The organism is Brevibacterium sp. SIMBA_078 (assembly GCF_046534565.1).
Classification (GTDB): domain Bacteria; phylum Actinomycetota; class Actinomycetes; order Actinomycetales; family Brevibacteriaceae; genus Brevibacterium.
In genome coordinates, this window is sequence record NZ_JAWRYQ010000001.1 from 285,051 (window position 1) to 1,207,796 (window position 922,746).

Below are 922,746 nucleotides of genomic sequence, written 5' to 3' on the forward strand. Positions count from 1 at the left end.
ACCTGCAGGACGGTCGATCGCAGCGGCAGGCCACGGTTGGCCATGGCCCAGCCGATGACCTTGTCGACGGCATTGTGCCGGCCGACGTCCTCGCGACCGACGAGCAGTTCGGGTTCTGCGTTCGGGTCGTCTCCGACGGCGAAGAGTGCCGCGGCGTGGACCCCGCCGGTCTTGTCGAAGATCTCCTGCGTCTGCCGCAGTCGATCGGGCAGCTCACCGATCCGGGCGGCAGAGAGCAGCTGCGGAAACTCGTACTCCCTCTGATCCTCAACATGAAAAGCGGCTGGAATGAGGGGGAATGCGGAGGTCTTCGTCACCGCATCGGCGGCCGCGGTTCCGCAGATTCCACACGACGATGAGGTGTAGACGTTGCGGGCCGGTGCCGTCTCGGGATTCCAGATCCCGGGGGCCAGGCGCACTTGGGCGACGTTGTAGTTCCGGCTGCCATCGGGGGCGAGTCCGGCAGAGAAGTTGACCTCGTCGATATCGTCCATCGAGGTCACGACAGCCTCGGAGAGCAGGTATCCGGCGATGAGTTCGACGTCGTGTCCGGCGGTGCGCATGGTCACGGTGTACTGCTCACCGTTGAGCTGTATCTCCAGCGGCTCCTCGCCTGCCAGGGAATCCGGACCGGCCGAGATCTCACCGGTGGCGTCGAACTTATAGACCCGGGCTCGCACGGCCTTGCGCATCTGCATGGTCTCGTTCCTCTCTCAGGCCCGGGGGCCGTGGTCGGTGGTGTCCTCGACGGAGGTCTGAATGTGCTCGAGGAGGTCATCGATGACGGTGATTCCGTCCTTGACCCCGCCCTTCGAACCGGGGAAGTTGATGACGAAGCTGCGTCCGCGCACTCCCGCGACTCCGCGGCTCATCACCGCCGAGGATGTCGACTCGAGACCCTTGCGCCACATCGCATAGATGAGGCCCGGGGACTGGCGCTCGAGGAGTTCGGCAGTGAATTCAGGAGTGCGATCGTCGGGAGCGAGCCCGGTGCCGCCGCTGGTGACGATGATGCGAGGACGGTCGGCTTCCGGAGTGTCGACGAGGAGTTGCTTGAGCGCGTCGCCGACAGGTTCGCCGTCCCGGACGACGATGGCGTCGGGGGTCTCATAACCGCGGCCGCGCAGCCAATCGACGAGGATCGGACCCGTCGTGTCCGCGGCTTCTCCCCTGGCCGCCGAGGTGGAGGCGATGATGACCGCAGCCTTGCGTCCCGCTCCGAGGAGCTCGCTGTTCTCTTCGCTCACCTATCTGCCCTCTTCCGCATTCAGTTTCAATCGCGCTCGTGGACAGCACAGCTGGTACGTGCTCTTGCTCACCATCCCTGCGCTCGCCCACGAGGCACGGTTACTGCCTCCATTGTCCCACTCCGGTCGGGGATGGCCAGAGACGGCACGACCCCGGGCGGCTTTCCGAGACGACGTCCGTTTCACCCATCTGGTGCCACTTGTTCAACCACTACAGACATTCACCTTCAAGACTGCCCACATCTCACCCCGTGCAGCCCGGGTAATGTGAGGGCGAAACACGTCGCCCACAACGTCAGCGGCCACTACGCAGTCAGGAGAAGGAGAAGCCGTGGAAGATCTGAGCCTGAGCACGCTTATCTGGCTGCGCATGGCCCGCTTCGTCCAGAACAGCAACCAACTCTCCAATGAGCACCTGCGCCAATTCGGGCTCACCGTCGCCCAGTTCGAAGCCCTTGCCCATATCCGCAATTTCGAACCGATCACGCAGTCCGCTCTCGCCGAGGGCCTGACCGTCAGCAGCGGCGGGATCTCCCGCATGCTCGCTCGACTCGAGTCCGAGGGCCTGATCTCCCGCGAACAGGACTGGAAGACCAAACATATCTCGCTGACGCCCAAGGGCCGCGAACTCCTCGAACGCGCGTTTCCCTCGCAGCAGAGACAGCAGGCGTCTCTGTTCGACGATTCCTTGAGCGAGGACGAGAAAGTGCAGCTGCACGCACTGATGAAGAAGCTCTACGACACCAGCAGGGAGCGCGGCGAGAACTCGCGGGAATAATCCCGCGGCCGTATCAGTTGACATGGCAAATGACATTTTCGTCGCCGTCACGAGGAGAGACCTTGAGCGAGTCCGCGCAGCTGCACACCACCCCTCAGCAGCACTCCGAAACGACTGAATCCCAGCCGTCGCAGCAGCCGAACTACATGCACGAATTCGGCCTCGACAAAGGCCAGGGACTGCAGTTCGGGATCTACAGCCTCGGCGATCATCTGCCTGACCCGCACGACGGATCACGCGTCGACGCAGGACAGCGCATCCACGAATTCATCGGCTATGCCCAAGCCGCCGAGGCAGCAGGACTCGACTTCTTCAGCCTCGGCGAGAGCCATCAGGAGTTCTTCGCCTCGCAGGCCCATGCCGTCATCCTCGGCGCGATCGCCCAGGCCACGGACACGATCCGCATCGGCAGCTCCTCGACGATCCTGTCGACCTCGGACCCGGTCCGGGTATTCGAGAACTTCGCGACGATCGATCTCATCTCCGGCGGTCGTGCCGAGCTCGTCGCCGGTCGCGCCTCCCGGGTCGGATTGTTCGAGCTCCTCGGCTACGATCTGCGCGACTACGAAGAGCTGTACGAGGAGAAGCTCGATCTGCTGCTCAAGATCAACCGCGAGAAGCAGGTGACCTGGTCCGGTCAGTTCCGGGCTCCGCTCAACGACGCCGAGGTCCTCCCCCGCCCCACCGGGCAGGTGCTGCGCATCTGGCGCGCCGTCGGCGGGGCACCGGCGAGCGCGGTGAAGGCGGGACTGGCCGGGGTTCCCATGGTCATGGCCCACCTCGGCGGGACCACCTCGGTGTTCAAGGGCACCGTCGATGCCTACCGTCGCGCGGCCGCGCATGCCGGATTCGATCCGGCCACATTGCCGATCGCCACGGCGGGATTCTTCCACGCCGCGGAGACCTCGCAGGAGGCGCTGCGAGCGATGTATCCGCACATCAACGAGGGGATGAAGCGTACGAACGGGCAGGGCATGCCCAAGCAGCATTTCGCGCAGAGTGTCCACCCGGCATCCATCGCGAACATCGGCAGCCCGCAGCAGATCATCGAGAAGATCCTCCACCAGCATGAGGTCTTCGGCCATCAGCGCTACCTCGCACAGGTCGACTTCGGCGGGATGGCCTATGCCGACGTGATGAAGCAGATCGAGATCATCGGCACCGAGATCCTGCCCGCCGTGAAGAAACACACCGCCGAGGAGGCGCTGGCATGAAGATGATTCTGCTGTCCGGGTCGAACGTCGGAACGAAGACCCGGACCGTGATCAATCACCTCGCCGAGGCGGTCGCCGCCTATGACCCCACCATCGAGCTCAACGTCGTCGACCTCGCCGAGGCGGACATGGTCTTCGCCGACGGCCGGAACTTCACCGAGTACACCGGTGACACCGGTCGAGTGGCCCGGGAGCTCATGGATGCCGATGCGATCATCATCGGCACCCCGATCTTCCAAGCTTCGATCCCGGCGGCGCTGAAGAACGTCTTCGATCTGCTGCCAGTCAATGCCTTCCTCGACAAGGTCGTCGGCGTCATCGCCACGGCCGGTTCGTCGAAGCACTATCTCATTCCTGCCCAGCACCTGCTGCCGATCCTGACCTACATGAAGGCGCAGGTCGTCCAGCCGTATGTGTTCGTCGGCGAGAGCGACCTGCACCGCGGCGAGATCGTCAGCCACGACGTCCTCCAGCGCCTCGACCGCCTCGTCGAGGACACGGTCGTACTCACCCGCACATTTGCCACGATCCGGGAGGAGCGGGACGCCGCCTACGGGTTCTGAGACGCTCGGTGCCCGTCGGCCCAATTCGGATTCAGCCCAGTTTGAGATGAGCAGCCCAGGTTCAAACATGGGCTGCTCACCCTCAACTGGGCCGAATCGATCCGGCCGACCCCGAGGCTCAAGCACGCAGATTCTCGAGATGCGCGGCGAGCAGTTCCTGTGCACGCTCAGGAGCGAGAACTTCCGGGTGCAGCGCCGAGCGCAGAGTCAGGCCGTCGATGAGTGCAGCGAGAGTCTCCGCTTCGAGTTGAGCGTCGAGGCCCGCGCGTAGGACACCGCGGTTACTCATACTCTCGACGACTCGAGCCATGAGATCACGAGTGCCGCGCACTGCAGTTTCGAAGACGTCGGCAAGCTCTGGTGTCGTTCGAGCCTCCTCTTCGAAGGCCAGCCACACCACTGACTCCCGACGCCGAGTCTCGTCGAGCGGCAGCAGTTCGGAGAGGAAGTCAACCGTCAGCTCTTTGGCCTGATCGTGATCGATGCTCCCGGAATCAAGTTTGGGAAGCATGTCAGCCAATCGTGTTTCCAGCCGAGCCCCGACACGCTCGACGAGAGTATCGAGCGCGAAACGTACTATCCCGTCGGCGCCGGAGAAGTAGTGCCTGATGGAGCCGATGGCCAAGCCGGTTTCATCGGCAATCGTCCGCAGCGAGACCTTGGAGAGCCCCTGCCTGAGGACAATGGAGAAGAGCGCATCGGCGATGAGCTCTCGGCGCTGAACAGGGTCGACGAATTTCGGCATAGATCTTTTATAGCACATCCATGCCACAACGTGCTATCGTTTTAGCACGCACCTGCTAATACATCAAAGGAGATCGCCGATGTCACCCCTCCTCATCGCCCTCGGAGTCATAGCCGTCATCGTCGTCGTCATCGTTCGACGCTTCCGCGGAGAGCCCGTCGACGCCAAAGATCTCGCAGTTCCACCGTTGATCCTGCTGGGACTGGCCATCAAGGAACTGTGGGGATTCAGCCATTGGACACCGGCGAACGTCACCTTCCTGACCGCCTCGGTGGTGGTCGGCGTCAGCTTCGGAATGCTGCGCGGAGCATCCACGGTCCTCTTCGAACGAGACGGGACTCTCCACCAGAAATACACGGTGAAGACGATGATCATCTGGGCATGCAGCCTGCTCGCGGGGCTGGGCCTGCATTTCGGAGCTCAGCTCATCGGCGCCGAAGAAGCCGTTCGCCCCATGACACTGAGCATCGGATTGAGCCTGCTCGGCGAAGCAATCACCTGCGGCGGGCGGGGTCTGCAGTCGGGCGTTCCCTTCAGCAATCGCGACGCGATGCGGAACGGCTCCGACACATCAGCACTGAGCAGCCTCGTCGACCGCGCGCGGCAGCGGTGAGCGGCAACGTGGGGGATAGTGGCGCGGTTGACGACGAGCAGCACGGTTTCAAACATGGGCTGCTCAACTTCACTAGTGCCGTAGCGGCTGCTCGATCCAGCAAATCGGTACACCCTGCTCTGAATTGCACAGCGAGGAAGGTGGTCATTTCAGAGGAACCTATACAGAACCAGAACGTGCGCTCCGACGAAAGGCTCGCGCCCACCAACGCGCACCCCAATTTGGCCGACGACGCGCTCGAGCCACACCAGCGCCCGGCAGATCCGGTGCCCCAGATCACCCGATTTGCCGGGCCAGGCGAGCCTGGATAACCTGAAAGTGGAAGGAACCGGCCGGGACGACCCGGCTGAGTGAGATTCACAATGAGGACGGCCTCAGAGACAGGAAGACCTTTCATGACCGCCGCCCTCCGTTCAATCATCACGCCGACCGCAATCCTGCGACTCGTCCTCGGCTGGGGCGTCTTCATCGCCCTGCAGTTCATGGGCTCTCTGCTTGCCCCGCCGGTCCCCCTGCCGCTTCTCGTGACCGCGCTCATCGTCATCATCGCGGTCATCCTCATCTGCGCCTTCGGCGTCGTCACCGAGGCCGAGCACTTAGCAAACCGCCTCGGCGATCCCTACGGTTCGCTCGTGCTGACGATCTCGATCTGCCTCATCGAGGTCATCCTCATCGCCGCGGTGCTGCTGGGCCCGGGCGATCACGCGACGATCGCCCGTGATTCGGTGATGGCGGTGTCGATGATCATCCTCGGCGCGGTCGTCGGCCTGTGTCTGCTCGTCGGCGGGCTGCGGCATGGGGCGCTCACCCACAATCGCACGGGCGTCTCGAACTACCTCGTCATGATCGTCGTGTTCGCCGCCCTCGCTTTCGCCGTGCCCGCCCTCATCGGCACCCCCGATGGCGCCTACGAGATCTGGCAGGAGGTCCCGATCATCGTGGTCACCGTCGGTGCCTACGCCTTCTTCCTCTACCGACAGATGGGACCGCAGGCCCACGAGTTCACCGAGGCGGCCCCCGTCGGTGTTGCCACGGCAAGCGCCTCATCGACTGCCGAAACGATGCAGTCCGCCTCCACCGAGGCAGCCGACCAGGCCGACGACGCACCTCAGGGAATCGTCGAGATCCTCTCAACCCACCGAGTGGAGATCGTCGTTCGGCTGGTCCTCCTCGTCGCCACGGTGCTGCCGATCGTGCTGCTCTCCCATGACATGGCCTCGTTGCTCGATGACGGCCTGGGCCGCCTCGGCGCTCCTGTTGCTTTGTCAGGGGTGGTCATTGCGATGATCGTGTTCCTGCCGGAGACGCTCACCTCGCTGCGTGCGGCGTGGAACGGGGAGATCCAGCGCGTGAGCAACCTCTGCCATGGAGCACAGGTCTCCACGGTGGGACTGACGATTCCGACGGTGCTGGTCATCGGCATGCTCACCGATCAGCCGATCGTGCTCGCCGAGTCACCGATCAACCTGGCGCTGCTGGCGATCACCCTGCTGGTCTCTGTCATCGGTTTTTCCGCCAAGAAGGTCACGGCTGTCCAGGGGGCCGCTCATCTCATCATCTTCGTCGTGTTCGGTCTCGCGCTCTTCGCGTAAGAGCAGACTGACCGAGCGGACGCGATCTGCGTCAAGGTTTGAGCTGCCCGGAGGGCGGACACCCGACTGCGGTTCGGGAAATGTAGTCTGGCGAGGACAACACATCACCGACCTCAGGAGATACGATGACCGACCGGGCCCCGTCCGCACAGCAGGAATCCACGCTGCAGAAGTCGGCACTGCCCGATGTCTCCCTGGAGGGCTCGAGCCGGTTTGTCGCGGCGACCGGACTTATCGTCGAAGAGGTCAGCACCACCTCGGTGCGCGGTCACGCCGACCTCGACGAGCACCACCACACTCCGTGGGGCGTCGTCCACGGCGGCGTCTACACCTCCATCGTCGAAAGCGCCGGCAGCATCGGAGCGAGCCATGCCGTGGCAGAGCGCGGTGAGTTCGCTGTCGGAGTCCACAACGCCACGGACTTCCTTCGCCCGACCTCGGCGGCCCGGGTCACGGTCACCGCCGAGGCGCTCCACCAGGTCCGCAGCCAGCAGCTGCGGGATGTCGTCATCGCCGATTCCGCGGCAGAGAAGGTACTCGCCCGTGGTCAGCTGCGCCTGCAGAACGTGCCGCTGCCGACCGACGCGAAGTAGGTGCGCACTGGACCAAACAAAGCCCCCCCCCCACATGGCTGGGGCACCGTCGAGACTGCCACGCAGTTCCTCCGCGAGGTGCGAGATGCCTGTCGGTACGAGCTGCCGGAAGAAGTGGACGTGCCTTGGTGAACGACAACAGATTAAGCGTATGGATCTGCGACCGTCGTCACCGCCAGCCTGCGGCAACGCCGGGGCCGTGGGAAGACAGATCTCAAACCGATTGAAAGAGCGACGGCGCCTCTCTTCGAGGCGGACGGGTATTCATCGCATGAGTAGCCGGACGGTCGCTTGAGCCGTGACGGGCAAGCCTTCAGCAGTCCCGATCGATGACAATTCGCTCCTGGGCTGGTGCTTGCCCCTCTGAGGGCTTCTCGGCAGCAGTGCTGCTCTGTGCTGGGCCGAGAAGGCCAGATGCCAACGTCAGAAGTCCAATCACTGTCGCAATAGCGAAGTTCAATCGCCCTGCTCTCGTTTCTACCATGTATTCAGTTGCCTTATTTTCGTGTTTCATTAGATGGCCTCGAGGATCGTATGCTTCCGGCACCCCATTTGACATCCCCCAAATGGAGTAGATTTCACAGAAATCTGATGACGTTGGCGGGCGCTCGGCACGCGCTTCTGTAGACTTCCTCGGCAGTTGAAGAAAGCTAAGGCACGCCGACCGGAAAATCCGCGTGCTGGCTCTGCCGGATTGCCGATGGCGAGAGTTTTGCTTAGCCGTATTCAGACGTCTCGGTTGTGGAAAAGATGGTCGCCGCACGCCAACAAACCGGTCGAATAGACGATTGCCGACACGCGTCCGACTCTCCCCTGTCGTTGTCATTAACAGGCACAGCACACACGGCGGTGGCTGCACGTGAGTTCAGTCAAAGCAACCCTCCGCTTCCCAGCTCAGCCGTATACGACCGCTCTTGGCACTCGTCCCGTGATAGCGGCACATAGTTTCCGGCCGCTTCGACGACCTGCTCTTCGGCCTTCTTCTTCGCTCGCGCCTCATCACGCTTCTTTTGCTGGTTGCGCCTCACCATGGAACAAGTTAGTCACTCTTGGAGTGCGCCTTTGCAAGGGATCTGATCAATGACCCTCCCCAGCCTCGCCCAGGACACTCAGCTCCCCGCCATCTCCCGCAGGGCGTTCTTGCGGATCTTGCCGGTCGACGTCGTCGGCAGCTCGTCGACGAATTCGACCCCGGCCGGGGCCTTGTAGGAGGCGATTCGGGTCTTGACGAATGCGATGAGATCGGCTTCGGCCACCTCGGTGCCGGGCGCAAGGACGACGTAGGCCAACGGTCGCTGTCCCCACTTCTCGTCGGGCATTCCGACCACGGCCGCCTCGGCGACGGATTCATGGGCGACGAGGGCCTGCTCGACCTCGATCGTGGAGATGTTCTCTCCGCCGGAGATGACGATGTCCTTGGCGCGGTCGAGGATCTGGACGTATCCGTCCTCGTGCATGACGGCGAGGTCACCGGTGTGGAACCAGCCGCCGCGGAACGCCTCGGCGGTGGCCTCAGGCGCGTTCAGGTAGCCCTTCATGACGTTGTTGCCGCGCATGACGATCTCTCCCATCGTCACCCCGTCGCGGGGCACGTCGGTGAGGACATCGTCGTCGCGCAGCTCGACCACGCGCATGCGCTCGGCGCTGATCATGCCGATCCCCTGTCGGGACTTCAGCTTCGCGCGCTCCTCGACCGGCAGACCGGTCCATTCGGGCTGCGGTTCGCATGAGGAGTACGGGCCGTAGGATTCGGTGAGTCCGTAGACGTGGATGACCTCGATGCCGAGGCCTTCAAGGAGGGCGATCGTCGTCGGTGACGGCGGGGCGCCGGCCGTGGTGATCGACAGCGATCCACCCAGGTCGTGGGCTTCCTCGGCCCCGGCGATCGTGTTGAGCACGACGGGAGCACCGGCCATCCGCGTGACCTTCTCTTCGTCGATGAGCCGCCAGGCCTCGGGCCCGCGCACGGCTCGGATGCACACGTGCGTGCCCGACACCGCGGTCAGCGCCCAGGTCGTGCACCAGCCGTTGCAGTGGAACATCGGGAGCGTCCACAAGTATTTCGTCAGTGGCGCGAAGCCCTGCGTGACGACCTCGCCGAGGGAGTTCAGGTACGCCCCGCGATGGGTGTACATGACGCCTTTCGGCCGACCCGTCGTGCCCGAGGTGTAGTTGACGGTGATCGTCGCGGTCTCGTCTTCGACTTCATAAGCGCGGGGTGATTCCGGCGCCGAGGCGGTCCAGTCGGCATACGCTTCCACGCGCAGATCCGCGGCGGCCACCTCACCTGGGGTGCCGTCTTCGTCGGGGTGGACGACGATCGTGTCGACGGCGTTCGCAGCCCCGGCATCGATGACCGGCTGGAGGAGTCCGGCATCGCCGAAGAGGAATTTCGCCTCGCTGTGGCCGAGGATGTACTCGACCTCGGGCGGAGCCAGTCGGGTGTTGAGCATGACGAGCACGCCGCCTGCCAGCGGGACCGCGTAGTGGGCGATGAGCGCCTCGGCGCTGTTGGGGGCGAGCACGGCGACCGTGTCCCCGGGCTGCAGTCCACGGCGGACGAGTCCTTCGGCGAGGTTCTGGACGGTCTCGGCCATCTGCCGGTAGGTGAAGCGGCGGGGCCCGTCGACGATCGCCTCCCGATCCGGGTGAGCCTCGAGCGAGCGCTCGAGGAAGCGCAGCGGAGTCAGGGCAGTATCGAGTCCGGACATGGGAATCTCCTCATCGTCGATGATCGTGGCGACCGTCGGCAGGCGCAGCTGCGACGGTGTTCGACTTCAGATTACCGAGCGAGTGTGATCGCGTGCACACCGCCCCTCGCCGAGGTGGCCGAACGTCAGTGCGACCGCTCCCTTTCGGTTGCGGTTCCACGCCCCTGTATGGTGCGGCTTTTCGGCTATTCGCAGGCGATTCCATCGCCGTCGCGGTCGAGGTGGGACCCGTATCCGGGGTCACCGCTGCGAACGGGTGCGGCACCGGCTTCGCGGGCGGCCGTGCAGTTCTCGAAGAACGTCGACGAGCCCGACGAGCTGCTGGACGATCCGCTCGTTGTTCCGCTCGACGACGAGCCCGACCCTGTCGATCCGGAGCTGGACGAACTCGAAGACTTCTGACCAGCCGGGCGGGTCTCTTCTTTCGTGGTGACGTTGTCGCCCTCGCCTGGACCCGGCCAGTCGACATCATCGGCGAAGGCGGGCTGATCGTCGCACTTCGCCAGCACGCGTTCCATGGCGGCCTTCTCGGCAGGGACCACCCACAACTCGTATTTGTGTTTCACGGCAATCTGTCGGGCGACGTATTCGCAGCGAAAGCTCTTGTTCGGCGGAAGCCAAGTCGCGGCGTCGCCGTCGCCCTTCTGCCGGTTGAGGCTCGAGCTGACGGCGAGCAGATTGAGCGGGTCGTTGCCGAACTCCTTCAGCGTCTCCTCGTCGAACTTGAAGGCCCCGGTCTGCCAGGCGTTCGACCGGGCGACGACGTGGTCGATGTCGACGGAGTTCGCGCTGCGGTCGAAGTCGGAGGTCTCGCCGGCATAGGGGTCGTCAAGCGTTCCGGCCAGCACGATGCATCCTTGGGTTCCGGCCTTGAGGGTGATGGTCGTGAGGTCGCGGCGGAGCACGTCGTTGCGGGTGTCGCAGCCGTTGTGGTCGGTGTCCGAACGCCATTTGAACAGGTCGCCGTCGTAGCCGGTCTTCGGTGCCCGGCCTTTGACCGTGAGTTCGTCCAACATCGCCGAGGCGGTCCCCGTCGCCGCGCTGCCCGCACGGCCTTCATCCTCTTCCCCGGCCCCGTCGGTGTCATCGCTCGTCGCCGATGCCGCAGGACCGGAGCTCGGCTCCGGGGCCTCACGAGTCGGCGTGGGGTCGGCGGTGCTGGAGGCGGCGGTGTCGACGGTCGGCTGGGCATCCTCGGCGCATCCGGAAAGAAGGCCGAGGGACAGGACTACTGCAAGTGCCGCGAGTGTGCGGCGTGAGGAAGAGAGCAAGGGCATGGGCTTTCGGGCGTGCAGGCTCGCCGGTAGGGCGAGATGGTTCAGACGTGGTCGTGGACCGAGCCGGCACGAATGCCGCTGCTCGATCCACTCCGATCAGTGTAGGACGGGCAGAGCGTCGGCGGCACGCGGTCGGTCGGAACGTATCCCATTCGTTAGAAACGCGGAAAACTTGCCAGCGGACCTCCCGCTCACCGTCCCATCTGACTGCACCGGCGGGTGGGTGCATGATGGGAGGGAAGGGTGGGCAGCCTCGGCGAGGAGGATTTTCGATGCGACACGATGAGGAGCGCCCGCGTACCAGCGGGTTCCTGTCCGACGGTACGGTTCCGGAGCACTGGACGCAGGTGCTCGGGTCGATGCGGGCGAATCCGTTCACGCATCTGTCATTGGATGAGGTGCGCGCCGAGGCGGCCCACCTCCTCATCGTCACGCCCTCCCCCGAGGTGGCCCGTGCGTGCTTTGGAGAAATGCTCGATGCGTTCGGGGACTCGGTTGAAATCGCCGCCGTCGACGAGCTTGTTCCCAATCACGTCCCCGCGGGGACGTGGGTGTTTCTGCCGCATCGGCAGGACGGGTGGACGGACCTCGAGGACGCCTCGGCGAGGATGCGCCGGGATCTCGTGAAGGAGAACTCGTCACGGGAGGCGCCCGACAAGCTCGTCCTCATGGAGTACGGGATCAACCTGTGGATGTGGGCCGAACCACCGTCAAGCGGAGGCGACCCCGTCTGCCACGCCGGTGAGCTCATCAGCTGGGAAAGCGCCTGGGCGCTGGGGGCGAACGGGACTGACGCAGACTCTGGCACTTCGGAGACTTCACTGCCGACCGCCCCGGCCCGCCCGCCGATCTATTTCGGCCTACCGCCCATCTTGCGCCAGCGCCGCTGGGATGGCTGAGCATATTCTCTAGCCCATCCTCGTCGACCGCTCGAGTTGGCCTCGAGCGCACCAACTGTGCGGCGAGCGCTCGGCGCTCATGCGAGCGGTCGGTGGGCAGGATCGTGGCTGAGGCGAGCGGTCGAGCAGCCTCGGTCAACTGGCCCGGTGGATCGTCAGATCCGTGCGTCCGGGATGGACACTGTCGATCAGTGCCCGAGTGGACCGGTCGTAGTCTCCTCCCAGCATTCGGCGGTAGGGACGCGCACCTTCCTCGCGCAGTCCCGCGATCCGAGAGGTCAGTCGCGCTGCTTCCTGTTCTCTGCCGTCGGCACCGAGCCCGTCCGCGTCATAGACGACGTGGAGGTCGAGGGTTTCGATCCCGACGTACCACAGTGCACCGTGCGTCAGCGGAAAGAGCAGTGATTCGAGGTCGCCGCTGATTCCACGCAGGCCCAGTGTTCGACTGTCGTCTCCTGCTGTGACGATGATCAGTGCTTTCCTGCCCATGAGCCGGCCGTCGCCGTATCGTCTCGGCAGACCGGTTGAGTCATCGACGTCGCCTTGCGCGAAACCGGTCTGCAGCACGCGGTCGATCCATCCTTTGAGCATCGCGGGAGGCCCGTACCACCACAGCGGAAACTGGAGAACCAGGAGTTCGGACGCCGCCAGCCGCTCCTGTTCGCGTCTCACCTCAGGCTCGACCTCACCCCGGGCATAGGCTTCGCCAGTCAGTTCCGCCAGGTTCCCACCGGCACCGGACAGACTTCCGAGATCATGTTCACCGAGCGTCGGGTTGAAGCGTTCGGCGTAGAGGTCCGACACTGTGAGCTCGTATTCTTCGGCCAGGGCGGCTCGGCCGACCTGGAGCAGGTGCCTGTTGAGCGACTCTGCCTGCGGATGTGTGTAGACCCAGTGGGCGCGACCGGAGATCGGTTCATGAAATGTGTTCATGACTCAATTACATACGAGGCGCACGAGACGGAGAATAGGCGATACGATCAGAAAGATGCTCCATCGTCTAAAATGACAACGTGGATGCTCTGACAAATGTGCTCACGCATATCCGGTCGTCCGGCGCGCTGCTGGGTAGGATTTTGGCGAACCCGCCATGGTCTGCAGTGTTCGCGGAGAAGTCCTCTCTTACTCTCGTCGCCATGATCCGGGGTGATGCGTGGATCGTCGAAGGTGGACAGTCTCACCGACTCAGGCCCCATGACATCGCCGTCGTCGTCGGACCGGCCCCTTTCGAGGTCACCAGTGACCCCGGGATGTCTCCTGATCCCATGTATGTCCAGACGGAGGCGGGAGTCTGCCTCGCCGCAGACGGAGGTGTGGCTGACAGCATTGCGCTGGGGACCCGAACCTGCGGCACACAGTTGGATGCCGATGACACTATGCTGACCGGATCATTCACTGTGAACGGTCGCGTAGCCGACCGCCTGCTGACGACACTCCCCCGGGTATTCGTCGTGCCGCACGAGTCACAGCGCACGAAGACGCTGGGTCTTCTTGAGGCGGAGATCATGCGCGAAGAGCCCGGGCAGCAGGTCATCCTCGATCGGCTGCTCGACGTCGTGCTGGCTGCGGCACTGCGGGACTGGTTCGCAATGCCCGAAGTTCAGGCCCCAGGCTGGTACCGCGCGAGCTCCGACCCTACCGTGGGCGCCGCGCTCAGCACCATCCATGACTTCCCGGAGCACCCATGGACCATCGCGACGCTGGCCGAACAGTCGAACGTCTCGCGAGCGACGCTGGCGAGACGCTTCACCGAACTGTTGGGAGAGCCCCCTCTGACATACCTGACGAGCTGGCGTCTGTGCTTGGCCGCCGACCTCCTTGAGCAGAGCGACTCGACAGTCGAATCTGTGGCACGCGAAGTCGGCTACTCCAGCGGATACTCACTGAGCACTGCCTTCTATCGCGAGTACGGGATCCGCCCCAGCCGGTATCGCAGGGCGTCAGTCGACGCCTGAGGGCACCGGCCTCCTCACGCCACCGCGACGACTACCCCGGCCGCCACGAGCAGCACGAAATAGCCCCAGGCGTGGAGGATCTCGGGGATCTTCGGCACCCGGCGGCGCAGGAACACGATGATCGGCAGTCCACCGATGAGCAGCGCCGCGGCCGCCACCAGGTCGAGTGATCCCACGATGCCCGGGGCATCGATCGCCGCCGGGGTCAGTATCGTCACGAGCACAGCCGGGCTCATGATCACCAAGGTCAGCGGGTTGGCCAGGGTCGTGGCCACGGTCATCGTCGCCCCGGACCGGCGCATCATCGGCACCGTCATCACCGACCCGCCGACGCCGAGGAACGACGCCAGCCCACCGATCGGCACTCCCCAGACCGCGGCGATTCCACGGCCTCCCTCGCTGACTTCGCCAACGTTGTCGACGACCGCGGGCTTGCGCCGGAAGAATCCCGGCCGGGCGAGCAGATCGATGGCCGTGGCCGCGATGTACGCGACGAACCCCCACTGCAGCAGCGCGTCCGGAGCGAACCGCCCCGCGAACGCGCCCAATCCCCCGCCCAGCGCGAGCAGTCCAAGCAACCACCACCGCCCTTTGAGGTGGGCGAGCGTGGATCGCTTCGTCGACACCGTCGCGACGATCGCATTGACGAGCATCACCAGCGCCGAGGTGGCCGCCGCCACCCGTGCCGTGTCATGTCCGAGATCCGAATCGACCAGGGTGATGATCGGGACCGTGACGAAGCCGCCGCCGAACCCGAAGAGCACGGTGGTCACGCCGACGAGGCAGCCGATGAGAACGAGCCCGAGGAACTCCATACTCTCAGGATCTCAGATCCGGGCGATGAGCAGCGGCTGGGTCACAGCTCCGACATAGCCGATTTCGTCAGCCAGGTCGCCGTTGGCGACACCGCGACCATCGGGCCCGACGTGGGTGCGGACATTCATGTTCAGCCATTCGGACTTCGGTTCCCGGGCGAATGTCAGCGACAGCGACGGTGGGATGAACGTCCACTCCCCGTACGGCACAGCCGCCGAGACACCGTTCGCCGAGTCCGCCACGATGACGAAGCGCTGAATCGGGCTGGTTTGTTCACCCGCGACGAGCGGGATGCGCGGGCGTACCCAGACGTCGGCCGCCCCAAGTTCCTGGAGACCGCCGGAGACGAAGCGCCACTCGATAGCACGCCCGTAGCCCCAGTCGGGGCTGATGCCGGGGAAGTACTTCTGCTCTTGCGGTTCCGGCACCGCCGAGGTGTCGAAGGTCGAGGCCACCTCGGCGCTGGAGTCCGGTGTCGATCGCATCCTCCACGCGGTTGCGGTGACGGCGAGACGGTCCTCGGCCCAGAGTTTGGCTTCGACGAGTTCGATGCGCTTTCCTGGTCTCACGATCGTCGCCTCGGTGCGGATGCGGCCCTGCGGGATGGGGCCGAGCATGTCGATCGTCAGCCGCCCGATGCTCATCGCCTCGTCCTCGCGGACGCGTTCGACGGCCCGGGCGAGCAGTGCTGCGGGCGGCCCGCCGTGCTGCATCCGTTCGTCCCAGGGGCTCGTCGTGGCCCGGGTCGAGTCGAATTCGTTCTCACCGCGAGGGAGGTAGAAAGCCTCGGGCAGTGGTGTGACCTCGTTGTCTGTCACGCATCCTCCTCAATCGTTCGTTAAGTTCTCAGGCTACTGTCTCTCGGCTTTCGCGGCGAAGGCGAGCGCGAATTCCTTCTTGCTGTCGGCAATCGCCTGCGCCTCGAAGGTGTTCTTCCACGACCGCAGCAGTCGCTTCTGCTGCGCGATGACGGCCCGATCGGCGCGTGTGGTGTCGCGCAGCAGCTCGAGTGCGCGCTCCTCGACCGACCCGTCGACGGAGTCGTTGAGGAAGCCGCAGGCGAGCATGTCAGCGGCGGAGAAACAGTTGCCGGTGAGCACGAACTCTGTCGCCTTCGTCCATCCCATCAGGCGGTGGAGGTTGACCGATTCGAGCACCGATGGGATGCCGATGCGCACCTCGGGCATCGAGTACCAGGACTCGCTGCTGCCGATGCGGAAATCTGCGGCCGCGGCGATCTCGGCAGCCCCGCCGATGCAGTAGCCGTCGATCGCCACGGCGACCGGAAGTGCGCAGTTCTTGATGGCTTCGCAGACCTCGCCGAGGCGGCTGATCGTCTCGTATGCTCGCGACGCACACGTATGCGCGAACTGTGCCGTGTCCATCCCGGCAGAGAATCCCCGTTCGCCGGCTGAAGTGAGGAGGACAGCGCGCAGCCCTTCGTCAGCATCGGCCTCGGTGAACGCGTCGATAAGCTGGCCGAGCATCTCTTCGGTCAGCGCGTTCGCCTGGTCCCGGTTGTCGATGGTGACGGTGAGGACGTCGTCGGTACGGTCTTGCCTGATCATGCGGGCTCCTGCCTGTGAGTGTGTCGCTTCCTCAACCTTATTCCGCCCCAAGGCTCGCCAACGCCGACTCAACAAAGGCCGACGCCGCCGGGCTCGGATTGAATTCGCTCCAGGCGAGGTATTCCGCGCGCTTAGGTCCGTCGGTCACGGGCACAGTGGCCAGCTCTCGCCCGTCCGGCACAACCGCCGGGGCGAGCAGCGCAATACAAAGCCCCTGCCCGACGAGGTCGAGCATCATGTCCACGAGCATCGATTCGAACGCAACCGTTCGGGTCAGTCCCGCCTCGGCGAAGGCCCGATCGGACTGTGAACGACCGGGACTGTCGGAGGGGAAGTCGACAAATGCCTCATCGGCGAGATCGGCCAGCCGCAGCCGTCGGCGTTCGGCGAACCGATGGCCCGGGCCGAGCACGGCCACGAGCCTCTCCTGTGCGATGACGGTGCTCGCCACGCCCTTCGGCTCGACGTCCTCCGGCAGTCCGAGGACTGCCGCGTCAAGGCTTCCCGCCCGGATCCGGTCGATGAAGTCGAGACTCCCGCCCACGCTCATGCCGATGCTCACATGCGGATACGTCCGGTGGAACCGGCCGAGAACCCCCGTGAGGTCGAGTCGGGTCACCGTCGGGATCGCTCCGACGCTCAGACTTCCGCGCATCTGGCCTGTCGCGGCGACCGCCTCGGTGACGGCCCGATCCGCGGCGTCGAGAGTCGCTCGAGCACCGGCGACGAAGGCGTGCCCGGCTTCGGTCAGTTCGACTCGCCGGCTGGTCCGAGCGAAGAGCTGAACGCCGAGCTCGCGTTCGAGGGCCTTGATCTGATGGCTCAACGCCGACTGGACGACATGAGTCTTCGCCGCCGCTCGGGTGAAATTACGCTCCTCGGCGACGGCGAGGACATAGCGCAGCTGCTGCAACTCCATCCATTAATGATCTCAGTTCATTGATCGGATGAAAACAATGTGTTGGACTCATGGCACGGTGCAGGCAGACGCTGGTGTCATGACAACGACGACCACGCCCACCCCATCCGCCCCGTCACCGACGCACTCACGAGTCGGAGCCACCGTCCTCACCGCCCTGGCCCCAGCCGTCTGGGGCTCGACCTACCTCGTGACCACGGAATTCCTGCCCGCGGGCCATCCGCTCTTCGCCGCCCTCATGCGCGGCCTTCCGGCCGGCCTCATCGGCCTTCTCATCGCCCGCCGCCTGCCCGCCGGGTCCTGGTGGTGGAAAGCAGTGGTGCTCGGCACGCTCAACATCGGGATCTTCTTTCCGCTCCTGTTCGTCGCAGCCGCTCGCCTGCCCGGCGGGGTCGCTGCGACTCTGGGTGCCGCGCAGCCGATCCTCGTCACCGTCCTCGCAGTCATCGTCCTCGGTGAGCGCCTGTCGGTGTGGCGATTGGGCTGGGGGTTCGTCGGCGTTGCCGGAGTCGGTCTCGTCGTGCTCGGCCCCGGCGCCGGTTTCGATCCAATCGGCATCGCAGCGGGCATCCTCGGCGCCGCCTCGATGGGAACCGGCGTCATCCTCGTCAAGAAGTGGGGACTGCCGCCCGGCATCGGACCGGTCGGCTTCGCGAGCTGGCAGCTGAGCGCCGGCGGACTCGTCCTCCTCCTGCCCACCCTGCTCGTCGAAGGCGTCCCCGCACAGGTCGACGCCCCCGGCATCGCCGGCTATCTGTGGCTGGGCGGGATCGGCGGACTGCTCGCGTACACCCTGTGGTTCCGCGGCCTCGGACGCCTGCCGGTCACTGCCACCGCCCTGCTCGGGCTGCTCTCCCCGCTCGTGGCCGCCGGACTCGGCATCGTCTTCGCCGGTGAGAGCCTCAATCTCGCACAGGTCTCCGGCTTCGTCCTCGCTCTGGCCGCGCTGGCCTGCGGTCAGCTCTCCCCGACCGTTTTCACCCGTGCACGCACCCTGGATCGCACAGAGAAGGAGCCCACAGCATGAAGATCACCGTCATCGGAGCTACCGGCATGGTCGGGTCCCGCATCGTCGCCGAGGCCGCCGACCGCGGCCATGACATCATCGCCGCTTCACGCCGCCCGAACAGCACATCCGCCGTTTCCACTGCCGCAGTCCGGCCCGGAGTTCAGGCTCTCCCCGTCGACGCTCGCATCGCCTCCGACCTCAACTTGGCGCTGGCCGATGCCGATGCAGCAGTGCTCACCATCCGGGCCGCACCAGGACAGACGTCACAGTTCCTTTCCCTTACCGAGGCGGTGCTGACAGCCACCGCCCACGCGCGGGTGCCGCTGCTCGTCGTCGGCGGGGCTGGTCCGCTTTGGTCCCCGGTTGATCCCGACTCCATCGTCCTCAACGATCCTGAGTTCGTCGCCGAGGAGTGGAGAGACCTGGCTGCAGCCAGTCTCGCCCAACTCGAGGTCTGCCGGAATCACTCAGCGGACCGGTGGACCTACGTCAGTCCTCCGGCCGTCCTCGCACCCGGCAACCGCCTCGGCGAGTACCAGCGCGGAACGACAGTCCTGCTCATCGGGGCGGACGGCCAGGCTCGCATCAGCGCCGAGGACCTCGCCGCTGCCGTCATCGACGAACTCGAATCACCAGAGGGCGACCGGCACTTCACCGTCGCAAGAGTCTGAGGTTCGCGCGGTCAGGCGAAGGGCATCGGCCGGCCACCACCTCGGTCGTCCCTGTCTGTCCCACCTGCGGCCAGCCTCACTCTTGTATCCAAGATGGATGCAAGTTAATGTGAGTGGGTCTTGACCACTACAACGACGTGAGACCACCATGACCAGCCACATCCGCGAACAGGCCAAACTCATCACTGCCCAGCTCCTCTCGGGAGCCGGCATCGCCTCCGGGTATGCCGTCGGCGGACTGCTCGCCGAAGAGATCACCGGGCAGACCTCGATGGCCGGATTCGCGCAGATGAGCGTCATCCTCGGCGCCGGTCTCATCGCCTATCCCCTCGCCGTGCTCGCCGGTCGCTCCGGTCGTCGCAAGGCGTTGACCTTGGGCTTCGGCATCGGCACGCTCGGCGCGGTGGTCGTCCTCATCGGTGTGGCTCTCCAGTTCCTGCCCTTGTTCATGCTCGGGATGATGATGTGCGGGTCCTCGACAGCCTCGGGCTTGCAGGCCCGTTACGCCGCCGTCGACCTCGCCGACCCGGCCGCCGCTGGTCGCGCGATGTCCCTGGTGGTGTGGGCGACGACCGTCGGCTCCGTCCTCGGCCCCAGCTTCACCGCCCCGGGTGCCCACCTCGGCGAAACGCTGGGCATGAACGGATTGGCCGGGCCCTACCTCATCTCGATGGTCGCGTTCGCCCTGGCGACGCTGTCGGCCTCGACGCTGACGAAGTCGGTGGCCGCCGGAACCGACCACCCCGGCGAACCCAGGGTCGACGATCCCGGCCACGACGGTGAGGGCACGGCCGAGGTCAACGGCAGCGCCGCCTCGGCGAAGGAATCCGCCCCGACCGACAAGTCCACCACCACCGAGGCGACCGCCCCTCCCCCGATGAAACTCGGCGAAGCGCTGCGCTTCGCCCTGGCCCGCCCGGTGCCGCTGTTCGCGATGATCACGATCATCGCGGGGCAGATGATGATGACCAACGTCATGGTCATGACCCCGGTGCACATGGATCACCAGGAGTTCAGCCTCGGCGCGATCGGCATCGTCGTGAGCATCCACATCGCCGGCATGTACGCCCTGTCCCCTGTATTCGGCTGGATGGCCGACCGGTGGGGTTCGGGCGTCGTCATCGCAGGTGGGGCCGGTATCTTCGTTCTCACTATCGTCCTCGGGGTCATCGATGCAGTGGCCCCGGAGTCGTCGATGGTGCTGCTGTCGACTGCGCTGTCGCTGCTCGGAATCGGGTGGTCGATGTTCCTCATCGGCGGCTCGTCCCTGCTCACCGCCTCGGTGCCGGCGCATGCGAAGGTGCCGCTGCAGGGCGCTTCGGATTCGGCGATGAACCTCGGCGGGGCGCTCATGGCGGCGATGGCCGGGTCCGTGCTCGGCGCCGGCGGATTCCTGTGGATCAACCTCATGGCCACGTTCGTCCTGCTCGTCGCCGTTGGATTCTCGATCCGCGCGATCCCGCTGATGAGCTGGCCCGGACGCCGCGCACCCGCCCTCGCCGAGGCGGCCGACCGGCCCGCTGCCGCCGCGAGACAGGACGAGGTGGGGAAATGAGTAAGAAGACAGGATCCTCGAGAACGGCGACCGAATCAATGAGCGCGGCCGAGCGCGCCTATTCGGTCATCCGCGGGCAGATCCTCAACGGCTCTCACACGCCCGGCACGATGCTCGGCGAGGCGGCGCTGGCCACCGAGATCGGCGTCAGCCGCACGCCAGTGCGCGTGGCTCTGGCCAGGCTGCAGGACGAGGGATGGATCCACATCTATCCCAAGCGCGGGGCGATCGTCCAAGGCATCGACGAACGCACTGTCGCCGAGCTCGCCGATGCCCGCTTTGTGCTCGAGACGACCGCTGTCGAGCGGGCCACCGAACCCATGCGGCAGCGATTGGCGGAGAAGCTCGGTGATCTCATCACGCAGCATCGAGCCGCTTTCGCCGAGGGGGATGTCGCGCGTTTCATCGAACTCACCCTGGAGTTCCACCGCGGCTTCGTCGAGGCAGGGGACAACCGGGTCATGCTCGAGATGTATTCGCTGCTCTCGGACCGGCACAGATTCACCCTATTCATGAACAGCCGACACCTGCTCGATCGGTCGGACGACCTCATCGCCGAACACGAGGCGCTCGTCGCACATCTGCGCTCCGGCGATTCCGCGGCGTTCGCGGCGACCCTGCGGGGACATATTGCGGAGAACGCCGGTCCGGCGCGCTGAGGCACGGACGCTGTCCTTGCTGGCAACAAGAGTTCGGTACGCCCCGCTCTGAATTGATCACTTTCTTCAGTGGGCAATCCAGAGGAAGGTGTACCGAACTGGCAAGTACCGCGGTGCATCCGCTCCGATACGACCTCGCCCTCGCGGATATGCGGCGGCGAGCGCCTATGGCGTGATTCCGGACGTCCCGGCATGCTCCTCGGAAATCGCGATCTTCACATTAATGAGTTCAGAACCTAGAGGTTCTATATTGGAAGAGGCGGGAGGTGGACATTCATCTGGCCTCAGGACACTCAACACCTAGTGCGATTGAGAGGGAAGTGAGAAGAATGGCTGAGACTCTGAGCGATTTCCTCGACCACTATCCAGTGGACCGTGAGAACGTTGAACGCCACAAGCAGCGAATGCTCGCGGAAGTCCGCGCCCACCGCCTGAAGGAACTCCGATCAACCGCCGGGCTCACTCAGCAGGAACTCGCCGACAGAATCGGCGTTTCACAACGCCAAGTCTCCAAGATTGAACATGGAGACCTTGAGAACACCAGGATCGGCACTGCTCGGCGCTGCCTGGAAGCAGTTGGCGGAAACCTGACACTCGACTTCGTCTTCGGAGAAACTCGAATCCAGATCGCCTGATTCGTCCTGGCTATGGTCGCCGCACGTCGCACCAGCGATACCTCAATGTCGTGCCGCCATGTCGGCGGCCAGCTTCCTGACCAGCTCCCGCGCCGCCGGTGGATCGATGACTTCGATGTGGTCGGTGAATTGCATGAGCTGCCTGACTCCGTCGAGTTGGTCGTAAGCGACGATGATCCGTACTTTCGCATCATCAGTCGGCACTTGTTCGACGGAACGCAGTCGACTGCCGAGGATCCTGCGCGCAATATCCTCTCCTCCGACCTCGAGAAGAGCCGTCACAAATACGTCCTCTCGGCTCTCCAGACGCTCGACCAAAAATTGCGCAACACCCTGCAGCGTTGTCTCCGGCCGGAGCGTCCGTACAGATTCAAGAACAGTCCACTTCCGCATTCGGGTCATGGCGAACATGCGCGGATTCCCATCGACATCGGCAATGAGGTACCACCGCCCGCCTCGCAGATAGAGACCATACGGGTCGACCTGATAGATTCGCGTTTCAGCTTTCCCGCTTGACCGATATTCGATCTGCAATCGCCGGGCCGACCGGAGGCAATCGACGAGGTCAGCGAAGTCGAATGCCGCTTCGTCGGCGAACCATGCCGAGCTATCGATCTCGACCACTTCACGGAGAGGAATAGGTTGCTGATCTGTCCGCTCGAACGGCTTTGGCCGCCGCGCGTCTAAGCGTTGGAAGGCCCGCAGCATTCCCTCTTCGAGGCCGAGATGGCGCGCACTTCTGAAATCCAAACCGACCAGCGCCAGCGCCTCCGCTTCGGTTGCGGATAGCCGGTTCACGTCGATCTGCGTTCTCGTCTGCAGGGAGATCCCGCCGTAGCGGCCGGGCGCTGCAACGACCGGCACATCCGCTTCGATCAATGCGTCGATGTCACGCAGGATCGTTCGCACCGAAACACCGAACTGTTCGGACAGACGAGCAGCCGTCGTCTGACCAGCGGACTGGAGCGCCACGATGATCGACAGCAATCGCTGCGGACGTTTCACTTCGTTCCTCCTCCCTCCCCTGCAGAGAGTTTTTCCGAGCTCGTTTCCAAACATGACATGGGCTGTCATCTATTGCTGTCAGTGTAGAACCACGGCGACCGAACTGAAGGTCACCGAACGTCGAAATCATCGAAAACCAGCAAACAGAAGGAGCACCTCATGCCTGCACCGAACCTGTTTCTCATCTACGTCACCGACACCGCCGCCTCGACGGCCTTCTACAGCAACCTCTTCGAGATGGAACCCGAGATGGTCACACCCCACTACGTCTCATTCGAAATCGCACCGGGAGTTCTGTTCTCCCTCTGGAGCGGCGCAAGTGAGTCAGTCACAAAAACATCAGTGCGCACGTCAGAAGTCGGACTCATGGTGCCCGGAACCGCAGAAGCAGTCGATGCTGTTTTCGCCGACTGGACCGCAAAGGAAGTTGTTGTCGTTTCCGAGCCCTACGACGCAGTCTTCGGGCGCACCTTCGTCGTCGCCGATCCCGACGGGAATCTCATCCGCGTCTCGCCCGTGGATTGAACTCCGCCTCGGCGAAGGGGTCAACACGGAAGCGCTGGCTAACAGTCGGACAGATTGGCGATACGATTCAGGACGACTATGCCGACCGGCAATTCGAACTGCGCGAGGATGTGAATGCTCAGGTATCTGGCTGCTCTGCCATTCGCGCTGCCTGCGTTCGCCCTCGGTGCCACTATCGCCGGAATCTTCTCGAAACGCCTTGGGAGACAGATCCACGAACATCCCGCCGTCGTCTTCCTGTGGTTAGCAAGTCTGTCGCTGATCCTTGCCGCGACTCTCACTCCTTCAAGCCAAGCGTTCGAGGCTCACGAGGGGCTTCGAACCACACGGGTGTGGATCTGGTCTCTGCCATCCCCGGGTGCGCTGACCCATGTGAATTGGCAGTCGATGAACCTGCTGCTCTTTGCACCGGCAGGCTTCGCGAGCGGCTTGTACTCCAGGCGACGGAATGTCATGCTTTTCGGTTCGCTGGCCCTATTGAGTTCACTCGCGGTCGAAGTCGTCCAATATCTGCTGATTCCGCTCGGCCGAGCGCAATTCAATTCGGCGACGGTGATCATCGGTTGGACCGGAATCACGGCTGGAGCGCTGGTGGGTGCTCTCGTCTCAGCTCTGTACAGACGCGGTCAAAGCCGGGCGGCTGCGCCCGCATAAGGACTGACAGCCGGAACCAGGCGATCGTCCGGCTCTCGTGTCGGTCAGGTGAGCCGAGCGTGGAGCTGGGTACGATGGCCTGGTTCCGGACTTCCCCCTACAGATCGGATGATCATGAAGAAGCTTGCGCTGTCTGTCAGCGGATTGGCTGTGGCCGCCGGCACCGTGGTCTCTGCCCACCCCGCGATGGCTATGGCCGATGAGGGTGCTGCACACGTAGCCGCTTCCCCGGCCAGCGAGAAAGACCGCATCGATTCGCTGCTCGAAGACGGCGCGGAGGCCCACCCTCTCGACCTCGTCCCAGGGGCGACAACCGATCCAGTTAAGATCAAAGAGATAGAAGAATCAGCTGTTCCTGCCACGGTCGTCGTCAATCCCGACAACGGGGAGATCGTGGCTGCCAAGGTCGAGTCCAGCACCATTGGACATGTCATCATGGACCTAGCCCAGCCTGATTCCATTTTCCCGACCTTGACCAAGTGACAGGGCCCGCGGGATTCTGACCCCGCCTCGGCGAGGGGTTCCGCACTCCCCCACCCGGTCGTAGGCTGAGGTCATGGAGCACAGATATCTGGGAAACAGCGGACTCAAGATCTCCGAGATCACCTACGGCAACTGGCTCACGCACGGTTCGCAGGTGGAGAACGACACCGCCACGAAGTGCGTGCACGCCGCCCTCGATGCGGGCATCTCCACCTTCGACACCGCCGACGTCTATGCGAACACCGTCGCCGAACAGGTCCTCGGCGATGCGCTCAAGGGCCAAAGGCGCGAATCGCTCGAGATCTTCACGAAGGTCTACTTCCCCACCGGACCCAAGGGACACAATGACACCGGGCTGTCGCGCAAGCACATGATGGAGTCGATCAACGGCTCGCTGCGCCGACTCGGCACCGACTACGTCGACCTCTACCAAGCCCACCGCTACGACTACGAAACCCCACTGGAAGAGACGATGCAGGCCTTCGCCGACATCGTCCGCTCCGGCAAAGCTCTCTACATCGGCGTGAGCGAATGGAACGCCGACCAGCTGCGCGCCGCCCACCACCTGGCCCCCGACCTCGGCATCCAGCTCGTGTCGAACCAACCGCAGTACAACATGCTCTGGCGCGTCATCGAGGAACGGGTCGTCCCGACGTCGAAGGAACTCGGCATCTCGCAGATCGTCTGGTCCCCGATCGCGCAGGGCGCGCTGACCGGCAAGTACAAACCCGGCCAGCCGGTCCCCGCCGGCTCCCGAGCAACCGACGAGGACGGCGGCGGCGCTGAATCGATCAGGAGCCGCTATCTTCACGACGACAAACTGACGGCAGTGGCGAAGCTCGAACCGATCGCCGACGAGCTCGGAATCACTATGGCGCAGCTCGCGATCGCCTGGGTGCTGGCCAACGACAACGTCGCCACCGCCCTCGTCGGCGCCTCCCGTCCCGAGCAGATCGCCTCGAACGCCGAGGCCGCCGGGGTCACCCTCGACGCGGACGTCCTCACGCGCATCGACGACATCCTCGGCGACCTGCCGGAGACCGACCCCAACAAGACCCAGTCGCCGGCCACCCGCCTGACCTGATCCCTCACCGAGGCGGCCGACCGTCCGACCGGCCCCTCACCGAGGCGGCCGACCGTTGCGATTCCGACCGCGGCCCCGTATCGGGCCACGATCAGGATCGTCCGCACCGGCGACGGGTGTCTGTCACCCAACCGGGAGATGAACTCGACGAATCTCACACCGACCCGGGGCCGTCTCGGCGAGGGTCGTGCGTTAAACTGCATAAAACGGTTATATAACCAAGGAATTTAATTCCGGGCGCGAAGAGGGGCCCATTCAGCACACCGCCTCGGGCGGGCTGTCGCTGGAAGACGAGAAGAGACGCAGACGACGAACGGGTGAGGGGATGCCATTGGCGAACGGAGACGATATTCAAGAAGGCACCCCGGTCAACCGAAACCTCGTGCTTGCGGTTCTCGTCTCAGGCGCGTTCGTCATCATCCTCAACCAGACGCTGCTCAACACCGCCCTACCGGCGTTCATGCACTACTTCGACATCACCTCCGGCGCCGCACAGTGGGTGACGACCAGCTTCATGCTCGTCAACGGCATCATGATTCCGGTGACCGCCTTCCTCATCGAGAAATTCACGACGCGAGGCCTGTTCTTCACCGCCATGGGCCTATTCATCCTCGGCACTCTCATTTGCGCGATCGCCCCGGTCTATCCGGTGATGCTCATCGGCCGCGTCATCCAGGCCTCGGCCGGCGGCATCATCATGCCGCTCATGCAGACGATCCTCTTCGCGATCTTCCCCGTCGAGAAACGCGGTTCGGCCATGGGGACCTTCGGACTCGTCATCGCCTTCGCCCCGGCTATCGGCCCCAGCCTCTCTGGCTGGATCGTCGACCACCTGCCGTGGCAGACGCTGTTCTACATGATGCTGCCGATCGCGATCATCGACCTCATCATCGCCTACTTCCTGCTCAAGAACGTCACCGAACGGACCTTCCCGCGACTCGACGTTCTCTCAATCATCCTCTCCACCCTCGGCTTCGGCGGACTGCTGTTCGGCTTCGGCACCGCAGGTGACGCCGGGTGGCTCAGTGCCGAGGTTCTCATCCCGCTGGTCGTCGGTGCGATCGCGCTGACGTTCTTCATCACCCGCCAATTCAAACTCGAACAGCCGATCCTCGAGTTCCGCATCCTCCGCTACCGCATGTTCACCCTCAACACCCTGCTGGGCATGTGCGTGTTCATCGTCATGGTCGGCGGCATGATGGTCCTGCCGCTGTACATGCAGAACATGAATGACTTCTCGGCCATGGAGTCGGGCCTTGTCCTGCTTCCCGGTGCCGCGGTGATGGGACTGATGTCGCCGGTGACCGGTCGCGTGTTCGACGCCATCGGTGCGAAATGGCTCGCCATCGCCGGATTCGTCCTGCTCACCGGAACCACGTTCCTCTTCGCACGGCTGGAACCGGACACCGGTTTCATCTACCTCGCCGTGGTCAACACGATCCGCATGTTCGGTGTCGCCATGATCATGATGCCGGTGACCACGGCCGCACTCAACCAGCTGCCCGCGCACCTCATTCCGCACGGCACCGCTCTGAACAACACGATGCGTCAGATCGCCGCATCGGTCGGCACAGCAGCGCTCGTGACGATCATGGTCTCGGCCGCACGGAACCCGGAGACCTACGGCATGGCGGGCCTCGTCCACGGCGCGAACGTCGCCTTCTTCGTCGCCGCCTGCGTCGGCGTCCTCGGCATCATCGGTGCGTTCTTCATCAAGAACTCCCACGGACTCGAACCGGGACAGAAGAAGACCACCGGAAAGTGACCCCGGGGCGCCGCAGACGCCCGACCGCCATACAAGCGGATCAGCCCCGACCTCTCAGCGGATCCGGACCGGCCCCTCAGCCGCTCTTGTCAGCACCCTCAACGAGGTGGCCCGCCACAATGCGCGCCTGTTCGAGTGCGTCTTCGGGCTCCACTGCTCCGCTGAGCACCAGAGTGGCGTATCCGTGGACGAGCGACCATGCCGCCACCCCGAAATCGGAGTCCGGCCCTGATCTGGTCTTCGCCACTCCGACCGAGAGCGCAGCCCACGCCCGCTGACGGGCCGCAGTCAGCTCGGCGTCGTCATCGTCGAGCAGCCGGGGCTGGAACATCACCGTGAAGTGCGATGGGCAGGCGAGCGCGAATTCGACATAGGCGACTCCGCGGTCGATGAGTCCGCCGCCTTCGTCGACTCCGGCCAGCGCCTCTGCGAGACGGTCGTACCCTTCGGCCGCCAGCGCCGTGAGCAGACCGGATTTGTCACCGAAGTGATAGGTCGGAGCGGCGTTGGAGACTCCGGCCCGTTTCGCCAGCGCACGCATGCTCAGTTTGGCCACGCCGTCCTCGGCGATCGCCGAGGCGGTCTCCTCCAACAGGGTCCGACGCAGATCCCCATGATGATAAGTCACAGTTCGATCGTACCGGAGCAAACTTTTCATTGACAAGATACTCGTCCGCGGTCTATCTTTTCAGTGTAAAGATTCGCTGGGGCCGCAAGGCTTCGCTCATCGATGGAGCCTCTCATGGCACCCTTGCTCTTTCTCCTCATCACAACTCTCGCCGTCAACGCCGTCGGGCGCTTCAACTCGGCAGCGGCCGAACATGGCCTCGGCACGTGGCCGGTGGCGATCAGGTTCGGACTGGCCGTGATGTTCATCGTCACCGGCATCTCCCATTTCGTCGGCATGCGCGAGGCTCTCATCGACATGGTGCCGCCATGGCTTCCGGCAGCAGCCGCGCTCGTCACCGTGACCGGGGTACTCGAACTGTTCGGAGCCATCGGCCTGCTGCTGCGCCCGACTCGCCCATGGGCGGCCGGCGGGCTGGGGCTGATGCTCATCCTCATGTTCCCGGCGAATGTGCACCTGGCGCTGACCGGCGAGAATCTGCCGTGGGACGACCAGCTGGTGCCGCGCACAGCCATGCAGGCCGTCTTCCTTGCCGCGGTCCTCGCAGTTCTCATTCCGGAGATCTGGGCCCGGCGAGGAGCGCAAAGGCAGTACGCGCCGGGCGCGACATCGAAGCCGTCCGCACTCTGACGCTCCGGGCCTATTTGTAGTAGCCCTCGCGAAGGTTGATTCCGTGCTCGACCCAGACCTTGAGCGCCGAGAGCATCCCGGTCCAGCCCATGCAGTTGCCGAAGGCGCCCTGAGCTCCGCCCTCGGTGAGCTTCCAGGACTTCTCCGTGATCGTCACGAGCGTCCTGGCCCCATCGTCGACGGGGTGAAGTAGCGCGAGAGCTGTTCGAAGTCGGCGGGCAAGGGCCGCACTCACGCTTCCCGAAGTGGGCCGGTCGAGCCGCGAACGATGAGCTCAACGGGTTCCCGATGGTTCCCGAGTCCGGGTTCGGTGAGTCGCCGATATGCCTGGCGTCCCATTTCGCGAAGGTCCAGTCGGACCGTAGTCAGTCCAGGTGACAGCAGCGACGAGGTGGCGAGATCGTCATGACCGATCACGGAGATATCTCGACCGACAATGAGACCCTGGTGACGAATCGCATGATAGACATAGGCAGCTGTGTGATCCGAGTTCGTAATAATTGCCGTCGGACGTTCTGCAGTCGGCATTCCGAACACTTCGGACAAATGCTCTGTAAGGCCGTCGCCTCTCAGCGAAGCGTAGATGGGACTAGGCAGAACATCATGCTCTGAACACAGCTGCAGATACCGTGCCGTCCGGTCTCCATCGGGCATGAGCTGGGGCGGAGCAGACAAGAGTGCAATTTTTCTGTGCCCCATTTCGTAAAGATGGTGGAAGGCGAGATCCACTGCTGTCTCATCGTCCGGCGTCACATGAGGGATCTCAGGTGCCGCTGTGAGTCGCGCATTGACGATGGCAAGCGGCGCCGTCGGCTGCAGCTGTTGCCATAACCGGACGGTGGACGCATCGCCGACGGGCACGATGGCCAGTCCAGCCGTACGGCGGGAAGCCAGCGAACGAACGTGCGCCTCTTCGCGCGCGGCATCAAATTGACTGTCCATCGCGAGAACCGATACGCCATCGCCTTCCGCTCTCTCCTGCATCCCCATGAGGATTTCGTTGAAGAACGGATTGGCGACGTTTCTGACAACGAGGCCCATAATCGTTGCTTTTCCAGTCCGCAGCTCGCGAGCACGCGGGTCTGGCTGGTAGCCGAGCTCAGCAGCAACATTGCGGACGTGTTGTCGAGTCGGCTCGGAGACTCCAGGACGTTCGTTGAAGACGAAGCTGACAAGGGAGGGAGATACGCCTGCCGCTTCAGCTACTGTCCGAACCGTGGGTCGACGGTTTGACGTTCCTCGCTCATTGTTCGGAACCATCCGTCGTCTGCCTCGCTCAATCTGTCGGTCCGTCGCGGTTCGCCGGCGGCTCAAATTCGGATCGGTGACTTTCACCGAGCTCCATTATCCCGGAAATCTGCCTGCCGACTTCTCGGTCGGCAGACAGATACGAACTCAGTCTGATCACTTAGACTCGGCACCGCTTTCTACACGTGCACTCCAGTGGCCGGCTTCGGCAGCCAGCTTCAAGAGACCCCCAATGCTGTAAGAAGCTCATTCGAGACTGAAACCAGAAGGTCCTGATTACGATCGGCAACGGCCCCTTCAGCGTATAGTCCACCGACAGAACCTTCGTCGTTGGCCGCGATCTCCCGGTGAAGAGACGCGAGATCCTCAAGGCTCAGGGTTCCGTCCGGTGTCGCCGGTGCCTGGGAATCAACCATCGTCGTCCGCAGCCTGACCATCGACGGGCCTGCAGAGATCTCTATGCCACGGAATTGCACGGGCCATTCGGCGATGGAGCCAGTCGAAGCCTCCCAGAAACCGCCGCCTTCGCCAGGTCGAGGGGTGATTTTGTTGACATGGGTATGCCCTGACAGCCACAGTGCCACATTCGCAAAGCGGTGCAGAAGCTTTTCGACCTCGTCAGCAAGATACAGCTTCCCACGTCGGTCCTCTCCTGCCCCAGAGCCTGCCCCGAAGCCGTTGGTCATCGTAGAGAGACCATGGTGCGACGCGATGACGACCAACCGGTCGTCCCCGCCTCCGCTAACGGCCTCCCCGCTCTCGGAGAGATACGAGGTATGGACCTCGACGAGTTTCTCCTCCAGCCATTCGAACTGTCGCTGGTCCACGCACCCATCGACGTGCCCGGCGATGTTGGTGGTGTCCAGAACGATCATTCTCACTCCGGGAAGTTCGTCGTAGACGTAGTACGCGCGACCGGATGCTCTGTTGTCCTCGGTGAATCCGTGCCCCTGCGGAGAGCCGAGGGCGCAGAGATGTCTATTAACATACTCAGCCTTCGTCACCATCCGCCGCCCCGAGTCGCTTTCGATAGGATGGCTCGCCCCTTGAGAGACCCACGTCGGGTCCTCGACGTATGCGGACAGCTTATCTCCGCGGGGACCGGCATCCTCCGCTACTCCAATGGGCTTGGCTCGGCCAGTGAGAAAGTCGTCGTATCCGCGCGGCTCGGCGGAACGCCCCTGTACCAGGCAGTCATGATTGCCGAAGCAGCTCAGCCAGGGAAGCTTCAGGCCCTCGCCGTCAAACGGTTTGGCAGATGCCGTCAAGGCTCCCGCATGTGTCGGCAGCCCTTTCGTCTTCTTCCACTGGTCGTGCGACGAAGGCTCGGGGTTGTAGTAATTCTCGTCATCCAGGCCCACTGGCGCATCGCTGAAACCGCGTGTGCCAGCTGCTGGCTCGATTGTGCCGCCCGCGAGGTATGTGAGGAACGCATCGAGCTCGTTCGACTGCGCCGAGTCTGTGTTATCCCCGGTTGTCAGAGCGATGTCCCATCGTCCCGGTTCCCTGGCGACTAGTCCGTTGATGGTGCGCACCGTCATTTCAATCGCGTGCGCCAGAAGAAACTCTTGTGGCCGGTAGGCGGGAAGCATGCGCGCCCAGTCTGGTTGCCCTTCGCGTCGTTGGAGGAACTCCACTCGACTCGGCGAGGCAAGGTCTGCGATCTGAAAGTCAGTGAAGTGAACCAGCCCGGCAAGCCGGACTTCATCGCGGGCAGGCTCTCCGTCTGGCGTCGCAGGCACCAGGTCATTGCGCACAGTATGCTGTTCACCGGAGTGGAGGTGGAGCCGACGATACGGCTCGCCCTGGTCGGGAACCAGAGTCGTTTCGACGGTGGTGATCACCTTAATGTCATCGCGCTCAGGCATGAGCAGGCTCCTCGAAGTTGATCTCTTCCAGGCTGCGGTTCTTCGTCTCCGGTGCCATAAACAGGCAGATCAGCAAGCCCGCGGCACCGACGGCGGCAAACACCCAGAGTGCCGCATTGTTCCCCCATGCCGCCACGAGGTTGGGGAAAGCCAGCACGCCCAGGATCGATCCGATGCGGCTTACCGAGGTCGCCAGTCCCGAGCCCGTTGCACGCAGTGATGTCGGGAACAGTTCTGTGGGGTAGACGAAGTTGAGGATGCCGCCACCGGAGTTGGCGAAGAGTACGGCGATGCTGAAAAGGACAACGAGGAATCCGAAGCTCGGTCCGATGACAGAGGCCAAGACGATGAGTGCCACGGTGAGGCCGGCAAAAGAGGTGATGATGAGTGGACGTCGTCCCCAGTTGTCGACGAGATTCATGCCGATGATGGAACCGGCCAGTCCGAGGAGGGCAACAACTCCGGACCCGATAATCACACTGACGTGAGAGCCGTTGGTGAACGGTTCCAGGATGGTCGGCGTGTACATCGAGATGCCGTAATAGGCAGTGGCGTAGCAAAACCAGAATCCGCAGACGAACAAGGTCCGTCGACGCTGGACACCGACGAAGAGCTTTGCCGACTCGCCCGGCTTCGGCTGGTCGCTTTCAGTGAGCTCGGCATCGGTCGGTCGTACACCGGTGACCTTTTCGACGACATTCTTCGCGTCCTCTGTTCGGCCGTGGGCGAGGAGCCAGCGAGGCGATTCGGGGAGCTGCACGCGGAAGATGAAGACGATGAGCGCGAAGACTGCTCCCACCAGCAAGAGCGCGCGCCAGGCGTAATCTCCCAGCGGCAGCACAACCAACCCGACCAGATATGCGGCGACCGCTCCGACGAACCACATCGCACCGAGCGACGTGGAGAGCTTCCCTCGCCCCTTCTTAGAGGCGAATTCAGAGACAATGGTCGCCGAGATGGGGTAGTCGGCACCGATTCCGATGCCGAGCAGGAATCGGAAGATGATGAGCTGCCAGACATCTTGTGAGAATGCTGTCAGGGCCGCAAACACGACGAAGGCGAGCAGATCGATGACATACATCGCCTTGCGGCCGAAACGATCAGTGAGATTGCCGAGTACGGCGGCGCCGATGAAAGAGCCTATGATCGCCGAACTGGTGATGAGGGACTTCTCGCCCGCACTGACATCCCATTCATTTGCAATCATCGGCAGAGCCACAGCGATGACCGTCAAATCGAAGCCGTCAAGGAATGTGCCGCCTGCAGATAGGACAGTCACCTTCCGTTGAAACCGTTTCGTCTGTGGACTCTCGAAGCCGTCAAAGTTCATGATCCGCACTCTCTCGGGGATGGAAAACCACCAAATAGGTGATCGTCTGAAGTCTCGTAATCTCGGGGTCTAAATCGATTTAAACGCTACACTGGCTGTTGCGCGATGCACAATAGAATTTTTGCCTGAAATCCAATCGACTCCTGCCCTTCATTCTGGGGTCAGATGAGGACACATAATGTTCACGTTCAAGTCATGAAAGGACCGGAGGCTGCAGTGGACGACATCCTCAACAACCGCTGCAATCGACTGTGGGGACTGCGGCACGGAGAGAGCCGAGCAAACGTCGAGCAGATTGTTGTCAGCCGCCCAGGCCGTCTTGCCTTCGAGTGGGCCTCGCTGACCGACCGGGGAAGGCAACAAGCAGAAGAGACCGCCCGAAACAATCGAATGCCCTCGGGCTCGCTTCTGATCACCAGTGATTTTGCGCGCGCCCACGAAACCGCTCAGATAGCAGCCACGGCCTGGGGAACCCGTCCCGTAAGGATCGATACGCGCTTACGAGAGAGGGATTTCGGTTCCCTCGAAGATGGCCCGGCAGCTCGATATGACGAGGTGTGGGCAGCAGATTCCGAAAATCGAGGCTGGCCCGACGGCGTTGAGACTCCGCAACATGTCGCCGCGCGGACTCGTGCACTTATCGAGTCACTCATTGACGATCCCGAAAATGAAGCTTCTGAAATCGTCCTCGTGGCTCATGGCGACGTACTGCAAATCATGGAAGCCTGGCTGAAGGGACTCGACCCGTCAGAGCATCGCTCGCTTCCCCACCTTCGCAATGCCGAACTTCGCCTTCTCACTCCAACTAAGGTATAAGTTCGAAGAATCCAAGAATGCGCCTTGGAGGTTTAGCCTCGGCTTCGACCTGATTGCGTTAAGGAGTTTGGCAAGAGTTCGGATCAGCTCACTTGTAGTAGCCCTCGCGGAGGTTGATTCCGTGCTCGATCCAGACCTTGAGCGCCGAGAGCATTCCGGTCCAGCCCATACAGTTGCCGAAGGCCCCCTGGGCTCCACCCTCGGTGAGCTTCCAGGACTTCTCCGTGATCGTCACGAGAGTCCTGGCCCCGTCGTCGACGGGAGTCAACTCGAAAGTCGTCGTCGTATCCTTCTCCACTGACTCATCGGACCCCTCCCAGCGGATGACGATCTTCTCGTCCTGTATGCTCTCGACGACCTCGACGGGGAATCGACCCGGGAAGTCAGCGAAGTCCCATGTCACTTCGGCTCCGGCTTCCAGGCGGCCGCGGGCGCCGCCGGTCGTGAAGTAATGCGTGAGCTGTTCGGGATCGGCAACCGCCTCGTAGGTTTCGTGTGGAGTCTTCGCGATATACCCGGTGACGGTGAAGGACAGCTCCTCTAGCGGGCGGGACTGATCGTTCACCTCGGCGGGCGTGCTCTGGGGGCTCTGCTCATCTGTCATGTGATATTTTAACCACATGTCACAGGTGGAGGGAACGGGTGAATCCGATGATGCGGTGTTCAAAGCACTGGCCAACCCCACCCGCCGACATACCCTCGACCTGCTCCGTACTCGACCGCGCACGACCGGCGAGGTCTGCGAAGCGTTCCCCGACCTCGACCGCACGACGGTGCTCCAGCATATTCGGGTACTCGAGAGCGCCGAGCTGGTCACCGGTCGCAAGGAAGGACGCACTCGCCGGCTCGCTCTGGCGCCGCTGCCGATCAAGCGGATCCACGATCGGTGGATCGGCGAGTACACACGTGCGGCCGTCGGACTGCTCGCGCAGCTCGATGAGGATTCCCAGCGCTGACGATTCAGCCCTACCCTTCAACCACAGGCTCAGTCGCACCCCGCAGTCTCCGGGTCAGCAGCGCCCACACTGACAGCTCAGCCGTGCCCGTTGTTCCGCATCTGCAGAGTCCGCGCGATCCACGACAGGGCACCGGTGAACAGCAGAAGCAGAGCACACACCAGGAAGGTCGACGACGAACCGAGATAGGTGAAACCGAGTCCGCCGACCACACCGGCGACAGCCAGACCGATGTCGAAGTTCATATTCCAGGCGACGCTGGCCCGGCTCGGCGAACTGACCGAGGCGAAGGCCATGACGAGACTTGCCGACTGCATGGCACCCAGACCCAGTCCGATGATGAGCATCGAGACGAACAGTGTCCCACCGTAGGAGACGACGGCGCAGACCAACCCGATCGACGTCAGGACGAGTCCCAAGATGTTGAGGGCGAACGGCGGGAAGCTGTCCGAAACGGCCCCGACGACGAAGCGTCCGATGACCGCCGATATCTGCATCCCGGCGATGAACAGTGCCGCCACGGCGACGTCCTCGCCCGGACCGAAGCCGACGATGATCCCTAAGACGATCATGCCGACGAGGAACGGAGAGAGCATGAGAACGAGCCCGAGGGCCTCCCCCGCCCGGCGTCCCACCTTCCGCAGGCTCCGGCTCTCATTGCGACCGGGCCGAACCCCGACAGTATAGCTGCCGTTGACCGGTTCTCCCGGATCGCCTTTTCCTCGCCGAGGCCGCCGACCGGGTACGTATTTGAGCACAGTGGGGATGGCCAAGAGGAGACAGGCGCAGACGATGACGCGGAAGATCCAGATCGGGATCGACTCGACCAGCCACAGTCCCAGCGGAGCTCCGACTGCCGCTGCCAGGGAGGTGATCCCACCGAAGCAGCCCAGCGCCTTGCCGATCCGCCCCGGCGAGGTCGTCCCCGGGACCGCTGCGTTGGCGAGGACGACGAAGAGGCCGAACCCGACGCCTCCGCAGAGTCCGGCGAGGACGAGAGCCAACAGGGGCGGGGTGACGAAGAGGCCGAGGAGTTGGCCGATGAATTGCAACAGGAGAGCCAGCATGAGCGAAGCCTTGAAACCGAAGACCCGACCGGCCCACGGAGCGAAGGGCTGAGCGACGATGACGCCGATCATCATCGTCGTCAGCACGGTCCCGCCGGTGACGGTCGACAGTCCGTCCGTCGACGCAATCGTCACCATCGTCGAATAGCTGAAGAAGAAGGCGGAGAACCCGAACATCGCCGTCCACACCAAGCCCAGCAGGGCCGGGGTGTACGTCGCCTGAGACGGCTGTTCGGGGTTCATAGTCCGAGGTTACGACATCGGCACTGCATCTGCCGTATCAGAATCGTCTGCCTCTCCTGCAGCGGAGAAGTGTTCACCTGCGCGTCAGAAACGTCGCCTATCATCGGTTCATGAACTCATCGGAACTCAGCTCGGACCTCAAGCGCGACGCTCCCAGCGGCACCATCGACACCGCCTTCGTCCTCAAGTTCGAACCGCTCTATGTCCTCACTGATCTCGAGTCAGAGATCTTCAATGACATCGGTCCGAAGACGAAGGTCCGCGAATCGTTCAAACGCAAGCATTTCCTCAAGGTCGCCGAGTGGAAGGCCCTAGGAGTTCTGCCGAGCCTCGAAGAGATCTCGTCCGATGACATCGATTTCGTCACCGGCGTTGCCCTCGACGACGACACACCCAACCGCTTCCGTCTGCCGTTGCTGCAGATGCTGCCCGGAGTGGGAATCCCGATGGCCAGCACGCTGCTCACCGTCGCCAATCTCAAGAAGTTCTCCATCATGGATTCCCGGGCGCTGACCGTTCTGCACGATTTCAATCTCGTGTCCACGGACAATCCGGCGCAGATGGACTATCAGACCTACCGCAAACTCATGAAGTCCCTGGCCAAGGGCGCCAACTGCGCGCCGATCGACCTGTATCGGGCTCTCATCGCCTATTCGCGACGGGAACGGGACTGAGGCTGCAGTTCCCGGGCTCGGCTCTGCCGACGGTCAGGGAACGTCTGGTTCAGCCGTCAGCCGACGACCGTGCGGCTCTGCCGACAGCGTGGGAACGGACCGCACTCAGGCGGCAAGCTCCTGCAGACGCCTCTGCCAGAACACGATCTCCTCGGTCAGTCGGGCCGGGTCGAGACCATCCGCGTACTGGGTGAGCTCGTCCTCCTGCGTCGGTGACATGACTCCCGCTGCCCGCAGACGTTCGAACGGTGTGCGCGGTTCGTCGTAGATTCGCCGCTGCTCGCCATGACCGCCATCGGACCAGCCAGCCGGTTTGCGCGTGGGAGTAAAGTAATTGAGCCGGTCATCGACCGCGCGCCAGAGTCCGTTGAGTGCAGACCGGGCCTCGTCGGTGTCATAGCGGCGGATATTTGCGTACTCATGGACGAGATGCTGATGCCGCGACGCTTCCGGAAGTCGATCGCGGCGGAGATCTTTGAGCACCGGACTGAAGTGGATGTCCAGTCCCCGCGCCCACTTGTCGGTCGCCTCGTGGACGGTGTCATCGGCATTGCTCAGCTCGATGGCATTGACCCAGAAGGGAATCCCCTGCACCTCATCGAGTGACCATTGCAGCACGTCCACCATAGTGTCCGGACCATTGTCGGCAAGACTGCGGGTGAAGACCCAACCGGTGTGCAGGCAGGAGGCGCTGATCGTGAAGACGCAGTTCGAGGCTCGGGTCGGTCCTGCGTGGGCGATGGTGTCGACGAGGAAGAATCCGGGTTCGTACTCGTTCGGTCCCGAAGCGAAGTCGAGGAAGTCTTCGCTGGGACTGGTGAACCGTTTCGTCGACACCCGACGGTCGCGGAAGTCCTCGGCTCGCGCGGTGCGCAGGTACCGGTCGATCGATGCCGGACTGACGGCGAGCAGCTCGGCCCGGACCTCGAGGCTGTAGCCGTCGCGGTCGGGCACCAGAGCGCCATGGCGTTCGGCCGCATCGAGCAGCTGCGGCATCACTGCGGCCAGGTACTTACCGCTCTGGAACCCGGACCATTCCCAGATCCGGACGAGGAGTGCACGCGATTCGGGTGAGTATTTGCAGCACCTCGACAACGGTTGGTCGGCGGGCGGATCATCGTAGGCATCGTCTTCTCCGACGCGGAAGGCCGCCAGGCGGCGCCGCGCATGGTCACGTGACCAACCGGTGAGGATCATGACCTCGTCGAGGATCCACCCTTTGTCCTTCTTCCGTGCCGACGAATACAACTCGAGATAGTCATCGACATCGAATTCTGTTTCAGTTGTCTCTGGGGAAGGAATGCTCTGAATATTCTTCTGATCGTGCATCAATTTTGTTAGTTCCTCCGATTTCGGGGAAGCCACTTCTTTGTTTTCGCTCTGCCCCGGAACGATTTGCATAATGCTATTCTGAGTTCAGGCAGGAGGTCTTCCTAAACGACAGAAGACGCAGAGATGTCACAGACTGCAGCACGACTGCTCGGGTTATTGTCACTGTTGATGGTGCCCCGAACCTGGTCGGGAACCGAATTGGCAGATCGTCTGGAAGTGAGTCCGCGGACCGTCCGGAACGATATCGGCACGCTCCGCGATATCGGCTATTCGATCGACGGCACACGCGGAACCGAAGGCGGATACCGTCTCACCTCGAACGGCGTGGGCATCCCGCCGCTCATGTTCGACGCAGATGAAGCGGTGGCGGTCGCCGTCGGCCTCCACTCGGGGCTGAGCTGCATCATCGGCGGAATGGAAGAGACCTCGGCACTGGCGCTGGCGAAGCTCGAGACGATTCTCCCCGCCGCAGTCCGAGCACGGGTGCAGAGTCTCGCGCACTTCACTGTTCCGGTCGTCGGCAATCAGCCGATGCCGATTGTCGACCCCAACCTCATCGTCACTCTCATCGATCACTGTCGCCGGCGCGAACGCCTGCGCTTCGCGTATCTCGGTGAACCGTCCGACCACTCGCCCGGCAACACAGGCGACTCATGCGCCACAAGCCCAGGCGCAGCGGACCCAGACACAGGTGACTGCCCACAGCGGGACGACCCGAGCAGCGCCTCGGCACACGAGGTCCACCTGGAAGTCGAGGCCTACCGACTCGTCAATCGTCAGCACCGTTGGCACCTGCTGGCCTTCGATCCCAGGGCCGGGGACTGGCGAGTCTTCAGCGCAGAACGCATCGTGCCGAAGACCCCGAGCGGCCCCAGCTTCACTCCACGTCCGCTGCCGGCCGTGGACATCGGTGACTTCGTCGAACGACACGCCACGGAACCCAGGTGGCGGCATTCGGCCCAAGTCGTCGTCGATGCCCCGGCGGCCTCGGTGATGAAGAAGCTCGCGTCCGCCGAAGGCACGGTCGAGGCGCTCGAGGGCGACCGGTGTCTCGTCACTGTCGGCGGCCAGAGCCTGACCACGATGGCCCTGGCGCTGGCGCGTTTGGACACCGACTTCACCGTCGTCGACAGTCCCGACCTCCGCGAGTGCCTCCACCGGCTCTCGGTCCAACTCGGCCGCGCGGCCGATGACCAGGCGGTACCCGACAGCGCACCTTCCCGAGCGAAGAATGCGGTTCGCCGAGCAGCGAAATAGGGATAAAGTCACAACCCCGCATAAAAGCCTTTGTGCGAATATGTGAAATTTCGCGGGCATGACAGGTGAGTCATGACCATTCCTTGTCGGCTGAGAACACCGGACGGTAACTTTCCTGGATACGTTTCAGGTATCGGCTCGCTTGATGGCGACTAATCCATTCGGGCCGTTGTCAGCCACAATCCCTAATCCTCTGATCGGAGAAATGAGATGCTTCTGCCGTGCTTCGGCACAGCAACGAGTCCTCGTGCCATCACACTCGATTCCGACGGCAGGCCGCAGTGACAGCAACAGACGACGGACGCTCGATGACGACCGGGCATCTCCGCCGCGCTGAGGACCTCGCGAAGCGCATCCGCCGTACGAACATCATCTATGCCCGCCTCTATGGGCCGCTGGTCATGCTGGTCATCGCCGCATCGTTCTTCCCCTACTACTCCCCCGAACCGGACAGTTCGGTCACGTACGGGAACCTGTGGCAGGAAGTTCTCATCATCGGTCGCGGCGTCGATGTCTTCGCGCTCTTCGCTCTGCTGTTCACCACCGGGCTGCTGTGCCTGGCAGCGGTGGGCCGCACGACAATCGCCGTCCTGATCGCGATCCTCACCGGCGCGATCGTCATCGGCTGCACCCTCCTGCAGGCACCCGGCTACGTCAGTCCACCGGCGCTGACGATCTTCGGCATCATCGACATCTCGCTGAGCTTCCTCATCGCCGCGATCACCTTGGTGCACTCCCTGCACCTGTTCGCACTCGACCTCGGGTTCCAGCGTCGCACCGCATGAAACCAGCGCCGGATTGCCAAAGTGCACCCCGTCCAGCCTGAAAGCAGCGTCGCACCGGGTAGGACGACAGCCTTTCACCCGATCAGCCGACCGATCTCCCCGCGGCCTGCAGTGTCGGGATGACCTCGTTGCGGGTCAGCGGCGCGAATTGGCGGATATCGGTGTCCGCGGGCAGCGGGTCTATGGGAAACCATCCGGCTTCGGCGATCTCGGCCAGATGCGTGATGTTCTCCACATCGAGTGCTTCCGGCAGACCGTCATAGCAGAACACGTCACCGATGACACGGTGATCGGCTTCGTTCGCCGCCGCGGCAGCGAAAGTGCCCAAGGCGTGCAGTCGGTGACGGTCCAGATCGAGTCCGAGCTCCTCGGCGATCTCACGGACGATGGTGTCCTCAGCGGTCTCCCCGTCTTCGGGTTTGCCGCCGGGCAGCATGAAGGAACTGGTCCCTGCCTTGCGCACCATGAGCAGTTCCCGGCGCTGCGGGTGGAGAAGGACGAGCGCGGAGACGCGGATGTCATTCATTCCGACCACACTCCGGACGCGCCTCGGCGGTGGGAATCGAGCAGGTGCGTATCGACCATGCCGATGGCCTCCATCAGCGCATACATCGTCGTCGGCCCGACGAAGCGGAACCCCTTCTTCTTCAGCGCCTTCGACAGTGCCACGGATTCCGGTCCGGTCGTCGGGATCTCGGCAATGGTACGCGGTCGCGGGGTCTGCGCAGGCTGGAACGACCACAGGAACGCATCGAGTCCGCCGTCTTCACGCAGTTCGATCACGCGCGCGGCATTGTTGATGCAGGCTTCGATCTTGCCGCGATGGCGGATGATCCCGGAATCGGTCAGCAGCTGTTCGATCTCGCCTTCGCCGAAGCGGGCCACGGCATCGGGATCGAATCCGGCGAAGACCTCGCGGAACCGCTCGCGCTTCTTCAGAATCGTCAGCCACGACAGTCCGGCCTGGAACCCTTCGAGGCTCATCCGCTCGAACAGCCCCGCCTCGTCGTGGACGGGCAGACCCCACTCGCTGTCGTAGTAGTCCAGCAGCATCGGGTCACCGTATGCCCACGGGGTGCGGGCAAGTCCATCGTCACCGGTGACGGCTCCCCCTGATGCGCTCGGCTGTGATTCGTCGTCCATCCTGCAACCGTATCGCGTCGCACTGACATTGCCCGCGCACCCCCAACACTCCGGCCACCCGCAGCTGTGATCTCACCGTTGTGAGCCTAGTGTCAGCCGTCTCCGATAGGGTGCGGCCATGCCTTCAGTGCTCCTCCTCGGCTTCGGTGCCATCGGCCGCCACGTCGCTCGGCTGCTCTCTCCCGAGCTCGAAGCCGGGGCGTTCAACCTGACCGCCCTGGTCTCGGATCGGACCAAGCACAGAGGTCGCCCGAATCACGGCGCCGAGGTGGTCGACCTCCCCACGCTCACCACCCCGGTTCACGAACCGGCCCCGTCGTTGCCTGTTCCGTCGTCGACGCAATCACCGTGGCCGAGGATGTTCGACCGCTTCGATGTCATCGTCGAATGCGCTGGGGTTCCCGCTGCTGCCCGATTCGGCCCCGCCGTCATCGCGGCCGGTCGCCCTCTCGTGCTCACCAGTGTCGGAGCCATGGCCGGTCCCGACACCCGCGCGGGTCTGCTCGGCGGACCCGGCCACCTGCATGTGACCAATGGGGCGATCGGCGGAGTCGATGTGCTCGAGGCGGCGGCTCAGTCCGATGGCCTCGACAGCGTCGAAATCACCACTGCGAAGGAGGCGAGCGGACTCATCCGACCGTGGATGTCCGAGAACGAAGCCGAGCGTCTGCGCGGTCTCCGCCCCGAGGACGGCCCTCTGACGGTGTTTGAGGGCAATCCCGCCGAGGCGATCGAGAAGTTCCCCGCCAACGTCAACATCGCCGTCGCCCTCGCTTGGGCCACCCGCGGACTGAGTTCTGTTCCATCGGCCTCAGACTCAGGAGTCAGAGCGGCGTCGACCGACACTGGGCCTGAACGCACCGATGCCGACTTGCTCGGTGACTCTTTGGAGAGGGTGCGGGTCGTGCTCCAGGCGATCGCCGGGCAGACCCAGTCCGCCCACCGAATCCGGGCGTCCGGGGCCGCAGGGGAATTCGCCTTCGACATCCGATCGACGCCGAGCCCGGAGAACTCTGACACCAGCGGGCTCCCGGCCCTGTCCGTCGCCCGCACCCTGCGCACCGTGATGGCGGGGTGATCGCCTGGCCGCCCCCGAGCCCACCACGCAGCGTCCGCCGGCCTCGGCGCCGGCGATCGACGCATCCTCGGTGAGTGAAACGACGACGCCCGGGACCGCCGGCCGTCAGGCCAGAGATCCCGGGCGCTGCTCTCACCCGCCGGTTTCAGTCATCCGGACATCGCGATTCAGTCATCGCCGTGGATGATGTTCTCCTGCAGTTGGAGGAATTCGACGTGGCGCTGGTACTGGTCGAGCACGTCATCGATGATCTGCTCCTTCGAGAAGCCCATGATGTCGTAGCCCTGACCGGTGCCGCCGTCGAGGTAGACCTCCATCCGGTAGTAGTCCTCGCCGGTTCCGCGTGGGACCATTCCACCGAATGACGGCACGCTGACCTTGTGCGGCCACACCTGATAGCGGAACGGATACTCCCCGTCTCCGTCGACCTCGAACTGGAAGAGTTCGCCGTCGTCGACGAACACGCCTTCGGAATCAACGCGACCGCACCGCGACGAGATTCCGCGGCCTTCCATCTCTTCAGCCACCTCGTTGAGGGTGGGGATGAGGACCTTCTGCTCGAATTCCTTCGCGCGTGCCTGGTTCGGGAAGGACAGCACCCGTCCGAGCTGCCGCTGCCAGGTCTCGTGACCGGGGCCCCGAGAGCGACGAGCCAGCGAGCCGGGCAGGGTCGTATCGACGCTGTCGACGCGGTTCGCCTCGACTCGCAATGCCTTGTACAGACCGATCATGACGAGGATGACGACGAAGGCGAAGGGCAGGCCCATGATCACCGTCGCGTTCTGCAGCGCGCCGATTCCCCCGACGAGCAGCATCGCCACCGTCAGGGCGCCGGTCAACAGCGCCCAGAAGATGCGCAGTCCGCCGCGGCCGTCCTCGGAGGGGTTGCGCAGGTTCGACGACAGATTCGCCATGACCAGGGCAGCGGAGTCCGCGGTGGTGACGTAGAACAGCAGTGCGGTGAGCGTAGCCAGACCGGCGATGAAGGCGAACGCCGGGTAGCGGGAGAGCAGGTCGTAGAAGCCGCCTTCGGGGCTGGCCATCACCGCCTCACCGAACTTCTTGTCACCGCTGCGGATGATGTCCAGCGCCGAGTTTCCGTAGATCGAGATCCACATGAAGATGTAGATGAACGGGATCGTCAGGGTGCCCAGCACGAACTGGCGGATGGTGCGTCCGCGAGAGATGCGGGCGAGGAAGAGGCCGACGAACGAGGCGAAGGCGATCCACCAGGCCCAGAAGAACAGGGTCCAGTCGGTCATCCAGGTCCCGGTGTCTTCGAAGGCGAAGGTCTGCCCGGCCATGTTCGGGAACAGTCGAACGAAGTCGGTGACGTTGAGGACGAGGGCGTTGAGCAGGAACTTTGTGTTTCCGGCCACGAGCACCCACAGGCTCAAAGCGATCGCGAGGACGACGTTGAGGATGGAGAGGAACTTGATTCCCTTGTCGACACCGGAGACTGCCGAGAGCGTGGCGACACCGACTCCGACGACGACGATGCCGACCTGAGTGGCGGTGCCGATCGGGATCCCGAGAACCGTGTTGAGGCCGACGTTGACCATGACGACGCCGATGCCCAACGAGGTGGCCACACCGAAGATCGTGCCGAGCAGGGCGGCGAAGTCGACCGTCTCGCCCAGAACACCGTGGACGCGTTTGCCGAAGATCGGGGCCAGCGCCGAACGGATCGCCAGCGGCATGTTCATCCGGTAGGCGAAGTAGGCCAGGGCCATGCCCATCAGGGCGTAGAGTCCCCAGCCGCTCAAACCGTAGTGGAAGAGCGCCCACACGGTGGATTCGCGAGCGGCGTCGACCGTTTCGGCCTCGGTGCTCGGAGGGGTGAGGTACATCGTGACCGGTTCGGCCACGGCGAAGAACATGAGATCGGTGCTGATGCCGGCGGCGAAGAGCATCGACGCCCAGGCGACGAGCCCGAATTCGGGTTTCGAGTGTTCGGGGCCGAGCTTCGTATTGCCGTAGCGGGAAGCCGCCAGGTAGATGACGAAGACGAGGACGGCGAGGACGAGGAGGACGTAGAACCAACCGAACCAATCGGAGGTCCAGCCGACGACGGCACCGAGGACCGCCTCGGCGTTGGTCGGTGAGATGAGGGCCCATGCGGTGATGGCGATTGCCACCAGGGCCGTCGCGATGAACACCCGCTTATTCACGGGTGGCAGCGACGGCTTCACCTTGGCCTTCGCTTCTCCTTTCGGTTCACCCGGCGGGGTGTCGACTGATGCTGACATGATTGTGCTCCTTATCCGGACGCTGCTGCGTCGTGGCATCGGACCCGGTCGAACAGGGTGCTCAACCGAGCATGATCAACGGCTGTTGCTGAATGAGATTCCGTCCTCGCCGATCCCCGGCTCCCCGGGGACGGCCAACAACGGAGGTTACCACATAGACACTTCCGGTCACTTATTCTGTGATGCCACGCAGATCTGCAGATCAGCGACTCACCCTCGCCGAGGCGGTATCTCCCGGCCGTCGTATCGACGATTCCTTTCCGCCCACCTCAGTGAGAAGGATCACCGGGTTTCACAGGGAGACGAGGAGCAGCGCGGCAGCCATCACCACCCCGGAGCCGAGGAACGTGATGACGGTGTAGCCGAGGATGTCGCGCATCTTCAGTCCGGCGATCGCGAGCACCGGCAGCGCCCAGAAGGGCTGGAGCATGTTCGTCCACTGGTCGCCGTAGGACACGGCCATGATCGCGATCGACGGATCGACGCCGAGCTGATTGGCCGCGTCGAGCATGATCGGCCCCTGCACGGCGAACTGGCCTCCGCCGGAAGGGACGAAGAAGTTGACGAGTCCGGCCGAGAGCAGGGCGAGGACACCGAAGGTCGTGGTGTTCGAGATCGAGACGAAGGCATCGGAGAACACGGCGATGAGTCCGGTGCTCGACATGATGCCGAGGATTCCCGCGTAGAGCGGGAACTGCAGGAGGATCTCGCCGACGTTCGACGCCGCCTCCTTCGTCAGGTGGATGAGCTCGAACGGGTTGCGCACAAGCAGCAGGATGAGGGCGAGGAACGACCAGTTGACGATGTCGAGGGTCAGTCCCCCGCCTTGGGCGAAGTGGATGACGAGGTAGGCGACAAGAGCGAGACCGACGATGAGGGTGAGCACTCGTGAGGCGTCGATGCGGTCGGCGGGGGTGACGACTTCTTCATCGACCTCGGACTGCTTCTCCGAGCTCACCGAGGCGGGGAGTTCGTAGACGGTGGCGCCGGCCTTGGGTGCGACAAGGAAGAAGAGGAGAGCACAGACGATGATGACTCCGGCGATCGCCAGCAGGTTCCAGCCGGCGAAGATCGTCTCCGACACCGGGATCGTCTGTCCGCCGAGCGATTCGGAGAGGAAGGAGTCCGGTGTGGCCGCGGTCAGCGGACCCGATCCCGAATAGCCCATATGCCAGACGACGAATCCGGAGTAGCCGGCGGCGACGAGCAGCGGGAAGTGGACCTTGATGCCGCGTTCGCGTGACTGCACGGCGATCTCACGGGCGAGCAGGGCGCCGACGACGAGACCGAGGCCCCAGGTGATGAGGCTGGCGAGCGCGGCGACGACGAAGACGAAGACATAGGCGAAGGTGGCGTTGCCGGGAACGCGAGCGAGCCAGGTCAGCAGCTTCCGCACGGGTCCGGTGTTGGCGAGGATGTGCCCGAGCAGGAGGATCAGGCACATCTGCGTCATGAACTCGAGCAGACCGGCCAGTCCCTCACCCCAGCCGGTGACGACGTCCGTCGGTCCGGCGTCGGTGAAGATGAACGCAAGGACGGCGACGATGAGGGTGAGGACGATGGCGAAGGTCAGGGCCGAGGGAATCCACTGTTCGAGGAATCGGTTGACCGGCCGCATGATCCCTTTTGAGGCTGCTGCGTTGACCTGGGTTGACGGCTTCGGTGCCGACATGGGGAGACCTCCCGCTGGGAATTATGAGAATCAGCTGTGCGTGGTCTCAGCATACAATCAGGGCGCTGTCCCCTGGTAGGAGACAGCGCCCGGAGTGCGATCACAACCCGGTCACGATCGGAACCCGGATCCTCGGGCTCCGATCGTATCGGTCAGTCCTGTTTGTACACGAGCTGCTTGTTGACGAATTCGTCCATCGCCAACGGTCCGAGCTCACGGCCGACGCCGGAGCGCTTGACTCCGCCGAAGGGCAGGAATTCGCGGGTGCCTTCGGGAGCGTTGAGGAAGACCATGCCCGAATCGATCTGGTCGCCGACCCGCTCGGCCCGCTTGATATCGGTGGAGAACACGGCAGCGCCGAGGCCGAACGGAGTGTCGTTGGCGAGCTCGACGGCTTCTTCCTCGCTGCTGACCTTGTAGACGATCACAGCGGGTCCGAAGAGCTCTTCGTAGTATCCGCGCATGCCCTTCTGCACATCGGTGAGGACAACGGGTTCGACATAGGCTCCGCCACCGTCGTACTTCTTGCCGCCGGCGAGCAGGGTCGCGCCCTCGCTGACGGTGTCCTGGACCTGCTCGACGAAGCGGTCGGCGGCGGCCACCGACGACAGCGGGGACAGACGGGAGCCCCCCTCGCCTGGAACGGCGGGGGTGTTCTTCTGGGCCGCCTCGGTGATGGAGGAGACGAAGTCGTCGTAGATGTCGTCCATGACGATCATCCGCTTGGGCGAGTTGCAGGCCTGGCCGGTGTTGCCCATGCGGGTGTCGAAGAACGTCTTTGCGGACTTCTGGACGTCGTCCGTGTCGAGCAGAATATAGGGGTCGGATCCGCCGAGTTCGAGTACGACCTTCTTGAGGTTCTTTCCGGCCTCGGCAGCGACGGCGGCACCGGCGCGTTCGGATCCGGTCAGGGACACTCCGTGGTTGCGCGGGTCGGGCAGGATGATGTCGGCGACCTGCTCGTTGCTGGCGTAGATGTTGATGTACGCGCCTTCGGGCAGCCCTGCCTCGATGAAGATCTCTTCCATGATCTGTGCCGAGCGGGGGCACTGCGGGGCGTGCTTGAGCAGGATGGTGTTGCCCAGGGCCAGGTTCGGGGCGGCGAAGCGGGCGACCTGGTAGTAGGGGAAGTTCCACGGCATGATGCCCAGCAGCGAGCCGACGGGCTTGCGGCGGATCATGGCGGTGGCGTCCTTGGGTCCGCGCAGTGGTTCGTCGGCCATGAAGGCTTCGGCGTTGTCAGCGAAGTACTTGTAGATCATCGAGCACAGCTGGACTTCGCCCTTGCCTTCGGGCACGGATTTGCCCATTTCGAGCTTGATGACTTCGGCGAGCTCTTCGGCGCGTTCGGCGTAGATCTCGGACACGCGGGTCAGCAGTGCGGCGCGCTCGGCTACCGTGGTCCGGCTCCACTCGTCGAATGTCGTCGCCGAACGGTCGAGGGCGGCGAGGATCTCGGCATCGGTGGCGGTGGAGAATTCTTCGGCGACTTGGCCGGTTGCCGGGTCGGTGACGCGATACATGGTGGTCATGGCTGTCCTCTTTCACTTAGACGAGGTTGAGGCGATCACTGATGGTGCGATCGCAGGTCCATCCCCCACGCTATGGCCGAACTCCGACGTCGGCAACGGCGGTCTCATTTCCTGGGCGGATTCCCAGCCGTCACCGAGGTGGCCGACCCGACCGACGGTGCGCTCAGCAACGCCGCCGGCCGAGTCCGTCGAGGCCGTTCCGCCGGTGGGGTCGGGTCTGACCCGCCGCTCGGGGCCGTTCCGCCGGTCGGGTTCGTCCCGATCCCTCAGCCGGTGACGCCGGTGAGTTCGTTCGGTGCGTGCGGCAGCGATTTCTCGGCCATCACCTCACCGGATTCGAGGTCGACGATGTGGATCGTCTTCTCCGCCGGATCGCTGACATAGGCGACCTCGCCCTGGACGAAGAGCGTCGGGCGGGCCTTCTGCCATTCGGCGGGCTCTTCCCATTCGTCGATGACCGGGTACTCCTCCGTCACCGAGGCGGTCGCGGGGTCGATGATCTTCAGCTTTCCGTCCGTGGTCAGGACGACGCCCTCCCCTTCGGGTCCGCGGCCCAGTGACCGGAAGCTGTAGGAGGGACCGAGGTCGACGAGCGAGAGCTTGCCGGTCTTCGTATCCGTGACGCTCACCCGTTCGGGACGTTCGAGTTCGGCATCTTCCTCTACTTTGTAATCGCCGAGGATGTACTGCGATTCGTCGCTTCCGGACTGGTTGCCGATGCGACCGAAGGAGTCGGGAGCGTCGATCTTCTCGAACTTCCCTTCTTTGTACAGCAGGATTCCGTCCTCGCAGCCGAGCGCGATGACCTCGTCCTTCGCAGCGGCTTCGCCGTGGACTCCGGGGCACTCGTCGCTGCTCGCGATCTCTTTGCCGGAGCTGTCGACGACCTTCGCACCCGAGCGTTCGTCCTCGGTTCCGACGGTGTGCAGCATCGACCCGTCGGCGAGTTTCACGGCGACACCGTGGTGGGGTTCATCGGCCTCGGCGACCTGGGGCTTCGGGGCACCGTCGGAGAAGTCTTCGGTGTCGAAGGTCTGGATCTTGCCGTCGCCGTCGCCGAAGAGCACGGTGGTCTCGCCGTGGTTGACGACGTGTCCGGGCAGTTCGGTGTCGAAGACGGTGTCGGTGAGCTGGGGGTCAGCGGCGTAGCTGTGGGTGTGGTCGCCGTGGGGCTGGGTCCAGACTCCGGCGTCGAAGAGGCGGAAGCCTTCGGCGACGGAGACCATGAGGTGGCGGCCGTCGCCGACAGGATTGAGGCGGTTGAAGCCCTCGAGCTTCGTATCGTCGATGACGTCGAGAGTCGTTGCATCGAGGGTGAGGATCCCGCCGTCGTAGGTGGTCACGATCCGCGGCTGGGCGGCGGCGAGCTCCTGGGCGTGCCCTGTGTCGTCCTTGTCGTCTGCGGTGCCTGCGGTCTTCTCGTCCTTGCCGACCGCGTCGTAGTCGGTGGCGTCGTCGCCGGCTTGGCAGCCGGTGAGCAGCAGCGCCGAGGCGACCACCGCAGATCCGAGCATCGTGTGGTGTCGTTTCATCATTCGCACTCTCTAGTTAGTGAGACTCGTTATCATTAGCAGGTCGATACTAACCCGATGTGAGGCAGATATGCGAAATGAGGTCGCCGTCGGTGACGAAGGGAGACTCACGGGCCGGCGTGGGGCCGACGGCCGGTCCCGACTATGGCTTGAGTCACTGTTACGGTAGTGCTATGGCCAGTGTGACTGAACTCGTGAAGCGCTACTACACCACCGTCGATGCCGGAGACGCGGACGCCACCTCGGCGCTGTTCGCCGCCGATGCCAGCTATGATCGGCCGGGCTATCCGACGATGGTCGGCCAGCAGATCACCGACTTCTACCACGGCGAACGCGTCATCGAATCCGGTGCGCATTCGCTGCAGGAGATCCTCGTCGACGGTGATCGCGCATCCAGTCGCGGCGTCTTCAGCGGCCGCCTCAAGGACGGCTCTGAGACCTCGGTGGGCTTCGCGGACTTCTTCCTCTTCGACACCGAGGGCCTCATCGCCGAACGCACCACGTACTTCTACCAAGCAGCGGTCTGAGCCCCGGCCTCAGCGCCCCTGACCGCGGGCGTCGAGCACCGCCTTCTGGATCCGATCGCGGACGGCCGCGGCCTGTGGAGTCGGCGTCGGGCCATAGGCTTCTTCGACCTGCTCGAAGACGTCTTCCATGCCTGCGGGGTCGACGTCGACGGGCAGATCCTCGATGGCGGCGAAGGCCGGGCCGATATGGTCCATGAACCCGCGGATCCCGGCCTCTCCCCCGCCGAAGTGCATGCCTTCGAACTGACCGATGGCCGACCAGCGCAGACCCAGCGAATTCTTCATCACGGTGTCGAGTCCCTCGGCGGTGACGACTCCGTTCTGCACGAGCGAGATCGCCTCCTTCATCAGCGCGTTCTGGAGCCGGTTGCCGACAAATCCGCGGATCTCACGCCCGAGCACCACCGGTTCGCGCCCGCAGCTGCGGTAGAACTCGACCGCGGCCTCCACGGTCTCCTGGGAGGTCTGCGGCGACGGCACGACCTCGACGAGCGGCATGAGGTGCGGCGGATTGAACGGGTGGCCGACGATGACGCGAGCTGCCGCGGACTCCGGCAGCGCGGCTGCGATCGATGAGGCCGGGATCGTCGACGATGACGTGGCGAACACGGTCTCGGTTGGAGCCGCCTCGGCGATCTGAGAGAACAGCACCGGCTTCGATTCGGGGTCCTCAGGACCGGATTCCTGGACGAAGACGACACCTGCCACCGCAGCCTCGACGGATTCGGCGAGTTCAACGGTGCCGACCTGCGAGGCCAGCTCATTCCGGGCGGAAGCGTCGGCGGTGACGTCGGCCTGGAGCTCGGCGACCACCTCGGCGAGGTCGCGACGCGGGTCGAAGACCCGCACCGTGTACCCGCTGCGGGCGAAGAGGAAGGCGAACGATCGGCCGATGGTTCCGGCGCCGATGACGGCGACTGTTGAGCTCATGCGTCCAGGCTATACCCGGCCCCTCCCGACCGGCGGCGGAGTTCACTCAAGCGTGCGGGGACGTTCACTCACGCGCGTGTCGGCCGTATCTCGGCATGCACTGGACCGTTCGCCGTAGTCGAATCGTTGCCGTGCACCTCCCACCGGGGCCGAGATCTGGTGGCACAATGTCACCATGAGCGCGAACCCAGAACTGAGAACAGTGGACTCGGAGATCATCGCCCTGGCGGAGGACGAATACGCCGCCGCGGCGGAAACCGCGCGCATCGAGGTGCGCGAGATCCACACCGCCGACGAGGCGGCCAAGGCCTCACTGCTGCTCGACGAAGTCTGGAACGTCGACGAGACCGGCACGAACGTGTTCGAACCCAGTCTCATCATCGCCTTCGCCCACGCCGGCAACTATGTCTCCGCTGCGTACAGCGTCGACGAACCCGACGAGATGATCGGTGTGACCATCGGCTTCTTCGGTCAGCCTTTGGGTTCGGTCATGCATTCGCACATCGCCGGAGTCCGCCATCAGATCATCGGCCGCGGTGCCGGATCCGCGATGAAGCTGCACCAGCGTCTGTGGTGCCTCAACCTCGGCATCACCGAGATGACCTGGACTTTCGACCCGCTCATCGCCCGCAATGCGTACTTCAACTTCCAGCGTCTGGGTGTCGGCATGGTCGAATACCTCGAGGATTTCTACGGGCAGATGCGCGACGGAGTGAACTCCGGCCAGGCCAGCGACCGGATGATGGTGTCCTGGCCGCTCGACCGTCCGGCACGGGCCTCGGTCGTCGACCCCGGATCGGCCTTCCCCTGCCTGCGCGCCGATGACGACGGCGAACCGCTGCTGAGCGAGGTGCCGAAGGAGACCGAGTTCGTCTCGCTGGATTTCCCCTCCGATATCGAGGATCTGCGCGGCCAGGATGCCGATCTCGCCAGCCGCTGGCGACTGGCGCTGCGCACGGCGCTGACCGGCCTCGTCGGCGACGGCTGGGTCGTCGACACCTGCCTCAAGGGCGGCACCTACCTCCTCCACCATCCCTGAGAGTTCACCTTCGCTGCCCGTTCGCCCGGCGCGGCGGGTCTGTTCGCGCTGCCGGCAGCTGCCCCCGTTCACCTCGGCGTCACCTGATCCGTGTTCACTGAGGTGTTCACTTAAGCGAAGCGGAGGACCGATGAACAGTGATGCGGCGGCCACACATCAGCCTGGTGCGGCACCCCTCGCCGAGGTGGCCGGATCGTTCCTGCGCCTCGGCCTGACGTCGTTCGGCGGTCCCGTCGCCCACCTCGGGTATTTCCGCGAGACCTTCGTCGGCCGCCGTTCCTGGCTCGACGACCGCGAATACGCCGACCTCGTGGCCCTGTGCCAGATGCTGCCCGGCCCTGCGTCGAGCCAGGTCGGCATGGGACTCGGGCTGCGCCGTGCGGGCCTGCCCGGGCTCGCGGCCGCGTGGGTGAGCTTCACTCTGCCGTCGGCGATTCTGCTCACCCTCTTCGCGTTGGGGCTCTCGGCCTTCGGTGACCTCGGCGATGCCGGGTGGCTGCTCGGACTCAAGGCCGCCGCGGTGGCTGTCGTCGCCGGTGCCGTGCAGTCGATGGCGAAAACGCTGACCCCGGATGCCCGCCGGGCGAGCATCGCCGCTGCCGCCCTCATCCTCATGCTCGTCATCCCGAATTCGATGGTGCCGACGGCGCTCGTCCAGATCGCTGCGATCGTCCTCGGTGGAGTTCTCGGCCTCATGTGGCTGAAACGGCCCGACAAAATTCGGAAAGAGAAGGAATCCCCCGGGAGTAAGGTCGGCTCCCGCGGCGCCAGACGGCTGGGCATCGCCTCCCTCATCGCCTTCGCCGCTCTGCTCTTCGGACTGCCCGCACTCACCGCGGCGACCGGGGATGCGACCATTCGCCTCATCGATATCTTCTATCGGGCAGGGGCCCTGGTCTTCGGCGGAGGTCATGTCGTCCTGCCCCTGCTCGAGGCCGAACTCGTGCCCACCGGGCTGGTCGACCACGACACGTTCCTCGCCGGCTACGGTGCCGCACAGGCAGTCCCCGGTCCCCTATTCACCTTCGCAGCGTTCCTCGGAGCGTCGATGACAACGGGACCGGCCGGCATCCTCGGTGCCGGCATCGCCCTGCTGGCGATCTTCCTTCCGGCGGGTCTGCTGGTCGTCGGGATCCTGCCGTTCTGGGAGCGGCTGCGTGCTTGGGAACCGGCGACGGCGGCACTGACCGGAGTCAATGCCGCCGTCGTGGGGCTGCTGGGGGCCGCGCTCTACGATCCAGTGTTCGTCGAGGGGATCACCTCACCGGCGACCCTGGCGCTGGCCGTCGCCGCCTTCGTCGCCGGGACCATGTGGAAGGCCCCGGCGTGGGCGACGGTGATCGGCGCCGGAGTGCTCGGCTGGCTGCTGCTGTGACCGCTCGAGCCCAGGGACCGACCGGTCTCGACCCGGGTCAGGACTGACCGATCCCTGCCCGGATCAGTCCCTACCTTGCTCAACCAGCTGAGATCTGGACTGTTCCCAGTTCTTGCGCAGCAGCTTCTTGTCGAGTTTGCCCACCGAGGTGCGCGGCATCTCCTCGACGACCTTGACCTCGTCAGGCATCTGCCACTTGGCGAAACGAGCACTCAGCGTTTCGACGATCGACTCACGGGTCACCTCGGCGCCGGGATTGGCCACCACATAGGCGATCGGGCGCTCGTCCCACTTCTCATCGGGGACGCCGATGACGGCGGCCTCGCTGACGTCGGGATTGTCGAGGATCGCGTTCTCCATGTCGATCGACGAGATCCACTCGCCTCCGGACTTGATGACGTCCTTGAGTCGGTCGGTGATCTTCAGGTAGCCGTACTGGTCGATGGTGCCGACGTCGCCCGAACGCCACCAGCCGTCGAGGAACCTGTCGGCATTGTCGGGCAGCTGGTAGTAGGACTCGGTGATCCACGGGCCGCGCATGAGGAGCTCGCCCATGGACTTTCCGTCGCGTGGCAGCTCATTGCCCTCGGGATCGACAGTCTTCATTTCGACACCGATGATCGGCAGGCCCTGCGAGCGCTTGAGGTCCCACTTCTGTTCCTCGTCGAGGTCGAGACCGGGACGGATCTTCCAGTTCGTCGACGCCAGCGGGGTGGTTTCGGTCGCCCCGTAGCCGTGGATGACGTCGGCCCCGGTGACCTCCTTGAACCCGCGCATCATCGACAGCGGCGGCTCGGACGATCCGGAGACGAGACGGACACCGCTGAGATCCGGAGCCTGCGGCATCTTCTTCATCATCTTCAGCATCGGCCCGAAGATGGCGGGGGCGCCGTTGGCCAGAGTGACCTTCTCCTCGACGAAGGCCTGCGCGATGGCACCGAACTCCTCGGCGGCGAACTTGCCCGGCAGGACGAGCTTGGCGCCGGCGGCAACAGCGTTCTGCGGGAAGCCCCACGACAGAACATGGAACATCGGGGTGATGGGCATGACGCAGTCGTCGAAGTTCGCGTGGAGTGCGGCCAGACCGCCCATCGTGTGCAGGTAGATCGACCGGTGCGAGTAGTACACACCCTTGGGGCGGCCGGTGGTGCCGGTGGTGTACCCGGCGTAGGCGGCGGTCTTCTCGTCGACGACGGGCCAGTCGTAGGTCTCGGACTTCTCCGCGATGAGGTCTTCGTAGGAGACGACATTGGTCAGGCTCGTCTCGATCTCGGCGCTCGGCTTGTCGGTCATGACGACCCAGCCCTTGACATCGAGCTTCGGAGCCAGCGATTCGGCGACGGTCAGCAGGGATTCGTCGACGAAGATCCAGTCCGACTTCGAGTGGCTGACGACGTAGGCGAGGTCCTCGGGAGCCAGGCGCAGGTTGAGCTGAAGCATGGTCGCGGCCACACCGGGCACGGCGAAGTAGAGCTCGAGGTGGCGGCGGGAGTTCCAGTCGAGGACTCCGACCATGGAGCCGGCGCCGACGCCGAGGTCGGCGAGTCCGTGGGCGAGCTGCGCCATGCGCTTGAACTCGTCGGCGTAGTTCGACCGGCCCCAAGATCCGTCCGAACGACGGTAGACGACCTCGGCATCACCGAAGACGGTGGCTGCATGGCGGATGAGGCTGGTGGTGTTGAGCTGGTAGCTGTCGCCCAGGGTGGACGGAATTCCTGTCAGCATGAGACTCCTTCGTTCTTGCTCCGGTCCCTCCTCGTCGCTGTGGCCGCGACGGGAGAAGAATCGTGATCGCCGGTTTCGTGGTGGGCGGTCGTCACCATCACATCAGGTGCGGAGGCGGCGCGGTTGCAGACGCCTCGATTCGTGGTCAAACAGTTATCAACCGGTCCGCGGTCTGGCCGTTACGGACCATTGGGCGGTCCGGCAGTCATGAACCGGTTCGTCCGCGCCATCCCGCATCATTCCCCGGTGAAGCCGGGTGCTCTCTTGTCGAGGAAGGCGGCGACCCCCTCGGCGAAATCTTTGCTCGAACGCAGCGCATCTTGGCCTTCGACCTCGCGGGCGAACGACGCGTCGACTTCGGACAGGCTGGCCCGGTTGATCGCTCGCTTCGACGCTGCCAGGGCGCGCGTGGGGCCCTGCGCGAAGACCGCGGCGACTTCTCCGGCACGTTCCAGATGGCGTCCCGCCGGGACGACCTCGCTCGCCAGTCCCCAGTCGAGGGCGTCAGCAGCCTGCAGCTTCTCTCCCGTCAGCGCCAGGCGCAGTGTCCGGTGACGTCCGGCCGAGGCGGCGACCAGGGCGGTCGAGCCTCCGTCGGGCATGAGCCCGATCTTCGTGAAGGGAAGCATAAGATAGGACTTCTCGCTCATCACCAGATAGTCGCAGGCCAGGGCGAGGGAGCAGCCGATGCCTGCGGCCGGTCCGGACACCGCCGCGATCGTGGGGATGGGCAGGTCGAGGATCGCAGCGATGATCTTATTCGCTCCGGCGAGGTCGATGCCTTCGCGCTTCGCCACTCCTCCTTGGAGATCCGCTCCAGAGCTGAAGGACCGTTCGCTGCCGGTGAGGATGATGGCACGGGAGTTCGCGGCCGCCTCGGTGAACGCGGTGCCGATGGCCTGGAATGTCTCCTCGTTGAGCGCGTTGAGGCTCTCCGGACGGTTGATGGTCACGGTCGTGACATCACCGCTGACTTCGGTGAGGACGCTGGTGGACAATGCGACTCCTTCGTACGAATCCGATGATCCGGGTAGCTTTCGGGGCTTCTGCTTCCGTCCGCGCTCGGGCCGGCGGAAGCGTCTACCGTCACTTTAACGTACGTTAAGTTGATCTGCGTCACACGTCCGCGCTGCTTCGACCGTCGTCGAAAAACGGGACAAGCGTCGAGAAACGCCCGCCCACACCCGTGTCTCGACACGCAGTCCGTTTCTCGGCGGAATGCGCGGTGCTCAGGCCAAGGTGGCGTCGAGCTGGGCGGCGGTGAGTTCCCGGTCGGCGAAGACCAGTCTCACGGCGGTCGGGTCGGGATTGCCGGCGTCGGGTGCGCGGTGAACGAGTCCGAGTCCGAGCCTGCGGGCGACCTCTGCCGAGGCGGTATTGGCCTCGAGCAGATACGCCACGACCGGCAGCTCCGGGTCGATGCCTGCCGCGGCCTCGATCGCCTCCCGCGAGACCGCTGTCGCCAGGCCACGCCCCTGTGCTTCGGGCCGGAACCGGTATCCGAGGTTCCAGAACGCTCCGGGTGTACTGCGTGAGGCACCGGGGCAGGAGACTCCGCGCAGGGAGCAGCCGCAATGGCCGAGGATGTTTCCGCCCGGAATCTGCCTGACCATCCACGGTCCGATTCCGTCGAGTTCCCACTGCGAGGCCAGTCGAATAAGGATCGCTTCGGCCTCTTCCTCATCGGTCAGACGGCCGCTGGGCAGGTGCGTCCAGACCCGCGGGTCGGAGTCGATGGAGAAGAACTGGTCGAGGTCATCCGCGCTGGGCCGGTCGAGCACATAGTCGGGCGTCTGCCTCATCAGGCAAGGGCCGCCTCGAGGTCAGCCCACAAGTCGTCGAGGTTCTCGATGCCGACGCTCAATCGGATGAGTCCCTCGGGCACGGTCACCGGTTCCGACGGGTGTCGGCGGCGCCGTTCGATGAGGGATTCCACCCCGCCCAGGGAGGTCGCCGGCGTCCACAGTCGGACCGCCTCGGCGATGGCGGTGGCCTTGTCCGCGGATTCTGCGGTGAAGGAGATGATCGCGCCGAAACCGTTCATCTGCGCGGCCGCGCGGGCGTGGCCGGGGTCGTTCGGCAGGCCCGGGTAGCGGGTTTCGACGACGGCCGGGTGGGCGGCGAGACGCTCGGCGATGGCCTGGGCGTTGGCCTGCGCGCGGTCGAGGCGCACGGCCAGGGTGCGCAGTCCGCGCAGGGCCAGCCAGACCTCGAAGGGACCGGCGATTCCGCCGCGCATGGAACGTTCCGTGTGCAGTTCTTCGCGCAGTCCGGTGCTGCTGGTCACGACCGCACCGAGGACGACGTCGGAATGCCCCGCGAGGTATTTCGTCACCGAGTGCACGACGATATCGGCGCCCAGGTCGAGCGGGGTCTGCAGCAGCGGGGTGGCGAAGGTGTTGTCGACGGAGACGAGGAATCCGCGGTCCTTGGCAGCCGCGGTCAGGGCGGGCACGTCAGCGACCTCGAGCATCGGGTTCGTCGGCGATTCGATCCACAGCATTCCCGGCGCCGTCGCCGAGGCGGTCCTTCCCTCAGCGGCCCCCGCCGAGGCGGCCGCCCCCTCCGCTGGGACCCGGCCCGCCGTCGACTGCCCCGCTTCGTCGAGGGCGGCGATGACCGCGTCGGTGTCGGCGATGTCGACGGTGACGAGGTCGAAGTTCTGCCGCCCGGCGATCTGCTCGGCTGAGGCGAGCGCTCCCTGGTAGCTGTGGGTGGGGATGATCAGGGTGCCTCCGGCGGGCACGAGGCTGATCACGGCCGAGATCGCCGCCAGACCGGAGCCGAAGACCAGTCCGGGCAGGCTCGCATGCTCGAGCTGACCGAGCGCCCCTTCGAAGGGCGTCCATGCGGGAGTGTCGAAGCGGGCATAGGCATAGGGCGAATTCGAGATGTCGCCCGCGCTCACGAAGGTCGAGGACAGATCGATCGGCGGGTTCACCGAGGCGCCGTCGACGCGCTGAGGTCGTCCGGTCTCGACGACGATGGTGTCCGGAGCGAACTCAGGATGACGGGCGGGTGAGGAGGCTGGCTCAGGCTGTGTCATGTCCCCAATATATGCCTCACCGCATCACACGGAATCGACAGCGATATTTCGGACACTTTTCCGCAACTCTGAAGGGTTCGCCCGGTGTCCACGGCTTCAGACAGCGCGCAGATTACGGCCCGCTCGGGCTCCGTCACTCGAGCCCCACCACTCGATTTCCGTCACTCGGCTTCCGTCAATCGGGCTCCGTCACTCGAGGTTGTCGACCATGTGCTCGAGCAGCAGACGTGCCCCGGGTGACTGTCGCCGGGTCCGCGCCCATACGGCGTGGAGTTCACGGGTGAGGTCGACGTCGTCGGCCACCGGCAACGGCACCAGACGTCCCGCCCGGAAGTCATCACGCAGAGCGAGTTCGGACAGAACGGCCGGAGCCACGGATGTGGCGGCGGCGATGCGCAGGGCGGAGTTCGATCCGTACTCCCCCGCCACGCGCACTCCCCCCGCTCCGACCAGTGCCGCGTCGATGACCTCCCTCGTGCCCGACCCGATCTCACGCACCAACAGCGGCACCTGCGCCAGCTCCTCGGCGGTGATCGGCTTCGTCCAGGCGTGGGCGAAGTCCGGGGCACAGGCGATCATGAGTCGGTCGCGGCCGACCACCTCGGCGTTGAGATCCTGCGGCAGGGACACGGACTCGATGAGCCCGAGGTCGCAGGTCTGCCGGCGCACCCGGTCGATGACGGTCGCGGAGTTCTCCACCGACAGCCCGATGTCGATCTTCGGATGCGCGGCGCGGAAGGTCGTGAGGTGATGGGGCATGAGGTATTCGGCGACCGTCAGCGAGGCGCTGACCTTGACGGTTCCGGCGCGGGCGTCTTGGATGGCGCGGGCCCCGGCGTAGAGCGTGTCGTAGGCTTCGATGACTTTCGACGCCCATTCGGCGACGGCGCGGCCCTCGACGGTGAGTTCGGTTCCTCGCGGCGAGCGCCGCAGCAGCGGCACCTTGAGATCGCGTTCGAGGTTGCGCAGACTGCGTGAGGCATTCGGCTGGGCGAGATCGAGTCTCGCCGCGGCCTGGCCGATCGACCTGGCGTTGCCGCTGAGGGCCACCAGCAGCCCCAGAGCCTGGAGCTCGGGCCAGTTCTTCATATTCCCGAGATCGTGCATATGCTCATCATGACATATCAGATCCATATGGGTTGCGAAGAAATCACCGTCTACTGCGACCGAGCAGGCCTTGACAGACTGAAGTCATGAACCGCTTCGTCTCCCTCTTACCCGGACTCGCCGTCGCCGCTGTGGCCACGGCCGTCGCGTGGCCGATCTCCATGCTCGCCCCCGTGCTCTCACCGCTGCTCGTGGCGATCGTGCTCGGCATCCTTTTGGGCAATCTAGTGCCCAACCTGCCCGAGGCGTTCATGCCCGGACTCAACTTCGCCGCAAAGCCGCTGCTGCGCCTGGGCATCGTCGCCCTCGGCGCGCAGGTTGTGCTCGGCGACATCCTCGACCTCGGCTGGCTTGTCCTTCTCCTCGCCGCCGTCATCGTCGCCGCCGGAATCCTCTCAGCCCTGGCACTGGCCCGACCGCTCAAGGTCGACCGCCCCCTGGCCGTGCTCATCGGCAGCGGATTCGGCATCTGCGGTGCCGCCGCCGTCGCCGGAGTCGAGTCGACCCTGAAGTCGAAGATGGAGGATGTGGCCGCCGCGATCGGCCTCGTCGTCCTCTTCGGCACCCTGATGATCGCAATCGTGCCCGGACTCTCGACCGCCATGGGTCTGTCCCCGGAGACCGCAGGAATGTGGGGAGGTGCCGCCACCCATGAGGTCGCCCAGGTCGTAGCGATCGGCGGAATCATCGGCCCTGCGGCCCTCGAGATCGCCGTCCTCGTCAAACTCGCCCGTGTCATCATGCTCGCCCCCACCGTCGCCGTGTTCAGCTATGCAGTGCGCCGCAGCGAGGACAAGGCACTGACGAACACCGGCACCGAGGCGGCCGCCGGTTCCGCCGAGACCTCCGCAGCCGCGGGGTCGGGTGGAGAGAGCAACGGGTCGGGTGCATCGGCCGCGGGGGCGGTGTCGACTGCGACGAAGCAGACTCCGGCGCACGGCAAGCGTCCGCCGATCGTTCCGCTCTTCGTCGTCGGCTTCCTCGTCATGGCGGCTCTGCGCACCTTCGGCCTGCTGCCGGAGTTCGCCGTCACCGGACTCAGCTGGATCCAGACCGTGTGCTTGGCAATGGCGATGTTCGCCCTCGGCCGCGGAGTGCAGTGGCGGTCGCTGAAGAACCTCGGTGCCCGACCGATCGCCTTGGCCGCCCTGGTCACGATCATCGTCGCCCTCATCGCCTTAGGCGGAGCCCTCCTCCTCACCTAACCCTCCCAATTGCTACCCGACGGCGGCCCAGCAACCTCGCGCGAGGTTGCTGGGCCGCCGTCGGGTAGTTCTGAAGCTGCCTCGGGGAGGATTTTCCGACTATCGGGACTTTCCGGCGGTTCGGACACGCCTCATCGGTACCCGCCGGTAACACTGGTAGTCTCTCAGCGAATCAGCCAGCGATGCTCAGTGTCGCTTCAGCCTTCGCAAGGACATCATGCTCACTCAGATCATTGCTCTGCTCATATTCGTCGCCCTCTTCGCCATCGGCGCTGTCCGCGGTGTGCAGATCGGCGTGCTCATGCTCGTCGGCGCGGCCGGAACCGGGCTCATCTTCACCGATATGGCCGTCGACGACATCATCGCCGAGTTCCCCCTGGACATCATGATCCTGCTGGCCGGGGTCACCTATTTCTTCGCGATCGCACAAGAGAACGGGACCGTCGACAAGATCATCGACTGGGCCCTCGAACGCGTCGGATCCTCGGCGGTGCTGCTGCCCGCGGTGTTCTTCGTCATCACAGGCTGCATTGCGGCCATGGGCGCACCGTTGGCGGGCCTCGTCATGATGCCGGTGGGCATGCAGGTCGCCCGCAAGTACGGCGTCGACTACGCGCTCATGGGACTGGCGATCTGCTTCGCCATCGGCGCCGGCGGCTTCGCCCCGACCAGCCTCTACGGAATCGTCACGTACTCGACCGCCCATGATGCCGGAATCGACCTCTCCCCGTTCCTGCTCTTCGGCATCGCCGTGGCCGTCTACCTCGTCATGCTCGTGGTCGCGTACTTCATGTACGGTCGGTCGCTGTTCTCGAAGACGACTGTGGCAGCAGCCGAGCACGCTTCGGCCGGAAGTGCCCAGTCGAAGATCTCCCGCGGCTCCGCCTCGGCGTCAAGTGTCGCCTTCGGTGAGGACGATGAGGACGAAGCTCTCTTCGATTCCTCCACCACCGACGAGGCGGGAGAATCCAAGCCGTTCACCTTCGTCCAGATCCTCACCGTGATCTTCATGGTCGGCCTCATCGGCAGCGTGGTCGTGCTCGCGGCGCTCGGTCAGGAACCGGACATCGGCCTGCTGTGCTTCATGTTCGGAGCGATCCTCGCGCTGGTCGATCCGAAGACAGGCAAGGCCGCGATCCCGAAGATCGACTGGCCGACAGTGCTCCTCGTCGGCGGCATCATCACCTTCGTCGGCGTGCTGCAGAACATGGGAGCCGTCGACCTGCTCGGTGAGGGTGCCGAGTCGATCGGTTCGCCGCTCATCGCTGCTTTCGTCCTCTGCATCGTCGGCGGCCTGGTCTCGGCCTTCGCGTCGACGACGGGCATCCTCGCTGCGCTCGTGCCGCTGGCTCTGCCTCTCATCGCAGCGGGCGGGGTGCCCGGTTGGGCACTCATCGCGGCTCTGGGCGTGTGCTCGGCGGTCGTCGACGTCTCACCGTTCTCGACGCTGGGTGCCACGGTCGTCGCAACCGCCCCTGTCGAGGACAAGCCGCGCCTGACCCGCATCCTCGTGAAGTTCGGCATGTCGATGGTCGTCATCGGGCCGGTCGCCCTCGTCGGCGGTCTCGTCGTGCCCGCCATGATGTTCTGAGGCCGGGCTCTTGGGCGGGGTTCTCGGGCCTGTGCCCCGGGCCGGCTCCCAGTGCCTCCAAGAATAGGTCAGCATCGGACACTCTTCTCCAACAGAAGTGTCCGATGCTGACCTATTTTCCGACTGCAGCCCGTTTTCCGACTGCAGCCTCGATTCGGCCGCCCCTCAGTTCAAGGGTTTGGCCAGCAGCACGAATTCGAGGTCGTCGACCTTCGGCAGCCCGAAGCGTTCGTCGCCGTAGGGGAAGGGCTCGATTTCGCCGGTGCGCACGTAGCCGCGGCGCTCGTAATAGGCGATGAGTTCGTCACGCTTGTTGATCACGCTCATCCGCATCGACGCTGCACCCCAGTGTTCGACCACCCACGCCTCTGCGAGGCCGATGAGCAAGGACCCCACCCCTTTGCCCTGTCCCAGCGGAGAGACAGCGAGCACCCCGAGATAGGAGGCTCCGTCCTCGGGTTCGCGCACATAGACGCTGGCCACGGCGCGCCCCTGCCCATCGCGGGCGAGCAGGATCTGGGAGTCCGCCTCGGCGAGCATGTCCTCAGCCATGGGACCGTCGAGCCGCTGTCCCCCGAGCAGGTCCGCCTCGGTGGTCCAGCCCTGTTTCGATCCCTCGCCGCGGTAGGCCGAGGACACGAGCTCGACGTAGTCGGAGATGTCGGCGGACGTCAGTTCGGTGACCTCGAATCCGGCTGCACCCAGCTTCCGGCGGTGCGCGTCGACCAGGGTCGCCGAGGGGTGTGCGGTCATAGGTGGGACTCCTTCAAGATCTTCCGTGCGGCTGCGTCTGACCAGGCTAGTCGCTTCCTCAGAAGCAGAACTATAGTGTCAATTGTCAGGACAGCGACGATCGTCGATCGATCGCCGACGACCATCGCGCAGTGCCGCCGGCACGGACATTCGGGAGGAATGACCATGGACATCGACATCTCGGGAGAGACCTTCACCATCGCCGAGGATGCTGCGGCCAAACGCTTCACCGTCTCCCACGCGGGCAAGGTCATCGGTCTCGCCGATTACATCGACCGTGAGGCGAGTGCCGATGACACCGCCGACGGTCCGGTGCGCATCTTCACCCACACCGAGGTGTCGCCCGAGTGGGGCGGTCGCGGCTTGGCGGCCAAGCTGGTGCGCTATGCACTGGAGACCAGCGCCGAGGCGGGGCTGAAGTTCCGGACCACGTGCTCCTATGTGCAGAGTTTCCTGGCCAAGAACGACGAGTTCGACAAGTTCGTCGCCTGAGCGGCCGACCCATGAGCGGTGTGCGCTCCCGGCGATGAGGTCGCGCGGCCGCGATGACCGAGTGGCCGCCGCACCCCACACCGTTCCTGCCACAACCACCTCGATGCGGCATACCGCCTCGGCGCACCGAGGTGATCAGGCACCGGCGGTGCGTCGTCCCTTCTTCGCGAGGTAGGCGGCGACGGAGATCGAAATCAGGCAACCCACTGCGAGGTAAGCACCGACGAGGTACCAGCTGCCGTCGCCGACTCCGACGAGGTACGTGGCGATGAACGGAGTGAAGCCGCCGGCCAGCGCGCTGGCCAGCTGGTAGCCGACGCCCGCTCCGCTGTAACGGAACTCGGGGCTGAACATCTCGGCGAACAGCGGCTGCTGGACGCTGACGACCGCGTCGTGGGCGATGTTGACCAGCAGCACGGCGAAGATCACGATGGCGATCGTGCTTCCCGATTCCAGAGCGAGGAAGAACGGGATCGCGCTGAGCAGTCCGACGACTCCGCCGGTGAGGTAGACGCGCAGACGTCCGTACCGATCAGAGAGGTAAGCAAAGGCAGGAATCGTGACAATACCCAGGCCGCCGACGAGCAGCGTGATGTTGAGCATGAGCTGCCTGTCGAGACCGAGTTCGTCCGTCGCATACGACAGCGCGAAGGTGGTGACGATGTACATAGTCAGAAGCTCGATGAACCGCAGTCCGACGATCTGGGCGATCTGTGCGGGGAATCGTTTGAAGGCCTCGAGGATCGGCAGCTTGGCAACTTTGTCCTCGTCCGCGTTCTTCACTCGTTCCACATATTCTTCGGATTCCGCGACACCGGCACGGATCCACAGCCCGACCAGAACGAGGCCGACACTGGCAAGGAACGGGATCCGCCATCCCCAAACCAGGAAGCCTTCGGAGCTCAGTCCGCCGCTGAGGATGGCGACGAGTCCGGTGGCCAGCAGCAGGCCGACCGAGTAGCCGACCTGAACCCCACTGGAGTAGAAGGCGCGCAGCTTCGGCGGTGCGCTTTCGACGGCCATGAGCGCGGCGCCTCCCCATTCTCCGCCGACCGCCACGCCCTGAATGCAGCGCAGCAGGACGAGCAGTGCCGGTGCCAGCCAGCCGATCGCCTGGTAGGTCGGCAGACAGCCGATGAGCGCGGTGGCCACGCCCATGATCGTCATCGTCCAGATGAGCATGGACTTGCGCCCGAGACGGTCGCCGAAGTGGCCGAAGATGATTCCGCCGAGCGGGCGGAAGATGAATCCGACGCCGAAGGTCGCGAACGCCGCGAGCGTGCCCGCTCGGTCACTGTAGCCGGGGAAGAAGAGTTCGCCGAAGACCAGAGCTGCGACGATCCCGTAGAGCAGGAAGTCATACCATTCGACGACGGCGCCGATAAACGACCCGGCCGCCGCACGGCGTGCACGCCGTCCAACGTAAGGTTCAGCTCTCACCTGGTCTTCGATATCGGCCATCGGTTTCTCCCCTGAACTCGTCTTCGGCTCTCTGCCGGCCGCCCTCGCGTGATCGACGCTGAGCAATCTAGCACGGCCGATGACTGCTGAGTCGACCGTGTCCACCAGGGAAACCGCACGCCGCCAGTCAGTCTCCGTCCACGGCTTCCGATGCGCTCAAGCCAGGCACCGTCCGGAAGGGCCACTACAATCGGCCACTGTGAACGCCTGCTCGCTTCGTCGCTCGCGACCGCTGTCGATTCTCGGTCGGTTCCTGTGATCCTGCCGGAGGTCCGAGATCCGCGGATGATCACGATTCGCCGAGGCGGCTCCCTCACCGATTCCGAACACCACCTTCTCGCCCTGTGGGCTGCTGACTGCGCCGAACACGTCCTGCCGGTCTTCGAATCCGCCTGCCCCGAGGACGATCGACCTCGCGACGCCGTTGCCGCCGCCCGGGCGTGGGCAGCCGGTGAGATGTCGATGATGGAGGCTCGCGCCCTCGGCGGTCATGCCATGGGTGCGGCACGGCCTCTGCGTGGGCCTGCCCGGTTCGCCGCTTATGCGGCGGGGCAAGCGGCCTGTGTCGGACACGTCGCCGAGCACAACCTCGGGGCGGCGGCCTACGCCATCAAAGCGGCCCGAGGGGCTTCAGGGAAGAACCTTGCGGCCGGTCGTGCCGAACGCGACTGGCAGCGCGACCGGCTGCCGAATGAAGTCCGCGAACTCGTGCTGGACGATCAGGCACGACGCGATGCGATCTGCTGGTCGGTCTTCAGCGCCTGATCGCTGGCGGCACCCTCCAGGGCAGACAGCACGCTTTAGCACGGGTGCTATCTGTCGTGTAGCAGCCTGCCGGCGACAACCCCTCGTGGACACCGTAACCCTGGCACGCAGAAGCCCCGTCGATTGGCGGGGCTTCTGCGTCGGCATCGCGAAATCCGTGCGGACCTCGCTTCAGCGACTTCGGGGCTTCACGCGCGCCGGCGAGCGAGAACGTCGTTGACGGCACCGAGGTCGGCGGCCTTCGTCGTCCGGATCGCCTTGCGCCCATGGCCAAGGGGTCCTTCCTCGCGGGCGGAGTCGCTGAGTTCCGGCCGGTAGCCGAGCTCTTCGGCGAACTGAGCCGCGATATCTTCACGGCTGCGGGCCTCGGTTTCGTACGAGCTGGCATCGGCCGCCGATGCCGAGGGCACCGGATGCTCGGCTTCGGGTGCATCGACGTAGCTGGGCACCGGCAGCGGGGTCGGCGACCAGCCGTCACGCGATTTCAGTCGCTGCATAAACGGGTCATCGACCGTGCGAGCCGCCGCATCAAGTGCAGCGTGCACATCCGCATCCGCCTCCTTTCGACCGGCCGCATCTGAGGCCGTGTCGGCCTCAGCGAGGAGGTCGGCTCCGAGCGAGACCGGGGTCTTGGTGGATTCGGTCCGAGCCTTCTCTGCAGTCGTCGCCGAAGAGGCCTCGGAATCGTTCTCGCGGTCGACCGTGGTATCCGTCGATGCCGCCTTCGGCTCTGCCGTCGACGTTGATGCCGCGGTGGCGGCGTTGCCCGACGTCGAGGCGGCCTCCGAGCCGGCGGCCGCCTCGGCGGAAGTCGCGTCACCGTCTGCGGCGGCGTTCTCCTTCACGACCGGGATCGGTCCGGTGAGGAGGACCTGGCGCGTGGTGTGGCCCTCGGCGGCTTCCTTGCGGATGCGCACGAGCGGGATCTCTCCGGTGTCGGCCTCTTCGCGGGACTTCTTCGCCTCGGCGGAGCGGTTCATCGCAGCGCGAGCCTGCGCGGCCTTCGCCGCCGCGCTCGTGCCCTGCGCGGCCGCGGCGATCCGAGCAGCGGTTCCGCTCGAGGTCGATGCCGGTGCCGTGCGAGGCTGCTGCTTGACCGGAACGGTCTGCGACTTCGCGGACTTCGCGCCCGTTCGAGCTGTCGTCTGCGATCCAGTTGCAGGCTGAGCATTTGTCGTCGTCCTGGCCGTGGCATTCGATCGTGAGGAGTCAGTCGGTCGTGCCGTGGCAGTCGACGGTTCGGCCGGCTTCGTCTCGGAGGCACGCTCGACCTTGGCGACGCTCTCCGCCTCGGTGGCATGCTTCGGCTGGGCCGCTGTCCGCGACCGTGCGGTCTCCTGCAGGCGTCGCAGCTTCTTCTTCGTCTCGCGCTTGCGCAGATTGAGCGTGCGCACGAGGAAGAGAGTGACGACGGCGAGCCCGAGGAAGACACCTGCCAGGGCGATGTGCACGACCGAGAAGGCCGCGAGCACACTCGACACAAGGATGCCGAGAACCGAGGCGAGGAATACCAGGGAGAAGCCCCTGACCATGGTGTTCAGCGACTTCAGTGACTCCCGCAGGGTCGTGGCTTGCTCGGTCATCGCATGTTCCTCATCGGTTCCGATGGTCGGATTGGAAATCTGTCGGTTCGGTCCATCTGTGCCGGCCATCCCCTCGCCGAGGTGGCCGCCGCGTCCCGTCCGAGACTGGCCTTCATGTGGTCCGCCGCCTTGAGGGGCTGGACCGGCGCCGCCCGAAACCGTCCGGCTCGTCGACGCCTTGTGGCCGGCACTGGTCGGATGCGGCGGATGAGCCTGCGGCGAACGACTCTGTCTGTCCGACTGCCCGACGGAGCGGCCGCCGTCGTTGAAGACTGCATGGACCGCAGGGTGGAGCAGTCGCACATTGTCAGCGGCAGCGCCTGCACGAACGCCTGTGTCAGTGCCGACGCCTACGCTGGAACCGACGACGCGACCGACTGCCGCATGGTCGGCGGACAGGGAGGAGTAGGTTTCACCGACCGCAACGGGAAGGACGTTGAGCTGGGAGTGCTCGGCAGCCTCGGTGATGGTGTGTGCTTCGGCGTGACCGTCGATGACGGCGAACTCCGGGGTGGAGGCCGAGAGACTCAGCTTCGGGGCCTCGACTTCCTGTGAGACGTCCGGGGTCGGCACCGACGGCACCTTCCGAGGCTTGTCGTGGAATACCTGGATGCGCTCCGAATGGTCGTGCCCGGGGATGGCTGTCTCGGCGGAGACGACGGCCGCATTGTCCGGAACCGTGTCGATTTCGACGCGCGAGAGATCCGTCGCGGACTTCCGGATCATTGCGGGCACAGCAACGGCGAAGACCACGACGATGGCGATGACGACGATGATGCTGGTGTCCACAATGCCACCCTAAGTTGCAGGCATCAGGGAAGTCGTGAAGGCGCGAGGTGTGTCGGTCAAACTGGGGCGAAGTTCACCGAATTCCCAGGTGGCGGCTGGACGTTCCCGATTCGCGCCTACCACCCGCCGGTGCCGTGCCGGTATGCGGCCAGCAGACCCTGCGGGACCTCCTCGGCGAGGAGGGCAAAGGTGCGGTGGTCGCACCACTGCCCATCGATGTGCATGTACTTCTCGCGCAGCCCCTCATCACGCAGGCCCAGCTTCTCGACCACACGCAGGCTCGCGGTGTTCTCCGGGCGGATGTTGATCTCGATGCGGTGGAGTCCGAGGGCGAAGAAGCAGTGGTCAGCGGCCATCGCCACGGCGACCGGGGTGATTCCGCGCCCGGCCACGCGCGAGTCGATCCAGTAGCCGATCTGCCCGGACAGGATCGAACCCCAGCTCAGTCCCGATACGGTGATCTGACCGCGGAAGTTCCCGTCGACCTCGATGGCGAACGGCACGGTCTGCCCGCGTTTGGCCTGTTTGTCCTGCATCCGCACCATCGTGCGGAACCCCGGCAGCTCCTGGCCCGGCGCAGGCAGAGTCGCGTCCCACGGGCGCAGCCAGTCGCGGTTGAATCGGCGGACCTCTCGCCAGGCCTCTTCGTCGCGGCGGCGCAGCGGTCGCAGCACGATATCGGACTGTCGATCAGTCAGGATGACAGGCCACACGCGGCTGCCCTCGCTCTCGGGATCAAGGTCGGTCTGCCCGGACGGGCTGAACCAGGACGTTCGGCTCGGTCCTGTGTCGGCACTCAGTCCAGCTTCGGCACGAACTCGCGCAGCCACGCCTTGAGATCGTCGCCGAGGTCCTCTCGGTCGCACGCGATCTGCACAACGGCCTTGAGGTAGTCGAGCTTGTCACCCGTGTCATAACGGGCGCCCTTGAACACGACTCCGAAGACGCCGTGGCCCTCGTCGTCTCCGGCGAGCTCCTGCAGGGCATCGGTGAGCTGGATTTCGTTGCCGCGTCCCGGCTTCGTCGTTTCGAGGACGTCGAAGATCTCCGGCGCCAGCACGTAGCGGCCGATGATGGCGAGATTCGAGGGAGCATCCTCGGTGGCGGGCTTCTCGACGAGGTCGGTGACTTTGACGACCTCGTCGTCAGCAGTGGACTCAACGGCGGCACAGCCGTAGAGGTGGATCGCCTCGGGCGGGACCTCCATGAGGGCGACGACGCTGCCTCCGGTCTTCTCCGCGACTTCGATCATCTTCGGCAAGATCGGGCTGCGTTCATCGATGAGGTCATCACCGAGCAGGACCGCGAACGGTTCGTTGCCCACATGCTGACGTCCCTTGAGCACGGCATGGCCGAGTCCCTTGGGGTCGCCCTGGCGGACATAGTGGATATCGGCGAGTTCGGAGGGATGGCGCACCGCGGCGAGCTTCTTGTCATCGCCTTTCTGCGCGAGCGCTGCCTCAAGCCCGTCGACCCGGTCGAAATGGTCCTCCAGCGGCCGCTTGTTCCGGCCGGTGATCATGAGAACGTCCTGCAGACCAGCATCGACGGCTTCCTCGATGACGTACTGGATCGCCGGCTTGTCGACGACGGGGAGCATCTCTTTGGGGGTGGCTTTCGTGGCGGGGAGGAACCGAGTTCCGAGACCGGCGACGGGGATCACGGCCTTGCGAACGGTGCGCTGCGCTTCATCACTCATGAAGTCATCTTAACGAATCCGCCCGCCGCGGTTAGTCTGAAATGCGTGGACTCACAAACTTCGAAGGCGCAGCTGCGGTCCCGCATCCGCGCCGCTCGCGCGGACCGCTCCCCCGCTGAGGCGGTTCCGGCCTCTTCGTCGTCCGTGACGACGGCATCTCCGCAGCCCATCCCCGCCGAGGCGGACCCGACTACCGCTCCACTCCCGGACTCCGCGTCGGCTGGGGGTCCCGTGACGCCTGCGGGCACCGTGGCGGCCGCCGCGTGGGACCTCATCCGAGAAACACCGGTTCGTTCCCTTCTTGCCTATGCGGCGCTGCCCGGAGAGCCGGACCTCGACCCGGCGCTCGATCAGTTTCTCGCAGCCGGCGGCACCGTCTACCTTCCCGTCGTCACCAAGGTGGGCGAACCTTTGGTGTTCGGCAAGGTCACTGATTCGATGGCCAGCCTGAGACCGCAGGGCCGATGGGGAATCCGCGAACCGGCCCGGGATGGTGAGCTGCTCACCGCCGCCCAACTGCTCTCGCCCACGATCGGCCTCGGCATCGTCTTCGTCCCTGCCCTGGGCTTCGGCACTGATGGTGCTCGGCTGGGAAACGGGGGCGGCTTCTACGACAGGACCTTCGGCCCGCAGGGGGCGGAGCCTCTCGATTCTGGCGTTCTCGGATCGGGACTTCCTGCTTCCGAGTCCCCTGGTTCGGGGCGCAATGGTTCGGTACCTCCTGGTTCGGTACCTAATGGTTTGGCAGCTTCTGGTTCGGGTCCCCGCATTGTCGGGGTGTGTTTCGCCGACGAACTCGAACTACCGGGCCTCGTCGCCGCGGACTGGGACCTGCGCATCCCGGAGGCCGTCACCGACGACGGAACTCACATCTTCACAGCCTGATCGTCAGGAATCAGCGCCCACTCGCGCGTGTTGATATGTGGATAACCTTGTGCATATCGCGGACCGGTGCTCCGGGGAGGAACTGAGATGCACTATAATCTTGTCGTCGAAGAAAGGTCTCGAATGCCCGTCTACTCCTACGCCTGCAAGAGCTGTGGTCACGCCTTTGATATTCATCAGGACTTCAGCGATGACTCGCTCACCGTCTGCCCGGAATGCCAGGGCCGTCTGAAGAAGGTCTTCGGTGCCGTGGGCATCAGCTTCAAGGGATCTGGCTTCTACGCCACCGACTCCCGCTCGAGCAAGTCGAGCACCGTCACCTCCTCGAGTTCAGACTCCTCCTCGAAAGAGTCCTCGAGCTCGTCGTCGAAAGAAGCCTCCAGCTCATCGACTTCGTCATCGAGCAGCTCCTCGACCGAGAGCACCCCAGCCGCCAGCTGAGCGACGCCGGTCGCCGGCGCACCTTCCCAACCGCCAGCCAGCGCCTACAAGGTGATTCACCTCGGCCGCTGGCTACCCGGATGCCGCGACGGACCGGCTCTCGTCACTCACACACCGATCGCCTGTGGACACCACGAACTGTCCACAGGCGAGTTCCGCGCCCTTGCCGCAGGCCGCGCAGCGCCGCAGGCTCGGTGCATGGGCATCTTCAACCGCATCCGGTCCACGTCTTCTGGCTGGTCACGGCCGTCTCGCATTCGACCTCAGCGCATCCTCGCCGCCGTCTGCCTCGCATGTGCCTGCGCCCTCGCCGTCTGGATGCTCACACCGACCAGCGCAGGAACGGCGATCGTCGTCGCCAAGTCGGACCTGGCACCGGGAACTGAACTCAAGGCCCAGGACCTCACCCTCACTCAGTTCCCTTCCGACCTCGTCCCCGACAAGGCGTTCAAGTCCGTTGATGAGGTGAAGGGGCGAGCCACCTCGGCGGGATTGTCGAAGGGGTCACCGCTGACGTCGTCGATCGTGCTCGATCAGCAGGCGCTGCCGAAGGGCAGCCGCGATCTGCTCATGCCGATCCGTCTGGCCGATGATGCCTCGGGGGCACTGCTCCAACCGGGCCAGAAGATCCGTCTCTTCTCGTCCCTGCCCGACGGTGGATCAGAAGTCGTCGTCGAGAAAGTGACGATCGCCCGCCTCGTCGACAAACCCGAGGGAATAGCCGCGGAGTCAGGACAACTTGTTTCCGTTATCCTCTCCGCCGATGATGCCGGGCGTGTCGCCGAGTTCGCCGGACTCCCGATCAGCTTTGCGATCCTCCCTCGCTGAACCATGTCATCGCCGAGCCGTCCGCCCTGCTGATCTGCGGTGCTCGAGCGGTCCGCGTCCACCGGACCCGCATTCTTCACTGCAAACCGGTTACCCGGAGCATCTATACGATGATCAGACTCGCAGAACATTTCTGCTCACAATGAGTTACCCATGTGTACTATTGGAACGTAATTGAGCTATTCGATAACAGCATTTCAGTGAACACACACCGAAAGGGTTTCTCTAATGCTTAAGGGATTCAGAGACTTCATTCTCCAGGGGAATGTCGTCGAACTCGCAACAGCGGTCATCATCGGCGGCGCATTCACCGCCATCGTCACCGCCTTCTCCGACAAGATCATCAACCCGCTCATCGCCGCTGTCGGTGGTGCTGAGGGACCGGCACTGCAGATCCCGCTCAAGGAAGGCGTGCCCGAGGCCACCCTTGATATCGGTGCGGTCATCACTGCGGCCATCAACTTCCTCATCGTGGCCGCCATCGTCTACTTCATCATCATTGTGCCGATGAACAAGCTCAACGAGCTGCGCAAGCGCGGAGCTCCCGAAGAAGAAGTTCCTCCGACCACCGAGGATCTGCTCGGCGACATCCGCGAGATCCTGCGCAACCAGGTTGCCTCGCCTGCCGGGCCCGCCGAGGGTCCTGCCACCGACGGTCCGATCGATCCGAATCAGCCTCCGCGGCACTGATCACCGGCCGATCGCAGAGAAGGCCCGCTCTCATCCGAGAGCGGGCCTTCTTCATGCCTGAAACCTATTGGGCGCTATGACCAGTGCGGGGGCTTCTGCGAACGGTAGTAGTCCTCGCTGAAGCCGCCACCACCCGAGTCGGCTTCATTGCGCAGAGTCGCCCGATATCGACGTTTCGCCGCTTCGATGCGGGCCCTCCGAGGCTCATCAGTTTCGGTATCGCCGTCCTCGTGCGCTGGCTCCTCCGACTCACCGCCGGACCCGCTGACGCTGGAATCGACCGATTCTCGGTCGCTGCCGACCGATTCGCTGTCGCGATCAGGATCCTCGACGCCGGTGGGCCTGTCAGGCATCGTCGTGCTTCGACCCCGACTTCGCCGAGGCTGTCCCGTCCGTCCCGGATTCAGCCGACACCGACTCACCCGACTCCGCACCGACCGACTCTGCTCCGGCCGAATCCGCCTCGCCCGAGTCAGCGTCGACCAAAACCTCGTCGGCGGAACCCGCGTCGGCGGACTCGTCCCCATCCGCGCTGACGGCGGCTGCAGCATCATGCTGTCCAGGTGCCTTCGCGGGCGAACCTGCACCGTCGTCCCCAGCGCTGTCGGACTTAGCACCTTCCGAATCGGCGTGGACGGACTCGTCGGCCGCCTCGGGGACCTGGTCATTGCTTGCGGTCTGCACGAGGCCGGCTGACCGAAGCTCGTCGGCACGGATCTTGCCGGTGTCGAAGGTCGGCAGGATCTCCTCTTCGACGGGTCCAGTCGAGTTCGACCGTGGGATGAACACCTCGGCGCCGGTGACCTTCTTCGCCTGCGCATGGCGTTCGCGGTAACGGTCCACGGCGGCCTGCAGCTGGGAATCGCCGCGGCTCGAGTTGCCCTTCTGCGCCAGGGCGGTGCGCAGCAGATCCTTGATCTCACCGTCGCCGCGCACGACCGCATCCGACTGGATCCAGTCGATCATCTGATCGAGGCCTTCGGCGGAGTACTTGTGCATCGGCAGACCGGGCACGAGCTTCGGTCGGCTGCCGGTGCGGCCGACGACCACCGAGGCGGCACGCGCCGCATTGAGCACGGCCTGCGGGCTCATCGTCTCCACTGTGGCGCGCCAGGCCTCGAAGATCTTCTCGGTCTCGGACTGCGGGTCGACGAACGCATCGGTCGACCAAACGCGCATGAACTTCCAGCCTCGGCGGCTCAGCTGTTCGGGCAGCACCCGGTCCCGCTGGCGCAGGCTGCGCATCGACGCATACTCGGGTCCGTCACCGGCGACGGCGATGATCATTCCGTGCTCGTCCTCGGTGGAGTTCGCCACGGCCAGGTCGATGCCGTTGTAGTGCTCGTGGGCAACGACGCCGAGCTGCAGCAGCCGGTCGGCGATGTCGTTGAACAGCGGATCGTAGATCTCGCCGTGCGGTCCGGGCTGGTGGACGCCGCCGGTCGCGACCTCCTCGAGCAGCTGCGGGAGCATGACCGCTCCCCCGTTGAGTTTGCTGCGATCGAAGTCCTCGGCCTCGATGCTCGAGACCAGGGTCAGCCGCTTCCGGGCCCGCGTCATCGTGGCCGCGAGGATGCGACGCCCGTCCGGCCCTGACAGCGGACCGAAGTCGTGGATGACGCGGCCGTGGACGGTGCGGCCGTAGCCGAGGGTGAAGATCACGGCATCGCGCGACATGCCCTGGACGCGTTCGGCGTCGGTGACGACGAACGGCTCCTTCGATGAGTCGTTGAAGAACGCCGCCACATACGGCAGGTCCTTCATCGCCCGCGAGATCGCCGCCGCCACTCGCTGAGCATGATGCGGGGTGAGTGCGACGACGGCCAGCGACTCCCGCGACCGGTTCCGCGCGTGCTTGAGCACCAGATCGACGACGCGTTTGACCTCGGCGTCGGGACTCTCGACCCGACCGGTCCCGATGTCCGTGGGGCCTCTGCCGTCGGCGACATAGGAGAATTCGAGGCCGCTGCCTTCACCGGTGTGTGCGGTCGGCAGCGTCGAAATCGTCGAATCGTAGAAGTGCCGGTTGGCCAGGTCGATGAGTCCGACCGGGGACAGTCGGTAGGAGTTCGACAGCCGCATCCGCGGCAGGAACTCGCCGAGGCGGTCCTGCACCGAGCGGGGATGTTTCCCATCGTCCATGCCGAAACGATCGACCGCGATCGAGAACGGGCGAGGTCCGAGCAGCCGGGAGTCACCGAGAGAGATGACCTGACGGGCTCGGGTGATTCCGGGGACGACGTCGGCGACCGAGAGCCGTCCGGCATCGGCGATGACGACCGCATCGAAGAGAGGCAGGGCGGAGAAGAGTTCGGGCACCGTGTACGGGCTGCCCATCCACACCGGGGCCAGAGTCGTCAGCAGTTCGGGTGCCTGAGTGGAGATCCGCTTCGTCGAGGTGTGCTTCGACAGCAGCTCCTGTTTGATGACTCCGGCGGCGATCGGATCGGATTCGATTCCGCGCTTCCATGCCTGCGCATGGTTGAAGCGCAGTCGGGAGGCGCCGGCGGCGACGAAGGCACGGTCGTTCTCGCGGAAGCCTTCGGCGACCTGGTGGAGAGCGGCACCGTCGTGGCGGCCGATCGCGGGATCTTCACCGGCCATGGTCTGCAGCACGGAGGCCCAGTAGGCGAGGTCGAATTCGGGGCCGACGAGCGACTCGTCGACCTTGCGTCGGCGCAGATCGGCCATGAGGTCGCCGAGGCCCTCGCCGTCGAGCTCACGCTGCAGGCGGGAGCGTTCGGGCAGGTCGGCGAGGTTCTCCGAGTCGCTGCCCATCGCTTCGGCGCGTGCCTGGAGTTCCTCGATGAGCATCGATCCGAGGTCCCCGCCGTCCGGGGTCGTCTCGAGGATCGGGGCGAGCTTAGCCATATCGGCTTCGACGCTCTGGAGGATCTCGTCGGCTTCGAGGACGCCGCGCGGGATCTGCGGGCGGCCGTCGTGTCCGGCGAGGTCCGAGAGGATGACCCGCTGGGCGCGGACGTCGATGAGGGCCTCGTGGAGGTCAGTCACCTCGGCGCCGGGGCGGAGGAATTCCGCGGCCGACTTCTTCAGCCGACGGCGCTGCATCATGCCCATCTCGACGCCGACATCGGCCCGGTATTCGGGTGTGCCGGTGGCGGCGATGAGGTCGTCGAGGCGGTGATCGTAGATGTCGGGAGCGAAGTTGTCGAGCGTCTTGCGCACGCGCAGGAGCACGCGGATGGCGCGGGACCAGTCGTCGACATTGCGGCGCGGGTTGAGTTTCGCCTTCTGCAGCACCGGTTCGGTGGCTGCGACGAGGTCGGGGATCATCCGACCGATGCGTTCGGCCACGGTGCGTGCGGCTTCGGCTTCTTCGACGGATTTGAGGTCGGCCCCGAACCAGACGGTGTCTTCGACGTCGAGGGTGAAAGCACCCAGTCGGGCGAGTTCACCGAGTTTGCCGCGCAAGATGTTCCGGCGGTCGTCACTGGCACCGAGGATGTCGTCGTCGAAGCGCACCGGGGTCTGCGGGGAGTCATCACCGGAGGTCAGCTCCGCGAGGTGCTGCATGGTCTCGTAGACGGAGACGTCCCACGGCCTGCGCCTGCGGTGCAGGGAGGAGACATGGTCGGCCAGCGTCGCCCGCTGTTCGTTGAGTTCGGTCAGCAGGTGGGAGAGGTCAGGGCGTTCGGACTTCTCTGCCGAGGCGATGAGACCGATGAGCTGTTTGCGGATATCTGCCGAACCGGCGCGGGTGTCGACCGCGAAGTCGGAGAGTCCGACCTCGCCGAGGCGGGCGGAGAAATCGTCGAGCGCATCGGAGGTCTGCGCGAGGAAGAGCACGCTCTTGCCGGTGTGTGCCAGTGTGGTGGCCACGGCGACGGCAACCTGAGTGGCACCGGTTCCGGGTGGGGTGTCGACGACGACGGAGTGACCGGACACGGCAGCGTCGACGACGGCCTGCTGGTCACCGTCGACATCGATGACGAGGAATTCTTCCTGCGGCTTCCGATCCGGAAGCGGGGTGATCGGCTCCTGAAGCGCAGCGGGTACGACGTCCTCACCGTCGGCGTCAGCCGCGGGTGCTGTCTTCTCAGACTTGGTCGCTGATACGGCTTCGGCGTCGGTCGACGTCTTCTCGTCGTCGGTGGTCGTGTCGACGGCGGAATCGGCGGCAGTGACCGGCTTCGCGGCATCCAGTGGTTCGTCGGTGATCGGCACGGTCGGCTGACCGTAGTCCTCATCGTCATCGGCGTCCGCCGCATCAGCGGCACCGGCAGCTGTCTCTGACGAAGGCTTCTCGGACGCGGCCTTCTCACCGGCCTCCTCGTCGCCGCTGGTCTCCTCGTCGCCGCTAATTGCCGACTCATCGCCGCCGGTTGCCGACTCATCGGCGGACTCAGCGGCATCCTCGGCGGGGTCGCCTTCTGCCGTTTCCGCAGTCTTCGTCTCAGCTCCGGACTTCGCTGTGTCCGCGGAGGTCGCTTCAGGCGCTGACCTTTCATCGCCTGCGGGTTCGGTGTCCTTGTCTTCTGATTCGGCGGCAGCAGCGACACCGGCGACCCTCTTGGCTTCGGCTCGCTTCTGCTCGGCCTCGGCCTTCTCTGCCGCGGCGGTCTTCTCGTCCGGGAGGACACCCGGCTGCGGCACATACGAAGGCCCACCGAGGGAGGCACGCACGTCCTCGTCGCCGGCCAGCGCCCGCAGAACGGGGTGCTGGGTAGGCAGGTAGTCGGTGGAGAACGGGCTCGCGATGTTCGCGAACGTCGAAATGATCAGGCGGTGGTTGATCCGCAGACCGGGCACGTTCTGCCCCAGATCACGCAGACGGTCGAGAGCCGGGCCCGGATCGAACCCGTGCGGTCCGCCGGTCGCGTCGACCCATTCGTCGACGGGCACGTCGAGGTCGTATTCCTCGCGCAGGTGCTGGACGAGTGCAGGGTTGATCGTAATCTCGTTGTCGAGCACGATCTCGTAGTCCTCGACGCGGGACCCGCGAGGCACCAGCGTGATGTGGCGCATGACGACGGGGGCGTTGAACTTGAACTTCGCGTCCTTTTCCGTCCACGAAGCGAATCCGAGCGCCAGGTGAGCGGTGCGGATGCCGCGTTCGTTGTCGAGCTGCTCTGCCTTCGACCGGATGGATTTCGCACGCCGGCGCGCATCCGTGAGGATGTCGTGGTCGCGGATGAGACTGGAGAGTCGGGTGGCGCGACCGGCCAGCAGCTGTGCCAGGCCGGAGGGGTGGGCGCCGGAGAGGTCGATGCTGCCGTCACGCGAGTCCCGGAAATGAAGCATGGTGTCGCGACCGCCCAGATGGGCAGCCTGCTTCTTCCACTCGGCGAAGACATCTCCGAGTTCTGGGAACTGTTCGTCTCTAACGGAATCCGACACAATTCGACCCTAACGAGAATCTGTCCATAATAGGTGCTGGCACACCGTGGAACAGTGAGGTTTCTTCTACGCTACACTGGGTGATCGTGGTTGAGGATGACCACCTGGCCCCCGTAGCTCAGGGGATAGAGCACCGCTCTCCTAAAGCGGGTGTCGGCAGTTCGAATCTGCCCGGGGGCGCCAGAACCACCTGACTGAACAAGTTCCACTTGCCGATGTCGCCCAGACCCACCATCACCGAGGCGGCCGATCGTATCGATCGGCCGCCTCGGTGATTGTCTTCCGGCCTGAAGGACCCGGACCCGAGCTTCGTGATCGGGATTCTCGGACTCGGGCGGGGTCTAGAGGCCAGGCTCTGCCGGGGCCTCGTTGGTTTTGCGGCGACCGTGATCACGGGCGACGCGGACGACCATCGTCGGGCACTGCGAGTACGGCAGCACCGACTGCGAGGTCGAACCGAGCAGGAGGCCGGCGAATCCGCCGCGGCCACGCGATCCGATGACGAGCACTTCAGCCGTGTCAGAGGCGCGGACGAGCACCTCGGCGGGCTGGCCGTCGAAAAGCGTCCACGTGACGTCGAGATCGGGGAACTCCTCGGCCAGACGCTGCTTGGCGACGACGAGCTTGTCCGCGCCCTCGTTGACGAGGCGTTCGAGGTCGGCGGTGCTCGGCAGCCACTCGGGACCGATGACCGTTGTGGTGATGACGGCGACGATGTGCAGCGGTGAGCCACGGCGCACAGCGAGCCGGGCCGCCTTCCACAGTGCCGGAGATTCGGCGCCGAGAGAGTCGACGCCGACGACGACCTTCCCGTCGAAGCGCAGACCTTCGATCGACTCGGCATTCGGGTCGTGGGTTTCGACCTCGACTCCGTCCTGTCGGATCGGCCGGGACGAGGTCGGGTGCGCGGGGCGCTCGGCCTGGTTGTCCCAGCAGGAGGGGACGACGACCGTCGGGCACGCGGAGTGCGCCGGCAGAGCGCTCGAGACCGTGCCGAGGAGACGACCGGCGAAGCCGCCGCGCCCGCGAGAGCCGACAACGGTGAGGCAGCCGGTCTTCGATTCGTCGATGAGCACACCGGCGGCGTCTCCGATCTCGATGACCGCCTCGACGGGAACACCGGCGGCTTTCACCTCGGCGGCGGCCTCCTTGAGCGTGTTCGTCACCGCCGCACGGATCGAGCTGTCGTCGATGGGCACATAGGACACATCGATAGCGGCTGCGGCCACGCTCGGGATCGTGTAGGCGCCGACGAGGCGGATCGGACGGTTCAGGGAGCGAGCCTCCTGGATCGCCCAGGCCAGGGCGTTGCGGCTCGGCGGCGAACCGTCGATTCCGACGATGACGGCTTCGGGCTCACCGGCCGGGGCCGGGTCGGGGTTCTGTGGGCGATCCTGCTCACTCATCGCAAGCTCCTTGGGTCGAAGCGAACTTCTGTTTCGTCCACCCTAGAGCACATTGACGGTGAGAACTTCACCTATGTCACATCGTTATCCGAATTGCGCCAACATATGGACAACACGGTCCCCTATCTGGGACGATGCCCCGTTTTCAGGCGGCGCTGGAGTTGCTGTCAGGCGGCGCTGGAGTACTCGAGGAATGGTCGCCACTTCTCGACGGGTTTGTCGATCCCACGCATCCACAGCTGACCGAGGCGGGGCTCCTGCGGAAGGAAGCTGAGCTTCCATCCGATCTCACTGAGAGTGCGATTGCCCTTGCGATTGTTGCATTCGCGGCAGCACGCGACGAGATTCTCCCAGGTGTTCGCTCCTCCGCGGGACCGTGGGACGACGTGGTCGACGGTGTACGCCGGTTTCGAGCAGTAGGCGCAGCGGTGGCCGTCCCGACGCAGGACTCCGCGACGGGAGAGCGAGACGCGGCGGTTGCTGGGCGGGCGCACATAGCGGGTGAGCAGGATGACGGAGGGCTGATCGAGACTCATGTGCTCGGATCTCACCGGAATGTCCTCTGCGGCCAGGACTGTCGCCTTTCCGGTCAGCACGAGCACCACGGCTCGTGTGAACGGAACGATCGACAGCGGTTCATAACCGGCGTTCAGCACGAGAGTCTTCATATCTCGCCCCTCATCTTCTTCTCTACTGGGCCGAAACCGGCTGCCCCGGCCCCAGGGAACACAAAAGGCGCCGTGCTCATGGGCACGACGCCTGGGAAAGAGGGCACGGAGACAGATATGTACTCCGCACCAGAGACTGGAGCGGCTATTCGAATTATTCGACTATGCCCCATCTGCTTTCCTTCGCATCAGCGGTCGACACCACTTGGTGCCCACCATTTATGGAACTCAATCTTCTCCAGAGTAACGCCGCGCGCGCCCGTGACCCAATTCATACGGCTCGCGTCACGGAAACTTCGGTTTCCGTTCACCGAATCTGGTAGGTGCGAGCGGGAGCACGGGCACCTGGACTGCTCCGATGAGTCGCCTCGGCGAGCTTGCAGGGCCGAACAGCGGGCGCCCGAAGTTTCCGGGCATACGAAAGCTCCCTGTACAACTCGAGGACCGTCGAGTCGTACAGGGAGCTTTCGGAAAGAGAATCAGAGAACGCGGATGAAGGTGACGTTGCCCATCCAGCTGTAGCTGCGCTTCGAGGTTCCCGAGCTCGGCGAACCGGCATCGTACATCTGTCCGCCACCGGCGTAGATGCCGACGTGGCCGGGGTGCCAGATGAGGTCACCGGGCTTGGCTTCGGACTGCGAGACGATCTGTCCTGCACCCTTCTGAGCACCGGAGGTGCGGGGCAGGTTCACGCCGACGTGGCTGTAGACCCACGAGGTGTAGCCGGAGCAGTCCCAGCCGCTCTGGCTGGTTCCGCCCATGACGTAGGGGGTTCCGACGCCCTTCTGGGCCCAGGCGAGGACCTGCTCGGCCTTGGATCCGTCGATGGATCCCGAGTCCTTGGAGTCGGACTCGCCCGAGTCGGACGATCCGCTGTTGGCGGTGTCGTCGGAGGTTCCGGCCGGCTCATCGGAGTCAGCGGAGGAGGTTTCAGCGGGCTTCGGCTTGGGCTTGGGCTTCGGAGCAGCCTCAGCGGTGATGGCCTTGCTCTCGACACCGAAGGAATCGGACTTCTCGTCGTCCTTCTTGTCCTTCTTGCTGTTCGAGTCGTCGCCGATGGTTACGGTCTGGTTCTCGAAGTCGACCTTCTGGGTGGTCTCGGCTTCTGCGGAGACCTTGCTCTGGTCGTCGGCTCCCTGGCCGGCGGCCGGCATCACTGCGGCGGTCAGCAGACCACCGCTGGCAGCGACCACTGCTGCACGACGGCCGAAGACGCCCGAGTTGGCGTTCAGAAGTTCAGTGAGTTCGGTCAGTGGAGTCTTGACCTTGGCATCGGCGGCGCGGCGGCCATGCTGCTTAGTTGCCACGTTTTCCCTCTCGTCCCTATTGGCTGCTCTCAGCCAACCGCCACTATCGGTCCTTGGTATCTCACGGCGAGCGTGGCGCTCGGATCTCGCTGTGAAGTCGTCATTGCGTGAACGACCTCCACAACTGTAACCAATCGGTGACTGATTGTCACGTTTTTGTCACAACCACCGGAGGGAAACCGTGATGTTTTCCATAAACTCGCAGGTCAGAGGCTCAAAATGGCTTGAAATATTCGTAACATTTTCTCGTTATACGACGTGACCCAGGGGTGGAGAATCCACTCCCTGGGTCAGAGATCACAGTGATTTGTAACGAATCGGGGTTCGAGCACCCACTCTTTCGTTACCGTTGCTCGGTCTCGTCGTTATCGAGACACAGCCGTGCCGTTATCGAGACTGCGTCTCGTCCCGTTGCTGAGACGCAGTCTCGTCGCTATCGGGCGGAGGCTTCTGGGCGTCTCAGCTTCGGTAGGCGAAGACGTGCGAGGCGGTCTCGACCGGCAGGTCGAGTACGTCCTGCGCTCCGGGCACCTGCACGGTGATGTATTCGCCGTTGCGTGAGATCTCGACGTCGCTGCCCGGCAGGACGCCGGCGACCTGGAACTGTTGAAGCAGATGGATATCGACCTGCAGGGGTTCGGCCAGCCAGGCGATGGTCAGCTTCTTCGCGCCGTCCCGGCCGACTGCCGTGGCGAGGTCGATGACGTCGGTGGTCTTCGAGGCTTCGCCGCCGATGACGTCGAGTCCGGGGATCGGGTTGCCGTAGGGCCCGGTGGAAGTTTCGGAGAGCAGCGTTACGAGCTTGCGCTCGACCTGCTCGCTCATCACGTGCTCCCAGCGGCAGGCCTCGTCGTGGACGAGTTCCCATTCGAGTCCGACGACATCGGAGAGGAGACGCTCGGCCAGACGGTGCTTGCGCATGACGTCGGTGGCGATCCGTCGGCCCTCCGGAGTGAGCTCGAGATGGCGGTCGTTGCCCACGTGCAGCAGTCCGTCGCGCTCCATCCGCGCCACCGTCTGTGACACGGTGGGGCCGGAGTGATCCAGGCGCTCGGCGATGCGGGCACGCAATGGCACGATCGACTGTTCCTCGAGCTCGATGATCGATTTGAGGTACATCTCGGTTGTATCAATGAGGTCGTTCACTTCTGACCAGCCACTCCACTCTTCGTCTTCAGGTCGTTTCGAACGTTTCAGGCGTTGTCACCATTTCGGGTCGTTCCGACCCTGCTCCGCCCCGCACAGGCGAACCCGTTCGCGGCCGTTGCGATCTGCCCCAATCCTATCGTGCGTTCAGCAAATCCCGTGAGTCGAGGAATCGCCCCGTCCCGGACGCGGCTTCGGTCGCCACCCGACGGCTCGACCGGGGTGTGCATCTGCCCGCTCGGGAGGAATTCGCACCGGTCTGCTCAGCCCGCATTCGTGTAGGACGTCTTGTGCACTGTGAAGAACTCGCGTGCCGCCCGAGCCTGTTCCCGGGGACCATAGCTCGACCCTTTCCGTCCGCCGAAGGACACGTGATAGTCCACTCCTGCCGTCGGGGCATTGACCATGACCATTCCGGCATCGGCGTAACGCTTGAAGTGGGTCGAATATTTCAGGGAGGTCGTGAAGATGCCCGCGGACAGTCCGAACTCGGTGTCGTTGGCCACGGCCAGCGCTTCGTCGTAGTCGGCGACCTCGATCACCGAGGCGACCGGACCGAAGACCTCTTCGACGTTGATCGTGTCGCCCGGCTTCGTGCCCGTGACGAGCGCGGGAGCGAGGAAATACCCGTCCGTGTCCGAGTCGATGAGCTCACCGCCGGTGACCTCCCCGCCTTCGGCTCGGGCCTTGGCGATGTAATCGAGGTCCTGGTCGAGCTGGGTCTTGGAGACCACGGGTCCGATGGCGACGCCTTCGGCGCGGGCGTCTCCGACGGTCAGGGACGCCATCTTCTCCTTGAGCAGGCCGACGAATTCGTCGTGGACATCGGAAGTGACGATGAGGCGGGAGGACGCGGTGCAGCGCTGGCCGGTGGAGAAGAAGGCTCCGTTGATCGCGGCCTCGGCGGCCGCCTCGAGATCGGCGTCGCCGAGCACGACGAGCGGGTTCTTCCCGCCCATCTCGCACTGCACGCTGATCTGGTGTGCCGCGGCCGATGCGATGACGGATCGTCCGACGGCGACGGATCCGGTGAAGGTCACGGCGTCGACCTTCGCCGAGGTGGTCAGTGCGTCCCCGACCACGGAACCCGGCCCCATGACGAGGTTGAGGACCCCATCGGGCAGTCCCGCCTCGGCGAGGATATCGACCAGTGCGTACGCACTGGCGGGGACGAGTTCGGCCGGTTTGAACACGATCGTATTGCCGAAGGCCAGGGCCGGGGCGATCTTCCAGGCCGGGATGGCGATGGGAAAGTTCCACGGGGTGATGATGCCGATGACGCCGATGGGCTCGTGCGTCATCTCGGCGATGAGCCCGGGGCGGACCGAGTCGACGACCTCACCGGTGTTGCGGATGGTCTCGCCGGCGAAGAACTTGAAGATCTGGGAGGCGCGCAGCACCTCGCCCTTGGCTTCGGCGAGCTGTTTGCCCTCTTCCCGGGCGAGCAGATCGCCGAGTTCGTCGGCGCGTTCGGCGATGAGGCTGCCGGCCTTGTCGAGGATTGCGAATCGCTGCTGTGTGCCGAGGTCCGCCCAGGCGGGGGCGGCAGCGCGCGCGGCATCGATCGCCGAGGCGACCGTGGCGGCATCCGCGCGGGCAAAGCGGCCGATCACATCGGAAGGATCGGACGGGTTCGTATTCGTCGACCGGTCCTCACTGGGCACCCGTGCGCCGCCGATGAGGTTGTCGAAGACGGCGTCGGGCCCGTACTGGGTACTGCCTGCTGGGGGTGTCATGGGTGCTCCTTTGCATCGACTGCGCCCGGTTGCGGTGCGCATGTAGTGACCATTGTGCTGGGTGGCCGGCACCGTGTTCCGATTCATTCTGCAACACGGAAAGCCAGTGCCCTGGGGCTGAGCCTCAGGGGTAGAGACGGACGACCTCCCAGGCCGAGGAGTCGTCGAGGTCAGCTGCTTCGTGGCTGCCGTCGGCACGGCGGAAGACCCACCGGTCGTGGAACCGGTTCTGCTGGCCCTGCCAGAATTCGATCTCGAAGACGCGCACGCGGAATCCGCCCCAATGGTCGGGCCGCGGCACGTCCTGGCCCTCGAGCTCGGCCGTCGCGGCATCGTATTCGGCCTGCATCTGCTCGCGGCTGGTCACCGGCTGGGACTGCTTGGACACGGTCGCCCCGATCTGCGATCCACGGGGGCGCACGGCGAAGTACGCGTCCGAGTCCTCGGGGGCGGCCACCTCGGCGAGGCCGCGGATGCGGACCTGTCGTTCCATGTCCTGCCAGGGAAAGTTCACGGCGATGCGGGGGTCGGCCTGCAGCTGCCGGCCCTTCGCGGAGTCGTAGTCGGTGAAGAACAGGAGTCCGCGTTCGTCGAGGCCTTTGAGCAGGACGATGCGCGAGCTCGGGCCCCACTCGTCGAGCGTCGAGACCGTCATCGCATTCGGTTCGCGGACATGGTCGGCCGCCTCGTCGTACCACTGGCGCAGCAGATCCAGGGGTGCGGCGTCCGGGTGTTCGAAGACGGCTGAGTCATAGGACTTCCGGGTCTGCGGGAGACGATCGACGGGCTCACTCATGCCTTCACTCTACGACGCGGCACGGATACGAGTCAGCCGGGTCCCGCCTCGGCGGGGCGGTCGAGACTGGGAATGTCGAGACGGCACGTCCGTCACATGACGGACCGGTCCCGGGCGCCGGGCGGGCCCGCCGTAGAATGTCGAACGTGACTGCGACGAATATTGAGATCCCGAAGAACCTCCTGCCCGCCGACGGACGCTTCGGGTCCGGCCCGGCCCGCATCCGCCCCGCCCAGATCGGGGCGCTGACCTCGGCCGCGACCGAGGTGCTCGGCACCAGCCACCGCCAGGCGCCGGTGAAGAACCTCGTCGGCCGCATCCGCTCCGGACTGGCCGAGCTGTTCAGCCTGCCCGAGGGCTACGAAGTGGTGCTCGGCAACGGCGGGTCCACCGTGTTCTGGGACGTCGCGGCATTCGGCCTCGTCCGCGAACGGGCCGCCCACGCGACCTTCGGCGAGTTCGGTCAGAAGTTCGCAAAGGCCACCGGCACCGCCCCACACCTGAAGTCCTCCCTCATCCTGAACGCCGAGCCGGGCACGTCCGCGGTCCCGTCGCCCGAAGCCCTGGCTGCCGCCGGTCTCGTGGACTCCCCCGCCGAGGCGGCCACCGGCGAGAACGCCGCCGACGTCTTCGCCTGGCCCCACAACGAGACCTCGACCGGCGTCGCCACCCGAATCGCACGTCCGACCGGGATCGCCGAAGATGCTCTCGTCGTCATCGACGCCACCTCCGGAGCGGGCGGGCTGGCCGTCGACATCGCCGAGACCGACGTCTACTACTTCGCCCCGCAGAAGAACATGGGCTCCGACGGCGGACTCTGGGTGGCGATCATGTCGCCGCGCGCGATCGCCCGCGCGCAGGAGATCAAAGACTCCGGACGCTGGATCCCGACCTCGCTCGACCTGGTCACCGCGATCGAGAACTCGGCCAAGGACCAGACCTACAACACACCGGCGGTGGTGACCCTGCTGCTGCTCGCCGAGCAGATCGAGTGGATCAACGGCAACGGCGGACTGTCCTGGGCGGCCGAACGGACCGCTGAGTCCTCCGGACTCGTCTACGACTGGGCGGATTCCGCTGAGGCGGCCCACCCCTATGTGGTCGACCCGGCCGACCGCTCATCGGTCGTGGCCACCATCGACTTCGATGAGTCGGTCGACGCGGCGGCCGTGGCCAAGGTGCTGCGAGCCAATGGCGTCGTCGACGTCGAGCCCTACCGCAAGCTGGGCCGCAATCAGCTGCGCATCGCGACCTTCGTCTCCGTCGACCCCGACGATGTGCGGGCACTGCTTGACTGCATCGACTTCGTCATCGACGCCCTCAAATAACGAGCAGCGCGCCGTCCGCGCAACTCCTCCACGTAATGCCAGAACGCCCCGTTGCAACGGGGCGTTCTGATGTTTACGGGATGTTCCGGCGCTTATGGTGCGGGATGCCGCCAGCGGGACGGAGGACCTCCACTCCGAAAAGATCGTGCTGCGGGGCGTAGGCTCGTGACTGATCGGCGGCAACCGCCGTTGTGAAGGATCTGCCCGGGGAGGCGCACCGTGACCAGCACCGCGACCGAAGCACGAGCACGCACCGTCGACAGCTGTGCCCGCGTCGGCGTCATCGGCAGCGGCATCGCCGGGGCCAGCACCGCTTTCGCCCTCGCTTACCGCGGCGTCGACGTCACCATCGTCGACGATGCCACGGCCGGGCAGGCTACAGCGGCCAGCGCAGGCATCATCGCACCGTGGGTGTCGACGAGCACGGGCGCCTACTACGAGACGTACGCAGCCGGCGGAAACTTCTATCCGGAGTTTCTCAAACGGTTGACTGCGCTGGGCATCCCGGACCTCGGCTACCGCCGATCCGGTGCCCTCGTCGTCAACAATGACCCGGACACTCTCGCCGAGGCGGCTGCGACTATCCGTGAGCGTGTGGCGGCCGCCAGATCCGTCGCTGGCGAGATCCATGACATCGATGCGGCGGAGCTGGCCGAGCTCTTCCCTCCGATCGCTCCGAACATGACTGGACTCCTCATCACCGGAGGCGGACGTGTCGACGGGCGGGTTCTGCGAGATGCGATCCTCACCGGGGCCCGGCAGTATGGCGCCAAGTTCGTCGCTGACTCCGCGCAGGTCATCACCGCATCGGGCAGGGGAACTTCGAGCAGGGGAACATGGTCGGTTCGCACCACCTCGGCGATGGACGACTTCGACGCGCTCGTCATCGCAGGTGGGGCACGGAGTGCTGATCTCCTCGACCGACTCGGTCACCAGGTGGGGATCACTCTTCAGCGTGGCCAGCTGCTCCATCTGGGGCTGCGCGGGGTCAACACATCGCCGTGGCCGACGATTCACCCGCTCGACCACCACTACATTACCCCGTTCGACGGAGGCCGCATCGTCGCGGGAGCCACCAGGGAGGACGGCGTCGGCTTCGACGTCCGCGCAACGGCCGCCGGCACGAAACAGGTCCTCGACGACGCGCTGCGGATCGCCCCCGGCCTCGCCGAGGCGACTGTCCTCGAGGCCCGGATCGGCGTACGCCCCATGTCGACGCGGGAGGGGGCGCTGCCCTACGCGGGAGCGGTCCCGGGCGCGGACGGACTGTGGCTGGCTTCGGGGTTCGGAGCCGGTGGACTTACGATGGGTCCGCTCATCGGCGACGGGCTGGCCAGGCTGATACTCGGCGAAGAGGCAACGGAGATCGCCCACCTGGCGCTGTGAGCTGCGGTCTGACACTGAGCGTTGCGGTTCGGCGCTGTGATCCGCGGGCTGGCTCAATGACTTGAGGACTGTCTCCGCGGCCGCAGATGCTTGTCGGGTGGGTTTCGCGGTTTGCTAGCCTGAGGTTATGACTGCGGCGCTGCCCCGAGCCTTCCGCTGGTTCTGGGCGGGCGAAACCGTCTCTGGTTTCGGCAGCTGGATCACCATGATCGCCCTGCAGGTCATCGTCGTCGACCATCTGCACGCGGGTACTGTCGGTTTGGGCTGGCTGAACGCCTCCCGGTGGTTGCCCTACCTGCTGTTCGGTCTCGTGCTCGGGGCACTGATAGACCGGGTGCGACGCAGACCAGTCATGATCGGAACCGACCTGGTGCGAGCAATTCTGCTGTGTGCAATCCCCGCTCTGTGGTTCGCCGATCTGCTCGATCTTGGCGTGCTCGTCCTACTCGTCGCGCTTCTGGGAACGGCGACACTGGTCAACGACAGCGCTTCGCAGGCGTTTCTGCCCCGCCTCGTCACCCGGAGCAGCCTGCAGCCCGCCCACGCCCGAATCGACGGCACCAACGCGGCAGCAGAGACCGCCGGACCCGCACTCGGCGGTGCGCTTCTCGCCGTCATCTCCGCTCCTCTGGCCGTTCTCGTCAATGTCTCGACCTTTCTGTTCTCCGCGATCGTCGTCGCACTGTTCCGCGTCGAAGAACCCAGGCTACCGCCGCAGTCGCCGCCACCGCCGAAACGGCGGCTCGGACACGAAATCGCAGCCGGCCTGAAGTGGGTGTATACGACTCGAACGCTGAGGGACCTCGCTGTGTGGACACACATCTGGTTCGCCGGGCAGGCGGTTCTGGCATCGGTCACTGCCGTGTACTTCCTCAGCGACGTCGGGCTCAACACCGTCGCTTTCGGCATCGTCATGGGAGGAAGCGGACTCGGCGGCATCGCCGGAGCGCTGAGCTCAGGGACGGTAGGGCGTCGCGTGGGATCCGGGCGGACCGTGATCCTCGCCCACGTGGGCTCGGCCATCGGAGTGCTGGTTCTCATCTCGGCCGAACTCGCCGCGGACGGCGAGGCGGGGAACGGCCGGTCCACAGTCGCCTCGGCGATCATCCTGTTCACCGGGATGTTCCTGCACGGTTTCGGGATCGGGCTGAGCAACTCACATGAGATGGCCTACCGACAGTCGATCACTCCTGACCGTTTCCAGGCGCGGACGAACACGACGATGCGTTCGATCAACCGCGCCGTCATCGTCATAGTCTCGCCGCTGGCCGGATTCCTCGCAGCTGCCACCGGCACCGATTTCGCCTTGGTCCTCGCAGCCGCGATCTTCGCTCTCACAGCAATCGGACTGTGGTTTTCGCCATTTAGGGCTGCGCGACTCGACCGCGACTGAGAATCGCATACCTGGCGGAACAGGTTCGCGCCGCTTCACCGGTCCGCCTCAGGCATCCCACACCCTTAGCCGCAGAACACCCCGTTGCAACGCGGTGTTCTGCCGCTGTCGGTGAGGGGTCCCGACCTTACCCGCGGTGAAGCCACTCTGAGTGCGGTGTGACAGTAACGGTGCGGGATGCCATCCGCCGGCCCGGGGCTGACCGTGACCGGCCCTTACCCGAAGAAGTGGATGAGCACGCCGATGCCGAAGGTGATGGCGGCGAGCATGGCGAGGATGAACTCGATGGCAGCGCCGAGGCCGATCGCCTTGATCGATTCCCAGCTGGAGTTCCACGCCGTCTTCCCGTCCTTGAGGCGGGCATACTCGGCGAGGTAGAGGCCGGCGACGAAGCCGATCGGCAGGCCGAGAACCGGAATGACGAAGAAGCCGATGACGGCGAGCACCCCGCCCAGCAGCACCGAGGAGTTCGGCACCTGCATGGACTTGAGTTTGCGGCCGGTGAGCACGAGCGAGGCGCTCATCCCGGCCGCGACGAACACGGCGACGATAGCGAAGATGATCCACGCGCTCGGTCCGCCGATGATGATCGCCCAGATGAGCACCGCAATGGCGATGAGGATCGACCCGGGCAGCACCGGCACGATGATGCCCAGGCAGCCGACGAGGATCGCCAGGCCGACGAGCACCGAGGTGATGATGTCAGTTGTCACAGTCCGTCCGTTTCCATCGCTCGACCCTCGAATCCCTCGCCGAGGCGGTCGATCGAAATTCTATGACACGAACCTCCGGGCCCGCCGAGTGCCGAATCCCGCTCGAACCCGTCAGTGTCCGCTGCCGCCGGGCGGCCGGCCCTGATAGCTCATGTGCAGCCGGATCCGGGACTTCGGGTCCCGGTGGAGGCGCAGGTCCTTGGCCGTGATCATCCACAGCAGCCCCACGGCGAAGGCGATGATCCCCGAGGCGGCTCCGACGACGAGTGCCATCCGCGGCCCGAAGGCATCGGCGACCCAGCCGGCCAGCGGTGCCCCGATCGGGGTGCCGCCCATGACGACGGCTGCGTAGATGGCCATGACTCGGCCGCGGTAGTTCGGCGCGGTCGTCGTCTGCACATAGGCGTTGGCCGAGGTCATCATCGTCAGCGATGCGAAGCCGACGAACATCAGCGAGGCGGCGAAGAGATAGTAGTTGGGCATCAGCGATGCCACGCCGACGGCGATACCGAATCCGCCGGCGGCGCCGAAGATGAAGCGCAGGCGGGGCTTCTCCCGCCTGGCCGAGGCGAGCGCCCCGGTCACGGACCCGATGGCCATGACGGAGTTGAGCAGACCGAAGCCGCTGGCGTCCTTGCCGAACTCGATCTTCGCCATCGTCGCCGTGTAGATGTTGAAGTTGAATCCGAAGGTCGCGACGACGAACAGCACGACGAGCACGACCGTGATGTCCGGACGTCTGCGCAGATATTTCAGTCCGCCGAGGACTCCGCCCTTGCCGCGTCGACCGGAAGGATGCAGCTTCGACTTGTCGAGCCGGAGGAGCACGGTGAGCGTCGCTGCGAAGCCGAGTCCGCTGATGAGGAAGACGGGACCGGGTCCGATGACGGCGGTGAGCACACCGGCCACGGCGGGTCCGATCATGCGGGCGCCGTTGAAGGACGCCGAGTTGAGGCTGACGGCGTTCGGCAACAGCTTCTCACCGACGAGTTCGGAGACGAAGGCCTGCCTGGCCGGATTGTCCAGGGTCGTGAGCATCCCGAGCGTGAACGCAAGCACGTAGACGTGCCAGAGGACGATGACGTCGGTGATGGTGAGGACGAAGAGGACGAGTCCGATGAATCCCAGCAGCGCCTGAGTGACCATGAGCAGACGCCGTTTGTCGAACTGGTCGACGAGGTTTCCCGCGAACGGGAACATGATCAGCTGCGGACCCAGCTGCAGAGCCATGGTCAGGCCCAACGCCGAAGCGTTGTTGTCCGTGAGCATGGTCAGGACGATCCAGTCCTGCGCCGTGCGCTGCATCCATGTCCCGGTGTTGGAGATCAGGGCACCGGCGAACCAGTGCCGGTAGTTCGGCTCCGACAGTGACCGGAACATCTGGGACATCGAGAGGTTCAGCCCTCCTGGAACTCGAGCTCGCCGGAGTAGTCGTCGACGACGGCTTCAGCGGGCTCGTTGTTCGGCCGTCTCACATCGGTCTCCGAATGCGCACCGCACCCGGATTCGAGTCCGACCACGCGACCGTCGAACGGCGACCACGCATTGGCGCAGACCCCGAACTTCTGACGCAGCGATCCGGCGATCGGCATGAGGTAGCCGCAGCTGCCGCAGTGTCCGGCCGCGCGAGAGGCGAACTCGCTGTCGGGTCCGGCATCGGATTCCGACCACCGGCTCGCGGCCGCGCTCAGCCCGTCGGAGGAGAGCACGCGTTCACGACCGAGACCGAATTCGAAGTTCTGGATCTGGTCGACGTTGTCCGCCGCATTGTCCTCGGTCTGCTGGAAGCCCGGCTGCAGGTTCGGATCCCGGTCGAGCTTCGGCAGGGTATCCCGCGGGCCCATATCGCCGGGTTCGAGACGTTCCTCCCACGGCACCCATTCGGGGGCGACGAGAGCATCGGGACCGGGCAGCAGCGCGGTTTCGCAGACCGTGACCTTCTTCGCGCGCGGGGCACGGGCGAGCACGGCCACCCACCGCCAACCGCGGTAGGTCGGGTCGGTGCACACGAAGTAGTGGGTGACCAGGCGGGTCGCCTCGGCCACCGTGCCCAGGTGTTCGCCGACGACGGCGGTGCCGGCCACCTCGGTGATGGCGGTGCGGGCGATATCGATCGCCGCGGCCAGCTGGGTGTCGAGGACGACCTTCTCCGTGCCCGATCGCGCACGACCGGTCTTCGATGCCTTCGCCGAGGCGGCCGTGCCGGAATCCTCAGCGACCGCACTTGCAGCGGCGGTCGTTTCACCCGCGGCGGCGGGCGCGTCAACGCCCGGGGTTGCCTCGGTGGTCTGTTCGGCGTCGCTCTCGGCGGGCGCGGCGGTCTGCCGGGCCAGCCAATCACTGAACAGTGATGACATCAGGACTCCAAATCGTCGGCAATCGCCCGCAGCAGGCTGGCGACCTTGTTCCCATGGGTGGGGTCCGGATAACGGCCGTGCTGCAGTCCGTTGTTGAGGTCATCCAATACTTTGATGACATCTTCAACCATAACTGCCATGTCCACGGCCGGACGTCGGCGGGCCTTGGCAACCTTGGCCGGAGTGTTCAGGGGGCGGGCCTTGAGCACCTGCGCTCCGCGGCGGGAATCGACGACATCGTATTCGAGTCGGGTGCCCTTGGTGACTTCGAGTCCTTCGGGCAGCACGGAGGAATGGAGGAAGGCCTGTGAGCCGTCCTCGGCGATGACGAAGCCGAAGCCCTTGTCGGCATCGAACCATTTCACGCGTCCGGTGGGCATGATGTCCTTTCTGTCTGTTCGTACCCGCTGATGCGGGCTGATCGCACGGTGCCCGCTGGTGCGGGCCGTGTGTCGGTCGGCTGTGGAGTTGGATTCCGCAGCCGGGAAGCTGGTCAGATCATGTGATCGCTGTGCTCGTGCGCCCTCATCACCGACGGTCAGACTAGGCCGGGCGCATCGCATCGGCGTTGTGTCCCCTGACTCTCACCGATCCGTGAAGGTCACGTGCACGGTGGCGGCGAGCGCCTTATCGGCGGCGGGAGATCACGGGTGCGTACACGACTGGGTGGTCGACCGCCTCGGCGAGGTGGGGATCCGCACCCTTCGATCACACTGTGCGGGTGGGGCTCATGCCCGCACCCGGACCTGCGGGGCGAGGCATGAGTGATGGTTTCAGCGGTGGCCCACCCCGGTCTGTCTGCGTCGGAGGGCGGCTCGGATCATGGCCACGCAGGCGAGGATGACGGCGATGGGCACGAGGATCATGGGCAGGAAGGTCAGCAGCGGACTGGGCGTGAGTCCCATCCAGGCCTGGCCGAGGACGCCGATGAGGCCGAGCGCCCCGATGGCTGCGGCGGCAACCGCGGCGACGACGATGGTCGTGTCGACTCGAGTGGCTGACAATGCGCGTCCTTCCGTCCGATCTCTGATCCTTCTCTGCGCCTCCATTGTACCCCTCGCGATAGACTGATCTGCGATGTCAATGACCTTCAGCCAGTGGCTGTCCCACAGTGCAGATGCCGACTTCGAGTCCTTCGTCCGGACCCGTCGCGACCTCCTCCAACCCGAGTCCCCGACGATGGCGGCGCTGGCCGCGGCCGCGTCCTCGCGCATCGGGGTCTCCCGTGGCATCGAAGCCCTCGACGCGCAGTCGCTCGAGGTCTTCATCGCCTTGGCCAAGGCGGCCCGGACGACGCCGGAGATCAAGATCACGGGCAATGCGCATATCGATCCCGCCCTCGCCGAGGCGGCCCTGCCCCGACTGCGCGACCTCGGCCTGGCATGGCCGGCCGGTGGGGACGGGATCTGGCGGATCCAGTCCGAGGCCATCACCCTGCTGCCCACCTCGGCGGCCGAATCCGCCCGAGCCTATCCCTGGCAGATCGACCCCTCATCGATCGATTCGAGCACGGCCGCGATCGGTCAGCCTCTCATCCACAACAGCGAACAGGCCGCCGTGGCCGAGGTCATCTCATCCCTGCGCGGCCTCGTCGACGAGCTCGCCGCCTCCCCGATCTCCCGGCTGACCAGCGGCGGCATCTCGAAACGGGACGTCTCCCGACTCGCCCGCACCCTCGAACTGAGTCTCGAGCAGACGATCACCCTGCTGCAGGCGGCGAAATCGCTGCACCTCATCGGAGTCCTCGACGATGCGCTCGATCCGCAGTGGACGGCCGCCGACGATGCCGATTCCGCCCTCGCCGGTGATCGCGCCGAACTGTGGGCGGCGCTGGTCGGGGCGTGGCTGCGCGATCTGCTCGACGTCACGCAGCTGGCGGCGGGGGCGAGCGAGAACGAACGCCTCACCGTGCTCGCAGCTCCGAAGAAGTCCCTGTTCAAGGGCTATGGGCTGTCGGTGCCGGCGATGCCGCTGCTGCGCTTCGCCGTGCTCTCTGTCCTCCATGACATCGGTCTGGGTTCGGCACGGTCGGCCGAGTGGATCCACGCCGAGGCGCTGCGTCGGCATCCGCTGCTGCCGGCACACGAGTTCGCGATGACCGAGGCCGTTCTCCATACCTGTGTGAGTTTCGGGCTGGCGACGACTCCGCTGCAGGAGCCGGATCATTTCGGTCCGAGCCGGTTCGGACTCCGTCTGGCCGCCGGACTGGATCGGGCGATGGCCGAGCATGCCAAGCAGGACCCCTCGATCCTGCCGTTGGGTGTGTCCGTCGACGCCCTGACAGTGCCCGGCGATGTCATCGCAACGGTCACCGAGGGGCTCGGGGCCGAGGTCGACACGGTGCTCATCCAGTCCGATCTCACCGCGGTGGCCACCGGCCCGATCGAGCCGCGGGTCCACCATATTCTGCGCAAATATGCCGTCGTCGAAGCACGCGGCCAGGGCACCGTCTATCGCATCGACGGCGAGACCATCGAAGACACCATGCAGTCCGGGATCACCCCGGAGGAGGCCTTGGCCGAGCTCGCGGGCATCACTGCCGAAGAGCTGCCGTCGACCTTGGAATTCCTCGTGCAGAACACGGCCTCGAAGCTGCGCCGAGTGCGGGTGGCAGGGGCCCGGGCGGTACTCATCGTCGACGATCCGGTCGACCTCGATGTCATCCTCTCCGATCAGGCCATGATGTCGGCCGGTCTCGAACGTCTGGCTCCGACCGTGGCGATCGCTCAGCTGGGCCCGGAGCGGACGATGCACCTGCTCGAGGCCGGGGATCATCATGCTCTGCTGCATTCGGCGGCCCGGCCGGTGCGCAAACGTCGGGTGCTCACCGAATCGGAACCCGAGGTCAGCGTGAGGCGACGTCCGCGGGTCAGCGACGGCCACCTCGGCGAATATGTTCGGATCCTGCGGTCGGCACCGACGGCGGCCGCACAGGTGAGCACGGACGAGCCCTTGGGACATATGGATCGGCTGCGGGAAGCGGCGGAGGCGAAGCAACGCGTGCTCATTCGGATCGCGGATTCCCACGGCAAGGAGCGGACGATCGAGATGCTGCCAGCCACCCTCAACGCCGGCCGCGTCCGCGGAGTGGTGACGACCACCGGCGCCGAGGCCTCCCTGTCCGTCGCCCGCATCGTCTCCGTCGACCCCTCCCCCTAATTGCTACCTGACGGCGTCCCAGCTACCTGGCGCGAGGTTGCTGGGCCCCCGTCGGGTAGCTTAGAGCGGGAACAATCGGGGTGATGGACGTGTTGTGTCCTCTGGTGTCATCACACTTCGGGAAGGGAAGTATTGAATGAATGGTCCGTTGATCGTGCAGTCCGATCGGACTGTGCTGCTGGAATCGGGACATCCCCTGGCCGTTGAGGCGGCCGTGGCGATCGCCCCGTTCGCGCAGCTGTCGCGGACCCCGGAGTACATCCACACCTATGAGATCACTCCGCTGGGGCTGTGGAACGCTCGCGCCAGCGGCCATGATGCCGAATCCGTCGTCGACGTGCTCCTCGAATTCGCGAAGTACCCCGTCCCGCATGAGCTCCTCGTCGACATCGTCGACATCATGGACCGATTCGGTGTGCTCACCCTCATCGACCATCCGATCCACGGTCTGACCCTGACCTCGACGGAGACGGGACTGCTCGATGAGCTCGTCGGCCAGCCCGACCTCGTCGGCAAATTCGGCAAACGCATCGACGCCGAATCCGTCCTCGTCCACCCCTCCGAGCGCGGCGAACTCAAACACGCCCTGCTGCAGCTGGGCCACCCGGTCTCCGACCACGCCGGCTACGTCGACGGCGAAGCCCACGAGATCTCCCTGTCCGATGATGCCCACGGCGGTCAGTGGCATCTGCGCGACTACCAGAAGCAGGCGATCGACCAGTCGTTGTCCGGTGAGTCCGGGGTCGTGGTTCTGCCGTGCGGTGCGGGGAAGACGGTCGTCGGTGTGGCCACCATGTCTCGGGTGCAGACGACGACGCTCATCCTCGTGACCAACTCGGTCTCGGCCAAGCAGTGGAAGGACGAGATCCTGCGCCGCACCACCCTGACCGAGGACGAGGTCGGCGAATATTCGGGATCGACGAAGGAGATCCGTCCGATCACCATCGCCACCTACCAGGTGCTCACCACCCGGCGGAAGGGCTCGTACCTCCACCTCGAGCTCCTCGACGCCAAGGACTGGGGCCTGGTCATCTATGACGAGGTGCACCTGCTGCCGGCACCGATCTTCCGACTGACCGCAAGCCTGCAAGCTCGCCGTCGCCTCGGCTTGACCGCAACGCTGGTGCGTGAGGACGGACGCGAGGACGAGGTGTTCTCCCTCATCGGGCCCAAGCAGTACGAGGTGCCGTGGAAGGAACTCGAACGGCTCGGCTATATCGCTTCGGCGGCCTGCCATGAAGTCCGCGTCCGCCTCGACGGCGGAACCCGAACCGCGTATGCCCGCGCCGACGGTGAGGACCGGTACCGGTTGGCGGCGACATCGGATGCGAAGCTGCCGATCGTCTCCGAGCTCGTCGCCGATCATCCGGATGCGCAGATCCTCGTCATCGGTCAGTACCTCGACCAGCTCGAGGAGATCGGAGCCGAACTCGGTGCGCCCGTGCTCACAGGGCAGACCCCTGAATCGGTGCGCCAGGAGCTCTTCCGCGAGTTCCGGTCCGGGGAGATTCCGGTGCTCGTCGTCTCGAAGGTCGCGAACTTCTCCGTGGATCTGCCGGCCGCCTCGGTGGCGATCCAGGTCTCCGGAGCCTTCGGATCCCGGCAGGAGGAGGCTCAGCGCCTCGGACGGATCCTGCGTCCGAAGGAAGACAAGGGTTCGGCCACGTTCTACACGGTCGTCGCCGCCGACACCGTCGATGAGCACTTCGCCGCCCAGCGCCGTCGCTTCCTCACCGAGCAGGGCTACAGCTACAGCATCGAAGTCCGCTGACACTCCCCTCAATTGCTACCTGACGGGGGCCCAGCAACCTGGCGCCAGGTTGCCGGGCCGCCCTCAGGTAGTAATTAGGTAGTGATGAGGGAGGGTTCGGACTTGGCGACGACCTCGCGGCGGGCGACGCGGCGGGCCAGGCGGGACTCGCCCCACTTGATGAAGCCGACGCCGCCGAGGATGAACACGCCGCCGAAGAGCTGGATCGGGGCGGGCATCTCGAAGAGCACCAGCCAGGCGACGATGACCGAGAACGGGACCTCGACGAGGTTGACGAACGATCCGACCGTCGCCCCGACATAGCGCAGACCGAGGATCCCGGTGATGTAGGCGCCGACCGTGAAGACGACGATCATCGCCATCGGCACGACCCACGACATCGACACCCCGCCGAAGTCGACGTCCGCCGTCACCGCGTTCCACGGCATGATGCCGGCGAGCACGATGGCCGACATCGCCAGCGCCCCGATCCCCATGCCCAGACCGGTCAGCGCGACCGGTGGGATCGTGATCGTGTCCTTCGCAGAGACGAGGAAGTAGCTGGCCAGGCAGACCGCGGCAGCCATGGCCATGACCACGCCGAAGATGCTGATCGACGATCCGCGCAGGTTGAGCACGAGCAGGAGCCCGATCATGGAGACGACGACCCCGATGAATGTCACGGTCGCCGGCCGGGTCCGCGTCCGTGCCCAGATCCAGAAGACGATGAGCATCGGCGCGGTCATCTCCAGCAGCAGCGCCACGGCCACGGTGAGGTGTTCGACGGCGACGAAGTAGAACCCTTGGACACCGGCCATCGAGACCAGGCCGTAGGTGACGACGGTGCGCCAGTGCGTGAGCACTTCGCCCCAGCGTCCGCGCAGGGCGATAAGGGTGGGGATGAGCAGCAGGACCGCGGAGCCAGCCAAGCGGATGAGCACCACCGCGCCCGGCGTCCACCCGATCGCGTACATCGTCTTCGCGATCGGCCCCGACACCGCGAAGAAGAACGCGGAGGCAAGAGTGAGCAGGAACCCTGCGATGACGGTGCGATTCATTCCTGACCTCCTGATGTGGTGAAACGTTGAGTGGCGTACGAGGACAGACGTCCCCGAGGTGGTGGTGCGGTGTCGAGTTGACAGCGCGACGCTGAGTGGATGGTGCGGTGCCGGATCATCCCCTCGACGAGGCGGCCCGACGATTGCCGGTTCCCCTCGCCGAGGCGCTCCGATGGCTGCCGATTTCAGTATCGGCCCTGAAATTGAAATGGGTCAAGTGCATTTTGGTCCTTACGTCCTGTGGCAGAATGTGATTTACCATGGCTTTCATCTACGACATTCGCGCGAACCTCACGATGCTCGTCGACCTCCTCAACACCTCCGGCGACATCACGGGCGGCGGCGATGAGCTGACGACAACCGCGAAACTCCGCGAATTCGCGGCCCGGCACGACTTCTCAGGACCTCTGACCGCCACCAAGAGCGACGTCGACGAGACCCTGGAGCTGCGCCGCAGATTCGCCGCAGCTTTGGATGCGAGCATCGACGCCGAGACGGATGACGAGGTCGAAGCAGGGGCGGTCGCGGTCGTCGATGAGATCAATCTCACACTGAGCGACTCGGGGTCCGTGCCGCAATTGGTCAAACACGACCACTGGGACTGGCACCTGCACGCGACCGGTGCTCAAGCCAGCCTGGCCGACCGAGTGGCCGCCGATGTCGCTCTGGTCCTCATCGATCTCATCCGCTCCGGCGATCTCGACCGGCTCGGGCGCTGCGCCGCCGAGGACTGCCGCGCCTACCTCGCCGACTTCAGCCGCAATCGCTCGAAGCGCTTCTGCGATACCGGCAGCTGCGCCACCCGCACGCATGTCGCGGCCTTCCGTGCCCGCCACCACGACGCCGACTCCCACCACTGACCCGAGGAGCCGCCCATGTCACTTCAGCCCTTGCACATCACCGCCGGACGCAAGCTCGCCGCCGGTCTTGCCGGCATCATCACCATGTCGGCCACGCTGACGTCGGGCTTCGCCATTGCGGTGCTGTCGTTCCTTCCCGCGGGCCCCGGAGGACTGCTGAGCGAAAAAGTCGTCTTCAGCGCCCTCGCCGTCATCGTGGCCCTCGTCTCTGCCGCCATCAGCTTCCTGCTCGTGCTCGCAGCCCTCGGCCGCTTCCGCACCGGCGGCAGCCTGTCCCGATTCTTTCGGTATCAATTGGCAGCGCTCGGAGCCGGCGGCGGGCTCGGCCTCGGCTTCGCTCCAGCCATGACGGACGCGGCTCCGATCTGGTGGGTGGTTGCGATCGCCGCCGGTCTCGGACTCATCGCCGTCTCACTGCTCACATTCCGCAGGGCCCGCTATCCGATCCTCGACCGCCCGCCTCACCCCAATGTCGCCCTCGCAGAGGGAAGAGTCATCGACTACTCGGCACAGGCCCAGTCGAGGGGCCCGACCCTGACCGTGGTTCACTTCGTCGACGACAAGGGCCGGGACCGCTGGGCGCGCCATCTCGTCCAGCAGGACCCATCGATGCCCGGAACACGCGGCCAGGTAGTCTACGACCGCGTTCGCCCTGAAAGAGTTCAACGCTTCGCCGTCACTCAGCAGCTCATCGACCTCCGTCCACGGCGCGAGATCCGGGAGAATCCGACATCTCGGTCTGACACCGTCTTCCCAATGCCTCCTGGTCCGCGCCCACCGCACCCGCCGCGCCCGCACTGAGCCGAACACCCATACTCAGCTGAACGCGCCTTAGCACACCCGCCTCGGCGATCATTTCTGAACGCAAACTGGCCGCGACCACATTTTTCACTGAAATCACGCTTTCGTTCCTGAGAACGAATACCCGATCCAGGACCCAAAAGGACTTTCCTGAGAGTTTTTCAGTGATGCATGTCACATTCGCATTCAGCTGACCTCCAGCCCACTCCCAGAAATGGGACTCAGACTGGAGCCATGACTACAGCACAGAACGACACCGACATCGAAGCCACCCTGCTCGTTGTCGATGATGAGCCCAATATCCGCGAACTCCTGTCCACCAGTCTCCGCTTCGCCGGTTTCGACGTCGTCTCTGCCGCAAACGGCGCCGAGGCGCTGCGCCTGGCCGAGCAGACCGAGGTCGACCTCCTCGTCCTCGACGTCATGCTCCCGGACATGGACGGCTTCACCGTCACCCGCCGTCTGCGCCAGATCGGGATGAACGCCCCCGTCGTGTTCCTCACCGCCCGTGACGACACCTCGGACAAGATCACCGGCCTGACCGTCGGCGGTGACGACTATGTGACGAAGCCCTTCAGCCTCGAAGAGGTCGTCGCCCGCATCCGCGCCGTCCTCCGCCGCACCCGCAACCTCGAGGACGAGGAGAACGCCGTCATCGTGGCGGGCGACCTCGAACTCGATGACGACACCCATGAGGTCCGCCGCTCCGGCATCCTCATCGACCTCTCCCCCACCGAGTTCAAGCTGCTGCGCTACCTCATGCTGAATACGAACCGCGTGCTGTCGAAGTCGCAGATCCTCGACCACGTGTGGGAATACGACTTCGGCGGAGACACCGGAATCGTGGAGTCCTATATCTCCTACCTGCGCCGCAAGATCGACGTCACCCCGGAGACGGATGCCGCCGGCCACCCCGTCGAGATGGAGTGGACACCGATGATCCAGACCAAGCGCGGGGTCGGCTACATGCTGCGCACACCGGAATCCAAGTAGTCGTCCATGCAAGGACGATAGATTACATACGTGGCAATAGAATCCCGTCCCTCCCGTCCCGGCTTCTGGGAAGAATGGTCTCTGACCACCAAGCTGCTGGCCATCATGATGCTGCTCATGCTGCTCGTCCTCACGGGGACGAGCGCTTGGGTGTTGGAGAACCTGCGCGACAGCCTCGTCCAGCGCACCGATGAACGACTCATCAGCGCCTCCGAGACCCTGGCGAAGCAGGCCTACCAAGATGTGTTCCAGAAGGCCGAACTCCAGTCCGGGGACGACGACGCCGAGGATGCGCCGTCGTCGACGACGATCGATTCGAATTCTTGGGATCAGCTCAAGAGCCTCCTGCCGGGTGGATTCTATGTGCAGTTCTACAACACGGACGGGGATCCGATCCGCGACCCCGTCGCCCCGGAGCCGCAGAACCATCCGATCCTGCCGAAGATCAATGAGAAGGAAGTCTATTCCCGCGGCGGCGAGCCCTTCACTGTCGCCGGAACGAGCTCGCAGTGGCGAGCGCGAGCGATGAAGGTGAAGAACACCGACGTGCTCGTGTCCATCGCGGTGCCTTTCGACCGCGAGGTCGACAACATCAACGAGCGGGCCCGGAACACGATGATCGGCATCGGCCTGTTGGCCCTGGCGATGGTCGCCGGAGTCGGCTATTGGGCGATCAACAACACGTTCCGGCCGCTGCGCGATATCGAGAAGACCGCCTCCCGCATCGCCGCCGGCGACCTGTCCCAACGTGTGCCCAGCTATCCGCGCAACACCGAGCTCGGGCGGCTGTCGGCGGCGCTGAATACGATGCTCGGACGCATCGAGGACTCGTTCGACGGGCAGACCCGCTCGGAGAAGCGCATCCGCCAGTTCGTCTCCGACGCCTCGCACGAGCTGCGCACGCCTCTGGTCACGATCCGCGGGTATGCGGAGCTGTACCGTCAGGGTGCGATCACGAAGTCCGAGGACGTGGCCAATGCGATGGAGCGGATGGAGTCCGAGGCCAAGCGCATGGGCGTCCTCGTCGACGATCTCGTCGTCCTGGCCAGGCTCGACGAGCAGCGTGCCGCCGAGATCGGTCCGGTCGATCTGCACACGGTCGTCCGCGATGCCGCCGCCGATGCCGCGGCACAGGCCCCGGACCGCGATATCAGCTTCATCGGACTCGACGGTGAGGATGCCCAACCCGTGCCGATGATCCGCGGATCCGAATCGAAGATCCGCCAGGTCATCGTCAACCTTGCCGGCAACGCCGTGCGACACACCCCCGATCACGCGGCGATCGAATTCGCCGTCGGCGTCGTCGGTCTCCCCGAGTCCGTCGACCCCGATTCCGCTGACACCGGCGAGATCCGTGAGGGCGGCGCCCGCGGTCAGAACGGTCGCAATGGTGCGAAGAACGGGGCGAAGGACAAACCCCGTGAACGCGGGTTCGTCACCGGCGGGGTCCGCATCTTCCGCCGAGGCGACTCTGCCGGACACGACCAAGCCGACACCCAGCCGAACCCCCGAACCGCCGCTCAGTCCCCGGCCAAGCCCGACCGTCAGGTCGGGTCCGAGAGTCCCGCCCCGAATGCGGAGCAGGGAGAGGGGCAGCACAACGGGCAGCTCAGGACACCGTCCGGATCGCAGTCGGCGCAGCCCTCCGGTTCTCAGAATTCCGGACCGCAGAATGGTGCAGCGGCCGATTCCCGGACTGCGGCGCAGTCCGCATCATCAGCCGAGTCCCAATCCGGGCCTCAGTCCAAGGCTCCCGAGCCGGCGAACATCGTCCCCGATGTCACGGCGGCCGGATCGATCACGGTCGATGAGTCACTGCGAGGATTCCCCAACGGCAGGGTCCGCTTCGAGGTCAGGGACCACGGCGAGGGAATCGACCCCGAGGTGGTTCCGCGCATCTTCGAGCGCTTCTACCGCCTTGACGTGTCCCGGACCAGGGACACCGGCGGATCCGGACTCGGGCTGTCGATCGTCAAGGCGATCGTGGAGAACCACCATGGTGCGATCTCCGTCCACGAAACTCCGGGCGGCGGTGCGACGTTCCGCATCGACCTGCCCATCTCCGACAACGGCGATACCACTGCGGACACGCGAAAGGATGAGCGATGAACGAGAACACCGACCCTCAGAATCCGGATGAGGTGTCCCGCAGCTCCCGATCGGATGAACAGACACCGCGTCCGTCGCGGAATCAGGGCAGCGGTTCCGCCGCCGGGGGACGTCGCAGCCCATCGGCCGGTGGCTACCGCGGGTCCGGAGCCGAGGTTCCGCGCACCTTCCCGTCCCAGCCCAACGGCCCTGCACGCGTCAGTCCACCGGTCGCACCGCCCGAGCGACGCCCCGACGTTCCGTCGACTCAGGCGCAGAACCCTGTGGACGGATCCCCTCACCGAGGCGGCTCCCCCTCCCAGCAGTCGTCCCCCTACCACCCCGGTGGGCAGCAGGGCGGATATGCCGGCGAACGGCACGACGGACAGCCGGGCCAGCCGGGCAGCCAACGGCAGGGCGGTCAGCCGGGCTATCCAGGGCACCAGAGTGCCCAGGGCGATTTCGGCAATCAGCCGCAGCCGGATCGGCAGAACGTCCAGCCGAATCAGCCGCAGCGCCAGACCCCGTACGGTCAGCCCCAGCAGAATGGGCCGCAGTCGTATCAGGGCCAGAACAACGCCGGACAGAACAGCACCGGCTCGACTGCTGTCGGAACCGGAGCCGCAGCAGGAGCTGGCTCTGCGGCAGGAGCCGGAGCAGCGGCTGCCGGCGCTGGGTCCTATCACGCCGGGGCGAACTCTCAGCAGACAGGTTCCGCCGGCTACCCGGGCGCTCCCGGCAACCCGAACGATCCCCAGAACCCGCAAGGTCCCGGGTACCCGAACGCTCCGGGCCAACAGCCTGGTTCTGGTCAGCAGGTCGCTCCGAACCAGCACAACGCTCCCGGCCAGCCCACCGGCTCCAACGCCTATTCGGCCGCACATGGCTCGGGCCCCTATTCCTCGGAATTCTCAGCCGTCGGTTCCCAGCCCGGGCCCGGTGGACCGGGAGATCCCAACGGACCCGGTGGTCCGGTCGGGCCGGACGGGTTCGGTCCGTACGGAGCTCAGCAGCCGCCTCGGCGAGAGAAGAAGGGACCCGGCTGGGGTGCGACGATCGCGATCGGCCTGGTGGCCGCGCTCCTCGGTGGGGCTCTCGCGTTCGGAGGGAACTATGCGCTCTCGGCGCTGCAGCAGGACGAACCGCGCAAGGTCGCCGAGGAGACGATCGAGACCCCCGATTGGACGCAGGTCGCAGAGAAGACCTCGGACAGTGTGATGTCGATCCAGGTCGGCACTCGGGGCCAGGTCCAGGGGCTCGGCTCGGGTGCGCTGTACGACGATCAGGGCCACGTCATCACGAACAACCACGTCGTCGCACCGGCGGACACCCCCGACGGCGAGATCGCCGTGACCATGAAGAACGGCGAGACGACGGAGGCGAAGATCGTCGGCCGCGATCCCTCGACCGATATCGCCGTCATCAAGCTCGAACAGGTGCCCGACGGGGTGAAACCTCTGGTCATCGGCGATTCGAAGAAGCTGACCGTGGGCGATCCCGTGATGGCCCTGGGCAATCCGCTCGGTCTGGCCAACACCGTGACCACCGGCATCGTCTCCGCGCTCGACCGTCCGGTGTCGACGGAGAACATCGGCGAGGATGCCTCCTCGCAGGAGAAGGAGATGACGATCACGAACGCCATCCAGACCGATGCGGCGATCAACCCCGGCAACTCGGGCGGACCGCTGGTCAATGGTGATGGCCAGTTCATCGGGGTGAACTCGGCGGCCGCATCGCTGAGCCAGGGCGAGGGAGGTCAGTCCGGATCGATCGGCATCGGATTCGCGATCCCCGCGAACCAGGCCGTGATGATCGCCGACCAGCTCATCTCCTCCGGCAAGGCCCAGCACCCGTTCCTCGGCATCACTCTCACCGACGGGCACATCAACAGCGGTGGGATCAGCCGAGGCAGCGCCAAGGTGCAGTCCGTGGCAAGCGGATCCCCCGCGGCCAAGGCCGGAATCAAGGACGGAGACGACATCGTCGAGGTGGCCGGAACCAAGGTGAACAACGCCATCGCATTGCGCGCCCTCGTCCGCGCCCAGCCGGTGAACACTCCGGTCGAGGTCACCGTGGTCCGCGGCGGGAAGGAACAGAAGCTCGACGTCACGCTCGTGCTGCAGTAGGCAAGTCGCCGAGGCGGTTCGCTGGCTCAGCGGTCAGCCGCCCGATCGTCCACCACTCAAGCGTCCGCTCTTGGGGATCCGGACCTGACTCAGCCACCTGGAGGGTGTGGACAGCAGAACGCTGTCCACACCCTCGGTTTCTGCTCTTCCCCTCCTCTGTCGCGTCAGCCGACACTGATGTCGTCTCGCCCGACCGCGGCGGAACGTCTCTGACCAAGAGGAGTGATGATGAGTTTCGAAGTTGACGCCGAACGCGTCCAATCCGCTGCCACAGCCGCCGCGAACACCTCCCGCAATCTCGTGTCCGAATCCGACACGATGATGCGCAATCTGCTCGCCCTCCAGGAATGCTGGCGCGGCAGTGCGGCCCAGAATTTCCAAGCCGTGGTCAACCAATGGGAGCGTGCGCAGAAGCAGCTCATGGAATCGCTCAACTCCGTCCACGGAGCACTCCACACGGCGGCCCGGCAGTACTCCGAAGTCGAGGCGGCGAACTCGCGCCTCTTCGCCCCCTGATCCGATCGGATTCGATCGCCGGGACCTCTGCCGCTCATCCCCGAGATACCGCGGCCGGGATCTGTTCGTTCTTATAGTCGGCGTCTGGCAAACTATCAGCCTTTCTCAGTAGACTTGAGAGCGATAGTTCGCGGCGGTGTTGGCCAAGAATCTCCGGACCGGAGTGGATCGGGTTGGCAGCGTCGGGTCAAACCAATGCAGGAGTCGACTACGGATGAGTATCTTCCAACGGATCGCGACGATCTTCGGTGCCAAGGCCAACAAAGCTCTGGACAAGGCCGAAAACCCCAACGAAACCCTTGATTATTCGTACCAGAAGCAGCTGGAGCTGCTGCAGAAGGTCCGTCGTGGTGTTGCCGATGTCGCCACCAGCCGCAAGCGCCTCGAGCTGCAGATCAACCAGCTCGAACAGCAGCAGAACAAGCTCTCCGGTCAGGCCGAGAAGGCCATGCAGATCGGTCGCGAAGACCTCGCTCGCGAGGCCCTGACCCGCAAGTCCGGGCTGACCCAGCAGATCACCGACCTGCAGACCCAGCACGAAGGACTCCAGGGTGAGGAGCAGAAGCTCACTCTTGCCTCGCAGCGCCTGCAGGCCAAGGTCGACGCCTTCCGCACGAAGAAGGAGACGCTGAAGGCCACGTACAACGCTGCCGACGCACAGACCAAGATCGGCGAGGCGTTCTCGGGCATCTCGGAAGAGCTCGGTGACGTCGGGCTCGCCGTCCAGCGCGCCGAAGACAAAACCGCATCGCTGCAGGCGCGGGCCGGTGCCGTCGATGAGCTCCTCGCTTCAGGTGCCCTCGACGACGTCACGGGAACCCAGAAGGACGATATCACCGCCCAGCTCGACTCCCTCTCCAGCGAGAACGACGTCGAGATGGAACTCCAGCGGATGCGTGAGTCCCTGCCTGCCGGGTCCGAGAAGCAGGACCAGAAGTCGCTCGAAGGTGAGGATCAGCAATGATCATCCGCATCATGGGCGAAGGCCAGTTCGACGTCAAGAACGTCGACCAGGATCTGCTCCAGAAGTACGACAACCAGGTCGAAGATGCCGTCAACGCCGGCAACGAGGAAGCCGCCCGCACCGCGCTGAGTGCCCTCCACGACTACGTCACGGCAAACGGGCAGCCCGTCGCCGATGACTACCTCGGATCCTCCGATGTCGTCATCCCCTTCGTCGACGCCACCTTGGCCGAGATCGCCGAACTGCTCACCGGCGAGGGCTTCATCCCGGACCCGGCCTGAAACCACAGAGCACCGAAATGCACCCGGCCCATTGTCTTCGACAGTGGGCCGGTTCTGCCACTGCCAGAGAGGAATCCCGGTGAAGAATCGCTTCGTCAAAGACAACGGACTGACCATGCGGATGGGATGGACGATCTTCCTCAACGGCCTCATCTATGTCGTGCTCATCCTCGCGATCTGGATGATCATCGGCCAGAGCGTCGGCGGCGTCATCATCGCCGTCCTCATCAGCGCTGGCGCGTTCTTCTTCCAGTGGTACTTCTCCGACAAGATCGCCATGCGTGCCATGGGCGGACGGGAGGTCTCCCCCGAGGAGGCTCCGGAGCTGCATACGATCGTCGACCGACTCTGCCAGCTGGCCGATTCGACGAAGCCCCGCGTGGCCGTCTCGAACTCTCCGATCCCCAATGCCTTCGCCACCGGCCGCTCCCCTGAGCGCTCGGTGGTGTGCGTGACCCGTGGTCTGCTCGAGAAGCTCGACCGTGATGAGGTCGAGGTCGTGCTCGCTCACGAGCTCTCACACGTCGCCCACCGCGATGTCACGGTGATGACCGTTGCCGGCGTCACGGGAGTCGTCGCCGCACTGATGATGCGCGCCGGCTACTACATGAGCTTCGGACGGTCGAACAACAATAACAACGGCATTCCGATCCAGCTGCTCTTCATCCTCGTCGGAGCCGTCGTCTACGGGCTCTCGTTCGTCCTCATCCGCGCCCTCTCCCGGTATCGCGAGTTGGCCGCCGACCGCGCAGCAGCCATCCTCACCGGTGCACCGTCCACCCTGGCGTCGGCGCTGACGAAGCTCAGCGGAGACATGTCCAAGATTCCGGAGAAGGATCTGCGGTCGTCCGCCTCGGCGAACCACCTCGCCCTCATCCCCGCCATCAGCGGAAAGGCCGCCTTCGGCCAGCTCTTCTCCACTCACCCCTCACTCGAGAAGCGACTGGAGCAGCTGGCCCAGATCTCCGCCCAGCTCTCCCGCCCCGAGTGAGCACCCACCGCACCCTTTGAACTGCGCACCACCGAAATAGGAGCTCCATGGGATTCTTCGACGCACTGCTCGGTCGGTCCAAACCGAAACGGGCCAACCTCGACGACCTCTTCGCCCTGCCGCCGGCGGCACTGACGCTGCAGGCCGCAACCGGCTTCACCCCCACCGGCGTCGGAGCCGTCGCCTTCCGTCAGGTCGAGGGAGCCGCGTTCCAAACCGCTGAGTCCGAAAGCGTCGCCCTCATCGGCTCCGACCCGGCCGCCTCGGTGAGGCAGGAGAACGACGGCTTCGGATTCACGTGGCAGGTCGTTGCCGATGAGAACGCCGAGGTGGTCAACCTCGTCACGAACATCCACGCCGTGAACTCGGCGCTGGTCAACCAGGGCTTCGACACGATGCTGCTGTGCACCACCGTATACTTCGTCCACCCCGACGGGCGTCGGATGGCGTTGGTCTACCAGTACAAGCGCGGAACCTTCTATCCGTTCGTGCAATTGGGCCCGAAGCAGCGGGACAATCCCCTGGAGATCCAGGTCAAGGGCATCCTCTCCAACGAGTTGCCGTTCGAAGAGGACACGTCGAACTGGTCGGCTCTGTGGGATGCCCCGGGCATGAACGACACCCCGGGAGCTCCTGAATTGCAGTAGGGAGCTCAAGTCGAACAGACAGTAGTTCAGTCTGAACAGACAGCGTTTCAATCCGAACAGACAGATGGAGGGCGTCCCCGCGGGGACGCCCTCCTCTCATATCTGCAAACTGTCAGCCTTCCTCGGCAGCCACCTCGATGACTTCGCCGAGAGCTTCGATGCGGTCGCCGGGACGGATCGTGGCACCGCGGCGGGTCTCGACCTCACCGTTGACGCTGACCTCACCGTCGGCGATCATGTCCTTGGCCATGGCACCGTGTTCGGCGATTCCGTGGAGTTTGAGCAGCTGGCCGAGTCTGATCGAATCGCCGCGGATCTCGATCGTGTCCATCAGAACATGTCTCCGAATCCGTCGAACAGACCGCCGCCGTCACCGCCGTCGCCTCCGAAGAAGCCACCGCCGTCACCGCCGCCCATGTCGCCACCAGCGTCACCCATGTCTCCGCCGGCGTCGCCCATATCGCCGCCGTATGCGCCGTCCCAGCCGCCGCCCATGCCGCCGAACATCATGGCGCCCATGAGGACGCCGGGCAGCAGGCCGGAGCCGGCGTAGGAGTTGAAGTAGCCGCGGTTGTATTCGGCGTAGGCCGGTCCGGCCTCCCAGTAAGCGCGACGGGTGTGACCGTCACCGGTGACGACCTTGCGCACCAGCGGGTCGGCTCCGACGGCGACGCGTTCGGCGTCGGCGGCGCACACGGGCACGGGGCGCAGCTGGCCGCCGGCCGGGGCCCAGTCGATGTCTTCGACCGAGGGACCGTGCTGCGGGTTGAAGAAGCAGGGCGGACGACGCACCGGCAGGGGTTTGCCTTCGACCCGGGCGCGAACGCACTTGGCGGCGTAGCGGCCGTCTTCGAGCGCCTCGGTGACGTGGCGGATGTCAGTGGGTTCGGAGACCTTCTCGAGCGTCTCCTTCGCGACGTCGTACGAGTCGAGCGCCTGCTTGTAGTCCTGCGCTCCGCCCGTGTCGAGGTCGACGCCCGCGGTGATGACGTCGAGTTCGGCGACTTCCTCACCGAATGCGGTGACGTCCTCTTCAGCAGTCTTCTTCACCTGCTGAAGTTCAGCGGCGTGCAATTCCCGCTGCCGCTTCTTCTCCTTGCGGTGACCGATGAAGAAAACGGCCCCGAGAACTACGAGCAGCAACAGAAATACTTCAGTCACGATCCATGCCTCCCAGGCTAGCTTTGTCCTCGAACAGTATGCCCGATGAAACTGACAGACGTCTGAGCCTGTGCCCCACATCCGCTCAGTCCCTGACCGTCGACGACGGCTCAGACCCAGGCGGTGGAAGACCGCTGCACGAGATCATGCGACACCGGTGTGCGCAGGTCAGACGGCACCGGTCATCGCCCCGCGTACCACCGTCTCAGACGGCCTATGCGCCACCTCTTCAGACGAGCGCCACCGCCTCAGACGAGGGCCACAAGACCTTTGACCAAGGCCGCGATCCCGCCCCCGAATGCGAGGACCAGCATCCCGATCCGCGCTGCGCTCACGTCGATATGTCGGGAGAGCCAATCTCCTCCGGCGAGGCCCGCCACAAGGACGAGTCCGAGTCCGATCCAGACTCCGAGTTCCAGATGCGGCCAGGTCCCTCCGTCGATGATCACCTTCATCACCACCGCCGAGGCGGTCCCGACGACGAGGAACGGCTGCAGGGTGGCCGCGAACGACCGTTGTTCCCAGTTCGTCAGCACTGCGTAGGCGCTCACCGCCGGTCCCCCGGCTCCTGCCGCGGCGGACATCGCCCCGGAGAAGAGCCCGGCCGTCAGCCGTGTGCCGCCGTTCGCGGGAATCGTCCGCCCCAGCTTCCCCAAGGTCAGCGAACTGATGAGGGAGACGACGATGAGTGCGCCGATGAGGATCTGCAGCAGTGGGGTGGGCAGCGATGACGACAGCAGTGCGCCGGGGATGGTGCCGATCACCGCTCCCAAGGCAAGGTGTCGGAAGGGCGGCCATTCCACTTCGGCGAAGGTGCGGACGAAGACGGAGAATGAGGCGACGATTCCGCAGATGTTGACGAGGATGACGCCGCTGAACGGGTCGAGGAGGAGAACGAGGAAAGGGCCGCTGACCAAGCCGAATCCCATCCCGGTGACGCGTTGGGACAATGCGCCGAGGAACACGGCGAAGAGGATGAGCACGACGACGGGTTCCACTCGATCGAGTCTAGTCCAGCCCGATTCCCGGCTGATCCTCAGTCTCACCGCTGACCGCGGGGTTAGAGTATTCACCATGAACGCCAGTCCCCTCTGGTCGCGGTTCAGCGCAGATCCCCGATCGTATGGGCAGGTCCGGGCCTCTGATGCCGATCGCGCGGTCGTCAGTGATGTCCTCTCGGAGGGTTATGCCCTCGGTCAGCTCGACGTTGAGGAGTTCGATGAACGCACCGAGGCGGCTGCGAAGATCAAGACGCTCGGTGAAGTACCAGCGCTGATCGAGGATCTCGTCCTCGCCGATCCGGCCGAGGTCGAACCTGGCAGGCTCGACGACGCAGGTCGCGCGCAGGCCCTGGCTCGCCTCGAGGCAGAGCGAGTGCCGATCACGCCGGAGCAGATCGATGCCGCGGCGCAGAAGTACTACCGGGACCGGGTGCGCCGGTCACTGCTGGGTGCAGTCGCCGGGCCAGTCGGGATCGTGCTGGCGATCTGGGCGATCTCATCGATCGCATCTGGAGGGTTCATCTTCTTCTGGCCGATCTTCGTCATCATTCCCTCGCTGCTCGGCGGTTTAGGGCACATCGCACGTAAGGACGAGATCATCCGCAATCGGAAGAAGGAGCTCACCCGCAGAGCTCGGGCCCAGCTCGGGGATGCTGAGGCCAAGCGACAGCTCGAAGAGGGCGAAGCCCCCGAGCGGGACTATGAAGCCGACTTCGGCACAGGCCTGCAACCGCCGCATCCGTCCCATCCGCCGTACTCTCCCGGACAGATCTCACGCCGGGAAGAGCGGGACCGGCACCGGTCGCATCGCCGCTACAACCGCGATAACCCCTGGGACTGAGGGCACAGCTCAGGTCCAGCGGACCCTGTTCTGGCTCAGGCTTGGAAGATCCGGATCTGACAGGTCCCGATCTGGCTCAGACCTGGAAGATTCTCATCTGCCCGAAGTCCTGAGCTTTGTGCGTGGTGAACCACATCGTGTGCGAAAAGTGCCGCAGGTCGTCGCCGTCGGCCTCGGCCTGCCAGTATCCCCATGCGGCCGCGGCCTTGCCGTGGGTGACCGCAGCTTCGAGGTGACCGACCTCGTGAGACTGGCCGGACAACTTCAACAGCGCCTCGACGACGGCGTCCATACCCGTGTGGGTTTCAACGTCAGAGGCGTGGACGATCTGCAGCACGCAGTCGTCGGCGATCACCTCGTTGAGTGCTTCTCTGTCGCCGTTGAAGAGATTCTCCTCGAACGTCGCGACGAAGACGTTCTTCGGACTGTTTCCGCAGGAATCGGTTCCGGTGAAGGTCATGGGTCCAGCCTATGCGGGGCGAGGCTGCGGAACAACGGGTCGGCGGGCCGCCTCGGCGATGGTGGTCGCCGACTCACGACGAGCGGACACGTCCGCGTGAACGATCTGACCATCGGGCCGGGATCCGGGAGTCGCAGCACGAGAACGGCCGTGCCGGCACCCCTGCGGGCACCGGCACGGCCGATCGAACAAGCGGTGGCTATCAGAAGCCCATGCCGCCCATTCCACCCATTCCGTCCATACCGGCAGCTGCGTCTGCACCTGCGGCGGCCTTCTCGGGCTTGTCGGCGACGACCGACTCGGTGGTGAGGAACAGACCGGCGATCGAGGCGGCGTTCTGCAGAGCAGAGCGGGTCACCTTGACCGGGTCGTTGATGCCGGCGGCCAGCAGGTCCTCGTACTCACCGGTTGCGGCGTTGAGACCGAATCCGGCTTCGAGGTTGGCGACCTTGTCGGCGACCACACCGGCTTCGAGGCCGGCGTTCGTGGCGATCTGCTTCAGCGGGGCTTCGATGGCAACCTTGACGATGTTGGCACCGGTGGCCTCGTCTCCCTCGAGTGCGAGGTCGGCGAATGCGGCCTTGCCAGCCTGGATGAGCGAGACGCCGCCACCGGCGACGATTCCCTCTTCCACAGCAGCCTTGGCGTTGCGCACGGCGTCTTCGATGCGGTGCTTGGTTTCCTTGAGCTCAACCTCGGTGGCGGCTCCGGCCTTGATGACTGCAACACCGCCGGCCAGCTTGGCCAGACGTTCCTGCAGCTTCTCACGGTCGTAGTCGGAGTCTGAGTTCTCGATCTCGGCGCGGATCTGAGCGACCCGTCCGGCGATCTCCTCGGCGTCTCCGGCGCCCTCGACGATGGTGGTCTCGTCCTTGGTGATGACGACCTTGCGGGCGGTGCCCAGCAGATCGGTGGTCACGCTGTCGAGCTTGAGCCCGACTTCCTCGGACACGACCTGGCCACCGGTGAGGATGGCGATGTCGGCGAGCTGAGCCTTGCGACGGTCACCGAAGCCCGGAGCCTTGACGGCCACGGACTTGAAGGTGCCCTTGAGCTTGTTCAGCACCAGGACGGCCAGGGCTTCGCCCTCGACGTCTTCGGCGATGATGAACAGCGGCTTGTTGGACTGCTGAACCTTCTCGAGGACGGGCAGCAGATCCTTCACGTTCGAGATCTTGGAGTTGACGATGAGGATGTAGGGATCCTCAAGGACAGCTTCCTGGCGATCGGTGTCGGTGACGAAGTAACCGGAGATGTAGCCCTTGTCGAAGCGCATACCCTCGGTCAGTTCGAGCTCGAGTCCGAAGGTGTTGGACTCCTCGACGGTGACGACGCCTTCCTTGCCGACCTTGTCGATGGCCTCGGCGATCAGTTCGCCGATTGCAGGATCTCCGGCGGAGATGCCAGCGGTGGCGGCGATCTGTTCCTTGGTCTCGATGTCGATGGCGTTGTTCAGCAGCACGTTCGTGACGGCCTCAACGGCCTTCTCGATGCCGCGCTTGAGGCTGAGCGGATCAGCACCGGCTGCCACGTTGCGCAGGCCCTCGCGGACGAGGGCCTGTGCGAGCACGGTAGCGGTGGTGGTTCCGTCGCCTGCGACGTCGTCAGTCTTCTTGGCGACTTCCTTGACGAGTTCGGCGCCGATCTTCTCGTAGGGGTCCTCGAGTTCGATCTCCTTGGCAATGGAGACGCCATCGTTGGTGATGGTCGGTGCGCCCCACTGCTTTTCGAGCACGACATTGCGACCGCGGGGTCCAAGGGTCACCTTGACCGCGTCCGCAAGCTGGTTGAGGCCAGCTTCGAGTCCTCGACGAGCTTCTTCGTCGAATGCAATCATCTTTGCCATAGTGGCTTAGATCCTCCCTGATGGAGTGGAGTGGGAATCCAGAGCAGTCATCAACGCCCGCGACGGCAGAGAGTGTGTCCGCATGTTCCATTCCACATATGGACCACGCTCTCGAGACGACTGGTGGGAACCCATCGGTTTTCACCAGTACTAGATTTAGCACTCTCCCCATGCGAGTGCAAATATTTGTCGCCCGCCAAGATGGGCGAGGACAGTTCGGATCCGCGAGCTGGCGGCGCGCGAAGGAGTCGGGGAGGGCAGTTCGGCCCAGCGCGAAACGCTTGGCGCAGGCGGCGCAGGCGGCGGTGCAGGTGGCACACCTGCTGCAGTGCAGGTGGTGCAAGTGGCGCAGGCGGCGGTGGCGCGGGCCTCAGATCCTGCCCGCCGCTCGTGCCCCGAGCCTGCGAACAGGCTCCGACCGCGGCCCGCAGGTCGACTCCAGAGGCCTCCCCGTCCGCACTCCAGGCTTTCGGTACTGTCTACTCTGAAAAACACACCGAGGAAAGTGAGCAATACGAAACAAGGTGGTCAATTACGCCGATTGATCCGTGACCAGCAAGTCGCAGGCATCAAATGGACACGAGGCGCCGAGGGCCCCGCCGGCTCTCCCCCCCGCAGGCACCCCGCCAGCAGCCACTCCCTCGCGCTGGCACTGAAAAGCGCCGAGCAGTTGCCTGCTCGGCGCTTCCCCCGTGCGATTGGTGCCGGTCGGCCCGAAAGCCGTTCCGACGCCCCGCCGCAGCGGATCAGAAAACTGTGCTGACAGCAGCCAGTCTCAGAGGAGGGTGACGGACTCCGCCTGAGGACCCTTTTGTCCTTCTCCAACTTCGAACTGAACCTGCTGGCCCTCTTCGAGAGAGCGGTAGCCGTCCATCTGGATTGCGCTCCAGTGAACGAACACGTCCTGGTTGTCGCCTTCGAGGGTGATGAATCCATAGCCCTTTTCAGCGTTGAACCACTTGACGGTACCTTGTGCCATTACTTCTCCATACAGTGCAGTGCCATTGAAATCCCGCATCGCAGCCGCGATCAGATGACCCCACCCGAGATACGGAAGCTAGTAAAACTCAACTGACCCCGCGACTTCTCTCATTGACCTCTAGAGAATAATCTCGGTGAAGCACGAATAGAACACAAGGTGCTGTGCTTGCCTAGCTGTTGCAACTCTACCGCAGGCACGCATCCCGCCTAGAGTGGTTCAGCACTGTTATAGATTCGTTATCTAAGGGTTTCTGCCCAGTTCACAGCAGGGATCGCGGCGAATGAAATCAGACCGTTCGGTCAGAAATTCGCCGAGGCGGCCCGCACGGTCACGACCCGACCGCAACCGAGGAGTCCCGCCGACTCATGCCCTTACGACCGAAGCGGCCGAGCCCGAACCGATCCCGCCGACTCAGCTGCGCTGCCGCGCCGCCGAACCGCATAGGATCACTCCGAGTCCCCGCCTTCGCTGGACTCGGGTCCACGATCGGCGATGTCCGAACAGATGACGACGGTGACGTCGGCTTCGAAGTCGGACGAGGCCTCCGTGGCAGAGACTCCCAGCGACTTGGCGACGAGCTTGGCCTGGGACGCGTTCTCTTCGCCGTTGTAGTACACGGTCGAATCAGTGAGGTTCGTCGAATAGTTGCCGACCTGCCCGAGTTTCCAGCCCTTCTCCTCGACCGCCTCGGAGAACTTCTTCGCAGCACCGGAGACGCCGGAGCCGTTGAGGACGTCGACGGTGATCGAGTCGTCTGCGACGCTGACCTCGCTCTCACTCGGCGAGGGTTCGGCCGACGCCGATTCGGAGGCCGGAGGGTCGGCGATCTTCGACTCGGGATTGCCCATCGAGGAGAAGATGATGTTGATGGCGGCCACGACCAGCAGCACGGCGACCAGGGCGAGGATGATGACCAGCGAGATGGCACCGATGTTCGACGACGCCGCGGACTCCTGTCGATGGGCACCGCTGCGCCGTCCGGGCTCGATCTCGTCGAATTCGTCGGTCATGTCTACCTCGAGACGCGGGCTTGGGCGCGTTCGCTCTGCCGCGTGCTGCGGATTCGGCGAAGGCGCTTGACCAGCATGGGGTCGCTGGCCAGAGCTGCAGGGTTGTCGAGAAGCGAGTTGAGTATCTGGAAGTAACTGGTGGCTGACATATCGAAGCGCTCACGGATCGCGTGGTCCTTGGCGCCTCCGTATTTCCACCACCGCCGCTCGAACTCCAAAACGGCCACCTCGAGCTCGCTCAGTTCTGAGGTGTCGTCGTTCGGCGGCATAGAGGTTGTGCTCCTTCGAGAGGTGTCTGTGCTTCTATATTATCGCCCGATCGGCGGTACTGAAATTTCCGGCGCGCCGCCGCGGATGTGAGGTCGGTCCCCGAACGGCCCAAGTCAGTCCCCAACTAACCGCACCACCCCGCCGCACGGCACCGGATCGGTGACCATGACGACGGGGTGAAGGGAACGACCTTCGCCGAGGCGGGGCCGCCTCGGCGGACCGGGTGACCCGATCGCCAGGATCGGGTCGACCCCGCGTTCGACCGCGAGGGCAGACCCGCCTCGGCGGGGAAAAGGATCAGCGGATGCGGATGTTGACCTGCTTGATCTGGGTGAATCCCTCGAGCATCCCTTCCAGCGATGCCTCGCGGCCGAAGCCCGAGGTCTTCATGCCGCCGTAGGACTGACCGGCCAGCTGGCCGCCGCCCTGATTGACCTGGACCCAGCCGGACTCGATGCGGTTGGCCATGGTCAGGGCTGCGTCCACATCCTTGGTGAAGACGAAGGCCGCGAGACCGAAGTCGGAGTCGTTGGCCATATCGATGACCTCGTCGATGTCCTTCCACGGGATGACGGAGAGGACGGGGCCGAAGATCTCTTCGCGGCTGGTCTGCCAGTCGTTCTTCGCCTTCGAGAAGATCACGGGCGCGTGGTAGAAGCCGGGTTCGCCGACTTCCAGCAAATCGGAGCCGTCATAGGCGATCTCGACGCCGTCCATCGCCTTGCCCATCTCGATGTAGCTGGCGACCTGGTCGTACTGCTTCTGGTTGATGATGCAGCCGATGTCGGTGGATTCATCGCGGGGGTCGCCGACCTTCATCTTCGACACCGCGTCGACGAGCTTGGACAGGAAATCGTCGTAGATGTCTTCGTGGAGGAACAGGCGCGAGCCCATGGTGCACGACTGGCCCTGGCGGGCGAAGCGGGTGGACAGTAGCACCTGCTCGAGGGTGTCGTCGTCGTTCGAGTCCGGGAAGATGATGTTCGGGGACTTGCCGCCGAGCTCCATCGACGAATGTGCGAGTCGACCACCGGCCAGCTCGGCGACGTGACGGCCGACGCTCGTCGATCCGGTGAATGAGACCTTGTCGACGTCGGGGTGGACGTTGAGGGCCTCACCGATGACCGAGCCCTTGCCGGTGACAACGTTGAGCACACCGGCAGGGAGGATGTCGGCGATGATCTCGGCCATCTTGAGGATGGTCAGCGGTGCATCCTCGGCGCATTTGAGGACGATCGTGTTGCCGGCGGCGATCGCGGCGGGGGTCTTGAAGGCGGCGATCATCAGCGGCGAGTTCCACGGCAGGATGCCGGCGACGACACCCAGGGGCACGCGCTTGGTGTACTGGAGCTGCTTGTCTCCGGCGGGCAGGGTGTTGCCCTTGACTTCGCCGGCGACGCCGCCCATGTAGCGGAACAGGTCGGCCAGGATGATCGTCTCCGGGCGAGCCTGGGTGCGGATCGCGTTGCCGGTGTCGAGAGCGGTCAGCTGGGCGAGCTCCTCCGAGGCGGCTTCGAGCGCATCGGCACAGGCCAGAAGCTTCTTCTGGCGTTCTTTGAACGGAAGGGCCGCCCACTCGGGGAAGGCCTTCCGTGCGGCTTTGACGGCGCGGTCGGCGTCGGCCTCTTTGCCGTTGGGCACCTTGGCGATGACGACGTTGCGGTCGATCGGGGTGATGACATCGGTGGTGTCGCCGTCAGCGGCGTCGACCCACTGACCGCCGATGAGCATCTTCCAGTTCTTGGCCTCTGGGAATTCCGACATTTCGGTCCTTTCGTTCAACGATGAACTCCTTAGGCTGAGCATAACGCGTAGCGCCGAACGGCAATACACCGGTTCGGTAGGCGATCGCGCACACCCGCTCTGCGCTCCGTGCACGTGCGCGCAGGTCGATTCCCACCCTCGCCGAGGCGGCGCCGACCATAGTGCATCGCTACACTCGTGCCCATGACGTCGACGCCTCCGATGACCGAGATCATGTCCCCCGACTGGGCGAACGCCCTGGCCGGAGTGGAGGAGCGCATCCATTCGATGGGCGACTTCCTCCGCGACGAGATCGCCGCCGGCCGCGCCTACCTGCCCTCCGGGGACTTCGTCTTCCGCGCCTTCGCCGAACCGCTGTCCGAGGTCAAGGTCCTCATCGTCGGCCAGGACCCCTATCCGACGCCCGGCCACGCCATCGGCCTGTCATTCGCCGTCGACCCCGATGTCCGCCCCCTGCCGCGGTCGCTGGGCAACATCTACAAGGAACTCGAGTCCGACCTCGGGATTCCGCCGGCCGCGCACGGGGACCTGCGCGCCTGGTCACGCCAGGGAGTCATGCTGCTCAACCGCGCCCTCACCGTCTCCCCCGGCGAACCCGCCTCCCACCGCGGCAAAGGATGGGAGGAGATCACGGAACGGGCAATCACCGCGCTGATCGAACGCGATCAGCCGCTTGTTGCGATCCTCTGGGGCCGCGATGCCCGGAACCTCGCTCCCCTGCTGACATCAGGGAACGCCGAGGTGGCCATCATCGAATCCGCGCATCCTTCACCTCTGTCGGCACGGCGGGGGTTCTTCGGCTCGCGACCGTTCTCGCGCACGAATGAGTTGCTCGCCCAGAAGGGCATCGACCCGATCGATTGGGCTCTGCCGGATCAGGTCTGAGTCCAAATTGATGGTGAGCCCGGATCAGATCTGAATCGGACCGGTGTCGGCCTCGTCCGAGGCCCCCGCTCCTCCGGGCCCACTCGACTGCGTCTTCGCGCCTCCGGACTCGCCCGATTGAGCCTTCGCTCCCCCGGATCCACTCGACTGGGTCTTCGCGCCACCGGGCTGCACCGAGTCGATGACAGAGGTCGAGGTCTCGCCGCTGCGCACCTCTTCGACCTTCTCCTCGGCCGAGCTCCGGCTCTTGAGGTTCTTCAGCGGCAGCGCCAGATAGCTGCCGAGCACAGCGCCGACTGCGAGCGCCGCATTCGCCAGGATCGCGGTGAACAGCGAGGACAGACCCACGGCGAAGGAGACGTTCTCCGACTCCGACGCGATCTGATAGACGGCGGTGAAGATCGACAGTCCCTGCAGCAGGGTGTAGATGCCGGGGATCATGAGCACGATCGCCGGCGCTCCCAGCCGCAGCGCCAGCGGCCGCGACAGAAATCCGGTGACGGTGGCCGCCAGCAGGCTGGCAAGCACATTGTCGACGTCCAACAGTGTCAGCGACATCATCGTGATGTGCGAAGCGAGGCCGACGAGCGCCGCCGGCAGGATGAACCGGCGCCTGGCCGACATCGCCACCGCACCCGACATCGCCACCACGGCCGCTGCCACCATCGACAGGATCGCCGTGACCACATGCGGGCTCGTCTTCGGCACGAGCACTTCGATATGACTGAGCCCGATGGCCTGACCGCACACGATTCCCAGAGCGATGCCGGAGACGATGCCGGCCAGAGTCATGAACACCCCGACCACGCGCCCGGCCGCGGTCAGCGGGAAGTTCGTCAGCGCATCCTGAACCGCCGAATACAGCGACTGCGTCGGCAGCAGCAGAACGATTCCGGCAGCCACGAGGTACTGCGGTGAGGCGATGATGCCCACGTCGCCGGCGATGGTGGCGATGAGCGTCGCCGAGGCGGCCTGCAGCGCCGTGGTGAAGAACGACGGCAGGTGGGTGCGACCGAGCAGCTTGCCGAACTGGAACACGACGATGGCCATCGTGATGCCCAGGGGAATCGCGATCGGCCCTCCCCCGAGCAGCAGGACGAGGGCACCGACCATGAAGCCCCAGGCACCGGTGGTGAACCATTCGGGGAACGGTCGCCGCTGCGTCCGTATCGCGTCGAGACGGCTGCGTGCCTCGTGGAATTCCAGACGTCCGTCGACGAGGTCGGTGACGAGCTTGTGCACCGAGGCGAGCTTCGCGAAATGCGTGGACTCACCGCGGTTGACCCGCATCACCGTCAGCAGACGTCCGTCCGAGGTCGAATAGTGCACGACGAGGGTGTTCGAGGTCAGATCGACCTCGACGGTGGCCAGACCGCAGGCGGTGCACGCGGCGATGACGGAGACCTCGACATCGCTGGTGCCGGCACCGGCGCGCATCATCATCGCCGCGATATCGGCGGCGAGGTCAAGGATCATCCGGGCTTCGTCTTCGCTCGGCTCATTCGCCTGCACGGGTGCCTGGTACGGGGTGCCCTTGAGCGCGGTGACGATCGGCACCGGCTGCGTGTTCTCCGTCGTACCGGAGACGAGTTTGCCCACGGTGCGCCGAGCAACCTTCTGGGCGATGCGCTGAGACGCACCGAGGTGGTCGGTGCGGGACTTCGACCGCCCGCCGCTGCGCTCGGACTTCGCCGCCTTCGCCGCCGCGGCCTTGGCGATGTCCTCAGGTTGGGGCTCCGGTGAGGAGTCCCGCAGTTCGGCAAGTCGCTGCAGTCGGGTGCGCTCGAGCAGCTCGCGCAGGGCCTGGGATCCGGCCTCCGGATTGCCGCCGGAGACCGGGGCCGGGGACGAACCGCGGACAGGGCCCGGTTCGGTCGGGTCCTCGACCCGAACCTCGGTGGTGGTGGCGTCCTCGAGTTCTCTGTCGCTCACGGCTCGCTGATGAGTGTCGGGCCGAGCGGGTCGGCGATGTGCGCGGTTCCTGAGGCGGCGTCGTAGTCGAAGACGCGCCGGCCGGAGACGAAGACGGTCTCGGCGCGGGAGTTCAGATCGAGCGGATCGCCGGACCAGATGACGATATCGGCGTCACGGCCCACGGCCAAGGAGCCGAGGCGGTCCTCGAGGCCGAAAATCGCGGCCGGATTGATCGTCAGCGCTTCGATCGCGACGATCGGGTCGAGGCCTTCCTTCACGGCCAGCGAGGCTTCGTGGATGAGGAAGTTGATCGGGATGACCGGATGGTCGGTGGTCAGAGCGATGCGCACTCCCGCCTCGGCGAGGGAGGCCGCGGTGGCCAGGGTGCGGTCGCGCAGTTCGACCTTCGACCGGGAGGTCATCAGGGGCCCGAGGATGACGTCGATGCCCTTGGCGGCGATGAAGTCGGCGATCTTGTGGCCCTCGGTCCCGTGGTTGATGACGAGGCGGTAGCCGAATTCCTCGGACAGGCGGATGGCGGTGGCGATATCGTCGGCACGGTGGCAGTGCTGGTCCCAGGCGAGCTTGCCGTCGAGGACGTCGGCCAGGGTCTCCTTGACCAGGTCGCGGTCGAACGGGGTGCCGTCGGCTTCGGCTTGCGCACGGTTGGCCTGGTAGTTCCGCGCTTCGACGAAGGCGTCGCGGATGATCTTGACGGTGCCCATCCTCGTCGATGGGGTGACCTTCTTCTCCCCGTACACGCGTTTCGGGTTCTCGCCGAGTGCGGACTTCACGGACAGATCCTGCGTCACGAGCATTTCATCGACGATCCGACCCCAGGTCTTGAGGAAGGCGGTGCGACCGCCGATGGGATTGCCGGAACCGGGTTTGATAAGCGCCGAGGTGACACCCCCACGCAGCGCATCCTTGAATCCGAGATCGGTGGGGTCGATGCTGTCGAGCGCGCGCAGGCCCGCCCCGTTGGGATCGGTCATCTCGTTCGTATCGTCACCGGACCAGCCTTCACCGTCCTCATGCACGCCGAGGTGGCCGTGGGCTTCGATGAAACCGGGCAGGACCCAGCGTCCGTCGGCGTCGATGACCTCGGTGTCCGCGGGGAGGGATGAGGTGTCCACGGAGCCGGGGGCCACCTCGGTGATACGGCCGTCCCTGACCGTCAGCGTGCCGGATTCGATCGCCTCGGCACGGTTCCCGGACGCATCGGCCACGGGCACGATCCGCGCGTTCGCGATGACGAAATCTGTGGCTGCGGGGACCGGGACTGACCGATACATTCTGCTCCTAGCGAGGGGGTCGACGACGACGTCTGGCTGCGGTGTCGAGTGTACGCCACCCAAGGTTTCGGCGGGGCGACCTCGGGGCCGTTCGCCGCGTTGGCGGGAGGCTTCCGACGGGGCGCGTTCTCACCCTCTTCCCTCCCCAATTGCTACCTGACGGCGGCCCAGCAACCTCGCGCGAGGTTGCTGGGCCGCCGTCAGGTAGTAATGGGGGCTACCGCGGGGTAGGCCGAGTCGGGCCCAGCGTATAGTCTGGATGAGTCGCACGAAGAGAGAAGGATCCCTGATGCTTGAGCCGATCACCTCATACGTCGCAATCGGAGACTCGTTCAGTGAGGGTCTGATGGATCCCGACCCCAGGGTCGAGGACCGGTACCGCGGCTGGACCGACCGGCTCGCTCTCATGCTCACCGAGTCGTCGGTGGGCAGTCCGGACCTGTCCTATGCCAATCTGGCCATCCGGGGGCGTCTGCTCGACCGCATCGTCGATGACCAGGTGCCGCAGGTCCTCGAGATGAAGCCGGACCTCGTGAGCCTGTGCGCCGGAGGCAATGACTGCCTGCGTCCGAAGGCCGATATCGATGCCCTGGCCGCGAAGTTCGAACGCGCCGTGATCGCGATGCGTGAGGCCGGCATCGAGGTGCTCATGTGCAATGGCTTCGATACCGAGTTCAGCACCCCGCTCATCCGTGCGGTGCGTCCGCGCGTGGGAATCTACAACGCCCATCTGTGGTCGATCGCGCAGCGGCACGGCTGCCATATGGTCGACCTGTGGGGGCTGCGGTCGCTCTACGCCGCGGAGATGTGGGCCGATGACCGCATCCACCTGTCGACGAAGGGTCACCACCTCGTCGCCGAGCAGGCTCTGGCCACGCTTGAGAGCGGCCGCTCACTGCCGGCCAAGGGCTTCGGAGTTCCGGCACGTCCGACGCGGGCGATCCGAGAAGTGATGAGCGAGGAGTCGCGGTGGGCCCGTGAGTACCTGGCCCCGTGGGTCGGTCGCCGACTGCGCGGGCAGTCCTCCGGTGACACTCTCGACCCGAAGCTGTCGGAGCTCACCCGCGTCCGTGACCTCGTCGAACGCTCGCGTGAGGTCGACCGTGCGCGGGAGAACGGCGAGGCCGACGCCACCGACGAAGCGGGCACTGCCGGCCGGACCGGCTCGGGCGAAACCCGCGCAGGCGACGCCGACGCTGGTGGGGTGAACGCACCTCGGGGTTCCGAAGGATGAGCGTCGAATCCGTGCGCATCCCCGGACTCTCTGCCGCCGGGACCGACCTGGCTCCGGCGTTCCGGCACGCCTACGGGGAGGCCCCCGAGCAGTTCGTCGAGGTCTATGGTGACCCGGCGGCCGCCTCGGCGACGGTCATCTTCGTCCACGGAGGCTACTTCCGACCCCGCACCGATCTGTCCCATGCCCGACCATTGGCTCGGGCGCTGGCCGAGTCCGGAGTGCTCGTCGCCTCCGTCGAGTACCGCAGACTCGGCGGTCAGCCGCTCCTGCTCGACGATGTCACCGCGGCCATCGAGTCGGTGTGCGCCGAACTGCCGCGGTGGGGTGTGAGCGAGCGGGCGCGGGAGAATCTGGTCGTGTCGGGCCATTCGGCCGGTGGCTGCCTCGTCCTCGCCTGGGCCTCGCATCTGCCCGCGGAGGGACCCCGGATCCGTCTGCGTCCTCTGGCACCGGTGACCGATCTGCTGCGGGAGGTCGAGGGCAACCTCGGCGATGGGGCAGTCCTCGACTATATGGGTGTGCGGCCGGAAGTCGATATGGAAGCCTACCTGCGCCACGATCCCAGGTCACGGGCGGCCCTCATCCCGGCACGCGTCGACGTGCATTCGATCCACGGGGACGCCGATGCCACCGTCGACGTCGAATTCTCGCGTGTCTTCCCCGCGGCCCTGACCGAGCTGCCGGGGGCGAACCATGCCGATGTCATCGACCCCGACTCCCCGTTCTTCCCGCAGGTGAAGAGCCTGCTGCTCGGCTGAAGGTGCTGCTCAGATCCCGTCGGGGCTGATGCCGGGTCCGTTCTCGATGCCGGTGCGGATGTCGAAGAGCTCGGGGAAGAACGTGAGATCGAGCGCCTTCTGCAGGAATCCGACGCCGCTCGAACCACCCGTTCCGCGTTTCATGCCGATGATCCGCAGCACAGTGCGCATGTGCCTGTAGCGCCAGATCTGGAAGTTCTCCTCGAGGTCGACGAGTTCTTCGCAGCTCTCGTATTCCTGCCAGTACTTCTGCGGGTTCTCGTAGATGATGCGGAAGACATCGCACAGTTCCTCGTCGAAGGTGTGGGCGACCGATTTGTCTCGGTCGAGGAGTCGTTGGGGCACCGGAAGACCGCGGCGGGCCAGGCCGGCGAGGAACTCGTCGTAGATGCTCGGTTCCTCCAGATACTGCTCCAGGGCCGCACGCGCCTCGGGCTCACCGTCGAAGACCGGGAGCATGGCCCGATTCTTGTTGCCGAGCAGGAACTCCACGGCCCGGTACTGCCAGGACTGGAAGCCGGAGGCACGGCCGAGCTGGTCGCGGAACCCGACGTATTCGCTCGGTGTCAGCGTGGCGAGGACAGACCACTGCTCGGTCAGGGTCTTCTGGATGTGTTTGACCCGGGCGATGCGCTTGAGCGCGGTCTGCAGCTCATCGGCGGCGATGAGTCGCCGGGCGTCGAGGAGTTCGTGGATGACGAGCCGGAACCACAGTTCCGTGGTCTGGTGCTGGATGATGAAGAGCAGCTCGTCGTGGTGCTCGGGGCTGCTGACGGGGTGTTGGGCGTTCAGGAGCCGGTCGAGGTCGAGGTACGACCCGTATGTCATCGACTCCTTGAGGTCGGTGTGGACCCCGGCTTCGAGGTCGCGTTCGTTCTTCTCGGCCGTCGTCCGAGCGTCGCTGCTCGGGTCATGGTTGGTATCGGTCATGACCTCCAGCATAGGGGTCAGCCGGGTTGTCGCCTCTGTGGTTCGGCGACTTCCCGCACATCATCGACGAGCTGCCTCCACTCCGGCGGCATCTGCGACTCGCCGAAGCGCACTCGCCCGTACCGGCTTTCGATGAGGTAGGCGAACCGGTCGGCACCCGCCTGCCGCGGCGCATCCTCACTCTGCCCGCTGTCGGACCAGGGAAGTTCGGCGATGCGCGGACCGAGGTCATCCCGCCGAGAGCTCGCGTCGATGTCGACGTCCCAGACGAGCAGCATCCCGCCGATCCCGCCCGAGCGTTCGACGAGCAGGTGCCCGAACCCCTCGGCCGGTTTCTCGTTCACCAGCTGCTCCCCTGGTTTCCGCGTGCCGAACCTGAGTGGGAGATGCCCACGGTCTCCCACCCGGACACGATCGCATCGTGAACGTCGGATCCGGCTCCGAACTGGTCGGCCGCCTCGGCGATGGTGAGTTCTGCGAACTCCGCGAATTCGGTGCGCTGCGTGATCTCAGTTCCTGTGAGGACGGAGTACCAGACCTGTCCGACGCTTTCCCAGGCCGGGCCGCCCACGGCGGTGGCAGCGAGCGCGAAGGCCCGGTTCGGGATCCCGGAGTTGAGGTGGACCCCGCCGTTGTCGGAATCGGTGGTGACGAAATCGTCCATATGCGCCGGCTGGGGATCCTTGCCGAGGACGTCGTCGTCATAGGCCGTGCCGGGTTCGATCATGGAGCGCAGAGCACGGCCGGTCACCTCGGGGGTGAAGATTCCGGCACCGATGAGCCAGTCGGCGTCCTCAGCATTCTGTCCCGCGTCGTGCTGCTGGGTCAGGGCGCCGAAGACATCGGCGCAGTGCTCGTTGAGCGCTCCCGGTTGGCCGAAGTACTCGAGGTCGGCGGTGTGGCTGATGACACCGTGGGAGAGCTCGTGGCCGATGATCGACAGCGAACCGGTGAACCCGGTGAACACTTCGTCGTCGCCGTCGCCGAAGACCATGAGGCGGCCGTCGAAGAAGGCGTTGTCGTAGTCCTTGCCATAGTGGACGCTGGCCATGAGCGGCATTCCCGCACCATCGAGCGAATCGCGCCCGAACACCTCGGAGAACAGCGAATACGAAGCACCGAGCCCGTCATAGGCTTCGTTGACCGGCTCATCGTCGACGGGCTCTTCGCCCTCGGAGCGGACGAGTTCGCCGGGCAGCACCTCGGTGTTCTGCGCATCGTGGACGAGGCGCTGCAGGCCCGCCGGAGCGGGTGGGGCGAGCGCGGATTCGTCTCTGCCGAGATCGGCCGGAGGGGTATAGCGCAGTCCGGCCAAGCGCAGGTTCCGACAGCTCTCGTCGGACATCCGGCAGCTGGCCGCGGCGGCCGCGGCCTTCGGAAATCGCTCGGTGCCGCGCTCGGCGATCGCATCGAGAAGGTAGGGCGGAACGACACTGTGAAATGGGACGACGCTCTGAGAAACCATGACTCCAGCGTGCCACTTTCAGAGACGAACCGATAGGGAACCCGGCGCATTCGCGGCGGACTCCGGCACATCTGCGCCGGGCTCCGACGTTCAGCCCGATCGACCTGGCCGCGTCGAGGCCTCAGCCGATGGCCTGAACATAATCCAAAGAAAGTATTGCAAAGACTTCTTTGCAAGCGTATCTTTGCACTATGAGCGAGGACACCGGACACGACGCCACTCACGAGATCACCCATCCCGATGGCATCCGTGAGATCAGCACCTCGGCCCTCAAGGGGCTGGCCCATCCCCTGCGGATGGCGATCTACGATGCCCTGTCCACGCAGGGTCCGCAGACGGCGACAGGCCTGGCCAAGCGCCTCGGCGAATCATCCGGGGCAACGAGCTACCACCTGCGTCAGCTCGCTCGGCACCAGCTCATCCGCGAGGTCGAGGGCGAACGGAGCGGGCGAGAGAAGTGGTGGGAGAGGATCCCCGGGGCCATGAAGGTGCCGGGCCCTGAGCGCGAACTCGACCCGTCGGCACGGACGGCTTCCTCCTACGTCAACCGAGAGTTCGTGCGCAATGCGCAGCGCAACTTCGAACACTTCATCGATGCCGCCTATGACGGCCAGCGGATGCCGAAATCGTGGATCGCAGCCTCGGTCAGCGAGACGAGCAATCTGCGCCTGACGAAGGAACAACTCGCTGAGATCGCCGCCGAGTTCGAAAGGACCACTATGACCTTCATCAACAAGTACCGCGGCCGCAATGATCCGGGCTCCCGCCCGGTGCAGATCCAGTTCAACGCCTTCCCCCTGACCGATGGAGAGGAAACCCCATCATGAGCACTCTCACCGCACCCATCCGCCCACCTCTCGCCGATTTCGGCGGGGCATCTCATCAGCGCCGCATCGTCGAACGCACGGTCACCGTGACCCGGGAGCTCGTCGTCGACAGCGGCGAGGACACCCGCGCCAGGGCATCCGGCCTCGAGGGTCTGGTCCTGCGCCTGGCGCTGTGGCTCATTGAGCGTCGCCGCGTCCGGGCCCTGCACGTGCAGGTCGACTCCGCGGAGATGTCACGTCGGGTCGACCACGCCAAGCAGAGGCACATCGACCGCTATCACGGTCTGCCGTTCTGACGCACTCACCGGACGACCGCCTCGGCGGCGGACTTGCCGTTCTCGTCCAGTGGAGGGAACACGACGAGGGTGATGACGATGATGACCATGAAGAACGTCGTGAGGAACGTCGGGACCGGGATGATCGGGTCGAGAAGGACGAGCAGAGCGCAGGCCGGAACGACGGTGTTGACGACTCCGTTGGCGTTGGCGCGGATCGCGAGCACCCACACCCCGAGGACGAACACGGCGATCGGCACCGAGACCGTGAATGTCGCCAGCCCTCGGTCGAGGGCGCTGGCGCCGAGCTGCGAATCGGCTTCGACTCCGACTCCGGCAGAGAACGCCCCTGCCGCAGCGAAGATGAAATAGTGCCCGTAGCCGTACTTGAGCGATCCACCGAGGCTGCCGATCGCGCGGTGATGCGGCGGCCAGAAGTAGATCCACCACATCGAGGCGGTGACGATGAGGCAGAGGACGCCCAGCGAGATCAGCGGGACGATGTCCTCGACTTCGCCCAACGCGTCGAAGACAGTGTTCGCCGAGGCCAGGAGGCTCTCACCGAGGACGATGATCGTGAAGCAGCCATAGCGTTCGGTGATGTGGTGCGGATGCCACGGTGTCTTTCCGCGGGCTTCGGCGATGACCGGCACAGCCACCTCGGCGAGGATGAGCACGACGAGTCCCACGCTCCGGATCATGGGGTCGTCGATGGCCAGCCACATCACCCACAGGATCTGGGCCAGGCCGATCCCTGCCGCATACACGATCGTCGTCCATCGCGCCCGACCGGCGCCGCGGGAGGCGCGCAGCCATTGCGAGATCATGATGATGCGCATGAGGACGTAGCCGGCGATGAGCAGCCGGAAGTCGCGGTCCTCGAAGACTGGCCCGATGCCGGCGGCGAGGATGAGCACCCCGCCCATCTGCACGATCGTGAGCACGCGGTAGAGCCAGTCATCGGTGTCGAACGAGGTCGCGAACCACGTGAAGTTCATCCACGCCCACCAGATCCCGAAGAACACGAGCAGATAGCTCACCACCCCGTCACCGAGGCGGCCGGCCGTGATCGTGTCATGCAGATGTGAGGACGCGATCGAAACGGCGATGACGAAGACGAGGTCGAAGAAGAGTTCGAGTGTGCTAGCGGCCCGACCCTCTTCGCCCGGGTCGCGCTGGCCCGCCCGGTGATCCGCATACCCACGGCCGCTCTCACCTCGGACTCCGCGACCACCTCACGCACACCCCAACTAGACTTGCCATGTGCTCAAACCCATCCTGTGGCCGGTCCTCGTGCCGTTCGCCCTCTTCGCCGTCGGCCTGGGTGCGATCATGCCGATCCTCGTGCTCGGGGCGCTCTCGCTGGGGTCGACACAGGCGTTCGCCGCCGCCATCGTCGGCATCATGGGGGCCGTGTCGCTTACGGCCACGGTGCCGGCGGGGATCCTCATCGACCGCCTCGGCGATTTTCGTGCGATGTTCGTGGCCACGATTGCGGCGATCATCGTTCTCGGCTCCATCGTCGCCGCCTTCATCTGGGATTCGCCGTACTCGCTGCTCATCTACACGCTCGCGCTCATGGTCTTCGGCCCGGTCTCCGATGTGTGGAGCCTGGCCCGGCAGGCCGTCGTCGCCGAGGTGATGCCACCGGCCGACCTCGCCAAGGCGATGACCGCGCTCGGCGGCACGCAGCGGGTCGGCAACCTCGTCGGACCGATGATCGGCGCCGGCCTCATGCTCGTCTTCCCGATCTGGTCCGTGTTCGTCTTCTCAGGCCTCACCGCCGTCGCCGCGATCGCGATCATGACCCTGCCGATCGCGCAGATCCCCGGTTTCGACGACCATCCCCACCGCGCCGAGGCGGCCCCGACCTCACGCGCGGACGATGACGTTCCCTCCCCCACCGATATTCCGAATCCCACCGAGGCGACCGACCCCGCCGCGGCGAACGATCCGGCACATGGTGACGTCGTCCCTCCTCGGCGGGGGAAGAAGAAGGATCGCCGGCCGCCGCTGGACGTGCGGTGGAAATCGGTCATCCTCACCGGCGTCACGATCATCGCACTGGCGGCGGCTCGCGCCGCCCAACCGGTCGTCGTCCAGCTGTGGGGCGTCGAGATCGGTCTGCACAAGTCCTCGATCTCGCTCATCATCGCCTTCGGCGCCGGACTCGAACTCATCGTCATGTTCCTCGGCGCGTACATCAAGGATCACCTCGGTCGGGTCGCGACCCTCGTCGCGTGCCTGTCCATCTTCGGCACCGGGTTCGTCATCATGGTCGCGAAACCGGATCTTGCCGGGATGGTCATCGCCGCCGCGGTCATGGCCTTCGGCAACGGCCTCGGCGCGGGAGTGAACATGACGATCGGCGCGGACCTCTCCCCCGCGGTCGGGCGGCCGCGGTTCCTCGGCATCTGGGCGATCTTCAACAACGGCGGCAAACTCGGCGGGCCGACGCTGCTGTCGCTCATCATCACCGTGACCACCCTGCGGTTCGGCGTGCTCTTCCCGGGACTGCTCGCCTTCCTCGGTGCGGTGTGGATCCTCATCTGGGCCCGTGAGGTCGGTCTGCCCGGAAGGCGGAGGCTCCTCGATCCGCCGCGCACGGACTGACTCGACGGACTAGGTTGGAGATGACCGATTCGACGATGTTCGGCTGACGGCCCGACGCTCGAGCCCGACGCTGAAGGCCAGAAGCGGCCGGCCCACGGCTGGGAGTCCGAACAGGATCAGGAGAGTCATCGATGGAAGCACTGGACGTCGGCGGATATGTGCTGGTGAGCCTGGCTGCGCTCGTCTTCCTCTTCCTCCAGTCGTGGTTCGCCGCCACCGTGGTCCGTCGCGTCGTCGGCGTTCCCACCGGCTGGCCGCGCACGCTCGCCGTCGGTCTCGTCATGAGCGCCGTCGTGGCCGTGACCGTCCAGTATCTCTACCGCGCCGGTACCGGGCAGAACGTCGACGGTCTCGACGTCTCCCCCGGAGTGGCGGTGCTGTTCATGGTGCTCGCCCTCGGGTGGATCTTCGCCCTGGGCGTCGGTGCCCTCGTCATGCTCGAAGCGGCCTTTCCGACCGGATCCCTGCCGAGCCCGCAGTCGCTGTTCTTCGGGTGGAAGTCCCGCCGTCGCCGCGGCCGCCGCTATGCCCAGGTCGTGTCCATCGCCGTGCGGCACGGGCTCGGCTCCCAGCTGCGCGGCTTCGGAGGGGATTCGCCGGGTCGCGACGTCAAGACCGCACGAGCGCTCAAGGAATCCCTCGCCGAGGCGGGGGTGACCTTCGTCAAGCTCGGACAGATGCTCTCGACCCGCAGAGACATCCTCCCGCCGGTGTTCGTCCGTGAGCTCGAAACCCTCCAGACCCAGGTCACACCCGAGCCCTGGTCGGTCATCGAACCGGCCATCGCCGAGCGGCTCGGTCGACCGATCGGAGAGGTGTTCGCACGGATCGGCTCCACGCCTCTGGCGGCCGCCTCGGTGGCGCAGGTCCATGAGGCGACCCTGCTCGACGGCACGGAAGTCATCGTCAAGGTGCAGCGGCCGAAGGCGCTCAATCAGGTCACTCAGGATCTCGACATCATCCTGCGGTTGGCGGGTTGGCTGAACAAGACCACGACCTGGGGCAGGGATCTGGGTGTGCAGTCGCTGGCCGCGGGATTCGCGAACACACTCGAGGAGGAGCTCGACTATCGGATCGAGCTGGACAATATGGCCAGCATCGAGGCCTCTCTCAAACGGTCGGGGAAGTTCGACGTCACCGTTCCGCACGGCTACCCGGGCCTCAGCGGCGAACGCCTGCTGGTCATGGATCGGCTGCCCGGACAGCCGGTCTCACGAGCGGGGGCACTGCTGACCGGGCTCAGCGACGCCGAACGGTCCCGGCTGGCCACCACACTGTTGGGTGCCACGCTCGAGCAGATCATCGGGGACGGGATCTTCCACGCCGATCTGCATGCCGGCAACATCTTCATCACTCCCGAGGGGAAGCTGGGGCTGCTCGACTTCGGTGCGGTCGGCCGACTCGATCCGGGCACACAGACTTCGCTGGGACTCATGCTCTACTCGATCGACCAGAACGACAGCGCCGGGGCCACCGACGCCCTCATCGAACTCCTCGGGCGTCCCGACGGACTCGACGATCGGGAGGTCGAACGGGCCGTCGGCGAACTCCTGCTGCGCTACGGCGGCGGCACCCGCGCGGCACAGGGGCAGAAGCTCTTCGATGATCTGTTCAATCTCGTGCTCGCGCACCGATTCTCCGTGCCGGCGCCGATCAGCGCCGCATTCCGGGCGATGGCCTCCGTGGAGGGTGCGCTGTTGACGATCGATCCGAACTTCGATGTCGTCGCCGTGTCCCGGCGGGAGGGCAACAGGCTCGTGAGGTCGAAGCTCAAGGGCACGAAGATCACCGATGAGCTGCAGCGTCGGGCCCTGCAGCTGATGCCGATGATCGACCGCATGCCGCGCCGGATCAACAAGATCACCGAGGATCTCGAGCACGGTCGGTTCTCGATGAACATGCGCGTGCTCGAGAACCCGTCCGACCGCAGCTTCCTCACCAGTCTGTTCCAACAGCTCATCGTGGCCGTCCTCGCCGGGGCCGCCGTGGTGGGAGCGATCATGCTCATCACCAGCGATGAGGGTCCGCTGCTGACGAAGGACATCCACCTGTACTCGTTCTTCGGCTTCGTGCTGCTCTTCGGCGGTTTCGTGCTGAGCATGCGCTCCCTCATGCTCGTGTTCCGACGCGACGGCCAGGCCTAGCCGGTCGCCCGACGGCGCAATGGCCGAAGCCAGCCAGTCGCCCGGCGGCTCGCTTCCGCCACTCGTCCGCACCGCTCGCTTCGGCCACTCGTCCGCCGTTAGTCCGCAGCACTCGCTTCCGCCGCTTGCCCGCAGCGCTCGGCCATTTCGGCTCCGCTGCCTCGTTCAAGGCTGAGCGCACTTTTCGCGCCGTGTACGCATCGATAGCCGCGCCTCGCCTTGAACGAGAGATGCCTGCGCTTGAACGAGTAGCTTGTGCTTGAACGAGCACGGCCAATAACCCCTGGGCCCGTCGCCATCGGCTATCCGCGCACAGAAAAAGCCCCGCGCTCACTGTTTCCAGCGATGCGCAGGGCTTTCCCGAGTGGAGCCCCCTGTCAGACTCGAACTGACGACCTTCGCTTTACAAGAGCGGTGCTCTACCAACTGAGCTAAGGAGGCGTGGTGCGCACCGAGCGTGCGCGCCTACACGATAGTAGTCCATGGCCGGCCCCGGCCACAAAACTGCGGTGCATGGAGAAAGCCGGACCCCCCACCTCGGCGGGATCCGGCCTACTCACACGGCGATGGCCGGGAGGAATCAGGCGATCAGCCCTTGAACTCTCCGGTGGCCTTGAGGATCTCGGTGGCCAGGGCCTGCGAGTCGCTGGTCTTGTCGGTGTGCTTGCCGTTGATGAGCACCCACGGGGTGGCTTCGACACCGTCGTCCAGAGCGGTCTGGCTCGACTGTTCGACGAACTTGTCGAAGGTGCGGTCCGTGACGCAGGACTTCACGGTCTGCTCGGGATCGGCCTTGAGCTTCTTCGAGGTGTCGACGCCGGCGTCCTCGGCCACCTTGAGCAGCTCCTCATCGGTGCGGCCCTCGGTGCCTTCCTCCGGCTGCTGAGCGTAGAGTGCGTCGAACAGGTCCATGGCGACCTCGGGCTGGCTGTCGACGACACAGGCGGCGAGGTTGGCGGCGCGGGTGGAGTACTCGTTGCCGCTGGACATGCGGTCGAGGAACGACACCGGCTTGTAGTTGACGACGATCGACCCCTCGTTGGCGAGCTTGCGCAGCATGTCTGCATTGCCTTCCTCGAAGGCCTTGCAGCCGGGGCACTGGAAGTCGAGGTAGACGGTGACCGTGGCGGCGCCCTTCTTCGCACCCTCCTCGGTCGGAGCCGGCAGATCCGATTCCTCACCTTCCGCCATTTTCAGCGGCTGCACGAGCGTGTTGTCCTTGCCCACGGTGATTCCGTCGGAGACATAGTTCGCGGGACTGACAGCGGGTTTGCTCTGCTGGAATACGAGCACACCGACCACGGCGAGCACGGCGACGACGACCACTGCGATCCCGGTGTACAGGATCGTCTTCGCCGTCTTCTCCTTCTTCGCCTGATTCGCCGCGATCTGGCGGGCGTTCTCGCGTGCGCGGTTCCGCTTGTCGTCCGCGGAGTTGTTCTTCGCCATTGTTCCTCACGTTGGATCGTCTGACATCAGTGCGGCCTGTGGCCCGAACGGTGCGGGACGGCTTCCGCGACCCGACGGCACCACTGTACCGAAACAGGTGCTTCGCCGACTCCCAGAAACATTCAAGGTTCAACTACAACGTTCAACTACCTCGGGCTCTTCCGGCTATCAGTACGGATCGAATCGCACGGTCGCACGGTCGCGCAGTTGAACAGGTGCCCATGTGCCCATGTGCCCATGTGCCCATGTGCCCAGGCGCACGATCGCCCAGGCGAACTCCCACTTTCCCGCCCGCGCCGGACCAACCCGCCCACGCCCGGCCAACCGACCCGCACCACACCGAACAGTCAGTCCGACCTGCTCACACCGGTCCGGGCAGGTAGTCGAAGGGGTTGATCGTCAGCGGCCACCAGGACATGGCCGCCCCCGACTGGATGACCATGACGGCGAGGATGACGAGCAGCGCGATCACCGCCAAGGCGATGAGGCGCCCGAGCTGATTGCGAGTGGCTCCCGAGACGAGCAGACGTGAGCCGAATCGCAGGCTCGAGGCTCCCGGCCCGATCCACAGCACGAGCGAACCTGCGGCGCCGGCCGCCCACACAGACCATTGTTCGGACGACCCGCTGGGCACGATCCCGGCGATGTCGAGCCGGGTGAGCACGAGCGCGGCGGCGGCCGCGATCGCCGGCAGGATGAGCGAGGCCACCGATGTCAGGATCGAGGCCAGCACGGCCCCCGGCGCCGAGGCGAGCGCCCGGAAGAATCCGCCTGAATCGGTTCCGCGGTCGAACCGGTACCGCTGGACCTTCCGATCCAGACGTGTGCCGGTGCGGGCAAGCACGGACCAGATCAGCGCGACGACGCTGATGACCAGCGGGCCGAGCGGCATGACGGCGACGGCCAAGGCGACGAGTCCGAAGACGACCCAGCCGCCCGACTGCACTCGTCGGTATCCCATCGGCGTCCACGGCTGACCGCCGGGCTGCATCTGCTGGCCGCCCTGCTGCAGCGGCTGGCCGCCGGGGCCCATGTGCTGGCCGCCGGGACCGGACTGGTCGCCCCACTGTCCCTGGGCAACCTGGCCATGTTGTCCGCCGGGACCACCCGGTCCGACGAGGTTCTGTCCGTGACCGGGTTGGACGAAGCCAGAACGCCCGAGGTCGGCACCGGCCATCGGCGATCCCGGGCCTGCTTGGATGCCGCCGTTGGGGTTGCTGATCGGCGGCGCGGTCGCCTGCTGCGGCGGCTGCCCGCGCATCTGCCCGGGACCGTAGCCCGCTCCCTGGCTGGGCCCGACACCATGACCGGACCCGGCATGATTGGTCGGTCGGCTGGACCCGGGGTACTGCGGCTGCCCGCTGCCGGAAGGGCCGGCTCCCGGGTACCCCGTGCCCGCGCCCAGAGCCGCACCCCCGAGCGCAGCCCCAGCGGCCCCGGCACCACCGCGACCTGAACCGCCGTGACCGTTGCCACCATCGTCGACGGCGGGCATGACTGCGGTTCCGCTCGATGTCCGCTGCGGACCACCCGAGCCGGCCCCGCCGCTGGGACCGGAACCGAGCTGCGGCATCCGCCCGGACTCGATGTCGACGAGGGCGTCGAGGATCATCTGCCCCGACGGACGACGTTCTGGTTTCGGATCGAGGCAGGCGGAGATGAGCGGAGCGAAGTTCTTCGGCGCCCCGTCGAGGTCGAATTTGCCCATGGCCACACGACCGAGCACGGCTTCCAAGGGTCCGGAGCCATAGGGGTTGCGGCCGGTGGCGGCGAACGCCATGGTCGCGGCCCATCCCCACCAGTCGGTCTTCTCACTCGAGGTCTTGCCGTCGGCGATCTCCGGGGAGAGATAGCCGGGGGTGCCCATGACTAGCCCGGTGGCGGTCACGCGCACTTCGTCGGCGACCTGGGCGATGCCGAAGTCGATGACCATCGGCTCGCCGTCCATGATCATGACGTTGGCGGGTTTGAGGTCGCGGTGGATGACTCCGGCGTCGTGGACGGCGTTGAGAGCATCGAGGAGGGCGTGGCCGAAGTGGACGAGCTCATCCTCGGCGAAGGGGCCGTTGTCGCGGACGTCATCGGACAGGGTCTGCCCGTCGACGAATTCGGTGATGATGAACGGCTGCGCGGAATCGAGTTCGGCGTCGAGCACCTCGGCGATACGGGGATGGCGGATCCGGCGCAGGGTGCGGGTTTCGCGGGCGAGACGCTTCCTGGCGGTCTCGTCATTGGCGATATGCGGATGGAGGACCTTGACCGCGACCGGGTTGTTTCCGCCGTCGACACCGAGGTAGACGACACCCATGCCGCCCGAGCCGAGCTCCTCGATGAGGCGGTAGCCTCCCAGTTCCTGATCCATCACCTGGCCAAGCCTAGTCGAGCGAGTACAGTTCATACCAAGGACCGACACAGGAAGGAGGCGCAGATGAGCACCGTCGACTCTGCCGAGCCCAGCACCGAGATCCCCTACGGCGACAGCGATTTCGTCGTCGTGGCAAACCGCCTGCCCGTCGACCGCGATCCCGACGACGCGAATCGCGGATGGCGCACCTCACCTGGGGGTTTGGTCACTGCGGTGGCTCCCGTGATGAAGGCCCAGGAGGGTGCCTGGATCGGGTGGACGGGCGTCGCCGACGAGGATTTCGAACCCTTCACCATCGACGGCATGCACCTGACTCCGGTGACTCTGACAAGTGAGGATGTCCTCAGGTACTACGAAGGGTTTTCCAACGCCACACTGTGGCCGCTCTATCACGATGTCATCGTCCCTCCCGAGTACCACCGCACCTGGTGGGATGCGTATGTTCGGGTCAATGAGCGCTTCGCGGCCAAGGTCGCCGAGGTGGCTGCGCAGTCCGCGACCGTGTGGGTTCACGATTATCAGCTCCAGTTGGTTCCGCAGATGGTCCGACGTCTGCGTCCTGACCTCGCGATCGGGTTCTTCAACCACATTCCCTTCCCGCCTTACGAGCTCTTCGCTCAGCTGCCGTGGCGCGACGAGATCCTCCGCGGGCTCCTCGGCGCCGATCTCATCGGGTTCCAACGGCCAGCGGACGCAGCGAACTTCCGCCGTGCCGTCCGCGGGCGTCTGGGATATGCGACGAAGGGGTCGACCGTCTCGGTCCCGCCGGGCGACTTCCTCCCGGCCCACCTCGTCCGCGCCGAATCGTTCCCCATCTCGATCGACACCCCTTATCTCGAGGAGCTCGCTCGCGATCCGAAGATCATCGAGCGGGCGAAGCAGATCCGCGAAGAGGTCGGCAATCCTCGGGTGGTCATGCTCGGCGTCGATCGGATGGACTATACGAAGGGCATCCGCCACCGGCTCAAGGCCTTCGGAGAGCTGCTCGCCGAAGGCCGGCTCGACGTCGAGGATGTCGTGCTCATTCAGATCGCGACCCCGTCGCGGGAGCGGCTCGAGCAGTACAGGATCATCCGCCACGACGTCGAACTGGCCGTCGGGCGGATCAACGGTGAGCAGGTCGATGTCGGATCGATTCCCGTCCGGTACCTCCACCATTCCTATCCGCGCGATGAGATGACGGCATTCTTCCTCGCCGCCGATGTCATGCTCGTGACCGCTCTGCGTGATGGGATGAACCTCGTCGCCAAGGAGTATGTGGCGTGCCGAAGGCGGGATGACGGAGCCCTCGTGCTCTCCGAATTCACCGGGGCGGCCGAACAGCTCAAGGGCGCAGTGATGGTCAATCCCCACGACATCGCCGATCTCAAGGCGGGCATCCTCGAAGCCGTGCAGATGGACGAGAGGACTCGCACACGTCGGATGAAGCAGATGCGCAAGAGGGTCGCCACGGACACCGTGAGCCGGTGGTCGAAGAACTTCCTCGCCGAACTCGAGCACATCAAACACAATCCCGAGGTCATCGTCCCCGAACGACCCGTGGTGCAGAAGAACCGCAGCGCACCGCCGCCGGATGTGCCGGCGGCCCCATCGGATCGCGCCGACAGACCTGATGATGCCGAGTGGACAGACGATATCTCCACCGCCCGCTAGGAGAAGCCCAGTGACATCGAAGCCGACCGTGCTCAGTCCTGCCCCCTCCGCCCCCGCCGAGGTGGCCCTGCGCGATCTCGCCACCGCCGATTCGTTGCTGCTGGCCCTGGATTTCGATGGGGTGCTCGCACCTCTTCAGGACGATCCGTCCACGTCCCGGATGGTCCCCGAATCGGCCTCGGCCATCGCGGGGCTTGCCGGTCTGCCGCGCACTCGGGTGGCGCTGGTGTCCGGACGCGATATCGCCACCCTGCGACGCCTGTCCGAGGCGCCGGACTCGGCGTGGCTGATCGGTTCGCACGGGGCTGAGGCCGAGCTCGGCAGCGACGCTGCTCGTAAGGGCACCTCCAGCCTGCTCCGGTCCCCCGAACTCACTCCGGCCGAGGCGGAGATGCTCGCCGCCATCGACACTCACCTCGACGCGTTCGAGCACACTCTTCCGGGCGCTGATGAACACCCCGGTTCGGCCGCGGCGATGGGCGCGGTCGACTCGGGCGATGCCGACGGCCCCTCGGATTTCCTCATCGAGCGCAAGCCCTATTCGCGGACGGTCCACACTCGCGGAATCGCTCCCGAGGCCGCCGCTGCCCTGCATGAACACGCCACCGAGGTGGTCGCGGAGTTCCCGGACATCCGTGTCATCGAAGGCCACGACATCACCGAACTCGCGGTGAAACAGGCGACGAAAGGCGATGGCATCCGGCTGCTCGCCCGTGCCGGCGAACCGACGGCAATGGGCTACCTCGGCGACGATGTCACCGATGAGGACGCCTTCGCGGCCATTGACGAACTCACGGACTCCCGCGCTCTGAACGCTGGTCTCACCGTCAAGGTCGGGTCCGCCCCGACTCGCGCTTCATGGCGGATCGCCGATCCTGCGGCCGTGGCCGAACTGCTCGGCCGCCTCGTTGCCGAACGCGCGGAATTCCTCCGCACAGTCCACGGCTGAGGTCGAGCCGCCTCGCCGAAGATGATCCGGTTCGCGACCGGCATCGGACCGCCTCTGCGCACTCCGGTCGATCCGACTCACCGGTCGGATCCACGTCACGGCAGGACCGCCTCGGCGAGAATGAATGTGATCGAAACCCGAGATCAGCGGCGCTGCGGGGGCACAGCGCTGGCCCGGAGGACGAGGTCAGGGTCAACCGTGTAGTCGACATGTACGCGCACGTCACCGGCGGCGATCATCGCGCGGATCTCGTCGATCGCCGACTGCGCCACGGTCGCCCAATCGTAGACGACCTGCGACAGGGGCGGTTGGACGACATCGGCGTCGGGGACGTCGCCGACCGTGAGCAGGGACAGGTCCCTGGGCACGCCGAGTCGCAGCCGCTGGGCGGCCTCGAGCATGCCGAAGGACAGGGACGGGGCGCAGGCGATGACGGCGGTGCAGCGCAGATCGAGCAGCTCCTCGGCGGCAGCGACTCCGGCCATGGCTCCGCCGGCAGCCTCGACGACGGGGGCCTGATCACGGGTGGCGGGAATGTGGAGGATTCCTGCCATCGATCTGCGGAAGCCGGCGATGCGGGCCGGGGCAGCCGAATCGCGCAGCACGGCGAGTCCGATGCGCTTGTGGCCGAGGTGGACGAGGTGGGCCACGGCGGTCTCGATTCCGCCGGTCGCGTCGAGGTAGATGCGCGAGATCCCGTCGTCGTGGCGGGCATTCGAAATGCGGATGAGCGGCAGCCCGCGTTCGGCGAGCATCCCCGCAAGCACACCGGCGGCACCGCCGCCGACGACGATGGCTCCAGAGATCGTGGGCCCGCCGTGTTCGCTGCCGAGGATCGTCTCGAGGAGGGCCTCATTGCGTTCGGCGATGGCCTCGATGTGGACGACGGCGATGCCGAGTCCGTACATCCGGTTCGTCAGGATCTCCACCAGCCGCGAATACGGGTCGACGTTGCCCGCTGACACCGCGGGTTTGATGAGCGCGATGAGCGACGAGGCGGCGCCTGCACCGGGTCCTCCCCCGGCACCTGATCTTTCCCGTGCCCCGGATTCGACGTATGGGGCCTGCCCGGCAGCGCCGAGGATCGCCAGCGCCTGCCGCACCTTCGCCAACGAGGCGGCCGACACCGATTCGGGATCACGTAGGGCTCGTGAGGCGGTGGCTTTCGAGACTCCTGCGGTGCCGGCGATCTCGGCGAGACGGACGTGCCGGTGCTCGGGCAGGTGTTCGCTCATCGGCGAGCCGCCGTCGTCGAGGTCCGGGCGACGAGTCGAGGACGGAACACCGGAGGAACCGACGGCAGACCCGTCGTCGAGATCCGCAGGGTCTGCAACGTCGCATCGATGAGGGCATTCGACAGCCCTTCGACGTCGAGGCCGAGCACCGTGGCCGGCGGGCCCGTGAACTTCATCGTCGGGGAATCGCCGAACCCGACGACCGACATGTCCCGCGGCACCTGCAGATGCCGATTCCGCAGACCGTGGAGAGCACCGTGCAGCTGCAGCGCGGACTGCACGATCACCGCCGTGCAGGTCGCGTCCTTGAGCTCGAGCACCGCACGCGACCCACCGGAGAACGACTTCGGCACCCGTGAGATCCAGTCCTCGATGTCGAGACCCAAGTTCCGGGCCGGATGCTCGGCGAGGAAGCGGCGGATCAGCTGGACGGCCAGCTCACCGCTGTCATTGCAGATCAGCCCGATCCTCCGGTGGCCGATCGCCCGCAGATGCTCGAAGGCCGTGGTCATCCCACCGCCGAGGTCGAGGCGCGCGGCGATGACATCGGCGTTGCCGGGCCCGGCCGATCCCGGCCCAACCGATCCTGTCCCGGTCGACCCCGCCACCGAAACGTCCATCCCGGGCCTGTCGGCCTCCTCGGTGGCGGACTGTTCGGCGACGCGGATGCAGGGGATCTCCGTATTCAGACTCGTCATCGTCGTGGTCACCAGGGCCACGGCGCCCGCGTCGATCGCGGTCTGCAGCGGTTCCGGGTCGGTCTCGACGAGCGGGCGGGTGACGAGGAGATCATGATCCTGCAGGGCCTTGGCCACGCGGGTGCAGACCTGGACCTGCCAATGTTCGGGATTGCCGGGAGCGCTGACGGCCACGAGCCGCCTCGGCGCATCATGGAGCAGGGTCGAGCGCGAATAGCCGAGCTCGCTCATCGCCTCCAGCACCTTCGCCCGTGTCGATTCGGCGACGGCACCGCGGCGACCGAGCACCCGGGAGACCGTGGCCAGGGAGACTCCGGCCCGGGCGGCGACCTCGTCCAACGTGACCTTCATACGAGTCAGTCTACTTTCGCGCCGTGGTCTGCGTCGGCGCATCCGGCGGGGTGGACGCCGCGGTATGCGTCGGCGCACAGCCATCGTGCTGAGAATCACTCTACGCTTTGTCGAATTCACAGAGCACCCCAACCATCCACCCCTTAGGATGAGAGTGACTGAGCATCCCTGCCGGGTCACCGACGACCAGCTGCTCACGGAGTTATTCAGAAGTTTTAGGAGGACTTATGTCAACGGTGTCGTTGAATGGCCTCAGTCATGTCTACGAGAACACGACGTCCGAATCCGTTCACCCTTTCAATCTCTTCGTCGATGACGGTGAGTTCCTCGTCCTCTACGGCCCCACTGCCTCGGGCAAGTCGACGATCCTGCGGATGCTCCACGGACTGGAGACCCCGAAGTCCGGAACGATCCTCATCGACGGCGCGGACATCACCCACGCCGCCGTCAACGACCGCGATGTCACCCTGGCGCTGGAGAGCTACGCGCTCTACCCGCACATGAGTGTGCGCGACAATCTCGGCTTCGCGCTGCGCGTCGACGGCCTGCCCGCCGACGAGATCACCGAACGCGTCGAATCCGTGATGGACAAGATCGGGCTGAGCGACATCCTCGATTCGGTTCCCGGCGACCTCACCCAGCTGCAGCGCCAGACCGTGGCCCTGGCGCGTGCCGTGGTGCGCCGGCCCAAGGTGCTCATCATGGACGAGCCCGTGGTCAATCTCGTCCCCGAGCAGCAGGCTGAGACACTTGCGCTCATCAAGCAGCTGCAGCAGGAATTCGGACTGACGACGATCTACGCCACCTCCGACCTCGAGGATGCGAAGGTCCTCGGCGACCGGATCGCCTTCCTCGATCACGGACGGCTCATCGGCGTGGAGACACCCGACCTCGCCGAGGCGCTCGTGGCCTCGGTCTCCGATACGGAATCCTGAGCCGTGTCGGGGACCCTGCCTCCGCCGGACCCGTCAGCACAGGCTTCACCGTCGGCGACGAAGCCGAATGGCGCTGCCACGCCGGTCGGCGCGGCCGTTCCCACACCGGAGATCCACACTGTCCGCAACGCCGATCATGCGGCCCTGGCCGAACTCCCCTGGCACCTGCCCCTGGCCGAGTGGCCGGAGAAGCTCCTCGGCGGTCTGCCCCGCGGAATCTCCCGCCACGTCGTGCGCTATGTCGAGATCGGAGACGAAGTGCTCGCGATCAAGGAAACCGACGACGCGCAGGCCACGCGTGAGTTCGACATCCTCGGCGCGCTCGGCAACCTCGACGTCCCCCTCGTCGAGGCCCGCGCCGTCGTCGGAGGTCGCAGGACCGCATCGGGTCAGCCACTCAAGGGCGCTCTCATCACCGCCTATCTCGAGTTCTCTCTGCCCTACCGCGCACTGTTCTCCCGGGACCTGGCCGAGGACACCGGCGGCCGCCTCGTCGACGCTCTGGCCGTTCTGCTCGTCCGCCTCCACCTCGTCGGCTTCTACTGGGGAGACGTGTCCCTGTCGAACACGCTCTTCCGCCGCGATGCCGATGCCTACGCCGCCTACGTCGTCGACGCCGAGACCGGCGAGCTGCACGACCAGCTCTCCGACGGGCAGCGGAATATGGACCTGCGGATCGCGCGGATGAACATCGCCGGAGACTTCCTCGATCTGCAGGCCGCGGGCCTCGTCGCCCCCGAGACCGATCCGCTGGCGGCCGGTGAGCGGCTCTGCGAGTCGTACAACGCGCTGTGGGCGGAGCTGACCCGGGTCGAGGAATTCAGCGTCAACGAACGCTGGCGCATCGACGAACGCATCCGTCGCCTCAACGACCTGGGCTTCGATCTCGGCGAACTGACCGTGACGACCGATATCGACGGCATCAGCCTCCTCGTGTCCCCGAAGGTCGTCGAGCCCAACCACCACTCACGGCGTCTGCTGCGCCTGACCGGGATCGGCGCGAACGAGAACCAGGCCCGAGCGATGCTCAACGACCTCGATTCGTTCCGCTCGGCTCCCGAGATCGCCGAATTCGACGAACTCGACGAATCCCAAGCCGCCCGCCGCTGGCTCGACGAGGTGTACAAACCCCTCATCCAGGCGATCCCGGAGAACCTCACCCGCAAGCTCGAACCCGGGCAGATCTTCTACGAATTCGCCGAGCACCGCCGCACCATGGCGCGCGCCCGCCAGCGCGACATCCCCACGATGGAAGCCATCGCCTACTTCATCGTCGACTACCTGGCGAACCTCCCCGACGAGATCCGCTACGTCGACAGCAAAAAATTCTGACACCCTCCCCGAGGCGGCCCTGACCTCACAGATATCCCCTGTTCGCATCGGGTTGGCGCATCGGGCAGCCGCCTCCGGCGGGAGCCCTGACCTCAGCCGATGTTCCACAAGGTGAAACGGGGACGGCGGGGCCGCCTCGGCGGGCATACCTTTGAAGTCCACGGAGCGACACCGGTGTCGCTCCGGAACCGAACCCCGCCCGGAAGGATTCCCGATGTCGACAAACGAGCCGATGCCCACGAACGAGAACAACCCGTCGATCCCGTCCCTGTTCGACCTCAGCGGGCGCACGGCCGTCGTCGTCGGGGCCGGCTCCGGACTGGGGCAGGCCAGCGCGATCGGGCTCGCCGATGCGGGGGCGCACGTCGTCGTCGCCGACCTCAACCTCACCGGCGCCGAGGAGACCGCCGCCCTCATCTCCGCTCGCGGCAGCGGGTCGGCCGCCCACTCATCGGCACAGGGAACTGCTGCGGACGGATCGGCCGCGTCGGAAACGGACGGAAAGGCCACGGCCGTCGCCGTCGACATCACGGACACGGCATCCGTCGATGCCCTCGTGGACGCCTGGGCCGACGCCGAGATCCTCGTCATCACACCGGGTGCGAACGTACGCAAACGCCTCGTCGACACCACCGATGACGAATTCGATCGGGTCATCGACATCAACCTCAAGGGCACGTACCGGCTGATGCGCGGCTTCGGCCGTGAGATGGGCGAGCGCGGTCGCGGATCGATCGTCACCTACGCGTCGTTCCGGGCGCTGGCCATCGAACCCGGCCAGGGAATCTATGCGGCCGCGAAAGCCGGTGTCGTACAGCTGACGAAGACGATGGCCAGCGAGCTCGGGGGCAGGGGCGTGCGGGTCAATGCGATCCTGCCCGGCCCCTTCGACACTCCCCTGACCCAGCAGATCAAGGCCGACGGGAAATGGTGGGACGCGTATGCGGACAAGACCGCCCTGGGCCGCTGGGGGCGCCTGCACGAGATCGCCGGTCCCGTTCTGTTCCTCGCCTCGGACGCCTCGAGCTATGTCACCGGGCACTCGCAGCTCGTCGACGGCGGCTGGATGGCCCAGGACGGCCGGTTCACCCCCGACGTGTGAGCGCGGCGGCTTCCTGGCGGGCGGCTGGAGCGGCTCGTCGTCCCTGATATCGCAGCCGTGGCAGCGGATCTCCGCCGTCGCCGTGTGAGATCCGCGACGCTGCGGGGCGTCATTGCCAGTGATCACGCGGAGGCCCGGCGAGACAATATTCATGACTATGCAAGAATATTCAGATGACCGTTTCGCACACTCCGCCCACTCCGCCGGCGCACACTCCCACAGGCGTGCTGCGGCAGCTGGGGCGACGCAAGTCGATCAGCGCCATGACCGCCGAGGCCCACACCGATGCGCAGTCCGCGCAGCAGGGTGGACTGCGGCGGACCTTCGGTGTCTTCCAGCTGACGATGATCAGCGTCGGCGCCACCTTGGGCACGGGAATCCTCGTCATCCTCGGCGAGGCGGTGCCGGTGGCCGGCCCCGCCGTGTGGCTTGCCTTCGTTCTCGCCGGAATCACCGCGCTGCTGTCGGCGGTCAGCTACGCCGAGATGGCCGGAATGGTGCCGGTGTCCGGGTCGAGCTACTCGTATTCCTACGCCACCCTGGGCGAGGGCGTCGCCTGGGTCTGCGGCTGGTGCCTCGTCCTCGAATACGCCGTCTCGGTCGCGGCGGTCGCCGTCGGCGCGGCCGACTACGTCAATGAGACCCTGCGCGTCTTCGGCCTCGAACTGCCCGCATCGCTGATCACGGGGCCGGGCCTGGCGGATAATCCGGACGGAATCATCAACGTCTCAGCTCTTGTCGTCGTGGCGCTGGCGACCGTGCTGCTCATGCGCGGCGCCCGCGAATCCGGTGTGGTCAACACCATTCTCGTGTTCGTCAAGATCGGCATCCTCGTCTTCTTCGCCATCGTCGCGTTCACCGCGTTCAAGGCCGGCAACTTCGCACCGATGCTGCCGATGGGAGCCGCCGGTGTCACGGCGGCCGCCTCGAGCGTGTTCTTCTCGTATATCGGCTTCGATGCGGCGTCCACGGCCGGTGAGGAAGCGAAGAATCCGCGTCGGGATCTGCCGCGGGCGATCATCTTCTCGATGCTCATCGTCACCTCGATGTACGTCCTCGTCGCCGTCACAGCGATCGGGGCACGGCAGTGGCAGTGGTTCGACGGCGCTCATGCTCCACTCGTACAGATCGTCGAGGAGATCACCGGGTCGAACATCGCGGTGCTGCTCTTCGCGGTGGCCGCGGTGCTCGCGATCTTCTCCGTCGTCATCACCGTGCTCTACGGTCAGTCGCGGATCCTGCTGACGATGGCCAGGGACGGAATGGTGCCGAAGATCTTCGGCCGCGTCTCCCAGCGCACCGGCACTCCATTGGTCGGCACTCTCATCGTCGGCGGCCTCGTGGCCATCACCGCCGCGTTCATACCGCTCGGCGAACTCGCCGACGCCACGAGCATCGGCACTCTGTTCGCGTTCTGCCTGGTCAACATCGCCGTCATCTACCTGCGGTTCAAGCGACCCGACCTCGAGCGCTCATTCAAGGTTCCGTTCGGTCCGGTCGTGCCCGCGCTGGGTGCCGTGGCGTGTGCGTTCCTCATGGTCAACCTCGGCGGACGGACGTGGATCGTCTTCGGCACGTGGATGGTCGTCGGCGCCATCGTCTATTTCACCTACAGCCGCCGCCACTCGACGGTCGGGGCCATGGACGAGGCAACGTACCGCACCACCCTCTAATTACTACCTGACGGCGGCCCAGCAACCTCGCGCGAGGTTGCTGGGCCGCCGTCAGGTAGTAAGTGGGGTCAGGGGCGGCGAGCTCTGGCCACCTCGTAGAGGGAGACGGCAGCGGCGATGCCGGCGTTGAGCGATTCGGTGGTCGCAGCGATCGGGATCGACACGATCTGGTCGCACTTCTCCGCGATGAGCCGCGACAGGCCCTTGCCCTCGGAGCCGACGACGATGCACAGCGGGTCGCGGGTGAAGGTCAGCTCGGGCAGCTCGACGTCGCCGTCCATGTCGAGGCCGACGACGAAGACGTTCTGCTTCTTCAGCTCGTCGATCGCCCTGGCCAGGTTGACCACCTGTGCCACGCGGATGCGCGATGCGGCACCGGCCGAGGTCTTCCACGCAGCGGCAGTCATCGAGGCGGCGCGACGTTCGGGAATGATCACACCGTGACCGCCGAAGGCCGCCGTCGACCGGACGATGGCACCGAGGTTGCGCGGATCCGTGATCCCGTCAAGGGCCACGAGCAGCGGCGTCTCGGCACGTTCGGCTGCGAACTCGAGCAGGTCGGAGGGATCGGCGTAGTCGTAGGGCGGGACCTGCAGGGCGATTCCCTGGTGGATCGCGTCATCGGTGAGCCGGTCGAGGTCGGGCTTGCTCGCCTCGAGCATCGAGATGCCGCGCTGGGTCGCGAGAGTGATGGATTCGCGGACCCGATCGTCGGAGTCGATGCGTCCGGAGACGTACATCGCGGTGGCCGGAACGCCCTCGCGCAGAGCCTCGAGGACCGAATTGCGCCCGGCGACCATATTCGGTCCGAGCTCCTTCTTCTTCCGCTTCGCCTGCGCCGAGGCGTTCGAGCTCTTGCGCTGCTGTGCGGCCTTGTGCGCCTTGTGGTAGACGCGGTCCTCGGCCTTCGGCGTCGGCCCCTTACCGCGCAGGCCGCGCTTGTTCTTACCGCCCGACCCCTTGGTCGGACCCTTCTTCGAACCGCCGGAGCGGGGATTGGAAGCCATCTGATTCCTTCAAATACGTTGGGGCCGCGAGCTCGTGCCCGTGGCCGAAAATCGTCGCCCTCAGCCCTCGCCGAGGTGGTAGCGGTATCCGCCGGCCGTGTCCTCGATGACGACGCCGGCCGCGGCCAGTTCGTCCCGTAGAGCATCCGCGGTGGCGAAGTCCTTCTCCGCCTTCGCCTCGGCCCGTCGCTTGGCCATGGCAGCCACAAGGGAGTCGAGCGCCGACTCCGCCTTTGCATCGGCGGCAGAACCGGCCCAGACCGCAGCGCTGGGATTGACACCGAGGATGTCGAGCATGAGCTCCACCTCGGCGACGATCCGCGCCAGGCCCTCCCGGTCGCTGCCGGAGTCGAGGAGCTTCGCCCCCTCGCTCACGGAGGCGAAGACCACGGACAGGGCACGAGGCACACCGAGGTCGTCGTCGAGAGCAGCGGCGAATTCGGCGGGCACGTCGACGCCGCGTGAAGCGTAGGCGTCGCTGACGTCCGGCAACGCCGGCGCGTCCCCGCCGAGCGCCTGGCGGGCTCGCTGGAGGAAGTTCTGCAGCCGTTCCAGCGAGGCCGCGGAGCGTTCCATCGCCTCGTTCGAGAAGTCGAGGATCGACCGATAGCTGGCACCGGTGAGGAAGTAGCGCACGGCCAGCGGGCTGAACGTGGCGAACAGGTCGGAGGCGAAGACCGAGTTGCCCAGAGACTTCGACATCTTGTCCCCGCCCACATTGAGCAGACCGGAATGCATCCAGATGTTCGCGAACTGATCCCCTGCGGCACGGGACTGCGCCAGCTCGTTCTCATGGTGCGGGAAGCGCAGGTCGAGTCCGCCGCCGTGGATGTCGAAGTTCGACCCCAGGTACTTCGTCGACATGGCCGAGCACTCGATGTGCCAGCCCGGTCGGCCACGTCCCCACGGAGAGGGCCATGAGGCGGTGATCGGTTCGGAGTCCTTGTGCGCCTTCCACAGCGCGAAGTCCCGGGCGTCCCTCTTTCCACGCAGTTCAGCACCCTCGGACAGTTCCATGTCCTCGAGCTTCTGGTTCGTCAGGGCCCCGTACTCGCTCCACGAGGCGGCGTCGAAGTAGACATCGGCGCGGCCGTCGAGCGCGGGGTAGGCATGTCCGGCTTCGATGAGGCGGGAGATGAGTTCGATCATCTCCGTGATGTGCCCGGTCGCGCGCGGTTCGCTGCTCGGCGGCAGAACGTCGAGCGCGTCGTAGGCGGCGGTGAAGGCGCGCTCGTACTTATACGCGTGAGCGAACCACTCCCGTCCTTCTTCGACGGACTTCGACAGGATCTTGTCGTCGATGTCGGTGACGTTGCGGACCATGGTCACCCGGTAGCCGCTGTAGAGCAGCCAGCGGCGAAGGGTATCGAACACCGAAGCCGACCGCAGGTGGCCGATATGCGGTTCGCCCTGCACCGTGGCGCCACAGACGTAGATACCGACCTGACCGTCATTGACGGGGCGCAGTTCTTCGGTCGTGCGGCTGGCGGTGTTATAGAGCGAGATAGTCACGCCCTCAAGTCTACCGGGCCTGGGGCTTTTCGCGGTTTCGGCGAATTCGATACTAGACTGTTATGCGGCTCACGTGATGCGCAGCACATCGCACAGTGAATTCCCAGTAAAATGGGATCAAGCAACGAAGCTCGACTCGAGAGTCGTTCTCGCTATTCGGACTTCACACCGGGTCACCGGTCTCACAGACGAAACTTCGGTGGCCCCGTTCGGTCGCGACGATCCGCGACCGGTCAAGAAAGGACATCATGTCACCCAAGTCATCACCCCAGAGGGAGGTCTTCGTCTCCCGCGGCGCGTTCATCTTCGCGGCCATCGGGTCGGCGGTCGGCCTCGGCAACATCTGGCGCTTCCCCTATGTCACGTATGACAACGGCGGCGGCGCGTTCATCATCCCCTACCTCGTCGCGCTGCTGACGGCAGGCATTCCGCTGCTGTTCTTCTACTACGCGATGGGGCACCGTTCGCGCGGATCGGCACCGCTGGCCCACAGAATGGCACATAAGGGCGCCGAGCCCATCGGCTGGTTCGCCACCGGTGTCGCGATCATCATCGGCATCTACTATGCCGCGATCATCGCCTGGGCCGGCTCCTATATGTTCTTCTCGCTCACCGAGGCCTGGGGTGACGATTCGGAAGGCTTCTTCTTCGGCGAATACCTCAAGATGGGTGACCCGGGAATCTCGCTCGATTTCGTACCCGGCGTGCTCATCCCGATCATCATCGTCTGGATCATCGTCCTCGCCATTCTGCTCCTCGGTGTGCAGAACGGCATCGCGAACTTCTCGAAGATCTTCATTCCGCTGCTCATCATCCTCTTCCTCGCTCTCGTCGTCCGGTCGCTGTTCCTGCCCGGCGCCGCCGAGGGACTCAATGCGCTGTTCACTCCGGACTTCAAGGCGCTGACGGATCCGAGCGTGTGGATCGCGGCCTATGGGCAGATCTTCTTCTCGCTGTCGATCGCATTCGGCATCATGATCACCTACGCCTCGTACCTGAAGAAGAAGACGAACCTCACCGGTTCGGGTCTCGTCGTCGGCTTCTCGAACTCCGCGTTCGAGATCCTCGCCGGCATCGGCATCTTCGCTGCACTCGGCTTCATGGCCACGGCGCAGGGCGTCGAGGTCGCCGATGTGGCCTCCTCGGGCATCGGTCTGGCCTTCGTCGGCTTCCCGACCCTGATCTCGGAGATGCCGGGAGGAGCGATCTTCGGATTCGTCTTCTTCCTCTGCCTCGTCTTCGCCGGAATCACCTCGCTGATCTCGATCATCCAGGTGCCGATTCAGGCGCTGCGCGACAAGTTCCGCGTCGGCAACAAGGCCTCGACCGCGTGGATCGTCGGCAGCATGGCTGTCGTCTCCATCCTGCTCATGCCCACCATCACCGGTCTGTACGCACTGGACACGATGGATGCGTTCGCGAACAACATCGGCATCGTCGGTTCGGCCATCATGTCGATCGTGGTCGTCGGCTGGGCCATGCGGAAGCTGCCGGTCTTCAGTCGTCACCTCAACGCGGTCTCGAGCTTCAAGCTCGGACCGATCTGGATGACGCTCATCTCGATCACCGGCGTCGTGCTCGTGTACATGCTCATCACCCAGATCCTCACCTATATCAACGACGGCTACGAGGGCTACCCGCCGCTCATCCTCGGAGTCTACGGCTGGGGCATGATCGGACTCCTCATCATCGGATCCATCATCCTCACCCTGGTCCGCTGGCCGAAGGCGACGATCGACGAGATGGAGGCGGCCGTCGCCGATTCCGTCGCAGAAGAGAACCTCCGCACCGAGAACAAGGGAGTCTGACATGGGCACATCAGCAATCGTCATGATGGTCATCGCAATGGTCACCGTCTGGGGCGGCCTCATCGCGGCGCTTCTGCACCTGCGCAAGCACCCCGACGAAGACGTCGCCGACTGATCGCTGCGGGGTGAATCCCACCCCGTGATCACGTCCGGCTGAGTCGGATCCGCAGTGCCGCCTCGGCGACGCGGATCGGCTCACCCTCACCGAGGCGGCCCGATGCATCCCCAGCATCGGGCCGCCTTCGTCGTTCCACCTTCACCCGTCCTTGGGGAGTCCACCACCGGACCTGCCCCGCCCGTTTCCAACGCATCGTCTCACCACCGCATCCGCCACTGGTCGAGCCCAGCGTGCTTGGTTAGGGTGGGGATTGTGAGCACCCCGTCCGGGGGTGCACTCAGTCCACGTCGGGTGTTCCCACCAGTCGGACCCCGTCGCCGAAGACATTTAGGAGACGCAATGCCACAGACCGTCAAGGGCGTCATCTCCCGCAGCAAGGGAGCCCCAGTCGAACTCACCGACATCGTCATTCCGGATCCGGGTCCGGGCGAGGTCGTCGTCGATGTGAAGTCGTGCGGCGTCTGCCACACGGACTTCCACTACCGCGAAGGCGGAATCAGCGATGACTACCCGTTCTTGCTCGGCCACGAGTCCGCCGGAGTCGTCTCCGAGGTCGGCGATGGAGTCACCGAGGTCGCGGTCGGGGATTTCGTCATCCTCAACTGGCGCGCCATCTGCGGTGACTGCCGTGCCTGCAAGCGCGGCGAGCCCTGGTACTGCTTCGACACCCACAACGCTTCACAGAAGATGACCCTGCCCGACGGCACCGAGCTCGAAGCCGCTCTGGGCATCGGCTCGTTCGCCGAGAAGACGCTCGTCGCCGCCGGCCAGTGCACGAAGGTCCCCGAGGCGGACCCGGCAGTCGTGGGTCTGCTCGGCTGCGGAATGATGGCCGGGATCGGCGCCGCCATCAACACCGGTGAGGTCACCCGCGGCAAGTCCGTGGCCGTGATCGGTGCCGGCGGTGTCGGCTGCGCGGCGATCGCCGGTTCGGCGCTGGCCGGAGCGAACACGATCATCGCCCTCGACATCGACGAGAAGAAGCTGTCCTGGGCCACCGACTTCGGTGCCACGCACACCGTGTCGACGAAGGGCATGAGTGAGGACGAGGTCGTCGCCGCGATCCAGGAGCGCACCGGAGGCTTCGGTGCCGATGTCGTCATCGACGCCGTCGGACTCCCCGCCACCTGGCGGCAGGCCTTCTACGGCCGCGACCTCGCAGGCACCGTCGTCCTCGTCGGCGTGCCGACCCCGGAGATGGAGCTCACGGTTCCGCTGCTCGACGTGTTCGGCCGCGGCGGCAAGCTCAAGTCCTCGTGGTACGGCGACTGCCTGCCCGACCGCGACTTCCCGATGCTCGTCGACCTCTACCAGCAGGGACGCTTCCCGCTGGAGAAGTTCGTGTCCGAACGCATCGGCCTCGGCGACGTCGAATCCGCTTTTGAGAAGATGGCCAAGGGCCAGGTCCTGCGATCGGTGGTGGAACTGTAATGACAGCTATTGAGCATCTCGTCACGTCGGGCACCTTCTCCCTGGACGGGGAGACGCACAACGTCGACAACAACGTGTGGATCATCGGCGATGATTCCGAGGTCATCGTCATCGACCCCGCCCACGACGTCAATGCGATCGCCGAGGCGGTCGGATCCAGAGACGTCAAAGCCGTTCTCCTCACGCACGGTCACGACGACCACGTGGGAGTCGTCCGCGACTTCGCACAGCGGGTGGGCAACCCCACCGTGTACCTCAACCCCGATGACTATGTCCTGTGGGATATGACCTATGAGAACTACCGTCCCGAGGGACAGATCGCCCACGGCGACACCTGGACCGTCGGCGGAATCAAGCTCAAGGCCCTGCACACTCCCGGACATTCCCCCGGTTCGACGTGCTTCTTCGTCGAGACCGGCCTGCCGGTTCCGGCATCGGCCGGTGCCGGACGGGCCGTCGGTCCGGTGCTGTTCTCCGGAGACACCCTGTTCAACGGCGGCCCCGGAGCCACGGGACGTTCGCATTCGAGCTTCGAGACGATCATCGAATCGATCCGCGACGTGCTCTTCCCGCTGCCGGAAGCGACCGTCGTGCTCACCGGACACGGTGATTCGACGTCGATCGGCGCCGAGAGTCCGGCCCTCGAGGACTGGATCAAACGCGGCAGCTGAGCCGCCACAGACCGCCGGCTGATCGGCAGCTGATCCGGCTCTGACCGCTCGCCGGCGAACACGCAGAGCGCATCGCCGGCAGGCCTCCGGTCAGTCTCTGACCGACCAGTGCCACTCGCAGACGCGGGTCGCGACCCCCAGTGGTCCGCGACCCGCGTCTGCGCTTTCCGCCCCTGACGGATAGACTCGTCGGGTGCCTGAATCACAGTCTTCGCAGCCCGCCGAGTCAGCGTCCGCCTCGGCCACCGGCGCTTCCGCCACGACGTCCAACGGCCTCAAAGTGGGGATGAAGCCTCGCCACCTGGTGATGATGAGCCTCGGTTCGGCGATCGGCGCCGGTCTCTTCGTCGGTTCCGGTGCCGGGGTGCAGGCGGCCGGTCCCGCCGTGCTCATCTCCTACGTCGTCGCGGGTCTCATCGTCATCTTCGTCATGCGGGCGCTGGGCGAACTCGTCGCCGCCGATCCGAACCCGGGTGCGTTCTCGCACTATGCGGGCAAGGCCATGGGGCCGGCCGCGGCGTTCGCCGTCGGTGCTCTGTGGTGGGTTCAGCTGTGCCTCGTCGTCGCCGCCGAGGCCACCGCCGCCGCGCAGATCGCCGCCTCCTATATTCCGGCGGTCCCACAGTGGGTCATCGCCTTGGCGATCATGCTCGTCTTCACGGCCATCAACCTCACCACCTCGGGCAGCTTCGGTGAGTTCGAGTTCTGGTTCTCGCTCATCAAGGTCGCCTTCGTCGTCCTCTTCGTGGTGCTCGGTGCCGCGTACCTGTTCGGGTGGACCCCGGCCGAACCGCCCGCGCAGATCTTCGCCGACGGGTTCATGCCCACCGGCATCTCCGGCATCGCCGCCGGCCTGCTCGTCGTCGCGTTCGCCTTCGGCGGCATCGAGATCGTGGCGGTCGCCGCGGCCGAGACCGCGAACCCCGAGCGCAGCGTCTCTCAGGCGATCAAGACGATCGTGTGGCGCATTCTGTTCCTCTACATCGGGTCCGTGGCGATCATCGTCCTCGTCCTGCCGTGGACGGACGACCGCCTGGCCGAGTCCCCGTTCGTGGCCGTTCTCGAGACCGCCGGACTGCCTTTCATCGCCTCGCTGCTGGCCGCGGTCATCGTCATCGCGCTGCTGTCGTCGATGAACGCGAACATCTATGGGGCGTCCCGGATGTCGTTCTCGATGTCGCAGCGGTCCATGCTGCCGCGCGGACTCGGCCGCACCAATCGCCGCGGTGTGCCCGTGGCAGCGGTGCTGGCCACCTCGGCGTTCGGCTTCGTCGCCGTCGCACTCAACTATTTCTGGGCCGCCGAGGTCCTCGGGGTGCTGCTCAACATCGTCGGGTCGACGCTCATCGTCACCTGGGTCGCCACCCTCGTATCGCAGATCGTTCTGCGACGTCGCGCCGAGGCGGCCGGTCAGTCCCTGCCGCTGCGCATGTGGGGCTACCCGTGGCTGTCGTATGTCACCCTGGCCGGCATCGCCGTGATCATTGGGCTCGGCCTCACCGTCGAATCCGTGCGCTTCCAGATCGTCGGCACGCTCATCTTCGTCGTCGCGCTCTACCTCGTCGGTCTCGTCGTCACGAAGCGCCATCCCAACGCGAAGGTCTGAGTCCGGCGTTCACCGCCACCGAGGCGGCTGTCACTTCCGCGCCCGGACCGCGGCAGTCCTCGCCGTAGTCCTCACGGCCAGACCGCGGTAGTCCCCCGCGCCCGGACCGCGACAGTCCTCGCGGCCGGATCGCAGCCGACTCGCCGCGATCCCCCAAGGCCGGCGTTCAGCCGCAGCCTTCGTCCAATGCGGACATCTGAAGCCGCCGAGCCTCAATCGTCAAGTGCATCCAACGCGGCAATGAGCTCCCGCAGGCAGTGGGCCGAATCTGCCGATTCCGCCCAGCCGGCGAGCATGTCCCGTGTCTGGCCCACGTGCCGGGCAAAGTGCCTGCCCGCATAGTTCGTCACGTCGATCGGCACGATCCTCTCCAGCGCTTCGAGCACGACGTGCGCGGCGATGCCGAACACGGGAATCGGCACCCCGAGGCGGTTCCGCACGGCTTCGCTCGCGGCCTTCGCGGGACGGTCAAGGTGTGATTTCAGTGCAGCCCAGCTGCCGTCGCGGATGCTGAGTTCGGCGACGAAGGGAATGAATACCGTCGGCGGCAGAAGCACGGCTTCCATCGGCACCGGCAGAGCGAGTCGACCCAACCTCCTGACAAGCACACGCACCGCGGTCGAAGGTCCTGCGACGAGGAAGCGCGGCGCGCCGACCGGTGCCCAGTACGTCACTTCTCGCCCCGGTTCGACCTCCCGCATGGCCTCTCCCTCGCGACCGCCGGCTGTGCGCACACCTCTGTCGACCTCCCCGACCCCGTTGCCGGCCGTGCGCACGACTTCAGCCGGCGGACCCGGGTCCAGTCGCTCGGACAGGAACGCGGGTCCGAAGATGACTGCTTGGGTGGCGGGGAAAACGGCTTGTACTCGCTCGAGGTCTCCCTCGACCTGGCTCGTGGTCGCAATGAACGCGGGCGCGATGTCCCGAATCGCCGAGACCACCTCCGCGTCGAGATCTCCCGGTCGAGTCGTCAGCACGATGAGGTCCCAGCGTCCGTGCGCGGCAGCAGCGGCCCAGTCTGTGATCACCACCCGCCGAGTCGCGGCCACTCTGGTCACCGGCCAGCCATTGCAATCGGTCGGGTCGAAGGTGCTCACGCGCCGTGGAAAGGACGACCGCCCATGAGGACCAGCAGCGCGGGAGACGACGGCGACCTCATGGTCATCGGTGAAGAGCGCGGCCCCTGCGATGCCGATGGCGCCGGCCCCTTGGAAGAGGACACTCACTGCTTGTTCCTTCCTCGACTCTCGTGACTCGGTTCGAGCAGATCAGTGCAGGTGACACGGTACGGGTGGTTCAGAGCTGGTGAATCAGTTCGGATGAATCAGTGCCGAGGCGATGGCGGCGACTCCTTCGCCGCGACCGGTCAGGCCGAGGCCGTCAGAAGTTGTGCCCGATACCGATACGGGTGCGTCGGCAGCAGCCGACAGCGCCCGTTGGGCCTCTGTTCTGCGGGTGCCGATCTTCGGTCGATTGCCGATCACCTGAACGGAGATGTTTCCGATCTCGAAGCCTGCCTCGCGGACGATGCGGGCCGCCTCGGCGAGCAGCACCGACCCCGAGGCGCCGGCGAATTCCGGACGGTCGACGCCGAAGTGCTCACCGAGGTCGCCGAGTCCCGCGGCGGAGAACAGGGCGTCGCAGCAGGCGTGGGCGGCCACATCGGAGTCCGAGTGTCCTTCGAGTCCTCGTTCGCCCGGCCACAGCAGTCCCGCAACCCACAGCTCACGTGCGGGATCGGCGGCGAAGGCGTGGACATCGACGCCGGTGCCGATGCGGGGAATGACCTGATTCATCGAGGCTCCTTTGCCGAATCCGGCGCGCCCGGTCCAGGGGCGCCCGGTCCAGGGGCGACGGCATCATCACGCATTCGGGCGAGCTGTTCTGCGAGGACGAGGTCGAGCGGATAGGTGATCTTCAGCGCCTCTTCGTCACCGTCGACGGCGACGACGTCGACGCCGAGGCACTCGACGAGCCCCGCATCGTCCGTCGGCAGAGCACTGCCCTGCCGGTCGGCCCCGGTCGTCGAGCCCGCACCATCGGTCAGGCCCGCTCGATCTGCGGAGCCAGCCCCACCGGTCGGACCAACTCCATGAGCAGAGGTTGAGCCGCCGGCGGCAAACACGTCATGGGCCCGCCGGAGCACCTCGGCGCGGAACCCCTGAGGCGTCTGGACCCGTCGCAGCACGGCCCTGTCGAGGTCGCCCCGCACCACTGCACGACCGCCGGCGCCCACAGCGACGGCAAGATCCGGATTGTTGGGTCGATCCGCGGTGGTTTCAGCGCCAGAATCGTCGTGGATCGACCCGACAATTCCGTCGGATGCGCCCTCCGTGCCCGCGCCTGCCCCTGCATTCGGTTCCGCACCGACGGCTGCGTGCGGAACGACCCTCCGCACGGTATCGACCATCGGCAGAACCGGAACGACCGCCTCGGCGCCGGAATGCAGCGCGGCGACCACTCGAGTGAACACATCGGGCGGGGTCAGACACCTCGCCGCATCATGGACCAGAACGTATTCCGCATCGCGCTTAAGTTTCAAGGCTGTTTGCACCGAGGAATTGCGATCATTGCCACCTGCTACGGCTGTAATTGAAATTTCGCATTTCATCCGCGTGACTGCTTCGGCGATTTCTTCTTGCGCCTGCAAAAGAAAATCCTCGGGAGCGGCCACCACGATTGCGGAGGCGACTCCCGAGGAGATGATCGTCTCGAGGCTGCGGGCCAGAAGGGTCCGTCCGTTCACACGGACGAAAGCCTTCGGCTCATTGCAACCCAGACGGGATCCCGACCCTGCGGCCGGGATGATGACACAGGTGCTCAGGATGCAAGCACTTCGTCCAGCAGAGCTTCTGCTTCGGACTCTTCCTTCTTCTCGGCCAGTGCGAGTTCGGAGACGAGGATCTGGCGAGCCTTCGAGAGCATGCGCTTCTCACCGGTCGACAGGCCACGGTCCTGCTCTCGACGCCAGAGGTCACGGACGACCTCGGCTACCTTGATGACGTCACCGGACTGGAGCTTCTCGACATTGGCCTTGTACCGACGGGACCAGTTCGCGGGCTCTTCGACGAATTCGGCACGCAGGACGTTGAAGACCTTCTCGACGCCTTCTTCACCGACGACATCTCGCACACCGACCAGATCGCAGTTCTCTGCCGGAACTTCGATCACGAGATCGCCATGGGCGACCTGGAGCTTGAGATACAGCTTCTCCTCACCTTTGATGGCACGTTTCTTGATTTCTTGGATTGTCGCTGCACCGTGATGTGGATAGACAACAGTGTCGCCGACCTGGAAACTCATATTCTCTTCAAACCCCTTTCGCGGAATACCAGTTTACCATGAGGCTCGCCACAGAAATCGTTCAGGGTAGCGAATCTTCATGCTAGGCTCCGCCTCTGCCGCACACCGTGATGACCCCGGCTGACGCCTCTGCCAGCGAGAACATCGGAGAGGGCGCATTGCCACGAAGCTCGGCATTCAACCTCGACCGAACGCGATGCGGGCCGAACTTCGCCGCCTCTTCACCGAAACTTCAACCGCGACGCGCCCGAGCGTCGCGGAACCTCGTCCACTCCGGCCACCCGGTTCTACAGCGGGTCAAAAACCGGGTAGTATACAGACTGATCTTGTATTGCCACTTCAAGGAGCATAATGAAACGGCACAACCGCGCGGCTCTCGCCGTTGCCGCACTCGCTCTCGTTATCCCCGTCAGCGGATGTGCAAGCCTGCTGTCTCCCCATCAGACCGCCGAATACCACTACAACGGCGGCGATGGAGCCTCGGGAGCCGTCGGCGACGTCGAGGTCCGTGGGCTCATGCTCATCACGGACGAGGAAGGCTCCGGTCCGGCGCAGCTGTTCTTCACCCTCATCAACAAGGGTGACTCCACCGCCAAGGTGTCCATCGAGGTCGCCGACACCACGGTGAGCGAATCGATCAAGGCCGGCGACACCTTCGTCCAGGACCCGAAGAGCCCCGAGACCTCGTCCAAGGAAGTCGTCACGGTCGACAGCCTCAAAGCGAAGCCCGGCGACCTCGTCGACATCACTGTCAAGAACGGCGGCGACGAGAAGGTCATCAAAACCCAGCTCCTCACCGATACCCTGCCGTACTACGAAGAGTACGTGCCGTCGGAATCGCCGTCCGAGTCCCCGTCGGACATGCCGACCGAGGATGCCGGAGCAGCAGAGGGAACCGCAACGGCCAACGGCTGATCCGTCTTCCTCAAGCACCGGGACCAGTCCCGCGCGAGAGCACAGAAGGAGCCGCTCACGTCATGTGAGCGGCTCCTTCTGCATTCACGTCCGGCCAGCCGATCCCGGCCCGACGAACCCGGCCTCACGAACCTGGCCGGCATCCACCGACCTCGCCGATCAGCAGGCGCGGGTCTCGCCGGCACCGAACCTCACTCTTCGCCGATCAGAATCCCCAGGCTTCGCCGGATGGCGCCCTCAGGCTTCGAACTTGTATCCGAGTCCGCGCACCGTGGTGAGCAGACGCGGCTCCGAGGGGTTCTCCTCGATCTTCGCGCGCAGTCGCTTGACGTGGACGTCGAGCGTCTTCGTATCGCCCACGTAGTCCTCGCCCCAGATCCGGTCGATGAGCTGACCACGGGTCATCACGCGGCCGGAGTTGCGCACGAGGATCTCGAGCAGTTCGAACTCCTTGAGCGGCATGGACTGCTCTTCACCACGCACGGACACGACGTGGCGTTCGACGTCGATGCGCACTCCCCCGGCCTCGAGCACGGACTCGTCTTCGAATTCCTCGGTCTCGACATTGCGGCGCAGCACCGCCCGCACGCGAGCCAGCAGCTCACGTGAGGAGTACGGCTTCGTCACATAGTCATCGGCGCCGAGTTCGAGCCCCACGACTTTGTCGATCTCCGAATCCTTGGCCGTGAGCATGATGATCGGCACATTGGACTTCGCCCGCAGCTCGCGGCACACTTCGGTGCCGGAGGCGCCGGGCAGCATGAGGTCGAGCAGGACCAGATCGGCGCCGGTGCGGTCGAACTCCGCCAGAGCCTTGAGCCCGTCATCGGCGACCGTCACCTCGTACCCTTCCTTACCGAGCAGGTACGACAGCGGGTCCGAGAACGAATCTTCGTCCTCGACAAGCAGAATACGAGTCACGTTGTGAGCTTCCTTTGTTCGCTTTCTTCGGTCAGATCCTCGGGTGGGTCGGCGGTCGCCCCGCCGCCTCCATTATCACCGGAGGACGCGTCGTTGTCGCCGACCGGGTCGTCCGCGCCGGACGCGGCGGTTCCGCGCCCGTCGTCATCCGCCGAGGCGGTCCCGGTCGGATCCGCGGAATGTTCGATGAGGACCCCGGCCGGGGCCGAATCAGTCGCGGAGGCTTCGGTCGCAGTTCCGGCCAACGGGAGCACGATCGTGAATGTCGATCCCTTGTTCAGCTGGCTCCACACACGCACTTCGCCGCCGTGGGTGGCGACGATGTGTTTGACGATGCTCAGCCCCAGCCCGGTGCCGCCGGTGATCCGGGAGCGTGCCGGGTCGACTCGGTAGAAGCGCTCGAAGACGCGCTCGGTGTCCTGGGCGGTCATGCCGATGCCCTGATCGGTCACGGCGATCTCGATGCGCTCGTCGACGAGGTCGACCCCGACTCCGACGCGGGTGCCCTCCGGCGAATAATTCACAGCATTGTCGATGAGGTTGCGGACCGCGTTGACGAGCAGTTCGTAGTTGCCCTCGATGAGCAGATCGCTCGGCGGGGAGACCTCGATATGGATGTTCTTGCCTTCCGCCCCGGTCCGGGCACGGTCAGCGGCATCGTCGACCACCTCGGCGACGGAGATCTTCTCGGTCGTCGCGGGAGCGGCGTGGTCCTGGACGCGGGAGAGGTCGATGATCTCCTGCACGAGCTGGGTCAGCCGCTTCGACTCCCGCTGCATCCGCCCGCCGAAGCGTTCGACCGCGGCCGGATCGTCGGCGAAGTCGGTGACCGCCTCGGCGAGCAGGGCCATCGCACCGATCGGAGTCTTGAGCTCATGGGAGACGTTGGCGACGAAGTCCCGGCGGACGGCGTCGACGCGCTTGGATTCGGTCTGATCGTCACAGAGGACGAGGACGAAGGAGGTGCCCAAGGGAGCGACGCGGGCGTGGAGGTAGCGGAGCACGGAATCGGAGTTCTCCCGTGTCTGCTCGAGGTCGATCTCTTCGATGAGACCGCGTGCACGAACGCGGCCGACGACCCGCAGCATCTCGGGCGATGCCAGGGAATGACCTCTGACCAGGCCGAACGTATATGCGGCCGGGGACGCCTTGACGACATCGTCACCGGCGTCGATGACGATCGCGGCCGAGGGCAGGACGGCCAGCACCTCGGCGATGCCTTCGGGCAGGTCGTCTTCGGAATGCAGATCGGCAGCATCGCGGGAGCGTTCGCTGAATCGGAACGCAAGAATTCCCGCTATACCCAGGCCCAGGCCGACAACGCCGGTCAGGACCGCCACTACTAAGAGATCCACAGCCTCAAGCTTAGGCGGTGTCTACCGTCCCGGCGCACCGAATTCACTTCTGCTGGCGGTATTTGCCGAGGAATTCACCTTCCCGTCTGGAGTAGTTCACTCGATCGTGCGATGCTGACGTCTGTGTGCCTGCGTTCCCCGTCGTTCCCACCTTCCGCTTTCCCCCGCTGAGAGTGCGGACCGGAAGCGCCGGCACTCCTCAAAACACCAAGCACCGCCGACAGTCACTCCAGATTGTCACAATCGAGAGTTAAGGAACCGCAGTTCATGCGCGAAGTCTTCAGAAACGAATTGGACGACCTGGCCACCCAGCTGGTCGGCATGTCCACCAAGGTCCTCGACGCCATCCGCCTGGCCAACCAGGCGCTGCATTCGAATGATCTCGAGCTGGCCGAGAAGGTCATCGAGGCCGACTCCGTCATCGACAATATGCAGTTCACCCTCGATCAGCAGGCCGCCGAGATGCTCGCCCTGCAGGCCCCGGTGGCCGCAGATCTGCGCGCCGTCATCGGCTCGCTGCGGATGTCCGCATCCCTCGAGCGCATGGGCGACCTCGCCCGTCATATCGCACAGCAGGTGCGCATCCGCTATCCGGAGTCCGCGATCCCCGAGGCCTTCGAATCCGTGTTCGCACGGATGGGCGAGTCCGGTGAGAAGATCGCCGAGGCGACGCAGAGCCTGCTCTCGAATCCCGGCCTGTCCGATGTGCCCACGATCAACTCCATCGACGAGGAGCTCGACGAACTCCACCTGAGCGTGTTCGGGAAGCTCGGCGAAGCTCCCGCTGGTTCGCTGGCTCCCCGTCATATCGCCGATGTCACCCTGCTCTCGCGCTACTACGAGCGTTTCGGTGATCACGCAGTGTCCGTGTCGCAGAAAGTCGAGTACCTGCTCACCGGAAACTGGGAACCCTACCTGTCGAAGAAGTAGGGATCGGGCTCGACGAAGCACGAATCCACCGAAGCGCCCCGACATTGTCGGGGCGCTTCGCTTATCTGGAGGCCGAGACCTCTTCCGGCGCCTGACTGACGACGACCTTGCGGCGTCGTCTGGGCCCGTTCTTGATACCGCGGGCCAGGGTCTTGAGCACTCCCGTCGTCACGGCGACGCCGAGGAGCAGCAGGACTCCGCCGATGAGTTCGGCGATGCCAAGCCGGCGGTGTAGACGACCGAGGCCACGACACCCCAGGTCGGGTGCGTGAGTGCGTGGGCCACCTCGGCGGGTCCGTCGATGAGCATCGACAGTGCGACCATCGGAATCGGGACGACGAGAGCCGACCACACGGTCATCTGCACTCCGTTCGTGCCGGGTTTCACGCCGCGGGCGATGACGTTGCCCGTCGCCCAGGACAGGGCGGCCCCGACAGCGACGAGGAAGGCGACGATCGGTACGTTCGCCTGCAGACTCAGACCGATGACGGCCAGGCCGACGAGCCCGATGAGGATGCCGATGATCTGGCGGCGAGTCGGGATCTCGTGCAGCACGAGGGCCGCGACGATCACGGTGAACGCGGCTTGGATCTGGATGACGATCGAGGTCAGGCCGGCGGGCAGCCCGAGCGCCATGGAGGCGTAGAGAAGGCCGAACTGGCCGGCCGACATGAAGGTGCCGATGAGGAGGACGCGACCGAAAGAGCCGCGGGGAAAGCGGACGAAGAAGATCGCGGGCACCACGACGAAGGTGAATCTGGCGGCGACGAGGAGCAGCGGCGGCCAGTCGCGCAGGCCGCTGCGCACCCTCGTCGCCCTCGATTCGCTCGGTTCGGTCACGGCGACGGCCGAGTCCCTGGGATACACACCGGCTGCGGTGAGCCATCAGCTGCAGAAGCTCTCGCGCTACCTCGGCGCACCGGTGACGGAGCGGACAGGCCGCGGCATCGCGCTGACACCGGTGGGGCGGGAGCTCAGCCGGCGCGGGGCGGGCCTGCTGGAGGAGTTGGAGAGTCTGGAGACCGCGGCCCGAGCGCAGTCGGGTGAGCCGCGGGGGCGGATCACGGTCGGCGGGTTCTCGACGGGGATCCGCGGACTGCTCGTGCCCGCGCTGCCGCGGTTGGCCGCCTCGGCGCCGGAGCTGACGGTGTCGAACTTCGAGGAGGAGCCGGATGAGCTCATCGAAATGGTCACGGCCGGCAGGATCGATGCCTCCCTTGTCTTCGGCTGGGATTCGTCCTCGCTGCATCTGCCCGCGACGCTGATCTCGGAGACGATCACCGCGGATCGGGCGGATATCGTCATGCACCGGGATCATCATCTGGCCGCATGCACCGAGGTGACCCGCGCCGATCTGCTCGGCGAGATGTTCGTGTCGGCTCCGCGCAATGCCGTGTGCCATCGCTGGCTGACGGCGCTGTTCGAGGAGCTGGACAGCAAGCCGCAGATCGACTATTGGGCCATCGAGTACGACACGCAGATCGAGTTCGTCCGAGCTGTCGGGGCGTTGGCCCTCGTGCCGCGGTTAGGCAGGCCGCATCTGCCGGCAGATGTCGTGGCGGTGCCGCTCGATGATCCGAGCATTGCCCGCACGATCTCACTGGTGTGGCGGAAATCGATGTCGGCCTCCCCCGCCATCGTCTTTCTGCTCGAAGAGATGAAGGCGATCGCCGGGAAGGCCGACACGATCAGTGCATGAGTGAGGCCGGGGTTCGGCGTCCGAGTGCTGTCTCGACGCCCGAGCCCGAACGGAGCCCGAACGAACCCTGCCCCTTCTACGATGGGCCCGAGATTCAGCGTCCCTGGTTGGCGACCTGGCCGATGGCGGCCGCGGCCGCCTCGGCGTCGAGGTAGGTTCCGCCGGGGGTGACCGGGGTGAAGTCCTCGGTGAGCTCGTAGTGCAGCGGAATGCCGGTGGGGATATTCAGCCCCGTGATGTCGGCATCGGAGATCCCGTCGAGGTGCTTGACCAGTGCGCGCAGCGAGTTGCCGTGGGCGGCCACGAGCACGGTCTTGCCGACGGTGAGTTCGGGCACGAGGGTGTCGTACCAGTACGGCAGGAGGCGATCGATGACGTCGGCGAGGCACTCGGTGCGGGGCAGCGCATCGCCGAGGTTGGCGTAGCGGGCTTCAGCGGCCTGTGAGAATTCCGAGCTGTCGGCCAGGGCCGGCGGCGGGGTATCGAAGGAGCGGCGCCAAGTCATGAACTGCTCTTCACCGAACTCGTCGCGGATCTCCTTCTTGTTCTTGCCCTGCAGTGCGCCGTAGTGGCGTTCGTTGAGGCGCCAGCTGCGGTGGACGTCGAGCCAGGACAGATCCGCTGCCTCGAGTGCGATGTTCGCGGTCAGGATCGCACGCTTGAGCCGCGAGGTGTAGACGACATCAGGGATGAGGTCTTTCTCGCGCAGCAGTTCGCCGGCACGCTTGCCTTCGGCCCGGCCTTTGTCCGTGAGGGTCACGTCGACCCACCCGGTGAACAGATTCTTCTGGTTCCATTCGCTTTCGCCGTGGCGCAGCAGGATGAGGTTATACGTCATGGCTCCATTTTGACACGACCGTTCGGCCGGAGACGCCGATGCCCGTCATCACTGACCGTCATCACTGTCGGTCATCACTGCCAGTCATCGCTGCGGTCTCCTCCGGCGGTGGCCCGCCAACGCCACACCGATCCTCCTCGCCACCGCTCTTCCTCCCACACCGATCCTCCTCGCCACCGCTCTTCCTCCCCCACCGATCCTCCTCGCCGCCGACCCTCCTCGCCGATCGGGTCTCAATTCCTGGGCAACTGTCTCGAATGACAAAATCGACGGAGTAGCCTGGACCCATGTCACAAACGCCAGCACCCCAGGCCTCCGGGAGCACCGCCGCTCCCTCTGCCGACCGCAGCTCGATCATCGCCGTCACTGCCCTGCCGGTCCTCGTCGTCATCGCAGGAGTGCTCGGGTTCCTGCTGCCCGATGCCTTCACGCCTCTGGCGCCGTCGATCACGTGGGCGCTCGGCGTGGTCATGTTCTTCATGGGCCTGACCCTGACGCTGCCCGACTTCGCCCGCATCGCGAAGCGGCCGTGGATCGCGGTGCTCGGAGTCGTCACTCAGTTCGTGGCGATGCCGCTGCTCGGCCTCCTCGTGGTGACTGTCTACGGGCTGCCGCCCGAGATCGCGGTCGGCGTCATCCTCGTCGGCTGCGCTCCCGGCGGCACTGCGTCGAATGTCGTCACCTATCTGGCCAAAGGCGACACGGCGCTGTCGGTGTCGATCACGACCCTGTCGACTCTGTGCGCTCCCGTACTCACCCCGCTGCTGACTCTGTGGTTGGCTGGTTCGTATATGGACGTGCCGTTCTGGTCGATGTTCGTCTCGATCTGCCAGACCGTGCTCGTCCCAGTCATCGTCGGCGTCCTTGTCCGGGTGTTCGCGTCGAAGTTCGTCGACAAAATCTCGCCGGTGCTGCCATGGCTGGCCTCGATCGCCATCGCCTATATCGTCTCGATCGTCGTAGCCGGTTCCGCGGGTTCGATCGCCACTGCCGGTGTGCTCGTTCTGCTGGCCGTCGTCACGCACAATCTGCTCGGGCTCGGCGTCGGCTACGGTGTCGCCGCGGCCTGCCGCCTCGACACTCCGACCCGTCGCGCGCTGTCCTTCGAGGTCGGACTCCAGAACTCCGGTCTGGCGTCGACCCTGGCCACCACGTACTTCTCACCGCTGGCAGCACTGCCCGGAGCGGTCTTCAGCGTGTGGCACAACGTCTCCGGGGCCCTGTTGGCCTCGCTCTTCGCTCGTCGCCCCTACGGCAAACCGCCGGTCGGTGCGTCCAATAGTGAGCCGGCCGCTGCCGGAGCGACCTCCGCTGGGACCGCGAGCCGATGACCACCGAGGCGGCCCCGGGCGAGGGCAGACCGGGTCAGAGCGAATCGGGTCGGGGCGAATCGGGCCGAGGCTTCGACGGGTTCTCCCCTCAGACCCTGGATCTGGCGGGCCGGACGTTCGTCGTCCGTCGCGCGACCGAGACCGATGTGCCTGCCATTGTTGCACTCCTGCGTGACGACGTGCTCGGAGCCGCCCGTGAGGCCGATGTCGAAGTGGACGACCGCGCGGACGCTGTCGCAGCCGGCTCTGCACCTGCCATCCCCGACGCCGAGGATGCGGCCCCTTATGCTCGTGCGTTCGCGCTCATCGACGCCGATCCCAATCAGCTCCTCGTCGCCATCACCGAAGCATCCGGCCGGGCTGACCCGCCGGGCCGGGCTGACATAGCCGACCGGACCGAGTCAGCCGAACAGGCCCAATCAGCCGGCCAGCCCCGATCAGCAGGCCAGCCTCTATCAGCAGGCCAGGCGCACGACGGCTCGACCGTCGTCGGGACCCTGCAGCTGAGTCTGCTGCCCAGCCTGTCGCGCCGCGGTACGCTCCGACTGCAGATCGAAGCGGTACGCGTCGGCCCCTCTGCTCAGGGCATCGGGCTCGGCACCGCGGTCTTCGAATGGGCTCACGAATGCGGTCGCCGCTTCGGCGCCGGACTCGTTCAGCTCACCACTGACAAGTCACGCACCGGTGCTCAGCGTTTCTATGATCGGCTCGGCTATGTCGCCAGCCACGAGGGAATGAAGCTGCCGCTCGACTGAGACCGGCGCACCCTCACATCCACTTCACTCCGTCGACCTCGAATTCGCGGATCCGGTGGGCGATCATCTCGGTCAGCAGCTCGGTCGGAATCTCTCCGTCATACGGCAGTTGGATCGACCCCTTACCGGTGTCGAAGTCCTGCAGACGGTCGGCGAAGGCGTCTTTCGTGCTGGGAGTGAAGACGACATTCGCGTGCTTCTTGTACCCGGCGAACACGAACAGGATCGAGCCGAGGGCATAGGCGGGGCTGCCCCATTTGAGGCTCTCCTCGGCCTGCGGTGCAGCACCACGGCTGAGCTTGCGCAGCCGGGTGAGAAAGGCTCGGTGTCGTTCGTCGTCGAATGAGGCGATGTATTCGTCGACATTCGCGGGCTTGGAGGCGGCCGCACTCATGGGCGCGGGCCCTCGCTCGCACGATCGACCGACACCGCCGGAGGCTCGGAATCGGCGTCGCCGAAGGTGCCGAGGAATTCGTTGTCATCCCCGCTGAGCACCCTCTCGAAGGCCGCGAGGTTGCGCGTCGATTCACCTCGGCCGACCCTCCAGGCCCACTCCTTCTTCATTCCGGTGAGGAACCCGATCTGGAGAAGCTCGTTGAATGAGGAATCCGCCGTGGCGAGCATCGCCCCGAGAAGTCCGTCGAGTTCGTCGACCAGATGCTCTCGGGGCACGCTCGCACGCAGATAGACATCGCCGAGGCTGTCGATCGCGAACGCCACCGGCCCGGGTTTGAGGTTCTTCTGCAGCAGCCACCGGTTGAATGCGGCCGAATTCTCGTCCGGATGGCGGATGACGAACGCCTGCAGATGGGCGGTGCGAGCGAAAACGCTGATCGCCACGTTGGTCTTGAGCTTCTTCTCCCCCGGCAGGGTGACGACGATCTCCGCATCCTCGATCGAATCGACGGGAACGTCGTTGTTCTCGGCCCAGGTGCGCACTCCGGACAGGATCGCCTCGGTGTCGGTGCTCATGCTCTCACGCCTTTCGCTCGGCTCTCGTGCTCACCGCCGACTCTAGTCGTTCAGCATGCCCCCAGCGCTTCCGAGCGCCGCGTTGACGAGCCGGAGATGTCCGGCACAGCGTCGAGGACGGCTGCCACAGTGCGGCCCCAGTCGAAGCGTTCGGCACGGTCGACGGCGTGGCCGGCGAGTTCGGCTCGCAGCTCCGCGTCCTCGAGCAGGGTTTCGATCGCCGTCGCCCAGTGGTGCGGGTTGTGATCGGCGATGAGCAGTCCCGAATGTCCGTGTTCGACGATCTCCGGGAGTCCTCCCACCGCCGAGGCGATCGCCGGCAGACCGGAGGCGGCCGCTTCGGCGGCCACGAGTCCGAAGGATTCGCTGCGGGAGGGAACGACGAGCACGTCCGCGGCCCGGTAGTAGTCGACGAGGATGTGGGAGGGAACGGGCGGGCGGACCTCGACGCTCGGTTCGCTCGCGATCGCCGCGGTCAGCTCCCGCAGATACGTCGAGGACGGCCGGACCGCTCCCCCACCTGCTTCGACGCCTGCCCCCGAGGCGGCACCGAGGAGAATACCGCGGGTCCGGGAGGCCAGGTGCGGGTTGCGTTCCCGCAGTTCGGCCAGGGCGTCGACGGCGACGTCGGTGCCTTTGATGAACTGCATACGCCCCACGTAGAGGACGATCGCCTCGTCCGAGTCGAATCCCAGACGCTTCCGCGCTCCCGACTGTGAGCCAGGTGCGTAGAGCGCGTGGTCGACACCCGGTCGGGCGACGACGACCGAGTCGGGATCGGCGTGGAGTTCTGACACGAGGTCGCGGCGTTCGGCGGGGGTGGCTGCGACGAGCAGGTCGGCCTCGGCGGCGATGCGCTCTTCGGCTTCGAGTCGTTGGGGACGTTCGTGGCTGGTGTCGGAATCGCGGTTCTTCACGGCCCCGATCGTGTGCATGCTCACCGCGATCGGTGCTCGGTCAGGTCTGGTCTGCCCTGCCCCGGAAGCGGACTCAGCGCCGAAGTCGCCGGACTCAGCGCCGATGTCACCGGATTCAGCGATGGTGTCGACGGCGATGTCACGAGCGCGCAGGGCCGCCTCGGCGGAGATCCAATAGTGGGTCCAGATGAGATCGGCGGCGCGGAAGTCGGGGTGGGCATTGAGCATGTCGGCGAGTTCGTCGATCGCGTCGGCGAGTTCGTCCTTCGTCGTGGCGCCGACGGGCAGGTGGTGGAGGGTGATGGATTCGGTGATCTCCAGCCTCGCGCTCCGACCTGCGGAGGGGCCCGCGCCGCGCCCCTGACCAGCTCCGGTCCCGTCGACAGCGACGCCTTCGCTGCCTCCCTTGCCGTCGAGTCCGCCGGGGTCGGCGGTGAACACGTCGACTCGATGTCCGGCGGCGGCGAGCGCGCGCACGGATTGGTCGACGTAGACGTTCATTCCTCCGGCGTCGCCCTGGCCGGGCTGGGCGACGGGCGAGGTGTGGAGGGAGAGGACGGAGATGCGCACGGAGACAGTCTAGCCAACGACCTCGGTCCGGTGACCAGCCGAAGCCAGCACGCACCCGAAGCCAGCGCCCAATCGAAGCGAACGCCTAACCGAAGCCAGCCCCTAACCGAAGCCAGCGTCTAGTCGAAGAACTCGCCGAGGATGCGCCGCACATCGTGACGGCCGCGCCACAGGATCGATCCGGCCGGCAGCACCTCGAGGCGAGAGTGCGGAATCGCACGGTGGATGTCTTCGGCGACGGGGACCGGATGTGCCGGGTCGTCTTCGTGGGTGAGCACGAGGACGTCGCCGGGGAAGGAGCGCAGGTTCTCGGCTGCCTCATCGGTGTCCGCGACAGCGATTTCGAGGGCGAGTCCGAGTCCGTCGGACATGTCCGTGCGGACGAGGTTCTCGGCCTTCGCCTTCGTCCAGGCTCGCGCGGGAAGCATCTGGGCCACCTCGGCGGGTTCGCGGGAGAGCATGAGGTCGACGATGCCGTCGATCTCCTCATCGGCGATGAGGCGGCGCAGTCTCTCCAGGTAGGAGCGGTTGGCGGCGGCCACCTCGGCGGGGAATCCGGTGAAGGAGGCTGGGAGGACGAGGGCGACCTTGTCGAGGCTGCGGGTGACGGGGTGGGCGATGCTCAGCAGGTGGAGGAGTCCTCCGGCGGACATCGAGACGCCCAGCGCTCGGCTCGCCGAGGTGGTCCTCACGGCGTCGGCGAGCACCTCGGCGATCTGTGGGTAGGTCCAGCCGGGGCCGGGTGATGGGCGGCCGCCGTGGCCGGGCAGGTGGAGGAAGTGGCGGGTGCCGGTGATGCCGGTGCCGAAGGGGCGGGTATCGCGGATCGCGCCAGCGAATCCGTGGCCGAAGAGGGTGTGCGGCTCGCCGGTTCCGAAGGTGGCGATGAAGCCGGATTCGGGTCCCGGCAGGTTGAGGTCGGTGCTCATAGGGTGAGTCTAGTCAGCGTGCGCTGGGCGCTTGCCGATCGGGTCCGCGAATGCTGCTACCGCGTCGATCCGGTCAGCGGTTGCGGTAGCGCGGGTCGACGGCGCGGACCTTCGGGCGCACATCGGTGAGGTAGACGATGCCGGCGACGAGAGCGATGATGTTGAGGAAGATCATGCTCATGCCCATTGGCGGCAGGGCGATGAGGGCGAGCGCGAGTCCGACGCCGAGGAGGATGACCCAGAACTTCTTGCTCTGCTTGTCCACGGCGCGGTAGTTCTCATCCTTGAAGCGGAGGCAGTCGATGAACGCCCAGAGCTGGACGACGAATGCGGCCACCGTCAGGGCAAGAAAGACGAGACGCTGAAAGCCCGCGATGTATTCCATGGTCCCAGCCTAGCAATCTCGGGCTTTCGGGGCAGTTCCGGGCGGCAGATCCTCGGCAATTGCCCATCCGCATCCCACGGCTTTCACAGTGGGTGCGCACTGCCTCGAGGCGGCGGCCCACGTCTGCGGCGGCCCACGTCTGCGGTGCCGGCTCGCTGCCCCGTGGTTGCGGTCAGTGCGTGCCGCCCCTGCTCAGAGGATCCCGGTGGTGCGGATGAGCGCGCACACTCCCATGCCGATGACGACGGCGAGCAGCATCGGCACGCGCAGAATTGATGCGAGAACGCCGGCGCCGACGCCGATGAGACGGGCCGGATCGGCGATGTCTGTGCCGTCGAAGACCGCGGTCGTGGCGAAGACGGCGCCGATGAGTACGACCGTGGCCCGGTCCATCCACATCGTCACACGCTCGGTCGAGTCGGCCGAATCACCTGCCCCCGCCGAGGCGGCTGTGCCCTGTCCGTCGCGCCGTGCAGGGATGGCTGTGCCCTGTTCGTCGCCACTTGCAGGGGCGGCTGCGCCCCGTCCGTCCACACCCGCGGAGGAGCCAGCCCCCACCGAGGCGGTCGCCGGGGTCCGCCGGCGCCCCTTCGTGGCGATGGCCGCTCCCACCTTCACGCCGGCGAAGCGCATGAGGTAGGTTCCGAGGCTCAGCCCGGCAAGGGCGATGAGGAAGCTGACGGCGCTCATCGGCGGCTCTCCTCTCGAGTTGTGCGCTGCGAGTGTTCGGCATCGTGCTGGTCTGCGCTGTTGTCGCCGAAGCGGCGGCGTCGGGTGAACCAGCGCACACCCCAACCGGCAGCGACGAAGACGAAGACGGACAGTGAGGTCACGGCACCCAGACCGAGGGGCAGCAGCGGGGTCAGGCCCACGGCGATGAGGATGCCGATGACGGTCAGCGAGAGTGTGACCCGGTTCTTCAGGTCCCCGCGGATGAGGCAGAAGAGGATGATCGGGAAGGCCGCGTCGAGTCCGAGCAGGTCCGCGTTGATGACGCTGCCCAGCCACTGGCCGACCATGGCACCGCCGGGCCACATGATGGCGATCGCGGCGCCCATGAGCAGGAACGCATGCCATTTCGCCCGGTCGTTGAGCCCGAGGCGCGAGATGGCGGTGGATTCGTCGTTGATCCAGTGGGAGGCGATGAGAGCTCGCCAGTCCTGCGGAAAGAACGGGCCGACCGCGACTCCGAAGGCGAAGTTCCGGGAGTTGACGAGGAGACCCGCGAGCACTGCGAGGATCGGGGCACCGCCCGCGGCGATGACGCCGACGAAGGTGAATTCGGCGGCGCCGCCGAGGGCGAACATCGCCAGCAGCAGAGTCTGCCACCAGGCGAAGCCGGAGACCGCGGAGATCGCCCCGTACGACAGCGCGACTGCGATGATCGTGATGGTGACGATGGCGACCGCACGATAGGTCGAGCCGGGCAGCACCCGATCAGCCGTGCGGAATAATGAACCCATGTTCTATACAGTGCACCCTCGGCAATCGTTCGTCAACCCGAACGACCTAACCGCTATAGTGAACTCATGACTTCTCGAAGCAACGACGATTCGCTGAATGACTCTCAGGGCGGTTCCGACTCCGATACGCCTGCCGAGGCGATCATCGAGCATACTGCCGGAGCTGCCGACGAACCCGCCCCCGATCAGGCAGCCGCCGCTGCTCCCGGCTCAGCGCTCTCGCCGAGTCAGCAGATCGCGGCAGCGCTGAAACGCGAACGACTGCGCGCCGGACTCTCCCTCTCCGAGGTCGCCAGGCGCGCCGGCATCGGCAAGTCGACGATGTCCGGGCTTGAGACCGGAAGCGGAAATCCGAGCCTGGAGACGATGTGGGCTCTGGCCGCTGCGCTCGACATCCCACTTGCCCGCCTGCTCGACCCGCCCCCGCACGAGGTCGCCTTCCAGCACGTCGGCGATATGCCGAGCCTGCCGTCGACGACTGCGAACTATGTGGCTACCCTGCTCTCACCGTCGCCGACGAATGCCCGACGCGATGTCTACTTCATCCAGGCCGAACCGGGTGAGCCCAGGGAGTCTCAGCCGCACCCGCAGGGCACGATCGAACATGTCGTCCTCGGCCGCGGGGCCGCACGCATCGAAGTGCTCGGGAAGTCCTACGACTTGGGTGTCGGCGACTATCTCACCCATCCGGGCGATCAGCCTCATCGCTTCACGGCTCTGGAACCGGGCACGAACGCCGTCTTCGTCGTCGAAAGCAGCTGACCGCCTCGGGCACGCCCGGTTCGACGCACACCGCAACCGGCGTGCTCTCCGCAGCACGCGCGAAGCTTCGACTGCTATTCGACGGCCGGCCCGTCGTCCTCATCGGCGTTCACGGCCAGCGGTGGAAGCCGGGACTGAGCTTCCTCACGGGTGAGTCCCGCGGCCTGCAGCAGGTCGACGGCGACTGTCCGCAGGAGCAGGACCATCGATTCGTCGTGGATGTCCCAATCGGGTTTCGCCCGCGGGTCCAAGGCTCCCGCCGCCTCGGACAGGGCCGCCTCGGCGAGGGAACGGTCGGTGCCGCGGCGCAGGGCGATCTCGAGCTTCTTCGCACCGTCGGCCAGGGATCCGACGTAATCGGCGATGACGGGTTTGGCGACGCCGAGCTCGGTGATGCCGACGACGCGGCGGGCGATGACCCGCATGGTCCGCATCGCGCGGTCGGAGAAGGTGTGGGCACGGGAGAGGCGAGTGACCTCGGCCGCGTGCCGGCGGGCGCGTGCATTGATCTTCGCGGCTTCACGGGAGATCCGCAGGGATGAGCCCCAGGAATCGATGATGTCCTGGGTTTCGCGAGCACGTTCGAGGGCTCGCCCGGCCATCGTCACATCGGCTTCGCGCAGGGCTCGTTTCATCATCCTGAGGACGGCGTCGACCTCCTCGAGCATGTCCGCGGCCAAGCGACGCGGAGCCTTTCGGGCATCGCGCGGGATCAGCAGTGCCAGCAGAATCGCGCAGACGGATCCGGTGAGAGCGTCGAGGGTGCGCGGGAACGGCATGGTGGTGGCGCTGGCAGGGACTACGACGACGTAGACGGATTGGACGGCGATCTGGGTGATGAAGATGCCGCCGGAGTTCAGTATCGTGCCGATCGTCAGGCCGATGATCAGGGTCAGGGCGAGCTGCCAGATGCCGGAGCCGTAGAAGTTGACGAGTATCTCGCCCACGAGCACCCCGAACGTCGCTCCGATGCCGATCTCGAGGGCGCGGCGCAGGCGACGGTCGACGACGGGGCCGATTCCGACGGCGGAGGCGACCGCGGCGAGGAACGGATACGGGTGGCCGAGCACGTAGACGCAGAAGGCGTAGGCGGCGGTCGCGGCGATGGGGATCTGGATCAGCTGACCGGAGTTCACCCACACTCGCTTGAGCCCTAAGCGCAGGCGGTGGGCGACGACGTTGAACCCCCGCCGAGGCAGTTCGCTGACCCGATTGTCCGCCATCAGTCCCCTCTGCCGCTCGCTGGTGCTGTACTCAGAATACCGGAAATGTGGCATGCTAAAGTCTGTCCGCCGAGGAGGCTATTGAATGACAACGAATCTCACCCGAAGCGAAGCCCAGAGTCGAACACAGCTGCTCGAGGTCGATTCCTACTCAGTCCATATCGACGTCAGCAATGCCGAAACCGATGCCGACACGTACCTATCTCGCACTGTCGTCGACTTCTCCGCCCGCTTCGTCGATTCGACATTCATCGACCTCATCGCCGACTCCGTGCCCTCAGTTCTGATCAATGGTGAGAGTCTCTCCCCCACCGAGGTCTTCGACGGTGCCCGAGTCACGTTCCCCGTCCGCGCCGGCCGCAATTCCCTGACGATCGAGGCGCGGGCTCGCTATTCCACCTCGGGCGAGGGTCTGCACCGGTTCACTGATCCGGCCGACGGCAAGACCTATCTCTATACACAGTACGAACCCACCGACGCCCGTCGCGTCTTTGCGAATTTCGACCAGCCCGACCTCAAGGCCGAGTTCATCTTCACGGTCACCGCTCCCGCACATTTCCAGGTTCTGTCGAACCGGGCCGAGGCGCGGACGGAACCGGCCGATGGTTCGGCGGTCACTCACTACTTCGAACCGACGCTCAAGCAGTCGAGCTACATCACCTGCATCACCGCGGGCCCCTACGAGGGAGCGACGGATTCATGGACGGATCCGCGCACCGGGCAGACCGTGCAGCTGGGCGCGTGGACGCGCGCGAGCCTCGTCGACCACCTCGACGCGGAGGATATCTTCGGTGTCACGAAGGCGGGCCTCGACTTCTTCACCTCCGAATTCGACTACCCCTACCCGTGGGGCAAGTACGATCAGATCTTCGTTCCCGAGTACAACCTCGGCGCGATGGAGAACCCCGGCCTGGTGACGTTCACGGACAATCTGATCTTCCGGGACAAGGTTACGGACGCGAACTACGAGTCACGCGCCAATGTCATCCTGCACGAGATGGCGCACATGTGGTTCGGCGATCTCGTCACGATGAAGTGGTGGGACGACCTGTGGCTCAAGGAGTCCTTCGCCGATTTCATGGGCGGGCTCGCGCTGGCCGAAGCGACGCGATTCACCGATGGGTGGGTCACCTTCGCGCTGCGCCGCAAGGCGTGGGCGTACACGCAGGACCTGTATCCGACGACGCACCCGATCGTCGCCGACATCCCCGATGTCGAGGCCGCGAAGCTCAACTTCGATGGCATCACCTATGCCAAGGGCGCATCCGTGCTCAAGCAGCTCGTCGCGTTCGTCGGCCGGGAGGCTTTCTTCGCCGGTTCGCGGCTGTATTTCAGACGGTTCGAATACGGCAACACCGAGTTGGCTGATTTCCTCGAATGCCTCGCCGAGGCGGCTCCCGACCGGGACATCGCGAACTGGGCGGCCGCGTGGCTGGGGACGTCCGGAGTCTCGGAGCTGTCCCTGCAGCTCACGACGGCAGACGGTTCGTCTGGGTCCCCGGATGGTGTGTCCGGGGCCGCGGCCGGGTCGGCATCGGTCGCGCAGGGTGGGGCCGGAATCGAGGCCGAAGGGACGTCGGCCGGTTCCGACGTCCCGGCACAGAGCGCGGGACGCGGGAGGCTCGTGGCTTCGAGCGCGGGCGCGAGGCTGCGCAGCCCGGATGCGGTCGACGACGGTTTCGACGGGGCGGCCGGAGCCGCTCACGAGGCAGGGCCCGGGTCGAGCGGCAGGGCAGCGCCGCCTCGGCGACGGTCCGGTTCGGAAAAGGTCACGGGTGCCACGATCACTCAGTCCGATTCGGCCGAGGGCACGGCCCTGCTGCGGCCGCACACGATCGAGATCGCCACGCTCGGGCGGTCGGGGCGGGCGATCGTTCCCCTCGATTCCTTCCGTTTCGAGTTCTCGAGCGAGTCAGCTGACGTCGAGCAGCTGATCGGTCGCAGCGCCGGGGTGATCACTCTGCTCAATTACAACGACTTGGACTATGCGCGGGTGCGCCTCGACCCGGAGTCGACGGAGGCGGCGGTCACCTCGGCGTCGCGGATCACGGATCCTCTGTCACGGGCCCTGGTGTGGTCGGCGTTGGACAATGCGGTCCGCGATGGGCTCATGCCGGTGCAGAAGTACCTCACCGCCTATGCCCGCAGCTTGGGCAAGGAGAGTCATGCCGGGATCATGGCGGGGCTCAGTCAGACCGCTCTGACCTGCATCGATCAGTGGGTGGCCGATCGAAATTTCGATGCCGCGATCATGGGGCTGCTGGGAGCCGCCTTGGATGCGTTGGCGGCAGCGAAGGCGGGTTCGGATGCGCAGCTGCATCTGGCCAATCTCGTGTTGGCGCTGACGTCGCGGACGGCTCGCTGTGCCGCCGGCAGCTCCGCGGTGGCTATGGGTCGTGGGTTTGCCAGCCAGATCCTGGCGGTGCCGGTCGGGGAAGAGATCGATCGGATGTATGCCGGAGCTCACGGGCAGGCCGGTTCGGCTGGGCAGGTCGGTTCTGCCGATCGGGCCGGTTCGGCCGGGCAGGCCGGTTCTGCCGATCGGGCCGGTTCGGTGAGTCAGCCGGCCGAAGCTTCCGGTGGTGCCCGCACGGGTCGAGGCGCCGAGCATTCGACTGCGACGTTGCCGTTCCGGGGTCTCATCAATGATCATGCGCTGCGGTGGAATGCGCTGACGGCGCTCGTCTGCCTCGGGTGGGCGGATCAGACGGATATCGCACGGGAGAATCATTCGGATCCCAGCTCTTCGGGTCGGCTTCACGCCGAAACGGCCAGTGCCGCACTGCCTCTGCCGATCGTCAAGATCCGTGCCTGGGAGGCGATCCGTGAGGCGGGAGCGCTGAGCAATGATGTTCTGTCGGCGATCATCGCCGGGTTCATCGCGCCGAGTGCGATGCCGCTCATCGAGGAGTATGTCGATGAGTACTTCGATGGTCTGCTCGGGTTCTGGATGGACAATTCGATTGAGATCGCTCGCCGCCTGGTGCTCGGTCTCTATCCCCGGTGGTCCGTCGACGAGGAGGCTGTGGTCGAGAAGACCGATGCGTGGTTGGCAGCCAACGACGATGCGCCTGCGGCCCTGCGTCGGCTGGTCATCGAACGTCGCGATGATCTGGCCCGCGCCATCTTCCTGAAATCCACTCAGAGCTCGCGGCACTGACCGGCGGTTGCCTCGGGGAAACCATACGGCGGTCGCCTCGGTTGGTGAGTTTCGATGAAATCGGGTCGCTGGTCATTCCGGTCGATTCTGCTCGATAGCCGCCTCGGCGGGCGCCCCTCCCAAGGCCAGGCCCCTCCCCTGGCCAAGCCTCTCGACAATCGCCATGCTCAGCAAACCTGGCGAGGCTTCCCGGCTAGAGCCGTGCTCAGCGACCTTGGCGATGTTCCCAGCTAGGCCCTACTGAAATCACTGATGGCCGGTCCCCTATTGGGGCACCGGCCATCAGTGTGTCGGCTGGTCATTCGACAGACTTGGTCAGATCCTGGTTGGAATCGGGACCATCTGACTCGATCCAGGTCAGAGGATGCGGCGAGCTCCGGAGAATTCGTTTCCGGTGTCCCACTTCTTCCAGTCGGTGACGTAGACGTCCTTCGATGCGTTCGGCGAGTGGATCATCTTGCCGTCGCCGACGTACATTCCGACGTGATGGACTGTTCCCGAGCTGGTCGAGAAGAACAGCAGGTCACCGGGCTTGAGGTTCGACGAGGAGACCGCCTTGCCCGCCTTCGCCTGTTCTCCCGAGTCGCGAGGCAGGTCGATGCCGTGGGCTTTGTAGATGGAGTAGGTGAATCCGGAGCAGTCGAATCCGTAGGCGGAGACTCCGGCCCACAGGTAGCGCAGGCCCTCGAACTGCTTCGCGGTCTTCACGAGGCCTTTGCCGCTGGGCTTCTCGGGTTTGTCGCCGACATCATAGACATCCACGTCATCGATGTCGATCCAGGCGGCTCCGCCTCCGGGGAGGGCGACCCGGACGTCGTCGACGTCCTGGGCGATGAGAGGCAGGTCTACGTTGAAGCTGACGTCGGCACCGGTGTCCTTGGTGAATTCGATGCCTTCGAGTTCGCTCTTGGGCTTCGTGACCACTGCGCGGGGCTGTTCTTCGGCGAGCTTTCCGAAGCGGTCGTTTTCGACCAGCTGCTTCTTGGGCAGCCAACCCGGGTAGCCCTTCTTGTTCTTCGGGGTCTTCTGGTCGGTCACGGCGACCTTGGCCCAGCTGCCCTTGGTTTCGAGGACGGAGACTTCCGAACCGTACGTTGCCTGGGTCTCGGTTTTTCCAGTCAGGCCTCGGCGCGCATCGGTGGATTCGAGGTTCTTGTTCCACTTCTTGAGGTCGACGGGGTGCTGGAGTGCAGGCTTGTCGACCTTGCGAGGGGCCTTCGGGTCGGTCCACAGCGTCGCAACCGTGACATCGACGTAGGCAGTCTCGCCCTTTTCGATCTTGCCGTCGGTGATTCGTTCGAGTTCTTGGCCGGGCACGACATCAGCGGAGATGCCGGACGTTTTTGCGGCGTCGGTCGACGACAGATTGCTCGACAGTGCGGGAGCACCGGCGCCGAAAACCAGTCCGACCCCAAGTGCTGCCGAAACAGCAATTTTGGTACGCATTATTTCTCTTTCGGTCTGCAGGCCGGGGCCCGCGTGGGGGAAGTCTCCGAAGGTGCGCGAACGCATTCGGCGTACAGTATTCGCCTCCGTTTCGACCTCTCCGAAAGGAGCGGCCTCGCCGTAAGCGAGGTTCTGCACGGTGTCGATTCTACTGGCTGTCACACGACTGTCAGCTTTCATGACACTGTGACAGGATAACGCGGACTGGTCGTGGATTGAAGTCCACTTGCCCGAATCGATGCTGAGCTGAGACTTCGGCTCGGTGCCGATGTCCGGTATCGGCCCGGATCGGGACCTGGGAAAGTCATCAGTCAGGTGTCACATATCGATGCCTGTATCAGCGGCTCCGGAAGCACCGGTGGAACCGAGGAATTCCGCGGCAAGCAGGTTGATCGTCTGGATCCGTCCCGGGTCTTCGCGTACGTCTTCGCCTTCCATGGCGCCAGCGATCGGCTGGATCATGATCTCGTCGACGGCGAAGCGCTCGGAGAGTTCCTCGAGCTGCGCGGATACGGATTTCGTGTCACCGATGATCCAGTTGCCGGAAAGTTCTTCGCCGACCATGCGCTCCTGGTCGGTCATCACCGACCGCACGTCGTCGCCGGCCAGGTGCAGCTTCTCCATCGGTCCGCCAGTACGCATTCTGGCCATCTGCAGCATGAAGGGCTCCGAGCGCAGCCACGCTTCCTCCTCGGTGGGTGCGGCGACGACGTTGGCCGTGACGAAGGTCTGCGGTTTGTCGCCGTAGGCTCCGGGAGTGAAATTGTCGCGGTAGATCTTCATTCCGGTGGTGGCGCCGGATGCGAAGTGGTTGGCGAAGACATAGGGCATGCCGAGTTCAGCTGCCAGCCTGGCCGAGTAACCGGATGAACCGAGCAGCCACGGCAACGGCTGCGTTCCCGGTACTGCCGCGGGAGTCGCCTTGAGCACATGTTCGCGTCCACCGTGAAGCGGAACTCGCATGCCTTCGGGCCGCATGAGGCTGAGAGTGTCGATCACGTGCTGGGGGAACTGTTCGACGGGATCGATTGCCCGTCCGTCGCGGTCGACCATCCGCCCCTCGCCGAGGTGGCCCCGCATTGCCGCCGAGGTGATCGGGTCCGTCCCCGGTGCGCGTCCGATACCCAGATCGATCCGGTCGCCGTAGACAGCGGAGAGCAGAGCGAACAGCTCGGCGACCGCCAGCGGGGCATGGTTGGGAAGCATCACTCCACCGGAGCCGAGGCGGATCTGCCGTGTTCCCTGGCCGAGGTGCATGAGCTCCGGCCCAGGCATCGTCGATGCGATCGAGGGCATGTTGTGGTGCTCGGCGACCCAATAGCGGGTGAATCCGAGCTTGTCAGCCGTGTCGATGATCTGCTTAGAGGCGGCGAAGGAGTCTGCTGTCGTCTGTCCTGTACGAACGGGAACGAGGTCTAGGATCGAAAGCTTCATAACAAGGCAACAGTGCATGTGAGAAGAACATTCCGTTCCCCGCGGACCACGCCGCCGACGAACCGCACCATCGGTCCCTGCCATGTGTCATGCGAATAACGGCCACACTGCAGGGGCTGTTGCCAATCGAACCTAAGCGTTTGTCAGCTGAACCCAAGTGCCCGTCAGCCGAACCAAAGTGCCCGTCAGCCGAGCCAAAGTGCCCGTCAGCCGAAGAGAGTCTCTCCGATTTCCCGCGCAATGAACCGAGCGTGGAGCACCGGTTCTTGTGCTGGGTCGATGGTCGCCGGTGGCACCCACGCGGGCCGACCGTCGATGAGCATTCTGCAGTCCCAATCGGTGTAATCAAGCAGGTGGTGATGCGCTGAACAGGCCAAAGTGAGATTGTTGACGTCGGTCTTGCCGTTCTGCGCCCATGGGACGATATGGTGCGCTTCGCACCAGCCGGGAGGAGTGTCGCATCCGGGGAACGTACATCCCTGGTCACGGCTGGCGAGAATTGCCAGTTGTTTCTCTGTGGCCAACCGTCGTTCTGTCGCCAGTGCCAACGATTTCGCTTTCTCGCCCATGAGGTGGAAGAAGACCGATCCGTTCAGTCCTTCCAGAGCAGCGGAATCGATCGGGAACGGCGCTTCGGCTCCCGTGACGGCCTTGCCGGTCCGGTTCGCCAGGTCCTCTGCCTTGGCTGTGACGACCAGTGCGTAGGCCGCCCCGGCCTTGATGCGATTCATTTCGATGCTGCCGATGACGCTGGAGAAGCGCTCGTAGATGCGACGCCGGACACTCGGCTGTTCAGCGGCCATCGCCACCAGTGAGCCGTCCTGTGTCACCCCGGCTCCCGGCGGGATCTCACCATTCGCGCCGATCTGCGGCGGAGTGAAGTCGAGCGTGGGGTCGAGACAGTCCGCGCGGTCGCCACGCAGAACCTCCGTATAGGCGTCGACGACTTCCTGATCGAAGTCGCTGTTGCTTTCGCTGCCGTTGTCAGCGGCAAGACCCGAGCGACCGGCATTGCCGGCATCGATTCCTGCCGCGTTCGCGCAGCTGTCCTCGTCCGACTGAGAATCGGTTCTGATGCGCGAAGTCAGCAGGCCGTTGAGGATCCCACCGGTCTCCTCGTCGAGTCGACCTTTGAGAGTCCACGTTCCGTCCTTCGCCTGGCGCAGGTTGACAGCGAAGCTGTCCCGGTCTGCCGCTTCTTTCGGTTCCTGGCCGTCGGGATCGATCCAGCCCAGGATCTCTTCGAAGAGCGCATGGATATCGCAGACGCGAACCGCCTGAGCCTTTTCGACAAGCAGGCTTTCAGCCTTGATCCTGTCGTCCTCCGATACGTTCACCGGCAGGTTCTTCAAGCATTTGGAGATCGTCGACGCCTGGTTTGCCGAGAGCACTCCTTCACGAAGGGCCGCTGCGAGAATCGGAAACTGCGCTTCGATCGATTCCCCGCTGATGCTGGTCCGCTTTCCCAGGCACTCAGCGAGCTGAGTGCGGCGGTCGGCCTCTTGTGCGGAAAGATTGAGCCGATGTTGGACCAGCGCCTTCGTCGTCTTCGCGCCGTAGTCGCGGGGCGTGCCGACACGTTCGAACACGGAGAGGGTCACGACCGACAGGGACTCTGTCAGACGGTTCAAGGTCTCAAGACCGTCGAGAAGAGTCACCGCATCGTCGGGTCCCATGGGGCGGGTGAAGGCGTGGAGCCCGTCGAGCAGGCCCTGCAGTGCGCAGATGCTTTCTGTGACTTCCGGGGCTGCGTGCTTCAAGTCTGACCAGCGAAACTCGTCGAGCAGGGGATGCGTGTCAGCTTCGGAGTCATAGCGTTCGGCGAGTGCCTTGTGTCGCTCCGCGCGTTCTGCCTCAGCGATACGTTCGGCTTCTTTCTGCGCTCGCTTCTTCGCCTCGTAACGCTCAACCTGGGCGTTCCACTCCGCTCTTTCACGTGCGAGTTCTGCGTCCTCTGCGCGGGCCTGCGGGTTCTTCTTCAGGAACTCCTCACGCTCTGCAGCTTTCTGTGCCTCGCGTTCTTCGCGCTTTGCCTTCATCCACGCGCTTTGGCGTGCTTCGATCTCTTTGATGCATGCCTGGACCTCTGCCTCGGTCTCCGGCATCGTCGTCCTGCTCGACCAGGGCCCATGCCCGGCGTGGATATCGCCGTTCGGAAGAGCAGGCGCCGCTGCGTCAGCCTCGATAGCGGTTGCCTGACTGCCGCCTTCCGCAGCTGCGCCGCCGTCGACGACTGCATCGCTGCTGTCCTCGACGGCGTCATTCTGTCCGTCACCAGATTGGTCGGCGATCGCCTCGCCGTCGGTCAGGTTGTCGGCGATCCCGTCGAACCTGTCGGCGAGAGGATGACCGGTCAGATCGAATCCGGCCTCAGCGAGCAGCTCCCGATAAGTCGACCTGGAGGAGTCACTGTCGGCAGACTGGGCAGAAGAGCCGGCGGCAGCTGGAGGGAGGTCACTGGGCGGTGAACATTGAGGGGGTGGTGCCTGCGAAGCCTTTCCTGCTTCGCGGTCGTTGTGCTCGTCGTACCTTCGGTCGGGGAAGAGAGCCATCTTCGCTTTATCCGTTCATCATCGTTGATGTCTTCGGCTTGGCTCTATTCTAATCCAGAAATAGAACAGAGTCGATAGTTCTGTGCTATTTATTTGAGAGTTTTTCTCTGAATTACTATTTCGTACTATTTGTGCTGGTCAAATGGAGATTCCAGTCGGAGTGCCGTGTTTGACAATGATCGCCGACGACGGCCAGAAGAGAGGCCTCGCACCTACGGTGTCGACGAAGTGGGCCAAGACTACTTCTCGCCACTGACGCGAGCACGCACAACCAACACCCAACCGCATCAACGAGCGCCCGCGCCGGCCCGCAACTCCACTCAGCTCTTCATATGAACGCGCTGTCCTTCGGGTCCGAACAGGCTGAGATACTCAACCCCGCCGTCATCGGCTGCCCCGAACCAATGCGGAGTGCGCGTATCGAACTCCGCAGCCTCTACAGCGCTGAGGACCATCGTCCGATCACCGAGGATGAGGGTCAGTCGACCGCGGATCACATACACCCATTCGAACCCTGGGTGGGTCTTCAGCGCACCGAGCTTCGGGGTCTGCCGACCGTCGACGATGTGCTTGAAGGCCTGCACTCCGATCGCTCCGCGACTGAGCGGCAAGATGGTCTGATCGTGGAACTTCCGCGGTGAGATATGAATGCGCGGATCCCCGATCGGAGGGGTCCCCACAAGCTCATCGAGCGGGAGCCCATAGACTCCGGCCAGCGGCAGCAGCAGCTCCAAGCTCGGCTTCCGCTTCCCGGATTCCAGGCGCGACAGTGTGCTCGTCGACATTCCTGCAAGCTCGGCCACCTCGTCGAGGGTGCGGCCCTGCTCCTGCCGCAGCCCTCGCAGTCGAGCGCCGACACCGGCCAACGACTGCCTGATGGCTTCCTGCGCCCCGACCGGGGCGGAGCCATCGGAGAGGATCTCCGACATCCGACCCGTCACATGAGCGGCACGCTCCCCTGCCTCTCTTGACTCTTCCATGCCCTCATCATGACAGAGTTTGCCATTTCTGCAAACCCATTTGCGTCTGCGCGCGCGTCGGGAGCACACTCGAACAGTCACCGAAATCGGAGCACGGCTGGCACCGAGGTTCCTGCCGGTCCAGCACCGGCGTGCCATCCCAGCACCACCCAGGCTTCGACCATCCATCAGCCCACAGGAGAATCATGACTACCCACGCCCCATCCGAGAACTCCCAGCCATCTGCCCCCGATTCGTCGGCCGAATCCGTGCAGAACTCCTACGATGTCGCCGTCATCGGCGGTGGCGCAGGAGGTCTCGCCGCATCGATCGCCCTGGCCAGGTCGCTGCGTTCCGTCGTCGTCATCGACGCAGGCCAGCTGCGCAATTCCGCAAGCGCACACGCGCATAACGTCCTCGGCCACGAAGGCATCCGGCCCCAGGATCTCGTGGCGAAAGGCCGCGCCGAGGCCGAGGAGTACGGCGTCACCTTCATCGACGCGACCGTGCAGAAAGCACGCACGATCGATTCGGAACCCAACCCCGCCGAGGCGGCTCCACGGTATCGGTTCGAACTGACCACCTCGGCGGGGGTCGAAGTCAGGACCCGCCGCATCATCATCGCCACCGGGCTGAGCGACGAACTTCCGGACATCCCGAGCCTCGCGGAAGGCTGGGGCGAGACCGTCCTGCATTGCCCTTACTGCCACGGCTTCGAGGTGCGCGGACAGCGCATCGGGGTCATCGGCACGACGGCCATGTCGTACCACCAGGCGATGCTGTTCTCCCAGCTCAGCGACGACGTCAGCTTCATCCGCCACAACGCGCCCGCTCCTGATTCCAAGCAGGCGGCAATGCTCGAGACGCTCGGCATCGAGTTCATCGATTCCACCGTCACCGAGGTGGCCCGCACCGAGTCCGACACCGTCGTTTCCCTGACGGCCGACGAATCTGCGGACGGAGCGAACGCTCGCACCTTCGATGCGCTCACCGTCGGTGCGTATGCGCGAGCGAACGCCGAACTGTTCGCCCAACTCGGAGGCGAGGTCGTCGCTCACCCGAGCGGAATGGGCACCTATATCCCCACACAGATGGCGGGGCAGACCGATGTACCCGGCGTCTGGGCGGTCGGCAACAGCGCAGACGTGTCGGCGATGGTCGTGGCCAGCACCGCCAGCGGCGTTCTGGCCGGTGCCCACGTCAACGCCGACCTCATCATGGAGCGGCTCGGCTGAGACGTGCGCGCTGGGGGTGCATGACAGCGCAGCGAGCTTGGCTTCGGCCCGTAGCAATGCAAGCGCAGGCGTCACGAATTCACGGGGTGACCCATTTCGTCGGCCACCTCCGCAGCTGTCGCGCTATTGCGGCGCGGCCCGCTTCCGCAGGCCACGCAGACGCCACGCATGCACAGCACGCACAGCATGACCCGTCGCCGCGGGGCACGCCGCTGCACTCGCTATCTCAAGCCCTCAGTGCGCGGCTTTGACGCACAGCACCGGGGCTTCGGCGTCGAGGATGACCTTCTGAATCGTCGACCCGAGCAGAAACTTCCCGACCGGGGTGCGCTTCCGGGTTCCGAGCACGATCAGTTCGGCTCCCACCTCGTTGGCGGTGTCGAGGATCTGCTCGGCAGGGTCGTATTCGCTGCCCAAGGTCAGCACGCGAAACTCGACGTCCGCCCTGGTCAGGTAGTTGTTGACGGATTTGAGCTCCCCCTCGCCGAGGCGGTAGGAGTCGCTGCGCTGCGCCGACCGTGACGCATTGACGACGACGAGCTCCTTGCCGTCCTTCTTCGCGTGCGCGATGCCGGCATCGAGAGCAGCGTGTCCGGCGGGATTGTTGACGTAACCGACGAGTACTGTCATTTTTCACCTTCGTTGGATTGAGCTGTACAGAACCGAGCGCGCAGGCCGGGAACCCACCGTCCCAGCATATCGGGCGATGCAGACATGGCTCGGCGGGTGGATGAGCTCACGACAGCTCTTCGGGATTGCGGAATCGGGTGCTCGTGCCCTTCGTCGAACGGTTCCAGAACCAGGTCACGGCCCACAGGACGACGCCGATGCCGACGAGCGCCGCTGCGATCTGATACTGGATGAGCTCATCGAGGCGGGCCCACGGACCGACGAGGAACACGCAGGTGATGACGCCGATCCACGGCAGAATCGTCGGTGCCTTGAAGTGTTCGGCGTTGCCGGACTTGTCCTTGCGCAGGATGAGCACAGCGACGTTGACGACGGCGAACACCGCCAGGAGCAGCAGCGAGGTGGTGCCGCCCAGGGACGCGGTCACCGTCTCGGGCAGGATCGTGGACACGAAGAAGATGAGCGCGAAGGCGATCAGCGTCGTGAAGATGATCGACACCCACGGCGAGCGACGGCCGGCCAAGACCTTCGCGAACACGGGCGGGAGCACGTTCTGCTTGGCCATTCCGTAGAGCAGACGGCTGGCCATGAGCATGTTAATCAGGGCCGAGTTCGCCACGGCGAACATCGTCATGAACGGGAAGATCGTATCGATCGGAAGACCCGGAGCACCCTCGCGGACGACTTCGAGCAGCGGCGTCTCGCTCTCGGTGAGCACGCCGATCGGCACGGCCGCGACGGTGACGAGGGAGACCAGCACATAGATGATGCCGGTGATCGTCAGGCCGGAGAGCATGATCTTCGGGAAGACGCGCGGGTCCTTCGTCTCCTCGACCATGTTGACCGAATCCTCGAAACCGACCATGGAGAAGAAGGCGAGCGCAGTGGCACCGGTGACCGCGAGGAAGACGCTCTTGTCGCCCTCGGTCTCGAAGATCATCACGCGAGAGAAGTCGGCGTCACCCGAACCGAGTGCGAAGAAGCCGACGACGATGACCAACAGCAGACCGCTCAGCTCGATGAGAGTGAGGACGACGTTGAACCAGACGCTCTCGCCGACTCCGCGGAGGTTGATGAGCGCGATGAGGGTGAGGAACGCCAGCGCAATCCACATCACCCCTGTGCCGGAGACGTCCCAACCGAAGCCGGCCACGAGGTTCGCCGCGAAGACATTCGACGCCGTCGATGCCGAGGTGATTCCGGAGCTGAGGACGGCGAAGGCGACAAGGAACGTCACGAAGTGGACTCCGAACGCCTTGTGCGTATAGAGCGCTGCACCCGCAGCCTGCGGATACTTCGTCACGAGTTCCATATAGGAGAAGGCGGTGATCAGCGCGATGAGGAAGGCGAGGATCACCGGTGCCCAACCGGCACCGCCGACCTGCCCGGCCACCTTGCCAGTCAGAGCATAGACGCCGGTTCCGAGGATGTCACCGACGATGAACAGAAGCAGCAGCTTCGGCCCCATGACCCGCTTGAGGGTCTCGGGCTGGTGTCCGTCACCGGGGTCGATTGTCGTCGCGGGTTCTTTGTCGCTCACGATTCCTCCGTGTCCAATGCGGCGGCTGTGCCGCATACCTGGCAACCCTGACTGTGGTCAGAGCCTCGCCTAGTATGCCGCAGTCACGAGCCTGACACACAAGCTTCAGTTCCGAACCACCGTGAGAAACGCCGAGAACAGGGCCTTCGAATCACGTTCGCTGTCGGGCCCGAGCTCCATCGCTTCTTCCAACAGGGTATCTTTATCGAACCCCAAAGTCTGCAATTTCTCCGCATCCCAGCGCTCGATATTCGCCCGCGTCGACTCCGGATGGAACTGCGTCCCCCACGCCCGGCCGACTCGGAATGCCTGGAATTCGCAGGTCTCGCTCGTGGCCAACAGGGTCGCATCTTCGGGGAGGGCGACGATGCGGTCGACATGGCTTTCGACGAACGACGTCCGCGGTCGGATCGCGGAGAACACCGGGTCCGCGGCCGCCTCGGCGGTGGTGTCGATCCTCGTGTAACCCTTCTCCGGTGCCCCGGTCTGAGCCCGCACATCACCCCCGATGACGTGGGCGATGAGCTGCCCGCCGAGGCAGATCCCGAACTGCGGCAGATCCGTGGCCAGGGCACGGCGGACGAGTTCGGCCTCATCGGCCAACCATGGGGCCCGATCCGTCTCATCAGGCATGTACCCGCCGCCGAGCATGATGAGCCCGTCATAGCCATCGAGTTCCGAGGGCGCCGGCAGGGGCGAAACCCCGCCGATGCGCAGATCGAATTCGACGTTCTCACTGATCATCCACCGTGTCAGCAGTCCCGGCTGAGATTCGATGTCATTGACGATGACGAGCAGCCGCGTCATGATTCCGCCCCCGCCGAGGCGGCCGAACCATTGCCTGCGGACCCGACGTTGCCGCCGCCGTTCCCCGTCGCCGAGGCGGCCGTGCCGTTGGCCGCGGAACCGGCGTTGGCCGCGGACGGTGCGTCGACCGCCGAGCCGAGGAACGCCGTGTACGCATCCTCGTGCGCGTCGAGGACGCGCATCGCATTGTCGAAGCCGATCTTGCGCAGGTCGGTCTGCGACCAGCCGCGCGAGGCGAGCTCGGCGAACAGGCTCGGATACTGGCCGGCATCACCGAGTCCGGTCGGCAGCTCATCGACTCCGCAGATGTCGCCGCCCAGTCCGATGTGGTCGATGCCGATCCGTTCGCGAACATAATCGCAGTGGTCGGCGACCTGGGCCACGGTCACCTCGGGGGCGGTTCCCTGTTCTCCGGCGTCGACCCATTCGCGGCGGGCATTCGAGACGAACGAGGGCACGAACGTCATCATCGCCACTCCCCCGTTGTCGGGCACGCGGTCCAAGATGTCGTCCGGGATGTTGCGCGGGTGCGGGTTGAGGCCGTACGCGCAGGAGTGGGTGAAGAGCACCGGCAGGGTGCTCTGATCCAGGGACTGTTGCATGACGGAGGGAGCAACGTGGGAGAGGTCGAGGATCATGCCGATCCGGTTCATCTCCGCCACGACCTCACGGCCGAAGTCGCTCAAGCCGCCGTGGACCAGTTCGTCGGTGGCCGAGTCAGCCCAGGAATGAGTGGTCGACCAGGTCAGTGTCATGTAGCGGGCCCCGGCACGGGCGTAGGACCGCAGCACGGCCAGGGACTCGTCGATCTGCTGACCGCCTTCGACGCCCATCAGGGAAGCGACCTTACCGGCAGCGCGGGCGGCGCGGACATCGGCGGCAGTACGCGCGAAGGCGAGTCGTTCGGGGTAGGCGGTGACGACGCGCTGGACCGCGTCGATCTGCTCCCATGTGGCCTTGATCGCGTCGGCGCCGGTGATCGAGGAATGAACGTAGACGGACCAGTACTGCGCGGCCACGTGTCCGGCCGCCAGCTGATCCATCGTGGTGAACGGCGAGACGGCCGGGTCGTTGAGCCCCTCCACGCTGTAGTCGCGTTCCTCGCGCAGGTACCAGGCGAGGTCGTTGTGTCCGTCGAAGACGTCGACGGCGGGTGCGGATGCTGCGTCTGGTGCGGATTCCGTGTCGGGTCCGGCTGCGGATTCGGTGTTGGGTGCGGTCATGGTCGGGTCCTTCCGGTCGGGCGGATTGGGTCGGTGCAGGGGTGGGCGCACGGAGCGGCACGCACGCGGTGGGGTGGTCGGCCGCCTCGGCGGGGCGGGGTCGGTTCGTTCATCATGCCAGCCCGGACAGGATCTGGGCCGACCACAGGCCGAGGAACGTGCCGAGGAACGTTCCCATCAGCGCGAACAGCACACCGACGGGGACGAGCTGTCGGTTGAAGGCTCCCGCGACGACCGGCGCCGAGGCGATTCCGCCGATATTCGCGGTGCTGGCCACGGCGACGCTGAAGAGCTCGGTCCGGGTGAACTTGGCGTAGATGAGCATGATGGCGATGTGGACGAGAAGGACGATGATGCCCGCCACCAGGTAGAGCGGCGCTTCGGCCAGGGAGGTGAAGTCCGAGCCCGAGGCGATGATGCCGATGATGAGGTAGAGCAGGATCGTCGCGAGCTCATTGGATCCGGCGGTCTTGCCGAACCGAGTCGATCCGATGGCCAGGCCGAGGACGCTGACGATGAGGATCGTCCACGCGGTGCCGTCGATGACCGCTCCGACCTCGGGCAGCAGTTCGCCGAGGCGAATCGCCAGGGCCGAGGCCAGAAGTGCGAATCCGATGAGTCCGAAGATCGATGACAGCGTCATCGGCTTCTCCTCCTCGGCCGAGACCCTGTCGGTGAAGTCGAGCTTCGACATATCGGCCCTCGTCCACTTGTCGAACTTGTCGGAGACCGTGACGGAGGAGAAGACGAGCAGCAGCCAGAAGGAGTAGAGCACCGTGTCGACGATGAGGACATAGCCGAACACGTTCTCGGGTGCCTGGAGGACCTCCTGCACCGCGACCATGTTCGCCGAACCACCCGTCCACGAGGCGTTGAGAGCGCCGAGGGCCTTCCACGCTTCCGGGTCGAGGCTGGAGTGCAGGATGAGGTAGCTGATGATGAAGCCGATGATGATGCTCGCCGCGGTCACCGCAAAGGTGAGCAGCAGTTTGGGCCCGAGCTTGATGATCTGCCGGATATCGCACTTGAACAGCATGAGCAGGATCATCGCCGGCAGCATGACCTCGCGCAGGGTGTCACCGACCGCGGTGATGTCTCCGCCGTCGTGGTCGAAGACGCCGAAGGTGTTGAGCAGCGCCGCCACGATGTAGAGGATGACGAAGCCGGGCACATATTTGAAGAGCTTGAAGCGCCCGCTCCGGTCCGCGACGACAAGCGCTGCGGAGATCGCCAGAAGCAGGCTGATGAATAGAAAACCGTCCGTGATCACTAACGACACTTCCTCATTGAATCCGTCCATCCCGGCAGAGGCAGAGCCGACGGTGCCGCAGCTGGCTGCGCCGCACGGCGCGGATGGCAGCAGCACCGGTTGGGCCAGTGGCAGAGCCACGGGCGGCACCGAGGATGCCTCCGGGATGGAGCAATGTGCAGTTGTCGATCGGATCCGGTCCGGTGAGGGCCCGGGCAATCGGGGTGGTCGAAGGCGCTGCCTAAGCGGTGACCTCGCGGTACTTCTTCGCGGCGTTGTTCACTGCTGTGATCAGCGCCTTCTGCGAGGATCCGTGGTAGCGGCGCTGGATGCGCTCTATCAGTCGACCAGGGTCCGTGATGTCGGCATCGACGAACAGGCTCCGAATGAAGTTCCGGGTCAGAGCCAACGTCGCCGTGCAGTCCACATCGAGGATTCGGTGGGTGTCCGGCTGGATCTCGAACGCCACGTAGAACAGACCGAACTGGTTGGTGATCGGGTTGTTCGACGGAGCCTTCGCTTCGCCTGTGAGGTAGATCGTATCGGACATCGCCCACCAGACTACCCCACGGCTCTCGGCGCCGAGGGGTCTTGGGAATCAATCAACGTCAGAGGAACCGGTGGATCGCGTTGCCGGCCTGCCGCATGATCGGCATGACGTCGACGACGCGGTCGGTGCCCGGTTCCCAGTTCGCGAACACCGCATAGGCGACGCGACGCGTAGGCGTCATCACGATCCCGGCATCGGCCCGGATCGTCCCGTTCGTGCCGGTCTTGTTCCACACCCACACATCCCGCTGGTAGTTGTAATGAGCGAGCGGGTCCAGATCGAACGCCGAGGCGACCATCGAGGTGTCCGCGCCGGCTCCCAACCAGCGCCGGAAGACCTCGTTCGTCGACTCGTCCCAGAATTCGTCCTTGGCGTGCCTGGCCATGAAATCACTGAGCTCCGCGGCCGTGCCCGTCGACAGTGTCCGCGGCGCTTTGGCCGGGCGCGGCCAGCGCAGAAAGTCGTGCAGACCCGAGTTCCTGTACCCGAGCTTCTCCACCTGATCCGCAACATTCTCCAGCCCGACCCTGCGGATGAGCACGTTCGTGGCGAAGTTGTCGCTGAACGCCCCGATGAGCAGAGCGACGTCGAAGATGCTCAGATCGTCCTGCTCCATGAGGTACCAGATCCCCGATTCGTCGACCCTTTCCGAAGGCCGCCGATGCAGGCGTTCCTCCAGGTCAAGCGTGCCGTCCTTGTACATCTGCAAGGCAGTGTGGAGGAGGAAGACCTTGCCCATGCTGGCGGTGTCGAGTTCGTCGTTCTCATTGTGGGCGAACACCCGTTCCCCACTGTCGACGTCGAAGGCCAGAGCGCTGAATCGCACTCCGGGCAGTCCATCGAATGTCAGTTCGCTCATCAGCGTGCTCCTGTCAGTCTCGTTTCGTTCATGTCTGCCCACTCGCGCGATCCACCCACACCCGCGGCCGTTCCCCGGGCTCCGCCTTGAGCGTGACGTCGACGCCGAGTGGGGCGCTCGGCGCATCGGGATCGTGGCCGAAGCCCATCTCAGACACGATCGGGATTCCCAGACCGCCGAGGTAGTCGATCATCAGCGCCTCCACCTCGTGGACGGGCGCGCAGTCCTCCCACGAGCCGAGCACCACCGCATCCGCCGAGGTGAACCACCCGCCGCGGACCAGCTGCACCATGAGATTGTCGAGCCGGTACAGCTCCTCGTCGACGTCTTCGAGCATGAGGATGCCAGGCCCCCGATGCTCGCGTCGTTCCCGCACGTCGATGAGCTCGGGACTGCCCATCCCCGCGGCGATGAGACTGAGATTTCCCCCGCCGAGGCGGCCCCTCGCCGACCCCGGAACCAACGTCTGCGCCCGGCTGAGCGGGCGGGTCGCAGCGGTCTGCTCCGCCGCAGCGGTGCCCTCCGTCGCACGGTCCTGAGTGGTCGAAATGGTCACGTGCTCTGCGGGGAAGCCGAGTTCGCGGCCGCCCCAGGGATGGAACAGCCACGAGGCCACCTCGTCGGGGACGACCGTCGAGTTCTTGAACGGGTCATTGCCGACCATCGGGCAGAACAGAGTCGCGACGCCGAGGTGGTGTTCCCAGGCCTGGTGGAGTGCGGTGATGTCCGAGGAGCCGGTGAGCAGCTTGGGACGGCCGTCCCTGCGCAGCATGTGCCGGCGCATGAGGTCGAAGTCGATGCCGTCGAGCAGGCGCATGGCTCCGAACCCTCCGCGGAGCGCGACGACCGCATCCGTGTCCGGATCGCACCACGCGTCGACAAGATCGGCCCGGCGCTCGGCGTCCGTGCCGGCCAGATACTTCACCCGCGGGTGCCGGCTGCGGACGTTGGCCCCCGGCACGACGTCGAAGCCCCAGGATTCCAGCTGGGCGATGGCCCGCTGCAGCGACTCCTCGTCGGTGGGTCCCGACGGCGCAATGAGGCGAACGGTGTCACCGGGCGCCAGCGGTGCAGAATCGAGATAGGGGCTCGGCTCCCCCGCGCCGGCAGACCCGGGCGCATCGTCGGGCCTGGACTCAACGAACTCCGACTCACTCATTCCTCACCAGACTCTGACTTCCCAATCGGGGAACCGCGGCGAGCAGCTCCTGCGTGTACTCGTGCTGCGGATCGGACAGCACCCTGTCGACCTCACCGTATTCGACGATCTCCCCTCTCTTCATCACCGCCACCGTATCCGCGATGTTCCAGGCCAGGCCGAGGTCGTGGGTGATGATGAGCGCGCTCATCCCGAAGTTCTTCTTCAGCGCGAGGAACAGCGAAAGGATCTCCCCGCGCACCGAGGCATCCAGCGATGCCACCGGCTCATCGGCGATGAGCACCTGCGGGTCGAGAGCCAGTGCGCCGGCGATGACGACGCGCTGCCGCTGTCCGCCGGAGAGCTCCTGCGGAATCGACTCGAGATAGTCCTCGGCCGGGGTGAGCTCGGCGGCTTCGAGCGCGCCGATGACCCTCTCGTACTCCCGGTCCTTGATCCCCTGCACCTTCAGGCCCTCGACCACGGCCTCGTACACGCTGCGTTTGGGATTGAGCGATCCGGCCGGATCCTGCAGAATCATCTGCACCTTCTGCCGAAATGCTCGCAGCTCCTTCGCCTTCTTCGGCAGAGCCTTGCCCGCGAACGACAGCTGCGAACCCGCTTCCACCTCCTGCAGACCGAGCAGCGACCGTGCCAGAGTCGTCTTCCCCGAGCCGGACTGGCCGACGACGGCGAGGATCTCCGCCTTCCGCAGCTGCAGGTCCACACCGCGCACCGCACGTTCACGACCCCGCCGGGTGTCGAAGGAGACACTGAGATCCTTCGCCTCGAGCACTACCTCATCCGTCATGGTGAATGGTTCGGCCCGGACCACCTCGGCGGGTTTGAGTGTTCGGGGATTCAGCCGGGATTCGGGGTCCCCGATCTGCGGAAACGCACCGGCCAGCTGCTTCGTGTAGTCCTCCTGCGGAGACAGGCACACTTCCTCGCTCGGTCCGTATTCGACGAGGCGGCCGTGACGCATGATCGCGAGTTTCGCGCACACGGCCGAGAGCACGGCGAGGTCGTGGCTGATCATCAGCAGGGAGATTCCGCGTTCGGCGACGAGGCGGGCCAGGCCGGACAGGATCTGCTTCTGCACGATGACGTCGAGAGCAGTCGTCGGCTCGTCGGCGATGATGATATCGGGTTCACAGGCGAGCGCCATGGCGATCATGATGCGCTGTTTCTGCCCGCCGGAGAGCTCGTGCGGATATGCGCTCGACTTCGATGCCTCGAGGTTGACCTCGGCGAGGAGTTCGAACATCCGGTCCCGGCGCTTCTGCGGAGTCGTCCACGTGCCCTTCGAGTGATGCTCGAGGGCTTCGATGATCTGGCTTCCCACCTCGCGGACGGGATTGAGAGAGTGCAGAGCTCCTTGAAACACGATCGAGGCCTGTGCCCACCGGACCGCGCGGATCTGGCCGAAGCTCAGTTCCCGGATGTCCTGCCCGCCGAGGAGGACCCGCCCCTCGAGGCGAGCCGACTTCGGCAGCAGGCGCAGAGCCGACATGATCAGGGTCGACTTCCCCGACCCGGACTCCCCTGCGATGCCCAGGGTGGCACCGGCGGGCAGGTCGAGGCTGACGCCCTGCACGGCGACGACATCGCCGCGGTCGGATGAGGAGCGGTAGGTGATCGAGACGTTCTCGAAATGAAGATCGGTCATCAGCGGCTCCTCAGGGCAGGGTTGATGATGGCCTCGAAAGCGCGCCCGACCATCGTGAATGCGAGCACGACGAGCAGAATCGCGATGCCCGGGGTGAGCACGTACCACCAGTAGCCGGAGGTCGCCGCGGACACGTCCATCGAGTTCTTCAGGATCGTGCCCCACGATTCCTTCGACGTGTCCCCGAGGCCGAGGAACGACAGCGTCGATTCGGCGATGATCGCCCCACCGACGGTCAGCGTCGTGTTCGCGAGCACGAGCGGCATCACCGCAGGCAGCAGGTGACGGAACAGGATATGGGAATGTCCGGCACCGAGGATGCGCGCCCTTTCGATGTAGAGCCGAGATTCGACGCTCAACGTCTGCGAGCGCACGATCCGTGCGGTCGACGCCCATGAGGTCAGTCCGATGGCGACGACGATCGTGAAGACACCGCGCTCGAGCACGGAGGACAGCACGATCGCGAGAAGCAGGGACGGCAGGACGATGAAGAAGTCGACGATGCGCATGATGATGCCGCCGAACAGTCCCGTGAAGTGACCTGCGGCCAGGCCCATGATGGTGCCGATGATCATCGACATGACGGTCGCGGCGACGCCGACGAGGATCGACACGCGCGCTCCCCAGAGGATGCGCACCCACAGCTCCCGTCCCAGGTCATCGGTGCCCAAGGGGTGGTCGAGGCTCGGCGGGGCATAGCGCGGCACGTCGAGCTGCTTCGTGACATCGAGCATCGAGGCCGGGGCGATGAGCGGTGCGGCGATCGCGATGACGATGAAGAAGAGGAGCACGACGGCGCCGATGAGCGCCGGGACGTCGGAGCGGAAGAGCGCCCAGTTATTCTTCGCGTTGTTCAGGCGGCGTTCGCGGACGAGCTTCGCGCCGTCGACGACGGGGGTGGATCCCCGTGTCTCCGAACCACGCGGATTCGGTTCGTTCGATGAGGGGCCGGGGGCCGCCTCGGCGGGGGTGTTCGCGCTCATCAGGCCCTCCTGACGCGGGGATCGAGGAATCGGTAGACGATGTCGGCGGCGAGGTTCATCACGATGATGATCGCCGAGAACACGACGAAGGTGCCCTGCAACAGCGGCAGGTCGGGGCCGCGGATGGCTTCGAAGGTGAGTTTGCCCAGTCCCGGCCACGAGAACACGGCTTCGACGGTGACCGCGCCGGCGATGAGCCCGCCGATGTGGAGGAAGACGACGGTGACGGTCGGCAGCAGCGCGTTGGGCACAGCGTGACGGCGGCGCACCTCATCCTCGGTGAGTCCTTTTGCGCGGGCGGTCGTGAGGTAGTCCTCGTTCATCTCCTCGAGCAGGGAGGCACGCATGATCATGAGGAACTGCGCATAGACGACTGCGACGAGCGAGACGACGGGGAGGATGAGGTGTTTGATGACGTCGATGATTCCGGCCGGTGACCACGGGTCGAGGCCGGGGGTGATCATGCCGCCGGTGGGCAGCCATTGGAGGGTGCCGCCGAAGATCATGAGCAGGATGAGGCCGAGCCAGAACGTCGGCACGGACCAGAAGATCAGCGAGGTCGAGGACGCGAGCTTGTCGAACAGGGAATTTCGACGCCAGGCCGAGATCTGTCCGAGCCACAGGCCCAGGACGATGGCGATGACGGCCGCGGTGGCGGTGAGCAGCAGGGTCGGGCCGAGGTATTCGCCGATGAGCGCCGACACGGACTTCCGGTACACGTAGGACTCGCCGAGGTCGCCGGTGACGATGCCGATGAGGTAGTCCCAGAACTGGACGATCACGGGTTTGTCGAGTCCGTATTGGCTGCGCAGTTCGGCGATCTGCGCCGGCGACATCGGCCGTTCCTTCGCGATCTTGAGCACGGGGTCGCCGGGCAGCATGCGGAAGGCGAAGAAGCCGAGCACGATGACGAGGACCATCGAGGTCGCGGCCCCACCGAGCTTGCGCAGGAAGTAGCGGGTGAACGATCCGCCGGTCGGTGGTTCGTCCATATCGACGGTGGCGGGGTTCGCCGGGTCGGCGGGGTTCGCGTCGGCGGTTGCCGCGGATCCCTTCGCCGAGGCGGGGCTGGGGTTCGTGGGGTCGGTGCCCGGGTTCGCCGTGCCCGGTCCTCGGTCAGGGCGATCCCCGGACTGGGGATCGTGGGTGGGTGTGCTCACTGTGGTGCTCCAGATGGTGGGGACGGGCCCGTGGGCCCGGGTGCCGCAGGTGGTGCGGACTGGCCCGTGAGTCCGGGTGCCGCAGGTGGTGCGGATGGTGCGGCACCCGGACTGTGGGTGAGGGGACTATTCGCGGTCGTCGGACTTCTTGCGACGGCTGAGCAGCCAGCCGCCTCCGCCCAGGACGACGATGACCGCTGCCGCGATGCCGATCCAGCCTCCGGCGCCCATTCCGCCGCCGGTGGCTTCCTCTTCGCTGACGGGTTCGACCGAGGAATATCCCCAGTAGCCGACCTGGTTGGCGATGGCACCGCCGTCGCTGGGCTGTTTGGTGAAGTTGTCGAACCGGTCGGAGCGGTAGGCCTCGAGCTGGTTCGGGTACCACAGCGTCACCGAGGGGGCTTCCTCGTAGTGGATGGCCTGGGCCTTCTGCACGAGGTCCTGACGCTTGGCCTGGTCGAGCTCGACGTGCTGAGCCTGATAGAGCTTGTCGAATTCCTTGTTGCACCAGCCGTCCTGGCTGGTGCCGCCGTTGCCGTCGGCGTCGGGGCGCTGACCGCAGGTGTTGATGCTCAGCTGGTAGTCGGGATCGGGATTGATCGACCAGCCGGAGAAGTACATATCGTAGTCGCCCTTGGTGGTGCGTTCGGACACCGTGTCGACGTCAGAGGACTCGTTCTTCAGGTCGATGCCGATGTCCTTCATCCACGGTTTGAGGAACTTCGCGGTGCTCTGTTCGATCGGCGCGTCGGCGTCGGTGAGGAAGCGCAGCTGCAGCTTCTCACCGTCCTTCTCGCGGATGCCGCCGGATCCTTCCTTCCAACCGGCGTCGTCGAGGAGCTTCTTCGCCTCGGCCACGTCGAATCCACTGATGACGGAGTTGTCGGACTTGAGTGTCCAGTCGGGGTAGACGGCGGGAATGAAGCTCGTGGCCGGCTGCGCATAGTCCTGCATGACCTGTTTGCGCAGGGTCTCGGTGTCGATGCCGGCGCGGATTGCCTGGCGGACCTTTTTGTCCTTGAGCGCCTCATTGCCGGTGCCGAATTCCTTGCCCGTGGCATCGGCGACGCCCGGGTTGATGGAGATTCCGTTGAACCGGCGACCGTTGCCGTCGTTGAGTTCGACGTTGTCCGCGTTCTCCAGCGCCGTGAACTGGTCGGGGCTGAGCCCGGTGATGAAGTCGACTTCGCCGGAGCGGATCGCCTGCACCTGCGCATCGGAGTTCGTGTAGTAGCGGTACTGGATCTCGTCGAGCTTCGGCTTGCCGCGCCAGAAGTTCGGGTTCGCCTTGAGCGTGATCGACTTGTTCGCCTCGTAGCTCTCGAGTTGGAAGGGCCCCGAGCCGACGGACTTCTCATCGTTCTTGAATTCGCCGGGCTTGTCGATCTTCGACCAGACGTGCTCGGGCACGACGGGGATCTCCTGGCCGGGGTTGTTCGCCTGCGGCTTCTTCAGAGTGATCTTGACGGTGCCGTCGTCGGGGGCCTCGACCTTGCCGAAGTTCTCGACGAGGCTGCCGTTGGCCACCGCCATCTCTTCCTTCTCCATCATCTGGTTGTAGGTCCAGGCGACGTCTTTCGCGGTCAGCGGTTCACCGTCGGACCATTTCATGTCCGGACGGATCGTGTAGGTCCAGACCTTGCCCTCGGAGTCCGTGTTCCATTCGGTGGCGAGCCCCTCGGTGATCGAACCGTCCTTGGCGTCGTTGGCCACAAGATTCTCGTACATATACCGGAAGGTGTTCGTCGGCACGAGGTAGAAAGACGTGAACGGGTTGAAGGAGTCGATGAAACCGTCGGTGGCGATCCGCAGCACGTTCTCCGAGGCCGGAGCCTCCGAGGTGGCAGCCTGCGCCGGGGAGGCGGCCATCGATCCGGCAAGGGCGAGTGCGGCGACGCCGGCCAGGCACCGTTGCCAGCCTCTGCGCAGTGAGTGTGAGGTGAGCATCTTCGTCTTTCTTCTCGTGCGGTGATTCACTTGTCCTCCCCTGGCCTGGGTGAATCTGGGTGTTCTCCCGGGTCAGAGCAGATGTGTTCTCCATCACTCTACGTTCGAAGTGACGTGAAAACGGCACAACAACACACAAATATGCCTGCCGGTCACTGTGCAGATGCCACAGGCGAGTCGAAATCAGCTGCCGTGGGCAAGTTCGGCAGCGGTTTCGCAATCGTGCGGACTCACCGGGCGGCCGTCCGGGCTCAGCCCGCGGTTCACCGGGCTCAGCGGGCGCAGTTCGGTCTCGCCCGCCTCGGCGAGGATCTCAGCGATCGCCTGCCCGCGGCGGATGAGGCTGAACTCGATGCCGCCGTCGGGAGCGGTGCGGTAGCCGAAGATCGGCACCCGCGGGAGCAGATTGTAGGAGAACGGGTTCGAGAAGTAGTAGGCGCCTGTCTCGGGTACGGCGACGAGGTCACCTGCGTCGAGACGCGGCAGCATCCGATCCCGGGCCAGGAGGTCGCCGGAGAAGCAGGCGGGTCCGGCGACGTCGGTCGGGACGATCTCGGTGTCGGCCTCCTCGGCGGTCTTGGGGTTCCCGTCCGGGGTGAACGGCAAGATCCGCAGGGGCCAGTCGTTCGGGGCATAGGCGGTGCGGGTGGCGACCTGAACACCGGCCTGGGTCATCACGATGCGGCGCCCGCCGGTGGTCTTCGCGTATTCGACGCGGGTGAGGATGGTGCCGGCCTTGGCGAGGAGGGCGCGGCCGAATTCGGTGACGATGTCGAATTCGAACAGGCCCGCCACCTCCTCTTCGAGCACCGAGCGGTAGTCGGCGAAGGTCGGGGTGATGTCCTCGCCGTCGAAGTTCACCGACAGTCCCCCGCCGATGTCGATGCGCGTGATCCGCCTGGTCGAGGCACGCGAGTTGATCTCCTCGGCGAGGTCGACGGCGGCGCGGATTCCGACGGCGGCCTTGCCGAGGCTGATGCCCTGCGAACCGGAGTGGACGTGGATCTGGCTCAGCCAGGGGCGAGCGAGGTAGGCCTCGATGAGGGCCTCGCGGGCGCCCGGGTCGGCGAGTCCGATACCGAATTTCGAGGTTTCGGTGGCGGTGCTCAGCGCGCCGATCGCGCCCGTGCCCGACTGCGGATTGATGCGGATTCCGATCTTCGCCGAAGCGGCCGTGGCGTCCGTGCTGTTACGCTCCGCCAGGATCGTGTCGAGGCGCGAGAGTTCGTCGAAGTTGTCGACATTGATCGAGACGCCAAGGTCGACGGCCCGGCACAGTTCGGCCCAGGTCTTGGCCGGGGAGTCGAAGACGATGCGGTCGGGGGCGAACCCGGCCGAGAGTGCGAGTTCGAGTTCGCCGGGGCTGGCGACCTCGCAGCCCGCTCCCGCCTCGGCGAATCGGCGCAGCAGCGACGGCAGCGGCACCGCCTTGCACGCCACTGCGTGGAGCACCTCGCGATCTGATGCGAATGCCGAGGTCAGCCGGTCAAAGGCGGTGTCGACCCAGTCGAGATCCATGAGCCCGAGCACGGCCGCCTCATCGGTCAGCGCGGGAACGGAGTCAGAAGGGGCGGAGGCGTGTGCCGACTGTGCCGGAGCCGAATCCGGCCGCGCGGAGGCATGTGCCGACTGTGCCGGGGCGGCTGCGCGGTGAGGCGACGCGCTGTTCTCTGCGATCGTTCGGATTGCTCGGGCGCGACGGTTCGGAATCGCATGGTGATGACTGGGCATAACGTCCTTTGTTCGAGATCTGTTGTCACCTTAGGATGGCTGACCTCGAAGAACGCACGATAATTCGCCAATGTTCGCAGAAGCTGATTGTAGGTTTCTCACGACCGGTCGTGAACGAGCACGGAGAGTTCGAGCCAGAGCCGCTCGGCCGGTTCCGCCGTTGAGAGACCGGTGATCACCTCGATCCGGCCGAGGCGATGTCGCAGCGAATTCGTGTGCACATGCAGTCGGCGGGAGGCCTCGGCCGAGTTGCCGACCGTGGCGAAGTAGACGCGCAGGGTCTCGAGCAGGCTGCCGTTGTGCCGATTGTCGTGAGCGGCCAGTGCCTGCGCCGGACCGAGCACTCCGGCGCCCGGCAGAGCCCGCTGGCCGGCGAGTGCTCGCCCGCCGGCCGGTCCGGGCCCTCCGCCGATCACGCGCTCATCTGCGGCCAGCAGCGTATCGGCGACCTGCAGACCGACGACCCTCGCTGCCACGTCGCGGATGGTCGCCCCGACGATTCGGCCGCGAGTACTCGGACTTGCGCGTGTGCCTGAACTCGTCTGTGCGGTCGGGTCCACGTCCTCGTCGTCCGCGCCAGGACCCGCCTCGGTGACGGTCTGCACGGCGTCGACGACGTATGCGGCTTCGGTCCACGACCGGTGCACGGCATCGAGGCGGTCGACCGGGGCGCCGACTCCGAAGCACAGGGTCTCCGACTTCGGCAGGGACCTGCGCAGAGCGGCGATGACGTGGTCGCGCACCTGATCGGCGTTCATCGGCTCGCTCATCTGCACCAATGCCGCGAGGCGGACCCGCTCCCCGGTTCCGGATCGACCCATGCTGACATCTGCCGGGCTGACGGGAACAGAACCATGTCCGGCGTGTGCGGCACCGGCGGAGCTCACGTGCGCGAGCACGGCATCGGCGAAGGCGGCCCGCAGATGGAACAGCAGGACGGGCTCTCGGTCGGGGGCCACCTCGGTGAAGGCAAGGACGCAGAAGCTGCCCGAGAACGGCAGCGACAGCAGGGTCGCCGCCGGCCCGAGATCGGCCGAGCCGGCGAGGATCCCGCCGAGAGCCTCCCGGCGGATGCGCTTCTCGAACGGTGACCGGCGCAGGGTCCGCAGCATCACTGGCAGGGCCGCGCGAGCGGCATCGCGCAGCACCTCGCGCAGCGGTTCGGGATCGACCTCGGCCGGGTAGGCCGCCCAGATCGTCCCGATGAGTTCGCCCTCGCTGCGCAGGGCGATGACCGATCGGGCCGGTGATGTGCCTTCGGCGGGACGTTCGACGACATCGGTGGAGCGGCGGATCGTGTCGAGGAACCCGGATTCCTCGAGTTCGGCGATCCGCCAGTCGGGAATGGCCCCGGACAGGATCGTCTCGCGACGGATCTCATCGAGTTCGTCGCCGAGGTTGGCATGCGCGAGCACTCGCGAGGCCGGGTCCTCGATCGTGATCGACGCGCCCGTGGTTTCGGCGATGGCGGCGGCCAGGGCGCTGAGGTCGTCGACATCGGGCCAGGCCAGGGCGCTCGTCGCCCCTTCGATGAGCTGTCGCAGATGGACGAGGATCTCCGACCACGTCACATGCGGCGATCGTTCGAGGAGGATCGGAGCCCGGCCCGCACTCCCCCGCAGGTCGACCCCGTCACCGAGGTGGCTGTGCGTTCCGGGCGGGACGACGAGGGCGGCGGCTCCCGCATAGTCGGTCAGCACAGCGTCGAGTCCGGCAGGGCTGCGCACCGGTTCGGTGACGAGGACGACGGTTCCGTTCAAGGAGCCGTGGTCGGCCGCCTCGGCGGGCGCGGCTGGCAGGTCGAAGCCGAATTCGACTCGCGCGACCGCGACGTCGTCGGCCACCTCGGTCAGCGGCAGGAGGAACCCCTCTGTGTCCAGGATCAGTCGGGACAGTCGCGGACTCGCGGTGTCGGTCATGCTCCCACTGTAGTCAACGAGCGCCCACGGTCGGGAGGGTCTGCACCAACGGAACCGGCCGCCTCGGCGGGGTGGGATGTAGCGGACGGGTCAGCCGCCTCGGCGGGGTGGGGTTAAGTCGAATCAGCCAGCCGCCTCCGCGGGGGCAGATCATTCCGGGGAGAAGAATTTGAACTGGAGAGCGCGGACGACGAGCTGGGCGAGATTGCGCGCCCCCAGTTTGAGGCGCAGGTTGCGGGCATGCGACTTCATGGTGGACATGGCCACCGACTGGTCGGCCGCGATCTCCTCGTAGCTGTGGCCCTGGCAGAGCAGGGTGAGCAGCTCCAGCTCGCGCGCGGTCAGCTGCGGTGCCGCGTCGGGGGCGTCGGGCAGGGGATCTCCGCTGATGACGATGTCCTCGGCCAACCCTCTGAGCAGTTCGGGGCTTTCCCCCGCCGAGGCGGCCCGCACGAGCGAGACGAGTTCCCTCTCCCCTGCCGTCTTGTTGATCACGGCGAGTGCGCCGGCTTCGAGCGCGCGGGCGATTCCCGGACCGGGCGACACGGTCGTCAGGAGCACAACGCGGGCCTCGGGGTCGAGGTCCATGATCGCTGCCGTCGCATCGACGCCGCTCATTCCCGGCGGCATATTGACGTCCATGAGGACGAGGTCGGGACGCTCGGCGTCGAAAGCGACGATGGCCTCTTCGCCGGAGTGCACGGGGTCGAGTACACGGAAGGAACCCGCATCATCGAGCGCCGCCGCCACCGCTCGTGTCGTCCACGAATCGTCATCGACGACAAGCACGGAGGTGAGTGCGGCGGTGCGCTCGGCGGGGTCCGAGGTGTCGTCCCGGTTGAGCGACGAGTTGGTTGGCGGGGTCGCCTCCGCGCCCGTGGATGGCATCGGCTGGTGGCGCGCCGTCATCAGGCGTCGACCTTGTCGCGGTCGCCCTTCTTGCGGCGACCTTGGCTGCGGTAGTCGGTCGCCCCGCCTGTGTCCGGCACGGAATCGGCGCTGCGATCGGTGGTGGGTGCACCGGCAGACGGTGCCTGCACATGTGGCGACTCATCACCAGCAGCCGCGTCATTTGTTGCCTCGGTGCTTGATGTCACTGCACCGGTCTCGAAGTCGTCATCGACGACGTCTATCATGTCGGCGGCAGAGGTGGCCTGTGCGGACGGGGAGATGAAACGGATCGGCAGGGCCACCTCGACGACGGTTCTCTTCCGATCATCCGCGTCCACCCGGCAGACGCCGCCCACGGCCTTGGCCCGGCGGGACAGGGACCGCGGCGCCTGGGTCAGGGCGGTCGGGGATTCATTCGTGCTGCGGCAGAGCAGTTCGGCCCGGTCACCGCGCTCACCTCGCATTTCGACGGCGAGGGTGGCGGGGGTGCCCGGAACGGAGTGGCGGATGACGTTCGTGGCGAGCTCGAGCATCACGGCCCGGAAATGGTGTGACAGAGTGCCGGTCGCGTGGGTCGGCAGCGGGGAGAGCTCGGTGGTCAGCGGAACGGAACCGGCCGCGCACCCGTCCTCGATCGCGATCGACAGCTGCTCCGCCTCGGCGCGGAATCGGACCCGAGAGGTGGCGGAGTCCCCGGTGCAGGTTTCGGTCTCCCACTTGCTCAGGCTCGTCACCAGCTGTCGGAGCCGTTTCGTGGCTTCGGCGTTGACCAGCGCCAACTCGGCGAGGAGGCGGTCCGCGGTCTCGGAGTCGCTTTCCTTCGCCAGGGTGCGGATGATTGCGGATTCGGTGGTCAGCGAATGCGAGATGGTGTCGTGCATGTCGCTGGTGAACCGGGCGCGCATGGCGTCGAGTGATTTCTGGTGGTCGACGGCGGCGCGTTCTCGGCGGTCGATCTCACTGCGGATTCGGGCCTCGACGAACGACGCGCACAGGCCGAGGATCGAATAGGTCAGCCAGCCGTAGCCGAGGTCGGTGAACCCTTCGAAGCCGACGTCATAGGATCCGAGTCGGGTCGATGCGCCGAGGTAGACGGCCAGTCCGATGGTGCCCAGCGCGAAGCCGATCCAGCGGCGGCGGCTGATCAGGACCGCGGTGGCGAGGATGAGCGCCTCGGGGAACATGTTCTCCAGGTCCGGGTAGAGCATGGAGAACGCGATGCCCAGTCCGGTCGTCGCGATGACGATGCTCAGCGGCAGGAAAGCGGCTAAGACGATGAGTCCGTAGGCGAGGATGAGCAGGCCCGCGTAACGGGGTTCGGTGATCTCGAAGGACCCGGGCACCAGGATCGTCAGACCCATGATGAGGGCCAGCAGACGGATCGGCAGATCGATGAAGCGCGGTCCCCGAAGGAAGTGCCACACTCGGGCCGGGACGCTCGCTGACGTGCCGGTCGCGCTGTCGATCTCTGAAGTCATGGCCTCTATTCTGCTACATCCGTCATGTCCGTCGAAAACCCTCCAGAACTACCTGACGGCGGCTCAGCAACCTCGCGCGAGGTTGCTGAGCCGCCGTCAGGTAGTAATTGGGAGGAGGGTCAGCCGAGGAGTTCGGCGAGGGCGGCCTCGATGACGTCGAAGGCGTCCCCCAGGAGCTCGTCGGAGATCGTCAGCGGCGGCAGGAAGCGCAGGATGTTGCTGAAGGTTCCCGTGGTGAGCACGAGGACGCCGTTCTTCGCGCAGTAGTCCGCGATCTTCTTCACGAGATCCGCGTTCGGCTCGATCGAATCGTGCTCGACGAATTCGGCGGCGATCATGGCACCGCGGCCGCGGATGTCGCCGACCTCGGGGTACTTCGACTGCAGCTTGGTCAGGCGGTCGACGATGATCTCACCGATGGCCAGGGCACGCTCGGGCAGTCCGTCCTCTTCGTAGGCTGCGATGGCTCCGAGTGCTGCGGCACAGGCGGCGGGGTTGCCGCCGTAGGTTCCGCCGAGGCGGCCCGGTCCGACCGAGTCCATGATGTCCGCGCGACCGGTCACGGCCGACAGCGGCAGACCGCCGGCGATGCCCTTGGCCGTGGTGATGAGGTCGGGCACGATGCCCTCCCACTCGGAGGCGAACATCTTGCCGGTGCGGGCGAATCCGGCCTGCACTTCGTCGGCGACGAAGACGATGCCCTTTTCGCGGGCGTAGTCGACGAGGGTGGGCAGGAAGCCCTCGGCCGGGACGATGAAGCCGCCCTCACCCTGAATGGGTTCGATGACGATCGCGGCGACGTACTCGGAGCCGATCTGCTTCTCGATCATCGTGATGACGCGCTTGGCTGCGTCCTCACCGCTGATCTTCGTGCCGGCCGCATCGTTGTCGCGGTACGGGTAGGACATGGGTGCGCGGTAGACCTCACCGGCGAAGGGACCGAAGCCGGCCTTGTAGGGGGCGGCCTTCGCCGTCATCGCCATGGTCAGATTGGTACGACCGTGGTAGGCGTGGTCGAAGACGACCACGGCGTCGCGGCCGGTGTGGGCGCGAGCGATCTTCACAGCGTTCTCGACAGCCTCGGCACCGGAGTTGAGCAGCACGGTGCGCTTCTCGTGGTCGCCCGGAGTGAGGCGGTTGAGGGCTTCGGCGACCTCGACGTAGCTCTCGTAGGGGTTGACCATGAAGCAGGTGTGGGTGAAGGCCTCGAGCTGGGCCTTCGCGGCCTCAACCACGCGGGGGTTCGCGTTGCCGGCCGTGGTCACGGCGATGCCCGAGCCGAGGTCGATGAGCTGGTTGCCGTCGGCGTCCTTGAGGATTCCGCCGCCGGCCGCGACCACGTAGGCGGGCAGGCTCGAACCGACACCGGTCGCCACGGCTGACTTGCGACGTTCCTCGATCTCACGGGACTTCGGTCCCGGAATCTCGGTGACGATCTTACGTTCCTGCGGCAGAGCTTCGCCGCCAATTTCCAAAGCTGTCATAAGGGGAAGAATAGGGGTTATCGACGCTTTTTGTCACTTGCCGTCCGAGGGCTGAACAGAACCGCTCGCACTGGAGAGACGAACGCGCGGATTAGGGCCACATCGGGTACGAAATCCGCAGCCGGTCACCGGCCGTCGGATCCCCCAGTCGGACCGTCGAGATCGAGGACCGCCGACGGCACCGGCGGCGCACTCCAGACTCCCTGTGATCAGCGGTTCTGGCTGCGGGCGTCGACGTCCCTGTTCCGTTCCGGAAGCACGCGCTCGTGCGCGCGCATCGGGACGACGATCGTCTCCTGAGCGCCGATGACGCGTTCGCCGTCGCCGATTTCGAAGCTCAGCTGCGCCTCGGGGGCGAGGTTCCGTTTGACCACGGCCAGACCGATCGGTCCGAGCTCCCAGTGCACGGCCACCGAGGTCAGAGTGCCCACGGATCGTTCGGATCCGCGGACCTCGGCGAGCACCTCGGTGCCGGGGTCCGGGGCGATGTGCCCGGACCCGTCGAGATGGACGAAGGTCAGACGCCGGGGCGGCTGACCGAGATTGTGGACGCGTGCCACCGCTTCCTGACCGCGGTAGCAGCCCTTGGCCAGGTGCACGGCCGTGCGCAGCAGGTCGAGTTCGCCGACGAGGGCCTTGTGATCGATTTCATTCCGGCCAGGTCGCCAGGCGGCGATCCGCAGGGCTTCCCAGGCGTCGAAGCCGGCCATGTCAAAGCTGTTCGCCGACAGGCCCTGCAGGTCGGAGCGCTTGACGATGCCGATGACGAACGGAGTCTCGAGACCCGGGTGGTCGGTTCCGGCGACGTCGTGCCCGATGTCGATCTGTGCGTAGGAGGCCGAACCGCTTCCGATGTGCGGCCACGGATCGGACCAGGTCCGGGTGACGGGCAGGGCGTCGGGCAGAGCGGTGATGGCGCCGAAGCACTGATAGTCGTCGCTGAGGTCCTCGATCTCGACGCGCATCATGAAGACCATCTTGCGCAGGAACTCCAGCGTCGCATCGGTGTTGAGGTCGCTGATCGCCCACAGCGCTTCACCGTCGTCGACGAGCTTCAGCCAGCCTTCGATGCGACCGTTCGGATCGAGCACGAGGGTTTCGGTGGACACTCCGGGGGCCAGGGTGTCGATCTTCTGCGTGGTAATCGAGTTCAGCCAGGTCAGACGGTCGGGTCCGCTCAGACGCAGCACGCGGAGGTGTGCGAGGTCGACGAGACCGTCCTTCTCCTCGAGCACGCGCTGCTCTCGCAGAGGAGCTCCGTAGTGGATGGGAGTCTCGGCGAGGTCGCCGGCCCCGAGCACCGCGGTCGAGCTCAGTCCGCGGGCCAGCGAGGAGCGCCGAACCGCCTCGGTGGGGGTGTCGGTGTTCTCCGGCGACGGCGAATCGTTGAAGTCAGAATTCGGCGACACGGGATCAGTCATCTTAAGACAGCTTCTTCAATCTGGCAGAGGAGTGGGAGGCGAGTTCGTGGCCCATGGCTGCCATGTCCCAGGCCCACATGAGTTCGCCGCCGACGAGGCCGTACATCCGCGTCGAGGCGGTGTACTCCTTCGCGGTCTTGGTCCTGGCCACCACGTCGGTGGCCAGATCGATGCGCGGTCCTTTGACGGTGCCGGCGTAGAGTTCCATGACTCCGTGCGGGTGGACGATCTCGGCTTCGATCTCGAAGGCGTCGTCGTTCGTGCGCAGGGTTTCGACCGCTGCGGCCGAGGTGAAGGACTGCTGTTCGGTCGGCACCATCATTCCCGGGCCGACGTCGCCGTCGTCGTGCTGACGCACGAGCTGCCAGATCCCGGTCTCGAGGGTCAGGGTCGACTCGAGTTCACCGGATTCGCTGAGCAGCCACGCATGCGCGGTGTACTGGAGGAAGGGCGTGCCCTCATGGGCGACGAAGTCGATGCGCTGGCCGAACTGCTTCTCAGGAGTGTCCGCGTAGCCGACGACACCGACGCCTTCCCACGACCCGATCAGCCAGGACAGAGGGACGAGCTCGGGATGGACCGAGGCATCGAGTTCGATCACCATCAGGGATCAGCGGTTGTCTTTGAACAGCGCCGTGACGACCTTGACCCCGACGCCCAGGGCGCCGAGTGCGGCAATGCCGACGAGGCTGGAGAAGACGATTTCGAGAGCAACAAGATTTTCCATGCTCCCAGTCTACAGTTCCTGACACAGTGGTGTGCATTCAGCCCAGGTCAGGAGGCGACGCGTTCGAGTGCGTAGACGACGACTCCGCCGAGCGCGATCGGGGCGGCACCGAGGGCGAGCTGCACGGCGAAGCTGCGGGCCTTCTCGACGTTCTTCTTCACCTCGATGTTCTGTGAGGCCTCGAGGTTGGCGGCCTGGAACTTCGCATAGGCGACGAGCCCGAGCATCCGATCGACCGCTGCCACGAGCAGGCCCATGATGACACCGAGGATGAGCGCCATGGCCAGGGAGATCGCCGGTGCGAACACGAGCACCGACAGGATCCCCGCCACGGCCGTGGACATGGCGATGGCCAATGGCGAGGTGTAGATCGCCGGCCACGGCAGCGCGGTCATGCACTGCGCCACGATGAGCGAGGCGAGGCCGATGACGATGGCCTCCTTGTCACCGGGGACCGTGATCGCCGCAACCCAGGTGCTCGCGGACAGGACGATGACGAGTCCGGAGACCTGCGCGGACACGTTCGCCACCGCATAGGAGGCACCGATTCCGCGGGTGAGGTTCTGCACGAAGGTCCACAGCAGACCGAGGCCCGCGAGCACGGGCAGCCAGTCGAGGTAGGGAGCCGTGGAGTCCTGCCAGGCGGCGTAGAGTCCGCCGACGCCGAAGAGGGCGAGCATGATCGAGGTCGCCCGCGGCTGCGGGGAGTCCGTCAGACGCGGCCAACCATAGGCGACGCCGAAGACGATGAGTCCGGTCGCCAGCAGGAACAGCGTATAGCCCCAGTACACGGAGGCGCTGAGGGCCAACACCAGAACCAGGGCGACGGCTACTCGAATCCATCTGATCACAGCACTATCGTGCCTTATCCGGCGACACCCACGGTAACCACCGGTGGTTGCGCGTCGGAGCAGCACCGGCCAGGGCATCGCTATAATCTTCCTCAGACGACGGGCTCAAAAGACGGGCGCCGAGGAGGTGGATGCAGCACATGCGGATTCTGCACATCTGCCCCACGGCCAGGCTCGACGCCCCGCTGGCTCCCGAATCCCTGCAGTACCTCGGTCACCAGATCGACCGCTGCGCCGCCGAGGACCTGCCCAGCCGTCGGGCCGAATCCGCCGCGGTCGACGTCGTCATCGTCGACGCCTGTCTCGATCTGTCCCTGGCCCCGCGCATCTCCGACCTCCTCGCCGAGGCGCGGATCACCGCCCCCGTCATCGTCGTCCTCGGGGAGGGCGGACTGGCGACCGCCTCGGCGAAATGGAACGTGTCCGACCTCATCCTCACCACAGCTGGTCCCGCCGAGGTGGAAGCGCGGCTGCGCGTGGCCCGTGACCGTCACGTCACATCCTCGTCAGCCCATTCCGGCAGCGGATTCCCCGGCGGAATGAATGCCGGGTTCGGCCGCCTCGGCGCTAGGGGCGACGCCGGGGGCTGGGGACCGGTTCGCACCGGACGCGGCCCCGTCGGCACCTCCCGGACAGGCGGGCCCGGTTCGTCGGGCCGACTTGGCGACACGGGCGAAGGACAGTGGAACGCCGACGGCGAACCGATGGTCGTCGTCACCGGAGACCTGCGCATCGACGAAACCGCGTTCACCGCTGAGCTCGGCGGACGCAGCCTCGACCTCACCTACCGCGAGTTCGCCCTGCTGAAGTTCTTCGCCATGCACCCCGAACGCGTCTTCACCCGCGACGACATCCTGCTCGCCGTGTGGGGCGACGACTACTTCGGAGGCACCCGCACCGTTGACGTGCATGTTCGCCGCCTCCGTGCGAAACTCGGCAAAGACCTTGAGAACGCCATCCACACCGTGCGCAACGTCGGCTATCGCTTCAGCGCCGACAGCGTCACCGACACAGATTCAGAGGACGTGACGGCATGAGAATCCAGGCCAGCGGAGCAATCACCTCCACCCCGATCGACACCCTCACCGAGGATGAGCTGACGTTCCTCGAGGACGTGGCGGCCGCCGATGGCGCCGCCGAGATCTCCGGCGGACTCATGGCTGTCGCCACCGGTGAGGACACCGCCCACGAGGCGCAGACCGCCTCGAGCGTCTGGCGCATCTACACCGACGACGAGACTCTCATCGGGTTCGGAATCCGCGCCCTGCAGGGCGACCGTCACGCCGCAGAGTTCCTCATCGCCCCCGACCACCGTGGTCAGGGCCTCGGCGAACAGCTGCTGAGAACGATCCTCGACGAAGAGCCCGACGCCTGGTGCTGGTCGCACGGCGACCACCCAGCCGCGGCCCACCTCGCGCAGAAGCACGGGCTCGGCCGCGACCGTGTGCTCTACCAGATGCGCACCGACACCGGGCTGAGCCTCGACGGCCTCCCCGAGACGCAGAGTCCTGACGGGGTCGAGATCCGCTCCTTCGTTCCCGGCGACGAGGACGGCTGGCTGGCCGTGAACAACGCCGCATTCGACTGGCATCCGGAACAGGGCGGCCAGACCCGCGCCGATATCGATGCCGTCGTCACCGCCGCGGACTTCGATCCGAGCGCCTTCATCATCGCCGCCCGCGATGGCGAGGTCATCGGATTCCACCAGACGAAGATCACGGACACGGGTGATGAGGGTCGCCTCGGCGAGGTCTATGTCGTCGGCGTCGATCCGCGCATCCATGCCAAGGGCGTGGGCAAGGCGCTGACGGTCGAGGGAATGCGGCGGATGGTGGCCAACGGTGCCGAGACGATCGAACTCTACGTCGAATCGGACAACGCCCCGGCGCTAGGCTTGTACGAGCGACTGGGTTTCCATGTCGCGGTCGCGCACGTGGCCTATGCACCGGCCTCCGCGGAGATCGCCGGCACTGAATCTGCGAGCACGGCATCGACGGACGAGAAGGAGTAGAGCGTTGTACGACATCGCAGCTTCGGGTAAGGAACTGGGACTGCCCGATCCGGCAGATCGCTTCCTCGATCGCGAACTCAGCTGGCTGGCCTTCAACGAACGCGTCCTCGACCTCGCCTCGGATCCGGAGATCCCGCTGCTCGAACGCGTCCGGTTCCTCTCGATCTTCGCGACCAACCTCGACGAGTTCTTCATGGTCCGCGTCGCCGGCCGCAAACGCCGTATCAACACCGGTCTCGCCGTTCCCACCGTCACCGGCCGCATGCCCGCGCAGGTCATGCATGATATCGGGGTGCGCGCATTCGAGCTGATGAGCCGGCATGCCGCCCTGCTCAAGGACGATATCGGTCCCCGCCTCGACGCGGAATCGATCACGAAGGTCCAGGTCGAGGACCTCACCGAGGATGAGCGCCACCGCGTCGACGAATTCTTCTTCGGCCACGTCTATCCCGTCCTCACCCCGCTGGCCGTCGATCCGGCGCACCCGTTCCCGTATATCTCGGGTCTCTCGCTCAACCTCGGCGTGCTCCTGCGGTCACCGGAGACGGGCAAGGAATTCTTCGCCCGCGTCAAGGTTCCCCCGCGCCTGCCCCGGTTCTTCAATGTCGCCGAGGCGACCGACCGACCCGCCGGACGCGACGTCCCGGCCCGCTTCGTCGCCCTCGAGGACATCATCGCCGAACACCTCGGCACCCTCTTCGACGGTATGGAGATCGTCCACCATTCGACCTTCCGCGTGACCCGCAACGAGGACCTCGAGGTCGAAGAGGACGATGCGGAGAACCTGCTCAAGGCCCTGGAGAAGGAGCTGCTGCGCCGGCGCTTCGGTCCGGCCGTGCGGATGGAGATCACGGAGAACATCCACCCCCGCGTCCTCGAAATGCTCAAGGACGAACTGGGCATCCACGACTCGGAGATCTACCACCTGCCCAGCCCGCTGGACCTGTCCGGCATGTCCGATATCGCCGATGTGCCGCGCGATGATCTGCACTATCCGAAGATGGTCCCGCAGATGAACAAAGACCTGTCGCTGCGGGAGTCCAGCGACCAAGTCGATGTCTTCGACGCGGTGGCCAGCCGGGACATCCTCCTGCACCACCCCTACGATTCGTTCTCCACGAGCGTGCAGGCCTTCCTCGAACAGGCGGCGTCGGACAAGAACGTGCTCGCGATCAAGCAGACGCTCTACCGCACCTCCGGGGATTCGCCGATCATCGACGCCCTCGTCGATGCCGCACAGGCCGGCATCCAGGTGCTCGCCGTCGTCGAGATCAAGGCCCGGTTCGACGAGGAGGCCAACATCACCTGGGCCCGCAAGCTCGAGCGCGCCGGCGTCCACGTCGTCTACGGAATCGTCGGGCTCAAGACCCATGCGAAGCTCTCCCTCGTCGTCCGTCAGGAGGCCGACGGGCTGGCCCGGTACTGCCATGTCGGCACCGGCAACTACCACCCGAAGACCGCCCGCGGCTATGAGGACTTCGGACTGCTCACCCGTGATCGGGCCGTCGCCGATGATCTGACGAAGCTGTTCAACCAGCTCTCCGGCTATGCGCCGAAGTCCGAATACTCACGGTTCCTCGTCGCCCCCAGTACTGTGCGCACCGGACTCATCGACCTCATCGACTCCGAGATCGCGATCGCGCAGTCCGGCGGACAGGGGCAGGTGCGGATCAAGGTCAACTCGATCGTCGACGAAGCCATCATCGATGCCCTCTACAGGGCATCCCAGGCCGGGGTCAGCGTCGAAGTCTTCGTCCGCGGGATCTGCGCCCTGCGCCCGGGCATCGAGGGACTGAGCGAGAACATCACCGTGCGTTCTGTGCTCGGACGCTTCCTCGAACACTCCCGCGCCTTCGTCTTCGGCAACAACGGCGACCCGATCGTCTACATCGGTTCGGCCGATATGATGCACCGCAACCTCGACCGCCGGGTCGAAGCGCTCGTGCAGATCGTCGATGACGGGCACCGGGCGGAGATCATCGAACTCTTCGATCTCGCCTTCTCCCCGACCACCTCGGCGTTCGATCTGGCCGGTAACGGCAGATGGACGCGGCGGACCCACGATGACGAGGGCAGCATCCTCGCCGACTATCAGACGGAGCTCATCCGTCGGCACCGGAATCGTCGGCGAATCGGGGATGAGGCGTGAGCCCGTCCAAGGTCTCTTCGGCGCAGGCGTCATCGCGCGTCACCGCCGATGTCCTGGCCGCCGGGGCTGTCTGCTGGCGGCACGGTCCGAAAGGCCTCGAGGTGGTGCTCATCCACCGTCCGAAGTACAACGACTGGTCGTGGCCCAAGGGCAAGGTCGACCCGGGTGAGACGCTGCCGGAGGCTGCGATCCGCGAGGTCAAGGAGGAGACGGGGTTCGACATCCACCTCGGCATCCCCCTGCCGTCGGCCGAGTACACGGTCGGCAAGAACACGCTGAAGAAGGTCTTCTACTGGTCGGCCGAGGTCAAGGACGAGGCGGACTTCGCCCCGGTGAACAAGCGAGAGGTCGACACCGCCGGCTGGTTCCCTGTCGACAAGGCCCGGTCGAAGCTGACATCGTTCGCGGACCGGGAACAGCTCGACGCACTGGAGAAGTTCGCTGAGACGGACGCCCTGCGGGCGTGGCCGCTCATCCTCGTCCGCCACGGGAAAGCGTTCCCACGTGCGAAGTGGTACGAAACCGAGCATGTGCGGCCCCTGCTCAAACTCGGCACCCGACAGGCCATGGCACTGACCGGTCTGCTGGGAGCCTGGGGCGTCCGCAAGCTCGTCTCGAGTCCGTGGAAGCGCTGCATGGCGACGCTGACTCCGCTGTCGGCGGCGACGGGCAAGTCGATCAAGAAGGTGTCGACGCTCAGCGAGAAGGCCACCGCTGCGAACCCGGACAAGACCGCCCGCTATATCGAGAAGCTGCTGGCGAAGGGCAAACCCGTCATCTACTGCACGCACCGGCCGGTGCTGCCGACGATCTTCTCCGTCTACGCGGCCCATGCCCCGAAGCGTGTGGAGGCGAAGCTGCCGAAGGACGATCCGTACCTCAAGCCCGGTGAGGTCCTCATCGCCTATGTGCGCCCCGGTCCGGTGCCGCGCATCGTCGAGGTCGAACGCGTCCGCCCCATCGACAGCTGACCGAGGCGCACGACCCGCCAGCGAGCCGATTCTCAAGGTCGAGCATGCTTACTGGGCGGCCCGCCTCGGCGGACTTGGACGCGTACTGGGCGGGCCGCCTCGGCGGCAGTATGCCGGTCCCGACAATGATCCTTTCATGAAACCGGCGAAGTCTGTGATCGAGCACTCACAGCGGTTCCAACCCTTCGCCGCTCATTCACCTTCCATTCACGTTCCAACTCCTTGCACTTCACGCGTGATCCTTAGCGTGGATGACGAGCAATCGAGAACTCTCGAGCTGTGTCCACAAACATGAAAGGCATCTTCGTGAAGATGAAGCATCTCGCCCCCTCCGCTGCGATCCTCGCGGTCGGCGCCATCACCCTCTCGGCTTGCGGCGGCCAGTCCGCCACCGGTGAAGAGGCCTCCGGCGGCAGCAGCGACCTGCAGGGCACCCTGACCGGCATCGGCGCCTCCTCGCAGAAGGCAGCCATGGATGCCTGGACAGCGGACTTCACCTCGCAGAACTCCGGTGTGACCGTCAACTACTCCCCCGACGGATCGGGTGCCGGCCGTGAGCAGTTCCTCGCCGGCAACGCTCAGTTCGCCGGTTCCGATGCCCACCTCGACGATGAAGAGGTCAAGGCCGGAGAGGAAGCCTGCGGCGCCGACGGAGCCTACGAGTTCCCCGTCTACATCTCCCCCATCGCCGTGACCTTCAACGTCGAGGGCGTTGACGAGCTCAACCTCTCCCCCGCAACGATCGCGAAGATCTTCAAGGGCGACATCACCAACTGGAACGACGAGGCCATCAAGGCCGACAACCCGGACGCCGACCTCCCGGACCTCAAGATCACCGCCGTTCACCGCGCCGATGACTCGGGCACCACCGAGAACTTCGCCGAGTACCTCAAGGCCACCGCCGAGAAGGACTGGGACGCCGAGGTCGACGGCAACTTCCCGAAGGAGTACGGCGGCGAGGCCGCTCAGGGCACCGACGGTGTCATCCAGACCGTCTCCGACACCGACGGAGCCATCGGCTACGCGGATGCCTCGGCCGTCGGTGAGCTCTCCACCGCCAAGGTCAAGGTCGGCGACGAGTTCGTCGAGCTCTCCCCGGAAGCCGCGACCAAGGTCGTCGACGCATCCGAGAAGGTCGAAGGCCGCAGCGAAGGCGACCTCGCCTTCGACCTGGCCCGCGACACCACCGAGTCCGGCGCCTACCCGATCGTGCTCGTCTCCTACCACCTCGTCTGCTCGTCCTACAAGGACCAGGAGACCGTGGACATGGTCAAGGCCTGGGAGAAGTTCGTGGTCTCGGAAGAGGGACAGAAGTCCGCTGCCGATTCCGCCGGGTCCGCACCGCTGTCGGACGACCTGCGCAAGCAGATCGAAGAAGTCATCGACTCGATCAAGGTTGCAGGCTGATTTCAGTCTCTGACCTGGAGAAATAGCCAGTCGGGAGCGGCGCAGAAGCCCTGCGCCGCTTTTCCGCGCCTGTGGAACCACCCTGGTTCCACCACAAGTCACATGAGGAGTACTTGTGCCGATCAGCACAGAGACCACTGAGTCGGGCCCCACAGGGCCGGGCTCCACGCCCGAGTCCGGGCAGAAGCCGCCGCAGAGTCCGGCAGCTCGGCAGCAGAAGGCCGTCGTCCGACCCGGCGACCGCATCTTCTCGGCCGCCACGCTCATCGCCGGCATCCTGATCCTCGTGATCCTCGCCGGAGTCGCACTGTTCCTTCTGGCACAGTCGAAGGACACCATCACCGCGCAGATCAGCGATCCCTCCCAGATCACCGGCGGCAAGGGCTTCTTCTCCTACGTCTGGCCGCTGGTCATCGGCACGCTCATCTCCGCGGCCATCGCGCTGATCGTCGCGACTCCCTTCTCGCTGGGCATCGCGCTGTTCACCACGCACATGGCCCCGCGCAAGCTCGCTCCGGTCCTCGGGTATGTCATCGACCTGCTCGCGGCCATCCCCTCGGTCGTCTACGGTCTATGGGGCATCGCGCTGGCCGGCAACCTCACCGGCTTCTACCTGTGGCTGTCGAAGTGGTTCGGCTGGATTCCGATCTTCGCACCGGCCGCGGACGGTTCCGTGTCGCAGACGGGCCGCACCCTCCTCACCGCTTCGCTCGTGCTCTCGATCATGATCCTGCCGATCATCACCTCCCTGACTCGCGAGATCTTCCTCCAGACCCCGCGTCTGCAGGAAGAGGCGGCACTGGCGCTCGGCGCCACCCGCTGGGAGATGATCCGCATGGCTGTGCTGCCCTTCGGCAAGTCCGGGATCGTCTCGGCCACGATGCTCGGCCTCGGCCGCGCCCTCGGTGAGACCATGGCCGTGGCCATGATCCTCTCGCCCGGCGTCCTCACCGCCTCGCTCGTGGTCAGCGGCAACCAGACCATCGCGTCCGAGATCGCGCAGAACTTCCCCGAGGCCGCGGGGCTGCGCCTGTCCGAGCTCATCACCGTCGGCCTCGTGCTCTTCGTCATCACCCTGCTGGTGAACATGGGAGCCCGCGCCATTGTCGCTCGCACCTCGGTGAAGGGAAGTTGAGAACCATGACCACCACGAACACCACCACCGAGGCGGCCGTGTCGAAACCGGCGAAGCTCACCTCCAAACAGCTCCCGAAGGCCACCCCGTGGATCGTCGCCGTCGCCTCGATCATCGCGGCGATCGTCATCAGCTTCATCGCCTTCGGCGGCTTCAACATCCCCGTCGTGGCCGTCCTTGCAGGCCTCATCAACGCGATCGCCGTCTTCGCGGTCTCCGCGTCCTACGAAGGCCGCCGCAAGGCCGTCGACCGTATCGCGACCACCATCGTCACCTCGACGTTCGTCCTCGCATGCGTTCCCCTCATTTCGCTGCTGTGGCTGACCGTGTCCAAGGGCGGGGCCGCCATCAGCGGCGACCTGCTCACCCGCACCATGCTCGGCATGAAGGGCGTCCTCGATCAGCAGTACGTCGCCGGCGAGGCCACTCTGGCCGGCGGCTTCTACCACGCCATCGTCGGCACCGTGCTCATCACGCTCGCCGCCTGCGTGATCTCGATTCCGATCGGCGTCCTCACCGCCATCTACCTCGTCGAGTACTCGAACAAGAACCGCCTGGGCAAGGCGATCACCTTCCTCGTCGACGTGATGACCGGTATCCCCTCGATCGTCGCCGGTCTCTTCGCCTTCGCTCTGTTCTCCACGATCGCGAATGTGCTCATGCCCGGTTCTGCGGGAATCGCCAAAACCGGTTTCACCGCAGCCGTGGCACTGTCGGTGCTGATGATTCCGATCGTCGTGCGCAATACGGAGGAGATCCTCCGACTGGTGCCGATGGACCTGCGCGAGGCTTCCTACGCTCTGGGCGTGCCGAAGTGGAAGACGATCGTCAAGATCGTTCTGCCCACCTCGGTGTCGGGAATCCTCTCCGGTGTCACCATCGCCATCGCCCGCGTCATCGGTGAGACCGCACCCATCATGGTCACCGCCGGATTCGCCAAGACGCTTAACTGGAACCTCTTCTCCGGCTGGATGTCGACGTTGCCGACGTTCATCTACGACTCGCAGCTGCGCCCGGTCTCGCCGGGAGCCGCCGCCCTGGCCAGCTCGGAACGCGCATGGGCCGCAGCGCTCGTGCTCGTCGCCCTCGTCATGGTGCTCAACCTGCTCGCCCGCATCATCGCAAAGGTGCTCGCACCGAAGGCCGGACGCTGACCGGCGACTGCCCACAGACCTCCAGACTCAACCATTTCCACGGATAGGAAACACAATGTCCAAGCAGATCGACATCAAGGATCTCGACATCTTCTACGGCGACTTCCGCGCCGTCGACGGAGTGCAGATGCAGATCAAGCCGCGCTCCGTCACCGCCTTCATCGGCCCCTCCGGCTGCGGCAAGTCCACGGTGCTGCGCACGCTCAACCGCATGCACGAGGTCATCCCCGGCGCCAGCGTCTCCGGTGAGGTCCTCATGGACGGCAATGACATCTACGGCGCCGGCGTCGACCCGGTCAACGTCCGCCGCGAGGTGGGCATGGTCTTCCAGCGGGCGAACCCGTTCCCGACGATGAGCATCAAGGAGAACGTGCTTGCCGGTGTGCGCCTGAACAACAAGCGCATGTCGAAGACCGAAGCCGATGATCTCACCGAACGTGCCCTGCGCGGCGCGAACCTGTGGAACGAGGTCAAGGATCGCCTCAACCTGCCCGGCTCGGGTCTCTCCGGCGGTCAGCAGCAGCGTCTGTGCATCGCCCGCGCGATCGCCGTCGAACCCGAGGTCCTGCTCATGGACGAACCGTGCTCGGCTCTCGACCCGATCTCGACCCTGGCGATCGAGGACCTCATCAACGACCTCAAGGACAAGTACACGGTCGTAATCGTCACGCACAACATGCAGCAGGCGGCTCGTGTGTCGGACAAGACCGCGTTCTTCAACATCGCCGGCACCGGCAAGCCCGGAAAGCTCATCGAGTTCAACGAGACCTCGACGATCTTCTCGAACCCGGACAAGGAAGAGACCGAGAACTACATCTCCGGTCGCTTCGGATGATCTGAGGGCTCGTCGCGGCGGGGTGGGTTCAGTCTCCGTCTCGTCTCGGCGGGAGCCGAAGCGCATCGTCGTGACGAGGTCCCATGCGCGCCTCTGCGACAATGCCTGTCGCCGCAGCAATGCGCGTCACTCAGTGGTCGTTTTGGTCACGCTCTGCTCAGCGGAACGTGACCAGAACGACCACTTTGCGTTGGGGCGATCCGGTGCGCGATCCGGCAGGCGCCGGCGGGATTCGTCCGTGACATGTCATTGTTTGGTCGATCCGCGGCGTTCTGAGCTCCACAATCCCCGCGGATCGACCAGAGAATGCACCCTCCCGGACGATCCGCCCCGCGGTCCTCTCACCGCAGGAGCCATCGGTGCCTATTTCTCTCGTGCCGCGTTGCCGTTATTGTCGTCGAGAGGTGCGCGGAAGGCGCGAACGAACTCAGTCAGCAGCGACTCGTTCCCGTCGACGGATACCGTCCCGGCAGCCACGGCCGTCTCCGCATCACCATCAGCAAGGAGGCCCCGCAGACCCGGGCCGCTGATGAACAGCTGCGCGGTCGGATCGGCGCCTTCGGCCACGTTCACGCCCGACTCGTCCACTTCAGCATGAGCGACCGCCGGGCCGGCCGTCACTTCCACCTTGAAAGCCCGCACCTTCGCCTCGGTGCGAGAGGTGAGCAACGCGGCGGCCAAGGAACTGTCGGTCGGAATCTCACCCTCACGTGCCTCAAGCATGCGCCGTGATCCCCAGCGACCGAGTTCGATGAGCACCGGACCAAGTTCCGAACCGTAGTCGCTGAGGCAGTAGACCACACTGCGCCCGTCGATGCTGCGCTCGAGAATTCCTGCTGCTTCGAGTTCGCGCAATCGCGTGGTCAGGAGGTTCGAGGGAATTCCGGGGTTTCCCTGCCGAAGCTCGTTGAATCGCTTGGGACCGACGAGGAGATCGCGGAGGATGATGAGCGACCATCGCTCCCCCAGCACCTCGGCTGCCCGAGCAAGACCGCAGAACTGTCCGTACGATTTCATGCTTGACAGCATAGCAATGTGAGTTCACTATTGAAACCACAGTTCAATTTCTGAACTTAAACGGATATCGGGAATCACGGCCCGCACGAAACACATGAGCCCACATAGAGCGCAGTAGTCCGCATGAAGCTCAAACCCCGCCCGACACTCAATGAGGAGATCGCCATGCCACGCACAGTCATCGCCGCACTGTTCCAGTCACTCGACGGGATCGCATCCGATCCGTTCAACTTCCAATTCGACTCCTTCGACCAGGAGACGGGCGAATGGATGACCACGGCCATCGGAGGAGTCGACGACTGCATCCTCGGCCGGGTCACCTACCAGGAGTGGGAGAACCACTGGCCGAACCACACGGAAGGCGAGGACGCACCGTTCGCGAACTTCATCAACTCGACTCCCAAGCACATCGCCTCGACGACGCTGTCGCAGCCTGACCTCAAGTGGGAGAACTCGACACTCATCCGGTGCGACCTCGTTGACTTCGTCCGCGATCTCAAAGCCGGCGAAGGCGGCAAGATCGCCATCGAGGGTTCGATGTCGATCGTCCGTCAGCTCGTCGAAGCGAACCTCGTCGACGAACTGACGGTGGCAATCCACCCGGTCGTCGCCGGCAGCGGTCGGTCCCTCTTCGAGGGCGGAACGACGACGAGGCTGGCGCTCAAAGACGTGCAGCGCACCAGCAAGGGCAACCTGTTGGCTACGTACGGTCCGTTCGCCGGCTGATCCTGTGGGTGGATCCGCCGCGATATCGATGCCGTTGTCCAGGTGGATCCACCCACAGGAGACGTCACGGACACCGAGGGGACCGTTCAGGAAGGCGCTGCCGAAAAACTTCGCCCATCGGCCATCCGAATCGGCATCTGCTCCGAACCATCGGTATCAGCCACCTTTGGGAAAGGATCATCATGAATATCTCGATGTCGTCACAGTCGCCCACCGCCTCACGCAGCACCCGCTCGCAGGTGCAGATGGTCTCCGGGCTCTTCGGTGCCGTGTTCCTGCTCGTGGGCATCCTCGGATTCGTCCCGGGCATCACCGCGAATCTCGGCTCGATCAGCTTCGCCGGACATCACACCGACGCGGCGCTGCTCGGCCTCTTCCAGGTCACGGTGCTCCACAACATCGTCCACCTGCTCTTCGGAGTCGTCGGGATGCTCGGACTCCGCTCGCGTGCACTGGCGAAGAACTACCTCATCGTCGGCGGAATCATCTACGCGGTGCTGTGGATCTACGGAATGGTGATTCCGATGGAGTCGATGGGCAACTTCGTCGGACTCAACACCGCCGACAACTGGCTGCACTTCGTCCTCGCCGCGGCCATGATCACCACCGGCTTCGTCTTCGGGCGGAAGCCTCGGGGCTGATTCGTCAGAGTCCGACGGAGGTCTTGACGATCCAGCCGAGCACCACCGCAAGGAGTGCTGCGGCGGGGATCGTCAGGAGCCAGACTCCGAACATCGGCAGGAAGTATCTCGCCCTGGCATGTCCCTTGCGCCCGGCGTACTGGGTGCCGAGGATCGACGAGCCGAGAACGAAGGTCAGCGACACCGGAACCCTCATGATCAGTGCTGCGGTGTACATGAGGATCGTGGCCGCGCCATCGGCGATGGAGGATTTGAGGGGGTCGAGGCGGACCATCCGCACGGACAGCGTCTGGACCACTCGCCACCCGCTCAGTCCGGTGCCCAGAGCCAGAGCCGCGGCGATGAGGAGGCGCACCGGCCAGGAGATCTCGACGATGGACAGACCATCGTGCGGCGTCGCCTCGACGGCGAGGATCCCGACCATGACCAGGGCCGCGACTTTCTGAGCGTCCTGGACCCCGTGGACGAGCGACAGAGACGCAGTGAGAACGGAATCGACCATGCGTGCGCCCCGGAACAGCGGTTTCGGCGGGGTGGACGCCAGTGACTTCGACAGGATGAGTGTGAGCACCCACGCCAGAATGAAGCCGAGGATGGGTGAGAGCACCAGCGGCCACACGACGTTGTTCATTGCGTGCTCGGCATTGACGGAGAAGCCGAAGACGATTCCCGCGCCGAGCAGACCGCCGATGAGACAGTGGGTCGACGACACCGGCAGGGCCAGATAGTAGGTGAACAGGCTCCACGCCGTCGCCGCCACGAAAGCGACGATGAGGCTGGTGAGGATGAGGTCGGCCGAACCGGAGAAGAGCACGATCTGGTTGGCCACGACGATCGCGATTCCCTCACCGAGGAGCGCGCCGATGAAGTTGAAGATGACGGCCAGGCTGAGCGCCCAGCCCGGACGCATCGCCCGTCCGACGACCGCGTTGCCGACGGTCAGGGCGGCGTCGTGGAATCCGTTCGAGCCGGCGAAGATCACCGCGGCGATGACGACTGCCGCCAAGAGCAGCTCCACGGACTACGACTCCTTGATCGCGATGGCTGCGACGACCTTGCCGAGTTCGGTGAACCCGTGGGCGGCCCGGACGAAGGCCTGCCCGAGTTGGGACACGGCAGCCATATAGGTCAGTCCCCGTTTAGAGTTCGGCACCGCGTCCGACATCCGCCACTGCAGGCTCTCGACCTGGTAGGTCAGCCGGTTGATCGCGTCGACGTAGTCCCACTGATCGAGCTTGCCCGGCAGCCGGGTGATCATGCGCGAGGTGTGGTCGGTCTGATTCGACAGCACGGCCAGGGTCTCGGGAACGCCGGAGGGCAGCGGGTCGAAGGCTCCGGAGGCGAGAACGTAACCGACTCCGTGCAGCCGGTGGCAGATATCGCGCATATGGTGGCTGAGCAGGTACAGGTCGTTGCGGTCGAACGGGGTGATGTAGTTCTCGCGCAGTGCTCGGAGCATCGCGCCCATGTCCTCATCGGCCCTGTCCCCGATCTCGCGGAGGCGGTCGGCGACGTCGCGTCGTTCGCTGATTTCGATTCCGGAGAGTTCGGCGAGCACCAGGTTGCACTGGCGCATCTGAGAGACAAGATCGGACAACCGCTCATAGAACACCTTGTCCTGCGGTACCCGCTTGAGCCGCATGCTCTCCTCCTGCCCGGGGCCCGGACAAGCCGGACGAATATGCATGATGCCTCAATGATATGTGCCGGACGCTGAACCGAGAGCGCCTCTCGGCGGAAGGCCGCTCGAAGCGGCTGAATTTGGAGCCCGGGGCTTCAGCGATCCAGCGTCCGGTGGCCCGAAGGCCACCCCCTACGATACTCGTTCATGCTCATGAATCCACCGCTGAGGCGGTCCTTCGTCCGTTGAGAATCTCACAGTCGATGACGTGGTCGGGTGGGAATAACCGGTCCCGACGGGGACCGCGCTCATTCGGTCGGGAGGGGCCGCCTCGGCGAGGGGATTGCCGGCGGGCCGAGGATCAGTCGAGGCCGCCTCGGCGATGGGCGACCGCGGCGTCGGACAGGTCTTGGGAGAGTTGGCGCAGGCGGACGGCGGTGTCATGGTCGTCGGTGCCTGCCGCGCAGATGCCGACGAAGGCGGAGGCGCGCAGCAGCGCGATGACGACGTCACCGCGGAAGGCGCCGACGAGGATCTCGTCGATGGCGTGGGCCACTTCGTCGGGTCCGGCTGGCAGTTCGACGCCGGCGAGGATCTCGTCGTAGCCGATGCCTTCGGTGACGCGGCGTTGGCCGTCGGAGAACATCTCAGAGAGTTCACACGGTGCGGACTTGATCCATTGGCGCAGGGCGTAGAGGCGCCACAGTGCGCCGGGTGCGGAGACGGCGGGAGCGGCGGACCACATCTCGGCGATGATCTCGAAGCCGATGTCATCGGCGAGTTCGACAAAACGCCTGGTGGCAGCCTCGTCGCGATTGCCTTCTGAATCGCCGAGCAGCAGTGCCGCGGTGGCGTGCGAGGTCTCCGAACGGGCGACGGGATCGTCGACGGCACCGACGGAGTCGAGGTCGGCCAGGGGAACGGGACGGTGGAATGCGCGCTGTGACATGGTCAGGGCAGTTTAGTCCCTGTCAGGGTGCGCGGACTAGGACGTGGAGCACATTCGGGCTTTCGCCGCACGGTCAGGTTCCGCTCCCGGGACTCACAACGGACGCTATTAAACTTGGATCTGATTCGTGGCTGCGACCGGCAGTCGCGAGTGACCAAAACGAGGAGGAACTCTCGTGGCAAAATCATCAGTGGCGAAGAAGGGTCTCGACAAGGCTGCGAAGTTAGCAGTCAATGACGACGGAACCCTCAATCCCCGCGCCCAGTCGATGTTGTCGCGCCTGCTGTCCGTGCAGCGCCCCGTCGCGCTGGCCTATGTGCGCAGTCTGCGCCGCCGGCACCCCGACGCGACCCCCGAAGAGCTCATCACGATCATTCGCCGGCATTACCTGGCGCTGACGACCTCGGGCGGTGCCGCCGTCGGTGCGACCGCCGCCGTTCCGGGGTTGGGCACGACGGCCGCGCTGGGAGTCGCCAGCGTCGAGACCGCGGGCTTCCTGGAAGGCACTGCACTGTTCGCGCAGGCCATCGCAGAGATCCACGGACTGCCGGTGGCCGACGCCAAGCGGGCGAACGCCCTGGTCCTCGGCCTCATGCTGGGCAAGGACGGGAAGAACCTCATCCAGAAGTTCGGCAAGCAGAACGGCGGCGTGGAGTCGATGTTCGGCAGCTGGGGCGCCACCGTGACCAAGCAGCTGCCGACCCCGCTGGTCGATCTGCTCGTGCGCAAGCTGCGCAAAACCTTCATCCGCAAGTTCGCCGCCCGTGCCGGCGGATCGCTGGTCGGTCGGCTGCTGCCCTTCGGCGTCGGCGCTGTCATCGGTGCCGTGGTGAATGCGCAGATGGCACGGAAGGTCGCTGGGGAATCGAAGGAGGCCTTCGGTGCTGCGCCGACGGTCTTCCCCATCGAGACCGACCCCGAGTACGTTGCGCCGAAGAAGGATCACAAGCTGCTGTCGAACCTCAAGCACGTGTCGGCTCTGCTCGGGAAGGTCAAGAAGAACAAGACCGTCGAATCCTCCGTCATCGAGCCCACGGATCCCGAGGAGCTTGAGGCTCCGGACGGCCTGCCTCGTACGTACACTGCTGAGGATCAGCGCGGACTGGAGAAGTGAGCCGCGGGGCTTCGTCGGGAGGGAGTCGACGGACCCCTCTCGACGGCGGGCCCTGGTTTGAGTAATTCGGGCGCGAAGCTCTACTATTGGTTCGTCTCCATCATGCGTCAGCAGGCCTGTGTCCTGCACTTGTGATGGGGCGGGGCCTCTAGCTCAGTTGGTAGAGCAGCGGACTTTTAATCCGCGGGTCGTGGGTTCGATCCCCACGGGGCCCACCCAGCCTGACCAGGCATGATACATAGCACCCCCGAAGCTGCGAGCTTCGGGGGTGCGTCATTTTCAGCAGATTTTCAGCAGACGATTCAGTTCTCTCACCGACCGCGGACGGTCGAGAAGGGTTGTACCGGAACTGGCACAGGATGTTGCCTGACGAACACCCCCTGCGGGCCGGCAACCGCATAGAGTCGGAGTCATCGACCGGTCAGCAGCGAGAAGGATACGCACAATGAGTTCGAACTACCGCGCCCAGGCTGGGCTCGCCATCCACGGCCCAGGGCCCTGGCGCAACCGCGGTCAGCTGACTCCGGCGCCGTCGGGCAGGCGCTGGTGGGCGAGGATCCTCGACGCGATCTTCGTCCTCTTCTGCACCGGCACGGTCGTCGGTGTCGCCATTGCCCTCGCCGGGATCAACATCATCTCGCTCGATGCTGCTACCGGAGCTGCTCTCGCCAGCTATCCGCTGATGGCGCTGGTGTTCGGAGCCCTCTACGGCTGCACGGTCTCCCCCGGCCAGGCACTGTGCGGAGTCGTCTCGCTCAAGCACAGCGGCAGACGCGTCGGATTCTGGAGGGGCATGTGGAGCTACCTTGGCGTCGCTTTCTTCCCAATCACGATCGTTCTCCTCATCTGGACGTTTTTCGACGCTCCGACGTTCGACCTGGATCCGGTCGACGTCTACTACCGCAGATCGCCGCAGGTCTGGTAGTTCCAGCTCCAGGGTGCGGAATTCGAGGACGCGTTTCGCACCGGCGATCTTCACCAGGAGCCCGAGGAACTCTCCGTGGTTGGCTGCGACCTCGGCATGGTCATAGACGTCGAAGCACCTGACCGGCGCGCTGCGATGAGTACGTCGTCTACACCGACGAGAGTGTCAGTGAAGTACCTGTCGCCCGCCGACCCGCTGTCACTGAATTGACCGACCGCCGAAGGCCTGCTGCAGCGGGATCGAATTGTCCTGCCACGGAGCGAGGATCCACGCGACGAGGTAAGCGCCGATTCCGAGTACGGGGAGGAGGAACGAAGCGAGAACGATGAGCCGCATGATCCAGACGTTGATGCCGGTCACCTCGGCGAGGCCCCCGGCAATACCGCCGAGGATGCGGTCGGGACCGCGACGGAAACCGATTTTGCGGATGGAGTCGAATAGTGAGTTCATGTCTTCGACTCTACGGATCTGCCGTCACCGCGGCACTAGTGCTGACCGTCGAGGCCGATTGAGGAAAACCGGAATCCGCGTCGATCCAGTAACGCCGTTTGGGCGGTCCGTCACTGTTTTCGCGCACGTCCTCGAGGACTCCCCCGCACCGTTCGATCACACTTGCCGAGGCGATGTTCGTGTCATCGCAGGTGACGAGCACGCTCTCGACCCCGGCCGAGCGCAGACGTTCGACCGAGCGTGACAGGATCTGCTGGGCGTATCCTCGGCGACGGAATTCCGGGGCGACCGCGTATCCGACGTGCCCGCCGAGATCGAACAGGAAGTCGTTGAGTTCGTATCGGATGGAGGTGCGGCCGACGGGTCGACCGGCTACCTCGGCGACGAGGAATTCCGCGCGTACTCGCCCCGGTGGGAGATCGATTCCGCGAGCCTCGCGCTCGTGGGTGGCGATGATGTCGTCCCACGTGCCCTCGGCCTGGAGGAATGCGAAGTCGTCGGCGCGCAGCTGCTCGTGGAATTTGCGCAGCTCCGCCTCATCGGAGGGCGCCAAGGGTCGCAGGTGGAGGATCTGGCTCATCGTGCTCCTTCGAATGCCGGTTCCTCGCGTCGCGCGAAATCCGGGGCGTGTTCTGCGGTGATTCCCATGCCGAGGATACGCGCCGGCACCACGGTGAGCGCGGGGAAGGTCCTCAGCAGCCATTCCAACGGCGCCGGCGGGCGGACGTCGCCGCCGTGGTGGACGACAGGTTCGATCATCCGGTGGATGCCGCCCTGCAGCAGCTCGACGGCCTTCGTCGTCAACAGGCGTCTGCGCTGGACCCGCCGCAGCTGTCGTACCGACACTTCGCCGGTGCGCAGCGAGTCGGCGAGCAGCCGAGCCGTGGCCATGCCGTCCTGGACGGCGAGGTTGACGCCGACTCCGCCGAGTGGACTCATCGCGTGCACCGCGTCGCCGATGCACAGCAGACCGTCGACGAACCACCTCGGTGCCTCGTTTCGACGCACGTCGAGCAGCTTCACCTCGTCCATCTCGATTCCTTCGACATCCGCGGCGAGGGCGGGGAAGGTTCCGGCTACCGCGTTGCGCAGCGCTTCGACACCCTCCGCCCGGAATCGTGCGTCCTCACCCTTCGGAATGAGCCGGGCGATCTGCACGTGCCCGTCCCGCGGAATCGCAACGAAGACGCTGCCGTCGTGTGAGCGGGGTGCCACGGAGTCGGGGAGCTCCGCCTCGGTGTCGATCCGGAACCACCACACGTCGATCCCGGAATGCAGTTCGCGGACCGGAAGTCGCGCCTCCGCCCGCGCCTTCGACCAGCGGCCGTCGGCGGCCACGACGAGTGGCGCCCGGAACTCGGTCTCGCCGTCGACCCCGACCGCGCGAACGCCGATGACACGGTCGCCCTCCCAGATCAGGGACGACATCTCTGTGCCCATCCGCAGGTCGAATCCCGGTTCGTCCTCTCCCGCCTCGGCGAGCAGGTTGAGGAAGTCCCACTGCGGGGCGATAGTCATATAAGGGTGCGCGGTGTTCAGCCGCGACAGGTCGCCGAGGACGAAATCCTCGCCGTTCCGATCCTGGAGGCTGATATTGCTCACTCGACGGTGGGTGATGCGGGCGAACCGATGGTAGAGGCCCAACTCGTCGAGGAGGCGCAGAGTGGACGGGTGGATGGTATCGCCGCGGAAGTCGCGGAAGAAGTCCTCGTGCTTCTCGAGAACGACGACTCTCACCCCGCCACGGGCGAGCAGCAGTCCGGCGACGATCCCGGCGGGGCCGCCTCCGCTGATGATGGAGTCGAAATGCTCAGTTTCATGTCGGGCGGCGTGCGTGCTGTCGGTGTCGGCCATGACACTCTCCTCGGCTGGACGGCCCTGCGGCTCCGGGAACCGGCAGCACCGTTGACTCTGTGAACGCTGGGGCTCAGTTCCCAGCGTAGACCTCGCACCGGGCGACGGAAATAGGGTATGCGCTCCGGCCAGCCGACCGACCGCCTCGGCGACGGAGGTGACAACTGGTTCAAAGTGCAGGACAGGAGCCTGAAATCCGGGCACTCACACTTTGAACCAGTTGATGTGCCGGCACCTGGTCAGTTGGAGCGTCCGCCGGCCATCTTCTCCGTGACGTCGAAGCGTTCGCGGTAGCGGCCGGTGAGCAGGCACCACTGCGAGTACAGCGCGGTCGAGGAATTGAACACGAGCAGCGTGAGCGGATAGAGCAGCCACTGTAGCCACATCGTCACGCGGCGTTCGCGCGGGACGTGGATCGGCCGAGGAGGCAGCAGCGCATTGAACACGATGATGGAGACGATGAGTCCGATCATGCCGATCTGCTGAATGATGCCCACGGTCATCGGCATGCGCTCGACCAACGAGGATGCCTGCCCCGTCTGCGCGGCCACGACGAAGGGGATCCACCCGCCGATGGCGATGATGATCGAGATCGAGGCGAGACTGACGTGCCCTTCGAGCAGGGAGAAGAAGCGGATGACTCCGGGCCAGAACGGCGCGCGGGCTCCGGGAGCGAAGACGCGCACCCCGACATAGGGAACGTCGGAGGCACCGTACGACCAGCGGCTGAGCTGTTTGAACTGAGCGACCATCGTGGACTTGAACGTTCCGGCCTGTACAGCGTCCTGGAAGATCGGGACGTGGATGGGTACGACCCGGTAGTCCCCGTCGAAGTGGAACCAGCTGCGCCAGTACTGGTGACCGTCCTCGACAATGGTCCGCTTCGACCAGAAGCCCATCTCGACCAGAGCAGTCAGCGGCTGCGCGTGGGAGGCGAAGTTGCGCAGTGCGAGCCTGCGGACAGTGGTCGTGAGATTCCAGAAGCAGTTCGCACTGGCGACCACTCGCGATGGTGCGGGCACGTCCCAGATGTTCGTGATGTAGAGGCTGATCGGCTGGAACGACAGACGCTCCCGGTCCGGCGCGGTCGCATATTCGTAGGCAACACAGTCGAAGTAGGACTCGTGCGGAATGTTGTCGCAGTCGAGGCTCGTGACGATCACCCGACGCGGGTCGATGGCCTCGTCACGGACCCATTCGGCCAGGTGGTGACCGGCGTACGTGATGTTCGCTCCCTTGCCGGCGATCTCGTCGGGCAATCCGGCTGGATGTTCGACGAGGACGAAGGCCCCGAAGCGGTGGCCGTACTCGGCTTCGAGCCGCCGAGCCGTTTCGGCCATGGCAGGTCCGCCGCGTTCCTCATGAGCGAAGAAGACGAGGAGCTGTTCGGGCTTCGTCGAGGTGTGCAGCAGGGTGCGGATGGTGTCGGCGATGACTGGGTAGGGCTCGTTGTACGCGGCCACGACGACCGCGTGGAGCAGGGTCGATGGCCGCATGATCGAGGTCGGATCGGCGCTGAATTTCGCTACAAGATCGGCATGGTCGGCGGCACGGAACCCACCCCGAGGATGCGCCAAGGAAGGGCGTCCGTCCAGGGCTCGCTCCAGGTCGGTCAGGCGTGCCGCCCAGTCGACGCGAGCGCTGCGGCGAAAGCGGACGAACCCGCGGGCGACGTCGATCGCGCCGAGCATCGCCCGCACGAACATCAGCCCGACGATGGAGAGCACATAGACCGCTCCGAGCATTGCGTCGACGAACGGCAGGACGAGTACGAGCCCGACCACGGTGAAGCTGATCGCCGCCGGCAGGGCTTCGAAGAATCGATACAGCCGGGTACGCGGGCCCATCGGCAGCTCGAGGTCGGTGGGCGATGGTGCTGCCACCGGCTCGAATGCGACGGCTCCCCCGCCGGTGTTCCGAGGACCGGGTGGTGACGGCCGGAGCGGTTGAGGAAGTGGGTGGCCCGAGGTTGGTGATTCGACGGCGGTGACTGGTTCGCGGTTCGCTCTCACTCTCTCGATCCTGGGTGCCCCGGCTGGACAGCTGTTTGTCGACAGGTGCAGGTCAGGTGAATATTTCGTGCCGGAGAACGATCTTCCTGGCCGCGTCGGCCGGTAGCATCCAGTCATGACCCACGCAGTTCGCCCGCCCGTGCCCGCCGATGCTGCAGCCATGGCGCGCGTCCATGTCGACACCTGGCTCGAGACCTACCGCGGGATCATGCCCGACGAACTCCTCGATGCCCCCGACCTCATTGATCGACGCCGCCAGATGTGGACGCAGATCCTCGCCGAGGCGGCTCCGTCGAAGTTCACCTGCGCCGTCGCCGAATCCGATGGCCGGATCGTCGGCATCGCCATGGCTGGCCCGCCCGAGAATACGGAATCAGCCGAGGACGAACTCCCCGAAGACCGCCACCTCTACGTGCTCTACTCCTATCGATCCATGCACGGCACGGGCGTCGGCCAGGACCTCCTCGACGCCGTCATCGATCCGTCCGTGACGACTGCACTGTGGGTGGCGGATCCGAATCCCCGTGCCCAGGCGTTCTACTCGAAGAACGGGTTCGTCGCCGACGGCACCATCAAGACCGACGATTACGACGGGATTCGCGAGGTGCGGATGGTGCGGCAGGCCAGGGGCGACTGACGACCAGTCAGGTCCAGATGACCCGGTCCTGCGCGCCGAGTTTCCCACCGGCGCCGAGGTGGCCCAGCGTGAGCGCCCCATCCAACGGCCCGCCTGCGGGCTCGACGATGGTGATGGTCGGATCAAGCCGTGCGGCTTCGGTGCGGAACCCCTCGACGAGGTGGCTCCCCGCGGCCGCGACTCCCCCGGTGAGCGCGATGTATACGGGCCTATCCGCGGTCCGGCTATCCGCACGTGCGGCGGCAGATTGCGGTGCGCCGTCGGCAAGGGTCGATCTTGACGAAGCGTCGGCTCGGCAGGCTGCGCGCGTCGCGGCAAGCGCGCTGCGGGCAGCTTCCTCACCCGCGCTGCGGAGCAGGTCGGCCGATGCTGTGTCGCCGGAGCGGGCAGTCTCGGCGATGTCGACAGCGAATTCGGCGAGGAGCCCGGCCCGGTCATTGCGGGTATAGAACTGACCCGGCCACGAGGCGGGTGGGCCGAATCGTCTGGTGGCCGCCTCGAGCAGCGCACGACCTTGTTCGTCGATGCCGTCATGAGTGCGCAGAGCGAGTTCGAGACCATGCCGTCCCAGCCACGCTCCTCCCCCGCGATCGCCGAAGAGGTGTCCCCAGCCATCGGCTCGTGACCATTCGGCTGACCAGTGGCCTGCCTCACCCGGACCCGGGTGGGCGATGGCGATCGCTCCGGTGCCGAGCACACTGATCGCCCCACCGGTTCCACCGAGGTGGGCGGTCACCGCATCGATGGCGGCGACCGCCGGCACGCCGTACTCGGCCGAGATCTCGGCGAGGACTTCGGCAGGATCCTCGGCGAGAGAGGCGATCCCGGTCGCACCGATGCCGATGCCGCTGACCTCGGAGAAGAGATCGGGCCACGTCTCTGCGGCAGATTTCACGAGATCGCGAACGACGGACATGACGTTGCTGCCGCTCGGCCCGATCTCGATTCGCGGTCCGGCGATCTGGTCGACGATGCCTGGGACGGACCCTGCGTCATCGACCTCGCCGAGCGCGGCACGGCTGCCGGTGCCGCCGATGTCGATGCCGAGGATCAGGCTCATGCGCCCACGGTACCCGGGCCGGAACCTTCCGAGTCCGTTCCGTCGTCCGAGCCATCCGGCGTCTTCGTCCCCACAAGCTCGGCGATCGCGGACCTGACCGATCCGTCATGGGACTCCAGGGTCGACGCGGCCAGGGCGGGGGCCGCCTCGGTGAAAGAGACGACGATGGCGGTCTTGAGATCGCCATCGCAGCGCTCGAGCAGAGCTCGCGCGTCGGCATCGCCCAGGTCAGCGGCCTCGCGGAGGATGCGCACAGTGCGTTCGCGCAGCTTCGCGTTGGTCGCGACGACCGAGACCATGAGGTTGTCCCAGGTGCGCCCGAGAGCGACCATGAGCGCGGTCGAGAACCCGTTGAGGGTGAGCTTCTGGGCGGTGCCGGCCTTGAGCCTGGTCGATCCGGTGATCACTTCGGGGCCGGTGTCGAGCACGATGTGGTCATCGGCTTTGTCGGCCAGAGAGGCGTACGGGTTGTTCGAGATGAGCACAGCGTGGGCGCCGTTGGCCCGCGCCGCGACGAGCGCCCCGCCGACGTACGGGGTCGACCCGCTCGCGGCGATGCCGATGGCCACATCGTCGGGTCCGAGCTCGGCACCGGCCGCGGTTCCGTCGGCCCCGGAGTCCTCGGCGTTCTCCACCGCATTGACCAATGCCGCCTGACCACCGGCGATATGCCCGATGACCCGGCCCGGTTCGAGGTTGAACGTCGGCAGGAGCTCGCTCGCATCGAGGACGCCCAACCGCCCCGAGGTGCCTGCTCCGAAGTAGTGGACACGGCCGCCTCGGCGCATGCGGTCTGCGGCGATGTCGACGAGTTCGGCCAGCTGCGGCAGGGCCGCGGCGACCGCATCGATGACACCGTGGTCTTCGGCGTTGAGGACCCGCAAGACTCCGAGGGTGTCGAGTTCGTCGAGTCCGGAGCTGGCCGGATTGCGCTGCTCGGTCGGGGACAGCGGCCGCTGGGAGGAGGTCATGGACGGGGGCTTCCTTCCGCCTCGGCGATGGTGGGCTCTTCGACTGTGGTCTTGTGGCGCAGACCGAGCAGACCGCCGACGATGAAGGTGACGATGACGCCGAGCAGGGGGTACCACTGCCACGCCACCCACACCTCGCCGGTGACGTACTTCTCCATGACGAAGAAGAACGCGTTGACGGCCACGGCCAGGGCGAAGGCGATGTTCGCGTCGACGGCACGGGCTCGTTTGTTGACGATGCCGAAGACGAACGCGCCGAGCAGACCGCCGTACGTGATGCCGGCGATGCCGAGAGCCAGGATGACGATGTTGCCGGAGTCGGATTCGAAGATCGTGGCGGGCAGGATGAACGCGATGCCCCAGCCGATCGTCGCCCAGCGGCCGACCTTGAATCCCTGTTCGTCGGTCATCGGGGTGCGCTTGAGCTTCGCGTAGACGTCGTTGACCGTCGAGGACGACAGGGCCGACAGCGACGACGACAGCGTCGACATCGCGGCTGCGAGGATGCCGGCCAGCAGCAGTCCGGAGATTCCCGTGGGCAGGCCCTCGATGATGAACAGCGGGAAGATCTCGTCGTCGCGGGTCAGGCCGAGATCCGCGGGCAGCGCGTGATCGTAGTACGCCCAGAGAGCCAGACCGACGGCGAGGAAGATCGCGAACTGGACGACCACGACGAATCCGGAGGTGATGAGAGCCTTCTGCGCCTCGAGCTTCGACCGGCACGACAGCAGGCGCTGAACGATGAGCTGATCGGAACCGTGGGAGGCCATCGCGAACACGGCGCCGCCGAGAACCGACGGGATGAATGAGGTGTCCGCGGAGATCGGGTTGCCTTCGAAGACGAAGATGTTCGTCTTTCCGGCCTCGACCGCCTCGGCGAGCCATCCGCCGCCGATCGATGCGGAGATGATGATGATCGCGAGGATCCCGCCGAGGACGTAGAGGATCATCTGCGCGACATCGACCCAGATGACGGCCTTGATGCCGCCGATGAACGTGTACACGATCGTCACAAGCGAGAGGACGACGATGATGACGAAGTAGTTCGTGTGGATGCCGAGCCCGTCGAGGATGACCTTGAGCGGGATGGCCGCGGCGAGCACGCGGATGCCGTCGGCGAGCAGTCGGGTGAAGAGAAAGGTCACGCCGGCCGTGGTCTGCGTCGACTGGCCGAAACGTTTGCCCAGGTAGGCGTACGCGGTGATCATCTCACCGTCGTAGTAGCGCGGCAGCATGAAGTAGGCGACGATGACGCGGCCGAGGATGTAGCCGAGTCCGAGCTGCAGGTAGTTGAGGTCGCCGAGGTAGCTCATGACGGGGATGCCGATGACGGTGAGCGCGCTCGTCTCGGTGGCGACGACGGACAGGCAGACGGCCCACCACGGCAGGTCGCGCCCGCCGAGGAAGTAGCCCTTGAGGCTGCTCTGTTTGCCGCTCAGTGCCAGTCCCAGCCACGCCGTTGCGACGAGATAGGCGATGATCACCAGGAGGTCGATGATCTGCATTGGTCTCTCCTTGTTGGGGGTGTGGAGTGTGTCGGTTGATCGGTGGTCAGGAGGTGCGTGCGTCTGTGCGGCCGAGCGGGTGGTGCCGGGTCCGGCCGCGGTTCAGTCGGTCAGTTTCAGTCGGGTGGGTCGTCGGTGGAGGGGTTCGGGCAGACGCAGCGGCCCGTCACCGGGAGTGAACCGGCCCGCGATGCGCTGTCCGATCGCCCCGGTCAGACTCGGCTGCGTGCCCTCGAGTCCGTGCCAGCTCAGCCACCCGAGAAGCGCCATGAGCAGCGCTTCCTTGCTGCCTTCGGGCAGCCCGAAGGCCTCATCGGTGCTCGTGAGAGCGATGCCCTCACCCAATTCCTCGCCGAGGCGGCCCATCAGCTCCGGGTTCCTCGTCCCACCTCCCGAGGCGATGACGGTGGTGACATCGTGCTCGCGGACCGCCTCGGCGATGGTGCGCGCGGTCAACGTCGTGACTGTGGCGATCTGATCATGCTCGCCGAGGTGGGGGTGGGATTCGAGGTATGAGTCGAGGTAGGCGGCGTGGAAGAGTTCCTTGCCTGTCGATTTCGGGGCGGGGCACGCATAGAAGGGCTCGGTGAGGAGCTCGGTGAGCAGGGCCGCGTCGACGGTGCCGGCGGCAGCGAGCGCACCGTCGCGGTCATAGTTCTGCCGGCCGTCGGTGATGCGGCGGGCGAGGATGTCGATGAGGGCGTTGGCCGGGCCCGTGTCGAAGGCGATCGGGTCCTGGCCGGGAGTGATGACGGTGATGTTCGCAATTCCGCCGAGGTTGAGCACTGCGGTCGGAGCCTCGGCGTCGGAGAGCAGGAGGGAGTCGAGCAGCCCGACGAGCGGGGCACCCTGTCCCCCGGCGGCGACGTCACGGGAGCGGACGTCGGAGAGGACTGGCACACCGAGTCGTTCTGCGATGAACGCCGGCTGTCCCAGCTGGAGGGTCGAGGTGACTTGCCCGTCGGTGATGTCGTGGCGGACGGTCTGGCCGTGGCTGACGACGAGGTCAGGGGTCAGGTCGTGGTCGGTGCAGAGTTCGGACAGGGCGTCGGCGCAGAACCGGCCGAGCCGGGCGTCGACACTGCTGACCAGCGATAACGGCAGATCTGCTGGTTCGAGAAGGCGAAGGATGTCGGCGGAGAGCTGGTCGTCGAATGGGGTTTCGCGTTCGGCGAGGATCCGCACGGTCAGGGTGGTGGGGTCCGCGCCGACGAGGTCGAAGCTGGGTGTGGGTTCCGTATCGCTGACGGGGTCGGGCCGGAATTCGGCGACGACGAGATCGAGGCCGTCGGCGGAGGTTCCGGTCATGAGTCCGGCGATGATCATGGCTGCGCTCCTCCAGTGTGGTCGGGGACTGTGGCGGCGGTAGCGGAGGGGACGGCTCCGGCTGCTGCGGGGGCGGGGACGGTGAGTTCGGTGCGGACTTTGTAGCGGTCGCCTCGGTAGACGGAGCGAACGAACTCGAAGGGGCGGTCATCGGCACCGCGGGAGATGCGCTCGAACAGCAGGGCGGGTGAGAGTTCTTCGACGCCGAGGTGTTGAGCCTCGCGGGCGTCGAGGAGGGTCGGTTCGATCGTCTGCACGCTGTGGTTGAGGCGGATGCCGAAGTTCCGGCGCAGCAGATCGTAGAAGGACTGGTCCTCGAGGTCGCCTGGGCTCAGCCCCGGGACGAGAGCCGAGGGGACGTGGAGTTCTTCGAGTGCGATCGGTTCGTCATCGGCCAGGCGCAGGCGCAGGATCGCGATGACGTCATCGCCTTCGGAGATGTGGAGTCGACGAGCGATGTGCGCGCCCGCCTCGGCGACGTCGAAGCTGAGGATATGGGACCCGGGACGCATTCCGCGGGCGAGCATATCCTCGGTGAACGAGCTCGCGGCCAGCGGTTGGTCGAGTTTCGGCCCGAGCGCGAAGACGCCCGTGCCGTGGCGCCTGCGGACCATACCCTTGGCGACGAGTTCGTCGATGGCGCGGCGCAGGGTCATCCGCGAGATGCCGAGCGTCTCGGCGAGCTGTCGTTCCGGAGGGAACTGCTCACCGGCGGCCATGTCCTCGAGGCGGTCGAGGAGCTGGTCGCGGATGGCATGGAATTTCGTCACACCACCATTGAGGCACAGGACACACCGCTAAATCAAGACCACTGGTCTATTTTGTGTCGCGCATACCTTCGGTCAGCGTCGCGCTCGCGCCTTCGATCAAGCGCTCTCTCACTTTCAAGCGCTCCCTCCCCTCGATCAAGCGGGGCCGCGAATATGGCGTCGTAGACCATGACAATTCTGCGCCACCGCTTGATCGGCGCAGCACAGGCAGGCGGAGGCCGAGAGGACGGAAAACGAGCGGGCGGAACCCGGGCAGGCGGAAAACGAGCGAGCGGAAGCCCGTCAGACGAAGAACAGCGAGAGCAGGAAGGCGAAGATCAGCCCGAAGACGCTGACGAGAGTCTGGACCATCATGTGCGTCTTCGTCGCCTGACCGATCGTCATGCCGAAACTCTCCTTGACGAACCAGAATCCTGCATGGTTGACCCAGTTCAGGCCGATCGATCCCGAGCCGATCGCAATGACGACCAGAGACACATATGCCCCGGAGTGATCGCCGATGAGAGGGGCGACGATGCCGGTGGCCGAGGTGATTCCCACGGTCGCCGATCCGGTGGCGAACGAGAGCAGGATGCCGATGAACCAGCCGAGCAGGATGAGGTTCATCTCCAGATGAGAGGTCGCGCCGACGACGGCGTCGCCGATGCCCGAGTCCTTGAGCACCTCGTTGAAGGCACCACCGCCGCCGATGATGAGGATGACTCCGGCGATCGACTTCAGGCTGTCGCCGAAGGAGCTGCGGATCCGCTCGCCGCCCATTCCCGAAGTCCAACCGAGCGCGATGGCTGCGAAGATGACTCCCGCCAGCATCGCGATGACCGGATTGCCGATCACCTCGGCGATGGGTTCGAACGAGGACTCAGGCGCCACGAGTTGAACCACGGTGTGCACGAGCATGAGCACGACGGGGACGAGGACGGTGACGAAGGCGAGCCAGACCGGAATCGTTCGCAGTTCCTTCTGGTCCACCTCGGCGCCGGCTCCGGTGTACTGGTCGATGAGGTCAGCGGTCGGTTCGAGCTTGACCCGTGGGGCGATCCAGCGGGCGTAGACCGGGCCGGCGAGGATGACGGTGGGAACCGCACAGACGAGCCCGAGGCCGATGGTCATTCCGACGTTCGCGTTGAGTCCGGACACGGCGATGAGCGGACCCGGATGGGGTGGAACCATGCCGTGGAGGCAGGCGAGCGCGGCGATCGCGGGGACGAGGATGCGCAGGTACCACAGCTTCTTCTGCCCGGTCTTCTTCTCCAGCTGCGAGGCAACCGCGTAGATGACCGGGATGAGGACGACGAGGCCGACCTCGAAGAACATCGGGATGCCGATGATGAAGGCAACACCCGTCATGATCCACGGAGCGGCCTTCGGCGAGGAGTGCTCGATGACGAGGTTCGCGATCCGCTGGATGGCACCGCTGTCGGCCAGAAGCCGTCCAAGCATCGCTCCGAGGGCGACGACGACACCGGTCTCGCCGAGGGGGTCGCCGGCTCCGGCGACGATCGTCTCTGGAATCTTGGCGATCTCCTCACCGGCGGCCAGGGCCGTCACAGCGGAGGTGATGAGGAGAGCGAGGAACGGATGCAGCTTCGTCTTCCAGTTGATGAGGAGGATGAGAAGCGCGATCGACGCGAAGAGAAGCGTTACGAGGTATGCGGTTGAGCCAATCACTGGGGCAACATTACGCCCCTGCCCGCGGGAACCGGGAACGAGGGGTTCACGCGGCACTGAGAAGTCCCTAGCATGAAGTCATGACTGCATATACCGGACAGAAGCTGCTCGACGCACTCGACTCCCAAGGGCTCGGCGACTGGCAGGGGCTGCCGGACTGCATCGGCGCCCGGTTCCTCACCGGCGACTTCGCCACCGGGCTTGATCTCGTGGCTGAGGTCGGGTCCCTCGCCGAGGCGGCCGGCCACCATCCCGATGTCACGCTCACTTTCCCCCACGTCGACATCCGATTGACCAGCCACGACACCGGTGCCGTGACCGAACGCGACCTCAACCTCGCCGGGCAGATCAGCGAGGCGGCCGCCTCGGCGGGGGTGAAGGCGGACCCGACCATCCCGGCACTTCTCGAACTCGGCCTCGACACCGCGAACCAGGACGCCATCGCCCCGTTCTGGGCGGCGCTCCTGACCGGGGATGCGAGCAACGTCTCCGGACCTGACGTCGTCGATCCTGCCGGACAGATGCCGCTGCTGTGGTTCCAGGATTGCGAGGAACACGAGGTTCCGCACCAGCGTCTGCACGTCGACGTCTCTGTACCTGCGGCGGTCGCGCCGGAGCGGATCAGAGCTGCGGTCGACGCCGGAGGCACGATCGTCGACGAGTCCCAGGCGCCGTCATTCACCGTCCTCGCCGACGCCGATGGCAATCGCGCCTGCGTGTGCACGCTGGCAGGACGCCCGTAAGCTGGGATACGAACTCATCCGCTCAGCCCAGGAGACAGCGTGTACCAAGCCGCCGAGAACCGCTATGACTCGATGACCTTCCGCCCGGTCGGCCGGTCCGGACTCGTCCTTCCCGCCCTGTCACTCGGGCTGTGGCACAACTTCGGCGACGATGTCGCCTTCCAGAACCAACGCGACATCGTCCGGCGCGCCTTCGACATGGGCATCACGCATTTCGACCTGGCGAACAACTACGGCCCTCCTCCGGGGTCGGCGGAGACGAACTTCGGCCGGCTGCTGCGCGAAGACCTCCACCCCTACCGCGATGAGCTCATCATCTCGACGAAGGCCGGCTGGAACATGCACCCCGGCCCTTATGGGGGCCCCGGCGGCAGCCGCAAATACCTTCTGGCCAGCCTCGATGCGTCCCTGCGCCGACTCGGCCTCGACTATGTCGACATCTTCTACTCCCATCGTCCCGATGCTTCGACGCCGCTCGAAGAGACCATCGGTGCGCTCGACACCGCCGTGCGCTCCGGACGCGCGCTCTACGCCGGGATTTCCTCATACTCCGCCTCCGATACGGCCCGGGCTTGCCAGATCGCCCGCGATCTCGGTACTCCCCTGCTCATCCACCAGCCGTCGTACTCGATGTTCAACCGGTGGATCGAAGACGATGGACTCCTCGACACAACCGCTGACGAAGGGCTCGGCGTCATCTGCTTCTCCCCGCTTGCGCAGGGCCTGCTCACGGACAAGTATCTCGGCGGAGTGCCCGAAGATTCGCGCGCGGGCAAGGCGAAGCCATCGTTCAAGGACGGGTTCCTCAGCGCCGACAACCTCGCCCGGATTCGGTCGCTGAATGACATCGCCGCCGCACGCGGTCAGTCGTTGGCACAGCTCGCCCTGGCCTGGGCGCTGCGGGATGAGCGAGTGTCCTCGCTGGTCATCGGGGCCAGCCGTATCGAACAGCTCGAGCACAATGTCGCGTCTCTCGACGCGGCACCGTTGAGCGATGAAGAGCTCGGCGCAATCGACGAATTCGCCGTCGATTCCGGCGTCGATATCTGGGGAGACGCGCGCCGCAGCACCTCAGAGGGCGATGCCCGATGAGTGGCGATCACGTGGATCCTGACCGCACGGATACCGCTGAAGACGCGGATACTGCGGAGACCACAGAAGGTGAGAGCACGGCAGGGGAAAGCCCCTGGGCGACGATCAAACCCTGGCAGGGCAAGGCTCAAGGTCTCGACAAGCTGCTGCTGTTCATCATCATCGGCGTCCCGCTCATCTACCTCGGCCTCATGCCGCTGCGACCGTGGATGCTCGTCAATGCCCCGGTCGTGCAGGAGTTCATCAACGGCGCGAAGACCTCGATCGTCGCTGCCGCCGCCTATGCCCGGGTCGGTGAGATCCCGCTGTGGCTGGTCATCGTCGCCGGCTTCGTCGGCATGGCCAAACTCGATTGGGCGTTCTGGCTGGCCGGTCGCCGGTGGGGCGACGGTGTGCTGCGGCTCTTCGCGCAGAACGAACGTCAGCTCAAACGCATCAACCAGCTGAAGAAGATCCCGAATTGGGCCCTGTTCCTCATGACGCTGATCTCGCGCTGCCCGGGCATCCCGGGCACCCTCGTCTACCTCGTCGCCGGGTGGACGCGGATGCGGCTGTCGCTGTTCCTCGTCGCCGACCTTCTCGGCTGCCTCATCTTCACGCTCATCTGGACCTTCCTGGGCTATCAGCTCGGAGAGGCCGCGGTCGACATCCTCAAGGTCATCGACAAGTACGCCCTGTGGCTGACTCTGGCCCTGATCGTCGGCATCTTCGCCATCAGCTTCTTCAAGGAATACCGCAAGCAGAAGAAAACCGAAGCTGCGGGTGACACCTCCGAGAACTGACCATTCGCCCCTGACCGGGAGCCGCGTCGAATTCCGGTCAGGTGTCTCGGATCAGGAACCGAAGGACAGGAAGGTCTCACGCATGCGCTGCGGGTCGGCCTTCTGGCCGCTGAAGAGTTCGAACGCGTCGATGGCCTGATTGACCGCCATCCCCGATCCATCGAGCGTGCGGCACCCCTTGGCCCTGGCTTCGGCGAGCAGCTGCGTCTCGAGCGGGAAGTACACGACGTCGGCTACCCAGGTCTCCGCCCCGAACACCGAGGTGTCGACAGGGGTACCCGGATACGCCTTCATCCCCACCGGGGTCGCGTTGACGATCCCCTGCGCCGAGGCGGCCGCCCCTTCCAGCTCATCGAGCCCGATCGCTCGCGCCCGGACCCGAGAGCCCGTGACGGTCCCGATATCCGTCGCCAGACCGGCGGCCCGGTCGATATCGGTATCAGCGATGATGAGTTCACCGACGCCGAGTTCGGCCAGGGCGAACCCGACGGCACAGCCGGCTCCGCCGGCACCGATCTGCACGACCGCCTCGGTGGCGGCACCGTCCAGTCCGGCACGGAACCCGGCGGCGAAGCCGGTGACGTCGGTGTTGTATCCCGTCGTCCGTCCGGCATCGTCGATGACGACGGTGTTGACCGAATTGATGCGCGCGGCCACAGGATCGACCTCGTCGAGGAGGTCGATGACCTGCTGCTTGAACGGGTGGGTGATGTTGAGCCCGTCGAAGCCGAGCCGGATCGCTGCGGTGAGCAGCTCCTCAAGCCCCACCTCGGCGAGGCGAGGTTCGGCGATGTCGATCGTGCGGTAGATCGTGGGGATGGAGTGGGCGGCGCCTTCGTTCTCGTGCATGCGCGGGGTGCGGGAGGCGGAGATGCCGACGCCGATGAGTCCGAGGAGGAGGGAAGAGGTCATGGTCTCGCTTTCGCGTTCGTGAGGTGGTCGATGAGTATCTCCACCGCGTGGACGTAGCCTTTCGCGCCGGCTCCGGCGATGACTGCGGCGGCCACAGGTGAGAGATAGGAGTGGTGGCGCACGGCTTCGCGCGCGTGCGGGTTGCTCAGGTGCACTTCGATGATCTGGTGGTCGTAGGACTTCAGCGCATCGTGCAGTGCCAGGGAGGTGTGCGTGTACGCTCCGGCGTTGATGATCGCGCCGACCGTCGAGTGCCGGGCCTCGTGCACGGCGTCGATGAGCCCGCCCTCATGGTTGCTCTGGATGCAGCGGACGCTCAGTCCCGCCTCGGCGGCGGTGTCCGCACACATCTTTTCGATGTCGGAGAGGGTGGTGCGGCCGTAGATCTCGGGCTCGCGTTCGCCGAGGAGGTTGAGGTTGGGGCCGTTGAGGACGAGGATCTCGGGCCGGGGAGTCATTGCGCCAGGTGCAGCTTCGGCAGTGGTTGCGGGCATGGTCACCTCGGGAATCGGGCGGCGATCAAGGCCGCGGTTTCGTTCAGTCGGGGGACGAATTCGATGAGCTCGTCGAGGCTGCGGCGGAAGACCGGAGCGGCGAGCGCGAGCGAGGCCAGCAGGGTGCCGTCGAGATCGAAGACGGGCACTGCCAGGGCGTTCATGCCGATGTCGTTCTCTTCGGACTGTCCCGCCCATCCGTCGGTGCGGATCTGTTCGAGGCGTGTGCGCATCTGTCTCGGATCGGTGATCGAGTTCGGGGTGCGAGCGACGAGATCGAGCGCGTCGACGGTGGCAGCGGCCTGTGGATCATGGGCGAGCAGAGCCTGACCGATCGCCGAGGTGTGCAGCGGAGATTCGTCTCCGGGGTCGGTGGTCGTGCGGAACTGCGGGCCGTCGACGGTGAGCACGGTCAGTGCGGCATTGCCGCGACGGACGGCGAGGATGCTCGATTCGCCGGTGGAGGCCGTCAGTTCCTGCAGCAGATCCTTCGTCGCTCCGGACAGCCCCCGCCTGTGCGCGACCTTCTGAGCGAGGCGGAAGACCTCCATCCCGAGGGTATAGATCTTCGTGCGTGCATCGAAGCTGGCATACCCGGATTCGACGAGCCCGCCGAGGAGGCGGTACGCGGTCGAGAAGGGGTAGCCGGTTGTCTCGGCGGCCTGGGCGGCGCTGATCCCCTCGGGTGATTCGCCGAGGAGTTCGAGCATCTCGAAGGTCTTCGTCACCGAGTTCGAGCCCTTGGGCGGCATGCTTCGCCTCCTTGCGTTGCTGTGGCAGTTCGGTGGTGCTGGGGCAGTGTGTGCAGATAGTTCGTGAGTCCGGAAAGCAGAATTCCCGCGTTCCACGTTGACAGGCTATGTCATCTCAATCACACTGTAAACCACAATGTAACAATTACTGCCACACTATGGCAATGCAACGTCGGTCCGATGAACGCTCGACAGCGCCGAGGCCGTCGATAAGTCCTGAGAGTGAGAAATGCGAGGAAGCATGAGCAACGCGATCGAGGAAGCTCGCCCCACGAAGAAGACACCGCTGCGCGCGGCCCTGTCGAGTTGGACGGGTTCGGCCCTGGAATACTACGATTTCGCGGTCTACGGGACCGCGGCGGCACTGGTGCTCAACACTCTGTTCTTCCCCGAGACCACCGCACCGGGAATCGCCATTCTGCTGGCCATGGGCACGGTCGGAGTCGCGTATGTCGTGCGTCCGCTGGGCGCGCTCATCATGGGACCGCTCGGTGACCGCTTCGGTCGCAAGTTCGTCCTCATGCTCACTCTGTTCATGATGGGCGTGTCGACCTTCATCGTCGGCTGCCTGCCGACCTACGACCAGGTCGGAATGTTGGCTCCGATCCTGCTCGTGCTCTGCCGCATCGTCCAGGGCCTGTCGGCCTCGGGTGAGCAGGCGAGCGCGATCTCGGTCTCCCTCGAACATTCGGACGAAGAGAAGCGGTCGTGGACGACGAGCTGGACCTTGCACGGCACACAGGCCGGCACCCTGCTGGCCACTGCCGTGTTCATTCCCTTCACTGCCTTCCTGCCTGACGAAGCACTGTTCAGCTGGGGCTGGCGCGTACCGTTCTTGCTGTCGGCGCTGGTCGTGCTCACCGCCTGGCTCATCCGTCGCGGGCTCGAAGAGCCGCCGGCATTCAAGGAGTCGCGGGTAGAGAACCCACCGCTCATGCAGGTCGTCCGGTGGCACAAGGCTGCGGTCGTCCGCGTGGCCGTGTGCGCCATGGTCAACACCGTGAATATGGTCTTCACCGTCTGGTCGCTGTCGTTCGCCACGTCGATCGTCGGCCTCGAGCGCTCGACCATGCTGCTCGTCTCGGTCATCGCCAACGGTGTCGCCCTGTTCGCGATCCCGACGGCCGCGCTGCTCTCCGACCGATTCGGCCGAAAGCCGGTCTTCATCACCGGCGCCGTCGGATCGGGTCTGATGATGTTCCCGTACCTGGGTGCGGTCTCGGCCGGGAACTGGCCGCTCATCTTCGTCTTCGGCGCCATCATGTCCGGCTGTGCGTACTCGCTGGCCAATTCCATCTGGCCCTCCTTCTACGCCGAAATGTTCCCGACGACGGCACGAGTGACAGGGCTGGCCCTGGGCACGCAGGTCGGATTTGCGGTCTCCGGCGGCCTGGCTCCGGTCCTCGCTTCCGCTGTCGCCGGTGCCGGAGGAGAGAATTGGGTCTCGGTCGCCGCGTTCACCGCGGGCGTCTGCATCGTCGTCGGTCTGGTTGCCCTGACAGCGAAGGAGACGAAGGGACTGAGCCTGGAAGAGATCGATGTCGTCCACGAGGAAAGGTCACGATGAGAACCTCGATTGCCACTGTGTGCCTGTCGGGCACGCTCGAGGAGAAGCTGCAGGCTGCCGCAACGGCAGGATTCGACGGGGTCGAGATCTTCGAACAGGATCTCATCGTCTCCCCTAACTCCCCCGAAGCGACCGCCTCGCTGGCCGCAGAGCTCGGACTGAGTCTTGACCTCTATCAGCCCTTCCGCGATTTCGAAGGCGTCGATGAGAAGCAGTTCGCCGCCAATCTGGCCCGGGCCGAGGCGAAGTTCCAGCTGATGAAGCGAATGGGCATGACCACGATTCTGCTGTGCTCGAACGTCGCCACTGCGACCATCGACGATGATGAGGTCATGGTCGATCAGTTGCGCCGCCTCGGCGACCTGGCTGAGAGATATGGCATCAATGTCGCTTACGAGGCGCTGGCCTGGGGCCGTTTCGTCTCCGAATACGATCGCGCCTGGGACCTCGTCAAGGCCGTCGACCATCCGCGCATCGGCACCTGCCTCGATAGCTTCCACATCCTGTCCCGTGGCACGGACCTGTCACGCATCGCCGAGATCCCGGGCGAGAAGATCTTCTTCCTCCAGCTCGCCGACGCTCCGGCCCTGTCGATGGACGTCCTCAGCTGGTCCCGTCACCACCGGGTCTTCCCCGGCGAAGGCTCGTGGGACCTCACCGACTTCCTCGCCCGCGTCGCCGGGACCGGTTATTCCGGACCGGTGTCGCTCGAGGTCTTCAACGACTCGTTCCGGCAGGCCGACACTCAGCGCACCGCTGTCGACGGACTGCGGTCCCTGCGGTGGCTCGAAGCCAATGTGTCGGCAGCTCGTGAAGGCAATGCTTCCTCCGCTCGCACGGGACGCGATCGTGTGCGGCTCGATCTGCAGCCGCTGCCGCAGGTCGCGCAGCCGCGAGGCATCGACTACGTCGAACTGAACACCGATGACCTGGGCGCGCTCACCCGGCAGATCCATCAGCTCGGGTTCCGGTTCGTCGGCTTCCACCGCACGAAACCACACGTGCAACTGTGGCGACGCGGTCAAGCTCGAATCGTCGTCACCGAGCCCACCGGACCGGAGAACGCTCCGATCGAGACATCTGATAAATCCACCGTTGCGTTTGCAGTGTCCACTCCGGATGCAGATTCCACTGCGTCCGAGACTTACCTGCGCGGCATCGGATTCGCCGTCGCAGATGCCGATGCCGCAATGGAACGCGCCCTCCTGCTCTCGACGACCGAGGTTCCTCGCGAGCAGGCTCACGACGAGAAGGTGCTGCGTGGGGTCTTCGCGCCCGACGGGTCAGAGGTCTTCTTCGGTGATGGAGACGGTGAGGATCCGCAGTGGACCGACGAGTTCGGCACCGTCCCGGACGACCGGCAGTCGGCTATCGACCACATCAACTTGGCTCAGCCAGCCCATCATTACGATGAGGCAGTGCTCTTCTACACCTCCCTGCTCGCTCTGACCGCACTGCCGTCCCAAGACGTCCCGAGTCCCTCCGGCCTTGTGCGCTCCCAAGTGATGTCCAGCGCCGATGGGGCAGTGAGGATGCCGCTCAACGTCTCCCCCGATCACAGCCCCAACGCGTTGAGCCGAGGTGCCGGCTCATCTGCCGCGACTTACCCGGAGCATGTGGCCATCGCCTGCGATGACATCTTCACCGCGGCGACGACGGCGGTCGCTCGAGGTTTGAAGTTCTTGGCAGTGCCCCAGAACTACTACGAGGACCTTGCGGCACGCTTCGACCTCGCACCGGAGCTGCTGGATCGGCTGCGAGAGCACAATATCCTCTACGACCGTGACGACCGGGGCGAGTTCCTCCACTTCTATACGTCGACGATCGGCTCGGTCTTCTTCGAGATGGTCGAACGCCGTACCGGCTATCGCGGCTTCGGCGCTCCGAACGCACCGGTGCGGTTGGCAGCCCAGCATCGGCGCAATACGGAAAGCTGAAACAGTCAGAAAGGCGCGGCGCTCCCGCGCGAATCGACGTATTCCATACCAGACCAGTCGCTCGAGCTGATCGCCGAACCTTCGAAGCCGAAGGACGACCCCCACGACTCATAGTCGACGTCCTCGCCTGCCTCGAGCTCGAGACCGTACGGCCAAGGGCACATCTCTCGTCGAGGATTCGGCCGAAGCCGACGGCGCGAGATCTGCCAGACGATTCGTCGGATCTCGTGCTCCTCAACACCGAGGAAATCAGCGGCAGCGCCGATCAGTTCAAGCACATACTCGTCCGTGGCTATGGGGTACCACCCCACAATCTGATTGAAATAGCCCTTCACGCGGTAGTCGATATCGAAATGAGGGGAGCCTGCGATCATGAGCAGATTGCGCCATGAGAATCCCGATTTCTGACTGGGGAGCGCTCTCCATGCCTTTGCCACCACATTGGCATGCGGCCCGATACACGGTTCTTCTCCGACGGCGGCGAGCAGCTGCTCAACGGTGTCGATGCCATGATCGGCCATCACTCGTGTGGCACGGTCGACAACCTCGGCCCTGAGCATGGCGCCCGGCTGCACATTGGCAGGCTTGACATTGCAGATCACCTCCCGCGCCCACACCTCGGGCCCGCCGGCCTCTGCGATCGAGTACCGCAGTGATTTCGCCCCATCGGATTCACCGTGCCGTTCGATATAGCGATCGCTGACGTTGTCGACCGCCGTCGAGTGCGAACCCGTCGAATAGAGCGCGTCGAGAATGCACAGAGCGAGACTGCCCGGATAGCTGATTGATCGCGGCTCCCCTCGGTCGTCGAGGAACTCTTCACAGCTCCACGCCAATTCTCTGATGCTGCTGGTCGTGATCTCCATTGTTCTGACCTTCCATCGTGCATCGCACCCTGCGATGCGGCGCCCCTGACTCCGCTGTCGGAGGCATGATGAAACACTATCCGGGGGCACTGACATACCTTGATCGGAGAAGAATAGAACGAATCATTCATATGAAATCGTGAGAGGTGCATTTCTCTGGACGGCGTCGTGCCACGCACCGTCTCACCAGGGGAAACCGCCACCCTCATAAGAGTCCCCCTGCCTTGGCACTCCTGGTGACCTCTGGCAAGGTGGAGCCATGAGCACAGACGAGATCATCATCGACGGCCCCCTGGCACGCGCAACGCGGATCCTCTGCCAGGTCTCAGCCAAGCACGTCGCAGACAAAGCTGAGATCGACAAGTCCGAACTCAAGGACTACGAAAAGGGGCTCGCGGACATCACCGCCGAGCAGGAGCGTCGACTCATCCTCGCCCTCGAGGAGTACGGCGCACGGTTCATTCCCGACGGCAAGGAAGGCGGCTACGGCATCCGCCTGAAATTCAGCCGTGCGAAGGTCCGCGCCATCGAACGCTGGGAAGACGAAGGCGGCACCCCCGGCGCCGACGACGTCTGAGCTCCTCGCCGAAGACAGTTCTCCACCGAGGTCATCTGGACTCAAGCACACTCAGCGATAGTCAGGCGCCTGGGCAATAAAAGGCTGTGGCCTCGAATCCGCGTTGAGCGGATTCGAGGCCACAGTTGCATCCGTTGACTCCGAGGAACCACCTCGGCGCCGAAAATGTCGCCGGCGACGAGCGCCGGGAAACATCAGCAGTGAACGTCAGTTCTTGCCGATGAACTCGAGGTTGTCGACGACACGATTGGAGAAGCCCCACTCGTTGTCATACCAGGCAACGACCTTGACGTGGTTGCCGACGACGCGGGTGAGTGCGGAGTCGAAGATCGACGAAGCCGGTTGACCGACGATATCGGAGGAGACGACAGGTTCGGTCTCATAGTCGAGGATGCCCTTGAGCTCACCCTCGGCGGCTTTCTTGTAAGCGTCGAGCACCTCGTCGCGGGTGACCTCGCGGGACACGGTCGTGTTGATTTCGACGATCGAGCCGACCGGGATCGGCACGCGGATGGCGTCACCCGACAGCTTGCCGTCGAGCTGCGGGAGCACGAGACCGATGGCCTTGGCCGCACCCGTCGAGGTGGGGATCATGTTCTCGGCGGCGGCACGGGCACGGCGGGGATCCTTGTGCGGGCCGTCCTGGACCATCTGATCACCGGTGTAGGCGTGGACAGTGGTCATGAAGCCCTGCTCGATTCCAGCGAGGTCATCGAGGACCTTGGCCAAGGGAGCCAGGGCATTCGTCGTGCAGGAGGCGTTGGAGATGACGGTGTGCTCGGGCTTGTACGCCTCATTGTTCACACCAAAGGCGAGGGTGACGTCGGCACCCTTCGAGGGAGCGGAGACGAGGACCTTCTTCGCGCCGGCGGTGATGTGGGCGCTAGCCTTTTCGGCCTTGGTGAAGCGGCCGGTCGATTCGAGCGCGATGTCGATGTCGAGCTCGCCCCAGGGCAGTTTGGCCGGATCCTTCTCGGCGAGGACCTTGATGGTCTTGCCGTCGATGATGAGGGAGCCCTCGGCGGCCTCGACGTCGTGGTTGAAGCGTCCGAGGGTGGTGTCGAACTTCAGCAGCCGAGCGAGATCGTCGACGGCGCCGAGGTCGTTGATGGCCACGACCTCGAGCTCGCTGCCGCGCTCGATCAGGGCTCGCAGGGTGCTGCGTCCGATGCGACCGAAACCATTGATGGCGATGCGAGTCAATGTCACTCCTTGTAGATGTTGAACACGGGATTCGTCTTGATATCTCCATCATGGGCAACTTTCAGGCATGGCAACAGTGGCCAGAAAGACAATCTACGCTAGATTCTCGCCAGTTGTATTGCCAAAGGTCGAAAGTTTCTAGCCAGCCCCGTGTTCGTGTGATCCGGGTCGCTGAAAGCCGGCGATACAACTGTGGAATTGCCGCTGCAGGACGACGCGAGAAGTCGTCGAGAAGAGGACTCTTCTCAGCCTTGGAAGGAGTGACGGTAGTCGTTCGGGGAGGTCGAGAGGATGCGCTGAAAATGCATCCGCAGATTTGCACCCGTTCCGAGTCCCACCTGGTCAGCGATCTGTTCGATGCCCAGGTCGGAGTTCTCCAAGAGCTCGCGAGCCAGGTCGACCCGAGCTCTGAGCACCCACTGCATGGGTGTGTAGCCGGTGTCTTCGACGAAGCGGCGGGAGAAGGTGCGCACGGAGACTCCGGCGTTGGCGGCGAGATCGTGCAGAGTGATCTTCTCGCCGATGTGCTGAAGCGCCCATTCGCGGGTGTCGGCGAAGTCGTCGCCGAGGGGGTCCGGCACGCTGCGCGGCACGTATTGCGCCTGGCCGGCGCTGCGGTAGGCGGCCGCGACGAGGCGGCGGGCGACCTGGTTGGACAGTCCGACACCGTGATCGCTGCGGATGAGGTGAAGGCACAGATCGATCGCCGAGGCGGCTCCGGCGGAGGTCAGCAGCTGCCCTTCGTCGATGAAGAGGACGTTCTCGTCGACCTTGATCGAGGTGAACCGTCGGGCGAGCTCCTTCGCCGTCGACCAGTGCGTGGTGGCGCGTCGCCCGACGAGCAGTCCCGTGCGTGCGAGGACGAAGGTGCCGGTGGAGATGGCAGCGATCCGCGCGCCGCGTTCGAATGCCGAAAGCAGCGCCCCGATGACCGAGGCCGGCGGTTCTTCTGCCACCGCCGAGGTGGCACCCGGCAGGATGATCGTGTCCGCGGTATCCAGGGCGTGAAGTCCCTGGTCAACAGAATAGTCGAGCCCGTCCGAACCGGTCACCTTTCCTGCGGTGATGCCGCAGACCTCAACCTCATAGGGCCAGACCCCTGCGGGGACGGTCGTCGGACGCGCACCGGGAACGGCGGAAGCCGCCTCGGTGTGAGTGCGATCTGTGGCGGCGTTCGACTCGCGGCCGAAGACCTGGACGGGGACGCCGAGATCCATGGCAGACACCCCGTCCAATGCCAGCACAAGGATGCGGTGCGGGCGGGAACGGGGCGTTCTGCGCGGAAGGGGGCGGGATTCGTCACTCATGATCGCCTCTCAGTCTAGGCAATCGGGACTCGCCCCGAGGCGGACTCAGTGCTCGTGGACCCCGGTGAGCTTGAAGCCCAGACGACCGTGGGCATATGCTCCACCGGCGCGGAGAGCCGAGGCGGTCCAGGCGGTCTCGGCCAGTTCGGTCTCCGTGGCGCCGGCCTTGACGGCGGCATTCGAATGCGCATCGATGCAGTAGGCGCACTGGGTGGTCAGACCGACGGCGTAGGCGATCAGCTCACGGTACTTCAGCGGGATCTCACGACCTTCGGAAGCGAACACGGCGTTGTTGAACTCACCGAAGGCCTTGAGGATGTCTGGAGTGGTCTCTTTGTAGGCCCTGTCGTACTTGCCGTCGGTCTCGCGGTCGAAGAAGTCGGTCATGGTCGTATCTCCTGTGATCGGTGTCATGTTCCGAGCCCCACGCTACCGATCTCGCTCTTCGACCGCACGGGTTTCGTCAAATGATGACGCGCTTGGCCTCAGTACAGCGTGTTCTGCCCGATGAGTGGGACAGTCGGCGCTCCCGGCAGGGGTGGTTCTGCGGGAGCCGGCGCCACGGGGGCATCTTCCGCCGGGGCGGGCAAGGTCTGCGCAGGGACCGATTCGACGGAATTCGCAGCCGCCTGCACCGCATCGGCTGGTGACGCAGCCGCCGGACTCGACTCTGCGGCCAGCGCCTCGGCGCTCTCCGCTTCGGGACTGCCGATACTCGGGGCGGCGGGAGCATCTGCCGGCGGCGCGGCGGGAACAGCTGCGTTCGGCGCTGCGGGCACCACGGGCGCGGTGCCCGGTGCAGCGTTTCGGGGAGCCGCCTCGGTGGGGGCAGGAGAAGTCGGCTCGGACGGAATCGGTGGGACCGCCTCGGCGATGGCCTCGAACATGGCCAAGGTGCCGTGTTGAGCGGCGAGGCTCACCGGCTCGGGATCGCTCGAGAGCTTGATGCCGACGGTCTGGGTGGCGCGGTCGATGTAGAGCATCTGGCCGTGGATGCCGATGCCGATGACGACGTTGCGGTCGGCCGAGGGGATCCAGAACTGGCTGCGGTACATTCCGCCCGGATAGGAACGCCCCGACGGGGATGCGGCGAAGATCTTCGCCGAGTCCTCGGTACCGGTGAAGATGTCGTCGACCCATTCCGCCGAGAGCACCCGTTCTCCGTTTTCGGTGGTGCCTCCTCGGGCGATGATCTCGCCGAAGCGGGCGAGGTCGCGCAGGGTGGCGCTGATGGCACCGTCGGCAATCGATCCGCCCCACCGGTCCTGGCAGACCTGGGCGGCGTGGGCGGCGCCGATCCGCGACCACACGTATTCGCTGGCGACGATGGAGAACGGCTGGCCGGTGACTGCCTCGGCGATCCAGGCGAGCACGTCGGTTTCGCAGCTGCGGTAGACGAAGGCCGAGCCGTGTTCGCGGTCGCTGGTCAGCCCGGTGAGGAAGTTCTTGATCCCCTTCGCCGAGGCGGCCGATCGGGGCGCGAAATCGACCGCTTCGAACAGAGCACGGATCTCCGAATCCTCCTCGAGGTACTCCTCGGAGAACTTGATGCCCGAGCGCATATCGAGCAGGTCCCGGATCGTCGCACCGGCGTAGCCGCTCTCCGCCAGTGCTGGCACATGGGTGGTGACGAGGTCGGTGGTGCGCAGCAGCCCGGCGTCGGCGAGCGCGCCGATGACGGTGGCGACGATGGACTTGCTCACGGAGAAGAGCATGTGTTGGCGGGCCGGTTTCATCGGCCAGGCGTATTCCTCGGCCAACGCCACTCCGTTGCGGGTGACGAGCCAGGCGTCAGTGTGGGTGTTGGCCAGCACGTCGCCGACGGTGGTCCAGTCCTCGTCGGCGGCAGGCCATTTCTCGCGGTCAATGGTCAAGGACCGGAAGTCGTTGTCTTCGGTGACGTATTCGCGCACCGGCCCGATGCCGCGCGGGATGCCGCCGGTCGGGAAGATCTCCTGCATCCGGGTGAGCGCGAAGGCGAAGAACTCGGGCCATTTCCAGGTGTCGAGGTCGATGCTTTCGAGCACCGCTTCCGACGGATCGACGATGGCGTCTTCACTGGCCGAGGTGAGCTCCCCGACGTGAGGAAGGGTGATGTCCAACGCCGAGGCGTCCGCATCGTCATCGGCGTCCCCGGACTGCGCGGTTGCAGGGTCTTTGGAGACCGAGGGCTGCTGGGAGTCCGCGTCCGCGGATCGGCCAGGAGCCGCCTCGGTGGCGGTGTCTGTGGACGTGCTGATGCCCTTGGTATTGCCGGACAGTGCACCGATGCGGCGGTTCGGCGGGGTCACCGGGTGGGGCGGAAACGTCTCGTCTTCGCCTGCCATGTCACCTCCACTGTCTCGACCTGGACTGCGCTGCGCATGCGCGCGGCCGTCCCGATGTGCAGGGAACAGACTACCGGTAGGAGGTGAAACTCCGTAGTTGAGACGGGCCGATTCGGGCGTTGCGGCGTTCTCCACCCCGAGCGTCTGCGCCTCTCAGCTGGTGTGACGGTAATGGTGATTACCTATCAGTTATTCATCTGACAGTTGGTCACAGTGCCGATGCGGCGCGCTCGGCTTCCGACTCACTGGCGCCGCCTCGGCCCGCAACGGCGGTTCGGCGTTTCACGTGTCGACCACAGCCCACATCGTCGTCGATTTCTCACCGGCGACGAGAATGGTGCTGTAGCCGGAGGTCAGCTCATCGTATTGGTCGGCCTTGTGCTCTTCGACGAGTCTGCCGGTATCCGAGTCGTAGAAGCTCGTCTTCTTATTATCAGTGAGCACGACCAGCCCGACGTCGGGCAATACTCCCTCGCCGCCCCACGGAGTCGTCGATCTGTAGTCGCCAGCTTTCCACGCCGTCTTCCCGGTCGCTGCATCGATGGCGACGACGCCTCCGTCGGGACCCGGCGCGAGTACCGCAGCCTTCCCTCGGCTGTCGAAAGGCACTGTTCTGGGAGCCCCCGAGTACAGCACGGTATCGAAAGCCATCTCCGGTGCATCCGCGAACCATCCTTCCGGCGACCCGTCCGAGCCCTGATATTTGACCGCCGAAGCGAACAGCTGCAGCTGCAGACACGCGGCCCGGCCTTCCGGCGTAAAGGTGAAGTCGGTCGAACACATCGGATCGGTCGTGTCCTCCATCGCCGCGGCGTTAGGGCCGGAGTCGGCGGCCAATGTCGCGCTGTCGGTCTCTTTGAGTCCAGCAGGAAGGGTCAGCTCAGCTGCTCTGCTGAACGCCTGGCTCATCGGGTCATCGGGGTCCTCGGCTCCGAAGAGGTAAGTCAGCGTGGTCTCATCGCTTGTCGGAAAGACGTCGAAGTGCTCGACTCCGGAGTCGTCGATCGCTCGAGCTTTGGTGATGGGAACAGTGGCATGGCGCCCGGTGTCCAACGAGATCCGTGTGACCATGGAGTCCTCCCCGGACTTCCATGACATGACTGCGTTCTTGCGGTCCGGCGCGAGGTGAATCAGGGAGCCGCCGAAGGTCCGACCGTCATCATCGATCGACAGCGACGGCCAGGCTTCAACCCCTGTCGATGGGTCAAGGGCGAACAACACCGCATTGCCGGCTTCGGAGGTAGGTGTGCAGCGCCCGTCCATTCGCATGCCGCTGTATTCGAGCAGGAGCAGGTCATCTTCGCCGAGGCGGTTGCCGAGCCCTGTCGACCGGGAGCCGAACGCCATCTGTTCATGACACGCATCGTCGGGGCCGGGAATGTCGAATGACCAGGCTTCCTCGCCGTCTTCCCAGGTGTAGGCAGTGACCGTTCCCGAGTAGTCGTTGACGATCACCAGGTCTCCCGCGGAATAGGCTTCTGAGCCTCCGCCTTCGTCATTGATGTAGGCGTCGATGCTCCACAGCTCTTCTCCGGCGGAATCGATCGCCCGCAGCTTCTCTTCGACCCAGTCGGTGACGAGCGCATGCCCCGCACCATCGTCGACGGTCAGTGTGGCGAAGTAATCGAGCTCGACCGGTTCGGCCAAGGTCGGGGTCGTCGTCGGCGATGGTTTTCCCTCTGGTTCGCCGCCGATGCTGCAGCCGCTCAGCGCCACTAAACCTGCCGCCACAATCGCCGCCCACATCCGCTTCATAATGCGTTTCTCCTGCTCATACCCCGGTGCATAGCTCGATCATATGCGGCGGCATTCACATTGGCACTTCGGGTGTGGTGCTCCTAGAACCGCGCACTCGCCGAAAAACGGGCTGCGTGTCGAGAAACGGGGGTGCACACGCGTTTCTCGACACGCAGCCCGTTTTTCGGCGGAGACTGCGAGAGGCACGACCCCTACACGAGCCCTTGGTCTTCGGCGACGCGGATGGCGCGGGCGCGGGAGTCCACGCCGAGCTTCGTGAACACGTTGACGAGGTGGCTCTTCACCGTCGCCTCGGTGACGAAGAGCTCCTGAGCGATCTGCGCGTTCGACGCCCCTGTGGCCAAGAGTCTGACGACGTCACGCTCACGCCGGGTGAGCTTCGGGCTGGGATTGCGCATCGCGGCGAAGACCTTCGACGAGATCTCCGGAGGCATATAGGTCTCCCCCTTTGCCGCCTTCTCGATCGCCAGCGAGATGTCCCCCGGGTCGATGTCCTTGAGCAGATATCCCGAGGCCCCGGCGTTGATCGCGGCGATGATCTCCGAATCGAGGTCGAAGGTGGTGAGGATGAGCACCGCCGGCGGATTCGGCTTCGCGCGCAGTCGCTTCGTCACCTCGATGCCGTCGATCCCCTCCCCCAGCCGCAGGTCGCAGAGCACGACGTCGGGGTCGAGCTCATCGACGATCGTCAGCGCTTCCTCCCCGCTGCCGGCCTCACCGATCACAGCGATGTGGTCCGGTGCGTCGATGACGGACCGCAGACCCTCCCGCACGACCGGGTGATCGTCGACGAGGATGACTCGGATGCTCATGCGTTCTCTCCTGGATCCGTATTCTCACGTGTGCCATCGCCCTCGCCGAGGCGGCCGGAACCATCCACGCCATGCACATCGGCGGGTACGCCGATTCCCTCGCCGAGGCGGCCCACCGATTCCGTGCCCGTGCCCTGGCCAGAGGTGCTGAGTCCTTCGCCGCGGGTGCGCAGTTGGGATTGGCTGGGCAGGGTCGCGGAGATCGCGAACCCGGAGCCCTGGCTCGATTCGATGACGAGCTCGCCGCCGAGCTCGCGCATCCTCAAGCCGATGAAGTCGAGTCCGAATCCCGAATCCGGGTTCCGTTCTCGATTGTGCGGATCAGCCATTCCGACGCCGTCATCGACGATGTCCATCCTGATCGCCCCGTCGAGATCCATGAGGCTGACCATGACCCTTGTGGCCTGCGAGTGCTGACGAACGTTGGCGAGCGCCGACTGCGCGGTCCGCAGCAACGCCACTTCCACCTCGGCGGACAGGGTCGGCAGGGTCTCGTCGACGTCGAGTCGACCGCGAATCGAACTGTCCTCCTCCAATCGGGTGAGCAGCCGACGGATCGCGGCGGTCAGTGCACCGTCCTCGAGCTCAGCCGGGGCGAGCGCCGCGATGATGCGGCGGACGTCGCGGGAACTCTGCGCGGCGAGGTCCTCGACCTGGGCGAGCGCCTGCCCGGCGTGATCATCGGTGGTGCGCTCCGCCTCGGCGTGGGCGATGAGACGGATCGACGAGATCGACTGCGCGATCGTGTCGTGGATGTCGCGGGAGACACGGGTGCGCTCCTGGATCTCGCCGGCATGCCGCTGAGTCAGGGCGAGTTCGTCCTGGAGGTCGAGCAGATTCTGGTGGGCGAGTTCGAGGGAGCGCAGCAGCTCCTCCCGGCGACGACCTTCACGGAGGAGTTCGATGTAGCCGCGGGAGAGCCCCAGCGCGAAAACGGCACCGATGAGCGAGCCGATGATGCTCGGCGCGAGCACCTGACCATAGTGGGCCAGCGGCGCGACGATGGTCGCAATGTAGGTCAGGGCAGTGAAGACGATGGCGATGCGCAGGGAGAAGAGGTGGCCGGCGAGCAGCCAGAGGAGGAAGGCGACCCAGATGAACTCGGCGGAGACGAGCAGGGTGCACAGCCAGGCGGCGGCGAGGACGATGAGCCACCATTTCGCGAGGACCAGCGCACCGGTGCGGGCGGCTCGGACCGCGCCGAGGGCGTACCAGGCGAGGAACACCACGCTGACGGCGATGGCTGCGAGCATCGGAGCGCCGGCGGTGATCGCGCGGATGCAGGAGATGAGCATGAGGACGATCGCGATGGCGTGCTGACCGAACTCCATCGTGCGTTCCGTCCACTTGCGTGCGCCCACGCTGCCGCCTCTCCGTGCTTCTGACTCGGCCGCCACAGCGCCGAGAGAATGGTCTTCTGGTCTCATGATCCTCCTCGCCAACTCAATCACATCCTGGACTGCGGCGGTATGACATGCGCGGGCCCGGCTGACGAGTTTCGTCGTCGCCCGGGCCTCGCGCCTCTCACTGGCGTGAGTCTGACTCAGTCAGCTGCCTCAGTGCCCGCCGTGGTGCGAACTGGAACTACTGAGAGCGTGGTCATTCTCGGCGAGCAGGTGGGTGGAGTGCTCTTCGCCCGCGACCTCGCCACCTGCAGCCGCACGCTCGTGGAAGTGCGTGATCGCCTTGTTCGGCCACCACATCTTGTCGCCGACGAGTCCGAAGATCGAAGGCACGATGACGGTGCGCACGAGGATCGTATCGACGAACACGCCGACTCCGACGATGAGACCGAGCTGACCGAGCACCATGAGCGGCAGCATGCCCAGAGCCGCGAACACTCCGGCGAGCACGATGCCGGCGCTGGTGATGACGCCGCCGGTGTGGGCGACAGCTTCGATCATTCCCTGGCGTCCGCTGTGGAGGACGGACTCCTTCCTCGCGCGGTGGGCGAGGAAGATCGAGTAGTCGATGCCGAGCGCTACGAGGAAGAGGAACGCCAGGATCGGCACCTGCGAATCGAGCGTGGACTGGCCGAAGATCGTCCGTGACAGGAACGCACCGAGTCCGATCGCCGCCGCCGAGGACGCCACGTTGACGAGCAGCAGAGTGAACGCTGCGATCGGGGCGCGGAGGATGCCGAGCAGGATGATGAAGCTGATCGCCAGGACCATCGGGACGATCGTGAAGAAGTCCGTCCGGTTGCCGTCGCGGGCGTCGAGCTCCGTGGCCGCGGCCCCGCCCGCCTGGGCGTTCGCTCCGTCGATGGCGTGGACATCGGTGCGGATGTCCTTGACGAGGTCGAGTCCCTTCGCACTGTCGGGTTCGTACTCGCCGGTGACCATGATCTTCGTGACGGAAGTGCCGTCGATTGTCGTGTCCTCGATCGCCGAGGCGCGCACGACGCCGTTCATGTCGCTGACCGAGTCAACGACGTCATCGGCATGGTCGGTATCGGCGACGATCCAGATCGGTTGGGATTCCCCGGGCGGGAAGTGGTCGGCGAGGACGTCAAGGCCCTGCGCCGATTCGGACTGGACCCGGAACTTCTCGGTCTGGTCGAGACCGATCGACGATCCGATGAAACCGGTGGCCATGACACCGAGGATGACGATCCCGGCGCCGAGGTGGAGCCCCGGTTTGCGCACCACGCGGGTGGCGATGGTCCGCCAGATCGAGGGCTTCGCCGTACCTCGCGGTGCGGTTCCACCGTCTCGCGCACCTGTCGGTGCGGTTCCATGGTTCGTGGCGGCCGCCTCGGCGGGGGTGAGCTCTTCGTCCGCGGTGTCTTCGCCCTTCGGGATGAAGGGCCAGAACATCGTCTTGCCGGAGATCGCGAGTACGGGCGGCAGGGCGAAGAGGACGGCGGCTGCGGAGATGAGCAGGCCGACGGCCGCGGTGATGCCCAGGCCGCGGGTGCCGGGGATGATCGCGAAGACGAGGCTGAGCAGGGACAGCACGACGGTGAGGTTCGAGGCGAGGATCGTCGACGCGGTATGCGTCCAGGCTTCGGCGAGCGCGACCCGGTGGTCGGTGAAGCGGCGCAGCTCCTCGCGGTAGCGGGAGATGAACAGCAGCGCGTAGTTCGCGCCGGCTCCGAAGACGAGGACGCTGATGATGCCCGCATCGAACTGCAGGTCGAGCCAGTCGCCGACGGCCGCGGTCACGGTCGAGGCGAGTCCGTCGGCGGTGCCGATGACGATGAGCGGCAGCAGCCACAGGATCGGTGAACGGTAGGTGATGATGAGCAGCAGGGCGACGATGACGATGGTGACGATGAGCAGGGTGAAGTCTGCGCCGTTGAACGCCGAGGCGATGTCGGCGCCGATAGCGGGACCACCTGTGACCAGCAGAGAAATGCCGTCGTCGGTGAGCGACTGGGCGGTCTGGTCATCGGCGATGGCGGTGCGCAGGTCGTCGACGGTCTCGGCGGTGTCCGAGTTCGTCAGGCCCACGGTGATGGGCACCATGAGCAGCGCGGCCTGTTTGTCATCGCTGAGGATCGGCCCGGTCACGGTCTCGGTGGATTCGTCGCCGACGGAATCGCCGAGCGAGCCGCCGAGCTCCTTCAGCTGCGCCTGGTCGTCGGAGGAGAGTTCGGCTCCGTCCTCGTTCGACGCCACGACCATGACGGACTGCTTGTCCGCCTCGGGGAACTTGTCGAGAATCTTCTGTGCTTGAGTGGATTCGGAGTCGGCCGGAGCGGTTTCCGTGGATCGGTCCTCTCCTGCTCCGGACAGGAGTCCGAAGAGCAGAGCGACGAGGACGACGATCCCGCCGAGGACGAGCCACGAACCGCGCTTCGATGTCAGCGTATGTGCGGTTTTCGCCAGTGGTGAGTTCATGACTCCAGTCCATCAATCTATGGAGCCATGCACATCGCCTGTGAGTTCGGATTCGGTCTGCAACTTTCGATGGAGAAAACCCGCTGACCTGGGCTGATACTTCTGCCGAGGATGGGGAGTCTGCGACTCAGGCGAGCTCGGCTCCCGCTTTCTCGACCTCTTTGAGGGCGGCCGCACTCGATTCTTCCCCGACTCCGGCGACGAGGTCGGTGAGCACGCGGACGCTCAGCCCCGCGCTCAGCGCGTCGAGGGTGGAGGCGCGTACGCAATGGTCGGTGGCGATGCCGACGGCGTCCACCTCGGTGATGGTGAGATCTTTCAGAAGCTCGCCGAGGCGGCTCCCCGTGTCCGTGATCCCCTGAAAAGCCGAATAGTCGGGTTTGCCATGGCCCTTGCGCACCTCGTGGGTGATGGCCGAGGTGTCGAGCAGCGGGTCGAATTCGGCGCCAGTCGTGCCGGCGACGCAGTGGACGGGCCAGCTGTCGACGTAGTCCGGGGTGTCGCTGAAGTGGCCGCCGTTGTCGTTGTCGGCATCGTGCCAGTCGCGGGAGGCGATGACGGCGTCATAGTCGCCGGCATGCGCGGCGAGATGGGCGGTGATACCTTCGGCGACGGCGTCGCCGCCGGTCACGCCGAGCGCGCCGCCTTCGGTGAAATCATTCTGGACATCGACGATGAGGAGTGCCTTGGCCATGCCTCGAGCATAGGCGCTTCCCGGCCGATTTCCAGGGGTGCGGCGGATTCAGACCCAGTCTCGGGCTTCGAAGATGTGGTGGTAGATGCCGCGGACCACGGCCTGCTTGCGGGCGTTATAGCCCATGACCGTTTCCCCGACCGCGTTCGATTCCTCGGCCGCGGTGCGTTTCGCCGTCTCGTAGGTCCCGCGTTCGTCCTCATGCTCCCGCAGCCAATCTCGGAACAGCCGCATCCGCGCCACTTCCGCGCACCGGGGTCCGAAGACATGGAGATTGCAGTCCAGCTGCCCGGGTTCCGGATCGAGTCGTTTGAGCATCCGGTGCTCGTACCAGGCGGGTTCACGGATGGTGAGAACGAATCCTGCCTCGGCGAGCGCGGGGACATAGTCATCTTCGGCGGTGGGATCGTCGACGACGAGGGCGATGTCGATGATCGGCTTCGCCGGCAATCCCGGCACCGAGGTGGACCCGACGTGGTCGATGCCGACGAACGCACCGCTCGGGCTCAGGGCCAGACGGATCTGGTGGGCCGCCTCGGCGAAATCGTCGGCCCAGGCGGGGTCGTGGTCAACGATGGCGATCACGGACGGCGGTGTAGTCGGTCGCGTCCAGAGATCGGGATCCTTGACGTCGTTGAAGGTGATGATGTCAGCGATCGCGGCTGACATCGGATCGGCGGACACACCGCCCGGGGCCTCCTGTTCAGAGGAGTCACCAACGGACGGGTACGTCATGCCTCAGGCCTGCTTGAGGACGCGCTTCTCGGCCTTCTTCGCTGCCTTCTTCGCGGCCTTCTCGATGGCCTTGGCGTTGTCACTGTCCCCGGCGATGAGGAGCAGTCCGCCGAGGGCCGCGAGGTTCTTCGAGAACTGGGTCTGGTGGGCCTTCGCGTCGCCGCCCTCCATCTCCCAGAAGGAGTGTCCGGCCAGCGTGGTCGGGATGAGGGACCCGGCGAGCGCCAATGCCGAGAGTCGCGGCTTGATGCCGAGCAGGAGGGTGGCACCGGCGAGGATCTGCACGCCGCCGTTGATGCGCACGAGCAACTCATTGTCGTCGGGAAGTCCAGGCACGTATTCGCGGATGGAGTCCAGGGTCGATTCGGCCATCGCCGCCTTGCCCGCGGGATCCTTCACAGCCGAGAGTCCGCCGGTGATGAAGATCGGTGCGGTGAGCATGCGTCCTGCCGTCTGCAGCAATGATGGGCCAAAAATCACAAGAGACTCCTTAGGTCGATGGGGTTTTGAGCCTAACGGAGGCCGGGGCCGGGCCTCAATTTCGAGGCCGGCCCCGGCGTCATATTTCGATGGTGATCAGGCGGTCTGCCGGGGATCAGGTGCGGCGGGGGTAGCCTTCTTGATCCCCAGCTCCGGCTGCTTCCGGAACTGCCCCGTCAGAACGAGTGCGGCGGTGACGACAGCGGAGACGATCCAGCCTGCGACTCCGAGGAACGCGACAAGCGCCGGATCCGGAGTCGGCGCACCTGCATCGACGAACAGGCCCAACAACATGGCCCCGCAGCCGTTGAGTGCGGCATGGGCGAATACGGCCGGCCACACGGATCCAGTGCGCAGGCGCAGCCAACCGAAGAGGACGCCGACCATGATGCAGCCGCCAACCATGAAACCCACACCGGCGATGTCGGGGCGGCCGAAGTTGTAGCCGAGCAGGATCAGCGGTGAGTGCCACAGCCCCCAGACGACGCCGATGATGAGCAGTGCAGGCCAGGTGCCCAGGGGACGCAGACTGGTGAGCAGCCATCCTCGCCAGCCGAATTCCTCGCCGATCGTGACACCGACATTGGCCACCGAGCTGACGAACATGAGCAGCAGGTAGATGGCGATGGCGGCGGCAGTCGGCAATGAGTCCGTGCCGGGAATCGACTCCAGCTGCGCCGTGAACCCGGACAACCCGTCGAGGTCGAGGGCGAGCCATCCGAAGGCTGCGCTGACCAGATAGCCGAGGACGACGAGAACCATGATGCCGAAGAAGGCCGCGACGGTCACCCCGATGACTCGACCGAAGGGACGCAACGGCCAGAAGCCGAAGTAGCGCGGAGCGCTGGCCAGGACCTCTCCCCTGGCACGGGCGCGGCGGCGATGGATAATGGAGGCGATGATGCTCGCGATGAGCGGAGTGAACATCATGGCGCTGCCGCAGGCCAGAAGCAGAACGGGATCGCCGATCCCCTTCTCGGAGAACCACAGCGGCAGGCAGGCCAGCCACGCGAGACCGAAGGCAATGACAGCGAAGATTCCGATCTCTAGCCACGGGACCCTGGCGGGTACGACGGCGAGTGGTCGCCCTTTCGCATCGACCCCCTCGGCGGGGGTGTGCGATCCATCCATCGCCGAGGCAGTCGGACCGGACATGGAATACGTCGTTCCGGGCGGGTGGGGTTGGATGGCGGGCTGAGGTGATGGCTCGGCCGGTCCGGTCGCCTCGGCAAATCCGGATTGACTGTGCGTCTGCGTGTTCACGGTTCCTCCTCGTTCCTGCACTGTGCCCACCGGTTCGGCGGTTGTCCGTGCCTGTGATTCCACGCTATGACTCGCCGTCGTCGGGCACCTCCGCCGTGCGGATGAAATCGCGCTCAGCCGCACGGGCGAGGATTTTCGGAAGGAGAGTCCGGGCCGGCGAGACGCGCAGCTGCCGATCGGTTCCGAAGAGGGGATTCGGCGATACGATGTCGAACGGAAACGGAATCAACGACGATTCGAATGAAGGAACATCACCATGTCCGATCTCCCCTCGAATGCCCACCATCCCGCGGGCACTCACACCTCCGCCGGCAATCGTGCCGGTGGCCATCTCTCCGACTCCGACCATCTGGCGGTCCTCGGCTACGGCGACTCGTTCGAGCGATCGATGAGCCCTTGGGCGAACTTCGCCCTCGGCTTCACCTACCTCTCTCCGCTCGTCGGCGTCTACTCGCTGCTGGCCGTGGCGCTCTCAACAGGAGGTCCGCCGTCGATCTGGTGGATCGTCATCGTCGCCTGCGGGCAGCTGCTCGTCGCCCTTGTCTTCGGCGAGGTCGTCTCCCAGTTCCCCATCGCCGGCGGGATCTACCCCTGGGCCAGACGACTGTGGAGCAAGCGGTATGCGTGGATGGCCGCCTGGGTCTACATCTGCGCCCTCATCGTCACGATCACCTCGGTGTCGGAGTTCGGGGCCGGATTCCTCGCGAGCCTCTTCGGTTTCGCTCTCAGCCGCAACACCACCCTCGTCCTCGCGCTGGCCCTGCTCGTGCTGGCGCTGGCGATCAACTTCTCCGGCACGAAGTGGTTGGCGCGCATCGCCCGCATCGGACTCTTCGCCGAACTCATCGGCGTCATCGGACTCGGCCTGTTCCTGCTCATCTTCGAACGCAAGCACAGCTTCACCGTCTTCTTCGACACCATGGGCACCGCCGGCGACGGCAGCTACCTGCCCGTCTTCATGGGAGCTGCAGTCGCCGGGCTCTTCCTCTTCTACGGATTCGAAGCCTGCGGTGACGTCGCTGAGGAGGTCTCGAACCCCGCCCGCGGCATCCCGAAGGCGATGCTCATGACGATCTTCGTCGGAGCGGTCTCGGCCCTGTTCTCCTTCGGCGGCTATGTGCTCGCGGCACCGAATCTCGAGGAGATCGTCGCCGGTGAGGTCGCCGACCCGATTCCCGCGATCCTCGAGGGCAGCCTCGGTGCGGTGGGGGCGAAGATCTTCCTCGTCGTCGCTGTCCTCGCGTTCATCTCCTGCGTCCTCAGTCTGCAGGCCGCCGCATCGAGGCTGATCTTCAGCTTCGCGCGCGACGGCATGATGCCCGGGCACCGCTGGCTGTCGAAGGTCACCGACGGGACGAAGATCCCGCACAATGCCCTCATTGTCGCGTGCACGGCACCCGCGCTGATCTGCGTGCTCATCTGGTTCAACGACGGGATCCTCGTGGCCGTGACCTCGTTCGCGATCCTCGGCATCTACCTCGCCTTCCAGATGGTCGTCCTCGGGGCGCTGCGGCAGCGGCTGCGCGGGTGGAAGCCGGCGGGGCCGTGGTCGCTGGGCGGTTGGGGCATCATCGTCAACTTCGCCGCACTGGCCTACGGCATCTTCGCGATGATCCTGCTCTCCCTACCCGGTGACTCCGGGTCGTTCTTCACCGACTGGATCGTGCTCATCGGCCTCGTCGTGGTGTTGGCGGTCGGGTTCATCTACCTGTTCACGGCACGTCCCGACCGGAAGTCCGATGCCCCGGAGGACGACGCCATCGCCGTCGCCGAGGCGATCCGGGCACACCGCGCGAAGCAGTAACTCGCGCGGGCAGGGCGCGGCCCCGGATCAGACCCCGAATTCGGGGGCGAAGGCCAGGGCGCCCGCGGGCACTTCGCCTGACAGCGGCATCGCCATGAGCGCCTCATCGGGGACGTCTACGTGCAGAGTGATGCCGAAGCCTGAAGCAGGGGTGAATCCGAAGCGCGGGTAGTACTCGGCGTGACCGAGGACGACGGCGAATGCCTCGCCACGGCGGGCCGCCTCGGCGAGAAGCGCCTCGATAACGGCGGTGCCGACGCCGGTGCGCTGGTGCTCGGGCCACACGGAACAGGGCGCAAGGCAGACCCCAGGCACCTCACCGACGAAGCAGCGGGAGAGCATGGCGTGGGCGATGACCTCACCGTCGAGGACGCCGACGAACGACAGACCTTCGATCCCGTTGCCAGAGGCACGGAGAGCATCGACGAGCTCGGCTTCGTCCACCTGGCCGAAAGCAGCCGCAGTCAGCGCATGGATCGCGTCGATATCGCCGGAAGCCTCTGGGCGGACGGTGAACTGAGGTGCGCGAGGATTCGTCACCGTCTCACGATAGCAATCGGCGGGGCCGCCTCGGCGAGATTCGAGCGCTTCACACACCGCACTCACATAAAAATACATTCCTATGCATAACAATTCGACATTCGGCAGAGACTCACGTTACGCTGGTGACATGTCGAAAGTACTGTCTTCGCTCCCAGTCGGTGAGCACGTTGGAATCGCCTTCTCCGGCGGACTGGACACCTCCTGCGCGGTCGCGTGGATGCGCCACAAGGGCGCCATCCCGTGCACGTACACGGCCGACATCGGCCAGTACGACGAGCCCGACCTGGAGTCGGTGACCGATCGCGCGAAGGAATACGGTGCCGAGATCGCCCGCTTCGTCGACGCCAAGCGTCTCCTCGTCGAAGAGGGCTTCGTCGCACTGCAGTGCGGTGCGTTCAACGTCCGCTCCGGTGGCAAGACCTACTTCAACACCACTCCCCTCGGCCGCGCCGTCACCGGCACCATGTTGGTCCGCGCCATGAAGGAAGACGGCGTCGACATCTGGGGCGACGGCTCGACCTACAAGGGCAACGACATCGAGCGCTTCTACCGCTACGGCCTCATGGCCAACCCGAAGCTGCGCATCTACAAGCCCTGGCTCGACTCAGAGTTCGTCGATGAGCTCGGCGGCCGGCAGGAGATGAGCGAATGGCTCGTCGAACACGGCTACCCCTACCGCGATTCGGCCGAGAAGGCCTACTCGACGGATGCGAACATCTGGGGCGCCACGCATGAGGCGAAGACCCTGGAGTTCCTCGACGCCGGACTCGACATCGTCGAACCGATCATGGGCGTCGCCGCCTGGCGCGATGACGTCGAGGTCAAGTCGGAAGAGGTCTCTGTCCGCTTCGAGGCCGGCCGTCCCGTCGCCATCAACGGCGAAGTCTTCGACGATCCCGTTGCCCTGGTCTTCAAGGCCAACGAGATCGGCGGCCGCCACGGACTCGGAGTCTCCGACCAGATCGAGAATCGCATCATCGAGGCGAAGTCCCGTGGCATCTACGAGGCTCCGGGCATGGCGCTGCTGCACGTGACCTACGAACGCCTGCTCAACGCCATCCACAACGAGGACACCATCGCCCTCTACCACGAAGAGGGCCGTCGCCTCGGCCGCCGGATGTACGAGGGACGCTGGCTCGACCCGCAGTCGCTCATGCTGCGCGAGTCCATGCAGCGGTGGGTCGCCTCGGCGATCACCGGCGAGGTCACCCTGCGCCTGCGCCGCGGCGACGACTACACGATCATCAACACCGAGGGCCCGAACCTGTCCTACCATCCGGAGAAGCTGTCGATGGAGCGCGTCGGTGACTCCGCGTTCGGACCCGAGGATCGCATCGGCCAGATGACCATGCGCAATCTCGACATCGCCGATTCGCGTGCCCGCCTTGAGCAGTACGCAGCCATGGGCATCGTGTCCGGGCCGACCTCGGAGCTCGTGGGCTCGCTGGAGGCCGGCGGCGCCGAAGAGATCGCGAACTCCAACGCCGAAGTGGACGAGGCCAGCGACCTCGCCAACCTCTCCTCGGCCTTCGACGCCGGCACGGACTGAGGTCCTGACCGGACGCAGGATTCGGCACGGACTGAGATCAGCCCGAACCGAAGGCCCCCAGAACTTCCGGAGACACTGCGCAGCATGAGACTCGCGGCCTCCGGTTGAGAACAGAGAACAGCCGGCGGGCACACTCCCCGATCATCGCGATCGACGGAGTGCGCCTGCCGGCAGTTTCGCGTTCACCGCTAACCGCCGTGCGCGCACCCGCAGGTGGCGGTGCCGTGGAAAGATTCGTTCCATGACTTCCGATTCCCGGTACCAGGCCCACACAATCGCCGAGGTGGTCGACCGAGATCTGCGCGCCCGTGGCAGCAGCGAACGCGCCCAGAAGGAGAAGGCCTACCTCAAGAGCGAACTCCTCCATTACGGGGTGAGCGTGCCCGATACACGTGCCGTCGTTCGCACCGCTCTGCGCACAGCGAAGCTCAGCCACGATGAGGTCATCGAACTTGCCCGAACCCTCTGGGCCCCGCCGACGTCGTCGGACGACTCAGCCGGCAGTGCCGAACCAACGGACACAGGCCGCGCCGAACCAATGGTCACAGGCGCCGGGCCAGCAGGGCACCCCACTCCCGTCCACGAACGACGCGCCGCGGCCACGATGGTTCTCATCCAGTCGAAGGACCGACTCAGCGGCGGAGATGCGGATTTCATCGAGGGCCTGCTCCGCGAGGCGAAGACCTGGGCGCTCATCGACCCTCTGGCCGGTGATCTTGTCGGCCCTCTGAGCGAACGGGATGCCGCTTTCGACCCCGTCCTGGAGCGCTGGGCGAGCGATGAGGATTTCTGGATTCGCCGCTCAGCCCTGTTGGCACACCTGGTCCCGCTGCGGCACGGCCGCGGCGACTTCGGCAGGTTCACCCGATTCGCCGATGCGATGCTCGAGGAGAAGGAATTCTTCATCCGCAAGGCCATCGGCTGGGTTCTGCGCGATACCTCGCGCAAACGCCCCGACCTCGTCTTCGACTGGATCCTCCCGCGCGCCCACCGTGCCTCAGGGGTGACGATCCGGGAGGCCGTCAAACGCCTGTCGACGGAACAGCGTGAGGCCGTTCTCGCCGCCAGATGATTCGACGCCCGGCCGCAGGTGAGCCAAGTCCCAGCTATCTGACTCCGCCCCTGCGGACCGGCGGGTGGCCGGGCAGTTGGCGTGCTGCGTCCTCGGGGTTGCCGGTCAGCTCGACGACTCCGCGATCGAGCGCGGCCTGGGCCAGCTGCGGATACCCCGCCGCCGAGGTGACCCGAGCGATCGCCTCGACTGCCGACCTCGCGGACTGCCGACCGGTCCCTGCGAACCAGATCCACCGGCCGTCGACCGACCTGGGAATCGGGTCGAGCGCCAGCGTGAAACGTCTGCGTCCGCGCCTGGCATCCTCGGCCGAGCAGGCGACGAAGTGGACACCGTTCTTCGTCCACCACGACGCTCGCAGGGTCGACTGCGCGATCTGTCCCTGGAGTCCGACCTCTTTGAGATATCTGTTCGCGCCGGCGACCCCGGCAATGCTGCCGGGCGTGATCTGCCCATAGGGAATGGCGTAGGGACGAATCCCCGGAGCTACGGAGCCGACAAGGATCCCGCGCTCGCAGACGATGAGCCGCTCACCCGAGAGATAGAGAAGGATCAGGCCGAACATCACCGCGAAGATGATGCCCGGAGCAACCGCCAGCAGCGGCGTCTCCCCCGGATTGATGAATGTCAGAGCTGTGAAGAGCACCCACCCAAGGACTAACCCCGACACCGTCTTCGGTCCTGGGCGGTCGGCGAACACCTCGATGACCTCACCGAGCTCTTCACTATGGCGACGGGCTTTCCGCATCTCAGCACCCAACAGAACCCCAACCTTCGAATCGACGCCCGGAACAGCCTGACTCCGGGCATACGAAAAAGTCCCTCACTGGCAATCCTGCCTGGTGAGGGACTTTCCTTCGGTGCGCCACGAGGGATTCGAACCCCCAACCTTCTGATCCGTAGTCAGATGCTCTATCCGTTGAGCTAGTGGCGCATGTCGCCCGGACTCTCGCCCTGCAACTCGAACAACTATACACACCCATTTCGCCGAAGCTCAAATCGTCCTCACGTGCGCTTCGCCACATTTGCACTCAAGGCCAGAGCCGCCTCGGCGAGAGGGGATGAAATCGCAGATTTCAGCGGTCGATCATCACTGCAAGAACACATCAATCAATTGAAACAACACGTCAGTGAATTGCCGCTTTCACGTCAATCGACCCTTGGCTGTGATCCAATGCACATCTTCGAGTGACCGAAACGCGCGCTTTTCGCTTCCGCTCCCATCCTACGGTGGATATGTACCAACCGCTCGACGGACGCCAGCCGCCGGAGACGAAACCCCACACACGACCCACCAGGAGACCACTCATGACTGTCCTCGACCATGATGTCGTCGCTGACCAGCTGAAGAACGCACCGACCGAGAACAAGTCGGTGCTCTCGTTCGTCAGCCGAATCGCCGCCCTGACCACCCCGGATGACATCGTCTGGATCGATGGTTCCGAAGCACAGAAGAACGAGATCGCTGAGAAGCTCGTCGAGGCCGGCACCATCCAGCGTGTCAACGGTACCAAGGACTCCTACTACGCGGCTTCCGACCCCGAGGACGTCGCCCGCGTCGAGGGCCGGACCTACATCTGCTCCGAAGACGAGAAGGACGCCGGTCCGCTCAACAACTGGGTCGCTCCCGCGGAGATGAAGGAAACCCTCAACCCGCTGTTCGAGGGCGCGATGCGCGGACGCACCATGTATGTCATCCCCTTCGTCATGGGCCACGCCGAGGCGGACCAGCCGATGTTCGGCATCGAGGTCACTGATTCGGCCTACGTCGTCCTCTCCATGCTCGTCATGGCTCGCTCGGGCAAGTACGCCCTCGATGCGATCGACGCCCAGGACGCGAAGTTCGTCGAGTGCGTCCACTCCGTCGGCGCTCCGCTGGAAGAGGGACAGGACGATGTCGCCTGGCCCTGCAATACCACGAAGTACATCACTCACTTCCCCGAGGATCGCGCCATCTGGTCCTTTGGTTCCGGCTACGGCGGCAACGCGCTGCTGGGCAAGAAGTGCTACGCGCTGCGCATCGCCTCCGCGATCGCCCGCGACGAGGGCTGGCTCGCCGAGCACATGCTCATCCTCAAGCTGACGAACCCCGAAGGCGTCGTCAAGTACGTCGCCGCCGCGTTCCCGTCGGCCTGCGGCAAGACCAACCTCGCCATGATCGAACCGACCATCCCCGGATGGAAGGCCGAGACCCTCGGTGACGACATCGCATGGATGCGCTTCGGCGAAGACGGCCAGCTCTACGCCGTCAACCCCGAGTTCGGGCTCTTCGGCGTCGCGCCGGGCACCGGTTACACGACGAACCCCACCGCGATGCGCGCCATCGAGGCCGGCGGCAACATCTTCACCAACGTCGCTCTGACCGACGACGGTGACGTGTGGTGGGAAGGCAAGACCGACGAGGCACCTGCCCACCTCACCGACTGGAGGGGCAACGACTGGACTCCCGAGTCCGACACCCCGGCCGCTCACCCGAACTCGCGCTTCTGCACCCCGATCGCGAACGTGCCGACCCTGGCTCCCGAGTGGACCAACCCGAACGGTGTGCCGATCTCGGCCATCCTCTTCGGCGGTCGCCGCAAGACCACGATGCCGCTCGTGACCGAGACCAAGGACTGGACCCACGGTGTGTTCATGGGTTCGGTGCTCTCCTCGGAGACCACCGCAGCTGCCACCGGTGCCGTCGGCGTCGTCCGCCGCGACCCGATGGCGATGCGCCCGTTCATCGGCTACAACGTCGGTGACTACCTGCAGCACTGGATCAACATCGGCAACACCGAGGGTGCCCAGCTGCCGAAGATCTTCTACGTCAACTGGTTCCGCCGCGACGACGACAACTCGTTCCTGTGGCCCGGATTCTCCGAAAACTCGCGCGTTCTCAAATGGGTCTTCGAACGCGTCACCGGCACCGCCGATGCTCAGGAATCCCCACTTGGCCTCACCCCGGTCGAAGGCGGATTGGACACCGAAGGCCTCGATTTCACCGACGAGCAGCTGCGCAAGGCTCTCGCCATCAAGCCCGAAGAGTGGGAGACCGAACTCGGCCTCATCGAGGAATGGTACGCCGAGCTCGGCGATTCGGTTCCGGCCGAACTCCGCGCCGAGGTCGACAACCTCCGCCAGCGCCTCGGCCTCGCCTGAGTCGTTCGGCTGTGTGGCTAGTCTGAGTCGTTTGGCTTCATCGCTGACAGTCTGAGCCGTCCGTCTATCGACAATCCCCCAACCACCGCCGAGGTGGTTGGGGGATTGTCGTATTTCGTTGCGGGTGCGCGTTCGACCGTTTGGGACCCGCCGTTGATTCGTCAGTGCCTCCGGACTGCAGGGCCGAAGCCGCGCAGATTCAGTGATGCGTCGCCTGCGCCGTATGAACCTCACGGAGAAATACCAACACATCACGCGGTTTCGCTTTGAGCTCCCTCAACACGCGATAGGTGACCATCTCCGGCTTCCTGACGGTACCGATCAGCGCGTTCCGATGAGCGGTCGCACCGCGTGCAGTGATCGTTACGACCAGCGCGTCCGGGAGCATCCCTTTCCTCCACTGGAACTCTCCGCCGATGTCGACGATGCCTGACCACGGCGTTGCGAACTGCCTGACCCGCCCGCCAGGCTTCCACCATGAGGACTCCATGCCCCAGCTCGACACGACGAACTGTGGTCGCACAAAGGGAAAGACAAAAGTCCACAACAGCGCTCCAACGCAGAAGAGCACCAAGCCGATGGCGAAGACCACAAGGAGGAAGAAGATCGGCCACCCACCGAAGCCAGGGGACATCGGGTTCCAGGTCGAGGCAGGGGTGACGGTGAAGGTGAGGATGATCGCTCCGACGAACAGCCAGCAGATAAGTGCCATCGCGAAAGTCTTGACCAGGTTGGTCCGCAACACTACGCATCCATCGCGCCGCATTGCCGCATGCCATTGGTCGATGCGCCGGCGATCGGCTTTGCCGATCTCTTTCTGCAGATCGGCAAAATGTCGAGAGTTGTGCGGCGGAGTTCTCACACGACGAGTCTAAGCTGAGCCCGCCACCTGCTCGCACGACGAGTCTGGGCCGAACCCCTCAGGTGCCCATCACTCGCGTCACGCAGCCCCCTCTGACCGAAACGCCCTCGGCGCACGATCTCTACCCGAAACGCGCCTACGCGGCCTTTTGAGCATCGGCCACATCCCACACCGCCAGCGGCACAACCACTCGGCGGTCGCAAAACACCGTCGCAGTGCCATTACGCCCCGGTGCAACTGTAGGAGCAGCCGCTAACGGTGACCGACGGCCATCCAGCTGTGCGTTATGACGCGAACGGTGAGGGATGCTCACCGGGCCAGGTAAGCTCAGGCGCCGTGGAGGGCCGGGACGATGAGGTAGACGCCGAGCAGCACTACTGCTCCGCAGATGCCGAACACCGCCCAGTACCCGACCGGCAGCGCCGAACTGCTGCGGCCCTCCTCGACACGGTCGAGGTGCGCGGCGCGCATCCGCACTCCGACGGAGAACAGCGTGATGACGATGATGGCCGAAACCCATGTCGCGGCCGCAACGATGGCGAAGGAACTCCACTCGATCATTTCGCGTCTCCCTTATCGCTCGCATCGGCCCGGCCGGCATCGGCCCCGGGTGACGATCCGGTCGACGATGAACTGGCATTCGCAGCCTCGGCGGGAACGGCCCCGTTCTTCTTGGCATCACGGTGGGCACGGCGCTTCTCTTTCGCCGCCTGCTTCTCTGCCCAGGCCTCGTAGCGGGCTTCCCGCTTCTCCTGAGCGCGTTTGCGGTTGCGGTCCTTGCGCAGCTTGCGCTTGCGGCCGCGGATGTTGACGGCTTCGCCGACGGTGTCGAAGTTCGAGATGTCCGTCTCCTCGACCCGGCGGGAGCTGATGTAGATCCACAGCACCACGATGACGGCGATGATCGTGTCGACGATGACGCCGATCGTTCCCAGGTGAGCGATGCCGGCGGCGATGCCGCCGACGATCGCGGCTGCCGGGATCGTCAGCAGCCAACCCGAGGCGATCCGTCCGGCCGTCGACCACTGCACGTCGGCGCCCTTGCGGCCCAGGCCCGAACCGAGCACGGAACCGGAGGCGACCTGTGTCGTCGACAGGGCGAAGCCGAGGTGCGAGGAGGCGAGGATGGCCGCAGCCGTCGACGTCTCGGCCGACAGTCCCTGGGCGGGCTTGACCGTCGTCAGTTTCGTGCCGAGGGTGTCGATGATGCGCCAACCGCCGACGTAGGTGCCCAACGCGATCGCCAGAGCACAGGCAGTGATCACCCAGATGTGCGGGCCGGTGCCGTGCTCCTGCAGGTTCGCCGACACGAGCACGAGGGTGATGACGCCCATCGTCTTCTGCGCGTCGTTCGTTCCGTGGGCGAGCGCCACCAGCGAGGACGAGAAGATCTGCCCGTACTTGAATGGTGCACGGCGAGCGGTCTTGCCCTCCTCGTTGCGGCGAGTGATCGCGTAGGCGATCTTCGTGCACAGGTAGGCGCTGAACCCGGCGATGAGCGGGGCCGCCAGAGCCGGGATGACGACCTTCGACAGGAACACTCCGTAGTCGACGGAGCTGAACCCGGCACCGACGATGGCCGCACCGATGAGACCGCCGAAGAGAGCGTGGGACGAGGACGAGGGAAGTCCGAACCGCCATGTCGCCATGTTCCAGATGATGGCGCCGATGAGGCCGGCGAGAATGAATGAGGGGCTGATCTGGACTCCCCCGCCGCCTTCCTTGATGATGCCGCCCGAGATGGTCTTGGCCACCTCGGTGGAGAGGAAGGCTCCGACGAGGTTGAGGATCGCGGCGAGCGTGACCGCAGTCTTGGGTTTGATGGCCCCGGTCGCGATCGGTGTGGCCATGGCATTGGCCGTATCGTGAAAGCCATTGGTGAAGTCGAAGAACAGTGCCAGTGCGATGACGAGCACGACGACGAAGATGATTTCCACTAATCGACCTTGGGTGTAGACACTATTCGGACCGTGGATGATGCAGCTGACGGCCAGCCATCACTATCCCGCAGAAGTCTACCCACAGATTCAACTGCTCTTCACCCGCAATTCGACCCTACTCCACCTCATTCACCTTTTGTTCACTTTTGACGTGCGCAAACGGGCCCCGCCCGGCTGAGAGTGCAATTGCACTCACATTCCGAACGGGGCCCGAACACAGCGATCCCTCGCCGAGGCGGCTCCTCAGTCACGCGTGACGAATCTACTCCGTGACGTACCGATCCGCGACGTCGAGTGCCCGATCCAGGGCGGCGAGCCCGAACCTGACGTCCTCATCCGGAGTGTTCAGCGGCGGCACGACATGGATGCGGTTGAAGTTCGCGAACGGCAGCACGCCGTCGGCCTTGAGCGCTGCGATGACCTCGTTCATCTCCGGTGAGCTGCCGCCGTAGGCTGCCAGCGGCTCCTTCGTCGTCCGGTCTTTGACGAGCTCGACTGCCCAGAAGCAGCCGAGACCCCGCACATCCCCGACCGAGGGGTGACGCTGCGCGATCTCCCGCAGGGCAGGACCGATGATGTCTTCGCCGAGGCGCTCGGCGTTGGCGATCATCCCCTCGTCCTCCATCGCGGTGATCGTCGCGACCGCTGCCGCACAGGCGAGCGGATGTCCCGAGTAGGTCAGTCCGCCCGGGTAGGCCCGATCACGGAAGGTCTCGAAGATCGCATCCGAGATGGCGACCCCGCCGAGCGGGACGTATCCGGAGTTCACGCCCTTGGCGAAGGTGATGAGGTCCGGGGTGACGTCCCAGTGGTCGACGGCGAACCAGCGACCGGTGCGGCCGAAACCGGCCATCACTTCGTCGGCGATGAAGACGATCCCGTACTTCGCCGTCAGCTCGCGCACGCCGGCGAGGTAGCCGGCCGGCGGGGCGTAGATCCCCGCGGTGCCCGGAACGGTCTCGAGGATGAGAGCCGCGATATTGCCGGGCCCCTCGAGGGTGATCATGTCCTCGAGGTGGGCCAGCGCGCGCCGTGTCTCCTCGGCCTCGGAGGTCGAGTCGAAGTACGACCGGTACGGGTAGGCGGGCATGAAGTGGACGATGCCCTCAGCGGAGTAGTCGTTGGCGAACCTGCGCGGGTCGCCGGTGACGTTGACGGCCAGCTGCGTGCCTCCGTGGTAGCTGCGGTAGGCAGAGAGCACCTTCGTCCGACCGGTGTGCAGTCGGGCCATCCGGATCGCGTGCTCGTTCGCGTCGGCTCCCCCGTTCGTGAAGAACACGTGATCGAGGTCGCCCGGGGTGCGTTCGGTGATGAGTCGGGCCGCCTCGGAGCGGGCGCCGTTGACGTGCTGCGGCGCGATGGTGCACAGCCGGCCGGCCTGCTCCTGGATCGCCGCGACGACGGCCGGGTGCTGATGGCCGATATTCGTGTTGACCAGCTGCGATGACATGTCGAGCAGCTTTCGGCCCTCGCCGTCCCAGATGTAGGGGCCGGCGGCGTCGACGATCGTCATCGGGTCGAACGGTCCCTGTGCCTGCCAGGAGTGGAAGACGTGAGCACGGTCGAGCTCGTGGGCACGTCGCCCTGCCTCGATGAGGTCAGGGTCGATCCGGTCGGCACCGGTGCGATCAGCGTCGAGGTGCGATTCGGTGAGCGGGGAATCCGCGGTGGTGGTCATGTCTGGGCTCCTTCGCCGAGGTGGTTCGTCGTTGCGTGAACGCCCGCCCCTTGATCGGGGCGGACGTCCGTGGTGGTCTGTTCAGTCGTTGGTCGGGAAGCCGAGGTTGAGTCCGCCGTGGCTGGGATCGAGCCAGCGTGAGGTCACGACCTTCCCACGGGTGAAGAAGTGGACGCCTTCGTCGCCGTAGGCGTGGGTGTCGCCGAACAGCGAGTTCTTCCACCCGCCGAAGGAGTAGTAGCCCACGGGCACGGGGATCGGGACGTTGATGCCGACCATGCCGACCTCGACTTCGTTCTCGTAGCGGCGGGCCGCTCCCCCGTCGTTGGTGAAGATCGCGGTGCCGTTGCCGTACGGGTTGGCGTTGATGAGATCGAGGCCCTCGTCGTAGCCGGGAACGCGGACGACGCAGAGCACGGGGCCGAAGATCTCGTCTGTGTAGATCGACATGTCGGTGGTCACGTCGTCGAAGAGGGTCGGGTTGAGGAAGAACCCGTCGGCCGGGGTGTTCTCCCGACCGTCGAGCACGACCTTCGCTCCCGCCTCGGCGCCGGCATCGATGTAGCCTGCGACCTTGTCGCGGTGGGCGGCGGTGACGAGCGGTCCCATGTCGGGTTCGGTCGCCCCGTCGCCCACGCGCAGGGTCTTGGTGCGCTCGGCGATCTTCGCCACGAGCTCATCGGCGACGGATTCGACGGCGACGACGACGGAGATCGCCATGCAGCGCTCTCCGGCGGCGCCGTAGCCGGCGTTGACGGCGGCGTCGGCGGCGAGGTCGAGGTCCGCATCGGGCAGGACGAGCATATGGTTCTTCGCTCCGCCGAGTGCCTGGACGCGCTTGCCGGCGGCGGTGCCGTTCTCGTAGACGTATTGTGCGATCGGGGTCGACCCGACGAAGGACACCGAGGCGACGTCGGGGCTGTCGAGGATCGTGTCGACGGCTTCCTTGTCACCATGGACGACGTTGAACACGCCATCGGGCAGGCCGGCTTCCTTCCACAGCTCGGCGAGCCAGTTCGCGGCCGAGGGGTCCTTCTCCGAGGGTTTGAGCACGACGGTGTTTCCGGTGGCGATGGCCACGGGGAAGAACCACATCGGGACCATGGCCGGAAAGTTGAAGGGAGAGATGATCGCGGCGACGCCGATCGGCTGGCGCAGGGAATGGACATCGAGCTTCGTCGACGCGTTCTCCGTATGCCCGCCCCTGAGGTGACCGGCGATGCCGCACGCGAATTCGACGACCTCCTGTCCGCGGGCGACTTCGCCGAGGGCGTCGGAGAGTACCTTGCCGTGTTCGGCGGTGATGATCTCCGCGAGCTCCTGCTTGCGGGCGTTGAGCAGCTCGCGGAAGGAGAAGAGGATGGACGTCCGCCGTGACAGCGAGGTGTCGCGCCAGGCGGGGAATGCGGCGGAGGCTGCGGCGATCGCCGATTCAACGGTGGCCTTCGAACCCAGGGCCACCTGGCCGCTGACGACTCCGGTGGCCGGGTTCGTGATATCGCCGAGGCGGGTGTCGGTGTCCCCGGTGACGGTCTGTCCGTTGATCCAATGGGAGAGCGTTGCCATGAAGGGTCCTTCTGCGTCGTCGGTACGTCGGTTGAGTCCATCCTCTGTCCGCTTTGCCGATCTCGGAAGTGTCAGAACGTCAGAGTCTTCGCCCTCGGCTTTACACTGTGTCAATGGACACTGCACGGGAGTCGAGCGGGACATCGTTGCGCATCGCCGGTCTGCTCGAGTTCGAGGAGATCAAGGCTGCAGAGCCTGCGGTACTTGCCGGCGAGGCAGGCCTCGACCGGGCGATCCGCTGGGTCCACATCGCCGATTCCGAGCATGTCGAGCGCTTCCTCGAGGGTGGGGAGCTCGTGTTGACCACCGCCACGGCCTTCCGCCACTCGCCTGCGGCGATGACGGAGTTCCTCGACCAGCTCGAGCGCGCAGGTGCCGCTGGGACGATCATCGAACTCGTCGATGAGAACTCGACCCACGATGAGAGAGCACGCGAGATCGCGGCCGCGGCCGCCTCGGCGAGGGAACTGCCCGTCATCGTCCTGCCGCGTCGGGTGAAGTTCGTCAGGATCACCGAGCTCGCGCACCGCAGCCTTCTCGCACAGCAGATATCGCGGCTCGAACATGCCCGGGAGATCCACGAGACGTACACGCAGCTGAGCCTCGATCGGGCCGAGGCGCAGACGATCGTCGATCGTACGGCCGAGCTGTTGGGCACGGCGGTGGTCCTCGAGGATGTGTCACATCGGGTGCTCGCGCATTCCGGCCGTGGTTCGCAGGCTCTCGCACAGAAGTGGGTCGACCTTGTCAGCGGTGCGAGTACGACACCCGGCGGCCACGCGCCGGCGCAGTGGCGGCAGACGCCGGTGGGGCTGCGTTCTCGCCGGTGGGGCCGGCTCGTCGTGCCCGGCGCCGCCGAGTCCGTCGCCGATCTCGAGCAGGTCATCGAACGCGCCGGTGAAGCCCTGACGCTGACTCGAATGGCCGATCGCGATGAGCAGGATCTGCTGCTGCAGGCCCAAAGCGGACTGATCCGAGAGATCACGGACTCGGAGGGCATCGACGAGCGTTCAGCACGGGAGCGCGCCCGCTCTCTGGGATTCGCGCCTGCTGACAAGGCCGAACTCACCCCGGTGGTCATCCGCATCGATCGAGAGACCGACACCGATCCGACTCGCGTGCAGCTGCAAGAGCGCGGCCTGACGCAGGAGATCGCCTCTGCCGCCTCGCGCCTCAATCTGTGTCTGCTCATGACGAGCCTGCAGTCGGGTGCGTTCGGGTTCATTGTGGGGCCCGGTCGCGGGAGAAGCCGACGATCACAGCCGAGTCCGCACGGCACTGAGGAGGCCGACGACCGCCTCAACCGCCTCCTCGCCGAACTCGAGGATCTTGCCGCTAGCTGGGTGGTCGGAGTCGGGAGAGGCAGCACCTCCCTGCTGCGCGCCATCGCCGGCCTCGAAGCGGCTTCCCACGTCGCCGAGGTCGCATCGACGCTCGATGTGCGTGAGCGTGCGTTCTACCGCTCCTCGGACGTGCGCATTCGCGGGCTGCTGTCTCTGCTGGCCGAGGACTCGCGACTGCGCGCCTTCGCCGAGGGAGAGCTGGGGCCGCTGCTCGGTGAGGACGGACGTCGGGACGGCGTTCTGCCATCCGCTGGGGACTCCGCAGACGACGGACTGCTCGACTTCCTCGAGCTCTACCTCTCCCATGGCGGCAACAAGTCCGCGATGGCGCGGGCCGGGCACCTGTCTCGGCCCGCGCTCTACGCACGGATCAATCGCCTGCAGGACCGCCTCGGCGTCTCACTCGAGGATGCGGAGTCACGCACGGCATTGCACGTGGCACTGCTGTGGTGGCGGATGTACGGCTGAGGACCGTTCTCGACGGAGTCGGCGACTCCCTCCAGCGGGGTCGTGTGCTGCTCGGGACAGAGCAGGCTTCGATCGGTCGACGGCAATTCAGTCGAACAGGGAGCGAATCGTGTCGGTGATAGGGATTCCGCGTTCGGCCGTCTCGGCGCGATTGGCGTAGCGACGGTCACCGGGCTGACGATTCATACCTGCGTCGCGGAGCATATCGACGAATTCGCGCACCCGAGCGAGGTACGCGTCGTTGCCGCCGCGTTCGGGGTCGATGACGATGAAGAGCTGACCGGTCCGGAAGGTGTGGGCGCCCTCGGGGGCCTCCGCGTCGACCTCATAGGTGAAGGCACCGCCGGTCAGCCCTGCTGCGAGCGTTTCGATCATGAACGACAGCAGCGCACCCTTGTGCCCGCCGATGGGACGGATGCCGCCGCCGTCGAGGATGGCGTTCGGATCCGTGGTGTCCGCGCCGGTCGAGTCGACCCCGGTCCCGACCGGAACCTCCTGGCCCTCTGCCCGCAGCAGCTGCAGATCCCCGTGGGACATCGACGACGTGGAGAAGTCGAAGACGATCGGGTCCGCGTCAGCCACGGGTGTGGCGAAACCGAACGGATTGGTACTGAAGACCGGACGAGTGGCCCCCTCGGGGACAACGGCGAGCTTGCCGCTGGCGATCATCCCCATCGCCACCCGACCGTCGCGTGCAAATGCCTCGAGGTCGGGCCACAGGGCGCTGAAGTGGTGGGTGTTGCGCAGGGCGATGACGGCGACACCGGTGTCGTCGAGCGCCTGGTCGATCGCCGGCCCAGCCTCGGCGAGTGCGGGTTGGGCGAAACCGTTGTGACCGTCGATGCGAATATAGGAAGGGCCGACGACGTCGATGCTCGCTTGCGCGGCCCCATCTGCCCAACCGCGGGTCAGCGAATCGAGATAGCCGGCCACCCGGAAGACTCCGTGGCTGAGGGTACCGTCGCGTTCACAGGTGGCGCAGTTGGTCGCCAGCACGTCGGCCACCGAAGGCGAAGCGCCTGCGGCCACGAGCTTCGCTTCGATGGCCGAGACAAGGTCGTCGAAAGAGATTCGGTCGGGTTCATTCGTCATTGTGTGCTCCTCATGTGCGACTGATCGTGTCGGCGTCGACCACGGCCCTTACTCAGCAGACTATCGCTCGATAGGTCATCGGCCCTGCGGATCCTTGTCCGTTCCTCGGTTCTCGTCTGCGGGTCCCCAGTTCTCGTCTGCGGGTTCCGCAGCGCTCGTGCCGCCGCTCCAGATGTCACCGACGGTAAAGCCGATCGGGAACGGATCGTCGGGCTCGAGGACGAGCTGCTGGAATCCGGTTATCCATCCGCGCCCGGTGATCGAGGGGATCACGGCCGGCAGTCCGCCGATCTCGGTCTCTTCCTTCACCACGGCGGTGAAGGTCGTTCCCAGCATCGATTCGTGGATGAACCGCTGACCGACGGGCAGTTCGCCGCGGGCGTGCTTGGCTGCGACTCGGCCGCTCGTGCCGGTGCCGCAGGGCGAACGGTCGAACGTCCCCGTCCACGTGCTCGGATCGTCGAGGTCGACGATGCCGTTGGGCAGGACGACCGCATTGCGTCCGTCGGTGCCCTCTGTTCGGGCGGGTCCGTGTATCAGCGGCAGACCGATCGAATCGATTTCAGGGATGAGGGGATGCCTCACCTCGAAGGTCTCGTTCGCCGCCTGCCTCAACACGCTGGCAGCCCTGATGATCTCCTTGGCATTGCCAGGATCAAGAGCCACGCCGAGGTTGTCCGCCGCAGTCTGTACGTAGAACTGACCGCCGAAGACGATGTCGACGGGAATCGTCCCGTACCCAGGCACCTCGAGAGGCAGGTCGAGTCCGTGGACGAAAGCCGGGACATTGTCGAAAGTCACCGATTTCGCTCGGCCGGCCTCCACCTCGGCGCGGACCGTGACGACACCGGCGGCGGTGTCGACCCGCAGCTCGGTGACCGGTTCGCTGACGTCGACGGATCCCGTCTCGATCAGCGCCGTGACGGTGCAGATGAGGTTCGATCCGGACATCGGCTTGAACCCGCCCTGCTCCATGACGATCATTCCGAAATCGCAGCTCGGATCCGTCGCAGGCACGACGATCGGCGAGCACAGGCCGGGATAACCGCGGGGTTCGTGAAGGATGAGGTTCCGGAAGTCGTCGAGATGCTCTTCGCAGTAGCGGAGCTTCTCGGCCATCGTCGCACCTTTGACCCGCAGTCCCGAGCCGATGAGCACGCGGCCGGGTTCGCCGGCCGCGTGGACATCGACGGCCTTGATGAGCTGTCTGTTCTTCACGTTCCCTCGCCTCTGTGCGGGCCTCAGTCCACGACTTCGCTGCCAGTGACTTGCTGTGTCTTCATGAGCCCATCCTCGTCCGTTCGGGTCCGTGCGGCGTTGACGTGAATCGTTCAGAACCGGTTCGCGGACACACGAGTGAGCAGTTCACCGGGCAGCGTCGAGCTTCCATCAGTCATGAGTCCGGCAAGCAGCCGAGCAGATCCCGGTGCCAATGTCAGACCGAGCATCGAATGTCCCGAATTGATGTAGGCGTTCTTCACGGAGTCCAGGCGCCCGATGACGGGAAGTCCGTCAGGAGTCATGGGGCGCGACCCAGCCCATGGAGCCAGTTCACCGTGACCGTCGCCCCAATCACAAAATGCTTCCTGAGCCGCACGCCGGATTGCACCGACGCGAACCTCGTTGACGTCGTCGTCCGTGCTGCCGAACTCCATCGTGCCGGCGAGCCTGAGCATGCCGTTCAGCGGAGTGACGGCGACGCGAGCATCTTCGAGGGTCAGGGATGTGCGCAGCTGGATCGGAGCGGGTGAGTAGTCGATGCTGTAGCCCTTGCCCGAGTAGATCGGAATCTTCTGGCCGAGTTGCCGGGCCAACTCGCCGGACGGGACCCCGGCGGAGATGACAAGAGCTTCGGCCTTGATGACCTCCGCGTCGGAGGTGACGACTGCGGTCACGGAGTCGCCGGAGCGAACGAAGCGTCCGACACGAGTGTCTTCTCGCACGACTACGCCGAGATCGGAGAGTTTCACGAGGAGGCCCGCTGTCAGAGAATCGGGTTCGATCTGTCGGTCAGCGGAGAAGGAGAGACCGTGGCGGATGCGATCGCTGAGAGCCGGTTCGGCCTCGCGGACTTCGTCGTCATGCAGTCGCCGCGGCCGGTGGCCTGCGGCCGCGAAAGCAGGCAGGCTCGCACAGTACTCGTCGAAGCGTTCCCGAGTCTCGAAAGCCAACAGCACACCGCGGTCGTACATCTCGAAGTCGATTCCTTGAGCCTGGTACTCATCGAAGAGATCGTTCGCATCCTCGCCGAGGCGCAGGTGGAGGTCGAGTCCGGCTTCGAAGTCGCGTGTGTTGCAGTGCCTGGCCATCCGCAACAGGAATCTGAGATAGCCGGGCGCAAGGGACGGCTTGATCGATAGTGGGCTGTCGGGTTTGAACATCCATCGGATCCCCTGAAGCAGCACCCCTGGGGCAGGCACCGGGGTGCTCTCGGCGATGGCGATCTTTGCGGCATTTCCGTGGGAGGCGCCCGCACCGCAGCGGGCAGCCTCGATGACGGTGACGTCGTGTCCGCTCAGCGCCAGTTCGTAGGCGCTGGTCAGCCCGACCACGCCGCCTCCGATGATGACTGTCTTCAATCGGTTGCCCTCCGTTGGTCCCCGAATCGGCGGTTTCGCCGCCGGATGAGAGCCGACGTCACCGAAGTTGCCTCATGGATGACCATCTATTGAAAGAGACGCTATGCAGTGCTGTCAGGTTCGTCAATGGTCTCAGCCACTCTTCCCGAACAGCCTCAGTCTTCGTAGCGGATTTCGACGCGACGGTTCTTCGCCCTGCCCTCTGGGTCGTCCTTGCCGTTCTTCTCGTTCGACTCGACGGGCTCGGACTCGCCGAAACCCTTTGCCGTCACGTCAAGGTCCGAGTCCTCCGAGGTGAGCACCTCGGCGACGACCTTCGCGCGGTCTTCGGAGAGCTTCTTGTTGTAGTCGTCTTCGCCCTTGGAATCCGTATGCCCGCCGACGGTGATTTCGGAGTCGGTCGGGAGATCCGTGACGAGCTCCTTGATCTTCTTCTTCGCGGCCTCACTCAGTTCGGACGAGTCGAAGTCGAAGAGGATATCGGTGTCGAGCGTGACCACGGTATCGCCGCCACTGGCTTTGGTCGTCTCCACGTCCTCGATGCCTTTGTCCAGGTCATAGATCTCCGGTTCGAGTTCGACGATGCTCTTGTCGATCTGCGACTGGTCGGGATCGGTGAAGTCCTCCGGAGTCGGGGCATCTCGGTTGGCGATGTCCTGCGAAGTCACTGAGTCTGCGAACGCGAGTGCGGGTGGGCCGGCGACGACAATGCCGGCAGCAAGAATCACCGCTGCAGGACCGACGGCTGCCGGCTTCACGAGATCTTCACTCCGGTGGCGAGGTTCATACCGTCGACGACGGAGACCTCGACCTCGTCGACATCCGGCGGCGGGGCCGCGAAGACAGCGAAGGCGTAGTGGGTCTGGCCGGGTTTGAACTTTGTCTGTTGGACATCCGTCTGCGCTCGCTGCGGGAACTTATCCAACACGTTGTGCTTGCGCAGGTTCTGCGAGTCGACAAGGAACGGCGCCCAGCTCCCGCCCAGATAGCCGTAGAGATCGTCACCGTCGTCGTCCTCGTCGGTCTGATCAGAGTTCACACTGAACGCGAACTGCGCCACGACCGTCTCGCCCTGACGCTTCAGCGGGAACAGCTCGACAGTCATCGTTGCCTTGTCATCGCCGTCGACGGCGGCGGGGATCTCCTGGGAAGCGACAGGATCGGGAAGATCCTTCGGGTCGAGGCCGGCCGCCTCGGCGGATCCGGTTTCACCCTTCGAACCTGCGGCTTCTCCGGACTCCTGCGCGGCGCCTTGGGTCTCGGCGCCCTGGGCGTTCGGCTCCTCTGCGTCATCTCCGGACGAGCAGGCGGTCAGGGTCAGCGCCAGAGCGGCGGCGGCAGCGGACAGAGCGGTCCTGCGGATCAGGGGCATAGCGATGAGAGTTCTCCTCAGTACTCGCCGGAGCAACATCTCTGCTGGTGAGCTCCGGTGGCGCGGGGCGGACGCGGATCACCGTACCCCGGACAAGTGAACTTTCACTACATCGAACGTAAGTCGAGACGAACAGAAACGCAGAACCCCTGCGACCTGATCCAGATCGCAGGGGTTCTGCCAAACGCGGAGCCGGTGGGATTTGAACCCACGGTCCCCCTATTGGAGGACTTCACCTTAGCAGGGTGACGCTTTCGGCCGCTCAGCCACGACTCCATCCGCAATGCTGCGATCTGTTCCGGCGAATCGCACACCGACAGACCCTCCAGCACTACGGGATACAGCCTAAGGGAAAGGAGCCATCCAGGGCAAAGCGCAACTGTGGACAGTGGCCTTCGTCATAGTCGAACCGACCCGTCATGGGCGCGAATCCGGGCCGAACGTTCCCTTTGTACCGCTCCCCCACACCGGAATTCCAGCATTCATCAATGTCCAGGCGTAAAATCGGCGTGATGTGCTTTGCGGTCTGGTCTCAGATCCTCGCAGAAACACCGGTCGGAAATCCGATGCCCGCGGTGTGCCCTGCGCCGGAGTCGAGAACGGCGAGCGGGCCGTATTGCACGAGCAGACAGTTTTTTGAGGAGTAGACAACTTGCCAGAGTTTCCCCCTGACAAGCGCGGACCGCATGGGCGCGACCCCGATACCCAGACAACAGGTCGTCGGCTCCGGGCCTCCTCTCGCCCCCGGTTCCGCGGCGACACCGCCGCCAGTGAAAGCGACTCGCCACCGCAGTCGAGCTCACCGCAGCAGAATTCTCGACCGACCGAGCCTCGCCGCTCGGGATCCCAGCGTCACGACTCTCAGCAGCTGCCGACCTCGTCGGTGAACCCTCGTCAGTCCCGCACGAACTCGGACCAGAATTCCGGTCAGGACTCCACACGGTCCGCCGACGCCCGATCCGACTATTCATTCCGCACAAGCTCCCGCGGATCCGGAGATCAATCGGACAACCGACTCGGCGACAGCACCCGGGACGCAGGAACTTCGTCCCGCTCGCCGCATGCACCGCCTCCGCGTCCGGTCGCCCCGCGCACTCGCCGCGAAGCCCGAATGCTGCGTGCAGCCGCCGCCAGCGGAGCCTCTGCGGCCGGAGTGGCCGCGGCAGCAAGCTCGAACACACAGGACGATCCGGGCGCCGGTTCACGGCGCGATCCTGCCCACGATGCTCCGCGCACCTTCGCATGGGACGAATCGGCCGCCTCGGCGAGAGATTCTCGCGATGACAGCCACGCTGACACCGACACCGACACGGACTCCGCCCCGACGACGCGACGTGACGCGCGCGAACGGCACGCGGCCGGATCCCGCGGCCGGGGCCGGAAGAAGCCATCCGCCGCACGAGGCGCCCGCAGCGCCGCGGCTGCAGCAGCGGTCGGCACGGCAGCCGCAGCCGCAGCCGGCGCATCGTCTGCCGCGAGAGCAGCCGACGACAACGGCTCCGCCCACGACGAGAAGTCCACCGGTCACGAACCGGGACGGGCCCGCCGCCATTCCTCCCGCCTCGGCGAATCGTTCCCCAGCCTCGTCGGCTGGACCTCTCTGAGTACCCTGCTGCCCGGCGTCGGACTGCTGCGCACACGCTTCCGGCCCGCCGGGCTCATCGTCTTCGGTCTCTTCGTCATCACTCTGCTCGTCGGGCTCGTCTATCTGCTGGTCAAGGGACCGGTGCGTGCGGTCGCCACGATCGTCGCCAGTCCCTCGCTGCTCAACTTCCTCGCCATCGCCGCCGTGCTCGTGGCCGTGATCTGGATCCTCGTGATGGTCGTGTCCCACCTCGGGCTGCGCCGCGGTCACCGATACCGGCCCTGGCAGAACAAGATGGCCGGCGTCCTCGTCGTCTCCCTCGCCCTCATCATCGGCATCCCGCTGGGCGTCGGCTCGGTCTTCGCCCGCGTGCAGTCCGACACGGTCGCCAGCCTCTTCGGCGACAGCACCGGCAAAGCCCACAGCGCCGAGGACCTCTGGGCGGACAAGCCCTATATCAACGTCTTCCTCATGGGCCGCGACAACGGCGACGACCGTGAAGGCACCCGCCCGGACACGATGCTCGTGGCCTCCATCGACACGAAGACCGGCAATGCCGCGCTCATCTCCGTGCCCCGTAACCTCGCGTTCCCGGTCTTCCCCGAAGGCAGCGAACTCGAAAAGGCCTGGCCAGACGGATTCCGTCCCTCCGGCGACTCCTCTGAGGACCTCATCAACGCCGTGTGGCAGTGGGGCGAACAGAACCCGGATCAGATCGGCAATGCGCACGGTCTCGAACCTGGAATGTGGACGACGATGCAGGCCGTCGAAGGCTCCTTGGGCCTCAAACTCGACTATTGGGCCTCGGTCGACATGGCCGGATTCGAAGACGTCGTCGACGCCATCGGCGGAGTCAAGATCGACGTCGAACGCCCGATCCCGATGGGCGGCGGAAAATCGATGTCGGGTGTGAAGAACGAGATCTACGGCTGGGTCGATCCGGGCCCGCAGACCCTTAAGGGCAAGGACGCACTCTGGTACGTCCGCTCCCGCGAAGGCAGCGACAACTACGACCGCATGTGCCGTCAGCAGCGCATGCTCAAGACGACGCTCGAACAGGTCGATCCGCAGGAGATCGCCACGGCCTACCCGAAGCTCGCGAACTCCGCGACGCGGAACATCGCCACCTCGATCCCGCAGAACGAGATCCCTGCCTTCATCGAGCTCGCGCTGATGATGCAGAAGGGCGATGTCACCACGGTGCAGATCAACAACGACGTCACCCCCACCTATGACCCCGACTACGATGTGCTCCACAAGTGGATCCTCGGCGAGGTCAAGGGCGCATCCGACGGCGAGGAGACCCCGAAGCCGACGAACGACGGCAGCAAGTCCCAGGAATCCGAGGACAGCGCGGATTCGACCGAGGACAGCACTGAAGACACCGCCACCGAGGAACCCGCCGATTCCGCGGATGGATCCACGGATGAGGCCGGCGCCGAGGCGGACGCCACCGAAGCGGCTACGCCGGGTGAGCCCAACGCCGAAGGCAAGTGCTACCCGAAGGGCTTCAAGCCCGGTGACGACTTCCCCGGCTACCCCGGACCCAACGGCGGAACCGGCGAGCAGGGGTGAGCCAGGCTCCACAGACTCCTGCCCCCGCGGTCGCGATCATCGGTGTCGGACCGCGGGGTCTCACCGTTCTGGAGAGACTCGTGGCTCTGGCTGCGAAACGCTTCGCCGGAGCTGCCGAGGCCGCGCTGACCATCCACCTCATCGATCCGTACCCGCCCGGAGCGGGAATCGTGTGGCGCACCGACCAGCCCGAGTCTCTGCTGATGAACACCACCATCGCCGAGCAGACCGTCTTCCCCGACTCCAGCTGCAGCTTCCTCGGCGCCGACGAAGCGCCGACCGGACCGTCCATGGCCGACTGGTACCTTGCCAACGGCGGCACCGAACCGCTGCACTCGACCTTCCCCAGCCGCAGCCTCTACGGCCGCTACCTCCGCGACGCCTACCGGCGCATCCGCGAGGGCGCACCGGACTTCATCGAGATCGTCGAACACCCGACGAAGGCCGAATCTGTCATCGACCTGCCCGCGATGGACCTCCCCCCATCGGTGGCAGAGAGTTCACGGGCCACTGTCCCCGAGCAGCTCGTGCGCTGCCAGAACGGCACGACGATCGTCGCCAGCGCCGTCGTGCTCGCCGTCGGTCACATCCCCAGCGCCCAGCCGGAGGAGCGCGCCCGCCTCGCCGCTTTCGCCGAACTGGGCGGCGGGCTGTACCTGCCGCAGGGTCTGCCCGCGGAAACCCCCGTCACCGAGGTGGCCCCCGGTGAGCGGGTCATCGTCCGAGGCATGGGGCTCAACTACTTCGACCTGCAGACCCTGTTCACTCATGAGCGCGGCGGCCGCTACGAGGCGCAGCCCGGCGGACTGCTGCGGTATGTACCCAGTGGTGACGAACCGCAGTTGGCGCTGGGATCACGACGTGGAATCCCGTACCGCAGCAAACCGATCTGTCATGAACATCCTCGCCGGGACTGGCCCCTGCGGTATTTCACGAAGGACAATATCGCTCTGCTCGCCGGGATCGAGGACCTCGACGGGGAACGCAAGGCCGGTGCTCGATTCAATGATCAGCTGTGGCCGCTCATCCTCGCCGACCTGCGTCTGGCGTACTACCACACGCTCTCCCAGGTCCGCCCCGAAGCATTCGCCGATGACCCCGGCCAGCTGCGCGAGGCTATCGGCGAAGCCGTCTCGCGCCACCTGACCCGACGCACCTGGCAGGAGACCCACCCGCAGTCGGGCGAAGTCGGTTCGTCCGAGGATCGGGCCGCTGCGACCGCTCGTACTGCGGCAAGCGCCACGGCGACGTCCAGCGCTGCACGAACAGCCAGCGCCACGACCACCGAGGATGCCGCCCGCCAAGGTCGCGTCACCCGCGAGGCCTTCGCCTGGTCGGAGATCGAAGAGGCACTCGTGCCCGATCCCGCCGACCGCATGTCCCTGCACACCCTGCTCAACCCGCTCGAAGGTGAACTCTTCACCAGCCGTGAGCCGGGAGTAGCGGGCTCTCTGCACGAGTGGATGCTCGACTTCCTGCGCACTGACCTGCGCAGCTCTCTGGCAGGTCCGACCGGCAGCCCGGAGAAGGCACTCTTCACCGTGCTGTGGCAGTCCCGACTGCTGCTCAAGGAGCTCATCGTCGCAGGCCACATCGATCGCGTGAGCATCGACATGGAGATCCTCGGCTGGTTCGAGGGCTTCGTCTCCGGCATCTGCGATGGGCCTCCCCCACAGCGGATCGCCGAACTCATCGCCCTCGCCGAGGCGGGAATCGTGACCTTCATCGGCCCCGATATGCGCATCGAAGAGAACCCGGACGCACTCCGTGGGACCTCGGATGCACCCGAAGCCGAAGCAGAGAATGCAAGTTCCGGCATCGCCGCACGCCCGGACGGGTCCGAGAATCCCATTTCCGCGGTGCAGGGGCTCACCGATGAGGCGCAGGGGCCGCGGCCGGAGATCTTCACGGTCACCTCGGCGCAGGCCGCCGGAGCGATCACGGGCAGCGTCGTCATCGATGCCGCGTCCCCGACAAACTCCGTCTCACGTGCCGCCGACGTCCTGCTGTACGGGATGCTCGAACGCGGTCAGCTCACCGCGGCCCGTCTGACCTTGGACGACGGTCGGGAGAAGTTCCTCAACGGACTCGCGCTCACGTCTCGGCCGTATCGCACGATCGATGTCGAGGGCAACGTCCACCCGCGCCGGTTCGCTCTGTCGATCCAGCTGTCGTCGAAGCAGTGGGGCCTCGCGATCGCAGCCAATCCGGGAACGAACGCAGCCACGCTCAACGATTCGCACGCCGCAGCCGAGGCGATCCTCGACCTCCTCTGAGACCCCGCAGGCTCTCCCCGGAGGCCAATCGCCACGAACTCTCGGTCCACCCGCGACCCAGCGGACGCCGACGACTCAGTTCGGCCAGCGCCCCACACCAGGCAGTTGCCGAACTCCACGCCGCACAATGCACGAGGCCGGGTTCGATACACCCTGCTCTGTAATGCACAGGGAGGAAAGTGAGCATTTCAGAAATGGGTGTCCCGAAACGGACTCGGGGGCCGAGCACCGAATGCGAGCAGCCCAGTCTGGGGTGAATGGCCCTGTTTCAAACATGGGCTATTCAACTCAGACTGGGCTGTTCGCAGAGGCGCCGTGATGCGACGCGCAGCGCAGAGGCGCCGTGCTGCGCCGCGCAGCGCAGAGCCTCGGCGCCTACGCCATTTCGAGGGCGGCTTCGGGCTTCGTGGTCCGTGCCCGGACGATGGCCAGCAACGACATCACGATGCCGATGACCGCCCAGGCCAGCAGTCCGCCGTACGCGGCAGCCTGCCCGCTGGTGCCCGCGGCGATCGCAGCGAAGCCGTTCATCGACGGAGTCAGCGGCAGGATCGGCGCCACGAAGTCAAAGAACTGCGGCACCGCCCCGATCGTCCGGCCCGCCACGGCCAGCACCACGGCGATGACCGACAGGAACCGGCCCACTCCCCCGAACCACGCCACGAGCGCGAAGTTCAAGATCATGAACACGATCGCTGTGACGAACGTGAGCACCGCGATGTCGAAGCCCTGGATCGCGTCGATGTCCATCACGGTGACCGCGAGGACCGAGAGCACCAGCGCCTGCAGCACCCCGACGACGAGGCCGGGCAGCAGTCCGCGCGCCCACACGGCGAACGAGGACTTCGTCGAGAGCAGAGCCCATGCCGGGATCGGCTTGAGCACCGTGTAGGTGACTAGTCCGCCGATCCACAGGGCGAGCATGATGAGCAGCGCGATCGTCGATCCCGCCAGCACATCCGTGACGCTGTCCGTGTCCGGCGATTCGATATTCGCCGAGGCGACCTTGGCCAAGCGGTCACGTTCCGGAGCCGTGTAGGACGGCACTTCGTCCGCACCGTCCTTGACGCCGTCGGAGAACTTGCTCACGCCCTTCGCGTACTTGCCCGTACCCTCATCGAGCTTGTCGAGGCCGGCCGCGAGTTCGGAGGTGCCGGTCGCGGCCTCGGTGACGCCGTCGGTGTACTTGCCGACGCCGGTGCTGTATTCGCTCAGCCCATCGCTGAGCTGACCGGCACCGTCGGAGAGCTCCGAGGAACCGTCGGCGACCTTGCCGATGCCCTTGGACAGGGCCGGCATTCCGTCGGCGAGCTGCTGGTTGCCGTCGGCGACCCCGGCGGCACCGTCGCGCAGTCCCTTCGAGGCCTCGAGCAGCTTCGGAGCGTTCTTCGAGATGTCCTCCATGCCCTTCGTCAGATCACCGAGGCCGTCCTCGAGCCCCTTGACGAACTTGGTCACGCCGTCGGAGAGTTCCGACGCACCCTTGGCGAGGTCATCGGATCCGCCGAGGAGGGACGAGCCGTTCTGCTCCTGCTCGAGCCCGTCGACGGCCTGGTTCAGACCACCCGACGTGCCGTTGAGCAGCCCCTGAGCATAGGCCTGTTCGATGCCCTGGCAGACCTGATCGGGAGTTCCGGTCGGGCACATCTCGGCCCGTGCCTTCTCCGCCTCAGCCTTGGTCATGATGCCGGCAGCCACGAGTCCGTCGAGGTCAGGCTTCGTCCCGGCCAGCTGATCGGCTTTGTCGGCACCCTCCTTCAGCCCGTCTCGGTACTGGTGCAGTCCGTCGGAGAGGCCTGAGGCACCTTTGGACACACCGTCGGCGCCCTTCTCGAGTTCCTTGCCGCCCTTCGTGATGTCACCGAGGCCGCCTTCTCCCGAGTCTCCGGACCCGGCGAAGCCTTTGATGATCTCGTCGATGGACTTCGTGTACTCGTCGACGCCGTCGGAGAGCTCACCGGAGCCGTCGGCCAGCTTCTGCGTGCTCTCGGGCAGCTTCGAGGTCTTCTTGTCGAGTTTGCTGAGGCCCCCGGACATCTCCGAGGCACCCTTTGACAGTTCGCCGGCGCCCTTCGACAGCTCCGTGGCTCCGGACTTGAGCTCGCCGCCGTTGTCACTGAGCTGCTTCATGCCCTTGGAGAGTTCGCCGGCACCTTCGGCCGACTGTCCGGTGCCTTCCTTGAGGCCCTCGGCACCCTTGTCGAGTTCCCCGGCGGCGTCGCCGAGGTCCTTCATCTGGTCGCCCATCTTATTGAAGCCCACGTAGATGTTGTCGAGGTAGTTCTCGGTCATCTGCGTGTTGAAGGTCGTCCGCGCTACCTCGGCGACCGATCGGGAGATCTGCGTATCGAGCGCGGGAGCGGTCCCGGAGACGTCGACGTCGAGCTGCGTCTGCGTCGCCGACTTTGCATCATCGACCGAGGTCACGGCGCGGGAGAAGCCTTCGGGGATCGTCAGCTTCGCGGCGTAGGTACCGTCGGACAGCCCGTTCTGCGCATCCTCTTCGTCGGTGATGACCCAGTGGATGTTGTTCTCGTCCTCGCCCACCAGACCGCTGGTCAGCTGACGGCCGATCGGCACGGTCTTGCCGTCGACCTTCGCCCCGTCGTCGTTGTTGACGATGGCCGCTTCGATGGTCTCGAGACGATCGCCGCTCTTCCACGTGGCGAGGATGAATCCGGCCGCCACGATGATCGGGATGAGGACCAGGCCGAGGAGGGAGAGCCAGTTCACCGGCTTCTTCGAGTTCGCACGTTCGAGTCTCACGACTGCACACCTTCCATGTTGGTGCTGTCGACGGCGTGGGTGTGTTCGCCGCCTGATTCGCTGTCGGTTCCGCCCCGCTCATCGGGTCGAGCCTCGTCGAGGTCGAGGTGGAAGTAGTTCGTTTCGGGATCGAAGATCCCTGTCACGTCCCCGTCGGGCAGGCCGAGGATGACGGTGGTGCCGTCGGCGACGAGCTGCGGCAGCAGATCGCGCAGGTCCCGTGCCGGTCCGGCCGATTCCCGTGCCCCGGCTGCGAGCTTCTCCGCCCCGTCGATGACGAGCAGATCCGGCGCCGAGGCGGCCATCCGAGAGATGTCGCGCGGACTGATCATCCGGTCGGCTTCACCCCGGTTGAGGTCGAGGTAGGGAACCTGTCGACGGACCCGTCCGGCGTGTTCGGGCAGGACGTTCTGGCCGATCTTCATCTCCCCGGCCGTGAGTCCGACGCGGCCGGACACGGCGAGCAGGAGGGCTCGGCGGGAATCGCCGCTGACGACGAGGATCTGGCCGGGCAGCAGGGAGATGTCGACGCGGGCGAAGCCTCGGTCCCCGGAGTACACGCCGATTCCGCGTCCGTAGACCCGGTAGTCCGAGTTCGGCTCCGGCCAGTCGCGCAGGGCCACTTCGTGGGCGAGGCCCTCTCCTTCGACGTCGAGGCGCGGCAGGATCCGATCGAGCCACTTCGGCAGCCACCAGGCCTTGTCGCCGAGCAGCTGCATGATCGCCGGCACCAGCGACATGCGCACGAGGAAGGCGTCGACGAAGATGCCGGCGGCCAAGGCGAGCGCGATCGACTTGATGATCGGCTCGCCGGCGGGCACGAAGGCCGCGAAGACCGAGAACATGATGATCGCTGCGGCCGAGACGACGCGTGCGGAGGAGGCGAATCCGGCTCTGATGGCGTCCTTGGCCGAGGAGCCGTGGACATAGGCTTCGCGCATGCCGGAGACGAGGAACACCTCGTAGTCCATGGCCAGGCCGAAGAGGATGCCCATGACGATGATCGGCAGGAAGCTGATGACCGGGCCCGTCCCGTCGATGCCCAAGGGGCCGGCGAAGAGTCCGTCGTGGAAGACGAGGACGACCGTGCCGAACGAGGCGAAGACGGAGAGGAGGAACCCGCCGGTGGCCTTGATCGGCACCGCCACGGAGCGGAAGACCATCATGAGCAGGATGATGGAGAGTCCGACGACGAAGATGCCGAAGGGCACCAGAGCCTTGCCGAGCTGATCCGAGACGTCGATCTGGATCGCGGTGGCACCGGTGACGGCGGTGGCGAAGTCGAAGTCGTCCTCGATCTCCGTGCTCAGGTCCCGCAGCCGATCCACAGTGTCGAGGGTCGCCGGGTCGTCGGAGGCGGTCGTCGGAATGATCTGGAAGAGCCCGACGGTCGCGTCCCGGTTCGGGGTGGCCATGATGACCTGTTCGACACCGTCGACCTTCTCGATGCGCTTCTCGATCTCCTCGACGTCTCCGAGCGGATCATCGCTGGTCACGATCTGGCTGGTCATGACCAAGGGTCCGTTGTAACCGGGTCCGAAGTGCTCATCGATGAGGTCGTAGGTCGCCCGTGCCGGGGTGCCCTGTTCCTGATCTCCTGCGGTGGGCAGGGACAGCTGGAGCTGGGTGGCGGGGATCGCGAAGAGCGCGAGGCCACCGACGATGACGACGATCGTCAGCAGCGGGATCTTCGTGACGACCTTGAGCCACCCGGCGAAGAACTTGTTCATGATCGTCGGCGGGTACGGGTCGCCGCCCTCGGCGCGCGCCTCGTCGGCGATCCTCTCCCGCAGTGCCGGGTCGGTCGCCTCGGCGGGGGTTCCCGTGGAACCGTCGCCCACCTCGGTGCCGGTCGGTGATCCCTTCGCCGAGGTGGTCGTGCCCGTCGTCGCCCGCCGAGCGGCCGCGGCGTAGGCCTTCCGGTAGCGCTTCGTCGGCTTCGGGGTGATCTTGGACTTCACGAGTCCCAACAGGGCGGGAACCATCGTCAGGGAGATCATCACGGCCACGGCGACGGAGCCGGAGGCGCCGACGCCCATGATCGTGAGGAAGGGGATGCCAGCCAGGGACAGGCCGAGGAGTGCGATCATCACGGTCATGCCCGCGAAGACGACGGCGGACCCGGCCGTCGCGACGGCGCGTCCGGCCGCCTCGACGGGGTCGTGGCCTTCGGCGAGGAGGTCGCGGGCGCGGGAGACGATGAAGAGTGCGTAGTCGATGCCCACGGCCAGGCCGAGCATGAGCGCGAGCATGATCGATGAGGAGTTGATCGTCGCGAATGCGGTGCCGCCGACGATGAGCAGCACGGAGATGCCGACGCCGATGAGCGCGGTGATCAGCGGCATTCCCGCGGCGCGGAAGGAACCGAGGGTGAGCAGGAGGACGATGAAGGCGATGACGACGCCGATGCCTTCGACCCAGGAGATCTCGACACCGGTGATCTGGAAGAGCTCACCGCCGCCTTCGACCTGCGCTCCCGGCAGGGCATCGCGCAGCGGGTCGAGCGCCTCGATGAGGTTGTCGCCGGCGTCCTCCCCGACGTCCTGCTGAGTGCCGTCGTATTGGACGGAGATCATGGCCGCCGTCTCGTCTTTGCTGGTGGCGCCCTCGACGAGGTCGGAATACGGGGAGGTCACCGTGTCAACATGCGGGAGGTCCTCGATGCGGTCGATCTCGTTTTCGATCGCATCCTTGTACTTCGCATCTTCGACCGAATCGCCGTCGTCGGCGACGACGATCACCGAGGCGGAGACGCCGGCGGCTTCGGGGAACGTCGACTTCATCGAGTCCAGAGCCGTCTGCGCCTCCGAACCCGGGAGTGTGAAGTCATTGTCGAAGTCCTTGGAGAAGGCGGCGACTCCGGCTCCGACGAGGACGAAGATCAGCAGCCACGCGGCGATGAAGCGCCACGGGGTCCGATACGCACGACGGCCCAGGGCGTAGAGGAAAGTTGACACGAAAACCTCGATACAAAAGTGTATTGGATACAGTATTGTATTGTTGTGCAAGACCCACCCTCCATGCAAATGGATCCCAGGTTGAGCGAGGATTCCCATGAGATGCTCAGGCGCCTCGCTCTCCGCCCCGCCGTCACAGTCGGCTCCGATGCCGGCGCAGACGACTGCACCACCTTGGCCATCGCCGACCCCACCGCAACGAAATGACGATGAACACAGACGAACTCAGCCCACGCAGACGCCAGACCCGATCCACCCTCGTTCAGGCCGGCACCTCGGTCTTCGCCGTCCGCGGCATCGACGGTGCCTCGATCGAGGAGATCTGCGAGGCTGGAGGCCTGACCCGCGGGGCGTTCTATTCGAACTTCTCCAGCCGTGACGATCTGGTGCTCGCGATCATCGAGATGCGCATCTCGGAGAACCTCGATCGCCTCGACGCCACGATCCAGCGGTGGTCCGAGCAGCTCATAGCCACTGCCGAGACACCGGAGATCAAAGCGCTGATGACGCAGTTCATCGACGATGTCTTCAATGAGAAGAAACAGACCGTGGCCGAGACGATCACGGAACAGGAGATCGAGCTCTACTGCCTGCGGGTTCCACATCTCCACGCCCGCTATGTCGAACTCAACGCCACTCAGCTCGACCGGCTGGCCGCACTCGTGACCACGGCCCTCGACGTCGCCGGCGCCACGACGAAGCAGCCGATCGGCGACTTCCTCACGGTCATGATCTCCGTATTCAACCGGATCGCCCTGACTGCGGCGGCCGGGAAGAAGATGGACGAGCACGTCGACATCGATCCGAGCCTCATCGTCGAGGTCCTCATGCATCTCATCGACTTCTGCCCCGACGACGAGAGCTGAACGCACTCGACGAACCGGCTCGAGGCACTAAGGTGGTGCCCGTGAACGAACTCCAGCGCGAATTCTCTGCTTTCATCAACAACATGGACGTCCGCCTCGGCGCGTTCGTCCTCGCCGACCTCCCCGAAACCTTCGAGAAGGAGGACGGGGAGACCGTGAAGTTCCCGAAGGACTTCGGACCGAAATCACTGCCGATGCTCGAACTCTTCGTGCTCTCGAAGTTCCCGAACACCGAAGAGATCCTCAAGCCGGAGAACCGCCGCTTCTTCGAAGGACTCATCCGCTACCTCGGCGAAACCTATCTGCGTGCGATCGGCGGCGTCTGGGACCACGACGAGTCGACAGGCAACGGGATGCCATTCATCCGCCCCGACAATGCCGACGGCCCGGCCGCCGGTGAGCCGATCCCGCTGGTGGGAATCGTGCTGGCCGCCGTCGACCAGCGCAGCGCCGAGGTATTCACCGCAGTGCTCGACAAGGCCAGGGAGCTCCTCGGCGGGGACGGCCAACCGCGCCGCAAGTGCACGGGACTCTCCCTCGGCGTGCTCAATGCCGAGAACTCGAGCGAGGAGGAGGTCGAATTCCTCACCCGCTTCATCGGCACCGTCGAACCGGGCATCGCCGCCTGGACTCAGGAGCAGGCCGATCCGAGTTCGTGGGGCTTCGACCGGGAGAGCCTCGCCCGTCTGGGCAAGCAGGTCGCGGTCCGCTACGACGGCCCCGATGACATGATCGCCGAGGACGAGACCCCCTTCACCGCCGGCGCCATGCGCTTCATCGGTGAGACGGTGCGCCGCATCGCCTTCGGCCAGTGGCGCTACGGCGCAGAACTCGAAGCCGATGATCCGCGCAGCAAGCAGCCGTTCATCCGCTTCGTCATCGGCGATCAGAATCTCGACCTCGTGCCGTGGCGGCTCATCCAGGCAGCACTGGAGAACGACGATGCGATCGCGTCTGCCCTCGACGCGGTCATCGAGATGCGCGAGCAGGAAGCCGCCGAGGCGGATGGAGCAGACGAGGACTGAGCGACCGCCGCCGGTTCAGAGTTGGAAGCGGCGGTTTCCGTGCAGACCGTCGGCCGGTGACCCGGGTGCGAGGTCGATCTGTCTGCGCGCGGGATCGATGCGCACGCTGACCAGGGTCGCCGAACGATCCCCGTAGGCGGCGCCGGGCTCCGGAGTGCAGCACACAGGCGCGTCTCCCGGTCCCGTCGTCAGCAGCTTCGTGAGATCTCCGACCGTGACGGGCCTGCCGCCACGCGCCAGCGCACGTTCGGCGTCGAAGCGCACGACCGCCTCGGCGAGGTGACGGTACCGTTCCTGCGAGGTCGAATCGGGGCGCAGCTCGAGCGCACCGTCGAGCAGATCCGGGTGCAGGAAATGGTTCGTGTGGATGAGGAACCCGGACTCCCCCGTCTCTCCGTCGGCCCCACTGCTCGCCCGCGCCCGTCGCTCGCGCTTGAGTGCACCGGCGATCTCGACCTGGACGGCCGCCTCGGCGGTGATGACCGTGATGATCGATGATGATGACGTCAAGGCGGAGTCGATGATCTCGAGCGCCTCGGCGAGGGTGCCCGCTTCGGCCAGGACACGGGCGAGGATCATGTGGATGGGCACTCCCCCGGCCGCGTCGCCGGTGTGCTTGAGGATGTTGAGCAGGACGCCGACACCGGCCTCGTTGAGACCGATCTTGCCGAGCATTCCGAACTCGGCGATGCCCACATGCCGGTGCTGCCCGGGCACGGCACCGACATCATTGAAGTGCCACAGAGTGGAGAAGTCCGCCGCCCAATCCCAGTTCTGCGCGGCCACGGAGGCGCCCGGGCTGGTGTGGCTCACGGTCGAGCATTCGGTCGGCGCGGCCGGTGCCTGGGTCATGATCTCGGTCCGGGCTACGATCTCCATGAGCTCCGTGACGTCGATGCCCGCTCCGGCGGCGACGGCTTCGACCTCCTCTGCGCCGGTCGGCCACCATTCCTGCAACCGCCGCCAACTCGACGTGGCGGCCGAGTGCACGGCCGCCTCGGTGATGGACAGATGCGAGAAGTAGCGCCGATACGCGTTCACAGTGGAGGCGATACCTGTGCGCAGCTCATCACCTCGGCGGTGGCCACGTTCGATGTGGTCGCTCGCATGGACGGCGAAGGTCACGGGCCGCACCTCGGCGGCGGGAACGAATTCGGTGCTCATGCTGATTCCTCCTTGCTGTCCCTCTTCTAATGGCTTCTTATGACCGGGCCCGGCTCAGTCCTTGCCGACGAGAGAGCCGACGCCGATGTCGATACCGAGATAATGCATGTGCGCGGCGGTTTCGGCAAGGGCGGCGAAGAGGTTGAAGTTGTGCAGGCTCTCAAAACCACGGGACCAGTGCAGACCCGCCGCGATCGAGTAGACGCTGTGGTCGTCGGTGGCCTCCATGCGGGCGCGGATCTCGCCGAGGCGCTCGTGATGGTGTTCGACGAGTTCGACCTTGCGATCGTGGAGTCCGCGGAAGCGGAAGCCATGGGCCGGCAGCACCGCCACGTCCTCGTCGAGCTCGCCGATCTTCTCCAGTGAGCGCAGGTAGTCGCCGAGGCTGTGCGTGATCGCGCCGGAATCGAGGCCGATGTTCGGGGTGATCGTCGGCAGCACATGGTCGCCGGAGAAGAACAGTTTGTCCTCGTCGCGGACGAACGCGGAGTGTCCGTAGGTGTGTCCCGGCGTCCACATGGCCGTCACTCGACCTTCGTCGAGCGGGATTTCTGTGCCGTCATCGAGGACGTGGATGTTCTCGGGCAGCTGGCTCATCGCCTGCCTGTACAGGCTCATCGAGTCGCTCTTCGAGCCGCCCTTGCTCGATCCGACCTGGAGGCTTTCGACTTCGGCCCAGCGATCCTCGGGGACACCATAGGCGCGTGCGATATTGAGGTTGGGGTCGATTCCGGTGCCGAGGTCGACGGCATTGGTGTAGAAGCGTTTGATCGCGCGCAGGTCCTCGCCGTGCATGGCGACCCAGGCGTCGGGATTCTTCGCGAGGAGTGCGGGCACGAGCCCGATGTGGTCGCGGTGGTAGTGGGTGATCGCGATTCCGTGGATGTCGGCGACCGTGAAGCCGAGGTCGTCAAGCGCCGAGGTGAGCGCCAGGTACTGATCCTTGCCGTCCCAGCCCGGGTCGATGAGGACGACGCCGGAGCCGTCGGCGAGAGCATAGCAGTAGGTGTAGACGAGAGGGTTGTTCGGGATCGGGACCGGGAGGGCCCAGACACCTTCGGCGACCTGTTCGACCGGTGGCAGGACTCGGTCCTTCCATGCCGCCGACTGTCGGGAACTGAGCGTTTCGATCGCCATACTGCTCTCACACCTCTCGTGGGGCCACATTGTCCGTTGACTGCAATCTACTCTGTTTCCCGTCGGTGCTGACGGTTCGTTCGATAACTGGTCATCGTGATGCCCGCCGGGACTACCGATATCGTTGCTGATGATGACGGTTTTCATCGGAAAGGTCACGATTTCACACTGATACCCGTCCCGATCCTCGGCGATGGTTTCGTTTTCAGTACCTTGGGCGTTAAGATCATGACGCACATCACTTCCGGGCCGGTCATCGACGGCGACGTCGACGGCCCGGTTGGCAGCAAGACTCGTTGGGGAGGATTGATATGGCTGCCTCTGGCTCACTGAAGCGCAACCTCGGGCTGTGGTCCATCGTCGGACTCGGACTCGGCTATATGACGCCGACGGTCGTCTTCGACACATTCGGAATCGTCTCCGAACAGACGAACGGAGCAGTTCCGGCGGCGTACCTCGTGGCTCTCATCGTCATGATCTTCACGGCCTTCAGCTACGGCAAGATGGTCAGGGTCTTCCCGACCGCGGGGTCGGCCTACACCTATACGCGGGAGACGATGTCACCGGGGCTCGGCTTCCTCGTCGGGTGGACCTCCCTCCTGGACTATCTGCTGCTGCCGATGGTCAACTGCCTCATCATTCGGCTCTACATGGAGTCGATGGTCCCCGATGCGCCCCCGTGGGTGTGGGTCATCGTCTATACGATCGTCATGACCGGCATCGTCCTGTCCTCGATGCGGGGGACGGCGAACATCAACGGCGTCCTCCTCGTCTTCGCGGTTGTGCTCGTCGCCACGTTCTGCGTGCTCGCCGTCATGCAGCTCAACGCCGGCGAAGGGGCCGGAGTCGTCTTCAGCCCGGAGCCGTTCATCCACGAGGGCGTCCACCTCGGCGCGGTCCTCACCGGTGCGACTGTCGTGTGCTTCTCGTTCATCGGCTTCGATGCCGTGACGATGTACACGAACGAGGCCAAGCACGTCAGCCTCATGCCGAAGGCGATCATGCTCACCGTTCTCGCCGGCGGTCTCATCTTCCTCGTCGCCGGCTACTTCGCGCAGCTGCTCTTCCCCGACAATTCGCAGTTCACCATCGTCGACGATCCGCTGCCGGAGATCGGCATTATCACCGGCGGCCACCTGTTCCAGCTATTCTTCGTGGCTGCGGCATTCGCCGCGACCGCCGCCTCGGGGCTGGCCTCGCATGCGTCGGTGTCACGGATGATGCTCGTGATGGGCCGCAACGGGGTGCTGCCGCGCAGGGCCTTCGGATACATCAACCCGAAGACGCACACTCCGGTGTTCAACATCGTGCTCGTCGGTGCGGTGTGCCTGCTGGCGATGTCGTTCAGTCTCGAGCTCATCTCGGCGCTCATCAACTTCGGTGCGCTCATCGCCTTCACCTTCGTCAACCTCACGGTCATTGCGCACTACGCCTTCCGGACCAAGCAGGTCAAGGACTTCAAGTCGGCGTTCAGCTACGTCGTGATGCCGGCCGTCGGCGCGATCCTCACAGGAGTCCTGTGGGTGAGCCTGCATGGGACCGCGCTCATCGGCGGCCTCGTGTGGCTGGCGATCGGCATCATCTACCTGGCCGTGCTGACCCGCGGATTCAAGCGCTCGGTACGCAGCTTCGACGACCCCGAAGCCGATGCCGAGATGTCCGAACCCGAGGCGCCTGCGGCCGGGGACGGCGCTGGGACGCCCGGGGCTGGCGAGGCTCCCGAGGCGGGAGCGCCGGTCCGGGACTGAGCGGTCGGCACCTGAGTGCACTATCGGCCTAACGGTGCCTATGAGCGGCTTCGAAATTCATACGCGGTGATCTTGATCAGTGCGCATGAATTTCGAACCCGCGAGTTACGACACTTAGCGCTGGGCGTGCCGTTCAAGCGCTGCATCGCTGAAATCCCGTCGTTCAAGGCGAAGCGCGGTTATCGGTAGGTCTGCCTAGCGAAAAGCGCGATCAGCCTTGAACGAGTGGAAGTGGAGTCTCTGTCGCGGGGCTGGCCCCATGGGAGAATCAGTTCCATGGTGTCCTCGGTCCGCGCAGTCCACTTCAGCCCTACGCATGATTTCAGCAAAGAGCCGATGCCCTTGATCACGCTCATCGAGGGCATCGGCGTCGCCGGTGACGCTCATTCAGGCACGACCGTTCAGCATCGCAGCAGAGTGGCCAGGGACCCGAGCACACCGAACCTCCGACAGGTCCACCTCATCCATGGCGAACTCTTCGACCACCTTAGCGACGAGGGGTTCACGGTGGAGCCGGGCAGCCTCGGGGAGAACATCACCACGGGCGGAATCGATCTGCTCGAACTGCCGGTCGGCACTCGACTGAGAATCGGTGAGGCGACGGTGGTCGTCACCGGCCTGCGCAACCCGTGCCGTCAGATCGATGACCTGCAGCCTGGCCTGATGAAGCGCCTCGTGTTCAAGGACGACGATGGCCATGTTCGCCGGCTTGCCGGAATCATGGGCATCGTCGCCCGAGGCGGAGTCGTTCGTCCGGGCGACCAGATCATCGTCGACCTTCCACCGCCGCCGCACTACCCGCTCACCACCGTCTGACGAACTCGCGGAAGGCGCTGGGGCACCCGGTGCTTCCGGCGGGCCCGAGTAGGGAGCACCCGTGCGGGATTGAGACTACGCGACTGGGTCGGTGGCAGCGGCAGCGCTCGGACCGTCGTTCAAGGCGAAGCGCGGTTATCGGTAGGTCTACCTAGCGACAAGCGCGCTCAGCCTTGAACGAGCGGAAGCAGAGGCTTTGCCGCGAGTGCTGACCCTTCTTGCTACCTGACGGCGGCCCAGCAACCTCGCGCGAGGTTGCTGGGCCGCCGTCAGGTAGCAATTGCGAACGCAGTAGCCCCCGAACTCTTCGCTGTTGACGATGAGCTCGGGGGCTTTGCACTGGGCGGAAGCGGTGGGATTCGAACCCACGGTGCGGGGTTGCCGCACAACGGTTTTCAAGACCGTCTCCTTCGGCCGCTCGGACACGCTTCCTTCGGTTCTTCCATGCCTGTGACAGCGATGGAGCGAACCCTGCCTGCTCGACGCGAGGTCGAGCCACCATAGTTTCTCACAACCGCAACAGCATCTGCCAATTGGCGGATGAGCGCACGAATGTCACCGGCTCAGTCCGCGACCTTCATCGAGGCAACCGGCACCGAGGCGACGAGTCCGCGGAGGCGGTCAGTCCTTCTTGCGCTTCTTCATCCGGTTCCGCTTGCGCTCGGTTCCCAGGAGGTCATCGAACACGGAGCCGCCGGCAGGCTTCGAATCGTCCCGGGACTTGTCCGATGATTCTTCGGACCGCGCCGCGGCATCGTCGCGGGTTTTGTCTTGCCGGTCGGAGACCTGCTCGCCGAATGTTCCGCGGTCACTGCCGGAGTTCTGCGAACGTTCGCTCCACGTGTGGCCGAGCTTCGGTGCATCCTTCGGCTTGGCCGGCTGCGATTCGTGTTCAGTGCTGTCGGAGTCCTCCGAGGTGGCGCCGCGCGCCGCAAAGGAGGCCGGGACTCGTCGGACCGGAGCTTCCGGTTCTTCCTCGTCGACGAATTCTTCGTCTTCAGCAGGAGCCGGAGCTGGAGCCACTTCGGGTGCATCGTCTTGGGGCGGGACCACGGTGGAGTCCTCGACGTCGTCGATGTCAGGATCCGCGACTGCGTCAACGGTGTTCTCCGCGGTATCGGCGACCTCGACCTCGTCCGCTGCGGGCTCACCGGCTTCGGTCTCGTTGGTCCCGGAACCATCGGCTGCGGGCTCACCAGCTTCAGACTTGTTAGTTGCCAAATCTTCGGATCCTGAGTCATCGGAGTCCGAGTTCGCGATCGCGGCCGCGACGGCGCCGGAGGTTCCACGGGGCGCCGCAGAGACCGATTCCGAATCGGCGGCCGTCGCCTCGCCAGCGGGTGGAGCCACGGCGAACGCATCGCTCGACGCGACTTCCGCATCCGCATCCGAGTCCTCGGCACCAGCAGCACCGGCTGCGTCGCCGGATGCAGGTGAGTCCTCGGCCGCATCGGACCCCGCTTCGGCGGATTCAGCCCAGCTGGGGCGGGTCTCAGCAGCCTCCTCGGCGCGTGCGGGCTTGCCCTTGAGCACGAGGGTGAGCGTGGCCAGCGGCACGGACAGCCAGTTCGGGCGGTTGCGCAGCTCGGTGACGACCTCGACGAGAAGCCGGTCGACAAGCGCCGCACGCAGCACGGGATCGCTCAGCCCGATGCTGTCGCCGCGCGCCCGCGAATAGCCGGACAACAGCGAGTTCTGCACCTGCGAGGCCCACAGGTATTCGGGCGAATCGAAGATCGCGCGCAGCGCTCCCGGATCATTGCCGAAGCCGCTGACGACCAGCGAGCCGTCCTCGGAGTCGAGCGCATCGGTGCGCTGCAGACGAGCGAAACCGGCGGCGTAGTCGATGCTGCGCAGCAGAGCCACGAGGTCGAAGGCAGCGGGCTTGGGGTCCGAATCCGTCGAATCCGTGAACTTCACGACCGAATAGCCGTCGGTCGACGAGCTGACCACATGATCGAGTGTCAGCTCGCCGTGGATCTTCTGCAGGGTGCCGATGGTCTCGAGTCCCTGCAGCCGGGCGCGGTGGCCGCGCAGCTCCGGCACCAGCGAATCCAGGGCCAGAGGAGCCCGGCCCAACGCCCAGTCGATGCGCTCCACCCACTTCTGCACAAGCTGCTTCGTCGGTTCGCCGGCGCCTTCGACGACGCCGAACTCAGCGGCCATGTCCGTATGGAGTTCGCCGATGCGCCGACCCATCTCCGCGGCGTGGGCGTTGTAGGCCCCGATCGAACCGGAGTCGACGGCGCACACCGTGTTCACGGCCTCCCGCCATGCAGGTTCGGCGTCGACATCGACGTGGGAGAGCAGCGCCATCGGCGCCTCCATCTCCTGGACCTCGAACATGTCGTACCAGCGACCCGAGCCCCAGCCGATGACCTCGGGCACACTGCGCGACCCCGCCTCGGTGAGCAGGACGGGAATCGTCAGCGATGACGGCATTCCGTTCTCGAGGACGCGGAAGAACGAAAGCTCCAGCGGCTCGTATTCGTCGTGGATGATGACGGTCGACTTGTGCTGCCCGGAGTCCGAGACCTCGATCGGGCGGATCTCGACGGGCATGACGTCCTCCGCCCCCACCGTGAGGTCACCGATCGATGGCTTCGGTGGGACCGCCTCGGCGGCGGTGTTCGTCGATCCATTCGCCGAGGCGGCCGCGCCGTTCGCGGTCACCGGGAACGGCATCGGCGCACGGTCCCGGGCCTCGGTCTTCTCCTGGCTGTGGCGCAGGGACTCGGTGGACAGCTGCCCGCCGTCGAAGACCTTGCGCTTCGTGATCGCGTCGGCCATGAGGTTGACGAAGACGGGATCGGCGGCGCCGTCGTAGACGTAGACGGTGCCGAGCGCGAGGTCGTCGACGCGGCCGATGAGGGCGTGGCGCAGGTGCATGTCCTCGGCGCCGCGCAGGGTCAGGGGGATGTTGAGGCGACGCAGGGTGGGGCCGTCGCCGACGGAGATGACGGTCACGAGGCCGGCGAAGCCGCCGAGCTCCTCGGCGGTGTAAGTGAACGCGCGGGCCACCGACATGGGGGTGATGTCGGGGTCGGTCCCGAAATCTGCTGCGTGCTTGGGGAACCACGGCTGTCGGGGTATCCAGCTGGCTAACAGTTGTTCGAGCTCACTGCTGATGGCCATGACGTCTCCTAGAAGGGATTACGGGCATCCTCCATCCAATCATGATATGGGGTATTCGCGGTCCAGGGCGCACCCGAAACCCCGAAGTCGGGAGCCAAATCACGGGGTGGGTGCGGATGCGAGGCGCGGACGGGACCGGTACGCGGCGGACTTGTGACGGGGCCCAAGCCGCCTCGCGGCTGTCCTCATGTCGATACGAGTTGCCAAATGGCAAGACAAAGGGCGCACAATAGTCAGGTGGTTGAAACAGATATGGCACCCCAGAAGCTCACACTCGCCGGCGAGGTCGAGGCGGCTGCGCTGCGAATTTCCGATTCCGTCATCCTGTCGCCACTTCAGATCTGCGAGCGGCTGACGGCCGCAACCGGTTCCACGGTCTACCTCAAGCGTGAGGACCTGCAGATGGTGCGGTCCTACAAGATCCGCGGCGCCTTCAACTTCATGCTCCAGCTCGATGCCGACGAACGCGCCCGCGGTGTCGTCTGCGCCTCGGCGGGCAACCATGCCCAGGGCTTCGCTCGCGCCTGCAGGGAACTGGGCATCCAGGGCACGATCTTCGTGCCGAAGACGACGCCGAAGCAGAAGATCGAACGCGTCCGCCACTTCGGCGAAGAGCAGGTGACGATCGAGATCGCCGGCTCAACCTACGATGATGCCTCGGCGCTGGCGCACCGGTTCGCCGAACGCAATGAGGCACTCCTGGTCTCGGCCTTCGACGATATGCGCACGATCGCCGGTCAGGGCACCGTGGCTGCGGAGATCCACGCTCAGCTGGACACCGACCCGGATTACATCATCGTGCCCGTCGGCGGCGGCGGAGTGCTCGCGGGAATCGCCGCCTATGCGGCCGAACGGATGCCGCACACGAAGGTCATCGGCGCCGAACCCGCCGGAGCCGCCTCGATGATCGCAGCACTCAAAGCCGGCCACCCCGTGACCTTGGAGAACATCGACCGCTTCGCCGACGGCACCGCCGTGCGCCGGGCCGGCAACATCACCTACGACGTCATCGCCGAACACGGACTCGACATCCGTCCCGTCGCCGAGGGCGCGGTGGCCACTGAGATGCTCGATATGTACCAGGTGGACGGCATCATCGCCGAACCCTCCGGCGCCCTGGCCTCGGCCGGGATCGGCGGCCCGGACTCGGACAAGCCGATCACGATCGAACCCGGTTCGACCGTGGTGTGCCTGGTCTCCGGCGGCAACAACGACATCTCCCGCTACCCGGAGATCCTCGAACGCTCACTCGTCCACGAGGGCCTCAAGCACTACTTCATCGTCGACTTCCCGCAGGAACCCGGTGCCCTGCGCCGGTTCCTCAACGAGGTGCTCGGGCCCGAGGACGACATCGCGATGTTCGAGTACGTCAAACGCTCCGACCGGGAGACCGGACCTGCGTTCGTCGGCATCCAGCTCGGCTACGCCGAAGACCTGCCGAACCTGCTCGAGCGGATGGAGGCCTCGTCGATCGAGGTCGAGCGCGTCCACCAGAACTCGCCGATGTTCCGCCTCTTCGCCTGAGGTTGGGTTGCGCATCTTGGCGGCTCGCCGCTGCTGAGTGGCGGATGATCGCCTGGGGAGCGGATGCCCCTGCCCACTCGCGCACCCAGCTACTAGAGTGGACGCATGCGCGCTATCACGATCTCCTCCCCCGGTGAGCCCGAGGTCCTGCAGGTCACCGACGAACCCACACCAGACATCGCCGCCGATGAAGTCCTCGTCCGCGTCCATGCCGCCGGCGTCAACCGGGCCGACCTGCTGCAGCGCCGCGGATTCTACGATCCCCCACCCGGGGCCACCCTGATTCCCGGGCTCGAGGTCTCCGGCACGATCGAAAAGCTCGGCGCCGACGTCACCGGCTGGTCGGTCGGCGACCGGGTGGCGGCCCTGCTCTCCGGCGGCGGCTATGCCGAGTACGTGCCCGTTCCCGCAGGTCAGCTGCTTCCTGTCCCGGAAGGCTTCGACCTCACCGAGGCGGCCGCCTTGCCCGAGGTGCTATCGACCGTCTGGTCGAACATCGTCGGCCGCGGGCAGGTGCAGGCCGGTGAGTGGCTGCTCGTCCACGGCGGCGGCTCCGGCATCGGCACGGCCGCGATCCAGATTGCGCGCCACCTCGGCGTGAAGATCGTTGTGACCGTCGGCACCGATAAAAAAGCCGAATTCTGCCGCGAACTCGGTGCCGATGCCGTCATCAACTACCGCGAAGAGGACTTCGTCGAACGCGTCCGCGAGATCTGCACCCACGACGACGGATCGACCGGCGCCGATGTCATCCTCGACATCATCGGCGCGAAGTACCTCGAGCGCAATATCAAGGCGCTGGGCACCGACGGCCGCCTCGTCATCATCGGCATGCAGGGCGGAACGAAGACCGAGATCAACCTCGGCTGGCTCATGCAGCCGCGCAAGTCAGTCTCCGCCACGACCCTGCGGGCGCGGCCGAAAGACCAGAAGATCGCCATCGTCGCCGAGGTGGCCGACCGTCTCTGGCCAGCCGTGGTCTCGGGCGACATCCGCCCCATCATCCACGAAACCATGCCGTTGACCGACGTCGTCCGTGCTCATCAGACGCTGGAGGACGGGGCCAACATCGGAAAGGTTCTGCTCATCGTCGATGAGGAAGGTGCATGAACGATGACTGAGAATCCCGAGTCCGCGGACGGAAACCAGAACCACGCAACCGAGACGAACGCCGCGGACGCAGCGAACACAGACGGTGCGGAGACTTCCGACGGTGCGGCGAACGCCAACGGAGTGCAGGCAGGCCTCGCCAAGGCACAGCAGGATCAGGCGGATGTCTCTTCACCGGCGAAGGTGATGCGCATCGGCACCATGGTCAAGCAGCTGCTCGAGGAGGTCCGCGGGACCGAACTCGATGAGAAGGGACGCGAACGCCTCGCCGAGATCCACCGCCGCTCTATCGACGAACTCGAAGATGGGCTGTCGAAGGACCTCATCGAGGAGCTCGAGCGCCTCAACCTGCCCTTCGACTCGGCCGACGGTCCCCCGACGACATCGGAGCTGCGGATCGCACAGGCCCAGCTCGTCGGCTGGCTGGAGGGTCTCTTCCACGGCATCCAGACCGCGATCATGGCTCAGCAGGCCATGGCCCAGCAGATGGCTGGTCGCGGGCAGCTGCCTCCTGGAATGGTTCCGCCTGGGATGACACCAGCTGACGGACAGCCCGGCGAGAAGACGGAGTCGGACCGCGACGAACGCGGAACCGGAAACTATCTGTGAAGCGCTTCTTCTCCGGCCTGCGCAAGAAGGCGACGACCGCGGTCAAGGACGATGACCGGTTCGGCACCGGACTATGGCGCCACAACCGCGACCGCTTCATCCGCGCCGTCGACCGGTATTACACCACCGCGGTGGCCCTCCACGAGGCACGCGACTCCGCTGACAGCGCCACCTCAGGAGCCGCCTCGGCGGGATCATCCGACGGCGGGGCCACGGCCGCCTCGGCGAAGGATCCGATCGACGTCATCGTCGACGGCACCCACCGGCTCAACGCACTCGTCGACGTCGTCGACGGCCTGACCGCGGCCCTCCACGCCCGCCACCCTGTCACCGGTCAGGTGGTGCCGGGGCCCGTTCGGCAGGCCGTCGGCGACGCACCGGAGCTGCTGACGAAGGCCTCGTCGAAGGTCGGCGAGGCGGTGCTCGCGGCGTCGATGGCACGGTCGGACGGGCCATCGGGACGGTCGATCGATTCGAGTGCGGAGGCCACGGTTCGGTTCATCACGGATGCCGAGGAGCTGCTGGGGCGGGCGCGGGAGATTCTCGCTAGGGTGGAGGCATCATGAGACCTCCCATCAGCCCCGATATCCTGCCGCCGGATGACTTCGACCTCGGCCTCGTCGCCAGCGATATCGACGGCACTCTGCTGCTGAACTGGAAGCCGATCTCGACGGCCACGATCGATGCGGTCCACCGCTGTCAGGACGCGGGAATCCCCTTCGTCCTCGTCACCGGACGGCCCATGCGGTGGTTGGCGCCGATCGCCGAGCAGATCCCCGACCTCGGTCGGGTCGTCTGCCTCAACGGCGCGGTCGTCTACGACATCGCCTCCCAGTCCATCGTCGATGCGCACACCATCGACTCACAGACGCTGGCGGAGATCACCGCGGCGGTCCGCGTCGATCATCCCGAGGCTCGGTTCGCCTACGAGACTCTCAACGACGGTTTCATCGACCGGGAGTTCGTCACCGGTCGACCGCGTGAGGCCCGGATCATCGACGATGTCTCCGAACTCGCCGGCGAGGACGTCGTCAAGGTGCTCGTGCGCCTGGAGACGAGCGATTCGCAGGCGATGCACGACCTCATCGATCCGCTCGTCGACGGCACCTGTCATGCGTCGTTCTCCGAACCGGACAACGGGCTCGTCGAACTGGCACCGCATGGGATCACGAAGGCCAAGACGCTGTCGGATCTGTGCGACCACCTCGGAGTGGCGCGGGCGCAGGTGATGGCGTTCGGGGATATGCCCAATGACATCGAGATGCTGTCGTGGGCCGGGCACGGGGTCGCGATGGGCAATGCGCTGGGGTCGGTCAAGGCGATCGCCGCAGCCGTCACCGACGAGGTCGACGATGATGGTGTCGCCCGCTACCTCGACGCCGTCTTGGACACCCGCCCCAACTAACCCCAATTACTACGTGACGGCGGCCCAGCTACCTCGCGCGAGGTTGCTGGGCCGCCGTCGGGTAGCAATTCAGGGGCGGGTGTTGGTGGTGCCCTCCGCTTCGAGCAGCGCTGAGTCGAGGCTGAAGTAGTCGACCAGTGCCACCGCCAGTCCGTCGTCGTCGACCGAGTCGGTGACCACGCTCGCGAGTACCTTGAGTTCGTCCTTCGACTGACCCATGACGATTCCGTGTTCGACCCATTCGATCATCTCGAGGTCGTTGAGTCCGTCTCCGGCTCCCACGGTGTGGGCGTGCGCGACTCCGAGTTCCTCGGCCGCGATCTCCAGACCGCTGGCCTTCGAGACCCCGTCCGGGGCGATGTCGAGCCAGTTGCTCCAGCCCACCGAATAGCTGACCTCATGCAGTCCGAGCGAGTCCACGGCGGCGGCGAACTCCTCGGCGGTGCCGTTGACCTCGCGCATGACGATGCGGGTGGCCCGCTTGGTCAGCAGTTCATCGAAGTCGACGATGTCGAGGGTGTCGGACTCGGCGAGTTCGCCGACCGGGAACGCCCCGGACGCCCATCGGTGCAGGTCCGGATCCTCGACGAGGAACAGCGCCGTCGGCAGCGCCGCGTGCATCTGCTCGAGCGCATCTTTCGGGTCGAAGGACACGACATGGTGCAGCTCCCACCCCAACGGCAGCTCCGGGTCGAGGCGGACGACGACGGATCCGTTCGAGCACACGATGAAGCCGTGCTTGAGGTCGAGCGCATGGACGACCTCGAGCGCGCCCGGCAGGGCACGGCCGGTGGAGATCACAAGGTGGTGCCCCTCCTCGGCGAGCCGATCGAGCACCTGCTTCACCGACTCCGACAGGGTTCCGTCGTAGCCGACGATCGTGCCGTCGACATCGAGTGCGATGAGGTGCGGGGTCAATGTGTCTCCCAACGTATGCGTATATCTTCTTGTCGTCGTTCTTCCCGGCGCCGAGGCGACCGAACCCAACCGAGTCCCGCCGAGTTCCGCAGCACGGTCAGTTCCCCGCCACCCGGCACAGCCTCAGTAGCGCGGTCCTTCCGGTCCCTGTGCGGTCATCCCACCGAGGTAGGGCCGCAGTGCTTCGGGCACCGTGACCGAGCCGTCCGCCTGCTGATGGTTCTCGAGGATCGGCACCAGCCAGCGGGTGTTGGCCATGGTTCCGTTGAGGGTGGCGACGGGGCGGGTCGATCCGTCGCGGCGTTCGCGGATCTGCAGGCGACGGGCCTGGAACGTCGTGCAGTTCGACGTCGAGGTCAGCTCGCGGTAGGTGCCCTGAGTCGGCACCCAGGCTTCGCAGTCGAACTTGCGGGCGGCCGAATCACCGAGGTCGCCGGCAGCGGTATCGATGACCCGGTAGGGCAGCTCGCACAGTCCGAGCATCTTCTCCTGCAGCGACAGCATCCGCTCGTGTTCTGCTTCGGCGTCCTCGACCGGGACGTAGGCGAACATCTCGACCTTCTGGAACTGGTGGACGCGGATGATTCCGCGGGTGTCCTTGCCGTAGGAGCCGGCCTCGCGTCGGTAGCAGGAGGAGATGCCGGCGTAGCGCAGCGGGCCGTCGGAGAGGTCGATGATCTCGTCCATGTGGTATCCGGCCAGGGGCACCTCGGAGGTGCCGACGAGGAACAGGTCGTCGGCTTCGAGACGGTACACCTCATCGGCGTGCTCACCGAGGAACCCGGTGCCGCGCATGACCTCGGGACGAACGAGGGTCGGGGTGATGGTCGGGCTGAACCCGGCCTCCTCGGCGACGTCGCGGGCGAGGTTGAGCAGAGCCATCTCCAGCTTCGCGCCGAAACCGGTGAGGTAGTGGAAGCGCGAACCGGAGACCTTCGTGCCGCGGGTGGTGTCGATGGCCTTGAGTTTCTCACCGATCTCGAGGTGATCGAGCGGTTCGAAGCCGTCCGGGGTGAAGTCGCGGGGCTCGCCCACGGTCTTGAGCGTCACGAAGTTCTCTTCGCCGCCGGCAGGGATGCCGTCGATGATGAGGTTCGGGACCTTCGATACGAGCTGGTCGAAGGCGAAGGTGGCTTCTTCGGACTCCGCCGACAGCGACTTCACGGCCTCGGACTTCGCCTTGCCTTCGGCGATGAGTGCGGGCTTGTCCTCCTTCGGCGCCTTCGCGATCTGGGAGGAGAACGACTTCTGATCCGCACGTGCGTCTTCGAAGGCGGTGATGGCCGCACGACGAGCGGAGTCGGCGGCGATGACCTCGTCGATGAGCTCGACGGATGCCCCGCGAGCCTCCTGCGATGCCTTGAACAGGGCCGGGTTGTCTCTGAGAAGCGCTAGATCGATCACCCTCTCAGCTTAACGGGCCGGGCCTGTTTTCGATATTCGACCCTCAGCTCGCATTCGAGTTCTGCCCTGTAGATTTGGGACATGATCATCGAGTTGGATCCCCTGATGACCTGGGTCATCGTCATCGGCGCTCTCGCGGTGCTCGTGGCCGCGTTCCTCATCGGCCGCCGCACCGGCGTTCGTCGCGCACTCAACACGATGCGACGCTCCGCCCACCCGGCGAACCTCTCCGACGAGGTGGTCGATGACGCCGCCCGGTACCGTGCCGCGCTCATCGTCAACCCGACGAAGACCGATGTCCACAACCTGGCCTCCACCGCCGAGGCGATCTGCCGTTTCGAGGGATGGAGCCGTCCGCTCGTCCTCGAGACCACCGTCGACGATCCGGGCGCGGGAGCTGCCGTCCGCGCCCTCGACGAGGGCGTCGACGTCGTCATCGCCGCCGGCGGTGACGGAACCATCCGCGCTGTCGCCTCGGCGCTGGCGGGAACGTCGACCCCGATGGGGATCGTGCCGCTGGGAACGGGGAACCTGCTCGCCCGCAACATCGACCTCGTCCTCGACAAGACGGAATGGGCGCTGCGGATCGCACTGTGGGGGCGCAACCGCGAGATCGACGTGGGGAAGGCGAAGACCGACCCGGACGGCGACACCCACGTCTTCACCGTGATGACCGGACTCGGCTTCGACGCCGCGGTCATGGCCGACACCAGCGACGATCTCAAGGCCCGCCTCGGATGGCTCGCCTATGTCGAAGCGGGATCACGGAAGCTCACCGGCAAACCCAGTCATGTCAAGGTCACGTTCGACGACGAATATCGGATCTCGGCGCGGGTGCGTTCGGTCCTCGGCGGCAATTGCGGGAAGCTGCAGGGCGGCATCCAGCTGCTGCCGCAGGCGGTCATCGACGACGGCATGCTCGACGTGCTCATCGTCAGCCCGAAGAACCTCGGTCAGTGGCTCGGCGTGCTTGCATCGATCGCCGGCCGTCGGGCCTCGCGCGGGCTGCACACGAACATCCGGAAGTGCCGCAAGGTCGTCATCGAAGCCGGTGACGAGGTCGATATCCAGATCGACGGAGACCCGCTGGGTCAGTCGTCCTATCTCGAGATGGAGGTCGACCCCTCGGCCCTGACCGTCCGTGTGCCCACCGTCGAACAGCGCAAGCAGATCCGCGCCGAGGCGTGGCCGGTCTAGCTCAGAACCGCTGAATTCGCGCGGCCGACGCGTCCTTTCGCCGAGGCGGTCGCGACAGTCATTCTTTTACCGACGAGTAGGTCACGAAACGGTTAAAGGAATTCACCTAAGTGTTACCGCATCTAAATCTGAACAAAACGTACAGAAATAGTTTGGAAAACCCTTAGAACCTAGGATGAGTGCCGTATCACACCCCTCGCCACAGAGATTGAAGGCACTCCAATGAAGAAGATCATCCTCGCGCCGGCAGTCGCGCTCGCGTTCACCGGGCTTGTCGCGAGCCCGGTCGCCGCCGCGGAATCGACGTCCGCCCAGTCGGCCTCCACGCAGACTGCCGAGCAGAAGAAGGCCGACGCCGAAAAGGCCGAAGCCAAGAAGAAGGAAGAGGCCAAGAAGGCCGCTGCTGAGAAGGCTGAAGCCGAGAAGAAGGCAGCGGCAGAGAAGGCAGCAGCCGAAAAGAAGGCCAAGGAAAAGGCCGAGGCTGCCAAGAAGGCCGCCGAGGACAAAGCGGATAAGAAGGACGAGGCAAAGAAGCCTCCGAAGAAGGTCGATCCGAAGCCCGCTCCTGCCCCCAAGGACGAGGACAAGGACTCCAAGGACGACGACAAGTCTGAGGAAAAGGCCAACCCGATCAATGCCTCGGTGCAGGTGACCTCGGGTGAAGTCACCGCCGAGGAGCTCCACGAGGACGGTGTGACCGTCAAGGTCATCGGCCTCGAGAAGGGCGACAAGGTCGCTGCTAAGTCCGGACTGACCGGCCCGGCCGTCACCGCTCAGGGTTCGACCGCGACCCTGAAGCTGCGTTCCTCCTCGGAGGTCACGCAGGAATCAGTCGCTTTCGCCCTCCAGGTGCAGCGGACCGGCACCACTGCCAAGACTGTCGCAGGAGCCGCCGAGGTCGACGTACAAGCAGTCGACCCCACGGTCTCGCTCAACACCGACGAGATCTCGGAAAGCGATTTCGACGAGAACGGAATCAAGGTCACCGGCGAGGGCTTCACCCCCGGCGGCACGGTCAACGTCGTCGGCGGCAACGAAACATCGCCGTTCGCGACCCAGGAAGTCGAAGCCAATTCGGACGGAGAGATCTCCGCAACCCTGAAGTTCGAGGGCGACGATGCGCTTCCAGCCGGCGACTACACCGTCTGGGGCGTCGACCAGGAGTCCAAGACCAACTCCCCGGCCCAGGACTTCACCATCACTGAAGACGATGCTGTCGATGCGATCGACGCCTCGCTCAAGGTAGATCCCAAGGAGATCACCGCCGAGGATCTCGCCAACAAGGACAAGGGCGTCAAGGTCACTGTCACCGGCGTGAAGAAGGGTGACAAGATCACCGATTCCCTCACCGGTGAGACTGAGACAGCAGAGGCCGACGGCGATTACGAGCTCCACCTCTGGTACGAGGGCGACCCCGCGAACCTCGATGTCGGCAAGGTCCCGTTCACCGTCACCATCGACCGTGAAGGCACCGAGTCGGAAACCCTCAACGGAGACATCAACGTTGTCGCCGAAGACGGTGAGGACGACGGAAACGACGACGCAGACAACGGCAACGATGGCAGTGACGACGGCAATGACGACGGCGAAACCGAAGCTCCCGCCGAGGCGGCCTTCACGGTTTCCCCGAAGACGATCGAAGCCGCGGACTTCGCCAATGACAAGAAGGGCGTCACCCTCGCCGTCGAGAACTGCGAACCCGGCGCGGATGTCCACTTCGAAGTCAACCCGAAGGGCATCAACGTCACCGCATACGAGAACACCGTCACGGCTGACGACGAAGGCAATGCCTCCGTCAACGTCTTCGGCACCTCATCGGATGTCTCGGCCTACGTCGGCGCTTACACCGCGACAGCAACCTGCGGCGAGGACACCATGAAGGACTCCTTCACGGTCACCGAAGGCGCAAACGGCGGCGGATCGGGCGGCGGCGACAACGGCAATGCCGGAAACGGCGGCGGAGACGACGGCAGCCAGCTGCCTCGCACCGGTGCCGACCTCGGCGGACTGACGACGGGAGCCCTGCTCCTCCTCGTCGGTGGTGCCGCGATCGCACTGACCGGCCGCAAGAACAAGTTCGGACAGACTCCGACGAGCTTCTGATCTGAGCCAGGCAGACAGCCTGCATCGAGAAGGAGGGGCGGCCCAGCACACGCTGGGCCGCCCCTCCTTCTGTTCTTCAGCCGGTGACGAATCGACGATTCAGGGTGAATAGAGAATGAACTCTGCGACAGGGGTGAAGCCAGTGCTGAACAAAATGACCACAACTATGTGTGTGGTGAATGTTGCATTACTGTTACATTCGTAATACTTCACACCCAGCTGTAATTTTCTAAGGAAATACATGAAGAAGCTCGCCCTCGCCCCCGCGGTGGCCATCGCCATCACCGGCCTGGCCGCATCCCCAGTCATCGCTGCTCCGGAAGCTCCGGCCTCGACAACTCAGCAGCCCGCCGCGACTCCCGCTCAGCTCCAGAAGGGCGCTGCACAGGGAGTTAAGGCGCAGGCCGGTGAAATCGGAGTGTCTGCTGACGGCGTCACCGTTGACGAGTTCGCAGAGAACGGCGTCGGCATCGGCGGTGCTGGACTCGAAGCAGACACCGAATACAAGCTGACCGTTGAGCCAGCGAGCGGGCAGAACGTCAATGTTTACGAAACCTCTGTCACAACTGATGCAGAGGGCGCTTTCGATCACGCCGTCGCAGGCGTCGGCGAAGCAAACCCAGCATTCGTCGGTGACTACAAGGTCACAGTTACAAACGATTCTGACGAGAACGCCCCGTACAGCACGAGCTTCAAGGTCACTGAGGGCGAGGCAGACGAGCCCGAGGCTCCCGAGGTCGATCCGAAGGTCTCACTCAACACCGACGAGATCTCGGAAAGCGACTTCGCCAAGAACGGCATCAAGGTCACCGGCGAGGGCTTCACCCCCGGCGGCACGGTCAATGTCGTCGGCGGCAACGAGACGTCGCCCTTCGCAACCAAGGAAGTCGAAGCCGACGAAGAAGGAAAGATCTCCGCCACCCTGAAGTTCGAGGGCGACGAAGCACTTCCGGCCGGCGACTACGCCGTCTGGGGCGTCGACCAGGAGTCCAAGACCAACTCCCCCGCCCAGGACTTCACCGTCACCGAAGACGAGACCGAAGAGCCCACCACTCCTGCCGAAGAGGCCAAGCTGACCGTCTCCCCCGAGTCGATCACTCCGGCTGACTTCGTCAAGGAAGACAAGGGCGTCACCCTCGCCGTCGAGAACTGCGAGCCCGGTGAAGACGTCCGCTTCCTCGTCACCCCCAAGGGCGAGTCGAGCGTCACCGCCTTCGACAAGACCGTCCAGGCTGACGACGAAGGCAAGGCCAACGTCAACGTCTACGGCACCAGCGCCTCCAACGCCTCGGCCTACGTCGGCGATTACGACGTCACCGTTACCTGTGGCGATGACGAGCTGACCGGTGACTTCTCTGTCGAGGAAGATGCGAACGCCGGTGGCGGCGACGGCGATGAAGACGGCAACGGCGGAAACGACGATGGCGACAACGGAGATGCCGGCAACGGCGGCGACCTGCCTCGCACCGGTACCGAGCTGACCGGCCTCGTCGGCGGCGCCGGCCTCCTCCTCATCGGTGGAGTCGCAGTCGCCCTGACCATGCGCCGCAAGAAGGTCGCCCAGGATCCCGCAGAGATCTGAGAGCGACTCAAGTGAGATCGTGCCAACTCGATTGAGCTGGGCCTAAGACGAAGGGCGCGAACCCAACCGGGTTCGCGCCCTTCTTCGTCTATCTGCAGCGAAGCAGAAGACGGCTCATTCCATGCGGTCGTACCTCGAGCGCAGGGCGAGGAAGACTCCGTAAAGGACCAGGCCGAGGCCCACGGCCAACAGCAGATACGGCCCGAACGGCTGATCTCGCATACCTTTGAGCGCTCCGTCGATGCCGGTGAATTCCTCCGGATCACCGGTCGCAGCGGACACCACGATGAGGATGCCCACCGACAGCAGCGTAACGCCCTTGCCCAGGTAGCCGACGACACCGGTGAATCCGATGAGGAAGCGGGTGATCGCGCTGCGCGGTCGACGCAGCTCCTCTTTCCACTTCCGTCGCAGACCATTGATACAGAACACGATTCCGATGATCGCAATCACGACGCCGACAGCCATGAGGATGTACAGTCCGCCCGGCGCCTTCGCCACACTTGTTGAGGCTTGAGAGCTCGACTGCCCCGAGTCGGCTCCCCCGCCGAAGACGAATTGGGAGAAGGTCGCGGCAACCACCACATAGGCGATGGCGGAACCGACCATGGTGAAGAAGTCGATCCACTGCTTCCGCCCCTGCTTCTTCTGCGGGTCCGTTGTCCCGGCATCACGCAGCGAAGCTGAGCCGAAGAACGCATTGACCAGACACCACAGCGCCATCAGTGCACAGCCGAGGAAGCAGACGACGATCAGCACCATGCCGAAGGGCTGCGACGCGATCTGCCCGACCGCTCCGGCCTGATCGGCTTCTCCGCCGCCCTGCCCCAATCCGATCGTCATCGCAGTTGCGCCGAGGATCGCGTGGACCAATCCGTTGGCGATGAACCCCGCACGGGCCACCCGCTCGAACCAGCGGCTGTCCGCGGCCTCCTGAGCCGCCGAATCGGCGCTGTCGGCGACCTGTCGAACCTTCTCTTTCTCGTTCACAGAGTCAGTGTCGCACACCTACTGCACTGTTCTGCATTATTCTGCGAACACTGGTGAGAGCCAGGCGACCGAGCCCATCACACGCTGGCCATCTTCCCTGTCTTCCGCCTGTCTCCGTGTCCAGGGCACATACCACTTCCTCGCTCACCTCGGTCGCTCACTTCGGTCGCTCAGCTCGAGCGATGCCTCATTTCTCTGATCCCAGTCGTTCAGCCGATATCGGGCGAAACCCCGGACCGGACGCGGCGAAGCCTGCGAATAGTGATCACAGCGGCCACGGCGATGAGCACGAACAGGACAGTCGCCACGATTCCCAGATAGCTGGTATCGACCTCGGGCAGGACGAAGATATTCGTCTCTGCCCCCACCTCGACGACTCCCGCGAGAACCACCAACCCTGCGATGACCACGGACAGACCGGTGATGACGATGTTGTAGCCGCGGAAACGGCCCCGTCCACGCGACGCCCAACCGTAGAGATTCGACATGAACAGGCTGTCCGCCGTATCGCAGGCGGCCATCCCCACGGCGAACAGCAACGGCAGCGAAAGAGCCAAGGCCGCCGATGACCCGGCGGCCGTCGTCCCTGCCGCGATCATCAGTCCGATCGTCGCAGCAGTGTCGAAGCCGAGGCCGAAGAGGACTCCGATGGGGAACATGCGCCGAGGACGATCCACGGTGTCGAGGACTCGAGCGAAGGCCGATGTCACAGGCCCCTTCGGACCCGAGCTGGAATCATCGTCTTTCCGCCGCAGCACTCCGACGAGCGAGACCAGATTGACGATTCCGAAGACTGCCACGACGAAGGTCGCGAACGACAGGCCCCAGAGTCCGAGACCGAAACGCGCGGCCGAATCCTCGGCCAGAACGAGGTCGAGTGCCACACCTGCCCCTAAGGCGACGAACACACCGGTGACGACCACAACCGACGAGTGTCCCAGGGAGAACCAGAAGCCGACGGTGCCGGCAGGAGTGCCCTTCGCGGTCAGGCACCTGGTGACACTGTCGATTGCGGCGATGTGATCGGCGTCGAACGCGTGCCGCGCGCCCAGCAGCACTGCGGTCAGAGCCAGCCCCCACGCTGCGGAGGGCGCGGTCTCGGACAGAGAGATGACGATCAGCATCAGAGCAATGACCGTGATTCCGACCAGCGCTAGGGCGGTTCGCACCATCGTCCGACGGGTTCCGTGCTGTCCCCACCTCCGATCTGCGCCGAGGCTGTCGCCCTCAGCCCGCACAGACGCCGATGCTCGGGTATCCCTCGTTCCTGGTGTCAGTGTCATTCCTGGTGTCCGTATCGATTCGTTCATCTCTGCCGTCTCCGTTCTGCTCTGGTCTTCCACCGATGCCACCGGGCATCGACGTGCGCCGCGTGGGTCGCGGAGCCGATCGCTCTCACCACTGCCCCGGGCCTGGCGAGGACCAGGACGTGGCCTTCGCCGTCATCCCTGCTGTTATCCCTGCCGTCCTCCTCGGGGTCGAGTCCGATGAGCATCGCTGTGTCGAGGACCCGCGACGGTCCGAGCACACCCGGCTGCGGATCGCTGCCGTCGAGAGCGAGCTCTTCGACGAAGAACGCCGTACCGTCGAGGTCGCGGATGTCTGTGCGACTGACGATCCGGCCGCCGGCTTCTCCGCTTCGCCCCAGGACGAGGGTCTCGCGTAGGCAGACGACGGCATCCGGTGCTCGCCGTACGGTGGTCCGCCGGTCGACCTCGGCGCGGTCGGTGACGACGAACGGAAACGATTCCCACACGAGCGCGCCGCCGTCACCGACGTGCATGTCGACGTTCCATTCCGAGCGGCGTCCTGTCGAGGGGTAGGCGACCGTCCCTCCGATGTCCTCGATCCGCAGCGTGCACCCGGCTCCGACATCCACACGGATCGCGACCGCATCCCCGCCGAGGAGGGTCGCCGCGCCGGCGACGAGCGCGACGTGTGCAAACCCCGGCTTTCGACTCACCAACCGCGGTTGGAGGAGTCCGGCGGTGAACCGGACTTTCGGCGGTGCGCCCGGTGACACCTCGGTGACGGAAATGCTCGTCATACCCTTTCGGGTTCGTGATCGTGCGGTGCATCGGCATCATCGTGACTGTGCACGGATCCTCCGTCCTCGTCGGCGTGGAAGTGCGGAGCCATCGGTCCCGGATCCTGCGGTTCGTGGGAGCCGGAGCGATGCGAGTCAAGGAGCCTGAGCAGCCAATCACGCAGCCGCCTGATGGAGGCCTCGTCGGTGCGGGAGAGGGCGAGCACCGGCCCGCCCTCACGGGCCTCAGTGGCATCTGCGACCATCGTTTCGACATCGACACCGACATGTTCGGCGAGGTCGGTCTTGTTGACCACCAGCAGGTCGGCGCGTGCGATGCCGGGCCCTCCCTTTCGGGCGACGTCTCCGCCGCCGGCGACGTCGAGGACGAAGACCTGCGCGTCGACAAGCGCCGGAGAGAAGGTCGCGGTGAGATTGTCACCGCCCGATTCGACGAGGACGAGGTCGAGCGGGAAGAAGTCGGCTTCCAATCGTTCGACGGCCTGCAGGTTCGCCGTCACATCGTCGCGGATGGCGGTGTGGGGACAGGCGCCGGTTTCGACGGCCCGGATCCGGTCGGGGTCGAGCACCCCCGCGGAGCGCAGCAGCCTGGCGTCCTCATCGGTATAGATGTCGTTGGTGATGACTCCGATGCGAATCTCATCGGCCAGGGCACGGCAGATGAGAGCGATCAGCGAACTCTTTCCGGTTCCGACGGGACCGGCGACTCCCAGTCGCAGGGCCCTTTCGGCAGCAGGGAATTCAGGCACGGAACAGCCTCCTCGGCAACACGGACTGGGCCTCTGCCCAGTCCTCGATCAGTGGGGCACCCGCGGCGGGAAGCGCCTCGGGAAGGGTCAGTCGGGAAAGTTCGGACACGCAGGCCTCCAATGTCGCGCAGGCATCGAGCACCCAGCCGGTGACGCGGATCGGATCCGTGGGTTCGAGTTTGAGTACGGCGGCGGCGACGGTCTGCGCGTCATCGTAGGCGACGAGGCGGACGAGGTCATCGGGCCCGATACCCGCGCACGCGGCGATGACACCAAGCACGATGGGACGGGGCAGCGGTCGCGACCGGAGCACCTCGGCGGTCTGCGGCCAAATCGTCTGACCGATGCGAGCCAAGCCGGCGCCGAGCGCCACCGCGATCTCCCGCAGCGCCGGGCTCGGGGTTCGAGCGGTCCACTCGATGTTCAGAGCGCCGAGGCGGTCGATGACGGTATCGGCCCTCGACGCCGGATCCGTTGCCACCAGATGCCGGGCGATCACGGCCGCTCCCGCTTCGACGCGCACAACGGTGGCCATTCGGGAGCACATGTAGGCGGCGATATCGTCTGGCGGCAGTCCCCGACGCAGTCCGGCCTCGACTCCGTTCGAGGACACGTGGGCACCTGCCGGCAGCCGTGAGTCGGCGAGCATCATCGCCAGAGTCGCCGAAGCGTTGGCGCGGGCGGGAATGTCGGTCGAAGTCTCGCGCATCAGAACATCTGGTAGAGACGGCCGAGCGGAAGGGTCTGCGCCGGCTGAGCGGTCACGGTCTCCCCGTCGATGGCGATGGCGAAAGTGTCAGGGTCGATGTCAATAGCCGGGCGCGCATCGTTGGCGCGCATGTCCTTTTTGCCGACGTCGCGAGTCGGTGCGAGAGGCAGGAGTTCCCGACTCAGCCCGAGTTCGTCCCGGAGGCCGTTCTCGACGGCGGCGGGAGCGGCGAACGACACCGCCAGACTCGCACCGTCGGAGGCGCCGAAGGTCGGCCGCATGAGGACTGGCTGCGGCGTCGGAATGGACGCGTTCGGGTCCCCGAGTCCGGCCCAGACGATCGACCCGCCCTTGATGACGAGGTCGGGGCGGACGCCGAAGAAGCGCGGATCCCAGAGCACGAGGTCGGCCATCTTTCCGACCTCGATCGAACCGATGTGTGCGTCCACGCCATGCGCGATAGCGGGATTGATCGTGTACTTGGCGACATAGCGGCGGGCGCGTTCGTTGTCCGCAGGCAGAGTCTCGCCGAGGCTGCCCACCCGATTCTTCATCACGTGGGCGACCTGCCAGGTGCGGGTGATGACTTCGCCGATGCGGCCCATCGCCTGAGCGTCCGAGGACGTGATCGACAGGGCTCCCATATCGTGGAGCAGGTCCTCGGCCGCGATCGTCGTCGCCCGGATGCGGGATTCGGCGAACGCGAGGTCTTCGGGCACGGCCGGGTTGAGATGGTGGCAGACCACGAGCATGTCGAGGTGCTCGGCGACCGTATTCACGGTGTGAGGCAGGGTCGGGTTCGTCGATCCCGGGAGGATGTTCTCGAGTGCCGCGATCGATAGGATGTCGGGAGCGTGCCCACCGCCGGCGCCTTCGACGTGAAAGGCGTGAATGCTGCGGCCCCCGATCGCCGCGATCGTCGATTCGACGAAGCCCGCCTCGTTAAGGGAATCGGAATGCAGAGCCACCTGCAGTCCGTGGTCATCGGCGGCCTGAAGTGCGGCGTCGATCGCGGCAGGTGTCGCGCCCCAGTCTTCGTGGACCTTGTATCCAGCTGCTCCGCCGAGTGCCTGTTCGGCCAGTCCGGCCGCGGAGACCGTGTTGCCCTTGCCGAGCAGGAGGATGTTCATCGGGATGTCGTCGAGGGCACGAAGCATTGCTCCGAGGTGCCAGGCTCCCGGCGTCACGGTCGTTGCTTTGCTGCCTTCGGACGGACCGGTGCCGCCGCCGGCGATCGTCGTGATCCCGGTGGCGAGCGCTTCGTGGAGTTGGGAGGGTGAGAGCAGGTGGACGTGTGAGTCGAACGCTCCCGCGGTGAGGATCCGTCCCTCGCCCGAGATGATGTCGGTGGACGGTCCGATCCGCAGTCCGGGATGCACGCCGTCGGCGATGTCCGGGTTCCCCGACCGGCCGAGCGCGACGATCCGCCCGGCTCGGATGCCGACATCGGCTCGGATGACGCCCCACCAGTCGAGCACGACGACGTTGGTGATTACCGTATCGGGTGCCCCTTCCGCGGTGGTCGTCGTTCCCTGATTCATCGATTCGCGGATCGATTTGCCGCCTCCGAAGACCGACTCCTCACCGCCGAAGGTGCGGTCTTCTTCGACCTCGATCCATAGGTCAGTGTCACCCAGCCGCAACTGGTCACCGAGGCTGGGGCCGTAGAGCGCGGCATATCGCTCGGTTGACAGCCGGGCCATCAGCGATCACCCGCCTCGGAGCCGCGGAGGCTGATGCCGGCCACATGCCGGAGCCCGCCGAGGGCGACGATCGGCACGGTTCGCGAGGCTCCCGGCTCGAAGCGCAGCGACGTCCCTGCGGGGATGTCGAGGCGGAATCCCGCCGCGCGGTCGCGGTCGAAGGCGAGCGCCGGATTCGTGTCGGGCAGATGAACGTGGGAGCCGATCTGGATCGGTCGGTCTCCTGTGTTCTCCATCGTCAGCGTCGTCGTATCGTCCGGGTTCGAACGCACATTGAGTTCGCGCTCTCCCGGTCGGACCCGCACGGCTCCCGGCCCGCGGTCGCGTGTTCCTGCCACTTGTTCGGTCCTTCAGTCGATGGGGTTGTGGATGGTCACGAGCTTGCGCCCGTCGGGAAAGGTCGCCTCGACCTGGACGTCGGTGAGCATGTCAGCGACGTCATCGAGCACGTCCTCGCGGGTGAGGACGTCACGACCGGTGGTCATGAGCTCCTCGACGCTTGCCCCTTCCCTGGCGCGTTCGATGGCCCAGGTGCTCAGCAGCGCAACAGTCTCCGGGTAATTGAGAGCGATGCCCCGTTCATGGCGGTCCCTGGCGACCATTCCCGCCACGGACAGGAGGAGCTTCTCGGTGTCGGCCGGTGTGAAATGCATGGTCTCTGTGTGGTTCCTTCAGTCCTCCGCGCGTTCACGCGGGTGATCGGCGGGCAGGATGTGCTCGCCGAGGCGGTCGGTCGAGAGTGCGAGTGAGCTGAGGTAGAGACGCTCCCCGTTCTCTCCCGTCTTCGCCGAAGCGATCATGTCGGGACGTTCGAACTCCATCTCGGTCACATGGCAGCGCAGGGTCTCGCCCGAGGGGTTGCCGTGCTCGTCGAACATCGGCAGGTCGATACCGTCGTCCGTCCGACGCAGGTAGTACCTGCCGCGGGTGATGATCGCCATGAGCGGGGTCGCGACGATCGCGATGCCGACGGCGAACAGGGGTGAGAACGGTTGGACCGTCGCCCCGAACGCCCCGAAGTAGATGGCGATGGAGATACCGCCGGCGAGCACCAGTGAGACGATTCCGACCGGGTTCCAGTCGTAGAGCATGCCGCGCCGGAACTCGGGGATCTTCGGGGAGAGCTTCAGCAGATACTTGTTGATGGCGATGTCCGCGGCGACGACGCAGATCCACGACATCGCGAGGTTCGCGTAGAAGCTGAGGATCGCGTTGAGGAAGTCGAACATATTCAACTCCATCAGCGCCAGCGCGATGAGCAGGTTGACGATGAGGAAGGTGATCCGCCCGGGATAGCGCTTCGTGATCCGGGTGTAGGAGTTCGTCCATGCCAGCGACCCCGAGTAGGCGTTGGTGACATTGATCTTCACCTGGGAGATGACGACGAGCACCACGGCGAGGAAGAGAGCCAGCCATTGCGGCATCATCTGCTGATAGGTGGCGAGGAACTGCTGGACGGGTTCGTTCGCGAAGCTCACGGCGCCGGGAACGTTGGCGATGAGGTAGACCGCGAGGAACATGCCGATGATCTGCTTCGTGGCCCCGAAGATCACCCAACCGGGCCCCGCGAGGATGACGGCGGCCCACCAGCACCGCCGGTTCTCGGGGGTGCGCGGCGGCATGAAACGCAGGTAGTCGATCTGTTCGGCGATCTGGGCGATGAGCGAGAGGCAGACTCCGGCGGCGAGCATGACCGAGGCGAAGTTCGCCCCTTCGCCCTCCTCGCCGGTGTAGGCGAAGAAGTCGGCGACCGATTCCGGCTGCCAGGCGATGAGGTAGCCGACGGGGATGACCATGAGCAGCAGCCACAGCGGGGTCGTGGAGACCTGCAGCTTGGCGAGGACCTTCATGCCGTAGATGACCAGCGGGAAGATGAGCACGGTGGACACGAGGTAGCCGATCGGCCGGGGAATGCCGAGGCCGAGGTAGAGTCCCTGAGCCATGATCGAACCTTCGAGGGCAAAGAAGATGAAGGTGAAGGTCGCGAAGATGACGTTGGTGATGACGGACCCGTAGTAGCCGAAGCCCGACCCGCGGGTGATGAGATCGAGGTCGAGGTTGTAGCGGGCGGCGTAGAACGCCAGCGGCCATCCGGTGAGGAAGATGATGAGGGCCGCGACGAGGATGCCGAGGATGCCGTTCGCCGTGCCGTGGGCGATGCCGATGTTTGCACCGATCGAGAAGTCGGCGAGGTAGGCGATGCCGCCCAGCGCACTCGTCGCGACGACCCCCGGCGCCCATTTCCGGTACGACCTGGGGGCGAAGCGGAGCGTGTAGTCCTCGAGGCTCTCAGAGGCGGCGAGCTTTGCTTCGTTCCGCGGCTCGGGAGGTGCTGTGGTCCTGCTCGGAGACAGTGTCATTGCGCGTTCCTGACGTGTGCGTCGGCCATGTCAACGACAATCATCGCAGTCGATTGTTTCCGCACATGTCGGTTCTGTTTCGGGCAGATGTCGGCAGGGGACATTGTGGGCACCGGATCGGTGCCCAATGATCATTCAGCGCAGATAGAGAAGGGCGCGAACCCCACGCGGGTTCGTGCCCTTCTCTATCATCGCCGTCCCAGCAGGAACCGGGTCAGCGCCGCCGGTACCGGTTGTAGAGGACCAGAGCGCCGGGTTCGGGCCGCCCTTGCGGACGGCGGCCGCGAGCGATCGACACGACATCGCCGGCGGTGCCGGCGGCGAAGACACGCGCATCGCGTTCCTGCGCCGACCTTCGTGCCCGAACTTCGTCCTCGAGCTCCTCATTGCGGCTCTTGAGCGCGTCGACCTGATTCTGCAGGTCGATGATCTTCTTGATCCCGACGAGGTTGACTCCCTCGACCTGCGACAGCTGCTGGATCAGTCGCAACTTGGCGATGTCCTTCCCGGAATAACGCCGACCCCGGCCCGCAGTGCGTTCCGGAGAGACGAGACCCAGTCGGTCATACTGCCGCAGCGTCTGCGGGTGCATGCCCGCCAGATCCGCGGCCACCGAGATGACATACACCGCCGCACTCGATGAAATGTGCATTGTGATTCACCACCTCAGCTGGCCTTGGCTTTGTCCAGCAAGCCGGCGCGTGGATCCTCACCTTCGGTGGCGGCCTTGAAGGACTCGACCGCTTGTTTGGCTTCCTTGGACAGATTCTTCGGCACCACGATCTGGACTGTCGCCAGCAGATCGCCGGAGCCCTTCTTCGTCTTCACACCTTTGCCCCGGACGCGCAGGGTCCGTCCCGAGGGTGTCCCCGGTGCAACCTTGACCTTGACGGGCATTCCGCCCAGGGTCGGCACCTTGACCTCGGCGCCGAGGGCCGCCTCGTCGAAGCTGATCGGCAGATCCATCCGCAGGTTGTCACCATCGCGGGTGAAGACCGGGTGCGGACTCACGTGCACGGTGAGGATGACGTCACCGGGCTCGCCGCCGTTGGGGCTGGTCTTGCCCTTGCCGGCCAGGCGGATCTTCTGCCCGTCCTTGACCCCGATCGGTGTCCGCACGGTCAGCGGCTTCCCGCCGGGCATGTTCAGCTTCACCGAGGCACCGTTGATCGCTTCGGTGAACGACAGCGTCGTACTCGACTTGATGTCGCCGCCCTTGACCGGAGGCTGGTAGCCGCCGTAACCGCCACCGCCGAAACCTCCGCCGAATCCGCCGAGCAGATCCGCCAGGTCCGGGGGAACGTCTCCCCCACCGCCGTAGGTCGTGCGGGTCCGGGTGCGTCCGCCGCCTCCGAAAAGGTCGGAGAACACGTCGTCGAATCCGCCGCCGGCAGCCCCGCCGGGCCCACCGGAACCGGCGCTGAACCTGGCGCCGCCGCCCATGGCGCGGACCTGATCGTACTGGGCCCGGGATTCCCTGTCGGAGAGCACCTGGTGGGCCTGGCCGATCTCCTTGAACTTCTCCTCGGCCTTCTCATCACCGGGGTTGGCGTCCGGGTGATACTTGCGCGCGAGCTTGCGATAAGCCTTCTTGATCTCGGCGTCGGAAGCATCCTTGGAGACGCCGAGGGTTTTGTAGAAGTCCTTGTCGAACCAATCATTCTGAGGTCCGGTATTCACCTGGCACCTCCTTTCCTTCCAATCAATCCTGTCATCAGGGTATTCACTTGTCCTCTCACAATCCGCATCCCCGGGGCAATGCCCCGAAGATCCGGACCGCCGCCGAGGCGGTTCCCCGGCCCCGTACGTCGGTGAACCGGCGTACGGGGCGGGCGGCTGCCTCGGCGATCATGGTCGCTGCTCAGTCCTCCGGCTGCTGGACACCGACGCGGGCGGCGCGGATGATGCGCTCCCCGATCCGGTAGCCCGGCTGCATGACCAGGAAGAGCGTCGGATTCTCGACCTCATCCGAAGGTTGCTGCATGAGCGCCTCGTGGATGTTCGGGTCGAATTCGTCGCCGACCTCTCCGTACTGTTCGACGCCGATCTTGTTCAGCGATTCGACGAGCTTGTTCACATGGGTCTCGAAAGGCCCGGTGACATCGCCGTTGTCGCGAGCGAGCTTGACCTCGTCGAGCACGGGGATCAGGGCCTCGACGACCTTGATCGTGCCGCCGAGTGCCGCACGCTCACGTTCGCGGTCGGCGCGCATCCGGTAGGCCGCATATTCGGCGTTGATGCGCTTGAGGTCGGCCAGGTATCCCGCTGCCTCCGAACCCGGTTCGGGCTCGGCCTCCGGCTCGATGTCCTCGAGACCCGAGGCGTCGGACGGGATGTCCACACCGAGGTCGCTGGCATCGGCCTGTTCGGCGTTCGGGTCCGCGGTCGGCTCCTCGCCGGCCCCGGCCGAGGCCGACTGGGCGTCGGCCTCGGGACGGACCTCACCGGTGTTCGGATCGACCCGGCGCTTGTCACTGAAGGTGAAGCCTGGCTCCTCGGACGACTTGTCGTTGCCCTCGGCAGTCATTACTTCTTCTCCTCATCCTCATCGTCGACAACTTCTGCGTCGACGACATCGTCGTCGGCGCTTGCATCGGCTGCGCCCTCACCGGCAGCTTCGGCGCCTTCGGCACCGCCCTGCTGGCTGTAGATGGCTTCGCCGATCTTCTGCTGGTTCTCCACGAGCTCGTCGTAGGCGCTCTTCACGGCGTCGTCGTCTTCACCCTTGAGGGCTTCCTTGACGGCGTCGACGTCGCCCTGCATCTCGGTCTTGAGCTCTTCCGGCAGCTTGTCGGCGTTGTCGGTCAGCAGCTTCTCGGTCTGGTAGGCGAGGTTCTCCGCGTTGTTGCGGACGTCGGCAGCCTCACGGCGCTTCTTGTCCTCTTCAGCGTGCTCCTCGGCCTCGCGGACCATGCGGTCGATGTCTTCCTTCGGCAGTGCGGAACCGCCGGTGATCGTCATCGACTGCTCGGTGCCGGTGCCCTTGTCGGTGGCCGACACGTGGACGATGCCGTTGGCGTCGATGTCGAAGGCGACCTCGATCTGCGGCACACCGCGCGGAGCCGGAGCGATGCCGGTCAGCTCGAAGGTGCCGAGGTTCTTGTTGTCGCGAGTGAACTCACGCTCACCCTGGAAGACCTGGATCGACACGGAGGGCTGGTTGTCCTCAGCGGTGGTGAAAGTCTCCGAACGCTTGGTCGGGATCGGGGTGTTGCGCTCGATGAGCTTGGTCATCACGCCGCCCTTGGTCTCGAGTCCGAGCGAAAGCGGGGTGACGTCGATGAGCAGGACGTCCTTGCGCTCACCCACGAGGACACCGGCCTGAACGGCGGCGCCGATGGCGACGACCTCATCGGGGTTGACGCCCTTGTTGGGCTCCTTGCCACCGGTGAGTTCGGTGACGACGGCGGAGACGCCGGGCATACGGGTCGAACCGCCCACGAGGACGACGTGGTCGATGTCGCTGACGGAGACACCGGCGTCCTTCATGACTGCGTGGAACGGAGCCTTGGTGCGCTCGAGGAGGTCCTTGGTCAGGTCCTCGAACTTCGCACGGGTGAGGGTCTCATCCAGGTGGATGGGTCCGTTCTCGCTCATCGACAGGTACTGCAGCGAGATGTTCGTGCTGGTGGCCGAGGACAGTTCCTTCTTGGCCTGCTCTGCGGCTTCCTTGAGGCGCTGCAGAGCGGTGGCATCCTTGGTCAGGTCCACGCCGTAGTTGTTCTTGACCTGCTCGACCAGCCAGTCGACGATGCGCTGATCCCAGTCGTCACCGCCGAGGCGGTTGTCACCGGAGGTCGCACGGACCTGAATGGTGGAGAAGTCGTCTTCGTCCTTGCCGACTTCCAGCAGGGAGACGTCGAAGGTACCGCCACCGAGGTCGAAGACGAGGATGAGCTCGTCTTCCTTGCCGCGCTCGAGGCCGTAGGCCAGAGCGGCAGCGGTGGGCTCGTTGATGATGCGCGAGACGTTGAGTCCGGCGATCTCACCGGCGTCCTTCGTGGCCTGTCGCTCGGCGTCGTTGAAGTAGGCAGGGACGGTGATCACCGCGTCGGTGACCTTCTCCTGCAGGTACTCCTCAGCGTCGTGCTTGAGCTTCTGGAGGATGCGGGCCGAAACCTCGGGAGCCGTCATCTTCTTGCCGCCGAGTTCGGTGGACCAGTCGGTGCCCATGTGGCGCTTGACCGATGCGACGGTGTTCTTGATGTTCGTGACGGCCTGGCGCTTGGCGATCTCACCGACGAGTGAGTCGCCGTTCTTGTTGACTGCGACGACGGACGGGGTCGTGCGACCGCCTTCGGCGTTCGCGATGACCTTCGGCTCGCCGCCTTCGAGGACTGCAACGACGGAGTTCGTGGTTCCGAGGTCGATTCCAACTGCACGTGCCATAGTTTTCTCTCCTTACAGATCGTGAGTTCCTGCGACTCGAATGTGTGCGATCGGGCGGCTCCGGTTCTTGAGTCAGAACCACTCGACCGCACACATTGAGCCAACTGGACTCAAGTATTCTCTTCGAGGTTTCGACCGTCAAGTCGACCTCATCAAAGTTGCGTACACCAGACTCAACTTTGCTGAGGATGGTTTTATTCCGGCGGAAGAGAGATTCTTTTCAGACAGCTGCTGTGGCATCGAGCAGGCCGAGAACATCATCGACAACAGCGTCCCGATGCGACAGCACGACACGACCCCAAGGCTCACCGTCACCGAGGCTGTCACCACGAAGGACGCGTTCGCGCAGCTCGACCCAGCGCCTCCAATGACGGTCGAAGGCGCGTCGTCTCACGACCCTCTTCCGCTCCTCCTGACCACGAAGCGCGGACTCTCGATCCGTATCGATGAAGACGATCATCGGTCGATATCCGAGAATCCCTGCAAGGCCCACAATGAGTCGGCGACTCCATCGGCGCGTGCCCGGATCATGGATGACCAGCGGTCCGCCGCACTTGTTGAGCATGAGCGCGAGCACGCAGAGATGGGCAATAGTGTGAAGAATCGGCCGGACAAGCGCGTACGGCAACCACGGCATCCACTGACGCAGCCGACGTCGCAGGTTCTCCGGGTCCGCCGACCGTGCCTGAGGCGATCGGCCTCGTAATACTCCGAGCGCCTCCGTCTTGCCCGCCCCGGGAACCCCGGCGATGACAATGAGAGGAATCGCACCAGCACTGTCCGATGCGCCGCCGCCTTCGCGCTCTCCTGCGTAACGGTCGAGCTGCCCGACGCTCCCGTCGTCGCCTCTCGCCTGGACTGCTGATCCCATGGTGACCTCTCCGAGTCAGATATTGAGAGTCAGCATAGAGGCGATTTCTTCGCCGTCACTGCGAAGCCCCTCGGAGATTCACTCGCCGAGGTGGCCTTCCAGATCGTCGAGGATCTGACCGGCCCCGGTCGGGCCGAGGCCGAGGAACCAGACATCGTCATTGACGCGGATGGCCTTGCTGTCCTTGACCGCGTCGAGGCCCTTCCATTGGCTCGATTCGAGTGCCTTCTTCTCCCCGGTCGCCTCCGGATCGCCGTAGCTCGTGTAGAAGACATAGTCGCCGGCCGCCTGGTCGAGGTTCTCCGGAGAGATCTCGACGGCGAGCTCGTCGACATCCTGATTCTTCGGACGCTTGAACCCGGCATCGTGGAGGATGACTCCGATGAGCGACTGATTCGCATACAGGCGGAGGCGATCAGGCATGAAACGCACGAGCGAGATCGTCGGGTCGCCATCGACGGAGTCCTTGAGCTCTCCAGCCTCGCGAGCGTATTCCTCAAGCTCCTTCGTCGTCCCGTCCTCCATGCCCATCGCCTCACCGACGAGGCGGAAGTTCTCCTTCCACGGGAAGCCGGGACGGATCGAGAACACCGTCGGGGCAATGGAGTCGAGTTCGTCATAGAGTTTGTCGGCGCGCAGCTGGCTGCCGAGGATGAGGTCGGGTTCGAGTGAGGCGATCTTCTCGAGGTCGAGCTCGTTGATCGTGCCGACCGTCTCGACTCCCTTGACCTGGTCTTCGAGGTAGCTCGGCACCGGGCTGGCACCTTCGGTCGTCACCATGCCGACGGGCTTGATGCCCAGCGACAGGACATCGTCGAGCTCTCCTGTGTCGAGAACGACGACGCGCTCGGGCTTCTTCTCGATCTCCGTGGTGCCGTTGGCATGCTTGACCGTCCGCGGGAAGACCCCGGCCTCGGCATCGCTGCCGAGCTTCGCGGTCTCCTCATCCGCAGTGCCGAATGCCTCGCCTCCTGTCGCTACGTCCTTGTTGCCGGCGTCCCCGTCGGTGTTCTTGTCGTCCCCGGCGGCACAGCCGGCAGCGAGCAGGGCAATGGTCAGAGCTGAGGCGGCCATCGCGACCACCCGATTCTTCAGAGTCGATTTCACGAAGATGAGCCTACCCTAAGTACTCACCCCGCTCGACGGACCACAGCTTCCACACAACCTCACCACGAACGAAGTGTCTCGAGCTGAGGCTCGAATCCGTGCTCTGTTCAACGCGAACGAGAAGACCGCCGCGTCGTATGCGAAGTACTCGCTGGTCGAGAGCACACCCGCCGTGAAGAACGATGCCGTATACCCGATGGGCCTCGACTCATTCGGCCTCGATTGCTACTCCGCCACAAACGTCCTCGACCGCGTCGAGGACGAATTCGGCAAGTGAGCACCTGAACACGAAACGGACGGCCGGCAGCGACGATTCTTCTCGCTGCCGGCCGTCCGTTCTCTGCCTGTGGAACCATCTGGGCGGTGCCGCCTCGGCGATCTGATCGACTTCGGCGGGGCCGCCTCGGCGATTCAGCCCTTGGCCGGGCGGGAGCTGATGATCTCCGCGCGATCGTCACGGTTGAACTGACGCAGCTGGGTCACATGCGTCGGGTTCAGCTCGGAGACGTCGGCGACCTGGAGCAGGCGCATGGTCCGCTCGACCTGCTCGCCGAGGATCTCGATCGTCCGATCCACACCTTCCCGACCGCCGGCCATGAGACCGAAGAGGTAGGCACGGCCGATGAGCGTGAAGTCCGCGCCGAGTGCCAGCGAGGCGACGATGTCGGCGCCGTTGCGGATTCCGGTGTCGATGATGATCTCCACGTCCTTGCCGATCTCACGAGCCACCTCGGGGAGGAGCTCGAAGGGGACGGGGGCACGGTCGAGCTGACGTCCGCCGTGGTTGGACAGGACGATCGAATCAACACCGAGGTCGGCGAGCTTTTTCGCATCCTCGAGCGTCTGCACGCCCTTGACGGAGAACTTGCCGGGCCACATGGCGCGGATCTCGGCGAGGTCGTCGAAATCGATCGAGGGGTCCATCGCGGAGTCAAGCAGTTCGCCGACGGTACCGCCGGTCTCCGACAGGGAGGCGAACTCGAGCTTCGGGGTGGTCAGGAAGTCCCACCACCACCAGGGCCGCGGGATCGCGTTGAGGATCGTCTGCGGGGTCAGCTGGGGCGGAATGGAGAAGCCGTTGCGCGTATCGCGCAGGCGAGCTCCGGCGACGGGGGCGTCGACGGTGAAGAACAGGGTGTCGAATCCGGCGTTCTTCGCGCGCTCGACGAGGCCGTAGGAGATGTCGCGCTGCTTCATCACATAGAGCTGGAACCAGTTGCGCCCGTGCGGGTTCGCCTTCTTCACGTCCTCGATCGACGTGGTGCCCAGCGTCGAGAGCGTGAATGGGATTCCCGCCGCTCCGGCGGCACCGGCACCGGCGGTCTCGCCCTCGGTCTGCATGAGCCGGGTGAAGCCGGTGGGGGCGATGCCGAAGGGCATGGCCGAGCTGCCGCCCATGATCTGGGTCGAGGTGTCGACGTTCGTGACGTCCTTGAGGATCGAGGGGTGGAACTCGATGTCGCGGAAGGACTGGACCGAGCGTTCCATCGAGATCTCGCCCTCGGCGGCGCCGTCCGTGTAGTCGAACGCCGCGGCCGGGGTCCGGCGCTTGGCGATCTTCCGCAGGTCCTCGATCGTCAGTGCGTTCTCCAGGCGACGCTTCTTCGGGTCGAGTTCGAACTTCTTGAACTTCATCAGCTCGAAGATCTCGGCCGGCTGGGGTATCTGCCTCTTGACCATGTGAAACGCTCCTTCGGTTAGGCGGTGGTTGAGACGTGGTTGGTGGGGTGTGGCTGTTAGTTGGTGGGTAGTGGTCAGCGGGGACGGTCTGTGGGGCGGCTCGGTCGCCGTGACGACCGCACCGTTGGGACGGCCTGGTCGCCGTAGGGACCTCAGTGCGAGGGCACCATCCAGGACAGCACCGTCGACTGGAGTCCGACGAGCAGACACATGGCGACGAGCATGCCCAGGGACCAGCCGATGACGCGGCGGAGGATCGAAGCCTCCTTGCCGAGCAGGCCGACGGCTGTGGCTGCGATGGTGAGGTTCTGCGGGCTGACCATCTTGCCAAGGACGCCGCCTGAGCTGTTGGCGCCGACGAGCAGCAGCGGGTTGAGCCCGGCCTCGTGTGCGGCGGTCTGCTGCAGGGTCGCGAACAGTGCGTTCGCCGAGGTGTCCGACCCGGTGACGGCGGTACCCAGCCAGCCGAGGATCGGCGAGAGGAAGGCGAAGAAGGCGCCGGTGCCCGCGATCCAGGTGCCGATGGTGATCGTCTGGCCCGAAAGGTTCATGACATAGGCCAGCGCGAGGACCGATCCGACGGTGAGGATCGAGAACTTCATCTTCACGACGTTGACGATGAAGACGTCGACGGCGTCCTTCGCCGACATCTTGTACACGATCGCGACGATGATGCCGGAGATGAGCAGCAGAGTTCCGGGCGACGACAGCCATTGGAAGTTATAGACCGTGCTCGTCGAAACTTCGCCGGCGGCATCGAGGATGTCGCCGTGCAGTCCGGGCCACGGAATCTTCACATCGGTGGAGGCCAGCCAATTGTTCAACGCCGGTACGAGCTTGGCCACGGAGAAGATGACGATCACCAGCAGGTACGGGAAGAGCGCGAGGAACACCCGGGACCCGGTCAGCGGCGCGGTCTCCTTCTTCATATCCGTGGCCACGGCCGCGGAGGCGCTGCCGGCATCGGGGGCGTCGGCACCTTCGTGCTCGCGCTCGACGGCCATGCGGTCGAGTGCGTCCTGTCCGCCCTTCGGCTTCCAGAACCGGAGCATGATGACGACGGCGGCGAGGCCGACGAGGGAAGCGATGATGTCGGTGAGTTCGACGGAGAGGAACGTGGCGGAGACGTACTGGGCGAGACCGAAGGCGATGCCCACGACCAGTGCCAGAGGCCAGATTTGGCGGAGACCGCGACGCCCGTCGACGAGCAGGACGAGGAAGAGCGGCACGACTGCGGCGAGGAAAGGAGTCTGGTGGCCGACCATGGCGCCGATGTCCTGATAGTCGATTCCCGTCAGAGTGCCGGCGGTGATGATCGGGATGGCGATGGCGCCGAAGGCTACTGGCGCGGTGTTGGCCACGAGGACGACGACGGCGGCGCGCATGGCGGTGAAGCCGACGGCGACGAGCATGACACCGGTGATCGCGACCGGGGCACCGAATCCGGCGAGCGCCTCGAGGAGGCCGCCGAAGCAGAAGGCGACGATGATCGCCTGGATTCGCGGGTCGTCGGAGATGACGTTGATGACCAGCCGGAGGTCTTCGAAGCGCCCCGAGCGCACGGTGAGCTCGTAGAGCCAGATCGCGGTGATGACGATCCACATGATCGGGAACAGACCGAAGGCGAATCCCTGCGTCGCCGACAGCGCAGCGAGACTGACGGGCATTCCGTAGGCGGCGATCGCGACGATGAGAGCGACGCCGACGGCGGTCAGTCCGGCCCAATGGGCCTTCCACTTCAGTGCCCCGAGGGTGATGAAGATCGTCAGCAGCGGCAGGATCGCCAGCAGGGACGACCACAGCAGACTGTCGGCAACCGGTGCGATTTCAGGTGTGTACATGGCTTCTCCAAAGCGGCCGGGCCTGCCCACACCGGGTCCGTTCCCCTGTGAACGCGCTCCGAACTCGAATGATCAAACTTTTCAGTATGGCCTTTATGAGGTCAGACCATTAATCTGAGCATAGGGCGAGGGTGTGATCTGCGTCAAATATTCTCCGGCGGCGATTCCGGTCACAGCCCACGAGCAGGACGACGAGCAACGAGAGGCATGACATGATGGCGCGGTGGAGACGACCATGAACGATGATGCGAACGAGGCCCGCACGGAAGAGGCCGAGCGCACCGAGGCGACCGTGGGCCCCGAGTGGAAACCCGTGAACCGGACGAGCACCTATGAGCTCGTCATCGATGCCGTCGAAGAGCAGATCATGACCGGTTCGCTGGGCGTCGGAGATCCTCTGCCTGCAGAACGCGACCTGGCGACGAAGCTCGGCGTCAGTCGCGCCAGTGTGCGCGAGGCGCTGCGCGTGCTCGACAGCCTCGGCGTGGTCCGGTCCTCGGGAGGGTCCGGCCGCGGTGCCGGCACGTTCATCGCCGCCATGCCCTCGGCAGCGCTCACCCGCTTCCTCCGCCTTCATGTGGCGCTCACGAACTTCAGCATCGATGACGTGACGGAGACGCGCATCCAGCTCGAACGCTCGAGCGCGATCCTCGCGGCGACCCGTGCCGATAAGGACGCACTGGCAGAGGTGAATGCGCAGCTGGCGATGATGGACACTCCCGGGATCAGCCTGGAGACCTTCAACGACGCGGACACCGCGTTCCACGTCGCCATCGCTCAGGCGGCTGGAAATCAGCTGTTCTCCGACCTCACCGGGGCCATCCGCACCTCTCTGCGGAAGTCGATCTTCTCCTCGTTCAGCCGCGTGGACGACCAGCAGGCGCTGATGGCGAAGCTGCAAGCCCAACACCACGGAATCATGGACGCCATCACCGCCGGTCGCGCCGAGGAAGCCGCAGCCCTGACCGAGGAGCACATCCGCTTCGCCGCCTCACGCCTCCCCGGCCTCTCAGACACCTGACCCGCCCCAATTACTACCTGACGGCGGCCCAGCAATTTGGCGCGAGGTTGCTGGGCCGCCGTCAGGTAGTAAGGGTGGTCAGGTTTCGTCGGAACGTTGGGCCACCTCAGCGGTTTCCGCTTCGATCCGCGCTTGATTCTCCGCCCGCTTCTTGGCGCGCTTCTCTTCCTTGTGCTCCGCTCGGTCCTCTTTGCGTCGTTCGACGAGGAGGTAGAGGGCGGGGACCAGGATGAGCGTGAGCACCGTCGACGAGGTGAGCCCGCCGATGACGACGATCGCCAGTGGCTGCGAGATGAACACTCCCTCACCGGTCAGCCCCAGCGACATCGGCACGAGGGCGAAGATCGTCGCGGCCGCGGTCATGAGGATCGGGCGCAGGCGCAGTCGGGTGCCGTGGACGATCGCATCCATGAGATCGAGTCCGTCCTCACGCAGCTTGTTGATGAGGTCGATGAGCACGATCGCGTTCGTCACGACGATGCCGATGAGCATAAGCAGACCGATGAGCGAGGGAATGCCCAATGGTGTGCCGGTCGCCAGCAGGAGCAGCACGGCTCCGGTCGCGGCGAACGGAATCGACACCAGCAGGATGAGCGGCTGGACGAAGCTGCGGAAGGTCGCGATCATCACGAGGAACACGAGCACGATCGCCACGGCCATCGCCATTCCGAGCTGACCGAACGACTCCGCCTGCTCCTGGCTGGCACCGCCGACGTCGAAACTGACTCCGTCGGGCAGATCCATGGTCTCGGTCAGGTCAGTGGCCGCGGCGGTGACCGTTTCGAGCTGGCCGCTGGACGGGGTTGCGAACACGGTGACCTTCCGGTCTCCGTCGGCACGGTCGATCGTCGCCGGGGTCTCGGTCTTCTTCACCTCCGCGATCTCGTCGACGGTGATCGGCTCACCCTTGATGTCGGGGATGGCGGCCTGCTCATCGGCAAGCGCCTCTTCCTCCTCCTGGCTCTGCTCCTGTTCACGCTGGCCGTCGACGAGGTCGTCGATGGCGTCGTTGGCTTCCTTCAGCCCCTTCTCGGCCTGTTCGACGCCTTCGCGGGCCTGCTCCATCTGGTCGGCAGCCATGTCGCCCGGACTCGGAGCCGGCGGCGGATTCTCGGCATCGCGCAGGGCCTTGCGGGCCTGTTCAAGCTGGTCGGCGGCGTTGTCACGGGCTTCACGGGCGGACTCAAGCTGCTCGGCCGATTCGTCAGCAGCCTTGCGCTTGGCCTCCTCGGCGCGGGCATCGGTCTTCTCCTCGACCCGATCCGTCGCATCTTCCTGGGCGTTCTGCGTCTGCACCTCGGTGACGGGCAGTTCGAGAGCACGGATCTCGTCCGGGGTCGCATCCGGATGAGTCGGGGCGAGGGTGATGTCGCGCTCCTGGCCGTTGAGAGTGATGGTGCCGGCCTCGACGCCGTGGAGTGCGGCGGCGATGGCCTGACCGACCTCAGCCTGGCTGAATCCGTAGTCGGCGGCTTTCTCCCGGTCGACATCGACTTCGATGACCGGCTGGTCGGCGGCGAGGTCGCTGCGGGCGGACTGGACACCGTCGGTCTCCGCCATCTTCTTCGTCACCTCATCGGCGGCCTTGCGCAGCTTACCCAGGTCGGTGCCCGAGAGGGTGACCTCGACATCCTCGCTGACGGAGCCGCCGGCGTCCTGGACGTCGATCTCGCCCGCGTCCGTCCCGAGGTCGTCGAGCTGGGTGCGGAGACGGTTCATCGCGACCTCGGCCTCGGAGTCCTCGGCCAGGGTGACGTTGAACTGGTTCTCTGCACCGGATTCGGGTCCGTTGACCGTCGTCGAGTAGGTCTCGACGTCCGGATCATCACCAAGCACGGTCTCCACTCGCTTCGCGGCTTTGTCACCGGCTTCGAGCGAAGCACCGGCTGGAAGAGTCTGCGTGATGTTCACGGAGTTCTGCCCGGCCGATCCGAGCAGGTCCGTCTTGAGGAAGGTCGCGCCCATCATCGTGACGATGAAGATGACGACGGAGAAGGCGATGGTCCTCCAGGGATGGTGCAGAGCGGAGATGATCGCCGGCAGACTGCGCTGCTGGAGGCGGTCGACTCGGCCGGAGGCCTCACCGTTTCCGGACGCAGGAGCGACGACGGGTTCGACGGTTGCGTCCGGCAGCAGGTCCTTGCCCTTCGCTGCGCGTTTGGCGTTCTTCTTGTCGATCGACTTCTGGCGGCGTTCGGCACGGGCCACCGAGCGGCGGTGCTGCTTGGCCGCCCACAGCTCATAGCTGCGGTCGGTGGCTGCTTGCCGTTTGGGCGAGAGCGGTTTGGGACTGCGGCGCAGGACCCAGTAGCTGAACACAGGGACGATCGTCAGCGCCACGACGAGGGAGGCCAGCAGCGCCAGGGAGACGGTGACGGAGAAGGGGCGGAACAGCTGACCGGCGATGCCGTCGACAAACGCGATGGGCAGGAACACGGCGACAGTGGTCAGGGTCGAGGCGGTGATGGCACCGGCGACCTGCTTGACGCTGGCGACGATGTCTTCGACCGTCAAATCGGTCGTGCCCTGCCGTCTCCGGATGTTCTCGATGACGACGATGGAGTCGTCGACGACACGGCCGACGGCGATCGTCAGGGCACCCAAAGTGAGGATGTTGAGCGTGTAGTCGCCGACCATGAGGCCGATCATCGCGATGAGCAGCGACATCGGGATCGAGATCGCGGCGACGATGGTCGAACGGAACGAGCCGAGGAAGGCGAGGATGACGAAGATCGCGAACATCAGGCCGAGTCCGCCTTCGACGGAGAGGTCGTGGATCGATTTCTCGATCTCCGGAGCCTGATCGAAGATCGTCGAGAATTCCGTGTCCTCGCCGAGCTTCGGACCGACTTTGTCGAGGGTGTCGGCGACCTTGTGTGAGACGTCGACGACATTGGCGTCCTGGTCTTTGGTCACGGACACAGTCACGGAATCCTTGCCGTCGGCACGGGACAGTGAGGTCTTCTCGACCGAGTCGAGGTCGACATCGGCGACCTCACCCAGCAGCACGGTGCCGTCCGCGGTGCGCAGTGGCGTCTTCTCGATCTGTTCGACGGCGTCGACCTCGGTGCCGACCTCGACGGCCATCGATGTTTCGCCCTGGGAGCTCTGGCCAGCGGGAACGACGGTGCCGGCGGCTTCGAGCTCATCGGGTACGGAGGATTCAACGACATTCTTCTCCGCCACATCCTCCGGGCGGAAGGTGATGGAGACCCGCTGCTCGTCCTGGCCGGTGACCTCGACGTTCGAGACACCGTCGAGAGCGCGGAGTTCGGGGACGAGGTCCGTCTCGAGACGGTCACCGAGGGTGGCGGAGTCTCCGCCGGAGACGGCGAACATCGTCACCGGGACCTCATCCATCTGATACGACAGCACTTCCGCCTCGGCGTCGGCGGGCAGGTCCGACTTCACTCCGTCGACGGCCGAGCGGACGGCGTCGGTCATCTCTTCGGAGTCCTTGCCGAACGGCCACGTCACCTCGGCGGTCATCATCCCCGACGAGGTGGAGGTGGTCACCGATTCGAGTTCTCCGACCCCGTCGAGCGCGGTCTCGAGAGGCTTGGTCACGGTCTCCTCGATCACCTCCGGAGAGGCGCCGGGGACGGTGGCCTGCACCGAAGTGCCGGGCAGGTCGACCGAGGGCATCGTCTCCTGGTTGAGCGAGGTGGTCGCGACGATGCCGAAGACGGCGATCACGAGGGTGAGCAATCCGACGATGAGGCGGTTCTTCAGACTCATCCGGGTGATCAGGTGCACGGAGTTCCTCCGGGTTCGGGGGTGTGAGCAGGGCGCTCCAGTCAGTCTTCCAAGCGGATCGCTTCAGCGGATCGCCCAAAAGTAGGCAACGGTGTCCCCCAAAAGGATGAATTCTCACTGCTGGTCCCGGCAGGTCGATCACGGCCGTTCGGTGGGGCACGTTTCGACCCTAGAAGCGGTCACGGGTGCCCAGCACGGGAGTTGACCTCCAGACCACCCTCAGGAAACACGGAGGAAAACCGGAGGATCCCCTCCCCTTACTACCTGACGGCGGCCCAGCAACCTCGCGCGAGGTTGCTGGGCCGCCGTCAGGTAGTAATCAGGTGTGGAGGCGGACGTGGTGGAGGAGGCGTTCGGAACGGTCACTGCCTGATGCCGCGACATCCAGGCCTCCGGCGGCGTCGCTATTGAGGGCGGCGGTCAAAGTGGCTTCGGCCGCCTCGGTGTCGAAGTCCTCTCCGATGGCGACGAGGACGCTGTCGACATCCGGCCGATCACCATTCCCTGCCCTCGATGACGGAGTCTTCGGGACAGGTCGGGCCGCCTCGGCGACGTAGACGTTCGGACCCACAGCCTGCACATCGAAGCTGCGCCTGCGAGATCCTACAGCCGCGAGCACTGTGCCCTTCACGCGATACACCCCGGGCGGGAGGTCTTCGACGAAATCCATCACCGCATCCGGATCGACTGGGCCGTTGCCGGTGACGGTCACCGACTGGGCGTGCCGGTGGGGCATGGATTCCACCTCGACCTCGTCGTCACCGAACTCGTCGGCCGCCGCCTCGGCATAGGCCTGACGCAGCAGTTCCCGGATCGGCAGCTCAGGTTGGATCGGGTCGTCACCGGCGTCGGAGCCGCTTCGGCGACGATCCTGCTCGTCTTCGCCCGGGTCGAAGATCAGTGTGGGGTCGAGGCGGCCGTGTTGGGTGCCGATGACGATGACGCGCGGATTGCGTTCGTGGACGCGGGCACGCACGGCCTCGACCGTGGCGTCACGGCCGGCGGTCGGCACCTGGTCGAGCTTGTTGACCAGCACCAACGTCGTCGCGGCGAAGCGCAGGGGCGGCAGATTCGAGGTATCGACGGTGTCGAAGTACATGGTGGCGTCGACGACGTCGATGACCCCGCCGAGGTGGAATCGGTGGTGGCCCATGCGCGTGATCATACGGGCCAGGGTCAGGGGCTCGGCGAATCCGCTGGCTTCGACGATGATCGCGTCGAGGCGCAGCTTGGGGTTCGTCATCGCCACGAGCGCGTCTTCGAGTTCGGAGTCATCGGTCAGGCAGCACACGCATCCGCCCGAGATCGACAGCGGTTCGTCGACCTGGCCGACGACGAGTCCGGCGTCGATATTGAGGTCGCCGAAGTCGTTGACGATGACGCCGATGCGGGCGTCGGGGTGGCGCAGCAGGTGATTGAGCAGGCTCGTCTTTCCGGCACCGAGGTAGCCGGTGAGCAGGATGACCGGGATCGCAGGTCTGCGGACGGGTCCGCTCATTGCGCCTCCTCGGTGGTCGTGCTCGGTGGTCGTGCTCGGTGTTCGTGCTCGGTGGTTCGACCGCACGGGTTCCGCTGTGCCTGCGGGCCCCGTCCTCGGTACAGGGTCAATCGTAGAGGTGTGGGCGAATCGCCCGTTAATGGTAACGTGTTTCATTATTTCTCTCGCATATGCACGCTCATGCATATGCCCCTGTGGCGTCGACGATGAGTTCGACAGAGACGATAAGGGAGGACTTCCTCATGGCAGCTCCGCAGAAGAAGACGCGCAGCACCGCACAGAAGGCGCTCATCCGCTCTGCTTTGGAGACGGAGACCCGCTTCGTCTCCGCCAAACAGCTCCACCGCCGCCTCGAAGACGAAGGAGCCAGCGTCGGCCTCGCCACCGTCTACCGGCAGCTCAATGCGCTCGCACGCGGCGGCGATGCCGATACCATCACCATCGCCGAGACCCAGCTCTTCCGCGCCTGCGCACAGACCGAGCACCATCACCATCTCGTCTGCGAGCGCTGCGGCACCGCCGTCGAGATCGACCCGCCGAGCGAGGACTGGATGCGTCAGATTGCGACGTCGAACGGCTTCGAGATCACCCACCACGTCTTCGAGATCTTCGGCCTGTGCGGCGAATGCCGGGCGGCCGGCTGAGCGCATCCGGAACACCGCCTCGGCGTCAGCCGGAGCTCGCCCCGGCGCATCCGGAACACCGCCTCGGCGTCAGCCTCAGAGCGTTGGCATCATCCGCGGTGCGCGGAGTCCCACGCGGGGAACTCGTCGTGATACTCCAACCAGGACATCGGACCCGCCAGAAACTCGGCATCGGTGAGGACGGCGCGGTCGAGCGCTTCGCACAGCCCCGCCTCGTCGAGGTCGAAGCCGATGAATGCGAGATCCTGACCGAGCGCCAACAGCTCAGCACCGGGCAACGGATCAGCAGTCAGCGGTGAGAACGTCAGCAGCGCGCCCGTCTGATCCCAATGCGCGGTCACATAGGGTCGGGAAGCCAGCTTCGCGAAACCGGCTGAACGGACGATGCGCCCCCAGCACCCTTCGCCGAGAGCCGCACTCAGCACTGCCCGCAGTCGCCGCAGGTGAAAGGGTCGCGCCTGCTCGAAGCGGCAGGCCCGGACACCTCCCGACCGGGCCGGAGGCCGAAACTCCGAGTTGAGTATCGCCGTCCACCCCGCAGGTGGAGGGCGGTGCCCGAACTGCCAGCACACCGGCTCATGCACCGCGCCGTCACGCAGGAGAAAGCGCTCGGCCTCGGGCGCCAGGTGCGCGATCAGCCCGATGGCCGCCTCGGTCCCGGCCGAGTCGGCAGCATCGGGCGCGAGCAGGGCCAGGGTCGAGGCGAATTCGATCTGCGCAACCAGAGTTCCTGCGCGCACGTCCGAATCGAGATCGCTGTGCAGGCAGGCAAGATCGAGCACGCAGACGAGGTCGGTGAGCACGGCTCGCGTGTCGGGGGCGCTCAGGGCCCCGATGATCTCCGCACAGTCCGTGTCTTCCCCATATTCGAGGACGAACCCGTGCACCCCGGAGGTCATGCCGACCAGTTCGACGAGGCGGTCGATCGCCTCGATGCCCTGCTCCGTCTGCTCCGCCGGCACGAAAACATGGCCGCGATCCCTGGCCAGACCCATCGCATAGCGCCTGCGTTCGGCGGCGCAGAGTCCGACGACGGCGATCGCTTCGATTCCGTCGACGATGGGACTCCGGCCGCGCTCGTCTGATCCCTGCATTCGCTTCCCTTCGTTCGAAAACATAGTATTGACTCTAATGATACCCATTCTCATTAAGGAGTCGCACTCATGAAGGTTCGTCGTTCGCTGCGTTCGCTGAAGTCATTGCCCGGTTCGCAGGTGGTCCGCCGGCGCGGTCGCGTCTATGTCATCAACAAGAAGAATCCTCGCTTCAAGGCCCGTCAGGGCTGAGCCGGGCTCGAATCGCTTCGAGCTCGGCTGCAGTGTCGAAATCACTCACCTCGTCCGGGTCCACGGCGACCACCGCCGGATCGAGACCGTTGAACAGCAGTTTCACTGCTCCATCTGTGGGGTCGCCGATCTCAGTCAGACGGGCACGCAGCAGCCGAGGCGGCCAGGCCGCGCAGAGGAACTGCGTCTTCCCGCGATCGTCGGTGCCCGTGGCCGGACGTCCGGTGGCCCGGCACGTGGAGATGAGCTCACCGAGGTGGCCCGCCGTGATCAGCGGCATGTCCCCCGCCAGGACAAGGGTGACATCGGCCGTCTCGGCCGGGAGGGCCGCCTCCGCCGGCATCGCCGCGACTGCGGCCGCGATCCCAGCCAACGGTCCCGAGAACTCGGGTTCCTCCCTCACGATGCGGACGCTTTTCTGCTCCGTTTCCGAGAGTCCGTCTGCGGGTCCGGCCACCCACACCTCGGCGTCGGCTGCCGCACCGCGGATGCTCTGCAGGATCCGAGAGATCGTCGAACGTCCGTCGACCTCGACGCCGGGTTTGTGAACGCCGTCGAAGCGTCGCGAACGGCCGCCGGTGAGAATGATCGCGTTGACCGTCATGCCCCGATCGTACAGACCGCGAATACCGCACTCAGCACTCCGCAGACAACGAAATCCGCAGCCCATCCTCGGCGAATCGGCGCTACTCTGGGCAGGAACACACCCACATCGCGCACGCACCGTCGAGTGCCCGGAGGAAGATCATGTCGAAGTTCGATGTCGTCGAAGCGTCCATCGCCGATCTGCGAGCCGCCCTCGAGGACGGCCGCACCACCTCGGTGGAGCTCGTCGAGGCCTATCAGGACCGGATCGCCGCGTTCGACGGTCCCGACACCGACACGAAACTCAATTCCGTGATCGTTGCGAACCCGCAGGCACTCGCCGAGGCGGCCGCCTCCGACGAACGGCGCGCAGCCGGCAAGACGTTCGGCCCCCTCGACGGGATTCCGTACACCGCGAAAGACAGTTATATGGTCGCCGGCCTCACCGTGGCCTCCGGATCACCGGCCTTCGCCGACCTCATCGCACAGAAGGATGCGTTCACGATCGAACGTCTGCGCGCCGGCGGCGCCATCTGCTTGGGGCTGACGAACATGCCGCCGATGGCCAACGGCGGCATGCAGCGCGGACTCTACGGTCGCGCCGAAAGCCCCTACAACGCCGACTGGCTGACCAGCGCCTTCGCCTCCGGTTCCTCGAACGGTTCGGGCACGGCCACGACGGCGAGCTTCGCAGCCTTCGGCCTCGGCGAGGAGACCTGGTCATCCGGCCGCGCCCCGGCCTCGCACAATGCGCTCGTCGCCTACACACCCTCGCGCGGGGTCATCAGCGTGCGCGGAAACTGGCCGCTCGTGCCGACCATGGACGTCGTCGTCCCCCACACGCGAACGATGGCCGACCTCGCGGAGGTTCTCGACGTCATCGTCGCCGATGACGAACAGACTCGCGGGGACTTCTGGCGCGTCCAACCCTGGGTGGACATCCCGAAGGCGAGCGCGGTTCGCCCTGACTCCTATGCCGCACTGCTTCCGGAATCGGTCGCGGCGGCTGGGTCGGTGTTGGCCGGCAAGCGTCTTGGGGTCCCGCGGATGTACATCAACGCCGATGACGAAGCCGGGACGAACCCGGACGGCGGTATCGGAGGGCCCACCGGACAACGCGTAGAGACCCGCGCCTCGGTGATGCGGACCTGGCAGTCGGCGCGAGCCGATCTCGAATCCGCAGGCGCAGAGGTGGTCGAGACCGACTTCCCGGTCGTGAGCAACTACGAGAGCGACCGTCCCGGTGCGCCGACGATCGCAACGCGGGGGTTCGTCACCGCCTCCTACCTCGATCGGGAGATCAATGACCTCTCGTCGTGGGGATGGGATGATTTCCTCGCCGCGAACGGCGACCCCAATCTCAACACCCTCGCCGAGGTGGACGGATCCTTGATCTTCCCCCACCCGCCCGGTGCGCTGCCGGATCGCTACGTCGGGTTCGACGATGACATCGCGACCTACCCCGAGCAGGTGCGCACGAATCGCTACGCCTCGGTCACGGAGATCCCGGAGCTCGAATCCGGTGTGCGTGGGCTCGAGGAGACCCGCCGAGTCGACCTCGAGGAGTGGATGGACGAGCAAGGCCTCGATGCGGTGATCTTCCCGGCGATGGCCGATGTGGGGCCGGCCGATATGGACGTCAACGAAGCGTCTGCCGATCTCGGTTGGCGCAACGGCACCTGGGTGGCCAACGGCAACCTCGCGCCCCGGCACCTGGGGATTCCTTCGGTGACGGTGCCGATGGGGACCATGTCCGATACCGAAATTCCAGTGGGCCTGACGATTGCCGGACGCGGCTGGGACGACTCCGCGCTCATCGAGATCGCTGCGGCGTTCGAAGCAACCGATTCCCGCCGGCAGGTGCCTCCGCGGACTCCGAGGCTGTAGAGCTTCAACGCCCGGAGGCGAGTTCGCGTTTTCGCCTGGAGGCGTCGCGCAGCTGCATCCATCCGGCGAGGATGAACCAGATGAGGAAGGGGTAGGACGCCGCTCTCTCGACGATGCCGTCGGGCAGATTCCAATTCTCGGGAGCAGCCAAGAGAAGTGCTCCGGCGAGCCCGAATACGCCCAGCCCGAGCGTGAGTCCACCGAATTCGACGGGACCGATCCAGCGTTTCTCGGGCCATCGGATCAAGGCGATGCCGGCCGCTATCAGGCCGAGGTTCTGGATCGCAGATCCGCCGAATCCGAAGACTGCGTGCAGGGTCGGGTCGATATCGGCCGGGACCATTCCGGTTCCTGCCAGCAGCATTCCTCCGGCGGCCAGCAGGAATGACCCGCACCTTCCCCAGTGGCCCGGGGCGATCCAGTCGTGCCAGATGAAGGCGATGATCGCGAGCATCGATCCGGAGATGATGGAGACGCCGTTGACGAAGGGATGGGCCGGTGAGCAGACCTCGATCGGGGTTCCGACGTCTCCCCAATCCCCGCACCCGGTCATCCCCAGATGACTGATGGGCTGCTGCGCGAACGAGTAGCCGCCCTCGGACAGCAAAGCCGCGGGTATCTCGATGAGAATCGTGGCTATGCCGGCAAGCACGGCGAGCAGTGCCCACACCCGCTCGGGTTTGGGCGAAACGCGGATGGTGCCCGAACCGGCCACCTCTGCTCCTCCGTACGGCGACATCGGATGTTGTTCACGCTATCACTGCGCTTGCCTGAAACCTTCTGGTGAACCCATCCGAACCCTGGCGTGTCGAGGCACAACAGTGGAATGGTATTGACCATGGTCGATTACACGGTTCTTGCCGAACGCGCTTTCACCCTCTTGCAGGGACATCACCAGGACGAACCCCTCGTGCTGCCGACCGTCTGGGATGCCTGGTCGGCTCGTGCGATGGTCGATGTCGGTTTCAACGCTCTGAGTATCGGGTCGCACCCGCTCGCCGATTCGCTCGGCCATGCCGATGGTGAGAACATGACGCTCGAGCAAGCGCTCGAGGGGATCTCCCGGATCACCTCGGCGGTGGATGTTCCCGTCACCGCGGATCTCGAATCCGGATACGACACCCCCGCCCCCGAACTCATCGCCGGCCTCCTCGAAGCCGGGGCCGTGGGCGTGAATATCGAGGACACCGTCCACAGTCGGGGCAGCATGCGCAGTCCCGAGGAGCACGCCGAATACATCTGGAGCCTGCGCCAAGCCGCCGAAGCGCAGCGGGTCCACGTCGTCATCAACGCCCGCACCGATGTGTTCAAATATCCCGGCGAATTCGAAGACCCCACCGCCGAGGTGGTCCGACGTCTCCGTCTGTGCACCGAAGCCGGCGCGGACTCCGTCTACCCCGTCCGACTCCCCGATGTGGGCACGCTCAAGTCGATCCTCGAGCAGATCACTCTGCCGCTCAATGTCACCGCGCATCCGATCAAGGGCGCGGTGCCCGAAGAACTCGACCTCGCTCAGCTCACTGAGCTCGGGGTCGGGCGCGTGACCTTCGGTCCGCTTCTGCAGGCGGCGCTGACCGACTGCTTCGCGGATTTCACGCGCGCCTGGCAGTAGGGTCGTCACTCTGCGGTCGGCAACGACAACTGCAACTCACCTCCACCCCACCTCAAGAGGAGACGCAATGCCTGTCAACCCCCGCGAAGGCCAGCCGATCTGGATCGACTATGTCTGCCAGGACTTCGAGGCGGCCCAGAACTTCTACAATCAGCTCTTCGGCTGGGAATTCACCGACATGGGTGAGGACTTCGGCCACTACAACATGATCACGAAGGACGGAGGCAACGTCGGCGGCGCGATGCGAGCCATGAACATGGACGGCACCCCGAGCCTGGAGATGCCCACGGCCTGGTCGACCTACCTGCACACTGGGGACATCGCCGGAGTCCACCAAGCCGCACTGGCTGCCGGGGCCACCGATGTTGTCGGCCCCATGCCCGTCGGCCCACTCGGCCAGATGGCCGTCGTCGTCGATCCGACGGGATCGCCCATCGGCATGTGGCAGCCCGGTGAGTTCTCCGGCTTCGACACTCCGCTCACCCCGGGAACCCCTGTGTGGTTCGAGCTCATGACGACGAACTACCAGGCTGCGAATGAGTTCTACGGCAACGTCTTCTCATTCGACATCACCCCGATGGAAGGTTTCCCGTACTCGACACACGGCGACGGCGATGAGGCTGTGGCCGGAATCTGCGATGCCAGCGAGTGGGCACAGAACTCCTACTGGCGCACCTACATCAATGTCGAAGACGCCGATGCCTCGGCAGCGAAGGTGACAGAGCTCGGCGGCAAGGTGCTCGCCGGTCCGGAAGACTCCCCGTACGGACGCATAGTCACGGTCACCGATCCCGAAGGGGCGACGTTCCAGCTGCAGCAGAATCTGTGACCGTCAGCCTCGCCGAGGCGGCCCGGCACTGTTCTGGTCGACGGCCCCTTCGGCAGTCGCTGATCCGGCTGTGACTGACACCGACCGTTTTGCACCGCTGCGGCGGCGATTCCTCAGCCTGGGGCTAGGGGAGATCGTCGCCGCAGCGGTCTTCGCTGTCATTCCGACACGGCTCGCTTTCGTCACGGCCGATCGAACCGAAGCAGCGCTATGGGCAGCACTGTCCCCGCTGCTCTTCATCCTCGTCCAGGCCGGAATCTACTGGCTGATCGCTCGGCATCATCTGCCGGCCCCGATTCCAAGACCGGTGGCTCGAATCTATCGGTTTCTGCGAGTCATCAACCCGCTGGTGCTTCTCGCCTCACTCATCGGCATCGTCGTCGCTTGGCCCGGCGTTTCGCTCAGCGCGGTTCTCATCATCGTCATCTGGCTGTTTGCGGTCGCCGAATACATCAACTATTTCCATGTCCGGCTCTCCTACCCGTGGTCGAAGTGGACAGTGAAGGTCGGACGCCGGTCAACTCCGCGCCTGGTCAGAGACCTGCAGAGGAGTTAGAGGTACCGCTGCAAGTCATCCAGCACGCTTGATGGTGAGCTTTGAAATCATGCGGTCGCTGAATAGTCTCAGAATGAACATCGCGACAGTCTCTGTATTTATGGCATCTTCATTAGCCGACGTTTAAGCTCGAAACCAACGAGCCGACGGCCGAGAGTGTCGCACGACTGGAAGTCAAAGAGAGCGGATCCATTTGGACATCAGCACGGAACTGAACGGCAGGATCGAATACATAGTAATTCCAGCGATTCAGAAGCTGCTTACTGATGCCGAATTCGAACAACTTACTATCGAATCTGAGGGGTCTAGGCTCGATCGATTCGTTGCGTCTATTCAGGCATGCGGAGAGACTCTCAGCGTCATCGTTTCAGATTCCTATATGCACGAAAGCATGGATGAGGCGCGAGATCGATTCTTCGAAGATCTTCGAGATGAAATATCGGAGACCGAATTCGGCTGGGGTCAGCTCCGGGACGGCTCGTCGAATTGACCTCAGGCCCGGAGTGCAAGGGCAAACGGCAGCACCGAGGTGGCTCCCGCCTTGCGCAGCAATCGTGCGCAGACCGTCATCGTCCACCGCGAGACGACCTCGTCGTCGACCAGCAGCACTGACTTCCCGGCCACTGCCTCCTCGATCTCCGGAGGAACAACGAAGGCCTCATAGAGGTCCTTGACGCGGAAGGCACTGTTGACATCAGGGGTGCCGTGGTCGCCGACCTGCAGCAACTCACCCCCATCGACAAGACGGCCGGCCGCGGCGAGATTCGCGGCCAGAGACCGCACCGTCACAGGACGGCGATTGCTCGGGATCGACACGACCACCTCGGGCCGTGTTCTCCAATTCCACTGTGCCAGGACTTCAAGACACCACTTGCCGATCTGACCGGGCACCTCTACATCGGGAGCATCAGGGGCGAGAAACGAGCGCAGACTCTGCCCCTGTCCGAGGTCGGAGAGGCGGGCGATGGCACGTCCCTCCTCGGCGAGCTCTTCAGCCGGGATCCGACCCTTGAGAGGGACACCGATATTGGCCAATCCGCTGGGCCAGGTGCTGCGCGGCTCGATCGGCAGGCCGATCTTGTGCAGGTTGCCGGCCGCCGCTTGGCGCTGTTCGTCGGAGATCTCGGCAGAGAACCACACTCCCGCACAGTTGTCGCAGCGCCCACACGGCTGCGGGTCGGGATCGTCGAGCTGACGGATGAGGAACTCCATCCGGCACTGCTCTGTCGCCTCATAATCGAGCATGGCCTGGGCCTCTTCGGCGCGTACGGCCGCGACCTTTTCGTACCGTTCCCGGTCGTAGGTCCACCCCAGCCCGGTTGAGACGTACCCGCCCTTGACCTTCGACACCGCGTCTTCGACTTCGAGGGTCTTGAGCAGCAAGTTGAGTCGGGAGCGTTTGGTTCCGACCAAGGTCTCCAAGCGGGCCACGGAGAGGGGGCCGTCCGCCTCGGCGAGGGCTGCGAGCACGGCGTTCGCATCGTCCTGGTTCGGCATCGATGCGGTCGCGAAGTACTCCCAGATCTGTTCGTCTTCTGCGCCGGGCAACAGCAGGACATCGGCGGAGTCTGTGGCGCGGCCGGCTCGGCCGACCTGCTGGTAGTAAGCCACGGCTGAGGAGGGCGCGCCGATGTGGATGACGAATCCGAGGTCCGGTTTGTCGAATCCCATGCCCAGCGCCGAGGTGGCCACCAGCGCCTTGATCCGATTGTCCTTGAGCTGCTGCTCGAGTTCCGCGCGTTCTTCCGCATCGGTCCGGCCCGTATAGGCGCGGACCTGGTGGCCTTGTTCGCGCAGCATTCGGGTGATGTCCTCGGCAGCGGAGACGGTGAGCGTGTAGACGATTCCGGACCCGGTGAAGTCGTTGAGATGGGAGGCCAGCCAGGCGATGCGGGAGCTGGCGTCGAGCCCTGGGAGGACGCCGAGGCGCAGGGAATCTCGGGCGAGTTCACCGCGGACGACGGTGGTGTCGTCGCCGAGCTGCTCGGCGACGTCGGTGACGACGCGGGAGTTTGCGGTCGCGGTCGTCGCGAGGACCGGGGTGTTCTGGGGCAGTTCGGACAGGATGTGGCCGATGCGGCGGTAATCGGGGCGGAAGTCGTGCCCCCAGTCGGAGATGCAGTGGGCTTCGTCGACGACGATGAGTCCGAGGAAGGCCAGCAGCTGGGGCAGCACTTCGTCGCGGAACTGTGGGTTGTTCAGCCTCTCAGGGGAGACGAGGAGGACGTCGAGGCTGCCCGCTTTGAGGTCCTCGAGCACGGAATCCCATTCGGTGACGTTCGAGGAGTTGAGGCTGGCCGCGCGGACTCCGGCGCGTTCGGCGGCGGCGATCTGGTCGCGCATGAGTGCCAGCAGCGGGGAGATGATAAGGCTCGGCCCGGTGCCCGAGGCCCGGAGCATCCGAGTGGCCACGAAGTACACCGCGGACTTGCCCCAACCGGTGCGCTGGACGACGAGGACGCGTTTCTTCGCCTGCACGAGGTCGCGGATGGACTCGAGCTGGCCATCGCGGAACTGCGCGTTCGGGTTCGCGGTAAGCTCGGCCAGAATCCGCTGCGCCTCGATCGCGAAATCGGCAGGGGCGCTGGGCGAGCCTGCAATAGGCGGGGATGTCGGGGTGGATTCCGTCATGGGACCAGTCTAGGTGGAGGGTGTGACACGGCCCGACCGAGCGCCCCTTCCTCAGCGCAACGCGAGCTCGATGCCCAGGGTGGCGAGCACTCCGAAGAGGACGCCCCAGAGGATGATCGAGATGACCTGCCAGAAAGCCACAACATTGCGGTTTGCACCGAAGCCGACCATCGCGGACGAGGTGATCTGCGAGGGCAGGAGTGTCTGGCCGAGCAGTGAGACTCCCGGCACGCCGAATTTGTCGAACATGCGCTTGAGCCGCTGCCGTTTCGGCTTCTCCTCGGTCTGTTTGTTCTTCGTGGCTTTGTCGCGGATCGCACCGGCGCCGTAGACGAAGGCGAGCATCGAGATGACGTTGCCGATGATGGCCATGAGGATGGCGACCACGGGGTGGAGTCCGATCGCGACGCCGATGACAGCGCCGAAATACGACTCGACGAAGGGGATGGCCGAGACGAGCAGAATGCCCGCCCACTGCAGCCAGTCGGGGATGATTCCGGCGAATTCCTGCAGACTGTCGATCATGAGGGCTCTCTCTTCTTCCGTTCGGGTCCTCTGGTCGGGTCAGCACACTGTTCCTGCCGCGCCGTTTCAACGCTTTGGCACACCGTACTAGTACAACGTACTATACACTGAGTTGAAGCATCGTTGTCAATGAAGCGAGGAGTCACGGTTGTCGAAGCGAGACGAGATCGTCGCCGCAGCCATCCGCCTGGCTGAGTGGTCGCAGCCGGGGCATGCGAACCTCAGTGTGCGCGCCGTGGCCAAGGAAGCAGGGGTCGGACCATCGACGCTGCGCCATTACTTCCCTACCCAGGCAGACCTCCACGAAGCAGTCGCTCGGCGCTCCATCGACATCGTCGTCAAGGACTTCTCCATCGCTGATGCGAACCGCGACCCGGCCGACCGCCTCTATGAGTGCTGCGCTCAGTTCCTGCCGACCCATGAGCATCGGGATGTGCAGCTCGAAACCTGGTTCTCCATGCACCTGCATGCCCTTGGAGCGGAGAAGCGGGCAGTGTCCCGGCGCCTCCTCGAACACGGTCACCGTGTCACCTATGACAGCCTGCATCGCTGGCTGATTCTGCTCGCAGAGGAGGGGCATCTCGACCCGACTGAGGTGGCGCCGACCGCCACAGCACTCTTCACCACCGTCGACGGCATCGCCCTGCACTCGATCATCTCTCCCGAGACCATGACCGTCGACGCCGCACATGAGCAGGTCAAGTGGACGATCAGCAAGCTCCTCAGCTCCTGAGCGGATCAACAGAGGGCAGTTCAGCTCCGCCCCCGAATCACCGCATGACGGCGGCCGCGCGACGCAGTGCGTCGGTCAGTCGGGAGAGCTTGTCCGAGGCCAGAGTCCAGTGGTGCCAGTACAGCGGCACGTCGATATACGGCTCCGCGCCGATCTCGACGAAGTCGGCTTCGAGACCGTCGAGCTGCATAACCGGCACCATCCCCCACCCGAGGCCTGCCTCCACGGCGGCCGCGAACTCCGCTGAGCCCGGCACGACCGACATCGGGGGCCGGCCCTCAACTCCGCAGCGCCTGAGGAACTCGAACTGCAGATCGTCGTCCTGTCCGAAATTCACCATCGGCAGTCTGGTCAGATCCGCCTCGGTGCCGGTGGAATGCCGATCGAACAGGAAGCGTTCGGCCACGGCGGTGTAGCGCATCGCCCCGAGCTCGGCGACCGTTGTCCCGTATCCGCCGGTCGCGGTCGAGGTGATCGTGCCGAGCACTTCTCCCGAGGCCAAGAGCGGCAGCGCCTTGTCCTGATCGACCATCTCGATGCGGACGACGACATCGTCCCAGCCGGCCGCCTCGGCGAAGATCGGGCGGAACCACGTCGCCATCGAATCGGCATTCACCCCCACCCGGAGCACCGTAGGCTCACGACCCCGGTCACCGGATCCGCCCGCCCCGAGGGAGTTGGCGTCGATGCCGTGCAGCCGGTCGAGCGCCTCGGACTCGAGCAGCTCGACCTGCCGGGCGTAGCGAAGGATCGCCTGTCCCGCCTCGGTGACGGTGATCGGGTTCGTTCGTCGGATGAGCACCTGCCCGAGGCGGGACTCGAGCGTGCGGATGCGCTGACTCGCCGCCGAGGCGGTGATGCCGAGAACGAAGGCCGCCCCTTCGACGGTGCCTTCGTCAACAGCGGCGGCGAGCGCCTTGACGTGATCGATGTTCATGAAGCAATTGTGCATCAGATGCATATTCTGTTGTTTTTCTTCTGATCAGTCGGTCTCTACTGTTGAGTCCGTGCTCACTCATCTCGTCACCGGACTCCTCACCGGCTGGTCCCTCATCATCGCCGTCGGCCCGCAGAACGCACTCCTGCTGCGGCAGGGGATCCGTCGCGAGCACCTCGGCGTCGTCGTCACCATCTGCATCGTCGCCGACGTGCTGCTCATCGCAGCGGGCACGGTGGGTATCGGGGCAATCGTGCTGCTGGCGCCGTGGGCGCTCGAAGTCCTGCGCTGGCTGGGTGTGGCCTACCTGCTGTGGTTCGCGTGGACGAGCCTGAAATCGGCGCGCGAAGCCACCGGGCTGAAGGCGGACACACACCAGCGGACCCTCAAGTCCATCATCGTCACCACTCTGGCGCTGACGTTCCTCAATCCCGGCGTCTACATCGACACCGTCGTCATGCTCGGCAACCTCGCGAATCAGCAGGGTCCGGACGGGGTATGGCCGTTCACGTTCGGGGCGATGCTCGGCTCGATCAGCTGGTTCCTCGTCATCGGCTACGGCGCCCGCGGGCTCTCCCGCTACCTGGGCCGGCCGCGGGTCTGGCAGGTCCTCGACGTCATCATCGCCGTCGTGCTCGTGGTGCTGGCCGTGCGGCTGGCACTCGGATAAGAGGCTGCGCCGAGGCGACCGACGTCGTCGCCGATGTCAGTGCCCATCGGTACCGTCCCAGACATGGATCCCCGCATCGACCTGCCGCTGCGTTCAGTGGCCGAGCATTCTCTGTCCCCTCCGGAGCTGAGTCCCTGGCTGCACGATCTGCCGGCCGTTCGCGACGTTCTGTCCGGCTTCGAATTCGATCGCACGACCGTCTTCGTCGGCGAGAACGGCTCGGGCAAGTCGACCATCATCGAGGCCATCGCCACGGCTCTCGACCTCCCACACGGCGGCGGTTCCGGTTGGGAAGTGCGCGATCACGTCGAGGCTCCTCCCGAGCTGAGCGAACACCTGCAGATCGTGCGCGGAGCGACGACGAATCGCAGCGGATTCTTCCTCCGCGCTGAAACGATGCACGAGAACATGGCCTATCTCATGAGCGTCGGTTCGGCGCGTGGTCTTCACTATGCGCAGAGATCGCACGGCGAGATGTTCGTCGACATGCTCACGAGCTGCTTCATGGACTTCGGGCTATGGATCCTCGACGAGCCCGAGAGCGCCCTGTCTTTCACGGCCTCGCTGACTCTCCTTCAGCTCATCCGCGAACGCCAGCGGAAGGGCCTGCAGACAGTCATGGCCACCCACTCGCCCATCCTCGCCCGAGCCACAGAAGCGAAGATCGTCGAGGCCGGCGACTGGGGCTTGCGCGAATCCCGGTGGGAGGACCTCACCATGGTCGATCACTGGCGCCGCTTCCTCCACGACCCGCAGCGGTACCTGCGCTACCTCGACGAGGAATGCTCCAAGCGCCGCCCCGACCGGACGCGCGCCGTGGGTCGCCGTTGTGATCAGAGCCGACACTCGCCCCAGCAGCCAGTCCGGGGTCACCGCCTGCCGCAGCGTCGTCGTGCTGATCGTCCACATGATCGGTCCGAACCCAAAGAGGAAATAGCTCACCGCGACGACCATTCCTGATCCCAGCCACACCGTGGAGAACATGAGAATTGCGGCGACGGTGCCGCACACCGGACCGGCCACGACCATCAGGCCGAACGGCAGACGCGCAGCCAACCAGGGGTTCACTGTGGCACCGGCGATCATTCCGACTCCGTAGGCAGCCAGCGTCATCCCTACCTGCGAGCCCGACATTCCGAGCTCGCTGACACCATAGGCGACGAAGACTCCCTGCAGTGCGAACCAGCCGATGTTGAACAGCAAGGCCGTGACGAAGACCGGGCGCAGCCACCGATTGGAGAAGACGAATCGGCCGCCCTCAACGAGATCGTGAAACAGGTTCCCACCCTCCCGGGGCCGATGGGGAGTCGACGCCGGAAGACGCACCAACAGCCCGATGGCCAGCAGCGACAGCGAGGTCGCTGCGACGAACGCGACCGATGCACCGGTCCAGCTGACCAGGGCACCACCCAGTGCGGGACCGGCGACGAATGCCGCAGACCGGCCCAGTTCGATCCAGCGGTTGGCATTGCCGAGCTCGTCGCGGGTGACGATCGAGGGAATGATTGCCGGCGCCGTCACGGTGAAGCATACGGTCCCGACGGCTCCGATGAATCCCAGTGCCCCGAGCAGAGGCAGATCGAGCACGCCCGCACCGAGGAGGAGGACAGTCGCGATCAGGGCCAGCAACCTCAATGCCTCCGATCCGAGCAGAAGGCTCCGTCGAGAGAGCCGATCTGCCGCGATTCCCGCCGGAATCGATAGCAGCAGGAACGGAAGTGTCTGTGCGGCCTGCAGCCAGCCGGACGAACGGACTCGGACGGCGTGGGCGCAGCGCGCGGAACATCAGCTCTCCTTCAATCAGACGAATCCCTGACTGAAGTCGAGTCTGCCGAACTCTCCTGCTCCGATCCGGCAGTTTTCGGACGTCGCAGTCGCACCTGGACGCCGCAGTCGCACCTCCGTGGATGACCGACTCGGACCGCTCGCCGGAAGCCCGAACTCGTCGCCCGGGGACCTACAGCTGCAGGCTTGGGTGGAGCTGAGTGAGCGTGACCATGCGCTTGCGGCTGCAGACCACGATCGTGGCGACCAGACAGATCGCGGTCATCAGCAGCAAGACCACGGCTGCCTGCGCGGCGATGAACATGTCACCGCCGGCAACCAGTGTGCGCAGACCGCTGACCGCGTGCGTCATCGGCAGGAACGGCGAGATGATCTGGAAGATCTTCGGCGCCGTCTCCACCGGATAGGTTCCGCCTGCCGATGCGATCTGCAGCATCAGCAGAACCAGGGCAATCAGCCTGCCGACACCGCCCAAGGCCGCGACACACAACTGGTGCACGGAGTGGAAACAGGCCGCCACGAGCATCGAGAACAGCAGCGTCCACAACCACGATCCGGCCGAGAAGTCCAAGGTGAAGGTGAGGATCGCATAGAGGACCGCGACTTGGGCGATGCCGAACAGCAGCCCCGGAACGTAGCCGGCCCAGGCGATCCGCGACGAGCTGGCCGATGAGAACAACGCCCGGTACGGGATAGCGTTGATCACCATGTAGGTGATCATTCCGCCGATCCACAGGGCCAAGGAGACGAAGAACGCGGACAGTCCCTCGCCATAGGCGTCGACGGCGTTGTCCTTGACCTTGTCCGCGTCAACGGGAACAGCTACGACATCCGAACGATTCTCCCGATCCTTCTTGTCGTAGGTCGGGATCTGCTCGAGTCCCTTCTCCAGACCGTCGGCGAGTTCTCCGGAACCGTCGTCGAGTTTGCCAGCGCCCTTGTCGAGTTCCTTCGACCCGTCGACGAGCTGAACCGATCCGTCCTTGAGATCACCGGCTCCGTCCTTGGCCTTCGCCGTGCCGTCCTTGAGCTGGACGGCCCCGTCATGGAGGTCACCGGCACCCTTGGCGAGCTTGCCCGCTCCGGCGTCGAGTTTGATCAGTCCGGAGTGGAGATCGTCGGCCCCGGTCGCGACCTTCTGCGCTCCATCGTCGAGCTGGCCGATCTTCTTATCGGCCGTGCGGATCTTGTCCATCACTCCGTCGACCGCGTCGGTCAGCTTGTCCTCGAGGCTCTTGGCCTCGTCTTTGGCGTCGGAGGCGCGCTTGTGCGCTGAATCGAGGTCCTCACCGAGGCCGTTGGCATCCTCGGCGAGCTTCTTGACGTTCGGGTCGTCCGGATAGTCCTCCTGCAGCTGCTTGATCCGGTCGTCCATGTCCCCGCGGACGGTAGTGCGGGCATCGTCGAAGTCCCCTTCGGCGCGCTCGAGCTTCGGTCGCGCTCCGTCGACGACATCATCGGCCTTGCGTTTGACGTCCTCGGCCTTCTTTGTGGCCTCGTCTGCGGTATCGCGCAGTTCGGAGGTGCCGTCGGCGACCTGCCCTGCGCCGTCGGCGAGTTTCTTCGAGCCGTCCTTCGCCTCAGCTGTGCCCTTCTTCAGATCAGAGGCACCATCGGCCAGGTCGCCGCTGCCCTTCTTCAGCTCACCAGCACCTTTGTCGAGGTCGATGAGACCGGTCTGCAGCGTTCCGACGCCCTTGTCGAGCTTCGTCGTCCCGTCGACGAGCTCTCCGGTGCCGTCGTGGAGCTGACCTGCTCCGTCGTGCAGTTCGGACGCACCATCCGCGGCCTTCTCCGTCTCAGAGTGGATGTCGTTGAATCCGAGATACACCTGGGTGACGTACTCGGCCGTGGTGGTCTCGCTCAGTCCCGACTTGATCTCGGAGAGGATGGTCCCGGCCAACTGTCCAACGATGAAGTTGTGGGCATCGTCGGTGCGCAGCCGCAGCCCTGCCTGCTCCGGATCGTCACCGCCTGTCGACACGAGCATTTCCGAGAAGTCCGAGGGGACTTCGAGGATCGCGAAGTACTTCCCCTCGGCAAGCCCCTTGTCAGCCTCCTCCTGGCTGGTCTCCTGCCAGTCGAATCCGCCTTCGCCCTTCGGCGTGATCTCGTCGACGAGGTCATCGCCGGCGTTGAGCCTCTCCCCGTCCGAATCGGGCTTCTCCGCGCCCGTATCCTCGTTGACGATGGCCGCCTGCAGCTTGTCGAGGTGCTCGGTCGGGTTCCAGTTCGAGGCCAGGTACAGGCCGCCGTAGATCGACGGGATGACGATGATGACGATCATCGCCAGTCGCGTGATCGTGTGGCGTTTGAATCGTGAGAGTTCTAACCAGGGCAGGGAGAACATTCGGGAATCTCCTCGGATTCGTGTACGTGGGGCAGGAAGTTCAGTGTTTGGACCCGCGATGAGCGGGAAAGTGGGGCGGCAGTTCGAGGTCGACAATCGACGGCTCCGCGCGGGAGCCGAGCGACCTGGTGGCGATGTCGAGTTCGCTCGAGTCCTCGCAGGAGACGATGACCGTGAGCAGGTCCTCGGGATCCCGTGATCTGCGCAGCTGCTGGTAGATGAGGATCCCGGCCCAAGCGCGGGCTCGGTCGGCGGATTCGCGCAGGTAGTCGATGTTGTCGATGACGACGACGGGTGGGCGGCTGAGGCTCGCCAACCCGAACTCGAGGAAGAATTTCTGCAGCTCACTCAGCTCGGAGACGAATACCTCTCCGTCATCGTCGATGAGGAAGTCCGCGCGCTGGGCGTCCTGCTTCGAGAACGTCCCCGGCGGGAGTTCGTCGATCATCTCACCCGCCGTGGTGAAAGTGTCCCGGATGAGGCCGATGACCTCGCGCAATGTCGATTTCGACGCCCACGGCTTATACCAGGGCTGCAGCATGATCTGTCGTTCGGCGACGTGCTGCGCGACCGTGAAGTCGTCCTCAAGGTCCGTCAGCCCGGCGATATGTCCGACCGCAACCTGCCCGCGCACGGTGCGGGCCTGCTTGCGGATATCGATATCGCCGAGGCGGCCCTCCCCGTCCGAGACCCGCATCCTCGCAGCCAAGGACAGCAGGAAGGAGGTCTTCCCGCTGCCGGCGGGCCCGCGGACGACGGCGATGGCGCCGGTCGGCACCTCGAGGTCGATATCGGTGAACACATCGCCCTGTTTTCCGGACAGGGACCAACCGCGCAGCGAGACCGCTGGCGCGTCGATGTCGGCGTCCTCGGCGAGAGTGTCCGTTGTGCTCTCCATAGCCATGGCTCCCAATCGTCTGTGCCCGCTTCGATCCGGTGCACGCCGGATATTTCTGCATCGCGCAGGTGACTGCAGAATACGCCACTACCTGCGCACGGGTGTATGGAGCGGGTGACTCCATTCAAAGTTACCCGATGGTAACACCAATGAATTATCTCATGGATCCGCTGCGAGAGTCAGGTCCAAGTACCGAGATGTCAGGAAACGCACACCGGCCTTCTGGGGAGGGGCCGTCGGGTGGCCATTCGGGCGGGCTGGCCGAGGCCTTTCGAGGGCGGCCTCTCGGTCGGCTCTCTAGGTCAGCCGGACGAAGCCTCCGGGAGTGTATCCGGAGCGCGGATGCAGGGGGTGTAGTCGTAATATCGAAGACGTCGATGTCTCTCAACACACGACGACGAGGATGAGGAGCGGATGAGCACGGCCGATCGCTGCCTCACCGGACTGCACAGAAGGTGGGGCCTGAGCCCTTCGACACTGGCTCCCGGGTGCTTCGCCTCGGTGATGGCGACCGGGATCGTGTCGATCGGTGCCGAGCTCAAGGGGCTGCATCTGCTGTCCGTCGCTCTGTTCTGGCTTGCCGTCGCACTCTACGTGTTCTTCATCGTGCTCACCGCGGTGCGGCTCGTCCGATATCGCGACGCCGTTCGCGACGACCTGCATGATCCGACCCGGGCGTTCGGCTTCTTCACCGCTGTGGCCGGGACGAATGTCCTGGCGACGGGACTCGTCGGATTCGGCATGATCCCGCTTGCCCTCGTCCTCTTCGGTCTCGGCGCCCTGCTGTGGTTGGTGCTCGGGTACGGGATCCCCTTCACCGCCATCCTCGGCTCAAGCACACGGCCGGTGTCTGCCGGCGTGAACGGCACATGGCTCGTGTGGGCCGTCGCTGCCCAATCCGTGGCCGTGGCGGCGTCAAGTTTGGGGATCGAGCTTTCGAACACTCCGTACGCCGATCCCGGTCTGGCCGCCTTCCTCGCGCTCACGGCGGTGGTGATGTGGGCCGTGGGCCTGGCGCTCTACGTTGTGTGCGTGATTGCCATCGGAGTTCGCATTCTCCGGCATCGGTTCGGGCCCAAGGATCTCGATGCTCCGTACTGGGTGACGATGGGCGCGCTGGCGATCACGATCGTTGCGGGTTCGCGGATTCTCGATCTCGGCGAGGCTCCCCTGCTCGAGGCGACACGCGTGCTGATCGGCGCTTCCTCGGCGCTGCTGTGGGCTGTCGCCACGTGGCTCATCCCGGCGCTCGTCGCCGCAGGCATCTGGAAGCATGCCGTCCACCGGGAGCCGATGACGTACGCGGCCGGGCTGTGGAGCATGGTGTTCCCCGTGGGCATGCACTCGGTGGCGAGCATCTACCTGGGCCGTTCGGATCATGTGCCCGCGATCGAGTGGATCGGGCAGCACTGGTACTGGATCGCTCTGACCGTCTGGGCGATCGTCTTCGCCGCGATGGTTACCTCATTCTTCAGAACCCTCCGCAGTCGCTGATCAGCCTGCCCCGCCTCGGCGCGGGGAGCGCTGGAAGGTTCGCGATCAGCGCCGACGTCAGGCTGCCTCGGCGAAGAACCAGATCGCGCATCGGGCACCGCCGGACTCAACTCCCACCGCACACCGCGCACCGCACCTCGCACCGGGCCTCGCAATACACCCCCTTAGCAGCGCAACGCCCCGCCGGTGGCACCTTGCACACTTGCAACGGTGCGAGATGACACTGACGGGGCGTGATGCCCACGCAGCGGTAGGACGTATCAGCAGCAGGGCGTGATGCCTGCGCCGAACTCAGCGGTCGAAGCGCTGCCCTACGGGCTTCGGTTCCATGACCATCAGGATGAGCACGATGATCGGCCCTACTCCCGGAATGAGCCAGAGGAAGAACATCGGACCCGGGAAATTAGCGTCGTGCAGGCGCCGCCAGCCGACGGAGATAAACGGAATGATCGTGGCCAAGAAGACGACCGCCAACAGGATTCCGGCGATGGCCATGAGTGCCGTCGCGCCGCCCGGAGGCGTTGAGTTGTAGGAGTCCCCCGACGTCGAGATTCCGGCCATCGCCGACCCGGCAAATCCCAGAATCATGGGAATGATTGGCGCGAGAATCAAGAACAGATAGGCGAACCAGAATTCGCTGCGAGACGCTCGCCCGGAGAACTTCACGTAGTTCCTGAAGAAGCGTTTGATCGCTTGGCCGAAGGTCGCGCCATAGAGTGGAAGCGAAAGGTCGTCGGCGCTGGTGGCACCGCGGGGTGATCCGCCATGGCCGAACCCGTCGTAACCCTGCCCACCAGGCCATCCCTGGCCGGACATTCCCTGGTCCGGCGTTCCTGTGCCAGGCACGTCGGGGTCGGAGTTATATGCTGCGTTCGCGTCGTAGGACATGGTGACTCTCATTGGTAGTGATTGCGTACAAGAATGGTCGGCCAGCAGATCATCTCATCGGTGTCGATGCAGATGAAAATGATGGCCGACCATCAGGGAGTCACCGGCCGAGGGGTCAGGCGTCGAAGCGCTGACCCTCGGGCTTGGAAGGCATGGCACACAGGACGAGAACCACGATGCCGCCGATTCCGGTCAGCGAAAGCAGGTAGAGCAGGCCGCTGAAGTTCGCATCGTGGAGCCGCCGCCAAGCGACGGCGATCTGCGGCAGAAGAACGGCAAGAGCGATGATGCCCATGAGGACACCGCCGATGCCCAACATCGCGATCGATCCTCCGGACGGCGCTGCCGGAGCGGACATCCCGTATGGATCTGCCGTCGCAAGCGATGACAGCATTCCTATCATCCCGATGCTGTAGAGGATTCCGGGAATGATTCCCAGCAGGAAGATGAACAGATAGGCAAACCAGAATTCGCTGCGCGAGGCGCGTCCCTTGAAGTTGACGTAGTTCTTGAAGAAGCGCTTGACGGCTTGGCCGAAAGTCGCGCCGTAGAGCGGGAGCGTGAGGTCATCGGGGCTGGTGGCACCGCGAGGTGCTCCACCGAAGCCCTGGCCGGCTGGCACTCCGGCTCCTGGCGCTCCTTGACCGGGTGCGCCGGAGTTGTATGCTGCATTCGCGTCGTAGGACATGATGACCTTCATTTGTAGGTGACGTTTCTGATCGCGCTCCGTCGTCGACGGGCCGAGTTGGCTCAGCCGCTCTTCAGGAAGCGCGAAAACTATTCTGCACCAGGCTTTCCGTCGAACATGTGTCGAACCGGTTTCAGATCTGCAACACAGCGCATCATTCACCCACTTGTCATGGTCCGGACACGGAAACGGCGCCCGAGGAACGATTCCTCGGGCGCCGTGATCAACGCTTCGCGGCCGCTTCGAAAAGGCTCGGCCTCGTCGACGATCGGCACTGCCTGCAGGCGAGTTCCCCTCAGGCATCGCCTCCGGTGAGCGCATAGGCCTCGTCGACCGGCGACTCGTCGATATGCCCGTCGACGCGACGCAGCTTCTTCCAACCGAGTGAGATGACGACGACCGACAGCAGCACGGCCCCGGCGCCGAAGAGGTACGGAGATCCCGCACTGATCGATTCCGATACCGCACCGGCGACGATCGGCGCCACGGCACCGCCGATGAAACGCACACCCGAATAGGTCCCCGAGGCGACCGGACGAGGCAGGTCGCTGACCTCCATCGCCGATTCGGTGAACACCGTGTTGAGCACGCCCAGAAGCATGCCGGCCACGATGATGCAGACGATGATTCCGGCCAGCGACTCGACGAGGAAGGACATGACCCCCAGCAGCACGGCCAGTGCGACCAGGGTGACGATGAGGCTGCGACGACGCCCGATCCGCTTGGTCAGCACGGGAGCGCCGAACACCGAGGTGATCGCCACGCAGATGCCCCAACCGAAGAAGACGTAGCCGAGACCCATGGCCCCGAAGTCCTCCATGCCCATCTTCGCGGCGGCAGCCTCGACGGGGAACGGGCTGTAGGCCAGCAGAATGAAGAAGCCGAAGTTGTAGAGCAGAGCGGAGACGCCGAGGATGGCCACCCCCGGACGAGCGAGCGCACGGAATGTGGCGCTGAGCTTGATCGGCTCAGCCGAAGCTCCGTTCGAGCTCGTGCCTCCCGGCAGCAGCACAACGATGGCGATGAAGCCGATGGCCATGAGGACTGCGGTTCCGAAGAACGGTCCGCGCCAGGAGATGCCGCCGAGGAGTCCGCCGAGCAGCGGCCCGGTGGCGATGCCGACGCCGAGAGCCGCCTCGTAGAGGATGATCGCCTTCTCAGCACCACCGGACGCAGCACCGACGATCGTCGACAGGGCGGTGGAGATGAACAGCGCGTTGCCCAGACCCCAACCGGCACGGAAGCCGATGATCTGGTCGACGGAACCGGAGAATCCGGCAAGAGCCGCGAACGCGACGATGAGGACGAGACCGATGAGCAGTGTGGTCTTCGCACCGATGCGGGATGACAGGAAGCTCGTGAAGAACATCATTCCGCCGGTGATGAACAGGTAGCTGGTGAACAGCAGCATCGATTGGGCGGGGCTGGCGTCGAGCTCGGCCGAGATAGCCGGCAGGATCGGATCGACCAGGCCGATGCCCATGAAGGCGATGACCGCGGCGAACGCGACCGCCCAGACGGCACGTGGCTGGCGAAGGATCGACGCTCCCGCCCCGGAATCGCCGGGTGTTTCGTCCCCTGTTGTTTCGTTGTCTGCTGACGCTCTCATCTGCTGGTCGCGTCCCCTTTCCTATGGTGCGCTCCGCTCCGAAGTCCGCTTCGGAAACGTGGTTGAAAAACTGAGATGTGCTCGACGGCTAGCCCGCGGTCGGTTCCGGATCCGATTCGTCGGCGGGTTCGTCGACGCCGTCGACCGGGTGGCGGTCCTTGAGGAAGTCCGATACCAGCCCAAGAGCGCGATCGACGCTCTGCCGCTCCTCGACGCTCAGCGACTCGAAGTAGGGCTGCATCTGCTCGATCATGATCGACCGGTTCTCCGCCAGCCTCGCCCGTCCGGCATCGGTGAGCGAGAACTGCGACGCGCGGCCGTCCGTGGGACTGGGTTCGCGCACGACGAGTCCGGCTTCTTCGAGTTTGGCGAGGAGCTTCGTCGCCGCGGGCTGAGAGCTCAGATATCCTTGCGCGAAATGGCCCACCCGTACGGGCTGATACTGCTCGACGACTGCGAGCGCACGCAGCGCCACCAGCGAGTTCTCATTGCCGATCACTCGTCGAAACGCTCTGGTCAGGCGCGACGAGACGACAACGAGCCGCGACACGAGTTCAGCCGAATCCACATCATCCATAACTTATTTATATACCCAGGTTATGCATTTTGACAAATCGGCATAAGCCTCAAGCTCCGCTCCGCCTCGCGCGCAAAGGCCCAGCCCGACCTCGGGCGCCGCTCCGCGTCGCACGGAAAGGCGCCACCCCACCCGCCCGCAAGAACTTAACCCCACCCGAATGTCACCATGTGACGGACCTCACGGCCGCCTCGGTGATGGTCATGCTACTCTGGCCTCACATGTTCCGGGGACGGTGAAATTCCGTACCGGCGGTCATAGTCCGCGAGCCGCTCGCATTCGTGCAGGCGGTTGATTCGGTGAAATTCCGAAACCGACAGTCAGAGTCTGGATGGGAGGAGCATGGTGGCCTCGGCCGCTGTGTCTGGTGCAATCGACCGCACCGTCGCACGCGACTGAGACGCCCTGATGGTTGCACCCGCAATATCCTCCCTCCCGGCGAAGGCTCGGGAGGTTTTTTCATGGACGCGCAGCCAGGCGAAGCAGCGGAATTCACGGATCTCGAATCCGCGGCGATGACCGCTGCCCTCAACGCGGCCCGCGAAGGGGTTCGCGGAGCGAATCCGCTGGTTGGCGCGGCAATCCTGACAGCCGACGGGCAGATCGTCACCGGTCACCACGGAGGTGCGGGCACGCCCCACGCCGAGGTGGACGCAATCACCACCGCTCACGACCTCGACATCGATCTGTCCACCTCGACGCTGTTCGTCACGCTCGAGCCCTGCAACCATCACGGCCGGACCGGCCCCTGCACCGAGGCGATCATCAACGCCGCGATCCCCTCCGTCGTCTTCGCTTCCCCCGACCCGAATCCCGTGGCCGCGGGCGGTGGACAGACCCTCGCCGAGGCGGGGCTGACGGTCCGTTCGGGACTGCACGAAGAGGACTCCCGCGCTCTCAATTCCCGCTGGGTCCGGTCGACGGCCGAGGCCCGCCCGTTCGTCACAGCGAAGATCGCACAGAGCCTGGACGGGGCCGTCGCCGCCGCCGACGGAACCAGTCAGTGGATCACTTCCGCGGAGTCTCGCGCACACGCTCACGAGGTCAGAGCCCGAGTCGACGCCATCCTCGTCGGCACCGGCACTGCCGTGGCCGACGATCCGCGTCTCAATGCCCGCGGTCCGGACGGAATCGCGCTCGACGACCAACCGCGGCCCGTCGTGCTCGGCACCTCGGAGCTGCCTGTCACATCGTTTCTCGCCCTCAACCCGAACACTCTGCAGCTGCGCACCCACGATGCCCGGGCGGCCTTGGACGAACTGTACGCCGCCGGAGTGCGACACCTCCTCGTCGAAGGCGGGCCGACGGTGCTCGGAGCGTTCTTCTCCGCGGGGGTCGTCGACGAGGTCTTCTGCTATCAGGCTCCGATGCTCATCGGACCCGGCCGCAGCAGTGTCGACGGCTTGGACGTCGGAACCCTGTCCGAGGCGCTGCGGCTGATCCCCGACGACACGGAGACACCGGCTGTGTCACGGCTCGGCCCGGACTTCCTGCTGCACTTCGCGACTGCGGACCCTGAGCCGGCCGCAACCGGCTCCCCCGAATCAGGCATATAGCCGCCGCACTCCCCCAGCCACCACCGACCACCGCATCAGAATCTGGAGTCACATGTTCACCGGAATCATCGAAGGACTCGGCACCGTTGAATCCATCGAGCACACGAACGATTCGGCCGCGATCACCATCGACGCGGGTCCTCTCGTCGCCGACCTCGAACTCGGCGGCTCGCTGTCCGTCAACGGAGTCTGCCTGACTTCGACGAGGCGGCCCACCGAGCAGCGTCCGGGCCTGTTCACCGCCGAGGTCATGGGCGAGACCCTGCGCCTGACCGGGCTCGGCACCTTGACCACGGGCGACCGCGTCAACCTGGAACGCTGCACGCCCGCCTCGGGGCGCTTCGACGGCCATGTCGTCCAAGGACATGTCGACGGACGCGGTGAGCTCCTCGATCGCATCGACCGTCCCGACTGGTCGACCCTGCGCATCGGGATCCCGAACGACCTCGCACCGCTGACCGCGGTCAAGGGGTCGATCGCCCTCAACGGGGTATCGCTGACGCTCACGGCCGTGTCCGAACCGAGTGCATCCTCGGCGTGGGTGGAGGTCGGCCTCATTCCGGCCACCCTGGCGCACACAACGTTCGGCGAGCTGCCGGTGGGCGCGGCTGTGAACGTCGAGGTCGACGTGCTCGCGAAGTACACCGCGCGCCTCCTGTCCTTCCGCACCGCCACCCAGCAAGGAGTCGATCATGACTGATCTCATCGCTCACGCCAGCCGCCTCGATCCCATCGATGCGGCCATCGCCGCCGTCGCCGACGGCCGGCCCATCCTCGTCGTCGATGATGAGGATCGGGAGAACGAGGGCGACCTCATCATGGCTGCCGAGTTCGCCGATCCCACGACGATGGGCTTCTTCGTCCGGCACACCTCGGGCGTCATCTGCGCACCCATGACCGCCGACCGAGCCGCAGCCCTGCGCCTGCCGCCGATGGTCACCGACAACGAGGATCCGAAAGGCACCGCCTACACGATCAGCTGCGACGCGGTCGGGGTGACCACGGGCATCAGCGCCGCCGAACGCGCCGAGACCGGTCGAGTCCTCGCCACCGCCCCGGATCCGGCTGCGATCTCGCGACCCGGCCACATCTTCCCCCTCATCGCGAAGGACGGCGGGGTCCGGGAACGTCCAGGTCACACCGAGGCCGGGGTCGAGTTCGCGCGCCTGGCCGGTGCTCAGCCAGTGGCGATGATCGCCGAGGTGGTCCACGACGACGGGTCGATGATGCGCTTCGACGCGGTGCGCGACTTCGCCGACGTCAACGACCTCGTCATGGTCTCGATCGAACAGCTCATCGCCTACCTCGAGCTGCGTGATTCGGGTGCGTCGGGCGACTCCGCGGCGGTCGTCCCAGCGGCCCCGGCTGCGTCGTCGAGCTCGGCCGCAGCCACGGCGTCGACTGCGGATGATTCCCGCACCGAAGCGGCCGCCTCGGTGACGGTTGCCGATGCACCTGGCGGGAACGGATCGGTCGAGGCGACCGCGGAGGTGGCTCTGCCGTCGGAGCACGGCAGCCTGCGGGCCCGCGCTTTCACGATCAACGGGCATGACCACCTCGGCGTCTTTGCGGGATCCCCGGAATCCGGCGCCGAGGGTCCGGCGCCTCTCGTGCGGCTGCATTCGGAGTGCCTGACCGGGGATGTCTTCGGTTCGCACCGCTGCGACTGCGGTGAACAGCTCGACCTGGCGCTCGGCCTCATCGCCGAACACGGTGGGGCGGTGCTCTACCTGACCGGACACGAGGGTCGCGGGATCGGGCTGAGCAACAAGCTGCGCGCATACGCTCTGCAGGATCAGGGGCGGGACACCGTGGATGCGAATCGGGACCTCGGATTCACCGACGACGCCCGCGACTACCATGCCGCGGCGACGATTCTGCGCTCGCTCGGGCTGACTCGCATCCGCCTGCTCACGAACAATCCGGCGAAGACCTCGGCTCTCGAAGAGCTGGGCATCACGGTGGAAGCCGTGGTTCCGCTCGAGGTCGCGGCGCGGCCGGAGAACACTCACTACCTGGCCACAAAGCGCGAACGCATGCACCATGTGCTCTCGCTGCCAGAGGTCACGGGCACATCCGGCACTGTCACGGGCACTTCCGGCACTGGCGCGGGCACCGTCGGGGCAAGCCCAAGCAGCGCCGGAGCCGTCGCCAGCTGAACCGCGCACTCACACAGACACGAACCAGGCTCTGCGGAGCCGTCGAACAAAGGACATACTCATGGCTCATTCCGGAGCACCAGAACTCACCGTCGACGCCGCTGACCTGCGCGTCGCCATCGTCGCCGCCTCCTGGCACACGCAGATCATGGACGGACTCGTCGACGGAGCCCAGCGCGCCGCCGCCGAGGCCGGAGCCGAGGCCACGCTCATCCGCGTGCCCGGCAGCTTCGAACTGCCCGTCGCCGCCGCCCGCCTGGCACCGCACTTCGACGCAGTCGTCGCCCTCGGCGTGGTCATCCGCGGCGGCACTCCGCACTTCGACTACGTCTGCCAAGCCGCCACCGACGGCCTCAACCGGGTCGCCATCGACTGCGGCAAGCCGGTGGGCTTCGGCGTGCTGACCTGCGATACCGAGCAGCAGGGACTCGACCGTGCCGGGCTCGAAGGGTCCGTCGAGGACAAGGGGCATGAGGCGATGACCGCCGCCCTCGTCACCGCTCAGGCCCTGGCGCCGTACGCGCTGGGCTGAGCTGCGCTCATCTTCACCGAGAAACGGGTTGAGCGTCGAGACTCGGGTGTGTACACCCGAGTCTCGACGCTCAACCCGTTTCTCGGCGCGTGCTCCTCAGAAGAGCTGACGGATGTTCGTCCGGGCGAGGTCGATGAGTTCGTCGCCCTTGCCCGAGAGCACCGTGCGGATGGCGTAGAGCGCGAAGCCCTTGGCCTGCTCGACGGTGATCGACGGCGGCATCGACAGCTCCTGGCGTTCGGTGACGACGTCGAGGACCGCGGGCCCCGGGTAGGCGAGGAATTCCTTGACGACCTTCGGCAGGTCTTTGGACTTCTCGACGCGGAAGCCCTTGATCCCGACCGCCTCGGCGATAGTGGAGAAGTCGGGGTTGTCGAGGTCCGTGCCGAACGTGACGAAACCGGCCGCCTTCATCTCGAGCTCGACGAAGTTGAGGGAGGAGTTGTTGTACACGACCGTCTTGACCGGCAACTTGTTCTGCGTGAGCGTGATGAGTTCACCGAGCAGCATGGCCAGTCCGCCGTCGCCGGCGAGCGCGATGGTCTGTCGGTCCTCGAAAGCCGACTGCACTCCGACGCTCTGAGACAGGGCATTGGCCATCGACCCGTGGCTGAAGGATCCGATGAGGCGGCGCTTGCCATTCATCGTCAGGTAGCGGGCCGCCCACACCACGGGTGACCCGACGTCGGGGATGAAGACGGCGTCGTCATCGGCCATCTCATCGAGGAGGCGGGTCAGGTACTGCGGGTGGATCGTCCGCTTCGAGGGTGTCGCCAGCTCGTCGAGGTCCTTGCGGGTCCTCTGATAGTGCTTGGTCAGGGACTTCAGATGCGTGCTGCTGCGGTTGGCCTTGATCTTCGGCAGCAGCGCTTCGACGGTGTCGGCGACCGTTCCGACAAGCGGAATGTCGACCTTCGTGCGCCGCCCGATCTGGGATCCGCGCACATCGACTTGGATGACAGTCGCATCCTCGGGGTAGAACTGCTGGTAGGGCAGGTCGGTGCCGAGCATGAGCAGAGTGTCGCAGTCCTTGAGCGCGGCGTAGCCGGAGGAGAATCCGAGCAGACCGGTCATGCCGACGTCGTAGGGATTGTCGGGTTCGACGAATTCCTTGCCGCGCATCGTATGGACGATCGGGGCCTGGAGCTTCTCGGCGATGGCGAGCAGCTCATCATGGGCGCCTTCGGTGCCGGCACCGGCGAGGATCGTCGTCTTCTTGCCCTTGTTGAGCGCCTTGGCCGCGGCTTCGACCTGGGACTCCGCGGGGATCATGTGCGACGGGTAAGCCTTGACCACCTCGGCGGCGGCATCGATGTCTGCCAGACCGACGTCACCGGGGATGACGAGGACGGCCACGCCGCGCTTCTCGATGGCCTCGCGCATGGCGATGCGCAGCAGTCGGGGCATCTGCTCTGCCGAGGAGACGTTCTCGACGTAGACGCTGCAGTCACGGAACAGCTCGGTCGGGTGGGTCTCCTGGAAGTAGTTCGAGCCGATCTCGTCGCTGGGGATCTGGGCGGCGATGGCCAGCACGGGAACCCGCGAACGCTGGGCATCGAAGAGCCCGTTGATGAGGTGGAGGTTGCCGGGTCCGCAGCTTCCGGCGCAGACCGCGAGTTCACCGGTCAGGGCGGCCTCGCCGCTGGCGGCGAAGGAAGCGGCCTCCTCGTGGCGGACATGGACCCATTCGAGCTGCGGGTTCACGCGGAGAGCATCGGTGAATCCGTTGAGCGAATCTCCCGGGATGCCGTAGACGCGCTTGACTCCGCTGGCGACGAGGGTATCGACGATGTTTCTGGCGACGGTGGGCATTGACTTCCTTCCGTTGAACCATGGCACCGGGGTGCATTCACAGCCCCGGCAGGGGGCGGCCCCACGCTCGGGGCCTTGACCGCGCTTTCAGTCTAGCCCCGAAGTCCACCAGGGCGGCTGTCCGATTCCTCACCCTCGGTTCAGGGAATATCTGCCGTTCCGGTCAGGGAATGCCCTCGCCGAGGCGGCGCTCACGTCCGCGCCGACAGCAGGGTCGCCAGCGTGAGCAGTCCGGCCATCGCCACCGCCATCATCGGATAGCCGCCGAGCACTCCGGCCAAGGCCGGACCGGCGACCGGCGCGAGCGCCGTGCCCGCGGTGATCGGGGCGACGAAGACGCCGTTGATGGCCCCGAAATTCTTCGTTCCCCACCGGTCGGACACCGCCGTGGCCTGCAGCAACGTCATGCAGCCGCGCACTCCGCCGCCGAGCATGGCGATACCGATGAGCAGCCAGATCGGGCCGGGGACCAGAGCGAGCAGCCACAGGCCGACCGCACCGGAGGCGAAGAGGATGACCGTCCGCGCCCGCGTCGACGAGTGCCGTTCCAGGCTCGGGTAGCCGAATCGTCCGGCCACCTGGCCGAAGCCGACGAGCCCGAGGGCGATGGCCGCCAGACTGTAGTCGGCACCGCGTTCGATGATGAGCGGGATGATGTTGATCGTCACCGCGAAGAGGGTGAACGTGGCGATAGCGACGGCGATCTGCAGGGTGATGAAGCGTGGGTGCCGGGTGACTTGGCGCAGTTCGGCCCGGCTCGGTTTGACCGTCGACGCGGCCGCCTCGTCGGTCCAGGTGCGGTTGAGGAAGAACAGGTGCATCGGCAGTGCCAGGACCGCGAGCAGTCCCGCGAGCACACCGTAGGTTCCCCGCCAGCCGAGGCAGTCGATGAGCCAGGCGATGATCGGGGCGAAGACCGTCGAGGCGAGCCCGCCGACGAGCGTGATCGTCGTCAGGGGCTTCGTCCGCTCCGCCCCGTACCAGCGCGTGATGACGGCGAAAGCCGGTGGGTAGAGCGTCGCTGCCTGGGCGAACCCGGCGAGGATCCACGCGGCGAAGAACACGAAGAGGTTCGGCGCGATCGCGACGAGTCCGAGGGCGACGACTCCGACGGCCGTACCCGCGCCCATGATCAGTTGCGGACCGTGCCTGTCGAGGAGGCGCCCGACGCTGGGCCCCATGAGCGCTGAGACGATGAGTCCGAGAGTCAGCGCCGCCGTCACCGTCGTGTGGCTCCAGCCCATATCGTCAGAGATCGGGGTGACCGCCACCGGCAGGGAGTAGTAGAGCAGACCCCAGCACACCAGTTCGGCGACGCAGAGGGCGGCCAGTCCCCCGCGCGGCTTATCGGTCGTCATCGGAGCCCTCGCCGAGACGGCGCTGCCATGCCGAATAGTGCTCAGTTCCGGGCACGGCACCCACACCGAGGCGGCCCGCCGTCTCCGTGCCGACCGCGGTCCGCAGTCGGTTCAGCACCGTATCCCACGGGATGCGTTCCTGTTCGAGTCGAACGTGGCCTTCGGCGCGGAGTCGTTCGAGGGCCCGCGCCTCAGTGCCGGTGAGGTGTGCAAAAGTGCCGGTGCTCGGCTTCGGTTCCGGCACCCAGAGATCCTGGTGTGCGAGCAGAGTCGCTTCGTCCATGAGCACGGATTCGACCTCTGGCAAGTGGCTGCGCAGGCGGTTGAGGATCGCGAAGCCATGGGAGTCGAGGTCGCCCCAATAGATCACACGTGCTCCGGCGATCCAGCCCAGTCGAGCGACCCCGTCGACGGCATAGCCGGAGCCGTGCACCGCCACCGCGCCTGGCCATTCCGGCATCGCCAGCACGGATTCGAGGTTCTCGAAGACGAAGACCAGCCGCGGCGATGTGGGCAGTCGGCCGAGTTGGGAGATCGGTGCGGTGATGTCGTCGAGATGCACGGCGGGAGCGCTGTTCGAAGCACGGTCGCCAGTGGCTGCGGGATCCGCAGCGGCGATCAGAGTCGTGTCGAGGATGCGCAGCCGCAGTCGCGGTTCGGCATCGAGGACTGTGACAGCGTCGGCACGCCCGATCGCGGTCAGCAGGGCAGTGACAAGACTGCGGTGGGTCTCGAACCACTTCGAGTCCACCCCGCGAATGGGCAGCTGTCTGGGCCGCAGCGATCCGAGCGGATGGGTGCGCAGCCAGTCGATGACGTCGATGACGGTCGCGAACGAGGCATCGGAAAAGGAGAGGATCCGCTTCGACTGGGAACGTATCGCCGCGGCAAGGGAGTCCCCGTCCGAGATGGCCTCCGTGTCTTCGTCGCGATTCGCTGCGGTGCCGTTCGATACGGACCCGAGTCGCTGCCGGATGCTGACGGCGCGGACTCGCAGTCTCCGCCATTCTCGAGCGGTGTCGCCGCCGACGAAAACGGCCACTGCATCAGGCGTCAACAGTCGCAGTCGGACCGGGACGCGTTGCCGACCGACGCGGGCCCAACTGCGATCTTCCCAATCGATCTCGAGCTCAGCAGGTGTGCCCGCCCCGGAGAGTCCGGGCGAGACCGAAGAGGTCCTCCCGGAACGTTCTCCGACAGCCCGCCACCTCCCTGCCCAATCGGCGGCGGCAGCCTGATCGGCGAGCACCTGCTGCTCCGTCGGCGGTTTGAGGGCAATCTCGATTCGCACCTCCGCGACCTGCTCCGCCGCCCAGGCAGCCATAGACGCAGCCAGGCGCCTGCGCGCCTTGCCCCGAGCCTCGGCGACGGAGAGCATCGTCATTGGGCGTCCGAATCCTCGAACTCAAGCTCGACTTCACCGGCCACACGGATGCTGTCGGAGCCGGCCGCCCTCTCAGACCCATCTGCCCCACCGGCACCGTCCGATACCTCAGCTTCCGTGGCCGCTCCGGCGCTGCTCGACTCTTCGCCAGCGCCAGCGACTGACTCCGACTCCGACTCTGACTCCGGGACCGACTCCGCTCCAGCCCCGTCCCGCTCCGTCTCGTCCCACACCATCGTCGAGGTCAGGGTCTTCTGCCGGCTCGGATTCTCGATCGAGGTCGCCGCACCCACATAGGGTTCGATCGTCTGCAGTAGCTTCTGCGGTGTCGCCAGCACCATGTGGAACCCGAACTCGATGAAGATGTCCAGAGCCATTCGGGTATAGCGGGTGTCGGCCTTGTCGAAGGCCTCATCGAGGATGATCGTGCCGTACTTCGAGATCGCCTCGTCCGGGTCGGCGAGCTGATAGCGCAGCGCTGCCGCCAGGCAGAAGATCACGAGCTTCTGCTGCTGACCACCGGACATCGCCGCGCCCGAATCGTAGGTGGCATGTGCGCGACCGTGGTCGTCGATCTCCTCGGCGAGGAAGCTCACGTGCAGTCGTGTGTCCAGACATTGGGTCTTCCAGACCTTGTCGACGTGCTCACTGGAGGCGAATCGGCGCATCACCTCGGCGAGAGTGTCGTACTTCCTCTCCGCCGTCTCCATATCGTCCTCGCCCCAGCTGCCGCTCGCCACGAGGCGGAGATCGGCGATGAAGGCGTTGACGGTCTCGGACCGGCGGGTCTTGACCTTCAGCCGCAGGTACCGGTCTTCGTCGAACTGCGAGCGCAGCAAGGAGGAATTGATGGGCGCGACTCGATCCTCGATCTCACGCGGAGCGGCATGGATCTCGTTGAGGAGTTCGCCGATGAGGTCTCGGGACCGTTGCTGCAGCAGCTCCCGGAACCGGTTCTCATGATCGGGCAGTCCGTGCGCGAGGATCTCATCGAGCATCGACAAGTAGGCTCGACGATCATCGACTTCTGCTGTGAGCTGGGACGATACCGACGGCCATGCGGCCTTGAACTCTGCGGCCAAGCGTGTCACGGACTGACCGGCACGGCTGGCATCCGCCTGCGCCCGGTCCTTCTCCTCCTGCAGGACCTGCGAGACCTGCTGGCCCACCTCGGCGAGGTTCTCCCGCTTGATGCTGCGTTGGATCTTCCGGAACCGATCATCCAACTCCTCGCCGAGGTGGTCCTCCACCTCCGCGATGCGACCGGCGTTGACGTCGTCCTCGATCCGGGTGATGTTCGAGCGCAACCCCGTCGATTCCTCGTTCGCACGGCGAAGAGCGTAGTCGGCGTCGTTCTTCGCTTTCTCGGCTTCGTCCTTGACCGCCTTGGCTTCGCGTTCGGCTCCGATCGCCTGCTGCAGGTCACCGTCGGCGTCTTCGAGTTCGGACAGCTGCCGCTCGAGAGTCGCGACCTTTTCGGCGGCACCGGCCCGGTCGACGTCGCGCCAGGACTGTTCACGGATGCCGGCGAGGATGCCCCGGCGACGGTGTGCGGCAGCGGTTTCGGCATCGGCAGCCGCGACCACCTGTTCGGCCGCTGCCAGTTCCGACTGAGCCTCTTTGAGGGATTCGATGAGGGCTTCGAGTTTCGCTTCGCGGTCGCCGAGGACCCATTGGCTGCGATCGTCGATGGCCCGCCGGTCGTCCTTCTCGTACCGGGTGCGTGAGGTTTTGACCTGACCTTTGACGGTGACGGCGCGGTGGTGGTCGTCGAGTTCGTCCGGGTGGTCGACGCAGGCGAAGTCGAAGCGTTCGGACAGGGTGGTCCGGACCCAGTCGCCGAAGCCGGTGTCGCTGACATTCACCTTGTTGACCAGCGACTTCTCACTGCCCACGGGGCGGGGGCTCGGCACTGAGTGCGGGATCTCCTCGAAGACGAGCCGGCCGCGGATGCGGTGGGCATCGACCCAGGTGCGCACGGCCGAGAGGTTCTCGGAGCGGACGAGGACCGTCAGCGCCAGCGGTCGCAGCACGCGTTCGATCGCGCCCGTCCATCGGGCTTCGGACGGGTCGACTTCGATGAGTTCGGCCGCGAACGGCAGCGCTTTTTCGCTCAGTCCGGTGCCGGCGGCGAGCTCGGACCGGATCGCCATGAGGTTGTTCGGCACTGTTGAGCCGGACCGCCGCAGGGATTCGATCTCCCCTTCGAGTTCGCGGACTTTCGCCCGTGCCTGGGAGAAGCGGTCGTGGTCGGCGTGGCTGGGTCCGGCCACCTGGGACTCGTCGTCGAGGCTGGACGCGATCTGAGCCTGCAGTTCGGCGAACTCGGCGGCGGTGGTCGGCGCATTCTCGATGCCGGCCTGCTCGAGTTGTCGAGCCAGTCCTGCCCAACGTTCGGCGATGGCACGGCGTTCGGTCTCGGCGGTATCGATACGCTGCTGAAGGTGTTCGGCCTCGGAACCGCCGAGCTCCAAAGTGGCCCGTCTGGCCAAGTCGTATTCGTCGACAGCGGCGTCGAAGTCACGTTTGGCGCGGTCAGCGGTGACTTCGAGTTCGACGATCTGCCTGGTCAGCGCCGAGAGATCGGCGCGGAGGATATCGAGCTCGCGCCGCTTCTGGTACGGCAGCAGAGATTCGCTGAGCGCGATCGACTTCGCGGCGATGTCATTGGCGGTCTCGAAACGGGAGGCGGCTTCACGCAGCTGCAGCAGATGATCGCGCTGTTTGCGCAGTTCGACGACATGGTCATGAGCGTCTTTGAGGTCACCGAACTGGGCGACGGCGGTCTCGGCGAGGTCGAAGGTCACCGGGCTTTCGAGCATATGGTCTCGGAAGAGCCGGTCGAGGCTGTCCAGGCTCTTCGCCGACTGTGTCTTGTGCAGCAGCTGGAGCGCGGACTCGTCGGCCATGCCGAACGTCTTGCGCATCCGTGCATAGAACTTCCCGTGGTGGCCGTTCGAGGTGACGACGGCATCAGGATGGTCGGCCTTGAGTTTGCGGGTTTCGAGTCCGGACCGGGCGTAGTGCTGCAGGTCGGAGAGGTCGAGGTCCGCCCGCTCGAGGACGCAGGCGTCGGAAAGGTCCGTCATTTTCGTTCCCGACCCCTTGATGAAGAAGAGTCGCGCCAGCGACAGGGGCTTGTCGCTGCCGTTGTCGTAGCGGAGGATGATGCCGCTCCAAGTGGCGCGTGGACGCAGATATTTGCTGACGACCCGATCTTCTTCGGAATCCGCGGTGCGCGTCCAGGCTCCGCGGACGTAGCTGACGAGGCTGCGCTGGTCGAGGCGGGCGCCCGCGGTCTGAGCGGCGACGTTGAAGCGCAGCCACTTGTCCGGGGTGAGCACGGCGGCGATACCGTCGAGGAGGGACGACTTGCCCGAGCCCGAGGGCCCGGTGATGAGGTGGCCCTTGTGAGAGACGGGGATGCGGTGGATGTCGGCGTCGAAGGTGCCCCAGTTCGCGATCTGGATCTCGCTCAACCGCCACTGGCTGCCGACGTCGGGTCGGTTCGCTCCGCGAGCACGCGCCTGGTCGGCGACGAACGCTGCGTCGAGCGGGAAGAGTGCCTCTGTCACGCTTCGTCCTCCTCGGTGTCGGTATCGGATTCCGATGCGTCGGTGGCGGTGTTGTCCACGACCGCCTCGGCGATGGAGTCCTCACCGTCATCGATCTCGTCAGCGTTGATTTCACCGGCATCGGTTTCACCGGCGGCGATGCGTTCGTAGACGGCGATGAGCTCGCGCACACGGTCCTCGTCGACGAGGAACTTCACCATCGGGGAGATCTCGAAGCGATCCTCACCGGCTTTGTGGAGCACGCGCAGCCGGTTGCTCATCCGCGACCACGCACCGTTGAGGTTGCGCTGGAACGTCGATTCGTCCCCGGTGCGGTAGATCGCGAGGCGTTCATAGACCTCTTCGCGATCGACGATGACGCGCTTCTCCCCTGGTGCGGCCAACAGCAGCTGCCGGAGCACGAGCAGCATCGCCGTGTCGAGGAAGGTGAGTCGTTCGCTGCGCACGGCGGCGGGCGCGTCGATCTCGTCGGTGACGATCTTGCGGGTGAACGCGAATTCGTCGACCCGGTCGATGACGAGGTCGAGGAACAGATCATGCAGGCGCGAACGGACGAGACCTTCGTCCGCGACGAGAGCCGCCCACAGCTGCGGACTCTGCGTCCCAGACACGTACGGTCCCTTGAGGAGTTCGAGCAGCACTCGGCGGGTGCGCTCTCCCAGCGTTCCGGTGTCACCGGACCACAGACCGCTGGGGTTGTGGCTGAGGTCGTCCGCGGAATCGGTGGATTCCCTCGCCGAGGCGGCCCCCACCTCGGCGGGGGCTGTGTCGTTGTCGTGGTGGGTGGGGCTCATAGGGTGATGCCTTCGGTGAAGTAGTGGCGGCGGATCGCGGCGGTGCGGACGATGCCGTCGACGCCGGCCCAGGTGAGGATTTCGCGGTTGCCGACATCGACGTGGCCATAGGTGCTGGCCAGGGACAACAGGCCGACTACGCTGGCGAGTCCCTGTGTGGCGGGGAAGGTCTCGAGCACGTCGGAGACGGAGGCCTCGTGGGTGGAGGTGACGACGGAGTTGATGTTCTCGGTGAGCTCGGCGAAGTCGATTTCGGATTCGCGGGCGACTGCGATGAGTTCGGCGAAGTCGATCTCGGAGTCCGTGGCTTCGCCGAGTTCCGCTCCGGCGTTGAACTCCTCGGGGTCATGCAGGATGACCTCGCCGACGCTGCCGAGTGAGACGCTGGAGAGTTCGAGATCGATGCCGATCTCGTCGTAGGGTTTGAGCTCCTGCGACACGGGTGCAGCCGCGGCGAGGCCCTCTTGGAGGAGGGTGCGCATGACGCGGTCGCGTTGGAATTCGTGGGAGTGGACGTAGCGTCGCAGGCCACGGGCGAACTCGGTGAGGATGTCAGAGACCTCATGGGAGCCGTCTTTCATCTGGCGCATCAGGGTGCGCAGGGAACGGCGGGTGGCCAGGGAGAGGGTGGCGGAGAAGTCCCGGTCGAGGATGGCGGCGATGTCGTCGTCAAAGGCAGCGGACTGTTCGGGGTCGCGGACGAGGGCGGAGAACGCAGAGAACGTGCGGCCTTCGTCGGAGGATTCGATGAGATCGACGCCGCGGAACACTTCGTCGAGGACTTGGGACTGGGAGTCCTCGGCGGCGAGGATCGAGATCCGCAAGTCCTGGTTGAGCTCTTCGAAGCGGGCACGCACGCGGGCGAAGTCGGCGGGCAGTCCCTGCGCCTGCTGGAGGATGTCGGAGACGCGTTCGTTGGCTCGGCGTCTGTCGAGGACGACGGAGCGCGGATCGCCGCGGCGCACACGGGCGATCTCGGCGTCGATGCGGTCACGTTCGGCGCGCAAGGAGGCGAGGCGGCGAGAGCTGTCGGGGTCGGTGTCGATGGCCAGCTGTCGCACGGATTGGGCGAGGCTGACCAGCCGGGATTCGGTGGCGGTCTGCGGCGGGGTGCGCAGCTGTTCGAGCATGCGGATGGCATCGAACCCGGCGGCGGAGAGCTCGTAGGTTTCGCCTCTGGCGGCGGTGGCAGGACGGCGGACGAGGATTTCGGCGCGACGCCAGTCATCGCAGTAGGCCTTCGCCGTCCGCAGGGAGAGGTCGAAGTGGTCGCGCAGCTCCTCGAGGTCGGCGTCGATGCTTTCGTGCAGATCCTCGGTGTTCATCCTGGTGCCGGGCTTGCCGAGATGAGCGTCGAGGGTTCCTGCCATGACAGCGAGGTTGTCGGCCCGGAGCATGCGCAGGGTGGCATTCGATTCGAGCAGTCGCCGGTAGGCGAGCGCGGATGACAGGGCGGACATAGGAACTATTCTCTGTGCCTTGGCGGGTGCGCGCCAATTCGCACCACGGTGTCGGCAGCTCCGCGAGCCGAAGCCGGCCAGATTGTGAACTAGCGCCAGCGCATCCGCAGCACCGAGGTCATCCCCCAGGGGTCGCCTCCGCGCACGGCCGCAAGGAGGCCGGCACCGTCGGGATTGCGGGTGTAGATCGGTTCGCCTCCTCCGATCCAGGTGTCCCACGCGGCGGCGATGGCCACCGCACGTTCCTTCTTCGTCCCCAGAACGGTGGGCACACCGACCCAGATCGGGTCGGTCTTCTGCGCGGTGCCGGTCCCCCACCTCATTCGCGTCCACCAGCTGCGCACCCCGTGGGCGCGACTCGGCAGGCGCCAGCACGGCAGCAGGTACCGCGGGTCGCCTATGGGCGACACCGCTTCGTCGAAAGCGAGCGCGAAGACCTCCGCCGAGGCGGGATCCGCATCGAGGTGGCACCGTAAGTCACCGCGTGCGTCGATTGCCATCCGCACTGCGTCGGCATCGACGCTGATCAGTCCGACGGTGTGCAGCGCTTCGGCGACGGCACCGGCGATCTGCGCGACGGCCGGGGAGGCCCCGTACAGGCGCTGCCGGCGACCGCCGGCAACGGCGAGGACGACCGGCAGGCTCAGCAGCAGCCCGACGGCGATGACGCCGAGGATCCACATCGCGGCCCCGCCGCTCAGCACGGCTGCCACAGCTGTGAGGAGACCCACCGTCGCCCAGACGATGACTGTCGGCGCGCGAAGCGAGAAGGGAAGAATCTTTCCGGGATCACCGCCGCGGTGCCGCGGCATCGGGATGATGCCATCGGGGTCTTCATCGTCTCCGGCGGTGTCGGAAACGGAGGCGTTATCGCCGCGATCGGCGCCGGCTTCTGCCAGTTCGGAACCGAGCACGGCCTGGTCGGGGTCGGCGGCGACGATGCGCACCGAACGCAGCTCTTCGTCGCGGTAGTCTGCGCCGACATTCCACCGTTCGGCCACCTCGGCGCGAGACTGGGAGCGAATGGTCATCCGGGCATTGATGGCGTCGATATCGTCCTCGGGCGGGTAGAAAGCGGAGAACGCGGGGTCGATGTGAGCGACGCCGTCGACGATCTCACCTTCGGCATCGGCGCCGAAGAATCCGTCGTGTTTGCGCACGAGCCGGTTCCAGTCCTGGCCCCCGCGCGGGTGATCCGGGCTGATGCAGACGACTGTCCAGTTCAAGGCCACCTTGTCCGTCCAGTCCGGGTCTTCGCGCAGCGCCCGACCGCGGGTCTGGGTCACGGCGGTCGGGGTGGTCGCGCTCGTGAGATCGATGAGTCCGGTCACGGCCGGTGCGTCCCAGCCTTCGCCGAGCAGCGCCCGGGTGCCGATGAGCACCTGCGCGGACCCAGAGGTGAAGAAGGCGGTCACGTACGGCACCCAATCGCGGCTGGTCCAGCTCCCGTCGAGGCGGCTGACCCCGGACTCAGGGTCGGTGACTTCCAGCCGGGCGGCCAGTTCTTCGTCGTCGGTCGCGATGTGCTCGCGCAATTCGGTCAGGATGTGCGGGGGTCCGGCGACCGTGCGCCCGGACACGAGGAGCGGGCACAGGCGCGCGGTCCGGGGGTCGGCGAGCAGTGTTTCGAGGACGAGCAGGGCCGAACCGGAGCGTTCATTGAGGACGGTGCGGACATCGGCGGAGAGGGTCGCGGTGGCGGATTCGAAGTCACAGAGGACGAGCATCCGCAGGTGGTCGCCCAGAGTGGCGGCCTCGGCGGAGACAACGTCGACGCAGGCTCGCGGCTTCGCCGCCGAGTGGGAGAGGACACGGTCGACCGGCGACCGTCCGGCGGCGATTCCGTGGCGGGACCAGCGGTATCCGATCGCGGGCAGTCGACGGCGGATCGCCTCGGCGAGTTCCTGGTCGGACGCGGCATCGGAGGCGAGCAGGTGGTGGCGCATCCAATCTTCGATGAGGCGGGCCCAGTCGTCCGGGTCGGGGTCGCGACGGTGCTGTTCGCCGGGTCGGGCTCCGGGCGGCAGGTGCAGCAGACCAGCGTGGTGGAGGCGCAGGGCCGCATCGCAGAGTTCGGGACGCTGCCGGCTCATGGTCTGCCAATCCACCGATTCGGCACGGTCGCCGAGGAACCGTCGATCCACCCATTCGAGCAGCCCGATCGTGCCCTGGCCGGGGTCGAGAACGCCGGTGATGAACTCTGTGTGCCGTTCGGCTTGTGCCGCCAGCCAGTCCTGTTCCTCTCGGGTGGGTTCGGTCACCCAGACGAGATCCGCGAAGGGCACGAGGTCGCCTTCTTTGACGAGCGCCGGAATGGACGCGGAATAGCGGATGGAGGTGAAGAGGTCGGAGACGAGTTCGCGTTGCCGGGTCGACATCGTCGCCGGCGGGGTGGCCGTGAGCCCGAGCACCCACACGTCCGGCAGCAGGGCCAACAGGTCGGCCAGCAGCCGACCCCAGACCTCGAGCAGGTGATGGCATTCGTCGAGGATGAGCAGCGTCGGACCGGCTGCGACGAGGTTGTCGACGAGCGCCCGGCCGCCGGGTGCCAGGGAGTCGAGCAGGCTGCCGCCTGGTTCGGAGGCAACGGCGTCGTCTGCATGGCCTTCGCAGTCCCGGTCAGTGTTGCCCGTGCTTTCTTCGCGGTCGACGGTCTCTCGGTCCGAGTCGAAGACGGCCAGGGACTGGTAGGTCAGGGCGGTGAAGGTCTGGGTGAGTTCACGTGTGCCTCCGGCGGGATGACGCCCCTCGCCGAGGCGGTTCCATTCCTTGGCCCATTGACCTTGAATCGCCGTATTCGGGCCGAAGGCCACGATTCGTTCGATGAGATTGTGATCGAGCAGGTGTGTCGCATAGTCGATCCCGACGCGGGTCTTTCCCGCCCCTGGCGGCAGGACGATCCACGACCGACGTTCATCGGCCGCGGTACCGTCATGCAGAGTCGAGAGGGCTTCAACCTGGTGACGGCGCAACGGCGGCCTGGTCGCGGCCACTTCCCGAACGTCTTCAGTCATCCCCACGCCCACCGAAAGTTTCAGGGTCGACCGGCCGGTCCTTCTTGGACATTTTGGCAACGACGAGACAATAGGACTCGAGCACGAGGTCGTGGAGTAGGTCGGGGTCGAGGCGATCGCCAGCCGCATCCGACCCATCACCGTCTCCAGCGCCGACCCCCTCCCCGGCGACGGTGATCCAGTGCTTCTTGTTCATGTGATAGCCGGGTGAGATCTCCGTATAGGCGTCTCGCAGCACCTCGCCATCGAGGGGATCGATTTTGAGGTTGAGGCTGGGGATCCCGCGCAGCTCGAAGGCCATCATGAACATCCTCCCGCGCACTTTGTACACGGCATTGTCCGGTCCGAACGGGTGGTCGCGCTCGACCGAAGGGTACTGCATGGCTTGGTCGTGGGACAGGCGGAGCACGGTGGCGGGGTCCATGCGTGGAGACTAGCAAAGGCCACTGACGCGGGAGATGACGATAGACTCGAATCATGCCTGAGACCTCACCCCGTACCGCCCCTCACCTGCTCTTGGCCGCTCTCGGCGGGACCATCGCGTCGACCGCCAATGCATCAGGTGGGGTTGCTCCAGCACTCAGTGGGGCAGAGATCGCTGCGGCCGCGGGTCTCGACCAGGTGTGGCCGGATCTGCAGGCCGATTTCACTCAGGTCGCTCAGGTCTCGAGCGCCAATGTCACCCTCGAGATGCTCTTCGATGTCGTCGAGCTCGCCCGCTCAACCGAGGCCGACGGCATCGTCCTCACCCAAGGCACCGACACCCTCGAGGAGTCCGCGTTCGGGCTCTGGCTGCTCAATGACTCGGACACCCATATCTCTGCCACCGGGGCCATGCGCAACCCGACCTTGCCCGGCGCCGACGGACCGGCCAACGTCCGTTCTGCCGCGCTCACTGCTCTGTCCGACAAGGTCAGCGATCTGCCGGCGTCATTGGTCTTCAACGACGAAGTCCACGATCCGAGGTTCGTAACGAAGTCGCACACCACCTCGACGGCCGCGTTCTCCTCCGGTCCCGTCCTCGGCGCGATCGGCTGGTTGAGCGAGGACGACCTCCACCTCCCCCACGTGCCGCAGGCTCCGAAATCCCCGTTCGCCGGACTTCCCCGTCCGTCTCAGCTGAGCAAGATTGCCCTCGCCGAGGTGGGGATGGGCGAACCGGCAGAGACCCTTGATCTCATCGCCGGGTCCGGGTTCGCCGGAGCCGTCCTCTCCGGAGTCGGCGGCGGTCACGTCCCCGAAGAGCTGCTGCCCGCCGTGTCCCGACTGGCCGAGACGTTGCCCGTGGTGCTGGCCTCACGTACCGGTTCGGGTGCGAGCTTGCACCGCACCTACGGCTATCCCGGCGGCGAGATCGGCCTGCTTGATTCCGGGCTCATCTCCGCCGGAATCCTCGACGCTCGCAAGGCCCGCATCGCGCTCAACCTGGCGCTGAGCTTCGGCCTCGATCCCGCCGAGGTGTTCGGTCACTTTGTGTGAGCGATACCGACGAATACCTGCCTGACTGAACCGGCGATACGGCCGTCAACGGCGAAAGAGGCGGCGACGACCAGAACTGGCCGACGCCGCCTCCTCGTTTCCGATTCAGTGACTAATCGGAAGCCTCAGCTCTCGGCGCCCACGGCGACGACCATCTTGCCGAAGTTTCCGCCGGTGAGCAGATCGTTGAAGTACTCGGGAGCCTTGTCGAGACCGGGACGGATGTCCTCGCGGAAACGGACCTTGCCCTCCTTGAGCCAGCCGCTCATGTCCTCGAGGAACTGCGGGGTCAGACGCTCGGCGAACTCAGTCTGGATGAATCCGCGCACGAGCAGCGACTTCGACAGGATGTTGCCCATGAGCGCTCCCGAACGGTCCGGCCCCTCGGGCAGCGAGGTGAGGTTGTAGTTGGCGACGAGACCGCACACGGGCACGCGAGCGAACGTATTGAGCCGCGGCAGCACAGCATCGAAGACCTCCCCGCCGACGTTCTCAAAGTAGACGTCGATGCCCTGCGGCACCGCCTCCTTCAGCTCCTGCCGCAGGTTCCCCGTGCGGTGGTCAAGTGCCACGTCGAAGCCGAGCTCACGCAGGTGAGCGACCTTGTCGGGGCCGCCGGCGACGCCGACGGCTGTCGCTCCCTTGATCTTCGCGATCTGTCCGACGACGGATCCGACGGGACCGGTCGCAGCGGCCACGGCCACTGTCTCGCCGGCCTTGGGCTGACCGATCTCGAGCAGTCCCGCGTACGCAGTGAACCCGGGCATGCCGAGCACACCGAGGTGGGTGGAGATCGGTGCGATCTCCGGGTCGATCTTGCGCAGGTGTCCGGTCGACTCGACCGAATACTCCTGCCAACCGCCGTAGCCGAGCACGATCTCACCGGCGGCGAAGCCCTCGGCATTGGATTCGACGACCTCGGACACAGTGGCGCCGACCATGACATCGCCGACCTCGACGGGCTTGGCGTAGGACTTCGCGTCCGACATCCGCCCGCGCATGTACGGATCGAGCGAGAGATAGAGGGTGCGCAGCAGCACCTGCCCCTCGCCCGGGGTCGGCACAGGCACCTCGTCGAGCAGGTAGTTCTCTGCAGTGGGAGCGCCCACGGGGCGCGAGTTCAGGCGAATCCGATGGTTGGTCGTCATGGAGACGGTTCCTTTCAGCAGCAGATCATTCTTCGCTTGTGTGCTTCATTGGGGCGACAGGTGCATCCGCGACGATCACCGATGCTGTCGGTCATAACAACCATTCGGGATCGCCCGATGTTCCTGATCGAACGATTTTTCTGACACCGAGGCGGCACCCAGTCGAGCCCTCCCCACCAGATCACGAGCCGCCGTCTCCCAGTCGGGATCGAAGGCCCAACCGAAATCGCCGAGGTGGTCGAGCAGGTGGCTGCCATTGTCCCGGATGATCTCCGACCACTCCCTCGGCCACGCCCCGAAGTTCGCCGCCGCGGCGAGCTCGTCGACGTCTTTGAACACGGCGCCCGTCGGATCGAGCCGACCGTCCTCGGCATGCAGGGGCATAGACGCGATCGGGAAAGTGATATCGAGGATGTGATCGCTGGTGAACAGCGCATCATCGGTGCGACGGTGCGTGGACTCAAGATTGATGTACCACTCGACCCGCACGCCGCCGGACTCCGGACGATCGACACCGTCCCCAGCATCTTTGAGCAGCACCCACACGGAGAACGGCACCTGCGACGGAACGATCTTGAGCACCCCGCGACCCCGCCACGAGCCCTCGACATTGATCCTCGTCGGTGCCTCGGCCGGCGGTCGGAACCGGGCCTTCAACGGCACATCGTGCGCGTTCGTGCCCTCCCACCCGACGATGCGGGTCTCCTGCGTCGGCGTACCCCCGGCCAACCACAGGACAGACCCCTCGGGCCCATCAGCGATGACACGCATCGGTCGGGCCACCTCGGCGAGGTCGCGGTCGAAGTCGAATCGACGGAACGTCCAGGTCACTGTCTGCCCCGGATTCCAGTACGGCGCCTGACCCACGGGCCTGACCTGGGACGGAGTGGGGATCGTGAATGGATCGCGCAGGCTCATGCGGGCAGTCTATGCGCCGGGCATGGGCGAGCGCTGAAGACCGACCACCCGTGAAGTCCCGGGCGGCGAGGTCATAGAGTGGGGCCATGAACGACTCCGATGACGCAGCGACTCAGACCCTCTCGGCAGCCCAGTCCGCACCCACTCCCCCGACCGCGAACCCTGCCCCTGAGACGACGATCGGTCGGACTTTCGAGGTCCCGGAGACGATGACCGCTCCTCCGCGCACTGATGCCGATGTCCCCGACTACGTCCGCGCCCTCGGCCTGCCGGGCCTCGCCGACATCCACGTCCACTTCCTTCCGCAGAACGTGCTCGACAAGGTGTGGGAGTACTTCGACAATGCCGCGGACAACTACGGCCGCGACTGGCCGATCACCTACCGGTACGACACGGACACCCGCCTGGATATCGTCCGCGAGCTCGGCCTGCGCGCGATCCCGGCCCTGACTTACCCGCACAAACCCGGAATGGCCGCGTGGCTCAACGAATGGAATGCGGAGTTCGCCGGCGCCCACGACGACGTCATCCACTGCGGCACCCTCTATGCCGAACCCGAATCAGCCGACTACGTCCCGGCCGCGATTGCCGCCGGTGCGAAGCTGTTCAAGGTCCACGTCCAGGTCGGTGTGTTCTCCCCCGACGATGAGGTCCTCGGCCCCGCGTGGAAGGCGCTCGAAGAAGCCCGAGTGCCGATCGTCATCCACGCCGGATCCGCTCCCCTGCCGGGCACGTACACCGGGCCGCAGGCGGTGGCGAACGTCCTGGCCAAGTTCCCGCAGCTGACGTTCGTCATCGCCCATATGGGCATGCCCGAGTACGACGAGTTCGCCGATCTCGCAGAGAGATTCGACAACGTCTATCTCGATACGACGATGTTCGCGTCCGGGTATTTCTCCACCCCCGCCGAGGTGACCCCCGCCTACCGCGAACGCCTGGCCAAGCTTGAGGGCAAGGTCATCCTCGGCTCGGACTTCCCGAACATTCCCTACCCCTACGTCGACCAGATCGCAGGCCTTGCCGCCCTGGGCCTCGGCGATGACTGGATGCGCTCGGTGCTGTGGACCAACGGCGCGAAGGTGCTCGGGCTCGACTGAGTCTCAGCCGTCGCGGGGCACTCGGTCGGCGCCGACGACCCCGGTGAGCATCTCCTCGGCGATGGGTGCGCCGCGTCGGATGACGCTGATCTGACCGGTCGATTCGAGGATCACGCACGCCACCTCATCACGGTTGCGGATGCCGGCCGACCTCAGTTTGGCGATGAGTTCGTCGTGGTCGACGTGGCTCTTCGACAGATTGTCCGCGAGGATCTCGCGACCGGCCATGAGCACCACCGCCGGGGAGTTGACGACGCTGCGCACGAATCCGAAGCGTCGGCCGAATCCGCTGAGCGCCTGCAGGATCAGCAGGGTCGCCATACCCAGGATGCCCGCGGCCAGGGTCGGGGTATCGCCGAGGATGGACCGCCCGATGATCGCTCCCATCGCGATGATCGCGGCGACGTCGAAGCTCGACAGGCTCGCCAGCGTGCGCTGGCCGAAGATGCGCAAGAGCAGAATGATCCCGAAGTAGAAGGCCACGCATGAGACGACGATCCTGACCGCGTCGACCCAGTTGAGCCCGTATTCCATCCAATCCATGACAACCTCCGGAACGGATGATACGCCGTTCCCCGAGATCGGGGCGTGGCGCTGGGAACCGGGTCAGCGCTTCGCCCGGGACTCAGCGCCTCATCTGGGACTCACACCGAGCGCAGCCATTCGTCGACGGTCTTATCGGACATCCTCGGTGACGGTGGGATGAGTCCGTCGCGGGCCATCGGCCCGGGCAGGGGAATGCCGACGATCTTCGAACGCCTGGTCCCGGCTTTCCGGGCACGTGCCGCGGCAAGCCTGCGGGCGATCTCAGCGAAATCGCTGATCTCAGGACCGGCGACCTCGATGGTGCCGCGTTCGCGTGCGTCGATGGCTTCGGCCATCATGCGGGCCGCCTCGGTGACGGCCAAGGCCTGCACGCGCATCTTCGGCACGAAACGCAGCGGCCCGGCCTTGACCGTCATCGTGTCGACGAGTTCGAACCACTGAGCGGACCGAAACATCAGCAGCTGCTCGTCCGGGACGAGCCTGCGATAGATACGCTCCTGCATGGCTTTGCCCTGGTAGTAGCCCATTATCCGCGACTCTGCGGCCTCGGGGCGGAACGCGATCGACAGGACGGCCACGGAGGTGCCGGGCTGTTCGGCGGCCGCCTCGGCGATCGAACGGGAGCTGCGAGAGAAGAAATCGATGGCTTTGCGCGCATTCGTCGTCAGCTGGTTGACGCAGTCGACGAGGACGTCGCTGCCTTCGGCCGCCTCGGCGACTCCCTGACCGGTCACCGTGTCGACTCCGCTTCCGCGATGAGCGGCGATGACAGTGTGTCCGCGTTCGCGCAGCTGGGGCACCAACTGCCTGCCGAAGGTTCCAGTGGCTCCAAAGACGGTGATCTGCATGATCGTCGACCCTTCAGACGCCGCACGGGCGGACCCGCAGTCGAGGCCGCCCGTGCGCCGGTCGTTTCTCAGTTCTGGTTGACTGTGACGGTACCAGTATCGGCTGTGGCCGAGACCGGAACGAGGATCTTGCCTTTGGCTTCCTTCGGGTCATCCGCCACATCGTACTTCTCCAGATCGGAGGCGAGGTCGACGGTGCCGTCATTGGACTTCGCGTTGATCCGGTAGAAGAAGTCCTCATCCAGCTCCTCTGAGGTGAGCTTGAGATTCGGCACCCGCATGTCGATCGAACCTTCTTCTGTCTTCGCGATGATTCCGCCGACGGGCATCGCCTGATTGGTGAAGTCGAGATCGACCGTTCCCGTCGAACTGACCACGTCGATGCGGTCGCTGACGCTGAGGTTCTCGCCTTCGATGGCACCGACCCCGGTCTTGGCCGACACCGTCCCGAAGTCACCGTCCAGGTAGGTGGCACCCCAATCGCTCGTGGTCCGCACCTTCTCGGCCGAACCGGTCACGTTCGCAGTTCCACCGCCGGTGTCGGCGTTGATCTCGGCGAAGTCACCGGTGACATCGAACCGGCCGTAGTTGCCGTCGAAGTCCAGGGCGAGGTCTTTCGCCTCACTGGTCGGGATGGTGACGGTCAGCCGGGTGTTCTCGAGTTTCCCGCCGTTCTTCACGGCCACCTCGGCGGTATCGGCTCGACTGTCGACCTCAAGGTTCGCGGAGCTGTCACGGGGACCGGTGCCGGTGAGCTTCACGGTCGCCTCGGCGACGTCGGCGGTCTTGATGTCGACGGCACCACCGGAGTCGAGGCCGATCTTGAGTTCCTTCATCGCCGTCGGCAGCGGTTCGGACGATTCGATCCGCCCGTAGTCGAGGCGGGAAGCACCCTGGGCGGTGCTGACGATGACGGGGACGAGGAGGACGACGGCGGCGAGGATGATCAGGACCGCGCGCAGACCGACGCGGGCGGATTCGCTGATGCGCACTGTGGCAGGCATTCTATGCTCCGAGGAATGTGAGGACGGCGAGGACTCGACGGTTCTCCGAAGTGTCGGCGGTGAGACCGAACTTCGTGAACACCGAGGAGATGTGCTTCTCTACGGCACCGGCACTGAGGTACAGAGTGCGGGCGATCGCGGCATTGGACTTGCCCTCTGCCATGAGCTGGAGGACTTCGAGTTCGCGGGGGCTCAGGGTCGAGAGCCCGTCCTTCTTGCGCGTGCGCACGAGGATCTGGGACACGACCTCCGGGTCGAGGACGGTGCCGCCGCCGGCGACCTCATCAACGGCGGTGAGGAAGTCGTCGACGTCGGCGACACGGTCCTTGAGCAGGTAGCCGAAGCCGCCGGTGTTCTCGGCGATGAGTTCGGATGCGTACTGCTCCTCCACGTACTGGCTGAACACGAGGACCTTGACGTCCGGGTTCTGCTTGCGGATGAGGACGGCGGCGCGGATGCCCTCATCGGTGAACGTCGGGGGCATGCGCACGTCGATGACGGCGAGGTCCGGCGGATCGTTGTGGACGACGGCGAGGAGTTCGTTGGCGTCGGGCACGGCGGCTATGACTTCGTGTCCGGCGTCGGCGAGCAGCCTTTCGAGTCCGGCCCGCAGGACGGCAGAGTCTTCAGCGATTACGATGCGCATGGCACCTCCACAACTACAGTCGTTGGCCCACCTGCGGGGCTGGTCAGGTTCAGTGTGCCACGAGCGGCTTCGACCCGGTCGATGAGACCGGCGATCCCGGTGTGACGCCCGGTGCGGTCGACGCGTGCACAGCCGTGGCCGTTGTCGGTGACGACGATCTGCACACCGGTCTCGATCGGGGCGATGAACACGCTGGCGCGAGTGGCGCCGGAGTGCTTGGCGATGTTCGTCAGGCATTCGGCGACGACGAAGTAGGATACTGCCTCGGCTTCGCGACCGATCCGGCCTTCGAGGCGGACATCGACGTCGACGGGAATCGTCGACCGTCCGGCCAGGGCGGAGACCGCGGCGTCGAGTCCGCGGTCGGTGAGGACGGCGGGGTGGATTCCGCGGGCCAACTGGCGGAGTTCATTGACGATGCCCTTGGCTTCGGTATGGGCTTCGGCCACGAGTTCCTTCGCCTTCTCCGGATCGGAGTCGATCTTGGACTTCGCCATGCCCAGGGTCATGGTCAGGGCGACGAGGCGGGGCTGGGCTCCGTCGTGGAGGTCGCGTTCGATGCGCAGACGTTCCGCGGCTGCCGCCTCGAGGCCGGCCATCCGGGCCCGATCGAGTTCCGTGACTTCGGCCTGCAGCGCCACGGTGCGGGCCGGGGCGAGCAGCGCCCGGTCGAGGGCGCGGTCGAGCAGCGGGGCGAACCACAGGATGGCCAGGGAGCTGGCGAGGACGATGACGGCGCCGATGGCCACACCGATGCGGGCCGGTCCGTCGATGGATTCGCCGATGAAGAAGGTATTGACTCCGTGAGGGTTGATGGCCGCGAAAATGCCGAAGATGGATCCGCAGATTGCGGCGACGGTGCCGGCGACGACGATCAGACCGAGGAGCATCTTGATGTAGTGGTGAGCGGTCGAGCGCCAGAAGGCACCGGATTTCACCTGCAGCCAGCGGTTGTGGAGGAAGCGGCCCATGCCGGGATCGCGATTGCTGCTTTCGATCTTCGGGACGGGGATCTTATCGGAATAGATGAGTTCGGCCCGGTAGCGTTCGGCGTTGTTCGCACCCTGCTGGACGAGGACCCAGACGAGGAGGGCGAGGACGCCGAGGCCGAGGGCGAAGATGCCGCCGATTCCGGTGAACAGCAGTCCCAGCGGGATCCACGCCCAGATCAGGGCGAGGACGGCGGAGAGCACGAGGTTCGCCACGCCGATGATTCCGGTGGGGCGTTTGGGCCAGGTGATGGGTCCGTCGGCGGGGATCTCGGTGGCCTCGTCCCGGCTCAGCGGCAGTGAACCGGTGACCGGTGCGTAGGCGACGGGTTCGCGTGGCGGCTTCATCCGCCGAGGCGGCCGCGGGCGTGGCATCGGCTGTGCCGTCGGCATGGGCTGCGCGTTCGGTGCGGGCTGCGCATGTGGTGCGGGCCGACCGAACTGCGGGCCGGGTTGTGGTGCTGGGCGCTGTCCGGGTTGAGGGGCGTGGCCGGGCGGGGTGGGGTAGTTCGCGTTGTTTGAGGGCGCGTACCCGGATGGTGCGGCCTGAGCCGAGGGATGGGTGCGAGGACCAGCCTGCGCAGGAGCCGTCGGGTGAGTGTAGGTGACCGGCCTCGTGGGGTTCATCGGCGGGTATTCCGGGCGCTGGGCCGGGTCACCGGCTCCCATCACTCGGGTCGAGCCCGTCGCGAACGGTACGTCGAGGTCGACGGGTTTCGTCCGGAACTCTCCTGCTTCGCGAGCGGTCGGTTCGTCGACCGCTGCTGCGTCGACTTCGGTGGTCGGCGGTGCATTGACGATCGCTTCGGCGCTGATTGACTCTTCGCGCTCGCTCGCAGCGGGATCCGCCTCGGGGGTGTGAGTCTCCTGCGGATCGGGGCCGAGAGGCTCCTGATCCTGCGGGTTCTCGGGGGTCTTCTCACTCATAGCAATAACGCTACGGGAGCCGCGGACTCGCGAACAGCACGAAGACCTCCGACCCCACGTCGGGTTTTCCCGACACCCTGTGACCGCGGACACTGCAGCTCCAGGTGGACGCTGGAACTCCATCCGCGTACCAGTCGCGCCGTTGTCCGCGACCTTTCCGCGCACCCCTCACCTTTCGTGGCACACCACCTCGTTGCATCGGTGTGGTGTGCCACTTGGGGTGAGGGATGCCGAAGCATCGGGGGGAAATGTCGCTCCCGGTGCGTGATGCCGTCGGCTATACGGAGACCACAGCCGCTGGAGACGAGACGAGCTGCTGCCCCGCAGGAGCGGCATGTGCTGCACTATCGGCAACACTCGTGCCCGCATCACCGGACGTGGCGTCGAGCGCCTGCGCAAGGTCGGCGACGATGTCTTCGACGTCTTCGATCCCGACGGACAGGCGGATGAACCTGCCGGAGACGCTGACCTCGCTGCCGGCCACGGACAGGTGCGTCATCGTCGCCGGATGGTCGATGAGGGACTCGACTCCTCCGAGCGATTCGGCCAGAGTGACGAGCTTCGTGTTCGCCACCAGGGACAGTGCCCGCTCCTCGGTGTCGGTGCGCAGGGACACCACTCCTCCGAACCCGCTCATCTGCCGCTTCGCCACCTCGTGCCCCGGGTGCGAGGGCAGCCCCGGGTAGATCACTTCGGCCACCTCGTCGCGGGTCTCGAGCCATTCGGCCACCGCCTGCGCGTTGGCACAGTGCGCCTTCATCCGCACCGGAAGGGTCTTGATCCCACGCCTGGTCAGCCACGCGTCGAACGGGGAGATGCCCAGCCCCACGGAAGCGAGGTGGCTCTCAATACGGTCGACCACCTCGGCGGCGCGGGGACAGCTCGTCCCGTCACCGGTGAGGACCGCCCCGCCGATGACATCGGAGTGGCCGTTGATGAACTTCGTCGTCGAGTGCACGACGATATCGGCCCCGAGCTCCAGCGGACGCTGGAGCACCGGGGTCGCGAAGGTCGAGTCCACGGCCAGAAGCGCGTTCGCTCGGTGGGCGAGGAGGGCCGCCTCGGCGATATCGATGATGTCGAGCCCGGGGTTGCTCGGGGTCTCGACCCAGATGATCGCGGTGTTCTCATTGATGGCGGCGTCCAGCGCCGCGGGGTCGGTGAGGTCGACGGTGCGGATGACCACGCCCCAGCGCACGTACTCGTTCTGCAGGAGCCGGAAGGTCCCGCCGTAGACGTCGCGGGGCAGGATGACCTCGTCACCGGGACGCAGCAGCGCGGAGAACACGGCCACCTCGGCCGAGGTTCCCGAGTTGACGGCCGCGGCGAACGACGCGCCCTCCAATTCGCACAGAGCCTGTTCGAGGTCGCTGCGGTTCGGCGTGCCCGTGCGCGCGTAGTCGAAGCCGGCGCGGGTCTCTCCCGGAGTGTCCATCATGAAGGTGGAGGTCTGGAAGATCGGAGCCACGACCGAACCGGTGTGTGCCTCGGGCATGGCTCCCGAGTGCACCGATCGGGTCGAGATTCCGGCGGGTGGGGTGGGTTCGAGACGGGGTGAACTCACGGCGGATCCTTCCTTCACTGATGGGCACCGCTGCATCTGCGGTGAGCTTCAGTGTGAGTGGCCGAATCCTGTTCGTGCGTGCCCGGTGACGCGCACTGTCACGACACGTCATATGTCGCCGAGGACTGTCATTTTTCGTCTCGTTCGACTCGATTTTTCTCGTCCTCCTCTTCCCCTTTGCCGCCTCAGAGCGTAATACTTAGCCTCATGGTTAAGTATTCGGATGAGCTCGATGCCATATGCTCGGCATTGGCCGACCCCACTCGCCGCAGCGTGATCGCGCGTCTCGGGCAGGGACCGGCCAGCGTCGGAGAGCTTGCCGAGCCGTTGTCGATCTCGCTGCCGTCGTTCATGAAACATGTGCGCAGCCTCGAATCGTGCGGCCTCATCCGGACCGAGAAGTCCGGGCGCGTACGCACCTGTGCGCTCAACCAGGATCGGTTCCATCTGCTCTCGCATTGGCTCGAAGAACAGCGGCGCATCTGGGAACGCGCCACCGACCGGCTCGAACAGTTCGTCACCACGGGATCCGTGGACTCCGACGTGCCCACCCCCACCAAGGAGGAATCATGACCACTCAGCTCTCTCGCACACGAAATCAGAATCCGGACCTCGACCTCAGCATCCAGCGGATCATCCGCGCCCCGAAGCAGGCCATCTGGGACGCTTGGACCACGCCGGACCAGCTGGCCCAATGGTGGATCCCGGCACCGCTGAGCCTGCGCGTGGATTCGCTCGAACTCGCTCCGGGCGGCGCCTTCGTCACCCGGATGAGCGAGGACGGCACCGAATGGCATCCGCATGTCGATGCGGTGTTCCTCGTCATCGAGGAAGGCAGCCGCCTCGTCTTCACCAACGCCGTCAGCAGCTCCTGGCACCCGTCGCTGCCGGACCCGGTGGCCATGACCACCGAGATCATCCTCGGCGACCATCCCGACGGCACCGACTACCGCGCCATCGTGCGGCACGGCAGCCCGGAGCAGCGCGCCCGGCACGAGGAGCTCGGGTTCTTCGACGGCTGGGGCACTGTCACCGACCAGCTGGCTGCCACAGTGGAGTGAGCCCGGCCGACAGGATGAGCGAACCCATCAGCAGGCCGGCCGCCACGACCGTCCAGATCATCGGCGCGATTCCGACGAGGAGGGCGACCGCAATGCCCATCGTGGCCGCTCCGACAGCGACGATGGCGCGCACCCGCCGGCTGAATGACTGTACCGGGAACCCCTGCGGAAGGACAGCACGGACGAGCGCTGAGAGGCCGCGACCGACTGCAGCAAGTCGCCGTTCGGAGGGGAACGGGATCCGCTCCGCCGCCATGGCGACCAGCGCGGAGAGACCCATCACTGCAAGCAGCCACGGCAGACGCGTCGCCCACCACCATCCCGACTCGATCTCGGGAAGGATGAACTCGGCGACGGTGCCGGTCGGCAGGTCGAGCAGAATCCCCGTCGGGAAGCCGACGACTGTCTGCGCCAGCCATCCGAGAGCTCCGATGAGGACGATGACGACGCTCATATGCCACAGGTAGACCTGCATTCCGTAGGTATTGCCCCAGGCGATGACCCGCTCCCAGAGCTGGGCGGTCAGGATTCGGGAGGTGGGGGCCGCCTCGGCGGGGGCTTCTCCTGGAACCGTCGTCGACTCTGCGGACAGCCGATCGACGTGGAGCGCCCGATTCAGCCGGGCATGGACCAGCCGCAGCACGCAGAGCTGTGCGACGCCGAGCAGGACGAGGGCGCCGGTCGGCGGATTGAGGTTGACGAGCATGTTCGGGCTGTACACCCCGGCTGCCACGAGTCCGCCGAGGAGACCCAGCGCGGCCACCAGCGCCGTCCACACCACGGGACGGCTGATCGGGCGGTCGGAGGCATCGGCGAAGAAGAACCCGAGCTGTTGGATCAGCGGCCAGACGACGACGAAGTTGAGATAGCCGAGGCCGGCAATCCCTGTCGTTCCGGAGAGAACGTCGACGGCGATGACGGCACCGGCGAGGACTGCCAGGGACCGCCTCGGCGCTCTTTCATGGAAATGGACCGCTACCGGCACCAGTGAGGACAGGCCGAGGAACCATAGCGGTTGGCCGATGCGGCGGCTCGCCTCGACGATGAGTTCGGAGGAAACGCCTATGTCAGCGGCCGCGGACAGTCCGATCCCGGCGATGACGACGAGGACCGCGGTGGGTACGGCGAGGCGGCGCAGTCGGGCACGCAGATAGTCGGTCCAGGTTCCGCCTCGGGCACGGGTGCGCCTCCATCCGGTGATGCCCGCGTATCCGCCGATGATGAAGAACAGGGGCATGATCTGGAAGAACCAGGACGCTGCGGCGAATCCGGCGGTCGTCGACAGCGCGACCGTCGGAGCCACTGTGCCGTCGGGTCCGAGCACGGCCGCGCTCATCATCGAGTGGAGGATGACCACGACGATGAGGCAGCCGAATCGGATGAGGTCGATGGCCTGGTCACGGTGGGGTGCGGCGACGGTTTGGGGTTCGCGAGTCCGAAGTTCGGCGGGCGGGGCGACCGCGCTCTCGGGGGTTCGTCCGACCTCGGTGTCGACGGGCGGGGCAGGGTCGTTGAGCATGAGTGTCATGGCAGCTCCTTGTCAGAGTCGTTCAGTGCCGATCACAGGGAATCGGTGCGATGACACCGAAGTTAGGAACCGCATCTGCCTCGGCACATCACGCCGGAGAGCCCACCTCTCCCCCGCCGACCGATACTTCCGAGGGATACCGTCGACCGATCACCTCATACTCGCCGCGCCCGGCCATGTGAGAATGGCGATGAGCACGCCGACCACGCGGCCGCCTCGCTCGGCGACAGACGCCGAGCCCGGGTCCGCCGATCAAAGGAGAGAACCATGACGATCGCCTTCGCTAAGACCTCGCTGCCCATCATCGGTGCGCCCATGGCCGGTGGGACGACGACGCCCGAACTCACCGAGGCCGTCGCCCGGGCCGGCGGATTCCCTTTCGTCGCGGGCGGTTATCTCACCACCGAGGCCCTCTCTCCTCTGATCACACGGATGCGTGAGACGACCTCGAACTTCGGCGTCAACCTCTTCGCTCCGAACCCCGTCCCCGTCGATCGCGAGGCCTTCGACGACTTCGTCAGTGCGCTCGAACCGGCCGCAGCCGCCCGCGGGATCACGCTCGATCCCGAACCGGTCGAGGATGACGACCACTTCGACGACAAGCTCGACTGGCTCACCGAGCACCCCGTCCCCCTGGTCTCGATGACGTTCAATCTACCCACCGCCGAGGCGGTCGACCGCCTCCACGCCGTCGGCACTCAGGTCGTCGCCACGGTGACCTCGGTTGCCGAGGCTCGTGCGGCTGCCGAAGTCGGTGTCGACGGGCTCATCGTCCAGGGTCCGCGCGCCGGCGGACATTCCGGTACGGCCGATCCGACACGGACCATCGAGGACCGCGCGACCGTCGATCTCGTCCGTGACATCCTCGCCGAGGTGGACCTGCCCGTGGCGGCGGGAGGCGGAGTCGACGGTGAGGCCATGGTGGGTGAGCTCCTCGGCGCGGGGGCGAGCTCAGTCGTCGTCGGCACCCTTCTGCTGCGCTCGGACGAGGCAGGAACGGCACCCGCTCATCGAGCCGCACTGGCCTCCGACGAGTTCACGAACACCCAGCTGACCAGGGCATTCACCGGACGCCCCGCACGTGCGCTGGTCAATGACTTCGTGCGGACGTTCGACTCGATCGCCGTCGACGCCTACCCGGCAGTGCACCATCTGACGAAGGAGTTCCGCGCCGCGGCGAAGAAGGCCGATGACCCGCACGGCCTGCACCTGTGGGCCGGAACCGGCTACCGCAGCGCCCAGGACGGATCGGCGGAGACCATCGTCAAGGACCTCGGCGCCGGCTTCGCCCGCAAGTAGTCAGCGGGCCGGCGTCCCCCGCACACGCCACCCGGCAGGCGCACGCCCGTGCCGCTCAGTTCCCGGCGACGACCAACCCTGATTCGTAGGCGGCGACGACGATCTGGGTGCGGTCGCGCAGCCCCAGTTTCGACAGGATCCTCGAGACGTGGGTCTTCACGGTCTGTTCGGCGAGGTAGAGCTGTTCGGCCACCTCGGCGTTGGCGTGCCCCTTCGCCACCAGGGTCATCACGTCGATCTCCCGGTCGGTGAGCTGTCCGAGCACCGCGGTGTCCTTGGCCACGGTGGGCCCGGCGACGTATTCGGCGATGAGCCGGCGGGTCACCGAGGGCGCGAGCAGCGATTCCCCGCCGGCAACCACCCGGACCGCGGTGATCATATCTTCGGCTGTGGCGTCTTTGAGGAGGAATCCGCTGGCACCGGCCCGGAGTGCGGAGAACACGTATTCGTCGGCGTCGAACGTGGTGAGCATGATGACCCGCGGGTGGTCTCCGGGCATGTTGAAGATCGCTCGGGTGGCGTCGAGCCCGTTGAGCGTCGGCATCCGGATGTCCATGAGGATGACGTCGGGGCTCGTGCGGCGGACGAGGTCGACGACGGCGGATCCGTCATCGGCACTGCCTACGACCTGCATGTCCGACTGCGCGTCGAGCAGCGCCCCGAATCCCTGCCGCACCATCGCCTGATCGTCGACGATGGCGACCCTGATCGTCGTCTCCGACGGAGGCGGCACACTCGCCGAGGCGGCTCCCCCGTCCCCGTTCCGCGCGTCCTCAATTCCCGGCATGGTCCAAACCTACCGGACGCCGGGGTCGCAGAACCCGCTCAATCCCCGAGAATCCGCCCCTCGGGCCCGGTTTCGACCGAATCTCATCCTCATGGGTGATACGCGCGGCGCCTATTTCACTCCTGCGTATGATGTGCCGGCGCCTACCGGCTCCCTAATGTTCGAGCCATGATCATCACCGCCGTCATCCTCGCCACCGCAGCAGCGTTCTGCCTGGCCCTGGGCACCCACTTCCAGCAGCATGCCGTGGCCACCATGGCTCCGGGTCTGCGCCGTCGCGCCACTTGGGCAACCGGGCTCGGCCTCATGGGGCTGGTCACGGTGCTCAACGTCATCGCGCTCGGACTCGGCCCGGTTGCCATCGTCCAGCCCATCGGCGCGGTCTCTCTCGTCTTCGCCGTCCTCATCGGCCGGCGGTACTTCGGGCTCCGCCTCGGTGCTCCGCTGCTCATCAGCATCGCGGTCACGCTCTTCGGGATCTTCTCCTTCGTGGCCACCTCGGCGAGGTTCGCCCACGAGATCTCCGTGAACACGCAGTCGGTGACCTGGCTGCTCGCCGTGCTCGCAGCCCTCACCGTCTTCGCGGGGCTGTTCTCGTTCAGCTCCGCGGGCCACATTCCCCGGGTCGTCATGACCGGGATCGTCTTCGGCACGGTCGCCGCGGCCACGCATGTCCTCGCCCGATCAGTCGTCATGTCGGGACTGCCCGGACTCGATACGTTCGGTCTGCGTTGGTGGGCGCTGCTGGGCGCGGTCGGCTTGGCCTCGGCGGCGGGATTCTGGCTCGTTCAGACCGCGTACGCCTGCGGCCCCGCCGAGACGGTTCTGGCCGGCCTCACCGTCATCGACCCGATCGTCGCCGTCATCATCGGTGCCGCGTTCTTCGGCGAATACACCGGACTGACGCCACCGGCTGTCATCGGTCTGCTCGTCTCCGCAGCCATCGGCATCGGCGGAGTGTGGATGCTCTCGCGCTTCCACCCGAAGGTCCTCGAATCTCGCAGGACCGCCCGCGCTGACACCGCAGTCGACACCGCTCAGACGGCTCCGCACACAGCACAGGAAGGAATCACGCTGTGAACCACTCCCCCGATCTCGCCTCCCCCGCACCCTCCGACACGTACGCTGGAGACGTGCCCCGCCCAGCAGAGCCTCCGCAGATCGACCCGAACGCCCAGGCGGCCGCCGATTCTCCGGCCGCGAGCGCACCGCGTTCGTGGTGGGCCCGGCTGTGGCGCAATCTCGGCCGCGATTCCATTCTCGTCGCCCCGAGCCTGCTCATCTCGCTCATCGCGTTTCCAGTGCTCATCACTCTGTTCTCCGTCTCGATCGCCACGGTCATCGTCTGGGTCGGTGTGCTCCTCCTGCCGCTGACGCTGACCGTCGCCCGCGCGTTCGGCAACCTCTCCCGGGCCCGTGCCCGCGAGTGGGGTGCCCCCATCGCCGAGGCGGCTCCCCGTCCCCGTGGACGCGGACTCCGCTGGTGGTTGGCTCCGCTGTCCGATGCCCGTGCGTGGTTGGATCTGCTCTTCGAAACCGTGTTCGCCCTGCCGATCCGGCTCTTCACGTTCTCCGTCTCGCTGGCCTGGGTCGCCGGCGGTCTGGGCGGGATCACGCACTTCTTCTGGGGCGCGTTCGTGCCGGACGGAGGCGGAAACACCGTCGACTGGGTCGTCGCGTGGGTGACGAACTCCCCGGTCACCGACCTCGGGTTCGCCGCCGAGGCGACCTTCCAGTTCATCGTCGGGATCATCCTGCTGCTGACGTTCCCCTTCGTCCTCCACGCCATGGCACTGCTCGAGATCGTCTCGATCCGCGCTGCCGGGTCGACTGATGGGGCAGCTGTCTCCGCGCAGGCGACTCGCTCAGAGCGGTCGGCTCATCCGGCGCAGTCGTCTGCACTGTCGACCATCGCCGGGAGCCAAGGGTGGTTCTGGCTCATCGCAGCATTCGTCGGGGTCGTGCTCGTCGCAGTCGCCTGGCCGGTGACCACCGTCCTCTACGGCGTCCCGACGGTCTTCGCGATGATTCTTGCGTTCAGCCTCAGCGCCGCGCTCCTGCTTGCCGTGCGCTGGCCGATCCCGGCGATCGGCCTCGGCCTCATCGCTCAGCTGGCAGGCATTCTGCTCACCGCGGACATCTCGGGAGCAGTCCGACCGTTCACGGTCACTTCGCTGTTGGCTCTCGTGTTCCTCCACCTCATCATCGGTCTGCGTCACCGTTGGATCCACCTCGTCGCTCTGTGGGCAGGAAGTGAGCTCATCGGCGCGCTCGCCCTGTTCCTGCCGCATGCCGGCGAGCTTCCCGGGGCCCTGTCGAACGTGATCACCACCGCAGCCGTCGCCGCCGGTGCCGGAGTCATCGGCGTGATCGGCAACCTCCTCATCAAGGGTCGCCGGCAGCTCGAGTCCGAACGCGAGCTCAGTGCCGCAGAGCTGGCGAAGCGGCAGGAACTCGAAGAGCGCAACCGGATCGCTCAGGAACTCCATGATGTCGTCGCGCACAGCATGTCGGTCATCAGTGTGCAGGCGACGACGGCGAAGTACCGGCTGCCCGGACTCGATGAGCGCAGCCTCGGCGAGTTCGATTCGATGGCGGGATCGGCTCGCCAGGCGCTGACGGAGATGCGCGGACTCCTCGCCATCCTCCGCGGCGGCCGGGATGCCGACCTGGCGCCGCAGCCGACCGTCGACGACATTCCCGGCCTCGTCGATGTCACACGCGGCTCCGGCGCGGCCGTCGATCTCGACTTCCCCGCCGAACCTCTCGCGCTGCCGCCGACGACGAGCCTCACCGCGTTCCGCGTGGTGCAGGAGAGCCTGTCGAATTCGCTGCGGCATGCCGCCGGCGCCCCGGTCACGGTCACCGTCACGGCCATCGGCTCCCGGCTTGAGATCTCCGTGCTCAACGGGGAGCCCGACGGTGGGACGGATGCGGGTGGGCACGGCCACCTCGGCGGAGGTTTCGGCATCAAGGGGATGCGCGAACGCGTAGAAGCCTTGGGCGGAAGCCTGCGGGTGGGGCCGACAAGTGCTGGCGGGTTCGAGGTCACCGCGTCGCTACCCATGGAGTGAGGGTCCGCGGATCGATGACATAATCGATCAGGGATCCCTGCTGTCTGAAATCCCCTCCGAAAGGTGCAGAAACAGTGACTCACTCATCCCCATCGACGCCATCTGACCCCTCGACGCCGGCGCCGGAACCCGCGGCGCGAGAGCAGTCCCGGTTCGTCCGGGACCTGCGGCGCACGATCGCCGTCATCATCGTCGTGGCCTTCAGCGTGGCGGCGATCGGCGGGATCATCGTCATGCTCGGCGATATCGAGTCCGAACCGACGTTCCAGGTCATCGCCACGACGGCGGTGACCGGCGCCTGCAGCGTCGCCGCCTTCTGCGGGGCGAGTCTCATCGGCCGCCGGGCCCAATGGTTCGGCAGTGTCACGGTACTGCTGGCGTTCATCACCCTGCTGTTGAGCATTCTGTTCGTCTGGGGCGATCCGTACATGTGGGACGACCCCGTCCCCGGCTCCACCGGCCAGACCATCGGCGACATCCTCTACCAGGTGCTCGCGTCGATCGTGCTCGTCACCGCCGTCGCTTCGGTCAGTTCGCTCATTCTGCTGCTGGTGCCCCGGTCTCGGGTGGTGCGGATCGGGCTGCCGATCACGCTCGGACTGCTTGCTCTCGGCACGAGCCTGGTTCTCGTCACGATCTGGGTGGAATCAGCGTGGGAACTCGAGTGGCTGACCCGCCTCAACGGCATCATATGGATCCTCGCCGCACTCGGAGTCGTCATCGTGCCGCTGACCTCGCTGCTGCTCAGGGCCGGGTCGAAGCCTGCGGGCGCCGACCGCGCCGGCGAGACATCAGCCCGGTCGACTCAACCGTCGTCATCTCAGCCGTCGTCCCAACCGGCGCCGGCCCTGTCGCCTTCGACGCTCGATCGCATCAACGCCGCCGCGCGGGCCGAGGGCATCACTGCAGATGAGCTCATCGATCGGCTTCTGACCGCGGAGCCTCGAACCCCCTCGGCAGACGAGAGTCGATGAAGCCTGCGACGAAGGCGCCGATGACGAGCAGGACGAGGAGCGCGATCATGCCGGCGAAGTTCGACAGCACAGGGTTTGTGAAGTCGAACAGTCCCGGCCAGATGGCGTAGACGACCACTCAGCACACGCCCTCGAATCCGAACACGTTGAGCGTCGCCTGGCCCGCGGACCGTGCGCGCTTCCCGCTGTGTTTTGAGGCTTCCTCTTCGGGGGTGCCGAACTCGGCGTCGGGTGTCGTCCCCGCCGCCTCGGCCCTGTATTTGACCTCGTGGAGGACGGTGAGGACCTGGTCTTCTTCACACCCGCGCTTGCGCAGGTTCTGGGCGAGCTCGCTGTAGTAGCTCATGACAGGTTCGCTTTCGTTTCGGTGTCGGCATTCACATCGCTGTCCACCGCGGTTTCCTCGTTCTCTGGGCTGTCCCCGCGGGGACGCATCGGTTCACGGTCGGTCGGGCCGCCTCGGCGAAAGATCGATCCACCTCGGCGGAGATGATCGAGGACGACGATGATGCCGAAGACGATCGGAGCCGCGATCGACATGACGACCTCGACCGTGGGGGCGCTCGTCGCATTGAGGTCGGCACCGGCGAGCACGCCCAAACCGAACGCGAAGACGTTGTTGACGATGTGGAAGGCCATTCCGGCCTCGAGACCGCCGGTGATGATGGTCAGGGTGCCGACGATGACGGCGAAGATGCCGACGTCGATGAGTCCCGGCAGGTCGTAGACGTGGCCGACGACGAAGATCGGCACGGGGATGAACACGGCCCACGCGGGGTGGCGCAGCCATGAGCCGATGATGTTCATGGCCAGGCCGCGGAAGACGATCTCCTCGGCCGTCGCCTGGAACGAAACGAGGAGGATGATTGCGATGAGCATGGCGAGCACTTGGCTGTTCCACACGATTCCCGAGGTCAGGTTGCCCATCGCCCCGTCGGAGAAGGCGACCATGACGATCGCGCAGACCACCCATACGGCCGCACCGACCAGCAGATACCGTCCGAGCCGAGCCCATCGCATGCCGCCGCGGAGCGAGATCATCGAGGAGAAAGAGCGCCGGTAGATGCATAGGGTCGCGAGCTCGGCGGCCGGCCACATGAGGATGACGTTGACGAGTCCGAAGAGGACGCCCGTGGTCGTGTTCATGTCGATGAGGCGTTCCCACCATGTGTTGAAGTCACCGTCGACGCCGAGGGCGAAGAGTGCCCAGAGAAAGAAGCCGGCGAACTGACGATGATAGCGCCGAGGCGGCTCGACGGAACCGGGTCCGGGCAGGTTAGGGGCCGGCTGGGTTGCTGTGGTCATGGGCGACCGAGTGAAACGGGGGAGATTTCTTATGCCTCCACCCTCTCGAAACCGGCGGCCACTGACCATCGGCCGAGGGCCAGACTTCTTTCATCCTTTCGGGCGACAGACCATCCGTCTTCTCACCGGTAGGCTCGAAGGGTGACACCTCGCCCCGCCCGCCGCCCGCTCGCGCATGCCCTCCTCTGGACCGTCATCTCCGCGGTCGTCGGCGCGCTCCTGCTCTTCATCGTCATCGGAAAGCAATGGCCGAACTCTGATTCCACCGCGGCTGAGACAGATGCGCTCAGTGCCGAAATCTTCGTCCACATCGTCTTCGGGCTCGTTTCCTTCGTCTGTCTGCCGATCGTGCTCCTCTTCGATGGGCGCCGGATACCGCGCAAACAACTGCGGCCGAAGGTCCTTGCCTCAGAAAAGCTGCGCGAATTCCTCACAGTCACCGGGCACGGCGGTGATGAGTTCCTCGCCGCCGACGGATCCGCCGAATCGCTTCAGCGGCGTCCGGGAGGCTGGATTCCCGTCACTGTCGGGATCATCGGCATACTCCTCGGCACGGTCAGCATCCTCGGCGCCCTCGCCGCGTCGATCATGCTCGTCTCCTTGTCGGCCAGACGCAGTTGGGCTCTCGATTTCGTCGGCCTCGCAGCCACACTGGCAGCCTTTTCCGCAACCTATGTGCTCACACCGCAGGCGGCGGGGGCTTTCGAACTTCCCGTATTCGTCTTCGGCGGCACGATGTATGCCGTCGTCGTCATCATCGGCGTCATCCGCGGCGCCCGCGAGCAGGGCTTCATCGACTCCGCCGCCCAGACCCTACTGCGCGAACGCTCCCGGCAGGACCGAGCCATCGCCGAGGTGCGCCGCGGCATCGCCCGCGACATGCACGATTCCCTGTCCCACCATCTCTCCGTCATCGCGATGTACTCCGGTGCCCTGTCCGTGCGGCAGGACCTCGACCCCGACGAGGTCCGTGAAAGCGCCCGACTCATCGCCGACGCCGCGCGTCGCTCCGGTGTCGAACTGCGTGAGGTGCTCACCATGCTGCGCAGCGACGATCAGGGCACGGTCATCGACCCCGACATCGACCGCCTCGTCGCAGCCAGGGGCGACACCGCCGAACTGCGCTACCTCGAACCGGTGACCGCCGAAGTCCTCCACCGGTGTGGGGCGCTCGAGCAGACGACGATCTACCGCTTCGTCCAGGAAGCGATCACGAACGCGGTCAAGCACGCCCCGGGCCAGACGGTGACGATCAAAGTCGGCTTCGATGAGGCCGACGGTCATCTGGTGCTCGTCGCCAGCAATCCGCACACAGGTCTGGCCCCGGCCTTCCGCGCCGGATCACAGCAGCTCGTCACCGGATCCGGGTTGGGACTGCTCGGCCTGCGGGAGAGAATGGAGGCCATGGGCGGCGATCTCACCGTGACGACGACCCCGGAATTCACCCTCCGCGCCCGCATCCCCGTCGATGCCGACATCTTCACAGACGGCGACGCCCCGGGAACTGCCGGTGCGATCGACTCCCCCGACGAGCAGGAGACGCAGCCATGAGCATTCGGGTAATCATCGCCGACGACGAGTCGCTCATGCGCTCGGGTCTCAAGCTCCTCCTCGGCGCGGCGACCGATATCGAGGTCATCGCCGAGGCGGTCGACGGTGTCGAAGCCATCGACCTCGCCCGTCGGCTGAGTCCCGACCTCGTGCTCATGGACATCCGGATGCCCCGTCTCGACGGCCTCGAGGCCGCGCAGACGCTGCTGTCCGATCCCGAACATCCCCAGGTGCTCATGCTCACGGCCTTCGGGACCGACGATTTCATCCACCGCGCCCTGCAGTCCGGGGCGGCCGGGTACATCCTCAAGGACACCCCGCCGGAAGAGCTCATCAACGCCGTTCGCGCGGCAGCAGACGGCACACGGACTCTGTCGGCGACCGCCTTGGCCACGTTGATGTCGTCTCGTCCGTCCGCCTCGGCGCCGGGTGAGGATCCGCTGGCGATGTTGTCGACCAGGGAACGGGAGATCGCCGAGGCGGTCGCTCAGGGATTGACGAACGCGCAGGTGGCGCGGTCGCTGTTCGTCTCGACTGCGACGGTGAAGACTCACCTGGCGCGCACCTTCGACAAGCTTGAGGTGACCTCGCGGGTGCAGCTGGCGCTGCTCGTCAACGCCCGTCGGTGAGCCTCCTTAGTCGATCATTTCGGGGCCATACGGATGGCGCCGTCGAGGCGGATCGTCTCCCCGTTGAGCATCGGATTGGCGACGATCGATTCGACGAGCTGCGCGTACTCGGCGGGCTTGCCCAGTCGGGCCGGGTGCGGCACGGACTTGCCGAGGGATTCCTGTGCCTCGGCGGGCAGGCCGGCCATCATCGGCGTCTCGAAGATGCCGGGTGCGATGGTGACGACGCGGATGAGAGAGGCAGCGAGTTCGCGGGCCATCGGCAGGGTCACGGCGGCCACGGCACCCTTGGACGCCGAGTAGGCGATCTGGCCGATCTGGCCGTCGAAAGCCGCGACGGAGGCGGTGTTGACGATGACTCCGCGCTCTTCGCCGTCCGGCTCCTGCTGCTGCATGGCCGCAGCGGCGAGGCGGCAGACGTTGACGGTGCCGACGATGTTGATGTTCAGCACCTTCTGGAATGCCTCAAGCGGCAGCGGACCCTTGCGGGAGACGAGCTTTCCGGGTGTCGCGACGCCCGCGCAGTTGACGACGACGCGCAGAGCGCCGAGCCCGGTGGCGGTGTCGACGGCGGCCTGCACCTGCTCTTCGTTCGTCACGTCGGCGGTGACGAAGTGGGCGGAATCGCCGAGTTCGGCGGCGACCTGCTGCCCCACCTCGGCGTTGAGGTCGACCATGACGACCTGGGCGCCGGCGGCCAGGAGGCGTTCGGTGGTGGCGCGGCCGAGTCCGGAGGCTCCGCCGGTGACGAGGGCGACGGTGTTCGTGAGATCCATGGGTGTCCTTTGCATCGCTGAGCGAACAGTTGATCACTGCGACTCTAACGCAGATGTGGGGACGGTCACTGTGCAGGGTCGGGTGGGGCCGCCTCGGCGAGGGGGCACCTGGACGGCGGCGCCGGTCGCGACAGGAACGGTGTCAGTCGACACGGGGACGACAAAGCCCGCCGGTCGGGTGACCGGCGGGCCTGTCTCGGCTCAGCTGCGAGGGCGGACTCAGGCGGCCTGCTCCTCGGCACCGGCTTCGCGCACGGACTTCAGGGCCTCGCCCCAGGCGACGATGTCGTCGACCATGGAGGCGAACGGGGCGGCCGAGACCTCGGTCGGGGCGAAGGCGCCGTCGGCGACGTCGGTGAAGATCGAGAACGACGCCTGGTCGCGGACGACGGCGAGCTTGTAGTTCGCGAGGATGTGGCGCAGGTGCTCAGCGGCGCGCACTCCCTTGTCGGCGCCGTAGTTCACGATGCCGGCGACCTTGTGGTTGAACTCGGTGGCGACGAAGTCGAGGGCGTTCTTCAGCGAGCCCGAGATCGAGTGGTTGTACTCCGGAGTGACGAAGATGAAGGCGTCGAACTCTTCGAGCTTCGCGCCCCAGGCCTTCGTGTGGTCGTTGGCGTACATCTTCGCACCGGCGGGGACCACCTCGTCGAGGAGGGGCAGATCGAAGCTGCCGAAGTCGACGACCTCGGCACGGACGTCATCATTGGAAGCCAGCTGCTGCTCGACCCAGCTCACGATCTGTGGGTTGAGCGCCTGCGGGCGGGAAGTTCCGGGAATGATGGCAATGTTGAGCATATGCGTCCTCAAATCGTTGAGTGGTGTCCACCGGCCGGGCGGCCGCGGCGGTCGAGTTCACGGGTGGAGCCTGCGACCTCGGCGAACCGGATCGGCTGCAACTCCACACTGGCCAACATTGTTGAACGCTCAATCATTCCTGGCGATCGAGTGACCCTGGTCACCATGCCCGACATCTGTCGGATCGGGTTCCGGGAACGGTGATACCGTAATTCCGCGCGAAATCAGGCCCGCAGAGACCGCCTGTCGTGTATGGTCGTTGGGCAAGTGAAAGACTGTTCGTTAAAAAGTCGGCTTCAACGGAAAACAAGGCAAGGAGTCCGGTCATCGTGCGCTCAACCAACGGCCGTAACAATATTCTCCGCTCGGCCCGGGACACCTTCGCGGACAAAGGATTCGACGGCGCGTCCATCCGCGATATCGCACAGACAGCAGGTCTGAGCCTCTCAGCGCTCTACTACTACTTCCCGTCCAAGCAGGAAGCTCTCTACGAGCTCGTCCACACGGCGTATACCTGGTACGTCGAGCACTGCCGAGCGGTCATCGCCGACGTCGATGACGATGTCGTAGATCAGCTGGCCGTGGCGGTGCGCTACCTCGCCCGCTATCGCATGGAGAACGTCTCGGTCTCCACCGTGCTGCTGCGCGACACCGAACGGCTCACCGGCGACAATGCCGTCCGCGTGAAGGAACTCCAGCGGGAGGCCCGCGAGATCATGGGCGATATCGTCCAGGCTGGCATCGACTCGGGTAAGTTCCGCGTCAGCAGTGCGGCTCTGGCCACTCGCGCCATCCACTCGATCTGCAATTCGCTCTCGCTGTGGTACCGGCCGACGGGTGACCTGACTCCTGACATGATCGAGCGCGACTTCACTCAGTACTCGATGCGCATCCTCGGTATCGACCCCGACGAGGCCGAACTCGACCGCTTGCTGGCCCTGCCGGTCAATCAGGCCGGAATGCTCGACTTCATCGCCGACACCAACTGACCCCCTAATTGCTACCTGACGGCGGCCCAGCAACCTCGCGCGAGGTTGCTGGGCCGCCGTCAGGTAGCAATTAGGGGGTTGGGCGGAGGGTTCTTGCCAGCTCGCGGCGCTTCGCCTGCTCCTTCGGGTCCGGGACCGGCAGCGAAGCGATGAGTCGCTTCGTGTAGTCCTCCTGCGGCGCACCGAGCACCTGCTCACCCGTGCCCTCTTCGAGCAGCTCGCCGTGGAAGAGCACGCCGATGCGGTCGGAGAGCATATCGACCACGGCAAGGTCGTGGCTGATGAACAGGGCCGCGAAGTCGAAGCGGTTCTGCAGCTCGACGAAGAGCTCGAGGACCTTCGCCTGCACGGACACATCGAGCGCCGAGGTCGGCTCATCGGCGATGAGCAGCTCCGGATCGAGCGCCAGACCGCGCGCCAACGACGCCCTCTGCCGCTGACCGCCGGAGAGCTCGTGCGGATACCGCGCCGCATAGGCCTTCGGCAGCTGCACGGAATCGAGGAGTTCGAGCACTCGCTGCGACCGGTCGTTCGCGCTCATCTCCCGACGGTGGATCGCGAACGGTTCGGCGATGCACTCCCCGATCGACAGATGCGGATTGAATGAGGCCGCCGGGTCCTGGAACACGAACCCGATCCGTCGCCGGATCTTCGAGAACTCACGCTCCTTGAACCCGACCATCTCGTGCCCGAGGACGGAGAGGCTGCCGCCGCTGGCCCTGGTCAGGCCCGCAATCGCGCGTCCGATCGTCGTCTTGCCCGACCCCGACTCACCGACGAGCCCGTAGACTTCGCCGGCCCTGATGTCGAAGCTGACCTTCTTCACCGCGTGGAAGTCCGACTTGCCGATCCCGCCCGGATAGACGATATCGAGCTCGCGCGCGGTCACGATCGATTCGCGTGCGTCCCCGTCCTTCGCCGAGGCGGTCCCGCCTGAGGTCTCCCCCGCCGAGGCGACCCCACCCGAGGCCTCCCCCGTCGAGTCAGTGCGCGCTGAGGCGGCGGCCGCCTTGCGGCTGCCGGCCACGGTCGAACCGATCCGCGGCACAGCGGCGAGCAGTTCCCGCGTGTACTGCTCTTGAGGATCATTGAACAGCTGCTCGACGGTCGAGACCTCGACGAGGTCGCCGCGCAGCATCACGGCCACGCGATCGGCGAGGTCGGCGACGACGCCCATGTTGTGGGTGATGAGCACGATGGCGGTGCCCGTCTCGTCGCGCAGCTCACGCAGCAGGTCGAGGATCTCCGCCTGCACGGTGACGTCGAGGGCGGTGGTCGGCTCGTCGGCGACGATGAGCTTCGCCCCGAGAGCCAGGGCCATGGCGATGACGATACGCTGCTTCTGCCCGCCCGAGAACTGGTGCGGGTAGTAGTCGAAACGGCTGTCGGCATCGGGGATCCCGACCTGCCGCATGGCCTTGACGACGCGCGCCTTGAGTTCGGCTTTGCTCGCCTTCTTATCGTGCGCGCGCAGACCTTCGGCGATCTGCCACCCGACCGTGAAGACGGGGTTGAGCGCCGTCGACGGCTCCTGGAAGACCATCGCCACATCCCGGCCGCGCATGGCCCGCAGCTCGTCGGCGGAGACGCTGAGCACGTTCGCACCTGAGATGACGATGGCCCCGGTTCGCTGCGCCGTCTCGGGCAGGAGACCGAGGATGGACCGGGCTGTCACGGTCTTACCGGACCCCGACTCGCCCACGATCGCCAGCACCTCACCGGGCGAGACGCTCAGCGACACGTCCTTGACGGCGTGGACGTCCCCGCCATCGGTGGAGAAGGTGACGTCGAGACTGTCGACATCGAGGATGCTGCCCGTCGCCGAGGCGGCCTGCTCGTGTTTCTGCTTGCTCATGCCGTGACCTCCGCGGGCTTGACGTTCTTGACCTTAGCTTTGCGTCGCACGCGCAGACGCGGGTCGTTGAGGTCGTTCATCGACTCACCGACCAGGGTGATTCCCAGCACCGTGAGCACGATGGCCACGCCCGGGAACACCGCCGTCCACCACACGCCGGAGGTGACGTCCGGCAGTGCCTTGTTGAGGTCGTATCCCCATTCCGACGCCGAGGTGGGTTCGATGCCGAATCCCAGGAACCCGAGTCCGGCCAAGGTCAGGATCGCCTCGGAGGAGTTGAGTGTGAAGATCAGCGGCAGGGTCCGCGTGGCGTTGCGGAAAATATGCTTGGAGATGATCCGCGTCTTCGAGGCGCCGAGGACGATCGCCGATTCGACGAACGGCTCGGCCTTCAGCCGCAGGGTCTCGGCACGGACGACGCGGAAGTACTGCGGGATGAAGACGACCGTGATCGAGAATGCGGCTGCGGCGATGCCGCCCCACGCACTCGACTGACCGCCGGAGATCGCAATCGACATGACCAGCGCCAGCAGCAGGGTCGGGAAGGCGTAGACGGCATCGGCAATGACGACGAGGATGCGGTCGAGCCATCCGCCGATGTAGCCGGAGACGAGACCGAGGATGACACCGGCGAAGATCGACATGACCACGGCCACGACGATGACGGCCACTGCGGTCTGGGCGCCCCAGACGACACGGGAGAAGACATCGTAGCCGCCGACGGTCGTGCCCCAGATGTGGGTGCCGCCGGGTGGCAGCTTCGACCCGAAGTTGCCTTCGGAGGTGCCCAGCTGGTTGAAGCCGTACGGGGCGATGAGCGGTGCGAAGATCGCGCAGATGAGCACGATTCCGCACAGCACGAGACCGGTGATGAGCATTCCGCGCTGCAGCCCCACGGACTGGCGCAGATGCGAGATGATCGGCAAGCGGGAGAACCAGGATTTCTTTGCCCGGTCGTCGAACGCCACTGCCGGTACTCCGGAGCCGGGTGCCTCCTCGGCGAAGGTCTGGGCTTCTTCAACTGGGCCCTGGTTCTGCGGGTTGTCTGGAGTGGACATCAGTACCTCACTCTCGGGTCGATGAACGCGGCGATGACGTCGACGAGGAAGTTCGTGACCGCGACGATGACGGCGAGGAACACGACGATTCCCTGCACTGCCACGAAGTCACGAGCGGTCAGGTACTCGGCGAGTTTGAAGCCGAGCCCCTTCCACTCGAACGTCGTCTCGGTGAGCACGGCGCCGGCGAGCATGAGCGCGATCTGCATACCCATGACCGTGATGATCGGGATCAGCGCTGGACGGTACGCATGCTTGGTGACCAGGCGGTATTCGGAGATTCCGCGGGATCGACCGGAGTCGACGTACTGCTGCTCGAGCGTGCCGATGAGGTTCGTGCGCACGAGCCGGAGGAACACTCCGGCGGTGAGCACGCCGAGCGCGATCGCCGGCAGCACCGCATGGGCGAGCACGTCGCCGAGGACCGAGAAGTTGCCGATGCGCAGGGCGTCGATGAGGTAGAACCTCGTCGGGCCGACGACACCGGACATGATGTATTCGGTCTCTGTGGTGCCGCGGCCGGCGACGGGCAGGATCGGCAGGAACACGCCGAAGACGAGCTTGAGGATCATGCCCGCGAAGAACACCGGGGTCGCATAGCCGAGGATCGCGAGCACACGCAGTGCCGCGTCGGGGGCCTTGTCGCGGTGGTAGGCGGCGAGCATGCCCAGCGGGATGCCGAGGATGAACGCGACGATGAGCGCGTAGAAGACGAGTTCGACGGTCGCTGCTCCGTAGTTGAGCAGGATCGACGAGACCGGCTGCCCGTCGGAGACCGCGGTGCCGAAGTCGCCTTTGAGCAGATTGCCCAAGTATTCGAAGTACTGGACGAGGATGGGCCGGTCGTAGCCGGCGGCGTGGACGCGTTCGGCCAGTTGGGCCTTCGTCAGGCGTCCTCCCAACGCTGCGGTGATCGGGTCACCGGTGATGCGCATGAGGAAGAACACCAGAGTGGTGAGAATGAAGATGGTGGGAATGATGAGCAGGAAGCGGATGAGGACATAACGTCCCAGACCGCCTCCCGAGGGCTTCTTGACCGAGACCGAAGTCTCGGCGGCCTCAGCCCCTGGTTCGCTGATGGCAGCAGACATGTGTTCCTTATGGGATGTGTTTCGATGCGCCAGCGGCAGGGGACACCTCGGCGAGGGTCACTTCAGGTGTACGGACCTGACCGCGGACGCGCCACGAGGTGCAGGCGGCCTGATCGGCTCACCTGCACCTCGTGTGGGTGATCACTTGCTCAGCAGTGCCAGACGGAACTGGAAAGCGGGGTCGAGGGTGTCATCGACGCCCTTGACGTCCTTGCCGGACACGGCGATCTGGTTGCCCTGCAGCAGCGGCAGGGTCGGCAGTTCGTCGGCCAGCTCGCCCTGGATCTTCTTCAGGGCATCTTCGCGCTTGCCCTCATCAGCGATCGAGGACTGAGCGTTGAGCTCCTTGTTCATCGCTTCGTCACGGTAGTGGTTGGCGAGGAACGACGGAGTCTCATCCGTGTCGTAGAAGAACGGCACGAGGTAGTTGTCGGCATCCGAGTAGTCCGGGAACCAGCCCAGCTGGTACATCGGGTAGACGTCGTCGGTGCGGTCCTTCGAGTACTGCACCCACTCGGTCGACTGCAGCTTGACCTTGAACAGCCCGGTCTTGTCCAGCTGGTCCTTGACCAGGGCGTATTCATCACCCGAGGAGGGACCGTAGTGGTCGGGGTTGTACTGCAGCTTGAGTTCGACCGGGGTCTTGACCCCGGCATCCTTGAGCGCCTTCTTCGCCTTCTCGACGTCGGCGCCGCCCTTGCCGTCGCCGTATTCGGACTTCAGCGGTTCGTCGGAGCCGGGAAGCCCGTCGGGCACGTGCGAATACAGCGGTGTGAAGGTGTCCTTGTAGACCTGGCTGGCGATCGCCTGACGGTCGACGGAGTCGGCCATGGCCTTGCGGACGGCGAGCGCCTTCTTCTCGTCGGCGTCGTCGGTCTTCGCACCGAAGGGCATCGTGTCGTAGTTGAACACGATGTAGCGGATCTCGCCACCGGGCCCCTTGTGGACCTTGAGGTCCTCGTTCTTGCCGAGGTCCTCGACGTCGGTGGCCGAGAGCGAACGCCAAGCGACGTCGATGGTGTTCTCCTGGACGTCGAGCTTCATGTTGTTCGCGTCCGAGTAGTACTTCATCTGCACGGTCTCGGTCTTCGCCGGCTCGATGAAGCCCTTGTAGTCCGGGTTCGCCTTGTAGGTGATCAGCTCGTTGAACTTGAAGCCGTCGATCGTGTACGGGCCGGCGAAGGCCTTCCCGTCGACGATCTCCTGGTCCTTCGTGACCTTGTCGGCCGAGAACACGTCTTCATCGACGATCGGTCCGGCGGCGCTGGCCAGGACTCCGGGCCAGGTCTGGTCGTTCTTGCGCTTGAGGTTGAAGACGACGGTCTTCTCATCCGGGGTCTCCACGGACTTCAGGCCGCCGAGCAGAGAAGAGGGCCCGTTGGGGTCCTGGATCTTCAGCTGACGGTCGAAGGAGAACTTCACGTCCGAGGAGGTCAGTTCGTTGCCGTTGGCGTACTTGAGTCCGTCCTTGAGCTTGACCTCGTACTTCGTCGGCTCAGTGAAGTCAGCGGACTCGGCGATCGAAGGGTTGAGCTCGGCCGTACCCGGCTTGTAGGCGAGGATGTACGGGTAGATCTGCTGTTCGACGAGCGAGCTTCCGTTGTCGTACGCAGCAGCCGGGTCGAGAGCCACGACCTTGTCCGTGGTTCCGACCGTGAGCATTCCGCCTTCGTCGTCCCCGCCGCCGCCTCCGGTCGTCGAGGTCGAGCAGGCGGAGAGGAGCAGAGCGCCGGCCGCAGCGATGGCCACGGCCTTTGCACCAGTTCGTCGTTTCATGGTGTTCCTGTCTTTCACAAGTGCTCTTCGTGTCTTCTTTGCGCGAAGAGATCCGCACCACATCTTACGGTTCCCGTCCCAAATAGTGAACTGACGCACATGAAGTGACTCAGTTCGCAACGACTTCGCGACAATTCGCCGAGGCGGCCCGACCGACACACCGAAACGCCCCTTGCCGCAATGGCTGAGATTCCTTCCGGCGTCGCGACTCACAGCTCCCGCCCCTGCCGCGCAACGCTCCCCGGCCCAACGAATCCCCCGGCTCCGACGTCGACAGCGCAACTGGGAGCCGCCTCGGCGAATGCGATTTGCGTCACCGATGACAATCGGCTTGACTTATGAGGTGCATCACAGAGAACGCTAGGGAAACTCTCGTGAAACTGGCCGGTCCCCCGCTGGCCGGTGCTCTGGCACAGACGCTAGATAAGCAACACCGTGTCGGCGATCCCGGCGCGGAAGAACGAATGGAGAAGCGTGTCCGCTTTCATCGACTGGCTCAACGGGATTGTGTGGTCATCCGCCCTCGTCTACCTGTGCCTCGGCGCAGGTGTCTATTTCACGATCCGCTCCCGCGCGGTTCAGATCCGTCAGATCCCCGCCATCTTCAAGCAGATGTTCACGGGCAAGAGCTCCAATGAGGGAGTCTCTTCCTTCCAGGCCCTGGCGATCTCTCTGGCAGGTCGCGTCGGCGTCGGCAATATCGCCGGTGTCGCCACCGCCATCGGCTTCGGCGGCCCCGGTGCCGTCGTCTGGATGTGGATCTCGGCCCTCCTCGGCGCCTCGACGTCCTACGTCGAATCCACCCTGGGACAGATCTTCAAGGAACAGGATCCCCGCACCGGTGAGTACCGCGGCGGCCCGGCCTTCTACATCGAGAAGGCCTACCGCCACACCAAGGCCCGCGGCCTGTTCAAGGTCTACGGCATGGTCTTCGCGGCCGTGACCGTCATCGCCATGTCCTTCATGCTGCCGGGCATCCAGTCCAATGCGATCTCCGGCGCCGTCGAGAACGCCTGGAGCGTTCCCACCTGGGGCACCGCAATCGCGCTCGTCATCATCATGGGCTTCATCGTCGTCGGCGGAATCAAGCGCATCGCGCACTTCGCCTCGCTGGCGGTTCCGTTCATGGCCGTCATCTACATCATTGCAGCCATCGCGGTGACCATCATCAATGCCGACCAGATCGTTCCGGTCTTCCAGCTGATGTTCACCTCGGCCTTCGGCATCGACGCCGGTCCGGAAGCCGCCTTCGGCGGCATCATCGGCATGGCGGTCCAGTGGGGCGTCCAGCGCGGCATCTACTCGAACGAAGCCGGGCAGGGAACCGGACCGCACGCAGCGTCGGCTGCCGAGGTCTCGCACCCCTCGAAGCAGGGACTCGTGCAGGCCGGCTCGGTCTACATCGACACCCTGTTCGTGTGCTCGGCGACCGCGTTCATGATCCTCTCCACCGGCATGTACCGAGTCTTCGACGCCGACGAGACGACGATCATCGGCACCGGCCGCGGACAGATGGCCGAGGAGATCGCCGCAACTCCGGGCGAGAAGTGGCCCCAGGCGGGACTCGACTCGATGATCCACGGCTTCGGCGCCAGCTTCATCGCGATCTCGATCTTCCTCTTCGCCTTGACCACGATCGTCGCGTACTACTACATGGCCGAGACGAATCTCGTGTACCTGCTGGGCAAGGTCAAGAACACCTTCGTCCTCGCGGTCGGCAAGCGCGTGCTGCAGCTGCTCATCCTCATCGCCGTCGCCGTGGGTGCGATGTCGACGGCAGGCAGCGCCTGGGCGCTCGGCGACATCGGCGTGGGCCTCATGGCCTGGCTGAACATCGTCGGTATCCTCATTCTGCAGCAGCCGGCGTTCAAGCTCCTGCGCGACTTCGAGCGCCAGACCAAGCACGGTCTGGATCCGGTGTTCGAACCCGAGAAGGTCGGCGTGCGCAACGCCGACTTCTGGGATCAGCGCGTGGCTCGTCTCAAGGCCGGCGAGGCGGTGCCGGAAGGCTGATGCCCCACACGATCGACTGCCTGCCACCCGGCAGGCGGCCCGATCGGTGGGCAGGTCATTCGGATGACGGCTCATCGCTGGTCCGTGGGACAGACTGCGAGGCCCGGGACAATGGCGTCCCGGGCCTCGTGCCATTCACAGCGGAACCGCGCCGAAAAACGGGCTGAGTGTCGAGACACGGTTGTGCGCGTCCGTTTCTCGACGCTTGACCCGTTTTTCGACGATTCAGCGCCACAGACAGCACAAAGCGGCCGCCGCCCGGAATCGGGCGACGACCGCTGTCGGTCCGCGGGGCAGACTCTGCTGCCCGCCGGCTCGCCGGTCGAACCGGCTCACCAGCCGAGCTGACTGAGCCGGCTTCCCCTCACTTCTTCAGGCTGGTGCCAGCCGAGCCGAGGTTCTGGCAGGCTTCGACGATGCGCTCGGCCATGCCCTTCTCGGCGGCCTTGCCGTAGGAGCGCGGATCGTAGAGCTTCTTGTCACCGACCTCGCCGTCGATCTTGAGCACTCCGTCGTAGTTGCGGAACATGTGCTCGACGACGGGACGCGTGAAGGCGTACTGGGTGTCCGTGTCGATGTTCATCTTCACGACTCCGTGGCGGACCGCCTCGGCGATCTCTTCTGCACTCGAGCCCGAGCCGCCGTGGAAGACGAGATCGAAGGGAGCCTTCTTGCCGACCTCGGCACCGACCTTCTCCTGGATCTCACCGAGGAGTTCGGGACGCAGCTTCACATTGCCGGGCTTGTACACGCCGTGGACGTTTCCGAAGGTCAGAGCCGTGAGATAGCGGCCCTTCTCGCCGGTGCCCAGGGCGCGGGCGGTGGCCAGCCCGTCCTCGACGGAGGTGTAGAGCTTCTCGTTGATCTCGTTCTCGACGCCGTCCTCTTCGCCGCCGACGACGCCGACCTCGATCTCGAGGATCGAGTGAGCTGCCGCCGAGAGCTCGAGCAGCTCCTCGGCGAGGGTGAGGTTCTCGTCAAGGGGAACGGCCGAACCGTCCCACATGTGCGACTGGAAGTAGGGCTCGCCGCCGTTCTTCACGCGTTCGGTCGACGCAGCCAGAAGGGGCTTGACCCAGGCTTCGACGGCGTCCTTCGGTGCGTGGTCGGTGTGCAGCGCGATGTTGACGTCATAGCTCTTGGCCACCTCGGCGGCGAAGACGGAGAACGCGATGGCGCCCCGCACGCGGTCCTTGACCGTCGGACCGGACATGTATTCGGCACCGCCCGTGGAGATCTGCACGATGCCGTCGGATCCGGCCTCGGCGAAGCCGCGGATGGCGGCGTTGATCGTCTGCGAGGAGGTGCAGTTGATCGCGGGGTAGGCGAAGCCCTGGGTCTTCGCGCGGTCGATCATCTCGGCATACACTTCGGGGCTGGCGATGGGCATACATGCTCCTTGGTCGGGTTCGGCCGTTTCTGCTGCCACCAGCCTACTCGTTCCGTCCCGCCCATGGCAGGGAGGCCCGGAGCGCGGCTTCCCTCGCCGAGGCGGCCCTCCCTTGGCATCGGCCGTGAACGAGTCCCGGAACGCGATTTCGGATCCTGTCGCCGAGGATGCCCTCCCCTGGCATCGGCCGTGAACGACGCAACCGCCCGACCGGATGGTCGAGCGGTTGCGTCGGAGGTGAGCCGCCTCGGTGCGGGACCGTGCCTCGCCGTGGAGGGCAGGCAGCGTTCCCGGACCGAGCCGCCTCGGTGCGGGTCAGGACTCGGTGTCCGGAGGTGTCTCCGTCTCCCGGGTCGGAACCTCACGCACGCCGCGCTTGTTGTCTCGGGAAGAAGACTTCGCACGCTGTTTGCCGAGCAGACCCTGGGAGCTCTTGAGCCGGTAGTCGATGCGTTCGTCGACCTTCTCACCCAGGTATTCGTCGAAGTCGTCGGCCAGGTGCTCGCCGACCGCACGGTAGCGTGCGGCGCGTTCGATCGCGGCCGTCCGCTTGGCCTCCATACTGAAGGCCTTGAGGGTGGAGACGCAGACGAGCAGCAGCACGATCGAGAACGGCAGCGCTGTGACCAGTGACCCCGCCTGCAAGGCGGTGAGCCCGCCGGCCATGAGCAGTGCGATGGCGATCGCGCCCTCCATCAGCGCCCACAGCACGCGCGACCAGATCGGCGGGTTCGGGTGACCGCCCGAGGCGAGCATGTCGACGACGAGCGAGCCCGAATCCGAGGAGGTGATGAAGAAGATCGCCACGAGGATGATCGCGATGACCGAGAGGATCGAGCCCAGCGGCAGGTCTCCGAGCACGTCGAAGAGGACACGCTCGGCGACGATTCCTTCGTCCGGGTCGACGAGGTCGCCGGAGCCGAAGATCTGACGGTAGATACCGGTTCCGCCGAGGACGGAGAACCAGAAGAAGCCGACGATCGAAGGGACGAGCAGGACGCCTGCGATGAACTCGCGGACGGTGCGCCCGCGGGAGATGCGGGCGATGAAGACACCGACGAAGGGTGCCCAGGAGATCCACCAGCCCCAGTAGAAGAGGGTCCAACTCGAGTTCCATTCGGCGCCTTCCTTGCCGGAGTAGGCACCGATGTCGAAGGTCATGTTGAGCACGTTCGCCAGCCAGACGCCGAGTGATTCGACGAAGTTCTGGAACAGGAACAGAGTCGGGCCGAAGACGAGGACCGTGACGAGCAGGACGCCGGCCATCGTGAGGTTGATGTTCGACAGCCACTTGATTCCTGCGCCCACGCCCGAGACCACAGAGGCGGTGGCCAGCAGGGTGATGATGACGATGAGGATGATGAGGAATGTGTTGTCGTAGTCGCCGACGACGCCGATGTGCTTGAGTCCTGCGGAGATCTGCTGAACGCCGAGACCCAGCGAGGTGGCGATGCCGAAGACGGTGCCGAAGATCGCGATGATGTCGATGACGTCACCGGCCCAGCCTTTGACCTTGTTGCCGAGCAGCGGTTCGAGTGCCCATCGGATCGACAGCGGGCGACCGCGGCGGTGGATGGCGTAGGCCAGAGCCATACCGAGCACGGCATAGAGAGCCCAGGGGTGCAGACCCCAGTGGACGAAGGTCTGTGCCATGCCCATCTGGGCGTTCTCGACCTCACCGCCGGGCCAGCCGGGCTTCGGTCCGGTCGTCGCATAGGTCAGAGGTTCGGCCACACCGTAGAAGACGAGGCCGATGCCCATGCCGGCAGCGAAGAGCATGGCGAACCAGGACAGGACGCCGAATTCGGGTTCGTCGTCGTCCTTGCCGAGCTTGATCTTGCCGAACTTCGAGAAGCCGACGATGATCGCGAAGCCGACGAACAGCCCGACGACGAGCATGTAGTACCAACCGAGCTGGGTGACGATCCAGTTCTGGATGTTCGAGATGACATTGCCGGTGCCCTCGGGCAGTGCCACGGAGAATACGACGATGCCGACGATGATGATCAGCGCCGGCCAGAAGACGCGCGGGGCGATCATGCCCTTGCCGATGCGCACTCCCTGGCGTTGCAGCTTCTGAGTGATTGCGTCATCGGAGTCGGATTCGCCGATGTGGAGTTTCTCGGGCAGATGAAGTTCTACGGGGTCGGGTTCGCCGAAGAGCAGCTGCTCTTCCGGCCCCGGGCCCAACCCGTTTCCCGACTGGGAATTGGTGTCGGGGTCGCTCATGTCGCCCTCCTGATCGAATGATTGGATTACCGCTTCACTCTGCCGTATTCCCCAGCCTCCTTCAAGGCAACTTTCAGCCCGAACCCGCACAACAGGGGTGATATCCCTGGTCATCCCGGGAATGAACCGTGCCCTCAACCAGTAAACACAGCTTGTCAGAATTGGGGTCTGGGCCAGAGAATTCGACCAAGCCACGGACCGCGATTCGGACGCTGCATTCAGTACAGTGGCCTCATGGCCTCGACGCTGACTCCGCCCGGTTCGGGCAATCGCCTGCGCATCTTCAATTGGGCCCTGTGGGATTGGGGTTCGGCGTCCTTCAACGCCGTGATCATCACCTTCGTCTTCGCCCCATATCTGACGAAGTCCGTCGCGGCCACCGAGGAGGCCGGATCTTCGACATTGGGCTGGTCGATGGCAGCGGCCGGTTTCGTCATCGCCGTCGTCGCCCCGGCCGCCGGCACCCGGGCCGATGCCGGGGGTCGGCATCGCCTGTGGCTGGGCGTGCACACCGCGATCGTCGTGCTCACGATGTTCGGCCTGTTCTTCGTCCGCGACTCCCCCGACTACCTGTGGCTGGGTCTTCTGCTCTTGGCCGTCGGCAGCGTCTTCTTCGAATTCGCCGAGGTGTCCTACAACGGCATCATGGTCCGCATCACCACCCCCGACAACGTCGGCAAGGTCTCCGGATTCGGCTGGGGAATGGGCTACGTCGGAGGGCTGGTCCTCCTCGTCATCCTCCTCGTCCTCGTCATCCGACCCGAGGTCGGATTCCTCGGCGCCAGCGACGAGGAGGGACTGAGGTTCCGCATCGTCGCGGTCCTCTCCGCCGTGTGGTTCGCGATCTTCGCGATCCCCGCCCTTTTCTCGGCACCTGGCGCGAAGGTCAAGGGCACATCGGGCGGGCACCCGATCAGGGCATTCATCGCTGACTACGCAGCACTCGTGCGCCGTCTGATCCGGATGTGGTCGACCGAGCATCAGACGCTGCGGTTCTTCATCGCCTCGGCGGTCTTCCGGGACGGCCTGGCTGCGATCTTCTCCTTCGCGGGCGTCCTCGCCGCCGGCAGCTACGGGTTCTCCGCCTCCCAGATCATCATCCTCGGCGTGGCCGCGAACGTCGCCGCCGGTGCCGGGGCGATGATCGCCGGGTGGTTCGACGATCGACTCGGACCGAAACCCGTCATCATCGCCGGTCTCATCGTCATCATCCTCGGCGGGCTGCCGATCCTCTTCAGCGCCGAGGCGGCCGTGTTCTGGGTCTGTGCCCTGATCCTCAGCTTCTGCGTCGGCCCGGTCCAGGCGTCGAGTCGGTCATTCCTCGCCCGCATCACTCCACCGGAATCGGCCGGGGAGAACTTCGGACTCTACGCCACGACGGGCCGGGCCGTGAGCTTCCTGGGCCCGGCGATGTTCGCCCTGGCGATCCAGATCTTCGGCTTCCAACGGGCTGGGACGCTGGGTATCCTCATCGTCCTGGCGGTCGGCCTGGCGCTCATCATTCCCGTCCGACCCGACGCCCCGGCCCACTCCATGCAGGCCCGCGTCGAGAGCTGAGCCATTGCGGAGAGGTCGGGCGCCGGCCGCACCGGCTCACTGCCGGGCGAGCAGATCGTCGATCTGGTTGATCGCTCCGGTCGAGCCTTCGATGACACCCATCTCCAGCACGGTGCGCAGCCCCTCGGCCGAGTCGAACACCGATTCGTAGGTGGCACGAGTCCCGGTCTCGGTCGTCTCGAAGCGGTAGATGCAGCTGCTTCCGGGCATCGATTCGACGACGGTGAAGTCCTCATCGGCGAAGTAGTCGCGGAATTCCAAGCGCGTGGGCCGGTCGACGGCGGTCAGTTCCCACAGCCCGCAGAACTTCTCACCCTCCGGGCTCGTCATGAAATAGGTGACTCTGCCACCGGGTTTGAGCGCATGGTCGACGACCGTGGCCGGGTACGTCGGTGGACCCCAGATCTGCTCGAGTTGGCGGGGATCGGCATAGACCTCCCACACTCGCTCGAGCGGCGCCGCGAACTCGGCGACGATCGTCAGGGTCAGTGTCTCTTCGTCATGGTATGTGTCGATGACCGGCATGGCTGCTCCTCAAGCATTGCGGTGGTTTGCCTCACGACCCGGCCTGCTCGTCCCCGGCCAGAAGGTCGTCGATTCTCTGCACTCGTTCGACCCACTGGTCTTCGAGTTCGGCGAGCATGCTTCTGATGGTGCGAAGCGGACCCACCTCTGCGTGCGCAACCTGCCGCTTGCCGACTCGGCGCTTCGTCACGAGTCCTGCACGTTCGAGGACCGCAACGTGCTTCTGCACTGCGGCGAAGCTCATGTCGTAGTCGGCGGCCAGATCGGACACCGAAAGCCCTTCTCCAGCGACTCGGCGCACGATATCGCGCCGAGTGCGGTCGGCCAATGCCTGGAACAGCGCATCCGCCTCATCGTCGAGAAGTCCTTTCATGCCATTAATCATACAACCGGTTGGTTGTATGTAAATAGGCGGAACGAGATTTCTCAGAACAGACTGCTTCACCCGACACTCAGGAGAAGCACCTGCTGCCCCTCGATCAATACCGCAAGTCAGGTGCGGGAATCCGCACGTGCACACAACTTCCGCCCCCTGGCGACCGTCCGAACAATACGGTTTCTCTATGACTACGATCCGAGCCATGACACCCGACGCATTCCTCACCAGCCTGCAGAGATTCGGTGATGTCAGCTACCAACAGACTCCATTCTGGGCGGAGGCACGGCGAGTCGATTGGCCCGATTACGTGCCGGTGGGCTGGTATGCCGACGGTGCAGATCCGATCTCGGTCGCAATCATCCGTTACCGCCGGATCCCCGGAACGAAGAAGCGCTTCGCTTTCATTCCCTACGGCCCACTGATCGATTGGGACAATGCGGACATAAGCGAGCAGCTCTCAACGTTGCGTTCGTTTCTCGAAGCAAACGATGTCATCGGCGTCCGCATGCTCCCGTACCTCAGCCTCCGACGGTGGGACAATGCAACGGTACGAGCAGGACTCCGCGAGCCGATCGCCAGGCACTTCCGTGACCTCGCTCCCGATTACACCAACCCCACAGCTCTGCAGCTGAGGGCGATCATGCGCGACTCCGGATGGATCGAAAAGTCTGCCCCCCAGGAGACGCATATCGATTACGGCCGCTTCAACTTCCTGCTGAATCTCGAAGACCGCACCGAAGATGACATCCTTGCCGGAATGCACAAGACCTGGCGATACAACGCGAAGAAGGCCTCCCGTGAAGGCGTCAAGATCGAATTGGCATCCATTGCCGACGTCGATGATTTCCAGCTCCTGTACACCTCAACCGGGAATAGAAACGGATTCGCAACCCTGTCCACCGACTTCTTCAGGACCATGTGGACCCATCTCACTCAAGGACTGCCAGGCCGCTTCACCACGCATTTCGCCCGCTTCAACGGCGAAGTACTCGGAGCCACGACCACAGCTCGGGTGTCTTCGACCGCTGAATGCATCCACACCGCGACCGACACGACCAACCCACGAATGAAGCCCTCGAATGCCCTGTATCTCGCCTTGATTCGACAGCTTCTTTCCGAAGGCGCTAAATCCTACGACCTGGGTGGAGTCAAGGACTGCCTCGGCCTCGATATGGGCGGTAGCGGTCTGGTCCGCTTCAAGACTGAAATGGGCGCTGACGCCCACGAATACATGGGGGCGTGGGAACTGCCCATCACCCCTCGAACCTACGCCGCATTCTCGCACGCCGTCCCCGCCTATAACGCTGCCCGCTCGCGCATAGATCCACTGCTCGCCTCCGCAACTCGACTGCACTCTCGGTTACCAGCACTCGCACGACGCGACCCCTCCTGACCGCGGCCAGCTCAGCACGGTTCACACCATCTATTGACACCTTGATTGAACGCGCGTTTAATATTAAACATGCGTTCAACGACTTCCGACTCCAACTCGCGCCGCTCTCCCAACACCTCGCCGGAGACGGCGCAGAGGATCCTCTCGGCCGCCGTCGCCGAGTTCGCCCGCCACGGGTTCACGAAGACCACAGTCCGCGGAATCGCCGCTGTCGCCGATGTCTCCCCAGGCTTGGTCATCCACCACTTCGGCTCCAAAGACGGACTGCGCAGCGCATGTGACGAGCACGTGTTCGAGCGAATCGCTGAGTCGAAGGCGGCGAACGCTGGCTACGCCTCCATGGCAGTGCAGATGATGTTCGACGACCCCGAGATGTCCACCGCTGTGGACTACCTCGTCAAATCCCTGCTCGACCCCAGCGACCACGGTCAGCGCTACTTCGACCACTACGTCGACCTCGTCGAGTCCTATATCACCGACGGATTCGCCGGCTACACCTTCCGACAGAGCGAAGACTCCCGTGGACAGGCGGCGACCATCGCGGTCATGGCCCTGGCCCCTTCACTCCTCGAACACCGCCTGCATTCGGTCCTCGGCACCGAGGACACCACAGGAATGATGACCAGACTCGCGCCGCATCTGCTCGACCTCTACCTGCACGGTGCCCTCGAGTCCGTCCCCGAAGACTCCCAGTTAGGAGATGAGGAACCATGAGCACGTTGACCAGCGCCCGCCGAACCGACGGCAGCCGAGCATCCGCCTCGGCGGCGATCTCGATGCGGGACGTCGTGAAATCGTACGGACGCGTTCGCGCCCTTGATGGTCTCGATCTCGAGGTCGCCCGCGGCGAGGTCCACGGCTTCCTCGGCCCCAACGGCGCCGGCAAGTCGACGACGATCCGGATTCTGCTCGGAATCCTGCGACATAACTCGGGTACGGTGCGCCTCCTCGGCGAGGATCCTTGGTCGAAGGCGGTCCCCCTGCACCGCCGCCTGGCCTATGTTCCCGGCGATGTGGAACTGTGGCCAGGGCTGACCGGCGGCGAGGCGATCGACCTGTTCGCCAGGCTGCGCGGAGGTGTGGACAGACGTCGTCGCGATGAGCTCATCGAACGCTTCGACCTCGATCCGCGGAAGAAGGGACGGACCTATTCGAAGGGCAACCGGCAGAAGGTCGCGCTCATCTCAGCTCTGGCCTCGGATGTCGAACTGCTGCTCCTCGACGAGCCGACGGCCGGGCTCGACCCGCTCATGGAAGCGGTGTTCCAGGACTGCATTCGCGAGGCGAAGGACGCCGGGCGCACGGTGCTGCTCTCCAGCCACATCCTCGCCCAGGTCGAGGCCCTGGCCGATCGGGTGTCGATCATCCGGTCGGGTCGCATCGTCGAGACGGGGACCCTGTCCGAGCTGCGGCACCTGTCACGGACGACGATCACCGTCGGGCTCGAACACGATGTGCCCGCCCTGTCCGAGATGACCGAAGTCCACGACCTCGTCCGCGAAGGTTCGCGATTGCATTTCAGCGCCGATACGGCGCAGCTGCCCCGTATCATGCGGGCGCTCGGCGAACACGATGTCGAATCGCTCACCGCGACCCCGCCGACCCTCGAACAGCTGCTGCTGCGTCACTACGGCAAGGAGGAGTCATGAATCTGCTGGCCGCATACACGGACGACGGGGATCGCACTGTCCACGGAGGTCCCGGGAACTCCCCGCAAACCGGGCATCATCATGGTGCACATGAACGTGTTCGGCGTGGCCGCCTCGGCGAGGGAAACCTGGCAGGGTTGGGGAATCTGCTGAGATTCATGCTGCGGCGGGACCGCCTGTGGCTGCCGGTCTGGGTGATTGCGCTGTCTGCGCTCACCGCATATTTCGCGAATGCAATCGCGGTGGTCATGGATTCGGATTCGCTGCAGGCGATGACGGCGTTCTCGAAGAATCCGGTGATGGCGCTCATCACGGGGCCGGGTTACGGGCTCGACCAAGTGACGATCCCGCGGTTCATCGTCGGCATGTACGGGGTGTTCCTCATGATCGGGGCGGCTCTGATGTCGATCCTCACCGTCTCCCGGCATACGCGTGCCGAGGAGCAGACCGGGCGAGCTGAACTCGTCCGCGCCGGCGTCACCGGTCGGCACACTCAGCTGATCGCCGCCCTTGCGCTCACGGTCTTCATGAATCTCCTGCTCAGCGCGGGTATGGCGGCGGCGTTCGGCTTCTCTCAGGCCGAGCCGGATTCGTGGTCGGCGACGGTGCTGTTCACGGTCGGAATCGGCGCGGTGGGGTGTGTCTTCGCCGCCGTCACCGCGGTCACGGTGCAGCTGAGCGCGTTCGCCAGGGCCGCCTCGTCGATGGCCGGAGCAGTGCTTGCACTCAGCTTCGTCCTCCGCGGGATCGGCGATATGTCGCACGTGTCGGGGGGTTCGCTCGATTGGCTGTCGTGGCTCTCACCGTTGGGATGGTCGCAGCAGACGGCGTCGTTCACCCTCGATCGCTGGTGGCCGCTGCTGTACTCGGTCGGATTGTTCGCAGTCCTCGTCGTCGTGGCCGTCGTCTTGCAGTCACGCCGTGACCTGGGAGCCGGGATCGTCGCCGAACGGTTGGGCCGGTCGCAGGCGGGACCGCTGCTGTCGACGTCGTTCGGTCTGGCACTGCGCCTGCAGGCATCGAGCCTGATCTGGTGGTCGATGAGCATGTTGGTCATGGGTGTGGTGTTCGGTTCGTTCACCGGGCCCATGGACGAAGGAGCGGCCGGAATGCCGCCGGAGATCCTGTCGATCATGGGCGGACGGTCCGGAATCGTCGACGGCTACCTCGGATACATGGCCCTGTACTTCGCGATCATCGTCGCCGCGTATGCGGTCATCGCCGCTGGTGGGCTGCGTTCCGAGGAGTCCTCCTTCCACACCGAACCTGTGCTCGCGACCGCGGTCTCCCGTGCTGGCTGGTTAGCTTCGTGGGCTGTGGTGACGCTGTTCGGGGCGGGATGGCTGATGGCCATGGCCGGCCTCGGCGAGGGTGTGGGAGCGGCGATGTCAATGGATGATTGGTCTCTGCTGTGGCCGACCCTGCTCGGGCATCTCGCTCAGGCGCCGTCGATCTGGGCGCTGCTCGGGTTCGCCTACCTGCTATACGGCTTCGCCCCACGGCTGATGAGCCTGAGCTGGATCGTCTTCGGTGCCTCGGCGGTGCTCGCGCTCTTCGGCGGGCTGATGCAGCTCGACGATGCGATCCTCGACCTGTCCCTGTTCACCCATATCGGCCAATATCCGGCACAGGATCTCTCCGCCGAGGCGGTGCTGTGGTTAGTCGGCATCGCTGTGGTCCTCGTCGGGGCTGGGATGGTCGGGTTCCGGAGGCGGGACCTCGTCACTGCGTGAGGTACCCCAAGGACCGAGCGCGGCTGAGGACGTCCGCCCGGTTCGAGACTCCGAATTTGCGGTAGAGAGCGGAGAGACGGTTCTTCACGGTTCCGGTAACCTGCTGCAGTTCGCCGGCGATCTCGGCGACTGACAGACCCCGTGCCAGCAGGTCGATGAGTTGGGCTTCGCCGGCGTTGAGCTGCGGCGCTTCTGCCAGGTCCACGGAGACCGGGCCGATACGGCGCAGCCGCTCCCTCAGCTGCGCCGGTGAAGCGAAGGTCGCGGCGAACTCGTTCGCGGCTTCCGCCCATACGGGCGAGTCGGCTGTGAGGTCGACGAGTCGGCTGCGATCGGTCAGCGGCAGCAGTGCAAGCGGCAGCAGCGAGCTCACCCAGGTCGAGAGACTCACAGCCGTCATGAAGTCAGTCTGCGCCGCGGCCTCGTCCCCCGTGCGCAGTTTGGCTGCGGCTCTGATAGCGGCGAGTTCTGCGCGGCTGCGCGGACTGAGCGAGCGGTGATAGAACCAGGTATCGGCGCACGCTATCGCCTCGTCGTTGCGACCGGCCACGAGCTTTGAGCGGACTTCGAGGACGATGCGCGCATCACACGCTGGCGAGAGCCTCTCTCGGTCGAGCTCGGCCCACCGCAGCTGGCCGAGTGCGATGAAGACCGTGCTACGTCCGAACGCAAGCAGATCCTTCTCAGCGGCGGAGAGGACTCCGGAATCGCGATATCGCTCGGCATCATCGTTGACGAAGAGCAACCCGGATTCGGACTTTGCGGACAGCACTGCCAAGGTCCGGGCGATGAGAGGCAGATAGACCCACAACGTTCGCAGCTCCGGGTAAGCGGACAACGCATCGAACTCCGCCTGGGCTCGTTCCAGGTCGAGTCGGTCGAGAGCCCTCAGTGCCGCTGCGATACGCAGCGGCGGAGTGACGTGTTCGTCGATGATGACGCTCGGCGGTGTCTCTGAACGACCTGCGACAGAGCCGGTTCCGGCACCGACTCGGCTGGTCTCGGACGGCTCTGCCGCCGATGCGAGATGGGCATCGGCTCGTTCACAGTCGCCGCTGACGGCCGAGATGAGAGCCGTCCACGCGATGATTGCCGGCAGCAGGAAATCACCGTCGATGTGACCGGCCCGGGCTGGCCCCTCGATCTCATTGAGCAGGGACAGTGCCCGGCGAGACTGGGCTGCATGGTGGAGTGCGATCGCAGTGAGGAGTCGGACGACGGAACGCCCACGCACACTGGGCATCTTCGCCGCGGCACGGATGCCCAATTCTGCGGCGTCACCGTGCCGGCCGGAATCGGCGAGACCGATCATTTGACGAACGGTGCCGACGACGTCCACCGGCAATCCGTCCGGCCGGATCTCTCCGCTCTCATCTTCTCCCGGTGCCGAGGCACCGAGGATCCCCGGCAGTCGTGACCTCAGGAGTCCCGGGCCGGTATGCCTGATCGCGGCGGCACGGATGCGTGCTGGATCGGCGGCCGCGGAATCAGCGTCGATATCCTCGGCGAGGGTTCCGAAGAATTCGAGTCCGGGCCAGTTCGCACGAGTCTTGGGCGGCAGAAGCCGAAACGCGGTGCAGGCGGTCCGCGGCGTGAGCAGGAACATCGGAATGCCCACCGCCTCGGTCACTCGCAGCAGCTGGGTCCAGTAGCCGCCGTGTCGGGCCAAGAGCAAAACGTCGCTGAGGAGCTCCGGCTCGACGGTGCCTGCCGATTCCATATGCTCGATGAGCACTTCGAGCAGGGCTGCGACCGCGGATCCCCCACCGGCTGTGGTGGCGAGCTCATGGCGCAGCTTGGCGGCGATGAGGGAGGGCACCTGCAGCAGTGACCCCCTCACCTGGTCCTCCGCACAAGTGAGTATCCCGCTGGAGTGGAGTCGGACCAGCACGCCTTCAGGGTCATTGACCCCGATTCCGCCGAGGAGGTCGTCGGCCACCGCTGTCAGCGCCCGCACGGCGGTCGTCTCTGACACAGCGCTGAGTTGAGCGAGTACCGAGGCGGCTGCTGTGTCACCGGCTCCCAGCTCGAGGGACAGTCGTGGACACAGTTCGACGACCCAATCGGCGAAGGCCGCAGACCCAGGATCCACCGTGACCCCTGCGGTGGCAGCGGCGCGGAGGACCGCCTCGGCGAAGCGAGCACGACCGGCGCATTCCGTCCACAGCAGGTGGCAGAGCTCGGAGTCAACCGGACCCACCCCTGAGGATTCGAGTTCGACGATGAAGTCTCCCAGGCTGAGGCGAGGATCGTACGCTTTCCCTTCAGCTTTCGAGCTCATGGTCGCCCATCCTTCATCTCGGCGGATCACACCCGCGTCACGCTCATCGACGTACACGTGAGCTCCCCTCTTAGGCGTCCGGTCTTCGATGCCGGTCTGCCAGCACACTGCCCGCGCGTTGGTTCCGATTTCCAATCTGCCCGGAATCAATCACTAGGCACGTCCTGCGGCAGGCGATGTGCGGTAGTCCGCCACCACCATGCGGCAATTCGACTGCGTCGGAACCGATCCGCCGACCGAGTCACCAGCAATAGCACCCGAGTCTTCGCTAGGCGCGAAGAAGCGTCACAGCCTCTCAGACTTGCCCCGTCACCCGAATACTCTCGTATTTGGCGGACACAACACCCAACTCGTATTTGTTCCAGCACTCATCGACCTCGATATCGAATGCCTGAGAAAGGTAGTACAGCGGCACATCTGCACCGGCAAGGTGGACGAATGGATACCCACCACCGAAGCGAGGGTTGATGTCGATCACGGAAGCCTCGCCGAAGTCATCGACGAACACGTCGACGTCGATGAGCCCCGTCAGATCTGAAGCTCCGGCAATCAGCCCAGAGATTCGAGCGAAGGGTGCGGCGTCGACAGTCACGGCTTTGTCCGTCTCTCCGGCTCTCATGCGAACCTTGCGGCGCGCCAGCACGCCGCTGAGCATTCCGACGTCTGTCAGACTCCCGATGATGTCGACACCGTATTCAGCCCCCGGGAGCTTCGGCTGCACCACAACATCATCCCGGGTACCCGGATGCCCGCCTGCCGCCGGGGCAGAAAGTGCGGCTTCTGTCACCGCCTGGCGAACCTGATCCGCTGAGACCACTCTCAGGCCCGAGGACCCGCTGCCGAATCTGTGCTTGACGACGAATTCGTCGGCCCGAGCGCTCAGCTCATCGATTCCTTGGTCATCCGCGCCGCTGACGGTCGCCGGCGTCGGTACCTCAATGGCGGCGAGCAACTGCGCCATCTGCAGCTTGTCGGCGCAGCCGGCCTGCCAGGCCGCCGATACTCCCGGCACCAGCACACCAGTCTCCCGAAGAGAGTTCGCCAGTCCGCTATTCACATGGACATGAATGAGCTCGTAGTCATTCGCCGAAATGAGGATCTTGGCGTCGAATTCGGCAACCAGGCTCATCAGCTCTCGACCATAGTCTGGATCATCGTATTTCGGCAGACTCCGGCCGACGTCGCCGTAGGAAGCGGAGGAGCTTGTCGGATCGTTTTCCGCAACGACCACTCGCCCTTCGATGTCAAGAGCCTCGAAAGCCTCGCGAAACCAGTCGATGAGATACAGGCGTCTCCCCGCTGAGCTGATGATGATCGTCTCTGGTTTTGCTGTCATACCATCCTCCTCGATCTGGTCTGAGTCCCCGGGCCGGAAGGCGTCGGGGAGTGCAGGCGGCGCCCCCTTCGGTTGGACACGAATGCAATCAGCTGCCGTTTCAAACGCGAATGAGACAACACGAGTCAGCACGCTCACCGATCACATCAAGCGAATTCTGTATAGATGGATTTCGCCTGGACCGAAATCATGAATTACAGAATTCAAACATCACGACGCAGACGATTACTGCGAAACAGAGATTCAGATCTGTCTACGCTGACTTGATTCTATTTCTATCATCGGACACCTCGATTGCAGCGTGCGGTTCTCCGCAATAAACAGCGGAATGTCTCCGCACCCCAGATGCTCTCCGTAGACTGCTTGAATACACGACATGAAACACAGAAGAGAGTGATTGAAGTGGCGCAGCACGGGACCCGGCAGCACGAGCCCCAAACGCCGGCTTTTGTCTTGGACTCATCAGTCCTCGAAGAATTCATCGATCGATTTCGCCAAGCACTTCTGAATCAATGGCCGAATTCAGTGCTGTCATATTCTTTCAAAACGAATGCGCTGCCATGGCTTCTGTCTTTCATGAATACGCAAGGCATCTGGGCAGAGGTGGTATCGGATGCCGAGTACCAACTTGCACTGTCCGTGGGATATCGCCCGGATCGCATCGTGTTCAACGGCCCGGTCAAGAGTCGGCAGCGATTGCGCCAAGCTCTCGCCCACGGGTCAGTCGTCAACCTGGATTCAAAGAGAGAGGTCAGGTGGGCCACAGAATTTGCCAAGGAACAGACCGAGCAGACGCTTTCGGTGGGATTGCGAGTCAATTGGAATCTTGAAGACAGATGTCCCGGGGAGAGCACGACGTCGGGACAGCACAGCCGTTTCGGGTTCAATGCGGAGAATGGTGAACTCGGCGCGGCGATGTCCATGCTGACGGCCGCAGGGGTGAGGGTGGCTGGTCTCCATATGCACCGGAATTCGCTCACACAGAGTTTGGGAGTCTATAAGGCGTCGGCAGAACTCGCTGCCGAGCTCATCTCCGAGTTCGACCTCGATCTCGAATGGATCGATATCGGCGGCGGGTTCTTCGGCAGTCCTGCCGGGACTCCGACATTCGACCAATATGTGTCGACGATTCGCAGAGGACTTGAGGGAGCGGTCGACATCGATCGAACTCAATTGATCGTCGAGCCGGGCGGTTCGCTGATTGCGGTGCCTGTGGAATTCCATTCACAAGTAGTCGACGTCAAAGACGTCGGAGATCACCGGTACGTTGTCACTGATGCCAGTCGCACCAATATCGATCCCCTCTTTCGGAGACAGAGGGAGTTCGATGTGCGAATCGATGCCGCTTCCGAGGAAGCGATTCCCGAACAGGTGATCTGCGGCTTCACCTGTATGGAGGACGATCGCCTAACAGTCCTGAGAGACGCGCCGCGGCTATCGGAAGGTGACCGGATCGTCTTCTACCGGGTCGGTGCCTACACGATGTCCTACCAGTCTTCCTTCATCGAATTCCCTCCAGCTGTCTTCGTCCGGGACGACGATTCTCTGAAATTGGTGAGGCGGAGGGGCTCGGTGGACGACTATCTGGGCGGACATACGTGGCTCGATGCCACGGCATCGGTACCCGCCGCGGTCGCAGCTGGTTCGTGACAGAACCTCAGGCAAAGTCCTGGCACTCCAAGGCGACTTACGTCGGCCGTTGGACGGCGCTATAGACGGAGAACGGAGAATTCGTCTCTTCTCGCCGTCGTCATCCCGATCTCATAGTCCAACAGTGATGGAGCATCGGCCAGTCCCGCCAATTCACGGACCAGATAGGCGGGAACATCCGCTCCTGCAAGGTGGCAGAACGGGTACCCTCCACCGAACCGCGGATTGATATCGATGATCTGCGGGGAGCCTTCGGCGTCTTCTCTGAAGTCGACATCGATCGGCCCAACAGGCTTGAGGAGGTCTCCGAGTTCGGCCAGTGCCCAGGTGAAGCCGTTCGCTGCGACTGTTGTGGCGACATCGGTGTCTCCGCCTCTCATCCGGTCTTTGCGCCGCGCAAGTGCCCCATTCAGACGACCGGTCCCATCGAGAGCGAACACTCCATCGACGCCGAACTCCGCTCCGGGCAAGAGGGTCTGGATGATGACGGCGTCCTCGCCGCGAGTTGTCGGTTGTCCGCCGGCGTCTCTTGCCGTCTTCGCCGATTCGATGACCATTTCCAGCAGAGTCTCACCCGTGGCAGTGCGAAGCCCATCTGATCCGCTTCCGAAACGATGCTTGACGATGAATCTCCCGCCCGAGTTCGCCGCCTGCGCCGTGTCAGCCTCACTGCCGAGCCAGGTTGCGGGGGTAGGAAGTCCTCGATCGCGCAACCTCGAAGCCATCAGGTGTTTGTCGAGGACGATGTTCTGCGCATCGGCGTCGAGTGCTGCGACTGTGCAACCGAACCTACGCAGCTCGTCTGCCAGGCCGCCTGCCAATACCTGAAGCTCGTAGTCATTCACCGAGACAAAGAGGGCAGGTGACTCTCGCCGAACCCAGTTCAATACCTCTTCGCGATACTCAGGAGAGTTGTATGCCGGCATCACCACGCCACGGTCTGCCAAAGAAAGGGTCGGAGCCGTGCCTCGGTACTCGAACGCGATGACTTCGCCGTGGATTCCTTCGGATCTCAAGGCCGCTTTGAACCACTCCACATAATGTGCCCGGTGGGCGGCAGAGGCAATGACAACCTTGAACCCGTTCGAATTCTTCATACTAGGTCCTCCCTCGAATGCATTTCGAACTTCTCACTGAGCACTCGAATCACTGTATCGAAGCAGGCAGCACTGGCTGGGAACGAAAACAGCAGCAAGCGCCGACGCACTTGCACATTGCCCTGTGCAGCCGAGGTCGGGCCGATGTCGAGAATCATTGCGGTTCCGAGACAGCTGAGAATTTCACGTACTGGGCCGTCCGCCGGCGTCGGTGGTCGAGGGAGTCGGCGAATGAGTCTTCTTTGTCAGCACGTCGCTCCGGCTCCCCCTGCTGGAAGGAGACGAATTGCGGGATGATTCGGCGTGGAACGTAGAAGGTGAGCAGCCAGAGGACGACGAGTGCTGCAATTCGTGCGTACATTCGCACTATCCATGTGTGGAATCCGGACCAGACGATGTCCCCGACTCCGCCCAATAGGGCTGCGAAGAACACCAAGAGCAGAAGGTCGCGTGGCCCCTGGACAGCACGTCGGTAGCTGCGGATCGTCCATGAGTCGATGCGATCAAGCATCACGGCGAGAAGCGGAACCCCGATCACCAAGCCCAGCGCTCCGAAATTCCACCAGAGATCGCCATAGACGGTTGCCACCGTGGAGAACCCGGTTCCATACAGCTGCGGATCTGTCAGAGCAGCGAGTTGATAGCCGATAGCGTCGGGTATCCAGTCGGGCGCGAAGCCATCGGGCAGCGCTGCCCGCAATGGTGACAGAAGCGATGCTCCGAGAGTCGGGAGCCCTCCGAGGTCGAAGTCATGTATCAGAGACCCGAAGTTGCCGATGCCGACGAACATCGACGAGAGGCCCGTATCGTTCCCGTGCTCGCCGCTCAACGAGGCTTCGTATTCCCTGCGCCATACACCCAACACCACAAGAATCATCGGGGCGAGGAGTACTCCGACCACTTTCAGCCATTGACGCCCGTATCTGAGGAAGAAGACGTAGACAGCAGCCAAGATGAGCGCTATGGCTCGCAAACGGCCTGTCCCCGAGATGATGGCGGTCGGATACACCAGGAGTGCTCCGGCGATGGTCACGGTATTCCAAGGGTTCCTCAGACCGCGCGGGCTGAGCAGAATCGCAATGCAGATGAGCAGAATCGCCGATGACCCGAATCCGTCCGACAGCACCCCCAGCCGATCTCCCAGAAGAACTGTGGCCGCGAGCGTAACGACTCCGGCGCCGAGGGCCCACTGCACGCAGCGGACAGGCAGCACCACCTCATGAGGACGTCCTATTGAATCGGATCTCAGGCAGAGCATTCCGATCCCGATCTGAGTCAGCGTACTGCCGAACAAAGCCGTATTGAGGTAGACCTCGGGGTGGGAGCCGACGATGAAAGTCGGATCTGGGATGACGAGCAATCCGCTGACCCCGACGATTGCTGCACTCGATGCCATGAACAGTCCCGGCATAGTGATCCGATCACGTCCGAGTAACACGAAAAGCGTCATGCCGTGGGCAAAGGAAATTGCGGCGATGACCCCGCTCGAGTATGCGGCTGCTTCGACATCCGTGGAGAACCACAGGCGAGCAATGACGACGATCAGCACACAGACTGCGGTCAGTGATGCCACAAAGATCGGAGAATGAGCAGGGCCCTTGAGGGCACTCCTCCGGGCCTCGGACGAGTCCCTCTGAGGGCGGACAGGCGGCAGCACGTCACTCACCCTGCCCGAGCTCAATCATTGCTGATCGCCCATTCCCCGGGGAAGACAGATCCACGACCTGAAGCCTGACGCAGAGAGCTGTCAGAAGCTGAGAGGGGGATCTCACGGTCGGAGTCTGGAGGAGCCTCCGCCTGCCGGACCGCCACTTGCTTCGAATAGACGGGCTCCGGCTCAGCACGGTGCGCCCAAGTGTCGGGATCTTTCCGAGTTGAATGCGCGGCATAGCTGCTGCCATAACTCTGCGAATATGTTGTGCCTGTGGTCCGGGGTACCCCATTGAGCACGAGTCCGAAAAGGCGCGCCCGCACAAGTTGGATCTTTCGCAGCGCCTGAGTGATCTGCGTTCGACGCACAACCCCGTTTCGAGCGACGAAGACGGTTCCAGACACTCGAGTAGCCATCGCTATTGCGTCTGTCGCAGCAAGCACTGGCGCAGAGTCCAGGACAACGGCGTCGTACTGCTTGGTGGCTTCTTCGAGGAAGACTGTCATCTGCTCGCTGTCCAGCAGTTCAGCCGGGTTCGGGGGTATCGGCCCGCTCGCAAGAACGGCGAGGTTGACGAGTTCCATAGGTTGGACGACGTCTTTCAACTCGGTATCCCCGATCAGCACTGTCGACAGGCCTGCGCCCCCTTCTATTCCGAGATACCGGTGCACAGAGGGATCGCGTAGGTCAGCATCGACAAGAAGCACGCGGTCCCCGCCGCGGGCGAGGGCGGAAGCGAGGTTGATGGAGGTCACCGATTTTCCTTCGCCTTTCACAGAAGAAGTCACGAGCAGAGAGCGGCTCCTGCCCCGCGGCTCAAGGAAGCGGAGATTCGACCGCAGCTCCCTGTACGGTTCAGCCTGAACGTTCTGCGATCCGTGCTCTGAAACGAAGACGTGGTTCTCTCCTGCAGTGATCAGCGGGACCGTCCCGATCACCGCGGCGTCGGTCAGCTGCTCAATGTGATCTGCTTTCCGCACCTTGTTGTCCAGTCGATCTCTGAGCACGGCAGCCAACATCCCTGCGAGTATCGCGGCGATCAATCCGAGCACGAAGTTCTGTGTGAGGTTCGGCGAGGACGGCGCTTTCGGCGCCGTCGCCGGAGTGACGACCGTCAGTTGGACTGTCGCCTTTCCGCTGGTGATCTCGAGATCTGCGACCTGCTCTTGCAGGCTTTCAGCCACCGCATTCGCAAGTTTCGCCGACGCTTCGGAACCGTCTGCTCTTGCGGTGATCGAGATGAGGAGGGTGTCTTCGGGCACTTCTGCTGAGACCCTGTCAGAGATCTGTCCGGCGTCGGCATCCAAGTCGAGGGATCTGATGGCGGGATCAAGCACGATAGGAGTGCTAACAAGATCCGCATAGGTGTCGATCTGCTGCCGAGCGTAATCAGCCGCGGCCGAGCGGTCGGTGACCGAATTGCCGGGATCGGTACGGACGAAGACGTTTGCGGACGACTCGTACACAGGGGGCTGCAGCGCCGTGATCCCGGCTACCGCAGCTATCACGACGAAGGCGGTCGACAGTGCGTAGACCCACCGTTCGCGGAGGATCGTCAGATAGTGCTGAACAATCATGATCGTTCACTTCCTACGCGGCAGTGTTCAGTTGACTGAGAGGTGTGAGAAAGAAGTGCGCGGCGCTGCCCCTGAGGGTGGACATGACCACCCAGGGAGCCTCCACGATCAATGCGCATCGAGGACCACCCCTCCGAGGCGTTCGTACGTCTTTGACCGGTCGAAATGGTCTTCGGCCATTCGTCTGGATCCTCGGCCGCGTTCTGCCAGTCGACGGTCATCGGCCATCTTCTTCAGGGCCTCGGCGAATGCGGCCGGAGTCGATTCGCAATTGATACCCGCTCCATACTCGGTGAGGAGATCTTGGTACTCGGCGCACTGCTGAGAGTTGACGACAGGGAGTCCTGCGGCTGCATAATCGCAGACTTTGTTGATGATGCTGGCCGCCGAGTTCGCAACAATGGGATTGATGGCGATATCGCACCCGCGCAGACGCGAAACCATCTCCGGGTATTCGAGCTTGCCGTAGAACACCACGTCCTCATCCAGATCCCCTGCTTCATCACGCCAGCGATCTTCGAAGGGACCCGTACCCATGACGTGCAGGCGCATGCGGATGCCTTCCTTTCTCAGTTCGCGCAGAGCCCCGAACACCGAAGGCAGGTCGTAGCTGTGTCCCAGAGTTCCGATATATGCGAGCTCCGCGATTCCTGTTCGGAGAGGACGCAGAACCGGATAGGTGTCGAATCTCGCCAGATCCGACCCGAGGTACACGGTGGAGACAGTCGAGCCGTCCCTGCGTGCCGAACTCACTCGTTCTGAATAGGTTTCGGAGACGGTCACCACTGCATCCGCAGCTCGGTAGATCGCCTCGGCACGCCTACGGATGGGGATCAGAGCCTGGCGCACCATCCAGCGTGGTCGCAAGACCATTTCAAAGGCCTCTGGCCATAGGTCCTGCACGTCGAGGATGAATCTCACATCGTTCTTCGCCGCGAATTCGGCTGCGGCATGCGCCACCTCGAGAGAAGGCATGGAACAGTAGATGATGTCCGGGACCTTCCGCCGCCGCAGGTATTCAGCAAGGTTCCTGCCGAGGGCTCGGTGGCTGCGCAGACGACCGGCAGAGACGTTGCTCCGGTACGACGGTTCATGCACATAGGTGGTCGAGTACAGCGGGTTCCGTTCCACCGAAGTGTCGCGTTGCGTCTTGAACGCGTGCAGGAACGAGGATGTGACCAGCTCGACTTCTGCACCGCGGCGAGCAAGAATGCTCGCCAAGCTGTCGAAGCGATCGTTCGGCAGCCATCCAGTCGCTGTGTAATGGGCGATCATCAATACGTCCATGACTTCACTTCCTTGTCCGGTCCGGATATCGGTCTATGAGCTCGATGTCAGATCCTGCAGGCTGTGCAGCCGTCGGTGCGGTGTCTGACAATTCCACGCCACCATCGGCAACGTCAGCGCTCGGCCCATCTGCATACGACGGCCTTGCTTTGCGCCTGATCACCCGCGCGAGCGTGAAGGCTCCGGCAGCGGCGCAGACGGCATATCCGATGATCGACCCGTAGGCCGCGCCGAACATTCCGTAGTGCGGTATCAGGGTGATGTATGCAATGAGCGAGGCCACGGTGCCGATGATTTCGACGACCGACACCGTTCCCGGGGAGTCCGCAGCGATGAGGAGGCCCTGTTGGACGCGTGTTACTCCGAAGATGACGGCGGATACAGCCAATGGGATGATTGCGGCCGCCGCCGGCGCATAGGAGTCCGGCAGAACAAAGACGATCATGGCGTATGCTGCAGCTGCGAGTACCGCGGCAGAAGCCACCAGCAGCAGAACGCTTCGGGCGATTATTCGCACCGCTGGGAAGGAATGGGAAGAGAAGCCCTGAGACCAATTCCGTAATGAGGCATCAACCCACTGCTGCACCGGCCAGGTGGCCATCTCGAGAACAGTGGCTACTGTGACGTACAGGCCCAGCGCAGCTGAATTGCTCAAGATCGGCAGAAGCAGTCGATCGGATCGAAGCATGGCGGAATTGCTGAATTCGGATGGGAGCAGCACCCAGCCCCGCCGGCGAAGTCCTCGCTTCTCGGTTCGGGTGGGTTCCAAGTGCTTCGAGGGGCGGGGTGCGACGAATAGGAGGATCGCTGTCGGTACCGCGGAGGCCGCATAGGCCCACATCCACACCACCGGGTCATTCACACCGATCAGCACCAGCAATACCGCTCCGACGACGATGATCAGCTGGGTGACGATCGCATTGACGGCAAACCATTTCCACTCACGGCTGCACACATAGGCGACGCGCAGAGCATGCACCAATGAATTGAGCGCAACGTAGGCGGCGATCGCAATCACACCCATCCACATCCATCTGGTGCTGAACGGCGACAGCGCTGCTGCGATGAAGGCGATGGGCAGAACGCAGAGCGTGCCAGGCGTCACCATGCGTGCAAAGACACGATATTCGGTGCCGAATCCTCCAGAACGCGAAGCGATGAAGGGCCGTTCGAGCCCCATGACCGCGAACACGGAAAGAAAGTATGCCAATTGCAGTGCAAAAGCCAGGTCTCCGCGCCCCGCCGGACTCAACACGACAGCGGCCAGCAGATTGACTGCCACTGCACCACCGGCCGCCAAGATCTGGGCTGCCACCAAAACTGCTGCGGCGATCTTCGTGCCCCTCTGCCCGTCACTGGCTGACATCACTGGAGTTCTCCCATCCAGTGAACACAGGCATGGTGTCGTGCCCGTGTTTGCTGATTCCCCGCCGACCGACGACTGTTCGCACCGTCTGCAGAACGATGGAGATGTCGATTCGCAGACATCTGCCGTCGACGTATTCCACGTCGAGGCGGAAACGGTCTGCCCACTCAAGATCGTTGCGACCCCTGACCTGTGCCAATCCGGTGATGCCCGGACGAACCTCATGCCGTCGAGCCTGCTCAGGCGTATAGAGATCGAGATATTCGACAATCAATGGTCGCGGACCGACAAAGCTCATATCACCGCATACGACATTCCACAGCGAAGGGAGTTCGTCGAGGCTCGAAGCGCGTAGGAACCGGCCGAGTCGCGTCAGGCGCTGTCCGTCAGTCACACGCTCTCCGTCGGGCTCCACCATGGTTCGGAACTTCAGAATGTCGAAGACCTTGCCACCCAGCCCTGGCCGAGACTGCCGGAAAAGCACCGGTCGACCGTGGACGGCCAGGACAACCAGGGCCACTCCGGCGATCACAGGGGACGCCAAGATGAGTCCGATCACGCTGAAACAGATATCGGCAATGCGTTTCACATTGTCATAAGAGGTCCGTCCGTCCGAAGTGTGCGCACGTCGCGTACTCATTGCCGCCGGCCGTCGTCTGCCTTTCAACATCATTCCCCCTCGCCGAGGTTCAGCGCTCTTTGAAACAGAACCGATACCCCTTCGACAGCAGGGGCGAGCTGGAGGGCCGAAAGTGCATAGATGTCCCGAGAGCAGCCGTAGGGGTCAACGACATCGTCGTGCGCCGGAAGTGTGAGGTTCCGCCTCCTGCTCCGGCGCCGACCAGCTGCTTCGACTGCAGCACGCAAGCGGGTTGCGCGGTCAGCTGTCCGAACTGCACCTTCAGTCACAATGTCCTCATCTCGGGTGACTGCCGCGAGACTCGAAATCTCTCGGATTGTGAAGGTTCTGCGAACGATGCGAGGGTTGAGCTCGACGACCTCACGCCTTTGATCGCGTGTCATCGTAAGCACGAGGTCAGCAGCGCCGAGCAGATCTTCGTCCACTTGCCGAGCGTGTACGGCCCGCCCTTCGATGACCCCCATGAACCCGGCGATCTCCCACACTTCTTCCGGCGTCCGATGCCCCAAGGCCGCATGAGTGCCGGCTGAATGAACGCGGATCTCGCAGACTTCGGCAAATCGCTGCGCAAGCGCGAGCTCTGCCAGGGGCGACCGGCAGAGATTGCCCGTACACACCGTGAGGACATTGAATTCTTCCGACATCAGTTCTTGACCGTCCGCCTGCGACTTATATACGCGACCGCAGATTCCACCCGACCGGTGTTCTCCATGCCTGTACCCTCCTTGACCATGGAATCCGTGCGACAGATCCGAACTGAAGCGCGCGATTCCCTTGCGGCGGCTCACAGAACGCCGCCGCACTGCCCGCCCATTGATCGAAGCCCGGAGGCGAGTTCGAACTCACGCTATCTTCGATATTTCCTGCCCGGCCCATTCCGATCCTTGCCCTGCGGAGGCCCGCAAATGGAGTGCGGATATCCACTCTCGCTATGCCGTCTACACAAGAAGTGGGCGCTGAACTGTTGGCTTGGCATTTCGACACACATCGCGGGGCTCAACGAGCTCGCCGGTCGAGGAATACTTCGACGGTCGCGATAACTCGCTCGATATCGGCGTCGCTCATCGTTGATCCGCTCGGCAGGTTGAGACCGGAGGCGAAGATGCCTTCGGAGACCTCACCGCCGTACATCTGTGCTCCTGCGAAGACCGGTTGCAGATGCATCGGGTTCCACAGCGGACGGGTCTCGATATCGTGCTCGGCCAGCCACGCACCGAGCTCGCCGGCGTTGAAGCCCGTACGACTGTGATCGACGAGGATCGCCGACAGCCAGGCGTTGTCACGGTGTTCGTTGTCGTCACCGAAGAGAGTGATCCCGTCAGTCACCGCGACGATCGAGTCGCGATAACGGCGGCGGATCTCCCGACGCCGTTCGACCAGACCATCGAGTCGTGCCAACTGCGCCCGCCCGACCGCGGCGAGCAGATTGCTCAGACGGTAGTTGAACCCGATCTCTCTGTGTTCGTAGTGCGCCACAGGCTCTCTGGCCTGGGTCGACAGATACCTGGCGTACTCAGCCAAGCGCTCATCATTCGTCAGTAGAGCACCCCCACCCGAGGTCGTCATGATCTTGTTCCCGTTGAAGGACACCACCGCAGCTTGGCCGAGGCTGCCGCAGGCTCGGTCGCGAAAGCGAGATCCCAGCGATTCCGCCGCATCAACGAGGACGGGAACGTCGAATTCGGCAGCGATCGGAAGGATCCGATCATAGTCCGCAGGCCGACCCAGAAGATCAACCGGGACGACAGCCGCTGGCTTCGTTCCGCCCACGATCGAGTCCTTCAGCGCCCGATGGAGCTGAATCGGATCCATGTTCCCGTCGTCGACACAGTCGACGAACACCGGTTCGGCCCCGCAATAGGTGATGGCGTTCGCCGTCGCAGCGAAGGTCATCGTCGACGTGATCACCCGGTCTCCCGGTTTCACTCCCAGACCCAGCAGCCCGAGATGGAGGGCGGCCGTCCCCGAGGAAAGTCCGACCGCGTAAGCGACTCCGACCTTGTCTGCCAGTTCCTTCTCAAAGGCGTCGAGGTCGGGGCCGACGGGAGCGATCCATCCGCTGCGGAAAGCACGGAGCAGGTATTCTTCTTCGAGTTCTCCGACATCCGGACCTGACAGCAGAATCCGCTTGGCAGCCGGGACAGTCTGAGGCGGAGCAGCTGTCTGAGGCTTCGTCGGCACCGCGTCCGAAATCGTCATTGCCTGACCTCATCCTTCACCAGCTTGACCGGCTCCGGCAGATAGACGGGCCCACCGACCGGGTCTCGACGGCCGACTTCCGGTTGGGGCCTGCAGGAGCGGTCACAGAAGTCGTCGATGATGCCGCGGTCGGCCGTGAAATCCGGCAGATCGACGGGCGAGAGCACCGGAGCCTCAACGCGGCTGATCTTGTCATGGATGCGAATGACAGTGCCTTCGTAGTCGCCGAAGAGCTCCTCGTCGAGCTTCTCACCTTCACGCAGCCCGGTATAGACGATCTCGGTATTCTGATTCGACATCGCAACCAGACTCCGGGCGATGTCGACGATTCGCACGGGTTCACCCATGTCGAGAACCATGACGTAACCGTCTTCGCCGATCGTCGCCGCCTGCAGCACCAACTGACACGCCTCCGGAATCGTCATGAAGAACCGTCGGACCTCCGGGTCAGTGACTGTGATCGGACCACCCTGTCGGATCTGTTCCTGGAACGACAGGAGCACAGATCCGCGGGAGCCCAGAACATTGCCGAAGCGAACCGAGAGGTAGGTGCCGGGCGACTTCGCCGCGAATCCGCTGACGAGTCTTTCGGCGATCCGTTTGCTCCGGCCGAGCTCGCTCGTCGGTGCGGCGGCCTTATCCGTCGAGATGTTGACGAAGGTTTCGACTCCGACCGCGCGTGCTGCTTCGAGGACGTTGAGGGTGCCGTGGACATTCGTCTTCCACGCCTCCTCGGGGAACCGCTGCAGCATCGGCAGATGTTTGAGCGCCGCTGCGTGGAACACGATCTGCGGCTTCGCCTCGGCGAAGATATGATCAAGTGCAGCCCGGTCTCGGATGTCTGCAAGCACGGTGTTCGGCGACATCAGCAGCGCCGAGCCGTAGAGAGTGAGTTCGACTCCGTGCAGAGCCGTCTCATCGCGATCGAGCATGACGAGGCTCTCCGGGTGGAGAGCGAACAGCTGTCGGCAGAGTTCGCTGCCGATCGATCCACCTGCTCCCGTGACGAGGACCCGTTTGCCAGCCACCTGCTTGGCGATCTCCGCCAGATCGGTGTGCACCGGGGCACGGCCGATGAGGTCTTCGACCTTGATGTCGCGGATATCGCCGATCTCGACCTTGCGATTGACCATCTCGGCCAGCGGCGGGATCGTCCTCAGCCATTTCCCTGTCGGTTCCAGGCTCTCGCGGCATTTCTGCAGGAATTCCGCGTCGGAATCCGCGATCGCGACGATGACACCGGAGACATTCAGCCATCCGGCCGCCTCGGCGATGTCCTTACTCGTCCCACGGACACGGACCCCATGAATACTCAGATGACGCTTGTGCGGATCATCATCGATGAGTCCGACGGGCAGATACTCACCGTCGGGGTTCGAGAGCATCTGGCGGATCAGGGATTCAGCCGCGTCGCCAGCACCGACGACGAGCACTCGCTCACCCTGGAGAGGACGGGTCGCCAACTGATGGGACCAGCGGATGAGGTAACGGCTGCCGGTCATGAAGATGACTGCGGAGAAGACAGTGAGCAGAACGAATGGCGAATCCCCCAAGGTGACAGCCATCAGTCCACACGCAATGATCAGGGCGATGACGGCGATACCACCGTATTCGGCGAAACTTCCGTAGTGATAGCGACTGCGATAGAGACCGGTGAGCAGACCGAGCAGCACTTGCAGAACCGCTGCCGCCCCAAGGGCGGAACCGAGTTCGACTCCGCTGACGACTCCTGGACCCATGACCGTCGAAGCGAGCAGGCCGGCCCCCGTCCAAGCGACGAGATCGAGGACGAGCTGGAACCTGGTCTTGCCCTTCCAGATCCGCGTAGTCAACCGTGCCGGCCACGCCGCACCAGTTGTCGCTGAAGGTGGCGAAGCCACGGCCACAGCACTCCCCCTGGTGAGTGGATTCGGATGTTCTGACACAGTCATCGTGATCTCCCATGCTCGACAGTTCCGGCCCCGTCGATGTGGCTGCCGGGCATCGTCGGTGAGAGCCGGCGATGCAGTGCTTCCTGCTGCGGAATGCGTCGACTTCACGCTATGGGTGCGATGGCTCTGCTCTGGTGCTTGCGGAGGGGAGACTGCGGTCATCCGCGACTGCGGTGCGGGTCTCCGCGGGGCGTTCTGCCGCAGACAGTGAGATCCGCCTGCGGCAGGTGCTCCGACACGATGTCGGTTCAGACAGCGGCGAGACGCGGGTTGCCCGCGAGCCTTGATACGAGCTCTGTGCGTGACCCGACATCGAGCTTGCGGTAGACAGCGGTGAGCCGGAGTTCGACGGTGCGCAGGGAGACGAAGATCCGTTCGGAGATCTCCCGATTTTTCAGTCCGGCACGGACCAATTCGACGACCTTGAGCTCCTCATCGCTGAGTTCGCCGAGGCGGGGCAGCTCAGGCATCGTCGGCGCCTTCGGCTCGTCGACGATCTGCCCTGTGCGGAGATGGTCGGCGAGGCGGCCGGCCCCGACTTCGCGAAACAGCGCCGCAGCGGCAAGTCTCTGTTCGCGTGCTTTCAAGTTCGAGCCGTTGTCGGACAGGCGAGAGGCGAACGCCGCATGCGCGACCGCCTTCTCGAAGACGAATTCAGAAGTGCTTGACTGCCGCAGCACTCGCCCGAACAGTTCGGTGGCGGTCTCCCCGGCGGCCAAAAGCGCTTCGCTCCGAGCGACGACCAGATCGGTCCACCGAGAAGGGCATGCCTTCGCGTGGTCACGCAGCTTCTGGAGCAGAAGAGTCGCATGCTCTCTTCTGCCGATACCCACCAAGGCTTCGATGAGGTCGGCCTCGAAACGACGCACGTTCGGGTTGGTCTCGTCCTCGGACAGCTGTTCGCAGCGCCGAAGGTGTCCGATCGCTTCGGCTGCGCGGTCGGTGCGCAGCAGATATCTGCCCTGGAGCGCATTCAGCTCGGCCAGCAGACGGCGGTTGTTCGTCGCCGACGCTCGGACCGCGGCCTGTTCCTCGACGAGCCCGGCTTCACCGGCGCGTCCGGTCAGCAGCAGCTTCCAGGCGTGCAGCAGCTGGATCCGATCCTGCCGGACGACGACGAGCCCTCTGCGCTTGTCGGCCTCCGATTCCGCGATGAGCCTGTCGATGACGTCGACGGCCTGGCTGACTCGGCCGAGGCGCAATTCCAGATCAGCGCGGACACAGTCCACCTGCCGCTTCCAGACCCTGGTCGCGGCACAGGTCTCACCGATGTGGTCGAGCACAGCCGAGGCGGCTTCATAATGCTCGGTGAGCACCAGTCCCTGGGCGACGGCGAGTCCGAAGCTCGGCCTGATCGCATCCTGGTGTTCCTGCAGGCTCGCGAATCCGGCGAGCGCCGACCCGTCCTTTCCGCAGTTGCTGTCAAGCAGGATGCGCACGGCATGGACAAGCTGTGCCTCGCTGTCGCGAAAATGCTCGTCGGCGGATTCGGCAAGTGCCAGAAGCTCCTGCGCTCGAGCGAATTCGCCTCGTTCACAGTGGCAGAGCGCCAGCGTCAGCTGCAGGCGCGCCACCTCGGCGGGCGCCTGCTCCGATTCGCCCCTGCTCCACGACGTGAACAGTGAGGACGGCAGCGTCTGCGTCTCGAGGAAGACATTGCGGACTTCGAGAGTCCGAGCGCGAACCACGACCGCGGCCCGGTTCGAACGAGAGGCGATCTGCACATAGCGGCGGGAGAAGGCGAATTGCCCGTGATCGGACAGCGTCTCGGCGATCTCGACAAGCTGACCGCGCAGCTCCTCGAGATCGTTGCAGACCCGGATGGCCCGTTCGGCGAATTCGGCCCCTCCGGCAGTGAGTCCGCGTCGCACGAGCCCGAGAGCGTGTGCAGCCAGCTGCTGTGCTGTCTCCTCACCCGGGTCGATGAACGAGACGTGCCAGGCTTCGATCTGCGGCCACGTGTCGGCGCAGTCTTCGGCCAGGACGAGGTGGGTTCGGCGTCGCTCGCTCGCCCCCATCGACTGCTGCACCATGGCACGGACGAATCCGTGGGGTATCCGCAGAAAGGCTCCCCGACGTTCGATCGTTCCGCGCGATTCGAGTTCGTCGACGGCTTCCCAGAATCCGGGCAGCCTCCTGGCCAGGGGCCGCAGCGGAGTCAGTGGGGACAGCGACAGGCATCTGAGCAGCGCTTCGGCGTTGGCCGTCAGTCCCTCGACATAGTCGGCGATCATCGGACGGCTGGCCGGTCCCACTCGCACCGGGATCGACAGCGCGATCTCCCCGCGCATCTCACTGGGCGCCATCTCCTCGAGGATGTGGCTGACGGCCAAGGGACGACCCGAGGCGGCGTGGGCGGCTACCTGGGCTGCCTCCTCGGCGATCCTTGTGTGACCGAAGCGGGCCAAGGCGAGGTCACGGGCGAGCTCGATGAGCTCGGCGATGCTGAGATCCGCAAGTTCGATCTCCGGCACCGAGGCGAACGGACCGTCATCGTCGATCGACCGCGCCGTGATGACGATGTGCAGTCGTCCTGACTTCAACCGGCGCAGCACCTGACCGAGCACCCGCTGCGAGTCCATGTCCATCTCATCGGCATTGGGCACGAGGATGAGCGTGTCCTCATCTCCTGGAATCGATCGGAGAGCCGTCATCATGTTCGGCACTAACTCATCATCGGCGAATTCCGCCGGATCGGCAGGGCCGTTCACGGATGCGCTGACTGCGGCGAGCAGACCGCCTATCCCGGACCAGGGCGTGTCCTCATCGAGCGGACTCGATGCGACTCTGATGACCGTGCCGTCCCACTCCGACTCGAGTGCCCGCAGAATCGATCGCCTCCCGGACCCGAAGCCGCCGGTGAGGGCGGCGGCACGGTGCCGCGAGAGGAGGGAGCGGAGGTCGCCGACTTCCTTGCGACGAATCACCTGACGCATGATCCGCCTCCCGTCGTCGAGTCCGGAGAGCTCTTTCGGACAAGGATTTCCGGCCCGGAGACGGACGCTGCCGTTCGCACGGCGCGGGGATCGGTTCGCTGAGGAGACTGAGGCGTGATGTCCATACTCAGATACTCCTCGCCGGCAGCCGTCTCGGACCAGGTGGTCGATACGGGAATCGCCTTCGGGTCACTACTCAGTCACTGCCAGGTCACCACTGGAGCACCGCAGTGAGTACTCACTCGAGTCCGAAATCCCGCAGGTGCGGATACTCGGTTCGCGCTCAGGCGCGCAGTCGGCCTTCGGTATCCCGCATCGCCTCGGCGACCTGGTCCCTGCGCTCGATTCCGAGTTTTCGGAACAGCCGGTACGTGTGACCCTCGACCGTTCGCACCCGCACCCCCAGTTCCAGCGCGATCTCCGCATTCGATCGGCCCGCGACGATGAGCGCGCTGATCTGCTTCTCCCGGGCGGTCAGCCCTATGTTCTGCCTGCCCGGTCCGCTGCGCTTGCCGGCTCCGAATCGCGCGGCCAGAGCGATGCACTTACCCGCCAGGTCGGGCATCGACGCTCCGTACTCTCCTGCCATGGCCGTCAGGGCAGCACGATCACGATCACGCAGAGCAGCGCCGAGGCGGCCGACGATGTCGAACTCACGCCCGGTTCCGCGCTCTGCTTCTTCGCACATCGCCTCGGGTGCGATCTCGTCGAAGTGCAGGAAGAGGTGCAGGCGGATGAGCACGACGATCGCCGCCGCCCCATCGGCTTCGGCGTCGTCCAACATCCGACGCAGCTCGTGCTCGTACCGGGTCTCACCGGTGCGTATCGCCCGCGCGGTAGTTCGCAGAACGAGGGCCCGACGATATTCGTGGTAGAGGGCTGTGACGGGCAGCTCGTCGAAGCGGGCGTGCAGATCGTCGGCTTCGGCAGCGGTTCCGACACGTGACACCGCATACTCGGCCTCCGCCAACGCAATGGCCAGCTGGGTGCCCATATTCCAATAGGTGAGCGATTCGATCGCGGCGCGAAGCGCCTTCATCGCCCCCGACAGATTGCCTTCGAGCAGGTGAGTCTGCGCCCACAGCAGGTCGATCGGCCCGGACCGAGCTGACAGGTACGCGATGTCATGCGTCGACAGTGTCGTCATCAGCTCTCTCGCCTCAGCGATCCGTCCCAGCTGCAGCAGCGTGCGACCGCGCAGCATGGTCAGGTGAAGCGCTCCCGTGCTCTCATTGCTGAAATCGGCTTGAGCGGATTCGAGGAGCGCGAGTGCTTCCAAGGTGCGTCCCGAGTCGAGCATGTCCGTCGCGTGCAGCATCGTGTCGAGCAGATGGAAGTTGCCCGTTGCCCCGCCCTCGGGTGTGAGTCCGTCGAAGACATCCACGGTGATCGGTCGTTCTTCGGCAACGACGGCAGCGACTCGGTCGAGGAACTCGAGTCCGAACGCTGCGTCCACTCCCCCTCCGGGGTGTCCGTCACCTTCCTCGTACAGCCGTTTGAGAGCGGTGCGGAAGTCCGCAAGTCGCAGGGCAGGAGACATGGATGCGGAAGCGCGGTTCATCCACACCACGAGCGCGTCCACGACGAGCTGGGCACAGCATGCGGTGCGTACCGCATGTGCCAGGATGTCGAGTCCGAGGGGAATCTTATTGCAGCCGCAATAGAGGAGAGCGACGGAGAGCAGCTCGTGCGGGCTCATCTTCTCCGTCGGGATCTCCGCGATCAGACGCATGGCCCGATGCCAGTCTCCGAGGCGAGCGGCGATCAGTGCGGCGGCGATGGTCCTCGACTCGCTGACTTCCGCTCCGCAGATCTGTCCCCACTCGGCCCTGACCACCTGCGACCACTCCGCGGGTGCATCTCCGCTGGAGTCGATGAAGTCGAACCACTCTCGACTCCGACCGGTTGGGGTCGTATATCTGATCGTGTCCGAGGTGTGGTTCTCCACCGCCTCATAGATATGGGGCCTCTGCGAGTCGATCTTCAGCTCTCCAGCGGCCACGAGCGCATCCGCGGCTTCCCCGAGCCCAGCTTTGAGCAGTGTCGCCAGCTCCACCTCTCCCGCGAGGACGACCAGCTCGAGGGCCTCCGTCTCCTGCGGCGAGTGGTCGGCGAGTCCGATCCGCGCATAGTCGCGGGCACGCGCATCGTAGTCGGTGTCGTGTCCGTCGAGGATCCACACTCCTCGGCGCATGAGGAAGCGCGATCGTCGTGCGGTGTATTCGAGGAGTTCGATGAGCTTTCCCGGATTGCGCTTCGAATGGAAGTCGACGATGTCGACCACGGCTTGGGACACGATGTGACCGAGGCGGTGTTCGATCATCGACCGATAGTCCTCTCGCGGCAGGGGGCCGAGGACGAGATGCTGGAGCACACGGTCTTCGACGAGAGTTGAGAACGGCATGACCCCACTCTCGGGATTGGACCGCGACATCGCGACGAGCTTGATCGAGCCGACGCTGGCCAAGTCGGTCAGGACCTCCTGCGAGCGGGAGTCGAGCAGGTGGGCATCGTCGACGAAGACCGCCTGCAGGCTTCGAGTCGAGGTGAGCCGGGACACGATTCGTCCCAGCAGCGTGGACGGGTCGCTGTCGAGGTCGACGAGCAGACCGAAGACGCCGAACTCGGTGTTCTGGTGCACGCGGTCCCCGCGGATCCAGATTCCGTCGCTCCCGTCCTCGAAGGCCGTTCTCGCCAGGAGAGTCTTGCCGACGCCGATCTCGCCTTCGATGAGGATGCCGGAGCATTCCGAGCAGCGCAGCGACTGACGAATCAGTTCGAGTTCGCCCTTGCGCCCGAAGATCTCAGCTCCGTCACGAGCACTCGAGGCGGCGGTCAGCTCTTCAGCCATTCCGTCACCACCTCTCGCAGCTCCTGCCGATTGGCCACATGCACTCGACGGTAGAGGCGACCGAGGTGCCATTCGACGGTTCGGGTCGACAGGTGCAGCTCATCTCCGATCTCTGAGCTCGTTCGGCCCTCGACGATGCCCGTGATGATCGAGTGCTCGAGCTCGCCCAGATTCGCGTGGAACCGTTTGCCGTCGGCATCGAAGTCGAGCACGCGCCGGCTCCGGCCCAGCAGGATCCGGGCTTCTTTGGTGGCGGCAGCATCACCTGAGGCAACGGCGCGTTTTCGGGCCTCGCCGGAGAGCTGGGCGCAGAGCACGACCGCGCCGAAGATCAGCGCCTCACGGGCCGCGGTGATGAGCGCCTGCAGATCGTCAGTGCTGAAGGCATGTGCCACGGCGCGCAGCAGGCGACCGAGGGAGCCGTCGACCCTGCCGGACGACGCGGACAATCCGCCGATGGCCTGTTCGTGCCCGAGTCGACCGGCCTCGAGCCAGGCCAGGCATGCAAGGGTGTGCGCACCGTGTTCGTCTGCCCAGGCCCCGAGCTCATAGAGTTGTGGGGCTGCCGGCCCCGGCGACGTCTGCGCCAGTGCCTGCAGATCGAAGAGTCTGGCTTCGAATGAAGCCCACCACGAATGCCGACTGGCTTCGGCCTCCTCGTCGACAGCGATCGAGACGACCTCCGTCCGCTGGTCTGTCAGCACAGCGGACAGAGACAGAGCCGACCTGGCCATTCCCGCAATATCGACGATGTCGCAGGGGTCGGCACCGAGATTGAGTTCGCCGAGGATGCAGTGGGCTTTCGCCGCGTTGCCGGTGCGCAGGTCGATGAGCGCGTTCGTCAGCCTGGTCAGCCGCCGACTGGAGGTCAGTTCATCCATTGCCGTCCGCGCCTCGGCCCAGTTGCCGGCGATGAAATTCGCCACGAAGAACTGCGGGATGGCATCTTCCCGTTCGAACGATTCGGGTCCGGGAAGTCCGAACATCAGCCGGGCCTGCGCGATATAGCTCAGTCCCAGTTCGATCCGCCCGGACATCACTTCTGCCACGCCGAGGAACGCACATGCGCGCAGACGGTGGCGCACCGAGCTCGCATGGTTGAGATAGACGCTCTCGGCCAGAGCGCAAGCAGCGGCGATACGACCTCCTTTGAGGTCGAACCTGGCGCGCGTCGCATCGAGCCGACCGACGTCGATCGGCAGCGAAAGCGTGTCCCGGACCCAGTCCAGCCGCAGACCCTCGGGCTTCCTTGGGTCCATCAGCCTCAGTTCCATCGAGGCGAGACGGGACAGATACTCCTGTGCTGAGGTGACCGGATTCAGGCAAGCCTCGGAGACGAGCGGGTCGATGATCTCCCTGGCCTGCCTGAGACGGCCGGCTCCCCATTCGCTGCGGGCGTGCTCGAGGTCGAGTTCGGGACCGCGATAGCCGCTGGTGCGGATGATCTCTGCGGCTTCGCGGTATCTGCCCCGCGCGTTTGCCCAACCGGCGGCATCCAGGACCTGCTTGGGAGTCGGCACCCGGCCCAAGGAGATCGACCACGCGGCGTAGCCGAAGAGCGTCCTGCCGTGAAGTGCCGGAAGATCCGCTCCGGCATCGAACCGGGTGAGCAGCTCGAGGCTGCGAGAGGGAGGGACCATCGCTCGGACGTTCTCAGCCGTGACGGGTTCGTGCATGCTCACCGTTCCCCCTCGACCCTTCGAAATCGAGAGCAGACCATCCTCCGCCAGAGAGTCGATCGTCTGCGGACTCGCGAACCCGACGAGCACGTCATAGGGCACGGCTTCGATGAGAGCGACGGTTTCGATGACCTCTCGGCTGGGCTGATCGACCCGGGCGATCGCGGTTTCGACCCCGCTGGTCCGGCTCCGCCCGAACAGCAGCCTCTCGAGCAGCCGCGGATTGCCATGGGCGAGCGCGGTCAGCTCCGAGACCGATCTCGTCTCGGTCTCCATGAGTCCGATGCTGTTGATCATCGCAGCCGCATCCGCCTCGTCGATACCGTCCAGATCGATCCTGACAACGCTTCCGGACAGCCACAGTCCGGCGATGAGATCGACCGGCGGACGGGCGGATTCGGCGGCGATGACGAGTTTGATCCTGCGCGCATCCGTCAGCTGGGCCAGCACTGCGAGGGAATGATCGTCCACGAGATCGGCATTGTCGACGACGACCAGAGAGCGCCCGCCCTCGGCTCTGCGCTCGAACAGATCGCCGATCACCGACAGCGCTCGACCAGGCGGGAGGTCTGTGCCGATGCCCTCCCGCGACAGCAGGATTTCGAAGATTCCGAGATTCCGGACCCGCGCGTTCTCCGAGCCGCGCAGGCGGGTGACCGCAAGATCGGGGTCGAGACGAGAGAGCGAAGCATTCACCAGCGCGGTCTTCCCGATGCCCGCCGCGCCGATGATGAGTGCGCCCAGATGCCTCTGCCCTGAGATCGCGTCGACGACCGTCGAGAGTTCGGACTCGTAACCGAAGAGCCGGCGCGACGGTGCGACCGGGGGGATGCTTGTAGTCCTGCCTGACACGTCACTCAGCTTTCCGTACCCCTGGGGATCTTCTGCGGCGGGGGAATGCGGAGCCCAGCGGTGCGGGGTTCAGTCCGGAGAGGCTCACGTCTCGGAATCAACGATGAAATTCCTGAATAAGTAGTACCACCCGCGATAGGTGTAGTAATACATTTCTGAGATAAAGTTAGGCGATTGTGACATCAACATCCGATCCCACCGGAGGGCCGCCTCGGCGAGGATCTCCGTCGTTTCCCACTTGTGAGCCGGAACACCGGACCGTACCATTGGAGGAAAGTTACTGAACGATCTATAAGGAGTTCGCATGGACACCCTACTGAATGCTGAAGAGCGCGAGTTCGCGCAGCAGATGCGTCAGTTCTACCGCACGGAGATCCCCGAGGAACTCCGCTTCAAGGTCGCCACCGGCCAGGAGCTGAGCAAGGAAGACATGGTCACCTCGCAGCGGATCCTCAACCAGCACGGCTACGCCGTGCCGAACTGGCCGGTCGAATGGGGTGGCCAGGACTGGACCCCCGTGCAGCGTCACATCTGGCTCGAAGAGATGCAGCTGGCCTGCGTTCCGCAGCCGCTGCCGTTCAACGTGTCCATGGTCGGACCCGTCATCGCCACCTTCGGCTCGCAGGAGATCAAGGAACGCTTCCTGCCCGCCACCGCGAACATCGACATCTGGTGGTCGCAGGGATTCTCCGAGCCCAACGCCGGCTCGGACCTCGCCTCGCTCAAGACCACCGCGGTGCGCCAGGGCGACAAGTACATCGTCAACGGCCAGAAGACCTGGACGACCCTGGGCCAGTACGGCGACTGGATCTTCAACCTCGTGCGCACCGACCCGGACGTGAAGAAGCAGGCCGGCATCTCCTTCCTGCTCATCGACATGAAGACCCCCGGCGTCACCGTCCGTCCGATCCAGCTCATCGACGGCGGCCATGAGGTCAACGAAGTCTTCTTCGACAATGTCGAGGTCCCCGTCGAGAACCTCGTCGGCGAAGAGAACAAGGGCTGGACCTACGCGAAGTTCCTCCTCGGCAACGAGCGCACCGGAATCGCCCGCATCGGCGGCTCGAAGGTCAACCTCGCCCGCGCCAAGGCCTATGCCGCGGTGACGAAGACCGCTCGCGGCACTCTGCTGGATGACCCCCTGTTCTCCGCTCGTCTGACGAAGATCGAAGCCGAACTCACCGCGCTCGAGATGACCCAGCTGCGGATCCTCTCGACCCAGGCCGCCGGGTCCGACAAGCCGGATCCGCGCTCCTCGGTGCTCAAGCTCAAGGGCTCCCAGCTGCAGGAGGACATCTCCGAACTCCTCGTCGACGTGCTCGGTCCGCAGGGTCTCGACTTCGTCGCCGACCGCGTGCAGGGCCAGGGTCTGTCCGACCTGCCCAACGGAGCTGTCGATGCCCTGCCCGGCTACTTCAACACCCGCAAGGTCACCATCTACGGCGGTTCGTCCGAGGTGCAGCGCGGAATCATCTCGAAGGCACTGCTCGGTCTCTGAGATACCGACGCTCACTCGATCTCCCAAGAAGGACAACAATGGATCTTGAACTCAACGACATTCAGCAAGAACTCGCCAGCACTCTGAACAAGTACCTGCGCAGCGAGTACGACATCGCAAAGCGCGAAGAGACCCTTCGCAGCGACGAGGGCATCTCCCGCGAGAAGTGGCAGGCCTTCGCCGAAATGGGTCTGCTCGGACTTGCGATCCCCGAGTCCTACGGCGGCGCGGACATGACCTTCAACGAGGTGGCCGTGGTCGCCGAGGCGTTCGGTCGCTCACTCGTCCTCGAACCGTTCCTGGCTACCGCAGTCCTCGGTGCCAATGCCGTTCTGCTCGGCGGCAGCGAGGAGCAGAAGCAGGCCATCCTGCCCGGTGTGGCAGAGGGCCAGACCTTCCTCGCTCTCGCAGCGCTCGAACCCGGACTGCGCTACGCGGTCGACGCTCCGCAGACCCAGGTCTCCGGCGCAGACGGCAGCTTCACCCTCACCGGTGAGAAGAACAACGTGCTCGGCGGAGACGTCGCCGACCACTTCGTCGTCACCGCCACGCAGAACGGCGAACTGGGCCTCTACCTCGTCGCCGCCGATGCCGAGGGTCTGAGCCGTGTGGCTCAGCGCCAGGCCGATGGCCTGGGCAGCGCGAACCTCAAGCTCGAGGGTGTCGCCGCCCAGCGCCTCGACGCCGCCGACGCCAATGCCGTACTGTCCGAGGTCCTCGACCTGGGCAACGCCGCGATCATGGCTGAGGCCGTCGGTGCGCTCGAAGCCTCGCTGACGATGACCGCCGAGTACCTGAAGACCCGTGAGCAGTTCGGTGCTCCGATCGGTGCGAACCAGGCTCTGCAGCACCGCGCCGCCGACCTCTACGCCGAACTCGAGTACGCGCGCAGTATGGCTCTGTACTCTCGCCTGGCCGTGACCTCCGAGGTCCCCGGCGCCGAGAAGGACCGCCACCGCGACGTCATCGCCGCGAAGATCATCGTCGACCGGGCTGCCCGCAACATCAGCCAGGAATCGATCCAGATGCATGGCGGCATCGGCATGACCATGGAATACCCCATCGGTCACTACGCCAAGCGCCTGACGGTCATGACCCGCACCTTCGACGACTCGGATTCGCTGACCGCGGAGCTCGCCGAACTGGGCGGACTCATCGAACCCCACGCCGCCGACCTCAGCTGAGGCAGTCGGCACTTCAGTGCCGCACGTTCGCCCCTGAACGTGCGGCGCTGCGTCGTCGGAGCCTATCAACGCCCACCGAGGCGGCCGGCTCCCGGCAGCACAGAAGCGCCGAGGCGGCACGATCATCGTCGTGCCGTCTCGGCGCTTCGTCGTCTCTGTATGCCGGTCGGCAACCTCCGTGACGGCGACTCGGTCCACCGCACTCCGGCAGCGAGCTCAGCTCACGGGTTGTTCGTAGACGTGTCGGCGGATCCAGGAGTGCATGGTGATCGCGGCGGCGGCTGCGGCGTTCATCGACCGCGTCGACCCGTACTGCGCGATCGAGAGCACGTCCCGGCTCGCCTGATGCGCTTCCTCGCTCAGCCCCGGCCCTTCCTGCCCGAACAGCAGCAGGCAGCGCCGAGGCAGGTCGTAGGTCTCCAGCGGCACGGAGTCCGGGAAGTTGTCGATGCCCAGCAGCGGCACGTCGTTTTCGGCGCACCAGCTGAGCAGGTCGTCCACACTCGGGTGGTGGATGACGTGCTGGTACTTGTCGGTGACCATCGCTCCGCGACGGTTCCAGCGGCGTTTGCCGACGATGTGCACGGCTGCGGCGTTGAAGGCATTGGCGGTGCGCACGACCGAACCGATGTTGAGATCGTGCTGCCAGTTCTCGACTCCGACGTGGAAGTCGTGCCGCGAATCATCGAGATCGGCCACGATCGCATCGTGCTTCCAATACCGATACTTGTCGACGACATTGCGCCGATCACCCTCAGCCAGCAGCTCCGGATCGAAGTGCTCACCCACAGGCCGGGGGCCGGTCCACGGACCGACCCCCACCTGCGGTTCAGCGCTTTCCGTCACTTGTCGTCGCGGGAATCATCCGCCGACTTCGCGTCCTCTTCGTCTTCTCCGCCGGACTTCACGTCCGAATCGGCGTCCTCCGCATCATCGGCGCTCGAGTCCGACTTCGCAGATCCCTTCGCCGAGGTGGTAGCACCGACCTTCTGCGCGCGCTTGCTCATCTTCACGGTCTTACCGCCGCGTCCGCCTCCGGACAGCACCGAGCGCACGTACGCACCCGAGGCCAGAGCGTGGAGGATGACAGCGAGGACCAGAGCGATGCCGGCGGCGACGAGGCCCTCCCACCACTCGGCCTGACCGGCGAAGGAGCGGCCGGCGATGCCCAGCGGTGAGGTGAACGGCGTCCACGACAGTACCTTCGCGACGGCGCCCGAGGGTCCGATGAGGACCGGAGCGAAGAAGCCCGCCACGGTGAAGACGCCGATGATCGTGAGGAAGGTGGCGCGAGCCTTGGAGCCGACGACGGTCGAAGCCCAGACGAGCAGCGCGAACACCGACCAGGCGGTGAGCAGCAGGGTCAGCGCGAACCAGCCGAGGCCCGGCAGCATGGCGAACGCCAGAGACGTCTTGCCCGACAGCGAGAGTCCGAGCTCGGTGATGACGGCTGCTGCCACGAGGTGGACGACCACCAGGGTCAGCATGCCCGTGATCCGACCGGAGGCCGAGGCGCGCGGCGGAATCGTGGCTGCGATGATCTCGGTGATCCGGTTGCGCTTCTCCAAGCGCAGGTTCTGATACAGCGCAGTGCCCAGAGTGGCGACGACGAGCAGCGACAGCGCGACCATCCCCCACAGCAGCGGGGTGGCCACGGCACCGTCGACGGCCGGGGTCTCGAGCAGCGTCGCCTCGGTCTTCGGAGCGAGCTTCTCGAGCAGGGCATCGGGCTGCTTGTCGAGGGCGATGATCGTCGGCTGTCCCTGACCGCTCGGGTCCTGGATGAATGCGGCGTCGACCTTGCCCTCACGCACGAGCTTCTCAGCCGCCGGCGCATCCTTGGCATCGGTGATCTTCACACCCAGCTGCTGTTCGTACATCGCCGCCTGCTCGCCGACTCCGACCATCGCCATGGTCGGGGTGCCCGAGTCCTTCTGCACGTCGGCGACGATTCCGGAGATGATGGCGGCCAGCACGCCGAGGATAATCACGGCGGCGGTGACCAGGAAGTACGGGCTGCGCATGGCCGTGGTGGACTCACGGTTCGACACGAGCCACGCGGCCTGGCGGTTGCCGACGTCGACGAATTCCGAGACCAGCCCGGTCTCCGGCAGTTCGTCAGGGTCGGGGGTGTCCTCGGCGAGTTCGAAGGGAACGTCGTCGAGGCCGTCGGTGGCGCCGGATTCGTCCGATTCCTTCGCGGCTGGATCCTTCGTGTCGGTGTCCTTCTTCGCCGAGGCGGCCGACCCCTTGGTCGCACCGGCTGCGGTCGCCTCGTCGTCCGAGTCGACCTCCTCGGCGGTGGTCTCGTCTTCGATCACATCGTCGTCGACGGGCACACCGAGGTCGTCGATGCCTTCGCCGGCCGTGCCCTTGGACACGAGCGGTTCCGGGGACTCGTCATTCGCACCATTGTCTTTGCGCGCCATTACAGAGCCTCCTTGTACTGCTCGGCCAGTGTCGGGCGGACACTTTCGAAGTTCTTCACATTCTTCAGCTCGGCCACGGCAGCCGCGGCTGACTTCGCATCATTCGCGCGGAAGCTCACCGCAGAGCCCTCGCGTCCGGCGGTCTTCACATCGCTGATTCCCGTTCGGGATTTCAGCGCCGAGGCGGCCGCCTCGGTGTCCGTCGACTCGACGCGGTAGTGCGGGTCACCGAGCAGCTTCTCGACGCTGCCCGTGGCGGTCACCTTGCCCTGGTTCAGGATGATGACATCATCGGCGAACGTCTGTGCGGCCTCCCAGTCGTCGGTGGCCAGGATGACAGGCACGCCCGAGGATGCGTGGGCCCGCAGCAGGGACGTGACCAGGCGCAGCGAGGCGGCGTCGAGGCCGGCGAAGGCATCGTCGATGACGACGACGTCCGGGTCGGCGGCCAGGGTCGCGGCGATGTCGACGCGGGCGATCTCGGCGCCGGAGAGGTTCTTCAACGGTGCGTAGCCGCGGTCGGCGAGCTCGAGATGGCCGAGCAGGGTCAGCGCATTCCGTTCGGCCGCGCCCAGGGTGATCCCGTGCAGGCGGGCGAGGTAGACGATCTGGTCGAGCACGCGCATGTTCGGGTATCCGCCGCGTTCCGCGGGCAGATAGCCGAAGTTCTGCCGGTCGCCGAAGTCGAGTTCGAAGTCCTCGAGTTCGATGGTGCCCTCATCAGCGGCGATGAGGCCCATAATGATGCGCACCAGTTCGGTGCGGCCCGCCGAGCGGGTTCCCACGATTGCGGTGATCCGGCCCGCCTCGGCGGTGAAACTCACCTCGTCCAGATATGTCCGCTTCCCTGTGCGGAGGGAAACCTCTTTCAGTGTGAGCACGCGTCATCCTTTACATCAAACAGTTCTTGGGGAGTGTCTCATCTATCGTGTTGAAATAAGAGACTTGTTTCAAACCACGTCCTCGATTTCGACAGAATTGCCAGTCGAGTCCCAGGTCGTGATCGGTGAGCCGAGTTCGCCGAGGCGGCACGGTTTCGCCCCGCCTCGCCGAGGCGGGTCTCAGTCGAGGCCGAGGTCCGCGGTCGTCAGCGCGGTCAGGTACGGAATTCCCGTCGCTTCGACCCGTTCCTTGGCGCCGGTGTCGCGGTCCATGACCACGGCCACGGCGACCACCTCGGCGCCGGCTTCCTTGAGCGCTTCGACGGCGGTGAGCACGGAACCTCCCGTGGTCGACGTGTCCTCGACGGCGACGACTCGCTTGCCGGCGACGTCGGGGCCTTCGACGCGACGGGACATTCCGTGCTTCTTCGCCTCTTTGCGCACGACGAAGGAGTCGAGCGGGGTGCCCCGCACCACAGACCGGTGCATGACGGCGGTGCCGACCGGGTCGGCGCCCATCGTCAGGCCGCCGACGGCGTCGACCTTGTCGAGCAGATCATGAGCCTCGAGGAGGTCGAGGACGACATCGCCGACGAGCGGTGCCGAGCGGTGGTCGAGGGTGACCCGACGCAGATCGAGGTAGTAGTCGGCCTCCTTGCCGGAGGAGAGGGTCACCCTGCCGCGCACCACGGCGAGTTCGTCGATGAGGTCGAGCAGTTGTCGGCGAGTGTCAGTGCTGTCGGTCATGAACTCCAGTCTACTGGGCGGGTTTCGGGCGACCGTTCAGCGCCGTCTCAGCGACGGCGGGGGATGCGGACGTGACAGACGGCACAGATCTGGAGCGTGAGGATTTCATCGCGCCTGCGTCTGTACCGATACTATAAAGAATCAACACACCTTTAGACTATCGACTACAGTGGGTTGTGGAGTGTCAACAACACCGCGCAACCCAGCCGGTCAAGTGCCTTCAGGAAGGACGTGAGCAACATGGGTTTCATCGCATATCTCATCCTCGGACTCATCGCCGGAGCCATCGCTAAGGCGATCCTGCCCGGCAAACAGGGCGGCGGCTTCTTCGCCACGCTCATCCTCGGCGTCGTCGGAGCCATGCTGGGCGGTTGGCTCGGCGGCATGATCTTCGGCGTCCAGATGGATAAGTTCTTCTCACTGTCGTCCTGGCTGTGCGCGATCGGCGGCTCGCTGATCGTGCTCATCGTCTGGGGTCTCATCACCGGACGCTCGAAGAGCAAGGCCGACTGAGCAGGAACAGCCTCAGGACAGCCGCAAGCTGCCCGGCGGTGCCCCACTGCGGCCCAACACAGCCGCAGACGGCCCGCCGGCAACAGCCCAGAAAAAGGTGGAGAGCCCAGTTTCTAACTTGGGCTGTCCACCTTTTTCTGTGCCGTTCGCGTCTTGAGTGCCGCTCGCAACCCGCCGCGAGAGCTCAGCGGCTGCGGCTGACGATGTGCACGTCGATGTCGATCTCCCCGATGGGCCCGTCGACCGCAGCCTGCAGGTCGACGGCGATGACGGCGAAGAGCTCATCGACGATCTCGGTCACGGGCCGACTGTCGTCGAGGTGCGCGTCGATCCGGACGCTGAGGTCCTCACCGGATCTCCAGACCTCGACGCGCAGCGGTTCGGATCCGGTCCGGCGCATCACTCGCGCGGCCGCGTTGGCGATCATGTCCCGCAGACCCGGCGCCAGGCCGGTGACGCCGTCGACTCCGGTGACGGATTCGGTCAGGCGTGCCGAGACCGCCTCCTCGTCGAATCCACGTGAGGTCTCGGTTCCGATTCTCGGCTTCTCGGTCCTCGGCTTCTCAGTCATCGGCGGCCTCCTCGTCGACGAATACGTCCTCGACAGTGACGTCGATCCGCAGCGCGGGGATCCCCAGCTGCGCGGTCAGGGCACCGGCGACGCTGCGGCGGACATCCTCGGCGGCGGAGACGAAAGCCGTGCCCGCGCTCATCGTCACGGTCAGCGCCACCTCGACGGCGCTGCCCTCCGGCTCGCCCGCAGGGGTCGGATTCACGCTGCGGGCGCGGATCCCGGGCACGGAGTCGACGGCCTCGCGGATGATTCCGCGCACCTCCGCCGTCGAGATCCGGAAGGGATTGCCGCGTTCGGTCGTCAGCTTCGTGGCCGGTGCCAGCGCCGCGTCCTCGCGCACGATCTGGAGGATGCGTTCGCGCAGGCCGACGGATTCGGCGGGGTCGGGTTCGAAGGCCCCCATGTATTCGTCGATGATGCCGCGCAGGTGAGCGTCCGTGGCGTTGACGGACTCGTCGCTCATACCCATCCTTCCATGCCCTCAGCGATGGCGGTTCGGGCGCGGTGGATGCGTCCGCGCACACTGCCTTCGCTGATTCCCAAGGTCTCGGCGACCTCGGCGTAGCTGAGACCTTCCATCTGGTGGAGCACCCACGTTACACGCTGCTCCGAGGACAGGGTCTGCAGAATCGCGGAGAAGTGCTCGAGCGCCGTGCGTGCCTCGACGGACCGTTCGACCGAAGCGGTGCCGTCGACGTGATGGCCCAGATCCTCGGGGTCCGATGCATCCGAGGGCCGGGATGTGCGTCGGCGCAGCACATCGGTGCAGCGATTCGAGGCCATCCGATAGATCCACGTGCCGAAGGCCGCGGGTTCCGACAGCGCATCGAGCGATCGCCACGCCTTGACGAGCGTGTCCTGAACGACATCCTCGGCATCCTGCCGATCCCCGAGCGCACGCCAGGCGAAACGCAGCAGCTTCCGCTCGTATTCGTCGACGAGGGCCTCGAACGAGGCGATGTCACCCTCGCGAGCGCGCACGACCAGGGTGACGATGTCGAAACGATCATCTCCCCTTGTCATATCCCCATCGTAGGCCACGGGTGCCGCGGAACCGGCCGGCCGCCTCGGCGAAAATTCCGCTCCGGCGAAAAATTTCTGCGAACACCGCGTGAGGATTTCATCGAGGCCGCGTCTGTACCTGTGTAAGCATCCTTCAGCCGAAGGACTTGCGAACCGCATGCACCTCCAACGAAAAGAAAGAACGATGCCGGAACCAAAGCAGTCCGATTCGAACCAGAAGGCCCAGACCACCCAGAACGATGACGTGCGCAGCCCGCTCGTCACCGACATGGGCACCACCACCATCGCCGAGAACGTCGTCGCCAAGCTCACCGGAATCGCCGCCCGCGAGGTCCCCGGCGTCTACGGAATGGGCAATGCCGCACGCCGCGCCTTCGACACCCTCACCGACCGCATCCCCGGCTCGCAGACCAACGTCTCCGGCGGAGTGTCCGTGGAGAAGGGTGAGAAGCAGACCGCCATCGACCTCACCATCGTCGTCGAATACGGCACCTCCATCGTCGACGTCGCCGAGGCGATCCGCCGCAACGTCGTCCGCGCCGTCGAACAGGGCACCGGACTCCAGGTCGTCGAGGTCAACATCGACGTCACCGACGTCCACCTGCCCGAGGACGACGAAGAGGCTCCGGCCAAGGATTCGCCGGAACTCAACTGACCCTCATCCGTAGCACCACCTCGGCAGAAGGAATGCCATGTCGAAAACTCTCATCGGACTCCTCGTCGGCCTGACGCTGGGAATCGTCGCCTACTTCGGCGGTTTCCTCGCGTTCCTCGTCGTCGCCATCTGCGGCGGGCTCGGCCTGGTCGTCGGCCTCGTCCTCGACGGACGTCTCGACTTGTCCGCGCTGAGCTCACGCTCGACCACGCGGAGGTAGCACCGTGGCCCCGATACTCGACGACGCTCCAGCTCGCCGAGGCGGCCTGACCATCGCGGACAAGGTCGTGGAGCGCACCGCCGGGCAGGTGCTCAAAGACCTGCCCGGCGTCGGCGGCACGAGCTCGGGTCTCTTCGGAATCGGAGCGAGTTCCAGCCTGGACACGCGCCCGTCCGTGGATGTCACCCTGTCCGGACGCAGCTGTACGCTCGCCGTCCAGCTGGGTCTGGCCTACCCCACCCCCATCGCCGAGGCGACCGAACACGTCCGCTCCACCCTGAGTCACGAAGTCGAACGCCTCACCGGTGTCACCGTCCGCCAGGTCGACATCAGCGTGCGGTGGCTCGCCCTGGAATCCTCCGGTGCGAATCGAGGAAGGAATCGCCTGCAATGAGCACACGCCTGCTGCGCAAGCGGCCCTCCCGCATCGGCCCCGCCGTGGTCGTCGCTCTCATCCTGCTGTTCCTCGCCGTGGGACTCGGCTGGGCCGGCATCGCCGCATTCGTGAGCAACGGATCCGTCGCAGCCGCACTGATCGAAGCGCCGGGTTCCGGCATCGCCGAGGCGGCCGGGAACCTGCATTGGAATTCCGCGGTCGTCATCGCGGTCGGTGCCATCCTGGCTCTGCTCGGACTCATCGCCTTCATCCTCGGCGTCTCCCCCGGAGCGCGCCGGATCTTCGGCGTGAGAGCCGCTGGGTCAGAAAACATCGGTGATTTCGAGGTCGCCCTGCCCACCTCGGCGCTGTCGCAGATCGCGGCCGCAGCCGCCGATGGGGTCGACGGCGTCAGCGGGGTCAAGGCCTCGTCGAACGCGAAGTCGACGATCGTGACGTTCTCGACGCCTATCCGCGACGTTGAGCCGATCCGCGCCGAGGTCGAAGCCGCCGTCAAGGACCGCTTCGCCTCGATCTCATTCGACCGCACCCCCACGGTGAAGGTCCAGGCCAGAAGGAGTCAGTCATGAGACGCACGGCCGCCGCTGCCAACCGCACGGGACTGATCATCCTCGGCCTCATCGCTCTGCTCGCCGGACTGGCAGTGCTCGCCATCGGGTTCGGTCTCGCCGCCCCGATCGCCCCTGCCCTGGAGGCGGGAGCGGATCTCGGTCCGGTCGCCTCGGTGCTGGCGCTGCCCTATTCGGCGCTCATCGCCGTGGTCGTGGCTCTCATCCTCGCGATCATCGGGCTCCGCTGGCTGAGCGTGCAGGTCCCGCGGAAGGACTTCGCGAAGCCCTTCCGGATGCAGGCCGATGCCCGCACGGGTCTGACCACGGTGAATGCGGAGGTCATCGCCGAGGCGGTCGCCGCCGACCTCGAATCCACCGACGGAGTCTCCGACGCCACGGTGATTCTGCGCGGCACCGCGCGGAGTCCGGAGCTGCTCATCCACGTCGACGCAGATGAACGCGCCGACATCGATGCGATCATCGCCGAAGTCGCCGAGCGCGCCGCCGGCAATGCCGCAACGGCACTCGGGTCCCCGCTGAGCGCGGTGGCCCTGGAGATCGGCATCGCCCGCACCCGCTCGCGCCGCCAGCGCAGCGTCAGCATCCAGTAGCCCCGCCGAACTAGGTCACTATCGGATAATTTCGCGCGCAGAACGCGGGGTGTCAAGCTGTTTGGAGTCACTCACGCTGCTTCAGCAGTGATTTCTTGGACTTCAACTAATACTGGTTCGTAATTGATACCGACCACACCGGCCGGCCTCGGCACCTGGGGTGGCGCATGGAAACGCTCGGGATGCCTAGCGTAATACTCATTATTCGCCTTCACCCGGGCGTTCCACGCCTCCTCCCACGACCCGTCATGGACCTGATTCGGGGTGAACAACCCGATCCCTGAATGCCGGTGCTCCGTGTTGTACCAGACGACATAGGCATCGATGTGGGCTCTAGCTGCCTCAAGTGATTCAAACGTCTTCGGATAGTCCGGGCGATACTTCATCGTCCGAAACTCCGATTCCGAATACGGGTTGTCATTCGACACATACGGTCGGTTATGCGATAACTCCACCCCGTAGGCCTCGAGTGCGTTCTTCAACGCATTCGACTTCATCGCCGCTCCCGAATCGGCAGGCACAAACTCAGGCACACCGTGCTCGGCGATCGCGGCCTCAAACATCTCAACAGCCAAATCATCGACTTCGCGGGACTCGACCCGGTAACCGACGATCTTGCGGGAGAAGATATCGATGATCGAGTACGCCTTGTACGTCACCCGACTCCAGACCGACTTCACATCCGTGATGTCCCAACTCCACACCTGCCCCGGCCGGGTAGCCACCAGCACAGGTGCCACTCGGGGCGTCCTCGTCTCACCCCGGGACGGGATCCGGGGCCGCTGCGACTGATCCACAATCGCTTCAGCAATACGCCACCACGTGCGCCTGGATGCCACCATCACACCCTCGTCCCACGCTCGTGCAAACGACGCATCCACTGACCGACCCTGCAGCCAACCGGCCTGGATCCACTCCTCGATGCTCTGCCGGTCGGCAGCACCGATCCGCGTCGAGTAGTCTCGCTGCTTCTGCTCGATCGGGTCAGTTAGTCGGGGCCGAGGGTTGACCCGGTAGTGCCACACTGATCGGGCCAGGCCGACCAGCGCCAATGCTTTCCGCTGTGAGGACAGAACGTCAGCCAGTTCGATGACCAGGGAGTTCTCGATGGTCAGGAATTGCTCGGCTTCGGCGTCGTCGGGGTTACGTCGGGCTCTTGTGCGTTCCGATCGTGCAAGAGCCCGATAGCTTTTCCCAAGGCTTCGTTCGCTGCCTCGAGTTGAGCATTGCGTTCTTCGAGTTCGGCGATACGTTTGGCTTGGTTTTCTTCGATTGACGATTGCATCAGTTGCCTCGGGTTGTAGGGAACTTTGCCTGCCCGTGACCGTGGGATCAGGCCACGGTCGAGGTCACCGTTGAATGTCGCTAGTCGCCATTTCCTGAATTGGTGACGGCTGAACTCTTGCTCCGCTAACCACAGGGATTTATACCCGTGTGGGATCTTCTCGTGTTGGTAGACGAAGTTTCGGATCTCTTCGACAGTGTATCCAGGGGTGATGGCCATGATGCTCCGGTTCCTCTCTTATCCGGAGTGGCTCACAACCAGCCTGACACAGAGGGGAAGTATCCGATGGTGACCTGGATTTGGGTTCGGATGTCCGATAGTGACCTGAAGTCAGGCAGGTTTTCGCGAAATACTGCTGTGAATGACAAGAACCCCGGGGCGCGTAATCGCGACATCCCGGGGTCCTCGCAGCACTCCCCTCGAGTACCCGGACGCATCCCCATACGTCCGTTATGTCCACCCGATCCCCACCGGGCGAACACATTAATTTGACCACACTTTCGTGTCGCTTGTAAAGAATCTCACGCACCGTCTTGAATCCTGTCGGGCTCTATAGCATAGAAGCGATCAGAATAAAACCCCTGGTCACAGGCTCAACTCCAGATAGTTCAATCCTCAACTCACTTGCGCCGCTCCTGCCGAAAATTGCATATAGGTCACATCTCGCAACGCGCGCACGACCTTCGGACGATGACCGCCGGCACGTCATGCGAGACCCGACTCAGCGATCGCGGGTGCGAAGCGATCACCGCTGGCGAACGTCATGCCGACGAGCGCACGCGGCGAATCCCGACTCAGCGATCGCGAGTGCGGGCGAAGGAGAATCCGGTCGATCCCCAGCGCATGAGCGGGCGCGGCACCACCGGAGCGACGAGCGCGGCCAGACGGTATCCCCACCCCGGAACCGAGACGACCTTCCCCGCCCGCGCATCACGTAGCGACTGCCGCACCACCTGATCGACGCTGAGCCAGATCAGGCCGGGTCCCGGACGCTCCACGCCGAGGCGGCTGTGGAATTCCGTCCGGATGAAACCGGGCAGAACGGCGGTGACCGTCACCGGGCTGTCTCTGAGCTCCCCGGCGAGCGCCTCGGTGAACACCAGGGTCGAGGCTTTCGAGGCGGCGTACTGTCCCATCGTCGTCACCGCCGCCAGCGAGGAGACGTTGATGACGCCTCCGCGGCCGCGGGCCTGCATGCGCCGAGCCGCCGCCAGCGACAGCTCCCTCACCGCCCCAGCGAGCACCCGATCGAGCGCGTCGAGCTCGGCAGCGTCGGTGTCCAACAGTGTCCCGCGCAGACCGAAGCCGGCATTGTTGATGAGCACGTCGATCGGCTGCGTTTCGATGATCTCGTTGACCGCGTCAATACCGTCACGGGCCGACAGGTCGGCCACGGCCGCCTCGGCGTGGATGTCCTGCGAGGTCCGCAGCTGCGAAGCCAGCTCATTCAGCCGGGCCTCATCCCGGGCGACGAGGACGAGGTCGCAGCCCTCGGCGGCCAGGGTGCGGGCATAGCCGCGTCCCAGCCCGGAGCTCGCTCCGGTGATGAGGGCACGCGGCCGCGGACTCATACTGCGCCTTGACCTCGGCGGACGGTCAGGGACTGCACGGCCGTGCCGATGGGGCCGGCCGCATCGCTGAGCACGCTCGTCGTCTGGCCCAGGCCGGTCGGCCCGAAGGCCACCTTCGTGTCGAAGCCGACCCAGCCGGCTTCGGGCACGCGGGTGAGGTGGATGGAGAGGTCGACGTTCGGGAAGAAGGTCGTCTTCGGATCCTCGCGGACGGCCAGGCCGTTGGCGGTGTCGACGAACTTGACGAAGGCCGCGGTCGGCGGGTCGATCTCGCCGTCGACGAGAGGATAGGGACTGCGCACCCAGGACTGTGCGCAGCCGGGATGGGCGTCCGCTCCCTGACGTCCTTCGAGCGACGCGATGAAGCCCCCACCCCAGCGGCCGGTGAACGGGACTTCGGGCATTTCGGACACGGGCGGCATCGGCGACCATTCGTCGCCGGCGATCGCCTCGGTGTCGGAGGCCTGCAGCCGCCACACTCGAGCGGTCACGCTGGTGCGCTCCCCGTGGCGCATATGCGCTTCGACGAGTTCGATGGTGCGGCCGGGGCGGACGACGTTGACGTCGATGGTGAACTCACCGGAGTGGATGACGCCGAGGACGTCGAAGGTCACCCGGGAGATGAGCTTGTCGCTGGGCAGGCGACGTTCGATCTCGGCGAGCACCATCCCCGAGGCGGGCGCGAGGTGCTGCTCGCCGGGCTGCCAAGCGCCCTGGCTGTGCAGAGTGGAGACGAGGCGGTCCTCGGACAGCCGCACATAGTAGGAGTCCGGGTAGGCGGCACCGTCGTGGCCGAGGTGTTCATTGGGAGCTTCAGGCATGGTCCCGATTCTATCGAGCCGCCCCGCGGTGAGCGCCCGCACCCCGCTTTCACCTCCGGCGCGGACGGCTTAGGGTGGGAGGGTGAGAATCGCTACGTGGAATGTGAACTCGATCCGTGCCCGCCACGACCGCATCGGGGCCTGGCTGGATCGCTCGGATGTCGATGTCCTGGCCATCCAGGAACTCAAGTGCAAGGACTCGCAGTTCCCCGAGGAGCTGTTCACCGAGCGCGGCTACGAGGTCAGCTATCACGGCCTCAACCAGTGGAACGGTGTGGCCATCGCCTCGCGCGTTGGACTGGCCGACACCGAGATCGGGTTCAAGGACATCCCTGCCTTCGGCTCGGAGGAGCCCGTCGTCGAAGCCCGGGCACTGTCGGTGACCTGCAACGATGTTCGCATCTACTCGCTCTATGTGCCCAACGGCCGCGAACTCGATCACCCGCACTACGGCTACAAGCTGGAGTGGTACAAGGCGCTGACGGCCGATATCGCCGCTCATCTGAGCGCCGAACCGGAGAAGAAGCTCGTCCTCTGCGGTGACTTCAACGTCGCTCCGCTCGACGAGGACGTCTGGGACATGGCCGAATTCGAGGGTGCCACCCACGTCTCGGATGCCGAACGAGCCGCTTTCGACGATCTGCTCGGAGCCGGCCTGACCGAGGTCACTCGACAGTTCACGCCCGGACCCGGCGTCTACACCTTCTGGGATTATCAGAAGCTGCGGTTCCCGAAGAAGCAGGGCATGCGCATCGACTTCCAGCTCGCCTCGCAGGCACTGGCGAAGACCGCGACCGCCGGTGAGATCGACCGCGAGGAGCGCAAAGGCAAGGGCGCGTCCGATCACGCTCCCGTCATCGTCGACTACGACCTCTGAGGCACCTTCGTCTCACCTTTCGGCACCCCGGCGCAACTTCAGCGTCGAAGCCATAGACATCTCCCCTCTCTTCTGGTGAAGTTGAATCAGGAGCTAGGAAGGTGACGAGGATGTCAGCAACTGTCCGCGAATTGGTCGACGAAGCCTACGACCGGCGTGAGTCCACCTGGAGGGCCGCCCTCGAGACGGTCAATGACTGGGTCGAGTCCGTCCGCGCTCCATCCGCACTGCTCTCCGGAGATCGAGTGCGCGTCGTCGACGGTCGGATCAAGGATCGACTGCGCACCGGCGAGAAGCTGCGCCGCAAGCTCGCCGATGCCAACGACGAGATCCACGAATCCGTCGAGGTCGAGAACCAGGTCATCGATGTCGTCGGTGCCCGCGTCATCTGCCGCACCGAACGCGAACAGTCGGCCCTGTGGGACCTGCTCACCGAGGTGAGCGACGATACGAACCTCTCCATCGCCGAGGTGCGCGACTATTCCGCGACCCCGAAGCCCTCTGGGTACCGCGGCCGCCACCTCATCGTCGAGGTTCCCTTCGATTCCGAGCCTTCCGTCCTCGTCGAACTCCAGCTGCGCACGATCATGCAGGACGCGTGGTGCGTGCTCGCCGAGGAACACCTCTTCAAACCCGGGCAGGCCCTGAAATCCGATGCCCAGCAGGAACGGCTGTCGGTGATCCTCGCCGGGCTGATGGCGCAGGCCGATTCCGTTGCCGGCTATATCGCCGATGATGTCGGCGCGTATCTGGGCATGGGCAATTCCGCCCCTCCCCGAGCCTTCGCCGAGGCGGACGAACCGACCGATCCGGCCATCGAGGTCACCATCCGCGAGCTCAACCACTCCTATGTCCTCGCCGCCGACGAGGTGGGCCGCCACGGCATCATCCGCCTGGAGACGCTCGGGCTGACTCCCGACAATCCGGAGCGCTCCGCGTTCCCCCATCCAGGCGACAAGCTGCAGGTGCGCATGGACGAGTCGAACAACACGCGCTACTTCATTCCCGTCGGCCACGACGGCTGAGGTCGAAGGTCGCGCAGCGGCCCGGACTGTCTGCGCTCAGTCGCGGTCGGCCTTTCTGCGCTCGGTCGCGGTCGACGCATCTGACCCCGCCGCCACAGGCACGCCTGCGGACCCGACAGCCCAGCAACCGCCGCACCGACTAGACTTGCGTCCCATGGGAAAGAAGTCGAAGCGCTCCAAGGAAGAACTCATCGCCAAACGCCTCGCCAGGGCGCAGGCAACGGCATTCGTCGCACGTCCGTTCGCGGACCTGCCGTTCGAAGCCGACCTCATCTGCCTGCGTGAGCTCGTGCCCGCGGCCACCGCGACCGCGAGGCTGACCGAGGAATACGGCGGCCACGAGGTGACCATCACGTCCCTGCTGCCCGCCGCGTGGCAGGCCTGGCGTCGCGACGACGGTGAGATCCTGGCCGGAATGCAGGTGCCCGTGTCCTCGACCGACGCCTCCCGCGATGTCGCCCGCGGCCTGCTGGCCGCCGTCGATGCCGAACCCGGCACCTCCATCGAGGCGACGACCGAACCCGGCGAGGGCCCGCGCCTGCAGGACATCCTCGACACCTCTCATCCATTCGACGTCCGCGTGCTCGAGAACTTCGACTACTGGGCCCTGCCCGAAGCCGAGTCCGATGCCGACGTGGCCGCCGCCCTCCAGCAGGCCAACGACTCCGTGGCTCCGACCGAGAAGCTCGCCTCCGTCGACTCCGCCTACTGGACCGAGATGTCCGGCCGCACCTACGTCCGGTGGGCCCGCCCCGAAGGTGAGGACCGCGTCGTCGACGCGATGGCCCGCCTGCAGGCCGAGAACGCCAACGACCTCGGCGGAATCGGCACCTTCCTCGGCTACTTCCGCGCCCACGGCATCATCGTCCCCGTCTGGGAACTCGAGTTCGGCACCCAGGTCGACGACGTCGAAGAGCCCATCGCCGCGTTCGGCAAGCGCCTCGACGAAGCGCTGAACACGACCGAGCCGATGAGCACCGAGGCCCGCCGCGTCCGCTCGGGCATCGTGTCCCGCCAGCTGACCATCCACTGATATCCGTCACCACCCCATCACCGAGGCGGGCCCCGAAAAGGGTGCCCCACCTCGGTGCCGGTGACGGACAGGAGAACCGACATGAGCGCACAGCCGCACCCCGCCCCCGAGGCGGTCGCCGCTATCATCCCCGCGATGAACGAATCCCAGCGGATCGGTGCCACCGTCGCTGCGGCCAAGCAGATCCCCGGGGTCGACATGGTCCTCGTCGTCGACGACGGATCGGTCGATGCCACGGGAACCCTGGCCCGCCGCGCCGGCGCCGAGGTCATCACCCACCCGAAGAACAAGGGCAAGGCTGCGGCCATGATGACCGGAGCCTTCGCTCTGCGCAATCGGGAGATCTCCGACGCCGATCCGGGCGTCGACCCGCACCACCGGGCGCTGCTGTTCATCGACGGCGACCTCGAGGACTCAGCGATGAACACCGCTCCCCTGGCCGAGCCTGTACTCGCTGGTCGGGCCGACATGACGATCGCGATCCTGCCCGCGCAGAAGCGCAAGGGCGGGGGCTTCGGCTTCGTCGTCGGTCTGGCGAAGAAAGGCATCGCCGAGCTCTCCGGATTCGAAGCCACCCAGCCCCTGTCGGGCATGCGCTGCCTGTCGAGAGAGGCCTTCGACGCGGCCATGCCGTTCGCCGCAGGCTGGGGCGTCGAGGCTGCCATGACCATCGACGTCGTCAATGCCGGCCTGCGCGTGGAAGAGGTCGAATGCGACCTCCACCACCGCGTCACCGGTCGTGATCTGAAAGCGCAGCTGCACCGCGCTGCACAGTATCGCGACGTCGCCCGCGCCATCCTCGTCCGCCGCCTCCGCGCGAAGCGGAACGGCGATAACCACAAGGAGACCGGCAAGTGAGCCTCAACCGTTTCGCCTACCTCGGCCCGGAGGCCACTTTCACCGAGGCGGCCCTGCTCAGCTTCCTCGACTCCCGGAACCTGCGCGCCGAGGCCACGACGCACCCGATGCGCAATGCCCCCTCGGCGCTCGACGCGGTGCTCGAGGGCGACTGCGATGCCGCGGTCGTGCCGATCGAGAACTCGCTGGAAGGCGGGGTGCCCGCCACGATCGATGCCCTGACCGAGAACGGACGTCTGCAGATCATCGCCGAGGTGGTCGTGCCCGTCCGCTTCGTCCTCGCCGTCAAACCCGGCACCACCAGGGAGGAGATCTCCTCCTTCGGTTCGCACCCGCACGGCGAGGCACAGGTGCGGGCGTTCATGAACGAGAACTTCCCCGAAGCCGTCTACCTGCCGACGTCCTCGACTGCCGCGGCCGCCCGGGACCTGGCCAATGACGCCGGCGACCATATGGCTGCCGTCTGCCCGGCCCTGGCCGCTCAGCGCTACGGACTCGAGATCGTCGCCGAGGACATCGGCGACCGCAAAGACGCCGTCACCCGATTCGTCGTGGTCACCCGCCCGGGTCCGCTGCCCGCTCCGACAGGGGCCGATAAGACGACCATCGTCGCGGCCCTGCGCTCGGACCGGGCGGGTTCGCTGCTCGAACTGCTCGAACAGTTCTCCAGCCGCGGGATCAATATGTCCCGCATCGAATCCCGGCCGACCGGTGACGGGCTGGGCCTCTACCAGTTCTCGATCGACCTGCTCGGACACATCCATGAGGCACGCATGGCCGAGGCCCTGCAGGGTGTCCACCGGGCGGCCCTCAAGCTGCACTTCCTCGGCAGCTACCCGAGCTCTGACGGAGCAGTGGTGCCGATCGACCCGACGACGACGGACGAGTCATTCGCCGCAGCCGCCGATTGGCTGGAGAAGACCCTCCACGGCTGATGGTGCAGTACTGCTGACTGTCTCGGTTCATCACAGAGTGCGGCGATTACATCGGACTGCCGCCCGCCTGCCCCTCTTCTCACCGGGAACGTCTGCAATACTGAGGTCTACTGGTAAGTAAGTGTGCGCAGATTGTCAGAATCCGGCCCGTTCCGGACAATCTGCGCACACTTAACGTCGGTTCAACGGCCGACAGATGCGACAGAGGAGTCGACGATGAGTTCTTTCGACAGCGCGGACCCGTCCCGCTCACCCGGTGATGGCGGCAACAGCTCCGCGATGGGAGATCCTTCCGCCCCGGGCCGCCCATCTCCCGATGCGATCATCGTCGGAGCCGGGCTCGCCGGACTCGTCGCCGCCCATGAGCTCACCCAGGCCGGCAAGCGGGTACTCATCCTCGATCAGGAGAACCGCGCCAACCTCGGCGGACAGGCGTTCTGGTCCCTCGGCGGGCTCTTCCTCATCGACTCCCCCGAACAGCGGCGACTGCGCATCCACGATTCGCTCGAGCTCGCCAAGGACGACTGGGCCACCTCGGCGGGATTCGACCGCGATGAGGATCATTGGCCCCGGAAATGGGCGGAGGCCTACCTCGAGTTCGCCGCCGGCGAGAAGCGCCAGTACCTGCGTGACCTCGGCCTACGCCTGACGCCGATCGTCGGTTGGGCCGAACGCGGTGGGTCCGGGGCGGGTGAACACGGCAATTCCGTGCCCCGTTTCCACCTCACCTGGGGCACCGGCCCCGAGGTGGTCCGAGTCTTCCGTGAACCGGTCGAGACCGCGGAGGCCGCGGGACTCGTCGAGTTCGCTTTCCGTCACCGCGTGGACGAACTCATCAACGAGGATGGAGCCGTCGTCGGTGTCCGCGGGCGGACGCTCGCCCCCAGTCACACGGCCCGCGGAGTCGAATCGAACCGCGACGAAATCGCCGACTTCGAACTCCGGGCACCCGCTGTCATCGTCACCACCGGCGGCATCGGGCACAATTTCGATCTGATGAAGAAGTACTGGCCGGTCGACCGCCTCGGCGAGTTCCCGGATACGATGCTCGCCGGAGTGCCCGCTCATGTGGACGGGCGGATGCTGCAGATCGCCGAGGATGCCGGAGCCAGCCTCATCAACCGGGACCGGATCTGGGCGTACACGGAGGGCATCGAGAACTGGAATCCGATCTGGCCGGGGCACGGGATCCGCATCATTCCGGGACCGTCGTCGATGTGGTTCGATGCCGAGGGCAATCGGTTCCCGGCACCGAACTATCCCGGCTTCGATACGAATCGGACGATGCACACGATCCTTGAGACCGGGCACGACTATTCGTGGTTCGTGCTCAATGAGTCGATCATCCGCAAGGAATTCGCGCTCTCCGGTTCGGAGCAGAACCCGGACCTCACGGAGAAGGACATTCGGATCACGCTCGATCGGGTGCGCTCCTCCGATGCTCCGGGACCGATCGAGGCCTTCAAGAAGTACGGCTCCGACTTCGTCGTGGCCGAGACCACCGAGGAACTGGTCGCGGGAATGAACGAGCGCTCCCGCGGACCGGTCATCGATCACGACCATCTCATCGCACAGATCCGGCAGCGGGACCGGCAGACCGAGCACGCGTTCTCGAAAGACGCGCAGGTCCAGGCCATCCACAATGCGCGGTCCTACCTCGGCGACAAGATCGTGCGTGCGGTCAAACCGCACAAGATCCTCGACCCGGCACACGGTCCGCTCATCGCGGTGCGTCTGAGCCTGCTGTCGCGCAAGACTCTCGGCGGACTGGAGACGAACCTCGACGGGCAGGTGCTGGCGGGATCCGGCGAAAAGATTCAGGGCCTCTACGCTGCCGGCGAGGTCACCGGTTTCGGGGGCGGCGGAATGCACGGGTACAACGCACTCGAGGGAACGTTCCTCGGCGGGTGCATCTTCTCCGGCCTCCGCGCCGGACGCGCCGCCGCAGAGCAGGCGGGCCGTGCAGTGACATCTGGGCGACCGGAAAGCGGGTCTGCACCAGGCGAAGGAGCGCACTCGTGACCAGCAGCACGCAGTCAGATCTCACCGTCCTCGTCACCGGCGGCACCTCGGGAATCGGTCGAGCCGTCGCCGAGGCGCTGGCGGCGAAAGGCTGCACGGTGCTGGCAACCGGCCGAAACCCCGACCGCATCTCCCCCGCCGATCGGATCCCCGGTGTCCGCTATCTTCCACTGGATCTCGCCGATCCCGACGGCCCCGACCGACTGGCCACGGAGCTCGAGGAACTCGGCCTGCTCGACGGCATCGATGTGCTCATCAACAATGCCGGGGAGAGCCAGTCGGGTCCGTTCGAAGAGCTCCCGGCTGATGCCATCGAACGGCTCTTCCGCACGAATGTGTTCGGCCCCGTTCGTTTGAGCCAACTCGTACTGCCCGGAATGCGTGCACGGCAGGCGGGGCGCATCATCATGGTCGGGTCGATGCTCGCCAGCTTCCCACTGGCCCACCGCAGTTCCTATTCGGCGGCGAAGGCGGCTCTGCGCGCTTTCGCCACGGCGGCTCGGCAGGAGCTCTCGCCCTTCGGCGTCTGGGTGAGCACCGTCGAACCGGGATCGATCGCCACGGGTATCGGGATGCGCCGGACGAAGTACCTCGAAGAGGGCTCGCCCTATACGCAGGACGTGACGACGATGCTCGAGCACCTCGACGCCAACGAGCGCGGCGGCATTCCGGCGGCCAAGGTTGCGGCCACGATCGTCGATGCGATCATCGCGCCGAGGCCGCGGGAGTTCTACGCCGTCGGCAGCAGGGCACCGCTGCCGTTTCTGCTGGGGCGTGCGCTTCCACGCGAGCTCATGTCGAAGATCGTCGCCGCCCAGCACGGCCTCAAGCGGTGAACCTGGTCGCTGGGTCCCAGCGTCCTACTGCAGGCGAGACGGGATGAGGTGCTGGGTGGTCGAGATGCCGAGCACCCGCTGCTGCCGGGACAGGTTGTACGTCCGGTCCGACTGCAGGTATCTGACGAGGAAGAGCTTCGCGCGGTCTCCGCGTTTGAACACGCCCTTGATCTTGAGCCCGAGCTTCGCCGCCACCAATGCCTTGTCCTTCGCAACACCCTCGATGACGACCTGGTCATAGTCCATCCGCGCAAAGTGAGTGACAATCGCCTCTTTGAGCCGGTATGGAATCGGGTCACCGATATTGAAGGGACCCGCTGCCGAAGGCACGTCGAGGCAGGCGAGCGCGGCCCGCACCACATTGTCGACATGCGTCAGGGTGATCTTCTGCCTGCCGCCGCCGGGCAGCCGCAGGACACCCTTCTTCGACATCCGCGACAGGAACGGCATGAGCATCGTCTCCCCGGGACCGTAGACGGCCGCGGGGCGCAGGATCGCAGCATCGGGACGGATCCTCATGACGAGCTGCTCGGCGAGAGCATGAGTGCGAGAGTATGCGTCGGCGAAGTCGTTGGGGTCCTTCGGCCCGGCCTCTTCCCACAGCTCGGCGTGGGGTTCGGACTCGGAGTACACCGTCGTCGAGGACACGTGGACGATGCGGGACTTCGGAAACGCATCGAGGACATGGCGTGTGCCCGTCACCTTCACGTTGTAGAGAGCGTCGTCATCGGCACTGACGGAGGCGATTCCGGCACAGTGGAAGACCGCGGTCACACTCTTGGCCAACGAGGTCACCGAGGCGGACGCGGGTTCGGTGATGTCCCAGTGTTGGAAGTTCACCCCGGGGATCTCGGGATCTCGCCGGCACAGCGCGTAGACCGTTTCGTCCCTTTCGGCGAGCGCCCGTGCAATGGCACCACCGATGAAGCCGCTGGCTCCGGTCACTATCACCGCCACGACGTTCCCTTTCTCATCTTCACACCCGCCGCCTCAGCGGCGGTGCTGCCACTGCGGCTCCCTCTTCGTCAGGAAGGCATCGATCCCCTCCTGTGCATCGGCCGCGACGGCATTGTCCGCCATCACCTGCGACATCCGCGCATAGGCATCGGCCACAGGCAGCTCCCGCTGTTCGTAGAACGCAGCTTTTCCTAGGGCAACTGTAGCCGACGAGGCGGACGCGACTTTGAGAGCCAATTCCAAGGTGGCGGACTCGAGGTCCGCGTCGGCGACGACATCGGAGACGAGACCGAACTTCAGCGCATCCTCGGCGGTCACGAAATCACCGGTCAGCAGCATCCGCATCGCCTGCTTCGCCGGCACCGCACGTGTCAGCGCCACCATCGGAGTCGAACAGAACAGACCGATCTTCACTCCCGGTGTTGCGAATCTGGCGGACTCGGCGGCAACAGCCAGATCGCAGGTCGCCACCAGCTGGCAGCCGGCCGCCGTGGCCACTCCCTGCACCTGCGCGATGACCGGCTGCGGGATGGAGTGGATGAGCTGCATCAGTCGGGCACAGGCGTCGAATGTGGTCTGCTGCGTCTCCAGGTCCGCCCCGCGGATCTCGGTGAGATCATGACCGGAGCTGAACACATGACCGGCGGTGATGAGGATGACCGCGCGCACATCGGTGCGGTCGGCCACCTCGGTGAGGGTGTCGATGAGGTCTTCCATGACCTCACGCGACAGTGCGTTGCGCGTGGACGGCCGGTTGATCGTCACGGACGCGACTCCGTCGTCGAGCTGCGCGAATACAATAGATTCCGACATAGCCTCATTCTGCCAAAGGTCGCCGGGCCCGGCGCGGAATCTGCGCAGACGATTTCCGCCCGCCTCCGGACTCATCCGCCCCGGTGGGAGCGGCTCGGAGGGACTGGCATGACCACACTGCTGATGATCATCGGATTCGGTGCCGCCACCTCGGTGGTGGTCGGGTTGGGGCAGAAGCTCAAACTTCCGTGGCCGGCGCTCATGGTCCTCATCGGCATCGCCGGTGCGTTCATCCCCACCTTCGCCGAGGTGGCCATCGATCCCGAGCTCGTCCTCCCCCTCTTCCTGCCGCCCCTGCTCTTCGCCGCCGCGCAGAAGACATCGTGGGCGCTGTTCGCGATCCGGTGGCGCACGATCCTCGGCATGTCCGTGGCGCTGGTCGGGGTGACCGTGGCCGCAGTCGCCGGTTCTGCGGTCTTCCTCATCCCCGGAATCACGATCGCCGCGGCCATCGCACTCGGCGCCATGCTCGCCCCACCCGACCCGGTCGCCGTCGAAGCCGTGGCCAGCACCGTGTCGATCCCGCGCCGCATCATGTCGACCCTGCAGAGCGAGGGCCTGTTCAACGACGCCGCTTCGCTGGTCATCTTCCAGACCGCGATGGCCGCGGTATTGGCCGGCACCGAGGTGGACTACGCAGATCTGGCCGTGTCGTTCGTCGTCTCCGCCGTCGTGGCGATCATCGTCGGCCTCGTCCTGTCTTTCGCCGCCTGGTGGGTGATGGAGAAGATCGATCACACGATCGCTCGCTCCTCCCTCATGCTCGTCCTGCCCTTCGGCGTCTACCTCGTGGCCGAGCACTTCCACGCCAGCGGGGTCATCGCCGTCGTCGTGGCCGCCCTCGAGGTGCGGCGCCGCGATGTCGAGGGCAACTCGGCGGAGCGGGTGACGCAGAATTCGACGTGGCAGGTCCTCGAGATGCTCATCACGGGAATCGCCTTCGGACTCATCGGCCTCGATCTGCGCCTCATCGTCGAATCCGAACACGCCGACCTCGGTCGCGCACTGCTCGCCGGCGGGCTCATCGCTCTCATCGTCGTCGCCGTCCGTTTCGTATGGCTGCTGCTCGGCACCCTCATCGAACGCAAGCGACGTGAGGAGGATCCGGATGCCGCACCTTTGAGCGTCCGCGATGCCACGCTGATGACCTGGGGCGGGATGCGCGGCCTCGCCACGGTCGCCCTGGCCCTGTCGATCCCGGCCACGACGAGTTCCGGTGCTCCGTTCCCCGGCCGGTCCTATGTCGTCGTCGCGGCCGCGGTGGTCCTGCTGCTCACTCTGGTGCTGGCGGGCCTGAGCTTTCCGACCGTCGTCGCTCTCCTCGGCATCGACGACGAGGCGGAGAAGGAACATCAGGCGACCAGGGACATCGCTCTGCGCGCCTACAAGGCCGCGATGCGTGAGATCAAGAACGATGACAGTCTGCCCGACGACGTCATCGAACCGCTGCGGGCACGGTTCAAAGTCCTGCACGATCAGCTCAGCGGAACCACCGATGACCAGGCGAGCTCGGAACAGGCGATGGCCTTCAAGGAACACCGGGAGCAGATGCTGGCCGTGCAGAAGAAAGCCATGCAGTCCGCCCGCGCCGAGGTGCTCAAGGCCCGGCGCGAACGCGGCACCGACCCGGAGATCGCCGACCGCGTGCTCCACCGCTTCGACCTCCAATCGGTCATCACGAGGTAGGGGCGGGCGGCGAAATACTTCTCGATTTTCAAAGTTGAGCGGAATAGACTCAACTTTGTCGGTGTTGTTCTTTTCGAGAGCTGAAATCAGCACAGATTCTGAGAAGGAGATGCGTACATGGACGCACAGATGACAACCAAATCCCGGGAGGCGCTGCAGACCGCGGTCAACGACGTCGTCGCCCGGAAGAACAACCAGATCGAACCGGCCCACCTCGTCGCGGCCCTGCTCGGCCAGCCCGATTCGCTCGCCGCGACCCTGCTGACGAAGGTCGGCGCCGACCCGCAGACCGTGCTGCGGTCCATCGAATCCGTGATCAGCGGGTTCCCCACCGTCAGCGGATCCACCGTCAGCCAGCCGGGACTCTCCCGCGCCGGCCTGGAGATGATGAACCTCGCACAGGAGGAGATGACGGCGCTCGGCGACCAGTTCGTCTCGACCGAGCACCTGCTGCTCGCCGCCGCGGCTGGCAAGGACGGCGCCGGCGAAGCGCTGCGCGCGAATGGGGCCAACAGGGACGCACTGCTCGCGGCCCTGCCCGAGCTGCGTGCCGGGAAGAAGGTCACCTCGGAGAACCCCGAAGAGACGATGCAGTCGCTGGAGAAGTTCGGCATCGACCTCACCGCCGTCGCCCGGGAAGGCAAGCTCGACCCGGTGATCGGCCGCGATAAGGAAGTGCGCCGCGTCGTGCAGGTGCTCTCCCGCAGGACGAAGAACAACCCCGTCCTCATCGGTGAGCCCGGCGTCGGCAAGACCTCCGTCGTCGAAGGCCTGGCCCAGCGGATCGTGGCCGGAGACGTGCCCGAATCGCTGCGCGACAAGACCCTCATCAGCCTCGACCTCTCCGCAATGGTCGCCGGTGCGAAGTACCGCGGCGAGTTCGAGGAGCGGTTCAAGGCCGTGCTCGAGGAGATCAAGAACGCCGACGGTCGGATCATCACCTTCATCGACGAACTCCACACGATCGTCGGTGCCGGTGCCGGCGGGGATTCCTCGATGGACGCGGGCAATATGCTCAAGCCGATGCTCGCCCGTGGTGAGCTCCGGATGATCGGTGCAACCACGCTGGACGAGTACCGCGAGAACATCGAGAAGGATCCCGCCCTGGAGCGGCGGTTCCAGCAGGTCTTCGTCGGTGAGCCCAGTGTCGAGGACACGATCGCGATCCTGCGCGGACTCAAGGAACGCTACGAGGCCCACCACAAGGTCTCGATCAACGACGGCGCCCTGGTCGCGGCCGCGACGATGTCGAACCGGTACATCACCGGCAGGCAGCTGCCGGACAAGGCCATCGACCTCGTCGACGAGGCGGCTTCCCGCCTGCGGATGGAGATCGATTCGGCTCCGGTCGAGATCGATGAGCTCCGCCGCGCCGTGGACCGCCTGAAGATGGAGGAGATGGCCCTGGCGAAGGAGACCGACTCCGCCTCGATCGAGAGGTTGAGTGCTCTGCGTGCCGATCTCGCCGACAAGGAGGAGGAGCTGCGCGGACTCGAAGCCAAATGGGAGTCCCAGCGTGCCGGCCTCAACCGGGTCGGTGAGCTGAAGACGAAGCTCGACGAGCTGCGTTCGGCCGCCGAGAAGGCCCAGCGCGACACGGACCTCGAGACCGCATCCCGTCTGCTCTACGGCGAGATCCCCGCCGTGCAGAAGGAGATCGCCGAAGCCGAAGCCGCCGAAGCCCAGGCCGAGGCGGGAGCGAATTCCGATCAGATGGTCTCGGACAAGGTCTCCAGCAACGACATCGCCGAGGTGGTCTCCTCGTGGACGGGCATCCCCGCCGGACGCCTCGTCCAGGGCGAGGTCGAGAAGCTGCTGGGAGCCGAGGGCATCCTCGGTGAGCGTCTCATCGGGCAGAAGAACGCCGTCGCCGCGGTCTCCGACGCCATCCGCCGTTCGCGGGCCGGTGTCGCAGACCCGGATCGTCCGACCGGTTCGTTCCTGTTCCTCGGACCCACCGGCGTCGGCAAAACGGAGCTCGCGAAGTCTCTCGCGGACTTCCTCTTCGACGACGAGAAGGCCCTGATCAGGATCGATATGAGCGAATACGGTGAGAAGCACACCGTGTCCCGCCTCGTCGGTGCCCCTCCGGGCTACGTCGGATACGACGAGGGCGGCCAACTCACCGAGGCGGTCCGCCGTCGCCCGTACTCCGTCGTCCTGCTCGACGAGGTGGAGAAGGCGCACCCGTCCGTGTTCGACATCCTGCTGCAGGTCCTCGACGACGGTCGGCTCACCGACGGTCAGGGACGCACGGTCGACTTCAGGAACACCATCCTGATCCTGACCTCGAACCTCGGTTCGCAGTTCCTCGTCGACAAGAGCCTCTCGACCGAGGAGCAGCGGAGCAAGGTGCTCGATGTCGTGCATGCGACGTTCAAGCCCGAGTTCCTCAACCGTCTCGATGACATCGTGCTCTTCGACGCGCTCAGCCAGACCGAACTCGCGTCGATCGTCGATCTGCAGATCTCGCACATGTCGCGCCGGCTCTCCGACCGTCGGGTTTCACTCGAGGTCACTCAGGGGGCCGAGGACTGGTTGGCACTCGAAGGCTACGATCCGGCGTTCGGTGCCCGCCCGCTGCGCAGGCTGGTTCAGCGTGAGATCGGCGACAAGCTGGCCCGCGCACTGCTCGCCGGCGACGTCGTCGACGGGGACACCGTGGTCGTCGATCTGCCCGAGGACCCCGAAGCCACCGGCCTGGAGCTGCGCCCCAAGCGCTAAGGCTCACCGCCGGGGCGTGCTGAGCGGATTCAGCCCAGTTTGAGTTGAATAGCACCTGTTTGAACATAGGCTATTCAACTCAAACTGGGCTGTTTCGCTGACCGCAGCGCGGCACAGCACAGAAATGGGACACCCTGCTCTGGATCGCTCACTTTCTTCGGTGAGCAATTCAGAGCAGAGTGTCCCATTTCAGCTTCCGCTGGACGCTGCGCTGGTGCGCCGCTGCGCTGGTGCTCGCAGGCTGCGTGCCGCGGGTGCGTGCGGAGTCGAAGCGCGCGAACTACTTCTTGCGGGACCCGGCGGAAGCTTTCGACTTGGCACTCGCGCCGGCTTTCGCAGCAGTGCCTTTCGAACCGCTGCCGCGACCAGCGGAGCCGGCCTTCGCGCCGCCGCCGCGACCAGCAGAGCCGGCATTCGCGCCACCGCCGCGAGCACCCGAACCGCCCGAAGCCCCACCGACCGACCGCGGCGCCGATGACGTCCACCAATGCCGCAGGTAGGCGGAGACCTTCGCGAATGAGCGGTCGCGGATGAAGATCGCATCGACGGCGATCATCGTCAGTGAGAACCACGGCAGGCCCATGAGCAGGGCGATGCCCAGGTGGAAGGATAGGATGCCCAGCAGCGCGATGATGCGGGTGTAACGGTTGAAGAGCATGAACGGGAAGGCACACTGGAAGAGGATCGATCCCCACGAGATCGCCACGACCATCGGCCCCCACGCCGTCATCAGGTCCGACAGCACCGGCCACGTGCCGAACTGCTGGGTATGCAGCGGGTTGTACACGGCGAACCCGTGCTGCCAGGCTTCGCCACCGGCCTTGTACAGACCGCCGGACATGTAGATCGCGCATACCTGGAATGCGAGCACGACGATCGCCAGATTGTTGGCCATGATGAGCGCCCACCGCCACGAGCCGCCGTCGTTGTCCGGGAATTCCGGGTTCCGCGCGCGCCGCCTGGCGTCGAGGGACCATCTGCGGGTCGTATCGGCGAAGAGCATGGCGATCATGAACATCCGGTAGGCGTTGTCGCCCTGGTCCCCTGCCCCGTCGTTGAGCTCGATGAAGCTCACCCACAGCACGAGGTAGATCGGCAGGACGATCCTTGTGCGCCAGCCGAGGATGATGACGATCGCCAGCAGCGCGAGTCCGATCATCATCGCCGTGAACAGCGGCGGCGTCGTCACCGCCCGGTGGAAGAGGGAGAAGAGCCAGATGTTCGGGAAGTCGCTCTTGGGTTCGGCGATCTCCCCGTTCCAGGCCGACCCCACACCGAAGGTGTAATGCCGCGCGCTGAAGTTCGTGAGGATGAGGCCGAGTCCGGTGAATCCGATGAGGATCCGCGTCACCGCCAGCCCGTACGTCGCGTGGTACCGGCCGGTGAGCATCTCCTCGAGCCAGTTCCACCCCTGCGCGAGCTTCGTCCGCACCAGGGTCGTCACCGGGACCAGCCCGAATTCGGGCGCCGAATCACTCACCGAGGCGGCCCCATCGTTTCCGCGGTCCGCGGAGTCCGACCCGTGGCCCTTCTCCCGTTTCCGCGCCGAGGCGGCCGTGCCGGTCCGCTGGTCCGTGACCTCGCCGTCGAGATCGTCCCGGCCCTTGCGGTTCGTGTCGTCACTGTTCACCGACGCACCTCACTTCGTCCGAGGCACAGAAGTACTTCGTGAATTCCTCCTGGGACTGGTGCTCCTCGACGACGAGTGCGCGCCATCCCACGGGGACGGGCTGGATGTTTGGACGCTTCGCGTCTTTGTCGTTGCGTTCGGCGAACGGTACGACGTTCTGACGGGCGGCCTGGTATTGGACGCGCTGGACGTCGTCGCCCCAGATGGCCTTCGCCACCTGCGTCGCATATGCCGTGGCCAGATGCTCGCTCTCCAGGTAGGCGGGAATCGCGTTCTCCGGGTCGTCGTAGTGCTTCAGCTTCGTCTCCAGCCGGTCGACGGAATCGTCGCCCTTGAAGTAATCGAGTTTGACGATCGCCTTCTGATCATCGGGCAGCTCTTCCCACGAGCCCTTGATGTCCGAGGCCACTCCGACGCCCAGCCCCGCCGACCGCGGCGGGAACAGCTTGTATGTCGAATGGTCGAGCTCGACATCGGTAGCCCGCACCCACTGAGTGATCTCTTCGCCGCTGTCGGTCTTGATCACCGCGCGCACATCGAAGTAGTAGTCGCCGTTGATCGGCTCGGGGGCGAACACGCTCCACGACTGTCCCCACAGCGGGATCATGTATTTGGAGAGCAGGTCACCGGGAATCACCTCCCTCGCCGTCGAGGCAGGGGCGATCCACAGGAAGCTGGCGAAGATATGGAACCCTGTGATCGCCATCGCGATGACCATCAGGGTCCGTTTCACCGCCGAACGTCTCCGAGGTGTGACCTCGGTCGGCTCATTGTCCATCTCGGTTCCGGAATTCTCTTGGGAATACGACTGCCGTCACCGCTGGTCCCGCGCCTCATCGGTCGCTTGGCAGATCTCTCGGTGACAATGCACAGTCAATAGGGTACTTCAGCTGTGGCACTGCCTGCCCGGGCAGCGGCAGAATCATTCGCGGTCATCAGACACACGAAGACCATCAGTCACGGTCATGCGACACCCACCGGCTTCCCGAACATCGGCACACGGCACGCGGCACTCGGCACGCGGCGCACACCCGAGGTCTAGTCGGCCGCCCTCAGCCACGCCTTGACCGCTTCGGTGGAGTCGCCGAGCGTCGGTGGAGCCAGTTCGTAGCTGGGCGGGGTCTCGGACAACCGGATCGGGTTGGCCACGGTGGGGATGACGCGATCGCCCTGACCCGCCTCGGCGACGGGCTCGAGTCCCAGCGACGATGCCATGTCCACACCTTGGGCGATCGAGTTGATCGGCGCGCACGGCAGCCCCGCCTCGGTGAGGATGTCGAACCATTCCTGGTTCGTCTTCTCACTCAGCGCCGCGATGAGTTCGGGTTCGAGGTCATCGCGGTTGACGTTGCGGTCGGCGAAGTTCGCGAACCGTTCATCGGCCGCCCATTCGGGGTGGCCGAGCACCTCGGCGAGGCGGGCGAACTGCTTGTCGTTGCCGCACGCGATGATGATCTGGCCCCCCGCCGTGGGCATCGGCTGATACGGGTAGAGGCTCGGGTGCTTGTTGCCCATCGCCTGCGGAACCACGCCGCCGGCCACGTACGCCGAGGTCTGGTTCGCCAGCCCGGACAGCGCCGAGGACAGCAGATTCGTCTCGACCAGCTGACCGACCCCGGAGTCCTTCCGGTGATTGAGCGCGCCGAGGATGCCGACGGCCGTATGCAGTCCCGTGATCACGTCGACGACGGCGACGCCCGCCTTGACCGGGCCCGACTCCTCGGAGCCGGTGACCGACATGAATCCGGACAGACCCTGGATGAGCAGATCGTAGCCCGGCTGCGGGTTGTCGCGGCCGAAACCCGTCACCGAGGCGTAGACGATGCCCGGATTGACCGCGCTGACCGTCTCATAGTCGAGGCCGTACTTCGCCAGTCCCCCGGCCTTGAAGTTCTCCACGAGCACATCCGCACGAGCGGCGAGCCGCTGGGCGAGTGCGAGGTCGTCGGAGTCCTTGAAATCGAGGACGACGGAGTGCTTGTTTCGGTTCGCTGTGAGGAAATACGTCGCATCATCCCCTCGCCGAGGCGGCGCCCAGTGACGCGTATCGTCCCCGGTCTTCCCCTCCACCTTGATGACCGTGGCGCCCAGATCCGCAAGCATCATCGTCGCGTAGGGGCCGGCGAGGACTCGGGAGAAATCGGCGACGATGGTTCCGGCCAGCGGCCCCGTCCCTCGCCTGCCGAACATCTCCTGCAGATCCTGGTCTTCCACTTCCTGCCTCCTTCGCACGCGATCGAAAGCTGGCTCTGTGACCGGTGTCGTGTGTTCGGTGTCCTGGCCAGCTCTGTGACTCCCTGCCAGACTATACGGACTCCAGTGGCCGCCCACTGTCCCAGATGGCTACGTGGACTCCCCCGAACCGGGCAGATGCGGAGACGGACCTGCGAAATCCGTCGACCGCCTCGGCGAGATTCTGGCTACACTCGGCTCAGCGACAGTCCACCAGCGAAGGGACGAACGATGACGTTGCACATGCCGGCGGAGACCGCCGCCCAGGACCGAGTCTGGATGGCGTTCCCATCTTCCGGCTACGCGCTCGGCGACACGGAAGCCGAGGCCGAGGCCGCACGCGCCACGTGGGCCGCCGTTGCCCGCGCCACCAGCGAATTCACCCCTGTCACGGTCGTCGTGACCGGTGCACAGACCGATCACGCCAAGCGCCACCTCGGCGAGGGGATCAACCACGAGATCACGATCGTCAACGCAGAACTCGATGATGCGTGGATGCGCGATATCGGGCCGAGCTTCGTCATCGGCGAGGCGGGTGCCCTGCACGCGGTGGACTGGGTGTTCAACGGTTGGGGCGCGCAGGAATGGGCTAGCTGGGATCACGATGAGCACATCGGAGAATTCGTCGCAGGCCTCGCCGGAACTCCCGTGGTGTCCTCGGATCTGCGCAACGAAGGCGGCGGATTCCATGTCGACGGTCGAGGCACGGTGCTCGCCACGCGCAGCGTCCAACTCGATCCCGGTCGCAATCCGGGTCTGACCGAAGCCGATGTGGAAGCCGAATTCGCGCGCACGATCGGGACGAAGAAGGTCATCTGGCTCGACCGCGGACTCCACCGGGACAATCAGACCTTCGGCACCCGGGGACACGTCGACATCGTCGCCGCAATGCCGAGCCCCGGCGTCGTCCTCGTCCACGATCAGCGCAATCCCGAACACCCGGACTACGAATTCAGTCGCGCACTCAAGGAGCAGTTCGCGGCCGAGACCACCGCCGACGGAACGCGCTTCGAAGTGGTGCCGATCCCGGCCCCCGAGGTGCTGCGCGACGAGGAGGGCTGGGTCGACTACTCGTATGTCAATCATCTCGTCACCAACGGCGGGGTCATCGCCTGCACCTTCGACGATCCGATGGACGCCGAGGCGGCCGCCGTGCTCGAGCGCGTCTACCCGGGACGGAAGGTCGTCGGGGTCGATGCGCGCGAGCTCTTCGCCCGCGGCGGCGGAATCCACTGCATCACCCAGCAGCAGCCGAGCCTCGGCTGAGTCTGCAGTCGGGCAGTTGGGATCTGCTGCTGGTCCCACCTGCCGATCCAAGGCTCCACCTGCCGAGCCCGCGTCCCGTGCGCCGACCCGAAGGCCGTGAAGAATCCGCGATGACGACGCATGTGAATCCATACCCGTACGGGCCCGACTCGGTATAAGGTGGATCCCAAGGGCACAGTGCCCGTGCGCTGCCACATCGCTGCCCGGACCTGTGTCGCACAGCAGAGCCGAATACGGTGACGTCGAGTTGCGAAGAGGAGCAAGACCATGAAGAAGAGATTGATTCTCCTGGCCGGTCTCGGAGTCGGATTCATTCTGGGATCACGCACCGGGCGTCAGAGCTACGAACGGCTGAAGGCCCAGGCTCAGGAACTGTGGACCGACCCGCGCGTCCAGGACACCGTCGAGAAGGCCAACCAGTCCATCCGTGAGAAGTCCCCGGCTGTGGCCGATGCCGTGCAGACGGCTGCCGACAAGGTCAACGCAGCTGCTGCCACGAACACTCCGGTCTCCGAATACGACGGTGACGAGGATTCGGCTGGTGCGCAGGCAGACACGGCGGCGAAGAGCACCACGGCCGCGCAGGAAACAGCGAAGTCGAACACCACGGCGAAGCACAAGCCCTCGCCGAAGGCCCAGGACTCGATCACCGATCCCGAGCGTCACCTCGACGACGAAGGTCCGGCAGGAGTCGCCGACGACTGAGCGCCGGCAGACTGGCTGAGTCAGTCGGCAACAGCCCAGGAAAAGGTGAACAGCCCATGTTTGAAACAGGGCTGTTCACCTTTTTCTGGGCTGTTCGCGGCTTCCACCGCGGCGGCAGGCTGCGTCCCCGCGCGACTACAGCAGCGAACTCGTCAGCCGGGCGACGTTCTCCACGTACTTCTTCAGCAGCGACCGCGACCGCCATTCCTCGGCATTGAGCTCAACCGAATTCGGTGCATAGCGTTCGGCCTCGAGGTCGTACATGCGCTGCGTGAATTCCTTGTTGACGATGAAGAGCGTGACCTCGAGGTTCATCGCGAAGGACCGTTCGTCCATATTCGACGAGCCGATGATCGACATTTCGTCGTCGATCATGAGGAACTTCGAGTGCAGCACCGTCGGCGCGTGGTACATGAAGATCCGCACCCCGGCGCGCACCAGCTCGTCATAGTAGGACTGCTGCGCTTTGTGGGTCAGCCAATGGTCGCTCGTCTCACCGACGTACAGACGCACATCGACTCCGGATCTGGCCTCCGTCGTCAGCGCGTGAAGCAGGGACTCGTCGGGCACGAAATACGGCGAGCACACGACGACACGACGATTCGCGTTGTAGATGAGGTGATTGAATAGCCGCAGATTGTTCTCGTCTTCGAATCCCGGACCTGACGGCACGATCTGAGCCTGGATGCCGCCGAATTCGGGGGCCTCGAGCTCGAAGCTGTCGGGTTCGTCGAGGATCTCGTCGGTCTCCGAATACCAGTCGGTGATGAACACGGCGTCGAGTTCTTCGACGACCGGCCCGCGGCATTCCACGGACAGGTCCTTCCACTGGAAGCCCTTCCGACGGTTGCGGGCCTTGTTGTAGGTGCGGTCGATGATGTTCTGCGAACCGGTGAACGCGACTTCCCCGTCGACCACGAGGATCTTGCGGTGATTGCGCAAATCGGGACGCTGGTATTCGCCCTTCCAGGGGCGGATCGGCAGGGCACGGCGCCAGCTGATGCCCGACCGGTCGAGCTTCTTCACGAGCTCCGAATACCCCGGGTAGCCCAGCGATCCCACGTGGTCGATGAGCACCCGCACACTCACACCTCGCTGGTGCGCGGCCAACAGCGATTCGAGCAGCCGCCTCGTCGTGTCATCGATGGCGACGATGTAGAACTCGAAGTGCACGAACCGCTGTGCTCGGTCGACGGCATCGGCCATCGCCTCCATGCAGGCGTGGTTGTCGACGTGGAGGTCGAAGGAGTTGCCGTGGGTCATCGGCAGTGCGCCGAGGTCGAAGTTGAGCTGCGCGGCGGTGCTCAGCGGTTCGGGCATATGGTCGTGGCGCCCGACGATCGCCTGGTGGCGGATCTGATCGCGGAAGAGGTGATTCATCTTCGACTGCTTGTCCCGCCGCCGCTTCGGCAGCTTCGCCGAGCCCAGCAGCAGGAAGGCCGCAATGCCCACATAGGGGATGAGGAAGATCGCGAGCAGCCAGCCGAGCGCGACCGACGGCCGGCGATTGTGCGGAATCCACCCGAGCGCGATGATGCGGATGATCAGATCGACCAGCAGCAGGATGATGATCACCCAGTTCGGCCAAGCCTGGTTGATCGTGAAGAACGGATAGATCCCGAAACTGCTCATAAATTGCCCGTTCAGCCCGCCCTGTTCGTCACCGGTTGGGTTATCGGCCTCCGATGGAGGATGTCAGATTGTCACCCATCGTATCCTGCCCGTCACCTGCGCACTCGGCCCACCCCTCCGCCCGTCGCCCGCTCGGTCCCGAACGCACTCGACCCACCCCGCCGACCGCTGCTCGTCGCTTCCCCGGCATACTGGATGAAGACATCAATTGCTGAGAGCGAAGGTGCTGAACGTGATTCGAGACATCAACCCTGAGGGCTCCGACCGTTCGGATACCGCCGACAGCGCGAGCCGCGGTCCCGAGATCGCCGACGCCGAGGCGGTCCCGATCAGGCCCGCCGTCAGCGTGCTCATGCTCCGCGACGGGGACGACGGACTCGAGGTCTTCGTCCAGCACCGGGTGTCGACGATGGACTTCGCCGCCGGCGTCGTCGTCTTCCCCGGCGGCCGCGTCGACCCCATCGATTACACGACCGCACCGTCCATCACCGTCCCCGATCCGCAGGTGCACACCTCCGCCTGGTCGAAATCGACCTTCGCCGAGGATGCCGAGGGTTGGCGCGTTCTGCTCGCCACCGCTGTGCGTGAGGTCGAGGAGGAGACGGGCGCGGTCCTCGACCCGGCCGGGCTCAAACCGTGGGCGAACTGGGTGACGCCCTTGGGTCGGCCCAAACGCTTCGATACGTACTTCTATACGATCGCGACTCCCGAACTCGCCGCCGCCCAGCATCAGACGACGGAGGCGCACACGAGCGAGTGGCGCTCGGTGACCGGCATCCTCGCAGATGAGGGAGCCGGACGGCTGAAGCTCATGCGCCCGACGTTCGTGCTGCTGCGTGAGCTCGCGGAGTATTCCACCGTCACCGAGGCGGTCACCGCCGAGAGGATCATCGATCCCGTCCGCCCGGAGTTCCCCTCCAACCGCGGTTCCTGATTCAGCCCTTGGCGCGGGCCTTCATCGCAGCCAGTCGAGTGGCGACGACCTGTTTCTGCTCGTCGGTGCCGAGCAGCGCGGCGAGCGCTTCCTGTTCGGCGTCGAGTCCGGTGCTGAAGTCGGAGTCATAGGACAGGTCGACGAGCCGCTTTGCCCACACCAGCGCCGACCGTGACTGGCCCGCGATCTGCCCGGCCAACTCGCGAGCCCTGGCCAGCGGATCCTCGACGATCTCTTCGACGAGGCCGATGCGCAGAGCTTCGTCGGTGCCGATCGTGTCAGCCGTGACGATAAGCTTCTTCGCCTGTGCCGGTCCGACGAGTCGCGGCAGCAGCTGGGTGCCGCACATATCGGGAATGATCCCCCAATTGAGTTCCATGAGTGAGAGCTTCGCATCGCGTCCGGCGACTCGCATGTCCGCCCCCAGGGCGATCTGCAGCCCGCCGCCGAGAGCAGCTCCCTGCACGGCCGCGATGACCGGAACTTCGATGAGTGACCAGATGTGCACGGCTTTCTGCGCCAGGGCCCGAGCCGAGCCGAGCCGTTCCCCGACCTGGACGGCAGTGGCCACGGAATCCGCGGCACCCGACCGCCCGGCACCGGTTGCGGAAGATTTCTCACCGGCACCGGCGTCCCGCTCGGCCGCTTCCTCGGCGGATGAGCGGGTCGCTGCTCCCGCCTCGGCGATCCGGGCCATCTCGGTGAAGTCGAGACCGGCGCTGAAGGCACGACCGCGACCGGACAGGACCACGGCCTTGACCTCGCTCGAACGTTTAAGCGCCAGCCCCGCCTCGACGAGGTCTTCGAAGACCTCGCGGGTGAGCGAATTGAGCTTGTCGGCACGGTCGATCTCGACGTGGGCGACGCCGTCGGTGATCGCGTAGACGACGGTCGAGTTGGTGGTCTCGGACATGAACTGGCCTTTCGACGACGACGCCGGCGCGGAAGCCACCGGCGGATAGGGAACATCACGCTGCCGCAGGCGACAGTCCACCGACGCCGGCGACACTGAACGAGCGATCAGCTGCGTTTCCTGAAGCCTAGCGGAGCACCGGTCAGGGTCAAGACGAAGACCACGATGAGGGAGCTCACGCACATGGCGACGACACCCGGCCAAGCGAAGTCAGCGAAGAGGACAGCCGAGAGCCACGCGCCGAGGCTCGTACCCAGGTAGTACACGGTGAGGTAGATGGCCGCGGAACGGGTCGAATCGACTCCCGGCCGGGCGGCACTGGCAGCGGCGGAAGCACCCGTATGTCCGAGGAAGAATCCGGCAGTGAGCAGCGACATGCCGATGATGATCACCACGAGCGAATCGACCAGAGTCAGCCCCGCACCGGCGAGCGCGATGACCATTCCCGCCAAGGTGATCCGAGTACGCGAGAACTTCGTGGCCAAACGGCCGTAATACGTGGTGACGACGGTGCCGACGAGGTAGATGAGGAAGAACAGGGCGACCGCACCCTCGCTCAGGTGCCACGGATCCTGCTGCAGGCGGGTGCCGAGCATCGTGAACGATCCGCCGAAGACGATCATGCACAGGAACCCGGTGAGGTAGATCCGCCACAGACCTCCGCGCAGCGGAATCGCTCGCCGAGGCGGCTGCGCGCTCCCAGCCCCACCGTCGTCGGCATTGTCCCCGGTTTCGGTCTCGTCGTCGGCACCATCACTGTCGGTGGAAGCATCGGCGGCGTCGTCACCTGCGGTGACAGCGTCGGGGTCGGCCGCCTCGGTGAGGGTGGGATCCGTGTCTGACTGATCGGAAACGTCCGTGTCGAGGACGGCCCGGCTGCGGGCGGTGGAGAAGAGGTCGTGGCGCAGCAGCCAAACGACGATGAGCCCGAAGATCAGCGACACTGCCGCGGTGAACGCAAGCCCGCCGTGCCAGCCGAGGAATTCCGACGCCAGTCCGGTGAGCAGCCTCGAGCAGAGCCCGCCGATCGTGTTTCCGGCGATGTAGACCCCGATCGCTCCGGGCAGCGCGGCCGACGGCAGGCGAAGCGACAGATAGGCCATGGCTGTGGCCGGCACCGAGGCGATCGCCACCCCCTGGAGGAACCGGACGACGATGAGCAGCTCCGGAGTCGGAGTGAAGGGAAGGACGAGCGCGAGGATCGCCGCGACGATCACCCCCGCGCCGATCTGGCGGGCGTGGCCGACGCGCGGGGCGAGCATCGAGAACGGAATGAGGAAACAGGCCATGGCCACGTTCGTCGCGGACACGGTCAGGCTCGCCGTCGGACCGTCGATTCCGTAGGCGTCACGGATCGCCGGCAATAGGCCCTGGGTCTCGTAGAGGACGAGGAAGACGGAGACTCCCGCGAGGAAGACCGCGGCTACGGTACGCCGAGTGCTCGTCGGACTCGGCTCACCTGTGCTCATGAGCCCTACGCTATGCCTCCGGCATTCGCGGCTCAAACGATTCCGGGTCCCGGACCGTGTGAGTCCGGACACCGCAAGGATGTGGAGGATAACCCCATCGCCGAGGCGGTCCTGCGGATTCTAGGCTGAAGATCAGAAGTTCGACGAGCAGTGAATGGACGTGCCAGCGATGACGGCGACCAGCGAGATTCCCGCACTCAGCGCAGACCCCGCGAACCGCCCTGCCACGTCCTCTGACCCGTCAGCCGCTCCACAGTACCCCGCTGCGTCATCCCCCGGTGTCACCACCTCGTCCCTGGAATCGCTTGCGCCGACCGAAGGCCAGCACACGGACGTTCCCGGCAACCGCTCCTTCGTCATCACCTGGCTGCTGTCGATGCTCTTCGGAGTCCTCGGTTGTGATCGGTTCTACACGGGCCGGTACTTCACGGGCGCACTCAAGCTGCTCAGCCTCGGCGGATTGGGGATCTGGTGGATCATCGATCTCGGCATCGTCCTCGCCGGCGGTCTGCGCTATCGGCAGGAGCCGCTGCGCGGTTACGTCCACGACAAGGAGATCGCGTGGATCGCCACCGGATTCACCCTCATCGTCGCCTATTCGATGCAGGTCGACGAGCTCGTCACGACGCTGCTCAGCGGTCTCTTCTGAGACGGTTCTGCCTCATGTACTGATGCGTCTCGACGGCCTGTTCTGAGGCGGTTCGCCGACAGTTCACGGCGGCCTCAGGTCTGCCTTTCCTGAAATCTGCGCCTCCCGGGTCTAGGCTCGAGGTCAGGACAGTTCAAGGAGGCACAATGAAACGGCAATTCCCCATTGTCCGGATGGTCACCGGCGAATCGGCAGGCAAGCAGATCGCCGGAGCGGCGGCGGCCGCCTCGGCCCTCGGACTCGGCGCACTCGCCGCATGGGATCTCACGCAGAAGAAGCACTCGATCCTGCGCAACTATCCGATCGCCGGGCACGCCCGATTCCTGCTGGAGTCGATCCGGCCGGAGATCCAGCAGTACTTCATCGAACGCAACTGGGACGGGCGCCCGTTCAATCGCGACACCCGCACCACCATCTACGAACGAGCCGAAGGCACTCACTCCGAACACGCGTTCGGCACCGAGCGCGATGTCGACGGCGCCGGCTACGAGGCACTCATGCACTCGAACATGCCGATCCCCAATCCGCCCAGGCCACCACGCGTGCGCGTCGGCGGTGACGAGTGCACTCAGCCCTACGACATCTCGCTGCTCAACGTCTCGGCGATGAGCTTCGGCTCGCTGAGCAACAACGCCATCCGGGCCCTGAACAAGGGTGCGGCGCTGGGCGGATTCGCCCACGACACCGGGGAGGGATCGATCTCGCCATATCACCGTGAGCACGGCGGCGACCTCATCTGGGAGCTCGGCACCGGATACTTCGGAGCCCGCACCCCGGAAGGAGAATTCTCCCCCGAGATCTTCGGCGAGAAGGCGAAGGACCCGCAGGTGAAGATGGTCTCGCTCAAGCTCTCCCAGGGCGCGAAGCCGGGCATCGGCGGCGTGCTGCCAGGGCCCAAGGTCACCGAGGAGATCGCCGAGATCCGCGGCATCCCCGTCGGCCAGACCTGCATCAGCCCTCCCGGACACACGGTGTTCTCGACCCCGATCGAACTGCTCGAGTTCATCCGGCAGATGCGCGAGCTCTCCGGCGGCAAGCCGGCCGGATTCAAACTGTGCATCGGCTCGCGCACGGAGTTCCTCTCGATCGTCAAGGCCATGGTGGAAACCCAGATCCTGCCCGATTTCATCATCGTCGACGGATCCGAGGGCGGCACGGGTGCTGCACCATTGGAGTTCGAGGACAATGTCGGTCTGCCTCTGACCCAGGGGCTGATGATCGTTCACAACGCGCTCGTCGGTGCGGGCCTGCGGAAGCAGATCAAGGTCGGCGCCTCGGGCAAGATCGCCACCGGCACCGATATCGTCAAACGCCTCATCCAGGGTGCCGACTTCACGAACTCGGCGCGGGCGATGATGATGGCCGTCGGCTGCATCCAGGCCCAGGCCTGCCACACGGGCAAATGCCCCGTCGGCGTCGCCACACAGGATCCGCGGCGAGCGCGCGCCATCGACGTGCCCACCAAGGCCGAACGTGTGCGCAACTACCACGATGGAGTCGTCGCCGAGGCGATCCGCCTCATGGCTTCGATGGGTGCGGCCGCACCCGACGAGCTGGAGCCGACGATGCTGCGACGCAATGTCTCGGCCTCCGAGTCGTGGTCATATGCTCGCATCTACGACTGGCTGAAGCCCGGCGAGCTCCTTGATGACACCCCAACGGAGTGGGCCGACGACTGGGCCACGGCCCGCGCGGACACGTTCTCGATCCCCCGCGGACACAGCCGCTGAGCCGCCGAAAGGACTGCCTATGACCACCCTTGTCCTTCTCCACTCGGCTCTGGGGCGGACGTCCGGGATGGATGCCATCGCCGAACGCTTCGCCCTGGCCGGATATGCCGTGCACACTCCCGACGTCTACGCAGGCAGGACCTTCGACGACGCAGAATCGGGAGTCGCCCACTCCCAGGAGGTCGGGTTCTCGACCCTCGTGGATCGGGTGAAGGACGCCTGCGGGGACCTCGGCGACGACCTCGTGTTCGGCGGATTCTCACTCGGTGCCGCGCTCGCTCAGCAGATGGGCAAGAACGATCCGCGCGCCCGCGGCGTCCTGCTCTTCCACGGCGGCGGTTTCCCGAAGCCGACGCGCTGGCGGGCCGGGGTGCCGGTGCAGGCTCATTTCGCCGTCGATGACTCCTGGCGCAGCCCGGGCACGATCGAGACGCTGATGGAATCCGCGACGCAGGCCGGTGCGCAGGCAGAGTACTACCTCTATCCGGGCAGCACCCACCTGTTCAGCGACCCGACCACCCCGGACTACCGCGAGGACAGCGCAGAGCTGCTCTACGAACGGGCTCTGGCCTTCCTCGACCGCTTCTGAAGTCCACGCCGGTTCAACGGCACGGGATTCCTGCACCTGGGCCACCCCTGCAGGCGAACCCCGCCTTCCGCCCACCTCCGTCGACTCTGGTGGGTGCGGCCCGCCCACGTCGCAGTCGGCCGACTCAACCCATGACGAGGCCGTTGTCGACGACGAGGTTCTGACCGGTCACCGCACGCGAAGCGGGAGAGGCGAAGAACACCACTGCCGAGGCGAAGTCCTCCGGAGTCGTCACCCGTCGCAGCGCGCTGGCGGCCGCGATCTGGTCGAAGACCTCTTCGGGTGTCGCCGAGGACGCATCGGTGGTGCGCAGCAGCCCACCGGAGACCATGTTCACCCGCACCCCGGCCGGACCGAGGTCCTTCGCGAACGTCCTGGTCAGCGACAGCAGCGCCGCCTTGCCGGCCGTGTAGTCGTGGTACGGCACGACCGGGTCCTGGAACAGGTTGGTGCCGATATTGATGACACGGCCGGAACCGAGCTCACGGAAACCGTGCATCGCGGCCTGGATCGTATTGACCGCGCCCTCGACGGAACCGCGGAATTGGTCGGCGAAATCCGAATAGTCGATCTCATCGGCCGGTTGGCGTTCATCGCCGTTGAACGAGAAGTCTGCGAGAGCGTTGTTGACCACAGTGGATACGGGAGTACCGAACTCGGCGGCCGCGGTGTCGAACATGGCGTCGACGGCGCGGGAATCGGTGACATCGGCCTCGATGGCCACGGCACGTCCACCGCGAGCGCGGACCGCCTCGGCGAGCTCTTCCGCAGTCTCGGCCGAGTACCGGTAGTTGATGACCAGCGCCGCACCTTCCGGCGCGAAGGCCTTCGCGATCGCAGCACCCAGGCCGCGTCCGGAGCCGGTGACGAGCACGACCTGCTCATCGAGAGGCAGAGCCTCGGAGGTGAAAGCCTGTGGGTTGCTCATCGCGTGTCTCCCTCGAACGTCGGTGGGCGGATCCTGACCCCACCATACCCACGAACCACGCGCGCCAGGACAGAACTGGTGCGCGAGGACGGAGTTGCGCCAGGACGGAGTCGTGAACGACGGGGCTGCAGTGCGAAACCACCGCGGTACGTGGCGATTGTCGGGTCGACCGCGCCCGCACCCCTTCCAAAACGGAGCAGATCGCCACCGAACCGCGCGCACATGGGCCACGGAACGTGCTCTGAGCGGCATGAGTCCATAGACTGAAAAGAAGACCACCGTTGTCCATCCCCAGGAAGTCACCCTTATGAACGAGCTCGGCGCCGGCATCTCCATCGGAGTCCTCGCGGCTCTCGTCGTCTTCGTCATCTACTTCATCGGAGCGAAGCTCGGACGATGGCAGCCCAGGAACCCCGCCGGCGGACGCGGCGCCCAGGGCGGCTACCCGCAGACTCAGTACGGTCAGAACCCCTACGGCCAGCCCGGCTACAACCAGACGACCCGTCCGGTGGGCAATGACGATGCGACCCGCGTTCTGCCCAGCAACGCGCAGGGCTACGACGCACAGGGCTACGACGACGCAGACGCCGATCTGCCGCGGGCGACGAAGAACGAACTCGCCGCCAACGTCCAGCACTCCGGCCAGATGATCGAGGCCAACCGACGGGCTGCCACCGCGTCCAACGGCGACACCGTCGCTGTGTTCACCTACATCCTCGGCGCCGCTCTCATCGCCGTCGTCGCCTTCGTGTTCTTCAACAATCTGCTTCTGCCGGCCACCATCGGCGCGCTGACGGGCGCGATCATCTGCGTGGCTCTCTCGGCAACCTATACGATCAAGCACCTGGACTTCTGGCCGGACAATGCGACGATCTCGATCATCAACCTGCTCGTCGCCCTGGCTGCCTCGATCTTCATGTACATCGGGTCCGTGCAGACGGTGCGCGACAACATCAGTCTGTCCACGATCACCGACTCGTTCGACGCCCTGCCCTTCGGCGACGGCTTCTCCGCCTTCGCCGTGGCCATCGGCGACCGGGTGGTGACGTTCTTCAAGGACTTCGGCTTCTTCGGCTTCGTGTTCCTGCTGTTCATGGGCATCGGCTGCATCATCGTCTTCACCCTCGCCGCGAAGTCGCTCATCGACGTCATGGACTGGCGGATCTTCGCCCAGTTCGGCCACAACGTCACCGATCGTCCGATGTCGTATTCGCGTGCCGTGCGCTTCCAGACGTCGAAGGTCTCGCACACTGTGACCTCGCTCGTTCTCGCCGTCATCGCTGTGCTCGCCGCCACAGGATTGCTCTATGACGGCTTCACCTGGTTCACACGCTGATGAACATCTCAGAAACCGGGCGGTAAGATAGGTCCGGAATTCCTCCGTCGTGACGCGTCACGCACGCGCCTCTGCGGCCGATATCGACACCGACGAACGACCCGAAAAGGGATGAGTACTTCAATTGGCGAATGGCAACGCAACATTTCGGCACTCGAACGTGGCCTTGCTCGGCCTGACCGAGATCCTGGCCCCGAACGAAGTGACCTCACAGGAATTCGACGAGCGCCTCGCCGATACGCTGTCATCCCTCAAACTGCCGCAGGGTCTGCTCCAACGCGTCGCCGGTGTGTACGCCCGCCGCAACTGGGATGAACCCCACCAGTTCGCCGATGGTGCGATCGCGGCCGGAAAGAAGGCCCTCGCCGAGGCGGGGGTCCCTCCCGAGGCCATCGGACTGATGGTCAACACCTCGGTGACCCGTGAACATCTGGAACCGTCCGTGGCCGTCGGCGTCCACGCCGGCATCGGGCTCGGCCCGCAGGCGATGAACTTCGACATCGCCAACGCCTGCCTCGGATTCGTCAACGGAATGACCCTGGCCGCGAACATGATCGACGCCGGACAGATCGAATACGCCCTCATCGTCGCCGGCGAAGACGCCTCCCGCGTCCAAGACGCGACGCTGCGCCGCCTCAACCGTCCGGAGATCACTCGCGAGGAGTACCTCAACGAATTCGCCTCCCTGACCCTGGGCTCCGGCGCTGCCGCCGCCGTCCTCGGCCCGGCCGACAGACATCCGGAGGGCCACCGCATCCTCGGCGGCATCACCCGTGCGGCCACCCAGCATCACGAACTCTGCGTCGGCGACCACAACGGAATGTTCACCGACACGAAGGGGCTGCTCTCCGGCGGCATGGAACTCGTCGTCGCCGCGTGGGAGGAAGCCCACGAGACCGGTTGGGACTGGCGGGAGATGGACCGCTACGTCATGCACCAGGTCTCCGATGTGCACACGAATTCGATCACGAAGGCCGCGAACCTCGACCCCGACCGGATTCCCGTGAGCTATCCGGAGCTGGGCAATGTCGGCCCCGCCTCCCTGCCCATCACCCTGTCCCGTGAGGCCGAGAACCTCAAACCCGGCGACCGCATCCTGTGCATGGGCGTCGGCTCCGGCCTCAACACCGCCATGACCGAGATCGAGTGGTAGAGACTTCATGAGATTTCCTGCACGGCCGGCCACGACTCCCCCGCAGCTGCCCGAGTGGGACCCCGCCTGGTCCCGAATCGTCGAGGCGGAGACCTCCGACGGGACGCATGCGTTCCATGTCCTCGACACACTGCCCGCCCTGACCGCTGCCGGGGTGGAGCCGGCGGGCACGGTCGTCGCCCTCCACGGCAACCCGACCTGGTCGTATCTGTGGCGCAGGCTCGCCCGAGCCACCATCGATGCCGCACAGTCCGGCGGCCGCGCTTGGCGGCTCATCGCCCCCGACCAGCTCGAGATGGGCTTCTCCGAACGGCTCGCCCACTCCTCGATGCCGGCCCCGAAATCCGATGAGGTGCGTCGCATCGCCGATCGCATCAGCGATTTCGATGCGGTCGTCTCACACCTGTTCGCCGAGGTGGCCGCCACCGGATTCGCCACCCATCCGATCGTGACGATCGGTCACGACTGGGGCGGAGTCCTCTCTCTCGGCTGGGCCGCCCGGAACACCGACCTGGTGTCCGCGGCCATCAGCCTCAACACGGCCGTCCACCAGCCCGAGGACGCCCCGGTGCCCGCGCCGCTGCGCGCGACCCTGGCCGGGCCCATGCTGCCTGCGGCCACCGTTCTCACCGACGGTTTCCTGCGCGTCACCCTCGCCTTGGGCGACCTCGATGCCGAGACCAAGGACGCCTTCCGTGCCCCGTACCGGAGGGCAGAGGACCGGTGGGCGATCGGCAACTTCGTCGCCGACATCCCCGTCGATGACACTCATGCCTCCGATCCCGAACTCCAGCGCATCGGCCAGGACATCGCTGCCTTCGACAAACCGGCGCTGCTCGTCTGGGGCCCGAAGGATCCGGTGTTCCTCGAACGCTATCTGCGGGACCTGCGCCAGCGCCTGCCGCAGGCCGATGTGCACCGGTTCGAAACGGCCTCCCACCTCGTCAGCGAAGATCACGACGTTCCCGGTCTCGTCCTCGACTGGCTGAGCGCCCAGTTCGATGCGCCCACCACCGCGAACACCCCCACCGAGGCGGCCCCCGCGAAAGGATCGTCCGAGCCGAAGGGCGCGGCCGCCTCGGCGACGGGATCGGTCTCTGCCGTCGGCTCAGCGTCCGCTGCTGATATCCGCGCGGTGACGGCGATCCTGGATGCCCGCCGTGACGACGAGGCGATCGCCTCGGTCGACTTCGCGCAGAATCCGGCGCAGCAGATCACGTGGCGCCACCTGTGGCATGTCACCACGTCGATCGCGAACGGGCTGCTCGACCTCGGCGTGAAGCCCGGGGACCGGGTGTCGATGCTCGTGCCTCCGGGCAACAATCTCACCGCCGCCCTCTATGCGTGCCTGAAGATCGGAGCGGTCGCCGTCGTCGCCGATGCCGGACTCGGCCCGAAGGGAATGACCCGGGCGATCACCTCGGCCGATCCGCAGTGGATCATCGGCGAACTGCCGGGACTCACACTGGCCCGCGCTTTCGGCTGGCCCGGACGACGCATCTCGGTGCGTCCGCTTGGGCCCGTGCGTTCCCGGATGTTCAAGGCAGAGACGAGCCTGACCGAACTCTCCCGCACCCCGCACCGGGCCGAGCTGCCGGCCCCGGCACCGGATGCCGATGCGGCGATCCTCTTCACCTCCGGGTCGACGGGACCGGCGAAGGGCGTGCGCTATACGCATGCGGACATCTCCGCGCTGGCGGCCGTTCTGACCAGGACCTTCAACGTCACCGAAGGCACCGGTCTGGTGGCCGGGTTCCCACCGTTCGCCCTGTTGGGACCGGCCATCGGGGCCACCTCGGTGACACCGGACATGTCGGTGACGAAACCGAAGACGCTCACGGCCACAGCGATCGCCGATGCGATCATCGCCGGACGGGCCACCATGGTCTTCGCCTCTCCTGCCGCATACACGAACGTCGCCGCGACCGCCGGTGAGCTCGATGAGACGCAGCGGGAAGCATGCGCCGGGGTCGAACTCGTGCTCTCGGCGGGCGCGCCCGTGCCGCTGGAGCTCATGGACGCCATCGCCGAGGTGTTCCCGAACGCGTCCATCCACTCCCCCTACGGCATGACCGAGGGGCTCCTGCTCACCGACATCGATCGTGACGGCGTGGCCGCCGCTGATGCCACCGGTGATCTCGGGGTGTGCGTGGGGCAGCCGATCGACGGCGTCGAACTCGCTCTGGCCCCGATCGATGAGTCGGGAGAATCGGCCGATGAGCTGCTCCAGGGCGCGGCCGCGCAGGACCGCCTCGGCGAATTCGTCGTCAGTGCCGCCCATATCAAGTCCGCCTACGACAATCTGTGGCGCACGACTGCGGATTCGGCGCGTGATGACCTGCACGGTCTGACCTGGCACCGCACGAACGACATCGGCCACATCGATGAGCACGGCCGCGTGTGGCTCGAAGGACGTCTGCAGCATGTCGTCACGACCCCGCGCGGACCGGTCGGGCCCGGAGGCCTCGAAGCGCTCATCGACGCCCATGCGCAGGTCAGCCGCAGCTCCATCGTGGGCATCGGTCCCGTCGGCACCCAGGCGCTTGTGGCCGTGCTCGATGCCGAGGGCACCTCGCTGTCTCCCGGCCTGGCGCCCTTGGATCTGACGGCGCGGCTGCGGGAAAAGGTCGCCGAGGCGGTCGGTCATGATCTGACCGCGGTGCTCGTGGCGCCCGAGTTCCCCACCGACATCCGCCACAATTCGAAGATCGACCGCTCCCGTCTCGCCGCCTGGGCCGACAGCGTCCTGGCTGGTGGGCCGGTGCGGGGAAGCGTCTGAGGATGAAATGAGAATCACCGTCACCGGAGCCTCCGGGCTGCTCGGTTCGTCCGTCGCCCGTGCACTCGTCACCGCCGGTCACGAGGTCACGACCCTGCAACGTCGCCCCTCAGGGGTCGACGGGGCCGCCGATGTCATCGGTTCGGTGACCGATGCGGCTGCCGTGGATCAGGCCGTCACCGGTGCCGAGGCGGTCGTGCACTTGGCCGCGAAGGTCTCCATGATGGGCGATCCCAAGGAATTCGAGGCCGTGAACATCGGCGGCACCCGCACTCTCGTCGACGCGGCTCGGGCCGCCGGCGTGCAACGCCTGGTCCATATCTCGTCGCCGTCGGTGGCGCATACCGGTGAGTCGATCATCGGCGACGGTGCCGAGCCGGCGTCTCCGGAGTTCGCACGCGGCGAGTATGCCCGGACGAAGGGTGCCGGTGAGCGGATTGCTCTGGGCGCGGATACCCCTGATTTCCGGGTGCTGGTTCTGCGCCCCCACCTGATGTGGGGTCCGGGTGACTCGCAGCTCACGGAACGGGTCATCGACCGCGCCCGATCGGGTCGGATGCCGGTGCTCGGTTCGGGAGCGGCCCTGGTCGACACACTGTTCGTCGACAATGCGGTGGAGGCGATCGTCGCAGCGGTGACCGCGGTCGATTCCACCCATGGTGAGGCACTGGTGGTGACGAACGGTCAGCCGCGGCCGATCGGTGAGCTGATGTCACGCATCGCGATCGCCGGCGGAGCGGCGGAGCCGAAGCTGCGCATTCCGGTGGCCCCGGCGCTGGCAGCAGGGTCTGTGGTCGAAAAGGTGTGGGAGCTCGGAGAGCACGACGACGAACCGCCGTTGACGAGGTTCCTCGCCGAACAGCTGTCGACCGCGCATTGGTTCGATCAGCGGCGGACGCAGGAAGTCCTCGGTTGGACTCCCCGCGTCAGCATCGAAGAGGGTCTGCAGATCCTCGCAGCGCACTACGCCTGAGGGCTTGCTCGCCTGAAGGGTCGCCGGCTCGAGGCACGCTCTGAGGCGACAGAGGCTCAGAGCCGGTACTGGTTGTTCTCCTCGGCCGATGGTTCCTCGCGATCAGGAGCCTGAGCTTCCTCGGTCTCGTCTTCGGTGGGCTCTTCCTCGGCCGAGTCTGCGGACTCCTCGGCCTCATCGGGCATCTTGCCGGAGAGCGCATCAGCCGACATTCCGGGTTCACCGGTCGGTGGTGCCTCAAGCGAGGAGCCGCTGGCGGATTCGTCGAATTCCTCCGGGTCGAGCGTCGCCGGGTCTTCGGCAGGTCCTTCGAGTTCAGGGTCGGACGCCGAGGCGGATCCGCTGTCGCTGACATCGTCCTTGTTCAGCGCCGGAGCCGCAGACATGGTCTCGTTCGTCGTATCCGCAGCTTGTGGTGCAGCGGTATCTGCAGCCTGTGGTGCGGCCGTGGGCTGAGCCGGGAACGCCGGCGGCATCGGTGGTGGCGGAGGCAGTTCGGACGAATCGGTTGACTGCGAGGCAGGCTTCTCAGCGGGCCGAGCCGGTTCGCCGTCGACAGCGGCTGTGCCGCCGGTTTCGGTGTCACCGACGCGGGCGCCGGTCGTTTCGGTGTCTGCGGCGCTGGCGTCGGCGGCTTCGGAGCCACCGGACGGTGCAGATGCGGATGGATGCGCGGAAGCGACGGGCGCTGCCGGCTGTGCGGGCTTCACGACCACTGCGGGCTTCGCATCATCGGCGGGACGTTCCTCGTCAGTTGAGGCCTCGTCGACTTCGGTTCCGTCAGATTCCAGGGACGAATCCGTCTCACTGTTCTGGTCGCTGACCGCGTCCGGCTCGGCACCGTCACCTGTCTGAGCGGATTCCTCACCCTCGGTCGTCGCCGCTGCCTCAGCCGCGTCCGGCCCTTCAGCTGTCGAGGTTTCGGCGGTTTCGCTCACAGTGGGAACCGCCTCGGTGAGTGCCACATGGGCCGACTCTCCCTCGGCGGGTGTCGCCTCCCCCGACGCCGCCTCGGCGGATTCATCGGCTGCAGCTGCCCCCTCGGTGGAAGTCCCCTCGGTGGAAGCCTCCTCGGCGGACCCATCGGACGAGGCCGCCTCGGACGATTGGGCGGTCGACCCCGGCAGGGCACCGTCGATGCCTTCCAGGCTCACTCCCGCCTCGGCGGCGAGTCGGGCACGTCGTTCGGCACGGGCCTTCGCCCGCTCGTCTTCGCTCTTCTGCGCCTTCGCCTTGGCCTTCGCCGATTCGCCCTTCGGCTGGGTCGGGCGCACGGCCTCCCAGATGAGCAGGACGACGAGCATGGTCAGTCCGACGATGACGCCCATGAGGATCGAACCCCACGGTCGCGCCATCGCGAAGAAGTCGAAGATGGCGTTCAGACCGAACATGACGGCGAGGCCGAGGATCAGTGCAACCAGAAATCTCATATCCCCATTGTGCCTTGTCCGCGCTCAGTTGCCTGTGAGGGCACCGAACCTTTCGCCGAAACGCGTGTCTCAGACAGCGTCGGCGTCGGTCTCACCGGTGCGGACGCGGATCACACGCGAGACCTCGGACACCCAGATCTTGCCGTCGCCGATCTGTCCGGTGTGGGCGGCCTCGCTGATCGCAGCGAGCGCGTCCTCAAGAGTCTCGTCCGTGACGATGACCTCGATCGAGATCTTCGGAAGGTACTCGACGCGGATCTTCTGCGACCGGTAGACCTCGACCTTCCCGGCCTGCGTGCCGTGGCCCTTGGCCTCGTACACCGTCATGCCGGTGATCCCGGCTTCGGCAAGCGCTGCCTTGACGGGGCTGAGGGCGCTGGGCTGGAGAACTGCAGTGATGAGATGCATGTCAGTGTCCTTTTCTCGGTGAACGGTTGGGACCGACCCTACGGCCACGGCCGAGCGAATCGGGCCGGGTGCACGAATCGGATCTCAGGAGCGGATGTCGTCGAAGTCGTAAGCGGTCTCGGCGTGGATGCTCGAATCGAGGCCCTCATCCTCCTGAGCGTCGGTCGCCCGCAGCCCGATCGTCTTCTTCAGCACCCAGGCGATGAGGGCGGTGACGACGAGGGTGTAGGCGAAGACCGCCACGACGGCGAGGACCTGTGTTCCGAGGAGGCCGAGGCCGCCGCCGTAGAAGAGGCCGGCGGCTTCGGCCGGAGCAGACGGGTCGGCGAGGAAGGCGATGGCGATCGTGCCGAAGATTCCGGGGAACATGTGGATGGCCACGGCGTCGAGCGCATCGTCATATCCGAGCCTATCCTTGAGCCCGAGGGTGAAGAAGGCGATCATTCCGGCGATGAGTCCGATGATGACGGCGCCGATCGGTGACACGGAATCGGCCGCCGGGGTGATTCCCACCAGCCCTCCGAGGACGCCCGAGATCGCGCCGAGAGAGGTGGCCGAGCCGCGACGTACCCGTTCGACGATCAGCCATCCGAGCAGACCCGAACAGGCCGCGACAAGGGTGTTCGTCAGCGCGACGCCCGCGCTCTCATTGATGCCGCCCGAGGAGCCTCCGTTGAATCCGTACCATCCGACCATGAGCAGTCCTCCGCCGAGAATGGCGATCGGCAGATTGCCCGGCCGACCGACGGAGGGGAAGTCCTTGCGCCTGCCGAGGAACAGCGCGAGGACGAACGCCGCGACGCCGGCGTTCATGTGCACCGCTGTGCCGCCGGCGAAGTCGAGGGCGCCGACTCGGTTGGCGATCCAGCCGCCGACCGTCGCCCCGTCCTCGGAGTCGAAGGCGAACACCCAGTGGGCGACGGGGAAGTAGACGAGCGTGGCCCAGAGCCCGGAGAAGATCAGCCAAGCAGAGAACTTCATGCGGCCTTCGACCGCGCCGCCGATGATCCCGACCGTGAGGCCGGCGAAGATGAGCTGGAAGACGGCGATGAGGATCCCGGGGACAGTGCCTTCGGGAGTGTCAGCACCGAGCAGGGACTGGATGCCGAAGAGTCCCGAAGGGTTGCCGATGAGGCCTGCCCCTACGACGGAGTCCCCGAGCGTGAGTCCGTAGCCGTAGAGGATCCACAGCACCGCGGTGACGGCGAATCCTCCGAAGACGACCATGACGGTGTTGAGGATGTTCTTCGTCCGCGACAGCCCTCCGTAATAGAGGGCCAGGCCCGGGAGCATGAATGTCACCGCGACTGTGGCGGTGAGCATCCACGCAGTGTTCACCTGTGATGTGATGTCCATCGTGTTCTCCTTGGTGTGCAGTGGATGGTAGGTGGTGGAGGCGATGCCCCTGCTGATCAGCCGACCAGGAGTTCTTCCAGAACTTCGGTGAGGGCGCGCTGTCCCAGCAGCACGTCCACCTCGTCGACAGTCTCCGACGGCGCGTGGGAGGTTCCGGTCGGATTGCGGACGAACAGCATCGCCGTCGGCACTGCCTCGGCGAGGGCGGCGGCGTCGTGGCCAGCGCCCGAATCGAGCACCGGCGCGTCGGGGAGGACGGACTGGAGTCGGGCACGCAGCTGGGGATCGAAGTCGACCTCCGAGGCGAAGGACTCCTCGATCATGGTCGATGCGCAGCCCTCTTCGGCGGCGGCGAGGTCGAGGACTCGCGCGATCTCTTCGACGATGTCCCTCGCCACCTCGCTTTCGCGGTGTCGGACGTCGATCCACAGGTCCACGCGGGAGGCGATGACGTTCGTCCCTCCGGGCGAGGCCTGGATGCGGCCAACGGTTCCGCGAGCGTCTTCGTGCTTGAGCACCTGGTTCCGGACCTCGGCGACGATGCGCGCGGCCACGACCATCGGATCGTGTCGATCGTCCATCGTTGTCGTCCCCGCATGATTGGCAGAGCCCTCGATGCTCACACGCCAGCGACCGTGGGCGAGGATCGACCCGGCCAGGGCCACCGGCTGGTCGAGGTCGACCAGTTTCCTCCCTTGTTCGACGTGGAGTTCGACGAAGGCTTCGACCTGGTCCAGACGTTCCGGAGTCGGGCCGATTCGCGAAGGGTCGAATCCGGCATGAACCGATGCTTCGGCGTAGGACCGGCCCGACTTGTCGCGCAGTTCACGGACGGCTTCGGGCGAGACTCGTCCCGTCATCAGCCGCGAGCCGAGGCAGGCGACGCCGAAACGGGAGCCTTCCTCCTCCGGGAAGACCGCGATGCCGAACGGACGGGCGGCGGGCAGTACGCCCCGCGAGCGCAGATCGTCGAAAGCCGCCAGAGCGCTCGCGACTCCCAGCGGTCCGTCATAGTTGCCTCCGCCGGGCACCGAATCGAGGTGCGAACCCGTGACGATCGCCTTCCGCCTTCTCGTGGCTGCCGTAGGAGGGCTCTCGAGGTCAGCCTCGTTACCGCCCTTGCCGCCGGCGGATATCGGCTTGGCCTCGCACCAAGCCCAGATCACTCCGTTCTCGTCGGTCACCGTGTCGAGGTCGCGATCGAGGGCCGCGTCGATGAACCAGCGGCGCAGCTCGAGTTCGGCGCCTGAGAACACCGGACGCGAGTATCCTCCGCGCTCGGGGTCGACGCCGATCTCGGCGATCTGGTCGAGCAGGTCGATCGCATCGGTCGGCGCGGGATCCTCCTGAGGCGGCTCGGTCGAGAATCGCTGTCCAGCAGCGCGGAACCGACTCTGTGGCCGCCCGGATCGCAGCACAAGGTCGACGACCAGCTCACCGAGGACCGGCGCGAACTTCGCCCCCTGGCCGGAGCACGGGGAGACGATCGTGATCCCGTCGGCGCGATCGATGATCATATCGTCGCGGGGCACATTCGTGAACGGGCAGGTCGTCTCCGCATAGGGTTCGGCCCTGACACCGGGGATGACCTGGTCGACGAACCCGATCAACCGTTTCCGATGCGCCGGGTCGATGACCCTGTCCTGTTCATACCCCGAGCGCAGCAGCCGACCGCCGTTGTATTCCGCGATCTTCTGCCCGAGGAAGTCCGCGTCGCGGCCCCCGGGCAGACCGTAGGCCTGGATATCGGGTCCTTTGTAGATGAACGTCGGCCATGAGGCCGCTTGCCCGCACTCCGTCTCCCCAGTGTCGCCGAAGTCCCGGTAGGGGAAGTGGAACGCGGTCTCCTGGCGGACCTCGAACTCGGGCATGCGTGACCGAAAACCGGCCGGCATGTCGAGCCCTTCGAGCAGCGCCGGAAGAAACGGTCCTGCTGCCACGACGACCTGTGCGCAGTCGACTGCCCGACCGTCGAACGATGTCACGGTGTAGCCGACCCGACCGGACGATCCGCCTTTCTCGACGTGGGCGACTTCCCAGTTGGCCATCACCCTCGCTCCCGCCTGCTGTGCGAGATCGAGCATTGTGCTCACGGCGCTCTCCGCATCGATGACCCCGGCATCGGGGTGCCACAGTACGTCGGTGTCGAAGTTCATCTGCGGCCATCGTTCGGCGGCGACATCACGTGGCAGAAGTTCGCATTCGACACCCTCCGCCTCGAGGACCCGAGCCAGTCCGTGGGGGTTCCGCACCGCCCCGAAGTCGAGGGACCCACTGGGGGTGATGAGACGACGACCGCTCCTGCGCTCGAGTTCCGTCCACCCGGCCCGTGATTCGGTGACGAGGCGAGTCGAGGCTCGATCAGGGTAGGCGTAGCGGAAGATCCTCGCCGATCCATGGGAGCTTCCCAGCTCCGAGGCGGGACGGTCCCGCTCGAGGACGAGCACCTCGGCGCCGGCTTCCGCGAGCCGCCAGGCGGCGGCCGCGCCGGAGAGTCCGGCTCCGATGATGACGATTTCCGATGTTTCTGCAGTCACAGGTGTCCTGTCGTCAGCGCCCCGGGCGAGGCGTTCGGGGATGTGGAGGTGCGCATGCTGCGGTGGAGGAGCCCGATCGAGACCCCGTATCGAGGCAACCGGTGAGACCGACCTCGGGAGAGGTCGACCTCAGGCGAGGTCCGGGGTCTTCCACAAGTTGAGGTTGGTGCCGAGTCCCGCCTTGACGGCGTTCTCGTACACGGTCTTTCCCCAGGCCACGTCCTCGACGCCCATTCCGCCGACGCTGAAGAGAACGGGCTGGTCGTCGAATTCCCGTCCGGGTGCGGTTCCCTCGAACACATCGCCGATGTTGACGACTCGGTTCTCGTCGAGGGCGCCTTCGTCGATGAGGTCCTGCCAGTAGAGCCCGATCATGCCGAAGGCCGTTTCGTGGGACGGCGCCGGATACTCCTCGGCCCAGGCTCCGTAGATCTTCTTCGCGTCGACGAGGAGACGAGCTTTCCCGGAGAGCGTGTAGTCCTTGTCCATGCGGAGGTTCGCGGGGAGACTGAGAAAGGCACCGGGCTTGATCCAGTCACCGTCGATGTAGGGGTAGTTCTCGGAGCCGACGAGCCCTGTGACGGCCTCGGACACGATGTCGCAGTCGCGCACTGCACCCTCGACGGTGTCACTGATCTCGATGCTCGTGAACTGCGGGTAGTTCACCCGCACATAGTCGGCGAAGTTCTCCGAGGTGACGCGGCGTCGGCCGTGGATGACGATCGAGTCGAGGCTCGGACGGGCGAGGGTCATCGCATGCAGGGCGCTTTTGTTCATCGCCCCCGGTCCGACGATTCCCAGCCGTTCGGCGTTGACCGGTGCCAGCTTCTTCGCAGCAGCCCCGGGCACGGCCGCCGTTCGGTAGGCGCTCTCGAGGTTGCCCGACATGATCGCGAAGGGGGCGCCAGTCTCCTTGTCGTTGAGAACGATGAGGTGGATGGAGCGCGGCAGCCCCTTCTCCCGATTGTCGACGTTCGAGCCGTACCATTTCACGCCCGCAGTATCGAAGCGTCCGCCGAGGTAGGCGGCCATGGCCATGAAACGTCGGTCCGCGGCGTCAAGGGGCATCGTCGGGAAGGGACTGGTGGCCGGGAACGAGATCTGGGCGCCGTGCGAGTTGGCCGAGTTCCCGGCCATCCGATAGTCGCCCTTGGCAACGAGGATGAGCACCTCCTCCATCACTTCCATACAGGAAGCCATGTCCTTGACCCCAGCGGCGATCATCTGCGGTTCGTCGAGATAGAGCATGTCGATGGTTGTCGGGGTCGACTCGTCGGTCGGCAGGGCATCGAAGGCGATCGTGGTGTCTGTGCTCATGGCGGCTCCTTGGTGGTGTCGGTCTCCCTTCAGAGAACCCCAGCTGACAGCGCGGCGTCCAATACAATTTCCGGGCCGATTGAGAGCGAATCACTCTTGATCCGACCCGGGCAGATCGGCGAAATCTGGCGGAAACATCAAGGAAACGACCGCACCACATCGACTGGCTACCGTATCCCCATGGAACTTCGACAGCTGCGGTACTTCGTCGCCGTCGCGGAAGAGCTGCATTTCGGCCGAGCGGCGGAGAAGCTGCACATGTCGCAGCCGCCGCTCAGCCTTCATGTGGGCAAGCTGGAGCGCGAGCTCGGCGTTCAGCTCTTCGATCGCAGCACCCGCAGCGTTGCGTTGACGCCGGCTGGTGCGAAGTTCCTCGAGAACGCATCACGGATCCTCAACGACATCGACCTCGCCGTCGGGGAGCTCCACGACTTCGCCGACGGCCGGTCGGGCCGCCTCACCGTGGGCTTCGTCAGCTCCGCCGGGTACACGTTCCTGCCCGAAGTGGTCAGGACGTTCCGTGAGAGCCGACCGCAGGTCGCCCTCGACCTCGTCCCTCTGGCCACTGGTGAGCAGCTCGAACGCCTGGCGTCGGGCCAATTGGATGTGGGAATCGTGCGCGATGCCGCTTCGGAGGTGTTCTCCGGCCGCTCCAGCGACGATCGTGATCGGCTGCTGGCGACATCTGTCTACGACGAACGACTCGTCGCCTGTCTTCCGCGCAGTCATCGATTGGCTCAGCAGTCCGAGGTGACGGCCCGCCAGATCAGCAGGGTTCCCATGATCACCTACTCCCGTGAGCTCATGCCCGGCTACTTCGATCGGGTGTCGATGGCGCTCGGTGAGCACGGGTCCGACATCACTGTGGTCGAGGAGGTGGTCCACCAGGAAACCGCTCTCGGATTCGTCGCGGCGGGAATGGGCACGAGCATTCTGCCCGAATCGATCCGCCATCTGCTGCCGCCGACGATCGCTGCCGTACCCCTCGCCGGTTCCCCGATCACCCGCCTCTTCGCAGTGACGGGCACCAACGTCCGACAGCCTGCCCTCGTCGACGCGTTCATCGACGGTCTCGTGGGAGCTTCGAACATCGGGATCCACGCTGCCGCCATCGCTTGAACAGCCGTCTTCTCCCGCCCTGTGCCTGATGCCCCTCCCGAGGCTCGCTCCGGGCCACCATCGATTCCTCGCACCGACCCGATGCGGTCACTTCGGCAGCCTCTTCCTACATCCCTGTTCTCAACGGACCGAGACGACTGCACACTTCGAATTCGCGAGGTCTGCCCACCCCATCTGGATACCTCAATATGCCATGGGTCACAATGGGGTCATGGACACGAAATCCGACACCACCACCCCCAGCTACGACGAAGTAGCAACACGCATCGTCGAGGACGCGCACGGCTTCTGGCTCGAGCAGGCCAAGAACCACATCGACTGGGTCACCGAACCGACGAAGGCCGTCGACGATTCGAATGCGCCGATCTATCGCTGGTTCCCCGACGGCGAGCTCAACGTCTGCTACAACGCGCTTGACCGGCATGTCGCGAACGGCCGCGGCGACCAGGCCGCCATCATCTACGATTCGCCGGTCACCGACACCGTCCGTTCGATCACCTACGCCGAGCTTCTCGACGAGGTCTCCCGCTTCGCTCGGGCTCTGGCGGACAGAGGGGTGACCAAGGGCGATCGCGTCGTCATCTACATGCCGATGATCCCCGAGGCAGCCGTGGCCATGCTCGCGTGCGCCCGCCTCGGCGCGATCCACTCGGTCGTCTTCGGCGGCTTCGCTCCGAACGAGCTCGCCGTGCGCATCGACGACACCGCCCCGAAGGCCGTCATCTCCACTTCCTGTGGAGTCGAGAAGAGCCGAGTCCTCGAATACAAGCCGATGCTCGATGAGGCCATCGAGATCGCTGAGAACAAACCTGACTTCACCGTCATTGTCCAACGCGACGAACATCGCTGCGAACTCGGCGAGAACGACCTCGACTACGCCGAACTGCTCGACCAGACACCCGAGGGCATCGACCCGGTGACCGTGAAGGCCACCGACGAGCTCTACGTCCTCTACACCTCGGGTACCACCGGCAAACCGAAGGGAATCGTCCGCGACTCCGGCGGATATGCGGTGGCCGGAGCCTTCTCGATGCCGACTGTCTTCGGTCTCCACCCGGGCGACACGATCTTCACCGCCTCCGATGTCGGGTGGGTCGTCGGACACACGTACATCATCTACGCACCCCTGCTGGCCGGCGTCACCTCGGTGCTCTATGAGGGCAAACCCGTGGGCACACCCGATGCCGGAGCCTTCTTCCGCGCCATCGAGCAGCACAAGGTCAACGTCCACTTCACCGCCCCGACCGCCATGCGCGTGGTGCGCAAGGAGGACCCGAACGGCGAGCTGATGAAGAAGTACGATCTGTCGAGTCTGCGTGCGGAATTCCTCGCCGGCGAGCGCCTCGATCCCGACACCTATGAGTGGACGACGAAGATCCTCGCCGAGGCGACCGGACGCGACGTCCCCGTCGTCGACAATTGGTGGCAGACGGAGACCGGCTGGCCGATCACGGCGAATCCGCTGGGACTGACCCGGTTCCCACTCAGAGCGGGATCCTCGACGAAGCCGACTCCCGGCTTCCACGTCGAGGTCGTCGACCCCGGCGGCCAGCCCGTTCCGGCAGGGGAGGAAGGACTCATCGTCATCCGGCTGCCGCTGCCTCCGGGCACCATGGCCACGGTGTGGGGCGACGACGAGCGGTTCATCTCCTCCTACCTCGCCGCCTTCGACGGCTATTACCTCACCGGTGACTCCGGCTATCTCGATGAGGATGGGTACGTCTTCGTCATGGGTCGCACCGACGACGTCATCAACGTCGCCGGCCACCGCCTGTCCACCGGCATCATTGAGGCGGTCGTCGCCTCCCACCCGGCCGTGGCCGAGGCCGCTGTCATCGGGGTCCACGATGATGTGAAGGGGCAGATCCCACGTGCGCTGGTCGTGCTCGGGGATTCCGCCGAGGCGGCCGATCCGGATACCGTCATCGACGAACTCGTGGCGCTCGTCCGCAAGGAGATCGGGCCGGTCGCCGCATTCAAATGCGTCGACATCGTCGCAGGTCTGCCGAAGACCCGGTCGGGCAAGATCCTGCGCAAGACGATGCGGCAGATCGCCGATGGCGTCGACGATCCGGCAGTGCCCTCGACGATCGAGGATCGCAGCGTGCTCGATGACCTCGGGGCGGTGCTCTCCCGCAGCTGAGCGTTCAGCAGCCTGTGCTGCCGCATGATCGCGGCACCGGCTGCGGTGCCGCGGACACGCAAGTGCGCCGCACCGAGTCTCCCGGTGCGGCGCACCGGGAGACTCGGTGCACGGACGCAGACGCGATCCGGTGCGAACCTTCACGGTTCGCACCGGATCGCGTCGACGTTTCACGGTGCCGTTCTGCTGATGGACAGCGCGGATGTGCGGGTCGGCATCGCGTTCGCGGGTGACCGGAGCCGCACTCTGCTCACCGCGCATGCGGGATCAACAGGAGGACCGGCCTTTTCGACTACGAGTTGCGACCCTGCTCGAAGCCCGCTGCGAAACCGCGCTCGAAGGCCTCTTGGACCTCCTGCTCGCGGCTGCGGCGCTCATCGGCCCAACCGAAGGGGTCGAATCCTCGTCGGCCCGGACCAAAGCCGGGACCGAAGTTCGGGCCGAATCCGCGCCGTCCGCGGCCTCCTCCGCGACGGCGGTCGCGGTCGCCGTTCCCACCCCGGGGCCCATGGGTCCCGTGACGGTCAGGGCCGCCTCGGTGATCGTCATGGTCGTGGGGGTGTTCGCGGTCGTGCGGTCCGTCGTGGCGGTCCGAGTCGTCACCGCAGCGGTCGGGACCGAAGTTGTCGACGATCTTCGACAGCGAGGCCTTGAGATTCTCGAATTCTTCCGAGGTGAGCACCTCTTCGATGCGATCGCCGACTCCGTCGCGCATATCTCGGAAGCGCTGGCGCAGCTCTTCGGGATCGATGTTCTTCGACGGTCCCCATCCGCCCCGGCCGCGCGGAGGGCCGTAGGTCACGGGCTCTTCCGGGTAGGCGGCGCCGTCGGCGACCACCTCATCGGCGTCCCAGCGGCGGCGTCCCCGCCGCATGCTTCCGAAGTCGCGGGGGTCGAATCCGGAGTCGGCGGCGGCCGCACGGAATTCGCGGCGCAGCACGTGGCTGAACTCGCGCAGCAGCTGCGGCAGATCGGCGTCGGTGTCATCACCCTTGTCGTCACCGGAATCGGTGTCGTTCACGGCCTCAGTGCCTGCGACCGAATCATTCTCCGTCGCCTCGGTCTTGTCCGCTTCGCCCGGCTGTTCGCGGTCGGAGCCGAGGCTCGAGGCGCTGGCGGCGGCGGTGTTCTCGTCGGTGTTCGGCGAGTCCTTCCGATCATCGGCACCTGTTGCGCCGGCTCCTCCGGTCGGGGTGGTGAAGTCGTTGTTGTCGTCATTGAAGTCATTGTGTGCAGTCATGTCATCTCCTTAGTTGTCATCTGACATGTATATGCAGAATGACATGCAATTCGATTGCATGTCAAGTGGCATGTAAAATCGAATCATGAGCACGAACGATGACATTCAGGCGATCGCCGAGGCGCTCACCCGCCTGCAGTGGCGGCGCGGGCCCGGCGGCCCGCGCGGATTCGGCCCTTTCGGAGGGTTCGGTGAGCACGGCAGCCCTGGCGAGCGCGGCGGCTTCGGTGAACGCGGAGGCTTCGGAGACCGCGGTGGATTCGGTGGCGGTCGGAACTCAGACGACTTCCCTTTCGGCGGCAAGCGTCATCCCGGCGGGCCGTTCGCTGCGCACGGTCGCGGGCGTGCGCTCATCCGCCTGCTGGTCTCCCTCGTCCAGGCGGGCACGGCGCTGGGAGTCAGCGCGCTCGGCGATGCGATCGGCGTCGATCAGCCGCGTGCGTCCAGGCTCGTGTCCCAAGGCGTCGAGCTCGGCCTCCTGCGTCGCGAGGCCGACCCGGAAGATGCCCGGCGAACCCTCATCGCGCTGACGGACAAGGGACGCGCGATCACCAACAGGTTCCGCGGCGCTCAGCGTGAGAACGTCGATCGGGCTCTGAGCACATTCACCGAGGACGAACGAGCGCAGCTGGCCTCGCTGCTCACCCGCTTGGCCGACGCCTGGCCGAAGTGAGTGTCTCCATCCGTCTGTTCTGACCGGACTGCTGTCCCGGCGAGACGGGCACTCGGATGCGGTGAGCAGTCAGACCTCGGCCGCGGCTGTCTGTCAGGCGCCTGAACTCAGCCTTCGGCGAGCTGTTTGAGTCTCTCGAGTGAAGCGAGCAGATTCGCCGCGGTCGTCGACTGCGCCCGCGACAGACGCTTCGGATCGCGCAGCTCGGTCCAGTCATAGGTGTGCCGAACCAGGACCGAGTCGTCTCCGGTCGGTTCGATCTCCCACACCCACTTCTGACCGAACGGCTCTCCACCCACCTCGGAGGGCTTCCAGGCGATGAGCCTGCCCTCGGCGAAGTCGACGATGTGGTTCTCCCGGTCCACACCCTTGGTCAGAGTCGTGACGAACGAGCCGCCGGTCCCGCGCACTCGCTGGCCTTCAACGGCCGAGCCGAGGTTGTCATTGCCGTCCCATTCCGGCTGTCGCTGCGGGTCGGCGATGAGTTCGAAGACCGCCTCGGCGGTGGCTGAGATCTCGATCTCGGCCGTGACCACCTTGAGGACCGGGTCGATCGAATCGAAGACGGAGGCATCGGGGGTCTCTTCGGTCATGAAGTCCTGCTTTCGTGTGTGGTCCAGCCTCGGCGTCGAGCTGAAGTGCGGAGTGGATCGGACACGGTCAGAATACACGGACCCTCCGCGTCAGTCCTCGAGGGCGCGGTCCTGTCGCTCGGCTCGCAAGGCTGCCGTGCTGAAGCGGGTGAACATCCGGGAGGAGTCGCTCGACAGCGCCAGCAGCACCGCCACCTGCATGGCGATGGTCGTCAGCGCGTACATGTTCGTCGCGAGGTCGCGGTCTCCGGTGAAGTAGTTCGTCATCGACACGATCACGGAGATCGTCGAGAGCGTGAGGATCCACAGCCTGGCCCGGTTGCTGCCACGGAACACCGCAGTCGAGGCGATGACCTGCAGGCACCCGATGAGGAGGCTGACGCCGACGAGCACTCCCGCGACGATGCGCGTGGCCGTGTCATCGCTGACGGCCGCGATGTCCGAGCTGTAGCCGACGACTTCGGACCGCAGTCCGTTCCAGTCGAGGAGCATGCTGATCACATCCCACGCCTGGAAGAGCAGCAGGACGAGCACGAGGACCGCTCCGACGACGGTCTGCAGCGGCCGCTGTCGCCACAGCGTCTTCGTCACTTCGGACACACTGTGTGCTTCGGAGTAGATGCGGGTGGCGTCGAGGGCCAGTTCCAGACGTTCGGGATGATCGGCTTCGTCGGTGACCACCTCGGTGACATCGACGATCGGCAGGTGCCCGTCGGTGACGATAGCATCGCCGCCGCCGTTGCGGGAGTGGTATCCCGTGGAGAAGTCCTTGATCCGATCAACGGCGATCACGTCGTCGGCGCCGGTGACGGTATCGACGATGTGGTCGCGTTCGACGTCGGTATTCTCTTCGATCTTGTGGGTGAACTGGAGGGTGAACAGGGAGATACCGACGGCTTTGTCATAGGTTCCGGCGGCCAGCCAATCGGCCTGGTGCCCGCCGGGCAGCAGCCATCCGTGCGGGCATTTCCAGAACCGCACATGGTGCCGCTGGCCCGGATCTCCGTCGACTTCCTGCTGGTAGGCGAAGTCCTGACGGCGACCGAACAGCAGCAGCGGGGACACCGGCGCCTGCGGGTAGCTGCGCTTCGTCACTGTCGAACGGATGATCTCCCACGTCGATGCGGGAGTGATGCTGTCGGCGAGGATCCATCCTGCTTCGCGCATCGCGTGATGGATCTGCGCTTCTTCACCACGCCAGGCGAGGTTGACCGGATCGCCGAGCAGACCGTCAGAGGTGCGAGTGCGGCCGATGAAGTAGTTCGGCACATAGATCTGGGACAGGATGCGGTGCAGTCTGGGCAGAGCCAGATAGGACACGACTCCCCAGAACACGAGCAGCGTGAGCACCTGCCACCAGCCGAGGCTGAATCCCTTGAGCAGGATGAGCAGCGCCAGCCAGGTCGAGGCCGCTCCGGCGAAGAGGAAGAACAGGTAGTCGAGCACCCCGGTGGGCGTGAAGTGGTGTCGCCGATAGACGAACGGCTGCCTCAGCCGCCGCTTCTGCCCGACCGCCGCACCGGCCGCATCCGTTCCGTCCGTCGTCCCGCCCGTTGTCATGAGGGCCAGTTTAATGATCCGAGCTCAGCCACCGGAATGAGGAAGACCCGACGTCCCGCCGGCGGCGGTCGAGTGCGGCGAGCGCGGTGGCCGCGAGTTCCGGACTGTCATCGTCGCTGAGCTCGGCGATGAGGTCACTGCTGCGGTCGCCGGGGATCTCGAGGAGGACTTGGAGCACCCGGAACCGTATCTGACGATCGTTCGAGTCCGCTTGTCGGTGCAGTTCGGTGAGGATCCGTTCGCTGATGACGGCAGTCGGTCCGGTCGCGTCGACGATGGAGCCGAGGGTCTCTGCCGCCTCGATGTCCTTCGGTCCGTTCATCGCCATGTCGAGCAGCACGGGCACGGCCTTCTCATCACCTGAGCGGCCGAGGGTGAGCGCGGCGATGCTGCGGATATCAGGGTCGACATCGTCGAGTCCCTGGTCCAGCGCCTGCCGGATCATCGATGTCGAGCGTGAGTCGAGTTTCTCATCCGGTGTGGTTCTGCGAATCTCGTCGAGGGCGAGCAGTGCATTGCGACGCACTTGGGCCGATGTGTCGTCCATTCCGACCACAACATGAGGCACGGCCTCGGCACCTGCTTGGGCGAGCGCCCACCGCATGGCCCCGGCCGCGTTGAGCACGGTCTCCTGCAGGACCGCCTGTGCCAAGGTCTCGATCGGCATTCCTCCGTCGACTCCGCCGCCGAGTGCGGCCTTGTGCCGCTGGATGACGTCGTCGGATTCGAGAGAACGCATGAGATCAATGGTGTACAGGAGAGACTCGCCGTCGGCTCGGCCGAGCCGAGCGACGGACTGAAGGTGGTCGAGCAGACGTTGCTCGGCCGCGATCCGCTCACGTGCCTGGTCGATGAGGTCCCCGAGCACCCTGCCGGGGTCGAAGTCCGGTTCGGACAGCACCCGACCGACTTCGGTCAGAGACATCCCGAGTTTGCGCAGACCCTCGATGTGGAAGATGCGACCGATGTCGGAGTCGGAGTACTCCCGATAGCCGCCGGGCGTCCGCTGGGTGGGCGAGACGAGACCCAATGATTCGTAGTGGCGCAGCATGCGTGCGCTCACACCGGAGCGCCGGGCCACTTCGCCGATGAGCATTGCCACCTCTTCTCTGCTGTCAGCCACTCTATGCCGCAATCGCGGCCCTCCGGGTGCATTGCTCCGAAGTTCTTCGCTGCCTGGGACCTTTCGGACGTCACTCAACGGTCGCAGGCGGATTTCGCACAGGTGCTGGAACCGCGCGCTGAAGGAAGGGATCCGAGACCTCGGCCGTGTGCCGACGGGCTTGCCCCACCCGTCGGCACACGCACGACCGGACCTTCCCTGTGCCGATCTAGACCGTGGCCTCGGACCCCAGTGCGACCACCCGCTTGGCTGCGTCCAAGGCGTGGGCGAAGCCGGCATCCGGGTCATCGAACATGTCCCGAGTCGCCATGGCGTGAGCCCGCACTGTGTCGTCCTCTGCATGAAGCCTCTCATCGACCACTGACACGAGATCCTCGCCGAGTGCCACAAGCGCTCGGCTGAGGCTCTTCTGCATCTCGAGATCCCCTCGACCCAACTGTGTCACCAGGGCGGATGCCAGTTCTTCACGATCTTCACCGGGCACAAGGGCAACGGCGGCTCTCCACGCACTGCGGGCCACCTCGGTGTCGGTATGGGCGATGAGCGCGGTGCCGATCCGGGCCGGGTCCATGGGCGGCCAGGCACGCACGTCACCGATCTTCGACAGGGTGTGCAGGGATTGGCTGATCGCCTGCGACAGCGGCGAGTCGAGTTCGGCGACGAGGCGGGGAACGGTGTCGCCGGCGGGCAGCCGAGTGAGCGCCCAGGTGAGCATGTCGCGGACGAAGAAGTCCGGTTCGATGCGGCACCGGGCGATGAGCGCGTCGAGGTCACGGGGCTCGGCTCGTGTGCCGATGGCCATCGCCGCCTGCAGGCGCCGCTGCGGGGTCGACGCACTCAGCGCGTCGATCATGGGGTCGCCGGTGTCGTTCCATCGGCCACTGGGTTCGATCAGACGATCGCCGGAGTCATTCCCGCTGCCGGTGGTGTCGCTCCTGCCGCCGATGGAGTCATTCCGGCGACTGTCGGTCTCTGTCGAAAGCGCCGGTTCGGAAATATGGTGGTGTTTGAGTGGATGTGTCATGGTCTCCACCTCCTTGCCACCCAGTGAAGACCCTGACATCGTGTCAAGGTCAAGCGGATCAGACTCATCTCATTCCCAACCCTGGAGCGGAGCCTCGTATGGACAAGATCGATCTCAAGAGATCGCTGCCGAGTTTCCGCGCGAAGCAGGGGCGATTCGACCTCATCGAGGTGCCGGAATCGCAGTACCTCATGATCGATGGCCACGGAGACCCGAACACCTCGCCGGATTTCGCATCGGCGCTGACGAGCCTCTATCCGCTCGCCTATGGGCTGAAGTTCTTCAGCAAGCTCGAACTCGGCCGCGACTATGTCGTGCCTCCGCTCGAGGGGCTGTGGTGGGCCGATGATATGGCGGCGTTCACGAATGCTCGGGACAAGTCAGCGTGGGACTTCACGCTCATGCTGCTCGTCCCGGACTGGTTGGACGCAGGCCACGTCGACGGCGTCAACGGCACGGTCCGGGCGAAGGGATCGGCGCCCCGCCTCGGCGAGATCCGATTCGACACGCTGCGGGAGGGAACGTGCGTCCAGACCCTGCATATCGGCCCCTTCGACGACGAAGGGCCGGTCCTCGAGCGCATGCACACCGATGTCATTCCCGAGGCAGGGATGACGATGGCGGGCAAGCATCACGAGATCTACCTCAGCGATGTTCGCCGGACAGCGCCGGAGAAGCTGCGCACGATCCTCCGCCAGCCGGTGATCCCGCAGGATCACCGAGGCTGATTCGGATCGGTGATCTGGACGGGCGCCGACGATGCTGCTCGCCCGTCCTACCAGGGACTCAGCCGCAGCCCGACACTCAGCCGCCGCCGAGGAATCAGCCTCCGCTCGTCCAACCTCCGGACACCGGGGCAGTGGTGCTCGGACCGGGGCCGCCGTCCGAGTCGGAATCGGAGGATGAGGATCCGATCGACGAGGAGTCCGAGGTCGGCGATGAACCTGTCGACGACGACTCCGCGGAGAGGAAGATGATGGCGACGAGGATGCCGGCAACGGTCAGGATGCCGACGGCGACGAAGGAGAAGACCACAATGAGGCAGATCATCAGAGGTGGGCGGTTGTTGCGCCGAACGATTCTCACCATGGTTCAAGCCTAAGCTGTGCGGGGCCCTCCGAGACGAGCTCACGCTCGGCTCCGCTCGCACCCTCGCCGCCTCTCGGCCGTGACCTTCCTGTGATAAAAACCTCGGCGTTGCCCCATGCACTCTTAAGTTTGTTGCATTATCGTTATATTCATGCCTCGTCTGACCTCATCTCGCAAGGGCCGCCGGTCCGTGTTCACTGGTGCCCTCATCGGGCTCGGGGCAGCAGTGATGGCACTGGTCGTGGGCGCCGTCATCATCCTCAATTCCCCCATTTCGTTCGGTTCCACGAAGATCAGGCAGATGCAGATGGCTTCGGTCAACCAGCTCAGCCAGCAGCAGATCGACAACGCTCGGCTCATCATCGGCGTCGGCCTCGGCGGCAACTTCGACGACCATGCGATCAGGATCGCCCTCATGACGGCGCTGCAGGAGTCCTCGCTGCGCAATCTGGATTCCGGCGACCGTGATTCGGTCGGCCTGTTCCAGCAGCGTCCTTCACAAGGCTGGGGCGAGCCCCATCAGCTCACCGATCCGATCTACGCGGCCAAGGCGTTCTACGGGATCAACCCCGAGGTCGAGAACCCCGGCCTCAATCAGATCGACGGCTGGGATTCGATGTCACCGACCGAAGCCGCGCAGTCCGTGCAGCGCTCAGCATTGCCGGATGCCTACGGTCAGTGGGAGACCTTGGCCGATGACCTCCTCGGATCGCAGGCCGACGTCGAAGCCCTCGACTGAGGCGCTGGCCGCCCCGACCGCCCGAACCCCGCGACTGCCGCGACCGCCTCACGGTGCCGGATATCGCATGACCACGCCGGTTGTCCGGTAATCTGCACTCATGGCTTCCATTCCCGATTCCGTCCCCGTCAACGACGATGTCGAGCAGCTCCTGCTCAACCCCGAGGACCATCTCGAAGCCATCACCGAGACCGCCGACCTCTTCAAGGCACTCGCCACACCCTCCCGGCTGAAGATGCTGCTCGTCCTCACCCACGGCGAGGCTACGGTCACCCACATCGTCGAGGCGACCGCACTGTCCCAGCCGCTGGTGTCCCAGCACCTGAAGTTCCTCCGCGGACTCCACCTCGTCGGAGTCAATCGGATCGGCCGCGAAGCCTACTATTCGCTCAAGGACGACCACGTCGCCCACATCATCGTCGACGCCATCGCGCACACGATCGAGGCCCACGAACACTGAGTTCCACCCGCGACGCTGCTTCCGCAGCGATTCCTTCTCCGAGGCGGCCCACCGTTCCCAGCCCACCGCAGCGAATCCCTCGCCGAGGCAGCCCACCCCTACCGACGTCGCCGACGTGTCAGGGCCGCGGGTCCTCCACCGACGACCCAGACTATGAGGGCCACGAGGACGGCACCGATCCACTGGCCCGCCTGCAGCCGCTCCCCGGCGACGAGGGATCCGAGCACCACTGCGGACAGCGGTTGGAGCAGCATGAGCGCCGCGGTCATCGGCACCGGCACCAGCGGGCTGGAGATGCTCAGCAGCACCCATGACAGCGCCTGACCACAGACAGCCAGGGCGATCATCCAGCCCCAACCGGCCCAGCCGAGGTCGAAGTCGAGGCCGCCGAGGGTCAGCCCGGCGACCGCGGTCATCACACCGGCCCCGATCGTGCCCACCTGGACCGGGGCGACGACGAAGTCTCCGGCGACCTTCCGGCTGTGGTGGATGCCGAAGATGTACACGCCGTAGAGCACACCGGACAGGACCCCGAAGATCGCTCCCCGCGTCGGATTCGCTGCCGTCTCGTCGGCGCCGAACACTCCCCCGGTCAGCAGCATGCCGATGATCATGATCGGCACGCAGCCGATGAACAGCCATCCCGGCCTTGAACCGCCGAACGCCCACACCAGCGCCGGAAACACGATCACTTGAACGCTGATGAGGACCGTGGACACGCCCAGACCGGCGTCGAGCACGCTCTGCGCCCACAGCACATAGTCGATTCCGAGCGCCGCTCCGGAGACCGCGGCGATGAGGATCGCCTTCGGCGGGAAACGACCGTACCTGCGCAGCTCGAGCCATGCCAACGGGGCGAGCACAATGATCGCTATCCAACACCGCAGGAAGGCAGCTGTGGGGGCGGTCGCCTCGGCGAGGATGACGAACAGTCCGGCCGATCCGAGCAGGACGGCGGCCAGGATGATGCCGAGCACCGGCAGGGCCTTGCGAGCGGGAGGCGGCCCTCCCGCCCGCACATCCTCGGCGCTCATCGGATCCCCTCGGAAGGGCTCATCTCACGACGTTCAGGGCTCATCCCATGTAGTCGAGGATGCGGTCGATGGCTTCGGCCGTGCGGTCCGCTCCGACGGCCAGCGACAGGCGCACCGAACGGGAGCCGTCGACTGAGTCGAAGTCATCACCGGGTGCGAGCGCGACACCGGTGGCCTCGAGCACCTGCGCGCACCACTGGCCGGCAGTGGCAATTCCCGCGCGGTCAAGGATGTCGTCGACTCCGGCGTACATGTAGAAGGCGCCGTCGGGTGGAGCCATCTCGCCGAAGCCGAGGTCCGCGCGGGCGCCCAGGACGTGTTCGCGGGCACCGGCGAACGAAGCCACTGCGGCCTCGCATTCGGCATAGGACTCGTCCGCAAAGGCCGCGACCGCCGCGTACTGCGCCGGGACCGGGGCGCACAGGGAGAGGTTGCCGGTGACGTTCTGAGCCGGGGCGACGAGCGCTTCGGGCAGGATCGCCCAGCCGAGTCGCCACCCGGTCATGCCCCAGTATTTGGAGAACGAGGAGATGACGACGGCCGAGTCGTCGTGGGCGAGTGCGCATTCGCCGCGGGTGCCGATATAGCTGATGCCGTGGTAGATCTCATCGGAGATCACCTGCACCCCGTTGTCCCGGCACCACTCAACGAGGCGGCCGAGCGCCTCGGGGCCGATCATCGTGCCCGTCGGGTTCGCGGGTGAGGCGAGCATGAGCCCCTTGAGCGGGGCCTCAGCATGGGCGGCGGCCAAGAGGTCGACGGTGGGCTGGAACCCTTCGTCGGCACCGCAGTCGAGTTCGACGACCTCGCAGCCGAGTGCCGCGAGGATGTTCTTGTATGCCCCGTATCCGGGTCGGGCCAGGGCCACCCGGTCACCGACGTCGAAGCAGGTGAGGAACGTCGTCTGGAAGGCGCCTGAGGACCCGGTCGTCACGGCGATGCGGTCGGGCGCGATGTCGAGTCCGTACCAATCGCGGTAGTGGGAGGCGATGGCTTCGCGCAGTTCGGGGATGCCGAAGATCGGCGAGTATCCGAGTCCAGTGCCGTCGTTCATGACCTCGGCGGCGCGGGCGAGCACAGGACCGGGCGCGCCCTGGGTCGGTTCTCCCAGGCACATGGCGATGGTGTCACGACCGGCGCGCTGCATCTGCCCGACGGTGGCGACGATGCCCATCGCGGCGAAGGGTCTGACGAGCCCGGATCGGGCGGAGGCGGCCGGGATGGTTTCGGCGGAGGCGGCCGGACCGGAAACGGCGGAGGCGCGGGTGGCGGGGCCCGCCTCGGCGGGGGTGGATGAGGTCATCGGTTCACTTCTTCTCACGCGGGAGGCGGCCGAGGGTGTAGAATTCCGGGTTCGGGAGCATTCCGGAGATGTGGGCCATGCGGTTGGACAGGCCGAAGAAGCCGGTGATCGCGGCGATGTCCCAGGCGTCTTCGGCGTCGAATCCGTGGTCGGCAAGCTTCTGGTGGTCGGCGTCGCCCACGGCCCATGGCTCTTCGCAGACCTTGACGGCGAAGTCGAGCATGGCCATCTGACGTGGGCTGATATCGGCTTGGCGGTAGTTCGTGGCGATGACATCGGCGATGAGCGCGTCCTTCTGGAAGATCCGCAGCATCGCTCCGTGCGCGACGACGCAGTAGAGGCAGTGATTGATCGCCGAGGTGGCCACGACGATCATCTCCCGATCGGCCTTGGTCAGGTTCCCCGTCTCCTTCTCCATGAGCGCGTCGTAGTAGGCGAAGAAGGCGCGGAATTCGTCCGGTCGGCGGGCCAGGGCGAGGAAGACATTGGGCACGAAGCCCGACTTCTCGGCGACCTCGAGGATCTGGGCGCGGATGTCATCGTCGACGTTGTCGATGTCAGCAAGTGGGTATCGCATATCACTCATGCTAGCCCGGGTGGATCGGTTCAAGTCGAGTCCGCACAGGACGATACAGTGAGTGCGTCTGGTCCGTCCCGGCTTCCGCTCGATTCCACGGGAGCCGCTCGCGTATCGAAGGAGATCACCATGACCGAAGGCAATGCAGCAGACACCGGTTCGACCGGCGAGGTCCAGCTCGACAACGGCGTCTTCCGAGTGACGAAGTGGACGATCCGCCCCGATGGCGTCATCCCGATGCACAAGCACGAGTACGAGTACGTCGTCGTGCCGATGGTCACGGGCACGATGCTCGTGCGCAATTCGGACGGCACCGAGATCCGCGCCGAACTCGAGGCCGGAGTCTCCTACACACGCCCGGCAGGGTCCGAGCACGAGGTCTCGAACCCCGGAGGCAGCGCCGACGTCGTCTTCGTCGAGGTCGAACGCCTCTGAGTCTCGTCGCCTGCCCCGTGAGGAGAAGTCAGCCTCAGCGGGTGGGGATCTCCCAGGTGTGGACGGGCTTCCCGGTCGCCTGGTTCGCGAGATAGGCATCCATCATCGCTGTGATGCCCTCGGCGCGTTCGGGTGAGTCCTGGCGGCTGCCGGGCGCGAGGCTCTCGAGAGCCTTCAGCTGCCAGGTCGCACCGTTGACGCGGCTTTCGGCACGGCCTTCGATGATCGACATGTATTCGTCGATGACGTCCTTGTCGATATTCAGGCGTGAGAGTCCGCGCCTGGCCTGCGGTGCGAGCACATCGGTGACGAGGTCGGCCACGCCGATGCGTCCGATCTTCGGCCAGGTCACCCGGGCCTCGATCCCGTCTTTGGCGCAGGCGTTGAAGTTCTCCTCCGCCTCGGCGAATGACATCCGCGACCACACGGGACGGTTCTCCCCGACGAGGAACTCGGCCAGGCCGTAGTAGAAGGCGGCGTCGGCGACCATGTCGACCGGGGTCGGACCGGCCGGCAGCAGTCGGTTCTCGACACGGATGTGTGCGCCTCCGTCACCGGAGTTGTAGATGGGACGGTTCCAACGCCACACCGTGCCGTTGTGCAGATTGAGTTCGAAGAGCTTCGGAGCGTCGGCGGCACGGAATTCGACGAAGTCCTTGATCTCGGGCAGCAGCGGCGGGAAGTAGCGGACGTTCTCCTCGAAGAGGTCGAAGACGCTGGTGATCCACCGTTCGCCGAACCATACGCGCGGACGCACGCCCTGGTTGACGAGTTCGGGTGTGCGGGTGTCGATGGACTGCGCGAAGATCGGGATCCGGGATTCGTGCCACAGCTTGCGGCCGACGAACAGCGGTGAGTTCGCTGCCATCGCCACCTGCGCCCCGGCGATCGCCTGCGAGGCGTTCCACGCGTCGGCGAACCGGTTCGGCGCCACCTGCAGGTGCAGCTGCATCGACGTGCAGGAGGACTCCGGAGCGATGTCGGAGAACTCCGCCTTGTACCGCTCTTCACGGCCGAGTTCGATGCGGACATACTCGCCGCGGGCGTCGATGACCGAGTTGCTCAGCGCCTCGTAGCGGTTCTCCTCGGTCATCCACTTCTCGTCGGTGAGGAATTCGGTGGTCAGGGTCGGCAGGGTGCCGATCGACACGACCTTGAGTCCGTCCTCCTCGGCGGCCTTCTGCGCTTTCTCCAAGCGGTGGGCGACACCGGCTTCGAGGGTCTTCAGCCCCCGCCCGGCCACCTGGAGCACGGGATGGTTGAGTTCGAGGTTGAACCCTCCGATCTCGGACTGGTATTCGTCATCGAGGCGATCGAGCACCTCCTTGTTCCGCAGGCTCGGCTGATTGCCCTCGCCGACGAGGTTGAGCTCGAGTTCGAGCCCGATCGTGCCCGCCGATTTGAAATCCGCATGACGAAGGTAGGTATCGAAGAGCTCGAGGTTCTCCGCGAGCTTCTCCCGATACAGTGTGCGTTCCTCCGGCGTGTACCGCTTCGAGCTGACTGCCTCACCCATAGGACTAGCAAACCACAGACAGCTGGGTTTGTGCGCGGCCGCCGTCCACAGGCACCATCCGGACACCTGCGATGCCGGCAATCGACCTTCCGTAGACTCGCCCTATGACTTCGACCACATCATCTGCACCCCTGCCCGCTGACTTCGTCGAACAGGCGAAGCGACGTCTGCCCGACATGCTCGCCGACATCGAACGGGTCATCTCCCTCGAAACCCCCTCGCACGACAAGGCCGCCGTGGCCGCAGGAGCACGGGACTTCGCCGCGCTCCTGGGGGACCGCCTCGGTGCCGAGGCGGAACTGCTCGAGGTCGACGGCACCGCCCACCTGCGTCTGCGCTTCGGCACCGGACCGGCCCGCGTCGTCCTGCTCAACCACCAGGACACGGTGTGGCCGCACGGCACCCTCGAGCGCATCCCCTTCTCCACCGATGATGGGATCCTCCGCGGTCCCGGCAGCTTCGACATGCTCACCGGGGCGATCATGAGCGTACACGCGACCGCGATGGTGGCCGACCACCTCGGCGAGGGCGGGCTGGACGGTCTGTCGATCCTCGTCACCGGTGATGAGGAGATCGGATCCGTGTCCTCGTCGGACCTCATCCGCGCCGAGGCGGCCGAGGCGAAGGCCGTGTTCGTCATGGAGGCGAGCGCCGGCGGGGCGCTCAAACTCGAGCGGAAGGGCACGAGCAACTACGTGCTGAAGTTCACCGGCAAGGCCTCGCACGCGGGTCTCGAACCGGAGAAGGGCATCAACGCGGGAATGGCCCTGGCTCTGACTCTGCCGTTGGTGGCCGACCTGGCCGATGCCGCGGCCGGGACGACGGTGGTGCCGACCGTGATCAGCGCGGGGACCACGTCGAACACTGTGCCGGCCGAGGCGCGGGTGGACATCGATGTGCGCGCCCGCACCGCCGCCGAACTCGAACGCGTGGATGCGCAGATCCGTGAGTTGGCTGCGAAGCCGCAGGTGGAGGGCTCGACGACGGAGGTGCTCGGTGGAATCAACCGGCCTCCGTTCGAACCTGAGCAGTCGGCTGCGCTCTTCGACAGGGCGACGGCTCTCGCCGGCGAACTCGGGCTGCCCGCGCCGCAGGGAGTGTCTGTGGGCGGTGCCTCGGACGGGAACTTCACTGCCGGTGACGGCATTGCCACTCTCGACGGTCTCGGTGCCGTCGGCGATGGGGCGCACGCCGAACACGAACACGCCGTCATCGACGAGATCGCCCCGCGCACCGCTCTGCTGGCCGCTCTCATCGCCGATCAGCTGCAGGGCTGAAGCGGGTCGGGCGGCTTCCTTTCGCTGCCGCCGACCAGTCCCGCTGCCAGTGCGCCGGGGCCTCCCCTACGCAGTTAAGTGTGCGCAGATTGCCAGTTTCGAGCCGAAAATGTGCAATCGGCGCACAGTTAACTGTCGGCAGCAGGGCTTCAGTCGACCGGGTAGCCCGCCGCGCGCATCTGATCCGGTGACTTCAGCGTGAACAGCCAGTCGCGCAGGTGAGGATCCGGGCGGATCGTCGTCCGCGCGTTTAGTCGATCTTCGCCGACGAGGTAGTAGTGGTAGCCGTGCTCGCCGAGGTGGCCCATGAGTTCGCGTGGTTTCGCGCGGTCATCGAGGACTTCGCAGAGGATGTCCGGGTGCAGCGCGGCGAGGAAGTCCTGCCCGTGAGCGAAGACATCGTTCTCACCGCCTTCGACGTCGATCTTCACCGTCACGCGCGGTGCCTCTCCCCGCCCTGAAACGTCAGGTACACCTTCCCCGGCGTGCAACCGCGGATCTCGCTCCGACGCCTCGGCCAGCACCTCGGGCAGGAGTGCGTCGAGAGAAGTGAAGCGCACCTCGGCGTCGGAATCGAAGTGCATATCGGAGGAGTAGAACGACGGCAGCGCCGATCCCCCGTCCCCGATGGGCACCTTCATCCAGGTGTCGGGGCTGCCGACCCCGGTCGGGTGGACGGTCACGCGGCTGTTGAAGCCGTTGCGTTCGACGTTCTTCTCCACACCCGCGACCACAGCGGGGATGATCTCGAAGACGTGGGCGCGCACATTCTCGTTCGCGGCGAGGACGGCCATGGTGAAGACCCCGGTGTAGGCACCGATGTCGAGGAAGACATCGGCATCGGCGCTGAGCGCGACCATGAGGTCGAGGGCGAACGCGTCTTCGGGTTCGGTGCGTCGGCCCCTTCCCCAGTAGAACTCTTTGGCGATCTCGCAGCGGAAGGGCTCGACGAGGATGAAGTCGGCTCCGCCCGCTCGTCCGCGGATCTCGGTGAGTTCGATGGGGGCGGGAAGGCGACCGATCTTCAGCCCTCTGATCCGGGGCGCGATCGTTCGCAGCAGAGGGTGGAGCGCAGGTTGTGCGAGGGCGGTTTTGACCGGCAGCTTGAGGCCGAACCAGGACTGTCTGCGCGCGGTGAAAGTGCGCAGGTGGTCATTCACGACGATGGCCCCCTTGCTGACAGGAAGACTTTTGTTCACACTATCAATCGCCGGCCCGCCGCTCCAGGGTTCTGCATTAGGTTAAGGCCGAGACTCACCCAATAATCCGGCACCGGGCATGATCAGATTCGCCGATGAAGATCCAGGCTGTAGACCTGGTAGACCATTGGCTTACCGTCCAGGTGCTGGTCGATCGTGGATCGATACGTGCCCATGAACTCGAAGCCCAATCTGCTCACGACGCCAATCGAAGCTGTGTTTCCTTCCTCGATCCGTGCGATCGCGCGCGACCCAATTTCCTCGGCTACGATGATTTCGCAGATGATTTCTACCGCGGCAGTCGCAATTCCTCGGCGGCGAGCCCGAGGATGGATTGAGTAAGACACGTTGACATCGCCTTTCGCAGGCAAGTCAGCGAGGTCCGGATCGCACTCAATATAGCCAGCCAAACGTTCATCCGCCCAAATCCCGAACCCTCTGGCACCGAGTCCGCTGGACGCGTTGTTCGCCAATCGCTCGAAGTGTTGGCGGGTGGACTCCTCGGTGCCATACTCGCCAGTCAACCAGCGAACTGTCTCGGCATCCTCGCCGAGGTTATGAGCCACGATGTCGGCTGGCGTCAGTGCTTTCAACTCGATCATGGGATAGGTTTCCTCATATTCGGATGCCCTGATCGTCTCCGAGCTAGGACCAAGAGTCAAGGCTGTCGTCTGCGGCCACGGAGCAGTACAGATCAACTCGGCGCGGACCACTGGCATAAGGTGGAAGCGAAGACCCATCCGCCCCGTTGCGAAGCAGGAGCCCGGCATATGAAGCTCAAGTCAGTCACCCTCCACCAAGTCTCGATCCCGCTGGTCACTCCGTTCGAGACCTCGTTCATGAGGGAGACGGAGAAGGACTGCTACCTCGTCGAGGCTGTCTTCGACACCCCGCAGGGTGAGGTCACCGGGTGGGGCGAGTCGGTGGCGATGATCTCTCCGCTCTACTCTTCCGAGTATGTGGCCGCCGGCATCGATGTCACTCGCCGCTGGCTGGCACCGCTGCTCTTCGACGTCGAGAATCTCACCGCGGAGACCGTCGGCTGGCACCTGCGTCATGTCATCGGCCACCCGATGGCGAAGTCGGCTCTGGAGATGGCCGTCATCGAGGCTCAGCTCAAGCTCAACAACCAGTCATTCAAGGACTACCTGGGCGGAGTGGTCGACTCCGTGCCTTCAGGAGTGTCCGTCGGCATCCAGGATTCCGTCGAGGAGACCGTCAAGGTCATCGGCGGCTACCTCGAAGAGGGGTATGCCCGGATCAAGTTGAAGATCAAGCCCGGCAAGGACATCGCCCCAGTGGCCGCGGTGCGCAAGGCCTTCGGCGACGACTTCGGCTTCCAGGTCGACGCGAACGCCGCTTACACTCTCGTCGACGCCGCACACCTGCGCCGCCTCGACGACTACGGTCTCCTGCTCATCGAACAGCCCCTCGGCGAGGCCGACATCCGCCAGCACGCCGAGCTCGCCAAGCTCATGGACACTCCGATGTGCCTCGACGAGTCGATCGTCTCCGCCGAGGCTGCCGCGGACGCGATCATGCTCGGCGCCACCTCGGTGATCAACATCAAGCCCGGACGGGTCGGCGGGTTCGTCGAGGCGAAGAAGATCCACGATCTCGCCGCCGCCCACGGCGTCGCCGTCTGGCACGGCGGAATGGTCGAGACCGGCCTGGGGCGGGCGGCGAATGCGGCGCTGGCATCACTGCCGGGCTTCACCCTGCCCGGCGACATCTCCGGCTCGAATCGGTTCTTCCACGAGGACATCACCGAGGAGATCGTCATGTACGACGGCAAGGTCGACGTGCCCACCGGCATCGGCTTCGGCGTCTCCATCGACCCGGCCAAGCTCGAACGCTTCCGCACCGAATCAGTGGAGATCCTGCCCGGACAGTAGGACAAGGTTCGCCGAGGCGGCCCTCCCCTCACCGGGCACCGACCGGCAGGCGGGGCCGCCTCAGTCGTGGGTGTGAGTCTCCTCGGCGGCGTCCTTCGCCCGGTCGAACTGGAACGTCGAGTGTTCGATCGCGATCTTGTGGTGCTCTGTCAGGCATTCCTGCAGAGCCTTGAGGATGCGCGGAGCATGCCCGTCATAGAAGCATTCATCCGCGAGAACGACATGAGCGGTGAGCACCGGCAGATTCGAGTCGATGCGCGTGATGTGGAGGTCGTGGACTTCCTGCACATGCTCGACTGCCTCGAGATGCTCGCGGACCTTGTCGAGGTCGAGCTCCTTCGGTGCCTCTTCGAGCAGGATCGATCCGGTCTCGCGCAGGATGGCGAACGCTCTGGGAACGATGAGCGCCGCAATGATCAGGGCGGCCACGGCGTCGGCTCGGTCCCAACCGAAGAGCCAGATCGCCAGAGCCGCGAAGATCACGGCCACCGAGCCGAGCGCATCGGCGATGACCTCGAGGAACGCCGCTTTGAGGTTGAGGGAGTCTTCCTTCGATGAGCTGAGGATGACGATGGAGACGAGGTTGCCGACGAGGCCGATGGCACCGAAGAGCAGCAGGCCCGGTCCGGGCACCTCCGGCGGGACGAAGAATCGCCGGATGCCTTCGATGAGGCTGTAGACGCCGAGCCCCAGCAGCAGGGTCGCCTGAGCACCAGCCGCGAGCACTTCCGCCCGACGGAACCCCCAGGTCTTCTGTCCACCCGTCGGCTTGCTGACCAAGCTCGCCGCGAAGAGTGCGATGCCGATGCCGATGAGATCGACGGCGTTGTGGCCGGTGTCGATGAGCAGCGCGAGACTGCCCGTGACCACCGAGCCGATGAGCTGAAACACGAAGATCGTCGCGACGATGCCGAAGACGATCCGCAGCTGTCGCCGCGAACCTGAACCATGCGCATGATCGTGAGCCATAGATACCTCCTCGACTCAATACATTAACATATGCACATTTATTTATGCATCCGATGTGCCGGAAGGAAGAGCCGGAGCACACCGGACCCCGTCCGCAGGGCACATCGTCGCTCGGTCAGTCGGCACCGCGGCACGCTCCACGCAAGAAGCGGCCGCCGAGGATGTCCTCGGCGGCCGCTGCTGCGTGATGTGGGCGCCCCTCATCCGGGGCGGCTGTCAGCTCTGGGTGCCCTTGCTGTCGTCGTCCTGATCGTCGCCGGGCTCATCGCTGTCGGGGATGTCTGCCGCATCCGTCCTGGACGTGCTCGCACCGCTCTCGTCGAGGCGGCGCTTCGCCTCGTCGATATAGGCCTGCACGTCGAAGCCGGTGGCCTTCTTCACCTCGTCGCCGATCCGGTCGAGGTCGACCCCGCTGTCATCGAGGAAGGCCTTCGGATCGAATCCCGTGCCTGTCGATCGCGACCTGGCAGACGCATCGTCAGCGACGACTCCGTCGACGACCTCGCTCGAGGAGCGGCCCGTCCCGGACGAACCACCTGGCGTGTTCCTGCCGGGCCCGCCAGAACCGCCGTTTCCACCGGGTTCGCCCGAACCATCACCACTCGAGCCGGCTCCGCCGGAGCGCTTCGCCTTGGCCACGAGGTCGGTGAGGTCGACACCGGTCGTTCCGCGCACGACCTCGAGGACCTGCGAGAGGTTGTTCGACACGGAGTTCGCGAGCTTCGACTCGCCATCGGTGGACACGATCGAGAGGTCCTTGATGTTCGCATACGGCGCCACCAGCTCCCCGGCGACCGAGGGCAGCACCTCGAGCACCTTCGACAGCACGGCCGCATCGTTGAACTGCTTGTAGGCCTCGGCCTGTGCACGCAGCGCCTCGGCTTCGGCCTCACCGCGGGCACGAATCGCATCGGCCTCGGCTTCACCTTCGAGGCGGATCGCCTCGGCGTCCTTCGACCGACGATGGAGCTCGGCGGCGGCCTCGGCCCGACCCTGCGCCTCGATCTCATATGCGCGGGCATCGGCCGCGGCCTGCTGCCGGTAGCGTTCAGCGTCGGCAGGTCTGCGCACTTCGGCGTCGAGCTGTTCGGCGCGCAGCTCCGCGGCCTCCTTCGCCACGATCCGGTCCTTCTCGAGCAGCTTCTGCTTCTCGGCTGCTGCGGCCAGCGGGCCGGCGTTGTCTGCCGTGGCCTGTCGCTGATCGGCCTCTTCCTTCAGCGCGGCCCTGCGCAGCGCCAACTGCTGCTGTTGTTCGGCGATCGCCTGATCGGTGAGCGCCTGCTGCTTCTGGGTCTCTTCGTTCTGCTGCGCCTGCTCGACGGCCGAAGCACGGCCGGCGTTCGCCTCGGCGATGGCGGCGTTCTTCGCTACTTCGGCGGCCTGCGGACGACCCCAGTCGCGCAGGTAGCTGCCTTCGTCCTCGACGGCCGAGATCTGGAACGTGTCGATGATGAGGCCCTGGTTGTTCATCGAGTGCGCGGACTCTTCCTGCACCTGCGCGGCGAAGGAAGCGCGGTCCTGGATGATCTGCTCGACGGTGAGGGTGCCGACCACGGCGCGCAGGGTGCCGGAGAGGATCTCCTTCGAGTAGTGGTCGATCTGGTCCTGCTGGTCGAGGAAGCGCTGTGCGGCCTTGCGCACATCATCCTCGGTGCCGCCGACCTTGACCTGGGCGACGCCGCGCAGACGCAGGGCGATGCCGTTGATGGAGATGCCGTCGATCTCGACGGAGATCTGCCGCGAGGACAGCGACAGGATGAACGCCTTCTGCACGATCGGGTAGACGACCGAGCGACCCCCGATGACGATGCGACCGGTTCCCGAAGCGCCCGAGGCGTTCCGACCGGTGATGATGAGCGCCTCGGACGGTGAGGCGATCTTGTAGGAGCGCAGGATCACGAACAGCGCGATCAGGATGATGATCACGAGGACGCCGATTCCTCCGGCGCCGAAGAGCAGGTCCATCAGTGGGCCTTTCATCGCAGTGGGATGTGCCGACCGACCGATCGCCGGCCGGCCCCTTTCATCCTAGGCCAGCCCACTGGCACGCAACAGGGTGGAAACCCTCGCGCTCAAAGGCAGAATCTCGCCGAGGCGGCCCACCCTGACCGTCAACCGTGCGGTGGAAGCCTTCCTTCACACCACCGATGCAGTGATCAAGTTCACTTGCCCCATTCCCATGGCGGACCGGCGATGAGCAGACCCGAGAAGACGAGGATGACGAAGATGACTCCGATGCCGATGGCCGCCCACGGGAAGCGGATGCACCACGAGGTGAGCTTCTCGAACCAGGTCTGCGGGGTGCGGCCGTTGCGGCCCAGACCCCAGTCTCCTTCGAGGGATCCGGTCTTCTCCACCGAACGCTCGAAGGGAATCGTGGCATACGGAATGATCGCCGATCCCAGTCCCGTGGCGATGCGGCGTTTGCTCCACTGCTGCGAGGTGCCGACGCCGATGACGGCGATGACGAAGCAGATGAAGATGAAGCCGTGGACGCCTCCGCCGATCCGCACCCCCACCTCGGTGGTGTGGGTGACGTACTTGAGGAACATGCCGATCAGCAGCAGAGTCCAGGTCATGGTCTCGGCGATGGCGAAGAAGGTGAAGAAACGTTTGGGAGTCACAGAAGACCATTGTCCCTTGACGGGTTGGGCGTCAGCTGAAGACCGCCGCCGACTGAGCGGAATCGTCTCAGTCCGGAGTTCCACCAAGTCGGAGTCCACTCCCCCGGTCCAGTCAGGTCACGGACACAACTGCGCGGGCCGGTGACCTCCTCGGTCACCGGCCCGCGCAGTTCGTGCCCCCCACCGAGACGGCGCGTCATCGTCGATCAGATCTCGACGAAGCTCCGCCTCGGTGACGGTGTGATTCCTCTGCTCAGCCGCGGCGCCGGCGCGAACCCAGCGTCATCGCCAGACCGAGCGCGATGAGCGCTCCGGCCGACAGGATCAGCGGCAGGGCTTCGTTACCGGTGCGCGGAAGGTCTCCTCCGCCGCCACCGTTGCCGCCGTCGCCGGCTCCCGGTCCGTCACCTTCGGCGACGACCTCGAAGGATCCGGTCAGCGGATCTCCGCCTTCGCAGTCGACGGTGACATCGTAGGTGCCGATGTAGCTGTCGACCATCGATGCATCGAGTCCGCGGACTCCGAATCGGGCGGTGCCGTCGGCGCCGACCTCGGCTGTCTGTTCGAACTTCTCGATCTTCCCGTTGTTCGGGGTCACCGTCATCGTCGCCGTGGTGTCAGCAGTGCAGCCGGTGGCCGCGACCTGGACGCCCTTCTCACTGACGAAGTCCGGCGCCTCGATCGTTTTCGGGTCGATGCTCAGAGCTCGCTCATCAGGAGCCTCGGTCGGCGTCTCCGTGGGCGGATCAGTGGGATCCGTGGGCGGAGTCGTCGGATCGGTCGGAGGATCCGTCGGCGCGTCGGTGAGGTCATAGGCCAGCGTGTGGACGGCGAAGCCGATGGCGGGAGCGAAGATGTCGATGGACTCCTTGCTCACGTTCTCGATCGTGTCCGTGGGCTGGTGGTAGTTCGTGTCGTGCTTCTCACCGACGGTGCCGCCGAACATCTCGGCTTCCTCGGCGGTCTTCGTGCCGTCGGCACCGGAGAACAGGCCGCTGGCAGGGATGCCGTTGTCGATGAACGCCTGGTAGTCCGAGCGCCCGGAGAAGTCGGTGCCGACGTTGGGCTGGTCGATATCGGCAAAGTAGTCGGTGAAGACCTTCTCGAGCTCGGCCGAGCCTTCGGGGACGTTGACGCCGTCGGGGATCGGCACATCGGAGCCGTCCGAGTCGAGCGTGCCGACGATGTAGTTGTCGGAGCCGATCATGTCGAAGTTCATGTACGACTTGATCTTGCCCAGCTCAGCATCGTCGAGGCTCGCGACATACTCCGTCGAACCGACGAGTCCGACCTCTTCTGCGCCCCACCAGCCGAAGCGGATGGCGTTGTCGACCTCGGTCGGCTGCTCGGCGAGCGCTTCGGCCGAAGCGAGGAGTGCTGCAGATCCCGAGCCGTTGTCGTTGACGCCGGGACCTTCTTCGACGCCGTCGAGGTGAGCACCGAACATCTGGACGTTGTCGTGGTCGCCGGCCTTGGTCTCGGCAATGACGTTCCAGGTCGTCTCGGTGACGAACTCGGTCTCGAGCGTGAAGTCGGCAGTCAGGGCCGCGGCGTCCTGTGCCTCTGCCTGACCTCCTTCGGCCTCATCGGCTTCGTCGGCACCTTGGCCGAGTCCTGCCTCGGCGTCCGTCTGACTGCCAGCTTCTGCCCCGGCCTCCGCGCCTGCGGCTTCGACCTTCTCAAGGAGGTCAGTGCCGACGTTGTAGGTGACCGTCACGGTCGGCGCACTGCCCTCCATGCGTTCGCCGAGAGTGGCGTTGAGCTCCTCGTCGGGGTTCTCTTTGTCATTGTTGTAGATGATGACCGCCGCGGCACCGGCTTCGGTGGCGGCCTTGGTCTTGTCGCCGAAGGCGCATTCGCCGCGGGACACGAGCACGAGGGCGCCCTCGGCGCTGTCATCGAAGTCGCTCGCCTGGCAGCCGAGCTGTCCGCCGGCAAGGTCGCTGTTGTCGTCATCGACCGGCAGCACCACCGGCAAGTCGGTCAGCGGCTCGGTCGTTCCCTCTGTATATGAGGCGGTCGCCACCTCGACCGTTTCTCCGTCGACTTTGACGTCGACGGTGCCGAAGTCCTGGCTCTCGACGTCGAAGGCCTGACGCTTCACATCGAATGCGCCAGTCGCCTCGAGGGTGGATTCGACGTATTCCACGGCTTCTTCGTAGCCGGGCGTGCCCAGCGCACGGAATCCTTCATCCGCGTGCGAGGTGGAGATATCGGAGATCTTCTGCAGATGCTCCATCACGGCGTCCCCGTTGACACCCATATCGGTGTGTTCAGTCGGTCCCGCAGTGCCCGCCGCCAGTGTCGGGCTCACCCCGCCGAGGACCAGTCCGGCCGTGGCGGTGACCGCCAGCCAGCTCTTCGTGCGCAACTTCATGGAGTTCCTTTCGCTCCTTTGTCTGTGTCCAGAGGAATCGCACATGACGGCGCACCGGAAGCGACCGCACGGCATGACTGCTCGTCCATACCGGTGTCGGCCTCTTTACAGCTGCGCTTGCGGGGAAGCTCGATTCTGACGCTTCGCTATGACTCGTCATTGGTAACGAATCACATGCTTCTATAACGAAACGGTGACACAACTCACATTGGTCATTAATCTAACGCACCACAGCCGGCTTTAAGGTTACGAATTGATAACAACCGGTCACTGATTGGTTTCGCATGCGCGGACTGCCTGCGGTCCGCATGCGGATTCTCTGCGGTCGCCGCGTCCGCACCGACGGTCGCTCCCACCGCTCTCCCCCACCCCACCCCGTGCCGAAACCACACCACCGGATTAGACTTGGACCAGTGACGACCCATGACTCCGCAGGAGGGACTCCGCCCGCCTCCCCCGACAGACGGACCATTCGCCGCTGGCAGCGCTACCTCGCCAACGAACGGCTCGAGGAGCGCGTGTATCGCAACCTCGCAGAACGCCGCAAGGGCGAGGACCGTGAGATCCTGCTCAGTCTCGCCGCCGCGGAATCCCGACACCAGGAGCACTGGATCACTCTGCTCGGCGAACACGCGGAGAAGGGCCGTTCCGCTGACCTCCTCACACGCTGCCTGGCTTTCCTCGGAGGCATGTTCGGCTCCGTGTTCGTCCTCGCCCTTGCTCAGCAGTCCGAGACGAGCTCGCCGTACGACGAAGAGGAAGCCGCCTCCGCCGAGATGGCCGCCGATGAGCGCATCCACGCCGAGGTGGTCCGTGCCCTGGCCGCCCGTTCCCGCGCCCGCCTGTCGGGGAACTTCCGCGCCGCCGTCTTCGGTGCCAACGACGGCTTGGTCTCGAACCTCGCACTTGTCCTCGGTGTCGGCGCGGCTGGAGTCTCGAACACCGTCATCCTGCTCACCGGCGTGTCCGGACTGCTCGCCGGAGCCCTGTCGATGGGAGCCGGCGAATACATCTCGGTGCGCTCCCAGCGCGAACTCCTCGACGCCTCCACCCCCGACCCCGAATCCCGGCACGCTCTGGCCGATCTCAACATCGACGCCAACGAGCTCGCCCTCGTCTTCCGCGCCCGCGGAATGGAAGCCCGCGAGGCCGAGGCCCGCGCCAACCGCACGATCGCGGCGGCGAAGAACAAACAGGCGCCGAGGCTGCCGAATCTCGATTCCGAGGTCGACCGCGACGAGCTGGGCACCGGCCTCGGCGCCGCCCTGTCGAGCTTCTGCTTCTTCTCCTCCGGCGCGCTCATCCCGATCCTGCCCTACATCTTCGGCATGTCCGGGCTGCCCGCCGTGTTCCTGTCCGCCGGCCTCGTCGGCATCGCGCTGCTGTTCACCGGCGGCATCGTCGGCCTGCTCTCCGGCAAATCGCCCGGCCCCCGCGCCCTGCGCCAACTCGGCATCGGCTTCGGCGCCGCCGCCGTGACCTACGCCCTCGGCCTGCTCTTCGGAGGTACCGCATGACCGATCCGCTCATCCTCGTCGACCCCACCACCGGCACGTTCGAACTCACCGACCTGGGTGCCGCCCACCTGCCCGTCACGGACCTCTCCGCTCATCGCGGAGACGGGATCTTCGAAACCGTGCTGGTGAGCATGGGTGCGCGCGGTGCCACCGTGGTGTCGCGAGAACGGCACTTCACCCGGTTCCGCGCGTCCGCCTCGGCGCTGGATCTGCCCGATCCCGACCAAGGACTGTGGGATCGAGTCATCGATTCCCTCATCGCCGAGGTGGCCGCCGCCGATCCGGAGCATGTCGAGTTCGGGATCCGCTACGCGCTCTCCCGCGGGGAGCAGGACGCGAACGGAGAGTACCGAGGCCGCGGGTGGGCCTTTCCCGTGCCCGTGGACGACCACATCCGTACAGCTCGGGAGCAAGGTGTCACCGCCGTCAGCCTCGATCGCGGCTTCGACGCCTATATCGGCAGCAAGGCTCCGTGGCTGCTCATCGGCGCGAAGACTCTGTCGTATGCGGTCAATCAGGCCGCCGGCCGCTATGCCGCGTCCAATGACGCCGATGAGGCGCTGTTCGTCTCCCATGACGGAATCGTGCTCGAAGGACCGACCGCGAATCTCATCATCCGCCGAGGCGACCGCCTCCTCACGCCGAATCCGGAGGCGGGTCTGCTGTCGGGAACGACTCAGCGCCTGATCTTCGATCATGCGGAGGATCTGGGCCTGCGTGCCGAATATGCCGACCTGAGCCTCGACGACGTCAAGGCGGCGGATGGGGCTTGGTACGTCTCGTCGATGCGCACGGCGGTCGCGCTGCGCGAACTCGATGGGAACGCGATCTCAGTTGATCAGACTCTGACCGACAGGTTCCAGGAGATCATCCGCGGACGGTGAGGTCGCGGGAGCCGCCGGCTCCGAGCAGCGGCGGGTACTTTCGGGGATGCGCTGCCCCGAGGTTGCCGGGCTCTGGGCGCCTTCGGGGATGCACTGCCCCGAGCTCTCAGGCTCGGGGCAGAGCGTCGGCGGGTTTCGCCGAGGGGAGAGTGAAGGCGAGTACGAGCCCGAGGATGCAGGCGGCGCAGCTGATCAGCCACACCGGCCAGAAGACGCCGGACATTCCCGGCAGCAGCGCAAGCAGGAATCCGAGGGCGCCACAGACGAACAGTCCGGTGACGACGCGCGTCTTCCACTTCCTCAGCATCGTGTGCCTTTCTCTTCACGTTTCGACCCAGACCTTCCCTTGCCCGATCGAAGCGTGCTCTCACGCTATCTCCCCCGGTCCGCCCGGCACATCCCCCAAAAGTATGAAATGAGCGAACTTTCTCGACCTCGTTCAATCGCGGGTGGCCTCGCGCGCATCGTCCTGCGTTAGTGTTGACTTCGACGGAATAGGTTCCCGCTGCTCGTGAGAGTGGTGGGGCTCAAGGTTCAAAGGAAAGGACACGAGCATGGGAAAGCTCGCTTGGCAGATCATCGGCGTGGGAGCGCCCATCGCAGCTGCATTCGTCGCTCGCAAGACCCTGACCTTCGCGTGGGAGAAGTCGACGAAGCGCCCGGCGCCGTCGAACCCCGTCGATGACGAGATCTCGATGTCCGAGGCACTGGCCTGGACGATCGTCTCCGGTGTCGGTGTGGCCGTGGCTCAGCTCGTGGTTCAGCGCATCGCCGCGAACACCGTACGCAACAACTTCGGCGAGGAAGCCCTGCCGAAGAAGTTCCGCAAGCAGATCGAAGAGATGACCGACTGATCCTCCGCTGACTTTCTGCTGCTTCTGCAGCAGAGAAGCGGCCCGCGAAGCTCATGCTTCGCGGGCCGTCTGCTTCCCGACGTAATCTGCCGGTTGAGCCCGGCCCGCCAGCAAACGCGAGTCAGAAATTCATACGCCCTGATCAAGATCACTGCGTATGAACTTTGAGGCCGCTCATCCACACCTAGGTCCGACGCGGTCGAGGATCTCGGCGAGGACCGATGCCTCGATCTGCCCCGGCGCCGAAGCCTGACCGATCTGCGCGAATGTGGCGCAGCTGCCGAAGTCGGCGCCCATGATCCTGCTCGTCCGGCCCAAGGAACCCATCGAGATTCCAAGCACGGGAACCGCCAGCGAGGCATCCGCCGCGGCAGTCGCCTCCAGGAGACGCAGAACATCGGCCGGTGCCTGCGGCATCATCGCCACCTTGGCCACATGCGCTCCGGCCTCGCTCATCGCAGCGAACGTCTTCAGCAGGCGCTCGGCAGAGTCCGTGGACTCGAAATTGTGGTGCGAAGCGACGACGGGCACGCCCGCTTCCTGCGCCGAGGCGATGAGGGAGCCCGACTCGGCCCGATCGATCTCGACGTCAATGGCCACGGGAACGCCTGAGTCCACATTGCCGGCTACCCCGGCGATGAGTTCCCGCACCACCTCGGCGTAATCATCCTCCGTGATCTCCACCTGCCCGCCCTCGAAACAGGTGCGGACGGTCAGGAGGATCGGCAGCTCCGCTGTGAGTGCACTCGGAAGCAGACGAAGGGCCGCCTCGGCGAGGCTGTGCGCACTCCTGTGCACGCCACCTTGCGCGGAACCGGAGGCGACTACGAGCAGCGGATCGATGCGCCATTCGACGGCGTCGACGATTCCGGTCGCAGCGGCCGCGGCGCATTCGGCGGCGAGCTCATCGGCATCGATCGCCTGTGTCGGCACGATGACGGCAGGTCGCCCAGGATTGCGCACCGCGGGCGATCCTGCGGCAGGATTGAGGAACGGCAATGATTTCATTTCTCAAGCGTAGGCGGTGACCAGGCGCGCGCGGGCAGGAGGACACGGGTGGAGACGATGCAGGTGGACAGGATCAGCGCGCGCGATGGATTCCCCCTCGAGATCCAGGTCAGCGGGCCGGAGGACGCTCCTGCCCTGCTCCTCCTGCAAGGTCAGTCGAACTCGCACGAGTGGTGGGATGACCTGCGCGGGGACTTCGAAGCGGACTTCCGCACGATCACGTTCGACTATCGCGGAACGGGCGGCAGCCGGGGTGAGCTCGGGGAGCTGTCGACGGCGAGCTTCGCCGATGATGCCGCGGACGTGCTCGACCACCTCGGCGTGGATCGGGCCGCGGTCTACGGCACGTCCATGGGTGGGCGCATCACACAGATGCTGGCACTCAACCATCCGGAGCGGGTGAGCGCTCTCGTCCTCGGGGGCACCTCTCCCGGCGGGACGCATGCCGTCAAGCGTCCGCGTGAAGTCGGCCAGGCACTGGCGAGGCTGCGCGGTGATGAGCATACCCAGTACCTCTTCGACCTCTTCTACACCCCCGAATGGACGGTATCGGCGAAGTACAGCAAGATGCTCGGCGACGACACGATGACGGCCGCCGAATCATCTGCCCATCTGCGCGTGAGCGCCAACCACAATGCCTGGGACCGGCTGCCCGAGATCTCCGCCCCGACGCTGATCATGCACGGCGATGCCGATCGGATGAACCCGGTGGAGAATGCCCGGATCCTCCACGAGCGCATCCCCGGATCTCAGCTGCGCATTCTGCCGGAAGGCCGACACGGATTCTTCGAAGAATTCGCCGAGGTGGTCACTCCGGCCGTCATCCGCTTCCTCACGGAATCGCTGCAGAAATCCTGAAGGCAAGAATCCTGAAGACAAGGCCGCCTACTGCATCAAAATCCCGTAACCGGTAGCAAACCCATTAGCGGCATACCTACATGCTCCAATCGATGATTATAACAATCAAGTAACGCACGACAGTGTGTTTTCCCAGGTCAGAGCCGCAGTCAAGGGTGACGCGCCGGATACTCGGGGCAAAATCTCTGCCGAAAACCCTGAACAAAACTACAATGGTGGATCAGATATCCGTGTGCGGTGAGGCGCGTGCGCAATTGAGCTATTCGGATCTGATCTGCGAGCACCGAACCGTGCAAACGGGGGTGAAGCCTCTCGTTCTTGCGGACTGCCAAGAATGCAAGGAGGAAGCACGTGAGCGTTGTCAAAGCGTCACACGTCTACAAGGTTTTCGGAAAGCGCGAAAACGAAGTCGTCAAACGACTCGAAGAGGGCGCTGACCGTGATGATCTGACGAAACTCGGAACGGCCGCCGTCATCGACGCGAGCTTCGAAGTCGAGGCCGGCGAGATCTTCGTCGTCATGGGCCTCTCGGGCTCGGGCAAGTCGACCCTGATCCGCACTCTCAACGGACTCTGGGCACCCACCGCCGGATCCGTCGAGGTGCTGGGCACCGACATCGCGAAGATCGACTCGGCCGCACTGCGCAAAGTCCGCAGCGAACACATCTCGATGGTGTTCCAGCACTTCGCGCTGCTCCCGCACCGCACCGTCCGCGACAATGCCGCCTATGCGCTCGAGATCCGCGGAGTCGCGAAGGCGGAGCGGGACAAGGCCGCCGACCGTTGGCTCAAGGCCGTCGGCCTCGAAGGCTGGGGCGACAAGTTCCCCGAACAGCTCTCCGGCGGTATGCAGCAGCGCGTCGGCCTGGCCCGTGCGCTGGCGGCCGAGACCGACATCCTCCTCATGGACGAAGCCTTCTCCGCCCTCGACCCGCTGATCCGGCGCGAGATGCAGGAACAGCTCGTCGAGCTGCAGCGGGAGCTGAAGAAAACCATCATCTTCATCACCCACGACCTCAATGAGGCGATGTTCCTCGGTGACCGGATCGCGGTCATGCGCAACGGACGCATCGTCCAGGTCGGCACCCCGGAGGACATCCTCACAGACCCCGCCAACGACTACGTGGCACAGTTCGTCCACGACGTCGACCGGGCCCGCGTGCTGACTGCCAACAACGTCATGGAGAAGGCACGGCAGACCGTGAGCAATCAGAACGGTCCCCGAGTTGCACTGCGCACCATGCGCGACAACGGCGCCTCAGGCGTGTACGTCACGGACAGGGACAGGAAGTTCCTCGGCCTCGTCAGCGACCGCGACTGCATCGAACACATCCGGACAGGTGCCACGACTCTCGACGAGATCATCAAACCGGTCGCCCACCCCGCATCTCCGGACGACCTGCTCATCGATCTCTTCCTCCCGACCGCGGAGATGCCTCTGCCGGTGCCCGTCACCGACGCGGACGGCGAACTCGTCGGCGTCGTCCCCCGAGCCACCCTGCTCGCCGCGCTCGGCACGCAGAACGGCAACGACGAGGCCTCGACGGAAGCCGCTGTCGAAGACTGGCCCGAACCGGTCGACACCGGAATCATCGACCAGGTTCTCGCCGAAGGTGCTGATGCCGTCGCACCGCAGGCCACCGGTGAAAGGAGTGAGCGCTGATGGAGAACATCAGAATTCCGATCGGAGCCTGGGTCGACACCGTCTTCGATTGGCTCAAGGACAACGTCGCGTGGTTCTTCGACGCCGTCACCTGGCTGTTCAACTTCCTCATCGAAGTCCTCACCGACGTGCTCGTCGACCTCCACCCGCTCGTCATCATCATTCTGCTGGCGCTCATCGGCTGGATCTTCCGCTCGTGGCAGATGGCCGTGGGCACGCTCATCACTCTGTTCTTCATCATGACGATGGACCAATGGGTGGCCGCGATGCAGACCCTGGCGCTGATCATCATCGCCGCTGTCATCGCCATCATCATCGCCGTCCCGGTCGGCATTCTGGCCGCGCGCAGCAACAGAGCCTCGGCGGTCATCAAACCGATCCTCGACTTCATGCAGACGATGCCGGCATTCGTCTACCTCATCCCGGCGGTCACCTTCTTCGGCATCGGCGTCGTTCCCGGCCTCGTGGCAACGGTGATCTTCGCTCTGCCCCCGGGTGTGCGGTTCACCGAACTCGGCATCCGCGGGGTCGACTCGGAGACGGTCGAAGCCGGACAGTCCTTCGGTGCGACTCCCGGCCAGATCCTCCGCGGAGTCCAGCTGCCCTTGGCCACGCCGACGATCATGGCCGGCATCAACCAGGTCATCATGCTCGCACTGGCGATGGCCGTCATCGCCGGCATGGTCGGCGCCGACGGACTCGGAAAGAACGTCGTCGAAGCGATCGCCACCCAGAACCTGCCGCTCGGCGTCGAAGCCGGACTCGGCGTGGTGATCATCGCGGTCTACCTCGATCGCGTCACCGCAGCCCTGGGCAACGCGAAGGACTACCCGCACTCGCTCGTCGCGGGGATGCGTCGTCGCAGCGCGAAGAACAAGGCGGCTGCAGCAGCGGCCTGAGTCGATGAACCACACAGTCTGATTAGTCGATCACTAGAGAAAAGGAACACACAATGAAAAGAAGATTCCTCACCCCGATCGTCGCTGCAGTCGCAGCCCTCGGCCTTGCCCTGACCGGTTGCTCGCAGGAAGCGGCGAAGGACGACGGCGGAGGCGGCGACAAGGGCGACATCAAACTCGGCTACGTCACCGGCTGGACCGACGGCCAGAGCATCTCGCTCCTGCTCGAAGATCAGCTGGAGAAGATGGGCTACAACGTCGAGACCCAGACCTTCAACGACGCGGCCGTCCTCTACGCCGGTGTCGCTAACGGCGATATCGACATGTATCCGTCCTCGTGGCCCGAGGTCACGCACAAGCAGTACATCGACGAATACGGTGACGACCTCGAAGACCTCGGCGCCTACTACGACAACGCCGTCCTCACGATCGCCGTCCCGAAGTACATGAAGGACATCAACTCGATCGAGGACCTCAAGGGCAAGGGCAAGGACTTCGGCGGCGAGATCATCGGAATCGAGCCCGGAGCCGGTCTGACGAAGGCCACCAAGGCGATGATTCCCGAATACGGTCTCGACGACGAATACGAGCTCGTCACCTCGTCGACCGCTGCCATGCTCACGGAGCTCGGCAATGCGACCGACGCGGAGAAGGACATCGTCGTCACCCTGTGGCGTCCGTTCTGGGCCAACAACGAGTACCCGGTCAAGGACCTCGAGGACCCGAAGGGTGCGATGGGAGACCCCGAGAAGCTCCACTTCACCGCGACCAAGGGCTTCGGCGAAGAGTTCTCCGACGCTGCTGACTACGTCGGGAAGATCAAGATGGATGACAAGCAGTACGGAGACCTCGAGGACCTGGTCGTCAACAAGTACAAGGATGATGGCAAAAAGGCCATCGCCGAGTGGCTGAAGGCCAACCCCGATGCCTACGAAGGTGAACTGCCTGACGAGGAGTGATTCTGTCGCGCCGCGGCAGCAGCTTCGCTTACGGACGACACCGTCGGCTCAGCTGCGGACTTCCCCAATGCCCGGTGTGCGGTCATGAATATGCTGTGCCCTCCCGACTCGGACGAGTCGGGAGGGCACAGCTGTATGAGTAGACTCGACTGAGAATCGCCGTTGACACCGTTATCGGTGCGCGGGCCCGAACGGAGGACATCCCATGGCAACCGCTTCGGGAACCGTCGACACCTTCGTCGGACCCCTCACCGTGACGAGCGACGGCCGGTCCATCGTCCGACTCGAATGGCGCAGATCCGCCGAGGCGAGCGACGCCGCCGATCCGATCCCCGCTGGGGCGGCCGAAAGGTCGGACCCGATCCTCACCGAGGCGACCGCCGACGTTTCCATCCCCGCCGAGGTGGCCGCCGGCTCGGACCCGATCCTCGCCGAGGCGGTCGCCCAGGTGCGTGCGTACTTCGACGGCCGCCTCGGCGAATTCGACCTGCCCGTGGACTTCGGTCAGGTCTCGGACGTCGCGAGGACAGTTTTGACGGCCTTGGCCGAAGAAGTCCCCGCGGGGACCACAGTCACCTACGGACAGCTCGCCGAGGCGAGCGGAACCGGGATCCCGGCCCGTGCCGTCGGCGGGATCATGGGACTCAATCCGATCCCGATCATCGTCCCCTGCCATCGTGTTGTCGCAGGTAGCGGACTCGGCGGGTATTCGGGCGGGCTGCCCGGTCACGAGCTCGAGACCAAGCGGCGCCTCCTCGAGTTCGAAGACGCCCTGCCGCAGCCGCTGTTCTGACATTCTGCAGTTCGCGCTGTCATTCCGCAGTTCGCGCGTGCATTCTCCAAATCGCGCTGACATTACACAGGTCGCGTGCATTCTGCCGATCGCGCCGGCCTGCAGTCGTGCGGATTCGGGACACAGTCCGCTCGGATACGTTCGTTGAACCGGTGGAAGTTGAGTGAATACTGTGATTGCATAGACATACCAGATTTTGTGATCACAAAAGATCCTGCGTTCACACGTTCCTGCTCGGACGACGGAGACTGCCAGAGACGGCAGCACCTCCTCGTTCGGGCAGCCACCACGAAGAGGAAACCGATGAAGTCACGCACAATCACCACCGCAGTCGCCGCCTGCGCAGCCCTGGGCCCCGCCTTGACCGGGTGTTCCCAGGAAGCCGGCAAGGACTCCGGCTCCGGCGGCAACAAGGGCACGATCAAGATCGGCTACATCTCTTCGTAGTCCGACAGCCGCAGCACCGCGTTCCTGCTCGAGGACCAGCTCGAGAAGCTCGGATACGAGCCAGAGCTGGAGACGATCTCCGGGGCTGCGATCCTCTATGCGGGAGTGGCGAACGGCGACATCGACATCTACCCCTCCGCCTGGCCGGAGAAGACCCACAAGCAGTAAATGGATGAGTACGGCGACAAGATCGAGGACATCAGCACCTACTACGACGAGGCGCAGAAAACGATCGTCGTGCCCGACTATGTCGACATCGATTCGATGGATGAGCTCAAAGACAATGCCGACGAGTTCGACGGCAAGATCGTCGGCATCGAACCCGGAGCCGGTCTCACCAAGGTGACGAAGGATTCGATGATGCCTGCCTACGACCTGGAGAAGGACTTCGAGCTCGTCACCTCCTCGACCCCGGCCATGCTCACCGAGCTGGGCAATGCCATCGATGCGAAGGAAGACATCGTCGTCACCCTGTGGCGTCCGTTCTGGGCGAACAACGCCTTCGACGTCAAGGAGCTCAAGGATCCGAAGAACGCCATGGGCGATCCGGAGAAGATGCACTTCCTCGGCACCGACGGCTTCAGCGAGGACAACCCCGAGGCTGCCGAGCTCATCAAGGGGATCAAGCTCGACGACAAGACGTACGGAGAGCTTGAGGACCTCATCGTCAACGAGTACGAAGAAGGTCAGGAAGGCGACGCCGTCGACCAGTGGATCAAGGACAATCCGAAGGCCTTCGACTCCGAGATCACCGACTGAGTCACTGCTCTCATCGGGCAGAACCGAGTCCTGACGCACCGCAGTGAGCACGGACATTGCGCGGCCGCCGTTCCCGCTTCTGCGGGTCCGGCGGCCGCTCGTTTTCAGTGAGGACGCGGCCGTGCCTGCCTGTCCGGCGGCCGCGCCGCTTCCTCACCCGTCGAACAGCTCCTGCCCGACGTACCCGTCTTCGGTCGCTCCGGGCGGGATCGCCCACACGGTCGACCCGATCGGGGTCGTCCATTCGTTGAGCAGGTCCACCTCGGCGAGGCGGCGCTGGATCGGCAGGAACTGCCGTTCGATATCGGCCTGGAAGGACGCGAACAGCAGCCCCGAATCCCCGCCCGCACCGGTCTCGTAGTTGAACGTGCGCCGGTGGATCTGCACCTCCGGACCCAGTCCGTCGCGGGCTCGGGCGATATGCGCGACCTGTGAGATCTTCGTCAGTCCGCGCTGATCGACCGCGGTGAAGTCCGGGACGTCGAACTCGTCCTCACCCGACAGCGGTGCCCCGGTGCCCATGGTCCGCCCGACCGAGAACTCCCGTGCCGGCCGGTCGGCCTGATCCCAGGTGTCGAGGTTCATCGCGATATCGCGCAGAACCAGCGTCGTTCCCCCACGCATCCATACCGGCAGATGCGCTCCGAGGTCGACCGGCGGCTCCCCGCGAGCGGAGAACACCGGGTTCGCGGTCTTCGTGCCCTGTCCCCAGATGATCCGCGCGAAGTCCTCGGATCCGGGTCCCGGATTCGCCGTGCCATCGAGCTGACCGAAGAGATTCCGCTGGGTCTTCCCCTCCCCCGTGCTGCCGTAGGCACGTCGGAATCCGTCCCGCTGCCAGGCCACCTCGGCGAACGAGCGCGAATCCTTGAACAGCATGCGCCGAGCATGTGCCAAGGTCAGCGGGTCGTCGCCGCAGAACTGCAGGAGCAGGTCGCCCTTGCATCGGTCCTCATCGAGGCGATCGATCGAGAACGCCTCCAAGGGCTTGAGCCAGTCCGGAACATGCTCCTTTCCGGCCAGGGCAACCAGCCTGGCTCCGAATCCGAAAGTCACTGTCAGCCGGGCAGGGTCGACGGCGAGTTCGGATTCGGAGTCGGCCAAGGGCGCCCGCCCCTGCGTCAGCGCAGCCGCATCCGCGGTGAGGAGCCGCAGCCAGCGCACCGCCTCCGCGGCCTTGGTTCCGGGCTTGAGCGTGAACGCGATGAAGTGCCCATAGGCCTGTGGTGGGGTTTCGACCCCGGATTGATGAGTGCCGTAGAACGGCACGGTCTGCGGCCCATTCGCGCCATCCAGATCTCGCCGAGGCGGCCCGCCGTCACCAACGCTCGTGCCCTGTGATCCGGGACCGCGGCCGAGCGCGAATCCGGCCGTGGCACCGACGACGCCTGCACCGCCGGCCGCGGCCGCCGAGGTCAGGAGACCTCGGCGGCTGAAGCCGGGGCGACCGGACTCAGTGGTCACCGTGGTCGCCGTGGTCGTCACTGGAGCCTTCGGCTTCACCGGGCGCGTAGTCTTCCTGGGCTCCGGAGTACTCCTTGGCTACGGCTGTGACCTCGACGGTCTCGTCGTCGGCGGTGACGAGGTCGAGCTTGATCTGCTCGCCCGGCTTGATCGCCTTCTTCAGCCCCATGATCATGATGTGATCGCCTCCGGGCTCGAAGCGGAGGCTCTCTCCCGCCGGGATGGTGAAGCCGCCCTTCTTCTCCTGCATGGACATTCCGCCCGAGCCGTCGCCTTCGGTTTCGTGGAGTTGGACCATCTCCGCGTCCGCGTATTTCGCCTCGACGAGGTTGATGTCGGCGTCGGTGTTGTTCTTCAGCTCCCCGAAGACTGCGGTCATTCCGTCGTCGGCGGCCTTGACCCAAGCGCCGTCGAAGCTGAGCGCTTCGGCGTCGACTGCGCTTTCCGAGGATTCCGCCGAGGCGGAGCCGCTGCCGTCGGTCTGTTCCGAACCGGCGGCCCTGCTGTCGTCTTGGCGGCAGCCGGCCAGGCCGATGGCGACGGCGATGGGCAGGGCAAGGGCCAGGGTGATGTTCTTTCGCATGATGTCTGCACTTTCGTCATTCAGGTGCAGTCGAGAGCACGTGTCGGCGCGCCGCGGTCGCCTGCTGGCGCGGGCAGTCCCGCGTGTCCCCTGTCGTCAGACGACGAGGATCTTCGGTCGCAGAGTCTCTGCTGCTCGAAGCTGCGGGCGCTCAGCCACACCGCGTTCGTATGCCTGCGCGCAGCTCGTGCGAGTGCAAGCGTGCAGGGCACGTGCTGGCTGGGATGCGGAGCACGTGTCTTCTGCGCGCAGCGGTCTGCGCGGACGTGTTCGACTGTCACCGAGGGGCGGGCCGCCGCTGATTCGGCGGTCGCCCGAAATTGGGTGGTCACCCGGAAAATCGAGTGTGGGTCGGCGGTGGACTCGCCGAATGAGATGTCAGACGGGTGCGGGCGGGCCGCGGCGGTAGTTCGGGCCGACCACCGCCGAGGTGACCGGCAGCGGCAGCCGGAACGAAGCGCAGAGCTTGCGGAACGGTTCGTCGGCCAGGACTCCGGCCGCCTCGGCGAGGGCTCGCAGTGCGCCGATCACCGGGCCCAGGGCCAGCTGCAGAATGCTGAGGACGATGTCCTCACCGCGCTTGAGGATCACGGCGGTGACGAGGACGGCGACGACGTGTGCGATGACCATCCCCACCGAGGTGGCCCCGTGGCTCGCATGTCCGAGCGCGGATGCGGCAGGTCCGAGGTCAAGGGAGCCGGAGGCTGGGACGATGTGTCCGGCGTGGGTGTGGAGGGCCGCCTCGGCGGAGGTGGAACCGGTACCAGCAACTCCGGCCTGCCCGCTTCCGGATTGAGCGGTTCCCGCGTGGGTCCCCGCATGGGCGAAGGTGTGTGCGGACCAGCTCATCGTCAGGTGCATGAGCACCTGTCCGAGGCCGAGCAGACCGGCCAGAGTCAGGTAGCCCAGACGCCTGCCGGCGACGATCATCGCCGCCCAGAGAACGAGAACGAAGACGACCACAATGCCCGGAATCGAGACGCCGCCGCCGGCACCGAGGTGCATGAGCAGGGCCAGGAGGGTCGTGAAGAGGGCGGCGGCGAGCGCACGCACGGACTTCGTCCATCCGGTCATGGGCCCTCCTCTCAGCTCGCTCCCACATTCTACTCAATGTAGAACAATTTCGGGAAGGCGGCAGAGCCTACATCCGCAGCCAGGTATCGGCGGTCTTCTTGACCATGGCACCGGCATCAGCGGCAGCATCGCCCCAGGCGACGAGGTTGCCATCGGGGTCAGTGGTGGAGTCGGAGAGGACGACGACGTCGAAGTTGCACACAAGACCCGCCATCGCCGAGGCGTAGACGGCTCCGAGGGTGCCCGCCGAGGAGGCGTTGGCATCGGCATCGCCTCCCGCCTGGGCGGCGGGGTCAGTGGTGACTTGGCCCGCTCCGGCCCCGGGCACGCCCGTGGTGGCGTCGGCGCCGGGCACGGCCGCGGTGGCGTCGGCTCCGGCGATGATGATCCGGTCGACGGAGAGGTCATGCAGACCTGCGGCCAGATCGTCGACGCCTTCGAACACATCCGGACTCTTGGACCGGAGCACAAGATCCTCTTCATCAGGGACGAAGATGCTCAGCTCCCCGTCGGGAGTGTCGGCGAGGTCGGCCTTCGTCGACGCGAAGATGAGCACACCGCCCACAGCGCGGGTGCGGGTGACGATATCGCCGAGGGTCTCCATGGCGTCATCGCTGGGGTAGCTGGCGTCGTCGGTGTCAATGAGGAGCAGGGCATCCATACTCCAATCGTGCCACGACCGACTGACACATTCGAAGCCGGTTCACCTCAGCTGCAGCCGACACCGCCCCTGACCTGCACTGATTCAACGAGGATTGTCGATATTCTCGAACTGTTACGAACATCAGAATTATGTTCGAAACTTTTTTCGATCATCTATGGCATTCCACTCATTATGAGCGTACGCTGGATTCTAACAACAACGATGTTGGTGAACGGAATTCATCCCCATGACCCTTACTCCCGAACGCAGCTCCGATCATTCCGATCGGAACGCCGACAACTCCCCGCAGACCAGCGGTCACCCGCTGCTCGCCGACGAGGAGTGGGCAGATCTCAGCCGCTTCGCGCCCGAGGTCACCTCGTCGATCACTCAGCTGATGAGCCTCAAAGACGAGCTGCGCGCGTTCGATCGCCCCATGGGACCAGATCAGGCCATCATGCTCGCCGATGGGGTCGAGGCGATCACACGCATCAACGATGCATTGTCGACGCTCGCACTCTCCGTCTGCGAACGCGTCGGAACCCCCAGCGATTTCGGCGCCAAGTCGACGAAGTCGCTCATCGAGAATCGATTCAACCTCACCGGCGCGGAGGCGAACCGTCGGACCGATATGGCCAAGAACCTCGGCGGACGCGTCGACATGGCCGGACAGGCTCTGCCGCCTCTCTACCCAGTCGTCGCAGATGCCCTCCATACCGGCACGATCTCCGCCGCCCAGGCGTCTGTCATCGAAGACTGCATGCGAAAGCTGCCCACGTGGGTCAGTCAGGCGGTCCGCACCGACGTCGAGACGCGCTTGGTCGACAACGCACCCAAGGTCCGTCTCAAGGATCTGCGCGAGATCTTCGGCAAGCTCATGGGCTATATCGACCCGGACGGCGCAGAACCGAATGACTCGGCCGACCGCTCTGCGTACAACATGTCCATGCGTTCCAAGGCCAACGGCGACTGGGAGCTGCGTGGACTGCTCGACCCCGTCACCGGCGGCACTCTCAACGGACTTCTGACCTCACGAATCCAGTCTGCGGGAGAAGACGACAAGGCCGGTGCCGATAACGCTGGTGCCGAATCAACAGCCGCAGACGGGGCCGATGGAGCGATAGGCGCATTCGATTCCGCGACCGCGGGCAATCCCGCCACTGCGACCGCTGCTTCTGAGAGAACGAACTCGCCGCTTCCTGACAAAGAGCTGCTGGAGATCGTCGATGCGGTGCTCTCCGGTGACCGGTATGACGCGAAGCGAGTTCCGGAACCCGATCTCAACGCAGCCCGCACGACCCGGACTCCGGCCGACGTCCCCGGCGTCGGTGTTCGTGAGGACGGCGGTTTCGTCGACGTCAGCGCTGAACAGCCCTCGGCGCGCGAATGGATCTACGAACGATTCGCCGGCCTCGTCACGACGATCGACAAGCAGCGGACGACTGCAGGAGCGCCTTATGCTCTCGTCATCAACGCCACCGCCGAAGATCTGGCCAAAGGCACGGGACACGGCACCACGGGCGCCGACAATCCCATTCCCATCACGGAACTGATGAGAAACGGCCTCAACGGCTCGCTGTTCTTCCACCTCATGAGCGACAAGGCCAAGACGATGCAGGTGGCCACAGAACAGCGCTTCGCCAATCGCAAACAGCTGGCAGTGATCACCGCCCGTGACCGAGGTTGCACCTTCCCTGGCTGCGATGCCCCTCCCGGTTGGTGCGACGCCAACCATGTGTGGCCGTGGGCACTCGGCGGCAAGACCGAGATCAACAATCTCGCGCTGCTCTGCAGCTATCACCACCACCTGCTCGACCGCACCGATTGGGACACGGTGATGCTCTTCGACGGGCGACCGGCCTACATACCGCCCGCCGCAAAGGACCCGGCTCGTAAGCCGATCCTCCACGCCCGCTTCATCGCGGACGACATCGTCGACTCCCTGTTCGACAAATAGCCGCCCCACCTTTCAGGGGACAGCTGTGCCCACTTTCCAAGTTCAGCCGGATTCAACTCGGTTCTGCCATGTTCGGCTGGGTTCAGTCCCCCAACGAAGAGGCCCGGATGCTCATGTCCTCATCGAGCAGCAGGAGGTCAGCCGACATTCCGGGAGCCAACAGGCTGCCCGCACCGGCGGCACCGGCGGTACCGCCCGTCGCATGCAGAGAATCGCCCGACTCCGGCATTCCGCCCCCCGCACGCAATGGAACGAACCCTGCGGACTGCACAGCGTCGAACGGACTGAGTCCCACCTCGGCGACTGCCCGCTTCACAGCCTCGTCCATCGTCAACGTGGACCCCGCAATGGCGCCCTGAGTGCCATCCGCGGTGACCAGGCGCGCTACCGAATCCTTGACCTCGACCGGGAGCGAACCGAGGTGATAGCTCCCATCGTGCAGGCCGGTCGCCGCCATGGCGTCAGTGATGAGAGCGAGACGCCCGGGCACGAGTTCGTGGAGCATACGCGCGACCGGGGCGACGACGTGGACGCCGTCATTGATGAGTTCGACGGTGACGTGCTCGGCCTCGGCCGCGGCGAGGACCGGCCCCGGAGCACGGTGATGGATTCCGGGCATCGCATTGAACGCGTGGGTGAGGATGCTCGCCCCCATTTCGAAGGCCTGCGCGGCCAGCGCATAATCGGCAGCCGTGTGACCGACGGCCACGCGCACCCCTGCCGCAGAGAACCGACCGATCGCATCGAGAGCACCGGGAAGCTCGGGAGCGATCGTGATCTGCGAAAGAGTTCCATCGGCCGCCTCGAGGATCGCTTCGACCGCCTCCGGAGTCGGCGATGTGAGCACTTCGGGCGCATGCGCACCTTTGAAATCCGGGGACAGGAACGGGCCTTCGGCGTGCAGGCCCATGACCATGGCTCGCTCACTGACGAGTCCGGCGCCCGCGCGCAGGGACTCACACAGCCCCTCGATCGTGTCGGAGACGTAGGACAGAGCGAGCCTGCCGGTGCCATGGGCCCGGTGTACGTCGAGGATCTCATCGATCCCCTCGCTCCCGTCCTCGGCGCTCGCACCGCCCGCACCGTGACAGTGGATATCGACGAAAGCGGGAGCCACGTATCCGCCGGCGGCGTCGATGACATCAACTCTCGCCGAGGCGGCCCTGTCCTTCCAGCCGTCCCCGCGGCCCCGTGCCGTGACCGTTCCATCGGCGATCGCGATCCACGTGTCAGCGGTCTCCTCGGAGAACGTCGCCCGATCGCCGTCGAGGATGCGCGCATTGTGGATGACCGCCTCGGCGGGGATCTGTTCGGTCTGTGTCATCAGGGTCCTTCCATCGCTCCGCGAACGCCTCATTCAGGGTACGGAATCGGTTGGTGAATTTCCCCTTCAGAAGGGTCACGTCTAACAGGGTGTCGATCGGTGAGCAGTCCACGTGCGGGGTCTCGACAAATCGGCTGTCGGCTCACCGCAGGGCGCGGACGAGCCAGCTACCGCCCCAGAGCGGGGCCGGACGGACCGGCTGCTGCCCCCACCTCAGGAAACCGACGAACCAACTGTCGGCTCACCCCAGGGTGCGGACTCGATTCGCGTCGATGCCGAGCACATGCGTATCGAGGAACGCGAGCACGGTGCGGTACCAGACCTCGGCGTTCCCGCGGCCGAGGATCCAATGCCCCTCGTCGGGGAAGTAGAGGAACCGATGCTGAGTGTCGCCATCGGCGTCGAGCGGAGTCTTCGCCCGAGTGAGCAGATCCAGCCACAGCTCCTGACCCTGACCGATCGGCACCCGGTAGTCCTTGTCGCCGTGGATGACGAGCATCGGCACTTCGATGTCATCGGCGAACAGGTGCGGCGAATACTGCGCCGACTGCTCCCGCATCGCCTGATCCCACGACGAATTGTCCGTCGTCCGTCCCATCGACGTGGTGTTCCACAGCGAGGCGTGGGTGACGATGCACTTGAACGCGCTGCCGGTGTGCCCGGCCACCCAGTTGGCCATGTACCCGCCGTAGGACCCGCCGGCCAGGGCGACGCGTTCGGAATCGATGTCCGCCCTCTCCCCTGCGACCTCGGTCAGCGCCATGATGTCTGTGAAGGGAGTGCCGCCGAGCTGCTGCTGACCGCGGTCGATCATCGCCTGCCCGTAGCCGGTGGAGATCGCCGGATCCGGCAGCAGCACCGCATAGCCGGCAGCTGCGAAGGGACCTGGGTTCCACCGGTAGGTCCAGGCATTCCACGATCCCCACGGTCCTCCGTGGGCGAAGACGACGAGCGGGTGCGGCCCCTCCCCCTCCGGCAGCACCAGCCACGCACGGATCGGCGTGCCATCCTCGGTACGGACCTCCACCTCGGTGAGGGTGCCTTCTTCCTCGAGCACCGTCGCCGGGTTCGCGAGCTCGCTGATGACCCCGGTTCCGAGGTCGACGGAGATCGGCAGCGGCGCGACGTCGATCGCCGAGGCGGTCGCCACGACCGTGTCCTCGCGCAGAGCCAGCCCCGAGAACGAATACTTCTGATCGACTCCCCCGACCAGCCGCCGAGGCTGAGCATCCTTGATGTCACCGATGAAGATGCTGCCGCGACCGTGATCATCCGCGGTGGCCACGATGGTCGAACCGTCCACCCAGATCGGGGAGAACCAGAAATCACCATCCGGCCACACCGGATTCAGTTCCGCCGTCTCGAGATCGAGGACCATGAGTTCGGCCGCGAGGCTGGTCTGCGGAGTCCAGTTCTGTACGCGAGTGACCAGTGCTTTCGTCCCGTCGGGGCTGATGGCCTCGATGTCGAAGCTGTGATCGGCAGCCGGTTTCGTCAGACGGTGCAGTTCGGGTTCCCCGTCGAGGTCCACGCGCCAGATCTCACTGGCCTCGAGCTGCCCGGGGATCGGCTTCTCAAGCTGGACGAGGACGAAGCGGGCTTCGTCGTCGATGGCCCAATCGACCAAACGGCCGGACGGCAGAGACAGGTAGCGGAAGTCCAAGCCCGACGGGGCACTCAGCTCGTCACTGACTTCGGGAAAGTCGGTGGCCGCCTCATCGAGGGTGGCCACGGCCAGGGTCTGCCGGCCCGGCCCCAGATCATGGTCCCAACGACGGACGGGGAAACCGGTGTGGAGGATTCCGCTGACCTTCGCGTCGCTGCGTTCGGAGCTGAATTCCTGATGGTCGTTTTCGTCGGCGGCCCACGTATGGACGGGGAACTCGACGATGATGGTCTCGCCCTTGACCTCGATGCGGGAGAAACCGCCCTCGTGATCGGCAAGCTTGCGGGCCTCACCGTTGTCCGGCAGCGCCCACAGGCTCGGAGATTCGGCATCCTTGCCGTCCTCGCCCTTGCGCTTGGAGGCGAAGACGATCGTGCCGTTCTCACTCAGCGCGGCCGGTCCCACGGACTGACCGCCGCGAGTGATGCGTCGGGGCGTCTCCTCGCTGATATCGGCGAGGTGGCTGAGGGAGGAATTCCCCTCGGAATTGAGAAACGAGTACTGGGCGATGACGCGGCCGCTCTGATTCGTCAAGAGGCCTTGCAGGCGGCGGGCGTCGAGGAGTCGGGTCACTGCGTCGTGGGTCGTCATCTTCCCATCCTAGATCCCAGCGCGGATTCCGGGGTGAAATCCAGAGAAACCCCAGATCGCCGAGGCGGGCGATCGCTGTGATGACCGACCCGGGTCACCGAGGCGGTCGACCGGATCGCGGGCGCTTTGCCTTCGCGGGCGCCTGATCGCCACGTCGTTCGGCGCTCCCTGGCACGTCAGTGGAAACTCGGTGACGGAACCTTCTCACCATCGATCGTCACCGTCGGCAACATCTTCTTGAAGTCCTCCGCCACTTCGGTGTTCGTCTTCGGTGTGCGCATCTCGATGGACAGATTCACCAGGCGCCCGTTGATCTTGTAGCCAGTCTGGACCCCGAAGGCATAAGTCGGTTCGTTGTTGATAGCGAGGATCTCGGTCGGGCCGAGTTCACCCTGATAGCTCCAGAACTCGCCCGCGGCCAGCGACCCCGTCTGCTCGGCCAACACCTGTGAGTCCTGTTCGGAGAAGTTGTACCGCCTCTTCTGATCGACCACTTCCTGAGCACTGTCACCGTATTCGTCGGTGCAGTTGACGAGGATGGTATCGCCGCGAGTCGTGTCGTCGCCGTGGTTGAAGACATGGAACTGCTCGGTGCTTCCGGTGCTGTCTCTCCAGTCATCGCCGATCGCGAAGGTGACTTCGACCGGGCAGCTGCTGCCGAACGTCACGGAAGTCTTCGTCATCCCCTCGGGGATGCCGGCTTCGGTGGGCTTGCCCGTGGGCTCGGGTCCGGCGGTCTCCTGCACGCCGATGCGCACCGGCCCGGCGGACTTGTCTTCCGTGCGGACCTGGAATACCGAGCATCCGCTGAGGAGGACCGTCAGTGCGAGAGTGCCGGCAGCAGCGGCTCGTCGCACCGAGGCAGGTCTGCCCGAGGCGGAGTTTCCCGACGCCGGTCCGCCCGAGGCAGAACTCCCCGAAGCTGGCTTCTTCGCAGCGAAGATCCCCCAGGTGGAGGAATCCGATGCCGTGCGCCCAGTCACTGGTCTCACTGCTGGTCACCTTGCCGGCGACGTTGCGGGTACCCCGCTTCCGGGCCGTTCTGATTCGGCTGAGCCTGTCGGTACCCGTGCTGGGGCGTCTGCTGACCGGAGCCGGGCTGGCTTCCCACAGGTGGTTGTCCGGCGGGCTGCTGGCCGACGTTCTGGGGTCCTGAATTGGGCTGACCGCCCGCGTATGACTGGCCGAAATTCTGCGGACCGGAATGGGGCTGACTGCCGACAGGGGGCTTCCCGGTGGGCTGCGGCCCGGAATTGGGCTGACTCCCCACAGGGGGCTGCCCGAAGTTCTGCTGACCCGAATGCAGCTGACTTCCGACCGGCGGCTGTCCGGGCTGCCGCGGCCCGGAATTCTGCGGTCCTGAATTCTGGGGACCCGAGTGCGGCTGGCTGCCGACCGGAGGCTGCCCATGGCCCGGGTTCTGTCCTCCGCCGTTCGGGGCCTGCCGCGGCGGTTTGAACTGCGAATGCTGACCGGAATCCGGCGGGAACCCGCCGGAGACGGATTCGCCCGTCCGACGATTGACCAGGTTCCCGTCGACCCGTTCGAGACGACGCTTCGACGTCCGCCGCGGAGTGCCGAGGATCCGTCCCTGCAGTTCGGCCTCATTGGGCTGACGCGGAGGCAGGAATCCGGGCGCCTGCCGCGAATCCGCCTGCTGCACCGGCTGCACCGCATGCGAACCGGCAGCGACCCGATCCATATGATCCGACATCTGCGGAACGGTCACGGGTGCGGCATCGGCGAGGACAGGGAGGACCATGCGCACCGAGGTGCCCACGCCCTCCTGGCTGAAAAGCTGCACGGATCCGCCGTGCCGGGTGACGATGGCGCGCACGAGCGAGAGGCCCATGCCGGAGCCGGCGACCGCTCGCACACGTGAACCGCGGGAGAGCTCGTCCCAGACGTTCTCCTGCTCGGCCAGCGGGATGCCGCTGCCCGTATCCGCGACCTCGACGACGACCCAGCGGTGCCCGTCGATGATCTGCTCATTGGCGCGCAGCTCAACGACTTCGGCCTGCGACGAGTATTTGAGGGCATTGCCCAGCAGGTTGAGGATTGCGGTGAGCAGCAGATCCTCCTCACCGGCGACATCGGGCAGCCGCCACGGAGCACGGGCGACGGTCGCCACAATCATCCGGTCCTCGGCCCCCGGCGCCGTCGACGCATCCTCGACGGCCTGATGGATGAGCGCATCGAGATCGACGCGGGCGTATTCGATGATGCGGGTCTCGACGTCGGCGAGCTTGCGCAGATCGGCCAGCAGTCGGGCTACCCGGCGCGAGGACACGTCGACCTGCTTGGCGGCCGGCTCCACCTCGCTGAGCGTTCCGCCGTCGCGGACGACCTCGCGGATGCTCGCCGCCGAGGTGCGCAGCGCCGTCAGCGGATTCTTCAGCTCATGGTCGAGTCGGATGAGCATCCGATTGCGCTTTGTCATCGAATCCTCGGCCGCGGCCGTCTCGATGGATTCCCGCAGCGCGGCCTCACGCCTCTTCAGATACCGCCAGCCGAACCAGGCACCGACGGCCAGACCGCCGAGCACGATGACGAGCAGCAGCAGGAACAGCCAGACTTGGATCTCGAAGACAAGGAAGTTCGTCATAGACGGCTCTGTCCGTCCTCGCCGCGGACCTCACCGACGAAACGGTAGCCGCGCCCCTGCACGGTGGCGATCCACCGCGGTTCTGCGGCGTCCTCGCCGAGCACGCGACGCAGCTCGGCAACCCGGGAGTCCACGGCGCGAGTGCCCACGGCCTCTTCGAATCCCCACAGCACTTCGAGCAGCCGAGAGCGTTCGATGAGTTCTTCCTTGTGCACCATGAGGTACTCGAGCAGGGTGAAGCCCTTCGGAGTGATGACGAGTTCACGCTGCCCCAGCCACGCCCTGCGTCCGACACGGTCGACGCGCAGGCCGAAGCTGGACACGAGCACCGGCGCCGTGGCCAAGGGCGGCCCGTCATTGCGCGTGCGCCGCAGCACGGCACGGATGCGCGCGACGAGCTCGTGCGGATCGAAGGGTTTGTTGAGGTAGTCGTCGGCACCCTCTTCGAGCGCCATCGCCCTCTCCACGCCCTCGCCGACCTGGGTCAGCAGCAGCACCGGAACCCAGTTCTCCTCCTGCCGCAGGCGGCGCAGCACCTGCCGGCCGTCGGCTCCGGGCATGAGCACGTCGAGGACGCACACATCGGGTTTGTGACGATGGATCTCGTCGAGAGCGAGCAGTCCGTCGCTGGCAGGCAGCACCCGGAATCCGGAGCGTTCGAGGAACGGTACGACCGCTCCGAGGACGTCCGGCTCATCATCGGCGACTAAGACGAGTGGTTGGGGCTCGGTGTGATTGTCAGCCGTCATGGTGGTCTGTTCCGGTTCCTCTCTGGCGTTCCCAGGCGATCTCTCGGGCCTCGGCACGGTCGACCGCCTCGGCGAGTTCATCTCGGTACAGCATAGATCGACGCAGGTGTTTGGTGCGATATCCGGCGCGGCCGACCATATGGGTGGCGACGGGAATCGTCACGAGCTGGAAGGAGATGATGATCGCCAGAGTCGTCACCGTCGCCCAGGTCGGGAACTGGATCGCGATCGCCACAGCGACGAGCATCAGGCCCAGCACCTGGGGTTTCGCACTCGCGTGCATGCGCGAGAGTAGGTCAGCGAAGCGGACGAGACCGACCGCGGCGGCCAGGGACAGGACAGCTCCGAGGAAGATGAGCACGGCCGAGATGATGTCAAGAACCACGATTGCTCTCCTCTCCGTCGCCGTTCGAAATATGCTCGGCGTCATCGGGTCCCGGATCGGGTCCGGTGCCCTCGCCCTCTCCGCCGCTGTCGGCGTGGGCGTCGTAGGTGGGATCCGCGATCTCGGTGACGTCGTCGCTGGGCCGAGCCTGGGGCTCAGAGGCCGCTCCGGGACTCGGCTCGTTCGCATCGCGGGGCATATGCCAATCCGAGGCGCTGAACTCGGACAGCGCCCCCGCCTCGGCGCCGGGAGTCATCGAATCGGACTTCGACACATACCGCGACACGCTCACCGAACCGACGAAACCGAGCATCGCGAGGACGATGAGCACGGGCAGCAGATCCGTCCGGTCGGACAGGGCCATATACCCGCCGAGGCCGCACATGATCGCCGCCAGCACGACGTCGGTGCCGATCATGCGGTCGAGGATCGACGGACCGCGGACGATCCGGAAGAGCGCAATGACGACCGAGGCGGCCAACAGCACCGAACCGGCGACGACGAGGGTGTGGAGGACGATCTCATTCATGAGCGGCCTCCTTCGGCCTCGGCCAGCGGATCCGGTCTGGCCCGCAGTGCGGCGAGGTCACGGTGCGAACCGAGTGTGCGGATGAGCAGCTCTTCGATGTAGTAGACCTGCGCTTTCGCCTTGCGCACCTTCTCATCGGAATCGCAGTCGAGGAAGTGCAGGTAGAGCATGCCCATGGCGCGATCGCTGTCGATGATGATCGAGCCGGGGATGAGGCTGGCGGTATCGGCGATGAGGGTGAGCACGAGGTCCGAGCTCGTTCGCAGATCGCAGGCGACGACCGACCCGGCGCCGACCGCTTTGCGGCGGAACGCATACCAGGCGACTTCGATGGAGGCGTGGAGGACCGAATAGAGGAACCACAGACCGAACACCGTCGCATGCCAGACGTTGAACCGTCCGGAGAGCACGACGGGCGGGAGGTAGAACACGCGCGTGACGACGAAGGCCAGCACGATTCCGGTGACCACGGTGACCACCGTGATCGAATCCCACAGCATCAGCCACAGCAGAACCAGTGAGACCACCAGCACGAGCTGCTGGATGAATCCGCGACCCCGGCTCATCCGTGCTCGGTTCGCCGGTGGTCGGTCCTGGCCCACTGCCCGGCCCTTTGCCGCTGCCCTGTCCTGGTCCATTGCGCGGTCCTGTGCCGCTGCGCGGTCCTGGCCGTCGGCTCCGGGCTGTCCCTGGTCTCGGTCGGCGCTCATCATTCATCACCTCCGAGCACGTTCGTGACGTAGTCGATCGGCGTCGAAAGGTTCTCGGCCGCCCGGTTCGACATGTCCCACAGAGGTTCGGCGGCGACGGTGAGAACGACGGAGGCGATCACCACCACCGAGGTGGCCACTACCATGGCAGGGGGAACGCCGATCTGAGAGGTCCACTTCTTCCCCGCCAACAGCGTCTTCTTCCGCTCCGTGAATTCCTCGACGAGGTCCTCGTTCGGCTCCTCCACATCGGCCGGATCACGCCAGAACGCGAGGTTGAAGGTACGTCCGATGACGTAGAGGGTGAGCAGACTCGTCACGGTGCCGGCGACGATGAGGACGGTCGGCAGCCACGCGTGGTCGTCGAAGCCGGCGAGGAAGAGTGCGACCTTTCCGATGAACCCGGAGAACGGCGGAATGCCGGAGAGGTTGAGCGCCGGGATGAAGAAGATGATCGTGATCACCGGGGAGAGCACCATGAGACCGCCGAGCGATCTCGTCGAGGTGGACCCGCCGCGCATTTCGACGAGGCCGATGGCCAGGAACAGCGCAGTCTGGACGATGATGTGGTGAACCGTGTAGTAGATCGCCGCGGACAGGCCGAAACTCGTGCCCAGCGCCACGCCGAAGAGCATATAGCCGATATGGGAGACCAGGGTGAAGGACACGATCCTCTTGATCTCCGACTGCGCGATGGCGCCGAAGATGCCCACGAGCATCGTCAGCCCGGCCGCGATGAGCAGCGGCACCCGCAGAGAGGAATCGGCGAACAGCAGGGTTTCCGTGCGGATGATCGCATAGATGCCGACCTTCGTCAGCAGTCCCGCGAAGACCGCCGTCACCGGGGCCGGTGCCGTCGGATAGGAGTCGGGCAGCCAGAAGGACAGCGGGAAGATCGCGGCCTTGATGCCGAAGCCCAGCAGCAGGAGGACGTGGAGGATCATCTGCACATCGGCGGGCAGGTCCGAGAGCCTCTCGGACAGCTGCGCCATGTTCACGGTGCCGCACGCTGCATAGATGACGCCGATGGCGGCGAGGAAGATCACCGAGGACACGAGCGAGATGATCACATAGGTGACTCCCGCCCGGATCCGCTCCGCCGTGGCACCAAGGGTGAGCAGCACATAGGAGGCGACGAGGAACATCTCGAAGCCGACGTAGAGATTGAACAGGTCTCCGGCCAGGAACGAGTTCGCAATGCCCGCGCACAGCACCAGATAACTGGGGTTGAACACGGAGATCGGAGTCTCGTTCGAATCGTCGTTGGCGTCCTGGCTCAGGGCGTAGACGAGCACGCACAGGGTGACCAGCGAGGACACGATGAGCATGAGCGCCGACAGCCGGTCGGCCACGAGCACGATGCCCGCCGGAGGCTGCCATCCGCCGATCGCCACGACCTGCGGCCCATGCGCATCGACTCCGAAGAGCATGATCGTAGCGATGACCATGACCGCGACCAGGATCGCGATCGACACGAAGTTCTGCGCCCGCGTGTGCTTCGACAGGACGAGCGCGATTCCGGCGCCGATGAGCGGCAGCAGAACGGGCAGGGGAACGAGCACGGGCAGGAGATCGATCATGCGTCGTCTCCCTGCTGTTTCGCGTCTTTGGCCTCTTCGGTGACCTCGGCCTCCTCGGAGCTGTGTGCTTCCGTCTGCGAGTCCACGGCCTCCTCGGCGATGGCATCGGCCTCGGCCGGGGTCGACGCGTCCTCGATGTCGTCGGCGAGGTCCTCGCGCTCTGCGGGCGTGCCGTCGTCGTCGAGGTCGATGGCACCGGTGATCGGGGACTCCGCTTCGTCACCGAACTCGGTGTCGTCGTAGTCGGTGCTCGCCTCCGCCTCGGAGTCGATGAGCTTCGTGATCGCCACCTGGAGGTCGGTGTCGTCATCCTGCAGCGAATCGGCGCGCATGAGCCTCCAAGAGCGGTAGATCATCGCCAGCAGGAACGCCGTCACGGAGAAGGTGATGACGATGGCTGTGAGGACGAGGGCGTGCGGCAGCGGATCGGACATGCCTTCGGTCGACAGGTGCTCTCCGTCGGTCAGGGGCGGAGAGCCGCGGCCGGCGGTGAGGATGATGAGCAGGTTCGCTCCGTTGCCGAGCAGGATGAAGCCGAGCAGAACGCGGGTCAGGGAGCGTTCGAGCATGAGGTAGATGCCGGCGGCGAAGAGGACGCCCATGGCCAGGACCATGATGAAGGAGACGCTCATAGGCGGCCTCCTTCCGCACCGTTGTCGACGTCGAGTTCGTTGACGCGGTCGATGATCTCGGACACGGCCCGATGTTCGGCTGTGGCACCCATGTCCTCGGAGAAGTTCACATTGTCGTGGATGCGGTTGGTCAGCATCGCCTCGTCGCGCTCCTGGTGCAGATCGACCTCGGCTCCCAGCGAGCGGAGGATGTCGAGCATGAGGCCGACGACGATGAGATAGACGCCGATATCGAAGAACGTCGACGTACCGAAGGACAGGTGGCCCAGCACCGGCAGATCACCCTCGATGTAGACGGACTCGAAGACCGTCCCACCCCAGATCCACCCGCCGATGACGGTGAGGATCGCGGTGACCAGACCGGTGCCCAGCATTCCCGAGGGAGTGAAGGGCGCCGCCTCGGCGAGTTCGTACTTGCCGCCGGCGAGGTAGCGGACGACGAGCGCGAGGCCGGCGACGAGGCCGCCGGCGAATCCGCCGCCCGGATCGTTGTGGCCGGCGAAGAGCAGGTAGACGGAGAAGACGATGACGGCGTGGAAGATCAGGCGGGCAGTGACCTCGAGGATGATCGACCGATTGCGCGGAGCCAGGGTCCGTCCGGCGATGAGCCAGGACGCACGCTTCTGCGACAGCCCCTCCCCGCGGCCGGCGTGGTGGAGGTCGACGACGTCCTCGGCCACGGGTTGGAAGCGTATGCGGCCGGCCGCCTCGGTGCCGTCTTTCTTCCGTTCGAACCGGTGCAGGTGGCCTTCGCGACCACGGACGAAGATGAGGCCGGCGATACCGGTTCCGGCGGCCACGAGCACCGAGATCTCGCCCATCGTGTCCCACGCGCGGATATCGACGAGGGTGACGTTGACGATGTTCTTGCCGTGACCGAGCTCGTAGGCGAGCTGACCGAAGTCGACGGAGATCGGATCGGCCACGCGCACACCGGTGGCGATGAGAACCACGAGCATCATGGTGATGCCAACAGCCCCGCCGATGATCGCCCGCCAGGCGGGAGTGAGTCGACCGGTCGACTCGCCGATGCGTGCCGGGAGCCGACGAAGGACGAGGACGAATACGACGATCGTGATGGTCTCGACGAGCACCTGGGTCAGGGCCAGGTCGGGAGCACCGACGAAGGCGAAGTAGGCGACCATGGCGTAGCCGGAGATGCCGGTGACGACGACGGCGGTGAACCGTTTCTTGGCCCGGGTGGCACCGATTGCGACGATGACGAGCACGGCCGCGACGATGAGGTCCAGCGGGGTGTCCCAGAGCCGGAACGTGATGTTCCACGTGTCGTTGGAGATGATCGCCAGCCCCAGTCCGGCGACGAGGACGAAGTAGACCACGCCCTGGTAGAACGGCAGCGAACCGCGCTGGGTGCGGGCGGTGACCCACAGCGCCAGGGCCTCCATCCAGCCGATCAGCTTTCGGTAGAGCTCATGGAAGTCCAGCCCCGACGGCAGCGTCGCCTGGACCTTCGCGAAGGGGCGGCGGAAGATGAACAGGGCCAGGCCCGCGGCGACGGTGACGGCGGTGAAGGCGAGCGCCGGTTCGAACCCGTGCCACAGCGCGAGGTGGTAGTGCCCGTCGCCTTCGGCCACGGCCGGCAGCCCGGAGGTCCACGCGGAGAAGTAGCCGTCGAGCAGTCCGACTCCCGGGCCGAGCGCCAGGGTCAGTGCGGTGAGGATGAGCGGAGAGACGACGAGGGTGAGCTTCTCGTCGCGGCGGGCGATGTCGTCGACTCCGGGCTTCGAGGAGAACGCGCCCCAGACGAAACGGGCCGAGTAGGCGACGGTGAGGATCGAACCGATCATGATGCCGATGAACGCGATGACCGAGGTCTTGTCCGGCGAGGACAGCAGGGTCGAGTACGCGGCTTCCTTCGCGGCGAAGCCGAGCAGTGGGGGCAGTCCGGCCATCGAGGCGGCGGCGATCGTCGCGCACACGGCGACGACGGGGAAGGCTCTCCAGCCGCCGGAGAGCTTCGTCAGGTCACGGGTGCCGGCGCGATGGTCGATGATGCCGACGCACAGGAACAGGCAGGACTTGAACAGGGCGTGGGCGATGAGCAGACCCAGAGCCGCCTTCGTGATGTCCGGAGTGCCGAACGAGGCCATGGTGATGAGGAAGCCGAGCTGCGAGACCGTGCCGAAGGCCAGCAGCAGTTTGAGGTCGGTCTGCTTCAACGCCTGCCAACCGCCGATGAACATCGTCAGCAGCCCCAGGGTGAGCAGCACCTCGGACCAGCCGGGGATGTTGTTGTAGCCAGGCGCCAGGCGCAGGACGAGGTAGATTCCCGCCTTGACCATGGCCGCGGCGTGCAGATAGGCGCTCACCGGAGTGGGTGCGGCCATGGCGCCGGGCAGCCAGAAGTGGAACGGCATGAGCGCGGACTTCGAGATCGCGCCGACGAGGATGAGGATGACGGCGGAGATGATGATTCCGCCGGTGTCCATGCCCGACTGGGCTCGGTCGACCAGGGTCGAGATCTGCCCGGTGCCGGTGGCAGTGATGAGCAGGATCATGCCCACGAGCATGGCCAGCCCGCCTGCGGTGGTGACGATGAGGGCCTGCAGTGCCGCCTGCCTGGAGCGGCGGCGGGACTGGCTGTGCCCGATGAGCAGGTAGGAGAAGACGGTGGTGCCTTCCCAGAACAGGTAGAGCATGAGCAGTTCGTCGGCGATGACGAGCCCGTACATCATTCCGGCGAAGGCCATGAAGATTCCCGCGAACCGCGCCAGTCCCGGCTCGTCGGGCGGGAAGTAGCGTGCGCAGTAGACGAAGACGAGGGCTCCGACCCCGGTGACCAGCAGCGTCATGATCCAGGAGAGCACGTCGAGGCGGAAGATTCCGGCAAGGCCGAGCTCGGGCAGCCAGTCGAGATTCTCCACGACCGGCTGGGCGGCGGGGCCGAAGATCTCTGGGATCGTCGACAGGCTCCACAGCAGTCCCGCGAAGGGGACGAGAGCGAGGAAGAAGAAGGCGTTGCGGCCGAGTAGGCGAACCAGAGGGTAGGCGATGACAGATGCCCCGAAGAAGGCCCCTGTCATGACTATCACCGGCGGCCACCTCCGTCATATGCCTGTTTGTGAGAAAGGTTCGTCATGTCATTTTCGCACGAACTGGTGTCGTTTCCCCAATTGCTGGGTGTGAGCTGAGACAGGCTCTGCCCCGGCACGACACCGCTCACTCGCGTTTCCGACGACTGGTCACGCGCGCAGCTGTCTGCTGGTCACGAGGAAGCCGTTCTCATCGAGTCCGATGCCGTCCGAGCCGACGAGCAGCTCGGCTCCGATCGCGTCTGTCAGCTCGGCCACCCGACCGCGCATCCGTCGGAAGCGGCGTCCCTGGTTCGGCTGGTAGCGCTTCGACTCGGTGTCCATCCAGTGCACGTGGTATTCGATCTGCGGGGCGTCGGTGTGGGCGGCGACGATCGGCGGAACCCACTCGGCTTCCATCACTCGGATCTCGAGGGTGCCGGCGGATTCATCGATCTCGCCGAGCGGAACGAGCAGGGCATAGCCGTCGAGGATGACCGGGGCGGAAGGGTCGAAGAGCGGATCGTCGATGCTCGCTTGGGCCAGCACATCCTCGTCGGGGGTGGGCAGGGCCTGCTGGAAGGCGTGCGGGGCATGGCGGCGCACGAAGTCGAGCGCGACCGGCGGCTCCATCCAGTACGAGGAGTAGATGTAGAGGTCGACCTTCGCCTCCGGGTCGGGGATGATCACCCGCGTCGGCAGTCCGGGTTCGTCGGCCAGGCGCACGCCGGTGTGGAGGCGGGAGGCGACGGAGAGCATGAGGCTGAGCATCCGCTCCTCCTCCCGGTCCGGCATTCCGTTGGGGAAGGCTTCGTGGAGTCCGTCGGCGTCGGCGAACCAGTCCGGCGGCGGGGTCGGCTGCCGGTCTCTGGGGCAGTCGATGACGATGGCATGCCGAACCCAGTCGGGGACTTCGAGCGCGGCGGCATCGGCCGGGTCGAGGGCAGCCCCGGAGCTCAGTCGGGAGTGCCGGCTCAGCCTCATCTGCCCGTGTTCGTCGAGTACGGGGCGCAGATCGGGCAGCTTGTTGTGGATGAGCGCGAGGACGTCGGAGACCTCGACCGCGTCATCGAGGAGGATGAGGTGGAAACCCCGCAGATCCGCCGAGGTGGCCGTGTCCTCGGGCGCGGACGTGTCACCGCCGTATCCGGGCCGTCCCGTCGACGGCATCCCGGTCCGCCGCCGGCTCGCGGCCTGAGCGTCGGAGGCCGTGGGCACGGGGGCAGCAGTGTCACGGCCGACCTGGCCTCCGGTCGCACTCGGGACGCTCGAAACCTCGGCGTCGGGGGCCTGGTAGCGCGCGGCGTCGGCCTGTTCCCGGGCGGCGCGTTCAGCGGCTTCGCGTTGCAGCCGCAGTTCGCGGCGGGTGATCACATGTCCCTCCGATAGAAATTGAGGTGCGAACGGGAAGCCGTCGGGCCGCGCTGGCCTTGGTAGCGGTTGCCCGTGGCCTGGGAACCGTAGGGATTCTCCGCCGCCGAGCTGAGGCGGAAGAAGCAGAGCTGACCGATCTTCATTCCCGGCCACAGAGTGATCGGCAGCGTCGCGACGTTCGACAGCTCCAGGGTGACGTGGCCGCTGAAGCCGGGATCGATGAATCCGGCGGTCGAGTGGGTCAGGAGGCCGAGGCGTCCGAGCGAGGACTTGCCCTCGAGCCGGGCTGCGACGTCGACGGGCAGAGTCACGAGCTCATGAGTGGAGGCGAGGACGAACTCCCCCGGGTGGAGGACGAAGGGCTCCCCCGGAGCGGCTTCGACGAAACGGGTGAGCTCGGGCTGCTCGAGGCTCGGGTCGATGACCGCGTACTTGTGGTTGTCGAAGAGCCGGAAGTAGCGGTCGAGACACACGTCGACGCTGGCCGGCTGGATCAGCGACGGGTCGTAGGGGTCGAGGGCGATGCGTCCGGAGTCGAGCTCGGCGCGGATGTCGCGGTCGGAAAGGAGAGTCACGCTTCCGATGGTAGTCGTTGCGCACCCCGCACGCTCAAGCTTTCTCTCCTCCTCCCTCCGCCGAACCATGAGTCGAGCATGCAGAATCGGCCGGCGAAGTCCACCGACACGCCGAAACTATGTCACAAAATGGTAACGATTCTCGGGAATTCTCCTGATTTTTACCCGTGTGTCTCCCCATAGCGGCGGATGAATGCTTTAGGGTAATGAGCTGTACGGACCCGCGCACGATGGTGCCTTCCCCTTCTTAAGCCAAGGAATGCCGGGAGTCCATCGTCTTTCGTGGGTAGACAACAATCGAAAGGCATTACTGTGAAGACCTCGCGTCTTGTGCTTGCCCCCGCAGTAGCCGTTGCATTGACAGGTCTTGCTGGCGCCCCGGCGTTCGCAGCGACAGAGTCCACCGCTTCGGTCCCTCAGCAACCGCTGTGCGCCCAGGGTGATCAGCAGTCATCGAGCAGCTCCGAAGCGGATTCTTCGGTTCCCGACGAGTCGGATCCGCAGGCGACCCTTGCGCAGGCGCAGGTGACCCGCGCCGACATCGCTGACGACAAGAAGGGAATCGGCTTCTCCGGCACCGGATTCAGCCCGGACCAGAAGGCCACGGTGACCGTCGTCGGCACCGATGGCACCGAATACTCGCCGGACAAGAAGCTCACGGTCGACGAAGACGGAAAGGTCTCCGGCACCTACTTCTTCACCGTCACCGACGGTGCCAAAGTGCCTGTCGGCGAATACTCGCTCTACCTCACCGATCTCAAGTCCGAGAAGAAGTCCTCGAAGGTGACCTTCGACGTCGTCTCCAAGGCCTCCGAGGTCGACGAACCGGGCAAGGGCGACGACGACAAGTGCGAGTCGGCCACCGGTCCCATCAAGACTCCGGACGAGACTCCCAGCGAGACGAAGTCCCCGGAGCCCTCTGAGACGAAGACCGAGGAGCCCACCACCGAGGCACCCAAGCCTTCGGAGACGAAGACCGAAGAGCCGACCACGGAAGCTCCGAAGCCGAGCCCGTCGGAGACGAAGACCGAGGAGCCCACCACCGAGGCGCCGAAGCCGAGCCCGTCGGAGACGAAGACCGAGGAGCCCACCACCGAGGCTCCGAAGCCGAGCCCGTCGGAAACCGACAAGGGCGAGGACAAGGCTCCTGCCGACGGCGTGCAGCCGGGACCGGCCGAGGGTCCGAAGGACGAAGCGCCGAAGTCCGACGAGCCCAAGGCCGATGAGACCGACGGCGCCGAAGACGACAAGAAGGCCGAGGACGAGGCTCCCGAGTCCACCGGTCCGGCCAGCCCCGGCACCGAGGACAAGAAGCCTGCCGCAGCCGCGCAGGCCTCCATGTTCATCAACCCGACCGAGGTCAGCTCCGAGGACTTCCTGGGTGACGGCATCAAGATCGGTGTCAGCGGCGCTCAGCCCGGCGAGAAGGTCTCGATCACGGTCGAGCATGCCCAGGGCAAGGTCGACCGCTACACGATGACCAAGGAAGCCGATTCCGAAGGCAAGGTCACGTTCGGCGTCCAGGCCAAGGTCAAGGCCGTGCTCGGCACCTACAACGTCCGCGCCCAGGCCGAGAGCTTCGATGAGCCCCAGGGCGGAAGCTTCACCGTGCTCACCAACGGCACCGACGTCGACGAGGGCGGCAACGGGGCCGGGAACGGCAGCGGCTCGAATGATTCGGGCAGCGACCTGCCGCGCACCGGTGCCGAGATGACAGGACTGGCACTCGGTGTCGGTCTGCTCGCAGTCGGTGCAGCAGCCGTCATCATCACCCGTCGGCGGATGAACGCCTCCGACGATCCCGCGGAGTTCTAAACCGCATTGAACGATGAATTGTCCCTCGCGGGGCTGCAGCTCGACGGAGGCGAGATCGACCTCGGACGTCTGCGAGCAGGGACAATGCTCGGACTCATGGGCAGCCCGGACAGCACCACCTCGGTGGTGCTGTCCGCGGCGGCCCTGCCCCACGTCGCACCACCACCACGCTTCCCGACCGGTCGCCGGTCGGGTCGCTTGCGTGTGCGCAGCTGGATGAAGAGCTATCTTCGCGAAGCCGATGCCGGATCTGGGGAGGCGGCATCGGCAGCGGATCCATCGGCTGCATTGACATCATTCGGACTGCGTCCCGACGTTCTGCGCCGTCGCCTCGATGACCTCGACGCGACCGATCGTGCCCGCCTCGCCCTGGCCGCGGGCTGGGCGAGCGGCGCGAAGTGGCTGACCCTCATCGACCCGTTCGGTTCGGTCCCCGGCCATCTGCGCACCGGGCTGCGGGGTCGCTTCGCCGAACTCGTCGCCCAAGAGGGCCGCGGTGTCGTCTTCAGCTCGAATTCGCTGACCGACCACACCATCGCCGAGGCGGGGGTGGCCGATATCGAAAAGGACCAACTCGTCGCGCTCGGCTCCTTGGAGCAGATCGTCACCGAACCGCGCGGTTCGCTGCCAGCCGAGCTCAGCGGGGTCAATGTCTATTCCGGGCTGGCCCGGAAGGGATGGCTGTCCATCGGCCATTCGGCCGTGCGCGCCCGCACCGAACTCGACGGGAAGGTGTTCGTCACCCTCGGGTGGCGTGCCGCCCTCCTGTCACTGGACGAACACGACCCGGCGTTCACCTCGGCGACGGTGTTCGAAGCCATCGTCACGGGACTGCGCGATCGCGGCTCCTGTCTGCAGGCGAAGCTCTCACCGGTCGACACGGAGATGGGACTCGCCCTCGACGTCGACCTCGCCGACCTCGCCGGAGTGCCGCGCAGACAGCCGGATCCGGCGGATTCGACGAAGTCCGACGCATCCGCGGAGTCGGCTGAGGATTCCGCGGCGACCGCCGAGTCAGACGCGGGCGAAAAGCCGACCATCGGATTCGGGGTCCTGCACCCGGGACTCGGCGCGACGATCTCCGAACTGCGTGCCAACGTCAAGGTCGGCACGCATGTCTTCGTCGAGGTCGACACCTCTGCCCTGCACGCCTACCCGGTCGAGTGATCCGCGGCAGATAGACTGAGAACTGCCCAGTCCCCTCAGCCCCCAACCGAATCAGGAGCGCCATGCGAACGTCGCGCAGACTTCTGATCTCAGCGCTGACGGTCGTCGTCCTCACAGTGGTAGCGGTTCCCCTCCTCAACTTCACCGTCTACACGCCCGCGCGAGCCGCCGAAGCCTATATCTCGGCGATCGAACGCGGGGATGCGCAGAGTGCCTTCTCCTACCTGTCCACACCGACTCCGTCGTCGACCTTGGCGCTCAGTGACGAGGTGCTCTCGGCGGCTCCCGACCTTCCGCGCGAGCCCGAGGCCGAGACCGTCTCCGTCGACGACGATCATGCGAAGGTCCGCCTCAGCTACAACCTGTCCTCGCAGGAGCAGACCGTCGATCTCAACATGGTCCGCCTGCCTGCCAGCGCGGGGCTCTTCAATCGCTGGGCCATCGAACAGGAAGAATGGCCGACCCTGACCCTGGATGTCTCCGGCTCGTCGACGGCGACGGTCAACGGATACGGGGTCAGCACGGGAAGTGTGCCCGTGCTGTTCCCGGCGAGCTACCTCGTCGGTTTCGATGCGACGTATCTGAAGTCGCGATCCCAACGCACCGAGGTGACCGCCCCCGGCGATTCCCCCACCGTGAAGCTCTCGCCCGAGCCCACGACCAAGCTTGAACAGACCGTGGAGGAGCAGGTCACCGACCATCTGCAGGACTGCATGAAGTCGAAGACGCTCATGCCGGCCGGCTGCGTCTTCGGCTACGACACGGACAACGAGATCATCGGCGATGTCTCCTGGTCGCTCGAGCGCAGTCCGCAGCTCGGGCTGACCTCGTCTGGAAACGATCTCGAACTCACTCCCTCGACGGTCGAGGTGCGGGTCAAGGGACGCTACCGGGACATCGTCACCGCCGCCGAACACGACTTCGACGAGAAGCTCTCCTTCGTCCTCGGCGGCTCGGTGGTCGTCAAGTCCTCACAGGTGAGCTTCGAACCGCGCCGCCTCGGCGACGTCACCATCGGCTGAGCGGACACGAGCGAGGCAGGCGCAGCGCGCGTGAGCTGCCTGACCTCGGACCGCGCGGAGGTGCCGCAAGCGGCCCTCGCTCCGGTGGCCGAGCGCTCAGGTGCCGCGGAGGTCGAGGGTGAGTGCGTTCGGAGCCGAATCCACGAGCTCGACGGGGATGCCCCAGTCCTGCTGGTAGAGGTGGCAGGCGGCATGCAGAGGTATCTCTCCCCCTGGCTCACCGTCGCAGGCTGCGGCACGCGCTGTCACGTGCAGCACCCCCTCGGTGAACTCGGGATTGATGACGATATCTCGGCTGAGCCCCTCGGCTCCGCCCATTCCAGAGGAGATGAGTTCCGGCGGCGTCGCAGACACCTGCAGAAACGTGGGATCACCCCACCGGTCGTCGAGCTTCTGACCTGCCGGGACAGTGAAGCTCACGGTCAGCGACACGGGACCGGAGGCGATCTCGGTCGAAGGGCGCTTCGTCGTCAATGCGCCTTCGTCGACCTTCTGGGCGTCCTTGGGCAGCTTCACCCGGGTGAGTGCGTGCGCAGCGGACTCGACAATGATGAGTTCGGCGTCATCGGGGGTGTCCTCATTGTCGATGAGGACGATGTCCGAGGGCTCACGCAGGCCGCGCGCCAGGGTCGTGACTTCCTCGGTCTTCGGGTCGAAGCGGCGGATCGCACCGTTGTAGGTGTCGGCGATCGCGACCGACCCGTCAGGCAGACTGCGCACTCCCAGCGGGTGCTGCAGGCGGGCTTCGGCGGCCGGTCCGTCGCGGAAGCCGAAGTCGAAGAGTCCGACACCCACCAGCGAGGACACCTCTCCGGTGGCGGGGTCGAGGCGGCGGACCGCCGAGGTCTCGGAGTCGGCGACGAACACCTCGCCCGCGGGCCCGAGGTCGAGACCGGAGGACTGGGCGAACCACGCCGACTCGCCGTCACCGTCGACCAGGCCCTCGTTCATCGTGCCCGAGAGGATGCGGATCGTGCCGTCCTTCGGATCGAAAGACCAGATGGTGTGGTTGCCGGCCATCGCCACGACCACCTCGGCGGTGGAGGGGACGAAGAGGACATCCCACGGCGACGACAGCTTCACGTCTACCGCGGGTCCGTCGTATCGTCCCAGTTCACCGGGCTTGCCGCGGACGTTGTCGATGGCGCCGACCATGTGCTGCTCACCGGTGCCGGCGATGGTCGTGACCGTCTCGTTCTCCAGGTCGATTCCGCGCAGGGTGTGGTTGACGGTGTCGGCCACGACGAGCTGGTAGCCGACTTCGGCAGCCAGATCGGCAGGCAGCACGGTGATGCCGCCGGGTTCGCTGAAGCTCGCCGAGGCGAAGTCGCCATCGTCTGCGCCGCGCTCACCGGTGCCGATGCGGCGGATGATCGTGGCCGCATCGTCGTCGTATTCGACGAGGCTGTGGTGTCCGGAATCGGCGACGATGAGGTGGCCCGAGGGCAACCGCGTGGCCTTTCCGGGGTAGAACAGGTCCGTCTCCGGGGCTGGCGGTGGAACGTAGGGGCCGTCACCGGAGTGGAGGGTGCCCTTGGCCGAGTGTTCCTCGATGAGGCCCTCGATGATCTCGGTGAGACCGGCCGCGTGGCCTTCACCGGACATGGTCGCTACGAGGTAGCCCTCGGGGTCGATGACGGCCAAGGTCGGCCAGGCGCGGGCGGTGTAGGCCTGCCAGGTGACGAGGTCGGGGTCGTCGAGGACGAGGTGCTCGACCTGGTAGCGCTCGACGGCCTGGTCGACGGCTTCGACGGTGCGTTCGAACTCGAATTTCGGCGAGTGCACGCCGATGATGACGAGCTCTTGTGCGTACTTCTCCTCCAGCGGGCGCAGTTCGTCGAGGACGTGGAGGCAGTTGATGCAGCAGAAGGTCCAGAAATCGAGGAGAACGACCTTTCCGCGCAGGTCGGCCAGGGTCAGATCCTTGCCGCCGGAGTTCATCCATCGGCGGCCGACGAGTTCGGGCGCACGGACCTTGACGTCCCGTGCCGACGAGGTGGCTGACGCGGAGAATTCTGGACTGCTGTTCATGATTCTATGATCGCAGATCCCCCACCGAGGAGGCCTCCCCGGTGTCATTGTGTGACAGTTCCGCTCGCGCCCGGTCCGGTGTTGGCTCCGTCCGCGGGCGGGCCGGTGCCGGGTCCGAGTGCAACCAATCCGGCGTTGGTTCCGGTTGCTGCCGATCAGCGGCGGGAAGGACTGCCGGTCAGGAGTAGTCGCGGGCGCCGAAGATGCTCGAGCCGACTCGGACGATCGTGGCGCCTTCGGCGATCGCGAGTTCGAAGTCGTTGCTCATGCCCATCGACAGCTCGGTCGCCTCGGCGGGCATGACCCCGGCTCCGCGCAGCTTCTCGCTGAGTTCGCGCAGGTCGGAGTAGCTGGGGCGGATCTCTTCGGGACTGCTGCCGGGCAGGCCGATCGTCATGAGTCCGCGCAGCCGCATCCGGCCGAGTTCCCGGGTCGCAGTGACGAGCTCCTCGGCGTCTTCGGGCGCGACACCGAACTTCGAGTCTTCGCGGGAGGTGTTGACCTGGATGAAGTAGTCGATGGTCTCATCGAGGACGTCGAGACGGTTGTTGATCTTCTCGGCCAGTGGGAGGTTATCGACGGACTGGATGCAGTGAGCGTGCCGCAGGGTGTGGTTGACCTTGTTCTTCTGCAGGGGTCCGATGAGGTGGGTCTCGGGGTTGAGGTCGGCGAGGGCCTCGGCCTTGCCGGTGATCTCCTGCACTTTGTTCTCGCCGATGAGGGTGAACCCGTGTTCGAGGGCGACGCGGATCTTCTCCGCCGGCTGCGTCTTCGTGGCCAGCAGCACGCGCACATCGTCTCCGTTGCGACCGCTCGACTCGGCGGCGGCGCGGGCACGGTCAGCCACCTCGTCGAGGTTGCCGATGATGGCTGCGATGTCGTCGGCGGACAGTGAGGGGGAATCAGGCGTACTCATGTCTCCAGTCTTGCATGAGCCGCGCGAAGTTTCAGGTCGCCGAGGATGCCCGGCCGAGAAACGAAATGCGGACGATCCGGGTCGAAATCATCGTGATTCCTCGACCCGGATCGTCCGCAGCTCGATGTTGCCAAGGTGAGCGGGCTGTGCTTGTTCCAACCGCCTCGGCGTCGGTTGAGTGCTTACTTCGGCAGGCCCTCGGCGTTCGGGTCGATGTTCTTGATCAGCGCGGAGGTGTCGAGTCCGCCGAGGTCTTCGTCAATGAGCTTCTGCAGCTGTGCATGGACGAGGGTGGCCGCCGGGAGGTCGACTCCCTGGGTCTCGGCGCCGGCGAGGGCCAGGCCGACGTCCTTGTGCATGAGTGCGGTGGCGAAACCGGGCTTGAACTCGTTGTTCGCCGCGGCCGTGGTGGTCACGCCGGGCACCGGATACCAGGTCCGCAGCGGCCAGGAGTCGCCGGAGGACACCTTGGCAATATCGTGGAAGACCTTCGGATCGAGGCCGAAGCGATCGGCCAGCACAGCGCCTTCGACGACACCCTGAAGGCTGATCGAGAGCATCATGTTGTTGACGATCTTCGCGGCCTGACCTGCGGCGTCACCGCCGGCATGGAAGATGTTCCCGGCCATTGCCTCGATGACGGGTCGGGCCTCTTCGATGTCGGCGTCGTCGCCGCCGAGCATGAACGTCAAGGTGCCGGCCTCGGCACCGGTGACGCCGCCGGAGACGGGACCGTCGATGAGGCGGAAGCCTGCCTTCTTCGCCTCGGAGTGGAGGAGGCGGGCCGAATCGAAGTCGATCGTCGAGGAATCGATGAGGAGGGTGTTCTGGTCCGCGTTGGCCAGGACGCCGTCGGGCTCGAGGTAGGCGGTGCGCGCGTGCTCACCCTTGGGCAGCATCGTGAAGACGATATCGGCACCGGCGACCGCCTCGGCGATGGAATTCACGGGGTTCACTCCGCTCTTCGCGGCTGCGTCCACGGCTTCGGGGACGAGATCGAAACCATTGACGGTGTGACCGGCCTTGACCAGGTTCGCAGTCATCGGGCGGCCCATGTTTCCCAGGCCTACCCATCCAATCGTCGCCATAATATGCCTCCTCGCATCATGTTCAGCAACTCTTACGTGTTCCCTCTCACAGTACGCCAGTCGATGGTCGGAAGCTCGGCGGGGAGCCTCACCTCTTCCGCACCGGTTATGTGCGCGGACGCAGATAGAATGGGGTCACTATGGCTTCCTATGCACCAGGCAGTTCGGGTCCGCAGATCGCCCCCGAGGATCTGCTGACTCTGCTCGCCGTCGCCCGGCTGGGGAAGTTCACGGCCGCGGCACACAGCCTCGGTCTCAACCACACGACCGTGTCCAGGCGCATCGCCGCGCTCGAGAAGGCATACGGCGATCGCGTCCTCGTGGCCTCCCCCGACGGGTGGGAGCTCAGCGCCGCCGGGCGTCAGCTGCTGCCGATCGCCGAGGACATCGAGGCCGCTCTGGGGCGCATCGATGCACACTCGAACTCTGCTCTGTCCGGGACGATCCGGCTGGCCTGCCCGCAGGCTTTCGCTCTTGAGTACGCCGTTCCGGCTCTCACCGCACTGCAGGGGCAGCATCCGGGACTGCAGATCGAACTGATCACCGCCACGCAGCGGGCCCGGCAATATCGGTCGGGCGTCGATATCGAGATCGTCGTCGGGCGTCCGGATGCCCCACGCTCGATCGCCAAGCACATCCGCGACTACCGGCTCCAGCTCTACGCTTCGCAGGACTACATCGCCTCGCATCCGATGCCGCAGACGCTGGATGATCTGGCCGACCACCGGATGGTCTACTACATCGAGAATTCGCTGCGGGTCGACGATCTCGACGAGGCGGCCGACGCACTTCCGCGCGGGAAGGGATTCTTCCGGTCCACCTCGGTGCATGCGCATGTGCTCGCGACCTCGCACGGGGCCGGGATCGGCATCCTTCCCGACTTCCTCGCCCACGGAAACTCCCGCTTGGTGCAGGTGCTGCCCGAGCTGTTCTCCAAGCAGGTGTCCTATTGGGCCTCGGTCCGCCACGAGTCCCTGCGCAACGCCGGAGTCCGCAAAGTCCTAGAATCCCTCTAATTGCTACCTGACGGCGGCTCAGCAACCTCGCGCGAGGTTGCTGAGCCGCCGTCAGGTAGTTCTGAGAGGGGGAGCGAGATGCGGGACAGGTCAGGCGGCCACCCAGCCGCCGTCGATGCTGTGAGCGCTGCCGTTGATGACCGCGGCATGATCCCCGGCCAGGAAGGTCGCGATCGCTGCGACGTCCTCGGGCTCGGCGAGCTTGGGCACCGCGGAATGGCCGAGGAAGACCTGCTCGAGGACCTCGTCCTCGCTGATGCCGTGAGTCTTCGCCTGATCGGCGATCTGTCCCTTGACCAGCGGCGTAAGCACGTAGCCGGGGTTGATCGCATTGCACGTCACTCCGTGCGGGCCAGCTTCGAGCGCGGTCGTCTTCGTCAGTCCCATGAGACCGTGCTTGGCCGCGACGTACGCGGATTTGTTCGCCGAGGCGCGCAGACCGTGGACGGAGGAGAGGTTGATGATGCGTCCCCAGCCGCGTTCGTACATCTTCGGCAGCACCGCCTTGGTGAGCACGAACGGCGCTTCGAGCATGAGCGTATTGATCAGCCGCCAGTCCTCGAGCGGAAATTCCGTGATCGGGTGGATCCGCTGGATGCCGGCGTTGTTGACGAGGATGTCGACGTCGAGCTCGGTACCGTCCAGCGCCGAGGTGTCCGCCAGGTTGACTGCCCACGCTTCGCCGCCGATCTCCTCGGCAACGGCCTGTGCCGAGTCAGCGTCGACATCGGCGACGGTGACAGATGCTCCGGCCTGCGCGAACGATTGAGCGATCGCTTTTCCGAGCCCGGATGCTCCGCCGGTGACGAGGGCGCGTTTGCCGGTGAGGTCTCCCATGAGATGTGCCTTTCGTGGTTCGAGTCTGTGGTGCGTATCCATCTTCCACCTTGTGGAAGCCGAGGATTCATCGAGGTGGGCGCCGAGGCGGCTGCCGAGAGCAGGTCGCTCTCCGACAGGCGAGCTCGGTGCCAGGCAGAGGGGCGGTGCCCATTTTCACCGACACCGCCCCGTCACCTGGTCACCATCCGGCCTCAGTTGGCGGTGGCGACCCCGCGGCGCACCTTGTCTGCATGGTCGAGAGAGCGCAGGTCGATGCCCTTGGTCTCGCGGGTGTACATGAGAGCGATGAACGAGATGATCGCAGCGGCCAGCAGGTAGAGCGCGATCGGGATCGAGGATCCGAAGGCGTCGAGCAGCGCGGTGGCGATGATCGGCGCGAAGGATCCGGCGACGATCGCCGTGACCTGGTATCCGGTCGAGACGCCCGAGTTGCGCATGCGTGTCGGGAACATCTCGGACATGATCGCCGGCTGACCGGCATACATGAGCGCGTGGAAGACCAGGCCGATGAGCAGGGCGAGGAAGATCATGACGGCGCTGCCGGTGTCATACATCGGGAAGGCGAAGAAGCCCCACGTCGCAGTCAGGATGATGCCCACAGCGTAGGGCAGTTTGCGTCCGATGCGGTCCGTGGCGGCACCGACGATGGGAACGAGCACCGCATGGATCGCGTGCGCGCCGAGGAGGAGGCCGAGGATTTCGGCCGATTCGATCTTCACCTGCGTGGCAAGGTAGGTGATCGAGAAGGTGACCACCAGGTAGTAGTGGATGTTCTCGACGAAGCGCAGACCCATCGCGGCGAAGACCTCACGTGGGTAGCGCTTGAACACGGCCTTGACGCCGTAGTCGACGCCCTCTTCGATCTCCTCGGACTGCACCTCGTCAAAGATCGGAGCGTCGGAGACGCGGGTGCGGATGTAGTAGCCGATGAGGACGATGACGGCAGACAGCCAGAACGAAATGCGCCAACCCCACGACAGGAAGTGCTCTTCGGTGAGCGTCGCGGTGAGGATGAACAGAACTGCAGTGGCGAGCAGGTTGCCCAAGGGAACACCGGACTGCGGGAACGACGCCCAGAAGCCGCGTTCCTTGTTCGGCGCGTGCTCGGCCACGAGGAGGACAGCGCCTCCCCATTCGCCGCCGACGGCAAAGCCCTGGACGACGCGCAGCAGCACGAGCAGGATCGGGGCGAGGTATCCGATCTGGTCGAATGTCGGCAGGCAGCCCATGAGGAACGTGGCCACACCGACGAGGACGATCGAAAGCTGCAGCAGCTTCTTGCGACCGTATTTATCGCCGAAGTGACCGAAGACGATGCCGCCGACTGGCCGGGCGATGAATCCGACCGCGTAGGTGGCGAAACCGGCCAGGATCGGAGTCAGCGGATTGTCGGACGGCGGGAACAGAATGTGGTTGAACACCAGTGTGGCGGCCGAACCGTAGAGGAAGAACTCGTACCATTCGACGACCGTTCCGGCCATCGAGGCAGCGACGACCTTGCGCAGCTGTGCACGGATCGACTTCCTCTCAGCATTGCTCTGAGAACTCATGGGACTCCTTCGTTTCCACAATCCGCGTCACCATTGAATGCGCGAATCGACTTGCTCCGGCGCCGACCGGCTGACGGCTCGGGGTACTCAGACCGCATCGGTGCGGCCGGGGAACCCCTACTTCAGCGCAGTGTCTCGGGCGCTTGGATATTCCTCATCCAAAGATCAGTGTGCGCCACGTTACAGAGATTTTAGAAACGACCTGGCCATAATCCGAGAATTTTCGGTGCACATTCGTGCACAGCCGATGTGCGACAGTCAGCTGTGACTGCTTGGTGACCGCAAGGCTGATTGCAGTGCGGATGGTCATCCGCGGAGGTTCGCCGCGCGCCCGCCCAGCATCACCCGATCATCGCCGAGGCAGCCCCACCCTATCGCGGCGACACGGCCACCCGTGGGACGTGGTCCGACCCCACCGAATCGGCCTCCACCTCACCGCCGGCGCGGAGGCGCCTTCGCATCGCGTTCGGCCATCGAAGCGAGCATCGCGTTGTACGCGCGCAGCTCGGCATCGTCGGTGCGGTCTTCGCTGCGGTCGATGCGCTTGGCCTCCCGATCCGACGACTTCGCCCATTGGACGCAGACCATGATCGCGATGAACAGGGTCGGGAACTCGCCGATGCCCCATGCGATGGAACCGCCGAGCTGCTGGTCGTCGATCGCCGTGTAGCCCCATCCCGCGCCGACGTTGCCGAACCAGTCTCCGGCGATCAGCACGTTCGAGCTCATGATCGAGATGCCGAAGAAGGCGTGGAAGGCCATCGTCACCAGCAGCATCACGAGCCGCATCGGGAAGACGGGGCGCTTGACGCCCGGATCGATGCCGATGAGGGCCTGTGCGAACAGGTACCCGGCGCCGAGGAAGTGCGCGATCATCAGTTCGTGCCCGATATGAGTATCGAGCGCGTAGTACATGATTCCCGAGTAGTAGAAGACGACCAGGGAACCCGCGAAGTTCACACTCGCCACAATCGGGTGCGCGAAGAAGCGCAGGTACGGGGTATGGATGAGCCAGAGCACCCATTCGCGCAGGCCGGCGGACCCGTCCCCCCGGGCCTTCGTTCCGCGCATGAGCATGGTGATCGGTGCACCGAGCACGAGCGGCAGGGGCACCACCATGACCAGGAGCATGTGCTCGATCATGTGTGCGGAGAACTGCACCTCGCCGTAGACCCGGGGTCCGCCCGAGGTGACGTAGACGAGGAAGACCATGCCCACCAGCCAGCTGATGAGGCGCAGCACCGGCCATCTGTCGCCGCGGCGGCGGAGGTTGATGAACGCTACGACGTAGGCGATCGAGGCACCCGCTGCGATCGCGATCCACAGCGGATCCATCGACCATTCGCTGAAGTAGCGGGACAGGTTCGGCTTCGGCGGCAGCGGATCACCGGTGAGGATCTCGGCCGGGGTGGGGTCGCCCACCGGCTCCTGCGGCACGGGCGGCTGCGACCGGGCCAAGGCCACGGCCATTCCCATCGTGATTCCGAAGAGCATGAATTCGACGGTGATGAGGCGCCAGAATTCCACCGTCGCCGAGGCGGCTGTGCCCAAGCGGGAGATGACGAACTGTCGGTGCCAGAATCCGATCAGACCGAGCAGGACCGTCGCGAACGCCTTCGCGAGGATGACCTGCCCGTACGTGGTCATGAGGTCGTCGAGGCCCTGCACACGCAGGAGCGAGTTGACGATTCCGGAGAAGACGATGAGGCCGAAGGCGATGAGTGCGATCGTCGAATACCGTTCGATGATCGGCTTGAGGTTCTTCGAAGCGGCCAGACGAGTGCCCAGCAGGGCGATGACGAAGAGCCCACCGAGCCAGAGGACCGCGCCAAGGATGTGCAGACCGAGGCTGTTGACGGCCTGGGTGTGCCCGGAGGCCTCTGCGGAGTGTCCCATCAGGGCCAAGGGAAGGATCACGGCGGCGCTGAGCACTCCGGCGGCGGCGATGCCGATATGGGAGCGGGTGCCGAAGCACAGGGTCGAGGCGACTGCGATGAGGACGACGATGAGCACCCAGAGCTGCCCGTAGGCGATCTGAGTGACGAACACGCCGAGTTGGTTCGAGAAGTCGAGATAGGCCTGGGCGCCGACGGTGTCGACGAATGAGAAGACGAGCACGGCGACCGCGGACAGCGTCCACACGACCGAGGAGTATTCGGCGATCTGAATGGCCTTCGTCCACAGCGGGTCGAGAGGAACGTCGTCATCCGTGGCTTTGTGCCTGCGGGCGCGACCGCCGGCCGTGCGCGGGAGGATGAGGACGGCGAACATGAGGGCGCCGACGGTCAGCGACATCGCAATATTGAAGACGAGTTTCGCCGCAGGGAGACCGAAACGGACGACTGAGCCGGGGTCATTGAGCAGAGTCGGGTTGGCTGCTCCGGTGAAGAAGAGTGCGGCCAGACCGGCGATCGCCCCGAGGAAGACGACGATGGGGACCGTGGCACGTTGCACGAACCGTGTGATCGGCTCGAAACCTGTAGAACTCACTGCGCGCGGACCGCCCCTTCTGACATGACCCAAGGATATCGTTCGGCGTCGCCACACTGCCAACCGGGAGATCTCTTCGTGGTCGAGATCTCGGGGAGCCGCCTCGGCGAGGATGGGTTTGGACCGACGGGAAGACGATTCACCCTGTTCGAAGACACTCTGAGTCGATAGAAGACGCTCAGAGACGGCAAATGGCCCGGATCGTACGATCCGGGCCATTCGACACTGCTGCGTAGATCAGTTCGGGCTGCCAGCGGCACCCTTCAGCTTCGAACCAGCGGACAGCTTCACGGAGTAGCCGGCCTTGATCTGGATCTCTTCACCGGTCTGCGGGTTGCGACCCTTGCGAGCGGCACGCTCGGTGCGCTCAACGGAGAGCCAGCCGGGGATGGTGAGCTTTTCGCCCTTGGCCACGACGTCGGAGAAGACATCGAAGACACCATCGAGCACGTCCGAGACCTGCTTCTGGGTCAGGCCGGACTTCTCGGCAACTTCTGCAACGAGCTCACTGCGGTTCTTAGCCATAAAAGTGTCCTCCTTAGGACAAGTCGGTAGGTCACCGGTCCGTTTTTCCGATGACGAACTTCCTCGAGATTACCAGCTTGACTTGGTAACGCCGGGCAACTCGCCGTTGTGGGCCATTTCGCGGAAGCGAACTCGCGAGAGTCCGAACTTCCGGAGGTAGCCACGCGGACGGCCGTCCACCTGGTCGCGGTTGCGAACGCGAACCGGCGAAGCATCGCGGGGAAGCTTCTGCAGGGCGAGGCGTGCCTCTTCGCGCTGCTCATCGGTGGAATCGGGGTGGGTCAGCTGACGCTTGAGAGTCGCGCGGCGCTCTGCATAGCGTTCAACGATGACACGACGCTGCTTGTCTTTTGCGATCTTTGACTTCTTAGCCATGTGCGCTCAGCGCTCCTCTCGGAAATCGACGTGCTTGCGGACTACGGGATCGTACTTCTTGAGCACGATGCGGTCCGGGGTGTTGCGGCGGTTCTTGCGGGTCACGTAGGTGAACCCGGTGCCGGCCGTCGACTTGAGCTTGATGATGGGACGAACATCCTGTGCCTTAGCCATCAGAGCTTCACTCCCTTGGCGATGAGTTCGTTGACCACAGCGTCGATTCCGCGAGCGTCGATGACCTTGATGCCCTTAGCGGACAGGGTCAGCGTGACGTTGCGGCGCAGCGACGGAACGTAGTAGCGCTTTTTCTGAATGTTCGGGTTGAAGCGGCGCTTCGTGCGGCGCTTCGAGTGGGACACGTTGTGTCCGAAACCGGGGACTGCCCCGGTTACCTGGCAGGTTGCTGCCATGTCTCTCCTCCAGTTCACAAGTTACCGACTCTCGAAACAAGCCCCTGCGGGATTGCGCTTGCGCGCTCTCTCCGCTTGCTTGCGCCGATGTCGGAAGACATCAACAAATTTTCTCGACTGTCACCGTGAAAATTGTGTACGCCAAAACAGGTCTGCCCGTTCGGGCGAGATGTCTCACCAGCGCTGAAGCCGTAGCCTGTGAGAGATGGCCGAAGCTGGAGTGCAGCGGTGGGTGAGCACCATGCGTGTCCTAGCAGATCGATCGGTGACCTGGCTGCTACGACACAACAAGAATCAATCTTACTGAGATGGCGGGCCGGAGAGCAAATTCATCCCGGTTTCTGCGGTGGGGTCTTCGTCACTGGCTTCGGGCTTCCGGAGGAGCCTGTGCGGCCTCCGTCGACACCCGGAGGCACTTTCACAGCTGGGGCCAAGCCAACTCGGTGATTTCCGCAGTAGGCTTTCGTCGGCAACGCGTCCTGTCAGCGATCCTGTTGAACGACTGCTCGACTCGTGCCAAGGTAAGTAGATGATTGCCACCACATCTGGCATTCAGGAGGACTGATGAGCGACGTTCCACAGAGGCCGCGCATTCGTCCGGCGACTAGCGACGACTGGCACAAGGGTTCAGGTGAATCCGCTGGTCAGACGCCGTCGTACGGGAATGAGGCGGACCGTTCGTCTGCCGATTTCGACAACTCGACCTACTACGAGTACCTCGAACGGCACACGGGGGAACAGTCGATCTCGAAAGCTCGCAGCGGCAATGTCTTCGCCCCTGCCGGACGCTCACCTTTCGATGACGCCCACTCTGCCGGTTCCCACCAGTATGTGAATTCTCAGCAGTCGCAGCGGCCCGCGGGCGGCGGTGCCCGCAATGGCGTCGGGGGCTCGGCACAGAATGGAGCCCAGACTCCTCCTCCCCCGCAGTTTCCGCCCACCGTCCAAAACGATTCTTCCTCGCGCAATGGCCTGAAGATCGCCGTCGTCATCATCGCCATCCTCATGGTTCTGGCCTTGGTGGGATTCTTCGGAATCCGCTGGCTCGCGCCGTCCTCGGGAACCGTCCCTGTCGATGTCGGGTCCAGCGAGCCGGCAAATCCCTCGCCCAGCCCTTCGGATGACCTAGTCCAACCGACGGAGAGTCCGGAAGACCAGCTCGACGCCTATACGAAGGCAGGCACCGAGAAAGCCGCTGACCTCGAAGGTGAGTGGGTGACTCAGGTGAGCGCGAAGAACGTCGGCCTCAAGGCCGACGGTAAGACCTGGTCAGCGCAGGACATCCTCAACGAGTACGAGGCCAACAAGGTCAAGTATCCGGGCGCTATCCTCATCCACAGCGGCGACTGGGCCTCGTACAAGGAGGGCAGCTACTGGGTCACGGTCGTCGACACCGGCTACAGCGATCCGGAGCAGGCCCTGGACCAGTGCCGCTCGTGGGGTCTCGACCGCAACCACTGCATCGCCAAACGACTCGTCAAAGACGGCAGCCCCAAAGACAACAGCGCCTACCTCGACCAATAGAGCGGGCAGTCGGGCCGGCCCTGTGGCAGGCGCGTCTGCTCGTTGACGAGCATCCCGCTCAGTGCTTCAACTGCATCGTCAGCAGGTGGTAGCTCAGCGTCTTCCCATGTCCGTCGAGGTGGCCGACCCCTGTGACACCGCTACCCAGCATTCCCTTGAGCTCGAAGCTCATGGCGTTCAGCCGCGGCAATAGGCTGCGGCGGACTCGCGAGACCGGCAGCCCGAAGTGATTCGCCACTGCCTCCTCGGTGACCGCGCGCCTCAGCTCGGAGAATTGGGCCCCTTCACGAGCGACGACACCGAGGATGAGCGTATCCCCTTTGTCTCCGGTCCTGACTGTGGCCAGGTCATCGACGGTGAGCATCTGCTCAGACTTCGCGGTCATCAGACATCTCCTCATGGTCAACGAGTTCGTCGGCGTGAATGACGGAGACCTTCGTGAGTGCACGCGGCAGCGAACATGACTTGACGCTGAGGCTCTCCCGAACGAATGTCCTTGCGCCGCCTCCTCCCGCTGGTCCGTTGGTATAGAGCGCCTCGACCTCGGCTCCGATCGCGGAGGCGCGTCTGCGGCTCTGAGCAGCTCCTGCCACCCGCAGTCGCACTTCGGGCGGATCTGTCACTTCGCTGAGACCTCTGAAGCTGGCTCCGGCGCCGATGAACTCTACCGAGAGTTCGGATTCTTCATATCCGTGTATGCGCTCCAACCGACGTACGACAATGTCTGCCGCGAGCTGGGCACGCAGCATGGCCCGCGGGCCGGCATAGGTGATCTGTCCTTCTGCTTCCCACCCCCCGAGGTAGCCCAATGTCACCTTGAGATCGACTGGTGCGGCAGCTCCTTTTCCACCCGTCACAGCGATCCGATCGGTCCCGTCCTCCCGGAGCACCGTTCCATTGAAGTCTGCGACCACGTCAGGGGTGATGTAAGCGCCTGGGTCGGCCACCTCGTAGAGCAGCTGCTCCGTACAGGTCCGGACAGTGACGGCTCCCCCGGTACCCGCAAGCTTCCCGATCACGGCGTCGCCGTTGCGTGAGACATCGGCGTAGGGGAACCCTAGACGGTCCAGCCCTGCCACGGGCTTCGTCGTCGGGTCAGCGAAGTATCCGCCCGTGACCTGGCCTCCGCATTCGAGGAGGTGGCCGATGACCGTGGCCTGCCCGATGAGGTCGGTGTCCTCGTCCGACCAGGAAAAACTGTGGCTCAGCGGCCCGACATACAGCGAGGGGTCGGCGACTCTGCCGGTGATGACGATGTGGGCACCTTCATCGAGCGCACGTCGGATGCCGGATGCGCCGAGGTAGGCGTTGGCAGAAGCGAGCCGGGGCTCCGAGCTGGCAGCCGGTTGGGAGTCTTCCCACGTAAGGGGATTCGTCGCAAGCACCTGGTCGAGCACCTCGTCACCGGTGACAACTGCCACCGGCATGTCAACACCCATGTCGTCGATAAGCGCAGCGACGGCGCGCCCTGCCGCAAGCGGATTGGCTGCTCCGCCATTGGTGATGATGCGAGTTCCGTTGGCTGAGCAATGCGGTGCGGTGAGCCGGATCCTATCGAGCAGAGTCGGATCGTAGCCCACAGATGGGTCATTCAGCCGGGCCTTCTGAGCGTTCGCGACTGTCCGTTCACCGAGGAGCTCGAAGACGAGGAAATCGAGATGACCGAGCTGTGCAAGCTCAAGGGCCGGGTCGAGACGGTCTCCGGCGAACCCTGCCCCCGACCCGATGCGCACCGCCCCGGGCGGTGGCGGGTCAGCCTCTCTGGCCGTTGAACCCAGATCCTGTGCTTTTACGATACCCACAGCGGAATCACTCCTAGTGCGATGGCGACGATGGTGACGACGATGCTGACAAGCCACAGCCAGCCGGTCGCGCGGATGATGTGCTTGCCGATTGGGACCCCGGCCAAGCCGACAAGCAGATAGAAGGAACCAGTCAACGGGCTGATGGGGAAGCCCAAAGTCTCCTGCCCGATGATCGATGCCTGTCCGAGGACCACGGGATCGATGCCGTAGGTGCTGCCGACGCTCGCCAGCACGGGCAAGAGCCCGAAATAGTAAGCGTCCGGGCCGAACAGCAGACTCATAGGCACGCCGAGCACAGCGACGATGATCGGCAACATCGGCATCACGCCGGCAGGAAGCACAGCGGTCGCCGACTTGGCCATCGCCTCGATCATTCCGCTTTCGTCGAGCACTCCCAAGAGCACACCTGCTGCCAACAGAGTGCTGGCCATGAGCATGCATGATTTGGCGTTGAGGTCGAACTGTTCGGACTGCCCCGCCATTCCGCGATGGTTGATCAGCAGAGCGAGGATCGTTGCAGCCATAAAGGTCAGTGCGGGAGAGATCACGCCAGTCATCATCGTCGCCAAGGCAGCGACGAGCACGACGCCGTTGAGGATGAGAGACAGCACTTTCGGACCCGCCTCCGCTGGACCACGGATGGAGTCCGAATCACCCGAAGCATCGATTCCGTCGGGTGAGCCCGATCCCGGCTTCTGTTCGGTTCCGGCCGGTTCCTCCGAACCCTGTGCCGATCGGATTGTGCTGGATGCCTCCGCCGAACGGCCAGCTTCTGCGGCCGACGTCGCTGCGACCATCACCGAATCGGCAGAGTCATCGGCAGACACTCGGTCGAGCCGCTTTGCTTCACGGTGCCCGAGGTACCAAGCCACTGCCAGAGCCGCAATGATCCCAGCGATCTGGGCCGGAATGAGAGGGACCCACAAATCGTTCGCATCGACCTTGATCGTTGCCGCAGCACGGGCCGTCGGACCTCCCCAGGGCAGCATGTTCATGACGCCGGCGCCCAGCGCCACGCAGGTCGACAGAGTCAACCGGCTCATCCCGAGACGCTGGTAGAGCGGCAGCATGGCCGGGATCGTGACCAGGAACGTCGTCGCACCTGCACCGTCAAGGTGAACGACACATGCCAGAAGTGTGGTCGCAACGGCTACGTTGCGCGGTGAGGATCCGCCGAACTTGATGATCCGATCGATGATCGGGTCGAAGAACTTCGCATGGCGCAGGATTCCGAAGAAGACGATGGCGAAGATGAACATGACGACGACGTCGGCTACTCCGGCGATTCCGGCTGAGACGAATTCGCTGATGTCGGTCGGCGACTGTCCGGCGATCAGCGCCGCGACGAGCGGCACTCCGGCCAATGCGACGACCGGAGAGACCTTCTGCGTGAGCAACAACGCCAGAATGATGAGCATGGTGACATAGCCGATAAGTGAAAGCACCTTTGATTCCCTTCTCGATGAACGTATTCATCCTCGACGAACATGAGTAGGGTCGTCCAATATCCATTACGGCTAGACTCATGATTCATGGTTATCAATCTGTCAATGCACCACTTGCGAGCGATCGAAGCGGTGCAGCGCACGGAGAGTTTCACCCGCGCGGCCGAGGAGATCGAAGTCAGCCAGCCGGCCCTCAGCCGTACCGTCGCGGAGGCAGAACGACGCATCGGCACGCGATTGTTCGAGCGCACCACCCGGAAGGTCACCGCAACGGTCACCGGCACCGAAGTGGCCCTGTACGCCGCACACGCAGTTCGCTCGTTCGACTCGGCACTGGAACGGATCTCCAGCTTCGTCACCGGCAGTTCGGGGCAGGTGAGAATCGCCTGCCTGCCTTCATTGGCGGCAACCGGTCTGCCCGAGGTCGTTCACGCGTTTCGCCGGGATTTCCCGGAGGTCGAACTCGTCATCCGTGATGCGGCTCAGGATCAGGTCGTGCCGATGGTGACCGACGGGACGGTGGACATCGGCCTCGTCGCCTTCACGGACTCCCTCCCTGCCGATCTGGCAGTGACTCCGTTCCTGTCCGATCCCTTCGTCGCAATCGTTCCACGCGGTCATCGATTGGCCGCACGCGCATCGGTGCGGTGGGAGGACTTCCACGGCGAAGAGTTCGTCGGCTTCAATTCCGTGACGAGCATCGCGCCGATGGTGCGGCGAGCTCTGCTCAAGGCAGCAGCAGAACCCCATGAAGTGCAGACGGCGGATACGATTCCCGCGGTCGGCGGCATGGTGGCAGCAGGTATGGGCATCACCGCAGTGCCGAGGCTGGTCGTCCCGCTGATGAACTTCAGCGATCTCGTCAGCATTCCGATCACGCCCGCGACCGAACGCAGGTTGGTACTGACCTATCTTGCCGAGGCCCCGCTTCCTCGCCCGGTCTTCAACTTCAAACAGCGGCTGATTGCCGCAGCCGCCGACTGACTGGCGAAATGCTCTCGCACCCCACGCCCGCTGCCGGGCCAGCCCTGCCATCCGCGCACGGCCCAGTCGGAGGCAGATAGCCCCGATTTGAACAGGTGCTGTCTGCCTTGGACTGGGCCGCGACCATCCAAGAGAACAGAACGCCCCGGCCTCGCACTGTGCGAAACCGGGGCGTTCAAGCTTCCAGAGCCGGTCAGAAGCCGGCGCCAGGGCGTGAATCAGGCCAACATCAGGGTCGGGTCCTCCAGGCCCCGTCCGACGTCGGCGAGGAACTTCGAGATGATCTCGCCGTCGACGACACGATGGTCGGCGCTGACCGACAGCGTAGTGATCTCGCGCGGAACGATCTCGTCGTCCACCACCCACGGCTTCTTCCGGACCTGCCCGAACGCGAGGATCGCGGCCTCACCCGGATTGATGATCGGCGTACCGGCATCCACTCCGAAGACGCCGACATTCGTGATCGTGATCGTGCCCCCGGCCTGATCGGCCGGCGGCGTCTTGCCCGACCGCGCCAGAGCAGTGAGATCCTGAATGCCCTGCGCCAGTTCGCCCAGACCCATGGCCTGCGCGTTCTTGATGTTCGGCACGATCAGTCCGCGCGGAGTAGCGGCCGCGATGCCGAGGTTGACGTACTTCTTCACGACGATCTCGTCGCCGGAGAGGCACGAGTTGATCCGCGGATTGCGTCCCACGGCCCACGCCACGGCCTTGGCGACGATGAGCAGCGGCGAGACCTTGACGTCCTCGCCCAGGAACTTCGTCGACTTCAACCGGCGGACCATCGCCATCGTCTCGGTGACATCGACATCGAGGAACTCGGTGACGTGCGGCATCGTGAATGCCGAATCGACCATGGCCTTGGCCATCATCTTCGTCACGCCCTTGAACGGGATCCGCTCTTCGAGCGCTCCCTGATCACTCGCCGAGGCGGCCGCCGGTGCCGTCGCACCCGACGTGGGAGCGGCGGTCTGATTGGCGGCGGCGTGCACATCGTCGCGCGTGACGTCCCCGCGGGGACCGGTCGGTGTCACTTGGGAGAGGTCAACGCCCAGATCCTTCGCGAGTTTCCGCACAGGCGGCTTCGCCAGCGGTTTGCTCGGCGAGGCGGGAGCCGAAGCGGACTGCGACTGCGCTGCCGAAGCGGACTGTGCTTGAGCCGCCGGAGCTGTTGCCGGTGCAGGTGCGGCCGCCTCCGCAGCTGGGGCAGCCGACGCTGCCGGAGCAACCGATGCTGCGGGAGCCGGGACAGGAGCACCCTTGCGCGGACGCCGCTTCGACGACGACTCCTTCGCACCATAACCGACGAGAGTGGCCCCTCCGTCGGCATCACCGGACGCATCGGTCGACTTCTCAGCCGAACCGGGAGCCGGCGCACCAGCAGGGGCGGGGGCCTCCTCGGCGTTGGAATCATCTCCGCCGAACCGGATGATCGGGGTGCCGACCTCGATGGTCTGGCCCTCCTCGACAAGGAGCGCACCGACGGTGCCGGCCTGCGGACTGGGCAGCTCGACGAGCGATTTCGCGGTCTCGATCTCGACGAGGATCTGGTTGACGGTGACAGTGTCGCCGGGGGCGACCTTCCACGCGACGATGTCGGCCTCGGTCAGGCCCTCACCGACGTCGGGAAGAGGAAATTCGAAAGACATTCTTGACTCTCCTCGAAATCAGTAGGACAGGGCCCGATCGACACCATCGAAGATGCGATCGAGGTCGGGCAGGTAGTGCTCTTCCATCCGCGAACCGGGGTACGGGGTGTGGTACCCGCCGACCCGGATGACCGGGGCTTCGAGATTGAAGAAACAGCGTTCGGTGATGCGCGCGGCGATCTCCGAACCCAGCCCCAGGAAGGTCGGAGCCTCGTGGGCAACAACCAGACGGCCGGTCTTCGTCACGGACTTCTCGATCGTGGTGAAGTCGATCGGATTGAGGCTGCGCAGGTCGATGAGTTCGACGCTCTTGCCTTCCTCGGCAGCCGCGGTGACCACGTCCTGCGCCGTCGGCACCAGCGGGCCGTAGGCGACGAGGGTGACATCGGTGCCTTCGGACACGACGCGGGCGTCGTTCATGCCCAGCTCGCCTCGGGCCGACGTGTCGACATCCCCGCGCATCCAATAGCGACGCTTGGGTTCGAAGAACATCACCGGATCCTCGCTCTTGATCGCGTCCTGGATCATCCAGTACGCGTCATGAGCGTTCGACGGAGAGATGAGTCGCAGTCCCGCATGGTGGGCGAACACGGTCTCGGGGCTCTCCGAATGGTGCTCGGGTGAGCCGATGCCGCCGCCGTAGGGCACGCGGATGACCAACGGGATGTTCTCTTTGCCCAGGGTGCGGTTGTACAGCTTCGCCACCTGGGTGACGATCTGGTCGTAGGCCGGGAAGATGAACGCGTCGAACTGTATCTCGATGACGGGACGGTAGCCGCGGATGGCCATGCCGATCGAGGTGCCGACGATGCCGGACTCGGCCAGCGGGGCATCGATGACGCGCTGCGGACCGAAGTCCTTCTGCAGACCCTCGGTGACGCGGAAGACGCCGCCGAGTTTGCCGATGTCCTCACCGATGAGGACGACCTTCGGGTCGTCCTCCATGGCCTTGCGCATTCCGGCGGTGATCGCCTTAGAAAGGGGGAGTTTCTCCATCAGGCCTCACCCGCATCGGCGAACGAGGCCTGGTATGCCAGGAATTCGGCACGTTCCTCGTCGACGAGGGAGTGGGGTTCCGCGGTGACATGGGCGAACATCTCGACCGCGTCGGGGTTCTCCATGGTCATGCAGTTGTGGCGGATGCGTGCGGCGAGGGTGTCGGCCTCGGCGTCCACCTCGGCGAAGAATTCGTCGCTGGTCTCGGTGTGCTTGTCCAGGTAGGCCTTGAGGCGGGCGATCGGGTCGCGATCCTCCCAGATCTCCTCTTCGGCTTTGTCGCGGTACTTCGTCGGATCGTCGGCGGTGGTGTGGGCGCCGCGACGGTAGGTGAAGGCTTCGATGAGCATCGGGCCGTGGCCGGCGCGCACGGAGTCGAGGCTGGCACGGGCGACGGAGTACATCGCGATGATGTCGTTGCCGTCGACGCGGATGCCCGGGACTCCGAATCCTTCGCCGCGGGTCGACAGCGGGGCTGCGGTCTGGACGTGAGTGGGTTCGGAGATGGCCCACTGGTTGTTCTGGCAGAAGAACAGGACCGGGGCGTGGAATGCTCCGGCGAAGGTCAGCGCCTCGGAGACATCGCCCTGCGAGGTCGCGCCGTCGCCGAAGCAGGCGATGGCGACCGTATCGCGGTCGATGTCGCCGGTGCCGACGTCGCCGTCCATGGAGATGCCCATGGCGTAGCCGGTGGCGTGCAGAGTCTGCGAGCCGATGACGATGGTGTAGGTGTGGAACCGGTGCTCCTGCGGATCCCAGCCGCCGTGGTTCTGACCGCGGAAGATGCTGAGCAGGGTTTCGGGTTCGACACCGCGGGTGTAGGCGAGGCCGTGTTCGCGGTACGTGGGGAAGACGAAGTCTTGGGGGCGAGCGGCCCGTCCCATGCCGATCTGGGCTGCTTCCTGTCCGAACAGAGGTGCCCACAGGCCCAACTGTCCCTGACGCTGCAGGGCAGCTCCTTCGGCGTCGATGCGGCGGACCAGGACCATGTCCCGGTAGAAGCCGCGCAGATCCTCATCGGTGAGTTCTGCTGCGAAGGCATCGTACTCACCGGATTCGACGCGGTTTCCGTCTTCGGTGAGCATCTGGATCATTCTGGGCTCCGAGGACTGACTGTGGGCAGCGCCGGTTCCCACTGAAATGTTGGAGGTCATTTCAGTTCTCCTTTGTTCGAGGTCCATCTTCACCGGAGGTGACCAGTGGTGGACCGTGTCCGTCGGGCAGGCCCTCGGATGTGAGAACTCGCCCTCGAGTGATCTGATTCACAGGTGATATCACAATACCGAATCCACTCACTGCTTGCCACTCTCCCCATGCGGTTCGAGTATCAAAAGTGCAGGTCAGGAACAGACTATGGCCCGAGCTCGACACATGTGGCCGAGTTCCAAAGCCTTCCGTGGACAATTGTCGATCACGGCAGAGATGCTCCATCGTCCGACCAATGCACATCCGAGCACCGAGGCGGCCCTTTCGTTTCGATGCCGAGGGCCGTTCCGCGCGACCGAGTTCAGTGACGTTTGCGCTTGCCCTGGAAGTCGCGCGTCTTCGCGAGGTCTCCGGTGAAGAAGCCTGAGTTCTTCGAGGTGAAGCGGTCGATTGCGGGGTTCCCTCCCTTCAGCAGCAGACCGATCGAGGCCGCGTAGGCGACGGAGGAGTGCGCCGCCCCGGCCGAGGCGAACATCTCATCGAGTTCGGCATCGGTCTTGTCCGCCAGTTCGGGAACTTTGCGCAGTTCGTCGGGGTCGTAGTCGACGGTGATCGTCGACCAGTTCTTCGTCGCCGGGTTCTCATTGCCGTCGAGATCGGGGACGAGGTCCTGTTCGTGCTCGATCGAGAGCACGTCGATTCCCGAATCGATGGCGAAGTCGGAGATCGGAGCACCGACCGTCATCAGGGCCGTGACATTGACATCGTCGAGGAACGCCGGGTCCGCGGCCAGAGAGCCTGCGGTGATTCCACCCTGCGAATAGCCGACGAGCATGACCTCGTCGCCGCGGCCGATCCCGGCATCGGCGATCGCCTGGCGCACCATTTCGCGCATCACGGTGTCATTGCCGGCCATGCCCTGCACGTTCGTCGTCAGGTCCGTCGTATTGTCACCCGACTTCGGAGACCAGTCGGTGGTGGCGGGGACGTAGACGACATAGCGGGTCGTCCCATCGGGTCCGACGACCTCCTCGATGCGGACCTGCCCGGAATCGGCTCCGCGGTGGCAGTTCGCTTCGCGGATGAAGAGGTCTTCGACGTCACGCGGCGGCTCTTTGTGCGGAGCAGTCAGGCCCTTCGCCCTCCAGACTTCGACATCGGAGGGCAGCAGCAGTCCGAACGCGTTCGCACCTGCCAGGACCCAGATCGTCATCGACGTCGAATCGTGCGGCCAGAACGCGTGATCGCCTTCGGAGTCGAGGATGAACGGAGGCAGCCCGAGGAATCCGACGACGAAGCCCGGCAGCACATGCTCGATGACGGCCCCGGTGACGTCGGACTGTTCGAACGCGAACGTGATCAGCGCTTCCTTCGCTTTCGCCTTCGTCTTGCCCAAGTCGATGCCGAACTGCTTGGTGATGACATCGTCGAGACCGGTGACGTCGAGGATCTTCGTGACCACGACGACCTGGGCGCCGACGACGAGCGCTGCGGGAATGATGACGGGCAGGCTGAGCGCGATGATGCGGCCGGTCGCGTACCCGAGTGCGTCGAGCAGTCCGCCGAAGACTTCGCTGATGCCCTTCTCCGCCTGCCGGTAGGCGAAGGCAGCGGCTCGAACGGCGAGCAATGTGGCCTCGAGCTCGAGCACCGAGGCGGTCAGCTGGGCGTGGAACCGGATCCGGCAGGCATCGAGGTTGAGCGCCGTCGCCGGGGCGGGGACCTGAGTGAGCAGCGTCGCGAGGTCGAAGTCTCCGACAGCGGCTTCGATGGACAGTTCGCCGATGTCGGCGATGACGGTCTGCAGTGCGTCTCCGCTGCCGTCGGCGCGTTCGTCGACGGTGATCCGCCCGCCTCCGCGGGTGGTCGAACCGATCATCGCGGGTCTCCTCTCATGTCTCGCTCCCGGCCGGCCCCAGTCCTGGGTCCCCGCCGGCTACGAAGGCCACGAGTTCCCAGCGGTCAGAAGCTGCCGCCGTCAACTCGGAGCTCCAGCCGTGAGCGTCCGTGTGAGCACGGCGCTCAGCAGCTTTCGCACCGCTGATTCGCCGGCGGCGACGTCATCGTCGACGGTGACGGAATCACCGGCGCGCTCGATGACCGGCCGGAACCATGTCCCGCCCTCTCGTCGGAGGAACTCCAGCCCGGTCGCATCCCTTCCGGACGCCCAGCTGAGCGTGAGCACACAGTCCCGGTCGACGAGTTCGGTGAGATCCTCGACGACGTGCCCGATCCGTCCCGGTTCGATCCGGCGCAGCAGCTGGTGCCGCGCGAAGTCCTCAAGCCCCTCCCCTTGCAGCGCGAGGATCGCATGTCCGACTCCCGGACCCAGGCACAGTGCCAGATGGACGGTCTCGACACCCGACGACACGACGACGCTGATTCGCGTGCGCACTCGGTTGAGTTCGGAGGCGAAGCCGCGCAGCCATGCGGTGAGCACATCGAGATCCCGCTTCGCGCCCCCGTCGCCCTCGCCCAATCCCGAAGGTACGGCCGCAGTCGCCGAGGGTGCGGCCGCGGGCGCCGAGCCTGCGCTGGATCTCTCCTCCTCTGCCGAGGCGGCTCGGGAGTCCCGGTCGGCCCGGCGAGGGAGCAGATCGGGCGGCCAGAGACGACGCAGCCGTTCGGGCAGTCTGCTGATCCGGTCGAGGTCGACGACGATCCAACTGTCGATGCCGGCGCCCTCACGTTCGGCGGGGTGAGTGTTCACAGCTGGATCCGCCCGCCCACCGACACGACCTGCAGGTGGAGGTCATACGCCTCGGCGAGCTTCTCCGCCCTCTCACCCAACTTGTCGATCGATTCTGCACACGAGGCCACCCGGTCATCGAGCAGCGCTCCCGCCGGGGAATCCCATCCGTCGATCTGTCGGCAGCTCTGCGCCAGGGAGTGCAGCACCTCCGCTCGCCGTCTCCACTGTTCGCGATTGTGCTCCAATTCGTCAGTGATCATGCCTCTGCCCTCCGCCTGCCTGTTCGGCATCCGTGCCCGAATCACTCGACCGTAGGAGGCAGCGGTTCGAGCACGGAACCCTCGATTTCAGGGCTGGGGAAGAGACCTGAGCGTCCACAGCGCACAGATGTCGAAGTCGCCACCGAATCCACAAGGTGGGGTGCTCGAGTCCCGTCCGCCGCCGGCGTCTGACGATCGGTCGGCGCGGACGGGTGCCGCCCCAATGTGCCGCTCATGAGAAAATAAGGGCATGCCGACTGTTTCCCTTGCCGAAATCTCGCCCGCCATCGCTCTCGGACCGCTTGATGGTCGCTACCGCAAAGACACCGCTGACCTCGTCGATCACCTCTCCGAGGCGGCCCTCAACCGCAATCGCATCATCGTTGAGATCGAATGGTTCATCCACCTCGCACAGAACTCGGTGATCGAGGGCGTTCGCACGCTCACCCCCGATGAGGTCGATGAGCTGCGTGCCTTCGCCGCCGACTTCGACGCCGACACCATCGCCACGCTGGCCGCTCATGAAGCCGTCACCGTCCATGACGTCAAGGCCGTCGAATACACAATCAAAGAAGCCCTAGTGACGATCGGCGCCGAGGACCTCGGCGAGCTCGTCCATTTCTGCTGCACGTCCGAAGACATCAACAACCTGTCCTGGGCGCTGGGCATCAAAGGTGCCACCGAACAGGTGTGGCTGCCGCGAGCGAAGGCCCTCATCGACGCTCTCGCCGAGTCCGCCGCGGAACTGGCCGACGTTCCGATGCTCGCCCACACGCACGGGCAGCCGGCCACCCCGACGACGATGGGCAAGGAGCTCGCGGTCTTCATCCACCGCCTGCGCCGTCAGTACGAACGCATCGCCGCCACAGAGTTCCTCGGCAAGATCAACGGCGCCACGGGCACCTATTCGGCCCATCTGGCTGCTGTGCCGGGAGCGGATTGGCCGCAGATCGCCCGCACCTTCGTCGAAGACCGTCTCGGGCTGACCTTCAACTCGCTGACCACGCAGATCGAATCCCACGACTGGAACTCCGAGCTGTTCGCCGATGTCGCTCGGTTCAACCGGATCGCACACAACCTGGCCACCGATATGTGGACCTACATCTCGATGAACTACTTCAAGCAGATCCCCGTCGCCGGTGCGACCGGTTCGTCGACGATGCCGCACAAGGTCAATCCGATCCGCTTCGAGAACGCCGAAGCGAACCTCGAACTCTCCTGCGCCCTGCTCGATTCCCTCGGCTCGACGCTGATCACCTCGCGGATGCAGCGCGACCTCACAGACTCGACCTCGCAGCGCAACATCGGTGTCGCCTACGGCCATTCGGTGCTCGCACTCAACAATCTGATCAAGGGCCTCGGTGCCCTTGCCATCAACGAGGAGGCTCTGGCCGCCGACCTCGACGGCAACTGGGAGGTCCTCGGTGAAGCCGTCCAGTCGGTCATGCGTGCCGCCGGACTGCAGGGCGTGCCGGGAATGGACAACCCGTACGAAACGCTCAAGGAACTCACGCGCGGCAAGCGCATCAACCAGGCCGATCTGCAGACGTTCGTCGACGGTCTCGGGCTGCCCGAGGAGCGTGCCGAACTGCTCAAGGCTCTGACACCTGCCACCTACACCGGTGTCGCGGCTCAGCTCGCCGAGTCCGAGGTCTCTGACTGGAAGGCCCTCAGCGAAGGCTGATCACAGACCCTGACAACGCATCGAGGCCGGTCTCCGAATTCGGAGACCGGCCTCGATGTGCAATTCCCTGGTCGGCTGATGGCGTCCAGCGGCAGACCTTGCTGATCGGTTGACACCTCCCCGCTGCCGACCTCGCGGGTCGCAGGCACGTGACTCGCGGTTCGCAGTCGCCGCCCTCGCGAGTCAGCCTCGGGAGTCAGACGGAGGGGATGTCGAAGGTCGTCGTGAACTCCGGGACCTTCTCGTCGGTTCCCAGCACCTTGCCGGGTCCGCGTTCGTAGCGGATCGTGTAGGCATCCTGCTTCTCGTTCGGAACATACGCGAGCCAGCCCTGGTGGGTTCCGCCGTCACGGCGTCTGACGTCCTCGAAGGGTTCATAGCCGGCAGCTCGCATCTCGGCTTCGAGGCCGTCCGTCTGGTCGTATCGGTAGTCCGCCCCGCCGCCTTCGGAGATCTTGAAGGCTCCGGACTGGATGAGTCCGCTGTATTTCTGCCCCGGGGTGATCTTGACTTCGAGGAGGACGACTTCGCCGCCGAGTTCGATCGCCGATGCCCTCTTGGACGACTCGAAGTTCCGCACCGCAGAGAGCACCTCGATCTTGTCCTGCATCTCCGGATCCTCGAAGCTTTCGCCGATGCTGACCTGCCCCTGGCTGCCGGACGACGCGCCCGAACCCGAACCGGTGGCCCCGTCAGAAGACGAGGTCGACGACGAGGAGCCCGACGTCGACTGATCGGAACTCGAATCCTGACCACCGGTCTGGTCCTGGCCGTTCTGGTCGGCGTTCGACTCCTGGCCGTTCTGGTCGCCCTGATCCTGACCGTTCTGATCCTGGCTGCCCTGATCCTGAGCGTCGGCGTTCGACTGTTCTCCGGTCTGGCCCTGTTCGGGCTGGACGGCCTGGCTGATGAGCGAGCAGCCCGAGAAGGCGAGTGTGCAGCTGAGCACGGCCGCAGCGGTGAAGGTGGCACGCTTCATGCGTTTCATGATGACTCCTTGATCGGTCTCTCGCACTCGGGAGCAGGTCGCCCGAATGCGTGTTCTGAAACCAACTTATGAGTTCATCGCGCTCGAGATGTGCGCAGAGTGTGGCAGAACGGCAACGTCTGTCACCGATCGGCCGCAGCCCTCGAACGGGCACCGCGCCACAGCGAACAGACAGCGCCGACCCCGCCCGAATGCCTCGAACCAGTGCTCTCACGCAGGGACGAGATGCTTGTCCGCGTCCACCTCGGCGAGGGTCTTCTTGCCCATGCTGCGGGCGAGGATGAGGGTCGGGACTCCGGCGACGACGATGACGACGGTGGCGTAGATCGCCGGCGCCAGAGTGATTCCCGTCGACGACATGAGTGCCGTGGCGATGAGCGGCGAGAGTCCGCCGAACAGGACGGTGGCGACGTTGTAGCCGATCGCCATGCCGGAGAAGCGGCTCGTGCCGGTGAACTGCTCGGGCACCATGGCGGCGGCCACTGCGCTCCACCCGGCCGCGGGAATTGCGAGGAACGCAACACCGAAGACCGCCCCACTCGAGGAGCTGCCGCCAAGCAGAGCGTATGCGGGAATGATCGTGAACACGAAGACAGCCATGAGAACGGCCAGGGCGGGCTTGCGTCCGAATCTGTCGGAGGCGAGGCCGAAGAACGGCGTGACGACGATGGCGACGACGGCCGCGACCGTGCCCAGTGCCAGGGAACCGGAGTTCGGGACCTTCGCCACCTCCTCGATGTAGGTGGGCACATAGGTGATGTTGAGGAAGTAGCTGACCGAGCCGATCGACGAGATGAGGAAGGCGACGAGGATCGCCCGCGGCTGCTCGAGGATCGCGGTGATGAGCGGGGAGCGTTCGAGACCGACGTCCTTCTTGCCCTTGTTGTCCTTCTCCGCCTGCTGCAGCCGTTTGAAGGTCTCGGTCTCCTCCATCATCGACCGAAGCGGAACCATGATGATGGCAAGCACGGCGCCGAGGACGAACAGCAGCCGCCAACCCCAGGAATCCATCGCCTCGGGACTGAGCGTATTCGCCAGCAGCGCACCGGATCCCACGGCCAGAAGCGCGCCGACCTCGCTGTTGGCCGCGGCCCAGCTGGCAGCCAATCCGCGCTTTCCCGGTCCTGCCGATTCCATGAGGAAGACCATGATGCCGGTGTACTCGGCACCGACGGAGAATCCGGACAGGCAGCGAAGGGCGACCATGAGGACGCCGGCCCAGATGCCGATCGTGTCGTAGTTCGGAATCACCGCGATCCCGAGCATGGAGATCGCCATGAGGACCGCGGAGATGATGAGCGTCGAACGACGCCCGATCCGATCACCGAGGTGACCGAAGACCATCGCGCCCAAGGGCCGGAAGAGGAATCCCGCCGCACCGACCCCGAGGGTGAGCAGCAGGGAATCCGTCTGGTCGCCGAAGAATTCCTTGGTCAGGGTCGTGGCGACATAGAAGAAGATCGAGAAGTCGTACCATTCGACGACGGTGCCGAAGGCGGCGACGAACATCGACCTGCGCCGGCCTCTCTCCCGCTCTCGACTGCCTGCTTGGGCGGGTGATACGGGATGGTTCCGATCCGACGCTGTCATTCCCCGAGCGTACCAGCACGTTCGGACATGGGATACCGCCGAGGATGTCGGCAGTGATTGCGCCGCACATGTCGGCAGTCGACGCCAACCGGAATTATATTACTGACTGGTAGCATATTGGGGCAGTGATGATTACCCTGAAAAATATGGACTCACTTCTCAAGCAGGACGTGCGCATCCCGGTGTCGAGCCGGTCCGGTTCCAGCGATCTCGAGGGACATCTCTTCCTCCCCTCGGCCGACCCGCACGCGGTGCTGACGATCCACCCGGCCACCGCGACTCCCGAACGCTTCTACTTCTCCTTCGCCGAGGCGGCGGCTGCCCGTGGGTTCGCCGTGGTCACCTACGGCTTCCGCGGTGTCGGTGACCGGAGGGCGGCTCGCACCCATCGGCATCTGCGCATGCGCGACTGGATCTGCGAAGATGTGGCGGCCGCGGGCGCCTGGGCCGAGAAGAGGTTCCCTGATCTGCCGCATACGGCGTTGGGCCACAGCCTCGGCGGGCACGCTCTGCTCCTGGGCAGCGGCGGACAGCGGCTGTGCGGAATCGTCACAATCGCCACAGCGATGGTGGCGGCCCGCAGCATCGCACCCCGCAGCGAGCGCTTGCGAGTGGAAGTCGGCCTCGGAGTCTTCGGCAGGGTGGCCACACGTGTGTTCGGATATATGCCCGGCAGCCGAGTGGGACTCGGCGAGGACATCCCCGCCGCCGCCCTCTACGAATGGACGGACTGGCTGCGCCGCCCCCACTTCTTCTTCGACGACCCGAGTTTCGACGCCGAGGCCCGCGCCGCCCGACTGCGCACACCTGTCCTCGCCGTCGGCACCTCGGACGATCCCTGGGCGACCGGTGCGTTCATCGATGCGCTCACCGACCGCCTGCGGCTGGCTCCGGTGACGCGGCGCACCTTCGTCCCGGAGGAGCTCGGGGTGAAGAGCATCGGACATCACGGCCTCATGCGCCGATCCATCGCCGACGACGCCTGGCCGGAGATCCTCGACTGGCTCGAGACGAGAGCAGCGGAAGAATAGGTCACTATCGGAGATTCGCCGCGCCCAGAAGTATCCGTTTGCGACCACTTCTCGACCGCCGCGCGGCCAAAAGTGTCTGTTTGCGACCACTTCTCGGCTGACGCTGCGCCCTCAGATACGGCTGAGACCGAACAGCGAGTCGGTGAAGCGGTTGCCGAACATGGCAGCCGGGTCCAGACGGGCCCGCAGCTCGCAGAAGTCCGCGAATCGCGGATAGAGCTCGTTCAGGTCGGCGGCCGTGCGGGTGTGGATCTTGCCCCAGTGCGGTCGGCCGCCGTGCCGGCTCAGGATCTCCTCGACCACGCGGAAGTACTCGGCGAAGTCCTCCTTGATGAAGCGGTGGACGGCGATGTACATCGTCTCCCGCCCCGTCGCCGTCGACAGCGGCGCATCATCGGCGGCGGCGCACCTGACCTCGAGGGGGAATGAGATCGCCCACCCCTTGGCCTCGATGACGTCTCTGATCTCCCGAATCGCCTCGGACCCGGAGTCGAAGGGCAGCGCGTACTCCATCTCGTTGAACCGCACCCGCCGTGGGGTGACGAACACATCGTGACCCGGCGCCCGGTACGTCCGGTCTGCCACGACGGACTGAGCGATGCGATTGATCGAGGGCACCACGAACGGGACCTTGGCACCGAGCTCGACGGCCAGCCGCAGCGCCCCGTTCTCCACCACCTCTTTGTCGAGGAGGTTGAGCCACCGGTTGCGCACCCCCGCCTCGGCGAGGTGACCCGGCCCGGCCTGCCCGGGCTCGACCCGGGTGTTCGTCTTCGTCAGCACCGAATCGGTGTGCGGGAACCAGTAGAACTCGAAATGGTCGGCCCCGCGCATCCGCTCGGTCAGTCCGTCGAGGAGTTCGTCGAATCCGGCGACCTTCTCCTCGGCGATGAGGTCGAAGGCCGGCACGCACTGGAGTTCGACCTCGGTGATGATGCCGAGGACGCCGAGGCTGACCCGAGCGAGGTCGAAGATCTCCGGTTCCGCTGCGGCCGACAGTTCCCGCACGTTGCCGTCGGGGCCCATCAGGCTCAACCCCGTGACGGTCCCGGCGAACCCGGTGAACCCGATCCCCGTGCCGTGCGTGCTCGTCGAGATCGCCCCGGCCAGTGCCTGCGGATTGACGTCCCCCTGGTTCTCCAGGGCCAGACCGAAGGGTGCGAGGAGTGCGGGAATGTCCCGCAGCCGGGTGCCGGCGTGGAAGCGGACCCGGCCGGCCGCCTCGTCGACGGCGACGATCCCCGACAGTCCGTCGAGGCTGACCATGACGTCATCGCCAGCGGCCACGGGAGTGAAGGAATGCCCGGCTCCGACGACCCGCAGACGGTCCCCGGCCGCTGCTGCGGTCGTGACGATTCCCGACAGCTCCTCCGCCGAGGCGGGGCCCGAGAATGTGTGCGGATGTGCGTGGACGTGACCGGCCCAGTTCCGGAACGCATGCCGGCCATTCACTGCAGATCGGCCCGATGCACGGCCCGCAACCGTCTCCGCCACACGTTTCGCACCGCGACCGATCCGTTCGCCGCGCCCTGACTGCACTTCTCTCACAGCACCAGTCCCTCTCCCCGGTATGTCGACCAGGTGTCGATGATCGTCGACCCCGAGACGACAAGGAATTCGTTGAAATGTTCGGCCAGTTCGCCTGCTTTGGCGTGCCGGAACCACACGAGATCGCCGATGCGCAGCGATTCCGTGCCGGGCCCGGTCAGCGGAGTCTGCACCTCCCCGGGACCCTCGAGACCGGAGTATTCGAGACTCGGCGGCCAGGCGATGGTCGGCAGCCGGTCGGCACCAGGGACTCCCGAGGCGATGAATCCGCCCTTGAAGACCGTCACCCAACCAGGTGCAGGGCGTCTGACGACAGGGGTGACGAAGTACGCGGCGGGCCGATGCCGGAAGTGCGTATAGCCGTCGAAGAGTCCTGGGGAGAAGAGGCCGGATCCGGCAGCGAGTTCGGTCAGAGTGCCTTCGACGGAGCTGGATTCGAACGAGCCGGTTCCGCCGCCGTTGATGAATTCGAGGTCGGCGACCTCACGGACCGCGGCGATGACGGCAGCTCGTCGTTCGGCGAGTTCGGCGATCGAGGCCTTCTGCATGGCGCGCACGATCGTCTGCCGCACGGTTCGTCCGGCATCGGCGGTGCCGGCGATCTGCCCTTCGTAGAACATCAACCCGACGAGGTCGATACCGAACCGCGCGGCGACCTGCCGTGCGAGCGCGACGGCCGATCGCCCGTCACGGATCGGTGAGCGCCTGGCTCCGATATGGACGCGGTCGCCCAACCAGGATTCGGCCGGTCGATAGGAGGAGTCGACGTCGATGCACACCCGCACCGAGGCGGCTTCCGCCTCGGCGAGGTTCGTCGCGTCCTCCCCCGGAGCGGTCACGTCCGGGACAGTGCCGTCTGGAACGGTCACTTCCGGGGCGGAGCCCGGCCCCGCCTCGGCGAGGGATCTTCGGACGTCGTCGATGATGTCGAGGTGGTCCACGGAATCGATCATCACGGTGATGTTCGAGAGCGCATCCGCCTCGGCGATCATCCGCGCCAGGGCGGGACGGTCGAGGCTGGGATAGCCGATGACGATATCGCGGATGCCGCGGGCGTGGAGGAACAGTGCCTCGGGGACGGAATACGCGAGCACACCGGAATAGCCGGGATGGGCGAGCGCCCGGTCGATGGCGGCGGGCACGCGCAGGGACTTCGTGGCCAGCCGGATCGGCAGTCCGCGAGCGCGTTCGGCCAGGGCGTCGAGGTTGGCGTCGAAGGCGTCGAGATCGAGGACGGCGGTGGGTGCACAGGTTCCTTTCAGCGCACCCCGGAGACCACTCGACACCATATTGGGTAGTCTAGCCTGCGATGACCTACGTCACATGAATTAGGAAGCCGATGACCACAGACACCACCACCCACGTCTCCGAAGCAGGCACCGCCGGGACCGCATCCTCGCATGTCACCGCGGCGCTGCGGGACTTCCTCGACACCGATCCGTACGCGGATGCCTCCGGTTCGGGCGAGGTGATGCGCGGCGTCGAACCGTTCACCGGCCGAGAGGTCGACCGGTTCACTCGGAACACTCCTGCCGACATCGAAGCCGCCTACGCCACGGCCCGCATCGCCGGCCCCACGTGGGCTGCCCAGTCGGTGGAGCACCGGGCGAAGGTGCTCACTCGACTGCACGCCGCACTGGCTCGGAACGAGGATCTGCTCCTCGACATCATCCAGTACGAGACCGGCAAGGCTCGCATCCACGCCTATGACGAGATCCTCGATACCTACAACGTGCTGCGCCACTACGGGGTGATGGCCGCCCGCTATCTGCGTCCCGAACGTCGGCGCGGGGCGATCCCCGTGCTCACCCGCACCGAGATCACGCACACCCCGCTGGGTGTGATCGGTTTCATCACGCCGTGGAACTACCCGCTGACCCTGGGTGCGACCGACCTGTTCGCGGCCCTGACCGCCGGCAACGCCGTTGTCCACAAACCCGATTCGACGACGACGCTGACCTCGGTGTTCATGCGCAGGCTGGCGATCGCCGCCGGCCTGCCCGCCGAGGTCTGGCAGCTCGTGCCCGGACCCTCGTCCGAGGTCGGGCCTGCGCTCATGGCCGGTGCCGACGGAATCTCATTCACCGGGTCGACGGCCGCTGGGCGGTCGATCGCCGCCGAGGCGGGGCAGCGTCTGCTCCCAGCCGCACTCGAGCTCGGAGGCAAGAATCCCCTGATCGTCGCCGCCGATGCGGATCTGGAGAAGGCCGTCGAGGGTGCCGTGCGCGGATCGTTCTCCTCGGCCGGGCAGCTGTGCATCTCCATCGAGCGCATCTACGTCCACGAGGACCTCTATGAGACCTTCTGCGCCCATTTCGCCGAGGCGGCCCGCGCCTACCGCCTCAGCGCCGCGTTCGAGTACGGCCCGGACATGGGCACCCTGGCGGGACCGAAGCAGCTCGAGACGATCACCAACCATGTCGAGCAGGCACGCAGCGCCGGTGCCACGGTCCTCGCCGGCGGACGCCCGGTGCCCGATCTCGGCCCCTACTTCTACGCCCCGACAGTGCTCACGGATGTTCCTCCTGAAGCGGAGCTGCATCGGGAGGAGACCTTCGGCCCCGTCGTCTCCGTCTATTCGGTGCCGTCGGATGCCGCGGCGATCGCTGCCGCCAATGACAGCGACTACGGACTCTCGGCATCGGTGTACTCGCGCTCCCACGGGCGTGAGATCGCGCGGCAGGTCGAGGCCGGAATGGTCAACGTCAATGAGGTCTATCCGGCCAGCTGGGGATCCATCGACGCTCCGGCCGGCGGAGTCAAGGCCTCGGGCATGGGCCACCGGCACGGCCCCGAGGGCCTCCACCAGTTCATGCACTCGCACACGATTGCGGAGCAGCGCCTCCACCCGATCGCGCCGGCCGGCCCCCTTGATCAGGCGAAGTTCGCGAAGGCGATGACCGGGGCTCTGCAGGCCATGCGGTCTCTGCGCATGAAGTAGGGAGCGCGGCACCGTCGGGCACGGCCCAGTTGATGGGTGAAACTGAATTGGGCGTTGGTGGGTCTCAGTTGACGTTGTCGAAGAATTCGTGCGCCACCGGCACGGCCGCCTCGGCGCCGAATCCGCCGTCTTCGATGAGCACGGCCACGGCCAGGTCGCCCTGGAAGCCGGCGAACCACGAATGGGTTCGCGGCGGGGAGTCATTGCCGTATTCGGCCGTGCCGGTCTTGCCGTGGACCGGGTCGCCTGGAACATCTTTGAGGTCGGTCGCGGTGCCCTCGGTGACGACTGCGCGCATCATCACCGAGATCTCCTTCGCTGCGTCCGCGTCGAGCGTCGGGGCATCGCCCTGGCCGGTGCCCTGACCTGCAGCCTGGCTGCCGTCGCCGCTCTTCGCCTCGTCGAGCGCCTCACCGACAACGAGCTGCGGGGTGACGGTCTCCCCCGCCTCCACCGAGGCGGCCATCGTCGCCACGGCCAGCGGGCTCGACTGCACCTTGCCCTGACCGATCATCTGAGCTGCGTGGGTGACCTCGTCATCGTCGGTCGGCACCGAGGCCATCTTCGCGCCGATGGCCGAGGCGTCGCCGAGCATGCCGAGTTGGGCGGCGGCATCGGCCACCTCGCTGCCTGAGACCTTGTCGCCGGAGGAGACGAATGCGGTGTTGCAGGAGTGGGCGAAGTCGTCGGCGAAGCTGACGGTGCCGAGCACTTCGTCTTCGGCGTTCTTGAAGCTCTTGCCGCCGATGTTCGCGGTCTTCGGGCAGTCGATGTCGTCGTCGGGACTCACCCCGGCGTCGAGCAGCGCCAGCCCCGAGGCGATCTTGAACACCGAGCCGGGAGCGTACTGGCCGCTCAGCGCTCGGTCCCAGGCCGCTCCTTCCGGGTCCTGGTTGGCCACGGCGAGCACGTGGCCGTCGCTGGGGCGGATCGCGACTACGGCGGCCGGCTTCTTCGCCGTCGCTGCCGCCTTGTCGGCGGCGGTCTGGATATCGACGTCGAGGGTGGTCTCGACGTCTTCGCCGTCTTTCGCTTCGAAGGCATGCAGGCTCGTCAGCTTCGTCTTTCCGCCTTTGTCGTTCGTCGAATCGCCCTTGGCGAAGACTTCGACGCTGCCCGGTCCGCTGAGACGGGAGTTGAAGGTCTTCTGCAGACCGGTGCGACCGACGATGTCGCCGGCGATGATCTCACCCTTGGACTTCTCGATGTCATCGGCGCTGGCAGGACCGGCCGAACCGAGGGTGGCCTGAGCGAACCCGCGGGAGCGTGTCAGGGTCTGGGTATCCTCGGTGAAGAGGATTCCCGGCAGATCGTGGATGGCGCTCTTGACCTCTTTGTAGTCGTCTTCGCGCAGTGTCACGACGGGGACGAGCTGGTTGCCTTCGGCGTCATCGACCGACTTCTCGAGGTCATCGGCGTCGAGGTCGAGGGAGTCGACACCGTCGTTGAGTCCGCTGACGAGTCGGCCGATGGTGTCGGGTTCGAGCCGGTTCGGGTGGACGCCGATGTCGACGACCTTCCCCTCCTCCATAAGCACTTCATCATCGGCGCCGAGGATCTTCCCTCGCCCGCCGGGATTCGCGCGCAGAGCGAAGCTGCCGCCCTTGCCGAGCTTCGGGTGGATGGCCTTCTCAGTGAGATCCGCCCACCAGAAGAGCCCGTTCTTCTCCAGCGGCAGCTGGGAACTGTACTCCCAGGACTCTCCGTCGTTGTTCGCCCACGTCCAATCGAGGGTGGCCACGGTCCGACCGTCCGCCTCGGTGATGTCGTCGACGGTGACCGACCGCAGGTCGACTCTCGTGCCCAATGCCTTCGTGACCCGGTCGAACAGGCCCTGAGCGAGGTCCTTCTCATGCCAGATGTCCGAGCTCAGCTGTTCTTCGGCGAGGTCGTGGGCGGCCGCCTTCGCAGCGGAGGACTTCGTCATCGGCAGACGGAAGAGAGCGAAGACTCCGGCTCCGGCGAGCAGCACGAGGACGAGAGCGACGGCCAGCCAGACCCGGGACTTCTTCGACATGGGACCATCCTCTAACGAGGCCCCCTCGATGTCCATTGCTCTGTGCCGAGACCGGCGTTACGTCGGTCCATGGCCGATTGTTGAGTCGGTCGTGGGCGCGGTGACAGAGCGATCAGCCCGCGGCGTCGGTCACGGGCGGCTGCTCGCGCACGTAATCCGCGGTCAGCCCGCGTCGGGGACGACGGTGTATTCGAGGACGGGACGACCGGCCGAACCGTATCGGGGACGACGTTCGAGCATCCCGGCGTCGGCCATGGATTCGAGGTAGCGGCGAGCGGTGACTCGCGAGACCCCGAGCCCTTCGGCCAGCTCTGCGGCGGACTGGCCCGGATTCTCATTGAGCAGGCTCTTCACCTCGGCCTGGACCGCATCGGGCACGCCCTTCGCGGTCGCCGCCACGGTGTGCGTGCGCAGAGCCGAAATCGCCTTGTCGACCTCGGTCTGGGTGACCTCGCCGTCGTTCGAATCCCCGCCGAGGCGGTTGCGGAAGGACGAATACGCCTCGAGTTTGGATTTGAAGACGGGGAAGGTGAAGGGCTTGATGATGTACTGGGCGACCCCGTAGGACAGGGCCTCCTGCACGATCTGCATGTCCCGGGCCGCGGTGACCGCGATGATGTCGACGTCGACGCGTTGGCCGCGGATGGCGCGGCAGACCTGGAGTCCGTGCCCGTCGGGCAGGTTCATGTCGAGGAGGACGAGGTGGACGCCGGAGGGATCGAGGCCGTAGATCTGACCCGTGAGAGCAGCCATCGCCTGAGTGGCGTTCTTCGCCACTCCCGCGACGTGATAGCCGTCGATGCGGTCGATGTACTTCGCGTGAGCACGGGCGGCGACCACCTCATCCTCGACGACGAGCACACCGATGCTCGATTCAGGCGCAGTTGTGTCCGACATGCCGCCAGTCTATCTTCACCCGTTTGACAGCGTCCCGGATCGTGTTGCAGTCCCGACACATCGAGCCGAGCCCGCACCTACCGGCACCGAGCCCGCCGGCGACGGTCCAGCCCTATCCGGTCTGACCCGCCCCGGTCTGACCGGCCCCATTCTGCCCCGCACCGTTCGGGTCGGGCAGCCACACCGTGAGCACTGCACCCTTGAACCGGTCGCAGTCCTCCCCGTGGCCCTGCACATCGACGGCTCCCCCGAGTCGGCGGATCGCCTGCACGACCAAGGACAGCCCGACCCCGCGGGTGCCCGTCTGCTGGCGCCCCTGCCCCTGGTCGGTCTCGACACCGTCGTGCTTCGTCGACCACCCGCGTTCGAAGATCGCGTCGAGGTATTCCTCGTCGATGCCCGGACCGTCGTCGCTGACCTCGATCGTGAATCCGCCGGGACCGCCTGAACCGGACAGTTCGACGTGGACCCTCTTGTCCTCGGCCAGAACGTCCTGCCTGCTCAGGGCGTCGAAGGCATTGTCGACGAGGTTGCCGAGGATCGTTGCGAGGTCGCGATCATCCCCGCCGAGGTTGCCCGTGAGGTCCGCGGTGTCCACCGTCATCTCGATGCCCACCTCGGCGGCTTGGGCGATCTTCGACAGCAGCAGCGCCGAGAGGACGGGGTGGTCGAAGGTCATCGACCCGTCCCCGTTGACCCGGTTGAGATCGTCGATGTCCTTGGCCGCGAAGTCGATGGCCTCGTCGACGTGCCCGGTCTCGAGCAGGGACACGACCATGTGCAGCCGGTTCGCGTATTCGTGGGTCTGCGCGCGCAGGGAATCGGAGAAGGACCGCACGGAGACGAGTTCGCCGGAGAGCTCGGCCAGCTCCGTGTGATCGCGCATGGTCACGACCCAGGTGTCACTGGCCGCCTCGGTGGGCTGCTGATTGACGACGAGGACGCGGTCGTCGGTGTAGTGGATCTCGTCACGAGCCCACCGGCCGGAGGCGAGCAGATCGTGCAGCGCCTCGGGCAGGTCGAGTTCGCGCAGCGGCATCTCCTCCGCCGAGGTGGGCCCCGGGTCCGCATCGTCACCGGCGGGCGGCATGCCCAACAGTTCCCGGGCCTCGGTGTTGATGAGCACGATTCCGCGGGCACGGTCGACGAGCAGCAGTCCTTCGGAGACGGCCGTGAGCACGGAGGAGTAGAAGTCGAGCATGCTGCGCAGCTCGTCGGCACCGTAGTCGCCGGTGACCCTGCGCAGTCCCCGCGATGTCACCCAGGACGAGCCGATGCCGAGGATGAGGGTGAGGACGGCGATGCCGATGAGCCATTTGCCCTGTGCCAGGAAGCCTTCGCGGACCGAATCGGCGGAGCTGCCGACGATGACGGCGCCGACGACGGTGTCCGATCTCAGTCCGTCGACGCCGACGTGTTCGGCATAGACCGGGGTGACGACGTACATGGTGCCGTCGGCCGGGCCGCCGTCGTTGATGAAGCGCACGGTCGACCTGCCCTCCTGCAGGGCCTGTCCGTCGACGGCCTGGGCCAGCTGGTCGATGGAGTCCTCGGGAATCTTCCCGGAATCCGCCGAGGCGGTCTTCGCTTCCAGCGCCTGTTGGCGTCCGGGTGAGCCCAGGGTCGGCGGGGTGAGGAGGAAGTCGATGGGCACGACCGCGGCGATGTCGAAGCCGTATTGGCTGATGACGTTGTCCAGCAGCGTCTGGACGTCGTCGCGGGACTCGGAGTCGAGATAGTCGTCTTGGCCGACGTCACCGGTGCCGACGAGGCCCAGCGACATCGAGATGTTGTCCGCGGCCGACCGCAGCAGGTCCTGTTCGCGCTTCGTGTTGAGCTGGGAGAGCTGGAGGTAGAGCAGACTCGTCGTGAGCACCATGATTCCCACGAGCATGATCGAGTTCGCGAACATGATCCGACCGGCTGCGGAGAGGCGGACCCACCGACTCAGGCGACCCACCGGTCCGGCGGGCCCCTTCGACAGCACGGTGCGCTTCTTCTTCGGCATGGAATCCATTGTGCCACCCACGCTGAGGCCGTCTGCCTGGTCAGGCGGGCAGGCCATGCGGCCGGTTCAGAGGGCCTGCCGAGTCAGTCAGACGGATCAGTCCGGCAGGGTCAGTCAGCCGAGTCAGTCAGGCAGGGTCAGCCTGCCTGTGTTCAGAGCGCCAGACTGATGGGCCCGGCGGGGACCGCGGAGCACACGAGCACTTCGTCGCCCTCGACTCGGGCAGCCGGTTCGATCGGGTAGAGCACGGACCCGGCGGCCAGGGACACCGAGCAGGTTCCGCAGGATCCGCCTCGGCAGGAGCTCGGTGAGCGGAATCCGCGCGCTTCCAAGGATTCGAGCAGGGTGCCTTCCTGCGGCTGCCAGACGAAGCTCGTGCCCGATTCCTCCAGGGTCACCTCGGCGGGCGAGCATGCGGCGATGGCCTCGCTCATTCCCGTGTTCGGAGAGGCGAAGGTCTCCTGGTGGACGGCGGGAACGCCGGCCTCGTCAGCGGCGGCGAGCACGGCCGCCGTGAAGTCGCGGGGTCCGCAGACCATGACGTTGTCGCAGCCGGCCACCCAGTCGACGAGTTCCATGTGCCCGGGTCGACCGGCCGTCGCGGTGTCGCGGTGGTGGGTCTCGACGGGCACGGCTCCCGAGTGGGCGCGGTCCTGCAGCCGGTTCCACAGGCAGGCGGTGCGGTGGTCGCGGTCGACGTGGAAGAGCCGGATCCGGTCGGTGGCGGGCAGGTCGGCCAGCCCATCGCTGCGCAGCAGTCCGAGGCTCGGGGTGATGCCGATTCCCGCGGTGATCAGGGCCGTTGTGCCGCCGAAGACGCGGGAGGCGGTCATGGTTCCGTGCGGGCCGGAGGTGAGGATCCGCTGTCCTTCGTCCAGCGACGCCACGGCGCGGGAGCCCTTGCCCTGGGTGCGCACGGCGATGCGGACGATGTCGTCGTCGACGTCGGTGATCGTATAGGTCCGCCAGAACGGTGCACCGAGGTCGAGGTGGACGCGCAGGTTCGTGCCAGGTTCGTCGAATTCGCGGATCCAGCCGAGATCGTCGCGCAGAGCCACCTCGACGATATCGTTGCAGATCTGCTGACGGCCGACGACGGTCATGAACCGCGGAGTCCGCGCGACCTTGACCAGGTCGTGCGGGGCCGGGCCTTCGACGGTGATCTCGTCGCCGGCCATGACAACGCCGGTCTCGAGGATCTGCCCGTAGATTCCGCAGTGCAGATGCCCGCAGGCGGAGTTGAGCACACGCGGGACGTTGACGTCGACCTCGGTAGTCGTCGGGTTGACGGTCGTCGCCGGGCAGCGTTCGATCGTCGAGCGGATCGCCAGGCGCACGCCGCCGAGGCGGATGATCGAACCGATGAGCGCGAACTCTTCGAACGGGGCGAGCCCGTCGACGAAAATGTTGCCGCGGAACCGCAGCGGGTCGAGCTCGGCTGCGGGAGTGGCCGGGTCGCCGTTGCCGGATCCTGTGCGTTCCGCCTCCTGCGCGCTCAGCCCGAGGGCGGCGCGGCCCTCGTCGGTATCGGCGATCGCGGCGACCGTGGCGGGATTGATGAGCGAGACACCTGAGCGCCGCGAGTCGAACATTCCCTGATCCGCGACGGCCAGGCAGCGCGGGAATGTACCCTGAGGGGGTATCCGTTCGGAGAGGAATCTCGCCGAGGCGGCCCTGCCCTCTTCGTCGTCCGTGGAGAAGGTCGTCGATTCCCCCGTCGGGGCCGTGAGGGTCACGGTCGCGGAATCATCGTCGGCTGCCTCGGCGGGGGCACTCCGCTCGTCAGGATCGGTCTCGGTCGCGGAATCGGCATCGGCGTCGGCGCCGACCGCCTCGGGGAGTGTCGTTGCGACCTGCCATTTCTGCAGGTCGGTGTCGTTCTTGAGCACGGTGAAGGCGGAGTACGAGCGCCAGGCGTCGGCGGGGACGTCGAGGCTGCCGTTCGTGAACGCCGCGATCCGGTCGCCGCGGATTCCGCGATCCTTGACCACTCGGGCCTCGGTGAGCTCCTCGGCGGGGAATCCCTTGACCGGGAACCGGAACAGTCTGGCAGCACGCATAATTCGATTGTAGGAGCCGGAGAACACGTCAGGGTCAGGGTGAGAGCAAACGCACAGCCGCCTCGGCGAGGAGCGATCTTGATTTATACCCTGTAGGGGTATACGGTGTGAGTATGACTGAGCAACATGGATACACCCCGCAGAAGGACGCTCTCGCACGGAGGATGAAGCGGATCGAAGGTCAGGTCCGCGGAATCGGGAAGATGATCGACGAGGACAAGTACTGCATCGACATCCTCACCCAGGTCTCCGCCGCGACAGCCGCGCTGCACGCGGTCTCCATCAACCTCCTCGAAGAGCACATCGCTCACTGCGTGGTCGACGCCGCCTCATCGGGCGACGACGAAGAAGCGCGGAAGAAGGTCGAAGAGGCATCAGCCGCCATCTCCCGACTCATCAAGAGCTGAGCGGAGGGCTGCGTCCACCCGGTCGGGGTGCGACGACGCCCGAGGCTCTGACATCGGGAAACACTCACCGCTGATTGGAGAACACAATGACGACCACCACCATCACCGTTTCGGGAATGACCTGCGGACACTGCGAAGCCGCGGTCAAGGAAGAGCTCGGGTCACTCGCGGGCGTCTCGGACGTCGCGGTCGACCTCAACGCCGGGGGCGATTCCCCGGTCACGATTACCTCAGCGGACGCACTCGACGATGCGGCGATCCGTGCCGCCGTCGATGAGGCCGGCTACGAGGTGAAGTGATGCCTCGCGAGCTCGAGCTCGACATCACGGGCATGACCTGCGCGTCGTGCTCGGCGCGGATCGAGAAGAAGCTCACCCGCCTCGACGGGGTCACGGCGGCGGTCAACCTGCCGCTGGAGACCGCGCATGTGGTCATCGATTCCGAACTCAGCGACGACGACATCACCGCCGTCGTCGAGAAGGCCGGCTACGGTGCCACGGTGCGCAGCCCCGGCGCAGGCGGTGCCGGTCCGGAGATCGTCGACTACGATCCCCGCCACCTGCGACCGCGCTTCGCAGGCGCCCTCATACTGGCCGTGCCGACCGTCGCGATCTCGATGGTCATGAGCTGGCACTTCACCGGGTGGCAGTGGATCGTCGCGATCCTCGTCCTGCCGGTCGTCACCTGGGGCGCGTGGCCGTTCCACTCGGCGGCGTACAAGGCCGCCCGCGGTGGATCGACGACCATGGACACCCTCGTCAGCGTCGGCATCACCGTCGCGAGCCTGTACTCGTACTTCACGCTGGGTCGGGCCGTCGCCGACGGTCACGGCTGGGCGATTCCCGCCGAGTACCACTTGTGGTTCGAAGCGGCCGCGGCGATCACGGTGTTTTTGCTCATCGGCAAGCTCACCGAGGACCGGGCGAAGAACCGGGCGACGGCTGCGCTCAAAGCGCTGCTCGACCTCGGCGCGAAGTCTGCGACCGTGCTGCGTGAGGGCGCCTCCCCGAATGGTGCCGCCGCTTCGGACAGTGCCGCCGCGAATGACGGCCGTGTCGAGGTGCAGGTGCCGATCGATGAGCTGACCATCGGCGATGTCTTCCTCGTCCGTCCCGGCGAGAAGATCGCCACCGACGGTGAGGTGCTGAACGGTCATTCGGCCATCGATGAGGCAATGCTCACCGGCGAATCCGTTCCGGTCGAGGTCGGCCCCGGAGATTCCGTCACCGGCGCCACGATCAACACCTCCGGTGTGCTCGAGGTCCGTGCCACCCGTGTGGGTGCGGACACGACGCTGGCAGCCATGGCCGATCTCGTCTCCCGTGCGCAGAACGGCAAACCTGCCGTGCAGCGACTGGCCGATCGGATCTCGGCGGTGTTCGTGCCGATCGTCTTCGGCATCGCCATCCTCACCCTGCTCGTCTGGGGCTTCGCCACCGGCGACTGGGCGGCGGGACTGCATGCGGCACTCACCGTGCTCATCATCGCCTGCCCCTGCGCCCTTGGCCTGGCCACGCCCACGGCTCTCGCAGTCTCGTCGGGGCGCGGATCCCAGCTGGGCATCCTCGTCTCCGGTCCCGAGGCGCTGGAGTCGACGCGGTCGATCGATACGGTCGTCCTCGACAAGACCGGCACCCTGACCACCGGCGTGATGAGCCTGACCGGAACCGAGCTCTCGCCCGCTGACTTCGATGTCCTGGCCCGATTGGAATCGCGCAGCGAACACCCGATCGCCCGCGCCATCGTCGACGCCGCGCCCGAGATCGTCGGGACGGGGTCAGCTGGAGCCGCCGCGACCGGGACTCCCTCGGCGGGGAGCCTCTCGACCGGGACTGTCTCGACCGAGCCGGATTCGATGGGATCGTCCGAGGATTCGGCCAGGGCCGCCTCGGCGAGGTCGGTCGAAACCGCGGCCGGGTCATCGGTCACGGATTTCGAGAACATCGCCGGCGGCGGACTGCGGGCCACGATCGACGGTGTCGAGGTTCTCGCCGGTCGTCCTGATCTGCTCCGCGAGCGCGGAATCGCGGTCAACTACCCGACCGATTCGGTTCCGCGTGGGGCCACGATCGTCGCACTGGCGATCGACGGTCAGTTCCGCGGGCTGAGCTTCGTCTCCGATGAAGCCAAGCCGACGGCCAAGGCAGCGATCGACGAACTGCATTCGCTGGGACTGAGCACCGTGCTGCTGACCGGGGACAACGCCCAAGCCGCCGAGGTGGTCGCCGAGGCTCTCGGAATCACCGAAGTCCGTGCGGATGTCCGTCCGGAAGGCAAGGTCTCCGTGGTCAGCGAACTGCAGGGGCAGGGCCGGGCCGTGGCCATGGTGGGCGACGGGGTCAACGACGCCGCCGCTCTGGCCGGTGCCGACCTCGGCATCGCGATGGGGTCGGGCACGGACGCGGCGATGGCGGCTTCGGATGTCACCATGGTCAAGTCCGATCCTCAGCAGATCCCGCAGGCGATCAGGCTCTCGCGCCGGACCTTGGGGCTCATCAAGGGCAACCTGTTCTGGGCCTTCGCCTACAACACGGCAGCGATCCCGATCGCGGCGTTCGGTCTGCTCGACCCGATGATCGCCGGGGCTGCGATGGCGTTCTCGTCGGTGTTCGTCATCCTCAACAGCCTCCGCCTACTGCGGTTCAAGTAGGCGCGGCGGGGCGGACGAGCATCCACCCCCGACCTCGAGCATCCCCCACTGAAAGCGCCATAACCCCCTGCTCCTGCAGGGCGTTATGGCGCTTTCGGTGTCTGATGCCTCAGCAGGTGTAGGAAGGGACATTCCCGCGAGGGTGTGCCGCAAACGGTGAGGTCGGCCGATGGTGGCTCGACAGCGGCAGGAGTTGTCTTACCGCATGACCGGGTAAGACTGGTTCTGGTTCTGCGTATCCTTGCGCATCACCCAGTTGAGGTAGCTCGTGAAGCCCGACACCAGCACAAATGCCGCTCCGGCGTAGATGAATGCGTAGCCGAAGGCGCGGCCGTCCTGCCATGCTCGGGTGACGATGATCGCGAGGACGAGAGTGACGATTCCGCAGACGGCGCCGACTTTGATCGCGTCCTTGTAGGACACCGTGCTGGTGGGCTTGCCGCCTGTGGACTTCTTCTTCGGGGTGTTCGTGGGCGCCATGCCGCTCATTCTACCGGTCCGACCTGAGAGCCGACTCGCCCCCACACGCACACCGAGGCGGCCGCAAGCCCCCTTGTGGCCGAACTCTGACGCCGGAACCTTTGACCGGTGCGGGCGGATTCTGCTCACCTGAACTGATGATCAGGTGGACTACAGGCTCGGAACAGGCAAAAATGAGGGTGTGCCCGTCACTGTCAGACGCGCCTCCGGGGAGGCGCTGTGCTCATTTCACTCCAGCCAGGCCCCGCCTGGCCGTGAATCATGTGCGGACACCACTGCACCGACGACCACCGCCGCAGACATCGCAGCCGTCGGCCCCGGCCCCCTCGACATTCCCCACTCGTCATCCCCCCGTCACACCCTCCGTACTGTCACTGCACTCATCCTCGCGGCGGTCATGACTCTCACCGTCACGGCATGCGGACCCGATCGCGGGCTCAAGGTCTCCCCCGAGGGCAACCCCTCCCCCTCTCTCTTCGCCCCCAATACCGAGGCGGCCGGCCAGGCGAACGAACCGTTCTCGCTCGACGAGGTCCGCAAGGCCATCGAATCGTCCTCGGGAATCGCCGTCACCGGCAGCGCCACGGAGACCGCCAAGGTCGTCGCCGACTGCGAGGACTGCCTGAAGTTCGCGTCGCCGTTCCTCAGCGGTGAACAGAAGTTCCAGCTGGTCACGGTGGCCAACCCCAAACAGCGGAATGAGATCATCGCCGGCGCCGTCATCAGCGAACAGAGGGGCGAGCCCCGCCTCGAGCTCATCGCCACAGGCAATCAGCTCAAGGTCAGTCCCGGCAGAAATGGGACACTGGTGGTGCAGGAGGCCATGTTCGCTGACGGGGACAAAGCATGCTGCCCCTCCGGCTGGTCGGTGCAGGTGTTCCGCCTGCACGACGGTAGGTTTGAACCAGGTCAACGCTTCACGCGGCTTAATGGAGAAACGTAATGCACATAGTTCTGGTCGAGGATGACGAGGTCATCCGCGAAACGACGCAGATCGGACTCGAACGCTTCGATTACACAGTCTCGGCCTTTGCCGACGGCCGCGAGGGGTACGAGTTCGTCTCCGCCAACGGCGCCGACGTCCTGCTTCTGGATCTCATGCTGCCGACGATGAACGGCGCGTCCATCTGCCGTGCCGTGCGGGAGCGTTCGACGATCCCGATCATCATCATCTCCGCCCGCTCGGACGCCATCGACATCGTCCAGGCGCTCGAGGCGGGAGCCGATGACTACCTCACCAAGCCCTTCGACATGCAGGTGCTCAACGCCCGCATCCGTGCGGTCGTCCGCCGCTTCATCACCACCGGCACCGACCGGTTCGGCTACTCCCCCGCCCCCGAAGCGGATGAGCATCACGAAACCGTCATCGGTCCCGGCGGCATGGTCACCGGCGACGGCATTCCCGAGGTCCTCGGCGCCAGCCCCGGAATGGACACCCGGGATCGACTGCGAGCGCAGCTCGAATCCGATGACACCTACCTCGGTGCCGGTGGGAAATTCACCACCGCCCCCGAGGCGGACGACGACGAAGAGGCGATCGGCGGCACCGGGGTTCCCCCTCGCCCGAACGGCTCGCCCACGGTGGCCCAGGAATCGTCCGGCTCCGACGGCGGGTTGGGTCCGTTCCGCACACGACTGGGCTCCCTCGTCCTCGACACCGGCCGACTGACCGTCGAGGTCGACGGAGAGGAAGTCCATCTCACCCCGACCGAACTGCGCGTCCTCCTGCTGCTGACCGAGCAGCCCGAGCACGTGTACTCGCGGGAGAAGATCGCGTTCACGGTATGGGGATACGAATGGGCCGGCGACTCCCGCGTCGTCGACGTCCACATCCAGCGCCTGCGGAAGAAGATCGGGGCGAACATGATCGAAACCGTTCGCGGATTCGGTTACCGCTTCGCAGGCTGATCGCATGTCGCTGCGCTGGAAGATCTCTCTGCTCATCGTCGCCTCGGTGATCATCGCCGTGCTGTCGTGCTCGATCGTGCTGCGCCAATCCGCGGCACGGGCCGAGGACGACCGGATGCGTTCGACCGTGACGGAGCAGCTGACGAACGCAACGGCCATCTTCTCCGAAACCGGGGTGCTCACCCTCAACGCCCGCATCGACGATCCCGAACTGCCCAAGGAAGCGCGCAAGTCCGCGCTCAAGGGGCAGAGCGTGACGATCCGGTCCGAGGTCGACGGCGAGGAGATCGTGTGGGCAGCCGCCCCGATCGAGGTCGGTTCGCACACCCAGGTGATCTCCGTGCGCGCTTCGACGAAGGACAGCCAGGAGCTCATCGGCCAGATCGACCAGGCGCTGCTGGTGGGCATGATCGGCTCCGCCCTCGTCGTCGGCGGTGTCGGATCGATCGTCGCCGGCCGCATCTCCCGCAGGCTCACCCTCGGCGCTCAGGCCGCCAGGAAGATCGCCGCCGGGGACACGACCACGCGCATCGCCGATGTCATCGACGAATCCGATCAGGAGGTGTGGGCCTTCGCCACGGCCGTCGACACCGCGGTGGCCCGCCTGACCGAACGGATCGACTCCGAGCAGCGCTTCACCGCCGACCTCGCGCACGAGATGCGCACACCGCTGACCGGTCTGGTCAACGCCGCGAACCTGCTCGAAGAGGATTCCCGCCCCGCCGAACTCGTCAAGGACCGGGTCGTGCGCATGCAGGTCCTCGTCGAGGATCTCCTCGAGGTCTCCCGCCTCGACGCCGGCCGCGCCAACCCCGAGTTCACCCGCGTCGACGTCGATCAGGCGATCCGGTCCCTGCTGGGCACGATGGAAGCTTCGGGCGCCCTCGCCGGCCATCAGATCGACACGCATCTGGCGGCGCTGAATTCGACGCTGGTCACCGATGTCCGCCGTTTCGAGCGCATCGTGTCGAACCTGCTCGTCAACGCGATCAAACACGGCGGAGATCCCATCCGTTTGGAGACGAGCACGCGCAGCATCGTCGTCACCGACTCCGGTTCCGGCTATCCGCCGGACATCGTCAACACCGGCCCGACCCGCTTCGTCTCCGCAGGCGGCGGCGGAATGGGCCTCGGTCTCGTCATCGCGCAGGGGCAGGCTCGCCTGCTCGGCATCACGCTGATCTTCAGTAACGACCCCGTAACGGGAGGCGCCCGAACCGAGGTGATCTTCCCCGACGAGGAAGCCCAGGAACGCGCGCTCCGACAGTACATCGAGAGCCGATCCGAATAATTTCGCCGAGGCGGCCCCTGAACGTCGTCCACGGCGCTGACCTGGCCTGATACCGGGATTCCGGGGTTTCGCTGAACCCGGCCTGAACATCGGCTGACCGCCCGCGGGTGCGACTCGTCACCAAAATATGACAGGTTCTATATATTCCCGTTACACTTTTGTGATGTTGTATTGAAGTCGTCGAAACCTCGGCGGTCTTCGACGAGTCACAGTCACACGGAGAGTTATGTCAGAGTCATCATCGACCACAGAACCAACGGTGCGTCGACGGGATCTGCACAGGCGTCGCTCATCGTCCCCGTTCTCACGCGCACGCACTTCGTCGCGCAGCACCGGGACACCGGCCGCGCCTGCATCCACTGCATCCGCTGACTCCTCTGCCGAGTCACTGTCGCCGAGGCGCGCAGCGATGGCCGCCGAGGCGCAGGCGGCTCAGCCGTCTCCACGCCGGGCCGCAATGGCTCGTGAAGCCGCTGCGGTCCCGACGACCTTCGGCTCACCGCCTGCCTCGTCGGCCCGTCGGGTCAGCGCAGGAGCCGCCGAGAGCCGCGGGTCCGATGGCGCGCTGCTCAAGTCCGTGCGCAAAAGGAAGGTGCGGACCGTATCGACTCTGGCTGCCGTCTCAGTGGCCGGTGCCGCAACTGCAGTGACCATGCTGGTCAACAACCTCAGCGGCGGTGCCGAGGTCAAGACCGACCCGACCGCCGCCGGTGAGCCCGCCGCCATCAATGCCGAGAAGGTCAATGCCGACGTCCCCGAGGTCAAGGGGAAGTCGTCGATGGAGATCGGCGTGCCGAGCGCCAAGCAGAAGAAGGTCGAAGCCGCGTCCCGCGCGGTTGAGAAGAGCGCCCTGCCCGGCTGCGATGAGAAGCAGAACTTCGACCAGTCCGCCGGCAACGGCGAGCTGCCCGATGAGTGGCTGTGCGATCTCGGCAAGGAAGATCACCGACTCCGTGCCGACGCCGCTGTCTCCTTCGCGAAGATGAACGCCGCCTACAAGAAGGACACCGGCAAGGAACTCGAGATCACGGATTCCTATCGTGACATGGCCGGACAGCTCTCGGTCGCCGGCCGGAAGCCGGGCCTGGCCGCCAAGCCGGGCACGTCCCTGCACGGTTGGGGCATCGCCCTCGACCTCGGTGGCGGAGTCGCCAACAAGACCGGAGCCTGGAACTGGCTCGTCGAGCACGGAGACGAATACGGCTGGGAGAACCCCGACTGGGCCAAGGCCAGCATGTACGAGCCGTGGCACTGGGAATACACTCCCGCCCGCGACTCGATTCCCGGCAAGTGATCGATCAGCTGCGCAGCGCCCGTCCGTAGCGGCGGCGGTAGATGATCTGAGCGAGCCGGACGAACGGTTCGCCGAGTCTCCAGTTGCCCAGCCCCGCCCGCGAGACCGACCTCAGGAGGAGGAAGACCCGGTCATCGACGGTGCGGATGAGGATGAATGACTCCTCTCCGGTGATCGGATGTCCCGGCTTCGTGCCATAGGTGAAGCCGCACCGGTCCTCCGCTTCGAAGACGTCGATGACCCGTGAGGGCTCAGCCAACCGGAGGGGTCCGAGGCGCACGCGGATCGTCGGCTCCTGGCCCGGCTCCACTCGAGGCGCCCGGCCAGGTCTCACTCCATCCGCGCGAGCGTCGACATCGGCCGTCGACTCCGCTCGACCCGATCGAGCCGCTCGACCCGCTCGACCCGCTCGATCGGCTCGATCCGCTCCGTCCGCGCTCCCATCCACCTCGATGTCGAAGCCGCTGCGGATCTTGACCTCCCAGTGCAGGACCTCCTCGGCGCAGCGGTCGAAGGTCTCTTTCCCGTGCCCGACGAAGTACGCGGATTCGAAGTTCCGGTAGGCGTCGGGACGCTCCAGCCACCTCGGCGAGAGGGGTTGCGTCAGCGTCTCCGGACGGTCCTGTGAGTGTGCGGCCATGCTTCCAACCTCACGGACTCGGCCCGTCAACCTGACGGACTCGGACCGTGGGACTCACAGTCCGGACGGCGGGGTGGCATCGACCGGACGGCCACGTATGATGCCAAGAACAGCGGACCTCAATCGAATGTCCGCTCAGCATCTGAGCCACGATCAAAGGAGAACCACGTGCGCACAATCGACGGCATCGACGAGATCGAATCGCTCATCGGCCAGGAACTCGGCTCCTCCGAGTGGATGACGATGGACCAGGACGCGATCAGCGCCTTCGCCGACGTCACCGGCGACCACCAGTGGATCCACGTCGACGAAGCGCGCGCGGCCGAGGGGCCCTACGGCGCGACGATCGTCCACGGATTCTTCACCCTCTCGCTCATTCCGAAGTTCTCCACCGAGGTCTTCACCATCGAGGGCGTGTCGATCCGCGTCAACTACGGACTCAACAAGGTCCGCTTCCTCCAGCCCGTCGTCGTCGGCTCCCGACTGCGCGGAACCATCAGCGTCAAGAAGGTCATCCGCGGCGACAAGGGCACTCAGGTCATCCTCGAACACACGATCGAGATCGACGGCCAGGATCGCCCCGCATGCGTCGCCGAGGTGGTCACCCTCCTCGTCGAGTGAGCGAGGTGCCAACGAGGAGCCTGCAATCCGGGTTGCAGTGCGGCGACGGTGCTCAACCCCGCCTCAGGTGGGCGAATTGGTCACTCTCCCGACGGTTTTCTGTGACCATTTCGCCCTCCTAAAGCACGTTCGGGCGGTGGGCGTCGAGCTGCTGAGCGACGCGGATGTAGCCGAGGTGTGAGTACGCCTGCGGGTGGTTGCCCAGGTGCATCTCGGCGACGGGGTCGTATTCCTCCGACAGCAGTCCGGTGGGCCCGAGCAGGTTGTCGACCTGCCGGAACAGATCCCAGGCGTCGTCGATGCGGCCGACCTTGATGAAGGCTTCGATGAGCCACGTCGTGCAGATGTGGAATCCGCCCTCGAGCCCGGGCAGCCCGTCGTCATAGCGGTAGCGGAACACCGTCGGGCCGACCCGCAGCTCGCGTTCGATCGCGTCGACGGTGGACACGAACCGCGGATCGTCGGCGTCGAGCAGCCCCGAGAGTCCGACGAACAGGGCCGCCGAATCCAGGTCCGTCTCACCGTACGCGACGGTGAACGCTCCGACCTCCTCGTTGTAGCCGTGCGTGAGCACGTCGTGGGCGATCTCCTCGCGCAGCTGCCGCCACGCACCGGGCGGCTCCCGGTCGAACCGATCCGCGATCCGCAGCGCCCGATCGACCGTCACCCAGCACATCACGCGCGTGTACACGTTGTGCTTCGGCGCGCGCCTGGCCTCCCAGATCCCGTGATCGGCCTCGAACCACCGTTTGCCCACGGCTTCGACCATCTGGCAGGTGAGCGTCCAATAATCCTCGGGCAACTCGCCGAGGTGGTCGCTGAGTTCGTCGAGGAGCTCCGTGACCGGGCCGAACACATCGAGTTGGACCTGATGTTCGGCGGCGTTGCCGACCCGCACCGGCCGTGATCCGGCGTATCCGGGCAGGTGGTTGAGCACCGCCTCAGTGGTCAGGGCCGAGCCGTCGACGGCGTAGAGCGGATGGAGCTGTTCGGGTGAAACCGTGCGCTCGAGGATGCCCGACAGCCATGAGAGGAAACCTTCGGCCTCACCGGTGGAACCGAGGGCGAGCAGGGCGCGGACAGTCATCGACCCGTCGCGCAGCCAGGTATAGCGGTAGTCCCAGTTGCGGACGCCGCCGATGCCCTCCGGCAGGGAGGTCGTGGGGGCGGCGAGGACTCCACCGGTGGGTTCGTGGCACAGGGCGCGCAGGGTGATCGCCGAGCGGATGACCTCTTCGCGGTGGTGACCGGGCAGAGTCAGTGATTCGACCCAGTTCGTCCAGAAGTTCAGGGCGCGTTCGCGCACATGGTGCTCGCCGCCGGTGGCCATGTACCCGGCGTCGCCCGTGCCCGTCCCGCAGGCGAGGACGAGGACGACGGATCCGCCGGGCTGCTGCGAAGGGACGACGGTTGCTTCGGCGGTGTGGGAGTCGCCGTTCTCAATGATGTCGAAGTCGATTCCGGGGGCGTGGAGTTCGATCGGCTCCGCGGTGCCGAGCACCGAAACCCCGTCATCGGTCCTGGTCATCCGGGTGGGAACCGTGGCGTAGTCGAGCCTGGGTGCGAACCGGATGCGGGTCGGGGTGTCGCCGGTGAGTACGCGGACGACGATCGTGTCGTCGCTGTGTCCGTCCACGGGAGCGAGGTAGTCGACGCAGCTCAGTCCGGCCCACCGGGTCTCGAGCAGGGTCGAATTCCCGAGGTAGCGCTGGGTCAGCGGGGCAGCCCCGTTGGCCGGTGCCACGGCGAAGAATCCGGCCGCCTCGGAGCCGAGGATCTCGGAGAACATCGACGCCGAATGCGGCAGCGGGTGCGGCATCCAGCAGATGCTGCCGGTGGGGTCGATGAGCGCGGTCGACTGTCCGTTGCCGACGAGGCTGTGCCGCTGGATCGGGGTGGCGCGGCGGCCGAAGAGCCAGGATTTGCGCAGTTCGAACAGGGCGCTGAGGACGGTGGAGACCTCGGCCGGTGAGTCCAGCCGGAAGTCGGCGTGAGTGGGCGCGGGCTGATCCCCGACCTTGAGCCCGAGGTCGTCGGCGCCGAGGGTTTCGAGAGCGAATTCGTCGGCGGTGTCATCACCGATGAAGACGACGGCCTCCGCCCCTGTCTGGCTGCGCAGACGGGTCAGCGCATCGGCCTTCGACGACGGTACGACGGACAGGTCGATGACCTGTTTTCCGCGGGTGGGATGGATCGGGTGGGCGGCTGCGAGCTTCTCGACGGCGGCTTCGATCTCCCGCCGGTCGGTCTCGTCGAGTCCGCGCAGGTGCACGGCCGCGCCGGTGGTTTTGTGCTCGATGACATCGCGCGGCAGGGCGCGGGTGAGGTCGGCGCGGAAGTCGACGAGGACCGCCCGCTGCGTTTCGGTGAGGGCGTCGATGGTGAAGGTGTCTGTCTCACCGCCGTGAGACCCGAAGAGGTGGACCTCCCGGGGCAGGCGCGACATCGCCGCGAGGTCGCGCAGACTGCGACCGGAGATCACCCCCGCCGAGGTGGACGGCAGCAAGGCGAGCGCGCGCAGTGAGTCGACCGAGCTCTCCAAGGGAAAGGCTTGGCTGGGGACGTCGACGATGGGGGCGATCGTCCCGTCGTAGTCGGTCGCCACCAGCAGGGATGGGGAACGGGAGAGCGCGAAGAGGCGCCGGAAGAGGACGGGATCGAGTGCTCGGCTGGCTTCGGCCAGGTCGCCCAATAGTTCGGAGGACCTCACCGAGGCGGCTATGGTGGCCAATCGGGATTCGGTTGCGCTCTCGTGCTCGACAGTGCTCATCTCACCTCGGGTGTCTCGGTTGGCTCGGGTGCCGGTCAGGGCTCTTTCGTCACGGGGGTGTCGTCGTCCGGATCGTCCGGATCACCGGAATCGGCCGCGCCGTCGGGGTCCGTTGAGTCGGGCGTGTCCGCGGCATCGGACCGGCTCGTATCGTCGGCGGCGTCAGCGGCACCCGCGGGGGCAGCGTCGGCGCGGTCGGTCGCCTCGGCGGGGGTGTCGATCTGTTCGGGCAGGGCACCGAGCTTTGCCAGCTGGCGGCCCTTGCTCAGGCGGGAGTAGCCGCCGATGATGAAGATCACGCCGGCGATGAGGGTCGCCGCTCCCGTGAAGCCGAGGATCGACAGGGCCTCCATGCCGTCGCCGAAGACGAGGATGATGCCGAGCAGGACGTGGACTCCGGAGGCGATGAGGAAGTCCGAGGCCATGGGCTGGGACCGCAGCTGCCGGTAGGCCCAGAATTCGAGTGCGCCGTGCAGCAGGGCCCAGATGCTCACGGCCGCGCGCAGTTCGGCGGGCTGGTCGGCGAGGAAGAGGAAGACGATGGCCGGGATCGCGATGACGGCCTGGCCGAAGATCGCGGTGCGCACGTTCAACGGCGAGCGCACGGCCTGGAAGACCAGGGCCAGGGCGAAGAGGATGAGGTAGCCGATGGCCAAGTGGTCGACGACGTCGGTCGGCAGGCTCAGCTGCGCGGGGTTGACGGCGTCGCGGGGCCAGAAGACGGTGACGATGCCGAAGGCGACGCCGAGGACTCCACGCACGATCATGGGCCAGCCGAGCCGACTCGCTGCGGCAATGGCCTGCGGGGCGGCTTCGTTACGCGGGGGCGTGGATTCGGTGCGCGGTTCTTCGGTACTCATCACGGCACCAGTCTAGGTCGCCTGCCTGAGTCTGTCCGGTCAGCGTCGACTCAGGCGCGGGTGGGCGGCGCTTCGTTGCGTATCATGTCTTTACGTAATTACGTATTGATTGTATTATCGAAGTATGGAATCGACACCGTCGGCAGACGATCGCCTCTCCGCCCTCGAACAACGAGTCGCCGAACTCGAGGCTGCGGCCGCCTCCATCGCGCCACCGCGGCCCGCCGCAGGCGAAGCGGCGACCGCCCTGCCGGGCGACGCGGAGACCTTCTGGGCGCTGCATGGGCTCGTCGACCACCTCGGCGAGGAGGGCGGAGTGACCTACACCGGGTACACGACTCCCCCGGGCGGCAGCGGTCCCGTGGCGTGGCAGATGGGCCTGAGCAGCGCGGGCCTGGCGCAGATCGACTTCGCCGAGGCGGCCGGATCCCTGGCAGCCCTCGGCCACCCGGTCCGCCTGCAGCTGCTCCAGGCGATCTATGAGGGCACGAGCACCGTGGCCGAGCTGGGCAAGGACGAACGCTTCGGCACGTCCGGGCAGATCTATCACCATGTGCATGCCCTCGCTGGCGCCGGTTGGTTAGAGAGCGCCCGCCGCGGACACTGGCGGGTGCCCGCTCAGCGAGTCATTCCACTGCTCACCCTCGTCCTCATCGGCACACACTGACGAACCCTCGCGTCCTTGGGCCATCGCCCACCGCACGACCCGTACCGGACCACCACACTTTCCACCCCTGCTGACCAGGAGGAACGATGACCGTCACCGACGACCACCGCACATCTGCGGCCGCGGGACGGCCGCCTCGGCGACTGGGGATTGCCTTGCTTGCTGCCTCACTCACGGCCGCCGTGCTCGCGGCGATCACCCCGTGGCCGCGCGGTTTCCAGGGCGCGCCTACCGGGGATCCCGAGCTCATTGCTGAGCTCGAGGACGCACTCGGCAGCCGGCATTGGCAGCACGTGGCGGCCGCCCGCGTCGACGGCGACGAAGTGACTTTCGCGGGCACCGGAGCCCATGAGCACACCGAGTTCGAGATCGGATCGATCACGAAGACGTTCACGGCCGCGCTCTTCGCCGAGGCGATCGACCGGGGCGAGGTGAAGGCGGACACCCGCCTCGGCGAAGTCTGGCCGGACCTGGACGGGAAGGTCGCCGAGGTGACGCTCGAGTCGATTGCGATGCAGCGGTCGGGGCTGCCCTCCCAGGAACCCGCTCCGAGCTTCAGTGACGGAGTGATGAGCGTGCTGTCGAATTACATCCACACCGACCCATACCGCGGGGACGCCGCTGACATCGTCGCCAGCCTCAACGACGTGGACGTGGGCGAGCCGGAGCCCGAGTATTCGAACTATGGGTTCGCCGTTCTCGGCCAAGCCCTCGCCGAGGTGGCCGGGCAGGACTATTCCGAACTCGTTCGCGACCGCCTCGCCGAACCCTTGGGGATGAAGGAGACATTCGTCCCGGAGTCCGCTGACGGTCTGTCCCATGGGTTCACGGCATCGGGGCTGCCGGCCGCTCCGTGGACTCTCGGCGGCTCGGCGCCAGCCGGCGCGATTCGATCGACGACCCATGACCTGTCGATCTGGCTGCGAGCCGTGAGCGACGGAACCGCGCCCGGCGCCGACGCGGCCGAACCTCGAGCCGACTTCGAGGACGACCGCATCGGCTGGGCGTGGTTCACGACGACGCAAGACGGCTCGACCATCACCTGGCACAACGGCGGCACCGGAGGGTACCGGTCGTACCTCGGATTCGACACAGAGAGCGGTGGCGGCATCATCGTCCTGAACGACTCAGCCAACGACGTCGATGAGGCCGCGAGTCTTGTCTCGACGAAGGGAGAACGCTCATGAGTCCCGAACTCGTCTCTACTGTCATCGGGGCCCTCATCGTGGCCTGGGGTGCCTTCACCGCGTGGCGAGCTCCTCGTGCGGCGTCCCGGATCGGGCTGCTCTCAGGGATGGTCACGGCGGTCGTATTCGTGCTGCTCATCCGCCTCATCACCCCGTTCGGCGGCTGGGAGAGCTGGTTCATCTACGTCTGGCTGGCCGGAATGCTCGCCATCGTCGTCTCCGTCTTCCGAGCCGCGCTCGTCTGGTCGGACCTGCCGTGGCGATCCGACGAGGCGAAGGCACGCAGGAACGAGGCGAGCGGGCTCGGCTTCTCCGCTCTGCTCGCGCTCCTCATCGCTGGCGCACTCGTCCTTCCCGGACTCTTCCTCTGACGGAGAGCGCCCGGCTCCGCGAACAGCCGACCACGGCGGCCTGAGCCGGCCGGCGTCGGGCTCTACTTGCCCTTGACGGTCAGAGTGCCGCCGCTTTCGGAGACCTCGTACTTCGGCAGCGGCTCCTCGGCCGGACCGGAGATCACCTCACCCGTGGTCACCGAGAAGTTCGAGGAATGGCACGGGCAGATGATGGCCTTCTCGGTGATCTGTTTGACCTGGCAGCCCTGGTGGGTGCACACCGATGAGAACGCGAAGAACTCGCCTTCCTTCGGCTGAGTGACGACGTAGGTGTCCTCGATGACGGTGCCGGAACCGACGGGAACGTCGGAGGCCGGCAGACTCGAGTCCTTCGTCGGCTCCGCCTCCTCGTCAGACGAACACGCCGAGGTGGCCGCCACAGAGCCGCCGATGACGGCCACCGTTCCGGCCACGCCCGCTGTCTTCATCACACGTCGTCGGGTCGGATCCGCCGTTGCGGTCGATTCGACTTCGGCGGGGCTGCTCGGGGTCGTCGTCATCGGAATCTGCTCCTTCTCGCGGGTGCGCACAATCCGCCATGCCGCCAACAGACATGGACTCGTAAGTTCCAGCGTACAATCGCAGTCGGTTCACCGCCTGCAGGTACCTGTCAGGATCGAATGGCACCAGACCGGTCCTCGGACGATCGGGGCGATGGGTGCGGTGGGCCGCCTCGGCGAGGGACGATTTCAACCGGAAAAGGGGTGCGGCAGTGGCCGACGAGACGGCAGCACACCAGCGGCGCCCGGATCCGCGCATCGCGACGGGATGGGGCCTGGCCGCCTCGGTGTACGTATTCACCGTCGTCATGATGGGCACCACCCTGCCCACGCCCCTCTACCCGCTCTATGAGGAGCGGTTCGGGTTCGGCACCGCATTCACCACTCAGCTCTTCGCAATCTACGTGGTCGGGGTCATCGGCGCGCTCGTCGTCTTCGGTCGCCTCTCCGACGGACTGGGTCGACGGCCGGTGCTCAGCCTCGGGGTGATCTTCTCGACCGCCTCGGCGGTGCTCTTCCTCATCGGATCCCACATCGGCCTGCTGCTGACCGGCCGAGTTTTGTCCGGTCTGGCCGCGGGGATCTTCACGTCGACCGCCACCGTCACCGTGCTCGAGAACGCGCCCGCCGGGCGCGAACGACTCGCCGGATCCTTGGCCACGGCGGCGAATATGGGCGGCCTCGGACTCGGGATCCTGTCGTCCGGACTGCTCGCCCGCTTCGCCCCCGCTCCCCTGCTCACGCCGTTCCTCGTCAACGCGCTCATGCTCGTCATCGCCGGCTTGGCGCTCATCTTCGTGCGGGACCGGACGCACGGCGGGGCGACGGCTGTGCGGTTGCAGCTGCCGGGGATTCCCGCCTCGGCGAAGCGCATGTTCCTGGCCGCCTCACCTGGGGCGATCACCGGCTTCTCGGTGTGCGGGCTGTATTCGGCGATCGCGCCGAGCTTCATCGGGCAGACCCTGCACGTGACGTCGACCGCGGTCACGGGCGCCGTCGTGTTCCTTCTCTTCGGCGCCTCGGCGACGGCGCAGGTGCTGCTGCGCGGGTTGAACGACCGTCGACTCATCATCGGCGGGACCGTGACCATGATCGTGAGCATGGGTGCTCTCGTCTTCGCGCTCATGGCGGGGTCCCTGCCGGTGCTCATCGCCTCCGCAGCGTTGGCCGGTGCCGGGCAGGGGCTCGTGTTCATGACCGGGATGCGTGCGATCACCGCGGTGACCGCGCCGGAGCACCGCACCGAGGCGACCACCTCGTACTTCATCCTTGCGTACGTGTTCATATCGGTGCCGGCGATCGGTGCCGGATTCCTCGCCGCCGAGGTGGGACTGGCGAACGCGACCGTCGTCTTCGCCGTCGCTGTGGCCGCGGTGTGCGCGTTGGGACTCGTGGCGGCCCGGAGGTTCAGGTCAGTGACGTGAACTAGGGTGGGTGCCATGACCTCCGCAGCCACGACCTCCGCCCTCGATGTCCTTCACGATGTCTTCGGCTATGAGGAGTTCCGGGGTCAACAGGCTGCCATCGTCGACCAGGTTGTCGGCGGCGGGGATGCGGTGGTGCTCATGCCCACCGGCGGCGGAAAATCCCTGTGCTATCAGATTCCCGCCCTGGTCAGGCCCGGTACCGGCGTGGTCATCTCCCCGCTTATCGCGCTCATGGCCGATCAGGTGGCGGCACTGGAGAACCTCGGTGTGCGGGCGGCCTATCTCAACTCGTCCCTCGATTTCGAGACCGCCCAGCAGGTCGAGCAGCAGCTGCTCGCCGGCGAGATCGACCTGCTCTACCTCGCACCCGAACGTCTCGTCCTGCCGCGGACCATGCGACTGCTCGAGCAGGCACAGATCTCCCTGTTCGCCATCGACGAAGCCCACTGCGTGTCCCAATGGGGACATGACTTCCGCAGCGACTATCTGGGACTCGGCGTCCTGGCCGAACGATTCCCCGATGTTCCGCGCATCGCCCTGACAGCCACTGCCACACCGGCCACTCACGCCGAACTCACCGAGCGTCTCCACCTCCAAGATGCCGAGCACTTCGTCGCGAGCTTCGATCGACCCAACATCACCTACCGGATCGAGCCGAAGGCCTCGGCCAGGTCGCAGCTGCTCAACTTCATCACCACCGAACACCCCGGGGATTCCGGCATCGTCTACTGTCTGTCCCGGCGCGGAGTCGACCAACTGGCCGAAGCGCTCGTCGCCCGCGGCCTCACCGCTCTGCCCTATCACGCGGGGCTGCCTTCCGAGGTACGCGCGGAGAACCAGGCGAGATTCCTCCGCGAGGACGGCATCGTCATGGTCGCCACGATCGCCTTCGGCATGGGCATCGACAAACCCGATGTCCGCTTCGTCGCCCACCTCGATCTGCCTCGATCAGTCGAGGGCTACTACCAGGAGACCGGTCGAGCCGGCCGTGACGGACTGCCCGCGGACGCGTGGATGGTCTACGGCCTCGGCGATGTCGTCTCCCAACGTCGACTCATCGAATCCGGCGAGGGCGACCAGGTGTTCAAACGCCGCCAGATGAGCCACCTCGACTCGATGCTCGCACTCTGCGAGACCGTCGACTGCCGACGTGTGCAGCTGCTGCGGTACTTCGATGAGGAATCCGCACCGTGCGGCAACTGCGATACCTGCATGACACCGCCGGTGACCTGGGACGCGACCGTGGCCGTGCAGAAGCTGCTGTCGGCAGTCATCCGCCTCGACCGAGAACGCGGGCAGCGTTTCGGTTCGGGCCAAGTCATCGATGTGCTGCGCGGCAATGACAACGACCGGTCCAGGGCCTCGGACCATGAGAGCCTGAGCGTCTGGGGCGTCGGCGACGACCTGTCCGAGAGCCAGTGGAAGACCGTCATCCGGCAGGTGCTCGCCCGCGGCCTCCTCGAATCCCATGGGGACTACGGTGTGCTTGTGGTCGGCGAGAACGCCGGCCCCGTGCTGCGCGGAGAGGAGGAGATCTCACTGCGCGTCGACCCGGTGAGGAAAGCCGGAGCGAAGAAGGCCGGATCAAGTCGCCGAGGCGGCCTCGAAGTCGAACTCGACCCCGCCGATGCCTCCCTGTTCGAGGCACTGCGCTCCTGGCGAGGAGAGCAGGCGAAGGAGCAGGGCGTGCCCGCCTACGTCGTGTTCCCCGATGCCACGCTCTACGGCATCGTCGAGGTCAAGCCGACGACGATCAGCGAACTCGGTCAGGTCAGCGGAGTGGGGCTGAAGAAGCTCGACCGCTACGGCGATGCCGTGCTCGAAGTGCTCGCCGCCCACGCAGGCTGAGAATCATGCCCCCTGTTACTACCCGACGGCGGCCCAGCAACCTGGCGCGAGGTTGCTGGGCCGCCGTCGGGTAGTCCTGGGAGGTCAGTTGGTCTTCGTGACGGTGACGTCGATCGGGGTCGGGTTAGTGAAGATGTCGAAGAGGGGGCAGTGGGCGTCCACGGTCTCCTGCAGCTTCTGGTAGTCCTCGTTGCTGTCGGGTCCGGCGATGTTGACGCTCACGCGCACGGACGAGAATCCGGGCCGCACGGTCTCATCGGCGCCGAAGAGTCCCCTCACATCCAGGTCGCCTTCAGCGCTGACATCAAGTTCGTCGATGGTCAGTCCGAGGTTCTGGGCGTAGAGGCGGTAGACGACGACCTGGCAGGAGATCAGTGCGCCGAGGGCGTACTCGACAGGATTCGGGGCGGCGTCGTCGCCGGCCAGCGGGGTCGGTTCGTCGACAGTGAAGGTGTGGCGGCCGGCGGTGATGACCGAGGACACCGAACCGCGGGCGGTGCCCGAGGCCGAGAACGTCAGCTGCCCGTTCTTCGCCGACGCGGCCAGCCGTTCGTTCCATGCCTCTCCGGCCGTGGTCAGTCGCGTGGCGCGTTCTTCGTCGCTGATGGCGATGGTCGTGTCGAACTCGGTGGTGGCTGCAGTCATGAGGGTGGACTCCTGATCGAATGGTCGAGCGTGTGGTCGAGATCGTGCGGGTCGGTGCTGATCTCAGACTAGAAACGATCGCCCAGCGGCGTCCTCCCCACCGTCGGCTGCCGTCGTCTGGCGTCATGAGCAGAACACAATTCGTCATCAGCCGACGCACGGTAGCCTGGAAGGCAGACGAACCCACCGGTTCCCCCACCACGCGGAAGGCGACGATGACGACCTCTGACCGGACAGCCACCTCGGCGAACTCAACTGGCTCCCCGAGTTCAATCACCCGCGCGGACTGCGAACAACGCGATGCGAACGATCCTCTGCGTGATTGCCGCGAGGAGTTCCTGCTCCCGGAAGGCACGATCTATCTCGACGGGAACTCTCTCGGCGCGCGCACAAAGGGAGCCGCAGAACGCGCCCAGGAAGTCATCACCGACGAATGGGGCACCGGCCTCATCGGGTCATGGAACACCGCCGGCTGGTGGGATCTGCCGGCAAAGCTGGGTGAGAAGGTCGCCGGGCTCGTCGGCGGCGGGGCCGGGTCGACCGTCGTCACGGACACGACGTCGATCAATCTGTTCAAGGCCGCCTCGGCGGCGCTGAAGATGCAGGCCGAGGACTCCTCGGACCGGCGGGTCATCCTCACCCAGCGGGAGAACTTTCCCTCCGATATCTACATGCTCGAAGGATTGGCCGAGCAGCTCGGCGACGGATACGAGGTCCGCCTCGTCGACGATGAGGAAGTCACCGCAGGGTTCCCGACCACGATGTCCGACGAGGTGGCCCTCGTCGTCCTCACCCATGTGAACTACCGGACCGGTCGGCTCTTCGATATGGGCACGACCACCTCGGCGATCCATTCCGGCGGAGCCATGGTCATCTGGGACCTGTGCCATTCGGCCGGTGCTCTGCCCATCGATCTGGCCGGAGCCGGGGCGGACATGGCGATCGGCTGCACGTACAAGTTCCTCAACGGCGGACCCGGGTCTCCCGCATTCATCTGGGTCGCCGAGGCGCTGCAGAACCGATTCAGCCAACCTCTGTCGGGGTGGTGGTCGCATGCGCAGCCCTTCGAGATGGCCCCGGACTACCGGCCGGCCGACGGTATCCGCCGCTACCTCACCGGAACGCAGGGAATCCTGTCGATGTCCGTGGCAGAGCTCGGCCTCGACATCCACTCGCGGGTGGACATGGAACAGATCCGGGAGAAGTCCCTGGCCCTGTCGGACCTGTTCATCGACCTCGTCGATGAGCGATTGGCCGATCACCCGGTCGAGGTCGTCACCCCACGTGAACACGCCCATCGCGGATCCCAGGTCTCGATCCGGCATCCGGAGGGGTTTGCGGTGATGAGTGCGCTCATCACGCGCGGAGTCATCGGCGACTACCGTGAGCCGGAGGTGCTGCGGTTCGGGCTGACACCGCTCTACATCGGGTTCACCGAGATGTGGGACACCGTCGAGGCCCTGCGCGACATCCTCGACAACCGGCTCTGGGACACCCCCGCGCACAAGGTCCGCGGCGCCGTCACCTAATTGCTACCCAACGGGGGCGCAGCAACCTGGCGCCAGGTATCTGGGCCGCCGTCACCTGCGTTGGGACGTGGCCGCTCAGGCGTCCGAAGCCGCAGAAGTTTCGATGACATCGGCGTTGACGCCGAAGTACGGTTCACCCGCCTCATTTCGCGGGCGGCTGGCGGCAAGAGTCTTGAGCAGATTGCTGCCCCGCTCCCCGGTGATCGGGTCGAGATCGAGGATGGCACACCGCGCAATCGGATCCCCGATCCGCACACGCAGAGCGCCGACGTCCAGCACGTTCACCGTCACATCCCGGCCTCGCCAGGTTTCTTCGATGAAAGGTTCGTCCGTGCCGAGGACGAGGGTGGCACGGAAGCGGGCGGCCTCATCAAGCAGATCGTGGTGACCGGACTGTTCGGCGAGTTCCCTCATCGACGCGGTCGTGACGATCGACAGGCCAGCTCCGTAGATCACGTCTCCACGATATGCGCGGGCCAGCCGCACCGGCTTTCCCAGCCACTCGGAGGCGAGTGCCGAATGCGGGCCGTCAGTGAGTTCGAGGTCGATCGGTCGCTTCCAGTAATTGCAGGTCAGGCGCTGACCCGAGCCGGCTGGCACCCCGGTGGCAGAGCGCCCGTCGGGCAGGGTGATCGTCAAAATGTCGTCGACGAGTGAGGTGGTCATGCGGATGAGCCGAGGATTCTGCACGGTCTTGAGCACCTGTCGTCGTTCGACATCGACGAAGCAGAACTCACGATCGCCGACCGGTCCGTGAACGTCGACGGCTGCGCTCGGTCGAGCCTCGTGTCGTGTGCCTTTGACGTGGGCGAACCCGAGCGATGGCACTCCGAATTCCCGCGCAGAAGCAGGTGACGGCGGCCCAGATACCTGGCGCCAGGTTGCTGCGCCGCCGTCAGGTAGTAATTGGGGCATGGGGGTTGCGCCTTCCTGTGATGGCGTAGGTGCCGATGGCCACCGCTCCGATGGCCAGGACCGTGCCGCCGATGATGACGGCTCCGGGGATCGTGGCGATCGTGCCGAGCACTCCCACGGTGACTCCGGAGAAGGTCTGCATCCCGGGGCCGAACGTCGCATAGGAGCCGATGACGCGGCCGCGGATCTCCGGCGGCGCTTCGAGTTGGATGATCGCCATCTCGGTCGACTCGGCGGTGATCTTCGAGACTCCGGCGATGACGAGCATGATGACGGCCACCCACAGGTGCGAGGTCAGGGCGAAGAACAGAGAGCTGATGCCCATCGCCGCGGCGGCCAGTGCCGCGGCAGCCGGAACGGCCTTGATCCACCCGGTCGCCTCAAGCCCGAAGCCCCCGAGCACCCCTCCTGCACCCATGGCGAAGAGCAGCACGCCATAGGTGAAGTCACTGTCCCCGCCGACCGGATTGAGGATGTCGCCGAACACCGGCATCGCCGTCTGCAGCACCGCCCCGATCGTCGTCGAGGCGAGCGCGGCCAGCAACAGCATGCCGACGATCGCGCGATTGTGGCGAACGTCGATGAGCACCCGCAGCGACTGGATGAGAGTCGTCCGCGCGGTGCGCACTCCTCCGCTGCGCAGATGCCCGGTGAAGGGGGTGCGAATGAGGAAGATCGTCAGCGGCAGATAGAAGACGATGTTGATGAAGATGCCCCACGTGGCACCGACCCCGAGCAGCAGAGCGGAACCGACGACGGGACCGAAGAGGATGCCGAGGCTGCGGAACGTCGCATTGAGCCGGACAGCGCTCGGCAGCTCCTTCCGATCGACGAAGTCATGGAGCATCATCTGCTCGGCAGGACCCCACAGACATCCGGCAAGGCCATGGATGACGAGCAGCACGCAGGCCTGCCACAGCTGCAGAGAGTCCGTGAGGAAGAGGATCCCCCAACACAGGGACACGACCATGAACATGATCTGTCCGATCTGGATGAGGCGGCGGCAGTCGAAGCGTTCGGCCAGAGACCCGGCATAGACGGACAGGAGCAGGAAGGGCAGCCAGTGGCTGATGAGCTGGAATCCGACGAGCGCCGGGGATTCGAACTTCTGCCACAGCACCCAATAGGTGATGACGTGCTCGATATTGTCGCCCATCATCGCCGTGCCCGATCCGATCAGATAGGGCGCAGTCTTCCAATTGCGAAGCACGCTAAAACGGCGCGGACCGGCGGCACCGCCGTTGTCCTCGGAGAAATCGCTCACTCCCCCATTCTCACACCGGCGGAACGGACCGGCACCGACCTCTTGTCTGCTGGGATCGAGGCGAGGACAATGATCCTTGATCAAGGAGGATCTTATGTCCACAGCTCAACCGCCGACGTCCACCCGCCCGAACTCCGCCCTTGTCGTCATCGACGTCCAAAACGGCGTCATGCAAGCCAGTTGGAACTCCGAATCGGTCATTTCCACGATCTCCCATCTCGTCGACCGTGCCCGGAACACCGGCACTGAGGTGGTCTGGGTCCGGCACAGCTCCGGTGAGCTGCCGATCGATTCCCCGCAATGGCAGATCGTCGACACGCTCTCCCCCGCTGAGGGCGAAGCGATCATCGAGAAGACCCACGGCAATACATTCGAGGGCACGGACTTCGAGGAGGTGCTCGCCGGAAAGAACGTCGGCCACCTCATCGTCACCGGTGCCCAATCTGATGCCTGCGTGCGCTCGACCATCCACGGCGGATTCGCCCGCGGCTACGACGTCACGCTGGTCTCCGACGCCCACACCACCGAGGATCTCACCGAATGGGGTGCTCCCCCACCGGAGCAGGTGGTCTCACACACGAACCTCTATTGGCAGTTCGAATCCGGTCCCGGCCGGCAGGCTCGCGTTCAGGAATCGAGCGAGGTCGACTTCACCAAACCCTGATCGTCCCAGCTCTTGCCACCCCGGAGTCTGCCATCATTAGTCCATGAGTGAAGACATCCGCAGCATCGAACTGACCCGCATCGCCGAAAACCACTACCGCGCCACCGCCCCGAGCGGAGCAAGCATCGAATTCGGCCGCGGCGAAGGCCTCATGACCCCCGTCGAACTGCTGCTGGCCGCCGTTGCCGGCTGCTCGTCGATCGACGTCGACACCGTCACCAGCCGTCACACCGAACCCACGAAGTTCGACGTCTCCGCGACCGCGGACAAGATCGACGAAGACGGAGCCTCTCGTGTGGACAACGTCCACCTCGACTTCGACCTCGCGTTCCCCGACGACGAGGAGGGCCGGAAGGCCGATGCCCGCATCGAACGCCTCGTCGGGCTCTCCCATGACAAGTACTGCACTGTCTCCCGCACCGTCGAACACCCCACGAAGGTCGACTTCAGCATCCGTCGCGACTGACGTCGCGATTCGTCACGGCAGATCCTTCGCCGAGGCGGACCGCCGTTCCGTACGGACGTGATCCTCAGCTTTCGGCGAGCCGCTTCTTCTCGACCTCGACGTCGAAATCGGCTGCCGGCCACTGCGGGTCGATGTCGACCAGGGCATCGAGCAGCAGCCGCTGCACGGCCAGCCGGGCGTACCATTTCCGGTTCGCGGGCACGACGAACCACGGGGTCTCCTCGGTGGAGGTGCGGTCGAAAACGGCCTGATAGGCGTCCATGTAATCCGGCCACAGGAGTCGTTCGTCGACGTCACCCGGGTTGTACTTCCAGTACTTGTCCGGCCGTTCGAGGCGTTCGGCCAGACGCTCTTTCTGCTCGTCCGGAGAGATGTGGAGCATGACCTTGACGATCCGCACTCCCGCCGCGATCAGTTCAGCTTCGAAGTCGTTGATGGCGGTGTAGCGGCGCTCGATCTCGGTCTCGTCGGCGAGTTCACGAACGCGGCCGATGAGCACATCCTCGTAGTGTGAGCGGTCGAAGACTCCGATCATGCCGGGCCCGGGCACGCGCGGTCGGATGCGCCAAAGGAAGTCGTGGGCTAGTTCCTCTTCAGTCGGTTTCTTGAAGGCGGCGAGCTCGACACCCTGCGGATCGACGGCTCCGACGACGTGGCGGACGATTCCGCCTTTGCCCGCCGTGTCCATGGCTTGCAGGACGAGGAGGACGGCGGGACCGCAGTCCTCGTCGTGGTGGGCGGCGAAGAGGCGCTCCTGCAGGTCGTTGAGCTCAGCAGACAGCGCTTCGAGATCTTTCTTCCCGCTCTTCTTGTCCCCGTCGTAGCCGGGGGTGGATTCGGGATCGACCTCGCCGAGGCGGAATCCCTCCCCAGCGCGCAGTAGTGGTGCAGGATCGGTCGTCCAGTTGCTCGTCGGCTCACACATGCGTTCATCTTTCCAGGTGGGAAGGGCCGCGTCTATACCGACAACTCACCGCCGAGGCGGCTGCTGAGGTCCGTCGATACCCGGCAGCGGATTCTCATTCGTCAGTCCGCGCCGACGCCTGTCCGCAAGGTACCCCTGGTAGGCCGCATCGCGTTCGCTCGCAGTCATCTGCGGCTTCGGCTTGTCAATGACATTGCGCAGAGCCGCGAGCGCCGTCAGCACCGCCAGACCGGACAGCGCCACGGCCACCCAGATCATCGTGACAAGCAGGCTCGGCGGGTTCTCAAAGACGTGCACACCGGCGAAGAAGATGAGGAAGGCAAATCCGAGATACGGCAGCAGCAGCCACAGCGCGACTTTGTAGCCGCCGATCATCATCGGCATCATCATGCACGTGCTCCACGCCATGCCGCCGATGAAGAAGAGCAGAACGAGGAAGAAGCTCGCCGGATCGGCATTGAGTTCCGCGGCAACCGTTCCGGGAACGGCCCGCACGCCGAGAAAGAACGGCCAGACCAGCGCCACCAGGGAGACGATCACTGCGGAGGCGACCACGCCGAGGAGAATCAGCGGAATGAGACCCTCACGCCGGAACCCGTCATCCGGTCGTTTGTGCTCCATGAACAGGAACGGGAAGAAGAAGGCGAGGCCTGCGGCACAGATTCCCATCCACATCGCATCCGCTTCGATGATGTCGAAGTTGTTGCTGACCATCAGCCCCGTCGAGGCGAGCCAGATGAAGAAGGTGAAGAACAGTGCCCCGAACAACGAGACCCCGAGGACGCGCACAAAGTCACGCGTCCATGTCGGAACCGGTTTCTCCTCATGCAACGGAAGTGGCCCCGGTGGCGGCGGTCCGGGCGGTGTCTCACTCATGATTTCATCGTCGCACACCCACAGGCGCCCCATACAGGCAGCGATGTGTCAGCCTCGACACCGCTGATTTCGACGAAGCGAGACACCGACGTCCTCAATCCGGTTTCCGGAACACCGACGGCAGCTTCTTCTTCACGCGCTGTCCGGTGTCCCGGTACGACCATTGCCGCATCGGCTGCGGCACCCGCCACTGCAGCTTCCACGCGAGCATGCGGAAGCCGAAAGCGGCGGCCGCGATGATGAGTGAGGCGATGGCACCCAACAGTCCGGTCACCTCGGCGATGATCGTCAGCCCCGAACCGAACAGGGCGGGGATGAGGTAGAGGTCGGTGCCGCGGAAGATCGCCGGATCCTCACTGGCCACGGCATCGCGCATGAGCCCTCCGCCGCACGCGGTCAGCGCACCCATGAGCAGCGCCGCCGGATAGTTCGTCCCGGCCGCGAGCGCGATCGTCGTGCGGGTGACGCTGAAGAGGCCGAGGCCCATCGCGTCGAAGGCGACGATCCAGATCCGTGCGCGGGAGATGTGGGAGCCGATGATGTAGATGAGCAGGGTCGCGATCACCGGTGGGGCGAGGTAGATCGGTTGGCCGATGGCGTTGGGCACCCGGTCGAGGAGCACATCGCGGATCATGCCTCCGCCGATGCCCGTCATCGTGCCCAGCACCAACCCGCCGGTGATGTCGAAATTGCGTCGCGCGGCCAGCAGCACTCCGGAGACTGCGAAGACGAAAGTGCCGGTGAGGTCGAGGGCGAGGAACAGGAACTCCTGCAAGTTCATCTCCACCTCGGCTCCTCTCGTCGCTCCGTGCCCGGCCCGGTGCCGAGCGTCCTACCAGCCACTGTAATCCGCTTCGACATCCAGTGAGCCATTTGTCTGGTGTTCCGTTCCCCATCGCCGAGGCGGCCGCTAGGCTGAGGAGATGACGCAGCCGACGCTCATCCTCGTCCACGGCGCTTTCGCCACTTCCTTCTCTTTCGCCCCGCTGCAGGCCGAACTCGCCTTCCACGGAGTGCGCTCGGCTGCGGTCGACCTGCCGGGTCACGGTTTCGCCGCCACCTTCCCGCTCGGGTATCAGGCGCCTCAGGACCTTGCCCAGTTCACCTCGGAGTCGGGATCGATCAGGGGTGTGACCGTCGACGACAATGTCCGGGCTCTCACCGAGGAGGCCGCCCGCGCCAAGGAGCACGGACCGGTGGTCATCGTCGCTCACAGCCGCGGCGGGGCCACGCTGACAGCCTTGGCGAATGCGCATCCGGAGCTGATCGACCACATGGTCTATGTCTCCGCATGGGCACCGGTGGACCTTCCAGCCGCTGAATACAATGCCGAACCCGAGATGGAGACCGTCGACGCTGCGGCTCTCGCCCGGGCCCTGGCCGGTGACCCCGGGCAGCTGGGTCTGCTGCGCTGCAATTTCCGCCAGGCGGACCCGGAGGTCCTCGACGGGTTGAAAGCACTCTTCTGCGCCGACGTCAGCGATGACGAATTCCGCGTCTTCTTGGGCTCACTCCAGCCGGATGAAAACCTCGACGTGGGAGGTCCCGAACATCGGGCGCAGGCGGGCACGTGGGGGACGATCCCGCGCACGTTCGTCCGCCTCGGCGAGGATCGGAGCCTGCCGGCCGCGATGCAGGATCGCCTCATCTGCGAAGGCGATGCGCTCACCCCGGACAATCCCTACCGGGTGCGCACGCTCGCGTCGTCCCATGTGGGATGGCTGATCCATCCCGCCGAGGCGGCCGTACAGTTGGCGCAGATCGCCGCCGAGGTTGCCGCGGAGTCCGACAGGTAAAGCGCGAGTGCGAACTGACGGGGCCCCGACCGTGACGGTCGGGGCCTCTTCCTCCGCCGAGGCGGGTGGCGAACTCAGCTGAGCTGGAAGTTGTCCGGGTTCTTGTAGGGTTCGATCTCGACGACCGGGGTGCCCTTGCCCATGAGCAGTTTGGAGATGGGGCAGCGAGCGTGGGCACGGGCAGCGTACTTCTCGGCGTCGGTGTCCGAGACCCCTTCGATGGAGATGAAGGCTTTCGGGGCGAAGTAGAAGCCGTTGCCGGAGGGTTCGTTGTGCAGTTCGACCTCGACGCGCACGCGTGAGAGCGCTTCGATCTCATTGACAGCGAGGACGACCTTGAGCGTTTCACCGAGACAGGTCGACCAGGCCATGGCGAGGAACTGTTCCGGGTTGTTGCCTTCTTCGACCCGTGAGGTCGGGGCAGTGGGCAGGGTCTGGCCGTCTTCGACGCGCACCTCACCCGAGGTGCCGCCGAGGTTCTCGACCTTCGCGGTGTAGATCGGCGCACTCGGGCTCTTCGGCTCATCCGCGTCTCCGGTCGGAGCCTGCGGCTGGGCGTATCCGGGTTTCTCAGTCATTGCACCATGCTACGACAGGCACGCAACAAGGTCACTGGCGTTTCAGTGAATGGTCAGTGACAAAACCCGCAGACCCATCCGCCGCCCCGGCGGCTCCGAATCATCACTATGAATCGGAAAACCCGTGCAGCCCACCGTTTCCGCGGCACGTCGGCAGGCGTCGTCGCCGCAGTCATGATGTTCGGTCTCGCCGACCTCATCGCGCGTGCCTTCACCCCGAGTGCGGCACCGCTGCTCACCCTCGGTCAGGCGATCATCCCACTGGCCCCCCCGGCGGCGATCAAACCCGTCATCGCCCTCTTCGGCGACAACGACAAGCTCGTCCTCGTCGTCTCCACCGGGCTCGGGGCGCTCGTTCTCGCCGGGCTCATCGGAGCCCTGGCCGCCTCCCGCCGGCGTCTGGCCACGACGCTGCTGCTCATCGCCGGGCTCGTCCCCCTCATCGTCATCGTCCTGCGCCCCGAGGCGGGCGCCCTCGACATCATTCCCACGCTCATCGGCATCGCGGGGGGTGTCGCGGTCTTCGTCGTGCTGCTGCGCCTCGGTGTACCTGAAACTCCCGCCGAGGCGGCCGACCGTGCCGATGCCGCGCGCCGCATCGCGCCCGGTTCACGGACGTCGGAACCTTCACGAACTTCGGATCCGCTCAGCCGCCGCCGTTTCTTCGGCCTCGCCGGAGCCGTCGGCGCCATCGGAGCCGTCACCATCGCCGCTGGTCAGACCGTTGTCTCGCTGACTCAGGACGCCGGTGCCGCGATCGCCAAACTGGTTCTGCCTACCCCCGCGAAGAAGGCGGCAGCGATCCCGGCGGCCGCGAGCACCGACGTCGACGGCACAGTCCCCTTCGTCACCGAGGCGAAGGACTTCTACCGCATCGACACGGTGCTCTCACCGCCGGTCATCGACCCTGAACAGTGGTCTCTGCGCATCCACGGCATGGTCGAGAACGAGGTCACCCTGACGATGGACGACCTCCTCGACCTGCCTCTGGAAGAACACCACATCACGCTCACCTGCGTATCCAATCCCGTCGGCGGGGATCTCGTCGGCAATGCGACCTGGCTCGGTTATCCCGTGCGCGAACTCCTCGCCCGAGCCCGCCCGAGCTCGCAAGCCGATATGGTCCTCTCCCATTCCTTCGACGGATTCACCGCCTCGACACCGATCGGTGCACTGACCGATGACCGTGCCGCCCTGTTGGCGGTGGGCATGAACGGCGAACCGCTCACCCCGATCCACGGTTTTCCCGCCCGCCTCGTCGTTCCCGGACTCTACGGTTTCGTCTCCGCGACGAAGTGGGTGACCGAACTCGAGGTCACCCGCTTCGATGAGAAGACCGCCTACTGGACCGACCGGGGGTGGGACGAGAAGGCCCCCATCCTCGTCGCTTCCCGCATCGAGGTCCCCAAGCCGTTGGCCAAGGTCGCTGCCGGGGACCTCCGGGTCGGCGGCACCGCTTGGGCGCAGCGCTCAGGGATCGAGCGCGTCGAGGTCAAACTCGACGACGGCGAATGGACGCGGGCGGATCTGGCCGAGGAGGTCACGATCGACACCTGGCGGCAGTGGCGGGCCGAATTCGCCGAGGTGGCCGCGGGCTCCCATACCCTCACCGTGCGCGCCACGGACAAGGACGGCACGGTACAGACGGGGAAACGAAGGGATTCGATTCCGAACTCGGCCACCGGGCACCATCACATCCAATTCCGCGTCGAATGACGGTCCCCGGGGCCGCCTCGGCGAAGGAATTCTTAAGATTTCTTCCCCATCCACCCATCCGAATCCGACACCACACCGAATACCCAGTACACAGCGAGCAATGGAGACCACTTCACAGCTGTGGGATCATCCGCATCACTGTTTTAAGGAGAAGAACAATGAAGACTCTGCTTCGCACACGCACCGCCACCATCCTCTCGGCCGGAGCCATCGGCCTCCTGGCACTGAGCGGCTGCGGCATGGATTCCGGCTCCGGCGGGGAGGAATCCGGCTCGGATTCGGGCAGCTCCGAATCGCAGCCGGCTGACTCGGCCGAATCCGAGATGCCCGACGAATCCGGTGACTCATCCATGGCCGATACCGATCTCGTCGGCAAGGGTTGCTCGGCTTACGCCGAGGCGAACCCCGACGGGGCTGGATCTGTCGAGGGCATGGGTCAGGATCCTGTCGCCACCGCCGCCTCGAACAACCCGATGCTCACGACCCTGACCAAGGCGGTCTCGGGTGAGCTCAATCCCGATGTCGACCTCGTCGACACTCTCAACGGCGACGAATTCACCGTCATCGCCCCGATCGACGATGCGTTCGCCGATGTGCCGAAGGACGACCTCGACGCCCTGGCCAAGGATTCGGATCAGTTGACGAAGGTGCTGACCTACCACGTCATCCCCGGTCAGCTCTCCCCCGATGAGATCGCCGGTGAGCACGAGACCGTCGAAGGCTCGAAGGTGAAGATCTCCGGTGAGGGCGAGGACATGAAGTTCGACGATGCCGGACTGGTCTGCGGCGGGGTCAAGACCGCCAACGCCACGGTCTACATGGTCGACGCTGTGATGATGCCCGGGAAGTGACGACGACACACCGAATGGTGGTAGCCGGGGAACGATCAATGCAGTCGCGATCGGGCCCCGGCCGCCGTCGTCTTCCCCTGCCCCCTGGACTCGGCACGACGCGCAGTCCGAGGGATGACATGATTGGTCAATGAGTTCAGACGATCCGACGGCGTTTCGGCACGGACCCCCGGGGTCCGATCGGCAGGAGAACCACCCACCGGCCGTTGCCGACGCCGGAATCGCCTCGGCGGTAGCGGCCACCGCATCGGATCCCAGCGGTGAGCTGCTGCTGCGGATCGCTGCAGGCGATCGGTCCGCGTTCGACGAACTCTTCACCACCCAATCGCGCATCCTCATGGCCGTGATCCTCCGGATCGTCAAGAGCCGATCACTCGCCGAGGAGGTCCTGCAGGAATGCTTCACCGAGGTGTGGACGCGGTGTTCGGGCTTCGACCCGGCCCGGGGAACGGGCAGGGCATGGCTGGTCACCCTGTGTCGCAGACGGGCCATCGACTGTGTGCGCAGCGTTCAGTCCCAGCAGGACCGTGACTTCGCCGACGGGCTGCGCACCTCCGCCGAGGCGGCTGAGGGAGTCGAGCAGACCGTGATCGATCGGGCGGAGTCGGACCGCACGGTCTCCGCGTTGAAGATCCTCCCCGAGGAACAGAGCACGCCGATCGTCATGGCCTTCTATCAGGGTCTGACCCACGCTCAGATCTCGGAGGATCTCAAGGTGCCGCTGGGTACCATCAAGTCACGGATCAGAGACGGAATGAAGAAGCTGCGAGACGAGTTGGAGGCGAGTCGATGAGCACCGATCGTGATTATCTGGCCGCCGGCCTGGCCTTGGGCGGGCTGAGCGACTCCGAGCTCGCCGAGGCTCAGGCACTTGCCGAGTCCGATGCCGACTTCCGCGCTGAGGTCGCTTCCTATTCCGACGTCATGGCCGAAGCAGCCGAGTCCGATGAACCAGTCGAGGTCAGCTCCTCGACTCGTGAGACGATTCTGTCGATCCCCGAGAACCACGCCCAGGAGCCGGCACAGGAACCGACTCCGGAGACGTCGTCAGCCGCCGAGGCGAAGGCCCCACCGGCCGGTGAGACCTCGGCTCCGCCCATCGCCGCTGATGCCTCCAACGATCCTCAGCCGGCACCGACGTCGCTGAGCGACCATCGAGAGGCACGCAGGCCCGACCCCCGCGCTGAAGGCGCAGGAGATCCACAGCCTCGCCGCATCTCCTGGTTGCCGTGGGTCGCGGCCGCGGCCGCGATCGTTGTCGCCGCCGGTCTCGGCGGGACCCTCTGGCAGCAGCAACAGCGGCAGAACGCCCTGGAAGAGGAGCTGGCCGCGACTCAGCAGCAGTTGGATGATTCTGCCCGTCTCATGGAGGCCAGTGATCTGCGTACGCACACCGAGAAGCTGCCCGAGGGCGGCTCTGTCACTGTTCTCTCTTCCAAGAGCGAGCAGCTCATCCGCCTCAGCCCCAAAGACATCGGACAGCCACCGGCCGGAAAGTCGATGCAGATGTGGGTCATCGGTGCCGACGGCCCGGAAAACGCCGGCCTGATGGCGGATGAGCCGGTGACCATCACCGGCGAAAAGTTCACCGACGGCAGCGTCTTCGGTATCACCGTCGAACCCGAGGGCGGTTCGAAGCAGCCGACCACGGATCCGATCGTCGCCATCGACCTGTAGGGCCGCGAGGAGTAGGCTTCGTCGCACCGGCGAAGGAGCTGACATGTCCGATTTCGAGTGGGATCCGGAGACCTACCTGGCGCTCATGGCCGAGGAGATCCCCGATTACCCGCGCCTGCAGACCGAGGTGGCAGCTGCGGCGGCCACCGGGGCACCGAGGTCAATCCTCGATCTGGGCGTCGGCAGCGGACTGACAGCACAGCGCGTCCTCGAGGCACTCCCGGAGGCCGAGCTGCTCGGCATCGACGCGAGTTCCGAGATGCTCTCCGCTGCCGAGTCGACCCTTGACCCGGAACGCACCCGGTTGCAGCTGGGCCGCCTCGAAGAATCATTGCCGAAGGGGCCGTTCGACCTGGTCATGTCCACGCTCTCCGTCCATCATCTCGACGGCCCCGGCAAGGCCGACCTCTTCGCCCGCATCGCGGCGGTGCTCGATTCCGGCGGGAGGTTCGTCCTCGGTGACCTCATCGTGCCCGCCGATCCGGCGGACGTCGTCACACCGATCGATTGGGTCGACGACACGCCCAGCTCCCTCGAGGAGCAGCTGACCTGGTTCGCCGAGGCGGAGCTGACCACCCGCGTGCACTGGCAGCACCGGGACCTGGCCGTCGTCGTCGCTGAAAAGCGGGACTGAGAACGTCGGTTCATCTGTTCCACCACCCGTGGGAGTAACGCGTCGCGAAATCCCCACTGCGGCGGATACCGGCAGCACACGGCACTGTCTAAGCTGGAAGGATGACGGAGGAACAGGCGGGAAACCCTCGAACGGCAAGCTCAATGGCAGGTTCGTCGGCCGAGAACCGCAACCCAACGCGGGCCGATCTCTGGATCGTCGCGGCGCTCGCGGCGGGATCGATGATCTTCTCATGCCTCTACTACGCCACCGGGCAATGGCCGTTCAAGGCTCCCCTGTGGGCGGCGTGTTTGGCATCGGCGGCAGTAGCGGTACCTCTGATCTACCGTCGTCGATTCCCCAGCCAGGTCGCATGGATCCAAGCAGCCATCTACGTCGCAGCGCAGGTCCTCAGTGCTTTGGAACCGGCCGTTTCCCAAATCGCACTGTTTATGGGCCTCTATTCGATCGGCGCATGGCAGGCCGATCGCCGCAAGGCCTTCATTTCGCGACTGCTGCTGTGCATTTCGATTTTTGTGTATGCCGTGCTGTCGATGTCCTTCCAGTTCCAGGCGGTCGAGAACATGTCAGTACTCCAGATCGCCGCTGCTGTCGGGGTGAACCTTCTGACGAACGTCGCCTATTTCGGAGGAGGATGGATCTTCGGCAATCGCGCGTGGAGACAACGACGTCTCATGGCTGACCTTCGCGCGGCCAACGCGGAGGTGCGTGAGCAGGAGCAGCAACTGACCCGGCAGGCTCTCGACCTCGAACGCGTACGCATCGCAAGGGAACTCCACGATGGAGTCGCCCACCATATCGCCGGGGTCGGAATCCACGCCGCTGCCGCACGTCGCAGCCTTGAGAAGAACCCCGCCAAAGCCAAGGAATCGCTCCAGGTCATCGAATCCTCGACCCGCGAGACCGTCGACGAACTCCGCGCCCTCGTCTACACACTGCGTGATACGGACTCGGCGACCGACGACACGGCGGCCACGGACAACGCGACCGCTCCGGGAGGCCAGGCGGCGGACCTTCCCGCCGACAATGGGACGGCGGCATCAACGAAGGGCAACCCCAGCCTCGGCGATCTCCCGGAACTCATCGAATCGGCCCGACGATTCGACCAAACGGTCGAGTACGCGACGATCGGGGAGCCTCGCCCACTCACTCCGATCACCGAGATGTCGATCTATCGCGTCATTCAGGAATCCCTGACCAACTGTTCTCGCTACGCGGGCGCCGGCGCCGAGGTGGACGTACGGCTGCGCTACGGTCGCACCGACCTCGAGGTCGAGGTCAGTGATTCTCGCCCGACAGGCGGTGCGGCCACGTCTGTTTCCGCTGGTGCCCGGCCCCAAGCCGAGGGACGAACTCAGAGCGAAGGACTGGGATTGGGCATCGTCGGTATGCGGGAGAGGATGAGCGCCCTCGGCGGCAGCCTCGAAGCCGGCCCGAAGTCACGCGGCGGTTGGCTCGTCCGTGCTCGCATCCCTTACCCGCGCAGCACTGTCTGCCCGGACGACACGGCTTCTTCTGACGATCCAGCTCCGGAGACCCACAACCGCCCCGACAATTCAGCGAAGGCATCCACATGATCCGAGTCCTCCTCGTCGACGACCAATCGATGGTCCGCACTGGCTTCCGTACAATCCTCGAATCCGAAGACGGCATCAAGGTCGTCGGTGAGGCCGAGAACGGGCAGATCGCCATCGACAGGGCACTCGAATTATCTCCCGATGTCATCTGCATGGACGTGCAGATGCCTGTCATGGATGGGCTCGAGGCGACAGAGGAGATCGTTCGCCGCGGTGCTGCCGGAGCCGTCCTCATGCTCACGACCTTCGACCGCGACGACTTTCTGTTTCGGGCTCTGGCCGCTGGTGCCAGCGGGTTCCTTCTCAAAACCGCCGAGGCCGAGCAGCTCATCGACGCAGTGACCGCCTTGGCCGCCGGAGACGGCCTGCTCTCCCCCGAGGTCACGCGCCGGGTCATCGAAAGGTCAGTGTCGACCCCGGAACCGGCGGCACCCAGCGCCCCGGAACTCGAGCACCTCACCGACCGCGAGCTCGAGGTGCTGAGGCTGGTGGCAACGGGGGCCAGCAATTCCGAGATCGCCGGAAATCTCTTCGTCGGTGAGGCGACCGTGAAGACCCACGTGTCGAACCTGCTGTCGAAGCTCGGCATCCGCGATCGCATCCACGCCGTGATCTGGGCCTACGAGCATGGAATCGCGAAGGTCGGGGGCTGAGACCGTAATCCCGGCGTCCCAACAGGCAAGACCATGACAACAACGGGAGTATTATATGGGTCATCGGACAGCCATCCGGTCGTCCGTCACTCCCCCACCTGACCCCACCACTGCGTTCACGGTCGAACCGACGCATCACAGCTAGTCCCCCTTGGCTGTGTCACTGCGACGACCGGAAAGGTAGCATCCGATGCACAGCTCGGACGATTTCGTCCCCGTCGACCCCGCCTACGACCGTCTTGTGCATTTGGCGCCGACGCGCAGCCGAGAATCGAATCAGATCCTCGATCTGCTCCGCTCCGGCCGCTCTGTCATCGTGGTTTGTCTGACCGGCGACGGCGCCCTGGATTTCGGACGATCGCTGGCCGTTGCTCTTGGTCGTACCGATGAGTCCCTGCTGCGGATCAGTGCCCACACCACCGCCGAGGAGGTCGCGGAGTTCGTCGACGCCAGCAGGCTCAGCGGTGGACCGAGGATCATGAGCGGGGCCCACCTGCTCACGGACGACACCGCGTCCGTGATCGACCAGGCTATACACGTCTCTCGAGTACCGGTGGCCTACCTCGTCGATGGTGATCTTCTGCGCACGGTCCATCAGGGCGGCAACAGTGTGCTCAAGCAGATCGCCATGAGCTGGAGCGCCGGTGAAGTCGATCGCATCGATCTGGCGCCGCTCACAGGCAGCGAATCCATGGCACTCGTGGCGGGACTGTCTGCGACGACTCCACTCGATGACCTGCAGCTGCGCACTTTGGCGGCGCTGTGCGGGGGCAGGCCATTGGTCGCGGCCGATCTCGTCGCCTGGGCGGAAGAGGACCCAGATCGAGTTCCCCGCCACTACCCGCACGCCAGCTTCGATACGCCGTTCTTCGGCACCAGGGTGCTGTCGCGACTTGCTCCGCTGTATCCGCGGATGCCTGATTCCACACTCATCGCCGCTCGCCGCCTCGGCGATCTCAGCCCCATGCCCACCCGAACGGCGAAACAGCTCTTCGGGGATTCGGCCGTCTCTCGTCTGATCGACCTGCGTCTGGCCCGAGAGTTCGAGGTCAGCGGTCAGCCGTCCGTGGCGGTCCCGCCCCTGCACATCGATGCCATGGCCAACCAACTCATCGGAGAGGCCGATTCCACGGACGAGGAGAAATTCAACCGTCGGCTCGCGATCCTGTGGAAAGCCGGCTATCCGGTCGGTGAAGCCGCGGAGATCGGTCTGGCTCGTGATGTCATCAGTGCGGGCCGCGAGATCGACCGCTCCGATGCGGTGCTCCTGCTCAAAGCGGCACGCACCCTCAACCGCCTCGGCGATCCCTTGGAGGCGACGATCATGCTCCACCTGGTTGAGGATGTGGCCAGGAACGATGCACCGTGGTTGCTCGAATGGGAGTTGCAGACGATCACGGCCCGACTCTTGAGCGGCGATCGGGTCGGAGCGATCGCCCTCATCAGAACCGGTGTCGAGCACGGACCTCTGGGCTGCGAGCGCGAATCGGTTCTGTTCGAGCTGCTCTTCACGGCCGCTGCGGCGCTTGCGGGTGAACCCGAACTTCCCCAGTGGTGGACCGACCACCTGCGAGACGAAGTCGATCCGGTCATTCCGGGTATCGCGAACCTCGTCACCTCGTTCGCCGGGAGCGGGATGACCCGCCTCGAGGACGCTCGCGCGGTCGCCGATTCGCAGTCAGCGCCACATGCTCTGCGCTTCGCCGCATATGCGGCTCTGTGCCAGTATCACCTCAAGACGGACAACGCAGAGGCACTCATCGCAGCCGCCAAGGAAGGCTACGAATACTACGTCGGACTCACCGGGGCCAACCCCAGGTCACTGTCGGGTTTCACGTACACCATGGCCTGGTATTTCATGGTCGGAGCGACGGTGAACTGTCTGCTGGCCGGGATCGAACCGCAGCGATCGGAACTCATCACCCGCAAACTGTTGGAAGCCGCGAGCGGGGCCTCCACCCACTGCGGCTGGCAGCTGAATGCAACGGCCTCCTGGTGCATCGGCATCCAGCGCCTGCTCGACGGAGAGACCGATCTGGCCGCACGGGACTATGAGGCCGTCGCAGCCACTGTCACCCCGGCACTGCTGGCGGTGGGATGGGGATTGCGCGACACCCTTGGACGGTGGCAGCGCAGCAACGCCCCGTACTATCGCCCGACGTCGGGCGATGTCTCGCTTCCCGCGCAGGGCTATCGCTTCCACGACGGCTTGGCTGCCTTCCTACTGGGACCCGGGGCGACGAATCCGGGACCGATGCCTGCATGGATGCATACCGTGTTCGCTCATGCGCGGTTCCTCGACGGCACCATCACCGCCGCCGAGGCGCTGGCGAGCCTTCCCGACGAATCCGCCGACCTGAATCTGCCCGGACCGCGCGCCGCACGCCGGCACCTCGATGCATCGGCCGATGAGGACGCCGAGGCGCTCCTGACCGCCGGTCTGGAACTGCGGTCCGTCGGCTACCGGGGTGCCGCCCGCCACGCCTTCGCCGAGGCCAGGGCACTGTTCCTCAGTCAGCGGCTCAGTTCCCGTGCACGCGTGGCCGGTGAGGCGCTCGATGCGCTGCGGCAGAGAGCGGTCACGCCTCCGGAAGATCCGCAGCCGCGCGAGGACACCGCGATCTCCGATGCCGCGGCTCCGTCCGTCACTTTGACCGACCGAGAGCTCGAGGTGTGCCGGCTCGTCGCTGAGGGGCTGACGAATGTGCAGATCAGTCAGCGCCTCGTCCTGTCGGTGCGCACGGTCGAATCGCATGTGCTGCAGGCTCGAGCGAAGCTCGGTGCCGAACGGCGCCGCGATATCCCGAAGCAGATGCTCAAGCTCCGCGACACCGGCCGAATCAATGCCGTGAGCCGCGCGAAGGCTTAACCCTCTTCGTACGGGACTGAGCGTCCGCCTCGGCGGGGGTATCGGTCTTCGGTTTCTCGCCCTTCGGGCGGACCGGGCGGCCCGACCACCAGACGTAGAAACCCGCGGCCAGGAAGCCGGCAGCCATAATGACGATCCACCGGGGGAAGCCGGGCAGGTCGGATTCGGCGAGTCCTGATTCCTGGTCGGCCGCAGGCGTCGGATAGACACGTTCGGCGGTGACGAGGATCCGCTGGGAGTTGATGCCCAGCGGCGTGCACGTCACGAGAGTGACGAGGTCACGATCGGAGATCGTGCCCAGTGATTCGGTCTCGTCAGGGTCGACGACCTGAGTACGCACGACCTGGTAGCTGAGCACCTGGCCGAAGGTCGTGAGTGTGAAGCGATCGCCCTTGCCCACCTTGTCGAGGTTCGTGAACATCGTCGCATCGGCGAGTCCTCGGTGTCCGGTGATGACCGAATGGGTGCCGTCCCCTCCGACGGGCAGACTGGTCCCTTCGAGATGGCCGAGACCTTTGAGCAGGGTCGCGTCGTCGGTGCCGTGGTAGACGGGCAGGTCCACATCGATGGAGGGGATCCGCAGACGGGTCATCACACCGGGTCCACCGTCGTCGAGCACATCCTCGTACGCCGGAGCACCGGCTGCCGAGGTGCCTTTCCCCGAAGGCAGACGGTGGTTCGACTCCAGCTGCGCACCGGACTCGAGGGCCTGGTTGTACTTGTGGGCGAGCGCGATCTGACGTGCGTTCTCGGCCTTGTCGCCTTCGGTCACCCCCGCTGAGTTGTCGATGATCTTCGACTGGTCGAGCTGAGAGAACCACGCCGCCGCACTCGGGTACGTCCAGATGCCCAAACCGGTCAGGGCGATGAGCGCGATGACGAGGGAGAGGATGGGCACGCGCCAGCGGCGCCCGTCGGTGGACGGACGCCGCGTGGACGTGCCCGGCACGGCAGTCTTGGTGGAATGCCTGCCCTCAGGTGAGTGGGTCACACCTGGTTCTTACGGCGGTTGGCTGCGACGATGCCTGCACCGCCGGCGATGAGCATGAGGCCGATTCCGGCGATCATCGCGAGCAGCTTGCCGTCAGCACCGGTCAGCGGCAGCTCGGGGTGGCCCTGCTGAGTGTTGGCGAACTCGTACTTGACAGCCGCAGTGGTGGCGCCGGCCTTCACGGTCGCCTCGTTGAGTGAGTCGTCGAGGATGTAGCCGGTCGGAGCCTTCGTCTCCTTGACCCAGTACTTCTTCTCAGTGACGTCGTTGTTGCCGACCCACAGGGTGATCGAAACGGTGCCGTCAGCTGCAGTCTTGACCGAGGCGACCTTGTTCTGGCCGTCCTTGTCGGAGAAGATGTCGAACTCGGCTCCGGCGAGGGTGTGTGCCTTGTCGCCGGCGACATGCTTGATGATCTGCAGCGAGCCCCAGTTCGTGCTCACGGCCGGGGTCTCGACGGTCGAATCGTTGGTGTTGACGAGCGCGGTGTTCTCGATGGAGCCGTCACCCTGAGAGGTGACCTTCGTGGTGATCGTGGCGACGACCTTCTGCCCGGACGTGAGCTTGCCGAGGCCGACCTTGGTGAAGTTGATAGTGATCTTCTGACCACTTTCATCGATCGTGTAGTCGGTGCCTGCGGTGAAACCGGCGACCTTGGCCGAGACATATTCCAGGCGCGAGTCGACCTGGTCGACGATCGAGAACTTCTTGAATCCGTTGTTCGCTTCGGGAATCGGTGCGGTGATCTTCCAGTCAACGGTCGAACCGATGACGGGTGCCGAGGGGTTCGAGACCTCTTTCGTTGGCTGCGTCTTGTTCACCGAGTTCTTCGGGTAGACGTTGACGTCATAGAGCCATTTGCCGCTCGACTGCGACAGCGGCAGCGTGACGAGAAACGGATCCGTGGTCGAGGTCGCGTTCGTCGGAGCCTTGGTCTCTTCCACGAGGTAGAGGCCGAGGGGCAGACCTTCGAAGGTCGCGAGTCCGCCGTTTGCGGTGGTCTTCGCGACGCCGTTGCCCAGCGAGAATCCACCGGCCTTGACCTCGGAGGCCTTGAGCCCGCTGATGAGGTCCCAGCCTTCAGGGGTCTTCAGGTCGATGGCCTGGCCACCCTTGGCCGTGACCTGCTTGACCGTGAACTCGGCGCCGTCGAGCGGGGTGCCGAGGTTCGAGGTGTCGGTCTTCACCGAGCCGTCACCACCGTCGGTACCGTAGGCACCGTCGTACTTGTGGACGATGATCGAGCCGGAGCGTCCGGTGTCGATGTTGCCCACATTGCTATCGGCCTGCGCCGTGCCGGCCATGCCGAGCACGCTCAGCGAGGCGATCGCGGCCACCGCGGTCAGACGCCGCAGAAGACCCAGTTTCCTGTTTTTCATTGTTTCCCTTTCAGTGCTTCCGGTTCCTGCGGCGCAGGCCCTTGAGAAGTGCGATGGCACCGGCGGCTGCGAGCAGAGCTGCTCCACCGATGAGGTAGATCTGGCTTCCGGTTCCGCCCGTGAGCGGCAGCGCCACCTGGGGCTTCTGCTCGTTGGTGTACGACCCGAGCGACTTGTCGAGCTCGGATCCGGAGACCGTGAACGTGTGTGGTGTGTCGTCGAGGATGTATCCGGCCGGGGCCTTCTTCTCCGTCAGCTTGTAGTCGCCCCATTTGAGGCCGGTGACCGAGAATTTCCCTGCTGCTGGGTCTTTGTCCTGTCCGGTGCATTCGCTCGCCGAGGCGGCTGCGCAGTCCTCGATTGTGAGTTCGGCTCCGTCGGGTCCGGTGAGAGTCCACACCGATCCCTTGAGGTCGTTGCCTGATTCGTTGGTCTTGCCCCAGGTCACGGCGCCGGTCTTTGCGGTGTTCGTGATGGTGCAGGTGACGTCGTCGCCGGACTTCAGGGTCACGGAGCTCTTGTCAGAGGTGACGACTCCGGAACCAGAGGTCGGTTTGCACACCCAGTCGGAGGCTTCGTAGCCCTTCGGGGTTCCGGTTTCGGAGAGGGCGTACTTGCCCGCCTTGACCTTGGCCTTCGTGACTTCGGACGATCCGGTTTTGCCTTCGATCGTCTTATTGCCCGCGGCTACGTCACCGGCGGCCTTGAGCGTCCAGTCGGTGTCCTTGGCAGTGCCGGCGGCGGCCTTGTTGTCGACCTTCTTCACCAGGGTCAGTGCGGTGTCGCTGACCTTGTTGACGTAGGTGCAGTCGACGGTGTCGCCCGGTTTGATTCCGGTGAGGTCGGTGCTCTTGTCGCTGGTGAGCTTCTTCGTGTCCTTCGACCCGTCGATATGGGTGATGCTGCACGAGCCCTCTTTGAACTCGAATCCGTCCTGCTGCGTTTCGGAGATCGCGACTGTGGCCCGACCAGTGGTCTTCGAGAACTTCAATCCCCACTTCGCGTCGCCGTTGGAATCAGTCTTCTTCGTGGCGGCCGTGGGATTTGCGGTCACCGAGTCGGTCGTGGCTGTCGCTTTCGCGCCAACTGTCCAGTCCTTGCCCGGCTTCTTGTTCTCACCGTTCTCGTCGACGACGTCCTTGTGGATCGAGACATTTGCGGTCAGAGGCGAGTTCATGATGGTACAGACGACCTCTTTGCCTTTGGCGTTCGTGGGAATGGTGACCGTTCCCGAGCTTGCACTCGCCTTCGCGAAAGTCGCAGAGCCCTTGACCGCACACGAATAGCTGCTTTCGTAGTCATGCAGGTCCGTCGCACCCGTTCCAGATTCTGACAGCGTCAGCTCCTCACCGACCCCGGTCGGCAATGGTCCGACAATCTCTTCTTGAAGACCAAGCTTGGTGCCCTCTGTCACTGCCTTGCCAAGCTCCGCACCCTCCTGTTCAAGCCGAAGCTCGAACTGATCGTCAGCTTTTGCCCGTGCTCCCACGACATCCTTTTGAAGGGTGATCGTCGTCGGCGCAGAACAAGATGCGAGGTCAGTGCTGCCCCAACTGCCACTGGCGAACGTTCCTTCACTGTTCCACCCCGGCATGGCATATTTGACGATGTCCGTCTGAGTACCGAGATAGGCCTTTCCATCCGCGTCAAACGCCACTCCGTTAACGTTTGAGTTCGTGCGCTTTCGCGTCGACATTGCTGAGGGAATTTTTCCCCCTGCGGCTCCTGCGAGATTGGCTTGCGTCACCGAGAACACGGTCGTGTAATCGGTGGTCCCTCGGACAACGAGAAGATTGCCGCTCGAGTCAAATGCCATGTCTCCATTAGCAGAATCCTGCGAATAGGCATTCGTATCGATCCATCCGACATAGTTCACTGAAGAAGAGGACTCGTTGAAACGGAATATCTTGAACTGGGTACGGGTACTTGTAAAGCCTCCGAAATAGTAAGTTCCGCTCTTCAGATCAACCGCTCCTGCGACCAAATTGGTTCCAGTGTCCCCGATTGATGCGTTCGTGGAAGACCACGCGCCAGTGCCAACATTGAGCACATACACTCTTGCGCCAATGTTGTAACCGCTGCTAGAGGTACGTTCGACTGCGAACACCGAATTGCCATCTACACCGACTCCAATGCCGAGGCCGTTGAAGTTGTTGACGCCGGAGGCCGGGGAGCCAACTGGAGACGAAGAACCGCTGACGATCTTCCGTAGCTGTCCCGTCCGAGACACCGAATAGACGACGCCCGGCTCACAGCTGAGATTGTGGGATGCTGCCTGGGCCTTCGCCGTCGGAGTGGACTGCTGAGCACCAAGTGGAGCCGCCTGGACCGGAGCAGTCGGCAGCACGATGGCACCGCCGGCGGCAACCATGAGCACAGCAGTGAGTGCAGCCCACCAGTCGCGCACGCGCAGACCTAACCGGGTCATACATTCCTCATTTCGAAGTCGAGCAAGGTGTTTCAGCTCGCTTCGGGTCCCCGAGCGCGCACGACGAAGTGCGATCGATTTCGGGGATGGGAGAGAGGAGCTGGTCGAACTCCTCCAAGCTATGGAATCGCAGGCTCAACTTCATTGCTCAGACCCTGCCCTTCAGCAGTATTCGAGTAGTCCGCGACCATCTGAGTAGTTTCGGTTTCGACTACTCAGTAGTTTGCTTTTCAACTACAAAGACGCCGGCCCACCGCCGGCCTCCCCCGCAGGTAGAAGCTCGAATTCACCCTCAAGGCTGATCCGCTCACGCCGGTCTCCACATAGCGTTGAGACATGATCACCTTGGAGAACATCAACCGCAGCTTCGGCGACAAGCAGGTGCTGCACGACCTCAGCTTCGACATCGGCGACGGCCGGATGACCGGCTTCGTCGGCTCGAACGGGTCCGGCAAGACCACGACCATGCGGATCCTCCTCGGGGTGCTGGCCGCAGACTCCGGGCGCGTCCTCGTCGACGGCGACCCCATCACCGCCGACCACCGCGGCGCGATCGGCTATATGCCCGAGGAACGCGGCCTCTACCCGAAGATGCCGATCATCGATCAGCTCGTCTACCTCGCCCGCTTCCACGGCCTCACACGTCAGGCAGCGAAGAAGCGCGGCCTCGACCTCCTCGAACAGCTCGAACTCAAGGGGGAACCCACCGACACCCTCGAATCGGTCAGCCTCGGCAACCAGCAGAAGGTCCAGATCGCCGCGGCTCTCATCCACGGCCCGCAGGCGCTCGTCCTCGACGAACCGTTCTCCGGACTCGACCCCGCAGCCGTCGAACGCACCCTGGGCGTCCTCACCGACTTTGCCTCCTCCGGCGCCCCGGTCCTCTTTTCCAGTCATCAGCTCGACCTCGTCGAACGCCTCGTCGACGACCTCGTCATCATCAATGACGGCTGCCTCGTCGCCGCCGGCACCACCACGGAGCTGCGCCGCCAACGCAGCCTGCCCGAGTGGACGCTGCAGACCGATGCGGACCTCGGCTGGGTACGCGGCCTGCCCGACATCTCCGTCGTCGAACTCGACGGCAATTGGGCCCGGTTCACCGCCCCGAATGCCGATGCCGCCGAGGCGGTCCTGCGCCAAGCGCTGACCGTGTCCTCGGTGAGGTCGTTCGGCCCACACGACGTTGCCCTCAACCGTCTCTTCCAGGAGGTCACACAGTCATGAGCACCACCGACACGACCACCACGACCGACAGCACCCGCCAGGCCCGAGTCGGCACGAACCGAGCCGGATTCACCACCGCGATCGGGCTCGTCATCGAACGCGAGATCATGGTGCGACTCAAGTCGAAGGCTTTCATGGTTTCGACGATCCTGAGCATCGTCCTCTTCGGCGTCCTCGTCGGGGTCTCCGGAGCGCTGCCCTCACTGTTCTCCTCCACGGACAAGGTGGCGGTCACCTCGGCGGGGGCGAAAGCCGTCGAGGGAATCGACGATATCGAGACCGTCCAAGTCGCCGATGTCGACGAGGCAAAAGCCCTGATCACCTCCGAGGAGGTCGAATCCGCCGTCGTCGAATCCGAGGATTCGCCGACCGGGGTCGCGGTGCTGTCCCTGCGCTCGGCACCGGAATCTCTCATTGGGGCACTCAGCCTCACCCCCGAGGTCGAACTCCTCGACCCTGACGCCCCGGACCCAGCACTCACCTACTTCATCGGGCTCGGCCTCGGCCTGGTGTTCTTCATGGCGGCGATGACGTTCGGGAACACGATCGCTTCGTCCGTGGTGGAGGAGAAGCAGTCGCGGATCGTGGAGATCCTGCTCGCGTCCACCTCGGCGCGGGTGCTCATGTTCGGCAAGGTCATCGCGTGTACGATCCTTGCTTTCGCACAGATCGGACTCACCGCAATTGCAGTCCTGGCGGGCGCCGCCATCAGCGGAAACGACCTGGTTCTGGGCAAGGTCGCCGAACCGATCGCTTGGTTCGTTCCGCTCTTCATCGTCGGATTCGTCATGGTCGCCGCCCTCTACGCGGCCGCGGCATCGATGGTCTCGCGCACCGAGGACCTGCCGTCGACGAGCACGCCGATCATGATGCTCATCTTCCTGCCGTATATGGGCGTCATCATCTTCTCGTCGAACGAGACGGTCATGGCTGTGCTGTCCTACATTCCGTTCTCCGCGGCGGTGGCTGTGCCGATGCGAGTCTTCCTCGGAACCATCGCCTGGTGGGAGCCGCTGGTCTCCCTGCTCATTCTCGCTGTCACCACTCTGTTGGCACTGCTGCTGGCGACGCGGATCTTCGAGAGCTCGATCCTCAAGTCGGGACCGAAGCTGACGTGGGGTCAGGCACTCAAGAAGTGACCGTTCGAGTGCTGCAGCCTGCTGAGGCCTACAGCCACCCGTTCTCCGCGGCGATCCGTGCGGCATCGGCGCGGTTGCGGGCGTTCGTCTTCCCGATCGCCGAGGACAGTCGATTCCGCACGGTTCCGGCCGACAGATAGAGCTGAGCGGCCACTTCGTCGACGCTCGCCCCGTCGGCGGCCGCGCGCAGAACATCGGTCTCCCGCGCGGTCAGCGGTGACGCCCCGTGCATCGTCGATTCGACGACGAGTTCGGGGTCGATGACCGACATCCCGGCCATGACCCGGCGGATCCCCTCGGCGAGGTGATCGACCGGAGCGTCCTTGACCATGAACCCGCTGACCCCGGCGTCCAGGGCACGTTTGACCCAACCGGGCCGCCCGTAGGTCGTGACGATGATGACTTTGACCTCGGGAAACTCGTCTCTCAATGTGGCTGCGACGGTGAGTCCGTCGGGTTCGGGCATATCCACGTCGAGCAGTGCCACATCGGGCCGCGCCGCGGTGATCGCCGGCACGACCTCGGAACCGCGGGCGCACTGGGCGACGACCTCGAAGTCGGTTTCCATGCCGAGCAGGGCGGCGAGCGCCTCACGGACCATGGTCTGGTCGTCAGCGATGAGCAGCGTCGTCACCGATCTCACCTCTCTCAACGTTGAGATCGGCATCGCCCGCGTCGAGTTCGCCGCCACCTGCGTCCTCGCGAGGACGCGCGAGGTCCGCATCCGGACCTACGACGATGAGTTCGAAACCAGCGTCGGTCTGCTGCGTTCGCAGACTCCCACCGAGTGCGCGTGCCCGACTCCGCAGACCCTGCAGTCCCGAACCAGCACCCACCTCGCCGAGGTTGAGTTCCGTGACCGGGTGCGCGGGGTCATCGCGGCGACCGTTGTCATTGCTCATCGTCAGCCGTTCCCTCTCAAGCGTGATCGTGACTCGGCGGGCACGGGCATGCCGAAGGATGTTCGTACTCCCCTCCCGCAGACTCCACGCGAAGAGCTCCCGCAGCCGCGGATCCACGGTGTCCACCGAGGTCGGGGCTTCGACGAGGATGTCGGCGGCCCGCAGCGCCCGGGTCGCCTCGACGAGCTCTTCGGCCAGAGAGATCGTCCGCGTGCCCTGCACCGTGGTGCGGACGTCGGCGAGCGCTCCACGGGCGAGTTCTTCGATCTCGGCGATATGCCGAGCCGCCTCCGGGGATCCGGCCGCCTCGAGCTTCGCCGCCAGCTGGGCTTTGAGCGCGATGACCGTGAGCGAATGCCCCAAAACGTCGTGGACGACTTGGGACACGCGCAGCCGTTCGGCCTCCCGCTCGAGCCTCCGATTCTCCTCCTCGGCCGCCCTAGCGGCACGGGTCCGGTCGCCGGCCATGAGCGCCATGACCATGGCGAACCCGGAGATCGAGATCCCGAAGGTGGAGGACCAATCGTGAGTCCACCCAGGTACGAGACGTTGGGCCACCTCGGCGACGATGAGCGTCGACGCCGCGATGATGAGCCCGGGCACGACCTTCTGCACGGAGACGACGGAGAGGACGGAGATGTAGGCGAGGAACGCCAGCGCGTTTTCACCGACGATCGGGACGGCCGCGACGGTGATGACGATGAGGCCCACGATGGAGGCGTTGACGACGATGAGAGCCTGCCGGGTGCGGCGGGCATGGGGGTTGCGCTTCGTGCGGGCGAAGGTGCCCAGGCCGATGCCGCCGGCGATCATGCCGGTGTAGAACACGGCCGCGAAGAGGACCGTGAGGCTCACGCCCCAGATCCGCTGCGACCCGTCCTGCTGGATCGACCCGGCGAGCGGGTAGACGAGGAAGACGAGCCAGAAGAGCGGGAAGAACCAGCTCATGAAGTTCAGCGGACGCAGGCCGAGAGACGAGGACTCCGCCCTCGCCTCGTCGGTCGTATCATCGACGGTCACTGTGCTCCTTCGCTGGTCACTGTGTATTTCTCGGTCAGTGTGCGGTCGGTGCCCCGACCGCGGTCGGCGCCTCAACCGCGGCCGTGGCCGGGGGCAGGAACCCGAGCCTCACACCCGTTTGGTGTCGCGACGCAGGGCCCAGGCCGAACCTGCCACGAAGATCCCCAGCCACACGATCACGCTGACGATCGCCCAATGATCGTAACCCCCGCCCAGTGGTGCGCGGGCGATTTCGCCGACTCCGTACGCCGGGGTGAAGCGGGCGATGGTCTGCAGGGTGTCGGGCCAGATCTCGAGCGGAACGAAGAGTCCGCCGATGAGCGAGAGGATGCCGAGGACCATGCTCGCGACCTGGATCGCGTTCTCGGCCGGCAGCAGATAGCCGAGCATGACGCCGAAGGCCGCGAAGACCCCGGAGGTGAGGACGACGAGGAGGCCGGAGGCGATGAGGGTGCCCAGCGGAGCGTGGACGCCGGTGACGGCGGCGAGGACGAAGACGACGATGACGGACACCGCGCCGAGCGCCATGGACACGATCACCTTGATGAGGATGTAGGCCGCCGGGTGCAAGGGGGTCAGCGCCAACTGACGGCTCCAGCCCAGTGCCCGTTCGATGGCGACCTGGGCACCGCCGGTGGTCGTGGCAATCATCGCCCCGTACGTGGCCAGGGACACCGAGATGTAGAGCGCGGCGTCCGTGCTCCCGAGCATCTCGCCTTTGTTCGTCAGCCCGAAGATGAGGTAGAAGACCGCGGGCATGATCATCGTGAAGATCATGGTGCGCCGATTGCGCAGCTTTCGCAGCAGTTCGAGGCGCAGGAGGGTGGCAGAGAATCCGCCGAGGCGGGGCACCCGTCGGTTCTCCAATGACGTGAGGAACGTCGCCGAGGCGGCCGTGCGGGATTCGGTGTCAGTGCCGGTTCCGGTGTGCTGGGTTTCGGTGTGGACGGACATGTCAGGCTCCTTTCGAGGTGAGGCTGATGAAGGCGTCTTCAAGGGAATGGGAGGTGATCTCGAGGTCGGTGCACGCGTTGTCGAAGAGCATCTTCGCGGCTGCATCCGAGTCTGTGGTGCGCATCTTCAGACGTCTGGCAGCGACGTCGATGGATTCGACACCGGCCAGTCCGCCGAGGAGGTCGAGGAGTTCGCTGACGCCCACCTCGGCGGTGGTGTCGTCGGTCATCGGCAAGGTTGCGCTCACGGTCTTCGCGGCGGTCATGCCGCGGATCTCGTGGGCGGGTCCGTCGGCGACGATCCGTCCGTCCGCGACGAGGACGACGCGGTCGGCGAATTCATCGGCCTCTTCGAGGTAGTGGGTGGCGAAGAGGATCGTCTTGCCCGTCAGAGCGTCGGCGCGCATCTGGTGCCAGAAATCGCGGCGTCCGGTGACGTCCATTCCTGTTGTCGGTTCATCGAGGACGATGAGCGCGGGGTCCGGCAGCAGAGCCATGGCGAAGCGCAGCCGCTGCTTCTGCCCGCCCGAGCATTTCTTCACCACGGAGTCGGCGATGTCGGTGATTCCGGCGCGCTCGAGGACGAGGTCCGTGCTGAGGGAGGAGGCGAAGATCGCCGAGGTGTAGTCGACGGTTTCGCGGACGGTGAGGTCATCGAGCAGACCGCCGGTCTGCATCACGGAGCTGACGAGCCCGAGGGCGACCGCTCGCCGAGGCGGCATTCCGAAGATCTCGACCGATCCCTCATCGGGTCGGCTGAGGCCGAGGAGCATGTCGATCGTCGTTGTCTTGCCGGCCCCGTTGGGTCCGAGGAAGGCGACGACTTCACCGGCGCGAATGTCGAGGTCGAGGCCGTCGACGGCTGTCAGATCGCCGAAGCTCTTGGTCAGGTGGTTCAGGCTGACCGCTGCGGGGGTCGCGGCGGTCGTCCGGGTCGGAGGGGCTGTGTGAGTCGTTGTCTGTGAAGTCATAGCCACAGACTAGAAATCAGCGGACGTGTGAGCAGATGCCATTTGTCACCGAGGCGGGGGTGCCATTTGTCATCAGTTGGCCACCGACAAGACGCTGCAAATGACTCGGCAGAGAATTGCCCAATCAATAATCCTGACAACAACGGCTGTCACAAAATGGCAGACTGGAAGCATGTCCGAGAATTCTTCTGAAGACACCCGGTCGCCGGAGGTCGATCCGCCGCCGGTCAGCCGTCGGCAGCGCCGTGAAGAAGAATCCACGAATTCCCGCTCCCCTTGGATGCGCCGATTGGGCATCGCCCTTCAGGTGATCGCCTGGACACTGGCCGGCATCTTCGCGCTCATCATCGTGCTCACGGTTGTGGTGCCGAGAGTCATCGGAGCAGAGCCGTTCACGGTGATCTCCGGATCGATGGAGCCGACCATTCCGACCGGCTCGATCGTCGTGTCCAAACATGTCGAAGCCGGCGAGGTCACATTCGGCGATGTCGTGACCTATCAGCTGAAGTCCGGAGAGCCTCTGACGGTGACGCACCGCGTCGTGGCGGTGGATGTCGTCGAGGGCAAGACTCGCTATCGGACCCAGGGAGATGCGAACAACGCCGAGGATCCCCTCCCTGTTCGCCCCGAGCAGATCCGCGGAGTTGTCGCTTACCACATTCCCCTTGTCGGGTACCTCGGACAGCTGGTGCCGATGGGCAACAGACAGACGATCGCAACGATCGTCGGCATCGGCCTCATCGGCTACGCGGTCATCATGCTGGTCCGCAGCTTCGCCGAGCACCGGCGGAAGAAGCGACATTCAGCTGAATCCTCTATCAAAAAATGAACCCTGCGGTCAAGATCACTTCCCTTTTGCGCAATTTACATTGCCTGTTGTAAATTTCGCAGTTACCATAATTCACGGATGCGGATTATCTGCATCGTGACGCGGGTGAAGTTCGGTAAGTGACTATTTGATGACTTCACGCGTCGACAACCACCCCTCCCGTACACACAGGATCACACGTGAAGAAATCAACGAAGGCACTCATCGCAGGCGGCATCGGCGTCGCTCTCCTCGTCGGCGGAGCCAGCACCGTCTCATTCTGGACTGACGAAGCAGACGGCGGCGACGGAGTCATCTCCTCCGGAACTCTCGACCTCGGCACACCCGCCGGTAGCGGTTGGGAAATCAGCCACGCGGGCGACGGCAACGGAGACGCAACCGCACCGGTCGAATTCGACCCAGCCGAAGACCAGATCGTCCCCGGCGACATTCTCACTTACACACAGTCGATTCCCGTCACCCTCGAAGGCGAGAACATCAAGGCTGAGTTCAACGGCAATCTTGATGTGACGCCTTCTGGCGCCGCTGATGCTGACGCGGCACTTGCCGAAGCCATCACGGCCCAGGATCTCGCGGCCAGCGGCCTGACTGATGCGACCGGAGGCCTCACCCTCGACGGCGAGACGCTCACCGGTGAAGGTGACGGCACCGTTCAGGTGACGACCACGGTGACCTTCCCTTGGGGCGCTGAGGGCGACTACAACGATGCCAAGCTCGGCAACCTCAATTTTGCTGTGGATTACACCCTCACCCAGGTCCCCGGCAACTGATCCATATCGGCTCCAGGGTGGGTTCGGCTGCTTCGGACCCACCCTTCAGCTCGTCCTCAATCCCCGTCTCTACCTGAGGAGTACGCACATGTCTCTTCGTCGCGCAGTGTTATCTGCCGCAGCCGCCGCTGCGGCAGGCGCGCTGCTCATCGGCGGCGGAGCGACGTACGCGGCATGGTCGGATTCGACGGAGTCGGAATCCACGACGATCACTGCCGGTGATCTCAAGGCCGAGATCTCGCAGGTGGGCCCCTCAGACGTGACGTACGGTTCGAATCCGAGTATCTACCCCAGCAAAGACAGCCAGGGAATCATCCCCGGAGTCCAGTCTCAACAGTGGACGTACACGGTCACGAATACCAAAGAGTCCGCGGTTCCAGCGACTGGGACTCTTGAGATCACCGGTTCACCCTCTAACGCAGACGACTACACAGCCATGCGCCCGTACCTCCGCGCGTCAACCACCATCGACGGCACGAAGAAAGACATTCCGACTTCCGCTTTCACTTCCGGTGGGTTCTCCCATTCAGTGGATTTGGGCAAGACTCTCAAACCCAGTGACTCCGTGAAGATCACACTTGATCTATCAATGCCGGCAACGGTCACCGACGGAACCGGCAAGAAGATCGACGTTGCCGTCGAGCTCATCAACCGTCGCAGCGCGAATCTTGACGTGCAATCGATCTTCACCATGAAGAACTCGGTTCGACTCAAACAGGCGGATGCACGGTGACGGAGCGACTCTCTAAGGTCTCGACGCGTCGAGCATGGATGGTCACCGCTATCATCGCTGCGCTGTTCATGCTCATACCGCTCGGAGCGACGACCGCCTACCTGACAGCCAAGGACTCTGCCGACGAAACCACGGGCGGCGTGGGCCGCTGGTGTTCTGTCCCGAACCCGGCCGACCACCCGAACGTATATCGACTGAAGGACTTTCCCACCTATTCATCAAGCAGTTCGTCGATGATCATCGTCCCCGTTGTCCGCAATGGCGAATTCGGGGCTGGTGGTGGCGACGGACGCCTCGGAGTCAGGGCGTGGGCATGCGACTCCAGCAGCCTGACAACTGGCTCCACAATCAAGGTCACGTCTTGGCGGAACACTTCCTCGTCCCCGACACTTGACTGGCTCGCTCCTGTCGGCGGAAATGGCCTGGCCTCTCGTCGACTCAACCCAGACAGCGGTCTCGGAAAAGAAGTCACGAAACTCCATCGACACGGATCAACTGCTCTCGGCGATGCCGAAGTCATTCTGAATGACCGTCAGCGTTACTCGTGGATAATGTCCTCGAATCGCAACAAGAACAGCCGCGACGCTTCACCGCCGTGTTCGCTCAGCCTTTGCACCGTCAGCATCGAAAAGCCACCGACATTCGCCGACGGCTTCACAGGAGATGCAACAGGCACTCGTGAGCCGAAAAACAGCGTCGAATACCTCGCATCGGGATACTGGGTTAATGGTGGTGATTTCGACAAATCGGCACCTCACCCTGTCAATCTCACACAGTACGGAAACGACATCGCCAGCACCGACGGGCGTCAGGTCCAATGGGTCGTCATGGAGTGGTGGGGCTCGACTACTCCTACTAAAGACATGGTCCTCGAGGTATTCGTGCAATGACTCGCGCCAACGCACATCTCGCCATCATCTCGACGGTTGCCTTCGTCCTTGGCCTGATCTTCACTATGACGACTCCCGCCTCGGCGGGCGCCGATGGTCAGATCGTCGTCACCCGGCCCGACGGGAGCGCGCCCGGCAAGCTGTTCACCGATCTCACCTTCGTGCCCGGCGAAGAGAAGACGGAGAAGCTCGTCGTCTCGCAGACCACCGAAGCGGACGTCACGACCGGCATCCGCTTGGAATCCACCTCACCGCACGGCCCTCTCCATGATTCCGCCGAGGTCACGATCAGCGGTTTCGGCGACACTGTATCCGCACCTCTCGGCGAAGCACTAGATACCGAATCCCCGTACTGGCTCGGCACGCTCTCCCCGAGCGACAAGAAGTCGATTACGATCTCCGTCCGTCTCCCCGAAACTGCGGGGAACGACACCAAGCGAGAACAAGCGCGGTTCCGCGTCGTCGTCACCGCTCAGGGCGATGGTGTCGGTCCCACTCCCCCGCCGACCGATCCGCCCAAGGATTCGACGGCCGATTCCGACGACAGTGCATCGAGCGATGCAGATGCCTCTTCCTCAGATCACGATGACGATTCGTCTGCAGACGGCGGCAGCGAAGCCACTGCCGCTTCAGATTCCACGTCGAATGGCGACGAGAGCACCGCAGCCGACGGCGGCTCAGGTTCAGATTCCGATGCCGACGACGCGAAGTACGGCAAGTCGGACTCAACCACGGACACAAACGCAGACTCAGACTCGGACGCCGATAGGTCGCTGCCGCGGACAGGACTCGGGTCACTGTCGATGCTGTTCTTGGGCGCTGGCCTGTTGCTTCTCGGCACCATTGTGACCGCCATTGTTCGGAGGCGCAGAGGCCGAACTGCGAGTTAACTCAGGCTTCACGTTCCCTCCACTCGCCTTGTGTGAATGCTGAGTAGGTTGGAGGCCGTCTGCTCGCACACGACGCTCACGCACTCGTCCGAGCCCTGCCTCCGGCACCGCTCGAATCATTACGACGCCTCCTCTTCGGTGAGCGCCTGTGCACCTCAACGAAAGGACTGCACATGGCCAGGACAACCCTGCGTCTCGCCGCGGCAACCGGCGCTCTCAGCCTCGCACTCTTCGGATTCGCAAGCCCCGCCTCGGCGGCAGGAATCGACGAGCCCGGCGGCGCCCGCCAACTCGACGGCGACAACACCGACGCCATCCGCGACGCGGTCGAGGACTCCGGCGCGAAGAACGTCATCCTCCTCATCGGCGACGGCATGGGGGACTCCGAGATCACCGCCGCACGCAACTACGCAAAAGGTGCCCACGGACGCTTTGACGGCCTCGACGAACTGCCGCTGACCGGACAGTACACGACCTACGCAGTGGACAAGGACTCCGGCAAGCCGGACTACGTCACCGACTCCGCGGCGAGCGCCACCGGCTGGTCCTCGGGAACGAAGACCTACAACGGCGCACTCGGCATCGACCGGACAGGCAAACCGCACAAGACTCTCATCGAGATGGCCCGCGCCAAGGGCATGAAGACCGGCGACGTCTCGACCGCGGAGATCCAGGACGCGACTCCGGCCGCGCAACTCGCCCACATCAGCCAGCGCGGCTGCTACGGACCCGAGGAGACTGCCAAGGACTGCGCAGACGAGACCCTGGAGAACGGCGGACTCGGCTCGATCAGCGAGCAGATCCTCAATGCTCGCGCCGATGTCACCCTCGGCGGCGGTTCGGCATCCTTCGAACAGAAGGCCACCGCCGGCGACTGGAAGGACAAGACGCTGCGTGAGCAGGCGGAGGAACGCGGTTACCAGCTCGTCGATGATTCCAAGTCACTCGACAACGTCACCGAGGCGAACCAGGATGCACCAGTGCTCGGTCTCTTCACAGAGGGCAATTTCCCCGTTCGCTGGGAGGGACCGAAGGCCACGCACGGAGGCGGCACCGAACCGGCCGTGAAGTGCAAGAACAATCCGGAGCGCACCTCGGACGTGCCGAAGCTCGATCAACTGACGAACAAGGCCGTCGATCTGCTCGACAATGACAAGGGCTTTTTCCTCCAGGTCGAGGGGGCGAGCATCGACAAGCAGGATCACGCGGCCAACCCGTGCGGTCAGATCGGTGAGACCGTCGACCTCGACGAGGCGGTCAAAGCTGCCCTCGACTTTGCGAAGGAAGACGGCGAAACCCTCGTCATCACCACCGCTGATCACGCTCACACGAGCCAGATCGTCGCCACCGGTTCGGACACCCCGGGTCTCACCCGCACCCTGACCACGGCCGACGGCACCGACATGACGATGAACTACGCGACTGCTGACGAAGAGGCGTCGCAGGGCCACACTGGCACGCAGCTGCGCATCGCGGCCTACGGACCCGGTGCGGCCAATGTCGTGGGACTGATCGATCAGACCGACGCGCACTATACGATCGCCGATGGTCTGGGACTCGACCCCGACGCCGAGGTGCCCGGTGACCCGGGTGACGACGCGAACGGCAATGACGACTCGGCCGGTTCCGACGATGCGAACGGTTCCGACGATGCCGCGGGCTCGTCCGATGCCGGTGGCAACGACGGCACGACAGGCACCGAGGACTCGAACGCATCCGACGCTGCCGACGGCTCCTCCGATTCCGCTGGCGGCGGCGCCGGTGCCAACGGCGGCTCCGAAGGCGGCGAAGGCAATGCCTCGACCGGCGGAGGAGACCAAGGTCCCGGTCTAGCCGGCGGTGGAGGCGGAACCCTGCCGCGCACCGGAGTCGAGATCGGTGCCGCGATCTTCTTCGGCGTGGCCGCGATCATCGGCGGATCGGCCCTGATCCGCATGGCCAAGCGCCGCGGAATCCTCCCCGCCTGACACCAGCCCGACCACAGCCCGACTGCGAACGGTGCCGGACGCTTCCCAGCGAAGCGTCCGGCATCGTTCGTCGTCTCCACAGGTCGACCTGGCAGAGTAGGCCCATGGAACCCATCGAACTTCCGCTGACCACCGACCGACTGCGGTTGCGCACCTATGTCGAATCCGACGTCGACGAGCAGCTGCGGATATTCTCCCGCGAGGACGTCTCCCGGTTCCTCCTCGAAGATCCCTGGACCGCCGAGGTGGCCCGGACCAAGGTCTCAGAACGCATGCAGCGCACGGGGCTCGAGACCGAATCCCGTGCCCTGGCCCTGGTCATCGAGACGGCCGACGGTCTCGATTCTCTTGAAGGTTCGCACGTCATCGGCGACATCGCTATCTGGCTCGACAACGACAGTGAGCAGAAGGCCGAGATCGGCTGGATCCTCGATCCGGCCGCCAGCGGCCACGGCTTCGCCACCGAGGCGGCCATCGCGGTCCTCAACGTCGCCTTCGACCACTACGGCCTCCACCGGGTCTTCGCGCAGATGGATTCCCGGAACACCGCCTCGGCGAATCTGGCGCGCAGGATCGGCATGCGGGAGGAAGCGCACCTGCGCAAGGACTGGTGGTCGAAGGGCGAATGGACCGACACCCTCATCTTCGGGATGCTGTCCAGCGATCGGCAGACAGCCTGACTGCTCCGTTCCAGACGCCGGTCCGACCCGAATTTCTGAGATCTCGGACTCTTTGTGCCAGCTTCCGTATTCGCCCGCCCCGTCGATGTGAGAATCTGAGGTGGCCGTGGAGCCGGGTCCGTCGATCGCATCGGGGCCAAGGCGCCCGCGGGCAGTCGAGAGAAGAGGACAGCAGAAACCGATGGCTCCAGCCGACAAGGACCGCAACGAGGCGCTCCCCATCGACGAAAACGCCGACGAACATGAAGAGAACGCCGGCCTGAAAAGGGGCCTGACCGCCCGACACATCCGCTTCATAGCCCTCGGGTCCGCCATCGGCACCGGCCTCTTCATGGGCTCCTCGGAGTCGATCCAAGCCGCAGGACCGGCGGTGCTGCTCGCCTACATCATCGGCGGCGCCGCCGTCTTCATGGTCATGCGCGCCCTCGGCGAACTCGTCGTCCGCCACCCCGTCTCCGGGTCCTTCGGCCAATATGCCTCCCGCTACATCCACCCCTTCGCCGGCTTCCTCGTCGGCTGGACCTTCGCCTTCGAGATGGTCCTCGTCGCCGTCTTCGACGCCACCGCGATCGGCGTGTACATGGGATTCTGGTTCCCGGGAGTCCCCCGCTGGATCTGGGTGCTCGCCGTCGTCTTCTTCATCGCCGCGATCAACATGATCGGCGTCAAGGTCTTCGGTGAGCTCGAATTCTGGTTCGCTCTCATCAAGATCGTTGCGATCATCGCCCTCATCGCAGCCGGGGTGGCCATCATCATCTTCGGCTTCGGCATCGCCGACCACGATCAGATGGGCCCGCCGGCTCTTTTCGACCACGGCGGCTTCTTCCCCAACGGGTTCTGGGGTCTGCTCTCATCGTTCACCATCGTGATGTTCGCCTTCGGCGGCATCGAGATCATCGGCGTCACCGCGGGAGAGGCCCAGAATCCGAAGCAGGTGCTGCCGGCCGCCATCAACTCGGTGCCGGTGCGCATTCTCCTCTTCTACGTCCTCACTCTCGGCGTGATCATGTGCATCCTGCCGTGGAACCAGATCACCTCCGAGATCAGCCCCTTCGTCGCGATCTTCGACTCCGTCGGCTTCAATGCGGCGGCCGCCATCCTCCAGGTCGTCCTCATCACGGCGGCCCTGTCGGCCATCAACGCCGACATCTTCGGCGCCGGCAGAATGCTCCACGGCCTCGCCGAACAAGGGCAGGCTCCGCGGTCCTTCGCGCGCACCTCGCCGGGCGGCGTGCCCGTGATGACCGTGGTGACGATGATCGTCGCGCTGCTGGCAGGCGTCGTCCTCAACTACCTCTACCCCGATCAGGCCCTGTTCCTCCTCGGAGCGCTGGCCACCTTCGCCACGGTGCTCGTCTGGCTGATCATCCTCGCTTCCCATATCCGGATGAAGAAGGTGATCGCCGAGGAGGCTCGCCTTCCCAGCGAATTCCCCATGCCGCTGTGGCCGGTGGGATCGTGGATCACCGTCGCGTTCATCGTCTTCGTCGTCGTCATGGTCGGCATCGTTCCCGACTCACGGCCGGCTCTGTGGGTCGGTCTGCTGTGGGTCGTCGCGCTGTGGCTGTGCTATTTCGCCTTCGTCCGCGGTCAGGGCCGCCGGCCCTACGCGCTCACCGACCGCACTGAGCCCATCGCGTCCGGAAGGAACTGACAACCAGTTCCGACGTGTCCGGAGTTCACCAGGCCGCGACCGCATGAGGACACCGGCGAAGCACGACGGCGTCCGGTGACACCGGCCTACGGCGTCCGGCGACGCAGGGTGAGCGAACCGACGATGACGGCGCCGACGATCCAGCAGGCGATGAAGAGCACCCTCAGCCAGATATAGGCGTCATCCTCGCTGACGGTCGACACGGCGTCCAGCGCGTCGATCGCGTGAGAGAGCGGCAGCCAGTCGCCGATCACCTCGAACACGTCGGTTGGTTTCACCCGTCGACGCCGCGACGCTGACTGCTCCACCTCCCGAGCCCGAGAAGACTGAGACCGACGACCAAGACTGTCACAACGGCGAAAGTGATCGTCGAGGTGACGAGCCCTGTCACGAGTGTGAGTGCGCCGACGCCGATGATAGGCGCGGACATGGCCAGGTAGGCGAGGATGAAGTATGAGGTAGTCACGGCCGTCCTGTTCGACACTTCGGTGACGGCTGTGACGGCGCGCATGCCCGTAGTGAAGAGGAAGCCCTGCCCGGCTCCACCGAGGATCGCCGAGGCGACGAGCAACAGCGGCGAGTCTGCCAGGAGCGCAATCGACAGAGATGCCATGCAGGCGATCTGAATGATTCCTCCGCACAGGACAAGAGTCCGATCCGCCAGCCCCTGGAACACCAGCTGGCACGCAGCCGAGGCCCCGAAGAGCGCGAAGACGACCGCGCCGATGACGGCCGCGGAGCCGATGCCAAGGGTCTGCTGCATGAAGCTCGGAGCCACGGCCGAATAAAGTCCGGCGATCGCGAAGCTCGCGACGGCACCTGGCACCGCACGGAGGAAGACCAGCCGTGACTCGGGCGGGATGGCGGGCAGCTGCAGTCGCAGGGAATGGGAACGCGAGAGCGAAGTCTCTCTGACGCCCAGCAGCGCCGCTCCTGCGAGTAGAAGGAGGACGGCGTGGATGAGGAAGGGCGTGAACAGAGGGCGCGGCAAAGCCTCGGCGACCGTTCCCGACATGAGATTGCCCAATCCGAGGCCACCGATGTTCGCCGCTGTGGCCAGTGACGTCGCGAGCCTGCGCCTGCCGGGCGGAGCGTTCTCGAGCACTGCAACAGTCCCGGTGGCTGTGAAGATGCCGGCTGCGATCCCGGACAACACCCTTCCGATGTAGAGCAGACCGAGATGTTCACCGCCCATAAACAGCCCCGCCGAGGCGAGGGAGACGAGGACGCCTGCGGCCAGCAGCGGTTTCCGGCCACAGGCCTCCGAGAGCCTGCCGAAGAAGACGAGCGCGGCGATGACGGCTCCGGCGTAAATCGAGAAGAGCAGCGTGGTCTGTGTGCTGCCGAATCCAAACTCGAACTGATAGCGCGGGTAGAGCGGCGTCGGCAGAGTGGTGCCGATCATGACAACCGCGAACACATAGGTAGCTGCGGCCAGCGTCCAGCCGGTGCCCGACCGCTCGCCGACCGTAGCACGGTCAGCACCTGTGCTGCGCTTCATCTCTGTCTCCCCAATCGGACCGTCCGCTTCTTCTCATCCGCCTGGCTTCCCGGCTTGTGTTTCCCAATCCTCACAGGTCAGGACGGCGCCGCGCATGTCCGGTGGCTGCCTCGAAGCTGCGGGCGACGCGGAGCACTGTGGCATCACCACCGACCGGTCCGATGATCTGCATTCCGATCGGCAGACCGGTGGAGCTGAAGCCGGCGGGCACGCTCAGTGCCGGACAGCCCGTAGCGGAGATGAGAGTCGTCGAGTCGACCCACGCCATATAGTCCTCGATCGGTCGAGAGTTGATCCGAGTGGGATATTCGTCCTCCGCGGAGAACGGGAGGACCTGCGAGGTCACCGTGACGAGGACGTCGTGAGTGGAGAAGTAATCGTTCATCGCCGACCACAGCCGCGCGCGTGCCCGATCGAAGTCGAAGAGATCGTGGGCGGTGAGTGCGAGGCCTGCATCGACATCGGCCTGCAGGGAGGCTTTCAGCCGCCCCGGAAGGGCCGCATCCACCTCCCGCAGGTTCGCCGCGAACTCATAGGCCCTGGCCGTGCGAAACACACCGCGGGACGCACGGAGGTCGGGCACGGAATCGCTCAGTCGGGCGCCGAGGTCGACGAACACTGAAGCGGCTCCGGCGACCACGTCGCGGGCTTCCGTCTCGAGTTCGAGCAGACCATCGAGGTCAGGGGAGAACCCCGCGGTGATTCCGCTGAGATCAGTCGCCTCCCCGCGCCATGGCCCGAAAAGGGTCGAGGCGGGCCCAGGGCCGGTCCCGCTGCACAGCTCCATGAGCCAGGCGACGTCGTCGACGGTGCGCGCCATGAAGCCCGGCTGGCTCAGCCATTGCCAGGGGTCTTCGGGGAAGGTCCGGGGAATCCACCCATGCGAGGGCCGCAGCCCAACGATGTTGTTGAACGAGGCGGGCAGGCGCAGTGAGCCGCCGGTGTCGGAACCGTCCCCGGCAGCCTGGACTCCACAGGCGATGGCCGCGGCCGCGCCTCCCGAGGATCCGGCGGCCGACCGGGTGGCGTCGTAGGGGTTTTTCGTCGTCCCGAAGACGCGGTTGGTCGTGTGCGCCCCGGCCGCGAATTCGGGCACGTTCGACTTGCCCGTGGAGATCACGCCTGCTGCCTGCAGCCGAGCGATGACGCTGCTGGTCCGCTGCGGCACATGGTCGGCGAAGAGCTCGCTGCCGTAGGTCGTGCGCATACCTGCGGTGTCATGCGTGTCCTTGTGGGTCATGGGCACACCGCAGAGTGGCGGCAGCCCCTCTTCACCGGCAGCACGCCGCTGGTCCGCCTCCCACGCCGCGGCGAGCGCGCGTTCGGGTTCGAGGGTGACGATCGCATTCGTCGTCGGGTTGATCTCGGTAATGCGGTCGAAGTGCGCGGTCATGAGCTCGACACTGCTGATCTCGCGACTGTCGAGGGCGGCCGCCTGCTCGGCCAGAGACAGCCAGGTCGGGGAATCCGTCGTCACCGACGACCGGCCAGGAGACCGAGACAGACGCCGAGCAGCGCTGCGCCCGCACCGACGGCAGCGCCGATAACGAAGCCGTCGCCGCAGGATCGATGGCTGCCAACCGTCCTGGCGGCGGGAGCCGCAGCATCTACCGATTCGGACGAAACTGCGGGTGCGCCCGCAGCGTCTGTGCCCGATGCGACAGGAGCGGCAGCACCGGAACCGGGGAGCCCGGCCGCCTCGGCGCCGGTCGAAGCACCTGCGGGCGCACCCTTCTCCGGCACACCGTCGCGGATGGCCGCGTCGATGTCGGCGAAGAACTTCTTCGCGATGCGTTTGGCGACTCCGCCGAGCATCCTCTGTCCGACTCCCCCGATCGGTCCGCCGAGCACGGCATCGGCTTGCCATGTGATGTCGCTGCCGCCCTCGGCTCCGGATGCCAGTGCCACCGAGATGTCCGCGCCGATGGTGCCGGGTCCGCCCGCGCCCTTGGCGCTGAGGACGAACGACGCGCCCTCGACCTCCTCGGAGAAGACGACGGTGCCCTTGTATGTGCCCTTGATGGCGGCGACGCCCATTGTAAGGACGACGTCGAAGCTGCCCTCACCGGTCCGGGTGAAGCTCTCGACTCCCGGAATGGTCGCGGCGAGGATCGACTCGTCGTGGAATGCGGCATAGGCCGTCGCCGGATCGGCGATCATCGTGGCTTTGGAGGAGATGAGCATGGTTTGGATGTCCTTCAGTCGGATTCAGTGGGAGCGGTTGAGCTCGCCCGCAGCATGGTTGGTTCTCATATGCCACAGGGTCGAGGGGTCCAGCGGCATCGAGCGGATGGGGATCCGCTCGGCGTCCTCGATCGCCGAAGCGATGGCAGTGGCGGCGGGGATCGTTCCGGCCTCGCCAGCCCCCTTGATACCGAGCGGATTGAGCGGACTCGGAGTCTCGAGGTGGTCGGTCTCGACGTGAGGAACCTCGGACGCGAAGGGCATGAGGAAGTCCATGAAGGAGGCGTTGAGCAGCTGCCCGTCGGCGTCATAGGCCATCTTCTCGTACAGCGCCCCGCCGACTCCTTGGGCCACACCTCCGTGGACCTGCCCTTCGACGACGAGCGGGTTGACCATCGGTCCGCAGTCGTGGACGACGCAGTAGCGGAGGATTCTGATGTCCGCGGTGTCCGGATCGGTCTCGACGATCGCGGCATGCATGCCGTTGGCTACAGTTGAGCGAAGCGGCGAGAAGAACTCCTGCTCCTCGAGCCCCGGCTGCTCTCCCTGCCCGATCGAGGGCTCGTCCTCGGCGGAGTCCTTGGCGAATTGCGTGGCCGCCCGTGCACTCTCGTCGAAGGCGTAGCGCAGCGGGTTCGACAGCACCGATACCGCCGCCAGCGGCATCGACGCGCTGGGATCGCCCTTGACCTGGATCATGCCCTCGTCGATCTCGAGGTCTTCGGGATCGGCTTCCAGGGACTCACCGGCGATCCGCAGAGCCTTCTGCTTTACTTTCTTTGCGGTGAGGTGGAGTGCGTTGCCGGCCATGACCGCTCCGCGCGAACCCCATGTGCCCACGGAATAGGGCAGCTTGCGCGTATCGCCGGTCTTGACATGGACTGTCTCCAGCGGGACTCCCAGCTCATCGGCGACGATCTGGGCGAAGACTGTCGCATGGGCCTGCCCGTGGGTCGTCAGGCCGGTCCAGACGTTCACCCGTCCGGAGGACTCCACCTCGATGTGTCCGCCTTCGTAGGGCCCCGCACCGGTGCTCTCGATGTAGCAGGCTAGACCGATGCCCACCCGACGGCCCTCGCTACGTGCCTGCTCACGGTAGGTTTCGAACTCGTCCCAGCCGACGATCGACTTGAGTTTGTCCATCGAAGTGACGAAGTCACCCGAGTCGATCCAGCCCTCGGCTCCGTCCTGCATCCGCAGACCCATGGGATGCGGGAAGTCGCGGACGAAGTTGCGCAAACGTACCACTGTGCGGTCGAGGTCGAGTTCGGCGGCGATCGCGTCCATCGTCCTCTCCATCATGAACACCGCATGGGCGCGACCGGCACCACGATACGGAGTGACCATGACGGTGTTCGTGTACAGCGACCAGTACTCGACCCGGAACGCCGGGATCACGTACGGGCCCATGATGTGGGTGGAGGTGTTGAGCGGGACGATCACGCCGTAGGGCAGGTAGGCGCCGTTGTCATGCCAGAACTTCACGTCGAGTCCGAGTATCCGTCCCTCGTCGTCGAAGCCAACCTTGACCCATTGGGTCTGCGCTCTCTCGTGGGCGGAGGAGATGAAGTGCTCGCGACGGTCCTCGGTCCATTTGACAGTGGTCTCGAGCGCACGCGCGGCGCAGGCCACGGCGAGCTCCTCCGGCCAGGGGTGGTTGATCTTCACACCGAAGGCTCCGCCGACGTCGGGGGTGATGACCTCGACCCGGGTCAGTGGGATCTCGAGCTTGGCTGCGAGAACGGCCCGCAGACCCGTGCTCGTCTGCGTCGAGGAGTGGACCTCCAGGCTCTCCTCCCCGGGATCCCACCGTGCCACGACGCCCTTGCCCTCCATCGGCATGCAGGCGCTGCGCTCGAATTCGAGGTCGAGTTCGAGGACATGGGGCGCGCCATCGAGCCCCGCATCGACATCGCCGACGTCCTGCACGATGTGAGCGGCGACGTTGTCTTCCATCCCCTCATGGACGATTCGCGTTCCCTCGCGGGACGCTTCGACGCCGACGACGGCCTCGCGGAAGCTGTACTCGACCTCGATGCGGTTCGCGGCGTCCTCTGCGATGTAGCGGTTCTTGGCGATAACCATGACGATGGGCTCGCCGACGAAGTTCACATGGTCCTTGGCCAGGGCGTAACCGGTGTGCGGCGCGACGATGGAGGGATGCGGAATGAGCATCGGCAGCCGTTCCGCGGCCTGTCCGGGCAGGTCTTCGTGCGTCCACACGGCGATGACGCCGGCGACGTCGAGGGCGCCGGTCACGTCGATGTCGAGGATGTCGGCATGGGCGTGGGGGCTGCGCACGAATGCGGCGGCGATCGCCGTTCCCGAGACGTCGTCGACATACCGGCCGTGGCCGGTGAGCAGGCGCGGGTCTTCGCGGCGAGTGATCTTCTGGCCGAAGAGGCGAGTGGTCATTGCGAGGCCCCCTCTGCGCGCAGTTCGGCGGCTCGACACACTGCGGAGACGATGTTCTGGTAGCCGGTGCAGCGGCAGAGGTTGCCGGACACGGCCTCGCGCGCCTCCTCCTCGGTGGGGTTCGGATTCTCGTCGATGTAGGCGTCGATGGTCGTGACGAAGCCCGGGGTGCAGAACCCGCACTGGAGACCGTGGCAGTCGATGAAGGCTTGTTGGACGTCGGACGGGTTCTCGGGATCGTCGCCGATGCCCTCGACCGTTGTTATCTCATGTCCCTGAGCCGTGACGGCGAACATCAGGCAGGAACGCACGGGCTCACCGTCGAGCTGGACCGTGCAGGCCCCGCAGACTCCGTGTTCGCAGCCTACATGGGTGCCCGTCAGCTCCAGGTCCTGCCGGAGCACGTCCGAGAGCAGCTTCCGGTCGGGAACCTCGAGCTCGTAGAGGGTGCCGTTGACCGCGAGTCGGATGCTCGAGGTCGGTTCTGTGCCGATATCTTCGGTCATGCTCGCCTTCTCTCAGTGTCGTCACCGGTCGCCCCGACCAGGCTGTCCTCGCCGCGACCGCTTGCGCCGCGTGCATCTCCGCGACCGCTCGAGCCGTCGCTGCGGCACAGACGCCGGAACAAGCGGGAGGCGATCACTCCGGCAAGGTGTCTCCGGTAGTCCGCCGAGGCGTGGATGTCCCCGCCCGGGTCGATGAAGTCACGCACCGCCTCGGCGACCATTGCAGCGACCGTGGAGGCATCGCCGAGCTCGGCACCTGATACGGCTTCGCCGAGGTCGAGGATGTCGGGAACGTCGGTGACGGAGACGAATCCGCAGCGCAGCCCCGTCACAGTCTCGCCGTCGACGTCGAGGATCATCCCCACTCCCGCAAGCGCGTAGTCCCCGCTGCGCCGGGCGAGTTCGTCAAAGCCTGTGCGCGAACCCGCGGGCAGCGCTGGGAAGATCGCACGGGTGATGAGCTCATCGGATTCCAGCGAGGTCTCCAACGGCCCGATGTTGAGTTCCTCGGCGCCCAATGTCCTCTCACCGCGTCGGCTGCGCGCCTCGATGCGACCGCCGGTGAGCGCGAGGACCATCGGCATCTCGCCGTTGGGGTCGGCATGGGCGATCGATCCGACGGTCGTGCCCCGATTGCGCACCGCGGGGTGCGCAACGAAGCGCAGAGCCTCGCCGAGGAGGGGGTTGGCCCTGGTGACGTCCGCGCTGCGTTCGACCCGTCGATGTGTGACGCTCGCACCAACGCAGATCTCGTCCGAACCGTCGGCGCCCGAGACCTCGAGATCGTCGATTCCAGCCACAGAGGTGATGTCGATGAGATCGCTGGGAGCGGCCAGGCGCATGTTGAGGACGGGAACGAGGCTCTGGCCTCCGGCGAGGATCTTTCCGGTGGCACCTCGGGCGGCAAGGAGGTCGAGAGTCTCGTCGACTGTCGTCGGTCGATGGATTCGCAGGGGTGATGGCTTCATCGTCTCATTCACTCGATTCCTGACCGCGTCGGCCGCGGTCGCTTTCCGCACCATCGACAACACGTCCTTGGTGCCCTTCCCGCCCGACAGAGAGACCAGCCCCACCGGCACCGCCGTCGGAGTCGGAAAGCATGTCAGCAGGTGCCAACCGGCGGGCAACATGGTACATGACCAGCATCGATATCGTTCCCAAGGCAATTCCCGAGAGGACGAAATCCTCGCTGAAGTTCAGGCTCACATCGCCGATCGCAATGATCAGGCCCGCCGAGACTGGCACGATGTTGAGCGGGTTAGCGAAATTCACGCGGTTCTCGATCCAGATCTTCGCGCCCAGCATGCCGATCATGCCGTAGAGGACGACGGTGATGCCTCCTAGAACACCTCCGGGCACCGCTGAGATGAGGGCGCCGAACTTCGGTGAGAGGCCGAACAGGATCGCCACCAGAGCGGCAACCCAGTAGGCAGCTGTCGAATAGACCCGAGTCGCAGCCATGACTCCGATGTTTTCCGCGTAAGTCGTCGTCGGAGAACCGCCCACGGAAGTGGCGACGACAGTGGCGACGCCATCGCCGATGACGGCGCGCCCCATATACTTGTCGAGGGGGGCTCCCGTCATCTCTTCCACGGCTTTGACGTGACCAGCATTCTCGGCGACGAGGGCGATGATGCCAGGAAGCATGACGACGATAGCCGCGGCGTTGAAAACAGGCAGATGGACACCGACGACTCCGGCCGCGGTGTCGGTCATGGGCGGAAATCCGATCCAGGGCGCCGCAGCGACACCAGAGAAGTCGACACGGAAGTGGGTCGTCACCTCACCGGCGGTAGCACTGAAAGAGGTGATCTGGCCGAACACCTGGTCGAAGATCCAGGACAGCACATAGCCGAGCACAAGGCCGAGGAAGACCGCGATGCGACCGAGGAAGCCGCGCACCCATACTGATACGAAGACGATGAAGACCATGACGATGACGGCGATCCACTGGTCCTGAGGCCAATAGGTGTTCGCAACCACCGGTGCGAGATTGAAGCCGATCAGCATGACGACGCCACCGGTGACGACGGGCGGAAGGACTTTCATCAGAGCCGCAGAGCCGATGTAGTGGATGAACGTACCGACGAGCGCAAGGATGACGCCCGAAACCATGATCGCACCGGTGACCTCTGCGGGAGTGCCTCCCTGAGCGGTGACAGCTGTGACGCCTCCGACGAAGGCGGCCGAGGTACCGACATAGCTGGGCACCTTGCCCTTGACGATGAGCAGGAAGATGATTGTGCCGACTCCGGACATCATGACTGCCAGCTGCGGGTTGAGCCCCATGATGATCGGGAATACGAAGGTCGCTCCGAACATCGCAACGACGTGCTGGATGCCGAGCCCTACGGTCCTGCCCCACGACAGGCGCTCGTCCGGTGCAACAGCCCGCCCAGGCGCTATGGTCTTTCCATCGCCGTGGAGCTTCCAGGAAAACATCGACATGTGCTTCTCCTCGTCCATTTGCATCAGGTCGAACGATCCTGACTCAAGGCGGCACGGCCACTTGAACCGACGATCGGACGTCTTTGGATGATCCGGGTTAGGTTCAGACTCTATTTTGCCGATGAGGCCCGTATCACGTCATTATCTGCCAAATAGTCACTCTCTCCTTAGGCACTCTTCGCCAACACCTTAGGTTGAGCTCGTCCTCAGGGCAGCTTGACGATCTGCAGAGCGAGAGCAAGTGAGAGCCGCAGATCGGGATCCTCGGTGAAGGGCCCGACCATCTGCTCGAGTTTGCCGATTCGGTAGCGCAGAGTGTTGTAGTGGAAGAACAGGGCTCGCGCGGTCTCGGCGACGTTGAGATGATGGTCAAGTAGCGCCTGCAGGGTCTCACGCAGGCCTGCGTACTCCTCCTTGGCATCCGTCGCCAATGGTCCGAGGACCTCTTCGGCGAACTTGCGCAGCTCGGTCTGCTCCCCGACCTGGAGCAGCAGCCGGTAGACGCCGAGAGAGTCATAGTGACGCAGACCCTGACCGCGGTCGAGCTGCCGACCGACCTCGAGCGCGCGCATCGCCTCCTGATAGGCCGGCGCCAGACGCGAGACGCCCTCGGCAGGGCGTGAGATACCGACAGAGAACCGTCGCCTGCCCCCTCCCCCGTGTCCCCTCACCGAGGAGACGAACTCCTCCAAACGACGAACGATCCGCTCTCGCGGCTCTGCCGCCAGGAGCACGATCACCTGATCGCCCGAGCCGACGACCGCCGCACGGGGATCGAACTGGGAGACGACCTTCGTCCAGGCGTTGGCGAACAGCGCCTGCATCGTCCGCTTATTGCTCGCATCCGTGGAGTCGGATTCGGAATCGACTTCGGCGACAGCGATGCTGATGGGCCGGTCGAGGTCCCAACCAAGCGAATACGCGTGGGAAAGAACCCGGTCAGTCGAGGCGATGTGACCACGCAGAACCTCGAGGACGAAATCGGTGCGGTATTTGCTCTCGACAGCAGTGATGGCCTGTTCACGGGTGATGACGAGTGCTGCCGCAGCCGCCGCCTGTTCCAGCAGACGGAAGTCACCTGCCCGCAGCGTACGGGTGCCGAAGGCGACGATCCGGCCGAGGTTCTGAGCGGGCAGAGTCTCGGCCGCCGGTCTCCTGCCTCCCTCGATGACAACGTTTCCCCAATTCAGTACCGCGCTCATGGTGCCGTCGCCTTCTCGGTGCTCAGGACCTCGGGGATTCGCGTGGCGGCTGATGCCAGCAGGTTCGTCCTCGACACGGAAGCGGCCCGAACGATCGAAGCACTCGAGACCGGAGACCTCGGCAGACGTGGCCTCCGCATCGGCCGTGCGCAGACATCTCACACGGCCGTCAAGCGTCGTCACCGCTGCAGCCACACCCGTCCACTGAGCGAGCATGCGGCACACGTCTGCGAGGTCCCCGCCACCGACCACTACATCGACGAGCTCGCGCATGGACGCCTCAGTGCGGGCAATGACCTGAGCCCGCCGGTCGAGATTGCCGGTGAGCACCTCCTGCATGATCTCGTCGAAACCGACGTCCTCGCCGAGGTGGATGAGCGGCAGGCCGAGAGCATCCGCGGCCTTCACGGCAGCCTCGGGGATCTGCTCGAGATAGCGCCCGGATTTGAGACCGATCGCCGCCAACCCATGCTGATCGAAGGTTTCGAGCAGCCCCTCAAGATCCTCGGGACGATCACGGATCGGATACGCGGTTGTGAGCATCAGCTCCCCGGGCTTGACCCAGGGCAGGATGTCCGGGACCTCCATGACGTTCGAAAGCTCGACGACTCTGTCGAGACCAGCGGCACCGCCGATGAGTCGGGCCCCACGCATGCTCGGCAGTCTGAGCACATCCGCCACGGTGAGGGATTCGGCGGAGAAACCGTGTCCTTCTCCCCCGTCGAATGTCAATTCCTGCTGACCGCATCCCGAATCCTTGGCATCATTTGACATGCATTGACGATAACAGGGCGGGATACTCTGTCGAAATGAGGTCTCGGTCCGTGGTTCTTCCCGCCACCGCTTCCCTCCTGCCGGTCCCCCGGATCGACGCGGCGCGGGTCGGCGGCGCTGACCATTCCCCGATCGACCGCACCTCCGCCGACGTCTACCCGGCCCTCGCCGGGGTCAGTGCTGCTCCTGCCGGGAATGGCGCTGCCCGCGCCGAGGTGGTCCATGTGTTCAGCGCGGGATTCTACCTCGCAGTCGACGACCCCTATGACCCCCGAGGTCCCGGCAGACGCCTGTTGCCCATCTTGGGGCCTGCCGCCCTCCTGCTGCCCTTCGGACTCAGAGTTCCGCAGCTCGGTCGTGAGCACCTCGCGACGCTGCGGCCGGGGACCCCTGCACGGGTGATCCCCGCCGCCTCAGCGCTGCGACGCGGTTCTCATCCGCCGATCGTCGAAGACCATGCCCCCTCACCTCGGAGGATCGAATTATCTGACTTCGCGCTCGACATCGTCCGGACTCACCGGCCGCTGCGTGTGAAGGCGCGGTCGTGGAAGGGCCTCGACCCGGCAACGCTGGCTGCCCTGGCCGGCCATCTGCGTCCCGGGCTGTCGAATCTGGGCTCCCGTGCCGGAGACCTCGCCTCCGCCCTCCTCGACGAGGACGTCGCCGACTCCGAGGCTGGGGTGCGAGCTCTCATCGGCGCCGGGCCCGGCAGCACCCCCAGCGGTGACGACGCTCTGTCCGGCATCGCCCTCGCGCTCCGATCCACAGGCAGGAACCCTCCGCTCGATCTGCTTTCGCGCACAGTCGAACCCATCGACCTCGCCCATGCGACTCCTGCACTGTCGGCAGCGCTCATCCGTGCGGCCGTAGCCGGTCACTGCGTACCCGAGGTCGCGGCGGCGATCGAGGCCGCCCACAGGCTGCTGACGGCGCACAGGACGGAACCGCCGCCTCGGTCGGCCGCCTCCGAAACCTCGGCTGCGGGCTTCCTCGCCGTGCTCTCTCCGCTCGACCGGATCGGCCACAGTTCCGGCCACGACCTGTTCACGGGATTCCACGCCGTCCTCACAGCTCTGACCTGTAGCCGCCCTTCGCGCCCGAAGTCGAGCCCCTTGTTGCCACCACCCCGACCTCCGTCCGCGGCGATGATCCGCATCCGCGTCAGCGACGGCCCGCGAGAGTCGGCCTGCATTCCGACCCAGCACTCTTCGAAAGGTACTCATCCATGCCACGTTCACTGACCGTCCGCCGCGGCGTCTACGTCGACTCGGTCGCACTCATGCAGGTCTCGACCGAGGTCAAGACCACTCCCGGGGTCGACGACGCCCTCATTGGGATGGCCTCGGAGCTCAACCTCGGCCTTATCCGTGGAGCCGGTTTCGACATCGGTGAAGAGGTCACCCCGAACGATCTCATCATTGCTATCCGCGCCCAGTCGGAGGCGGCCCTGTCAGAAGGCAGCAATGCCGTTGACGTCGCCTTCGACAGGCTCACCGCCGCCGCCCGCGAGTCCACTGGCCCAGGCGGCTCCGTGCAGCCGGCCCTCACCGTCGAATCCGCGCTCGCCGGGTCCGACGCCGGGCTCACTCTCGTCTCGGTGCCCGGCGAGAGCGCCGGAGTCGAGACCCTCGCGGCCCTCGATTCCGGGTCCTCGGTGCTCCTCTTCAGCGACAATGTCGACGTCTCGACCGAGGTCGAACTCAAGTCTCGTGCCGCCGAGAACGGGCTCATCGTCATGGGCCCAGACTGCGGTACTGCGATCATCTCCGGGGTCGGGCTGGGATTCGCCAATCAAGTGCGGCGCGGTAGCTTCGGCATCATTGCGGCCTCGGGCACGGGCGCTCAGCAAGTCTCGGTGCTCCTCGATGCTGCCGGGGCCGGGGTCAGCCATCTCATCGGCACGGGCGGGCGCGATCTCTCGCGCGACGTCGGCGGCCTCAGCGCACGACAGGCCCTGCAGGCGCTCGCCGTCGACGCCGAGACCGAGCACATCATCGTGGTCTCGAAGCCCGCCGATGCCGAGGTGGTCGCTGAGATCGAAGACCGCGCTGCCGAACTCGGTGTACGGGTGAGCTGGGCGATCCTCGGTCCCGATTCCCCGAGTCTCTCAGCCGGGGTCGAGTCCGCCCTCAGCGCGGCCGGATTCACTGTGCCAGAATGGCCAAGCTGGGGAATCTCCGAGTCCGTCGAGGTGCAGACCGGTTCGCTCATCGGCCTGTTCTGCGGTGGGACCATGGCCGATGAGGCGATGCTCATCGCGCGGTCCGCGCTCGGCCCGATCTCTTCGAACATCCCCCTCGCCGGTGCTGAGCTGGTGAGCGGAATGACCATCAGCGCCGATACGCACACCGTGCTCGACTTCGGTGCCGACGAGATGACCCAGGGCCGCGCCCACCCGATGATCGACCCCTCGCTGCGTCTGCAGGCGATCAGGAACCTCGGCCCCCGAGCCGGTGTGCTGCTGCTCGACCTCGTGCTCGGCCACGGCGCCCACGCGGATCCCGCCGATGAGCTGGCCGCAGCGATCACCGATGCCAAGTCGACGGCTGCCGAAGAAGGCCGGGTCCTGCCCGTCGTCGTCAGCCTCATCGGCACGAGCGCCGATCCGCAGGACTTCTCTGCCGCCGTCCGCGCGCTCGTCGCCGCCGACGCCGAGGTATTCCTCTCGAACGCCGAGGCGTGCTGCCGTGCACTCGCCCACCTCGGCTGCGAGGCACAGATGAGCACGGTCATCGAATCCTCAGTGCCACCGGAGCGCATCCCCGCCGCACTGTCATCGCACTCAACCGGCGCCCAGAGCCTCTCGGGCCTGCTCGAAACCGCGCCCTCCGTGGTCTCCGTGGGCCTGAGCCTCTTCGCCGAGGAGCTGCGTGCCCAGGCGGTGCCTGTGACGGAGGTTCAGTGGAAGCCCGCCCTCGGCGATCCCGCCGCGCTCTATCAGGTGATGGCGGACCCCCGTCGCCGGGAGGCGAACGCACAAGCGCTCGAGCGCATGCTTTCTGCCGGAGCCGAGGTCGTGGGACTGCGACCGGCTCGCGAATGCCTCGGACTGCGCGAGGACGAGTTCCTCCACTCGGGCCCTCCGCTCGAGTGGGACCGAGCCTCTGGCCCGATGCGTGGGGCTCTGGCCGGCGCCGTCGTTTTCGAAGGACTCGCCGAGACTCTGGAGGCAGCGGAGGCCGGTCTCGCCGATGGCCGTTTCTCTTTCGCCCCCTGCCATTCCCGTGACGCGGTCGGACCGATGGCCGGCGTGGTCAGCCCCTCGATGTGGATGTTCGAGCTCGTCGACCCGGTCCACGGCAATCGCGCCTACTGCTCTCTCAACGAGGGCCTCGGCAAGGTGCTGCGCTACGGAGCGAACAACGAGGAGGTGCTCACTCGCCTGAACTGGATGCGCGACGTGCTCGGCCCCGTGCTCGCCGCGGCCGTGGCCGCCACCGGGCCGCTGGACACGAAGAACTACGTCACGCAGATGCTCCAGTCCGGGGACGAGGGGCACAACCGCAATCGGACGGCGACCCTGCTCTTCCTCCGTGACATCATGCCGAAGCTCTTCACCCTCGACTTCCCCGCTGACGACCTCGCCGAGGTCGCGCGCTTCCTCGGGGCTAACGACTACTTCGCGCTCAACCTCGTCATGCCGACGTGCAAGCTCGCCATGGCGGCGGCGAAGGGGGTGCCCGGCTCGACTCTCGTCGTCACCATGGCCCGCAACGGCACGGACTTCGGCATTCAGCTCGCCGGCACCGGTGAGCAGTGGTATTCGGGCCCGGCGCAGATCGCCGACGGTCTCTACCTCGGCTCCTACGGCGTCGAGGACGCCAATCCCGACATCGGCGACTCCGCGATCACGGAGACCGCGGGCATCGGCGGCCTCGCGATGGCCGCAGCTCCCGCGGTCGTGCGTCTCGTCGGTGGGGACGTCTCCTTCGCGGTCGACACCACCCGCCGGATGTATGAGATCACCCTCGGCGAGCATCCCCAGCACCAGATCCCCGTCCTCGAGTTCCGCGGGGTGCCGAGCGGAATCGACCTCGCGAAGGTGCTCCGTACCCACGTCCTACCGCAGATCAACACCGGGATGGCCGGAAAGGTCGCCGGGGTGGGCCAGGTGGGCGCGGGACTCGTCACGCCACCGGCCGATTGCTTCACCTCGGCGGTCGAGGGCCTGAGCGCACAGCGGCGCTGATGCCCTGCGCCCACCGGGGCAGACCGCCGTCAGCGGTGGATCGCTCCGGTGGTCACGCTCAGGGACACCCCGGTGCCCTGCGACCTCTCGGCGAGCACTTCGGCGAGGATCGAGAGCGCGGTCGCCTCTGGAGAGCGTGCGCCGAGGTCGAGGCCGATGGGACCGTGAATCCGCGCGATCTCCTCCTCGCTCGCCCCGGCCTCGAGAAGAGCCTCGGTGCGCTGGGCGTGGGTGCGTCGGCTCCCCAGCGCACCGACATAGTCGGCCGCAGACCGGACGGCCTCGAGGAGTACCGGGACGTCGAACTTGAGGTCGTGGGTGAGCACGGCAACCACGGTCGAGGCATCGATGCGACCAGCTGCGGCCTCGGCGGCGAAGTAGCGGTGAGGCCAACTGACGACGACCTCATGGGCCGCGGGGAAGCGCTCTGTGGTGGTGAACACCTGCCGGGCATCGCAGACCGTGACTCGGTAGCCGAGGAACCGGCCGAGTTCTGCCAGGGCCGCGGCATAGTCGATGGCACCGAAGATGAGCAGGCGCGGCGGAGGCGTCGAGGTGGTGACGAAAACGCGAGTGCCCGAGCCGAGGCGACGTCCCGTCTCATCGTATTCGAGGATCCCGGCGGCGCCGTCGGCGATCATCGCTCGGGCGTCGGTGGAGATGTGTTCGGTGAGGCGATCATGAGCGAAGTCACCGTGCGCTCTCCCCTCTGCGTCGAGGGCGAGAATGCGGCTCGGTCCGTCAAGTTCTGCGCCATCCTCCTCGGTGGCTCCCGGCAGCTCGAGAGCCAGTGCTGCCGCACGGGATCCGGAGACCGCCTCGAGGTAGATCCGCAGCCGGGAGACAGTGGCGGGCTCGAGGACGGGGGTGACGAGGACGTCGATCTCTCCTCCACAGGCCAGCCCGACTGCGAAAGCCTCCGCATCGCTCGTTCCGTAGTGGGCCGAGGCCGCACGACCGGTGCTGAGGACCTCGAGTGCGAGTTCGTGCACGGCGGATTCGACGCACCCGCCCGAGAGGCTGCCGATGACCTGTCCGTCCGCAGCGACGGCCATCATCGCGCCCGCCGGTCGCGGCGCCGATGACCAGGTCTTCGTCACAACGGCGAGCGCTAAGTTCCGACCTGCGTCGAGCCAGGCGAGGATCGCGTCGGCTTCGTTCATGCGCGCGCCTCCTGACCAGTCGCTGTCGGCACTGTGGCCACAGTCGCGGGTACGGCGGTCACAGGCCCACCGACAGCTCGCGGAAGCGCGAAGGCGCCAACGACGCCGGCGCCGTGCGCCGATGCCCGTGCCGCCATGAAGTCGGCAACCCTCTGCCACTGGGCGACGGTGGTCGCCGGAAGCACGGCCTCAGCATGTGCCGCGGCGACGGCCAGGCCCCGAGTGCGCGCTTCGAATCCTGCGCGTCCGGCGCGGGGATTGACCCAGAGGAACCGATGGCTGAGTCGGGCCAGCCGCGCGCAGGCGATGTCGAGCTCCGTACAGTCCCCGTGTTCCCAGCCGTCGCTGATGACGACGAGGGTGCTGCCGCGTACCAGGTCCTTCATCCGCCCACTGAGGAGTTCGGTCAGAGAATCGCCGAGGCGCGTCCCGGCTCCCGCGTCGAGGACCTCATCCAACGCCGAAGCGACACCGCTGCCTCCTCGCCCGTGTCCGGCCGCAGCTCGTGGGCCCAGGTCGACTCTGGTCAGGCGGGTCCCCGCCGTGAAACAACGGGCTCCCAGCACTGCAGAGCCGCGAGCCAGGAAACGCAGCGCGGGCTCCCGCCACACCGTCATCGAGGCGGACACGTCGGCGACGAGGGTGACGGGGCGCCGGCGATAGAGACTGCGCCTCCGCGGGATGGTTGAGATCTCCTCGTTGCGGATGAGCCGACGCAGGATCCGAGGGGCATCGATGATGCCGGTGTGACCCGAGCGAGTCCGATGTGCAAGGCCGCGCGGTGGTCGGAAGACGAGGCCGTCGATGAGCGCGGCAGCTTCGCTGCCGTGTTCGAACCCGAGATCGACATGGCGCAGATGTTCGGTCCGGGCAGCTTCGGTGATCTCGCTCGCCTCCCCGCCTGCGCCCTCTGTGCTCATCTCGGGCCGGGGATATTCGACGTCGATGCTCGGCTCCTCCGCATCCTGTCTGCCTGCCAGTCCGAAGACGGCGTCGAAGATCGCATCGTGGAGGCGCAGATGTTCGGGTCGGGTGCAGGTCAGCGCCCGAGACGCGGCTCGAACCTGTTGCGGATCGAGCGGGTCGAGGCAGGCCGCGGCCGTGATAAGCGACCGCACCGCGTCCGGGTCTGCAGGCAGTCCCGCGGCCCGCAACCGGATGCCAAGGGTCAGGAAGGTGTCCGTCAGGGTCCTCACGTTCCATCCCCTCCGAATGGGCTGAGAACTGTGCGGGCGGGGGCGAGGTCGTCGGCGTCCTTGAGGACGGCGGAGATCGTCGCCGCGATCGCTGGGTCGTCGAGTTCGCCGAGGCCGAGGGCGTGCAGGGCGCGCAGCCAGTCGATGGCCTCGGCGGTGCCGGGAGGTTTGAGCAGATCGGCGCTGCGGAGTCGGTTGGCCGCAGCGATGACGGCCCGGCGCAGGGACTCGTCGGCCTCGGGGACGTGCAGGGAGAGGATCCGTGATTCAGCCTCGGCGCCGGGCTGGTCGAACCACTGGTAGAGGCAGCGCCTGCGCAGGGCGTCGTGGAGGTCGCGGGTGCGGTTCGAGGTGAGGATGACCAGCGGCGGAGTCTGCGTCGAGATCGTGCCGAGTTCGGGCACGGTGACCGACCAGTCGGCGAGCGCCTCGAGCAACAGAGCGTCGAATTCGTCGCCGGCGCGGTCGATCTCGTCGATAAGCAGCACCGGTCGCGCCTCGTCGGGCCCGAGTCCCCGCGAGTCCTCGATCGCGCGCAGGATCGGACGGGCGAGCAAGAAGGCCCGGTCGTGGAGCTCATCGTCGAGGCAGATCGCGTCGATGCGCTCCCCCGCCGAGCTGGACGCCGCCTCGATCGTGCGCACGTGGAGGATCTGCTTCGCGAAATCCCAGTCGTAGAGCGCTTGGCTGGCCTCGAGCCCGTCGTGGCACTGCAGCCGAATGAAAGAGCCGCCGGAGGCGCGGGCGAGCGCTCGAGCCAGACTCGTCTTGCCCACGCCCGGGGAGCCCTCGCACAGCAGAGGTTTGCCGAGGCGGTGGGCGAGCACACAGGTGGTCGCAAGTTCGGGTGCGACGATGTGCCCCACGCGCTCCAGCTCCTGTGCCAAAAAACGGGGATCGTCGAAGATCGTCATGGCTGCGTCGCCTCCTCCCGAGTCGAGTCTACTGATCGTCTCTGCTCTCTCGAACGTCCGCTGCCACCCGATCATCCGAGTGCGCCTGACCGTGCGAACTCACGGCGGTGCCGACTCTCCCGGTTACTGCCGAGGCGAGCTGCGAGAGCTCGGCGATGACGGCTCGTGATCCACCGTTGTCGACGAAGTCGAGCAGCGCGTCGACCTTCGGCCCCATCGAACCGGAGGCGAAGGTGCCGGTGGCACGCAGGGCTTTGAGCTCGGCTGCGGTGACGGCACCGACATCGCTCGCGTCCGGAGTGCCGAAGCCGGCGACCGCACAGGGCACATCGGTGGCGATGATGAGCAGATCCGCATCCACCGAGGCGGCGAGCTTCGCAGCGCTGAGGTCCTTGTCGATGACCGCGGATACCCCGGCACAGCCCCGGTCCGCGGGTAGGACGGGAATGCCGCCCCCGCCAGCGGCGACGACGATCCAGCCGGAGTCCGCAAGGAAGGAGATCATCGGAGTCTCGAGGATCTCGACGGGGTCCGGAGAGGCCACAACGCGACGCCACCCCTTGTCGCCGAAGTCCTTCCAGGTCTGGCCATGAGCGGTCATCTCCGCGGCGAAATCCGCATCCTGATAGGACCCGATCGGCTTGACCGGATCGGCGAACGCTGGGTCGTCGGGGTCGACGACGGTGCGGGTGACCACGGCGGCGACCCTGTTCCCCAGCCCGCGGGCTGCGAGTTCGAGTTCGAGGGCGCTGACGATCGTGAAGCCGATGGTGCCCTGGGTCTGTGCTCCGCACCAGTCGAGGCTCACAGGCGGCAGCTCGTGAGCGGAGAGTTCGTTCTTGCGCAGGATGTTGCCGACCTGCGGCCCGTTGCCGTGGGTGATGACGAGTTCGTGTCCGGCTGCGGCGAGATCGGCCAGATGCACGGCCGCGGCGGAGATCGCGCGCTGCTGGGCCGACGGAGACGGATCTCCGTCGGGCCCGGTCATCGCATTGCCGCCGAGGGCGACGAGGACCCTCACAGCCAGTCGACCGCCGCAGCTGAGGCTCCGTCGACGGTCAGCTGGGCATAGCCGGGTCCACGATCGAAGAAGGGCTCGTTCGCATCCCGGGTGGCCCGCATCTGCTCGCGCAGCTCGGTCGTGGCCGCCTCGTCGGCCTCGGCACCGTCGACTCCGGCGGCATCGGCGCCGACGGATGCGCTCGGATCGGCGGTGACGACGACTCCGTAGGACTCACGAGCGCCGGCGATGCTCACCTTGCCCCAGCTGACGTCGCGGACCACCTCGGCGATCGGACGGTCGAGGGGGTCGCCCCAGCCTCCACCGCCCGTGGTGCGGATCCGAACGACCTCACCGGCTCTGATGACCTCAGCATCGGCGAGCGCATCGATCTGACGTTCGTTCGGACCTCCCGGATCGATGGTCACTTCGAACGGCCTGCCTGCTTTTCCGCCCTTGACCCCCCAGCATGCGAGGATCGAACGGTCGGCGATCGACATGAAGTGCCCGTCGCGCAGCATCCGAATGTGCTTCTCGTAGCCGAGGCCTCCGCGGTAACGACCGGCACCGCCTGAGTCGACGGCCAGACCGAGGCGTTCGACGCGGAACGGGAACCGGGACTCGGTGAATTCGGTGGGCAGGTTCCGGGAGTCGGGGACGACGTGGATCGTGTCCTCGCCGTCGGAGTAGTAGCGTCCGCCGGAGCCTCCGCCGAGGACCTCGCGCATGAGGTAGTCCTTGCCATCGCGGTCCTTGCCGTAGACCCCGGTGTAGCGGATCGTCTCCTGGTCCGCGGGCATGCGGCCGTCCACGGCCTTCGCGACTACGCCGGCGAGGACGCCGAGGAGGCGGAGAATCACGAACGTGCGTGCGTTCGTCGGTCCGGGGAACTCGGGGGTGAGCAGGGTACCCTTCTCCGGGAAGCGCATCTCGATGAGCGGCACAATGCCCTCGTTGACGTCGAGTTCGCCCATCCGCTCGGGGGTGTCGGCGAGGTTGCGAAGGATCGGGGCGAGCCACTTCTTGAGGAAGTTTCCGCCCACATAGTCACCGCAGTGGTTGATCGGTCCCGCGGCCTGGGCGGCGGTGCCCGTGAAGTCGACGATAAGTCGCGGTCCGTCGTCCGGTCCCCCGGTCGACGTCTTCGTCAACGTGATGCGCTGGGTGTGGAGCATGGGGTCCGAGACGCCGTCGTGCTCGGCATAGTCCTCCCAGACGTACTGGCCGTCGGGGATCTTCGACAGGATCTCACGGCGGTAGATCTCAGTGGAGTTCTGCAGTATCGCGTCGAAGGCCGTTTCGACGGTCTCGACTCCGTAGCGGGTGAAGAGTTCCGAGAGACGACGAGCACCCATCAGGCAGGCCGAGCACTCGGCGTCGAGATCGGCCGACAGCGAATCCGGCATCCTGGAGTTGCGCGACATGATCCGCAGTGCGGACCTGTTCGGAACCCCTTCGGACCACAACTTGATCGGCGGGATCATGAGGCCCTCTTCGAAGACGCTCGTCGCCCCTGAGGGCATCGAACCGGGGCACGCCCCGCCGATGTCGTCGTGGTGGCCGAAGGCCTGGACGAAGCACACGACCCGTCCCTCGGCGAAGACGGGAACGGTCACGCACATGTCCGGCAGGTGGCCGATGCCGCCTTCGGATTCGTAGACGTCGTTGTGGAAGAAGACATCGCCTTCACGCATCTCCTCGATGGGGAAGTCCCGGACGACTGGGTGGACGAGTGCGGAGTACGAACGGCCGGTGAGCTTGCGCAGCTGTCGGTCGTGGATACCGGCGCGGAAGTCATGGGCATCGCGGATCATCGGGGAGCGTGAGGTGCGCGAGATCGAGGTCTCAACCTCCATCTCCACACTGGCCAGGGTGCCTTCGACGATCTCGACGATGATCGGGTCGACGCTCGACCCTTCCGCGGTGAGGCGGTTGCCGTGCTCGTAGGCAGTCGGCAGACCGGCCGAGTTGATCGGCGAGGCGGCGATGTAGTCGGCGAGCTCCTGGCCGGTCAGGGGTTCGGTGCGCAGCATCGAACCCGAATCGACGGCGCTCGTGTCGGCTGTGGTAGTCACTTGCTGTCCTCCTGACCGGTGGTGCGGGTGATGATGATGTTGGCCGCGCGATCGATGCGCGCGCTGAACTCGGGGTGCAGAGGCACCGTCGAACCGAACTCCTCGATGATCGCGGGCCCCGCGATCTCGTCACCGGCCAGCAGCTCCTCGCGCCAGTAGACCGGGGTGTCGACGAAGCCGTCGGCGGCGGCGAAGCAGACGGGGCGGTGACCGGTCTTCGCCCTCTTGTCGAGGGCGGGCGCACCGTCGGCCGAGGCGATGCTGCGAGTCTCCGGACGTGTGATCGGTCCGATGCCGGACACACGGAGGTTGACCCATTCGACGAACTGGTCGTCGGCGGCGGCGAAGTCGTAGCCGTAGAGCTTGCGGTGCTCCGCGTGGAAGGCTCGGGTCACCTCATCGGCCCATTCTCTCGTGATCGCGCCCGCCGGTGCCGGGACGCGGACCTCGAAGGCCTGGCCGAAGTAGCGCAGGTCGACCGAACGGTCGAACTGGTGCGCCGAGGCGGGGAAGCCCTCACCGTCGAGTGCGGCGGCGGCCCGGGCTGTGAGTCCCGTGAAGAGATCGGCCACCTCGGCGATGTCGAGGCGGTCGTCGCGGCAGACGTTGGTCTGCACGTAGTCGTTCTTCACGTCGACGGTGAGCAGACCGTACGCCGAGACGTTGCCTGGGTCGTGGGGGACGACAACGCCGGCGAGGTCGAGGACGTCGACGAGGGTGCAGGCGAGCAGGGAGCCGGAGCCGCCGAAGGTCGCGAGCATGAAGTCACGGACGTCGAGTCCGCGTTGGACGGAGATCTGGCGCAAGGCATTGGCCTGATTCCAGGCGGAGATCTCGAGGATGCCGGTCGCCGCCTTCTCCGCGCTCAGCTCGAGGCGTTCGGCAATCCGGGCGATGCCGGACTTCGCCGCGTCGACGTCGAGCGGTATCTCCCCACCGAGGAGGTGGGGCGGGATCCGCCCGAGGAAGACGTGGGCGTCGGTGATCGTCGGCTCGGTGCCGCCGTTGCCGTAGCAGATGGGGCCGGGATCGGCTCCCGCGGACTGGGGGCCGACCTTGAGCTGGCCCTCCGGTGTGGTCCAGGCGATGGAGCCGCCGCCGGCGCCGACGGTGACGACGTCGATCATCGGGATCTTCGAGGGGTAAGCGCCGACGGTGCCCTCGGTGGTCAGGCCCGGTTCTCCGTCGATGACGACGGTGACGTCGGTCGAGGTGCCGCCGCCGTCACAGGTGAGCACCTGGTCGAAGCCCGCTTCCCGGGCGATGAGCCCGGCGCCGAGCGCACCGGCGGCCGGCCCTGAGAGCACGGTGGTGATGGGCTGGTGGACGACCTCTTCGGCGGAGAGGACCCCGCCGTTGGACTTCATGATGTAGAAGGGCAGAGCGGAGTCCTCGCCGGCGCCGGTGTAGGCGTCGAGGCGTTCGTGGATGTTGTGCACGTACTTCGAGACCTTCGGTTTGACGGCCGCGTCGACGAGGGTGGTCATCGAACGCTCGTACTCGCGGTATTCGCGCAGCACCTCGGAGCTCAGCGAGACCGTAGCCTCGGGGTGGATCTCGGTGAGGATCTCCCGCATCCTCTGCTCATGGACTGGGTTGGCGTAGGCGTGGAGGAAGTTCACGCCCAGCGTCATCACGCCCTGATCTTTGAACCACTGGGCGACCTCGCGGGCCTGCGCCTCATCAAAGGGACGGACCTCGCCGCCTTCGAAGTCGAGGCGACCCGACACGGTCTTGACGAGGTCGGCGGGGACGATGCGATCGGGCTTGACCCAGAAATAGGAGTTGCCGTAGCCGTCGGGCACTGCCTGACGGGCGATCTCGAGGACGAACTCATAGCCTTCGGTGGTGATGAAGCCGAGACGGTCGAGCTTGCCCTCGAGCAGCTGGTTCGTCGCGACGGTCGTGCCGTGGCTGACGGCACTGATGTGCTCCGCTGAGACCGAGTCGCCGAGCATGCCCAGCACCTTATCGATGCCGTTGATGAACCCGTCGGCTGGGTTCGACGGCGTCGACGGAGTCTTCGTCGTCGTCAGTGTGCCGGTGGATTCGTCGAATGCGACGATGTCCGTGAATGTTCCGCCGGTGTCAATGCCGATGCGGATCCGTGGAGCGTGGGGCGACATCTTCGTCCTTCCAGGTCGCGTGGGATTTGTCACCATCTTTCCCGGTGCCCACGCTGACTGAACCGGCAAGAGCTGACAAACGCGAGTACGTCTGTTGGCGAGAGTTCACAACCGGCTCTCGCCGAGGCTGGTGTGCAGCTCCTCGGCGAGCACCTCATCGAGGCTGCGGGCCTCGCGCCCGAGGATCGCCGGGATCCCGGCACTGCCACAGGGCAGTCCGTAGCGGTCGTAGTAGTCGAACATCGCTGTCAGCCATGCGCGTTCACGGGCGTCAATGCCGGAATCGGCGCGGGCCTCCTGCGCCGCGGACCAGGCCGCTGGATTCGTCACCTCGATGCCCACCATCGCGCCGAGGACCTGTCCTGCGGCCCGAGCCACGTCCCCGACGCTGACGAGCTCCGGTCCGCCGAGCTCAAGGGTCGCGCCGAGGTGGTCCTCGGTCGTGAGCAGCCGCGCGGCCGCCTCACCGACATCGCGCAGACCGATGAGCCCGAAGGGAGTGTCGGCGCTGTAGGCGACACTGATGGCGGGTGGAGTCTCGCGCAGTCCGGGCAGGAGGTTCTCAATGTATGCGCAGGGTTGGACGATCGTGAAAGGCAGAGAGCTTCTGCGCACTCGGTCCTCGGCCTCGGCCTTCGCGAGGTGGTGCGGCATTGAGGGTGCGTAGGGAGCAGCTACCGAGTGATAGACGATGCGCTCGATACCTGCTCTGTGTGAGGAATCGAGGAGCATCTCGATTAGCCCGAGTTCGTCGCTGTGCAGGTTAGGGGCCATGAGGTAGGCGGCGTGACAGCCGCGCAGAGCGGCAGTGGGATCGGTCAGGTCCCTCCGCCCGAGAGGGACCGGCACATGGCCTGCGGCACTTACTGCGTCTGCGATCGCGCGCCCGGTCTTCCCGGTGCCGGAGACGATGGCAACTCTCTGTGCGTCGGGTGTTTTGGTCGAAGCGATCTGTGTCATGAGCGTGTTCCTTCCAAATGCAGTCCGAATCGGGCTGCGGTTTCCGGGGTGTCGACATCGGCTAGCCCGTCGTGGCCCGGCGGCAGCAGGTCCGCGCACTCGACGCTGGTGACGTCGCTGCTGCCCGAGTGACGCTTGAGCATGGTCCGCAGTCCCTTGTCCCCGGCCGCGACCGCGAGCGCTTCGGCGATGTGTTCGCGACCGAGGGCGACGGGGTGGCCGGGGACCGAGTTCCAGTGCGCGCGGGCGAGATTTGCGGGGGCAGTCGCATCGAGCAGGCGCCCGTATGCCTCAGCTGGGACGTCGGGCAGGTCGAGCAGTGAGATGACGACACCGGCGGCCCTGTTCGGCACCGCATTCAGCCCTGCGATCAAGGAGGTGCTCAGGCCCTGAAGGTGGTCCGAGTTTTCGACGATCCGTGCGCTGCGGGGCACCAGAAGGGACGCCTGCGCCGACATCGGGCCGAGCACGACGATGACGTCCGAGGCGAGTCCTCGTGCGGTTGCCGCCGTCAGCATCTTCTCGACCTGCGCGGTCAGCAGCGCTGTGCCGTCCGCGTACCGCAGCAGTGCCTTCGGCCCGCCCATCCGAGTACCGCTGCCGGCAGCCAGCAGAAGAAGACTCGGCGCCTGGTTTACCTGATCCATGTGCCTAGGGTGGCACCACTACCGCCGATGTGCCACTGCATATCTCACCAAAGACGGTCCCAGCCCATCGTCAGATCTCGTGGTATCGGAAGGGCGTCGCCGGGCATATTGCTTCCGGCTTAGCGGGCCGTGGCTCCATGGGCCTTCAGATGAGGTCTGGCCAGCAGACTGGCGAGCAAATAGGACGAGCTGCCTGAAGACTTAGATGACTAAAGTGCCGCCGCACCTCACGGCGTCCGGCGGCGCAGGGTGAGCGAACCGACGATGACGGCGCCGACGATCCAGCAGGCGATGAAGAGCACTCTCAGCCAGATATAGGCGGTGTCCTCGTCACCGGTCGACACCGCGTCCAGTGCATCGATCGCGTGCGAGAGCGGCAGCCAGTCGCCAATCACCTCGAGCACGTCGGGCAGCTGATCACGCGGGAGGAAGATCCCGCCGAGCAGGATCTGCGGGAACACGAAGACGGGCATGAACTGCACGACCTGGAACTCGGTACGTGCAAAAGCGCTGGCCAGCAGGCCCAAAGCCGTACCAAGCAGCGCATCGGCGATCGCCACGACGAATAGCAGCCAGACCGGCCCTTCGATCTCCAGACCGCACACCAGGGTCGCGTAGCCGACGGCCACGGCCGTCTGCACGACGGCAAGCAGTCCGAACGCCAAGGTGTAGCCGAGGATGAAGTCACCGCGCCCCAACGGCATCGACAGCAGCCTCTCGAGCGTTCCGCTGCGGCGTTCGCGCAGGGTCGCGATGCTGGTGACGAGGAACATGACGATGAACGGGAAGAGCGCAAGCATCGCCGGCCCGATATCGGCGAACACCTCGGTCTCATCGAAGATCCACGCCACCAGGCCGATCAGGAGGCTCGGGACGATGAGCAGCAGGGCGATCGTGCGCGGATCATTCCGGATCTGGACGAGGACGCGTCCCGTTGTCGCCAGAGTGCGCATCGGGTTCATCGCCGACCTCCCTTTTCCGCGCCGCGGACCCTGCCAACGCGTCCGCTTCGTGAAAGCAGGTGGGTCCCCGATCGCCGGCTCCGACCGGCAGATCCCCCTCCGGCCGTGTCCGCTTCGATGATGTCGAGGAATGCTTCCTCCGCCGAGGCGGCCCCGGTGGTGGCGAGCAGATCGTGCGGTGTCGTGTCGGCGATGATCGCGCCCTCCCGCATGAGCAGCAGTCGGTCACAGCGTGTGGCCTCATCCATGACGTGGCTCGAGACGAGCAACGTCGTCCCATCTTCGGCGAGGCTGCGGAAGAGGTCCCACAGATCATTGCGCAGCACTGGGTCGAGGCCCACGGTCGGTTCGTCGAGGACCAGCAGGTCCGGGGAGCCGAGCATCGCTGCGGCCAGTGACACCCGGTTGGCCTGACCGCCCGAAAGAGTTCTGGCCAGCTGATCGGCCTGTCCGGTCAGGTCCGTGCGCTCGAGAACTCGGTCGACATCGGTCTTCGGCGCTCCCTGCACCCGTGCGAAATAGCGCAGGTTCGCGCGCACGCTGAGGTCGTCATAGATACTCGCCGACTGGGTCATATAGCCGACTCGATGCCGCAGGTCCGCCGATCCGGCAGATCGGCCCAGCACTAGGACCCGCCCGCCTGCGACGATCTGGACCCCGACGATGGCCCGCATCAGCGTTGTCTTTCCGCTGCCGCTGGGCCCGAGCAGACCGACAATTGCACCTTTGGGCACGTCAAGATCCAAGGAGTCGATGACTGTCTTGCGACCCCTCCGGATCGTCAGTCCTCGTGCCTCCACCGACTTATTCATCATGTGCTGAATATGACATCCGGGAGTGTTCCGGTCAAGGGTTCTCCCGCAGAGATTTCATGACCGCCGTCCCACCTCTGGTGGGCGGCGACCCCTGTAGAGCCGTTCCGGCTCACTTCGCGTCACTGACCCCGTCGAGGTGACCCTGCACCGCGGGCGCTAAGCGTGCAGTGAGGTTGTCGACCGACATCGACACCAGAGGTTCGAGTTCGAGGACGTGGCGAAACATGAGTGCACCCGCCATCTGAGTGAGGACGAGCGTGGCTCGCAGATCCGCCTCGGTGCCGTCGACACCGCTGTCCTCAATCCTGCGAGCCACCGCTCCTTTGAGCTCACGCAGCAGAAACTGCCTGATCAGACGGCCGGCTGCCGAGTCGCTCACCGCAGAGCGCAGAACGGTCACTCCGATCGACTTCACGTTCGAGTGTTCCCAGGCGCTGAGCACCGTGTGGACGAGAGACTCACCGAGGCGGTCGTCCGATACGTCCAGAGCCGAGCGGACGATGTGGTCCGGTCGGACGGGAAGCTTGACCACCTCGGAGAAGAGACCGGCCTTGGACTCGAAGTAGTGATGGACGAGTGCGGAGTCGACCTGGGCACGACGGGCGATGCCGCGCAGAGAGGTCTTGTCGTATCCTTTTTCGGCGAACTCGGCCGAGGCGGCGGCCGTGATCGCAGCTCGCGCATCGCTGCTGCTCGCCTTACGCGGGCGCCCCCTCCGGCGGGGCCCCGGCTTCACATCCGCCATGCTCCCCAGAGTATCGTGAGGCCCAGTTGCAAAAGGTCTGCACAACGGTCCTCCGAACCGAGCAAAGGTCTGGGAAACGGGCCTCTGTTTGGTCAGAACCACCTCGGCGGGGGTCCTAGCGTGGATGTAGCAGCAGTCGTATGAAAGGTTTTTCGGTTCACATGTTCAGGCAGTCGTCGAAGTTGGCCAATGTCCTCTATGACATTCGAGGACCCGTCCTCGAAGAGGCCCAGGCGATGGAAGCCGCCGGGCACACGATCCTCAAGCTCAACATCGGCAACCCTGCCCCGTTCGGATTCGAAGCCCCCGAGGCGATCGTCCAGGACATCGCCGCGAACCTGCCCGTGACGCAGGGCTACTCCGACTCGCGGGGAATCCTGTCGGCCCGCCGTGCCGTCGTCCAGTACTACGAGACCCGCGGCATCCACAATCTCGGCACCGACGAAGTCTTCCTCGGCAACGGAGTCAGCGAGCTCATCACGCTCAGCCTGCAGGCGCTGTGCAACCCCGGCGACGAGATCCTCGTGCCCGGACCCGACTACCCTCTGTGGACCGCCTCGGTGGCGCTGTCCGGCGGCACCCCCGTCCACTACCGCTGTGCGGAAGAGGACGCCTGGCAGCCGGACCTGGACGACCTCGAGTCCCGGATCACCGAACGCACCCGCGGCATCGTCGTCATCAACCCGAACAACCCGACCGGGGCGGTGTACTCGAAGGAGACGCTGCAGAAGATCGCGGACATCGCCCGCCGCCACGGACTCATCGTCTTCTCCGACGAGATCTACGAGAAGATCACCTACAACGGCGTCGAGCTGGTCAACATGGCCACCCTCACCGGCGACGACGTTCTGTGCCTGACCTTCTCCGGACTGTCGAAGGCCTACCGGGTCGCCGGCTACCGTTCCGGCTGGCTGGCGATCACCGGACCGCTGGACGAAGCGCACAGCTACCTCGAGGGCATCAAGCTGCTCGCGAATATGCGCATGTGCTCGAACGTTCCGGCCCAGCACGCCATCCAAGCGGCCCTGGGCGGAAAGCAGTCGATCGACGACCTCATCCTGCCGACCGGCCGCCTCGGCGCGCAGATGCAGGTCGCCTACGAGGGGCTCAACTCGATCAACGGCGTCTCGGCCCACCGAGCCGACGGTGCGCTGTACATGTTCGCGAAACTCGATGTCGAGAAGTTCGGCATCACCGATGACGAGCAGTTCGCCCTCGACCTGCTGCGCGAACAGAAGATCCTCGTCTCCCACGGCACAGCCTTCAACTGGCCCAAGCCCGACCACTTCCGACTCGTCACCCTGCCCTCCGTCGAGGTGCTCACCGAGGCGATCGAACGCCTCGACACGTTCCTCTCCGGCTACCGGCAGGTCGCGTCGACGACGTGCGAGCTGCCCGTCGTGCGCGAACCCGAGCACGCAGGATCCGCCGCAGCCGGCTGACGGCCACGACCTCTCAGGCGAAGCACCCATCCGATGCCGGGTGCGGCGGAGGCACCGAGCCCCTGCGACACTGGTCTCATGACAGAGATCGATGATGAGTCGGGGACAGTGTCTGCCACCGCCGTGGCCGACATCGTCAGAGCTCTCTCCCGCGGGATAGATCTCAACCGGTCGGCCCTATCCGGCGGCCTCGAGGACCACCCCGATCTCATCGCCTCCTTCTCCGATCTGTCGGCGACTATGACCCGGTGGAAGCAGAAAGATCGCGAGCGTTCGGCCCTTCTGGAGAGCGCCTCGGAGCTCATCCGTGTGCGAGACACCGAGAAGCTGCTGCAGAAGCTCGTCGACCGTGCCCGAACACTCATCGGATGCGATATCGCCTACCTCTCCCAGTACTATCCGGAGACCGACGACCTGCGTGTTCAGGCAAGTCGCGGAGCGATCTCGGCGAATCTCAAAGAACTGCGAGTGCCTCCCGGCGTCGGACTGGCAGGACAGGTAGTGCGTGATCGCGCCGCACAGTGGACGTCGAACTACGATCTGACCCGACTGCCTCACGAAAGACGCGTCGACTCCGCGGTGAAGGCCGAGCGCATGGAGTCACTTCTCGGAGTGCCGATGGTCGTCGACGGCGAAGTCCTCGGCGCCCTCTTCGCGGCCAACCGCTATCCACATGACTTCACCACCGACGAGATCACCCTGCTGTCGGCTCTCGCGGACCACGCTTCCGTGGTGCTGAAGACGGCGCAGCTGATGGGAGACCTCGCAGAGGCGGCCCAAGCCTCCGCGGAAGCCGAGGAGACGGCAGCCGCGCAGGCCAGCACCCTCCAACGGCTCGTCGAGGTCGAGGAGCAACTGACGCAGCTCGTCCTGCAGGGACAAGGAGTCCCCGCAGTTCTCGACGCCATCTCCGAATTGCTCGAGGCCGACGTGATCGTCGTCGACAGCGGACGTCTCGGCTCTCCGCGCTTTTCCGCCGATGAGGCGTTCTTCGACGGCATCACGGTGGACGTTGCCGACGTCCGAACGGCACTGAGTCACAGTCGGGCGACAGGCCGAAGCGCGCAGGTCGCTGGTGCACAGCACATGTACGTCGCCTCGGTGGCCTCCCACCGCCGACAGCACAGCGCACTGTTCGTGCGTTTCAACGACGATCCGGAGGACGGCGACGCGAACATCGTCGCCCAGGCGGCGCAGACGCTAGCGCTCATCCGAATGAACGAACAAGCCCGGGCTGATGCCGAGAACCGAGTCCGTGGAGAACTCGCAGTCGACATCATTGCCGGCACTCGTGATCTCAGTGAGCTCGAGGCCCGTTCCCGAACCGGCAGCTTCAGCCTCTCCGGACCCTGGAGACTCATGACGATTCAGGGCGACATCGAAAACGATGACCGCATCGCCGCTCGCCTGGTCCGCGTCGAGCCGCGCATTCTCATGACGCAGCGATCCCCCGGGATCACGGTGCTCCTCCCCAGTGCCGTGATCCGCGACAGGCCCACCCTGGACACCCTGTTCGAAGAGTCGGGCGCCCTCGACAGTTCGCTGGTGATCATCTCCGACACCGATTACGACAGGAATCAGCTGCGCACTGCCGAGGACGAAATGTGGTCGTGCATCCGCATCCTCAATTCCCTCGGCATCAGCGAAGGAATCTTTCCCACGGAAGATTTCGCGCCTTACACCGCAATGTTCGGCACCGCGCCGGAGCAGACGGAGAGATTCATGCAACGGATGCTCGAGCCGCTGCGCCGATGGGACCGAATCCATTCAGCCGAGCTGATCTCGACGCTCCGGGAATATTTCGAGTCCGGGATGAACATCCGCAGAACCGCGACTCAGATGTCAGTGCATGTCAACACCGTCAAGCAACGGCTTGAGAGAGCCGATCTCGTGCTCGGTCAGGAGTGGAGGTCACCGGAGCGGGCGTTCCGCCTCCAGGTCGCGCTCCGCCTGGACAAGCTGAAGTCATCTTTCTAAGCTTCCATGTCTGGAACAGCCATAGCTAAGCGATATTCACATCCGAAAAAGACATGGCAGATTCCCGCGTGCATTGTTTGACTGATCTCTGCGGAGGAACTCCGACCGACAGGCGATGTCGGCCAATGACGACCTGACTGGAGATACACGATGGCAGTGAACAGCCGAATTGCCGACTTCCGAAATATGTCGGTCGATGATCGCAGGAAGGCCGTCGCAGCCTCGATTGGGCTCGACGCCGAACTGTTCAGCCAGCTCGATGCGGACGCTTTCGGTCCCGAAGACGCCGCCAACCTCAGCGAGAACATCTTCGGCGTGTTCTCGCTTCCGCTCGGCGCAGCCACCAACTTCACGATCAACGGCACCGACGTGCTCGTACCCATGGCAACCGAAGAGGCCTCGGTCATCGCCGCCGCCAGTAACGCGGCTCGAATGGCACGTCCGCACGGCGGTTTCTTCACAAGCTCGACCGAGCCCGTCATGCAGGCACAGATCCAACTCATCAACGTGGCGGACCCGCAGGCCGCGCGCACACGTGTTCTCGAACGCCAAGCAGAGATCATCGACCTGGCCAATGCGCAGGATCCCAAGCTCGTCGAGGTCGGCGGCGGGGTCAAGGGCATCGAGGTCCGCCTCGTCGAGGCACGGACGATGACGTATGTTCTCGTCCACCTCCTCGTCGATGTTCGAGACGCAATGGGGGCGAATGCGGTCAACACGATGGCTGAGGCGGTCTCCGGAACCGTGGCAGCGATCGCCGGAGGTGACGCGCTCCTGCGCATCCTCACCAACAAGGCGGACCATCGACTGTCTCGGGCACGGGCAGTCTTCGACAGGGATCTGCTCGGCGGAGACGAGGTCATCGACAACATCCTCCACGCATACGAACTCGCGGCAGCCGATCCCTATCGAGCGGCCACTCACAACAAGGGCATCATGAACGGCATCTCCGCGGTCGTCCTCGCCACCGGGAACGACACCCGCGCGGTCGAAGCCGGAGCGCACTCCCATGCGCTCGTAGACGGCCGCTACTCTTCCCTCTCGACGTTTGAGAGGAATGCCGACGGCGACCTGGTCGGCACCCTCGAGGTGCCCATGCCGGTCGGCCTTGTCGGGGGTGCCACCAAGGTCCATCCCGCCGCGCGCACAGCACTGCAGATCGCCGAAGTGGCGAGCGCACAGGATCTCGCCGAGATGATCGTCGCCGCCGGCTTGGCGCAGAACCTCGCGGCACTGCGAGTTCTCGCCACCGAGGGCGTGCAGCGCGGACACATGTCACTTCATGCGAAGAACCTCGCTGCCTCTGCCGGAGCGAACGCCGAGGAGACAGCGATCATCGTGGACCGCCTGATCAAGGAGAGGACCTTCCGGTTCGACAGGGTCCAGTCAATCCTCGACGAACTCCGCTCCGGTGTGTCGCGATGACGGCACAGCTTCCACAGCAGTTCGCCTCGTCGAACCTGCCGACCGAGGTCAGTATCTGCGAAGTCAGCGCTCGAGATGGTCTGCAGTCGCAAGCACGCACACTTTCTGTCTCAACACGGCTCGAACTGATCCGGCGGCTCTCCGGAGCCGGCCTGAAGACCATCGAAGCCGGAAGCTTCGTCTCTCCGCGAGCCGTTCCCCAGATGGCCGACACCCGATCGGTGCTTGCCGGGCTCGACCTGGACTCCGAATTCGCGTTCCCCGTCCTCGTCCCGAACCAGCGGGGTCTCGATGATGCCGTTGCGGCGGGAACGAAGGATGCTTCGGTCTTCATCAGCGTCACAGAATCGTTCGCGCAGGCCAACCTCGGCGGTTCCCTTCAGCACACCACCGATCGCAGCCTCGAGGTGGCACGCGCAGCGACTGCGGCGGGCCTGCGGGTGCGCGGCTATCTGTCGATGGTCTTCGGGGACCCCTGGGAAGGCGCGGTCGATCCTGATCGCGTCGCCACGGCTGCGAGTCGCCTCGTCGATGCCGGCTGCGTGACGATCTCGCTCGGCGATACTATCGGAACTGCGACTCCCGGACATGTGACCGCTGTTCTTGATAGCCTGGTCGGCGCCGGGATTCCGATCGATCAGATCGCCCTGCACACCCACAACACCTATGGCCAGGCGCTTGCGAATGTCTATTCCGCGCTTCAAGCAGGTGTCAGTCAGTTCGACGCATCGGCAGGAGGGATCGGTGGCTGCCCCTTCGCCCGCACAGCTTCCGGAAACCTGGCCACTGAGGATCTTCTCTGGATGCTCCAGGGGCTGGGCATCTCCACCGACGTCGACATCGAGGCTGTGGCGTCGATCAGTCAGTGGCTGGGCGAGCAGCTCGACATTCCGCTTCCATCCGCAACATCATCGGCCATCCTCGGCCGGTAGTTCCATCGTTCACGTTCCCGACAGCCGTCGGCCGACAGAAGGCAGGCAATGATGCCGCAATTGCTCGAGGTGTGGAATGACACCGTCGACCCCAGACATCTCATCGGCGGTATCGCCATAGCCGTCGGGACAGCAGTCCCGGCCTACCTCATCGCCGATCATCACTTCGCGGCCGGAGGCGATGAAGCACTGGGTCACTCCTATGCGCTTCTCGTCGGCATCGTCGGTTGCATCGTCGGCGCTGTGATCTCCGGGCTTCTGTTCAAACCCAAGAGAGTGATCACCACCTCGGCGGCCGACACCCGCAACCGGCAGGAGATCATCGACGAGGTCGTCGAGGAATACGGGGATCTCGGCGACCCCCGCGACCTCGGGCCGGGGGTTCAAGCAGAAGTCCGAGCCCTCGGTCTCTTCGACGCCCTCGTCGACAACCATGAGGCGCGCGTCCGCGAGAAGGGCGGGCACCAGTGACCGCGGAACTCATCGAACCAGTCCTGTGGGCCGTCGGGATGGCGCTTCTCTCCGGGGTGCTCTTCACCGGAATCGGACTGATCTCGGGCACGGACGAGACGGCGATCGTGGCACCGCTGGCGCTGCTTGTCATCCTCATCGGGGTGCCTCCTGCCGGGGTGCTCGCGTTCTTCCTTGCCGCGATCATTGCCAAACACATCTCCCACGCCGTGCCGACGACTCTCCTCGGAATCCCCGGTGACACCACAGCGGTGCCGATGCTGCGTGAGGCGCAGCTGCTGAGGTCGCTCGGAATCCCGCATATCGCGCTGCAGAAGGCGATCTCCGGTGGAGTCGTCTCAGTTGCCATTGCCATTCCGCTGTCGATCGTGTTCGCCCTCGTACTCACCCCTTTCGCCGAGGCGATCGGCGCTGCCGCTCCCTGGATCTTCATCGCCGCGGCCGTCCTAGTCGCCTATACCTCGAAGGGCAAGCTCGCTGCAGTTGCGGGGCTCGTCCCGTTCGTCCTGCTCATCGTCGGCTTGCAGGCCTTCATCATGGAGCAGAAGGAAGCGACCTTCACCACTTCGTTCTTCCTCGGCATCGCCACCGGGCCGCTCATCTTCGACCTGTTCGCTGCGCTCTCCCCCGCCGGACGCCGCTCGATGCAGCAGTCGGGCAAACGGGAATTCAATCTTGCTCCCGACGTCCGGCCCGCAGGGGGATCGAGGATGCCGAACCCCTTCAGGGTGCTGACCGGAAAGCAACTGGCATACACCAGCGGTTCAGCGGCGATCACCAGCGCGACCTTCGTCTTCTCCCCCGTGGCCATGGCTGTGCTCATGGGCGAGATCGTCGGAAGCCGGGTCAAGAACGGGTACGAACGACTCACCACCGTCATCACTGTCCGCAACGGAACCACAGAGTCGACCTATATCGCCGAGACTCTCATCCCGCTCATCGCGATCGGCCTGCCCCTGTCACCGATGGCAGCCGGTCCCGCGGGACCGCTGTTCAACGCTCCTCCTGTTTATACACTCGATGCCGAGGCAGGGACGACGAACAACCTCCACGACCTGCTCACGACCGGACAGTTCGCGCTCTTCTCCGTGATCGCGGCGGTCATCGCGGTCGCCATCGCCTACCCTTTCGTGATGACGAACGCTCACCGAGCGGCGACCTGGGTGATGCGATCGGTCTCCCACGAGGCGATCATTGCCGGCTTCGCCGCTCTCATCTGCGTCATCTGCCTCTACGAAGGCGGACTGCTCGCCCTGGGGGTGACGCTCACCGTCGGACTCGTCGGCGGGCTGTTCAACCGGATGATCGGCATGCACGCCGGCGTCCAGTTCATGGGCTACTACGTCGCCGTGCTCACCGTGCCCGCGATCCTCGCACTGTGAGACCGCGTCTCAACTGACTGTGAAACTGCGGCTCATCGCCACTGCCGGGTGACCGTGCGGACGTCGGCGACCACCTCGGCGATGGCGGAAATGTGCGCATCGAAGATCGGGTCATGACGAACACGCACCTGCGGACGTGCTGCCCGGGAGACGAGCAGAACGTCACGGCGGCAGTCGCTGAGCGGCATCGGGATGACGGTGATGTCCGGGTCGGTCGACAGCGATGATTCGGGGATCATCGCCACCGCGAGACCAGCGGAGATCATCCGGTTGATGGCCGCGTAGTCGTCCATCCGCATCCCCACGCGGGGTTCGAACCCGGCGGACAGACAGAAGGAGCGGACCACCTCGTCGATGGCGTCACCCGGGTCGATGCTGAACGCCCAGGTCTGGGAGACGAGCGCAGTGAGATCCGGACGCCCGTGGTCGTCCACGCTGATCTCACCGATCGACTTCGGCACGCACAGGAACAGCCGCTCCGAATACAGATGGGCGGCGGTCAGAGTCGCCGGGATCCACGTCCGGTCGAGATCGGTCGACACGAGCAGGGCGAGGTCGAGGTCCCCGGATTCGAGCCGGGAGACGAGCTTCGCGTGCTCGTCCATCGTCACGTCCAGGGCCGCGGTGAGCACGTCGGTCCGGTCGCCGGCGACCGCCTCGTCGCGGGTCTGCCACCTCGGGCGGGCCTGCAGCTGATCGTGGAGGCGCGGGATGACTCGAGCACCGACGGTGGGCACGGCCCCGATGCGCACCGGCACGGCCTGAGATTCCCGCCAGAGGGCCACCTCGGCGCCGAGGCGCTGGCACAGTCCGAGGATCTCCACGGCTCGGGTCACCACGAGGCTGCCCACGGTCGTCGGCTGTGATCCGCGCGGTGTGCGATCGAGCAAAGTCGCGCCGAGGGCCCGCTCGAGATTGCGCAGATGATGGTTGACCGTCGGCTGGCTCCACTGCAGCGCGGCGGCGGCCGCGGCGACGGATCCGGTCTCGGCGACGGCACGCAGAGCGGTGAGGCCGCGGGTGTCCAGAGGTTCCATTGATCTCCCCCTTTGAGTTCTATACTCACTATAGAGCAGGAGAGGAAAGTTGCTATTCTCCCGTACCTGTTCGCCTCTTTAATCTGGACGCATGACCGTGCACCAGGACTCCCCCATGCCCCCGGCCCCGCACTCCTCCTCGGGGTCGCCGATGCATCCTGCCCTCACGCAGTCACGCGCGCCCTATGCCGAAGCACTGGCGCACGCGGCCGACCGCAACTCGCTGTTCCTGTCCACCCCCGGACATGGAGGCACGACCGAGGGTATCTCCGCAGGTCAAGCCGAATTCTTCGGCGAGCACACCCTCTCCCTGGACATCCCCCCGCTCTTCGACGGAATCGACCTCGGCGTCGACACCCCGAAGGACGAAGCCCTGCAGCTGGCCGCCGAAGCCTGGGGCGCCCGCCGCACCTGGTTCCTCACCAACGGCTCCTCGCAGGGCAACCGCATGGCCGCCCTGGCCATCGGCACCCTCGGGTCCGGTGTCGTCGCCCAGCGCAGCGCGCATTCGAGCTTCATCGACGGCATCGTGCTGGCAGGCCTCAACCCCGGCTTCGTCTACCCCAACGTCGACGAGGTCAACGGCATCGCCCACGGCGTCACCCCCGACGCCCTGCGCCACGCCATCCGCAATCACCCCGAGCCCGTGACCGCCGTCTACCTCGTGACCCCGAGCTACTTCGGCGCCGTGGCCGACGTCGAAGCCCTCGCCGAGGCGGCGCACGAAGCAGGTGCGGCACTGATCATCGACGCCGCCTGGGGTGCCCACTTCGGCTTCCACCCTGACCTGCCGGCCTCCCCCGTCACCCAGGGCGCCGACATCGTCATCATGAGCACGCACAAGCTCGCGGGCTCGCTCACCCAGTCCGCACTGCTCCACCTCGGCGACACCGAATTCGCCGATCGCCTCGAACCGGCACTGGCCCGGGCATTCATGATGACCGCTTCGACGAGCGAGAACGCCCACCTCATGGCCTCGATCGACCTCGCCCGCCGCGCACTCATGACCTCGACCGAGGCGATCACGAACTCGCTGGAGAACATCCGCCACATCCGCGCGCAGATCGAGGCCACCGACCGCTACCACCTGCTGTCCGGCGAGTTCCTCGGCCATGCCGACGTCGTCGACATCGACCCGTTCCGCCTGCCCATCGACATCACCGCCACCGGACTCGACGGCCACACGGTGCGCAAACGCCTGGCCGAGGAGTTCGACATCTTCCCCGAGATGTCGACAGCGACCACCCTCGTCGCCCTCATCGGCATCGGAAAGTCCCCGGACATCGGCCGCCTCATCGACGCACTGGAGTCCCTGCGCCTCGAGACCGCGGACTCCGCCACGGCGACGAGCCCGGCAGCCGCCCTCCCGCCGCTGCCCACGGCCGGCCGGTTGGCGATGACCCCGCGTGAGGCGTATTTCGCCGATTCCGAACTCGTCACCGCCGCCGAGGCGGTCGGACGAGTGAGCGTGAGCTCGCTGGCCGCGTACCCGCCCGGGATCCCCAATGTCCTGCCCGGCGAGGAGATCACGGCCGACACCGTCGACTTCCTCCAGGCCGTGGCGGCGAGTCCGTCCGGCCACGTCCGCGGCGCCGTCGATCCCGGCCTCGAGACCTATCGCGTCGTCAGGAACTGATCTCCGCGCAATCACGGGCCGCACCGTGTCCGCCGGTCGCTGCCGACAACGCCACTGGACAAGTGCCACTGCGAATTAGACAGCATCCTTCTTGCGTATTTTCTGGACCACTGGACGAATTTCAACGAAGCTATCTGCCATCCGGCGCATTCATCGTGAACTGTGTCACAATTTTTGTTGACACTCCCTGAGTACCAAGCAAGGATGTTCTGCATTGTCGAAATCCGACAGCAACTGCCGCGCAGAGTTCGCACCATTCCGGCGACTCGGCCCTGCAACTTGCCTAGCAGCAGCTGAAACGAGGAACCACTGATGTCAGAAGGCCACGACAGACCCGCGCAGAAAGACAAGAAGCCGACCCGCAAGGAACGGCGTGCAATAAAGAAACAGAAGCGGTTCGAGGCCGATGACTGCATCGTCGTCGAAACCAAATCGATCCGCACCGCCATCGGTGGCACCACAGTCGGCAACTTCATGGAATGGTTCGACTTCGGCGTCTACGGCTACCTGGCCGTGACGATGACCTCCGTCTTCACCGAAGGCATGGACCGACAGATGGGTCTGCTCGTGACCCTCCTCGGCTTCGCCGTGTCCTTCCTCGTCCGCCCGCTCGGCGGCATGGTGCTCGGACCGCTGGGTGACAAGATCGGCCGCCAGAAGGTCCTGTTCTTCACGATGGCCACGATGGCCACCGCCACCGCCCTCATCGGCGTCCTGCCCACCGCGGCCCAGGTCGGCCTGTGGGTGATCGTCCCCCTCTACCTGCTCAAGATGATCCAGGGCTTCTCCACCGGCGGCGAGTACGCCGGTGCCACCACCTATGTCTCGGAGTTCGCTCCGGACAAGTCCCGCGGCTACTGGGCCTCGTGGCTCGATGTCGGCTCTTACCTGGGCTTCGCCGCCGGCGCCGGAACCGTGGCCCTCACGACCGTGATCACCACGTCCATCAACGGCGAGAACGCCATGCTCGACGGCGGCTGGAGGATCCCGTTCCTCATCGCCATCCCGCTCGGCGCCGTCGCCATCTGGTTCCGTCTGAAGATCCCGGAGACCCCGAGCTTCGAATCGAGCGAGGAAGCCGGCCGCGACGTCAAGGTCAAGGACGACAAGTACGCCCGCCACGGCCTCATCGGCGTCATCCGTCACTTCTGGAAAGAGATCCTCATCGGCATCGCCGTCGTCGCAGGCTCCCAGACGGTCGGATACGCGCTGACGAGCTTCATGCCCACCTACCTGGAGGAGACCGTCAAGGTCTCGAATGTCCAGGCGGCCGTGGCCACGATCCCGGTTCTCGTCATCATGTCGCTGTGCCTGCCGCTCATCGGCAAGCTCTCCGACAAGATGGGCCGCAAGTTCGTCTTCCTGGCAGCAGCCATCATGACGATCGTCCTCATCGTTCCCGCGTTCGCTGTCATGCAGATCGGTGAGATGTGGGCAGTGATGGTGGCTCTGTTCATGGTCGCCCTGCCAGCCGGCTTCTACATCGCCTGCCTGGCCTCGACGCTGCCGGCGCTGTTCCCGACCGCGTCGCGCTACGGTGCGATGGGTCTGACGTTCAACCTCGGCGTCTCTCTGTTCGGCGGCACCACGCCGCTGTTCGCCCAGGCGCTCATCGATGTCACCGGCAACTCGTACATGCCCGCGTTCTACATCATGTTCTTCTCGGTCGTCGCACTCGTCGCCGTGCTGCTCATGAAGGAATCGGCGCACCGACCGCTGCCGGGCTCGTTCCCGACGGTGAACACCCACGAGGAGGCCGAGGAGCTGGCTCGCACCCAGGCCGACAACCCGAATATGGACATCGAGTCCATGCCGATCGTCGACATCGACCCGGACAAGGCACCCGCCTGAACGAGGTGAGAACCTGATCGGCTGCGATGCCTGATCGAGTGCAACGACGCTGGGCCATCCCGTTTCGGGGCGGCCCAGCGTCGTTTCGTCGTTTCTCGGCTCGCACTACAGCCGATTGAGACAACCAGCCCACTCTGAGCTGAGCAGCCCATGTTCGAAACTGGGCTACTCAGCCGAAACTGGGCCGTTCTGACAGTGACGAATCAGCCTTCGCCGTCGGCCGTGGCCGGGACGCGTTTGAAGAAGTAGAGGTTCGACGTGACGAGGTCGGCCGCCTCGGCGGCGTTCCCGGACTCGATGAGGTCGACGATCCTCGGCAGCTCGCGAGCGGAATCGACCGCGATGGCCCCGATCTGATCCTGGCGTCGGTAGAGGCGCGACTGATCGCGCAGGCGCAGGCTGATCGCGGCGGCACGCCCGCCGAGGCCGTGCTCGAGCAGAGCCTCATGGAACCTGCGGTCCTGCGTATAGAACTCGGCGAATTCGCCGGCCTCGGCCGCGTCCACGGTCGCCTCGGCGAGTTCGCGCAGTCGGACGATCGCCTCGGATTTGGTCGCTGCCTCGCCGGTCTCGGTCACCGACCCGTCCGTCACCGCCTGCACGCCGTCAGCATTCAGGCCGCGACCGACGATGTCATCGCTGCCGGCCTCTGCCAGACTGCGGGCGGCGGGGACCGCGAGAAGAACGCGGATGGCGATGATCTCCTCGAGGTCCGCCTCGGTAATGGTGACCAGGCGGAAGCCGCGATTGGGCACGGCTTCGACGGTCCCCTCGGTCACGAGCGCCATCATCGCCTCGCGCACCGGGCTGAGTGAGATGCCGAGCTGCTTGGCCAGGCCCGCTGCCGAATAGATGCGATCCTCGGCGAGTTCACCTGAGGTGATGGCATCGCGGATGATGCCCAGTGCCTGCTCGCGCAGAGATTCGGCCTGCGGTCTCACTCGCTCCATCGCACACTCCTCATCGAATCGCGGTTGCCATGAATTCACAGTCGCGATCGGCTCGCCGACTATTGACAGCATAACCGCGAGATCGCACCATTGAACTAAGTAGTCGGTAATCGATTACCCACCCGGACTCCGCCACGGAGTCACACTCACAGTGACGTTCCTGCAATGAAGGAGGAACCCATGACCGCCGACCCCGCAACCGGCACACCCGCACCGACCACGGCTGCGACCGACGCGTCCGCCGATCCGCTGCTCCAGCCCTTCGAGCTCGGCAGGCTCACGCTGCGCAATCGCATCGTCTCGACCTCGCATGAGCCCGCCTACACCGAGCTCGGCATGCCGAAGGACCGCTACCGGCTCTATCACCGGGAAAAGGCCCGCGGCGGTGTCGGTCTGACGATGATCGGCGGTTCGGCCATCGTGTCCAAGGACTCCCCCGCCGCGTTCGGCAATATCGACCTGTCCACCGACGAGGTGGTTCCGTGGCTGTCCGCGATCGCCGGAGACTGCCACGACGAAGGCACGGCGATCATGATCCAGGCGACCCATTTGGGCCACCGTTCCTCGAACTTCGCCGGCGACTGGCTGCCGCTGGTCTCGGCTTCTCGGACTCGGGAAGCCGCGCACCGGTCATTCACGAAGGCGCTCGAGGACTTCGATATGGATCGCATCGTCGCGGACTTCGCATCCGCCGCCGAACGCGTGGCCGCCGCCGGATTCGACGGACTCGAGGTCATGCACGCCGGTCACCTGCTCGATTCCTTCCTCGCCCCGTGGCTCAACGACCGCGACGACGAATTCTCCGGCGAACTGGAGAATCTCATCAAGTTCCCGATGCGCATCATCGACGCCGTGCGCGCCGCTGTACCGGATGATTTCGTCCTCGGCATCCGCATGGCCGTCGACGAGCGTCGCGAAGACGGCATGGACGAGGCGAGGGCCACCGAGATCCTGCGAACCTACACCGATCACGGCATCGATTTCCTCAACCTCAACGTCGGAATGATCAACTCGGACCGTCAGCTCGCCGAGGCGATCCCCGGCATGGGCACCCCCTCGGCCCCCTGGCTCGAAACCTGCCGCCGCATCCGCGAGGGCATCGACATCCCCGTCCTCCACGCCGCGCGCATCTCCGATGCCGCGACCGCCCGGTTCGCGATCGCCGATGGCTGCCTCGACCTCGTCGGGATGACCCGGGCGCAGCTGGCCGACCCGTACCTGGCGCGCAAGGTGGCCGAAGGTCGTGAGGACGATATCCGTCCCTGCGTGGGCGCCAACATGTGCCTCGACTCGATCTACACCTCCGGTTCGGCCACCTGCATCCACAATCCGGCCAGCGGTCGCGAGGCCGATCTGCCGCAGGAGGTTCCCCACGATGTCACGACTGGTCCCAAGCATGTCGTCATCATCGGCGCCGGTCCGGCCGGGCTCGAAGCCGCCCGTGTCGCGGCCGTGCGCGGTCACCGGGTGACCCTGCTCGAGGCGGAGGACGCCCCCGGCGGGCAGGTCCGCATCGCCGCCCGCTCGCAGCGCCGCCGCGACCTCATCGGCATCATCGACTGGCGTGTCCAGCAGTGCAAGAAGCACGGCGTCGACCTGCGACTGAACACCTTCGCCGAGGCGGACGACATCCTCGGCCTCGACCCCGACGTCGTCATCGTCGCCACCGGAGGGGTTCCCGATGCCGGATATCCCTTCCGTGAGCTGGGCCCGAGCTTCGACGTCTGGGACGTCATGGACGACCGGCTCAAGTCGAAGCAGCGGGTGCTCGTCTTCGACGATCACGGGTTCTACCCGGCGCTCGACGCCGTCGAACGCCTGGCTCGGGCCGGTCAACAGGTCACCTATGTCAGTCCCGAACGCACGATCGGCATCGACGTCGGGTCGATGAACTCCCCCGCCTATCTTCAGGTGTTCTCCGAATTCGGAGTCGAGGTCCGCCTCGGCGAGCGTTTGGCGAAGAAGCCGCGGATCGAGGGGAAGGAGATCGTGGCGATGCTGCGCAACGACTATTCGGATCGGGAGGCGGAGGTCGTCACCGATGCGGTGGTCGTCGATTTCGGGACGACGCCCAACGATGAGGTCTATTTCGAGCTCAAGTCGCGGTCGGCGAACCATGGGGCGACGGACCTCGGGGCGTGGGTGCACGGACAACCGCAGCCGGATTCCGGTTCGGATCCCACCACCGACTCCGAGGCGGGGCACCCGTTCGCGCTGTACCGGATCGGTGATGCCGTCGCCTCCCGCAATGTGCATGCGGCGGTACTGGAAGGACTGAGAGTGGGAATGGGGCTGTGACGGAGACTGTGACGACGATCTGTACGAGTGTCGACTTCCATACTGCCGGCGAACCGTTCCGGATCGTCGCCGAACCCCCGGCCGAGATCCCCGGTCGCAGTGTGGCCCAACGGCGGGAACTGGCCGTGCCAGGTTCGGCGGCCGATGATCTGCGCAGGCTGCTGTGCTTCGAGCCGCGCGGTCATGCGGACATGTACGGCGGTTTCATTACCGAACCCGATGACGATGGGGCCGATTTCGGGGTCCTGTTCTGGCACAAGGACGGCTTCTCCACAGCCTGCGGTCACGGGACGATGGCGCTCGGCGCATGGGCGGTGTCAGCCGGGATCGTCGCCGTCGATCCGTCCGGGACCACGGAGGTCACGATCGACGTGCCCTCGGGTCGAGTGCGCGCGCAGGTGCACACGGACGCCGAAGGGCGGGCCAACTCGGTGGACTTCGTCAACGTGCCCAGCCGCCTCGTCGCCTCGGGGCTCACGGTGGATACGAGCCTGGGCCCGGTGACGGTCGACCTCGCGTGGGGCGGGGCGATCTACGCGCTCGTCGACGTCGCTCAGTTGGGTGCCGCTGCCGGTTCCTCTCAGGCCGCCGAGGTGGGCCGCCTCGGTGAGGTGAGCTGCGAAGTCGTGCCTGAGAATCTCACCGCGCTCATCGCCTTGGGCCGCGAGGTCAAGGCGGGTCTCGCCGATCATCCGGACACCGTCCACCCCGAAGATGACCGGCTCTCCGGGGTGTACGGCACGATCTTCGTCGACCGGTTCGGCACGCTGCCCAGCGGCGAACTGCATCAGCGCAATGTCACGGTCTTCGCCGACGGTCAGGTCGACCGCTCACCGTGCGGATCGGGAACGGCGGCTCGAGTCGCCGCTCTCCATGCCGCGGGTGAGCTCAGCGCTGGACAGACGCTCGTCCATGAGTCGATCGTCGGCACGACATTCCGAGCGAAGGTCCACGAGGAGACCGCCGACGGCGTCATTCCGGTCGTCACCGGCGGCGCCCACCGGGTGGCCACTTCGACGTTCGAGGTCAACCCGCTCGATGATCTCGTGCCCGGGTTCGTGCTGCGGTGAGTCTCCGTTCCTCGTCGATCAGTGCTCGAGGATGATCTTTCCGGTCGTCGCCCGGGACTCGAGCGCTGTGAAGGCGGCGGCCACCTCGGTGATGGGGAACCGGTCGCCGATATCGATCTTGAGGTCTCCGCTGCGGATCCAGCCGAAGATCTCGTCCGTGTGAGTGCGGAGCTCTTCCGGGGTCCGGACATGGTCGGCGACGGTGGGGCGGGTGAGGAAGAGCGAGCCCGAGGTGTTGAGGGTATTGACGTCGACCGGATCGACCGGTCCGCTGGCGTTGCCGACGACGACGATGGTGCCGCGGGTGGCAACGGCTTCGAGGTCGCCGTCGAAGGTGGTCTTGCCGACCCCGTCGTAGACGACCGAGGCGCCCCGGCCGTCGGTGACCGCGCGGGTCCTCTCGGCGAAGTCCTCGTAGCCGAAGATGTGGGCGGCGCCGTTCTTCCGGGCGATCTCCGCTTTGGCCTCGGAGGAGGTCGTGCCGATCACTGTGGCTCCCTTGAGCACCGCAATCTGGGTGAGCAGCTGACCGAGTCCACCGGCGGCCGCGTTCGTCGCCGCCTACCTCAACCACATCGCGCGCAATCTCGACCTCGTGCTCCTCACCGAAAGCAGCTCCCCGAAAGGACGCTTCGACCGAGAGACCTACCTCTTCTGGCGGCGCCCCGTGGAGATCCTCATCACCGACACCTGGACGACCGGGGCCCCGAGTCGTCGGACGCGAACGCACCCAAGCCCGATCTGATCCGAACCCGTGCCGAGGCGGTCATGGCAGTTCTGTCCGCCGCACAGATCGACCAGTGGCTGCACAGACAGGAGCGCGCACTCGACGAGCTGACCCCTCAGATTCAGACGATCGTCACCGCGATCGCCTCACAGCAGGGACCGACACGCCGCATCCCGGATCGCAGAGGCAAGGCGTGGTGCGAATAGACTGACAGGTGTAATCCAGGTCACACTTGGGAGTCGCAGGAGGCCAGCCGTGGGCAAGTACATCCTCCGGCGTGTGCTGCTGATGATCCCGATCGTCCTCGGTGTCGCCACGCTGTCCTTCATCCTCATGAAGCTTGCCCCCGGGGACCCCGCCGCCGCCTATCTCGGCGACAAAGCCACTCCGGAGAACGTCGCTCAGCTTCGTCGGGCCTGGGGTCTCGACGAACCGATGATCATCCAGTATCTCCAGTTCCTCGCGGGCCTCCTCGTCGGTGACTTCGGACAGTCATTCATCTTCCAGACCTCCGTCGTCGAGCTGCTGAAGCTGCGGATGCCGGCCACCCTGCTGCTCATGCTCGTGTCTCTGGTGTTCGCTGTCGTCATCTCCGTCCCGCTGTCACTGTGGGTGGCGGCGAAACGATCTGCCGCCTCGGCGATCGTGTCCAGGGTCTTCGCCGCCACCGTCCAGGGCATGCCGGCTTTCTTCGTCGGCACCCTGCTCATCCTCGTCCTCGGGGTGAACCTGGGCATCTTCCCGGTCGGCGGCTACGGCAGCAATTTCGGTGAGCACCTCTACTCCCTCGTCCTGCCCGGTCTCGCTGTCGCACTGACGATCTGCCCCGTGCTCATCCGCAGCCTCACGGCCGCACTGAACGATTCGATGTCGGCCGAGTACACGAACTTCGCCCTGTCGAAGGGACTGAGCAGGAAGCGGACGGTGATCGACTATGCCTTCCGCAACGCCGGAATCACAGGTGTTTCGATCCTCGGCATCCAGGTCGGCCACCTCGTCGGCGGTGCCCTCGTCGTCGAGAACGTCTTCGCGATCCCCGGTGTCGGCTCACTCCTGATGGAAGCCATCCTCGCTCGCGACTACGACGTCGTGCAGGCGCTGACTGTGATCTTCGGTGTCCTCGTCGTCCTCGTCTACCTGCTCACCGATGTGGTCTACAGCATCGTCGATCCACGTGTGCGGCTGGGGGCATGATGAGCGAACCGATGACCTCCCCCACGGCGACCGGTGCCGGTGGCCCCAATGGGAAACCGCCGCGGACTCGCGGCGGCACTGCGTCCCGAGCGACGCCGACCGCGCGGTTCACGCTTCCCCTGCCGGCATTCCTGCGACGGCACAATCTGCAGCTGTGGATCGGTGCGGTCATTCTCGGTGCGATGGTGCTGCTGCTCGCCGTCGGACCGCTCTTCGTCACCGACGACCCCAATCGGCAGGACCTGCTCAACACCTTCGCCCCGTCTTCGGTCGCGCACCCACTGGGCACCGATCAGCTCGGACGAGACGTCCTCTCCCGCTTCCTTCACGGCGGTCGCGTCGACCTCATCGTCGCTGTCGTCGCCGTCATCGTGCCCTTCATCCTCGGCACGGTCCTCGGTTCGCTGGCCGGGTACTTCGGTCGCTGGGTCGACATCGTCATCATGCGCCTGGCCGATATCGTCTCGGCCTTCCCGTTCTACGTCCTGGTCATCGTGCTCGTCTTCGTCATGGGCAACGGAATGGGCAGCATCTTCGTCGCCATCAGCGCCGTTTCCTGGGTGGCCTACGCTCGCATCGTCCGCGGCGAGGTGCTCGTCCTCAGAGAGCAGGAGTTCATCTCCGCCTGCCGCGCCTCGGGGCTGAGCACTCCCCGGATCCTCACCCGCCACATCATTCCGAACACCGTCAGCCAGGGCGTCATCTACGCGATGAGTGACATCGTGCTCAACATCGGCGTCGTCGTCACCCTCAGCTACTTCGGCATGGGCATCGTCCCGCCGACCGCCGACTGGGGTCAGATGATGAATGACGGTCAGCAGTACATGGGCACCGGCAACTACGGCCTCATCCTGTGGCCGGGGTTCGCCGTCGTCATCGTGTCCTTCGCGCTGGCGCTCATCGGCGACGGACTGACGAACACGCTGAAGCCGAAGAGGTGACCATGCCCATCCTCGAAGTGGACTCCCTCACCGTCGACATCGACGGAGAGGCCGGACGGCGTCGGATCCTCGACGACGTGTCGATCAGCCTCGAGGCCGGTGAGCCGATGGGTCTCGTCGGCGAATCGGGATCGGGCAAGTCGATGACGCTGCGCAGCATTCTCGGAATGCTCCCGCCCGGCGCGTCCGTCGTCGACGGAGAGATCCGGTTCGACGGTCGCAATATCCTCAGCTCCGGGCCTGGCGGACGATTCGATCAGCGCATCCGCGGCACCGGCATCTCGATGGTGTTCCAGGAACCGGCCATCGCGCTCAACCCGGTGATGAAGGTCGGCCGCCAGATCACCGATGCCATCGCCGAGCGCAGAGGACTGTCGAAGAAGCAGGCCCACGACCTCGCCGTTGAGCTCATGGACCGTGTCGGCATCACCGACCCCGACCACAGAGCCGGACACTACCCGTTCCAACTCTCGGGTGGAATGCGTCAGCGCGTTATGATCGCAGCGGCGTTGGCGCAGGAGCCGCAGGTCCTGCTCTGTGACGAACCGACGACGGCGCTCGACGTGACGATCCAGGCACAGGTGCTCGATCTCTTCCGCACCATGCAGCAGGACGAGGGTCTCGGGCTGCTCTATGTCACCCATGACCTCGCGGTCGTCGCTCAGCTGTGCTCGTCGATCAGTGTGATGAAGGACGGGCAGATCGTCGAACACGGTGTGCTGCAGGAGGTCTTCGACGATCCCCAGAAGGAGTACACGCGTCGACTGCTGACAGCGACTCCGCGCATCGATGAGGACGTTGACGATGCGGGCCTTGCCGAGGAGACACGATGACCGAGACTCAGCCTTCGTCGGCGCCGGTGCGCGGTCTGCGCGCCGAGAACGTCACCGTCACCTTCGGACGTGGTGACCGCGCCTTCACCGCGGTCGATTCCGCCGACCTGCAGGTCCTCCCCGGCGAGATCGTCGGACTCGTCGGCGAATCGGGTTCGGGAAAATCGACCCTGTCTCGAGTCATCTGCGGACTCCAGCGCGACTACGACGGCACGGTGAGCGTCGACGGTCGGGAGTTCGCACAGAAGCGCACGAGCGCACAGTGGCGGATCGTGCAGATGGTCTTCCAGGACCCCTTCGCCTCCCTCGACCCCCGTTATACGGTGCGGGCGACCCTCGCCGAGGTGATCCGCCATCATCGTCTCGCCTCCGGTGCCGCTCTGCGGGCCAGGTGTGCGGAGCTCATGGAGATGGTGCGGCTTCCCGAGGAGTTCCTCGACCGCACCCCGACCGCTATGTCGGGAGGGCAGAGGCAGAGGGTGGCGATCGCCCGAGCGCTTGCCGTCGAGCCCAGCATCATCGTCGCCGATGAGGCCGTCTCCGCCCTCGACGTCAGTGTTCAAGCTGAGATCGTCGCACTCTTCGCCCGACTGCGCGAGGAACTCGACCTGTCAATCCTCTTCATCTCCCATGACCTGGCGGTCGTCAAGAAGCTGTGCGAGCGGATCTACGTCATCCACAACGGACGTCTCGTCGAAGAGAACACCACCGAGGAGATCTTCACGTCCCCGCGCGACGACTACACGAAGACACTGCTGAAGGCGATACCCACCTTCGACAGCGCTTACCTCGATCGGATCCGAAGAGGGGAAGGGTGATGGCCAAGAGATTCGCAGCGGTGACTGCCGCGCTCTGTGCCTGCCTCCTGGTCCTCGCAGGGTGCAGTTCATCGGGAGAGAAGACTGCCCGGCCCGGAGGCGACCTCGTCTTCGCTCGCGCCGCCGATGCCACAACTCTGCTGCCACCCACGACGACCCAGAATGAAGACATCTGGACGCTCCAGCAGGTCTACGAGACTCTCACGCTCAACAAACCCGACGGGTCCGGGGTCGAACCGGGGCTGGCAACCGATTGGGAAGAATCGAAGGACAAGATGTCCTGGACCTTCCACCTGCGCGAGGGAGTGAAATTCCACAGCGGCAAGACCCTCGACGCCGACGATGTCGTCTTCTCCCTCAACTATGCGCGGGATCAGGAGGATGAGAACAATCTCTGGGCAGCCGAATTCGACCCGATCAAAGACGTGAAGAAAGTCGATGACCACACGGTGCGCATTGACCTGAAGCAGCCGTGGGGTCCCCTGCCCAGCTATATGGCGCTGTTCGCCGCATCGATCTACCCCGATGACTTCGGCGGACACGACGCCGAGTACATGGCAGCGCACGCAGACGGCACCGGGCCGTTCGAGGTCGGCAGTTGGAATAAGGGACAGAGCCTCGAGCTGGTGAAGAATCCGGACTACTGGGAGGACGGCGTCCCCGCTCTGGATTCCGTGACCTTCAACGTCGTCGCCGATGACAACACTCGTCGCCTGCAGCTGCAGGGCGGCCAGGCCGATATCAATCAGGAGCCTGCTCCATTGAGCATGAGTCAGCTTTCGCGCTCTCAGGACATCAATGCCCAGGCCTTCACCTCGACCAAGATCCTCTATTTCAACATCAACAACAAGGAGAAGGGACTCGACGATCCCAAGCTGCGCCGTGCTATGTCGTATGCGGTCGACCGCAAGTCCATCGTCGAGGTGGTCTACGCCGGTTATGCCGAGCCCGCGACTTCGTTCATCTCACCGGGTCTCGCCGGTCATGCGGACAAGGTCGACAGCAGCCAGTTCGACATGGAGAAGGCCGAACAGCTGGTCAAGGAGTCTGATCATCCAAACGGAATCGACATCACTATTCAGATTCCCTCGGGTGTCGCCGATCGTGAGCTGCTGGCGCAGATCGCCCAGCAGGCGTGGCAGGACATCGGCCTGACCGTTCACGTCCAAAAGCTCGACGATGCGACTCTGACGACGAACCGCACGAACGGCGACTTCCAAGTTCAGGTCAGCTATGCGACGTCCGATGTCTCCGACACTTCGCAGATGATCAACTTCCTCGCCGTCACCGACGACTCCGGGGTTCGTTCGGGCTATGCCAACCCCGACGTGGAGAAATGGGCCGAGCAGGCCGTGGCCGAAGAGGACCCGAAGAAACAGAACGAGCTCTACGCCCAGATCCAGCAGCAGGTCGCCGACGAGGCCCCGATCGTACCGATCGCCTACCAGCGGGCGCTGTACGGAATGAGCCGGGATGTCGTCGGCTTCGAACCCTACGTCCTCGGCACCTATGGGCTGAAGGAGACGAAGCTCAAGCACTGAGCAGGCAGCTCACCTCTCGACGACGATATCGGTCAGCGGAGTCGAGCAGCAGGGCAGGAACTTTCCGGCAGCGATCTCCTTCGGCCGGATTCCGCCTGCATGCTTCATCTCGACTTCGCCGCTGATGAGCACGGACTTGCAGGTTCCGCACGCGCCTTCCGAGCAGGATGAGGGCACCGACAGTCCGGCGTCCAGAGCAGAGTCGAGGACTGTCGTGGACTCATCACAGTCGACCACGCGCCCGGAAACCGCGAACTCGACGACGTGGCTCACTCCAGTGCCGCCGACGACGCCGGCTCCGGCGGCTTTGGCTCTCGCACCTGCCTTGGCCAAACGGTCGGCAGGTGACGTGGCGAAGACGAACGATTCCTCATGCATTCGCGCCGATGCCACCCCCGCCTCGGCGAGCAGGGGTCGTACCGCCTCCATATACGGACCCGGCCCGCACACGAAGGTTTCGCGGTCGGCCGCGTCAGGGACCACCTCGGCAAGGGTGGACGCATCGATCCGACCCCGCCGACCGGCCCAGGTCTCAGCCTCGGAATCCCTGGAGCACAGGATGGTGACGCTGACTCCGGCGACCTCAGCGAGCTGTTCGAGCTCGGCGCGGAAGATGATGTCCAGCGGCGTCGAGGCGCTGTGGACGAAGACGATGTCGGTGCCCAGCCCTCCCTGTCTGGCCAGCAGGCTGCGCACCATCGACATGATCGGGGTGATTCCGGAGCCGGCGGACAGGAAGAGGTGGCGTTCGGCCCGATGGAAGCTCGTGCTGAACAGCCCGTACGGCCCGTCCACGTGCAGCTGATCGCCGACCCGCACGTTCTCGTGCAGATGAGTCGACACTGCTCCCCCGGCCACGCGCTTGACCGTGACGGTGAAGATGTTCGTGCCGAAGGGCGCCGAGGAGATCGAATAGCAGCGCTCAAGGCCGAGCTCGGGGATGCGCATCGTCACATACTGACCCGGCGCGAAGTCAACGGCGGTCATCCATCCCGCCCGCAGCTCGAAGGTCTTCACGTCGTGGGTCACCTGGGTGATTCCGGTGACCTCGACGGGGCCGGTGAGCAGTTCCGGGTCGAGTTGCAGTTCGGCGAGCATCGGGCCATCCGATGCAGCGGGCACCCGGTCGACCGGCGCGGCGAGCGCGGTCTCGACTGCCGTATCGAAGGCCGGCGGGGCGGCCGTATCGAAGGCCGACTCTAAGGCGGCCGCGAGTGCGGGTCGCCTGCCCCGAGTGGGCACTCGGAACGTCGCCTTGCCCACGGGCGCGGATGCAGCCTGGGCGAATGTCGAATGGCGGTACCTCATCGTCGCTCAGCTCCTTCCAACCGCACGGTTCGCTGTTCTCGATGGGCCTTGAGCCGTTCGATGTACCAGGTGACGAAGTCATCGACTTGCGATTCGGTGGGGGCATAGGGTCCCGGCACGTACGCCGGCGACGAGATGCCCAGGTGCCCGCGTTCACAGAAGGTCGCATCCTGTTCGTTCGTCTTGAGCCACACCGTCGTGAGGTTGTCGAGGTCGTAGTCGGCGCCTTCTTCCGCATCGGCGTGGACGAGCCAGGTCGTGCGCACCAGCGTTTTATCCTCGGCCAACGGCAGCAAGCTGAACGTCACCACGTGGTCACCCATCGCGTGGAACCACATGTTCGGCTGCACGTGCAGCGAGGCCCGGCCCAGAACGAAAGTGTCGAGGTTGCCCAATAATTTCGCCGAGGCGGCCGATCCGTCCATCGTGTACGACTCGCCCTTCCCGTCGAGAGCTGCCCGTTCGATCCGGAATCCGGTGGGCCGTCCGCTCAGCTCCTCGACGAGGGCATAGGGCAGGCCGTTGCGGTCGCAGTCGGCATGCAGCTGGTCCTCGGCGTCGAGGTACCGCTGGTACGCCGGCTGCAATCGCTTGGGAATCTCGTCTGGTTCGTAGCCGTAGGTGGGGAAGAACGTGCACGTCAGCTCCGGGTGGCCGGCTTCGCAGTGGTAGCACTCGCGGTTGTTCTCCATGACGAGCTTCCAGTTCGAGTCCTCGATGAGGTCACTCTGCGCAGCCACCTTCGTCCCGGCGATGTCATGCCCGGTCAGATAGGGCTCGATGACCTCGGCCACCTCGTCGATGTCGTCCGGTGGGGTGGGGCTGAGGCAGATGAAGATCAGCCCGCCGATGACGCGGAGGTTCACCGAGCGCAGCGAGAAGCAGGACCGATCAAAACCGGGAGCTTGGACACCGGCGGAGATGAGTTCGCCCGACGGCGTGTACGTCCACTGGTGGTAGCCGCAGACGATGTTGCCCACGGAACCGGACAGATCATTGAGCAGCCGCGTGCCCCGGTGGCGGCAGACATTGTGGTGTGCCCGGATCTCACCGTCGTCATCGCGGATGACGATGACCGAATAGGCACCGATGTCGATCGTGAGGTAGTCGCCGGGCTCTGGTACTTCGGCGCTTGATGCAACGAAGATCCACGTCGAGGCGAAGATCGCCTCGATATCGCGCGCGAAGAATTCCGGACTGATGTAGAACGGCGCCGCCAGCGAATAGCCGGGCACACGTTCGTCGATGAGCCGGTCGATATCGGTCCTGCCGTGCCCGCCCGATCCGGCGGCCGCACCCGACCCGGCGGGTCCGCTCGTGCTGGAATCGGTCCGCTTCTGCTCTGGTGCCAGAGTCAATTCGTCCACCACCTCGTTGTGATCGCGTCGGCCGCTTCTCCTGCCGGCTCCTTCGCCGACCGCGACCGCGGAGTTCGTGCTCCTGCCCCCAGTGTCCGCCAGAGGTTTGCTGAAGAAAAGCGAATCTTCTTCATCCGAAACGTGCAATACTATTGCATGATCGATCCGCGTCTCCACGTCCTTCGGGTCCTTGCCGAAGTCGGCACCCTCACCGAGGCGGCTCACCGCCTCGGATACACCCCTTCAGCCGTATCGCACCAGCTCAGAGGCCTGTCGAAAGATCTCGGCGTGCGCGTCGTCGAACCGCGCGGTCGCGGACTCGTCCTCACTCGCGCCGGTCAGCTCCTCCTCGAACGCTCGCAGGAGCTCTTCACCAGGTGGGAGGAGATCCGAGGTGAGCTCGACGGCCTCGGCACCGGCCTGGACACGCGCACCAGACGGCTGCGCCTGTGCGGCTTCTCCACTGCCGCGGCCGCGCTGCTTCCACCGACAGCCCTGACGGTGATGGAGCGATTCCCGGGCGCCGAGGTCACGATCATCGAAGCCGACCCCGAGGAGTGCTTCGACCTTCTCATCTCCGACCATGCCGACGTCGCCGTGGTCGTGGCCACCGACCCGCTGCCGCCGCGCAGCGATCCCCGTTTCGAGCAGTCGGCGCTGTTCAGCGATCGCCTCGATCTGCTGGTTCCCGTCGGACATCGCCTGGCAGAGAAGTCGACGGTGGCGTTGAGCGAGGCCGCCGAGGAGTCCTGGATCCTCGACCGGTCGGGTTCGCCGTATCACCGTCTGGTGCGCACCGCGTGTGCGGCTGCCGGCTTCCAACCGGAACAGGCCCATCAGTCACGGGAGTGGGAGACGGGGGCGTCGTTGGTCTCGGCAGGACTCGGTGTCGCGCTCATTCCTCGCCTGGCACGTCTGCCGGACGGCTTCGATGTGGTGCGTGTGCCGCTGCGCGGTGATCCGGTGCCGTCGCGGAAGATCCTCTCGGGCATCCGCCGCGGTTCGGGCGCTCAGCCGATCATCGCCTCGGCGTTGGAGGTCCTCCGGGAGTCTGCGGAAACTGCGGCCCGCCAGGGGGCATGACCCTCCAGATCTGCGGTCGCATTCGACGCCGCTTCCGCGCGACGACGGTGGTGAGCACGATCCCGGCGATGAGCACCAGAACGGATATGACAGCCACTACGAATCCGGTGGTGTAGAAGCCGGAGGCGAAATCGTCGAAGGCGTCGACGTTGCCACCGCCTCCGAGGAGGAACAGGAACATCGGGATGACGAGGATGCACAGTCCCACCCCGAGGCCGAGGACTCCGGCGATGATGAGGAGGATTCCCGGCACCACGGACGGTTTCTTCGCGGGCACACCTCCCGGCGGGACCCCACCGGGCTGGATCATCTGCGGGTGATAGGTCATCCGGGCCTCCTTCGTCTCTTCCGATCCTATCGGGACTCGAAACCACGCCATGACCTGCGCGTAGAGTTGAAGCGCACACTCACCGATCGCGGACAGTGGACTGACCACGGCGAATCGGGCCTCGCTTCGAAGGGACGGCACCACGATGGATGACACGACTGCCGACGGCCGGTCCGACAACGAAACTCAGGCTTCCGCACCCGGGGGCACGGCCGCCTCGGCGCAGGGTGGGAGCCTCAAACGCACGATCGGTCTGAGCGAGCTCGTCTTCTTCGGACTCGTCTTCATCGGTCCCGCGGCCGCCGTCGGCGTATTCGGCACCCTCGATGCCCGCTCGGGCGGAGCCGTGGCACTCGTCTACATCGTCGCGACGATCGTCATGGCCTTCACCGCGGTCAGCTATATGCGCATGTCACGGGAGGTCCCCCGCGCGGGCACGGTGTTCGCCTACGCCTCGGCGGGAATCGGAAAACCGGCCGGCTTCGTCGCCGGATGGATGATCCTCCTCGACTATCTCTTCATCCCCTCGGTCGCCTATCTGTTCACCGGGATCGCCCTGAACTCGATCTTCCCCGCGCTGCCCGTTTGGGTGTTCGTGGCCGTGGCCGTCATCCTCACCACCGGGCTCAATCTCGCCGGGGTCAAGGTCGCCTCCCGCGTGATCACCGGGGTCGTCCTCGCAGAGGTGGCCGTCCTCGCCCTGGTCCTCGTCCTCGGCATCGCCTACCTCATCCAGCACGGCCCGACGCGGGGATGGCTGACGCCGCTGACCGGGGTCGATGCGTTCTCCGTGACCGCGGTGCTCGCGGCCGCGTCCGTGGCCGTCCTGTCGTATCTCGGCTTCGATTCGCTCGCGACATTCTCCGAGGAGGCCAAGGGCGGTCCGCGGATCGTCGGCCGGGCCACGCTCATCTGCCTCGTGCTGGCCGGTGTCTTCTTCGTCGCGCAGACCTGGGTGGGCAGTCTGCTCTCGCCGCTGACTCCGGCGGACCTGCAGGCCGACCCCGCGCTCGAGGGTGCCGCCTACTACGACGCCGTCGACTCGACTCTCGGCCCGTGGCTGCACTGGCTGCTCGCCTTGGCCAAGGCCGTGGGTGCGGCGTTCTCCGCGATGATCGGTCAGGCCGCTGGCTCCCGCATACTCATGGACATGGGACGGTCGCGTCAGGTGCCGAAATTCCTCGCCGAGGTGGCCCCGAAGACCGGTGTTCCGTGGAAGGGAATCCTCGTGGCCGCCGGTGGCAATGTCATCGTGGCCGGGTGGGCGGCGACCCGTGCCGATGGTCTCGACCAGCTGACCTCGATCGTCAACGTCGGGGCGCTGACGGCGTTCATCTTCCTTCAGGCCTCGGTGGTCGGATATTTCCTCGTGAAGAAGCAGGGCAGCGAGACTCCCAACTGGTTCAACCACGGCGTCATTCCGGTCATCGGCGCCGCTCTGCTCATCGCAGTGCTCGTCAGCGCGAATCCTTTGGCCCTGGTCATCGGGGCGATCTGGCTCGTCATCGGCATTGCGGTGTTCGCGGTGAACAACCGGCGGCGAATCCACGGTTGAGCCGCTCAGGTGGCCCTTCGTCAAGCCATCTGGGCATGAGACAAGCGGGCCGCCTCGGCGATGGAGTCGTCGGTCGGACCGGCTCGAGGTCTCAGTCCTGCAGGCGGGTCGTTCCTTCGTGGCCGCCGGAGGTGTTGAGCTGTTTGGCATAGCAGCTGTCGGGGCCGAGACCGTGCGATGAGCACCAGGACAGGGCGTCTTCGGGATCGTCGTAGCCGATGCCGACGACGGTCACCCAGAAGTTGTCTTCTTTGAAGCTGCTGAAATCGCCGGACCAGATGAGCTTCACGCGGGGGAACTCTTCGCGCAGTCCTTCGAACTCCTCGAGGATCGATTCTTCGTCCCAGGTCTTCCCTTCGGCTTCGAGGCCGACCTTCTTCGAACTCAGCTGCGGCACCCATTTGCCGTTGAGTTCGCTCTTCGCTGTCTGTCCGTCGGAGTCGGCGAGCTGTTTGAGTGCCTTCTTCGGGTCGTCGGGAAGCGCCGATTCGGACTCGGTGGGTTCGGGTGCTGAGCTGGCCGTGGCCGAACTGTCATCACTGGCGGTGCTCGTCGGCTCAGTCGTGGAGGCGACGGTGTCGGGATCCTCGGAGTCCTTGGAGAAGAAGGTCGGGTTCGGCCGGTCAGCAGTCGTACTCGGCTCCGCAGGGAATGTACGCCGCGCAGCCGTACGCGGGTCCGGCCCAACCCTTCGACAAGAAGAAGGCGAAGCTCGTCTCAGTCGTCGCCGGCGGTGCCGCCCTCCTCCTCGTGGCCGCGATCATCGTCGTCACCCAGCTCAACGGGCACATGTTCGGCCCCGAGGCGACGGTGGAGAAGTACTTCTCGGAGCTCTCCGACGGTGACGCCGAAGGTGCACTCAAGGTCGCCGACGTCGACGTTCCGCAGGAGTCACGCACCCTGCTGACCAACGACGTCCTCGGCGGCTCGAAGGCACTGCCCGACGATGTCACCGTCGAAGACGCCGAGATCTCAGGAGACACGGCGACGGTCGCAGTCACCTACGATGTCGGCGGTTCCAAGGGCAACAGCACCCTGACCCTGCACAAAGCGGGGAAGAAGGCGCTGTTCTTCGACGACTGGGCGCTCAAGAGCCCGGACCTGCTCACTCTCACCGTCGACACTCCCGGCCTCAAGAAGGTCAAGGTCAACGGAATCGACGTCGACAGCGACGGGTCGACCCTGTCCCTGCCGGCCTTCCCCGGTCTCTACACGATCGACCTGGCCGAGAGGTCCGATCTCATCACCGCCGACGCGGTCGAGGTGCGGGCGTTCCTCGGCGATGACGCGAACATGGAGGGCGAGGAGACGCCGCTGCTCGCCGCCCATCCCTCGGACGCGTTCCGCAGCGAGGTCGACAAGCAGGTCAAGACCCTCATCGACAGCTGCGCGAAGAAGACGGTCGCCCAGCCCGACGGGTGTCCGTTCGGATCCTCGCTGGCCGAAAGCTATGACGCCACCGGCCTCACCTGGTCGATCTCGTCGTATCCGACGGTGACCGTCGCCGATGACTCCATGGGCGCCGACCAGTATTCGAACCCCGAGGACGCGACCGGTCCGAACGGCGGTCCGGCGTGGCTGATCTCCTCGGACACCTCCGGTGAGGCGCTCGTGACTGGCAGCTATGACATGTTCGACGAGTCCGAACCCTTCGATGACACCGTGTCCTTCGACCTCAACGGCACGGCCGAGATCGTCGACGGCAAGATCGTCATCACCGTCAACGACGACCCCTGGGACTGGTGACCGAGGCGGCGTAACCCGCCCGGGGCACGCCGTTCAGTCGACGAAGATCGCCGAGGCGGGGCTGCTGATCCGTTCGACGAGCCCCAGTCCGTCGTCGACGTAGGCGACGCGTTCGTCGCCGGGGACCATCGCCCCACCGGTGAGCCACACGAGGTGGACCCCGGTCGAGGACCGAGCCGCCGCCTCGCCCATCCGCCACGGAATGGTCAGCCCTGCGGTGGCGGAGGGTTCGACATCGATGCCGTCGGTCTCATGGAGCACGCCGACTCCAGCCCGGATGACCTCGTCGGGGACCGCGGCGAAACCGGAGATGAGCGGCCCGATCGTCGGTCCGATGAAGCGTGACGGGCGGGCGACCGCGAGTCCGTCGGCAGCGGTGGCTCCGGACAGCCCGATGTCCTGGACGGAGATGCCGCTGTGCCGACCGGTGCGCACTCCGAGGAACATCGCCGGCGCCTGGCTCGGTTCGACGAAGATGCAGCGCGCCGCAGCGCCGAAGACCCGTTTGAGCCCGAAGGTCACTCCCCCGGGCCCGCCACCGATTCCGCACGGCAGATAGACGGTGAGCGGATTCTGCTCGTCGATGGTCACACCGGCGGCCGCGAACTGGCGCTCCAGCCGCAGAGCAGCCACCGAGTATCCGGCGAAGAGGCTCACGGAGTCCTCGTCATCGACGAAGTGCGTGTTCTCGGCAGCTTTCGCCGAAGCGCGGCCGGCATCGACGGCTTCGACGAAGTCGCCGGCGTGTTCGATGACGTCGACCCCGTGGTCGCGCAGCATCGTCTTCTTCCATTCCCGGGCGTCGGCTGACATATGCACCGAGGCGGCGAAGCCGAGCCGAGCACTCAGGATCCCGATCGACAGCCCGAGGTTGCCGGTCGAACCCACGACGATGCGGTGGTTCGCGGCGATCTCACGAAACTCACGAGTCGAATAGGTGGCGGGGTCAAAAGAGTCGAGTCCGTGCTCGGCGGCGACCGCCTCGGCGAATTCGAGCACCTCGTGGAAGCCGCCGCGGGCCTTGATCGACCCGCTCACCGGCAGAGAGTCGTCGCGTTTGAGCCACAGCCGTCCGCCCAGCTCGGATCCGAACAGACCGTCGAGGCGATGCTGCGCCGCAGGCGCCGGAACCAGCGCCGATTCGATCATTCCGCCGCTGACACCTGGAAACGCCGATGCGAACTCGACCGGAACGGTCGCCGCCTCCGGGAAGGTCTCGGCGAACCAGGGCGCGAAGCGGTCGAACCGGGCCGCCGCGGAATCCATCATGTCCCCGAGGTCGGGCAGGACCGCCTCGGTGCCGGTGGAGCGGAGCCACGTAGTCGGGGCACCCGAAGCCAGGGATCGGATGATCTCGTCGGTGCTGAGTTCGTCAGGCAGGTCGGTCATGCCCCGATCGTAGCCCGGCGGGGTGCGGGCCTCAGCTCTGGACGATCTTCTTCGCGGACTCGAGGACGTCGGCGAGTTCGTTCAGCCATTTCGCGTAGCCGTCATAGGTATAGGCGCGTTTGTCGTCCCAGGTGCCGAGCTGGTCCTCCTTGACTGCGGGCAGGCTCTTGTACACCGGGTTGTCCTCGTAGTCGGTCGAGGCGTCGTGGACGAGGACGACGTCGGCCGGGTAGTCCGACATCTTCTCCCAGGAGACTTCTGCCCAACTGCTCTCTCCCGTGGCATCGGGGCCAACGAGGGTGAGCCCGTCCTCACTGAGCATCTCGGCGATGCCCAAGGAGTTCGAGGTGTAGTTGATCTCTGCGGTGAAGTTCGCCAGCAGCACTGTCAGCTGGTCCTGCTTCTTCGCCACGCTGCGGATGCGTGCCCGAGCGTCGTCGAAGGCCTTCCGCTTGTCGGCGATGGCGCCGGTGTCCGTGTCCTTGCCCAGCGCCTCGGCGATGGCCGCGTACTGAGCGAACATCGCGTCGGGGCCCTGTCCGCCGAGTTTGACCGGGACGAACGGCACGAGCTCACTGACCTGGCCTTTCACCTTCTCGTCCCACCAGGTCCACCCGTCGCCTGCTTCATTGCCGTAGGCGACGAGGATGTCCGGCTCGGCGACGGCGAGAGCCTCGATATCGAGTTCCATATCTGTGCCGACGACCTCGGCTCCTTCCGAGTCGAAGGACTTGCCCGGGGATTCGTTCTGTCCGAACCCGAAGACAGCGACCGGCGTGATTCCGTACTGCGCGAGACCGGCTGCCGAATAGAAGTCCGCGGCGATGCGCTTCGCCGGACGGTCGAGTTCGATCGTCAGCCCGTCATAGCCTTCCGGCGAATACGTGAAGTTCGGGGCGCTGCCCGCACTGCCGGAAGCACCGTCACCTGCATCGCCATCGGCTTCGCCGCGGCAGCCGACGAGGGCGAACGGGGCGAGAACGGACAGGGCAAGGAGCTGACGACGACGCATCGAGAGCCTTTCGGTGGGCGTCCCCACGGGGACGGAACTGGTGCGCCTGTAGTGACGCCGGGACCACCGTAGCACTATTTGGAAAGGCTAGCCTTACTAAATTAGAGTAGAGTAGCGTTGCGGATGTTGACATATCCACGACAGCTGCACACACGAACACAACGCGTCCCCGCGGGGACGCTCTCACGGCCACATGGTCCTGGGGATGCGAAGGAGAATCAGTGTCACGAGCCCCCATCGGTGCCTTCGAAGCAGAGGTCCTCGCCGTCGAAGACCTCAGCCCGTCCTTCCGTCGGGTGACTTTCGGGGGTGCGGGACTCGAGGAATTCGGCCCGAACACCCACCCTCGTGATCTGCGGATCAAACTCGTCATCCCTCCTCAGCGTGCCGCCTCGCCGCAGTTCGATCTGCCGGCATTCCTCACCGAGCAGGAAGCCGCTGGAGTGTCCTGGTACCAGGCCTGGCTGCAGGTCAGCCCCGAGGTGCGCGGCGCGATGCGCACCTACACCGTGCGCGAATGGGACGACGCCGAGCGCAGACTCGTCATCGACATGGTCCTCCACACCGATGAGCACGGCCACTCGGGCCCGGCGGCCGAGTGGGCCGAAGCCGCCGAGGTGGGCCACCGCCTCCATATCATCGGCCCCTCCCGTGCCTCGGAGACTCCGTGCGCCGGGATCGAGTTCGCCCCGGGAGATGCCAACCAGATCCTGCTCGCCGGCGACGAGACCGCTGTGCCCGCCATCGCCTCGATCCTCGATTCGCTCAAGGACAGCCAGGCGCGGGGCAAGGCCGTTCTCGAAGTCCCGAGCGCCGAGGACATCATCGATATCGCCGCGCCCACCGGCTTCGAGATCGAATGGCTGCCGCGCGGGGAGGCCGACTTCGGTCAGCTCCTCGAACCTGCCGTCCGCGAGGCGGTGCGTTCGGAGACCCGGATCCCCATCGGGGCCGGAGCGGCAGGGTCGGCCGGCGGGCCGGATGGTCAGGTCCGGGAACTCGACGATGTCAACATCGACGAAGAGATCCTCTGGGATGTTCCAGCGGCCCTCACCGAGGCGGCTCAGGGCAGTTCAAGTGCCACGGAGAAGGACGACCGCCCCTTCTACGCTTGGATCGCAGGAGAGGCCGGACCGGTCAAGCGTCTGCGCCGCTACCTCGTCCAGGAAGTCGGGGTCGACCGCAAGCAGATCGCGTTCATGGGCTACTGGCGTCAGGGCAAGGCCGAGGGCTGAGTCCTCAGACCCAGCTCGGCTGAGTTCTCGGACCCTGCCCGACTGAACCCTCAGACCCTGCCCGACTGAACCCTCAGACCCTGCCGGGCTGATCCGGCGACCGTCGCAGAGCCCGAATGATCTGCGGCCCGATCGCGGCGGCCGCCCCGGCCAGGCAGAGCACACCGCCCACTGCGGCCAGCGGAGGCGGGACCTCTCCGAGAACGATCCAGGCCATTACGACGACGATTGCGGGGACGAGGAGACTCGAAGAGCTGAGCAGACCTGCCGGCAGAGATTTCAGCGCATACCCCCAGAGGTTGAAGGCGATGGCGGTCGGTACGACTCCCAAGTAGATGATCTGCAGTGTCATCTCGATGGGCGCCGCAGCCACCTCGTCGATGAGGCCGGGGGCGAAGATGAGACTGACGAGCGCGCCGACGAGGATTCCCATCCAGGTCACGGTCACCGAATCCTCCCCAGACAGGAAGTGCTTCTGCAGCAGCACGCAGGCGGCGTAGAGCACTGCGGCGACGAGGCTGAGGACGAGGCCGCCGACGGTGAAGAAGCCGGTGAAGCTGGCGGTCGTGATCAGCCCGATTCCGAGCAGGGAGACGATGATGCCGATGAGCAGGCGCTTCGGCAGCCCTTCTCCGAAGACGAGGCCGGCAAAGACGGCGATGATCAGCGGTGCGATATTGACGATCATCGAGGCGGTTCCGGCATCGATCGACCGCTCTGCGGCGTTGAGTACGACGACGTAGGCGGAGAACCAGGCGATGCCCCAGAGTGCGAGGATCAGCCAGACGACCTTGCCGGAGGGGAACCTCGGGCGGCGGAAGAGCATCCAGACGGAGAGCACCACGGCTGCGGCCGCGCCCCGCAGCAGCGCCATCGGACCGGGCGAGAACGCTTCGCCGGAATCGCGGATGACGACAAAGGACGACGCCCAGAAGGTCATGGTGAGCAGGGCAGCGATCCACGGGAGGACGCGGGGAGCCGTCATCTGTCGGGGATTCGGACTCGCGACTCGAGGACTGAGGGCTGATCTGTTCATAGGACGATTATTCGTCGCGCGACCGTGAAAGAAAAGCGCACAATATTGCACAACTGTTCGTGATATGCGTACGGTTCAACTGTGTACAACGTCGCTCACCTGAAATCGTTCAAATCGGTCGCACTCACCGGGTCAGTCCGTTCCGCCGCACAGCATCTCAGTCTCTCCCCGTCCGCAGTCAGCCATCACCTCAAACTCCTCGAACAGGAGACCGGTCTGACTCTGTTTCAGCGACAGGGACGCGGTCTGTGCCTGACCGACACCGGTTCGGCGATCATGTCCGACGTCGACTCCGTGCTCGAGAGCTCGGGGCGATTGGGACAACGCATCTCGGACCTGCATGAGAATCGGATCGGACGCCTGTCGATCGGGTGCTTCGGCACGGCCGGCACCCAGTGGATGCCCGAACTCGTGTCCTACCTCGAGAACCGCCATCCCGATGTCGCCGTGCAGCTCAACCTGGCAGAGGGTCCCTGGAACGAATTCCACTCCGATGTCCAGGTCGTGATTGCAGATTCCGAGGATCCCGTGTTCTCACCGCAGGTGGAGAGCCACTTCCTCACCGAGGATCCGTATGTGGTCGCAGTGCCCGACGATCACCCCCTGGCCTCACGTCCGGAGGTCAGCCTCGACGAGCTGGAGAATCATCCTTGGATCGACAACGACACCGGAGACGGTCCGTGTCGGACGATCCTCTTCGACGCCTGCGCACGCACAGGGGTGGCGGTGCACTTCAAGCACGAGGCTCACAGCTTCGCCACTGCCCTGCACATGGTCAGTCGGGGCTTGGGTCTGACGATTCTCCCGCGGCTCGGTGTCGAACCCCTGCCTCCCGGAGTGGCCATCATCCGGCTGACAGCGCCCGAACCGATCCGCTTCATCCACGCGATCAGCGATCCGGGCCACCCGCAGCAGGAACTCATCGAGGATGCGGTCACAGCCCTGCGCGAGCTCGCCACCGGCTGACGATGGAAAGACCGCCGGCCTCCTGCTTCGAGTGTGCGCCTCGGCAGCTCATGGGCCCTCTGCTGACGGTCCGACTGCGCTCAGATCTCGGCGAGCATCTTGCCCGGGTTGAGGATGCCCAGCGGGTCGAGCGCGTTCTTCACGGCCAGCTGGATCCGTCGTGATCCTTCGTCGAGTTCGTTCGGCAGCCAAGCACGCTTGAGGAACCCGACCCCGTGTTCGCCGGTGATCGTGCCGCCGAGCTCGAGGCCGATGCGCATGATCTCAGCGAACACCCCTTCGGCCTTCGCCGTCTCGGCGGCATCGCCGGAGTCGAAGAACACCGATGGGTGCATATTTCCGTCGCCGGCGTGCGCGACGAGGGCGATCTCGAGTCCGGATGATGACCGCAGTTCGGCCAGACGGTCACAGAATTCGGGCACGGCGGTGCGCGGCAGACAGACATCGTCGAGCAGCTGACCGCCGCCGTGAGCGTTGGCGAATTTCTCGTAGGCCGGCTGGATCATCCGCCGTGCAGTGATGAGAGCTGCGGAATCGCTCGGGTCGTCGGAGTACGCGACGTCGAGGGCACCGCAGCGCTGGGCCACCTCGGTGAAGGTCGACATCGCGGCCTCCGCATCGGTCGGATTGTCGTCGACCTGCATGATGAGCATCGCCCCGGCATCGCCGTCGAGGCCGAAGTCGCCGTAGTCGTTGAGCATGCGCAGGCTGGCTCCGTCGAGGAATTCGAACAGGCTCGGCACTCCGCCGCCGGCCATGAAGTCGGCGACGGTCTGCAGTCCGCTGCGCTCATCCGGGAAGGTCGCGATCGCAGTGAATGGTTCGGGCAGGGCGGGCACGAGGCGCACGGTCGCTTCGACGACGATGCCCAGGGTTCCTTCGGAGCCGATGAAGAGATGGCGCATATCGAGTCCGGCCACGCCTTTGGCCGTCTGCGGGCCGAGCGTGGTGATGGTCCCGTCGGCGAGGACGACTTTGAGTGAGCGCACGTAGTCCCTGGTCACACCGTATTTCACGCAGCAGAGTCCGCCGGCGTTCGTTGCGATGTTCCCACCGATCGATGACAGTGCCACCGATCCGGGATCCGGCGGGTAGGACAGTCCGAACGGGGCGAGGTGGTCCTTGAGGTCCTGGTTGATGATGCCCGGTTGGACGGTGACGAGACGTTCTGCCTCGTTGACGGCCACGACGTCCTTCATCTTCGACACGTTGAGCAGGATCGCTCCCGGTGAGGCGTTCGCGCCTCCCGAGATCCCCGACCGCGCCCCCTGCGGGACGACCGGCACCCGATGTGCGCTGGCGAAGGCCATGACCTCTTGGACGTCTTCCGCCGAGGCGGCCCTGACCAGGGCGATCGCCCCCTCGCGAGGGCAGAACAGGGCTTCGTCGCTGGAGTGGGCGTCGATGACATCCGGGTCGGTTGTGAGGGCACCCGGGCTCAGTCGTGCGGCAAGATCATCGAGTGCCGCCGGGTCGAGGCTGGGGAAGTCGGGTGCGGTGGACGTCGGGGTCGTCAATTCTGCTCCTCGGATCTGTGGGGCGAAGGCGGCGTTGGACCGCCTCGGCGAGGTGAAGTGACCGCGAGGGCCGTCACTTCAGCTTCACGTCCAGGTTATCGGGGGCGGGTGCGGCCCGGAGGATGAGGGTGACGATGCCGGCGGCGACCATGGCCGCACCGACGACCCACATGCCGGCATTCTGGGTTCCGGTGAGGTCGGCCAGCCAGCCGGTGATGTAGGGGGCGAAGAAACCCGCGGAGTTGCCGAGCGAGTTGATGAGCGCGAGTCCCGCGGCGGCACCGGCACCGGCGAGGAAGGTCTGCGGGAGCGGCCAGAAGGTCGGCAGGGCGGCGCAGATCGCCATGCAGGTGATCGTCACGGCGATCATCGTGGTGAACGGCGAGGACAGGTAGAGGGCGATGGGGATCGCCACACCGCCGACGAACAGCGGGATGGCCACGTGCCACACACGCTCACCCGTGCGGTCGCCGTGCCGGGACCAGAAGTACATGGCCAGGGCGCCGAAGACGTAGGGGATGGCCGTGATGAGGCCGATCTCGACGATCGAGTACTCGACGCCGAAGGACTCCTGGAAGCCCGCGATGATCGTCGGGAGGAAGAAGCTCATGGCGTAGAGGCCGTAGACCATGCCGAAGTAGACGAAGGACAGGGCCCAAACGCGGGGCTGCAGCAGCGACCGGCGGACCGGGTAGTGGAAGGTCTCTTCCTTGCTCTTCTCCTCTGCGTCCATCGTCGACTGCAGCCAGTTGCGCTCTTCGGCGCTCAGCCACTTCGCGTCCCGCGGGCGGTCGGTGAGATAGAAGATGCACATAATGCCCAGGAGGACGGCGGGCACGCCTTCGATGATGAACATGAAGCGCCAGCCGGCGAAGTTCTCGAAGATCGAGTTGCCGCTGGAGATCAGCCACGACGACAGGGGCGAACCGACGACGCTGGAGAGCGGGATGGCGAGCATGAACAGAGCCGTGGCCCGCGCGCGCATCGAGGTCGGGAACCAGTACGTGAGGTAGAGGATGATTCCGGGGAAGAATCCCGCCTCGGCGACGCCGAGGAGGAACCGCAGCACGTAGAGCCAGCCGTGGTTGGGCACAAATGCCATGGCCGCGGCGACGATGCCCCAGCTGATGAGGATCCGGGCGAGCCAGATGCGGGCGCCGAACTTGTGCAGAGCAAGGTTCGAGGGCACTTCGAGGATGAGGTAGCCGAAGAAGAAGATGCCTGCAGCGAACCCGAACTGGGTCGCATTCATCGCGAGGTCTTCGTTCATGCCGCCCGGTCCGGCGATGCCGATGTTCGTCCGGTCGAGGTAGTTGATGAAGTACATCGCGATGACGAACGGGATGAGACGGATGAGGACCTTGCGCAGGGTCCTCTTCTCCAGTGCCGAATAGGCGGGGGTCTGTCCGCTGGTCGGCGGGCTCACCTCGGATGACATGCGATCTCCTTCGATCAGGTCGGGCCACGGTGGTGGCTCGGGGATGCGCCGTGAACATGGTCGTCGGCGCGTGATGGCAACACATTACGACAGCGCGGGCGGCTGACCTAGCGTTCGCAGCAAAAGTACCGAATACCGGGACGGGGACTTCAATCGGCTCGATTCTGCCGGCGCTCGGATGTCGAACCGTGCTCGACTCGACCTCCGCGTTCCGCCTTGAACGACGTTTCGGTTGCCCGCTCGCCGTCGGGCAACTGGTCGGTACGATGAAGTCACTGAGGCGCGGATACCACTGCGAGGGGGCGACATGCAGCCGATGACCGAGCTCGAAGCCGAGACTCTGCGCGACTACTACGGCAAGTTCGCCCGCCTCGAGGCGTCTGGAACCTCCCCGATCTATACCGCTTGGGCTGAAGGCGTGGCCGCCGATGACGAGGTCATCGCCCTGTTGCTCGAGCTTCCCCGACCGAAGCGCCAAGCCAACCTTCTCTTCGCCGCGGCCCGCCACCTCGGCGCTGGCGAAGGCTCCTATGCTGACCTGCGTACATGGCTGCTCGACGACTGGGCGAAGGTACGCGAGCTCATGCTCGCCCGGTCGACCCAGACGAATGAGGCGGGTCGTTGCGCGACGCTCCTTCCAGCACTCGCACGGGTTCCAGGACCGCTTGCGCTCATCGAGGTAGGCGCCTCAGCGGGACTCTGCCTCTATCCCGACCGGTACAGTTACCGGTTCACCGTCACCGAGGCGGCCTGGTCGTCCGGTTCATCCGCGAAGTCGACGACGCTCGACCCTGCGGACGCTCCGAGCCCGGTCGTGCTCGAATGCGAACTGACGAACACTGCCGTGCCGAACCGCCTCCCCGAGGTCGCGTGGCGCGCCGGAATCGATCTCAATCCCCTTGATATCACCGATGGTGACCAGCGGGAATGGCTGACGTCGCTGATCTGGCCCGAACATGAGGCGAGGCGGGAGCGCCTCCTCGCCGCTGCCTCGATCGCGGCCGCCGATCCCCCGCATCTCGTCCGCGGCGACCTGCTCGACACCGTCGAATCCCTGCTTGCCAAGGTGCCAGCCGGGACCCAACCGATCGTCTTCCACAGTGCGGTGCTGGCCTATGTCGACGCCGAGGCGCGTGCCCGCTTCGCTTCGCTCATGCAATCGCGCGACGACGTCGTGTGGATCAGCAATGAGGGCGCCGGCGTTCTGCCTGACACTCGCGCTCAGCTCGAGACACTCGGGATCGAGCCCGATGGGCGATTCGTGCTCAGCGTCGACGGCCGAGCTGTCGCTCTGACCGGACCGCACGGGCAGAGCTTCACCGGCCTGCCGCAGTCCTGATGCGCGGCCCGGACCCCTCGTTCAAGCCGCAACGCGGATGTCACGCCGTGCACGGGTAGACATCTGCGCGCCGCTTTGATCGACGCGTCGAGGCGCCGCCGCACCCCCACATTCACGCCCAACCGACAACGAGGCGGGCCGCCTCAGCGGGGATCATCGGATCGACTCCCGTGAGGTCGGCGAAACGGCGCAGACGATTCGCCACAGTGTTCCGGTGGCAGAACAGCTGCGCGGCAGACGCACCGATGCTCCCCGAAGCGAGGTAGACCTGCACCGCCTCGACGAGGCGCTCCCGCTCGACCGGACCGCAGGCGAACAATGCCGAATCGACATCGGCGAGGATCGGGTTGCCGGCCGCATTGAGCGACCGTGCGGCCAACCTTGCCCACCCGCTGCGCCACGTCATCGCAGTTGTCTCATCAGCGGCGATGACATCGGCGAGGTCACGCGCGGTCAACGCCGACCGCCGCAGGGTGCCGATCCCGTCGGCGCGGACATATCCCACCCTGGCCTCGGCGATCTTGCCGGCGAGCGCCGCCGAGGTGTGGCCGGCTCCGCCCCCGACCGGAGTGGAAGCAGGGCCCGCACCTCCTGGAACCTGCGTGAACGCAATGAGCACCTCGCCGAGGTGGTGCGTGAACATGGTCCCGCCCGCGCGGACATGATCGGAGATGATCACCCGCAGGGCCCGGACATCGTCCCCGGTGGTGGCGACGACGAGCAGCGGTGAGTCGACATCGAGACCGAGCCCGGTCGCGATCCTCGACAGGCGCTCCGCGGTGGGATCGGGATCATCGAAGAGACTCGCGATGAGGCCCGCATGCACCGAATCCTCTTCCGCGCGCATCCGAGTGCGCTCGGCGGTATAGGCCTGTTGGACCTGCGAGACGTATTCGTCGACGGTGGATAAGACGATGCCGGTGTGCCTGATGACGAGTTCCGCATCCTTCTGATTCGCCATTCGGGTGAGCACTTCCCAGAGCACGTTGAAATCGTGGCGGATCGCGGTCATGAGCGCCTCGAGCGGGATTCCTGCCCGCGCCCGGGAGACCCCGACCTCGGTCGAAACCGCCACTGGCCCGTCGAACCCACCGGATCGCAGTCCCTCGATGAGGGTGGAGAAGGAGCGCCGACCGGTCCGCCGCAGCTCCGAGACCGGAATCGGTGCGGGATCGTAGCCGGAGACCGTGACGACGCGGGTCATAAACCGATCGGTCAGCTCATCGAGATCGAGAGCGTCGAGGAGCTCGAGCCAGCGGCGTTCGTCTCCGGGCTCCGGACGGTCTCGAAGCTGTCGTGTGCCCGCAATTCCATCCTGTTCATCCATCACAGCGTCCAGAATATGTGCATCTGCACAAGCACTGCACGCTTTTCGGCGACAAATGTGCCTGGATCAGGACATGTGGCACTCTGTAAGGTCGAGACCTGCCGGTCGATCGCAATGATCGACCGCTGCACCACCCGCACCCGGACTCGGCCGACCAGGCCCAGGTCCCCGGACTCGACGGAGATAATCCATGAGCGAGCAGAACACCACGGCGTCCACCGAGCTCACTGCCACAACGGAACTGAGCATCAAGGACGCGAACAAGGTCGCCGCCGGCGCCCTGATCGGCACCGCCCTCGAGTGGTACGACTTCTTCCTCTTCTCGGCAGCGGCAGCCCTGGTCTTCAACGTCCAGTACTTCACCAGCGAGAACGCCACGGCCGCCGCCATGGCCTCCTTCGCCACCTTCGGTGTCGGGCTGGCCGCTCGTCCCATCGGCGGTCTGATCTTCGGCCGCATGGGCGACAAGATCGGGCGCCGCAAGGTCCTGCTCATCACGATCATCGGCATCGGCGTCGTCACCGGACTCATCGGCCTCCTGCCGACCTACGCCGCGATCGGCTTCGCCGCCCCCGCCCTGCTCGTGCTCCTGCGCATCCTCCAGGGTCTCTTCGTCGGCGGGGAATGGTCGGGCGCGATGACGCTCGTCGTCGAGAACGCCCCGCTCCACCTGCGTGCCCGTTATGCGGCGATCCCGCAGATCGGCTCCCCGATCGGCACGATCCTGTCCTCCGGCGGTTTCTTCATCATGACCCTGGTGTTCTCACAGGACAGCTTCGACTCGTTCGGCTGGAGGATCCCCTTCCTCGTGGCCCTGCCGCTGCTCGTCGTCGCCGTCTACCTCCGCTCCCGCCTCGAGGAGTCCCCGGTCTTCCGTCAGCTCGAAGAGTCCGGCGAGGTCGAGAAAAGTCCCATCCGCACGACCTTCCGTGACTCGTGGAAGCAGATCATCATCGGCATGGCAGCCGCCCTGCTCGGTGTCGGCGGCTTCTACCTCGTCACTGCATTCTGCGTCTGGTACGGCGTCAACGTCCTCGGCTACGACGATTCGCTCCTCCTGCTCGGCAGCATGGTCGCCGCCGCCGTCGAGATCCTCGCCCTGATCTGGGGCGGTGCCCTGGGCACGAAGTTCGGAGCCTCGAAGGTCATCCTCTGGGGTGGAATCGCCTCGGCGGTCGTCGCGGTTCCCGCGTTCTTCATGTTCGAGTCCGGCAACCCGGTCCTCGTCGTCATCGCCATGACCTTGGCCGTGTCCACTCTGTCCCTGCCCTACGCGGCATCGGGCACCGTGCTCACAGGACTGTTCCCCGCCACCACCCGCTACACGGGTGTGGGCATGGCGCAGAACGCCGCAGGCATGCTTTCTGGGTTCATTCCGCTGTTGGCCACGAGCTTCGTCGCCTCCGCCGGAGACCACTGGTGGCCGGCGGCCGCGATGCTCGTCTTCCTCTCCCTGTTCACGGCGTTCGCCGGCTTTGTCGCTCCCCGCTTGAGCGTCGACCTGCCCGGCTTCAAACACTGAGAACCGCACAGCGCTGAGAACCCAGCGCGACACCGGGCTGGGCGCCCCGGACCTCACACCGTTCGATCGTCGAAAGGACACCCCCACCATGTCGCGTTCCGCCGGCCACCTCATCGTCGACACCCTGGAGAGCGCGGGCATCGAGCGCGTCTACGCGGTCCCCGGTGAGTCCTACCTCGACGTCCTCGACGGACTGTACGACGCGAACATCGAGACCGTCGTGTGCAGGCAGGAGGGCGGTGCCGGGTTGATGGCGCTGGCCGAATCCCGGCTGACCGGCCGTCCCGGAATCGCCATGGTCACCCGCGGTCCGGGAGCGGCGAATGCGATGATCTCCGTCCACACCGCCTGGCAGGACGCGACCGCACTCGTCCTCTTCGTCGGCCTCGTCCCGCTCAACGATCGCTCCCGCGAATCCTTCCAGGAGTTCAGCCTTCCCGAGTGGTTCTCGTCGACGGCGAAGCGCGTGCTCACCATCGATGACGAGGACCGTGCCGGTGAGATCACCGCCGATGCGCTGCGCATCGCCGCATCCGGTCGCCCCGGCCCCGTCGTCGTCGGCCTGCCCGAGGATGTCCTCGTCCGGCTCACCGAGGCTCCCACCCCGACCCTCGCCGAGGTGGCCCCACCGACCCCTGCCCCCGCCGTCATCGATGGCTTGGCTTCGCGGATCGCGGCGGCCGAGCGTCCCGCATTCGTCCTCGGCGGGGATGGGTGGCACAACGGCTGCGGAGCCGAGCTGGCCGGTCTGGCCGCCTCGGCAGGGGTGCCGATCTTCTGCGATTGGCGCGCCTACGATGCGATTCCGCATTCCTCGCCGGCGTGGGCGGGATGGCTCGGCTACGGTCGCGCCGATGCCGTGGCGGCCGGTTTCGCCGAGGCGGACCTCGTCGTCTTCGTCGGCTGCACCCGCTCCGACGTTGCCAGCGACGGGTACACGATCGGCTTCGACGCCGAAACCGTTCTCGTCTCCCTCGATATGGAGGCCACCCAGCACGCAGGGCGCATCGATGCGCACATCATCGCCTCCCCGGACTCCTTCACTCGAGCCTTGACCAGGACCGAAGCCGGCGCGGCTCGGGATGCGAGCCAGCTGCGCGGAACCCGAACGGACGAGTGGATGCAGGGGCGCACGGACGTGCAGTTCCGGTTCGCCGCTCATCGCCCCGACGCCGAGGCGGCACCGGAGAACGCGGACCGTGCCGGGGTCGATCTCGGGGTGGCGTTCGGGATTCTCGATGACCGCCTCGGCGGGGATGCGATCCTCACCTATGGAGCCGGCAATGCGACGATCTGGGGGCACCGGTTCATCCGGCATGAGCGCCCGGCCAGCCTCGTCGGAGCCCGCAACGGGGCGATGGGTCTCGCCGTTCCCGCCGCGGTGGCGGCTTCCCTGGCGTACCCGGAGCGGCGTGCGGTCGCGGTCTGCGGCGATGGGGACTTCCTCATGAACGGCCAGGAGATCGCCACGGCCTTCGCCCACGGCGGATCACCGCTCATCATCGTCGTCGACAACGGCGTGTACGGCACGATCGTGTCTCACCAGGAGAATCACTATCCGGGACGCCCCTCGGGCACGCGCATGGTCAACCCGAACTTCGCGGCGTGGATGTCGGCATTCGATCTCAGCAGCTCCGGGGCCGCCTCGGCGAGCAGAGCGTCCATGAACGGCGACGGGACCTCCGCATCCGGGCTGACCGGGCACGGGGAACGTGTCGAAACGACCGAGGACTTCGGGCCGGCCCTCGACAGAGCACTTGCCCACGGCGGACCCGCGCTCATCCATGTGCTCATCGATCCGGCGACGATGCCACCCGACGCCAACGAAACCTCCTGATCCATCCCGCGTGCCCACCGCTGTGGGCTCCTCCCACCTGACACCGGCACCGCCGGCGCCGCACCCCTCCCCCTCTCAGTCGTGGACCACCCGCCCGCGACACCGTCTCGAAAGGACCCGCTTTGACCGTTTCACCTTCTCTGATCAGCGCCGATCGCGAGGCCGAGTTCCTCGCCGATTGGGCCGTGCATTCGCGTTTCGGTGCCGTCGAGGGCACGAACGGGGTGGACCGGCAGGCCGCAAGCGCCGCCGATGGTCAGCAACGCAAATGGTTCGAAGACCTGCTCATCAAGCACGGTTTCAGCGTCCACCGGGATGCGATCGGCAATCAGTTCGGGCTCCTCGAGCTCGTGCCCGGTGCCCCGTATGTCCTCACGGGTTCGCATATGGATTCGCAGCCGACAGCTGGCCGTTTCGACGGCGCGTACGGGGTGATGGCATCGGCGCATGCGTGTTTCGCGATCGCCGATGAGCTGCGGGCAGACCCGTCGCAGGCGAAGTTCAACCTCGCCGTGGTCAACTGGTTCAACGAAGAGGGCTCCCGGTTCAAGCCCTCGATGATGGGATCGAATGTCTTCACCGGCAAGGCCGAGCTGGAAGCTGCTCTGACCACGCGTGATGCTGCTGGAGTCACCGTCGCCGAGGCGCTCGATGACTTGGGAGAACGCGGAGACTACACGCCCCCGATGATCGCCTCCTATGCGGAGATCCACGTCCAGCAGGGCCGCAGCATGGAAGAGGACGGGGTGACGATCGGGCTGGTCAATGCCACGTGGGCTGCCCACAAGTACGAGTTCAAGGTCACAGGCGCACAGGCGCACAGCGGGTCGACGCTCATGGCCGATCGTCAGGATGCTCTGCTCGGTGCGGCACGTCTGGTCGTGGCCGCACGAGAGCTCGTCGACGACTTCGAGCCCGGTGCTCTGCACACTGCGTGCGGTCAGCTCACCGTCTACCCGAATTCCCCGGTCGTCGTCGCCAGCGAGGTCAGCCTGCTGCTCGATCTGCGCTCTCCCAGCGCCGAGGTGATCGCCGCCGCCCATGAGAAGCTCATGGCCACGATCGCCCAGGTCAGCGCCGATGATCGCGTAGAGATCGAGATCGTCGCCGAGCACAGCTGGGATCAGAACCCGTACTCCGAGGACGGGGTCGAGCTGGCACGCACTGTGGCCGAGGACTTGGGACTCACCTCGGCGAAGGTGATGACCGTGGCCGGGCACGATTCGACGAACATGAAGGACGAGGTGCCCACCGTCATGCTCTTCATTCCCAGCGTCGACGGGGTCTCGCACAGCCTGGCCGAGTTCACGAAGGACGAGGATCTCCTCTCGGGTCTCCATCACCTCACCGAGGTGGTTCGCCGGCTCGCCGCTGGCGCCCTGGCCTGAGGGGCGGCCGGGAGACTCACTCACCGACTGGTTCAAAGTGCAGGTGCCCAGCACAAATGCCGGGCACCTGCACTTTGAACCAGTCGGTGAACCAATCCGCGTGGGGCCAAATGCCCCATTGAGTGTGCGTCAGTCGATGGAGTCGACGTCCTGGTTCTCGTCGACGAGCTTCTCTGCCAGCGGCTCCCACTTGTCGTAGGCGTCAGGGAAGGCTGAGTGCTGCACTTCCTGGGCGGCGTCACCGGGGTCGATGCTCTCCCAGTTGTCGATCTGGGTCAGCCCGGGGTTGTCGGTTCCGGAGTCGACTCCGTAGAAGGCCTTCGATGCGTACTCGGTGTCGGTGACTTCGTCGGTCGAACCCCAGCCAGCGGACGGTCGCTGCTGGAACGCGCCGGCGGAGTCACGGTCACCGCCGTCGAGGTCGTTGAGGCTCGACTCCTGCAGTGCGGTCATCACTGCGATCTTCTGCGCCTGCTCGGACAGATCCGCACCCTTGCCGACACCGATGATCGTGCGCGCATTGTCGATCTGCTCTTCGCTCAGCTCATCCGGGTCGTCGATTCCGCCGGTCGAGCCGGCATCCTGGGATTCGCCGGACTGTTCAACGTCTCCGGAGATCGGGCCGGCCGAAGCCGAGGTCGCCGATGCGAGGGTGACTCCCCCGGCGAGGACGGCGGCGGACAGTGCAGTCACCGCAAGAGTGCGCGCACGTTTCATCTGTTCTCACTTTCTCTTGATCGGGTCATCGACCCGGTCGGCGATTCCTGGTGCTCGGCATCTGTGTTGTGTTCTGCGGCGTTTGGCCTGTGATCGGCACAGGAACACCAGTGCAGAAGGTGCCGTGGAATCGCCCCACACAACACTGACGGACCGATGGGCCCTGTTCAATGAAGAGAGACTTCGAGGTGACTTATTCTCGCCACAACGAATCGTCATGGGTCCGTGTGCATGCGGTCAGAGTTCGCTGAACGTCCTGCGGTCACCAGCGGTGCTCTCACATGCCCGTGACCGGGGTCTCGATCGGCTCGTCGGGCTGTTCGCAGGCGTGGGCCAGGGAAATGTCAGGAGCCGGACGTGACCTCCGCCTCGATCCGGTCGATCCGGTCTTACAACCTCGGCGATCTCGTCCCTCCGGCCCACCCTCCACGTAGCTTGCGTCGTCGCCGCGCCCCTGCGTGGGACGCGGCGACGAAACCGTGCTCGGATGTGGGTGAGGTCTACGCTGTTTGCATGTCCACGCAGCTGCCACCAGATGCCGCAACCGCAATCAGGTCCTACCTCCGGTTTGCCGATCGGATCCTGCCCGGCGGCATCATCGCCTGCGCTGTCACCGGCTCGATCGCGCTCGGTGCCTATCGACCGGGCCGCAGCGACATCGACCTCGTCGCGTTCATCGCCGATGAGTGCCGGACACGGCCGGATCTCATCCGGAGACTGCGCCTGCTTCACCTCTCGCAGGTGCCCCGCTTGGTGGTCGGGGCGGCGCGCGGGCGAGGTGTGAGCGCCTGTTGCAATACGGTCTTCATCGCCGAATCCGAGGTCGGTCGCCCCGTCACCGAGATTCGGCCGATCGCCTCCCATACCGGTGAGATATTCGATGCGAACGGCGCGTTCGACGTCAATCCGGTGGTCTGGAAGGAGCTCGTCGACGGCGGGATCACGGTTCGGGGACGACCGATCGCCGAGTGGGATGTCGATGCGCAGCCGGAGGCGCTTCGCCCGTGGATCAGTAGGAATCTGCGCGAGTACTGGACTCCGTTGGCCGCACAGCTGCGCGGCCGTCCGTCGCGCACCCCGGGAACGCTGCTTCGTCGACTCGTGACGTCCCCGCGGGGACTTTCAGCCGGCACCGTCGCGTGGTGTGTACTCGGTCCCGCGCGGATGCATCATACGCTTGCAACCGGTGAGATCATCGGCAAGGAGGAAGCAGGACGCCGCGCGCTGACCGCATTTCCTCAGCACGCCCCCATCACCGAGGTGGCCCTGGCCAAAGTGCGCGGCGCGCGGATTCCGTCCGCACCGTCACGACGGCAGTGGCGGGGGCTGACCGCCTCGGCGATGGAGGACATGATCACCGCATCACTCGGCTGAGTCCGGCAGCGCGAACTCTACTTCGCGATAAAGTGGAGGCGCTTGTTCACGAACTCGCCCATCCCGATCGGACCCATCTCACGACCGAAACCAGACCGCTTCACCCCACCGAACGGCAACTCAGCAGCCTCCGCCGCAATCGTGTTCACATGCGTCATCCCCACCTCAAGACGAGCAGCCACACGATCAGCACGCGCCTCATCTGTCGAGAACACCGACCCACCCAAACCAAGGGCACAATCATTCGCAAGCTCGAGGGCCTCCTCATCGCTGGAGACCCTGTACACGGTGGCCACAGGCCCGAAGATCTCTTCGCCATACGACTGCGAGTCCCTGGGCACATCGACGAGCACGGTCGGCGCATAATAAGCAGCCGGACCCTCACCCAGCTCACCACCGACGAGCACCCGGGCACCCTCAGCCACGGCCTTGGTCACCTGTGCGTCAACGGTCTCGGCGGCAGAACGGCTCGACAACGGCACATACTCGCCCTCACCCAGGCTCATCGGATCTCCTGGTTTCAACCCGGTGCCCAACTTCACGAGCTCAGCAACGAACTCGTCATAGATGTCGTCCATGACGATCAGCCGCTTATTCGAATTGCACACCTGTCCGGCATTATACGTCCGGAACTCCCACGCTTCACGAGCCACAGCGGCAACATCCGAGGCGTCGAGGACGACCATCGGGTCGATCCCACCGAGCTCCAACACGGCTTTCTTCAGGTTCTGCCCCGCCTGAGCGCCGATGATCGCTCCGGCCCGCTCCGACCCGGTCAGGGAGACTCCCTGAACCCGGGGGTCGGCAATCATCGACGCGATCTGATCATGGTTGGCGAAAAGGTGTGAGTACCCACCCTCGGGTACGCCGGCGGCGCGGAAGATCTCCTCGATCAGCCGCGCCGACCGCCCACAGATGTCAGCGTGTTTGAGCATGATCGTGTTGCCCAGCACAAGATTCGGGGCAGCGAACCGAGCGACCTGATAATAGGGGAAGTTCCACGGCATCACACCCAACAGGGCACCGATCGGCAGCGCTTCGATCCGGGCAGTGCCGGGGATGGTCGACGGGATCTGATAATCCGTGGCCAGACTGGGTCCGTGGACGCCGTAGTAGTCGATGATGTCGGCGGCGAACTCGACCTCATCGACGGACTCGGCATACGACTTGCCCATCTCCACCGAGATCGTCCTGGCGAGTTCGTCCTTGCGTTCATGGAAGATCTCCGCAGCCCTGCGCACAACCGACGCCCGTTCCTGAATGTCGGTCTCCTTCCACGTCAGGTACGTGGAGTGGGCGGCAGTCACGGTGGACTCGATCTCGGCATTCGTTGCCTCGGGGAAGGTCTCGACGACCTCGCCGGTGGCGGGATTCTGAACACGATAGTTCGACATGGTTGCTCCTTCGCAGTCTCGGGTCGGAATCGCATCTGCGCGACCGGAGACGGTCAATGGTGAGAATTTCTGGTGGGCGGTCAGTGCTACGACCAGGGCAGCGCGCCCGGATATGGGGATCATGAGGCGATAAATGGCGTCGCTGCGGCCCCATCACCGCAGTCAGTTATCACCCATACCATCGACGGAAGCGCCCGAATCGGCGCGAACGATCATTCCGACTTGATCGTAATACAGGTCACGGAGTTTCGCCGAGGCGGCCGCCCACCGACCCGGCGATCGGTTCGTCGTCATGGCCGCCCGTCCGATAGTGCCACGAGGGTCCTCAGCGCACGACTTCGCGGTGTGTGGTGTCGAGTCGGCGCGTCCAGCCCCGGCCGTCGAGGTGTTCGAGCAGGGGGATGACGACGCGTCGGGTCGTCCCCAGCGCCTGCCTCGCCTGGCTTGTGGTGAAGGGCTGGGCGAGACCGGCGAGGATCCGCATCGCCTGCGCGGGGGTGCGCGGAGCCACGATGATTCCGTCGCCGAGGCGCAGGATCCGTCCCGCCTTCTCAGCGACCGCGAGCTCCCGCGCTCCGAGGCCGAGTTCTCGCAGATCATCGGCTTCCGGAGCGGCGAACGGGTCGGCTGCGAGTCGGCGCTCGATCTCAGCGATACCGGCTTCGGCGGCACCGAGTCCCGCGGTATGCCCGGGCGGGCGAACCATTCCGTCAACGGCCTCGAGCCCTGCGCGAGAGATGACCTGGTCGAGCAGTGCGCGAATCGCGCCGCCGGAGCCTTCAGGCAGAGGCAGAGCCGGCTGGATTTTCGCCTTCGCCGAGGTGTCACTTTTCGTTTCGCTGCCGCGCCTGCGACTAGAGTCGGGAGTTCGCTGAAGTGCCTCGGCGACGGCTTTGACGGGCACTCCTGCGGCCATCGACGTGGCGGCGAGTTCACGGTTGACCAGGGATTTCGACGCCTCGACCCAGGAGGTCAGCGTCGGCGAGTGGACGAGCCACTCACCCACATCCTCGATGTCGGCGGGCAGGCCCTCGTCATCGGGCACCTGCAGACCGAACCGGGTGAGGACGGTGCGTTCGACGGCTCCGCGGCGGGCCACCTCGGCGAGGATATCGCCTTTCACAGGACGGTCGGCGAGCTCCCGAGCGCGGCGGGCGCCGTCACCTCTCCGAGACAGTTCGGGCGGGTCGACGTCGAGCACGAGGAGGCCTGCGAAGACGTTGCGGCTGCCCGGGGCACGGAGCACAATCCGGTCGCTGACCTGCAGCGGAAGCGGTCGGTCGAGGGTGAGCCGGGCGTGGTCGGCATCGAAGGCTCGCAATCGTGCGGGTACGGCGGCGGTGCCGATATGGGCCATGAGTTCGTGGATGCCGGAGTCGAGAGCCTCGCCCATGGTGCGGCGCACGTCGATCGTGTCGACGATCGGCCAGGCCCCGCTCGTGAGCAGTGCGTCGCCGCGGTGGAGGTCGTCGGCGGGGACGTCGCGGAGGTTGACGGCCACGCGGGCCTGCGGGACCACCTCGGTAGTGGTGGAATTACGGGACTGCAGACCCCGTACGCCCACGGTCCGGTCGATGGTCTCTCCGCGCAGCTCGACACTGTTGCCCGTGGTGAGGGTGCCTGCCGTGAGGGTCCCGGTGACGACGGTGCCGGCTCCCCTGATAGTGAAGGCCCGGTCGACCCACAAACGCACCCTCCCCGAGGTGGTCGGAGGCTCGGCCGTAGCCGTGACCTCGTCGAGGACGCTGATGAGTTCGGGCAGGCCCTCCCCGGTCGTGGCCGAGACAGTGACGATCGGCGCTGCTTCGAGTGGTGTTCCACGCAGCTGCGCTCTGACCTGGGCCTTTGTGGTCTCGACGGAGTCAGGGGCGAGGTCGGCCCGGGTGATGACGACGAGGCCGTGGGTGATGCCGAGCGCATTGATCGCGTCGCGATGGTCAGTCGATTGGGCTTGCCAGCCCTTGTCTGCGGCGATGACGAAGCAGGCGATGGGGGCGGGGCCGAGCCCGGCGAGCATGTTCGCGAGAAACTTCTCGTGCCCGGGCACGTCGACGAAGGCGATCTCGCGGCCCGAGGGCAGGGTGGTCCAGGCGAAACCGAGGTCGATGGTCAGTCCGCGCTTCTTCTCTTCGGCCCATCGGTCGGGTTCCATCCCGGTCAGGGCGTTCACCAGGGTCGACTTCCCGTGGTCGACGTGTCCGGCGGTGGCGATGACGAAAGTGTCACGCATTGTCAGCACGGACTCGCTTGATGGCGGCAGCGATGCGGTTGTCTTCGCTTTCGGGTACGCAGCGCAGGTCGATGAGGCATCGTCCCTGGTGGACTCGGGCGACGATCGCAGGATCGCCGCGGCGCAGCGGCTCGGTGAAGGCTTCGGGCAGTTCGACCGCCCAGCCGGACAGGGGCACTCCGGGGGCTCCCCCGCCGCCGACTCGTCCGTCGTGGTCGACGATCGTGGCACCGACCGTCGCGGCGAGGGTTTCAGTGCGTTTCCGCAGGTGATCTGCGTCGATGTGGAGGGCGTCGTGGATCGGGTTCGCCGTGTGCGTGATCGTGGCTTCGAGGGCGGCGAGGGTCAGTTTGTCCGTGCGCAGCGCTCTGGCCAGAGGGTGTTTGGCCAGTGTCTGCACTGCTTCGGTGCGGCCGAGGATGAGGCCGGCCTGCGGTCCGCCCAAGAGCTTGTCGCCGGAGACGATGACGAGGTCGGCGCCGGCGCGCAGGGCGGTGTCGATGTCGGGTTCGTCGGGCAATGCCGGGTCGGGGGTGAAGAGTCCGGAGCCGAGGTCGACGATGAGCGGCAGGTTGTGCTCGTCGGCGAGTCCGCGCAGGTCGGCCACCTCTACGGATGAGGTGAATCCTTCGACGCGGAAGTTGCTCGTGTGCACCTTGAGCAGGCAGGACGTGTCGTCGCTGATGGCCTCGGCATAGTCGGCCACGTGGGTGCGGTTCGTCGTGCCGACCTCGCGCAGACTGGCGCCGGTCGTCGTCATAAGGTCGGTGAGGCGGAACCCGGCACCGATTTCGATGAGTTCGCCGCGGCTGATGATGATCTCGACGGAACCTGCCCCGCGACCGCCAATCGCAGTGACGGCCAGCAGCAGGGCGGCCGCACCGTTGTTGACCACGAGAGCATCCTCGGCGGCCGGGCTGGCCTGCAGCAGGGAGGCCTTCGCTCCGGTGCCCCGCTTGCTGCGTTTGCCGTTGCCGAGGTCCATTTCGACGTCGACATATCCGGCCGCCTCGGTAATCGCCTGGGTTGCCGCAGGTGAGAGCGGTGCCCGGCCGAGGTTCGTGTGGACGAGGATGCCGGTGGCGTTGAGCACCGGGGTCAGGGAGGAGGCCGAACGGGAACCGAGCTTGGAGGTGATGGCGGGGGCCACCTCGGCGACGGGGATCTCACCGGCCCGGGCGGCGTTCTGCACCTCGGAGATGATGGCCTTGATGGTCGCTTGATTGAGGCGCTCACCTGCTGCGATGACCTCGGGAAGGGCAAGGAGATCATCCGTGCGCGGAATGGATCGACGCGGGTCGGACTCGACCATCTGACCTCCTCCTCTGTGCGGGGTCACGGCGGCGCCGCTTGGTCGGCGGAACCGCGAAACGGTTGGCGGAGGCGGACGGGAATCGAACCCGCCAGACCGAGATACTCGGTCTCACTGGTTTTGAAGACCAGGGCGCCCACCAGGACACGGACGCCTCCATAAGGAATCCTATCGCGCGACGAACGGTGACATTCCCACTCCGGGATCACCCGATGATGTGCGACTTCGCAGCCATCACTATCGCGCCGGAAACGGATCGTACTACTCTGGAGTCGATGTTCACGATGCCGATCACCGAGGATTTCGTCCGCGGAACCCCCTATTCCGAACCCACAGATCGCGGGTTGAGACCCCACCGACTACCACCGCATGTACGGACTCGCGACGCCGACGCGCAGCTCACCCTCATGGAGTCTCATCCCTCAGGCGTCCGCCTCGAATTCCTCACCGAGTCCACCCGAATCGGTCTGGAGCTCCATTCCACCCGCGTCGCCTACCGAGGCATGGAACGGGCTCGTGGTGCCGTCGATGTCGTCGTCGACGGCACATTCCAGTCCTCGATGGTGTTGGACGGCGGTGACGCCATCGAACTCGACATGGCCACCGGCTCACGCACGCTTGTCAGCGGTGAAGCCGACATCGTCGTGGCCGACGACTTGCCGAATGGTGAGAAGAAGGTCCAGATCTGGTTGCCGCATAATGAGCAGGTCGACCTGATCGCCCTCCACACCGACGCCGAGGTGCGGCCCTTCACCAAGTCCGATCGCGCGACCGAGCCGGTCTGGCTGCATTACGGAAGTTCGATCAGCCAGGGCTCCAATGCGGCTCATCCCACCGGGATCTGGCCAGTCGTTGCTGCTCGCAGGGCGGGAGTGAATCTGCACAACCTCGGATTCGGCGGCAGCGCGATGGTCGATCCGTTTATGGCGCGTCTGATGCAGGAAACTCCCGCCGATCTCATCAGCGTGAAGCTGGGAATCAACGTCGTCAACCTCGACGGGATGAGGCGGCGCATCTTCGTCCCGGCCGTGCACGGATTCCTCGACACCATCCGCGACGGGCACCCCGAAACGCCGTTGCTCGTCGTCTCGCCGACTCACTGCCTCATCCATGAGGACACTCCCGGGCCGGGAGGGGTCGACCCGGAGAGCATCACCGATGGCGAGATGAGGTTCATCGCCACAGGCAAGAAGGGGGACACCGACCTCGGTCGACTGACTCTGCAAAGCGTCAGGGAGGCCCTCGCCGAGGTGGTCGAGGCCCGCAGCGATGATCCGAACCTCCATTTCCTCAGTGGACTCGACCTGTTCGGCGCCGAAGATGAGACCCGGCTGCCGTTGCCCGATGGGCTCCACCCGGTCACCGAAGCGCACCGATTGATCGGAGACCGCTTCGCCGATCTTGTCTTCGGACCGGACGGTGTATTCGGCTCCAGCGGTGGAGCATCCGTCGCGCCTCTTGACCTGCGGTGTTAGTCTCCGGGTATGACTGCGATTCAGGACCGTCTGACCTCGTTCGCCCACGGTGGAGGATGCGCCTGCAAGATTCCCCCCGGCGAGCTCGAGGACGCGGTGCGCGGCCTGGTCGGCCAGCCCGGCCCGGATGTCCTCGTCGGCCTCGATGACGGCGATGATGCCTCGGCGGTGCGAGTCCGCGATGACCTCGCGGTGCTCTCGACCGCGGATTTCTTCACCCCTGTCGTCGATGATGCCTACGACTGGGGACGGATCGCGGCGGCCAATGCGCTCTCGGACATCTACGCGATGGGCGGGACCCCGGTCACGGCGATCAACCTCGTCGGGTGGCCGCGGGAGAAGTTGCCGATGGAGCTGCTCACTGAGGTCCTGCGCGGCGGGCTCGACATTGCGGCGCAGGCGAACTGCCCCGTCGCCGGCGGCCATTCGATCGACGACCCCGAACCGAAGTACGGGATGGCCGTGACCGGGGTGGCACATCCGAATGAGCTCATGCGCAATGATTCCGCCGAGGCGGGGCTCCCCCTGACATTGACCAAACCGATCGGCGTGGGGATCCTCAACAATCGGCACAAAGTCACTGGTGAGACCTTCGACGAGGCGATCGCCACGATGACCGCGCTCAATGCCGAAGCGTCACGGGCGGCCGTGGCTGCAGGCGTACGAGCGGCCACGGATGTCACCGGTTTCGGTCTGCTCGGGCACCTGTTCAAGATGGCCCGTGCCTCAGGAGTCGGAGCCGTCATCGATGCGGCTGCAGTGCCCCGCCTCGGCGGTGTCGATGAGTCGATCGCTGACGGGTATGTGTCCGGCGGAACCAGGCGAAACCTCGATTGGGTGCGGCCTCATCTGACCGCGGATGACGGCGTGAGCGAGGACGACCTGCTGCTTCTGGCCGATGCGCAGACCTCGGGCGGGCTGCTCGTCGTCGGCGAACTGCCTGGTCACCCGATCATCGGCGAGATCGTCGCCGGCTCGGGCGTAAACGTGCGGTGAGGGGCACTATCAGCGCGGAGTGACATCCTCGTCGCGGAACTTCCGGAAGCTGGACGTGAAGAACCACAAGAAGGCGCCGGTGAAGAGACCGGCTAGCAGTGTCTGCCACCAGTTGAATGACTCGTTGCCCCAGCCAAGCAGATGCATGCCGAAGTAGACCAGTGGGAAGAGCAATGCTACGAGCACAGCACTTCTCAGACTCTTGCGCTCGCTGAGCAACTTCTTCATAGGCCTCTCACGCTACCGAAAGAGGACTATTTTACAAGATGCTTTGCTGAATAAGGTGCCGGGTGAGGCTGTTTTTGACGTCGATCGGCGTTCGCCGAGGGAGATTTCGCGACGCTTTCGAGCATCCTTCATCGGTGCTCGCACACCACCCCGTTGCACCGAGGTGTTTTGGCACTAAAGGCGAGGGGTGCCGCAGGAACTGTAGGAAGAGCCACTCGTGAGTGGGTGTTGGCGCTGCCGGTGCCCAGCAACACGAACGGTGAGAGGTGCTCACGATGAGAGGCACCCAGCGACTCGAGCGGTGATGTATCGCCCGCGCGCCTACCGCCCGGTGGTGATGGAGTCGTCGGTGATGCCGCGAGCCCGACGCTCTTCGAGGCGAGCGCGCTGCGGTTCGACCACGTGACGCGGGTCCTTCGTCGATTCGATGCCGGCTTCCAACACACCGAAACGCGTGTACGCCGAGGCGGCAGCGAGTGCCGCACCGGAGACGACGGACAGCCCCCGCAACACAGCCCGAGTCTTCCAGCCGCCACCCAGCTTCTTCGCGAACACACGTGCCCCCACCTCGACGGCGGCGGCACCGACTGCTCCGACGATGAGCAGCTTCTCGGCCCGGTGGAGCTTGTGTCCCGGTTCGCCGTCGTCCATCGGATCGACCTCGGCCGGGTGCATGCGCTTCCTCATCGCCGACATCGCATAAGCCTCTCCGGCGGTCCCGGCGAGCGCGAGCAGTCGGGCAGGTCCGGTCTCGGCCACCGGTGCCAATGCCATCGCGACACCTCCGGCGGCCATCGAAGCCGAGGACACGAACACGTACGGCAGACCGTTGCGACCGGCGGCGTTCCAGGTCGGAACGGCCGTCGCCCCCAGAAGCACGGCGGTATAGGCAGCCAGCGGTGTGGCAAAGAACGCGGACTCGATTGCGGCAGGAGTCTCCATGCCATGGAGCACCTTGCGCAGCGGGCCCAGGGGCAGCAGCTTCTCACCCGTGATTCGGTCGAGTTCGATCGCGAAGATCACACCCGATCCGACGCCGAAGCCCGAGAGGATCCACGTGCCCAAGCTCATCGGCGACGACACTTTGACGACGCGCATCATGTTGAGGAACCGTTCGGGCCGGCCGAGGTCGGCCACGAGAGCGGCACCGCCGACGCCGGTCGCGGCGATCGCGGTCATCCGGGAGGCGATGCGCATGCCGGGCCGATCGGTCAGCTGCGCACCGAAGCCCAACAGAGACGAACCGCCTGCCAGACCGCCGAGGAACAGGTACGCCCCGATCTCATCGCCCCACGGCGGAGCCTTGACGATCGGTCGACCGTAGTAGGACGTGAACTCGACGTCCTCGACCATGGGCATCTCACGGTTGCCGTCGGCACCGCGGTTCTTCCAACCGCCGCCGCGACCGTTACTGACGCGACCACCCCGACGGCCACCGGAACCGTCAGGTCCACTGGGTCCTCCGCGGCCGCCTCGGCGACGTTTTCTGCGTCCGCCTTCCGGCTCGGGTGGGCGGTAGGAATCGTATTCTGATGTGCTCATGAACGGCGGCTCCCGAGGAACGCGAGTCCGGCCGCGGCGACCATGCCCAGCGCCGCGATCCCGGCGTTGGCGTACATCTTCGGCAGATCCTTCGTCGCGACCCGCGGGTCCGGCGGCAGGCCGTAGACCTCGGGTTCGTCGAGGAGGAGGAACACGGATCCGGTGCCGCCGACCCCGTCGTTCGGGTTCGCCCCGTAGAGGCGAGCCTCGGTCAGTCCCTTCGCGTGGAGTTCGGCCACGCGGTCGTGCGCCTGGTCGACCATGTCCTCACGGTCGCCGAACTTGATCGACTGAGTCGGGCAGGTCTGCGCGCAGGCCGGTTCCTGACCCTCGACGAGGCGGTCGTAGCAGAGGGTGCACTTGTTCGCGGTGCCCGCGTTCGGCACATCCATGTCCGCAGCCTTGCGATCATCCCGGTCAGTGGGGGTATTGATCGTGCCGTCGTCGCGGCGTTCGATGACGCCGAAGGGGCAGCCGGCCACGCAGGTTCCGCAGCCGTTGCAGACATCGTTCTGGACGACGACGGTGTCGAATTCGGTGCGGAAGAGCGCGCCGGTCGGGCACACGTCGAGGCAGCCGGCGTGCGTGCAGTGTTTGCATACGTCGGAGGACATCAGCCAGCGGAAGTCCGCGGTGTCCGGGGGTGTCGTGTCGACGTTCGACAGATCGGTCGGCTCCAGGGCACCCGGTGCCAGCAGATCGACGTTGAGCTCAGGCGTCGTCGGCAGACCGGCGGAGGTCCGGCCCTCGGCCGCCGCACCCAGGGCCCCGTCCAACGGCTGCGCCGCGGCAGACTCATCGGTGCGCGGTCGGATCGTGGGCATCCCGAGATTGACGAGCTTGCGCCCGGATTCCCGCGCCTTCTCGATGCGTTCGGAATCCTGTTCGATGAACGCGACGTGCCGCCACGTGTTCGCACCGAGGCTGCCCGTGTTGTCATATGAGGAACCGAGCAGTTCGAAGGTGCCGTCCTGCGGGTTGCGGTTCCACTCCTTGCACGCGACTTCGCAGGCCTTGCAGCCGATGCAGATCGAGGTGTCGGTGAAGAATCCCTTGCGGCTGTGCGCGGAATCGTGCCAGTGTCCGTCCGCCAACGTGCCGTCGTCGATCGTCGGTGTCGACATCAGTCGTCCTCCTCCTCGTTCTCCTGCCGATCCCGAGCCGCGCGGGCGCGGGCTTCCGCTTCGGCCACCTCGGTTTCGGCGATCGCACTGCCGTCGGCATGCCTGCCGTGGTCGGGGTCGCCGTCGCTGGGGTCCCCGTCGTCGGCGCGGTTCGACACCGCCGTCTCGGCGGATTCGGTGGGTTCGTCCGCCTCGGTGGGTTCGATGGTGATCCTACCGCTGCGGTCATCGGCACTGTCGACCGTCGCCGAGGCGGTCGTTCCGCCCCGATCGGAGCGTCCCTGTGCTCCCCCGTCCAGGGTCCTGCTCGGGGTGACGCCGACGGCCGAATCGCCGCCTCGGTGAGCGTGCCCACCGGCGCTGCGACCCTGTCCGGCGTGATGGGAGGCCTCGACATCCTCGGCGGGAACGGTGACCTGCTGGTTGCCGGATTCGGGGCTGAGTCCCGCCTCGCGTTGGTACTTCTCGACAAAGTCGACGAGTTCGGGTCCGCGGGGACGGCGACCGGGCATGATCGTTCCGGCCACGTACTTGCTGTTCTGGATGTAGACGTTGGGGTCCATCGTCACACCGAGCAGGTCGTTGGCGGAATCGCCTTCGACGACGGCACCCTGACCGCCCACGCCCCAGTGATAGGGCAGACCGATCTGGTGGACGGTCTTCCCGCCGATCGTCAGCGGGGTCATCCGCTTCGTCACGAGGACGCGGGCCTCGATCGCCGCCCGCGGGGAAACCAGGGTGGCCCAACCGTAGGGTTCGAGCCCAACCTCGGCGGCGAGTTCAGGTGAGATCTCGCAGAACATCTCCGGCTGCAGCTCCGACAGGTACGGCAGCCACCGGGACATGCCTCCGGCGGTGTGGTGCTCGGTGAGTCGGTAGGTCGTGAACACATAGGGGAAGACCTCGGATCCCGGCACCCCGGCACCGGGGGCGGACAGGTTGTCCTCACGGCGCATGACCATCCGAGTCGGGCTGTTCTGCTGGGAGTACAGCGGGTTCGCGACCGTCGATTCCTGTGGTTCGTAGTGAGTGGGAATCGGTCCGTCGATCATGCCGCTGGGTGCGAACAGCCACCCCTTGCCGTCGGCCTGCATGACGAAGGGATCATCGCCGTCAAGGTTCGCGGGACCGCCGTAGGCGATATCCGATCGGGCGGCGGGTGCACGGTCGATCGGGAAGTCGGGCACGTCCTTGCCCGTCCACTTCCCGGCTTCCTCGTCCCACCACACGAACTTCTTCCGCTCCGACCAGGGAGTTCCGTCGGGTGCGGCCGAGGCACGGTTGTACAGGATCCGACGGTTCGCCGGCCAGGCCCACGCCCATTCGGCGGCGGTCTCGTCCTGCTCATCCCGCGGTTTGCGGCGGGCGGCCATGTTCTGGCCTCCCGCGTAGACGCCGGCGTAGATCCAGCAGCCGCCGGCGGTGGTCCCGTCGTCGGTCATCTGGTTGAAGTTGTCCAGGGGCTCGCCGTCGCGGTCGCCGCCGATGAAGTAGCCGTTGATCTCCTTGACGACCGCTTCGGCGTCGACTTCGCCCTCCTCGTCGACCGGGTAGTCCCAGGTCATGTCGAGCAGCGGACGATCGCGGGAGTCGTCGGAGTCTTTCAGCTTCTCGCGCACGGCTTGGCCGAGCTCAAAGAAGAAGTCGAGCTCGCTCTGTGCGTCTCCCGGCGGGTTGACAGCCTTGTGACGCCACTGCACGAGACGCTGGGTCTGCGTGAACGTGCCGGCCTTCTCCGTGTGGTTGGCGGCGGGCAGGAAGAACATCTCGGTGTCGATGTCCTCGGTCTTCAGCTCCCCGGTCTCGATCTCGGGGCCGTCCTTCCACCAGGTGGCGGATTCGATGAGGCTGAAGTCGCGGACGACCATCCACTTCAGGTGGCTCATGGCCATCCGCTGCATGCGCCCATTGGCCGATCCCACGGCCGGGTTCTGCCCAAGCAGGAAGTACCCGTCGACGCCGTCGTTGAGCATCCGCACCGCGGTCTGATAGGTGCCGTGGGCGCCGTTGATGCGCGGCAGATAGTCGAAGGCGAAGTCGTTGTCCTTCGTCGCCGCATCGCCCCACCAGGCCTTGAGCAGGCTGGTGGCGTAGGCACGGCCGTTGGCCCAGTAGCCCTTATGGGTCTCCGGGGTGCCCACGGCTGCGACGTAATCGTCGAAGGCGTCGTGGACCCCGGCGCTGGGCATCGGCAGGTAGCCGGGCAACAGATTGAACAGGGTCGGGATATCGGTCGAGCCCTGGATCGTCGCGTGCCCGCGCAGCGCCATGATTCCGCCGCCCGGTCGACCCATGTTGCCCAGCAGGAGCTGGAGGATCGAGGCGGTGCGGATGAATTGCGCACCGAGGCTGTGCTGGGTCCAGCCGACCGCATAGGCGAAGCACGTGGTGCGTTCCCGACCCGAGTTCTCGGTCACCGATTCGTAGAGGTAGTCGAAGTCTGCGGGTTTGATTCCGCAGTTCTCTTCGACCATCTCCGGCGTGTAGCGCGAGTAGTGGTGCCGCAGGATCTGGAAGACCGATTTCGGGTCCTTCAGGCTCGGGTCCTTGAGCGGCGCACCGTGCTCATCCGTCTGGTACGACCACGTCGAGTTCTCGTACGAGTTCGTGTCCGGGTCGAACCCGGAGAACAGTCCGTCGAGATCCTCGGTGTCGACATAGTCGTCGCTGATGAGGTTCGCCGCGTTGGTGTAGGCGCGCACGTACTCGTCGAAGTAGCGCCCCTCGGTCAGGACGCGGTTGATGAGCGCACCGAGCAGCACGATGTCGGAGCCGGCCCGGATGGGCACATGCTTATCGGCGATCGCGGTGGTGCGCGTGAAACGAGGATCGACGTGGATGATGCGGGCACCCCGGGCCTTGGCCTCGCTCACCCATTGGAAGCCCACGGGGTGGCACTCGGCCATATTGGAACCCTGGATGATGATGCAGTCCGCATTCGCCATATCCTGGACGGGTTGTGTGGCGCCGCCGCGCCCGAACGAAGTTCCCAAACTGGGAACGGTGGCGGAGTGTCAAATACGCGCCTGGTTCTCGATCTGTATCGCCCCGGCCGCGGTGTAGAGCTTCTTCGCGAGGTAGTTCTCCTCGTTGTCGATGGTCGCCCCGCCGAGGCTGGCGATGCCCATCGTCCGCCGCAGCGGGTGGCCTTTGTCGTCGAAGTCCTCCCAGTGGTTGCGGCGGGCTTCGATGAATCGGTCGGCGATCATGTCGATCGCGGTCGACAGGTCGATCTTCGTCCAGTCCTTGGCCTTCGGGGCCCGGTAGAGGACGTCGGTGACACGGCCGGGAGCGTTGACGAGCTGTTCGCTGGCTGCGCCCTTCGGGCACAGGCGACCGCGTGAGATCGGTGAGTCCGGGTCGCCTTCGATCTGCACGACCTTGTCGTCCTTGACGAAGATCTTCTGTCCGCAGCCGACGGCGCAGTAGGGGCACACGGATTGGACGACCTTGTCGGCCGTGACCGTGCGCGGGGTGGTGTCCCGAGTCTGCTGGGACACGACGGATTCGCCGCGTCCCGTCTTATCCGACGTGCGCAGCTGCCGGAGTACCGGCCACTCGAGGAAGCTGAACCGAGCCATGGCACCACCATAGCCCCTCACGGGGCGGAAATGCACGAGGTGAGACCGGGTTTTCGAGCCCGTCTCAGGGGGTTGGGAAACCCCCGGTTCGCCGAGGCGGCTGCGCGGTCACGATCGACCGCGCAGCCGCCTCGGTGCTGGGTTCCGGGTTCGGGTCCCCCGGTTCGGGCCTCAGACCCGGCGGGCCAGGAGGATCGCGTCCTCGAGTTCGGCCGGTTCACCCGACGGCGAGGTCACTTCTCGGATGCGGGTGTCGGCGAGTTCGATCTCCCACCGGTCGGGGCTGGCGCCGATGAGGAGGGCGAAGTCTCCGTTCGGGCTGACCAGTTCATGGTGGTGGTCCATGCCGTGTTCGAACTTCTCGCTGTGTTCGGCGGCCCACGGCGGCATCGTCGCATGGGAGACGAGCAGGAGGGCACCGCCCGGTGCCACGTGAGCGGCGACGCGGGTGAGGAGCTCTTCTCGGGTGTCGGGCAGCCGGGTGTGGAGGAAGGATCCGGTGACGAGGTCGAAGCCGCCTCGGCGATCTGGGTCTGCCGGTTCCCAGGTGGAGACGTCGGCGACGGCGAATTCGGCGGAGATTCCGCGGGATTCGGCGGCCCGGCGGGCTCGGTCGATGGCCGTGGTCGACAGATCGATGCCGGTGGCGTCCCAGCCGTTCTCGGCCATCCAGACGACGTCCGCGCCCTCACCGCAGCCGACGTCGAGGACGCTGCCGGAGGTCATCTCGGAGACGACGGCGACGAGGGATTCGTTCGGGTTTCCGGACCAGATTGCGTCGTCGGCCTCGGCGTAGCGCTCTTCCCAGGCGGCCACGGAATCGGGCACGCCGGAATTGCCTGCGGCGGCGCTGTCTGCGTGGGTGTGGTCGTTGTGGCTGCTGGTCGCGGTCACTTGTCGACGCCCGGGTCGGCAGGGATCGAATCGGGTGCGGCGCCGTCAGCGCCGTCGGTCTCTGCGGCAGCGGCCGCTTCCTGTTTGGCCAGTTCGGCACGGACTTCGTCCATGTCGAGTCCCTTGACGGCGGTGATGACCTGCTCGAGCTGCGGGGCGGCGAGCGCGCCGGGCTGGGCGAAGACGACGATGCCCTGGCGGAAGGCAACGAGGGTCGGGATCGAGGAGATCGCGAAGAGTCCGGCCAGCTGCTGCTGGGCTTCGGTGTCGATCTTGCCGAAGACGATGTCGGGGTTGGCCTCGGCGGCCTGTTCGAAGACCGGGGCGAACTGCTTGCAGGGGCCGCACCAATCGGCCCAGAAGTCGAGAAGGATGATCTCGTTGTCGTTGATGGTCGACTCGAAGTTGTCTTGCGTGATTTCGATCGTAGACATGCCATCCAGTCTAGGAGCCGCGGATGAATATCGCCTGGACGGAGGTCATCGACGGCTCCCTGCCGGCTTCAGCCGGGGCAACCAGCGCTGCAGCAGTCTGGGGTGGCGCGAGCCGGGTCAGCGGACGAGCCGGGTCAGCCGACGATGTCCGTGATCGGTTCGTCGTCGATGATGGAGGTGAACACGTCGTCCGCCTCGGCGGATTTGACCACCCGGTTGGGGTCCTCCGGTGCGGGTGCCCATGGCATGATCTCGAATGTGATGTCGTCCTCGGGCACGGAAGCCACCGTCGTGGCCAGGGAGGCGAGCGCTCGCATCGAGTCGAGTTCGTCGTCGACGCCGATCGTCGAGGTCACAGCGTCGAGGAATCCGTACAGGCGGTCGGGCCGGGTGAGGACCTGGGCGCTCTTGGCGCGGTCGATGATGGCCTCCATGACCATCTGCTGGTTGCCCATGCGGGAGATGTCGCTGCCGTCTCCCACGGCGTGCCGCGTCCGGGCCAGGGCGAGGGCGTCGTCACCGCCGATCGTCTGGTGCCCGGCGGGCAGATCGAGGTTCGCCTTCGGGTCCGTGAGAGGCTCGTCGAGGTCGACGGTGATTCCGTCGAGCGCGTCGACGATCGCTGAGAATCCGTCGAAGTCGACGTTGATGAAGTGGTCGACGCGCACCCCGGTGAGTTCCTCCGCCGCTGATACGGAGCAGGCCGGACCCGCATTGAGGGCCGAGTTGATCATCCCGTGCGTGGCCGCCGACGCGCCGTGGCCGGTATCGTCGCAGGCGGGAATGTCCATGATCGTGTCACGTGGGATCTGCACGGCGTCGATGCGGCCGCCGTCGGCGGCGACGTGAGCGAGGATCATCGCATCGCTGCGGGCACCCTCGGCACTGCCGAATCCTTGCCCCGAGGCGGCCCCGGAGTTCGCGCCTTCACCTGTGCCCAGGTCCTCGGAGGCATCCTTTGCCGAGGCGAGATCGCGAGTGTCGGATCCGATGATGAGGACGTTCGTCTCATCCGTGAGCTTCTCGGGGACGTCGCCGCCGTGGGCGCGCAGCGGCGACGAGGTGATATTCGCGCCGAGGTTGTGCACCGCCACCGCGATCGTGACGGGGGCGCCGATGATGAGGACCGCAGCCACGGCGACGAAGGTGCGCCGGCGCCGGTACTTCGCGGCGAGGCGTCGCTGTCGGCGGGGTCCTGGCTGCGGTGATGATTCTTCGTTGTCCACGGTTCGGGTGCTCCTGCGTCCGGGGTCACGGCGGATTGCATACAAAACGGAATGTATACAATCCTAGATGCCTGCGCGGTCGAGTGCACATCGCTGTGTTCCATCTCTCGACTGAAATCATTCGGCCGAAATCACCCGCAGAGCGATCACTCTGTTAAGCTGGACTTGTTCTCGCACAGAAATGTGCGGAGCAGATGGTGTCTGAAGAGCAGGTAGATTCGCTCGTCACCATGTGTTTGCCCGTCGGCGCGTGTCTGCCTTCCGCGCCCCTCATGATTTTTCCCAGTTCAGTCGTCTGACGACTTCCGTCCAGCACCTTCGAGTGCATCACCGAAACCGAGTATCCCCACGATTTCGTCTGAGACAGAGACCTCACATCAGAGAACTCATCCTCACCAGCGATTCCGAGTCCTCGGTTCACCCACAGATTTTCGTTGGATCTGCGTCTGAAGATCCAGTCCAGCCAGCGGGAAAGCCGGATCCAGCAATGGGTTCGACCATCACGATCGCAGCAGCGGTCATCAGTTAAAAAATAAGGATACAAAGATTATGGCAACAGGTACCGTGAAATGGTTCAACGCGGAAAAGGGTTTCGGATTCATCCAGCCTGACGACGGTTCGGCTGACGTGTTCACTCACTTCTCCGCGATCGAAGCCTCCGGCTACCGCGAGCTCACCGAGGGTCAGAACGTCGAGTTCGACTCGGAGATGGGCTCCAAGGGCCTGCAGGCGACTCGCGTCCGCGGCCTCTGAGACTCTTTGAGAGTCTCACCTAGAGACTTCTGAGATTCACCGGCGACCCTGCGTTCACACACTTGGTGTGAGCGCAGGGTCGCTGTCATCTCCTCCCCAATTACTACCTGACGGGGGCGCAGCAACCTGGCGCGAGGTTGCTGGGCCGCCCTCGGGTAGTTTCGGGAGAGCCAAGAGCTTCTATTGACAAGCTCCTTTGCTCTATCAAACGTCGGTGCCAACGATCATAGACCGTCACATCGGAGGAGCGATGCAGCACAAGGGACTCACCCGTTGGATCGTCGCGTACATCCTGCTCGCTGCTGCCTGCATACTGAGTTCCCAGGCGGCCCCGTTCCATGACTTTGCCGGGTTTCTGTGGCTCTTGGCCCTCGTTCTGCTGATCACCGCCACGACACTCGCGGTCATTCGTGATCGCCGGCGACGCCGATCAAGCTGAACACTCCGGCAGCCCCACGCACGTCGGCTCGCCCGGTTATCCTGAACTCATGCCGCCCCGCGACACTGCCCGTCTGCGCCTGCGGGAGATGACCGACGACGATCTCGACGATATGGCCGCCCTCCTCGGCGATCTGCGAGTGATGGAGTATTACCCTCACCCCAAAGACCGCACCGAGGCGGCTGAGTGGATCCGCTGGAATCGACGCAATTACGCCGAACACGGGTTCGGACTGTGGATCGTGGAAACACACAAAGGTGAGTTCCTCGGCGACTGCGGGCTGACGTGGCAGACCGTCAACGGCACACCACACCTTGAGGTCGGTTTTCATGTGAAGCCGTCCGCCCAAGGCAAGGGGTTCGCCACCGAGGCGGCTCTGGCCTGCGTCGATCACGCTCGAGAGCTCGAGGTCGCTGCAATGCTGACCGCCATCATCCACCGCGACAATCGACCGTCGCGGCGTGTGGCCGAGAAGCTCGGAATGCAGCGCAACCCCGAACTCCGACACAAGTCCCCGGTCCACGAGGTGTTCTCCCTGGACATGTGATCGCCCCTATTACTACCTGACGGGGGCCCAGATACCTCGCGCGAGGTTGCTGGGCCGCCGTCAGGTAGCAATTAGTGGTGGGCTAGGAAAGTGCAGAAGTCCTCGACTCCGGTGAGCTCGATGTCGTTCCGCCGCCGGGTCTCCCACGCCGAGCGGGTCAGGCGCCAGCGTTGGATGCGTCCCGGCTCGCCTCGGCGGATGTCCCAGTCGACGCCGTTGCGCTCGTATCCCAAGGCTTCAGACACCTTGTTCGATCCGATGCTGTCGACGAACGCATCGGAACCAGCTTCTCTCGCTCCGAGCCCCGCGAACGCGAGATGCAACAGAGCACTGCGCATCTCGGTACCGAGACCGCGACCGCGTACATCCGTCGACAGCCAGGAGAATGACGCGAACGTCCCGCAGGAGTCGAATTTCTCCGCAATGAGATCCTGCATCCCCACTGCCTCACCATCGACGAGGACAGCGAAGGCCAACCGGAAGTCAGAAGGAGAGAAGCGCCCCCGTCCACGCCATACGCTCTGGAGCCACCTGCTCACCCGCACGTCCGGGTCGGACTCGTAGAACGACATCGGATCGTCGTAGGGGGCGGGTTCCGCGAAAACCTTGCCGTCCCGCACGAGAGGGGCGAGCGCCGCGAGCATCTCATCCGCGGCACCGACGAGTTCGAGTCGGGGAGTCTTCACCCGGATCTGCAATGGCGGGTAGCCGATCATGCAACCAACCTAGGCCAGCCGGCCCGAATCCACAATGGTCCGGCAACTCCAGGTAGCGTGGGGTTCGACTCCAGGATGCCGATAGCAGGTGGTGGCCCATGACCGAACCCGATCGCCCGACCCCGACGACCGTCGTCTTCGACCTCGGCAATGTGCTCATCGGCTGGGACCAGACAGGGCCTATGGCCGATCGCATGAGTGCCGATGAATGGCATTCCTTCGCCGAAGCGGCCGACTTCCCCACGCTCAATACCGCAGCTGACTCCGGCGTTCCGATCACCGATATCGTCGCCCGAGCCGCCGAGGCGGACCCCCGCCACGGTGAGATCGTCGCCGGCTACTACGAGAACTTCGACAAGTCCCTGACCGGTCCGATCGACGGCATGGCCGAGATCGTCGCAGATCTCAAGACCGCCGGCATCCGCCTGGTCGGGCTGTCGAACTGGTCGGCCGAGACCATCCACCATGCCCCCGTCGTCGCCCCGGCGATCAGCGAACTCGAAGACATCGTCGTCTCGGGAAAGGTCGGCCTCGTCAAACCCGATTCGGCAATCTTCGAACTGACCCGGGACCGATTCGCCCTCGACCCGGCCCGGACTGTCTTCGTCGATGATCTGCCCGCCAACGTAGAGGCAGCCGAACGCCTCGGCTTCATCGGCCACGTGTTCTCAGGAGCCGCCTCACTGCGCACGGACCTGTCCGAACGAGGGCTGTTTAGGTCTTACTAAGACCTTGCATCCGGTTACTTATTGGACCTTCAGTCCGACTGAAGTGACAGTCTTAGATCCGAACCTTCACTTGAGTCTCTGCGAAGGTCGAAGGTCTTCCAGCGTCCGAAGTCGTTCTAGCGCACCGTCTATTTTGGTTGCGGCCTCGTGAACCACCGCCTCAACCAACGCCAGGCATCCCACTTGGCTATCAAAAAATGAAACGTCGACGGCGGCCTGCAGTACGACGTCGGAAATACCAGCGACCGGCGACAACCATTGGTCAGTGATCAACGCGACCGAAGCAGAGTTTCTCTTTGCGGCCTCAGAAACCTGGAAAAGATGCTCCTGATATCGCCTGACGTCAAGAACAAGCAAAACGTCTTGCCGCCGCAGATCGGTAACAACATGAAGGTCACGTCCCATCGGATCTTCCAAGAACGAGACGTTCGGCCTCACCTTCGATAGCTGCAGCTGAGCTACGCGGCCAACCAGCCCGCTGTAGTGTCCCCCAACAACCACCACGCGATTCGATACCTTTGTCAGCATCTTCACCAAGCGGTCGATTTCCGAACGTGGATTCTGCTGAAAAGTTCTAGTGATGAGATCCGCCCGGTCCGTCCCGCTCGAGGAGAACTCGTCTGAAAAACCTCGCCCAGCCGTCTCTGCCTCAGCCCGTATAAGCGGACTCGCCGATCTCGTCGTCAATTCGGTCCGCAGACGATCCTGCATTTCGACGAAGCTGTTGAATCCGAGCTGCGTACAGAAACGCACGACCGAAGCAGAACTCGAACTAGCCAAGGCCGCTAGTGACGATGTTGTCCCCAAACCAGCACTCGGATAGTCGGCCAGCAGAGCACGAGCAATCCGGCGACTGGCGGGACTGAGCGAATCAATCGACGAGTTGACCGTCTCCGCGACTGTTTCCATCGTATGACTCCCGAGAATGAAGCGTACATTTCAAATGTGATCCACATTGCAGTTATGAAACAACTATGCCAAGCTGATCTCGCTCAGCACAAATGAAAGGAACATCACATGACTGAAACCATCCTCCGATCGTTTGGCCAGAGTACCGAGCCGCTTCTCATCGTTCATGGCGGTGCCGGACATCGATCGACTCCCCTTACCTCGGATGGTACAGCCAGCGCGCATGTAGCGTTGGAGAAAATTCTCGAAGCAGGCTACTCAGTACTCAGCGCGGGCGGCTCTGCAGTCGACGCAGTCGTTGCCGCGGTCCGCGAACTCGAGGATGCCCCCGATTTCAATGCGGGCCACGGGGCCGCACTCACTGCGTCAGGAACCGTTGAACTCGACGCTTCGATCATGGCTGGTGACGGCCGCTCGGGGGCCGTCACCGGTGTATCTACCGCTCGCAACCCCATTTCGGTTGCTCGCGCGGTGATGGACAAAACCGACCACCTGTTATTCGCGACACCGACTCACGAACAGCTGAGTAAGTGGGACGTCGAAACAGTCGATCCCGAATACTTCATCACGGAGAAAAGGCGAGAGGAGCTCGCCGCCTTTCAGAAGCAGCCTGACGCCTTGCTCCAGCACGGCACAGTCGGTGCCGTCGCTCGCGATGCAGACGGGAATCTGGCAGCAGCAACTTCCACCGGTGGAATCGTCAATCAGCAGCCAGGCAGGGTAGGCGACACACCGCTGGTAGGTGCCGGGACATTCGCTGACGACGGAACAGTGGCTGTCTCTTGCACCGGCACGGGAGAAGTATTCATGACTGAAGTCGCAGCTCACAGCGTGCACGATCGAGTTTCTCTCGGAGGAGCCTCTCCAAATGAGGCGGCAGTCGCAGTCCTCGACCGAATCGCAATTCGCGGCGGGATGGGAGGAATGATCGTCATTCCGACGTCTGGTACGGGGCTCGCGGCTTACAACAGCGGCGATATGTTCTACGGGTCATTCGATTCCACAGGTACATACACGCACGTGTGAACGTCCAGCCCGGGGAAACCGGTAGCTGGAGTTGACGATTACTTGATTAGGAGAGATATGTCAGTTCAAGCACCCACTGACGAGGACAGGCAAAGTCGCTTGTCCCGAGGAGTGATGAAACTCCTCGAAGCAGTAGACCGTGCAGGCAACAAACTGCCTCACCCATTCTGGATCTTTGTGGGCCTTGCCGTCATCGTCGCCCTGCTCAGCGCACTGTTCGCTCGCTTGGATCTTTCTTCAGTTAATCCCACTGACGGCAAAACAGTGGCCGTCAAGAGTTTGCTCACGTCCGAAGGCATCCAGATGATGCTGGACGGTGCGATCGAGAACTTCGTGAACTTTCCCCCTCTGGGGTTGATTGTTGTGGTCGCACTTGGAGTGTCTATCGCAGACGCAACGGGGCTGTTGCCCTCCCTGATGCGGGGAATGCTTTCCAAGGTCAATCCCCGCTACGTGACCTTCATGATCGCAATCACCGCAATGGCCGCTCAGATTGCCGGAGACGCGGCCTTTGCTGTAATGATTCCACTGGCGATGATTGCCTACCGCGCGGTCGGGCGCAGTCCGATAATCGGAGCTGTCGTGGCATATGTTGCTGTAGGTGGAGCAAGCAGCGTTGGACTGATTCCCACCGGAACCGACGCGGTATTTGCCGGTCTGACGACCGCCGCGGCCCACACGATCGACCCGAGCTATAACGTCAATCCTCTATCTAACTACTATTTCTCGGCTTCATCGTCCATTGTGTTGGCTCTCTCCATCACTTTGGTTGTTGAACTGGTTGTGGCCAAACGAGTCGCGTCCCTCGAGGCGGCAGAACCTTCAATAGACGCAGATCCGCTACCGGACATGAAGCTCAAGCTTTCTGAGCAACGTGGCATGATCGGCGCGGGAATCGCCACGGTCCTGTTCTTCGGTCTCCTTATCCTGGCAACCGTGCCGGCGAGTTCGCCCCTCCGCGGAGAGGGTGGAAGTGTTGTCGATTCACCTCTGATGAACAATATCGCCGTCATCATGATGTTGTTCTTCAGCACTGTGGGCGTCGTCTATGGTGTCATTGTCGGTTCAATCAAAAAGTTCAGCGACATCCCCGAGCTCATGGCTCCTGGCGTCTCTGCTCTCGTTCCAGTCGTGGTTCTCTTCTTCGCCGCTTCACAATTCTTGGCCTACTTCAAATGGACAAATATGGGGCAAGTCATTGCGATTGAGGGGGCAGGACTCCTCGACCGCATAGGTGCAGCTCCAATCGTCATTTTTGTCGTCGCCGTGCTGTTTATCAGCTGCCTCAATTTGGTGCTCACCTCGGGTTCGGCAATGTATGCATTCGTCGCACCTGTTCTCGTGCCGATGCTCATGCTCCTCGACATTGCACCAGAGACCACTCAGGCGATGTTCCGCATCGCTGATGCGCCGACAAACAGCTTGACCCCAATGAGCCCGTACTTCGTTCTTGCCCTCGGATTCATCCGGCAACATCGACCCACGGCTGGTGTCGGCACGTTGATGTCGCTGGTCCTTCCGATCGCCTTGGTCAATCTCGTCGTCTGGCTGGTCCTTTTCATCTTGTGGTACCTGGTGGGTCTCCCACTGGGGCCAGGAGTAGCCGCTCGGTAGCCTCGTGGTTGGTGCCGCGTTGGTCTTCTCGGCACCAACCGCGCACCGTTTGATCCGGCAGGTGCCCATCCTTGTGCACTTCCCGTCCGTCTCTGCATAGCTCTTCCACCCACCACCTGCAGTTGTCGCAGCGTTTCGCACAACTGAGAATTTGGTACCGTTCGAAGCGCCATCCACGCTGATCCTGTGAGAAATGTCCGCGCCTGGAGGGCCCACTCGCGGCCTGAGCACAGGAGCCCACGATGACGACACCTTCATTCCTCGACTCCATCGGTTCCCAGCTCGACTGGCAGCGCGAGGTCTACAAAGACCTTCACCGCGATCCTGAGGTCAGCTTCGACGAGCACAAGATCGCCGATCGTATCGCGGCCGAACTCACCGTTCTGGGGCTTGATGTCAGCCGCATCGGGGAGATAGGTCGCGTCGCGGTGATCGAGAATGCCGAAGGGCCCACCGTCCTAGCTCGAGCCGATATCGATGCTCTCCCAGTCACCGAGGACACCGGCCTCGACTTCGCGTCCGAGGTCGACGGAGTCATGCACGCCTGTGGACACGATATGCATGCTGCCGCCCTCCTCGGCGCGGTCCGACTGCTCAATGAGAATCGTGATGCCTGGTCAGGCACGTATATCGCGCTCTTCCAACCGGCAGAGGAGAACGCTGCCGGAGCAAAGGCGATGATCGACGACGGTCTGACGTCGAAGATTCCAGCACCTGATGTGGCCTTGGCTCAACACGTTATGCCGATGCCGGCGGGCAAAATCTATACCTCTGCGGGACCGGTGATGTCGGCCGGAGACTCGGTGAAGATCACTGTCTTCGGTCGCGGTGCCCACGGGTCGATGCCGCATCTGTCCGTCGACACTGTCGTGCTCGCGGCCGCGATTGTCCTGCGCCTGCAGACGATCGTGTCCCGGGAAACCGAACCCGGCGAGTTCGTCGTCGTCACCGTCGGTGCGTCGAACGCTGGGCCGAAGTCGAATATCATCCCTGATCGCGCCGAGCTGCTGCTCAACGTCCGCACCTACGACACTGCGGTACGCAAGAGAGTCATCGCGTCGATCGAGCGGATCGTCCGCGGCGAATGCGAGGCTGCCGGGACGCCGAAGGAACCGACCTTCGAGTACTTCGACCAGTTCCCGCTGACGGTCAACAGCGAGGCGGTCAATGACACCATCACCGAGGCGGTCCAGGAGGCGACACCTGCGACCGCGTCGGACCGCGGTCTCTCCTACGAGAGCTTCCCGTGTGGTTCGGGCATTCGGTCTCGGTCATAGGTGATCGTCGTGTACCCGTGGGGAATCGGAGTGCCGTCCTCGTCGACTCCGACGAATACGATCTTGTCGATGCTGAGGATGGATCTGCGAGTGATCATATTGCGCACCCGGGCCCTCATCGTCAGTGAGGTGCGTCCGAAATGCGTGGCGAGGAGCCCCATCTCGATAAGATCGCCTTCCCTCGCCGAAGCCTGGAAGTCGATCTCGGAGATCAGCTTCGTCACAACTCGATGGTTGCCGAGCTGGATGATCGCGTAGATCGCGGCCTCCTCGTCGATCCACCTCAGTAGGCTGCCGCCGAAGAGGGAGCCGTTGGCGTTGAGGTCCTCAGGCCGCACCCATTTGCGGGTATAGAAGTTCATCCCCTCCACATCGTGGCGGGCGGAGCTCTCTGTGGGCTGTGCCGTCGCTGTCATGCGATCAGAGTAGCGAGGAGTTGTTTCGCCCTCGTTTCGTCCGTGTCACCGCTTTTCGACGTCATCCTTCATGGCGGTGAGGGTTTGCCGGATGTTCAATCGCTGGAAGTCCGCGAAGCTCCGGCCCCGTGTGACGATGTGGTCGAAGACCCAGGCCAGCCAGTCGGGCCAAGAGCGGCGATCGTCTGTCCACGACTCCGTCACTCGAGTCGCCTCGCCGAGGTCTTCGAACTCGTATGCCCAGCTCGCGTTCGGTCCTTCGATGCTGGGAGTTCGGGGCCCGATCCGGCGCACGGTGAAGGCGAACCGTTTGCCGGGCACAGATTCGGTGACGACGCATTCGGTCACCCACGTCGCCGGCCCGCGACGGTTCGTGCCTTCGAAGACATCGCCTGTCTGCAGCGGACCTGCAGTCGTGCGCGTGCTGGCTCCGGTGTTCTCCGGGCTCCATCGGGCCATCTGGGTCGGATCGGCGATCTGCTCCCAGAGCCCGGCGGCGTCGGCTTTGATCACCATACTGTCGCTGACCTGCATCGTTCGCGTCATCGTCGTCCCTTCTCGATGTGGTAGTGCACGCACCTGAAACCGGCCGTGCACATGGCCCCATTCAAACACGGGTCCTGAATTAGCCTGGGCACATAGCCGACTCTGCGATGAACGACGAGATCATCGCCTTCCGCCTCCGAGCTCATCACCTCGGTGAGCGACTCAGCCACAACTCACTTCTTGACGCCGCGGAAGCCTGCGGCATCCAGAACAGCCCACCGGGATCCGCTCTGACCGCACTCCATGCGCGGGGCGCCGACCGCATCCGACGACAGCGAAGGCGACCGGACCAGATCCGAACTGCTGCGCCGTTGACTGCACTGCTATCAACCGTCGACTGAGCATGACGATTGCAACCTTCGGCACCGTCTCGACGTCGGTGAAGAGCGCAGTGACCGCTGAGGCAGAGGCGATCGGCGCACTGCGCGAGTCAGACGCCGTCGACATCGAATTCGCGTCAGTTTGAGATCATTCGGCGAGTTCGCTGATCAGCACGCGAGCAAGGGCTCCGAGTCGGAATCGCTCGGGAATCACGGTTCTGATGCCCTGTTCATGCAGCGGTGCTGCGGTGACGTCGCCGACTGCTGCCGCCACCACCGATTCGTTGAACGCCTCGATCACGGCCGACAGCAGTCCCTGCTCCTCGGCCGCGGTGAGAAATGCTGCCGCCCCGGGTGCTGAGGTGAAGGCCACGGCATCGCACCTGCGCTCCGCGACGAGTCGGACCGCGTCGATCACGGCGGCCGGATCGGGTGCCGGACCCCAGCGGTAGATGACGAGGGAGCGGACATCGGCGCCAGCTGCGGCGAAGGCCTCATCAAGTCCGTCGGCGCCGGCACCGTGATGCTGTACGGCAATGCGCTCACCATCTACGCCCTCGCCGAGAAGGACCTGCTGGATCTCTGCGCTCGTCTCGGATTCCGCGACCCAGTGAGCGCTCAGTCCGGCCCCCTGAATCGCTCCGCGTGCCTTGGGGCCGCGGGCGTATATCCGTGCTCCGGCGAGCATCGAGTGCCATTCCTCGCGCAGACCCGCGGCTTCAGCCACGTCACCCCAGCCGGTGAATCCGACGCCGGTCGTGACCACGACGATGTCCGGCCTGTCCTCGATGAGTTCTCGGGTGCGGGTGACGAGTTCAGGGTCGTCGATATGCGGGATGACGGACAGGGTCGGGGCGTGCACGATCTTGGCACCGTGACGCTCGAGGGCGGAGGCGAGCTGTTCCGCGCGCCGCTGAGCTGTGAGCACGATGCGACGTCCGACCAGCTCGTCGCCGATGTCAGTTTGGGGCTGGTTCATGCTCATATCCTGGTCGCGCAGTCTCACCGGGGCAACTTCCGGCCTTCGAGAGCAGCCTGGTGGGCGAGCATCTCATCCTTGAGTCCCTGGACCACGGCGGCGATCGCCGGTCGCCGCATCGAATCGGGTCTGAGCACCATCCAGTAGGGCAGTCGCTCGGCCACCGAATCGGAGAAGAGTCGCACGAGGTCGGGGTGACGGTCGGCCATGAAACACGGGAGGAAGCCGATTCCGGCACCCGCACGCGTCGCTTCGACGTGAACGAAGACGTTCGTCGAGGTCAGTGCATCCTTCATCTCGGGAAACAGCCGCCTCGGCGCATCGAGGTCGTCGACCTGGAGCATTGAATCGACAAAATAGACGAGCCGGTGGTCGCTGACCTCCTCCACCGAGGCGGGGGTGCCGTTATCCGCGAGATAGTCACGCGAGGCGTAGAGACCGAGTTCGTAGTCACCGAGCTCGATCGCCTCTGCCCGATGCACGCGCGGTTCGCCGACGACGACCTCGATATCGAGACCGGACCGCTGCTGCAGGGCCTGCCTGGTGACGGTGACGATCTCGACGCTCAGCCCGGGATGCCGACGACGCAGCTTCGCGACCGCCGGGGAGGCGACATAGGCGCTGAACCCATCCGTCGCGGTCATCCGCACCACTCCGGACACCGTCTCCGGGCCCTGGCCGGGACTTTCGAGTTCAGCGACCGCGGTCTCCATCTGTTCGGCCACCGCAACGGCTCGTTCCCCGAGGTCGGTCAGCTCCCATCCGCCATCCGAGCGAGCCAGCACGCGTCCGCCCAAGGACTTCTCCAGGGCGGCGATGCGGCGGGAGACCGTCGAGTGGGTGAGACCGAGGTTGTGGGCCGCCGTCGTGAATTTGGCGGTGCGGGAGACGGCCAGCAGCACGAGCAGATCGTTGGGAGTGGTGTCCATGCCTGCCATAGTAGGCGGGCTTACTCAACGATCTGCGTCGGCAGCACAGCACGCGTTTCGGCACCCGTCGTCGACCGGATCATCTTCAGCACAGCACCCTTCTGCACGCTCACCGGTGAGAACCGCAGCCGGAACCGCGCAACAGGCGTCCCCTCGCCAGGCTTCGACTCCTTCCCGAACGGCGAAGACCGCGATGATGAGAGCTGCGACGGAATCGGCCCAGGCCCACCCGAACAGGCTGTTGAGCAGGACTCCGATCAGCACTGCGGCGCTGAGATAGGTGCAGATGAGGGTCTGCTTGGAATCAGCGACAGCCGTAGCAGATCCCAGTTCTCGTCCCGTCCTCCGCTCGAACCAGCTGAGGAACGGCATCACCAGCAGGCTGAGTGCGGCGATGATGATGCCGAGGGTCGAATGTTCCGGCTGGCGCGGGCCCACGATGGACAGAACAGCGTCCACGCTGACGTAGGCCGCGAGCGCGAAGAAGGATACTGCGATGACCCGCAGAGCGACCCGTTCCCGGCGCTGGGGTTCCGGTGCCGAGAACTGCCAGGCTACCGCTGCGGCAGAGAGGACCTCGACAATCGAATCGAGTCCGAACCCGATGAGGGCCGCCGAGGAGGCTGCTCCGCCTGCAGCAATGGCAACGAACGCTTCAATCACGTTCCAAGTGATGGTGATGGCAACGATGATTCGGATCCGCTTCCGCAGAACTGCCGCTCTGTCCCTTCGCAGCACCGTCTCGGTCATCGGCTCAGTCCAGCATCGCAGCAGCCGACCACCGTGCAGTCGGCATCGACACACGGAGCGTTCTCATCGACTGCCAGAGTCGTCTCGACAAGAGCAGTGAGGGCCGTTGCCAGATGAGGGTCGGCGATCTCATAACGCGTCCGCCGGCCTTCAGGTTCGGCCACCACGATTCCGCATCCCCGCAGGCAGGCGAGGTGGTTCGAGACGTTGGTGCGCGTCAGTCCCAGATCGCTTGCCAAGCGCGCAGGATAGCCAGGCTCGGACAGCAGCGACAGCAGCATCCGTGAGCGTGTGGGATCGGCCATCGCGCGGCCGAGGCGCTGCATGGCATCGACACGGGAAGCAATAGTCAGCATAGGCTGACTATACAGCGTGTGCTGACCTGTTGTCGCGGACCGCTCATGGCGGAATGAGTACTTCTCCGGCGTCTGCCGCCCGGTCGTCAGCGCACGTGCTGCTGTGACGGCGAACGCGTCCATCTCAGCAGTACGACGATGAGGCAGATGAGGAACACGATCCCCGAGGTGACCAGTCCGGTGACGAGGATTCCGATATCGGCGGGCAGATCGACGTCCTCGGCCGGCTTGGTCGGAGCCTTTCCTTCCGGATCGATGAGGACGGAGATCGTATCGCCCGTGTCGAAATCGTCGAATCCGTCCTTGCCGCGGTAGATCAGCGGTTCGGAGACTGGACCGCCGTCCGTATGCTGAAGCGTGTACGTGTGCGTATAGACCTTCCGGGCATGTCTGCCGTTCGAGTCATGCTCGGTCATCACATCGACCTCGTGGTCCATGACGACCACCTCGGTGACCTCACCCGCCTGCGACAAGGCCACATCCTCGGCGAGCATCACCGTGCCGATGAGCGCAATGGCGACGAACGGCCCCGTGAACCAATACGCCCAGGCAGTGCCCATGATCGCTCTCATCGCCAGAGTGACACCGACGAAGAAGACGCACCCGAGGATGATGGTCACCAGCAGCACGGACGGGAACAGGTACCCGACGGCGAAGACCAGTCCGATGCCGACGAGGAACACAGCACCGGTGATGACAATGCTCAGCGGGTTCCGGCTGCCCTGATTCCAGCGGCTGCCGCTCGCACTGCCGCCCATCACTGCGGCATGTTGACGAACCGGGACTTCGCGCCCTGGAACGCCACGGGGATGTCCATCGTCGGACCGGCACGGTGCTTGGCGACGATGATGTCGGCCTCGCCGGCGCGTTCGTGTTCCTTGTCGTACATGTCCTCACGGTGGATGAGGAGGACCATATCCGCGTCCTGCTCGATCGATCCGGACTCACGCAGATCCGAGATCATCGGCCGCTTGTCCGTGCGCTGCTCGCTGCCTCGGTTGAGCTGGGACAGTGCGATGACCGGCACTTCGAGCTCCTTGGCCAGCAGCTTGAGCGAACGGGAGAACTCAGAGACCTCCTGCTGCCTCGATTCGACGCGTTTGCCCGAGGACATCAGCTGCAGGTAGTCGACGCAGACCATCTGCAGATTGTGCTGCTGTTTGAGCCGACGGCACTTTGCGCGGATCTCGGTCAACGCCATGTTCGGCGAATCGTCGACGAACAGCGGCGCATTGTTGATCCGGGCCTCGGTCGCGGCCAGTGTCGTCCAGTCGTGCGGGCTGAGTTCGCCGCGGCGCAGGTTCTGCAGCGGGATCTCCGACTCGGCCGAGAGCAGACGCATGACGAGTTCGTTCTTGCCCATCTCGAGCGAGAAGAACACAGCGGCCGCATCGTTGTGGATCGCGGCCGAACGGATGAAGTCGAGCGCCAGAGTCGACTTGCCGACACCGGGACGCGCGGCGATGACGATCATCGTGCCCGGGTGCAGACCGTTGGTGAGGTTGTCGAACTCGGTGAAGCCGGTGGGCACACCCGCGGTCTGCCCGTCGGTGTTGCCGTTGCGTTCGATCTCCTGGGCCACCTCGCCGAGGATGTCGGAGAGGATGACGTAATCTTCTGTCGTATGGCGTTCGGTGACCTTGTAGATCTCCGCCTGCGCGGAGTTCACGACGTCGTCGGTATCGCCTTCGGCGTCGTAGCCCATCTGCACGATGCGGGTGCCGGCCTCGACGAGGCGGCGCAGCACGGCCTGTTCGCTGACGATCGCGGCATAGTAGCCGGCGTTGGCCGCCGTCGGAACCGACGAGATGAGGGTGTGCAGGTAGGCGGCACCGCCGACGCGGGCGAGGTCGCCGGTCTTCGTCAGATAGTTCGCGACCGTCACCGAGTCCGCGGGCTCTCCACGGGAGTAGAGGTCGAGAACCGCTTCATAGATGGTTTCGTGAGCGGGCTTGTAGAAGTCGTCGCCCTTCATCGTCTCGACGCAGTCGGCGATGGCATCCTTCGACAGAAGCATCGCGCCGAGCACGCTCTGTTCGGCTTCGACGTCCTGCGGAGGGGTCCTCAGACCGTCATAGCCCTGGTCGTTGCTCACTTCAGTTCCTCTTCCTACACAGCCGCGTCGACGCGCACCCGCAGATGGTGCGCTCCAACTGTACCCGGAGACCCGAGGAGGGTCCCATCGGCCCGGTCACTCCCACCGAACCGGTGCCGACAATCCTAGGAGACGCCACTGACGCGAAACCGAGGCGGCCGACCCTGCGCGGGCAGCCGCCTCGGCGACGGTGCAGGTCACAGCATCGACAGGTGACCTATTCCCGCGCCCTCCCGGCCGTGGCCACGGAGTGCAGAATCGGCTTCGTCAGCTGCAGCCCGGCGCGGACGATGCCGATGCCGATGACCACTGTGAGCAGGATCGTGAGGAAGGTGACGGGCTTGAACACGAGCGCGGCTCCGGCCAGTGGCAGGACGAGCAGCAGCCCGAGGCCTCCGGCCAGCAGGGACACCCAGATCGCCGGGGCCATGACGGCCCGCACCAGTACTCGGTGCAGCAGCCGGGTATCGGCGCCGGCGGCATAGAGGTCGGAGAAGGTGTCGGCTCGGTCGTAGATGTCGGCGACCTGGTTGATCACTGCGGACACCGCGATGAGCACGATCGCGATGCCCATGACGAGCAGTACCCCGGTGAACATATCGTGGAAGAGGTTGATATCGGAAGTGCCCATCGTCGCCGGGTCGTCCTCGGCGGCGTCGAGGCCGAGCTGCATCAGCGCCACCCCCGACCCGCAGACGGCCGCGGTGAACGAAGCCATCGCGAGTCCGGACACGCGTCGCCAGAACCGTTTGGGTTCGTCGGAGACCAGGCGAGCCGCGGTGAGGCGCTCCGGGGTGGCGGCCCGCCGACCGGACAGGTGAGCGAACCAGCGGACGAGGAGCCCGCCGAGGAGGTCGACGACGACCAGCGCGAGAGCGAAGAATCCGACCACCGCGCCGAGCACGATCCCCACGCCGAGACCGCCGCTCTGGGTGAGCGCGTACACGACCGGCAGCAGGCAGATCACGAGCACCGTGACGATGATCTTGGCCACGGGAAGCTTCCGCTCCAGACTCTTCGTCCGCACCCCCAACGGAGAGACCGCGACCTTGCGCAGACCCAGCAGGGCCGATCCCGCGCAGACCAGGGCCAGGAAGACGACCACGACGAGGATGAGCCACGCGGGCATGAGCATGTTCGCGTACCCGATGGGTTCGCCCATGAAGTGGATGAAGCTGACCGGCAGCGCCAGTCCGAGATACCCGAGCACCCCGAGGACGATGCCGGCCAGGGCCGGGATCAGCGGTTCGGCCACGGCGAGCGCAGTGATCTGGGAGCGTTGGGCCCCAAGCAGCGACATCGTCGACAGCCGTTCGTCCTGCCGGCGTGCCGACAGGGTCGCCGAGGCCGATGCCAGGGTGGAGGCGGGGATGATCAGCAGAGCCGTGGCCAGGGCCGCGAGGGTCTTGTACACGATGTCGAGGCCCTCGTCCGCGGGATCGGGGCTCGGTGGGATCTGGAAGAACATCCAGGTCCCCGCCGCCACGGTGAGGAACAGCGTGGCACACGCGAAGAGCGCGGCGGCCACGAGCACGGAGCTCGCCGAGGTCAGCGATCTCCGTCCGAGGACGAGGGGAACTGCTGCGAAGGACGTGGACATCGGGTCTCCTCTCAGGCCACGGTCGCCTCGGCGGTAGCCCGGTTCTCGGGTGCCGCCTCGGCGAGGGTGCGGTTGTGGGGATCGATCTCGGTGACCCGGCGGACGAGCGGGCGGGTGACCTGCAGCCCCAGCCACACCATGGCAACCCCGGCCACGAGGACGGCGGCGACGGTTCCGATGGTGAACGGATCTCCGAGGTCGCTCACCGAAGCCATGAGCCAGGCGAGGATTCCGCCGAGGAACAGGGAGACGACGGTGACCAGCAGGATCGGCGACATCACGGCGTTGACGGTCACCCGGTGCATCATCTGCTGGGTCATTCCGGCGGCGTGGAGCTCGCGGTAGGTCGTGGCACGGTCGAGGATGTCAGCGGCCTGGTTGATCGTGGCCGAGACGATGACGAGGACGAAGGCGATGACCAGGGTGAGGATGAGTCCGGTGAAGATATCGTCGCCGAGGTGGACGTACGGACCCATGACCGCGCGGTCCTCGGCTGAGAAATCCTCCTGACCGCTGCGCATCATCGCCGTTCCCGCCCCGCCGACGACGGCGATGAACGTGATCATCGCCAGCCCGGCGACCCGGCGCCAGTACTGTCCGGGAGCGTCGGCGATCATTCCCGCCGCCATCACCGAGGCAGGACCGCGGGCGATTCTGCCGGCGATGCCGGCGTGGACACGGATGCACAGGACGCCGATGACGCTGATGAGCAGGAGGGTGATGCCGATCGTGGCGATGCTGTACATGATCGTCACCGCCATCGGCAGCTCCATCTGGGTGGAGATATAGGTCGCGATGGCCACGACGAGGATGAGCAGGATGGCCGTGATGACGCGGGCCAGGGGGAATCTCCGGGGCAGCGACCGGGTGCGCACGCCCAGCGGGGAGATCGTGATCTTGCGCAGGCCGATGAGTGAGGCGATCAGGCAGACGGCCAGGAGGCCGGCGACGACCGCGGCGAGCAGCCAGACCGGCATGAGCAGTGCCTGGTAGCCCAGGGGTTCGCCGACGAACGTGATGAAGCTCAGCGGCCAGGCGACCAGCAGGTAGCCGCCGATTCCGGCAAAGATGCCCAGCGATGCGGGGATGAAGGGTTCGGCGACGGCGATGAGGCGGATCGTGCTGGGTTGCGCCCCGAGCAGGGACAGGGTCGAGAGTCGTTCGTCCTGACGGCGGGCGCTCAATTTCGCCGAGGCGACCCCGAGGCTGGTCGCGGGCACGATGAGGAAGACCGTGGCGAGGACGGCGAGGAGCTGGTAGAGCTCGGCCACCTCGGCGTATCTGGAGACCTCGGGGCGATCGATGAATGCCCAGGCGCCGGCGGCCACGGTGAGGAAGATCGTCGCGCAGGAGAAGAAGGCGATCCCTACAAGGCGCGACGTCATCGAAGTCAGGGGCTGTTTGGACAGGAGAAGGGGAAGGATGTTCATCACTGGGCGGCTTCGTGCATTGCCGAATCGGCGACGATGCGGCCGTCGGCGAGTCGGACGACACGGGAGCAGCGGGCGGCGACGTTCTCATCGTGGGTGACGACGACCAGGGTGGAGCCGCGGCCGACGGTGGAGCCCAGCAGCTCGGTGAGAACCTCGTTCGAGGTTCGGGAGTCGAGGGCGCCGGTCGGTTCGTCGGCGAAGGTGACGACGGGCTGGGTGACCTGGGCGCGGGCAATTGCCACCCGTTGCGCCTGACCTCCGGAGAGCTGTCCGATCCGCTTGTGTCCGTGCTCGCTCAGACCGAGACGGTCGAGCCAGGCCCGGGCGTGCTGGGTGGCGTCCGAGCGGTTCATGCCTGCGAGCATGGCGGCGAGCGCGACGTTGTCGATGGCGGTGAGCTCGGGCAGGAGCAGTCCCTGTTGGAAGACGAAGCCGAAGACCTCGCGGCGCAGAGCGGTGCGGCCGGATTCCTTGAGGGAGGTGATCTCGGCGGCGGCGCTGCGGTCGGTCGGCGAGAGTCGGATGCGGCCGCTGTCGGGACTGATGATGCCGGCCAGGCAGTGCAGGAGGGTGGTCTTGCCGGAGCCGGACGGTCCCATGATGGCCAGGGATTCTCCGAGGCCGATCGTGAGGTCGACTCCGGCGAGAGCATACGTCTGATTGAAGTGCTTCGTGACGTTTCCGGCGGTGATGATGGCGGGGTGCTGGTGGGCAGGGTGCTGGTGGGCGGGCTGCTGCGCTGCGGCAGGATGCTGTGAAGAAGTCATGCCTCCATGTTTTCGCCCAATGGGTCTTGGCACTATGCGGTCAGCCCGTCAGCCGATGCAGGATTTCCCAACCTCGGTTGACGGAAAACCGAGTTCGGGGCACCCGGCTTGACATTCTTCCGACACCACCTCATCGACATGCGACATCCGGGCTGGCTGCCCGTGGTCCCGCCCGACCAACCGAACAGGTCGACTCCTTCGACGTCTGGATCGTCTCCGCCGCAGAGGACCGGGCCACCTCGGTCCGCGTCTGCCGATCTTACCCAGGCAGCAACACGATGACGGTGTGGATCACGAGACCGACCAGCGCGCCGATGACGGTGCCGTTGATGCGGATGTACTGGAGGTCGCGGCCGACGTAGAGCTCGATGCGCTCGGCGGCTTCCTTCGCGTCCCAGCGCTCGATGGTGTCGGAGATGACGCTGGCGATCTCGGGGCCGAAGCTCTCGGCCAGATCACCGGCGGTGGTGGCGATCCGGTCATCGATGCGGCGGGAGAATTCCGAGTCCGCCTGCAGCCGTTCGGCGAACTCGCCGATGAGCTGCCAGATGCGGGCGCGGACTTCGCCGCCTTCGTCGATGATGGCCTCGCGCAGCAGCTGTTTGAGCGAACCCCAGATCTCGAGGACGGAGTCGACGACTCCCTCCTGGCTGAGCAGGTCGTTGAAGATCTCTTCGGCCCGCTGGGACAGAGATGAGTCGGATTCGAGGTCGTCGGAGAGGTCGACGAGCCACGCATCCAGCGCCTGTCGCGCCTTGTGGTATTCGTTGTCGCGGACGTCGGCGACCCAGCCGAGCACTTCGCGCTGCAGTCGGTTGGCCAGCTGTTCGTTGACGAAATCGGGGACCCAGGAGGGTGCCCGGTTGTGGACGATCTCATCGATGACCTGCGGATTGTCACCCAGCCAGCTGTAGGCCTCCGCGACGATGAGGTCGACGAGTCTGTGGTGAGCCCCGTCGAGCACGATCTGACGAAGCAGCTGAGCGAGCACCGGTGTCTTTCGGGTGGCCACGAGGCGAGGAATGATGACGTTCCTGGTCAGCGCCTTGATGGAGTCGTCATCGATGCGCGCGAGCACATATTCGAGGCCCCCTGCAGCACGGTCGACGACGATATCTCGGTTGGCGGGCTTGGCCAGCCATTTCCCGGCTCGATGGGAGATCTCGGCGGATCGGATCTTCGTCGACACCGCCTCGGCGTGGAGGAAATTCGCGGCGACGAAGGCCGACAGACTCGCACCGAGGGTGTCCTTCTTGCGCGGGATGATCGCGGTGTGCGGAATCGGCAGCCCGAGAGGGTGGCGGAAGAGCGCGGTGACGGCGAACCAGTCGGCGATCGCGCCGATCATCGCGGCCTCCGAGGCGCGGGAGACGAACCCCCAGACGCCGGTGTTGTCGGTGAAGAGGTGGGTGGAGAGGAAGATGAGCGTGGCGAGGATGAGCAGCGAGAGCGCGAGCGTGCGCATCTTCTTCAGCCCGCGAGCGCGCTCTTGATCCTCCGGCGTGAGCTCGGCCGGCCCGCCGTTTCCGCTGCCGGCGCCGAAGCGCGGTACGGATGGTGTCTTCTCGATCGACATCGTTACCCCCTGCTCCACGACTTTAGCGAAACCCTGCCCCTCCACACGCATCCGCAGGCAGGTTCGCACCTGGGAATTCTGCACCGTCCCTGCCAAAACGCCGTGGCAACGGCACAGCCCACCGGTGCAACGGGTGGGTACGCGAGGCCCGCGAGGGTGCGCGGCGAACGAGGCGATGCGACAGCAACGGTGAGGGATGCGCCGCCCCTGACTCCAGCAACACGCACGCTACGCCATTGCGCCCACCGCCTGGGCCGGTGCCACGCGGTACAAACACGACACGTAGAGTGAGAAGGGTCTGGTCACCGCTGTCCTGCACGGGGACCACGTCCCCTCTGGGCCCGCCTCCGCCCTCTGGAAACGGTCACCGTTTCCTCAGGGACCACCGCGGCCCTCGCCACAGGCGCAGCGATCTGACCGGATCGAAGCAATCCGTACCCGACATTCAGGAGCAGTCGTGCCAGCGACACCCGCCGAGGCCACCATCACCGAGATCACGAATCTCATCACCTTCGACACGACGAGTCGGGACACGAACCTCCCGCTCATCGACCACGTCGAAGTTCGCCTGCATGCCGCCGGCATCGAATCACGCCGGATCCCGAACCCGGAGGGCACGAAGGCGAACCTGCTCGCAACCATCCCCGCAGCCGACGGCACGACCACCGGAGGCATCGTCCTGTCTGGACACACCGACGTCGTTCCTGTCGACGGCCAGGACTGGTCCTCCGACCCGTTCACCCCCGAGATCCGCGACGGAAAGTACTTCGCCCGCGGCAGCGCCGACATGAAATCATTCATCGGCGTCATCCTCTCCCGCCTCGAAGCGTTCAAATCCGCGAAACTCAGCGAACCCATCCACCTCGCCTTCTCCTATGACGAAGAGATCGGCTGCGTGGGCGCCATCTCCCTCGTCGAGGCCATCACCGAGGAGGGCCTGGCGCCCCGCGGCTGCATCGTCGGCGAACCCTCGAGCATGCGGGCCATCCGCGGCCACAAATCGATGAACGTCTTCCGCGTCGACTTCCATGGCGTCGCCGCCCACTCCTCGCTCACCCCCGAAGGTGTCAATGCCATCGCCTATGCCTCCGAATTCGTCGCCTTCGTTCACGCCGTCGCAGCCGAATTCCGCACCGAAGGGCCCTTCGACGAGGCCTATGTCGTGCCCTTCACCTCGGTCACGGCGAACACGTTCAACGGCGGCATCGCCGTGAACACCATCCCCGCCGAGGCGGCCGTCCAGTTCGAGTTCCGATCGCTCGGTTCTGTGGACCGCGAGGCCCTCATCGAACGCTTCCGCGCCGAAGCCGAACGCCTCGGTCGAGCGATGGCCGCCGAGAACGAGGCCGCCGGTGTCGACTTCACGATCGAAGCCGAAGCTCCCGGCTGCGAGACCCCGGCCGATGCGGACATCGTCTCGCTCGCCTCGAGCTGGGGCGCAATCGCCACCGATGACAAGGTCACCTACGGCACCGAGGCGGGGCTGTTCTCCGAAGCCGGCATCCCGACCGTCGTCTGCGGTCCCGGAGACATCGCCCAAGCTCACGCTCCCGACGAGTTCATCGAACTCGAACAGATCGCCGCCTGCGAATCGTTCATCGACGCCCTCATCTCCGACCTCTCCGAGAGCTGAGGACGCGGGTTCAGGGGTCGTACACTGCAGATAGGATCACAGACCCAGGCAGGGAGGAAGCATGGCAACCGAATTCTCGGTCGGTGACCACGTGGGCTGGAACTCCGAGGCCGGGCAGGTCTCCGGTCGCATCACGAAGGTCCACACTGCCGACTTCGACTACAAGGCACACCGTCGCCGCGCCTCGGCAGAGGACCCGCAGTACGAGATCAAGAGCGACAAGACCGATCACATCGCCGCCCACAAAGGCAGCGCTCTGCATCTCATCGACGACGAATGACGGGACTGGACAGGGCGAAATCCCCCGCCGCGTCGGCCGGCCCTGCGGACGCCGCTCTGCCGCGTCTGCTGACAGTCGGGCATTCGAATCGTGAACTGAACGAGTTCGTCGAACTGCTCATGGATACCGGCACCGAGGTGGTCGTCGACGTCCGGAAGCTGCCTGGTTCGACGAAGAACCCCTGGTTCAACGCCGACACCCTTGAGAGCGACCTCGCCGAAGTGGGGATCGAATTGCGACGCCTCGAGGCGCTGACCGGTCGCCGACCGGTCAGCCGGACGGTGCCCTTCGACGTCAACGCATGGTGGCAGAACCGCAGCTTCCACAACTATGCCGACCACTGCCTCTCATCGGCATTCCGCACGGACCTCGAAACTCTCATCGGCTGGAGTACGGAGGCGCGCTGCGCGATCATGTGCTCGGAGGCCGTGTGGTGGCGGTGTCACCGGAGGATCATCGCCGATCAGCTTCTCGCCCGGGATCTCCCCGTCGCGCACATCCTCGGCGAAGGTCACATCGATCGGGCGAAGCTGAGCGAGGGTGCCCGGATCGAGGCGGACGGCACCCTTACCTATCCCGCTGACAGCTGACCCTTTCCGCGACCCGAGTCCGCACCTCCTCCTGAAACACCCAACCGGACGAACGACGCCGAGGCGGCACCTGAACTCAGGTGCCGCCTCGGCGGTGGTGTGGTGGGGCCGTTCAGACCCTCACCACGTCCGAATCATCCGGACTGGGACGCCCGGACAAGGCCTAGATCAGGCCTTGCCGATGACCTCGAACTTGATCTTCGCGGTGATCTCGTCGCCGACGCGCACGACAGCGTTGTAGCTGCCGGGGGTCTTGACGTGACCGGTCAGGGCGACCTGACGGCGATCGAACTCGCGTCCGGTCGCGGTCTGCAGGGCCTCGGCCACGAGGGCAGGGGTGACGGCGCCGAAGAGGCGACCGTTCTTGCCGGCCTTCATGTCGATGCGAGCCGTGGTCGACTCGAGTTCGCCCTTGACCTTGATGGCTTCGTCGTGATCGGCGATCTGCTTGGCCTGACGGGCCTTGCGCAGAGCCTCGATGTGCTTCTCAGCGCCGGCGGACCAGGCCGAAGCCCAGCCACGAGGCAGAAGCAGGTTGCGTGCGTATCCGGCACGAACCTCGACGACGTCGCCGGCGGCACCGAGGCCGTCGACTTCCTGGTTCAGAATCACTTTGCGGTTAGGCATTATTCTTTCCCTCCGATCAGCGAGCTGAGCTCGAGTAGGGCAGAAGTGCCATCTCGCGGGCGTTCTTGACGGCCTTTGCGATGACGCGCTGTTCCTGCACGGTCACACCGGTGACGCGACGTGCACGGATCTTGCCGCGGTCGGAAATGAACTTACGGAGCGTAGCGGTGTCCTTGTAGTGGATGTTCGCCGCTTCGCCCTTCTTGAGCGGATTAGCCTTCTTCTTGATAGGCTTCCGGATCTCTGGCTTTGCCATGAGTATCTCCTGTTAACGAATGTCTCGAAATGTCGTGAAGACGTGGATCAGAACGGGGGTTCATCGGCGCCGGGGTTGCCCCAGCCGCCGTTGCCGCTCTGCGGGTTCGATGATGCCCACGGGTCATTGGCGGGTGCGTTGTTGCCGCCCTGGCTGTAGCCCTGGCGCTGACCACCCTGCTGGCCGCCCTGCTGAGGATTGTTGCCCCAGCCGGAGGACTGCTGGTTGCCGAAGCCGCCCTGCTGGCCGCCTCCGCCCTGGTTGCCGCCACCGAAGTTGCCGCCGCCACCGCCGAAGTTTGCTCCGCCGCTGGGGTTGTTCTTCGAGACCTGAGCGGTGGCGCGTCGCAGGCTGGGGCCGACTTCGTCGACGTCCAGCTCCATGACCGTGCGCTTCTCGCCTTCCTTGGTCTCGAAGGACCGGGACTTCAGTCGGCCCTGAACGATGACCCGCGTACCGCGCTGCAGAGATTCGGCGACGTTCTCTCCCATTTCACGCCACACCGAGCAGCGGAGGAAGAGAGTCTCTCCGTCCTTGAACTCGTTGGCCTGACGGTCGAAGATACGCGGCGTCGAGGCCACGGTGAAGTTTGCGACTGCCGCACCGTTCGGTGTGAAGCGCAGTTCGGGATCGCTGGTGAGGTTCCCGACGACCGTGATGACTGTTTCGCCTGCCATTGAATCTCCTAGAAGCGAGGTAGCTTAAGATGCCTTACTTGGCGTCCGGGCGGAGGATCTTCGTACGCAGAACGGACTCGTTGAGTCCGAGCTGACGATCGAGTTCCTTGGTCGTTGCAGGCTCGGCGTGGAAATCAACCACGACGTAGTAGCCTTCGGACTTCTTCTGGATCTCGTACGCGAAGCGACGACGTCCCCAGATATCCACGTTGTCGACGGTGCCGTTCTCAGCCGGGACAACCTTGATCAGGTTGTTCACGGTGTCAGCCAGCGTCCGCTCTTCGAGGTCGTTATCAAGAATGAGCATGAGCTCGTACTTACGCATATGTCACCCACCTCCTCTGGTCTTTGCGGCCATGGTCGGTCCATGGCAGGAGGGTATATGCACGTCCGCTCCCGTTCCCGTGATGGTCACGAAATGGGAACAGACCTCACTAGTCTAATCGACCGGTGCGCTGGCTGTCATGTCCGGATTCGTGCTCTTCCTTACGTCCAGCAGCCCGATGTTCCAGTGCGTCCCCAGGATCGTCGATCTCTTTTCGCCGAGGCGGCGCTGACGCAGCCGTGCGACCGCGGATACCGCGCCGGTAGAGGTTCTCACCGGCCATGATCACGACGAGGACGAGAGCGAGCAGCCGCAGCAGGGTGAACAGGGCGACGAAGGTGGAGTCGAGTCCCTCATCGGCTTCGAATCCCGACACATCGCCGAGTTGGACGGCGACGGCGAAGACCGCCTCGGCGAGGGTCCAGACGATGAGCACCCACCAGCGGCGGATGGACAGGGCGATGAAGGGCAGCAGCCACAGGCTGTCCCAGGGCATGAGGCCCGGTGCCAGCAGCAGGCAGCCGCCGATGAGCAGGCATGCGGCTACGGCCGGGTCGAGACCCGTGCGGCGGACCATGTAGAGGGAGACGGTCACGGCGAGGACCACTCCGGCGCTGACGATGATCCACAGCGGGACCCAGACGGAGACGTCGCCGAGTTCGGCCATGAGCAGGATCGACGCGAAGGATCCGCCGTCGACGGCATCGGAGTACCAGTGGATGATCCGGTCGATCGCGCTGAGGTCGACGACGAGGAGCACCGCCGAGGTGACCGTGGCCGCGGCGAGCATCATCCGCGGATTGCGCGGCTTGAGTCCCCGTGCCGGGTTCGGCCCGGTCACGGTCAGGGCGAGGAGGACGAGGAGGGCGAGCGGGTTGATGAACGTCGCGATGCCCAGCAGCACACCGGCCAACCACCCGCGCGGGCGCAGCGGTGGGGTTCCGAAGAAGATGACCATCGACCACACCGCCAGTGCGAGGGCGATGGGGTCGAGAGTGGAGCCGAGGGTGAAGAGGATGAGCGGGGAGGCGAAGACTGCAACCAGCCACCCCCGATAGCGGGCGAGGACGAGGAGTCCGGCGCCGAGAGCCGCGATCCCTGCGGTGTTGAGCAGGAGCACGACGACCATGAAGAGGGAGACGTCGTTGGTGAACAGCTGGAACAGGTCGACCAGGCGAGCTTCGAGCGGGGCCAGGGCCGCGGCTCCGCCGTGTGCGCGCCCGAGCACGTCGGGGTTGGTGTCACCGAGAAAGGCCGTGGACAGCGGCCCTGCGCACATCCTCGCCGAGGCGGCCGGCTGTTCGTATCCCGAGCTCAGACACGGACCCTGCAGAGCCAGAGCGAGGAAGGTGGTGACGCCGAGGACCGCAGCCAGCGCAGAGGCCTGCGCGCTGCGGTACCGGCGACCGGCAGCACCGAGGTGAATGCCGACCGGACCGCCGAGCAGAGGCTCGGCGATCCGGGTGCTGGACTTCGAGGGCATGGCTCGAGGTTACCGGTCAGCCACCATCAACCTTCTCCTAGACCCCCTTTAGAGTCTCCGCCAGGCGGTTCTGGCAACGGGTTATCAACGGGCGGATCATCTTTCGGGGGGTCTTCCTTAGGCGGGTCATCCTTTGGCGGATCGTCCTTAGGCGGATCTTCACCATTACCGTCGGAGTCCCTCGAACCCTCATCGGAGCCGTCCTTCGAGCCTTCTTCCTTGCCCTTCTCGTCTCCGTCGGAATCCTTGTCCTTGTCCTCGTCGTCCTTGGGAGTCTCGATCGGAGCCTTGGGCTCCTCCTTCTCCTCGTCCCCATCGCTGCCGTCGTTGCTGCCGGCAGGCGCCTTGGGTTCAGGCTTCGGAGCCGGGGCCGGGTTGGAGTTCTTCGGCTTCGGCTTCTCAGGCAGCTCACCGCGCGCCGGGAACTGTTCGACCTTCTCACCCTGGAGGGCCTTCTGCATGTAGTCGGTCCACACCTGCACGGGGAACGAACCACCGGTGACCTCACCGCGACCGCCGAAGGAGCCGATAGACACGGACTTTCCGTCGACCTCGCGATAGAGCACGACCGAGGTGGCGAGGTTCGGTGTGTAACCGGAGAACCATGCGGCCTTGTTCTCGTTCGTCGTACCGGTCTTGCCGGCGGCAGGACGACCGAGGTTCTGGGCGTAGCTGCCCGAACCACCCTGAACGACCTGGCTCAGGGCGTACGAGGTCTCGGCACCAACTGCCTTGTCGAAGACGCGCTTGCCCTTGGTTTCGGCCTTGTACACTTCCTCGTCCTCGGCACCCTTCGTGACCTTCTTGATCGAGTGGGTCTCGTGGTGGACGCCGTTTGCCGCAAAGGTCGCGTACGCCGAAGCCATATCGATGGGCTTGACGCTGGGCGTACCGAGCACATTGGAGGGGTTCGGGGTCAGACCGATCGAGCAGCCGCCGGTATCGCCGGCTTTCATCTCCTTGTCGGTGCAGTTCTCACTCAGTCCCGCACGTTCGGCGACGTCGACGGTCTTGTCCGGCCCGACCTGCACATTGAGTGCCGCGTAGGCGGTGTTGATCGAGGACTGCGTCGCCTTGAGCAGGCTGACGGGCCCGTAACTCGAGCCGCCGAAATTGTTGACCGTCCACGGCGTGCCGTCATTGTTCAGCGTCGTCGGGCTGGCACCCGGATACGAGTCGGTCAGTCGAACACCGTTCTCCAGACCCGCGACGAGAGCGAAGGGCTTGAATGTCGATCCGGCCTGCACATGACTCTGCGTCGAGGCGTTGAACGCCTGATCGAGGTAGTTCTTGCCGCCGTAGAAGGCTTCGATTCCGCCGTTGTCCGGGTCGATCGAGACGAGTCCGGCCTGCATGCCTTCGGGCTGATCCTGTGGGAGCGTCTTGATGGCCTGTTCGGCAGCCTTCATCCGATCTTTGTCGAAGGTGGTGACGATATTGTAGCCGCCGCGATCAAGCTGGGCTTCGTCGATGTCGAGCTTCCGCAGCGCCTCACGGCGGACGAAGTCCCACATGTAGCCCTTCTGCCCGGACAGCGAGGATTCCTTGTTCTGCTTCTTCACCTCGGGCATCTCGACCTTGGCGGCCTGCTCCTCGGTGATGAAGCCTTCGTCGACCATGTTCTTGACCACGTAGTCGAAGCGGTCCTGGTAGGCCTCGGGGTTGTCCGAAGGATCGGCAGCACCCGGGCGCTGGATCATCGCGGCCAGCAGAGCGGACTCGCTGACATTGAGTTCCGAAGCCGGTTTGTCGAAATAGTTCTGAGATGCCACTTCGATGCCGTACGAGCGACGGCCGAGGTAGATGGTATTGAGGTAGTTCGCGAGGATCTCGTCCTTCGACTGCTGCTGGTCGATCTTGAGCGAGATGAACATCTCCTTGACCTTGCGATCAAGCGAGTGCTCGTTCGTGAGGTAGAAGTTCTTCACGTACTGCTGAGTGATCGTCGAACCGCCACCCGCGTACTTATTGGTGGCCACGCCGACGACAGCGCGGGAGAGACCCTTGATCGAGATGCCGCGGTTCTCGTAGAACGAGGTGTCCTCGGCAGCGATAGCAGCTTTCTGCATCGGCTCGGAGATCTCGTCGATCTCCACTGACTTGCGGTCCTCGACCTTGTACTGACCGATCGGCGTCTTGCCGTCGCTGTAATAGATCGTCGAGGTCTGACCGGTGGCCTCGAGGTTCGGCTCGGGGATGTCCGTTGCGGCATAGCCGATGGCGAACGCCACGCACAGGGCGATGACGAGGCTGAGCCCGCCGACGACGAGTACACGGATGCTCGGCAGGAAACGGGTCCATCCGCTCACACCCGCTCGCGGGTAGTTGAGCAGGTTCTTCGTATTCCTGCCGATGTTCTTGGCTGTGTGTTGTCCCTTAGCCACCCAAGGTCCTCCAGATCAGTCAGCCTGCCGCAATGCGTGGCGACGAGGTCCGAAAAAGGTCAAAGACGCCAATCAGTCTCGCACGCATTCATTAGTAGAGGATGAAAAAGCGCTGAGCCTGACGCTCTGCAGACACGCCAGGTTACCGAACCGTTCTCAGAGTAACCCCGCATTCGGCATCTCACCAGGCATTTTAGTTCACTGCGGGAGAATCAACCATGACGAGTGCGTGTTTGCTCACATTCAAACTTGCGCCCGCAGATCTGTGTTCGGCGTCGCCAGCAAGGGCACCTCGACCATGCGCGCGCACCTTCTCGTTCAAGCGTGCCCGCACTTTTCCGCAGGTGCCGCCAGCCGCGACTCTCAGCTCTTGAGATCGAAGTCCGTGTCGGCGTACTCGCTGCCCTCGACAGCGGGTTCGCCGCTGAACGGATGCAGCTGGTCTTCGCGAGCGCGCAGCTCGACGCGACGGATCTTTCCGGAGATCGTCTTCGGCAGCTCGGCGAACTCGAGACGGCGGATGCGCTTGTACGGAGCCAGGTTCTCACGACAGTAGGCGAGGATCGATCGCGCGGTCTCGGCATCCGCCTCGAACTTGCTCGACACGACGACATACGCCTTGGGCACAGCCAGTCGCACCGGATCCGGCGAGGGCACGACTGCCGCCTCGGCGACGGCCTCGTGTTCGATGAGCACGCTTTCGAGCTCGAAGGGGGAGAGCCGGTAGTCGCTGGCCTTGAATACATCGTCGGCGCGACCGACATAGGTGATGTAGCCGTCCTCATCCCGGGAGGCCACATCGCCGGTGTGGTAGACGCCGCCTTCGAACGCTTCTGCGGTCTTCTCCGGGTTGCTCCAGTATCCGGTGGTCAGGCCGACGGGACGAGGATCGAGGCGCAGGCAGATCTCGCCTTCGTCGCCTTCCTCACCGGTCGCCGGGTCGATGAGCACGACATCGAATCCGGGCAGAGCCTTGCCCATCGAACCGTATTTGAGCTCCTGATCGGGCGAGTTGCCGATCTGCAGGGTCGACTCGGTCTGACCGAAGCCGTCGCGGATGAGCACACCCCATTCGCTGTGAACGCGGTCGATGATCTCGGGATTGAGGGGTTCACCGGCGCCCAGAGCCTTCATCGGAGGGTTCTTCAGGTGGCTGAGGTCGGCCTGGATGAGCATGCGCCACACGGTCGGCGGGGCGCAGAAGCTCGTCACTCCCACGCGGTCCATGGTCTCCATGAGGGCGTTGGCGTCGAAGCGCGAGTAGTTGTAGAGGAAGACGCAGGCTTCGGCGATCCACGGGGTGAAGATGTTCGACCAGGCGTGCTTGGCCCAACCGGGCGAGGCGACATTGAGGTGGACGTCGCCGGGTGTCAATCCCATCCAGTACATCGTCGAGAGGTGACCGACCGGATAGGAGACATGGGTGTGGGCGACCATCTTCGCCTTCGAGGTGGTGCCCGAGGTGAAGTAGAGGAGCATCAGGTCATCGGCGCGCGAGGTGCCCTGAGGGTCGAATTCGGTGCTCTCATCATCGGCATCGGAGTAGCTGTAGTCCTGCTGGCGGGTGGGCTCGCCGCCGACGACGATGCGGACGACTTCGACATCGACGTCATCGAACTTCGCGGCATCCTCGGCGCCGGCGACGACGAACTCGGCCTGACCGCGCTCGGCACGGTCGGTGAGATCGATGGGGCCCAGCTGGGTGGTGGCCGGCATGAGCACGGCACCGAGCTTGATGCCGGCGAGCATCGTCTCCCACAGCTCGACCTGGTTGTTGAGCATGACCATGACATGGTCGCCGCGCTTGATCCCGGCACGGCGGAAGTGATTCGCCACCTGGTTCGACCGCGCGGAGAGCTCGGCGAAGCTCCACTTGCCCTCAGTTCCGTCCTGTTCGACGATCCACAGAGCCGGCTTGTCGTTGTTCTCGGCGATCTTGTCGAACCAGTCGAGTGCGAAGTTGAAATGCGTGGGACGCGGCCATTCGAACTGGTCGCGGGCGGCCTCGTAATCGCTGCGGAGCTCGATCAGTTTGTCTCGGGCAGCGCGGAACTCCTCGGTCACTGTCATTGTGGTCTCCTCACCTTTCGCCACCGTCACATCATGTGACGTCACACACAAATCTAAACGATTACGAAGCTATCAGCACTGATCAGCCGGTGAGCAGGCGGGGGTCGGTCACTGACCGTGGGATTCCCACCAGGAGCGCAGCTCCGCCTCGGCGCGTTCGGGTCCGAGCGGCCCGTGGTCCATCCGCAGCTCGAGCAGATGCTTGTACGCCTTGCCCACCAGCGGTGATGGTTCGATATCGAGGATCGCCATGATCTGCTTGCCGTCGAGGTCCGGGCGGATCGAATCGAGCTCCTCCTGTTTCGCCAGGGCCTCGATGCGCTCCTCCAGGTCGTCATAGGCGAACGCGAGCCGATCGGCCTTCCGCTTGTTCCGGGTGGTCACGTCCGCACGGGTGAGAATGTGCAGCCGCGAGAGCAGCCGTCCCGCGTCGGTGACATAGCGGCGCACCGCCGAGTCCGTCCACCCGGCATCGCCGTAGCCGTAGAAGCGCAGATGCAGTTCGACGAGGCGGCCGACCGCCTTCGTCGTGTCCTTGTCGAAGCGCAGCGCCTTCATCCGCTTGGCCGTGAGCTTCGCACCGACCGCGTCGTGATGGTAGAACGTCACGGCACCGCCGGGCTGGAAGCGCCGAGTGGCGGGTTTGCCGACATCATGCATGAGCGCGGCGAAACGCACGACGAAGTCCGGCACGCGCAGGCGCTGCGGATCATCGTCGGCCATCCCGGCGTCACGCTGCTTCTCGGCGTACCGGCTCTCGAGTTCGACGGCCTGACGCAGCACGGTCAGCGAATGCTGGTAGACGTCCTTGTGCCGATGATGCTCATCGGTCTCGAGCTGCAGTCCGGACACCTCGGGGAGCACATGGTCGGCGATTCCGGTGCGTACGAGCAGGTCGACTCCGGCGACCGGATCGATGCCGGTGATGAGCTTGACGAGTTCGACCTGGACGCGTTCGGCGGAGATGATCTCGATCCGATCAGCCATCGCCGTCATCGCCTCTTCCACCTCAGGCACGGGGTCGAGCCCGAGCTGAGAGGTGAACCGGGCCGCGCGCATCATCCGCAGCGGATCATCGGAGAACGAGTCCGCGGCGGCCCCGGGGGTGCGGATGCGACCGGCGATGAGGTCGTCGAATCCATGATGCGGGTCGACGAACGTCTTCGAGGGCAGCCGGATCGCCATCGCCCCGATCGTGAAGTCGCGGCGCACGAGGTCGGCGTCGAGGTCAGTGCCGAAGGCGACCACAGGTTTGCGCGAGTCCTCTTCATAGGCTTCGGCACGGTATGTCGTGATCTCGATCTGGACTCCGGACTTCACGGCTCCGATGGTGCCGAATTCGCGTCCGATGTCCCAGTGCGTGTCGACCCAGTCGGTGATCAGTCCGAGGATGTCGTCGGGGTGGGCATCGGTGGTGAAGTCGAGGTCGGGCATGGGGCGACCGAGCAGCGCGTCACGGACGGAACCGCCGACGAGGGCGAGCTCGAAACCGGCTGAGGAGAACCTCTGACCCAGCGGGCCGAGGATGTGCTCGAGTTCGTCGAGCTTGTCGTGTAGTCGGTTGTGCGCGGTCTGCGGATCCACCGAGCTCCTTCAATTCTTAAAGATCTCTGCTCTTGCCCATGGGAACTCGTCTCCCGCCTCCAGGCGTGAGTTCCGGTCTCCATAAGCCTACCGGGAGCAGATGACACGAAACTTCCAAGCTTCGCCTACTAAGGTAGGAGAATGACCACACCGATGCCCAAGCCGGGACCCCGCACGTCCCGCCGCACCACAGTGGAGGAGATCTCCGCCGGTGGCATCGTTGTCGACTTCTCTCACCCGTTGCTGGCCGTGGCCGTCATCGCGCGCATCAATCGCGCCGGCCGGATCGAATGGTGCCTTCCCAAGGGGCATCTCGAAGGAACGGAGACCCCCGCCGAGGCGGCCCGCCGTGAGGTCGAAGAGGAGACCGGGATCGCGGGGCAGATCATCTGCCCGCTGGGAACCGTCGACTACTGGTTCACCGTGACCGGAATCCGGATCCACAAACTCGTCCACCATTTCCTGCTGCGTGCACAGTCGGGGACTCTGACAGTGGATAATGATCCTGACCAAGAAGCGATCGATGCGGCGTGGGTGCCCTTCAATGACCTGCGTTCGCGACTGTCGTTCGCCAATGAGCGCCGAATCGTCGCCGCCGCCCGACCAATGGTGTCCCGACTGGAGCAGTGAAACCCATTCCCATCCGCCGACTGCGATTCCTCACCGCCCTGCTGAGCACGCTCCTGCTGCTCGCAGGGCCGGTTTTCGCATATCCGCTGCTCGATGCCGCCCCGGCCGCAGCCAGCACCGATGCGAAGACCGACGCGGACACCGATGCGAAGAAGGATGAGGTCTCGATCACCCTCGACGAGGTGACTCCGTGGATCGATGACAAGGGCACGCTGACCGTGCGGGGAACGATCTCGAACACGACGAAGAAGGCGGTCGAGAAGCCGAGCCTGAGCCTGCAGATGTCGACTCGCAAGCTCGATTCCGAATCCCGCCTGACCTCCTGGAAGCAGGGACAGGCACAGCACCGCACCGTCGCCGATCTCGAACATGATGGAACCGAAGCGAGGAAGAAGGCGAAGAAGGACAAGGACTCAGGTTCCGATGACAGCTCGGGAATCACCCTCGACACCTCGTTCGACGACACCATCGATCCCGGCACCTCCGCGGAATTCACCTTCCGCGTGCCCGCCGATGACCTCGACCTGAGCACGTCCTCACCCGTGAGTTCCTGGGGCCCGCGGGGGCTGGCGGTTCAGCTCGGCGACGACACCGGTCTGCGGGCCTCTGCGCTCGGCTTCACCACGTGGTACCCGGATCCGGAGTTCGATCAGACGAAGATCAGCCTGCTCGCTCCCGTCACTCTGCCCGGCCATTCCGAGGGCGGACTCATCCCTTCCGACCGGCTCGATGCCGCCATTGCCGAAGGCGGTTCGCTCGACACGATCGCAAAGCTGCTGGAACACAAAGAGCTCGCTCTGGCGATCGACCCGCGAATCATCGCATCCTTCGAAGCCGCGATCGCCGAACCGCCTCCCGCCGACGCACCAGAGGAGACCGAAGAACCCGACGGGGGAAGCGGTGAGGAGACTCAGTCGCCACCGGTCGGAGCGCCGGAGAACGATGACGCCGATTCCAGCGGTGCCGAACTCGAAGCCGCAGAGAAGCAGCGCAAACGCCTCGATTCCTGGTATCAGGACTTCGTGGAGGCGGCACAGAAGCACACGGTCGTCGCTCTGCCCTATGGCGATCCCGATCTCAGTGCTCTGCGCGGGACGAAGATCGACCGACTGAGCTCCTTCGCTCAGAAGCAGCGCGAGATCGTGGGGGACGTCTTCCCCGATGCCCGCACGGACATCGCTTGGCCGGTTGCCGGAAGTGCCACGAAGAACGGGCTGCGGGCACTGAAGAAGTCGGGCAATTCCACCGCGATCCTCAGCGATGGTCAGCAGCCTTCGATCACCGGCATCCACGATGATGCGCATTCGCAGACGACGATCACTGACGATGGCGAGTCGACGATCGACACTCTCATCTCGGATACGAAGCTCACTGACATGAGCGCCGAGGCGATCGCCGAGGACAACCCGGCCGGGGCACTGTCCGAGCTCGTCGCGGAGTCTGCGGTGATCCAATCCGAGGCTCCCTACCGCACCCGCAGCCTGTTCGTTCCGCTCCCACGTGCGGCCGCCTCGGCGAATTGGGAACAGACCGTCGAGGAGCTGAGCTCGGCACCGTGGATCGCTCCCACCGGGGTCGACAAGATCCTCGATTCCAGTACCGAGGCGCGCGGACTGCTGCGCACGGATTCCGACGCTCCGCACATCCGGAAGAGGGCCGTGAAGTCGCTGGCCGAGACCCGGGCGAACCAAGAGGACTTCAACAGCGTCTTCAGTGACCGTGACAGTGCCGATATCCGGCTCGACCGCGAGCTCCTCACCTGCACCTCGGCGGCGTGGACCCTGGGCCGGAACGCGAACATCTGCGCCGGTCAGGCCCGCGAGCAGAGCGAGAACCTCATGGACAGCCTGCACCTGCGCAAGGGTTCGTCCGTCCTCCTCGTCACCGGCGAGAAGACGACGATTCCGGTCACGATCGTCAATGATTCCCCCGCCGAGGCGACCCTCCGGATCCGGATGAAGCCGAACACTCCGCAGCTGCGGGCGCAGGAGACGGAGACCGTGAAGGTGCCGGCCGCGGAGACGATGCGTGTGGACGTGCCCGTCGAAGGCCTCGCCAACGCCGATGTGCCGACGACGATCGAGATGGTCACCGCCGACGAGGTGGTCCTGCCCAAGCAGGAATCACTCATGGTTCGGGTCCGCGCCGATTGGGAGAACATCGGCACCGCAGTGATCGGATTGGCCCTGGCCGTCGTGTTCGTGATCGGCTTGATCAAGACCATTTCGCGCGGGCGCCCGAAGATCCCCGAACAGCAGCTGGCCGATGCGATGGCCCGCGCCAAGACCGACGACCCCGAAAAGAGGTAGAGCGTGTCCAGCTTCTCATCCCTGGCCCGGTCCTCGGCGATCATGACCGCCGGCACCATGACCTCGCGTGTGCTCGGCTTCGTCAAAGCCTCGATGCTGGCCATGGCGATCGGAGTCACGGCGGTCCAGGCCGATGCCTTCGATATCGCCAACAAGGTGCCGAACACCCTCTACATGCTGCTGGCCGGCGGCGTGGTCAATGCCGTCCTCGTCCCGCAGATCGTGCGTGCCTCCAAACGGGAGGACGGCGGCGAGGACTTCACGAACCGGCTGCTGACGCTGTCGTTCATGCTCCTGGCCGCCGTGAGCATCATCGCCACAGCTGCTGCCCCGCTGCTCGTCTGGCTCTACTCGTCGGGGTGGAGCGATGAACAGATGGCGCTGGCTACGGCTTTCGCCTTCTGGTGTCTGCCCCAGCTGTTCTTCTACGGCCTCTACACGCTGCTGGGCCAGGTGCTCAATGCGAAGTCGTCGTTCGGTCCCTATATGTGGGCACCGGTGCTCAACAACGTCGTCGCGATCGCCGGTCTCGCCGTCTTCATCCTCATCTTCGGCACGAACAATGCGTCTCCGCATGGGCTCGATACCTGGACCCCGGACAAGATCGCTCTCATCGCCGGAACGGCGACCCTCGGCGTTGCGGCTCAGGCGCTCATCCTCATCTGGCCGCTCAAGCGGATCGGCTTCAAGTACAGGCCGAAGTTCGGATTCCGCGGAGTCGGCCTCGGCTCGGCCGGCAAGGTCGCCTTCTGGACGTTCGCAGCCATGCTCATCGGTCAGATCGGGTTCCTCATCATCTCCCGCGTCGCCTCGGGGGCGTCTATCCCCGGCGACGGAAACGCCTCGAACGCCGCTTACACGACCGCCTACCTTGTGTTCATGCTCCCGCATTCACTCATCGCGGTGTCTCTGGCCACGGCGCTGTTCACCTCTCTGGCCAAGAACGCGGCCGATGAGGACACCGAAGCCGTCGTCGGCGACTTCTCGATGGGTGTGCGGATGGTCGGGATGGTCAACACCTTCGCCCTCGCCGCCCTCGTCGTCCTCGCCTCTCCAGTGGCCATGATCATCGCCGGTGAGGGACGGGAACAGGCCATGGCCATCGGTCTGGTCATCATCACGATGGTCTTCGGACTCGTTCCCTTCAGCGCGAACTATCTCGCGCAGCGAGTCTTCTACGCCTACGGGGATGCGAAGACCCCGTTCCTCATCCAGCTGCCGCAGATCATCTTCCAGTCCCTGGCGGTGCTCTCGGTATCGATCTTCCCGAAGTCGGTGACGGTGGCGATCATCGGTCTCGTCATGAGCCTCGGATATCTGATGGCGATGATCATCTCGTTTGCGGTCCTGAAGAAGCGCCTCGGCGCCATCGACCTGCGCGGAATCCTCACCTCGCACATGAAGTTCCTTCTCTCAGCGATCGTCGCCGCAGGCGCTGGGTTCGGTCTGCTCTACTTCTTCCCGGACTTCTCCCTGGCAGGACGCTGGCAGGCGTTCATCACCACGGCTGCCGTCGGCGTCGTGATGCTCCTGTTCTTCATCGGAGCTTGTTATTTGCTCAGAGTCAGAGAGTTGCATTCGATTATTGGCGTGGTAGCTGGAAAACTAAGGAAAACAGCCTGAGCCCCGTCAATCCCCACCGGAGGTGGTCGCCCTGATCGATATCGAACCCGGCATGGTGGTGGCCGGCCGTTATGTCGTATCGACCGTCGACCGCCGATGGCTTCCCGAAAAACCCGAGGTCGGTGCGGTCTGCACTGGGCTCGATGCGATCCTCGACGAACCCGTGCTCATCCTCGTCGCCGATGCCGACGGTTCCAACGACGTCCTCGAAGCCGCCCGTCGTGTATCGATCCTCGGTGACCCGCGCATCGCCCCGACCCTCGACGTCGGCCATTCCAACGGGCTGGACTACATCGTCATCAAGCGCATCGCGGTGACGCCGTTCAACCAGATCCTGCCCCGTTCGCCGCTGCCCGTCGACGCCGCCTGCGCGCTCATCGGCGAGGTCGGCTCGGCGCTCGTGACCTCGGCCAGGCGGGGACTGTTCCATATGTTCCTGCGTCCGAGCCTCGTCGGTCTGACGTCGAAGGGTGCGGTGGTCATCGCAGGCATCGGCATCGATGCGGCATTGGCGCTGGACACCGGGCTCGTCGAGCAGAAGGACTACACGCCGACCAAGGCCTCACGGCGAGACGCCCTCGCTCTCGTCCAGCTCTTCTACACTGCTCTGACCGGATACTGGCCCGGTGAAGAGGCATTCGACGGCATTCCTCCTGCGGAGAAGGAGAACGCCCGAATCGCCCGGGCGCAGGCGCTCAACCCCGATGTCCCTGACAGACTCGATGACTTCGTCAGTGGAATCATCACGGGTTCGGATCCCGGTCCGGGTTCGGTCGCCGAGGTTCTCGGCTACATCGACGAGTGGGACCCGGAACTGCTGCGCTACGTCAATCGTGCTCCGGTGGCGGAGAACGAGAATCTGTTCGATCAGTCGCCGCGCAGCTTCGATGAAGCCACCAGCCTGCCCGCTCCACGGTCGAAGACCATCGGACCCGGTCCCGGCAGTTCGACCAGCGCCAGCGAAGATCAGGTGCAGGCCGCCCTGGTGCGCATCGGAATCACCCGTCCGGGAACCCGGGGACTGGCCGCCGGAGTGGTCGGAAGCACCACGGGCCGCTATGCCGACAGGATGCAGATGCGCGAGGCCTCGAGCTTCCCGATCGCGAAGGAACAGCTCGACAGTGCCGCCCAGGACTGGGAGGAGTGGCAGCCGGAGCAGACGTATTCGGAGTATTCGGAGTACGCGGAGCACGAATACGACGAGAACCTCACGACCCCGATCATGAGTCGGGAAGACGATTCGGATCCCGACACTCAGGCACTTGAGATCGTCCCCGAGAACGATGACGACGGCGATGAGAACGATACGCGCGTGATCATGGACGGCGAGGACGAAGACGACGGTTCCTGGTTCCTCGGCGGCATGTTCGAAACCAATGAACAGCAGCGCGAGCATCAGCGACGTGAATATGAGCGTGAACGGCGGATCGCGAAGGCCAAGGAGGACGAGGCGCGCAGGCGGCTTGCCGCCTTCGAGGCGAGTTCGGCCGCCCGTCAGCAGGAAGCCAATGCTGCCGCACCGCCGAAGGAGATGCGCCGGCTGTCCCCGGACTCCGTGGACGAGCGAAGTGCAGGCGACGATCGTAAAGCCGTCGGAGAGCCCAGCGCCGAGGCGGCCGAGAACTCCTCAACTGTGCGTCCGGCCGAGCGCAAGGCCGGGAAACCTCGCCAACAGCACAGCGATTCGACCGATGCATCCCAGGCTGCGTCTGTGAAGAACCGAAACAAGGCTGCCGGGGCAGGAGGAGCCGCGGCTGCAGGCGTTGCCGGCGCTGCCGCGGCGGCGGGCGCTGCAGCCAAGTCCTCCGGTTCAGCGGCTTCGAGCTCCGCACCCGCAGCTGCCTCGGCCACGGCAGAGGGTGCCGGCGCTCGTGGCAGCACGGCTTCCGGCGGTGCAGGCAGCGGTTCCGGTGGAACAGGTCCCGACGAGCGTGATCCAGCTGCCACTCGGAAACCCTTCCTGTGGCTGGTTCTCGGCCTCGCGGTCGTTGCCGCAATCGTGCTCGGCATCGTCATCATCGGCTTCAACTCGGGAGACGAGGAGTCCACTCCGGTCTCCGAGACGTCCGCAGCGAGCGAGCAGCCGACGAAGAAGGAAGAGAAGAAGACTCCGAAAGCCGATCCTCCGAAGATCAAGACGGTCGAATCCCTCGACCCCGAAGGCGACGGATCGGAACACGACAGTGAAACCGAGAACGTCATTCCCAAGACCGAAGGGTCCTGGAACACCGACCGGTACAACTCGGCGAGCTTCGGCAATCTCAAATCCGGTGTCGGTCTGCTCTTCGAGTTCGAGGACGAGACCACCATGAGCAAGGTGAAGGTGGCGTCGGGGAACTCCGGAGGCAAGTTCGAGATCCGTGACGGTGAAGACCCCGAGGACGCGAAGGTCATCGGCGAAGGCGTGTTCGATGCCGACGGCGCCGTCACCGTGAAGTTCGATGAAGAGGTCAAGACGGACAAACTCATCCTCTGGGTCACCGAACTGCCGCAGACCGATGGCGGCTATAAGGCCACCATCAGCTCTGTGAAGTTCTTCTGAACCGACCAGCAGTTCCTCGCGCCCTGGTAGAAGGATCCCGGCGTCTTTCACGGCCTCCAGGGGAGCAACTGGGCTGGGTTCGACCGGCGGCTTCAATCCGGGATCCGGCTTCACTCACGGTCCCGTTGCAGGGAAGGGAGCCGGATGCCGGACAGGATGCGGGTGCGGAATAGTCCGCGGCACCGTACCGTTATAGATACGAACGTCATTTCGCGCGGCACTCCGCGGCGCGCTGAGCACAGCAGATAGAAGCAGGGAACTTTTCACATGACTGATACTCAACTGGTGATCATCGGATCGGGGCCGGCCGGTTACACCGCGGCCGTCTACGCGGCCCGTGCGAACCTCTCGCCGGTCGTCATCGCAGGATCGGTGACCGCAGGCGGCGAACTGATGAACACCACAGACGTCGAGAACTTCCCCGGATTCCCCGCCGGCGTACAGGGGCCCGAACTCATGGAGAGCATGCGCGAGCAGGCCGAGAAGTTCGGTGCCGAGGTCATCTACGACGATGTCGAGACCCTCAAACTCAACCCGGGTGCTCACGAGATCGAGACCGCTTTGGGGTCGCGTTACACAGCAAAGGCCGTGATCCTGGCGACCGGCTCGGCATACCGCGAACTCGGACTGCCCAATGAGAAGAAGCTCTCCGGGCACGGAGTCAGCTGGTGCGCCACCTGTGACGGATTCTTCTTCCGTGATCAGCACATCGCTGTCATCGGCGGTGGTGACTCGGCGCTTGAAGAGGCCACCTTCCTCACCCGCTTCGCCTCCAAGGTCACGCTGGTCCACCGCCGCCAGGAGCTGCGTGCTTCGCAGGCCATGCAGGACCGCGCGAACGCCGATGAGAAGCTCGAGTTCCTCCTCGACTCCGAGGTCGCCGAAGTCCACGGCGAAGATTCCCTCACCGGGCTGACCATCCGCAACACCGAGACCGGGGAGACCTCAGAACTGCCGGTGACCGGCATGTTCGTGGCTATCGGTTCCGACCCCCGCACAAGCCTGTTCGCCGATCAGCTTGAGATGCGCGCCGACGGGTACCTCAGCGTCGATGGTCGCACTTCGAAGACGTCTGTCGAGGGCGTCTTCGCTGCCGGCGACGTCATCGATTCGGTCTACCGTCAGGCCATCACTGCTGCCGGTTCGGGCTGCTCGGCCGCGCTGGACGCCGAACATTACCTCGGTGATCTCGAGGCTGCTTCTAAGCCCGCCGTGGCGGAGGCAGCAGTCGCCGAAGCCCCAGTCGCTTCCTGATCCCGAAACGTCCGTTCGTATAGCTGCTCGTGACAGCACATCGGGCCGAGCGAATAGACCCGGGAATGAAAGATCCAGCTCCACTGTTCCGATAGAGACATTCGTTGTGAAGGAAGGTTACTCATGTCGACAGAAGTCACTGATGCCACGTTCGAAGAGAACGTACTGAAGTCCGACAAGCCCGTACTCGTCGATTTCTGGGCTCCTTGGTGCGGCCCCTGCCGTATGGTCAGCCCTATCGTCGACCAGATCGCCGAAGAGCACGGAGACAAGCTCAACGTGGTCAAGGTCAACACTGACGAGAACCTCGAGACCGCAAGCACCTATGGAATCACCTCGATTCCGGCGCTCTACGTCTTCAAGGACGGCGAAGTCGCCAAGACCATCATCGGCGCACGTCCGAAGCCCGCACTCGAGGATGAGCTCTCCGACTTCATCTGATCGAGTTCTAAGGCGCCTGTTGTAGTATCAACGGGCGCCTTAGGCATTTCTGAGCGCCACTGAACACTGACCCTCGAAACGTATCACCGACGATTGGCACCGCATTGACGAACCCGAACTTACCGCGCTACTCGCGCGGCGACATTTCCGAAATGCTGCCCAATATCAAAGCTCAGATGGCCCGTTTGGGGCTCCATGTCGGTGATACCGAGACCGCGGACTTCGATCGAGCTTTCGAGTTGGGTGTCCGCCAGTTCCAGCAAGATCGGGGGATCCTCTGCGACGGTGTGTTGGGCCCTGAGACATTTTCTGCGCTGGAGCAGGCTCGATATCAGTTGGGCGACCGTGTGCTCCGATTCGACCCCGTGAGAGTGCTGACAGGCGATGATGTCGTCGACCTCCAGACCAAGCTCGCAGGCCTGGGCTTCTATCCGGGTCGTATCGATTCCGAGTACGCGTCACTGACCGAGACAGCGGTCAAGGAACTGCAGATGAGTTTGGGCACCAAGGTAGACGGAGTCACTGGACCGCAGACTCTCCGCGGTCTCAACGCGATCGACCGCAACCAGGACACCGGCAATCTTTTCGCGCTTCAGGAGCGTGCACGCGTGGCGGCTTCGGGTACGTCCCTCGTCGGCCGCACTTTCGTCATCGAGGCAGCAACTACAGTTGTAGATTTCCAGACGCTGCCGATGACGGATGAACAGTCGGCTCTCGAGCGTCAGATCACTCTCGATATCGCAAGTCGCCTTGTCGGTCGTTTGGAAGCCATCGGGGCAGGAGCTCTACTCCTCGAAGGCGATGCCGTCGAAGTCAATCGCGCGGATACCCTCGGCGCATCTGCGGTCATCACCGTCACAGCGGATGTCAGCAAATCCAAGGATGCCAACGGATTGGCGACCTTCTACTTCGGTCACGAACGTCAGTCGGACCTCAATTCGCCGACGGGGCAGAAGCTGGCAGAGCTCATCCAAGGAGAACTGGTCGCACGGACCGGAATGCTCGACTGCCGCACGCATGCACGCACGTGGTTATCACTCAAGCGACTGAAGACACCGAAGGTCCATGTCGTCAGCGGTTACCTCACCAACCAAGACGATCTCGAGAACCTCCAGGATCCGCACGTGCGAGACGCGATCGCCGACGGCATAGCCGCTGCACTGCAGCGCCTCTACATTGTGGAGGACAAGGATCCTCAGACAGGCACTCTCAGTCTCGATGCCATCAAAGCGCTGAACTAGTCAGCCAGCTTCTACGAACATCTTTGCAGAGCCGTGTTCCTTGAATAGGAGCACGGTTCTTCTCACTTCAGTCTTGAACCTCAGAGAACGGAACACCCGCCGACTGAAGACCGACACAAGGCGCTCTATACAAGCATCGAGGACGGGTTGATACAACCCCGAAAGAACACATACCACGACTCCCGGTCGATCCGCTCGTCCGCTGCGCAGTGGGCGAGACGAACTTAGTCGAGCTCGCACCCCGTGCCCGCGAGCCAGCACCGTGGGCCCGCGACTTAGCACAATGAGCCCCGCCACGATATGTTTCACGTGAAACGGCGCCCGTAGCAAACTTCAACCAGACACATCACCCGGATCAAATTGGGCTTCCGCTGAGAAGCGAGCCACTTTGAAGCCAACCTACTATTTGAAACCATCGGCCCCGCCCTCGTGTGACTTCGCAGCGACCATTCGCTCAGGCGGGTTCGCAGTCTCACCACGACCGACAGAGAATAGTTCCAATACAGTTGCTTCGTTTCACGTGAAACCATTTGGACTCTCCGCCGGAATAGGGCAAAAGAAAGCACCAACACCACGTAAGAGACCTGGCGGACACCAGCGCATCCGTATGGAAGCACAATAACCCTGCCATGCGCTCCTAAACCAATTTCGGTGGCACCTGCCGAGCACCTGTGGCAGCGCCACCTCTGCGAATGAGCGACCTAATCACCCAACCGAAAGCCGCAGCCGAATATGCTCTCACTCGGCACATCGAGACGACATGCATACGAGTGTAAAAGCACTCTGCTTCACACCTAACCCTAGAGACCTCGCTTGAATGCTCGCTCAACTACAAAGCGGCGGCGGAATTGCCTCCACCCTCTCCTGGGGAGTGGGTCGTTTCACGTGGAACATCGGTATCAAGATTCAGCCAGTGCCGGCAGTTGCCCCCTGCGTGAAAGAAGAGAGAACGTCCTCGCCTCTGATCGGTCGGTAGCAGCGACAAACGACCTAATTCACCCGTATATGTTCACTACGAAATGAACAGGCATTCTCCCGTCAGCCGGCTCCAATAGCCGGTGAAGATACGTTCTTCGACAGAAAACGTTTCACGTGAAACGGAATCTCCACTTGAAAGCCGTCGAAAGCAGTTCACCGCCACGGGTGGTCATCGCTGAGACTGAGTCAGACTGATCATAGACCAGACAACGACAAAATGAACATCTCTTCGTCTCGCCACGTATGACGAAGGCCAAGCCCACAGACAACGCCCGACGGCGTTACAGTCACGAAAGCGTTACAACTTGGTACGACAGACCAGGCAATACAAAATAGCCGAAGCACCGGCAACAGTGAAGGATTGAACACCCAAGCGCCGTAATAGCGACGCAGAACCGCTCTTTTCAAATATTTCCCATCAACATACAAAACGTCTGAGCTTGCTCGGGCAAACCCAGTTTCACGTGAAACATTTGCCATAGAACCGCTGCATCACGTGCCGAAGTACGCTGAATACGTCGATATCGTCTGAGGCACCATCCTATTCGCCACCTCCTGGATTCAGCTCGTCATTCCAAACACGCTCACCGGGTTGCCGGGTACGTCGGGCCCGAGGAAAGATGCTCTTGACGATTGTCCGTGGACACTACGACAGCGATCAACTGCAGTCAGCCATTGAATCGACATTAGATTGCAGACAGCAGCATTGAGCCGTAGAAGACCGTTCGATTCTCCAATGACGCCCAAAGAGAGGCTCCGATCTACGAATTCCATTCCATCCAGACTTGTTTCACATGAAACGCCACTCCCGCTCTCGTCGATCCAATTCGACTAGCCAGCAGAATCACCGGAACACACTTACCGCAATATAGGGTGTGTACCCACGATGATGCGCTATCCGGCGGAACCCAGACGCTCGAATTCGTCAGTTCATACCGCGCCGACCAACGGCGCTCGATCCGCAGGGCGTTAAATCACGGAGGCGGAAGGGGTGTTCCTGAAACCGTTCATTAGCGTCTGAAGGGTGGATCGGCCATTCTCAGGAGGCGAAAGTCGAAAGCTGATAAACCGAAATCCCTAACCAATTGGACGCGTAGAGAGCTGTCCGAATCGTTGTCCTGTTGGGGGTCCGGTAAGGGCATCGCGGGCGCAGTCACCTCTGTCTACGCAAGGCATTAACAACGGTTTCACGTGAAACATCGACTCGTCCGATATTGAAGCAGAGAACGACCTAGGCACATTAGCACCAACGTACCTCGTTTGAATTTGACGAGATTCTGTAGGGATATGACATAAGTTCCGATTCGCACGCCCCCTATTTCGTTAGAATAGCTGCCGCGCGTTTCACGTGAGACAGCGACATCTACTCAGTTTCGACCTACCTTCAGCAAGTACTCCTACTTGTCTCGAACCAGAGTATGGCCGCTCCAGTCGAAGCTACGGCGGCCGATCTGACCGTCCCGTTTCACGTGAAACAGCGCCTTAGGCAACGCACTCCTGATAGGTGACCAGCATAAAGACGCTTTCAGACTTTCTACCCACATCTACTAGAAGATGCATTCCTGAAACCCGCAGACTAACAGTGGGCCTCCTCGTCTCACCAGCGCACACCTAACGGGTGCAGAACTCACCACTAGAAACGTTCATACTAGCGATCTAATCCATGCTTCGAGGTGATTGGACGGAACAGGGATGAATACTTCCGACGACCTCGTTGGTCGGTCGACGAGTCGAACGGCAGCCAGCATCCCCACCGTTTCACGTGAAACGGTGGGGCCGTCGACGCATCAGCGAAAACCCACCTGGAGAATGTCGATAGTGACGTTCCAGCGCCTTGCCCGTGGAAACTCACACACTGTTTCAGGCAGCGTCCGCGACAAAAGAATGGGCTTCAGGGAAACATCCCAAAGCCCATCTTCACCTATTGCATTCTGTTCAGAGTGCGTCCTCATTCGAGATTCCCAACAGACCGAGAATACGGTCGAGATCCTCTTGATTCGCAAACTCCACACTCAGCTTGCCTTTGCGTTTGCCAACGGAGATGTTCACTTTGGTGTCGAGACGATCGCCCAAACGTTCAGCTACCGCGAGGAACTCCGGGGCCACCTTTGTCGTTGCACGTGAAACATTGATCGAATCACCTCGGTTGAGCAGAACGACAGCTTCTTCCGATGCCCTGACGGATAGACCCTCAGCAACGATTCGCTGCGCTAGCACTTCCATATGCTCCGGATCGCGCAGGCCGAGAATCGCCCGGGCATGACCAGCCGAAATGACGCCGGCAGCCACCCTCCTCTGCACGAGAGGAGGCAGGCGCAACAGACGCAGGGTATTGGAGATCTGTGGCCGAGAACGCCCAATACGCTCGGACAGCTCTTCCTGCGTGCACCCGAAGTCTTCGAGCAGCTGGCCATAAGCCGCTGCCTCTTCTAGTGGATTGAGCTCTGCACGGTGCAGGTTCTCCAGAAGCGCGTCACGGAGGAGGTCTGTGTCTTCGACATACCGGATGATTGCCGGAATCGTCGACAGACCAGCGTCCTTCGTCGCGCGAAGACGCCTCTCACCCATGATGAGCTCGAAGCGCGAGCGGTCGCTCGGCTTCTGCCTGACGACGACAGGCTGAAGGACGCCGATCTCACGAATGCTGTGGACCAATTCCGCCAGCAGATCTTCGTCAAAGACCGTTCGCGGCTGCCTGGGATTCGCATCGATCAGATCGACGTCAATCTCACCGAACTCGGTATCCGGAATCGATTCGACGCCTTCATAATCTTCGAGATCGCCCTCATCGGCGGTCTCCGAGGTGTCGGAGTCTGCCGATTCTTCGGTCGAGGATGAAGTACTCTTCCCTGCATTGGATTCAGTAGCTGTTGAAGTATCTGAATCCGAGGTCTCCGCCAGTCGAGACTCACCTTCGGAATCTTCTGACTCAGCATTCACTACATGCGTAGTGGCTGCTTGTTCATGAACTTCGGTGCCCTCGGACCGAACCTCTTCATCCGCCTCGTTGTCGTCATGGCTTCGACCAGACGACGTGTAAACGCCCGGATGCGTTTCGCGAACATCGTCCTCGGTCGACGCTGCTGCGGCGGACTCTGAGGACTGAGAGTCATTGATAAGGTCAGAGCTCACGTCGACCGACTCATTGCCGGTCGGCTCAGCCGAACTGGATTCAGCAGACGATCTCGCCGCTGGAGTCTCCATTTCGCCTGAGCTCGCCGCGGAGCCAGAAACCGCGGCGGAGGACGATGTCTTCCGCGTCGTATTCTTCGGCGCTGCAGACGCCTTCTCTGCGCTCTCCGCTGGGGTAGCAGAGGACGGACCGGACGCCGGCCGAGCAGAAGACCCAGCCTTCGTCTTCGTTGACGTCGATTCGGCGCCAGCAGAAGTTCTGGAGGAACCGCTCCCGGTGGCCTTCGATGCACTGGCCTTCGATGCGCTCGACTTCGCCGTCGAGGCCTTCGTTCCCGTCGTCTTGGAGGTCGCCGTCTTCGTCCCTGTCGACTTAGACGCAGTGGACTTAGAAGCGGTCGATTCAGAGGCGGTCGATTCAGAGGCGGTCGACTTCGAACCCGCGGGCTTGGACGCAGAGGTCTTGGACCCAGAGGTCTTGGACGACGCAGCCTTGGTCGTTCCCGATTTTGTCGACCCGGCCTTCGAGGACGCTGTCTTCGAGGCAGCAGTCTCAGTCTCGGTATCTGCCCCGGAAGTCGCGGAGGTCGATCGAGTTGTCCCGGAAGCCTTCGGCTTGCGTCGTCGGGACGACTGCATAGACGCAGCTGGGTCCGTGCGCGCAGTACGTGACGTCTTCGTCTCGCTCTCGCGTTTGCCGTCTTCCGCGTTCCCGCCGGAGAAGAACACATCCACCGGACGATCATTGGAGTTCGCGTCGGGGATCAATGCTCCGAGGCCCCGCCCCAGGCCCCTCTTTTTGCGTTCAACCACGACTTACTCCTCGATTCGCAATTTCTTCGGCGGCTTCCCGATAAGACAGGGCACCGCTGGAATGTGGGTCATATGAGATCACGGTCTGGCCGTAGCTCGGTGCCTCAGAGATCCTCACCGAGCGCGGAATGGCGGTACCGAGGACCTGCTCCGGGAAGTGAGTACGCACATCTTCAGCGACCTGAGCACTGAGGTTCGTCCGTCCGTCATACATCGTCAGCAGAATCGTCGTGATCGCCAATTCGGGATTGAGATGCTTCTGGATGAGCTGGATGTTCTTCAGCAGCTGGCTGAGGCCCTCGAGTGCATAGTATTCGCACTGGATCGGGATGAGGACTTCGCGAGCGGCCACGAAAGCGTTCACCGTCAGCAGACCGAGGCTGGGCGGGCAGTCGATGATGATGTAGTCGACGCGATCTCCCGCTGCTTCCTCCTCCTTGAGGTAGATGCCCAAGGCACGCTGCAGTCGCTGTTCACGTGCGACGAGGGACACGAGTTCGATCTCCGCGCCGGCGAGATCGATGGTGGCCGGCACGCACTTGAGAGTGTCGAAATCCGGACACTGCGCCACCGCCTCGCGCATCGGAACGTCATCGATGAGGACGTCGTAGATGCTCGTGACCTCGGAATAGTGGTCGATACCCAGCGCGGTGCTCGCGTTTCCCTGCGGATCGATGTCAATGAGCAGGACGTTGAGCCCCTGATTGGCCAGGGCCGCTGCGATGTTCACCGCCGTCGTGGTCTTTCCGACGCCACCCTTCTGGTTCGCGATCGTAAAGATACGGGTCGAGTCCGGCCGTGGAAAGGTTGTCTGCGACAGTCGATCCGCACGCCGGTTGTCCCGTGCAATCGCGGCACCAATGGGAGACGACTCATCCATGATCGGCATAGGGCGCACTCCATCATCCATCGGTTTCACAAGGCTCTTCCAGCCTAGACCAACTCTACTTCGTACTATTTCTTGACGATCTCGACGACACGACTCGGGACCTCGAGGATGCCGCCGCCATCGACGACGTGGATCTGAGGTTGGGACAGTCGATACCGTTTGATCAGTTTCTTCGCCTTGACCAGCTCGCCTTCGACGGAAGCTCCCTTTAGGGCGAGGATCCGGCCCCCGGGGCTGATGACCTCGCGGGTCCATTCGATCAGAGTCGTCATCGCCTTGACCGCGCGTGCGGTGACGACCGTGAACATCTCCTCGTCGACGAGCTCCTCGACGCGAGCACGCACGATCCGCACGTTCTCGAGTCCCAGATCGTCGACGACCATGTTCAGCCATTCGACACGGCGCTCCATCGGTTCGATGAGAACGATCTTCGCCTCGGGGCGCATCAGTGCGATCGGAATACCCGGCAGTCCGGCGCCGCTGCCGACATCACCGACGACATCATTTTCATTGATGTATTCGGCAACAACAGCGCAGTTGAGGATGTGCCGGGTCCACAGTCGATCGACCTCGCGCGGTCCGATGAGACCCCACTCTATTCCGGTGGTGGCCAGGTGTTCGGCATACCGCTGCGCGGCAGGATAAGCCGCACCGAAGTACTCTTCGGTGCCGGACGGAGGCGACTCGATCTCCGCCGGCGTCGACTCGTTCGAGAGCTCGGTGTCGTTCTCGGGCTGATCAGTCATCGGCGAGCCGGATGACGACATGACGACCGTCGCCCTCACCCTCGGACTCCGAAACCAGACCGGCGCGGGCAGCCTGGTCGTGGATGATCTTGCGCTCGAAGCTGTTCATCGGCTTGAACGCGAACTCCTCGCCGCCGTCCTTGACTTCGGCGATCGCGCGTTTGGCCTTCTTGATCAGCTCTTCGCGACGACTGTTGCGGAAACCGTCGATATCGAGCATCAGCCACGACCGCTGACCGGTCTGAGTCTGCACCGCCAGACGGCTGAGTTCCTGAAGCGCACCGAGGGTGCGGCCCTCACGGCCGACCAGGGTGCCCAGGTTGGAGTCCTCGTCGTCCTCGCAGACGATGGACAGCTGTGCACGGCCGTCGGCGACATCGATATCGATATCGCCGTCGATATCGGCCAGATCCATCAGCTCTTCGAGGTAGTCCGCGGCGATCTCGCCCTCTTCTTCGAGGAGTTCGGCACGGCTCGGCTTCGGCGAGGTCTCCTCCGGAGTCTCTTCCGGTGTCTGTTCGGAGGTCTCGTCGATCTTCTCTTCGGTCATGTCTGTCCTCAGCGCTTCTTGTTCTTCTTACGGTTCTTGCTCACAGGCTGCTGCCGCTGGCCGCTCTTCTTCGGGGCCTCCTCGGTGACGGTCGATCCCTTGAGCTCGTCCTGCTTCACAGTCTTGCCCCTGCGAGCCTTGCGCTCAAGCATCTCCTTCTCGGCCTTCGAGCCGGGAGCGGGCATATTGCGGATGACCATGTGCTGCTGGGCCATCGTCCAAGTGTTCGAGACCAGCCAGTAGATGAGGACACCGAGCGGGAAGTAGATTCCGCCGATGCCGAAGACGAGAGGCATCACGTAGAGCAGCATCTTCTGCGACTGCATCATCGGGTTGGCCATTGCCGACTCCGACATGTTCTTCGCCATCATCTGCTTCTGCGTGATGAACATGGTGGCGGCCATGATGACGATGAGGACACCTGTCAGCAGCTTGACCGCAAAGCCCGGGTCGGTGAAGACCGCCGAAAGGCTGATGCCGAAGATCGAGGACTGCTCGGCCTGAATCGCCAGCTGCTGCGTGAAACCGCCGATGGCTCCGACGTCACCGGAGGCGACCTTCGGCATATTGTGGATGACGCGGAAGAGCGAGAAGAAGATGGGCATCTGCACGAGCAGCGGCAGACACGATGCCCACGGGCTCGTCTTGTTGTCGCGGAACAGCGCCATCTGCTCTTCGGCCATGGCCTGGCGGGAGTACTGGTCCTTCTTGCCCTTGTACTTCGCCTGCAGGCGCTGGATCTCCGGCTGCAGCAGCTGCATCTTGCGCTGCGACTTGATCTGGTAGACGAAGAGGGGGATGAGGAGAGCACGGATGACCACGGTCAGTCCGGCGATCGAGAGGACCCAGGTCCAACCGCTGGCGGCCTCGAGACCGATTGCGGTGAAGATCTCGTGGAAGATCGCGAGGATCCAAGCAACTACCCACTGCAGCGGGTAGAGCAGCTTGTCCATCCAGTCCATTCAGTTCTCCTCGTTACACCGATTCTTGCGCGAAGTTCATTTTGCCATTGTTCACAGGTCTGCGCGACACGACGTGTGCCCCGAGGCAGTCCGCATCTTCACGCTCGTGCGCGGACTGCAAGTTCAATATGTTCAGGTGTGTGCCTGACCGCGGTGGATGGTCTTCGACCTGGCCTCCCGCGCCGAGCCCGGCACGTGGTCGACACCTCCGTGCGACCACGGATTGCAGCGCAGTATTCGCCACCCAGTTAACACCACGCCCTTGAGAACTCCGTGTATCTCGAACGCCTCGAGACCGTACATGGAGCAGCTGGGGTAGTAGCGACACACTTGGCCGTAGAGAGGTGAGATCACGATCCGATAGGCGCGGATGAACCAGACGAACGGCATCCTCGGTCCGATCAGGACGATCCAGCCGAGTGTCGGCCAGAAACCTGCCGGCCGGCGGGGCACCTCGGAGACATGCTTCAGATCATGCTCGGCGTCCACGACGTTCCAGCTTCTTCTCTGCCTTGACCAGCAGCTCGTCGACCTCGGCGGACAGTACGGCGAAGTCGACCTGTCCGGCATGCGGCAGCGCCCGGATGACGAACAGATCTCCTGATCTCAGCTTACCGAGCCGCGCACGCATGATCTCGCGCAGGCGGCGTTTGGTGCGGTTGCGCACCACGGCATTTCCGACGGCCTTGGATACGATGAAACCCACGCGTGCAGCGTGGGTATCATCGGTGTCTCTCAGGCTGTGCGCCATGAGATGCTCTGTGCGCACCCGGACCCCGGCTCTGAAGATTCGTCTGAAGTCTTCGCCGCTGCGGATCCGATGTGCCGCGTCAAGCATGCTCAGGCCGAAATGTCGGAACGTCCCTTGCGACGACGTGCAGCCAGGATCGAGCGGCCCGCGCGGGTGCGCATACGCAGACGGAAGCCGTGCTTCTTGGCGCGCTTACGGTTGTTGGGCTGGAATGTACGCTTGCTCACTTCAGTCTCCGATTTCTAGGTTGCGGGTGAACGCCGGTGCGTTCTCACAAAAAACGGCGGTGCGAGTCTCGACCGCCGAGCACTCCTGTGCATAAGAGCCAAAAGATAATCAGGATAATCGGATGAAGCCCGGTACACAGGACACTCCATCTTAGCGAGGCGGAATCGGACCGGTCAAACGGGATCCGCATGTTTCACGTCACGCTCGCCCGAAATTCATCGCCGTTCGCGTTCGCGTCATCAAGGCCCATCCACAAGTCACACCCATGTAGTTTTCCACAAGCTTATCCACGAGTGTGGAGATTCACTGGGCTGAGTCGGCACTAGTCCACATTCTGTGGAAAACTATGTGGAAGTCATGCACAGGTGTGGATCACGCCAGAACGAATTTTTTGAAAGCTGAGGAAATGTGACGGTGTCGAATTCCAAGAATGAGCTCATCGGCCGCTGGCACACGGTGGTCTCAAACCTGGAACAGGACCCAGACCTCACGTCGCATCAGAAGGGATTCCTCTCCCTCGCGTTGCCGAAGGCCCTCGTCGACAATGCGCTCATCCTTCTCGCCGTGCGTGACGAACACACCCGCCGCACCATCGAGACCCGACTGCTCGGCCCTCTGACCAGGGAGTTCTCAAAGGTGCTCGGTTTCGAGGTGACCTTCGGCTTCGTCGTCGATCCTGAACTCGACGTGCCGATCCGCTTCGAAGACCTCATTGGAGAGTCGACCCCTGGAACCCAGGTTCCCATCGATCCGGTCACCTCCACCTCGGCGACGGGATCCCCTGAACCCACCCCCACCGAGGCGACCGAACCGGTCCGGCCGGCACCCGCCGATCATTCGACGCCCGAATTCGCTCAGCCGCACCAGGGCCAGCCGGCTGCGCAGACCTCGGGTACCCAGATGCCACAGGCTCAGGCATCGGCGCTTCCGGCAACGCAGACGCCCGCCTCGCAGCCGCAGGCTCCCGACGATTCCGGCATGACTGACCGTGAGATGAAGATCGCCGAGGCGACAGCCGCCCCGATGGGCCCGCCCGTCGATGCTCCCGGCGTCGCTCAGCTCAACCCGAAATACACCTTCGACACCTTCGTCATCGGCGCTTCCAACAGGTTCGCCCATGCAGCGGCCTTCGCTGTCGCCGAGGCACCGGCCAAGGCCTACAATCCTCTGTTCATCTATGGGGACTCGGGATTGGGCAAGACCCACCTGCTCCACGCGATCGGCTACTACGCGACACAGCTGTTCCCAGAGATCCGAGTGAAGTACGTCTCCAGCGAAGAGTTCGTCAACGACTTCATCAATACGATCGGCTCATCGAAGACCTCGAATGCTCTGCGTCCCGCCTTCCAGCGCCGCTACCGCGAGGTCGACATCCTCATGATCGACGACATCCAGTTCCTACAGGGCAAGGATGCGACCGTCGAAGAGTTCTTCCATACATTCAACGCCCTGCACAATGAGGCCAAACAGGTCGTCATCACCTCCGATCAGCCGCCGAAGATGCTCAAGGGCTTCGAAGAGCGGCTGCGCTCCCGATTCGAATGGGGTCTGCTCACGGACGTGCAGCCTCCGGACATGGAGACTCGGTTCGCGATTCTGCGCCGCAAGGCCGCAGCCGAGCAGCTCGATGTTCCCGACGATGTCCTCGAATACATCGCCTCCCGTGTGTCCTCGAACATCCGCGAACTCGAAGGCGCCCTCATCCGGGTCACGGCATTCGCCAACCTCAACGATCAGCAGATCGACGTCTCCTTGGCCGAGACCGTTCTCAAGGACTTCATCACCCCCGATGACACCCCCGCGGTCACGGCCGCGGACATCATGGGCCAGACCGCTGCCTACTTCAGCCTCACCCTCGACGACCTGTGCGGAACCTCCCGGTCCAGGACTCTGACGACGGCCAGGCAGATCGCCATGTATCTGTGCCGTGAGCTCACCGACCTCTCCCTGCCGAAGATCGGACAGGCGTTCGGTGGACGCGATCACACCACCGTGATGCACGCGAACAAGAAGATTCGAACTCAGATGGCTGAACGACGGGCCGTCTACACCCAGGTCACCGAACTCACAAACCGCATTAAACAACAGCACCGCCTATAGAAGACGTCATACACATCTGTGGATAACCCTGGGGACAATTGCTCACAGCTTGGGGAAAGAGCGGTGGACAAAACTGGTCCACGGGTGGAAAGATGTGAACTACATGCTTGTGTTTACCCAAGCGCCCACCGACGTCTCGGTCGCGGTGCACATGGCATCCACAAGCTCATAATGGATCAGAACCCTTGATTACTCTGGGGTAAGCGGCACTTGTCCACAGTCTCCACAAGTGCTGATACTTCTACCAAGTGAATTCAACTCCTAAGAGGGCGACCGCCACCGACTGCTGCGGGGGATGAGCTTCGAGCTCATGAGCTCGAGGTCGAGAGAGTCATGGACCTGCAGAATATTCGAACACAGGATCCCGGCCGATTCTCGAATGCGAGATTCGGTCGCTGAGCACCCTCGGCATCCCTTTTCGGCCGGCACTCCTGAGGTGGGCACAAATCGGATAGGCTGTGTAAAGTTTTCCGAGCAGTATCGAGCCTGTGACTCGCAACCCGGAATCTCGTGCCAGATGCCCAGTGCAGGTCGGGTGGCCACCCCGAAGGAGTAAAGTGAACGCGGAAGCATCCCCCTTGAAGTTCAAAGTCAATCGCGACGTTCTCGCTGACGCTGTTGCCTGGGCGACCAAGACTCTGCCCAACCGTCCTTCCGCTCCGGTCCTCACCGGTATTCTCATCACCGCCGAAGCCGGCGGCACAGTGCGTCTGGCCGTCTTCGACTACGAAGTCTCATCCCGCGTCGAGATCGTCGCCGACGTCGCCTCCGCAGGAACGGTCCTCGTCTCCGGACGTCTGCTCGCCGACATCTCCAAGGCTCTGCCGAACCAAGAGGTCACCCTCGAACAGATCGATGCGAAGGTCGACGTCACCTGCGGATCCTCGCGCTTCTCACTCATGACGATGCCCGTGGCCGAATACCCCGCGCTGCCGCAGATCCCCGATGACTCCGGCACCGTTTCGGCCGGTGAGTTCCAAAACGCCGTCTCGCAGGTCACGATCGCGACCTCGAAGGACGACACCCTGCCGATCCTCACCAGCGTGAGAGTCGAGATCGAGGGCGAGAAGGTCACTATGCTCGCCACCGACCGCTACCGTCTGGCCGTTCGCGAGTTCACCTGGAACCCGGGTCGCCCCGACGTCTCGGCCGTGGCCCTGCTGCGCGGACGTACGCTCTCCGATGTCTCGAAGTCCCTCGGCGGCGATGTCACGATCGGTCTGAGCACCGATGCCGGCAAGGACCTCATCTCCTTCACCTCGGCGGGTCGAGTCACCACCTCGCTGCTCATCGAGGGCGAGTACCCGAAAGTCCGCTCGCTGTTCCCGGATTCGGTTCCGATCCACGCCATCGTCGAGACTGCCGTGCTGCGCGAAGCCGTTCGCCGTGTCTCGCTCGTGGCAGAACGCAACACCCCGCTGCGCTTCGAGGTCACCGACGGCATGCTCACCCTCCACGCCGGCACCGGTGACGACGCTCAGGCCTCCGAAGCCGTCGAAGCCACGCTCCAGGGCGACGAGATCACCGTCGGCTTCAACCCGCACTACATCGCCGAAGGTCTCGCCGCTGTCGAGAGCCCGTACGTGAACTTCTCCTTCACGCAGCCGATGAAGCCGGTCATCATCTCCGGGCAGAAGGAACTCGACGGTCCTGCCGACGAGTCCTATCGCTATCTGCTCATGCCCACGCGCATCTGAATGTGGATATCCCGACTCTCCCTGCGTGACTATCGGTCGTATCCGGAGCTCGACCTCGAGTTCTCACCCGGAGTCACCACATTCGTGGCCGACAATGGGACCGGGAAGACCAATATCGTCGAGGCGATCGGGTATCTCGCTCATCAGCGCTCCCACCGGGTGGCCTTCGACGCTCCGCTCGTCCATGAGGGGCGTCAGGCTGCGACGGTGTCCGCACTGGTCAACCGGGATCAACGGCATGCCACCGTCGAGGTGACGATCCAGGCCAAAGGTGCCAACCGGGCCCGGGTCAACCGCAATGCGGTGAAGCTCAAGGACATCCTCGGCTTCGTCTCCTGTGTCGTCTTCGCTCCCGAGGACCTCAGTCTGGTCCGCGGTGAACCGGCTGAACGCCGGTCGTGGATCGACACGCTCGTCGTGGCGCGCAATCCGCGCTTCGCCTCGATCATCACGGACTTCGAACGGGCACTCAAACAGCGCAATGCTCTGCTCAAACGGCTCCGCGAGGACCGCGATCCCGGCCTCGAGGCGACTCTCGACATCTGGAACATGGCCTACGCGGACTCCGCTGCCGAACTCGTCTTCGGGCGCCAGCGGATCCTCGCCGATATCGTCGAACCGCTGCAGACGAACTTCGCCTATATCGCAGCCGATGCCCGGCTGGAACGGCAAGGCGCCCACATCGCCTACGATCCGCGCATCGACTACTCACAGGCCGCATCCGCTGCCGACTGCAAGGAGCTGCTGCTGGCGGCCCTCGATCGTCGCCGCACGACTGAGATCGAGCGCGGACTGACCCTGCACGGACCCGGTCGCGATGATCTTTCGCTGATGATCGGAACCCATCCGGCGAAGGGCTATGCGTCTCACGGAGAGACCTGGTCGCTGGCGCTGGCCATGCAGCTGGCAGGGTGGGATCTGCTCTCCGCCGATGCCGGAAGCGCCGCTGAACAGCCGATCCTCGTCCTCGATGACGTCTTCGCCGAACTCGACACCGGTCGGCGTCAGCGTCTGGCTTCCAGAGTGACATCGGCCGAACAGGTCTTCATCACCGCGGCCGTCGACTCCGATCTGCCCGATGGTCTCGAAGGAATCCGGATCGACCAGTCCCGACTCCTGCAGAGCGGCGCATCATGAGCGGCATCGACCGGGACTACTCCACTCCCGTCGCCGCACTCGAAGCCCTCGACCGAGTCCGCCGGATGGAGGTCACCGAAGCGAAGTTCGTCCGCAGCCGTCGCCGTTCCCGCCTGCGCGGCGAAGCCGTCTACTCGGGGTCGGGTCGAGACGGCCGTGACCCGAAGACCGTGTCATCTGTGCTCGGTTCGCTCATCACGGACCGCGGCTGGTCGTCCTCACTCGACATCGGCAAGGTGCTCGGCCGGTGGCCCGACCTCGTCGGACCCCAGGTGGCCCAGCACGCGACCCCCGTCGACTTCTCTCCTCCACTGCTCGTCATCGCCGCAGACTCGACGACCTGGGCGACCCAGCTGCGAGTGCTCAAACCGACGATCCTGCGCAGACTCGAGGAAGGGCTGGGCTCGGCGACGATCACCGAGATCGAGATCAAGGGGCCACAGGGACGCAGCTTCAAACGCGGTCGACGATCGGTGGCCGGCCGCGGACCTCGGGACACATTCGGGTGAAGTGGGCAGCCGCCTCGGCGAAATTCCGGGAAGAATCCCTGTATTTCTGAGAAGAACACAGAGGGCCTTAAACGGCCATAGCCGCTCCCTTACCTGTCCGGGGGTACATCTGCGGCACGAAAATTCGGGAAATACGCCTTCACAGGCCGCTTACGGGCATTTCAGCCTGCGGCGCGGTAGAATGGGGAGCTGATAGCGACCATCCGAACAAGGAGTCATATGACGACCGAGGATCAGCCTCATTATGATGCCGGCGACATCACTGTTCTCGAGGGTCTCGAGGCAGTCCGAAAACGGCCCGGCATGTACATCGGTTCGACCTCGGAACGTGGTCTCCACCACCTCGTTCAGGAGATCGTCGACAACTCGGTCGACGAGGCGATGGCCGGCTACTGCGATCATATCGAGGTCACCATCCTCGCCGACGGAGGCGTCCGTGTCGCCGATGACGGCCGCGGAATGCCGGTGGCGATGCACCCGACGGAAGGCAAGCCGACCGTCGAGGTGATCCTCACGATCCTCCACGCCGGCGGTAAGTTCGGCGGCGGCGGATACGCCGTGGCAGGCGGTCTCCACGGTGTGGGTTCGACCGTCGTCAACGCACTGTCCGAACGACTCGAGGTCGAGGTCAGGCGCGACGGCTACGTATGGACGATGGACTTCGACCGTGGCGTGCCCAACGGCGAACTGCAGCGCGGCGAAGCCACCGATGAAACGGGCACGACCGTGACCTTCTGGCCGGACGGCTCGATCTTCGAGACCACGGACTTCTCCTATGAGTACCTCCGTGCGCGCTTCCAGCAGATGGCCTTCCTCAACAAGGGCCTGAAGATCAGCCTCACCGATGAGCGCCACAACGAAGTCGATGACGACGATGTCCAGATCGACGAGGACGAGGCGACCGAGTGGAAGCCGCGCACCGTGACCTACGAGTACGCGAACGGTCTGCTCGACTATGTCGAGTACCTCAACTCGACGAAGAAGGCCGACCTCGTCCACCCCGATGTCATCGTCTTCGAAGCCGAAGAGGGCGAACAGACTCTCGCACTTGAGATCGCGATGCAGTGGACGACGTCGTACAACGAGTCCGTCCACACCTACGCCAACGTCATCAACACCCATGAGGGCGGCACCCACGAAGAGGGCTTCCGCACGGCTCTGACCTCGCTGGTCAATGCGTATGCGAAGGAACAGAAGCTGCTGCGCGACAAGGACCCGAACCTCACCGGCGATGACATCCGCGAGGGTCTCACGGCCGTCATCTCCGTCAAGCTCGGCGATCCCCAGTTCGAGGGTCAGACGAAGACGAAGCTCGGCAACTCCGAGGTCAAGGGCTTCGTCCAGCGGGTGGTCCGCGACGAACTCGGACACTGGTTCGAGTCGAACCCGGCCCAGGCCAAGGACGTCGTGCGCAAGGCGCTGCAGGCCTCCCAGGCCCGCCTGGCCGCCCGCAAGGCCCGTGAGGCCACTCGCCGCAAGGGACTGCTCGAGTCTTCGGGTATGCCCGGCAAGCTCAAGGACTGCCAGTCGAAGGACCCTTTCGTATCCGAAGTCTTCATCGTCGAGGGTGACTCGGCCGGCGGCTCGGCGACTCAGGGCCGCAACCCGAACACTCAGGCGATCCTGCCGCTGCGCGGAAAGATCCTCAACGTCGAAAAGGCTCGACTCGACCGCGCCCTGGGCAACAACGAAGTCCAGGCGATGATCACGGCCTTCGGCACCGGCATCGGTGAGGAATTCGATCTCGAGAAGCTGCGCTATCACAAGATCGTCCTCATGGCCGACGCCGATGTCGACGGTCAGCACATCACGACCCTGCTGCTGACGCTGATCTTCCGGTACATGAAGCCGCTCATCGAGCACGGCTACGTCTACCTCGCGACCCCGCCGCTCTACCGCATCAAGTGGTCGAACGCCCCGCACCAGTTCGCCTACACCGACAAGGAACGCGACGGACTGCTCGAGACCGGGCGGGCCGCCGGCAAGCGACTGCCCAAGGATCTCGCGATCCAGCGCTACAAGGGTCTGGGCGAGATGAACTACGAGGAGCTGTGGGAGACGACGATGGATCCCGACCACCGGCTGCTCAAGCAGGTGTCGCTCGACGATGCGATCGTCGCCGACGAGATCTTCACCGTCCTCATGGGCGACGACGTGGATTCGCGTCGCCGCTTCATCCAGGAGAACGCGAAGGACGTCCGCTTCCTCGATATCTGATCATCCGTCCTCACCGGGCAGCCGCCTCGGTGAGGGTGGGAGACCGGACGCACCGCACCCATTCTTTGCACGCACCAATCGCCGCCGCACACGGCTGAGATCCAGCCGGACACGGTACGAACACAAGGGAAGAGCCCACATTGGCCGACGAGAACGATATCGGAACAGAAATCAACCGGATCGAACAGGTTGATCTCAACCTCGAGATGCAGAGGTCGTACCTCGATTACGCGATGAGCGTGATCGTCGGCCGTGCCCTGCCCGACGTCCGCGACGGACTCAAGCCCGTCCATCGCCGCGTGCTCTACGCGATGTTCGACGGCGGGTACCGCCCCGACCGCAACTTCTCCAAGTGCTCGCGCGTCGTCGGCGACGTGATGGGCCAGTACCACCCGCACGGCGACACGGCGATCTACGACGCCATGGTCCGCCTCGTACAGCCGTGGACGATGCGCTACCCGCTCGTGGCCGGTCAGGGCAACTTCGGCTCCCCGGGCGACGACGGAGCGGCCGCACCGCGTTATACCGAGTGCAAGATGGCGCCCCTGGCCATGGAGATGGTCCGGGACATCGAAGAAGGCACAGTCGACTTCCAGGACAACTACGACGGCCGCAACCAGGAACCCATGGTTCTGCCCTCGAGGTTCCCGAACCTGCTGGTCAACGGCTCGGCCGGCATCGCCGTGGGTATGGCCACGAACATTCCTCCGCACAACCTGCGTGAGGTCGCCCAGGGCGCACAGTGGCTGCTGTCCCACCCGGAGGCGAGCAAGGAAGAGGCTCTCGAAGCCCTCCTCGGCATCATCAAGGGGCCCGACTTCCCGATGGGCGCGACGGTCCTCGGCCGCAAGGGCATCGAGGACACCTATCGCACCGGTCGCGGATCGATCACCCAGCGAGCAGTCGTCGAAGTCGAAGAGATCCAGGGCCGCACCTGCCTCGTCGTCACCCAGCTGCCGTACATGGTCAACCCGGACACCCTGGCCGCGAAGATCGCCTCCTACGTCAAGGACGGCAAGGTCGCCGGCATCGCCGATCTGCGCGACGAGTCCTCGGGCCGCACCGGTCAGCGCCTGGTCATCGTGCTCAAGCGCGATGCCGTGGCCAAGGTCGTGCTCAACAACCTGTACAAGCACACGTCGCTGCAGGAGAACTTCTCCGCGAACATGCTGGCCCTCGTCGACAGCGTGCCGCGCACACTGAGCATCGACTCGTTCCTGCGCCTGTGGGTCAAGCACCAGATCGAAGTCATCGTCCGTCGCACGCAGTTCCGTCTGCGCAAGGCCGAGGAACGCGCTCATATCCTGCGCGGCTACCTCAAGGCCCTCGACGCCCTCGACGAGGTCATCGCCCTGATCCGCCGCTCCCCGTCCTCGGACGAGGCACGGACCGGACTGATGGAGCTGCTCGAGGTCGACGAACTACAGGCCAATGCGATCCTCGACCTGCAGCTGCGCCGACTGGCCGCACTGGAGCGTCTGAAGATCCAGGAAGAGGCCGAGAAGATCGAGCAGCAGATCGCCGAGTACAACCACATCCTGGCAACCCCGGCTCGCCAGCGTGAGATCGTGTCCGAGGAACTCGACGAGATCGTCGAGCGCTACGGTGATGATCGCCGGACGAAGATCCTCGCCGGATTCGACGGGGATGTGTCCATGGAAGACCTCATCCCCGAGGAAGAGGTCGTCGTCACGATCACCCGCGGCGGTTACGCAAAGCGGACCCAGACGCACCTGTACCGGGCCCAGCACCGCGGAGGCAAGGGCATCAAGGGCGCGGCACTGCGCGGCGACGACGTCGTCGAACAGTTCTTCGTCACCTCCACACACAACTGGCTGCTGTTCTTCACGAACACCGGTCGCGTGTACCGGGCGAAGGCCTATGAGCTTCCCGAGGGCTCACGGGACGCCAAGGGCCAGCACGTGGCGAACCTGCTCGCCCTCCAGCCGGGTGAGACGATCGCCCAGGTGCTGTCGATCCGGGACTACGAGGTCGCCGACTTCCTCATCCTCGCCACCCGTTCCGGTGTGGTGAAGAAGACCCGCCTGAGCGATTACGACTCGAACCGCACCGGCGGTGTCATCGCCATCAACCTGCGTGAATACAAGGGTCAGCCCGATGAGCTGGTCTCGGCCCGCATCGTCGGCGCCGAGGATCACCTGCTGCTGATCTCGCGCAAGGGCATGTCGATCCGCTTCGCCGCCGATGACGAGTCGATCCGTCCCCTGGGCCGAGTCACCGGCGGTGTCACCGGGATGAAGTTCAAGGACGACGACGAGCTGCTCACGATGGACGTCGTTCGGCCGGACACCTACGTCTTCGTCGTCACGGAGGCCGGGTTCGCCAAGCGCACGCCGGTCGACGAGTACCGTCTGCAGGGGCGTGGCGGTCTGGGAATCCGGGTTGCGAAGATCACCGAACAGCGCGGAGACTTGGTAGGCGGACTCATCGTCGAAGACGGTGAGGAGGTCCTCGTGGTCATGGAGCGCGGTAAGATCGTTCGGTCGAGCATCGATGAAGTTCCGGCGAAGGGACGCAACACCATGGGTGTGGTGTTCGCGAAACCGGACAAGAAAGACCGTATTATCGCAGTGACCCGTGGGCCCGAAGCCGAGGTCGAAGACGAGATCGAAAGCGAAGACGATGCCGAAGTCCCGGAAGGTGAGGTCGCAGAGCCTCAGACCGGCAACGAGGATGTGGAAGAGTGAGCGATAGCAAACAGCCAGGCTCAGGCAAGATCATACGCACGTCGAGCGGCTCGACCCGTCTGACGGCCGGATCGTCGAAGTCCGATGACAAGTCGGCTGCAGCAAGCGGTTCAGGTTCGAACTCCGGGTCGGGAACCGGTGCAAAACAGGGATCCGGCTCCGGTCACGGCTCTTCGGGACCGAACAGCCAGAACGCCACCGTCGTCGCACCTCCCGCTCCGAAGGCCTCGCCGAAGCCCAACCGGGCGCCCTCGGCCGGCTCGACGCCATCGGCTCACACCGGGTCCCAGGGATCGGGTGCTCAGACCGGTTCGCAGGGATCCGGCGCACCGACTTCCGGTTCACAAGGATCGGGCCCCCAGGGATCGGGCGGCGGCAACCGCGGCGCCACCTCGGTGATGGGAAATGCCGCGAACACCGTCCGCGCCAGCTCCGGCAGCGTGAAGATGGGCGTGAAGAACATGGTCGACAGTGGGAAGGGCAAGAAGAAAAAGGGCCCCCGCACCGTCCGTCTCACCGTCTCCGCGGTCGACCCGTGGTCGGTCATGAAGATGTCGTTCCTCATGTCCGTGGCGATCGGCATCGCCACGATCGTCGCCTTCATCGTCCTGTGGGTCGTCCTGCAGGCGACCGGTGTGATGAGTGGCCTCGAATCGACGATGAGCGAGCTCGCCGGAGCAGAGTCGGCCGAGCGGATCGTCGGCATCTTCGGCTTCGGCCGGGTTGTTGCGGCCGGCTTCATCATCGCGGTTATCAACATCGTGCTGATGACGGCGCTGTCGACGTTGGCGGCCTTCATCTACAACATCGGCTCCCTCATCGCCGGCGGATTCAGCCTCACCCTCACCGACGACTAATAATTGCTACCTGACGGCGGCTCAGCAACCTCGCGCGAGGTTGCTGAGCCGCCGTCAGGTAGTTCTGGGAGGGTGTGAGAGGGGTCACTGGGCGTCGATTTGTGTTTAGCTGCGGTGGCTGGGTATTGTTTTACTTCGGGTTCACCCGATGAGGGCCTATAGCTCAGGCGGTTAGAGCGCTTCGCTGATAACGAAGAGGTCCCTGGTTCAAGTCCAGGTAGGCCCACGTCCTGTCACAACAGGATTTCCTTTCGAGGAGGATCATGAGAAGATGGATTCTCAGCGGTCTCACGTTAGTGGGACTGGGAGTGTTCTTCGGGTGGCGGCACCAGAACCAGAGTGCCCAAGCCGAATGGTCCGAACACACCGACTCGGTGTGAGGGTGTGAACCCGTCCGGGGGTATGGCGCAATTGGTAGCGCATCTGCTTTGCAAGCAGAGGGTTAGGGGTTCGAGTCCCCTTACCTCCACTCGAGTAGTTTTGAGACAGCACTCGTAGAACGAAGGCTCCGAACCGATTACGGTTCGGAGCCTTCGTCGTTTCCGTGGACGCTCAGGCTCGCCAGTACCCGAGGTAGCCGTCGATGAGCCCGTCATAGGTGTGCAGGCTGCGGTCGCCGTTGAAGTTCTGATGCCACACCTGGCCCTTGTAGTAGATGCCGATGTGACCGAAGGCGGTGGTGTTGTCACCATTGCCCCAGACGAGGATGTCGCCGTTCTCGAACTTCTGTTCGGTGTGCCAGGTGAAGCCGTTCGCCTTCATCTTGTCCCCGCCGGATCCGCCCGCCTGATAGTCGACGGCATTGCCCCACGGTCCGTGGTCGACGCCGTGGACCTCTTCGAGCGCCCGGGAGATGAGGCTGACGCATTCTCCCTGATAGCCGCCCTGTGAGTTCGCCAGCGACTCTCCTTTGTAGTGCTTGAGGAAGTCCCCGATGTCTGAAAACTTCTTCTCCGCCTCCGGGCTCGCCGAGGCGGTGCCGGATTCCGCGGCCGCAGCCGAGTTCTCGGCCGCCGCGTTCGCGGCTCCCGCAGAGGCGGCCGGCGGTGCCGCCGGCTGGGCGGCGGAGGCCATCGAACCGGAGCCGAGCACGGTGGCTCCGGCGAGCATCGCAGCTGTCATGGTCTTCGTGGTGACGTTCTTCAGAGTCATTCTCATCCGTTCGTTCCGCTTGACTGTGTGACTGGTACTGACTTGCCTGGAGACGATCCGCCTCGGTGACGGGTCGGCTCCTCAGCCGACGCTAACAGCGCCGCGGTGAACATCCGATACGTCGAATCGAAGAGAGAATGAACTCCGCTCCGACATCGACGCCGGCCACCTCCGTCTACAGTGAGTCCATGAGACCTCCGCTGAGCCCGATCCCACCGCGGTGGATAGCGGCCGCGGCGGTCCTCGGCATCGCCGTAGCGATCGGCGGCTGCTCAGCGAGCGCTTCGCCGCCGACACAGGCATCGACAGCACCGTCGCCGCCGACGTCAGGAACTTTCGACTACCAGCTCGGCGGAACCTATGACTCGCTGCCGGATCCGCAGGGCCGTATCGATATCGTCGTCCGGGATGCCGGTGCTGCACCCCTGACTGGGGCGTACTCTATCTGCTACGTCAACGGATTCCAGACCCAACCCGACGGGGCGGCGGACTGGCGTGACCACACGGATCTGCTGCTCCACGATGCCGCCGGTGACCTGGTCGTCGACCCCGATTGGCCCGACGAACACATCCTCGATCCCTCGACCGCAGACCGACGATCCCAGATCCTCGACATCATCGGCCCCGTCATCGACGGCTGCGCCGAATCCGGATTCGACGCCGTGGAGATCGACAATCTCGATACGGCCGACCGATTCCCCGACATCGACCGAGGCGGTGCCCTGGAACTCGCGGCCGCGTACGTCGACCGTGCCCACGCCAAGGGCCTGTCGATCGCGCAGAAGAACGCGGCCGAACTCGCCGACACCGCTCATTCTCAGCTCGGCTTCGACTTCGCCGTGACCGAGGAATGCGCAGCCTACGACGAATGCGACCGGTTCACCTCCGTCTACGGCGACCGTGTCCTCGCCATCGAATACCCCCACACCCTCGCCGAGGCGGGGCTGGACTTCGCGGACGCCTGCGCCGTCCCGGAACGCCCGCCGCTGATGATCCTGCGCGACCGCGATCTCGTCGCAGCCGGCGATCGTGGCTACCGATACGACACCTGCTGAGGAGACCGAGCGAGCAGTGACGAAGATCGCCGCAGTTTCGGGTTCTCCCCACTGTCGGAGGTATTCGGGAATACGTTAGTCTGAGATGCTGTTGAAACTTTCGTCTGCGCGTCGATTCGGCATCTGCGTGCGACCTCCGCCCACATCCCGGGCCCCTCAGACACATCCGAACGGAGCACCGTCTTGTCCAGCGACAGCTCACCCGCACACGCGCAGACACAGGCCAATGACACCATCGACCCCGCCGGTATGAAGGTCATCTGGCTGCTGCTGGTGGCTGCCTTCGTGGCCATTCTCAATGAGACGACGATGGCCATCGCCATCCCCGAACTCAACAAGGCCCTCGGCATCCCTCCGGAGCTCGGCCAGTGGCTGACCAGTGCTTTCATGCTTACCATGGCCGTCGTCATACCGACGACCGGTTTCCTCCTGCAGCGTTTCACCACCCGCCAGATCTTCCTGGCCGCGATGATCCTGTTCTCAGCGGGCACATTGATCTGCCTCGTCTCGCAGGGCTTCATCCTGCTTCTCATCGGACGGATCGTGCAAGCAGCCGGCACCGGCATCATGATGCCTCTGCTGATGACCACGATGATGAACGTGGTCCCGGCACACTCGCGCGGCCGGATGATGGGTCGAGTCGGCCTCGTCATCTCGCTGGCCCCGGCCATCGGACCGACGATGTCGGGCATCGTCCTCGATTCGCTGGGCTGGCGCTGGCTCTTCGGCATCATCCTGCCCATCGCGCTGATCGCTCTGGCACTCGGTGCGAAGTGGATGACCAACCTCGGCGAGTCGACTTACGCCCCGATCGACGTCATCTCCATCATCCTGTCCGTGTTCGCCTTCGGCGGCATCGTCTACGGCCTCAGCCAGTTCGGCGGCGGGCACGGCGGTGAGGCAGGCGGCGGATCGACGAGCAGCCTGGCCTGGGCGACGATCGGCGGCGGAGTCGTCTTCCTCGCGCTCTTCGTGTGGCGTCAGCTCGTGCTGCAGAAGGGCGATCGCGCCCTGCTCGACCTGCGTGTGTTCAATTCGCGGAACTACGTCTTCTCGGTCATCATCATGGCCGTCGTCGCCCTGTCCATGTTCGGCACGTTCTCCCTGCTGCCGCTGTACCTGCAGAGCGTCGTCGGACTCGGCGCCACCCAGTCCGGTCTCGTGCTTCTGCCCGGTTCGGTGATCATGGGTCTGCTCGGACCGGTGATGGGACGGATCTACGACGCCCGCGGACCGAAGACGCTGCTGGTGCCCGGCACGATCATGATCGCGTCCTCGATGTTCGCGTATTCGACGGCCGGCGTGGGAACGCCGATCTGGCTGCTCATCATCGTCCAGATCGTCATGTCATTGGGCCTGGCCGCATCGTTCACCCCGCTGTTCTCCGCCTCGCTGGGATCGCTGGAGCGCCACCTGTACTCCCATGGTTCGGCAGCGCTCAACACCCTGCAGCAGGTCGCGGGAGCAGCCGGCACCGCGCTGCTCATCTCGATCTACTCCGCGGCCCTGCACTCGGGTCAGGCGGAGGGCAAGTCCGTCCCCGAGGCGGGTGCCCCCGGCGGTCACGCCGCGTTCCTGTTGGCGACGGTCATCGCGATCGTCCCAATCGTCCTCGCGTTCTTCATCCGCAAGCCCGAAGACCAGGATGAGTACCCCGCCGAGGTGGTCGAACCGACCGAGGCCAGCCCCGCCGAATGACGGTCGGCCCCGCCGAATGACGGTCGGCCCCTGACTGCGGCCGGCTGAGGCCCATCGAACCCCTCGTTCCGAATTTCCCGGAACGAGGGGTTCTGTCGTCGGCCACCTCGGTGATCGGAGGTCCCGACCTTGGTACGGTGACCTCATGACCTCCTCTGTGCCCGCGGATCCGACATCCTCGACCGAGATCCAGCCGGACGTGCGGGTCCGCGGGGCCAGGGAACACAACCTGCGCAACGTCGACCTCACCGTGCCCCGGGATGCGCTCGTCGTGTTCACCGGAGTGTCCGGATCGGGCAAATCCTCCCTGGCCTTCGGCACTCTCTTCGCCGAGTCCCAACGGCGGTACCTCGAATCCGTGGCACCGTATGCCCGCAGGCTCATCGACCAGGCAGGGGTCCCCGACGTCGATTCGATCACGGGAATGCCGCCGGCCGTCGCCCTGCAGCAGCAGCGCGGCGGGCGCAGCGCACGCTCGAGCGTCGGCAGCATCACCACGGTGTCCAGCCTCGTGCGCATGCTCTACTCACGGGCGGGACGGTACCCGGAGGGACAGTCGATGCTGTTGGCCGAGGATTTTTCGACGAACACCGTCGAAGGTGCCTGCCCGGAATGCCACGGAATCGGCCGCGTCTACGAGGTGCCCGAGGACAAGATGGTCCCGGATCCGACGCTGACGATCCGGGAGCGCGCCATCGCTTCCTGGCCGAAGGCCTGGCACGGCCACCAGCTGCGCGATGTGCTCGTCGCTCTCGGCTACGACGTCGATGTCCCCTGGCAGGACCTGCCGCGCGAACACCGCGATTGGATCCTCTACACCGAGGAGACTCCGCACCTTCCCGTCCACTCCCGGCTGACGCTGGACGAAGCGCGCGAAGCGATCGCAGCAGGCGCCGAACCGACCTATTCGGGAACCTTCGTCGGAGCCCGGAAGTACGTGCTCGACACGTTCGCGAACACGAAGAGTGCCGGGATGAAGCGTCGCGTCGCCGAGTTCCTCAGTGCCGGTCCCTGCCCCGTGTGCCACGGAAAGAAACTCAGGCCCGACGCTCTGTCGGTGACGATCGCCGGTCTCGACATCGCCGAATTCTCCGCCCTGCCGCTGCATGAACTCATGTCCGTCCTTCGCGATGAGGTCGCCTCGGCGAAGGCGACCATGGACACAGACGATCACCCCTCGGCGGACAAGCTTGCCGCATTCGTCCGCCTCGGCGAGGGTCTCATCGACCGGCTCCGCCCGATCGTCGACCTCGGCCTCGGGTACCTCTCACTCGATCGGACCACACCGACGCTGTCCGGCGGTGAGCTGCAGCGGCTGCGATTGGCCACCCAACTGACCTCGGATCTCTTCGGCGTCGTCTACGTGCTCGACGAACCCTCCGCCGGCCTCCACCCGCAGGACGTCGATGCCCTACTGGGCATCCTCGACGGGTTGAAGGACCGCGGGAACAGCCTCTTCGTCGTCGAACATTCCGTCGACATCATGAGGCATGCCGACTGGCTCGTCGACATCGGGCCCGGGGCCGGCGAACGCGGCGGGGACGTCCTCTACAGCGGGCCGACGGCCGGACTTGCCGAGATCGACGAATCCGTGACCAGGGGCTATGTCTTCGGCGGACGTGGACTCGAACCCCACGAACCCCGGCATCCACGAGGCTGGATGAAACTTGCGAACATCCGCCGCAACAATCTCCACGACATCAGCCTCGACCTGCCGCTGGGCTCACTGACCGCCGTGACCGGAATATCGGGATCGGGAAAGTCCAGCCTCGTCAGTCAGGTTCTCCCGGCCCTCGTCGGCGACCGACTGGGCACCTCCACCACTGCTGACGAACCGGCGTCCGATGATGACGCACTCCTGCTCGCCGACGAACCCGAGGACCTTGATGGCACCGTCACCGGGGAACTCACCGGGATCCGACGGGTGGTGAGCATCGATCAGAGGCCCATCGGTCGCACGCCCCGGTCCAACGTCGCAACCTACACCGGCCTGTTCGACCATGTGCGCCGGCGCTTCGCCGAGACCCCCGAGGCCAGAGAGCGCAGTTACAAGCCCGGCCGGTTCTCCTTCAACGTCGCCGGTGGACGCTGCCCCACCTGTGAGGGTGAAGGATCGGTCATGGTCGAGCTGCTGTTCCTGCCCTCGGTCTACACCGAGTGCCCCGACTGCCACGGCACCCGCTTCCAGTCGAGCACCCTGGAGATCCTGTGGCGCGGACGCAATATCGCTGAGATCCTGGGGATGAGCGTCGAGGAGGCCCACGACTTCTTCACCGGCGAATTCGACATCATGCGCTCACTGACCGCACTCATCGACGTCGGCCTCGGCTACCTGCGCCTCGGCCAACCCGCCACCGAGCTCTCAGGCGGTGAGGCGCAGCGGGTCAAACTCGCCAGCGAGCTCCAGCGCTCCCAGCGCGGCGACACCCTCTACGTCCTCGACGAACCCACCTCCGGACTGCATTGCGGGGATGCCGACCGGCTCGTCGCACACCTGCAGACCCTCGTCGATGCCGGCAACACGGTCATCATGGTCGAACTCGATATGCGCGTCGTGGCCGTCGCCGACCACGTCGTCGAACTCGGCCCCGGCGCCGGTGACGACGGCGGCCGGGTCGTGGCGACCGGCACCCCCGCCGACATCGTCGACGCCGGAGCGGGTCCCTCCGCGACGTACCTCGCCGCGGCGCTCTCCGAACTCCGGTGATCTGAGGCACACGACTTCATCCCGGCGGGCCGTGTGATCCCCAGAAACAAGCGGATCCCGGCGCCTCCCGGAATTGTTGGAGGCGTCTAAGTCTCAGTTGTGCGTAGACACACCCGATTCGCGGCGGGAAGTCTTGAGATATGCCCACCGCAATCATCCGCCGCATCGCGATCTGCCTCGTCATCGCCGCACCCGCCGTGGTGCTTCGCGTCACCGGTGTCGAACTCGCTCCGGTTCTCGAGCTCCTCGCGTTCGGCGCCGCCATCGTCGCGGCTGCCTTTCTCCTGGCCTGGGCCGCCGAGGCGGCGCAGAAGGACATCTCGGGTGCTCTGGCGATCGCCCTGCTCGCCCTCATCGCGGTCCTCCCGGAATACGCCGTGGACCTCTACTACGCGTTCCGATCAGGATCTGACCCCGATTACCTGCACTTCGCGGCGGCGAATATGACCGGATCAAACCGACTGCTGCTCGGCTTCGGGTGGCCGCTCGTCGTCATCATCGCCCTCCTCGTCGCCCGCCGCATGGCCAAGCGGACGAAGGCCCCCATCCAGCATTCCCTTCGCATCGACTCGGGCAGCCGGATGGACATCGGCTTCCTCGTCATCCTCGGTGTGATCGCCTTCGCTATTCCGCTGCTCGGCAGCATCCCCATCTGGTTCGGCTCAGCCCTCGTGCTCATCTTCGTCGCCTATCTGTGGCGGGCCGGGCAGGCAGCGGGCGATGACGAAGAGGAGTTCGTCGGCGCCGCGGCTCTCATCGTCGCCATGCCGCAGAAGGCCCGTCGGGTCACAGTGGTGACGATGTTCGTCGTGTCCGCAGCGATCATCCTGCTGTCTGCCGAACCGTTCGCCGAGGCGCTCGTGGCCTCGGGCTCGGCATTGGGAATCGACAGCTACTTCCTCGTCCAGTGGCTGGCCCCGCTCGCCTCTGAGGCCCCCGAGTTCATCATCGCCGCGATGTTCGCCCTGCGCGGCATGGGCGGGGCGGCCATCGGCACACTCATCGCCTCGAAGGTCAACCAATGGAGCCTGCTCGTCGGCTCCCTGCCGATCGCGCATTTCGCGGGTGGCGGCGGCCTCGGACTGCCCCTGGATGGGCGTCAGATCGAGGAGTTCACTCTCACGGCTACGCAGACCATCCTCGGTGTGGCGATCATCCTGGCCCTGCGCTTCCATTGGGCACCGGCGCTGGGGCTCGCCGCGCTCTTCGGGCTGCAGTTCTTCGTCACTGACACCTCCGGACGCTACATCCTCTCCGCGATCCAGGCGGTCCTGGCGATCGTCGTCCTCATCCTCCACCGCCGTGACATCCTCCCCACGCTCGCTGCCCCGTTCCGCAGACCGCAGCCCGGCGATGTGACTGCAGACCCCGCCGAGGCGGCCGATCCGGAACGCGAATCGACCGTGACAATACCTGCCGACCCGAATTCGGCCGGTACCCGCGCGTAGAATGACGATCATGCCGCGCCCCGCTGTCACCCGCATGGTCGAGGACTACGTCACCCTCATCTGGAAGGCCTACGAATGGCCGGGCGGTCGCCCCGCCACTACGGAGATGGCCGAACAGCTGGGAGTGACCGCCTCGACGGTGTCGGCGAACCTCAAGAAGCTCGCCCGCGACGGTTACATCGACTACGAACCCTACGGGCAGATCGTGCTCACCGACGTGGGTCGGCAGATCGCCGTCGAGATCGTCAGACGCCACCGCATCGTCGAGTCCTACCTGGTCGAGGCCCTGGGCCTGACCTGGGATCAGGTCCATGACGAGGCGGATCGGCTCGAACATGCCGTCTCCGACCTCGTGCTCGAACGGATGAACGCCGCATTGGGAAATCCGCAGCGGGACCCGCACGGCGATCCGATCCCCGATGCCGACGGGCACACCGCCGATTTCCCCAGCAGACGGCTGCAGGAGACCGCCCCGGGTGTCGAGGTCGAGGTTGTGCGCGTCTCCGACCGGTCGCCTGAACTGCTGCGTTACCTCACCGATCGTGGAATCGTCATCGGCACGAAGCTGCAGGTGAGATCGATCAGCTCGGCCGCCTCGGCGATCGCGGTCAGCGTCGGCGACGACAGCATCGAACTCGCCCTCGACGCCGCCGACGCGATCCGCGTCGGACCGGGTCTCGGCTGAGGCGGACAGAGCTTTAAGCCGACTGCGACTCCCGTTCGAGATCTGCGGTGGCGTCGGCACTCGCTGACTTCCGTCGCAGTTCCCCTCCCCGCGCGCGTCCGGCGATGAGGAGGGTGATGAGCCCGCCGACGGTGACGAGCGCACCTGCCCACAGCGGTGAGGTGTAGCCGAGACCGGAGGCGATGGTCAGTCCGCCGATCCACGCGCCGAAGGCATTGCCGACGTTGAAGGCCGCGATGTTCGCGCCCGATCCCAGGGTCTGCGCGTCGCCGGAGTGGCGCATGATGCGCATCTGCATCGCCGGGACCGTGGCGAACCCGAACCCGCCCATGAACACCAGTGCGATGATCGTGGCGACCTTGTTCTCGGCGACCAGAGAGAACACGGCGAGGATGACGACGAGGCCGATGAGCAGGGTGAGCAGCGTCGCCCCGAGGTTCTTATCGGCCGCCCGGCCGCCGAGGATGTTGCCGATGAAGAGGCCGACTCCGAAGAGCACGAGGAGCCATGGAACGGCGGCGCTGGAGAAGCCGGTCACCCCGGTGAGCGTGAACGCCATATAGCTGAAGGCTCCGAACATGCCCCCGTAGCCGAGGATCGTGAGGAGGATCGACGCCCACACCTGACCGGAGGCGAAGATGCGGAATTCGCCGAGGATGCCCGAAGCCACGTCGGATCGTGCCGGAATCGAGGGGACGAGGACGGCGATGCCGATGAGGGCGATGATGCCGATGACCGCGATCGTCCAGAAGGTCGACCGCCATCCGGCGGCCTGGCCGAGGAAGGTGCCCAAGGGGACGCCGAGCACGTTGGCCGTTGTCAGACCCGCGAACATCATCGAGATCGCCGCGGCCTGGCGGTTCGCGGGTACGAGAGAGGCGGCCACGACCGCGCCGATGCCGAAGAAGGCACCGTGGCAGAGTGCTGCGACGATGCGGCCGACCATCATCATCTCGTAGCTCGGGGCGAGAGCGGAGAGGCCGTTGCCGATGATGAAGAGGACCATGAGGCCGATGAGAGCCGTCTTCCGGTTGACCCGGCTCAGCGCCACGGTGATCGCGATGGCTCCGATGGCGACGGCCAGGGCATAGCCGGAGATGAGGTAGCCGGCGACGGTCTCGGAGACCGCGAAGTCTGCGGCCACCTCGGGCAGAAGACCCATGATGACGAACTCGGTGAGTCCGATTCCGAACCCGCCGATGGCGAGAGCGAGCAGTGCGAGCGGCATGGTGGTGCAGACCTTTCGGTGGGGAGCGGATTCCGCGGTCGCGAAATCATGTGCGTGTGCAATAGGACGCGTATGCACTAGTTGCATACGCAATGAATATGGTTGCACACGCGTCTTATCCGCGCAAGTGGTGTATCCTTGAGAGACGTCGAGAACAAGGAGAATGACGTGGGTATCAGGGACGACGCGGTGGAGATCCGGGCCAAGGGCTGGCGCACGCTCGCTGCTCTGCACGGACTCATCGAAGTCGAGCTCGAACGCAGCCTGCAGCGCGAGCACCACCTCTCCGTGGTCGAATTCACCGTCCTCGATGCGCTGAGCCGGCAGGATGGCTGGCATATGCGCATGCGGCAGCTCGCCCGCGCCGCCGCCTTGTCATCGAGTGCGACGACGCGGCTGGTCACCCGCCTCGAGGACCGAGGTCTGCTCACCCGAGTGCTGTGCGCCGACGACCGTCGCGGCATCTACACCGAGCTCACCCCTGCCGGTGAGACGCTGCTCGCCGAAGCGCATCCGACGCACGACAGTGTGCTCGAATCCGCTCTCGCCGAAGCTCGTGAGACGCCGGAACTCGCGCCTCTGGTCTCGGCGCTCTATGCCGAGTCGGTCGCCTGAGGTCACGCCTTGAGCTGACTCACTCTGACCTCAAGGGCAGAACTGACCCAAAGGAAAAGGCCCGATCGACAGCGGAAGTTCGCTGTCGATCGGGCCTTTTCGACCGCCTCGGCGAGGGTGATCCTGCACTAGGGCACAGGACTCAGTCGATCAGATCCACCTGAGACCAGGTGCGCCTGATCAGGCGTGGACGCGGATGAGGTGTTCATTGGTGAACGCCTGGAACGCCCACTGAGCGTTCTCACGGCCGTAGCCGGAGCGGTTGATGCCGCCGAAGGGGTACTCCGGTCCGGATTCCATGTGGCTGTTGATCAGGGTCATGCCGGCGTTGATCTTCTTGCCGAACTCCTGACCCTTCTCCAGGTCGTCGGTCCACACCGAGGACATGAGGCCGTACTCGGAGTCATTGGCCAGACGCAGAGCATCCTCTTCGTCCTTGGCGCGGTAGATCATCACGGCGGGTCCGAAGAGCTCGTTGCAGCCGAGGTCCGAGCGCGGGTCGATGTCGGTGAGAACGGCCGGGGACATGAACCAGCCCGGGCGGTCGAGCTTCTTTCCGCCGGTGAGCAGGGTCGCACCATCGGCGACGGCCTTCTCGATCATCTCGACGATCTCGTCGCGAGCGCCTTCGGAGGACACGGGCCCCATGCCGACCTCGGGGTCGTCGAAGTCGGAGATCTTCATGGCTTCGGCGGCCTTGACAGCCTCGGCGACGAATTCGTCGTAGAGCCCGTCGACGACGATCATGCGCTTCGGCGAGGTGCAGACCTGGCCGGCGTTCGCCAGACGAATGCCGACGAGCTTCTGCGCGACCGAGGCGACATCCTTCGAGTCGAGGACGACGGCCGGGTCGTTTCCGCCGAGCTCGAGCACGGCGCGCTTGTAGTACTTCGCGGCGATCGCGGCCACCGACGCACCGGCACCCTCGGAACCGGTGAGCGAAAAGCCCTTGACGCGGAAGTCCTTGAGGACCTCCTCGGCGTGGGAGGAGTCGAGGTAGATGTTCTGGTACACGCCCTTCGGCAGTCCCGCCTCGGTGAGGAGGTCCTCGAAGTACTGGGAGGACTTCGGGCAGATCGATGCCTGCTTCATGATGATCGTGTTGCCGACCATGAGGTTGGGCAGCACGAAGCGGGCGATCTGGTTGTACGGGAAGTTCCACGGCATGATGCCCAGCAACACGCCCAGCGGCTGGTGCTCGACATAGCTGCTGGCCGCGCCGGCGGCGGCCAGGTGGGTCGTGGACAGATGGGTGGCGGCGTTGTCGGCCATCCAGCGGGCGGTGCGGGCGACTTTGTCGACCTCGCCGAGGCCCTGCTTCTTGATCTTGCCCATCTCACGACCGATGATGTCGGTCATCTCATCGGCATTCTCATCGACGAGATCGGCGAACTTGCGCAGGATCGCCGCGCGTTCATGCAGCGGCGTCTCCTTCCACGCCAGATGTGCCTCATGGGCACGATCGATGTAGGCGGGAATCTCCTCTTTGGGAACAGAGGCGAACTCCTCCTCGACTTCGCCGGTGTTGGCATTGGTGACAGCGAACTTGCTCATGGAACGTCCTTTCACGGGTTGACGATCTGTGCCCTGTAACAAACTACAGTCTCCCGACATTCCGCGACACTTGAGTCCATGCCTGGGATTACCATTCATCCATGGAGAGAGTGAATGGAATCGGCGGATACTTCCTGCGGGCGGCCGACCCCGAGGCGATGACGGCCTGGTACCGCGACGTCCTCGGCGTCGACTTCGGTGATCACGGGCTGTGGCGGCAGCCGGCCGGACCGACCGTGATGGCGATGTTCGGAGCCGACACCGACTACTTCGGGACGCGGCCGGAGGACCAGGACCGGCAGCAGACGATGCTGAACTTCCGCGTCGCCGACCTCGACGCGATGATCGCGCAGCTGCGCGAAGCCGGCGCCGAGGTGGACGACGAGACCCAGCAGATGGACGCAATCGGACGCTTCGGTTGGGTCACCGATCCCGAAGGGAATCGGATTGAGCTGTGGGAACCGGAGGAACGGGACTGAACCCGAGTTGAGCTGTGACTATGCTGCCGCCTCGGCGGTGGCGGGTTTCCTGCGATCATCGATCAGACGGCGTCTGACCGCGAACGACAGGACCGCGGCGATGACGCACATGGCTGCCCCGCCCCACCAGGCGTAGGTGTACTCACCGAAGGCGTCACGGACGGCGCCGGCGGCGAAGGCAGCGGCGGCGGCCCCGATCTGATGGGCGGCGAAGACCCAGCCGAAGACGATGGTGCCGTTGTCTCCGAAGATCTCGCGGCACAGAGCGGCCGTCGGCGGGACCGTCGCGACCCAGTCGAGGCCGTAGACGACGATGAAGAGGATCATGCTCGGGTGCACCGTGTCCGAGAGCAGCCAAGGCAGGAGCAGCAGGCCGACCCCGCGGAACGTGTAGTACGCGACGAGGAGGATCCGGGGATCGAATTTATCGGTCAGCCAACCGGAGAACACGGTGCCCACGATGTCGAAGATCCCGACGACCGCGAGCAGGCCGGCCGCCGTCGAGGCGGGCATCCCGTGGTCGTGGGCCGAGGGGATGAAGTGGATGCCGATGAGGCCGTTCGTCGTCGCGCCGCAGATGGCGAAGGCGATGGCCAGAGCCCAGAACGAGCGATGACGTGCCGCGAAGAAGAGCCCGTCGAAGGCGCGTCTGGTGGCGCCGGCGCCGGGGCGTGCGGTGGGCGTGGTCGGGGCGGACTCCGCCGTGGGTGCGTTGCCGTCGTCAGGTTCGGTCGCGGGGTCTGTGCTCGCATCGGCCGCACCATAGGGCAGAACGCCCAGGTCAGAGGGATGATCGCGGAGGATGAACCAGACCAGCGGCACGGCGGCCATCGCCGCGATGCCGATGAACAGGGATGCCGGCTTCCATCCGGTGGATTCGGCGATCGTGGCGACCGGAGGCAGGAAGATCAGCTGGCCGGTGGCTGATCCGGCCGTGAGGATGCCCATGACCAGCCCACGGCGGGCGACGAACCAGCGATCGGCGATGGTGGCGGCGAAGACGAGGGCCATCGAACCGGTGCCCAGACCGATGAGCACGCCCCAGAAGATGAGCAGCTGCCAGGAGGCGGTCATGAGCACGCTGCCTCCTGCACCGAGGGCGACGAGAGCCAGAGCCGCGGCGACGACCTGGCGGATGCCGAAGCGATCCATGAGTGCCGCTGCGAAGGGAGCCGTGAGCCCGTAGAGCAGCAGATTCACGCTCACGGCCAGGGACATGCTGCTCATCGACCACCCGAAGTCCGCATGGAGCGGAACCATCAGCGCTCCGGGAGCAGCCCGGAATCCGGCGGCGGCGAGCAGGGCGATGAAGGCGACGGCGGCGACCCACCAGGCGGGGTGGATGCGGCGGTGCCTCCGCTGCGCGGGTGGAGTGGTCGACATCGATCCCTCGGGCTTTCTTCAAAGAAGTTATACTGGAGGAAGTATAAGCAGACTTCGTCGAAGAAAGGTAGTCGTGATGGCTTTGCGTTCGGATTGGTCGCAGGAGTTCTGTCCGGTGAAGCGGTCGCTCGACGTGCTCGGCGATCCGTGGGTGCTGCTCATCGTCCGCGATGTCCTCCACGGTCGTGGGCGTTTTGACCAGCTGCGTGAGAATCTCGGAATCTCCGAAGCCGTGCTCAGCCGGCGGTTGTCCGGAATGCTTGGGGCCGGGCTGCTGACGAAGGTCGACTACGCCGACGGGGCGCGCATCCGGCAGGGGTATGCGGCCACCGAGGCCGCCGCCGATCTGCTGCCGATCCTGCAGCAGCTGTCCCTGTGGGCAGAGAAGCACACCGAACTGCCTGCCGGCGGAGGCCATATGGGACTCATCCACGAAGCCTGCGGCGCCGAGACGACTCAGGGCGAGGTGTGCAGTGCCTGCGGTCAAGTGCTGCTGCCGGAGGATATGTCCTGGGACAAGCCGTGGAAGGACGTGCGCGAACGGCTGCAGCCGGCCGGGACTCTGAGCTGAGTCCCGCTGGGACTAGCAGGCCGCCTCGGCGAGGGTGGGCTCGGATCGCCCTGCCCACGTCCGTTCGACGCGGATCGCCACGGCCACTACGGCGAGTGCAGCGAGCGCGAGGACGATGGCGGCGACGACCGTGGCGGGGAAGCCGAGCCCGGCTGCGATGACCCAGGCGCCGACGGCCGGGCCGAGCGCATTGCCGACGTTGAAGGCCGAAGTGTTGACGCTGGCGGCCAGGGTCGGTGCCTGAGTCGCGATCTGGAAGACGCGGGCATTGAGCGCCCCGGCGATGGAGAAACCGCTGGCGCCGACGAGGACGATCATGATGACGGCAGGGATTGCGTTGTCCGCGACCAGCCACAGGGCGCCGAGGCTGAGCGTCAGTGCCGTGAGGCTGCCGACGATATTGCCGAAGATGTTCCTATCGGCCAAGCGCCCGCCGACGACGACACCGATGAAGGCACCGACGCCGAAGGCCGCGAGGACTGCGGGAACGAGGTCCGCGGACAGTCCGGCCACCTGAGTGAGCAGCGGCGAGAAATAGGAGAAGGACGCGAACACCGAAGCCTGGAACAGCGCCGTTGTGCCCAGGGCCAACCAGATTCGGGGTCCCTTGAACGCGGCGATCTCGGCGCGGAGCAGAGTGCGCAGGCCGGGAGCCGCCTCGGCGGGAGTGGGTGATTCTGCTTCGTCTGGGTCGGTGGACTTCGCTGAGTCGGCAGGCTTCGCTGGGTCGGTGGGCTTCGCGTCCGACCGGGTGGTCACGGCGATGAGAACTGCGGCCAGTGCAGTGACGAGGGCGACCGCCCAGAAGGTCGACCGCCACCCGAACTGGGTGCCGATCCATGTTCCCATCGGCACTCCGACGAGGTTGGCTACTGTGAGTCCGCCGACGAGACTGGCGAGTGCACGGCCCTGTACGGCGGCGGGAGCGATGGCTGAGGTGTGGACGGCGGCGACGGCCCAGAACCCGCCGCAGGCGAAGGCAGACAGCACCCTTGAGACCATGAGCAGTCCGTAGCTCGGTGACAACGCTGCAAGGATGTGGAGGGAGGAGAAGCCGATGATCATGACGATCATCGTCGCCCGCCTGGGCAGGGTCAGCGTCAGCAGGGTCATGGCCGGTGCCCCGACGATCATGCCGACGGCGAAACCGGTGATGAGCAGGCCCGCCTGCGGGATCGTCACGCTCAAGTCAGCGCTCAAGGGTTCGAGGATTCCGGCGATCATGAACTCGCTGGTGCCGAGGCAGAAGATCACGGCGGCCAACAGATAGACCTGACCAGGCACCCGAGGCCTGAGGGAAGGCGGTGTCGAAGTGGTCATGGGGTGGGGCTGCCTTTCGTCGAGGCACCTGGGGCACCTTCGGTCGCGAGGGTGGCCCTGCCGGCCGGAGTGCACAGTCCTGCGACGAAGGCTCGGGCTTGGGCGAGGACGTCCTCTGTGGTCATGACGCGGGCGGCGATGCGCAGGCCGGCGAGCACGCTGTGGATGAGTGGGGCATGGATCCGGGGGTCGATGTCAGCGAGGATATGGCCCGCGGTCTGACCGCGCTCGATGATGCCTGAGTAGGTGTCGAGCCACGCGTTGCGGTCGGGGTCGAGGATCGAGCACACGGCATCGACTTCGCGGCCGAGCTCGGCGGCCGTGTTCGCCGACAGGCACCCGGTCCGGTTCTCGTCGTCGCACTGCTTCTTCAGCTCGCCGCCGAGGCGGTGCATGAGCAGGACGGGAGCGGGCTCGAGGCTGCGCTCGAGTTCCTCCCTGAGCGGGATGCCCGTGGCCGTATAGTCACGCAGGGCGCGGAGGAAGACGGCGTCGAGGCTGTCGAAGGTGTTGTAGAAGCTCGAGCGGCCGATGTTCGCGCGCTCGCAGACCAGTCCGACATCGGTTCCCGCATAGCCGTGCTCGCTGAACACGGCGATGGCGGCATCGATGACCGACTGCTCGTCGAAGCTCTTCTTCCTGCCCACGTGACGAGACTAAAGCATTTTGGACAAACGTGTCCAATAATTTCGGATCGGCTGTCCCGACCCCCCGTGTCGGTCGTGTCTTCAGGCCCCGACGTCGCCGAGGTGGTGCCGGACTTCGTGGAGTCCGTAGAGCGTGAGTGAGGCGACGGTGAAGGCGTGACCGTCGGAGCGGAAGCCGCGACGTTCCCATTCCTCCCCGCTGACCTGGAACAGGAGGCCGGCATAGGACTCGGCGGCCGCGCGGAGGGCGGGGGCCACCTCGGCGGGATCGGCGTGGGCGTAATCGGATTCGAGAGCGACCGCATCGCCATCGAAGTTGTCCAAGGTCGGGTCGGACTCGGCCAGCATGCGCTCGGTGCGGCGGCGGAATTCGTCGAGGACATCGCGCATATGGGCGGCGTATTCGACGTCCGACCATCGGTTCGGACTGCGCCGTTCGGTGGCGTCGGCCCTGGTCAGGACCGTCTGCCAGGTGGCGGCCGCCTCGGCGAGGGTGGTCGGGACGCCGGTCGGATCTTCATGGCCGGTGAAGCCGCATTCGGAGCAGCCGCCGACGAGGACATCGGTCCAGTCGCGGGTGTCAGGGGTGATCTCGCTCATTCGCCGTCCTTTTTGGAGCCGGACTTCCTGCCACTCGCCTTCTTGCCGTCATTGAGGATCTCGGCGAGCACGGTGGCCTGGCTGATGTCGTCGCGCTTGGCCGCGGTGAGCAGGGTGAGAGTCCCCCTCTGCGCGAGCCCGCGCAGCTCCTCGAGGGCCTGCTCGGCATCATCGCTCTTCAGTTCCTCGCGGAAGCGGCGAGCGAACTCGTCGAACTTCTCCGGATCGTGGGAGTACCACTTGCGCAGCTCGGTCGAGGGCGCGACGTCCTTGACCCAGTCGTCGAGTTCGGCCTTGTCCTTGCTCACCCCGCGCGGCCAGACTCGGTCGACGAGGATCCGGGTCCCATCGGACTTCTGTGCTTCGTCGTAGATGCGGCGGACCTGGACCACGTGTGTGGAGCTCTTCTTCTCGGACATCGGCTGACGCTCCTTTCGCTCGCTTCCCTTCGAGTCTACGACGCGGATACAGCGGCAGTGTCCCGTCGACCTTCGGCGCTGGCACCGTGGCCAATCGCGCCTGGTGAAGCGGAGACTCCGAGACGCAGGTCACCTTGGTGTCCCGAGGTGCACCGCGCCGAATCCGCGAGCGGAGGAGATGATGCAGTGACCGTCTGGCAGCAGGCATTCCCCGATGGGAAGAGTCCGCAACGGGTGCTGGTTCCGCCGTCGCCGTCTGCGATCTTCCTCGTCCTCACCGTCCGCCCCGGATTCGAGAGCAGAGCCAAGGACTTCCTGTCCGTGATCGCAGGGCTGACACGAACCGTCGGCTTCCGCTCCCGCGAAGCCGACCTCAGCTGTGTCACGGGTATCGGCGCCGACCTCTGGGACCGGATGTTCACCGCGCCCCGCCCCCGGGGTCTCCACCCGTTCATCGAACAGCGCGGAGACGTCCACACGGCGCCGTCCACCCCAGGTGACCTGCTGTTCCACATCCGCGCTCGCCGCATCGACATGTGCTTCGAACTCGCCCGACTCATCGGCGATGCTTTGCAGGGTGCCGTCGACGCCGTGTTGCGCCACCCGGATGACGTCGCCCAGGAATTCACCGAGGATTCCGTACCGAAATCCATTCTGGATTCCGCCGCGGCGGGACCCGATGTCGCTGCCGCCGCCGGGGCCGGGGCCGTTCCCGGCGATGGCGCCCCGGGCTATCCGGGCAGCACCTTTGTGATCGTTCAGAAGTACACACACGACATGTCCGCCTGGGACGCACTCAGCGTCGAGGAGCAGGAAGCGGCCTTCGGGCGGCACAAACTCTCCGACGTCGAATTCGCCGAGGAGGACAAGGCCCCGAACTCCCACCTCGTGCTCAATTCGATCGAGGACGAGGACGGCAACGACCGGGAGATCGTGCGCGACAACATGGTCTTCGGATCCGTCGGCTCAGAGGAGTACGGCGCCTATTTCATCGCCTATGCCGCCGATGTGACGACGACCGAACAGATGCTTACGAACATGTTCATCGGAGACCCGGTGTGCACCTACGACCGGATCCTCGACTTCTCGACCGCGGTGACCGGCGGGCTGTTCTTCGTCCCGTCCCAAGATTTCCTCGACGATCCCGATGGGGAACTCGCCGAGGCGGGACTCGGGATCGGTGGAGCCGCCTCGGTGAAGGTCGATGGACCGGACATCGACGACGGATCGGACGACGATCCGGTCGCTGATGTCCCGACAGACAGCGACGACCAGACAGACGCAGACCCCTCAGCACCCACGGACGGCAGCTTGGGAATCGGCAGCCTGAACATGAGACGACAGTGAACAATCTCTATCGCGAACTCGCCCCCATCACCGGCCCGGCCTGGGCGGAGATCGAGGAGGAGGCCAGGCGCACCTTCAAGCGCAATATCGCCGGTCGGCGCATCGTCGACGTCGAGGGGCCGAGCGGCTTCGAGACCTCCTCGGTGACCACGGGACATATCAAGGATGTGCAGTCGTATTCGTCGGGCCTGCACATTCGACAGCGCATCGTGCAGGAATTCGTCGAACTGCGCGCTCCCTTCACGATCACGCGTGAGGCCATCGACGATGTTGCGCGCGGCTCCGGCGATTCGGACTGGCAGCCGGTCAAGGACGCGGCGACGACGATCGCCCTGGCCGAGGACCGAGCTATCCTCCACGGACTCGACTCCGCAGGCATCGGCGGCATCGTCCCGAACTCGTCGAACGCGGCCGTGACCCTGCCCGATGCGGTCGAGGACTATGCGGACGCGGTGGCGCAGGCGCTGTCCGGCCTGCGCACGGCCGGTGTCGACGGGCCCTACAGCCTCCTGCTGTCCGAGGCCGAGTACACCAAGGTCTCCGAGTCGACCGACCACGGCTTCCCGATCCGCGACCACCTCTCACGCCAGCTCGGCGCCGGGGAGATCGTCTGGGCGCCGGCGCTCGAAGGTGCCCTGCTCGTGTCCACCCGCGGTGGTGACTACGAACTCCACCTCGGCCAGGACCTGTCGATCGGCTACAGCGGCCACGACAGTGAGACCGTCGACCTGTACCTGCAGGAGACCTTCGGCTTCCTCGCGCTCACCGACGAATCGAGCGTCCCCCTGCACCCCTGAGCCCGGCTCGGTGAACTGCTGCGCCTGCGGAGTCGCGGCGCAGCCCCCAGGTCGCGCTGCACAGCAGAGGGACGTAGTTGCCTAGGCATCGGGTTCTGTTCCCTGAATCATCGGGTTCTGTACGGTTGCACATCGAGTTCTGATCCAGTCATCGAGTTATATTGCGATCACTGGATCAGAAGTCGATGACTCCCCACGAGGTGGCCTAGCGGCGGGCAGCCTCGCTGAGGTTGCTCAGCACAAGCGTGCGCACCTGCCGGTCGATATAGGTCTCCAGGTCGAGCCCGATCCGCTGGAAGTACCAGTACTTGAGCGCCCACATATGGGCGATCGACATGAGGTCGTGCCCGAGCACCTGAGCATCGACATCACGCAGGTCGCCTGCTTCGACGGCGGCGGTGACGACGTCGACGAGGGGCTGGAGGGTCTCGAGCTCCTGGTCCTGGATCGACTTCAGTCCGTCTTTCGACAGTGCCCTGGAGACCTGATAGGTGAGCACGACCGCATGTCTCTGCTCACCGACGATGCGGCAGAACTCCGTGAACGCGGCGATGACCTTGTCCACGGGTTCGGCCGCCTCAGCGATGGCGGAAGGGACACGGAGACGGAACTCCTCGAGGACGCGGGTGATCGCGGCGAGCACGATCTGCTCCTTGTCCGAGAAGTACTTGTACAGCAGTCCGACACTGACCCCGCCGGACCTCGCGATCGCCTGCATGGACACCGAATGAGTGCCCTTCTCCTGCATCAGACGCACGGCGGCGTCGACGATCTGCCGCTCTCGGAATTCCGCGCGGGCACCGCGGACGATCGCGTTGAGGTCTTCGGATTCAGCTGACATGCTCGGCGGCGACTTCCTCTCTGAGCTTGAACTTCTGAATCTTACCGCTTGGCGTGCGAGGGAATTCGTCGAGGCACTGCAGGGCCTCGGGCCAGTACTGCTTGGCCACTCCCTTCGCGTCGAAGAACTCCTGCAGCTCGTCCATCGTCAGGCTGTGGCCCTCGTTGAGGGTCACGACTGCGCACGCGATCTCCTGCAGCCGGGGATGCGGCACCGCGACGACTGCGACCTGGGAGACCGCGGGATGTTCGTAGAGAACGTTCTCGATATAGGCTACCGGGATGTTCTCACCGCCGCGGATGATGATGTCCTTCGACCGCCCCGCGATCCGGATGAAGCCTTCGGCATCCATTTCGGCGAGGTCTCCGGTATCGAGCCAAACGCCCGCGAAGGCGTCTGCCGTCTGCTCCGGTTCATCGAGGTAGCCGACGAACAGGAACGGGCCCGTGACCTGGATTCTTCCTTCGATGCCCGCGGGCACGGGTTCCCCGAGGGGATCGACGATGCGAACCTTCATCGAGCCCAGCGCTCGTCCGTCGGTGCTCGTGACCTTCTCCTCCGAATCGCCCGGCGCCGTCATCGTCACCAGCCCGCATTCCGTCTGTCCCCAGCCGCCGAAGACGTTGAGCTCCGGAAGCAGCGTGCGCGCCTCGTTGACCATGACGCGCGGAATCGGGGCGCCCATGCAGCAGAAGTGCTTGAGGGAGGACAGATCGTGCTGCGTCGACTTCGCCACCTCGAGCAGATCGTGGAGGAACGGAGTGGCCCCCGATGTGTGCTGGATTCCGTGCTCGGCGACGAGACGGGCGAAATCCTCGCCGTTCCACACGTCCTGGAACACGCCCGAACCGCCGATGAGCAGAGGCAGACACACTCCGTACATGTAGCCGGTGAGATGGCCGAAGGTCGAGGCCATGTGGATGACCGAATCCTCGTCCAGGCCCAGGTGATCCGGCCACGGCAGCGAGGCCGCGAGCACGTTGTTGTGCGTGTGCATCACGCCCTTGGGGTTGCCCGTCGTCCCCGAGGTGAAGAGGATCAGTCCGACATCATTGGGGTCCGGACGCCGGTCGTCCCAAGCGATGGATTCGGTCGCCGAGGCGGCCGACCGTGAACCGTCTGAGCTTGAGTCGCGTTCCCCTCGAGCCAGGAAATCCGTCCACTTCTCGAAGCCGTCCCGACCGTCGAAGGTCGCCTCGCCGGGGGTGTCGAGGACGATCGTGTGCTGCAGCTCCGGCAGGTTCGGACGCAGTCGGTCGACCATATCGGGATAGTCGAACTTTCGGAAGCGATTGGGCACGAAGAGCACCGAGACCGACGCCTTCTTCGCCATATACCCGATCTCGCGGTCCCGATAGATCGGGATGAGGCCGTTGGTCACGGCGCCGGCCTTGATCGCGCCGAGGTGGATGACCAGCCATTCATACCAGTTCGGCAGCTGCACACCCACCACGTCGCCGGGTTCGACCCCGAGGTCGACGAGCGCCTGGGCACAGGTGTCGACGTCCGAGCTGAGCTGGGCATAGGTGTGGGCACCGTAGGGATCGCGGGTGACGACCGCGTCCGGTCGTTGTGCACTCCAGTGCTCGAGGTGGTCGAGCAGGGTCTGGTTCTTCCAGTCCCCGGATGAGGTGAATTCCTCGATGAGGGAGTCGGTCAGGATGGTCTCGAATCGGGTGGGCATAGCAGGGCTCCTTTGCTCTGGTGTCGTGCCTGTGACTCGGGTGGTGCTGGTAGTCGTGCTGACAACTGCCGCCGACGGGAGACGGCCGTGATGCTCAGGCCATCGTCAGTCCGCCGGAGACGGAGAGTGTCTGGCCAGTGACATAGGCGGAATCGGGACGGGCGAAGAAGGCCACGGCATTCGCGAGGTCCTCGGGCTGGGCGAGCCGACGCATCGGAATCGCCTTCTCCAGTGCGGTGCGCAGCTTCGGATTGTCCGCGGAGATCTCAGCGAACAGCGGCGTGTCGGCCGGTCCGGGACACACGCAGTTCGCGGAGATCCCGTGACGGGCGACCTCGCGGGCGAAGGTCTTCGTGAACGAGATGATTCCGCCCTTGGCCGCCGAGTACACGGCCTCCCCGCTCGACCCGACCCGGCCGGCGTCCGAGCCGATGCTGATGACGGATCCCGATCCGGCTGCGATCATGTGTTCGGCCGCCGACTGCGTGCAGTTGAGCGTGCCGAGGAGGTTGATCGCGATGACCCGCTGCCAGGTCGCTGGCGTCGACTCCATGAATGGTTCGACCTTGTCCCAGCCGGCGTTGTTGACGAGGACGTCGATGCGTCCGAAGCGCTCGACCACCTCGGCGATCATGGCGTCCACGGCCGCACGGTCGGTGACGTCGGCGGCGAGCCCGATCGAATCATGCCCCAGCGCCGAGGCGGTGTCCGCGGCCGTCTGTGCGTCGAGGTCGGCAACGACGACGGTGGCGCCGTCGGCGGCGAGGCGGGTCGCGATTCCCTTGCCGATTCCGGAGGCGGCACCGGTGACGATGATGATGCGATCGGTCAGGGGTGCGGTCTGAGTGGGTGTTGACATGGTTTGTCCTTCCAGTCGTGTGTCTGATGCTGCGGTTGGATAGTGAGCCGGGTGAGAGATGTATCGGTGGGGAAGCTGTGGGTGGGCCCGGCCCGTGTTCTGCCCGGTCAGGGGGCGAATTTTCGCCCGGCGGAGCTGCGGGCGATGATGAGTTTCATGATCTGGGCGGTGCCGTCGCCGATCTGCATGCCGAGCACGTCGCGCAGTCGCTTCTCGACGTCCCGGTCCTGTTTGTAGCCGTTCTGCCCGTGCAGAAGCAGGCACTGATGGACCGCGTGGTAGGCCTCGAGCGGGGCCCACCACTTGCACATGGCGGCCTGCGTGGTGTGCGGGAGGCCCTCGTCGCCGAGGCGCAGGGTGTCCAGGCACAGCAGTCGGGCCGCCGCCATCTTCGTCTCCGCCTCGGCCAGGGGGAATGAGACCCCTTGGAACTTCGACAGCGGCTGATCGAAGGCCTCACGTCCCTTGACGTAGTCCCAGGCGTCCTCGATCGCGCGCGTCGCAGTTCCCGTGCACTGCAGTCCGATGAGCGCACGTGAGAAGTCGAATCCCTGCATGACCTGGGTGAATGCTCCACCGACCTCGCCGAGGAGGTGGTCGGCGGGCACGCGGACATCGGTGAAGTCCACGCTGCCGCGGGCGACCGCCGCCTGACCCATGTCGATGATGGGGTTCCGGGTCACCCCGGGAGCGTCGAGGTCGACGAGGAACGCCGAGATGCCCTTTCCGCGTCCGGCCTCGGGGTCGGTGCGGGCGAAGATCACCGTCGCCGTCGAGGTCATCGCCAGCGACATCGACTTCGTGCCGTTGACGATCCAGTCATCGCCGTCCCGTCGGGCCGTGGTCGAGGGGTTTCCGGCGTCCGAACCGGCCTCTGGTTCGGAGAGTCCGATGGCCACCGTTTCGTCACCGGTTGTGATGAGGCGGCAGTAGTGGGCGGCCACCTCGGCGCTGGCATTGCGGGCGATGACCTGTCCGATGAGGGATCCGACGACCTGGATATAGGCGACGGTGAGGTCTCCGCGGGCGATGGCCTCGGTGACGAGTCCCGCGGTGACCTTGGTCAGCCCGGCCCCGCCGAGGTGGGTCGGCAGTTCCGGGGCGATGAGACCGGCGCGGCCCATCTCCCGGGTGATATCGGCACCGATGCGGCCGGCGGCTTCGCGTTCGCGGGCCTCGCTGATGAGCCGCTCCTCGAATCCGGCCGCCGCATCGAGCAGGGTCTGGGTATCGGGGGTGAGAGTCGTGTCCACGGGAATCCTCTGTGCTGTCAGGGTCTGTGCGGGTGGGAGCTGTGCCGGCGGGGCGCCGGTGGTCAGTACGCGCCGTCGAACCGGCTGAAGTCCGGGTCGCGCTTCTCCGCGAAGGCGGCCGCGCCTTCGTGTGATTCCGGCGAGTGGGCGTAGAGGTCGAGGGCGCTCATGGCGAGGTTCGTGAAGCCGGTCTGCATCTCGGAATCGGCGTTGAACGACTGCTTGAGGAAGCGCAGCGCCGTCGGAGCCTTGAGACCGAGGGCCCGGGCGCGCTCCTTGGCGCGAGGCATGAGCTCCTCGGCCTCGACGACCTCGTTGGCCAAGCCCCAGGATTCGGCCTTCTGTGCGTCGATGAGTTCGCAGAAGTACCACATCTCACGGGCGCGCTTCTCGCCGATGACGCGGGCGAGGAAGGCCGAGCCGTAGCCGGCGTCGAAGGATCCGACCTTGGGGCCCGCCTGGCCGAAGCGCGCGTGTGAAGCCGCGATCGTGATGTCGCAGAGGGTGGAGAGCACGTTTCCGCCGCCGATGGCGACGCCGTTGACCGCGGAGATCACGGGTTTGGGCACCGAGCGGATGACCTTATGGAGTTCGGAGATGCGGAACATGCCGTAGCGGCTGGGGCCGTAGTCGCCGGTCTGCGCCTTCTGCTTGACATCGCCGCCGGCGCAGAAGGACTTCTGACCGGAACCGGTGAGGATGATCGAGCGGACACGGTTGTCGCCCCAAGCCAGGGTGAAGGCTTCGATGAGTTCGTCGACGGTCTGCGAGCGGAACGAATTGAAGGAATCGGGCCGGTTGATCGTGATGACCGCGAAGGTTTCCTCGACCTCGTAGAGGATGTCGTCGAATTCCGTGGCTGCGGTGTGCTGAGTCGGGCTGGTGGATGTGGGCATCGTTGCCTCCTCGAACGAAAAATGAATCTATGTTCACATATAGTGAACCTGAGTTCATGAACGAGGTCAAGAGCCGCGGTACCGGAAGATTCTTGTGAGTTCGCCGAGTTTCGTCCGTCGGCATCGGAGCGATGGTGTACTGGTGGAAGAATGTTGCCGGAAAGGGTGCCGACAGAATGCACTGCTCGGGTGCCGGCCGATCCGAACCCCGGCAATGGGTCGGGGGTGGCTGACGATGACGACGAGAGACGGACGACGATGACCGCTGCAGAACCTGGGCCGAACGGCTCGACGTCACCGAGGGGCAGGCAGACAGCTGCCGGTGCGGAGATCGGGGCGCTCATCGGTGCCGGCTTCGGGCTGCTGTTTCTCATCATCAACACCGGCCAGTTCTCGACCCTCGGGCGCACGCTTGTCATCGCGGTCGGCGTCATCGTCTTCGCCGGCATCGCGGTCCTCGCGGTTCGCGGACTGCGGCGGAACCGTGGTGGAGGCGGCCGCCTCGGCGAATCGGGGACACGTGGTCGCCGGGAACCGCCGTTCGGTCGCGCCTACTGGATCATCGTGCTCATCGAGGCGGTCCTCCTGTTCGCCGGAGCCCGACTGCTGGCGAGCCTCGGCCATCCGGAGCTTGGAGTGGCATGGGTGGCCGTGGTCGTCGGCACCCATTTCTATGCGCTCGGCCGCGTGTTCGGGCTCGACCGCTTCCACGTGCTCGCCACCGTCGTGACCCTCTGCGGCATCGGCGGGTTCATCGCCTTCTTCGCCGCGGCTCCGGCGTTCATCCCGGTCATCAGCGGCGTCATCTCGGGATTCGTGCTGCTCGCCTTCGCCGTGTGGGCCCTGGTCCCGACCGAGCGGTAGAGCCTGGCACGCATCGAGTTTCGTTAGGTTCGTCATCGGGTTCTGATCCAGTCATCGAGTCTTCTCCCGATGACTGGATCAAAAGTCGATGAAGCTGCACGAGGTGGCTGGGCCCGTGACCACACTGCGTTCCAGCCATCAGGACGCGAACTGATGGCTGGAACGCCGTGTGGTCGTCGGCAGGTGGCGGGGCCAGGCCCTACCGGCAGGTGGTGGTGCGGGATCAGTCCTCGGCAGGAGCGTCGGGCGCCCCGGTGCCGTCCTTCTTCAGCGGCTGCACGCGCGGGGGCGGGAATTCCGGCGCGGCAGCCGCGGGGCGGGCCTCCAGCCCGGCGAACACCTCGGCGATGGCGCGGTCGAGCTGCGGATCATCGGCGGCGAAGAGCTGACCGGGATCGTGCTCGACCTCGATATCGGGGTCGACTCCGTAGTTCTCCACACTCCAGCCCTTGCCCTCGATCCAGAAGGCGTAGCGCGGCTGCGTCACTCCGGTGCCATCGACGAGATCGTAGCGACCGTCGATGCCGACGACTCCGCCCCAGGTGCGCACGCCGATCACCGGGCCGATGCCCTTGGCCTGCACGCGCGCGTTGATGATGTCGCCGTCGGAGCCGGAGAACTCATTGGCCACGAACACCACAGGCCCGCGCGGAGCATCCTCGGGGTCCCGGTCCATCTGGTCATAGCTGCGAGCCGCACCCCAGGCAACCACCTGGTCGGCGAAGCGTTCGGCCACGAGCGCGCTTGTGTGCCCGCCGCGGTTGAAACGCACATCGGCGATGACACCCTCGCAGCCCATGGCCTGTCGCAGATCCCGGTGCAGCTGCGCCCAACCGTAGGCGGTCATGTCCGGGACATGGACGTAGCCGATGCGGCCGGATGACTTCTCGGCCACATACTCCCGGCGGGAGCGCACCCAATCCTGATAGCGCAGCTTCTCCTCACTGGCCAGCGGAATGACCGCGACCGTGCGGTCCTTGCGACCGCGGCGCAGAATGAGCTCGACGATCGTGTCTGCTGCTCCCTGCAGATGAGCGGCGGGACCGGCCGCCTCGTCGACGGCCTGACCATTCACGGCGACGATGACATCGCCGGGCTGGGCCCCGACGCCGGCCTGCCGCAGCGGCGACCTGGCATCCGGTTCACTGCTCTCACCGGGAAGGATGCGCTCAATCGTCCATCCATCCGCCATCTTGGCCAGATCCGCACCGAGGAATCCGAGCTTCTTCGACCCATCGCCGAGTCCCGACGGCGTGACATAAGCATGCGAGGTGTTGAGTTCGCCCACGGTCTCCCACAGCACGTCGACGAGGTCGTCGTGAGTCAGGGCCTTCGCGGCCACGGCGCGCCAGCGCAGCGTCACCGACTCCCAGTTCACCCCGTTCATGTCCTCGCGCCAATAGTGGTCGCGCATGATCCGGGAGTTCTCTTCGAACATCTGCAGCCATTCGGCCCGGCGGTCGAGTTCGAACCGCAGACGCGAGAGATCGACGGAGATGTTGTCGTCATCGTCTGCCTCGACCTTCCGGTTCGCCGGGACCACACTGATGGCATCATCGCTGCGCACGACGAGCAGCTTGCCGTCTCCGGAGATCTCGTACTCGTCGGCCTTGTCGACGACGGTGGTGACCTTCCGCTTGGCGAAGTCGAAGTACTGGACCACCTCGGCGGGTTTGTCACCGGCATCTCCGGCCCGTCCGGTGCCGAGCTCACCGGCTTCGACGTCGCCGGTGCGCAGCCAGACGAGACCACCGTCGGCGGATTCGAGATCCCGGAAGACCCCCGAGGCGACCGGGAACGGCACGATGCGCTCCTCGGCTCCCTCGAGTTCGACCTCGACGGTGGCGGCCGGTTTGTCCCCGCGCCCACGTTCGGACTTCGCCTCCTCGGTGACCTCGCTGATCGCCCATCCGCCGGCGCTCGGCCCGAACGGTGCGGCCTCATCGGCGGCCAAGGGCAGCAGCCACGGTCGGGTGACTCCGTTGAACGACAGATCGAAGGAATGCTGGTTGTACGAGGGATCGAAGGTGCGATCGGAGAGGAACGCGACGAACTTGCCATCACGGGTGAACGTCGGCGAGAAGTCATTGAACTTGCCGGTCGTCAGCGGCTGGGCCTCGCGATCCGACTTCACCTCGGCGATCATCAGCTGCGCGAGCAGCTCCTCACCCTGCGTCGGCTGGGACCACACGAGGTACTTCCCATCGGGTGAGAACTGCGGATCGCGCGCCTCTCCGTGGCCCGAATGTCCGATCAGACGCGTCCGTCCGTTGCCCACCTCGACGGTCCGGATCGACCCGTCGTGGGAGATCGTGGCGAGCATCTTCCCCGCCGGATCCGCCTTCAGGTGCAGGACCCTTCCCAGGGCTCCGGCCCCGATTCGCCGAGGCGGCTTGTCCCCGGTCACGGAGGCGACCTCGATCGCGTCCTCCCCTTCGACATCGGTGATGTACGCGGCCAACCCGGTGTCCCCGAGGATGAGGGGTTCGCGGGTGCGGATCGACGAATCTGCGCACAGCGCTCGGGCCGGGCCTTCGCGGTGGGCGAGCCAGAAGGTCTTGCCCCGCCATTCCACCACCGAGGCATTGCCTTCTCTGTCGGGGCTGATGTGGTTGAGACCGGTCTTCGGGTCGAGGCTCAGCGGCTGCACCTGAGTGCCCGGCAGGTTCACTGCTAGAGTGCGGATCTCGGCGTCGAGGCTGTCGAGGATCTTGATCTCCCCACGGGAGTGCCAGACGATGCGGGTGCCGTCGGTCGTGGCGTCACGGACATAGCCCTCGGCCTCGGTCTGATGAGTGAGCTGCCGTGGTACGACCGAGTCATCACCTGAACTCGCCGAGGTGGCCAGTCCGTCGATGATCCACAGGTTCGCCTGCTCATCGGCGTGGTGAGGGAAAGTCGCGGCGCGGTCCGAGGTGAACACGAGCGAATCGCCGACCCACAGCGGGTCGGTCAGAGAGGCCTCGTCCTCGCGCAGCAGCCGCTGCCAGCGGGCCTCGGACCCATCACCGATGCCGGCAGCGTTCGTGCTGCCGATCCGATCGAGCCACAGCCTCGGCGCGGTGCCTCCTCGGTAGCGCTTCCAGTGCGCGGGCGGACGGGAGTACGGCGTCGACAGGGCGGTCACTCCCGTGTGGTGCCGGGCCAGTCCCGAAGCACGACCGAACGACAGCCGTTCGACCTCACCGTCGAGGCTCACGGACTTCACGACATGGTTGCGGACCTCGAACTCCCCGGCATTCGCACCGACGAGGACATGAGCGGCATCGGCCCACCCGAGCATCGTCATCGCGCTCGACCCCAACCAGGTGAGCCGACGCAGGGACCCGGTGGCCACCTCGGCGACCATGAGCTCGGCCTGGCCGGTGCGGAAGGACACGAACGCGACGTGCGCTGCGTCGGGGGAGATCCTCGGTGACCGGACCGGCGCATGATCGGAGGTCAGCCGCCAGGCGCGGCCGCCGGCGGAGGGAACGAGCCAGACATCGTCGTCGGCGGTGAAGGTGATGAGATCGGACTGGATATGGGGATAGCGAAGATAAGTCACGTGACCCACATTACAAGCTCGGCTGAGCGGCGACCGCGGGCCGGAACCGATGCCCAGGCAACTTGCACCCGGCAATAGAATGGGCACATGCCATCTCTGACTTCTGTGCTCACGGACCGTTTCGCCGCCGCCCTCACCCAGGCCTTCGGTGAGGACTTCGCCGGACGTGATCCCGTCATCCGCAGCAGCCAGTTCGCAGACTTCCAGGCCAATGTGGCCCTGCCGCTGGCCAAGGAGCTGAAGTCGAAGCCGCGCGACATCGCCGGACAGATCGTCGAGAACCTCGACCTCGAGGGCGTGTGCGAGACCCCGGAGATCTCCGGACCCGGGTTCATCAACCTCACCTTCACCCCGGAATTCCTCGCCTCCACGCTCGAGGCTGGGGGTGCCGCAGCGGCACCGGCGAACGATGCCCCGCAGACGGTCGCCATCGACTATTCGGCCCCGAACGTGGCCAAGGAGATGCATGTCGGGCACCTGCGCACCACCGTCGTCGGCGACGCCCTGGCCCGCACTCACGAATTCCTCGGCAACACGGTCATCCGCCAGAATCACATCGGCGACTGGGGCACCCCCTTCGGCATGCTCATCGAGCACCTCCTCGACGTCGGCGTCGACTCCGGCGAGGCCTCCGAAGTGTCCGAGAACCCGAACGCCTTCTACCAGGCGGCCCGGGCGAAGTTCGACTCCGATGACGCCTTCGCCACCCGCTCCCGGTCCCGGGTCGTCAAACTCCAGGGCGGCGACGAAGAGACTCTTGGCCTGTGGACGACGCTCGTCGGCTACTCCCGCGAGTACTTCAACCGCATCTACTCCCTCCTCGACGTCACCCTCACCGACGCCGACCTCGCCGGAGAGTCCACCTACAACGACATGCTCGCCGAGGTCTGCGACGAGCTCGAGGCGAAGGGCCTGGCCACGATCTCCGATGGAGCGCTGTGCGTGTTCCCCGATGGCTTCACCGGCCGTGAGGGCGAACCGCTGCCGCTCATCATCCGCAAATCCGACGGCGGCTACGGCTATGCCACGACCGACCTCGCGGCCGTCCGCAACCGGGCGCTCAACCTCGGTGTGAACCGGGCGCTCTACGTCGTCGGCACCCCGCAGGCGATGCACTTCGAGATGGTCTTCACCGTCGCCCGCGCGGCCGGCTGGCTGCCGGAGACCTTCAGCCCCGAGCACGTGAAGATCGGCAATGTGCTCGGGTCCGACGGCAAGATCCTGCGCACCCGCTCAGGTGCCCCGCTGCGCCTGGCCGAACTCCTCGAAGAAGCCGTGACCCGGGCGAAGATGACCCTGGCAGAGTCGAGCGTGGACTTCGGCCCCGAGGAGGCCGATGAGGTTGCGCGCATCGTCGGCATCGGTGCGGTCAAGTACGCCGACCTCTCCGTCGCCCACGACACCTCGTACACCTTCGACCTCGACCGGATGCTCGCCCCCATCGGCAACACCGCCCCGTACCTCCAGTACGCCGGTGCCCGCATCCGCTCGATCGGTCGCAAGGCCGAAGCCGAAGGCGTCGACGCCACCCAGGTCGCGAACGCTGCGATCAGCCTCGGTGAGACGGCTGAGCGTGAGCTGGCGCTGTCGATCCTCGGCTTCGCCGATGTGGTCACCGAGGTGGCCGCCGGGTCGACGCCGCATCGCCTGTGCACCTACCTGTTCGATCTCGCCCAGGCATTCACCTCGTTCTACGAGCAGTGCCCGGTGCTCATCGCCGAGACCGAAGAGCTGCGGGACTCCCGTCTGCGGCTCTCGGCGATCGTGCTCGAGGTCCTCCAGGCCGGTCTCGGGGTGCTCGGCATCCGCGTTCCCGAGCGGATGTGAGTTCGCCTCACCGGCCCTCCGCGAAGAGGATGCTGCCCTGGATCGTTCTGGGCATCGTCATCCTCGCCCTCAATCTGCGCACCCCGATCATCGCGCCGACGGCGATCCTGCCCGACATCCAGGAGGGCACGGGGTTCAGTGCGGCCGGACTCGGTCTGCTGACCGGTCTGCCGGTTCTGCTGTTTGCGCTGGCCACGCCGTTGGCGGGGAAGTTCATCACCCGCCTCGGGGCCGAAGCGACGGTTCTCGCCTGTCTGTCCGGTGTCCTGCTGGGCACAGTTCTGCGGTCGGTCGGCCCTCCCTGGCTCGTGCTCGTGGGCACAGGAATCATCGGCTTGGCGATCACCCTGGGCAATATCGTCGTGCCCGTGCTCATCCGCCGGGAGGTTCCGTGGGAACAGGTGTCGATGGTCACCGGCCTGTACTCGGCGATGATGAACGTCGGGTCGATGGCTACCCTCATCGGCACCGGCCCGCTGGCCGCGGCCTTCGGTTGGCGCTGGGCTCTGGTCGCATGGGGCGTCCTCGCCCTCGCAGGGCTCGGTTTCTGGATGGTGCTCATCCGCGTGCGCGTGCGCCGCGAAGGGGAGGCCGCGCGCGCTGCCGCGGAGGCCGTCGATTCGAGTGACCCATCCCTCGCCGAGGCGGCCGCCCCCGCAGCGAAGCAGTCGTGGGCCGAGGCTCCCGCCTCCTTCCGAGTGATCATCGCGCTGCTCATCATCACGTTCTCCGGGCAGTCGACCGCCTACTACGTGACGACGACCTGGCTGCCGAGCTACCTCGGAGACACGATCGGGCTCGCCCGCACCGCCGCGGGAGGCACGGCGTCCCTGTTCCAGATCGCGGCGATCCTCGGCGCCTTCGGAGTGCCGCTGCTGGCTGTGAAGACGAAGCCGTGGGTGCCCGTGGCGATCGTTGCCGCGCTATGGCTGTCCCTGCCCGTGGGTCTGCTGGCGGCCCCCGGCGCGTACTGGCTGTGGGCGACCACCGGCGGCATCGCCCAAGGCGGCGGGTTCACGGCGATCTTCTCGATTATCGCCCGCACCGCCGGCAGTGACGCCCAGACCGCGTCAGCTTCGGCGCGCGTGCAGTTCGGCGGCTACCTCGCAGCGACCTTGGCCCCGCCATTCGCCGGTTGGCTCAACACCGCGACCGGCGGGTGGACGGCTCCGCTGCTGCTCATCCTTGCCGCCACCCTCGCATTCACGATCACCGGTCTCGTGGCCGCCCGCCGAGCCGGAGGCTTCCCCCGCGGCGGTCGCGAGGTCCTCGACCCCGAATAGGCTCCCCCTCCCTAATTGCTACCTGACGGCGGCCCAGCAACCTGGCGCGAGGTTGCTGGGCCGCCGTCAGGTAGCAAGAAGGAGTCGAAACGCACAGAAACACCGAGGCGGCCCACCATAACGGTGGGCCGCCTCGGTGACGGTCATGCGAATCCGTGGATTCGCTTGGTGACTGAACAGCGTGACTGATCAGTCGTCAGTGACTCAGTGCTTGGCGTCGGAGCCTTCAGCCGACTGCGAAGCCGGCTTCGGTGCGGGGACCTCGTTCGCGGCCTCAGCCTTGGTCGAGGGCACAGCGGTCTGCGAGACCTCGGTGGCAGCGGCCTGGCGCGAAGCCGGGGTGGACCCGACCGGACGGGCATCGGCGGGACGGTTGTTCGGCAGCGGGGTCGACCAGGGATCCTCGACCGGCTGTGCCTTCTTCCACACGTAGTAGCCGATTCCGGCGGCCGAACCGATGACGAGGGTCCACACGAGTGCGGCCTTTCCGCCACCGGACTTGCGAGCGGTGTCCTTCTCGATGCGCTTGCCTGCGTTGGCGAGAGCCTTGCGGGCCTTCTTCATGGCCTTCTTGTCACCGGTGAGGCGGACAGCCAGGTCATCGATGAGCTTCGGGGTCTCGGCAGCCGACAGCGAAGTCGCGGCGTTCGATGCGAACTTGCCGGCGCGTTCGGTGGCTTCGGGGCGGTAGGACTCGAGCTTGTCGGCCCAGTCGTGGACCCGATCATTGGCCTTGTCGGCCAGAGCTTCGACCTGCGGACGAGCCTTCTCAGCGAACTCTTCGGCCTTGCCGGCCAGCGCCTCAACCTGGGGGCGAGCCTTGTCTGCGGCCTCACGCAGCTTCGGGGCTGCGTTCTCGCTGGCATCTGCCAGGACTCGGAGCGACGTCTGCTTCGCGGAATCGAGCTTCGAAGTGAGCTGATCTCGAGTGGGCTTCTTCGACATAAACAGTTCCCAATCCTTAGATGTCGGTGGTCAGTTGATCACTGACCAGTCTACGGCCTAGGGGCAACCCTGTGGACAGCGGATGTCATCGAATTGTCTGCGGATCGCCTGACAGGTTGGGCAATGGACTTGGTGCGAAACTGCATTCGCCGCCTCGGCGTGGAAGAATGAAGCCATGACTACAGCTTCGACACATACCGCAGTCCTGCACACCAACCACGGTGACATCACCATCAACCTCTTCGGCAATCATGCTCCGAAGACCGTGGCCAACTTCGTCGAACTCGCCCAGGGCGAGCGTGAGTTCACCGATCCCTCGACCGGCGAACCGACCAAGCGCCCCTTCTTCGACGGACTCGGCTTCCACCGCATCATCTCGAACTTCATGATCCAGGGCGGCTGCCCGCTGGGCACCGGCACCGGCGGACCCGGCTACACCTTCGACGACGAGATCCACCCCGAACTGCAGTTCGACCGCAAGTACCTGCTGGCCATGGCCAACGCCGGCAAGCAGATGGGACGCGGCACCAACGGTTCGCAGTTCTTCATCACCACCGCCGAGACCCCTTGGCTCAACGGCAAGCACACCATCTTCGGTGAGGTTGCCGACGAAGCCTCGCAGCGGGTCGTCGACGAGATCGAGGGTGTGCGCACCGCTGCGATGGACAAGCCGGTCGAGCCGGTCGTCATCGAGAAGGTCGACGTCACCGCGAAGTGAGTCACTGTCCGTAGAGGACCACTGAGTACCATGGTGTGATGGACACACCTGAGGAGGGCTCGGCACGGGAAACCGGCCGGGCCCTCTCTGCATCCCCGCCGCTGATCACCCGCATACTCCTCATCGTCACCATCGTGGCGTTCCTCGCGGAGCTCATTCCCGGCCTCGACCTGCTGCGCCGACTGAGCTTCGTGCCTGCACTCACGCTCGAACAGCCGTGGCGGGTGCTCACTGTCGCCCTCGTTCACGAGGAGCCCTCGCCGTTCCACCTGCTGGCGAACATGATCGGACTGTTCTTCTTCGGATCCTTCGTCGAGAGGGCGTTGGGGCATTGGAAGTTCCTGGCCGTCTACATCATCGGCACCGCGGGTGGTTCGGCCATGGTGCTCCTGCTGGCCGATCCCCTCAGCGTCGATTGGGTGACGCATCATATCGGTGCTTCGGGTGCAGTGTTCGCGATCGTCGGTGTCCTCTTGGCCCCGACCCGTCGGCTCGACCGGAACATCGCCGGGGTGCTCGTATTCGTCGCGCTCAACTTCGGCTATGGGTTCCTCGTCGCGGGCGTGTCTTGGGAGTCCCACCTCGGCGGTCTGCTCACCGGATTCGTGCTCGGCTGCGCGGGGCTGCTCGGACCGCAGCGCACACGGACGCTCGTGTTCACGTCGACCTCGGTCGGTCTGGTGGTGCTCCTGGCAGCCGGCGGAGCGTGGAAGCTGGCCGGCCTCTGAAACCCGGCCGGCGCTCCTGAACTCGGATTCCGAACTCGGCCGAGGCCCTGGACTCAGTCCCAGAGTGCGGCGATTTCGACGGCAGCGCAGAGTCGCATAGGTGCTGTCAGGCTTTTACCAGACAAAATCCGTTTTGTGTGCACTCTGCAGTGGAAAATTCTTTGTCCACAAGCTCTATCCACAACGTGGATAACTTACACCCGTGTGTTTAGCCTGGTCAGAGGTCCGAAATAAGTTTTCCACAAGCGACGCACCCGGCTTGGGTATAACTCGGCGCTTGTGGATTGTTGATTCCGGGGTGCCGCTGTCGGAGCAGGTAGGGGACCCGTGAATGCAGATTGTCTGGTCGATCCGCGGTGATTCCAAACTCGGAATCACCGCGGATCGACCAGACAATCGTCAGGGATTGCGGCCGGGGTCGGCTACCGCCAGCGTGTGGACATGATCAGACCCGCCACGAAGAAGGCGAAGCCGATGAGGATGTTCCAGTTGCCCCAGGCTTCGACGGGGAAAGCACCCTGGGTGATGTAGAAGGTGACGAGCCAGATCAGGCCGATGAGCAGCAGGCCGATGAGGACCGGCAGGAACCAGCTCGGGTTGGGCTTGATGGTCTGCTGGCCCGAGGTCGAGGTGTAGCTCGCCGTCTTGCGGCCCTGCGGGCGCTTGGCGGGATTGCCCGAACGGGACGTGCGCTTGGCGGCCGCACCCTTCGAGCCGGCTGTCTTGGAGGCGGATGATTTGGAATCAGAGGCCTTCGAAGCCGAGGTCTTCGAGTCCGTAGTCTTCGACGACTTCGCATCCTTGGCTGACTTCTCGTCCTTCGACGCCTTGTCCTTCTTCCCTGCGGCCGCGGCCGCTGAGTCCTTCGCGGAAGCCTCGTCGGAGTCCTCTGCGTCTGCGTCCTCATCCGCGGACTCGCCCTTCAGGTCCTCCGCAGCAGACTCCGTCGCATCCGACTCGGTGTCAGCAGCCTCGGCGACTTCGGTGTCGAGCGATTCGGTCTCGAGTTCGTCGACCTCGGTCGCTTCGACCGCTTCTGCGGATTCGGCCTGCTTCGCCTTGGCCGCCGACGAAGTGCGAGAAGTGCGCTGGGGGCGTCCTTTGGACTTGGCCACAAGTACTCCTTTGTCGGTCGACCGTCGTTGGGGTCGCCGAATGAATGGTTGGGGACGATCGCAGACCAGTCTACTCGGGGCGAGGGTCACAGTGAAAAACTCCGACTACCCTGAAAGCGCCCCGAGCGCGCCCCGAACGATGATTCTCATAGGATAAAGTGCGTAGGGGTGTCCCCGCCTGTCATCTTCGACGGCCCCCGACAATGCAGTGACAGTCACGGAGCAGAAGTGGTGAATAGTTCCTCCTCGGGTAACGAGCCGGGCGTGAATCCGCCCTCGCGACCCACTATCCGTCCTGCTCAGAGACGGCAGGCTCCAGCTGACTACGGTGACCAGCAGCTCGGTCACTCCGCCGGTCAGTCTGCGGGCGGTTCGGGCGATCAGCCGCTGCCCAGCCGACGCGAGCTGCGGCGCAGGGAAGCCGAAGCCGCCGCGGCCCAGGGCGAACCGACCGCCGTCTACTCCGACGCCCCGCCCGTCTGCGAACAGCCGCAGCAGCACTCACAAGGCCAACAGCACGGCCAGGCGACCCAGGCCATGCCCGCGGTCCCGCAGGGTCACGGTGGACCGCAGACGCACGGCCACCTCGGCGAGGATCCACGCCAACCTCAGGCCGCACCGCAACCTCAGGCCGCACCGCAACAGCAGGGCCGGTCTCAGACCCGCCGTCAGCGGCGACGTCAGCCCGTGGAGAAGGAACCGCTGGGCCCGATCCGCGGGACCGTGCGCACCTTCGGCGAACTGTGCATCACGGCCGGTCTCGTCCTCATCCTCTTCGTCGTCTGGCAGCTGTGGTGGACGGACATCCAGGCCAACCGCGACAACGAAGTGCTCGCCGACGAACTCACCCAGGACTGGGCGAACCAGGACCCGAACGAGCTGCCGGACGACCCGGACGAACCCGTGGTCGCCGATCCCGTGGGCAAGAACGAGGCCTTCGGCATCTTCTACATCCCGCGCTTCGGCGACGACTACTACCGCACCGTCGCCGAGGGTGTCGACCTCGAACCCGTGCTCAACCGGATGGGTGTGGGCCGCTACCCGAACTCGGCGATGCCGGGTGAGGTGGGGAACTTCTCCATCGCCGGCCACCGCGTGACCTACGGCAAGCCGCTCAACCAGATCGCGAACCTGCGCCCGGGCGATGAGATCATCGTCCAGACGAAGGACGGCTTCTACACCTACACCTTCCGCAACTTCGACATCATCCTCCCCGATGCCGTCGAAGTGCTCTCACCCGTGCCGGACGCTCCCGACTTCAAGGGCAAGGACCGGATCCTGACGATGACGGCCTGCAACCCGATGTTCTCCGCCCGGGAACGCTACGTCGCCTACGCCGAACTCACGGACTGGACGCCGGCCAGCGACGGAGCGCCGGACAATATCAAGGACTCGAAGGCCTACGACAAGGTCAGCAAGAACGGCGGTGCCTGATATGTACGCATTCATCTGGCGGATCCTCCCGGGCAACTGGGTGGTCAAGCTCATCCTCGCCCTCATCCTCATCGCGGCCGTCGTGTTGCTGCTCATGCAGTACGTCTTCCCCGTGATCGCCCCGTACATGCCCTTCAACAACGCCACCGTGACCGAAGGCGGACAATGACAAAGATCCTCGTCATCGACAACTACGACAGCTTCGTCTACACGCTCGTGTCCTATCTGCGTGAGCTCGGCGCGGACGTCGACGTCGTCCGCAACGACGACATCCCCGCCTCCGCGATCGCGGAGACCGTGAGCGCCTACGACGGCGTGCTCCTGTCCCCGGGGCCCGGCGTGCCTGCAGAATCCGGGGTCTGCCCGCCACTGCTGTCCTGGGCGGAGACGGCCGGCATGCCCGTGTTCGGCGTCTGTCTCGGCCATCAGGCCCTCGGCGAGGTGTTCGGCGCCGAGGTCACCCACTCTCCCGTGCTCATGCACGGCAAGACCTCGGTCATCACCCACGACGGCGAAGGCATCTTCTTCGGCTGCCCGAGCCCGCTGACCGTCACCCGCTACCATTCGCTGGCGATCGTCGACGAGACCCTCGACCTCGAGAAGTTCGCCGTCACCGCCCGCACCGACGACGGCATCGTCATGGCCATCGAACACCGGGAGAAGCCCTTGTTCGGCGTCCAATTCCACCCCGAATCCGTGCTCACGGAATGCGGATACCTCATGCTCGGCAATTGGCTCGAGGTGTGCGGTCTCGAAGGTGCCGCCCAGGCTGCGGCAGGCATGTCGCCGCTGGCGACCGCGATCGCCTGAGAATTCCCGCCGATCCCTGTTCTCAGGGTTCTCGCCGAGGCGGCCCATCGTTATGATCGTGAGCACAGTGGTCCCTGTGCTCAGATGATCCGAACCCGCGCCGGGATCCGTGCACGAGCTCAAGCGCCGTGCACTGCCGACGAACAGGAGACAGCGACGATGTCAGAACCGACCTATCTGCGCGACGAACCGTTCACCGAACTCACCGTCATCGAAGTCCCGGCCACTCCGGCGGCGGTCGTCGAGGCGCGCGAAGTGCACATGGCCGATCTGCCGGAGCTCTTCGATGCCACATTCTCCGGACTCTTCCCCGTGCTCTCCGAGGCGGGACTCGAACCCGCGGGACCGGCCTTCGCCCTCTACACCCGTCAGCCGAGTGAAACGGTGGATCTGCAGGTCGGGATCCCCACCTCGGCGGGGCTGACGAATGCGCAGCCGATCGCCGGTGGTCATATCGTCATCCCTGCGGAGCTGCCCGGCGGATCCATGGCCGTGCGCAGCCACCTCGGCGGATACGACGGGCTCGGGGAATCCTGGGCGCAGCTGCTCAAGGACGCGATGGCGGCGGGGCATCGTCCGGGACTGCCGTTCATCGAACTCTACGTCACCGAACCCAGCCCAGAGGCGGATCCCGCCGATATGCGCACCGACCTGTTCCTCACCCTGGAGTGAGGACCAACGTCACCGACGCCCACGGACTCTCTTGGGAGACGACAGCGGCCGGGTCAGTCGATGACTGACCCGGCCGCTGTGCGCTGCGATCTCAGTTGCCGATGATGCCTTCGGACCAGTCGTCGAAGAGCCCTCCGCCCATCGAATCCTTGTCCTTGTCTTTGTCCTTGTCTTTGTCCTTGTCATCTTCGTCCCCGCCGTTGTCGTCGCCGGGAGCGGTCGGGATGCCACCGGGGACGGAGGGAATCGAGGGGGACGGCTCCGGCGGCTTCTTGGCCACCTTCACGGTGATCTCCGAGCCCTGTTTGACCTCGCTTCCGCCGGTCGCGGACTGTTCGAAGACCTTCTTGTCATCGTGGTCGGCGGTCTCGACCTCTTCGGTCTTGCACGTGAGCTGGTACTCATCGCCCTCGAGCGTCTGGCAGGCCTCCTCAGCGGTCTGACCGGTGACGTCGGGGACCTTGACGAGACCTGAGGACACGACGAGATCGACATTCGAATCGACGTCGACTTCCTGACCGTCACCGGGCTTGGTCTCGATGACGACGCCCTTCTCCACATCCGGAGAATTCTGGGAGATATGGGTGCCGGCCTGCAGCTTCGCGTCATTGATGATCTTCCGCGCCTGTTCCTCGGTCTTGCCGGAGACGTCGGGGATCTTCACGGACTCGGGGCCGGAGGAGATGATCAGCTTGACGACGCTGTCCTTGTCGACCTTCTGACCGCCCGGAGGGTCGGTCTCGATCGCCTTGCCCTCGTCGACTTCAGCGCTGTACTTCTCGTCCGTGTCCACGCGCAGGCCCTGTTGGATGAGCGCGGCCTCGGCCTCATCGGCGTCCATGTTCGCCACATCCGTGACCTGGACCTGAATGACCTCGGGGGGTTTGTTGATCTCATACACCCACAGGGCCACGGCGGCCAGGGCGAGGAGGACGAAGATGCTGCCGATCCAGACCCAGGCGCGCGACCGCTTCTGCGGTGGGCGCTCCTCCTGGTTGGTCATGATCGCCGATACTGGCCCGGTCTCGGGAGCGGGCTCGGCCTCGTTGGCATGAGCCATCGGAGCGGTCATCGGCGGGGCCATCATCGGATACGCCTGTGTAGCCTCGACATCGTCCTCGAAGCTCATGGGACGGCCGTCGCGGGCGGCGAGCACGTCCTCGCGGAAGGTGTAGGCGTCCTGGTAGCGGGCGTCGCGGTCCTTGAGCAGAGCGTGGAGGAGGAGCCGGTCGACGGCCGGTGGGATGTTCGGGTTGTAGAAGCTCGGCGGTTGCGGAGTCTCCCCGACGTGCTGGTAGGCCACGGCCAGCTGGGAATCGCCGACGAACGGGGGACGACCGGCCAGCAGCTCGTAGAGCAGGCAGGCGGTCGAGTACAGGTCAGAACGGGCGTCGACGACCTCGCCGCGGGCCTGTTCGGGGGAGAGGTACTGGGCGGTGCCCACCACCGACTGGGTCTGCGTCAGTCCCGAATTGTCCTTGAGCGCCCGGGCGATGCCGAAGTCCATGACCTTGATGTCACCCTCAGGGGTGAGCATGACGTTCGCGGGTTTGATATCGCGGTGGACGATGCCGTTGCGGTGGGAGTACTCGAGCGGAGCCAGGACCCCGGCGATGACGTTGAGGGCCTCATCGACGGTGAGTGTGCCGTGCTCGTTGAGGACTTCGCGCAGGGGCTTGCCCTCGACGTATTCCATGACGATGAACGGCACGGACACCGACGAGCCGCCGGATTCGACGAATTCCTCTTCGCCGGAGTCATAGACGGAGACGATTCCGGGATGGTTGAGACCGGCCGCGGACTGGGCCTCGCGCTTGAGACGGGTGTGGAAAGACGGATCGCGGGCGAGATCGGAGCGCAGAAGTTTGATGGCCACGCGACGGCCGAGACGGTTGTCGACGCCCTCATGCACTTCTGCCATGCCCCCACGGCCGAGGAGCGCACGAACTTCGTAACGCCCCGACAGCACCTTGGGTTCACTCATGTATGTCCTCCGCTTGTCTCACCCGAGCTTCAGGCTTCATTCTCACCTGAGCCGGGTCGAGTTTCAGTATCTCAAACTCTTCGCTTCTCGTAATCGCTGCTCTGTGTCGATCACTGTCTATTCATTGCCGTTGTTTCCGTTCGGGTTGCCACCGGCCTCCGAGTTCGAACCGCTCGACGAGCCGGGGTTGCTGCCCGTCCCGTCATTGCCGCTGTTCGGGTTCGAGCCGCTGTTGCTGTCCGCCGAATCGCCGGAGCCCGAGGAGTCCGACTCTCCGGACGTATCCGTCGATGACGAGGAGTCCGTTTCGCTCGAGGTCTCGGAGTCCGACGAGGAGTTCGACGAGCTCGAGGAGTCCTGGTCGGAGGAAGAGCCGTTGTCATCGGAGTCCGAACCCTGATCCTGCGAATCGGATGCGGAATCGGAATCCGAGCTCGACTCCGAGTCATTGCCCAGACCCGAATCGGATCCGGAGTCCGTGGCGGGCTCTTCGGGCTGCTCGGCGGGACCGGCGGAGATGTAGAGGGTCACGGTGTCACCCTCTTCGAAGGTGTATCCGTTGTCGCCCTCACCGACGTCCGCGACGGTTCCGGCCGCCCGATCCGAGTTGATGTCGGTCGTCTCGACCTCGAGTCCCTTGTTCTCGAGGTTCTGCGTCGCCGAGGATTCCGTGAGTCCGATGTAATCGTTCTTATCGATCTCGATCGTCTTCGCCGCCTCCGAGGTGGGCGCCGAGGTCGACGGTTCCGGTTCGGGTTCGGCATTGCCTCCGCCGAGGAAGAACCACAGCAGGGAACCGACCGCGATGAGGGCGATGATCGCAAGGATCCAGATGAGGACGCGGCCCTTGTTCGACTGCTTGTCCTTCTCCAGATCCTGATTCTGCGGATCTTCGGGATCGATCTGTCCCGTATTCGCCGCGGCGGCTCCGGCACCGGCGGCCCCGGCGCCGGTGATTCCGGCGGCGGCACCGTTCGGGTACACCTGGGTCGCATCGTTCGAGGATGTGACGGGCAGAGTCTTCGTCGTGGCTGCCGGCTCCGGGTTGTTGAAGACCTGGGTCAGGGCTTCGGACGCGGCGGCTCCGTGGCGCATCTGCGGCACGAGCTCCTCGGCGCCTGCGATGTCCCCGGCCGAGAGCGCCTCGGCGGCCTTGGCGACCTTGAAGGCATCCGAGGGACGGCGTTCGGGCTTCTTCTCCAGCAGGCAGTCGACGAAGCGGCGCAGCGGTTCGGAGACCGTGTCCGGCAGCGGCGGATGCTGCTGATTGACCTGGGCGATGGCGATGGCCACCTGCGAGTCCCCCGTGAAGGGACGCTGACCGGCCAGGGCCTCATAGGCGATGATGCCCAGGGCGTAGAGGTCGGAACCGGGTCCCGAACCCTTTCCCGTGGCCTGTTCGGGGGCGAGGTACTGGGCGGTGCCCATGACCTGCCCGGTCTTCGTCAGCGGCGCCTGATCGGTGACCCGGGCGATGCCGAAGTCCGTGATCTTGACCCGGAAGTCCGGTGTCATGAGGATGTTGCCGGGCTTGATGTCACGGTGGATGACGCCCACCTTGTGTGCGGCGCCGAGGGCCTGAGCGGCCTGCGTGACGATGGAGAGGGTATCGGTCTCGGACAGGGGTGCGCTGCGCTCGATGATCGCCGACAGAGCCTCACCGGGCACGTATTCCATGACGAGGTAGGGCGAACCCTGCTCGTCGCCGTAGTCGTAGACACCGGCGATTCCCGGGTCGGAGACACGACCCATGTTCTGGGCCTCGGCACGGAACCGGGCGAGGAAGGTCGATTCGGAGAGGTACTCGTCCTTGAGGATCTTCGCCGCGACCTCACGGCCGAGGACGGAATCCACACCCTTCCAGACCTCACCCATGCCGCCGACGGCGATGCGGGAGGTGAGTTTGTAACGGTTGCCCAACAGGGTGCCTTCGACGGGTCTCATTTCTCGACCACCGCTTCCATCATGTTCTTCGCGATCGGTCCTGCGACCGTCGCACCATAAGCTTCGTTGCCCGCGTTTCCGCCGTTCTCGACCACGACCGCGACCGCGACCTGAGGGTCGTCGGCCGGGGCGAAAGAGATGAACCAGGCATGGGGTGCCGCGCCCTTGGCGTGCTGGGCGGTGCCGGTCTTCGCTGCGACCTTCGTATCGCGCATCTTCGCCACCGAGGCGGTGCCGTTCTCGACCACACCGGTCATCATGTCGGTGAGCTTGTCTGCCGTATCTCCGGACACGGGGCGGGACATCTGGCTCGGGCGGGTCTCGGAGATCGGCTCGAGGGTGTTCGCATTGAGCACCCTGTCGACGAGCTGGGGCTTCATCATCTTGCCGCCGTTGGCGATTCCCGCGGTCATCATCGCCATCTGCAGCGGAGTCGACCTGACCTCGAACTGACCGAGCGAGGACTGGGCCAGCTGCGGCGGATTGAGGTCGGACGGGAACGAGGACGGGGTGACATTGAGAGGGATCTCGAGATCCTCGCCGAAGCCGAACTTCTCGGCCTGCTTCGCGACCGCGTCTTCTCCGAGGTCCATGCCCAGGGAGGCGAATGAGGTGTTGCAGGATTCGGCGAGCGAATCGGCCAGGCTCGGCTTGCCCCCGTTGCGACAGGCACCGGGATGCGAGTTGCCGATCGTCGCCGTCGTCTGCGGCAGATCGAGCGTGGCGGGTCCGTTGAGCTGGGAATCGGGTTCGTAGTCGCCGGATTCCAGGGCGGCCGCCGCGACGAGGACCTTGAAAGTCGAGCCGGGCGGGTACAGGTTGCCGCCGATCGCGCGGTTGTAGGCGGGCTTGCCCTCGGCGGCTTCAAGGTTCTTGAAGGCCTCGCTGGCCTCAGTTGTGTCGTGGCTGGCCAGGGCATTGGGGTCCCAGCCCGGGGTCGAGGCCATGGCCAGGATCTTCCCGGTCTTCGGGTCGAGGGCCACGGCCGCACCGTTCTGGTTGCCCAGCCCGTCCCACGCCGCCTGCTGCACCTTCGGGTCGATGGTCAGCTCGACCGCTGCGCCGCGTGGCTGCTCACCGGTGAAGAAGCTGCCGACCTTGTCGTAGAACAGGGCGTCGGAATCGCCGGAGAGGTAGTCGCCGGCGGCACGTTCCATGCCCGAGGCTCCGGACACGACGGAGTAGTAGCCGGTCAGCGAGGCGTAGGCGCGCGGATCGAGGTTGTCCGAACCGTATTTGCGCTGGTACTTGTACTTGTCGTCGACAGGCTCCGAGTACGCGATCGGGGTGCCGTCGACGAGGATCGGACCGCGATCACGGGCCAGCTGGTCGAGGATCCGTCGGTTGTTCAGCGGATTGTTGTTCAGCGAATCCGCGGTCACGTACTGCACCCAGCTCGTCGACCCGAACAGGAGCGCGAACATGACGAATCCGACGACGGCGATATGCGTCAATGGCTTCTTCATCGTTCACCTCCGGTGGGTCGTTGGTCGGTGGGATCGGTGTCGTTGGGTGTCCCGCCGCGCTTGAGTGCGCGGTCATCCGCGGGCGGCAGGTTCGTCGTCGGGGCTTCGCCGTCGAACTCACGGGAATCGGCCGGCGGCAGATTCGTCGTGGGAGCATCTTCGTCGACGGTGCGCGCCGAGGCGGCGGAGGCACCCGCTGGAACGGGTTCGGGATCCTCGGTGATGGTGAGCACTCCGGTGTGGAATTCCTCCACGGGGCGCCTGGCATTGTCCGAGATCCGCAGCAGCAGGGCGATGATCATCCAGTTCGCAATGAGCGAGGAACCGCCCTGTGCGAGGAACGGCGTGGTCAGACCCGTCAGCGGGATGAGGCGCGTGACGCCGCCGACGACGACGAAGACCTGCAGGGCGATCGTGAACGACAGACCCGTGGCCAGAAGAGTGCCGAAGCCGTCACGCAGCTGCTGAGCCGTGCGGATTCCACGCTGGAAGATGAACAGGTAGCACAGCAGGATAACGAAGAGCCCGGCCAGGCCGATCTCCTCACCGAAACTGGCGTAGATGAAGTCGGATTCGGCGTAGGGGACCATGTTCGGTCGGCCTTCGCCGAAGCCGGTGCCGATGAGGCCGCCGTTGGACATGCCGAACAGGCCCTGCACGAGCTGGTAGGAACCGCCGGGAGTCTTGTTGTACTCCTCGGCGGTCAGCGCATTGAGCCAACCGGACACACGCTGTCCCACGTGGGAGAAGAGGAAGGTCGCCGCAACTGCGCCGGCGGAGAAGAATCCGAGGCCGAGGATGATCCACGAGACCTTCGAGGTGGCCACATAGAGCATGGCGACGAAGAGGCCGAAGAAGAGCAGCGAGGTGCCGAGGTCGCGTTCGAAGACGAGCACGCCCACGCTGGCGACCCAGGCGACGACGATGGGTCCGAAATCGCGGAGTCGGGGGAACCGGATGCCGAGGATCTTCGGGCCGGCGGCGACGAGCTGGTCCTTGTAGGTGACGAGGTAGCCGGCGAAGAAGATGGCCAGCAGGATCTTCGCGATCTCGCCGGGCTGGAAGGACAGCGGGCCGACGCCGATCCAGATGCGGGCGCCGTTGATGGTCTTGCCGATGCCGGGAATGAGCGGCAGCAGGAGGAAGACCAGGGCGGCGAAGCCCGAGACATAGGTGTAGCGGCGCAGCCAGCGGTGGTCGCGGACGACGAAGATCACGGCGATGGCCAGACCCACGCCGAGTGTCATCCACACCAGCTGGGTCATCGCCGAACCGAGGTATTCGTCGCGGCCGAGGTCGACGCGGTAGATCATCGCCAGGCCGAGGCCGTTGAGCAGCACCGCGATCGGCACGAGCACGGGATCGGCGTATTTCGCCTTGATCCACACGATGATGTGGAGGATGACGCCGAGGGCCGCCAGCCATGCGGCATAGCCGTAGACATTGGCCGGGATGGTGTCTTCGACGCCGAGGCCGACCAGAGCATAGGCGCTGGTTGCGACGGCGATAGCCAGGATCAGGAGACCGAGCTCCGCCAGACGGTAGGTTCTGGGGCGCGCGGTCTGCGAGGGAGCCTGGTTCATCACTGCGACTCCCGGGTGATGGCGTCACTGGGGTCCGCGGACTTCGAATCCGGAGGTGAGGGAGCCGGGTCGCTCGGACTCGTCGAGTCCTGCACGTCGCCGGACATGCCGGAGGAGCGATCGGATTCCTTGCGGAGATTGTCGATGATGCGATCGGCCTCATCGCGTGACCCGGCGGGTATCGATCCGCGCAGACGGTCCTGGGAGTAGCTGTTGAGGCTGCCGACCTCGATGTCCGTGGTGTCGACGAGGCGGCTGAGTTCGATGGGCCCGAGCGTCGTGTCGAGGCCGCGGTAGAGGGAGACCTTGCCGTCGTCGTTGGCGACGTAGTACTGGTGGCTGACGTAGTTATAGGCGAAGAATCCGCCGACGGCCAGCGCGACGATCACGATGGCGGTGATGATCCACCCGAGGTAGGACCTTTTCTCGACCTCTTCGTCGAGGTCGGCCTCCTCGTCTGCAGCGGTGTTGGTCCGCAGCTGCTGAGTAGTGCCGTCCCGAGCGTCGACGTCCTCGCCGTCTACGGTCTGGATCGGTGCCGTGTCGGCGGATACGTCGTTGTCGGCGAAGGTTTCGTGGGCTTCGGTGTCAACGGCCGCCTCGGCGTCGGGGTTCGCACCGATCGCGGCGTAGTGGGGGTTGAGTTGGACGGAGCCGACGGACACGCCTTCGGTGGTCTCGACCTCGCCTTCGAGGACGTCGCCGACGACGACGGTGACGTTGTCGGCTCCGCCGCCGGCCAGGGCCAGGTCGATGAGCTGACGGCAGGCCTCGTCGGGGTCGGCGACCTCTTTGAGCACGCGGGTGATGTCGTCGATGTCGGCGAATCCGGTCAGACCGTCCGAGCACAGCATCCAACGGTCGCCGACCTGGGCCTCGCGCAGGGACAGGTCGAGGTCGGGGGAGGCCCCGACGTCGCCGAGGACCTTCATCACGACCGAGCGCTGCGGGTGGGTCTCGGCCTCCTCGGGGGTGATCCGGCCTTCGTCGACGAGCATCTGTACGAAGGTGTGGTCGTGGGTGATCGGCTGGAGCTTGTCGTCGCGCAGCACATAGCCGCGGGAGTCGCCGATATGGGCGAGAGCGAAGCGGTTGCCGGGAGCACGCAGGACGGCGGTGACGGTGGTGCCCATTCCGGCGAGTTCGGGCTGTTCACCGACGCCGCGGCAGATGCGGTCGTTGGCTTCGAGGATCGAGGTGCGCAGGATTTCGAGGGCGTCCTCGCCTCCGGGCTCGTGGTCGAGCTCGGCCAGGCGGGAGACGGTGATCGCCGAGGCGACGTCTCCGCCTGCGTGACCGCCCATTCCGTCGGCGATGAGCAGGAAATTGGGCCCCGCGTAGCCGGAGTCCTGGTTGTTCTTACGCACCAGCCCGGTGTGAGACCGGGCTGCCGAACGGAGAGTGATGGTACCGCCGGTCGTCACGATTGGGTCTCCAGGGTCGTATGTCCGATGGTGATCCGGGTGCCGATGGCCAGTTGGATGGGTCCGGTCATGCGTGAGCCGTCGACGATGGTGCCGTTGGTCGATCCGAGGTCTTCGAGCATCCATGCGCCGTTCTTCGCGGAGATTCGAGCATGATGGCTGGAGGCGAAGTCGTCATTGATGATGATCGTATTGTCGGGAGCTCGGCCGAAGGTCACGGGCGCTCCCGAGAGCATGAGCGTCTGCCCCGCCAAGGGGCCGTCGGTGATGCGGATGGTGCCCGGATGGGCGTGGGCGACCGGGGCGGCCGCCGGACGAGGCGCGGGAGCCGGCCGGGACGGTGGCTGCGGGGCGGACTTGGAGCCGCCTCGGCGGGATTTCCTTCCGGCACGGGTCTTCCGGGGGCCGAAGATGTCGCGCCGGAGGACTCCGGCGACTCCGAGGACGAAGAGCCAGAGGATGATGAAGAATGCCAACCGGAAGACGGTGACGGTGAATTCGCTCACTGGGCGTCCCGCTCGTTGTAGTGGACCTCGGCCTCGCCGGCGAGGAGGATGTCGCCGTCGGAGAGGGTCGCCGATGTCAGTTTGCGTCCGTGCAGCAGTGTGCCGTTCGTCGATCCGAGGTCATTGGCCACGGCGCGGTCGCCCTCGACGACGATCTCGAAGTGACGGCGTGAGACGCCGGGATCGTCGATGACGAAGTCGGAGCTCGACGAGGAACGGCCGAAGGTGTTCGTGCCCTGTCGCAGCATCTGCGTGCGACCGTCGATGGTCACGCTGGCTTCGATGGTGCGAGCGGGTGCGGGTGCCGGGGCGGGGCGCGCGGCGGGGTTCGGCCGCGAGGTCGCGGCGGGGGCCGGAGCCGAACGGGCGGGTTCGGGGGTGCGGCGCGGGGTCGCGGGTCGGGAACCGGAGTTCGGGGACTCGCCGACGATCGGATTCGCCCGTGAGATCGGGTCGTAGCCGCCGCGGTTGGCCGGCTGAGCGGCGGGGGATCCGTCGGGGCGCTGGGTCGAGGACACGACGCGGTACATGCCCGTGTCGAGGTCGTCGGCGAGAGCGAATTCGACGGAGACGGGACCGACGAAGCTGTAGGCCTGTTCGACGGCGTGGTCGCCGACGACCTGGCGCAGATCGGAGCGCAGTTCGGACTCGAGGCCGGAGAGTCGGTCGTGGTCGGTCTGCGAGAGCTCGATGACGTAGTGGTTGGCCGTCAGAGTGCGACCGCGGGAGACCACGGCGGCTTTGTTGTCGGCCTCACGGCGGAGGGCTCCGGCGAGCTCGACGGGTTCGACCTGGGATCTGAAAGCCTTGGCGAAGGCGCCGTTGACGACGTTCTCCAGCCCCTTCTCGAAGCGATCGAGTAACCCCATGGCACCTCCTCATCAGGTGTTGCCGTTGCCGGACGAACTCTTCGCCTAGCGTCTTTGAGTGCTCTGACCAGGTGGTCCTGATCACGTGCACTCTGGGCACATCAACACCCAATCCTAACGCGGGGAGGCTCTCAACTCACGTTACGCGTGTTCGCGGGGCGAAGCTGTGCCGGGATTCCCTGCGCGCGTCCAGGGAAGATCGAGGGAGTGCAGACGGCGCAGGTGGGCCGGTGTGCGGGGCGAGCGTGGGCGGCCGCGCGGGTCGGGGGTGAGTGAACGCTCGGGTCGAAAATGTGAAGGTGGACACGTTTGGGTCGATTCGGCTTCCTCGGTTTTCAGTTTCGCCGACTCCGATGCTAGAGTTTTACCTTGTTCGCGCGAGTGGCGGAATTGGTAGACGCGCTGGCTTCAGGTGCCAGTGGCCGCAAGGTCGTGGGGGTTCAAGTCCCCCCTCGCGCACAGCGAACGAGAAGCCCCTCACCGGGTCCCGACAGGGTCAAGGTGAGGGGCTTCTTCGTGTCTGCGGTGGTCACAGTGCGAAGGGCCCAGTTTGGGGCGAGCAGCACGTGTTTGACCAGGGGCTATTCACTTCGAACCGGGCCGAACGCGAAAAGGTACAGGTTTCTTCGAATGGCTCAGGGAGCAGAGGGGGCTGTTCGAAGAGGCCTGTACCAAAACTCGCAAAAGGCCCAGTTTGAGTTGAGCAGCCCTGTTTCAAACATGGGCTGTTCGCCTCAAACTGGGCTGACAGCGATCAGGCCGGTCCGAATGCGCGGTGAGGACGCGAACGGGCGCTGTGACTCCGGGGGGAGGACTCCTGGAGGCTTCAGGCGCGCTCGTAGAGGCGGGCGCGGCCCTTGATTCCGGCGAAGCGGAACGGTCCCGCAGTCACCTTCGGGGTCGTGACGTCCTCGGCGCTGGAGAGCTCGGCGGCGTGGAGGGCGCGATACGCGTCGATGGACAGCGGCACCCGGGCGTCGAGTGCATCGGTGACGGCCCGCCGGCGCGAATGCTGCTCGTAGCCGGGGACGACGCGAGCGGTGAAGAACTCGCCGACGCTGCCCGACCCATAGCTGAACAGTCCGATGCGCTTGCCGGCAAGATCCTCATCGTGATCGAGCAGCGAGCACAGTCCGGCATAGAGCGAAGCGGTGTAGGAGTTGCCGAGACGCCGGTTGTACAGAGTGCTGGTGGCCAGACCCGTATCGCGCGGGCCGGTGGCAGCCGAGCTGTCGGCTGAGCCGGCAGTGGCCGAGTCCGCGGCGGCGGCCGAGTGGGCGGCAGTCGGGCCGGTGGAGCCCGCATCCGAGGTGCCGGCATCGACGGCGCCCGCTCCAGAGGCACCCGCTCCAGAGGCACCCGCGACGATCTCCGTGTCGAGATCCTCACCCGTGAGTCCGGCGAGGTGGACCTGCGCCTTCTTCGCCATCTTCGTGAACGGCTGGTGGTAGAGCACACGGTCGATCTCGGCCATGGCCGGTCCGCCCTGCGCGGCCAGATCGGTCCACGCTCCGGTGAGCGCATCGAGGTAGGCGGTGACCGACAGGGCTCCGTCGACGATCGCGGTCGTCGAATCGTTCGGGCGCCAGAAGTCATCGACATCGGCCGAGTTCAGCCCTGAGACCGGTTCGATCTCGAGCAGCTTCGGATCCGCGGAGACGAGCATCGCCACGGCACCGGCACCCTGGGTCGGTTCACCCGGAGAATCGAGCGCATAGCGGGCCACATCCGAGGCGATGACGAGCACGCGCTGACCCGGTGACCGGGTGACGATGCCGACGGCCGCCTGCAGGGCGGCCGTCGCCGAATAGCACGCTTCCTTGACCTCGACGACGCGCATCTGCGACGGCAGGTCGAGCAGCGAGTGCACGGCCATGCCGGCGGCCTTCGACTGGTCGATTCCCGATTCGGTGGCGAAGAGCATCGTGCGGATGCCCTCGGTCCCGCTGCGCTGAATGATCGGCGCGGCAGCCGCGGCGGCCATGGTCACGACATCCTCATCGGGTGCCGGGAAGCTGAACTCGTCCTGGCCGAGGCCGAGGCGGAACTTGTTCGGATCGGTGCCGTTCGCCTCGGCGAAGTCATCGAGCCTGACGACATGATGGCTCGTGGCCAGTTCGATGTCGTCGATGCCGATCGTGACAGTGCCCGCAGCAGTGTGTGATGTCATGCGGCCTCGCCGTCCTCTCGGTGTGCTGAATCTGTCGGAGTCTCGGCAGCGTGCTGCTCATCAGCCTTGCGTTCCATCTGACGGTGAGTGTCCATCAGCTCACCGGGGTTCGTCTGGGCGGCGAGCAGTGAGAGCTCACCGCAGAGAACGGTCGCGGCCATGAGCGCAGCGAGTCGACGCGAATTCGCTCCCGGCTCACGATCCTCCCGGCAGCCGAGACGTTCCAGCGCCTCATCGACACGCGGCAGATCCTTGCCGTTGCCCACGGTGCCGACGATGAGGTGCGGCAGCGTCGTCGAGAAGTACAGGCCCTCGGGGCGGTTCTCCGCATAGGTGATGCCCTGCGAGCCTTCGACGATGTTCGCCGCATCCTGACCGGTGGCCAGGTAGAAGGCGAGCAGCATGTTCGCATAGTGCGCGTTCGCCGAACGCAGGGCGCCAGCGATCGTCGATCCGACGAGGTTCTTGCGCACGACGAGTTCGACAATCTTCTCCGCGCTCGTGCGCAGGCGACGATCGACGACCTCGTGGGGCAGGACGATCTCGGCGACGACATTGCGTCCGCGTCCGAGGATCCCGTTGACCGCGGTGGCCTTCTTGTCCGAGCAGTAGTTGCCCGACACCGAGCCGTAGTCGAGGCCCAGCTGCCAGGACAGGATGGTGTCCATGAGCGAATCCGAGGCCTGGGTGACCATGTTGTGCCCCGAGGCGTCGTTGGTGCGGAAGGCGAAGCGGACGAAGAGCAGGTTCCCGACGATCTCGGGGTGGATCTCGATGAGCCGGCAGTGGCCGGACCCGGCCTCGACGACGGCTTCGAGTTCGCGGGTGCGGTGACGGATGGCCTGCGCGGCCGCCTCGGCGCCGATCGCGGATTCGGCCACGAACAGCACCGACCGGGTCATCCGCTCATCGACGATGACGGTGCGGATCCCACCTTCGATCTCACGGGAGATCGACGCCCCGCGGCCGACGGAGGGCCACAGCGGGGTCTCATACGTTGCCAGGGGCACGGCCACCTCGGTGTGGGTGCCGATCGGCGCCAGCGCTTCGCCGCTGACCCGCAGGGGACCGACCCACGTGGTGGGGATCCCGGTGATCGTGGTCTGCTGATTCACAGCTGATTCCTCCTCGAAAGGACGTCGGATCGGTGCGAGAGCGCGGTGACGTCGATTCCGCGCAGGCGGGCGAACTCGCCGAGGCGGCCCCGCGTGAGCAGGTCCGTGGCCGTGAGGTCCGTGGACCGCTGCGCCCCGAGCAGGGCGAACAGAGCCGAGGTCTGAGTCTGCCAGGTGCGCACGAGATCGACGAGCCCGTCCGGACCGTGGTCGAGCACGGTCTGCAGGAACGTGCCGGCGACGCCGACGGCGCGAGCACCGCAGGCCAGTGCTTTCACGACATCATAGGGGTTGCGCACGCCGCCGGAGGCCAGCAGCACGCGGTTCGAGACGCCGTCGTCCATCGTCGTCTCGGTGGTCCATTCGGATGGGGCGTCGAGCAGGCAGGCCAGGGCGGACTGGCCGAAGCCGGTGAGCATGGAGAAGTCATCGGCCGGTGAGCGATCGTTCTCGATGCGCAGGAAGTCGGTGCCTCCGGCGCCGGAGACGTCGGCGTACTGGACTCCGATATCGGCGAGGAGGGTGAGCGTACGGCGGCTGAGTCCGAATCCGACCTCTTTGACGACGACGGGAACGGGGCAGGAGGCGACGATGTCCTCGAGACCGGACAGCCAGGTGGAGAAGTCGCGGGTGCCTTCGGGCATCGCGGTCTCCTGCACCGGGTTGATGTGCAGCTGGAGGGCATCTGCGTTCAGCAGTTCGACGGCCCGCCGGGCATCATCGGCGCTGCGACCGGCGCCGAGGTTGCCCATGACGAAGCCGTCCGGGTTCTCCTCGCGGATGACGGTGAAGCCCTTCGCTGCCTCGGCGTCGTCGAGTGCCACGCTCATCGATCCGCAGGCCATGGGCAGGCCGGTCTCGGCGGCGGCGATGGCCAGGTCCCGGTTGATCTTCGCCGTGGTCTCCGTGCCGCCGGTCATGCCGTTGACGTAGAAGGGAGTCGGCCACGTCCAGTCTCCGAGTTCGACCGAGAGGTCGACAAGTTCGGGGTTCGTGCCGGACAGGGCATGGTGGACGAATTCGAGGTCGTCGAAGTCGGTGCGGCGGGGGCCTTCGGTCTGCTGCGCCGAGGCGAGGCGTACGTGGTCGTCCTTGCGGGAGGCCCGTGAGGCCTTGGTCTCCGGTGTCTCAACTGATGCCGGGGTCTCAGAACTCATCGATCTCGCCTTCCTCTCGGTGGGCACCGAGGTCCAGGGGTCGGATTCCGGCGGCTTCCCAGCCGCTGAGAATGGTCTGTGCTTCGGTGTGGGAGTGGGCGAGGGCGATTCCGCAGTCGCCGCCGCCGGCTCCCGAGGGCTTCGCTGCGGCCCCGTGGGTTTCGGCGATCTCGCACAGGTCGTGCAGGGCTTCGGTTTCGATGAGGCTGCCCGTGGAGTCGCTCAGTCGCCGCAGCAGGGTGCGCACGGAGCGGATCGTGGTCAGGCTGGCCTCGGCATCGTCGGCGTCGAAGGCCGCCACGAGGTCGTCGACGAGCGTGTGCGACTCGGCGGCGAAGGACACGAGCGGGCGCGTTTTCTGCGGTGCCGCGGTCGTTTCGGCAGAGGATTCGGCTGCCTGCTCGCGCGGGGTGTGGACGCGTGTGACGAGGTGTTCGGTCGACGCCGGTGATCCGGTCCAGCCGACGAGGAGGTCGAGCGAGCTCGGTGGGGTGACCCGTCTGGCCGAGCAGCCGGCCCATTCCGAGCAGCTCATGGCGGAGACGACCCCGTGGGCCTCGCGGTGAGCGTGCAGGGCGGCACGGTCGGGGGAGGAGTAGCGGATCCAACCGCCGAAGGTGCTGGCGGCAAGATCGCCGCCGGAGGCCTTCGTGGAGATCGCGATGGTCGCCAGGACGGCGAGCTTGAAGCGTTCGGTCAGGGTCAGCCCGAGTTCGTAGAACTCATCGAGAGCGGCGATCGTCGCCACAGTCACCGCCGCCGAGGAGCCGAGGCCGAACTTCCGGCCGTCTGAGTCATTGAGTTCGCTGGAGATCTCGAGATCGAAGTAGCGGGGGCTGGCACCCCGGCCGGAGCGCAGCTCTTCGACGGTGGAGATCGCCGAGAGCACATAGTCGAAGGGGCGCTCGTCGACGATGATGTGCTCACCATCGTCTTCGCGCCGCCACACGACGGGAGCCTGACCGTATTCGCTCGAATGGATGCGGCCGGCGCCTTCGCTCTCGGTCAGTCGGACGGTGATGCACCGGTCGACGGCGATGAGCACGGCGGGCTGTCCGGGCTCGACGACGGCGTACTCGCCGGCGATGAACAGCTTGCCGGGTGCCCGGGTCTCGATCATGCCCGGCTGCCCTCACCCGCAGCCGGGTTCACTGCGTCTGCGGGCGGGACTGCGTCATCGGCGGTGAGCAGGTGGGCTCCCGGTCCGGGGCCGACGACGCGGACGTCGCCGAAGCCGGAGAGCTTCTCTGCCAGCGCCTCGGCGTCATGGGGGCGGACGATGACGGCGACGTTCGGGCCGGCATCGGCGGTCGAATAGGCTTCGATGCCGTTCTCGCGGGCTTCGGCCACGGCGTCGAAGATCGCGTGGCTGGTCGGATTGAGGAACCGGATCGGAGGCACGGTGGACTGGATGAGGCCGTGCATGCGCAGGGCGTGGGATTCGGTGATCTCGCCGATGCGGGTGAAGTCCCCGGCCGCGCACGCAGCGACCATCTGCTCCAGGTAGTCCTCGGTCGAGGACACCCAACCGGAGTAGAAGGGGGAGGTGGCGGCCGTCAGGCGCATCGCCTCGCGGGAGGACACGGCCTTCCTCGCCCGGTTGACGGTGACGATGATCATCCGCATGTCCGGTGCGGGAACGGTCTCGGCGAAGGACGCGGCGTCGTCGCCGGCGTGCCAGACGGCGACGCCGTCGGGAATCGAGCGGCAGGCCGACCCCGAACCGCGGCGGGCCAGCCGGCTGAGATCTCTGGCGTCGAGGTCGAGGTCGAAGGCGGCAGCGGCGGCCGTGGCCAGAGCGGCGAAGCCCGACGCCGAGGAGGCCAGACCGGCACCTGTGGGCACGGAGTTGCGGGACCGGACGAGGACCCGGTCATCGCGTCCCGCCAGGGCGCGGACATGGTCGAGGAAAGTCGAGATGCGATCCGTCTGACCGGCATCGGCGAGTGCGCCGTCGAGTTCGAGGACATCGGTCTCGGCGTCCGGGGCGGGCACCACGGTGGTCGTGGTCTCGAAATGGTCGAGGGTCAGCGACAGACTGCCCGCGGCGGGCAGGATGAGCTCCTCATCGGCCTTGCCCCAGTATTTGACCAGGGCGATGTTCGGGTAGGCTCGCGCCGTCGTCGTTCTCATGTCGGTCTGACCTCCGTCGTCCAGGTGCGGGGTGCTCCCGCCTTGCGCAGGGCCTCGGCGAGCTCTTCGGCCGAATCATCGTCATCGGCCAGGGCCAGCACGCAGCCGCCGAGCCCGCCGCCGGTGAGTTTGGCGCCCCAGGCTCCGGCCGCGGTGGCGGCATCCACGAGGGAATCGAGGGTCGGGGTCGACACGCCGAGGCTGCCGAGCAGTCCATGGGCTTCGTTCATCAGGGTGCCGATCGCCCCACGATCACCGGAGCGGATGTTGTCGACGGCGGAATCGGTGATTTCGGCCAGACGGTCGATCATCCCCCCGATGCGCACAGGATCGGCGTCACGGCAGGCACGGACCCCGCCGACCGCCTCGGCGGTGGACCCGTGATGACCGGAGTCCGCGAGGACGAAGACGAGGCGCTGACCGACGTCGATGGTCTGGGCGCACCCGGTCTGGAAGCGGATGGGGGCGGGCTTGGCCACGGCCCAGGCGTCGATTCCGCTGGGTCGGCCATGGGCGACGGTTTCGGCCGCCTGCACGATCTCGTGGAGGGTGTTCTCGTCGAAGACCGTCGCATGCAGGTTCGCGACGGCGCGGGCCACGGAGGTGGCCACGGCTGCACTCGAACCCAAGCCCCGGCTGTGGGGGATCGCCGAACGGATGAGCAGCTCCACCTCGGCGTCGGGGTTGCCCACGGCCTTCAGCGCGGCGTTGAGACCGGCGACGACGGGGCCCATCGGCTCCGGAGCGGTCTGCGCATTTCCGGAGAACAGCTGGCTCTCGATCCGGGTCTCCTGGTGCGGGGACCGGCGGATATCGGTCTGGACTCCGAGCCCGTGCAATGGCACTGCGACGGCCGGAGAGCCGTAGACAACCGCGTGTTCGCCGAACAGGATCGCCTTCGCGTGGGCGAAGCCCTGGGACGTGCCCTGGGCGGGTTCGGTCTGAGAGGAATTGTGCATGCAGGATGGTTTCGGAGTCTGTGGATTGATTTCACCATCATATGCCGTACCCCCGCCCATCCCGAAGACGAGGTGACGTCCGTCTCAGGTGAGTCCTGCCGAGAGGTACTCGCGTTCGGCCGGGTCAGTGGTCAGGTCGAGCGCCCGCCGGCGGGCGGTGGCCGCCTCGTCTGTGCGGCCGAGGCGGGTGAGCAGATGAGCCCGCAGCACCCAGGCAGGTTGGAAGGCGGAGACGCGCTTATCGTCTTGGCCGTCCGGGTCGAAGCCCAGCGCGTCGAGTGCGGCCAGTCCCGCCTCGGGGCCGTCGACCTCGGCGAGGACGGCCGCTCGGGAGACCGACCCGCCGAGACTCGGGGCCACCTGCGCGAGATCGTCGTGGAGGCGCAGCAGCATCGGCCAATCCGTGGATCCGGTGCGGATTCCGGCCATATGGAGGAGTTGGATGGCTGCCTCGAGCCCGAATCGGCCGACGTGTCCGCAGCGGTGGACCTCGACTAGGTGGCGCTCGCCCGCCTCGGTGAGTGTTCCGTCCCAGCGGTCGGGGTCCTGGTCGGTCAGCGGGACGAATCGTCCGTTGCCGCTGCGACGGGCGGGGAACCGGGCGGCGGAGAGGTGGATGAGTGCGGCCAGTCCGTGGGATTCGCCGTCGCCAGGGCAGAGTTCGGCCACGAGGCGGGACAGGTACAGGGCCTCGCCGATCATGCCCTCCCGCGGCTGCGCGGCCGCCTGAGCCCATTCGATCGCGAACGCCCCATAGATCGCCTCAAACACATCGGGCAGACGGGACTCGAGGTCGAGGCGGTCGGGACTGCCGAAGGCGACACCGAGACCGGCAACACGCTTCTTCGCCCTGGTCAGACGGGCGGAGACGGTGGCGGCGGGCAGGGCCATGGCCGCTGCGATCTGTTTTGCCGTCATCCCCATCACCGCCGAGAGCATGAGCAGCGGCCGGGCTGGAGGATCGATGTCCGGGTGGGCGCAGGCGGCAAGGAGTTCGAGCCTGCGGTCGGGCACGGCGTCAGGGTCGTGATGGGCGGGGTCGGTGCCGCCGACGATGCGGTCGTTCGTCTCCTCGTCGAGTGCCGTCGAGGTCCGTGCCGCCGCCGATTTCCACACGTCTCGGCGGGCATTGAGCGCCACACGGTAGAGCCAGCCTTCCGGATTGGCGGGCGGTCCCTGGTCCCGCCACGCTGTGACGGCACGTTCGAGCGCAGTGGACAGTGCATCCTCGGCGCCGGAGATATCACCGTCGGCGGCCGCGATGAGCGCGATGATCCTGCCCCAGCCGTCCTAGGACAGGATCATCGCGCGCTCGGCAGGATCGGCCGACTCGGTCACGGGTTCCCGATCAGGGCCGGGTCCACGTGCCGTCGACGAACGAGGTCGCCGCGGGTCGGACCTCGATGGTGCCGTAGCTCGTGCCGGGGAATTTCTCGGCCCAGGCCAGGGCCGCCTCGATGTCGGGAACGTCGATGACGACGACCCCGGCCAGGGCCTCCTTCGCCGCGGCGGAGGGCCCGTCCTCGATGACGACCTCTCCGGTCCGCCGGGTCACGGTCTTCGTCTCGGTGTGGGGTGCGAGCATCTCCCAGGCGACGAAGACCCCGGCCGAGGTGAGCGCCTGGCCGAAGTCGTCCATGAGGCGCATCATCTCCTGGATGTCCTCTTCGGTGGGGGCAGGGCCGTCGACTCCGGGTTCGGGTGCGTGGAAGATCAGTGAATAGCGCATGGTTCGCTCCGTTCTGTGTGCGGCGGCCGGATTTCGGTCGCTCACAGAGAAGACGATCGAATCGACGTCGATTCGACAGCTGTGCAGAATTCTTCCACGAATTCCCTCCGCCGAGGCGGTTCCGACCCAGCCGAGGCGGTCCCGACCCAGCCGCTGCTGCGCCGCGGACCCCAGCCGGATCCTCAGACGAGCCCGGTGTAGACCGATCCCGGGTTGAAGATGTTGTCCGGATCGAGGGCCTGCTTGATCCGGTGGTTGAGCTCCATGACGTCCTCGCCGAGGTAGGGCGCGAGCCACGGTGCCTTGAGGCGGCCGACGCCGTGCTCACCGGTGATCGTCCCGCCCAGTCCCGTGGCCAGGTCCATGACCTCGCCGTAGGCGATCTGCGCGCGCTTCTGCTGTTCCTCGTCCTTGGGATCGAGGACGAGCAGCGGATGCGTGTTGCCGTCGCCAGCGTGCGCGATGACGGCGATCGTCACCTCGCGGTCGGCCGCGATCTTTTCGATACCCAGCACCAGATCGCCGAGCTTCGGCAGCGGAACGCCGACGTCCTCGAGCAGCAGAGCACCCTTCTTCTCCACGGCCGGGATCGCGATCCGGCGGGCCGTGACGAAGGCTTCGCCCTCGTCGGGGTCGGCGGTGAGATAGCACTCGGAGGCGGCGTTGCTGTTGCAGATCTCCTCGATGATCTTCGCCTGCACGGTGCAGTGCTCGCCGGGTTCGTCGGACTGGATGACGAGCATGCCCTCGGCCTCACGGTCGAGACCCATCTTCAGCTCGTCCTCGACGGCGTTGATCGAGGGCTTGTCCATGAACTCGAGCATCGAGGGGCGCATGGCTTTTGCGATCTCGAGCACGGCGTTCGTGGCATCGGCGAGCTTCGGGAACATCGCGACGACGGTCGTCGGCGGCAGCTGAGCGGGAATGAGACGCAGGGTCACCTCGGTGATCACGCCCAAGGTCCCCTCGGAACCGACGAAGAGCTTCGTCAGCGGCAGACCGGCGACGTCCTTGAGCCGGGGTCCGCCGAGCTTCACGGCCCGCCCGTCGGCGAGGACCACGGTCATTCCGAGGACATAGTCCGTGGTCACACCGTATTTCACGCAGCACAGACCGCCGGCGTTCGTGGCGATATTTCCGCCGATGGAGCAGAACTCGAAGGACGAGGGGTCCGGCGGGTACCACAGGCCGTGTTCGGCCGCGGCGGTCTTGACCTCGGCATTGAAGGCACCCGGCTGGACCGTGGCCATGCGGGTGACGGGATCGATGCTGATCTCGCGCATCTTGTCCAGGGACAGCACGATTCCGCCGGCGATCGCGGAGCTGCCGCCGGACAGGCCGGATCCGGCGCCGCGGGGCACGATCGGGACCTTCGCCTCGGCGGCGATGCGCACCACCGTCTGCACCTCCTCGGTGGTCCTCACCCGGACCACGGCGGCAGGCACCCCGGCATCGGGGTCGTTCGCGCGATCCCAGCGGTAGGCATCCATCGAATCGGGATCGGTGATGACGGATTCGGCCGGCAGAGCGGAGGTGAGGGAGGAGACAACGTCCATGTTGTGTGTCTGACCTTTCGAGCGGAGTTCGGCACCCGGAATTCGCTCTCGACGTTACCAGGATCACGTTCGCGGCGGGCGGTCAGGGTCAGGGTGTGGACGGGCGAGCGGGAGACCGTCCGCGCGACCGTCCGAGCGCCCCCGCGGCGTAGGCTGGATCCATGACCTCCGCCCCCGCTCAGCGGCCCGCCGCCTGCGTGCTCGGAACCGTGCCCGGGACCGGGTTCGAGGGGCACCGGATCGGGATCGTCGACCTCGACAGTGCCGGTGAGGAGGTCGGTCGGATCGACCTCGCCGAGGTGGACCTGCCCGAGCTCGTCCGCGACCGTGAGAACGGGGTCGGGGGAGATTCGCGCGGGCCGGGCGGGGCCCGCCCCCGCTGGGTCCTCAGCGATACCGCGAAATGGTGCCCGCCGCTGCTGGCCGCCGGGGTGAGCCTTGAACGCTGCCACGATCTGCGCTTGTCCCATGCGATCCTCGCCCGCTCCGAACTCGTCACCGCACCGGAGGCGGTGCGTGCCGCCTCCGAATGGGACGCCGCGCCCACCGACGCCGCAGCGCCCGAACAGGCGGCCGCTCTCTTCGACGTCGATGCCGGACGCGGATTCATCCCGCAGGTTCCACATGACCTCGAGGCGGCCCTGGCCGAGTATGTCCGGCAGACCGCGGCGATGGAGACCGCAGGCGATCCGGGACGACTGCGGCTGCTGTTGGCCGCGGAGTCGGCGGGAGGACTCGTCGCCGCAGAGATGCGTGCGGCAGGCGTGCCTTGGGACGAGGTCGAACACGATCGGATACTGTCCGACCTGCTCGGTCCCCGTCCGATCCGCGACGGGAAGCCTGCGAAGATGCTGGCCAAGGCCGAGGAGGTCCGTGAGGCCCTTGAGGATCCGCGGGTCAACCTCGATTCGCCGAACCGGCTGCTCGCGGCCCTGCGCAACGCCGGCATCAATGTCGCCTCGACCTCGAAATGGGAGCTGCAGACGAGCGAGCATCCGGCGATCGCGCCCTTGCTCGAGTACAAGAAGATGGCCCGGCTGCTGAGCGCCAACGGCTGGCATTGGCTCGATGAATGGGTCGATGACGGCCGGTACAGGCCGGTCTATGTGCCCGGAGGAGTCGTCACCGGGAGGTGGGCGGCCAGCGGGGGAGGGGCCCTGCAGATCCCGCGGCAGCTGCGTCCGGCTCTGCGCGCCGACGAGGGGTGGCGGCTCGTCTCCGCCGATGTCGCCCAGCTCGAACCCCGCGCGCTCGCCGCCATGTCCGGCGACCGGGCGATGGCCGAGGCCGGATTCGGCAAGGACCTCTACTCCGGGCTCGTCGACGCCGGCGTCGTGGCCACCCGGCAGGAAGCGAAGATCGCGGTGCTGGGTGCCATGTACGGATCGACGACCGGTGAGGCCGGAGCCCTGGTGCCGCGTCTGCGGCAGAATTTCCCTGCCGCCATGCACCTCGTCGATTCCGCCGCCGAGGCGGGACGACAGGGAGGAGTCGTGTCCACCTGGTTGGGACGGACCTCTCCGCCGCCCGGCGAGGGGTGGCAGAGACTGCAGAGGGCGGCGAACCGCTTCGACGCCACCGGTGCCGATGAGCAGCGGGCCCGGCGGGCCGCCGGTGACCAGGGACGATTCACTCGCAACTTCGTCGTTCAGGGCACAGCGGCCGAATGGGCGCTGGCCTGGCTGGCCGACCTGAGACTGCGTCTGGCGCGGCTGCCGGAGATCGAGGAGACGTCAGAGGCGGCGACACCGGATGGTGGGGCGGGCACCTCCCCGGCGGCCGCCTCGGGGCCGGTGTTCTCCCGCCGTGCCCACCTCGTGTTCTTCCTCCACGATGAGGTCATCGTCCATGCCCCGGCCGAACAGGCCGATCAGGCGGCGGAGGCGATCAGGGCGGCGGCAGCCTCGGCGGGTCGATTGCTCTTCGGGGTTGCCCCCGTCGATTTCCCCCTCGACCTGAGTATCGGGGAGCGGGCGATCAAGGACTGAAGCGTTCGATGGGGCCGAATGGGGCACTGAGCGGATCGTCGAAGAATAAGTCCATGTGCATGGAATAGACTGCGAGCCGCAAGCGCTGGACGATGTGGCCCAGCAACGGATACGCAAGTCCAAGGAGATCACATGAGCATCAGCGTCAAGGCACTGCAGAAGACGGGAGCGGATCAGCCGTTCCGCGTGGCCACGATTCAGCGCCGGGATCCCCGACCCGATGACGTCGTCATCGACATCAAGGCCGCAGGCATCTGCCACAGCGACATCCACACCATCCGCAACGAATGGGGCGAGGCGCACTTCCCGCTCACCGTCGGCCACGAGATCGCCGGCGTCGTCGAGGCCGTCGGTTCCGATGTCACCGACTGGAAGGTCGGCGACCGCGTGGGCGTGGGCTGCATGGTGAATTCGTGCGGCGAGTGCGAGGAATGCCTGGCCGGTCAGGAGCAGAATTGCCTGAACGGCAACGTCGGCACGTACAACGTCGAAGACGTCGACGGCACGATCACCCAGGGCGGATACGCGCAGAAGGTCGTCGTCAACGAACGCTTCGTCTGCCGGATCCCCGATGCGCTCGACTTCGACGTCGCCGCCCCGCTGCTGTGCGCGGGCATCACCACCTATGCGCCGCTCAACCGCTGGGGCGCCGGTGAGAAGAAGAACGGTGCTCCCAAGCAGGTCGCCGTGCTCGGACTCGGCGGACTCGGGCATATGGGTGTCCAGATCGCCGCGGCCATGGGCGCGGAAGTGACCGTGCTCTCGCGCACGCTGAAGAAGGAAGCCGCGGCACTGGAACTCGGTGCGAAGCGGATGCTCGCCACCACCGACGAGAACTTCTTCTCCGACCATGCCGGCGATTTCGACCTCATCCTCAACACGATCAGCGCCGATATCCCCGTCAACCGCTACCTGCGTCTGCTGAAGCCGCGCGGGGTCATGGCCGTCGTCGGCCTGCCGCCGGAGAAGCAGGAGTTCTCCTTCGGCGCCGTCATCGGCGGTGCCAAGGCGATCGCCGGATCGAACATCGGCGGCATCGCCGAGACCCAGGAGATGCTCGACTTCTGCGCCGAACACGGCATCGCCGCGAAGATCGAGACGATCCCCGTCACCGAGGCGGATGCCGCCTACGATCGGGTCGTGGCCGGAGATGTGCAGTTCCGCGTCGTCATCGACACCGCGAGCTTCGACGACGTCGAGGCCATCGCCTGATCCATCTCGTCTGATTCGCCGCGTCTGGGCCCACCTCGTCTGAATCCCGGGCGTGGGACCGCAATGGTCGGGGTGATTCCCGCAATCCCTGCGGGAATCCCTCGACCCCCATGCCGCAGGCGGGCAGAATGAGACCGGGCCGAGGGGCGGGGGAGAGATGACGGACACGAGGCGACAGCTGCGGACGGTGCCCTTGGCGCTGCTCATCCTCTACACCGTGTTCATCGGCCTCGTCACGCTCACGCCCAACCAGATGGACACGGGCCCCGGGTCGTTCATCGCGGGACTGCTCGAGTTCCTCGCCTCCCACCGGGTGACCGCATGGATCAGCTTCGACATCCTCGAGAAGCTCGCGAATGTCGGAATGTTCATTCCCTTCGGCCTGCTTGTGGCCCTCCAGTGCGGCCGCAGCCGCTGGTGGGTCGGTTGGGTCGCGGGCATCGCGTTCACGTGCCTCATCGAGGGCACCCAGGCGACCCTGCTCTCACCCACGCGCTTCGCCACGATCAGCGATCTCGTGACGAACAGCCTCGGTGCCGGCATCGGAGCTGTGGTCGGACTCGTCGTCATGAGGATCTGGCCGCCGAGGATGGACCGCGTCCCCGTCGACCATGAGGTCCGGTGAGAGGTCCCGAGGTCCGGTGAGAGCCGGGTCATATCCGCATCTGAGGATGTGCCCAGGATTCGGTCGTAAGTTGGTCGGTGATGACCGATCGTGATCAGCGCACAGTCGGTGCGCCGCTGGCCCTTCTCGTCCTCTACACCCTCTTCATCGCCGCCATCACGCTGACCCCGCAGCAGCTGGGCACCGGCCCGGACACCCTCATCGGGCACGCACTCGACCTCTTCGCCGCTCACCGGGAGACTGCCTGGCTGACCTATGAACGGGTCGAGAAGCTCGGCAATGTGGCGATGTTCATTCCCTTCGGCTTCCTCGCGGCCCTGCACTTCGGGCGCCGACGCTGGTGGCTCGGATTCCTCTTCGGCGCGGGTTTCAGCGCCGCCATCGAGATCTTCCAAGGCACCGTGCTCACTCAGTCCCGCTTCGCCACGCTCAGCGACCTCGTCACGAACACTCTCGGCGCCGGCATCGGCGCGCTCCTCGGCCTGTGCTGCCTGGCCGCATGGCCGAAACGGTCGACGAGGCGGGAATCCGAGAGGGAGCTCGCGCCGGTGTAGATCCGATCACGTCAGTCCGGGGCCCCGGTTGTCCGCCGGCCTTCCAGCCGGCCTTTCGGTGACCGCTCGATCTCCCGGCCCTCAGTCGTCCTCGGCTTCTTCGAGGGCCGCGATGCACCGGCCGAGCGCCTCGGTGACCATCGTCCGAGTCTCATCGTCGAGCGGTGAGACCATGCGCGCGGAGACCGCCTCGACGCGGGAGACGGCCTGATCGAGCACCTCAAAGCCCGCCGAGGTGAGGCGTGCGGGCAGGATGCGACCGGATTCGGCCGTGGAGGGTCGCTCAATCAGTCCCCGCTCCTGGAGCCCGCGCAGCAGCGTATTCATCGTCTGCCGGGTGACGAAGGCGCCGCGCGCGAGCTCGGAATTCGACGCTCCCGGCCGTCGCCGCAGCTGCTCGAGGCAGTTGTACTGCGGCGTGGTCAGCTCCAACGGTCGGAGCGTCTCATCCATTCGGGACCGCAGCGCCGACTGCAGATGTTTGAGCTGATAGCCGAGCAGCGACTCGAGCCTGTCCTCCCCGACGGCTTCTCCAGAATTAGTCTCTTGACTCATGTAAGCATTCTGACATACATTTCTGATGTCAGGTTACTGACATAAGACGAGAGCGGGTCCTGCCATGCGGCGGGATGCCGAAAGAGAAGGAGAACACCATGAATGCGTCAGTGAGCGGTCCGGACTTCATCGCCTTGCAGGTGCGCGACGTGGAAGCGGCCGCACAGTTCTACGAATCGCAGCTCGGGCTGACCCGAGCCCCGGCCGCCCCGCCCGGAGCGGTCGTGTTCACGACCTCGCCGATCCCCTTTGCCGTGCGCGAACCGCTGCCCGGCGTCGACCTCGACTCCGGCGATCGCCCGGGAAGCGGAGTGGCGCTGTGGCTGAGGTGCGATGATGCCCAGACACTGCATGATTCCCTCGCCGAGGCGGGGGTGGAGATCCTCCGGGCGCCCGCTCCCAGCCCCTTCGGGCTGACCTTCGCCTTCGCCGATCCCGACGGCTATGCGGTGACCCTGCACGACGCAGGGTGATCAGCCGAGCGAGTCGACGATCTTCCTGATCCGTCTGTTCCGGGTCTCCTCGGCCTTTGCCGAGGTCACCTGGCGCACATGCTCCTTGCGCTTCGACGGTGCGAGCGCATCGAAAGCCGCGCGGACACCGGCGGCGGCGAGCGCCTCGGCGAGGGAATCGGGAACCGGGGTCTCTCGGTTCGAGGTGTCGTGAGTCAGCGTCACCTCGTGGGTCTCACCGCCGGCGACCCCGATCTTCTCCCGGTGTTCCTTGGCGAGCGGGAGCAGGTACTTCCCACCCATCACCGCGGTCGTCGAGGGATACGAATAGCCTTCGATCGTGACGATGACCGGGACCCGTTTGCCCACGCCGAAGCCGAGCACGATGTCCTCGGGAACTTCGATGCCGACGTTGTTGCCGAGTTTCAGGAGTTCAGTGGTGAACGTGACCATGCGGCCTCCTCGGTGAGTGGATGGTCTTGACCGAGCGTAGGCCGATCAGTCCTCGTCGACAAGGTCGGGAGCGGTTTCGGCGGTCGAGAAGGTCGGCCACCAGCAGCGCACGCGCTTGGCGTAGTCGCGGTATTCGTCGCCGAAGCGCTCGATCAGGTCGCTCTCCTCGTGGGGGCGGATGAGCCAGTTCCACAGCAGTGAGCCGATGAGTGCGTACACGACGACGAGCCACGAGCCGATGAGCAGACCCATCGCCATGCCTTGGACGACGCCGGCGATGGCCATCGGATTGCGGACGAAGGCGTAGGGGCCGCGGGCGACGAGGTGGTGGGCCATCTGCGAGGGCAGCGGGGTGCCGGAGCCGAAGTTCGCGATCGCTCGGGCCGACCACACGCCGATGACGCTGGAGAAGGCGAGCAGGGCGAAGCCGACGACCACGATGAGGATCGGGAACTTGTAGGCGAGGTTCCAGCGGTCTTCGAAGGCATTGATGATGACCGGGATGATGACGAGGAACACGCCCCAGAACACGACGATCTGGATGGTGGTGTGCATCAGCAGGCGGGACCGGATGCGGGTGTGCGAACTGTGGAACGCGAAGGGTCCGATGAGGAGCTTCTCGGACGGGATGCGCCCGACGATCATGAGCACACCGGCAAGGAGGCTGCCGAGCGCGGCGAGGATCATGAGGACGGCGCCGAGTCCCGCCTCGGTGGTGGCGGTCGCATAGACGACCATGCCCAGCGCCACGAGCACGGTCCAACCGGTGGCGATCCACACGGCCCAGCGGAAGTTGAGCGCGGCCAGGGCCGAACCGATGACGAAGAGCGGGATGTCCACGAACGCGACGAGCAGCGGGTCGATGCTGCCGAGCGTCGCGTCGGCCACCCCGGGAATCATCGCGGTGCCCAGCCACCATACCGCTCCGGCGAGGGCCTGGAGGGCGAAGTACATGCGGCCGTGGAAGATGCGCAGTCGTTTCTTCGGTTTGTTCACTTCGGTGAGATGTCGATTCATGTGTGCACCGTCCCGCGGATGCAGATGGATGTGTCTCCGCCGACCCAGATCTCGTCGTCCTCGGCGGTGATGGAGATGACTCCGGAGCGGCCGAGCGCGGTTCCCTGGGCCGCGGTGTAGCTGTTCGGGGCCAGGTTCTCACCGATGAGCCATTGGGCGACGGAGGCGTTGAGGCTGCCGGTCACCGGATCCTCGGCGACGCCGACTCCCGGCACGAAGGCGCGGATCTCGTACTCGTGGTCCGACCCGTCGGGGTGGGCGCCGAGGACGCCGAGCTTCGCATCGGGGATCGCCGAGAAGTCGGGGGTCAGTGCGAGCACCTGTTCGGCGCTGGACAGTCGCACGGCCGCCCAGCCGGGGCCGTTGTCGGCCCACTGGTGTCCGACGATCTCGGAGCGATCGACGCCGAGGGCGGCTGCGATCTGCTCGACGTACGCCTCGTCGAGCGGTCCCGAGCGCAGGCGATCGGGGGCGGCGAAGGCGAGGGTTTCGGTGGATCCGGTTGTTGGGTCGGTCGGGGTGGTCGGGCTGGTCGGATCGGTCGAGTCGGTCGGATCGGTCGGGCCGCTTCGGCGAGGGGATCTGCGGATGTCGACGAGACCGGCACCGCACTCCTGGACGATGCGGTCCGCGTGTTGCGGGGCGCCGCCGGCGTCGAGCCAGGCCGCTGCCGAACCGAGCGTGGGGTGGCCGGCGAAGGGCAGCTCTCGGTGCGGGGTGAAGATGCGCAGGCGGTAGTCGGCCGCGGGGTCGTCGGGCGGGAGGACGAAGGTGGTCTCGGACAGGTTCGTCCAGTTCGCGATGCGGGCCATCTGCGTCTCATCGAGGCCATCGGCGTCGACGATGACCGCGACGGGGTTGCCCTGGAAGGGCACGGCAGAGAAGACATCGACCTGGGCGAAACGACGGTGCTGTGACAATGACACTCCTTCGCAAGATGCGGACCACGCTGCGAGCGGGGGATTGCGCGGGCGCTTCTCACAGTGTAAAGGCCCAGGCCGGAGCGTCGGTGGATTGGCCCCCGTTGGCGCGGGGGTGTCAGCTGCGGAGGGCGGCGGAGATCCGCTCGGGCGACAGTGCTGCATCAATGGCCAGCTGAGCCGCGCCGAGGATCGCGGCGTCCCCGGCCGCGCGCGAAGGAGCGATCATGAGGTGCTCGGTCGACAGCGGGATCGATCGTGCGTAGACGACCTCCCGGACACCCGCGACCAGGTGTTCGGCGGCCTGTGCCATGGTTCCGCCGATGAGGATGAGCGCCGGATTCATCAGGCTCACACATGTGGTGAGCACTTCGCCGAGGTCGCGCCCGGCTTGGCGGACCGCTTGAATGGCCTGCAGATCTCCGTCCTTGGCGAGGCGGACGACATCGCTGGGCGTAGCAGCGGGGACCCCGGAATTCGTCAGGTCTCGTGCGATCGCTCGACCGGAGGCCACCGCTTCGAGGCAACCGCGGTTGCCGCACGCGCAGGGGATATCCGCAGCTCGGGAGAGCGCAACGTGCCCGATATCGCCTGCCGCACCGTGCGAGCCACGGCGAAGTGAGCCGCCGGAGATGATTCCGGCCCCGATGCCCGTCGCGACTTTGACGAAGATCAGGTCCGAGGCGTCGGGCCAGGCCGCGGTCTGCTCGCCCAAAGCCATGATGTTGACGTCATTGTCGACGAGGACCGGCGCCGAAAAGGTCTTCTTCAGTGCTCCGGGGAGGTCGAAGCGATCCCAGCCGGGCATGATCGGAGGATTGATCGGCCTGCCGGTTGAGAACTCGACGGGACCGGGCAGACCGATTCCGATGCCGACGACCTCGCCGATGCTGCGCCCGGTCTGTTCGAGCAGCTGGAGGGCGGTGGTGGTCATCCAGTCGACGGCGTCCTCGGGACCAGTGGAGATGGCTCGCTTGGCGCGATGATCGGCGAGCAGCTCGCCGGCCAGATTCGTCACCGCGATCCGCGCATGTGAAGCCCCGAAGTCAGCAGCGACGACGACGCGGGCCCGAGGATTGAAAGCGAACTGCGAGCTCGGTCGACCGCCGGTGGAGGCCGCATCATCGACTGGGGCGATGAGCCCCAGCCCCAGCAGCTGCTCGATCCTGTGCGCCACCGTCGGACGAGACAGACCAGTCGAACGCACCAGCTCCGCACGAGTCCGCGGTCGGCTGTCGCGCAGCAGCTGGAACAGCCCACCCGCATGGGACAGGTCAGAAGTGTGCGGATCGGTCGACAATGTCATTCATTCAGTAAACCACATTGCTACTTCTGGGTGACGATATGAATACTTTTGAAAAAGCATTGACAAAAGAGGTGATGCAGACAACATAATGATGCATGGTCAATGTTGCTCATGCGGTTCCGCAGGCGCCTCGAATCGGTCTCCTCGGCGGCGGGTTCATGGGGCGCGTCCACAGTCGGGCCGCGCGGTCGGCCGGAGCCGTGCTCGACAGCGTCGTCGCCTCAAGCCCAGCGAGAAGCACCGAGGTCGCCGCCGAATTGGGCTTCGGCCGGCCTGCTTCGGACATGGAGCTGTTTGATCGATCGCTCGACGCGATCCACATCTGCACGCCCAATGACGTCCACGCGGCACAGTCCCTGCAGGCCCTGGACGCGGGATCGAACATCATCTGCGAAAAGCCCTTGGCGACTGATTCGACGGCCGCGCGTGCCGTGTTGGCCCGCGCCGACGAGGCGGGTCTGCTTGGGACCGTTCCGTTCGTCTACCGCTACCACCCGATGGTGCGCGAGGCCCGAGCCCGATTCCGCGAGGGTCAGGCCGGGACGCTGCTGACAGTCGACGCCGGATACCTGCAGGACTGGCTGCTCGGCTCGGGCGACGAGAACTGGCGCGTCGAGACTGAGCGCGGCGGCCCCTCGCGGGCCTTCGCCGATATCGGCTCCCACCTCGTCGACCTCATCGAGTTCATCGTCGATGACCGGATATCGTCCCTGGTGGCGACCACGAGGACAGTTCATCCCCGCCGAGGCGGCACCGCGGTGACCACGGAGGACACCGTGGCCGTGACCGTGGAGTTCACCGGCGGTGCCATCGGTTCACTGTTGGTGTCCCAGCTGGCTCCCGGACGCAAGAACGGACTGACCGTGGAGATCGCCGGCACCGAGGCGAGCATGCGCTTCGAGCAGGAGCGGCCCGAACAGCTGTGGTTCGGCAAGCGAGCCGACAGCCGCCTTCTCGTCCGCGATCCCGACTCCCTGTCCGCCGATGCCGCGCGTCTGTGCATGGTCCCGGCCGGCCACCCGCAGGGATACCAAGATGCGTTCAATGCCTTCGTCGCCGACTCCTATGCGCTCTTCGCCGGCGAGAGGCCGGAGGGTCTGCCGACTCTGCAAGACGGGGTGCGAGCCGTGCTCGTGACGGAGGCCGTGCTGAACTCAGCCGAACAGCGCGCGTGGGTCGAGGTCGAGTCATCGTGATCACCGCAGGAGAGCAGACATGAGCACAACAGAGGCGGGCCGGCCGGTGCTCTCGGCTGCCGGGATCACGAAGGGCTTCTTCGGCGTCGAGGTTCTGCATGGAGTATCGCTCGAGGTGCACTCCGGAACCGTCCACGGTCTCGTCGGTGAGAACGGTGCAGGAAAGTCCACTCTGATGAAGATCATCGCCGGCGTCCACCAGCGGGATTCCGGCGAGCTGCGGATCAACGGCGAACTCGTCGACTTCTCTCATCCGGTCGAGGCCGAACGAGCCGGAGTCGCCACCGTGTTCCAGGAATTCAACCTGCTGCCGGATCGCACGGTCGCCCAGAATGTCTTCCTCGGACGGGAACCGCACAAGTGGGGAATCGTCGATGTCGCTGCGATGAAGCGGCGGACACAGGAGCTCCTCGACGAGCTCGACGTCACCGGCATCACCCCTGACGCGAAGGTCGGCTGGCTGACGGTGGCCGAGCAGCAGATCGTCGAGATCATCAAAGCACTGTCTGTTGATGCGAAGGTCATCTCGATGGATGAGCCCACTGCGGCGCTGTCGGACAACGAGGTGGCTGTTCTCTATCGCGTCATCGACACTCTCAAAGCCAAAGGTGTGGCGATCATCTACGTCTCCCACAGGCTGCAGGAGATCTTCGACCTCTGCGATGAGATCACCGTGTTGAAGGACGGATCCCTGGTGGCCGGCAGACCACGAGACGAGTTCGATCATGCGAGCCTTGTGCGGGCCATGGTCGGTCGACCCATCAGCGCCTTCTTCCCGGAACCCGAACCCGGGACGACCATCGGAGAACCGCTGTTGGAGGTCAACGGCGGAGGAAACGAACAGCTGGAGGGCATCGGGCTCGAACTGCGTGAAGGGGAGATTCTCGGCGTCTCCGGTCTTCAAGGCTCAGGTCGGACCGAGCTGCTCGAAGCCCTCTTCGGCTCACAGCCATTCACACGGGGCGCATTTCGACTGGCCGGAAAGTCCGGGCGGATCAATTCCGCACGGCAGGGCGTCCGGCAGGGCCTGGCGCTGGTCACCGAAGATCGCAAGGGCACAGGTCTGGCGCTGTCGCAATCCATTGCGGACAATGCGCTGCTGGCCATCCGTGCAGTGTTCCCGTCGAGAACTGCCCGGGTGAAGACGGAAGTCCCGGCGATCCTCGAATCGCTCGAGATCATCAGTCGAGGACTCGACCAGGAAGTGCGGGCGCTGTCGGGAGGGAACCAGCAGAAGGTCGTTCTGGCGAAATGGCTGGCGACCTCACCCCGGATCGTGCTGCTCGACGAGCCGACTCGCGGAATCGACGTCGGAGCCAAAGTGGCCGTCTACCGCCTGATCCGAAGCCTGGCGCGCCGAGGCGTGGGGATCCTCCTCGTGTCGAGTGAGCTTCCGGAGGTCCTGGGAATGGCAGACAGAATCCTTGTGATGGCCGATGGTCGGATCGCCGGGGAGCTTCCTCCCGGCTCGAGCGAAGAGGAGGTTCTGTCGCTGGCGACCGGAACCGAAGCTCAGGTGGTGACTGAACAGTGAGGACTCGACTGCGTCATCTCGATACCACCGCTCTGGTCTATATCGCCTTGGTCATCGTGCTCATCGTCGCGGCAATACTCGTCGCCACAACGGGCCGCAATCTCTTCAGCCCTGGAAACATCCGCGACATCCTCACCGGTATGAGCGTGCTCGGTTTCGTAGCTATCGGACAGACGCTCGTCATCCTCGGCGCTTCCCTCGACCTGTCGGTCCCCTACGTCATGAGCCTGGCGAGTCTGGTCGCCGCACAGACCATGGATGGCCGCGATGGGATGGTGATCCCTGCAGTGCTGCTCACTGTGGCGATCACCGCTCTCATCGGGCTGACCAACGGACTGTTCGTCTCGGTGCTCAGAATCCACGGATTCGTCGCGACCCTCGGGGTCGGTCTGATGCTCAAGGGCTACCTGGACACGAACTATCAGGGCACCGAGGGAGAAGTCCCGTGGTCGTTTCAGCTCTTCGGTGCCTCGGGCATCGGTCCGGTCCCGATTTCGACGATCGTCATGCTGGCCTTGGCTGCTCTCGTCGCGTTCATCCTCGTCCGCACGACCTTCGGCCACCACCTCTTTGCCGCAGGAGGCAATGCTGAGGTCGCTCGGCTCTCGGGAGTCCGTGAACGCCTGCCGATCATCGGGGCGCATATCGGCAGTTCGGTCTGCGCGGGATTCGCGGGACTGCTGTTGGCCAGTCGGCTGGGAGTCGGCAGTCCGACCGTCGGCTCACAAGGCACTTATGATCTGCTGTCCATCGCCGCAGTCGTGCTCGGCGGCACAGTGCTCATGGGTGGGCGAGGATCGATCTGGGGAACCATCGGCGGAGTCGCGATCTTCGCAGTCCTCGACAACCTCATGAGCGTCATGCAGTTCAATCCATTCCTCAAGGACGTCATCAGGGGGCTCGTCATCATCGTCGCCGTGGCACTCTACGCGCGGCGCAGGATCGTCGCCCGCCGCATCAGGTTCGCCCACGCACCGCAGGGGCCGAACCTCGCCGACGGGAATCGCTCTGCCATCCGGACCGCACAGACGGGGAACTTCGGCGAGAAAGCGGTCGTCACCGGAGAGGGGAGTCAGTCGTGAACTCCTCGACCTCGCTCCCACCCTCGGCGCAGGCACAGCCTGAGACTCCACGGTCGGGACAGAGCCGCCTCGGCGTCGGGGACAGGATTGCCGAACTGGGACGGCGGGCACTCGATCCGAAGGGGATCGTCGTGGTCCTCCTCATCGTCATCCTTCTGGCCATCGTCGTGCTCAACCCGAGCTTCGCCGAGCCCGGATCGCTGATGCGGTTCATCCAACGGGTCGCACCCATCGCAATCGTGGCGATCGGACAGTATTTCGTCATCGTCAGCGGTGAGTTCGACCTGTCGATGGGAGCCGTCGTCACTGCTCAGGTGATGACCGTCGGCCATCTCGTCGGAGTCGATGAGTCGAAGACCGGTCCAGTGCTCGTCGTCCTCATCGGGATCGGCATCCTCGTCGGACTGATCAACGGATTGGCCACGACTCTGCTGCGCGTGCCCTCGTTCATCGTCACCTTGGGCACCATGCTCATCATCCACGGTGCGATCATGTGGTGGACCGGAGGCGTGGCGACGAGCAATCCCGCCGAGAACTTCCGACAGATCGGCCGGGGTGGGTTCGAGGGCATCCCGCTCATCGATGTCATGCCGTTCGCGGTACTCATCCTGGCGGCCGTGATTCTTCTGGCAGTGTGGCTTTCGCGTCGACCCTTCGGTCGGACTCTGGTCGCGATCGGAGACAACTCGGCGGCAGCGACCTTTGCAGGCGCCCGAGTGTGGTGGACCAAGACGGCGGCGTTCGTGCTCTCGTCGCTGTCGGCCACGGTCGCCGGGGTGCTGCTGGTCGGCTTCGCCGGAGTGCATCCTTCCGTGGGGCAGGGCTACGAATTCACGGCGATCACCGCCGTTGTCCTCGGCGGAGTGGTCCTCGGCGGAGGCCGAGGCACCGTCCTCGGAGCCCTCACCGGTGCGTTCACTTTGGAAGCCCTGTTCACTCTGCTGAACTTCACCGCGGTTCCGGCAACCATGCGCGATGCGATCCAAGGCGCGATCATCATCGCTGCAGTCGCCTATTCGGGAGTGGTCTTCGCCCGACGGCGCAGACGTGGTCGGACTTCAGTCTCGACGAACCCATTGACCACCTCGGCGGAGACCACTCCGTCGACCCCACCGGCCGGCGGCGATGGTGCCGTACGGCAATGACAGAGGAGAAACCATCATGAGAACAGGACTGAAACCAGTGCTGAGGACGGCGGTCGCGCTGGTCGGTGCCTCCGCGCTCATCGCTTTGGCCGGGTGCACAACCGACCCCACGGTGGAACCCGGAGGAGGTGAGGGCGGCGGCGAGGACTCCTCTGAGGAGTGGTTCGACCAGAAGCTCTACGATCGCCAATTCGAAGAACGCGACGTCGTCCCCGAAGGCCCCGAGGACAAGCCGTACCTGCAGATGATCAACCCTGAGATGGGCGATACCTCGGAGTTCAAGTCCGAGGGCGGGAAGAAGATGTGCTTCGCCAATGCCTCGATCTCGAACCCCTGGAGGCAGACCGGCTGGATCACCATGAATGAACAGCTGAAGGATCTCAAGAAGAACGGCGTCATCACCGAGATGGAGACCCGCGACGCTCAGGACAACGACGACACCCAGATCGCCGACATCGACTACTTCATCTCGGAAGGCGACTGCGACGGCTTCATCATCTCGCCGAACTCGACCTCGGCGATCACCCCTGCCGTTGAACGCGCCTGCAAGACGGACAAACCAGTCATCGTCTTCGACCGAGGTGTGGAAACCGACTGTGCGGTGACCTTCATCCATCCGATCGGCGGCTTCGCATGGGGCATCGACACCTCACAGTTCCTCATCGACAACCTGGAGAAGGGAGACAAAGTCGTCGCACTGCGGATTCTGCCCGGCGTCGATGTGCTCGAACAGCGGTGGGCGGCAGCTGAGAAGCTCTTCGGTGAGGCCGATATCGAGGTCGTCGACTACTTCACCGAGGGAGACCCGGCCGAGATCAAGAAGGTCGTCTCCGACGAACTCGCCAAGGGCGACGTCCAGGGTGTCTGGATGGACGCCGGCGATGGCGCCGTCTCCGCCGTCGAAGCCTTCGAGGACGCTGGAAAGGACTACCCCGTCATGACCGGCGAGGACGAGCTCAGCTTCCTGCGCAAATGGAAGGACACGGACATGACGGCAATGGCTCCCGTGTACTCGAACTTCCAGTGGCGGACACCGCTGCTCGCCGCTGAGATGATCTTCAAGGGTGAAGAGGTGCCGACCGAATGGGTGCTGCCGCAGAGCCCGATCACGGCGGAGGACCTCGATGAGTACCTCGACCGGAACAAGGGGATGCCTGATGGGCACTATGCGAAGTTCGGCGGTGAGGATCTGTCCGGATTCCCAGAGGTGTGGCAGGACAGGGTCATTCCCTGAGCCGTGAGAGGCAGGGCGAAGCGGATCATGGAGCGAGAGATCGGAGTCAACACCTGGGTATGGGTGTCGCCGCTGACGACCGACAGCCTCGGTGGGTTCGCCGGCCGTGCCCGCGATTTCGGATTCGACCTGCTCGAACTTCCGGTGGAGGCGCCGGGGGACTGGGACCCCCCGACCGCCGCCGAGGTGGTGGCCGAGTTCGGTCTGGGTGCGCGGATCGTCGGGGCGATGGGGTCCGGTCGGGATCTTATCGACCCGAGATTCCGGTCGGATACGCAGGACTACCTGCGTCACTGCGTCGAGGTGGCGGTCCACGTCGGTTCGCCGACTGTGGCCGGACCGTTCACGGCAGCGACCGGCCGGGTGTGGCGGATGGACGCGGGGGAACGGACCGCGGTGGTTCGGACGCTTCGGGAGGCTCTGCGCCCTGTGGCCGCGTTCGCGGCTGAAAGGGGCGTGACGATCGCTGTGGAACCTCTCAACCGCTACGAGACGAGCATCATCAACACCGTCGAACAGGGGCTCGACGCTTTGGACCCGCTGCTGGGTGAAGGCGTCGGCTTGGCCCTGGACACCTACCACCTCAATATCGAGGAACGATCGCCGGCCGCTGCGATCCGTACCGCCGGGGAGCACTGTCGGGTCGTACAGGTCTGCGGCAGCGACCGCGGACCCGTAGGAGGCGATCATACGGATTGGAAGGCGATCTTCGACGCACTCGACGACATCGGATACCGCGGTCCGCTGACGGTGGAGAGCTTCACCGGCGACAACGACACGATTGCCGTGGCTGCTTCGATCTGGCGGCCGTTGGCGGAGAGTCAGGACGCACTGGCACGTTCGAGCGCCGAATTTCTCACCGCGCTGCAGCGGGCGCGGGCAGGAGCAGACCACGATGACCACGTACCTGGTCACGACAACTCATCCAGTCACGACAATCCAGCTGGTCACGATCACTCAGCCGAAACTGCAGAGGAGCAGCCATGACCGACAGCTCTCATCCCGTCACTCTCTTCACCGGACAATGGGCCGATCTTCCGTTCGAGGAGGTGGCGCGCCTAGCTGCCTCGTGGGGCTATGACGGTTTGGAGATCGCCTGTTCCGGAGACCATCTCAATCTGGTCCGAGCCGAGGAAGACCCTTCCTATCTGCGGTCGAGGCTCGAGATCCTCGACCGCCACGGACTCAGGGTGTGGGCGATATCGAACCATCTCGCCGGTCAAGCCGTCTGCGATGATCCGATCGACTTCCGGCATCAGGCGATCGTCAGGGACTATGTGTGGGGAGACGGTGAGGCGGAAGGAGTGCGGCAGAGAGCGGCTGAGGACATGAAGCGCGCTGCTCGGGTGGCGCGTAGTCTCGGGGTCGACACCGTCGTCGGCTTCACCGGTTCGAAGATCTGGCCCTATGTCGCCATGTTCCCGCCTGTTCCGGCGTCGGTCATCGACGAGGGGTATGAAGACTTCGCGCACCGGTGGAATCCGATCCTCGACGTCTTCGATGGTGAAGGGGTCAGGTTCGCCCACGAGGTCCATCCCTCTGAGATCGCCTATGACTATTGGACGACAGTCCGGGCGTTGGAGGCGATCGACCATCGCCAGGCGTTCGGTCTCAACTGGGATCCGAGCCATCTGCTGTGGCAGGGAATCGACACGATCGGGTTCATCACGGACTTCGCCGATCGCATCTATCACGTCGATTGCAAGGACACTCGGCTCCGGCCGCCGACCGGCAGAAGCGGGATCCTCGGCTCTCATCTGTCCTGGGGCGATCCTCGGCGAGGGTGGGATTTCGTCTCGACCGGCCATGGCGATATGCACTGGGAGGACGCGTTCCGGGCGCTCGCCTCGGTCGGCTACGACGGACCGATCTCCATCGAATGGGAGGACGCTGGGATGGACCGTCTCCACGGCGCCGCCGAAGCGGTCGACCGGATCCGCGAATTGCTGTGGAAGCGACCGGAGACCTCATTCGATGCAGCGTTCTCGAATCAATGAGGTTCCTCGGGTCATTGACCAGGCGATGCCTTTCCAGCCTCCGAAGTGCCCGACCTCCCGAACCGTGGGCGCCCCGACTGTCTGAGTCATCGTAGCCCCGACCTCCCGAATCGCTGAGGAGGTCCTGAGGGTCCCGCTCAGGAGCGGTTCGTACACTGGGCCGCTATGGACTTCAAGCAGGCAACGGCGACGTGGTGGGACGCCATCACCTCGGGCTTCGGGCGGCAGGACGGGCTCGAGCTCGACGTCCTCGGGCTCGTGCTCGTCATCGCAGTGCCCCTGGTCGTGACCCTGACTCCGGGGATCTGGAGGTTCTTCGGACTGTTCGTGACCTTCATCCACGAACTCGGTCACGCATTCGCCGCCCTGATGACGGGGCGCGTGGTCAGGGGGATCTCGCTGAATTTCGACCATTCGGGGCAGATGAACTCCTTCGGCCGAGTCGGCTTCTCCGCCACCTGGGCGGGTTTCTGGGGATATCCGGCACCGGGCGTGCTCGGACTCGTCCTGGCCACCTCGGCGGTCTTCGGTTGGGCCCCTTTGGCACTGTCGGTGGGTGCGCTGATCCTGTTGGTCGCGCTCATCTTCATCCGGAACTTCGCGGGCGCGGTCATCGCCGTGATCACGGCGATCGCGGCGCAGCTCGTCGTCGTGTTCCTGCCGCTGGAGTGGATCTCGGTCTTCGTCGCCGCGCTCGGCACGGCGCTGACGATCGGGTCGCTCAAGGACCTCGTCAAGGTCATCCGCGTCCATACGCGCCGGCGCCATGTGCAGCAGTCCGATGCCTATATCCTCGCTCAGGGTTCGGCGCTGCCCGCCGGTGCTTGGCTGACGCTGTTTGCGCTGGTCATCGTCGGCTGCGCGCTCGCCACCGCACGGGTGCTGTATACGGCGGTGTCGGTCGGCGCGGTGTGAATGCGGCGAGCTTTGGGCGGCGACCCGGAGGGCCGTGATTCCGCGTCAGTGCCTGGTGGCAGAATCGGAGTATGGCCCCACTTCCGAAATTCTCCGCCGTCCTCTTCGACTGTGACGGAGTCCTCGTCGACTCCGAAAGCATCACGAACGGCGTCCTCCACCAGATGCTGCAGGAGCTCGGCTGGCAGCTGAGTGCCGAGGAATGCATTGCGCGATTCATCGGCAAGATGCTCCGCGACGAGGCTGATGTCATCGAGGAGCACACCGGATTCCGCATCGACGAGGAGTGGATGCAGGAGTTCCGACGGCGGCGCAATGCCCAGCTCGAGGCCTCCCTCCAAGCGATTCCCGGGGTCGTCGAGGCCGTTCACCGCATCGCTGAGATCTACCCGGGCAGGATCGCCTGCGCTTCGGGAGCGGATCGTCCCAAAATCGAGCTGCAGCTGCGCAAGATCGGCCTGTTCGATGCCTTCGACGGTCGGATCTTCTCCGGCATGGAGCAGCCGAACTCGAAGCCTGACCCGGACGTCTATTTGGCGGCAGCCGAATCCTTGCAGATCGACCCCGCCGAGGCGGCCGTGATCGAAGATTCGCCCACAGGCGTGATCGCCGGGGTTGCGGCCGGATCCCGCGTGCTCGGGTTCTGCCCGGATTCTCCGGTTCATCAGAGCGCGGAAACGCTGATGGCTGCAGGCGCGGCCGAGACCTTCAGCGCGATGGACCAGCTGCCTGGCCTGCTGACTGAGTAGGTGCCTGGCTCGCCGATTGGGTAGATGACTGAACCGCCGAGTGGGTAGATGACTGAACGGCCGAGTGGGTAGATGACTGAACGGCCGAGTGGCTGTACCCCGGCTGGGACGATATGATTGATCAAAATGTATCAAACGGCATTCAGAATCGTAGATATACTTTTCGTAATCGAAATGTGACATTCATTTCTCCTTCTTGGGAGTAAAATAGAGTCAAGGCATTCACATCGACGTGAAAGGCGGCGAGACCGATGAAGGATCCTCAGGATCCGGGCAGCAACGGTCTCGAGCGTGCCTCGAATGAATCAGTCTCCGGTTCCCCCGCCGCATCGGCGGATCCCTCTTCTTCGCCACAGGTCCCTCTGATCGGCCCCGACTCGCCCCGTCGTCTCGACGTCGACCCCGACTCGCCGATGGCCGTGGTCGTCAGTCTGTCTCAATTGAGCACGGGAGTTCGCCTCGCCGAATTCCAAGCCGTCGCGGGCCTGTTTCTGACCGATGTCATTGAGAAACTCCGCTACGCCGAGGGCGACAAGATCTACTATCACGCAACGTTCACTGAGACGGCTGGCCGCTTCATCACGGCACGTGACGGACTCCTGCCCAAGGAGGACGACTTCGTGGACCCCTGGACATCCACCGGCTTCGTTCTCGAAGACCGCGAAGTCGTCGGGTCTGATGACACTGCTTCTTCCACCGGCACTGCCACGGGCAACGGCGAAACCGGGGAGAGCATCGTCGATCAGCCACTTGCTCCGCCGGCGGCCCCGCTTCCGAACTTTCCCAAATTCGGACTGCACAAATCCTTCAACAGCTGGGTCCATGAACTTGCTGCTCGCGAAGAGATCGCCGAATTGACCACGGTCCTCGGCTCGTCGAGCGACGGTGCCTACAACGAGATCACGAACGCCGTCACACTGGCGTTCGGCCTGCCGAAGTTCCTGCAGCGCTGCCTGGCCGGTGAGTTCACGATCGAACACGCGCTTGCCGCGACCCGTGCCATCAAAGACGTCGCCTTTGAGTATCTGCCCCGTCTCGATGCCTACCTGGGCGACCGTCGTGCCGATATCACCCTGGAGACCTTCAGGAAGTCGCTGAACCTCAAGATCGCGGCGATCGTGCCTGTCGATGACCGCGCCGAGCTGGCCAAGAAGCGTCGCCGGGTTGACATCATGAACTACCCCGACGGCACCGCCTCGGTGACCCTGTCCGGACCCGCCGTGGAACTCAACGCCTTCTACCTGCGCATCGAGGCCTTCGCCCGGGCGATCCGCAATGGCAACCTCTCAGCACTCACCGAAGAGAGCACCGCCGTCCTCGAGGTTGCCGACCAGGACAGCATTGCCGCCCTGATGTTCGACATCGCCACTCGAGCGACCCCGCAGATGAGCATCGCCGTAACGACGCACGACACCACGACCGGTGAGACCACCACCAACGAGATCGCTCTCGAGACTGCCGACGAATCCGACCCTATGGCTCCGATCACCGCATCCGCGGTCGATCGCACCGCGCAGACCGCGCAGCGCGAAGCGGAAGCGGCAGCCAGCACCGGGGCCGACGTGAAGACCACCATCAAGCTCGTCATGCCCACCCACGGACAGTGGGTGCGAGAGCAGGCGAAGATGATGGTGACGGTTCCATATCTCACCGCGGTGGGAAAGTCGGAACTACCGGGAACGTTCTCCGACGGCACCCCGGTGCCGCCCGACGCAGCACGGGCTCTCGCAGGTGAGAGCCCCACTTGGCACCGGATCCTCACCGATCCCGCCACCGGGACACCGATCGATGCCCGCTCACGCAGCTACCACATCCCGGCAGAAGTGCGCGCGCCCTTGGTCGGCAAATGGCAGTCCTGCACTGCTCCGGGGTGCACCCGACGAGCGGAGACCTCGGAAGTCGACCACATCATTCCGTTCGACCATGCCGATCCGGCCCGAGGTGGTCAGACGACGTTCGAGAACCTCCATCCGCTGTGCAAACCCGACCACCAGGCGAAGACCGACCGCAGGTTCTCGGTGCGATTGACCGAGGACGGGGCGGTGGAGTACTCCTTCACCCGCGGAGTCGTCGCAACAATGTATCCGCCGGACAACCCGATCAATGCCGAGCATGCTCGGCAGGTGGAGAACTATGCCCAACTGCCGAATCTGCTTGGCGAGCGGATCTCCGACGACGTTGAAGTGACTTCCTACGACACTCCCGGCTGCTTTGCGGTCGATGACTCGTGCCGGCCCGAGAGTGACGGGCAGTTGACCCCGGCCGGTCATCGTGAGGTTGCAGATCCATCACCCAGTCCCGAACGAGGGGACAAGTGTGCCCCGACGGACAGCCGGAAGCCGCCGTGGAACGACTATTGGGACTCCGGAGATCCGCCCCCGTTCTGACGGCGGGCCCGATCTGACAGTGGGCCTGATCTGACGGCGCCCCCGTTCTGAACGCCGGCTCGATCTGACAGCGGGCCCGACCTGACGACCCGGCCCGACCTGCCGGCAGCTCTGAAACGCACGAGGCCCCGGACGCGCGCCTTCGCAGGCGGCGGCCGGGGCCCAAGCGGTGTAACCGAGCCTAATTGGCGTATCCAGTTTTAGGTCCCGTCCTCGGCGATGAGGCGGCGGACGTCTTCCTGGGTGCGCACCTCACCCTTCTGGGCGGCGTCGATGACCTTCTCGTGCTGCTCCTCGGTGACGACGGGAACCTCTTCACCGTTGCAGTCGACGACCTTCCCGTCCTTGATGGTATCGCCTTCATAGAGGATGGCTTCGTTATCGATGAGGCGCTGCAGCTCTTCCTTGCGGATGACCCGTCCGGTGCCGGCCACGAAGACCGATCGGTCGGAGCGATCCTTCGTCTTCACACCGATGTGGTTGAAGACGAGGTTGAGCAGCACGGCCATGAGAGTGGCCGAGGAGATGCCCGAGTGCAGGATGATGCCGACCCAATCGGGGAAGGCGTTGTAGAAGTCGGGCTCGACAACCGGGATGATGCCGAAGGCCAGCGAGACCGCCACGATGATCATATTGAGGTTGCCCTCGTACTCGACCTTAGACAACGTGCGGATGCCCGACGCGGCGACCGTGCCGAACAGGACGATGCCCGCGCCGCCGAGAACCGGAGTCGGCACTGCGGCAATCAGCCCGCCCATCACCGGCAGCAGACCGAGCACCACGAGGATCGCACCGCCGGCAGTGACGACGAAGCGCGACTTCACTCCCGTGATAGCGACCAGACCGACGTTCTGCGCAAAAGCCGACTGCGTGAAGGAGTTGAAGATCGGCGAGACCGCCGAGGACAGCATGTCAGCGCGCAGACCCGAAGCGATGCGCTTGGAGTCGACCTTCGTATCGACGATCTCTCCGACAGCGATGATGTCCGCAGTCGTCTCGGCGAAGGTGACGATGATGACGATGAACATCGAGATGATCGCCGCTGCCGAGAATGTCGGCATACCGAAGGCGAACGGCTCGGGGAACGCGAAGATGCCGCGATCGAGCACATGGGAGAAATCGGCCCAGCCGAAGATGAGGCAGCCGATGGTGCCGATGATGATGGCCAGCAGAATCGACAGCTGGGAGATCATCGCGACGGGAATCCGGCTGAGGATGAGCACGATGGCCAGGGTGACTACGGCGATGAGGATATTGCGCGCGCTGCCATAGTCGGCGGCCTCGGCGTCCCCGCCCATGGCCCAGCCTGCGGCCACGGGCATGAGTGACAGACCGATTGTGGTGATGACCGTTCCGGTGACCACCGGCGGGAAGAACTTCACGATGAGTGCGAACGCCGGAGCGACGATTAGACCGATCACCGAGGCGACCAGCACCGATCCGAAGACCGCAGGCAGACCGTCGCCGCCGGCCAGAATGGACGTCATTGTGGCGACACCGGCGAACGAGACGCCCTGGACCAGCGGCAGCTGCGAGCCGAAGAACGGCACACCGACCGACTGCAGAATCGTTGCGAGACCACCGACGAACAGACAGGAGGCGATGAGGAGGCTGATGCCGTTGCCGTCGAGACCGGCGGCATTGCCGATGATGAGGGGAACGGCGATGATTCCGCCGTACATGGTGAGCACGTGCTGCAGACCGTAGGCGAACGAGCTGCCGACGGAGAGCCGTTCGTCCTCCGGACGGGCTGGCTTGCTCGCGGCCGCAGACTTGCGGTCGTTGCTGGGCGACTGATGGGATACCGACATCTATCTCTCCATTGAGTGCGTCCTCGGGCGAAGACCTCACTGTGACTGACCGACCTCAGTGGCCGGTGTAGCGTGCGAGCGGGCATCAGATCGACCGAGGGATCGGTTGCATAATTCCGTTATGCGAAAGGAAACTTCCTTATCGCAAAACTCTAAAGGAATACCATTTGCGCCGCAAGCCATTTTAGTGACCCGCGGCACATGTTAGAGTTCACGGCAGTCGTGTACCCATCCCTCGACAATCTACTGATCGTTCGCTCAGTCCGATGGTTTTGGATCATCGTACCGTCTCGCCGACCGGTGGGTACAGTCGGGGATCCCGGATGGGATACCGACCGGCGGAGCAGCAGACGCCGGAAAACCTGAGCTGGTGGCGTCGGCCCCAGTTCTGTCGCCACTGACCAATAGTGCGCGCTCGTCGCGCACGGTTCAAGAGGAAAGGCGACACGATGACCGACATCAACAGAACCGGCACACCGTCATTAGGAAGTTTCTCGGCTCCAGGGAGCTTCTCGGCACCGGGAAGCTCACTGACTGCGGGAGACCGCGTATCGAGGAACTCCCAACTGTCAGGGAACTCCCCGCGGCCGGGGAACCCTCCGGCGTCCGGGAACTCATCGACAGCGCGACTGTGGCTGCGCGATCCGCTGGCCGTCCACCTCGGTGCCGGTGTCGATCCGAAGCGGGCGGCGCGGGGAATCGTCGTCGATCGGACAACAGGGACCATCGTCGAACTCGTCCCGGCCGGTGGGGAACCCACCTCCTGCGGAGCCGAAGGGACCGCGGCCTCCGGGGAGAATCTCGAAGTCATCGACGCCTCAGCGCATGTCATCACTCCCGGGCTGATCAATACGCATCATCACTTCTACCAGACACTGACCCGTGCATGGGCGCCCGTCGCCGACCTGCCCCTGTTCGGGTGGCTGCAGAACCTCTACCCGGTCTGGGCCAGGCTGACCCCGCGCGCGCTCGAACTCGCCACGACCGTGGCGATGGCCGAACTCCTCGAATCCGGATGCACGACTGCCGCCGACCATCACTATCTGTTCCCCGCCGGCATGGACGAGGCCATCGACGTCCAGGTCGACGTCGTCCGGAGACTCGGCATGCGCGCCATGCTCACCCGCGGGTCGATGTCCCTGGGCGAGGACGACGGCGGGCTGCCCCCGCAGCAGACAGTGCAGGATTCGGAAGTCATCCTCGACGATTCCCGTCGCCTCGTCGAAACCTACCATCAGCGAGGGCCCGGCGCTCAGATCCAGATCGGCTTCGCCCCGTGCTCCCCGTTCTCCGTGACCACCGAGCTCATGCGCGAGTCCGCCGCGCTCGCCGCGGAACTCGATGTCCGCCTCCACACCCACCTGGCCGAGACCATCGACGAAGAGGACTTCTGCCGCGAGACCTTCGGCCTGCGCACCGTCGACTATCTCGAATCCGTCGGCTGGCTGGGGGACCGGACCTGGTTGGCGCACGGTGTGCACTTCGACGATGCGGAGATCGGCCGCCTCGGCGCCGCCGGGGTCTCCGTCGCCCACTGCCCGACTTCGAACATGCGGCTGGCCTCGGGCATCGCTCGCGCCGTCGAACTCGAGGACGCCGGGGTCAACGTCGGACTCGGAGTCGACGGATCGGCGTCGAACGATGCCTCGAACCTCATCCGTGAGGTCCGGCAGGCCCTCTACATCCAACGTCTGCGCTACGGCGCCGAGGCGGTCACCTGCGACCGCGTCCTCGACTGGGCGACCAAGGGATCGGCGGCGGCACTCGGCCGCGACGACCTCGGCACCATCGAGGTCGGCAAGCAGGCCGACCTCGCGATGTTCCGCCTTGACGGCCTCGCCTTCTCCGGATCGCACGACCCGATCCCCGCGCTCGTCCTCTGCGGTGCAGAAAGGGCCGACCGAGTGATGGTCGGCGGTCAGTGGCGAGTCGTCGATGGTCACGCCATCGGCGCGGACGGACACGCGCTCGACAAGGCAGCGCTCATCGCTGCGCATCAGGAGGAGGCGCGTCGCCTCGTGGCGGGATGAGGGCTGGGGCGGCGGTCGCCTCGGCGAACCTGATTTGAGGGCCGTTCGGGCCTTGGGCACAGATGGGCGGCCGGCCGCTCAGTCCTCGGGCTTGCGGAACACCTCGCGCACGTGGTCGCCGGTGAGGAAGTCGCCGACGCCGATCATGACCAGGCTGAACACGATCTGCTCGGTGATCATCCAGAACGGGTAGAGGCCGGGGATCGCGGCCATGACGAGGGTGATGACGGGGAAGATCTGCGTGAACGGGCGCAGGCGCTGGTAGCCCCAGTAGAAGCCCTTCGTTGCGCGCCAGAAGAAGTAGAAGAGGGTCACGGTCATGCCGAGGACGACGATCGTGCGCATCCACACGGCGAACGGCACGGGCTCGCCGGCTCTGGCGATGAGCACTGCGTAGACCACGGCTCCGAAGCCGAGCACGAGCTCGAACACGAGCAGCCAGGTGATCCACGCGAAGGCGCGTTTCGTCTTCGGGTGCTCGAGGCCGTCCGAGGGCACGACGATTCCGGCTTTCCTGCCGCCGGCGAGGCGGTCGATCTTCGCGAGCAGGTTCTCCATGGCCATGCCTCCAGGCTAGCGGGATTGCCGGCTCCGGAACCGATTTTCCGGGCCTCGGGACCCTGTGTGATGGAACATCAATCGAAAGTTGGGGTTGGAGTTCAATCCTGTGGGCCAGGAAACCGTGCCCGCGCGCCGATGAAGTGGAAGCATGAAGAAGATATTCAATGCAGCGTTCACGTACATGATCATCGGCGTCCTCTCGGGACTGTTCTACCGCGAGTTCACCAAGGCCAGCGACTTCCCCTCCGGTGAGTTCACGCAGCTCGGCCTCGTCCACACCCACCTGCTCACACTCGGCTTCATCGTCCTCCTCATCATCCTCGCCCTCGACAAGGTGTTCGGACTCTCCGGCACGAAGCTGTTCTCGTGGTTCTTCTGGCTCTACAACGTCGGCGTGATACTCACAGCGGGGGCCATGGTCTGGCACGGCTCGCTCACCGTCCTCGGCGACGAGTCGAACGCCATGATCGACGGAATCGCCGGCCTCGGCCACATCGCCCTGTCCGTCAGCCTCGTCCTGTTCTTCCTCTCCCTGCGCAAGAAGGTCGTGACTGGCAAGGCTGTGACCGGCAAGGCTGTGACCGAAGGCGCGGAGGCGACTTCGCCGTCGCGCTGACCGGAACACCTTCGCCGAGGCGGTTCCGCGGCGTCATTCAAGGCGGACCGCGTCTGTCGGGCCGTACACGAGCCGGCAGACGCGGTTCGCCTTGAACGACCGCATGAAACCCTCCGTCCAAGGACGACGCCGTCACACGATGATCGGCTGCTGGAGCTCGACGATCCATCCCGCATGGTCGGAGTTGTCTGCGGTGTCATCACCGGTCTCGAGGTAGACCTCGCGGCACGGGCCTGTCAGGGAATACCCCTGACTGATGCACCACTCGGAAAGGTGCTGCCAGCTGGCGCCGATGCGGCTCATCGACCCCTCGTGGATGAGAGTCGCCGCAGTGCACGACTTCAGCTCTGTGATCTGCAGATCCGCAAGCCCCTCAACTGATTCCGTGCGATACCCGCAGGTGACCTCGGTTCCGTGCCCGGTGTCGGAGTAGATGCCGACGCCGGCTGCGTGTCGTATTCCCGCCTCAGCGAGACGGTCGGCCACGCTGCCGAACAGCGGTCCGATCTCAGACGTGTCGAACGGCGGCTCGCCGAGAACGACCGTCAGCCCGAGGACCCTCTCGGCAGGCAGTTCTTTGATGATGCAGTCCGGATGGTTCATGGCTGTCCCTTCGATGAGTGCCAGCCGAAATTCGACTTCGGCCAACTTCGCGGCTGCCGCCGACTGTTCGGCTCGCAGCTGATGACGACGCAGGTTGAGCATGTTGGTCAGCTCGGTCGTGCTGAGGTCGGAATCAAGCAGTACGGCGATCTTCCGCAGGGAGATCCCCAGGGCGTTGAGCGCCATGATTCTGTTGAGCCGAGGCAATTGCGCCACCGTGTAGCTGCGGTGTCCGGAGAACGGGTCGACCGAATCCGGAGTCAGCAGATCCATCGACTCATAGTGTCGGAGCATGCGCACCGACACCTGCCCCAGCTGCGCGAATTCACCGATCCTCATGTGCTCTCCGCAGTTGTCGTCATTGACAGTCCATCACCTGTCACGGTGTCAGGTTCAAGAGCATTCGCCGCTGGTCTCATCTCTCTTCGAGGAATCCGCGCAGCAGCTTCTCGGTGCCTTCCGCATGCTGTGCGGCGAGGTCGGCGGCACGACCGGGCTCAGAGGCGAGGATGGCGTCGACGATCTCTCGGTGCTGATCGCAGGAATGTTCGACGTTCGTATGGATGAAGGGGATCCGGTCGAGAAGGGCGTTGACCCGGTCGCGAGTGCTCGCCGAGGCGGAGATGAGCGATGGCATGTGCGTGAGTTCGGCGATCATGAGGTGGAATCTGGCATCGAGCACGCGGAACTGTTCGGCGGAGGCGAACACCGTACGGCAGTCAGTCTCGGCTGCGGTCAGGGCAGCGACCTCGTTCGGGGAGAGGTCTCGCTCGGCGACTATACGGGCCGCAGCTGTCTCGAGAACCAAGCGAAACCGGACGGCATCATCGAGCTCGCCAGGGTCGATCCGCTCATCGGTGTCGGCGGACGGCAGTCGGGTCACATAGGTGCCGCCGTAGCGACCGCGACGGGACGTGACGATGCCCGCAGTCTGAAGCTCGATGAGTGCCTGCCTCAGGGTCGCCCGCGAGACCCGGATCTGGGCGGCGAGTTCGCGCTCGGCCGGCAGTTTGTCGCCGACGAGGTACTTGCCGAGACGAATCGCCCGCAGCAGCTCCGCAATCGTATGTTCGAAGACATTTCCGCCGCGCGCATGCTGGCCTCCCGGGCGGGGCGGGCTGACCGCATTCCCGGGGCTGCCCGGCTCTTCTGCTCCGTCCACGTCTGCCTCCTCTCCTGGTCTCGCAGCTCAACTCATCTTCGTTGATTCTTCCACTCTCGCGGAAAATCCTTGACAGTCATCTGTGAGTCAGATTACATTCGTCTCAGTCTAATGGTCTGGTAACGATCCATTGGATGGCAGTTCGACCACGACGAGATCGATACTCACAAGAACCCCGAGGGGCAGCCATGAGCAAGAACATCGAATACGGCAATGTCGATGAGCACTACCTCGAAAAGCGACAGCTGAAGAAGGGCGCGGCCGGCTGGATCCTCCTCGCGGGCCTCGGCGTCGCCTACGTCATCTCCGGAGACTTCTCCGGCTGGAACCTCGGGTTGGCCGAAGGCGGCTGGGGCGGCCTGCTCATCGCCTTCCTCCTCATGGGACTCATGTACGTGTGCATGGTATTCGGCCTCGCCGAACTCTCCTCCACTCTGCCGACTGCCGGCGCCGGCTACGGCTTCGCCCGCCGAGCGCTCGGCCCACTGGGCGGATTCGCCACAGGCATGGCGATCCTCATCGAGTACACGATGGCTCCGGCAGCGATCTCGACCTTCATCGCCGGCTACGTCCAGGCGCTCGGCATTCTGCCGGAATCGGTACCGACCTGGACGATCTATCTCGTCGCCTACGCGGTCTTCATCGGAATCCACCTATGGGGAGTCGGCGAGGCCCTGCGACTGATGTTCGTCATCACTGCCGTCGCCGTCATCGCCCTCATCGTATTCGTGGTCGCCGCGGTCGGCCACTTCGATGCGAGCAATCTCTTCGACATCGAACCCACCGGCGCCCTCGGGTCATCGGCCTTCATGCCGATGGGCATCTCCGGCCTGCTCGCCTCGCTCGTCTTCGGAATCTGGTTCTTCCTCGCCGTCGAGGGCGTCCCGCTGGCCGCCGAGGAATCGGCGAACCCGAAGAAGGACATGCCGCGCGGCATCATCACGGCAATGGCCGTGCTCGTCGTCTTCGGCGCCCTCATGCTCCTCCTCGTCCCCGGACTCGCAGGCGCCTCGGCGATGGGGGAATCGGACAATCCGCTGCCCGAAGCCCTACGCACGATCTACGGCGAGAACTCCGTCCTCGCGACCTTCGTCAACTGGGCGGGCCTGGCCGGACTCATCGCGAGCTTCTTCTCGATCATCTTCGCCTACTCTCGTCAGCTCTTCGCCCTCTCGCGCGCCGGCTACCTGCCCAAATGGCTGTCCCTGACGGGCAAACGCAAGACCCCGGTCCTCGCCCTCATCGTCCCCGGCACCATCGGCTTCATCCTCGCGATCGCCGTCGACGGCAACGGCGGAGTCCTCCTCAACGTCGCGGTCTTCGGTGCCACGGTCTCCTACGTCCTGCTCAACCTCTCCCACATCCGCCTGCGCGTCAAAGAACCCGATCTGCCCCGCGGCTACCGCACCCCCGGCGGCGTCGTCACCACCTCCATCGCCCTCGCACTCGCCTCGGTGGCCGTCATCGCCACCTTCTTCGTCGACATCCTCGCCGCCGGCATCGCCGCCGGAGTCTTCCTCATCGCACTCGCCTACTTCTGGTTCTACTCCCGCCACCACCTCGTCGCGAGCGCCCCGGAAGAGGAGTTCGCACAGATCGAGGCCGCCGAGAAGGGCCTCAAGTAGCCCGCACGACCCACCTTCAACCACCCCGCACAGCAAAGGAACGACGCATGACCGAGATTCCGGTACCCACCTCGCCCACCTCAGAGCAGAGGACCTCCCGAGGGTCGATCCAGGCCGATCCGCTCACCGTCGACGAACTCCGCCGACTCGCCGCCGAGGGCACGATCGACACCGTGGTCGTTGCCATCACCGATCACATGGGTCGCCTGCAGGGCAAGCGGCTCGGAGTGCAGTTCTTCCTCGAAGACGTCATGGACCACGGCTCCGAATGCTGCAACTACTTGCTCGCCGTCGACGTCGACATGGACACCGTCGACGGCTACGAAGTCTCGTCCTGGGAGACCGGCTACGGCGACATGGTGATGAAGCCCGACCTGGAGACCCTGCGCCTCCTGCCCTGGCAGCCGGGCAGCGCGATGGTCAACTGCGACCTCCTGACAACCACCGGCACCGAGGTGGCGCCCTCCCCACGTCAGATCCTCAAACGCCAGCTCGCCCGCCTTGCCGAGCATGGTTTGAGCGCCCATGTCGGCACCGAACTCGAGTTCATCACCTTCGACTCGAGCTACGAGGAGGCCTTCGCCTCGAAGTACACCGAGGTCACGCCTTCGAACCAGTACAACGTCGACTACTCCCTCCTCGGCACCGCCCGAGTCGAACCTCTCCTGCGCGACATCCGCAATTCGATGGCTGGGGCCGGGCTCTTCGTCGAAGGGGCCAAGGGCGAATGCAACTTCGGTCAGCACGAGATCACGTTCCGCTACCAGCCCGCCCTCAAAGCCTGCGACGACCACGCGGTCTACAAGAACGGGGCGAAGGAGATCGCCGCCCAGCACGGGAAGTCGATCACTTTCATGGCCAAATACGACCAGAAGGAGGGCTCCTCGTGCCACATCCACCTGAGCTTCCGCTCGGCTGAGGGCGATATGGTCATGGCCGGAGACCGCGAACATGGATTCTCGACTCTCATGGAGCAGTTCATCGCCGGTCAGCTCGCCTGCATCGAGGACTTCACCTACTTCTTCGCCCCGAACATCAACTCGTACAAGCGCTTCGTGGAGGGTTCGTTCGCTCCGACCGCGGTCGCCTGGGGCTTCGACAACCGCACCTGCGCCTTCCGTGCCGTCGGCTCGGGACCCTCTCTGCGCGTGGAATGCCGAGTCGGCGGGGCCGATCTCAACCCGTACCTCGCCACCGCGGCTCTCATCGCGGCGGGACTCCACGGGATTGAGAAGGGCCTCGAACAGCCTGCGATCACCGAAGGCAACGCCTACACCGCCGGCGCCTCCCGACTGCCCACCACCCTCCAGGGTGCGCGCGACCGGTTGGAGGGATCGCAGATCGCCGAGGACGCGTTCGGCGACTACGTCGTCCGCCACTACGTCCACGCGGCCGACATCGAGCTCGAGGCCTACAACGCGACTGTCACCGACTGGGAGAGGCTCCGTGGCTTCGAAAGACTCTGACCCCGTCATCGGCATCAGCTGCTACATGCAGCGGGCCCAGTGGGGAGTCTGGGACACCGAGGCGGCTCTCATCCCGGGAGACTACGTGCGCATGGTCGCCGCCTCCGGAGCGATACCCGTGCTCCTGCCGCCCCACGGACAGGCCCCTGCGGTCCTCGACCGTGTCGACGGCCTGCTGTTGGCCGGAGGAGCCGATGTCGGTTCGTCCGAGTACGGTCAGGATCCGCACGATACGACCGTGTCCCACCCGTTTCGCGACTCGAGCGAGATGATGCTCCTGGCGGCCGCGCGGCATCGCCGCCTGCCGGTGCTCGGCATCTGCCGTGGGATGCAGGTCATCAACGTGGCCTACGGAGGCACGTTGATCCAGCATCTGCCGGAGTCGCTTGGGCATTCCGACTATCAGCCCGCCCCCGGCGTCTACGGCGAGGTCACGGTGACCACGGAAGCGGGGTCACTGGCCAGGGAGACCCTCGGCAAGGCGACCACGGCACCCTGCTATCACCATCAGGGGGTCGACCGCCTCGGCGCCGGTCTGCGGGCGACCGGACGCAGTCCCGAGGGACTCGTCGAGATCATCGAATTGGACCCGCCCGTGAGTCAGACAGGAGATCCGGCTGACGGGGGATGGCTCTTCGCCGTCCAATGGCATCCCGAACACGACCCCGATGACGACCGAGTCGTTCGTGCCCTCGTTCAGGCGGCACGACGACACGCGACAGACAGAGGAACAAGGAGAGCACCGAAGTGAGCACGTACACGGTCATCAACCCGGCGACGGAAGAGCCGATCACCGAAGTCGAACTCGCCGACCTCGAGCAGACGGACCGGGCGATCGAGAAGGCGGCGAGGGCGTTCGAAACCTGGCGGACCGTCGCCCCCGCCGATCGCGCCCGGCTCCTGCGGCGCTTCGCCGACAAGGTCGACTCGGCCAACGAAGAGCTCGCCCGGCTCGAGGTCGCCAACGCCGGACACACGATCGGGAACGCCCGGTGGGAGGCCGGCAACGTCCGCGATGTCCTCGAATACTATGCGGCGGTGCCGGAGAGGCTCTTCGGTCGGCAGATCCCCGTCGACGGGGGAGTGAACATCACCTTCGCCGAACCGCTCGGCGTTGTCGGTGTCATCGTCCCCTGGAACTTCCCGATGCCGATCGCCGGGTGGGGCTTCGCCCCTGCCCTGGCAGCCGGGAACACCGTGGTCCTCAAACCCGCCGAGATCACGCCGCTGACCGCGATCCGCATCGGCGAACTCGCCCTCGAAGCGGGCTTGCCCGAGGGCGTTCTGCAGATCATCCCCGGCAAGGGATCCGTCGTCGGGGAGCGCTTCGTCACCCACGCGGCCGTACGCAAGGTCGTCTTCACCGGTTCCACCGAGGTGGGCAAGCGGATCATGGCCGGCTGTGCGGCGCAGGTGAAGAATCTCACTCTCGAACTCGGCGGGAAGAACGCGAACATCGTCTTCGACGACGCCGATGTCACGGCCGCCGCGGCCGCTGCCCCTGCGGGAGTGTTCGACAACTCCGGCCAGGACTGCTGCTCCCGGTCCCGACTGCTCGTCCAGCGCGGGATCTACACCGACTTCATGGCCGCACTAGAATCCTCCGTCGGGTCCTTCGCCTGTGCGGATCCGAGCCGCGAGGACACGGACATGGGTCCGCTGGTCACCGCAGCTCACCGAGAGAAGGTCGCCGGCTATGTGGCTGCCGCCGAGGTGGCCTTCACCGGCTCTGCCCCCGAGGGCCCGGGCTTCTGGTTTCCGCCGACCGTGCTCACCCCGCCGGACACAGCGACGGCCGACTTCCGCGAGGAGATCTTCGGCCCCGTTCTCTCCGTCGTCCCATTCGATACCGAAACGGACGCCCTGCGCATCGCCAACGACACCGAGTACGGACTCTCCGGCTCGATCTGGACGAATGATCTCGACCGGGCGATGCGGGTCTCCCGCGGAGTCGAGGCCGGCAACCTGTCGGTGAACTCGCACTCCTCGGTCCGCTACTCGACCCCCTTCGGCGGGTTCAAGCAGTCCGGACTCGGCCGCGAACTCGGCCCCGACGCCGTATCCGCATTCACCGAGGTCAAGAACGTCTTCTTCGCGACGCGGCCAGCGCGCTGACCCATCCACCTGCCACCTCATCACCACGATCATCAGGAGAATCATGACCACTGCGGCAACCCGACTCAAGGACAAGATCTGCGTCATCACCGGCGGCGCCTCGGGCATCGGACTGGCCAGTGCCCGCCGTCTGACCGAAGAAGGCGCGAAGGTCGTCATCGGCGACCTCGACGAAGTGCGCGGACCCGAGGTCGCCGAGGAGCTCGGCGGACACTTCGAGCGCGTCAACGTCGCCGATGAGGAGGAGGTGAAGAACCTGTTCGCCCGCACCGTCGAGCACTTCGGACGCGTCGACGTCGCCTTCAACAACGCCGGTATCAACCCGACCGACGACAATTCGATCCTCACCACCGACATCGAGGCCTGGGCGAGGGTGCAGACGGTCAACCTCACCTCCGTCTACCTATGCAGCAAGTACGCCCTCGAGCACATGGTCAAGCAGGGCTCGGGGTCGGTCATCAATACGGCGTCATTCGTCGCGCTCATGGGAGCGGCGACTTCGCAGATCTCCTACTCGGCGTCGAAAGGCGGAGTCCTGTCGATGAGCCGTGAGCTCGGCGTCCAGTTCGCGAAGGACGGCATCCGCGTCAACGCACTGTGCCCGGGACCGGTGAACACCCCGTTGCTGCGTGAGCTCTTCGCCTCGGACCCCGTACAGGCGCAGCGGCGACTCGTCCACTGCCCCGGTGGGCGCTTCGCCGAACCTGAGGAGATCGCCGCCGCCGTGGCCTTCCTCGCCAGCGACGACTCCTCCTTCGTCAACGCTTCGACCTTCACGGTCGACGGCGGTATCTCCTCGGCCTACGTCACCGCCGAATAGAGACGCATGGAGGGTGAGAGGATGGAGCCATGAGCATCGATTCCCAGCGCCGGGTGCGCATCCTCGCCATCGAACACGAACGTGGCACTGGACCGCAGCGGTTCGGTGAATGGCTGTCCGAAGCCGGCGCCGAGGTGGTGGTGACCCGTCCGTACCTCGGCGAGGTCATTCCGGAGCTCGGTTCGTTCGATGCTCTCATCGTCCTCGGCGGATCCGCAGGGCCCACCGAGGACGCTGAGAATCCCTGGTTCCCCGAGGTCAGGGACCTGCTTCGCCGGTCGATCACCGGGGAGTTCCCGAGCCTCAACATCTGTCTCGGTGGCGAGATGCTCGCTGTCGCCGGCGATGCTCCGATCACTCGGCGGGCACACCCGCAGATCGGGATCTACGAACTGGGTGCCACCTCGGCAGGGGAAGCCGACCCGGTCTTCGGGGCACTGGCCAGTGGCGAGTCAGCCGGTGGGGCGACAACCGGTGCCGAGTCAACCAGCGGCACTGGGCTGCCGTCCGTGCTCTTCCATCAGGAGGAGATGGCGCTGCCGAACGGAGCCGAACTCCTCATCACCGGTTCCGACGCCCCGGTCCAGGCCTTCCGCCTCGGCGAACTCGCGTGGGGTACCCAGTTCCATCCGGAAACCGATGCCACACAGATCGCTCGCTGGCTGGACGGCAATGACTTGGCCCTGCCCGCAGGCAAGACCGAGGACTCGATCATCGCGGAGGTCGAGGCTCACGACGCAGCACTCGCGGAAGTGGGCCGCCGCTTGGCCGGATCCTTCGTCGACTTCCTCTCCGCTCGGCAGGACGGATAAGTCCGTCCGGCGGATAGGCGAGTGCAGTCCGATGGGCGAGGAGACGCTGCTCACTGGTCAGGGGAGTTCCGGAGGTCTTTGAAAACTCAAGAAATTGTGAGAACCCTCAGAGCCACGCACTTTTCCTGAGCGATCGCTGACACCGGTCTATCCGGTTGCTACGTTGATGACAGGTGCCGGTCCCGGACCAACCCTCCGGACGAAACGCAATGACGCGCCCGCAGATATGACTTCCATAACCGAAAATCTCGCCCACACCGCCTCCGCGGCCGACCTTTCCGCCACAGGGAACAATCTCGTCGCCGCCGGAGTCGACGAAGCCATTGAATCCTTCCTCGGGCCAGCCGCACAGACCTTCAGCAATATCGTCTTCTTCGAACTGCAGATCGGCTCGCTCGGCATCCCGCTCATCGTCGTGTGGCTCATGGCCGCCGCTGTCTTCATCACCTTCTACCTCCGCTTCCAACCGATCACCGGACTCCGTTACTCCGTCGGCATCATCCGCGGCCGCTTCACCCGCAAGACCGACCCGGGGCAGGTCTCGAGCTTCCAGGCGCTCGCCACCGAACTCTCGGGCACCGTGGGCTTGGGCAACATCGCCGGTGTGGCCGTGGCGATCACGATCGGCGGACCCGGTGCCGCTCTGTGGATCATCATCTTCGGCTTCTTCGCCATGACCGTGAAGATGGCCGAGGCGACACTCGGTGTGAAGTACCGGCAGATCAACGAGGACGGCTCCGTCTCCGGCGGGCCGATGTACTACCTGCGGGCTGGCCTGGCCGAGATCGGTCGACCCAAGCTCGGGAAGTTCCTCGCCGGGTTCTATGCGCTCACCGCCGTGCTCGGCGTCATCGGCGCCGGCAACCTGTTCCAGGCGAACCAGGCGGCCGCGATCATCGTCCAGGCCACCGGCAGCGAATCGAGCTTCTTCGCCGACAAACTCTGGCTCATCGGCGCGATCATCGCCGCACTCACCGCTCTGGTCATCCTCGGCGGGATCAAGAAGATCGGTCAGTGGACGTCGAAGCTGACTCCGCTCATGGCGATCCTCTATTTCCTTTCGATCGCCGTCATCCTCATCCTCAATGCCGGGCAGATCCCGCATGCCTTCGCGCTCATGTTCACCGGTGCCTTCAGCCCCGGCGGCGTCGCCGGAGGTGCCGTGGGCGTGGCGATCGTCGGCATCCAACGTGCGCTGTTCTCCAACGCCGCCGGAATCGGCTCGGCGGGCATGGCCCATGCCGCTTCGAAGACGACGAAGCCGGCCACCGAAGGCTTCGTGGCGATGTGGGAGCCGCTCATCGACTCCGTCATCATCTGCACCCTGACCTCGTTGGCGATCATCACCACCGGGCTCTACTCCGAGAGCACCGAGGACGGCATCGGCCTGACGGCGCAGGCGTTCGGCACAGTGTCGAGCTGGTTCCCGATCCTGCTCACCATCGCCGTGGTGCTCTTCGCCTTCTCGACGATCCTCGCCTACGGCTACTACGGACAGCAGGCGCTGGGCTATCTGACGAAGAACTCGAAGGCCGCTGACAAGGCCTACCAGATCTTCTGGATCCTCGGCGTCGTCGTCGGCGCCTCGATGTCGCTGGAATCGGTCATCGCCTTCTCCGACGCGATCTTCTTCCTCATGGCCTTCCCGAACCTGCTCGGCATCTACTTCCTGGCCCGCATCCTGCGCCTCGAGATCCTGCGCCTGCGCACGAGGATCGACGTCGGTGTGATGCAGGAAATCACCCCTGTGGAACTCCAGGTCGGTATGGGTGACCACGAACCCACCCAGGAGCAGATCAAGGCCGCCGAGGCGGGGCGGAAGCGCAAACGCGACAAGCTGCGCGAGGTCCGCGATAATCTGCGCCGGAAGAAGCAGGAACGGCAGAAGGCCGCGGACTGAGTCCGCGGCCTTCGGGCCTTTCTGTTTCGAAGGTCGGCGCCGCCTCGGTGAGGGGTTCCGCCTCAGCTCAAGGTCAGTCTTCGGCCTTCTTGAGCTTTTGATCGGTGTTGGAGTAGGAGATCGAATCAGCGGTGGAGCCGACGAGCCCCATCGTGACTCGCAGAAGTCCGGGTTCGACGTCGTCCATGGGCGGAGGGGTCTCCGGCCCGATGGTCAGCGACTTCCCGTCCTTCGTCTGGGCTGTGATCGAACCGATGTAAGTAGTGACATTGCCACTGAGCGTCATCGTGTCGGCCGTGGTCACCAATCCCTCGTGCTCCTCGGGCGGCTTCACCGTCAGCGAGAATTCCTCGATCGTGATCTCGTCGGCCTGGATCTTCAGCACTACGATGGACCCGCCGTCAGCAGTGGGCACCGAGACGAACGAAATCCCCTTGAGGCCCTTGAACGACAGGGATTCGGATCCCATTGCGGCCGGAGTCTTCGTGAAGATCGGCGCGTTCTCATCCATCTGTGCGTCGGACGGGAACTCGCCGTTGCCCTCTTCCTCCGAATCCTCGTCCTCGGTCGGATCATCGCTGGGCTCATCGAGTCCCAGGCCTCCTCCCGGGTCCGTGGGTTCTTCGGAAGGCTCCTCCGTCGGCTCCTCGCTCGGTTCATCCGTGGGGCCCGGTGCGGGCAGCGAGGGGTCGGACGTCGGTGGATCACTGGGCTTCACCGGCATGCCGGGAGACAGGTCATCCGCAGGTGCGGGGTCCTGGGTCTTTGCGGAATCCTTGTCATCGCAGGTGCCCACGAGTGAGCACAGCGGTGACGATTGGGCGGCTGCAACCGAACCCGCCCCGAGAGTCGTCGGGAGGATCAGGACAGCTGCCGCCAGGATTGAGGCCGTGCGGCGGCTGGGTGCCCTCATGCAGTCTCCCCCTCAGCGGCTTCGGACTCCTTCGGCCCGCGCGGTCCCATCCAGGCGACGATGAGGATCGCGCCGATGGAGGACAGCAGCATGCCGATGATGAACCCGCCGAGGTTCACTCCGATGAGTGAATAGACTGCGAGGACGAGGGCGATGATCCCGTAGAACACGTGATGCGTGGGGCGGAAGATCGACAGCAGAGCGAGGACGACGATGGCGATCGGCAGGACCGTCGCCTGCAGTCCCTCGATGCCGAACTGGATCTGCATGTTGCCGAGGTCCAACTGTCCGGAGAAGAACAGCTCGATTCCTCCGAGGACGGCAAGCACTCCTCCGATGAAGGGGCGCTGCCGACGCCAGTGCTTGAACCCCTGGCGTTTCTCGGCGCGTTCGCTCATCTCGGCTCCCTCGCTGCTGTCGGCATCCCCGGCCTCCGGAGCCGGGACGGCGAACTCCGCCGTCTCGACGCCGGATTCGGAAGAGTCGCTCTGCTCATCGGCGCGTCGACTCCGCCGGGACAGCGCAAGCAGGCTCGTCTTCTGCACGGTTGCCTCCTGATCGGCGGCCTCCCGTTCATCGGTCGGCTGCCCGTTGGCTGCTGAGTCCCTCATCAGTCGCACTGCTCAGATCCGTCGGTGAGCTTCAGCGACATGTCCTTGAGCGTGAAGACCGAGGCCGTGGTCGACCACGAATCCTGCTTGAGGTCCTTGATGTTGACGGTATCGGCGTCCTGCGAGAAGTCGCCCTTGCTGCCCTTTTCCTTCGTGTTGACGTCGGAGGCATCGACGCCGATCCGGATGTTGTTGAACGACGCATCGCCCTCGAGTCCGGTCATGCCGATCTGCAGGTCCTTCGCCGTGGCTGGTTCGCCTTTGCCGCCAGCCTTGATGAGGATTCCGACCTTGCCCAGGGGAGTTTCCTGCACGGCCGACTGGCAGAGGTTCTCCAGGCTCGCGTTCTTGATGTTTGCGGTGACGACGGCGTGCTTGGCGCCTTCTGCGTCCTTGGCGACTCCGCTGTACTGGGAGAAGCCGGTTCCATCGAGCTCTGTCGAGGAGATCTTGAACTGAGTGCCGGAGATGGCGAACGAGACCGGCACCGCACCCTGGGCTACCCCGCCCATGAGCATGGCTGAGACGACGCCGGTGGGAATCGCGACCATGGCGATGCGACCGGCATGAGACGAGACGAGCCTGCGGATGAGGCTGGGGTTGCGGAACTTCATTGATCCTCCTTGACCATTTGACCACCGAAGGCTCGGTGGGCATCAGCGTGTGACGTAAGTTACTACGGGGTGTTACCCGACGGTATCGCGGCTGAAGTTTGAGCGTCAACATCTTTTGTTGCCGGTGCTCTCAAGGGGGAGAGTTCGGGCGGCCGTATGACCGCGTGGAAAGCCTACCTGCCAGATCGGGCGTGGCGACATCATTCCAGATCAGATGCTGTATTCGTGGTCTTCGAATCGAGGGTCGGGCCCGCGTCCAAGGGCCCGGAGGTTCGGACTCGGTGACGGGGAGCGGGCCGGGAAGAGCCGTGAACAAAACTTTCAAAACTCAGCTTTCAGAACTCGTTTCAGAAGTCAGTCACCCTTGCCGCGCACATCGTCCTGGTGAGCATGGAATCGGCCCTGCCCGGCCCGGCGTCGACCCGGCGTCGACCCGGCGTCGACCCGGCGTTGACCAGGCATCGGCTGCGGCGAATACCGGAGCGGGCGCGGTCACCGCACTTCAGCGCACCTCAGCGCACCGGAGCATCGGGACCGAGCGGAATGCCCAGACCCCACCACAGGAAGAACAGCAGGCTCCAGCTGATCGTCATGCACACGGCCAAGGGCAGGGTGTGCGAGGCGAGCGTGCCGATGCCGGCGTTCTTCTGATACTTCTGCATGAAGCCGAGCGCGAGGATGAAGTAGGGACTCATCGGGGTGATGGCCGTCGAACCCGAGTCGGCGATGCGGAAGATCGCCTGCGAGGTCTCCGGCGGCACCTCGAGCAGCATGAGCAGCGGCACGATGACCGGGGCCATGA

At 65.2% G+C, this 922,746-nt stretch carries 806 protein-coding genes, 10 tRNA genes, 6 pseudogenes and 1 riboswitch (2 of these 823 running past the window's edge); of the genes and pseudogenes, 352 read left to right on the top strand and 470 right to left on the bottom strand.

The genetic code is table 11. From position 1 onward, the window contains the following. Both fdhD and SB749_RS01275 read right to left on the bottom strand, forming a co-directional pair. Positions 1-698: the 5' portion of a formate dehydrogenase accessory sulfurtransferase FdhD gene (gene fdhD / locus SB749_RS01270; RefSeq protein WP_410708624.1), read on the bottom strand. It extends 184 nt beyond the left edge of the window; 698 of the gene's 882 nt are visible here — the first part of the coding sequence; its start codon is at positions 696-698; its stop codon lies beyond the left edge, outside the window. Between the two features lie 15 nt (positions 699-713). Continuing rightward, on the bottom strand, positions 714-1,247 hold the full coding sequence (locus tag SB749_RS01275) for a MogA/MoaB family molybdenum cofactor biosynthesis protein (RefSeq protein WP_410708625.1): 534 nt from the start codon (positions 1,245-1,247) through the stop codon (positions 714-716). Positions 1,248-1,578: 331 nt separating this feature from the next. Here SB749_RS01275 and SB749_RS01280 point away from each other — a divergent pair, with 331 nt between their 5' ends. The 3 genes from SB749_RS01280 (at position 1,579) to SB749_RS01290 (ending at position 3,802) form a co-directional block, all read left to right on the top strand. Then, positions 1,579-2,025 (top strand): MarR family winged helix-turn-helix transcriptional regulator, encoded by a 447-nt coding sequence (locus tag SB749_RS01280; protein WP_410708626.1) that lies wholly within the window; start codon positions 1,579-1,581, stop codon positions 2,023-2,025. A gap of 62 nt (positions 2,026-2,087) precedes the next feature. Next, a complete protein-coding gene (locus tag SB749_RS01285; RefSeq protein WP_410708627.1) occupies positions 2,088-3,239 on the top strand; it encodes an LLM class flavin-dependent oxidoreductase in 1,152 nt (383 codons plus the stop codon). Continuing rightward, positions 3,236-3,802: an NADPH-dependent FMN reductase gene (locus SB749_RS01290; protein WP_410708628.1), complete on the top strand. Its 567-nt coding sequence runs from the start codon at positions 3,236-3,238 to the stop codon at positions 3,800-3,802. The genes SB749_RS01285 and SB749_RS01290 overlap by 4 nt, the downstream gene beginning before the upstream one ends. Positions 3,803-3,920: 118 nt before the next feature. On the opposite strand, the gene SB749_RS01295 is transcribed toward SB749_RS01290, so the two are convergent. Then, entirely contained in the window at positions 3,921-4,547 is a 627-nt protein-coding gene (locus SB749_RS01295) for a TetR/AcrR family transcriptional regulator (protein ID WP_410708629.1), read from the bottom strand. Positions 4,548-4,626: 79 nt separating this feature from the next. Here SB749_RS01295 and SB749_RS01300 point away from each other — a divergent pair, with 79 nt between their 5' ends. The 3 genes from SB749_RS01300 to SB749_RS01310 all read left to right on the top strand — a co-directional run bounded on the left by SB749_RS01300 (position 4,627) and on the right by SB749_RS01310 (position 7,345). Next, positions 4,627-5,160, top strand: a complete 534-nt coding sequence (locus SB749_RS01300) for a hypothetical protein (RefSeq protein WP_410708630.1) — start codon at positions 4,627-4,629, stop codon at positions 5,158-5,160. 395 nt (positions 5,161-5,555) lie between these two features. Then, a complete protein-coding gene (locus tag SB749_RS01305; protein ID WP_410708631.1) occupies positions 5,556-6,752 on the top strand; it encodes a calcium:proton antiporter in 1,197 nt (398 codons plus the stop codon). A gap of 125 nt (positions 6,753-6,877) precedes the next feature. After that, positions 6,878-7,345 (top strand): PaaI family thioesterase, encoded by a 468-nt coding sequence (locus SB749_RS01310; RefSeq protein WP_410708632.1) that lies wholly within the window; start codon positions 6,878-6,880, stop codon positions 7,343-7,345. Positions 7,346-8,454: 1,109 nt separating this feature from the next. On the opposite strand, the gene SB749_RS01315 is transcribed toward SB749_RS01310, so the two are convergent. Further along, the gene (locus tag SB749_RS01315; protein WP_410708633.1) at positions 8,455-10,056 is read right to left on the bottom strand and encodes an AMP-binding protein; all 1,602 of its coding nucleotides are present in this window, start codon (positions 10,054-10,056) and stop codon (positions 8,455-8,457) included. A 185-nt stretch (positions 10,057-10,241) separates the two neighbouring features. Continuing rightward, the gene (locus SB749_RS01320) at positions 10,242-11,327 is read right to left on the bottom strand and encodes a DUF1524 domain-containing protein (RefSeq protein WP_410708634.1); all 1,086 of its coding nucleotides are present in this window, start codon (positions 11,325-11,327) and stop codon (positions 10,242-10,244) included. Positions 11,328-11,605: 278 nt separating this feature from the next. Here SB749_RS01320 and SB749_RS01325 point away from each other — a divergent pair, with 278 nt between their 5' ends. After that, the gene (locus tag SB749_RS01325; protein ID WP_410708635.1) at positions 11,606-12,232 is read left to right on the top strand and encodes a hypothetical protein; all 627 of its coding nucleotides are present in this window, start codon (positions 11,606-11,608) and stop codon (positions 12,230-12,232) included. 135 nt (positions 12,233-12,367) lie between these two features. On the opposite strand, the gene SB749_RS01330 is transcribed toward SB749_RS01325, so the two are convergent. Then, entirely contained in the window at positions 12,368-13,165 is a 798-nt protein-coding gene (locus tag SB749_RS01330; RefSeq protein WP_410708636.1) for an NAD(P)H-dependent oxidoreductase, read from the bottom strand. Between the two features lie 80 nt (positions 13,166-13,245). Here SB749_RS01330 and SB749_RS01335 point away from each other — a divergent pair, with 80 nt between their 5' ends. Continuing rightward, on the top strand, positions 13,246-14,187 hold the full coding sequence (locus tag SB749_RS01335) for a cupin domain-containing protein (protein ID WP_410708637.1): 942 nt from the start codon (positions 13,246-13,248) through the stop codon (positions 14,185-14,187). Between the two features lie 14 nt (positions 14,188-14,201). On the opposite strand, the gene SB749_RS01340 is transcribed toward SB749_RS01335, so the two are convergent. Genes SB749_RS01340 through SB749_RS01355 form a run of 4 tightly spaced genes read right to left on the bottom strand, consistent with a single transcriptional unit; the run spans position 14,202 to position 17,490 of the window. After that, complete coding sequence (locus tag SB749_RS01340; RefSeq protein ID WP_410708638.1) at positions 14,202-15,002, bottom strand: sulfite exporter TauE/SafE family protein; 801 nt, start codon at positions 15,000-15,002, stop codon at positions 14,202-14,204. A 12-nt stretch (positions 15,003-15,014) separates the two neighbouring features. After that, the gene (locus SB749_RS01345; protein ID WP_410708639.1) at positions 15,015-15,821 is read right to left on the bottom strand and encodes a thioesterase family protein; all 807 of its coding nucleotides are present in this window, start codon (positions 15,819-15,821) and stop codon (positions 15,015-15,017) included. A gap of 33 nt (positions 15,822-15,854) precedes the next feature. Next, positions 15,855-16,571, bottom strand: a complete 717-nt coding sequence (locus SB749_RS01350) for an enoyl-CoA hydratase/isomerase family protein (RefSeq protein ID WP_410708640.1) — start codon at positions 16,569-16,571, stop codon at positions 15,855-15,857. Between the two features lie 37 nt (positions 16,572-16,608). Next, positions 16,609-17,490 carry a LysR substrate-binding domain-containing protein gene (locus SB749_RS01355; protein ID WP_410708641.1) on the bottom strand — a complete coding sequence of 294 codons (882 nt, stop codon included), beginning with the start codon at positions 17,488-17,490 and terminating at the stop codon, positions 16,609-16,611. 79 nt (positions 17,491-17,569) lie between these two features. Here SB749_RS01355 and SB749_RS01360 point away from each other — a divergent pair, with 79 nt between their 5' ends. The 5 genes from SB749_RS01360 to SB749_RS01380 all read left to right on the top strand — a co-directional run bounded on the left by SB749_RS01360 (position 17,570) and on the right by SB749_RS01380 (position 22,019). Continuing rightward, entirely contained in the window at positions 17,570-18,517 is a 948-nt protein-coding gene (locus tag SB749_RS01360; RefSeq protein WP_410708642.1) for an EamA family transporter, read from the top strand. Next, positions 18,514-19,170, top strand: coding sequence for an NAD(P)-dependent oxidoreductase (locus tag SB749_RS01365; protein WP_410708643.1), 657 nt, complete (start codon positions 18,514-18,516; stop codon positions 19,168-19,170). The genes SB749_RS01360 and SB749_RS01365 overlap by 4 nt, the downstream gene beginning before the upstream one ends. 148 nt (positions 19,171-19,318) lie before the next feature. After that, positions 19,319-20,725, top strand: a complete 1,407-nt coding sequence (locus SB749_RS01370) for an MFS transporter (protein WP_410708644.1) — start codon at positions 19,319-19,321, stop codon at positions 20,723-20,725. Next, positions 20,722-21,384 (top strand): GntR family transcriptional regulator, encoded by a 663-nt coding sequence (locus SB749_RS01375; RefSeq protein ID WP_410708645.1) that lies wholly within the window; start codon positions 20,722-20,724, stop codon positions 21,382-21,384. Before SB749_RS01370 ends, SB749_RS01375 begins: the two co-directional genes overlap by 4 nt. A gap of 266 nt (positions 21,385-21,650) precedes the next feature. After that, positions 21,651-22,019, top strand: coding sequence for a helix-turn-helix transcriptional regulator (locus SB749_RS01380; RefSeq protein ID WP_410708646.1), 369 nt, complete (start codon positions 21,651-21,653; stop codon positions 22,017-22,019). A gap of 42 nt (positions 22,020-22,061) precedes the next feature. On the opposite strand, the gene SB749_RS01385 is transcribed toward SB749_RS01380, so the two are convergent. Further along, positions 22,062-23,024 carry a helix-turn-helix transcriptional regulator gene (locus SB749_RS01385; RefSeq protein ID WP_410708647.1) on the bottom strand — a complete coding sequence of 321 codons (963 nt, stop codon included), beginning with the start codon at positions 23,022-23,024 and terminating at the stop codon, positions 22,062-22,064. 159 nt (positions 23,025-23,183) lie between these two features. Here SB749_RS01385 and SB749_RS01390 point away from each other — a divergent pair, with 159 nt between their 5' ends. The 5 genes from SB749_RS01390 to SB749_RS01410 all read left to right on the top strand — a co-directional run bounded on the left by SB749_RS01390 (position 23,184) and on the right by SB749_RS01410 (position 27,535). Continuing rightward, positions 23,184-23,549 (top strand): VOC family protein, encoded by a 366-nt coding sequence (locus SB749_RS01390; RefSeq protein ID WP_172170430.1) that lies wholly within the window; start codon positions 23,184-23,186, stop codon positions 23,547-23,549. A 114-nt stretch (positions 23,550-23,663) separates the two neighbouring features. Next, the gene (locus SB749_RS01395) at positions 23,664-24,203 is read left to right on the top strand and encodes a hypothetical protein (protein WP_410708648.1); all 540 of its coding nucleotides are present in this window, start codon (positions 23,664-23,666) and stop codon (positions 24,201-24,203) included. Between the two features lie 108 nt (positions 24,204-24,311). Then, complete coding sequence (locus tag SB749_RS01400) at positions 24,312-24,686, top strand: hypothetical protein (protein WP_410708649.1); 375 nt, start codon at positions 24,312-24,314, stop codon at positions 24,684-24,686. A 73-nt stretch (positions 24,687-24,759) separates the two neighbouring features. Beyond that, entirely contained in the window at positions 24,760-25,770 is a 1,011-nt protein-coding gene (locus tag SB749_RS01405; protein WP_410708650.1) for an aldo/keto reductase family protein, read from the top strand. Positions 25,771-26,101: 331 nt separating this feature from the next. Continuing rightward, on the top strand, positions 26,102-27,535 hold the full coding sequence (locus SB749_RS01410) for an MDR family MFS transporter (protein WP_410708651.1): 1,434 nt from the start codon (positions 26,102-26,104) through the stop codon (positions 27,533-27,535). A gap of 76 nt (positions 27,536-27,611) precedes the next feature. On the opposite strand, the gene SB749_RS01415 is transcribed toward SB749_RS01410, so the two are convergent. Further along, a complete protein-coding gene (locus SB749_RS01415; protein ID WP_410708652.1) occupies positions 27,612-28,163 on the bottom strand; it encodes a TetR/AcrR family transcriptional regulator in 552 nt (183 codons plus the stop codon). Positions 28,164-28,277: 114 nt separating this feature from the next. On the opposite strand from SB749_RS01415, the gene SB749_RS01420 reads away from it, so the two are divergent. Next, positions 28,278-28,793, top strand: coding sequence for a DoxX family membrane protein (locus SB749_RS01420; protein ID WP_410708653.1), 516 nt, complete (start codon positions 28,278-28,280; stop codon positions 28,791-28,793). 10 nt (positions 28,794-28,803) lie between these two features. Here the strand turns inward: SB749_RS01420 and SB749_RS01425 are convergent, their stop codons facing one another. The 4 genes from SB749_RS01425 to SB749_RS01440 form a co-directional block, all read right to left on the bottom strand. Next, a complete protein-coding gene (locus tag SB749_RS01425) occupies positions 28,804-28,950 on the bottom strand; it encodes a hypothetical protein (protein WP_410708654.1) in 147 nt (48 codons plus the stop codon). A 74-nt stretch (positions 28,951-29,024) separates the two neighbouring features. Then, the gene (locus tag SB749_RS01430) at positions 29,025-30,128 is read right to left on the bottom strand and encodes a LacI family DNA-binding transcriptional regulator (RefSeq protein ID WP_410708655.1); all 1,104 of its coding nucleotides are present in this window, start codon (positions 30,126-30,128) and stop codon (positions 29,025-29,027) included. Positions 30,129-30,259: 131 nt separating this feature from the next. Then, positions 30,260-31,909 (bottom strand): hypothetical protein, encoded by a 1,650-nt coding sequence (locus tag SB749_RS01435; protein ID WP_410708656.1) that lies wholly within the window; start codon positions 31,907-31,909, stop codon positions 30,260-30,262. Then, positions 31,902-33,188: an MFS transporter gene (locus SB749_RS01440; RefSeq protein WP_208634991.1), complete on the bottom strand. Its 1,287-nt coding sequence runs from the start codon at positions 33,186-33,188 to the stop codon at positions 31,902-31,904. The genes SB749_RS01435 and SB749_RS01440 overlap by 8 nt, the downstream gene beginning before the upstream one ends. Positions 33,189-33,455: 267 nt before the next feature. Here SB749_RS01440 and SB749_RS01445 point away from each other — a divergent pair, with 267 nt between their 5' ends. Beyond that, positions 33,456-34,055, top strand: a complete 600-nt coding sequence (locus SB749_RS01445) for a histidine phosphatase family protein (protein ID WP_410708657.1) — start codon at positions 33,456-33,458, stop codon at positions 34,053-34,055. A gap of 88 nt (positions 34,056-34,143) precedes the next feature. On the opposite strand, the gene SB749_RS01450 is transcribed toward SB749_RS01445, so the two are convergent. Then, entirely contained in the window at positions 34,144-34,659 is a 516-nt protein-coding gene (locus SB749_RS01450; RefSeq protein ID WP_410708658.1) for an SRPBCC domain-containing protein, read from the bottom strand. Positions 34,660-34,675: 16 nt separating this feature from the next. On the opposite strand from SB749_RS01450, the gene SB749_RS01455 reads away from it, so the two are divergent. After that, on the top strand, positions 34,676-35,011 hold the full coding sequence (locus SB749_RS01455; RefSeq protein WP_410708659.1) for an ArsR/SmtB family transcription factor: 336 nt from the start codon (positions 34,676-34,678) through the stop codon (positions 35,009-35,011). 77 nt (positions 35,012-35,088) lie between these two features. Here the strand turns inward: SB749_RS01455 and SB749_RS01460 are convergent, their stop codons facing one another. After that, positions 35,089-36,321, bottom strand: a complete 1,233-nt coding sequence (locus tag SB749_RS01460) for an MFS transporter (protein WP_410708661.1) — start codon at positions 36,319-36,321, stop codon at positions 35,089-35,091. Between the two features lie 110 nt (positions 36,322-36,431). Between SB749_RS01460 and SB749_RS01465 the strand changes: the two genes are divergently transcribed. Beyond that, complete coding sequence (locus SB749_RS01465) at positions 36,432-36,995, top strand: hypothetical protein (protein ID WP_410708663.1); 564 nt, start codon at positions 36,432-36,434, stop codon at positions 36,993-36,995. A 105-nt stretch (positions 36,996-37,100) separates the two neighbouring features. Here SB749_RS01465 and SB749_RS01470 read toward each other — a convergent pair whose 3' ends face one another. Then, positions 37,101-38,324 carry a hypothetical protein gene (locus tag SB749_RS01470; protein ID WP_410708665.1) on the bottom strand — a complete coding sequence of 408 codons (1,224 nt, stop codon included), beginning with the start codon at positions 38,322-38,324 and terminating at the stop codon, positions 37,101-37,103. A 126-nt stretch (positions 38,325-38,450) separates the two neighbouring features. Between SB749_RS01470 and SB749_RS01475 the strand changes: the two genes are divergently transcribed. Further along, entirely contained in the window at positions 38,451-39,584 is a 1,134-nt protein-coding gene (locus tag SB749_RS01475) for a helix-turn-helix transcriptional regulator (protein WP_410708666.1), read from the top strand. Positions 39,585-39,865: 281 nt separating this feature from the next. After that, the gene (locus tag SB749_RS01480; protein ID WP_410708668.1) at positions 39,866-40,369 is read left to right on the top strand and encodes a hypothetical protein; all 504 of its coding nucleotides are present in this window, start codon (positions 39,866-39,868) and stop codon (positions 40,367-40,369) included. A gap of 82 nt (positions 40,370-40,451) precedes the next feature. Here SB749_RS01480 and SB749_RS01485 read toward each other — a convergent pair whose 3' ends face one another. Beyond that, entirely contained in the window at positions 40,452-40,895 is a 444-nt protein-coding gene (locus SB749_RS01485; RefSeq protein ID WP_410708670.1) for an NUDIX hydrolase, read from the bottom strand. Beyond that, a complete protein-coding gene (locus tag SB749_RS01490; protein WP_410708672.1) occupies positions 40,892-41,512 on the bottom strand; it encodes a DNA-3-methyladenine glycosylase I in 621 nt (206 codons plus the stop codon). The genes SB749_RS01485 and SB749_RS01490 overlap by 4 nt, the downstream gene beginning before the upstream one ends. Before the next feature lie 118 nt (positions 41,513-41,630). Between SB749_RS01490 and SB749_RS01495 the strand changes: the two genes are divergently transcribed. Continuing rightward, the gene (locus tag SB749_RS01495) at positions 41,631-42,590 is read left to right on the top strand and encodes an aspartate dehydrogenase domain-containing protein (protein WP_410708674.1); all 960 of its coding nucleotides are present in this window, start codon (positions 41,631-41,633) and stop codon (positions 42,588-42,590) included. A 167-nt stretch (positions 42,591-42,757) separates the two neighbouring features. Here SB749_RS01495 and betT read toward each other — a convergent pair whose 3' ends face one another. The 3 genes from betT to SB749_RS01510 all read right to left on the bottom strand — a co-directional run bounded on the left by betT (position 42,758) and on the right by SB749_RS01510 (position 48,043). Then, positions 42,758-44,839 carry a choline BCCT transporter BetT gene (betT, locus tag SB749_RS01500; RefSeq protein WP_410708676.1) on the bottom strand — a complete coding sequence of 694 codons (2,082 nt, stop codon included), beginning with the start codon at positions 44,837-44,839 and terminating at the stop codon, positions 42,758-42,760. A gap of 292 nt (positions 44,840-45,131) precedes the next feature. Beyond that, positions 45,132-46,511: a short-chain fatty acid transporter gene (locus tag SB749_RS01505; protein WP_410708678.1), complete on the bottom strand. Its 1,380-nt coding sequence runs from the start codon at positions 46,509-46,511 to the stop codon at positions 45,132-45,134. A gap of 152 nt (positions 46,512-46,663) precedes the next feature. Continuing rightward, positions 46,664-48,043, bottom strand: a complete 1,380-nt coding sequence (locus SB749_RS01510) for an NAD-dependent succinate-semialdehyde dehydrogenase (RefSeq protein ID WP_410708680.1) — start codon at positions 48,041-48,043, stop codon at positions 46,664-46,666. On the opposite strand from SB749_RS01510, the gene SB749_RS01515 reads away from it, so the two are divergent. Further along, positions 48,042-48,320: a hypothetical protein gene (locus tag SB749_RS01515; protein WP_410708682.1), complete on the top strand. Its 279-nt coding sequence runs from the start codon at positions 48,042-48,044 to the stop codon at positions 48,318-48,320. The two genes, SB749_RS01510 and SB749_RS01515, sit on opposite strands and share 2 nt — an antisense overlap. Here the strand turns inward: SB749_RS01515 and aztD are convergent. Then, positions 48,310-49,578, bottom strand: a complete 1,269-nt coding sequence (gene aztD, locus SB749_RS01520; protein WP_410708684.1) for a zinc metallochaperone AztD — start codon at positions 49,576-49,578, stop codon at positions 48,310-48,312. The genes SB749_RS01515 and aztD overlap by 11 nt on opposite strands. Positions 49,579-49,748: 170 nt before the next feature. Here aztD and SB749_RS01525 point away from each other — a divergent pair, with 170 nt between their 5' ends. Beyond that, complete coding sequence (locus SB749_RS01525; protein ID WP_262778191.1) at positions 49,749-50,102, top strand: nuclear transport factor 2 family protein; 354 nt, start codon at positions 49,749-49,751, stop codon at positions 50,100-50,102. Between the two features lie 9 nt (positions 50,103-50,111). Here the strand turns inward: SB749_RS01525 and SB749_RS01530 are convergent, their stop codons facing one another. Continuing rightward, positions 50,112-51,032: a 3-hydroxyacyl-CoA dehydrogenase NAD-binding domain-containing protein gene (locus tag SB749_RS01530; RefSeq protein ID WP_410708686.1), complete on the bottom strand. Its 921-nt coding sequence runs from the start codon at positions 51,030-51,032 to the stop codon at positions 50,112-50,114. A 175-nt stretch (positions 51,033-51,207) separates the two neighbouring features. On the opposite strand from SB749_RS01530, the gene SB749_RS01535 reads away from it, so the two are divergent. Both SB749_RS01535 and chrA read left to right on the top strand, forming a co-directional pair. Beyond that, on the top strand, positions 51,208-52,071 hold the full coding sequence (locus SB749_RS01535; RefSeq protein ID WP_139468195.1) for a hypothetical protein: 864 nt from the start codon (positions 51,208-51,210) through the stop codon (positions 52,069-52,071). 130 nt (positions 52,072-52,201) lie between these two features. Further along, positions 52,202-53,446 (top strand): chromate efflux transporter, encoded by a 1,245-nt coding sequence (gene chrA / locus SB749_RS01540; protein WP_410708688.1) that lies wholly within the window; start codon positions 52,202-52,204, stop codon positions 53,444-53,446. 63 nt (positions 53,447-53,509) lie between these two features. Here chrA and SB749_RS01545 read toward each other — a convergent pair whose 3' ends face one another. From SB749_RS01545 to SB749_RS01565, 5 genes are all read right to left on the bottom strand, one after another. Continuing rightward, positions 53,510-55,171: a long-chain-fatty-acid--CoA ligase gene (locus SB749_RS01545; protein ID WP_410708690.1), complete on the bottom strand. Its 1,662-nt coding sequence runs from the start codon at positions 55,169-55,171 to the stop codon at positions 53,510-53,512. Positions 55,172-55,407: 236 nt separating this feature from the next. Beyond that, on the bottom strand, positions 55,408-56,169 hold the full coding sequence (locus SB749_RS01550) for an enoyl-CoA hydratase (protein WP_410708692.1): 762 nt from the start codon (positions 56,167-56,169) through the stop codon (positions 55,408-55,410). Between the two features lie 231 nt (positions 56,170-56,400). Then, positions 56,401-56,973, bottom strand: a complete 573-nt coding sequence (locus SB749_RS01555) for a GNAT family N-acetyltransferase (RefSeq protein ID WP_410708694.1) — start codon at positions 56,971-56,973, stop codon at positions 56,401-56,403. Then, complete coding sequence (locus SB749_RS01560; RefSeq protein ID WP_410708695.1) at positions 56,973-58,217, bottom strand: trans-sulfuration enzyme family protein; 1,245 nt, start codon at positions 58,215-58,217, stop codon at positions 56,973-56,975. Before SB749_RS01560 ends, SB749_RS01555 begins: the two co-directional genes overlap by 1 nt. 189 nt (positions 58,218-58,406) lie before the next feature. Continuing rightward, positions 58,407-59,324, bottom strand: coding sequence for a LysR family transcriptional regulator (locus SB749_RS01565; protein WP_410708696.1), 918 nt, complete (start codon positions 59,322-59,324; stop codon positions 58,407-58,409). A gap of 86 nt (positions 59,325-59,410) precedes the next feature. On the opposite strand from SB749_RS01565, the gene SB749_RS01570 reads away from it, so the two are divergent. Then, entirely contained in the window at positions 59,411-60,529 is a 1,119-nt protein-coding gene (locus SB749_RS01570; protein WP_410708697.1) for a YeiH family protein, read from the top strand. A gap of 217 nt (positions 60,530-60,746) precedes the next feature. Continuing rightward, entirely contained in the window at positions 60,747-62,120 is a 1,374-nt protein-coding gene (locus tag SB749_RS01575; RefSeq protein ID WP_410708698.1) for an SLC13 family permease, read from the top strand. Positions 62,121-62,285: 165 nt separating this feature from the next. Here SB749_RS01575 and SB749_RS01580 read toward each other — a convergent pair whose 3' ends face one another. Beyond that, positions 62,286-62,873: a GNAT family N-acetyltransferase gene (locus tag SB749_RS01580; RefSeq protein WP_410708699.1), complete on the bottom strand. Its 588-nt coding sequence runs from the start codon at positions 62,871-62,873 to the stop codon at positions 62,286-62,288. Positions 62,874-63,038: 165 nt separating this feature from the next. Here SB749_RS01580 and SB749_RS01585 point away from each other — a divergent pair, with 165 nt between their 5' ends. After that, on the top strand, positions 63,039-63,365 hold the full coding sequence (locus SB749_RS01585) for a GNAT family N-acetyltransferase (protein ID WP_410708700.1): 327 nt from the start codon (positions 63,039-63,041) through the stop codon (positions 63,363-63,365). Positions 63,366-63,500: 135 nt separating this feature from the next. Here the strand turns inward: SB749_RS01585 and shiA are convergent, their stop codons facing one another. Next, the gene (gene shiA, locus SB749_RS01590; RefSeq protein ID WP_410708701.1) at positions 63,501-64,826 is read right to left on the bottom strand and encodes a shikimate transporter; all 1,326 of its coding nucleotides are present in this window, start codon (positions 64,824-64,826) and stop codon (positions 63,501-63,503) included. 285 nt (positions 64,827-65,111) lie between these two features. On the opposite strand from shiA, the gene SB749_RS01595 reads away from it, so the two are divergent. Then, positions 65,112-65,591 carry a putative immunity protein gene (locus SB749_RS01595; RefSeq protein ID WP_410708702.1) on the top strand — a complete coding sequence of 160 codons (480 nt, stop codon included), beginning with the start codon at positions 65,112-65,114 and terminating at the stop codon, positions 65,589-65,591. A 188-nt stretch (positions 65,592-65,779) separates the two neighbouring features. Here the strand turns inward: SB749_RS01595 and SB749_RS01600 are convergent, their stop codons facing one another. From SB749_RS01600 to galU, 3 genes are all read right to left on the bottom strand, one after another. Beyond that, positions 65,780-67,963 carry a hypothetical protein gene (locus tag SB749_RS01600; RefSeq protein ID WP_410708703.1) on the bottom strand — a complete coding sequence of 728 codons (2,184 nt, stop codon included), beginning with the start codon at positions 67,961-67,963 and terminating at the stop codon, positions 65,780-65,782. A gap of 116 nt (positions 67,964-68,079) precedes the next feature. Further along, a complete protein-coding gene (locus SB749_RS01605) occupies positions 68,080-68,676 on the bottom strand; it encodes a GNAT family N-acetyltransferase (RefSeq protein WP_139468299.1) in 597 nt (198 codons plus the stop codon). Between the two features lie 83 nt (positions 68,677-68,759). Next, positions 68,760-69,662, bottom strand: a complete 903-nt coding sequence (galU, locus tag SB749_RS01610; protein ID WP_410708704.1) for a UTP--glucose-1-phosphate uridylyltransferase GalU — start codon at positions 69,660-69,662, stop codon at positions 68,760-68,762. Between the two features lie 45 nt (positions 69,663-69,707). Between galU and SB749_RS01615 the strand changes: the two genes are divergently transcribed. The 4 genes from SB749_RS01615 (at position 69,708) to mscL (ending at position 72,506) form a co-directional block, all read left to right on the top strand. Beyond that, a complete protein-coding gene (locus tag SB749_RS01615; RefSeq protein ID WP_410708705.1) occupies positions 69,708-70,547 on the top strand; it encodes a 5-formyltetrahydrofolate cyclo-ligase in 840 nt (279 codons plus the stop codon). 123 nt (positions 70,548-70,670) lie between these two features. Then, positions 70,671-70,988: an FmdB family zinc ribbon protein gene (locus tag SB749_RS01620; protein WP_410709912.1), complete on the top strand. Its 318-nt coding sequence runs from the start codon at positions 70,671-70,673 to the stop codon at positions 70,986-70,988. Positions 70,989-71,186: 198 nt separating this feature from the next. Then, positions 71,187-71,816, top strand: a complete 630-nt coding sequence (locus SB749_RS01625) for an SAF domain-containing protein (RefSeq protein ID WP_410708706.1) — start codon at positions 71,187-71,189, stop codon at positions 71,814-71,816. Positions 71,817-72,044: 228 nt separating this feature from the next. Continuing rightward, complete coding sequence (gene mscL, locus SB749_RS01630; RefSeq protein WP_062862383.1) at positions 72,045-72,506, top strand: large conductance mechanosensitive channel protein MscL; 462 nt, start codon at positions 72,045-72,047, stop codon at positions 72,504-72,506. Positions 72,507-72,580: 74 nt separating this feature from the next. Here mscL and SB749_RS01635 read toward each other — a convergent pair whose 3' ends face one another. Next, positions 72,581-72,859, bottom strand: a complete 279-nt coding sequence (locus tag SB749_RS01635) for a hypothetical protein (RefSeq protein ID WP_410708707.1) — start codon at positions 72,857-72,859, stop codon at positions 72,581-72,583. Then, complete coding sequence (locus SB749_RS01640; protein ID WP_410708708.1) at positions 72,852-77,864, bottom strand: DUF4011 domain-containing protein; 5,013 nt, start codon at positions 77,862-77,864, stop codon at positions 72,852-72,854. Before SB749_RS01640 ends, SB749_RS01635 begins: the two co-directional genes overlap by 8 nt. Positions 77,865-77,971: 107 nt before the next feature. Here SB749_RS01640 and SB749_RS01645 point away from each other — a divergent pair. Then, positions 77,972-78,047: transfer RNA gene (locus SB749_RS01645), tRNA-Arg, on the top strand. Between the two features lie 158 nt (positions 78,048-78,205). Here the strand turns inward: SB749_RS01645 and SB749_RS01650 are convergent. The 6 genes from SB749_RS01650 to pdxH all read right to left on the bottom strand — a co-directional run bounded on the left by SB749_RS01650 (position 78,206) and on the right by pdxH (position 84,923). After that, entirely contained in the window at positions 78,206-79,270 is a 1,065-nt protein-coding gene (locus SB749_RS01650; RefSeq protein ID WP_410708709.1) for a universal stress protein, read from the bottom strand. 167 nt (positions 79,271-79,437) lie between these two features. Next, positions 79,438-79,938 carry an HNH endonuclease gene (locus SB749_RS01655; protein ID WP_139468172.1) on the bottom strand — a complete coding sequence of 167 codons (501 nt, stop codon included), beginning with the start codon at positions 79,936-79,938 and terminating at the stop codon, positions 79,438-79,440. Between the two features lie 479 nt (positions 79,939-80,417). Then, a complete protein-coding gene (locus SB749_RS01660; protein ID WP_410708710.1) occupies positions 80,418-81,245 on the bottom strand; it encodes a C40 family peptidase in 828 nt (275 codons plus the stop codon). A 459-nt stretch (positions 81,246-81,704) separates the two neighbouring features. Continuing rightward, complete coding sequence (locus SB749_RS01665) at positions 81,705-82,391, bottom strand: metal-dependent transcriptional regulator (protein WP_139908932.1); 687 nt, start codon at positions 82,389-82,391, stop codon at positions 81,705-81,707. Positions 82,392-82,654: 263 nt separating this feature from the next. Beyond that, the gene (locus SB749_RS01670; protein WP_410708711.1) at positions 82,655-84,127 is read right to left on the bottom strand and encodes an aldehyde dehydrogenase family protein; all 1,473 of its coding nucleotides are present in this window, start codon (positions 84,125-84,127) and stop codon (positions 82,655-82,657) included. A 124-nt stretch (positions 84,128-84,251) separates the two neighbouring features. Further along, the gene (gene pdxH, locus SB749_RS01675) at positions 84,252-84,923 is read right to left on the bottom strand and encodes a pyridoxamine 5'-phosphate oxidase (protein WP_410708712.1); all 672 of its coding nucleotides are present in this window, start codon (positions 84,921-84,923) and stop codon (positions 84,252-84,254) included. A gap of 146 nt (positions 84,924-85,069) precedes the next feature. Here pdxH and serC point away from each other — a divergent pair, with 146 nt between their 5' ends. The 3 genes from serC to SB749_RS01690 all read left to right on the top strand — a co-directional run bounded on the left by serC (position 85,070) and on the right by SB749_RS01690 (position 89,030). Continuing rightward, on the top strand, positions 85,070-86,251 hold the full coding sequence (gene serC / locus SB749_RS01680) for a phosphoserine transaminase (protein WP_410708713.1): 1,182 nt from the start codon (positions 85,070-85,072) through the stop codon (positions 86,249-86,251). A 219-nt stretch (positions 86,252-86,470) separates the two neighbouring features. Next, positions 86,471-87,637: an NAD(P)/FAD-dependent oxidoreductase gene (locus SB749_RS01685; RefSeq protein WP_410708714.1), complete on the top strand. Its 1,167-nt coding sequence runs from the start codon at positions 86,471-86,473 to the stop codon at positions 87,635-87,637. Between the two features lie 127 nt (positions 87,638-87,764). Then, entirely contained in the window at positions 87,765-89,030 is a 1,266-nt protein-coding gene (locus tag SB749_RS01690) for an MFS transporter (protein WP_410708715.1), read from the top strand. A gap of 215 nt (positions 89,031-89,245) precedes the next feature. Here SB749_RS01690 and SB749_RS01695 read toward each other — a convergent pair whose 3' ends face one another. The 5 genes from SB749_RS01695 to SB749_RS01715 form a co-directional block, all read right to left on the bottom strand. Next, a complete protein-coding gene (locus tag SB749_RS01695) occupies positions 89,246-89,743 on the bottom strand; it encodes a DUF456 domain-containing protein (protein WP_410708716.1) in 498 nt (165 codons plus the stop codon). Positions 89,744-89,854: 111 nt separating this feature from the next. Next, positions 89,855-91,132 (bottom strand): MFS transporter, encoded by a 1,278-nt coding sequence (locus SB749_RS01700; protein WP_410708718.1) that lies wholly within the window; start codon positions 91,130-91,132, stop codon positions 89,855-89,857. Between the two features lie 8 nt (positions 91,133-91,140). After that, on the bottom strand, positions 91,141-92,100 hold the full coding sequence (locus SB749_RS01705; protein WP_410708720.1) for a DUF3027 domain-containing protein: 960 nt from the start codon (positions 92,098-92,100) through the stop codon (positions 91,141-91,143). Next, positions 92,100-92,480, bottom strand: coding sequence for a cold-shock protein (locus SB749_RS01710; RefSeq protein ID WP_167199047.1), 381 nt, complete (start codon positions 92,478-92,480; stop codon positions 92,100-92,102). Before SB749_RS01710 ends, SB749_RS01705 begins: the two co-directional genes overlap by 1 nt. 393 nt (positions 92,481-92,873) lie before the next feature. Next, positions 92,874-93,104: a hypothetical protein gene (locus SB749_RS01715; RefSeq protein ID WP_410708721.1), complete on the bottom strand. Its 231-nt coding sequence runs from the start codon at positions 93,102-93,104 to the stop codon at positions 92,874-92,876. 73 nt (positions 93,105-93,177) lie between these two features. On the opposite strand from SB749_RS01715, the gene SB749_RS01720 reads away from it, so the two are divergent. Continuing rightward, entirely contained in the window at positions 93,178-95,259 is a 2,082-nt protein-coding gene (locus SB749_RS01720) for a helicase-associated domain-containing protein (RefSeq protein WP_410708722.1), read from the top strand. A gap of 136 nt (positions 95,260-95,395) precedes the next feature. Further along, entirely contained in the window at positions 95,396-97,030 is a 1,635-nt protein-coding gene (locus tag SB749_RS01725) for a DNA repair helicase XPB (RefSeq protein WP_137211323.1), read from the top strand. Positions 97,031-97,104: 74 nt separating this feature from the next. On the opposite strand, the gene SB749_RS01730 is transcribed toward SB749_RS01725, so the two are convergent. After that, positions 97,105-98,067 carry an EamA family transporter gene (locus SB749_RS01730; protein ID WP_262778116.1) on the bottom strand — a complete coding sequence of 321 codons (963 nt, stop codon included), beginning with the start codon at positions 98,065-98,067 and terminating at the stop codon, positions 97,105-97,107. Positions 98,068-98,327: 260 nt separating this feature from the next. Here SB749_RS01730 and SB749_RS01735 point away from each other — a divergent pair, with 260 nt between their 5' ends. The 10 genes from SB749_RS01735 (at position 98,328) to pspAB (ending at position 108,334) form a co-directional block, all read left to right on the top strand. After that, positions 98,328-98,927 carry a CGNR zinc finger domain-containing protein gene (locus SB749_RS01735; protein ID WP_410708723.1) on the top strand — a complete coding sequence of 200 codons (600 nt, stop codon included), beginning with the start codon at positions 98,328-98,330 and terminating at the stop codon, positions 98,925-98,927. Positions 98,928-98,942: 15 nt separating this feature from the next. Continuing rightward, the gene (locus tag SB749_RS01740; protein WP_410708724.1) at positions 98,943-99,728 is read left to right on the top strand and encodes a hypothetical protein; all 786 of its coding nucleotides are present in this window, start codon (positions 98,943-98,945) and stop codon (positions 99,726-99,728) included. Between the two features lie 234 nt (positions 99,729-99,962). Next, entirely contained in the window at positions 99,963-100,721 is a 759-nt protein-coding gene (locus SB749_RS01745) for a response regulator transcription factor (protein ID WP_101543636.1), read from the top strand. A gap of 30 nt (positions 100,722-100,751) precedes the next feature. After that, positions 100,752-102,830, top strand: a complete 2,079-nt coding sequence (locus tag SB749_RS01750) for a sensor histidine kinase (protein WP_410708725.1) — start codon at positions 100,752-100,754, stop codon at positions 102,828-102,830. Then, complete coding sequence (locus tag SB749_RS01755; RefSeq protein WP_410708726.1) at positions 102,827-104,935, top strand: trypsin-like peptidase domain-containing protein; 2,109 nt, start codon at positions 102,827-102,829, stop codon at positions 104,933-104,935. The genes SB749_RS01750 and SB749_RS01755 overlap by 4 nt, the downstream gene beginning before the upstream one ends. 228 nt (positions 104,936-105,163) lie before the next feature. Continuing rightward, on the top strand, positions 105,164-105,451 hold the full coding sequence (locus tag SB749_RS01760; RefSeq protein ID WP_035321190.1) for a WXG100 family type VII secretion target: 288 nt from the start codon (positions 105,164-105,166) through the stop codon (positions 105,449-105,451). A gap of 214 nt (positions 105,452-105,665) precedes the next feature. Then, positions 105,666-106,415: a PspA/IM30 family protein gene (locus tag SB749_RS01765; protein ID WP_039208503.1), complete on the top strand. Its 750-nt coding sequence runs from the start codon at positions 105,666-105,668 to the stop codon at positions 106,413-106,415. Continuing rightward, positions 106,412-106,696, top strand: a complete 285-nt coding sequence (gene pspAA, locus SB749_RS01770; RefSeq protein ID WP_139468159.1) for a PspA-associated protein PspAA — start codon at positions 106,412-106,414, stop codon at positions 106,694-106,696. The genes SB749_RS01765 and pspAA overlap by 4 nt, the downstream gene beginning before the upstream one ends. A gap of 79 nt (positions 106,697-106,775) precedes the next feature. After that, positions 106,776-107,687 (top strand): zinc metalloprotease HtpX, encoded by a 912-nt coding sequence (htpX, locus tag SB749_RS01775; protein ID WP_410708727.1) that lies wholly within the window; start codon positions 106,776-106,778, stop codon positions 107,685-107,687. 47 nt (positions 107,688-107,734) lie between these two features. Next, complete coding sequence (gene pspAB, locus SB749_RS01780) at positions 107,735-108,334, top strand: PspA-associated protein PspAB (protein WP_410708728.1); 600 nt, start codon at positions 107,735-107,737, stop codon at positions 108,332-108,334. 112 nt (positions 108,335-108,446) lie between these two features. Here pspAB and SB749_RS01785 read toward each other — a convergent pair whose 3' ends face one another. The 3 genes from SB749_RS01785 to SB749_RS01795 all read right to left on the bottom strand — a co-directional run bounded on the left by SB749_RS01785 (position 108,447) and on the right by SB749_RS01795 (position 110,493). After that, positions 108,447-108,665 (bottom strand): RNA-binding S4 domain-containing protein, encoded by a 219-nt coding sequence (locus SB749_RS01785; RefSeq protein WP_264799629.1) that lies wholly within the window; start codon positions 108,663-108,665, stop codon positions 108,447-108,449. Beyond that, positions 108,665-109,495, bottom strand: coding sequence for a hypothetical protein (locus tag SB749_RS01790; RefSeq protein ID WP_410708729.1), 831 nt, complete (start codon positions 109,493-109,495; stop codon positions 108,665-108,667). Before SB749_RS01790 ends, SB749_RS01785 begins: the two co-directional genes overlap by 1 nt. A gap of 248 nt (positions 109,496-109,743) precedes the next feature. Beyond that, positions 109,744-110,493, bottom strand: coding sequence for a sulfite exporter TauE/SafE family protein (locus tag SB749_RS01795; protein WP_410708730.1), 750 nt, complete (start codon positions 110,491-110,493; stop codon positions 109,744-109,746). Between the two features lie 76 nt (positions 110,494-110,569). On the opposite strand from SB749_RS01795, the gene SB749_RS01800 reads away from it, so the two are divergent. Continuing rightward, positions 110,570-111,337 (top strand): DUF1707 domain-containing protein, encoded by a 768-nt coding sequence (locus SB749_RS01800; protein ID WP_410708731.1) that lies wholly within the window; start codon positions 110,570-110,572, stop codon positions 111,335-111,337. Positions 111,338-111,413: 76 nt separating this feature from the next. Here SB749_RS01800 and SB749_RS01805 read toward each other — a convergent pair whose 3' ends face one another. The 6 genes from SB749_RS01805 to SB749_RS01830 form a co-directional block, all read right to left on the bottom strand. Further along, a complete protein-coding gene (locus SB749_RS01805; protein ID WP_410708733.1) occupies positions 111,414-111,797 on the bottom strand; it encodes a hypothetical protein in 384 nt (127 codons plus the stop codon). 202 nt (positions 111,798-111,999) lie between these two features. Then, on the bottom strand, positions 112,000-113,643 hold the full coding sequence (gene groL, locus SB749_RS01810) for a chaperonin GroEL (protein WP_039208485.1): 1,644 nt from the start codon (positions 113,641-113,643) through the stop codon (positions 112,000-112,002). A gap of 775 nt (positions 113,644-114,418) precedes the next feature. Further along, positions 114,419-114,622 (bottom strand): cold-shock protein, encoded by a 204-nt coding sequence (locus tag SB749_RS01815; protein WP_025780447.1) that lies wholly within the window; start codon positions 114,620-114,622, stop codon positions 114,419-114,421. Positions 114,623-115,071: 449 nt separating this feature from the next. Next, positions 115,072-115,635 carry a LytR C-terminal domain-containing protein gene (locus SB749_RS01820; RefSeq protein ID WP_181270737.1) on the bottom strand — a complete coding sequence of 188 codons (564 nt, stop codon included), beginning with the start codon at positions 115,633-115,635 and terminating at the stop codon, positions 115,072-115,074. 2 nt (positions 115,636-115,637) lie between these two features. Continuing rightward, positions 115,638-115,904 (bottom strand): DUF3263 domain-containing protein, encoded by a 267-nt coding sequence (locus tag SB749_RS01825; protein ID WP_025780444.1) that lies wholly within the window; start codon positions 115,902-115,904, stop codon positions 115,638-115,640. A 298-nt stretch (positions 115,905-116,202) separates the two neighbouring features. Further along, on the bottom strand, positions 116,203-117,669 hold the full coding sequence (locus SB749_RS01830; protein WP_410708734.1) for an aldehyde dehydrogenase family protein: 1,467 nt from the start codon (positions 117,667-117,669) through the stop codon (positions 116,203-116,205). A 183-nt stretch (positions 117,670-117,852) separates the two neighbouring features. Here SB749_RS01830 and SB749_RS01835 point away from each other — a divergent pair, with 183 nt between their 5' ends. Beyond that, positions 117,853-118,554 carry a uracil-DNA glycosylase gene (locus SB749_RS01835; protein ID WP_410708735.1) on the top strand — a complete coding sequence of 234 codons (702 nt, stop codon included), beginning with the start codon at positions 117,853-117,855 and terminating at the stop codon, positions 118,552-118,554. A gap of 24 nt (positions 118,555-118,578) precedes the next feature. Here the strand turns inward: SB749_RS01835 and SB749_RS01840 are convergent, their stop codons facing one another. Together SB749_RS01840 and SB749_RS01845 are read right to left on the bottom strand one after the other, a co-directional pair. Further along, entirely contained in the window at positions 118,579-120,486 is a 1,908-nt protein-coding gene (locus SB749_RS01840; RefSeq protein ID WP_410708737.1) for a threonine/serine exporter ThrE family protein, read from the bottom strand. Further along, on the bottom strand, positions 120,483-121,763 hold the full coding sequence (locus SB749_RS01845) for an amidohydrolase (RefSeq protein WP_410708738.1): 1,281 nt from the start codon (positions 121,761-121,763) through the stop codon (positions 120,483-120,485). The genes SB749_RS01840 and SB749_RS01845 overlap by 4 nt, the downstream gene beginning before the upstream one ends. Positions 121,764-122,052: 289 nt before the next feature. Between SB749_RS01845 and SB749_RS01850 the strand changes: the two genes are divergently transcribed. Continuing rightward, a complete protein-coding gene (locus SB749_RS01850; protein WP_410708739.1) occupies positions 122,053-122,997 on the top strand; it encodes an SGNH/GDSL hydrolase family protein in 945 nt (314 codons plus the stop codon). Beyond that, positions 122,994-123,758 (top strand): alpha/beta hydrolase, encoded by a 765-nt coding sequence (locus tag SB749_RS01855; RefSeq protein ID WP_410708740.1) that lies wholly within the window; start codon positions 122,994-122,996, stop codon positions 123,756-123,758. Before SB749_RS01850 ends, SB749_RS01855 begins: the two co-directional genes overlap by 4 nt. A gap of 9 nt (positions 123,759-123,767) precedes the next feature. Here SB749_RS01855 and SB749_RS01860 read toward each other — a convergent pair whose 3' ends face one another. From SB749_RS01860 to SB749_RS01870, 3 genes are read right to left on the bottom strand one after another with little or no spacing between them, the layout of a single operon-like run. Beyond that, on the bottom strand, positions 123,768-124,688 hold the full coding sequence (locus SB749_RS01860; RefSeq protein ID WP_410708741.1) for a tryptophan 2,3-dioxygenase: 921 nt from the start codon (positions 124,686-124,688) through the stop codon (positions 123,768-123,770). A gap of 17 nt (positions 124,689-124,705) precedes the next feature. Further along, positions 124,706-125,032, bottom strand: coding sequence for a protealysin inhibitor emfourin (locus SB749_RS01865; protein ID WP_410708742.1), 327 nt, complete (start codon positions 125,030-125,032; stop codon positions 124,706-124,708). Further along, positions 125,029-126,153 (bottom strand): M4 family metallopeptidase, encoded by a 1,125-nt coding sequence (locus SB749_RS01870; RefSeq protein ID WP_410708743.1) that lies wholly within the window; start codon positions 126,151-126,153, stop codon positions 125,029-125,031. Before SB749_RS01870 ends, SB749_RS01865 begins: the two co-directional genes overlap by 4 nt. A gap of 191 nt (positions 126,154-126,344) precedes the next feature. On the opposite strand from SB749_RS01870, the gene SB749_RS01875 reads away from it, so the two are divergent. Both SB749_RS01875 and SB749_RS01880 read left to right on the top strand, forming a co-directional pair. Then, positions 126,345-126,980 (top strand): winged helix-turn-helix domain-containing protein, encoded by a 636-nt coding sequence (locus SB749_RS01875; protein WP_410708744.1) that lies wholly within the window; start codon positions 126,345-126,347, stop codon positions 126,978-126,980. Beyond that, positions 126,977-127,276, top strand: coding sequence for a hypothetical protein (locus tag SB749_RS01880; RefSeq protein WP_410708746.1), 300 nt, complete (start codon positions 126,977-126,979; stop codon positions 127,274-127,276). The genes SB749_RS01875 and SB749_RS01880 overlap by 4 nt, the downstream gene beginning before the upstream one ends. Positions 127,277-127,281: 5 nt before the next feature. On the opposite strand, the pseudogene SB749_RS01885 reads toward SB749_RS01880, so the two are convergent. Next, a pseudogene (locus SB749_RS01885) lies at positions 127,282-128,391 on the bottom strand (low temperature requirement protein A); the annotation flags it as partial. Positions 128,392-128,518: 127 nt separating this feature from the next. Between SB749_RS01885 and SB749_RS01890 the strand changes: the two are divergent. Then, positions 128,519-129,868 (top strand): MFS transporter, encoded by a 1,350-nt coding sequence (locus tag SB749_RS01890; protein WP_410708747.1) that lies wholly within the window; start codon positions 128,519-128,521, stop codon positions 129,866-129,868. A 131-nt stretch (positions 129,869-129,999) separates the two neighbouring features. Then, positions 130,000-132,012 carry an ABC1 kinase family protein gene (locus SB749_RS01895; protein ID WP_410708749.1) on the top strand — a complete coding sequence of 671 codons (2,013 nt, stop codon included), beginning with the start codon at positions 130,000-130,002 and terminating at the stop codon, positions 132,010-132,012. Positions 132,013-132,377: 365 nt separating this feature from the next. Here the strand turns inward: SB749_RS01895 and SB749_RS01900 are convergent. The 3 genes from SB749_RS01900 to SB749_RS01910 all read right to left on the bottom strand — a co-directional run bounded on the left by SB749_RS01900 (position 132,378) and on the right by SB749_RS01910 (position 135,823). Continuing rightward, positions 132,378-132,453: transfer RNA gene (locus tag SB749_RS01900), tRNA-Thr, on the bottom strand. A gap of 147 nt (positions 132,454-132,600) precedes the next feature. Continuing rightward, a complete protein-coding gene (locus SB749_RS01905) occupies positions 132,601-133,461 on the bottom strand; it encodes a DsbA family protein (RefSeq protein ID WP_410708751.1) in 861 nt (286 codons plus the stop codon). A 361-nt stretch (positions 133,462-133,822) separates the two neighbouring features. Next, positions 133,823-135,823 carry a serine/threonine-protein kinase gene (locus SB749_RS01910; protein WP_410709913.1) on the bottom strand — a complete coding sequence of 667 codons (2,001 nt, stop codon included), beginning with the start codon at positions 135,821-135,823 and terminating at the stop codon, positions 133,823-133,825. A 66-nt stretch (positions 135,824-135,889) separates the two neighbouring features. On the opposite strand from SB749_RS01910, the gene SB749_RS01915 reads away from it, so the two are divergent. Both SB749_RS01915 and SB749_RS01920 read left to right on the top strand, forming a co-directional pair. Further along, positions 135,890-137,479: a trehalose-6-phosphate synthase gene (locus tag SB749_RS01915; RefSeq protein ID WP_410708752.1), complete on the top strand. Its 1,590-nt coding sequence runs from the start codon at positions 135,890-135,892 to the stop codon at positions 137,477-137,479. A gap of 10 nt (positions 137,480-137,489) precedes the next feature. Further along, positions 137,490-138,428, top strand: coding sequence for a trehalose-phosphatase (locus SB749_RS01920; protein ID WP_410708753.1), 939 nt, complete (start codon positions 137,490-137,492; stop codon positions 138,426-138,428). 143 nt (positions 138,429-138,571) lie between these two features. Here SB749_RS01920 and SB749_RS01925 read toward each other — a convergent pair whose 3' ends face one another. Continuing rightward, positions 138,572-139,663, bottom strand: coding sequence for a substrate-binding domain-containing protein (locus SB749_RS01925; RefSeq protein WP_410708754.1), 1,092 nt, complete (start codon positions 139,661-139,663; stop codon positions 138,572-138,574). Then, positions 139,660-140,712: a LacI family DNA-binding transcriptional regulator gene (locus tag SB749_RS01930; protein WP_410708755.1), complete on the bottom strand. Its 1,053-nt coding sequence runs from the start codon at positions 140,710-140,712 to the stop codon at positions 139,660-139,662. The genes SB749_RS01925 and SB749_RS01930 overlap by 4 nt, the downstream gene beginning before the upstream one ends. Positions 140,713-140,939: 227 nt before the next feature. On the opposite strand from SB749_RS01930, the gene SB749_RS01935 reads away from it, so the two are divergent. The 4 genes from SB749_RS01935 (at position 140,940) to SB749_RS01950 (ending at position 145,754) form a co-directional block, all read left to right on the top strand. Next, positions 140,940-141,647, top strand: coding sequence for an ABC transporter ATP-binding protein (locus SB749_RS01935; RefSeq protein ID WP_410708756.1), 708 nt, complete (start codon positions 140,940-140,942; stop codon positions 141,645-141,647). A 3-nt stretch (positions 141,648-141,650) separates the two neighbouring features. Continuing rightward, positions 141,651-142,979 (top strand): DUF4032 domain-containing protein, encoded by a 1,329-nt coding sequence (locus SB749_RS01940; protein WP_410708757.1) that lies wholly within the window; start codon positions 141,651-141,653, stop codon positions 142,977-142,979. Positions 142,980-143,193: 214 nt separating this feature from the next. Beyond that, the gene (locus SB749_RS01945; protein WP_410708758.1) at positions 143,194-144,081 is read left to right on the top strand and encodes an SDR family NAD(P)-dependent oxidoreductase; all 888 of its coding nucleotides are present in this window, start codon (positions 143,194-143,196) and stop codon (positions 144,079-144,081) included. A gap of 173 nt (positions 144,082-144,254) precedes the next feature. Next, on the top strand, positions 144,255-145,754 hold the full coding sequence (locus SB749_RS01950) for an amino acid permease (protein WP_410708759.1): 1,500 nt from the start codon (positions 144,255-144,257) through the stop codon (positions 145,752-145,754). Positions 145,755-145,822: 68 nt separating this feature from the next. On the opposite strand, the gene rlmB is transcribed toward SB749_RS01950, so the two are convergent. Together rlmB and cysS are read right to left on the bottom strand one after the other, a co-directional pair. Further along, the gene (rlmB, locus tag SB749_RS01955) at positions 145,823-146,761 is read right to left on the bottom strand and encodes a 23S rRNA (guanosine(2251)-2'-O)-methyltransferase RlmB (protein WP_139468133.1); all 939 of its coding nucleotides are present in this window, start codon (positions 146,759-146,761) and stop codon (positions 145,823-145,825) included. Positions 146,762-146,821: 60 nt separating this feature from the next. Then, complete coding sequence (gene cysS / locus SB749_RS01960) at positions 146,822-148,273, bottom strand: cysteine--tRNA ligase (RefSeq protein WP_410708760.1); 1,452 nt, start codon at positions 148,271-148,273, stop codon at positions 146,822-146,824. A gap of 248 nt (positions 148,274-148,521) precedes the next feature. Here cysS and SB749_RS01965 point away from each other — a divergent pair, with 248 nt between their 5' ends. Together SB749_RS01965 and SB749_RS01970 are read left to right on the top strand one after the other, a co-directional pair. After that, entirely contained in the window at positions 148,522-150,081 is a 1,560-nt protein-coding gene (locus SB749_RS01965; RefSeq protein WP_410708761.1) for a sodium-dependent transporter, read from the top strand. A gap of 1 nt (position 150,082) precedes the next feature. Next, the gene (locus tag SB749_RS01970; RefSeq protein ID WP_264799662.1) at positions 150,083-150,196 is read left to right on the top strand and encodes a methionine/alanine import family NSS transporter small subunit; all 114 of its coding nucleotides are present in this window, start codon (positions 150,083-150,085) and stop codon (positions 150,194-150,196) included. Between the two features lie 28 nt (positions 150,197-150,224). Here SB749_RS01970 and SB749_RS01975 read toward each other — a convergent pair whose 3' ends face one another. Next, a complete protein-coding gene (locus SB749_RS01975; RefSeq protein WP_410708762.1) occupies positions 150,225-150,392 on the bottom strand; it encodes a hypothetical protein in 168 nt (55 codons plus the stop codon). A 146-nt stretch (positions 150,393-150,538) separates the two neighbouring features. Between SB749_RS01975 and SB749_RS01980 the strand changes: the two genes are divergently transcribed. The 3 genes from SB749_RS01980 (at position 150,539) to SB749_RS01990 (ending at position 153,907) form a co-directional block, all read left to right on the top strand. After that, complete coding sequence (locus SB749_RS01980; RefSeq protein WP_410708763.1) at positions 150,539-151,630, top strand: S-(hydroxymethyl)mycothiol dehydrogenase; 1,092 nt, start codon at positions 150,539-150,541, stop codon at positions 151,628-151,630. Then, a complete protein-coding gene (locus SB749_RS01985) occupies positions 151,630-152,301 on the top strand; it encodes an MBL fold metallo-hydrolase (protein WP_410708765.1) in 672 nt (223 codons plus the stop codon). The genes SB749_RS01980 and SB749_RS01985 overlap by 1 nt, the downstream gene beginning before the upstream one ends. Positions 152,302-152,587: 286 nt before the next feature. After that, positions 152,588-153,907 (top strand): amino acid permease, encoded by a 1,320-nt coding sequence (locus SB749_RS01990; protein ID WP_410709914.1) that lies wholly within the window; start codon positions 152,588-152,590, stop codon positions 153,905-153,907. 212 nt (positions 153,908-154,119) lie between these two features. Here the strand turns inward: SB749_RS01990 and SB749_RS01995 are convergent, their stop codons facing one another. The 4 genes from SB749_RS01995 to SB749_RS02010 all read right to left on the bottom strand — a co-directional run bounded on the left by SB749_RS01995 (position 154,120) and on the right by SB749_RS02010 (position 157,210). Next, the gene (locus SB749_RS01995; protein WP_410708766.1) at positions 154,120-155,133 is read right to left on the bottom strand and encodes a hypothetical protein; all 1,014 of its coding nucleotides are present in this window, start codon (positions 155,131-155,133) and stop codon (positions 154,120-154,122) included. 84 nt (positions 155,134-155,217) lie between these two features. Continuing rightward, positions 155,218-155,703, bottom strand: a complete 486-nt coding sequence (ispF, locus tag SB749_RS02000) for a 2-C-methyl-D-erythritol 2,4-cyclodiphosphate synthase (RefSeq protein WP_410708767.1) — start codon at positions 155,701-155,703, stop codon at positions 155,218-155,220. Next, the gene (locus tag SB749_RS02005) at positions 155,700-156,734 is read right to left on the bottom strand and encodes a 2-C-methyl-D-erythritol 4-phosphate cytidylyltransferase (RefSeq protein WP_410709915.1); all 1,035 of its coding nucleotides are present in this window, start codon (positions 156,732-156,734) and stop codon (positions 155,700-155,702) included. Before SB749_RS02005 ends, ispF begins: the two co-directional genes overlap by 4 nt. Continuing rightward, positions 156,728-157,210, bottom strand: a complete 483-nt coding sequence (locus SB749_RS02010; protein ID WP_025779034.1) for a CarD family transcriptional regulator — start codon at positions 157,208-157,210, stop codon at positions 156,728-156,730. The genes SB749_RS02005 and SB749_RS02010 overlap by 7 nt, the downstream gene beginning before the upstream one ends. Before the next feature lie 351 nt (positions 157,211-157,561). Between SB749_RS02010 and SB749_RS02015 the strand changes: the two genes are divergently transcribed. Continuing rightward, the gene (locus SB749_RS02015) at positions 157,562-158,125 is read left to right on the top strand and encodes a hypothetical protein (RefSeq protein ID WP_410708768.1); all 564 of its coding nucleotides are present in this window, start codon (positions 157,562-157,564) and stop codon (positions 158,123-158,125) included. A 237-nt stretch (positions 158,126-158,362) separates the two neighbouring features. Here SB749_RS02015 and SB749_RS02020 read toward each other — a convergent pair whose 3' ends face one another. Both SB749_RS02020 and SB749_RS02025 read right to left on the bottom strand, forming a co-directional pair. Beyond that, complete coding sequence (locus tag SB749_RS02020) at positions 158,363-159,046, bottom strand: response regulator transcription factor (protein WP_039208435.1); 684 nt, start codon at positions 159,044-159,046, stop codon at positions 158,363-158,365. Further along, the gene (locus SB749_RS02025; protein ID WP_410708769.1) at positions 159,043-160,401 is read right to left on the bottom strand and encodes a sensor histidine kinase; all 1,359 of its coding nucleotides are present in this window, start codon (positions 160,399-160,401) and stop codon (positions 159,043-159,045) included. The genes SB749_RS02020 and SB749_RS02025 overlap by 4 nt, the downstream gene beginning before the upstream one ends. Before the next feature lie 267 nt (positions 160,402-160,668). On the opposite strand from SB749_RS02025, the gene phoU reads away from it, so the two are divergent. Next, positions 160,669-161,331, top strand: coding sequence for a phosphate signaling complex protein PhoU (gene phoU / locus SB749_RS02030; RefSeq protein WP_410708770.1), 663 nt, complete (start codon positions 160,669-160,671; stop codon positions 161,329-161,331). A 168-nt stretch (positions 161,332-161,499) separates the two neighbouring features. Here phoU and SB749_RS02035 read toward each other — a convergent pair whose 3' ends face one another. Beyond that, entirely contained in the window at positions 161,500-162,171 is a 672-nt protein-coding gene (locus SB749_RS02035) for an EamA family transporter (RefSeq protein ID WP_410708771.1), read from the bottom strand. Between SB749_RS02035 and SB749_RS02040 the strand changes: the two genes are divergently transcribed. Then, positions 162,083-163,030 (top strand): LysR family transcriptional regulator, encoded by a 948-nt coding sequence (locus SB749_RS02040; protein WP_410708773.1) that lies wholly within the window; start codon positions 162,083-162,085, stop codon positions 163,028-163,030. The genes SB749_RS02035 and SB749_RS02040 overlap by 89 nt on opposite strands. A 94-nt stretch (positions 163,031-163,124) precedes the next feature. Here the strand turns inward: SB749_RS02040 and SB749_RS02045 are convergent, their stop codons facing one another. Next, entirely contained in the window at positions 163,125-163,868 is a 744-nt protein-coding gene (locus tag SB749_RS02045; protein ID WP_410708775.1) for a phosphoglyceromutase, read from the bottom strand. A 287-nt stretch (positions 163,869-164,155) separates the two neighbouring features. On the opposite strand from SB749_RS02045, the gene SB749_RS02050 reads away from it, so the two are divergent. Together SB749_RS02050 and SB749_RS02055 are read left to right on the top strand one after the other, a co-directional pair. Further along, on the top strand, positions 164,156-165,199 hold the full coding sequence (locus SB749_RS02050) for a bile acid:sodium symporter family protein (RefSeq protein WP_410708776.1): 1,044 nt from the start codon (positions 164,156-164,158) through the stop codon (positions 165,197-165,199). Further along, complete coding sequence (locus tag SB749_RS02055) at positions 165,196-165,954, top strand: GNAT family N-acetyltransferase (RefSeq protein ID WP_410708777.1); 759 nt, start codon at positions 165,196-165,198, stop codon at positions 165,952-165,954. The genes SB749_RS02050 and SB749_RS02055 overlap by 4 nt, the downstream gene beginning before the upstream one ends. Before the next feature lie 13 nt (positions 165,955-165,967). On the opposite strand, the gene SB749_RS02060 is transcribed toward SB749_RS02055, so the two are convergent. From SB749_RS02060 to SB749_RS02090, 7 genes are all read right to left on the bottom strand, one after another. Then, positions 165,968-166,348, bottom strand: coding sequence for an iron chaperone (locus tag SB749_RS02060; protein WP_410708778.1), 381 nt, complete (start codon positions 166,346-166,348; stop codon positions 165,968-165,970). Continuing rightward, positions 166,345-166,926, bottom strand: coding sequence for a YbjN domain-containing protein (locus tag SB749_RS02065; protein WP_410708779.1), 582 nt, complete (start codon positions 166,924-166,926; stop codon positions 166,345-166,347). The genes SB749_RS02060 and SB749_RS02065 overlap by 4 nt, the downstream gene beginning before the upstream one ends. A 50-nt stretch (positions 166,927-166,976) precedes the next feature. Further along, positions 166,977-168,413 carry a glycosyltransferase gene (locus SB749_RS02070; protein ID WP_410708780.1) on the bottom strand — a complete coding sequence of 479 codons (1,437 nt, stop codon included), beginning with the start codon at positions 168,411-168,413 and terminating at the stop codon, positions 166,977-166,979. A gap of 119 nt (positions 168,414-168,532) precedes the next feature. Next, positions 168,533-169,342, bottom strand: coding sequence for an alpha/beta fold hydrolase (locus SB749_RS02075; protein WP_410708781.1), 810 nt, complete (start codon positions 169,340-169,342; stop codon positions 168,533-168,535). 73 nt (positions 169,343-169,415) lie between these two features. Next, positions 169,416-169,727 (bottom strand): DUF2516 family protein, encoded by a 312-nt coding sequence (locus SB749_RS02080; RefSeq protein WP_092010787.1) that lies wholly within the window; start codon positions 169,725-169,727, stop codon positions 169,416-169,418. A gap of 192 nt (positions 169,728-169,919) precedes the next feature. Further along, complete coding sequence (locus SB749_RS02085) at positions 169,920-170,417, bottom strand: AzlD domain-containing protein (protein WP_410708782.1); 498 nt, start codon at positions 170,415-170,417, stop codon at positions 169,920-169,922. Next, positions 170,414-171,190: an AzlC family ABC transporter permease gene (locus SB749_RS02090; RefSeq protein WP_410708783.1), complete on the bottom strand. Its 777-nt coding sequence runs from the start codon at positions 171,188-171,190 to the stop codon at positions 170,414-170,416. The genes SB749_RS02085 and SB749_RS02090 overlap by 4 nt, the downstream gene beginning before the upstream one ends. Before the next feature lie 66 nt (positions 171,191-171,256). Here SB749_RS02090 and SB749_RS02095 point away from each other — a divergent pair, with 66 nt between their 5' ends. Continuing rightward, entirely contained in the window at positions 171,257-171,952 is a 696-nt protein-coding gene (locus tag SB749_RS02095; protein ID WP_410708784.1) for a helix-turn-helix domain-containing protein, read from the top strand. A 74-nt stretch (positions 171,953-172,026) separates the two neighbouring features. Here the strand turns inward: SB749_RS02095 and SB749_RS02100 are convergent, their stop codons facing one another. Continuing rightward, the gene (locus tag SB749_RS02100; protein ID WP_410708785.1) at positions 172,027-173,175 is read right to left on the bottom strand and encodes an FUSC family protein; all 1,149 of its coding nucleotides are present in this window, start codon (positions 173,173-173,175) and stop codon (positions 172,027-172,029) included. A gap of 85 nt (positions 173,176-173,260) precedes the next feature. On the opposite strand from SB749_RS02100, the gene pepN reads away from it, so the two are divergent. Then, entirely contained in the window at positions 173,261-176,335 is a 3,075-nt protein-coding gene (gene pepN / locus SB749_RS02105; RefSeq protein WP_410708786.1) for an aminopeptidase N, read from the top strand. A 357-nt stretch (positions 176,336-176,692) separates the two neighbouring features. Here the strand turns inward: pepN and SB749_RS02110 are convergent, their stop codons facing one another. From SB749_RS02110 to SB749_RS02125, 4 genes are all read right to left on the bottom strand, one after another. Continuing rightward, positions 176,693-177,781: an NlpC/P60 family protein gene (locus SB749_RS02110; RefSeq protein ID WP_410708787.1), complete on the bottom strand. Its 1,089-nt coding sequence runs from the start codon at positions 177,779-177,781 to the stop codon at positions 176,693-176,695. Between the two features lie 318 nt (positions 177,782-178,099). After that, complete coding sequence (locus tag SB749_RS02115) at positions 178,100-179,215, bottom strand: LLM class flavin-dependent oxidoreductase (protein ID WP_410708788.1); 1,116 nt, start codon at positions 179,213-179,215, stop codon at positions 178,100-178,102. 206 nt (positions 179,216-179,421) lie between these two features. Next, the gene (locus SB749_RS02120) at positions 179,422-181,767 is read right to left on the bottom strand and encodes a DUF222 domain-containing protein (RefSeq protein WP_410708789.1); all 2,346 of its coding nucleotides are present in this window, start codon (positions 181,765-181,767) and stop codon (positions 179,422-179,424) included. Positions 181,768-182,087: 320 nt separating this feature from the next. Then, on the bottom strand, positions 182,088-182,747 hold the full coding sequence (locus SB749_RS02125; RefSeq protein ID WP_410708790.1) for a helix-turn-helix domain-containing protein: 660 nt from the start codon (positions 182,745-182,747) through the stop codon (positions 182,088-182,090). Between the two features lie 185 nt (positions 182,748-182,932). On the opposite strand from SB749_RS02125, the gene SB749_RS02130 reads away from it, so the two are divergent. Next, positions 182,933-183,961, top strand: coding sequence for an NAD(P)/FAD-dependent oxidoreductase (locus SB749_RS02130; RefSeq protein WP_410708791.1), 1,029 nt, complete (start codon positions 182,933-182,935; stop codon positions 183,959-183,961). A gap of 234 nt (positions 183,962-184,195) precedes the next feature. Here the strand turns inward: SB749_RS02130 and SB749_RS02135 are convergent, their stop codons facing one another. From SB749_RS02135 to SB749_RS02230, 20 genes are all read right to left on the bottom strand, one after another. Next, positions 184,196-184,591, bottom strand: coding sequence for a universal stress protein (locus SB749_RS02135; protein WP_410708792.1), 396 nt, complete (start codon positions 184,589-184,591; stop codon positions 184,196-184,198). A 106-nt stretch (positions 184,592-184,697) separates the two neighbouring features. Continuing rightward, on the bottom strand, positions 184,698-186,059 hold the full coding sequence (locus SB749_RS02140; protein ID WP_410709916.1) for an APC family permease: 1,362 nt from the start codon (positions 186,057-186,059) through the stop codon (positions 184,698-184,700). Between the two features lie 177 nt (positions 186,060-186,236). Further along, the gene (locus SB749_RS02145) at positions 186,237-186,938 is read right to left on the bottom strand and encodes a type 1 glutamine amidotransferase (RefSeq protein ID WP_410708793.1); all 702 of its coding nucleotides are present in this window, start codon (positions 186,936-186,938) and stop codon (positions 186,237-186,239) included. Beyond that, positions 186,935-188,161: a dipeptidase gene (locus tag SB749_RS02150; RefSeq protein ID WP_410708794.1), complete on the bottom strand. Its 1,227-nt coding sequence runs from the start codon at positions 188,159-188,161 to the stop codon at positions 186,935-186,937. Before SB749_RS02150 ends, SB749_RS02145 begins: the two co-directional genes overlap by 4 nt. Before the next feature lie 112 nt (positions 188,162-188,273). Next, complete coding sequence (locus tag SB749_RS02155) at positions 188,274-189,431, bottom strand: DUF819 domain-containing protein (RefSeq protein ID WP_410709917.1); 1,158 nt, start codon at positions 189,429-189,431, stop codon at positions 188,274-188,276. Between the two features lie 220 nt (positions 189,432-189,651). After that, positions 189,652-189,960, bottom strand: coding sequence for a DUF3870 domain-containing protein (locus SB749_RS02160; RefSeq protein ID WP_139468103.1), 309 nt, complete (start codon positions 189,958-189,960; stop codon positions 189,652-189,654). 58 nt (positions 189,961-190,018) lie between these two features. Continuing rightward, positions 190,019-190,819 carry a serine hydrolase gene (locus SB749_RS02165; protein ID WP_410708795.1) on the bottom strand — a complete coding sequence of 267 codons (801 nt, stop codon included), beginning with the start codon at positions 190,817-190,819 and terminating at the stop codon, positions 190,019-190,021. A gap of 28 nt (positions 190,820-190,847) precedes the next feature. Then, positions 190,848-191,978 carry an LD-carboxypeptidase gene (locus SB749_RS02170; RefSeq protein WP_410708796.1) on the bottom strand — a complete coding sequence of 377 codons (1,131 nt, stop codon included), beginning with the start codon at positions 191,976-191,978 and terminating at the stop codon, positions 190,848-190,850. Further along, on the bottom strand, positions 191,971-193,626 hold the full coding sequence (locus tag SB749_RS02175; protein WP_410708797.1) for an ATP-binding cassette domain-containing protein: 1,656 nt from the start codon (positions 193,624-193,626) through the stop codon (positions 191,971-191,973). Before SB749_RS02175 ends, SB749_RS02170 begins: the two co-directional genes overlap by 8 nt. Further along, positions 193,626-194,609 carry an ABC transporter permease gene (locus tag SB749_RS02180; protein ID WP_410708798.1) on the bottom strand — a complete coding sequence of 328 codons (984 nt, stop codon included), beginning with the start codon at positions 194,607-194,609 and terminating at the stop codon, positions 193,626-193,628. Before SB749_RS02180 ends, SB749_RS02175 begins: the two co-directional genes overlap by 1 nt. After that, the gene (locus tag SB749_RS02185; protein WP_410708799.1) at positions 194,609-195,769 is read right to left on the bottom strand and encodes an ABC transporter permease; all 1,161 of its coding nucleotides are present in this window, start codon (positions 195,767-195,769) and stop codon (positions 194,609-194,611) included. The genes SB749_RS02180 and SB749_RS02185 overlap by 1 nt, the downstream gene beginning before the upstream one ends. A gap of 126 nt (positions 195,770-195,895) precedes the next feature. Then, the gene (locus tag SB749_RS02190; RefSeq protein ID WP_410708800.1) at positions 195,896-197,716 is read right to left on the bottom strand and encodes an ABC transporter substrate-binding protein; all 1,821 of its coding nucleotides are present in this window, start codon (positions 197,714-197,716) and stop codon (positions 195,896-195,898) included. Between the two features lie 183 nt (positions 197,717-197,899). After that, positions 197,900-199,447 (bottom strand): diaminopimelate decarboxylase, encoded by a 1,548-nt coding sequence (locus tag SB749_RS02195; RefSeq protein WP_410708801.1) that lies wholly within the window; start codon positions 199,445-199,447, stop codon positions 197,900-197,902. 98 nt (positions 199,448-199,545) lie between these two features. Continuing rightward, positions 199,546-201,366 (bottom strand): PucR family transcriptional regulator, encoded by a 1,821-nt coding sequence (locus SB749_RS02200; RefSeq protein WP_410708802.1) that lies wholly within the window; start codon positions 201,364-201,366, stop codon positions 199,546-199,548. Positions 201,367-201,516: 150 nt separating this feature from the next. Next, positions 201,517-202,275 carry a response regulator transcription factor gene (locus tag SB749_RS02205; RefSeq protein ID WP_410708803.1) on the bottom strand — a complete coding sequence of 253 codons (759 nt, stop codon included), beginning with the start codon at positions 202,273-202,275 and terminating at the stop codon, positions 201,517-201,519. After that, positions 202,275-203,735 carry a hypothetical protein gene (locus SB749_RS02210; RefSeq protein ID WP_410708804.1) on the bottom strand — a complete coding sequence of 487 codons (1,461 nt, stop codon included), beginning with the start codon at positions 203,733-203,735 and terminating at the stop codon, positions 202,275-202,277. The genes SB749_RS02205 and SB749_RS02210 overlap by 1 nt, the downstream gene beginning before the upstream one ends. A 119-nt stretch (positions 203,736-203,854) precedes the next feature. Next, a complete protein-coding gene (gabT, locus tag SB749_RS02215) occupies positions 203,855-205,219 on the bottom strand; it encodes a 4-aminobutyrate--2-oxoglutarate transaminase (protein WP_410708805.1) in 1,365 nt (454 codons plus the stop codon). A 209-nt stretch (positions 205,220-205,428) separates the two neighbouring features. Then, complete coding sequence (locus SB749_RS02220) at positions 205,429-206,640, bottom strand: YgfZ/GcvT domain-containing protein (protein ID WP_410708806.1); 1,212 nt, start codon at positions 206,638-206,640, stop codon at positions 205,429-205,431. A 1-nt stretch (position 206,641) separates the two neighbouring features. After that, positions 206,642-207,244 (bottom strand): FABP family protein, encoded by a 603-nt coding sequence (locus SB749_RS02225; RefSeq protein ID WP_172171573.1) that lies wholly within the window; start codon positions 207,242-207,244, stop codon positions 206,642-206,644. Between the two features lie 170 nt (positions 207,245-207,414). Beyond that, positions 207,415-208,218: an ammonia permease gene (locus SB749_RS02230; RefSeq protein WP_264799705.1), complete on the bottom strand. Its 804-nt coding sequence runs from the start codon at positions 208,216-208,218 to the stop codon at positions 207,415-207,417. Between the two features lie 131 nt (positions 208,219-208,349). On the opposite strand from SB749_RS02230, the gene SB749_RS02235 reads away from it, so the two are divergent. The 8 genes from SB749_RS02235 to pstB all read left to right on the top strand — a co-directional run bounded on the left by SB749_RS02235 (position 208,350) and on the right by pstB (position 217,880). After that, positions 208,350-209,255, top strand: coding sequence for a winged helix-turn-helix domain-containing protein (locus tag SB749_RS02235; protein ID WP_410708808.1), 906 nt, complete (start codon positions 208,350-208,352; stop codon positions 209,253-209,255). After that, positions 209,252-210,229, top strand: a complete 978-nt coding sequence (gene mshD / locus SB749_RS02240; protein ID WP_410708809.1) for a mycothiol synthase — start codon at positions 209,252-209,254, stop codon at positions 210,227-210,229. Before SB749_RS02235 ends, mshD begins: the two co-directional genes overlap by 4 nt. A gap of 4 nt (positions 210,230-210,233) precedes the next feature. Further along, a complete protein-coding gene (locus tag SB749_RS02245; protein WP_410708810.1) occupies positions 210,234-212,378 on the top strand; it encodes an RNA degradosome polyphosphate kinase in 2,145 nt (714 codons plus the stop codon). Beyond that, positions 212,375-213,349, top strand: a complete 975-nt coding sequence (locus tag SB749_RS02250) for an NUDIX hydrolase (RefSeq protein WP_410708811.1) — start codon at positions 212,375-212,377, stop codon at positions 213,347-213,349. Before SB749_RS02245 ends, SB749_RS02250 begins: the two co-directional genes overlap by 4 nt. Before the next feature lie 306 nt (positions 213,350-213,655). Continuing rightward, positions 213,656-214,756: a phosphate ABC transporter substrate-binding protein PstS gene (gene pstS / locus SB749_RS02255; RefSeq protein WP_410709918.1), complete on the top strand. Its 1,101-nt coding sequence runs from the start codon at positions 213,656-213,658 to the stop codon at positions 214,754-214,756. Positions 214,757-215,000: 244 nt separating this feature from the next. Then, complete coding sequence (pstC, locus tag SB749_RS02260) at positions 215,001-215,891, top strand: phosphate ABC transporter permease subunit PstC (protein WP_101544086.1); 891 nt, start codon at positions 215,001-215,003, stop codon at positions 215,889-215,891. A 5-nt stretch (positions 215,892-215,896) separates the two neighbouring features. Next, positions 215,897-217,045, top strand: coding sequence for a phosphate ABC transporter permease PstA (gene pstA / locus SB749_RS02265; protein WP_410708812.1), 1,149 nt, complete (start codon positions 215,897-215,899; stop codon positions 217,043-217,045). 55 nt (positions 217,046-217,100) lie between these two features. Continuing rightward, a complete protein-coding gene (gene pstB / locus SB749_RS02270) occupies positions 217,101-217,880 on the top strand; it encodes a phosphate ABC transporter ATP-binding protein PstB (protein ID WP_264799712.1) in 780 nt (259 codons plus the stop codon). A 363-nt stretch (positions 217,881-218,243) separates the two neighbouring features. Here pstB and SB749_RS02275 read toward each other — a convergent pair whose 3' ends face one another. Then, complete coding sequence (locus SB749_RS02275; protein WP_410708814.1) at positions 218,244-218,897, bottom strand: winged helix-turn-helix transcriptional regulator; 654 nt, start codon at positions 218,895-218,897, stop codon at positions 218,244-218,246. Positions 218,898-219,062: 165 nt separating this feature from the next. On the opposite strand from SB749_RS02275, the gene SB749_RS02280 reads away from it, so the two are divergent. Both SB749_RS02280 and SB749_RS02285 read left to right on the top strand, forming a co-directional pair. After that, on the top strand, positions 219,063-219,623 hold the full coding sequence (locus tag SB749_RS02280) for a dihydrofolate reductase family protein (RefSeq protein WP_410708815.1): 561 nt from the start codon (positions 219,063-219,065) through the stop codon (positions 219,621-219,623). 182 nt (positions 219,624-219,805) lie between these two features. Then, entirely contained in the window at positions 219,806-220,264 is a 459-nt protein-coding gene (locus SB749_RS02285; protein ID WP_410708816.1) for a DUF4383 domain-containing protein, read from the top strand. A 4-nt stretch (positions 220,265-220,268) separates the two neighbouring features. Here the strand turns inward: SB749_RS02285 and SB749_RS02290 are convergent, their stop codons facing one another. The 3 genes from SB749_RS02290 to SB749_RS02300 all read right to left on the bottom strand — a co-directional run bounded on the left by SB749_RS02290 (position 220,269) and on the right by SB749_RS02300 (position 222,834). After that, positions 220,269-221,282, bottom strand: coding sequence for an anion permease (locus tag SB749_RS02290; RefSeq protein ID WP_410708817.1), 1,014 nt, complete (start codon positions 221,280-221,282; stop codon positions 220,269-220,271). Between the two features lie 3 nt (positions 221,283-221,285). Beyond that, the gene (locus SB749_RS02295; protein WP_101543807.1) at positions 221,286-221,906 is read right to left on the bottom strand and encodes a DUF47 domain-containing protein; all 621 of its coding nucleotides are present in this window, start codon (positions 221,904-221,906) and stop codon (positions 221,286-221,288) included. A gap of 340 nt (positions 221,907-222,246) precedes the next feature. Next, on the bottom strand, positions 222,247-222,834 hold the full coding sequence (locus SB749_RS02300; RefSeq protein WP_410708818.1) for a hypothetical protein: 588 nt from the start codon (positions 222,832-222,834) through the stop codon (positions 222,247-222,249). Between the two features lie 175 nt (positions 222,835-223,009). On the opposite strand from SB749_RS02300, the gene SB749_RS02305 reads away from it, so the two are divergent. The 3 genes from SB749_RS02305 (at position 223,010) to SB749_RS02315 (ending at position 224,873) form a co-directional block, all read left to right on the top strand. Next, positions 223,010-223,948 carry a hypothetical protein gene (locus SB749_RS02305; protein WP_410708819.1) on the top strand — a complete coding sequence of 313 codons (939 nt, stop codon included), beginning with the start codon at positions 223,010-223,012 and terminating at the stop codon, positions 223,946-223,948. A gap of 142 nt (positions 223,949-224,090) precedes the next feature. Further along, positions 224,091-224,163 (top strand) — tRNA-Lys (locus SB749_RS02310). A 230-nt stretch (positions 224,164-224,393) separates the two neighbouring features. After that, complete coding sequence (locus tag SB749_RS02315; RefSeq protein WP_410708820.1) at positions 224,394-224,873, top strand: hypothetical protein; 480 nt, start codon at positions 224,394-224,396, stop codon at positions 224,871-224,873. Positions 224,874-225,071: 198 nt separating this feature from the next. Here SB749_RS02315 and SB749_RS02320 read toward each other — a convergent pair whose 3' ends face one another. The 4 genes from SB749_RS02320 to SB749_RS02335 all read right to left on the bottom strand — a co-directional run bounded on the left by SB749_RS02320 (position 225,072) and on the right by SB749_RS02335 (position 229,060). Next, entirely contained in the window at positions 225,072-225,323 is a 252-nt protein-coding gene (locus SB749_RS02320) for a PspC domain-containing protein (protein ID WP_410708821.1), read from the bottom strand. 10 nt (positions 225,324-225,333) lie between these two features. Continuing rightward, positions 225,334-225,903, bottom strand: a complete 570-nt coding sequence (locus tag SB749_RS02325) for a GNAT family N-acetyltransferase (RefSeq protein ID WP_410708823.1) — start codon at positions 225,901-225,903, stop codon at positions 225,334-225,336. Further along, positions 225,900-227,177, bottom strand: a complete 1,278-nt coding sequence (locus SB749_RS02330) for an FAD-dependent oxidoreductase (protein WP_410708825.1) — start codon at positions 227,175-227,177, stop codon at positions 225,900-225,902. The genes SB749_RS02325 and SB749_RS02330 overlap by 4 nt, the downstream gene beginning before the upstream one ends. Before the next feature lie 239 nt (positions 227,178-227,416). Next, positions 227,417-229,060, bottom strand: coding sequence for a hypothetical protein (locus SB749_RS02335; RefSeq protein WP_410708827.1), 1,644 nt, complete (start codon positions 229,058-229,060; stop codon positions 227,417-227,419). 244 nt (positions 229,061-229,304) lie between these two features. Here SB749_RS02335 and SB749_RS02340 point away from each other — a divergent pair, with 244 nt between their 5' ends. Further along, positions 229,305-229,826 (top strand): GNAT family N-acetyltransferase, encoded by a 522-nt coding sequence (locus SB749_RS02340; RefSeq protein ID WP_410708828.1) that lies wholly within the window; start codon positions 229,305-229,307, stop codon positions 229,824-229,826. A 7-nt stretch (positions 229,827-229,833) separates the two neighbouring features. Here SB749_RS02340 and SB749_RS02345 read toward each other — a convergent pair whose 3' ends face one another. The 6 genes from SB749_RS02345 to SB749_RS02370 all read right to left on the bottom strand — a co-directional run bounded on the left by SB749_RS02345 (position 229,834) and on the right by SB749_RS02370 (position 237,126). After that, positions 229,834-230,886 carry an N-acetylglucosamine kinase gene (locus tag SB749_RS02345; RefSeq protein WP_410708829.1) on the bottom strand — a complete coding sequence of 351 codons (1,053 nt, stop codon included), beginning with the start codon at positions 230,884-230,886 and terminating at the stop codon, positions 229,834-229,836. After that, the gene (murQ, locus tag SB749_RS02350; RefSeq protein ID WP_410708830.1) at positions 230,883-231,857 is read right to left on the bottom strand and encodes an N-acetylmuramic acid 6-phosphate etherase; all 975 of its coding nucleotides are present in this window, start codon (positions 231,855-231,857) and stop codon (positions 230,883-230,885) included. The genes SB749_RS02345 and murQ overlap by 4 nt, the downstream gene beginning before the upstream one ends. Continuing rightward, positions 231,854-233,362, bottom strand: coding sequence for a sodium:solute symporter (locus SB749_RS02355; RefSeq protein ID WP_410708831.1), 1,509 nt, complete (start codon positions 233,360-233,362; stop codon positions 231,854-231,856). The genes murQ and SB749_RS02355 overlap by 4 nt, the downstream gene beginning before the upstream one ends. Positions 233,363-233,464: 102 nt before the next feature. Beyond that, on the bottom strand, positions 233,465-234,688 hold the full coding sequence (locus SB749_RS02360; RefSeq protein WP_410708832.1) for an anhydro-N-acetylmuramic acid kinase: 1,224 nt from the start codon (positions 234,686-234,688) through the stop codon (positions 233,465-233,467). Further along, on the bottom strand, positions 234,685-235,458 hold the full coding sequence (locus tag SB749_RS02365) for a GntR family transcriptional regulator (protein WP_410708833.1): 774 nt from the start codon (positions 235,456-235,458) through the stop codon (positions 234,685-234,687). The genes SB749_RS02360 and SB749_RS02365 overlap by 4 nt, the downstream gene beginning before the upstream one ends. A 282-nt stretch (positions 235,459-235,740) precedes the next feature. Then, the gene (locus SB749_RS02370; protein WP_410708834.1) at positions 235,741-237,126 is read right to left on the bottom strand and encodes a GntP family permease; all 1,386 of its coding nucleotides are present in this window, start codon (positions 237,124-237,126) and stop codon (positions 235,741-235,743) included. 80 nt (positions 237,127-237,206) lie between these two features. On the opposite strand from SB749_RS02370, the gene SB749_RS02375 reads away from it, so the two are divergent. Genes SB749_RS02375 through SB749_RS02385 form a run of 3 tightly spaced genes read left to right on the top strand, consistent with a single transcriptional unit; the run spans position 237,207 to position 239,743 of the window. Then, on the top strand, positions 237,207-237,869 hold the full coding sequence (locus tag SB749_RS02375) for a 4a-hydroxytetrahydrobiopterin dehydratase (protein WP_410708835.1): 663 nt from the start codon (positions 237,207-237,209) through the stop codon (positions 237,867-237,869). A 39-nt stretch (positions 237,870-237,908) separates the two neighbouring features. After that, positions 237,909-238,961, top strand: a complete 1,053-nt coding sequence (gene mgrA / locus SB749_RS02380; RefSeq protein ID WP_410708837.1) for an L-glyceraldehyde 3-phosphate reductase — start codon at positions 237,909-237,911, stop codon at positions 238,959-238,961. Positions 238,962-238,972: 11 nt separating this feature from the next. Further along, entirely contained in the window at positions 238,973-239,743 is a 771-nt protein-coding gene (locus tag SB749_RS02385; RefSeq protein WP_410708838.1) for a DedA family protein, read from the top strand. Between the two features lie 51 nt (positions 239,744-239,794). Here SB749_RS02385 and SB749_RS02390 read toward each other — a convergent pair whose 3' ends face one another. From SB749_RS02390 to SB749_RS02400, 3 genes are read right to left on the bottom strand one after another with little or no spacing between them, the layout of a single operon-like run. Next, positions 239,795-240,655: a shikimate dehydrogenase gene (locus SB749_RS02390; RefSeq protein WP_410708839.1), complete on the bottom strand. Its 861-nt coding sequence runs from the start codon at positions 240,653-240,655 to the stop codon at positions 239,795-239,797. Next, a complete protein-coding gene (gene aroQ / locus SB749_RS02395) occupies positions 240,652-241,149 on the bottom strand; it encodes a type II 3-dehydroquinate dehydratase (RefSeq protein WP_410708840.1) in 498 nt (165 codons plus the stop codon). The genes SB749_RS02390 and aroQ overlap by 4 nt, the downstream gene beginning before the upstream one ends. A gap of 2 nt (positions 241,150-241,151) precedes the next feature. Next, positions 241,152-241,901 carry an IclR family transcriptional regulator gene (locus SB749_RS02400; protein WP_410708841.1) on the bottom strand — a complete coding sequence of 250 codons (750 nt, stop codon included), beginning with the start codon at positions 241,899-241,901 and terminating at the stop codon, positions 241,152-241,154. Positions 241,902-242,142: 241 nt separating this feature from the next. On the opposite strand from SB749_RS02400, the gene SB749_RS02405 reads away from it, so the two are divergent. Further along, positions 242,143-243,468 carry an MFS transporter gene (locus tag SB749_RS02405; protein WP_410708842.1) on the top strand — a complete coding sequence of 442 codons (1,326 nt, stop codon included), beginning with the start codon at positions 242,143-242,145 and terminating at the stop codon, positions 243,466-243,468. After that, on the top strand, positions 243,465-245,405 hold the full coding sequence (locus SB749_RS02410) for a bifunctional sugar phosphate isomerase/epimerase/4-hydroxyphenylpyruvate dioxygenase family protein (RefSeq protein ID WP_410708843.1): 1,941 nt from the start codon (positions 243,465-243,467) through the stop codon (positions 245,403-245,405). Before SB749_RS02405 ends, SB749_RS02410 begins: the two co-directional genes overlap by 4 nt. A 5-nt stretch (positions 245,406-245,410) precedes the next feature. Here SB749_RS02410 and SB749_RS02415 read toward each other — a convergent pair whose 3' ends face one another. Next, positions 245,411-246,271, bottom strand: a complete 861-nt coding sequence (locus SB749_RS02415) for a hypothetical protein (protein ID WP_410708844.1) — start codon at positions 246,269-246,271, stop codon at positions 245,411-245,413. A gap of 259 nt (positions 246,272-246,530) precedes the next feature. On the opposite strand from SB749_RS02415, the gene SB749_RS02420 reads away from it, so the two are divergent. Beyond that, on the top strand, positions 246,531-246,848 hold the full coding sequence (locus SB749_RS02420; protein WP_410708845.1) for an XRE family transcriptional regulator: 318 nt from the start codon (positions 246,531-246,533) through the stop codon (positions 246,846-246,848). 207 nt (positions 246,849-247,055) lie between these two features. Here SB749_RS02420 and gap read toward each other — a convergent pair whose 3' ends face one another. From gap to SB749_RS02480, 12 genes are all read right to left on the bottom strand, one after another. Then, entirely contained in the window at positions 247,056-248,051 is a 996-nt protein-coding gene (gene gap / locus SB749_RS02425) for a type I glyceraldehyde-3-phosphate dehydrogenase (RefSeq protein ID WP_410708846.1), read from the bottom strand. A gap of 245 nt (positions 248,052-248,296) precedes the next feature. Then, positions 248,297-249,358 (bottom strand): GlxA family transcriptional regulator, encoded by a 1,062-nt coding sequence (locus SB749_RS02430; protein ID WP_410708847.1) that lies wholly within the window; start codon positions 249,356-249,358, stop codon positions 248,297-248,299. A gap of 45 nt (positions 249,359-249,403) precedes the next feature. Beyond that, positions 249,404-249,745, bottom strand: a complete 342-nt coding sequence (locus SB749_RS02435) for a carboxymuconolactone decarboxylase family protein (protein ID WP_025777624.1) — start codon at positions 249,743-249,745, stop codon at positions 249,404-249,406. A gap of 98 nt (positions 249,746-249,843) precedes the next feature. After that, entirely contained in the window at positions 249,844-251,685 is a 1,842-nt protein-coding gene (locus tag SB749_RS02440; RefSeq protein ID WP_410708848.1) for a serine hydrolase domain-containing protein, read from the bottom strand. A 282-nt stretch (positions 251,686-251,967) separates the two neighbouring features. After that, on the bottom strand, positions 251,968-253,440 hold the full coding sequence (locus SB749_RS02445) for a PQQ-binding-like beta-propeller repeat protein (RefSeq protein ID WP_410708849.1): 1,473 nt from the start codon (positions 253,438-253,440) through the stop codon (positions 251,968-251,970). Between the two features lie 194 nt (positions 253,441-253,634). After that, a complete protein-coding gene (locus SB749_RS02450) occupies positions 253,635-254,255 on the bottom strand; it encodes a response regulator (protein WP_410708851.1) in 621 nt (206 codons plus the stop codon). Beyond that, positions 254,252-255,682, bottom strand: coding sequence for a histidine kinase (locus SB749_RS02455; RefSeq protein WP_410708852.1), 1,431 nt, complete (start codon positions 255,680-255,682; stop codon positions 254,252-254,254). Before SB749_RS02455 ends, SB749_RS02450 begins: the two co-directional genes overlap by 4 nt. A 129-nt stretch (positions 255,683-255,811) precedes the next feature. After that, entirely contained in the window at positions 255,812-258,100 is a 2,289-nt protein-coding gene (locus tag SB749_RS02460) for an MMPL family transporter (protein WP_410708853.1), read from the bottom strand. 127 nt (positions 258,101-258,227) lie between these two features. Continuing rightward, positions 258,228-258,794: an isochorismatase family protein gene (locus SB749_RS02465; RefSeq protein WP_410708854.1), complete on the bottom strand. Its 567-nt coding sequence runs from the start codon at positions 258,792-258,794 to the stop codon at positions 258,228-258,230. A 48-nt stretch (positions 258,795-258,842) separates the two neighbouring features. Then, the gene (locus SB749_RS02470) at positions 258,843-259,529 is read right to left on the bottom strand and encodes a GrpB family protein (RefSeq protein ID WP_410708855.1); all 687 of its coding nucleotides are present in this window, start codon (positions 259,527-259,529) and stop codon (positions 258,843-258,845) included. A gap of 3 nt (positions 259,530-259,532) precedes the next feature. Beyond that, positions 259,533-260,009 (bottom strand): DoxX family protein, encoded by a 477-nt coding sequence (locus SB749_RS02475; RefSeq protein WP_410708856.1) that lies wholly within the window; start codon positions 260,007-260,009, stop codon positions 259,533-259,535. Positions 260,010-260,105: 96 nt separating this feature from the next. Next, on the bottom strand, positions 260,106-261,272 hold the full coding sequence (locus tag SB749_RS02480; RefSeq protein WP_410708857.1) for a CPBP family intramembrane glutamic endopeptidase: 1,167 nt from the start codon (positions 261,270-261,272) through the stop codon (positions 260,106-260,108). 256 nt (positions 261,273-261,528) lie between these two features. Here SB749_RS02480 and SB749_RS02485 point away from each other — a divergent pair, with 256 nt between their 5' ends. Next, the gene (locus SB749_RS02485) at positions 261,529-263,076 is read left to right on the top strand and encodes an APC family permease (protein WP_410708858.1); all 1,548 of its coding nucleotides are present in this window, start codon (positions 261,529-261,531) and stop codon (positions 263,074-263,076) included. Positions 263,077-263,103: 27 nt separating this feature from the next. On the opposite strand, the gene SB749_RS02490 is transcribed toward SB749_RS02485, so the two are convergent. Beyond that, the gene (locus SB749_RS02490; protein WP_410708859.1) at positions 263,104-263,616 is read right to left on the bottom strand and encodes a GNAT family N-acetyltransferase; all 513 of its coding nucleotides are present in this window, start codon (positions 263,614-263,616) and stop codon (positions 263,104-263,106) included. 130 nt (positions 263,617-263,746) lie between these two features. On the opposite strand from SB749_RS02490, the gene argG reads away from it, so the two are divergent. After that, positions 263,747-265,168: an argininosuccinate synthase gene (argG, locus tag SB749_RS02495; RefSeq protein WP_410708860.1), complete on the top strand. Its 1,422-nt coding sequence runs from the start codon at positions 263,747-263,749 to the stop codon at positions 265,166-265,168. A 241-nt stretch (positions 265,169-265,409) separates the two neighbouring features. Beyond that, complete coding sequence (locus SB749_RS02500) at positions 265,410-266,240, top strand: DNA alkylation repair protein (RefSeq protein ID WP_410708861.1); 831 nt, start codon at positions 265,410-265,412, stop codon at positions 266,238-266,240. Positions 266,241-266,274: 34 nt separating this feature from the next. On the opposite strand, the gene SB749_RS02505 is transcribed toward SB749_RS02500, so the two are convergent. Next, positions 266,275-266,988 carry a hypothetical protein gene (locus SB749_RS02505; protein WP_410708862.1) on the bottom strand — a complete coding sequence of 238 codons (714 nt, stop codon included), beginning with the start codon at positions 266,986-266,988 and terminating at the stop codon, positions 266,275-266,277. 113 nt (positions 266,989-267,101) lie between these two features. Next, positions 267,102-267,174: transfer RNA gene (locus SB749_RS02510), tRNA-Arg, on the bottom strand. Between the two features lie 75 nt (positions 267,175-267,249). Here SB749_RS02510 and SB749_RS02515 point away from each other — a divergent pair. Further along, a complete protein-coding gene (locus SB749_RS02515; RefSeq protein ID WP_410708863.1) occupies positions 267,250-267,432 on the top strand; it encodes a hypothetical protein in 183 nt (60 codons plus the stop codon). Positions 267,433-267,548: 116 nt separating this feature from the next. Beyond that, positions 267,549-269,381: a phosphoenolpyruvate carboxykinase (GTP) gene (locus SB749_RS02520; protein ID WP_025777640.1), complete on the top strand. Its 1,833-nt coding sequence runs from the start codon at positions 267,549-267,551 to the stop codon at positions 269,379-269,381. Positions 269,382-269,580: 199 nt separating this feature from the next. On the opposite strand, the gene SB749_RS02525 is transcribed toward SB749_RS02520, so the two are convergent. From SB749_RS02525 to SB749_RS02545, 5 genes are all read right to left on the bottom strand, one after another. Continuing rightward, positions 269,581-270,243 carry a hypothetical protein gene (locus SB749_RS02525; protein ID WP_410708865.1) on the bottom strand — a complete coding sequence of 221 codons (663 nt, stop codon included), beginning with the start codon at positions 270,241-270,243 and terminating at the stop codon, positions 269,581-269,583. A gap of 327 nt (positions 270,244-270,570) precedes the next feature. Next, positions 270,571-270,804: a hypothetical protein gene (locus SB749_RS02530; RefSeq protein ID WP_172171696.1), complete on the bottom strand. Its 234-nt coding sequence runs from the start codon at positions 270,802-270,804 to the stop codon at positions 270,571-270,573. Next, positions 270,801-272,180, bottom strand: coding sequence for an anion permease (locus SB749_RS02535; protein ID WP_410708866.1), 1,380 nt, complete (start codon positions 272,178-272,180; stop codon positions 270,801-270,803). Before SB749_RS02535 ends, SB749_RS02530 begins: the two co-directional genes overlap by 4 nt. A gap of 265 nt (positions 272,181-272,445) precedes the next feature. Then, the gene (locus SB749_RS02540; RefSeq protein ID WP_410708868.1) at positions 272,446-273,861 is read right to left on the bottom strand and encodes an aspartate aminotransferase family protein; all 1,416 of its coding nucleotides are present in this window, start codon (positions 273,859-273,861) and stop codon (positions 272,446-272,448) included. Positions 273,862-273,942: 81 nt separating this feature from the next. Continuing rightward, the gene (locus SB749_RS02545) at positions 273,943-275,427 is read right to left on the bottom strand and encodes a CoA-acylating methylmalonate-semialdehyde dehydrogenase (RefSeq protein ID WP_410708869.1); all 1,485 of its coding nucleotides are present in this window, start codon (positions 275,425-275,427) and stop codon (positions 273,943-273,945) included. 113 nt (positions 275,428-275,540) lie between these two features. Here SB749_RS02545 and SB749_RS02550 point away from each other — a divergent pair, with 113 nt between their 5' ends. After that, a complete protein-coding gene (locus SB749_RS02550) occupies positions 275,541-277,238 on the top strand; it encodes a PucR family transcriptional regulator ligand-binding domain-containing protein (RefSeq protein WP_410708870.1) in 1,698 nt (565 codons plus the stop codon). An 87-nt stretch (positions 277,239-277,325) separates the two neighbouring features. Here SB749_RS02550 and SB749_RS02555 read toward each other — a convergent pair whose 3' ends face one another. The 6 genes from SB749_RS02555 to SB749_RS02580 form a co-directional block, all read right to left on the bottom strand. After that, positions 277,326-278,330: an Ldh family oxidoreductase gene (locus SB749_RS02555; RefSeq protein ID WP_410708872.1), complete on the bottom strand. Its 1,005-nt coding sequence runs from the start codon at positions 278,328-278,330 to the stop codon at positions 277,326-277,328. Between the two features lie 75 nt (positions 278,331-278,405). Next, complete coding sequence (locus tag SB749_RS02560; RefSeq protein WP_410708873.1) at positions 278,406-279,548, bottom strand: proline racemase family protein; 1,143 nt, start codon at positions 279,546-279,548, stop codon at positions 278,406-278,408. Between the two features lie 113 nt (positions 279,549-279,661). Further along, positions 279,662-280,909 carry an FAD-dependent oxidoreductase gene (locus tag SB749_RS02565; RefSeq protein ID WP_410708874.1) on the bottom strand — a complete coding sequence of 416 codons (1,248 nt, stop codon included), beginning with the start codon at positions 280,907-280,909 and terminating at the stop codon, positions 279,662-279,664. A gap of 155 nt (positions 280,910-281,064) precedes the next feature. Further along, on the bottom strand, positions 281,065-281,667 hold the full coding sequence (locus tag SB749_RS02570) for an OmpA family protein (protein WP_410708875.1): 603 nt from the start codon (positions 281,665-281,667) through the stop codon (positions 281,065-281,067). Beyond that, positions 281,664-282,281 (bottom strand): hypothetical protein, encoded by a 618-nt coding sequence (locus tag SB749_RS02575; protein WP_410708876.1) that lies wholly within the window; start codon positions 282,279-282,281, stop codon positions 281,664-281,666. Before SB749_RS02575 ends, SB749_RS02570 begins: the two co-directional genes overlap by 4 nt. 187 nt (positions 282,282-282,468) lie before the next feature. Then, a tRNA-Ser gene (locus tag SB749_RS02580) sits at positions 282,469-282,557 on the bottom strand. Between the two features lie 376 nt (positions 282,558-282,933). On the opposite strand from SB749_RS02580, the gene SB749_RS02585 reads away from it, so the two are divergent. Together SB749_RS02585 and SB749_RS02590 are read left to right on the top strand one after the other, a co-directional pair. Beyond that, positions 282,934-285,441: an LCP family protein gene (locus SB749_RS02585; protein WP_410708877.1), complete on the top strand. Its 2,508-nt coding sequence runs from the start codon at positions 282,934-282,936 to the stop codon at positions 285,439-285,441. Next, positions 285,438-287,717, top strand: coding sequence for an FAD/NAD(P)-binding protein (locus SB749_RS02590; RefSeq protein WP_410708878.1), 2,280 nt, complete (start codon positions 285,438-285,440; stop codon positions 287,715-287,717). Before SB749_RS02585 ends, SB749_RS02590 begins: the two co-directional genes overlap by 4 nt. A 375-nt stretch (positions 287,718-288,092) precedes the next feature. Here SB749_RS02590 and SB749_RS02595 read toward each other — a convergent pair whose 3' ends face one another. Further along, on the bottom strand, positions 288,093-290,483 hold the full coding sequence (locus SB749_RS02595; RefSeq protein WP_410708879.1) for a YhgE/Pip family protein: 2,391 nt from the start codon (positions 290,481-290,483) through the stop codon (positions 288,093-288,095). Next, positions 290,480-293,440, bottom strand: a complete 2,961-nt coding sequence (locus SB749_RS02600) for an MMPL family transporter (protein ID WP_410708880.1) — start codon at positions 293,438-293,440, stop codon at positions 290,480-290,482. Before SB749_RS02600 ends, SB749_RS02595 begins: the two co-directional genes overlap by 4 nt. 81 nt (positions 293,441-293,521) lie before the next feature. On the opposite strand from SB749_RS02600, the gene SB749_RS02605 reads away from it, so the two are divergent. Genes SB749_RS02605 through SB749_RS02615 form a run of 3 tightly spaced genes read left to right on the top strand, consistent with a single transcriptional unit; the run spans position 293,522 to position 295,331 of the window. Continuing rightward, positions 293,522-293,647: a hypothetical protein gene (locus SB749_RS02605; RefSeq protein WP_269320691.1), complete on the top strand. Its 126-nt coding sequence runs from the start codon at positions 293,522-293,524 to the stop codon at positions 293,645-293,647. Next, complete coding sequence (locus tag SB749_RS02610; RefSeq protein WP_410708881.1) at positions 293,644-294,306, top strand: TetR/AcrR family transcriptional regulator; 663 nt, start codon at positions 293,644-293,646, stop codon at positions 294,304-294,306. The genes SB749_RS02605 and SB749_RS02610 overlap by 4 nt, the downstream gene beginning before the upstream one ends. A 41-nt stretch (positions 294,307-294,347) precedes the next feature. After that, positions 294,348-295,331 (top strand): hypothetical protein, encoded by a 984-nt coding sequence (locus tag SB749_RS02615; protein WP_410708882.1) that lies wholly within the window; start codon positions 294,348-294,350, stop codon positions 295,329-295,331. 15 nt (positions 295,332-295,346) lie between these two features. Here the strand turns inward: SB749_RS02615 and SB749_RS02620 are convergent, their stop codons facing one another. Both SB749_RS02620 and SB749_RS02625 read right to left on the bottom strand, forming a co-directional pair. Further along, positions 295,347-296,495: a C45 family autoproteolytic acyltransferase/hydolase gene (locus tag SB749_RS02620; RefSeq protein WP_410708883.1), complete on the bottom strand. Its 1,149-nt coding sequence runs from the start codon at positions 296,493-296,495 to the stop codon at positions 295,347-295,349. A 54-nt stretch (positions 296,496-296,549) separates the two neighbouring features. Next, complete coding sequence (locus SB749_RS02625; protein ID WP_410708884.1) at positions 296,550-297,632, bottom strand: MBL fold metallo-hydrolase; 1,083 nt, start codon at positions 297,630-297,632, stop codon at positions 296,550-296,552. A 311-nt stretch (positions 297,633-297,943) separates the two neighbouring features. On the opposite strand from SB749_RS02625, the gene SB749_RS02630 reads away from it, so the two are divergent. Continuing rightward, positions 297,944-299,380, top strand: a complete 1,437-nt coding sequence (locus tag SB749_RS02630) for an APC family permease (protein WP_410708885.1) — start codon at positions 297,944-297,946, stop codon at positions 299,378-299,380. A 276-nt stretch (positions 299,381-299,656) separates the two neighbouring features. Beyond that, complete coding sequence (locus SB749_RS02635; protein WP_410708886.1) at positions 299,657-300,196, top strand: MOSC domain-containing protein; 540 nt, start codon at positions 299,657-299,659, stop codon at positions 300,194-300,196. A 344-nt stretch (positions 300,197-300,540) separates the two neighbouring features. Here the strand turns inward: SB749_RS02635 and SB749_RS02640 are convergent. Both SB749_RS02640 and SB749_RS02645 read right to left on the bottom strand, forming a co-directional pair. Further along, positions 300,541-300,628: transfer RNA gene (locus tag SB749_RS02640), tRNA-Ser, on the bottom strand. 189 nt (positions 300,629-300,817) lie between these two features. Continuing rightward, on the bottom strand, positions 300,818-303,331 hold the full coding sequence (locus tag SB749_RS02645; RefSeq protein ID WP_410708887.1) for a maltokinase N-terminal cap-like domain-containing protein: 2,514 nt from the start codon (positions 303,329-303,331) through the stop codon (positions 300,818-300,820). A gap of 252 nt (positions 303,332-303,583) precedes the next feature. Between SB749_RS02645 and ilvA the strand changes: the two genes are divergently transcribed. From ilvA to SB749_RS02670, 5 genes are all read left to right on the top strand, one after another. After that, the gene (gene ilvA, locus SB749_RS02650; protein ID WP_410709919.1) at positions 303,584-304,855 is read left to right on the top strand and encodes a threonine ammonia-lyase IlvA; all 1,272 of its coding nucleotides are present in this window, start codon (positions 303,584-303,586) and stop codon (positions 304,853-304,855) included. Between the two features lie 105 nt (positions 304,856-304,960). After that, a complete protein-coding gene (locus SB749_RS02655) occupies positions 304,961-305,965 on the top strand; it encodes an NAD(P)H-quinone oxidoreductase (protein WP_410708888.1) in 1,005 nt (334 codons plus the stop codon). 3 nt (positions 305,966-305,968) lie between these two features. Further along, entirely contained in the window at positions 305,969-306,574 is a 606-nt protein-coding gene (locus SB749_RS02660; RefSeq protein WP_410708889.1) for a proteasome activator, read from the top strand. Further along, a complete protein-coding gene (locus tag SB749_RS02665) occupies positions 306,571-307,140 on the top strand; it encodes a hypothetical protein (protein WP_410708890.1) in 570 nt (189 codons plus the stop codon). Before SB749_RS02660 ends, SB749_RS02665 begins: the two co-directional genes overlap by 4 nt. After that, positions 307,137-307,979 carry an HAD family hydrolase gene (locus SB749_RS02670; protein WP_410708891.1) on the top strand — a complete coding sequence of 281 codons (843 nt, stop codon included), beginning with the start codon at positions 307,137-307,139 and terminating at the stop codon, positions 307,977-307,979. The genes SB749_RS02665 and SB749_RS02670 overlap by 4 nt, the downstream gene beginning before the upstream one ends. A 69-nt stretch (positions 307,980-308,048) precedes the next feature. Here SB749_RS02670 and SB749_RS02675 read toward each other — a convergent pair whose 3' ends face one another. Next, the gene (locus tag SB749_RS02675) at positions 308,049-308,909 is read right to left on the bottom strand and encodes an HAD family hydrolase (RefSeq protein ID WP_410708893.1); all 861 of its coding nucleotides are present in this window, start codon (positions 308,907-308,909) and stop codon (positions 308,049-308,051) included. 111 nt (positions 308,910-309,020) lie between these two features. Next, positions 309,021-310,301: a serine--tRNA ligase gene (serS, locus tag SB749_RS02680; RefSeq protein ID WP_410708895.1), complete on the bottom strand. Its 1,281-nt coding sequence runs from the start codon at positions 310,299-310,301 to the stop codon at positions 309,021-309,023. Between the two features lie 81 nt (positions 310,302-310,382). On the opposite strand from serS, the gene SB749_RS02685 reads away from it, so the two are divergent. The 3 genes from SB749_RS02685 to SB749_RS02695 all read left to right on the top strand — a co-directional run bounded on the left by SB749_RS02685 (position 310,383) and on the right by SB749_RS02695 (position 315,183). After that, positions 310,383-311,498, top strand: a complete 1,116-nt coding sequence (locus tag SB749_RS02685) for a diacylglycerol/lipid kinase family protein (RefSeq protein WP_410708896.1) — start codon at positions 310,383-310,385, stop codon at positions 311,496-311,498. A gap of 222 nt (positions 311,499-311,720) precedes the next feature. Further along, positions 311,721-313,601, top strand: a complete 1,881-nt coding sequence (locus SB749_RS02690) for a hypothetical protein (protein WP_410708898.1) — start codon at positions 311,721-311,723, stop codon at positions 313,599-313,601. A gap of 241 nt (positions 313,602-313,842) precedes the next feature. After that, on the top strand, positions 313,843-315,183 hold the full coding sequence (locus SB749_RS02695) for an LPXTG cell wall anchor domain-containing protein (protein ID WP_410708899.1): 1,341 nt from the start codon (positions 313,843-313,845) through the stop codon (positions 315,181-315,183). Positions 315,184-315,297: 114 nt separating this feature from the next. Here SB749_RS02695 and SB749_RS02700 read toward each other — a convergent pair whose 3' ends face one another. The 15 genes from SB749_RS02700 to SB749_RS02770 all read right to left on the bottom strand — a co-directional run bounded on the left by SB749_RS02700 (position 315,298) and on the right by SB749_RS02770 (position 330,075). Beyond that, on the bottom strand, positions 315,298-316,173 hold the full coding sequence (locus SB749_RS02700; RefSeq protein WP_410708900.1) for a DUF1206 domain-containing protein: 876 nt from the start codon (positions 316,171-316,173) through the stop codon (positions 315,298-315,300). 209 nt (positions 316,174-316,382) lie between these two features. Next, a complete protein-coding gene (locus SB749_RS02705; protein ID WP_410708901.1) occupies positions 316,383-317,456 on the bottom strand; it encodes a HoxN/HupN/NixA family nickel/cobalt transporter in 1,074 nt (357 codons plus the stop codon). 23 nt (positions 317,457-317,479) lie between these two features. Continuing rightward, positions 317,480-318,220 carry an urease accessory protein UreD gene (locus SB749_RS02710; protein ID WP_410708902.1) on the bottom strand — a complete coding sequence of 247 codons (741 nt, stop codon included), beginning with the start codon at positions 318,218-318,220 and terminating at the stop codon, positions 317,480-317,482. Next, entirely contained in the window at positions 318,217-318,969 is a 753-nt protein-coding gene (gene ureG, locus SB749_RS02715) for an urease accessory protein UreG (protein ID WP_410708903.1), read from the bottom strand. The genes SB749_RS02710 and ureG overlap by 4 nt, the downstream gene beginning before the upstream one ends. Further along, positions 318,962-319,678, bottom strand: coding sequence for an urease accessory protein UreF (locus tag SB749_RS02720; RefSeq protein WP_410708904.1), 717 nt, complete (start codon positions 319,676-319,678; stop codon positions 318,962-318,964). The genes ureG and SB749_RS02720 overlap by 8 nt, the downstream gene beginning before the upstream one ends. Further along, positions 319,678-321,381: an urease subunit alpha gene (locus SB749_RS02725; protein WP_410708905.1), complete on the bottom strand. Its 1,704-nt coding sequence runs from the start codon at positions 321,379-321,381 to the stop codon at positions 319,678-319,680. Before SB749_RS02725 ends, SB749_RS02720 begins: the two co-directional genes overlap by 1 nt. Beyond that, positions 321,381-321,719 (bottom strand): urease subunit beta, encoded by a 339-nt coding sequence (gene ureB / locus SB749_RS02730; RefSeq protein ID WP_410708906.1) that lies wholly within the window; start codon positions 321,717-321,719, stop codon positions 321,381-321,383. Before ureB ends, SB749_RS02725 begins: the two co-directional genes overlap by 1 nt. A gap of 12 nt (positions 321,720-321,731) precedes the next feature. Beyond that, the gene (locus tag SB749_RS02735; RefSeq protein WP_410708907.1) at positions 321,732-322,034 is read right to left on the bottom strand and encodes an urease subunit gamma; all 303 of its coding nucleotides are present in this window, start codon (positions 322,032-322,034) and stop codon (positions 321,732-321,734) included. A gap of 18 nt (positions 322,035-322,052) precedes the next feature. Continuing rightward, a complete protein-coding gene (locus SB749_RS02740) occupies positions 322,053-323,741 on the bottom strand; it encodes a purine-cytosine permease family protein (protein ID WP_410708908.1) in 1,689 nt (562 codons plus the stop codon). Between the two features lie 214 nt (positions 323,742-323,955). Beyond that, positions 323,956-324,393 carry a heat shock protein transcriptional repressor HspR gene (locus SB749_RS02745; RefSeq protein ID WP_410708909.1) on the bottom strand — a complete coding sequence of 146 codons (438 nt, stop codon included), beginning with the start codon at positions 324,391-324,393 and terminating at the stop codon, positions 323,956-323,958. 14 nt (positions 324,394-324,407) lie between these two features. Beyond that, positions 324,408-325,421, bottom strand: coding sequence for a DnaJ C-terminal domain-containing protein (locus SB749_RS02750; RefSeq protein WP_410708910.1), 1,014 nt, complete (start codon positions 325,419-325,421; stop codon positions 324,408-324,410). Between the two features lie 181 nt (positions 325,422-325,602). Beyond that, positions 325,603-326,268, bottom strand: coding sequence for a nucleotide exchange factor GrpE (locus SB749_RS02755; protein WP_410708912.1), 666 nt, complete (start codon positions 326,266-326,268; stop codon positions 325,603-325,605). Continuing rightward, positions 326,268-328,130, bottom strand: a complete 1,863-nt coding sequence (gene dnaK, locus SB749_RS02760; RefSeq protein WP_410708913.1) for a molecular chaperone DnaK — start codon at positions 328,128-328,130, stop codon at positions 326,268-326,270. Before dnaK ends, SB749_RS02755 begins: the two co-directional genes overlap by 1 nt. A 220-nt stretch (positions 328,131-328,350) precedes the next feature. Further along, a complete protein-coding gene (locus SB749_RS02765) occupies positions 328,351-329,001 on the bottom strand; it encodes an AAA family ATPase (RefSeq protein WP_410708915.1) in 651 nt (216 codons plus the stop codon). 78 nt (positions 329,002-329,079) lie between these two features. After that, positions 329,080-330,075 (bottom strand): ABC transporter substrate-binding protein, encoded by a 996-nt coding sequence (locus tag SB749_RS02770; RefSeq protein WP_410709920.1) that lies wholly within the window; start codon positions 330,073-330,075, stop codon positions 329,080-329,082. Between the two features lie 106 nt (positions 330,076-330,181). On the opposite strand from SB749_RS02770, the gene SB749_RS02775 reads away from it, so the two are divergent. After that, entirely contained in the window at positions 330,182-330,385 is a 204-nt protein-coding gene (locus SB749_RS02775) for a hypothetical protein (protein WP_410708916.1), read from the top strand. A 134-nt stretch (positions 330,386-330,519) separates the two neighbouring features. Here SB749_RS02775 and SB749_RS02780 read toward each other — a convergent pair whose 3' ends face one another. Continuing rightward, complete coding sequence (locus SB749_RS02780; protein WP_410708917.1) at positions 330,520-331,788, bottom strand: alpha-hydroxy-acid oxidizing protein; 1,269 nt, start codon at positions 331,786-331,788, stop codon at positions 330,520-330,522. Positions 331,789-331,940: 152 nt separating this feature from the next. Beyond that, a complete protein-coding gene (locus SB749_RS02785) occupies positions 331,941-333,629 on the bottom strand; it encodes an L-lactate permease (protein WP_410708918.1) in 1,689 nt (562 codons plus the stop codon). A gap of 235 nt (positions 333,630-333,864) precedes the next feature. On the opposite strand from SB749_RS02785, the gene SB749_RS02790 reads away from it, so the two are divergent. After that, on the top strand, positions 333,865-334,650 hold the full coding sequence (locus SB749_RS02790) for a FadR/GntR family transcriptional regulator (protein ID WP_410708920.1): 786 nt from the start codon (positions 333,865-333,867) through the stop codon (positions 334,648-334,650). Positions 334,651-334,728: 78 nt separating this feature from the next. Here the strand turns inward: SB749_RS02790 and SB749_RS02795 are convergent, their stop codons facing one another. After that, positions 334,729-338,406, bottom strand: a complete 3,678-nt coding sequence (locus SB749_RS02795) for an efflux RND transporter permease subunit (protein WP_410708921.1) — start codon at positions 338,404-338,406, stop codon at positions 334,729-334,731. A 319-nt stretch (positions 338,407-338,725) separates the two neighbouring features. Further along, positions 338,726-339,904, bottom strand: a complete 1,179-nt coding sequence (locus SB749_RS02800; RefSeq protein WP_410708922.1) for a CobW family GTP-binding protein — start codon at positions 339,902-339,904, stop codon at positions 338,726-338,728. 206 nt (positions 339,905-340,110) lie between these two features. Here SB749_RS02800 and SB749_RS02805 point away from each other — a divergent pair, with 206 nt between their 5' ends. Next, positions 340,111-340,548, top strand: coding sequence for a Fur family transcriptional regulator (locus SB749_RS02805; protein ID WP_410708923.1), 438 nt, complete (start codon positions 340,111-340,113; stop codon positions 340,546-340,548). An 89-nt stretch (positions 340,549-340,637) separates the two neighbouring features. Here SB749_RS02805 and SB749_RS02810 read toward each other — a convergent pair whose 3' ends face one another. After that, complete coding sequence (locus SB749_RS02810) at positions 340,638-341,666, bottom strand: GTP-binding protein (protein WP_410708924.1); 1,029 nt, start codon at positions 341,664-341,666, stop codon at positions 340,638-340,640. Positions 341,667-341,711: 45 nt separating this feature from the next. Here SB749_RS02810 and ykgO point away from each other — a divergent pair, with 45 nt between their 5' ends. Further along, entirely contained in the window at positions 341,712-341,834 is a 123-nt protein-coding gene (gene ykgO, locus SB749_RS02815) for a type B 50S ribosomal protein L36 (protein WP_139467916.1), read from the top strand. Here ykgO and SB749_RS02820 read toward each other — a convergent pair. Next, positions 341,815-342,438: a molybdenum cofactor guanylyltransferase gene (locus SB749_RS02820; protein ID WP_410708925.1), complete on the bottom strand. Its 624-nt coding sequence runs from the start codon at positions 342,436-342,438 to the stop codon at positions 341,815-341,817. The genes ykgO and SB749_RS02820 overlap by 20 nt on opposite strands. Positions 342,439-342,581: 143 nt before the next feature. On the opposite strand from SB749_RS02820, the gene SB749_RS02825 reads away from it, so the two are divergent. Continuing rightward, positions 342,582-344,306 (top strand): amidase, encoded by a 1,725-nt coding sequence (locus SB749_RS02825; protein ID WP_410708927.1) that lies wholly within the window; start codon positions 342,582-342,584, stop codon positions 344,304-344,306. 4 nt (positions 344,307-344,310) lie between these two features. Here the strand turns inward: SB749_RS02825 and SB749_RS02830 are convergent, their stop codons facing one another. After that, on the bottom strand, positions 344,311-345,045 hold the full coding sequence (locus SB749_RS02830) for a DUF998 domain-containing protein (RefSeq protein WP_410708928.1): 735 nt from the start codon (positions 345,043-345,045) through the stop codon (positions 344,311-344,313). Between the two features lie 99 nt (positions 345,046-345,144). Here SB749_RS02830 and SB749_RS02835 point away from each other — a divergent pair, with 99 nt between their 5' ends. The 4 genes from SB749_RS02835 (at position 345,145) to SB749_RS02850 (ending at position 347,793) form a co-directional block, all read left to right on the top strand. Next, positions 345,145-345,918 carry an isocitrate lyase/phosphoenolpyruvate mutase family protein gene (locus tag SB749_RS02835; protein WP_410708929.1) on the top strand — a complete coding sequence of 258 codons (774 nt, stop codon included), beginning with the start codon at positions 345,145-345,147 and terminating at the stop codon, positions 345,916-345,918. Between the two features lie 67 nt (positions 345,919-345,985). Further along, positions 345,986-346,747 carry a VOC family protein gene (locus SB749_RS02840; protein WP_410708930.1) on the top strand — a complete coding sequence of 254 codons (762 nt, stop codon included), beginning with the start codon at positions 345,986-345,988 and terminating at the stop codon, positions 346,745-346,747. A gap of 70 nt (positions 346,748-346,817) precedes the next feature. After that, positions 346,818-347,303, top strand: coding sequence for a hypothetical protein (locus tag SB749_RS02845; RefSeq protein WP_216657056.1), 486 nt, complete (start codon positions 346,818-346,820; stop codon positions 347,301-347,303). A 193-nt stretch (positions 347,304-347,496) separates the two neighbouring features. Continuing rightward, positions 347,497-347,793, top strand: coding sequence for a hypothetical protein (locus SB749_RS02850; RefSeq protein WP_139467910.1), 297 nt, complete (start codon positions 347,497-347,499; stop codon positions 347,791-347,793). 2 nt (positions 347,794-347,795) lie between these two features. Here the strand turns inward: SB749_RS02850 and SB749_RS02855 are convergent, their stop codons facing one another. Further along, a complete protein-coding gene (locus tag SB749_RS02855) occupies positions 347,796-349,934 on the bottom strand; it encodes a RecQ family ATP-dependent DNA helicase (RefSeq protein WP_410708932.1) in 2,139 nt (712 codons plus the stop codon). A gap of 51 nt (positions 349,935-349,985) precedes the next feature. Next, the gene (locus SB749_RS02860; protein ID WP_410708933.1) at positions 349,986-350,459 is read right to left on the bottom strand and encodes a hypothetical protein; all 474 of its coding nucleotides are present in this window, start codon (positions 350,457-350,459) and stop codon (positions 349,986-349,988) included. A gap of 148 nt (positions 350,460-350,607) precedes the next feature. Between SB749_RS02860 and SB749_RS02865 the strand changes: the two genes are divergently transcribed. Beyond that, entirely contained in the window at positions 350,608-351,192 is a 585-nt protein-coding gene (locus SB749_RS02865; RefSeq protein WP_410708935.1) for a TetR/AcrR family transcriptional regulator, read from the top strand. Positions 351,193-351,229: 37 nt separating this feature from the next. Here SB749_RS02865 and SB749_RS02870 read toward each other — a convergent pair whose 3' ends face one another. Continuing rightward, positions 351,230-352,129 (bottom strand): ArgP/LysG family DNA-binding transcriptional regulator, encoded by a 900-nt coding sequence (locus SB749_RS02870; RefSeq protein ID WP_410708936.1) that lies wholly within the window; start codon positions 352,127-352,129, stop codon positions 351,230-351,232. 70 nt (positions 352,130-352,199) lie between these two features. On the opposite strand from SB749_RS02870, the gene SB749_RS02875 reads away from it, so the two are divergent. Both SB749_RS02875 and SB749_RS02880 read left to right on the top strand, forming a co-directional pair. Continuing rightward, a complete protein-coding gene (locus SB749_RS02875; RefSeq protein WP_410708937.1) occupies positions 352,200-352,799 on the top strand; it encodes a LysE/ArgO family amino acid transporter in 600 nt (199 codons plus the stop codon). Positions 352,800-352,862: 63 nt separating this feature from the next. Further along, positions 352,863-353,024 (top strand): annotated as a pseudogene (locus SB749_RS02880) (AAA family ATPase); the annotation flags it as partial. Positions 353,025-353,315: 291 nt separating this feature from the next. Here the strand turns inward: SB749_RS02880 and SB749_RS02885 are convergent. The 3 genes and pseudogenes from SB749_RS02885 to SB749_RS02895 form a co-directional block, all read right to left on the bottom strand. Then, positions 353,316-354,539, bottom strand: a pseudogene (locus SB749_RS02885) (MFS transporter); the annotation flags it as partial. A 217-nt stretch (positions 354,540-354,756) separates the two neighbouring features. Further along, complete coding sequence (locus tag SB749_RS02890) at positions 354,757-356,934, bottom strand: YhgE/Pip family protein (protein ID WP_410708938.1); 2,178 nt, start codon at positions 356,932-356,934, stop codon at positions 354,757-354,759. Between the two features lie 40 nt (positions 356,935-356,974). Continuing rightward, entirely contained in the window at positions 356,975-357,832 is an 858-nt protein-coding gene (locus tag SB749_RS02895) for an ATP-binding cassette domain-containing protein (protein ID WP_410708939.1), read from the bottom strand. Positions 357,833-358,246: 414 nt separating this feature from the next. On the opposite strand from SB749_RS02895, the gene SB749_RS02900 reads away from it, so the two are divergent. Continuing rightward, the gene (locus tag SB749_RS02900) at positions 358,247-359,326 is read left to right on the top strand and encodes a tellurite resistance/C4-dicarboxylate transporter family protein (RefSeq protein ID WP_410708940.1); all 1,080 of its coding nucleotides are present in this window, start codon (positions 358,247-358,249) and stop codon (positions 359,324-359,326) included. Between the two features lie 291 nt (positions 359,327-359,617). Here SB749_RS02900 and SB749_RS02905 read toward each other — a convergent pair whose 3' ends face one another. The 4 genes from SB749_RS02905 to SB749_RS02920 all read right to left on the bottom strand — a co-directional run bounded on the left by SB749_RS02905 (position 359,618) and on the right by SB749_RS02920 (position 363,088). After that, a complete protein-coding gene (locus SB749_RS02905; protein ID WP_410708941.1) occupies positions 359,618-360,214 on the bottom strand; it encodes a DUF805 domain-containing protein in 597 nt (198 codons plus the stop codon). 115 nt (positions 360,215-360,329) lie between these two features. Then, on the bottom strand, positions 360,330-360,902 hold the full coding sequence (locus SB749_RS02910; RefSeq protein ID WP_410708942.1) for a DUF805 domain-containing protein: 573 nt from the start codon (positions 360,900-360,902) through the stop codon (positions 360,330-360,332). 295 nt (positions 360,903-361,197) lie between these two features. Continuing rightward, entirely contained in the window at positions 361,198-362,511 is a 1,314-nt protein-coding gene (locus SB749_RS02915) for an MFS transporter (protein ID WP_410708943.1), read from the bottom strand. Between the two features lie 88 nt (positions 362,512-362,599). Next, positions 362,600-363,088, bottom strand: a complete 489-nt coding sequence (locus tag SB749_RS02920; protein ID WP_410708944.1) for a MarR family winged helix-turn-helix transcriptional regulator — start codon at positions 363,086-363,088, stop codon at positions 362,600-362,602. 218 nt (positions 363,089-363,306) lie between these two features. Next, positions 363,307-363,435, top strand: a riboswitch (FMN riboswitch). Positions 363,436-363,549: 114 nt separating this feature from the next. Here SB749_RS02920 and ribD point away from each other — a divergent pair. The 4 genes from ribD (at position 363,550) to ribH (ending at position 367,335) form a co-directional block, all read left to right on the top strand. Beyond that, positions 363,550-364,644, top strand: a complete 1,095-nt coding sequence (gene ribD / locus SB749_RS02925) for a bifunctional diaminohydroxyphosphoribosylaminopyrimidine deaminase/5-amino-6-(5-phosphoribosylamino)uracil reductase RibD (protein ID WP_410708945.1) — start codon at positions 363,550-363,552, stop codon at positions 364,642-364,644. 52 nt (positions 364,645-364,696) lie between these two features. Then, a complete protein-coding gene (locus tag SB749_RS02930) occupies positions 364,697-365,344 on the top strand; it encodes a riboflavin synthase (protein ID WP_410708946.1) in 648 nt (215 codons plus the stop codon). Continuing rightward, the gene (gene ribA / locus SB749_RS02935) at positions 365,337-366,803 is read left to right on the top strand and encodes a GTP cyclohydrolase II (RefSeq protein ID WP_410708947.1); all 1,467 of its coding nucleotides are present in this window, start codon (positions 365,337-365,339) and stop codon (positions 366,801-366,803) included. Before SB749_RS02930 ends, ribA begins: the two co-directional genes overlap by 8 nt. Before the next feature lie 61 nt (positions 366,804-366,864). Next, entirely contained in the window at positions 366,865-367,335 is a 471-nt protein-coding gene (gene ribH, locus SB749_RS02940; RefSeq protein ID WP_410708948.1) for a 6,7-dimethyl-8-ribityllumazine synthase, read from the top strand. Positions 367,336-367,431: 96 nt separating this feature from the next. On the opposite strand, the gene poxB is transcribed toward ribH, so the two are convergent. From poxB to SB749_RS02980, 8 genes are all read right to left on the bottom strand, one after another. After that, positions 367,432-369,147, bottom strand: coding sequence for a ubiquinone-dependent pyruvate dehydrogenase (gene poxB / locus SB749_RS02945; protein ID WP_376904677.1), 1,716 nt, complete (start codon positions 369,145-369,147; stop codon positions 367,432-367,434). A gap of 191 nt (positions 369,148-369,338) precedes the next feature. Beyond that, positions 369,339-370,505, bottom strand: coding sequence for an MFS transporter (locus SB749_RS02950; RefSeq protein ID WP_410708949.1), 1,167 nt, complete (start codon positions 370,503-370,505; stop codon positions 369,339-369,341). After that, on the bottom strand, positions 370,492-371,889 hold the full coding sequence (locus SB749_RS02955; protein WP_410708950.1) for a Wadjet anti-phage system protein JetD domain-containing protein: 1,398 nt from the start codon (positions 371,887-371,889) through the stop codon (positions 370,492-370,494). The genes SB749_RS02950 and SB749_RS02955 overlap by 14 nt, the downstream gene beginning before the upstream one ends. Then, complete coding sequence (locus SB749_RS02960) at positions 371,886-375,464, bottom strand: ATP-binding protein (RefSeq protein WP_410708951.1); 3,579 nt, start codon at positions 375,462-375,464, stop codon at positions 371,886-371,888. The genes SB749_RS02955 and SB749_RS02960 overlap by 4 nt, the downstream gene beginning before the upstream one ends. After that, entirely contained in the window at positions 375,461-376,258 is a 798-nt protein-coding gene (locus SB749_RS02965; RefSeq protein WP_410708952.1) for a DUF4194 domain-containing protein, read from the bottom strand. Before SB749_RS02965 ends, SB749_RS02960 begins: the two co-directional genes overlap by 4 nt. After that, positions 376,255-377,718, bottom strand: a complete 1,464-nt coding sequence (locus tag SB749_RS02970; protein WP_410708953.1) for a DUF3375 domain-containing protein — start codon at positions 377,716-377,718, stop codon at positions 376,255-376,257. The genes SB749_RS02965 and SB749_RS02970 overlap by 4 nt, the downstream gene beginning before the upstream one ends. Before the next feature lie 89 nt (positions 377,719-377,807). Then, positions 377,808-380,732 (bottom strand): DEAD/DEAH box helicase family protein, encoded by a 2,925-nt coding sequence (locus SB749_RS02975; protein ID WP_410708954.1) that lies wholly within the window; start codon positions 380,730-380,732, stop codon positions 377,808-377,810. After that, entirely contained in the window at positions 380,725-381,156 is a 432-nt protein-coding gene (locus SB749_RS02980; RefSeq protein ID WP_410708955.1) for an MmcQ/YjbR family DNA-binding protein, read from the bottom strand. Before SB749_RS02980 ends, SB749_RS02975 begins: the two co-directional genes overlap by 8 nt. 53 nt (positions 381,157-381,209) lie before the next feature. On the opposite strand from SB749_RS02980, the gene SB749_RS02985 reads away from it, so the two are divergent. After that, a complete protein-coding gene (locus SB749_RS02985) occupies positions 381,210-382,211 on the top strand; it encodes an asparaginase (RefSeq protein ID WP_410708956.1) in 1,002 nt (333 codons plus the stop codon). 125 nt (positions 382,212-382,336) lie between these two features. Here SB749_RS02985 and SB749_RS02990 read toward each other — a convergent pair whose 3' ends face one another. Further along, complete coding sequence (locus SB749_RS02990) at positions 382,337-383,359, bottom strand: NADP-dependent oxidoreductase (protein ID WP_410708957.1); 1,023 nt, start codon at positions 383,357-383,359, stop codon at positions 382,337-382,339. Positions 383,360-383,434: 75 nt separating this feature from the next. Next, positions 383,435-384,277 (bottom strand): DUF402 domain-containing protein, encoded by an 843-nt coding sequence (locus SB749_RS02995; RefSeq protein WP_410708958.1) that lies wholly within the window; start codon positions 384,275-384,277, stop codon positions 383,435-383,437. 86 nt (positions 384,278-384,363) lie between these two features. Here SB749_RS02995 and SB749_RS03000 point away from each other — a divergent pair, with 86 nt between their 5' ends. Beyond that, positions 384,364-385,374 (top strand): amidohydrolase family protein, encoded by a 1,011-nt coding sequence (locus SB749_RS03000; RefSeq protein WP_410708959.1) that lies wholly within the window; start codon positions 384,364-384,366, stop codon positions 385,372-385,374. A 3-nt stretch (positions 385,375-385,377) separates the two neighbouring features. Here the strand turns inward: SB749_RS03000 and SB749_RS03005 are convergent, their stop codons facing one another. The 6 genes from SB749_RS03005 to SB749_RS03030 form a co-directional block, all read right to left on the bottom strand. After that, positions 385,378-385,917 (bottom strand): DUF421 domain-containing protein, encoded by a 540-nt coding sequence (locus SB749_RS03005; RefSeq protein ID WP_410708960.1) that lies wholly within the window; start codon positions 385,915-385,917, stop codon positions 385,378-385,380. Positions 385,918-386,018: 101 nt separating this feature from the next. After that, on the bottom strand, positions 386,019-386,768 hold the full coding sequence (locus tag SB749_RS03010) for an SDR family oxidoreductase (RefSeq protein ID WP_410708961.1): 750 nt from the start codon (positions 386,766-386,768) through the stop codon (positions 386,019-386,021). Positions 386,769-386,836: 68 nt separating this feature from the next. Beyond that, entirely contained in the window at positions 386,837-387,772 is a 936-nt protein-coding gene (locus SB749_RS03015; protein ID WP_410708962.1) for a hypothetical protein, read from the bottom strand. A 1-nt stretch (position 387,773) separates the two neighbouring features. Further along, positions 387,774-388,418, bottom strand: a complete 645-nt coding sequence (locus tag SB749_RS03020) for a response regulator transcription factor (RefSeq protein WP_025778887.1) — start codon at positions 388,416-388,418, stop codon at positions 387,774-387,776. Then, positions 388,406-390,334 (bottom strand): histidine kinase, encoded by a 1,929-nt coding sequence (locus SB749_RS03025; protein WP_410708963.1) that lies wholly within the window; start codon positions 390,332-390,334, stop codon positions 388,406-388,408. Before SB749_RS03025 ends, SB749_RS03020 begins: the two co-directional genes overlap by 13 nt. Before the next feature lie 277 nt (positions 390,335-390,611). After that, a complete protein-coding gene (locus tag SB749_RS03030) occupies positions 390,612-391,898 on the bottom strand; it encodes a trans-sulfuration enzyme family protein (protein WP_410708964.1) in 1,287 nt (428 codons plus the stop codon). A 207-nt stretch (positions 391,899-392,105) separates the two neighbouring features. Between SB749_RS03030 and SB749_RS03035 the strand changes: the two genes are divergently transcribed. Then, positions 392,106-392,471: an ArsR/SmtB family transcription factor gene (locus tag SB749_RS03035; RefSeq protein WP_410708965.1), complete on the top strand. Its 366-nt coding sequence runs from the start codon at positions 392,106-392,108 to the stop codon at positions 392,469-392,471. Continuing rightward, the gene (locus tag SB749_RS03040; protein ID WP_410708966.1) at positions 392,468-392,959 is read left to right on the top strand and encodes an SRPBCC domain-containing protein; all 492 of its coding nucleotides are present in this window, start codon (positions 392,468-392,470) and stop codon (positions 392,957-392,959) included. The genes SB749_RS03035 and SB749_RS03040 overlap by 4 nt, the downstream gene beginning before the upstream one ends. Here SB749_RS03040 and SB749_RS03045 read toward each other — a convergent pair. Next, a complete protein-coding gene (locus tag SB749_RS03045; RefSeq protein ID WP_410708967.1) occupies positions 392,928-394,487 on the bottom strand; it encodes an acyltransferase family protein in 1,560 nt (519 codons plus the stop codon). The genes SB749_RS03040 and SB749_RS03045 overlap by 32 nt on opposite strands. Before the next feature lie 267 nt (positions 394,488-394,754). Here SB749_RS03045 and SB749_RS03050 point away from each other — a divergent pair, with 267 nt between their 5' ends. Beyond that, positions 394,755-395,786, top strand: a complete 1,032-nt coding sequence (locus tag SB749_RS03050; protein WP_410708968.1) for an NAD(P)H-dependent flavin oxidoreductase — start codon at positions 394,755-394,757, stop codon at positions 395,784-395,786. A 55-nt stretch (positions 395,787-395,841) separates the two neighbouring features. Here SB749_RS03050 and SB749_RS03055 read toward each other — a convergent pair whose 3' ends face one another. Then, positions 395,842-396,573 (bottom strand): response regulator, encoded by a 732-nt coding sequence (locus SB749_RS03055; protein WP_410708969.1) that lies wholly within the window; start codon positions 396,571-396,573, stop codon positions 395,842-395,844. Positions 396,574-396,741: 168 nt separating this feature from the next. On the opposite strand from SB749_RS03055, the gene SB749_RS03060 reads away from it, so the two are divergent. From SB749_RS03060 to SB749_RS03070, 3 genes are all read left to right on the top strand, one after another. Further along, positions 396,742-397,653 carry a hypothetical protein gene (locus SB749_RS03060; RefSeq protein WP_410708970.1) on the top strand — a complete coding sequence of 304 codons (912 nt, stop codon included), beginning with the start codon at positions 396,742-396,744 and terminating at the stop codon, positions 397,651-397,653. Next, entirely contained in the window at positions 397,650-399,647 is a 1,998-nt protein-coding gene (locus SB749_RS03065; protein ID WP_410708971.1) for a sensor histidine kinase, read from the top strand. The genes SB749_RS03060 and SB749_RS03065 overlap by 4 nt, the downstream gene beginning before the upstream one ends. 74 nt (positions 399,648-399,721) lie before the next feature. Further along, positions 399,722-400,621 carry a hypothetical protein gene (locus tag SB749_RS03070; protein ID WP_410708972.1) on the top strand — a complete coding sequence of 300 codons (900 nt, stop codon included), beginning with the start codon at positions 399,722-399,724 and terminating at the stop codon, positions 400,619-400,621. On the opposite strand, the gene SB749_RS03075 is transcribed toward SB749_RS03070, so the two are convergent. The 3 genes from SB749_RS03075 to SB749_RS03085 are packed head-to-tail and all read right to left on the bottom strand — an operon-like array spanning position 400,563 to position 401,926. After that, positions 400,563-400,739, bottom strand: a complete 177-nt coding sequence (locus tag SB749_RS03075; protein WP_410708973.1) for a hypothetical protein — start codon at positions 400,737-400,739, stop codon at positions 400,563-400,565. The two genes, SB749_RS03070 and SB749_RS03075, sit on opposite strands and share 59 nt — an antisense overlap. Beyond that, on the bottom strand, positions 400,740-400,967 hold the full coding sequence (locus SB749_RS03080; protein WP_410708974.1) for a hypothetical protein: 228 nt from the start codon (positions 400,965-400,967) through the stop codon (positions 400,740-400,742). Beyond that, positions 400,964-401,926, bottom strand: coding sequence for a type II CAAX prenyl endopeptidase Rce1 family protein (locus SB749_RS03085; protein WP_410708975.1), 963 nt, complete (start codon positions 401,924-401,926; stop codon positions 400,964-400,966). The genes SB749_RS03080 and SB749_RS03085 overlap by 4 nt, the downstream gene beginning before the upstream one ends. A gap of 141 nt (positions 401,927-402,067) precedes the next feature. Between SB749_RS03085 and SB749_RS03090 the strand changes: the two genes are divergently transcribed. Both SB749_RS03090 and SB749_RS03095 read left to right on the top strand, forming a co-directional pair. Beyond that, entirely contained in the window at positions 402,068-403,477 is a 1,410-nt protein-coding gene (locus tag SB749_RS03090) for a histidine kinase (RefSeq protein ID WP_410708976.1), read from the top strand. Beyond that, on the top strand, positions 403,474-404,106 hold the full coding sequence (locus tag SB749_RS03095) for a response regulator (protein WP_410708977.1): 633 nt from the start codon (positions 403,474-403,476) through the stop codon (positions 404,104-404,106). The genes SB749_RS03090 and SB749_RS03095 overlap by 4 nt, the downstream gene beginning before the upstream one ends. A 14-nt stretch (positions 404,107-404,120) precedes the next feature. On the opposite strand, the gene SB749_RS03100 is transcribed toward SB749_RS03095, so the two are convergent. After that, positions 404,121-404,882, bottom strand: coding sequence for a 3-hydroxyacyl-CoA dehydrogenase (locus SB749_RS03100; RefSeq protein ID WP_173155457.1), 762 nt, complete (start codon positions 404,880-404,882; stop codon positions 404,121-404,123). A gap of 219 nt (positions 404,883-405,101) precedes the next feature. Continuing rightward, positions 405,102-405,680, bottom strand: coding sequence for an NADPH-dependent FMN reductase (locus SB749_RS03105; protein WP_410708978.1), 579 nt, complete (start codon positions 405,678-405,680; stop codon positions 405,102-405,104). Positions 405,681-406,009: 329 nt separating this feature from the next. Here SB749_RS03105 and SB749_RS03110 point away from each other — a divergent pair, with 329 nt between their 5' ends. Beyond that, complete coding sequence (locus tag SB749_RS03110; RefSeq protein WP_172171879.1) at positions 406,010-406,669, top strand: TetR/AcrR family transcriptional regulator; 660 nt, start codon at positions 406,010-406,012, stop codon at positions 406,667-406,669. Between the two features lie 70 nt (positions 406,670-406,739). Here the strand turns inward: SB749_RS03110 and SB749_RS03115 are convergent, their stop codons facing one another. The 4 genes from SB749_RS03115 to SB749_RS03130 all read right to left on the bottom strand — a co-directional run bounded on the left by SB749_RS03115 (position 406,740) and on the right by SB749_RS03130 (position 412,449). Beyond that, entirely contained in the window at positions 406,740-408,524 is a 1,785-nt protein-coding gene (locus SB749_RS03115) for a dipeptide ABC transporter ATP-binding protein (protein WP_410708979.1), read from the bottom strand. Then, a complete protein-coding gene (locus SB749_RS03120; protein WP_410708980.1) occupies positions 408,521-409,582 on the bottom strand; it encodes an ABC transporter permease in 1,062 nt (353 codons plus the stop codon). Before SB749_RS03120 ends, SB749_RS03115 begins: the two co-directional genes overlap by 4 nt. Then, positions 409,582-410,673: an ABC transporter permease gene (locus tag SB749_RS03125; RefSeq protein ID WP_410708981.1), complete on the bottom strand. Its 1,092-nt coding sequence runs from the start codon at positions 410,671-410,673 to the stop codon at positions 409,582-409,584. The genes SB749_RS03120 and SB749_RS03125 overlap by 1 nt, the downstream gene beginning before the upstream one ends. A 141-nt stretch (positions 410,674-410,814) precedes the next feature. Further along, on the bottom strand, positions 410,815-412,449 hold the full coding sequence (locus SB749_RS03130) for an ABC transporter substrate-binding protein (protein ID WP_410708982.1): 1,635 nt from the start codon (positions 412,447-412,449) through the stop codon (positions 410,815-410,817). Positions 412,450-412,923: 474 nt separating this feature from the next. Here SB749_RS03130 and SB749_RS03135 point away from each other — a divergent pair, with 474 nt between their 5' ends. Beyond that, complete coding sequence (locus tag SB749_RS03135) at positions 412,924-414,462, top strand: alanine/glycine:cation symporter family protein (protein WP_410708983.1); 1,539 nt, start codon at positions 412,924-412,926, stop codon at positions 414,460-414,462. 364 nt (positions 414,463-414,826) lie between these two features. On the opposite strand, the gene fbaA is transcribed toward SB749_RS03135, so the two are convergent. After that, positions 414,827-415,852 carry a class II fructose-bisphosphate aldolase gene (gene fbaA, locus SB749_RS03140; RefSeq protein ID WP_410708984.1) on the bottom strand — a complete coding sequence of 342 codons (1,026 nt, stop codon included), beginning with the start codon at positions 415,850-415,852 and terminating at the stop codon, positions 414,827-414,829. 315 nt (positions 415,853-416,167) lie between these two features. Then, entirely contained in the window at positions 416,168-418,081 is a 1,914-nt protein-coding gene (locus tag SB749_RS03145; RefSeq protein WP_410708985.1) for a BCCT family transporter, read from the bottom strand. Positions 418,082-418,315: 234 nt separating this feature from the next. Here SB749_RS03145 and SB749_RS03150 point away from each other — a divergent pair, with 234 nt between their 5' ends. Beyond that, on the top strand, positions 418,316-419,638 hold the full coding sequence (locus SB749_RS03150; protein ID WP_410708986.1) for an MFS transporter: 1,323 nt from the start codon (positions 418,316-418,318) through the stop codon (positions 419,636-419,638). A 36-nt stretch (positions 419,639-419,674) separates the two neighbouring features. On the opposite strand, the gene SB749_RS03155 is transcribed toward SB749_RS03150, so the two are convergent. Together SB749_RS03155 and SB749_RS03160 are read right to left on the bottom strand one after the other, a co-directional pair. Continuing rightward, positions 419,675-420,163 carry an SRPBCC family protein gene (locus SB749_RS03155; RefSeq protein ID WP_410708987.1) on the bottom strand — a complete coding sequence of 163 codons (489 nt, stop codon included), beginning with the start codon at positions 420,161-420,163 and terminating at the stop codon, positions 419,675-419,677. Between the two features lie 31 nt (positions 420,164-420,194). Then, positions 420,195-420,536: an ArsR/SmtB family transcription factor gene (locus SB749_RS03160; RefSeq protein WP_410708988.1), complete on the bottom strand. Its 342-nt coding sequence runs from the start codon at positions 420,534-420,536 to the stop codon at positions 420,195-420,197. Between the two features lie 208 nt (positions 420,537-420,744). Here SB749_RS03160 and SB749_RS03165 point away from each other — a divergent pair, with 208 nt between their 5' ends. The 4 genes from SB749_RS03165 to SB749_RS03180 all read left to right on the top strand — a co-directional run bounded on the left by SB749_RS03165 (position 420,745) and on the right by SB749_RS03180 (position 425,317). Beyond that, positions 420,745-421,935 carry a lipid II:glycine glycyltransferase FemX gene (locus SB749_RS03165; protein ID WP_173155488.1) on the top strand — a complete coding sequence of 397 codons (1,191 nt, stop codon included), beginning with the start codon at positions 420,745-420,747 and terminating at the stop codon, positions 421,933-421,935. Positions 421,936-422,004: 69 nt separating this feature from the next. After that, on the top strand, positions 422,005-422,649 hold the full coding sequence (locus SB749_RS03170) for a TetR/AcrR family transcriptional regulator (RefSeq protein ID WP_410708989.1): 645 nt from the start codon (positions 422,005-422,007) through the stop codon (positions 422,647-422,649). Further along, a complete protein-coding gene (locus SB749_RS03175; RefSeq protein WP_410708990.1) occupies positions 422,646-423,584 on the top strand; it encodes an ABC transporter ATP-binding protein in 939 nt (312 codons plus the stop codon). The genes SB749_RS03170 and SB749_RS03175 overlap by 4 nt, the downstream gene beginning before the upstream one ends. Beyond that, positions 423,581-425,317 carry an ABC transporter permease gene (locus SB749_RS03180; protein ID WP_410708991.1) on the top strand — a complete coding sequence of 579 codons (1,737 nt, stop codon included), beginning with the start codon at positions 423,581-423,583 and terminating at the stop codon, positions 425,315-425,317. The genes SB749_RS03175 and SB749_RS03180 overlap by 4 nt, the downstream gene beginning before the upstream one ends. Here the strand turns inward: SB749_RS03180 and SB749_RS03185 are convergent. Continuing rightward, the gene (locus SB749_RS03185; protein WP_410708992.1) at positions 425,307-427,598 is read right to left on the bottom strand and encodes a LuxR C-terminal-related transcriptional regulator; all 2,292 of its coding nucleotides are present in this window, start codon (positions 427,596-427,598) and stop codon (positions 425,307-425,309) included. The two genes, SB749_RS03180 and SB749_RS03185, sit on opposite strands and share 11 nt — an antisense overlap. A gap of 295 nt (positions 427,599-427,893) precedes the next feature. Then, the gene (locus tag SB749_RS03190) at positions 427,894-428,934 is read right to left on the bottom strand and encodes an ATP-grasp domain-containing protein (RefSeq protein ID WP_410708993.1); all 1,041 of its coding nucleotides are present in this window, start codon (positions 428,932-428,934) and stop codon (positions 427,894-427,896) included. A 393-nt stretch (positions 428,935-429,327) separates the two neighbouring features. On the opposite strand from SB749_RS03190, the gene SB749_RS03195 reads away from it, so the two are divergent. Then, positions 429,328-430,584 carry a hypothetical protein gene (locus SB749_RS03195; RefSeq protein ID WP_410708994.1) on the top strand — a complete coding sequence of 419 codons (1,257 nt, stop codon included), beginning with the start codon at positions 429,328-429,330 and terminating at the stop codon, positions 430,582-430,584. 59 nt (positions 430,585-430,643) lie between these two features. Here SB749_RS03195 and SB749_RS03200 read toward each other — a convergent pair whose 3' ends face one another. The 13 genes and pseudogenes from SB749_RS03200 to SB749_RS03260 form a co-directional block, all read right to left on the bottom strand. Continuing rightward, positions 430,644-431,681 (bottom strand): ATP-grasp domain-containing protein, encoded by a 1,038-nt coding sequence (locus SB749_RS03200; protein ID WP_410708995.1) that lies wholly within the window; start codon positions 431,679-431,681, stop codon positions 430,644-430,646. Positions 431,682-431,835: 154 nt separating this feature from the next. Continuing rightward, positions 431,836-433,254, bottom strand: a complete 1,419-nt coding sequence (locus SB749_RS03205) for an O-antigen polymerase (protein WP_410708996.1) — start codon at positions 433,252-433,254, stop codon at positions 431,836-431,838. A 104-nt stretch (positions 433,255-433,358) separates the two neighbouring features. Next, positions 433,359-434,639: a polysaccharide biosynthesis tyrosine autokinase gene (locus tag SB749_RS03210; RefSeq protein WP_410708997.1), complete on the bottom strand. Its 1,281-nt coding sequence runs from the start codon at positions 434,637-434,639 to the stop codon at positions 433,359-433,361. Between the two features lie 378 nt (positions 434,640-435,017). Beyond that, on the bottom strand, positions 435,018-436,196 hold the full coding sequence (locus SB749_RS03215; RefSeq protein WP_410708998.1) for a glycosyltransferase family 4 protein: 1,179 nt from the start codon (positions 436,194-436,196) through the stop codon (positions 435,018-435,020). A 4-nt stretch (positions 436,197-436,200) separates the two neighbouring features. Next, positions 436,201-437,562 (bottom strand): lipopolysaccharide biosynthesis protein, encoded by a 1,362-nt coding sequence (locus tag SB749_RS03220; RefSeq protein WP_173155508.1) that lies wholly within the window; start codon positions 437,560-437,562, stop codon positions 436,201-436,203. Next, entirely contained in the window at positions 437,549-438,151 is a 603-nt protein-coding gene (locus SB749_RS03225) for a sugar transferase (protein ID WP_410708999.1), read from the bottom strand. The genes SB749_RS03220 and SB749_RS03225 overlap by 14 nt, the downstream gene beginning before the upstream one ends. 80 nt (positions 438,152-438,231) lie before the next feature. Further along, entirely contained in the window at positions 438,232-438,846 is a 615-nt protein-coding gene (locus SB749_RS03230; protein WP_410709000.1) for a low molecular weight phosphatase family protein, read from the bottom strand. Between the two features lie 352 nt (positions 438,847-439,198). Next, positions 439,199-440,401 (bottom strand): DegT/DnrJ/EryC1/StrS family aminotransferase, encoded by a 1,203-nt coding sequence (locus SB749_RS03235; protein WP_410709001.1) that lies wholly within the window; start codon positions 440,399-440,401, stop codon positions 439,199-439,201. Beyond that, complete coding sequence (locus SB749_RS03240; RefSeq protein WP_410709002.1) at positions 440,398-442,281, bottom strand: polysaccharide biosynthesis protein; 1,884 nt, start codon at positions 442,279-442,281, stop codon at positions 440,398-440,400. The genes SB749_RS03235 and SB749_RS03240 overlap by 4 nt, the downstream gene beginning before the upstream one ends. Positions 442,282-442,580: 299 nt before the next feature. Beyond that, the gene (locus tag SB749_RS03245; RefSeq protein WP_410709003.1) at positions 442,581-445,268 is read right to left on the bottom strand and encodes a helix-turn-helix transcriptional regulator; all 2,688 of its coding nucleotides are present in this window, start codon (positions 445,266-445,268) and stop codon (positions 442,581-442,583) included. Positions 445,269-445,551: 283 nt separating this feature from the next. Further along, positions 445,552-448,119, bottom strand: coding sequence for a LuxR C-terminal-related transcriptional regulator (locus SB749_RS03250; protein ID WP_410709004.1), 2,568 nt, complete (start codon positions 448,117-448,119; stop codon positions 445,552-445,554). After that, on the bottom strand, positions 448,104-448,853 hold the full coding sequence (locus SB749_RS03255) for a helix-turn-helix transcriptional regulator (protein WP_410709921.1): 750 nt from the start codon (positions 448,851-448,853) through the stop codon (positions 448,104-448,106). Before SB749_RS03255 ends, SB749_RS03250 begins: the two co-directional genes overlap by 16 nt. A gap of 1,380 nt (positions 448,854-450,233) precedes the next feature. Then, a pseudogene (locus SB749_RS03260) lies at positions 450,234-450,650 on the bottom strand (AAA family ATPase); the annotation flags it as partial. A 304-nt stretch (positions 450,651-450,954) separates the two neighbouring features. On the opposite strand from SB749_RS03260, the gene SB749_RS03265 reads away from it, so the two are divergent. Then, a complete protein-coding gene (locus SB749_RS03265) occupies positions 450,955-452,148 on the top strand; it encodes an acyl-CoA dehydrogenase family protein (RefSeq protein WP_369865829.1) in 1,194 nt (397 codons plus the stop codon). A gap of 38 nt (positions 452,149-452,186) precedes the next feature. Continuing rightward, the gene (locus SB749_RS03270; protein ID WP_410709005.1) at positions 452,187-453,332 is read left to right on the top strand and encodes an acyl-CoA dehydrogenase family protein; all 1,146 of its coding nucleotides are present in this window, start codon (positions 452,187-452,189) and stop codon (positions 453,330-453,332) included. Between the two features lie 216 nt (positions 453,333-453,548). Here SB749_RS03270 and SB749_RS03275 read toward each other — a convergent pair whose 3' ends face one another. The 4 genes from SB749_RS03275 to pyrE form a co-directional block, all read right to left on the bottom strand. Then, complete coding sequence (locus SB749_RS03275) at positions 453,549-454,178, bottom strand: TrmH family RNA methyltransferase (protein WP_410709006.1); 630 nt, start codon at positions 454,176-454,178, stop codon at positions 453,549-453,551. After that, positions 454,175-455,761, bottom strand: a complete 1,587-nt coding sequence (locus SB749_RS03280) for an ABC transporter permease (RefSeq protein ID WP_410709007.1) — start codon at positions 455,759-455,761, stop codon at positions 454,175-454,177. The genes SB749_RS03275 and SB749_RS03280 overlap by 4 nt, the downstream gene beginning before the upstream one ends. Then, complete coding sequence (locus SB749_RS03285; RefSeq protein ID WP_410709008.1) at positions 455,761-456,642, bottom strand: ABC transporter ATP-binding protein; 882 nt, start codon at positions 456,640-456,642, stop codon at positions 455,761-455,763. Before SB749_RS03285 ends, SB749_RS03280 begins: the two co-directional genes overlap by 1 nt. A gap of 180 nt (positions 456,643-456,822) precedes the next feature. Beyond that, on the bottom strand, positions 456,823-457,389 hold the full coding sequence (pyrE, locus tag SB749_RS03290; RefSeq protein ID WP_410709009.1) for an orotate phosphoribosyltransferase: 567 nt from the start codon (positions 457,387-457,389) through the stop codon (positions 456,823-456,825). Positions 457,390-457,629: 240 nt separating this feature from the next. Between pyrE and SB749_RS03295 the strand changes: the two genes are divergently transcribed. After that, positions 457,630-457,902, top strand: coding sequence for a GlsB/YeaQ/YmgE family stress response membrane protein (locus SB749_RS03295; protein ID WP_410709010.1), 273 nt, complete (start codon positions 457,630-457,632; stop codon positions 457,900-457,902). A 184-nt stretch (positions 457,903-458,086) separates the two neighbouring features. Here SB749_RS03295 and SB749_RS03300 read toward each other — a convergent pair whose 3' ends face one another. The 3 genes from SB749_RS03300 to SB749_RS03310 are packed head-to-tail and all read right to left on the bottom strand — an operon-like array spanning position 458,087 to position 459,499. After that, complete coding sequence (locus tag SB749_RS03300; protein ID WP_410709011.1) at positions 458,087-458,473, bottom strand: hypothetical protein; 387 nt, start codon at positions 458,471-458,473, stop codon at positions 458,087-458,089. After that, positions 458,466-458,939 (bottom strand): hypothetical protein, encoded by a 474-nt coding sequence (locus SB749_RS03305; protein ID WP_410709012.1) that lies wholly within the window; start codon positions 458,937-458,939, stop codon positions 458,466-458,468. The genes SB749_RS03300 and SB749_RS03305 overlap by 8 nt, the downstream gene beginning before the upstream one ends. Beyond that, the gene (locus tag SB749_RS03310) at positions 458,936-459,499 is read right to left on the bottom strand and encodes an RNA polymerase sigma factor (protein WP_410709013.1); all 564 of its coding nucleotides are present in this window, start codon (positions 459,497-459,499) and stop codon (positions 458,936-458,938) included. Before SB749_RS03310 ends, SB749_RS03305 begins: the two co-directional genes overlap by 4 nt. A gap of 184 nt (positions 459,500-459,683) precedes the next feature. On the opposite strand from SB749_RS03310, the gene SB749_RS03315 reads away from it, so the two are divergent. Genes SB749_RS03315 through SB749_RS03335 form a run of 5 tightly spaced genes read left to right on the top strand, consistent with a single transcriptional unit; the run spans position 459,684 to position 461,933 of the window. Next, positions 459,684-460,154, top strand: a complete 471-nt coding sequence (locus SB749_RS03315; RefSeq protein WP_410709014.1) for an Asp23/Gls24 family envelope stress response protein — start codon at positions 459,684-459,686, stop codon at positions 460,152-460,154. 37 nt (positions 460,155-460,191) lie between these two features. Beyond that, positions 460,192-460,374 (top strand): hypothetical protein, encoded by a 183-nt coding sequence (locus tag SB749_RS03320; protein WP_062862592.1) that lies wholly within the window; start codon positions 460,192-460,194, stop codon positions 460,372-460,374. 4 nt (positions 460,375-460,378) lie between these two features. Next, entirely contained in the window at positions 460,379-460,768 is a 390-nt protein-coding gene (locus SB749_RS03325; RefSeq protein WP_410709015.1) for an Asp23/Gls24 family envelope stress response protein, read from the top strand. Beyond that, positions 460,765-461,340 carry a DUF6286 domain-containing protein gene (locus tag SB749_RS03330; RefSeq protein WP_410709016.1) on the top strand — a complete coding sequence of 192 codons (576 nt, stop codon included), beginning with the start codon at positions 460,765-460,767 and terminating at the stop codon, positions 461,338-461,340. Before SB749_RS03325 ends, SB749_RS03330 begins: the two co-directional genes overlap by 4 nt. Beyond that, a complete protein-coding gene (locus SB749_RS03335; protein ID WP_410709017.1) occupies positions 461,337-461,933 on the top strand; it encodes an alkaline shock response membrane anchor protein AmaP in 597 nt (198 codons plus the stop codon). Before SB749_RS03330 ends, SB749_RS03335 begins: the two co-directional genes overlap by 4 nt. A 71-nt stretch (positions 461,934-462,004) precedes the next feature. Here the strand turns inward: SB749_RS03335 and SB749_RS03340 are convergent, their stop codons facing one another. From SB749_RS03340 to SB749_RS03355, 4 genes are all read right to left on the bottom strand, one after another. After that, positions 462,005-462,673 (bottom strand): transposase, encoded by a 669-nt coding sequence (locus SB749_RS03340; RefSeq protein ID WP_410709018.1) that lies wholly within the window; start codon positions 462,671-462,673, stop codon positions 462,005-462,007. A 371-nt stretch (positions 462,674-463,044) separates the two neighbouring features. Continuing rightward, positions 463,045-463,437 (bottom strand): hypothetical protein, encoded by a 393-nt coding sequence (locus tag SB749_RS03345; protein ID WP_410709019.1) that lies wholly within the window; start codon positions 463,435-463,437, stop codon positions 463,045-463,047. Between the two features lie 575 nt (positions 463,438-464,012). Further along, positions 464,013-464,789 (bottom strand): SDR family NAD(P)-dependent oxidoreductase, encoded by a 777-nt coding sequence (locus SB749_RS03350; RefSeq protein ID WP_410709020.1) that lies wholly within the window; start codon positions 464,787-464,789, stop codon positions 464,013-464,015. After that, positions 464,786-465,610 (bottom strand): thioesterase family protein, encoded by an 825-nt coding sequence (locus SB749_RS03355; protein ID WP_410709021.1) that lies wholly within the window; start codon positions 465,608-465,610, stop codon positions 464,786-464,788. Before SB749_RS03355 ends, SB749_RS03350 begins: the two co-directional genes overlap by 4 nt. Before the next feature lie 82 nt (positions 465,611-465,692). Between SB749_RS03355 and SB749_RS03360 the strand changes: the two genes are divergently transcribed. The 7 genes from SB749_RS03360 (at position 465,693) to SB749_RS03390 (ending at position 473,196) form a co-directional block, all read left to right on the top strand. Next, a complete protein-coding gene (locus SB749_RS03360; protein WP_410709022.1) occupies positions 465,693-466,487 on the top strand; it encodes an exodeoxyribonuclease III in 795 nt (264 codons plus the stop codon). Positions 466,488-466,597: 110 nt separating this feature from the next. Further along, positions 466,598-467,512, top strand: coding sequence for a GTP pyrophosphokinase family protein (locus tag SB749_RS03365; RefSeq protein WP_410709023.1), 915 nt, complete (start codon positions 466,598-466,600; stop codon positions 467,510-467,512). Positions 467,513-467,666: 154 nt separating this feature from the next. After that, positions 467,667-468,545, top strand: coding sequence for a DUF5926 family protein (locus tag SB749_RS03370; RefSeq protein ID WP_410709024.1), 879 nt, complete (start codon positions 467,667-467,669; stop codon positions 468,543-468,545). 81 nt (positions 468,546-468,626) lie between these two features. Then, on the top strand, positions 468,627-469,403 hold the full coding sequence (locus tag SB749_RS03375) for a glycosyltransferase family 2 protein (protein ID WP_410709025.1): 777 nt from the start codon (positions 468,627-468,629) through the stop codon (positions 469,401-469,403). After that, on the top strand, positions 469,400-470,338 hold the full coding sequence (pheA, locus tag SB749_RS03380) for a prephenate dehydratase (protein WP_264799906.1): 939 nt from the start codon (positions 469,400-469,402) through the stop codon (positions 470,336-470,338). Before SB749_RS03375 ends, pheA begins: the two co-directional genes overlap by 4 nt. A 279-nt stretch (positions 470,339-470,617) precedes the next feature. Then, positions 470,618-472,360 (top strand): FAD-binding dehydrogenase, encoded by a 1,743-nt coding sequence (locus tag SB749_RS03385; protein WP_410709922.1) that lies wholly within the window; start codon positions 470,618-470,620, stop codon positions 472,358-472,360. Continuing rightward, a complete protein-coding gene (locus SB749_RS03390; RefSeq protein WP_410709026.1) occupies positions 472,357-473,196 on the top strand; it encodes an SDR family NAD(P)-dependent oxidoreductase in 840 nt (279 codons plus the stop codon). The genes SB749_RS03385 and SB749_RS03390 overlap by 4 nt, the downstream gene beginning before the upstream one ends. Before the next feature lie 24 nt (positions 473,197-473,220). Here the strand turns inward: SB749_RS03390 and SB749_RS03395 are convergent, their stop codons facing one another. Together SB749_RS03395 and SB749_RS03400 are read right to left on the bottom strand one after the other, a co-directional pair. Beyond that, positions 473,221-474,153, bottom strand: a complete 933-nt coding sequence (locus SB749_RS03395) for an NAD-dependent epimerase/dehydratase family protein (protein WP_410709027.1) — start codon at positions 474,151-474,153, stop codon at positions 473,221-473,223. 33 nt (positions 474,154-474,186) lie between these two features. Continuing rightward, the gene (locus SB749_RS03400) at positions 474,187-474,966 is read right to left on the bottom strand and encodes an enoyl-CoA hydratase (protein WP_410709028.1); all 780 of its coding nucleotides are present in this window, start codon (positions 474,964-474,966) and stop codon (positions 474,187-474,189) included. Between the two features lie 108 nt (positions 474,967-475,074). Between SB749_RS03400 and SB749_RS03405 the strand changes: the two genes are divergently transcribed. Continuing rightward, complete coding sequence (locus SB749_RS03405; RefSeq protein ID WP_410709029.1) at positions 475,075-476,652, top strand: Na+/H+ antiporter; 1,578 nt, start codon at positions 475,075-475,077, stop codon at positions 476,650-476,652. A 117-nt stretch (positions 476,653-476,769) separates the two neighbouring features. Continuing rightward, the gene (gene clpB / locus SB749_RS03410) at positions 476,770-479,376 is read left to right on the top strand and encodes an ATP-dependent chaperone ClpB (protein ID WP_410709030.1); all 2,607 of its coding nucleotides are present in this window, start codon (positions 476,770-476,772) and stop codon (positions 479,374-479,376) included. A 280-nt stretch (positions 479,377-479,656) separates the two neighbouring features. Here clpB and SB749_RS03415 read toward each other — a convergent pair whose 3' ends face one another. The 3 genes from SB749_RS03415 to SB749_RS03425 all read right to left on the bottom strand — a co-directional run bounded on the left by SB749_RS03415 (position 479,657) and on the right by SB749_RS03425 (position 483,220). Then, positions 479,657-481,006: an HTTM domain-containing protein gene (locus SB749_RS03415; protein WP_410709031.1), complete on the bottom strand. Its 1,350-nt coding sequence runs from the start codon at positions 481,004-481,006 to the stop codon at positions 479,657-479,659. After that, complete coding sequence (locus SB749_RS03420) at positions 480,996-481,784, bottom strand: DUF5819 family protein (protein ID WP_410709032.1); 789 nt, start codon at positions 481,782-481,784, stop codon at positions 480,996-480,998. The genes SB749_RS03415 and SB749_RS03420 overlap by 11 nt, the downstream gene beginning before the upstream one ends. Positions 481,785-482,044: 260 nt before the next feature. Then, positions 482,045-483,220, bottom strand: a complete 1,176-nt coding sequence (locus SB749_RS03425; RefSeq protein ID WP_410709033.1) for a CaiB/BaiF CoA transferase family protein — start codon at positions 483,218-483,220, stop codon at positions 482,045-482,047. A 249-nt stretch (positions 483,221-483,469) separates the two neighbouring features. Here SB749_RS03425 and SB749_RS03430 point away from each other — a divergent pair, with 249 nt between their 5' ends. Both SB749_RS03430 and SB749_RS03435 read left to right on the top strand, forming a co-directional pair. Next, the gene (locus tag SB749_RS03430) at positions 483,470-484,504 is read left to right on the top strand and encodes an agmatine/peptidylarginine deiminase (protein WP_410709034.1); all 1,035 of its coding nucleotides are present in this window, start codon (positions 483,470-483,472) and stop codon (positions 484,502-484,504) included. 267 nt (positions 484,505-484,771) lie between these two features. Further along, entirely contained in the window at positions 484,772-485,209 is a 438-nt protein-coding gene (locus tag SB749_RS03435) for a hypothetical protein (RefSeq protein WP_410709035.1), read from the top strand. Positions 485,210-485,344: 135 nt separating this feature from the next. Here SB749_RS03435 and cls read toward each other — a convergent pair whose 3' ends face one another. Beyond that, a complete protein-coding gene (cls, locus tag SB749_RS03440; RefSeq protein ID WP_410709036.1) occupies positions 485,345-486,841 on the bottom strand; it encodes a cardiolipin synthase in 1,497 nt (498 codons plus the stop codon). Positions 486,842-487,073: 232 nt separating this feature from the next. Between cls and SB749_RS03445 the strand changes: the two genes are divergently transcribed. Continuing rightward, the gene (locus SB749_RS03445; RefSeq protein WP_410709037.1) at positions 487,074-487,775 is read left to right on the top strand and encodes an NUDIX hydrolase; all 702 of its coding nucleotides are present in this window, start codon (positions 487,074-487,076) and stop codon (positions 487,773-487,775) included. Between the two features lies 1 nt (position 487,776). On the opposite strand, the gene SB749_RS03450 is transcribed toward SB749_RS03445, so the two are convergent. After that, entirely contained in the window at positions 487,777-488,688 is a 912-nt protein-coding gene (locus SB749_RS03450; RefSeq protein ID WP_410709038.1) for an enoyl-CoA hydratase-related protein, read from the bottom strand. Between the two features lie 107 nt (positions 488,689-488,795). Then, positions 488,796-490,157: an MFS transporter gene (locus SB749_RS03455; protein ID WP_410709039.1), complete on the bottom strand. Its 1,362-nt coding sequence runs from the start codon at positions 490,155-490,157 to the stop codon at positions 488,796-488,798. Positions 490,158-490,326: 169 nt separating this feature from the next. On the opposite strand from SB749_RS03455, the gene SB749_RS03460 reads away from it, so the two are divergent. From SB749_RS03460 to SB749_RS03470, 3 genes are all read left to right on the top strand, one after another. Continuing rightward, positions 490,327-490,806, top strand: coding sequence for a TM2 domain-containing protein (locus tag SB749_RS03460; protein ID WP_410709040.1), 480 nt, complete (start codon positions 490,327-490,329; stop codon positions 490,804-490,806). 146 nt (positions 490,807-490,952) lie between these two features. Next, complete coding sequence (locus tag SB749_RS03465) at positions 490,953-492,536, top strand: FMN-binding glutamate synthase family protein (protein WP_410709041.1); 1,584 nt, start codon at positions 490,953-490,955, stop codon at positions 492,534-492,536. Positions 492,537-492,555: 19 nt separating this feature from the next. Further along, positions 492,556-493,125 carry a dienelactone hydrolase family protein gene (locus SB749_RS03470; RefSeq protein WP_410709042.1) on the top strand — a complete coding sequence of 190 codons (570 nt, stop codon included), beginning with the start codon at positions 492,556-492,558 and terminating at the stop codon, positions 493,123-493,125. Positions 493,126-493,249: 124 nt separating this feature from the next. On the opposite strand, the gene SB749_RS03475 is transcribed toward SB749_RS03470, so the two are convergent. Beyond that, on the bottom strand, positions 493,250-494,053 hold the full coding sequence (locus SB749_RS03475) for a 3-oxoacyl-ACP reductase (RefSeq protein WP_410709043.1): 804 nt from the start codon (positions 494,051-494,053) through the stop codon (positions 493,250-493,252). A 307-nt stretch (positions 494,054-494,360) separates the two neighbouring features. Between SB749_RS03475 and SB749_RS03480 the strand changes: the two genes are divergently transcribed. The 4 genes from SB749_RS03480 to SB749_RS03495 all read left to right on the top strand — a co-directional run bounded on the left by SB749_RS03480 (position 494,361) and on the right by SB749_RS03495 (position 500,294). Beyond that, positions 494,361-495,389 (top strand): hypothetical protein, encoded by a 1,029-nt coding sequence (locus SB749_RS03480; RefSeq protein ID WP_410709044.1) that lies wholly within the window; start codon positions 494,361-494,363, stop codon positions 495,387-495,389. A 124-nt stretch (positions 495,390-495,513) separates the two neighbouring features. Next, the gene (locus SB749_RS03485; protein WP_410709045.1) at positions 495,514-496,542 is read left to right on the top strand and encodes a 3-oxoacyl-ACP synthase III; all 1,029 of its coding nucleotides are present in this window, start codon (positions 495,514-495,516) and stop codon (positions 496,540-496,542) included. Positions 496,543-496,549: 7 nt separating this feature from the next. Continuing rightward, positions 496,550-499,321, top strand: a complete 2,772-nt coding sequence (locus SB749_RS03490) for an alpha/beta fold hydrolase (RefSeq protein ID WP_410709046.1) — start codon at positions 496,550-496,552, stop codon at positions 499,319-499,321. Between the two features lie 7 nt (positions 499,322-499,328). Further along, entirely contained in the window at positions 499,329-500,294 is a 966-nt protein-coding gene (locus SB749_RS03495; RefSeq protein WP_410709047.1) for an NAD-dependent epimerase/dehydratase family protein, read from the top strand. A gap of 56 nt (positions 500,295-500,350) precedes the next feature. On the opposite strand, the gene SB749_RS03500 is transcribed toward SB749_RS03495, so the two are convergent. From SB749_RS03500 to SB749_RS03520, 5 genes are all read right to left on the bottom strand, one after another. Beyond that, positions 500,351-501,724, bottom strand: a complete 1,374-nt coding sequence (locus SB749_RS03500; RefSeq protein WP_410709048.1) for a hypothetical protein — start codon at positions 501,722-501,724, stop codon at positions 500,351-500,353. Positions 501,725-501,793: 69 nt separating this feature from the next. Beyond that, positions 501,794-502,132: a P-II family nitrogen regulator gene (locus SB749_RS03505; protein ID WP_410709049.1), complete on the bottom strand. Its 339-nt coding sequence runs from the start codon at positions 502,130-502,132 to the stop codon at positions 501,794-501,796. Positions 502,133-502,216: 84 nt separating this feature from the next. After that, the gene (locus SB749_RS03510) at positions 502,217-503,488 is read right to left on the bottom strand and encodes an ammonium transporter (protein ID WP_410709051.1); all 1,272 of its coding nucleotides are present in this window, start codon (positions 503,486-503,488) and stop codon (positions 502,217-502,219) included. Positions 503,489-503,544: 56 nt separating this feature from the next. Continuing rightward, the gene (locus tag SB749_RS03515) at positions 503,545-506,025 is read right to left on the bottom strand and encodes an allantoate amidohydrolase (RefSeq protein ID WP_410709053.1); all 2,481 of its coding nucleotides are present in this window, start codon (positions 506,023-506,025) and stop codon (positions 503,545-503,547) included. Between the two features lie 129 nt (positions 506,026-506,154). After that, on the bottom strand, positions 506,155-507,342 hold the full coding sequence (locus tag SB749_RS03520; RefSeq protein ID WP_410709055.1) for a tyramine oxidase subunit B: 1,188 nt from the start codon (positions 507,340-507,342) through the stop codon (positions 506,155-506,157). A 180-nt stretch (positions 507,343-507,522) separates the two neighbouring features. On the opposite strand from SB749_RS03520, the gene SB749_RS03525 reads away from it, so the two are divergent. Together SB749_RS03525 and SB749_RS03530 are read left to right on the top strand one after the other, a co-directional pair. Next, positions 507,523-508,461, top strand: coding sequence for a LysR family transcriptional regulator (locus SB749_RS03525; RefSeq protein ID WP_410709057.1), 939 nt, complete (start codon positions 507,523-507,525; stop codon positions 508,459-508,461). A 211-nt stretch (positions 508,462-508,672) separates the two neighbouring features. Then, the gene (locus tag SB749_RS03530) at positions 508,673-510,604 is read left to right on the top strand and encodes an acetate--CoA ligase (RefSeq protein ID WP_410709059.1); all 1,932 of its coding nucleotides are present in this window, start codon (positions 508,673-508,675) and stop codon (positions 510,602-510,604) included. Between the two features lie 292 nt (positions 510,605-510,896). Here SB749_RS03530 and SB749_RS03535 read toward each other — a convergent pair whose 3' ends face one another. Further along, a complete protein-coding gene (locus SB749_RS03535) occupies positions 510,897-511,844 on the bottom strand; it encodes a hypothetical protein (RefSeq protein ID WP_410709060.1) in 948 nt (315 codons plus the stop codon). A gap of 85 nt (positions 511,845-511,929) precedes the next feature. Between SB749_RS03535 and SB749_RS03540 the strand changes: the two genes are divergently transcribed. Continuing rightward, a complete protein-coding gene (locus SB749_RS03540; protein ID WP_410709062.1) occupies positions 511,930-512,517 on the top strand; it encodes a MarR family winged helix-turn-helix transcriptional regulator in 588 nt (195 codons plus the stop codon). 107 nt (positions 512,518-512,624) lie between these two features. On the opposite strand, the gene SB749_RS03545 is transcribed toward SB749_RS03540, so the two are convergent. The 4 genes from SB749_RS03545 to SB749_RS03560 all read right to left on the bottom strand — a co-directional run bounded on the left by SB749_RS03545 (position 512,625) and on the right by SB749_RS03560 (position 516,817). Further along, complete coding sequence (locus tag SB749_RS03545) at positions 512,625-513,110, bottom strand: SRPBCC family protein (RefSeq protein ID WP_410709063.1); 486 nt, start codon at positions 513,108-513,110, stop codon at positions 512,625-512,627. A gap of 90 nt (positions 513,111-513,200) precedes the next feature. Continuing rightward, positions 513,201-514,670, bottom strand: a complete 1,470-nt coding sequence (locus SB749_RS03550; RefSeq protein ID WP_410709064.1) for an LssY C-terminal domain-containing protein — start codon at positions 514,668-514,670, stop codon at positions 513,201-513,203. Between the two features lie 10 nt (positions 514,671-514,680). After that, positions 514,681-515,793 (bottom strand): MerR family transcriptional regulator, encoded by a 1,113-nt coding sequence (locus SB749_RS03555; protein WP_410709066.1) that lies wholly within the window; start codon positions 515,791-515,793, stop codon positions 514,681-514,683. 208 nt (positions 515,794-516,001) lie between these two features. After that, the gene (locus tag SB749_RS03560; protein WP_410709068.1) at positions 516,002-516,817 is read right to left on the bottom strand and encodes a HEAT repeat domain-containing protein; all 816 of its coding nucleotides are present in this window, start codon (positions 516,815-516,817) and stop codon (positions 516,002-516,004) included. Positions 516,818-516,915: 98 nt separating this feature from the next. Here SB749_RS03560 and SB749_RS03565 point away from each other — a divergent pair, with 98 nt between their 5' ends. After that, positions 516,916-517,545, top strand: coding sequence for a GyrI-like domain-containing protein (locus SB749_RS03565; protein ID WP_410709070.1), 630 nt, complete (start codon positions 516,916-516,918; stop codon positions 517,543-517,545). A gap of 94 nt (positions 517,546-517,639) precedes the next feature. Here SB749_RS03565 and SB749_RS03570 read toward each other — a convergent pair whose 3' ends face one another. Then, entirely contained in the window at positions 517,640-517,906 is a 267-nt protein-coding gene (locus tag SB749_RS03570; protein ID WP_410709071.1) for a hypothetical protein, read from the bottom strand. Positions 517,907-518,057: 151 nt separating this feature from the next. Between SB749_RS03570 and SB749_RS03575 the strand changes: the two genes are divergently transcribed. After that, positions 518,058-518,645 carry a peptidoglycan-binding protein gene (locus SB749_RS03575; RefSeq protein WP_410709073.1) on the top strand — a complete coding sequence of 196 codons (588 nt, stop codon included), beginning with the start codon at positions 518,058-518,060 and terminating at the stop codon, positions 518,643-518,645. Positions 518,646-518,745: 100 nt separating this feature from the next. Further along, complete coding sequence (locus tag SB749_RS03580) at positions 518,746-519,105, top strand: ArsR/SmtB family transcription factor (RefSeq protein WP_410709075.1); 360 nt, start codon at positions 518,746-518,748, stop codon at positions 519,103-519,105. A gap of 98 nt (positions 519,106-519,203) precedes the next feature. Here the strand turns inward: SB749_RS03580 and SB749_RS03585 are convergent, their stop codons facing one another. From SB749_RS03585 to SB749_RS03595, 3 genes are all read right to left on the bottom strand, one after another. Further along, on the bottom strand, positions 519,204-520,139 hold the full coding sequence (locus SB749_RS03585) for a DMT family transporter (protein WP_410709077.1): 936 nt from the start codon (positions 520,137-520,139) through the stop codon (positions 519,204-519,206). 40 nt (positions 520,140-520,179) lie between these two features. After that, positions 520,180-521,313 carry a pyridoxal phosphate-dependent aminotransferase gene (locus SB749_RS03590; RefSeq protein WP_410709923.1) on the bottom strand — a complete coding sequence of 378 codons (1,134 nt, stop codon included), beginning with the start codon at positions 521,311-521,313 and terminating at the stop codon, positions 520,180-520,182. 133 nt (positions 521,314-521,446) lie between these two features. Beyond that, positions 521,447-522,019: a peroxidase-related enzyme gene (locus SB749_RS03595; protein ID WP_410709079.1), complete on the bottom strand. Its 573-nt coding sequence runs from the start codon at positions 522,017-522,019 to the stop codon at positions 521,447-521,449. Positions 522,020-522,148: 129 nt separating this feature from the next. Between SB749_RS03595 and SB749_RS03600 the strand changes: the two genes are divergently transcribed. Further along, a complete protein-coding gene (locus tag SB749_RS03600; RefSeq protein ID WP_410709080.1) occupies positions 522,149-522,454 on the top strand; it encodes a cupin domain-containing protein in 306 nt (101 codons plus the stop codon). A gap of 34 nt (positions 522,455-522,488) precedes the next feature. On the opposite strand, the gene SB749_RS03605 is transcribed toward SB749_RS03600, so the two are convergent. Further along, positions 522,489-523,970 (bottom strand): glutamate--cysteine ligase, encoded by a 1,482-nt coding sequence (locus tag SB749_RS03605; protein ID WP_410709082.1) that lies wholly within the window; start codon positions 523,968-523,970, stop codon positions 522,489-522,491. A gap of 104 nt (positions 523,971-524,074) precedes the next feature. Between SB749_RS03605 and SB749_RS03610 the strand changes: the two genes are divergently transcribed. Then, entirely contained in the window at positions 524,075-525,247 is a 1,173-nt protein-coding gene (locus SB749_RS03610; RefSeq protein WP_410709083.1) for a M20 family metallopeptidase, read from the top strand. A gap of 149 nt (positions 525,248-525,396) precedes the next feature. Here the strand turns inward: SB749_RS03610 and SB749_RS03615 are convergent, their stop codons facing one another. After that, positions 525,397-526,407, bottom strand: coding sequence for an FkbM family methyltransferase (locus SB749_RS03615; RefSeq protein ID WP_410709084.1), 1,011 nt, complete (start codon positions 526,405-526,407; stop codon positions 525,397-525,399). Positions 526,408-526,529: 122 nt separating this feature from the next. Then, a complete protein-coding gene (locus SB749_RS03620; RefSeq protein WP_410709086.1) occupies positions 526,530-527,048 on the bottom strand; it encodes a GNAT family N-acetyltransferase in 519 nt (172 codons plus the stop codon). A 168-nt stretch (positions 527,049-527,216) separates the two neighbouring features. Between SB749_RS03620 and menC the strand changes: the two genes are divergently transcribed. Continuing rightward, on the top strand, positions 527,217-528,341 hold the full coding sequence (gene menC / locus SB749_RS03625) for an o-succinylbenzoate synthase (protein ID WP_410709087.1): 1,125 nt from the start codon (positions 527,217-527,219) through the stop codon (positions 528,339-528,341). Positions 528,342-528,401: 60 nt separating this feature from the next. Here menC and SB749_RS03630 read toward each other — a convergent pair whose 3' ends face one another. Continuing rightward, a complete protein-coding gene (locus SB749_RS03630; RefSeq protein WP_410709088.1) occupies positions 528,402-529,310 on the bottom strand; it encodes a cation diffusion facilitator family transporter in 909 nt (302 codons plus the stop codon). A gap of 55 nt (positions 529,311-529,365) precedes the next feature. Here SB749_RS03630 and SB749_RS03635 point away from each other — a divergent pair, with 55 nt between their 5' ends. After that, positions 529,366-529,560, top strand: a complete 195-nt coding sequence (locus SB749_RS03635) for a hypothetical protein (RefSeq protein ID WP_410709089.1) — start codon at positions 529,366-529,368, stop codon at positions 529,558-529,560. On the opposite strand, the gene SB749_RS03640 is transcribed toward SB749_RS03635, so the two are convergent. From SB749_RS03640 to SB749_RS03650, 3 genes are all read right to left on the bottom strand, one after another. After that, positions 529,527-531,275 (bottom strand): flotillin family protein, encoded by a 1,749-nt coding sequence (locus SB749_RS03640; protein ID WP_410709090.1) that lies wholly within the window; start codon positions 531,273-531,275, stop codon positions 529,527-529,529. The genes SB749_RS03635 and SB749_RS03640 overlap by 34 nt on opposite strands. 197 nt (positions 531,276-531,472) lie before the next feature. Next, on the bottom strand, positions 531,473-531,934 hold the full coding sequence (locus tag SB749_RS03645; protein ID WP_410709091.1) for a DUF3817 domain-containing protein: 462 nt from the start codon (positions 531,932-531,934) through the stop codon (positions 531,473-531,475). 253 nt (positions 531,935-532,187) lie between these two features. Further along, positions 532,188-534,311, bottom strand: a complete 2,124-nt coding sequence (locus tag SB749_RS03650; RefSeq protein WP_410709092.1) for a M28 family peptidase — start codon at positions 534,309-534,311, stop codon at positions 532,188-532,190. 413 nt (positions 534,312-534,724) lie between these two features. Between SB749_RS03650 and SB749_RS03655 the strand changes: the two genes are divergently transcribed. Next, entirely contained in the window at positions 534,725-535,828 is a 1,104-nt protein-coding gene (locus SB749_RS03655) for a VIT1/CCC1 transporter family protein (protein ID WP_410709093.1), read from the top strand. Then, a complete protein-coding gene (locus SB749_RS03660) occupies positions 535,825-536,712 on the top strand; it encodes an aminotransferase class IV (protein ID WP_410709094.1) in 888 nt (295 codons plus the stop codon). Before SB749_RS03655 ends, SB749_RS03660 begins: the two co-directional genes overlap by 4 nt. A 106-nt stretch (positions 536,713-536,818) precedes the next feature. Here SB749_RS03660 and SB749_RS03665 read toward each other — a convergent pair whose 3' ends face one another. Beyond that, on the bottom strand, positions 536,819-537,019 hold the full coding sequence (locus tag SB749_RS03665; RefSeq protein WP_139468999.1) for a hypothetical protein: 201 nt from the start codon (positions 537,017-537,019) through the stop codon (positions 536,819-536,821). Positions 537,020-537,266: 247 nt separating this feature from the next. Here SB749_RS03665 and SB749_RS03670 point away from each other — a divergent pair, with 247 nt between their 5' ends. Beyond that, on the top strand, positions 537,267-537,566 hold the full coding sequence (locus tag SB749_RS03670) for a DUF4235 domain-containing protein (RefSeq protein ID WP_169253526.1): 300 nt from the start codon (positions 537,267-537,269) through the stop codon (positions 537,564-537,566). A 174-nt stretch (positions 537,567-537,740) separates the two neighbouring features. On the opposite strand, the gene aroD is transcribed toward SB749_RS03670, so the two are convergent. Continuing rightward, positions 537,741-538,574, bottom strand: a complete 834-nt coding sequence (gene aroD / locus SB749_RS03675; RefSeq protein ID WP_410709095.1) for a type I 3-dehydroquinate dehydratase — start codon at positions 538,572-538,574, stop codon at positions 537,741-537,743. Between the two features lie 57 nt (positions 538,575-538,631). Between aroD and SB749_RS03680 the strand changes: the two genes are divergently transcribed. The 7 genes and pseudogenes from SB749_RS03680 to SB749_RS03710 all read left to right on the top strand — a co-directional run. Next, on the top strand, positions 538,632-539,432 hold the full coding sequence (locus SB749_RS03680; RefSeq protein WP_410709924.1) for an alpha/beta fold hydrolase: 801 nt from the start codon (positions 538,632-538,634) through the stop codon (positions 539,430-539,432). Positions 539,433-539,783: 351 nt separating this feature from the next. After that, on the top strand, positions 539,784-541,094 hold the full coding sequence (locus tag SB749_RS03685; protein ID WP_410709096.1) for a quaternary amine ABC transporter ATP-binding protein: 1,311 nt from the start codon (positions 539,784-539,786) through the stop codon (positions 541,092-541,094). Then, complete coding sequence (locus SB749_RS03690; RefSeq protein ID WP_181271519.1) at positions 541,094-541,993, top strand: ABC transporter permease; 900 nt, start codon at positions 541,094-541,096, stop codon at positions 541,991-541,993. The genes SB749_RS03685 and SB749_RS03690 overlap by 1 nt, the downstream gene beginning before the upstream one ends. A 53-nt stretch (positions 541,994-542,046) precedes the next feature. Next, positions 542,047-542,952 carry a glycine betaine ABC transporter substrate-binding protein gene (locus tag SB749_RS03695; protein WP_410709097.1) on the top strand — a complete coding sequence of 302 codons (906 nt, stop codon included), beginning with the start codon at positions 542,047-542,049 and terminating at the stop codon, positions 542,950-542,952. Positions 542,953-543,157: 205 nt separating this feature from the next. Next, a complete protein-coding gene (locus tag SB749_RS03700; protein WP_410709098.1) occupies positions 543,158-543,745 on the top strand; it encodes a methylated-DNA--[protein]-cysteine S-methyltransferase in 588 nt (195 codons plus the stop codon). Between the two features lie 303 nt (positions 543,746-544,048). Then, entirely contained in the window at positions 544,049-544,192 is a 144-nt protein-coding gene (locus tag SB749_RS03705) for a hypothetical protein (protein WP_410709099.1), read from the top strand. An 18-nt stretch (positions 544,193-544,210) separates the two neighbouring features. After that, a pseudogene (locus SB749_RS03710) lies at positions 544,211-544,951 on the top strand (glycine betaine ABC transporter substrate-binding protein); the annotation flags it as partial. 153 nt (positions 544,952-545,104) lie between these two features. Here SB749_RS03710 and SB749_RS03715 read toward each other — a convergent pair. The 5 genes from SB749_RS03715 to SB749_RS03735 form a co-directional block, all read right to left on the bottom strand. After that, complete coding sequence (locus SB749_RS03715; RefSeq protein ID WP_410709100.1) at positions 545,105-546,436, bottom strand: Dyp-type peroxidase; 1,332 nt, start codon at positions 546,434-546,436, stop codon at positions 545,105-545,107. Continuing rightward, the gene (locus SB749_RS03720) at positions 546,405-546,998 is read right to left on the bottom strand and encodes a copper chaperone PCu(A)C (RefSeq protein WP_410709101.1); all 594 of its coding nucleotides are present in this window, start codon (positions 546,996-546,998) and stop codon (positions 546,405-546,407) included. Before SB749_RS03720 ends, SB749_RS03715 begins: the two co-directional genes overlap by 32 nt. 20 nt (positions 546,999-547,018) lie before the next feature. Further along, on the bottom strand, positions 547,019-547,330 hold the full coding sequence (locus tag SB749_RS03725; RefSeq protein ID WP_410709102.1) for a hypothetical protein: 312 nt from the start codon (positions 547,328-547,330) through the stop codon (positions 547,019-547,021). A gap of 46 nt (positions 547,331-547,376) precedes the next feature. Next, on the bottom strand, positions 547,377-548,072 hold the full coding sequence (locus SB749_RS03730) for a hypothetical protein (protein WP_410709103.1): 696 nt from the start codon (positions 548,070-548,072) through the stop codon (positions 547,377-547,379). A gap of 67 nt (positions 548,073-548,139) precedes the next feature. Continuing rightward, entirely contained in the window at positions 548,140-548,733 is a 594-nt protein-coding gene (locus tag SB749_RS03735; RefSeq protein ID WP_410709104.1) for a hypothetical protein, read from the bottom strand. Between the two features lie 229 nt (positions 548,734-548,962). Here SB749_RS03735 and SB749_RS03740 point away from each other — a divergent pair, with 229 nt between their 5' ends. Continuing rightward, entirely contained in the window at positions 548,963-550,672 is a 1,710-nt protein-coding gene (locus SB749_RS03740; RefSeq protein WP_410709105.1) for a DUF222 domain-containing protein, read from the top strand. An 82-nt stretch (positions 550,673-550,754) separates the two neighbouring features. Here the strand turns inward: SB749_RS03740 and SB749_RS03745 are convergent, their stop codons facing one another. The 13 genes from SB749_RS03745 to dcd all read right to left on the bottom strand — a co-directional run bounded on the left by SB749_RS03745 (position 550,755) and on the right by dcd (position 566,424). Beyond that, the gene (locus SB749_RS03745) at positions 550,755-551,996 is read right to left on the bottom strand and encodes an N-acetylglucosamine-6-phosphate deacetylase (RefSeq protein WP_410709106.1); all 1,242 of its coding nucleotides are present in this window, start codon (positions 551,994-551,996) and stop codon (positions 550,755-550,757) included. Between the two features lie 241 nt (positions 551,997-552,237). Then, positions 552,238-554,253 (bottom strand): S9 family peptidase, encoded by a 2,016-nt coding sequence (locus SB749_RS03750; protein ID WP_410709107.1) that lies wholly within the window; start codon positions 554,251-554,253, stop codon positions 552,238-552,240. Positions 554,254-554,429: 176 nt separating this feature from the next. Continuing rightward, a complete protein-coding gene (locus SB749_RS03755) occupies positions 554,430-555,245 on the bottom strand; it encodes a hypothetical protein (RefSeq protein ID WP_410709108.1) in 816 nt (271 codons plus the stop codon). Further along, complete coding sequence (locus SB749_RS03760; protein WP_410709109.1) at positions 555,242-556,858, bottom strand: ATP-binding protein; 1,617 nt, start codon at positions 556,856-556,858, stop codon at positions 555,242-555,244. Before SB749_RS03760 ends, SB749_RS03755 begins: the two co-directional genes overlap by 4 nt. Next, the gene (locus tag SB749_RS03765; RefSeq protein WP_410709110.1) at positions 556,855-557,607 is read right to left on the bottom strand and encodes a response regulator transcription factor; all 753 of its coding nucleotides are present in this window, start codon (positions 557,605-557,607) and stop codon (positions 556,855-556,857) included. Before SB749_RS03765 ends, SB749_RS03760 begins: the two co-directional genes overlap by 4 nt. Continuing rightward, positions 557,597-557,992, bottom strand: a complete 396-nt coding sequence (mnhG, locus tag SB749_RS03770; protein WP_410709111.1) for a monovalent cation/H(+) antiporter subunit G — start codon at positions 557,990-557,992, stop codon at positions 557,597-557,599. Before mnhG ends, SB749_RS03765 begins: the two co-directional genes overlap by 11 nt. Further along, on the bottom strand, positions 557,982-558,521 hold the full coding sequence (locus SB749_RS03775; protein WP_410709112.1) for a monovalent cation/H+ antiporter complex subunit F: 540 nt from the start codon (positions 558,519-558,521) through the stop codon (positions 557,982-557,984). Before SB749_RS03775 ends, mnhG begins: the two co-directional genes overlap by 11 nt. Then, positions 558,518-559,231, bottom strand: a complete 714-nt coding sequence (locus SB749_RS03780; protein WP_410709113.1) for a Na+/H+ antiporter subunit E — start codon at positions 559,229-559,231, stop codon at positions 558,518-558,520. The genes SB749_RS03775 and SB749_RS03780 overlap by 4 nt, the downstream gene beginning before the upstream one ends. Beyond that, the gene (locus SB749_RS03785) at positions 559,231-560,811 is read right to left on the bottom strand and encodes a Na+/H+ antiporter subunit D (RefSeq protein WP_410709114.1); all 1,581 of its coding nucleotides are present in this window, start codon (positions 560,809-560,811) and stop codon (positions 559,231-559,233) included. The genes SB749_RS03780 and SB749_RS03785 overlap by 1 nt, the downstream gene beginning before the upstream one ends. After that, the gene (locus SB749_RS03790; RefSeq protein WP_410709115.1) at positions 560,808-561,443 is read right to left on the bottom strand and encodes a Na(+)/H(+) antiporter subunit C; all 636 of its coding nucleotides are present in this window, start codon (positions 561,441-561,443) and stop codon (positions 560,808-560,810) included. The genes SB749_RS03785 and SB749_RS03790 overlap by 4 nt, the downstream gene beginning before the upstream one ends. Beyond that, on the bottom strand, positions 561,440-564,487 hold the full coding sequence (locus SB749_RS03795; RefSeq protein WP_410709925.1) for a Na+/H+ antiporter subunit A: 3,048 nt from the start codon (positions 564,485-564,487) through the stop codon (positions 561,440-561,442). Before SB749_RS03795 ends, SB749_RS03790 begins: the two co-directional genes overlap by 4 nt. A 159-nt stretch (positions 564,488-564,646) precedes the next feature. Continuing rightward, a complete protein-coding gene (locus tag SB749_RS03800; RefSeq protein ID WP_410709116.1) occupies positions 564,647-565,849 on the bottom strand; it encodes a hypothetical protein in 1,203 nt (400 codons plus the stop codon). Continuing rightward, positions 565,846-566,424 carry a dCTP deaminase gene (gene dcd, locus SB749_RS03805; RefSeq protein ID WP_139468980.1) on the bottom strand — a complete coding sequence of 193 codons (579 nt, stop codon included), beginning with the start codon at positions 566,422-566,424 and terminating at the stop codon, positions 565,846-565,848. The genes SB749_RS03800 and dcd overlap by 4 nt, the downstream gene beginning before the upstream one ends. Before the next feature lie 357 nt (positions 566,425-566,781). On the opposite strand from dcd, the gene SB749_RS03810 reads away from it, so the two are divergent. The 3 genes from SB749_RS03810 to SB749_RS03820 all read left to right on the top strand — a co-directional run bounded on the left by SB749_RS03810 (position 566,782) and on the right by SB749_RS03820 (position 570,428). Further along, the gene (locus SB749_RS03810) at positions 566,782-568,239 is read left to right on the top strand and encodes an LPXTG cell wall anchor domain-containing protein (RefSeq protein WP_410709118.1); all 1,458 of its coding nucleotides are present in this window, start codon (positions 566,782-566,784) and stop codon (positions 568,237-568,239) included. A 6-nt stretch (positions 568,240-568,245) separates the two neighbouring features. Further along, positions 568,246-569,406: an ABC transporter gene (locus tag SB749_RS03815; protein WP_410709119.1), complete on the top strand. Its 1,161-nt coding sequence runs from the start codon at positions 568,246-568,248 to the stop codon at positions 569,404-569,406. A gap of 62 nt (positions 569,407-569,468) precedes the next feature. Further along, the gene (locus SB749_RS03820; RefSeq protein WP_410709120.1) at positions 569,469-570,428 is read left to right on the top strand and encodes a hypothetical protein; all 960 of its coding nucleotides are present in this window, start codon (positions 569,469-569,471) and stop codon (positions 570,426-570,428) included. 96 nt (positions 570,429-570,524) lie between these two features. Here SB749_RS03820 and SB749_RS03825 read toward each other — a convergent pair whose 3' ends face one another. The 3 genes from SB749_RS03825 to mmsB form a co-directional block, all read right to left on the bottom strand. Further along, on the bottom strand, positions 570,525-572,459 hold the full coding sequence (locus tag SB749_RS03825; protein WP_410709122.1) for an NHL domain-containing thioredoxin family protein: 1,935 nt from the start codon (positions 572,457-572,459) through the stop codon (positions 570,525-570,527). 178 nt (positions 572,460-572,637) lie between these two features. Continuing rightward, positions 572,638-573,375, bottom strand: a complete 738-nt coding sequence (locus SB749_RS03830; RefSeq protein WP_410709123.1) for a YggS family pyridoxal phosphate-dependent enzyme — start codon at positions 573,373-573,375, stop codon at positions 572,638-572,640. Positions 573,376-573,557: 182 nt separating this feature from the next. Next, a complete protein-coding gene (mmsB, locus tag SB749_RS03835; RefSeq protein ID WP_410709124.1) occupies positions 573,558-574,463 on the bottom strand; it encodes a 3-hydroxyisobutyrate dehydrogenase in 906 nt (301 codons plus the stop codon). Positions 574,464-574,603: 140 nt separating this feature from the next. Between mmsB and SB749_RS03840 the strand changes: the two genes are divergently transcribed. Further along, positions 574,604-575,479: a LysR family transcriptional regulator gene (locus tag SB749_RS03840; protein WP_410709125.1), complete on the top strand. Its 876-nt coding sequence runs from the start codon at positions 574,604-574,606 to the stop codon at positions 575,477-575,479. A 90-nt stretch (positions 575,480-575,569) separates the two neighbouring features. On the opposite strand, the gene SB749_RS03845 is transcribed toward SB749_RS03840, so the two are convergent. The 7 genes from SB749_RS03845 to rpmB all read right to left on the bottom strand — a co-directional run bounded on the left by SB749_RS03845 (position 575,570) and on the right by rpmB (position 581,669). Then, complete coding sequence (locus tag SB749_RS03845; RefSeq protein ID WP_410709126.1) at positions 575,570-576,358, bottom strand: 3-hydroxybutyrate dehydrogenase; 789 nt, start codon at positions 576,356-576,358, stop codon at positions 575,570-575,572. Between the two features lie 152 nt (positions 576,359-576,510). Continuing rightward, a complete protein-coding gene (locus SB749_RS03850) occupies positions 576,511-577,869 on the bottom strand; it encodes an MFS transporter (protein WP_410709128.1) in 1,359 nt (452 codons plus the stop codon). A 432-nt stretch (positions 577,870-578,301) separates the two neighbouring features. Continuing rightward, entirely contained in the window at positions 578,302-580,359 is a 2,058-nt protein-coding gene (locus SB749_RS03855; protein ID WP_410709129.1) for a cytochrome c oxidase assembly protein, read from the bottom strand. Positions 580,360-580,596: 237 nt separating this feature from the next. Next, positions 580,597-580,884, bottom strand: coding sequence for an HU family DNA-binding protein (locus tag SB749_RS03860; protein WP_025779153.1), 288 nt, complete (start codon positions 580,882-580,884; stop codon positions 580,597-580,599). A gap of 69 nt (positions 580,885-580,953) precedes the next feature. Next, a complete protein-coding gene (rpsN, locus tag SB749_RS03865) occupies positions 580,954-581,259 on the bottom strand; it encodes a 30S ribosomal protein S14 (protein ID WP_025779151.1) in 306 nt (101 codons plus the stop codon). A gap of 6 nt (positions 581,260-581,265) precedes the next feature. After that, entirely contained in the window at positions 581,266-581,433 is a 168-nt protein-coding gene (gene rpmG, locus SB749_RS03870; protein ID WP_039211931.1) for a 50S ribosomal protein L33, read from the bottom strand. Beyond that, on the bottom strand, positions 581,433-581,669 hold the full coding sequence (gene rpmB / locus SB749_RS03875) for a 50S ribosomal protein L28 (RefSeq protein WP_025779147.1): 237 nt from the start codon (positions 581,667-581,669) through the stop codon (positions 581,433-581,435). Before rpmB ends, rpmG begins: the two co-directional genes overlap by 1 nt. 564 nt (positions 581,670-582,233) lie before the next feature. Here rpmB and SB749_RS03880 point away from each other — a divergent pair. Then, complete coding sequence (locus SB749_RS03880; protein ID WP_410709131.1) at positions 582,234-583,193, top strand: protein kinase; 960 nt, start codon at positions 582,234-582,236, stop codon at positions 583,191-583,193. 58 nt (positions 583,194-583,251) lie between these two features. Here the strand turns inward: SB749_RS03880 and SB749_RS03885 are convergent, their stop codons facing one another. Genes SB749_RS03885 through SB749_RS03895 form a run of 3 tightly spaced genes read right to left on the bottom strand, consistent with a single transcriptional unit; the run spans position 583,252 to position 586,443 of the window. Continuing rightward, positions 583,252-583,578, bottom strand: a complete 327-nt coding sequence (locus SB749_RS03885; protein ID WP_410709132.1) for a hypothetical protein — start codon at positions 583,576-583,578, stop codon at positions 583,252-583,254. Further along, positions 583,562-584,995 carry an acyclic terpene utilization AtuA family protein gene (locus SB749_RS03890; RefSeq protein ID WP_410709133.1) on the bottom strand — a complete coding sequence of 478 codons (1,434 nt, stop codon included), beginning with the start codon at positions 584,993-584,995 and terminating at the stop codon, positions 583,562-583,564. The genes SB749_RS03885 and SB749_RS03890 overlap by 17 nt, the downstream gene beginning before the upstream one ends. Then, positions 584,983-586,443 (bottom strand): CitMHS family transporter, encoded by a 1,461-nt coding sequence (locus SB749_RS03895; RefSeq protein ID WP_410709134.1) that lies wholly within the window; start codon positions 586,441-586,443, stop codon positions 584,983-584,985. The genes SB749_RS03890 and SB749_RS03895 overlap by 13 nt, the downstream gene beginning before the upstream one ends. Before the next feature lie 105 nt (positions 586,444-586,548). Here SB749_RS03895 and SB749_RS03900 point away from each other — a divergent pair, with 105 nt between their 5' ends. Further along, the gene (locus tag SB749_RS03900; protein ID WP_410709135.1) at positions 586,549-587,427 is read left to right on the top strand and encodes a LysR family transcriptional regulator; all 879 of its coding nucleotides are present in this window, start codon (positions 586,549-586,551) and stop codon (positions 587,425-587,427) included. 218 nt (positions 587,428-587,645) lie between these two features. Here the strand turns inward: SB749_RS03900 and SB749_RS03905 are convergent, their stop codons facing one another. From SB749_RS03905 to SB749_RS03930, 6 genes are all read right to left on the bottom strand, one after another. Then, positions 587,646-589,076: a dihydrolipoamide acetyltransferase family protein gene (locus SB749_RS03905; RefSeq protein ID WP_410709136.1), complete on the bottom strand. Its 1,431-nt coding sequence runs from the start codon at positions 589,074-589,076 to the stop codon at positions 587,646-587,648. Between the two features lie 18 nt (positions 589,077-589,094). Further along, positions 589,095-590,072 (bottom strand): alpha-ketoacid dehydrogenase subunit beta, encoded by a 978-nt coding sequence (locus tag SB749_RS03910; protein ID WP_410709137.1) that lies wholly within the window; start codon positions 590,070-590,072, stop codon positions 589,095-589,097. Further along, positions 590,072-591,226, bottom strand: a complete 1,155-nt coding sequence (gene pdhA, locus SB749_RS03915; protein WP_410709139.1) for a pyruvate dehydrogenase (acetyl-transferring) E1 component subunit alpha — start codon at positions 591,224-591,226, stop codon at positions 590,072-590,074. The genes SB749_RS03910 and pdhA overlap by 1 nt, the downstream gene beginning before the upstream one ends. A gap of 353 nt (positions 591,227-591,579) precedes the next feature. After that, entirely contained in the window at positions 591,580-593,097 is a 1,518-nt protein-coding gene (locus tag SB749_RS03920) for a hypothetical protein (protein ID WP_410709141.1), read from the bottom strand. Positions 593,098-593,196: 99 nt separating this feature from the next. Beyond that, entirely contained in the window at positions 593,197-593,928 is a 732-nt protein-coding gene (locus tag SB749_RS03925) for a hypothetical protein (RefSeq protein WP_410709143.1), read from the bottom strand. Further along, the gene (locus tag SB749_RS03930) at positions 593,925-594,170 is read right to left on the bottom strand and encodes a hypothetical protein (protein ID WP_410709144.1); all 246 of its coding nucleotides are present in this window, start codon (positions 594,168-594,170) and stop codon (positions 593,925-593,927) included. The genes SB749_RS03925 and SB749_RS03930 overlap by 4 nt, the downstream gene beginning before the upstream one ends. 250 nt (positions 594,171-594,420) lie before the next feature. Between SB749_RS03930 and purB the strand changes: the two genes are divergently transcribed. Continuing rightward, a complete protein-coding gene (purB, locus tag SB749_RS03935; protein ID WP_410709145.1) occupies positions 594,421-595,854 on the top strand; it encodes an adenylosuccinate lyase in 1,434 nt (477 codons plus the stop codon). A gap of 196 nt (positions 595,855-596,050) precedes the next feature. On the opposite strand, the gene SB749_RS03940 is transcribed toward purB, so the two are convergent. Beyond that, entirely contained in the window at positions 596,051-596,842 is a 792-nt protein-coding gene (locus SB749_RS03940; protein WP_410709146.1) for a transcriptional regulator, read from the bottom strand. 210 nt (positions 596,843-597,052) lie between these two features. Beyond that, positions 597,053-598,432, bottom strand: a complete 1,380-nt coding sequence (locus SB749_RS03945) for an MFS transporter (RefSeq protein ID WP_410709147.1) — start codon at positions 598,430-598,432, stop codon at positions 597,053-597,055. Positions 598,433-598,578: 146 nt separating this feature from the next. On the opposite strand from SB749_RS03945, the gene SB749_RS03950 reads away from it, so the two are divergent. Beyond that, positions 598,579-599,463: an alpha/beta fold hydrolase gene (locus SB749_RS03950; protein WP_410709149.1), complete on the top strand. Its 885-nt coding sequence runs from the start codon at positions 598,579-598,581 to the stop codon at positions 599,461-599,463. A gap of 111 nt (positions 599,464-599,574) precedes the next feature. Here SB749_RS03950 and SB749_RS03955 read toward each other — a convergent pair whose 3' ends face one another. Both SB749_RS03955 and SB749_RS03960 read right to left on the bottom strand, forming a co-directional pair. Then, positions 599,575-601,011, bottom strand: a complete 1,437-nt coding sequence (locus tag SB749_RS03955; RefSeq protein WP_410709150.1) for a D-arabinono-1,4-lactone oxidase — start codon at positions 601,009-601,011, stop codon at positions 599,575-599,577. Further along, positions 601,008-602,300 carry an amino acid deaminase/aldolase gene (locus tag SB749_RS03960; protein ID WP_410709151.1) on the bottom strand — a complete coding sequence of 431 codons (1,293 nt, stop codon included), beginning with the start codon at positions 602,298-602,300 and terminating at the stop codon, positions 601,008-601,010. Before SB749_RS03960 ends, SB749_RS03955 begins: the two co-directional genes overlap by 4 nt. A 50-nt stretch (positions 602,301-602,350) precedes the next feature. On the opposite strand from SB749_RS03960, the gene SB749_RS03965 reads away from it, so the two are divergent. Next, entirely contained in the window at positions 602,351-603,952 is a 1,602-nt protein-coding gene (locus tag SB749_RS03965) for a succinic semialdehyde dehydrogenase (protein ID WP_410709152.1), read from the top strand. Positions 603,953-604,016: 64 nt separating this feature from the next. Here SB749_RS03965 and SB749_RS03970 read toward each other — a convergent pair whose 3' ends face one another. The 4 genes from SB749_RS03970 to SB749_RS03985 form a co-directional block, all read right to left on the bottom strand. Next, positions 604,017-605,969 carry a penicillin-binding transpeptidase domain-containing protein gene (locus tag SB749_RS03970; RefSeq protein WP_410709153.1) on the bottom strand — a complete coding sequence of 651 codons (1,953 nt, stop codon included), beginning with the start codon at positions 605,967-605,969 and terminating at the stop codon, positions 604,017-604,019. Between the two features lie 162 nt (positions 605,970-606,131). Then, entirely contained in the window at positions 606,132-606,866 is a 735-nt protein-coding gene (locus SB749_RS03975; RefSeq protein WP_101547022.1) for a response regulator, read from the bottom strand. A 112-nt stretch (positions 606,867-606,978) separates the two neighbouring features. Further along, on the bottom strand, positions 606,979-608,874 hold the full coding sequence (locus SB749_RS03980) for a sensor histidine kinase (RefSeq protein ID WP_410709154.1): 1,896 nt from the start codon (positions 608,872-608,874) through the stop codon (positions 606,979-606,981). Between the two features lie 152 nt (positions 608,875-609,026). Further along, on the bottom strand, positions 609,027-610,934 hold the full coding sequence (locus SB749_RS03985; protein ID WP_410709155.1) for an MOSC domain-containing protein: 1,908 nt from the start codon (positions 610,932-610,934) through the stop codon (positions 609,027-609,029). A gap of 113 nt (positions 610,935-611,047) precedes the next feature. On the opposite strand from SB749_RS03985, the gene SB749_RS03990 reads away from it, so the two are divergent. The 3 genes from SB749_RS03990 (at position 611,048) to SB749_RS04000 (ending at position 613,991) form a co-directional block, all read left to right on the top strand. Further along, the gene (locus tag SB749_RS03990) at positions 611,048-611,341 is read left to right on the top strand and encodes a metal-sensitive transcriptional regulator (protein ID WP_062862662.1); all 294 of its coding nucleotides are present in this window, start codon (positions 611,048-611,050) and stop codon (positions 611,339-611,341) included. An 86-nt stretch (positions 611,342-611,427) separates the two neighbouring features. After that, complete coding sequence (locus SB749_RS03995) at positions 611,428-611,640, top strand: heavy-metal-associated domain-containing protein (protein ID WP_410709156.1); 213 nt, start codon at positions 611,428-611,430, stop codon at positions 611,638-611,640. Next, on the top strand, positions 611,640-613,991 hold the full coding sequence (locus SB749_RS04000) for a heavy metal translocating P-type ATPase (RefSeq protein ID WP_410709157.1): 2,352 nt from the start codon (positions 611,640-611,642) through the stop codon (positions 613,989-613,991). The genes SB749_RS03995 and SB749_RS04000 overlap by 1 nt, the downstream gene beginning before the upstream one ends. A gap of 198 nt (positions 613,992-614,189) precedes the next feature. Here the strand turns inward: SB749_RS04000 and SB749_RS04005 are convergent, their stop codons facing one another. Continuing rightward, positions 614,190-614,471, bottom strand: a complete 282-nt coding sequence (locus SB749_RS04005) for a hypothetical protein (protein ID WP_139467472.1) — start codon at positions 614,469-614,471, stop codon at positions 614,190-614,192. Between the two features lie 181 nt (positions 614,472-614,652). Here SB749_RS04005 and SB749_RS04010 point away from each other — a divergent pair, with 181 nt between their 5' ends. The 4 genes from SB749_RS04010 to SB749_RS04025 all read left to right on the top strand — a co-directional run bounded on the left by SB749_RS04010 (position 614,653) and on the right by SB749_RS04025 (position 618,964). Beyond that, on the top strand, positions 614,653-615,414 hold the full coding sequence (locus tag SB749_RS04010; RefSeq protein ID WP_410709158.1) for a hypothetical protein: 762 nt from the start codon (positions 614,653-614,655) through the stop codon (positions 615,412-615,414). Next, complete coding sequence (locus SB749_RS04015; protein WP_410709159.1) at positions 615,414-616,379, top strand: response regulator transcription factor; 966 nt, start codon at positions 615,414-615,416, stop codon at positions 616,377-616,379. Before SB749_RS04010 ends, SB749_RS04015 begins: the two co-directional genes overlap by 1 nt. Positions 616,380-616,383: 4 nt before the next feature. Continuing rightward, complete coding sequence (locus SB749_RS04020) at positions 616,384-617,670, top strand: sensor histidine kinase (RefSeq protein ID WP_410709161.1); 1,287 nt, start codon at positions 616,384-616,386, stop codon at positions 617,668-617,670. 226 nt (positions 617,671-617,896) lie between these two features. Beyond that, a complete protein-coding gene (locus SB749_RS04025) occupies positions 617,897-618,964 on the top strand; it encodes a D-alanyl-D-alanine carboxypeptidase family protein (protein ID WP_410709162.1) in 1,068 nt (355 codons plus the stop codon). 4 nt (positions 618,965-618,968) lie between these two features. On the opposite strand, the gene SB749_RS04030 is transcribed toward SB749_RS04025, so the two are convergent. After that, positions 618,969-619,604, bottom strand: a complete 636-nt coding sequence (locus tag SB749_RS04030; protein ID WP_410709164.1) for a DUF1990 family protein — start codon at positions 619,602-619,604, stop codon at positions 618,969-618,971. A gap of 168 nt (positions 619,605-619,772) precedes the next feature. Here SB749_RS04030 and SB749_RS04035 point away from each other — a divergent pair, with 168 nt between their 5' ends. Beyond that, complete coding sequence (locus SB749_RS04035) at positions 619,773-620,225, top strand: MaoC family dehydratase (RefSeq protein WP_410709166.1); 453 nt, start codon at positions 619,773-619,775, stop codon at positions 620,223-620,225. A 118-nt stretch (positions 620,226-620,343) separates the two neighbouring features. Here the strand turns inward: SB749_RS04035 and otsB are convergent, their stop codons facing one another. Beyond that, positions 620,344-622,995 carry a trehalose-phosphatase gene (gene otsB / locus SB749_RS04040; protein WP_410709167.1) on the bottom strand — a complete coding sequence of 884 codons (2,652 nt, stop codon included), beginning with the start codon at positions 622,993-622,995 and terminating at the stop codon, positions 620,344-620,346. Positions 622,996-623,030: 35 nt separating this feature from the next. Continuing rightward, positions 623,031-623,855 (bottom strand): HdeD family acid-resistance protein, encoded by an 825-nt coding sequence (locus SB749_RS04045; protein WP_410709168.1) that lies wholly within the window; start codon positions 623,853-623,855, stop codon positions 623,031-623,033. Between the two features lie 124 nt (positions 623,856-623,979). Between SB749_RS04045 and SB749_RS04050 the strand changes: the two genes are divergently transcribed. From SB749_RS04050 to SB749_RS04060, 3 genes are all read left to right on the top strand, one after another. Continuing rightward, entirely contained in the window at positions 623,980-624,522 is a 543-nt protein-coding gene (locus tag SB749_RS04050; protein WP_410709169.1) for an ArsR/SmtB family transcription factor, read from the top strand. An 86-nt stretch (positions 624,523-624,608) separates the two neighbouring features. Next, positions 624,609-625,709 (top strand): serine hydrolase domain-containing protein, encoded by a 1,101-nt coding sequence (locus SB749_RS04055; RefSeq protein ID WP_410709170.1) that lies wholly within the window; start codon positions 624,609-624,611, stop codon positions 625,707-625,709. Next, the gene (locus SB749_RS04060; RefSeq protein WP_410709171.1) at positions 625,706-626,080 is read left to right on the top strand and encodes a hypothetical protein; all 375 of its coding nucleotides are present in this window, start codon (positions 625,706-625,708) and stop codon (positions 626,078-626,080) included. The genes SB749_RS04055 and SB749_RS04060 overlap by 4 nt, the downstream gene beginning before the upstream one ends. A 62-nt stretch (positions 626,081-626,142) precedes the next feature. Here the strand turns inward: SB749_RS04060 and SB749_RS04065 are convergent, their stop codons facing one another. Next, a complete protein-coding gene (locus tag SB749_RS04065; RefSeq protein WP_410709172.1) occupies positions 626,143-626,601 on the bottom strand; it encodes a Rieske (2Fe-2S) protein in 459 nt (152 codons plus the stop codon). A gap of 212 nt (positions 626,602-626,813) precedes the next feature. On the opposite strand from SB749_RS04065, the gene SB749_RS04070 reads away from it, so the two are divergent. Both SB749_RS04070 and recQ read left to right on the top strand, forming a co-directional pair. Continuing rightward, positions 626,814-628,025, top strand: a complete 1,212-nt coding sequence (locus SB749_RS04070) for an MFS transporter (RefSeq protein ID WP_410709173.1) — start codon at positions 626,814-626,816, stop codon at positions 628,023-628,025. A gap of 15 nt (positions 628,026-628,040) precedes the next feature. Beyond that, on the top strand, positions 628,041-629,876 hold the full coding sequence (gene recQ / locus SB749_RS04075) for a DNA helicase RecQ (RefSeq protein WP_410709174.1): 1,836 nt from the start codon (positions 628,041-628,043) through the stop codon (positions 629,874-629,876). Positions 629,877-629,960: 84 nt separating this feature from the next. Here the strand turns inward: recQ and SB749_RS04080 are convergent, their stop codons facing one another. Continuing rightward, positions 629,961-630,521, bottom strand: coding sequence for an OsmC family protein (locus SB749_RS04080; RefSeq protein ID WP_410709175.1), 561 nt, complete (start codon positions 630,519-630,521; stop codon positions 629,961-629,963). Between the two features lie 125 nt (positions 630,522-630,646). Here SB749_RS04080 and kynU point away from each other — a divergent pair, with 125 nt between their 5' ends. Next, positions 630,647-632,050: a kynureninase gene (gene kynU, locus SB749_RS04085; RefSeq protein WP_410709176.1), complete on the top strand. Its 1,404-nt coding sequence runs from the start codon at positions 630,647-630,649 to the stop codon at positions 632,048-632,050. A gap of 75 nt (positions 632,051-632,125) precedes the next feature. Here kynU and SB749_RS04090 read toward each other — a convergent pair whose 3' ends face one another. Both SB749_RS04090 and SB749_RS04095 read right to left on the bottom strand, forming a co-directional pair. After that, the gene (locus tag SB749_RS04090) at positions 632,126-632,878 is read right to left on the bottom strand and encodes an MOSC domain-containing protein (RefSeq protein WP_410709177.1); all 753 of its coding nucleotides are present in this window, start codon (positions 632,876-632,878) and stop codon (positions 632,126-632,128) included. 67 nt (positions 632,879-632,945) lie between these two features. Continuing rightward, positions 632,946-634,229, bottom strand: coding sequence for an MFS transporter (locus SB749_RS04095; protein ID WP_410709179.1), 1,284 nt, complete (start codon positions 634,227-634,229; stop codon positions 632,946-632,948). A 94-nt stretch (positions 634,230-634,323) separates the two neighbouring features. Between SB749_RS04095 and SB749_RS04100 the strand changes: the two genes are divergently transcribed. Both SB749_RS04100 and SB749_RS04105 read left to right on the top strand, forming a co-directional pair. Continuing rightward, positions 634,324-634,893 (top strand): cysteine hydrolase family protein, encoded by a 570-nt coding sequence (locus tag SB749_RS04100; protein ID WP_410709181.1) that lies wholly within the window; start codon positions 634,324-634,326, stop codon positions 634,891-634,893. Positions 634,894-634,936: 43 nt separating this feature from the next. Beyond that, positions 634,937-635,359, top strand: coding sequence for an OsmC family protein (locus tag SB749_RS04105; protein ID WP_101547144.1), 423 nt, complete (start codon positions 634,937-634,939; stop codon positions 635,357-635,359). Positions 635,360-635,423: 64 nt separating this feature from the next. Here SB749_RS04105 and SB749_RS04110 read toward each other — a convergent pair whose 3' ends face one another. The 3 genes from SB749_RS04110 to SB749_RS04120 all read right to left on the bottom strand — a co-directional run bounded on the left by SB749_RS04110 (position 635,424) and on the right by SB749_RS04120 (position 637,941). Next, entirely contained in the window at positions 635,424-636,284 is an 861-nt protein-coding gene (locus SB749_RS04110) for a PPK2 family polyphosphate kinase (RefSeq protein ID WP_410709183.1), read from the bottom strand. Positions 636,285-636,329: 45 nt separating this feature from the next. Then, positions 636,330-637,160 carry a hypothetical protein gene (locus SB749_RS04115; protein WP_410709184.1) on the bottom strand — a complete coding sequence of 277 codons (831 nt, stop codon included), beginning with the start codon at positions 637,158-637,160 and terminating at the stop codon, positions 636,330-636,332. Between the two features lie 94 nt (positions 637,161-637,254). Beyond that, complete coding sequence (locus SB749_RS04120; RefSeq protein WP_410709926.1) at positions 637,255-637,941, bottom strand: trimeric intracellular cation channel family protein; 687 nt, start codon at positions 637,939-637,941, stop codon at positions 637,255-637,257. Between the two features lie 142 nt (positions 637,942-638,083). Between SB749_RS04120 and SB749_RS04125 the strand changes: the two genes are divergently transcribed. Beyond that, complete coding sequence (locus SB749_RS04125) at positions 638,084-638,956, top strand: alpha/beta hydrolase (protein ID WP_410709185.1); 873 nt, start codon at positions 638,084-638,086, stop codon at positions 638,954-638,956. Between the two features lie 74 nt (positions 638,957-639,030). Here SB749_RS04125 and SB749_RS04130 read toward each other — a convergent pair whose 3' ends face one another. After that, positions 639,031-639,534, bottom strand: coding sequence for an OsmC family protein (locus tag SB749_RS04130; RefSeq protein ID WP_370034924.1), 504 nt, complete (start codon positions 639,532-639,534; stop codon positions 639,031-639,033). 108 nt (positions 639,535-639,642) lie between these two features. Here SB749_RS04130 and SB749_RS04135 point away from each other — a divergent pair, with 108 nt between their 5' ends. The 8 genes from SB749_RS04135 to SB749_RS04170 all read left to right on the top strand — a co-directional run bounded on the left by SB749_RS04135 (position 639,643) and on the right by SB749_RS04170 (position 649,511). Continuing rightward, the gene (locus tag SB749_RS04135; RefSeq protein ID WP_410709186.1) at positions 639,643-641,250 is read left to right on the top strand and encodes a molybdopterin-dependent oxidoreductase; all 1,608 of its coding nucleotides are present in this window, start codon (positions 639,643-639,645) and stop codon (positions 641,248-641,250) included. Between the two features lie 158 nt (positions 641,251-641,408). Continuing rightward, positions 641,409-642,101, top strand: a complete 693-nt coding sequence (locus SB749_RS04140; protein WP_410709187.1) for a fasciclin domain-containing protein — start codon at positions 641,409-641,411, stop codon at positions 642,099-642,101. 130 nt (positions 642,102-642,231) lie between these two features. Continuing rightward, entirely contained in the window at positions 642,232-642,894 is a 663-nt protein-coding gene (locus SB749_RS04145) for a sigma-70 family RNA polymerase sigma factor (RefSeq protein ID WP_410709188.1), read from the top strand. Next, positions 642,891-643,778 (top strand): anti-sigma factor domain-containing protein, encoded by an 888-nt coding sequence (locus SB749_RS04150; protein WP_410709190.1) that lies wholly within the window; start codon positions 642,891-642,893, stop codon positions 643,776-643,778. The genes SB749_RS04145 and SB749_RS04150 overlap by 4 nt, the downstream gene beginning before the upstream one ends. 43 nt (positions 643,779-643,821) lie before the next feature. After that, entirely contained in the window at positions 643,822-644,412 is a 591-nt protein-coding gene (locus SB749_RS04155) for a class I SAM-dependent methyltransferase (protein ID WP_410709191.1), read from the top strand. A 101-nt stretch (positions 644,413-644,513) separates the two neighbouring features. Next, complete coding sequence (locus SB749_RS04160; RefSeq protein ID WP_410709192.1) at positions 644,514-645,989, top strand: sensor histidine kinase; 1,476 nt, start codon at positions 644,514-644,516, stop codon at positions 645,987-645,989. Then, positions 645,986-646,642 carry a response regulator gene (locus tag SB749_RS04165; protein WP_410709193.1) on the top strand — a complete coding sequence of 219 codons (657 nt, stop codon included), beginning with the start codon at positions 645,986-645,988 and terminating at the stop codon, positions 646,640-646,642. The genes SB749_RS04160 and SB749_RS04165 overlap by 4 nt, the downstream gene beginning before the upstream one ends. A 190-nt stretch (positions 646,643-646,832) precedes the next feature. Beyond that, the gene (locus SB749_RS04170) at positions 646,833-649,511 is read left to right on the top strand and encodes a helix-turn-helix transcriptional regulator (RefSeq protein ID WP_410709194.1); all 2,679 of its coding nucleotides are present in this window, start codon (positions 646,833-646,835) and stop codon (positions 649,509-649,511) included. Here the strand turns inward: SB749_RS04170 and SB749_RS04175 are convergent. The 3 genes from SB749_RS04175 to SB749_RS04185 are packed head-to-tail and all read right to left on the bottom strand — an operon-like array spanning position 649,483 to position 654,309. After that, positions 649,483-650,502 carry a class C sortase gene (locus tag SB749_RS04175; protein WP_410709195.1) on the bottom strand — a complete coding sequence of 340 codons (1,020 nt, stop codon included), beginning with the start codon at positions 650,500-650,502 and terminating at the stop codon, positions 649,483-649,485. The genes SB749_RS04170 and SB749_RS04175 overlap by 29 nt on opposite strands. Continuing rightward, a complete protein-coding gene (locus SB749_RS04180; protein WP_410709196.1) occupies positions 650,499-651,881 on the bottom strand; it encodes a SpaH/EbpB family LPXTG-anchored major pilin in 1,383 nt (460 codons plus the stop codon). The genes SB749_RS04175 and SB749_RS04180 overlap by 4 nt, the downstream gene beginning before the upstream one ends. Positions 651,882-651,891: 10 nt before the next feature. Continuing rightward, positions 651,892-654,309, bottom strand: a complete 2,418-nt coding sequence (locus SB749_RS04185; RefSeq protein WP_410709198.1) for a SpaA isopeptide-forming pilin-related protein — start codon at positions 654,307-654,309, stop codon at positions 651,892-651,894. A 336-nt stretch (positions 654,310-654,645) separates the two neighbouring features. On the opposite strand from SB749_RS04185, the gene SB749_RS04190 reads away from it, so the two are divergent. After that, positions 654,646-655,533, top strand: a complete 888-nt coding sequence (locus SB749_RS04190; protein WP_410709199.1) for an ABC transporter ATP-binding protein — start codon at positions 654,646-654,648, stop codon at positions 655,531-655,533. Continuing rightward, a complete protein-coding gene (locus tag SB749_RS04195) occupies positions 655,530-656,672 on the top strand; it encodes an ABC transporter permease (protein ID WP_410709201.1) in 1,143 nt (380 codons plus the stop codon). Before SB749_RS04190 ends, SB749_RS04195 begins: the two co-directional genes overlap by 4 nt. Before the next feature lie 28 nt (positions 656,673-656,700). Here the strand turns inward: SB749_RS04195 and SB749_RS04200 are convergent, their stop codons facing one another. The 4 genes from SB749_RS04200 to SB749_RS04215 all read right to left on the bottom strand — a co-directional run bounded on the left by SB749_RS04200 (position 656,701) and on the right by SB749_RS04215 (position 660,518). Next, complete coding sequence (locus SB749_RS04200; protein WP_410709203.1) at positions 656,701-657,306, bottom strand: DNA-binding response regulator; 606 nt, start codon at positions 657,304-657,306, stop codon at positions 656,701-656,703. After that, positions 657,284-658,594 carry a sensor histidine kinase gene (locus tag SB749_RS04205; protein WP_410709205.1) on the bottom strand — a complete coding sequence of 437 codons (1,311 nt, stop codon included), beginning with the start codon at positions 658,592-658,594 and terminating at the stop codon, positions 657,284-657,286. The genes SB749_RS04200 and SB749_RS04205 overlap by 23 nt, the downstream gene beginning before the upstream one ends. A 108-nt stretch (positions 658,595-658,702) precedes the next feature. Beyond that, entirely contained in the window at positions 658,703-659,548 is an 846-nt protein-coding gene (locus SB749_RS04210; RefSeq protein WP_410709206.1) for an ABC transporter permease, read from the bottom strand. A gap of 1 nt (position 659,549) precedes the next feature. Then, the gene (locus SB749_RS04215) at positions 659,550-660,518 is read right to left on the bottom strand and encodes an ABC transporter ATP-binding protein (RefSeq protein WP_410709208.1); all 969 of its coding nucleotides are present in this window, start codon (positions 660,516-660,518) and stop codon (positions 659,550-659,552) included. Positions 660,519-660,690: 172 nt separating this feature from the next. Between SB749_RS04215 and SB749_RS04220 the strand changes: the two genes are divergently transcribed. The 8 genes from SB749_RS04220 (at position 660,691) to SB749_RS04255 (ending at position 668,931) form a co-directional block, all read left to right on the top strand. Beyond that, positions 660,691-661,347, top strand: a complete 657-nt coding sequence (locus SB749_RS04220) for a signal peptidase I (protein ID WP_410709209.1) — start codon at positions 660,691-660,693, stop codon at positions 661,345-661,347. Between the two features lie 179 nt (positions 661,348-661,526). Further along, a complete protein-coding gene (locus SB749_RS04225) occupies positions 661,527-662,117 on the top strand; it encodes an alternate-type signal peptide domain-containing protein (RefSeq protein ID WP_410709210.1) in 591 nt (196 codons plus the stop codon). Between the two features lie 88 nt (positions 662,118-662,205). Beyond that, positions 662,206-662,850: a SipW-dependent-type signal peptide-containing protein gene (locus SB749_RS04230; protein ID WP_410709211.1), complete on the top strand. Its 645-nt coding sequence runs from the start codon at positions 662,206-662,208 to the stop codon at positions 662,848-662,850. 38 nt (positions 662,851-662,888) lie between these two features. Continuing rightward, positions 662,889-663,740 carry a hypothetical protein gene (locus SB749_RS04235; RefSeq protein ID WP_410709212.1) on the top strand — a complete coding sequence of 284 codons (852 nt, stop codon included), beginning with the start codon at positions 662,889-662,891 and terminating at the stop codon, positions 663,738-663,740. After that, complete coding sequence (locus SB749_RS04240; protein ID WP_410709213.1) at positions 663,737-664,630, top strand: LPXTG cell wall anchor domain-containing protein; 894 nt, start codon at positions 663,737-663,739, stop codon at positions 664,628-664,630. Before SB749_RS04235 ends, SB749_RS04240 begins: the two co-directional genes overlap by 4 nt. A gap of 173 nt (positions 664,631-664,803) precedes the next feature. Continuing rightward, positions 664,804-666,597 (top strand): alkaline phosphatase, encoded by a 1,794-nt coding sequence (phoA, locus tag SB749_RS04245; RefSeq protein ID WP_410709214.1) that lies wholly within the window; start codon positions 664,804-664,806, stop codon positions 666,595-666,597. A 104-nt stretch (positions 666,598-666,701) separates the two neighbouring features. Then, complete coding sequence (locus tag SB749_RS04250) at positions 666,702-667,277, top strand: GNAT family N-acetyltransferase (RefSeq protein WP_410709215.1); 576 nt, start codon at positions 666,702-666,704, stop codon at positions 667,275-667,277. 181 nt (positions 667,278-667,458) lie between these two features. After that, positions 667,459-668,931, top strand: a complete 1,473-nt coding sequence (locus tag SB749_RS04255) for an amino acid permease (RefSeq protein ID WP_410709216.1) — start codon at positions 667,459-667,461, stop codon at positions 668,929-668,931. An 86-nt stretch (positions 668,932-669,017) separates the two neighbouring features. Here SB749_RS04255 and SB749_RS04260 read toward each other — a convergent pair whose 3' ends face one another. The 9 genes from SB749_RS04260 to SB749_RS04300 form a co-directional block, all read right to left on the bottom strand. After that, on the bottom strand, positions 669,018-669,209 hold the full coding sequence (locus tag SB749_RS04260; protein WP_410709218.1) for a hypothetical protein: 192 nt from the start codon (positions 669,207-669,209) through the stop codon (positions 669,018-669,020). Further along, entirely contained in the window at positions 669,206-670,432 is a 1,227-nt protein-coding gene (locus SB749_RS04265; RefSeq protein ID WP_410709219.1) for an MFS transporter, read from the bottom strand. Before SB749_RS04265 ends, SB749_RS04260 begins: the two co-directional genes overlap by 4 nt. A gap of 70 nt (positions 670,433-670,502) precedes the next feature. Then, positions 670,503-671,909 (bottom strand): amidase, encoded by a 1,407-nt coding sequence (locus SB749_RS04270; protein ID WP_410709220.1) that lies wholly within the window; start codon positions 671,907-671,909, stop codon positions 670,503-670,505. Continuing rightward, positions 671,906-672,616: an SRPBCC family protein gene (locus SB749_RS04275; protein ID WP_410709221.1), complete on the bottom strand. Its 711-nt coding sequence runs from the start codon at positions 672,614-672,616 to the stop codon at positions 671,906-671,908. The genes SB749_RS04270 and SB749_RS04275 overlap by 4 nt, the downstream gene beginning before the upstream one ends. A 24-nt stretch (positions 672,617-672,640) precedes the next feature. Beyond that, complete coding sequence (gene cutA, locus SB749_RS04280) at positions 672,641-675,031, bottom strand: aerobic carbon-monoxide dehydrogenase large subunit (protein ID WP_410709222.1); 2,391 nt, start codon at positions 675,029-675,031, stop codon at positions 672,641-672,643. After that, complete coding sequence (locus SB749_RS04285) at positions 675,028-675,537, bottom strand: (2Fe-2S)-binding protein (protein WP_370034890.1); 510 nt, start codon at positions 675,535-675,537, stop codon at positions 675,028-675,030. Before SB749_RS04285 ends, cutA begins: the two co-directional genes overlap by 4 nt. Then, positions 675,534-676,505, bottom strand: a complete 972-nt coding sequence (locus tag SB749_RS04290; protein WP_410709223.1) for an FAD binding domain-containing protein — start codon at positions 676,503-676,505, stop codon at positions 675,534-675,536. Before SB749_RS04290 ends, SB749_RS04285 begins: the two co-directional genes overlap by 4 nt. Positions 676,506-676,509: 4 nt before the next feature. Beyond that, positions 676,510-677,985 (bottom strand): uracil-xanthine permease family protein, encoded by a 1,476-nt coding sequence (locus tag SB749_RS04295; protein WP_410709224.1) that lies wholly within the window; start codon positions 677,983-677,985, stop codon positions 676,510-676,512. A gap of 206 nt (positions 677,986-678,191) precedes the next feature. After that, the gene (locus SB749_RS04300; protein WP_370034884.1) at positions 678,192-679,961 is read right to left on the bottom strand and encodes a PucR family transcriptional regulator; all 1,770 of its coding nucleotides are present in this window, start codon (positions 679,959-679,961) and stop codon (positions 678,192-678,194) included. 35 nt (positions 679,962-679,996) lie between these two features. Here SB749_RS04300 and SB749_RS04305 point away from each other — a divergent pair, with 35 nt between their 5' ends. Both SB749_RS04305 and SB749_RS04310 read left to right on the top strand, forming a co-directional pair. Continuing rightward, positions 679,997-681,202 (top strand): DUF2877 domain-containing protein, encoded by a 1,206-nt coding sequence (locus SB749_RS04305; protein WP_410709225.1) that lies wholly within the window; start codon positions 679,997-679,999, stop codon positions 681,200-681,202. Continuing rightward, the gene (locus SB749_RS04310; RefSeq protein ID WP_410709226.1) at positions 681,187-684,150 is read left to right on the top strand and encodes a DUF1116 domain-containing protein; all 2,964 of its coding nucleotides are present in this window, start codon (positions 681,187-681,189) and stop codon (positions 684,148-684,150) included. Before SB749_RS04305 ends, SB749_RS04310 begins: the two co-directional genes overlap by 16 nt. Before the next feature lie 29 nt (positions 684,151-684,179). On the opposite strand, the gene SB749_RS04315 is transcribed toward SB749_RS04310, so the two are convergent. From SB749_RS04315 to SB749_RS04365, 11 genes are all read right to left on the bottom strand, one after another. After that, a complete protein-coding gene (locus SB749_RS04315; RefSeq protein WP_410709227.1) occupies positions 684,180-685,313 on the bottom strand; it encodes an XdhC family protein in 1,134 nt (377 codons plus the stop codon). Further along, on the bottom strand, positions 685,310-686,509 hold the full coding sequence (locus tag SB749_RS04320; RefSeq protein WP_410709228.1) for a VWA domain-containing protein: 1,200 nt from the start codon (positions 686,507-686,509) through the stop codon (positions 685,310-685,312). Before SB749_RS04320 ends, SB749_RS04315 begins: the two co-directional genes overlap by 4 nt. Beyond that, positions 686,506-687,423, bottom strand: coding sequence for an AAA family ATPase (locus SB749_RS04325; RefSeq protein WP_265418595.1), 918 nt, complete (start codon positions 687,421-687,423; stop codon positions 686,506-686,508). The genes SB749_RS04320 and SB749_RS04325 overlap by 4 nt, the downstream gene beginning before the upstream one ends. A 28-nt stretch (positions 687,424-687,451) precedes the next feature. Then, positions 687,452-688,444, bottom strand: a complete 993-nt coding sequence (locus tag SB749_RS04330) for a carbamate kinase (protein WP_265418596.1) — start codon at positions 688,442-688,444, stop codon at positions 687,452-687,454. Then, positions 688,441-690,498: a hydantoinase B/oxoprolinase family protein gene (locus tag SB749_RS04335; protein ID WP_410709230.1), complete on the bottom strand. Its 2,058-nt coding sequence runs from the start codon at positions 690,496-690,498 to the stop codon at positions 688,441-688,443. The genes SB749_RS04330 and SB749_RS04335 overlap by 4 nt, the downstream gene beginning before the upstream one ends. Then, the gene (locus SB749_RS04340; protein ID WP_410709231.1) at positions 690,495-692,624 is read right to left on the bottom strand and encodes a hydantoinase/oxoprolinase family protein; all 2,130 of its coding nucleotides are present in this window, start codon (positions 692,622-692,624) and stop codon (positions 690,495-690,497) included. The genes SB749_RS04335 and SB749_RS04340 overlap by 4 nt, the downstream gene beginning before the upstream one ends. Before the next feature lie 105 nt (positions 692,625-692,729). Beyond that, a complete protein-coding gene (locus SB749_RS04345; RefSeq protein WP_265418599.1) occupies positions 692,730-693,584 on the bottom strand; it encodes an SDR family oxidoreductase in 855 nt (284 codons plus the stop codon). After that, a complete protein-coding gene (locus SB749_RS04350) occupies positions 693,581-694,231 on the bottom strand; it encodes an NTP transferase domain-containing protein (RefSeq protein WP_410709232.1) in 651 nt (216 codons plus the stop codon). Before SB749_RS04350 ends, SB749_RS04345 begins: the two co-directional genes overlap by 4 nt. Positions 694,232-694,458: 227 nt before the next feature. Continuing rightward, complete coding sequence (locus SB749_RS04355) at positions 694,459-695,193, bottom strand: ABC transporter permease (protein ID WP_062240557.1); 735 nt, start codon at positions 695,191-695,193, stop codon at positions 694,459-694,461. Then, on the bottom strand, positions 695,190-696,008 hold the full coding sequence (locus tag SB749_RS04360) for an ABC transporter ATP-binding protein (protein WP_410709233.1): 819 nt from the start codon (positions 696,006-696,008) through the stop codon (positions 695,190-695,192). The genes SB749_RS04355 and SB749_RS04360 overlap by 4 nt, the downstream gene beginning before the upstream one ends. 109 nt (positions 696,009-696,117) lie before the next feature. After that, positions 696,118-696,753 (bottom strand): TetR family transcriptional regulator, encoded by a 636-nt coding sequence (locus SB749_RS04365; RefSeq protein WP_410709235.1) that lies wholly within the window; start codon positions 696,751-696,753, stop codon positions 696,118-696,120. A 161-nt stretch (positions 696,754-696,914) separates the two neighbouring features. On the opposite strand from SB749_RS04365, the gene SB749_RS04370 reads away from it, so the two are divergent. From SB749_RS04370 to SB749_RS04395, 6 genes are all read left to right on the top strand, one after another. Further along, positions 696,915-698,195 (top strand): pyridoxal phosphate-dependent aminotransferase, encoded by a 1,281-nt coding sequence (locus SB749_RS04370; RefSeq protein WP_410709236.1) that lies wholly within the window; start codon positions 696,915-696,917, stop codon positions 698,193-698,195. A gap of 78 nt (positions 698,196-698,273) precedes the next feature. Then, positions 698,274-700,172 (top strand): helix-turn-helix domain-containing protein, encoded by a 1,899-nt coding sequence (locus SB749_RS04375; protein WP_410709237.1) that lies wholly within the window; start codon positions 698,274-698,276, stop codon positions 700,170-700,172. A 150-nt stretch (positions 700,173-700,322) separates the two neighbouring features. Continuing rightward, positions 700,323-701,597: a hydroxymethylglutaryl-CoA reductase, degradative gene (locus tag SB749_RS04380; RefSeq protein ID WP_410709239.1), complete on the top strand. Its 1,275-nt coding sequence runs from the start codon at positions 700,323-700,325 to the stop codon at positions 701,595-701,597. Beyond that, positions 701,594-702,529, top strand: coding sequence for a hydroxymethylglutaryl-CoA lyase (locus SB749_RS04385; RefSeq protein ID WP_410709240.1), 936 nt, complete (start codon positions 701,594-701,596; stop codon positions 702,527-702,529). The genes SB749_RS04380 and SB749_RS04385 overlap by 4 nt, the downstream gene beginning before the upstream one ends. Positions 702,530-702,577: 48 nt before the next feature. After that, positions 702,578-703,000 carry a CTL/SLC44 family protein gene (locus tag SB749_RS04390; RefSeq protein WP_139909399.1) on the top strand — a complete coding sequence of 141 codons (423 nt, stop codon included), beginning with the start codon at positions 702,578-702,580 and terminating at the stop codon, positions 702,998-703,000. Further along, a complete protein-coding gene (locus tag SB749_RS04395; RefSeq protein WP_410709242.1) occupies positions 702,997-704,382 on the top strand; it encodes a tripartite tricarboxylate transporter permease in 1,386 nt (461 codons plus the stop codon). The genes SB749_RS04390 and SB749_RS04395 overlap by 4 nt, the downstream gene beginning before the upstream one ends. A gap of 32 nt (positions 704,383-704,414) precedes the next feature. Here SB749_RS04395 and SB749_RS04400 read toward each other — a convergent pair whose 3' ends face one another. Next, positions 704,415-705,419, bottom strand: coding sequence for a LysR family transcriptional regulator (locus tag SB749_RS04400; RefSeq protein WP_410709243.1), 1,005 nt, complete (start codon positions 705,417-705,419; stop codon positions 704,415-704,417). A gap of 91 nt (positions 705,420-705,510) precedes the next feature. Here SB749_RS04400 and SB749_RS04405 point away from each other — a divergent pair, with 91 nt between their 5' ends. Both SB749_RS04405 and SB749_RS04410 read left to right on the top strand, forming a co-directional pair. Further along, the gene (locus SB749_RS04405) at positions 705,511-707,055 is read left to right on the top strand and encodes an aminotransferase class I/II-fold pyridoxal phosphate-dependent enzyme (protein WP_410709245.1); all 1,545 of its coding nucleotides are present in this window, start codon (positions 705,511-705,513) and stop codon (positions 707,053-707,055) included. Between the two features lie 312 nt (positions 707,056-707,367). Next, the gene (locus SB749_RS04410; protein ID WP_410709246.1) at positions 707,368-708,906 is read left to right on the top strand and encodes an MFS transporter; all 1,539 of its coding nucleotides are present in this window, start codon (positions 707,368-707,370) and stop codon (positions 708,904-708,906) included. A 203-nt stretch (positions 708,907-709,109) separates the two neighbouring features. Here the strand turns inward: SB749_RS04410 and SB749_RS04415 are convergent, their stop codons facing one another. Continuing rightward, positions 709,110-709,856, bottom strand: coding sequence for a GntR family transcriptional regulator (locus SB749_RS04415; RefSeq protein WP_410709247.1), 747 nt, complete (start codon positions 709,854-709,856; stop codon positions 709,110-709,112). A gap of 180 nt (positions 709,857-710,036) precedes the next feature. Between SB749_RS04415 and SB749_RS04420 the strand changes: the two genes are divergently transcribed. Both SB749_RS04420 and SB749_RS04425 read left to right on the top strand, forming a co-directional pair. Beyond that, positions 710,037-712,154, top strand: coding sequence for an FAD-dependent oxidoreductase (locus tag SB749_RS04420; RefSeq protein ID WP_410709248.1), 2,118 nt, complete (start codon positions 710,037-710,039; stop codon positions 712,152-712,154). Positions 712,155-712,162: 8 nt separating this feature from the next. Beyond that, positions 712,163-713,224, top strand: a complete 1,062-nt coding sequence (locus SB749_RS04425) for a proline racemase family protein (RefSeq protein ID WP_410709249.1) — start codon at positions 712,163-712,165, stop codon at positions 713,222-713,224. An 18-nt stretch (positions 713,225-713,242) separates the two neighbouring features. Here the strand turns inward: SB749_RS04425 and SB749_RS04430 are convergent, their stop codons facing one another. Continuing rightward, positions 713,243-713,749 carry a zinc-binding dehydrogenase gene (locus SB749_RS04430; RefSeq protein WP_410709927.1) on the bottom strand — a complete coding sequence of 169 codons (507 nt, stop codon included), beginning with the start codon at positions 713,747-713,749 and terminating at the stop codon, positions 713,243-713,245. A gap of 70 nt (positions 713,750-713,819) precedes the next feature. Here SB749_RS04430 and SB749_RS04435 point away from each other — a divergent pair, with 70 nt between their 5' ends. The 7 genes from SB749_RS04435 to SB749_RS04465 are packed head-to-tail and all read left to right on the top strand — an operon-like array spanning position 713,820 to position 719,278. After that, on the top strand, positions 713,820-713,969 hold the full coding sequence (locus SB749_RS04435) for a hypothetical protein (RefSeq protein WP_410709250.1): 150 nt from the start codon (positions 713,820-713,822) through the stop codon (positions 713,967-713,969). A gap of 23 nt (positions 713,970-713,992) precedes the next feature. Further along, the gene (locus SB749_RS04440; RefSeq protein WP_410709251.1) at positions 713,993-714,157 is read left to right on the top strand and encodes a hypothetical protein; all 165 of its coding nucleotides are present in this window, start codon (positions 713,993-713,995) and stop codon (positions 714,155-714,157) included. Positions 714,158-714,206: 49 nt separating this feature from the next. After that, a complete protein-coding gene (locus SB749_RS04445) occupies positions 714,207-715,145 on the top strand; it encodes an ABC transporter permease (protein ID WP_410709252.1) in 939 nt (312 codons plus the stop codon). Positions 715,146-715,156: 11 nt separating this feature from the next. After that, on the top strand, positions 715,157-716,086 hold the full coding sequence (locus SB749_RS04450) for an ABC transporter permease (protein ID WP_139909407.1): 930 nt from the start codon (positions 715,157-715,159) through the stop codon (positions 716,084-716,086). A gap of 2 nt (positions 716,087-716,088) precedes the next feature. Further along, positions 716,089-716,919 carry an ABC transporter ATP-binding protein gene (locus SB749_RS04455; RefSeq protein ID WP_410709254.1) on the top strand — a complete coding sequence of 277 codons (831 nt, stop codon included), beginning with the start codon at positions 716,089-716,091 and terminating at the stop codon, positions 716,917-716,919. After that, entirely contained in the window at positions 716,916-717,737 is an 822-nt protein-coding gene (locus SB749_RS04460; protein ID WP_410709256.1) for an ABC transporter ATP-binding protein, read from the top strand. Before SB749_RS04455 ends, SB749_RS04460 begins: the two co-directional genes overlap by 4 nt. Next, entirely contained in the window at positions 717,737-719,278 is a 1,542-nt protein-coding gene (locus SB749_RS04465; RefSeq protein ID WP_410709257.1) for an ABC transporter substrate-binding protein, read from the top strand. The genes SB749_RS04460 and SB749_RS04465 overlap by 1 nt, the downstream gene beginning before the upstream one ends. Before the next feature lie 9 nt (positions 719,279-719,287). Here SB749_RS04465 and SB749_RS04470 read toward each other — a convergent pair whose 3' ends face one another. Beyond that, positions 719,288-720,586: an FAD-binding oxidoreductase gene (locus tag SB749_RS04470; protein ID WP_410709258.1), complete on the bottom strand. Its 1,299-nt coding sequence runs from the start codon at positions 720,584-720,586 to the stop codon at positions 719,288-719,290. Next, a complete protein-coding gene (locus SB749_RS04475) occupies positions 720,583-721,944 on the bottom strand; it encodes an aromatic ring-hydroxylating oxygenase subunit alpha (RefSeq protein WP_410709259.1) in 1,362 nt (453 codons plus the stop codon). The genes SB749_RS04470 and SB749_RS04475 overlap by 4 nt, the downstream gene beginning before the upstream one ends. Before the next feature lie 156 nt (positions 721,945-722,100). Here SB749_RS04475 and SB749_RS04480 point away from each other — a divergent pair, with 156 nt between their 5' ends. Next, positions 722,101-723,027: a LysR family transcriptional regulator gene (locus SB749_RS04480; protein ID WP_410709260.1), complete on the top strand. Its 927-nt coding sequence runs from the start codon at positions 722,101-722,103 to the stop codon at positions 723,025-723,027. On the opposite strand, the gene SB749_RS04485 is transcribed toward SB749_RS04480, so the two are convergent. Beyond that, the gene (locus tag SB749_RS04485; RefSeq protein WP_410709261.1) at positions 722,963-723,355 is read right to left on the bottom strand and encodes a hypothetical protein; all 393 of its coding nucleotides are present in this window, start codon (positions 723,353-723,355) and stop codon (positions 722,963-722,965) included. The genes SB749_RS04480 and SB749_RS04485 overlap by 65 nt on opposite strands. Before the next feature lie 145 nt (positions 723,356-723,500). On the opposite strand from SB749_RS04485, the gene SB749_RS04490 reads away from it, so the two are divergent. Next, positions 723,501-724,910 (top strand): APC family permease, encoded by a 1,410-nt coding sequence (locus tag SB749_RS04490; RefSeq protein ID WP_410709262.1) that lies wholly within the window; start codon positions 723,501-723,503, stop codon positions 724,908-724,910. A gap of 91 nt (positions 724,911-725,001) precedes the next feature. Here SB749_RS04490 and SB749_RS04495 read toward each other — a convergent pair whose 3' ends face one another. Beyond that, complete coding sequence (locus tag SB749_RS04495; protein ID WP_410709263.1) at positions 725,002-725,307, bottom strand: hypothetical protein; 306 nt, start codon at positions 725,305-725,307, stop codon at positions 725,002-725,004. Between the two features lie 254 nt (positions 725,308-725,561). On the opposite strand from SB749_RS04495, the gene SB749_RS04500 reads away from it, so the two are divergent. Beyond that, positions 725,562-726,656 (top strand): hypothetical protein, encoded by a 1,095-nt coding sequence (locus SB749_RS04500; protein ID WP_410709264.1) that lies wholly within the window; start codon positions 725,562-725,564, stop codon positions 726,654-726,656. 33 nt (positions 726,657-726,689) lie between these two features. Here SB749_RS04500 and SB749_RS04505 read toward each other — a convergent pair whose 3' ends face one another. Beyond that, a complete protein-coding gene (locus SB749_RS04505; RefSeq protein WP_410709265.1) occupies positions 726,690-728,045 on the bottom strand; it encodes a D-serine ammonia-lyase in 1,356 nt (451 codons plus the stop codon). A gap of 31 nt (positions 728,046-728,076) precedes the next feature. Continuing rightward, entirely contained in the window at positions 728,077-729,057 is a 981-nt protein-coding gene (locus SB749_RS04510; protein WP_370034812.1) for an ABC transporter substrate-binding protein, read from the bottom strand. 221 nt (positions 729,058-729,278) lie between these two features. Here SB749_RS04510 and SB749_RS04515 point away from each other — a divergent pair, with 221 nt between their 5' ends. Beyond that, positions 729,279-730,292 carry a siderophore-interacting protein gene (locus SB749_RS04515; protein WP_410709266.1) on the top strand — a complete coding sequence of 338 codons (1,014 nt, stop codon included), beginning with the start codon at positions 729,279-729,281 and terminating at the stop codon, positions 730,290-730,292. Positions 730,293-730,365: 73 nt separating this feature from the next. Here the strand turns inward: SB749_RS04515 and SB749_RS04520 are convergent, their stop codons facing one another. Then, positions 730,366-731,328 (bottom strand): DMT family transporter, encoded by a 963-nt coding sequence (locus tag SB749_RS04520; RefSeq protein WP_410709267.1) that lies wholly within the window; start codon positions 731,326-731,328, stop codon positions 730,366-730,368. Positions 731,329-731,409: 81 nt separating this feature from the next. Between SB749_RS04520 and SB749_RS04525 the strand changes: the two genes are divergently transcribed. Continuing rightward, complete coding sequence (locus SB749_RS04525; RefSeq protein ID WP_410709268.1) at positions 731,410-732,294, top strand: LysR family transcriptional regulator; 885 nt, start codon at positions 731,410-731,412, stop codon at positions 732,292-732,294. Positions 732,295-732,374: 80 nt separating this feature from the next. Here SB749_RS04525 and SB749_RS04530 read toward each other — a convergent pair whose 3' ends face one another. Then, positions 732,375-733,811 carry an FAD-binding oxidoreductase gene (locus tag SB749_RS04530; protein WP_410709270.1) on the bottom strand — a complete coding sequence of 479 codons (1,437 nt, stop codon included), beginning with the start codon at positions 733,809-733,811 and terminating at the stop codon, positions 732,375-732,377. Positions 733,812-733,884: 73 nt separating this feature from the next. Next, positions 733,885-735,249 (bottom strand): MFS transporter, encoded by a 1,365-nt coding sequence (locus tag SB749_RS04535; RefSeq protein WP_410709271.1) that lies wholly within the window; start codon positions 735,247-735,249, stop codon positions 733,885-733,887. A gap of 307 nt (positions 735,250-735,556) precedes the next feature. Here SB749_RS04535 and SB749_RS04540 point away from each other — a divergent pair, with 307 nt between their 5' ends. Next, positions 735,557-736,588, top strand: coding sequence for a DUF2332 domain-containing protein (locus SB749_RS04540; protein ID WP_410709272.1), 1,032 nt, complete (start codon positions 735,557-735,559; stop codon positions 736,586-736,588). A gap of 112 nt (positions 736,589-736,700) precedes the next feature. Here the strand turns inward: SB749_RS04540 and SB749_RS04545 are convergent, their stop codons facing one another. Further along, positions 736,701-737,915, bottom strand: coding sequence for a PucR family transcriptional regulator (locus SB749_RS04545; protein WP_410709273.1), 1,215 nt, complete (start codon positions 737,913-737,915; stop codon positions 736,701-736,703). A gap of 190 nt (positions 737,916-738,105) precedes the next feature. On the opposite strand from SB749_RS04545, the gene SB749_RS04550 reads away from it, so the two are divergent. From SB749_RS04550 to SB749_RS04560, 3 genes are all read left to right on the top strand, one after another. Then, complete coding sequence (locus tag SB749_RS04550) at positions 738,106-739,437, top strand: MFS transporter (protein WP_410709274.1); 1,332 nt, start codon at positions 738,106-738,108, stop codon at positions 739,435-739,437. 88 nt (positions 739,438-739,525) lie between these two features. Next, the gene (locus SB749_RS04555) at positions 739,526-741,274 is read left to right on the top strand and encodes a thiamine pyrophosphate-dependent enzyme (RefSeq protein ID WP_410709275.1); all 1,749 of its coding nucleotides are present in this window, start codon (positions 739,526-739,528) and stop codon (positions 741,272-741,274) included. 122 nt (positions 741,275-741,396) lie between these two features. Continuing rightward, the gene (locus tag SB749_RS04560) at positions 741,397-742,662 is read left to right on the top strand and encodes a M20 family metallo-hydrolase (RefSeq protein WP_410709276.1); all 1,266 of its coding nucleotides are present in this window, start codon (positions 741,397-741,399) and stop codon (positions 742,660-742,662) included. Between the two features lie 129 nt (positions 742,663-742,791). Here SB749_RS04560 and SB749_RS04565 read toward each other — a convergent pair whose 3' ends face one another. Next, positions 742,792-743,379 (bottom strand): hypothetical protein, encoded by a 588-nt coding sequence (locus SB749_RS04565; RefSeq protein ID WP_410709278.1) that lies wholly within the window; start codon positions 743,377-743,379, stop codon positions 742,792-742,794. 513 nt (positions 743,380-743,892) lie between these two features. Here SB749_RS04565 and SB749_RS04570 point away from each other — a divergent pair. Further along, the gene (locus tag SB749_RS04570; protein ID WP_410709279.1) at positions 743,893-744,753 is read left to right on the top strand and encodes a hypothetical protein; all 861 of its coding nucleotides are present in this window, start codon (positions 743,893-743,895) and stop codon (positions 744,751-744,753) included. A gap of 17 nt (positions 744,754-744,770) precedes the next feature. Here SB749_RS04570 and SB749_RS04575 read toward each other — a convergent pair whose 3' ends face one another. The 4 genes from SB749_RS04575 to SB749_RS04590 form a co-directional block, all read right to left on the bottom strand. Beyond that, complete coding sequence (locus tag SB749_RS04575) at positions 744,771-746,147, bottom strand: NAD-dependent succinate-semialdehyde dehydrogenase (protein WP_410709280.1); 1,377 nt, start codon at positions 746,145-746,147, stop codon at positions 744,771-744,773. A gap of 325 nt (positions 746,148-746,472) precedes the next feature. Then, entirely contained in the window at positions 746,473-748,377 is a 1,905-nt protein-coding gene (selB, locus tag SB749_RS04580; RefSeq protein ID WP_410709281.1) for a selenocysteine-specific translation elongation factor, read from the bottom strand. Then, positions 748,370-749,689, bottom strand: coding sequence for an L-seryl-tRNA(Sec) selenium transferase (gene selA / locus SB749_RS04585; protein WP_410709282.1), 1,320 nt, complete (start codon positions 749,687-749,689; stop codon positions 748,370-748,372). The genes selB and selA overlap by 8 nt, the downstream gene beginning before the upstream one ends. Positions 749,690-749,752: 63 nt before the next feature. Then, positions 749,753-749,847: transfer RNA gene (locus tag SB749_RS04590), tRNA-Sec, on the bottom strand. A 117-nt stretch (positions 749,848-749,964) separates the two neighbouring features. On the opposite strand from SB749_RS04590, the gene SB749_RS04595 reads away from it, so the two are divergent. Together SB749_RS04595 and selD are read left to right on the top strand one after the other, a co-directional pair. After that, positions 749,965-751,164, top strand: a complete 1,200-nt coding sequence (locus SB749_RS04595) for an SGNH/GDSL hydrolase family protein (RefSeq protein WP_410709283.1) — start codon at positions 749,965-749,967, stop codon at positions 751,162-751,164. A 9-nt stretch (positions 751,165-751,173) separates the two neighbouring features. Then, complete coding sequence (gene selD, locus SB749_RS04600) at positions 751,174-752,160, top strand: selenide, water dikinase SelD (RefSeq protein ID WP_410709284.1); 987 nt, start codon at positions 751,174-751,176, stop codon at positions 752,158-752,160. A gap of 9 nt (positions 752,161-752,169) precedes the next feature. On the opposite strand, the gene SB749_RS04605 is transcribed toward selD, so the two are convergent. The 7 genes and pseudogenes from SB749_RS04605 to SB749_RS04635 all read right to left on the bottom strand — a co-directional run bounded on the left by SB749_RS04605 (position 752,170) and on the right by SB749_RS04635 (position 761,189). Beyond that, positions 752,170-752,388 (bottom strand): hypothetical protein, encoded by a 219-nt coding sequence (locus SB749_RS04605; protein WP_410709285.1) that lies wholly within the window; start codon positions 752,386-752,388, stop codon positions 752,170-752,172. Between the two features lie 321 nt (positions 752,389-752,709). Further along, positions 752,710-753,930: an NrfD/PsrC family molybdoenzyme membrane anchor subunit gene (nrfD, locus tag SB749_RS04610; protein WP_410709286.1), complete on the bottom strand. Its 1,221-nt coding sequence runs from the start codon at positions 753,928-753,930 to the stop codon at positions 752,710-752,712. Then, complete coding sequence (locus tag SB749_RS04615; RefSeq protein ID WP_410709287.1) at positions 753,927-755,054, bottom strand: 4Fe-4S dicluster domain-containing protein; 1,128 nt, start codon at positions 755,052-755,054, stop codon at positions 753,927-753,929. The genes nrfD and SB749_RS04615 overlap by 4 nt, the downstream gene beginning before the upstream one ends. A gap of 395 nt (positions 755,055-755,449) precedes the next feature. Continuing rightward, positions 755,450-758,635, bottom strand: a pseudogene (gene fdnG / locus SB749_RS04620) (formate dehydrogenase-N subunit alpha); the annotation flags it as partial. Positions 758,636-758,806: 171 nt separating this feature from the next. Next, positions 758,807-759,529 (bottom strand): class I SAM-dependent methyltransferase, encoded by a 723-nt coding sequence (locus SB749_RS04625; protein ID WP_410709288.1) that lies wholly within the window; start codon positions 759,527-759,529, stop codon positions 758,807-758,809. Next, positions 759,526-759,963, bottom strand: a complete 438-nt coding sequence (trxA, locus tag SB749_RS04630; RefSeq protein WP_039211761.1) for a thioredoxin — start codon at positions 759,961-759,963, stop codon at positions 759,526-759,528. Before trxA (SB749_RS04630) ends, SB749_RS04625 begins: the two co-directional genes overlap by 4 nt. A 134-nt stretch (positions 759,964-760,097) precedes the next feature. Next, a complete protein-coding gene (locus SB749_RS04635; RefSeq protein ID WP_410709289.1) occupies positions 760,098-761,189 on the bottom strand; it encodes an LCP family protein in 1,092 nt (363 codons plus the stop codon). Between the two features lie 549 nt (positions 761,190-761,738). Between SB749_RS04635 and SB749_RS04640 the strand changes: the two genes are divergently transcribed. The 3 genes from SB749_RS04640 to SB749_RS04650 all read left to right on the top strand — a co-directional run bounded on the left by SB749_RS04640 (position 761,739) and on the right by SB749_RS04650 (position 762,928). Further along, complete coding sequence (locus SB749_RS04640) at positions 761,739-761,942, top strand: cold-shock protein (RefSeq protein ID WP_062240453.1); 204 nt, start codon at positions 761,739-761,741, stop codon at positions 761,940-761,942. Between the two features lie 250 nt (positions 761,943-762,192). Then, positions 762,193-762,381 (top strand): hypothetical protein, encoded by a 189-nt coding sequence (locus SB749_RS04645; RefSeq protein ID WP_410709290.1) that lies wholly within the window; start codon positions 762,193-762,195, stop codon positions 762,379-762,381. Between the two features lie 49 nt (positions 762,382-762,430). Continuing rightward, entirely contained in the window at positions 762,431-762,928 is a 498-nt protein-coding gene (locus tag SB749_RS04650) for a GNAT family N-acetyltransferase (RefSeq protein ID WP_410709291.1), read from the top strand. A gap of 71 nt (positions 762,929-762,999) precedes the next feature. Here the strand turns inward: SB749_RS04650 and SB749_RS04655 are convergent, their stop codons facing one another. Continuing rightward, a complete protein-coding gene (locus tag SB749_RS04655; RefSeq protein ID WP_410709292.1) occupies positions 763,000-763,644 on the bottom strand; it encodes a GNAT family N-acetyltransferase in 645 nt (214 codons plus the stop codon). A gap of 98 nt (positions 763,645-763,742) precedes the next feature. On the opposite strand from SB749_RS04655, the gene SB749_RS04660 reads away from it, so the two are divergent. Further along, the gene (locus tag SB749_RS04660; protein WP_410709293.1) at positions 763,743-764,372 is read left to right on the top strand and encodes an HAD-IA family hydrolase; all 630 of its coding nucleotides are present in this window, start codon (positions 763,743-763,745) and stop codon (positions 764,370-764,372) included. Positions 764,373-764,438: 66 nt separating this feature from the next. Here SB749_RS04660 and SB749_RS04665 read toward each other — a convergent pair whose 3' ends face one another. Then, on the bottom strand, positions 764,439-765,281 hold the full coding sequence (locus tag SB749_RS04665; protein ID WP_410709294.1) for a MurR/RpiR family transcriptional regulator: 843 nt from the start codon (positions 765,279-765,281) through the stop codon (positions 764,439-764,441). Between the two features lie 108 nt (positions 765,282-765,389). Between SB749_RS04665 and SB749_RS04670 the strand changes: the two genes are divergently transcribed. The 3 genes from SB749_RS04670 to SB749_RS04680 all read left to right on the top strand — a co-directional run bounded on the left by SB749_RS04670 (position 765,390) and on the right by SB749_RS04680 (position 769,198). Beyond that, entirely contained in the window at positions 765,390-766,307 is a 918-nt protein-coding gene (locus SB749_RS04670) for an isoaspartyl peptidase/L-asparaginase family protein (RefSeq protein WP_410709295.1), read from the top strand. A 114-nt stretch (positions 766,308-766,421) separates the two neighbouring features. Next, positions 766,422-767,921, top strand: a complete 1,500-nt coding sequence (locus SB749_RS04675; protein WP_410709296.1) for an AbgT family transporter — start codon at positions 766,422-766,424, stop codon at positions 767,919-767,921. Between the two features lie 242 nt (positions 767,922-768,163). Further along, positions 768,164-769,198, top strand: a complete 1,035-nt coding sequence (locus SB749_RS04680) for an amidohydrolase (protein WP_410709297.1) — start codon at positions 768,164-768,166, stop codon at positions 769,196-769,198. Here the strand turns inward: SB749_RS04680 and SB749_RS04685 are convergent. Beyond that, positions 769,153-769,560, bottom strand: coding sequence for an acyl-CoA thioesterase (locus tag SB749_RS04685; RefSeq protein WP_264801874.1), 408 nt, complete (start codon positions 769,558-769,560; stop codon positions 769,153-769,155). The two genes, SB749_RS04680 and SB749_RS04685, sit on opposite strands and share 46 nt — an antisense overlap. A gap of 99 nt (positions 769,561-769,659) precedes the next feature. Continuing rightward, positions 769,660-770,160 (bottom strand): SRPBCC family protein, encoded by a 501-nt coding sequence (locus SB749_RS04690; protein WP_173157459.1) that lies wholly within the window; start codon positions 770,158-770,160, stop codon positions 769,660-769,662. 107 nt (positions 770,161-770,267) lie between these two features. Here SB749_RS04690 and SB749_RS04695 point away from each other — a divergent pair, with 107 nt between their 5' ends. Beyond that, positions 770,268-770,501: a hypothetical protein gene (locus SB749_RS04695; RefSeq protein ID WP_410709298.1), complete on the top strand. Its 234-nt coding sequence runs from the start codon at positions 770,268-770,270 to the stop codon at positions 770,499-770,501. A gap of 2 nt (positions 770,502-770,503) precedes the next feature. After that, positions 770,504-770,626, top strand: coding sequence for a hypothetical protein (locus tag SB749_RS04700; protein WP_264800120.1), 123 nt, complete (start codon positions 770,504-770,506; stop codon positions 770,624-770,626). 2 nt (positions 770,627-770,628) lie between these two features. Here the strand turns inward: SB749_RS04700 and SB749_RS04705 are convergent, their stop codons facing one another. The 10 genes from SB749_RS04705 to SB749_RS04750 all read right to left on the bottom strand — a co-directional run bounded on the left by SB749_RS04705 (position 770,629) and on the right by SB749_RS04750 (position 780,965). Then, positions 770,629-771,459, bottom strand: a complete 831-nt coding sequence (locus SB749_RS04705; protein ID WP_039211752.1) for a uroporphyrinogen-III synthase — start codon at positions 771,457-771,459, stop codon at positions 770,629-770,631. 23 nt (positions 771,460-771,482) lie between these two features. Further along, the gene (locus SB749_RS04710; protein WP_410709299.1) at positions 771,483-772,388 is read right to left on the bottom strand and encodes a LysR family transcriptional regulator; all 906 of its coding nucleotides are present in this window, start codon (positions 772,386-772,388) and stop codon (positions 771,483-771,485) included. A 24-nt stretch (positions 772,389-772,412) separates the two neighbouring features. After that, positions 772,413-773,138, bottom strand: a complete 726-nt coding sequence (locus SB749_RS04715) for a cation diffusion facilitator family transporter (protein WP_410709300.1) — start codon at positions 773,136-773,138, stop codon at positions 772,413-772,415. Then, entirely contained in the window at positions 773,135-773,494 is a 360-nt protein-coding gene (locus SB749_RS04720) for an ArsR/SmtB family transcription factor (protein WP_410709301.1), read from the bottom strand. The genes SB749_RS04715 and SB749_RS04720 overlap by 4 nt, the downstream gene beginning before the upstream one ends. Positions 773,495-773,580: 86 nt before the next feature. Further along, positions 773,581-774,255, bottom strand: coding sequence for a hypothetical protein (locus SB749_RS04725; protein WP_410709302.1), 675 nt, complete (start codon positions 774,253-774,255; stop codon positions 773,581-773,583). Beyond that, positions 774,252-775,589, bottom strand: a complete 1,338-nt coding sequence (gene dnaB / locus SB749_RS04730; RefSeq protein ID WP_039211746.1) for a replicative DNA helicase — start codon at positions 775,587-775,589, stop codon at positions 774,252-774,254. Before dnaB ends, SB749_RS04725 begins: the two co-directional genes overlap by 4 nt. Before the next feature lie 217 nt (positions 775,590-775,806). Then, positions 775,807-777,189: an FtsX-like permease family protein gene (locus tag SB749_RS04735; RefSeq protein WP_410709303.1), complete on the bottom strand. Its 1,383-nt coding sequence runs from the start codon at positions 777,187-777,189 to the stop codon at positions 775,807-775,809. 11 nt (positions 777,190-777,200) lie between these two features. Continuing rightward, the gene (locus SB749_RS04740; protein WP_410709304.1) at positions 777,201-778,619 is read right to left on the bottom strand and encodes an FtsX-like permease family protein; all 1,419 of its coding nucleotides are present in this window, start codon (positions 778,617-778,619) and stop codon (positions 777,201-777,203) included. After that, entirely contained in the window at positions 778,619-779,389 is a 771-nt protein-coding gene (locus SB749_RS04745; RefSeq protein WP_410709305.1) for an ABC transporter ATP-binding protein, read from the bottom strand. The genes SB749_RS04740 and SB749_RS04745 overlap by 1 nt, the downstream gene beginning before the upstream one ends. Positions 779,390-779,648: 259 nt before the next feature. Further along, positions 779,649-780,965: a DUF445 domain-containing protein gene (locus tag SB749_RS04750; RefSeq protein WP_410709306.1), complete on the bottom strand. Its 1,317-nt coding sequence runs from the start codon at positions 780,963-780,965 to the stop codon at positions 779,649-779,651. A gap of 457 nt (positions 780,966-781,422) precedes the next feature. On the opposite strand from SB749_RS04750, the gene argE reads away from it, so the two are divergent. From argE to SB749_RS04765, 3 genes are all read left to right on the top strand, one after another. Further along, positions 781,423-782,598, top strand: a complete 1,176-nt coding sequence (argE, locus tag SB749_RS04755; protein WP_410709307.1) for an acetylornithine deacetylase — start codon at positions 781,423-781,425, stop codon at positions 782,596-782,598. A 61-nt stretch (positions 782,599-782,659) separates the two neighbouring features. Beyond that, positions 782,660-782,878 (top strand): DUF2945 domain-containing protein, encoded by a 219-nt coding sequence (locus SB749_RS04760; RefSeq protein WP_410709308.1) that lies wholly within the window; start codon positions 782,660-782,662, stop codon positions 782,876-782,878. Further along, positions 782,875-783,468, top strand: coding sequence for a DUF488 family protein (locus SB749_RS04765; RefSeq protein WP_410709309.1), 594 nt, complete (start codon positions 782,875-782,877; stop codon positions 783,466-783,468). Before SB749_RS04760 ends, SB749_RS04765 begins: the two co-directional genes overlap by 4 nt. Before the next feature lie 168 nt (positions 783,469-783,636). Here the strand turns inward: SB749_RS04765 and rplI are convergent, their stop codons facing one another. The 8 genes from rplI to SB749_RS04805 all read right to left on the bottom strand — a co-directional run bounded on the left by rplI (position 783,637) and on the right by SB749_RS04805 (position 792,874). Further along, a complete protein-coding gene (rplI, locus tag SB749_RS04770; protein WP_236853253.1) occupies positions 783,637-784,080 on the bottom strand; it encodes a 50S ribosomal protein L9 in 444 nt (147 codons plus the stop codon). 31 nt (positions 784,081-784,111) lie between these two features. Continuing rightward, positions 784,112-784,351, bottom strand: coding sequence for a 30S ribosomal protein S18 (gene rpsR, locus SB749_RS04775; protein ID WP_025779604.1), 240 nt, complete (start codon positions 784,349-784,351; stop codon positions 784,112-784,114). A gap of 47 nt (positions 784,352-784,398) precedes the next feature. After that, positions 784,399-785,028 (bottom strand): single-stranded DNA-binding protein, encoded by a 630-nt coding sequence (locus SB749_RS04780; RefSeq protein WP_410709310.1) that lies wholly within the window; start codon positions 785,026-785,028, stop codon positions 784,399-784,401. Positions 785,029-785,062: 34 nt separating this feature from the next. Then, entirely contained in the window at positions 785,063-785,353 is a 291-nt protein-coding gene (gene rpsF / locus SB749_RS04785) for a 30S ribosomal protein S6 (RefSeq protein ID WP_025779601.1), read from the bottom strand. A gap of 109 nt (positions 785,354-785,462) precedes the next feature. Then, complete coding sequence (locus tag SB749_RS04790) at positions 785,463-786,836, bottom strand: hypothetical protein (RefSeq protein WP_410709311.1); 1,374 nt, start codon at positions 786,834-786,836, stop codon at positions 785,463-785,465. A 26-nt stretch (positions 786,837-786,862) separates the two neighbouring features. After that, complete coding sequence (locus tag SB749_RS04795; protein ID WP_410709312.1) at positions 786,863-789,220, bottom strand: transglycosylase domain-containing protein; 2,358 nt, start codon at positions 789,218-789,220, stop codon at positions 786,863-786,865. Positions 789,221-789,583: 363 nt separating this feature from the next. Continuing rightward, the gene (locus tag SB749_RS04800) at positions 789,584-791,290 is read right to left on the bottom strand and encodes an AMP-binding protein (RefSeq protein WP_410709313.1); all 1,707 of its coding nucleotides are present in this window, start codon (positions 791,288-791,290) and stop codon (positions 789,584-789,586) included. A 108-nt stretch (positions 791,291-791,398) separates the two neighbouring features. Further along, positions 791,399-792,874, bottom strand: coding sequence for a CCA tRNA nucleotidyltransferase (locus SB749_RS04805; RefSeq protein ID WP_410709314.1), 1,476 nt, complete (start codon positions 792,872-792,874; stop codon positions 791,399-791,401). A 141-nt stretch (positions 792,875-793,015) separates the two neighbouring features. Here SB749_RS04805 and SB749_RS04810 point away from each other — a divergent pair, with 141 nt between their 5' ends. From SB749_RS04810 to SB749_RS04840, 7 genes are all read left to right on the top strand, one after another. Further along, on the top strand, positions 793,016-793,504 hold the full coding sequence (locus SB749_RS04810; protein ID WP_135808011.1) for an NUDIX domain-containing protein: 489 nt from the start codon (positions 793,016-793,018) through the stop codon (positions 793,502-793,504). Next, positions 793,501-795,813: a DUF6049 family protein gene (locus tag SB749_RS04815; RefSeq protein WP_410709315.1), complete on the top strand. Its 2,313-nt coding sequence runs from the start codon at positions 793,501-793,503 to the stop codon at positions 795,811-795,813. The genes SB749_RS04810 and SB749_RS04815 overlap by 4 nt, the downstream gene beginning before the upstream one ends. A 3-nt stretch (positions 795,814-795,816) precedes the next feature. Beyond that, positions 795,817-797,436, top strand: a complete 1,620-nt coding sequence (gene murJ, locus SB749_RS04820) for a murein biosynthesis integral membrane protein MurJ (protein ID WP_410709316.1) — start codon at positions 795,817-795,819, stop codon at positions 797,434-797,436. Positions 797,437-797,458: 22 nt separating this feature from the next. After that, positions 797,459-799,978: a virulence factor MviN gene (locus SB749_RS04825; protein WP_410709317.1), complete on the top strand. Its 2,520-nt coding sequence runs from the start codon at positions 797,459-797,461 to the stop codon at positions 799,976-799,978. Positions 799,979-800,245: 267 nt separating this feature from the next. Further along, positions 800,246-801,232, top strand: a complete 987-nt coding sequence (gene trxB / locus SB749_RS04830) for a thioredoxin-disulfide reductase (protein ID WP_410709318.1) — start codon at positions 800,246-800,248, stop codon at positions 801,230-801,232. 123 nt (positions 801,233-801,355) lie between these two features. Further along, complete coding sequence (trxA, locus tag SB749_RS04835; protein ID WP_039211718.1) at positions 801,356-801,673, top strand: thioredoxin; 318 nt, start codon at positions 801,356-801,358, stop codon at positions 801,671-801,673. 152 nt (positions 801,674-801,825) lie between these two features. Next, the gene (locus SB749_RS04840) at positions 801,826-802,914 is read left to right on the top strand and encodes a peptidoglycan-binding protein (RefSeq protein ID WP_410709319.1); all 1,089 of its coding nucleotides are present in this window, start codon (positions 801,826-801,828) and stop codon (positions 802,912-802,914) included. Positions 802,915-805,827: 2,913 nt separating this feature from the next. On the opposite strand, the gene SB749_RS04845 is transcribed toward SB749_RS04840, so the two are convergent. Beyond that, complete coding sequence (locus tag SB749_RS04845) at positions 805,828-807,024, bottom strand: ParB/RepB/Spo0J family partition protein (RefSeq protein ID WP_410709320.1); 1,197 nt, start codon at positions 807,022-807,024, stop codon at positions 805,828-805,830. Between SB749_RS04845 and SB749_RS04850 the strand changes: the two genes are divergently transcribed. Beyond that, positions 807,005-807,913 (top strand): hypothetical protein, encoded by a 909-nt coding sequence (locus SB749_RS04850; RefSeq protein WP_410709321.1) that lies wholly within the window; start codon positions 807,005-807,007, stop codon positions 807,911-807,913. The genes SB749_RS04845 and SB749_RS04850 overlap by 20 nt on opposite strands. Here SB749_RS04850 and SB749_RS04855 read toward each other — a convergent pair. From SB749_RS04855 to rpmH, 7 genes are all read right to left on the bottom strand, one after another. Beyond that, positions 807,830-808,726, bottom strand: coding sequence for a ParA family protein (locus SB749_RS04855; RefSeq protein WP_139467600.1), 897 nt, complete (start codon positions 808,724-808,726; stop codon positions 807,830-807,832). The two genes, SB749_RS04850 and SB749_RS04855, sit on opposite strands and share 84 nt — an antisense overlap. A 65-nt stretch (positions 808,727-808,791) precedes the next feature. Next, entirely contained in the window at positions 808,792-809,472 is a 681-nt protein-coding gene (gene rsmG, locus SB749_RS04860; RefSeq protein WP_410709322.1) for a 16S rRNA (guanine(527)-N(7))-methyltransferase RsmG, read from the bottom strand. Then, positions 809,465-810,022 (bottom strand): protein jag, encoded by a 558-nt coding sequence (locus SB749_RS04865; RefSeq protein ID WP_139909522.1) that lies wholly within the window; start codon positions 810,020-810,022, stop codon positions 809,465-809,467. Before SB749_RS04865 ends, rsmG begins: the two co-directional genes overlap by 8 nt. Before the next feature lie 8 nt (positions 810,023-810,030). Then, positions 810,031-810,984: a membrane protein insertase YidC gene (gene yidC / locus SB749_RS04870; RefSeq protein WP_410709323.1), complete on the bottom strand. Its 954-nt coding sequence runs from the start codon at positions 810,982-810,984 to the stop codon at positions 810,031-810,033. 132 nt (positions 810,985-811,116) lie between these two features. Further along, positions 811,117-811,473, bottom strand: coding sequence for a membrane protein insertion efficiency factor YidD (gene yidD / locus SB749_RS04875; protein WP_248283866.1), 357 nt, complete (start codon positions 811,471-811,473; stop codon positions 811,117-811,119). Beyond that, the gene (gene rnpA, locus SB749_RS04880; protein ID WP_410709324.1) at positions 811,457-811,822 is read right to left on the bottom strand and encodes a ribonuclease P protein component; all 366 of its coding nucleotides are present in this window, start codon (positions 811,820-811,822) and stop codon (positions 811,457-811,459) included. Before rnpA ends, yidD begins: the two co-directional genes overlap by 17 nt. Before the next feature lie 2 nt (positions 811,823-811,824). Further along, the gene (gene rpmH, locus SB749_RS04885) at positions 811,825-811,962 is read right to left on the bottom strand and encodes a 50S ribosomal protein L34 (RefSeq protein WP_039211706.1); all 138 of its coding nucleotides are present in this window, start codon (positions 811,960-811,962) and stop codon (positions 811,825-811,827) included. A gap of 415 nt (positions 811,963-812,377) precedes the next feature. Between rpmH and dnaA the strand changes: the two genes are divergently transcribed. The 9 genes from dnaA (at position 812,378) to SB749_RS04930 (ending at position 823,657) form a co-directional block, all read left to right on the top strand. Continuing rightward, positions 812,378-814,063 (top strand): chromosomal replication initiator protein DnaA, encoded by a 1,686-nt coding sequence (dnaA, locus tag SB749_RS04890; protein ID WP_370035077.1) that lies wholly within the window; start codon positions 812,378-812,380, stop codon positions 814,061-814,063. A 557-nt stretch (positions 814,064-814,620) separates the two neighbouring features. Then, positions 814,621-815,760: a DNA polymerase III subunit beta gene (gene dnaN, locus SB749_RS04895; protein WP_172173149.1), complete on the top strand. Its 1,140-nt coding sequence runs from the start codon at positions 814,621-814,623 to the stop codon at positions 815,758-815,760. Beyond that, positions 815,761-816,897, top strand: a complete 1,137-nt coding sequence (gene recF / locus SB749_RS04900) for a DNA replication/repair protein RecF (RefSeq protein WP_410709325.1) — start codon at positions 815,761-815,763, stop codon at positions 816,895-816,897. It abuts the gene before it with no gap. Further along, complete coding sequence (locus SB749_RS04905; protein WP_101546518.1) at positions 816,894-817,406, top strand: DUF721 domain-containing protein; 513 nt, start codon at positions 816,894-816,896, stop codon at positions 817,404-817,406. The genes recF and SB749_RS04905 overlap by 4 nt, the downstream gene beginning before the upstream one ends. Positions 817,407-817,625: 219 nt before the next feature. Next, a complete protein-coding gene (gene gyrB, locus SB749_RS04910) occupies positions 817,626-819,623 on the top strand; it encodes a DNA topoisomerase (ATP-hydrolyzing) subunit B (protein WP_410709326.1) in 1,998 nt (665 codons plus the stop codon). A gap of 140 nt (positions 819,624-819,763) precedes the next feature. Further along, on the top strand, positions 819,764-822,331 hold the full coding sequence (gyrA, locus tag SB749_RS04915; protein ID WP_410709327.1) for a DNA gyrase subunit A: 2,568 nt from the start codon (positions 819,764-819,766) through the stop codon (positions 822,329-822,331). Continuing rightward, positions 822,328-823,188 carry a DUF3566 domain-containing protein gene (locus SB749_RS04920; RefSeq protein ID WP_410709328.1) on the top strand — a complete coding sequence of 287 codons (861 nt, stop codon included), beginning with the start codon at positions 822,328-822,330 and terminating at the stop codon, positions 823,186-823,188. The genes gyrA and SB749_RS04920 overlap by 4 nt, the downstream gene beginning before the upstream one ends. Before the next feature lie 152 nt (positions 823,189-823,340). Further along, positions 823,341-823,414 (top strand) — tRNA-Ile (locus SB749_RS04925). 170 nt (positions 823,415-823,584) lie between these two features. Further along, positions 823,585-823,657 (top strand) — tRNA-Ala (locus SB749_RS04930). Between the two features lie 83 nt (positions 823,658-823,740). Here SB749_RS04930 and SB749_RS04935 read toward each other — a convergent pair. Beyond that, positions 823,741-824,340: a hypothetical protein gene (locus SB749_RS04935; protein WP_410709329.1), complete on the bottom strand. Its 600-nt coding sequence runs from the start codon at positions 824,338-824,340 to the stop codon at positions 823,741-823,743. Positions 824,341-824,528: 188 nt separating this feature from the next. On the opposite strand from SB749_RS04935, the gene SB749_RS04940 reads away from it, so the two are divergent. The 5 genes from SB749_RS04940 (at position 824,529) to SB749_RS04960 (ending at position 831,933) form a co-directional block, all read left to right on the top strand. Beyond that, the gene (locus tag SB749_RS04940) at positions 824,529-825,395 is read left to right on the top strand and encodes an endo alpha-1,4 polygalactosaminidase (protein ID WP_410709330.1); all 867 of its coding nucleotides are present in this window, start codon (positions 824,529-824,531) and stop codon (positions 825,393-825,395) included. A 249-nt stretch (positions 825,396-825,644) separates the two neighbouring features. Further along, entirely contained in the window at positions 825,645-827,093 is a 1,449-nt protein-coding gene (locus SB749_RS04945) for an MDR family MFS transporter (RefSeq protein WP_264801875.1), read from the top strand. Positions 827,094-827,238: 145 nt separating this feature from the next. Beyond that, positions 827,239-829,800 (top strand): excinuclease ABC subunit A, encoded by a 2,562-nt coding sequence (locus tag SB749_RS04950; protein WP_410709331.1) that lies wholly within the window; start codon positions 827,239-827,241, stop codon positions 829,798-829,800. Positions 829,801-829,940: 140 nt separating this feature from the next. Beyond that, positions 829,941-831,248, top strand: a complete 1,308-nt coding sequence (locus SB749_RS04955) for a sodium:proton exchanger (protein WP_410709332.1) — start codon at positions 829,941-829,943, stop codon at positions 831,246-831,248. Between the two features lie 10 nt (positions 831,249-831,258). After that, positions 831,259-831,933 carry a metal-dependent transcriptional regulator gene (locus SB749_RS04960; RefSeq protein WP_370035123.1) on the top strand — a complete coding sequence of 225 codons (675 nt, stop codon included), beginning with the start codon at positions 831,259-831,261 and terminating at the stop codon, positions 831,931-831,933. A gap of 13 nt (positions 831,934-831,946) precedes the next feature. On the opposite strand, the gene SB749_RS04965 is transcribed toward SB749_RS04960, so the two are convergent. Further along, entirely contained in the window at positions 831,947-833,161 is a 1,215-nt protein-coding gene (locus tag SB749_RS04965; protein WP_410709333.1) for an MFS transporter, read from the bottom strand. A 168-nt stretch (positions 833,162-833,329) separates the two neighbouring features. Here SB749_RS04965 and SB749_RS04970 point away from each other — a divergent pair, with 168 nt between their 5' ends. Further along, positions 833,330-833,776 carry a MarR family winged helix-turn-helix transcriptional regulator gene (locus tag SB749_RS04970; RefSeq protein WP_410709334.1) on the top strand — a complete coding sequence of 149 codons (447 nt, stop codon included), beginning with the start codon at positions 833,330-833,332 and terminating at the stop codon, positions 833,774-833,776. Between the two features lie 180 nt (positions 833,777-833,956). Here the strand turns inward: SB749_RS04970 and SB749_RS04975 are convergent, their stop codons facing one another. After that, on the bottom strand, positions 833,957-835,330 hold the full coding sequence (locus SB749_RS04975; RefSeq protein WP_410709335.1) for an aldehyde dehydrogenase family protein: 1,374 nt from the start codon (positions 835,328-835,330) through the stop codon (positions 833,957-833,959). Between the two features lie 101 nt (positions 835,331-835,431). Between SB749_RS04975 and SB749_RS04980 the strand changes: the two genes are divergently transcribed. Beyond that, positions 835,432-835,809, top strand: a complete 378-nt coding sequence (locus SB749_RS04980) for a VOC family protein (protein WP_410709336.1) — start codon at positions 835,432-835,434, stop codon at positions 835,807-835,809. Positions 835,810-835,827: 18 nt separating this feature from the next. Here SB749_RS04980 and SB749_RS04985 read toward each other — a convergent pair whose 3' ends face one another. Continuing rightward, the gene (locus SB749_RS04985) at positions 835,828-837,192 is read right to left on the bottom strand and encodes an MFS transporter (protein WP_410709337.1); all 1,365 of its coding nucleotides are present in this window, start codon (positions 837,190-837,192) and stop codon (positions 835,828-835,830) included. A 76-nt stretch (positions 837,193-837,268) separates the two neighbouring features. Between SB749_RS04985 and SB749_RS04990 the strand changes: the two genes are divergently transcribed. After that, positions 837,269-837,763 carry a winged helix-turn-helix transcriptional regulator gene (locus tag SB749_RS04990; RefSeq protein ID WP_181271217.1) on the top strand — a complete coding sequence of 165 codons (495 nt, stop codon included), beginning with the start codon at positions 837,269-837,271 and terminating at the stop codon, positions 837,761-837,763. Between the two features lie 12 nt (positions 837,764-837,775). On the opposite strand, the gene SB749_RS04995 is transcribed toward SB749_RS04990, so the two are convergent. From SB749_RS04995 to SB749_RS05010, 4 genes are all read right to left on the bottom strand, one after another. Then, complete coding sequence (locus SB749_RS04995; RefSeq protein ID WP_410709338.1) at positions 837,776-839,083, bottom strand: MFS transporter; 1,308 nt, start codon at positions 839,081-839,083, stop codon at positions 837,776-837,778. Further along, positions 839,080-839,730, bottom strand: a complete 651-nt coding sequence (locus SB749_RS05000) for a TetR/AcrR family transcriptional regulator (protein WP_410709339.1) — start codon at positions 839,728-839,730, stop codon at positions 839,080-839,082. The genes SB749_RS04995 and SB749_RS05000 overlap by 4 nt, the downstream gene beginning before the upstream one ends. An 81-nt stretch (positions 839,731-839,811) precedes the next feature. Next, positions 839,812-840,330, bottom strand: coding sequence for a DinB family protein (locus SB749_RS05005; RefSeq protein ID WP_410709340.1), 519 nt, complete (start codon positions 840,328-840,330; stop codon positions 839,812-839,814). Further along, on the bottom strand, positions 840,327-840,749 hold the full coding sequence (locus SB749_RS05010; RefSeq protein WP_410709341.1) for a DUF488 domain-containing protein: 423 nt from the start codon (positions 840,747-840,749) through the stop codon (positions 840,327-840,329). Before SB749_RS05010 ends, SB749_RS05005 begins: the two co-directional genes overlap by 4 nt. 186 nt (positions 840,750-840,935) lie before the next feature. Here SB749_RS05010 and SB749_RS05015 point away from each other — a divergent pair, with 186 nt between their 5' ends. Further along, complete coding sequence (locus SB749_RS05015; RefSeq protein WP_410709342.1) at positions 840,936-842,096, top strand: Dyp-type peroxidase; 1,161 nt, start codon at positions 840,936-840,938, stop codon at positions 842,094-842,096. Continuing rightward, complete coding sequence (locus tag SB749_RS05020) at positions 842,093-842,893, top strand: family 1 encapsulin nanocompartment shell protein (RefSeq protein WP_410709343.1); 801 nt, start codon at positions 842,093-842,095, stop codon at positions 842,891-842,893. Before SB749_RS05015 ends, SB749_RS05020 begins: the two co-directional genes overlap by 4 nt. Before the next feature lie 205 nt (positions 842,894-843,098). On the opposite strand, the gene SB749_RS05025 is transcribed toward SB749_RS05020, so the two are convergent. The 5 genes from SB749_RS05025 to SB749_RS05045 form a co-directional block, all read right to left on the bottom strand. Beyond that, positions 843,099-843,734, bottom strand: a complete 636-nt coding sequence (locus SB749_RS05025; protein WP_139467631.1) for a TetR/AcrR family transcriptional regulator — start codon at positions 843,732-843,734, stop codon at positions 843,099-843,101. After that, the gene (locus SB749_RS05030) at positions 843,724-845,418 is read right to left on the bottom strand and encodes an AMP-binding protein (RefSeq protein WP_410709344.1); all 1,695 of its coding nucleotides are present in this window, start codon (positions 845,416-845,418) and stop codon (positions 843,724-843,726) included. The genes SB749_RS05025 and SB749_RS05030 overlap by 11 nt, the downstream gene beginning before the upstream one ends. 94 nt (positions 845,419-845,512) lie before the next feature. Beyond that, entirely contained in the window at positions 845,513-846,277 is a 765-nt protein-coding gene (locus tag SB749_RS05035) for an SDR family NAD(P)-dependent oxidoreductase (protein ID WP_410709345.1), read from the bottom strand. 107 nt (positions 846,278-846,384) lie between these two features. Next, a complete protein-coding gene (locus tag SB749_RS05040; RefSeq protein ID WP_410709346.1) occupies positions 846,385-847,530 on the bottom strand; it encodes an acyl-CoA dehydrogenase family protein in 1,146 nt (381 codons plus the stop codon). Positions 847,531-847,592: 62 nt separating this feature from the next. Continuing rightward, complete coding sequence (locus SB749_RS05045) at positions 847,593-848,426, bottom strand: enoyl-CoA hydratase-related protein (RefSeq protein ID WP_410709347.1); 834 nt, start codon at positions 848,424-848,426, stop codon at positions 847,593-847,595. A gap of 189 nt (positions 848,427-848,615) precedes the next feature. Between SB749_RS05045 and SB749_RS05050 the strand changes: the two genes are divergently transcribed. Next, positions 848,616-849,290, top strand: coding sequence for a hypothetical protein (locus SB749_RS05050; protein ID WP_410709348.1), 675 nt, complete (start codon positions 848,616-848,618; stop codon positions 849,288-849,290). A 223-nt stretch (positions 849,291-849,513) separates the two neighbouring features. Here the strand turns inward: SB749_RS05050 and SB749_RS05055 are convergent, their stop codons facing one another. Next, positions 849,514-852,837, bottom strand: a complete 3,324-nt coding sequence (locus SB749_RS05055; protein ID WP_410709349.1) for a S41 family peptidase — start codon at positions 852,835-852,837, stop codon at positions 849,514-849,516. 87 nt (positions 852,838-852,924) lie between these two features. Here SB749_RS05055 and argS point away from each other — a divergent pair, with 87 nt between their 5' ends. Both argS and SB749_RS05065 read left to right on the top strand, forming a co-directional pair. Further along, complete coding sequence (gene argS, locus SB749_RS05060) at positions 852,925-854,664, top strand: arginine--tRNA ligase (RefSeq protein WP_410709350.1); 1,740 nt, start codon at positions 852,925-852,927, stop codon at positions 854,662-854,664. Continuing rightward, the gene (locus SB749_RS05065) at positions 854,661-855,947 is read left to right on the top strand and encodes a CynX/NimT family MFS transporter (protein WP_410709351.1); all 1,287 of its coding nucleotides are present in this window, start codon (positions 854,661-854,663) and stop codon (positions 855,945-855,947) included. Before argS ends, SB749_RS05065 begins: the two co-directional genes overlap by 4 nt. A gap of 204 nt (positions 855,948-856,151) precedes the next feature. On the opposite strand, the gene SB749_RS05070 is transcribed toward SB749_RS05065, so the two are convergent. Continuing rightward, complete coding sequence (locus SB749_RS05070) at positions 856,152-856,892, bottom strand: hypothetical protein (RefSeq protein WP_370035136.1); 741 nt, start codon at positions 856,890-856,892, stop codon at positions 856,152-856,154. 175 nt (positions 856,893-857,067) lie between these two features. On the opposite strand from SB749_RS05070, the gene SB749_RS05075 reads away from it, so the two are divergent. Together SB749_RS05075 and SB749_RS05080 are read left to right on the top strand one after the other, a co-directional pair. Continuing rightward, on the top strand, positions 857,068-857,610 hold the full coding sequence (locus SB749_RS05075) for a peptidylprolyl isomerase (protein WP_139467639.1): 543 nt from the start codon (positions 857,068-857,070) through the stop codon (positions 857,608-857,610). 38 nt (positions 857,611-857,648) lie between these two features. After that, the gene (locus SB749_RS05080; RefSeq protein ID WP_370035137.1) at positions 857,649-858,338 is read left to right on the top strand and encodes a rhomboid family intramembrane serine protease; all 690 of its coding nucleotides are present in this window, start codon (positions 857,649-857,651) and stop codon (positions 858,336-858,338) included. Between the two features lie 422 nt (positions 858,339-858,760). On the opposite strand, the gene SB749_RS05085 is transcribed toward SB749_RS05080, so the two are convergent. Continuing rightward, a complete protein-coding gene (locus SB749_RS05085; protein ID WP_410709352.1) occupies positions 858,761-859,453 on the bottom strand; it encodes a cell division protein CrgA in 693 nt (230 codons plus the stop codon). A gap of 264 nt (positions 859,454-859,717) precedes the next feature. On the opposite strand from SB749_RS05085, the gene SB749_RS05090 reads away from it, so the two are divergent. The 4 genes from SB749_RS05090 (at position 859,718) to SB749_RS05105 (ending at position 862,369) form a co-directional block, all read left to right on the top strand. Then, positions 859,718-860,887: a class E sortase gene (locus SB749_RS05090; protein WP_410709353.1), complete on the top strand. Its 1,170-nt coding sequence runs from the start codon at positions 859,718-859,720 to the stop codon at positions 860,885-860,887. A 1-nt stretch (position 860,888) separates the two neighbouring features. After that, positions 860,889-861,056 carry a hypothetical protein gene (locus SB749_RS05095; protein ID WP_167443994.1) on the top strand — a complete coding sequence of 56 codons (168 nt, stop codon included), beginning with the start codon at positions 860,889-860,891 and terminating at the stop codon, positions 861,054-861,056. Continuing rightward, complete coding sequence (locus SB749_RS05100; protein ID WP_262775787.1) at positions 861,053-861,697, top strand: anthranilate synthase component II; 645 nt, start codon at positions 861,053-861,055, stop codon at positions 861,695-861,697. The genes SB749_RS05095 and SB749_RS05100 overlap by 4 nt, the downstream gene beginning before the upstream one ends. A gap of 159 nt (positions 861,698-861,856) precedes the next feature. Beyond that, complete coding sequence (locus SB749_RS05105; RefSeq protein WP_410709354.1) at positions 861,857-862,369, top strand: GyrI-like domain-containing protein; 513 nt, start codon at positions 861,857-861,859, stop codon at positions 862,367-862,369. A 91-nt stretch (positions 862,370-862,460) separates the two neighbouring features. Here SB749_RS05105 and pknB read toward each other — a convergent pair whose 3' ends face one another. The 7 genes from pknB to SB749_RS05140 form a co-directional block, all read right to left on the bottom strand. After that, positions 862,461-864,353 carry a Stk1 family PASTA domain-containing Ser/Thr kinase gene (gene pknB, locus SB749_RS05110; protein WP_410709355.1) on the bottom strand — a complete coding sequence of 631 codons (1,893 nt, stop codon included), beginning with the start codon at positions 864,351-864,353 and terminating at the stop codon, positions 862,461-862,463. A 117-nt stretch (positions 864,354-864,470) separates the two neighbouring features. Beyond that, positions 864,471-866,297 carry a protein kinase domain-containing protein gene (locus tag SB749_RS05115; RefSeq protein ID WP_410709356.1) on the bottom strand — a complete coding sequence of 609 codons (1,827 nt, stop codon included), beginning with the start codon at positions 866,295-866,297 and terminating at the stop codon, positions 864,471-864,473. Beyond that, complete coding sequence (locus SB749_RS05120; RefSeq protein WP_410709357.1) at positions 866,294-867,763, bottom strand: peptidoglycan D,D-transpeptidase FtsI family protein; 1,470 nt, start codon at positions 867,761-867,763, stop codon at positions 866,294-866,296. Before SB749_RS05120 ends, SB749_RS05115 begins: the two co-directional genes overlap by 4 nt. Next, positions 867,760-869,346, bottom strand: coding sequence for an FtsW/RodA/SpoVE family cell cycle protein (locus tag SB749_RS05125; protein WP_410709358.1), 1,587 nt, complete (start codon positions 869,344-869,346; stop codon positions 867,760-867,762). The genes SB749_RS05120 and SB749_RS05125 overlap by 4 nt, the downstream gene beginning before the upstream one ends. Then, positions 869,346-870,770 carry a PP2C family protein-serine/threonine phosphatase gene (locus SB749_RS05130; RefSeq protein ID WP_410709359.1) on the bottom strand — a complete coding sequence of 475 codons (1,425 nt, stop codon included), beginning with the start codon at positions 870,768-870,770 and terminating at the stop codon, positions 869,346-869,348. Before SB749_RS05130 ends, SB749_RS05125 begins: the two co-directional genes overlap by 1 nt. Next, complete coding sequence (locus SB749_RS05135; RefSeq protein WP_369863824.1) at positions 870,767-871,276, bottom strand: FHA domain-containing protein; 510 nt, start codon at positions 871,274-871,276, stop codon at positions 870,767-870,769. The genes SB749_RS05130 and SB749_RS05135 overlap by 4 nt, the downstream gene beginning before the upstream one ends. Next, the gene (locus SB749_RS05140) at positions 871,273-872,145 is read right to left on the bottom strand and encodes a DUF3662 and FHA domain-containing protein (protein ID WP_410709360.1); all 873 of its coding nucleotides are present in this window, start codon (positions 872,143-872,145) and stop codon (positions 871,273-871,275) included. The genes SB749_RS05135 and SB749_RS05140 overlap by 4 nt, the downstream gene beginning before the upstream one ends. A gap of 375 nt (positions 872,146-872,520) precedes the next feature. Between SB749_RS05140 and SB749_RS05145 the strand changes: the two genes are divergently transcribed. Continuing rightward, a tRNA-Leu gene (locus SB749_RS05145) sits at positions 872,521-872,604 on the top strand. A 367-nt stretch (positions 872,605-872,971) separates the two neighbouring features. Here SB749_RS05145 and SB749_RS05150 read toward each other — a convergent pair. From SB749_RS05150 to SB749_RS05190, 9 genes are all read right to left on the bottom strand, one after another. Next, positions 872,972-874,315, bottom strand: a complete 1,344-nt coding sequence (locus SB749_RS05150) for a hydroxymethylglutaryl-CoA synthase family protein (RefSeq protein ID WP_410709361.1) — start codon at positions 874,313-874,315, stop codon at positions 872,972-872,974. Then, the gene (locus tag SB749_RS05155) at positions 874,312-875,430 is read right to left on the bottom strand and encodes a hydroxymethylglutaryl-CoA reductase (RefSeq protein WP_410709362.1); all 1,119 of its coding nucleotides are present in this window, start codon (positions 875,428-875,430) and stop codon (positions 874,312-874,314) included. Before SB749_RS05155 ends, SB749_RS05150 begins: the two co-directional genes overlap by 4 nt. Next, positions 875,427-876,587 carry a type 2 isopentenyl-diphosphate Delta-isomerase gene (gene fni, locus SB749_RS05160; RefSeq protein ID WP_410709363.1) on the bottom strand — a complete coding sequence of 387 codons (1,161 nt, stop codon included), beginning with the start codon at positions 876,585-876,587 and terminating at the stop codon, positions 875,427-875,429. The genes SB749_RS05155 and fni overlap by 4 nt, the downstream gene beginning before the upstream one ends. Beyond that, positions 876,577-877,707, bottom strand: a complete 1,131-nt coding sequence (locus SB749_RS05165; protein ID WP_410709364.1) for a phosphomevalonate kinase — start codon at positions 877,705-877,707, stop codon at positions 876,577-876,579. Before SB749_RS05165 ends, fni begins: the two co-directional genes overlap by 11 nt. Next, positions 877,704-878,720, bottom strand: a complete 1,017-nt coding sequence (gene mvaD / locus SB749_RS05170; protein ID WP_410709366.1) for a diphosphomevalonate decarboxylase — start codon at positions 878,718-878,720, stop codon at positions 877,704-877,706. Before mvaD ends, SB749_RS05165 begins: the two co-directional genes overlap by 4 nt. Then, a complete protein-coding gene (gene mvk / locus SB749_RS05175) occupies positions 878,717-879,679 on the bottom strand; it encodes a mevalonate kinase (RefSeq protein ID WP_410709367.1) in 963 nt (320 codons plus the stop codon). Before mvk ends, mvaD begins: the two co-directional genes overlap by 4 nt. A gap of 84 nt (positions 879,680-879,763) precedes the next feature. Beyond that, positions 879,764-880,819, bottom strand: a complete 1,056-nt coding sequence (locus SB749_RS05180) for an RNA polymerase sigma factor (RefSeq protein ID WP_410709368.1) — start codon at positions 880,817-880,819, stop codon at positions 879,764-879,766. Between the two features lie 208 nt (positions 880,820-881,027). Further along, on the bottom strand, positions 881,028-881,408 hold the full coding sequence (locus SB749_RS05185; protein ID WP_410709369.1) for a YciI family protein: 381 nt from the start codon (positions 881,406-881,408) through the stop codon (positions 881,028-881,030). 182 nt (positions 881,409-881,590) lie between these two features. After that, a complete protein-coding gene (locus tag SB749_RS05190; protein WP_410709370.1) occupies positions 881,591-882,964 on the bottom strand; it encodes an FAD-binding oxidoreductase in 1,374 nt (457 codons plus the stop codon). A 161-nt stretch (positions 882,965-883,125) separates the two neighbouring features. Between SB749_RS05190 and SB749_RS05195 the strand changes: the two genes are divergently transcribed. From SB749_RS05195 to SB749_RS05210, 4 genes are all read left to right on the top strand, one after another. After that, complete coding sequence (locus SB749_RS05195; protein ID WP_410709371.1) at positions 883,126-884,952, top strand: bifunctional 3'-5' exonuclease/DNA polymerase; 1,827 nt, start codon at positions 883,126-883,128, stop codon at positions 884,950-884,952. Positions 884,953-885,084: 132 nt separating this feature from the next. Further along, positions 885,085-886,164, top strand: coding sequence for an NAD(P)-dependent alcohol dehydrogenase (locus SB749_RS05200; protein WP_410709373.1), 1,080 nt, complete (start codon positions 885,085-885,087; stop codon positions 886,162-886,164). Positions 886,165-886,321: 157 nt separating this feature from the next. Beyond that, complete coding sequence (locus SB749_RS05205; protein ID WP_235355253.1) at positions 886,322-886,789, top strand: VanZ family protein; 468 nt, start codon at positions 886,322-886,324, stop codon at positions 886,787-886,789. An 80-nt stretch (positions 886,790-886,869) separates the two neighbouring features. Further along, entirely contained in the window at positions 886,870-887,343 is a 474-nt protein-coding gene (locus SB749_RS05210) for a VanZ family protein (RefSeq protein WP_039211639.1), read from the top strand. Between the two features lie 81 nt (positions 887,344-887,424). Here the strand turns inward: SB749_RS05210 and SB749_RS05215 are convergent, their stop codons facing one another. Next, positions 887,425-887,898, bottom strand: a complete 474-nt coding sequence (locus tag SB749_RS05215; protein WP_410709374.1) for a MarR family winged helix-turn-helix transcriptional regulator — start codon at positions 887,896-887,898, stop codon at positions 887,425-887,427. Between the two features lie 98 nt (positions 887,899-887,996). Here SB749_RS05215 and SB749_RS05220 point away from each other — a divergent pair, with 98 nt between their 5' ends. Then, the gene (locus tag SB749_RS05220; protein WP_410709376.1) at positions 887,997-888,371 is read left to right on the top strand and encodes a VOC family protein; all 375 of its coding nucleotides are present in this window, start codon (positions 887,997-887,999) and stop codon (positions 888,369-888,371) included. On the opposite strand, the gene SB749_RS05225 is transcribed toward SB749_RS05220, so the two are convergent. From SB749_RS05225 to SB749_RS05240, 4 genes are all read right to left on the bottom strand, one after another. Beyond that, positions 888,372-888,803, bottom strand: a complete 432-nt coding sequence (locus SB749_RS05225; RefSeq protein WP_369863841.1) for a YdeI/OmpD-associated family protein — start codon at positions 888,801-888,803, stop codon at positions 888,372-888,374. A 45-nt stretch (positions 888,804-888,848) separates the two neighbouring features. Beyond that, positions 888,849-889,820, bottom strand: coding sequence for a methyltransferase family protein (locus tag SB749_RS05230; RefSeq protein ID WP_410709378.1), 972 nt, complete (start codon positions 889,818-889,820; stop codon positions 888,849-888,851). Then, entirely contained in the window at positions 889,817-890,740 is a 924-nt protein-coding gene (locus tag SB749_RS05235; RefSeq protein WP_410709380.1) for a PhzF family phenazine biosynthesis protein, read from the bottom strand. The genes SB749_RS05230 and SB749_RS05235 overlap by 4 nt, the downstream gene beginning before the upstream one ends. A gap of 118 nt (positions 890,741-890,858) precedes the next feature. After that, positions 890,859-892,046, bottom strand: a complete 1,188-nt coding sequence (locus SB749_RS05240; protein WP_052240144.1) for an ROK family transcriptional regulator — start codon at positions 892,044-892,046, stop codon at positions 890,859-890,861. A 95-nt stretch (positions 892,047-892,141) separates the two neighbouring features. Here SB749_RS05240 and SB749_RS05245 point away from each other — a divergent pair, with 95 nt between their 5' ends. The 10 genes from SB749_RS05245 (at position 892,142) to SB749_RS05290 (ending at position 904,285) form a co-directional block, all read left to right on the top strand. Then, complete coding sequence (locus tag SB749_RS05245; RefSeq protein ID WP_410709381.1) at positions 892,142-893,242, top strand: Gfo/Idh/MocA family protein; 1,101 nt, start codon at positions 892,142-892,144, stop codon at positions 893,240-893,242. Between the two features lie 19 nt (positions 893,243-893,261). Further along, positions 893,262-894,776 carry a sugar ABC transporter ATP-binding protein gene (locus tag SB749_RS05250; protein WP_039211628.1) on the top strand — a complete coding sequence of 505 codons (1,515 nt, stop codon included), beginning with the start codon at positions 893,262-893,264 and terminating at the stop codon, positions 894,774-894,776. Continuing rightward, positions 894,773-895,858 carry an ABC transporter permease gene (locus SB749_RS05255; protein WP_410709383.1) on the top strand — a complete coding sequence of 362 codons (1,086 nt, stop codon included), beginning with the start codon at positions 894,773-894,775 and terminating at the stop codon, positions 895,856-895,858. The genes SB749_RS05250 and SB749_RS05255 overlap by 4 nt, the downstream gene beginning before the upstream one ends. Beyond that, positions 895,855-897,003: an ABC transporter permease gene (locus tag SB749_RS05260; RefSeq protein WP_410709385.1), complete on the top strand. Its 1,149-nt coding sequence runs from the start codon at positions 895,855-895,857 to the stop codon at positions 897,001-897,003. The genes SB749_RS05255 and SB749_RS05260 overlap by 4 nt, the downstream gene beginning before the upstream one ends. A 16-nt stretch (positions 897,004-897,019) precedes the next feature. Beyond that, positions 897,020-898,237, top strand: coding sequence for a substrate-binding domain-containing protein (locus SB749_RS05265; RefSeq protein WP_200885321.1), 1,218 nt, complete (start codon positions 897,020-897,022; stop codon positions 898,235-898,237). A gap of 27 nt (positions 898,238-898,264) precedes the next feature. After that, on the top strand, positions 898,265-899,224 hold the full coding sequence (locus SB749_RS05270; RefSeq protein WP_410709386.1) for a sugar phosphate isomerase/epimerase family protein: 960 nt from the start codon (positions 898,265-898,267) through the stop codon (positions 899,222-899,224). Next, positions 899,221-900,234, top strand: coding sequence for a sugar phosphate isomerase/epimerase family protein (locus SB749_RS05275; protein WP_039211626.1), 1,014 nt, complete (start codon positions 899,221-899,223; stop codon positions 900,232-900,234). Before SB749_RS05270 ends, SB749_RS05275 begins: the two co-directional genes overlap by 4 nt. 165 nt (positions 900,235-900,399) lie before the next feature. After that, the gene (locus SB749_RS05280; protein ID WP_410709387.1) at positions 900,400-901,149 is read left to right on the top strand and encodes a M50 family metallopeptidase; all 750 of its coding nucleotides are present in this window, start codon (positions 900,400-900,402) and stop codon (positions 901,147-901,149) included. Positions 901,150-901,220: 71 nt separating this feature from the next. Beyond that, a complete protein-coding gene (locus SB749_RS05285; RefSeq protein ID WP_410709389.1) occupies positions 901,221-901,898 on the top strand; it encodes an HAD family hydrolase in 678 nt (225 codons plus the stop codon). A 251-nt stretch (positions 901,899-902,149) separates the two neighbouring features. Next, on the top strand, positions 902,150-904,285 hold the full coding sequence (locus tag SB749_RS05290; protein ID WP_410709390.1) for an HNH endonuclease signature motif containing protein: 2,136 nt from the start codon (positions 902,150-902,152) through the stop codon (positions 904,283-904,285). 200 nt (positions 904,286-904,485) lie between these two features. Here the strand turns inward: SB749_RS05290 and SB749_RS05295 are convergent, their stop codons facing one another. Then, positions 904,486-906,096, bottom strand: coding sequence for a nucleobase:cation symporter-2 family protein (locus SB749_RS05295; protein ID WP_410709391.1), 1,611 nt, complete (start codon positions 906,094-906,096; stop codon positions 904,486-904,488). 449 nt (positions 906,097-906,545) lie between these two features. Here SB749_RS05295 and SB749_RS05300 point away from each other — a divergent pair, with 449 nt between their 5' ends. After that, positions 906,546-908,126, top strand: coding sequence for an 8-oxoguanine deaminase (locus SB749_RS05300; RefSeq protein WP_410709392.1), 1,581 nt, complete (start codon positions 906,546-906,548; stop codon positions 908,124-908,126). A gap of 78 nt (positions 908,127-908,204) precedes the next feature. Here SB749_RS05300 and SB749_RS05305 read toward each other — a convergent pair whose 3' ends face one another. Beyond that, positions 908,205-908,690 (bottom strand): hypothetical protein, encoded by a 486-nt coding sequence (locus SB749_RS05305; protein ID WP_410709393.1) that lies wholly within the window; start codon positions 908,688-908,690, stop codon positions 908,205-908,207. A 145-nt stretch (positions 908,691-908,835) separates the two neighbouring features. On the opposite strand from SB749_RS05305, the gene SB749_RS05310 reads away from it, so the two are divergent. Further along, positions 908,836-909,303 (top strand): DUF2871 domain-containing protein, encoded by a 468-nt coding sequence (locus SB749_RS05310; protein ID WP_370035173.1) that lies wholly within the window; start codon positions 908,836-908,838, stop codon positions 909,301-909,303. Positions 909,304-909,435: 132 nt separating this feature from the next. On the opposite strand, the gene SB749_RS05315 is transcribed toward SB749_RS05310, so the two are convergent. Both SB749_RS05315 and SB749_RS05320 read right to left on the bottom strand, forming a co-directional pair. Next, a complete protein-coding gene (locus tag SB749_RS05315; RefSeq protein WP_410709395.1) occupies positions 909,436-910,245 on the bottom strand; it encodes a MerR family transcriptional regulator in 810 nt (269 codons plus the stop codon). 76 nt (positions 910,246-910,321) lie between these two features. After that, on the bottom strand, positions 910,322-911,068 hold the full coding sequence (locus SB749_RS05320) for a FadR/GntR family transcriptional regulator (protein ID WP_410709397.1): 747 nt from the start codon (positions 911,066-911,068) through the stop codon (positions 910,322-910,324). A gap of 188 nt (positions 911,069-911,256) precedes the next feature. On the opposite strand from SB749_RS05320, the gene eat reads away from it, so the two are divergent. The 7 genes from eat (at position 911,257) to SB749_RS05355 (ending at position 919,806) form a co-directional block, all read left to right on the top strand. Beyond that, positions 911,257-912,693 (top strand): ethanolamine permease, encoded by a 1,437-nt coding sequence (eat, locus tag SB749_RS05325; protein WP_410709399.1) that lies wholly within the window; start codon positions 911,257-911,259, stop codon positions 912,691-912,693. Between the two features lie 47 nt (positions 912,694-912,740). Continuing rightward, entirely contained in the window at positions 912,741-914,159 is a 1,419-nt protein-coding gene (locus SB749_RS05330) for a glutamine synthetase family protein (RefSeq protein ID WP_410709400.1), read from the top strand. Beyond that, positions 914,140-914,910, top strand: a complete 771-nt coding sequence (locus SB749_RS05335; RefSeq protein WP_410709401.1) for a gamma-glutamyl-gamma-aminobutyrate hydrolase family protein — start codon at positions 914,140-914,142, stop codon at positions 914,908-914,910. Before SB749_RS05330 ends, SB749_RS05335 begins: the two co-directional genes overlap by 20 nt. Continuing rightward, positions 914,907-916,274 (top strand): aldehyde dehydrogenase family protein, encoded by a 1,368-nt coding sequence (locus tag SB749_RS05340; RefSeq protein WP_410709403.1) that lies wholly within the window; start codon positions 914,907-914,909, stop codon positions 916,272-916,274. Before SB749_RS05335 ends, SB749_RS05340 begins: the two co-directional genes overlap by 4 nt. A 43-nt stretch (positions 916,275-916,317) precedes the next feature. After that, on the top strand, positions 916,318-917,094 hold the full coding sequence (locus SB749_RS05345; RefSeq protein ID WP_370035182.1) for a 3-oxoacyl-ACP reductase: 777 nt from the start codon (positions 916,318-916,320) through the stop codon (positions 917,092-917,094). A 29-nt stretch (positions 917,095-917,123) separates the two neighbouring features. Beyond that, entirely contained in the window at positions 917,124-917,906 is a 783-nt protein-coding gene (locus SB749_RS05350) for a type 1 glutamine amidotransferase (RefSeq protein WP_410709405.1), read from the top strand. Positions 917,907-918,132: 226 nt separating this feature from the next. After that, complete coding sequence (locus tag SB749_RS05355; protein WP_410709407.1) at positions 918,133-919,806, top strand: alanine/glycine:cation symporter family protein; 1,674 nt, start codon at positions 918,133-918,135, stop codon at positions 919,804-919,806. 73 nt (positions 919,807-919,879) lie between these two features. Here the strand turns inward: SB749_RS05355 and SB749_RS05360 are convergent, their stop codons facing one another. The 4 genes from SB749_RS05360 to SB749_RS05375 all read right to left on the bottom strand — a co-directional run. Continuing rightward, positions 919,880-920,719, bottom strand: a complete 840-nt coding sequence (locus SB749_RS05360) for a hypothetical protein (protein ID WP_410709408.1) — start codon at positions 920,717-920,719, stop codon at positions 919,880-919,882. Continuing rightward, positions 920,716-921,330 (bottom strand): DUF6114 domain-containing protein, encoded by a 615-nt coding sequence (locus SB749_RS05365; protein ID WP_200885320.1) that lies wholly within the window; start codon positions 921,328-921,330, stop codon positions 920,716-920,718. The genes SB749_RS05360 and SB749_RS05365 overlap by 4 nt, the downstream gene beginning before the upstream one ends. Then, positions 921,330-921,944: a DUF6230 family protein gene (locus tag SB749_RS05370; RefSeq protein WP_410709409.1), complete on the bottom strand. Its 615-nt coding sequence runs from the start codon at positions 921,942-921,944 to the stop codon at positions 921,330-921,332. Before SB749_RS05370 ends, SB749_RS05365 begins: the two co-directional genes overlap by 1 nt. Positions 921,945-922,456: 512 nt before the next feature. After that, a protein-coding gene (locus tag SB749_RS05375; RefSeq protein WP_410709410.1) for an AbgT family transporter crosses the window boundary here: on the bottom strand, positions 922,457-922,746 show its 3' end. 1,255 nt of this gene lie beyond the right edge of the window; the window shows 290 of its 1,545 coding nt (coding positions 1,256-1,545); its start codon lies beyond the right edge, outside the window — the gene reads right to left on this strand; the stop codon is at positions 922,457-922,459.

Bases quoted from the DNA above. Each gene is read 5' to 3' on its own strand.
- SB749_RS03990 (WP_062862662.1), top strand. From the start codon at position 611,048: ATGACTGAGCAACATGGATACACCCCGCAGAAGGACGCTCTCGCACGG.
- trxA (WP_039211761.1), bottom strand. From the start codon at position 759,963: ATGTCTACGATCGAAATCACGCAAGACAACTTCGAGTCGACCATCAAC.
- SB749_RS05125 (WP_410709358.1), bottom strand. From the start codon at position 869,346: ATGAACCAGGCTCCCTCGCAGACCGCGCGCCCCAGAACCTACCGTCTG.
- SB749_RS02225 (WP_172171573.1), bottom strand. From the start codon at position 207,244: ATGGTGATCGAACTCGATGCCTCGGTCCATCCCGAGCTCGTCCCTCTG.
- SB749_RS02870 (WP_410708936.1), bottom strand. From the start codon at position 352,129: ATGAACATCGATCACGTCAAGGCGCTCGCCGCCGCTGTTGACGAAGGC.
- SB749_RS02125 (WP_410708790.1), bottom strand. From the start codon at position 182,747: ATGGAAGAGTCAAGAGAGGCAGGGGAGCGTGCCGCTCATGTGACGGGT.
- SB749_RS04455 (WP_410709254.1), top strand. From the start codon at position 716,089: ATGCCCATCCTCGAAGTGGACTCCCTCACCGTCGACATCGACGGAGAG.
- SB749_RS01670 (WP_410708711.1), bottom strand. From the start codon at position 84,127: ATGACACCCCCAGCAGGCAGTACCCAGTACGGGCCCGACGCCGTCTTC.
- SB749_RS04675 (WP_410709296.1), top strand. From the start codon at position 766,422: ATGAAACTCCTCGAAGCAGTAGACCGTGCAGGCAACAAACTGCCTCAC.
- SB749_RS03480 (WP_410709044.1), top strand. From the start codon at position 494,361: ATGAACGAGCTCGGCGCCGGCATCTCCATCGGAGTCCTCGCGGCTCTC.
- mshD (WP_410708809.1), top strand. From the start codon at position 209,252: ATGAGAATCCAGGCCAGCGGAGCAATCACCTCCACCCCGATCGACACC.
- SB749_RS04575 (WP_410709280.1), bottom strand. From the start codon at position 746,147: ATGTCGAACTATCGTGTTCAGAATCCCGCCACCGGCGAGGTCGTCGAG.
- SB749_RS03310 (WP_410709013.1), bottom strand. From the start codon at position 459,499: ATGACAAGGGGAGATGATCGTTTCGACATCGTCACCCTGGTCGTGCGC.
- SB749_RS02115 (WP_410708788.1), bottom strand. From the start codon at position 179,215: ATGAAGCTTTCGATCCTAGACCTCGTTCCCGTTCGTACAGGACAGACG.
- SB749_RS04380 (WP_410709239.1), top strand. From the start codon at position 700,323: ATGGCAGTGAACAGCCGAATTGCCGACTTCCGAAATATGTCGGTCGAT.
- SB749_RS03035 (WP_410708965.1), top strand. From the start codon at position 392,106: ATGGTTAAGTATTCGGATGAGCTCGATGCCATATGCTCGGCATTGGCC.
- SB749_RS03740 (WP_410709105.1), top strand. From the start codon at position 548,963: ATGACCCTTACTCCCGAACGCAGCTCCGATCATTCCGATCGGAACGCC.
- SB749_RS02235 (WP_410708808.1), top strand. From the start codon at position 208,350: ATGCAGCACATGCGGATTCTGCACATCTGCCCCACGGCCAGGCTCGAC.
- SB749_RS03345 (WP_410709019.1), bottom strand. From the start codon at position 463,437: ATGGCCATCACCCCTGGATACACTGTCGAAGAGATCCGAAACTTCGTC.
- SB749_RS05300 (WP_410709392.1), top strand. From the start codon at position 906,546: ATGACCGACATCAACAGAACCGGCACACCGTCATTAGGAAGTTTCTCG.
- SB749_RS03245 (WP_410709003.1), bottom strand. From the start codon at position 445,268: ATGCGTCAGGTGATTCGTCGCAAGGAAGTCGGCGACCTCCGCTCCCTC.
- SB749_RS03215 (WP_410708998.1), bottom strand. From the start codon at position 436,196: ATGGACGTATTGATGATCGCCCATTACACAGCGACTGGATGGCTGCCG.
- SB749_RS02985 (WP_410708956.1), top strand. From the start codon at position 381,210: ATGCCTGAGACCTCACCCCGTACCGCCCCTCACCTGCTCTTGGCCGCT.
- SB749_RS03150 (WP_410708986.1), top strand. From the start codon at position 418,316: ATGGCCTCGACGCTGACTCCGCCCGGTTCGGGCAATCGCCTGCGCATC.
- SB749_RS01350 (WP_410708640.1), bottom strand. From the start codon at position 16,571: ATGATCAGGCAAGACCGTACCGACGACGTCCTCACCGTCACCATCGAC.
- SB749_RS01420 (WP_410708653.1), top strand. From the start codon at position 28,278: ATGGCACCCTTGCTCTTTCTCCTCATCACAACTCTCGCCGTCAACGCC.
- ykgO (WP_139467916.1), top strand. From the start codon at position 341,712: ATGAAGGTTCGTCGTTCGCTGCGTTCGCTGAAGTCATTGCCCGGTTCG.
- SB749_RS03525 (WP_410709057.1), top strand. From the start codon at position 507,523: ATGGAACTTCGACAGCTGCGGTACTTCGTCGCCGTCGCGGAAGAGCTG.
- SB749_RS03670 (WP_169253526.1), top strand. From the start codon at position 537,267: ATGGGAAAGCTCGCTTGGCAGATCATCGGCGTGGGAGCGCCCATCGCA.
- pstA (WP_410708812.1), top strand. From the start codon at position 215,897: ATGACCACCACGAACACCACCACCGAGGCGGCCGTGTCGAAACCGGCG.
- mmsB (WP_410709124.1), bottom strand. From the start codon at position 574,463: ATGGCGACGATTGGATGGGTAGGCCTGGGAAACATGGGCCGCCCGATG.
- SB749_RS03465 (WP_410709041.1), top strand. From the start codon at position 490,953: ATGAAACGGCAATTCCCCATTGTCCGGATGGTCACCGGCGAATCGGCA.
- SB749_RS05045 (WP_410709347.1), bottom strand. From the start codon at position 848,426: ATGCCCACATCCACCAGCCCGACTCAGCACACCGCAGCCACGGAATTC.
- SB749_RS02685 (WP_410708896.1), top strand. From the start codon at position 310,383: ATGATCATCGAGTTGGATCCCCTGATGACCTGGGTCATCGTCATCGGC.
- SB749_RS05350 (WP_410709405.1), top strand. From the start codon at position 917,124: ATGAGCATCGATTCCCAGCGCCGGGTGCGCATCCTCGCCATCGAACAC.
- SB749_RS04240 (WP_410709213.1), top strand. From the start codon at position 663,737: ATGACTCGCGCCAACGCACATCTCGCCATCATCTCGACGGTTGCCTTC.
- SB749_RS01405 (WP_410708650.1), top strand. From the start codon at position 24,760: ATGGAGCACAGATATCTGGGAAACAGCGGACTCAAGATCTCCGAGATC.
- SB749_RS05200 (WP_410709373.1), top strand. From the start codon at position 885,085: ATGAGCATCAGCGTCAAGGCACTGCAGAAGACGGGAGCGGATCAGCCG.
- SB749_RS01815 (WP_025780447.1), bottom strand. From the start codon at position 114,622: ATGGCACAAGGTACCGTCAAGTGGTTCAACGCTGAAAAGGGCTATGGA.
- SB749_RS02970 (WP_410708953.1), bottom strand. From the start codon at position 377,718: ATGTCCGCCCTGTCATCCGCGCTCGCCTACCGGCGACTGCTCGAATCG.
- SB749_RS01925 (WP_410708754.1), bottom strand. From the start codon at position 139,663: ATGAGCGAACACCTGCCCGAGCACCGGCACGTCCGTCTCGCCGAGATC.
- SB749_RS02950 (WP_410708949.1), bottom strand. From the start codon at position 370,505: ATGACGACCGATAAGCCGCGCGGGGGACTGGCCGCCCTCTGCGTCGCC.
- SB749_RS03055 (WP_410708969.1), bottom strand. From the start codon at position 396,573: ATGCCGGGAATTGAGGACGCGCGGAACGGGGACGGGGGAGCCGCCTCG.
- SB749_RS04505 (WP_410709265.1), bottom strand. From the start codon at position 728,045: ATGACCGACCTGCCTGACGAACTCAGCACCGACGAGATCATCCGATCC.
- SB749_RS04960 (WP_370035123.1), top strand. From the start codon at position 831,259: ATGCCGCGCCCCGCTGTCACCCGCATGGTCGAGGACTACGTCACCCTC.
- SB749_RS03960 (WP_410709151.1), bottom strand. From the start codon at position 602,300: ATGGTGTCGAGTGGTCTCCGGGGTGCGCTGAAAGGAACCTGTGCACCC.
- SB749_RS02110 (WP_410708787.1), bottom strand. From the start codon at position 177,781: ATGCGTACCAAAATTGCTGTTTCGGCAGCACTTGGGGTCGGACTGGTT.
- SB749_RS02840 (WP_410708930.1), top strand. From the start codon at position 345,986: ATGCCTGTCAACCCCCGCGAAGGCCAGCCGATCTGGATCGACTATGTC.
- SB749_RS04760 (WP_410709308.1), top strand. From the start codon at position 782,660: ATGGCAACCGAATTCTCGGTCGGTGACCACGTGGGCTGGAACTCCGAG.
- SB749_RS05230 (WP_410709378.1), bottom strand. From the start codon at position 889,820: ATGAATCGACATCTCACCGAAGTGAACAAACCGAAGAAACGACTGCGC.
- SB749_RS01390 (WP_172170430.1), top strand. From the start codon at position 23,184: ATGCCTGCACCGAACCTGTTTCTCATCTACGTCACCGACACCGCCGCC.
- SB749_RS02740 (WP_410708908.1), bottom strand. From the start codon at position 323,741: ATGACACTGTCTCCGAGCAGGACCACAGCACCTCCCGAGCCGCGGAAC.
- SB749_RS03100 (WP_173155457.1), bottom strand. From the start codon at position 404,882: ATGGATCTCACGAACACCGTCGCCCTCGTCACCGGCGGAGCCTCCGGA.
- SB749_RS02855 (WP_410708932.1), bottom strand. From the start codon at position 349,934: ATGACGGAATCCACCCCGACATCCCCGCCTATTGCAGGCTCGCCCAGC.
- SB749_RS03535 (WP_410709060.1), bottom strand. From the start codon at position 511,844: ATGACTGCACACAATGACTTCAATGACGACAACAACGACTTCACCACC.
- SB749_RS02390 (WP_410708839.1), bottom strand. From the start codon at position 240,655: ATGACCTCTTCCCTCCTCCTCGGACTCATCGGCGTCGGCATCTCCGCC.
- SB749_RS02285 (WP_410708816.1), top strand. From the start codon at position 219,806: ATGAATATCTCGATGTCGTCACAGTCGCCCACCGCCTCACGCAGCACC.
- SB749_RS02610 (WP_410708881.1), top strand. From the start codon at position 293,644: ATGACGATGAACACAGACGAACTCAGCCCACGCAGACGCCAGACCCGA.
- SB749_RS02670 (WP_410708891.1), top strand. From the start codon at position 307,137: ATGAGACCTCCCATCAGCCCCGATATCCTGCCGCCGGATGACTTCGAC.
- gyrB (WP_410709326.1), top strand. From the start codon at position 817,626: ATGACGACCGAGGATCAGCCTCATTATGATGCCGGCGACATCACTGTT.
- SB749_RS03775 (WP_410709112.1), bottom strand. From the start codon at position 558,521: ATGAATGAGATCGTCCTCCACACCCTCGTCGTCGCCGGTTCGGTGCTG.
- SB749_RS03690 (WP_181271519.1), top strand. From the start codon at position 541,094: ATGGAGAACATCAGAATTCCGATCGGAGCCTGGGTCGACACCGTCTTC.
- SB749_RS03760 (WP_410709109.1), bottom strand. From the start codon at position 556,858: ATGACGAACTTCCTTGTCTTCGAGATCCAAGTCTGGCTGTTCCTGCTG.
- SB749_RS02130 (WP_410708791.1), top strand. From the start codon at position 182,933: ATGACTACCCACGCCCCATCCGAGAACTCCCAGCCATCTGCCCCCGAT.
- SB749_RS04720 (WP_410709301.1), bottom strand. From the start codon at position 773,494: ATGCTGACTATTGCTTCCCGTGTCGATGCCATGCAGCGCCTCGGCCGC.
- SB749_RS03300 (WP_410709011.1), bottom strand. From the start codon at position 458,473: ATGACTGAGAAGCCGAGGACCGAGAAGCCGAGAATCGGAACCGAGACC.
- SB749_RS01295 (WP_410708629.1), bottom strand. From the start codon at position 4,547: ATGCCGAAATTCGTCGACCCTGTTCAGCGCCGAGAGCTCATCGCCGAT.
- SB749_RS03180 (WP_410708991.1), top strand. From the start codon at position 423,581: ATGAATCTGCTGGCCGCATACACGGACGACGGGGATCGCACTGTCCAC.
- SB749_RS01855 (WP_410708740.1), top strand. From the start codon at position 122,994: ATGAGCGTCGAATCCGTGCGCATCCCCGGACTCTCTGCCGCCGGGACC.
- SB749_RS02695 (WP_410708899.1), top strand. From the start codon at position 313,843: ATGAAGAAGCTCGCCCTCGCCCCCGCGGTGGCCATCGCCATCACCGGC.
- SB749_RS04065 (WP_410709172.1), bottom strand. From the start codon at position 626,601: ATGACGACGACCCCGAGCAGCCCCGCCGAAGTCGAATCGACCGCAACG.
- SB749_RS03305 (WP_410709012.1), bottom strand. From the start codon at position 458,939: ATGAGCGACGAGTCCGTCAACGCCACGGACGCTCACCTGCGCGGCATC.
- SB749_RS04365 (WP_410709235.1), bottom strand. From the start codon at position 696,753: ATGGCGGATGTGAAGCCGGGGCCCCGCCGGAGGGGGCGCCCGCGTAAG.
- SB749_RS05215 (WP_410709374.1), bottom strand. From the start codon at position 887,898: ATGAGTCAAGAGACTAATTCTGGAGAAGCCGTCGGGGAGGACAGGCTC.
- SB749_RS03370 (WP_410709024.1), top strand. From the start codon at position 467,667: ATGGGAAAGAAGTCGAAGCGCTCCAAGGAAGAACTCATCGCCAAACGC.
- SB749_RS02555 (WP_410708872.1), bottom strand. From the start codon at position 278,330: ATGACGAATGAACCCGACCGAATCTCTTTCGACGACCTTGTCTCGGCC.
- SB749_RS04220 (WP_410709209.1), top strand. From the start codon at position 660,691: ATGTCCGAGAATTCTTCTGAAGACACCCGGTCGCCGGAGGTCGATCCG.
- SB749_RS05010 (WP_410709341.1), bottom strand. From the start codon at position 840,749: ATGTCCGAGAAGAAGAGCTCCACACACGTGGTCCAGGTCCGCCGCATC.
- SB749_RS02465 (WP_410708854.1), bottom strand. From the start codon at position 258,794: ATGGCCAAGGCACTCCTCATCGTCGATGTCCAGAATGATTTCACCGAA.
- SB749_RS04145 (WP_410709188.1), top strand. From the start codon at position 642,232: ATGAGTTCAGACGATCCGACGGCGTTTCGGCACGGACCCCCGGGGTCC.
- pepN (WP_410708786.1), top strand. From the start codon at position 173,261: ATGACAACGAATCTCACCCGAAGCGAAGCCCAGAGTCGAACACAGCTG.
- SB749_RS05225 (WP_369863841.1), bottom strand. From the start codon at position 888,803: ATGGTCACGTTCACCACTGAACTCCTGAAACTCGGCAACAACGTCGGC.
- SB749_RS03455 (WP_410709039.1), bottom strand. From the start codon at position 490,157: ATGAGCACAGGTGAGCCGAGTCCGACGAGCACTCGGCGTACCGTAGCC.
- SB749_RS04415 (WP_410709247.1), bottom strand. From the start codon at position 709,856: ATGGAGCGAGTGAGACCGCAGGCCGAATCTCTGCGCGAGCAGGCACTG.
- SB749_RS01510 (WP_410708680.1), bottom strand. From the start codon at position 48,043: ATGACCACCATGTATCGCGTCACCGACCCGGCAACCGGCCAAGTCGCC.
- SB749_RS04940 (WP_410709330.1), top strand. From the start codon at position 824,529: ATGAGACCTCCGCTGAGCCCGATCCCACCGCGGTGGATAGCGGCCGCG.
- SB749_RS03945 (WP_410709147.1), bottom strand. From the start codon at position 598,432: ATGACAGCGTCGGATCGGAACCATCCCGTATCACCCGCCCAAGCAGGC.
- SB749_RS05150 (WP_410709361.1), bottom strand. From the start codon at position 874,315: ATGACATCACACACTGCTGCGGGCACTGTCACGATCGGCATCGACGAC.
- SB749_RS02920 (WP_410708944.1), bottom strand. From the start codon at position 363,088: ATGGATGATGTGGATTCGGCTGAACTCGTGTCGCGGCTCGTTGTCGTC.
- SB749_RS02415 (WP_410708844.1), bottom strand. From the start codon at position 246,271: ATGGAGATCACGACCAGCAGCATCAGAGAATTGGCGTGGAGCTGTGAA.
- SB749_RS01985 (WP_410708765.1), top strand. From the start codon at position 151,630: ATGACAGCTATTGAGCATCTCGTCACGTCGGGCACCTTCTCCCTGGAC.
- cls (WP_410709036.1), bottom strand. From the start codon at position 486,841: ATGAGCAGTTTCGGGATCTATCCGTTCTTCACGATCAACCAGGCTTGG.
- SB749_RS04005 (WP_139467472.1), bottom strand. From the start codon at position 614,471: ATGGCGCCCACGAACACCCCGAAGAAGAAGTCCACAGGCGGCAAGCCC.
- SB749_RS03820 (WP_410709120.1), top strand. From the start codon at position 569,469: ATGCGAACGTCGCGCAGACTTCTGATCTCAGCGCTGACGGTCGTCGTC.
- SB749_RS03940 (WP_410709146.1), bottom strand. From the start codon at position 596,842: ATGAAACGCATGAAGCGTGCCACCTTCACCGCTGCGGCCGTGCTCAGC.
- SB749_RS01730 (WP_262778116.1), bottom strand. From the start codon at position 98,067: ATGAATCGCACCGTCATCGCAGGGTTCCTGCTCACTCTTGCCTCCGCG.
- SB749_RS01825 (WP_025780444.1), bottom strand. From the start codon at position 115,904: ATGCCGCCGAACGACGACACCTCAGAACTGAGCGAGCTCGAGGTGGCC.
- SB749_RS03280 (WP_410709007.1), bottom strand. From the start codon at position 455,761: ATGGCGCGCAAAGACAATGGTGCGAATGACGAGTCCCCGGAACCGCTC.
- SB749_RS02530 (WP_172171696.1), bottom strand. From the start codon at position 270,804: ATGATCGAGTGGAGTTCCTTCGCCATCGTTGCGGCCGCGACATGGGTT.
- clpB (WP_410709030.1), top strand. From the start codon at position 476,770: ATGGACGCACAGATGACAACCAAATCCCGGGAGGCGCTGCAGACCGCG.
- SB749_RS04400 (WP_410709243.1), bottom strand. From the start codon at position 705,419: ATGGAACCTCTGGACACCCGCGGCCTCACCGCTCTGCGTGCCGTCGCC.
- ilvA (WP_410709919.1), top strand. From the start codon at position 303,584: ATGGCACCCCAGAAGCTCACACTCGCCGGCGAGGTCGAGGCGGCTGCG.
- SB749_RS01455 (WP_410708659.1), top strand. From the start codon at position 34,676: ATGTCACAGGTGGAGGGAACGGGTGAATCCGATGATGCGGTGTTCAAA.
- SB749_RS03475 (WP_410709043.1), bottom strand. From the start codon at position 494,053: ATGAGCAACCCACAGGCTTTCACCTCCGAGGCTCTGCCTCTCGATGAG.
- SB749_RS01740 (WP_410708724.1), top strand. From the start codon at position 98,943: ATGTCACTTCAGCCCTTGCACATCACCGCCGGACGCAAGCTCGCCGCC.
- SB749_RS01375 (WP_410708645.1), top strand. From the start codon at position 20,722: ATGAGTAAGAAGACAGGATCCTCGAGAACGGCGACCGAATCAATGAGC.
- SB749_RS03785 (WP_410709114.1), bottom strand. From the start codon at position 560,811: ATGATCGATCTCCTGCCCGTGCTCGTTCCCCTGCCCGTTCTGCTGCCG.
- SB749_RS02360 (WP_410708832.1), bottom strand. From the start codon at position 234,688: ATGATCATCGCCGGACTCATGACCGGAACCTCCGCCGACGGCCTCGAT.
- SB749_RS01850 (WP_410708739.1), top strand. From the start codon at position 122,053: ATGCTTGAGCCGATCACCTCATACGTCGCAATCGGAGACTCGTTCAGT.
- SB749_RS01990 (WP_410709914.1), top strand. From the start codon at position 152,588: ATGAAGCCTCGCCACCTGGTGATGATGAGCCTCGGTTCGGCGATCGGC.
- SB749_RS03085 (WP_410708975.1), bottom strand. From the start codon at position 401,926: ATGACCACAGCAACCCAGCCGGCCCCTAACCTGCCCGGACCCGGTTCC.
- SB749_RS01980 (WP_410708763.1), top strand. From the start codon at position 150,539: ATGCCACAGACCGTCAAGGGCGTCATCTCCCGCAGCAAGGGAGCCCCA.
- SB749_RS04595 (WP_410709283.1), top strand. From the start codon at position 749,965: ATGTTCACGATGCCGATCACCGAGGATTTCGTCCGCGGAACCCCCTAT.
- SB749_RS05210 (WP_039211639.1), top strand. From the start codon at position 886,870: ATGACCGATCGTGATCAGCGCACAGTCGGTGCGCCGCTGGCCCTTCTC.
- SB749_RS01710 (WP_167199047.1), bottom strand. From the start codon at position 92,480: ATGCCCACCGGACGCGTGAAATGGTTCGATGCCGACAAGGGCTTCGGC.
- SB749_RS02830 (WP_410708928.1), bottom strand. From the start codon at position 345,045: ATGTCGCCGTACGGAGGAGCAGAGGTGGCCGGTTCGGGCACCATCCGC.
- SB749_RS04290 (WP_410709223.1), bottom strand. From the start codon at position 676,505: ATGAAGCCATCACCCCTGCGAATCCATCGACCGACGACAGTCGACGAG.
- SB749_RS01785 (WP_264799629.1), bottom strand. From the start codon at position 108,665: ATGGACACGATCGAGATCCGCGGCGATTCGATCAGACTCGGCCAGCTG.
- SB749_RS04740 (WP_410709304.1), bottom strand. From the start codon at position 778,619: ATGAACATCCTTCCCCTTCTCCTGTCCAAACAGCCCCTGACTTCGATG.
- SB749_RS04510 (WP_370034812.1), bottom strand. From the start codon at position 729,057: ATGCGTCGTCGTCAGCTCCTTGCCCTGTCCGTTCTCGCCCCGTTCGCC.
- SB749_RS05345 (WP_370035182.1), top strand. From the start codon at position 916,318: ATGACCACTGCGGCAACCCGACTCAAGGACAAGATCTGCGTCATCACC.
- SB749_RS04350 (WP_410709232.1), bottom strand. From the start codon at position 694,231: ATGGATCAGGTAAACCAGGCGCCGAGTCTTCTTCTGCTGGCTGCCGGC.
- SB749_RS03905 (WP_410709136.1), bottom strand. From the start codon at position 589,076: ATGTCTTTCGAATTTCCTCTTCCCGACGTCGGTGAGGGCCTGACCGAG.
- SB749_RS02725 (WP_410708905.1), bottom strand. From the start codon at position 321,381: ATGGCCCGGCTGTCAACCGAGCGATATGCCGCGCTCTACGGCCCCAGC.
- SB749_RS04230 (WP_410709211.1), top strand. From the start codon at position 662,206: ATGTCTCTTCGTCGCGCAGTGTTATCTGCCGCAGCCGCCGCTGCGGCA.
- ribH (WP_410708948.1), top strand. From the start codon at position 366,865: ATGGCTCATTCCGGAGCACCAGAACTCACCGTCGACGCCGCTGACCTG.
- selA (WP_410709282.1), bottom strand. From the start codon at position 749,689: ATGGTCGAGTCCGACCCGCGTCGATCCATTCCGCGCACGGATGATCTC.
- SB749_RS04660 (WP_410709293.1), top strand. From the start codon at position 763,743: ATGACCGAACCCGATCGCCCGACCCCGACGACCGTCGTCTTCGACCTC.
- SB749_RS03490 (WP_410709046.1), top strand. From the start codon at position 496,550: ATGAGATTTCCTGCACGGCCGGCCACGACTCCCCCGCAGCTGCCCGAG.
- ispF (WP_410708767.1), bottom strand. From the start codon at position 155,703: ATGAATCAGGTCATTCCCCGCATCGGCACCGGCGTCGATGTCCACGCC.
- SB749_RS02275 (WP_410708814.1), bottom strand. From the start codon at position 218,897: ATGAAATCGTACGGACAGTTCTGCGGTCTTGCTCGGGCAGCCGAGGTG.
- SB749_RS03095 (WP_410708977.1), top strand. From the start codon at position 403,474: ATGAGCATTCGGGTAATCATCGCCGACGACGAGTCGCTCATGCGCTCG.
- SB749_RS04015 (WP_410709159.1), top strand. From the start codon at position 615,414: ATGCACATAGTTCTGGTCGAGGATGACGAGGTCATCCGCGAAACGACG.
- SB749_RS02050 (WP_410708776.1), top strand. From the start codon at position 164,156: ATGTCACAAACGCCAGCACCCCAGGCCTCCGGGAGCACCGCCGCTCCC.
- SB749_RS03570 (WP_410709071.1), bottom strand. From the start codon at position 517,906: ATGGTGAGAATCGTTCGGCGCAACAACCGCCCACCTCTGATGATCTGC.
- SB749_RS03040 (WP_410708966.1), top strand. From the start codon at position 392,468: ATGACCACTCAGCTCTCTCGCACACGAAATCAGAATCCGGACCTCGAC.
- argS (WP_410709350.1), top strand. From the start codon at position 852,925: ATGCCATCTCTGACTTCTGTGCTCACGGACCGTTTCGCCGCCGCCCTC.
- SB749_RS02975 (WP_410708954.1), bottom strand. From the start codon at position 380,732: ATGACTGAAGACGTTCGGGAAGTGGCCGCGACCAGGCCGCCGTTGCGC.
- SB749_RS04255 (WP_410709216.1), top strand. From the start codon at position 667,459: ATGGCTCCAGCCGACAAGGACCGCAACGAGGCGCTCCCCATCGACGAA.
- SB749_RS02190 (WP_410708800.1), bottom strand. From the start codon at position 197,716: ATGCTCACCTCACACTCACTGCGCAGAGGCTGGCAACGGTGCCTGGCC.
- rsmG (WP_410709322.1), bottom strand. From the start codon at position 809,472: ATGACTGATCAGCCCGAGAACGACACCGAGCTCTCGAACGAGTCGACG.
- galU (WP_410708704.1), bottom strand. From the start codon at position 69,662: ATGAGTGATGAAGCGCAGCGCACCGTTCGCAAGGCCGTGATCCCCGTC.
- SB749_RS01465 (WP_410708663.1), top strand. From the start codon at position 36,432: ATGAACTCATCGGAACTCAGCTCGGACCTCAAGCGCGACGCTCCCAGC.
- SB749_RS05270 (WP_410709386.1), top strand. From the start codon at position 898,265: ATGGAGCGAGAGATCGGAGTCAACACCTGGGTATGGGTGTCGCCGCTG.
- SB749_RS04520 (WP_410709267.1), bottom strand. From the start codon at position 731,328: ATGAACAGATCAGCCCTCAGTCCTCGAGTCGCGAGTCCGAATCCCCGA.
- SB749_RS04470 (WP_410709258.1), bottom strand. From the start codon at position 720,586: ATGAGGTACCGCCATTCGACATTCGCCCAGGCTGCATCCGCGCCCGTG.
- SB749_RS03510 (WP_410709051.1), bottom strand. From the start codon at position 503,488: ATGGACATCACATCACAGGTGAACACTGCGTGGATGCTCACCGCCACA.
- SB749_RS05075 (WP_139467639.1), top strand. From the start codon at position 857,068: ATGACTACAGCTTCGACACATACCGCAGTCCTGCACACCAACCACGGT.
- SB749_RS02520 (WP_025777640.1), top strand. From the start codon at position 267,549: ATGACTGTCCTCGACCATGATGTCGTCGCTGACCAGCTGAAGAACGCA.
- SB749_RS02965 (WP_410708952.1), bottom strand. From the start codon at position 376,258: ATGAGCCCCACCCACCACGACAACGACACAGCCCCCGCCGAGGTGGGG.
- SB749_RS02770 (WP_410709920.1), bottom strand. From the start codon at position 330,075: ATGGCCGCCTCAGCTCTGACCATTGCCCTGCTCGCTGCCGGCTGTGCC.
- SB749_RS04985 (WP_410709337.1), bottom strand. From the start codon at position 837,192: ATGTCGACCACTCCACCCGCGCAGCGGAGGCACCGCCGCATCCACCCC.
- SB749_RS04705 (WP_039211752.1), bottom strand. From the start codon at position 771,459: ATGAACCAGCCCCAAACTGACATCGGCGACGAGCTGGTCGGACGTCGC.
- SB749_RS02500 (WP_410708861.1), top strand. From the start codon at position 265,410: ATGACTTCCGATTCCCGGTACCAGGCCCACACAATCGCCGAGGTGGTC.
- SB749_RS02100 (WP_410708785.1), bottom strand. From the start codon at position 173,175: ATGGCGGACAATCGGGTCAGCGAACTGCCTCGGCGGGGGTTCAACGTC.
- SB749_RS02955 (WP_410708950.1), bottom strand. From the start codon at position 371,889: ATGACGATGCTCTCCGTCGCCGAGGCTCGGGGCAAGGCGCGCAGGCGC.
- SB749_RS02145 (WP_410708793.1), bottom strand. From the start codon at position 186,938: ATGACGCGGCTGCTCGTCATCGTCAATGACATCGAATCTCAGCCGGGA.
- SB749_RS05030 (WP_410709344.1), bottom strand. From the start codon at position 845,418: ATGCCCACCCGATTCGAGACCATCCTGACCGACTCCCTCATCGAGGAA.
- SB749_RS03730 (WP_410709103.1), bottom strand. From the start codon at position 548,072: ATGACCGGATGGACGAAGTCCGTGCGTGCGCTCGCCGCCGCCCTCTTC.
- SB749_RS01760 (WP_035321190.1), top strand. From the start codon at position 105,164: ATGAGTTTCGAAGTTGACGCCGAACGCGTCCAATCCGCTGCCACAGCC.
- SB749_RS04000 (WP_410709157.1), top strand. From the start codon at position 611,640: ATGCCTCGCGAGCTCGAGCTCGACATCACGGGCATGACCTGCGCGTCG.
- SB749_RS04170 (WP_410709194.1), top strand. From the start codon at position 646,833: ATGCACAGCTCGGACGATTTCGTCCCCGTCGACCCCGCCTACGACCGT.
- SB749_RS02060 (WP_410708778.1), bottom strand. From the start codon at position 166,348: ATGAGTGCGGCCGCCTCCAAGCCCGCGAATGTCGACGAATACATCGCC.
- SB749_RS04965 (WP_410709333.1), bottom strand. From the start codon at position 833,161: ATGCCGCTCGCACTGCTCGCTCTCGCCATCGGCGGGTTCGGAATCGGA.
- SB749_RS04670 (WP_410709295.1), top strand. From the start codon at position 765,390: ATGACTGAAACCATCCTCCGATCGTTTGGCCAGAGTACCGAGCCGCTT.
- SB749_RS02055 (WP_410708777.1), top strand. From the start codon at position 165,196: ATGACCACCGAGGCGGCCCCGGGCGAGGGCAGACCGGGTCAGAGCGAA.
- SB749_RS02690 (WP_410708898.1), top strand. From the start codon at position 311,721: ATGAAGAAGATCATCCTCGCGCCGGCAGTCGCGCTCGCGTTCACCGGG.
- SB749_RS04060 (WP_410709171.1), top strand. From the start codon at position 625,706: ATGAGTCCCGAACTCGTCTCTACTGTCATCGGGGCCCTCATCGTGGCC.
- SB749_RS03170 (WP_410708989.1), top strand. From the start codon at position 422,005: ATGCGTTCAACGACTTCCGACTCCAACTCGCGCCGCTCTCCCAACACC.
- SB749_RS04935 (WP_410709329.1), bottom strand. From the start codon at position 824,340: ATGACTCTGAAGAACGTCACCACGAAGACCATGACAGCTGCGATGCTC.
- SB749_RS03060 (WP_410708970.1), top strand. From the start codon at position 396,742: ATGATCATCACCGCCGTCATCCTCGCCACCGCAGCAGCGTTCTGCCTG.
- SB749_RS02410 (WP_410708843.1), top strand. From the start codon at position 243,465: ATGAGAACCTCGATTGCCACTGTGTGCCTGTCGGGCACGCTCGAGGAG.
- SB749_RS03965 (WP_410709152.1), top strand. From the start codon at position 602,351: ATGACCACAGACACCACCACCCACGTCTCCGAAGCAGGCACCGCCGGG.
- SB749_RS04310 (WP_410709226.1), top strand. From the start codon at position 681,187: ATGCCACGTTCACTGACCGTCCGCCGCGGCGTCTACGTCGACTCGGTC.
- SB749_RS05185 (WP_410709369.1), bottom strand. From the start codon at position 881,408: ATGCGCTATTCACTGATCTTCCACGCACCCGAACCCGGAGTCGACGGC.
- SB749_RS03265 (WP_369865829.1), top strand. From the start codon at position 450,955: ATGGACACCCTACTGAATGCTGAAGAGCGCGAGTTCGCGCAGCAGATG.
- SB749_RS01565 (WP_410708696.1), bottom strand. From the start codon at position 59,324: ATGCACGATCTCGGGAATATGAAGAACTGGCCCGAGCTCCAGGCTCTG.
- rlmB (WP_139468133.1), bottom strand. From the start codon at position 146,761: ATGGCTTCCAATCCCCGCTCCGGCGGTTCGAAGAAGGGTCCGACCAAG.
- SB749_RS05120 (WP_410709357.1), bottom strand. From the start codon at position 867,763: ATGAAGAAGCCATTGACGCATATCGCCGTCGTCGGATTCGTCATGTTC.
- SB749_RS01765 (WP_039208503.1), top strand. From the start codon at position 105,666: ATGAGTATCTTCCAACGGATCGCGACGATCTTCGGTGCCAAGGCCAAC.
- SB749_RS02980 (WP_410708955.1), bottom strand. From the start codon at position 381,156: ATGGACCCCGCCACCGTGCTCCGCCTGTCCCACGACCAAGCCATGCAG.
- SB749_RS03175 (WP_410708990.1), top strand. From the start codon at position 422,646: ATGAGCACGTTGACCAGCGCCCGCCGAACCGACGGCAGCCGAGCATCC.
- SB749_RS04855 (WP_139467600.1), bottom strand. From the start codon at position 808,726: ATGCCGATCATGGATGAGTCGTCTCCCATTGGTGCCGCGATTGCACGG.
- SB749_RS02405 (WP_410708842.1), top strand. From the start codon at position 242,143: ATGAGCAACGCGATCGAGGAAGCTCGCCCCACGAAGAAGACACCGCTG.
- SB749_RS05080 (WP_370035137.1), top strand. From the start codon at position 857,649: ATGGACACACCTGAGGAGGGCTCGGCACGGGAAACCGGCCGGGCCCTC.
- gabT (WP_410708805.1), bottom strand. From the start codon at position 205,219: ATGACAGCTTTGGAAATTGGCGGCGAAGCTCTGCCGCAGGAACGTAAG.
- groL (WP_039208485.1), bottom strand. From the start codon at position 113,643: ATGGCAAAGATGATTGCATTCGACGAAGAAGCTCGTCGAGGACTCGAA.
- SB749_RS05105 (WP_410709354.1), top strand. From the start codon at position 861,857: ATGTCAGAACCGACCTATCTGCGCGACGAACCGTTCACCGAACTCACC.
- SB749_RS03230 (WP_410709000.1), bottom strand. From the start codon at position 438,846: ATGTCGGAAGAATTCAATGTCCTCACGGTGTGTACGGGCAATCTCTGC.
- SB749_RS04185 (WP_410709198.1), bottom strand. From the start codon at position 654,309: ATGACCCGGTTAGGTCTGCGCGTGCGCGACTGGTGGGCTGCACTCACT.
- SB749_RS02900 (WP_410708940.1), top strand. From the start codon at position 358,247: ATGAGCACGGCCGATCGCTGCCTCACCGGACTGCACAGAAGGTGGGGC.
- SB749_RS02625 (WP_410708884.1), bottom strand. From the start codon at position 297,632: ATGGCGATCGAAACGCTCAGTTCCCGACAGTCGGCGGCATGGAAGGAC.
- SB749_RS04420 (WP_410709248.1), top strand. From the start codon at position 710,037: ATGACCGCCGACCCCGCAACCGGCACACCCGCACCGACCACGGCTGCG.
- SB749_RS02205 (WP_410708803.1), bottom strand. From the start codon at position 202,275: ATGACGGCGCGCCACCAGCCGATGCCATCCACGGGCGCGGAGGCGACC.
- SB749_RS04165 (WP_410709193.1), top strand. From the start codon at position 645,986: ATGATCCGAGTCCTCCTCGTCGACGACCAATCGATGGTCCGCACTGGC.
- SB749_RS03020 (WP_025778887.1), bottom strand. From the start codon at position 388,418: ATGCGCATCGTAATCGCTGAAGACTCTGCCGTCCTGCGGGCCGGACTC.
- SB749_RS01490 (WP_410708672.1), bottom strand. From the start codon at position 41,512: ATGGACGACGAATCACAGCCGAGCGCATCAGGGGGAGCCGTCACCGGT.
- pspAB (WP_410708728.1), top strand. From the start codon at position 107,735: ATGGGATTCTTCGACGCACTGCTCGGTCGGTCCAAACCGAAACGGGCC.
- SB749_RS02160 (WP_139468103.1), bottom strand. From the start codon at position 189,960: ATGTCCGATACGATCTACCTCACAGGCGAAGCGAAGGCTCCGTCGAAC.
- SB749_RS04465 (WP_410709257.1), top strand. From the start codon at position 717,737: ATGGCCAAGAGATTCGCAGCGGTGACTGCCGCGCTCTGTGCCTGCCTC.
- SB749_RS02860 (WP_410708933.1), bottom strand. From the start codon at position 350,459: ATGATCGACAGTCTGCAGGAATTCGCCGGAATCATCCCCGACTGGCTG.
- SB749_RS03080 (WP_410708974.1), bottom strand. From the start codon at position 400,967: ATGAGCTACTACAGCGAGCTCGCCCAGAACCTGCGCAAGCGCGGGTGT.
- SB749_RS02445 (WP_410708849.1), bottom strand. From the start codon at position 253,440: ATGAAGCGGATGTGGGCGGCGATTGTGGCGGCAGGTTTAGTGGCGCTG.
- SB749_RS01870 (WP_410708743.1), bottom strand. From the start codon at position 126,153: ATGGTTTCTCAGAGCGTCGTCCCATTTCACAGTGTCGTTCCGCCCTAC.
- SB749_RS03700 (WP_410709098.1), top strand. From the start codon at position 543,158: ATGGCAACCGCTTCGGGAACCGTCGACACCTTCGTCGGACCCCTCACC.
- SB749_RS05190 (WP_410709370.1), bottom strand. From the start codon at position 882,964: ATGGACGTTGTCTCCTCCCTCACCTCCGCTCTGCCGGCCGAATCCGTC.
- SB749_RS02485 (WP_410708858.1), top strand. From the start codon at position 261,529: ATGTCCGATCTCCCCTCGAATGCCCACCATCCCGCGGGCACTCACACC.
- SB749_RS03025 (WP_410708963.1), bottom strand. From the start codon at position 390,334: ATGAGTGAGAAGACCCCCGAGAACCCGCAGGATCAGGAGCCTCTCGGC.
- SB749_RS05245 (WP_410709381.1), top strand. From the start codon at position 892,142: ATGGTCAATGTTGCTCATGCGGTTCCGCAGGCGCCTCGAATCGGTCTC.
- SB749_RS02620 (WP_410708883.1), bottom strand. From the start codon at position 296,495: ATGAGCACCGAATTCGTTCCCGCCGCCGAGGTGCGGCCCGTGACCTTC.
- SB749_RS01650 (WP_410708709.1), bottom strand. From the start codon at position 79,270: ATGAGTGAGCAGGATCGCCCACAGAACCCCGACCCGGCCCCGGCCGGT.
- SB749_RS02820 (WP_410708925.1), bottom strand. From the start codon at position 342,438: ATGACGGTCAACGCGATCATTCTCACCGGCGGCCGTTCGCGACGCTTC.
- SB749_RS05165 (WP_410709364.1), bottom strand. From the start codon at position 877,707: ATGATCGAGACCCGGGCACCCGGCAAGCTGTTCATCGCCGGCGAGTAC.
- phoA (WP_410709214.1), top strand. From the start codon at position 664,804: ATGGCCAGGACAACCCTGCGTCTCGCCGCGGCAACCGGCGCTCTCAGC.
- SB749_RS01820 (WP_181270737.1), bottom strand. From the start codon at position 115,635: ATGACCGACGAATTCGACGAGATCGAGCCCGGACGGCGCAGCGGTGCC.
- SB749_RS05330 (WP_410709400.1), top strand. From the start codon at position 912,741: ATGACCGAGATTCCGGTACCCACCTCGCCCACCTCAGAGCAGAGGACC.
- SB749_RS04990 (WP_181271217.1), top strand. From the start codon at position 837,269: ATGGCTTTGCGTTCGGATTGGTCGCAGGAGTTCTGTCCGGTGAAGCGG.
- SB749_RS04050 (WP_410709169.1), top strand. From the start codon at position 623,980: ATGGAATCGACACCGTCGGCAGACGATCGCCTCTCCGCCCTCGAACAA.
- SB749_RS05025 (WP_139467631.1), bottom strand. From the start codon at position 843,734: ATGTCAGCTGAATCCGAAGACCTCAACGCGATCGTCCGCGGTGCCCGC.
- SB749_RS02095 (WP_410708784.1), top strand. From the start codon at position 171,257: ATGACTTCTCGAAGCAACGACGATTCGCTGAATGACTCTCAGGGCGGT.
- kynU (WP_410709176.1), top strand. From the start codon at position 630,647: ATGAGCAGAACACAATTCGTCATCAGCCGACGCACGGTAGCCTGGAAG.
- SB749_RS02435 (WP_025777624.1), bottom strand. From the start codon at position 249,745: ATGACCGACTTCTTCGACCGCGAGACCGACGGCAAGTACGACAGGGCC.
- SB749_RS01545 (WP_410708690.1), bottom strand. From the start codon at position 55,171: ATGCTGACAGGAATTCCGTCCACCCTGGGCGACAGCTACCAGCTCAAC.
- SB749_RS03545 (WP_410709063.1), bottom strand. From the start codon at position 513,110: ATGACCGAAGAGACCCCCGATGCCTCCGTCTTCGATTCGATCGACCCG.
- SB749_RS04325 (WP_265418595.1), bottom strand. From the start codon at position 687,423: ATGACGATCTTCGACGATCCCCGTTTTTTGGCACAGGAGCTGGAGCGC.
- SB749_RS04615 (WP_410709287.1), bottom strand. From the start codon at position 755,054: ATGTCGACACCGACGATCGACGACGGCACGTTGGCGGACGGACACTGG.
- SB749_RS04545 (WP_410709273.1), bottom strand. From the start codon at position 737,915: ATGGATGAACAGGATGGAATTGCGGGCACACGACAGCTTCGAGACCGT.
- ribA (WP_410708947.1), top strand. From the start codon at position 365,337: ATGACTGATCTCATCGCTCACGCCAGCCGCCTCGATCCCATCGATGCG.
- SB749_RS04150 (WP_410709190.1), top strand. From the start codon at position 642,891: ATGAGCACCGATCGTGATTATCTGGCCGCCGGCCTGGCCTTGGGCGGG.
- SB749_RS03435 (WP_410709035.1), top strand. From the start codon at position 484,772: ATGAAGAAGAGATTGATTCTCCTGGCCGGTCTCGGAGTCGGATTCATT.
- SB749_RS05275 (WP_039211626.1), top strand. From the start codon at position 899,221: ATGACCGACAGCTCTCATCCCGTCACTCTCTTCACCGGACAATGGGCC.
- SB749_RS04105 (WP_101547144.1), top strand. From the start codon at position 634,937: ATGAGTGAAGACATCCGCAGCATCGAACTGACCCGCATCGCCGAAAAC.
- shiA (WP_410708701.1), bottom strand. From the start codon at position 64,826: ATGGCCGATATCGAAGACCAGGTGAGAGCTGAACCTTACGTTGGACGG.
- SB749_RS02120 (WP_410708789.1), bottom strand. From the start codon at position 181,767: ATGGCTCTCTTCCCCGACCGAAGGTACGACGAGCACAACGACCGCGAA.
- SB749_RS02420 (WP_410708845.1), top strand. From the start codon at position 246,531: ATGAGCACAGACGAGATCATCATCGACGGCCCCCTGGCACGCGCAACG.
- argG (WP_410708860.1), top strand. From the start codon at position 263,747: ATGTCGAAAGTACTGTCTTCGCTCCCAGTCGGTGAGCACGTTGGAATC.
- SB749_RS05005 (WP_410709340.1), bottom strand. From the start codon at position 840,330: ATGAGCGAGATCACCCCTGACACCCGCGACTGGACCGATGTCCTCGTC.
- SB749_RS03600 (WP_410709080.1), top strand. From the start codon at position 522,149: ATGACCGAAGGCAATGCAGCAGACACCGGTTCGACCGGCGAGGTCCAG.
- SB749_RS03750 (WP_410709107.1), bottom strand. From the start codon at position 554,253: ATGACGACCCACGACGCAGTGACCCGACTCCTCGACGCCCGCCGCCTG.
- SB749_RS02910 (WP_410708942.1), bottom strand. From the start codon at position 360,902: ATGTCCTACGACGCGAATGCAGCATACAACTCCGGCGCACCCGGTCAA.
- SB749_RS04665 (WP_410709294.1), bottom strand. From the start codon at position 765,281: ATGGAAACAGTCGCGGAGACGGTCAACTCGTCGATTGATTCGCTCAGT.
- SB749_RS03330 (WP_410709016.1), top strand. From the start codon at position 460,765: ATGAGCACACGCCTGCTGCGCAAGCGGCCCTCCCGCATCGGCCCCGCC.
- SB749_RS04685 (WP_264801874.1), bottom strand. From the start codon at position 769,560: ATGAACTTCTATACCCGCAAATGGGTGCGGCCTGAGGACCTCAACGCC.
- SB749_RS01305 (WP_410708631.1), top strand. From the start codon at position 5,556: ATGACCGCCGCCCTCCGTTCAATCATCACGCCGACCGCAATCCTGCGA.
- SB749_RS04975 (WP_410709335.1), bottom strand. From the start codon at position 835,330: ATGAGCAAGTTCGCTGTCACCAATGCCAACACCGGCGAAGTCGAGGAG.
- SB749_RS01950 (WP_410708759.1), top strand. From the start codon at position 144,255: ATGACCGTTTCGCACACTCCGCCCACTCCGCCGGCGCACACTCCCACA.
- rpsF (WP_025779601.1), bottom strand. From the start codon at position 785,353: ATGCGTAAGTACGAGCTCATGCTCATTCTTGATAACGACCTCGAAGAG.
- SB749_RS01400 (WP_410708649.1), top strand. From the start codon at position 24,312: ATGATCATGAAGAAGCTTGCGCTGTCTGTCAGCGGATTGGCTGTGGCC.
- SB749_RS02015 (WP_410708768.1), top strand. From the start codon at position 157,562: ATGAAACGGCACAACCGCGCGGCTCTCGCCGTTGCCGCACTCGCTCTC.
- SB749_RS04180 (WP_410709196.1), bottom strand. From the start codon at position 651,881: ATGAAAAACAGGAAACTGGGTCTTCTGCGGCGTCTGACCGCGGTGGCC.
- ribD (WP_410708945.1), top strand. From the start codon at position 363,550: ATGGACGCGCAGCCAGGCGAAGCAGCGGAATTCACGGATCTCGAATCC.
- SB749_RS01905 (WP_410708751.1), bottom strand. From the start codon at position 133,461: ATGGCGAAGAACAACTCCGCGGACGACAAGCGGAACCGCGCACGCGAG.
- SB749_RS04195 (WP_410709201.1), top strand. From the start codon at position 655,530: ATGAGCACCACCGACACGACCACCACGACCGACAGCACCCGCCAGGCC.
- SB749_RS03680 (WP_410709924.1), top strand. From the start codon at position 538,632: ATGCAGGTGGACAGGATCAGCGCGCGCGATGGATTCCCCCTCGAGATC.
- SB749_RS02825 (WP_410708927.1), top strand. From the start codon at position 342,582: ATGTCGAAGTTCGATGTCGTCGAAGCGTCCATCGCCGATCTGCGAGCC.
- SB749_RS03105 (WP_410708978.1), bottom strand. From the start codon at position 405,680: ATGCTCAACATTGCCATCATTCCCGGAACTTCCCGCCCGCAGGCGCTC.
- murQ (WP_410708830.1), bottom strand. From the start codon at position 231,857: ATGACCTCCTCCCAGCGGCCGCTGTCCCCGACCGAGCAGCGCAATCCG.
- SB749_RS03520 (WP_410709055.1), bottom strand. From the start codon at position 507,342: ATGAGCACAGACACCACGATCGCCTTCGATGCCCTGCCGACCGACGAG.
- SB749_RS04265 (WP_410709219.1), bottom strand. From the start codon at position 670,432: ATGAAGCGCAGCACAGGTGCTGACCGTGCTACGGTCGGCGAGCGGTCG.
- SB749_RS02315 (WP_410708820.1), top strand. From the start codon at position 224,394: ATGAGTTCGAACTACCGCGCCCAGGCTGGGCTCGCCATCCACGGCCCA.
- SB749_RS03505 (WP_410709049.1), bottom strand. From the start codon at position 502,132: ATGCATCTCATCACTGCAGTTCTCCAGCCCAGCGCCCTCAGCCCCGTC.
- eat (WP_410709399.1), top strand. From the start codon at position 911,257: ATGAGCAAGAACATCGAATACGGCAATGTCGATGAGCACTACCTCGAA.
- SB749_RS03125 (WP_410708981.1), bottom strand. From the start codon at position 410,673: ATGTCTGCTGCCATCAGCGAACCAGGGGCTGAGGCCGCCGAGACTTCG.
- SB749_RS02575 (WP_410708876.1), bottom strand. From the start codon at position 282,281: ATGCCCCTGATCCGCAGGACCGCTCTGTCCGCTGCCGCCGCCGCTCTG.
- SB749_RS01975 (WP_410708762.1), bottom strand. From the start codon at position 150,392: ATGCGTTGGAAACGGGCGGGGCAGGTCCGGTGGTGGACTCCCCAAGGA.
- SB749_RS01965 (WP_410708761.1), top strand. From the start codon at position 148,522: ATGTCACCCAAGTCATCACCCCAGAGGGAGGTCTTCGTCTCCCGCGGC.
- SB749_RS04030 (WP_410709164.1), bottom strand. From the start codon at position 619,604: ATGGCCGCACACTCACAGGACCGTCCGGAGACGCTGACGCAACCCCTC.
- SB749_RS05370 (WP_410709409.1), bottom strand. From the start codon at position 921,944: ATGAAGTTCCGCAACCCCAGCCTCATCCGCAGGCTCGTCTCGTCTCAT.
- pspAA (WP_139468159.1), top strand. From the start codon at position 106,412: ATGATCATCCGCATCATGGGCGAAGGCCAGTTCGACGTCAAGAACGTC.
- SB749_RS01435 (WP_410708656.1), bottom strand. From the start codon at position 31,909: ATGCCTGAGCGCGATGACATTAAGGTGATCACCACCGTCGAAACGACT.
- SB749_RS02065 (WP_410708779.1), bottom strand. From the start codon at position 166,926: ATGAGCACCGACACCGAGGCGATCCTGTCCGGAGTGCGCACCTGGGCC.
- aztD (WP_410708684.1), bottom strand. From the start codon at position 49,578: ATGATGAAACGACACCACACGATGCTCGGATCTGCGGTGGTCGCCTCG.
- dnaK (WP_410708913.1), bottom strand. From the start codon at position 328,130: ATGGCACGTGCAGTTGGAATCGACCTCGGAACCACGAACTCCGTCGTT.
- SB749_RS04110 (WP_410709183.1), bottom strand. From the start codon at position 636,284: ATGTGTGAGCCGACGAGCAACTGGACGACCGATCCTGCACCACTACTG.
- poxB (WP_376904677.1), bottom strand. From the start codon at position 369,147: ATGCCCACCGTCGCCAGAAACATCGTCGATACCCTCGTCGCCAGCGGA.
- SB749_RS03790 (WP_410709115.1), bottom strand. From the start codon at position 561,443: ATGAGCGTCTCCTTCATCATGGTCCTGGCCATGGGCGTCCTCTTCGCC.
- SB749_RS03695 (WP_410709097.1), top strand. From the start codon at position 542,047: ATGAAAAGAAGATTCCTCACCCCGATCGTCGCTGCAGTCGCAGCCCTC.
- SB749_RS01530 (WP_410708686.1), bottom strand. From the start codon at position 51,032: ATGAGCTCAACAGTCGCCGTCATCGGCGCCGGAACCATCGGCCGATCG.
- SB749_RS04405 (WP_410709245.1), top strand. From the start codon at position 705,511: ATGACCGTGCACCAGGACTCCCCCATGCCCCCGGCCCCGCACTCCTCC.
- SB749_RS01860 (WP_410708741.1), bottom strand. From the start codon at position 124,688: ATGACCGATACCAACCATGACCCGAGCAGCGACGCTCGGACGACGGCC.
- SB749_RS03320 (WP_062862592.1), top strand. From the start codon at position 460,192: ATGTCGAAAACTCTCATCGGACTCCTCGTCGGCCTGACGCTGGGAATC.
- SB749_RS04155 (WP_410709191.1), top strand. From the start codon at position 643,822: ATGTCCGATTTCGAGTGGGATCCGGAGACCTACCTGGCGCTCATGGCC.
- SB749_RS01725 (WP_137211323.1), top strand. From the start codon at position 95,396: ATGAATGGTCCGTTGATCGTGCAGTCCGATCGGACTGTGCTGCTGGAA.
- SB749_RS01365 (WP_410708643.1), top strand. From the start codon at position 18,514: ATGAAGATCACCGTCATCGGAGCTACCGGCATGGTCGGGTCCCGCATC.
- SB749_RS02325 (WP_410708823.1), bottom strand. From the start codon at position 225,903: ATGAGCCAGATCCTCCACCTGCGACCCTTGGCGCCCTCCGATGAGGCG.
- fbaA (WP_410708984.1), bottom strand. From the start codon at position 415,852: ATGCCCATCGCCAGCCCCGAAGTGTATGCCGAGATGATCGACCGCGCG.
- pknB (WP_410709355.1), bottom strand. From the start codon at position 864,353: ATGAGTGAACCCAAGGTGCTGTCGGGGCGTTACGAAGTTCGTGCGCTC.
- rpmB (WP_025779147.1), bottom strand. From the start codon at position 581,669: ATGGCAGCAACCTGCCAGGTAACCGGGGCAGTCCCCGGTTTCGGACAC.
- SB749_RS01355 (WP_410708641.1), bottom strand. From the start codon at position 17,490: ATGGAGTTGCAGCAGCTGCGCTATGTCCTCGCCGTCGCCGAGGAGCGT.
- SB749_RS02010 (WP_025779034.1), bottom strand. From the start codon at position 157,210: ATGAGTTTCCAGGTCGGCGACACTGTTGTCTATCCACATCACGGTGCA.
- SB749_RS03050 (WP_410708968.1), top strand. From the start codon at position 394,755: ATGACGATCGCCTTCGCTAAGACCTCGCTGCCCATCATCGGTGCGCCC.
- SB749_RS04555 (WP_410709275.1), top strand. From the start codon at position 739,526: ATGTCGCGTTCCGCCGGCCACCTCATCGTCGACACCCTGGAGAGCGCG.
- SB749_RS04840 (WP_410709319.1), top strand. From the start codon at position 801,826: ATGCTGCCCAATATCAAAGCTCAGATGGCCCGTTTGGGGCTCCATGTC.
- SB749_RS03220 (WP_173155508.1), bottom strand. From the start codon at position 437,562: ATGTCAGCCAGTGACGGGCAGAGGGGCACGAAGATCGCCGCAGCAGTT.
- SB749_RS03595 (WP_410709079.1), bottom strand. From the start codon at position 522,019: ATGCGATACCCACTTGCTGACATCGACAACGTCGACGATGACATCCGC.
- SB749_RS03375 (WP_410709025.1), top strand. From the start codon at position 468,627: ATGAGCGCACAGCCGCACCCCGCCCCCGAGGCGGTCGCCGCTATCATC.
- SB749_RS04120 (WP_410709926.1), bottom strand. From the start codon at position 637,941: ATGAACTTGCAGGAGTTCCTGTTCCTCGCCCTCGACCTCACCGGCACT.
- SB749_RS01720 (WP_410708722.1), top strand. From the start codon at position 93,178: ATGTCAATGACCTTCAGCCAGTGGCTGTCCCACAGTGCAGATGCCGAC.
- SB749_RS03610 (WP_410709083.1), top strand. From the start codon at position 524,075: ATGACTTCGACCACATCATCTGCACCCCTGCCCGCTGACTTCGTCGAA.
- SB749_RS01315 (WP_410708633.1), bottom strand. From the start codon at position 10,056: ATGTCCGGACTCGATACTGCCCTGACTCCGCTGCGCTTCCTCGAGCGC.
- SB749_RS02455 (WP_410708852.1), bottom strand. From the start codon at position 255,682: ATGAGACCAGAAGACCATTCTCTCGGCGCTGTGGCGGCCGAGTCAGAA.
- SB749_RS02180 (WP_410708798.1), bottom strand. From the start codon at position 194,609: ATGAGCGCGAACACCCCCGCCGAGGCGGCCCCCGGCCCCTCATCGAAC.
- SB749_RS04020 (WP_410709161.1), top strand. From the start codon at position 616,384: ATGTCGCTGCGCTGGAAGATCTCTCTGCTCATCGTCGCCTCGGTGATC.
- SB749_RS02505 (WP_410708862.1), bottom strand. From the start codon at position 266,988: ATGCGGAAAGCCCGTCGCCATAGTGAAGAGCTCGGTGAGGTCATCGAG.
- SB749_RS03845 (WP_410709126.1), bottom strand. From the start codon at position 576,358: ATGGATACGCACCACAGACTCGAACCACGAAAGGCACATCTCATGGGA.
- SB749_RS02085 (WP_410708782.1), bottom strand. From the start codon at position 170,417: ATGAGCGCCGTCAGCTTCCTCATCGCCCTTGCCGGGCTGAGCCTCGGA.
- SB749_RS03590 (WP_410709923.1), bottom strand. From the start codon at position 521,313: ATGGGCATCGTCGCCACCGTCGGGCAGATGCAGCGCGCCGGTCGTGAC.
- SB749_RS03185 (WP_410708992.1), bottom strand. From the start codon at position 427,598: ATGAGCTCGAAAGCTGAAGGGAAAGCGTACGATCCTCGCCTCAGCCTG.
- SB749_RS03580 (WP_410709075.1), top strand. From the start codon at position 518,746: ATGGCTTCCATTCCCGATTCCGTCCCCGTCAACGACGATGTCGAGCAG.
- SB749_RS04735 (WP_410709303.1), bottom strand. From the start codon at position 777,189: ATGTCCACGTCCTTCGCAGCAGTTCCCCTCGTCCTCGGACGGAGATCG.
- SB749_RS01495 (WP_410708674.1), top strand. From the start codon at position 41,631: ATGCCTTCAGTGCTCCTCCTCGGCTTCGGTGCCATCGGCCGCCACGTC.
- SB749_RS01595 (WP_410708702.1), top strand. From the start codon at position 65,112: ATGATCACGATTCGCCGAGGCGGCTCCCTCACCGATTCCGAACACCAC.
- SB749_RS04305 (WP_410709225.1), top strand. From the start codon at position 679,997: ATGAGGTCTCGGTCCGTGGTTCTTCCCGCCACCGCTTCCCTCCTGCCG.
- aroQ (WP_410708840.1), bottom strand. From the start codon at position 241,149: ATGCCCGCAACCACTGCCGAAGCTGCACCTGGCGCAATGACTCCCCGG.
- SB749_RS03120 (WP_410708980.1), bottom strand. From the start codon at position 409,582: ATGTCCACTCCAGACAACCCGCAGAACCAGGGCCCAGTTGAAGAAGCC.
- SB749_RS03930 (WP_410709144.1), bottom strand. From the start codon at position 594,170: ATGATCACTGACGAATTGGAGCACAATCGCGAACAGTGGAGACGGCGA.
- SB749_RS03910 (WP_410709137.1), bottom strand. From the start codon at position 590,072: ATGGAGAAACTCCCCCTTTCTAAGGCGATCACCGCCGGAATGCGCAAG.
- SB749_RS02810 (WP_410708924.1), bottom strand. From the start codon at position 341,666: ATGTTTTCGAACGAAGGGAAGCGAATGCAGGGATCAGACGAGCGCGGC.
- SB749_RS04750 (WP_410709306.1), bottom strand. From the start codon at position 780,965: ATGTCGATCGAGAAGACACCATCCGTACCGCGCTTCGGCGCCGGCAGC.
- SB749_RS05070 (WP_370035136.1), bottom strand. From the start codon at position 856,892: ATGTCGAAGAAGCCCACTCGAGATCAGCTCACTTCGAAGCTCGATTCC.
- SB749_RS04275 (WP_410709221.1), bottom strand. From the start codon at position 672,616: ATGCTCATCTCCTCCAAAGCCACGATGATCGCCGATCCGGCGACGGCC.
- SB749_RS04865 (WP_139909522.1), bottom strand. From the start codon at position 810,022: ATGACCGAAGAGAAGATCGACGAGACCTCCGAACAGACACCGGAAGAG.
- pyrE (WP_410709009.1), bottom strand. From the start codon at position 457,389: ATGACCGACAGCACTGACACTCGCCGACAACTGCTCGACCTCATCGAC.
- SB749_RS02790 (WP_410708920.1), top strand. From the start codon at position 333,865: ATGAACGATGATGCGAACGAGGCCCGCACGGAAGAGGCCGAGCGCACC.
- SB749_RS05250 (WP_039211628.1), top strand. From the start codon at position 893,262: ATGAGCACAACAGAGGCGGGCCGGCCGGTGCTCTCGGCTGCCGGGATC.
- SB749_RS03420 (WP_410709032.1), bottom strand. From the start codon at position 481,784: ATGGACAATGAGCCGACCGAGGTCACACCTCGGAGACGTTCGGCGGTG.
- SB749_RS03450 (WP_410709038.1), bottom strand. From the start codon at position 488,688: ATGTCCGAGACCACCAACTCGACCGTCGTCTACGCGATCACCGACGGC.
- SB749_RS04385 (WP_410709240.1), top strand. From the start codon at position 701,594: ATGACGGCACAGCTTCCACAGCAGTTCGCCTCGTCGAACCTGCCGACC.
- SB749_RS01580 (WP_410708699.1), bottom strand. From the start codon at position 62,873: ATGACCGCACACCCCTCGGCGACCCTGGTCGACGCGCACCGCCGGAAG.
- SB749_RS02300 (WP_410708818.1), bottom strand. From the start codon at position 222,834: ATGTCACAGCGCGCATTCCACCGTCCCGTTCCCCTGGCCGACCTCGAC.
- SB749_RS03950 (WP_410709149.1), top strand. From the start codon at position 598,579: ATGGACTCACTTCTCAAGCAGGACGTGCGCATCCCGGTGTCGAGCCGG.
- mvaD (WP_410709366.1), bottom strand. From the start codon at position 878,720: ATGAGAACGACGACGGCGCGAGCCTACCCGAACATCGCCCTGGTCAAA.
- pdhA (WP_410709139.1), bottom strand. From the start codon at position 591,226: ATGACCTCCAACATTTCAGTGGGAACCGGCGCTGCCCACAGTCAGTCC.
- SB749_RS04790 (WP_410709311.1), bottom strand. From the start codon at position 786,836: ATGCCCTCGAAGTCCAGCACCCGGATCGCCGAGCCTCTGCTCGGCGGT.
- SB749_RS02195 (WP_410708801.1), bottom strand. From the start codon at position 199,447: ATGCCCAGTCATCACCATGCGATTCCGAACCGTCGCGCCCGAGCAATC.
- SB749_RS04140 (WP_410709187.1), top strand. From the start codon at position 641,409: ATGAAGACTCTGCTTCGCACACGCACCGCCACCATCCTCTCGGCCGGA.
- SB749_RS01915 (WP_410708752.1), top strand. From the start codon at position 135,890: ATGAGCACCGTCGACTCTGCCGAGCCCAGCACCGAGATCCCCTACGGC.
- SB749_RS02165 (WP_410708795.1), bottom strand. From the start codon at position 190,819: ATGAGCGAACTGACATTCGATGGACTGCCCGGAGTGCGATTCAGCGCT.
- SB749_RS05205 (WP_235355253.1), top strand. From the start codon at position 886,322: ATGACGGACACGAGGCGACAGCTGCGGACGGTGCCCTTGGCGCTGCTC.
- SB749_RS02430 (WP_410708847.1), bottom strand. From the start codon at position 249,358: ATGAGTGACGAATCCCGCCCCCTTCCGCGCAGAACGCCCCGTTCCCGC.
- SB749_RS01805 (WP_410708733.1), bottom strand. From the start codon at position 111,797: ATGACCTTCACCGGAACCGATTCCTGCGGAAACAGTCCGAAGAACGTC.
- SB749_RS03720 (WP_410709101.1), bottom strand. From the start codon at position 546,998: ATGCGAAAGAACATCACCCTGGCCCTTGCCCTGCCCATCGCCGTCGCC.
- SB749_RS02140 (WP_410709916.1), bottom strand. From the start codon at position 186,059: ATGGGGCCGAAGCTGCTGCTTCTGTTCATCGTCGGTGACATCCTCGGA.
- fni (WP_410709363.1), bottom strand. From the start codon at position 876,587: ATGAGTTCTGAGACCCCGGCATCAGTTGAGACACCGGAGACCAAGGCC.
- SB749_RS02930 (WP_410708946.1), top strand. From the start codon at position 364,697: ATGTTCACCGGAATCATCGAAGGACTCGGCACCGTTGAATCCATCGAG.
- SB749_RS04370 (WP_410709236.1), top strand. From the start codon at position 696,915: ATGTTCAGGCAGTCGTCGAAGTTGGCCAATGTCCTCTATGACATTCGA.
- SB749_RS01475 (WP_410708666.1), top strand. From the start codon at position 38,451: ATGTCACAGACTGCAGCACGACTGCTCGGGTTATTGTCACTGTTGATG.
- SB749_RS03235 (WP_410709001.1), bottom strand. From the start codon at position 440,401: ATGACGATTTCGGACGCGGTGCCGACGAAGCCTCAGACAGCTGCTCCG.
- SB749_RS04565 (WP_410709278.1), bottom strand. From the start codon at position 743,379: ATGAAACGTGCGCGCACTCTTGCGGTGACTGCACTGTCCGCCGCCGTC.
- SB749_RS04535 (WP_410709271.1), bottom strand. From the start codon at position 735,249: ATGTCATCCGAGGTGAGCCCGCCGACCAGCGGACAGACCCCCGCCTAT.
- SB749_RS02345 (WP_410708829.1), bottom strand. From the start codon at position 230,886: ATGAGCCTGATCCTCGGCATCGACATCGGCGGCACCGGCAGCCGTGCC.
- otsB (WP_410709167.1), bottom strand. From the start codon at position 622,995: ATGAGCACTGTCGAGCACGAGAGCGCAACCGAATCCCGATTGGCCACC.
- SB749_RS04715 (WP_410709300.1), bottom strand. From the start codon at position 773,138: ATGACCGAGACGGTGCTGCGAAGGGACAGAGCGGCAGTTCTGCGGAAG.
- SB749_RS03165 (WP_173155488.1), top strand. From the start codon at position 420,745: ATGACACCCGACGCATTCCTCACCAGCCTGCAGAGATTCGGTGATGTC.
- SB749_RS05100 (WP_262775787.1), top strand. From the start codon at position 861,053: ATGACAAAGATCCTCGTCATCGACAACTACGACAGCTTCGTCTACACG.
- SB749_RS01835 (WP_410708735.1), top strand. From the start codon at position 117,853: ATGACGTCGACGCCTCCGATGACCGAGATCATGTCCCCCGACTGGGCG.
- SB749_RS02320 (WP_410708821.1), bottom strand. From the start codon at position 225,323: ATGAACTCACTATTCGACTCCATCCGCAAAATCGGTTTCCGTCGCGGT.
- SB749_RS04300 (WP_370034884.1), bottom strand. From the start codon at position 679,961: ATGTCAAATGATGCCAAGGATTCGGGATGCGGTCAGCAGGAATTGACA.
- SB749_RS02720 (WP_410708904.1), bottom strand. From the start codon at position 319,678: ATGCGCGAGACTTCGACCGACATTCCCGCCCGCGCCAACGCTTCGGCG.
- SB749_RS03495 (WP_410709047.1), top strand. From the start codon at position 499,329: ATGAGAATCACCGTCACCGGAGCCTCCGGGCTGCTCGGTTCGTCCGTC.
- SB749_RS03735 (WP_410709104.1), bottom strand. From the start codon at position 548,733: ATGGATGCCCTGCTCCTCATTGACACCGACGACGCCAGCTACCCCAGC.
- SB749_RS05195 (WP_410709371.1), top strand. From the start codon at position 883,126: ATGACCTCCGCCCCCGCTCAGCGGCCCGCCGCCTGCGTGCTCGGAACC.
- SB749_RS02355 (WP_410708831.1), bottom strand. From the start codon at position 233,362: ATGCAGATCATCGACCTCCTGGTGATCATCGCCTATCTCGTCGCAACG.
- SB749_RS02150 (WP_410708794.1), bottom strand. From the start codon at position 188,161: ATGACCGCACCCAACACCGAATCCGCAGCCGGACCCGACACGGAATCC.
- SB749_RS02805 (WP_410708923.1), top strand. From the start codon at position 340,111: ATGAGTTCGACAGAGACGATAAGGGAGGACTTCCTCATGGCAGCTCCG.
- trxA (WP_039211718.1), top strand. From the start codon at position 801,356: ATGTCGACAGAAGTCACTGATGCCACGTTCGAAGAGAACGTACTGAAG.
- SB749_RS04690 (WP_173157459.1), bottom strand. From the start codon at position 770,160: ATGACGCGAACGATGCAGGTCAGCGACAGTATGGTGATCAAAGCCGAC.
- SB749_RS01450 (WP_410708658.1), bottom strand. From the start codon at position 34,659: ATGACAGATGAGCAGAGCCCCCAGAGCACGCCCGCCGAGGTGAACGAT.
- SB749_RS04315 (WP_410709227.1), bottom strand. From the start codon at position 685,313: ATGAACGAAGCCGACGCGATCCTCGCCTGGCTCGACGCAGGTCGGAAC.
- SB749_RS02890 (WP_410708938.1), bottom strand. From the start codon at position 356,934: ATGTTCTCCCTGCCCTGGTTAGAACTCTCACGATTCAAACGCCACACG.
- SB749_RS03250 (WP_410709004.1), bottom strand. From the start codon at position 448,119: ATGGCTGAAGAGCTGACCGCCGCCTCGAGTGCTCGTGACGGAGCTGAG.
- SB749_RS02550 (WP_410708870.1), top strand. From the start codon at position 275,541: ATGGACACTGCACGGGAGTCGAGCGGGACATCGTTGCGCATCGCCGGT.
- SB749_RS03115 (WP_410708979.1), bottom strand. From the start codon at position 408,524: ATGAGCAAGCAGAAACACGAGCAGGCCGCCTCGGCGACGGGCAGCATC.
- SB749_RS03705 (WP_410709099.1), top strand. From the start codon at position 544,049: ATGAAGTCACGCACAATCACCACCGCAGTCGCCGCCTGCGCAGCCCTG.
- SB749_RS04745 (WP_410709305.1), bottom strand. From the start codon at position 779,389: ATGACTTCTTCACAGCATCCTGCCGCAGCGCAGCAGCCCGCCCACCAG.
- SB749_RS03010 (WP_410708961.1), bottom strand. From the start codon at position 386,768: ATGCAGATCACCGTCTTTGGAGCCACTGGAACCTTCGGCAGGCAGTTG.
- SB749_RS02785 (WP_410708918.1), bottom strand. From the start codon at position 333,629: ATGTACACACCTGAAATCGCACCGGTTGCCGACAGTCTGCTGTGGTCG.
- rnpA (WP_410709324.1), bottom strand. From the start codon at position 811,822: ATGCTTGACGCGGCACATCGGATCCGCAGCGGCGAAGACTTCAGACGA.
- mvk (WP_410709367.1), bottom strand. From the start codon at position 879,679: ATGCACAATTCCTCTCAGACCGAACCCGCCCAGGGCACGTCCCAGGGC.
- SB749_RS02905 (WP_410708941.1), bottom strand. From the start codon at position 360,214: ATGTCCTACGACGCGAACGCAGCATATAACTCCGACCCCGACGTGCCT.
- aroD (WP_410709095.1), bottom strand. From the start codon at position 538,574: ATGAAATCATTGCCGTTCCTCAATCCTGCCGCAGGATCGCCCGCGGTG.
- SB749_RS04440 (WP_410709251.1), top strand. From the start codon at position 713,993: ATGGCAGTTCTGTCCGCCGCACAGATCGACCAGTGGCTGCACAGACAG.
- SB749_RS02175 (WP_410708797.1), bottom strand. From the start codon at position 193,626: ATGACCGATCTTCATTTCGAGAACGTCTCGATCACCTACCGCTCCTCA.
- SB749_RS01515 (WP_410708682.1), top strand. From the start codon at position 48,042: ATGGCTGTCCTCTTTCACTTAGACGAGGTTGAGGCGATCACTGATGGT.
- SB749_RS01930 (WP_410708755.1), bottom strand. From the start codon at position 140,712: ATGAAGGTCACGTTGGACGAGGTCGCCGCCCGGGCCGGAGTCTCCCTG.
- SB749_RS01330 (WP_410708636.1), bottom strand. From the start codon at position 13,165: ATGAACACATTTCATGAACCGATCTCCGGTCGCGCCCACTGGGTCTAC.
- SB749_RS04645 (WP_410709290.1), top strand. From the start codon at position 762,193: ATGCAGCACAAGGGACTCACCCGTTGGATCGTCGCGTACATCCTGCTC.
- SB749_RS03540 (WP_410709062.1), top strand. From the start codon at position 511,930: ATGAGCACGAACGATGACATTCAGGCGATCGCCGAGGCGCTCACCCGC.
- selD (WP_410709284.1), top strand. From the start codon at position 751,174: ATGACTGCGATTCAGGACCGTCTGACCTCGTTCGCCCACGGTGGAGGA.
- SB749_RS03045 (WP_410708967.1), bottom strand. From the start codon at position 394,487: ATGACACTCATGCTCAACGACCCTGCCCCGCCCGTCGACACCGAGGTC.
- SB749_RS03385 (WP_410709922.1), top strand. From the start codon at position 470,618: ATGGGAGATCCTTCCGCCCCGGGCCGCCCATCTCCCGATGCGATCATC.
- SB749_RS01635 (WP_410708707.1), bottom strand. From the start codon at position 72,859: ATGCCTGACAGGCCCACCGGCGTCGAGGATCCTGATCGCGACAGCGAA.
- SB749_RS04460 (WP_410709256.1), top strand. From the start codon at position 716,916: ATGACCGAGACTCAGCCTTCGTCGGCGCCGGTGCGCGGTCTGCGCGCC.
- SB749_RS04710 (WP_410709299.1), bottom strand. From the start codon at position 772,388: ATGGACACCACTCCCAACGATCTGCTCGTGCTGCTGGCCGTCTCCCGC.
- nrfD (WP_410709286.1), bottom strand. From the start codon at position 753,930: ATGAGCACATCAGAATACGATTCCTACCGCCCACCCGAGCCGGAAGGC.
- betT (WP_410708676.1), bottom strand. From the start codon at position 44,839: ATGTCAGCATCAGTCGACACCCCGCCGGGTGAACCGAAAGGAGAAGCG.
- SB749_RS05295 (WP_410709391.1), bottom strand. From the start codon at position 906,096: ATGTCGGTATCCCATCAGTCGCCCAGCAACGACCGCAAGTCTGCGGCC.
- SB749_RS05365 (WP_200885320.1), bottom strand. From the start codon at position 921,330: ATGAGGGACTCAGCAGCCAACGGGCAGCCGACCGATGAACGGGAGGCC.
- yidC (WP_410709323.1), bottom strand. From the start codon at position 810,984: ATGGACTGGATGGACAAGCTGCTCTACCCGCTGCAGTGGGTAGTTGCT.
- purB (WP_410709145.1), top strand. From the start codon at position 594,421: ATGCCGACTGTTTCCCTTGCCGAAATCTCGCCCGCCATCGCTCTCGGA.
- SB749_RS05140 (WP_410709360.1), bottom strand. From the start codon at position 872,145: ATGGGGTTACTCGATCGCTTCGAGAAGGGGCTGGAGAACGTCGTCAAC.
- SB749_RS01620 (WP_410709912.1), top strand. From the start codon at position 70,671: ATGCCCGTCTACTCCTACGCCTGCAAGAGCTGTGGTCACGCCTTTGAT.
- SB749_RS01505 (WP_410708678.1), bottom strand. From the start codon at position 46,511: ATGTCGGCACCGAAGCCGTCAACCCAGGTCAACGCAGCAGCCTCAAAA.
- SB749_RS04375 (WP_410709237.1), top strand. From the start codon at position 698,274: ATGACAGAGATCGATGATGAGTCGGGGACAGTGTCTGCCACCGCCGTG.
- SB749_RS04235 (WP_410709212.1), top strand. From the start codon at position 662,889: ATGGTCACCGCTATCATCGCTGCGCTGTTCATGCTCATACCGCTCGGA.
- SB749_RS04355 (WP_062240557.1), bottom strand. From the start codon at position 695,193: ATGAACCCGATGCGCACTCTGGCGACAACGGGACGCGTCCTCGTCCAG.
- SB749_RS04250 (WP_410709215.1), top strand. From the start codon at position 666,702: ATGGAACCCATCGAACTTCCGCTGACCACCGACCGACTGCGGTTGCGC.
- SB749_RS04950 (WP_410709331.1), top strand. From the start codon at position 827,239: ATGACCTCCTCTGTGCCCGCGGATCCGACATCCTCGACCGAGATCCAG.
- SB749_RS04680 (WP_410709297.1), top strand. From the start codon at position 768,164: ATGACGACACCTTCATTCCTCGACTCCATCGGTTCCCAGCTCGACTGG.
- SB749_RS01830 (WP_410708734.1), bottom strand. From the start codon at position 117,669: ATGTCGGAATTCCCAGAGGCCAAGAACTGGAAGATGCTCATCGGCGGT.
- SB749_RS04125 (WP_410709185.1), top strand. From the start codon at position 638,084: ATGACGCAGCCGACGCTCATCCTCGTCCACGGCGCTTTCGCCACTTCC.
- SB749_RS02440 (WP_410708848.1), bottom strand. From the start codon at position 251,685: ATGGCAGGCGAAGACGAGACGTTTCCGCCCCACCCGGTGACCCCGCCG.
- SB749_RS03550 (WP_410709064.1), bottom strand. From the start codon at position 514,670: ATGACAACGGGCGGGACGACGGACGGAACGGATGCGGCCGGTGCGGCG.
- menC (WP_410709087.1), top strand. From the start codon at position 527,217: ATGAAGCTCAAGTCAGTCACCCTCCACCAAGTCTCGATCCCGCTGGTC.
- rpsN (WP_025779151.1), bottom strand. From the start codon at position 581,259: ATGGCTAAGAAGTCAAAGATCGCAAAAGACAAGCAGCGTCGTGTCATC.
- SB749_RS02375 (WP_410708835.1), top strand. From the start codon at position 237,207: ATGACTGCATATACCGGACAGAAGCTGCTCGACGCACTCGACTCCCAA.
- SB749_RS03650 (WP_410709092.1), bottom strand. From the start codon at position 534,311: ATGAAGTTGCGCACGAAGAGCTGGCTGGCGGTCACCGCCACGGCCGGA.
- SB749_RS01485 (WP_410708670.1), bottom strand. From the start codon at position 40,895: ATGAATGACATCCGCGTCTCCGCGCTCGTCCTTCTCCACCCGCAGCGC.
- SB749_RS01690 (WP_410708715.1), top strand. From the start codon at position 87,765: ATGACTGCGGCGCTGCCCCGAGCCTTCCGCTGGTTCTGGGCGGGCGAA.
- SB749_RS03355 (WP_410709021.1), bottom strand. From the start codon at position 465,610: ATGCCTGAAGCTCCCAATGAACACCTCGGCCACGACGGTGCCGCCTAC.
- SB749_RS03630 (WP_410709088.1), bottom strand. From the start codon at position 529,310: ATGGCTCACGATCATGCGCATGGTTCAGGTTCGCGGCGACAGCTGCGG.
- SB749_RS02210 (WP_410708804.1), bottom strand. From the start codon at position 203,735: ATGACTTCAGAGATCGACAGCGCGACCGGCACGTCAGCGAGCGTCCCG.
- SB749_RS04295 (WP_410709224.1), bottom strand. From the start codon at position 677,985: ATGTCGATGTTTTCCTGGAAGCTCCACGGCGATGGAAAGACCATAGCG.
- SB749_RS05355 (WP_410709407.1), top strand. From the start codon at position 918,133: ATGACTTCCATAACCGAAAATCTCGCCCACACCGCCTCCGCGGCCGAC.
- SB749_RS03130 (WP_410708982.1), bottom strand. From the start codon at position 412,449: ATGAAACGACGAACTGGTGCAAAGGCCGTGGCCATCGCTGCGGCCGGC.
- SB749_RS01845 (WP_410708738.1), bottom strand. From the start codon at position 121,763: ATGTATCGGTCAGTCCCGGTCCCCGCAGCCACAGATTTCGTCATCGCG.
- SB749_RS04135 (WP_410709186.1), top strand. From the start codon at position 639,643: ATGAATCGGAAAACCCGTGCAGCCCACCGTTTCCGCGGCACGTCGGCA.
- SB749_RS03970 (WP_410709153.1), bottom strand. From the start codon at position 605,969: ATGTCGAAGAAGTCCCGGGTCTGGCTGGCCGTCGCTCTCGTCCTCGTG.
- SB749_RS02080 (WP_092010787.1), bottom strand. From the start codon at position 169,727: ATGGAATACATCGCGGGCTTTCAGCGTCTCGTCTTTCTTGCCCTGACG.
- SB749_RS01880 (WP_410708746.1), top strand. From the start codon at position 126,977: ATGAGCACTCTCACCGCACCCATCCGCCCACCTCTCGCCGATTTCGGC.
- mscL (WP_062862383.1), top strand. From the start codon at position 72,045: ATGCTTAAGGGATTCAGAGACTTCATTCTCCAGGGGAATGTCGTCGAA.
- SB749_RS02835 (WP_410708929.1), top strand. From the start codon at position 345,145: ATGGTCGATTACACGGTTCTTGCCGAACGCGCTTTCACCCTCTTGCAG.
- SB749_RS02200 (WP_410708802.1), bottom strand. From the start codon at position 201,366: ATGACCGACACCGCGAGTCCGCGACTGTCCCGACTGATCCTGGACACA.
- SB749_RS04655 (WP_410709292.1), bottom strand. From the start codon at position 763,644: ATGATCGGCTACCCGCCATTGCAGATCCGGGTGAAGACTCCCCGACTC.
- SB749_RS02655 (WP_410708888.1), top strand. From the start codon at position 304,961: ATGCGCGCTATCACGATCTCCTCCCCCGGTGAGCCCGAGGTCCTGCAG.
- SB749_RS02295 (WP_101543807.1), bottom strand. From the start codon at position 221,906: ATGCGGCTCAAGCGGGTACCGCAGGACAAGGTGTTCTATGAGCGGTTG.
- SB749_RS01895 (WP_410708749.1), top strand. From the start codon at position 130,000: ATGGAAGCACTGGACGTCGGCGGATATGTGCTGGTGAGCCTGGCTGCG.
- SB749_RS03795 (WP_410709925.1), bottom strand. From the start codon at position 564,487: ATGACAGGGGCCTTCTTCGGGGCATCTGTCATCGCCTACCCTCTGGTT.
- SB749_RS03850 (WP_410709128.1), bottom strand. From the start codon at position 577,869: ATGAGTTCTCAGAGCAATGCTGAGAGGAAGTCGATCCGTGCACAGCTG.
- SB749_RS05240 (WP_052240144.1), bottom strand. From the start codon at position 892,046: ATGACATTGTCGACCGATCCGCACACTTCTGACCTGTCCCATGCGGGT.
- SB749_RS04695 (WP_410709298.1), top strand. From the start codon at position 770,268: ATGAACGACGAGATCATCGCCTTCCGCCTCCGAGCTCATCACCTCGGT.
- SB749_RS01735 (WP_410708723.1), top strand. From the start codon at position 98,328: ATGGCTTTCATCTACGACATTCGCGCGAACCTCACGATGCTCGTCGAC.
- SB749_RS04485 (WP_410709261.1), bottom strand. From the start codon at position 723,355: ATGACCTATCACCCGCAGATGATCCAGCCCGGTGGGGTCCCGCCGGGA.
- SB749_RS05265 (WP_200885321.1), top strand. From the start codon at position 897,020: ATGAGAACAGGACTGAAACCAGTGCTGAGGACGGCGGTCGCGCTGGTC.
- SB749_RS02995 (WP_410708958.1), bottom strand. From the start codon at position 384,277: ATGAGCCTGCGCGATCCATTCACGATCCCCACTCCGTCCCAGGTCAGG.
- SB749_RS04800 (WP_410709313.1), bottom strand. From the start codon at position 791,290: ATGACAGTGACCGAGGAGTTCCGCGCTGCCCGAGACAAACTGATCGAG.
- SB749_RS03605 (WP_410709082.1), bottom strand. From the start codon at position 523,970: ATGGGTGAGGCAGTCAGCTCGAAGCGGTACACGCCGGAGGAACGCACA.
- SB749_RS04450 (WP_139909407.1), top strand. From the start codon at position 715,157: ATGACCTCCCCCACGGCGACCGGTGCCGGTGGCCCCAATGGGAAACCG.
- SB749_RS02765 (WP_410708915.1), bottom strand. From the start codon at position 329,001: ATGGGATCAGCAGTCCAGGCGAGAGGCGACGACGGGAGCGTCGGGCAG.
- SB749_RS04160 (WP_410709192.1), top strand. From the start codon at position 644,514: ATGACGGAGGAACAGGCGGGAAACCCTCGAACGGCAAGCTCAATGGCA.
- cutA (WP_410709222.1), bottom strand. From the start codon at position 675,031: ATGACCACTCGCCTCTTCGGCCAGAAGATCACTCGCCGCGAAGACCCG.
- SB749_RS04945 (WP_264801875.1), top strand. From the start codon at position 825,645: ATGAAGGTCATCTGGCTGCTGCTGGTGGCTGCCTTCGTGGCCATTCTC.
- SB749_RS03470 (WP_410709042.1), top strand. From the start codon at position 492,556: ATGACCACCCTTGTCCTTCTCCACTCGGCTCTGGGGCGGACGTCCGGG.
- SB749_RS03765 (WP_410709110.1), bottom strand. From the start codon at position 557,607: ATGACGGCTGACAATCACACCGAGCCCCAACCACTCGTCTTAGTCGCC.
- SB749_RS03155 (WP_410708987.1), bottom strand. From the start codon at position 420,163: ATGCCGGTCATCGACACATACCATGACGAAGAGACACTGACCCTGACG.
- SB749_RS05310 (WP_370035173.1), top strand. From the start codon at position 908,836: ATGAAGAAGATATTCAATGCAGCGTTCACGTACATGATCATCGGCGTC.
- SB749_RS02090 (WP_410708783.1), bottom strand. From the start codon at position 171,190: ATGGGTTCATTATTCCGCACGGCTGATCGGGTGCTGCCCGGCTCGACC.
- SB749_RS04640 (WP_062240453.1), top strand. From the start codon at position 761,739: ATGGCAACAGGTACCGTGAAATGGTTCAACGCGGAAAAGGGTTTCGGA.
- SB749_RS02780 (WP_410708917.1), bottom strand. From the start codon at position 331,788: ATGGTCAAGAGGCAGATACCCCAGCCGGCCGAGATCTTCGAGCTGATG.
- SB749_RS03405 (WP_410709029.1), top strand. From the start codon at position 475,075: ATGACCACACTGCTGATGATCATCGGATTCGGTGCCGCCACCTCGGTG.
- SB749_RS02705 (WP_410708901.1), bottom strand. From the start codon at position 317,456: ATGACACTGACACCAGGAACGAGGGATACCCGAGCATCGGCGTCTGTG.
- trxB (WP_410709318.1), top strand. From the start codon at position 800,246: ATGACTGATACTCAACTGGTGATCATCGGATCGGGGCCGGCCGGTTAC.
- SB749_RS01555 (WP_410708694.1), bottom strand. From the start codon at position 56,973: ATGAGGCAGACGCCCGACTATGTGCTCGACCGGCCCAGCGCGGATGAC.
- SB749_RS02735 (WP_410708907.1), bottom strand. From the start codon at position 322,034: ATGCATTTCACACCGGCCGACACCGAGAAGCTCCTCCTGTCCGTGGCG.
- pdxH (WP_410708712.1), bottom strand. From the start codon at position 84,923: ATGAGTGAGCCCGTCGATCGTCTCCCGCAGACCCGGAAGTCCTATGAC.
- SB749_RS03620 (WP_410709086.1), bottom strand. From the start codon at position 527,048: ATGATCGAGTTGAAAGCACTGACGCCAGCCGACATCGTGGCTCATAAC.
- SB749_RS04605 (WP_410709285.1), bottom strand. From the start codon at position 752,388: ATGAAGAAGTTGCTCAGCGAGCGCAAGAGTCTGAGAAGTGCTGTGCTC.
- SB749_RS05280 (WP_410709387.1), top strand. From the start codon at position 900,400: ATGGACTTCAAGCAGGCAACGGCGACGTGGTGGGACGCCATCACCTCG.
- SB749_RS03350 (WP_410709020.1), bottom strand. From the start codon at position 464,789: ATGAGTCCGCGGCCGCGTGCCCTCATCACCGGAGCGAGCTCCGGGCTG.
- SB749_RS02400 (WP_410708841.1), bottom strand. From the start codon at position 241,901: ATGCCGCCCAAGGGCTCGAACTCGGTGACGAAGACCTTCGAGATGCTC.
- SB749_RS05285 (WP_410709389.1), top strand. From the start codon at position 901,221: ATGGCCCCACTTCCGAAATTCTCCGCCGTCCTCTTCGACTGTGACGGA.
- SB749_RS01625 (WP_410708706.1), top strand. From the start codon at position 71,187: ATGGGCATCTTCAACCGCATCCGGTCCACGTCTTCTGGCTGGTCACGG.
- SB749_RS03975 (WP_101547022.1), bottom strand. From the start codon at position 606,866: ATGTCGGACACAACTGCGCCTGAATCGAGCATCGGTGTGCTCGTCGTC.
- SB749_RS01745 (WP_101543636.1), top strand. From the start codon at position 99,963: ATGACTACAGCACAGAACGACACCGACATCGAAGCCACCCTGCTCGTT.
- SB749_RS01535 (WP_139468195.1), top strand. From the start codon at position 51,208: ATGAGCGCGAACCCAGAACTGAGAACAGTGGACTCGGAGATCATCGCC.
- SB749_RS03745 (WP_410709106.1), bottom strand. From the start codon at position 551,996: ATGACACAGACCGAACAGATCCCCGCCGAGGCGGTCATCCACAATGCG.
- SB749_RS01290 (WP_410708628.1), top strand. From the start codon at position 3,236: ATGAAGATGATTCTGCTGTCCGGGTCGAACGTCGGAACGAAGACCCGG.
- SB749_RS03015 (WP_410708962.1), bottom strand. From the start codon at position 387,772: ATGCCTGCCACAGTGCGCATCAGCGAATCCGCCCGCGTCGGTCTGCGC.
- SB749_RS01945 (WP_410708758.1), top strand. From the start codon at position 143,194: ATGTCGACAAACGAGCCGATGCCCACGAACGAGAACAACCCGTCGATC.
- SB749_RS04765 (WP_410709309.1), top strand. From the start codon at position 782,875: ATGACGGGACTGGACAGGGCGAAATCCCCCGCCGCGTCGGCCGGCCCT.
- SB749_RS03530 (WP_410709059.1), top strand. From the start codon at position 508,673: ATGGACACGAAATCCGACACCACCACCCCCAGCTACGACGAAGTAGCA.
- SB749_RS01525 (WP_262778191.1), top strand. From the start codon at position 49,749: ATGGCCAGTGTGACTGAACTCGTGAAGCGCTACTACACCACCGTCGAT.
- SB749_RS01910 (WP_410709913.1), bottom strand. From the start codon at position 135,823: ATGGATCAGGAACTGGGAGGCTACCGCCTCATCGAGGAGCTCGGCTCG.
- SB749_RS04570 (WP_410709279.1), top strand. From the start codon at position 743,893: ATGTCCACGCAGCTGCCACCAGATGCCGCAACCGCAATCAGGTCCTAC.
- SB749_RS02660 (WP_410708889.1), top strand. From the start codon at position 305,969: ATGACTGAGAATCCCGAGTCCGCGGACGGAAACCAGAACCACGCAACC.
- SB749_RS03585 (WP_410709077.1), bottom strand. From the start codon at position 520,139: ATGAGCGCCGAGGATGTGCGGGCGGGAGGGCCGCCTCCCGCTCGCAAG.
- SB749_RS04700 (WP_264800120.1), top strand. From the start codon at position 770,504: ATGACGATTGCAACCTTCGGCACCGTCTCGACGTCGGTGAAGAGCGCA.
- phoU (WP_410708770.1), top strand. From the start codon at position 160,669: ATGCGCGAAGTCTTCAGAAACGAATTGGACGACCTGGCCACCCAGCTG.
- SB749_RS03295 (WP_410709010.1), top strand. From the start codon at position 457,630: ATGGGTTTCATCGCATATCTCATCCTCGGACTCATCGCCGGAGCCATC.
- SB749_RS04500 (WP_410709264.1), top strand. From the start codon at position 725,562: ATGTACGCCGCGCAGCCGTACGCGGGTCCGGCCCAACCCTTCGACAAG.
- SB749_RS02340 (WP_410708828.1), top strand. From the start codon at position 229,305: ATGACCCACGCAGTTCGCCCGCCCGTGCCCGCCGATGCTGCAGCCATG.
- SB749_RS03270 (WP_410709005.1), top strand. From the start codon at position 452,187: ATGGATCTTGAACTCAACGACATTCAGCAAGAACTCGCCAGCACTCTG.
- SB749_RS04045 (WP_410709168.1), bottom strand. From the start codon at position 623,855: ATGAGTACCGAAGAACCGCGCACCGAATCCACGCCCCCGCGTAACGAA.
- SB749_RS03665 (WP_139468999.1), bottom strand. From the start codon at position 537,019: ATGCTGAGGAAGTGGAAGACGCGCGTCGTCACCGGACTGTTCGTCTGT.
- SB749_RS02745 (WP_410708909.1), bottom strand. From the start codon at position 324,393: ATGCACATTTCATCGAGTGCGGCGGTGTATGTCATCTCGGTGGCCGCG.
- SB749_RS02990 (WP_410708957.1), bottom strand. From the start codon at position 383,359: ATGACGACCAACCATCGGATTCGCCTGAACTCGCGCCCCGTGGGCGCT.
- SB749_RS01800 (WP_410708731.1), top strand. From the start codon at position 110,570: ATGAACGCCAGTCCCCTCTGGTCGCGGTTCAGCGCAGATCCCCGATCG.
- SB749_RS03145 (WP_410708985.1), bottom strand. From the start codon at position 418,081: ATGAGCGACCCCGACACCAATTCCCAGTCGGGAAACGGGTTGGGCCCG.
- SB749_RS03640 (WP_410709090.1), bottom strand. From the start codon at position 531,275: ATGGACCTGCTCTTCGGCGCCGGAGGAATCGGCGTCCTCGTGATCATC.
- SB749_RS04490 (WP_410709262.1), top strand. From the start codon at position 723,501: ATGGATGACACGACTGCCGACGGCCGGTCCGACAACGAAACTCAGGCT.
- SB749_RS04100 (WP_410709181.1), top strand. From the start codon at position 634,324: ATGTCCACAGCTCAACCGCCGACGTCCACCCGCCCGAACTCCGCCCTT.
- SB749_RS01395 (WP_410708648.1), top strand. From the start codon at position 23,664: ATGCTCAGGTATCTGGCTGCTCTGCCATTCGCGCTGCCTGCGTTCGCC.
- SB749_RS01755 (WP_410708726.1), top strand. From the start codon at position 102,827: ATGAACGAGAACACCGACCCTCAGAATCCGGATGAGGTGTCCCGCAGC.
- SB749_RS03985 (WP_410709155.1), bottom strand. From the start codon at position 610,934: ATGCGTGCTGCCAGACTGTTCCGGTTCCCGGTCAAGGGATTCCCCGCC.
- SB749_RS04995 (WP_410709338.1), bottom strand. From the start codon at position 839,083: ATGACCACTTCGACACCGCCTTCCCTCAGGCCTCGGGTGCCTGGTCAG.
- SB749_RS05095 (WP_167443994.1), top strand. From the start codon at position 860,889: ATGTACGCATTCATCTGGCGGATCCTCCCGGGCAACTGGGTGGTCAAG.
- SB749_RS03660 (WP_410709094.1), top strand. From the start codon at position 535,825: ATGACCGATCCGCTCATCCTCGTCGACCCCACCACCGGCACGTTCGAA.
- SB749_RS02895 (WP_410708939.1), bottom strand. From the start codon at position 357,832: ATGGAGAGCACAACGGACACTCTCGCCGAGGACGCCGACATCGACGCG.
- SB749_RS05360 (WP_410709408.1), bottom strand. From the start codon at position 920,719: ATGAGGGCACCCAGCCGCCGCACGGCCTCAATCCTGGCGGCAGCTGTC.
- SB749_RS02755 (WP_410708912.1), bottom strand. From the start codon at position 326,268: ATGACTGCCGAGGGCAACGACAAGTCGTCCGAGGAGCCAGGCTTCACC.
- SB749_RS04540 (WP_410709272.1), top strand. From the start codon at position 735,557: ATGCAGCCGATGACCGAGCTCGAAGCCGAGACTCTGCGCGACTACTAC.
- SB749_RS02800 (WP_410708922.1), bottom strand. From the start codon at position 339,904: ATGAGCGGACCCGTCCGCAGACCTGCGATCCCGGTCATCCTGCTCACC.
- SB749_RS05220 (WP_410709376.1), top strand. From the start codon at position 887,997: ATGAATGCGTCAGTGAGCGGTCCGGACTTCATCGCCTTGCAGGTGCGC.
- SB749_RS01655 (WP_139468172.1), bottom strand. From the start codon at position 79,938: ATGAAGACTCTCGTGCTGAACGCCGGTTATGAACCGCTGTCGATCGTT.
- SB749_RS02170 (WP_410708796.1), bottom strand. From the start codon at position 191,978: ATGAGTGAGTCGGAGTTCGTTGAGTCCAGGCCCGACGATGCGCCCGGG.
- selB (WP_410709281.1), bottom strand. From the start codon at position 748,377: ATGCGTGACACTTTCGTCATCGCCACCGCCGGACACGTCGACCACGGG.
- SB749_RS04130 (WP_370034924.1), bottom strand. From the start codon at position 639,534: ATGACTGAGAAACCCGGATACGCCCAGCCGCAGGCTCCGACCGGAGAC.
- SB749_RS01340 (WP_410708638.1), bottom strand. From the start codon at position 15,002: ATGGAGTTCCTCGGGCTCGTTCTCATCGGCTGCCTCGTCGGCGTGACC.
- SB749_RS04345 (WP_265418599.1), bottom strand. From the start codon at position 693,584: ATGACACAGATCGCTTCGACCAAAACACCCGACGCACAGAGAGTTGCC.
- SB749_RS01705 (WP_410708720.1), bottom strand. From the start codon at position 92,100: ATGTCATCACTGTTCAGTGATTGGCTGGCCCGGCAGACCGCCGCGCCC.
- SB749_RS03885 (WP_410709132.1), bottom strand. From the start codon at position 583,578: ATGACCGCGAAGTCTGAGCAGATGCTCACCGTCGATGACCTGGCCACA.
- SB749_RS01570 (WP_410708697.1), top strand. From the start codon at position 59,411: ATGAACCGCTTCGTCTCCCTCTTACCCGGACTCGCCGTCGCCGCTGTG.
- recF (WP_410709325.1), top strand. From the start codon at position 815,761: ATGTGGATATCCCGACTCTCCCTGCGTGACTATCGGTCGTATCCGGAG.
- SB749_RS03315 (WP_410709014.1), top strand. From the start codon at position 459,684: ATGCCGGAACCAAAGCAGTCCGATTCGAACCAGAAGGCCCAGACCACC.
- SB749_RS02330 (WP_410708825.1), bottom strand. From the start codon at position 227,177: ATGGCCGACACCGACAGCACGCACGCCGCCCGACATGAAACTGAGCAT.
- SB749_RS01935 (WP_410708756.1), top strand. From the start codon at position 140,940: ATGTCAACGGTGTCGTTGAATGGCCTCAGTCATGTCTACGAGAACACG.
- SB749_RS01325 (WP_410708635.1), top strand. From the start codon at position 11,606: ATGCGACACGATGAGGAGCGCCCGCGTACCAGCGGGTTCCTGTCCGAC.
- SB749_RS05035 (WP_410709345.1), bottom strand. From the start codon at position 846,277: ATGTCAACACCCACTCAGACCGCACCCCTGACCGATCGCATCATCATC.
- SB749_RS03900 (WP_410709135.1), top strand. From the start codon at position 586,549: ATGCACCACTTGCGAGCGATCGAAGCGGTGCAGCGCACGGAGAGTTTC.
- SB749_RS04340 (WP_410709231.1), bottom strand. From the start codon at position 692,624: ATGTCGCCCCACGCTCCACGGATCCGCATCGGCATTGACACCGGCGGA.
- chrA (WP_410708688.1), top strand. From the start codon at position 52,202: ATGAACAGTGATGCGGCGGCCACACATCAGCCTGGTGCGGCACCCCTC.
- SB749_RS03500 (WP_410709048.1), bottom strand. From the start codon at position 501,724: ATGAGATTTCTGGTTGCACTGATCCTCGGCCTCGCCGTCATGTTCGGT.
- SB749_RS03860 (WP_025779153.1), bottom strand. From the start codon at position 580,884: ATGGCTAAGAACCGCAGTGAGCTCGTTGCAGAAGTTGCCGAGAAGTCC.
- SB749_RS01360 (WP_410708642.1), top strand. From the start codon at position 17,570: ATGACAACGACGACCACGCCCACCCCATCCGCCCCGTCACCGACGCAC.
- SB749_RS03200 (WP_410708995.1), bottom strand. From the start codon at position 431,681: ATGAAGAATTCGAACGGGTTCAAGGTTGTCATTGCCTCTGCCGCCCAC.
- pstB (WP_264799712.1), top strand. From the start codon at position 217,101: ATGTCCAAGCAGATCGACATCAAGGATCTCGACATCTTCTACGGCGAC.
- SB749_RS03920 (WP_410709141.1), bottom strand. From the start codon at position 593,097: ATGATCGGTTCGACCACCCGCGGAGGCGGGCGGATCACCGTCGACGAA.
- SB749_RS04905 (WP_101546518.1), top strand. From the start codon at position 816,894: ATGAGCGGCATCGACCGGGACTACTCCACTCCCGTCGCCGCACTCGAA.
- SB749_RS03980 (WP_410709154.1), bottom strand. From the start codon at position 608,874: ATGCCGAAGAAGAAGCGCACCGTGCTGTCGAAGGGGCCCGCCGGACCG.
- SB749_RS05290 (WP_410709390.1), top strand. From the start codon at position 902,150: ATGAAGGATCCTCAGGATCCGGGCAGCAACGGTCTCGAGCGTGCCTCG.
- SB749_RS01460 (WP_410708661.1), bottom strand. From the start codon at position 36,321: ATGAACCCCGAACAGCCGTCTCAGGCGACGTACACCCCGGCCCTGCTG.
- SB749_RS03780 (WP_410709113.1), bottom strand. From the start codon at position 559,231: ATGAGCGCCGACCGAGACCAGGGACAGCCCGGAGCCGACGGCCAGGAC.
- SB749_RS04190 (WP_410709199.1), top strand. From the start codon at position 654,646: ATGATCACCTTGGAGAACATCAACCGCAGCTTCGGCGACAAGCAGGTG.
- SB749_RS04980 (WP_410709336.1), top strand. From the start codon at position 835,432: ATGGAGAGAGTGAATGGAATCGGCGGATACTTCCTGCGGGCGGCCGAC.
- SB749_RS03995 (WP_410709156.1), top strand. From the start codon at position 611,428: ATGACGACCACCACCATCACCGTTTCGGGAATGACCTGCGGACACTGC.
- SB749_RS01370 (WP_410708644.1), top strand. From the start codon at position 19,319: ATGACCAGCCACATCCGCGAACAGGCCAAACTCATCACTGCCCAGCTC.
- SB749_RS02540 (WP_410708868.1), bottom strand. From the start codon at position 273,861: ATGACCACCACCGCGGATTCCCCGCTCACCGAATCGCACCTCGACGCT.
- SB749_RS03560 (WP_410709068.1), bottom strand. From the start codon at position 516,817: ATGACACATCCACTCAAACACCACCATATTTCCGAACCGGCGCTTTCG.
- SB749_RS03000 (WP_410708959.1), top strand. From the start codon at position 384,364: ATGAACGACTCCGATGACGCAGCGACTCAGACCCTCTCGGCAGCCCAG.
- SB749_RS03365 (WP_410709023.1), top strand. From the start codon at position 466,598: ATGTCAGCAACTGTCCGCGAATTGGTCGACGAAGCCTACGACCGGCGT.
- SB749_RS04480 (WP_410709260.1), top strand. From the start codon at position 722,101: ATGATCGATCCGCGTCTCCACGTCCTTCGGGTCCTTGCCGAAGTCGGC.
- SB749_RS01560 (WP_410708695.1), bottom strand. From the start codon at position 58,217: ATGACACAGCCTGAGCCAGCCTCCTCACCCGCCCGTCATCCTGAGTTC.
- SB749_RS03335 (WP_410709017.1), top strand. From the start codon at position 461,337: ATGAGACGCACGGCCGCCGCTGCCAACCGCACGGGACTGATCATCCTC.
- SB749_RS03190 (WP_410708993.1), bottom strand. From the start codon at position 428,934: ATGACAGCAAAACCAGAGACGATCATCATCAGCTCAGCGGGGAGACGC.
- SB749_RS02545 (WP_410708869.1), bottom strand. From the start codon at position 275,427: ATGGCAACGCTCTCCCATTGGATCAACGGACAGACCGTCACCGGGGAC.
- recQ (WP_410709174.1), top strand. From the start codon at position 628,041: ATGACCTCCGCAGCCACGACCTCCGCCCTCGATGTCCTTCACGATGTC.
- SB749_RS01700 (WP_410708718.1), bottom strand. From the start codon at position 91,132: ATGTCCCAGATGTTCCGGTCACTGTCGGAGCCGAACTACCGGCACTGG.
- SB749_RS05305 (WP_410709393.1), bottom strand. From the start codon at position 908,690: ATGGCCATGGAGAACCTGCTCGCGAAGATCGACCGCCTCGCCGGCGGC.
- SB749_RS04055 (WP_410709170.1), top strand. From the start codon at position 624,609: ATGACCGTCACCGACGACCACCGCACATCTGCGGCCGCGGGACGGCCG.
- SB749_RS03840 (WP_410709125.1), top strand. From the start codon at position 574,604: ATGGCTTCCTATGCACCAGGCAGTTCGGGTCCGCAGATCGCCCCCGAG.
- SB749_RS05315 (WP_410709395.1), bottom strand. From the start codon at position 910,245: ATGAGGATCGGTGAATTCGCGCAGCTGGGGCAGGTGTCGGTGCGCATG.
- SB749_RS04550 (WP_410709274.1), top strand. From the start codon at position 738,106: ATGAGCGAGCAGAACACCACGGCGTCCACCGAGCTCACTGCCACAACG.
- SB749_RS03830 (WP_410709123.1), bottom strand. From the start codon at position 573,375: ATGAGTACGCCTGATTCCCCCTCACTGTCCGCCGACGACATCGCAGCC.
- SB749_RS03400 (WP_410709028.1), bottom strand. From the start codon at position 474,966: ATGTCGGAATCTATTGTATTCGCGCAGCTCGACGACGGAGTCGCGTCC.
- SB749_RS04810 (WP_135808011.1), top strand. From the start codon at position 793,016: ATGACCACACCGATGCCCAAGCCGGGACCCCGCACGTCCCGCCGCACC.
- SB749_RS01585 (WP_410708700.1), top strand. From the start codon at position 63,039: ATGGACATCGACATCTCGGGAGAGACCTTCACCATCGCCGAGGATGCT.
- SB749_RS03430 (WP_410709034.1), top strand. From the start codon at position 483,470: ATGACGTTGCACATGCCGGCGGAGACCGCCGCCCAGGACCGAGTCTGG.
- SB749_RS02915 (WP_410708943.1), bottom strand. From the start codon at position 362,511: ATGAGAGCGTCAGCAGACAACGAAACAACAGGGGACGAAACACCCGGC.
- SB749_RS03880 (WP_410709131.1), top strand. From the start codon at position 582,234: ATGAGCGACGTTCCACAGAGGCCGCGCATTCGTCCGGCGACTAGCGAC.
- SB749_RS02450 (WP_410708851.1), bottom strand. From the start codon at position 254,255: ATGAGCATCCGAGTCATCCTCGTCGACGATCACCCGGTCGTGCGGGAG.
- SB749_RS04955 (WP_410709332.1), top strand. From the start codon at position 829,941: ATGCCCACCGCAATCATCCGCCGCATCGCGATCTGCCTCGTCATCGCC.
- SB749_RS03565 (WP_410709070.1), top strand. From the start codon at position 516,916: ATGGACAAGATCGATCTCAAGAGATCGCTGCCGAGTTTCCGCGCGAAG.
- SB749_RS04780 (WP_410709310.1), bottom strand. From the start codon at position 785,028: ATGGCAGGCGAAACAGTCATCACGGTCGTCGGGAACCTCACCAGCGAT.
- SB749_RS01575 (WP_410708698.1), top strand. From the start codon at position 60,747: ATGCTCACTCAGATCATTGCTCTGCTCATATTCGTCGCCCTCTTCGCC.
- SB749_RS01310 (WP_410708632.1), top strand. From the start codon at position 6,878: ATGACCGACCGGGCCCCGTCCGCACAGCAGGAATCCACGCTGCAGAAG.
- SB749_RS02135 (WP_410708792.1), bottom strand. From the start codon at position 184,591: ATGACAGTACTCGTCGGTTACGTCAACAATCCCGCCGGACACGCTGCT.
- SB749_RS02470 (WP_410708855.1), bottom strand. From the start codon at position 259,529: ATGACGTACCCGTCCGTTGGTGACTCCTCTGAACAGGAGGCCCCGGGC.
- SB749_RS02280 (WP_410708815.1), top strand. From the start codon at position 219,063: ATGCCACGCACAGTCATCGCCGCACTGTTCCAGTCACTCGACGGGATC.
- SB749_RS01300 (WP_410708630.1), top strand. From the start codon at position 4,627: ATGTCACCCCTCCTCATCGCCCTCGGAGTCATAGCCGTCATCGTCGTC.
- SB749_RS04360 (WP_410709233.1), bottom strand. From the start codon at position 696,008: ATGATGAATAAGTCGGTGGAGGCACGAGGACTGACGATCCGGAGGGGT.
- SB749_RS03825 (WP_410709122.1), bottom strand. From the start codon at position 572,459: ATGAACAGCAGTCCAGAATTCTCCGCGTCAGCCACCTCGTCGGCACGG.
- SB749_RS01875 (WP_410708744.1), top strand. From the start codon at position 126,345: ATGAGCGAGGACACCGGACACGACGCCACTCACGAGATCACCCATCCC.
- SB749_RS03460 (WP_410709040.1), top strand. From the start codon at position 490,327: ATGACGGCGACCAGCGAGATTCCCGCACTCAGCGCAGACCCCGCGAAC.
- SB749_RS04285 (WP_370034890.1), bottom strand. From the start codon at position 675,537: ATGACCGAAGATATCGGCACAGAACCGACCTCGAGCATCCGACTCGCG.
- SB749_RS02645 (WP_410708887.1), bottom strand. From the start codon at position 303,331: ATGGCCATCAGCAGTGAGCTCGAACAACTGTTAGCCAGCTGGATACCC.
- SB749_RS04115 (WP_410709184.1), bottom strand. From the start codon at position 637,160: ATGAGTGAGACACCGCCCGGACCGCCGCCACCGGGGCCACTTCCGTTG.
- SB749_RS04390 (WP_139909399.1), top strand. From the start codon at position 702,578: ATGATGCCGCAATTGCTCGAGGTGTGGAATGACACCGTCGACCCCAGA.
- SB749_RS02710 (WP_410708902.1), bottom strand. From the start codon at position 318,220: ATGACGAGCATTTCCGTCACCGAGGTGTCACCGGGCGCACCGCCGAAA.
- SB749_RS02220 (WP_410708806.1), bottom strand. From the start codon at position 206,640: ATGACTGATCCCGTGTCGCCGAATTCTGACTTCAACGATTCGCCGTCG.
- SB749_RS01970 (WP_264799662.1), top strand. From the start codon at position 150,083: ATGGGCACATCAGCAATCGTCATGATGGTCATCGCAATGGTCACCGTC.
- SB749_RS02075 (WP_410708781.1), bottom strand. From the start codon at position 169,342: ATGAGCACCGACCTCAACCTGCCGGGACCCGAATCCGGCTTCATCGCC.
- SB749_RS02630 (WP_410708885.1), top strand. From the start codon at position 297,944: ATGGCTGCCTCTGGCTCACTGAAGCGCAACCTCGGGCTGTGGTCCATC.
- SB749_RS04025 (WP_410709162.1), top strand. From the start codon at position 617,897: ATGTCAGAGTCATCATCGACCACAGAACCAACGGTGCGTCGACGGGAT.
- SB749_RS02635 (WP_410708886.1), top strand. From the start codon at position 299,657: ATGGTGTCCTCGGTCCGCGCAGTCCACTTCAGCCCTACGCATGATTTC.
- SB749_RS04210 (WP_410709206.1), bottom strand. From the start codon at position 659,548: ATGTCCGTCCACACCGAAACCCAGCACACCGGAACCGGCACTGACACC.
- rpmG (WP_039211931.1), bottom strand. From the start codon at position 581,433: ATGGCTAAGGCACAGGATGTTCGTCCCATCATCAAGCTCAAGTCGACG.
- SB749_RS05115 (WP_410709356.1), bottom strand. From the start codon at position 866,297: ATGAGACCCGTCGAAGGCACCCTGTTGGGCAACCGTTACAAACTCACC.
- SB749_RS03255 (WP_410709921.1), bottom strand. From the start codon at position 448,853: ATGGCCAGGTCGGCTCTGTCTCTGTCCGCTGTGCTGACAGACCAGCGG.
- SB749_RS04650 (WP_410709291.1), top strand. From the start codon at position 762,431: ATGCCGCCCCGCGACACTGCCCGTCTGCGCCTGCGGGAGATGACCGAC.
- SB749_RS04080 (WP_410709175.1), bottom strand. From the start codon at position 630,521: ATGACTGCAGCCACCACCGAGTTCGACACGACCATCGCCATCAGCGAC.
- rpsR (WP_025779604.1), bottom strand. From the start codon at position 784,351: ATGGCAAAGCCAGAGATCCGGAAGCCTATCAAGAAGAAGGCTAATCCG.
- SB749_RS02045 (WP_410708775.1), bottom strand. From the start codon at position 163,868: ATGACGTATAACCTCATCCTGCTGCGCCACGGCGAAAGCGAATGGAAC.
- SB749_RS01470 (WP_410708665.1), bottom strand. From the start codon at position 38,324: ATGCACGATCAGAAGAATATTCAGAGCATTCCTTCCCCAGAGACAACT.
- SB749_RS03005 (WP_410708960.1), bottom strand. From the start codon at position 385,917: ATGGATTGGATGGAATACGGGCTCAACTGGGTCGACGCGGTCAGGATC.
- SB749_RS03160 (WP_410708988.1), bottom strand. From the start codon at position 420,536: ATGAAAGGACTTCTCGACGATGAGGCGGATGCGCTGTTCCAGGCATTG.
- SB749_RS04410 (WP_410709246.1), top strand. From the start codon at position 707,368: ATGTCAGAAGGCCACGACAGACCCGCGCAGAAAGACAAGAAGCCGACC.
- SB749_RS02460 (WP_410708853.1), bottom strand. From the start codon at position 258,100: ATGAACTCACCACTGGCGAAAACCGCACATACGCTGACATCGAAGCGC.
- SB749_RS04215 (WP_410709208.1), bottom strand. From the start codon at position 660,518: ATGACTTCACAGACAACGACTCACACAGCCCCTCCGACCCGGACGACC.
- SB749_RS03575 (WP_410709073.1), top strand. From the start codon at position 518,058: ATGCCTCGTCTGACCTCATCTCGCAAGGGCCGCCGGTCCGTGTTCACT.